Below are 922,746 nucleotides of genomic sequence, written 5' to 3'. Positions count from 1 at the left end.
CGACGAGGAAGGGGGCGAGCGGGTCGCCCTCCATCCCTCCTTCCAGCGCGACAAGTTTTTGATGCGTCAGAAGATGATGGCGATATCGGCCAAGTACGTCGTCAGCGACGAGGCCAAGCGGCCGATCCTTTACATCGAGCGTCCCGCCCACCTTATGAGGCAGATCGGCGCGGCCTTCGGGGCGGTGGCCGTGTTTTTCCTGCTGGCGATCCTGACGGTGGCGGTCGCGGCCGGGCTTCGCGAGGCCACGGGCCTCGACTGGGTCGCCGGGGTGGCCGCGATCCTGGGGGGGCTGGCGACCCTGGTCCTGACCATCGTCGCCGCCGTCCGATTCTCGCCCAAGCGGCACATCCATTTCTACGCCGACGAGACGAAGCAGGAGCCCCTGCTCGACGTCCTCCAGGATCGCAAATTCGAGGTCTTCTCGACCACCTTCACCGTGCAGCGTCCCGACACGAAGGTCCTGGCGCGGATCCGGAAGAACCAGCTCACGAACATCCTCCGCAAGAAGTGGGTCGTGTCCGACGCCGAGGGTCGCCCCCTCTTCATCGCCCGCGAGGATTCGCTGATCCTGTCGCTAATCCGGCGGCTCATCCCGGCCCTCCAGTTCATGCGGACGAACTTCATCTTCGTGATGAAGACGCCGGACGGGAACGAGCAGGTTCGCGGCGAGTTCAACCGCAAGTTCACGATCGTCGACAGCTACGTCCTGGACCTCGCGCGGGACCGACCGCCGCTGATCGACCGCCGGATCGGGATCGCCCTCGGCGTCTTGCTGGACACCGGCGAGCGGCGCTGAGCCGCGCGGTTGGGAGGACCGACGATGACGCCCGACGACGACGCCCCCGAATGGGGCCCGAATTCGCCGCCCGCCCCGACCGATTCGGCCGAGGTCGAGACGACCCCGCTCACATCAAGCCTGGACGACGACGACGTCCTCACGATCAGCGACGACATGATCCACCGTGAGCGGATCGACCTCGAAGCGGGGATGAACGCCTTTCCGCCGGCCACGATCCTGATCATCCTGGCCTGCATCGCCGTCTTCGGCCGCCAATTGCAGATCGGCAGCCTGGACAGCGTCCAGCGACTCGTCGAAACCGGGGCGATGCAGCGCGAGGCCGTGCTGGACGGCGAGTTCTGGCGGCTCATCTCCGCCGCTTTCATGCACGCGAGTCCGGATCACCTGATCGGCAACATGCTGATGCTGTTCATCCTGGGCATGGCCTGCGAGCACGCCTTCGGCTGGCGATCGTTCCTGTTCCTCTACACGGCCTGCTGCGCGACCGGCTTTTCGCTCGCCATGACCACGCCGCTGCCGACCGTCGGCGCCTCCGGGGCCATCTTCGGGCTGGGCGGGGCGGTGATCGGCCTGGCGCTCGCGCATCGCAGCAAGATCGAGGTGCGCGACCACCGCGTCGGGATCGCCCTGGCGATCTGGTCGATCTACACGCTCGGGCTCGGGCTCCTCAGCCCGATGGTCTCCAACTCCTGCCATTTGGGGGGACTCCTCGGCGGCCTCGCGCTGGGGGCCGTGCTGCCGCCGGCCGTCCTCGTCGATCGTCGCGAGCAGGCTCGTTCCACGTCGAGCCGGGTCCAGATGACCGCAGCCCTGGCGGTCCTCCTATCGACCTCGTTCTCCTTCCTGCCCAGACTGCATTGACTCCCGCCGAAGCCGCCCCCACGGAGCCGACCTCCCGATGAAACGCTTCGACCTCGCCGCATCCACGGCGCTCCTCTTCCTCGCCGCCTTCGTCTTCCTTCCTCCCGCGGCGGCTGACGAGCCTCCGAAGGAGAAGGTGTTCGTCGGCTACCTCGCGGGCTCGCCCCGGAAGCCGAATTACGGGCTGTACACGCACCTCTGCCACGCCTTCCTCACGGCCGACGGCGACGGCAAGCTCCGGCCCGGCCGCGCGGTGCCCAGCCGCGAGCTGACGACCGACGCCCACGCGGCGGGCGTGAAAGTGCTGGTCTCGCTCGGCGGCTGGGGCTGGGACGAGAAATTCCGGGAGATCGTCTCGAAGCCCGAGTCGGAGGCCCGCTACGTCGACGCGGTCGTGAAGCTGGTCGACGAGTTCGACTACGACGGCATCGACCTGGACTGGGAATACCCGGACGCGAAGGACGAGATCCCCGGCTTCGAGCGACTCGTCCGCACCTTCCGCAAACGGCTCGACGCGATCGGCCGGGCGAAGGGTCGGAGGATGCTCGTGACGATGGCGGTCTCGTCGAACTACGAGACGATCGACTGGCTGGACACGGCGTTCCTGGTCGAGACGATGGACTGGATCAACGTCATGACCTACGACTACGCCGGCGCCTGGTCGTCGCGCGCCGGCCACAACGCCCCCCTGTTCGGCTCGTCGAAGGAAGGCCCGCGGGCCCGCTCGACCGAGGGGACGATGCTCTACCTCCTGGAGAAGCGCAAGGTCCCGGCCGACCGCCTGGCCGTAGGCCTGCCGCTCTACGGCCGCGGCTTCGCGGTCCCCGAGCCCTACGCCGCCGCCAAGGGGGCCCCCGGCAAGCCGTTCGAGCTGAGCTTCAAGGAGATCGGCAATCGCCTCAAGGACGGCTGGGGCCGCAGCCTGGACGACGAGACCAAGGTCCCCTGGCTGACCTCGCCCGATCGGACGAAGGTGCTCGGCTACGACGACGCCGATTCGATCCGGCTCAAGACCGAATGGGCGATGTCGAAGGGGTTCCGCGGCGTCTTCTTCTGGCAGGTCGACGGCGACCGCCTCGCCGACGGCTCCAACCCGCTCCAGAAGGCTGCCCACGAGGCCTGGGGGGCGGGCAAGTCGACGTCCAAAGCGAAGTGACCGCCGCAATCACTCGGACCGCAGCGCCTCGACCGGGTCGAGCAGCGCGGCCCGCCGCGCCGGGTAGACTCCGAAGACGACTCCGGTGAGGACGGCGATCAGGAACGCCAGGATCGGCGACCAGACGTTGACCACGACCGGGATGCCCGAGAACCGCGCCACCAGGGGCGGCGTCGCCAGTCCGAGCACCACGCCGATCAGCCCGCCCGAGCCCGACATCACGGTCGTCTCGATCAGGAATTGCTCGATGATGTCGCGCCGCTTGGCCCCCAGGGCCCTGCGGATGCCGATCTCGCGCGTCCGCTCGGAGACCGTGGCCAGCATGATGTTCATGATGCCGATGCCCCCGACCAGCAGCGAGATGCTGGCGATCGAGCCCAACACCAGGTTGAAGATGCGCTTCGTCGCCTGGGCCTTCTCCAGCAGCTCGAGAGGCACGGTGATCGTGAAGTCCTTCTTGGGATGGAACTGGGCGAGCATGCTCTCCAGGGCCTCGGCCGTCCGCTTGACGTCGTCCATCGCGGCCACGGAGACGGTGATCTGCGACAGTTCCAGCCGCTCGGCGCTGAAGGAGCCCTGCTTCTCGTTCATGAGGATCTCGCCGAAGCGGGCGCGATCTGTCGTGAGCGGGATGTAGACGTTCTTGTTGAAGTCCTGCGCCGCCAGGCTCGACCCCGCGCCGGCGGTGGGCGACTTTCGCGCGGCGACGCCGACGACGCGGTAGTAGTGCTGGTCGCCGATCCGGATGCTCTTGCCGACCGGCGAGCCGTAGGGGAAGAGCTTCTCGGCCACCTCGGCGCCGATCACGACGACGTTGGCGATGAAGAAGAGATCGGCGTCGCTGATGAACCGGCCGTCGGCCAGCGTCTGGTTCGTCAGCCCCAGGTAGGCCGGGCTGACGCCGACGAGTCGGCCCTCGATCTCGCGGTCGTAATGGCGGAGGCTCTGGGGGAACTCGCGGATGGCGGTCGCGCCGACGACCGTGGGCATCGTCTCGACGATCCGGTCGAAGTCGCGGTACGTCAGCCCGTAGTTGAAGATGAAGCTGTCGGCGTTCTGCTTCGAGGGATTCACGTCGTCGGCCGGCTTGGCGCTGCGGGCGATGATGTTGGTGGCCCCCAGCTCGGCGATCTGGCGCTGGGCCTCCTCGCTCGCCCCCTCGGCGATGGCCAGCATCGCGATGACGGACGAGACGCCGAAGATCAGGCCGAGGATCGTCAACAGCACCCGCAGCTTGTGGAGCGTCAGGTTCCGCAAGGCCGACTTGACCGAGTTGTAGAGCCTGTGCATTTTCACGGCCCCTTCGTCTCCGGGACCGGTGCGGCCGCCGGCTTCTTCGATGCGTCGCCGACCGCCCCTTCGCCGTCCTTGGCGTCGACGCTCTTGAAGTGGGCCGCGGCGCGGGTGTGGGCGTCGAGCGCGACCCGGTCGCCCTCCTTGATCCCTTCGAGGACCTGCACGAGCTTCTCGTTGTTGTCGCCGACCTTGACCTTCTGCATCCGCAAGCCGGGGCCGTCCTCGACGAAGGCGTAAAAGTCGCCCTTGTTCTCGGCGACGGCCTGCATGGGGACGACCAGCACGTCCTTCAGCTCGCCGACGAGGATCCGGGCCTCGGCCGTCATGCCCGGCTTGAGGTCCTGGCCGACCAGGTCGTCGATCACCACGATCGTCGTGTACTCCTTGACGCCGCCCGTACGCCAGGACTGGTTGGAGTCGGCGAGCTGCGAGACCGACTTGACCGTCCCCACGAAGACCACGTTGGGGAAGGCGTCGATCCGGACCTCGGCCTTCTGGCCGGCCTTGATCTTCTTGATGAGGGATTCGTGGATGTTCACCTTCACCTGCATTCGCGTCATGTCGGGGAGGCTGAAGATCTTCTGACGGGAATAAACGGAGGCGCCCTCGCGGACCTGGCTGCTGGGGTCCCAGTAGCGGTCGTTGCTGTAGGCGACGATCCCGTCCTGCTCGGCCTTGATGACGGTCTTGTCCATCTGGCCGGTGTAGGTCTTGAGCTGCTGGTCCTCGATCGAGGCGGTGGCGCGGGCGGCCTCGAACTCGCTGGAGGCCTTCGAGACCTGGGCCTTGGCCGTGGCCGAGGCCTGCCCGACCTTCTTCTGCGACTGGTCGACCTTCGACGAGAACTCGGTGGTCTTCCGCTTGTACTCGAACTTCTCCTTCACCTGCAGGAACTGCTCGGAGCTGGAGTAGTCGAGTTCCTTGGCGGCGAGCATCGAGGTCTGGATCCGGACGTCCTCGGGGGTCTTGAAGCCCTTCTTCATGAGGGCCTTGTACTGGTCGAGCTTGGCGGATTCGGCCTCGACGTCCTTCTTCTTGAGGCTCATCTCCCCCTTTTGCTTGGTGATCTCGGCGGGGTAGTCGCCCTGCTGGTACTTCTCCAGGTCGAGGCGGGCGAGGGTCAGCTCGACCTCGGCGGCGATGACGTCGCTCTCGCCCTTGTTGCGCTGGATCTCCATCTCCTGCTGGGTCGTCTCGATGCGGGCGACGGCCTGCTTGTACTTGATCTCCTGCTGCGAGATGTTCTTCTGGATCTCCGAGCCGTCGAACTTGACGACGACGTCCCCCTTCTTGACCTTCGTCCCCTCGGGGATCAGGTAGCTGATCTTGTTCTGGGCCCCGTCGAGCTCGCAGACGCCGTCGACCGTCACGCAGCTCTCGACGCTGCCGCGCTCGGAGACGGTGATGCTCAACGTCGCGCGCTTGGCCAGGCTGGAGAGGGGGCGTTCGCCGGCCCCCGGGCCGGCCCAGGGCGGGATCTTGACGAAGTAGCCGACGGCGGCGACGGCCCCCGCACCGAGCAGCAGGACGACGAGCCGCCAGGGGAACGCCGACCGCCTACCTCGGCGGGCCGAAGGGGCTGGGACCCGGGGGAGGTCCGGGGGGGCCGTCGGCGGGGGGGGCGACGTCGCTCTCGAGGTCGGCGTCGTCGAGCGGCCCGGCGCCGCTTCGGGGCTCGCCGGGGACCACCCGGTCGGCGGGCTTGACGTCGGAGATGATGACGTCGCGGTCGCGCTCGGCGGCCCCGAGGTCGGGGACCCCGGCGGGGATGGCGAGGCTGAAGGCTGGGGACTCGGCGGCGATCCGGAGGGCGGCGGGGAGGAGCTCGGGGTCGTTCTCATTGGTCCATATCCCGTTGGCGTCCACGTCCATCAGGTCGAAGTCGCGGTACAGGTTCATCCGCGCCGTCTCGTAGTTGATCCACGTTGCGATGAGCGTGTTGCGGGCGCTCAGCAGCGTCTGCAGGGCGCGCAGCAGGTTGAGCGTGACGGGCCGACCCTCCGTGTCGCCCTGGAGGGCGTACTCGGCCTCCTCCACCTGCCTCGACGTCGTGATGAGCTGCTCGCGGCCGATGTCGAACTGCTTGCGGCTCAGCAGAAGCTGACGCATGTCGAAGCGGATCTGCTGGACGATCTCGTCGCGGAGCTGCATGTAGGCGCGACGCGACCGCTGGAAGGTGATCTGCGACGCCCGGTACGCGTTGCGCTCGATCCGGCGGTTGATGGGGGCGTCGAAGGTGATCCCGACGCGGTGGGGCGAGGCCGACGAGTCGAATCGGAACCAGGTCGAATGGCCGGGGGCCGCCGCCAGGTTGGTCGAGTAGTTGAAGTTCAGGAAGCCCTGCAGCGAGTTCGCCTCGACCTCCTCGTTACGCCAGGCGTCGGTCACCTGGGCCAGCGTGTTTTTGAGGTCAAGGCGGTTCGAGAGGGCGATCTGGATCGCCTGATCGACGGTCAGCTCGACGGGCTTCAGCTCGATCAGGTAGACGCGCGCCTGCGTCTGGGCCACGAAGACCTCGGAGAGCCGCGAGCGCAGGGCCTTGTTCACCAGGTCGTCGCGGAGCGTCCGGAGCGATTCGGCCGTCGGCGCGAGGTCGATCCGGGCGACGAGCTTTCCGAGTCGCTCGCGATCGTCGTCGAGCGAGTCGCCGGTGGCCTGGAGCGTCTCGTCGATCTTCTTCGCCAGGTCCAGCTTGCGTGCGAGGAAGGCTTTCTTCTCCTCGGCGTCGGGACCCTTGAAGCCCTTCCCGCGCTCGGCGGCCAGGCGTTCCCGCCACCGGCCCAGCTCGTCGCGGGCCTCCTTCAACACTCCTTCCAGCTCGGCGAAGCCCGCGCCGACGCGACGGCCGGCCTCGGCCAGCAGCTCCTTGGGCGCGTCGTCGGCCTGGAGCAGCGACAGGAAGAGCGCCTGGTTCTCGGTCCGCAGCCGATCGAGCTTGGGGTCGTTGAGCTGGAAAGGGTCGAGCTCCGCGTCGTCCAGCCGGACGGCCATCTCCGGCGGCAGGCCGAGCTGGACCTTGAAGAGGTCGATCTGCGTCTGGAGCCCGGCCTCGGCCTGGAGCAGCGAGAGCTGCGACGACTGATATTCCTGGGCGATCTGGTCCCGCTCCAGGACCGACTTGAACCCGCCCGCCAGCTCGGCCTCGAACTGGGCCAGGTTCCGCTCCAGCGAGTCCAGATTCTCCTCCTGGTTGCGGATGCTCTGGAGCTGCGTCAGCAGGCCGAGGTAGCCGTTGCCGGCGATCAGGCCGACGTAGAACTCGCGGCGATAATGGGCGAAGCTGCGGACCGCGTACAGCACGCCGCGCTCCTGGAGCGACAGAGCCTGCGTGGCGATGCGAGCCCAGGCCCCGCGGAGCAGCGGCTGGGTGAAGTTGATCGCCAGGTTGGGGCCGGCGACGTTGAAGCCCTTCCCCGAGTACTCGAAGACGACCGTGTTGGCGAAATCGACCAGCAGCTGGGCCCCGCTCATGAACTGGCGCGTGAACCCGGTGTCGGTCGAGAGCTGGAGCTGGTTACTGTCGTTGCGCGTATTGCCGAAATGCTGGAAGAACAGGCCGTTGCGGCTGAAGCCCTGGATCATGAACTGGAACTGCGCGAGCGTCAGGCTGAGCGCCGAGAGGTACAGGTCTTCATAGTTGAACTGATACTCGCGGCTGTTGACGACGGCCTCGCGCATGATCGAGTCGCGGCTCAGCAGCAGGCGGCCGTCGGAGCCGGCCGGGACGTTGCGCTGCCAGTCGAGGAACTCGACGGGCTCGGTCCCGCGCTTCTTCCAGCCGTGGAACTCGAACGGGAAGGCCGACGAGACCTGGAACGGCCGCGCCGCGGGCTCGTCGGGCGGGATCGGCTCGTGGTTGGGGTCCTTCGGGTCGGCCATCCGCGAGGTCGGGTCGGCCTCGACCTTCCGCTTGGGGAGGTTCCAGCGCCAGTCCATCAGCCGGTTGTTCAAGATCCGATAGACGTCGCGGTCGGCGAAATCCCGGTAGTACGACCGCGTGCAGCCCGCCGCGCCGGCGGCGGCCACGAGCCCCCAAAGCAAGACGCGACGCGTCCGCGAGCCCGGGGATCGGGCCCGACCGCGATCGATCTCGCGTCCCAACTCTTTCATCCGCCCGTGGCCCCGGCGATCGACTCATTAATGGGGGCGACGTGGCCCCCGTCCATTCCTAGCAGACGTGCGGGCGGGATTCTAGCGGAAACCGACAATTGTACAAGGCCGATCCCCGACGTTCTTCGGGCCCGCTTTCAGGCCGGGAACCACGAGGATTTCGCGAGGTCGAAGACCAGGCGCATCTTCCCGCCTTCGTCGACGCGGGCCGATTCGGCGAGGCGGGCGACGACGGCTGTTCCCGCCAGATCGAGCGTGACCAGGACGGCCTCTCCCTGGTATTCGACGCGCCGCACCACGGCGTCGAACCAAACTCGACCTGATTCCCCCGGCGGTTCTTCGTCGAGCCCCTTGATCTGAACGTGTTCGGGGCGAATCCCCCACGAGGCGTTCCGCCGCTCGCCGCGGTTCAATCCGATGGATCGCGCGAGGGCCTCGGGGAGACGGACCGGCTGGTGCGAGGCGACGACGGCCCTGGCATCGCCCGAGGCCGCGTCCACCTCGATCTCGCAGGGGATCAGGTTCATCGGCGGGCTACCGACGAATCCGGCGACGAACGCGGACGCCGGCCGGTCGTAGACGTCGCGCGGCGTGCCCGTCTGGACCAGCCGGCCGCGGTCCAGGACGGCGATCCGGCGTCCCAGGGCGAGCGCTTCGGCCTGGTCGTGGGTGACGTGGACCAGGGTCATGCCGAGGCGATCGTGGAGGTCGATCAGCTCACGCCTAAGCCCCGCACGCAGGGGCAGGTCGAGGCTGGAGAAGGGCTCGTCCAGCAGCAGGATCGCGGGGCGTCGGACCACCGCCCGGCCGAGGGCCACGCGCTGGCGCTCGCCGCCCGAGAGGGTGTACGGCCGGCGAGTCAGCAGGCCGTCGAGCCCGAGCATCGCGGCGACTTCGCCGGTCCGCCTCCGACGCTCCGCTCGCGCCACGCCGCGGGCCCGGAGGCCGAATTCCAGGTTGCCGGCGACGTCGAGGAACGGATGCAGGGCCGGCTCCTGGAAGACCATGCCGACGTCGCGACGGTGGGGCGGGACGCCGTCGATGCAGGCCCCGTCGAACCAGACGCCCCCCTCCGTCGGCCGATCGAGCCCGGCGATCAGGCGCAGGAGCGTGGTCTTGCCCGATCCCGAAGGCCCCAGCACCGCCAGCCGCTCGCCGTCCGCGATGGCGAGGTCCACGGCGTCCAGGGCCGGTCGCCCCGCCCCGTGGCGTCGCGAGACGCGTCGCAACTCGATCGCCGCCATGGTGGTCCGTCCTCGGCCCGGCGGGCCGCGAGGTGTTCAACATTTGTTCCTTGCCGGTTCGGCGGCCGTCCCGCACAATAGCATCATGTCGAGAGGAATTCCGCGCCGACGTCGAACGAGAGGATGGAGCGTCATGCCTTCGCCTTGCACCGATCCTCGCGCGGCGGGAACGCGGCGGCGGCTCGCCGGGGGTCTCGCGGCCTGGATCGGCGTGATCGCCTGCTCCATCGCGGCCGGGGACGAGCCCAAGGACGCGGCGAAAGAGCCCGCGTCCCTGGCGAAGATCGAGAAGTTCACCGCCGACCAGCGCGGCCATTGGGCCTATCAGCCGCTCGAACCCGGCGAGCCGCCGGACGTCGAGGAAGCGGCCTGGATCCGCAATCCGATCGACCGGTACATCCTCTCGGACCTCGAATCGGCCGACCTGCCGCACTCGCCCGAGGCCGACCGCACGACCCTGCTCCGCCGCGCGTCGTTCGACCTGACCGGCCTGCCGCCGACCGCGGAGGAGGCCGCCGCGTTCCTCGCCGACGGCCGGCCCGACGCCTACGAGCGTCTCGTCGACGGGCTGATGGAAGGCCCCCATTTCGGCGAGCGCTGGGCGCAGCACTGGCTCGACCTGGCCCATTACGCCGACAGCAACGGGTTCGAGCTCGACGTCGAACGCCCCGACGCCTGGCGCTATCGCGACTGGCTCGTCGCCGCGATCAACGCCGACATGCCGTACGACCGCTTCCTGACCCTCCAGATCGCCGGCGACGAGGTCGCGGCCGGGGATCACGACGCCCTGATCGCCACGGGCTTCTGCCGCGCGGGGCCGCGCGAACTGGTCGGCGGCAACGTCATCCCCGAGGTCAAGCGCCAGAACGAGTTGACCGAGATCACGTCGACCGTCGGCTCGGTCTTCCTCGGCCTCACCATCGCCTGCGCCCGCTGCCACGACCACAAGTTCGACGCCATCCCCACGACCGACTACTACCGCCTCCAGGCGTTCTTCGCCGCCAGCGAGCTGACCGAGCCGTCGATCTCGCCCCAGGCCGAGGCCGACGCGTTCGAAGCGGCGAAGAAGGCCATCGACGAGAAGACCGCCCCCCTTAAAAAGGAGATGGCGGAGCTGGAGGCGCCCTACAGGGCGGCGATCGCCGCCCAGCGGGAGGCGATGCTCACCGCCGAGGAGCACGCCCTGCTGGCGATCCCCGAGAAGGACCGCACCCCCGAGCAGAAGCGGATCGCCGGCGGGCTCGCGAATTCGATCCGCGTGGTCTGGGAGGACGTCGCCCACGAGGTCGCGAAGGACCCGGCCGTCCACGCGCGGCGCGAGGCGCTCAAGCTCCGCATCCACGAGATCGCCCGTACGCTGCCTCGGCCGCCCGCCCACGCGGTGGCGCTGACCGACTCTTCCGCCGCGGCCCCCGAGTCGTTCGTCCATCGCCGCGGCGACCCGACGATCAAGGGCCCCCGAGTCGAGCCCCGGCCGCCGGGTGTGATCCTGGCCTCGCAGCGGAAAGAGGTCTTCTCGGAGGCCTCGATCCAGCCCGCCGAGAAGTCGACCGGCCGCCGCGCCGCGCTGGCGAAGTGGCTGGCCGACTCGGGCAACCCCCTGGTCGCGCGGGTGATCGTCAACCGCCTCTGGCAGCACCATTTCGGCCGCGGCCTGGTCGCCACGCCCAGCGATTTCGGCGTGCGGGGCGAGCCCCCTTCGCATCCCGAGCTGCTCGACTGGCTCGCCGCGAAGCTCATCGCCGACGGCTGGCGGCTCAAGCCGATCCACCGCCTGATGGTGACGTCCGCCGCGTATCGCCAGTCGAGCCGACCGGTCGCCAAGCTCAGCGAACTGGACGAGGAGAACGCCCTGCTCGGCCGGATGAACCGCCGCCGGATCGACGCCGAGAGCCTCCGCGACGCGCTGCTGGTCGTCTCGGGCGAGCTGAACGCGAAGATGGGGGGCCCCGGCGTCCTCGCCCCGCTCGAGAAAGAGGTGAAGGACCTGATCTTCACCGAGGCCGAGGAAGTCGACCTCTGGCCCGTCGACCCCGACCCGGCCGAGCATCGCCGCCGCTCGATCTACCTGTTCAAGAAGCGGAACGTCCGCTACCCGCTGCTGGAGTCGTTCGACGCGCCCGACAACCAGACCGCCTGCCCGCGCCGCGAGGCCAGCACCCACGCCCTGCAGGCGCTCAACCTCCTCAACAGCGACCTGGCCCTCGGCCGCGCCCACGCCCTGGCCGAGCGCCTCGCCCGCGAGGTCCCCGACGACCCCGCCGCCCGCGTCCGCCGCGCCTACGCGATCGTCCTCTGCCGCCCTCCCGGCGACGACGAGGTCGCCCGGGCGACGGCCTTCCTGACCGGGCAGGCCGCCGCACAAGGCGCCGCCGCGGCCTGGGACGACTTCGCCCTGGCCCTGATCAACTCGAACGAGTTCCTCTACATCCCCTGACGCCTCGTCCCGCGTCGCCGTCGGAAATCCCGCCGAGAGGTACCGGTCCCATGTCCGTCGAGTTGGAAACCGAGTTCCAGACGGTGCAGGACGTCATCGACCAGGTCGGCGGCGTCCCGCCGTCGCGCATCCGGATGAAGCCAACCCCCGGCTCGGCCACGGAGGCCGACGCGATCGCCCTCCACGAGAAGAAACGCGCCCTGTGCGAGCTGGTCGACGGGGTGTTGGTGGAGAAAGGGATGGGCTACGTCGAGTCTCTGATCGCCGGCGCGATTTATGCCATGATCCGCGGGTTCGTCAGGGCCCGGAAGCTCGGCGTCGCGTCCGTCGCGGACGGTCCCTACCTGATCGCCCCCGGCCTGATCCTGATCCCCGACGTCGCCTTCGTCAGCTGGGAGCGGTGCCCGGGCGGGCGCGTGTCGAGGCGCGCGGTCGCCGAAGTCGTCCCCGACCTGGCGGTCGAGGTCTTGAGCGCGAGCAACACCCGTGCGGAGATGGATCGCAAACGCCAGGCTTACTTCGACGCGGGGACCTCTTCCGTATGGATGGTCTCCACCCACGAACGGACCATCGCGATCTACGACCGAGGAATCGACGAGCCTCGGAAGTACGGCGAAGGCGACGTGATTGAGCTTCAAGAGATCCTGCCGGGCTTTCGCCTTTCGCTCGCGGAGTTGTTCGGCGAGCTCGACGAGATCGAAGGCGTCCCTCCGACTCCCTGAGGTGGTCATCCATGCCGCATCGTGCGAACCATTGTCCCGGCCCCTGCGCGACGCCGCCGGTCGACCCGCTCAACCGCCGCGACTGGCTGAAGCGGACGGGGAACGGCTTCGGGCTGCTGGCGCTGGCGTCGCTGCTGGAGCGGTCCGTGAAGGCCGGCGAGGCGGCGAATCCGCTGGCGGCGAAGGCGGGGCATCACCCGGCGAAGGCCAAGCGCTGCATCTTCCTGTTCATGACCGGCGGGCCCAGCCAGATGGACCTGTACGACCCCAAGCCGTTGCTGGCGAAGCTGGACGGCCGGCCGCTGCCGCCGAGCTTCGGCAAGATCCACAGCCAGTTCCTGGAGAACGACCCGCTCTGCCTGGCCTCGCATCGCAAGTGGGGGCGCTACGGCGAGTCGGGGATGGACATGTCCGACCTCGTGCCGCACATGCACGAGCACGCCGACGACATCGCCCTGGTCCGTTCGTGCGTGGCCGACAGCGTGATCCACGCGCCGGCGATGTACCAGATGATGACCGGCCGCGTGCTGATGGGGTTCCCGAGCCTGGGGAGCTGGGTCACCTACGGGCTCGGCTCCGAGAGCGACGACCTGCCGTCCTACGTCGTCATGACCCAGCCCGAGGGGACGCCCGAAGGCGGTGCGCCCTGCTGGGGGTCGGGCTTCCTGCCGGCCCATCACCAGGGGACCCTCTTCCGCTCGGGCCCCGCGCCGATCGTCAACCTCAAGCCCACGGGCGGCTTCGACCCGGCCCGTCAGCGTCGCGTGCTCGACCTGTTGAAAGGGATGAACGAGCGCGACCTCGATCCCGCCGACACCGAGCTTTCGGCCCGGATCGCCTCGTACGAGCTGGCGTACCGGATGCAGAGCGCCGCGCCCGAGGCGGTGGACGTCTCCAACGAGTCGGAGCGGACGAAGGCGATGTACGGGCTCGACGACGACCGGACCGCCGAGTTCGGGGCCCGCTGCCTGCTGGCGCGCCGGCTCGTCGAGCGCGGGGTGCGGTTCGTCCAGCTCTACTCGGGCGGCGGCCCCGTCGCGATGCAGTGGGACGCCCACGACGACATCGACGCCAACCACGAGAAGATGTGCGGCATGACCGACAAGCCGGTCTCCGCGCTCCTCACCGACCTCAAACGCCGGGGCCTGCTCGACGAGACCCTGGTCGTCTGGGGAGGGGAATTCGGCCGCACCCCGGTCCGCCAGGCGGGCGGGAGGGGCCGCGACCACAACGCCACCGGCTTCACCATGTGGATGGCCGGCGGCGGCGTGAAGGGCGGGACGATCCTGGGCCAGACCGACGAGATCGGCCTGAATCAGATCGCCGACCGCGCCCACGTCAACGACATCCACGCGACGATCCTCCACCTGATGGGGATCGACCATCGCAAGCTGACGTACCTGCACAGCGGCCGCGACGAACGCCTGACCGACGTCGGCGGCCGGGTCCTGACGAATCTCATCGCCTGAAACCCGGCCGCGACGCTCGGCGGCTCAGCTCAGTTGCTGCTTGCGGTGGACCGGGCCGTCGTAGTTCTTGGTGGTCTTGAAGCCCTCGTACCGACCGTCGCCCGCGGCGGCCTTGTACTTCTCTTCGAGCGCGGCCAGCTCATCCTGGGCCATCGGCTTGAAGGCGCGCACGATCTTGAGGTTCTGCTCCAGGACCGCTTCCGACTCCATGCCCGAGACGAGCGTCGCGATCGGCAGCGAGAAGACGTAGCGGAGGGCCTGGTCGACCGGGACCTTCACGCTGCTGACGATCCCGCCGTTGCCGCCGAGGGTCTTCATGGCGATCGCGCCGATGCCGCGCTCGACGAGGACGGGGAGCACCTGCTTCTGGAAGCTGCGGAACGTGCCGTCGAGGACGTTGAGCGGCATCTGCACCGTCGCCCAGTCGTAGGGCTTGCCCAGCATCTTGAGGTGGACCAGGGGGTCGCGGTGGCCGGTGAAGCCGATGAAGCGGATCTTCCCCTGCTCCTTGGCCTTGAGGGCGACCTCGATGGCCCCCTCGGCGGCGAAGACCCGGTCGGGGTCCTTCTCGTAGTTCATCTCGTGGAACTGCCAGAGGTCGAGGTGGTCGGTCCGCAGCCGCCGGAGGCTGTCGTCGAGGTTCGACTGGGCTTCCTTGGCGGTGCGCCCGCAGACCTTGGTCATGAGGAAGACCTTGTCGCGGATCTTACCCTCTTCAAGCGCCTTGCCCATCCGCTCCTCGGCGCCGCCGTCGTGGTAGTCCCAGGCGTTGTCGAGGAAGGTCACGCCCTCGTCGACGGCCCGCTGGATCAGGCGGAGCGAGTCCTTCTCGTCCTGCGCGCGGGTGGAGTGGTGGCCGCCCAGCCCCAGCAGCGAGACCTTCACGCCGGTCTTGCCGAGGGGACGCAGCGGCACGCCCTGCTGGTTCACGTCCTGGGCCCCGGCCAGCCCGCCGAGCGACATCGCCGCGAGCCCGGCGGCTCCGGCCTGGAGGACGTCTCGACGGTTGGGATTGTGGGAGGTCATCGCGCAGTCTCCTTGGGCGTTCGTGGAATCCGGGCCGTCCCTCGGGGTGGACGCAGCATCATCGATCGATCCGTGCAAATCGCGCACCGCGGGCTCGGCTCGACCGGCCGTCACCGCGATTGTACGCGATAGCTCCGGAGTTCGCCCGGGTCCAGGTCGAGCCGGACGGCCGAGCCTTCGAGGTCCCTACGCTCGACCAGGTCCCGCAGCTTCCCCCGAGCCGGGAACGCGACGGCCACGCCCGTCTTGGGGCGCATCGAGGGGTTCACGACGAGGTAGTACACGTCGCCCCCGCCGGTGGGGACCGCGCGAACCACGACCTCGGCGTCGCCGGCCGCGCCGGGGACGATCGTCGAGGGCAACGCCGGGACGGCCAGAAACGCCAGGTTGAAGCGGCGGACCTGGGCCGGGAAGCCGGTGGAGAAGCTCGACGCGCAGAGCATGCCGAGGTTCGTGGGGTCGGCCTTGGCGACGGCCCTCGCCTCCAGCAGTCGGACGTACGGCCCCGCGCGGTCGACGTCGACCGAGGCGTACCCGACCTGGCCGTCGAAGGGGAGCGACGACGCCCCCTTGGCACGGTCGTGGTCGTCCTCGTTGAGCGTGTAATGGTGGATCGCGGTCAGCCCGGCCCCGGTCCGGTACGACTCCATCAGGGCCGCCGACTCGACGGTTAACAGTCGGCCCATCGGGTAGGTGAGCATGATCCGCTTGCTATCGTTGTAGGATTCGGGGTCGGCGACTGGCGCCGAGTGGAAGCCCTCGTTGCGCTGGGGGGCCTCGATGCGCTCGCGGAACGTCAGGCTCGACGCATAAGCGTCCCGGGCGACGACGTCCTTGTAGGCCGTCGGCGCGAGGGCCCAGCGGAACCAGCCCGAGTCGGGCTGGGTGCGGGCGAAGGCGTCCCACCAGGCCGGGTCGTCGGTCGTGATCTGGACGGGATGGCCGTGCTCGCCCGAGCCCGGGTCGCGGAGCATCGGGATCTGCTCGCTCGTCCAGGGCGTGAACAGGACCGCGACCGAGGGGTCGCCGAGACCTTTCGCCAGGTGTCCGGCGAGGTCTTCCAGGAACGCGGCCCGGCGCGTGAGCCACCAGGCGATGTAGCGGTCGTAGAGCTTCCGGTCTCCCTCGTACGACGCGATCAGGGCCGGACGCGAGGCCGCCTGCGCCGCCGGGTCGTCAGGGAACGTCGCCCGGAAGCGGGCGATCGCGGCGTCGGCGAAGCTGACGGGAAGGTGGTTGTCGCGGACCCGGAACCAGGCCCCGGCGAATTGGGCCCGGCCCTTGTGGGCGAGGACCGTGCGGTCGAGCACCCGCTTCGCGTCGGCCAGCGTGTCGGGGTCGGTCAGGTCGGCGTTGTGCGCCTCGGTCCACCAGACGGGCGTGTACTGGTTGTTGGGCAGGCCGTGATAGAGCTTCTCGGCCCGTCGCTGCCAGCCCAGGCTCTGGGGCCTGGCGGAATCGAGGCCGATCGCGCCCTTGTACTCGTAGTAGGGGAGCAGGTCGAGGCCCTCGGCGGCGATCCGAGGGACGAGGCGGCTCCAGACGTCGAACAGGGGCGGCTGGGCGTTGTTGCACCAGTTCGGGTCGCCGCTGTCCCAGCCCTGGTTGAAGCCGAACTCCATCAGGTCCTTGGCGAAGGTGTTGATGCCGAGCACGCGGCTCGTCCGCGCCTTGAACATCAGCCAGTCGAGCGGGTCGGCGACGCCGCGGTCGACGGCCTCGCGCGCCGAGACGGCCTCGTCGGCCATCTCCTCGCGAAAGAAGACGCGACGACGCGGCAGCCCCTCGGGCGGGAATTCCACGTCGGCGTAGAGCGCCGCGACGTCCGGAACCGACCGCAGCCGGATCTTGCCGATCGCCGCCCCTTCCGAGCGAGGGTCGTTCAGCCGTTTCGTCTGGAAGACGAGGACGTGGAAGCCGTCGTCGGGGCCGAACGGCCGACCTCCCGGCTTCGAATCGCGCTGGGCGTAGAGGCCCTGGAAGCGGTCGTGGAGGAAGAAGAGGGTCCGGTGGACCTGCCAGCGGCCCGTCTGGGGATAGGCGAGCGATTCGAGCGACGGCTGGACGTACTGCTGGCGCGCGTCGCCGGTCGCGGTCCCGGTGGCGAAGCCCCTCACGAGGTCCGCGCCCCGGTTGGCGAGGAAGATCGCGCGGGGGACGTCGTCGGGATACTCGACTTCCAGAAGGTACGCCGCGCCGGGCTTCAGGCCCTTCCCCTTGCCGATCACCCAGGCGGCCACCCGGGGCGCGTCGCCCATCCCCAGCAGCCGCGCGGGCCTGCCGAGGATCGGGGCGACGCGGCTGACGTCGGCCGGGAACTGGTGCACCGGCGCGACCGCCGCCGGGTCGATCTCGTCGACGATCGGCAGGGCGTCGAGCCGCGCGTTGAAGGCGTCGGCCGACGAATCGCCGCGGGCCGGCGCCGCCCCCGCCGCGACCAGGAGAACCAGGAGGAGCCGCCACGATCGCACGCGTCTCATCAGCGTCCGCCTCCTGGTCCGGGGTATCCCGGATCACGTCATTTCGCCGGCTTGACCTCGGTGCGACTGAGCAGGTAGGTCAGCAGGTCGTTGAACTCGGGCTCGGGGATCTGCAGCGCCATGTCGGCCGGCATCGGGGAGAGCTGGACGACCTTGCGCTCCTCGACGTCGTCCAGGGGCACGCGGACCTCGCGGCCCTGGGCGTCGGCCATGACGAGCACGCGGCCCTCCTCGCGGAGGAGCAGTCCCGAGACCACGCGGCCGTCGGCCAGGGCCAGGGTGGTCGTCCGGAACATCTGGTCGACGTTCCGGTTGGGGTCCAGCACGTCTTCGAGGAGCCGGTCGAGGCCCCGGCCGCCGACGCCGTCGAGCTGAGGGCCGACCCGGGCGCCCTTGCCTTCCATCTGGTGGCAGACGCCGCAGCGGGTCTCGAAGGCCTTCGCCCCGGCCCCGGCGTTGCCCGCGGCCTTCTGGAAAGCCTCGCGGCGATGGTCGAGCAGGCCGCGGAGCTGCTCGTCGGCGGGCGGCAGCCCGGCCAGCAGCGTGGAGATCCGCGCGGCGACGTTGGGGACCTCGGCGTTCTCCAGGCCGATGACGATCGGACGTTGCTGGAGCAGGCGCGCCGAGGCCTTGCCGGCGGCGACGGCGGCGAGCAGCGCCTCGGCCCCGTCCTTGCGACGGACGAGCGCCGCGGCGGCCGTCGACTGGAGCTTCTCGGGCGCGGTGGCCAGCGAGGTCAGCACGGCCTCGCGAGCCTCGGGCTTCTCGATGTTCGCCAGGGTGACGGCGGCGGCCTCGCGGAGCGGCAGCGGCAGCCGTCCGTCGTCGAGCGCCGATTTCAGGCGGGCCAGGCCGAGCGGCATGTCGAGCCGGGCGATCGCCGCGAGCGCCTCGGACCGCCAGCCCTCGGGGATGTCGTTGCGGGCGAAGACGCCCTCCAGGCCGGGGATGGACTCCTTGAGCTGGAACTCACCGACGGCCTCGATCCCCTTCTTCAGGTCGTCGAGGTCCTTCGAGGCGAGGAAGCCGGCGATCAGGTCGAGCGCGGCGCGGCGAAGCTCGGGCGGGGGGGCCGTCCCCCGCTCCTGCATCCCTTCGTGGATCTCCTTGATCAGGCCGATCCGGCCCCGGGGAGCGGTCTCGGCCGCCACCAGCGCGGAAAGCTCCGGGACGAGGCCCGGGTCGCCGTAACGCGCGACGTGGTGGATGTAGCGGGCGACGTTCTCGGCGCTTTCCTTGAAATTCTGGACGTGCGAGAGCAGGAAGGCGGCGGGCGCGGCGGCCGGGACGGCGACCGCGACGTCGGCCAGGTCGGCCCGGTCCTGGTCGTCGAGCGGCAGCGCGGCGATCCGGGCCCAGACGGCCGCGTCCTTCAGCTGGTCGCGGAGGGCGATCCGGGCGACGTGGACCAGGTGCGTGTCGTCGGCCGCCGTCGACCGCTTCAGCTTAAGCAAGGGGCGGACGAAGGCCGCGTCGGCGTGCGCGCCGAGGACCTCGGCGGCGGCCCGACGGACGTGGGCGCTCTCGTCGCCGATCGAGGCCAGGGCGAAGGCCCGGGCGGCCTCCGAAAGCTGCGGGCGGTCGATCAGGATCCGGAGGCCGTGGACCCGCAGCGTCGGCTCGCCAGCGCCACGCGCGACCCGCAGCAGGAGGTCGTCGTCGAGCTTGCCCAGGCGTTCCAGCACCCAGAGCGCGTGCACCGCCTGGGGCGCGGGCCTCGACTCCTGGCCGAGGAGGGCGATCAACTTGGACGCGGCCTCGTCGCCGCCCCGCTCCACGAGCTGGTTCGACGCCGAGACGCGAACCGGGAGCGTGGGGCTGGCCAGGTCGGCGACCAGGGCGTCGACCGCCGCCTTGGTGCGGTCGACGGTGTCGGGCGCGGGGACCGGCTTGGCGGCGTCGCCCTTGTAGACGATCCGCCAGATCCGGCCGCTGGTGCGGTCGCGACCGGGGTGGGTCAGGGGGACCTCGTAGTGGCCGATGATCCGGTTGTAGAAGTCGGCTACGTAGAGGGCCCCGTCGGGGCCGAGCTCGAGGTCGACCGGGCGGAACCAGTTGTCCTCGCTCCAGACGAAGTCGGGCTGCTCGACGCCCTTCGGCGTCGACCCGTGCCACTCGATCTTGTCGGCGTTGATCCGGTTGGTGACGACGTTGCCGACGTACAACTCGCCGCGATGGGCCTCGGGGAAGAGGCCGCTGAGGGCGACCGCGATGCCCGAGATGGCCGTCGAGCCGTGGTCGTGCGTGACCATCTCGGGGGCGTAGTTCAGGCCGTCGTGGGGCTTGCCGAAGCTGGGGTAGTAGCCGCCCCGGATGAGCTGGTAGAGCGGCTTGCTGTGGCAGTCGGAGGAATAGAGGTAGCCCCACTCGTCGAAGGCCAGCCCGAACGGGTTGACCTGGCCGTGGGTGACGTACTCGGCGTGGGTGCCGTCGGGCCGCATCCGGTAGGTGTTGCCCGAGTTCATCTTGATCGACCGCTTGTCGCCGCCGGCGACCTCGGAGTCGTTCGAGAAGCCGTGGCAGGCGTAGATCCAGCCGTCGTAGCCCCAGGTGAAGGCGTTGGTCATGCCGTGGGTGTCGCGATGGCCGAAGATCCCGTAGAGCGGCTCGCGCACCTCGGCCTTGCCGTCGCCGTCGGCGTCCTTGAGCAGGTAGATGTTGGGGATGCTGTGGACGAGCGCCTCGCGGGCCGAGGGCCGGGGCAGCAGGCCGATCGGGATGTTCAGGTTGTCGGCGAACGTCTCGATCTTGCGGGCCCGGCCGTCGGGGCCGAAGTCGGACAGGATCTTGACCGTGTCGCGGGTCTTGACGCCCGGGGCGGCGGCGTAGGGGTACTCGACCGTGTCGGTGATCCAGAGCCGACCCTTGTCGTCGAAGGCCAGGTTGAGGGGCTTCTGGATGTCGGGCTCGGCCGCGACGAGCTGGACCTCGAACCCGGGCGGGGCGTGGAGGGCCTTCTGCTCGTCCGCGGGCGACCGGTGCTCGAAGGTCGAGACGTTCTCGACGGGGGCCGGCTGCTGGCCCCCGACCCGGCCCGTCGCCAGGACGGCCATCGCCAGGCCCAGGCACGCGGGTCCCAGCACTCTCGTATGCGGCATCACGACGCTCCGTCGCGGGGGGATTCTCAGGGCGGGTTGGGGCGGAGACGCCCCCTAGCTTGACGCAAGACGTGCGGAAATCAAGGGGCTGCGCGCCTTCCCCCGGGGCGAATCGCCGCTGCGGTGAACCTCGCGTCCCGGCCGGCGGTCCGGGTTTCGGGCGGCGGTTGCCGTTGACCCGTTCGGCCCATTCACTACAATTTGCCTCAAGTTTCCCGAAGTCGGAAAAAGCGAAGGGTTAAGGCGGCGAGATGTCCGAAGAGTCGCGGGACGGCCTGGAAGCGGTGCGGGCCGAGAAGCTGAGGAAGATCGCCGACCTGGGGATCGACCCCTGGGGCCGCCGGTTCGACGACCATCGAGCCATCGCCGCGGTGCGCGCGCTCGAACCGCCGAAGCCCGTCGAGGGCGAGACCCCCGAGCCCGGCCCCGCGGTCCGGATCGCCGGCCGGATCATGCTCCGGCGCGGCCAGGGGAAGGTCGTCTTCCTGGAGGTCCGCGACTGGACCGAGCGGATCCAGGTCTTCATCGGCAAGAAGCAGGTGGGCGACGCCGGCTGGGCCCTGGTCGACCTGCTCGACCTCGGCGACCTGATCGGCGTCGACGGCGCGCTCGGCTACACCAAGACCGGCGAGCTGACCGTCTTCGCGACGGCCCTCACGTTCCTGGGCAAGAGCCTGACGCCGCCCCCCGAGAAGTGGCACGGCCTGACGGACCAGGAAGTGCGCTACCGCCGGCGCTACGTCGACCTCTACACCAACCCCGAGTCGCTCCAGACCTTCCTGGGCCGGTCGACGATCGTCCGGACCTTCCGCAAGGTGATGGAGGAGCGCGGGTTCGTCGAGGTCGAAACGCCCACGATGCAGGCCGTCGCCGGCGGCGCGGCGGCCCGGCCGTTCGTCACCCACCACAACACGCTGGACATCGACCTGTTCCTGCGGATCGCCCCCGAGCTGTACCTCAAGCGGCTGCTCGTCGGCGGCATGGAGCGGGTCTTCGAGATCGGCCGGGTGTATCGCAACGAGGGGATCAGCCCCAAGCACAACCCCGAATTCACGATGATGGAGGCCTACCAGGCCTACGGCGACTACCACGCCATGATGGACCTGACCGAGGCCCTCATCTGCGCCTCGATCGGGGCGATCGGCGGCGGCTACGAGCGGCCCTGGGGCGAGAAGACGATCGACTTCACCCCCCCCTGGCCCCGCCGGGCCTACCTCGACCTGCTCCGCGAGCACGCGGGCGTCGACCCCGACGACTTCGAGGCCGTCAAGGCCCGCGCCGAGGCCCTGAAGATCGAGACGAAGGGCCGCGACCGCGACGTGATCATCAGCGACCTGTTCGAGGCCACCGTCGAGGACGCGCTCGCGGGCCCGGTCTTCGTGATCGACTACCCGGCGGCGATCTGCCCGCTGACCAAGCGGAAGGCGTCCGACCCGCGGCTGGCCGAGCGGTTCGAGCTGTTCGTCGACGGCATCGAGCTGGCCAACGCCTACACCGAGCTGAACGACCCGTACCTCCAAGAGGACCTCTTCCGCAGCCAGCTCGCCGGCCAGAAGGAAGAGGACTCGATGGCCAAGATGGACGACGACTTCGTCCAGGCCCTCAAAAACGCGATGCCCCCGGCCGGCGGCCTGGGGATCGGCATCGACCGCCTCTGCATGCTCTTATTGAACAGGTCGAGCATTCGCGACGTCGTCCTGTTCCCGCTGATGCGCCCGCAGACGTCCCGGTCGTCGGCCGGCGCCGCGGCCGACGGCGAGGACGAATCCGAGATCTAAGCGACATATCGCGGGCGAAGAACGGTGAAGGCTGGTTCCAGGGAAGGAGTGGCCTCGTGTACAAGTATCTGCTCTGCTGGCGGTATCTCCGCACCCGCTACATCGCGCTGGCGAGCATCATCAGCGTGATGCTGGGCGTGGCGACGATGATCGTCGTCAACTCGGTCATGGCCGGGTTCGCCGACAAGATGCGCGACCGCCTCCACGGCGTGCTCGCCGACCTGATCGTCGAGTCGGACTCGTTCGAGGGCTTCTTCAACTATGAGGAGGTCATGGCCCGGGTCAAGGAGGTCGGCGGCGACGAGGTCGTGGCCATGGCCCCGACCATGGAGACGCCCGGGATGCTCCGGTTCAAGTACGGCTCGGATTCCCGGAACCACCCCGTCCAGATCATCGGCGTGCGGCCCGAGGAGCGCGCCAAGACGGGCGACTTCGCCGAGCACCTGTTCGACCAGAACGGCAAGCCCATCCCCCCCTCGTTCGAGGTCTCCGACGAGCTGAAGGCCCAGTCGCCCGCCGGCCAGCGGCTCCGCGAGCTGAAGGACGAGGCCCCCGACCCGTTCATGGACGCGACCCGCCAGTACCTGGAGCAGCAGCAGGACGCGCAGGTCCCCATCCACGGCGCGATCATCGGCTACGCCCTCGCGACCTATCACCTGGGCCACGACCGGCCCGACCTGTACCTGGCCCCGATGGGGACGAAGGCCATGCTGGCCTTCCCCAAGCACACGAAGGTCCCCGAGGCGGGCCTCGACGACTTCACGGTCGTCGGCTACTTCAAGAGCGGGATGAGCGAGTACGACTCGACCCACGTCTACGTCCCGCTCGAAGAGCTTCAGCGCGCCCGCAAGCTGATCCGAGACTCGGACGGCAAGGGGGCCGTGAACCACATCCAGATCAAGGTCCGCGAGGGGGCCGACCTCGACGTCCTCGCCGACAAGCTCCAGCTCGCCCTGGAGAGGCTCGCGCCGATGAAGTTCCGGGTCTTCACCTGGGAGCAGAAGCAGGGCCCGCTGCTGGCGGCGGTGGCGGTCGAGCAGAGCATTCTGAACATCCTGCTCTTCTTCATCATCGCCGTGGCCGGCTTCGGCATCCTGGCGACCTTCTCGATGATCGTCGTCGAGAAGACGCGGGACATCGGGATCATGAAGGCGCTGGGGGCGTCGACCTCCGGGGTCCGCAACATCTTCCTCGGCTACGGCCTGATGCTGGGGGCCGTGGGGAGCGGCGTGGGGATGATCGGCGGCCTGATCTTCGTCCGCTACATCAACGAGATCGAGAAGCTCCTCAGCGTCGTCCTGAAGCACAAGGTGTTCGACGACTCGATCTACTATTTCGACCGGATCCCGACCCTGATCGAGCCCCACACGGTGGTCGCGATCGTCGCCGGGGCGCTGTTCATCGCGGTGGGCGCGAGCATCTGGCCGGCCCGGCGGGCGGCGAAGATGCACCCGGTCAAGGCCCTGCGGTTCGAATGAGCCTCGCGGGGCGGAGCCCCGCCGGCGCGCGTGCCCTTTCTTCCTCCGACCCGTCCCCCCACGGAAGCCCCGGACGATGACCACCCATATCGCGGCCTTCGGCCTCTGCAAGAGCTACTGGAAGGGCAAGATCGAGGTCCCCGTCCTCCGCGGCGTCGACGTCGAGGCGTCGCGCGGGGAGCTGGTGGCGGCGGTCGGCGCCAGCGGGTCGGGCAAGAGCACGATGCTCCACATCCTGGGCCTGCTCGACCAGCCCGACGGCGGCGAGGTCCTGCTCGACGGCCGTCGGATCGACGACCGCCCCGACCGCGAGCGCGACGTCCTGCGGAACCGGACCTTCGGCTTCATCTTCCAGTTCTACCACCTGCTGCCGGAGCTGACGGCGGTCGAGAACGTGATGATGCCGCACCTGATCCGCACCGGCCTCTTCGCCTACGTCAAGCAGCGCAAGGCGATCCGCCGCGACGCCGAGGAGATGCTGGAGCGCGTCGGCCTGGGCCACCGGCTCACCCACCACCCCTCGGAACTCTCCGGAGGCGAGATGCAGCGGGCGGCCATCGCCCGCGCCCTGGTCGGCCGCCCCGAGGTCCTGCTGGCCGACGAGCCGACCGGAAACCTTGACGCCGGCACCGGCCAGGGGGTGCTCGAACTGCTGCGCGACTTGAATAGGGAACGCGGGCTGACTATGATATTGGTCACGCATGATCAACAGATCGCCAACCAGGCCGACCGGGTCGTGAGGCTTGCGGAAGGGCGTATCGAGGAATGGATTCCCGCGCTTGTCTGAGCCCGAACGATACCATGTTGCGTGGATGTCGCGGCCCCGACGCGGCGCGGGACCGGGAGGGCCTGATGAGCCCCAAGGTCTACATCGGCGGCAAGCTCTACGATAAGTCGGACGCGAAGATCAGCGTCTACGATCACGGGCTCCTCTACGGCGACGGCGTCTTCGAGGGTATCCGTTCCTACTCGGGCCGGGTCTTCCGGCTCAAGGACCACGTCGACCGGCTCTACGCCTCGGCCGTGGCGATCCACCTGCGGATCCCGATCTCGCGCGAGGAGATGGCCGCCGCCATCGTCGACACCCTCGCCGCCAACAAGCTGACCGACGCCTATATCCGCGTCGTCGTCACCCGGGGCTCGGGGAGCCTCGGCCTGGATCCCCGCCGGACCACCGACCCCCAGGTGATCATCATCACCGACCTGATCAGCCTCTACCCCGAGGAGCTGTACGAGCACGGCCTGAAGATCGTCACCGCCGCGACGATCCGCAGCCACCCGAACACGGTCAACCCCCGGGTGAAGTCGCTGAACTACCTGAACAACATCCTCGCCAAGATGGAGGGCGCGCTGGCCGGCTGCCTGGAGGCGCTGATGCTCAACCACAAGGGCGAGGTCGCCGAGTGCACGGGCGACAACATCTTCGTCGTCCGCAAGGGCGAGATCCACACGCCGTCGGTCGACTCGGGCATCCTCGAAGGCATCACCCGCGAGGCCGTCATCGGCCTGGCGCGGCAGGCCGGCTACAAGGTCTTCGAGCGGACGATGGACCGCTACGACGTCTACACGGCCGACGAATGCTTCCTCACCGGCACCGCCGCCGAGCTGATCCCGGTCGTCGAGTGCGACGGCCGACCCCTGGGCACCGGCAAGCCCGGGCCGATCACCCGCGAGCTGCGCCAGCGCTTCGGCCGCCTGGTCCGCGAAGGCGAAGCATGATCGCCATCGGCCGCATCCTCGCGCCTTCGGACTTCAGCTCGCACTGCGAGCAGGCGCTCCGCTACGCCTGCGGCCTGGCGGAGAAGTTCGACGCCGAGCTGCACGTCATCCACGTCCTGTCCGACCTCGTCCCCGCGAGCCCGGACCAGCTCCTGATGCCCGTCATGCCCCCCCAGTTCTACGAGGACGACGAGAAGCGCGCCGCGCTCACGCTGGGCGACGCCGTGAAGCCCGAGTGGGGGACGCCGAGGAGCCTGACGACCTCGGTCCGCTGGGGGACGCCGGCCGAGGCGATCGTCGACTACGCGGCCGAGAAGAAGGTCGACCTGGTCGTCATCGCCACCCACGGTCGCACCGGGCTCAGCCACGCTTTGCTCGGATCGGTCGCCGAGCGGATCGTCCGCGAGGCCCCCTGCCCCGTGCTGACGATCCGGTCCGCCCCGGCCGAGGCGTCCTGACGTGCCCGCCGACGACGAGCCGCTCCCGCCGCGGCGGGTGATCTACCGCGGGGTCAAGCTCGACCTGGCGGTGCAGCCCGTCCGCCTGATCGACGGCGGCCTCGCCGAGCGCGAGGTCGTCCTCCATCGCGGCGCGGTGGCGCTCGTCCCCATGGTCGACGCCGACCACGTCTGCCTCGTCTACAACTACCGTCACGCCATCGGCGAGACCCTGCTGGAAGTCCCCGCCGGCACCCTCGACGAGGGCGAGACCCCCGACCAGACCGCCCCCCGCGAGCTGGCCGAGGAGACCGGCTTCCGCGCCGGCCGGATCACCTTCCTGCGCTGGTGGCACGTCACCCCGGGGGTCATGACCGAGCGGATGTTCCTCTACCTCTGCGAGGACCTCACCCCCGGCCCCACCGACCACCAGCCCGACGAGCGCCTGGAAACCAAGATCGTCCCCTGGTCCGAGGCCGTCGCCATGGTCCACGACGGCCGGATCCGCGACGCCAAGTCGATGCTCTCGATCCTCTTCTGCGACCAGCTCCGCCGCGGCCCGAAGCCCGGGGCCTAACCGCGAATCCGCCTCTACGCCTCCTCGGTCGAAGGGAGCCCGCGCGATGGGACGATTGCGGCCGAGGTCCTACATGCTGCTCGTGCTCCTGGCCGCGCTGGGGGGGCGAGCCTCGCTGGCGCTTTTCCCCCGAACCACGAGGTCGCCGCACTGGTCGACCGGCGTCATCTCCTGCGACGCGGTGATGGAGGAGGCGAGTCGGGTCCGTCGGGAGCGCGACAAACTTCGAGGCCTTCGGATGATGAACGTACCGATTGATCTCCGATCCCGGGCGATCCTTCTGCCTCCCTTACGCCTCGACTGATCCATCTCCCTTCGTGGCGAAAGCTCCCGCGCACTGGCTTCGAATCGGCTTCGTTCGCGAGCAATCCGCTGCGCAAGATTTGACGCTAATCCTTATTTGACAAGGTTATGGCATCGTCAAAAAGGTGGCTTCCTTCGTCGAATTTTTTTTGCATTTTCATACCCCCGCACTCCACCTCGTCGTCGATCGTCAGCCCTGAGCGAGAATGTCCCCTATTCGCTATCTTGGGACACGATCGCCAAATGGGGAGTCCTTTTCCCCGGATCGCATTGGACCTGTCGAACCCTCCTTCGCGAGCCGGCGCGATCGTCCTTCTCCCCTTCGTAAGAGAAGGTGGCCGAAGGCCGGATGAGGGGCTCACCATCCGGCACGGCTCCTTCGCAGCCCGGACCGTGCTCGGGCCTCGCAGTCCGAGGTTCGGCAAGGCTCCCTACGACATTGCCGGCCGCCCCTGAAAGTGAGAAGGCCGATCGCCCTGGCTCGAGATTGCTCGTCGAGGCGTTCGCACAGAGAGCGTCGTGCAGAAATATCGAAAACTCGACGCATGAGCGCGACCGGCCGCAAGGGGACGGTCATGGTCCCCCTCATCCGGCCCTTCGGGCCACCTTCTCCCGCCGAGGGGAGAAGGACGACCGCGCCGGTCGGGTGTCACGGGTCGCAGGACGTTAAGACGGGCCGCCACCGAATTGCTTCCAGTACCATTCTTTGTAAGGGTTGATCTTCGGGCCGACGGCGTCCTCGTTCTCCAGGCAGGGGAGGATCGAGGTCCACCAGGCTTCGTACTCACCGCGAAGTCGTGCGGCGACGTCGGGGTGGGCGGCGTTCACGTTCGTCTTCTGGCCGGGGTCGGCCTGGAGGTCGAAGAGCTCGGCGTTTTCGACCAGCGAATAGCGATCGTCGCGGATCGAGACGCCCTTGAACTTGTACGCCTCGACCTGCCCGCGCGGCCAGCGGCCGACGTGGGTGACGAGCGTGCGCCGGGGCCAGGCGACGGGCTGGTCGCGGAAGAAGGGGGCGAGGCTGCGGCCCTCGACCTGGCGGCGGACCTCGTCCGACGTCGCGACGCCGAGGATCTCGACGAGGGTCGGGAAGACGTCGACGTGGGCGGTCAGGGCGGGGACGTCGCGGCCACCCTGGATCGCCGCAGGCCACCGCCAGAACGAGGGGACGCGGGTGCCCCCCTCGTACGGCCCGACCTTCTGCCCGCGCATGCCGGCGTTGAAGATCGGCACGCCGATCGTCCCGCCGTTGTCGGTCAGGAAGACGACGAGCGTGTCGTTTTCGATCCCCCACGACTTCAACGCGGCGGTCACCCGGCCGAAGTCGTCGTCGATGTTCTCGATCATGCCGTAGAACTTCGCGGCGTCCTCGGAGACCTGCCCCGCGTGCCGCTTCGCGTAGTCCTCCGGGCACTGGAGCGGCGTGTGGGCCGCGTTCGGGGTGATGAGGGCGAAGAAGGGGGCGTCGGCCTTCCGCTTCGCATCGATCCAGCCCAGGGCCTGGTTGAAGAAGACGTCCGTGCAGAAGCCGCGGGTCTTCTCGAAGACCCCGTTGTGGCGGATCGTCGGGTCGAGATACATGTTGCCCGGGACGTCGCCGCAGCTTCCCGGGAAGGTCTGGCCGATGCCGCCGGCGCCGTGGACGAACGTCTCGTCGAACCCCCGGCGCTCGGGCTGATACGCCGCCTGGTCGCCGAGGTGCCACTTGCCGAAGATCCCCGTCGCATAGCCGTTCGCCTTCAGGACCTGGGCGAAGGTCGTCGCCTTCAGGCTGAGCCGCTCGCGCTCGTCGATCGTGTGCGTCACGCCCGACTTGAACTCGTGGCGACCGGTCAGCAGCGCGGCGCGCGTCGGGGCGCAGGTCGGGCTGACGTGGAAGCCGGTGAAGCGGAGGCTCTCGCGGGCGAAGGCGTCGATGTTCGGCGTGCGGACGATCGGGCTGCCGTGGAACGAGAAGTCGCCGTAGCCGACGTCGTCCGGCATCACGATCACGATGTTCGGCCGCGCCGCCGTGGCCGGACGCGGCGTCAGGCCCGCGATCGCCGCCAGCCCGGCCGCCGCCCAGGCGATGCTGGGGAGAATCCGAGGGATCAACGTCCGAGCCTCCACGGGGTCGTGCTTCGAGCGAGAAGGACGGTCTCACCGTAGCAGTCGCGTGAGAGAGGCTCAAGCGTCGCAAGCGGTCGGGCGGCTTCGAAAGCGAACCGACGCGAGGCAACCCGGAGAGGGCGGCGTCGCGTCGATGTGACTCTCGGCAGATCCGGGCCCGAGGGATCAGCGGCCCGGGAAGTTGCCGAAGGGGGCGTGTCGCGGCAGGATGACGGAGTCGCGGTCGTTGATCCCGGGCTCCATCTTGCGGGCGTTATTCAGGTAGACGTCGCGATCGTCGGGGGCGACCAGGCGGGAGCGGTGCCAGCGGACGCCGCCGTCGCTGTAGAGGACGTTCTGGCCGGCCCCGAAGTGGTTCGGGCTGTTGCGGTCGACGTCGCCGAGCGAGGCGTCGTCGGGCGGCTGATCGGCGACGACCGCGATAAGCGAGGCGGGCCGGGCCGTGATCGGCCCGAGCCGGCCGGAAGCGTGGCGGTAGCCCGGGTTGTAGCCGTAGTCCCAGCAGACCATCTTCTTGTAGGCCGCCGGGTCGCTCTTGCTCATCGCGTCGGCCTGCTCGAACGACGTCAGGTTCCGGGCGTGCTCCAGGTCGCAGCGGCCGTTGTAGGGGCAGTCGAGCACCGAGACGTCCGGCAGCACCCCGGAGCCCCGCAGGAAGGCCGCGAACAGGCCGCTGTCGGCCCCGGCGCGGTCGCTGGGGGGCGAGGGGTACGACGGGTGGATCGTCGCGTACTGGCCCAGGGCCTGGCCGATCTGCTGGAGGTTGAAGACGCAGCCCGCCTGGTTCATCCGCTCGCGAGACCGCTGCACGGCCGGCATCAGGGTGAGCAGGCCGGCGACGAAGATGCTGGCGGCCACCGCGAAGTCGGCCCAGCGAAAAGGGACGCGGGCCGGGACGTAGTCCAGGATCGAGGGCGACCGGGCGGGGCTCTGGGCGACGAACGCGAGCGTCCGGCCCGCCAGGCCGGGGGGAGGGTCGGCGAGCAGCCCGTCGTCGCACAGCAGGTCGACGGCCCGGCGGGCCCGCTGGATCTTGGCCGCGACTTCCGGATCCGACCGGGAGGCCTCGTCGAGGGCTCGCCGTCGCGGGTCTTCGAGCTGGCCGAGGGCGAAATCGAGCAGTTCGTCGGCGTTCATGGGGTCAATCTTCTTTCCCGTCCTGCTTCGCGGCCTTCGCCATCTGCTGGAGCTTGGCGAGGGCGGCGTGCAGTCGCGATTTCACGGTGCCCACGGGAATCTTGAGGATATCGGCGATTTCCCGATACTTCAAATCCTGGTGGTACGCGAGGATCAGAGTCTGCCGAAGCGCGTCGGGCAGGCGTTCCACGCTCTCGCGCACCCATTCCCGGCGTTCCTGCTCCTGGAGGTCGGCCAGCGGACCCGTATCGTCGTTGACGAGCATGTCCAACAGCGATCCGGCGTCGGCCTCCCCCTGGGAGGGGGCCAGGCGCTGGTCCAGGCTGACGGTCGGGTGCCTGCCGGCCTTCCGCAGCGCGTCGACGGCCTGATGCGTGGCGATCGCATAGAGCCAGGGTCGAAACGGGCGTCCGTCCTCGTACAACCCACGCTTCAGGTGGATCTGGAGGAACGTGTTCTGGAACACGTCCTCCGCCATCGACGGGTCGCCCGTGTAGCGCGCCAGGTAGCGGTAGAGCTCGCGTTCGTAGCGATGGACCAGTTCGTTGTAGACCTTCTCGTCACCGGCCTCGCGGTACCGGCGCATGAGGTCCTCGTCCGTTTGCTGGGCGAGGCCTTCCGCCGTATCCGAGCCGATGACCTTGACCATGGTTACGCACCGTCGCGTCCGAAGGTTCGATTCCGCCCCCGGGAACGTCCGCCGGGAGGCGCGGGAAAGCGAAAAAAGCCGGTCGTCGCCGGGGAAGGGCCCGGGAGGGCGTCGCGCCACCGCCCCGGGCGCGAGGGGGGCGGTTCGCCGCGGCGGACGCCGTGGTCAGTATATCCAGCGGACGGCCTCGACGTTAGGCCTCGCCGGGAGGATCAGGTCGGGGCCGAACCGGAATCTGGGCCAGACGGGCTGGAAATGCGGCCAGTAGACGCAGAAGGCGCGGCCGATCACCAGGGACCGGGGCACCTCCCAGCTCTCGCGGCCCGAGTCGTCCCAGCCCCGATCGGGGGCGTGGGCCGTCGTCTGGTCCTTCCGCGACCAGGCCCGGCCGTCCCGGCTCCACGAGCTGTTGTCGCCCAGCATCATGTAGCGGCCCTCCTCGATCGGGTAGTCGCGGGCCGCCCGCCAGCGAAGTCTTGCATACCGGTCGGGGTCGGCCAGGAAGTCGAAGAAATCGCCCGGCGGCCGGCCCTGGAAGTCGCGAAGCTCGTCCGAGTCGGGCTCGCCCGGATCCTGGGTGTAGTAGACGTCGCGCCTGAGCACCAGGCCGGCGACGGCGACCGCCGCCCCCCGGGCGGCGATCCGGACCGGCTCGAGGTCCTCGACGGTCGGCGTCCGGCGGGCGTCCGCGGCCCCCTCGTAAGCCGAGCCGTCGCCGAACGGCCGTCGTCCGTCCACCCAGAGCGTCAGCCGGTCGTCGACGTCGGCGAAGGTCAGCTCGTACGTCCCCCGCGCCTTCACGTCGGTCGCCGCCTCGCCCAGCGCGACGTCGCCGTGGAAGAGGCGGGCCTGCCCCGTGGCCAGGTCGATCTCGCAGCGGTTGGCCGCCCCGGCCTCGATCAGGTCGATCCGGACCGTGCCGGTCGGCTCGGCGACTTCCAGCCGGAGCGTCAACGCGAGGTCGCCGACCCAGTGGGGCTGGAACCAGGGCCGCGTCACGAACCGAACCTGCGGCAGGTTCTGGGGGGCGAGGTCGGTGTTGAAGGAGCAGAAATCGGTGATCAGCGTCGGCCGCGGCGGCGTGGCCGGCTCGCGGCCCGCGGCCAGGGATTCCCACTGTTCGGGCGAGGGGACGAGGTGGCGATAGCGCAGCTCCTCCCATCCCTCGGAGGGGGCGACGCGGTAGGTCCCGGGCGTCCTCTCCTCCCAGGCGGCCGAGGCCGCCCAGCGCCGCCACCGCGGGTCGGACTCCAGGAGCGAGGCCCGGTGGGCGTCGTCGTAGACCGGGATGTTGACCTGGAGCGACTGCGCGGGGGGACGCCGCAGGATCTCGAACTTCGAGGCGTCGAGGTCGCCCCGCCAGAGGTCGCCCTGATGGATGCGCAGGGTCTCCCCGGGCATGCCGACGAGCCGCTTGATGTAGCGGACGCTGGGATCCTCGGGGAGCTTGAAGACCGTGACGTCCCAGCGCCTCGGCTCCTCGCGGCCGAGCATCGGCAGGAGCGGGATCGTCGCGTCGGTCTTCAGCGTATAGATGCGATCGCCGGCGAAGCTGGGCTCGGCGTCGACCCGGGTGGGGAACCGGCAGTTCTCGCAGACGCCCCAGGTCACCCGCAGGCCGGTCCGCCCCCCCGCGCCCGACGCCTCGACCTCGCAGTCGGCGTTCACGCGGTAGGTCCACCGGCATTGCGGGCAGACGACCTCTTTATGGCGGCCCATCAGGGTCGGCGCCATCGACCCGGTGGGGATCACGAACCCCTCGGCCTCGAAGCTCCAGACGAGGAAGCCGACGACGACCACCACGAACGACTCGATCGACTCGCGCCGGTTCCGCCGCCGCTCGCGCCGGGCGGTCGCCGCAGCGTCCTCGCCGGGGTGGTGTTGGGATCGCGGCCCCTGCGGGGGGGTCGCCGATGTTGCTCGCGCCATGGGAGTGATTCGCCCGATCCCCATCGAGATTGCGTAACTTCCCCGAAAGGATACCAGGGCGCGCCGGCCGCGGGTATGCGAGATGAAGGCCATGCCCCCGCCAGGAGTCGAACCTGGTCTCCGACCTTCGCAAGGTCGTGTGCGATGTTCCGTCACACTCCGGGGACGTTTTTCTCGTCGATCGAGGCCGATGCGTCGCCGATGCCCTCGCCAGGAGTCGAACCTGGTCCGCGACCTTCGGAGGGTCGCTGCTATTGGCCTATTTACCAGGGACATCGTATGCTCGTCACTAAACCCTGACACTAAACCCCGTAACTCGCCCCCGCGGGTGAGGAAGACGACGAGCGATGGCGAGACCGAATTCACCTTGGTGGTGGGCGGACAGAGGCCGATGGGCGGCAACGATCGACGGCAAGAGACAGGCAGCCCCCAAGGAGATCGCACAGCGCGACGAGGCTGGGGCCTGGGCCTGGCTTTCGTCGCTCCAGGCGGCCGCGCGAAAGGATTCCGAGGCAGCGGCGGCCCCCCTCGCAGTCGCCGAAGTCTTCGAGAGCTATCTCGAGCACCTGGCTGAACGGGTCGCCCGAGGCGACTTCACAGAGGGTGCCTACGAGGTGACGGTCAACCACTTGACCACCGCCTGCAAGTTCGCGATCGGCGGCGTGAAGTTCGGAGCGATCCCGGCCGGCGAGCTCGGGAACAAACACCTCCAGGCGGTCCTGGACCAGTGGGCGAGGCGGCCCGGCCACTCTGCGGCCACCGTCAGTTCCAGCCACCTCGCGACTGCGTCGAGGCGAGTCATGACGGCCCTACGGTGGGCGGCCCGCGAGGGCCGGATCCCGGCCTTTCCACTCGAGGGCTTCAAGGCTCCGAAGGTCCAGAGACGCGACGTCGAAATCCTCACCCGAGGTCACGCCGCCGCCTGGCTTCGATGGCTGCACCGACGCTCGGGAGCCGAATCCGCCAGAAACTTCACACTGCTTCAACGGGTTCTCATCGAGACTGGAGCCAGGCCCTCGGAGGTCTTTGGGGCGACCTGGGGTGAAGTGACCTGGGTGGCAGGAACGACCCCGGTAGGGGCGTCCTATGGCCTGATAACGCGGTCCCGCTGGAAGAACGCGGCCAAGGGCGGCGGGCCCCGGCGGATCATCCTCACCGCCTCGATCCTCCGGCCTCTCCGCCGGCTCTACGAACGACTTCGGCCGGCTCGCGGCGAGCTCATCTTCCGAGCGGCCTCAGGCAACCCCTGGGACCAGAACGCGCTCGGCATGCGGACGCGTCGACTTCGACTGCAGGCGGCCGGGGCTGGCATCGAGATCCCCGTCGAGGGGACGGGTCGGCTCAGGAGCTACGCATGGCGGCACACGGCGGCCAGCCGATATCTCATGTGCGGCATCGACGTCGCGACCGTCGCCGAGCTCCTCGGAACCAGCGCGGACATGGTCACGAAGAATTACGCGCACCTGTCCATGGCCCACCTCGCCGCGGCCGCCGCGGCCGGGCGGAGAGGTCGTCGCTTATAGATTCCAGGTCCCCAGCCGGCCACGGGGGCCGAGGGCCCGGGTTGGGGCCTTCGGTGGGGAGAGGCCGGCGGGGGGCTTGAGATTCGCCAGTGCCCTCTCCCGGCCATCCTCCCATGCCGCGATCGCCTCGGGCCTGAAGCGGAGTGAGCCCCAATTGATGTAGCGCCGCCTCTTGTGCAACTCGATCGTGGGCACACCTTCGGACCTGATCATGGACCGGACCTGGCGCTGGCTCAGCCCCCATCTTGCGGCCAGGTCGCCGACAGTCAGCAGTTCGCCCATCGTCTTCATCCCCCACGAAGTCCGCCCCACGAAGCGCAGGGTCCATGCCCCATTTATCGAGGGGGGATTTGCGCTGCACCAATAGCAGTTCCGATGGTTTCCTCGCAGCATGGCTGGTTTTCGACCGGGAGATGATTAGAGCGGTTTCTCGTCGGGTGTATCGCTTGATCGGCGGGGCTGATATCCGCTATGGCGGAACCAGCCCAGCACGTCGGCGGGACGGACGGCCCGCAGGGCGTCGCCCATCGCCTCGATCAGGCCGCCGATCGTCCGGGCCTTGGCCGATCGGAGCCAGGCCTTGACCTTCGAGAACATCCGCTCGATCGGGTTGAGGTCGGGGCTGTACGGCGGCAGGAACCGCAGTTCGGCCCCGGCGGCGGCGATGAGACGGGCCGCCTCGGCCGTCTTGTGGCATGACAGGTTGTCGAGGATCACGACGTCTCCGGGCCTCAGCGTCGGCGCCAAGCATCGCTCGACGTAGGTCTCGAAGGCGGCCGAGTCTGTCGCCCCGTCGAACGCCAGGCAGGCCCCGACGCCCCCCAGCCGGACGGCCGCCGTGAGCGTGACGACCTTCCAGTGGCCGTGCGGGACCGGGCCGTCGACGCGCACGCCGCTGGGCGAGCGGCCGTGCGTCCGATCCATCGCCGTGCTCGAGCCCGTCTCGTCGACGAAGACCAGCCGGGTCGGGTCGAGCGTCGCGAACTCGTCGCGCCAGGCGGCACGCTCGGCCTTCAGCCCGGGGCGGTCCTGCTCGGCCGCCCGCCGCGACTTTTTTTGCGAGTGATCCCCAGGCGGACGAGCGCCCGGTGCACGGCCGAGCTGCAGCACGCCACGCCGGCGGCGCGGGCCAACTGCTGCAGCGTGGCGTCGTCGTCGGCCCGGACCGCCTCTCGGAGCCGCAGGGCGGCGTCGGCGTCGAAGGCCGGCGCCCGCCCGCCGCCGCGAGGCTTGGGGGCGATCGAGCCGGTCTCGCGACGCTGGCGGATCAGCTTGCGGATCCACGCGACGCTCACCGAGAAGCGGGCGGCGACCTGCTCGCGGGTGGCGTCGCCGGCGTCGCACGCCGCGACCACCCGCTCGCGGAGGTCGGTCGAGTAGGCTTTCATCCCGGGTGGCCCTCCATAGCCATCTTGGGATAACCGCGTCAACCGCCACAATCAACAGGAAACCGCTCTAAACGCGCGGCGAGTCCGCCCGCCACACTCGTCGGCGATCTCGATTTAGACGTCTCCGCGACGGGATCCACGTCGTGAGTCAGGTCGTCGTCGAGTTCCTTGCGCTAGCACCTAAGTTCACGAAGCTCCACTGGTACCGAGATCGGCTACGCCCCTGCCACAGTTCGTTTCGTCGTCAAGCCACATTGGCCCATTTTCACTACATGCGATGGCAATTCACAGCCAGGCATAACACGTAGATGCTGATCCTGAAGGTAGTTAAGCCCATTCAGCAATCCCTCGGCGGGTACCTTTCGCTTTGCACCAGGAAGTTCTTTCCGTGATTCCCAAGTATCAACCCCTGTCACCTCAGGAGGGACTTTCAACGAGATCTATCCATCGATCAAACGTACCCGCCCCGGCGGCGTTGAACTGATCGCAGGGCCTAACATGACGCGGCTGACGAGAGTGCCCCAGAGGTCGCGGCGCCAGAACGCCACGACCGTGAACTTGACGTCACGAACTATCAACTCTCGACCAACCCCGGAGCGTGGGGCTCGTTCGACCCAGCGGCCATCTCGACGATCACCGATTGTGACTCATCTAACGTGGGGCAAGCGGCGTTTATCCCGGGGGCTTCCTCTTCCTGAAGGCTCTGGCCCGGCGTGGCGAGCGGCGCAGGCAGCGCCAAGGTCCATCTCGTCGGCTTCGACCCTTCGCTGAAGACGCTCGCGCCGGCCCAATCTCCGCCCAACTTGGGTACGAGGTCGCGGGCCCTGTACAAGGCGTTGATCGACGAGTACTTGGCACGACCATCCTCATCTTCTCCCACGGCAGAGCCCAGGATGCCTGCGATGCCGGCGGCGTCGACAAGCTTGCTCAGTATGCTCCGGCGTTTCCGCTGAGCGAGGAGGTAGGTCACGAGCCACAAGGCGGCCTCCGGGCCGACGGCGGCGGGACGACCCTTGGGACGAGTGCCGTCGAAGGCACCCTCGGCGTCATCGCGGTCGACGACGCCCTCGATATTCAAGATCGAGAGGCGCTCGATGGCCCGCATCTCCGCGGGGGTATATCTGCCGCCGGGACTGACAGCGGCTTCTACGACGATGGACGCGATGCAATAGCCGAAGGATGCGATTCGGGGACCGTCGTTGCATTTGCCGTGGACGACGACGCCATGGCCGTCCGACCCGGGGGTCAAGGTCATGAGGAACAATCTTCTCGCGAGAGCGACCCACGCCGTGGATCCGCGAACCAGCCCTGCCAGGCTTCGGCGATCCTTGGCCTTGGCTTTCGCGAGGTGGACGATGCCGACGACCGCGGTGCCGTGGCGCTTCGCCATGGCGAGGAACGGGGCGATCGCCTGCGTGACCTCGTCGGCGTCGTTACTGCTAGCTCCCCCCGGAAGGTAATGCGTGATCGGGTCGATGATCAGGACGTCGGGCCTTGAGCGCGTGAGGATCTCGTTCCAGTAGTCGGTAGTCGCGAGCGATACGGGAATCTCGACCGGGTCGCCTTGGTCATTGAGATTCGTGATCGATGCGGAAGCGAAGACGATCCTCGAAAAGTCGGAACCGCAGGCGCGGAGCCGAGGCCTGAGCGAGGTTTTGACCTGGTCCTCGCCGCTGACGAGCAGGAAGCGCAAGGGCCGATCCACCCGGAATTCGTCGGTGACCCCCCGCCCAACCGAACCCAGGGCCGCGATCATCAAAGCGAACTGCGTCTTGCCGCAGCCGCCGTCGCCGGCCAGGAGCGTCAACTGGCCGGGGGTGGCGAAACGGTCGATCACGGGCTCGGCCTCCGAGTCGTCGTCCTCGCCGTCCCCCCATTTAAGCCCCAACTCGGAGTCGGTGCGTTCCTTCAGGGGCTTCTGCGCGAGCTTCTTTCCAGCCTTGGGCGTCGGCTTGTCCCCGGCCTTGGCGACGGCCTCTTCGGCCTTCGCCTCGATCGCCTGCTTCTTCTCGACGACGTCGAGCCATCCCGGTCGGCCCGCCACGCCCGGCGGGCACCCGGCGGGCTCATCTTCCGCCAGGGGGATGATCGCATCCCCTTCGCCACCGCCAAAGTTCGCGGGCGTCGCGGGCGACTCGCCGCAAATTTCATCCTCGGCGACGTCGCCTATGTTAAGATCGGACATCAGCTGGTGACCTCCATGACCCCCGGCCGCGTACCACCGCGCCGGGGGCCTTTCTTTGCGCCTCCTGCTCCCGGCGACCGCGCCGCCGGGCCGACGAATTCACCTCAGTGTCCATGGAGTCCAGTAGCGACGCTTGAACATCTTCTCGAGCCTCGTCTCCTTCGCGCGATCACCGCCGACGACCCGGTTCGCATCCTCGAGCTTGTGCGTCAACTCGTCCTTGCTCCATGGGGGACTGCAGTAGTCGTCGTTGAAGATCTGGAGCAGCTCCCGCTGTTCCTCCTCGTCCTCGACGCCCCCGGACACGATCGAACAGGCGGCGCGGAACGTCGCGTCGTGACCTCCCCGGCCGCTGATGGCCGGGCCGATCTGCTCGAAGTCGTGGATGATGGTCCCGCGGCGGAACGCGTGCCACGCGTCGGTTTCGTCTTCCTCCACGTCTTCGTCATCCTCGACCGCCCGCAGCGCGCGGCGAGCCGCGCGCGCGGCGAACCAGGCCTGACGGACCGCCTCGGCCTCGTCGACTCGCCCGAAAGCGAGTGTGGCGAGGATATTGAGCGCGTGCTCCGGCAGCCGGGCGACGACCGTCGTTGGGAAGACCCAGACGCGCTCGACCCCGTCGGTCTCGCTCGGCGGGACCATGGCCGAAGTCGCCTTGCGTACGCCGTCCGGCTTGAAGCCGCCGAAGATCGCGTCGAGGCCGGGAAATCCCGGCACCGAGTGCGACTTCAGCTCGGCGTGGAAGGCTCGTCCGAACTTGTCGGGGACCGAGACCAGGGTGTGGAGCCCGCGGCGAGACTCCCATCTCGGCGCCTCGCCGACGCCCGCCAAGAATCGCGCGAGGCTCTCTTCGGCCAAGGCGCGGCTGGGCCCCCATGGGTCGTCCTTCGCCGCGTCGGCCTCGAGGTGGACCAGCCAGGAGCCGTCGGGGGCCATGCCGGGCCCGGTGACGACCATCAAGTTCGAGTCCCGCCGATGAGCCAAGGCGTCGCGGACGCCGACCTCGGTCGAGAGCGGGTCGAGGTGCCACCTCTTGAACTGGGGCTTACGACCGTCGCCTTCGAGAGAATCCGTCAGCGCCAGCTTGAACCCCGCCGAGACCAACCGGAGGGCCTCGTCGAGAATCCTCTGCCTCCTCCCGCGCATCCGCTCCACCCTGTCTTCGAGGATCGAGATGGAGTCGCACGGCGGGAACCCTGGCGTGTGTACGGGGTGGACGAGGAGGCGGCCGCGCCGGACGGGTTCGGGCGGGCCCGTGTTCTGAAGCTCATCCATGGTTCTGACCCTCCCCAGCGCCGGGAAGCGACGCCACGGCGTTGTACAAGAGGTCCCGGAAGATCTGCGTCGCGCTAGCGCCGCCCGGGTATCGATGTCGGGTCCAGCGGTCGAGCACGGCGACGTCCTTGGGAGTCAGGACGACAGGACGTTGCTTGTTGCCGCGCCGCGCGGCGGGCTTGGTGTTCTGATCTGGCATTTCGTCCTCATGGTGAGTAAGTCGTGGTCACTGAAGACTGCTCCCTCAGTCTGCGCGAGAGGTCGAAAACGGCTCGTTCCTGCTCGGCGCTTTTTCGCAGGCGCGACGGTCCGGACCGCCGAACGAGCGGACGGAAGGCCGGCCGGAGTCTGGACGCGAGACAGCCTAAGCTGCGAGGCTCCGAGCCTCCGAGGAGGAAAAGGGGGCGGCCGCGACGCGCCAGGAAGTGACGGCAGCGCCGATCCGGCTCGTTCCCCGATGAGCTTGAGGGGTCAAGCGGCAGGTCGCCGAGTCGAAGCGTCTGGAGAAAGCGCCGATCCGGCTCGTTCCCCGATGAGCTTGAGAGGGGGGCCGCCGCGGCATGCAAGAGGAAGGGATGGCTGCGCAAATCCGACCCACCTGCCGAAGACCCTGGAAGAGGGGCCGTGGCTCACGACGAAGCGACGGCTGCGCAAATCCGGCCCAGCTGCCGAAGACCCTGGAAGAGGGGCCGTGGCTCACGACGAAGCGACGGCTGCGCAAATCCGGCCCAAGTCCCGGTGATCTTAAATCACCAGACCCGCTTACACGAAGCTCTTCGGTGAATCCGACTTGTAAGTCTCGACCTCACATTCCTTTGCACTACTTTCACCGATGTGCGAGCCATTCGGTGAATCCTCCCCGGAAGTCTCGGCGCCCTGAAGTTGGCCCGGGCCGAACGACCTTGGGCAGAGGCGTCCCTCCCACCGTTCTACAGGATGGGACGGCTTCTTCCTCGGCTCACGGGACGGATGGTCGCGGTGTGCCGCCGTCCCGTTTCACCGAAGTCACCGTCCTCGGTGTGATTGACGTAACCCCAGGGGACACGCCGTTTAGGAGCTTGGTTTCACCGAACCGCTCTTAGCACGAGGGCTCGAGAAAACCGCGAAGACACGGCTCTCGCTTCGTCGGTATGGCATCCACGCCGACTATGATCGCTTTCGAGGGCTCAGGTCCGTCGGAACACTTCGCGGACTTGGGCCTCCTGCCCCCCCCGCTCTCTGACGACGAACTCGCGCAAGCGCGCTGATTCGCTCAGCACGAATGGTTGTCGGCCCTGCTCGGAGGGGCCTGAATCGTCGAGCCGTTGATCAAGAACTACACCTCCAAGCCCTGCGTTCGCCTTGGCGTCGGACACCGAACATCCGATCGGCGAAGGGGTCCGCCACTGGTCGTGCCGAGTTACATGCTTCCGTCCTTGAGCCGCAGGGAAGCCCCGGGCGTCCCTGCTAACCCTATCAAAGGCGATTGGGCTGGATTGTCCACCTTCGATGCGATTCATCGTGCTCACCTCAAAGCACTTGCGACGGCTTATCGCCCTGGAGGACGCTTCGCTCTCGCTCCGGTGCTTTGTGGCAAATCTCAGCCGTATCAAGGGCGTCAACCCTTCCCCGCGTTGACCAGGCTCGTCAACAGGTCACAAGAGTTCCGGGCTGCATCTGACTCGCGCAGCCGCAGACCTTGGCCGTCACGGCCGCCCGCTCGATCAGCGGCCCCAGGCTCTGCCGCGTCGAGCTGGCCAGCAGCCGGATCGGCCGCTGGTCGGCGGGCCGGCCTGAGGCCACCTTGGGCGTGGCCGACTCGGGGTCGGGGGCCGCGGCCGAGGGCTTGACGGGGGGGATGTAATCCGCGGGGGGGTGTTTCCGGGGCATGGGACCTCCTCGGTGAAAGATGGGAATCAGCATCTCGGGACGGCCGACCCCCGGAGGAGGGGTCGCGGCCGCGGCGATAGCCACCCTAAGCGGCCCGGGCGTCACGGCCCGGCCCGGCGGCCGCCCCCCAGGTCGGTCCGGGGGACGACCCCGCCCCGGAACTCCCCGAACGAGGCGATCAGGTGGCGTTCGCGGGCGTCGCGGCGCTTGCGGCCCTTCTCGCGCGGCGGCGGCCGCTCCGCGGGCGGCTCGACCGGGACCCGCCGCAGGTCCAGGAGCAGCCGCAGCGCCCCGTCCAGCCGGGCCGCCAGGACGCGGTCGGCCGGCACGGCCATGAGGATCTCGGCCGGGTAGCGGTACAGGTTGGCGACCGCGTTCATGGTCCGCCCCAGGCCGGGCCGCTCGTAGCGGACGACCTTGACCTCCGGCCAGCGGGGGTCGGCCTTGAACGGCCCCAGCTCGACGCCCGGCTCGACGACGAGAAGTTGGCGGACCGCGGCCGCCATCATGAGCTTCGTCCCCCCGTGGATCAGCCTGGGGAAGAGCGTCATGACCTCCTGGCCCGCCACGATCGGCCGGTTCCGCAGCTCGACCACCCGGGAGGGGATGGCGAGGGCGTCGCGGTAGTTCTTGCCCTCGATCCGCTCGGTCAGCAACCGGGCCGGCCCGACCGTGAGGACGAAGATCCGCGTCGTCGCCACCAGGTCGAAGGGGCAGTCGGGCTCGCGCAGCAGCGACCCTTCGAGCCGGGGGTGCAGCAGGTCGGCGATCCGGTCCCAGCCCCGGCCCGCGGACCGGGCCCAGCAGAAGGGGCAGAGCGCGGGCAACGCGCAGCGGATCCGCTTCGCGAGCGGTGGCAGCATCGGCGAGCCGCAGCCGGCGATGCACCGCATCCGCCGGCCGACGTGGTAGTCCAGGCCCCGGATCTTCCTGGCGTCGGGGGCGTTCTCCTCGGCGTACGCCCGCAACATGGGCGCATGGTCGAAGGCGAACCGCATCCAGGCCCCGCGCAGGACCGAGTGGCCCTCGCGGGTCGCGGCGCGGCGGGATCCCACCAGGGGCCGGACCACGGCCCGGCACATCACGGCCCGTCGGGGCCCCCGGGGGGTCGATCCGGAGCCCTCCGCGGCGCTCACGAGGGCCCTCCCGGGCCGGATCCGGGATCGGATATGAAAGCAGGGAGACGACACGCCCGAGCTGGGATTTTACGACCCGCCTTCTTCGTCATACCAGGCTTCTCCAGAGTGCCCATCATGTTGGCTCCTGACGATTCGACGCCAGTAATGGTGTCGCCCTCGTCGCATATGGGATTAACTACGTTAATCCCCCCTCAGCGGGGTCCCCGGCCTCACGGCCGGGACCCCCCTGGGGAATGGGAGAAATACCGAGACTCGATGGAGCCTCGGAGGGACCAGGGCGGACCTGATGGTCGGTCCGGGTCCGCGCCCAGGAAAGACCAGGATCCGGAGAATCCCCCCGGGGAACGCCGGACGATCCCCCCGGGGAACGCCGGAGGATTTGCGTGGCCTCGCGGGGAACGCCGGACGATTTGGCGAGCCTCGCGCGCGGGGAACGCCAGACGATTTGGCGAGCCGCGCGCGGGGAACGCCGGACGATTCCCCCGGGGGAACGCCGGATGAACCGCGAGGCGGGTCGCGGCGCTCGGACGAGCCCCGCGAGAAGGGGAGAGGGCGGGTCGGCGAGGATCGCCGGCGCTCGCGTTAGAGGAGAGGGCGGGTCGGCCGCGCCTACCGGGGCGTACGGTCGACGTGATTCGCTTCGAGCGCCCCCTCCAGGACGTCCGTCACGGTGTGCTGCAGGTCCCACCACACCTCGGCCCGTCCCGATCCCAGGGGGACCCGGAGCTGGACGTCCGGATCCGACTCCCGGCAGGCGGCCTCCAGCGCGCGCTGGACCCGAGCCTTGACCATGCCCGTCGGATGCAACGCGCGGAACCGGTCGTGGATCCGGTCCACCAGCCGGCCCGTCGGGTCGAACTTGCAGATCATCGTCCTACCTTTCTGGGCGGCGGAAACGGGTCGAGCAGGTCCTTCAGGAGCGGCGTGACGTCGACCGCCGCCAGGGGCAGCTCCTCGTACCGGCCGCCGAGGGCGTGCACCCGGACCAGGAGCCGCACCGGCATGTCGCGGCAGGCCGCCTCGATGACGTCGTGGAAGACGACCTGGGGGCGACGGGCCGGATGCGCGACGGACCCCTGCCAGCTGATGTCCTCGGCCAGGGTCCCGGGGTGATCGCTGCGGGCCACTAGAGACCTCCTTTCCGGCGTGACAGGGGTCGCACCGACAGCATGACGTCCACGGCCAGGTAGGCGTCGTGGGCCGGTCCGACCAGCTCCCGGTCCCGCGGCTCGCGGTCGAAGGCCCGGTCGGCGATCGGCGAGTCGAGGCAGGCGGCCCGCAACCGCTCGCGGAGCTTCTTGCGGACGTCTCGGGTCTTCTGGCCGGCGCTGACGGCCGCCGCGTAGGCCGCCTGGGCGGCGACGGCGACGGGGTCAACGTGCGTCTTCATCGTGATCTCCTTTCCGAGCCGCCCCACCGCGGCAGGATGGGCCGGTCCAGGAACATGGATTCGCACGCCTGCTGCGGGCCCATGACCGCGCCGGCCAGCTCCCGGAACCGGTGCGACTCGTTGAACACGCGGTCGACGAACGGCGAGCCCTTCAGGGCGGCCTGGATTCGGGCCTCGACGTCCCACCGCGGGCCGACGCTGCGGGGCTTGGCCGGGTCGTCGTAGGCGCAGTCGCGGGCGATCTCGTCGGCGGTTCGCATCGGGTCACCTCGTTCCCAGCGGGGGGGACAACGTCAGCATCTCGTCCACGGGCCGCCACGTCTCCAGGTTCGAGGCCCGGCACTCGGCGTAGCGGTCCAGCTCCAGGGACCACCCCAGCCGGGCCCGGGCCTCGGCGGCGAGGGACTCGGCGAGCACCAGCTGCAGCCAGCGCTTGGGGCGGTCGCAGGCGTCCAGGGCGTTGCGGGCGCCGGCGGCGTCCCGGGCCAGGATCTTCGCTCGGCTCATCGTCTTCACGGTCAAAGCCTCCCCCACAGGGGGCTCAGGTAGAGGGCGCCGTCGACGCAGCGCCACGTCTCGAACGTCGTCGCGTTGCACTCGTGGTACCGCGTCTCCTCGTCGGCCACGAGCAGCCGCTCGGCCGTCGTCATGCCCTCGCAGGCCTCGCGGACCGCGAGGCGGAAGCGGTTCCGGATGACCTGCCCCCGGGCCATGGCGTTCGCCTCCCGGCCGATCCGCTCGGCCAGGAGCTTGACGTCGCGATTCCTCATCAGCGGTCCTTTCGCGGGAGTACGGGTTCGAGCCGGAACGCCAGGTTGAGCACCTGCTTGATCCCCATGATCGAGGCCTCCAGGTCCAGGAACCGGGGGCCGGTGTCGAAGGCCCGGTCGCGGGCCGGGTTGTCGCGGCAGGCGTCGAAGATCGCATTCCTCAGCCGAGCCCGCGTCCTGTGCGTCACCTCCCGGGCGATGGCGTCCTCGCTGATCCAGCGGGCCAGGTCGTCCGCCTTATCTCGCAGCATGGTCGTCCTCCAACCGTCGCTTCCACCGGGCCGCGGCCCGGACCGCGTCGAACATCGAGCGGGGGGCCGGTCGCCCCCTCGCGGCCTGCCATTCCATGGCGTCGTAGGCCGCCGCCTCCCAGGGCCCGTAGAGGGTCTTGCGGACGGCGACCTTCATGGCGGACAGGGGCTCGTTCGCCCGCACCGCGGCGTTGGCGGCGTGCCAGGCCGGGTCGAACTTGCGGATCTCCTCGGTGAGCGTCACGTGTTCCCCCCGGCGTTGGTGAAGGTCTTGCCGCAGATCGCGGCGTAATAGGCGTTCTCGTGGGCGTCGCGGTACGGCTGCCAGGGGCCCCAGATCGCGCCCGCGAGGTCCAGGAGCTGCTGATGGCCGTCCGCCGTCAGGACCCGCACCAGGGCCCTCTCCAGCTCCCAGGGCAGGCCGTCGGTCGCCCGGAGCGGCGACCGTAGTACGTCGTGGTCGCGCATCTCCTCCCGCCCGACCCCCCTGGCGATGGCCCGCATCAATCGGCCGTCGATGGGCATGCGCCCTCCTCTCGCGGGATGGGTTCCCACAGCACGTTCATCACGGCGACGAGCGCCTCGTCGCACGACTTGACCTGGGGCCACACCCCCCGCATGTGCTCGCGGTTGAGCAGGCCGACTCGTTTCACGTCCCGGGCCGCCACCGTGCGCGCGACGGCCCGGGCCAGGTCGCGCTCGACCCGGCGCGTGGCCGCCCGGACCTGGGGCCGGAACAGGAAGCCCCCGGGCACGGCGGCCCCGGAGTGGATCGCCCGCAGCAGGTCGCCGGGGACGATCACGGCCCGGGCCGCCGGGGTCGCGGCACCTCGGTCGCGTCGGCGATCGCGTCGTCCAGCGCCTCGACGGCCGGGTCCCAGCGCCGGCCCGCCCCCCGCTCGACGCGCCGGAGCACGTCGCCGTCGCGGTGCGACAACGCCCGGGGCGCGGCCTTCTCCACGGCGCTCATCAGCCGCCGCGTCTCCACGGCGGCGAGCCGTCGGTCGCCGCAGAACACCCCCACGGAAGTCCCGCTGGCGATGGCCAGCATCAATTCGCCGTCGATCTTCAAGGTCGTCCCCCGTTTCTTCTCGCGGTTGCGTCCCGGACGTCGAAGGTCGCCGGGACGGGCGGCGTTTGCAAGCGCCGCGCATGCAAACGCCCGACCGAGGGGCCGGGCGTAGGCGGGGATCCGGGTCGACGGCCGGCGTCAGCGGCCGCCCAGGTTGTCGGCCGTCGTGCCGTTGGGGTTGGTCGCCCTGTAGCCGCTGACGCGGGTGCCGTCGCGGCGGGTGTAGGAGCTTGTCTGGTGCTGGTTGGGGTTCACGCCGTAGCCGCCGAAGCCCCCGCCGATGTTGACCGGCCGCGGCCCGCCGAAGCCGAAGGCCGAGGGCGGGGCGAAGCCGTAGGCGTTGGGGTTGGCGAAGAACGCCTCCGAGCCCGCGAAGACGCCGATGTAGGGCTGGGGGGCGTACCGCCGCTTCCGGACCCGGGCGGGGGGCACGAAGTCCTTGGTGTACATCCGGGGCGTCGTCGCCCCCGGGGACGACGACGCGTAGCTCGGGGGATCGTCCCCCTCGGCCGCGGCCGCGGCCGGGGCTGGGGCGGCGGGCCGGTCCGGGGCCGCGGCGACGGGCACCACCGGGCCCAGGGCCCACACGCCGTGCCGCGCGGCCCGGGCCTTCCGCTCCTGGGCCGTGTAGTCGACCAGGTCGGTCGTGGTGAAGAAGCCCACCCCGGCCGACACGGCCCACTCGTTCCAGCAGAGGCCGTCGGCCCGGTAGAGCACGACCAGGGGCCGGCCCGTCGAGGTCTCGCCCACCCGCTCCATCTTCGCGGCCGTCCCGGGGGGCAGGTGTTTGGCCAGGTGGATCTTGTCCTCGGCCCCCACCAGGAAGCGGGGCTTCCTGGCGTCGATCGTGTCGGGCATCCCCAGGCCGACCAGGTCGACGAGCAGGCCCTTCTCCACGGCGGCGTCGACGATGATCGTGTTGCCGTCGAGGACCAGCTTGACGGTCACGTCCTCGCGTTCCGCGAATCCGAGCAACGCGGCGGCGAGCATCCAGTACATGGCTACCCCTTCGTAGCGGTTCCCTCTTCCCCCCGCCCGCCCCGCCCGGATACGCTCCAGGTTCGGATCGGGCGGCGTTGGCCGAGCGGCCAGGCGGCCGGCCTTCAATCCGTGCACAGGTGGGTTCGACTCCCGCACGCCGCAGTCCCCGTCCCGTGAAACACAGGAATCAACCGGAGGCCCCCGCGATGTTGTGAATCCCCCCCCACCCGACCGGCTGAACCCGTCCGCCACGTCTACGTCCTGGTCCGCGCCGACCTGCCCCCCGCCCATCGGGCCGTGCAGGCCGTCCACGCGGCCGTCGAGGCCGCCCGTCACGGGCTGATCCCGCCCGACGGCGTCGCCCCCCACCTCGTCCTCCTGGAGACCCCCGACGAGCCTTCGCTCCTGCGGGCCTCCGGACTCCTCGACGCCGCCGGCGTCGCGCACCGCACGTTCGTCGAGCCCGACCTGGACGGCCGGGCCACGGCCCTCCCAGCGCGAGGTGCGTCGGCCACCTCGGGTCGCCCCGCGTCAAGGTCTGCATATGCATCAGGCACGAGCACGCTACATTGGCTGCGTTTTCTTCGCCAGCAACATCGCCCAAGCGGCTCGCGGCCGCCAGGCCGTCCCATAAAAGTAAGGGCGGGCCAGGCTGATCGAATCTTCCTACCAAGTTCGTGGAGGGCATGGCGTCAGCCGGGGCGATCTCCGCTTCGACGTCGAGGCAGGCGTCGCACGAGAGCTTGGGCCCGCCTCTCAGGATCGCGACTGAGATCGTCTGCCAGACGTCGCAGACCCGGCACTTTTCGCGGCCGATCACCCGCAGCCGGTCGAAGAGACATCCCCGGGTCGAAGCCGAACATCCCCCGGCGACGTGGTAGACGTTCGACGACCAGCCGTCGAACGCGTCGTCCACTTCGGCGACCTGGACGGCGGTGAGCTTGCGGGCCTTCATGCCGGGAGTCCTCCTTGAGGTACGGGGTCAGAGGGGACGGGGCTCGGCCAGGCTGCGGAGGCTGCCGGCGATCGAACAGACGGCCAGGTCGGCGCAGATGAGCGCGACCATGAGCAGCCAGGAGAGCCAGCCGAAGGCGTGAATTTCCTTGGAGAAGGCGACCCAGCCGAGCAAGAAGAGGAAGAACGCGGCCCAGCGGATGCACGACGACAGGGACCCGAAGGCGTCCGCAAGGTCGCCGAGGCCTCCCCGCGGCCGGGGGCGGGGCCGTTCCTTCGCGGCCGCCGGCGACGCAACGGCGGCGTGCCGGCGGGGGGCGACGGGAGGCGGGGCCGTCCGGGGGCCCGGGGGGGCGTCGACGGCCGGGGTGACGCCAGGCCGAGCCGGCTCGTCCTGATCCAGGACGAAGTCGCCGCCGTGATCGTAATTCGGCCGAGCCGCTGCGGCCGCGGGGACGATCGGGATGAGCAGGACGAGCGCGTCGCACTTCGGACAGCGGGCGTTGCCCCCCCTGCCACTGTCGTCGTGGATCTTGAGCACGGAGCCGCAGGTCTCGCAGCGGACTTTGAACATCGAGGGCGCCCTTCAAGGTTGGTTGTTAAACGTCGCCGTGGTCGCGTGGGGCGTCCCGTCGATGAAGACCATCGCCGGCGAGTCGCCCGGCGCCGCGAGCGCCCGCCACGTGATGCTGGCGACGAAGTCGGTCCCCGGCTCCCCGCGGCCCGAGCCGTCCAGGGCGATCCCCGACGCCCCGGCCACGCCCTGCGGCAGCCTGCCGTCGACCGCGAGCGTGTACGTCCGGTGCAGGTCCAGCCGCTGCGAGGGCGTCAGCGTGACGGCGTACGTCGTCGGGTCGTACACGGCCCGGGCGATCGGGACGACGCGTCCGCCGCCGTCGGCGACACGGTATTTGGCGGGATTCTGGGCCGAGGCGGCGTCGAGGGCCCCGTCGAACGAGAGCACGATCGTCGTGGCCGAGTAGTGGACCCCGTACCGGCTCAGGCCCGACCACGCGCGGCCCCGACGAGGCGGGGACGATCGAGCCCGCGCTGCCCCGAGGACGTCCCGTCGGCCGACGTGTAGACGGCCCGCAGCGTGCTGTCGCCGAGCGGCAGGGCCCCGACGTTCAGGCTGGCCGAGCCGTTCACGACGGGCGCGGTCCCGAGGAGGGTCGCTCCGTTGTAGAACGACACAGCGCCGTCGAGGGGCGCGTCGCCCGGCGTGGTGGCGACGACCGCGGCGGTGAGGACGGTCGACCCGTCGGACGACGTCGCCGCCCCGAGGGACGTGCTCGTCCCCGCCGGGTCGACCAGCACCGAGACCGGCACGAGGGACGTCACGGGAGCGTAGTTGGCGTCGCCGCCGTACACGGCCCGGACGACGTGCCCGCCCACGGCGAGCCGGGCGCCCGGCAGGACCGCCTGGCCGCGGATCGTCGGCGGGGCCGAGGCCGCCAGGCCCGAGGATCCCGGCCCGGCCAGCGGTGCGGAGCCGAGGTATACGTCGCCGTCGTAGAAGGCGACGGTCCCGGTCATCGCCGAGCCCGCCGAGACGGCCGAGAATGTCGCGGTGAGGGTCACGGTCTCGCCGTAGTAGACCTGCGGGTCGGAAGAGACGATCGCCCCGCCGGACGTGTCGTTCCTGGCCAAATCGATCGCGATCGGCGCGGAGGCCAGGGCCAGGAAGTAGGCGTCGCCGGCGTAGATCGCCGTGATCGCGTGCGAACCGACCGTGAGGGTCCCCATGGTGAAGACGGCCGCGCCTCCGGCGTCCAGTTGGGCCGTGCCCACCAGCACGCCGCCGTCGTAGAATCCGACCAGGCCGCCGGGCGTCAGGCCGGACCGGGAGGCGACCGCGAGCGTGAAGGTCGTGAGCTCGCCGTAAGTCGCGGCGGAGGGGGTCGCGGCCAGCTGGGCGGTCGAGACGAAGTCTGAGTGAGTCCTCGTAGTCGTCCGCGCGTTATGGTCACGAAGGGCGGTCTTGGGGCGGCATCCACAGAGGATGAGGCTGCTTGATGCCGGTGTCAGCCAGGTCCATGGTCACGACTCCCGATCGGACCCGACTTCCGAAAGGGAGCTGCGTGCGTGCGGTCCTGGAACGACTCGTCGGGAAGACGGCCGATCGGGCCATAAAAGATGGGGGCCTGATTACGCGCCTGGCCGCGGAGCGCGGGGCGGGACGCGATGCCCTTATTCTCTCGAATCCACATCGCTCGGCGAGAATTCCTCAAGTCAGTCCGTGGATGTTCCGAAGCGATGGTGGGGCGATCTGGCTTCAGCCGCCTCCATTTCGCTGGCGAGGTCGGCAAAGGACGGCCGGTCTCCATGGGGATGTTCGATCCCGATCGGAGCTGAATGCTCGTGCGTCGGACTTTGACATGGACGTCGAGTATCGGCGGGTTCCTCCTGATGGCCGCGGTCGGGCCCATGCTGCGGGCGCAGGACGCGCCGCGTCCCGTCGCGCCTGTTCCGCCGGCGGCCGTGACCGTCGAGCAGCTCGCGAAGCGGCTCCGCGCCATGGAGGAGATGAATCAGAAGCTCGCGCGCGAGCTGGAGAGCACGAAGACCGAGCACGAGGAGCAGATGAATCAGCTCCTCAAGCGGTTCGAGAGTCTGAAGGAACGACCGCCCGAGGATGAGGAGGAGCCGGCTCGGATGCCCGCCGGTCCCGAGGAAGGCCCCCTCCCGGAGCAGGACGTTCGGAACGTCGATACCTACGACCCCGTCCCGGATTACACCGAGGGTCAGTTCGCCCCCTTCTCGCCCGCCCCCGGATACGCGCCTTCGAAGCTCAAGAGGGGCGATCGGCTGCGGTTGAAGGGCACCTTCGGTCCGGGCTTCCAGTTCCAGACCAAGGACGAGGAGTTCGGCCTTCAGATCCACTACGAGTCGCAGATCGAGGGGCGGATCTGGTCGCAGGGCGATCAGGTTCCGGCCAACAGCGGGTTCTTCCTTCCTCGCCAGCGAATCTTCTTCACGGGCAACATCACCAAGCCGGTCGAGTACGAGCTTTCGATCAACCGTAGCTCCGGCGGCTCGATCAACGTGCTGAACGCGTTCATCAACCTGCACTTCGACGACCGCTTCGAGTTCCGGTTCGGTCGCTTCTTCACGCCCCTCCCATACGATCAATATGCGATCTCGAATTACTGGCTGCCGACCCCCGAGCGGTCGTTGTTCACGACCAACCTCAGCCTGAACCGCCAGTTCGGGGCCATGGGCTGGGGCTACCTCTTCGACAAGCGTCTCGACTACGCGGCCGGGATCTTCAACGGCTCTCGCAACTCGTTCGAGAGCCTCAACAACGGGGTGGATTTCGTCGCCTACCTCAACGGCAGGCCGTTCCAGCGGTCCGAGAGGTTCCGGTTCGCCCGATTCCTCAACATCGGCAGCTCGGTCGCCTTCGGGCGCCAGGACCAGTCGCCCGTGCCCGTGTCGTTCCGCATCGGCGGCGGCTCCCCCAACGCGGACAGTCCGGGGGCCGGCACGACCCCTTTCCTGATCCTCAACCGGGACGTCATCGAGCGCGGCGACCGACTGCTGGGCTCCGTCCATTCGGCCTACTACAACAGGGGCCTGTCGCTGATCGGCGAGTGGCAATACGGGTATGGGAGCTATGCGACCGCCTCGAGGCCGTCGCCGACCCCGGTGGCGTTCTCCGGCTTCTACGTCACCGGCGGGTATTTCCTGACCGGCGAGCACGTCGAGCAGCGATCGAGGCTCTACCCGCGGCGACCCCTGATCCCCACGAAGAAGGGGGGCGTCCGCGGCCCGGGAGCCTGGGAGGTCGTGGCACGCGTCAGCGACCTGAGCCTCGGCGAGCGGATCTTCACCGGAGGATTCGCCGATCCGAATCTCTGGTCGAACCAGGCCCGGACGACCGAGGTCGGCTTGAACTGGTACTGGAACGAGTACATCAAGATCTACACGTTCTGGCTGCACGGCGACTTCGACGACCCGGTCGTCTACCGGCCGGGGGGGATGCAGAAGACGGCCGATATGTTCTGGATGCGATTCCAGCTCTACTTCTGAGATCTCCGACGGCGACCGCAGTCGGGCGACGAAATGATTGGGACCGAGGGTTGGCCCTTTACCGCACATTCCGGCGCGCGTTATGGTGTCCATCCACCGCATTTCTCGAGCGCCGACAGGTCGAAATAAGCTGTCTTGATCGTTCACGGGTCGGCGAGGCTGCCGATTCGATTGAAAGGACATCGTTCATGCAGTCCATGCCGTCCGCGTCACGTCGGGATTTCATCAGGGCCGCGGCCGCGACGGCCGGCGTCGGAGCCCTGTCCTCGACCGGTGCGGCCGCCCCGTCGCCGCGCGACGCCGACGTCGTGCTCGCCAAGCTCCTCGAGGGCAACACGCGGTTCATCAACGGCCAGACGTCGCTGCTCTCGCGCCGCAGGCCGTCGGATTTCGCGGCGCTCGCGGAAGGCCAGGAGCCCTCGGCGATCATCGTCGCGTGCGCCGACTCGCGGGTCGCGCCGGAGCTGATCTTCGACCAGGGCGTAGGCGACCTGTTCGTCGTCCGCGTGGCCGGCAACGTCGTCAGCGGCTCGGGTCCGATCGTCGCGGGGAGCATCGAGTTCGCGGTCGCCGAGCTGGGCGCGCGGCTGATCGTGGTCCTGGGGCACACCCGGTGCGGCGCGGTCAAGGCGGCCATCCAGCACATCGACAAGCAGGACTCGCTGCCCGGCTCGATCAACGGGCTGGTCGAGCTGATCAAGCCGGCGGTGACCGACGTCCGTGGGACGCCCGGCGACAAGCTCGACAACGTCATCAAGGCGAACGTCCGGCGCTGCGTCGGCCAGCTGAAGACCATGGGGCCGATCCTCCCCGAGCAGTTCAAGTCCGGCGGGCTGAAGGCCGTCGGCGGCGTCTACGACCTGGCCACCGGCAAGGTCGATATCGTCGGCTGAGCGAACGCAAGGTGAGGGGTGGCGCCGACCTAGGCCCGTCCCGTGCGAAGGATCGCGAGTCCGATCTCCCGGAGGGGCGGTCGTCCGGCCGCGTCCTCACATCGTCGCGCCTTCCCGTCCTCGTTCCGAACTCGGACGAGATCGCCCAAATCCGGCCATCGTCCGGTGGGACGGGCTTCCGGACGCTTCGCCTCCAGGCAAGGGACGAACTTCGATGAGCTGGCAGCCCGACCGCGATCCGATGGCCTTCGTCCGCGAATCGTTCCGGGGGATCGGCCAGGTCTTCTTCCAGGAGAACGCCGCGACGGGCGCGCTGTTCGCGCTGGGGATCGCCTGGAGTTCGCCGCTGATGGCGGGTGGGGCGGTCGTCGGCGCGTTCCTGGGGACCGCGGCCGCCCGGCTCCTGAAGTTCGATGCGAGCGAGACGTCGGCGGGAATCTACGGGTTCAATGCGGCCCTGGTCGGCATCGCCTCGCTCTTCTTCTTCAAGCCCGGGGTTGCGAGCCTCTCGCTGCTGATCGTCGGCTGCCTCGCGGCGACGCTCCTGACCCGGCTGGCCCGCTCCCGGGCCCCGTTCCCTACGTACACCGCGCCCTTCGTCGTCACGACGTGGGTCGTCTTCTTCCTGGGGACGGCGATGGGCGTGGAGAGGGTCGCCCACGCGGGAGGGGCGATCCCCTACGGGCCCTGGATCGGGGCGGTCCACGGCGTCAGCCAGGTCATGTTCCAGGCCGACGTCTGGACCGCCGCGTTGTTCCTCCTGGGGATCGCGGTCAACGACCGGCGGCACGCCGCCTGGGTCCTGGCCGGGTCGGTCGTGGGGATGCTGGTGGGGTGTTGGCACGCCGACGCCGCCAGCCAGTTGCTCGACCCCGAGAGCCTCGTCGACCGGTCGATGTACGAGAAGGTCGCGCTGGGCCTGTACGGCTACAACGCGCCCCTGGCGGCCGTCGCCCTCGCGCTCTGGCGGCGGTCGCTGATCGCCCCGCTGCTGGGGATGCTGCTCTCGGTGCTGCTGACCGACCTCGTGCCGATGCTGGGGCTCCCCGCCCTGACCGCGCCGTTCGTGCTGGCGACCTGGATCGTGCTGGCCCTCGGCCGGCTCGAGGCGGCGCTTCACCCCGAGCGGGCGGTCCCGGCCGCCTGACGTTCGCGCCGCGGCCGGCGGCGACCTCTTCAACCTTTTCAGGCGCCTTCGAGGAGTCCGAGTCATGAATCTCTCGCCGCAGGAACGCGACAAGCTCTTGATCTTCGTGGCCGCCCAGGTGGCCGCCCAGCGCAAGGCGAGGGGGCTGAAGCTGAACGTGCCCGAGGCGACGGCCCTGATCACCGCGCATCTGCTCGAGCTGGCGCGTGACGGCCGGTCGGTGGCCGAGATCATGGCCGCGGGCCGGGAGATCCTCGGCCGCGACGACGTGATGGAAGGGGTCGCCGAGATGATCTCGATGATCCAGGTGGAGCCGACGTTCCCCGACGGCAGCAAGCTGGTGACGATCCACGAGCCCATCCGCTGAGAATCGGCGTCCGCGCCCGCAGTCTCCGAACCTCCCGAGGCCGAACATGATCCCAGGCGAATACATCTTCGATGGTCCCGAGATCGAGCTGAACGCCGACCGCCCCACGGTCACGATCTCCGTGAACAACACGGGGGACCGGCCGATCCAGATCGGGGCCCATTACCACTTCTTCGAGACCAACCGCGAGCTGGTCTTCGATCGGGTCAAGGCGTACGGCATGCGTCTGGACCTGCCCAGCGGGACCTCCGTCCGCTTCGAGCCGGGCGACGTGAAGGACGTTCGGCTCATCCCCTACGGGGGCCGTCGCAAGGTCTTCGGGTTCAACGGCCTCGTGATGGGGCGGCTGGACGACCCCTACACCCGGGAGTCCAGCCTCAAGCGTTGCCTCGACCAGGGCTACGGCCACAAGCCTTCGTGAGTCCGCGCCCCGGTCCGCCCCCATCCCCGTCCGAATCGATCGTCCGGCAGGCTCTTCAGGACCCAGGAACATGAGCGTCAAGATCTCGCGACAGGCCTACGCCAAGAAATACGGGCCGACGGTCGGCGACCGGATCCGCCTGGCCGACACCGAATTGATCATCGAGATCGAGCACGACTACACCGACTACGGCGAGGAGTCGATCTTCGGCGGCGGCAAGTCGATCCGCGACGGCCAGGACCAGTGTCCGGTGATCGACCCGATGGGCCCGCCGCATTGCGACCTGGTGATCACCAACGCGGTGGTCCTCGACCACTGGGGGATCGTCAAGGGGGACGTAGGCGTCCGCGACGGCCGGATCGTCGCGGTGGGCAAGTCGGGCAACCCGTTGACCCAGAACGGCGTCGACCCCCGCCTGGTCATCGGGCCGGGGACCGAGATCATCGCGGGGGAGGGCCGGATCCTCACCGCCGGGGGCATCGACACCCACATCCACTTCATCTGCCCGCAGCAGATCGAGGTCGCCCTGGCCTCGGGGATCACCACCCTGATCGGCGGCGGCACGGGCTCGGCCACCGGCACGTGGGCCACGACCTGCACTCCCGGCCCCTGGAACATCATGCGGATGCTCCAGGCGTTCGAAGGGCTGCCGATCAACGTCGGCATCCTGGGGAAGGGCAACGGCAGCGTGGCGGGGCCGCTGGAAGATCAGGTGAAGGCCGGCGCCTGCGGGCTGAAGCTCCACGAGGACTGGGGCACGACCCTGGCCGTGATCGACACGAGCCTCAAGGTGGCCGACGCCTACGACGTCCAGATCGCCATCCACACCGACACGCTCAACGAGTGCGGGTTCATCGACGACACGATCAAGGCGATCGCCGGCCGGGCGATCCACAGCTTCCACACCGAGGGGGCGGGCGGCGGCCACGCGCCCGACATCATCAAGATCGCGGGCCTGCCCAACGTCCTGCCCTCCAGCACCAACCCGACCCGGCCGTTCACGGTGAACACGATCGACGAGCACCTCGACATGCTGATGGTCTGCCATCACCTGTCGCGGAGCATCCCCGAGGACGTCGCCTTCGCCGAGAGCCGGATCCGGGCCGAGACGATCGGCGCCGAGGACGTCTTCCACGACCGCGGCATCATCAGCATCATGAGCTCCGACTCGCAGGCGATGGGCCGGATCGGCGAGGCGATCGTCCGCTGCTGGCAGACGGCCCACAAGATGAAGGTGCAATTCGGGGCCCTGGCCGGCGACTCCGCCCGCAACGACAACGAGCGGGCCAAGCGCTACGTCGCCAAGTACACGATCAACCCGGCCGTCGCCCACGGGATCTCCCAGCACGTCGGCAGCATCGAGTCCGGCAAGCTGGCCGACCTGGTGCTGTACGACCCGGCCTACTTCGGCGTGAAGCCGTTCCTGGTCCTCAAGGCGGGCCTGATCGTCACCGCCCAGATGGGCGACCCCAACGCCAGCATCGCCACGCCGCAGCCGGTCTACATGCGTCCCCAGTTCGCGTCGTTCGGCCGGGCGCTATCCAAGTCGTGCTTCAACTTCGTGTCCCAGGCGTCGCTCGACGCCGGGATCGTCGAGCGCTACGGGCTCCAGCGCGAGTCGCTCGCGGTCAAGGGCTGCCGCGACATCGGCAAGAAGGACATGGTGCGGAACGAGGCCACCCCCGAAATCCGCGTGGACGCCGACACCTATCAGGTCTACGTCGACGGCGAGGCGGTCGGCAGCGACCCGGTCGCCACGCTGCCGATGACCCAGCGCTACTTCCTGTTCTGAGTCGGGGTCCTCCGATGAACCTTCGGCTGCTCCAGATGTGCGACTCGGCCTTGCCGATCAGCGGCTACACCCATTCCTGGGGCCTCGAAGGCGCGCTCGCCCGGGGCCTGGTGCACGACCCGGAGAGCCTCGAACGCTGGATCGCGCGATGGCTCCGGTCGTCGCTCGGCCCGTTCGAGGGCGTGCTCGCGGCCTCGGCGCGGCGCGCGGCCGCGGCGGGCGACTCCGCCGAGCTGGCGGCGCTCAACCGCCTGGCCGACGCCTCGATCGCGCCGCCGTCCATCCGGACGGCGAGCCGCGAGATGGGCGAGCAGCTCCTTGCCCTGGGGAAGACCTGGACGTGGTCCGCCGCCGGCCTCTCGACGTTCCTCGAAGGGTCGGCCGACGGCGACCGTCACTGGCATCATCCGATCGCCTTCGGATTGCTCGGGGCGCTGGCCGGGGGCTCGGCCGACGAGGTCCTCACGGCGTACCTGCATCAAGCGGCCCTGGGCATGATCGGCGCGGGAGTCCGCTCCATCCCGGTCGGCCACACGCACGGCCAGCAGATCCTGGCCTACCTCCACGACGACCTCCGCGAGCTCGCCTCGGACCTGGTCGACCGGGATCCCCGGACGGCGGGCGGCGGCTGCCCTTTCTACGAGATCCTCTGCGATGAACAGACCCGACTTTACGCGCGGATGTTCCGTTCTTGATCCGCCTCCCGAGATCTCCGGCTTCTCCACGCGGCCGCGGCGACGACTCCTGCGAGGGGGAGCGGTCTGCCACGGGGATCACGGCCATTCCCACGACCACATGGGGAAGCCCGGCCCGGCCCGCTACGCCGGCCCGTCGCGGAAGGTGTTCACGCTGGGCGTCGCCGGCCCGGTCGGGTCGGGCAAGACCGCCCTGGTCGAGACGCTCTGCCGCGCCCTCTGGCCCGAGCTCAACCTCGCCGTCGTCACCAACGACATCTACACCCACGAAGACGCCGAGTTCCTCTCGCGTCGCGAAGTCCTGCCGGTCGAGCGGATCGTCGGCGTCCAGACCGGCGGCTGCCCCCACACCGCCATCCGCGACGACGCCAGCGCCAACCTCAGCGCGGTGGCCAACTTCCAGCGGCAATTCCCCGGGCTCCAACTGGTGATCGTCGAATCGGGCGGCGACAACCTCACAGCCGTCTTCTCGCGCGAGCTGGCCGATCGCTTCATCTTCGTGATCGACGTGGCCGAGGGCGACAAGATCCCTCGCAAGGGGGGGCCCGGCATCTGCAACAGCGACCTGCTGATCATCAACAAGACCGACCTGGCGCCCCACGTCGGCGCCGACCTCGACGTGATGCGCCGGGACAGCCTGCGGATGCGCGGCGAGCGCCCGTTCCTGATGGTCAGCCTCCGCGAGAAGGAAGGCGTCGAGGAGGTGATCCAGTGGGTGCGCGAGCAACTCGCATCACGCGTGACGAGTTCCTGACGCCCCCCGAGTTCCTCGACGCCGTCTCCACCGGGAATCCCGCCGCGCGCGTCGGCGGGGCGCGAATCGAGCTGGTCCGCGTCGGCGAGGAGACCCGGATGGGGACCTGCTACCAGCAGATCCCCTTGCGCGTCTTCCCGCCGTTCGCCCTGGAGTCCCGGTCGGTCGCGCTGCTGTACCTGATCAACCTGACCGCCGGGCTGATGGACGGCGACGCCCACCTGATCGAGATCACGGCGAGGGAGGGCGTCGACGCGGTCGTGACCGGCCAGTCGGCCACGCGCATCCACCCCGCCTTGACGGCCCACGCCGCGCAGCAATGGGCGGCGACGGTCGAGGACGACGCCTGCCTGGTCGTCCTCCCCGGCCCGGCGATCCCGTTCCGCGGGGCTCGCTACCATCAGCTCGGGCGCGTCGAGCTCGCGCCCCGCGCGCGGCTGATCTGGGGGGACGTCTGGCTCGCCGGTCGCTATGACCGGGGCGCGCTGTCGGAGCGGTTCCAGTTCGAGCGGATCGTCCAGGACCTCGAGATCCGGCGATCCGGCCGCCTGATCTACCGCGACCGATTTCGATGGGACGGCCCGTGGACGGAGGAGGAGGCCCGCTGGTATTTCGGCGGCCACCTGGCGACCGCGAGCTTGTTCCTGGGCGGCCTGCCCCCTCAGCCCGATGAACTGCCGCCGCCGGCGCCGGGCGTCTTGCGGTCGGTCTTCCCGCTGGGCGACGACGCGACCTGCGTTCGCTGGTGCGGGACGCCGTCGGCGGTGACGGCGGACATGGCCCGCGTCGCCTTGCTGATGGCCGCGAGCTGGCGCCAGGGGCCCGGCTCGCCGCCCTGGCTCCTCGACTCGAACGAGCTGTCGCCCAACCACTGGTTCTCGACGCCGATCGCGCCCGACGCGGCGTCGGGAGCCACGCCGGTCGACGGCCAGGCCCGGGCCGGTGTCAGAACTTGACCAGGCAGCTGATCCCGCCGGTGAGCTGGCTGAAATCGGTGTGGGCCCCGTTCACCCCGAATGCCGGCGCGCCGGCGAAGTCGCCCCGGATCTCCGGCCGGACGTCGAGGTACTTGACCGGATGCCAGTTGAGCCCGAGGGTCACTTCCGAATAGTCGGTGCTGATCCCCGTGCGCGTCCCCTTGACGTCGGTGAACCACTCGCCTCGGGCCAGGGCGTCGACCTTGTCGGACAGGTGATAGATCCCGATCGTGTACACGCCGTACCACGATCCCGTCCCCACCGGCGTGTCCGAATCCCAGCCCATGTTGGACTGGACGATCTGCGTGAAGCGCTGCGTCCAGTTCTGCTGGACGCGGAGCTCGACGGTCGTGTTGAAGTCGCCGGCCATCCCCGGCGCCGCGAAGATCGCGTTCGGCCCCGCGTAGACCGAGCCCGTCAGTCGAGTCTTCTGCTCGTCGGTCAGCCAGTAATTGACCTGGCCGATGTAGCAGACCGAATGGGCGCTGCGCATGGTGAAGAAGGTGTTGGCCCCCAGCGTCACGCCGTTCCAGACGTCCAGTCGGTTCGAGACGTGCAGGTTGGTCAACGCACCGGTGAAGGCGCCGTCCTGCGAGTAGAAGAACTGGTAATCGCTGGAGTAGAACGGCCGATACGGGGCGAGGAAGCCGTTGTAGCCGATGATGGAGTTCATGCGGCCGACCTTCACGTCCATGCCCAGCTCGGTCAGGATCGGCAGGTGGGCCGAGACGTAGAGGTCGCGGAAGTCCTGGCTGAAACGCGAGCTGGTCACGGTCGAGCCGATGCCCCCCTTCGGCTGGCCCAGGGCCGCGTCGGCGCCCGCGAAGTAGCGGACGTTGAAGCCGAAATTGAGGCCGCCCCGCTGGAGCGGCTTCTGCAGCACGAGCCCGATCTGGTTGAGCAGGAACTCGTTGCCGAAGCGGTTCTGACGGGGCTCGACGGAGAGCAGGCCGGAGCCGGGCGATGCGCCCGTGTATCCGCCCTCGATCCAGCCGAACGAGCGAATGCCGCTGTCGCCGAGCGTCCTCTGCAGCCCGAGCTGGTCCATCAGGAACCGGACGTCCGCGACCGGCGTCGGCCCCAGGGTCCGGATCGAGTCCATCCCCGGCGCGAGGTCCTCGGCCTGCTCGGCGGGCAACGATTCGGCCTCCAGGCCGCCCCCGGCCGAATTTCGAGGCGGCCCCAAAGCGGGAGCCGGCGGCGCTTCGACGGCGTCCGCGGGCGGCTGCCCCGCCATCTCAGCCAGAGACGGCTCCTGAGCGCGCGTCGCGGTCGTCACGGCGGTCGTCAGGCCCACCGCCAGCAGGAAGGAGATTCTCTTCATGATCGGCGCTTCCTGTAACGATCGGTGGAACGCTTGCGGCCCGCCGATTCCATCGGCGCAGCGTCGACTCTTCCGCCGCGGCATGGGGGCGGACGCTCGAATAGCCCGCCCGATGAACCCATCGGATGAGCATCTAAACGACGACTCGAGCGGCGGCGAGAGGGACTCTCGGGGTGCGAAGCGGGGCAGGACTCGGCATCGCCGGCGGGGGTCGGGCGTTGCTCGACCATTCAGAGGACGCGGAATTCATCGACTGTTCCGAGCTGAACGCTTTAGCTTGTTCAGGCTCGGCGGAGCAATCCGGCCGAGCGATCCGACCGTTCAACCCCGCTCGAATCCTTCCATCGAGCCACGGATCAAGACCTGGCTCCTGCTTGTGCCGGTCCGGTAGGTGTTCTAAGATAAGGCCGGTCACGGCCCTGGGCGACGCGGTTGCATACGCCTGCAGGGCGAAGGGAGAGACGAGACGACGGCCGCCGTGCGTCCGACGTCGCCTCGCCTGGATGGACCGACCATTCAAACTCATCGGACTTCGAATCGTCCTGAATACAGGCTTGTTCGTGCGAGTCGGCGACGAAGTCCCGCGCACCCATCGTGATCGTGCGGCGTGGTTTCCGTAACTGCGAATCCTCTCCCTGCCAGGCTGGCGCGCTCGCCGCCGCAGGGGGCACATCCGCGAGCAGATAGCGTCCCACCGTGGGGCGGGGGATTGGACGAAACGTCCCGAATCGTGTCGAGTCGCGCCGGGATCGCGCCTCGGCTCGGCGTTCCATGAAGGTCGATCCCGAAGGAGTCGTTGATGTGAGGCGTTCCATGTTGCGATCATCGTTCGTCAAGCGAATCGTCCCGAGTCTCGCCCTGGCCGCGACGGCCCTCTTCGCCATCGCCATCGGGCCGCTCGGCGTTTCGGCGGCGCTGGCTCAGGCCGCGTCGGCCCCCTTCGTCTTCGGCTTCGGGCCCCAAGGCCTCAATTATTACGCCGCCCCTGGAGTTGCGGCCGCCCCCGTCGCCGCGCCGCGGCTGACCGTCCCCACCCAGACGCGAGCCGCGACTTCCTCCGGATCCCGGAGCGTGGGCCCGGGCGCCCGCAACTGGGCGACGGGCAACCGGGTGCCCTCGCACCGGCCCTGGCTCCGTTCCCGGAGCTGACGCAGACGCCGCCCCGGGTCGGACCGGACCCGGATTCGACTAGATACGCCTCACGGCAATCCATGCTCACAAGGGGATCGGAAAGATGCGAACGAGACATTCCTGGTTCGCGGCCGCCGTGCTCGGCGCCTGCGTTTATTCCGCCGGCCCGGCTCGCGCCGCGGACTGGAAGACCGATCAGGACGCCGGCTGGAAAGCCTACAAGGAGGGCCGCATCGAGGAGGCCGAGGGCCTCTTGAAGTCGGCCGAGAAGCAAGCCCGGGCGTTCGGCGCCGGGGATCCGCGGCTCGCGGTCACCCTCGACCATCTCGCCTGGGTCTATTGCGCCGAAGGTCGATGCGAGGAGGCCGAGCCGCTCGCCAAGGAGGCCCTGGCAATCCGCGAGAAGACGCCCGGCGTCGACTCGGCCACCCTCGCCGACGGCCTGAACACACTGGCGGCCGTCTATGATGCAGCCGGCAAGGCCGCCGAGGCGCAGCCGCTCTACGTCCGTTGCCTCGCCGCCGCCGAGAAGGCCGAAAGCCCCGAAGGCGCGGGCGTCGCCGCCGCGATCGACAACCTGGCCGCCGTAGACCATGCGCTCGGGAAGCTCGACGAGGCCGAGGCGCTCTACAAGCGAGCCCTGGCCATCCGCTCGAACGCGAAGATCAACGACGGGACCTCGATCGACGTTACCGCGACCCTCCACAACCTCGGCCTGCTCTACATCGACCAGAAGAAGTATGCGGAGGCAGAGCCGCTACTGAAGAAATCGTTGACGATCCGCGAGGGGGCGCTCGGCGCCGGCCATCCCGACGTCGCGACGTCGCTCGAGGCCCTCGGCTGGCTGTACGCCTCGCAGGGGAAGCCCGCCGAGGCCGAGGTCCTTCTGAAGAAGGCCCTGGCCGTGTATGAAGCCGACCTGGGGAAGGACCATCCTCACGTCGCACGCTGCGCCGGCGAGTTGGGCCGCGTCTGCCTGGCGCAAGACCATCAGGACGAAGCGGAGGCCTGCTGCAAGCGAGCCGTCGCCATTCTGGAGAAGGCCTCCTCCGATCCCCGCGAGCTCGCGACGGCCCTCGACGACTACGCCGCCGTCCTGCGGAAGCTGGGCCGCGGCGACGAGGCCGGCAGGCTCGAAGAGCAGGCGAAGTCGCTGCGCAGTTCCATCAAGTGATTCGGGGCCGCCCGCTCCAGAATCCGTAGAAAGCCGGCCCACGCGACGCCCCACGGATCGAGCTCGACCCGTGGGGCGTCTGCCATTCGCTTCCCACCGGTGGGATTTTCGGGGCTCGGGCCGAGTTGCCGTGACCTCGGGTCGCCGAACTCGACGGCGGCCTTGAGCCCGACCTCGACTCCCCCATCCACGATCGATCGGCGTCGCAAATGACGTCGCGTGCCGAAACCTCCGGGACGGAGTCGGGGCCGAAGGGCCTTGTTCGCCGACCTCAAGCAGGTTGGGCGGTCGATCTCGTGAATCACCGTCTCGAGGCGTAGCACGGGATTTGTAGCACTGCTCGATCGAGGCCCGGACCACGGAGCCCAGAAACACCATCGGAGAACGCTCGTCTCGGAGTTGCTTACGCCCAGGAGCATGAGCAGTTCGGCAGGCTTCAACCCTGGCCAGCCATGGGATGCGATCGCGCGCGGCGTCGACGGCTAAAAGGAGGTCGGCGTCCCCGGCCACGACCGTGGGCGTGGCCGGGGACGAGCACCGGGATTTACCGGCCTCTGGGTTTGAGGCGGATGTCGCCGCCGACCACTCCGGCCGCCGCGAGGCCCGCGACGGCCAGCAGGAAGACGGCCCAGCTCCCGGCGGCGGCGCCGACGAAGGCGGCGACGAGCAAGCAGCCGTTGAAGTAAGCGACGTTCAGCTTGTTGCGGGCGTTCAAGGGCGACTACCTCCTGGATCGGGACTTGCTTGCGTCTCGGCGATCGGGTCGTCTTGGGAGACGATGGGAGGAGAAGACCACCCGTGCATGACGCTCGGGAGCTGCCTGCGGAAAACGGACGGCAGGCGGCGGACGACGATCAAGGGGCGGCTCCATGATTCGGGTCGGTTCGGGATCGACGTGGCTCGACGACGTCCGCGGGCGCGCGGTCGTCGACGGGCTACGCCGTGAAGACGCGGCGGTGAGGCCGCATCCCCATCCCCGGTGCGGCGGCGAAGAGGTCGTCGGGGGCGACGTCGAACTCGACGTCGCAATTGCCGCAGCCGGCCAGCGCGGGCGGGCCGCAGGGGGCGGACGGCACGGGGACGTTCGAGCCGCAGAACGGGCAGGCGACGGCCAGGTGGAGGTCCTCAGCCTCCAAGTCGTCGGGGCGGCCGGAGCGGGCCTGGAAGCCGAGGCGGCGGATCACGGCGAGCGGATCGCCGGTGCGGCGGGCGACGGATCGTTCGAGTCGGGACGAGGTCACGAGTTGCTCCTCTCGGGCGGGGGGCGGACCGGGCCGTCCGGGACGCCCGGCGGCCTCGGAGTCGCGCGCGGCGACGGGGCGGGTCGGGGATGCGTGAATTTGGTGCGTCGCGTTGCTCGCGGTTGCCGGGATAAGTAAGGGTCGGGGTGTGAGCCGGTGCGCCTCGAGCCAGGGCGCCTCGGACTGCTGCGCCTCGCCGAAGCGGGCGAACGGGCCTAACGCAGGGCCGCCGACGGGTTCAAGGTCGGCCGTCAGGCAGCCCTCGGTTTTGGGCTGTACCAGAGACCCGGCTGCTTCGCCGGAGTAGAGATTGTCGTAGCCTTGCACCGACTTGGGCGTACCGCGCCTTCGGCAGGTTGGCGCGACCGCCGCCGGGTAGCGGAGCTTGGACTCCCTCGACACGGTTTAGAAGAGGGTTCAGCCTCCCCGTGGGGTCGAGGTAAAGGCGGGACCGGCCCGCCGGGTGGGCAGATGTGGTCGATCGCCTCGTAGCGGCAGACCCGCCGTCGAGGTAAAGGCGGGACCGGCCCGCCGGGTGGGCAACGGCTATGCAACCCTCGGGGATGTATGACGCGTCTTCGACGGGAATTCAGCCGACGCAAGGCCTCGACTGGCCCGGATCGCGTAGAGGTTCCATCGCCCGTGACGCCCGCGTAGCCGTCGCCATGCATGGGCCATCGAGGGGCTCGAGGTTGGGCAGGGCGGCATCAATTCCGGTCCGGCGCGGCGCTCATCAAGTGCCAGCCACCAGGTTGATAGGCCGGCTACCACATTCGGGCTACCTGCCGATCGCCCTGGAATAGCCGTCACACCCCAGCGACCTTGGCGCGTCGCGGTCGATCCCCGATCCAGGCCGCCGGCCCCGATACGGCGTTACTCGAGCGAGTTCCGGAACTCGAGCACGTTCCAGCCGAGGCGGCGGCGATTTGAACCGACTTCGTGGTGGAGTCGACGGCGACGTTGCATGTGCTCACGGTGGAACCGGCCGACCGGGGTCGCTACGCGGCCGGCGACCGCTCATTCGACGGCCTTCTCGATGCGCGTTCCACCGGGCGCCTCTCCGTCTTGTCGTACCGCACAAGCCGATTCAGCTCTCGCTTGACTCAATCTCCTTTTGAATGACGTCATTCAAATGGAGCCTCGCTATGTTGTACATCCCCCCGCCTTATCGGCGAGGGGACCGCCCGGGAGGTGATCGGCATGGCGAGGCGAAGGAAGTTCCAACCCACCCCTCGCCTTAACGGCGAGGGGACCCGGCCAGACCGTCGCCGAGCGGCAGAAGTCGGCCGTTCCAACCCACCCCCCGCCTTAACGGCGAGGGGACCCTTTCTTGCGCTCAAGCGTAGTGGCAGCAGGTCGCGTTCCAACCCACCCCCCGCCTTAACGGCGAGGGGACCTCGTACGCCTTGAGGATCGGCTGCGCCACGACCGTGCCGTTCCAACCCACCCCCCGCCTTAACGGCGAGGGGACCGATGGGCCCGCGCCGCGTCGAGCCGGGCGCCGTGGCTCCAACCCACCCCCCGCCTTAACGGCGAGGGGACCGGGCGATCAGAACGGGTACTCGGACGCGGCCAGTTCCAACCCACCCCCCGCCTTAACGGCGAGGGGACCAAGCTCGGCGAGGCGGTCGGCCGCCCGCAAGAGGTTCCAACCCACCCCCCGCCTTAACGGCGAGGGGACCTCAGCTCGAGCTGGCCGTTGGTCGAGCCGACCGAGTTCCAACCCACCCCCCGCCTTAACGGCGAGGGGACCCGCCGCCCGCCAGGCCCAGGACGAGCAGTTCTGGTTCCAACCCACCCCCCGCCTTAACGGCGAGGGGACCCCGAGATCCAGGAGGCCGCGAAGTGATGAGGACGCGTTCCAACCCACCCCCCGCCTTAACGGCGAGGGGACCCTTCGCGGCGTCGAACAGGACGAGCCTTGCCCATGTTCCAACCCACCCCCCGCCTTAACGGCGAGGGGACCGACGGCCTCGGGCAGGGTGATCACCGCGTACGGGTTCCAACCCACCCCCCGCCTTAACGGCGAGGGGACCTCGACGTTCGGCACCGGAGCCGGCAACTTCACCTGGTTCCAACCCACCCCCCGCCTTAACGGCGAGGGGACCCTCTCGCGTGCAGACATGTCTGTACGAAGCTTCGTTGTTCCAACCCACCCCCCGCCTTAACGGCGAGGGGACCCCAGGCTCCACACCACCTCGGTGGCGGCGAACGCGTTCCAACCCACCCCCCGCCTTAACGGCGAGGGGACCTTCGGCTTCCCCCGCCTTCGTTTCGAATCCCGGTTCCAACCCACCCCCCGCCTTAACGGCGAGGGGACCCACGACGTTGAGCTTGGTGGCGAGCCTCTGGAGGATGTTCCAACCCACCCCCCGCCTTAACGGCGAGGGGACCTTCGCGGATCATCGCCGACTATTTCATCCAATTCGAGTTCCAACCCACCCCCCGCCTTAACGGCGAGGGGACCTGTCCTGCAACGTCTTGATCATCTGATCGGCCTGGTTCCAACCCACCCCCCGCCTTAACGGCGAGGGGACCGTGGCGTCCCTGAGCTTGCCCTCGCCCTCGATCTGGTTCCAACCCACCCCCCGCCTTAACGGCGAGGGGACCAGTCTTCGTGAAGTGAATCCGCCAGAGCCTTGACGTTCCAACCCACCCCCCGCCTTAACGGCGAGGGGACCGATGGCATCTCAAGTTCGAAGCGCCCGAGACGTGGTTCCAACCCACCCCCCGCCTTAACGGCGAGGGGACCGTGGATCGCGAGGACGTCGTCCGCTGGTTCCGCGTTCCAACCCACCCCCCGCCTTAACGGCGAGGGGACCTCTTCGGTTGTCCCAGTACGTGTTCATGAACCGGTTCCAACCCACCCCCCGCCTTAACGGCGAGGGGACCGCGAAGCGGATGAACCGCCAGTCGACCTTCATGTCGTTCCAACCCACCCCCCGCCTTAACGGCGAGGGGACCTCTCGGCCCGTGGGCCGTGATTTTCGAGGAAGCCTTGTTCCAACCCACCCCCCGCCTTAACGGCGAGGGGACCGCGGGGGTGTCCAGGCTTGACGGGGCGAGGCAGAGGTTCCAACCCACCCCCCGCCTTAACGGCGAGGGGACCGCTTCGCGGCCTTCTTGCGATTGTGCCCGACGTGGTTCCAACCCACCCCCCGCCTTAACGGCGAGGGGACCAGGGCAGCACCAGCGGCATCCTCGACATCACGGTGTTCCAACCCACCCCCCGCCTTAACGGCGAGGGGACCAGTTCGGCGATCGTCTCGTACCTCGGGAGGCCGACGTTCCAACCCACCCCCCGCCTTAACGGCGAGGGGACCCAGGCGGCGGGCGTCTTCGACATCCATGTGGAGGGTGTTCCAACCCACCCCCCGCCTTAACGGCGAGGGGACCCCGTCGTGGTACGAGTCGGGGTTGAGGCGCCTCGCGTTCCAACCCACCCCCCGCCTTAACGGCGAGGGGACCGGCGGCGGCACGATCATCCAGAACAACACGATCGTGTTCCAACCCACCCCCCGCCTTAACGGCGAGGGGACCGCGACGACGCCGACGGCCTGTCGCCGGCGCAGCAGTTCCAACCCACCCCCCGCCTTAACGGCGAGGGGACCAAGGCTCCACGTTCGACGCCAGTGCGGTCGTCGCGGTTCCAACCCACCCCCCGCCTTAACGGCGAGGGGACCCCTTGTTGCGGACGCACTTCCGGGCGTAGGCGAGGTTCCAACCCACCCCCCGCCTTAACGGCGAGGGGACCTACACCAAGTTCGCACTCTACGGGCTGAACAGCGTTCCAACCCACCCCCCGCCTTAACGGCGAGGGGACCGGATCGACCGCGTGTCGTCCGGCGACTGGATCGGGTTCCAACCCACCCCCCGCCTTAACGGCGAGGGGACCGCCGCGAACTCCCAGCCCGTGAAGCTCGCCGACGGGTTCCAACCCACCCCCCGCCTTAACGGCGAGGGGACCGTCGCCGACCTCCGAGGACCGGGCGACCCAGAGGAAGTTCCAACCCACCCCCCGCCTTAACGGCGAGGGGACCTTCGACGTCCGGCCCGTGACGAGAAGGATCGTCTTGTTCCAACCCACCCCCCGCCTTAACGGCGAGGGGACCCGCGGCCAGATCGTTGTGGTCCATCGTGCCACTGAGTTCCAACCCACCCCCCGCCTTAACGGCGAGGGGACCGGGGGAGGGGACGCTTCGTCCATCAGTCCATCCTTGTTCCAACCCACCCCCCGCCTTAACGGCGAGGGGACCGACCTGCGGGGCGCGGACCCGAAGCCATGGGAGGGGTTCCAACCCACCCCCCGCCTTAACGGCGAGGGGACCCGCAAGCTCCTGCGCTGGTCCGTCATGCGGTTCGCGTTCCAACCCACCCCCCGCCTTAACGGCGAGGGGACCCTGGGTGTCGGTCGTCGAGTCCCAGGCGAACGTCACGTTCCAACCCACCCCCCGCCTTAACGGCGAGGGGACCGAGCGGCCTGGGCTCGACCCGCAATCGCTCCGTGTTCCAACCCACCCCCCGCCTTAACGGCGAGGGGACCCGCCTTCCCTCCAAGTACGGTCGCTGACTGCACTTGAGTGACGGAAAACGCGGACCCAGTGTAGGCGTCCGATCTCGCGGATGATAGTCGATGGTCCGTCATCGCTTAAGTCGTGATCCGGTAATCCGTTCGGAGACATCGCGAACCTCCCTGGGAAACGGCTTGCGCTTGGAGTCCGCGATAGCCTCGCCAAGTGGTCAATCATGCGATCAGCGGCCCCTCGAAGTCGACAGAAGGTTTGACGCCGTGGTGCTCGGCCCGGCGGGACGGGTCCTCGCCTAATCGGTAGAACCTCAGACTGTCCTCGGCCGGGTTGAATTCCGACAGCAAGGCCGGGCGAAGGGTCGCCCACTGGACGTCGCCGACGTTGCATTCGAAGACGCTCTGCTGGACTCGCTGGCCGTAATCCTTGCAGAGGCGGGCGACCTTCCGAAGCCGTCGTCGACCATCGGGCGTGATGGTCGAGACGTCGTAGCAGACCAGGATGTGCATCGCATGCCTCGTAGGTCATCGGACCAGGAAGGGCTGGTATCGCTCAAGCTCGCCGCGGATCGTCCTGGCCAGGAGACGGGCCTGGATGTGCGGCACCACCGCGAAGGTCGTCGCCTCGCCGGTGATCGGATGCGTCAACGCCACCTGTTTGCGCTCCTGGTAGGCGATCAGCACCGTACGCCTCGTGTCCGCGTCCATCAAGACGCCGCCCGCCTCGTCGCGGACGAACCCTCCCGGCGAGACCTGGCTGCGGTTGATCAGCGCCAGGACGAGCCGGTCGGCCAGGGCCGGCCTAAACTCCTCCATCAGGTCTAACGCCAGCGAAGGCCTTCCGGGACGATCGACGTGCAGGTAGCCAACGCCGGGATCCAGGCCCACTGCGGCCAACGCCGAGGTGCAATCGTGCCGGACCAGCGCGTAGACGAACGAGAGGAGGGCGTTGACAGGATCCATCGGCGGGCGGCGAGAACGGAGTGTGAAGCGGAATGCGGGGTCGGTCGAGCGGATCATCGCGTCGAACGCCGCAAAGTAGCCCGCGGCCGCCTCGCCCTCATGACCCCGCGCCTCATCCGTCGTCATGGGCTGGCGGCCGAGGTCGACGAGTCGCCCGGCCAGCCGTGCCGCACCTTCGAGCAGGCCGGGGGGCGCCTCGGGTCGTTCGCGGGCCGAGCGTACGAGCATGGCGCGGGAGTTGGAGACCTTTCCGAAGACGAAGGAACGAGCCAGGGCCGCCGCCGCTTCGGGATCGTCGGCCAGGCGATACTGTCGACGTCGGAGCAACACGTTGCCCGAAGCCGGCCCCTCGACGCGGGCGAGGAAGCGGCCGTTGACGTCGAGGTAAGAGAAGCCGATGCCGCGCTCCATGCAGGCGGCCATCAGCTCGGGGCTGGCCGACACGGGCCCGAAACAGACCACGCCCCCGAGATGGTGCATGGGGACCGACATCCTGGTCTGGTGCTCCACCCGCACCGCGACGTTCTCGTGGTCCTTGGCGAGGTAGGCGCCCGGCGTGGTCACGTAGAGCGTGTTGTGATAGCTGCTCAAGGCGCGTCCTCCGGAAGTTCGGCGTATCGCGTCCGGGCCGTCGTCTCGGGCGGCGCACCCGTGACCCCCGGCAGGCAGAGATCCAGGAGCGAGCAACGGTCGCAGCCCTTGTGTCGGGCGGCACGGGGGGTGATCCGAGCATCGAAAAGCTCGCGGCCACGGAGTGCGGCCGCCTCGACGCGCGAGCGGAGCGAAGGCGTGAACTCGACCTCCTTGCGGCGGCGCGTCTCCCCGTAGAAGAGGGCTCCGCGCGGTACGTCCAGGCCGAGCATATCTTCCAGGCAGAGCGCCTGGGCGCAGAGCTGGACCTCGTCAGCCCCGCGAGTCTTGGGCCGACCGCGCTTGTACTCCACGGGGAAGGGGCGCCAGACTATCCACCCGTCGCCCATCTTCTCGCGGTGGAATTCGACCACGTCTGCCTTGCCGCCCAGGCCCGGGCGATCCGAGCGGAGCGGGAGGGCGCGGGCCGTTCGCACGGCGGCGCCCGAGGTGACGCCCGGCACGTCGACCCGCTCGTGGAGCTGGCCGCCGGAGATCGTGAGCGCGTTCTCCGCCCAGAGCTGCTCGACGTGGATCAGGGCGAATTGTCTCTCGCAGAAGATCAGGTGTTGCAACCCCGATAGGGGCAGCAGATCGTCGACCTCCACATCATCGCTCCCCATAAAGTCGCGAGCCAGGGCGGTGGAGGGCCTTTCGCGACCCTGCATCCGCCCCCTCCGGACGATCGACTCAGATCCGCTCGTGAATGGTCACGCCATTGGTCGGAGAAGGGGCCACCTCGATCTTGTAGTCGGCGAACGACCTGGCCGGCTTCTTCGATCCCGCCTCGCGGCGAGTGCAGGAGACGAGGTCGAAGAGCCGGTGCGCCGGGTGGTCGCCGAGGGCCGAGGCATGCTCGAAGACGATCAGCGACCGCGCCGCCATGACGCCGCGCGAGGCCGATCGGTCATGCTCGAACATGCCGGCGAGCGCCTGCCAGAGCAGTTCGAGGTCGGCCTTGGAGAAGCCGGTGTCGCGGGCCAGGAACGGGGAGACGAATCCTTGGGCCCGATATAGGCCGTAGGGGACGGTCATCTTGCGGCCGAACTGGCCGCTGCTTGCCTCCTCGCCATCGCTGGCGACCTCCTGGCCGCGCGAGGTGTCGCCGGCGTTGGTCAGGGCGACACGCGTGATCGCGTGCTCGAGCGCCAGGATCGGCTCGATCGACCGCGAGAACGAGAGCTGGATCGGCCCGCGGACCTGGCCGCAGTTCCAGAGCTTCTGGACGCTCGGAGCGTTCTTCTTCGCTCCCGGCTCCTTCTTGCCGGCCTTGGTCTCGGCGTCCTCGTCGCCGGCCTTGCCGGTGCTCATGACGGCCCCGAAGGCGCGCACGTCGTAGAACGTCCTGCACATCCAGGCGCGTGCGGTCTTCGCGGTTGTAGTCAGGCCATCGGGCTGGAGTTTTAGCTCCGTATAGGCCCTTTTCTGCTGGAGGGCCAGGATGCCTCGCTCCTTGACGTAGATCTCGTGACCCTCCTTGGGCTTCATCTCGTTCCCGTCCCCCTCGGTCTGGGTGAGTTGGACGAAGTTGCGGACCTTGCGCTTCAGACAGACGTCAGTGACCAGCCCCTGGCCGGTCTCGGGGTCGATCCGCGGCGCATTGCCGGCGTCGGGATCGCCGTTGGGGTTCCCGTCCTGGACGTCGAAGAACAAGACGAACTCGTATCGCTTGTCGACGGGTTGGCTGGTCGTCTCGCTCGGCATCTTCGGTGACTCCGCAATCGGATTAGAGGATCGACGTTCGGCTCGCACGGGGCTCACTCAGTCGTCGCGGCGACGACTTCCGGCTTCGGCTTCGAGCGCCAGAGGTCGGCCTTCTCGTGGTAATAACCCAGGGCGAAAAGTCCCTGCTCCTCCAGCGTCAGCGTGGACGGAAAGGCTTCGGCCGGCAGGAGGTCCAGGATCTCCTGGATGAGCCTCGGGTAGAACGCGCCTGCGAGCTTGGCCTGGTGATGCTGGGCCTTGCGGAGCAAGGTGGCGAAGACGACCGCCGGCGTGGCGGAGGCCGCGCCGTAGAATCGATCGACGATCGACGCGCCCGACGTGCCGATTGCGTCCCCCTGGAGCTTCTCCAGGACGGCGAGCAGTCGGCCCAGGCAGTAAGCGTTGTTGTTGCATTCCGGGTCGAGCATGACGGACACCTCTTTCGAGATCAGGGACTTGATTCGCGGATCGTCGTTTCTATACCGGCGGTTCAGCGTGGCGCGGACGAGGGCGAGCCGCTCGCGCGAGTGCTTCTGCTTCCCTCTTTTGGGGTCCTCCCTCTCCGCCCGGATGCGACGCACCGCGGCGGCGAGGACGGTGGGCGGGAAGGGATTCCCATCCAAGATCGCCAGGAAGACGCGGCGGGCGAGGTCCGCGTCCACGTTCTCAAATTTCCCCTGCTGGGCCAGGGACCGGACGAGCCAGGATAGGGCCGGCCATCGAGAAGTGTTCTCGAATCTGCGGACGATCTCGACGTCGTCGAAATACTCGCGGAGCCTCGTGGCGACGTCTCCCACGGTGGATTGGAAGTAGCTGCGTAGGATGGCCCGTCCCTGGCCGCCGGAGATTATGAGCGCGTGGAACGGCGTGGCATCCCGCAGCAAGGCGCCTTCACCCTTGAGCACGGCCTCGAACAGCGACCCGGCCTTCGCCGGGTCGACGAAGTCGAGGTCGCCGAATTCGTCCACGAACTTGTGCTCATCCGCCCCCGAGGCCCAATAGACGACGGCCGTGTCGTCCGAGAGTCGGAAGGTGCGTCGGGAGAGCGTCTCGCCTTTGGGCGTGGTGTAGGCGGGGTGGAACAAGCGGTTGAGCGCCGTCCCGTAAGCTTCCGAGCAGGGCCGGCAGACCGGGGCTCCATCCGTGATCGACAGGCCGAGCGAGTCGAAAGCCGAGGAGTTGGCCGAAACCAGGGCGATCCCCGAGGTGGTACCTCCCGGGATGCGCTTGATCTGAGGATGGACGTCGACCGGAGCCGCGGCCAAGCCGCAGACGAGGCATGCGGGCAGGCTTTTGTTCGTCCGCTCGGACGGGTTCCTCATGGCCTTCCAGGCCGTCCGCACGGCGTCGCGGTGATGAATCAGGTTGTTCTCCCCGCCGGCGATGTAACGGAAGGCGATCAGGTCGTTCGAGACGGCAGGTCCCCGCAGCTTGGCGATGGCCTGGCCGACCGCGACGTCGTCGCGGAGAAAGCAGAGGAGGGCCGACATCCCGGGATCCTCGGATGCGAAGGCGAGACCTTCCTCGACGTACTCGCGGAACAACGAGCGATGCCCGGCGAGCTTGCCGTGCTTCTTCGGGTTCTCATCTGGGTCGAAGCCCAGCACGTACTCGGGCTTGTCGACCATGAAGTTCGCGGCGGATCCGCTGGTGCGCGGCCGGGTCCGGGGCACCTGGAACACTTTCGGACGGGTCTTGCCCTTCGCGTCCATGGGCCCCTGGGTTTCAGGAGCGTCCAGAAACTTGCCGCCGAGGCCGATATCGATGGTCCAACGCACCGGCTTGGGCTCGTAGTCAGGATCTTCGAGAAGCCCTTCGCGGCGGGCGAGGTCGGCCAATTCCTTGAGGATCATGCGACCTCCGCACCGTCTTCGCGACGTTTGATGGGCTCGACCTCGATGACGCCCTGCTTCATCCGGGCGTCGAAGTAGACGGGACGGTTGGGGCGGCCGTAATCGACGTCCAGCAGCATTCGGCCGAGGTCCATGTCGACGGCGATCGGGGAGGGATCGTCGTCGCGGCCCGACTCGACGATCGCCGGGAACTCCCGGCAGCCGAGGTACGGGGCCATGTGGTATTGGCCACGCTCCAGGCGGCGGCGGAACATCTCGTCGAACTTCAACGGGTTGTCGCCCGGCCCCGCTCGGTCGGTCATGGAAAACGAAACGTCGACGTGGTAATCCACGTCGCGGAGGACCAGGGCGTTGCGCTGGGCCCGGTCGTCGTCGGCGAAGTAGTCGGCCACGTCCTCTCCCCGCATCATCGCGCGGGCGTTCTTCACGGGGACGACGTGCTTGACCTCGTTGCGCTTCACCGATGCGAACTTGATCGGACTCAACACGGCGATTCGATGCACACGCCAGCGGATCGCCGGCTTCCACAGGACGGCCTCGACGGCCCCCCGAGCCGCGGAGGGGGTCATGACGTGATACGTAACCCGTTCGGTCCTGAGCTCGGGCCGTGTGAAGCAGGCCCACTCTCCCCGGACGCGGACGCGGTAGGTCGCGTCGCTCCTTTTCATGTTCATGTAGGTCCTCTAGAGAAGGGCTGGAGGTCGAGGCGGGTTCGCCCCGCCGGGCCGTCGACCGAAGTCGTCCCGACGGGTGGCACGAAACGCCACTCGCATAGGTTTCAACCCACGACACGCGGACAATCGAGGTCGACGATGCGTCGCGACCGTCTCGAGGCGGGCGTTGCGTCGAGCATCGTACGCAGCTCGTGCAATGCTCGAGACGTCAAGTCCCTCGCCGACTTCTCCGAGGGAAGGCCGAGCGCCACAGCGATCGCGGCCGGGCCGAGACCGCAGCCGAAGCGGAGCCGGATCACGTCGCGATGCCGTGGCTTTAGACGGTCGACGTGGACCCACATCGAGTGCACAGCGTCCGACGACGCGGCCGGAACGGCCCAGGCCACCTGCTCGAAAAGGCCGTCTCCGCAATGAAGTCGAGACCGCTGTCGCCGACTCCGACGCTGATTGCAGACGAGATGACGGCATACCTTTCGGAGCAAGGGCAAGCCGCTACCGCTCGGTCGGTAGGCGTACTCTTTCGTCAGGGCTCGCAGGGCGACTTCCTGGAACACCTCGCTGGCTTGATCTTCGACAGCCTCACCACTTCCAGTCGGCCGGAAACCTTGGAGTAGGAAGCGGATGTACCCCTGAAGAATCTCCCGGGTCTCCTTGCTCTCGAATAGAGCCTTGACCGGTCGAAGGGACGCACCCTCAATAGCCCCTGCTTCAGAGATTCGTGGTACCGCCGCCATCGATCGAACTCCAGGGGACTCCGTCGTCGTCCGCGCCGCTCACATTAAACAACACCTGAGTCTTTGCGATGTCTTACGCCACTCACATAGAAGGTGATTGGAGGGTCCAAAATCCGGGCATCGATGGGTTCTCCAAATAACCGAACGAGCTTCTTTTATGGCGATGGCAAAGGCCCGACGACTTTAGCTTCGCCTGGCACGGATATCAGACATGCGGCCAGAATCGAGAAGTCATGAACGGAAGCCACCCGATTGGACCCGACAGGTTAAGGCACTCCAAAATACGAGGCCACACTCTGGCCCGGGGTGCCTCATCCTAGAAGTTCGTGTCGCCCTTCATCGGAAGAAGGCTCTGGCATCGGCCGATTCCACGTGATCGTGATTGAATTCGGCTGCTTCAGATCATGGATAGATCGATTCAGCCGTGCTACCAGTTTATCTCGCCATGAAGCGATGTACAGTACCTCTCGCTGCAAGCTCACGATTCCTAAGTGATGAGATGGCCGGGTTCAATGGCCGCGATCTCGTCGTCCAGGAGCCCGAGGCTCTCGTGATACTGCTTAGGCCCGGCCGGGGAGATCCACTTGACCTGTCCGTGGATCGTCTCGATCACGCCTTGACCGGCGAGCGAGTCGAGCCGTCGCCTCGGGATATTGACGATGAAGGGCTGCAGCGCGCGGAGCGTCCAACGGCTCGGATCGGCTCGGTACGCTTCGATCCTGTCGATGGCCTCACCGTATGGGACGACCACCGACGCCTGGTCTTGGTCGTCGATCATGCGAAACCGCGCCTCTATCTCGGGGAAGTCGCGTTCGATACGAGTAGGCATCACGTTCATGGAGTCGGGATCGACGTTCCCGAAGTAGCGACGGAAGTAACGCTCATAGGTACAGGGATCGAAGAGGTCGATGCCGGATTCCTTGAGTAGACTCGAGGTCGTGACCGCCCCGAGCCTCAGGCCCGGGGGGGGATCTATGCACGGTTGGAAGACGAGCAGCCGGCCCGGCCGGGCGCGCCCCTGATCGTCGGTCAAGAGCCCCGACCGATTGCAGCGGCCGGCGGCCTGGGCCAGAGCGTCTACGCCGCCCAAGGCCCGGTAGACGACCGGGAAGTCTAGGTCGACGCCCGCTTCGACGAGGGTGGTGCTGACGACCCGGCATGCTCGACCCGGGTCGGCCAGGGCGGCGGCGATCTCCTTCAGGACAAGGCGGCGATGGGCCGGGCACATCAAAGCCGACAGGTGGAACGTTCCCGCCGGCATTAGTCGCCACAGGTCGCGTGCATCATCCCGACGCTGGACGATCGTCAGGACGCGATCGTCGGCCGTCACGTCGACGGCCAGGTCCTCCCACGACGTCGGCTCGAGGGCGCGTGTGAAGTCCGCGACGACCCGTCCTTTGACGGCTTCGAAGGCGGCCGGTACGTCGTCGACGACTTCGCGGACGTCGGGGAGGTGCGGGAATTCCTGCCGATTCGTCGTGGCCAGGTCCAGTGCCGGCTGGGTCGCCGTGCAGAACAAGGCCGAGACGCCGTAGTCGTCGATGAGGCGATTCAGGACGTCGAAGATCGGCGTCCGTAAGTGGTGCGGCAGCGCCTGGACCTCGTCGAAGACGACGATGCTCTGGGCGATGTTGTGCAGCTTGCGCGCGGCGGTTCCGCGGGCCGAGAAGAGGCTCTCGAAGAACTGGACGCTGGTCGTCACGATCACCGGGGCGTCCCAGTTCTCCGAGGCCAGGCGATTTTCGTATGTCTCGGTCGAAGGGTCGAGGTTGCTGTGGTGCTCTACCAAGGCTTCCCCGGCCAGTTCGCCGAATGCATCGCGATAGACGGCGGCCGTCTGATCGATGATGCTCGTGAAGGGGATGACGACGATCACTCGTCGCAGCTTCCGGCGGATCGCGTGCCGCAGGGCGAAGGCCAAGGCCGCCAAGGTCTTGCCCCCGCCGGTCGGGACGGTCAGCGAATGTCGCCCCGCGTGCCTTTCCGCCGCGCGGAGGCAGGCGGCCAGCACATCGGCCCGCAGCCGTAGGACAGACTCGGCGCGGGGACACGCCTCCTCAGGAGGCTGGGCCGCCCGAGCCCGCGCCGTCTGAGCCACATATTCCAGGTACCTATCAACCCGTCCGCTCAGCATCCCCAGGATACCGTCCCTTGCCATCGACGCCACTCGAGCCTGGGCGCGCCCGGGGTTCATGAAACGCTCGGTGTCCAGACGATCGGCGTCGATCAAGGCCGAGAAGAGCATGCGGGTCCACAGTTCGCACCGCAGGCTCAGCTCACGTTTCTTGAAGCGCGTATCGGGCCACCCCCCGACCGGCTCACGACCGAGCATCGCGGGCGCCTCGGGCAGTTCCAGGGCGAGCAATGCATCGATCTCGGGCTGACCTCCGAGACGTGCCTCATCGAGGCGGGCCTGCTTCTCGCACGCTGTGAGTCGCTTGGATTCGAACATCGACTTCGCCGGCAACCCCGAGTGGTGGCCCGCGATGACCATCGCCAAAGCCGCCTCGACCGCCCGTAGTTCGCCGTCGCCTGCCATCCGACCGACATTTCGAGCCAGCTCCAGGACGCGGACGGCGCCGGCCGTGGAGTGGTCCACACGCTTCGGAACACCGTCCAGAACGGACGCGTCGATCACGAGGGGGTCGCCCGCAGAGTTCCTGAGGTACGACTGGAAGTCGGCCGCGTACTTGCCGAGATCGTGCAGGTGGCCGGCTAGCTTCCCCCAAGCAGAGGAATCGAAGGCGGTGGCGTGCGTCTCGACTAGCTTTGCCACCCGCTCGAGATGATCCATCAAAGGTTGCCAGCATTCCATGCCTTCGCCTTCGAGGGTATGGGCGAAGTGGGTGGGGATCGACGTGGGCTTCATGCTTGTACTCCAGCGTTTTGATCCGTGCGGCTCGACGCCGCATCGAATTCCGGCTCACGCCGGCACGTGAGATGAGCGACCGGACACGCGCCGATCCCTAAACAGAGCGTCGGGTCGAAGGCCGTGAGCATCGAGTCCAGGGTCCGACCCCGCCTCGGCCCCCAAAGCCAGCTCGTCTTTGGAGAAGGTGATAAACGATAGAACGCCGACGTTCGGCGACCTCGGCCGTGCAGTGCGGGCGTACTTGGCGACCCGATTCTTCAGCGATGGATGGCCGCTTCGGGCAGAGGTGCAGCCCGAGACGCGAGCGTATCAAGCTCTGGAGTCGCGGCCGGCGTCCGAATCGAGGCACCTCGGCGACTGGGAGCATTGAGCGTCGGGGAGGTGCCTGACTTCCCGGACGGGAATGGGTGCTTCGGCTACGACTCTACGGAAGGCGGCGAGAGTCGTTTCCCGATGCCCTCCGGTCGATAGCTCGTCTACGGAGCCGATGACCGTAACTTTTGCATTGCGGTTCATGCGGCGACCTGCCTTCGACCACGATGATGCGATCGCGACACTGGTCGAAGCTCGCCCTTTTGGTGCGGGGCGGCAGGAGGTCTTTTCGGCCCGACCGTTGGCCGATCTACAGCAGGGGGCGGGGAACTGCTTTACGATCTTCGCCGACCCCGGCGGCCCAGTCCATGGCCAACGTGTTCATCGGGGAGAAACGAATCGTCCATCAGCACCGGGATCTAGCGTCCGCCTTCCTGGATCGTTGACGAAAGGGCGAGGGCGACGCCCGGATCGTCGCAGTGTCGCTGCAGATGGTGGCGCATTCGGTCCGGGCCCAACGTGAATCGCACTCGGCAGAGCTGGTGTGGACCGGCCCCGACGCTGGGCCGACGGCGTTCCGCCGCACCGAGCAGGCCATCATCCAGGTCCTCGACGCCGCCCGGAACCGAATCACGCTGATTAGCTTCGCGATCTACAAGATCCCCAAAGTGGTTGAGACCCTGGTGCGGGCGGCGGGCCGTGGCGTCCTCCTGACGGTCGTCGTTGAGACGCCCGACCGGATCGCCGGGCAGGGCGAGTACAGCACGATCCGGGCCTTGGGCCCGGAGGTGGCGGCCTGTTCGACGGTCTATTACTGGCCTGGAGAGGATCGCCTGGTCGGCGCGAACGGCAAGGCCGGCCTCCTCCACGTCAAGTGCGCCGCGGCCGACGGCGAGTGGCTCTTCATCTCGTCGGCGAACCTCACCCGCCAGGCCTTCACGATCAACATGGAGCTGGGGATCCTCGTGCGCGACGACGGCTCGGCGACGGCCGTGGAGCGGCATTTCGATCGGCTCATCCAGGTCGGGCGGCTGCAGCCGATCTGACCCGGGTGGGCCGGCCCGGAAGTTACTGCACCCTAAGCTCGACGGCGACGGCAGCCGCCCCTATGCCGAGATCTGAGATCGAGGAGCAAAGATCCGGCGGGCGGGCGGGCCGTCGCCGCGAGCTCTCCCAATGGCGGACTACAGCATATAACGCTGGCGATGATACGCAAGTTGGAAAGGTGCTCCTGCCTGTGACAGATCGGAGGGAGCTTCCGGCGGAGGCAAACTGGTGCCCAACCGGCGTCGACGTCGTCACTAAACCTGGCACTAAACCCCCGCCAGACTCCCCCCAATAGTGACGAATCCAGAGGATCCTGGTGCATTGCCCTTTTTCCGCGATCAACGTAAGTCACTATACAGAATCGAGATCGGCCCACACACATGGGCACACAATCCGGTCGCGCTCACCTTCGGAGGGTCGCATGCGAAATTCGTCACACTCCGAGGGCTCGTTCCGACCAGGTGGGCGAGGCGGAAGGGGCGGGAGTCGAACCCGCAAGGCTGGTGAGGCTCGCCCTCGTTCCAGGCGGGTCCCGTCGCCGTTCGGGTGGCCCTTCCGTCGAGATCGATGCAACCAGCGGCCCGGCCGGGATTCGAACCCGGAACGCCCCGTTAGAAGCGAGGTGTGATCGTCCGTTTCACCACCGGGTCGAAGTTGTGGAGCGAGGCGGAAGGCGAGGGATTCGAACCCTCACGCCCCGAAGAGGGCGCACTCCTTAGCAAGGAGGCCCGGCCAACCGTATCCGGCTGCCTTCCGTCGTGACCGCGACAATCCGAGTGGACCGGCCGGGGAATCGAACCCCGATCTCCTGGGTGCAAACCAGGCGTCTTCCCGTTGGACCAGCCGCCCATCCTCCTTTCGGAGAGGCCCTCGGCCTCCCCAGTCGTCCCGGAGGGAATCGAACCCCCCTTCCCTGTTTGTAAGACAGGAGTCGTAGCCGCTGGACCACGGGACGGACGCTCGCACGCTCTCGCAGTGGCACGGGTGGGAGTCGAACCCACAGGCACCAGGCTCTCGACCTGGCCGCTTTGCCGGTTTGCGTACCATGCCATCGGACCTCGCCGACCGGCCGGGCCGGACCCGCCGAATCCCAGGCCCCGGTGTCGATCCGGGGGAGCCGTCCTCATGAGGGACGGCCGGGCGCCGGCCGCGCCTGGGGATGAACAACTCACCGACTCTCCATCCGAGCGCCCCCGGCGGGATTCGAACCCGCGGCCTCCGCCTTGACAAGGCGGCGAGCACTCCGGACTGCTCCACGAGGGCGTGTCGTCCCCGTCGCGACGCGCGGGCGTCGCCCCGGGATGGCTCGAGAGGGATTCGAACCCTCAGCATCTCTCGGTCTGAGCGAGAGTGGTCTGCCGGTTGCCTACCGAGCCGCGATCGCGTCGAATTCCGGGGGCTGGAATCGAACCAGCGCCTCCAGGTCCAGAGCCTGGCGTCGCGACCAGCCGCGACCGCCCCGGAGTCGGTCGGCGCGCCCCCCGCCATTCGGGAAGGAGGACTCGAACCTCCATCGCCCGATTCAAAGTCGGGGGGCCTGCCGTTAGCCGATTCCCGAGAGCGCCCCGCGGGAGTCGAACCCGCCTGGCCGGCTTGGAAGGCCGGCGCCTGACCGCTCGGCCAGGGACGCGTGAGAGGCGTCGGAGTCGAAATTCATCAAACTCCTCCAGCGGAAGGGGAGCGATTCGAACCCCCAGGGCTCATCGCTCACCCGATCTCGAATCGGGCGCCGTCGCCGATCGGCTGGCCCTCCCGTCCTCAAGCTCCAGGGGAGGGAGTCGAACCCCCACGCCCGAGGGCGCTCCATTAACAGTGGAGTGCGGCTGCCGTTTCGCCACCCTGGATCCGATCGAGAGGCCGTCGCAAGAGGCCGACGGCAAGCGCCCAGCGGGAGTCGAACCCGCGCGTCCGCCATGGCGAGGCGGTAGGCTTCCGTTACATCATGGGCGCGTCGATATTTCATGTTTTCATAACTCAATTCAAAACCGAATTGTCAAGGAGCCCAGAGCGCCGGGCGGGGATCGAACCCGCTCCTCCGCCTTACGAGGGCGGCGTCCGTCCTTACGGACCCCCTGGCGCGTCGTTTCGCGATGGGACCAGAGGGGCTCGAACCCTCACCCGCCTGGTTAAGAGCCAGGTGTGCTGCCGCTAACACCTTGGTCCCGGATAGGGCCTCGATCGCGGCGCGGGCGCCGCCTGCATCCTGCATCCACATCCATTCGCCTTTTCACTTCATTCACTCGTTCGCCGCACGCCAAGTCAGACGCCGTCCCCCCGCGCCGTGTTCGCGCGAAATCGCGGATCTCGCCGAAAGAGAGGTGGCGTCCCGTCGGCCGCGATCGCGAGGAGCGGCCGCATCGGGCGTCGATCGGGCCGACGGGGACGGAGGTCGCCCCAAACGCGCGGCCGGTCGACCCGCCCCGGGCCGGATGGTGCGGGTGCGAGGTGGGGGGCCGGAAGTGATGGACGGGGAGCGAGTCGGGATCGACGCGACGCGCGGGGTCCTCGCCCCTCGTCCTCAGTCGCCGCGAGTGTCGCGGAAGACGTACTCGGTCTTGGAGCGGGAATCCGGCCGGGCCCAGTCGTGGCCCAGGACGACTTCGAAGAACGAGCGGGCGGAGGCCGCGACCGCGAAGCCGAAACGCTCGTCGTCGGCCTTGATGCGGAAGGAGAATTCGGCGAGCAGGATCCTCGCCGTCTTGGGGTTCGACCAGACGATCATCGCCGCGGACGCCTCCACGGCGGGCTCGCCGGGGGGGTCGAAGACGAGCTTCGCCCCGGTCAGGACGCGCTCGGACGCGACGACGTCGTGGACGGTCCGCAGCGGCAGGTCGAGGGCGAGCGGGCGGCCGTCGTGGACGAGGCGCCCGAGGAGGGGGAAGAGCGCCGCCGCGTCTCCCAGGGTCGCGGGCGGATCGCCCGGGAGCTTCGCGTTGCAGGAATGGGAGAATCGACAGAGGAACGGGGGCGCGATGTCTTCTTCGAGCTTCGACTTGCCGTCCAGGCCCGGAGCCGCGTCGACGTCGGTCCCCGCGGCCTCGTAGCGGTCTTCGGAGCGGCACTTGAGGGTGTACTGGTCGCCTCCCTCGCCGGCCCGACGGCGGAGGACGAGGTTGCTGCGGCGCAGGGAGAGGTCGGGCGTGTCGAGGAAGCTGACGCGGCGGCCCTCCTCCCGGTCGAATCGGCCCTTCAGCCGGCGCGTGGGCGTCTCCGCGGCCTCCTCCAACTCGGTCCAGAAGAGGTCGGCCGCCGCTCGCGGGTCGACGAACGCGGCGTGGTCTATCATGGTCTTGTACTCGCGGCCGGCCAGCTTCATCTCGGCCTCCCGCCGCATGACGCGGCCCCGGTCCATCCCCGTCCCGACGCCCCGACGCGCGTTCGCGTCACAACACGACGTCCGAGAGGGATTCCAGGACGACGGCGGCCGAGTCGCCCGTGAAGCGCTCCTCGGCGCCCTCCTGCTCCAACACGTCCCAACCGGACGCGGGGCCGAAATCGAGGCCGGTCCTCGCCTCCAGGTCCGCGATGCGGACCTGCACGGCCTTGTATTCCCCCACCGTGAATTCTTCCTGCAGGTCCTGGATCAGCTCGGCCTGCGTCAGGATGAAGGCCGTCGCGGCGGGACGCCCCTCGTCGTCCGCGAACACCACCGCCTTCCAGAACTCGCGGGGGAGCAGAACGCCGCGGTACTTCCGGTCGGAGGGCCGGAAGACCGGGCCGTTGAAGATGCTGAGCTTCCGCTTGTCCTTCTTGCCCTGGGCCGCGACGTGGTCTTCGAGGTTCCCCCACAACTTCAGGCCCGGCGGGGCCTCGCTCGTCTTCCCCTGGTTGGTGATCTCGTGCTGCGGCGAGCAATTCGTGAAGTGGAAGGTGTCGTCGTTGGCCAGCTTGGCCTCCTGCTTCGTCGCCCCCCAGCCCGCGTCGGCCCGCCTCACGAGATGCCCGCGATCCAGCGGGTTCCCCGCGTAGAGGCTCTCGCCGGCCTGGATCTCCTTCTCGGGCGTCACCCGCGGGTCGTAATACCACTTGTCCCCGTCCACGTCCCTCCGGTGCAGGACCTTGGCGTTCGGGTCGTAATTCACGCCGGCCGCGAAGGCCAGCTTTCGCGCCTTGTTGAAGATCAGGCTGTAGTGGTGGTACTTGAGCAGGTATCGATCGACGCCTTGCTCGCCGGGGAGCGCGAACGCCTTGGAACGCGTCGCGTTGGTCAGGCGGGGGAACGGCGCCTCGAAGCCGAGGAAGCCGGCGTCGTAGCCGGGTCGCTCGCGGTAATCCAGATCGTCGGGGTCGGGGACGACCCGTTCCTTGAAGCCGGACGCCGGCTCGACCGGCTCGACGCTCAGGGCGCCGCGCGCCGCGGGGGCGCCGACGCTCACCGTGACGTAAAGGGGGATCGTGAAGGTCACGGAGTCGCCGCCGCGTTCGACCTCGGGCCTGGGCATCGGCTCGTCCTCGCGTTCGGGTTCGGGTTCGAGACGGGGATCGGGTCGAAGGCCGGCCTCGACGCGACGCGTCGAGGGGCCGTCGGCCTCGCCCGGCGGCCTGGCCTCCAGGAACTCCTTCAGCAGCGGCCTCTCGGCGGGCTTGACCGTCGCCTTCGCGATGAACTCGACCAGCTTCGACGCCCGGACGCCCTCGTTCGCCACCCATTCGAGGCGCGAGGGATCGTCCCCGTCCTTCCAGACCTTCCCGTCGACGTCCAGCAGGTCGCCCCTGGTGTTCCGCTTGGGCACGCCGCTGTGATGGAGGGCGACGACCTCCCACTGGTCGTTGAACACCGGGGAGCCCGACGAGCCCGGCTCGGTGTCGGCCTCGTAGTGCAGGTACGACTCCGCGCCGTCCAGGGAATCGATCAGCCGATTCTCGCGCAGGACGACCTGCTTCATCTCGCCCATCGGGTGCTGGATGATGTTGATGGGCTCCCCCGCGACGATCTTGCCCAGTTCCTTGATGAGCGGACACCAGCCGTAATAGCCCAGCGGGCTGCCGCGGCCGTCCGCCGCCACCGCGACCAGGGCGAAGTCCAGGTCCTCGTCGTTCAGGAAGAACGCGTCCGGGTCGATCCGCAGGCTCCGGACCGCGACGGCCCGGCCCAGGCGGTCGCGCTGGTAGTCGAACTCGACCACGCTGCGGGCCGCGTCGTCCCGGGACGGGAGCACGTGATGATTCGTCATCAGCAACCGGGGCGAGGCCATGAAGCCGGTGCCGTAGGCCATCCTCCCGCCGCCGAGCTTGGTGACGATGCGGCCGACCGACCTGCAGACGTAGGTCGCCTGTTCGAGGAACTCGACGAACTGGAAATCCCGCGTGCCCCCGATCACGCGTTCGAGCAGGGCGTCGCTCACGTTCTGGGCGGTGACCCGGGCCGCGGCCACCTGCCTGGCGGTCGATTCGTCGAAATCGGACGCCATCGACTCGGCCAGCCGCGATCCGGCGCGCTTCAGCCGGCCGAGCAGGCGGTTCGCCCGCGCCGCACACCGCTCGGGGGTGTCGAGCGAGGTGTATTGCTTGTTGCGAGCCGCCCGCTCGAATTTCTCATGTTGATGGGCTCGCTTCGACCAGCGGTCCGCGGCGGCCACGGCCTCGGTCAAGCTGAACGCGTAGACGTTCTTCGGCGCGGCCATGACGAACCTCGATCTGGGAGAGGGAGCTTCCGGGCGGCGACGGACCGACTCTCGTCCACCGGAGGTCGATCGAGCCCGGTCGAGATCGGCGAAGGCTCTCCGCCCGTCCCACCAGGTATTCGCAGACTCGACGAGACCTCAGATATGACGATCCATGCCACTTATACGGCTCTCGAGCGAGTCCTTGTCGCGGTTTCCCCCGATTGCCGAGGTTTTCATCAGTCCTTCTTCGGATCGATCGCGGGGTCGAACGGTTGATCGAGCTTGAAACCTGACGCCCCGCCCCGTCGCTCGGGCCCGGGACGTCCGATCCGGATTCCGCGCCCCCCCGGGCGAAGACCGATCGGCCCGGGAGGAATCGAACCTCCGCCTCCCGGTTATCAGCCGGGTGCTCCACCCCGGAGCTGCGGGCCGCCTGCACGATTCGTCTCATGGGGCCGGAGGGAGTCGAACCCCCACCTCCCGGCTTAAAAGGCCGATGTGCGGCCGTTACACCACGACCCCTGGTCGGACTCGTCGTTTTCGTGCATATTTCACTTCCTGACTCATAATGGTCTTTTAAGGTCACTATCGATGATCGCGGAATCGGGACGGTCGGATTCGAACCGACGCTCTCCTGCTCCCAAGGCAGGCGGATTCCCAGGCTTTCCCACGTCCCGTCTGCAGCAGAGCACGACCGGCGGGATTCGAACCCGCGAGACGACGGTTTTGGAGACCGTCCGCGCCCCCAGTCGCCCCGATCGTGTGGTCTTTCTTCCCGAGCGGCCCGTGAGGGAGTCGAACCCTCCTCGCCGCCTTGAAAGGGCGGCATCCTGTCCGATAGACGAACGGGCCGTTCCTGTTCGACGTCGCGCCGAGCCCTCGGCGCGGGCCGGGGACTGCGCCCCCGGCGGTCGCCGGGGAGACGTGATGGGTCGGGTGGCGCTCGAATCCACCTCTCCGCGTTTTCAGCGCGGCGCTAGACCGTCTCAGCTACCGACCCGGCGAGGCGATGGAAAGGCAAGGGGCTCGGTCTCGCGGACGAGCGAGGCCTGTGCGGGGAGTCGACCACGATCGGCCGCAGGCTTCCGGCAGTGAGGCTCGCCCCCGGGATCGACGACCTGGCGACCGCTGCGGGTTCATCGCGCGACTCCGTGCCGGGGCAAGAGGTGCGGGAGGGCGTCTCGACCGACGCCCGGCACGATCCAGGCCCCGCTTCGTCGCCGTCCGCTCACATCGAGGAAGACGCCGGGATCTGGGCGCACGTTCGCGCCGGTCGCGATTTTTTCCCGCGCGGCGATCGCGCGTCGGCGTCGCGGCTTACGCTAGAATGTCGAATCCCCGGGGGCCGACGACCGCGTCGATCGGCCGGGGCGAACGAAGACCACTGAGGGCCGAACATGCGACTCTGGTTCTACGCGGCGCTGAGCTGGACCCTGCTGATCATGGTGCTCTGCTGGATGCCCAGGGCCGTCGTGCAGAAGGCGGGCGGCGAGACGGGGTTCAGGCTCCCGAATCTCGACAAGCTCGTCCACATGGCGCTGTTCATGGGCTTCGCCTTCCTCTGGCTGATGGCGTCGCGCAACCCGAGGCGCCTCCTCCTCGTGGCGGCGGCCGGCCTGGCCCTGACCGTGATCACCGAGCTGGGACAGCTCTCGCCGCTCGTGAATCGCGACGCCGGCCTCGCCGACGGCACCTTCGACATGCTCGGCGTCGTGCTCGGCGGCCTCGCCTTCGTATGGCTCGCGTCGCGGCCCTCGCACGCGGCGGCCCTGGCGACGCGCCGCGAAGCGGCCTGACCCGGCGCCGCGCCCGGAACGCAGGTCGGCCAGGCCGCGATCGGGACGACCCTCAGTTCCGCACCGGCGCGGGCGACGGGGCGACGTCCCGGGCCCCGACGACCACCGGGGCCGACTCGGCGACCGGGGCGGGATGGACGTTCGCGGCGACGGCCGCCTCGCGGCAGGCCCGGGAGATGGGCGCGGGGTAGAGGCCGACCAGCAGCGAGAGCGAGACGCAGGCCCCGGTCGCCAGCGCGACGGGCCAGCCGCCCACGGCGTCGACCGGCTCCTCGGCCGGCTTGAGGAACATCAGGACGATGATCCGCAGGTAGTAGAACGCCCCCACCGCGGCGTTGAGCATGCCGACGACGGCCAGCACCTGCAGCGGCCGGGCCTCGTCGCCCGAGGCGGCCGAGAGCGCCGAGGCGAAGATCTGCAGCTTGCCCCAGAAGCCGGCCAGGCCCGGAATGCCGGTGAGGCTCAGCAGGCAGAGCGTGAGCCCGACGGCCACCACCGGCTGGGTCAGGCCCAGGCCCGACAGGTCGTCGATCGTCGTGACCGGCCGGCCGTCCCGCTTGCGGAGGGCGAGCACGACGCCGAACGCCCCGAGCGTCATGAAGGCGTACGCGGCCAGGTAGAACAGGACGCCCTCGACGCCGTAGTAGAACGCCGAGCCCTCGGCCCCGCCCGCGAAGGCTGCGGTGATGCCGACCATCAGGTAGCCGGCGTGGGCGATCGACGAGTAGGCGAGCAGCCGTTTGAGGTCGGTCTGCAGGAGCGCCACGGCGTTGCCCAGCGTCATCGTGGCCGCGGCGATGATCCAGCAGAGGAGCACCGTCTTGTGGACCAGCTCGTCGTCCAGCCCCTTGAACGCCAGGACCGAGGTCAAGGCCCGGATCATGGCGACGAATCCGACGACCTTGGGGATCCACGACAGCAGAGCCGCGATCACCACGGGCGAGCCCTGGTAGACGTCGGGGGCGTAGAAGTGGAGGGGGACGGCGGCCACGCGGAAGCAGAGGCCGGCGATGATGAAGACGACCGCCAGCAGCCCCAGCCAGAGGTGCGGCACGTACGGCAGCGAGGTCGTCAGCACCGAGAGCGCCTTGAGGTTCGTCGTGCCGGCGATCCCGTAGAGGAAGGCCATCCCGTAGAGCAGAAGGGCCGAGGCGAAGATGCTCAGGAAGAAGTACTTCGTCGCCGCCTCCTGCGTCGAGGCGGTCCGCCGCGAGAGGTAGAGCAGCAGGTAAGTCGGGATGCTGACCAGTTCCAGGCCGATGAACAGCAGGATCAGGTCGTTCGAGGCCGCCACGAGCATCGCGCCCGCCTGGATCATCAGGAACGAGCCGAAGAACTCCGCGGAGCGGTCCTCGGGGGGCTCGCGATGGGCCAGGCCGATCAGGACGAGGCCGGTCAGGATCACGAAGAGCCGGACGTAGAACGCCATCGCGTCGTTCACGGCCGAGCCGACGTAGACGTCGGGCTGGACGTCGCGGGTCGCGATCAGGGCGAGCAGGCTCGCGACCAGGCCGACGGCGGCCAGTCCGCACCACCCCCGCCGCGAGACGCGGAGGAAGGGCGCGGCGGTCATCATGGCGACGGCCACGGCCAGCAGCAAGATCTCGGGCGAGAGGACCAGGAGCGTCTGCTGGACCGTATGGTAGGCGAGCTGAAGGGTCATCTCCGGCTTTCCGTATAAGATAAGCGTTGGCGTCGGGCGAGGAATATCGGCGTCAGCGGGGTTCGGTCGTTCGCATCGTCAGGGCCGGCGCGGCGGGCGGGACCGTCGCCGCGAGGGCCTTCTCGCCGACCTCGCGCTCCTGCCGGCCGATCTGGGTCACGACCTCCGCCGCCGGGCGGATGCGGGCGAAGAAGGGCTCGGGGAAGATGCCGATGTAGAGGATCAGGACGGCCAGCGGCGTCAGGCCGGCGATCTCGTACCAGCCCATCGGCGGCACGTCCGCGTGGCCGTGACCGTGGTCGTCGCCGTGCTCGCCGTGGGCGACGGGCTCGACCAGGGGGCCGAAGATGACGCGGCGGATCATCAAGAGCAGGTAGAAGGCGCCCAGGATCATGCCCAGGGTCGCCAGCGAGGCCGTCTTCCAGCTCTCCGCGAACATCCCCGCGAGGATCGGGAACTCGCCGACGAAGCCGTTCAGGCCCGGCAGCGCCGCGGCCCCCATCGACGAGAAGATGAAGAAGAAGGCCAGCAGCGGGAAGCGGTTCCACACGCCGCCGATCGCGTTCATCTCGCGGGTGTGGTAGCGGTCGTAGAGCACGCCCACGCAGGCGAACAGGGCGCCCGTCGTCAGTCCGTGGTTGACCATCTGGATGATCGAGCCGTTGAGCCCGGCGTCGTTCATCGCCAGCATCCCCAGCACGATGAAGCCCATGTGGCTGACCGAGCTGTAGGCCACCAGCCGCTTCATGTCCGTCTGCGCGAGCGCGGCGAGGGCCCCGTAGATGATGCCCACCACGCACATCGTCGCCAGCAGCGGGAAGAGGGCCGAGGCCCCCAGGGGGGTCATCGCCATGTTGAAGCGGATCAGGCCGTAGCTGCCGACCTTCAGCAGCACGCCGGCCAGGACGATCGAGCCGGCCGTCGGGGCCTCGACGTGCGCCAGCGGCAGCCACGTGTGGAACGGGAAGAGCGGCACCTTGACCGCGAACCCCGCCAGCAGCAGCAGGAAAATGAGGACCTGCGGGCTCGCCCACGAGTCGACCTTGTACCACTCCGGCCAGGGGAGCGTCGCCAGGCCGTGGGTCAGCTCGGGGATCGAGAACGTGAGCACGTGATTCGGCGAATACTGCATGTGGACGATGACCAGCGAGATCACCCCCAGCAGCGTCAGCAGGCTCCCCGCCAGCGTGTACAGGAAGAAGTAGACCGAAGCCCGCTGCCGCTCGGGGCCGCCCCACAGGCCGATCAGGAAGAACAGCGGGATCAGCGTGAACTCGAAGAAGATGTAGAAGAGCACCACGTCGAGCGCCCCGAAGAGGCCGAGCAGGCCCGTCTCAAGCGCCAGCAGGAACGCGTAGTAGAGCGGCGCGCGTTCCTTGATCGACTCCCACGACGACAGCACGGCCGTGATCATCAGCAGGCCCGTGAGCACGAACAGCCAGATCGAGATGCCGTCGAGCCCCAGCGCGAACCGCACGTCCGGCCGGCTCAGCCAGCCCCAGCCGTAGAGCGTCCGGCCGCCCGCGGCCTCGGAGATCGCGGCGAACTGCGGCGACGTCACGGCCGGCTCGAACCCGGCGAGCAGGGCCAGGCAGGCCCCGAAGGTCGTCAGGGTGACGCCCAGCGCGATCTTGCGGGCCGCCCCCCGGTCGAGGCCGGGCGCCAGCACGAGCGCCAGCGCGCCGATCAGGGGGAGGAAAACGGTGATCGCCAACAGTGTCGCCATCGAAACCATCCTCGGGAAGCCTGCGCCGCTCGGCCGTCGCCCTCGCGTGCGGGTGGTGGATCCTCAGGAAAAGAGCAGCACCCAGAGCAGCACCGCGACGCTCAGGGCCGAAGCCGCCGCGTAGAACTGGATCAGGCCGTTTTGATACTTCGCCAAGACCTCGCGGGCCGCGATCCGGGGCAGCTTCGCCACCCCCGTCACGATGCCGTCCACGAGCCGGACGTCCAACACCCGCGAGGCCGCCGCCAGGAACTGCACGAGCTTCATGACGGTGGCGTGGTAGATCTCGTCGATGTAGAACTTGCCGAGCGACGCCCGGTACAGCGGCTGCACCGAGCCGGCGATCCGCGCCGGGACCGGGCTGGGCTCGGCGTACATCCGGTAGGCCAGGGCGATCCCCGCGACGGCCGCGATCGTGCTGATCAGGGCCGTCCCCCAGCTGAAGGCGTGGTGGCCTTCGGGGAGGCCCTCGAAGCCGAGCGTGTGCTCCAGGTGCCCCTCGAACCAGCCCGTCGGGCCGAAGGCCAGGCCGACCAGCACGGCGCAACCGGCCAGGATCAGCAGCGGGTAGGTCATGATCGGCGGCGACTCCTCGCCGACGTGGTGGCCGCCGTGCGCGTCGTCATGCGCGTGCTCGTCGTGGCCGTGGCCGTGCGCCGCTTGGGGGTCGACCGGCGGGGCCTCGGGGTCGTCGGCGCCGGGGAGCTTCTCGGGACCCCAGAAGGTCATGAAGAAGGCCCGGAAGGTGTAGAACGCGGTGAGGAAGGCCGTGAAGATCGCGACCCAGTAGATCACGTTGTAGACCCAGCCGTACTCGAAGTGGACCTCGTGGGCGGCGTGGGGGGCCGATTCGAGGGCGAGCAGGATCTCGTCCTTGCTCCAGAAGCCGGCCATCGGGAAGACGCCGGCCAGGGCCAGGCCGCCGACGGCGAACGTCCCACAGGTGTACGGCAGGCGATGCCGCAGGCCCCGGAAGCGCCTCATGTCGATCACGTCGCCCATCGCGTGCATCACGCTGCCGGACGCCAGGAAGAGCAAGGCCTTGAAGAAGGCGTGGGTGAACAGGTGGAACATCGCCGCGACCATCGCCAGCCGGGCCACCGAGCCCACGCCGGCGCCCAGCCCCATGAACATGTAGCCGAGCTGGCTGACCGTCGAGTAGGCCATGACCCGCTTGAGGTCGTTCTGGGTCAGGGCGATCAGCGCGGCCAGCAGGGCCGTCGTGCAGCCGATGATCGAGATCAGGAGCTGCACGCCGGGGGCCTGGGCGACCAGCGGCGTCGAGCGGGCGATCAGGTAGACGCCGGCGGTGACCATCGTCGCGGCGTGGATGAGGGCCGAGACGGGCGTCGGTCCTTCCATCGCGTCGGGCAGCCAGACGTAGAGCGGGATCTGCGCGCTCTTGGCGGTCGCGGCCCAGAAGAGGAGCAGCGGGATGCCGACCTTGGCGGCTTCCGAGAACCCATGCAGCGTCGACTCGGCCAGCACGTTCTGGTAGCTCAGGTCGTGGTTGGGGACGATCGACCAGAGCCAGAAGATGGCGACCGCGAAGCCGACGTCGCCGATCCGGTTGATCATGAACGCCTTCATCGCCGCGGCGGCGGCCGAGGGCCGCGTGTGCCAGAAACCGATGAGCAGGTAGCTGCAGACGCCCACGCCCTCCCAGAAGGCGTACGTGAGCAGGTAGTTGTTCGAGAGCACCAGCCCCGTCATCGAGAAGACGAACAGGCCGATCAGGGCGAAGAACCGGGGGTACGACGGGTCGCCGTTCATGTACCCCGAGGCGAAGACGATGACGAGCGTCGAGACGAACGTGACCATCGACAGCATCAGCGTCGTCAGGCCGTCGACCCGGAACTCGATCGGCACGACGAGCGAGCCGGCCGCGATCCACTTCGAGACCAGCACGGTCTTCTCGGCGTCGGCCGTGATCCAGGCCCCGAGCGAGACCAGGAAGGCCAACGCGACGCCGGCCGCCACCGGGAGCGCCGCGTTGACGCCCGCCCGCCGGCCGACGGCGGCCGCGATCAGGCCGCCCAGCAGCGGGAAGAACGGGATCAGCCAGACGTTCTGCACGAAGAAACCCACTGCGCCGCTCCTCTTTGGTCTCGTCTCGCTCGCCTCGTCATCGTCGATGGACGCACCGGCGTCCGTCCTCAGCGACGGCGCTCGGTCCAGGGCTGGATCGGGTGGGCCGGCTCGACGCCGGCGGGGGTCAGGTGGGGATACGTCTCGATCCCGTCGGCCGTCGACAGCGGGGCCGCCTCGGCCTCCTCGTCGGCCAGCTCGGTGCCGGCGACGCCGGCCTCGCGGACGTCCTGCCAGAGCGTGACGTCGAGCGACGAGCGGCGGTTGAACAGGACGACGACCAGGGCCATGGCGATCGAGGCCTCGCACGCCGCCACGGTCAGGATGACGATCGTGAAGACCTGGCCGCTCCAGTTGCCGTGGTAGCGCCCGAAGGCCACCAGCGACAGCGCCACGCCCTGCAGCATCATCTCGGCCGACAGGAACATGACGATCAGGTTGCGCCGGGCGATGAACCCCAACATCCCCAGCGCGAAGAGCGCCGCGCTCACGAGGAGGTAGTTGGTCAGGAGCTCGAGCGAGAACGGGTCGGTCATGGCTGGCTTCGTCCGTCGGGTTCCGGTGGAAGGGGCGGTTTTCAGGCGTCGGACTTGGAGGCCGGCAGCGCGGTCATCGGCCGCGGGTTGGCGATCACGACGGCGGCGATCAGGGCCGCGAACAGGATCGCCCCGGCCAGCTCGACCGCCAGCAGGTTGTCGGTGTAGAGGGCCTCGCCCAGCCCGGCGACGTTGGGCTTGGGCTTCATCGGGTCGCCGTCGACGAACAGCGACGAGGTCGGCCGCAGGGAGCGTTCGAGGGCGATGCGGGCCTGGGCCGGGCCGCCCTCGGGGTAGAACGACGCCAGCTCGCGGCCGCGCCGCAGGCGCTGGCGGGCCGAGACGACGGAGTCGGCGTCGGACGGCTCCGCGCCCGGCAGGGTGGCCAGGCAGTAGGCCAGCGACCAGAGCAGCAGGAAGCAGGTGAAGACGGCCCGGCCCGGCGACCGCGCGGCGCGGTCGTAGACGGCCTTGCCTTCCATCTGGGCGAGCATGATCACGAACAGGAAGGTGACGATGATCGCCCCGGCGTAGACGATGATCGAGCCCGCGGCCAGGAACTGGGCGTCGGCCAGCAGGAACAGCCCGGCGGTCGAGACCACGACGCCCGCGAACCAGAGGGCGCTGTAGACCGGGTTCCGGCTGGTCACCGTCATCACGCCCGCGCCGATCGCGCCGGCGGCGAAGATGTAGAAGAACGACCCGGCGACGAAGTCGGCCAGCGGCGAGAGGGCCGGCGGCGTGAGCAGCAGCAAAAAGCCGATCAGGCCCAGGCCGGCGAAGGTCCCGCCCAGGATGTAGAGGGTCCGCGGCTTGGCCTCGCCGCGGCGGTGCGGCAGCAGGAGGTACGTCCCCGTCGCGCCCAGCAGGATGCCGATCGTCGCCAGGATGAAGGAACCGTTCGTCATGAGACTTCGCCGCTTCGTAGGGGTGTCGGTCCGGGGTTCAGCTGACGGGCGAGTCGAGCGCCTGGGTGGGCGTCGGGCGGCCGGCCGGCGGGGGCGTGGTGAACTTCATCGGCTCGGCGTCGCGGGTCACGTCGAAGACGGAGAGCAGCTTGGCCTTGTCGAAGATCATCTCCTCGCGGCTCAGGCCGGTGAGGTCGTACAGCCCGGTCAGCTCGATGGCCTCGACCGGGCAGGCCTCCTCGCACATGCCGCAGTAGATGCAGCGCAGCTCGTCGATGACGAAGCTCTCGGGGTACTTCTCGCGGTCGGGCCAGCTCGGCGGGGCCGTGGCGCCGACGATGTCGATGCAGTGCGCCGGGCAGGCCGTGGCGCAAAGCATGCAGGCGACGCACTTAGGCCGCCCTTCCTCGTCCTTGTTGAGCCGGTGCACGCCGCGGTAGACCGGGCTGGGGACGTGCTGCTGCTCGGGGTACTGGACGGTGATCGCCTTGTCCTGGAAGGCGACCCCGAAGATGTGCTTGGCGGTTACCAGCAGGCCGGCGGCCACCTGGGGCAGGTAGAACCGGTCCCCCAGGGACATCGTCGGCGGCTCGATCTTCTTCAGCTTGGGGTCGTCGACTCGCACGTTCCAGGGCTCCTTGGGGCCGCCGCGGCGGGGGCCTTCGATTCGAATGGGGGCCGGCTCAGACCCAGTACGTCCGGACGAGCTGCACGATCCCGGCCGTCATCACGAGGTTGATCAGGGCCAGCGGGATCATCGACTTCCAGGCCAGGTCCATGAGCTGGTCGTAGCGGAACCGGGGGAGCGTCCAGCGGACCCACATGATGAACAGGATCACCAGGCCGACCTTGGAGGTGATGACGCCGACCTTCACGATCGCCCAGAGCAACCCCGACTGGTCGGGCGAGGTCACGAAGGGGACGTCCCAGCCGCCGAAGAACAGGATCACGGTGATGAAGCTGACCGTGATCACGTGCAGATATTCGCCGAGGAAAAACATGCCGAACTTCATCGCCGAGTATTCGGTGTGGAACCCGCCGACCAGCTCCTGCTCGGACTCGGGCAGGTCGAACGGCAGCCGGTTGGTCTCGGCGAACGCGCTCGTGAAGAACAGGATGAACCCCAGGGGTTGGACGAGAATCCCCCAGACGTGGCGGCTCTGCCAGGCCATGATCCGGTTCATGTCGAGCGAGCCGGCGATCAGCACCATGCCCAGGATCGACAGGCCGAGAGGGATCTCGTAGCTGATGAGCTGGGCGCTCGACCGCAGGCCGCCGATGAACGCGTATTTGTTGTTCGACGCCCACCCCGCCAGGATCACGCCGTAGACCGCCAGGCTGCCGACGGCCAGCACATACAGGATGCCGATGTCGACGTTGGGGGCGATCTGGAAGTCGATGATCTGGTTCGGCCCGACCGGCCCGAACGGCACGACGGCGAAGCCGATCATGGCCGTGGCGATGGCGATCCAGGGGGCCAGGATGTAGAGCGGCTTGGTCACGTACTTGGGGACGACGTCCTCCTTGAGGAGCATCTTGGCGCCGTCGGCCAGCGGCTGGATGAGCGCGAAGGGCACGCCGATCTCGCGGCCGCAGCGGTTGGGACCGATGCGGTCCTGGGCGTAGGCGGCGATCTTGCGCTCGACGAGGATCAGGTACGCGACCGCCCCCTGCGTCACGCCGACGACCACCAGCATCTTGATGAGGATCCCGATCAGCACCCAGATCGTCATGAACTCGTCCTCGCCCCCTCGTCGCCGAACTTCCGAATCGATCACGTCGTCGCCGCGCCGACTACTCAGCGGGTCTTGGCCGCGCCCATCGCCGTGTACCAGGCGTCGACGAACGGCGGCGGGCCGTCCTCGGCCGGGGCCGCGGCGTCCAGCGACGCGCCGTACTCCGGCAGGACGCCCCCCTTCGCCGCGGCGAAGGCCGGGGCCGCCGCCGCCAGCTCGGCCAGGACCTCGCTCGAACGCGCCGGGCCGGGGCGGTCGAGCAGGATCGCGAACAGGTCGAGGTCCGGCAGCGCGCCGTCGCGGGGCGGCAGCGACGCTTCAGCGTACTGGATCCGGCCGTCGGCGTTGACGTACGACCCGGCTTTTTCGGCATACGTCCCGCCGGCCAGCACGACGTCGGCCTTGTGGGCCAGGGCGCTCAGCCGCGAATCCTGGAGGACGATGAAGCCGACCTTGGCCCGGACGGCCGCGGCGGTCGCCTCGTCGATCCAGTCCTGGGGCGAGCCCGACGCCGCGTAGAGGGCGCCGATCTCGCCGGCCTCGATTTTCTTGAGCAGCTCGTCGTACTCGACCACCGAGCCCTGGACGTGCTCCAAAACGGCCCGGACGCCGCGGGCGTTGGGCGCCTTCTCGGCGTGGATCGTGAACGGCCGGGGGTTGAGGAACGTGGTGTCGCCCGAGCGCCCGCTCGACTTGTCGGGGGCGAAGGTCCGGTCCTGGCCGCGCGTGGGGACGGGCCCGACGGCCAGCACGGAGGCCGGCGTCAGGTCCTTCAGGTATCGGGCCATCAAATACGCTTCCTCGACCGTCAGGAACGGCGAGAGGACGCCGGCGACGGCCTTGCCCTCGACGACCGCTTGCTTGAAGCCGCGGGCGACGACCTTGAGCGCCTCGGCGATCGGCGCGGCGACGTGGTCGTCCCCCTTCAGGACGTACATGGCCCCGAGCAGGTCGTCGGGCGCCGCGCCGTTCTTGTAGCCGTAGCGGCCTTCGTCGCAGATCCAGTAGTCGTTGACGTGGGGGTTGTTGCGGGGCTTGACCCGCCAGACCTTCCCCTTGTTCTCCTCGACGCTGACGTTGCAGCCGGTCGAGCAGAGCGTGCAGACGGATTCGTGCTTGGTCAGGAACCAGACGCGCTGCTTGTGGAGGAAATCCTTGTCGAGCAGGGCGCCGACGGGGCAGACGTCGACGACGTTGCCGGCGAGCGGGTTGGCGTCGAGGGTGACGCCGGGGAAGGTGGCGATCTCGGCGTGGTTGCCGCGGCGGGTGACCTGCAGCTCGGCCGTCTGCGTGATCTCGCGGGTGAACCGGACGCAGCGGGTGCACATGATGCACCGGTCCTGGTTCAGCTGGATCAGGTCGGAGACGTCCTTCCTGGGGTTGACGATCCGCTCCTCGACGAAGCGGTGGGTCGACTGGCCGTGGCTGTAGCTGTAGTCCTGCAGGCCGCACTCGCCGGCCTGGTCGCAGACCGGGCAGTCGAGCGGGTGGTTGATCAGGAGCAGCTCCATGATCATCCGCTGGTGCTCGCGGACCTTGGGGCTGTCGGTGACGAGGACCGTCCCGTCCTTGGCCGGCGTCTGGCAGCCGGGGACGAGCTTGGGCATCATCTTCACTTCGCCCGTCTTGGGATCCTTGGCGCCGACCTCGACCTCGCACATCCGGCAGTTGGCCACGACCGAGAGCGCAGGGTGCCAGCAGTAGTAGGGGATCTCGACCCCGACCCGCTTCGCCATCTGGATGGCGTTGAGCTTCTCCCCCTCGGGGATCGGGTATTCGGCGCCGTTGATGAGGATCGTGGCCATCGTGCGTTCCGGTCCAGGGGGACTTGTAAGGGGAAAGCTCGTCGCGGTCCGGCGGGCTGGGCTGCTCGGCTCAGGCGGAAGGCCGCCCCGGGGAGTGGAGGGCGGCGGCCGGCGGGGCCGCGGCGGCGATCGCGGGCGCGAGCTGGACGAGGTCGACCCGGCGGCCGGCGGCGATGTCGAGCTGGAGCGGCGTGGGCCCGGCGCCCGGCGTCTGGTGGGTCCGGATGTACTCCTCCAGCTCGGGGCGGAACTTGGCCAGGGCGTTCTTGATCGGCCAGGCGGCGCCGTCGGCGAGGCCGCAGATGGTCGTGCCCGGGATGATCCCCAGGTTGTTCGCCAGGTGGAGCATGACGTCGAGGTCTTCGACCCGGCCGCCGCCGTTCTTGATGCGGTGGATCGTCTTGTTCATCCAGCCGGTCCCCTCGCGGCAGGGGGTGCACTGGCCGCAGCTCTCGTGGGCGAAGAAGCGGGCCGTGTTGACCAGGTAGTCGATGATCGGCGTGTGGTCGTCGATCACGGTCACGGCGGCCGTCCCCAGGCCCAGGCAGCCGGGCTTGCGGAGGCTCTCGAAGTCGAGCGGGGTGTCCAGCTCGTCGGCCGAGAGCAGGCCCATGCTGATGCCGCCGGGGACCGCCGCCTTGGCCTTGCGGCCCTTCCAGACGCCGCCGGCGTGCTCGTCGATCAGCTCGCGGCAGGTGACGCCCAGGGGCAGCTCGACGCAGACCTGCTTCTCGACGTGGCCCGAGACCGTGTACAGCTTGGGGCCGTAGCTCTTGGGCGTGCCGATCGACTTGAACCAGGCCGCCCCGCGCTCGACGATGTGCGGCACGCAGCAGAGGGTCTCGACGTTGTTGACGACCGTCGGCTTGCGGAAGGCGCCCTCGATGGCCGGGAACGGCGGCTTGATCCGGGGCCAGCCCCGCTTGCCTTCCAGGCTCTCGATCAGGCCCGTCTCCTCGCCGCAGATGTAGGCCCCCGCCCCGCGGTGGACCCAGACGTCGAGGTTGAAGCCGGTGCCGTAGATGTTCTTCCCGAGGTGCCCCGCGGCGCGGGCCTCGGCGATCGCCTCTTCGAGGATCTTGGCGCCCTTGATGTACTCGAACCGCAGGTAGGCGTAGGCCGTCGAGGCCCGGGTGGCGAAGCAGGAGATCAGGATCCCCTCCAGGAACATGTGGGGGTCCAGTTCCAGGAGGTAGCGGTTGTTGAACGTCGCCGGCTCGCTCTCGTCGCCGTTGACGCACATCAGCGTCTCTTTGCGGTCCTTCGGCAGGAAGGTCCACTTCAGGCCGCAGGGGAAGCCCGCGCCGCCGCGGCCCCGCAGCTCGGAGTCCTTGACGAGGTTGACGACGGCGTCGGGGTCCATCGTCGTCAACGCCTTGCGCGCGGCCTGATATCCCCCGCGCGACTCGTAGACCTTGAGCGTGTGGGCGTCGGGGACGTTCCAGTTGCGGCTGAGGACGGGGTCGAACTTGGCCACGGGCTTGGGGTCTCCAGAAACGTCGGCGATCGGTGCGAAGGGCCGGGGGGCGTCGGCGTCGAAATCAGACCCGCGGCGGGTCGTCCTTGCGGCCGAGCTTCAGCTCGTCGAGCATGGCGTCGACGCCCGCCTCGTCCAGGGGGCCGTACACCCGGCCGTCGTCGGCCAGGGCCGCCGGCGCGTGGTCGCAGATCCCCAGGCACTCGGCGAACTCGACGGTGATCTTGCCGTCGGGGGTGGTCTCGCCGGGGTGGATCCCCAGGCGGTGGCAGGCGTGCTCCAGCAGCTCGTCGCCGCCCCGGAGCATGCACGAGATCGAGCGGCAGACCCAGACCCGGACGTCGCCCAGCGGGGCCTGGGGGAAGAAGCCGTAGAAGCTCATCGTGTCGTGGACTTCGGCCGGCGTGATCTCCAAGATCTCGGCGATCTCGGCCATCGCCTGGAAGGGGACGCAGCGCAGGTGCTCGTGGACCAGGTGCAGCGCCGGCAGCGTCACGGCCCGCTTGCTCGGGTAGCGCGGGAAGAGGGAACGGATCTTCTCCTTCAGCGGCTCCGTGAGGATCGCGATCCGTTGCGGCTGCGGTAGCGGCGGTCGGGACGGTGCTTCGGCTGGCATCGGGCGGTGTTCCTCGCGATCAGCGGTCGAGCTCGGCGGCGATGATGCTCAGGCTCCCCAGGACGGCCACGACGTCGGCGAGCATGTGGTTCTTGATGATGTGCGGGAAGACCGAGAAGTGGATGAACGACGGCGGCCGGGTGCGGACCCGCCAGGCGAACTCCGTCCCGTCGGCCACCAGGTAATACCCCAGCTCGCCGTTCGGGCCCTCGACGGCCGCGTAGATCTCCTCGACGGGAGTCTCGAAGCCGCGGTTGGGCATGACCAGCTCGAAGTGCTGGATCAGGCCCTCCATGCTGTTGTAGGTCGTCGCCTTGTCGGGAAGGTTCAGCTTCTCGGCGATCGGCAGGTTGACCGGCCCCGTGGGGAGCTTGGCCATGGCCTGCTGGATGATGCTCACGCTCTGCCGCATCTCCTCCATGCGGACCATGAACCGGGCCCAGCAGTCGCCCTCCTCGCAGTACGGGACCTCGAAATCGAAGTCGGGGTAGGCGAGGTAGGGGGCGTCCTTGCGGAGGTCGTAGTGGACGCCGCTGCCGCGGGCGACCGGCCCGGCGCACGAGTAGGCGATGGCGTCGGCCTTGCTCAGGTAGCCCACGCCCCGCATCCGGTCCAGGAAGATCCGGTTGCGGAAGAGGAGCTTGCTCATGTCCCCGAAGACCTGGGGGAACGAGTGCAGGACCTTGCGGATCTTATCGAGCACGCGGTCGTTGAAGTCGTAGAGCAGGCCGCCGACCCGGGTGTAGCCGGGGTGGAAGCGGTAGCCCGACATCTCCTCGTAGACGTCGTAGATCTGCTCGCGGAGGTTGAACGCGTAGAGGAAGGCCGTGAACGCCCCCAGGTCGAGGGCCGCGGCCCCCGTGCAGAGGAGGTGGTCGGAGATCCGCGCCAGCTCGCCGATGATCACCCGGATGTACTGGCAGCGGGGGGTCAGCTCCAGGCCCATCAGCTTCTCGACCGCGTGGTGCCAGGCCACCTCGTTCATCGGCGGGCTGATGTAGTTCTTGCGGTCGACGATCGTGACGTACTGGTTGTAGTTCAGGTGCTCGCCGAGCTTCTCGAAGCCCGAGTGCAGGTAGCCGATGTGGGGCGTGGCCTTGACGATCCGCTCGCCGTCCAGCTCCAGGATCAGCCGCAGCGTCGTGTGCGTGGCGGGGTGCTGGGGGCCGAAGTTGAGGGTCCAGGTGGCCTGCTTGGCCTCGGAATCCAGTTCGGGCTCGTCGAGCAGGGGGGCCGGCATGACGTCTCTCTCGGGCCTCGCTTGGGGAAACGGTCGGCGCTGGGTCGCGAGTCGCGGGTCAGGACTCTTCGCGGGTCAGCTTGGGGAAGTTGTGGCGCTCGCCCCGGCCGCGGAGGGGGTAGTCCTTGCGGAGCGGGAAGGCGGTGAACTCGTCGGGCATGAGGATGCGGCGGAGGTCGGGATGGCCCTCGAACCGGATGCCGTACATGTCGAAGACCTCGCGCTCCATCCAGTCCGCGCCGGGCCAGAGGGAATAGACCGAGGGCAGCGTGGGGTCGGGGTCGTCGACGCCCGCCTTGACCACGATCTTGCCCGAGGTGTCGAGGTTCCGCAGGACGTAGTGGACCTCGAAACGGGTCCCGGAACGGCCCGGGTACTTCAGGTAGTCGGCCCCGCCCAGCTCGGCCAGGTAGACGCAGCCGCACCGGGTCTTGAGGGCCGTGAGGACCTCGATCAGCCGCTCGGGCGTCACATGGATCCGGATGTTGTCGCGGAAGCGGGCGACGGTGAAGGCGCCGTCGCCGAGGCTCGCGGTCAGGGCCGAAAGGATCGCGGCGTCGGCGGCGACGTCGGCGGAGGGCGTGGCGGCGGTGCTCATCGGGTCTCCTCGAGGCCGAGCTGCGCCGGGCCGCCGGGTAGGCGGTAGCCGAAGCGGTCCTCGTCGCCGCGCTCGTCGGCGATGCCGGCGCCGGGGGCGGCCTCGCGCTGGGCCAGGATGTACTTCTCGCGGGCCCGCAGCTCGGCGAGCCCCTCGTTGCCGAAGGTCGTGCCGCCCCGCTGGACCTTGGCCTGCAGGTCCATCACGGCCCGCAGGATCTGCTCGGGCCGGGGCGGGCAGCCGGGGATGTAGACGTCCACCGGGATGAACCGGTCGACCCCCTGCACCACCGCGTACGTGTCGAAGATGCCGCCGGTGCTGGCGCACGCGCCCATGCTGATGCACCACTTGGGCTCGGGCATCTGCAGCCAGATCCGCTGGAGGACCGGCATCATCTTCATGGCCACGCGGCCGGCGACGATCATCAGGTCGCACTGCCGGGGGCTGAACCGCATGACCTCGGCCCCGAACCGGGCCAGGTCGAAGCGGCTGGCGCCGACGGCCATCAGCTCGATGCCGCAGCAGGCGGTGGCGAAGGGCATCGGCCAGAGGCTGTGCTTGCGGCACCAGCTCACGACCGAGTCCATCGTCGTCATGAAGACGTTGTCCGGGATCTCCGGCTCGTCGCCGGGCGTCACGATCAGGTCCGAGGCCGGCCGGCCCATGTTCAGCGCCATTCGAAGACCCCCTTCTTCCAGGCGTAGGCGAAGGCCGCCGTCAGGATCGCCACGAACACCATGATTTCCCAGAAGACCATCGCCCGGAAGATCGGCGGGATGCCGGCGAGCAGCGGCGACCCGCCGGTCGCGGCCGCGAGCGCCGGGTCGGCGCTCCACTGGCTCACGGCCCACGGGTACAGGTACAGCAGCTCGACGTCGAACAGCAGGAAGGCGATCGCGACCAGGTAGAAGCGGACGTCGAACCGCTGGCGGGCGTCGCCGATCGGGTCCATGCCCGACTCGTACGGCATCTGCTTGACCTGCGTCCGCTTGCGAGGCCCCAGCAAGGCGCTCAGCACCAGCATGCTCAGCCCGGTGCCGACGGCGATCGCCAGGAACAGGAAGATCGGCGTGAAGTCGGTGCTCATCGTCTCGGCTGGGACCCCCGCGATGGATCGGTCGGGCCGGCGACCTTGTGAAGGGTTTCACAAAGTCCGTCCCGAAAAAAGACGCGATCCGCGTGCCGGGCGAAGTCCCGATCGGGAGGTCGCCGAGATCGCACCGGGACGAGGTCGAACCGACTGGAGGAGGTGTTCGACGGGATTCGTTCGGGTGCGATGCACGCAAGACGCGTCCTGGCGTCGGTCCAATTGTAAGGTCCGTTTCGCCACCGTCAACGCTCTAGAGATTTCCGAGCGTTAATGGCCCGGGCCCTCGGCGGGTCCGGGTCGTCGTCCGGGTCCCGGGATCAGGGGAGGGCCGGCGGCGGCGGGGTCGCGCGGCCGTCGGAGCGACGGGCGCGATCGAGGACGTCCGAGGGGGTCGGCGCGGCTGCGGGGGCCGCGGGGACTCCGGCGGGCCGGGAAGGCCTCCGCGTGCGCGTCGGCGAGAGCGAAGCCCGCGGTTCGTCGTCGCCGGGGGGCGGGGGCGTGGTGCCCGCCCGCCGCGTCGGCCGCTCGTCGAGGCCCGGCGCCTTGGGGATGCCGTCCGAGCCCCTCGGCTTGCGGGCGTTCCGGGCGTTGGGGCTCTCGGACAGCTCGCGGGAGGCCCGGCCCTGCGCCTGGGTGTATTCCTTGAACAGCGTTGCACGTTTGCGGGGGTCGCGCTCGCGGAGGTAGCGGAAGTAGATGTCGCTGACCTCGCCGCGCTGGGCGTCGAAGCGGGCGTCGGCCTTGACGTTGGGGCGATAGAGGCGGTTGTACTCGCGGTCGTACGCGCGGTTCGCCCGGTCGTAGCGGTTGCCGGGGTCGGTCCGATCGTCGCCGCCGTCCATCGCGCTCTGGAACTGGTTGGCGTTGCGGACTCCCGCGCGATTGAGGGTCGGGTTGCCGACGCCGTCGAGCGCGCCCGGCGCGACGCCGAAGACGTAGGCGTCGTATTGCGAGTTGTAGGGCCGGAACGGGTCGGGCCCGAACCCCTGGGCCCGGGCGTCGCCGGCGAGGGCCGCGAGGCCGAGCAAGGCGGCCGCCGCGGCCCAGGTTCCGGGGCGGAGGCCGACCATTTCGCGCAGTCGTGTCGAGATCATGACAGGCCTCACCACCGTACGGGTCGCCGGGGAAGGGCGGATCGCAACGACGCACATTCCATTGTACGTCGCCTCGGACCTCGCGAGAAGGCTTCGGACGCGGCGACGCGGCGGCGGCCCCGGATCCGGCCGGCCCGCCGAGATCATCGGCCGGCGGCGACCGTCGAAGTGAACGACGTCCGGGAGAACGCGTGGAGGCCGTGGCGATCGGGCCGGTCGCGACGATCGGCGGGCGTCAGACGATCAGCAGGAGGTTGTCGCGGTGGACGATCTCGTCGTAGATCGACGACCCCAGCAGCAGGCGGGCTTCCAGGGTGTGTCGGCCGCGGACGGCCCGGGCGTCGGCCGCGCCGTAGTTGGAGAGGCCGCGGGCGAACTCGCGGCCCTCGGGGTCGACGACGGCGACCACGTCCCCCTTCTCGAAGTCGCCGACGACGTCGACGATCCCGATCGCCAGCAGGCTCTTCATTCCCGTCTCCAGCGCCTTCCGGGCGCCGGCGTCGACGACGAGGCGGCCTTTCGGCCGTGCCGCCAGGCCGATCCAGCGTTTGCGGGCGGAGTGGCTGTTGCCGTGGGCCAGAAAGAGGGTCCCCACCTCCTCGCCGGCGAGGATCCGGGTCAGGGGCTCGGGACGCGTCCCCGAGGCGATGACGACCGAGCCGCCCGCCTGGGTGACGAGTCGGGCCGAGGTCAGCTTGCTCTGCATGCCGCCGGTCCCCAGGGCGCTGCGGCCGCCGCAGGCCAGGCCCATCACCTCGTCGTCGATCTGGGGGACGCACGAGACGACCTCGGCCGGTCCGGGCTGGGCCGGGTCGGTCAGGTAGAGGCCGTCGACGACGCTGAGGATGACCAGGAGCGGGGCCTGGATCAGGTTGGCGACCATGGCGGCCAGGCGGTCGTTGTCGCCGAACTTGATCTCGTCGACGCTGATGGTGTCGTTCTCGTTGATGATCGGCACGGCGTCCCACTCGAACAGCGCGTGGAGCGTGTTGCGCATGTTGAGGTAGCGGGCGCGGCCGTCGAAGTCCTCGTGGGTCAGCAGGAGCTGGGCGGCGTTGCGGCCGCGGCGGCGCATCCCTTCGTCGTAGCAGCGCATCAGGTACGACTGGCCGACGGCGGCGGCGGCCTGGAGCTGGCGGAGGTTGTCGGGCCTCCCCTTGAGGCCGAGCCGGCCGATCCCGGCGCCGACGGCGCCCGAACTGACCAGGGCGACCTTGCGGCCGGTGTCGACGATCTTGCAGATCTGCTCGGCGAGGTGGTCGATCCGGTCCAGGTCGAGCCGGCCGTCGCGGCCGGCCAGGACGCTCGTGCCCACCTTGACGACCCACGTGTGCGCCGAGAGGACCACCTCGTCGCGCACCAGGTCGCGCGACGCGGCCGGCGGCGGCCCTCCGGCGTCGGCGACGATGCGCGTGGTCCAGGGCCGGGCGCGGCGCCCGGCGTCGGTCTTGATTTCCAAGGGAGGGCTCACATTCCGCACCCGCGGCGTGCGTCGCCGGCCCGGGACCGCGGCTTCGATCGACGGGCTGGGAGGAGTCGTCCGTTTCCCCTCGTCGTGCCGCCGGAATTCCCGCCGGCCCGATCCGTGAAGGTTGTAGGAAGCCGCCGACCCCATTATAATCAAGGGACGGCGACGGCCTAGTCGAATACATCGGACCTAGGCCCTTCAGTTGAGTTCCGTCTCACCACGACACCACTCTAAGTCGCCGGTCCCTTCCTACAGGCCCGGACACAGGGAAACCCACCTCCATGGGCGAGCTTCACCATGAGTGCGGCGTTGCGGCGGTGTTTCATGCTCCCGGGGCGGCCGTCTCGCCGATGTGCCCGATCCCCGGAGACGTCAACAGCGTAGCCCGGCTCGTGCCGAGGATGCTCCTGGACATGCAGAATCGGGGCCAGCTCGCCGCCGGCATGGCCAGCTACCGCCCCGACCGCAACGCCCTGATCAAGGTCCACAAGGAGCTGGGGACCGTGGCCGAGGCCTTCCGCCTCAACCACAAGTCCGAGTTCGAAGCCATCCTGTCCGGAGTCGACGGCCCGGTCGCCATCGGCCACGTCCGCTACGCCACCTGCGGCGGCGACGACCGTTACAACGCCCAGCCGTTCGAGCGCGACCACGGCCGCCGGACGAAGTGGTTCGCCTTCGCCTTCAACGGCCAGCTGGCGAACTACAAGACGCTCAAGGAGGAGCTGCTCTCGAAGGGGGACTACCACCTCAAGCGGGACACCGACACCGAGATCATCATGCACGCCCTGGCCTACGAGCTGCAGAACGAGGACGTCGACCCCGACTGGGTCGGCATCTTCCGCCGGCTCTCGGAGTGGTTCGACGGGGCGTACAACATCGTGCTGATCACGGCCCACGGCGAGTTGGTCGTCGCCCGCGACCCGCTCGGCTTCCGGCCCCTCTGCATCGCCGAGAGCGGCCCGCTGTTCGCCGTCGCCAGCGAGAGCGTCCCGCTCGCCAACCTGGGCTTCCAGAAGATCCACTCGCTGGAGCCCGGCACGATCGCCGTCGCCAACGCCGAGGGCGTCCGGATCGAGCGCTACGCCCCGTCGCCCAAGCAGTCGCACTGCTTCTTCGAGTGGATCTACTTCGCCAACGTCGCCAGCACGCTCGACGATCGCTCGGTCTACCTCAGCCGCGCCGGGCTGGGCAAGGAGCTGGCCCGGCTGGAGACGGTCCCCCGCGACGAGGGGACGATCGTCGTCCCGGTCCCCGACACCGCCAAGGCCGCCGCGGACGCCATGGCCTTCGCCCTGGGCGTCCCCTCGGTCGAGGGCCTGATGCGCAACCGCTACGTCGGCCGGACCTTCATCGAGGGGACCGCCGACCGCGCCGCCAAGGCCCGGCTCAAGTACACCCCCCTGCCCGAGGTCATGGCCGGCAAGCGGGTGCTGCTCGTCGAGGACAGCATCGTCCGCTCGACCACGATGCGGGCCCTCGTCCGCGAGATCCGCGACCGCGGCCGCGCCCGCGAGATCCACCTCCGCGTGGCCTGCCCGCCGATCATCGCGCCGTGCTATTACGGCATCGACATGTCCACCCGCGACGAGCTGTTCGCCACCCGCTTCGCCGAGTACGACGGCGACCGCCTGATCGTCACCGAGGAGGCGCAGGACCTGATGGCCAAGGAGCTGGGCGCCGACAGCCTCCGCTACCTCCCCGTCGATTCCATCGCCCGCTCCATCAGCCTCGGCCCCGACCGCCTCTGCCGGGCCTGCATCACCGGCGACTACCCGACCGAGGCCGGCCGCGATCTCTACCAGATCGAGTGCCACCCCGACACCGCCGCCGCCAGCGCCCGCAAGCGGGCCTACGAGACGGCCGTCGCCACCTCCTGAACACGCAGACGACCCGAATAACCGAAGGGCCGCCTCCATCCTCTCGCGGATGGAGGCGGCCCTTCGTCGTCACGCCTCGAAAGGCCGACTCACGCGATGAGGGTCTCGGCCACCCGACGATAGCTCGAACGATGGACCGGCCGGCCCTCGATGCGGTACTTGCGCTCGAAGTTCGTCAGGTAGTCGTGGTCGCTCTCGGGTTCTCCGAGCGGGGGGACGTCGATCTCGACGAACCGGATGTCGACGGCCATCAGCTCGCGGATCACGCCGTGGTATTCCTCGACGTCGGTCGCGACGTGCAGCTCGCCTTCCGGCTCCAGGGCCCGGGCGATCGAGCCGACGAGCGTCTCGTTGAACACCCGGCGCTTCTTGTGCCGTTTCTTCCACCAGGGGTCGGGGAAGTAGACGTGGACCTCGCGGAGGCTCGCCGCGACGACCCGGCGCGCCATCAGGTGGCCGGCGTCGCCGGGCCAGAGCCGGACGTTCGTCAGGCCGGCCTTCACGGCCCGCTCGGCGGCCAATCGGGCGTATTTCCGGGCGATCTCGATCCCGAAGAAGCCCAAGCCCGGCCGCTTCGCCGCGGCGTTGGCCAGGAAGAGGCCCTTCCCCGAGCCGATCTCGACCACGACCGGACGGTCGTCGCCGAACAGTTCGGCCCATCGCAGGGGATCGTCGCCGGGGCGGGCCGCCGGATCCAGCAGGACGGAGGAGACGTCGAGATCGGCGCGAGGGCGTGTCATGGGGCGGGGTCTTCGGGGGCTGGCCGGGGCGAGGGGCGGGGTCAGCTGGTCGGTTCGAGCTGCGAGAGGTTGACGCCGATCATCCGGCCGTGGAAGACCATGTTGCCGTCGACGAAGCCCTGGACGTCGAAGATGGTCTGACGTCGATGCAGCCGGGTCGCCTTGCCGATCAGGAGCAGGCGGTCGCCGGGCCGCACCTGGCCGCGGAAACGGACGTCCTCCATCCCGCCGAAGCCGACGAAGCCTTCCTGGATGAGTTCGGTCTGCACGCAGTAACAGCTCGCCAGTTGGGCGGCGGCCTCGCACATCAAAATGCCGGGCAGCAGGGGGTAGCCGGGCATGTGGCCGCGGACCCAGAACTCGTCGGAATGCACGTCTTTATAACCGACGATCAGCTTATGCGCGGGGTCGATGGACACGATCGCCGTGAGCTGCTCCATCTCGAAACGCTGGGGATTCACGTGGCGGATCTGATCCAGGTCGAGGAGCACTTTCGAGGTGTCGATCGTGGCAGGGTCGACCAGGGGCGCGGGAGGCATGCGCGGCAGTCCTTTCTCTCTGACTCATACGCGAGGCGGCGGCGACCCCGGGGCGCGGCGGGCGTCCCGTGCGGGCTCGCCGGGCTCGTCGGCCGTCGCCGGGCGCCTCGCAGGCCCCTCCAGCCCCCTTCGGCGTCGTCAGCGAGGAGCGCAGCGATGGCCCGGAGGCGTTTCGCTGCTATCATGACTCGCGAGGGACGGTTCGACAAGAGGTATCACCGGCCCCCCGAGACGCCTCGCGGGGCTCGGCCGGGGCCAGGGCGAAGGGCGGCGGACGTGGCCGAGCGCGTGCTGGGGACGATGATCGTCTACGGCTTCCCGAGGGCCCCCCTCGACGCCGAGCTGGACCTTGCCGATTGGATCGGCGCGGAGGTCCTGGAGATCCTCCCGCTCTGGCGGGACGAGCCCGATCCCCTGCCCTTGCGACGCCGGGTCGCCGACCGCGGCCTGGCGATCCACAGCGCCCACGGCTGCTGGGGCGGCGAATCCATCCGGGCCCCCCGCGTCGACCTGGGCTCGACCGATCCCGCGTCGCACGAGGCCTCGGTCGACGACCTCCGGCGCTGCGTCGACTGGCTGGAGGCGGCCGGCGGCCGGACGCTCGTGGTCCACCCCGGCGGCCTCTCCGACCCCGACGACCGCGAGGCCCGCCGCGACGCCCTGGCCCGCGGCCTGCTCACGCTCGCCGACCACGCCGAAGGCGCGGGGATCGTCGTCGCGGTCGAGAACATGCCGCCGGGCGTCCACCCCGGCAGCCGCATGGGCGACCTCGCCGACCTGATCCGCGAGCTGGACCGGCCCGAGCTTCGGCTGACGCTCGACGTCGCCCACGCCCACATCTCGGCCGAGGCCGCGGCCGAGACGCTCGCCGCCGGCGGCCTGCTGGCGACCACCCACGTCCACGACAACGACGGCCGCCACGACCACCACCTGCCCCCGGGCCACGGGACCATCGACTGGCCTTCGTGGATCGCCGCGCTCGACGCGATCGACTACCGCGGGCCGATCGTCCTCGAATGCATCAGGCGGATCCGCGACGACCGCTCGCTCTACCGGCCTGAGGTCCTCGCCCCGTTCGTCCGCCCGCGACCCCGGTAAGCTGGGGCGGTCGTGCGGGTCCTGAGCGAGAGACGTCCAAACCCGAGCGGCGTGCGTCCGATGTCGGACGAGCCGGCGGGGCGGTCGGGCCGATACAGACCTCGCAGGAATGCGCGAGGCGGCCGTCCCGGGGACCGGGCCGCGCCTCGGCCCGGGGGTTCTTCCGAAGGGAGTCGGATCATGACGCCGAAGCTCAACCGTCGCCAGGCGATGGAGACCGCGGCCGCCGCGGCGGGGGCGGTCGCCGTCGCGGTCCAGACGCCCGACGCCGAGGCGGGCGGTCGCGTCGAGTTGGGCCGCTACGCCCATCGCGACGGCGTCCGGGGCCGGATGACCGGCGCGCAGGCCGCCGCGGCCGCCATCCGCTGCGAAGGGACCCCCTGCGTCTTCGGGATCCCCGGCGCCCAGAACAACGAGCTGTGGGACGCCTTCAAGGCGTACGAAGTCCCCTACATGCTCGTCGCCCACGAGTTCTCCGCCAGCATCATGGCCGACGCCTCCGCCCGCGCCACGGGCCGGCCCGGCGTCTTCTCGGTCGTCCCCGGGCCGGGGCTCACCAACTGCCTGACGGGGCTCGGCGAGGCCCTCTACGACGGCATCCCCGTCGTGGCGGTCGTCACCGACATCGACCGCTCGGCGAACGCCCCCGTCGGCCAGGTCCACGGGCTGATGAACGAGGCCCTGCTTCGCCCCGTCGTGAAGGCCCTGTTCGTGGTCCGCCACCAGGCCGAGATCCCCGGCACCCTCTTCCACGCCTTCCGCCTGGCGCAGGCGGGCGAGCCGGGGCCGGTGGGCGTGGTGATCCCTTACCCGTTCTTCGCGGACGTCTGGGATTACGACCAGGCCCCGCCGCCGCCGATGCCCGTCCCTTTCGACGAGACGGCCTATCAGCGGGTCGTCTGCCATTTGCAGGACAAGCGGAAGCGGATCGGCATCTACGCCGGCCTGGGCTGCGTCGAGGCCGGGCCGGCGCTGACGGCCGTTGCCGAGATGCTGCAGGCCCCGGTGGCGACGTCCGTCAGCGGCAAGGGCGTGATCGCCGACGCCCACCCCTTGGCCGTCGGCTGGGGCTACGGCAAGCAAGGCACCCGCGCGGCCGAGAAGGCGTTCAAGGACGTCGACGTCGTGCTCGCCGTCGGCGTGCGGTACAGCGAGGTCTCGACGGCCAACTACGCGATCCCCGACATCGAGGTCGTCCACGTCGACGTGAATCCCAACAACATGGGGAAGAACGTCCCGACGAGCCACAGCCTGGTCTCGGACTCCCGCGTCTTCCTCGACCGCCTTCTCGGCGACGCCGCGACGCTCCGCCGGCCGGCCGACCCCGGGCTCTGGTCGCGGATCGACCGGCACCGACAGGTCGACCGCTGCATCGCCCGCACCCAGCAGGTCACGCAATGCGTCGACCCCATGTTCTTCCTGAGCCAGCTCCGCTGCTCGCTGGGGCCCGAGGAGCTGATCTTCGTCGACGTGACCGCGTCGACGCACTGGGCCTCCGAGACGATCGAGGTCCAGGGGACGCGGCGCTACTTCACGCCCAGCGACAACCAGAGCATGGGCTGGGCGATCCCGGCCGCGATCGGCGCCCAGCGCGTCCGGCCCGACCGGCGGGTCGTCTGCGTGACGGGCGACGGCTGCTTCCTGATGTCGGCGATGGAAATGTCCACGGCCGCCCGGCTGGGCCTGCCGGTGAAGTTCTTCGTCTTCGACGACGGCGCGTATCACTACATGCAGATGCTGCAGGAACCGGTCTTCCGCCGCACCACGGCGACCGAGATCGCGCGGGTCGATTACGCGGCATTCGCGGCCGGCCTGGGGGTGGGATACAATCAGATCGCCTCCAACGCCGACGTCGTCCCCGGCCTCCAGCGCTCGTTCGGCCTGGCCGGGCCGATCCTGACGCACGTGATCGTCAGCTACGACGGCCGAGAGATCCGCTGGCTCAACGCCCTGCGCACCAAGTACATCGGCGACCTCTCGAACCGCGAGAAGATCCGCCTGGCCGCCCGCGTCGGGGTCCGGGCCGTGACGCCCCGCGACGACAGCGACTGACGATCGCCCCGCGGCGGACGGTTGACCTTCCGCGATGGCGGGCTTCCTCGTAAGATCCGGCCGGTCGGGCCCCGGGACGAACGGATTTCGTCGCCGCCCGGCCCAGGGAGACGCGTGCTCCGTGAACATGGACGTCTGCAACGAAACGACGACCGAGGCCGCGGCGAGCTTCCCCGCGCCGCCGTCCGTACGCCCGTCCGAGGTCTGGCGCCGCCGCCTGGAGGGCGACCGGGTCGAGCTGATCCGCTTCTGGCCGGTCGTCCAGAACATGGTCGTGCAGGAGCTTCGCGTCCGCTATCAGCGCTCGTTCATGGGCTTCCTCTGGACGCTGATCAACCCGCTCCTGATGATGCTCGTCCTGTCGGTGGTCTTCTCGCAGTTGATGCGGATCCCGACCGAGAACGGCAGCTACACGCTGTTCCTGCTGGCGGGGATGGTCCCCTGGACCTTCATGGCCGGGGCGATCACCGAGTCGGCCGTCTGCATCATCCAGAACGAGCCGTTGATCCGGAAGATCTACGTCCCCAAGCTGGTCTTCCCGCTGGTCCGGGTGCTGATCAACCTGGTGACGGGGGTGCTCTCGCTGGCGGCGCTCTTCATCCTGCTGGTGCCCCTGGGGGCGCGGCCGTCGACGGCGATGCTCTTCCTGCCGGCGGCGATCGGCCTGTTCTTCGCGTTCACGCTCGGCCTGAGCCTGCTCGTCGCCTGCGCCAACACGTTCTTCCGCGACTGCGGGCACCTGGTCGGGGTGTTCATCCAGGCCTGGTACTTCGCCACCCCGATCATCTACCCGGTCACGCAGTTCGAGGAGCCGCAGCGGTGGCGGTTCTGGCTCAACCCCGCCTTCTATTTCATCGAGATATTCCATAACGTCCTGTGCGACGGGCGCTGGCCGCAGCTCAGCATCGTGCTGATCGCCGCCGCGCTGGCGACCGCCAGTCTGGGGATCGGTTATGCCACGTTCAAGTCCAACGAAGACAAGATGGTTTTCCGACTCTGAGGGCCGGAGCCGCGGTGTTCGGAAGGACCGGGCGAAGGGCGTCGACCCCCTGATCGAGCTGCGCGGCGTCTCGCTCCGGTTCGTCAACTATTCCGACAAGATGTACACGCTCAAGCGGGCGGTCCTGGAGCTGGTCCTCCGCCGCGACCGCCCGGTGCCCAACTCCGAGTTCTGGGCCCTGCGCGACATCGACCTGCGGATCCGCCACGGCGAGCGGATCGGCATCGTCGGCTCCAACGGCGCGGGCAAGAGCACCCTGCTGCGGCTGCTGGCGAAGATCTACCCGCCTTCCACCGGGACCGTCGAGGTCCGCGGCATGGTCGCCCCCCTGATCGAGATGGGCGCGGGGTTCAACCCCGAGCTGTCGGGGTTCGACAACATCCTGCTCAACGGGGCCATGCTGGGATTCACGCGAAAGCAGATGCTTGCGAAGGTCGACGGCATCCACGAGTTCACCGGGCTCCGCGACTTCGCCGACCTGCCGCTGAAATACTATTCCAGCGGCATGTTCGCGCGGCTGGCGTTCGGCGTGGCCACCGAGATCGACCCCGAGATCCTGCTCGTCGACGAGTCGCTGGGCGTGGGCGACGCCGCCTTCCGCGAGAAGGCGAAGGAGCGGATCCGCGGGCTGATGGACCGCTCGCACGCCGTGATCCTGGTCTCGCACGAGCTGGGATCGCTCCGCGAGCTCTGCGACCGCGGCCTCTGGATGCACAAGGGCCGCCTCGTGGCCGACGGCCCCATCGACGAGATCCTCGGCGCGTACATCGAATCGACCGCGACGCCGGTTCCCGAGCCCGAGCCGGCGGCCGAGCCCGCCGAGGTCAGCGGCTGAGCGAGATCGACTGCCGGAACCGCCCCATCGCGAACGCGAAGAACCCGGCCCCGATCAGGGCCACGACCAGGAAATTGGGCCAGACCGCGCCGAAGCCGGCCCCCCGGTAGATGATCGCCTGCGAGAAGCTGACGAAGTGCCGCGACGGCAGGAAGAAGGTCAGCTTCTGCAGGAACGCGGGCTGGCTCTCGACGGGCGTCTGGCCGCCCGAGAGGAGCTGGAGCACGATCAGGATCAGGATGATCAGAAGCGCGAACTGCGCCATCGTCCGCGCGATCGTCCCTAGGAAGACCCCCAGGGCCGTGGCGAAGAACAGGTAGAGCACGACGCCGGCCATGAACAGCCAGGGCGAGCCCGCGATCGGCACCTGCAAGATCCAGCTCACCATCACCGTCAGCGACGCCCCCACGGCGCACAGGATGACCAGGGCGTTCGACCAGACCTTGGCGACGGCGATCTCGAACGCCGTCAGCGGCATCACCAATAGGTGCTCGATCGTGCCGTGCTCGCGCTCGCGGATCAGCGCGGCGCCGGTCAGCACGGTCGTCAGCAGGGTCACCTGGTTGATCATGGCGACGATGCTGTTGAACCACGACGTCTCGCCGTTGGGGTTGAACTCCTTCCGCGTGACCAGCCGCGCGGGGTACTGGAAGGTCGCGTCGGAACGGGAGAGGAACTCGCTCACCTGGTCGGTGACGATGTTCTGGATGTACGAGGCCCCGATGCTCGCCTGGAGCATGGCGGTGGCGTCGATGATCACCGACACCTCGGCCTCCCGGCCGGCGCGGAGGTTCAGCTCGTAGCGCGGCGGGATCTCGACCACGAACATCAGCCGCCCCGAGTCGAGCGCCTCGTCCACCTCGTCGGCCTTCAGCTCGACGGGCGCCTTGAAGCGCGGCGGGTAGAACGCCTGGATCAGCTTCTTCGAGAGCGTCGAATTATCCTCGTCGACGAAGCCGATCGACGCGTTGTAGACCTCCGACGAGGTCCCCTTCGCCTGCGTGTAGATCGCCAGCGTGAACGCATAGGCGACGAAGATCACGAGGACCTTATCGCTGCGCAAGCTGCGCAGCTCCTTCATGCCGAGCCAGAAGATGTTGCCGAGCGATTCCATGATGCCGCCTTCGGGAGGTTCAGACCGGGCGTTCTCGTGGCCTAGCCGTCGAGCCAGCGATCCCAGAGCGGGTGCGTGACGTCGACCTGCCGCGCCTGCACGCGAGCCGCGAGGGCCGACCGGATTCGCGTCAGCCAGCGGCCGACGAAGGGTTGCGACGAGCTTAGGGTGGACTTGCCGGACGCCGCCTTCTTCGCGGCGACCTCCTGCGGCCAGGCCGGGGACGGCTCGACGGGCCAGGCCTCCGGGATCCGATGACGACGCGTCGGCCGGCCGAGCAGGCCCAGCCGCCGCGCCTTGCGCTCGGCCTCCACCCGGCGTCGGAAGTCGTGGTAGGCGATCGCGAGCGGCTCGTCGGGCCGCATCCCGCCGTCGGCCTCGCGCAGCCGCGCGATGAGATCGAGGGCGAACGCCCGGGGCTCGCCACCGCCGGTCGCCTCGGAAGCCGGGAGGGTCTCCAACAGGCCGGATTCGAGGGTCCGCTTCAGCCAGGAACGCATCGGGCCGCGGCCCATCCGGCGGTCGTCGGTCGGCATCCTAGACCTCCTGAGGCCGCAGCGCGGCGACGGCCAGGAGCATCAGCGCCGGCACGAAGGCCGCGAGCACCAGCGCGTCGTTCAGCAAGAGCCGCGGGCCGAGGGCCTTGGTGAAGGCCCCGACGCTGGCGTGCATGTAATACGTGGTCGGCCAGATCGAGCCCACGACCCGGGCCCCGCCGATCAGCGTGGAGACCGGCTGGAGCATGCCCGAGAACTGGGTCGTGGGGACCATCGTCAGGATCGTGGTGACGAAGACGGCGGCGACCTGAGACGACGTGATCCCCGAGATCACCAGGCCGAGCGTCGTCGTGGCCGCGACGTAAAGCACGGCGCAGAGCGCCAGCGTGATCCCGCTCCCCTTGATCGGCACCCCGAAGACGAACAGGGCGACCAGCGTGAGCAGGACGAAGTTGATCATGCCGATCGCCAGGTAAGGCAACTGCTTGCCGATCAGGAAGTCGAGCCGGGTCGTCGGCGAGACGTAGAAGTTGACGATCGACCCCAGTTCCTTCTCGCGGGCCACGCTGACGGCCATCAGGATCGCCGGGATCAGGATCATCAAGATCGGCGGCACGCTGGGGACGATGGCGTAGACGCTCTCGAACGACGGGTTGTAGCGGAACCGGGGCTGGATGGTCGACGAGACGGCCATCGTCTTGCCGGCGTACTCGGTCCGGTAGACGTCCTCCATGTGGGTCAGGTGCGTCGCCTCGGAGTACTGCTTGATCGTCTCGGCGCGGAACGGGTTCGAACCGTCGATGGTCGCGCGGGCCTCGGGCGACTGGCCCTTGATCAAGTTGCGGCCGAAGTTGGGCATGACCTCCAGCACCATCGACACGTCGTCGGCCTTGAGCCGCTCCTCGGCCGAGTCGGGCGACTGGACCGGCGTCTTCCGCAAGAAGGATCGCGAGGTGTCGAAGGCCTCGTCGAGCCCCCGGCTCGCCGGGCTGCGGTCGTCGTCGAGGACGGCGTAGCGGATGTTTTCGACGTCGGTCGTGATGCCGTAGCCGAAGACCAGCATCAGCAAGATCGAGCCGACGAACGCGAAGGCCAGCCGGACGGGATCGCGGAGGATCTCCAGCGTCTCGCGGCGGCTGTAGGCGAGCAGCCGCCGCGGGCTGAGGTACTCGTTGCCCGCCCCGGCGTGGGGCCCTTCGGACGTGTCGGAGGCGAGCGCCTTCGTGAGCGCCTCGCGGGCCTTCTCGTCCTTGCCGGCCTCGGAGCCCGCGCCGATGGCGTCCTCGATGTAGCCGATGAAGGCCGTCTCCAGGTCGGGGGCGTTGCGGGCGGCGATGAGCGTCCGGGGGTCGTCGCAGGCCAGCACGCGGCCCGCGTGCATGAGCGAGATCCGGTCGCACCGGAGGGCCTCGTTCATGAAGTGGGTCGTGATGAAGATGGTGATCGACTCGTTCCGCGAGAGTTCGATGAGCAGCTCCCAGAACTCGTCGCGCGCCACCGGGTCGACGCCCGAGGTCGGCTCGTCGAGGATCAGGATCTCGGGCTGGTGGATGACCGCGACGGCCAGCGACAGCCGCTGGCGGAGGCCCAGCGGGAGCTGCTCCGACGCGGCGTCGAGATAGGGCCGCAGCCCGAACCGATCGACGAGGGAGTCGATCCGAGGGCCCATCTGGTCGGGCGGGAGGTGGAACAGCCGCGCGTGCAGCCAGAGGTTCTGCGAGACGGTCAGCTCGCCGTAGAGCGAGAACGCCTGCGACATGTAGCCGACGCGCTTGCGGACCTCGACGCTGCCGGCGTCGATGGTCTTGCCGAACAGGAGCGCCTCGCCCGACGTCGCGGGGAGCAGCCCGGTGAGCATCTTCATCGTGGTCGACTTGCCGCAGCCGTTGGAGCCGAGGAAGCCGAAGATCTCGCCCCGAGGGATGGTGAAGCTGACGTCGTCGACGGCCGTGAAGCCGCCGAACTTCTTCGTCAGGTTCTTCGCGACGATGGCCGGACCGCCCTCGGATTCGACTCGCGGCGGGATCGTCAGCTTGGTCCGGCCGCCGCGCTTCTCCTCGGGCAGCAGGGCGACGAACGCGGCTTCGAGGTCGTCGGCGCCCGTGCGCTCCAGGATCTCGGCGACGGTGCCGGTCGCCATGATGCGGCCGGCGTCCATGGCCATCAGCCAGTCGAACCGCTGGGCCTCGTCCATGTAGGCCGTCGAGACCAGCACGCTCATGCCCGGACGCGTGGCGCGGATGGTGTCGATCAGGGTCCAGAACTGGCGGCGCGAGAGCGGGTCGACGCCGGTCGTCGGCTCGTCCAGGATCAGCAGGTCGGGGTCGTGGATGAGCGCCCCGCAGAGGCTCACCTTCTGCTTCATGCCGCCCGAGAGCTTGCCGGCCGGCCTCTGGGGGAACGGGCCCAGGCCGGTCGCCTCCAGGAGCGCGGGGATCCGCTCGCGACGCTCGGCCGTCGAGAGGCCGAAGAGGCGGGCGAAGAAGTCGATGTTCTCGTAGACGCTCAGCTCGGGGTACAGGTTCTTGCCCAGCCCCTGCGGCATGTAGGCGATCCGCGTGCAGACGTCGCGGCGGTGCCGCTGGTCGGCGATGTCGCCGCCTAGCACCATCACCTTGCCCGACTGCACCTTTTTCGACCCGGCCACCAGCCCCATCAACGTCGACTTGCCGACGCCGTCGGGGCCGATCAAACCGATCATGCAGCCCGAGGGGAACTCGGCCGTCACGTCGTCGAGCGCGCGCGACGACCGGCCGTAGGCGTGGGAGACGGCATCGACCCGCGCGACGGGCGTGGCTCCGGTGGACATGGTCGCTCCCTGGTCCGAAGCCTAGTTCGAGGGTTTCGCGGCCGGGGCCGGCGCGGCGTCCTTGGCGGGGGCCTCGACGGCCTTCGGGGTCGCTTCGGGGGCCGGCGCCGGGTCGGCCGACTTGGCTTCGGCCGGCTTCGGCTCGTCCGGCGGCTTCGGGGCGACGCTCTTCCTGGGCGGGGGGAAACGGCGTTCGAGCTTCTCGGGCCAGGGCGTCGCGGGGTCGAGCTTGACGTAACCCACGCCGCGGACGCCCGTCTTGATCCGCTCGATGTACGGCAGCAGCAGATCGTGCGGGACCTTGAGCTTGACCCGGAACATGAGCTTGTCGCGCTCGGTACGGGTCTCGACCTGCTTGGGAGTAAACTGGGCCTCGGGCGAGATGAACGTGACGTTGGCCTTGGCCGCATACTCCGGGACGGCGTCGAGGACGATCCGCGCCTCGGCGCCGAGGTCGATCCGCGCCGCCTCGTCGGAGGGGAGGAAGATCTCCATGTAGACGTCGTCGAGGTTGACGAGCGTCAGCACCTTGCCCCCCGCCCCCAGAACTTCCCGCTCCTCGGCCAGCCGGTAGAGCACCCGGCCGTTGACGGGCGAGACCAGCGTGGAGTCGACGATCTTGGCCTGCGTGTTCTGGACGTCGGCCGTCGCGGCCTCGATCGTCCGCTCGTTGACCTTGAGCTTGGCCTTCTCGGCTTCGAGATCCGAGCGGGCGATGTCGCGCTTCGTCATCGACTGCTCCATCTCCTCGCGCGAGATCACCCGGCGATTGAACAGCTCGCGGTTGCGGGCGAACTCCTGGTCCTGGTAGCGGAGCGTCGCCTCCTTGGTGAGGATGTCGGCCTTGATCCTGACCTCGTTGCCGACGGCCTCGGCGATCTTGGCCTTGCCGCCGGCCAGCTCGGCGTCCAGCTCGGCGGTGTCGATCTGGGCGAGCACCTGCGAGGTCCTCACCAGGTCGCCCTCATGGGCGAAGATCCGCACCACCCGGCCGGGATACTTGGCCGAGACGTCCACCTGCACCGACTCGATCCGGCCGTTGCCCGAGACGATGCCCGCGGGCAGCTTCGACCGCTGCTGGGCGTCGAAGAAGAGGAACGCCCCTAGCGCCAGCACGGCGAGCGCGACGACCCCGGCCACGATGCGGATCAACTTCTTGAACATGGGCGACCCTTATCATCCATCAGTCGTCGACGCGGACGATCGTCGAGGGAAGCGAGCGGCGCATCCTTGAACGGGCGGGAGGAGACAGGGTGCGCCGTCGTCGCACGCCCGTCGGACCGCCTCGCATCCGGAAGCCGCGACACAAGCGTCGCCCAACCCGGCCCCGTTTGCAAGCTTGTGTCGCGACTCCTCGCCGGGGATCCGGATCAGGCCTGGAGCACGCGGCCGTCCTCCGAGCGGATCTGGAGCCTCGCCAGCGGGCGATTCTTCACGGCGTCGATCAGGCCCGACGGCGTCTCGCCGCCCCATCGCCCCGACCCGACGGGCCGGCGTTCGGGATTGACCGAAGCGGGGACGGGCGTCATGATCCGCCCTCCGGGACGGGTCCGCCCGTCTCGGTTCCGCGGTCGCCGGCTGCCGCCCGAATTTAGCCGCCGTCTGGGGTCGAGGGAGTGACCCGAATGCCGATCGCCCATCTCGTCCTGGCGGCCTCCACGCTGCTGGGATGGTCGGACATCACGATCCAGCCCGCTCGCGGGGACCGCGGTTTCTCCGCGTCCCATCCCAGCGTCGCCGCCATGGACCGGCCCAGCCCGCGGACGCTCGAGACCCTGAGCCGCTACGACCTCGAGAAGCGGTATCGCAAGGACCCCGAGCACGCGATCTTGAGCCTGGAGAAGATCGCCCGCAACCAGCCCAGCGCCGAGCTGGTCTACGCGCTCGCCGAGCTTTCGTGGGTCGACGGCGGCAAGAACGAACGCTGGCGCAAGACGCAGGCGGTAGGCCGCTATCTCGACGCCGTCGCCTACGCCCACGACTACCTGTTCGACCCCGAGCTGGCCGAGGGCCGCGCCCCGGCCGACCCCCGCTACCGCGTGGCCTGCGAGATCTACAACGCCGGCCTCGAACGGATCATCCGGGCCGCCCAGGCGCAGGATCCGATCGACCCCCAGGGGAAGATCAAGCTCAAGGCCGGCGACCGCGAGCACGAGCTGCAGGTCGCGCTCGACGCCAACTCCCCGTGGAAGCCGGCGGACATCCACAAGCTGCTGCCGACCACCGATTTCGAGGTCGGCGGCCTGGCGACCAGCCGCAACTCGTACGGCATCGGCGTCCCCCTCATCGGCGTCCGCGAGGCCGACGCCAAGCGGGCCGACCGGCCGCCCGCCGAGCGGTTCTACCCGCCCGAGATGGCCTTCCCGCTGACCGCCTTCCTCGTCCCCAACTCGCGGCTCCGAGACCCGGTCGAGGACGTCAACCAGGTCCGCCAGTGCACGCTCCGGCTCGTCGACCCCCTGCTCTACCAGCTCGTCGGCGAGCCGCCGACGCAGATCGCGCTCGAGACCGACCTGACGACCCCCCTGGCCTACATGTGGTCGCGGACCGACCTGGAGCGATTCCGCTGGTCGGGCCTCATGCGGCCCGAGCAGGCCCTCGAACGCGCCAACCTCGTGATGATCCGCCCTTACGAGCCGGGGAAGATCCCGGTGGTCATGGTCCACGGCCTGATCAGCAGCCCGCTCGCCTGGATCCCGATGCTCGACGAGCTCGAGCGCGACCCGATGATCCGCGACAGGTACCAGTTCCTCCTCTACATGTATCCGACCGGCGTGCCGCTGCCGATCGCCGCGGCCAACCTCCGCGACGCGCTGACGCAGGCCAAGTCGATGTACAACCCCGACGGCCGCGAGCCCGACTTCGACCGCATGGTCCTGCTGGGACACTCGATGGGCGGGCTGCTGAGCCATTGCATGGTCCTTTCCAGCGGCGAGCAGCTCTGGCAGCTCAACTCGGACCAGACCTTCGAGGACATCCTCGGCCCTCCCGACGTGCTCGCCCAGCTCAAGCGGCTGCTCTTCTTCGAGCCCCTGCCGTTCGTGAAGCGGGTCGTCTTCCTGGCCACGCCGCACCGGGGCTCGGACCTCTCGCGGAGCATGATCGGCCGGGTCAGCACGAACCTGATCGCGGATCCGGATTCCATCCACAAGCTCTTGAGCCAGCTCGTGAAGGACAACCCGGACGCCTTCAAGGGCCGATTCCGGCGGTTCCCGTCGAGCATCGAGACCCTGGCGACCGATTCGCCGACCCTGACGGCCATCCTGGAAATGAAGCTCGCGTCGGACGTCGTCCTGCACTCGGTCATCGGCTCGGTGCGGCCCGACGACCGCCGCCAGACCACCGACGGCGTCGTCCCCTATCGCAGCTCGCACCTGGAAGGCGTCGCCTCCGAGAAGATCGTGCGGTCCGACCACGGCGTGCAGAAGGATCCCCTCGCGGTCCGCGAGGTGCGCCGGATCCTGCACGAGCACCTGGGGCTCAAGGCCCCCGCGCCCACGCCTCGCGACCCCGCCGAGACGCCGGGCTCGCACGCCGCGTCGGCCACCGCCCGCGCCGGCGAAGAGCCCGCCCTCCCCACGCTTCCCCGCTGAGCGGGCCCCGATAATCGCCGAGGACGCACGAACACCCTTCCGCGAATCGCGGGAGGGGTCGGCGATTTTACTGGACAAACTTCCAGCGATCTCCGATATTCCCTCCCGTGTCGCCTGATCTTACGAACACATGAACCACGAGGAGGAAGCATGAAGACGACCCTGCGCCTCGCGTCCGCGGCGTTCCTGGCGGTGCTTTCGACGGCGGCGGCTCGCGCCCAGGACGAGCCGGTCAAGCCGACGGCCGAGCACGTGGAACTGGCCAAGGAGGTGGGAACCTGGGACGCCGAGGTCAAAATCTGGCTGCGTGGGCCGGAGGCCCCGCCCGACGTCTCGAAGGGGGTCGAGGAGATCAGCCTGATGCCCGGCGGCTTATGGCTGCTCAGCAAGTTCGACGGCAAGATGAACGGCGCACCCTTCAGCGGCCATGGGATCAGCGGCTACGACCCCTCCAAGAAGAAGTTCATCGACGTCTGGGTCGACTCCAGCGATCCACACATGATGGTCCTGGAAGGGACATACGACGAGAAGACGAAGACGCTGACCAGCCTAGGCAAGTCGACCGATCCCCGCACGAAGGCCCCTTACGACGTCAAGACGGAGACGGTCCTGAAGGGGGAGGACGAGCGGGAGTTCACGTTCTTCATCAAGAGCGACGAGACCCAGGGGCAGTATTACAAGCTGCTGCAGATGACGTACAAGCGCAAGGCCAAGTGACGAGGACGGCCGCCGGCGCGGGCGGTCGGCCCCGCCCGCCCGGCGGGCGATTGACCGCGCCTAACCTTTTGATAGAGTAGAGCCCGGGCCTCGCGCGCCGAGCGGACGCGGAGGTCCAGTCGCGCCCCGGCCGCCCCCCGGTCCCCTTTGGCGAGGGCGGCGAGTCTCTGGAGCGGCCCTCCCCCGTTTCCGGCCTCGCGGCGCCCCGTCGTCGAGGGCGGCCCCGATCGGCGGGCCCTCCGCGGGGCTCGGCCATCGTCTCGCGCGTGCCGGTGTGGAAGTGAGTCAGACCTGGAAAGGCCGCACGGCGTGTATGGAGAGCTGATCGCAGGCCTGATCGGGCTGATCCTGGGCGTCTTCGGGGCCTGGGGAACCTTCCACATCGCGGCCCGCAGCCGCGCCACGTCCGCCCGCGGGCTGGTCGAGCAGCTGCTCTCCAACGCCCACCGCGAGTCCGAGACCATCCTCCGCCAGGCGGAGCTGACCTCGCGCGAGGAATCGCTGCGGCTCCGCCACGAGCTGGAGGCCGAGCTGGAGGGGCCCCGCAAGGAGATCCGCGAGCAGGAGCGCCGGCTGGAGAAGCGCGGCGACCTCCTGGATCAACGGATCGACATGATCAACAAGAAGGAACGCGACCTCGACGAGGTCCACCGCCTCCAGGTCGAGAAGGAGGCCGGCATCGCCGCCGGCCGCCGCGAGGTCGAGCGCCTGGAGGCCCGCCGGCTGGAGGAGCTGCAGCGCGTGGGGGGGCTCTCGGCCGAGGAGGCCCGCCGCCTGCTGCTGGCCCGGATCGAGGAGGAGCTGAAGGCCGAGGCCGGCGACCGCATCCTCCGCTACGAGGCCCACGTCCGCGAGACCAGCCGCGAGCGGGCCCGCGAGATCCTCGCCGTCGCGATCCAGCGCTACGCGGCGTCGCACACGGCCGAGGTCACCGTCAGCACCGTCGACATCCCCAACGACGAGATGAAGGGCCGGATCATCGGCCGCGAAGGCCGCAACATCCGCGCCTTCGAGAAGGCGACCGGCGTCGACGTCATCGTCGACGACACACCCGGCGTCGTGATCGTCACCGGCTTCGACAGCATCCGCCGCGAGGTCGCCAAGCTCGCCCTCGAGCGGCTCATCCAGGACGGCCGGATCCATCCCTCGCGCATCGAGGAGATCGTCAAGGACACCCACGACGAGATGGACCAGCACATCCTCAAGGTCGGCCGCGAGGCCGCCCGCGAGGCCGACGTCATCGGCCTGCACGAGAAGGTGCTCGACTACCTCGGCCGGCTCAAGTTCCGCACCAGCTACTCGCAGAACGTGCTGCGGCACTCGATCGAGGTGGCCTTCCTCGCCGGCATGATGGCCGAGGAGATCGGCCTCGACGGGGCCCTCGGCCGCCGCTGCGGCCTGCTCCACGACCTGGGCAAGGCGGCCGACCACGAGATGGAAGGGGGCCACCCCGCCGTCGGGGCCGAGCTGCTCCGCCGCTACGGCGAGGGCAAGGAGGTCACCCACGCGGCGCTCGGACATCACGACGACCTGCGGGTCGACGCCCCCTACACCGTCCTCGTCGCCGCCGCCGACGCCATCAGCGCCAGCCGGCCCGGCGCCCGCCGCGAGACGCTGGAGAAGTACGTCCGGCGGCTGGAGGAGCTGGAGTCGCTGGCCCTGGGCTTCCCCGGCGTCGAGCAGGCGTACGCCATCCAGGCCGGCCGCGAGGTGCGGGTGATGGTCGACAGCCGGCAGCTCGACGACGCCTCGGCCGCCTCGCTCTGCCGCGACGTCGCCAAGGCCATCGAGGCCCAGCTGACCTACCCCGGCGAGGTCAAGGTGACGGTCCTCCGCGAGAGCCGAAGCGTCGAATACGCGCGTTGAGTCCCCCGCGTCGAGAGCGAGCAAGGCGTTGAACCCCCTCAAGATCCTGTTCATCGGCGACGTCGTGGGATCGCCCGGCCGCAAGATCGTCTCGCAGGTTTTACCCCGGCTCATCCGCCGCTGGGGGATCGGGCTGGTCGTCTGCAACGCCGAGAACGCCGCCGGCGGGTCGGGGCTGACCCTCCGCTGCTTCGAGGAGCTGACCGACGCCGGCGTCGACGTCATGACCATGGGCGACCACGTCTACCGCAAGGACGAGATCCACCAGGTCTTCGACCGCACCGACCGGGTCCTCAAGCCCGCCAACTTCCCGGCCGAGGCCCCGGGCCCCGACCTCGCCCTGGTCGAGGCCCGCGACGGCACGCTCGCGGCCGTCTTCTCGGTGCTGGGGCGGACCTTCATGAAGCCCGTCGACTGCCCCTTCCACGCGGCCGACCGGATCCTGGAGCGGGTCGGGCCCAACGTCCGCGTCGTCTTCGTCGACGTCCACGCCGAGGCCACCAGCGACAAGCAGCTCCTGGGCCGCTACCTCGACGGCCGGGTCTCGGCCGTGCTGGGGACGCACACGCACGTCGCCACGGCCGACGAGCAGGTCCTGCCCGGCGGCACCGCCTTCCAGTCCGACGTCGGCATGACCGGCCCGCACGACGGCATCCTCGGCCGCCGCTACGACCGCGTCTTGAGCGCCACGCTCACGATGGTCCCCAGCCACTTCGACGTCGCCACCGGCGACCCCCGGCTGAACGGGGCGCTCGTCAGCATCGACCCCGGCAGCGGCCGCGCGCTGGCGATCCAGCGCGTGAACCTCCGCCAGGAAGACGCCCAGAGAATCCTGACCGACGCCGCCGACCAGCCCAGCGACCCCTCCGCTCCCGGCCTTTCGGGCCGCCGACCCTGACTCAGGCTTCCGGCCCGATCCGGGCCGCCAGTTTGTGCAGGCGGGCCGAGCCCCGGGCGATCCCCTCGTCGAAGGCCCGATCGTCGTCGAACCGCCTCCCCTCCACGAACCGCCAGCGAATCCAGCGCTCGGCGATGAGGACGTCGGCGAGCTCCTCGAACGCCGAGGCCGCCGCAAGCTCCTCGGCCGCCAGCGGCCGGATCGCCTGATACGCCGCCAGCCCATCCGACCGCAGCGGCTCGAACTCGCCCCCGGGCAGCCATTCCCCCATCAACCGAGCCAGGTCGCCCGCCGCCGACTCGACGTCCATCGCCCCGAAATCGATCAGGCCCGTGAGAACGTCCCCCGCGAAGAGGAAGTGCTCGGTCCGGGCGTCGCGGAGGCTGGGCTGCAAGGGCAAGATCCGCCGGGAAACGGCCGCGGCCGAGGTCGAAACCCGGGGGGCGACCATCCTCGCCAACTCCAGCCAGGCGAGCGCCGGTGGCGAGCAGCGGTCGTCGCGATTCGTCGCGAGCTTCGAAGCCAGGGCGTCGAAGCCCCCGGAGATCAGCCATTTCAGCTCGCCAAGACGGGCGTTCAGTCCCGGACTCGGGCCGCGCCGGCCCTCCACGCGAGCGAGTCGGACGTGCAGCTCCGCCAGTCCCCCGAAGACGGCGCGGACGCGCTCGGACGTGGGCGATTTCGACGAGCCGGGCTCGCCCGGCAGCCAGGGAGTCAGCTCCCAGCAACGGCCGTCGAACACGACGACCGTCGCGTCGTCGTGCGTCGTCAGCGGGCGGGCGACGAAGGCGAGGTCGGCGGCCGCCGCCAGCCAGGCGTGGACCCGGACGACCCGCTCGGGACTCGACGTCGCCGGCGGCCAGGCGCGGAGGACCCGCTCGCCGTGCGGAGACGTGTATCGCCACAATCGCGACCCGCTCAGGCCGCCGCCGCCCCCCAGCGGGATCGGAGGTCCCAGCGGTCGCTCGGGCGGCGGGTAGCGATCCAGCACGGCTCGGACGTCGAGCGGGCTCACTCGACCGGACCGACGGCGGCGGGCTCGTCGGACGGATCGGGCGCGATCACGTCCCGGCCGAGGCTCCGCGTCTGGAGTTCGCGCAGGGCGTTCTGGAACCGTTCGCAGACCTGGGCCAGGACGTCCTTGTCGGCGGCCTGAGAGCGGCTGAAGTCGGAGAGGTCGATCGGATCCCCGAAGACCACCCTCGAATCCGAGGGCGTCCAGAGCGCCGGGCCGATCTCGATCGTCGGCGGCGTCCCGGAGATGAACGCCGGGACCACCACCGCGCCCGATCGCACGGCGATGAACGCCGCGCCCGAGCGGACGGGACCGAGGGCCCGGCCCGACTCGGGCGTGATCCGGCCCTCGGGGAAGATCGGCACGACGCGGCCCTCTTCGAGCGCCCGAAGCGCGGCGCGGGTGGCCTGGATGTCGCGGCCGTCCCGGTTCACCGGGATGCAGCCGGTGCGCACGCAGAAGCGATGCACGATCGGCAGCTCGTACATCTCCCTGGCGATCATGAAGCCGAGCACGCGGCGACATCGCGACTGCAGGAGCAAGTGGTCGACGCAGCACGTGTGGTTGGCGATCAAGATCGCCGGCCCGTGCTCGGGCAAAGGGGCCCAGCCCTCGTTGCGGAGGCCGTGCACCAGGCGGGTGTAGAGGCGGGCCAGCCACCAGAGCGGCATGAGGCTCCACCCGATCTCGGCCGGTCGGGACGGGCGACGGCCGGGGCCGAGGAGCCTGGGCAGGAGGAGCAGGACGGCGGTCAGGCCGATGGGGACCCAGGCGGTCATGGAGTCACGGGTGCGGTAGGGAGCTTCGACCGACGAGGCGATTCCTCGACATCCGTCATCGGACCACGAGCAGGGGCGAGGGGTCAAGGCCGGGTCAGGCAGCCGGCGGGAGGTGCGAGAGGGCTTTGCGGATCAGGCGGCCTGGCGGGCGTTGCGACGCCGGAGGACGAGGCCCCCGCCGAGGCCGGCGACGACCCAGACGGCCAGGGTGGCCGGCTCGGGCACGGGCGCCGCCAGCACCTGGTCGCCGTCCACGTTGAAGGCGTCCTCCTGGGCGGCGAGCAGGCCGCTCTTCATGACCTCGGCCCCGATGCTCCCGGCGTCGACGCCGCTGGCGCTCTGGCTCTTGAGCAGGGCGACGGCCGACGGGCTGAACGTGGTGTTGGGGTCGGTGAGCAGATTCCAGTTGGCCGTCGCGGCGTCGATGAAGTCGCCGGTCTGGTCCGGGTGCTGGCCGATGCCGAAGGCGTGCATCAGCTCGTGAGACACGTTGTGGGCGACGGCCCAGGAGAGCTGATCCTCGTTCGTGGCGTAGTTCAGCTTGTCGATGAAGGTGAAGCCGTTGTTGCCGACGTCGGTGATGCCGATCGCGTTGGCGTTGGGGCCGTAGGACGCCCCCGAGACGACGCTCATCGTGTGCGAGGCCGGGACGTTGGGGTCGGCGGTCAGGTTGACGTTCAGGCCGCTGAGCTGGAACGTCTTCTCGACCTTGTTCAGGACGTCCTGGGTGAACCCCGCCTGCTGGTCCGCCGTGGGCGTGCCGCCGAACGCCGAGGCGGCGGCCGGGCTCTGGTACCAGGGCTTCGCGTCGCCCACGGTCAGGCTCGAGGCCTCGGCGTACGGCTGGCCCCCCAGGTTGATGAAGGCGTCGGCCTTCCCCGTCGAGCTGCCGAACGTGGCCTGGGGCGTGTAGCTGAGCGCGGCGGGCGTGGTGGAGGACGACGTCGGCGTGATCGAGGCGGCCGTCACCGTCGGCGCGGCGGCGGCGACGGGGGCCGGCAGGACGCTCACATTCGAGGTGGCCGCCGGCACGACGGTTGCGTAAGTGGAGGTCGTCCTCGCCACCGGGGCGGCGACGGGCGCCGGGACCGATCGGGCGTACCAATTGGAGGTGAGATTCGTGACCGCATTGGCCGACGAGGGCGGGGCGTAGATGTTGCCGCCGCTATTCAACTGGGTGGCGTACCACGCCGTGAGGGTGGCCTGCGAATCGAACCAGGACAAAGGGGCCGCCGCCGCGGAGGTGGACACAGCGATCCAAGCGGCGATCCCACCAGCCAACGTCCTGATCCGGGCCATACACACCTCCGTGTTCCTGCGTCCGACCAGTCATCCTGAACGGTCGGCGGGACTGCATTCGATCCGTCGCGTCGTCGCAAACATCGATCGTCTGACCCGGCTGTCGTCGTGCGCCGCCCTGGAGGGAACGATCCGCATCGGCGACGGCGTCCGGCGGATCTGTTGAAGCGTTTCCCCTAGATAGCAAAGCCCGCGCCGTCCGTGCGGAAGAAATCCCCGGACACGGTCGGATCGCCCGTCGCACCGTCGTGGTCACACTCTAATCGATGATTTATCAGGGCTTTACGGGTCGACCTCATTTCGTCGCGGGGTCGCAACCCCTTCGCTGCGCAGTGCGATTCAAGATGTCGCCGCGGGAAGTTCTTACAAAACCCGTGTAACGCGGACAATCGCGATTGTGAGATCCGCCCGCACGATCGACGTCGTCGAACGCGGAAGTCGGCCCCTATAGGGGACCTTCGATTCGGACGACCTTGATGGAGGCGAGCCTCGTCGAGAAGGGTCGAGCGACCCGCGACGGGAGGAGGAAGGGCGAGTCGGATCGGACTCGAAAAGGACCATCGCGCCGAGGTGGGAGGACGCCGAGGAGGGTCGTCGCGCGGGGCGTTGGGAGCAGGGCGAGCCGGTCGGACTCGCCCGGATGCGCGGGCGAGGGTCAGGCGGCGGACTTCGATTCCCGGAGCAGGGTCCGGGCGACGTCGCCGGCCGACTTCATGTCGGCGACCTCGTCGAGGTCGATGCTCACGCCGTAGCGGTCCTCGATCGACATGACGACGCGGACCATGTCCAGCGAGTCGAGCGCAAGGTCTTCCAGCAGCAAGGTGTCCGCCTGGATGGACCTGAGCTTCGCCTTCTCCGAGACCGAGCGCAGCAGTTCCACGACGGTCGGCATGACTTCCTCGACCTTGTCCGCGGCTACCGTCGATGGGATCATGCGAGACCTCCTGTCCTCGGGGGCGACCGTCGCGCATCCGGCGACGCTCTTCTGACTCATCGTATCAGATCGGCCGTCGCCGGACGGGAACTTGAAGGCATCCTCGGTGGAGGTGGATATGCCTCCGGCGACGGCTCGGACCGGGTCGGACGTGGCGGGCGGCGGGGGTCGCGGCGATCGGCCGCAACCCGAAGTCCCCGTAGAAAAAGAGACTCGCCATGAAACGACGGTAGGTCGTTGAAGCCCCCCCGCCGTCGCACTAGAATGAACCCGGATTTCCGCGAGACGGGGCCATCACGCAAGTGTGCTGGCCGGGAGCAACGACGCCCCGGAAACGTCGAATCGACGTCTCCGTCCGCATCTTCCCTCATGTTAGGAGCGCATCCAAGATGAAAACGGCATTGAAGGCTTTGCTGCCGGCTTCGGCCCTCGGGCTCTGCGTGGTGATCAGCGGCTGCAACACCGAAGAGGTCCCGCCGACCACCCCGCCGCCCTCGCCCCCGGCCGCCGTCGCGCCCGCCGGGCCGAAGGCCGACGTGCCGCCGGCCGTGGCCCCTCCGGTCGAGGCCCCGAAGGAGGAGCCCAAGGTCGAAGCTCCTAAGGAAGAGCCGAAGGTCGAAGCTCCCAAGGAGGAGCCCAAGGTCGAAGCCCCCAAGGAAGAGACCAAGACCCCCTGACCGCCTCGGCGGACTCCGTCCGCGATCGTCAACTGTTCGGGGGTCGCTCCGACCCCCGAATCACTTCACCCTTCGGCGGACTTCTCCGCCTCCAGCCGATCGACCACGGCGTCCTCGACCCTCAGCCCCGGGCGACGGGGTTCTCCAGCGAGCCCAGCCCGTCGATCGCGATCCGGACCACGTCGCCGGGCTCCAGCGTGAAGTCGTCGGGCGGGACGATCCCGGTCCCCGTCAGCAGGATCAGGCCGTCCGGGAACGACTGGTCGCGTCCCAGCCAGGCGATCAGGTCCTCGAACCGTCGCGCCATCCGGGCGGTCGAGGTCGCCCCCTGGAAGACGACGCTCCCCCCCCGCTCGATCTCCAGGCGGATCTCCCGGTCGCGGAAGTCGTCCGCGGCGGCCAGGACGACGCCGGGCCCCAGCGCGCAGCAACCGTCGTAGACCTTGGCCTGGGGGAGATACAGCGGGTTCTCGCCCTCGATGTCGCGCGAGCTGACGTCGTCGCCGATCGTGAAGCCGACCAACTTCAGGCTCGGCGAGACGACGAGCGCCAATTCGGGCTCGGGCACGGTCCAGCGCGCGTCGCGACGGATGCGGATGGGCGTCCCCGGGCCGACGACGCGATGGGGCGTGGCCTTGAAGAAGAGTTCCGGCCGCTCGGCCCGATAGACCAGGTCGTAGAACGTCGCCGCCCGCTCCGACTCCTCCTCGCGGGCCTTCTTGCTCCGCTCGTAGGTCACGCCCGCGCCCCAGACCTCCTGGCGGTCGATGGGGGCGAGCAGGCGGACCGAGGCGATTTGGTGCCGCGTCTGGGCCGCAGCGGCGAGGGCCCGCACGGCGGAAGCCGGGTCGATGTCATGGAGGATCTCCGAGAGCCGCAGCGGCCCCTCGCCCAGCGGGACGATGGAGTCGCCGTCCAGAAGCCCGACGCGGGGGGAGCCTTCGGGGGCCAGGGTGTACTTGACGAGCCGCATGGAGAGGTCCCTCGGTCAGGCGATCGGCTTGCGGACGACGCCGTCATCATACGATCATCGGGGATGGAAAATCAGCAGGTCGGCCGGCCCGGCGCGGGAGCCGATCGGATCCGAGGGAGCGAGGCGACGATGGCGGAACCGGTCTTCGTGGTGGGGCATGGCGCGATCACCTGCCTGGGCATCGACATGGACGCGACCTGGCGGGGGCTGATCGCCGGCGAGTCCGGCATCCGCCGACACGCGTCGCTCGACCGCGAACAATACCTGCAGGACGTCGCCGGCCTCGTCGAGGGCCTGGAGGCGGCGTCCCGGAACGAGGACCGCGAGTTCGCCCGGCTCTCGGCCCGGTTCCTCTCGCTGGCGATGGTCGCGGCCCGCGCCGCCTGGGCCGACGCCGGGCTGGGAGGCGTCGAGGACCGCATCGATCGTGATCGGGTGGCGGTGGCGGTCGGCTCGGCCTTCGGCGGCATGGACTTCCTGGAAGCCCAGCAGGCCCGGATGCGGAAGCGCAAGGACCTGTCGACCAGCCCGTTCCTGGTCCCAGGCCTGCTCGTCAATCAGGCGGGCGGCCAGATCTCGCAGCAGCTCCGGCTCTACGGGCCGGGCGTCGCCCCCGCGAACGCCTGCGCGTCGGGCGGCCACGCGATCATCATGGGGGCGATGATGCTGAGGGCCGGCGACGCCGACCTCGCCCTCTGCGGCGCGGGCGAGAGCGCCTTCACGCCGGCGATCGTGAACGGCTTCTCGACCATGAAGGCCCTCTTCAACGCCCGGCCCGGCGATCGCTCCGAGGCCGACGCCTCGCAGGCCAGCCGGCCGTTCAGCCGCGATCGATCGGGGTTCGTGATGTCGGAAGGCGCCGGGATGGTCGTGCTGGCGACGGGGAAGGCCGTCGAGCGGCTCGGCCTCACGCCCCAGGCCGAGCTGGCGGGCTACGCGATGAACTCCGACGGCTACCACATGGCCACCCCCAGCCCCGAGCGGATCCGCCGCTGCGTCGAGCTGGCGCTGGAGAAGGCCGGGATGGGCCCCGAGGAGATCGATTACTACAACGCCCACGGCACCAGCACGACGATCAACGACCAGGTCGAGACCGGCGTGGTGAAGCAGGTCTTCGGCGACCGGGCCAAGGCCCCGCCGGTCAGCTCGATCAAGGGGGCGATCGGCCACACGCTGGGCGCGGCGTCGGCCGTCGAGGCCGCCGCCTGCCTGCGGGCGCTGCGCGACCAGGTCGTGCCGCCGACCGTGAACCACGTCCCCGACCCCGAGCTGGACCTGGACTACGTCCCCGACGAGGCCCGCGCCGCGCGGCTCGACGCCGTGATGAGCGCCTCGTTCGGCTTCGGCGGGACGAACAACGTGCTGATCTTCCGGAAGCCCCGCGGCTGACGCCTCGCGCGGATTTTGGCGTTGCCGCTTCCGTCCATGCGTGCCAAACTCCGCCCCGGCCGGCGCCGGCGTCACGGCGACGTCGCGCGACGGCCGCCTGCAGGGAAGATCGAGGTGACGTCGATGGATCGGCGCGGGGTGAAGATCCGTAAGAGATTCCTGCGGGGGACGCTCCCGGTGGTGCGCCTGCTCCCCCTGCCGACGGCCGCCCGGATCGTCTCGGGCATCGGCCGCTTCGAGCATCGCCTGAACCGGGCCCTGCGGCTGCGTTTCGACGAGGCCGTCGCCCGCGGCGGCCGGATCCTGGGCTGCGACTGGGACGTCCCCGCGGTCAGCAACCGCCTCGCCGGCAACCACATCCTCTGGCGGTCGCGCGACCTGCTCGTCGACGTCCCCTCCAACGCCCGCGCCCTGGGCATGTTCGACGTCGAGGGCCGCGAGCACCTCGACGCCGCCCGCGCGCTCGGCAAGGGGTGCATCGTGCTCACCAGCCACTTCGGCGCGCACATGCTGCCGGCGCACTGGCTCTACCGCAACGACTACCCGGTCAAGCTCTACATGGAGAAGCCGCGCAGCCTCTCGAAGTTCATGGCCTCGCGCTTCGACCACGAGGGCCCGCTCAGCCAGGACAAGCTGTTCATCTCCCGCAAGGGCGACGCCTCCGACGCCGCCAGCAGCATCCTGCGGGCCGCCCGCGTGCTCAAGTCGGGGATGCTCCTGTTCCTGGCTGGGGACGTCCGCTGGAGCGGCCAGTTGACGACCACGGCCCGGTTCCTCGACCGCCGCTACACCTTCTCGACGACCTGGATCGCCCTGGCGGCGATGACCCAGGCGCCCGTCGTCCCGGTCTTCTGCCGCGTGGGCGAGGATTCGCGGTACCACATGCAGTTCCATCCCCACTTCGTCCTGCCCCGCGACGCCCAGGACGAGGCCCAGGCCGGCGGCCACGTCCAGGGCTTCCTCGACCAGCTCCAGGACCAGATCCGCCGCTATCCGGCCGACAGCAACGAATACCTCTTCTGGGGCGACGAATACGCCGCGGCCTGACCGCCCGGCCGAACCGGACGCCGACCTCGACTGTCTGAACCGACGGGCCGCGACGCGGATCCGCCCCGCCAGGCGAGCTTGACAGTCCCCGCGCCGTCGCTAGAGTACCCCTGGACCCGTCCCGAAGCCCCTTTTTCCCGAAGCCGGCCTCGACTTACGATGACACTATCCACCCACCTCAGCGCGGCCACGGCCCGCACCAGCGCCCCCTCGATCAGCAGCCTGATGAAGCTCGCGCTGGAGCGTCCGGAGATCGTCTCGCTGGCGGCCGGGTTCGTGGACCAGCAGTCGCTCCCGATCGCCACCACGGCCCACGCCGCCGCGCAGATCCTCGGCGACGAGCCGGCGGGCCGCTCCGCGCTCCAGTACGGCACGACGATCGGCGACGAGGCCCTGCGGGCGATCCTGGTCGAACGCCTCGAGGTGCAGCACGGCGTCCCCCCCGGGACCTACCGCCAGGCGGTCGGCCGCACGGTCCTGACCACGGGCTCGGCCCAGTTGATCTACCTCGTCGGCGAGGCCCTGCTCGACCCCGGCGACATCGTCATCGTGGAATCGCCCACGTACTTCGTCTTCCTCGGCCCGCTCGAAACCCGCGGCGCCCGCGCGATCCGCACGCCGATCGACGAGCACGGCCTGCAGATCGACGCCCTGGAGGCGACGCTCGGCCGGCTCCGCGACGAGGGGCTGCTGGAGAAGGTGAAGCTGATCTACACCATCCCCGAGCACGCCAACCCCACCGGAATCAGCCTGGCCGACGACCGCCGCAAGCCGCTCGTCGACCTGGTCCGGCGCTGGTCGGAGAAGGCGGGGCGCCGGATCTACCTGCTGGAAGACTCGGCGTACCACGGCCTTTCTTACGACCACAAGGAAGGCCGGAGCCTCTGGAGCCTGGACCCCGAGGGCGAGACGGTCATCCTGGCGCGGACGTTCAGCAAGACGTTCAGCCCGGGCATGAAGCTGGGCTACGGCGTGCTGCCGAAGGCCCTCGTCGACCCGATCCTGGCGCTCAAGGGGAATCACGACTTCGGGACCTCGAACTTCGTCCAGAAGCTCGTCCGGCTGGTCCTCGCCGGCGGCGAGTACGATCGCCACGTCGAGCACCTCCGGGCCCTCTACGCCCGCAAGTGCGACGTCTTCGTCGAGGCCCTGGAACGCTACTTCGCGCCCATCCGCGACCGCGTGAGCTGGACCCGGCCCAACGGCGGCCTGTACGTCTGGATGACGCTGCCCGAAGAGGTCGACGCCGGCTTCGACGGGCCGCTCTTCGCCCGGTGTCTGGCCGAGGGCGTGATCTACGTGCCGGGCGAATTCGCCTTCGCCCCCGAGCCGACCGCGGCCCCTCGCCACCACCTGCGGCTCTCGTTCGGGGTCCCCGACGAGGCGACGCTCGCCGAGGGCGCGCGCCGGCTGGCCGAAGCCGTCCGCGCGACGCTCCGGCCGGCCCCCGACGAATAGCCGCGACGGCCCGACGCCGGCCCGGACCCTCGCAGGACGCGACGGCCCGACCGGCGGCCTTTGGAATCACGGACCGAGAACGAGCCCCTTCCCAGGGGGCATGGATGCTGGGCTGGGAGGGCTCGCCTTGGGAATCCTTCAACGCTACGTCTGGGGGGAAGTGTTCCGCGCCTTCGCCATGGCGCTGATCACGATGACGGGCATCTTCGTCCTGTTCATGGTCGCCGCCGAGGCGATGAACAGCAAGATGCTCACGCCCCGCGACATGCTCCACCTGATCCCGTACATCATCCCCAGCACCCTCCCCTACACCACGCCGGTCTCGCTGCTCTTCGCGGTGACGGTGGTGTACGGCCGGATCGCCGGCGACAACGAGATCATCGCCGTCAAGACGGCCGGCCTCAGCGTCATGACCGTCATCTGGCCCACGATCCTGCTGGGCGGCGTGGTCAGCGGCACGCTCTGGCAGCTGAGCCGGACGTGGATCCCCGTCAGCGCCCACGAGGCCAAGCTCGTCCTCTTCCGCGACATGGAAGACGTCGTCTACAAGTTCCTCAAGCGCGACAAGCAGTTCACGCTCCCCGGCAGCCCGATCTCGATCAAGGTGCTCGACGTCGAGGACCGGGTCCTGATCAAGCCGACGTTCAAGAAGAAGGGCCGGCTCCCCGACGGGTCGGAGACGTACACGACGACGATCCAGGCGAAGGCCGCGCGGCTCCACTTCGACCTCGACCGCAAGATGGTCGTCGTCTACCTGGAAGAGGGCGTGGTGCAGAACTACGGCAGCGGCCAGGAGGTCACGCTCCTGCCCGAGAAGGGGCAGACCTTCGAATTCCCGCTGCCGGAGGACAACAAGAAGATCGGCCTCAAGTCGATCCAGGAGCACACCAACGCGGAGCTGGACGCCGAGCTCGCCAAGGCCCGCGAGCACCTGGCCGTCGATCGCAAGCGAGAGGCGATGTCCGCCGGCCTGCTCTTCGCGGCCGGCCGGATCGGCGACGTGAAGTGGGACGACGTCAAGGAGTCGTTCGTCATGAACAGCTTCTACAAGAAGCGGAGCGACGAGTTCGAGACCGAGAAGCAGCTCCGGACGTCGATGGCCTTCGGCTCCATCCTGTTCGTGGTCCTGGGCGCGCCGATCGGCATCCGCTTCGCCAAGCGCGACTTCCTGAGCGCGTTCATGACCTGCTTCCTGCCGATCATCGGCCTGTATTACCCGCTCATGCTGCTGGGCATCAACATGGGCAAGGAGGGGACGATGGCCCCCTACAAGTCGCTCTGGATCAGCAACCTCGTCCTGGCGCTGCTGGCGGGCTGGGTGTACCCTCGGATCATCAAATACTGATCGGTTTACGCCGGGTGGGGGGGGACGCGTCGTGCGAATCCTGGATCGGCAGCGGTTCTGGGCCTTCTTCAAGGCCTACGTCACCTGCTACGTCTCGTTCGTCGGCCTCTGGATCGTGCTCGACGCGTTTTCGAACGTCGACGAGTTCACCAAGCGGACGGTCGGCTTCGGGCAGCTGATGTCGGCGATGGGCCGCTACTACCTGGTCCGCCAGGCCGAGTACTTCGACAAGCTCGGCGGCGTCATCAGCATGATGGCCGCGATCTTCACCGTGACCTGGATGCAGCGGGCCAACGAGCAGCTCGCCATGCTGGCGGCGGGGGTGAGCACGCACCGGATCATCCGGCCCGTGATCATCTCGTCGATCATCGTGAGCTTCTTCTCGATCGCCAACCAGGAGTTCATCATCCCGCGCTACGCCGAGGAGCTGCAGAAGTCGCACGCCGACGACGGCACGAGCGCGGTCATCGTCCAGACCACGCCCTACGACTCGCGGCTCCTGATGTTCTCGGGCCGGAAGGCCGACCGGGCGCATCGGACGATCCTGGAGCGGTTCAACGTCACGGTGCCGATCCAGGTCTTCGGGGCGACCCGCGAGATCGAGGGCGACGAGGCGACCTACATCCCCCAGGACCACCCCACGGCCCCCCTGCGCGGCGGCTGGCTGGTGCGCGGCGCCAAGATCTCGCCGCCGGTCCCGGAGGAGGAGCTGACCCGGCCCGATTCGATCGTCGTGAAGGTCGCCGACCCGAAGGGCTTCCCGCCCCCGGTCGGCGACGCCGCGACGCATAGCGGCGACCTGGTTTTCGTGCACACCTCGCTCTCGTTCGACGTGATGATCCGCAAGTCGAGCTGGTATCAGTACGGGACGATGTACGAGCTGGTGAACGGCCTGGTCGACCCCTCGACCGACCGCCACGACCGGGTCAGCATCGAGGGGACGATCCACGCGCGAGCCCTGCGGCCCTTCCTGGCCCTGACGCTGATGTTCATGAGCCTGCCCCTGGTCCTCGGCGGCTACGGGAGGAACATGTTCATCAACCTGGGCTTCGCGCTGGGGAACTCGGCCGTGTTCTACGGGGCCGGCATCGTCTGCCAGTACCTCGGCGGCGACGGGGTGCTCTCGCCGGCGCTGGCCGCCTGGATGCCGCTCTTCATCTTCGGCATGCTGGCGACGTACCGCTGGGGGCAGATCCGCACCTGACCCGCGATCAGGAATTGCGCGACATGTTCCAGATCAGCCACAGGCTCAGCGCCATGCCGAGCCCGTAGCCGAGCTGGGCCAGGGAACTCGCGCCTCCCCGGAAGATCAGCGAAGAGGCGACCAAAAGCCCGGCGATCACGATCCCCACGGCCAGCGTGTTGCTCGCCCGGGTGAGCTGGCGGACGAGGCGCTCGAAGCCCTGCAGGTCGAACTTCACGTTCAGCTCGCCGCGCTTGATCGACTCCAGCGAGTGGCTGAGGAGGTCGGGCAGGAGCGTGGCGATGCGCTGGACGTCCTTGGCGGTGCTCGCGGCCTGGGTCATCAGGCGACGCGGGCTGTATCGTCGCAGCGCCAGCTTGCGGAGGATCGGTTCGAGCTGGCGGGCGATGTCGAACTTCGGGTCGAGCGCGCGGCCGGTGCTCTCGATCGTCACCAGCGAGCGGATCAGGAGCACCAGGTCGGGCGGGATCAGGAGGCGGTGCCGGCGGATCAGGCCCACCAGCTCGCGGAGCAGGACGCCAAGGTCGATCGTCGCCAGCGTCAGGTCGCAGTAACTCTGGACCAGCTCGCCGACGTCCCGGCGCAGCTCGCGGGCGTCGACGGCCTCGCCGCGGACCTCCAGCTCGTCGAGCGCCTTGAGGACCCCGTCGACGTCCTGCGCCAGCAGGCCGATCAGGAGGTCGGCGATCCGCTCGCGGGTGCGGGGGTCGAGCTGGCCGAACATGCCGTAGTCGAGCGGGGCGACGACGCCGTCGCCGAGCACGCGGAGGTTGCCCGAGTGGGGGTCGGCGTGGAAGAAGCCGAACTGGAAGATCTGCTTGATCAGGATCCGCGCCCCGGCGACGGCGACCTCGCCCGGGTCGAGGCCGAGCCCGCGGATCGCCGCGACGTCGTCGACCCGGACGCCGCCGATGAACTCCATCGCAAGCACGCGGGGCGTCGAGAATTCCTCGACGACGAACGGGATGTGGGCCGTGGCGTCGCCGGCGAACTGGGCCTGGCAGCGCTTGATCGTCCGCAGCTCGATGCTGAAATCCAGCTCGCGCTTGATCGTCCGCTCGAACTCCCGGACCAGCGCGAGCGGCCGGTAGACCGCCAGCGCCGGCAGCCGCCGCTCGGCGAGCTGCGCCAGGTTCTTGAGGATGTCGAGGTCGGCCGCGACGACCTTGTGCAGGTCCGGCCTCCGCACCTTGAGGGCGACGGTCCGGCCGTCGTGCAGGACCGCGCGATGGACCTGCGAGATCGACGCCGAGGCGACCGGCGTGGGGTCGATCGAGGCGAAGCAGGCGGCGAGCGGCCGGCCGTACTCCTCGACGAGGATCGCCTCCGCCTGCTCCGACGGGAACGGCCGGACGTCGTCGCGCAGGGCGGCCAGCTCGTTCGTGTAGCTCTCCGGCAGCAGGTCGGGCCGGGTCGACAGGAGCTGGCCCAGCTTGACGAACGTCGGCCCCAGCTCCTCGCAGATGAGGCGGAGGCGGCGGGGGCGGTCGAGCTGCGCGACCTCCTCGCCGAGCGCGACCCGTTCGAGCGGCCGGACGATGGTCTCCAGGCGCAGCGCCGCGACGACGTCCTGGTATCCGTAACGCGCCAGCGTCGTGAGGATCTGCCGATAGCGCGGCAGGTCGCGGAGGTGTCCGACCGTCTCTCGGATCAAGGGTTCACCCGGGGCCCCACCGGGCCTCCCGCCCGGCGGACGACGTTCGGCGGGGGCGTCCGACGCGCCCGCGGTCCCGTTCACCTTGCGGAATTCTTACAATTTGTTTAAACTCTCACTTATCGGTCGAATCGATGAAGTCGACCTATCCTCTTTGGGGATCCTTCGCATGCCGATCCAAGAACAGGCCGGAATCCACGTCATCGAGTCCCTCGACGACTTCGCCGAGGCGAAGGTGGAGGCCATCGGGTTCATCTTCCACGGTACGCTTCCCGTCGTGAAAGGGAAGGGCCCGGGCTCGGCGGCCACCAACCTGCTCCACTTCGCCCGCTGCCCCCGCCTGGAGAAGATCGGCGACGACGAGACCAAGATCTGGTTCCGCAGCGTCCGCCTGGCCCACAAGCACCTCGACGAGACCGTCGGCGCCAAGCGCTGGAAGTGGTGCAAGTACTGCGAGAAAGAGATCACTCAGCGGGTCCTCGACGAGGTCTGAGCCGATCCTCGCGACGCCGTCCCGCCCCGTATTCACCGGGGCGGCGACGGGCCAGCGATCGGCCCCGGCCCATCGCTCCCACCTCCCCTCCTTCGCCTTCGCCCCGCACTCCAGATCAAATCGACGGGGTCGCGTCCTTCACGAGGCGTTCGAACGCCGAATCGCCGCGGAGGAAGTCGAAGTCGCCCTCTTCGGCGATCATCCGCCGCATCTCGGGCTTGAGCTGCAGGGCCGCGGCCAGCTCTTCGAGCGCCTTGGGGGCGTTGGCGGCGAGGCTCCAGTAGCAGGCCAGGTTGTAATGGATCAGGGCGTTGTCGGGCTCCTGCCGGCGGGCCCGCTCCAGGGCGTCGACGGCCTGGGCCAGGCGGTTCGTCCGCTTGTAGCACCAGCCCTGCGCCAGGGCCACCGCGACGTCGTCGGGCCGCAGCGCGGCGGCGGCCTCAAGGCAGGCCAGGGCCTCGCGATTGCGGTTCAGGCAGCGCAGCGCCTCGCCCTTGAGGAAGTTGGCCTCGAAGGTCATCAGGGGCCAATCGGACCGACTCTCCAGGATCCGAAGCGCGTACCGGGGCATCTCGAGCATGAGGTAGCCCTCGGCCTCGTCGAGCTGCCGCCGGATCCGGACGGGGGTGGTCGTGCTCATCGGTCAGACGCTCCGAGCGGGACGGAGGGATGCGCACGCGCCGCCCGCGGGGGCGGCCCGGTCCCGTCGCGCCGGACGGGAGGGTGCGCGCAAACGTCGCGTACCAGTCTATCCTACTCCGCGCGCCCGCGCCGAAAAAGGGGGCGCGTGCGTGCTTGGGGACCGCCGAGCCCCTGCCGCGACGCGCGAGGCGTCAGATGACCTGGTTGGCCCCGAGGTCGCCCCCCTGGCGGGCGAGGGCGGCGTGACGCGCCAGGTGGGCGGATTCCTGGGCGTTCAGGTCCTGCTCGGTGGCGATCAGGTCGGGGATGACCAGCCCGGCCGCCGAGCCGCGGGCGAGGGCGAGGGCCCGGTTCTCGATCCCCTCGCGGTTCTGGAGCCCTTCGAGCCAGCGGTGGGGGATCTCGTCGACCCCGTAGTGGGCGCCGGCCATGGCGCCGAGGATCGCGCCCGTGGTGTCGGCGTCGCCGCCGAGGTTGACGACCTCGAGGATCGCCTCCTCGAACGAGTCGGTCGTGAGCAGGATGTACAGGCAGGTCGGGATGCAGGCGGGGGGGAATCCCATGGTGGGGCGTTTGCAGTCGGGCTCGGCGCCGTGGCGGTTCGCCTCCTCGGCGAGGGCCGGCAGGGCCCGCTCGCGGCGCGTCTCCAGGAGGGTCTCGGCGTGCGCCAGGGCCTTCGACATCGATCGGGCGTGGTTCTCGAGCGAGAGGACGACCTCGCCGTAGCCTTCGGCGGCGATGCGGCCCTCGTCGCGGGCGACGTCGGACGCCAGCCAGAGCAGCAGGCTCGGGTCGCGGGGCTCGGCTGCGACGAGGCGGCGGACGGCGTGCGCCACGGTCAGCGCGCCGCTGAGGCTGCGGACGTCGCGATGGGTGGTCAGGCTGGCTTCCATGACGGCCGCGAAGATGGAGTCGGCCTCGTCGCAGAAGAGGCCGACGGGGGCGATCCGCATGGCGGCGCCGATCCCGGCCTTGGTCTGGCCGCTCCAGCGCGGCGAGATCCCCCGCCGCAGGTCGATCAGCACCTGGCGGAAGCTGCGGCCGATGCCGCGGTGGACCCCCAGGAACGGCCCCTGGGCCTCGGCCATGGCGACGTAGATCTCGGCCAGTCGGGCCTGGTCGACGCCCCCGCGTTCCAGCAGGACGTCGCAGAGCGCCAGCGACTGCTGGGTGTCGTCCGAATACAGGCCGCGCATCCGCCAGCGGTAGGGCTTGCGCTTCCAGGCCTGGACGCCGTCGACGTAGTTCTTCACCCGGCCGTAGTGCGTCTTGATCTGCTGGGCCGTGAGGCCTTCCAGCGGCGCCCCCAGGGCGTCGCCGACGGCCAGGCCCAGGAGGCACCCGCGGACTCGATCGGTTCGGGACGTGTGCGGCATCGTGGCAATGCTCCTCGGGCGCCGACCCGCTCTCCGTCGGCTCGGCGACGTCCCCCGTCGGGACGAACGCAAGATAACCACCTGGGTCGACCTAGCCAACCGTTTTCTTGCCGCCGAGCCCCCTCGGGCCGGGGATGCGACGACGCCCTGACACTGGCGGAGCGTGCCGCCCGAGTCACTTAGGGTCGATCCGGAGGCCTACTCGGATTTTTTCCGGCTCGCGATTTTCTCGGGGAGCACTCCCCCCCGCGATCGCACGGCGAAGCCTGCAGGAAGAGCATTCGACGATTCCACCGATCCGGGCGGCTCCGAGCGTCCGCCGACCCGCGGTCGCGGAGGACGACGGGAGCCGGGAAGGTTGGGCGTGGGCCGGCCGCGGGGCCGCGTCCGCAACCCTGGTTATCGGATCACGGTCCCTCCCGGAGCAAACTACCGACGGGGGATTCCCGGGGCCGGCCGGACGACTCGGGCGTAACCGGAGCGATCGTCGCGACCCCACGGACCCGCCCCCCCTTCCCCCAACGCGCCGGCGGGGAGGCCCCGGCCGGGCGGCCGGCTCGAAGCCTCCCCGCGTCGCCGCCGGCCGGGGCCGGCGGGGCTCACTTCTTGAGGGCGCCGCTGATGTGGAACTCGGCGATGGACTTCCCCGGCACATTGCTGGGGATCACCTCGGTGTAGATGTTCGCCTTCCGGCCGTCGCTCAGCACGAGGCGGTAGCAGCGGTCGTGGTTCAGGCGCTGCAGCTCGGCGGTGGGCATCTCGAAATAGCCGTAAAGCGTCTTTCGGCCCCCCTTGTGGTCGTGGCTGGCGAGATAGCCGTCGACCTCTTGCAGGACGACGTCTTCGCCGTCGATCAACGAACCGTGAATATGCTCCATCCGTTCCATCGTCGACCTCCCCCGGGACGGTCGAAGCCGCCCCTGTTTCGGGCTTCGGAAGCGGAACTGGACCCGTGAAGCCGCCCAGGCCACTTGGGTCGGCCGTCAGGCCGGGGACCTCGCGAACCGGACGACGACTTGCGAATGCTTCTGGTACGACGACCCTCCGCCACTCCGCGCGATGCGGCCGACGTCGCTCCAGTCTAAGACGCGACGCAGGCGCAGGCAAGAAAGGCATATCGTCATATCAAGAAAGTCAGCGAACGCGCCGGGACAGGCCGCGGCGACGCCATGGATGCTCCCTGACACGGTTGCTATAAAATGCCGGTCAAAACCATGTTTGTCAATCGACGAAGGGGGCCGTTTTCCGAAAACGGGCTCAGCCGGGATCGGTCAGTTCGAAGAGCGACTGGGACCTCAGGATGGCCAGGTCGTCGGGGAAGGAGTGGAAGGTCTGGATCGACAGGCCGCGGGCGAGGCGGTCGACCCGGATGTGGCTGACGGGCCGGGGGGCCATGCGGTTGACGGCGGGGAAGGAGTGGACGAGGCAGCCGTGGCGGGAGGCGATCGTCATCTCGTCGCACAGGTGCCGGAAGACGGCCAGGTCGACCCGCTCGACTTCGAGGCAGGCCTGATAGAGCATGAGGCCTCCCGGGCGGAGGACCGTCGTGCGCTCGCGGCGGACGGGGGAGTTGAGCAGCAGCCCCTCGGGGGGGAGGCAGGTCTCGGGGCCGCCGAGGACCTCGGTCAGGCCGACCTGCTGCGAGCCGAAGACGACGGCGTGGCCCCCCTCGACGATCCGGACGTCGGCCTCCCACGGCCCCAGGGCGAACCGCTCGTGCGCCCGGATCGAGAACCATTCCGGGTGCAGGGCGCGCTGGAAGACCTGGAACGCCCTGTCGGCCACCCGTGCTCCATCGGGACTCACGCCCATTACCACGTCCTCCGTTGCGGGCGATCCCGGATCGCCCCGGCGGATCCGCTGCCGAACTTGCGTCGAACCGAGAAAGGATGCTGAAGCCAAGTATAGGACGGCTCGCCGCCGCCGGCAAACGGCTCTCGCGCGCGATCGGTTTCCGCCCCGCCTTGGCTTGACCCTCCTTTGTACCTCTCGTACATTGCGTCGCGAAACGCGGGGGGAGGCCGACGCGCTCCCCGGGCCGCACCGATCGGGACCAGGGATGGTCGATGCCCATGGATACGACGATCACCGCCGAGCCCCCCCTGCCGCTCCGCGCCTGGCGGGCCTTGCGGACGAGGGGGGCGGGCTACGCCTGGCACAAGGCCCTGCGGCGCACGAGCGGCCGCTGGCCCTCGTGGAAGCGCCGTCTGATCTACGCCGACCCCCGCCGCTACTGGACCCTCCGCGGCGGGGCCGACTACTTCCGCGAGCAGGAAGGGCAGGTCGCCCGGACGCTCCGCGCCGAGTGGATCGCCGGCCGGCTGGCGGCCTATCGCCCGACGTCCGTCCTGGAAGTCGGCTGCGGCTACGGCAAGCTGCTCTTCGCGCTCCGCGAGCGGATCGAGGCGCCCCTGGCGGGCCTGGACTTCAGCCCCACGCAGCTCGGCTGCGCCCGCGGGTTCCTGGACGGCGTCGACGGCGTCGACCTGTTCCTGGGCCGGGGCGACCGGCTGCCGTTCGCCGACGGTTCGTTCGACATGGTGGTGACCTCGGCGGTGATCCTGCACAACCCGCCCGAGGTCGCCGACCGCATCCGCCGCGAGGTCGTCCGCGTCGCGCGCCGGTTCGCCGCGCACAACGAGGAGATGAACCTCAGCTACAACCGCTACGGCTACGACACGGCCGCGTGGTACCGCGCCGAGGGGCGTCGCATCGCCGAGGTCGGCCCGATCCCGGTGGACGCCGACGCCCAGACCTCGCAGTTCTGCGTGGTGCGCCTCGACGGTTGACCCTGACGCAATCCCCCCTCCCCCCATCCTGGTGAACCCGGCATGCTGGACCTCGGCTTCGCCCTGCTGCTGACGCTCCTCGCGACCGGTCTCGGAGCGTGGATCCTCCGGCGATTCGACCTCGCCCCCGCGCACCCGGTCGACCGGTTCGGGCTCGCCTTCCCGCTGGGGGCGGGGCTCGTCGCGCTGGCCGCCCTGCTCCTCGGGCAGTTCCACGCGCTCAACGCGGTGGGGCTCGCGGTGATGCTCGCGGTCGTCGCGGAGATCGGCTTGCTGACCGGGATCCGCCTGGTCGCGGAGCTGGCGGGCGTACCCGGCCGGGGCGGCGAGGCGGCCGCGACGGGCGTCGACCGATTGATGCGGGTTTTCCTGGTCGCCACGATCGCGGCGACGGCGATCTCGTCGCTCGCGCCGGTGATGGACGGCGACGCCCTGTGCTACCATCTGCAGGTGCCGAAAGTCTTCCTGATGCAGGGCTCGGCCGTCTTCGACCCCGACCTGCACGAGACGATCTACCCGTTGACGACCGAGATGCTCTACCTGGTCGCCCTGGCGTTCCGGGGGCCGATCGCCTGCCGATGCCTGCAGTGGATGCTCGGCCTGGCGATGGCCGCGAACGTGACGGCCCTCGCGCGGCCGACGCTGGGCAACCGCGCGTGGTGGGCCGGCGCGGGGGCCCTGCTCGTCCCGGCGGTCACCAACGGCATGGCCGCGCCGCTGAACGACGTCGCGCTGGCGGCGTTCGGCACGGCCGCGCTCGCGGCCTGGATGCGGCTGTACGACGAGCCGAGCCGAAAGGCCGCGTTGCTGGGCGGCGTCCTCGCCGGTCTGGCGGCGGGGGTGAAATATCCCGCGCTGGTGCTCGCCGCGATGCTCGCGGCCGGGGTCCTGCTCAGGCCGCTGTACGCCCGCAAGGGTGCCCTGAAGGCCGGCTGGGCCGACGCGCTGGAGGCCTCAGCCCTGTTCGTCCCGGCCCTGATCGCGGCGGGCGGCGCGTGGTACCTGCGGGCCTACGTCCACACGGGCAACCCGGTGTTCCCGTTCTTCCGGCCCTGGTTCGGCTCGGGGCTCGACGAGGTCCTCGACCCGATCAAGCGGCCCTTGCCGGTGACGGCGTGGAACATGCTGACGTCGCTCGCGCCGCTGACGCTGGAGCCGCACCGGTTCGACAGCTTCGCGCACCAGTTCGGGCCGGTCTTCCTGCTCTTCCTGCCGGCCCTGCTGTTGGAGCGGGCGCCGCGGCGGGTGCTGGGTCTGGTGATGTTCGGCTACGTCTTCTTGATGCTCTGCATGACCCAGCGCCAGAGCATGCGGTTCCTGCTGATCGCGGTCGGCCCGCTGTCGATCGGGGTCGCCTGGCTGGCCTCGACCTGGCGCGACCGGCCGACGATCCCGGCGCGGGCGTTGACGATCGCCCTGGTCGGCGTGCTCGGCCTGGAGACCTGCGTGGCGATGACCCGGGCGGGCCGCGCGGCGGGCTCGGTGCTGGGGGCCGAGACGTCGATGCAGTTCCTCGCCCGCTGCGAGCCGACCTTCCGCGTGGGCCGCTGGATCGGCGAGCACCTGCCGCCCGACGCCCGCGTGATCGGCCAGGACCACCGCGGCTTCTACATCCCCCGCGATTACACGATGGAGCTGGCCCACCGCCGTCGCACCGACCTGGGCGAGCACGGCGAGACCGACCGCGAGGTCGTCGAAACGCTCCGTCGCGAGGGCTACACGCACGTCATGCTCTGCCCGCCCCAGGGCGCGGCCGACGTCGAATTCGACGCCACGCTCGGCGAGCTGCTGGCCCCCTGGCTGGCGTCGCACCGGCCGCTCTACAACGAGGAACTGGCCGAGCCCGACGGCCTCGTCCGCCGTTACTCGATCTACGAGCTGGGCGGCGAGACCACCGGCGCGGCCGGGGCCAAGGGCCTCACGCGATGAGCGCCGACCGCCCCACGCTCGCCCAACTGCGGGCGGTCGTGCAGAAGGGGCGGCATCGCGAGATCGGCAACTGGCTCGCCCGCCGCGTCGCGCGGCCGTCGGCCGTGTACGGCACCTGGGCGGCCGTGCGATGGGGGGCGTCGGCCCATCAGGTGACGTCGGCGGCCCTGCTCGCCGGCCTGGCCGGCGCGGCGGCCGTCGCCACGGGCGATCGCCGGGGCTTCGCCGTCGGGGTCGGATTCCTCTGGCTGGCGTTCTGGCTCGACCACGTCGACGGCCAGGTCGCCCGCTGGCGGGGCTCCGCGAGCCTCGACGGGGTGTATTTCGATTACCTGATGCACCACGTCCAGAACATGGCGGTCGGCTTCGCCCTGGGCTTCGGCCTGGCCGTGCGCACCGGCGAGGTCGCCTGGGCGGCGGCCGGCTTCGCGATCGCGGTCGGCTGGGCCCTGCTGGGCCTGCACAACGACTGTCGCTACAAGGCGTTCGTCCAGCGGCTCAAGAGCACCGCGAGAAGCTATCGCGTCGACGGCGGTTCGGGAGGCCGTCCGGCTCCTCCGCCGGGCTGGCCGCGACGGGGGCTGGGCGTGCTGACTTACCCGGCGTACAAGGCGTGCGAGCCGCACGTCGTCCTGCTCGGGCTGACGGGCGTGGCCGGCCTGGCGGCGGTCGCACCGGCGGCGTGGGACGCGTCCTGGCGCGGGGGCGTCGCGACGATGGCGGTCCTCGCCCCGTTCCTGGCCGCGGCGAGGGTGCATCGCGCCATCGTCCGGGGGGCGACGGAGGCCGAGTTCCGCGCGTGGTTCCGGCCCCTGGATGCGGGCGCGGACGTGGCTTCCGGTCATCGCCCCCTGGACGCGGCCGTCGCCGACGATGTATCAACGGGTGCGGTTCATCGTGCGGTCGAGGCGGCGTGAGGTTCGCGTCGCCGGCCTCCCGACGCGTCCCGGACCTTCGCCATGACCGACGACTTGCTCGACGCGCGGGCCCACCTGCCGGAACTGCCCACGCGTCGCGACTGGGGGATCGGCGTCGTGGGGGCGGGCTTCATCGTCCGCGACTGCCACCTGCCGTCCTATCGCGACGCCGGCTTCCCGGCCTCGGCGATCACGTCGCGAACCGAGTCGACGGCCCGCGAGGTCGCCGCCCTGCGCGGGGCGCCCCGGGTCTATACGACGCTCGAAGCCATGCTCGACGACCCCGCGATCGAGGTCGTCGACGTCGCCGTGCCGCCGGCCGAGCAGCCCGAGGTGATGCGGCGGATCGTCGCCCATCCCCGCAAGGTCAAGGGGATCCTGGCGCAGAAGCCGCTGGCCCTCTCGCTGGCCGAGGCCCGCGAGCTGGTCGAAGCCTGCGACGAGGCGGGGATCGCCCTGCAGGTCAACCAGAACATGCGCTACGACCACTCGGTCCGCGCCCTGCGCCGGCTCCTCGATCGTCGCGCCCTGGGCGACCCGGTGCTGGCCACGATCGAGCTGCGGGCGATCCCGCACTGGATGCCCTGGGCCCGCGACGGCCGGTCGCTCTCGACGTTCATCATGAGCATCCACCACCTCGACACGATGCGCTACTGGCTGGGCGACCCCGAACGGGTCCTCGCCAGCACCCGGCCCGACCCGCGGACGAAATTCCCGCACGTCGACGGCCTCAACCTGGTGATCCTGGAGTACGCCGACGGCGCCCGCGGCTCATGCTGGGACGACGTCTGGGCGGGCCCGGCGCGCGAGGGGTCGGCCGCGGACCTCGGCGTCCGCTGGCGGTTCGAGGGGACCGGGGGCCTGGCCCTGGGGTCGATCGGCTGGCCCTCGTGGCCCCGAAAGCAGCCCAGCACGATCGACTACAGCACGACGGCCGACGGCGGCGCCTGGCGTCGCCCGCGCTGGCCCGAGGCTTGGTTCCCGGACGCCTTCGCCGGCACGATGGCCGGGCTCCTGATCGCGATCGAGACGGGGACGGAGCCCGACGTCTCCGGGCGGGACAACCTCAAGACGATCGCGCTCTGCGAGGCCGTCCTGGCCGCCGCGACCGAGCACCGCGTGGTATCGTTCGCGGGATGGGGCGGATAAGATGTGTTGAGATCGGTCGTGCGAGCCCCGGGCGTCCTTCGCCGGACTTCTGGACGAGTTTTCCTCGAATGGAAACGGTGCTCTCGGTGGAACGACTGGACGGGCCGACCCTGCTGGCGGCCTCCGCCGCGCTGGAGGCCGGCCCCGCGCCGCTGAGCCTGGCGATCGCCGCGGGCCTCGCGGCCCTGGGCGCGATCGCCTACGCCCTCCGCCTGCGGGCCCGGCTCGGGGCCCTGGCCACCAAGACCACCGACGAGGCCGAGCGGCGGACGCAGGCCGAGCGGGCGACCCGCGAGACCGAGGCCGTCTACCACTCGCTCGTCGAGACCCTGCCCCAGTCGTTCCTCCGCAAGGACCTCGACGGCCGATTCACCTTCGCCAACCAGCGCTTCTGCAACGAGCTGGGCTACACGCGCGAGGAGATCCTGGGCAAGACCGACTACGACTTCTTCCCGAAGGCGCTCGCCGAGAAGTATCGCATCGACGACCGCCGGGTGGCCGATTCCGGCCGCGTGCTCGATGTGATCGAGCAGCACGTCACGCCCCGCGGCGAGACGCTGCACGTCCAGGTCATGAAGGCGCCGCTCTACGCGGCCGACGGCGGCCTGATCGGCACACAGGCGATCTTCTGGGACGTGACCGCCCGCATCCGCGCCGAGGAGCAGCTCCGCGAGAAGAACGTCGAGCTGGAGGGCCTGGCCCGCTCGGAGCACCAGGCGCACGAGAAGCTCAAGCAGGCCCAGAGCCTGCTCGTCCAGAACGAGAAGCTCGCCAGCCTCGGCCAGCTCGTGGCCGGCGTCGCCCACGAGATCAACAACCCCCTGGCCTTCGTCAGCAACAACGTCGCGGTCCTGGAACGCGACCTGCGCGACCTCCTGCGGCTGGTCGAGATCTTCCACGAGGACCACGTCGCGGCCGAGCATCGCGACCCCGAGCTCGCCGCCGAGATCGCGCGGATTTCCGAGCGGACCGACCTCGCGTACTGCCTGGAGAACTTCCCCCGGCTGATCGAGCGCACCCGCGAGGGGCTGCGGCGGATCGAGCGGATCGTCAAGGAGCTGCGGCTGTTCGCCCGGGTCGACGAGGGCGAGTGGAACGAGGTCGACCTCAACCCCGGCATCGAGTCGTCGATCAACATGGTGAAGGGCTACGCGCGGAAGAAGGGCGTGCAGATCGTGATGGACCTGGGCGCGCTGCCGGCCGTCCGCTGCCGCGCCGCGCGGATCCACCAGGTGATCCTCAACCTGCTGACGAACGCGATCGACGCCTGCGGCGAGAACGGCCAGGTGACGGTGCGGACCGAGACCGAGGCCGACTCCCTGGGCGTGCGCGTCGACATCGACGACAACGGCTGCGGCATCCGGCCCGAGATCCGCGACCGCATCTTCGACCCGTTCTTCACCACCAAGCCCCTGGGCCAGGGGACCGGCCTCGGGCTCTCGATCAGCTACGGGATCGTGATCGAGCACAACGGCCGGATCGAGGTGCAGTCGACGGTCGGCTACGGCTCGTGCTTCTCCATCCACATGCCCATCGAGCCCTCGCGCTCGCCCTACAGCAACCTGGCGACGTCCGCGGGCGGCCCGCCCGGCGACGGCGCGCGGCCCGTGGTCGAGGAGCGCGTCCCCCCGGCCCCGACGCCCGCGGCCGCGCACGCGACCGGTCGCGACGGCCCGTCGTTCCGGAAGTCGCCGCCCGGAGGTTCGTCGTCATGAGGCTCGGCCTGATCAATTCGGCGTGGGTGCAGGCGGGCCGGGGCACGGCCTTCGGCATCCGCAAGACCCGCGAGATCGGCTTCGACTGCATCGACGTCTTCGCCGACCCGCTCGACCTCGACGCCCGCGAGCGGCGGCTGATCCGCACCGAGTGCGCCCGGGCCGGGCTGCCCATCGTGAGCCTGCCGTGCGTGGCCGTCGGCCTCGTCGACTTCAACCCCAGCGTCCAGCGCTTCCACGCGGACCGCGTCCGGGCCTACCTCGACTTCGCGTACGAGCTTGAGGCGAAGAACGTCCTGCTGGTGATCGGCGAGTACATCTGGCAGAAGGAGGTCATCCCGCCCGCCGAGCAGTGGGCGATCGGCGTCCGCCGCCTGCAGGAGCTGGGCGACCACGCGGCCGGGCTCGGCCTGGAGATCGCCCTGGAGCTGGAGCCGTTCGCGATGTCGCTGCTCAACGACGTGCCGAGCATGGCCCGGTTCCTGGCCGACGTGGATCGGCCGGCGGTGAAGGCGAACGTCGACATCTCGCACCTCGTCCTGTCGAACCAACCCCCGTCGTCGATCGAGGCCCTGCGGGGACGCGTGGCCCACGTGCACATCTCCGACTGCGACGGCAAGGTCCACGGCGACCTGCCCCCCGGACGGGGAGTCGTCGACTTCCCGCCCTATCTCGACGCGATCAAGGCGCTGGGGATCGACGACGTGGTCGTGTCGATCGAGCTGGAATACTCGCCCGACCCCGAGCGGATCGTCGAGTGGGTCGAGGAAGCGTATGACGGGACGGCCGCCCTGATGCGCGACGCCGGCCTGCGGCCGTGAGGGATCGGCCGGGGCGGCTCGCGGGCGTGCTGGTCCTCGCCGGGCTCGCCCTGCTCGTCTTCTGGCCGCTGGCGGCGACGATCCTCGAAGCGGCGCGGCCGACGACGGGCGACGGCGCCCCCGGGACTTCGCTCGACCCCGCGGCGACGGCGGCCGTCGCGGCCGAGACCGGCGGGCTCGCCCGGCCGGCCCGGCTGGCGCTGGAGACGCTGATCGTGGTCGCGGGGACGGAGGCCCTGGCGCTGCCGATGGGCGTGGCGCTGGCCTTGCTGCTCTTTCGCACGGACGTCTGGGGCCGTGGCCCCCTGCTGGCCGCGCTCGGTCTGGCCTTGTTCGTCCCCCTGCCGCTGCACGCGACGGCCTGGCTGGGCGCGTTCGGCGACGCCGGCCGGATGCAGGCGTTCGGCGTGCGGCCGTTCCTGATCGGCCGGCCGGGCGTGATCGTGGTCTCGGCCCTGGCCGCCCTGCCCTGGGTCGTCCTGCTGTCGGGCGTGGGCCTGCGCCTGGTCGAGCCCGAGCTTGAGGAATCGGCCCTGCTGGACATGCCGGCCCGGCGGGTGATCTGGACCGTCACCCTCCGGCGCAGCCTGGGCGCGATCGCCGCCGCCGCGATCGCCGTGGCCGTGCTCGCCGCCGGAGACATGACGGTGACGGACCTCTTGCAAGTCCGCACCTACGCCGAGGAGGCGTACGTCCAGTTCTCCCTCGGCCGCGGACCGGCCGGCGCTGCGTCGACGGCGCTGCCGCCGCTCCTGATCCTGGGCGTCGCCATCTTCCTCGTCGCCCGCCTGCTGGCGCGCGACGCCCCCGCGAAGCTGGCCACGGCCTTCGGACGGTCGAAGACCTGGCGCCTGGGCCGATGGCGGATCCCCCTGGGCGTGGTCGTGGTCGCGGCGCTCGGCGACCTGATGGCCTTGCCGCTCTACAGCCTCGTCTGGCGCGCCGGCCGCGTCGGCGGCCGCGCTCGGCTCGGCTCGCCCCCTTCCTGGTCGCTCGCGGGATTCCTGGGCACGCTGCGATCGGCGGCCGAGGAATGCCGCGAGCCGCTCGTCACGAGCGCGATCCTGGCGGCGGCCGCGGCGACGTTCGTGGTCGCGCTGGCCTGGGGCCTCTGCTGGATGGGTCGGACCTCGCGGACCTGGCGGGCCATCGCGCTCATGACCGTCGCCCTGACGCTCGCCGCGCCGGGGCCGGTGGCGGGGATGGCCCTGATGCTGGCTTATCGGTCGATCGACCGGATCTACGACGCGCCGGCGATCCTCGTGCTGGGGATGGCCGCGCGGACGCTCCCCTACGCGGTCCTGATCCTCTGGCCCGCTCTGCGGGGCCTGCCCGACGAGGCGCTCGACGCCGCGGCCGTCGACGGCTGGGGGCCGGCCTCGCGGGTGCTGCGCGTGGCGCTGCCGCTCACGCGGCGGGCGTCGCCGGCCGCGTGGGCGACGGCGTTCGTGCTCGGCCTGGGCGAGCTGCCGGCGACGAACCTGCTGACGCCGCCGGGCGTGTCGACGATCAGCCAGCTCATCTGGAGCCTGCTCCACACGGGCGTCGAGAGCCACCTGGCGGGCGTCGCCCTGACGACCCTGGCGGCGATCGCGGCGGCCGGGGCCCTCGCGGCCGGGCTCTTGCGGAAAGCGGTGTCGCCGGACCCGTGACGAGTGTAGGATGAACGGCCGTCGACGGAGTCCGACCGTTTCGCGAGGAGTCGATCGATCATGGCGATGCAGGACGCGCTCGGCCCGGTCTTCGCGTACGAGTGGATTCGAACTTCGCGGCGATGGCAGCTCTACGCCCTCCGCGCGGCCTTCGTGGCGACGATCCTGGGCGGCCTCGTCGTCGTCTGGATGAGCCAGCGATGGAACCTCGACGCCCTCGACCTCCGGCGGATCGCCGAGTTCGGCCAGACCGTGTATAACGCGATCGTCACGGTCGAACTGGCTCTGATCCTCCTCGCCGCGCCCGCGGCGACGGCGGGGGCCGTCTGCCTCGACAAGGCGCGGGGGACGCTGCTCCACGTCATGGCGACCGACCTGACGGACGCCGAGATCGTCCTCGGCAAGCTCGGGGCCGCGCTCATCCCGGTGGTCGGCCTGGTCTTCTGCGTGCTGCCGGTGCTCATGCTGACCACGCTGCTCGGCGGCGTCGATCCGGTGACGCTGCTCGGCTCGGTCGCCGTCTCGCTGGGCACGGCGGTCCTGGGCTGCACTCTGGCGTTCACGCTGTCGGTCTGGGGCCGGAAGACCCACGAGGTCCTCAGCGCGACGTATCTCTTCCTGATCTTCTGGGTGACCGTCACGCCCTTCCTGGCCACGGGCCTTAGGATTGCCGGCTTCTCGCCGAGCGGCTGGTTCGACTCCTTCCTGCACTTCTTCGCCTGGACGAATCCCTTCAACCTGATCGCCCCGTCGTACAACGAGCCGGCCTCGACGCACCTGCTGTCGGTCTCGGTGTTCCTCGTGATCTGCCTCGCGATCTCCGCCCTGATGACCATCGCGACGATCCGCCGCATCCGGTCGCTGACGCTGAACCAGCGGGCCGAGGCCGCACCTTCGAAAAGCCGAAGAGGGCGGCCGGGGTTGCGGCTGCCGACAGTCCTGCCGACGCCCTCACTCGACGCCAACCCGGTGCTTTGGCGCGAATGGACTCGCATGCGCCCCTCGCGCTGGGCCGCCTGGACCTGGCTCGCCTATTCGGCGTTCGCCCTCGTGCTGACCTGGCTGGCCCTCGTCGACGTGATGAACGGGGGCCGGGTCGGCGAGTTGGCGGTTTTCGCGAACATGTACCTCGTCGGAATCGGCCTGCTGCTGCTGAGCGTCCGCGCCGCGACGTCGCTCTCGGAGGAACGGGTGCGGGGGAGCCTCGACGTCCTGCTCGCCACGCCGATGAGCACTCCGTCGATCCTGGCGGGCAAGTGGTGGGGGACGTTCCGGCTCGTCCCCTGCCTGGCCGTGCTGCCCGGCCTCATCGGCGCGGTCGCCTGCCTCCAGAGCGGGAAATGGGGGTGCCTCGTGGGCATGATCGGCCTGATCGTGGCCTACGGGGCGGCCGTGACGAGCGTGGGGCTGGCGATCTCGGTCTGGGTGGTCCGCCAGGGCCGCGTGCTCGCCCTGAGCGTGGGGCTCTACGTCGCCGCCTGCGTCGGCTGGGTCGTCGTGGCAGTGTTGTCGGAACACGGGTCGAGCAAGTTCGTCCCGCTGATCGTCATGGGCTCGCCCCTCTACGGCCCGGTCTTCGCGATGTTCGGGGTCCTCGGCGAGACCGCCCCGGGACCGGCCGAGATGATCACGATGGTCCCGATCGGGATCGTCGTCTGGAACGTGGCCTACTGGATCCTGGCGATCGTCCTCTTCCACATGGCCTGCGAGACCTTCGACCGATGCCTGGGTCGGGTCCCTGGTTGGGGCGCCTACGATCCGGCTGAGGACGGCCTTGGGGCCCTGTTCCCGAGATTCCGCCGCGAGTCGCGCGACAAGGCCCCCGCGATCCCCCCGGCGACGGAGCCGGCCTGAGACGAGGGGGGATGGGGCGGGACGAGGGGGATCGAACGACCATGGCGATGCGGTGGGGCCCGGGGCCGGTGTTCGTGTACGAATGGCTGCGGATCGCGCGGCGGTGGCAGCTCTACGCCTGCCGATCGGCCTTCGTCGCCATCCTCCTGCTCGGCCTGTTCCTGACCTGGGGGGCGTGGTCGGACCGGCCCGAGGGGTATGAGCGGAACGAGCTGGCGTACCTCGGCCAGGCGACCTACGCCATGATCGTCAACATCGAGATGACGCTCGTCCTGCTCGCCGCGCCGGCGGCGACGGCCGGGGCCGTCTGCCTCGACAAGGCCCGCGGCTCGCTGATCCAGGTCATGGCGACCGACCTCTCCGATTCGGAGATCGTCCTGGGGAAGCTGGGCGCGGCGCTCGTGCCGGTCGTCGGCCTGGTCTTCTGCGTCCTGCCCATGATGATGCTGGCCTCGCTGCTGGGCGGCATCGACCCCGCGCTCCTGTTCGGGTCGTTCCTCGTCACGCTGGGCACCTCCGTGCTCGTCTGCACCCTGGCGTTCACCCTCTCGGTCTGGGGGCGGAAGACCCACGAGGTTTTGGGCGCGACCTACCTGATCGTCGTCGGCTGGGTCGCGTTCGCGCCGCTGTTCGTCGTCATCGTCGACAGCTCCGGCTACGTCCCTTACCTGGAAGCCCCGCTGACGGCCGCCGTCGCCGCGACCAACCCTTACGCCCTGATGCATCCGGCGTACGACGAGCCCACCGAGGCCCACCTGGCGCAGGCTCTGATCTACCTCGCGGCCTGCTTGGTCGTCTCGGCGGCGATGATCGCGGCCTGCATCGCGACGATCCGTCGCGTCGCCGTGGGGCAGCGGACGCAGAGGGAAGCGTCCTCGCGGGCTCGCCGACGATGGCGGGTCGGCCTGCTGCCGACGCCCTCGCTCGACGCCAACCCGGTCCTCTGGCGGGAGTGGAGCCGGTCGAGGCCGACGCGGTGGGGGCGCGTCGTCGGGATCCTCCACGGCCTCTTCGCGCTGTCTCTGACCGCCATGGCGATCTACCACATCGACCAGGGCGGGCCGATCTCCGAGACGGCGATCCTCGCGAACCTCTACATCGTCGGCGTGGGCCTGCTGCTGCTGAGCGTGAGGGCGTCCACCTCGCTCTCGGAAGAACGGATGCGCGGGAGCCTGGACGTCCTGCTGTCGACGCCGATGTCGACGCCGTCGATCCTCGCCGGCAAGTGGTGGGGGACGTTCCGGCTCGCCCCCTCGATCCTGCTGCTCCCGGCCGCGATCGGCGGCCTGATGTGCCGGCGCTCCGGGAACTGGCCGAGCCTGGCGGCCTACCTCCTGCTGCTCGCCTCCTATGCGGCGCTCGCCGCCAGCTTCGGCCTGGCGATCTCCGTCTGGATCGCGCAGCAGGGCCGGGCGGCGGGCGTCTGCGTCGGGTCGTACGTGGCCGCCTGCGTCGGCTGGCCGTTCTTCTCCTTGATGAGCGGCGGCGGCTCCTCACCGGCGATCATGTTCGTGCTCGGGTCGCCCATCGCCGGGGCCGTCGTCGGGACGCTCCGGCTGCGCGACGACGGTCTCGACATCGAGAGCCTGACCTGGCTCCTCTACATGACCCTCTGGGCCGTCATCCAGGGCGTGGCCTCGGTCTTCCTCTTCCGGGCGGCCTGCGAGACGTTCGACGAGGGCCTCGGCCGCATCGCCGATCGCAGCGAGCGACGCGCGCGCTGGCGACATCTCAGGGCCCTGATCCCGCGGTTCGGTCGCGAGCGCGACGACGCGGCCGAAACACCGATCTCTCCCGCGTGAGCGGGATGGGAGGATGCGGTCGCCATGGCGTTTCGGCTCGTTCCCGGCCCCGTGTTCGCCTACGAGTGGCTCCGCGTCTCGCGACGGCGGCGGATCTACGCCCTGCGATCGGCCTTCGTGGCGGTCCTGCTGGCGGGGATGGCTTCCGTCTGGCAGTCCTGGGACGCGGGGGCCGACGGCCTGGATCGGCGGCGGCTGGCCTGGTTCGGCTCCTCGCTGTACGCGACCCTCGCCAACCTGGAGCTGACGCTCGTCCTGCTCCTCGCGCCCGCGGCCACCGCCGGGTCCGTCTGTCGCGACAAGACGAGCGGGTCGCTGCTGCTGGAGATGGCGACCGGCCTGGCCGATTCGGAGATCGTCCTGGGACGGCTCGCCGCGGGCCTGCTCCCCGTCGTGGGCCTGGTCCTCGCGGCGCAGCCGGTGCTGATGCTGACGACGCTTCTCGGGGGCGTCGATCCGATCCAGCCGCTGCGAGCCTTCGTGGTGACCCTGGCCACGGCCGTCCTGGCCGGCTCGCTGGGATTCACGCTCTCGATCCGGGGCGCGAAGCCGCACGCCGTGCTCGGCCTGTCCTACGCGATCCTCGTGGCCTGGCTCATCTTTCCGAGCGTCATCGGGGGGATTCTGGGGCTCGCCTTCCCGGGCACCGTCCTCGTCGGCCTGGCCATCCCGCTCTTCGCGATGCAGCCTTACATCGTGATCGCGGACTGGTCGGACTTCTTTCCGACGAATCCGCTCGCCGCGACGACGCTCTCCCTCGCGTGGTCCGTCCTCGGGACGACCGCCTTGATCCGATACTCGATCCGGACCGTCCGGCCGGCGGCCCTCGACCATCGCGCGGAGGTGAGGACGCCGACCCCGGCCGAGGTGAACCGGGCGGCGCGACGGCGTCGCCGCGGCCCGTTGCGGCTGCTCCGCGAGCCGTCGCTCGACGCCGATCCCGTCCTCTGGCGCGAGTGGAGGCGACTCCATGCGTCGAGCTGGGACCACGCCCTCTGGAGGGCGTACAACGCGATCACCCTCTTCCTCTTCGGGGTGACGGTCGTCTGGGTGATCGGGGCCCTGGGCCTGCCGGCCGGCGACTTCAGCCCGTTCGCCGCCTTCGTCACGAGCGTCCTGGGGCTGCTGCTGTTGAACGTCCGGGCCGCGGCGTCGCTGTCGGAGGAAGCCGCGCAAGGCAACCTCGACGTGCTGCTGGCGACGCCGCTGTCGACGGCCGAGATCCTCGGCGGCAAGTGGTGGGCGACCTACCGCCTGACGGTGTTCGTGGCGGCCGGCCCCGCGGCGATCGGCGCGGTGGCCTGCCTGCATACGGGGCTCTGGCTGCAGCTGGGGGCGTACGCGGCCCTGATCGCGGCCTATGCGGCGTCGGCCACGAGCCTGGGGCTGGCGACGGCCGTTTGGGCCGGCGGGACGAGTCGCGCCCCGGCCTGGAGCGCAGGGGCCTTCCTGGCCGCATCGGTGGGGTGGCTCTTCGTCTCGTTCGGCCTGTTCGGCCGACTGGGCAACCTCGAATCCGGGACGGACCTGGGCTCGCCGGTCTACGGCCCCCTCCTCGGCATGGCCTTGCTCTCGGGGCACGCGCCGACGGCCTACTTCGTGGAGATGTCGTGCGGCCTCGTCGCGTGGACGCCGATCCATCTCCTGGCCTCGCGGATGCTCTTCCGAGCCGCGTGCCGCTCGGTCCCGCGACGCCTGGGGCGAATGGCCGCTCGCGATTGAGCGGCGATCAGGCGGCGGCGATGGAGCCGGCGGCGGCGAGGCGGGCGACGACGGCGTCGGCGGTGGCCTCGGCGGCGCGGATGCAGTCGGGGATGCCGACGCCGTCGTAGGCGACGCCGGTGAGGAACAGGTTCGAGTGCATCGCGGCCTTGCGGCGGATCGACTCGACGGCCTCCAGGTGGCCCAGGACGTACTGGGGCATCGTCCGCGCGTGGCGGGCGATCTCCAGGAGCAGCGGCGGGCCCGTCGCGCCGATCAGCTCGCCCAGCTCGGCCGCGACGACCTGCCGCACGGCGTCGTCGTCGAGGTCGAACAGCTCGGGCTGCGAGGCCCCGCCGACGAAGACGCGGATCAGGGCCGTCCCCTCGGGGGCCCGGCGGGGGAACTTCACGTTGAGGAACGAGGCCGCGAAGATCCGCCGGTTCTCGACGGCCGGCACGACGAAGCCGTAGCCGTCGAGCGTATGCTTGACCCGGTCGCAGCGGTAGGCGACGTTGACGATGATCGACGACGCATAGGGGATAGCCCGCAGCTGCAGCGCCAGCGACGCGTCGTGGCCGTCGATCATGCGGGCGGCGGCGTGGGCCTCGGTCGTCGCCACGACGGCGTCGGCCTCGAGCGCCGGGCCGTTGAGCAGCTCGACGACCCAGCCCGAGCCGGTGCTCGACCGGCTGATCCGGCGCACCGGCGAATTGGTCTTCACCGTCCCGGCGTCCAGCGAGGCCGCGAGCGCCTGGGGGAGCGCGCCCATGCCTTCGGCCAGCGAGACGAACATGCCGTAGCGCGCGCCCGACGACTCGGTCTCGATCCGCGCGTCGGACTCCTTGCGGCGCCGCCAGGCGGCCCGGATCAGGCCGCCGTGCTCGTTCTCCATGGCCAGGAACTGCGGGAGCGTGGCGCGGAGGCTGAGGTTGTTGGGGTCGCCGGTGTAGATGCCGCCCACGAGCGGCTGGACCAGGCGGTCGAACGCCTCGCGACCCAGGCGGCGGCGGGCGAAGGCGGCCAGGCTCTCCTCGCCGGGGCCCTCGCGACGGGGGATCAGGGCCTCGGCCAGCAGGCGGAGCTTGCCCCGCAGCGAGAGGATCGGCGACGAGAGGACCGGCGCCAGCCGGTGGGGGGCCATCAGGACGAAGCCCTCGGGGACCGCCGCGAGCTTCCCCTTGCGGACCACGAACGAGCGGCGGTAGGTGGGGTCGGCCTCGATGAGCTGGTCGTCGAGGTTCAGCCGGCGGCAGAGGTCCATCGCCCAGGGCTTGTTGGTGATGAACGAGTCGGGGCCCCGCTCCAGCATGAAGCCGTCGCGGTGATCGGTCGCGATCACGCCGCCGACGCGGTCCTTCGACTCCAGCACCACCACCTCGACCGGCCGACGCAAGGCCTGCCCGGACTGCTGGATGCGGCTGGCGACGGCCAGGCCCGACAGGCCCCCGCCGATCACCACCACCCGGTCCGAGCCTTTCGAGCCCGACGCCCGCTCGATCATCGTCTTCATCGAATCGATTCCCTTCCCCAACTCCCGAGGATCCCTCTTCTCAGATCGCCATCTTCGCCAATCCTTCTCGATTTCGCCAGGGGTTCATCGCGCGGAGAACTCATGAACCATCTGCACCAATGCTCGCACGTGGTCGACCGGCGTGTGCGGCAGGATCCCGTGGCCCAGGTTGAAGATATGGCCGGGCCGACCGCCCGCCTGCCCCAGGATGCGGCGTGTCTGGAGGGCGATCTCCGAGAGCGGGGCGAACAGGACGACGGGGTCGAGGTTGCCCTGCACGGCGACCTCGGGGCCGAGCCGCTCCCAGCAGCGGTCGAGTTCCACCCGCCAGTCCAGGCCGATCACCGTCCCCCCCGCGTCGCGCTGAAGCTCCAGCAGCGAGCCGGTGTCGGCCCCGAAGTGGATGGCGGGCACGCCGGGGTCGATCTGGTCGAACAGCCGACGCATGTGGGGCAGGACGAATCGCCGGTAGTCGTCGGGCCCGAGCGAGCCGACCCAGCTGTCGAAGACCTGCACCGCCTGGACCCCGGCCTTCACCTGGGCGTTCAAATAACGCGCCGTGGAGTCGGTCAGCACGGTCATCAGGGCGTTCCAGGCGCCGGGGTCGCCGTACATGAAGGCCTTGGCCCGCTCGTAGTTCTTGGAGCCACCCCCCTCGATCGCGTAGCAGGCCAGGGTGAACGGCGCCCCCGCGAAGCCGATCAGCGGCAGGCCGGCGGGCAGGCCGGCCCGGATCAGGCGGATGGCGTCGAAGACGTACGAGAGCGCCGAGAGGTCCTCCAGCGGCATCATCCCGGCGACGTGGGCCGCCTCGCGGATCGGGTCGTGGATGACCGGCCCTTCGCCCTTGGAGAACTCCAGGCCGAAGCCGAGCGGCTCCAGGATCAGGAGGATGTCGGCGAACAGGATGGCCGCGTCGACGCCCAGGGTCTCGGCGGCGAAGATCGTGGTCTCGGCCGCCAGCTCGGGGTTCTTGCAGAGTTCCAGGAACGAGACCTTGGCCCGCAGCGAGCGGTACTCGGTCATGTACCGCCCCGCCTGCCGCATCAGCCAGACGGGCGTGGCGTCGACGGGCTCGCGGCGGCACGCTTTAAGGAACCGGCTGTTCCAGAGGGCGTCCGGGATCGTCGGGTCCTGGGTGGAGGGCTCGCTCGTCATGAATCAGGTCGTCCCGCGGGGCGTCGGCGAGGGGGGAGAAGTCCGGACTCCCCATCGTAGCCGCCGATCGCCCGTCGGGCGAGGGTCCGCAGGACGTCGCCGCGTCGCGACCCGGATCGTTTCGGTCTCCCTCCTCTCCCGTTCGCGGATCCCTCACGTCAACGGCGACGGCGGCGGCGGACGATGACCAAGCCCAAGGCCCCGAATCCCATCAGCACGAGCGAGGGCGGCTCGGGCGTCGAGATCGCGGTGGAGAGCGACGACGTCGGCACCAGCCCCAGGGTGCCGGCCGGGGCGTGCGAGCCGGGGCTCCCGGGTATCCCGGCGTAGAACTCGACGCCGGTGGATCCCTGGTTTTCGTAGTAGACGAGGTCGACCGCGTAGAGTCCCGCGACCTGGAAGCTCGCGAGCGCCCCCGATGCGGCGAAGGATCGTACCCCGTCGTACCGGATGACCTCGACCCCGCCGATGGAGAGGCGGAAGCCGTCGTCGGACGCGACGGCGAAGTTCACGTCGATGCTCGAGTTGCCGGCGACCTGGTCGAGGTCGCCCGTAATCTTGAGGTAGCCGGTGAAGTGGAAGACCGAGGTGCTGAGCAGGCTCGCCCCGCCCCCGGAAAGGCTCGCGGCGTCGGGGCCGAGGAACTCGCCCAGCGTCGTCGCGTCCGTGACCGACGTCGTCGCCCCGCGGGGATAGTCGACCGACGTGGAGAGGAATGTGGCCGTCGGACGGCCCGCGGCGATGATCGCATCGGCCATGGCGAGCGAGGTCAGGTACGTCGACCCGCCGCCGTTGTAGAACGCGCCGTCGAGGCCCGTCCCGGCCTCGGTCCCAGCAGGTCCGACCGAGGCGCTCGAAGGGATCAGGACTCCCGCCTCGGCCCGACAGAATCCGAGGCCGCAAAGGACGAGGAACGCCGCGATCCCGAGAATCCGCCTGTTCATTACGATGCTTTCTTCATAGCAACTGCCTTTTATCCCATGGAATTTCACACCCTTATTGAAAGCCTATGTCGCGGAAACGAGCCTGACCCGGGCGCCCCGAGCCGAGGACGGCGTGGGGCGAAAATGCGACGCGGGCTCTGCAATGCCCGATCATGTCCCATGATCAGGATGGGGGGGCGGTGCGCCCGGACCTCGGCCGCGACCCGGGGATGGAGACAGGCCGAGGTCCCGTTTACAAGTTTTTTTTCGCCAACAAAGCCAATTCAAAACAGGCGTAAGATGATACTACAAAAGGATTAGGGGCCGATCAGCCGCCGAGCGGAGCTGACGAAGGGAGCCGATCCGAAGCCGATCACCGCCGAGGCCTCAGCGCGAGGGCCGGCGGACCTTGTACGGGTTGAAGGCGCGGAGGTAGATGAGGCCCCCGGCCAGCAGGACCGCGCCCCACCAGAGGTCGGCGTGGAGCCAGGCGAGCTTCACGGCCGGCGGATGCGCCAGGCCGTAGAGGCCCGCCCCCAGGATCATGACGCCGTAGATCGTGAGCATCAGGCCCACGAAGAACCAGATCGAGAGTCGGCCGCCTTCGATCACGAGAGTTCTCCCTTCGCCGCCGTCACCAGAAGAGGACGTTCAGGATCACGAAGACAACCCCGACGGCCGCCGCCCAGAAGGCCGGGCGCTCGTGCCACGGGGCGTCGCCCTCGTCGGGCAGCTCGGTGCAGCCGTAGACCAGGCCGACCAGCTCGGAGTCGGGCTTGGGCTTCGTGGCGTAGCTGACCGCCACGGTCACGACGACGCAGACGATCCACGACCAGAGCGCCCGGTACATGTTCTCGGCCATCGCCTGGGCGTGGCTCGACAGGGCGACGATCGCCAGGGCGCCCGGGTCGAGCCGGACCCAGATCCACATGCCGATCGACGACAGGGTGCCCGCCAGCAGGCCGTAGAAGCCGCCCGCGGGGGAGGCCCGCTTCCAGAGCATCCCCAGCAGGACCGTGCCGAACAGGGGGGCGATGAAGAAGCTGAAGAGCGCCTGGACGTAGTCCATGATGCTGGCGAAATGCATGACCAGGTAAGCCGCGCCGATGCTCACGACCACGCCCACGATGGTGCAGAGCCGGCCGTGGTTCAGGTAGTGGGCGTCGGTCGCGTCCTTGTTGATGTAGGCCCGGTAGACGTCGTAGGTCCAGACGGTCGCGAAGGCGCTCACGTTGCCGGCCATGCCCGCCATGAAGCCGGCGATCAGGGCCGTGATCCCCAGCCCCAGCAGCCCCGGGCCGCAGTACCGCGCGAGCATCAGGGGGAGCACCTCGTTGTAGCTGTGGCCCCCGGTTTTGAGGGCCTCGGCCTCGGGCATCAGCTTGACGTCGAGCAGGGCCAGGCCGAGCAGGCCGGGCAGGATCACGATGAACGGCACGGCCATCTTGAACGCCGCGCCGATGACCGGGGCCGCCTTGGCCGCCCTCAGGTCCTTCGCCGCCAGCACCCGCTGGACGACCAGGAAGTCGGTCGTCCAGTAGCCGAACGAGATCACCCAGCCCAGGCCCAGCACGATGCCCGTCCAGTGGATGCCCATCGGGTTGTCCTGGAACGAGCCCAGCGTGCTCCACAGGTGGACGTAGTCGCCGCGCCCCAGGTTCTGCGCGATCCGCTCCTTCAGCCCGCCCCAGCCGCCGACCTCGTACAGCCCCAGGATCGGCACCAGCAGGGCACCCGCCCAGATCAACACGAACTGCAGGACCTCGTTGAAGATCGCCGACTTGAGGCCGCCGAGGGCCACGTAGGCCGCCACGGTGAGCGACGAGACCCAGATGCTGAAGTGGATGTCCCAGCCCAGGACGACCTTCATCACCAGGGCCATCGAGTACATGTTGATCCCGCTCATCAGGATCGTCATGAACGCGAACGAGATCGCCGCGAAGCCCCGGCTGGCCTCGCCGAACCGCAGCTTCAGGTAGCCCGGGACGGAGTGGGTCTTGGAAATGTAGTAGAAGGGCATCATGATCAGGCCCAGGAACAGCATGGCCGGGATCGCGCCGATCCAGTACCAGTGCGTCCCCAGGATGCCGTACTGATAGGCCGCCGCGGCCCAGCCCATCAGCTCCAGCGAGCCCAGGTTGGCCGACAGGAAGCTGAGGCCGGCGATCCAGGCGGTCATCTCGCGGCCGGCGAGGAAGAAGTCCTCGCCCGTGGTGGTCTGCTGCTTGAGGTACCAGCCGATCCCCAGGACCATCACGAAGTAGACGACGATGATCGCCAGGTCGAGGACCCCCAGCGAGATCAACGGGGCCTCGACGGCGGCCTGCTGGGCGAGGAGCCAGGGGGCGGTTGCTAGTCCGTTCATCGTTCGCGTCCAGGGTCGATGGGGAGAGGGGGGGATCGGAACGCGGGCCTCGTCAGCCCTGGTACTCGGCGCCGGCGCCGTGGCGGGCGACGACCTCGGCGATCTCGCGCCGGGCCCGGCTCGCCAGCTCGGGGACGGCCGCGACGACCTCCCAGCGAGCCAGGCCGTCCTCGCTCTGCGAGACCCGCTGGCAGACCTGGAGCCAGTCGGCCGGCAGCCGCGTGTGCTGGTCGACGTCGAACGGCAGCCCCCGGCGCAGGAGGGTGGCCTCCAGGTCCATGCCGTTCTTCATCCGGCTCATCGTCGCCGCCCCGCGGGCCTCGAAATGCTCGCGGACGGCGTCGAGCGCCTCCTGGCGGCGGGCGTCGGTCGGGAATTTGTAGCCCCATTCCCGCTCGCGGGCCGTCGTCTTCTGGATCTCGAACAGACGGTCGAACCGCTCGGGATCCTCCGACCAGACGCGGGCGACCAGCAGGGCCAGGTAGAGCGTGTTCTCGGTGCAGTATCGGCCGCCGCCGGGGGGCGAGAAGGCCTCGTAGAAGTGGGCCGATTCCTCGACGGCGCCGAGCCGACTCGGGTCGTCGATCAGGCTCTGTTTGATCTGGGAATGACCGTTGCGGATCACGTCGACGGTCAGGCCGCAGCGGGCCATCTCGACGATCGCCAGCGGATTGCACTTGAGGTCGGCGAAGACGCCCAGGCCCTCGCCCGGGAACCGCTTGCGGATCTCGGGGAGGATCGCCGCGTAGACGAAGCTCGACGAGAGGTACGCGCCGTCGCCCCGGTAGACGTCGAGCCGGTCGCCGTCGCCGTCGAAGAACATGCCGGCCAGGAACCCGCCGGCCGTCATCGCCTCCAGCCCCTCGCGGATCACCGCCGGCTTCACCGGGTTGGGGTCGCCCAGCGGGAACGCGCCGTCGGCGGCGAAGTGCATCGGATGGAGCGCCGCGCCCGCGCGGGTGAAGGCCAGCCCCATCTCGCGGCCGGCGGCGCCGAACAGGTAGTCCTGGAACAGCCTCACGCCCCGCAGCGAGCCCGGCTCGACGCCGGCGAGGTCCATGCTGAAGCGGACGAATTCGTCGGTCGGGTCGTCGGCCGTGATGCGGCCCGGCGCGGACGCGGCGGACGAAAGCCCGAACTCGTAGAAACGCTGGATCTCGTCGAGCCCTCCGCTCGGGCCGATCGCGCGGGCGATGGGCGCGACTCCGGGGCCGAGGATCTTCCGTCCCGTATCCCCGGCGGGGTTGTGCGAGGCCCCGACCATGACCGCCGCCAGCTCGGGCCGCCGCATCGCCGCGAAGTAGAAGGCCGACGTCGAGGCGACGCCGGGGAGCCAGACGACGTCCAGGCCCGCCTTGCGATAGACCTCGGCGGCGATCGTCAGGTACTTCGGGCCGGTGGAGCGGGCGTCGTGGGCGAGGACCACGCCGGGGGCCTTGAGGACGTCTCGGAAGTAGAGGGCCTCGGCGTGCGACAGCCGCTCGGCCAGCTCGGGCGTCAGGTCGGCCGAGGGCGTGCGGATGTCGTAGGCGCGGAACATCGAGAGGTTCAAGGCGTCGGGCACGTTCGCTCCTCCCGGCTGATCGTGTGCAGTCGCGTCCCGAACTGGCAGGCGCCGGGAGACGACCCCTCGAAGACGTGGGCCGCACGGCCGGTCTCGCGGCCGTAGCGGCGGGCCAGTTCGGCGACGGCCGCGCCGGCGTCGGCCTTTCCCAGGATCGCGACCGTGCCGCCGCTGCCGCCGCCGGTGATCTTGGCCCCATACAGGCCGGCGGCCGGGCCCGCCTCGCGGACCAGCTCGACGAGCCGGTCGGTGCCGCCCGAGCCCAGGCCGCAGGCCGAATAGCTGGCGTGCGAGCCGGCCATCAGCTCGCCCATCGCCCGCAGCGAAGCCTCGTCATGGGCCGATCCCAGCAGCGCGGCGAACCGGCGCACGCGGTCGTTCTCGTAAACGGGGTGGGCCGTCGGCTGCCGGACGGCGTACGTCCGGGCCGGGTCGACGCGGGTGACGGGGTCGGTCAGCCCCTGGTGGCGTTCGAGGAACTCCGCGCCGGAGATCGTCTCGGGCAGGCGGTCGCGGAACCGGCGCTCGAATTCCTCGGGCGTCACGTTCGCCAGGAACCCGCGCCAGGCCGGGTCGTCGATGGTCAGGACGCCGGCCTCGTCGCGGCCCGAGGGCCGCAGGCCCGCCAGGTCTGCGAGGATCCGGTAGCCCATGAACGCCCCCGTGCGGACGGCCCCGTAGTCGCTGCCGCCGACCGCGTGGCGGATCCCCGAGTCGACCCCCCAGAAGCCGATCGACGCCGGGATCGGCACGAAGCCTCGCACCTCGGCCGGCTGGCAGAGCAACGCGAGCAGCTCGCCCTCCCGGCCCAGGGCCGAGGCCGTCTGGTCCATGATCCCGCACGGCGCGCCGACGACGTAGTTCTCGACCCGCTGGCAGAGCGACGCCAGCCGACTCCCTTCCAGCTCCAGGCCGGTCGCCGCCGCGACGGCCCGCATCGTCGCGACCTCCACCGCCGCGGAGGAGCTGACCCCCTTGCCCTCGGGGACCTCCGACCGCACCAGGATCCGCAGGCCGCGGCCGAACCGCCCCCCTTCCTCGCGGGCCAGAACCACCAGCACCCCGGCGACGTACCCGGCCCAGGAGGCGTCCGGGACGCGGCCCAGGAGTTCCCGGGCCCGCTCGTAGGAGGCGTCCAGCAGAATGTCCAGCGCGTCGCGGTCGAGGGCGAACGATCGCGAGGGGCCGCCGGCCTCGACGGCCTCGCTGACGATCCGCAGTCCCTCCCCTTCCCCGACCTCCTGCACGGCGACGAGGGCCGCCTCGCGGATCGGCATCTGGAGCACCAGCGAGCCCGAGTAGTCGGCGATCCCGCCCATGACGTCGAGCCGCCCCGGCGCGCGGGCGACCGCGATCGGCAGGCCGGCCTCGAAGAGGGCGCCGGAGCCCGCCGCCGCGAGCGAACGGAGGAACGCCTCGACGTCATCCACGGTCGGCCTCCTTCGCCGGATCGCGGTGCTTGTAGTGGACCGTCGAGACGGCGAGCAGCTCGGCCGCCTTCTCCTCGGGGCAGGTGTCGCTCAGGAAGCTCCCCCCGCCGACCTCGGGGCCGGCCAGGTACTTGAGAAGGCCGGGCTTTCGCAGGGGCGGGTGGAACTCGATGTGGAAATGGAACCCTTCGTGCCGCCGGCCGTCGGTCGGGGCCTGGTGCAGGGCCATGACGTACGGGAAGGACATCTCCCACAGGTTGTCGAAGCGGATCAGCACGGCTTCGAGCACGCCGGCCAGGTCGTCGATCTCGGCCGCCGACAGCTCGGCGAGGTTCTGGTGCGGCTCCTTGGGGGCGACGAACGTCTCGTAGGCGTAGCGGGCGAAATAGGGGATGAAGCCGATCGCCGAGCCGTTCTCGGCCAGGATCCGGCGGCCGTCGGCCTGCTCGGCGGCGATCACGTCCTGCATCAAGGTCCGGCGCTCCCGCGACCAGTACCGGCCGCCGATCTCGGCCTCGTTGGCGATCGTCTTGAAGACGAAGTTGGTCGCGTAGATCTGGCAATGGGGATGCGGGTTCGAGACCCCGACGACCTCCCCCTTGTTCTCGAACATCAGGACGTGCGCGACCTCGGGCCGGCCCGCCAGGTCGCGGAACTGGTCCTGCCAGGCCGTCAGCAGGTCGACCGCGCCGGCGCGGCCCAGCTCCGCCAACGTCAGGTCGTGGCGCGGCGTGTAGCAGACGACGCGGGCCACGCCCGAGGCCCGCTCGACCCGGTACGGCGGCGGCGGCTCGGGCAGGTCCGCGGGCGCGTCCGGGCCGACGCAGGGCAGGTCGTTGTCGAAGACGAAGACGCCCCGGTAGTCGGGGTTCCGCACGCCGCCGACGCGGGCGTTGCCCGGGCAGAGGTAGCACGTCGGGTCATACCGCGGCACGAGCCTGGCGGGCCCGCCGACGCTCCCGCCCGTCCAGGGACGGTTGTTCCGGTGGGCGGCCAGGACCACCCACTCCTCGCGCAACGGGTGCCAGCGCTGTTCCCAATTCATCGACGACCCTGGCCCTGAAGGCCGATAGGCGAGCCTCCGCACAGGCGATCGATCCCCCGCGGCGGGGCCGATCGGCTCGCACGCCCACCACCGTATCCGACCGGTCGCCGCTCCGCCAGCCGACAGCGGCCCCGCGGGGCCCCCCGCCGCGACCCGTTTCCCGGCGGCCCCGGCGCGTATAATGCGAATAGACGAGAAAGCACGACGGCGCGACCCGCCTCTCCCACGCTACGAGGAAAGCAGACGGTTTCATGGATCACGATCAAGACGCCCCCGAGTCGTCCTGCGGGGGGCTGGCGAATGGACGCCAGGGCGATGGGGCGGACGGCCGGAAAACCCGAATCATCCAGAGGCCCCCGGGGGCCCGGCGCGGCCTGAACCCGCGGATGAAGGCCGCCGAGCCCACCGAGGACGAGCAGCTCCTGAATCGTGCGACGACGAGCGAAAAGCGGCCCCCCTCGCCCCGCATGCCCGAGCTGGGCGCGTTCACCCACGAGGAGCCCTGGCGGGTCCTGCGGATCCAGGGCGAGTTCGTCCACGGCATCAACGCCCTCGCCGAGGTCGGCGCGGCGGTGAGCGTCTTCGGCTCGGCCCGGCTGGGCGAGGCCGACCCGCTCTACGCCGACGCGCGGAAGCTCGGCCGGCTGCTCTCCGAGGCCGGCTTCGCCGTCATCACCGGCGGCGGCCCGGGGATCATGGAGGCGGCGAACCGCGGCGCGCAGGAGGCCGGCGGCTACTCGATCGGCTGCAACATCGAGCTGCCCTTCGAGCAGGCGACCAACCCGTACACCGACCTCTCGATCAACTTCCGCTACTTCTTCGTCCGCAAGACGATGTTCGTCAAGTTCTCGGACGGCTTCGTCATCTTCCCCGGCGGCTTCGGCACGCTCGACGAGCTGTTCGAGGCCCTCACGCTGGTCCAGACGCGGAAGATCAAGCGGTTCCCGATCCTGCTCTATGGCAAGGCCTACTGGCAGGGCCTGATCGACTGGGTCGTGTCGACCCTGCTGGAACGCAAGACGATCTCGCCCGAGGACATGAATCTCCTAATCGCCACGGATTCGCTCGAAGAGATCCGCGACGTTCTCGTAGAATGCTACCAGACCCGGTGCTGGGAGGCCTGGAAGCACTCCGTCGGCGCCAGCCTCGACGCCGACCCGCCCGGCGCCCCCGCGACGGCCGTCGACCCGACCAAGGCCGACGCCCAGTAAGGCCGAACGACCCGACCCGAAGGGGACCGACGATGAAAGACCCCAAGACGCCGGAGCCGAGCCCGGCCGCCACCGCCGTCGCCGAGCCCGGCTTCCCCGACCTCGACGCCCGGCTCGACGGCGGCGGCCCCGCGGAGGCCATCGACCGCCTCGTCGCCGACCTGGAGCGCGACGGCAACTACCGCCTGCTGCTCGACGCGCTCCTGCTGAAGGCCCGACACGAGCTGGGCCTCCCCCTGATCCAGGTCGGCCGCTACGCCGACCTGCCCGAGGCCGATCGGCTGCGGTTCGAAGAGCGCTACGTCGAGGCCCTGCGCCACGTCGGCTCGCGGTTCCTGGCGGCCGGCGAGATCCCGACCGCCTGGGCCTACTTCCAGGCGATCGGCGAGCCCGGCCCGGTGGCCGAGGCTCTCGCCGCCCTGCCGACCCCCGACGACCCGGACCGGATCGGCCCGCTCATCGACGTCGCCTTCCACCAGGGGGCGAACCCGACGCGTGGCTTCGAGTGGATCCTGCGGAGCTACGGGCCTTGCCCGGCGATCACGGCCCTGGAGCAGTCGGGCCCCGCCGACCCGGCCGTCCGGACGGCCTGCGTCGAGCGGCTGATCCGCCACCTCCACGAGTCGCTCGTCGACAACATCCGCGCCGACGTCACCCGCCGCGGCCAGCCCCAGGCCGCGGCGGGGGCCGGGATCGCCGAGCTGATCGCGGGCCGCGACTGGCTCTTCTCGGACGACGCCTACCACACCGACGTCTCGCACCTGACCACGGTCGTCCGCTGGTCGGCGACGGCGGCCGACCCCGAGGCCCTCCGCCTGGCGCTCGACCTGACCGAGTACGGCCGCCGGCTCTCGCCGCGGCTCCAGTACGACTCGGCGCCGCCGTTCGAGCGGACCTTCGAGGACCACAACGTCTACCTGAAGGCGCTCACGGGCCGCGACGTCGACGCCGCCGTCGCCCATTTCCGGGCCAAGCTGGACGAGCGCGACCCGTCCGAGGACGGGGACGTCCAGAGCACCATCCCCGCCCAGGTCCTCGTCAACCTGCTGATGCGGGTGGGCCGGCAGGACGAGGCGGTCGAGGTCGCGACGGAGCATCTCCTGGACGTGCCCGACGGCCTGCTCGCCTGCCCCTCGATCGCCGAGCTGTGCCAGCGCTCGGGCCGGCTGGACCGGCTGGCCGCGGCGGCGGTCCGGATGAAGAACCCGGTCCATTACCTGGCCGCCCGGATCCAGGCCGGGGAGGCGGAGCCCTCTTAACCCCGGCCGAATTTCGCAGAAGCCGACCCGGATCCACCCATCGGCTTCGGGATAGGGCATAATCAGTGTGGATGCGGGCGCGTCGCCCATCGACCCCCGCGTCCAGACGCGTCCCAACGCCGGGCCGCCCCGAGATCCGGCTCCCGAATCCTGCACCGCGAGGCTTCCACGATGAGACGTCTGCTGGGGGCGATCCCGACCGTCCTGCTGTCGACGGTGCTCCTGCTCGGATTCGACGAGCCCCCCCCGGCGGCCCCCCTCTTCGACGGCAAGTCGCTGGAAGGGTGGGTCGCCGAGCACGGCGACGGATTCGTCGTCCGCGACGAGGTCCTGACGAGCAAGCCCGGCAGCGGCTGGCTGCGGACCGCCAAGGCGTACAAGAACTTCCAGCTCGACCTGGAGTTCCGGATCTTGAAGGAAGGCTCCGAGGGGGGGCTCTTCTTCCGCACCAACCCCGAATCCGCGCCGGCCGAGCCGTTCTGGCCCGCACGCGGCTACCAGATCCCGCTGGCCGACGGCGAGGGCAGGCTCATGCTCTTCGGCCACGGCACCAATCCGCCCCGGTTCGAGCGCAAGGCCGACGCCCTCAAGACGGCCGCGAAGGAGCCGGGCGCCTGGCAGAAGCTGTCGCTCAAGGCGATCGGCCCCCACGTGGAAGTCAGCCTCAACGACGTGCTCGTCACCGTGGCCGACGACGTCGATCCCGCGGGCGGGCACCTCGGGCTGTACGACAAGACCGGGCCCTACGAGTGGAAGAACCTGACGATCCGGGTTCAGCCCGACTGATGTCCCGCCTCGTCGCGGGTCCCGTCGTCCCAGCGCAGGCCGAGGGCCGCCAGCTCGGCGGCGGGGACGTCCTCGAAGCGGCTGAGCAGGAAGTCCCGCCCCCAGTCCTCGTTCTCGATCGCGTCGAGCGGCGGCAGCCCCTCGCCCTCCGGCCGCGCCGCGAGAATCGCGTAGGCTTCCGCGACCCCCAGTTCGACCACCGGCTTCAAGCTCATCGCACGCCGCCCCACGAGGAGGCCCGCGACGCGGCCGAGGCGGGCGCCAGCCGCCAGACGCCCTGATCGGTCTGGACCCAGCGGTAGCCCGCCGGCGCGCTCCAATCGACGCCCTCGACGGAGCCCCCCCGACGCCGCTCCTCGGCCAGAACGCCCGCCTCTTCGGCCCCCCCCGCCATGTAGATGAAGGCGGCGAGCGCGACCGGGAGAAGGTCGAGGTTCAGCAGGCTGTAGACCCCGAAGCCGACCGCCAGCGCCCGGCCCACGCTCGCCGCGAACGTCGTGGCCCGCGCCCGGCCGAGCCAGCCGCTGAGCATGGCCCGCAGCACGCGGCCGCCGTCCATCGGGAACGCCGGGATCATGTTGAACGCGGCCAGCACCAGGTTCACCACCAGCAGCTCGGCGAAGAACTCGCCCATCCCGGCGGTCGAAAAGACGCCGAGCGAAAGATAGAGACCGGCCGCGATCGCCAGGTTCACGGCGGGCCCCGCCAGCGCGATCGCCAGCTCCACGCCCGGGGCGCGGGGCATTCGCGTCAGGCGGGCGACGCCGCCGATCGGGTAGAGGGTGATGTCGGCCGTCTCGATGCCGAAACGCCGGGCCGCCAGGGCGTGGCCGAACTCGTGCAGCAGCACGCAGCCGAACATCGCCAGGAGCAGCGGCAGGCGCGTGCGGGCTTCCTCGAAAAGGAAGATCAGGAAGAAGGTCGGGTGCAGGAATACGTCGATCCCCGCGATCCGGCCGAGTTTCCAGGAGAGTCTCATCGGGGCTGCGCTTCCTTCTATGGTGAACGACGGGGGATCGACGACCTCCTCATCGGTACACCTATCATTCGACGTCGCCCCCTCGAAAGTTCGCCGGAAAAGCGTCCGGCCGTCGACGCGACGAGGCCCGGGCGCGATCGAGGGGATCGCGTCCGGGCCGTCGCGGGCCTCGTCGGTTCCGGCCGCCGGCCGGGCCTCGCTCAGATGGTGAAGTGGAAGGTCTTGGTGAGGAGCCGCCAGAGCCACCAGCCGAAGGTGTGGGTGCCGGCGTCGAGCTTGGCGAACCCGCGCTGGCCGGGATGGAATTCCAGGTTGGGGTTCTCGATCGGGATCACGACCTCGTAGACGGCCGACTGGGGCTTGACCTGGCCGGTCTTGGGGTCGGGCTTGGCGGCGATCTCGCCGCCGGCCGTGTTCGACAGCTCGGGGGGGATCTCCTCGCGGTTGCGCTTGGCGATCTGCGCGACCTCGCTCTTGAGCGTCAGCTCGGACCGGCCGTAGACCTTGACCCACGCCGGGACCTTGCGGTCGAGCCGGATCAGGTCGATGTCCGACTGGTCGACGATCAGGTGAGCCTCCAGGTGGTGGGGGTCGGCCACCTCGCAGAGGGCCTTGCCGGGCTTGATCCACTGCCCCAGGGTCTCGGGGAGCGGGACGCCCAGCACCTGGCCGTCGCGGGGGGCGGTGATGACCAGCTTGCCGAGCTGCTCGCTGATCTTCGCCAGCGCCGGCTCCAGCTCCTCGGCCATCCGGACGCACTGGCGGGCCGTCGCGCGGCCCTCGTTCTCGGGGCTGCGGCTGTAGTGGAGGGCCTTGAACCAGTACGTGTCGTGCTCCGACTGGCGCTGGATCAGCTCCTTCTGCTTGTCGCGGTTGACGAGCTTGGCGAGGACCGCGCCCTCCTTGACCCAGTCGCCGTCGCGGACGTTGAGCTCGACCAGCTGGCCCTCGACCTCGGTGTAGAGTTCGGTGGGCTTGGCGGGCGACAGGACGAACGTGCCCTGGACGCGCAGCGGGGTGGGGATCAGCAGGATCCCGGCCACGGCGGCTGCGAACGCCGCGGCGAACGCGGCCGCGCGAGCTTTCTTCACTTTGCGCATCCTCCCGGGCGTGCGTAGGAACTTACCGATCTGGTAGATGGGCATGGCCAGCAGAGGCACGAGCGAGCCCAGGGCCAGCATGTAGCTGACCGCCTGCAGCTTGTACGGCTTGAGGACCTGCGACAGGAAGAACAGGATGCTGAACGTGACCACCCAGCGGTACAGGTAGCTTGCCACCGCGTAGGTCACGAAGAGCGACCGCCGCGACCGCGGCATGTAGCTCTGGACGGGGACTTCCAGGCCGAGCACCTTCTCCTGGATCAGGTAGGTGAAGAACTGGGTGCTCTTGATCCGCAGGTTGGGGATCTCCAGCCAGTCCGACATCACGTAGTAGCCGTCGTACCGCAGCAGCGGGTTGGCGTTGAACAGCACCGTGTTCACCGAGCAGATGAACATGACGGCCATCGACAGGCTGTTCAGCAGCCCCTGCTCGGTGTTGAACCAGACGAAGGTCGCGATGCTGGCCAGGAACAGCTCGACGTAGATGCCGGCGGCCGAGATCCAGATCCGGTGCCACTTGTTGGGCAGCAGCCAGCTGTCGGTCACGTCGCAGTAGAGGGCCGGCGTCAGGACGAGGAAGAGCATCCCCATCTCGTGGACCTCGCCGCCGTAATGCTTGGCGGTGAGCCCGTGGCCGAACTCGTGGATGATCTTCACGACGGCCAGGCTGATCCAGAACGTGAAGATCGTCCACCAGTTGAAGAAGCTCTGGAACTCGGGGAGCTTGGCGTAGAACTGGCTCCACTCGCTGACGACCAAGGTCAAGGCGGCGAGCATCAGGGCGACGCTCCCGACGACGAACCAGCGGGTGAAGATCCAGCGGAAGGCCGGGTACATCCAGGTCAGCAGCCGCTCGGGGTCGAGGACCGGGATCTTGATGAACAGGATGTTGGCGAGGAACCCCCAGACCTTCCGCCACTTGTTCTTGCGGCGGCGGCGGATCAGGGCGGCGGCCTGCTCCGGGCTGTCGATCTGGACGACGCCCGCCTCGTGGAGCTGGGCGACGAACCGCGTCAGGTCGTCGATCGAGATCGTCTGGGGCCGGTACTTGCGCTCGAAGGCCCGCTTGACGTCCTGGAGGTTGTTCTTGCCGTCGAACTGCTGCAGCAGGAAGTACTCCTCGATCTTGAATCGGAAGTACTTCAGCGCCAGCGGGTCCTTGATGACGTAGTGGGTCATCCCCTCGTAGAACTGGGGCTGGACCACGAGATCCGGGCGGAGCTTCACCCGGAGGTGCTCGGCGGCCTGTCCGTAGGGGGCCGGGGTGGTGGAGGGGGCGGCGCTCATCGATCGGCGTTCCTCGGCGGTTCCGTGCGGAAGGTCCTCGTCCCGGCCCGGTTCGACGCGACGAAATTCAGCGGGCCGTCGGCGACGGCCGGGCGGCGACGTCGTCGCTCAGGAAGATGGTCAGGGCCGCCTTCACGCCGGGCCGCAGCTCGAGGTTCGGGTTCTCGAACTCGGCGCGGACGCGGACGGCGCTCTCGGCGATGGCCTGGACCTGGGGGTCGACGAATTTGATGACGCCCCGGAAGACCTTGCGTTCGATCGGCTGGTCGCCGCGGCTCCCCTCGAGGCGGGCCTGCAGCTCGACGACCTGGCCGACCTTGACGCGGAAGGCGTAGTCGATGGGCACGAACGCGGTGGCCGAGAGCCGGGCCAGGTTGCCGATCTGGACGACGGCCTCGTTCGCCCGCACGCTCTCGCCGGGCTCCTTGTAGCGCTTGATGACGATGCCGGGGAACGGCGCGGCGATCGTGTGCTCCTTGAGCATCTGGACGGCCAGGGCCAGCTCGGCCTCGTTGATCGCGTCCTGCTCCTGGGCCTCCTTGAGCTGGGCCATGGCGACCTTGAACTCGCCCTCGGACTTGGTCATCTCCTCCTGGGAGACCATGTCGGCCTTGCGGGCGACCAGCCGGCGGTTGCGGGCGACGACCGAGGCGGCGACCTCCTTGGCGGCGTCGGCCTTCAGGATCGGGCCCTCGTTCTCGGCCGTGAGCTTGCTCTTGGCGACGGTCAGCTCGGCGATCTCCTTGTGGAGCGTGCCGATGACCGCGCCCTCCTGGACGGCGTCGCCCAGGCGCAGCTCCATCTTCTCGATGACGCCCTCGCGGAGGGCGGCGACGTCGGACTTCTCGATCCAGTCGATGGTGGCGAGCTGGTCGTGGGAGTCGAGGACGAGGGTGGCGGCGGCGGGAGACTGGGCGGGCCCGCTCTGGCCGACGGCGGCCATGGACAGGGTCGCCAGGGCGCTCAGGCCCACGAATGCGGCGGTCTTCCAGGTGGTCATTTCGGGGCGATCCTCCACTCGAGACGTTCGGAAGCGGTGTAAGGGGGGCCCGGTGGGACGCGCCGGGCTCGCGAGGTTCGGGATCCGGGGGGCCGAGGCTCAGCGGAGGAACGGCCACCGGAAGAGGACCGACTCGTGCCACACCTGGACGACCTTGCGGAACAGGACGTAGGCCAGGCGGGCGTCGCCGCAGTCGATCCGGGCGCGGACCTCGGCGCCGGGGCGGAACTCCTGGTTGCGGGCCAGGAACTCGTTGCGGACCGCGTCGTTGAAGCCGACGACGACCTTCACCGTGTGCCGCTGCTCGGCGCTCTCGGTCTTGGTCTCCGCCTTCGACGCGATCCGCCGGATGTAGCCCTGGTACCGGTGCTCGGGCTCGGTCATCACCACGAAGTAGGCCGAGAGGGCCGAGCCGGCCGGCTTGGCCCCGGCGGCGACCTCGGCGTCGAGCTTCGACTGGGCGGCGAGGATGGGCCCCATGTCGTCGTCGGGGACCTCGACCTCCAGCACCCACTCGCCGTCGGTCTCGGCGAGCTGGAGCAGCTCGGTGCCGATGTCGACCGGCCGGCCCAGCAGGTTCTGCTTGACCTGCCAGGTGGTGATGATGCCGTCGTGGGGGGCGACCACCGACATCGCCTGGATCTGCTCCTTGGTGATGTCGATCTGCTCCTTGGTGCTGCGGGCGGTGATCTGGGCCTCGGTGAGCTGGGCCTCCAGCTGCAGCGCCTCCTGCTTGTTCTGCTCGCGCTGGTTGGCCGCCTGCTCCTGCTGGCGGAGGATCAGGCCCTGCGAGTTGGCCTTGTTGTACTCGGCCTGGAGCTTCTTCAGCTCCTTCTCCAGCTCGCGGCTGTCGAGGCGGGCGATCACCTCGCCCTGCTTGACGTGGCCGCCGTGCTCGACGGGGACGTCGACGATGATGCCGGGGTTGGGGGCGTAGACGATGCTCCGCTTCTCGGGGAGCAGCGAGCCGCGGCCCTCGATCCGCAGGTTCCAGGGGACGAAGGTCAGGGCCGCGATGATCGCCACGACCAGGGCCAGCACGGCCAGGATCTTGGCGAGGGTCCGGCCCCGCAGCAGCCGCCAGGGCGAGCCCATCGCCTTGAGCACCGGCCGGAGGAAGATCCGGTGGTGCTCCTGGGCGTTCCAGAGGGCCGTCGAGGCGTGCCGCGAGACCACCTCGGTCCGGGCGTGCATGTCGGTCGGGGCGACCTCGTCGCCGATCTGCTCGGCGATCAGGCAGCCGTAGGCCACCTTCTCCTTGCGCTCGGTCCCCTCTTCCTTCTCGGGCTTGTAGAGCAGGACCACGGCGACGGCCTTCGAGCCCGACTCGTCGACGTACAGCTCCAGGGCGTCGCGGATGTCGGGGGCGAAGCCCTCGGTGTGGCCGGTGTAGACCAGGTCCTCGCCCGACCGCAGGACGGCCTTGCAGAGCTTGGTCAGCTCGCGGACCTGGTTCGACCGCTGCTCGACGACCTCCTGGCCGCTGATCGCCTCGACCAGGGTCCGCCCCGAGAGCTTCAGGGCGACGCTCAGGCGGTCGCAGCCGACGAGCCGCTTGCCGTCGTTGACGACCGCGTAGCACGTCTCCTTGAAGTCGAGCGTGTGGTGGATCTGGTGGGTGAAGGTCTCGAGCTGGTTCCACATCCGCTGCTGCGAGACCATCTGCCGCATCTGGCGGTTCTTCAGATAGTTCGCGGCCAGGTCGGTGAGGTCGCCGACGAACCGCAGCGTGCTCTTCTGCTGGGCCGCCCGCCGCGAGGGATCCATCAGGATCTCGAGCAGGCCGACGACCTGCTTGTCGACGATCAGCGGGGCCAGGATCACCGTCAGGTGGGTCGGGTTGAACGCCTGGGGCATGCCCTCGATCACCGCGCCGGGGGGGATGACCTGGGGCTGAGTGGCCTGGATCATGCAGCCGAGCAGCGCGTCGTGCGGGGCCGTCTTGACGCGGCCGTCCATCAGGCCCGTCTGGGCGAAGTCGAGCTGGTACTGGAGCCTCAGCCCGCCGCGGCCGTCCAGCAGCCAGAAGGCGCCCCCGGACGCGGCGGTGGCCGCCACGGCCCGGTTGAGGAACTCCCCGTAGAACTCGGCCGGCTGGACGTCCGACTCGGCCAGGTCGGCGATCTCGGCCACCAGCTTGCGGATCTGATTCTTCGTCTGCTCGAGCAGACCGGCGTCGATGGTTTCTTCCGGCATGGTGGTACCAGTTCTTGAAGGGGCCGGGCCGTCTGGATACACCCCGGCGGGTTCCTCGTCCACTCGGCTGCCGCCGCGACGCACCCCGCCGCCCACGAGCGAATCGGCGCGCGATGCAGCCTGACGCAGACAACGGGACGGCGTCGATCGCCACTTTCCTGACGTCGCCGTCGAAAATCCTCGAGAGGCCCTCCGCCCGCGCCCCTCGCCCGCCCGAACCCACGGATCCGCCCGGACATCGAACGCGTGCCGGATTCCGCGGGGGCCCATCCCGTCGGATCCGACTTTGACGGTCGGGCGATCAAGCCGGGCGCGCCGTCGGCCGATACTCTCCGAGGACGGATCCGCGTCGAAAAATCCCGGGAGGGGTGCGGCCGTCCCGGACCATGGGGGTCCAGAGAGGCTGGAGCGACGGGGGGGGGGAACGGCGGAATCGATGCGGTCCAGGTTGTTCGTCATGCTGGCGTCGTGCTTCTTGCCCGCCGGGGCGTTTGCGGCCGACGAGCCGACGACGCCCTCCCGCGCGGCCGCCGACGCCGGCGCGCTCGACGCCCGCTTCCGCGACCTGGAGGCCATGAACCGGGCGATTCTCGAACGGCTCGACCGCTCCGAACGCGAGCGAAAGGCGGCGGACGAACGCTACCGGTCCCTGGAGGACCGGTACGACGAGCTGCGTCGTCAGCTCGACGGCGAGGACGAAGGCCCTCGCGGACCGAAGGCCGAACCCGAGGGCGAGGCCGCGACCGGGCTCGACCCCCTGCCCCGCTCGGAAGCTTTCAAGGACTCGCCCTCGGATCGCGACGAATCGACGGGCGACCAGGCGGACGAGTCGGCCGGCCCTCGGCCGTGGGACGAGCTTCCGCTGCGGGCCCTGCTCAACGACGAGGGCTTCGGCCTGCGGTCGTGGGACGACGAGTACCAGCTCCGCTTCCGGGTCCTGGACCAGACCGACTTCAAGGTCTTCTCGCCGGGGAACCAGGTCCCCGCGGCCAGCGGCCTGTACATCCCCCGCGTGCGCGTCTACTTCGAGGGCCGGCTCACCAAGCTGTTCGACTACGAGGTCTCGATCCAGCGCAGCGTCGAAGGCGTCTGGGACCTGCTCGACGGCAACGTCGACGTCAACTTCAGCCCGCGCTTCCGCCTCAAGTTCGGCCGGACCCTGGTGCCGTACAGCTACGACTGGTACGACCACCTGGAGCAGTACTTCATCACCCCCGAGCGGTCGCTCTTCCCGCTCAACTTCGGCCTTTCGCGGTCGGCCGGCCTCATGGCCCATGGGCTCCTGTTCGACGAACGCCTGCAGTACGCCGTCGGCGGCTTCGACGGCCATCTCAGCGGAGTCGCCGACGAGAACACGACGCGCGACGTCGTCTCGTACCTCAACTTCAAGCCGTTCCTGAAGTCCGAGGGGATGAGCCTGCTGCGCGACCTCAACGTCGGCGTCTCGGGCTACATCGGCAACCAGGTCCTGCCCCAGCAGCCGCTGCCGATGCGGACCTCGCTCCAGTCGTCGGAGAACGACGAGGCCGCCCAGCGCGCGACCTCGGTCTTCATGGTGTTCAACGAGGACGCCTACATCAGCGGCGAGCACTCCGCCCTGGCGGCCCACCTCGCCTGGTACGCCGGCGGGATGTCGTTCGAGGCCGAATGGCAGGGGAGCCGCGACCATTACACTCGCAGCGGCATCCCTTTCCGGTTGTTCTCGGTGCCGGTGAGCGGCAACCACTTCACGCTCGCCTACTTCCTCACCGGAGAGAAGGTCCGCGACCGCAGCCGGGTCGATCCCCTCCGCCCCTTCGACCCCGGGCGGAATTCGTGGGGCCCCGGCGCCATCGAGCCGTTCGCCCGCTACAGCGAGCTGAGCCTGGGCGACGAGGTCTTCCGCGCCGGCCTGGCCGACCGCAACCTCTGGACCAACGGCATGGGCATGACCGACGTCGGCTTCAACTGGTACCTGACGAGCTACCTGAAGCTCTACTTCGACTGGCAACGCTCGTACTATGACAGCCCGGTGCAGCTCAACTCCGAGCTGCGCAGCCTGACCAACGACCTCTTCTGGATCCGCGGGCAGCTCTACTACTGACCCCGACGCCGCCGACGCCTCGGTCGCCCTTGAGGTTTCGGCGGCGATGCCGATAATCGTCCCGGGGGCGAAACCTGAGGCGAAGCAGGGGGTCGACGAGACGTGAAGTCGGGTCGCGAAGGATCGAGGTCGACCGCATGAGCCAGTCCAACGCCCCTCGTCGGGCCCTCGTCACCGGCGCGACCGGGCTGCTGGGGAGCCATCTCGTCGAACGCCTGCGGGCGCGGGGCGACGGCGTCCGGGCGCTCGTCCGGGCGTCCAGCGACACGACGTTCCTCGACGAGCTGGGCGTCGAGTCCTCTCCGGGGGACCTGCTCGATGTGGCCTCGGTCGAGCGGGCCCTGGACGGCGTGGACGTCGTCTACCACTGCGCGGCGAAGGTCGGCGACTGGGGACCCTGGCGCGAGTTCCAGGTCGGCGGCATCGACGCCACCCGCAATCTCGCCGAGGCGTCGGCCCGCGCCGGCGTCGCGCGGTTCGTCCACGTCAGCTCCACGAGCGCCTACGGCCATCCCCGCGACCGCGAGGAGCCGATCGTCGAGTCGCATCCGCTGGGCGAGAACATCTGGGTCCTCGACTACTACACCCGGAGCAAGGTCGAGTGCGAGCGGATCCTGTGGCGGATGGCCGAGGAGGGCCGGTTGCCGCTGACCGTCATCCGCCCGAGCTGGATCTTCGGCGAACGCGATCGGACCACGATCCCCCGGCTGATCCGCGAGTTCCGCTGGGGCCGGGTCTCGATCGTGGGGAAGGGCGACAACCCCCTGAGCGCCGTGTACGCCGGCGTGGTGGCCGACGCCGCGATCCTGGCGGCCGACGACCCGGGCTCGAAGGGCGAGGCGTACAACATCACCAGCCACTCGCCGATCACCCAGCGCGAGTTCCTGGACATGCTCGCCGACGCGATCGGCGTCCCCCGAGTGACCTGGCGGTATCCCTCCTGGTACGCGTTCTACGGCGGGTTCGCGCTCGAGCTTCGGGAACGCCTGCTGCGCAACCCGAAGCCCCCCCGCGTCACGCGGTACGGGGCCTGGCTGCTGGGCCGCCGCCTCAGCTACAGCACCGAGAAGGCCCGCCGCAAGCTGGGCTGGACTCCCGCCCTGACCTACCGCGAGAGCCTCGACCGCACGGTGCGCTGGTTCCTGGAAGACGAGGCCGCGCGGGTGCCGCACCGCCGGACGCCGGCGATGGTCGCCGTCCGCCGCGCCCTGGGCGGGTTCAGAACGGCTCGACCGGCTGGGCCGCCTTCGTCGCCGGATTCGACGCCGGCCGCGTCGGAGCGGGAGCCGTAGCCGGGGCGGGGGCGGGGGCGGCGATCGTCTCGGTCCGGGCCGCCGACCGCTCGACCTGCAGGGCGCAGCGGAAGCCGACGTAGTTGAGCCGCTTCTCGGGGCCGATCGGCTCGCGACTCGAAGCCGCGCCGAGCTTGCCCCCCTTCACGACCACGTCGTACTTGCCCGCCCTGGCCCCCGGGCCGACCGGGTCGTCGACCACCTGGCCGGCCAGGGTGCGGTAATAGCCGCGGTCGAAGACGTCGGCCGTCCATTCCAGGACGTTGCCGGCGAGGTCGAAGACCTCATACGGCGACTTGTCCTCCGGGAACGACATGACCGCGTCGACCTGGCGGGGCGCCCGCTTCTTGGCGTATTGCGCGGGCTCGTCCCCCCAGGGGTAGATGCGGCCGTCGGTGGTTCGCGCGGCGGCCTCCCACTGGGCCTCGCTCGGCAGCGCCTTGCCGGCCCACTCGGCGAAGGCCGCGGCGTCGGCCAGGTTGACCATCACCATCGGCTTCGCCTCCGCCTCGACCTTGTCCTTGTCGTCGCTCAGGGGCCAGGTCATGGCGGGACGTCCCCGGTAGCGGGTCTCGAGCAGGAAGCGTCGGAACTGGCCGACGGTCACCTCGTGCTGGTCGATGTAATACGCCGACAGCCGGACCTTGTGCTCGGGCGAGGCGAATTGCTGGTCGCGTTCCTCGCCCATCAGGAAGACGCCGCCCGGGACGAAGACCATCGGCGCGCCGTCGCGGTCGCCGAGGATGACGAGGGGCCAGCCGGAGGGGTCCGAGCCGGCCCCGGGCTTGGCCGCGAAGCCGGCGGGGAGCCGACGATCGGGCAGCTCGCCGGGCGATTCGGGCTGGACCGTCGCCGCGACGCCGCCGGGGGCCGCGATCGTCTCGGGCGGATTGACCGGCGGGACGAGGCTGGCGTTGCCGCGGACCTCGACGGTCGGCGGGCGAGCGTCGACCACGGCCGGCGGGGGCGCGGGCTGCGTCGGAGGCTGGGGCGCGGGGGCCGCGGCGGCGACGGTCGGGCCTTCCAGGAAGAGCGGCATGTTCTGCGACGGCCGCTTGAGGGCCTCCTGCGCCTCGGCGGCCGTCTTGGTGTTCTTGTAGCCCTTGGCGAGCTGTTCCAGCAGGGCGACGGCCTCGTCGGTGCGGCCGTTCTTGGCCGACTCCCGCGCCCGCGCGAGCATGGCGCGGGCCTCGGACTCCAGGTCCGGCTTGGTGACCGCGGGGGCGGTCTCGACCACGTAGCCGTCCTCGGGCGGCAGGGCGCCCATCGGGAACGGGTCGTAGAGGAAGAAGCTGTAGACGAGGTAGCACGCCAGGCCGACCACGAAGAGGATCAGCCCGCCCGAGGCCACGCGGATCCGCTGGCGGGTCTCGTACGTGTCGAGGACCGGGGTGTCCTCGATCAGGACCTTCTTCTCGCCCTTGTCGTTCAGCTCGGCCTTGGCCTTGATCCCGGTCTTCCGCCCGACCCCGCTGTCGTCGGAAGACGAGCGTCGGCGTTGGGGGGGCGGCTCGGGAGCCTTCGCCTTGGATTTCGAGGGCGTCGCGGGCGGGAGCGGCTCGTCGTCCGGGTCCGCCTTCCACATCCGCGGCAAGGGCTGTCCCGGCGCGCGGGGCGGGGTCGGCTTGACGGGCGGCGGATCGGCCTCGGGCTGATCCGACTCCGGGAGGTCGGCCAGGTTGTATTCGTCCGGAGCGTCACCGTTCATGGGCCGGCGTCCCCTGAGATTCGCGCGGGGGAGGGAAGAGTGGCGGACCCTTCCAGCGTACTCCGCGAGGGCCCGGTCGGACAGGCGGATCCCGTCTCTCCGACATTCTTCGGGCTGCCAGGGCGGCTTTCAACGGGCCGGAAGGATACCCAGCCTCACGCCGGGCACGTCGCCCTGGGGATAGCAGCCCATCTCCCGAGCCGGGCCGTCGGCAGGCGTGCGGAAGTCGCGCGCGAGGAGGTCCGCGACGCGGAATTCGCCGGCCCGGCCTTCGCGCTCGAAGCCCAGCGCGGATCGCACGTCTTCCAGGCTCGCGAACGCGATGTGGCGTTTCCAGTCGACGCCCCAGACGAAGAGGGGCTGCCAGGGTCGCGCGTCGTAGAAATTGCCCTCGAAGGCGATCTTGAGCGTCTCCAGGCTCGGACCCGACGGGCCGCCCTTCGCCTTCTCGCCGGGCTGCTGCAGCGCGGCGGGCCAGTGCCGGCCGTCGTCCTGGTCGAACCAGCCTCGGACCTGGGCGTCGCGATTGAGCGCCAGGACGTTACGACGGATCCGCTCGTCGTGGTTCCACACCGGGCGTTCGGCGGGATCGTCGATGGTCGGCGTCGTGCGGCCCTGCTCGCGGAAGCTGAAGCCCTCGCGGTTGCCGACGATCAGGTTGCGCTCGATGAGGCAGCCCGGCGACGACGAGAGCGCGATCCCCGCGCCCGCGCCCCAGGCGCCCGGGGTGTCGCGGAAGCCGTTGCCGACGATCACGTTGTCGTGCGCGTGCAGGCCGTAGGAGATCTCGTAGAAGACGCCGGCGTCCTCGTTGTCGGCGATCAGGCAGTTGCGGACGACGCTTTGCTCGTTGCCGATGTCGAACCAGACGCCGCAGCCCCGATTGGCCACAAACCGCGACTTCTCCAGCACCGCGCCGCGGCAAAGCGTGAGCTTGTCGCCGCCGGCCTCCCAGCCCCGGTTGAATCCCTTGACGTTGTTGCCGCTCACCTCGCACTCGGTGAACAGCAGGTTGTGCGCGCCGGCGGCCCCGAATCCGAGCTGCCCGTTGCCCCGGAACGCACAGCGGCGGACCGTCAGGTTGGGGGCCGCGAAGGTCGCGCCGCTGGAGTTCATCGCTTCGAAGATACAGTCCTCGACGAGGCCTTGATCGCCCTCGAAGATCGCCGCTCCATGCTGGGCCATGTTGGCCGCGTAGCGGAACCGGACACCGCGGAGATGGGTGTAAGCCCCCTTGCTCCGCCACAGCTCTTGCCGGCTCGACGCCTCGACCAGCGGCGGCGATTTGGTCAGGTCCGTATCGTCGCGCGGGCAGACGTAGAGCCGTTTGGCTTCCGGGTCGACGTAGAACGTCCCCCGTCCGAGTCCCTCGCGGCCGAGCGTTTGCAGGTGCGGGTAGCCCCCGATGAAGACCTGCTCGCAGCGGCCGATCATCCTGTGGTAGTCGTCGCCCGGATGCGTCCCCGACGGGTCCCACGCGATGAAGCGGTGCGGCCACGGGGCGCTGAAGACGTCCCGGCCGCCTGGCTCCCTTGTCCACTCGCGGATCACGTCGGCGCCGCTGACGACGACGGCCTCGCCGGGAGCGGCCTCGAACCGGATGGGCCGCTCGACCGTGCCGCTCGCCTCCACGGTGACGGACTCGCGATAGACCCCGCCGTGGATCACGACCCGATCGCCCGGCTCGACCTTCGCGGCGGCCTCCGAGATCGTACGGAGCTGGACGTCCGGCGGCAGCCCGCGCAACGGCTCGGGGGCGACGTGCCACGTCCGGGTGGACGTCGGCGCCGCCGCGAGGGAGAGCGTCGCCGAGGTGATCGCCACGGCCGCCAAAAGGGTCCGGAAGGATGTCCTCATCGTCGTCCCTTTCGAAGTCGATCGCCCCGGGCCGGTTCGCCGGGGCCCAGGGTTCATCTTGGACCGTCCCGCGTCGGCCCTCAACGGTGCACCGGCCGCCTCCCCGTCGCCTGCGGTCGCGGGCGGGTTTAGAATGGGGCCTCGATTCGATCCGCGGGCGGGAGGCGAGGACGATGCAAGAGCGCGTGTTCGGACGGCTGGGCTGGGACGTCGGCGAGATCGGCTACGGCATGTGGGGGCTGGCCGGCTGGACCGGCAACGACGACGACGAGACCGCCGCCGCCCTGGAGCGGGCCGTCGCGCTCGGCTGCAACTTCTTCGACACCGCCTGGGGCTACGGCGAGGGCCGCAGCGAGCGCATCCTCGGCGCACTCCTCAAGAAGCACGCCGACAAGCGGCTGTACGTCGCCACCAAGATCCCGCCCAGGAACTTCCAGTGGCCCTCGCGCCGCGGCTCCACGCTCGACGAATGCTTCCCGCCCGACCACATCCGCGAGTATACCGAGAAGTCGCTGGCGAACCTCGGCGTCCAAACGATCGACCTCCAGCAATTCCACGTCTGGGAAGACGCCTGGGCGCGGGACGATCGCTGGCTGCGCACCGTCGAGGACCTCAGGCGCGAGGGCCTCGTCCGGGGCTTCGGCGTGAGCGTTAACCGCTGGGAGCCCACCAACGTCGTCGAGACCCTCAAAACCGGCGCGATCGACGCCGTCCAGGTCATCTACAACATCTTCGACCAGGCTCCGGAGGACGAGCTGTTCCCGCTCTGCCGCGAGCGGAACATCGCCGTCATCGCCCGCGTCCCGTTCGACGAGGGGACGCTCACCGGCACCCTGACGAAGGATGCGAAGTGGCCCGAAGGGGACTGGCGGAATACCTACTTCGTGCCCGAGAACCTGTCGCGCAGCGTCGACCGCGCCGAGGCCCTGCGGCCCTTGATCCCGGCCGTCATGACGATGCCCGAACTGGCCCTCCGCTTCATCCTCCAGGAACGGACCGTCTCGACGATCATTCCGGGCATGCGGAAGATCCGCAACGTCGAGGCCAACCTCGCCGCCAGCGACGGCCGCCCGCTCCCCGCCGGCCTCATGGCCGAACTCCGCAAGCACCGCTGGGACCGCACGCCGACCGCCTGGTCGCAGTGAAGAGGTCGTTCTCGCCTTGACCGAACTCGGGGCCTCGCGCACCATCGCGACTGCGCGGAGGGTCCGCGCCGATCGGAATTCGCCCGTCGCGCAAGGAGGCGCCCGCATGCCGTGCCTGAACGCCCTGCTCATGGTCGCCGGAATCGCCGTCGGGCAAGCCCCCGCGCCGACCAAGCTGGCCGAGGCCGCCGTGAAGGACGTCTCGTCGGCGACGGCGACGCCCGCGACGGCCGTCCCGCACGTGGCGTTCGAGATCCACGACGTCACCACGACCAGCCCCGACTGGCGCGGGCGGACCCTCCCCAAGCTCCAGCCGGTCGCCCGCCAGGAGAGCGTCGCCGCCTGGGCCCTCGATCAGGAGGGGGTCGTCGCCCTGCTCGCCGCCTGCCAGGCCGACCCCAAGGCGAAGGTCTTGCAGGCCCCCCGCATGGTGGCCCGGCTGGGCGACCCGGTCCGGATGACGAACGAGGATACCTCGAAATACGTCGCCCACATGAGGCGGATCTCGGACTCCCCGCCCAACCGGGGGACGAGCGTCGCCTTCGAGCCGATCGTCGACGAGGTGCACGACGGCATCCGCGTCGAGCTGACCCAGACCCGCCTGAAGGGCCCGGTCCTGCTCGCCCACGTGGTCATCCAGCACAACAAGCTGCTCGGCTTCACGACGACGAACTACACGGAGTCGGTGGTGAACGCCGAGAGCGACCCGGGCGTGGTGAAGACGTCGCTCCTCTCCAAGCTCCGCCCCGAAGGCTCCGACAAGCTCTCGATCAACGCCACCCTCCAGGTCCCCGAGGTCTCCTCGCGGCGGATCGAGGGCGACTGGATGATCCCCTCCGACGGGGCGATGCTGATCAGCATGGGGCCGCATTCCCTCGGCGCCAACGCCGGGCGCCACCATTACGAGGAGCGGCTGATCCTCGTCACCGCCCGGATCGAGCAGGTCCCGGCCGTCGTCGAGAAGCCTAAAGCCGCGCCGGCGACGCCCCCCGCGAAGCCCTGATCGCAGGGGCTTGCTCGGACGGTGTATAATCGAGGATTGCCGATCACGATCGCCGATCGCCGGAAGCCGCCCATGCGCCAGTATCTCGACCTGCTGAAAGACGTCCGCGAGAACGGCCTGCGCAAGCCGACGCGGGCCGTCCTGCGCTCGACGGGCGCCAAGATCGACGCCCTCAGCGTCTTCGGCCGGCAGATCCGGTTCGACCTGGCCGACGGCTTCCCGCTGGTCACCACCAAGAAGACGGCGTTCAACGCGATCGCCCACGAGCTGATCTGGTTCCTGCGGGGCTCGACGAACATCGCCTATCTCCGCGAGCACGACGTCTCCATCTGGGACGAGTGGGCCGACGCGGACGGCGAGCTTGGGCCGGTGTACGGCAAGCAGTGGCGGTCGTGGCAGGCCCCCGACGGCCGCGTCATCGACCAGATCGCCGACGTCGTCGCCGGCATCCGCGCCGTGGTCGCCGACCCGACCGCGTCCGTCGGCCGTCGCCTGATCGTCTCGGCCTGGAACCCCGCGGAGGTCGGCGAGATGGCCCTCCCCCCCTGCCACACGCTCTTCCAGTTCAGCGTGGCCGCCGGCCGGCTCTCCTGCCAGCTCTACCAGCGCTCGGCCGACCTGTTCCTGGGGGTCCCGTTCAACATCGCCAGCTACGCCTTGCTCACCCACCTGACGGGGCAGGTGGCCGGCCTGCAGGCCGGCGAGTTCATCCACACGTTCGGCGACGCCCATATCTACACGAACCACCTGGACCAGGTGGACGAGCAGCTCGGTCGCGAGCCCCTCCCCTTGCCCCGGCTGGAGATCGACCCGGCGGTGGTCGACCTGGCGAGCGTCGAGCGGGCCCAATTCACGCTGGTTGGATACAGATCACTCCCCGCACTGCGTGGCGAGGTAGCGGTGTGAGCGACTCAAGGAGGAGTCGGCGAATGGATGTTTCATTAGTGGTCGCGACGACTCGAGACCGTGTGATCGGCTACGAAGGGCATCTTCCGTGGCGACTCCCTCGGGATTTGAAGCTATTCCGACGGCTTACAATGGGTAAGCCAATTATCATGGGTCGTAAGACCTACGAATCGCTCGGCCGCGCCCTGCCGGGGCGGACGAACATCGTCCTCTCGCGCGGGTCGCTCCCGCACCCGCCCGAGGTGCAGGTCGCGCGCTCGGTCGAGGAAGCCCTGGAACTGGCCCGGCTCACCGGTAGCGACGAGGCCGCGGTCATCGGCGGCGGCCAGGTTTACGAGGCGTTCCTGCCGCTCTGTTCGACGATCCACCTCACGCTGGTCGAGGGGGCCTTCGAAGGCGACACCTACTTCCCGTTCGACCTGACGGGATCGTCGGGATGGCGGCTCGAACACGAGGAGCGATGGGAGGCCGACGCGTCGAATCCGTTCGACGCGTCGTATCGGATCTACGAGCGAGTGGCGGCCCCGGCGGAGGCCGCATCGGGCTAGAAATCGGCGTCCTGCCGGGCGATCGAGACGACGTCGCCGGTGTTGACGACGTAGACGACGCGCTTGCTGGCCGTCTTGCCCTTGTCGTTGGTGAGGGTCAGCGAGACGGGCCATTGCACGCCCGCGCCGAGCGCCTGGCCCTCGCCCTCGATCTGGTAGGCGGAGACCTTCGCCCCCTTCTCCCAGTCGCGGTCGAGGACGTGCAGCGGCGGCGACTGCTTGGCGAGGTCGGCCTGCGCGCCGCCGGCCTTCCAGGCGTCGAGGGCCGCCGAGAGGTGTTGCTTCGCGGCCGCCGCGTCGGTGGCCGGCGGGGCCGAATCGCCGCACCCCGCCGCGCACCAGGCGGCGAGGAAGGCGACGGTCCATAAAGGTCGGACGCATGGTCGAGCGGACATGTCAAAGGCTCCGGTCACAGGGCGTCGCTGCTGATGATCTCGCCCAGGTTGCGAGAGCCCATCGCCCGCCACGTCTGGATGCTGATCGAGTCCTTGACGAACTTGACCGATCCGTCGCCCAGCAGCACGTTCACGCCGCCGGGGTGCCGGCTGTTGGCGGTGGTCGAGATCCGCAAGGGCGGGAACATGCACGAGCGGGTCGACGGCGGGGCGACGTGGTAATACGCGGTCGTCGAGTGATATCCGTACAGCCAGGGAGCGCCGACGTCCGAGAAGCCCTGCTTGGTGATGTCGCGCCAGTTCACGTCGCGGCAGATCTGGACGACCTCGTCCTGGGTCGTCGGGTAGACGCCGGGCTGGAAGGTGTCGGCGTTCTCGGTGGCGAGGGCCTGGCTGAAGTCGCCCTTCACGTGCTCGCTGAACATCGCGGTGTTGGACGTGCCGTCGGTGGCCTCGGCGATCCCCTTCGCCTCGTTCGCGAAGAAGAGGCCGTCCGGGGCCCTCATCGAGGCGTTCACGCCGCCGGGGTCGGACTTGCCGGAGCCGAACAGGAAGTTCGAGCCCTCGCTGGCCCGGTAGTTGGTGCCCGCGTAACCCTGGGGCACGGAACTCTGGGCGTCGGACGGGCAGAGGAAGCCCGAGACGACCGTGGCCCTCGCGGTCTGGTTGCCGTCGTAGCCGCCGTTGTTCGGGTCGGGGTTCCAGGTCAGGTTGAAGTTGATCGCCTGGTAGATCGCGGACTGCTCCAGGAAGGGGAGGATCTGCGAGTGGGGCGAGTAGGCGCGCGTGATGCTCACGGCCCCGCCCGCGCCGACCTCGACCACGCGTCCCAGGGGGAACCTCTGGTGGCTGTCGTGGTAGTTGTGCACCGCCAGGCCGATCTGCTTCAGGTTGTTGACGCACTGGGCGCGGCGCGCGGCCTCGCGCGCCGCCTGCACCGCCGGCAAGAGCAGCGCGATGAGGACGGCGATGATCGCGATCACCACCAGCAGTTCGATCAGCGTGAACCCGCGACGGCGGGCCTCTCCAGGCATGGTCATGGCTCGGTTCTCCGAATGAAGGATTCGATGAAGGGGACGAGACGGGAACGGCGGGATCAGGATTCCAGGGGAATGCCGGCGGCCTCGGTCACGCGGTCGAAGAAGGCCGCGACGGTGACGAAGTAGACGACCTCGGCGGTCTCGCGATCGGAGAAATGCTTGCGGACGGCCGCGACGTCGGCGTCGGTGACGAGCGCCGGGTCGGCGGTCAGCTTCTTCGCCAGGTGGAACACGGCCTTCTGGCCCGCGGAGAAGCGGTCGTCCGGCGCGTCGATCGCGAAGATCGCATCGTCCGACTGGCCGAGGTCGTGCAGCCGCTTCCTGGCCTGTCCCAGGGCGTACCAGGCGCGGTCCTGGCGGGCGGCGATCCAGGCGATCTGGGCGCGGAGCGTGGGGTCGAGGACGCCCTTGTCGGCCGCGGCGCCGGCCGTGATGCTCAGGATGCGGGCCTTGCCGGCCTCGGGGAAGTTGGCGAGCAGCCGGACCCAGTTCGACAGCGGCGCTGCGGACCAGTCGTCGGGGAGTATCTTGCGGGCCTTCTCCTCGTCGACCAGCGTCAGCCGCGGCTTCCGCTCGCGGGCCGCGGCCAGGGCGGCCTCCACGTCCGGTCGCGACTCCAACGCCGGCCGGTTCGCGGCGGCGGGCTTGCAGACGACCTGCGACCCGCCCCTTTCCGGATCCAGCGGCGCGACCAGGCTGGGGAGTTGTCGATAGGCCGCGGCCGTCGGGGTCAGGTAGTCGCGGTGATCCTCCTGGGGGATGGCCAGGCCGCCGGTCCAGCGGGTCATCGCGCAGTAGTTGCCCGTCGAGAAGATCATGTCGAGGATCGCCAGGTCGTCGTGATGGCGACGGAGCGCCTCGACGTCGGCGGTCGCGATCTCCTGGGGCGTCCGCGCCAGCTTCTTCACGAAGGCGAACGCCGCGGCGTCGGCCGGCTTGAACGAGGACCAGTCGGTGTCGAGCGCGGCGAGTTGGTCGTCGCTGACGCCGGCCGCCTTGAGCTTCACCTCCTGGTGGCCCAGGCAGTAGTAGCAGTTGTTGGCCCGGGCGACGAGCCAGAAGAACATGATGCGCACCGTGGGGTCGAGCGGCATCGCCGGATCGCCGGCGCCCCAGCGCAGGATCGTCTTGGGGTCGGTCTTCCCCGCATCCGACGGCCGCACGTAGAACTCGCTGCGGAATTCGGGCGCGAGGTAGAAATTTCGCATCCGGCCGTTGTTGACGATGCCGGCGAAGACGCCCCCGTTCGGGTTCGCCGCCGCCTTCTCGGCGCGAGCCTTCTCTTCCGGGGTGAGCGGGGGGAGCGGCAGCCGGGGCTGGCTCTTTTTCGACCCTTCGAGCACCTCCTTGAGGCCCGGCCGGGTGACCGCGACCGGCGAGGGCGCGCCCTCGTCGCCGGCCTTGACGGCGGGTGCAAGAAGGGCGGACGCGAGCGTGAACGAGGCCGCGAGTCGTCTCGTGATCATGAGAAGACCTTTCGAACGAACAAGATGGGGGATGAGATCGAACGATCGCGCCGGGCGCGTCGATGCGCGGAGCGGAGCCGGGTCGCGAAGGAAATTTCGACGTCGACGGCGTCGGACCTTGCACGCGGGAGGGGGCGCAGGCGACGGACTCATGGCGAGCCGGACGACGGCGTCACGCGTCACAAGGAGGGCGCGCGACGCAATCCGGGCGCGAAGGGGGCCGTGGGACGGCGGCGATCAGCGGGGCGGGTGGAAGATGAAATCCCGGCGCAGGATGGGAGCGAGGTCGTCGCCGCCCTGGATCGGCCGCGAACGGCCGGGGCCCCGGAGGACGGCCGGGTCGAGGGAGTCGGCCCAAAGTTCCACGCGCAGGTCGACGCCGCCGCTGAAGTCCATGCCGGGGAGGTCGACGGGCTTCGAGCAGAAGGCCCCGGTGCAACCCCCGGGCTTCAACGGCGTATCGCCCGAGGAGTCGGGGCTTCCGGCGTCCGCGATCAGCTCGGCCGAAAGTCCCAGGGGGCCGGTGCGGTGGTCGTCGCCCGACCGGTGAGCCAGTCCCGTGCAGCCCGCGAGCGCGTTCGAGGGCGAGGCGAGGGCCAAAACCCACGCCGCCAGGAACGCCCCCAGGCGGAGCGCGAACAGGGATGTCTCGGCGCGTCTAGGCGTCATGGACTGGGTGGTCGTCGCTCGCTCGATGGGCCCCGTCATGGATGTGAGACGAGCGGGGCCGGACTGGTTCGAACCGCACGGAGGTTTAAGTTATCGTCCGACGGGCCGCGGATTCAAGCCCTCGCGCCCGTCCCCGAATCCTTTTTCACCCTGAAAGAATTCAGAGCGATCCCGAGCGTTCGCGGCCCTTGGCGGGCGACGCCAGGCCGATCGAGACGAGCTGTGCGGGCTCCGTCCCGCCGGCGGACGAGCATTTGCCGCACGACGACCCGCAGCCGGCCGACTTCTCGCCGGCGAGGCCCCGCCAGACGAGGCTGCCCAGGTAGGAGGCGGCCCCCAGGACCGCGGCGATCGCGACGACGTCTTGCCAGCCCATCGGTCACCTCGGCTTCAGGAGACGAGCCACGTCCCTACCTGGTAAGTCGCGAAGGCCCCGACGTAGGCCAGGAGGGTCATATATGCGAACGACAGGGCCGGCCAGGTCCAGCTGCCCGTCTCGCGCCAGATCACGGCCAGCGTCGACACGCACTGGGCGCAGAGGGCGAAGAAGACCATGATCGAGAGCGCGACCGGCATCGTGAAGAGCGGCCGGCCCGATTCCGGCCAGGTCGCCGACTGGAGCGCCTGCGTGAGGCGCTGTTCGCCCTCGCCCTCCTCGACGTCCTCGCCCACGTCGAAGATCACGCCGAGCGTGGCGACGACGACCTCGCGGGCCGGGAACGACGCGATCGCCGCGGCCCCGATCCGCCAGTCCCACCCCAGGGGCCGGACGACGGGCTCGATGAACCGGCCCATCCGGCCCAGCAGGCTCTGCCGCTCCTGGGCCCCGGCGATGTGATTCTCGGCCTCGCGGACCGAGGCTTCGAGGGCCTCGGCCCCGGCCGCGTCGTTCGCCGCGCGGGCCGTCTCCAGCTCGCGCTCGACCTGCGCCTTGCCCGCGAGCATCGGGGCCAGGTCCGCTTCCGAGAGCCGAGGGTAGTACAGCAGCCCCCACATGACGATCGAGACGGCGAAGATGATCGTGCCGGCGTTGTAGAGGAAGTCCCAGCCCCGTTCGAGCATCCGCCGGGCCACGACGATCGGCGAGGGCCACTGGTAGGCCGGCATCTCCATGAGGAAGACGGGCGTGGCGCTGCGGAGGAACGTGCGCTTCAAAAGCAGGGCGACCAGCGCGGCCACGACGACGCCGACGAGGTACATCGCCAGCATCGTCAGGCCCTGGAGCTGGAGCCAGCCTCCCAGGTACGCCCGTTTGGGGATGAACGCCCCGATCATCAGCGTGTAGACCGGCAGCCGGGCGCTGCAGCTCATCAGGGGGGCGATCAGGATCGTCGTCAGGCGGTCGCGGCGGTTCTCGATCACCCGCGTCGCCATCACGCCCGGGATCGCGCAGGCGAACGAAGAAAGCAGCGGGATGAACGACTTGCCGCTCAGCCCCACGCGGACCATGATCCGGTCCATCAGGTAGGCCGCGCGCGACAGGTAGCCGCATTCCTCCAGGGCCGTCAAAATGCCGAAGAGGATGAGGATCTGCGGCAGGAAGATGACGACCGCGCCCAGGCCCTTGACGATCCCGCCGACCAGCAGGCTGCGGATCGCCCCCTCGGGCAGGGCCCCCTCGATCGCCGAGCCCAGGGCCTCGAAGCCGGCGTCGACGAGGTCCATCGGGACCGTCGCCCACGAGAAGACGGCGCTGAAGGTCAGGAGCAACACGGCGATCAGGACCAACGAGCCCCAGAGGCGATGCGTCAGGATGGAGTCGAGCCGATCGGCGAAGCGCGGGCCGGCCCCACCGGAGTCCTGGACGACCCCCTCGGTCGATCGAGCGACCCAGGCGTAGCGCGACGTCGTCTCCACGTCGGGCACGCGGCAGCCCGCCTCGGCCAGCCGCTCGCGGGCCTCCTCGACACGGTCGCGAAGGTCGCGTCGCCCGGCGTCGGTCAGGTCGAGCCGGGCCTCGATGTACGAGCCGGCGTCCAGGACCAGCCGCTCGACCAGGTAGCGCGGCGAGTGGGTCGTCCCGACGCCGCCGAGCTTGCCGTCCAGCTCGTCGGCCAGCCGGTCGACCTCGCGGCGGAACGGTTCTGGGAAGATCTCGACGGGGGCGGGGGGATCGCCCGCCCCGGCCCGCTCGACCGCGGCTTTAAGGACGTCGAGGCCCTCGCCGCGACGGGCCTGGATGGGGACCACCGGCACGCCCAGCCGGCGCGCGAGCAGGGCGGCGTCGACCGAGACCCCCTCGGCCTCGGCCAGGTCGTTCATGGTCAAGGCCACGACCACCGGCCGACCCAGCTCCATGACCTGGCTGAGCAGGTACAGGTTGCGATTGAGGTTGCCGGCCGCGACGACGCAGACCACGACGTCCGGCGGCGGGAGGTCGGCCTGGCGGCCCAGCAGGACGTCGACCGTCACCATCTCGTCGGGCGAGCGCGGGGCCAGGCTGTAGGTGCCCGGGAGGTCGATCAAGACCCAGCGGCGGCCGTCGTGGACGACCTCGCCCAGCTTCTTCTCGACGGTCACGCCGGGATAGTTGCCGACGCGCTGGGCGACGCCCGAGAGGGCCCCGAAAAGCGTCGACTTGCCGGTGTTGGGATTGCCCACGAGGGCGATCGACCAGGTTGTCTTTTCCGAGGCGACCGCCATGGCGAGTTGGGAGGATCCTCAGGGAGGATGGGCGGGGCGACGGCGGCTCCGTCCGTCGGGAACGAACCCGGGAGCCTGGCTCAGGAGGCCATGGCCGGGACGCGGACCAGCACCCGCGCCAGGTCGTCGCCGCGGAAGCCCAGGCGTTGGCCTTCCAGGCCGATGATGCAGGGGCTCCCCGGCCGGATCATGCGGACCGTCGCGCCGTGGTACAGGCCCATCTCGCGAAGCCGATGCACCAGCTCCAGGTTGCCCACGACCTCGCCGACGCTCCCGGACTGCCCGGCCCGGAGCAAGCCCAGCGGAACCATCTCACCCGTCTCCTCGCCCTGCCCCGCCAGCGCCTGTGCCTGCATGCTGGACCCCGATTCCTGGGAACTCGAATCCGCTCCGCCCGCCGAGACCTCGCGGGAATGAGACCGAATCTCAATGGCAAGTATAGCGGCAAGAGAATTGGATGACAATCGATTTCAACCAACCGCCGAATTTCGTCGCCGCACCTCCGCGACGTCCGTCTCGTTCAGGCGACCTCCGGCGCGTTATCCGACCTCGGGACGAACGTCGGCGCCCGCGGGAACGCCCCCCGGCGACCGTCGCGGTAGAGTTCGACGTACTCGAGGACGACCAGGACGATCATGCCGAGGCGGACGGCCCAGCGGTAGGCGTGCCAGCCGGCCGCCGGGCTGCCGACGACGCCGTCCATGTAGGCGATGGAGAGCGCCGCGAAGAGGAGGACGCCGCCCCTCGCCAGCGGCCTCGATGTGGCGTCGTTGGACCAGCCCATGCGTCGCAGGAGCATCGGCAAGAGCAGTACGGCGTCGTAAGTCCCGTGATAGGTCCAGAATACGGCCGTCACGCCCGCCAGCGAGAAGAGCCGGGCGCGGGGGGCGTCGCGGTGGAGATACAACGTCGCCGCGCAGAACGCGAGCAGCAAGAGCGGCACCAGCGGGACGACCCAGGGGAGCCGCGTGCTCAGGGGCAGCACCCATTCCTGGACCGTGTACATCCCCGCCGACAGGAAATAGCGCGAGACCGCCAGCCAGTCGCGGAAGATCGAGACCGGCTCTCGGCCGATCTTGGCCGCCACGTAGAGCGTCGAGCCCAGTTGCACCAGGGCGGCCGTGGCCAGCACCCGCCACTCCCGGCGGATCAGGGGCAGGAGGAAGAGGGGCATGCAGACGCTCGGCTTGAGCAGGGCGAGCCCCAGTGCCACCCCCCGCACGGGCCAGGCGAACTTCGGGTCGTCGACGATGAGCATCAGCGCGAGGACGAGCAGCGAGAACTGCGCGCGGTCGAGCGTCGCGTAGACCGGCGTGAACAGGATCGCGACCAGCAGGATCCACCAGAAGTCGCCGTCGGGCCCCGGGGGGATCGGGGGCGTCGTCCAGAGGCGAGCGAGCAGGGCCGCGACCGCCAGCGTCAGGAGGACGTCGAGGACGAACCAGCCCCCCAGGACGGTGGCCGGGTCGTCGATCGCGCCCAGGCCCAGGGCCAGGAAGCCGATCGCCCCCGGCGGGTAGGTGGCCTCGGGCGGGCCGTACTCGGGGATCACGTCGGCTCGCCGAGCCTCGGGGACGGCGCTCGGAATCTTCGAGACCCAGGCCCCCTTCGGATTGGCGACGCCGTACTCGGCGATCAGGATGTCCCGCGAGAGCGAATAGGGGTCGCGGCCGGCGACGACGTACTTGCCGACCACCCAGTTGCGGACCAGGTCGCGCTCCTCGAAGTGGCCCTTGCGGCGGACGTCGTACGCCGTCAGCCCGACCCACGCGGCGAAGGCCGCCGCGATGGCGATCCGCCATCCCCTGTTCATGATCGCTTGGCCCCTTCCCGACGCGTCCCGACGGGGCCGGCGATGCGTCGACTTCCGTGTCTGCCTGTCGATTCCTCGGTGCGGTCCCGAAGGTAACGGCCGCCACCCCCCGGCGGCAAGCCCGCGCCGGCCGGCGGTGGCGACGGCCGATCGGGCGCGCGAGAATCGCCCTTCTCCCCAAGCCCGGTCCCTCCGGGGGATCTCTTCCGCGAAAGGTGCAGCCATGACTCGCCGATCCTGGAATCGTCGCGACTTCTCCCGCATGGCGCTCGGCCTCGGCGCCTGGTCCGCCGCCGCTGCGCCGACGTGGGCCGCAAAGGCCGCCGGCCGCGACTACCGCTTCGAACGGACGATCTCCCGCGAGGTGCTGGAACACTACCTGGCGAGGGCGATCACCGTGCAGGACCTGTTCGCCGGCCAGGGCGACCTCGCCGACAACCTGCGGATGCTCAGGGACCTCGGGGCCAAGTTCCTGGGCCGAAGCCTCTGCTTCTGGGGCCAGGAGTCGCGCCTGATCGCCAGGCTGGAGCAGGCCCGGCGGACGATCCCGAAGGCGCACCAGGTCGACCCCGACATGGTCGTCCAGGCCTGCATCTTCGAGATCGTCACCCGCCAGGTCGACCAGGTCCCGATCCCGGCCTGGGCGTTCGAGGCGCTCGGACTGCCGGCCGAGGCCCGCAACTTCCGGTTCGCCGACATGGCCTTCGCCGACGGCAAGTTTCGCGACCAGTGGGGCCGGGGGACGACGGTCCCGGACGTCAGCCGGCCCGAGACGCAGCTCTGGTTCCATTTCCTGGCGGCGTCGTACATCGACATCGGCGTCGAGGCCCTCCATTACGGCCAGGTCGAGCTGATGAACCGCAACGACCGCGACCTGACCCACTACGCCAAGGTCTTCGAACGCGCCCGCGCCCATGCGGCCGAGAAGGCGCGCCGGGGGATGGTCCTCTGCGACGCCCACGTCCCCGGCGGCGGCCTGGTGCGCGAAGGCAAGCTGTTGCTGGACTTCCATTCCTTCCCCCTGCGGATCAAGGAGGTACCCGAGCGCAGGATGGAGGGGATCCTGGAAATCGGCTTCAGCGACGGCCTCTACGGCCGCAGCCGGGGCGGGACGACCCACAGCGGCTGGTCGTGCGACCACCTGCCCTATCTCGTCGAGCTGGACAACTGGGGAGGCAGCAAGAAGCCCGGCGAGCCCGGCCAGGGGGGCGTGTGGGTCTGGGGTTACGACGAGATCGGCTGGTTCGCCCACCAGCCCGACGACCAGCGGGGCGACTGGCTCCGCTACGCCTGGAGGTGGGTCCGCGAGCACGACCCCGCCGCTTTCCTCCAGATGCCCGGCTCGCGCGTCCTCCACACCCCCGTCGGCGACAAGCACTGGTATTACGCCAACACCCCGAGCGCCGCCGTCCCCGACGGCTTCGGCGAGGAGGCGGCGATCAAGGCCATCTGGGCGGCGGACGCGGCCGGGTGAGAGCCTTGCCGCCACCCGGCGAGCGGGTTAGCCTTCAGCCTCCTCTCGAACCGCTCCGGGCCGCCGCTTCGTTCGGGGACCGCCCATGCCGCAGATCGCCGCCGCGTTGATCACCCTCGCCTCGCTCGCGTGCCAGGCTCCGGACGGCGGAGGCGTCTCGGCCGCGAAGCCGGAGGTGACGGTGCGGATCGTCGAGGGCCGGGTCGTCGACGCAGGGGAAAACCGGTCGGCGCGGGCAAGATCCTCTTCGCCCCGCAGTCGGCCCGGGCCTCCTTCACCAGGGACGCGACGACCTCCATCGACGCCGAGGGGCGATATCGGATCGAGCTGAAGGGCTTCGCTTCCGGTCCCGACCGTCAGGCGGCGACGGGCCCGCTCCGGTTCCTCGCCCTCGCCGCCGGACACCGTCCGGGGCTCGGCCAGATCGAGCCCGGTCCCGGGCCGACGGACGTCCAAATCCGGCTCACGCCGGAACCGTGGCGAGAGACCGTCTTCCGATTCGTCGACCGTCGGGGCGGCCCTGTCGGCGACGTCGACGTGGACGTCCTGATCGGCCGCAAGCTCGTCTGGGAGACCCTCAAGAGCGGTCGCGACGGCCGCTGTCGCGTCGCGATGGCGGCGGGATCCGGCTACTCGATCGAGGCCCGTTCTAAAGACCATTTGCCGACGTCCGTCGGGTTTCGGGGCGTCGCGGACGACCCGATGGAGGTCGCGATCCCCCTCTCCGACCCGATCCGCGGCCGCGTGGTCGACCCCGAGGGCCGGCCCCAGCCCGGAATCCAGGTCGGTCGGCTGATCGCCCCGAATTACAACGCGGACGCTCCCGGCGATCAGTTGCCGCTCGTCCTCTATGAGATGCAGGGCTCGGACGAGCCCGCGAAGCTCGACGCCGAGGGCCGGTTCGACCTGCGGCCCGCCATCCACCTCGACAGCCGATCGCTGGACGCGTCGGGCTCGTTCCGGACGTGGCTTCAGCCCCTCTGCTTCGCCGACGAGGCCCTGCGCCGCGTCGCGTTCCTGGGGTTCGACCCGAGCGACGTGAAACCCGCTTACGAGGTCGTCGTGAAGCCGGCCCGGCGAGTCCTCATCCCGCTGGAGCACGAGGTCGCCTCGCCGTCCGGCAAGATCGAAGTCTGGTGGGAGATTTCCGCCCTCCTCGGAGCGGGCGGGCCGCGGGAGTCGATTTTCGTGATGAGCGGTGTGGTGGACCCGCAGCCCGCGGAGGGGGAGCGGTTGGAGGCTTATTGGCCCGAGGGCCGGTATCGGCTGACCGTCCACTCGGCCGACCCCGTGGCCGAGAAGGGGTTGGAGGAGACGACCATCGAAATCGTGGTCCCCCCCGGCGATGGGCCGCTTACGCTTCCGACGTTGCGACTGACGTCCCTGCCGCAGCGGAAGCTGATGGGCCAGCCCGCGCCCGAGATCGAAGCCCGAGACCTGGATACGGGCGAGCCGGTCAAACTGGCCGATTTCCGCGGCAAGGTCGTGGTCCTGGACTTCTGGGGCTACTGGTGCGGACCCTGCATCGGCTCGATGCCCAGGCTCATGGAAGTCCATGACCGATTCAAGGACCGCCAGGTCGTGGTCCTGGCCGTGCACGACCAGTCGGTCCGGACGCGGGACGAATACGACCGGAAGCTCGCCGGCGTGAAGCACAACGTCTGGGGGGACCGCGAACTGCCCTTCCGCGTCGCCCTCGACGGCCCCGACCCCGCCGTCGGCGAAGGGGATTCGACGATCGGTCGAGGAGTGAGCTGCGATCGCTACAAGGTCGTCTATTTCCCGACCACTTATGTCATCGGCGCCGACGGAAAGGTCCTCGGGCCCGCGGACGCGCGGGAGCCCGGCCGACTGGAGGCGATGCTCGAAGAGCAGCTCGGGAAGACGTCCCCCCGCTGACGAGTCCGCCGCGTCGGACCCGCCGAGGGCGAGTGGACGCGGCCGGCTGAACAGGCGTGACGGTGGGTCGAGGGGTCTGATAGAATCGGGGGATTCGCCGGTCTCGACGTCTCGGGCCACCCCCCGCCCGCCCCCGCGGCCAGGACGCCATGCGCAAGATCACGCTGAAGCACACGCCGCCTCCGGGGCTGGCCCGGCAACTGGCGGACGACCTCAACCCGTCCCAGCGCGAGGCGGCGACGGCGGCGGACGGGTACAACCTGATCCTCGCCGGGCCGGGGTCGGGGAAGACCCGGGTCATCACGTATCGCGTCGCCTGGCTGATCGGCCGCCGCGTCCCGTCCGAGTCGATCCTGCTCGCCACGTTCACCCGCCGCGCGGCGCGGGAGATGGTCGGGCGGCTCGGGGGGCTCGTCGGCAACGAGGCCGGCCGGGTCTGGGCGGGGACGTTCCACCACGTCGGCAACCGCCTGCTGCGCCGCGCGGCCCGCGAGCTGGGTTTCCAGGCCAATTTCACGATCCTCGACGGCGAGGACCAGACCGACCTGATCCGCCTGGCGATGGACGACGGCGGGCTGGCTTCCAAGAACAAGCTGGCCCCCAAGCCGTCGCAAGTCCAGCACCTCATCAGCTTCGCGGTCAACACCCGCAAGACGCTGGAAGACGTCGTCGCCGAGACGGCCGGGGACATGATCGAGTGGACCGACGAGATCCGCCGCGTCGCCGACGCCTATGCCGCGCGGAAGCTGGCCAGCAACTGCATGGACTACGACGACCTGCTCGTCCTCTGGCTCAAGCTCCTCGACGAGCACCCCGCACGCCTGGCCGAGCAGGGGAAGATGTTCCGCCACATCCTGGTCGACGAGATGCAGGACACGAACGCGCTCCAGATCGAGGTCGTCGAGAAGATCGCCGCCGCCGGCGAGGGCAACCTGACGGCGGTCGGCGACGACGCCCAGTCGATCTACCGGTTCCGCGGGGCCGACTACGACAACATCCTCAAATTCCCCGAGCGCCACGCGGGGTCGCGGATCTTCCGCCTGGACGTCAACTACCGCTCGACGCCCCAGATCGTCGCGCTCACGCAGGCGTCCATAGCGCGCAACCAGTCGGGCTTCCCGAAAGAACTCGTCTCGGCCCGCCCCGACGGCCTCAAGCCGGTGGTCGTGGCCGTCGCCGACGTCTACGAGGAGGCGGCGCTCGTCTGCCAGCAGATCCTGGAGACTCGCGACCGCGGCATCCCCCTGGCCGAGATGGCCGTGCTCTATCGCAACCATTACGACAGCGTGGTGCTCCAGGGCGAGCTGCTGGCGCGGAACATCCCCTACAACGTCCGCAGCGGGATCCGGTTCTTCGAACAGGCGCACGTGAAGGACGTGCTGGCGTTCCTCCGCGTGGTGCTCAACCCTCGCGACGAGGCCTCGTGGCGGCGGCTGCTGCTCCTCCTGCCCGGCATCGGCCCGGCCAAGGCGGGTGCCGTCTACCAGCGGCTCGCGGCCGGCGGCGACCCGTTCTCGGCCGTGGCCGCCGCCGAGACGATGGCGACCGTCCCGCCCAAGAGCCGGGGCCTGTTCGCCGCGTTCGTCAACGACCTGAACCTGATCCGCGCGACCGACCCCGAGAACCGCCCGGCCGCCGCGATCCAGGCCGTGCTCGCCGGCGGCTACCCGGCGACGGTCCGCCAGCGCTACGACAAGCCCGACAACCGCATCAAGGACGTCGAGCAGTTCGCCGTGCTGGCCGCGAAGTACGAGAGCCTCGAACGCCTGGTCGCCGACCTCATGCTCGCCGGCGACCTCTACGGCGTCGAGTCGAGCGGCGGCGAGGAGCCCCAGGACCTGCTCGTCCTCAGCTCGGTCCACCAGGCCAAGGGCCTGGAATGGTCGCACGTCTTCGTCATCCGCCTGGTCGACGACGGCTTCCCCAACCGCCGGGCCGTCGACGAGCCCGGCGGCGAGGAGGAAGAGCGGCGCATCTTCTACGTCGCCGTCAGCCGGGCCAAGAACGAGCTGATGCTCTCGTACCCCTCGACCGTCAGCCGCGGCGGCTACGGCCCGACCACATTCTCGACCCCCAGCCGCTTCATCACCGAGGTCGACCCCGAACTCTACGAACGCGCCGAGCTGGAGCACGAATTCGACGTCCTCGACGTCGAGCGCGAACTCCGGAAGAGCCTCGAAGGCCAGGCGGACGGAAAGAAGGCGACATGACGACTTCCTGGATTCGCGCGGGGGCGGCCTGGCTGGCGATCCTGGCGGCCGCGTCGGCCCCGGCCGAGGAATCCGCCTCGCCATCGAAGCCATTCAGGATCGTGGTCGTCGACGAGCAGACCGGCCGGGGCGTTCCGCTGGTCGAGCTGCGGACGGTCAACCAGATCCTGTACGTCACCGACTCCAACGGCGTCGTCGCGTTCGACGAGCCGGGCTTGATCGGCCGCCGGGTCTTCTTCGCGATCAAGAGCCACGGCTACGAGTCCCCCAAGGACGGCTTCGGAATCGTCGGGGCGGCGCTCGACACCAGCCCGGGCGGCGAGGCCCGTTTGAAAATCAAGCGGCTGAACGTCGCCGAGCGGCTTTACCGCGTCACCGGCGCGGGGATCTATCGCGACAGCCTGCTGACCGGCGTCCCGGCCCCGACCCGCGAGCCCTTGCTCGACGGCCTGGTGCTGGGACAGGACAGCGTGCTGAGCGCCGTCTATCGAGGCAAGATCCACTGGTTCTGGGGCGACACCAACCAGCCCGCGTATCCCCTGGGCAACTTCCACACGCCGGGGGCCGTCTCGGACCTGCCCGGGAAGGGCGGGCTCGACCCGTCGCGGGGCGTCGACCTGATCTATTTCGTGGACGAGAAGGGCTTCGCGAAGCCGACCTCGAAAATGCCCGGCGAGGGGCCGACCTGGATCACCGGGCTCGCCGTCCTGACCGACGACCAGGGCCGTGAGCGGATGTTCGCCAACTACGCCAAGATCAAGCCCCCGATGACGACCTACGAGCTGGGGGCCGTCGAATGGGACCCGGCGAAGAACGAGTTCGTCAAACGCGCGGTTTATTCGGGCCCGCCCGAGACCAGCACCGGCGAGACGCTCAGCGGCCACACGTTCCAGCATCGCGACGGGGACCGAGACTACGTCTACTATTGCAATCCCTTCCCCCTGACCCGGGTCCCGGCCGATCCTGCCAGCATCATCGACGAGAAGGCCGTCGAGGTCTTCACCTGTCTGGAAGCGGGGACTCGGATCGACCAGGAGAAGCTCGACCGCGACGACGAGGGCCGGCTCCGGTACAGCTGGAAGAAGGCGACGCAACGACTCGACCAGCGGGGGCAGGATCGCCTGGTAAAGGCCGGGAAGTTGAAGGCCGAGGAGGCGCTGCTGCAACTCCGCGACGCGACCACCGGGAAGCGGGTGCTGGCGCACGGCGGCTCAGCGGCGTGGAACGCGTATCGTCGCCGCTGGGTCCTGCTTTTCGTCGAGATCGGCGGGACCTCGATGCTCGGCGAGATGTGGTTCAGCGAGGCCGACACGCCGCTGGGGCCGTGGGTCCACGCCCGGAAGATCGCCACTCACGACACGTACTCGTTCTACAACCCGAAGCAGCATGCCATGTTCGACCAGGACGGCGGGCGCGTGGTCTACTTCGAGGGGACGTACACGGCGAGCTTCTCGGGCGCGAAGGAGCAGACCCCGCGCTACGAGTACAACCAGATGATGTACCGGCTCGACCTGTCCGACGCCCGCTTGAGCCTGCCCGCGGCCGTTTACGAGGTCGACCCGATGCTCGCGACGGGGGGCCTGGCGACGGGACCGGCCCTGGCCCACGGGGCGCGAGGGAAGGCGATCGCGTTCTTCGCGCCGGATCGTCCCGGGACGGCCGAGATCGGCGTCGTCGAGGTCGCCGACGATCGGGGCGGCAAGACGCTGGCGCTGGCCGACCCCGCCGTCGCCGGGCCCGCGCTCCGATTCTGCATCCTCCGCCCCGAATCCCGGCTTGCGGAAACGACGCCGATCTACGAATACTCCAGGGAAGGAAGCACGCAACGGACGTTCTCCATCGACCCGGATCGCGCGATCGAGGGCTGGCGGCGCTCGCCGCAGCCCGTCGGACGCGTCTGGAAGAACCCGGGGCCCACGCAGGTCTGGTGACGAATGGATTCCACCGCCCGTCGGACCGAGCGCGTCGACCCGGCCCCGCCCGTGGACGACCTCGAAGAGCCCTCCTCCATCATCGCCGACCTCCTCGACGGGCTCGAGCACGACCCCGAGGAGTCGTGGAACGCCTTCCAGGGCCTGGAGTCGCTCGACCCGGAGATCCGGTCGCACATCGTCCGGGAACTGCTCGCCGCCCCGCCGAGCGAGGGCCTGTTCCGGCTCCTGCACATGATGGGGGCGAGCCGCGACGACGCCGTCCGCGAGACGGTCCGCGAGGCCCTCGGGACGAGCCGGCGATCGCAGACGACGCCGATCGAGGAGGCCCCGGCTCCGCCGCTTCCTCCCGCGTCGACGCTCCCGGCCGTCGTCGACCGCGATCCGCCGCGGCTCGTCCGGTCGATGGCCACGGCCGTCGACGGCGAGGGCGTCGCCGCGGTGGTCGTCGTCAGCGTCCAGGGGGGGCGGACCTCCACGGCCGCGTTCCTCTGCGACGTCCGGGGCGGGCTCCGCGACGTCATGGGGGCGTCCGACGACGATCCCGACGCCGCCGTCGACCCGTTCGAGCGATTCCCGGAGCTGGCCCTGCGACCTCTCGTCGAGGACGTCCCCGCGCTGGCGACGGGGCTGCTCGCCGGCAGCCTGTTGCTCTCGGGCCGCGACACGCCCCCGGCCGTCCGCGAGTGGCTCGACGTGACGCTCGGGCGCGGATTCCACGCCGGGGCCTTCCTCTCGGCCCGGCCCGAATGGGGCTCGGCGTCCGTCGAGACGGCGACCATGGCGGAACGCTCCTGGCGCGTGCTGGAGGCCTGCCCGAGCTGGGTCGACCGCTCGTCTCTCACGTTCGACCTGGCCGAGGAGATCAGCGTCCGCGAGCGCAGGGCCGCCGCCGACCCCTACCGCGACGCCGGCGCCTATCGGTTCCTCTTCGAGCGGCGGATCCTCCACCGCCTGGAGCTGTACCGCCGGATGCTCCTGTGGATGGCCTTCTTCTGGGAGGCGGCCGACGAGGCCGAGCTCTCGCTCGCGGCGGGCGTCCTGGCCGGCCAGCTCGCCGACCCCCAGTACGCCGTCCCTTCCCACCCCTTCACCGTGGCCCTCTCCACCCGCAGCCTGCACGAGGCGCAGCGGCGGCTCGGGACCGCGTCCGACCCCCGCCGAGGCTGACCGGAGCCGACGACCCGCGGCTTCGAAACGACAAGGCCGGCGACGCCCGACCGGGTGGTCGAGCGGCGGCCGGCCTTCATGAGGATCCGCGTCCGTGACGCGCGAGGGTGACTTACTTCTTGGGCGCCTTGGCCTCGGTCTTGGCCGGGGGGGCGGGGGCCGCCTTGCCCGACTTCTTCGACTTCTCGTCGGCCTTCTTCTTCTTGGCGGTGTCGCGAGCGTCGCCCATCGGTTGGCACTCCTTCGGGATTGTGGACCGGACGGTCTGGCGGAAAGGGTTCGATCGCCGTCGAAGGAGGCGGCGACGTCCTTGAAGATGACCGGCCCACAGGCCGAGTTCAAGACGAAGAAGCCGAAAATCCCGGCGGTTTCGCCCGAAAATCCCGCGTTCCCGGCCCACGGATCGGACGCGATTCCGGGCTTCCCGGATCCGGATGTTCCTGTTAGCCTCTTCGCCGGTCGGCGGGGAAGCCGTCGACGCATCTTGAACGTCCCCGGAACCAAGGAAGGCGGGCCACACCATGATCAACCCCAGGAACTCCCACTCCCCCCTCCCCGACGACCGCCGCCGCCGCTGCCCGGTCTGTCGCCAGTCGGTCTACTCGAAGGCCGGCGTCCATCCCCAGTGCGCGATCAAGCAGGCCGACCCCCTGCAGGGCGAGGGCGAGCTCGATCCCGAGGCCGAAGGCGCCGTCGACGCGTTCGCCGGATCGCCCGTGGTCGCCATGAAGGCCTTGCCGAAGATCAAGCCCCTCGGCTGAGCGGGGACGGAGCGCCGCGGCCCGCGCGATCGCTCGCCCTCAGGGCTCGATCGGCAGGTCCAGGCGCTCGCCCCACTCGTTCCACGAGCCGTCGTAGTTCGCCAGGTCCGTGTAGCCGAGTCGGGCCAGGTTGAACAGGACGACCGTCGCCGCCACGCCGCCGTTGCAGTAGGCGACGACCGGCCGGCCGGCGTCGATCCTCTCGCGGTCGACGAGCGTCCGCAGCTCCTCGATCGGCAGGAAGCCGCCCCCTTCCGCGAAGAACCGCTCGCGAGGGACGTTCACCGCGCCGGGGATGTGGCCGCCGCGCGGGCCTCGGCGCCGGGCCGCCGTGTACTGGCCGGGGTCCCGGGCGTCGATGAGCTGGAGGCCGGGCTCGCCCAGCCTGGCGGCCAGCTGCGCGGCCGTCAGCCGGAGCGCCGGCCGCTCGCGAGGCGTGAACGTCGCGAGGGGCGGGGCCGCGACCTCGGTCGTCGTGGGCCGTTCCTCCTCGACCCAGCGGTTCCAGCCCCCTTGCAAGACGCTGACGCGATCGTGGCCGTAGTAGGCGAGGGCCCACCAGAGGCGGGTGGCGTACTGGCCTCCCACGTGGTCGACGGCGACGACGTGGGTCGCGTCGCCGATCCCCCGCGCGGCCATCGCCCGGGCGAACGCCTCGGGACGGGCGATCTGGGCCTTCACCGGGTCGTCGAGGTCGACGATGTCGCGGGTCCAGTCGACGTAGACCGAGCCCGGGATGTGGCCCGCCCGGAACTCCTCGGGCGCCCCCTTGTAGTCGGCCTCCTCGACCCCCGGGGCGACCGGCCTGGCGACGACGTAGCCGCGGACGTCGACGACGCGGACGTCGGGGTCGTCGAGGTGGAGTTCGAGCCATTCGGGCGTGACGAGCGGGTCGCGGGGGTCGGGCATGGGGGAGTCCCTGTGGGTTTTCTCGTTCCTCGACCTTAAGATAACCAGGACTCGACCGTTCCCCAAGAGATCCGCGCCGAGCCGGAAAGAAACGAATCGACATGAAAGCCGCCGTCTTCTTATCGTTCGGGGATCCCTCCGAAGTTCTGAAGGTCCAGGACGTCCCCACGCCCGAGCCGGGCCCCGGAGAGGTCCGCGTCCGGATGATCGCCAGCCCCGTCAACCCGTCCGACACGATGGTCGTCGAGGGCCGCTACGGCGTGCTGCCGAAGCTCCCCGCCACGCCCGGCTTCGAGGGCGTCGGCGTGGTCGACAAGGCGGGTCCGGGCCTCATGGGGCGATTCCTGGTCGGCAAGCGGGTCGTCGCCATCAACCAGAGGGGCGGCAACTGGGCCGAGTACGCCGTGATCCCCTGGAAGCAAGCCCGGCCGCTCCCGGACGACATCGCCGACGACCAGGCCGCGACCTTCTTCGTCAACCCGGTCACGGCGCTGGCGATGGTGCGGCACGTTTTGGCGGTCCCGAAGGGGGAATGGCTGCTGCTCTCGGCGGCCGGGTCGACGCTGGGCAAGATGATAGTCAAGCTGGGCCGGCGCGACGGCTTCAAGACCCTCTGCGTCGTCCGCCGGAGCGAGGCCAAGCGCGAGCTGATCGACCTGGGCGCCGACGCGGTCGTCAGTTCGTCGGAAGGCCCGGTCCCGGAGCAGGTCCGGAAGATCACCGGCGACGACGGCCCGCGTTACGCCATCGACCCGATCGGCGGCGAGGCCGGCACGGCGATCTACCGGTCGCTGGGCAAAGGGGGGCGGCTGGTCGTCTACGGCTCGCTCACCGACGAGCCGATCCAGGTCGACCCCCGGTCGCTGATCTCCTCGCGGACGTCCGTCGAGGGCTTCTGGCTGGGCTACTGGATGTCCGAACGCAGCATCCCCGGCGCCCTGCTCCTGTTTCGCGAGGTCGCCGCCCTGATCCGCGAGGGGGTGCTCGACGCCGACGTGGGCAAGACCTACCCCCTCGACCAGGTCGGCGAGGCCGTCCGCGAGGCCGCCGCCGTGGGCCGCGGGGGTAAGGTGCTGCTCCGGATGTCGGCCGCCGGACGCTCCGCCGTCAGCTGATCTCCGGGTCCGACGGGGAACGCGGTCGGCGCGTGGGATTTCAACGACCCGGGGGGCCGCGGGCCTTGCGAGTTTTTGAGATTTCATTCGCCGATGTCGGGGGGGGACGCTACAATTTCTTGGAGTAGAGTCCCTCGACGTGAGCGAAAACGGGGAGCCACCGGACCGATCCTGCGATCGTGCCATGGTTTGCCGCCGCTTCGACGTTGAACGCCCGCCATCTCCGGCCTCGCCCCGCTCCCCCATCGTGCTGGCATCATGAGGATTCGGTCAAACGCCGGTTCTTCGTGTTTTCCCGTCGCGCGGGGTTCGGAGCGTCGGCCCGACGCGGCCCGGCGGCCTTTTGGACGAATGACTTGCATGACGACACCCGACCGTATTTCGGCGGGTCGTACAGACCAAGTCCCGACGCGACGTCGAGTCGACGAACGAAGCGCAGGATGCGAGGGCCCGATCGCGTTGGGCGGGGAATAATCCAGATGAGTAGCGGAACGAGTGGTGCTCAAGACTGGCGGGCGATCGCTTGCCTCGCGCCGACCGGCGAACGTCTCCTCTGCGTGGGCGAAAGCTCCTCGCAGGTCCGCGCCGCCTACGCCGGGGCCTGGGGCGAAGTGATCCGGGACGAGGATCGTCCCACGGTTCGCGCCATCTCCCTCCAGCGGTGGACCGGCCAGTTCTGGTCGGGCCAGTGGGAGCACCAGACCTACCTCGCCGTCCCGGCGACCCGAACCGGGAAGGCCCCCGGCGGCGACGCCGAAGGCGACGTCGACGGTGAAATCGAGATGGACGGCGAGCTCGAAAACGGCCTGGCCGTCGCGGTCGAGACCGAGGTCGAGGAGGTCGAAGACGAAGAAGACGATCTGCTGGAGACCGGCGGATCCAAGTCCAAGAGCAAGTGACCGGCCCCCGCCCCGTGGCTTGAGTGACGGACGGCCGCCTTCCCTTCTCCCCCCGGAGTCCTCCGGGGGGTTTTCTTTTCCCCTCTCCGATCCGCCTGCGAGGGTCAGGGCCGGGGCGGCTCGGCGACGATCGCCAGCGGATCCGACTCGTCGCGGCTCGGCCAGACGTGCAGGTCCGGGAAGGCCCGCGCGATCCGCTCGGCGAGGTCCTCCACGCCCGGCCGCTCGGTCGCGTAATGGCCGGCGACGACGAGACCCACCCCGATCGATCGGGCCTCCAAAACTCGATGGAATCGGGCCTCGCCGGTCAACAAGACCTGCGCGCCCAGCCGCGCGGCGTCGACCAGGAAGTCGTCCCCCGCGCCGCAGGCGACGGCCACGCGCTCGACCGGCATCCCCAGGTCGCCGGCCACATGCAGCGTCGCCCCTCCCAGGGCTTCTGAGGCCGCGCGGGCGAACTCGCCGAGCGGGCGCGGACCTTCCAGGCCGCCGATACGCCCCGCCCCCAGCGACGACGGCGGGGATTCGAGCGGATAGACGTCGATCGCCGGCTCCTCGTACGAATGGCGGGCGCGGATCGCGGCCAGCACCGAAGCCAGCCGGGCGGCCGGGCAGACCATCTCGATCCGCAGCTCCTCGACCGTCTCCCGCCGTCCCTTGACTCCGACGGTCGGGTCGGTCGACTCGCCGCCGAGGAACGTCCCCCGGCCCGGGATCGCGAACGAGCATTCGGAATAATCGCCGATCCGCCCCGCGCCGGCCCCGAAGGCCCCGGCGAGCACGGCGTCGCGGTCCGACTCGGGAGTGAAGACGACGACCTTGTACGCGGAGGCCCCGGCGATCGGCCTCAACGGCTCGACGTCCACCAGCCCGAGACGGCGGCAGAGCCCGGCGTTGACGCCGTCCGTCGCGCTATCGAACGCGGTGTGCGGGCTGGCGACCGCGACGCCCGCGCGGGCGAGCTTCCAGAGCGGGGCCGTCGCGGGCAGGTCCGCCCGGATCCGCTTGGTCTCGCGGAAGAGGATCGGATGATGGCTCACGATCAACCCCACGCCCTCGCGCACGGCCTCGTCCGCCGACTCGGCGGTGACGGTCAGGCAGGTCATCACGCGCTCGACGGGCGCGTCGGGATCGCCCCACAGCAACCCGACGTTGTCCCACGACTCGGCCAGGCGCGAGGGGGCGAACCCCTCCAGCCACGCGGCCACCTCGGTGACGGTCCTCACGGTGAGCCTCCCGCTTCCAGCCAGTGCAACACGGCCTCGCGAACCCGCGCCGTCGTCGGGCCCGGCGCCGGGAAATGGGCCTCGCCCCAGCGGCCGACCGGGATCACGCCCCGCACGGCATTGGTGAGGAAGACCTCCTCCGGATCGAGGCGACGGTCGAGCAGGCCGAGCGGCGCCTCCCCAACGTCGAGCCCCGATGCGCGGGCCCGTTCGACGACCAGGCCCCGCATGATCCCCGGGACGATGCGGCCGTCGCAAGGCGGCGTCGTCAGGCCGCCGCGGATGACGAAGAAGACGTTGGTGCGGCTCCCTTCCAGGACGCAGCCGGCCTTGTCGATCAGCAGGCCCTCGTCGCAGCCCTCGGCCCGCGCCTGCTCTTGCAGCAGACGATACGACCAGTAGTTCAGGGATTTGTGGCCGGCGAGCGGATCCTGCCGTGCCGGGCCGATGGTCCCCAGCCGGATCCCGCCGACGGCCGTTGGCGGCAAGGGCGACGACCGCATCCAGAGCGTCGAGCCCTCGCTCGCCGAGAGCCCTCCCGTCAGGGTGATCCGCAGCATCGCGTCGCCGTCGCGGCGGTCGGCCGCCAGGAGGCTTCGCGCATCGTCCGCCGTGGGCAACGCACCGAGGTCGAGCGGAATCCCCAGCGCCTCGGCCGACCGTCGCAGCCGGTCCAGGTGGCGGGGGAGCAGCGTGGGACGGCCGTTCCAGGTCCGGAGCGTCTCGAACAGGCCCAGGCCGTGCTCGAAGGCCCGATCGCGGGCGGAGATCACCAGGGCGTCGTCGGCCAGGATCGCGCCGCGGGTCCAGATCATCGCAGGTCCTCCCCAGTCAGCACGCGGCGGAGGCCCCGGCCCTTGTGCAGCGTTTCTTCGAATTCGGCCTCGGGGTCGGAGTCGGCGACGATCCCGCCGCCCACCTGGTAGCTGACGCGCCGGCCCTCGACGAGGGCGGTGCGGATGGCGATGTTGAACCCGCTCGTCCCGCCCCGGCTCAGGTAGCCGATCGCGCCCGTGTAGAGGCTGCGGCGAGTCGGCTCCAGCTCATCGATGATCTCCATGGCCCGGATCTTGGGCGCGCCGGTGATCGAGCCGCCGGGAAAGACGGCGCGGACGACGTCGATCGGGCCGACCCCGGCGCGGAGCCTTCCCTCGACGGTCGCGACCAGGTGATGGACCTGCGCGTAGCTCTCCAGGGTCAAGGGATCGACGACCTCGACCGAGCCGTAGCGGCACACGCGGCCCAGGTCGTTGCGCTCCAGGTCGACGATCATGATCAGCTCGGCGCGATCCTTCGCTGAGGCGGTCAGCTCGGCGGCGAGCGCGGCGTCGGCCTCGGGCGTCGAGCCTCGGGGCCGAGTCCCCTTGATGGGCCGGGTCGCGATCCGATCGCCTCGGGTCTGGTAGAACCACTCGGGGCTCGCCGAGACGACGGCCAGGTCGCGCCAGCGGAGGAACGATGCGAACGGCGCGGGGCTCTCGGCCTGCAGCCGCAGGAAGAGGCCCAGGGGGTCGACGGCACCCAGGGCCGCGAACCGCTGGGAGAGGTTGATCTGGAAGACGTCGCCGGCGTGGATGTAGTCGAGCGCCCGCCGGACGGCGGCGAGATATTCATCGCGCGTGAAGTTGCTTTCGAGCGGGCCGAGCGACGTCGCGGCGGGGGGCCGCGGCGAGGCGACGGCGTCCCGTAAGGCCCGCCGCCAGAACCGCGCCCGGCGTTCGACGGCCTCGCGGCCCTCGCCCGTCAGGTCCCAGGCGTGGATCGCGGCCGTGCCGTTTTTCTGATCGAGGAGGACGGCCGTGTCGTGCAGGGCCATGCGGATGTCGGGCAGGCGGGAATCTCGCTCCGCGCGGCGCGGGAGACGTTCGAGGGTCGGCGCGAGGTCGTAGCCGAAATAGCCGATCAGGCCGCCCTGGAATGGGCAGGCGGCGGGGTCGAGTCCGGGGTCGTCGGCGGGTTCGGCGAGCCGGAATCCGCGGGCGAGGGCTTCCAGGCGCGCGAGCGGATGATCGCCCGCCTCGACCGCGCCGGCGTCGGTGCGGATCGACCAGCGGTGGCCGACGGCCTCGAAGACGAGTCGGGGGTAGGCGGCCAGGATGCTCCAGCGCCCGGCCTCGCCGAAACCCGGCCCGCTGGCCAGGATCGCGGGCTCGGGCCACGCGCCCACGGCCGCGACGAGCCGGTCGGCCGGCAGGTCGAGGGGGATCCGCACGGTCGTCGGCTCTTGCGGCTCTCCCACGGAGGATTGACCTCACCAAACCGGTCGGCGTCGCGTAGTCTAAGGGGGAAGTATAGGAGAGTCGATGATCGTCCAAAAGCCCCGCCGGCTTCAACCCAGGCTCCGCCGACCCGCACGATGATACGAAACCCTCTCGGCCTCAGGCTCGACCCCAACGGACCGATCCGCGACCAGATCCGCCAGGCCGCGCGCCTGGGCGCGCGGGGGGTCGTGCTGGAGGCGTCCGGCGACCTCGCGCCCCACCGGCTGGGCGAGACCGGCCGCCGCGACCTCAAGAATCAGCTCCGCTCGGTCGAGGTCGCGCTGATCGCCCTGGCCCTCCCCACGCGCCGCGCGTTCGACACGACCGATCAGCTCGACGACCGCATCCGCCGCGCCGACGCCGTGTTCGCCCTGGCGTTCGACCTGGGGAGTCGGCTCGTCCTGTCGCAGGTCGGCCCCGTCCCGGCCGAGGACGACCTGCCCCGTCGCGAGGTCTTCACTCACGCCCTCGCCTCGCTCGGGGCCAGGGGCGACCACCGGGGCGTCCGCTTGACCATCGAGACCGGGGCCGACCCCGCCGAGACGCTCCGCGCGTTCCTCGACGGTTTGGCTCAACCCTCGCTCGCCGTCAGCATCGACCCTCCCAACCTGCTCCGCGCCGGGATCGACCCGGTGGCGTCGGCCCGCACGCTGCACGCCTGGGTCGCCCACGCCTACGCCGGCGACCCGACCGGCGCGAAGGCGAGCGCCCGCAATCCCCGAGGCGTCGGCTTCCCGCCCGGCGCGCTCGACTGGGAGGAGTACGTCGGGGCCCTCGAAGAGATCGCCTACCACGGCTTCCTGACCGTCTGGCCCGAGCCCCCGGCCGACCCGGCGCGGCAGTTCAAGGCGGTCGTGGAACGGGTCGCGCAGATCTCCTGAGGCTTGTTCGGCCCGCGCAGGCCCGGCTACCATGGGCCCGGCGGGGGGCGAGCCCCGCGCCTCGACACGAGGATGGGACCGATCATGAGCGAGAACGAATCGACGGCCGCCCCGGCGGCCTCCTGGACGCCGCTCACCGCGCCCGAGCGGCGCGTGCTGGGCGTGCTGGCCGAGAAGGCCAAGACGACGCCCGAGTACTACCCCATGACGATCGCCGCCATCGTCACGGGCTGCAACCAGAAGAGCAACCGCGACCCCGTGGTCGACTACGACGCCGACGACGTCGAGGACGTCCTGCACGCCCTCCGCAAGAAGGGGGCAGCGATCCTCGTCGAGGCCGGCGGCCGCGTCGCGCGCTGGAAGCACACCCTCTACGACTGGCTGAAGGTGAGCAAGGTGGAGCTGGCCGTCGTCACCGAACTGCTCCTCCGCGGCCCCCAGACCGAAGGCGACCTGCGGGCGCGGGCCAGCCGGATGGAGCCGCTCGCCGACCTGGCCGCCCTGCAGACCCACCTGGAAGCCCTGGCGGATCGGAACCTGGTCGTCTACCTCTCGCCCCGCGGCCAGAAGCGGGGGGTGGTGGTGACGCACGGGATCTACCCCCCGGCGGAGCTGGAGAAGGTCCGCCAGGCCTTCGCCCACGCCGCCGTCGCCGAAGATGACGAGGCCCCCGCGCGGTCGTCCGCGCCGCGGGGCGAATCCGCCCCGGGCTGGCGCGACGAGGCGGCCGGCCTGCGTACGGAGGTCGAGGAGCTGCGCGGCCGCGTCGAAACGCTGGCCGCCGAGCTTCGCGAACTCCGGACCGCCCTCGGAGCCTGAACCGAATGACCACGCCCGACGCCGAGCCCAACGAGCCCTCCCCCGCCCCCGCTCCCGAGCCGCCCGCCGGGATCCTCGACCCCTACACCGAGCCCCCCGCGCCGACCCCGGCTCCGGAAGCGGCCGACGCCCCGCCCCGGACCGGCTGGACCTTGACCGCCCTGATCCCCGACGCAGGACGCGAGCCCTCGGCGGGCCTCACCGACGCCGAGGCCCAGGCCGTCTGGTGCGCCGTCACGGCGCTCTGGCACCCCTCGCTGCTGGCGCGAGCCGCGGCGGTCCCCCGGATCGAGTCGATCACGGCCCCCACCTCGCCCGGACGCGACGAGCTCCGCCTGGTCGTCCACGGCCTGCTCGACCGGCTCCCCTCGGGATACGCGACGCAGGCCGAGGACGCCGGCGCGGTCCTCCTCGAATCGAGCCCCGGCCGCGACCGGACCGTCCGCGAGCTGCAGACGCGGCTCGACCTCGCCGTCCCGGAATCGGCCCTCCCCGACGACTCGGCCCGCGACTTCCTGGCGCTCGGACTCGTGCGCTGGATGGTCCGCGACCTGGCGTCGGCGATGGGGCGTCCCGACGCCATCAACGAGGAGGCCCTGGCGCGCGAGACGCTCGCCGCGGCCGACGCCTGGGTCGGCGGCGACTCCGGGGCCGTCGCCGGCCGCCTCAAGGCCGCCTTCGAGATCCTCACCCAGGCCCGCGAGAGCGTCTATTCGGTCGACGCCTACCTCGTCGACATCTGCCTGCTCGACCCGGCCCTGCCCGCCGGCTCGATCGCGGCGATGCTGGAGACGAAGCTCGCGATCACGTTCCTGGCCCCCGCGGCGGCGATCGAGGCGCAGGCGACGCTCGACCCCGAGGCGGCGGCCGCGCTCAACCAGGCGATCACCGACGGCTGGGCGGACGTGATCGGCGGGACCTACGCCGAGGCCGAGGACCCCTTGCTGCCGATCGAGTCGACGCTCTGGCAGTTCCGTCGGGGCGGCGAGGTCTACCGCGACCACCTCGACGACCGCAACGTCGAGACCTACGCCCGCCGTCGGTCCGGGCTCTGGCCCCAGGTCCCGCAGCTCGGCCGCCGCCACGGCTACCGCTTCGCCGTCCACGTCGCGCTCGACGGCGGCCGATTCCCGGTCCGTCGCGAGCCCAAACGGCTCTGGGAGAGTCCCGAGGGATCGAGCCTGGAGACGCTCTTCCGGCCGCCGATCGCGGCCGATCGGCCCTCGCAGGGGTTGATGTTCCCCTGGAAGCTGGCCGCGACGATGCGTATCGACCACGTCGCCACCCTCCCCCTGATCCACTGGCCTGCGCCCGTGGCCTCGTGGTATCTCGACCTCCGCCGGGCGGCGACGCATTCGCCGGTCTTCGGCCGCTGGGCCACGCTCAACGACTACTTCCAGCTCACCGACCGCCCCTACGAGACCTTCCGCCCCGAGCCCGACGAGTACGCCTCGCCGTATCTCGCCCAGGCGGTCGCGGCCCGCGACCCGGCGCCGATCTCGCGATTCGCGCGGCACCACCGGCTGAGGGCCCGGATCGAATCGGCGTCGTGGCTCCGCGCCCTGGCGAAGGCCGTCGCGGCCTCGCGACCGGACGCCGCCGCCGAGTCGATCGCCGTCGACCAGTCCCCGATCGACGAGGCCGAGGCCGCGCTCGAGACCCGCCGCTACGACGAGGCCGACCCGGCCCTCGACGCCCTCGAAACGGAGTGGTCGGGGGCCCTGGCCCGCAGCATTGCCGCCGAGGCCCGGCCCGACGCCCGGCCCGGCTACCTGGTGTTCAACCCCCTGGGCGTGGCGCGGAAGCTCGCGGTCATGCTGCCGGACGCCTCGCCGGACCTGCGTCCGGAAGGCGCCCTGATCGCCGCGCAATTGACCGACGAAGGGGTCGCCGCGGTCGTCGACCTGCCGGCCTTCGGCTTCGCCTGGATCCCCCGCGACACCGATCTCGAAAGGCCCGCGGCCGAGCCGGGCAAGGTCTCGGCGAGCGGCAACGTCCTCAAGAACGAGACGGTCGAGGTCGAGTTCGACCCCGATTCGGGCGGCCTGCGCGGGGTGCTGGCCATCGGCGAGTCGACGGCCCGGCTCGCCCTGCAGGTCGTCATGACGGGCGTCGGCCGCCCGGTCGACGGCAAGCCGGCCGTCGCCCGGATGAAGCGCGAGAAGTTCGAGGTGGAGTTCGCCGGCCCCGCGCTGGTGCAGGCGGTCTCGACGTCCGTCCTCATTCATCCGACCCGAGGCAACACGCTGGCGCGGATCGTCCTACGCTGCCGGCTCTGGACCGGCCGGCCGATCGTCGAGTTGGACCTGGGCGTCCGCGACCTGGATTCGACCTGGGTCGGGCACGCCGCCGGGGCCGACCCTTGGGAGCACCACCTGGCCTGCCGCTGGGCCTGGCCCGACGCCACTTCCACGATCCGCCGGCTCGCCTTCCTCGCCCCCGAGACGACCGCCGCCGAACGCCCCGAGACGCCCGACGCCATCGACGTCTCGACCCGCCGCCAGCGCACCGCCATGGTCTTCGGCGGCCTGCCGTATCACAAGAAGGTCGGCGGCCGGATGCTCGACACCCTGCTCGTCGCCGGGTCCGAGACGGGCCGCGACTTCCGCCTGGCCATCGTCCTGGACGACGAGCATCCCCACCAGGCGGCGCAGGACTTCCTGGCCCCCGCCCCCGTCGTGGCGACCGACACCGGCCCGCCGCCGATCGGCGACCGCGGCTGGCTGATGCGGACCGACTCCAGGTCCGTGGCGGTCACCCACGTCGGCTTCCTGCCCGAGACCTTCGACGGCCGCGGCTGGGGTCTCGACGTCCACCTCGTCGAGACCACCGGATACCACGCACGCTGTCGGCTCCAGTTCTTCCGCAACCCGACGTGGGCCCGCCAGTACGATTTCCAGGGCGAGACCCAGGGCGACCTCTCCGTCGAGGGCGACGCCGTCTGGCTCGACCTGATGGCCGGCGAGCTTTACCGCGTGGTCGTGGCGTTCGGCTGATCGGTCAGAGCAGGCGGTCGTCGGTCGCCGGCTTGCCCGCGGTCGCGACGAGGATCCCAGCGCCCAGCATCGTCAGCGATCCGCAGGCGATCCCCATCGGGATCACGAACAGGTAGCGTCCCGGATCGGTGGCGAAGAAGGCCGAGCGGAAATAGGCCAGCGCCGCCACGAACATCGCCGCTTGCAGCGACCCGAAGAGCAGGCCGCGCCCCGCCTCGCTCCACGACCACCGATCGCGTCCGACCGTCGGGCTGGTCGACGACGCCGCCGTGTTGCGCCCGGCTTGATAGGCCAGCCAGGTCCCCGGAAACGCCAGGCCCGCCAGGAACGAGGTCAGGAGCACCCCGCACCAGTAGGCCGCGTTCGTCGCCGCCAGGAATCCGCCGCCGCCGATGATCAGGAACATCAGGCCGATCCCGGCGCTCAGGACCAGGTAACCCATCAGCCGGCGTTCGTCGTACAGGTGTTTCATGGAAAGCGACCTCCGTCGGGCAAGGGACGCGGATCGCGCCCCTTGGCTATTCGCCGCTCTCGCCGGCTTCTTCTCGGGTATCCTCGGACCCCGCCGATTTCATGAAGGCGTCCGGGACGCGAGTGCACCCTAAGAAACGCCCGGGAGCGTCGTTATAGTTGGAGTCAGCAGTCCGGCACGGAGCGCCGGCCCCGAGTTCCGTCCGTCTCGCGCGAGGCCGATATGAGAATGATCACCCTGGCGTTACTCGCCGCTGCGTTGCTGGTCGTGCTCTGCGGGGCGATTTACGGCTTCCCGACGGCCGAAGGCCCCCCGTCCAAGCCGGCGGCCGACGCCCTCTTCGGCCAGGGGAATTTCAAGGACGCCTACGACGTCTACCGGACCCTGGTCGCGGACCCCGCGGCCGATCCGGGGGTGGTCGAGGATTCCTTAGGCCGGGGCCTCCTCTGCCTGGGACGCCTGGGACGACCCGACGAGTCGGACGCGTTCCTCGAGGCGGCGCTCGCCGCGCGCAAGGGCGACGTCCGCACGGCGACCGCCGTCGCGTCCTGCTATCTCGACGCGGTCACGCACCAGGGCTTCGTGATCGCCGGCGAGTTCTCGCGCGGCCGCCAGAGGCGGCAGGACGGCCGATACGTCGACGTCGGCGATCGCGACCGCGTCCGGGCCCTCCAGATCCTCATGCCGGCCGTCGACCTCGCGAAGGCCCAACCGGACCGGGCCCGCGCGGGGCGATTCTTCCAGACCCTGTCGCGCGCGCTGGCCTGGGGCCGGATCCCCGGCGCGCCCTGGCGGCTCCAGAGCCTGACGGCGATCGACGACCTGCCCGACTTCGACGAGTCCTTCCACCCGATGTGGGGCGGCGGCGGGTCGCAGAACGGGGCCCCGGTCGACGCCCAGGGCGGGCCCGTCTACTACCGCACGCCGGAGAGCCTGGCGAAGGCCGGCAACGACGGCGAGCGCTGGCGATGGGCCCTCGTGCAGTCGGTCGAGGCCGACGCCGGGCTGCTCAACACCGTGCGCATGACGCTCGCCGACTTCGCGCTGAGCCAGTTCGGCACGCAGACCTTGCAGGCCGGCCCCCAGATCTTCCACGACGAGGACGGCGACGGCCGGCCCGAGAAGCCCGGAACGAGCCTCTACGCCCTCGAAACCCTGAGCGACGACAAGACGGTCGCCCGCCTGGCCTCGGGGATCAAGCGGTTCACGCTGCCCGACGAGTTCAACCCGATCAAGATCTACCAGTCCATCCTCGACGATCCCAAAACCGGCCAGGCGCAGCAGGCGACGGACGCGCTCGCAGGCCTCTTCGAGAACCGTCGCCAGTTCGTCCGCGCGGCCGGGTTCTGGAAGCTGGCGAAGGCCAATTACGGCGACGTCAACGGCGTCTATCGGGGCCGCATCGACCAGATCGAGAACCCCTGGGGCCGGTTCGAACCGATCATGACCCACCCCGCCGGCCGGGGGGCGACCGTCGACTTCACCTTCCGCAACGGCCGCAAGGTCCAGTTCGAGGCCCACCGGATCCTCGTCGACAAGCTGCTGAAGGACGTCAAGGATTACATCCGGAGCAGGCCGCCGCAGGTCGACTGGCAGCGGACCGACGTCAACGAGGTCGGCGCCCGGCTGGTCACGCTGAACCAGGCCCAGTACCAGGGCGAATCCGTCGCCAGGTGGGACCTGGACCTCGACCCCGCGGCCGACCACTTCGACCGCCGGATCACCGTGACGACGCCCCTCCAGAAGGCCGGCGCGTACTTGCTGACGGCCCGCGTCGAGGGGGGCAACGTCGGCCGCGTCGTCGTCTGGCTCGACGACACGGCGCTGATCCGCAAGCCGATGAGCATGAGCTCGTTCTACTTCGCGGCCGACGCCCGCACCGGGGCCCCGGTCGCCGGGGCGAGCCTGGAGCTGTTCGGCTGGGTGATGCGCCAGGTGGACGGGGGCGCGCGCTTCCAGGTGGACGTCAAGGAGGGGACCTACCAGACCGACCCCAAGGGCCAGGTCGTCGCCCCGATCACCCCTCCCGACCCCAACACCGGGCCGCACCAGTGGCTGGCGACCGCCCGCACACCCGACGGCCGGCTCGCCTACCTGGGCTTCACGCCGATCTGGCCGCTGGGCCGGGACGAGGATCGTTACAACGAGGTGAAGGTCCTCGCCGTCACCGACCGACCGGTCTACCGCCCCGGCGGCCCGGTGAAGTTCAAGTTCTGGGTCGCCCGCGCCCGCTACGACCAGCCGGACGCCTCCGAATTCGCCGGCGTCGAGTTCCCGGTCGAGATCAACAACCCCAAGGGCGAGCGGATCTTCGCGAAGTCCTTCCGGGCCGACGCCTTCGGCGGGATCGACGGCGAGTACGAGCTGCCGTCCGACGCGACCCTCGGCGTGTATTCGGTCAGCGTCGTCGGCCACGGCGGCGGGACGTTCCGCGTCGAGGAGTACAAGAAGCCCGAGTTCGAGGTGAAGGTCGACGCTCCCTCGAAGCCCGTCGCGCTGGGCGAGAAGGTCAAGGCGACGATCCAGGCCGACTACTACTTCGGCGGGCCCGTCACCCAGGCCACGGTCAAGTACAAGATCACGCGTCGCAACGCCGACGACCGCTGGTTCCCCGTCGCCCGCTGGGATTGGCTCTACGGCTCGGGGTACTGGTGGTTCGCGTCGGACCGCCCCTGGTATCCCGGCTGGAACGCCTGGGGCATGCGGGCGCCGCAGCCCTGGTGGTGGAGCCGCCCCGAGGGGCCGCCCGAGGTCGTCGCCGACGCCGAGGTCCCCATCGGCCCCGACGGCAAGGTCGAGATCGAGATCGACACCGCCTTCGCCAAGGCCGCCCACCCCGACCGCGACCACAAATACGAGGTCGAGGCCCAGGTGACCGACCAGTCGCGGCGGACGATCGTCGGCACGGGCGACGTGCTCGTCTCGCGCAAGCCGTTCACCGTCTACGCCTGGGTCGACCGCGGCCACTACCGCGCCGGCGACACGATCCAGGCCGAGATCCGCGCCCAGACGCTCGACCGCAAGCCGGTCGTCGGCGAGGGGACGCTCAAGTTGTTGAAGGTGACGTACGAGGCCGACGGCAAGCCCGTCGAGACCCCGGTCGAGTCCTGGCCCCTGAAGCTCGACGCCGACGGGCGTACGGCTCAGACCATCAAGGCGGCCGAGCCGGGCCAGTATCGGGTCTCGGCCCGCGTCGACGACGGCCAGGGCCACGCGATCGAGGGGGGCTACCTGCTGACCGTCGCCGGCCAGGGCTTCAACGGCGCGAGCTACCGGTTCGACGACCTGGAGATCATCCCCGACAAGAAGGAATACCGCGCCGGCGAGAAGATCCGCCTGCTCGTCAACACCGACCGGGCCGATTCGACCGTGCTGCTGTTCCTCCGCCCGACGAACGGCGTCTACGCCGCCCCGTCGACCTTCCGGATGCGGGGCAAGACCGAGACCGTCGAGGTCGGCGTCGCCGTCGGCGACATGCCCAACCTCTTCATCGAGGCGCTCACGGTCTCGAACGGCAAGGTCCACGACCAGGCCCGCGAGATCGCCGTGCCCCCCGAGTCGCGGGTCGTGAACGTCGAGGTCGCGCCGTCGCAGGCGACGTACAAGCCCGTCGAGAAGGCCAAGCTCGCCCTCAAGCTCACCGGGCCCGACGGCAAACCCTTCGTGGGCTCGACCGTCCTGACGGTCTACGACAAGGCCGTCGAGTACATCTCGGGCGGCTCGAACGTCGAGGCCATCAAGGACGTCTTCTGGAAGTGGAAGCGGTCGCACAACCCGCAGACCGAATCGAGCCTGGCTCGCAACTTCTACAACCTCCTCAAGGAGAATGAGACGCCGATGCTCGACCTCGGCACCTTCGGGGGCGGCCCCGCCCCGCGCGTGATGTTCGGCCGCGGGAGGATGGGCGGCGGGATGATGGGCGGCATGGCCATGCTCGGCGCGGCGCCCGCCGCCCCCATGGCGATGGCGGCGCCCGCGCCGGCGGGGGCCCCGATGGAGGCCGGGATGGCCGTGATGGAGTTACGGATGGAGAAGGCCAAGGGCGACGACTCGCGCATGGCGTTCGACGCCGCCCCAGCCGGCGACGAAGCCGGCCCGGCCCCGGTCGTCCGCACGAACTTCGCCGACACCGCCTACTGGTCGGCCGCGATCGAGACGAAGGCCGACGGCTCGGCCGAGTTGGAGTTCCCGCTCCCCGACAGCCTGACCACCTGGAAGGCCCGCACCTGGACGATGGGCCCGGGCACCCGCGTGGGACAGGCCGAAGCCGAGTTCGTGACAACCAAGGACCTGCTCGTCCGGCTCCAGGCCCCCCGGTTCTTCGTCCAGAAGGACGAGGTCGTCCTCTCGGCCGTCGTGCATAGCAAGCTCAAAGAGGCCAAGTCCGTCCAGGTCGCGCTGGAGCTGGACGGCAGCGTCCTCGAGCCGCTGACCGAGACTTCGAAGACGATCGAGCTGGCCGCCGGCGGCGAGGCCCGCGTCGACTGGCGCGTGAAGGTCGCGCACGAGGGCCAGGCCGTCGTCCGCATGAAGGCGATCGCCGACTCCGACTCCGACGCCGCCCAGATGACCTTCCCCGCCTTCGTCCACGGCATGCTCAAGATGGAGGCGATCGCCGGCTCGATCCGCCCCGACCAGACCGACGCCACGGTGACGATCAAGGTCCCCGCCGAACGCCGCCCCGAGCAGACCCGGCTCGAAGTCCGCTACTCGCCGACCCTCGCCGGGGCCCTTGTCGACGCGCTCCCCTACCTCGCCGACTACCCTTACGGCTGCACCGAGCAGACCCTCAACCGGTTCCTGCCGTCGGTCATAACCCAGAAGACGATCATCGACCTGGGCGTCGACCTCAAGGCGATCCAGGCCGCGCACACGAACCTCAACGCCCAGGAACTCGGCCCCAATCGGCCGCGGCTCCAGGGCGATCACCGGGTCAAGAAGAACCCGATCTTCGAACTCGACGAGATCGCCAGGATGTCCCGAGCCGGGCTCGACCGCCTGGCCGAGATGCAGCTCTCCGACGGCGGCTGGGGATGGTTCTCGGGCTACGGCGAGCACTCCTACCCCCACACGACGGCCCAGGTCGTCCACGGCCTCCAGATCGCCCGCCGCAACGACCTGGCGCTGCCCCCCGGCATGTTGGAACGGGGCGTCGCCTGGCTGACGAACCACCAGGCCGAACAGGTCAACCTGCTGAAGAACGGGCTCACCGAGACGAAGCCTTACAAGAAGGCGGCCGACGACCTCGACGCGCTGGTCTTCATGATCCTCGGCGACGCCGACGTCCAGACTCCCGGCATGATCGAATTCCTGGAGCGCGACCGCCCCGGGCTCTCGGTCTACGGCAAGTGCCTGTACGGCCTCGCCCTGCACAAGATCGGCGACGCCGACAAGCTGGCGAAGGTCCTGCAGAACGTGAGCCAGTACGTCGTCGAGGACGAAGAGAACCAGACCGCCTGGCTCAAGCTGCCCAACGAGGGGAGCTGGTGGAACTGGTACGGCAGCGAGACCGAGACCGACGCCTTCTATCTCAAGCTCCTGGCCCGCACCGACCCCAAGGGCCGGCTGGCCTCGCGGCTGGTGAAGTACATCCTCAACAACCGCGAGCACGGCTCTTACTGGCGATCGACCCGCGACACGGCCTACAACGTCGAGGCCCTCGCCGAGTACCTCAAGGCCAGCGGCGAGGACAAACCGAACCTCTCGGTCGCCATCGCCGTCGACGGCAAGGTCCGCAAGGAGGTGACGATCACCCCCGCGAACCTCTTCAGCTTCGACGCCTCGCTCGTCCTCGAAGGGGCCGAGCTGGACTCGGGCGAGCACGCGATCACCTTCACCAAGAAGGGTTCGGGTCCGCTCTACTTCAACACCTACCTGACGAACTTCACCCTCGAAGACCCGATCGCCCACGCGGGCCTCGAAGTGAAGGTCGATCGCAAGGTCTACCGCCTGATCCGCGACGACAAGGCCGTCGACGTGGCCGGCGGCCGCGGCCAGGCCGTATCCCAGCGGGTGGAGAAGTACCGCCGCGAGCCGCTCGCCGACGGCGCGACGCTCAAGAGCGGCGAGCTGGTCGAGGTCGAGCTGGAGATCGAGAGCAAGAACGACTACGAGTACCTCGTCTTCGAGGACTTCAAGGCCGCCGGCTTCGAGCCCGTCGAGGTCCGCAGCGGCTACAACGGCAACGACATGGGCGCCTACGTCGAGTTCCGCGACGAACGGGTCGCCTTCTTCGTCCCGACGCTCTCACGCGGCAAGCACGGCGTCGCCTACCGCCTCCGCGCCGAGATCCCCGGCAAGTTCCACGCCCTCCCCGCCCGCGGCGAGGCCATGTACGCCCCCGAGCTGAAGGGGAACTCCGACGAGATCCGCCTGGAGGTCGTCGACTGACGCGCGGGGGTTCGACCATGGCGGATTCCGAAGCGACGCGACGGCTCGGAGCGATCCTCCGAGCCCTGGAGGAGCAAGGCGTGCGGGCGGCGCCCGTAGAAGAGGCCGTCGAACTCGGGCGATCCAGCCCCGAGGCGGTCTTCGATCTCGCGGCGGCCGTGGTCGATCGCTTCCCCGACGGCGGGACGTTCCTGGACGCCGCGCTCGGCTACCTCCCCGACGATCGGTGGGATGGGCTCGTAGGCCTCGCGCTCGACGCCCTGGATCGCGACGGCGAGAACGAGGCGGCCGACGCCGTGATCGCCCACGCCGGCCTCCAGGCCTTGCCGTCGCTCCACGGCCAGCTCGACCGGCTCTTCCGCCTCCGCCCCAACGCGGGGACGAATTACGAGAACTGGCCCTGGCGGGAGTCCGGCGACCGCGACGTCGAACCGCAGGTGCGCCGGATCGAGGACCCGGGCCTCGCCGACGAACTCCGGCAGAAGGCCTGGCGGATCCTGCTGGAGACCCGGTCTCCCGGCGCCGTGGCCCGGGCGCTCGCGCTGGCGAATCGGGTGCATCCGGTCGTGGCGGGATTCGGTCCGGAGGCGGGCGTCGAGGCCTGCCTTCGTCAGGCGGGGCTAACCCGCGACGGCGCGGGGATCCGGCGTCTCGCCCCGGACGGGCTCTTCCACGTCGTCTTCCCGGGAGGCTTCTTCGAACAGCCCCGTCCGCCCTGGCTCGCGCGGGTCCACCCGACCTGGACCCTGGAACCGAGCCCCGAATTCCCGCCGATGCGTTTCGGCGGCCGCGCCGACGGCGAATGCCCGCTCTGCCGCGGCCGACTGCACCGGCTCATCGACCTGGATCCGGTGCCGAGCGACCTCGGCGTCACGGGCCTGGGTCGCCTGGAGATCGCGACCTGTCTACCCTGCCTGGGCTGGGAGCTGGCCCCCCTGTTCTACCACCACGCGGAGAACGGCCACGCGGTCGGCGTGGCATACCACGGGCCCACCATCATCCCTCAGTTTCCCGCCGAGGCCCTGCGTGAATCCGAGGTTCGTCTGGCAGTCACGCCCGGGCGCTGGCGTTGGCAGGACTGGGGCCTGAGCAACAGCCGCGAGAACCTGACTCGAATCGGGGGCGAGCCCGGCTGGATCCAGGACGCCGAACACCCCGATTGCCCGACCTGCGGCCGGGTCATGGGCCACCTGATGCAGCTCGATTCCGACCTCCCCACCGGCGAGGGGGGCGAGTGGCTCTGGGGGAGCGGCGGCATCGGCTTCGTGTCGTGGTGCGACCGTTGCAAGGTCAGCGGGCACCTCTGGCAATGCACCTGACGGGACGCGAGCGCCGACGGCCCGCGTCCCGTGATTTGAGACATCCGCGCCGCGTCAGGTCAGCGGCGTGCCGTAGGCCGTCTTCCACTCGGGGGAGGCGGCGAGCTGGAGGCCGAGGCGGGACACTTCCAGCTCTTCCTCGGGCGAGAAGGGTTTGGCCTTGGAGACGGTCGCGACGGCCTTCTCCAGCTCGGCGACGTTCTCCAGGCCCATGACGGCGACCGCCAGGCCGGGGATCGAGAGGACGTAACGCACCGCCTGCTCGTAGTGACGCTCGTCCATCTTGAAGCCCCCTTCGGGGCGCCCCGCGCCGCCGAGGACCTTCATGGCGACGAGGCCCAGATTCATGTGGCGGGCGCGCGACCAGACTTTGTGCTCGAAGTCGTAGTTGTGGCGGACGACGAAGTTGACGGCGTTCATCAGGACGTCGATCTCGCCCGTGTCCATCGCGGCGTGGAAGCGGCTGGGGTGCAGGTGGCCGCTGGCCCCGATGAAGCGGACCACGCCCTGCTTCTTGGCTTCGCGCAGGGCGCCGACGGCCCCCTTGTCGCCGAAGACCATCTTGTCGTCGCCCCAGGTGTTCTCGTCGCCGAAGTTGTGCAGATGCACCAGGTCGATGTGGTCGGTCTGGAGCATCTTGAGGCTGTGCCGCAGCGACTTCCAGGTCCCCTCGTAGGTCGCGTCGGGGGTCTTGGTGACGAGGAAGACCTTGTCGCGGACCTCCTTGATCGTCGGGCCCATCTTCTCCTCGGCCGTGCCGTAGGCGGGCGCGGTGTCGAGGTAGTTGACGCCCAGCTCGAGCGCGCGGTGGATCGTGGCGCCGACGGTGTCGGGCGTGACCTTGTCGCGCTGGAAGTACGCGCAGCCGATCCCCAGTCGCGAGACCTTGGCCCCGGTCCGGCCCAGGACGACCTGGGGGATCGATCCGGGCGCGGGGTCGTCGGCCCCCTTCGCGGCCAGCGGCAGGCCGGCGGCGACGCCGCCCAGGACGGCGCCGGTTCGGACGAAGCGCCGGCGCGAGATCGAGGGGTCGGTCGGTTCCATGGCGGGCGAGCCTCCGCTTTTCCGGGTGTCGGGGTCGGACGTCAAACAAAGGTTGATTCGGAACTCCAGCTTAGCTGCAAGCCGGGCGCCGGATCACTTCTTTTTCGCCGCGACCCAGTCGATCCCCTGGAGGACCAGGCGGCCGAAGTTGGGGTCGCGAAGGGGGTCGTCTTTGCCCGGCCCGAAGTCGCGGTGGCCGAAGACGGTGTGGAAGACGCGGCCCTCGCCGTAGGTCCGGGTCCAGGCCACGGGCCAGTCGACGCCCTCGTACGCCACCACGGCCAGCGGCTTGACGTCGGGCTCGATCTGGAGGTGGTAGTACAGCTCGTCCTTCAGCGGGAAGTCCTGCAGCCCCTTGGCGACGGGGCTCGACGAATCCACGAGGCGGACGGTGTACTCCCCCTTGCGGACCTTGCCGTCGGGCAGGCCGAAGTGCGAGAAGACCGCGCCCAGCATGGGCTTCCACTCGGGCTCCCAGTCGGCGGGAGAGTTGTCGGCCCCGTGGATCGAGACGTAGCCGCCGCCGCCCCGGACGTAGGCGAAAAGGGCCTGCTGCTGGGCCTTGGTCATCTTGAACTCGGGATCGCGGCGGTCGGCCAGGCCGATGATCAGGTCGTACTTGGCGAGCGCGGGCGACTCCAGGACGGCGGCCTCCTCGGTCTGGGTGACCTCGTATCTGCCCGTGTCTTCCAGCGCCGCGCTCAGGTAGAATGCCTGGTCGCGATAGCCGTGGTGCTGACGCTGGCCGCCGGAGAGCAGGAGCACCTTGGCGCCGTCCGGGGCCTTCTTCTGGGCCATCGCCGGGGCGATCCAGGGCCCGGCGAGGAACAGGCACGTGCAGCTCCAGGCGATCGCGGACCGAGTCATGACGGCGCTCCTTGGCGAATTGCGGTGATCGAGTCGAGAACCGGGGGCCAGGGCCAGCGTATTCGCAATCCCGGGGCGTCGCAAGCGGCGGCGTCCCCGACAGCCGTGAACAGCGAGGCCGAGCTATGAATTCCCTTCGTTCCGAGACCGCCCGCCGGTGGTCGATCCTGGCGGCCGGCCTGGCCGCCGTCGCGGCCCTCGCGGCCGCCGACGACCCCAAGACGCAGACAATCGAGGCCCGAGGCCTGACCTTCCAGGCCCCCGCCGGCTGGAAGAAGATCGCGACCACCTCGCAGATGCGCGCCGCGCAGCTCCGCGTCGACCCGATCAAGGGGGACGACTTCCCGGCCGACCTGGTCGTCTACGTCTTCCCCGGCGGCGCCGGCTCGGTCGACGCCAACGTCGAGCGCTGGAAGAAGCAGTTCAAGGGGGCCGACGGCAAGGAACCCGAGGTCGAGACCAAGAAGGTGGAGGCCAAGGGCGTCGAGGCCTCGCGGGTGGAGATCTCCGGCCTGTACCATCCCACGGCCTTCCCCGGCATGCCCGTCGAGCCCGACCGGCCCAACGCGCGGCTGCTGGGCGCGATCGTCGTCACCGACAAGTTCGGCTACTTCCTGAAGATGGTCGGGCCCGACAAGACGATGAAGGAAATCAGCCCCCAGTTCGACGAGCTGATCAAGACGCTCGACGCGGGCGGCAAATGACATCCGATCCCGAGGGGGCCGGAGCGATGGCGTCCGTGACGATCGTCTGTGCGCGGTGCACGTCGTCGAACTACGAGACGGACCGCTTCTGCGCGGGCTGCGGGCTGCCGATCGGCGGCATGCAGCCCGACGCCGACGCCGGGCTCGACGCCCTCGGTCCGTACGAGGCCCCCGACCCGGCCGACCCCGACGTCGGCCGCGCCATCCACGACTTCCTGACCCGCTCGGGGGGGCCGCTCGCCCCCGCGGGCCGGGGCTGGCGGACGACCGTCGCGCTCGGCCTCGACCGCAAGCAGGCGATCTACGTCGGCCCGGCCGGGGTCGACGCCGAGGGCCGCTCGCTCGTCGGCTTCGTCTCGGTCTGCGGCCCGGCCGTCGAGCGGGACTGCCGGATCCTGCTCAAGCTCAACGCCCGGATGATCGACGGCTGCTTCGCCATCCGCGTGCTCCGCGGCGAGGAATACTTCGTCTTCGTCGAGAACCTGCCCGTCGAGCTTCTCCCCCCCCTCGACGCCGCCGCCGTCCTCCGCCGCATCGCCGCCGCGGCCGACGGCCTCGAAGACCGCCTCTCGCGCGGCCGCGACATCTACTGAGGCCGAGCCGGTTCGGCCCTCACGTCGGCCGTCCGGTAGATCGCGATCGTCGCGTCGTCGGTCCAGGCGACGGGCGTCCGGCCGTCGAGCGATCGAAAGAACCCTTCGGGCCCCCACGGGCCGTGCTGGAGCGAGGCCGAGACGGCCAGGTACGGCGTCGACACGTCCTCGACCCGAGGCGGCGGCGGTTGGCCCTCGTCGGCGTTGATGACGTGGACGTCGCCTGCGATCCCGTAATATGCGGGGTCGACGTCGCCGAAGTCGTAGAGCGTGAGGTCGCGGAACTCGGGACGGGCCCGCTGGAGCCGGCCCAGAGACCTCAGCCCCTGCCCCCAGTCGAGGTTCGAGTCGGCCAGGATGAGCCGACCGCCGATCCGGCCCCCCGCGAACGCGTTGAAATACGTCAGCGGCTCGGGGTGGACGCTCGCCACGGCGACCGCCTGCCCGAGCAGGCCGGCGCCCAGGACCAGGCGGCGAAGCTTCACCGCACGGGAGCCCGCCTCGCCCTCGATGCGCGCCAACCGGGAGAGCCAGACGACGGCCAGCGGGACCATCGGCAGCAAATACCGGACTCCGTAGTTCCGAGACGAACCGGCCGAAGCGATCAGGAAGAAGATCAGGACGGCCTGGAGCAGCATGCGGTCGGGCTGCCGAGTCAGGCACGCTCGCAGGCCGTCGAGACGGATCCGGCAGGCCGCCAGCAGCCAGATCAAGGGCGGCGTCTTCACGGCCAGCGCCACGAGATAGTAGTACCGCCACCCCCCCATCCGGCGCTCGCCCAGCAGGTAGCCCGGCCCGCCCGACGCCTGGTGCCGAATCTGCGCGGCGAAGCCGACCCAGTCCTGGGGGATGGGCGTCTCATAAATCCGGGCCGCGAGCGGCCCCAACGCGCCGAACCATCCCGAAGCGCTCGGGTGGCGGCCCGATCGCGGGCTCAGCGGCAGCGTCGCGAAACCGGTCAGGGCGAAGTCGCTCGCCAGCATGATGAGCACGAAGGCCCCCGTGCCCATCGCCACTCGGGCCGTCCTCCGCAGGCGACCCGCGAGATTCGCGTCCCGCGAGAGCCCGTCCGCCCACCAGACCAGGCCCAGGATCGGCGGGTAGACGGCGGCCGTGAACTTGCACGAGAAGGCCAGCCCGGCGGCGGCCGCCGAGGCCCAGAACCAGCGCCGTCGGCCGGTCGTCAGGAAGCCCCAGAAGGCCAGGAACGAGGCCGTGGTGGCGACCGTCACGGGCGTCTCCATCGTGACGAGCGCGCCGTGGGCGACGAGGTTCGGGCTCAGCGCGTACAGCCAGGCGGCGTAGGCCATCGCCCACGGCCCGTTCAGCCGCCCGGCCCACCAGGCCACGAGCGCGAGCCCCGCGAGCCAGATCCACGAGGCCCCCAGCCTCGCCAGCGGCAGCAGCTCGGCCTGGCGGCGAGGCTGGTCGTCGATCAGGTCGCCGCGGCCCAGGCGGTCGAGCGCCCAGAAGACGGGGGCCTGCTGGATCTTCCAGAACAGCAGGGGCGAGCCCATGCGGGTGATCCCGACCCGGTCGCCTTCGCGCCACCACCGCGCGCCGACGTTCAGGTACGTCGTCTCGTCGTAGGTCGCCGACGACGACGTCGCGGCCTGCCCGACGAGCGCCAGCCCGACGACGGCCGCGGCGACCGTCCAGGCGAGCGGCCGGCGGTCGCCGGGTTTGGGAGGCTCGGTGGTCACGACGCTCGTCCTAGCTCGTGGGAGAGGCGGACTCGACGGACGCGCCCGGGCTTTCGACCGCGTGGCCCTCGCCCTGGCTTCGCTCCAGGTCGTGGACGAGGCGGGCGACTTCCAGGGCGTCGCGGACCGTCGGGGCCAGCGAGGGGGCCTTGTGGACGAGCCTGAAGAACTGCTCGTTGAGCACGTCGCCCACGGTGGGCTCCAGCGGCAGGCGTTCCTCGTGGCCGCCGTCGGCGTCCCACCACTGGATCCGGTCGGGCATCTCGACCCACGCCGCGCCGCGTTCCGCGAAGACCTGGAAGCCCGCGGGGGGGAGGAATCGGCTGGCGTCGCCCCACTCCGCGCGGTGGTAGCGGCCGTAGGAGATCTGAGCCGTCGCCCCCCCGGGGAAGGCGGCGGTGAAGCTCTCGAAGTCGGGCTCCCCCGCCTCGTCGCCGGTCGCGGGGAGGACGACGGATCGGGTCGAGCCGATCGAGGTCGGCAGGGCGCGGAAGACGAACGCGCACCAGTCGAGCAGGTAGCTCCCCGGGTCGATCGAGAGCGGCACGGGGACGACCTGCGTGGTCGGGCCGGGCTGCGCGTAGCGGTCGAAGCCGTAGAGTCGCGACTGGCCCATCACGAGCCGGGGCTTTCCCAGGGTCGTCGCCAGCAGCTCCTGGAGCCGGAGCGTCGCCGGGTAGCAACGCCTCGCGAACTCGGGCATGAACGCCACGCCCGTCTCCTCGACGCGCGCGACCAGGGCCTCCAGCTCGGGCAGGTCGCCCGAGAGCGGCAGGGCGCAGTACACCGGCTTGCCGGCGGCGCAGGCCAGGTGCGCGGGGTGGAGCCCGAACCATTGCGGCGAGAGGAGGTAGACGACGTCGACGTCGGGCCGCTCGATCAGGCTCGCCAGGCCCTCGCAGGCGGCGCAGCCGAGCTGTTGCGCCTCGATCTCGGCCCGGCGGGCGACCTGGTCGTAGAGCGCGGTGATGCGAAACCGATCCTGGAGTCGCAGCAGCGACGGCTTGTGGCGGCTCTCCCAGAGGCGGCCCAGGCCGACGACCCCGACCCGGAGCCGTTTCGGTTTCGACGCGTCTTCCAAGGCCCGCCTCCTCGTCCCCCGCCCCGTTCGCCGTCTCGTCGGCCCCCGGCCGCGGCTCACAAAGGTTAGCAACTCGCCGCCCGCCCGGCCACCCGGAAGGCCGCACGCCCTACCGCGGGCCTCTCGCGCCCGCTAAGATGTCGGCGAAGCGAGGTCCGTGCGGAGGAGCCAGGGTCCGATGCGAGCCGTCGTCCAGAGAGTCACCCGCGCCTCGGTCGCGGTCGAAGGCGCGACCGTCGGCGCGATCGGCCGGGGCTGGCTGGTCCTGCTCGGCGTGGCCCGCGACGACGGGCCCGAGGACGTCGCCCGCCTGGCCGACAAGGTCGTGAACCTCCGCGCCTTCGACGACGAGGCCGGCAAGATGAACCGCAGCGTCGTCGACGTCGGCGGCGGCGTCCTCGTCGTCAGCCAGTTCACCGTCATGGCCGACTGCCGCGCCGGCCGCCGACCGGGGTTCACCGACGCCGCCGAGCCGGCGAAGGCCGAGGCCCTCTATCTCGAATTCGCCCGGCGGGTCGCCGACTCCGGGCTCGAGGTCGCCACCGGCGTCTTCCGCGCGACGATGGCCGTCGAGCTGGTGAACGACGGCCCGGTGACCTTCCTGATCGACAGCCGCCGCCTCTTCTGAGCCATCCCCCCCTCCCGACGAGACCTCTCTCATGAGCAGCCATCAACCGATCGTCCTGGGGCTCGACGTCGGCACCCAGAGCCTCCGCGCCGCCCTGGTGGACCTCGACGGCAAGACCGTGGCCTACGGCGTCGAGCCGATCGAGACGACCTACCCCCGGCCCTCCTGGGCCGAGCAGCAGCCCCGCGACTGGTGGCGCGCCGCGAAGGCCGCGACCCGGGCCGCGCTCGCGAAGGCCGGCGCGAGCCCCGACCAGGTGGTCGCGATCGGCCTCGACTGCACGGCCTGCACGGTCGTCGCCTGCGGGATCGACGGCGAGCCCCTGCGGCCGGCGCTGCTCTGGATGGACCAGCGGGCCTTCCGCGAGGCCGACGAGATCAGCGCCACGGGCGACCCCGTGCTCCGCTACGTTTCGGGCCGGGTCTCGCCCGAGTGGATGCTGCCCAAGGCCCTCTGGCTCAAGCGGAACGAACCCGAGACGTTCGACCGCGCCGCGCGGATCGTCGAATGCACCGACTGGATGATGCACCGGCTGACCGGGGCGTGGACGCTCTCGCTGAACCACCTGGCCGTGAAGTGGAACTACGCCCGCCCCGACGGCGGCTGGCCGCTCGCCATGATCGCGGCCGTCGGGCTTCACGACCTCCCCGCCAAGTGGCCCGAGGCGATCGTCCCCCTGGGCAAGGGCGACGCCGTCCTGAGCACTTCGGCAGCCGAGCAACTGGGCCTCAAGGCCGGCACGCCCGTCGCCCAGGGGGGCATCGACGCCTACCTGGGGATGCTCGGCCTGGGGGCGACCGGCGACGGCGACGTCGCGCTCATCGTCGGCTCCAGCACCTGCCATCTGGCGCAGACGCGCGACGGCGTCTTCGGCTCCGGCGCCGGCGGCTGCTACCCCGACGCGACCGTCGAGGGACTGTACACGATCGAGGCCGGCCAGACCGCCACCGGCTCGATCCTCGACTGGTACCGCCGCCACTTCGCCGGCCGCGAGCAGGTCGAGGCCGACGCCCGCGGCGTCAACGTCTACACGATCCTCGACGAGAAGGCCGCCGTCGTCCCCCCGGGCGCGGAGGGGCTCGTCGTCCGCGAGGACTGGCAGGGGAACCGCTCCCCCTACAAGAACCCGCAGGCCCGGGGCGCGATCGTCGGCCTCTCGCTGGCGCACGGCCCCGGCCACGTCTTCCGCGCCCTCTACGAGGCGACCGCCATGGGGACGCGGCACATCCTCGACGACGCCTCGCATTTCGGCCTGAAGGTCGAGCGCGTCTTCATCGGCGGCGGCGGCGCCAAGTCGCCCCTCTGGCTGCAGATCCACGCCGACGTCCTCAAGAAGCCCATCCACCTGACCCGCGAGGGCGAGTCGTGCGCCCTGGGCTCCGCCATGACCGCCGCCGTCGCCGCCGGCGTCTACAAGGACTTCGACGAGGCCGCCCAGGCCATGGTCGCCGTCGAGCGCGTCGTCGAGCCCAACCCGAAGCACGTCGACGTCTACGACGAGCTGTTCGCCCGCTACGTCGACCTCTATCGAAGGCTCAACGACCCCGTGTGACGTTCCAGGCCCTCGCCCGCCCCCCGATTTGCGGAGAACGCCCCGTGACGCCCGAAGACGTCGAACCGGCGCAGGAGGCCCCGGCGACCTATGTTCCGAGCGGAAGGATCGACCTCCTGCGGCTGGTCCCCCTGTTGCTCGTCGGCGCCGTCGTAGCCCTGGTCATGGCCTTCCTGCTCCTGAGGGCCGAGAGTCGGTTTTACTTCTACCTGATCACGCCCCTGATCCTCGGCGCGCCCGTGTTCGGGATGGTCTGGCTGGTGGTGCGGGGCGGTCGCTGTCGCAATCGGGGATTCGCGGGTTTCGTGGGGTTGCTGCTGGCGTTCGCGTACTACGCCGGCTACTGGGAGATCAGCTATCTCGTCAACGTGGTCGCGCGGGGCCCGGCGATGGTCGCGATCACGGAGGCCATGGGCGGTCTGCCCGGCCTCCCCGGCTACGTCGTCTTCCGGTGCCGGACGAGCCGGCCGGTCGACGTACGCGACCGCGGGAAAAATCAGGCGGCGCGACCGCCCGGCTGGTTCGACGTCGGCTTCAACGGCCTCTTCTTCGGCGCGGAGACGCTGCTCGTCGTCGGCATCGCGGTCGCCGTCGGGCGGTCGGCCGCGTCGCGGGCCTTCTCCGAACGACTCCGGAGATGGGCGGACTCGACCGATTTCAGCCTGCCGATCGCGACGACCGAGCAGGTGCTCGCCGCCGTCGACCGCGGCGACTGGGCCGCGATCGGGGCCCTGCCCTGGACGACGAGCAAGGCCGACGTCAACATGCCGACCGTCCTCCTGCGGATCGAGCATTTCGCCTCCGATCCGGACGAGCCGGCGTTCGTCAGCGTGCTCCTGGGCCGAGGCGGCGGCAAGGCGAACCTGATCCTCCAGCGCGAGATCCCCTTCGACCAGATGGACGCCGTCGCCCGCGAATTTCCGGAGCTGAAGCGGCCGGCGAGCGGGCCGACGCCCGTCCCGGCCGCGAAGGGCTCGGCCTTGCAGGAATCGCTCGAGCGCATCGGGCTCGCCTCCGAACCTCGCGCCTTGCTGGAAGCCCCGCCCCCCGCGCCGCCGACCGGCGATTTCCGCGACCCGGCGGTCGCCGCGAGCCGCGCGAGCTGCGGGAATCGGCCGGCCGCGAACCTGGACGAGGCTCGGACGTCGCTCTGCCTGCCGGCGTCGGACGACGGCCCCGGCGAATTGCGGAGCGCGGCCCGGCGGATCGCCCTGGTCCAGTACGGCCTGATGGCCGGCTTCTTCGCCTCGTTCGGCGTCGGCGTGGCCGCCTTGATGATCGGCGAGGCGTCGCCTCTGGGCCGGACGCTCCTTGTGATCTTCGGCGTCGGCTTCTGCGTCTTCGGCCTGCCGGGCCTGTATTTCTGGACGGGCGGGGTCCGGCCCTGGCGGCGGATGGTGGAGCGACGGCTCCGGAATCGGCCGGGCTCGCTGCTCGACCTGAGGCCCGACCTGCCGCGGCGGATCCTCTCGCTCCAGGACGGCAAATCGAGCAAGTCGAAGCTCGTCGGCGACGACCTGGGCGTCGCCTTCTTCGACCGCGAGAACCGCCGGGTCGTGTTCGAGGGCCTGTCGCACCGGTACGTCATCCTGGGCGAAGACGTGGCCGATTTCTGGCCCCTGAAGGCCGGCGAGGCCGTCTCGGCGCGGGTCGATTACCGGGTCGGCGACGCGGTGCTCCCGCTCGTCTTCGCGACCTCCAACCCCTTGTTCCACCTGCCGATCCTCGCGCACTTCTCGGGCCGCCTGATCGCCCGATTCTTCGAAGACTTCACGCAGACCCTTCGATGCGCGCCCTCCACCGAGGCCGCGTCCTCGGGTCCGTAGGCGGCCCTCGCTCAGCGCGGCTTCGACCCGATCGGCCGCGCCGGGACGCCGACGACGGTCTCGCCCGCGGCGACGTCGCGGCCCTTGGTGACGACGGCGCCGGCGCCGACGACGGCCCCCTTGCCGACCTCGACGGGGGCGATCAGGACGGCGCCCGACCCGATCCGGGCGTCGTCGCCGATGGTCGTCGGGTGCTTGCCGACGCCGTCGAAGTTGGCGGTGATCGCGCCGCAGCCGACGTTCACGTTCGCGCCCACGCGGGCGTCGCCGAGGTAGGCCAGGTGGCGGACGACCGTGCCGGCGTCGAGCGACGATCGGTTGATCTCGACGAACGCGCCGACCTCGACGCCGTCGGCTAGTTCCGTGCCCGGCCGGAGGTGGGCGAACGGGCCGACCTTGCAGCGCTCGCCGATCGTCACCGCGCCGTTGATGACGCTGAAGGGATAAACCACGGTGTCGCGGCCGAGGACGGCTCGGCCGTCGATGTAGGTGTTCCGGGGGTCGACGATCGAGACCCCCTCGGTCATCCAGTGGTCCTGGATCCGGGCCTGCATGATCGCCCCGGCCTGCGCCAGGTGCTGGCGAGTGTTGACGCCCAGGATGTCGTCGGCCGAGAGCACGTTGGTCGCCACCACCTTCCGGCCCATGCGCATCAACTGCTCGGGGGCGTCGGTCAGGTAGTATTCGCCCTGGGCGTTGCTGGTGTCGATCTGATCGAGGGCGTCCCAGAGGACGGGGAGTTCGAAGACGTAGCAGCTCGGGTTGACCTCGCGGATCGCCTTCTCCTCGGGGTTGCAGTCGCGCTCCTCGACGATCCGCAGGAACCGCCCGGCCGAGTCGCGGAGGATGCGGCCGAAGCCCATCGGGTCGTCGACCTCGGCCGTGCCCAGCAGGCAGGCGGCCTCCTCCCGGCGCTGGCGGTCGAGCAGGTCGGCCAGGGGCTCGGGACGGAGCAAGGGCTCGTCGCCGACGAGGACCAGGATCGGCCCCTCGTACCCTTCCAGCAGGGGCCGGCAGACCTTGACGGCGTGGCCCGTGCCGAGCTGCTCGGCCTGCACGGCGAAGCGGATGTCGGGCTCGCCCTCGAGGGCCGCGTAGAGCTGCTCGGCCGCGTAGCCGACGACCACGACGATCGTCTTCGCCCCGGCCCCCCGCGCCGCGTCGACCACGTAGCCGATCATCGGCCGCCCGCAGACCTCGTGCAGGACCTTCGCCCGGTCCGACTTCATCCGCTTGCCCTGGCCCGCCGCCAGGATGATCGCCACCGGCCCTTCGATCGCCATGAAGTCCCGCCCCGGCCTCGATGAATTCCGAACGCCGTCCCGCTCCGAGAGCGATGCTCGACGACCTCTCGCGCGAGCGCATCATAGGAAACGCCCCACGCCCGCGTCAAACGCGGGTGCATGCTCCCTGACGCATGCGGCTCGGCCGAGGTCCGATCAAGCCTGGAAGTCGGGCGCCGGCGCCGGCGGGTTCGACTTCGAGGGCCAGACCGTGATGGTCTTGGTGTTCACGACGTCGCGTTGGGTGCGCAAGAATCCGGTCACGAAGTCGCCGATCGGATAAACGTCGTCGGCCATGACGACGATGATGATGTCGAATTCGGCGCCGAGGACGATCTCGACGCTTTCGAGGAAGAGATGCTCGCGATAGGGACCCGAACGGAGAGCCTTCTGGATGTCGCGCACCAGAATCTGCTGATAGGTGAGCACGCCCTCCGGGCCTTCGGCGGAGACGGCCCAGTCGCCCCGGACCTTCTTGCCCCGGAAATCGGTCGTGATGAGGATGTACGTCTTGAGCTTCGACTTCTTCCAGGCGTCGGTCACGAAGAAGCCCTCGACCACGAGCCCTTCGCCGATCAACGCCTTGAGATTCGCGGCCGTCGTGTTGGGATGCGGATGAGGCTCCTCGGCGTAGAACTTCTTCTTGATCGCCGCCCTCAGCTTCCCAGGGTTCTGACGGATGTACTTCAGCAACCGATCGCTGAGATTGGACATCATCGGCTCCTCGGACACGCCACCGTGCCTACGCATTGATCATTCGGGCGTCGGATTGACGGGCGGTCGGGACCAAGTTTGCAAAACGTCGGAACTCCTGGTGCCGGACCGAAGACGACCGAGCGCCCAATTTTCCCAATCTCAGCATTCTTTTCAAGTTTTCCATTCTCGCCTCGGCCGACTGCCGTCATCTTGAGCAAGGCTGGCGAACTTTTGGACGCCCACCAGGCCGCGCCGGGACGAGCCTGCGAGGGGCCGCGCCGGCAATTATCCAACAATTGCACGACGTCGTCGGCGGCGCTCGCCTGAGATTCGGTCGAAACCGCGGAGTCGCCCCCCGGGTTTTCACGTCTTCGCCGATCCGACCGCCGAGAAATGTCGAAACGACATCGCCGCGGGCGAAACGCGCACCGCGGTCGCAACACGTGATTTAATTGATATTATAACACTTTTTGATTCAGCAGCTTGGCACGCCCCTTGCTTTTACCTCCCGCATTCCGACCGCCCGCCGTCGCCCCTCCCTCCAGGCGACGGACGATCATATCCAATTTCTTGCATGTCGATTCGGGCCGTCTCCGCGCGGCCCAGGCCATCCGTCGTCGCGGCGCGTTCGCGAGGGCGGCGGGTCCGCCTTTTCTTCCCAACTCCACTTCATCGGAGCCTCGTCATGAGATCGAGACCTGCGAGAGAGCGGGCCGTGAAACTGGCCCGCCGGGCCCTGCGGGCCGAGCTGATTTTGGGGCTGTACGCCCTCCCCATGCTGGTGGGCCTGGCCGTCGACGGCCAGCCCCCGACGACCGGCGTCCTCGAAGGCGACGCTACGTTCCTCGCCGAGTCGGCGGAGGGGGTCGCCTCCGCCCTGATCGACCTGCAACTGGCCTGCATCCTGATCGTCGTCGCGGCGATGATCTACGTCGCACGCCTTGAGGATGACGACGAATCGCCGTCGTCCGCCCCGGTTCCGCAGCGAAGCCGAGAGCAGTCGGGGCGCGCGAGGCGCCGGGCCGTCCATCACCTGGCGCACCTCGCCCAGGCGGGCTCCTACGTGGTGCTGACCCAGCTGTACTTCAGCGTCTACGTGTGCGACATCCACCGCGAGGCCGCGCTCATGCCGCTCCCGGCGGCGGTGCTCGGCCTGGCCTACGCGATGCTGATCTGGGAGAAGCTCAACCCGGTCGAGCCCCCGCGGGCCCCGGAGCCCAGACCTCCCCACGCCGAGCCCGGCGAGGGGACGGGGGGCGGGCTCGCGCCCCCCGGGGAGGCGGGACGGACGGTCAAGGCCGACGCCGGCGGCCCGCCGCAGCCTCCCCACGTTCCGGTGGAGCGGCCTGACGACGGGGCCGCGGCGGGCCCGTCCGAGCCCGTCGGCGAGCCCCCCGCCGAATCCGGGGCCGAGGAGGCGCCCCGCCCCCAGCCCTGATCGTCCGGCTCACGAATGACGCGAAAGCAGGCCCCCTCGGCGATTCATTCGCCGAGGGGGTTTTCCCGCCGCGCGGACGACAACTCGGGAGGGCCCGGGACGGGCTGAGGACGCTCCTTGGCGGCGACGCTCGCCTCGCCATCGGCCCGCTCGGAGGACGGCGGCGTGCCAGGGACGGGCTCGTCGGCCGGCCGGGTCATGGCGGAGAACTCGGCGTGGACGCGCGCCCGCTCGCGGTCGATCTGGTCGGGGGTGGCGCCGAGGCGGTTGAGGAGCGATTCGGTCATCGCCAGGGCGACCTCGCCCTCGCCCGAGAAGACGCTGTCGGCCCCCGCCCCGCGCATCTCGCAGACCTCGCGCAGATAGGTGGTGCGGGCGAGGATGAAGACGTCCGGGTTGATCTCGCGGGCCAGCCGGATCGTCTCCTTGCCGCCGCTCATCGTCGAGCTGCTGAGGATCAGGCCGACGGCCTTGTCGGCCCCGGCGTGCTCCAGGACCTCGCGATGCATGGCGTCGCCGTAGAGGGCTCGCACCCCCTCGCCCTCCAGGCGGCGGACGGTGTCCATGTTCAGCTCGATGACGACCGGGTCGATCCGGTTGTCGCGGAGAAGTCGAGTGAGCGTCTTGCCCACGGGGCCGTAGCCGATCACGACGACGCGATGCCGGCCCGTCTCCTCGGGCTCCTCCAAATCGTGCTTCACGCGGTTCTCGACCGGGAGCGGGTCCTTGAAGTAGCGCTTGAGCCACGTCTCGATGGGGCCGATCAGGCGGTACAGGACCGGGTTGAGCGTGATCGTGATGATCGACGCGGCGATCAGGACGTTCGACGCCTCGTCGTCCAGGAGCTTCAGCGACCGGCCCGCCGACGCCAGGATGAACGAGAACTCGCCGATCTGCGCCAGCGCGACGCCCACCGAGACCGCCGCGCGCAGCGGGTAGCCGAGCAGCTTGACCATCGTCCCCGCCGCCAGCGGGTTGACCACCAGGATGACGAAGAGGGTCGCGCCGATCAGGCCCGGGGAATGCAGCAGCGACCGGGGGTGGAACAGCATCCCGACCGAGACGAAGAAGATGACCGCGAAGGCGTCGCGCATCGGCAGGGCCTCGGTCGCCGCCCGCAGGCTGAACTGCGACCGACCCACCACCATGCCGGCGAGGAACGCCCCCAGCGCCATCGAGACGTCGAACAGCTTGGCGGCCGTGACGGCGATGCCCAGCGCCACGACCAGCACCGTCAGCGTGAACAACTCCCTCGAGCGGGTCCCCGCGGCCCTGTCCAATACCCAGGGGATGACCCGTTCGCCGACGACGAACGTCAAGGCCACCATGACGGCGACCTTGACCACCGCCAGGCCGACGGCCGTCGCCACCACGCCCAGCGACTTCTCGCCGGGCCCGAAGACCACGGGGAGCATGACCAGGACCAGGACCGTGAGCAGGTCCTCGACGACCAGCCAGCCCACCGCGATGTGGCCGGTCTGGGTGTGCAGGTCGCCGTTGTCCGACAGCACCCGCACCGCGACCACGGTGCTCGCCACGGCGATCGCAAGGCCGAAGACCAGCCCGGTCTGCCAGTCCCAGCCGTGCACGAGCCCGATCACCGTCCCCACGAGCGTCGCCGCCAGGAACTGGCACAACGCCCCCGGGAGCGCCACGCGCTTGACCGCGAGCAGTTCCTTGAGGTGGAACTGGAGCCCGACGCCGAACATCAGCAGGATCACGCCGACCTCGGCGAGCTGATTCGCCAGGTTCTGGTCGGCCGTGAAGCCCGGCGTGGTCGGTCCCACCGCGATCCCCGCCAGCAGGTAGCCGACGATCGGCGAGAGCCTTAGCTTGAAGGTGATGTAGCCCAGGACGAGCGCGGCGGCCAGTCCCCCGGTCAGCGTCACGATGAGGTCGACGTCGTGCATGGCGCAGCTCCTTCCCGCTGTAGGCCGCGTAGGTTTCCTGGCCCCACCCCTCGCGAGAACGAACGGTTCGGCGCCCCCTTTCGAATGGTTTATTATGCGGATCCGGGATCTCAGGCACCAGACGACTAAGATGCAGACGACGCCCCTCGGCCCCGACGCCGGCCCGCCGCGCGGCCGAACCGGGGCGGGCCGTCGCGCGTCTTGAAGGTCGGGGCCGATTCTGTCAGACTGGCCCGGTGCGCCGGCCGCGGGCGGCCAGGACGCGAGGTTGCGAGTCCCGAAGGAGAGAGCCGGACGATGTCGCTGTCGACCGAAGACGTGGCCAAAGTCGCCGTGCTGGCGCGCCTCCGCCTGAGCCCGGACGAGCTGCAGACGTTCACCGGCCAGCTCAACGCGATCGTCGACTACGTGGCCCAGCTCCAGGAGCCGGACACGTCGGACGTCGAGCCCCTGGCCCACGGCGTCGAGGTCCGCAACGTCTTCCGCGACGACGTCCGCGGCCCCGCCCTGCCCCGCGAGGCGGCGCTCGCCAACGCCCCCAAGCGGAACTCCGAGAGCTTCCTCGTCCCCGCCGTCCTCGACTGACCGGTCGCCCGAACGAACGCACGCACGAGCCGAGATCCCGCCCCCATGAACGCCGACCTGCTCAAAGACGCCACCGCCACGGCCCTGCTCGCGATGCTCAACGCCGGGGAAGTCACCAGCGAGGAACTCGTCCGGGGGTATCTCGACCGGGCCGACGCCCTGAAGCGGCTCAACGTCTTCGTCCACCTCGACCCCGAGAACGTCCTCGACCAGGCCCGTGCGGTCGACGCCAAACGCAAGGCCGGCGAGGCCGTCGGCCCGCTCGCGGGCGTGCCGGTGGCGATCAAGGACGTCCTCTGCGTCGAGAAGGAGCCGACCACCTGCGGCAGCCGGATGCTCAAGGATTTCCGGCCCCCCTACGACGCCACCGTGATCGTCAAGCTCCGCCAGGCCGGCGCGATCCTCTTCGGCAAGACCAACATGGACGAGTTCGCCATGGGCTCGTCGACCGAGAACAGCGCCTACGGGCCGACACTCAACCCCTGGGACGAGGCCCGCGTGCCCGGCGGCTCGTCGGGCGGCTCGGCCGCCGCCGTGGCCGCCGACCTGGCGCCGCTGTCCCTGGGCAGCGACACCGGCGGCTCGATCCGCCAGCCGGCCGCCGTCTGCGGCGTCGTCGGGATCAAGCCGACCTACGGCCGCGTCAGCCGCTACGGCCTGATCGCCTTCGCCAGCTCGCTCGACCAGATCGGCCCCTTCACCCACGACCTGGCCGACGCCGCGCTGCTGCTCAAGGTCATCTCCGGCCGCGACGAACGCGACGCCACGAGCGTCGACCAGCCGGTGCCCGACTACTCGGCCACGCTCGACGAGAAGCCGAGGTCGCTCCGCATCGGCGTCGCCCGCGAGTTCTTCGGCGAGGGCCTCGACCCCGAGGTCGAGTCGGCCGTCCGCGAGGCGATGCGGGTCTACGAGCAGGCCGGCGCGACCCTCAAGGAGGTCTCGCTGCCGAACTCGAAGTACGGCGTGCCGGCCTATTACATCGTGGCCCCCGCCGAGTGCTCCAGCAACCTCGCCCGCTACGACGGCACCATCTTCGGCCACCGCGCCGAGGACTGGTCGCCGAAGCACCCCGGCGAGGAGGACCTGCACCCCCTCGTCCGCATGATGATGGCCAGCCGCGCCGAGGGCTTCGGCGCCGAGGTCAAGCGGCGGATCATGCTGGGGACGTTCGCCCTCTCGGCCGGCTACGCCGACCAGTACTACAACCAGGCGCTCAAGGTCCGCCGCCTGATCCGCAACGATTTCGACGCGGCCTTCAAGGACGTGGACGTGATCCTGGGCCCCACGTCCCCCTCGCCGGCCTTCAAGCTGGGCGAGCGCACGGCCGACCCGCTGGCGATGTACCTCTCGGACATCTACACGATCACCGCGAACCTCGCCGGCATCCCCGGCCTGAGCGTCCCCTGCGGCCTCACGAGGTCGGGCCTGCCGATCGGCCTGCAGCTCCTGGCGCCCGCCTTCGCCGAGGAGAACCTGCTCCGCACCGCCCGCGTCTTCGAACGCGCCACCGACTGGCACCGGAAGCGGCCGGGCCTGTCCTGATGGCCGGCGAGTTTGCTAAGTTCAATACGGCGATCACGCGCGCCGACCTCGACGCCGCCTGGCGCGATCGTCTGGACGACGCCGCGGCCCTCGACTCCGGCGGACGCCACGGGACGGCGATCGCCTACCGGATCTACGCCCTGGAGATCTACCTCAAGTATCGGATCTGCCTGCGATTGGACGTCCAGAATCCGCTCAAGAAGCTGGAGATCCCCGACCTGGAGGCCTTGCTCGTTTTCAGCGGCTTGTCGACGGCGTTGTACGCGTTGCCCGATCCCCACCCGGTCCCATTGCACTGGACGAGGCTCACGGACTTCTCGACGCAACTCAACGACCTCCGCTATCTCCCCGCCGCGACCTGGACGCAGGCCCAATCGGCCGACTCCGCAAGGTGGTTGGAGCATCCGACGGAAGGAGTGCTGCCGTGGTTGACGACACAGGCCTGACGGCCGCCCAGTTCCTGATCGCTCCGACGTTGGACCGATACGGGCGTTCCCGCGGCTGGGACCCACGGTCGTTCGCCATCTTCTACCGGACCAATCCGGACGTGGGTCGGATCCACGTCCTGATCGTCGCCGAGGCCCTGAACGACCAGGACGAATATCAGGCCGTGCGAGACGTTTGGGACTACCTCCGCCAGGAGCTTCGCGACGAGCCCGACGTCTTGAAGTCGATCAATTTGGACGTCCGCAGCCAGAAGAAGGCCGACGAGGGGGGGCTGTACGCGGTGGCCCCGTCCTACCACAAATACTGGCGACTCCCGCAATTCACGAACGACAAGCCCTGATCCTCCAGGAAGCCCGGCGGGCCCCCCTTCCATGAGCCATCCCTACGACGTCGTCATCGGCCTCGAAATCCACGTCCAGCTCCAGACCGAGAGCAAGATGTTCTCGTGGTGCGGCACCGAGTTCGGCCTGCCGCCGAACACGCAGACGGACCCGGTGTCGCTGGGGATGCCGGGCACCCTGCCGGTCATGAACTGCAAGGCGTTCGAGCTGGCGCTCAAGACGGCCGTGGCGCTGCACGCCGAGATCGCGCCGTTCACGAAGTGGGACCGCAAGAACTACTACTATCCCGACCTCCCCAAGAACTATCAGATCAGCCAGTACGACCTGCCGTTCTCGACCGGCGGCTGGCTCGACATCCCGACGCGCAAGGACGGCGGCGGGGGCGGCCGCTGCGCTCTGACGCGGGTGCACCTGGAAGAGGACACCGGCAAGCTGACCCACGGCGTCGGCGACTACTCCGAGGTCGACCTCAACCGCGCGGGCATCCCGCTGCTGGAGATCGTCAGCGAGCCCGAGATCCGCTCGGCCGCCGACGCCCGCGGCTGCCTGGAGGAGCTGCGGCTCACGCTCGTCTACCTCGGCGTCTCCGACTGCGAGATGCAGGAAGGCTCGCTCCGCTGCGACGCCAACGTCAACCTGCACATCCACAAGGACGGCGAGACGATCGCCACGCCGATCGTCGAGATCAAGAACCTCAACAGCTTCCGGGCCGTCGAGAAGGCTCTGATCTACGAGACCGATCGCCAGTACAAGAAGTGGGAGCACGACGGCCTCACCATCAAGGATTCGCCCAAGACCACGCGGGGCTGGAACGACGCCGACGAGGTCACCAAGCCCCAGCGCGAGAAGGAGACGGCGGCCGACTACCGCTACTTCCCCGAGCCCGACCTCGTCCCCGTCGTCGTCGACGAGGCGTGGCTGGGCCGCGTCCGTGCGACCATCGGCGAGCTTCCCGCGGCGCGTCGGACGCGGTTCCAGGCGGCCTACGGGCTCTCGCCCTACGACGCCAACGTCCTCGTCGAGCAGGGCGAGGACGTGGCCGAGTACTACGACGCCGTCGCCGCCAAGACGAGCGAGTACAAGCTGGCGAGCAACTGGATCCAGCAGGACGTCCTGCGGTCGATCAAGGACAAGAAGCAGGCCGTCGCCGACTTCCCCGTCCGGCCCGACGCGCTCGCCGACCTGATCGACCGCGTCCGCCGCGGCGAGCTGAACACGAACCAGGGCCGCGAGGTCCTCGGCCGGATGATCGAGACCGGCGACCCGGCCGAGACCGTCATCGAGCTGGGCGGCTACAAGATGGTCTCCGACGGCGGGGCCATCGCCGCGGCCGTCGAGGCGGCCCTCGCGGCCAACCCGCAGGCGATCGACGACCTCAAGAAGGGCAAGAAGAAGCCCGACGCGGTCAAGGGATTCCTGCGCGGCCAGGTGATGAAGCAGACGGGCGGCAAGGCCAACCCGGCGCTCGTGGGCGAGCTGCTGGAGGCCAAGCTCGCCGAACTCCTCGCGTGACGAAAGGCTCGAATCGATGCGGATGAAAGACGTCGACCGGAGGGGATTCCTGGCGGCCGCCGCCGGTGCCGCGGCGGGCGCGGCCTGGGGCGCGACGACGGCCTCGGCCGCCTTCGCACCCAAGACTCCCTGGAAGCGGGCCTTCATGCTCGGCCAGACCAAGGGCCCCATCCTGCCGACCTTCAAGCTGCTGAAGGAGGCCGGCTTCGAGGGCGTCGAGCTGATCAGCCCCAACGAGCTGGACCTCAAGGAGGTCCTCGCCGCCCGCGACGAGACCGGCCTAGTCATCCACGGCGTCAGCGGCGGCCGGCACTGGCAGGAGCCGCTCTCCGACCCCGACCCCGCCGTCGTCGAGCGCGGGGTGGCCGCGATCAAGCAGGAGTTCCTCGACGTCAAGGCCTACGGCGGGACCACCGTCCTCGTCGTCCCGGCGGTCGTCAACAAGAAGGTCTCCTACCGCCAGGCCTGGGAACGCTCGCAGGCCCACATCCGCAAGCTCATCCCCTTCGCCGAGCAGGCGGGCGTCAAGATCGCGGTCGAGGAGGTCTGGAACAAGTTCCTCCTCAGCCCGATCGAGTTCGCCCGCTACATCGACGAGTTCGAGAGCCCGGCCGTCGGCGCGTATTTCGACGTGGGCAACGTCGTCGAGTTCGCCTACCCCCAGGAGTGGATCCGCGAGCTGGGCAAGCGGATCCTCAAGATCCACATCAAGGAATACGCCAAGCCCAAGCGGTTCGACTACCCGCTCGGCGAGGGCGAGATCGACTGGCCGGCGGTCCGAAGCGCCCTGACCGAGATCGGCTACGACGGCTGGATCACCGCCGAGGTCGGCCTCGGCGACCTGGACCGCATGAAAGACGTCGTCGCCCGCATGAACAAGCTGCTGTTCGACTGAGGCCGAAGCGCGGGCGACCCATGGAACTCCACGTCGGCACGAGCGGCTACTCCTACAAGGAGTGGAAGGGCGGCTTCTACCCGAGCAAGCTGCCGGCGTCGGGGATGCTCCGTTACTACGGCGAGCGTTTCGGCGCGGTCGAGATCAACGGCACGTTCCGCGTCCTCCCCGCCGTCGCGACCGTGCAGCGGTGGGCGGACGCGGTGCCGGCCGACTTCCGCTTCGTGCTCAAGGCCCCGCAGCGGATCACGCACACGCGGAGGCTGAAGGACTGCGGCGAGCCGTTGGCGCAGACGCTCGAAGTCGCCGGGGCCCTGAAAGAGCGCCTGGGACCGCTGCTGTTCCAGCTCCCGCCGAACATGAAGAAGGACGCGCCTCGGCTGCAGGCGTTCCTCGGCCTGCTCCCCGCCTCGATCCGCTCGGCGTTCGAGTTCCGCCACGCCTCTTGGTTCGACGACGAGGTCTTCGGGCTGCTCCGCGAGCACAATTCGTCTCTCTGCCTGGCCGACGCCGACTGCGAGCTGGACGTCCCGTTCGTGCCCACGGCGGACTGGGGCTACCTGCGGCTGCGGCGCTTCGACTACAGCGACGCGGAGCTTGCGGCCTGGGTGCAACGCGTGGCCGGACAAGCCTGGCGGGAGGTTTTCGTCTTCTTCAAGCACGAGGACGAAGGCAAGGGGCCGCGGATGGCCGCCCGCTATCGCGAGCTGGCGGCGGCCCTGTAGCCCCCAGGCGGCGAGGTTCAAGCCCGGCCGGCCTCGACCGGAGGGAATCTCGCTTTGATACGACCCTGCACGGGGGTTTCGCGACTCCGACTCCGAGAGAATCGCGACCTCTTCCCAGAAAAACGCATTCGCCGATGGGGCGAATCGACATAATACGGAGTACGACGGGATCCGAGGCGGGCGAGGGCCGGAGACGCGATGATCGAGCGGGCCACGGACGCGATCTTGCTGAGACGGTTCGCCGAGGGGCGGGAGGAGGCCGCGTTCGCCGAACTGGTGAAGCGGCACGGCCCCCACGTCCGGCGCGTCTGCCGGCAATTCCTTCGGAGCGAGCACGACGCCGAGGACGTCTTCCAGGCGACGTTCCTGCTCCTGTCCCTGCGGGCTTCCGACGTGGCCTGGCGGGCCTCGATCGGCGGCTGGGTCCGGGACGTCGCCCGACGGCTGGCCCTCCATGCTCGCAGCGAACTTGCCCGCCGCGGCCGGCGCGAGACCCCCGTCTCCAACCTCCCGCCCGGCTGGAACTTCGGCGATGCGGGGGCGTTGCCCGAGCCCGAATGCCCGCTCTCGCTGTTCGCCGACGAGGTCGAGCGCCGTGACGTCCGGAGGGCGATCGACGGGGCCGTGGACGACCTGCCCGGGAAGTATCGCGACCCCGTGGTCCTCTGCTACCTCCAGGGCAAGAGCAACCGCGAGGCCGCCGTCGAGCTGGGCTATCCCGTGGGCTCGATCTCCCGCCGCCTGGTCCGCGCCCGCTCCCTGCTTCGCGAAAGCCTGGTCGGCCGGGGAGTGACGCTCGGCGTGCTGCTGGCCCTGGCGGCCTGGATCGTCTCGGGGCCGCACCGTTCGGTCGAATCCCCCGATCGGGGCATAAACTCCCGCCGGCCCGACCTCGCGATAAACGATAAAGCCGAACCGGCTTCCGAGCTTCGAGAACTCCTCGGCGCCCTGGAGCGTAAGGAATGGCAGGGCCTCGATCCTGCGCGACTCGACCTCGGGGTCGAGCACGCCGAGGAGTCTGCGGAGCGGGCTCCGGCCTCCGTCCGGGAATCTCGGCGCGGCTTCGCGGCCGAGACGAGGCTGGCGGCCCTCGACCTGGCCGACCATCGGGCCGAGGGCGCGGTCGCCGCGTCGCGGCTGCTCGCGACGTGCGTGCGTTGCCACGTCGCGCTCCCCTGATCGCTCGATCCGTCCCCCCCCGGCGACGACCCTGGCCGCTCGCGGGGGCGTTGGATTAGAATCGAGAGATCTCGGGGCGGCCGACCACGGCCCGTCCCGGCCCGCCCGACTCATCCCCGACTTCCATCCTCCCTCCCCGGCAGGTGCGACATCATGGCGACGGCCACCAAGAAGTCATCCGGCCCCCCTCCCGCGACGCCCGGCGCGAAGGCGTCGTTCGGCGGCCGGGCCCTGGCGGCGATCGACGAGGTTTACAAGTTCCTCGCGTCGCTCAAGCTGGCCGTGATCTCGATCTCCAGCCTGGCCGCCTCGCTCGCCTTCGCCACCTGGTTCGAGTCGACTTACGGCACCAAGGCCGCCCAGGCCTTCGTCTACAAGAGCGCCGGGTTCTCGATCCTGCTGGCCTTCCTGGCGATCAACATCTTCTGCGCGGCGTCGATCCGGTTCCCCTGGAAGAAGCGGCAGACCGGCTTCGTGGTCACGCACGCCGGGCTGCTCATCCTGATCCTAGGCTCGTACGTCCACTTCCGGTCGGGCGACGAGGGGATGGTGGGGATGCTGGAGGGCGAGACCCGCAGCGAGATGCTCCGGACCGACGCCCCGATGTTCCGCCTCCGCGAGGTCGACCCCCACAACCAGGAAACCACGGCGTCGTTCGCGATGCCGTTCGACGAGAGCGGCCCCTTCCCCTGGGGCGGCGGCCAGCCCCGGATCCGCAACATCTTCGACCTGGCGCTCAACCGCCTGACCGGCGGCCGGTACCCGATCGTCCGCGACGAGGCCGACGTCCTGAGCAAGCCGGCCGACCCGTTCAAGCTGGTCGTCAAGCGCTACTTGCCCGCCTCCACCCCGGACACGCTCCACGAGGCCGACCCCTCGGGCCAGCCGATGGCCCGGCTGCTGCTCCAGTTCAAGGCCCCCGGCATGCCCGAGTCCCGGCTGGCCAACGCCGATGAATCCGACCAGTGGTTCAAGCTCGACCGCCGCTTCTACCGGACGGCCCGCAGCGACGGCATGCCGGCGCTCGTGTCGTTCGCCTCGGTCGACCGCGCCGACTACGTCGACGACTTCCTCAAGCCGCCGCTGGACAAGAGCACGACGGGCGTCGCCCGCTTCCGGTACACGGGCCGGGACGGCAAGCCCCGCGTCTTCGACTTCGTCCTCGACACGCCGGCCGACAAGAAGGTGCCGCTGCCCGACAGCGACCTGACCGTCTCGCTCCAGAAGCTCGCCCATTTCCCGACCGGCGAGGCGGGCCTGGCGAAGGTGGTGGGCGAGGAGTCGATCCCGATCGCCGTGTTCGACGTCGGCAAGGGCGAGGGCTCCGTGGTCGAGCACGTGGCGATGGGCGCGATGCCGATGTTCCCCAACGTCATCCCCCGGCCGGCGGTCGACGGCGGCAAGCCCCCCGAGGCCCTGGCCGCCGTCCACCTGATGATCCCGCCCGACCTCGACCCCAAGACCAGCGGCCGGTTCGGCCAGGTCGACGTCCTGGCCGGGCCCGACCAGAAGCTGTATTACCGCGTCTTCGGCCGCGCCAAGGACGGCAAGCCCGAGCTGCGGACGTCGGGGCCGATCGCCCCGGGCAAGTGGGTCGACGCTTTCGGCGGCGGGGCCGCCGCGATGTCGATCAACTTCCAGGTCGCCGACTACCTGCCGGCGGGCGTCGAGAAGCGGATCTTCCGGCCCCTGTTCCTTCAGGGCAACCAGATGGACGAGGCCGTCCCCGCCTGCCTCGTCGAGCTGACCGTCGACGGGAAGACCGAGGAGGTCTGGATCCAGCGCAGCGAGTCGCTCGAAGCCCCGACCTTCCGCCCGGTCCCGGTCGGCTCGCGGCCGTTCGAGATCGCCTACGACGTCGACCGCAAGCCGCTGGGCTTCGACCTGAAGCTCGAGGACTTCGAGGTCGGCTTCGAGCCCGGCACCGAGCAGGCGACCAAGTTCGTCAGCCAGGTCAAGGTCGAGGACCCCGCCCAGGGGGTCAAGGGCCGCGAGCACACGATCTCGATGAACGAGCCGATGACCCACCGCGGCTACACCTTCTACCAGATGCGCTACTCGCCGATCGTCGACCCCCGCACCCAGCAGCGGACCGGCCAGTTCCAGTCGGTCTTCCAGGTGGGGAGCAACCCGGGCCGGCCGATCATCTACGCCGGCAGCCTGCTCGTCGTGCTGGGGACCTTCCTGCAGTTCTACATGCGGGCGGGCCTGTTCACCGACGGCGGCCGGCGCGAGCGCGAGCAGGCCGCGAAGAAGGCCGGCCTGCCGACGCCCGTCGAGCCCGCCGGGCCGGCGAAGGCCGAAGAAGACATTTTGTGAGCGACCGCGACGAGCGACCCAGGGGCCGAGCCCGCGTCGGCCGCCTCGCCTTCCACCGCCCCTCAGCCATCCCGGGGAGATACGCGATGAGACGATACGGCCGATTGCTTGTGGGAACGGGCCTCTGCGGCCTGCTGGTCGTGACGGTCGCCGCCGTAACGCCCCCGGGTCACGAGGGCGCGGGGCCCGCCAAGCTCGGGGTCGGGCCGGCGTACGACCGGATCGGCCGGGTGGCCGTCATGCACAACGGCCGCGTCAAGCCGCTGGACACCGTGGCCCGCGAGGAGGTCAAGCAGGTCTTCGGCCGCGAGACGGTCAAGCTGCTGGACGACCGCAACGAGGTCGCCGAGACCTGGACCCCCGTCGCCGCCTTCGTCGACTGGATCGTCCGCCCCGAGTTCTGGGACTCGCAGCCGTTCATCCTGGTCGACTACCTGCCGCTCAAGCGGAAGATCCTGCTCGGCCCCATCCGCGCCAAGTTCGCCGCGATCGCCGCCCGGCCCGAGACCGCGGCCGAGGACAAGCAGCGCCTGGCCCTGCTCGCCGACGTGGAAGAGCTGGACGCCGCGGCGGTGCTGAACTTCCTCAAGGCGTCGAAGCTGGAGGCGAGCGACCGCAAGGCGCTCGAGGACGTGGCGGCCAAGCTCCTGGAAGACCACAAGTGGCTGTCGCCCGACGAGCTGGACGAGGCCAAGATCCGCCACGGCGACCACGACGAAGCGTTTATGGAGTGGGTGGCGCAGCTCGACGAGCAGAAGCGCAAGTTCGACTCCAGCCCCACCCTCGCGGCGCGGCTGACCGAGGTCGAGAAGCGGGCCATCGACGTCGGCCATCGGCTGGCGACTTACAAGGCGTACTCCGGTGAGGAGATGCGGTCGGCCGGCCTGGTCCGGATCATGCCCCGCCCCTTCGGCCGCGAGGCGCTCGACTTCTACAAGGTCGTCATCCCCAAGGCGCGCACGGCCGCCAACCTCCGCGACCTCTCGCCGATCGAGTTCGACGCGCTCAAGGCGCTCGACACCTACTGGAACGACGTCCCCAGCGACGACCGCCACGACCCGGGCGAGGACGCCGCCTTCGACAAGAAGTACGCCGCCTGGCTCGCCGAGAACTCGGTCTGGACGCCGCTGAAGGTCCTGCTCAAGGCCGACCCCGACGCCCTGATCAAGGCCGGCTACCCCGACAAGGAGACGCGCGCCTTCCTCGACGCCTACAAGGCGTTCGAGCAGGCCGAGAACGCCGCGCCGGGGACCATCGCCGTCGAGCCGGCCGAGGCCTTGCTCGCCAGCTCGCGGGCCCTGGGGCGGGCGGTGAATCCGACCTACTACCCCACCGCCGAGGCCATCGACCGCGAGTCGCGGTTCAACGCCATCAACCCGTTCTACCAGGCCCCGATGGCTTACGGCGCGGCCCTGGCCATGCTGGCGATCGCCCTGGGCTTCTCGGGCGGACGCGTCGCCGAGATGGGGACGGCGGGCCGGGCCTTCCACGGCCTGGGGATGCTCGCCCTGCTGGGCGGCATCGGCCTGGAGTGCTACGGCTTCTACCTGCGGATCCAGATCTCGGGTTGGGCGCCGGTCACGAATATGTACGAGACGGTCATCTGGGTCGCCCTCGTCGCGGCCGTGCTGGCCTTCGTCTTCGAGCTGGTCTACCGCCGCACCTTCACCGCCCTGGCGGGGTCGGGCGTCGCGCTCCTGGGGACGATCACCGCGGCCAACGTGCCGCTGCTGGACCCCAGCATCAAGAGCCTCCAGCCGGTGCTGCGGAGCAACCTCTGGCTGACGATCCACGTGCTGACCGAGGTCTCCAGCTACGCCGCGTTCGGCCTGGCCTGGGCGCTCGGGCTGATCGCCACCGTGTACTACCTGACCGCCACCTACCGCCGATCGCCCTCGTACGGCGAGCTGGCCTCGCCGCTCGTCCCGGGCTTTCCGCTCTTCTCGGTGGGCGTGGGGGGCATGGCGGCGTCGTACGGGGCGTTCGGCCCCAACTGGACGATCGGCGACCCGCTCTTCTACGTCTTCTCGGCCATGGCGGCGATCGGCGGGATGATCTCGCTGGGGACCGTGTTCGCCCTGGCCGGCGAGTCCGTCAACCGCCTGACCTCGCGGGGGATCGACGACGCGGGCACGCCGGAATCCGAAGCCGCCCGGATCGCCGCGGCCGACAGGCCCAAGACCCGGCCGACGGTCGAGGAGATCAAGGCGATGGCCGCCCCCGCGACGCTCGACGCCCGTGGCAAGGCCATGCAGGAGACGGCGGCGATGGTCAAGCCGCTCTCGAACTTCATCTACCGCGCCATGCAGGTGGGCGTCCTCCTGATCGCCGCCGGCACGATCCTGGGCGGCGTCTGGGCCGACTACTCGTGGGGGCGATTCTGGGGCTGGGATCCGAAGGAAGTCTGGGCGCTCATCACGCTGCTGGTCTACCTCGTCCCGCTGCACGGCCGGTTCGCCGGCTGGGTGAGCACGTTCGGCCTCGTCTTCGCCTCGGTCGGCTGCTTCCTGTCGGTCGTCATGGCCTGGTACGGCGTCAACTTCGTGCTGGGCGTGGGCCTGCACAGCTACGGCTTCGTCGAGGGCGGCTCGCAGGGCGTGATGGGCGTGATCCTCTGCTCGATCATGGCCCTGCCGCTGGGGGCCGCGTGGCGCCGGAAGCTGGGGAATCTCCGCCCGGCGTCAACCGTCGCGTGAAGACGACCACGGCCGAGCCCCCGGGCGCATCGGGCGTCTCCGGGGGCCGCCCGGCCACGGATCGGGCGAAGTCGATCCAGCCGTCGAGGTCGAGCCCCAGCAGCGACGGGCCGACCTCGGCGCGGACCGCGGTGAAGTGCCCCGCCGCGCGGGCCGCGTGCGACCGCACCCCCGCCGGCCGCCCCTGGCGGACCTTCACCCCGGCCGCGGCCATCTTGATCAGCCCCTTGAGCAGGAGAGCGACGGGGCCCCGGCGGCCGTGCGCGTGCCAGAGCGCCTCCCAGGCCTCGTGGGCCTCCCAGTAGAACCCCGCGTTGAACAGGTCGACCCCGCGCAGGTAGGCCGGCGAGTCGCCCCAGGCGTCGCCCGCGATCGGCGGCGTCGGAGGCGTCTCCCCCTTCGTCCGCGACCTCCCGGGATGCGGGACGCCGCTCCCGGGGACGTAGGTGGACGACGGCGGCTCGGCCTCCTGGTATGCTCGGGTCGTCTCGGTCATGATCCCCGCCGCCTTGGTCTCGGAGCCGATTCCCCTGATGTCCGCACAGCCCGTCGTCGTCGTCAACGCCGTGGGACTGACCCGGCGTCTGCTCGCCCACGCCCCACGGCTCAAGGCCCTGGCCGAGGCCGGCTGGGTCCGTTCGCTGGAGGAGGTCGCCCCCGCCGTCACCTGCACGGCGCAGGCCAGCCTGCTGACCGGCAGGCCGCCGCAGGAGCACGGGATCGTCGCCAACGGCTGGCTCTTCCGCGACACCCGCGAGGTCCGATTCTGGCAGCAGTCGAGCGCCCTGGTCCAGGCCGAAACGATCGAGACGACGCTCCGCCGCCGCGCCCGCGAGCGCGGGGCGTCCTTCCGCATCGCCAAGCTCTTCTGGTGGTTCAACCAGGGGGCCGACGTCGACCTGAGCGTCACGCCCAAGCCCTACTACGGGGCCGACGGCAACAAGGTTTTCGGCATCGCCGGCACGCCCGACGGGCTCTGCGAACGCCTGGAGTCGAGCCTCGGCCGATTCCCGTTCCATACGTTCTGGGGCCCGAGCGCAGGCCTCCCCTGCACCGACTGGATCGCCCGCGCCGCCGCCGACGTGCTCGCCCGCGACAGGCCCGACCTGACGTTCGTCTACCTGCCGCACCTCGACTACGAACCCCAGCGCCGCGGACCCTCGGGCTGCGACATGCCGAAGCTCGTCCGCGAACTCGACGACGCTGCGGCCCCCCTGCTCGACCGGGCCGAGGCCGAAGGGGCCCGCGTCTGGGTCGTCAGCGAATACGGCCACTGCGACGTGAGCCGTCCGGTCCTCCTGAATCGGATCCTGCGGCGGGCGGGCCTGCTCAGCGTCCGCCCCGGGCCGTTCGGCGAGACGATCGACGCCTTCGGCAGCCGTGCGCTGGCCGTCTGCGACCACCAGCTCGCCCACATCTATGTGCCCCGTCCCGAGGACGTGTCCCTCGTCCGCGAGACGCTCGCCGCCGAGCCGGGCGTGGCGCGGACGTTCGCCGCCGCGGAGCGAGCCGAGATCGGGCTCGACCACGAGCGTTCGGGCGAGGTCGTCGCGCTCTCGGATCCCGACGCCTGGTTCGCCTACCCCTACTGGCTCGACGACGCGCTCGCCCCCGACTTCGCGCGCACGATCGACATCCACCGCAAGCCGGGCTTCGACCCCTGCGAGATGTTCTTCGACCCCGCCCTGTTCTGGCCCAAGGGCCGCGCGATCCGCCGCCTGATCCAGAAGAAGCTGGGCTTCCGCACCCTCTTCGACGTCATCCCGCTCGACCCGTCCCTCGTCCGCGGCAGCCACGGCCTCCCCGCCGCCGACCCGCTCGACAAGCCGCTCCTGATCGCCGACGGCCCGCCGCCGGCCGATGGGCTCCTCAAGACGACCGACTTCCGGAACCTACTCGCCGGCGCCTTCGCCCAGGACGGATCATGAAATCCATCGGCCCCTTCATGATGATGTTCGCGTCCGTGCTGCCGATCGCGACGGCCCGGGCCGACCGCGCCCGGGACGACCGGCCGAACGTCGTCCTGATCTTCTGCGACGACCTGGGCTACGGCGACCTCGGCTGCTTCGGGGCGACGAAATATCGGACGCCGAACCTCGATCGGATGGCGCGTGAGGGCGCGCGTTTCACCGACTTCTACGTGTCGAGCGCGGTCTGCTCGGCCTCGCGCTCGGCGCTGCTGACGGGGGCCTATCACGAGCGCGTGGGCATCCGGGGGGCGCTCGGGCCGAAGACGAAGCAGGGGCTCTCGCACGACGAGACGACGATGGCCGAGATGTTCCGATCCGCCGGCTACGCCACGGGCATGGCCGGCAAGTGGCACCTGGGCTGCCGGCCCTCGCAGGCCCCGACGCACCACGGGTTCGACGAGTTCCTCGGCCTGCCGTACTCGGGCGACATGTGGCCTCACCACCCCGAGCGGCCCAAGGATTACCCGCCGCTGCCGCTCATCGAGGGCGACCGGCCGACGATCGCCGACGTCACGCCCGAGGTCCAGAAGTCGCTGACGACCCGGTTCGCCGGCCGCGCGGTCGACTTCATCAGGACGAACAAGGACCGGCCGTTCTTCTTCTACCTCGCGCCCAACATGCCCCACGTCCCGCTCTTCGTCCGCGACGAGAACGTAGGCGAGAGCGGTGCGGGGATGTACGGCGACGTGATCCGCGAGATCGACGAAGCCTTGGGCGCGATCCTGGAGACCCTCCGGGTCGAGGGCCTCGACGAGCGGACGCTGGTCGTCTTCACCTCCGACAACGGCCCCTGGCTGAGCTACGGCGACCACGGCGGCTCGTCCGGCCCGCTGCGCGAGGGCAAGGGGACGAGCTACGAGGGGGGCGTCCGCGTGCCGTTCGTGGCCCGATGGCCGGGCAAGGTCCCCGCGGGGCTCGTCCAACGCCAGCCGGCCGCGACGATCGACCTGCTCCCCACCTTCGCCGCGCTCGCCGGCGCGAAACCGCCCGCCCTGCCGATCGACGGCCTCGACGTCCGCCCGCTTTTGTTCGGCGCCCCCGACGCACGCAGCCCCCACGAGGCCCTCTTCTTCTACTACGCCGACGGCCAGTTGCAGGCCATGCGTTCCGGCCCCTGGAAGCTGCTCTTCCCCCACACGACGAGGACCATGAACGGCCAGGCCCCCGGCGTCGGCGGCGTCCCCGGCAAGTATCGCGAGCTTCCCGTCGGCCTGGAGCTGTACGACCTCGACCGGGACCTCGGCGAGACGCGCAACCTATCGACCGAACGTCCCGAGGTCGTCGAGCGGCTCCAGGGCCTGGCCGACGCGATGCGCGGCCGGCTCGGCGACAGCCTCGCCCGGCGCGCCGGGACCGAGATCCGTGCCGCCGGCACGGCCGCCGATTGAAGGAGCATTCTGATCCGTCGATCCGACCCGAACCGGGCGGCCGGACGTTCGCGCCTTGAATTCGGGCCGGAAAACCACTATTCTGCAACCACTCGACAGGTGCCCCCGGCCGAGACTGCTCGGGGGGGAGAATAGGGAAGCCGGTGCGAATCCGGCGCGGGGCCGCCGCTGTAATCGGTGAGGCTTCGGACCACAGGGCCACTGCTCCCCCCAGGGGGGCGGGAAGGCCGTCCGAGGCCGCTACGAGCCGAGAGCCAGAAGACCTGCCCGTCGAGAGCTGTTGGGATGCTCGGCCGCCGGCATCCTCGGCGGGCGTTCGTGCAGATCGGCTGCATCGGGCCCGCCCGGGACGGTCGAAGCGCCAACGGCACCAGCCCGACCCGGCGGAAAGGTCTTCATGCTGCGCCCTCCCCCGTAGGCGTCCTCGCGCCTCCTCGTCCACCCTGCGCCCTCCCTTTTCGCACACCGACGCCTCGTGCCGGCCCGTTCGCCGTGCGCGCCGCGGATACCACTCGAACCCCGACTTCGGAGCACGCCTGATGAAATTTCGATATTCGTTCCTCTGCACTTGCTTGATCGTCGCGAGCCTCGCCGCGAGCGCCAGGGCCGGCGACGTCGTCGCGACGTTCGACGACCTGACGCTGGCCCCGAACTCCTTCAACCAGGGCCCGATGCCCGGCGCCGTCGAGAGCTCCGGGCCGTGGGGGCCGCAATTCGACGGGACGTTCACGTCCGGCGGGGTCGGCTTCGGCAACACGTATGAGTCGACGTTCGGGAGCTGGGGCGGATTCGCCTACTCGAACCAGGCCGACACGACGACGGCCGGGTTCCTCAACCAGTTCTCCTCGTACGCCGGCGGGGCGCACTCGGGCGCGAACTTCGGCGTGGCGTCGGGGTACGACGACAGCGCCGGTTTCGACCCGACCCAGGCCGATCAGCTCCGGGGCCTCCCCTCGTTCACCTTGCCCGTCGGGGCCGGGATCGAAGGGATGTTCATCACGAACACGACCTACGCCGCACTCACGATGCTCTACGGCGACGCCTTCACCGGCAGGCCCTTCGGCGGCGTGAACCACGACGTCGCCGACTGGTTCAAGGTGACGGCCTACGGGATCGACGCCCAGGGCGACGTGCTCGGCGGCTCGGCCGAGATCTACCTGGCCGACAACCGCCAGGGCCAGATGCTCATCGCCGACCAGTGGCTGTACATGGACCTCTCCGCCCTCGCCGGCGCGACGACCCTGTACTTCAACGTGGCCAGCTCGATGACCAACGCCTTCGGCATGTCCATCCCCGGCGCCTTCGCCGTCGACGACGCCCGGTACCGCGTGGGCGCCGCCGCCGCCGTCCCCGAGCCCGCGAGCCTCGCCCTGGCCGGCTCCGCCCTCATCCTCGTCGGCCTGGCCGTCCGTCGCCGACGGGCCGCCTGACGCCCCCCGTCACGTCTCTGGGCGCAGCCAGCTCGATCCGTGAAGCGCGATCCGACAGTAAGTTTCGGATCGCGCTTTCATCGGATTCTTCGTGCGCATCTCGCGAAAAGGAGCATAGTCAATCGGGAGTGCGCGCGGGACCGTCCTATTCGCCGACAAACCCGCCGGAGGCCGACTCTGTCGAAAACACCGGAGCAAGCGGGGCGAGACGTCCTCCTCCCCTCGTGGGAGAAGGACGATCGACTCGTCTCGTGAACGAGCTTTCGACAGGGCCCCGGAAGGCCCGAAATACAAAACGAATTCGACCAACGAAGCCAATCGGAAACCCGCACAACCTATTACAATAATAGGATTTACGCCGAAATCGACCGCCGGCGTCCGGCGCGAACGGAGCCGTATCGAAGCCGGCCCTCATTCGGGCGGGACGGGAGGCGTCCAGGTCGGCAGGTCGCAGAGGCCGCCGCCGAGGAAGGTGTGGTGCCAGAGCTGGGTGGTGACCACGCAGGTCAGGCCGACGTCGTAGACGAATCGGGGGATGGTGATCCGCGGGGTGCGGGTCTGGCGCGCCACCTGCTTGCGGACCCCCTCGGGGTCGAAGTAGCCGGTCTTCGCCAGCGACTCGGGGCTCAAAAGCTGGTCGACCCAGGGGGGCCGGTGGGGGCCCAGGAAGGTGCCCGACATGCTCGTGCGGAACATCGTCTTGGGGCGGTTGGCGATCTGCTTCGGGAGGATCCGCTCGGCGACGCGGCGGAGGATCCACTTCTCGTTCATCCCCCGCAGCTTGTACTCGGGGGCGATCCCGGCGGCGAACGAGACGACGTCGTCGTCGAGGAACGGGTAGCGGGCCTCGACCGAGGAATTCATGGCGATGCGATCCCCCTTGGAGATCATCAAAAGGCCGGCGAGCATCACCTTGTAGCCGACGTAGAGCGACTGGTTCAGCGGGTCCCAGCGGGCCATCCGCTCGTTGGGGACGTCCAGGTCGGCGTAGGGGTCGTGGCCGCCGAGGCTCGCCTCCATCGTCGAGGAGTAGAGACTCGGCTTGCACTGCGAGATCATCTCGTACATGTCCTGCTGGGCCGTGCGGACGCCGTGGATCGCCCCCTCGGGGGGGACGGCGAAGCGGCGGCCGCTGATCGACCGGCCGATCAGGTTGCGGGCCATCCGCGGCAGGCCCCTTCCGACGACCCGGTAGGCGGCGTCGCGGACCTTCTGCGACTTGTACCAGACGTACCCCGCGAGCGCCTCGTCGGCGCCCTCGCCGGTGAGCGTGACCTTGTAGCCCTGGCCGTGGACGGCCTCGGCCAGCCTCAGCAGCGCGGCGCACGAGGTGTCGACGATCGGCCCCTCGGCCGCGCGGATGAGTTCCGGGAAGGCCTCGGCGACCCGCGATCGGTCCATGACCACCGTCGTCAGCGGCGAGCCCAGCGTCTCGGCGGCCTCGGTCGCGTGGGCGCGCTCGTCGGGGCCGGCCTTGTCCAGGCCGATGGTGAACGCCGGGATCGGCTCCTTGCGGAGCCGGCTGCAGAGGCCCAGGACGACGGTCGAGTCGAGCCCGCCGCTGATGTAGGTGACGACCGGCACGTCGCTCCGCAGCCGCCGCTCGACGGCCGTCTCCAGCCGGCCTTGCAGCTCGTCGATCAAGGGCGTCGCGTCGTCCATCCGGGTCTCGTCGCCGGCGTCGGGGAAGTCGAGGTCCCAGTAGACCCGCTTCTCGACCCGGTCGCCCTGCACCTTCAGGAAGTTCCCGGGCGCGATCGAGGTCACGCCCTGGAAGAAGGTCCGCGACGTCCCCGAGCAGAAGAACGTGAACAGGTGATCGATCCCGCGCACGTCGGCCTCGGCGCGGATCATCCCCGAGGCGAGGATCGCCTTGATCTCCGAGCCCCACAAGAGCCAGCCGTCGGCCTGCGCGTAGTAGAGCGGGCAGATGCCGATGCGGTCGCGGCCGAGGATCAGGGTGCGGGTCCGGCGGTCCCAGAGCGAGACGGCGAACTGGCCGCGGGCCTCGGCGAACATGCCCTCGCCGAGGTCCTCGTAGAGGTGGACCCAGGCCTCGGTGTCGCAGCGGGTCGCCAGCGCGTGGCCGCGGTCGAGGAGCGTCTGGCGGATTTCCGGGTATTCGAAAAGCTCGCCGTTGAACGCGACCCAGACCGAGCCGTCCTCATTCGAGAGCGGCTGGCGGCCGCCGGCCAGGTCGATGATCGCCAGCCTGCGGGCCCCGAGCGCGACGCCGGGCTCGATGTGGACCTGCTCGTCGTCGGGCCCGCGATGGGCGATGGCCGCGGTCATGGCGAGCAGCCGCCGCGCGGGGAATTCCCTCTGGCCGGTCAGGTCGAACGCTCCGGCGATGCCGCACATTCCATGTCTCCGAAGGTAGGGCCCCGCGTCCGCGAGGGCTGCGACGGGCCGTCATGGCCGTATCCTGCAAACGGACGCGAAGTCGGCCGGGTCTCGTCGGCGGAGGGGCTCAGGGATTCCCGGCCGAAGCGGCCTCGATCCGCCGGACGGCCGACCGGGCGGCGATCCCGACGCCGCCGCCCTCGGCTTCGCCCTTCACAAGCTCCCGAAGCCGCGGCAGCGCGGGGCCTGACGCGGGGCCGAACCCGGCGAGCGCCCTCGCCGCTTCGAGGCGGGTCTCCGAGTCCTGCGAGTCCAACGCCGCCGAGAGCGCCGCGACCGCGTCGCCCGCCCGCGGGCCGCCCAGGGCGATCCGTCCCAGGGCGATGCAATAAAACGGGGCCGGAGAATCGGGGCCGGGGTTTGGGATGCTCTCGTTCAACGCCGCGAGCAGGATCGGCAGGGCCGGCTCGGTGAAGCTCGGGCCGAACTCCGCGAGGCCCTCGGCGGCCCTGGCGCGTTTGTAATCGAGCGGGTCGTCGCGGAGGACGGCGATCAGGGCCGCGGCCGCCTCGCCCGCCCGGGGCGTCGAGGGGGCGATCCGTCCCAGGGCCGACGCGGCCCGGCCGGCCGGATTCCAATGCATCCAGAACTGGTCGGTCATCGTCATGGAGCCGGGCTCGCCGCCTTCCTTCAACAGCTCCAGGAGGGCGGGGATGCTCGCCGCGGCCTCCGCACCGATCTCTCCCAGGACGGTCGCGGCATGGGCGCGGACGAGGGGCTCGCGACCGCCGAGCGCGGCGGTCAGCTCCGGCACGATGGCCGCCGACCTCGGCTTCTTGTCGCCGATGATCGCGTGGAGCCCCGACTGGCAGGCGTTGCGGACCCGGAGGTCGTCGTCTTCCAGGCCGGCGAGCAAGGCGACCGTTGCCTCGTCGCAGCCCGTGGCGTATCGCCCCAGCGACTGGGCCGCCTCCTCGCGGACGCCGCGGGAAGGGTCGACCTTCAGGGCCGCCGTCAGGGCTCGGAGGCCGACGGCCCCCGTCCCGACGCCGCCGAGCGCCTTCGCGGCCGAGAGGCGGACCGCTTCGCTGCGATCTCCGAGCGCCTCGGCCAGGGCCTCGGTGCAAGCCGCGGCGTCGACGCCCCTGATCGAGCCGGCGTCGAAGGCGGCGAGTCCCAGCGCCGCCTGCATCCGCACGACCTCTCGGGCGTCGTTCAGGGCGGCGACCAGGCCCGCGGAGGCCTGTCGCGTCGAATCCGGATCGCCGACCCGGATCGCGGTCCGGCCGGCCTGCGCCAGCGACTCGGCGGCGAGGATCGCGACCTTCTCGTCCGCGTCGCGGACCGCGGCAATCAGGGCCGGGACCACGGCGGGGACCTCGGGGCCGGTGGGCCGGGCCAGCTCCGCGGCCGCCTCGCGACGCTGTTCGACGTCGCCGCTGAGGACCAGCCGACTCCAGCGCTGGATCGGATTCACGAAGTCCCGGACGGCCAGCGATGACCAGAAGACCAGCCCGCAGGTCGCGACCAGCACCATCATCGCTCGCAGGCTGAGGGTCCAGCCCCGATCACGACACGCCGGCGGGGCGGCCTCGACCTCGGCCGACGCGGGCGCGGCCGACGAGCGTCGCGGGGCGAACCTCAGGCGCGGGAATCTCATGGGTGCTCCCTCCCGTGACGGCCCTCGTCGTCCCCGGGCGGGCGATCGGCCCGAATCACTCGGCGCGGAGCGCCTCGCGAAGGGACTTCGGCAGCGTGGGGTTGAGGAAGGTCGTGTCGCGTCGGCGGTACGCCTTGCGATAGGCCATCCCCCCCATGATACCGATCAGGAAGGTGCCGAGGCGGAAGATGCCGCCGCGCGGGCCGAGGGGGACGTAAAAAGCCACGACTTCAGTCCTCGCTTGGGATGGATGGTGATGGGAGCCAGCAAGAGTGCGGGGTCGGAGCCGGCCCGGAGGGGCGAGCCGTGGCGGCCGTCGCAGATGCTGCTGAGGCCGGCGAACCGGTCGTGGATCGTGGTGTGAAGGAGCGGGATCCGGGTCTGGGTCTCGCCGCACTGGTTGGCGAAGACGACCGGGACGCCCAGGTCCTGCGCGACGCGGCCCGGGATGTCGCTGCAGAGCGGGCCGACGCGGCCGAGCAGCCAGTGGCTGCGGCCCGTGCCGCGGTCGGAGAACTCGGGCCAGGCCGCCGAGACGACCGCGACGTCGATGTGGTCGCGGTACTCCTTCCAGACCCGCCGGTAGATCATGTCGGCGCAGATGGCGAAGCCGACGCGGCCCCAGGGGGTCGGCACGATCAGGGCCCGGCGGCCGGGGTGGAACCGGAAGCGTTCCCAGAAGACCAGGTTCCGCTTGCGGTAGACGTGCTGCTCGCCGTCGGGCGTGCAGAAGGCCAGCGCGTCGTAGAGGTGCCGGCCCTCGCGCTCGACGTAGCCGGCGGCGATGTGCATCCCCCACTGCCGCGCGCGGCTGCGCAGGTAGGAGAGCGTCGGCCCGTCGGGGGTCTCGCTGTGGGGGCCGAAGTCGGGGCAGAGGCTGTACCCCGTGTTGAACAGCTCGGGGAGCACCACCAGCTCGGCCCCGGCGTCGCGGGCCTCTCGCAGCAGGCCGTCGGCGCGCTGGAGGTTGGCCGAGAGGTCCAGCAGGTCGCTCGGCATCTGAACGGCGGCGGCCATCACTCTCACTTCAGTCCACCCCCACATCCCTGAGGACGGCGAACGCGGTCCCGGTCCCCGCAGCATCTTCCTGATCGGATGCGGCGACCCGTCGACTTGAGGCTAAGCCGGCTTAATCGAACCCGAGCCAGGCGAGGAAGCCCCGACGCCTGGGCGTGGGGGGGGCCTGCGACTCGGCGCGCAGGGCGTTGGCGCGGTCTTCGAGCTCGTTGGAGGCGGGCGACTGGGCCGGCTGCAGGTCGAACTTGAACTCGCGCTCGTCGCGCAGGGTGAACGGCACCAGGTTCTCGGAGAAGAACTCGGTGAGCAGGTTGTCCCACCAGGGCGCCGGCACCGGCTGGATGACCGTCTTGGTCTCGAAGCCGTCCTTGATGAGCGTGACCTCGCGGTCGCCGTAGAAGGTGAACGCCTTCGAGACGGGCGTCGGGCCGATCTCCTCGTCGTTGACGATGACCTGCGCGCCGGGGGGCTCCGACCGGATCGTGTACCGCCGGATCACGCAGCCCGTATCCAGGCCGAGGCAGACGGCCGACAGGGCCAGGCCCGCCGCCGCGCGACGGCCCATCTTCGGGGATCTCACCATCCTTGGCTCTCCCATCTCGCCGGCTCGCTCCGAGGCCGACCCGCCGGGACGCGTCGGCGCTCCGGGGATCGTGGGCGGCCGGGATTCTAACCGCGACGCCCCGACCCGGCAAGGCGGCTTGGCCCGCCGAAATCCGTCGCCGCCCTCAGCCCCCTTCCAACTTCGTCAGCTTCATATGAAGGAGGGGGAACGGGTTCCCCTGGCCGTCGCGTTCCGACCGGCCGGCGACGCGGAAGCCCATCCGAATATAGAAGCCGACGGCCTGCGGATTCTGCTCGTTGACGTCGACCTCGTCACAGCCCAGGCGGCCGACCGCGTGCTCGACGAGCCTCCGGCCCACGCCCCGGCCGCGGACCTCGGGGGTGACGAACAGCATCTCGATCCGGTTCTCGGCCGTCCCCAGGAAGCCGACGAGCCGGCCCGAATCCTCGCAGGCCGCCAGGTCGACGGCGTGCAGGTACTCGTGCAGGATCAGGGGCTTCATGACCTGGATGGCCGCCTCGGACAGGAAGTCGTGCGTCGCGCGTACGGACGCCTCCCAGATCTCGACGAGCCGGGGGTGGTCGGCCTCGGCGACCGGCACGATCGTCATGGCGAATCCTCCGTCGTCGCGGCCCTCGCGGCGGGGCGGACGTCGTTCCATGATGCCGCCGCGGGGCCGCGTCCGCGAGGGGGAATCGCCTTGGCGCGTCCGGGAAGCGCTGCGATCATCGGGGGCTCGGGGCCGGGCCGGCGGTCGCGACGGTTTCGATGGGCCGGCCCCGCCCCCCCTTCCCTTCCAAGGACAGAGCCCGCCATCATGTCGATCAGGATCATCCGCCAGCCGCTCACGACCGTCGACCTGCCCTGGATCGCCGCGGGCTTCTTCGACCGGGACGCCGGGCTCGCGTCCGACCTCCGCGGGACCTCGGTCGACCCCCTCGCCGCCAGGCTGCTGGAGGAGAAGGAGATCAAGGGCTCGGCCGGCGAGACGGTCGCGCTCTACGAGCCGGTCGGGTTCCAGGCGAAGGCGCTGCTGCTGACGGGGCTCGGGTCGAAGGCCCGGTTCGACGCCCGGGCCGCGTTCACGGCCGGCGTCGCGCTCGCGAAGCGGCTGGCGGCCAAGCCGCGCGAAACCGTCTCGGTGAGCCTGGCCGCGGTCCTGGAGGCCGGCGACCCGGCGCTCGTCTCGGCCCTGGTCGAGGGGGTCGTCGTCGGCATGCAGGGGCCCGGCCTGCACAAGTCCGAGCCCAACCGCCACGCCTTCGAGGTCGTCCTCGTCGCCCCCGACGGCACGACCGACGAGCACCTGCTGGCCCTGGAGAAGGTCGCCGCCCGCGGCGAGATCGTCGGCCAGGCGGTGAACATGGCCCGAATGCTCGCCAACACGCCGCCGTCGGAGAAGCCCCCGGTCGTCCTGGCCGAGGTCGTCCGCAAGGCCGCCGAGGGCCACGGCGTCGAAGTGCAGGTCTGGAACGCGGCGCGGATCCGCGACGAGCGGTTCGGCGGCCTGATCGGCGTCGCCGCCGGTTCCGACGAGCCTCCGGCGTTCGTCACGCTCGACTACCTCAAGGGGGGCGACGCCCCCGTCCTGGCCCTGGTGGGCAAGGGCGTGACGTTCGACTCGGGCGGGCTCAGCCTGAAGCCGAGCGCGTCGATGGAGGACATGAAGAGCGACATGACCGGCGCGGCGGTCGTGGCCGCGACGATCCTGGCGGCGGCGCGGCTGGGGCTGGCCGTGAACGTCAAGGGCTACATCGCCATGACCGAGAACATGACCGGCGGCCGGGCCATGAAGCTGGGCGACGTGCTCACCATGCGCAACGGCAAGACGGTCGAGGTGCTCAACACCGACGCCGAGGGCCGGCTGATCCTCGCCGACGCCCTGAGCTACGCCGCCGAGGCCGGGCCCGCGCGGATCCTCGACCTGGCCACGCTGACCGGGGCGTGCATCGTCGGCCTGGGGACCAAGATCGCCGGCCTGTTCAGCAACGACGACGCGTTCGCCGCCGAGGTCGCCGAGGCCAGCAAGGTCGCCGGCGAGCGCGTGTGGGCGATGCCGCTCGACGACGACTTCAAGGACCAGATCAAGAGCACCGTCGCCGACATGAAGAACGTCGGCGGCAAGTGGGGCGGCGCGATCACCGCGGCCAAGTTCCTGGAGGAGTTCACCGGCTCCATCCCCTGGGTCCACCTCGACATCGCGGGGCCCAGCTGGAACGACAACGAGGCCGCCGCGCGGGACGCGGGGGGGACCGGCTGCTTCGTCCGGACCCTGACGGCCTACCTGGAGAACGCGCAAGCCTGAGCCGTCTCGACGGCGCTCGGCCCGGCCCCCGGTTCAGCCCGCTCAGCCCGCCGCGTTGCGATAACGCGGCCGGGCGGGGTCGAACTGGCAGGGGATCCGCGAGCTGTTGACGTCGAGGGCCGTCAGGATCGCGCGGACCTCCTCCATCGGTCGGCCGGCGTCCATCGCCCACTGGATGACGTGCAGGTTCTCCTCGCCCCAGCGGAACCGCTCGACGATCTCCTGGGTCAGCGGCGATTCGAGCAGGCCGGGCCGGCGGAGGACGCCGTACGTCCGGGCGTCGAACTCGATCCACAGGGTCTCGCCGTGGAGGTGCTCCATCCAGTGCTGGCGGAGGAAGCGATTCCAGAAGCGACAGATCCAGAGCCGGACCGCCGTCTCCCCGAGGTCGTGCCCCGCCTTCTCGCTCTCGATCCACTTGAAGCGCAGAGCCTCCAGCTCGCCGCGCTCCTGAAGGCTCGATCGGACCTTAGGTTCGATCTCGACTTCAGTCATCGAAAGAGGCAGCATCAACCCCTCCAAGCAAGGACGCGACTCCGATCCGTGGCAGTTGCCCGAGATGACCGGGGGCCGGAGACGCGGAAGTCCGGATCGGTCGTCCCTACCCTACTTCTACTGAGAATCCCGGTCGAGCGTGAGCAAGCCCCGGCGATTTTCCGCCGGGCGTCGCATGGGTTTGAAGTTACGTCCTTTTTCCGCGGTTGACAAGTCACCAGACGTGGGCAATTTCCGCGCCCATGTCGATTTTCGTCAACATGAGGCACCGCGAGGCGATCGCATTCAGGTCGGGCCGCCGTTCCGGAACCACGCGAGGTTGGGGCCGATCATCACGGCGACGCCCGCCCGCCCCGCGGCGCACGGCCCGACCGGCTGCCCGGCGACGACCCGCCAGCGGACGCGGCCGTCGAGGCCGGAGCAGAGGATGTGGACCTCCTTCCGGACGATCCGGACCGGGCGGCCCTCGGCGTCGAAGCCGTAGACGTCGTTCGCGTCGCCGCTGGGGCCCCCTTCGATCCGGACGTCGCCGGCGCCGTCGAAAGCCATGGCGCGGCCGTCGGCCGAGGCGACCAGGGCGTACGGCCCGAGCCGGGTGAGCGACCAGCCCTCCCACGGCAGCCGGCGCGTCCAGGCGACCTCGCCCCGGAGGGTGTGGCCCGAGAGCTGCTGCGCCCGGCGGGCCAGCGTGATCCAGGCCAGGCCCGGCGGCGAGCCCTCGGGGGCCTCGATCAGGAAGGGGGGGTCGGAGGCCTCGAAGCCGCCGGTCGGCGTCATCTCCCCGGCCGGGTCGAACACGAGGAGGCGGCCGTCGTTGGTGGTGGCCGCGGCGAAGCCTTCCACGCCGACCGCCAGGTCCTCGATCGGGGTCGACAGCTCGTGCTTCCAGATCCAGCGGCCGGCGGGGGTCGCCCGGCCGATCCGGTCGCGCTCCTGGACGATCGCCAGCCCGAACGAGTCGGGCTTGATGACCAGGTGGGTCAGCTCGACGAGCCGCAGGTCGACCTTCCACTGCTCGCCGCGCCTCAGGTCGCAGAGGCCGACCTGGCGGTCGGTGGCCGCCGCCAGCCACCCCGGCGCGGTCCGGAGGATGCGGCCGACGCCCGACGTCTCGGGCCCCTTCCCCAGCTTCTTGCCGTCCATGCCGAAGAGTTCGAGCCGGTTCGGGCTGGAGAAGACGGCGACGCAGGGCGGGTCGTCGCACACGGTCAGCACGGCGGTCTCGGCTTGGTCCTCGGTCTGCACCGCGGGAACCGACCAGTCGGGGTTGCGGACCGAGCCCGTCCCGCCCCCCGGCCGAGAACCGGCCCCGGCGCCGACGGTCGAGCGCGACGGCTTCGCCGGCTCGCGACGACCGGGCTCGGGGCCGAAGAAGTCGAGCCGGGTGATCTCGCCGGTGGCCCGGCCGTGGATCGCGTACCGGCCCAGGGGGTCGATCTCGAGCGCCACGACGGGCCGGTCGAGCCGGGTCCGCCAGCGGACGTTCCCGGCCGAGTTCATGATCGCCAGCTCGCCCTCCAGGGTCGCCGCCGCGATCGTCCGGCCGGGGAAGTCGGGGACGGCGTGCGAGACGGTCCCGCCCAGGTGGTACGAGCCCTCGTTGCGGCCCTTCAGGTCGAACCGCTGGATGCCGTGGGTGAAGCAGCTCGCCAGGATCATCGAGCCGTCGCCGCTGGAGGTCAGCCGGCCCACGTTCGACATGAGCCGGTCCTGCCAGGCGACCTCGGGCTCCAGCCGGCCGGGCGTCCGCGAGGCCTCCAGCTCGATCCCCGCCAGCATGCCGAACGCCGCCGCGCCGACCACGAACGCGCGGTCGGGGACGAAGCAGAGGTGCGCGATCGGCTGGATCGTCTCGATCCGCCCCGCCGCCCGGCCGTGCCGGCTCACGAGCTGCACCGCCCCCAGCCGGCTGCCCACCGCCACGAAGCGCCCGAACGGGTCGGTCGCGATGAACGACGCCTCGCCGGGCGCGGCGCGCTCGGCCTGGACGGCCAGGTCGCCGCTCAGGAGCAGCAGGCCGGCCTCGTCGTGGTCGCAGAGGATCGCCACCAGCGAGCCGTCGTCGCTGATCGCCCCGGCCATGACCCGGTTCGGCGACCGCGCCGAAGACGTCATCTCGCCGTGGGTGTTCAGCAGGTAGAGCTGGTTCCCCTCGTCCCAGGCCAGGATCCGGCCGGCCTCGCGGGCGAACGCCAGGCCCTTCAGGGGGGACTCGGTGACGACCGTCCAGGACTCCTCCGGCTCCAACCGCGTGCTGCTGCGACCGCTCGTCTCGGGCATGGGGGCCGTCTTCAACCTCGCCGAAGGACCGGGGCCCGAAGGCCCCGCGGATGTCGGACTTCCGTCGTCGATCGTCGCCTGCGAGCCCCCTAAAGGCAACCCCTCTGCGCGGCCGTCGGCTTGACAGGATCGGCCCTCGGGGTATGACAGGTGGCCCGCTCGGTCTTCGAGCCGTTCACCCTTTCTCCGCCCGGGGGAAGGTGGCCGGCACGGCCGGATGAGGGGCGCGGCGCTTCGCGACGGCCGACGATCCCCGACAGCCGAACTCCCTCTGCGCCCCGACGACCCTCCCGATCCCCGGAGTTCAACGTGCCGACGAGACGACGGCTGACCCCCAGGCAGATTCGATTGACGCGGATCCTCGCGGCGACCTGCTGGTGGGGTCTCGTCGCATACTTCGCCCGTGGGATCTTGAAGACGCGGGACGCGCAGGCGGAGCACCTGATCGCGACGGCCCTGCTGGCGTACCTGGCGGCCTGGTGCCCGGTCATGGTGTTGGCGAAATGGAGCCCGGCGGGGAAGCTCGGTCGGTTCGCGGCGTGCTCGGCGTCGATCGGGGCGGCCTTCGCGCTGGTGGAGGCGCCGGCCGCCTGGCGGAGCGTCGATTATCGCGAGGTCTTCCACACGCCGACGCCCCCCTGGCGTCGCTCAGGCAACCTGCCGGACCCGGACCTGCTCTACGCCCGGCGGCCGAACCAGCGGCTGAGGCTCTGGTTCCAGGGCTCGGACCGCCACGGCCTCCGCGACGCGCCCGCCGCCCCGGCCTACGCCTGCGACACGACGCTCGATGCGAACGGCTTCCGCAACCCCGCCGGGCTCGACGCGGCGCGGGTCGTGCTGGTCGGCGATTCGTTCGTCGAGGGCCTGCAAGTCGACGACGGCGACCTGATCTCGGCCCGGCTCGCCGACCTCGTCGCCGCGCCGGTGGCGAACCTGGGGCGGACGGGATACGGGCCGCGGCAGGAGCTGGCCGTGCTGGAGCGTTACTCCGCCGGCTTCGGGCCGCGGACCTGCGTCTGGTTCTTCTACGAGGGGAACGACCTGCAAGACCTGGCCGCCTACGAGGCCGACCGGGAGCGCGTGCGGGCGCTGCGGCCCGAGTCGCCGCGGCGGGCCTGGTACGGACGGTCGTTCGTCCGCAACGCGGCGGGCTGGCTGGTCCGGTCGAACGGCGGCGACGCGACGGTCCCCGCGCGGTCGCGGGCCGGGACCTTCCGCGCGGCCTCGGGGGCGACGACCGACATCCTCTTCTCGTGCGGCGTCCACGAGGGGGCCGCCGAGGGCGTCGCGGATCGCGCCTCGCCCGAGGCGATGGAGCGGCTCAGCCGGGTTTTCGCCGAGGCGGCGGCGAGTTGCCGGGCGCGGGGCGTGGAGATGGTCGTGGCCTTCGTGCCGACGAAGTTCCGGGTCTACCGCGACCTCTGCCGGTTCGAGGCCGACTCCCCCTGCCCCGAGTGGCCGGTCGACGACATGCCGGGGGCCGTCGCGAAAGCGGTGGCGAAGGCCTCGCCGGCGATCGGCTTCGTCGACCTGACGGCGCGGCTCCGCGACCGCGCCGAGGCCGGCGAGCTGGTCTATCTGGCGGACGACACCCACTGGTCGGCCGCCGGGCACCGCGCCGCGGCCCTCGCGGTCGCCGAATGCCTCGACGACCGCGAGCGGATGCGAAATGCGACGGCCGGGCTCACTTCGGAGCCGTCGCCGGGGCCGGGGCCGGGCTGGCCGAGCGGATCGACCGGACGAACGCGATCAGGTCCTTGAAGTCGGCCGACGTCAGGTCCTTCTCGAGCCCCTCGGGCATGAGCGAGATCCCGGTCGAGGCGATCTGCTCGATCTGGTCGCGGGGGACGACCTCGGCGACCCCCTCGGCCCGCTTGAGCACCAGCGCCGCGGTCGACTCGGACGCGATGATGCCCGAGATCACCCGGCCGTCGACGGTCGCCACGTTGTAGTTGAGGTAGTTCGCCGCGACCTCGCGGTTGGGGTCGAGGACGTGGGTCAGGACGTCCTCCGGCGAGCGGGCCGCGACGGTGGCCAGGTCGGGGCCGACCTCGACGCCCTGGCCCTCGGCCCGGTGGCAGGTGGCGCAGGTCTTGAGGTAGACGGCGCGACCCTTCTCGCGGTCGCCCTCGCCGTCGAGGGCCGGGCGGAAGGCGGCGATGACCGCCGCGCGCTCGCGGGGGGCGTCGGCGGAGCCGAACAGGCGGGCCGCCCGTCCGCGGATCGCCGAGTCGGGGTGCTCGCGAAGCTGCTTGAGCCGGAGCGGGTCGATCTCGGCGGTGGCGAGCTTCTTCGCCTCGACGGCGTCGAGCAGGGCGTTGATCCACTCGATGCGGCTGAAGAGGACCTCGGCCGCCTCGCGACGCGCCGAGGGGCTCGTGGCCTTCCACTGCTCCAGCACGCGCTCGGCGACGGCCGGCCCGGCCTGCTCGCCCAGCGCCCGCAACGCGGCGAGCTGGACCTCGGAGGGCTGACGGGCGTCGAGCAGCGGCGGCAGCGCTTCGAGCGTCCGCTCGGGGCCGCTGAGGCCGACGAGCGCGATCGCCGAGGCGCGGCGGGCGGGGGCCTCGCCCGAATCGGCGACCTTCGCGGCGGCGTCGAACAGCGGGCCGAGGCGATCCCAGGTCGCCGCGGAGAGCGTCTCCTTGAGCGACCCCCGGGCCCGCTTGAGTCCGGCTCCCACCGCCAGGACCACGCGGCCGCGGAGGTCGTCGGACAGCTCCTTCGCGAAGAGGTCGGCGACGACCTTCTCGATGGCCTGGCCATCCTTCGCCTGGCCGATCATGGTCGCCAGGTCGTCGAGCCACGGCCGGCCCTCGGCCTCGCCAAGGAAGCCGCCCTCGGCCAGACGGGCGAGCAGGTCGGGGGCGTGGCCGGCGATCGAGGTCAACACCGCGGCGCGGGTCCAGCGGTCGGCGTGGTCGCGACGGGCGATCACCGCCAGGGCGTCGAGCACGCGGGGGTCGTCGTTGACGGCCCCGAACGTCAGGGCGGCCTGGAACCGGACCATCGGGTCGACGTCGTCGGCCAGGGGCAAGACGTTGGCGATCAGCGCGCGATCGGCCTTGATCCGCGACTCGGCGAGTTTCGCGACCCGCTCGCGGACGCGGGGCTCGGGGTCGGCGAGGGCCATGGCGACGTGCGCGTCGTCGAGCTGGCCGAGGGCGTCGAGCGTCCAGAGGGCGTGCAGCCGGGCGAGGGCCGTGGGGCGGTCCTGGGCCAGCTTGCGGAGCGCGGGGGCGGCCTGCACGTCCTTCCGCTCGATCAATAGCCGCTGGGCCGTCTCGCTCCACCAGGCGTCGGAGTCGGCCAGCAGGGCGACGAGTTCTGCGGCGGGGGCCTTGCTCAGCCTCGGCTTGCGCAGCGGCCGGGGGCCGTCGGCGAGCAGCTCGTAGAGCCGGCCGCGGTCCTTGCCGCTGGTCAGGTCGAGGTGCTTCTTGATCGGCTCGGGGATCGAGATCGGGTGCTCGATCGTCTCGCGGTACATGTCGACCACGAGCAGGGTGCCGTTGGGGGTGTTGGCGAAGTTCACCGGCCGGAACCAGTTGTCCTTCGAGGCCAGGAACTCGACGCCCTGGTCGGCGCGGTCGGCGACGTAGGTCGCGCCGGCGACGGCCAGCGTCTTGCGGTGGACGAGGTTGCCGCCGACGTCGCCGACGAAGGCGTTGCCGCGGTAGGCCTCGGGGTAGGCCGAGCCGCGATAGATCGTGACGCCCGTCGCCGAGGTGAAGTAGCCGAAGGCGAACTGCTCGGTGTGCGAGAGCTTCTTGAGCATCTCGGGGTCGGCGACGCGCTGGCGGGTGCGGACGATCCGCCAGGGCTCGGGCCGGCTGATCCGGAAGACGGGGCCGGAGGGGCCGTCGGAGGGGATGTCGAGGATCACCGAGGGGGGCACGTAGGCCGGGTTCCGCTCGACGTCGCCGGCCGGCAGGACGATCTGGCGGATGTGGTTGCTGTTGCCGCAGGTGAACTCGTGGCCCCAGTCGTCGGTCGAGAATCCGAACTGGCCGCCGCCCGAGATCGCCTCGAACGCCAGCGTGTCGGGCCGGAACCGGAAGTCGCGTCCCCGCACGGAGACGGCCGGGCGGTCGGGGTGGGGCGGGGTCCGGACGAGGCCGCCGTTGCTGCTGGCGACGCCGTGGATCCAGCCGTCGTCGCCCCAGTGCAGGCTGTTGAGCAAGCCCTGGACGTTGCCGGTCTCGAAGCCGGTGAAGACGACCTTGCGGACCTCGGCCTTGCCGTCGCCGTCGGTATCTTTGGCGTAGAGGATGTCGGGCGCGACCGTGATGAAGACGCCGCCGTCGTAGGGGACCACGCCCGTCGGCCACATGAGGCCGTCGAGGAAGACCGTGCGGGCGTCGAAGCGGCCGTCGCCGTCGCGGTCTTCGAGGCGGGCCACCGTGCCCGAGGGCTTATCCTCGACGAACGGGTAGCCGCGCATCTCGACGACGTAGAGCGCGCCGTCGGCGTCGTAGGCGACGGCCACCGGGCTCTTGATCAGGGGCTCGGCCGCCACCTGGTCGAGGCGGAAGCCGGGCCGGACGACGATCGACGCGAGCGCCTCGGCCGGCTCTTTGGCCGGGATCCGGGGCAGCTCGCGGGCCAGGTCGTCCTGGGCCCGCACCATCGACGCGGACCCCAGCAAGATCGCCAGGGCGAGGGCGTGAACACGCTGCAACATCCTTCCGCAACTCCTCGTAGATCGTCCCGGGGCCGCGCGGCCCCGCCTCGACGATGAGGCGAGGTCCCGCGGCCGGGTCTCAGCCCTGGATGGCGTTGGTGCGCCCCAGGGCGATGTCGAAGTCGCCGACGGCGGGGACGAGCATCGCCATCAGCGCGAAGCCGTACACCCCGGCGCTGACGAGCAGGGCCGCCAGGAAGTCGCCGTTGAGCAGGCTGATGATGCAGTAGAACGAGCAGAACGGGGTCAGGAGGGCGACCAGGGCGATCGCGCTGGAGGGGTTCCGCGCGCCCAGGGAGCCGAACAGGGCCACGCTCCCGGCGCCGATGAAGATCATGAAGCTGAGGAGCTGGCGGCCGAACTCGCGGTCGCTGAAGATGATCAGGTAGGCGCAGAGGAGGATGCCCACCATGAGGAAGAAGATCGTCCCCAGGCTGTGCGCCACGGCGGTCCGGCTGCTCGTGTAGGTGATCGCGTCGTGCAGCCCGAGCATCGCGGCGAAGTGGCAGAAGAGCAGGTAGTCGACCGTGAAGAACACCAGGTTCTCGCCCGACAGCCGGCCCGTCCCCCACAGGTAGGCCGCCAGCAGGAGCGGCAGGATCACCATCTCCTTGGCGTTGTACAGGGCGCCGAAGAGCTTGCCGTAGATGAAGTGCGCCGGCGACAGCTCGGTGACCAGCAGCAGGTCGAGCGCCCCGGTGTCGCGCTCGCTGGTGAGCGCCGTCACGCCCTGGGCGTTGATGAGGACGAGGCTCAAGATGGCCAGGCCGACGGGGATCAGCCCCAGGCCGCTCGCCAGCGGCTCCTCCATGCCCTTCGAGAGGCTCAGGAAGAAGCCGACGCCGAGCGCGAACAAGAGCAGGTAGCAGGCCTTGATGATCAGCGGCTTCGAGCCGTAGGCGCGGGTCTTCAGCTCGCGCCAGAGGATCGGGTTGGTCCAGGGCTTGCGGTACGGCCTGGGCGCCAAGGCCAGCCGGCGATGGGTCCGCCGCGGGACGTGCAGGCCGGTCGTCGCGCCGCCGACGGGCTCGAAGCCGGGATCGCCGCCGCCCGAGGTCACGGCCACCGCGGCCCGGTCGCCGGCCTCGGTCCCGCCCGCCTCGCGCCGCAGGGTCGCGCCGACGCCCGTCGCGGCGGCTTCGGCCGGGACGGCCTCGGCGACCTCGACCAGCGTCTCGACGACCTCGGCGTCCTCCTCGCCCTTCTCCCTCGGCTCCTTGCTGCCCGGGTTCCAGACCCGCAGCATGTAGGTGCCGATCGCCACGATCACGGCCGCGAACGTCAGCCGGACGCCGATGTAGACCAGGCTCGACGCCCGCACCAGGCCCGTCGCCTGGTCGGAGGTCGGGTAGAGCACGGCGATCATCGCCCGGTAGGGGTTGAGCACTTCCTTGACCGGCACGCCCAGGAACCGGAGGTCCGGGAAGAAGACGCTGAACAGCTCGACGCCGGTGACCGAAAAGACGACCATCAGGATCGTCAGCGAGATCGACTGGAAGGTCCGGTCGCGCCAGAGCGCGATCAAAAGGCCCATCGCCCCGCCGGCCACGCCCGAGGCCGCCGTCACGGCGAACAGGTTCAGCACCTGGCCGAACGAGATGCCGCCGAACAGGGCGCAGAGCGAGAGCAGCCCGATCCCCGCGCCCAGCATCACCACGATGTGCAGGAGCCCGGCGACCAGCTTGCCCAGGACGATCTCCAGGTCGGAGAGAGCCGTCATCAAGAGCAGGGTGAAGGTGCGGCGGTCCTTCTCATAGGCCACGGCCGCGGCCGTCGACAGCGGCGCGAAGAAGAGCATGAGCGTGAGCTGGAGCATGGCGAACATGCCGTAGAGCACGCCGCCGAACCGCGCCATCAGGCCCAGCTCGCGGACGTCCTGCCAGCCCACGATCGACTGCCAGGCGGTCCACAGCAGGATGAACAGGAAGCAGGCGAACGAGGCCCGCCAGAGATAATAGCGCAAGCTCCGGGGGGCCGTGAGCACTTCCCGGGCGATGATCGGTCCGGCGAACAAGGCGGATCCCCCAACGAGCGGAGAACGGACGGGCGGGCGGGCGATTGGATGCGAATACGAGGCTCACCCTCGGGAGGTTCGCCGGATTCCCAGAGTGTAGCAAACCCCGACGCGGCCGACCAAGGGGTGTCGCGGAGGGCCGGTTGACAGGGGCGCGGGCGGTCCCGTAAATTGAGCTTGCCCGTCGCAGCGTCACCTGTTCAACCGTGCGGAGCCTCCCGACCGTGGACCACCCCGGTCGCCCGAACCTGGGACGAACCTGGATCCTCGTCGCGTCCGCGATCGCAGGCCTGTTCTCGCTCGCCCCGACGGGCCAGGCGAGGGCCGCCGGCTGCCACTCCGCCGAGCGTCCTGTCCTGTCGCGGGCGGCGTCGTGGGACCTCTGGGACCTCGACCGCGCGACGGCCGACGTCGCCGAGGCGCCCGCACCGGCCGCCGTCCGGCCCCTCCCCTGCGGGGGCGAGACGCCTTCGCGGGTGATCGGCGACGCGCCCCCTTCCGCGGCGGCGGCCGCCCCGGTCGTCGTCGCGTTCGAACCGGCCCCCGTCGGCCCCGCCGTGCGGCCCGCCGCCGGCCCGACCGCGCCGCGAAACGTCGCGACGCCGCCCGAGAGGCCCCCCCGACCCGCCTGACGTCCAACCGTCCGGGATCGGCGCTCCTCTTCAGGCTTTGGGAAAGGCTCCTGGCGTGGCTCACGCATCGATGGTCCTCGCGCGCCGCGGCGTTTGCGTCGTCGCGGTCGTCCTCCTCATCCTCGGCTCGGGCTGCGAGAGCGCCTCGCCGACTCGCGGGCCCCTGCCCACGATCACGCTCCCCGCGGCCTGGAAGCCGGCCGACCCCGCGACCTGGCGCGCGCCGGGGACGCGCCTCGCCGCCTGGTCGGGCCCCGCGAATTCCGCCCTGATCGTCTACCGGACGGTCCCCGACCCGGGCGGGACGGCCGAGACGGTCGTCGAGACGCTGTTCAACCGGTTCACCCACCTGCCGGGGTACGACGTCCGCGAGCGCCGGGTCGAGACGATCGCCGGCGTCCCCGCGGCGCGGGTCGAGATCGTCGCGCCGGGGACCGGCGTCGAGATCGCCCCCAGCGGGCTGGGCGAGGCGGCGAAGGCCAGGGACGGCGAGCCCGCCCTGACGCCGACCCGCGAGATCACCGTCGGGTTCCCGCGGCCCGACGGCTCGCTCTTCCTCGTCTGGAGGCTGCCCGAGTCGGCCCACGGCCAGCTCGGGCCGGAGATCGAATCGGCGCTGGCGACCCTGGTCCTGCCGCCGTCTTCGACGCGTACAACCTATTGATCGATCCGATCGCTCGTCCTCATCCGTCTTCCTCGTCCGATTCATCCTGATGGGGTCCCTCGCCGCGGCGGTCTCGCCGGGACGGGGGACGGGAGCAAGTTCATGTCGACGCCCACCGCCACCCCCCGCGACCGCGCCGGGAGGGTGTACAAGCCCGCCATCGGCCCGAAGCTCCGGCCGCTGCTCTGGGCCATCCTGATCGCCTTCGCGCTGCTCGCGGCCAACGGCTTCTACCTGTCGACCGTCACCGGGCTGACCTGGTACACCGGCAGCACGCAGCAGACGTACTTCTACTTCCTGATGGCCATCCTGCACGTGGTCGTCGGGCTCTTGCTCGTCGTGCCGTTCGTCGTCTTCGGGTTCGCCCACCTGGCGACCTCGTGGAAGCGGCCCAACAAGTCGGCGGTGAACTTCGGCCTGGCCCTGCTGGGCGTGGGGATCGTCGTCCTGATCTCGGGCTTCATGCTGGTGCGGATCGGCGGCTTCGAGATCCGCGACGTGCGGATCCGCAACATGGGCTACTGGGCGCACGTCGCCGCGCCGTTCTTCGCCGTGGCTCTCTACGTGAAGCACCGCCTGGCCGGCCCGCGGATCCGCTGGGAGTGGGCGCGGCGGTTCGCGATCCCGGTGGTCGGGTTCGCGGCGATCATGGGCGTGCTCCACTTCCAGGACCCCCGGACGTTCGGCGAGCGGGGGCCGAAGTCGGGCAAGCAGTACTTCTATCCCTCGGAGGCGGTCACGGCCAACGGCAAGTTCATCCCGGCCGAGACCCTGATGATGGACCGCTACTGCCTCGACTGCCACAAGGACGCCTACGACGGCTGGTTCCACTCGTCGCACCGGCTCAGTTCGTTCAACAACAAGGCGTACATGACGAGCGTCCGCGAGACCCGCAAGGTCTCGATGGAGCGCGACGGCTCGACCCAGGCCGCCCGCTGGTGCGCCGGCTGCCACGACCCGGTCCCCTTCTTCTCCGGCCAGTTCGACGACCCCGACTACGACGACGTGAACGACCCCACGGCCCACGCGGGGATCACCTGCACCGTCTGCCACGTCATCACCAACGTCAACAACACCCGGGGCAACGCCGCCTACACCATCGAGGAGCCCCAGCACTACCCCTTCGCCTTCAGCGACGACCCGGTCCTGAAATGGATCAACGGGGCGCTCATCAAGGCGAAGCCCGAGATGCACAAGAAGACGTTCCTCAAGCCCATCATCCGCTCGGCCGAGTTCTGCTCGACCTGCCACAAGGTCGGCCTGCCGTTCGCCCTCAACGAGTACAAGGACTTCGTGCGGGGCCAGGACCACTACACGCCGTACCTCACGTCGGGCGTCTCGGGCCACGGGGCGCGGAGCTTCTACTACCCGCCGGTCGCCAAGACCAACTGCGCCGAGTGCCACATGGAGCTGAAGGAATCGAACGACTTCGGCGCGCAGGACTTCGCGAGCAAGGGCGGACGCCAGATCCACGACCACAAATTCCTCGCCGCCAACACGGCCCTCCCCCGTTTCCAGGGGGACGAGCAGACGGTCAAGGATCAGCAGAAGTACCTGACCGAGAAGAAGGCCCGGATCGACCTGTTCGCCCTCCGCGAGGGGGGCTCGATCGACGGCGCGTTCCTGGGCCCGCTGCGGCCCGAGGTCCCCACGCTCAAGCCGGGCGGCAAGTACCTGGTCGAGGCGGTGGTTCGTACGGTGGGCGTCGGCCACCCGCTGACGCAGGGGACCGTCGACTCGAACGAGATCTGGGTCGAGCTGATCGCCCGCGACGGCGACCGGATCGTCGGCCGCTCGGGAGGGATCGGCGAGGACGGATCGGTCGACCCGTACTCGCACTTCATCAACGTCTACATGCTCGACCGCCACGGCAAGCGGATCGACCGCCGCAATCCGCAGGACATCTTCGTCCCGCTCTACAACAAGCAGATCCCGCCCGGCGCGGGCCAGGTCGTCCACTTCGGCCTGGAAGTCCCCCCCGGGACCTCGGGCCCGATCACCCTGGAGGCCCGCCTCAACTACCGCAAGTTCGACAAGATCTACATGGACTTCCTCTTCGGCAAGGGCGAGGGGCCGAAGCTGCCCATAACCCTGATCGCGAAGGACACCGTGAAGCTGCCGGTGGCCGGCGGCCCGGCCGTGACGAACGAACCCTCGCCGATCCAGGAGACCTGGCAGCGCTGGAACGACTACGGCATCGGCCTCCTGCTCGAAGGGACCGAGAAGGGGGGCCAGAAGGGCGAGCTGAAACAGGCCGAGCCGATCTTCCGCAAGGTCGCCGACCTGGGCAAGGCCGACGGCTGGGTCAACCTGGCGCGGGTCTACCAGCGCGAGGGCCGCGTCCCCGAGGCCCTCGAAGCCCTGGAGAAGGCCGCCAAGCACAAGGAGCCCGCCGCGCCCTGGACGATCAACTGGCTCTCCGGCAAGATCAACGTCCTCAACGGCATGCTCGACGAGGCCGTGGCCAACTTCGAGGCGGTCCTGGCCACCCGCGTCCCCGAGCGCAAGTTCGACTTCAGCCTGGATTACGTCGTCGTCAACGACCTGGCCCAGGCCTGCTACAACCGCTCCCGGATCGAGCCGGTCGACGGCGACCAGCGCAAGGTCTGGCTCAAGAAGGCGATCGCGGCCTACCACCGGTCGGTCAAGATCGAGGCCGAGGACTTCAGCTCGCACTACGGCCTGGGCCTGGCCTTCGGCGACCCGGCCTGGGGACCCAGGCCCGCCGAGCCTGACGCGCCGACGGAGCCGGTCGACCCCGAGAGCCTCTCCAAGCAGGTCCCCGGGATCGCCGACGCGAACGCCCCGGCCGCCGCACGCAAAGAGATGGCGCTCAAGCTCGCCGCCGACGTCTCCCGCTACGTGAAGGGGCCCAGGCCCAAGTTCCAGTCGCGGCTCGAACCGCTGTACGAGGTCACCGACGGGCTGGCCCAGGCCTGGGAGCAGGCCGGCGACCCCGAGGTGCAGGCGGCGATCGGCCGGGTCCTGGAGGTCGGCCACAAGGCGCTCCACGAGCGGCTCAAGCCCGACGAGACGGCCGAGGGCCGGGCCTTCGCCATCGCCCGCGGCGACAACCCCGCCGCGAACATGAACGCCCAGTCCATCGTGATCCACCCCCTGCACCGCCCCGGCGCGCCGGGGATCGACCCCGCCGCCGCCGCGACGCCGCCGACGGCCGCCGCGACCGAAGCCCGGCCCGCACGCCTCGAGGAGAGTGGACAGTGAGCGACCGACGTTTTTCCACCATCACGATTCCGGGTCTTCGGCCGAGGATGATCACCGCCGCGGCCCTCGCGCTGGCGGTCGCGGCCGGCGGCTGCAACAAGCCGCCCGCGCCGACGATCCTCGCGGCGCCGGTCGCGCCGACCAAGCCCAAGGTCGTCGAGGCCGCCTCGCTGCCGACGGTCAAGTTCGTCGACGTCACGGCCGAGTCGGGCGTCGCCTTCACCCATTCCAACGGGGCGAAGGGCGAAAAGCTGCTCCCCGAGACGATGGGCTCGGGGGTCGCCTTCCTCGACTACGACGGCGACGGCGACCCGGACCTGCTCTTCGTCAACTCCTGCCCCTGGCCCGGCGCGGCGGCCGACCCCGCGCCCACGCAGCGGCTCTACCGCAACGACGGCAAGGGGAAGTTCGAGGACGTGACCAAGGCCGCGGGCCTCGACAAGACGTTCTACGGCCAGGGCGTGGCGGTGGGCGACTACGACGGCGACGGCGACCCGGACGTCTACATCACCGCCGTCGGCCGCGGATACCTGTTCCGCAACGACGGCGGCAAGTTCGAGGACGTCAGCGAGGCCGCCAATGCGAAGGGGCCCAACGCCTGGCTCTCGGGCGCGACGTTCCTCGACGTCGAGAACGACGGCGACCTCGACCTGTTCGTCTGCAGCTACATCACCTGGACGCCCGAGATCGACAAGGTGCAGGGCTTCCAGCTCACCGGCCTGGGCCGGGCCTACGGGCCGCCGACGTCGTTCAACGGCTCGCTCTGCGTCCTCCTGCGCAACGACGGCGGGCGGTTCACCGACGTCAGCGAGGCGTCGGGCGTGCAGGTTCGGACGCCCGACCTGAAGGCCCCGCTCGGCAAGTCGCTGGGCGTCGCCCCGTTCGACGTCGACGGCGACGGCCTGGTCGACGTGGCGGTCGCCAACGACACGGTCCAGAACTTCTTCTTCCACAACAAGGGGGGCGGCAAGTTCGAGGAGATCGCGCTCTTGTCGGGCGTGGCCTTCGACCAGTCGGGCTCGCCGCGCGGGGGGATGGGCTGCGACTGGGCCTGCTTCATGAACGACGACCGCCTGGGGCTGGCGATCGGCAACTTCGCCAACGAGATGACCGCCCTGTACGTCAGCGACCAGCCGGCCAGCCTGCAGTTCTCGGACCTGGCCAACCTCTACGGCCTCGGCGCGCCGACCCAGCCGCCCCTGAAGTTCGGGCTCTTCTTCTTCGACTACGACAACGACGGCCGGCTCGACCTGCTCTCGGCCAACGGCCACCTGGAGCCCGACATCTCCAAGGTGCAGGCCAGCGAGTCGTACGAGCAGTCGGCCCAGCTGCTCTGGAACTCGGGCCGGCCCGGCCGCGAGCTGTACGTGAACGTCGACGCCGCGTCGGCCGGCCCCGACCTGTTCAAGCCGATGGTCGGCCGCGGCAGCGCGTACGCCGACGTCGACGGCGACGGCGACCTCGACGTCGTGATGACCGCCAACAACGGACCGGCGCGGCTGCTCCGGAACGACGGCGGCAACGCCAACCACTGGATCCGCGTCGCCCTGGCCGGCGACGGCAAGGCGTCGAACCGCGAGGCCGTCGGCGCCAAGGTCGTCGTCAAGGTCGGAGGCATGACCTGCCGGCGGCAGTTGTTCCCGGCCAAGAGCTATCTTTCCTCCATGGAACTGCCGCTGACCTTCGGCCTGGGCCGGGCCGACAAGGTCGACGAGCTGACGATCACCTGGCCGTCGGGCAAGACCACGAAGCTCGAAAATCTGGCGGCCGACCGGATGTACCGGGTCGACGAGGTTTCCGGCCTGCGCTGATTCGCCGCCTCGCCCCGCGGGGCGGCGGCGAATCCGTTCGGATTCCCGGGCTTGAGTCGTTTTGCCGTGTGTTATAATTCCCGACGAAGGGGAGGTCGGTGGAGCCCGGCCCCCCGTCGTCGCAGCGACCGATCACGAGCCGGGACTCTTCCGCCGGCCTCCGCGTCCGTCGTGACCGCCTGATCGAGAGACATCCATCGAGTTTGCAACAACGGAGCGGTGCTCGCGAACGCAAGTCTCATCCAGCGCGTGGGTTGTCGTCATACCAGGATGATCGCCGGAACCGCATCCGAGAGTTTCCGTCCCTCGTCGTCCCGGACGCCCCACGAACCTCACGGCGCTTGATGCGGGTTGGCCTGCCGCCCAGCACCGCCTCCCATCGGGAGGACGGTCGACCATGCGCCGGATCGGAACCCCTCGCTTGGCCTGGTTGCTCGCGGTTCTACTGACCTGGACGACCGCCACGACGAGTCCGGCCGCGGCCCGCGAGGAGCCGGCCGCGCCGACCGCGGCGGTCGACGCTTCGAAGCCCAGCACGCCCGAGGCCCTCCTCGAGCGCGGGCTCGACCTGGAGCGGCGGCGGAACTGGTCCGGGGCGATGGAGGCGTACCGCGGCGGCATGGAGCAGTGGCCCAGCCGGACCGACTTCCGGCGCCGCCTGCGGCTCTGCGAGCTGCACTTCAAGCTCGGCAAGCGATATCACGACGCCAGCTTCCGGACGGTCCTGCTCAAGCTGCCCCGCCAGCAGGCGAGCGAGCTTTACGCCGAGGTCCTGGAGCGGATCCAGAGCTTCTACGTCGACGCGGTCCCCCTGGAGCCCCTGCTCCGCCACGGCTTGGACAACCTGGAGGTCGCCCTCCGCGACCCCACGTTCCTGAAGCTGAACGCCACGACGACCGACCCCGGGCGGATCGCCTGGGTCCGCGAACAGCTCAAGGCGATGCGCGGCCAGCTCGCCGTCGCCGACCGGAACGCCGCCCTGGCGCTGGCGACGCGGGCCTCGGAGACCGCCCGCCACGGCCTGGGGATCGAGACCACGCCCGTCCTGCTGGAATTCACCTACGGCGCCTGCGACGCCCTCGACGACTTCACGAGCTACCTGACCCCCGACAAGCTCGAAGACCTCTACGCCATGATCGACGGCAACTTCGTCGGCCTGGGCGTCGAGCTGAAGGGGGCGACCGAGGGCCTGAAGCTCGTCGGCGTGATCCGCGGCGGCCCGGCCTGGGACGCCGGCCTGGTCGCCGGCGACCAGATCGTCAAGATCGCCGGCCAGGCGGTCAAGGGCCTGGCCCTCGACGACGCCGCCAACCGCCTGCAGGGGACCGAGGGGACCAGCGTCGACCTGGAGGTCCTCAAGCGCGACGCCACCCTCCACACGGTCCGGCTCGTCCGCCGCCACGTCGACGTCGAGAGCGTGACCCGGGCGAAAATGGTCGACGAGGCCCGGGGGATCGGCTACGTGCAGCTCGCCGGCTTCCAGAAAAGCTCGACCGACGAGATGGACCAGGCGGTCTCGGGCCTGGTGGACCTGGGCATGCGGACCCTCGTCCTCGACCTCCGGGGCAACCCGGGGGGCCTCCTGAACGTGGCCGTCGACATCGCCGACCGGTTCATCGACTCGGGCGTGATCGTCTCGACCCGGGGTCGGGCCGCCGGCCAGTCGCAGGTCTTCCAGGCCGGGGGCCGGGCCCGCTGGAAGATGCCGATGTACGTGCTCGTCGACCGCGACAGCGCGAGCGCCAGCGAGATCCTCGCCGGGGCCCTGCAGGACCACAAGCGGGCCGTGATCGTGGGCGATCGGACCTACGGCAAGGGGTCGGTCCAGAGCATCTTCTCGCTGCACTCGGCCCCGGCCGGGCTCAAGCTGACGACGGCCAAGTTCTACTCGCCGCTCGACCGGGCCTACAGCGAGCGGGGCGTCTCGCCCGACATGCCGGTGCAGACTCGCGTCGCCGCCAAGCCGGCGGCTGACGCAGACCCCGACAAGGACTCGGTCGACGAGTCGACGCTGGGCGACCCCCGCTTCGACCTGGTCCTCGCCGCCGCCATCCGCGCCTCGCAGGCCGAATCCCAAGCCCAGGCCGTGGCCCGCTGATCCGAAACCGATCGCCGTCGCCCCCGGAGAATCCCTCCGGGGGCGATCTCTTTTCGAAGGATGGACGCCCCGTGAAGATCGTCGTGCTCGACGGCCGAACCCTCAACGACGACCCCCGAGCCTGGTCCGGCCTGGACGCCTTCGGCGCGGTCGAATACCACGACGTCACCGCCCCCGACGAGGTCGCCGAGCGGGCCTCGGGGGCCGAGGTCCTGATCATCAACAAGTGCCCGATCCGCGCGGACCTGATCGCCGGGCTGCCCGACCTGCGGTTCATCGCCGTGACGGCGACCGGCTTCGACTGCGTCGACGTCGAGGCGGCGAAGGGGCGCGAGATCGTCGTCTCCAACGTCCGGGGCTACAGCACCGACTCGGTCGCGCAGGTGACGTTCGCCCTGATCCTGGAGCTGACCCTGCACGTCGGCCTGCACTCCGACGCCGTCCTCGCCGGCGAGTGGGCGGCCCAGCCCGACTTCTCGATCCGCAAGTCGCCGCTGATCGAGCTGGCCGGCAAGACGCTCGGCATCGTCGGCCTGGGCCGGATCGGCCGCCGCGTGGCCGAGGTCGCCGGCGCGTTCGGCATGAACGTGATCGCCCACCGCCCCAGCGGCAAGCCGCCCGCCCCCGACGACCCGATCCCGGCCTTCGCGCTCGAAGACCTTTTCCGGCGCGCCGACGTCGTGACCCTCCACTGCCCGCTGACGCCGAAAACGAAGGGCCTGGTGAATCGCGAGCTGCTCAGGCTCGCCAAACCGACCGCCTTCCTCATCAACACCGGCCGCGGCCCCCTGGTCGTCGAGCAGGACCTGGCCGACGCCTTGAATGAGGGCCTGATCGCCGGCGCGGGGGTCGACGTGGTCTCGCGCGAACCCATCGACCCGGCGAATCCTCTGCTGAAGGCGAAGAACATCGTCATCACCCCCCACATCGCCTGGGCCACCGCCGAAGCCCGCGAGCGCCTGATGGCCGCCACCGTGGAGAACGTCGCCGCCTACGCCGCCGGCAAGCCGATCAACCTCGTCGGCTGAGCCGGAGGGGCCCGGGACCTTCGATGCGACCGCAGCATGAGTCGACCAGGTCGGCCGCCGTGCGTCCGGTTTCGAGGAAGGGTGCCAGCTCGTCCAGGCGGACGCGAAGCCCGACCTGATTTTCGAGGGCGAAAGCGAAGTTCAGCAAAGTCAGGTCGTCGCACGGCCGCCAGCAAACCAGGAAGAGCGGGTCGTCGCGATGCAGGCGGACGTCCCGCAGCCCCTTTTCGCGCGCCACAGCGGCTTCCAGGCATTTTGCAACCCGATGCTGGAGCGAGCCCTCGGGCCACGCGTCGGCCTTCGTGCGGAGGTCGAGTTGCTCCTTGATCTGATCGTGGATCGCCTCCAGGACGGCGTCGTTCGGGGCGCAGCGGCGGGCTCGCAGGCACAGGCCGACGAGCCAGCCGGCGATCGGCACGAAGCGGCATCCGCGTTCGAACCGGGATGGCGCGGGCGGGTCCGGCGGGGGCCAGGGCGAGGGTTCGTGCAGCACGTCGCGAGTCTCCTCGGGCTTCGAAACGGGGCGGGCCGGGCCATGCTGCAAAGCATGCCCGGCCCGTGTCCCCATCTCGCGGAGGCGATCGCTCGCCCAATTCAACTCACTGGTCGACGGCGGCGGCCCGGACGGGGGCGGCGGCGAGGACCTTGGAGCCGAGGGTCAGGTAGTCGCCGACGATGCGGAGGATCTCGTCGTTGTAGAAGTCGCTCATCCAGACCTCGCGCTCGATGAACTTCTTCTTGGCCTTCTTGTCCTTCTTCTCCTTCTCGTCGGCCGCCTTCTCCTCGTCGTCGGGGACGAACTCGGCCTTGAACTTGGCCTCGTTGAGCGGGATCGAGTGCTTCGCCTTGCGGTCGACGAACTGCTTGATCCGCTCTTCCAGCTTCTGGAACTTGGCGTCGTCCTTGCGGCGGCCGGTCGACCGGGCGTCGAGGGCGGCGACCAGGTCGTCGGGGGTGCGGTTGTAGTTGTCGTGGGCCAGCGGGGCGACCTTCTCGAACTTCAGGGCGTTGTCGAGCTTGCCCTCGCCGAGGTCCATGTAGTCGCGGATCGACGGCAGGTGGATGTGGGGGGTGACCCCGGTCATCTGGGTGCTGTCGCCGTTGGCCCGGAAGAACTGCTGGATCGTCAGCTTGAGCGCGCCGCGGTTCTTGCCGCCGCGGTCGCGGCGACGGGCGTGCTCGCCGATGTTGACGATGCTCTGCACGGTCCCCTTGCCGAAGGTGCTGGAGTCGCCGATGATCAGCCCGCGGCCGTAGTCGCGGATCACGCCGGCGAAGATCTCCGAGGCGCTGGCGCTGGACTTGTTGATCAGCACGGCGAGCGGCCCGTCCCAGGCGGTCCCCTCGTCGTCGTCGTCGAGGTGCTTCACGCCCACGACTTCCTTGATCTGGACGACCGGGCCGGTGTCGATGAACAGGCCGGAGAGGGTCTTGGCCTCTTCCAGCAGGCCGCCGCCGTTGTCGCGGAGGTCGACGATCACGGCCTCGACGCCGGCCTTCTTGAACTCGACCAGCAGCTTGCGGCAGTCGGCCGTGGCGCTGACGGCGTTGGGGTCGCCACGCAGGATGGCCATCGTGTCGCCGTAGAAGGCGGGCAGGTTGATGACGCCCAGCTTGACGGCCTTGCCGTCGACCTTGGACTCGAGGATCTTGCCCTTGGCGTGCTGCTCGGTCAGCTCGACCCGCTCGCGGACGATCGTGTATTCCTTCCGCTCCTTGGTGCCGGCCGGCTGGACGATCAGGTGGACGGCGGTGCCGCGGGGGCCGCGGATGTAGCGGACGACATCGCTGAGCTTCTTCTCGACGAGGTCGATCTCGCCGCCCTCGTCCTTGCGGATCGCCACGATCTTGTCGTCGGGCTGGAGCCGGCCGTCCTTGTCGGCGGCCATGCCGGGCACGACCTCGGCGACCACGGCGTAGCCGTCCTCGGAACGCAGCGAGGCGCCGATGCCTTCCAGCGACAGGTGGAGCTGCTGGTTGAGCATGTCCTCGAGGTTCTTGGGCCCGAGGTACGACGAGTGCGGGTCGAAGGTCCGGGTGAGGCTGGTCAGGTAGACCTCAAGCAGCTCGCCGGAGTCGAACTGGTGGAACAGGCGGTTGCGGTCGCGGTAGCGGACGGTGAGCTTCTGGACGATGTCGGCGGGCTCGGTGGAGTCGTCCATCCGGAGCTGCAGCTGCTCGAACTTGAGCTTCTTCCGCCAGCGTTCGTCGGCCTCGGCCTTGTCGACCGCGTACTCGATCTTGTCGGGGTCGTCGGTCAGGAACTCGTCGACCGTGAAGTCGAACGGCTTGGCGAGCAGCTCGGTCACGGTCTTGTAGCGCTCGTCCTGGCGTTGGAGGTAACGCTCGAAGACCTTCTTGGCGAACGAGATGTCGCCCTCGCGGATCTGGTCGTCGAGGTCCTTGGCGCTCTTCTTGAATTCCTCGATGTCGGCCTTCAGGAAGTAGTACTTCTGGGGGTCGAGGTCCTTGAGGAAGTTGTCGCACCACTTGACCGCGATCTCGTCGTCGATGACCGGGCGGGCCATGTGGCCGCGCTCCAGAAGGTCGACGACGGTCTTCGCGATTTCCTTGTCCTCATCGGTGGGGACGGGGGCCTGGGCGCCCACGATCGCGGCCATCAGGAACAGGATCGCCACCAGAGAAAGCGGACGTAATGCGATTCGGGGCATAGGGATGTGTTCCTGAAATCCTGACCTGGAGGTGGACGGAAGGACCCTGGCCGTCAGGCTAATCTTAGCCCTCGCCCCGGATCCGGACAAGGTCGTCCCCACAATCGACGGGACCGTCTCAAACGCGGCGGGAGGCGTCATCGGCATGCTCGGCGGCCCCGCGTCATCCCTTTTTCGACGGCCGAGGCCGGACGGTTCGGGGGAATCCCGGGCGATCGTCGAAGCCGGCGGCCGCCCCTGGGCTAGTCGCCCCGTCGACGGCGATCGCGCCGCGCCGGAAATTCCCGATCCAGGGATTCAAGTCGGCGGGGCCGATCGGTCGATATCCGATGGATAAGGCGAGGACCCTCCGACCTCGCCCTCCCGCCCCCCAACGAGTCGCGCACCATGAACCGCCAAGTGTTGCCCAGCATGCTGCTGAGCGTGTTCATCGTCTGCTTCTTCGCCGTGGCGCTCCGCCCGGTGGAATCGGCCGGCGGCCGCGACCTCGTCGGCCCGCCGCGTCCCGCCGAACCGCCGCCCGGCCCGGCTCCGGCCCCGGCACCCGTCCCGGTCCCGGCATCCGAGACGCCCCCGCCGGCGGTCCCTGCTCCGGTTCCCACGCCCGAGCCCGCCCCCGCACCGCCTGCTGTGCAACCGGATCCGGGGCCTCCTCCCGCAACGCCTTCGGCCGCGCCGGTCGCGAGCGTGGCGGCCGGCCCCGTCGCGGCCCAGGTCGCGGTCCCCGCCCCCACGCCCTCGCCGCCGGCGACCGATGCGCCCCGCCCCGACCGCGGACCGCGGTCGCGGTCGCCTCGCGACCTCCGGCGCGGCCGGCCGACGGGCCCGGACGGATGGCGAGCATGCCGGCCCCCCGCCGCACTCCCCCGGCCGTCGCGCCCCCGACAGCCCCCGCCGAAGCCCCCAGGGCCGACGCCGGCAAGGCCCAGGGGTCGATCGCCATCCCCCGGGGCGAGCCGGAGTCGACGCTCGTCGACGAGGGCGAGACGCTCGAAGACGTGGCCCTGCGCGTCTACGGCTCGCGCGAGGCGGTCGAAACCCTGCGGCAGGCCAACCGCGCGTTCGCGGCCCGTCGCGGACCGATCCGCTCCGGCTCGATGCTCTGGACGCCCGCGAGGTGAGGACGGGACGAGGTCGTCAGCGGGCGGCCGGCTCGCTCAGCCTGGTTTCCAGGACGTCGAGGCTGCGCTCCAGCTCTTCGAGGGTCTCGGGAGAGAGGTCGAGATGGCCGAAGCGGACCTGGTAGAAGGCCGCGACGACCTTCTCGGGCAGCTCTGCGACCTCTTGCCCGCCGTCGCCCCGGCCGCTCAGGAACCGGAAGGCGCGGTGGGCGAATTCGCCCTGGGTCTCGGCGGGGGAGCGCTTGAGGTCGTAGTCGGCCAGCAGCTGCGTCAAGCGGCGGTAGAAGAGGATCCCCGCCGTCGCCCCCTGGTTGTCGTCGGTCGAGCCCCGCCAGCGGGCGAGGAGCCGCTTCACGAGCCAGATCGCGCCCCTCGTCCCCGCGGCCAGCACGCAGAGGAACAGGAACGAGGCGATGAAGCCCTTGACGCTCACCAGGGATTGCAGGCTGCCGAAGTGGAAGTAGCGGGCGAAGGTCTCGGACGCCCATTTCCAGATGATGCCGTAGCCCACGCGGATCTGCTGGAAAAGCTGCCGCACCGGGCTGTAGAGCTTGGCCTGGCGGTTCGAGTCGTAGCCCAAAATGTAGAAGACCCAGACGTACCGGAAGAGGTCCGTCACGCCCCGGAAGTTCGAGGCCAGGCCCCCCACCTGCGCGACCGATTTCTCGCGCTCGTTGCCCGGCGTGGGGTCGAAGGAGACCCAGATCGGCTGCCCCTGCCGGTTCCGGCCCATGTAGGCCTCCACCCAGCTGTGGGCGTGCTTCTGGCGCACGGTCATGGACTGCGTGAACTCGTTCCAGTCCCCCCCCTTGAAACCGTTGACCATCCGCGAGGGGATGTCGATCGACCGGAGCATCAGCGCCAGCGCGCTGGCGAAGTACTCGCAGTGCCCTTCCTTGCGGTTGACGACGAAGTCCACGACCGGGTCGAGCGAATCGTCGACGGACGACATCTCCAGCGAATAGGCGAAGGTCTGGGAGTCGCGGAAGTAGGCCTCCAGGGCCCGGGCGCGGGCCAGGGAGTCGTCGACGGGGATCTTCTCGACGATCGGATCGGCGACGGCCTTCAGGGCCTCCTTGACGTCGGGGGCGACGCCCAGCAGCACGTTCTTGATCCGGTCCTCGCCGGGCGCCTCCTCGCCGAGCTGGGGGACCGTGGGGTCGAGGTCGGAGATGACCTCGTAGTCGTAGGGGCCGCGGGCCTCGTTGCGGAAGACGGTGCCGTCGAGCCCGTTGAGGTTCGGCGACTGCCGCGGCCCGCCGATCACCTCGACGAAGGGGCGGATCCCGAAAAGCGTGGGAGAGTCGTTGGCCTCCAGCTTCACGAGCTGGCGGAGCACCTTGCGGGCGTCCGCCCCCTTCTCCCGGAAGCTGGGGAACGTGCGCGTCTGGCGGTAGTTCTGCCTGCGCCAGCGGCCCTTGTCGTAGTTGTTGAGAGTGACGCCCCGCCAGAGCGGCTCGACGGGAGGGGTCGCCGGGGCCCGCGAACGGTCCTGGAACTCGACGGTCATCACCGCCGTGTCGTTCTCGAGGATCTCGCCGAGCTGGCCGAGGGCGACCTCCTCGTCGAAGCCGGTGAGGTGCTTCGTCGAGGTCGGCCCGAACCGCGACCGCGTCGCCCCCTGCTGCCGGGGGAGGAGCAGGAAGACGAAGAACCCCAGCCCCAGCGTCAGGGCCAGCACGCGGGCCGTCGCCGTGAAGTAGGCGAAGTCGAAGAGCCGGCGGTAAGGGTCCTCGCGCAGCGGCTCCATCGGGGCCCGCGCCCGCGCCGGGGTCGGGCTCAGGAACCGGCGAGCCTCGCGCTGGAGGAAGAACTGGCCCAGCACCCAGACGGCCGACACGGCCCAGAGGAAGAGCCAGACGCCCACCTGGTCGCCGACGTTGATGACCGCCCCGATCAGGACCTGCATCAGGCCGACGAGGAAGAGCACCCAGTCGTCCTCGATCGACTTGGGCAGGAAGTACTTGATGAGCTGCAGGAAGACCAGCCAGTGCCCCAGGCAGCGGATGGCCTGGGTCTCGTCCATCGAGTACTCGATGTAGAGCATCCCCAGCGAGCCGATCCCCAGCAGCGTGGCCAAGCCCGAGGGGAGCGACCACTCCGGCTTGCGGTCGACGGTGAGGAAGGCGACGAGCCCGGCCGCGGCCACCAGGGGGGGCAGCAGCCAGCCGCCGCGGTCGTCGGTCGGGTCGGCGCTCAGGGCGGTGGTGGCCAGCGTCATCATGACGTAGAAGCTGGCCCGATAGACGAGCAGGCTGTTCACGACCGGCCCCCTTTCCATGCCCGCCAGGTCGGCGGCTCGTCGGGCGCGACGGTCTCCTCGATGATGACCCCGCCGCCGTCCTCGGACTCGCCCGCGAACATCCCGCGGCGGCGCTCTTCCTGGCTGTTGAAGCGATCGGTCTCGGCGTTGGAGATCCGCTGTTCGAGCAGGCCGCGGGTGTCGGCCTCGGCGAACTGGATCAGGCCGTCGAGCTCCCCCTGCGAGGCGTTGAAGGCCAGCACGCGGCCCGTCAGGCTGCGCGCCGAGGTCGTCGTGAGCCGGGTGGAGCGCTCGGCCTCCTCCATCAGGTTGATCGGCCGCGTCGAGGCCACGATCAGCAGCGCGTCGCGCAGGGTCGGGGGCGGCAGGGCGTCGAGCAGCTCGGCCAGGCCCCCCTCGTTCACCGGCCGGAGCACGGCGAGCTGCTCCAGCAGCTCGTGCAAGAGCTTGACGGAGGCCGGACCCTGGATCACGCCCGGCGTGGCCCCGGTCCAGCCCAGGACGAGCCGCCTCCCCTGGCGGCGGCAGGTCTCCAGGCAGACGGTCGCCGCGAACGAGATCGCCTGCTCCATCGCCTCGCGCTGCTGAGGCGGGACCTTGGTGCGCGGCAGCCAGGGGTCGATCAGGATCGCCAGGTCCTGCTCGTTCTGCTGCTCGAACTCCTTGACCATCAGCTCGCCGCGGCGGGCCGAGGTCCGCCAGTGGATCCACCGGGGGCTGTCGCCCGAGCGGTAGTCGCGGAGGCCGTGGTACTCCTCCTGCTGCGCCGAGCGGTCGTGCCGCCGCCCCAGCCGATTCTCGCTGGTCTGGCGCTGGAGCTGGAACCAGCGCCGGGTCAGGCGGCCGATCCGGGGGTAGACGAACAGCGGCTCGGGCAGCGGGATCGTCACGCGACGCTCGACGATCCCGAAGGGGGCCCGGGTCCCCAGGTCCAGGTTCTGGAACCGGTACTTGCCGCGCCGGGGGGCGTCGCCCTGCCAGCGGAGCCGCGCGCGGTCGCGGGCGGCGACGCGGGGGAAGAAGACCTGGGGCGTCGACGCCGCGCCGGTCGCCCCCCGCTCGGTCGAGACGAGCTGGTCCTCCAGGAAGAGGGCCAGGGCCGCCATCCGCCGCCGGCCGTTCTCGAGCGTGTAGTCGACGACCAGGGGGTCGCCCGCGAAGATGTAGCCGGGCGTGCGGCGGAGCACGATCAGACGCCTGAGCATCGCCCGGCTGCCGAACCACGAGGCCACGAACGGGCCGACGGCCGTGGTGGCCACCAGGAGGATGAGGTTGATCTGCTGGAGCATGCCCGCCGCCAGCAGCACGAGCATCACGCCGAAGTAGCAGAAGCCCTCGCGGGTCACGAGGGTGCGCTCGGTCGGCACCAGGGCCTGGATCAGGCCCTTGGCGATCCGGCCGGCCCCTCGCTTGGAGCGTGCGCTGCGGGGTCTTTCGTCCACGGCCATGGCTCGATCCCTCTCGATCGCGTCGGATGTCCGGTGGGCTTTTCGCGGCGGCTTGCGGGCCGGGGCGGTGCGGGTCGCGCGGCGGTCAGGTCGGGACTTTGACGCGGTCGACGATGTCCCGGATGATGGCCTCGGCCGCGCCGAACTCGCCCGCCTGGAGGAACGACTTGCCGAGCACGCGGTGGGCGAGGACGGGGACGCAGAGCGACTTCACGTCGTCGGGGACGACGAAGTCGCGGCCCGAGACCATGGCCATGCTCTGGGCCGCTCGGTAGAGCGTCAGGGCGCCGCGGGTGCTGACGCCGACGTGCAGGTCCTCGCTCCGGCGCGTCAGGTGGACGATGTCGAGCAGGTAGTCGGCGATGGCGTCGTCGACCCGGACCCGGCGGACGCCGTCCTGCAGCTGGACGACCTCCTCGGCCGTGATGACGGCCTGGAGGGTCTTGACCGGCTCGCCGACGCGGTGGTCGTGGAGCAGCCGGCGCTCCTCGGCCCGCACGGGGTATCCCATGCGGATCCGGATCATGAAGCGGTCGAGCTGGCTCTCGGGCAGGACGTAGGTCCCCTCGAACTCGTAGGGGTTCTGCGTGGCCAGCACGATGAACGGGGCTTCGAGCGGGTAGGTCGTCCCCTCGATGGAGACCTGGCGGTCGCTCATGGCCTCGAGCAGGGCGCTCTGGGTCCGCGGGGTGGTGCGGTTGATCTCGTCGGCCAGCACGACGTTGCCGAAGACCGGGCCGGGCTTGAAGACGAACTCGCTCGACGGGGCGTGGAAGACGCTCGAGCCCAGGACGTCGGAGGGGAGAAGATCGGGCGTGAACTGGATTCGCCGGAACGAACAGTCGATACTGGCCGCCAGGGCCCGCGCCAGGAGCGTCTTGCCCACGCCCGGGACGTCCTCGATCAGGACGTGCCCCTGGGCGAGCAGGGCGACCACGGCGAGCTTGATGGAGTCGGCCTTGCCGAGCACCACTTGACCGACGTTTTCCAGCAGCCGGCTCGTCAGAGCGTAGAGTTCTTCCTGAGCGGGGGGGGCGGCTTCGGTCGAGTGCTGTGGGGTCATTCCGTGGGCTCAACGGGTTCAGCGGGCGCCGGGATGTGGGCCTGACCCGTCCCACTATAACCCGGTCGGGCCGCGATTCCAACGCCCGCGTGCAGCCTTAAGGGCGAACGTCCCGGGGATTTCGGGAGAGGGGGCCGGTGGCGGACGGAGACGACGGCGAGACGCCCCTGGATGTGGTGATCCTGGCCGGCAGGCTGGGGCTCGACGACGACGGCTGGCCGCTCGGGCCGCTCCTGGACCGCCTGGAAGGGCGCGGGATCGCCCCCCGGGTCGTCTGCACCGAACGCCCCGACGCGCGCCGGGATCCGCGGATCGTCGAGGTCCCCTCGCTCGGCCGCCGCTGGCTCAAGGGCCTGGCCGTCCGCCGGCTCTTCCACGGCCGGACGATCCCCCGCCCCGCCGTGCTCCACGCCCTCCACGAGGAGACGACCGAGACGGCGCTGGCGATGGCCGAGACCTGGCGGATCCCCTACATCCAGACGGTCGACGACTTCCTGGTGGCCGAGGACGGCCTGAGGATCAGCCGCCGCTGGCTGCATGCATTCGTGGTCTCCAGCGACGAGCTGCGCGACGTCCTGACCGACGACCTCGCCGTCCCGGCCGACCGGGTGACGGTGATCCCCCCCGGGATCCTCGTCGAGCCCGCACCGTCCTCGCCCCCGTCGCGGTCGGGCGAGCCCAAGGTCCCCGTCGTGGGCGTCGCCGGGCCGCCCCTGGCCGAGACCGGCTTCGCGATCTTCCTGGAGGCCGCCAAGATTGTGCTGGCCCGGGGCCGCGACCTGGAGTTCCTGATCGCCGTCCAGGGGGGCGACTCGCTCGAGGTCCGCCGCCACGCGATGGCGCTCCGGATCCAGGAGCGCGTCACGGTCGCCGACTTCGACGTCGTCGGCCCCCGCCTCTGGTCGGTGCTCGACGTCTATTGCCAGCCCTCGCTGGAGCCCAGCGCCGGGCGCACGCTGACGCTGGCCCTAGTCCAGGGGGTCCCCAGCATCGCGGCCAACGTCCGCGGCCTGCGCGGGCTGATCGAGCCCGGCCGCTCGGGCCTGCTCGTGCCGCCCGACGACCCCGCGAGCCTCGCCGACGCGATGCTCGACCTGCTGGACCACCCCGAACGGGCCCAGGATCTGGGGGCCGCCGCCCGCACCACGCTCCGCGCCCGGTTCGACCTCGACGCCGAGGCGGACAAGCTCGCCGCCCTCTACCGCAAGGCCGCCGAGCCGCCGCCGTCGCCCGCCGACGCCGGGAGCACGCCGAGCACGGGCGCGCCGTCCACGTCCTGACGCAGGAGCCCGTAGACCCGGGCCGCCGCGCACCAAAAGAAGGCGAACGCCCACGCCTGGCAGGCCAGCCCGACGACCGCCGCCCAGGGCTCGATCGCGCCCCCCAGGCTCCCCGGCCGCGCCGGGTAGGCCGCCAGGCCCATCCCCCAGACGCCCAGGTGGACGACCGCCGCGAGGAAGACCTCGAACGCCGCGAGGCCGAGCGTCCCCAGGATCCAGGCCGCCGTCGCGCCCGCCGCCAGCGTCAGGGGCCGGCGGTTGACGTAGCCGAAGGTCCGGCCGACCGCTTCCAGAGCGAGGTCCGACTCCGCCGCGATCGCCGCCGGGATCAACGGCCACGACGCGATCATGTCGAACAGCAGCACCGCCGACGCGATCGCCAGGACGAACGGCGCGACGAACAGCACGGCCGTCAGAGCGGGGACGAGCCGCGCGGCCAGCCCGAACCCCGCCGAGACGGCCGCCAGCATCAGGACGAGCGCCAGGGGATGCAGCGGCGCGGCGACCAGGCTCCGTCCGTGCCGAAGCGCGAAGCCGAGCGACTCGCGAAGGCCCGTCGGCGCGCCCGTCGCGGCCTCGACGATCGCCATCCGGCAGATCGCGCCGCCGACCAACCCCATCGCCGCGAAGGCCCAGATGAGCCGCAAAAGCGCGGGGAGGGCCCGGCCGTTTGGGCCGTCGACGGCGACGAACGTCGCCAGCGGCTCGACGATCAGGCGGATGGGCTGGGTCACGTTCCAGGCCGGCCGCCGAATCGCCTCGGCGAAGCCTACCGGCGACTCGAACGGCGTCCCGTAGAGGCTGGCGAAGCCCAGGACGCGGGGGGCGTCGGGCGCGCCCCGCTCGATCCCCCGCCAGCCCAGTTCGAGGGCGACCAGGCCGAGCGCCGCGAGCAGGATCTTGCGGAGGTCGCAGGCCGCCGGCACGGCGCGGCCGATCTTCAGCCAATCGCGGGGGCGGATCCGGTCGGGGTCGACGGGATGCTGGGGTTCTTCGGCCATGGGACGATTCGCGACCTTCGCTGTTTCCTGGGGGAGCGGACCACAGCCCGTCCCGTATTTTCGATGTGATCTACCTGCGGTCGCAGGACAGCGACGCCCCTGGCTGCGGCCTGTTCGGACGGCGGACTATGCTCATCGACTCGAGCCGAGTGTGCGTTTGGGCCCGATATCGGGATGATCGTCGCCATCGAGTTGCGATTGGAGCCATTCCCGAGCCGCCGCATCGAGCGCGTCCAAGATTGATCGGCGAGCGGACGGCTCGAGACTTTTGAGATGCTTCACCTGCTCACCCCTGGCCATCAACTTGAAGAGGGCGGGGGAAAGCCCCGGTGCGCCGACGGAGAGATATCGGAATCCATCTCGATCTTCGCCCTCGACGTATCGAAACGTCGACAGCGAGCGATCCCGCTCGTCTCGCCCGGAGAAGCCTCGGACCTGCCCCTCGAATTCGGAGTCGCTCAAGCCTGCGGTTTGGCGCAGGTAAAGCTCCGGATCCAATTCGAGGATCTCAATACTGCGGCAAAGCAGGGCCAGGGTGGCGACATTGTCCCGCCAGTCCATCAGCCTGGAAGCGAAAGCGAGCGCTTTCAGGCCGTCCACGATTTTGTGGGGGTCCTCGGTGCGAACTGCCAGGCTGGCCATCCTGCCGGCGAAGGCGTCGAGCACGCGTCCGTGTCCCAGAGTCATCAACGAAAGCGACGAATCCTTCTCGTCCTGGGAAGAAATCGCCAACCGATTCGAAAGGCGTCTGGCAACGTCGTCGATCGGATGCGGGATCGCCGAGCGCCCGTAGCCACGCGTCGCTTCAGGGCTCAGGGTGATGAGAGCGTCTTCGAGATCTTCCACGCCTCGCCCCTCACGTTCAGGCACCTTCAGCCCGCTCAGGGCTGCTGGCAGGCCAGGACGACGGCCCGGCCGACGGGGAAGATCATCGTCGGGCCGATCGCCGCCGGCAAGAGGACGGTCTCCCCCCGGCGGAACGGCCGGTCGCCGGCGGGGCGGCGGACGCGGATCTCCCCGTCCAGGACCATCAGGATCGTGAACCGGTCGTCGCGGCCGACCTCGGCCGGCGTCTCGATCGTCAGCCGCTCCAGCTCGAAGTACTTGCACCGCGCCAGGGGCTCGAGGACGTCGCCGTCCTCCAGCACGAGCGGCGACGTCACGATCGGGTCGACGGGGCCGCGGTCGAAGTCGATCGAGCGCAGCGCCTGGTCGATGTGCAGCTCGCGGGGCCGGCCCTGGGCGTCGACGCGGTTCCAGTCGAAGACGCGGAAGGTCGCGTCGGACATCTGCTGGACCTCGGCGAGCATGACCCCCGCCCCGATCGCGTGGACCGTCCCGGCCTCGACCAGCACGCAGTCGCCGATCTTGGGCTCGAAGCGGTGCAGCAGCGGCTCGACCTCGCCCGAGCGGATCCCGCGTTCGAGGTCTTCCCGCCCGACGCCCGCCCTGAGGCCGGCGTAGATCAGGGCCCCCGGCTCGGCGGCGAGGACGACCCAGGCCTCGGTCTTGCCGTTGTCGGCGACCAGCTCGCGGCCCAGGGCGTCGTCGGGGTGGACCTGGACCGACAGCGACTCCCGGGCGTCGAGGATCTTGACCAGCAGCGGGAACTGCGAGGGCGCCTCGCGGCGGCGGCCGAACAGCTCGGCGGGGCGGTCCGCCACCAGGTCGCGGAGGGATGTGCCGGCGAGCGGGCCGTCGCGGACGACGCTGACGGCGTCCTTGTAGTCGGCGACCTCCCAGCTCTCGGCGTAGTCGTCGCCCTCGCCGATCGGCTTGCCCATCAGGGCGCCGAGCCGTCTCCCGCCCCAGACGAGCCGGCGGAGGATCGGCGTGAACGCGAGCGGTTCGAGCGGGAGGGGCTGCATCGCGAGGCGTCCTCGTGCCGGGCGGCGGGTCCGGAAGGGGCCCGGGTCGATCGAAAAGGTCCGGCCGCCGTCGGCATCGCCAGTTGTAACGCCGCGCGGCGTCGGCGTCCATCTCCGCCCGGCGGAGGCGAGCCGGCCTGGCAATCGGCGGGGGCGGGTGCTAGACTCGTCGTGACAGGAACGCCCCCGCGCGATCGGCCGTCCCGGAGAGGCCGCCGCGCGGCGCCGCCCGCCAAGGGCTCCGGCCTCGGGACTGGCCGCAGCAGCCCGCGTCTCCTCCGCTTCCGATCCGACGTCTCGCCCCTCGCGGCGGGCGCATCCTCCCGTTGGTCCACGTCCTATGCCCAGCGATCGCGACCTCTTCACCGAAGAGCAGACGATGGTGACGATGAGCTTCGGCGAGCACCTCGAGGAGCTGCGCGTGCGGCTCATCCTGGCGCTGGCCGGCCTCTTCCTCGGCGTCCTGATCGTCTTCATCCCCCCCCTCGACATCGGCAAGCGGGTGATGGAGCAGATGGAGGCCCCCGCCAAGGTGGCCCTCACGAAGTTCTACAAGAACGAGTACGCCAAGAAGCGGGCGGTCGCCGAGGCCGCCAAGACGGTCTCCGACGCGATGCAGGCCGAGATCCCGGCCGAGTCGTTCATCGAGGCGCTCCGCAGGCTCGCCCCCGACGCGAAGCTCCCGGAGGCCGCCGCCGTCAAGGGGCAGACCCTCGCCTTCCCCATCCGATACAAGCTCGCCGAGCTGATCGACGCCAGCGAGCAGTCCGTGCTCGTGTTCGACAACTCCCTGATCTCGCTGGGGCCGCTGGAGACGATCACGATCTACTTCATGGTCTGCCTCGTCGCCGGGCTGGTGATGGCGAGCCCCTGGGTCTTCTACCAGATCTGGGCGTTCATCGCCGCCGGGCTGTACCGGCACGAGCGGCATTACGTGATGCGGTTCCTGCCGGTCTCGCTCGGGCTGTTCATGGGAGGCGTGGCCCTTTGCTTCTGGTTCGTGCTGCCCCTGACCCTGGCCTTCCTGCTGGATTTCAACGTCTGGCTGGGCGTCGCGCCCACCCTGCGGCTGAGCGAGTGGATGAGCTTCGCGACGATGCTCCCCCTGGTCTTCGGCGTGGCCTTCCAGACCCCCCTGGTCATGCTCTTCCTGCAGCGGATCGGGATCTTCACGGTCGACGACTACCGCAGCAAGCGGAAGTTCGCGATCCTGATCATCACCATCGCCGCGGCCGTGCTGACCCCCGGCCAGGACCCGATCAGCATGTCGCTGCTGGCCGCGCCGATGATCGTGCTGTACGAGCTGGGGATCATCCTGATCGCCCGGGGCTCGAAGACGGCCGCGCCCATGCGGGCCTGAGCCGTCGCGGTCGACTTGCGGCCGGGACGGCCGCGTCCCTCGGAACGACGTCCTTCCCCCCTCGCGGGGGAAGGTGGCCCGAAGGGCCGGATGAGGGGGAAGACGAGCACGAAAGCCGTCGATCCATCGTGCCGCAGGGTTGCGAATTCTGACGGTGCTTCGCGCATCCTCCCCCTTGTATGTCCGAAGGACCAAGAGTGAGTGTTGCAGCCCGGGGATTTCCGCCGAAATCGATCGCTCGGCACCCCGGGCGGGAACACGGTCGCTCATCCGGCCCTGCGGGGTCTGCCTTCCCCGCGAAGGGGGGGAGGCGTCGGAAGCCGCCGCTTACAACCCGGTTCCTCGTACCGAGGTTCGTCAAGATCTCCCATGAGGTGGTGTGTATGGCGGTTTTGGACGCCGGGCCGTTTTACCACGGCACGAAGGCCCATTTGCGGCCGGGCGATCTGCTGACGGCCGGCCACATATCGAACTACGACCGCAAGGTCGTGATGAATCACATCTATTTCACGGCCCTGTCGAAGGGCGCCGGACTCGCCGCGGAAATCGCCAGGGGCGACGGCAGGCCGCGGGTCTACCTCGTCGAGCCGACGGGGGAAATCGAGAACGATCCGAACGTCACCGACAAGAAATTCCCCGGCAACCCGACGCGGTCTTACCGAAGCAGGCAACCTCTGAAGATCATCGATGAGCTCGAACGCTGGGAGCCCTTCGACGAAGAATTCATCCGAAACCTCAGAAGTCGCATCGAAACCGGCATGGGCGATATTGTCAACTGAGGGCCGCCGCGCAGGGTGCGAGGGAAGGTGAAGGCGATCGGAAAAGGGGCGGACCAATGGCTGAAGAATTCGAGGGATACCGTCTCGACGACATCACCTACTGCATCGATCCTCAGACGAGCGTCTTCTTCCCCGTGCGCGTCGTTAAGTTAGGACGCACGTTTCTGGACGTCGTACCGCTGAATGACGACCTGGCGGCGTCTATCGCGCCCGACTTCCAATCGGCCGGGCAGAACCGGCGATTCCTGCGGCCGAAGCTCCCGAGCGACTCGCGATTCGGGGGATGTGACGAACGCACGGTGAATTCCTAGCGGCACACTGGGCAAGACTTGCGAATCCTCGCGTATCACGACTGGACGTACGCCGGAAATGACATCATCGAGCGGCACGAGGGCGACCCGACCCGTTGGCCGATGCCGACGGGTGTCGTGCTCGAACGCTGGTTGAAAAAGGGTCTTGCAAAATCGGGAGCGCGAACGATCAGAACGGTAGCCTTGTGAGACGAACGATCCGCTCAGGCTTCTCTGCCAGGGTTGCGCCGCAGCGACCTCCAACGAGGGACGGTCTCTGAGCCGTCGCGGTCGACTTGCGGGCCGGGCGGCCGCGTCCTACACTTGACGCGGCCCCCGGGCCTCCTCTCGAAATGCGAAGTCGAACCCCCCCGGAGCGCTCCACGGCGGTCGCGATGCAACAGGTCAGCGTGGGATTGGTCGGACTGGGGACGGTGGGCGCGGGCGTGGCCCGGATCCTGACGCAGCACGCCGACCGCATCGCCCGCCGCGCGGGGAGCCGGATCGACTGCAAGTGGGCCGTGGTCCGCGACCTCAATAAGAAAGACCGGCGCGCCGAGTTCGAGGGCGTGCGGATCGTCGACGACGTCCGCCGCGTGATCGACGACCCCGAGGTCGCGATCGTCGTCGAGCTGATCGGCGGGATCGACGCGGCGCGGCGGATCGTGCTCGACGCGCTGGCCGCGGGCAAGCACGTGGTGACGGCCAACAAGGCCCTGCTCGCCGAGCACGGCCCCGAGGTCTTCGCCGCCGCCCGCGCGGCCGACCGCGCCGTGGCCTTCGAAGCCAGCGCCGGCGGCGGCGTGCCCATCGTCGGCGCGATCAACGTCGGGCTGGCGGCGAACCAGGTGCAGAGCCTGGCGGCGATCCTCAACGGCACCTGCAACTACATCCTGACCCAGATGACCCAGGAGGGGATCGCCTACGACGCCGCCCTCGCCGGCGCCCAGGCGCTCGGCTACGCCGAGGCCGACCCCACCCTCGACGTCGACGGCACCGACACCGCCCACAAGCTGGCGATCCTGGCCCAGCTCGCCTTCCGGGCGAACGTCAAGACGGCCGACATCCCCCGCGAGGGGATCGACCGCCTCGACCTCGCCGACCTGAAATACGCCCGCGAGCTGGGCTACACGATCAAGCTGCTGGCCCACGCCAAGCTCGCCGGCGGCGCGCTGGAGCTGCGGGTGGCCCCGTCGCTGGTCCGGAACGACGCCCCGCTCGCCCAGGTGCACGGCCCGTACAACGCCGTCCGCGTCGTCGGCGACGCCGTCGGCGACACCTTCTTCCACGGCCGAGGCGCCGGCATGATGCCCACCGCGTCGGCCGTCGTCGCCGACCTGATCGACGTCGCGACGGGCCGGGCCCTCCTGACCTCGCGGGTGCTCGACTTCTGGTCGGCCGCGTCGCCCGCGGTCCCGCTGCTGCCGTCCAGCCGGTCGCTGCGCCGCAACTACCTGCGGTTCCTGATCGCCGACCGCCCGGGGGTGATCGCCGCCATCGCCCAGATCCTCGGGGCCCGGGGGATCAGCATCGCCAGCGTGATCCAGCACGAGCCCGCGGAGGCCGTCGGCGACGAGCCCGGCCCGGTCCCGCTCGTCATCATGACCCACCTCGCCGTCGAGGAGGACCTTCGCGAGGCCATCCGCGAGATCGACGGCCTCGACGTCGTCCGGGCCCCCAGCGTCCGCCTCGGCGTCGAGGAGTGACCGATCGACCCGGCCCCGCCCGCCGCCACCGATTCGAGGAGCCCGCCGTGCCCGCGCCCGCCAAGTTCGTGATCGTGATCCCCGACGGCGCCGCCGACGAGCCGTTCGAGGCCCTCGGCGGCCGCACCGCGCTCCAGGCCGCCGACATCCCCGCGATGGACCGGGTCGCCGCCGAGGGCCTCGTGGGACGGTCGCGGAACGTGCCCGACCGCTTCCTCCCCGCCAGCGACGTCGCCACCCTGAGCCTCTTCGGCTACGACCCAGAGGAATACTACACCGGCCGAGCCCCGCTCGAAGCCGCCGCCATGGGCGTCGCGCTCGGGCCCGACGACTGGGCCGTGCGCTGCAACCTCATGACGATCGCCGACGGCCGCCTCGCCGACTTCACCGCGGGCCACATCACGAGCGAGGAGGGCGGCCCCATCATGGCGACCCTCCAGCAGAAGCTCGGTCGGCCCGACGTCGAGTTCCACGCCGGCGTCAGCTACCGCAACCTGATGATCTACCGCGGCAGGCCCGGCGAGCCGAAATTCACGCGCGAGACCGTGACCGTCCCGCCCCACGACCACCCCGACCGGCCGGCCGCGGACTACCTCCCCAAAGGACCCGGGTCCGACCTGCTCATCGAGCTGATGCGCCAGGCCGAGCCGATCCTGGCGAGCCACCCGGTCAACCTCGCCCGCATCGCGGCCGGCAAGAAGCCGGCGAGCGCGACCTGGCTCTGGGGCCAGGGCGAGGCCCCCCACATGCCCCTTTTCCGCGACCTCCACGGCCTGCGCGGGGCGATCATCTCGGCCGTCGACCTGGTGCGCGGGGTGGGCGTGCTGGCGGGCTGGGACCGGATCGACGTGGCGACGGCGACCGGCTACCTCGACACCGACTACGCCGCCAAGGGCCGGGCCGGCATCGCCGCCCTGGCCGACCACGACGTCGTCTGCGTCCACGTCGAGGCCCCCGACGAGGCCAGCCACGAGGGCCGCGCCGACGCCAAGGTCGAGGCCGTCGAACGCATCGACCGCGACATCGTGGCCCCGATCCTCGCCCACCTCAAGGCGAGCGGATCCCCCTGGAGGATCCTGATCTCCCCCGACCACTCCACCCTGCTCCGCACCCGCGCCCACGACCGCGCCCCCGTCGCCTGGACCATCGCCGGCGCCGGCGTCCCCGCCTCCGGCCTCCGCTACGACGAGCACGACGCCCGCGAAGGCGGCGGCCCCTTCTTCGACCAGGGCTGGCGGCTCATGGAGAAGTTCCTGGACCTGGACTGGAGAGGCTGAGCAAGGGGACTCGCCGTCAGAGGATCAGCCCCCACCACATCGCGTAGGCGCACGGAGCCGCGAGCCCCAGCCAGCAGCAGCCGAGCGCCCGCCCCGATCGATCGATCCACGTCGGCTCCGGCCGCCACCGACGGCGGAGCGCCTGGACCAGCCAGGCGACTCCCACCGCGGCCGAGAGTATCAGGGGCGTGAAGCGGAAAGATGTGATCCCGCCGAAAAGGACGAACGGCAGTACGGCCAGAGGTGGGGCGCAGCAGGCCCAGAAACCGGGGCGGTGGAAGGTCTCCCGCCACGGCGGCGACGGCGGCCGGATCCACAGGATGAGCAGCGTCGCCCCGACCAGCATGAGCACGGGCCACATCGCGACGAGGTCGACCGCGATCCGGGCCGTCAGCCCCGGCCCGGTCGAGTCGTACAGGGCCCACGCCGTGGTCAGCTCGGTCGGAGGCGGGATGCGTCGTCCGACCCCGCCCAGCGTCCACGAGGCGCTCGGCCTGGCGATGAGTTCGGCCCCCGGCCTGGCCTTCAGGGTGCGCCCGGTCGTCGGAGCGAGGAACACCCACTCGAAGGCCGGGTCGTCGGCGGCGATCCTCCTGGGGATGTACGTTTTCACGTTTCGCGCCAGCTCGCCGTTCCAGACGGCGGCCAGGCGCCCGAGGTCGTCGAGGAGCGATCCCACGGCGATCCCCGTCATCGCCAGGCCGAGGAGGATCGACGCCCACACGCTAGGCCGGTCGAAGGGCGACCTGGCGGTTCCATCCGGCTCCAGGCCCGCAGGAGTCCGAGGCCCGGCATGCCACGCCCCGAACAGCAAGCCGGCCCAGGCCAGGGCCGTCGCCCCGATGCTGGCGATCCACCACTCCGACTTCGGCTTCGGCGTTGCGATCACCGTGGCGACCACGACCGCGCCGACCGCCCCGACGGCCAAAATCGCGCCGATCCAGCGGCGAAGGGGACGGTGCAAAACCAGGATCCAGACGAGCACGCCGTTCAGCGCCGCCAGCAGGAACAGGGGGACCGGGGCGCTCGCCGTGCTCTCGGCCCATAGCAAGACCGCGAAGTCGAGCGCGAACAGCGCCGTGAACGTCATCAGCTGGCTGATCGAGACGCTGCCGCTGAACATCCCGCGCTCCCAATCTCGGGGCCCGCAAGGCCTCCATCGTCGTCGAATCGCTCGAGTGTCCCATTTTTGGGGACGCCCGGCGTTCGCAATCACGCGAATCGGACCATAATCACAAGCAAGCCCTCGTCGTCGGTTGCGTCTCCGGCGGACGATCGAGCGAGGCCCGGAAGGACGACCGAGGGTGAAAAACAAAATTTTCCCGACCAACGAACCCAATTCCTGCGGCCGATTTCGCCACTTAAGCCATTTATCTTATTGATCTTACGTCGCATCGACGCAAATCCAGCCGGCGCAAACCAACCCGTATCAAAGCCGACGCTTCGTGGGGACTTGCCGTCCGGCTCGCCCCGTCGTTCAGAGCCTCTGCCAGGGCCCGGAGACGAAATCGCCCTCGAACATGGTGGCGAGGACGGGCCGGTCGGATTCCAGGAGCAGGCGGTAGGGGTCGGACTCGTCTCGGTCGGGGAGGCCGACGACGGCGAGGTCGGCCGACTTGCCGGGGCGAATGCTGCCCGTCGAAGCCTCGGCGCGGAGGGCCCAGGCGCCGAAGAGGGTGGCCATGGTGAGGAGCAGCTCGCCCGAGAGCGACTCGTCGCGGGCGTGGAGGAAGCGGACCTCGTCGAGGATGCTCAGGGAAGGGCTCGACGCCAGGCTGTCGGTCCCCAGGCAGACGATCGCCCCCTTCTGGAGGAGGGCCCGGTAGGGGTGGTGGGCGAAATGGCCGAAGCGGGCGGTCGTCCGGGGGCAGAAGGCGACGGCGACGCGATGGCCGTTCGGCGACGCTTCGGGCCGGAGCTGCCAGAACTCCGAGGGCTGGATGTACGTGCCGTGGGCGACCAGCCAGTCGGCCTCGCGCAGCTCGCCCTGGCGGATGTAGTCGGTGGGCCGGGGGCCGATGGGCTCCCACTCGTCGTCCCAGGCGCCCAGGTCTTCCAGGTACTGGCGCATGGGGCCCTGGCGAGTCTCCAGGAGCTGCATCTCCTCGGGCATCTCGGCCAGGTGGGTCGAGAGCGGCAGCCGGCTGGCCGCAGCGCTGTGGTAGAGCCAGCCCGCCGTGCTGTACGGGGCGTGGGGCGACAGGCCCGCGCGGGCGTTGGCGGCGACTTGCGTCTCGGGTTTGATCGAGCCCAGCCACTTCCAGGCGGCCTCGTTGGTCTGAAGCCCGCGGAACCGCTTGAGCCCCAGCACCTCGGCGAAGACGACCGCGCGGACGTGGGCCTCGGCGACGGCGTCCCAGCTCAGGCCGGCGGACGTGGTGTCGGCGAGCAGCGTCGTCCCCGCGGCGATCGTCGCCTGGAGGTTCCGGCGGACGTTCTCGCGATAGCTCTCGTCCGACGCCCCCGCCCGGCGCAGGGCCATCACGCGCCCGAGCCAGGCGATCTCGTCCTCGACCGCGTCCGCCGGGCGGCCCTCGTCGCCGGGGAGGCCGGGAAGCTCCAGGTGGGTGTGGGCGTTGACCAGCCCGGGGATGATCGCTGCGTCCCCCAGGTCCAGGTCGGCGGCCCGCTCGCGCGCCGGGCCGACCCATTCGATGCGCCCGCCCTCGACCGCCACCGCGCCATCCTCGATCGGCGGCGCGTCGACGGGGAAGACGTACCGCGCCCGCAGGGTGAGCGTCCCCCGCCTCATCCGGGCCCCTCGACGGCCGGGCGGTCGATCCTCCAGATGTAGAGGAAGCAGGCCGCCGCCGCCGCCGCACCGACGGCGACCAGGGGAAGTTGATACAGGCCGCGTTCGGCGTCGCGATAGATCAGGCCGGCGGCGCCCGTCCGCTGCAAGAGCGCGACCCAGGCTCCCAGTCCGAGCGCGAATCCGTTGTTCAGCGCGTGGAAGAGGACTCCAGGCCAGAGACTCCGGCTCCGCACCGCCAGCAGGCCCAGGAAGATCCCCAGGAAGGCCGCGTTGAAGAACTGCTGGAAGAGGCTCAGGAAGACGTGCAGCAGGCCGAAGAGGAGCGCCGAGAGGACGATCGCCGACCGGGTCCGCCGGCCCGACTTCAGGCCCGAGAGGATGAAGCCGCGGAACGCGACCTCCTCGCAGACCGCCGGCATAAAGGCCAGGACCAGGAGCGTGGACGCGAACGGGGTCGGCCCCTTGAGCAAGGTCTCGAGCAGGGCCTGGGTGGCGTCGGAGATCGGGTAGAGCCACTCGACGAGCCGACGCAGCTCGGCGATCAGGGGATTGACCGCGACGGCGGCGGCGGCGGCCAGGGCGAAATAGCGGAGGCCGGCCCGCCGCAGCTTCAAAGTCCCGGCGGGATCCGTGGTGAGCAGGAGGGCCATGGCGAGCGGGACCATCAGGATCAGGAGCTGGCCGACGGCGATCCCCCCGAGCCCTCCGCCCACCGAGACCGACATCGAGACCTGGGCGAACAGCCACGACGCCGTGACCACCAGCGCGAAGCAGAGCACCGCGTGCGCCGCGGTGGGCCTTTGCTTGCGGTCGCGGACCACGCTGCGGAGCCACTGCATCAGGTTGAACCGCTCGGACTCCCGGAAGAGCACGGCCTCGTCCTGGAACTGCTCGACGGCCCACCGCAGCGCCAGCCAGGCGTAGACGATCGTCGGCAGCATGACCGGGATGAAGAAGCGGAAGGCGGTGCCGTAATCGCCCACGATCAGGGCCCGCAGCAGCAGGGCGACGCCCGTGACCGGGACGATGCTGTAGAAGGCGTTCAGCTCGATGCCCGGCGTCATCGTCAGGAAGATCAGCGGCAGGCAGATGAGGTAGAGGGGCGTCATGTAGTACTGCCCCTCCTTCATGCTGCGGGCCATGGCCGCGAGGGCCAGGCAGATCGCGCTGAAGAAGGCGGCCAGGGGGATCAGCAGGACGATCATCCAGAAGGCCGACTGCAAGGTCGGCGGCGCGAGCGCGGCGGCGGCCTCGCCGGCGGCCTCGCCGCCCCCGAACCCCGTCGCCCGCCGCGCCAGCTGCAGGCCCGTCGCGCCCATGCTCACGAGGTTCAAGACGGCCGTCGTGACGCTCGCGGCGAGGACCGCGAAGAACTTGCCCATGACGATCTCGGCGCGGCCGGCGGGGCTGATGAGCAGGGTCTCCATCGTCCCCCGCTCCTTCTCGCCCGCGCAGAGGTCGACGGCCGGGTAGAAGGCCCCGGTCAGCGACATCAGGACCAGCAGGAACGGGAAGATCCGCCCCCAGACGCTGCCGCCGATCTCCTGCGTCGTGGCCGCGTCGAGCGCCTTGACCTCGATCGGCTGGGCGTAGCCGGCCGGCAGGTTGTCGCGCTTGCGGCGGTCCTCGACGATGCCGCTCTTCCAGCGGTCGAGCGCCTCGCGCACCCTCAGGTAGGTGATCTTGCTGGTCTCGTCGACGCTCTTGTAGTGGATCGGGATCGCGACGTCGGCCTTGGCGCGGAACTGCTCGGGCAGGTCGGGCGGGATCACCACGACGGCCGAGGCCTCGCCGTTGCGGACGGCCAGCTCGCGGTTCTCGGGCTTCGACCACGGGCCCTCGTCCGGCTCGCGCTGGACGTGCAGGCGGGCGGCCTCGGCCGGCGAGTCGAACAGCGCGGCGTTGAAGGCGTTCCCGCCGGCGGCGAGCAGCGGGGGGTCGGCGGGCAGGTGCTCGGCCCCCACGATTACGACCCGCCGGGGCTTCTCCTGGAGCGCCGCGGCGAACTGGAGCACCCCCGCCCCGATGATCGGGTAGAGCAGGATCGGGAAGAAGACCACCATGAACAGCGTACGGCGGTCGCGGAGCTGATCGAGCCCCTCGCGGCGGAAGATCAGGAACACGTTCGACCAGTTCATGGCGTCCGTCCCGTCCCGCGATTCGAGGTCGTTTCGAGGGCCTCGCGGGCCGTCTCGGCGTGGCGGGCGTCGGCCTGCTCGACGAGGGCGAAGAACAGCTCCTCGACGTCGGGCTGGCCGTGGCGGGCCACCAGCTCGTCGATCGGCCCCTGGGCCTGAAGCTCGCCCCGGTAGATGATCGCGACCCGCGAGCAGAGCCGCTCGACCTCGCTCATGGAGTGGGTCGAGAAGACGATCGTCTTGCCCAGGTCGCGCAGCTCCAGGATCTTGTCCAGGACGATCCGCTGGACCAGGATGTCCAGGCCCGACGTCGGCTCGTCGAAGATGAGGACCGGCGGGTCGTGGATGATGGTCCGGGCGATCGACACCTTCTGCTTCATCCCCGTCGACATCTTCGAGCCCAGGACGTCGCGGAAGTCGTCCATCCGGAGCCAGCCGAAGACGGTCTCCATCCGCTCGCGGAGCCGGTCCTTGGGCAGGCCGTAGAGCCGGCCGAAGTAGGCGACCAGCTCCCAGGCGGTCATGCGGTCGTAGATGCCGGTGCCGGCCGACATGAAGCCGATCCGCCGGCGGACCTCCATGGGATCGTCGACGACGTCGTAGCCGGCGACGACGGCCTTCCCGGTCGTCGGCTTGAGCACGGTGCTGAGGATCCGCAGCGTCGTCGTCTTGCCCGCGCCGTTGGGTCCGAGCAGGCCGAAGATCTCGCCCGGGCGGCAGTCGAACGAGACGTCGCGGACCGCCTCGACCCAGCCCCGCTGGTAATCATGGAACGACTTGCCCAGGTGTTCGACGTGGATCACGGGACGGCCGTTCCGTTCGGTTGGGCGCCGGGCTGAGCAGCGACGGCGACGTGGAATCGCTCCGCGGTGATCAGGCGACCCCGGCCGCCGCGACCGCCTCGGGCTCGGGGGCCTCGTCTATGTAATCGTAGAACACGTTCCGCTGGCGGGGGATGAAGCCGGACTCGCGGATGCAACGCTTGATCTCGTCGAGGCTCAGGTGGTGGACCGTCCCGGCCGAGGAGACGACGTTCTCCTCGATCATCAGGCTGCCCATGTCGTTGGCGCCGAAGAACAGGCCCATCTGGCCGATCTTCGCCCCCTGCGTGACCCAAGACGACTGGATGCTGGGGACGTTGTCGAGATAGAGCCGCGTCATGGCCTGGGTGCGGAGGTACTCGAACGCCCCGGCGGTCGGGACGTCGGCCATGTCGGTGTTCTCGGGCTGGAAGGTCCAGCAGATGTGCGCCGTGAAGCCGCCCGTCTCGTCCTGGAGCTGGCGGACGCGGTCCAGGTGCTCGACCCGCTCCTCGATCGTCTCGACGTGGCCGAACATCATGGTGGCGGTCGACCGGCCGCCGAGCTGGTGCCAGACGCGATGGACGTTCAGCCAGTCCTCGGTGTTCACCTTGCCCCGGGTGATCGCCTTGCGGACGCGGTCGACGAGGATCTCGGCCCCGCCGCCGGGGAGGCTCCCCAGGCCGGCCGCCTTCAGGCGCTCCAGCACGACCTGCAGCGGGAGCTTCGCGACCTTGGTGAAGTGGTGGATCTCCGGGGCGCTGAAGCCGTGGATGTTGATGGTCGGGAAGTTCGCGCGGATGTCCCGCAGCAGCTCCTCGTACCACTCCAGCTTGAGCTTGGGGTGCAGGCCCCCCTGCAGGAGGATCTGGTCGCCGCCCAGCTCGACCGTCTCGCGGATCTTGTCGAAGAGGACGTCGCGTTCGAGGACGTAGGCCTCGGCGTCGTCGACCTTGCGGTAGAAGGCGCAGAAGTCGCAGACCGCCGTGCAGACGTTCGTGTAGTTGATGTTGCGGTCGATGTTGAACGTGCGGTACGGCTCGGGGTGGAGCCGGCGGCAGAGGGCGTCGGCGGCGCGGCCGAGGTCGAGCAGGCTCGCTTCCCGGAACAAGGCGACGCCTTCCTCGAACGTCAGGCGGCCGCCTTCAACGACGCGTCGCAAGATCGCGGGGGCGGTGGAAGACAAGATTCACTCCTTCGGGCGCCAGGCCCAGGCGCGCGGCCATCGCGGCGAATCGCCTCAGGCCCGCCAGCTCCGGCTCGCCCAGGTCGTAGGACAGGACACGGGTGAGGTAATCGTAACACGTTCGAAAATCCAGGCCCAGCCGCGGCCCGTGAATTCGGGCCAGCTCGTCGGCGTGCTCCAGGCCCTCGGCCCGGCAGCGGGCGAGGGCCTCGGGGACGTCCCCCAGGTCGGCCCCCCGACGCACCACCCAGAGGGCGAAGACGAACGGCAGGCCGGTCAGCTCGCGCCAGGCCGCCGCCAGGTCGACGACCTCGTGGAAGGGCCCCTCGGGGACCTTCATCGCCCGGTCGCCGATCACCAGGACCGCGTCGGCCGTGCTCTCCAGGGCCGACACCCCCAGCGGCAGGGGCTCGATCCGCGACGGCCGGACGCCGTGCCTCGCCTCCAGCCAGACCTGCACCAGCGCCTGGCTCGTCCGCGAGCCCGCGTCGAGCGCGAGGCGGTCGATCGCCGCCGCCGGGACCTTGCTGAACAGCTTCACGCTCCGCACCGGCCCCCGGGCCCCGATCGCGAATCCGGGGAGGATCTCGTAGCCGCGAGACGCCCCCCGCAGGTACTCGACCGAGGGGATGAGCGCCACGTCCAGCTCGCCGGCCGCCAGCCGCTCCGCCAGCCGACTCGGGACCTCCATCTCGAGCCTGGCCTCGGGCGCGAACTCCTCAAGCCGGTAATACAGCGGCTTGGCGTTCAAATAGCTGACCGCTCCGACCCGGACCGGGCTCGCCATCGCTCTCCTCCCCGAGACACGCGACCGTCGCCCGTCGGGCTTTTCGTCCCGACCGAAATCGACGTCGCCGCCGTCTTTTCAATCCTTATTGAAATTGTAGACGGAATCGCGGAGAGGGCAAGACGACCTCAGTTGAAGCCGTGGGTCTGGCGGGCGAGGCTGGAGATGTCGTCCCCGGTGAGGTCATGGATGTTGCCGAAGCCGACGACGAGGCGGGCGGCGACGGGCTTGATGCGGATGAAGTAGAAGTCGCCGAGCTGGAAGCTGATCTCGGACTGGGGGAATTTCCGGAGGTACGACTCGCGGGCCTCCTCGAAGGCCGGGGTGTTGGTGTCGAGCGGCTCGGCGAACCCGCGGATGGACAGGCGAGCCAGGGCCTGGGGGTTGCGGGCGTGGCTGTCGGCGGCCGCGATCAACAGGCCCACTTTCAGGCTCTGCGTCAGGGCCCTGGCGTGCTGGGCCAGCCGGCTGACGTGGATGTCGAACGCGGACAGGTCGTTGTTCGCGTTGAAGGGGACGAGCGACACCAGGGGGTGCCCGTCCAGGATCGTGCCGAGCGAGGCGACCCGCTGGTCGCGGGCCAGCCGGATCAACGACTGGCCGACCTGTGCTTCCATCTCCATCGTGCGTATCTCCCGAAGGGCGGAGCCCTCCCCCGCGCATCGGCGCGAGGGAGGGCGCGGCCTCAGCGTCCGAGTTGGACCTTGACCGGCGTCTTCTTGCCGGACTTGACGTCCAGGACCGTCAGGGTGAAGGAGGAGCCGACGTTCTTGAGGGCCTCCTCGAACAGGTCGGGGGCGAAGACGACCCGGTCGTCGACGCCGACGATCGCGTCGCCGACCTCGAGGCCGGCCTTCTCGGCCGGGCTCCCCGACGCGACGGCCGCGACCTTCACCACCGGCAGCAGGTCGGCCGTGCCGGGCTTCACGGTGAGCCCGAAGCTCCGCGAGGTCACCCCGCCGCCGGGCGAGGGGGCGGGGGCCGGATCGGGCTCGGGGGCGGGCGTCGGGGCGGGCTTGGGCTCGGCCGCGCCCAGGACGACCTCGACCGGGACGTCGCGGCCCGTGCGGCTGTCGCGGACGGTCACGGTCAGCTTCTCGCCGGCCTTGTCCACGGCCTCCTGGAGCTTCGTCTCGTCGCTGAGGGCGATCCCGCCGGCCTCGACGAGGACGTCGCCGACCTCGAATCCCGCCTTCTGCGCCGGGCTCTCGGGCTGGACCTTCGTAACCTTGAGAGCCGAACGCAGCCCCAGACGGACGGGTTCGAACTCGGCGCCCAGCGAGCGCTTCGGGGCCGCGGGCGAAGGGGTCGGCGCGGGCGAGGGCCGGTCCGGGGCCGGCCGGGAGGCGATCACGGGCCCGAGGTCGACCTTGACGGCGGCCTGCTCCTTGTCGCGGACGTTGACCAGGACGAACTCGGCGACCGGCCCCCCCTTGGCGACGATCTCGGCGAACTGCGGGAGGCTGGCGAACCCGGCCCGGTTCACGCCGATGATGACGTCGCCCTTCTCGAACCCAGCCTTCTGCGCCGGGGTCTCCGGGAGGATCTCGGTGATCTTCAGGACCAGCCGGCCGTTGACCTCGACGGGCTCGGCCTTCACGCCGAGGGCCTTGAGGACCGCCTCGCCGGAGGATGCGGGCGCGGTCGGGGCCGGCGTGGGCCGCATGGCGACGTCGGAGTCGGCGCGCGGCGGCGGGCCGCCGGTCTGGTCGTACCAATCGGGGGAGGCCCCCTCCCAGCCGCCGCCGGCGCGAGGATAGAGGTACGCGCGGAGGGTCGCCCCCTCGGACGGGATCGGCCGGGAGCCGCGGACGGCGCCGGACGCGGCCTGGCGGACGTGGATGTAGACGGCGTCGCCGGGGGCGGGGATCGGCAGGCGACGGGCGTCGGCGGCCCCGCGGCCCAGCTCGGTGCGGGCGACGTCGACCTGAACCACGAAGTCGGCCTGCTCTCCGCGGGTGCTGCGGAAGACCTCCCGCACCGCGCCCTCGACGATCACGGCGGCGCCCTCTTTCGGCTGCGCGGCCTGCTGGGCCCGGGCCGGTCCGATTGTCGCCGCCGCCAGCGCGGCGGCCGCGTACCACCACGAACGTTTCATCGCGTCCCCCTCCCCAAGACTGGATCGAATCTCGGCCGGACCACCGGCCCGATCGACTCGATTGTAACCCGTCGGGAGTCGGCGAAATACACGCCCATCCGGTCAGAATTCCATGCGGTTGAACGCCTTGATCCCGATCCGCAGGGGGATGATCGTGGCGGCGGCGCCGACCACCAGGCTGGCCAGGACCGCCGTCGTGAGCCAGAACCGCAGCCCGCTCCGCGAGAGGATGAACCGCGCCGGCTCGGGGTTGTCCTGGCCCACGAAGTAGAGGTGGCACGGCACCGCGAGGGCCGTGACGATGGTGAAGATGAAGACCAGGCTCACCAGCAGGTTGAACGTCCCGCCGAACCCGGCCGCGATCTTCGACGGGTCGGTCTCCCGGAGGTTCGGCAGCCGCGCCCCCAGGCCGACGCTGATCCCCGACAGGCCCAGGCAGAGCACGGCGATCATCCCCACGTGCAGCACGATCATCCAGGGGTTCATCTGGAGCATCAGGTCGCTCAACACGACGAGGAACTCGGTCGAGAAGAGCGAGATCCCCGCCGAGAACGCGAACTTCCCCCAGAGGATCTGGTCGCGCCGCAGCGGCAGCAGGCCCAACGTCCAGAAGTTCCGCCCCTCCAGCGAGAGCAGCGGGAAGATGAACCGGCTGGTGAACGTCGACAGGATGAGCGCCGTCACCGACAGGTTGAGGAAGCTCACGAGGTTCCGCCAGTACGGGCTCTGCGCCCCGTAGCCCAGGCGGGGGATGTTCAGGAAGTAGAAGGCCAGCAGGCCGAAGAAGATCAGGAACTGCGACCACTGGGTGGGGTCGCGCAGGAAGGTCCGCAGGTCCTTGAGGATCAGCAGCCGGATGGGGTGGGGCAGGTAGAAGAAGAGGCGGTGGAAGACCGCGTCCATGTACAGGAACCCGTACCGCTTGCGACTCGACCGCCCCCCCTGCACCCGGCTGTAGCCGCGGCGGTAGAGGTCGCGGGCGAGCACGGCGGCGGCCAGGTAGGCCAGGCCGGCGTGCGACGAGAGGATCATCAGGTAGTACGCGGCGGCCGACCACTCCCCCTTCGCCGAGGCGAGCAGCCCGGCCGACATCCAGCGGCTCGGCCACAGGGGGTGCTGGCAGAAAGCCAGGCGGTTCAGGACGCTCCCCAGCCAGTCGTTCGTGAGGGCCTCCCCGGGGGTCGTCCAGAGCCGTACGCCGACGTAGGCCGCCGCCGCGATCGCCGAAACCGTCGCCAGGGCCAGCACCGACTTCTCGCGCCTGGGGAAGATGTTCGCCACGACGATCGCCACGATCGCCCCCAGGCTCGCGGGTATCAGCACGAAGACCGCCAGGTAGACGAGGAAGAGGGGGTAATAGGCCCAGGGGGCCCCGCTCCCCCCCCCGATCGCCGTGGGCGGCTTGATCGACAGGCCGTAGGCCACCAGCAGAGGGCTCCCCAGCAGGAAGAAGCCCCACGACGAGAAGCCCACAGCCTCCGCGAACTTGTGGGCGAAGATCCGGTCCGTCGACGCCGGGGTCGTCAGGAGGTAGGTCGCCTCCCGCGAGTGGAAGAGCGCGGCGTAGACGATGATGCCCGTCGAGAACAGCAGCATCGCCAGCAGCGAGAGGAAGAACATGCTGAAAAGGTACTCGACGATCGTGTTCGCCAGGTCGATGTACGAGGCGACGAACTGGAAGCTGCCGAGGAACAGCAGGAACAGCCCCGCCCAGAAGACCGCGCTGCAGAAGACGATCATCGACGCCCGCAGCCGGGAGTCGGCGACCAACGCCCCCATCGTGTTGCGGAGCTGACGCCAGCGCAGCCAGCGGAGGGCCCGCGTCGTGCGGTCGGCCCGGGGTTCGTGGTGGGCGTCGGCGAAGGATTCCGTCAGCGCGAGGCTCATATCGGCCGCTCCAGGCGGGCGCGGGCGATCGGGCTGATCGCCCGCAGGACGTCGTTGCCCGTGAGCTTGAGGAACAGGTCTTCCAGGCTGCCGTCGTGCTGGGCCTGCCGGCGCAGCTCGTCGAGGGATCCGACCGCCAGCATCCGGCCGTGGTCGACGATGCCGATGGTGTCGGCCAGCTCCTCGGCGATGGCCAGCAGGTGGATCGACATCAGGACGGTCGCGCCGGCCCTCGCCTGCGAGACGAACATGTTCTTGACGATCCGCGCGCTGCGAGGGTCGAGCCCGACCAGGGGCTCGTCGACCACGAGCACGCGGGGCTCGTGCACGAGCGCCGAGGCGAAGACGACGCGCTGCTTCATCCCCTGCGAGTAGCTCTCGCAAAGCTCGTCGATGAAGTCGGCCATCTCGAACGTGTCGATCATCTCCTCGATCCGGGCCGCGCCGGTCGCCTTGTCGACGCCGTACATCTCGACCACGAACCGCAGGAACTCGCGGCCGGTCAGCTTGTCGTAGAGATAGGGTTGATCCGGGACGTAGCCCAGCGACCGTCGCGCCCCCTCCGACGCCGCCGGATGGCCGCCGACCAGGACGGCGCCCTCGCTGGGGGCGAGCAGGCCGCAGATCATCTTGATGGTCGTCGTCTTGCCCGCCCCGTTGGGGCCCAGGAAGGCGAACAGCTCGCCCGGCCGGACGGTCAGGTCCAGGTGGTCGACCGCGCGCTTGGTCCCGAACGACTTGCAGACCCCGCGAAGCTCGATCATGGCGCCGCCTCCCTCCCGGCCTCGGCGACGGGCCTGGGCGCCCCCGCCGGCAGCCGTTCCAGGATCATCTCCACGACCGGCAGCGGGACCTGCTGGCGAAGGATCACGCCGTCGAGCCGGACCCACGTCCGGGCCGTGATCCCCCCCATCCCCCCCATGCGCTGGACGACTTCGAACGCCTGGACGGAGTCGCCGTTCCAGTCGATCAGGGTCCGTTTCTCGACGACCACGCGGGCCTTCTCGACGGTGCCCGAGAGCGGGTTGACGATCTGCATCTCCCAGCGCTGGCCGACGTGCAGGCCCGGCAGGCGGTCGAGGGGCCGCATCGCGTCGTAGACCACGCTCCGGGACTCGTACGGGAACTTGAGCTTGCGGTTGAGCACCGAGGCGATCCCTCGCGAGCTGACCTCCATCACGCCGTCGTGGAGCCGGCCCTCGACCTTGAACAGGTCGTCATCCGCGTCGGCGCCCTTCACTTTCATGTCGAACCGCTGCAGGTCGCCGCGGGGGTCGACGTGGTAATCGCCCTGGATGCTCAGGCGCACGCTCGGGACGCCCGCGAGCGGCGTCTTCTTGAGGACCTCGGCGGCGTCGAAGTCGACCTTGCTGGTCAGCTCGAACCAGCCCGTGGGGAGCCGCTTCGACTCGGTCACCGCGTGGCCGACCGTGCGACGGGCCTCGGGGCGGCGGGGGTCGTCGATCACGTCGATCGCCCACGAGACCGGCCCGGAGTCCGCCCCCGGGGCCGAGGCGATCGACCGCAGGTCGGGCGGGTATCCCAGGTTCAGCTCCGGCAGGACCTCCCACGTCAGCAGGAAGAACGCCGCGATCGACCAGTAGACCAGGATCGCCAGCGAGACCAGCCGTGGCGGCATTGCGTCCGACCCTCGTGCACTTTGGAAGACTTGGCCACCCCGTCCATGCTAGGCGCGTCGTCCCGCCGAGGACAGGGCCCAGCGCCGTTCGAGCGATTCCGACGCCTGTAAGACGCCGGCGCTTTCATCCTACGCGCGCAGCCCCGACTCGGCGAGTGCGCCCGGGCCGGATTCGCTTCGGGGTCTTACGGGAGACGAGCGACGAGCGGACGCGTCCCGGCCTGGAAAATCCGGGCGTCCCGCGGCGGGGGCGGTCAGTCGGTGGCGAAGCGGTAGCCGACGCCCTGCTCGGTCGCGATGAACCGGGAGTGGGCGGGGTCGTCGCCGAGCTTGCGGCGCAGGCCGGCCACGAAGACCCGCAGGTAGTGCGTCTCCTGGGATGCGTGGGGGCCCCAGACCTCGCGGAGCAGGAAGCGGTGGGTGAGCACCTTGCCCGAGTGCTTCATCAGCGTGATCAGCAGCTTGTATTCCAGGGGCGTGAGCGTGAGCCGGACGCCGCCTCGGGTCACCTGCCGCGCCGCGAGGTCCGCCTTGAGGTCGCCGAACGCCAGGACCGACGACTCGGCGCCCGTGCGATGGGCGTGCCGCAGCGCCGTGCGCATCCGGGCCAGCAGCTCGCCGACGCTGAACGGCTTCGTCAGGTAGTCGTCGGCCCCGGCGTCCAGGGCCTCGATCTTCTGGCGCTCCTGATCTCGCGCGGAGAGGACGAGGATCGGTGCCGAGAGCCACTCGCGGAGGCCGCGGAGCACGTCCTGGCCGTCCATCGACGGCAGGCCGAGGTCCAGGATCACGAGGTCGGGCGGCTGCTGGGCGGCCAGCTTCAGCCCCTCTTCGCCGGTCTCCGCCTCCGTCACGCGGTAGCCCGCGGCGGCGAGCGAGGCCCGCAGGAAACGACGGATGGGCGGCTCGTCGTCGATGATCAGGACGAGGTGATCGCCTTGGTTCATGGCTCGCGGCGCTCGATTCGTGGGGGAGGATGGCTCGACGGTCATTCCAGCTCGACCTTCGGCGGGTCGGCCGGGAACGGCAGTCGGAGCAGGAATTCGACGCCGCCTGCGGGACGGTTCGAGGCGGTGATCGTCCCCCCGTGGACGCTGGCGACGGCCCGGCAGATGGCCAGGCCCAGCCCGCTCCCGCGGCCGACGTCGGACGAGGACGAGGCCCGGTAGAACTTCTCGAAGATCCGCTCCTCGGAGCCGGGGGGGAGCCCCGGGCCGTCGTCCGCGACCGAGATCGTCAGCCACGCGCCATCGCGAGCGGCGGTGATCGTGATCGTGGAACCGGGCGGGGTGTACCGGGCGGCGTTCTCCAGGAGGTTGAGGAAGAGCTGCTCCAGGAGCAGCCCGTCGACGAGGACCAGCGGCAGGTCGGGCGGCATCCGCACCTCGACCTGGTGGTCGCGAAGCTCGCGGCGGACGCGTCCCAGGGCCGAGCCGACGATCTCCTCCAGGATGTTCCACTGCTTGTTGGCGGCCGCCGCCCCCAGCTCCAGCCGCGACATCTGGAGGATGTTCTCCAGCAGCCGGGTGAGGCGCGACGCCTCGTCGGCGATCGTCTCCAAGAGCTGACGACGCGTGGGCTCGTCGTCGGCGTCGCCTCGCAAGAGGCTGCCGCTGGCCCCGGCGATGGCGGCCAGCGGCGTCCGCAAGTCGTGGGAGACGCTGCTCAAGAGGGCGTTCCGCACCTGCTCGGCCCGGGCCTGGATCATGGCCTCGGAGGCGGCGATCGACATGCGATCGCGCTCCAGGGCCAGGGCGAGCTGCCCGGCGCACGACTCCAGCGAGCGTCGCTGTTCGGGCTCGAGCATCCGCGCCGCCGGCTCGGTCCTCACGGCGATCGCGCCGACCGTGCGCTGGGAGCCGGTCAGCGGCACGAAGAGCGCCGCGGCGTTGGGGAGGGTGTCGGTCCCCGCCCCGGCGATCCGATCGTGCTCGATGACCCATCGCGCGGCGGGCTCGCTCACCGGATGGAGGGCGACCCCGGTCATGCGGCCGTAGGCGATCTCGGTGGGCTCGCCCGGGTCGCCGAGATAGATGACGACCTCGCCGCCGGTCAGTTCGGCGATCTTCCTCCCGGCCGCCGCCGACAGGAAGACCGCGCCGGAGAGGGAGCTGAGCTGCCGGCCCAGCTCGTAGAGGGCCGAGAGGCGGAACTCGCGTGCCTTGCCGTTCTCCACCTGGACCTTGAGCCGGGCCGTGAGGGTGCTGATCAGCAGGGCGATTGCGAGCATCACCAGGAACGTGATGACGTACTGGGCGTCGGTCACGGCGAGGCTGTAACGAGGCGGCACGACGAGGAAGTCGAACCCCAGGACGGCGACCACGCTGGCGACGATCGCCGGCCCGCGGCCGTGCCGGGCCGCCACGATCGCCACGGCCGCGAGCAGTGCCATGACGACGTTCACCTCGCGCAGGCCGAACCGATCGAAGGCGGCGGCGACGAGCCCCCCTGCGGCCAGGATCGCCCCGGCCTTGAGGTAGACGACGCGGTCGATCGCCTCCGCCGGCCGGGGGGGGCCCGCGGGCCGCGGCGGGTCGCCCTCGCCCCGGATCACGTACACGTCCACGTCGCCGCTGCGATCCAGCAGTTCGTCGACGATCGTGCCGAAGACGAGTCGCCGCCAGCGGGGCTGGTCGGTCTTGCCGATGAGGATCTTGGTGACGTTGCGGGTGCGGGCGTAATCCAGGAGCGCGGACGCGACCCCTTCGCCGGGGAGCGTGACGACCTCGGCCCCGAGCCGCTCGGCCAGGCGGAAGTGCTCGGCGATCCGGTCCTTGACCGCCGGGGAATCGGTCGCACCGGCCCGCTCGACGGAGACCGCCACCCAGGGAGCGTCGAGCGCGGCGGCCATACGCCTGGCCGTGCGGATCACGCGGGTCGTGGTCGGGCTGGGGCCGACGCAGACGAGCAGGCGGTCGGACGTCGCCCAGGGTTCGGCGACCGACCGCTGGCGACGTGCCGACTCGACGTCGGTGTGGACCCGCCGGGCGGCCTGCCGGAGCGAGAATTCCCGCAGGGCGACGAGGTTGGACTTCTGGAAGAAGCTCCCCAGCGCCCGCCTGGCCTGGTCGGGGATGTAGATCTTGCCCGCGTTCAGGCGCTCGACCAACTCCTCGGGCGAGACGTCCACCAGCTCCAGGTCGTCGGCCCGGTCGAAGACGCGGTCGGGCACGGTCTCGCGCACCGCGACGCCGGTGATCCGGCCGATGACGTCGTTGAGGCTGTCGATGTGCTGGACGTTGAGGGTCGTCCAGACGTCGACCCCCGCCCCCAGCAGCTCCTCGACGTCCTGCCAGCGCTTGGCGTGGCGACTCCCCTCGGCGTTCGAGTGGGCCAGCTCGTCCACGAGGATCAGCCCCGGCCTCCGCGCCAGGGCCGCGTCCAGGTCGAATTCCTGCAGGGTCACGCCTCGATAGGGGACGGGGCGTGTGGGCAGGGCCTCCAGGCCCTCCAGGAGGGCCTGGGTCTCGGGCCTGCCGTGGGGCTCGATGTAGCCGACGACGACCTCCCGGCCCGCGGCGGCGGCCCGATGCGCCGCCTGGAGCATGGAGAACGTCTTGCCCACCCCCGCCGCGTAGCCGAAGAAGATCTTCAGCGCGCCCCGATGTTCGCGGGCCGCTTCGCTCAGGACCCGTTCCAGCAGGGCGTCGGGGTCGGGGCGGTGGTCGGTCATGGTCGGTCGGCGTCTCCCTCGCCCGGCCCGCCCGTCCGGCCGCCGGCCTGCTCGTCGAGCGCCAGGTTGAGGCGGAGGACGTTGACCCGGGGCTCGCCCAGCAGGCCGAACTGTCGGCCTTCAGTATAGCGAGCGACGAGTTCGCGGACCTGATCCTCGGAGCGTCCCCGCGCCGCGGCCACACGACGGACCTGGAGCTCGGCGGCGGCCGGGCTGATGTGCGGGTCGAGCCCGCTGCCCGACGCCGTCACCAGGTCCGCCGGGACGCCCTTGACCTCGGGATCGAGCTTCCGAAGCTCGTCGACGCGCGACTGCACGTTCTTGGCCAGGTCGGGATTCAGCGGGCCGAGGTTGGACCCGCTCGACGCGGCGGCGTTGTAGGGCGTCGGCGACGTGGCCGACGGCCGGCCCCGGAAGTATTCGGGCCGGCTGAAGGGCTGGCCGATCAGGGCCGAGCCCAGGGGCTTGTCCTTGCCCGCCAGCAGGCTGCCGCCGGACTGCCAGGGGAAGACGGCCCGGGCGAAGACCGTGACCGTCAGCGGGTAGACGAAGCCCGTCAGCACGGTCATGAGCGCCAGGACGATCACGGAGGTTCGCAACGATTCTCGCATGGGAAGACTCCCCGCAGGGCGGGGCCTCGCGTCAGGCGGCCCCGACGGCCGAAAGGAACAGATCGATCGCCTTGATGCCCACGAACGGGACGATGAGCCCGCCGAGCCCGTAGATCAGCAGGTTGTCCCGCAGCAGCTGCGCCGCGCCGACGGGTCGGTAGCGGACCCCCTTCAACGCCAGGGGGACGAGGGCGATGATGATCAGGGCGTTGAAGATGACCGCCGAGAGGATCGCGCTGGACGGGGAGGTCATCCGCATGACGTCGAGCGCCTTGAGCGCCGGGTAGGTCGCGGCGAATGCGGCCGGGAGGATGGCGAAGTACTTGGCCACGTCGTTGGCGATGCTGAAGGTCGTCAGCGAGCCGCGGGTCATCAGCAGTTGCTTGCCGATGTTGACGATCTCGATGAGCTTCGTGGGGTTGCTGTCGAGGTCGACCATGTTCCCCGCCTCCTTGGCCGCCTGCGTGCCGGTGTTCATGGCCACGGCCACGTCGGCCTGCGCCAGCGCGGGGGCGTCGTTGGTGCCGTCCCCGGTCATCGCCACCAGGCGTCCGCCCTTCTGGTAATCGCGGATGAGCGCCAGCTTGGCCTCGGGGGTGGCCTCGGCGAGGAAGTCGTCGACGCCCGCCTCGGCGGCGATCGCCGCCGCGGTCAGCGGGTTGTCGCCGGTGATCATGACGGTCTTGATGCCCATCTGCCGCAGCTCGGAGAATCGCTCCTTGATGCCGCCCTTCACGACGTCCTTCAGCTCGATCACGCCCAGAGCCCGATCGCCCCGGCTGACCGCCAGCGGCGTGCCGCCGGCCTGCGAGATCTCGCGGACGATCGCCTGGAGGCCTTCGGGGAAACGGCCGCCCAGGGACCGGACGTGGGCCTCCACCGCCCCGGCGGCCCCCTTGCGGATCACCGCCCCGTCAAGATCGACGCCGCTCATGCGGGTCTGCGCGGTGAACGGCACGAACTCGGGGTTGAGGCGCTCCAGGTCGTGGCCCCGCAGGTCGAAACGGTCCTTGGCCAGGACGGCGATGCTCCGGCCCTCGGGCGTCTCGTCGGCCATCGAGGCCAGCTGGGCGGCCTCGGCGAGGTCGCGCTCGCTGACGCCGGCCGCCGGCAGGAATCGGGTCGCCTGGCGGTTCCCCAGGGTGATCGTGCCCGTCTTGTCGAGCAGGAGGACGTCGACGTCGCCCGCCGCCTCGACGGCCCGGCCCGACATGGCGACGACGTTGGACCGGCTCAGGCGGTTCATGCCGGCGATGCCGATGGCCGAGAGCAGGGCGCCGATCGTCGTCGGGGCCAGGCAGACGAACAGGGCGATCAGGACGGTCAGCGTGATCGGGCTCCCCTGCCCCGACGTCGCGGCGGCGTAGGCCGAGAACGGCTGGAGCGTGGCGACCACCAGCAGGAAGACCAGCGTGAGCGCCGCGAGCAGGATCGCCAGCGCGATCTCGTTGGGGGTCTTCTGGCGATTCGCCCCCTCGACCATGGCGATCATGCGGTCCAGGAAGCTCTCGCCGGGCTTCGTCGAGACCCGGATGACGAGCCAGTCGGAGATGACGCGGGTGCCGCCGGTGACGGCGCACCGGTCGCCGCCGCTCTCGCGGACCACCGGCGCGCTCTCGCCGGTGATCGCGCTCTCGTCGACCGACGCCACGCCCTCGACGACGTCGCCGTCGGCCGGGATGAACTCCCCGGCCCGGACCATCACGAGGTCGCCGACCTTCAGGTCCGGGGCGGGGACGTCGTCGGTGGCGCCGGTCTCGCGATCGACGATCCGACGCGCCGCGACCTGGGTGCGAGCCTTCCTCAGGCTGTCGGCCTGGGCCTTGCCGTGGCCCTCGGCGATCGCCTCGGCGAAGTTGGCGAAGAGCACCGTGATCCAGAGCCAGAGGCCGACGCCCAGGACGAAGCCGGGCGACTCGTCGGCCGGCCCTCCTGGCGAGCCGCCGATCGACCTCAGCCAGACCAGGGTCGTCAGGATCGCGCCCAGGTACACGGCGAACATCACGGGGTTACGTAGCTGCGTTCGGGGGTTGAGCTTCAGGAAGGACGAGCGGATCGCCGAGGCGACGACCCCCTTGTCGACGACCTGGGCTCGGCGTGCGGTCTTGGTCATGGTTCGGCTCGCTGGTTCAGGACGGGAGCATGAGATGTTCGACGATCGGCCCCAGCGCGAGGGCCGGGAAGAAGCTCAGCGCGCCGACGACGACGATCACGGACGTCAGCAGCACGATGAACAACGGCGTGTGCGTGGGGAGCGTCCCGGGGCCCGCGGGGACGTGGTTCTGCGCGGCGAGCGAGCCCGCGACGGCCAGGATCGGGATCATCACCCCGAGCCGGCCCACGAGCATCGCCAGGCCGAGCAGCCCGTTGTAGAAGGGCGTGTTCGCCGAAAGGCCGCCGAAGGCGCTGCCGTTGTTGTTCGACGCCGACGACAGGGCGTAGAGGACCTCGCTGAACCCGTGCGGCCCCGGGTTGAAGACGCCCGCCCGCCCCGGCGTCGCCGCGACGGCCACGGCCGTCCCGACGAGCACCATGGCGCAGGGGAGGAGGATCGCCAGCGAGGCCATCTTCATCTCGAAGGCGCCGATCTTCTTGCCGAGATACTCGGGCGTCCGGCCGACCATCAGGCCCGCCAGGAAGACGGCCACCACGGCGAAGGCCAGCATGCCGTAGAGCCCGGAGCCCACGCCGCCGAAGATCACCTCGCCGAGCTGCATCAGCCACATCGCGGCCAGGCCGCCCAGAGGCGTGAACGAGTCGTGCATCGCGTTGACCGAGCCGTTGGAGGCGGCCGTCGTGGCCACCGCCCAGAGGGCCGAATTCATGACCCCGAACCGGACCTCCTTGCCCTCCATGTTTCCCGCCGGTTGGTCCACGCCGATCGCGGCGAGGACCGGGTTGCCGCGCCGCTCCGAGGCGCCGGCGACGAAGAGCATGGCGGCGAAGACGACCGCCATGACCGCGAAGAGCGCCCACCCCTGCCTGCGGTCGCCGATCATCTGGCCGAACGTGGAGCAGAGGGCGGCGGGGATGATGAGGATCGCCAGCACCTGCAGGAAGTTCGTGAGCGGCGTGGGGTTCTCCAGCGGGTGCGCCGAATTGACGTTGAAGAAGCCGCCGCCGTTGGTCCCCAGCTGCTTGATCGCCACCTGGGAGGCCGCCGGCCCCACGGCGATCTTCTGCGTGGTCACGGGCTTGCCGTCGCCGTCGACCCCCGGCTCCAACAATGCGACCTCCTGATACGGGGCGATCGTCTGGACGACGCCCTGCGACACGAGCGCCGCCGACAGGACGAGCGAGACCGGCAGCAGGATGTAGACGACGCCCCGGGTCAGGTCGACCCAGAAGTTGCCGATGGTCGCGGACTGCTTCCGCGTGAACCCGCGGATCAGGGCGACGAGCACGGCCATGCCCACCGCGGCCGAGACGAAGTTCTGCACCGTCAGGGCGGTCGCCTGGGTCGGATAGGCCATCGTCGACTCGCCGCCGTAGCTTTGCCAGTTGGTGTTGGTGACGAAGCTCACGGCCGTGTTGAACGCCAGGTCCGGACCGACGGCGGGCAGCCCTTCGGTGTTCAGCGGCAGCAGCCCCTGGGACCGCTGGACGGCGTAGACGGCCAGGAAGCCGACCAGCGTGAAGGCCAGCATGGCCCGGGTATACACCTTCCACGACATCTCCGCCGCCGGGTCGATCCCGCCCAGGCGGTAAATGAGCCGCTCCACGGGGCCGAGCCACCGCAGCAGTCGCGGCGGGCGGCCCTCGTAGACCGCGGCCATGAGCAGCCCCAGCGGCTTCACGGCCAGCACGAGGCCCGCGGCGAAGAGCGCCGTCTCCAGATATGCGTCGAAAATCATGCGAACCACTCCGGCTTCAACAGGGCGACGGACAGGTAGACGGCCAGGAAGGCCGCCGTCACCACCGCCACGACGTGCATCCAGTCCATCTCTACTCCTCCGACCCGAGTCGTGCGACCAGCCCGACCGCGAGGTCGCAGCCGACGAAGAAGATGATCGCGGCGAACACCCATGCAATGTCCATGCGGAAAGTCTCCCGGGCTTCTGCGCCCATGGGTATTAGATCCCGGACCGCCTCAAACGGGGGTCAAAGTCCGTCCCAAAGGCGCTAAGAAACCGTCAAGACGCCCGCGGACGGGTGCGAGGCCGGCGATCGCCGGCTTTCTCGAGCCTCGCTTGATTGCGACTTGAAATCGACCGCTGCTCCGGCGCCGCGCAGGACGCGACGCGCCGGCGGGACGCCGCTTAGAGCCCGCTCGCGCGTTCAGCCCGCCGTCACCCCTGCGGCCGGCGATATCGCACGACGACGATCTCGACCGGCGAATGGACCGCCCCCAGGGTCTCGATCATGATCCGCTCGGCCCGATCCGGATCGAAGCCTCCGGAGCCCGCGCCGATCAGGGGGGTCGCAAGCGACCGCAGGCCGAGTTGATCAGCCAGGTCCACGGCGTGGCGCGCCGAGTCGCGGATCGAGGCCTCCGACGCCCGCCAGACGAGGTTGATCCCGGCGACGTGGATGATCGCCTTGAAGGGGAGCCGGCCCGCGGTGGTCGCCACCGCCCCGCCCAGGGGGATCGGCCCCAGCCGCGCCAGCTCGCGAAACGGCGCGAGCCCCGCCCGCCGCTTGATCGCCCCCGAGACGCCCTGGGGCAGGAGCAGCCACCAGGGGATCACGTTGCGGTTCCACGAATTGACGATCGCCTCGACCGGCTGATCCAGGAGGTCGCCCTCCACGATTTCAAGGCTCATCCGGCGACCGCCCCGCATCTTTTCAACGACGTTCCCTCGCGATGGCGTGGAGCGTCTCGTCCAGCTTCGAGAGGAATCGGGATCGATCCACCTTGGTGAAGGCCGAGGGCCCGCCGCCGAACTCGCCCGACTGCCTCAGCATGTCCATCAGGGCGCGGGTCGCCATCGCCTCGCCGATGGCGTCCTCGGTGAACGTCCGGCCCTTCGGGCTCAGCACCCGCGCCCCCGCCTTGAGGCAGCGTTCGGCCAGCGGGATGTCGGTGGTGATCGCGACGTCGCCCCCGACGATGCGGTCGACGATCCAGTCGTCGGCCGAGTCGAAGCCGCTGCGGACGACCACCATCTCGATCAGGTCGTCTTTGGGGACGAACATCGAGGCGTTCGAGACGACGAACACCTTGACGACGTGCCGGCGAGCGACCTTGTAGATCTCCTCCTTGACCGGGCAGGCGTCGGCGTCGACGTAAATCGGCATCGTTCGTCGTCCTGGTGCGACTCAAGGGATCCAAGGGCCCGACGCCTTCGTCCGACGTGACGAGAAGCCGCCTCACGAGATGATACCCCGTCGGCCACCTGGCGGGCCCCCGGAATTCCGGCCGCCGGCCCGCACGCAGGTCAGGGAAGGTCGAACCCCGGGCCCTGAACGTGGCGGATGAAACCCTCCGCTTGAAGGCAGCCCTTCTCGATGCCCCGCATCCGGGCGACCTGATCCTGCAGGGTGTAGAAACGCCCGGGCGACTGGCTGACGTGCGCGAAGCAGGCCCGCCGCTTGCGAGGCTCGACGGCCGAGACGTCGACGTACTGGACGGGAGCGAACTGGACGGTGTCCTCGCCGCTCGACACTTCGTAATAGAAGAGGGCGAAGCTCCGTTTCATCTGCAGCCAGGCGTCGTAGACCAGCAGCGACATGGCCCGGTGGTCCGCGTGGTTGTCGATCGGCCAGTGGGTGAAGACGGCGTCGGGCTTCTCGGCGGTCAGGAGCCGCGCGAAGGCTTCGTAGTGGGCGCGGTCGACCACGGCGTCGCCGTCGACCTGGCCGACGAAGAGAGGACGGGCCTTGAGGATCTCGCACGCCTGGCCCGCCTCGGCGACGCGGACGCCGTCCTTCGGCTTCCCCGCCGGCACGCCGTCGTTGAGGTAGAGCAGGACGACGTCGTGACCGAGGTCGGCGCAACGGGCGATCGTGCCGCCGCATCCGTACTCGGGATCGCCGGGATGCCCCCCCGCCACGACAACCTTCCGCCTGGGCGGCGCGTCGTCGCCCAGGCTCGCGCCGACGCCCAAAGCCCCCGTCCGACAGAGCAGCGATCGTCGATTCATCGCCTCGGCCGCCTCAGCATCGCGGTACCACGCCTCTCAGCGCCGTCGAATTACGGTCGTCTCACGCGGGAGATCCGCCGCCTCCCGGTGGAAAGAACCGGAGCTCGCCGAGAGCGGGACTGGATGCGCCTCTTCCGAACTCCGGCATCGCCTCGACCTTACGTCGCTCCATGGGTTTTCGCAAGTCTTCGCGACCTCGACCACACGGGCGAAATTCCTCGGCCGGTGCAGCCCCTGCCACGATCGTGTGCGAAACTGGTATTCTAGCCAGCCTCTCCCGCTCGGCCGGGCGAATCGAAGGCGTTCCATCCTCGGAAGATGATCCGACGCAACAACCAGGCGTGGGCGGAAACTCAGGGAGTCGACCCGAATGCCACGGCCGCTACTGGTGATCGCCGCCATCGGTTGTCTCGTCGGAACGCGCGAGGCGGCCGCCGAGGAGAAGATCGATTACCTCCGGCAGATCAAGCCGATCCTCTCCGCCCGCTGCTACGCCTGCCACGGGGCCTTGAAGCAGAAAAGCAATCTTCGCACCGACTCGGTGAAGGCCCTGATGGCGGGGGGAGCCGGCGGTGCGGTCGTCGAGCCGGGCAAGAGCGATGCGAGTCGCCTCGTCGAACTGGTCGCCGAGCATGGTGAAGGGAGGATGCCCCCTCCCGGCGACGGCGAGGCGTTGAGCGCCGAACAGGTCGCGTTGATCAAGCGGTGGATCGACGAGGGAGCCGCCGCTCCCCCCGACGACGCCCCCGAGCCCGACCCGCGCGAACACTGGTCGTTTCGCGCCCCGGTCCGACCGAGCCTGCCGACGAGCGGCGCCGCCCCCGGCGGCAACCCGATCGACGAATTTCTGGCCGCAGGTTGGCTGCCCAAACGCATCGCGCCTCAGCCGCCGGCCCCGAAGGGCCTGTTGCTGCGCCGCGTCTACCTGGACCTGATCGGCGTCCCCCCCACGGCGGAGGAGCAGGCGGAATTCCTGGCCGACGAATCGCCCCAGGCCTACGAGGCGCTCGTGGATCGCCTCCTCGCCGGCAAGGCGTACGCCGAGCGATGGGGGCGGCGCTGGATGGACGTATGGCGCTACAGCGATTGGTGGGGGTTGGGCGCCGAGGTCCGCAACAGCCAGAAGCACATCTGGCACTGGCGCGACTGGATCATCGAATCGCTCGACGCCGACAAGGGCTACGACCAGATGGTCCGCGAGATGATCGCCGCCGACGAGTTGTATCCCGTCGACCCCGATCGACTCCGCGCCACGGGCTTCCTCGCCCGCAGCTACTTCAAGTTCAATCGCAACTCCTGGCTCGAAGAGGTCGTCGAGCACACCGGCAAGGCCTTCCTGGGCCTGACGGTGAACTGCGCGAAATGCCACGACCACAAGTACGACCCGGTCAGCCAGGAAGACTACTACCGCTTCCGCGCCTTCTTCGAGCCTTACCAGGTGCGCACGGACCAGCTCCCGGGCCAGCTCGATTTCGAGAAGGACGGCCTCCCCCGGGTCTTCGACTGCAACCTCGACGCTCCGACCTATCGATTCATCCGCGGCGACGAGTCCCGTCCTGCGACGGATCGAGCCCTCAAGCCCGGCGTCCCCTCGGCGCTGGCCTGGGCCGACCTGGACATCAAGCCCGTGACGCTGCCGCCGACGGCCTCTCGGCCGGGCTTGCAACCTTTCGTCCTTGAAGACCAGCTCCGGGCCGCAAACGTCCTGATCGAGACGGCCCAGGCCGAGGCGGCGAAGGCGCGCGAGCATCTGGCCGCCGTCGAGGCGGCGACGGCCTCGGCGACCACTGGCAAGACTGAGCTCGCCGAGAAGACGGGCTTTCGGGACGACTTCTCCGCGGCCCACTCCGAGCATTGGGAATCGAGCGGGGGCCGCTGGGCCTACGAGAACGGCAGACTCGTCCAGGGCGAGCCCGGCGAGGTCCGATCGATTCATCGCACCCGGTCGGACCACCCGGCCGACTTCCTCGCGACCCTGAGGTTCACCATCACCGGCGGAGCGCCCTGGCGATCGGTGGGCCTGTGCTTCGACTCGGCCGAGGGCCGCGACGTCCTCGTCTACCTGAGCGCCTTCGCCGACGGGCCCAAGCTCCAGGTCTCCTACCAGCGGGGAGGCAACAGCACCTACCCCGCGGAGGGGAGCCGGGCCCGGCCGATCAAGCTCGGCGAACCCTACGAGCTGTCCGTCCGCGTTCGCGGGACGCTCATCAACGTCGCGGTCAACGGCGAGCATGCCCTGGCCTATCGCCTGCCCGTCGAACGGGCTCCCGGGAAGCTCGCGCTCGTCACCTATGCCGCGATGGCCGAGTTCACCCTGATCGAGCTGGCCGGCCTGCCTCCCGACGCCCAGCTCGTCGAGAACGGTTCGCCGACGTTCCGAGGCGCGACCGCCCTCGAACAGGCCAGGGCCCGCGTGACGGTCGCCGACAAGGCCCTCGCGACGGCCGAGGCCCATCCCGTCGCGCTCCGGGCGAGGGCGGCCGCGGATCGCGCCCGCCACCAGCAACCCCCGGTCGACGCCGCGAAGTCGCTCGCCGTCGAGGCGGCCCGCGCGGAGCGGCGCGAGGCCCTGGCCCGCGCCGAGGAGGCCCTCGCCCGACTCGATCTGCAGGTCGACGTTGCGGGCTCGGCCGCGAAAGACGAGGCGAAGAAGCGTGAGGCGGCGACCGCCGCCGTCGCCGCGGCCCGCAAGGCGGTCAATGAGTTGACCGACGCTTTCACGCCCCTCCGCGGGGCCGTGAAGGCCGTCGAATCGCCCACCGACACCCAGGCTCCGAACGTCCTGACCTTCCCGGAAACGAGCACCGGGCGGCGCACCGCGCTGGCGAACTGGCTGACGGACAGGAAAAACCCGCTCGTGGCCCGGGTCGCGGTCAATCACATCTGGGCCCGCCATTTCGGCCAGCCCCTGGTCGCGACCGTCTTCGACTTCGGCCGCAAGGGAGCCCGGCCGAGCCACGCCGAGCTGCTCGACTGGCTGGCCGTCGAATTCATGGAGGACGGCTGGAGCATGAAACGGCTCCACAAGCGGATCGTCACGTCCCAGGCCTATCGCCGCAGTTCGTCGAGCGCCGGCGCGGATCCCGCCACTCTGGCGGCCGATCCGGGTAATCGGCTTTACTGGCGGATGAACCCGGTCCGGATGGAGGCGCAGGTCGTCCGCGACAGCCTCTTCCGACTCGCCGGCGAGCTTTCCGATCAGGCGGGCGGGCCGCCGATCCCGAACACGGAGGCGATGTCTCCCAGGCGGAGCCTCTACTTCGTCCACTCGCACAACGACCACGACAGGTTCCTCTCCACGTTCGACGACGCGAGCGTTCTGGACTGCTATCGACGCGACGAGAGCATCGTGCCCGTGCAGGCGCTGGCGCTCTGGAACAGCGGCCTCTCGCAGGCCATGGCGGCGAAGATCGCGGACCGGCTGATCGCCCGGCTCGGCGCGACCAGCGACGCGAAGTTCGCCGCCGAGGCCTTCCGGACGATTTTGTGCACGCCGCCGACCGCCGAAGAGGGCTCTGCCTGCGAGCAGGCCCTCGCCGACCTGAAGGCCTTGCTGAAGAACCGTAACGCGCCCGATCCCGACCGCCGCGCCCGAGAGATCCTCGTGCAGTCGCTGCTCAACCACAACGACTTCATCACCATCCGCTGACCCCGGACGAGGAACCCATGCCTAACCCGATTCCTCCCGGCCTCGCCCCCTGCCCCGGCGGCCATCGCCGCCGCTTCCTCGCCGACATGGGGATGGGCTTCACCGGCCTCGCGCTCGGGGCCATGCTCCATCGCGACGGCGTGGCGCGGGCGGCGGACGGCGTCTGGACGCCCCCGGACGGCCGCCCCCATTTCGCGCCGAAGGCGAAGTCGGTCATCTGGCTCTTCATGAACGGCGGCGTCAGCCACATGGAGACCTTCGACCCGAAGCCCGAGCTGAACAAATACGCCGGCAAGACGATCGCCGAGACCCCCTACCAGGGGACCCAGGACCCGAAGAAGCTCGCCCTGGCCCGCGTCGTCGTCGTGAACGACGCCAACGGCCAGGCGCGCACCAAGCTCTATCCCCTCCAGATCGGCTTCAAGAAGTACGGGCAGAGCGGGATCGAGGTCAGCGACTGGCTGCCCCACATCGGCGGTTGCATCGACGACGTCGCCGTCGTCCGCTCGATGTACACGACCGACAACAACCACGGCGCGCAGACGCAGTTCCACTCGGGCCGGCACATGCTCGACGGCGAATTCCCGAACCTGGGGGCGTGGGCGCACTACGGCCTGGGCTCGCTCAACGACAACCTGCCCCAGTACGTCTCGATGGGGGTTCGGGAATACTGGAACAAGACCGACGGCCACTACCTCGGGCCGGCGCACGACGCGATCCCGATCCGCGTCGACCCGGCGAACCCGCTCGACTACGGCCGTCCCGAGAAGGAGATGGGCGACGCCGAGCAGCGGCTCGGCTTCGGGCTGGTCGATCGCCTGAACCGGCTCCGGGCCGTCGAATACCCCGACGATCCCGCCCTGTCGGCTCGGATCAAGGCCTATGAGCTGGCTTATCGGATGCAGGGGTCGCTCCCCGAGGTCATCGACTTCCGCGGCGAGGCCGAGGAGACCCGCGGCCTCTACGGCCTCGACGATCCCGCGACGAAGGACTTCGGCGCCCAGATGCTCGCCTGCCGGCGGCTCGTCGAACGCGGCGTCCGGTTCGTCCAGGTTCAGGACGGCGGCGGGGGCGCGGGGGCGTGGGACGCCCACGGCGGCCTGAGGGCCAATCATGCGGGCAACTGCCGGCGGATCGACAAGCCGATCGCCGGGCTCCTTACCGACCTGAAGCGCCGGGGCCTGCTCGACGAGACCCTCGTGGTCTTCGGGACCGAGTTCGGCCGGACGCCCGGCTCGCAGGGGAGCGACGGCCGCGACCACCACATCTACGGCTTCTCGGTCTGGATGGCCGGCGGCGGGATCAAGGGGGGCGTGGTCCACGGCTCGACCGACGAGATCGGCTTCCACGCCGAGGAGGACCGCCACTACGTCACCGACGTCCACGCGACCATCCTGCACCTCCTGGGCCTCGACGGCCGCAAGCTGGAGATCCCCGGGCGGAAGCGTCTGGAGATCGACCACGGGACGCCGATCCGCGAAATCATGGCTTGATCAGGTCGACGACACGGGGGCCGGCTTGACTCAAGAAGCGGACATCATCCTGGCGGCGGACGCCGACGGCGTCTCGACGGACCCGTCCCGCGAGCGACCGGATCGCGACGATCACTCGGGCGCGACGCGGGTTCGACACGCCGTCCTGATCTGGCTCTGCGTCGCCACGACCGTCGCCTACATCGATCGCGGCTGCCTGAGCGTCGCCGAGAAATCGATCCGCGCGGACCTGGGCCTGAGCGAGTCGCAGATGGGCCTGGTGATGAGCGCCTTCTTCCTGGCCTATGCGCTCTTCCAGATGCCCGCCGCCCGCCTGGACCGGGCCTGGGGCTCCCGTCGCGCCTTGCCCGTCTTCTCCGCCGTCTGGTCCCTGGCCACCGGTCTCTGCGGCTTCGCGAACGGCCTCGTGCTGCTGCTCGCGGCGCGTTTCTCGATGGGGGCCGCGGAGGCCGGCGTCTTCCCCTCGTCGACGGGCGTTCTCAGCCGCTGGTATCCTGCGTCGCGGCGCGCCTCCGTGAGCGGGATCTTGGCCGGGTTCATGGGCGTGGGGGGAGCCGTCGGGGCCGCGTTGTCGGGCTTCATCCTCGTCTACGTCTCATGGCGCTGGATGTTCTTCCTGTACGCCGTGCCGGGGATGATCTGGGCGCTCGGCTTCGCCCTCTGGTTCCGCAACACGCCCGGCGAGCACGCGGCGGTCGACGAGGCGGAACGGAGCCTCATCGCCGAGGGGGCGACGCGGCGCGACGGGCCTGGGGACGGGCCGATCGCCTGGCGTACTTTGATGACGAATCGTTCCGTGATCGGCCTGGCCTTGCAGCAGTTCTTCCGCGCGGCGGCGGCCATTTTCTACCTGAGCTGGTTCCCGACCTACCTACGCGAGACCCGGGGCGTCGGCGTCTGGGAGGCGGGACTGCTGACGAGCCTGCCGCACTGGACGACGATGCTCGGCTGCCTGGCCGGCGGCTGGCTGTCGGATCGGGCCCTGGCGAAGACGGGGAGCCTGCGTCTCGCCCGCCAGGGGGTCGCGGCGGCGAGCATGTTCCTGGCGACGATTCTGATCGGCCTGGCGTATCCGATCGCCGACGCGCGGCTGGCCGTGCTCATCCTGAGCCTCGGCGCGTTCTCGGCGGCGTTGGCCGGGCCCTGCGCCTACGCCTTGACGATGGACCTCGGCGGCCGCGACACGCCGCAGGTCTTCGGGATCATGAACACCGCCGGGGCCGTGGGCTCGATCCTCTTCCCCATCCTCGTCCCCAGGCTCGTCCAACTTACGGGCTCCTGGGACGCCGTGCTTGCTTTCTTCGCGGCGATCCATATCGTGGCTGGCGCGTGCTGGCTCATCTTCGACGCCGACCGCGACACCATCTGATCCCCACGGACCGATCATGCCGCCCCCCCTGGAACACCCCCAATCCGTCTGCTCGTTCGGCGTGGCCCGCGGCGACGTCACCCCGCCGACCGGGATCTACCATCGGATGTGGGGGGCCGCGGCGCATGAACGTTCCACGGGGGTCCATCGGCCGCTCACGGCCACGGCGGCCCTCGTCGCCCCGCTGGGACGGGCGACGGAGGGCTTCTTCCTCATCGCCCTCGACCATTGCCTGTTCTGGGATCTCGAGGCCGCGCAGCTCCTGGACGCCGTCGCCGCGAGGTCGGGGGTCGCACGCGAACGAATCCTGATCTGCTTTTCGCATACCCATGCAGCCGGCCTTATGGACGTCCGCCGTGCCGACCGCCCCGGAGGCGACCTCATCGCCCCCTACATGGTCGGTCTCGCCGATCGGCTCGCCGGCCTCGTCGCCGTGGCCGAGAGCCATGCCGAGCCGGCCACCCTCGGCTACGCGCGGGGCCGTTGCGACCTGGCGGCCCATCGCGACCTTTTCGATGAGGCGGCCCCTCGATTCGTCTGCGGCTTCAACCCCGACGGCCCCGCGGACGACGCCGTCCTGATCATCCGAGCCACGAACGCCGACGGCCGCACGCTCGCCACGATGGTCAACTACGCGTGCCACCCGACCACCCTCGCCTGGGAGAACACCCTGATCAGCCCCGACTTTCCGGGGGCGATGCGCGAGGTCGTCGAGAACGCCAACGACGCGCCTTGCCTATTCCTGCAGGGGGCCTCGGGAGACCTCGGCCCGCGAGAGGGCTTCGTCGGCGACCCGGCCGTCGCCGATCGCAACGGCCGGCAACTCGGTTACGCCGCCCTCTCGGCGCTCGAAGGGATGGCTCCCCCTCGGACCCGGTTCGAATATGCCGGCGCGGTCGAATCGGGAGCGGTCCTCGGCCCCTGGCGTCACGTCCCGCTCGACGTCGATCGCCTGGGCGAACTGGAGTTCTGGCAGGAGAAGCGATGGCCCATCGATCTGCCTTACCTGCCCGATCTGCCGACCGCCGAAGCTACAAGGGCCGATCGGGTTCGCTGGGCTCGTGAGGAGCAGGACGCCCTGCGACGCGACGACCAGGCCCACGCCGCTGTGTGCCGGGCGCTCGTCGAGCGCATGGACCGCCAACTCGTCCGGATCGGCGACCTCCCTCCTGGGCGCGCCTTTCCTTTCGAGGTCTTGCTCTGGAAGGCCGGCGACGCCGTCTGGCTGGCCGTGAAGGGCGAGCACTATCAGCATCTTCAGGTCGAGCTTCGACGTCGCACGCCTCGCACGCCGATCGTCGTCCTGACACTCGTCAACGGCTGGCAGCCCGGCTACTTGCCGACCGCGTCCGCGTATGGCCGCGGGATCTATCAGGCGGACGTCGCCGTCGTGGCCGCCGGCTCGCTGGAGTCGCTGACCGAGAGCATCGCCGCCGAGATCGCCGATTGGCTCCCCGCCTGACCGGCCCGCCCCCCTGCAACGCATCCGTCGACAGCACACGCCGCGTCCCCTCCCGAGAGCATCCATGGAACACGCGCAATCCGGGGCCCTCTTCGCCCGCAACCGTCGCCTCATCCCGGGTGGCGTCGTCTCTCTCAACCGACTGGTCGATCCGGAGATCGCCTTCGTGAGAGGGCGCGGAGCCCGAGTCTGGGACGCCGACGGCAACGAGTATCTCGACTACCACGCCGGGTTCGCCCCTTATGTCCTGGGCCACAACCATCCCGAGGTCCAGGAGGCCGTGATCCGGTCGATCGAGGAGGGCTGGACCCTGATGGGCTCGGGGACGACCCCCTGGGAAGGTCGCGCGGCCGAGCTCCTCTGCGAGTCCGTCCCGTCCCTCGACCGGGTGCAGCTCACCACCACCGGCTCGGAAGCCACGTACCACGCCCTGAGGCTCTCGCGGGCGTACACCGGCCGCGACCACATCGTCGTGATGCAGGGCGGCTACAACGGCTGGCACGACGAGGTGGCCTGCAACGTCATGACCCCGCTCGAAAAGCTGGGGCCGGCCTCGAAGGGGGGAGAGAACCCGTTCGTCCCCCTCTCGGCGGGGATGCCCTCGGACGTCGCGGCGCGTGTCCACGTGGTCGAGTTCAACGACCCGGAAGCCGTGGAGCGGTGCTTCCGGAAGTACGAGGTCGCCTGCCTCGTCGCGGAGCCGATCCTCCAGAACATCGGCGTCGTGAAGCCCCGCGCCGGGTATCTGGAATGGTTGCGCGACCTTTGCGATCGCCACGGAGTCGTCCTGGTCCTCGACGAGGTGAAGACCGGCTTCCGCCACGCTCTGGGGGGATATCAATCGCTGGCCGGCGTCCGACCGGACCTTTCCACCTTCGGCAAGGCGATCGCCAACGGCTACCCCCTCGGAGCGATCGGCGGCAAGGCCGAGATCATGGATCTCTTCAACCACCCCGAGCCCGGGCGCCGCGTGCTGATCGCCGGGACCTTCAACGGCCATCCGACGCCGGTCGCCGCGGCCATCGCCACCATGGAGATCCTCAAGCGCGACCGGGACATCGTCTATCCCCAGCTCGAGGCGCTCGGAGCCCGCATGCAGCAGGGGCTCGAAAGCCTCTTCGACCGCCACGGCGTCACGGCCACCGTCGTCCGGCAAGGGTCCGCCTTCTGCGTCTACTTCATGGATCACGCGCCCCGGAACTGGCGCGACCTGGCCTCGAACCACGACATGGCGCGCGACCTTCGCTACCGCAAGGCCCTTATCGCCCGCGGCGTCTACCATTTCCCCTTGCCGACCAAGCAAGGGAGCCTTTCCACCGCCCACACCGAGGCCGACGTCGACGCCACCCTGGATGCGACCGAGGCCGTGCTGCTCGACGGGATCTGAACCAGCCCGTCCGGGCCGCGAAAGCTGAGAACCGTTCCATGAAAATCACCAAGATCGAGACGTTCGTCTGCAACGCGCGGATGCGGAACTGGGTTTTCGTCAAGGTCCAGACCGACCAGCCCGGCCTGCACGGCTGGGGCGAAGCCACGCTGGAGTGGCACACCCGCGCCGTGGTCGGAGCGATCGAGGACGTCTCGCAGTTGCTGATCGGCGAAGACCCGACGCGGGTCGAGCACCTCTGGCAGATGATGTATCGCCAGCATTTCTGGCATGGCAACGGCATCGTCCGCGGCACCGCCGTCAGCGGCATCGACCTGGCCCTCTGGGACATCGTGGGCAAGATCCACGGCGTCCCCTGCCACAAGCTCTGGGGCGGGGCCGTCCGCGATCAGATCCGGCTCTACTGCCACCTCGGCGGCGGCCGCATGGAGGACTTCTATCAGACCGACCCCGCCGACGCCCGGCGCTTCGGCGACCTGGCCCAACGAGCCGTCGCGCAGGGCTTCACCGCCTTCAAGTCGATGGCCGTCCCCGAGACCATGCCTCTCGAAGGCCTACGCCCTTTGAAGTACGCCGAGGCCTGCGTCAAGGCGATGCGCGACGCGGTCGGCGACGACATCGACATCATGGTCGACTGCCACGCCCGCCCCTCCCCTCGCATGGGGATGCGCTTCGCCAAGGCGCTCGAGCCCTACGGCCTCTACTTCTTCGAAGAGCCCTGCTGGCCCGAGACGATCGAGGACATCGCGCTCATCCAGCGCGCGGTCTCGACCCCCATCGCGACCGGCGAACGCCTCGTCTCGCAGCACGCCTTCCGCGAGCTGCTGGAGCGCCGGGCTTGCAGCGTCCTCCAGCCCGACATCACCCACTGCGGGGGCCTCTCCGAAGCCCGGCGGATCGCCGCGATGGCCGAGGCGTATCGCGTGGCCCTCGCCCCGCACAATCCGCAGGGGCCCGTCAGCACGGCCGCCTCGCTCGAATTCGGCTTCGCCACCCCCTCGTACATCATCTGCGAGGCCGTCCTCGACGACGTGCCCTGGCGCTCGGACGTCGTCCGAGAGGGCTTCACGATCGTGCCCGAAGGGCGCATCGTCCTGCCCAACACGCTCCCCGGCCTGGGGATCGAGATCGACGAGGAAGCCATCAAGAAACACCCCTTCGAGCAGGAGGTCCTGCTGCGAACCTTCTACCGCGACGGCAGCGTCGGCGATTGGTGAAGCGGGGCCCCGCCCGCCGCCCGAGTCGGAATCTGTGGTCGAGGTCGGAGGCGAGGGCGGTTGTCGAATAATTGTTGAAGGAGCACGCGGTGGCGGCTAAAATCGGCCCACGTGAAGGTTGCGTTCCAAGTCGATCGGGGCGATCAGGATGCGTGTCGTAACCTTCTGTCTCGCGGCCCTCCTGGCGACCGAGGGCTTGTCGAGGTCGGCGACGGCGGGGACCGACCCCTCGATCGCCGTGACCTTCGAGCGGGACGTCGAGCCGATCTTGACCCGGGCGGGATGCAACGCCGGGGCTTGCCACGGCAAGGCGAGCGGCCAGAACGGCTTCAAGCTCTCGCTGCTCGGCTTCGACCCCGAGTTCGACCACGTCGCGATCGCGCGTGAGGCCGGCGGACGCCGCATCCTGCGAGCCCGGCCCGAGCAGAGCCTTTTCCTGCAGAAGGCCACGGCGGAACTGCCCCACGGCGGAGGCCGCCGGATCGACCCGTCGGGGCCCTTTTACGAAACGCTCCGCCGCTGGATCGAGGCCGGACTTCCTCGGACCGCGGCCGAGGCGCCGAAGCTGGAGGGCGTCGTCGTCGAGCCGGCCGAGCGCAGGCTGGAACGCGACGAATCGTTCGAGCTTCGCGTGACCGCCCGATTTTCCGACGGGACGACCGAAGACGTCACGCACCTGGCCGCTTACGGCTCCAGCGAATCGACCATCCTCGCGGTCGACCCTCAGGGCCGCGTGAAAGCCGGTAGGTTCGCGGGCGAGGCGACGATCTCGGCCCGCTACGAAGGCCTGTTCGCCAACTGCGACGTGTCCATCCCCCTGCCCGGCGAGGTCCCGGCGACGTTCTACGACGCGCTGCCTCGGTCGAACTTCATCGACGGCCACGTCTGGTCCAAGCTCAAAAAGCTGGGCCTGACTCCCTCGCCTCCCGCCGACGACGCGAAGTACCTGAGACGCGCCTACCTCGACTTGATCGGCCGCTTGCCGACTCCCGAAGAAGCTCGTTTCTTCCTCGACGATCCGTCCCCGGACAAACGCCCCCGCCTCGTGGATCGGCTGCTCGAACGACCGGAATTCGCCGATCACTGGGCGAACAAGTGGATGGACCTGCTCCGCCCGAACCCCTACCGCGTGGGGATCAAGGCGGTCCTGAATCTGGACGGCTGGATCCGCGACGTGTTCCGCAGGAACCTGCCGTACGACCAGTTCGTGCGCGAGATCGTCACGGCGCGAGGCGGCACGTTCGAGCAAGGTCCCGCGACGATCTTCCGGGACCATCGCGAACCGATCGAGATCGCCCCCGTGGTCAGCCAGCTGTTCCTGGGCATCCGGCTGGATTGCGCCAAGTGCCATCACCACCCGTTCGAGTCGTGGGGGCAGGAGCAGTTCTACGAATTCGCGGCCTTCTTCGCCCGCGTGGATCGCAAGGGGACCGGGCTCTCACCACCCATCTCCGGCAGCGAGGAATTCGTCTTCACGGGCAAGACCGGCTCGGTCACTCACCCGCTGACCGGCAAGGTGCTGCCGCCCAAACCGCTCTTCGGCTCGGCGCCGCTCGACGCCGATCCCGAATCCGACCCGCGCGAGGCGCTCGCCCGCTGGATGACCTCGCCCGACAACCGCTATTTCGCGAAGGTGATGGCCAACCGCGTCTGGGCGGACCTGATGGGACGGGGCGTCGTCGATCCCGTCGACGACATCCGAGCGACTAACCCGCCCAGCAACGGGCCGCTGCTCGAAGCCCTCGCCGACGATTTCCGCGATCACGCCTACGACCTGAAACACCTGATCCGGACCATCACGGCTTCGTGGGTCTACGGGCTCAGCTCCGAGCCCAACGACCGAAACATGGCCGACACCCGGAACTACTCCCGTTATTACCGTCAGCGACTGCGGGCCGAAGTCCTCCTGGACGCGATCAGCGACGTGACCGGCGTCCCCGACGTCTTCGACGCCGCGCCCCCACGCAGTCGCGCCTCGACGATCTGGACGAATCGGGTCCCCTCGCTCTTCCTCGACACGTTCGGGAGGCCGGATCCGAACCAGGATCCGCCATGCGAGCGGACCAGCGACACGGCGGTCGTCCAGGCGCTCCACCTGATGAATTCCCCCGGCGTTCATGCGAAGCTCACCTCGGACGAGGGCCGGGTCGCCGCGATCGCGAAGGGGGGGGATCCGCCCGAAGCGATCGTCGAGACGCTCTATCTGCTCGCCTACAGCCGCCTGCCCAGCCGGGAAGAGAGGGGCATCGGCGAGTCGCTCTTCCGGGACCCCGAGAGGGACCGCCTCGGCGCCGTCGAAGACCTCCTCTGGGCGCTGCTGAATGCCCCCGAGTTCGTATTCAAAGATTGAGCCGACCGACCGCACGAAGCCCACGCTGACGAAGGCGAGACCATGGCCATCACCCGGAATTGCGAATCGACGACGCGACGCGACTGCCTCCGGCTCGGCCTGGGCGCCCTGATGGGCGGCGGCTTGATCGACGCCCTTCGGGCTCGTGGCCGGGCGGCGATCCCGGGCGCTCGGCCGACGAGCTGCATCCTGATCTGGATGGACGGCGGCCCCAGCCACTACGAGACCTTCGACCCCAAGCCGGACGCCCCGGCCGAGATCCGGGGGAAGTTCAAGGCGATCGAGACCTCGGTCCCCGGCATGCGGTTCTCCGAGCCGATGAAACGCCTGGCGTCGATCGCGGACAAGCTCGCGATCGTCCGGTCGATCCGGCACGACCAGGGGAACCACGGGGCGGGCAACCACTACATGGTCACAGGCGCTCCTCCTCGCATCCCCGTCGGCTGCGGAGCTTTCGTGAGCTTCCATCCGAGCATGGGCTCGGTCGCCGCGCATGAGCGCGGCGCTGGGGGAGGCTTGCCTTCTTATTTCTCGATCCCGAGCATGCTGCGTTCCGGCGGGCCGAACTTCCTGGGGGCCAGATACGCCCCGTTCGTCGTTCCCGACGACCCCAACTCCGCGAGCTTCCGCGTCCGCGACGTCGCCCCGCCGCGCGACCTCGGCGGCACCCGCGTCGACGGCCGACGCAGCCTCCGCGATCGGCTCGACCACCTCAAACGGTTCGCCGAGAAGGCGGCCGGCGATCCCGCGTTGGCGCTCGACGAATATTATGACCAGGGCTACGAACTGATGGCGTCGCATCAGGCCCAGCGAGCCTTCGACATCACGGTCGAAGACCCCCGCCTGCGCGATCGCTACGGGCGAAACTCGTTCGGCCAGCGCTGTCTGCTCGCGCGGCGGCTCGTTGAGGCCGGCGTCCCGTTCGTCACGCTGAACGAGGGCGGCTGGGATCACCACGTCTCGCTCTTCGACGGCTTCGACAATCGGATGCCCGCCTTCGAGTCCTCGATCACCGCGCTCATCCAGGACCTCGACCAGCGTGGGATGCTCGACTCCACGCTGGTCCTCGCGCTCGGGGAATTCGGCCGGACCCCGAAGATCAACAAGGACGCGGGCCGCGACCACTGGTCGAACGCCATGTCGGTGCTCGTCGCGGGCTGCGGCACGCCCGGCGGCCAGGTCGTGGGCGCGACGGACTCCCGAGGATACGCCGCCAGCGAACGCGTGCTGTCGCCCGAGAACTTCGTGGCCACCGTCTATGCGAAGCTGGGGATCGATCCCGGCAAGATCCTTTTCACGCCCAGCGGACGGCCCACCTACCTGGTCAGCGATCCCACGCCGATCCGGGAGTTGATGGGATGAGTCGTCGCTCGCTGGTCCTCGCGACGTCCCTGATCGCGACGTTGGTCGCGAGCCCCTCGGACGCCGCGGCCAAGCCGCCGGCGCTGACCGGATTATTCCCGGCCGGGGCATCGAGAGGGCAGTCTCTCACCGTGACGATGTCGGGGACCTTCGATCATTGGCCCGTCCAGTGTTGGACCGAAGGCCCTGGGCTCTCGGTCAAGCCTGGTGAAGAGAAGGGGCAACTGACGATCCAGGTCGGCCAAGATGCCGAGCGCGGAGTGCGCTGGCTGCGGGTCTACGACGAGGAAGGGGTGACGAGCCTCCGTCCCTTCATCGTCGGCGGAATTCCGGAATCGATGGAGACGGAGCCGAACGACGACCCGCGTCGTCCCCAATCGATCGAGCACGCCCAGACCACCGTGAACGGGCGGCTCTCGAAGACCGGCGACGTCGACGGGTACTCCGTATGTCTGGACCGACGGCAGACCCTCGCGGCCGACCTGGAGGCCGGCCGCCGCCTCGGCTCGCCGATGGACGGCGTGCTGCAGGTCGTCTCGCCCGAGGGCTTCGTGCTCGCCCAGAACGACGACGCCGTCGGTCGCGATCCGCGGATCATCTTCGAGGCCCCCGCGAAGGGGACCTATCTCGTCCGCCTGTTCGCCTTCCCGGCGACGCCCGACAGCAGCATCCGATTCGCGGGGGGGGAGGCGTTCATCTATCGCCTCACTCTCACGACCGGCGGATTCATCGAGCACGCCTTCCCTCTGGCCGTCTCCCGAGAAGGACCCGCCACGATCGCCGCCGTCGGGCCGAATCTCACCGGTTCCGACGCCATCCTGGTCGTTCCGTCCGACGAACGACCCGGCCGCCGCATTCTCACGCACGCGTCCTCGGAAGGGTCCGCCGAGGTGCGTCGCGTCGCCGGCGTCGCCCTGGTCGAGATTGAGCCCAGCACGCAGGACGAGCCTCAGGCGCTGCCCGATCGCAGCTCGGTCAGCGGGAAGGTCGACCCCCCGGGCGATCGGGACGTCTATCGAGTCGCGGTAAAGAAAGGCGAGTCGCGCGTCTTTCGAGTGGAGTCGCGGACCTTCGGGCTGCCTCTCGACGCGGTCCTGCAAGTTCTCGACGCCGATGGCAAGATCCTGGCCGAGAGCGACGACGCCGCCGACTCCCGAGATCCCGAATTGACCTTCACGCCCCCCGCCGACGGCGACGTCCGATTGGTCGTCCGCGACCTGAACGGCCGAGGCGGGCCACATCATGCGTACCTGCTGAGCATAATCGCTCCCGAGCCCGATTTCGCCCTGACGCTCCAGGCGGATCGGGTCGAGGCGGCCTCGGGGGCGAAGGCGAGCGTCGTCGTGACGGTCGCCCGCAAGGACGGCTTCGACGGGGAGATCGACGTCACGGCCGAGGACCTTCCGACGGGGGTCGCGGCGACCACGGCCAGGTCGCGCCCGGCCGACGACTCGGCGAAGTCCGTGACTCTCGAAATCCGGAGCGACGGCCCCCCCGCCTCCGGCCCGTTCCGGGTCGTCGGACGTTCCGTCGACGGCAAGTTCCAGCGGACCGCCCTCGCCAAGATCGCGGGCTTCGAGGCCGAGACCGACCGTCCCTGGATCACGATCCTCGCCAAGCCTGCGGAGATCAAGCCTTGAAGTCCGGGATGGCGGCCGGAGAACCTACGGCACGCCCAGCAGGAAGGCGGCTGCCAGGACGGCGGCGCCGACCAGGGCGAGAAAGAGCCCCGTCGCGCGGCGTCGCTTGATGTAGAACAGCAGCAAGAGGCCCGAGAGCGAGGCCGTGGCCGTCAGCGCAGCCGAAACGTCGACGAGCGCGGACCACACGGGACCGGCGTCGCGGCCCTTGTGGAGGTCGTTGAGGACCGCGACGACGCCTCGACGTTCCTCGGTGAGGCGGTAACGGCCGTCGGCGCGGCGGATGAAGGCGTCGGCCGAGTAGCCCGGTCCCTTGAACGTGACGACGCACTCGTCCTCATCCGTCGTGAACGAGGCGAGGGCGCCTCGCAGGCCGTGCGTCCGGCGCAGATGTTCGACGACTTCGAGCTTCTGGATCCCGGCCCCCGGGTCCGAATCAGTACCGCTCGCGTCGACCCATTCGGCCGCCACGCGCCCTTCGGCCTCGCGGCTCGTCGCAATCCCGTCGTCGAAGAAACGGGGATGGTTGAGCGTGATGCCCGTCAGGCTGAAGAAAAGGACGACCGTGAGACCGAACATGGACAGATAGGTGTGCAACCATCGCGAGAACGCGGCGAGCTTGAGCCCCGCTCGGCGACCGGCCTGTGGTCGCGCCGTCCCCTCCGAGAGAGGTCCCGAGGCGGGTTCCCGATCATCGTTCGGCCTTCCTGGGTCGGTATTCGAGAGAGGCCGATTTGATCTCGTCATTCCCCTTCAATTCCTTCACGAATGGATCGCCGCCCACCACGACCTGTTTCCGGATGAGCCCGTAACCGCCCTGCTCGCGCACGGCCTCGATCAGGATCGTGTATTCGCCCGGCTTCAGCGGCTTGCCCTTGTCGTCCTTGCCGTCCCAGGCGACCGAGTATTCGCCGGGCGGCCGGGTGGGCTGGGCGACCTGGAACGGGTCGGTCCGGTTGAGCTTCGTCCGGGCCCGGTCGTCGGCGTACCATCGCTTCAGGTCGGGCAGCCACTCGAAGGGGCCGGGTCCGCCCATCGAGACCCACAGCAGCAGGTTCCGCACCGGGGCGCCATCTGCATCCTGGACCCAAACCGCGACGTACGGCCGGCGATATCGACCCCTTTCCTGAGGCCGGTTGATCTCGAATCGGACGAGCAGTTCGTGGTCGCGTCCCCAGTCCTCGTCTCCTCCCTTCGCGGCCGCCTTCTGCGAAGCCGTGAGGGTCGGAGTGGGCGGGGCGGGAGCAGGCCGCTCGTAAGTCCGCCATGCGGCGTTGCGATGGAGGCCCCCCTCGGCGTCGACGATCAGGCAAGCCACCTGGGGAAGGGAGGCGGCCAGACGTATCCCGGTTTCGGGCGGCATCACGTTCAGGGCCGTGGCGAGGGCGTCCGCGTCGGCCGAGCTGGGGGCGATCACGGTGGCCGCGAGCACGGCCGACGCCGGATCGCCGGTCCTGGGGTCGATGATGTGGGAAAACCAACGGCCGCCGATCTGGTAGCCGCGATGTTTCCGGCCGCTCGTGGCCACCGCGAGGTTCTTCACCTCGACCCAGGCGATGGGCGGGTTCGTCTCGGAGCCGAGCTGCGGCCCGGCGATCGAGATCACTCGCGGCGTCTCGCCCAGAACCCTGAGGTCGCCTCCGACGTTGAGCATGAGGCCTCGCACCGTCGCGTCGCCCGCCAGCCCCGCGAGGCCGGCCCGCTCGACGATATACCCCTTGGCGATTGCATCGAGGGTGAGAGGGCCGGCCCAGAGACGCTCGGCGGTCCCCGCGGCTCGATCGAGCCTCCAGGCGGCGTCGGTCGACCGGCTCGCCGCAGCATCCCGTTCTTCGCGGGACGGGGGCCGGTTCTGCCGGGCGGCCTCGGACCAGAGACTCGTCAGGGCCTGCACTCGGGGGTCGAAGGCCCCGCCGGTCCGCTCGCGCCAGATATCGCTCAGCGCGAGCACCTCGCATAACTCGGGGGACACCTTCGAAGGGCCGACGGGGGCCGCCTGCCACCGTCGGAACTCGCTCGCCGGGTCGTGGTTGCTGAGGATCGCCGCCAGGCGGTCGATCTCTCGCAACACCCGGCCTTCAGCCCGACGGGCGGCTGCGGCGTCGGAGGCCCGAACGCTCAGCTCGAGCGAGGTCCCCATGACGTCGTCGTGGGCGAAAAGGTAGTCGTCCGCCGCAAGCGTGGCGCGGCCGGCCCAAAGGCCCAACACGAGGACGCCCATCGCAATTCGACGTGACATCAATGGATTCCCGTCGAAGGATCGAAAAAGCGATAGTCCAGGTCGTCGGCCAGCTCGCGGGGGCACCCCGTCGAGGGACGACCCGGCGTCAATCCGTCTTCGCCCCGACGAGCACGAGCTGGACCGACAAGGGGACGAAGTCCGCCTCGCCTTCGACCTTCAGCGGCAGCGAGACGACCGCTCCCCACGTGTTGAGCGTGGCGTCGTTCACCATGGTCGGTTTTTCCGTCCCTTTGTCAGGCGGCGCCAGCAGCAAGAGCACCCCGGGGTGGGTCGTCCCGACCGATTCGGCGCTGCGCTCTTCGAGCTTCTTCCGAGGCAGGTCCGCCGTATCGGCGTCCTTGGCCGTCGGCAGAAGGAGTGCGTAATCGCGATTCACGCTCACGCCGAGGTGGTCGCCGTTCACCGGCTGGAGCCCGTAACGCAGGGTGTAGACCCCCGCCGCGACGGGCTGGTCGCGGTAGTCGTGGCCTTCGGCGGCGAACTTGACGGCCCCGATCAGCTCACCTTCCGTCAGCACGGGATAGAGCACAGCCCCTTTCGGGCCGGCCGGCTTCGCCGTGGCCGGCGTCCCCTTTCGAAGCCAGACGTCGACCAAGGGTCGCCCCTCCGGATCGACGACGCGGAACCCCTGCGAGTCGAGCACCCCCTTGACGCCGGGCGCGAGTTCCTGCGGCGGCGCCTCGTTCAAGGCTTCGATCTTGTAGGGCTCGTCCGCCGCGGCCGCCGTCGTCGCCGCCAGGGCGAGGACCATCAGATATTTCAAAGACATTCCGACCCTCAACTCGTGACGGACCAAGGCCAGTGGGATTCCCCCGGGGCGAGGCCCGCCGGCGTCGCCCCAGGGTCGAAGACGAGGCTCGCCTCTCCGCGTTCAATAGGCGAAATGGCCCACGAAGCTGCTCCGGCAGTTCGGATCGTTCCACCGGGTGTCGAGTTCGCCGCCGGTGTACTTGTGGCGGAGGGTGTAGGCGGGCAGGGCCGTGACGCCGAGCGAGAGGGGGGCGTAGGCGACGGTCTCGTTCCCGCAGAAGTGGTCGCCCTCGTCCAGGGAGCGGGTGAGGATCTCGGCCAGGCCGGGCGCCGAGAGGAGGCCGACCGGCGCGTGGGGCATCCCATGGGCATCATGGCGGGCGTCGGCGTCCGCCACGGAGTCCATGTGCTCCTCGACGGTGACGCCGAGCGTCGTGTCCCGCACGGCGACGACGTTTTTCAGGCGGTCGCCGCCGAGCGCCGTCGCCATCGCGATGAGAGCTTTGCGCTGCGCGGAGGTGGCCTTCTTATCGACCAGCAGGACGGATCGAGCGGCCTTCACGTCATCCTCCGAGAACGTGGTCGAGCCGACGACGGCGGCCGCGACCGAGAGTCCGTCCAGCGTCACGCCGTCCCAAGAACCTTCGGTCACCTTCCAGGCCATGACCGCCTGATGGCCCGTGATGAAGATCTCGGCGTTGGAGAAGCAGGGGCCGGTGTAGACGTCGGCGGTGCGGGCCTCGACGTAATCTCCCTTGACCCGATTCGCGTCGGGCGAGGCGGCGATCATAAGACACCCGAGCGTCGCAAGCGTGCCGGCAAGCATGATTCGACTCCTCAAACCATCATGGATGGATCACGTGAATGTCAACAATGGAGAGACGGTCGACGACGGCCTAACGGCAAGCTGAGATTTCTCCGGCGTGATTATACGCGGACGGTCCAGGGGCGGATCGAAATCCGACACTTACTCCGATTCGTAGCAGGGCCTGCCGACTTCGCGGCAGTCCTCGCGGCCGACGAATCCGTCGTCCGGCCCGAGGTCTTTCAACGTCTTCTGGCACCAGAAAATGGTGTTGTCGTAATCGGACGCATGGTCGCTCGAGGAGTCGTCGGTGTAGACGTACATCCCCTTGTTCCGTAGAAACCGGCAGGGAGGTCCCAGTTGGGGCCGTTCCGTCGCCGGGGCTTCGCTCGGGCGGTCGGACATGGTTCAGACCTCCTCCCAGTAGCGATCGCCCGTGGCCACGAGAAGGGCTCGCTTCACGGCCGTGCGGACGAGCGCGACCTTGTAGCCGTTCATGGACAGCGGCTTGGCCCCCTCGGCGGCCGCGACGGCGGCCGCGGCGGCGGAGTCGCGAGAGACGACCTGGCCGCGGATCGATTTCTCGGCCGCCGCGCTGCGCCAGGGGATCGGGGCGACGCCGTAGAGGACGACCCGGCAGTCGCCCACCTTGTCGCCGTCCATCTTGAGGTTCACGGCCGCCATGACCAGGGGCCAGTCGTGCGACTGCTTCTGGCGAACTTCATAAGAACCGTTCTTGCCCGCCGCCGGCAGCGAGACCTTCAAGAGCAGTTCGCCGGGGGCCGTGGTCAGCTCCCGGTCCTCGTTCGACTTCGGAACACGATAGAGATCCTCGACCGGGATCGTCCGCTCCCCCTTGGGGCCGAGGATCGTGGCCTGGGCGCCCAGGGCGACGAGGGGCGCGGCCAGGCTCGACGGGCTGACGAAGAGGGCGTCGCCTTCGGTGAGGAAGATCGCGTGGTAGCGGTTGTCGCCCGCCCGGACCAGGCTCTTGCCGTCCTTGCGCCCGAGCAGCCCGAACCCGCCGCGGAAGTACCAGCACCGCGGCCGCTGCATCAGGTTGCCGCCGACCGTGGCCATGTTGCGGATCTGGGGCGTGCCGACCTCCAGGGTCGCCTGGCGGAGCGCCGGGTAGCGTTCGGCCACGAGCGGATTGGCGACGACGTCGACCAGCCGCGTCCCCGCGCCGATCTCCAGGCCGAGAGGCCGCTCGGCAATGCCGGCGAGGGACTTCACGTCCTTGAGGTAGACGACCCTGGCCGGGCTCGTCACGTAGTCCTTCATCCGGCTGATCAGGTCCGTCCCCCCCGAGAGCGCCTCGGCGGAGGGGGAATCGGTCAGGTGCTTCAGGGCGTCGTCGACGCTCGTGGGGCTGGCGTATTCAAAGGCTTTCATCGATCACGCCTTCCCTTCTTTGGCCAGGGCGTTCAGGACGTTGATGGGAGACATCGGCCATTGGGGGACGCGGACGCCGATGGCGTTGGCCACGGCGTTGCCGATCGCGGCGGCGGTGCTGATCGTCGGCGGCTCGCCGACGCCGATGACGCCCCGGCTCCGCATCTCCGGGGTGTCGTACGCCTCGACGATGATCTCCGGGATGTCGGTCGCCCCCGCGAGCTTGTAGAGCTCCATGTCGGGGTTGAGCATCACGCCGGTCTGCTCGTCCATGACCCGCTCTTCGAACATCGCGTAGTTCAGTCCGCCGATGACGCCCCCGTAGACCTGGCTCCGCCAGGTCAGCATGTCGAGGATCAGGCCGGTGTCCTGGACCGCGACGATCTTCTTCAGACGGACCACGCCCGTTTCCACGTCGACGGTCACCTCGGCGAACTGGCAGCCGCCGACGCCGGTCGACGAGAGGCCTTGCGCGAAGACGCCCGTCACGCTGATGGGCATCATGCCCAGCTTGCGGCAGGCCTGGGCCCACGTCAGCTTCTCCTCGCCCTTGACCAGGACCTTGCCTTCCTTCAAGGACAGATCCTCGGGCGCGGCGTCGAGGCCTGGTGCGATCTTCTTGAACAGCTCGTCGCGGGCCTTCACAGCCGCGTCGAGGCAGGGCGGCGCCATGGATGGGGTGGTCGTCGAGCCGCCCGAGCTCTGGCCCGGTGGGAACGTGGAGTTGCCGATGTTGGACCGGATCTGGCCGACCTCGAGGCCGAACACCTCGGCCGCGATGATCGCCAGGATCGTCCGGGCCCCGGTGCCGATGTCCTGGGTCGCGCTCCGCAGCTCGACGGAGCCGTCGGGGCTGATGATGCAGGAGACCTGCTTGTCCTGCGCGCCTCCGCCCCCCCACTGGTGCAGGGCCATCCCCAGACCGCGCTTGACCGGCCCCGCCCCGTTCCGGCCTCGCGGCTTCCAGCGATCCCAGCCGATGAGCTCGGCGCCGCGGGCCACCTCGTCGCGATAGATGTCCGACCGGTTGATCCCGCCGGCGACCATGTCGTTCTCGGCCAGGTTCTTGAGCCGGAGCTCCAGGGGGTTGATCTCCAGCCTGGCGGCCAGGTCGTCCATGGCCGATTCCATGATCGCGCACCCCTGGGGGTGGCCCGGCGCCCGCATGGCCCGGGCGCCGCCGCAGTTGACGAAGACTTCGGTGTGCGACCGTGTCGAGTTCTCGACGCGGTAGACGTAGGGCAGCGGGAAGTTCGAGCCGCCCCGTCCCCCGGTCCCGTGCGTCTCGGCGGCCAGGGCGACGAGCTTGCCGTCCTTGGTCGCACCGAGCTTGACGTGGGCCGTGGCGCTCGGCCGGTTGCCGCCGAGGAGATGCTCCTGGGCGCGGTCGAGGAACATCCGGACCGGCTTGCCGGCCTCCTTGGCCAGCTTGGCGGCCGACACGCCCCAGATGTCGGCGCCGAACTTCGAGCCGAAGCCGCCGCCCATCACCTCGGTGAGCACCGTGACCTTCGACGCCTCGACGCCGAGATTCTGGACCAGGTCGTTGGCGACGCCGCTGACCGACTGGGTGCTGGCGTAGGCGACGATCGAGTCGGTCCCCTTCCACTCGGCGGTCAAGCCGTGCGGCTCCAGGCAGACGTGGGTGATGACCGGCAACGCGTACGTGCCCTCGATCGTCACCTCGGCCTTCTGCATGGCCTCGTCCGGCTTGCCCCGGCTCTGGGCCCGGCCGGCCTGGGTGTTGCCCCGGGGGAAGGCCTTCGGCGCGTCGGCGGCCATGGCCTGCCGCTCGGTGACGACGTGGGGGAGGACCTCGTATTCGACCTTGATCGCCTTCACGGCGTCGCGGGCCTTCTCCTCGGTCTCGGCCGCGACCGCGGCGATCTCCTGCCCCTGGTAGAGGATCTTCGCTTCGCCGGGCGTGGCCACGACGAGGACGGCCTTCACGCCGGGCATCTTCTTGGCGGCCTCGACGTCGACCGCCTTCAGAACGGCGTTGGCGTGGGGGCTGGTGAGCATCACCCCGAAAAGCATCCCCTCGGGTCGGATGTCGGAGGGATACTTGGCCCTGCCGGAAGCCTTGGCCATGCCGTCAAGGCGGGGGATGCGGGCGCCGATGAGGCGGGTGGTCTCGGGCCATGTGGCCATCGGTCAGGCTCCCTTCATCGTCTTGGCCGCGGCCAGGGCCGCCTCGAACACGCCGATGTACGTGCCGCACCGGCAGATGTTCCCGTCGAGCCCGCGCTTGACCTCTTCGAGGGTCGGGGTCTTGCCGGGGTTCTTGTCCAGGAAGGCCTTGCAGGCGGTGACGAAGCCGGGGGTGCAGTAGCCGCACATCAGCCCGTCGCTCTGGTGGAACGCGTGGGGCACGCCGTCCTCGCCCGTGTCGAAGCTCTCGACGGTCTCGATCGTCTTGCCCCCGCACGAGATGGCCAGGGTGGTGCAGGAGTAGACGGGGTCGCCGTCGAGGATGACGGTGCAGGCGCCGCAGCTGCCGCGGTCGCAGACCCGCTTGGGCCCGGTGACGTCGAGCCGGTTCCGCAGCGTGTCGAGCAGCGTGCTCCTCGGCTCGATCGTGCAGCTCATCTCCCGGCCGTCGACCATCAGGGTCAGCGACGTGTCGCCGGCGGCGACCTTCGGAGCGGCCACGGCGACCTGGGCCTCGGCCTCGTCGATGACCGCGGTGGCCTGGGCCGTCAGGACGGCGGAGGCGGCCGCGAGGCCCGACCCCCGCAAGAAACGGCGCCGGCTATGGCCGCCCTGCTCCATCGGCGGCCTCGCATTGTCTTCCGCCATCGACGCACCCTCCCCTGTTGAACGCCGCCTCGGGACCGTGGTCCCGAGGGATGACACCGGACGAATGGCTGCGCATTGTCCACACTCGGGGCCCGCGAGGCAAGTTTCCAGACCAAGAGTCGCGGCCGGCCGCGAGATCGAATCCGTCGCATAGAAAACCGACGATGGAGGCGCCGACCTCCGCGGGGAGGAGCGTCGATCCCGTGAAATCGAGGCTCGCCGACGGGCGAATTGTCCTTGTCGGAGTTCGGAAGTCGGCGTCACGGAATCCAGCCGCTTGGCCCAGCGGACCGGAGGCGTGGGCGGCCTCCTCAGGCTCGATCGGAAGCGCCTACGGACCTAGCGGCGTCTTCACGGCGGGGATGGACGAAGGCTTGATCGGCCGCATTCACGGGCCTCTTGCTCGCCCTGAGAGCCGCGGCCCGACGCGATTCCATCACGCGACCGATTTCCGAGGCGAGGCGAGGCGAGCGTTCCAGCATCGCTTCCAACGTCGTGGAAGGGAGGACCAACACCTCCAGCTCCTCGGCGACGACCACGAAGAAGTCGCTGGATTGGCCGGGCAGCAGGGCCTTCTCGCCGAAGTATTCGCCGCGGCCCGCGCCGGCGGTGATGTTGAGGAGCCCGTCTTCATTTCGCACAGCCAGCTCCACATGGCCGCTGAAGATCAAGAACAGTCCCGGGATCGCTTCTCCCGGGCGGAGGACCGTCTCCCCCGGGGAATAGTGTCGCAAGCAGACGTCCCTCCACTCCGGGCCGTCCTCGGCGACGGCGGAGAGGCCGAACTGGGGGAAGAGCGCCGCCACGGCGGCGGGCGTCGGCACCTTGTCCCGGAACGGGGGAGCCTCGCGGTCGGCGGGCAGGTGGTACAGGGTGGGATGGTCGAGGGTCAGTCGCAGCCGTCTCGCCGCATACCAGACGCGCGTGAGGTATTCGCTGCGGGCTCGTTCGACGTCGGCGTAGTCCTCGACGTAGAACCTGACTTTGTACAGGACGACGCCGTCGCCGAAGCTGTCGGTGATGATGTCGGCGGGCGGATCCGCGAGGATGCCCCGCACCCCCTCGATCGTGTCGGCGAGCAGGTTCCGGACTTCATTGGGCTTGTCGAAGACGCTGAACCGGAACGGCAGGAGTTCGCCGTGAAGCCGGGTCGGCCGGCCGTAGTTCGAGATCGCCCCCTTCGCCAGGACCGAGTTCGGGACGATGACGAGGACGCGCTCGAACGTCTCCAGATGGACGGCCCGCCAGTTGATCTCGACGATCTTCCCCGAGTACCCCTCGACGGTGATCCAGTCGCCCACGGTGATCGGCCGTTCGAACATCAGGAGCAGGCCCGCGAAAACGTTTCCCACGGCGTCCTGGAGGGCCAGGCCGAGGACGAGCGACCCGACCCCGAGGGCCGTCGCCAGCGAGCCCAGGTCGTAGCCCCAGACGATCGACAGCACGACCGACAGGCCGACCAGCACCAGGATCAGGCGGATCACGTCGACGAGCAGGCGCGGGAGTCGAGATTGCCACGACCCTTCGGTCGCGTGCGCGAAGATGACGACGTTCAACAGCGACAACGACGCATGGATGAGGACGAGCAGGATGACCGTCTCGACCAGCCGGAGCCACAGGTCGTCGCGGCCGACCGGGATGACGTGCTGGAGCGTGAGGAAGACGGCCGTGGCCGGCAGGAGCAGCCCGCGGACGATCCGCAGCGTCGAGGTCAGGGGGTGCTTGCGGCGATCCAGATGGAAGATGACCTCGCCGACGATCAGCATCAGCGCCGGGAAGCCCAGGATCAAACCGACGCCCCAACGGAGCATCTCGCTATCCATGAACGTCTTCTGCATGTCGCTCGCCTACGTTCCGCTCAGGCGGCGGTCCGCCAGATGGGGATCGGCCCCTTGCCCTTGATTTCCACGGTGCCGACCGGCTCGAACCGATAGGCGTCCTTGAGGCGGTCGTGCACCGCCTGCGTCACGTGGATCGAGTTGTCGCCCCCGACGGTGTAGAGCGACCTGGCGACGTTCACCGTGTCGCCCCACATGTCGAAGATGAACTTCGTCCGCCCCACGATGCCGCCGACGACCGGCCCGGAGTTGATCCCCACCTGGACGGAGAGCGGGTGTCCGCGGTCCTGGTTCAACCTCCGGACGATCCGGACCACGTCCTCGGCGAAGTCGACGACGCGGCTGGCATGATCGAGGCGCGGCACGGAAAGGCCGCACGCGGCCAGGTAGTCTTCTCCGACCGTCTTCACCTTCTCCACCCCGTGCCGTTCGGCCGCCTCGTCGAAGGCCGAGATCATGTCGTTGAGCAGCTCCGCGGCCTGGTCGGCGGACATCGAGCCGGTCGCCTCGGCGAACCCGGAGATCTCGGCGAACATGACCGTGACGTCGGCATGACTGTCGGAGACGGTCTGGACCCCCGCCTTCCTCCTCGTCGCGATCGACGTCGGCAGGATGTTCAGCAGCAATTCCTCGTTCTCCTGCACCCGACGCTCGATCTCCTCGGACTTGACCTTGAGGCTCAGGCTCATCACGTTGAACGACTCGGCGAGGTCGTGCAGCTCGTCCTTCGACGAGACCTTCACGTAAACCCCCTTCTCCCCGGACGCGATCCTCCGCGCCCCCTCGATGAGCTGGAAGATCGGCCGCACGAAGAGCCGCGCCAGCAATGCGGCCAGGCACGTGATGACCAGGACGATGACGACGGAAGAGGCCAGAACCTTGCGCCCGAAGCTCGCGATCGGCGCGAACGCCTCGGACAGGTCCTTCTTGGCGACGAGCACCCAGCTCAGACCGTCGATCTCCAGGGGGGCGTACGAACTGATCACGTCGACGCCGCGGTAATCGACGAGGAGGTCGGTGCCGGACTGGCCGTGAAGCGCCCGCGTCACCGACTCCGTCTCGTCGGCCAGCTCGAGGATCGCCGTGTTCGTGCGGCGCAGCCGCTCGATTTTCGACGGCGGAGTCCCCACCGCCTTCAGCGCCGCGTAGAAATTCTCCGGGGCCTGCTTCTGGAATCGGGACATCGACCGCATCAGGTGATCGTCGCCCACCAGGTAGACCTCCCCGGTCTCGCCCAGGCCGTCCGCCTCCCACTTGTAGTCGCTCGTCATGAGCTTGTTGAACTCGTCGATGGGGAACTGGAAGGCGAGGATCCCGATCATCTCCGCGCCGTCGAAGATCGGCGCGCCCACGAAGGCCGCCGGCGCCGCGAGCGAGGGCCGGTAGGGCTCGAAATCCTCGATGCGCGTGGTCTTGTTGTCCTTCTCCTTGATGAGCGAGGTGAACAGCCGGCCCAGGTTCGACGAGCTGTAAGGGCCGGTCGCGAAATCCGTCGCGAAGTCGGGCTCCTTGAAGACCGTATAGACGACGTGCTGGGTGCGGACGTCGAACAGGAAGAGGTCGTAATAGCCGAATTTCTGGACGAACTCGCGCAGGACCGGATGATACTTGGCGTGGACTTCGGAATAGCGGCTGCCGTCCCCCGCCTTGTCCAGCTTCCACTTCTCGCCGACCTTGTTCGGGTTCGCCGCGATGTAATGGTGCTGGAGGTAGCGGGACCAGGGAAGCTTCGGAATGTAGTTCTCCAGCGCGGGCTTCCCCTCGACGTAGCCGGTCAACCGGGGGATGAACTCCTTGCCGTAGAAATCGACCAGCGACGCCTCGTATTCGGGAGGGGCCGGCCTGGCGGCGAGGTCGTCGCAGGCGTCGCGGAACTCGCGCATCGCCGAGACGATCATGTAGTCGTCGCTGAACACGTAGACTTGATTGCGGAAGCCTTCGATCTGGGATCGGATCTGATAGGCCTTGGACGTCCTCAGGCTGGTCAACTGGTCCTCGACGCCGGCCTTCACGGCCCTCATGCCCGAGTCGTAGCCCAGGAAGCTGATGACGAAGATCGAGCCGACGCTCACGAGCAGGAGCATCATGGTCAACTTCGACTGGACGCTGAGCCTGTGGATCGCATGCAACATGGACGCTTCCAGCGGGAGGCGGATGGGGTTCCGAGCCGACCCGGGCGGTGGGGCCGTCGCTTCGCGAAAGGACCGAAGGGAGCCGCCGAGGGTGCGAGCCGGGTTCGACGAGTCGAGGGACGGGAACGGGTGACGTCGGCCACTTCGGCGACAGGTCCAGGGACGCCGACCGATGGAGTGCGACGGTCCGATCGACGACGGTCGTGTTTGCCGGCCATGGGCTTGCGCCCGCCGATTCGGGAGAGGTGAAACCGAGTCTAACGGCGGCGGGTCCGTTCCGCAACGGGACGCGATGCCCGCATGGTCTCGCGTCCGGCCACCCGGTCCTTTCGAGGAGTCGTCCTACGATCCGGAAATTGTCCTGCGGGTCCTCGCGCATAGAATGGAGCCGGGACCATCGAAGTCCGGGTCCTCGACCGAGTTCCCGGATGCTGGGCCTTTCAGCGGCATGAAAGCTGCTCGCATCCCCCGCATTCGTAACTGGATCGAGTGTTGCGAGCCGAGATAGTACATCCAGGCTCGCAGTCGTGCAGAGAGAGGGCTCATCGGTTCGGCTCTCGTCCTTGATTCTCAGGACTGGGCGTTTTCCGTAGCCGTCGACCGCCGACTCCATGCGACTCGACGATGAGCCGAGCGCGAAGGCCGACGGAAGTCGATCTGGACGCGCTCACGACTCGAATTCTCTTCGGGCCTCTCCCGAACCGAACCGCTCGACCGCATCAGCAACCAGGGTAAACATATTGTCAAGCGACATCCTGACTCGGAAGACCGACGGCGTGAGTTGCGCGACGACCGGCCCACCATCCCTCGGAGGGCGGGAGTCTGGACTCACGTTCCTCGAAGACGTCCTCACGGGGCTGCGAGGCCGGCCGAAGCAAATCCCCAGCAAATACTTCTACGACGAGCGAGGCTCGATCCTCTTCGATCGCATCTGCCAGCTCGAAGAGTACTACCTCACGCGCACCGAGTTGGATTTGATGGAGCGTTTCGCCCCCGAGATGGGAGAGGCGCTCGGTGCGGGGGCGATGCTGGTCGAGTTCGGCAGCGGCAGCAGCGTGAAGACCCGCTATCTGCTCGACTGCCTGAAGGACCCGGCGGCGTACGTGCCCGTCGATATCTCGGGTGAGCACCTGTTCAAAACTTCGCTCGAACTGGCGAGCGACTACCCCGAGATTGAGATCCTGCCCGTCTGCGCGGACTTCACCCGGCCGTTCGCCTTGCCTCGACCCTCTCGAGCGCCCGCGCGGGTCTCCGTGTATTTTCCGGGCTCCACGATCGGCAACTTCGTCCCGGATCAGGCCGCCGCGATCCTCCGACGGATCGTCGACCTCTGCGGCGCGGGCGGCGGCCTCATCATCGGCATCGACCTGAAGAAGGCGGTGGGCGACGTCGAGGCGGCCTACAACGACCGCCTGGGAGTGACGGCCCAGTTCAACCTGAATCTGCTGGAACGGATCAACCGCGAGCTGGGAGCGGATTTCGACCTCTCCAACTTCTCCCATCGGGCCTTCTACAATCCCGACGAGGGTCGTATCGAGATGCACCTCGTGAGCCGAAAATCCCAGTCCGTCCGCGTCGGAGGCGAGTCCATCTCGTTCTCGCCGTCCGACACGATCTGCACGGAGTACTCCCACAAGTACACAGTGGACGAATTCTCCACCGTGGCCGCCGCCGCAGGTCTGACGCTCGAACGAGAGTGGACGGATCCGGGACGCCAGTTCGCCGTCTTGCATTTCAAGATCAGGGGATAGGTCTCACGTCGTTCATTCTCGCACGGCGACGTGGCGTTTCAGCCCGCGCGGGGTCAAGACCCATTCCATGGCGTCGACGGCGAATTGCAGGAGCAACGCCAGGAGTGCGGCGGGGATCGCGCCGGCCGCGATCAGCGATGTATCGTTGAGCCGGATCCCCCTCAGGATCGGCTGCCCGAGACCGCCGGCCCCGATGATCGCCCCCAGCGTCGCGAAGCCGACGTTCTGGACGGCAGAAGTCCGGATCCCGGCGAGGATGGTCGGCATCGCCATCGGCAGCTCGATGTCGACCAGCCGGGGGACGCGGCCGAGTCCGAGCACCGTCGCCGACTCGATCGTCCCCCGCGGGATGCCCTCCAGGCCCGTGTACGTGTTCCTTACGATCGGCAGGAGGCAATAGCAGAAAAGGGCCGTAACCGCCGTCGCCGATCCCTCTCCGATGCTCCGATAGCCGAGCGCCCAGATCACCGGCATCAACAAGACGAGCAGCGCCAGCGAGGGGATCGTCTGCAAGAGCCCCACGACGGCCAAAACCGCCTTCCCCGCCCGCGGAAAACGCTGACAGAAGACGCCGAGCGCGACCCCGACCACGATGGCCGGCAGCAGCGAACGCCGCACGAGGTCGAGATGCTCGACGAGATGGTCGGCGATCATCCCGGCGCGCGACTGCGCTTGCGCCTCGACCCGGATCCCGAAACGTGTCGCCAGGAACTCGGAGGCCGCCTGCTCTTCGGTCGCCCTCCGCGCCTCGACGTCGTCGTTGAGCTTCTGCATCGCCGACTCGGAGATCGTCCCCGCGAGCCGCTCGATCGCGGCCACGAGCTGTGGATCGCGCGCCGCCGAATCGAGGCGGTAAAGCCAGAGTGCGTCGTAGCGCGGGAAGAACGAGCGGTCGTCCGCGAGCAGGAACAGGTCCGAGCGTCGAATCATGGCGTCCGTCGAATAGACGTCGATCAGGTCGATCTCGCCGGCCAGGAGCTGACGATAGGCGAGGTCGTGATCGACGCCGACGACCTGATCCTGCTGGAGGTCGTACGCGCGTTTCAGGGCCGGCCAGCCGTCGCTGCGGTCGAGGAACTCGTGCGTCAGCGCGATCCGCAGCTCGGGGAGTCGTCGCAGATCCGAGACGCGCGAGATCCCCAACTCGGCGGCCCTCCGCCTGGTGAGGGCCAGGGCGTAAGTGTTGCTGAACCCCAGCGACTCGGCGACGCCGACGCCTTGCTTACGCAGCAATTCCCGCATCGAGCGGTCGTCGGCGACGGCCTTTCCGACGAAGATCTCCTTCAGGATGGTGCCCGTATATTCCGGGTAGGCGTCGATCTCGCCCGCCACGAGCGCATCGAAAAGCAGACGCGTGCCGCCGATCTCGCGGACGTGGGCGACCTTGACTCCCGAGTGCTCCAGCAAAATCCGCAGCATCTCGCCGAGAATCACCGACTCGGTGAATTTCTTCGAGCCCAGCCGCACTCGCACCCCGGCGCGAGGGAGCGGGGTGACGCCCACGATGAGGAGCAGCAGCGGCAAGACGATCAACTTGGCGAGGGATCGACTTCTCACGGCTCGACGACCTGCGAGGTGACGAATTCGCGGACGAATTCGCTGCTCGGCTTCTGGAGGATCTCGCGAAACGGCCCCTGCTGGACGATCCGGCCGGACTGCATGAGGCAGACTCGGTCGGCGAATCGCCCGGCCTCGACCAGGTCGTGGGTCACGAACAACACGGTCGTCCCCGTCCTTTCGAAGACCTGCTTGAGGTCTCTCTGCAAGCCGGCCCGAATCAGCGGATCGAGCGCGCCCAACGGCTCGTCCAGCAGCAGGATTCGCGGGCTCATGAACAGGGCCCGGATCAGGCTGATCCGCTGACGCTGCCCGCCAGAGAGTTCATTCGGATAGCGATCCAGCCCGGCCCTCGGCAGTTGGGTCATCTCCACCAGCTCGGCGACTCGCTCGTCGATGCGGGCGCGCGGCCAGCCTTCTTGACGGGCCATGATGGTCACGTTCGCCAGCCCCGTCAGGTGAGGGAAAAGTCCTCCCTCCTGGATCACGTAGCCCAGCGTCTTGCGGATCGCGCCCATGGTCTGGGGGCTGATGGGGATCGAGTCGACCGCGACCTCGCCCGATGTCGGTGAGACGAGGCCCGCCACCATGCGCAGGATGGTAGTTTTTCCGCAGCCGCTGGGTCCGAGCAGGACCAGGACTTCCCCTTCCTCGACCGCCAGGTCGAGCGGATGGACCGCCGTCACCCCGTCGTATGTCCGAGAGGCTCCGTGGAATTCCAGCATCGCCATTGGATTTCGACCTAGAGTCGGGACGAAAAGTGCTTCGGAGTCGAAGTCGACCCGATCCGGGCCGTTGCGCCCAGCTCGGGCCTGGCCGATTTCACCCCTGTGCATCACGCGCCAGGCGCATCCCCGAGAATTGCCATCGCGCATCAGGCGGAAAGAAGTTGCGATACGTCGACCGCGAATGACCTGCCGGGGTGGCGCAGGAGGAACCGCGCAACACATATTGGTTGCACATGAACTTTCCGTTGTATTCGCCGAGCGCCCCCGAGGGGGCTCGATAACCCGGATACGGAGTGTACGGGCTGGCCGTCCACTGCCAGACCTCGCCGTACAATTGACGAATCCGGGAGGCGCCTCGCACCGGCGACGCCGGAATGGGGTGGAAACGGCCTGGCATTCCGGAGCGACCTCCTGGGATCACCCCGGCCGCCGCATGCTCCCACTCCGCTTCGGTCGGCAGCCGTGAGCCCATCCAGCGAGCAAAGGCGTCCGCCTCGAAGAAGCTGATATGACAGACCGGCTCATCGAGCCGCAATGGCTTGAGTCCGCCCAGCGTGAACTGGCTCCACGCCCCCTCCCTCTCGACCCAGTACAAGGGCGCCGTCCACCCCTGCTCCTTCCGCGTGGCCCACCCGAGCGACAGCCAGAGATCGGGCCGACGATAACCGCCGTCCTCCACGAATTGGAGGAACTCGCCGACGGTCGTCAAACGGTCTTGCAGCTCGAACGCCCCGATCAGGGCGTCGTGGCGCGGCCTCTCGTTGTCGAATGCGAAGGTGCCGCCGTCATGCCCGACCTTCACGATCCCGCCGCCATGGGTCGACCAGCCGCTATCGTCGGTCGTCGCCGCGGGCGCATCGTCCTCCGATGGGCGATACGTCGGCCAGAGCGGGTTGCAGGAGAAGAGATACTTGAGATCCGTGAGCATCAGCTCCTGGTGCTGCTGTTCGTGCTGGAGCCCCAGCTCGACGACCCGGCCGATCTCCTCGGCCGCGTCGCCGTCGACCTCTCTCAGCAGCCGGGCCATCCTCTCGTCGACGGCCCGCCGGTAGGCGAAGACCTCGGCCACGGACGGCCGCGTCAGCACCCCGCGGCGCGATCGAGGGAACTGCTCTCCGACGCTGTTGTAATACGAGTTGAAGAGCACCTGGTAGGCGGAGTCGACCGGTCGGTAACCGGATTGCGATGGGGCCAGCACGAACGTCTCGAAGAACCAGGTCGTGTGCGCCAGATGCCATCGAGTGGGACTCGCGTCGGGCATGGGCTGGACGACGTAGTCCTCGACCTGCAGCGTCTCGCACAGATATTCCGAGAATCGACGGGTCTTCGCGTAGGCTTCCACCAGGTTCGCCAACAGTCATCCTCCCTCGGGACGGGTTCCAGCAGGGAGCCATCTTCGCCGACTCGATGAGATGGCCGCCAGCCCGCCGATCCCTTACCTACGACTCGGAAACGTACCCTCTGCAAAACTCGGGCCGGCCGCGACCGCGTCGGCTTTGGCCCAGACGGCTACGGCGTTGGGTTGTGTAGCCCATGTTCGTCGCCAGTCGTCGTGGAGCGAGTCCGGTTCGGCTCGTGAACTCGATCACAAATCCGAGAGCACGCGGTGTGCGCAGGTGACGGCAAGGGCCCCGTCGCCGACGGCGAACGCGACGCGCTTGGTGGTGTTGCTGCGGACGTCGCCCGCCGCGAAGACGCCCGGAGACGTGGTCTCGACGACGCAGGGCTCGCGATCCTTCAGGGGCCACTTGGCGGATTGGGCGGCATCGGCCCCGGTGATGATGAAGCCCTTGGAATCGACTGCGATGTCCGGCGGCAACCACTCGGTGCGCGGCTGGGCGCCGATGAAGACGAACACCGCCGTGCAATCGAGGTTCCGGACGCCGCCCTCCCGCACGTCGCGGAGCCGGACCCCCCTTAGGGAGGACTCGCCCTCGATGGCGTCGACCTCGACGTGGCGGAGCACCTCGATCTTCTCGTGGCGCTCGATCCGTCGGGCGAGATAATCCGACATGCTCTTGCGAATGTCGCCGCCGCGCAGCAGCAGGGTCGCCCCGGCCGTGTGGTCGGCGAGGTACATGGCCGCCTGCCCGGCCGAGTTGCCCCCGCCCACGACGGCGGCGCGGCCCTCTCGGCACGAGCGGGCGTGCACCGAGGTGCAGGAGTAGAAGATCCCGCCGCCGTCCCAACGCTCGCAGCCGTCGATGGGCAATCGCTGATAAGAAGCCCCGGTCGCGATGAGCACCGTCCGGCCGCTGACGACCTGCCCGTCGTCGAGTTCGAGAAGGTGCATCCTGCCGTCGCGCGTCATCGAGCGGACCTCGACGGGGGCGACCAGCTCGGCCCCGAATTTGAGGGCCTGGAGGTAGCCCCGGTTGGCGAGTTCCGACCCGGCCAGCCCCGCGGGGAAGCCCATATAGTTCTCGATCCGCGAGCTGGTGCCGGCCTGACCTCCCGGGCCGAAGCGGTCGAGGAGGATGGTGGACAGCCCCTCGGAAGCCCCGTAGACGGCGGCCGCCAGTCCCGCCGGGCCCGCGCCGACGATCACCAGGTCGAACGGCTCGGTCCGGATCCGACGCTTCAGGCCGAGGCATTCGGCCAGGCGCGTGACGGTCGGGCGCGGCGACCGTGTGCCGCGATTGCAGGACACGAACGGCAACTGATCGACGGCGACGCCGAGGGCCTCCATCGCCGTCCGGCCGTCGGTTGCCTCGACGTCGACCCAGGTGTGCGGCACCTTGTTCTTGTCGAAGAATTCGCGGATGACCGTCAGGTCGGGGTCGCCGAGGCGCCCGAAGACGCGCACGCCGACGAAGCCGGAACGCTCCAGCAGCACCCGACGCGCCTGGAACGCGTCGAGCAGCTTGTCGCTCAGGTCGGGGATCTCCTGGATGACGCGGCGCAACTCGGCGGGGCCCACGCAGTAGGCGCGGGTCGCCCCCCGGGCGTAGGCCGAGATGACGGCCGGCCGATCGGTCAGCAGCGAGACGTCGCCGGTGAACTCGCCCGGGCCGTGGACGACGACCGTCTTCGATTCCTCCGCCGACTCGTCCACGATGGCGATCAGGCCGGATTCGACGACGTACAGGGACACGCCGCGCTCCCCCGCCTGGAAGACGGATTCGCCGTCTTCGAACGTGCAGAGTTCGGCCAGGTCGGCCAGGTGGGCGACCTCGGCCTCGGTGAGCCTCGGGAACGCCACGTAGCGCTCTTCCTCGACGTTCGCCATCGCCTGCTTCTCCATTTCCGTCGTCCGCCGGCCCAGCCGACTCGGCGTGGGTGCGACTCAAGATCGTCCCCCCGGGCCGTGGCGGACGTCAACCCCGGCTCGACCTCCACTCCATCTGAGACGCCCGGTTCTGTCGGTGCGAGGATCCGGTGACCGGTCGCTTGTGGGGCGGGTCGGGGGCGGATACCCTCACTTCCGGCAAGGCGCGCCGCCCTTCCCATAGAGCCTCTTCGGAGTCCGCTACAAGTGATCGGGATCGACCTCGTCGGCAAGGTGGCGCTCGTGACCGGCGCCGGACAGGGGCTCGGACGCGCCACGGCGACCCGACTGCACGCGGCCGGCGCCAGCGTCGTCGTCAATTACCCGCCCGACGCCGCCGGCCGGAACGCCGAGCTGGCCCGCGAAGTCGCCGACGGCCTCGGCGAACGGGCCGCGGCGATCCCAGCCGACGTCCGCGACCCCGCGCAGGTCGACGCCATGCTGTCGGCGACCCGCGAGCGGTTCGGACGCCTCGACTTGGTCGTGAACAACGCGGCCGTGATCCGCGATCGGACGGTCAAGAAGATGAGCGACGAGGACTGGGACGTCGTCGTCGGCACGGACCTCACGGGCGTCTTCCACGTCTGTCGAGCGGCGGCCGCGGTCATGTCGGACGGCGGCCGGATCGTGAATCTCGCCTCGATCTCGGGCGTCGTCGGCTTCTTCGGCCAGGCCAACTATGCGGCCGCCAAGGCCGGCGTCATCGCCCTGACCAAGGTGCTGAGCAAGGAGCTGGCGTCGCGGCGGATCACGGTCAACGCCGTGGCCCCGGGGGTGGTCCTGACCGACATGGGGAAGACGATCCCAGAAGACGTCCGCGCCGGGATGCTGGCCCAGATCCCGCTCAACCGCTTCGGCGAGCCCGAGGAGATCGCCAACGCTATCCTGTTCCTGGCCAGCGACCTGGCGTCGTACATCACCGGCCAGACCGTCCACGTCAACGGAGGCTGGTGGTCGTGACCGATCGCGTCGAGAGGCTGCTCTGCTCGGCGGCGGAAGCGGTGGCGGTCATCGAGGACGGCCAGACCGTCGTGAGCGGAGGATTCGTCGGCGCCGGGCATCCCGAGGCCCTCACCGAGGCGATCGAGGCCCGTTTCCTGGCCTCCGGCCGACCCCGCGGGCTGACGCTGCTCTACGCCGCCGGGCAGGGCGACGGCTGCGGCCGCGGGCTCAACCACCTGGGACATCGCGGGCTCCTGGCTCGAGTCGTCGGCGGCCACTGGGGGCTCGCCCCCCGGATCGGCCGGCTCGCCCTCGACGGCGAGATCGAGGCCTACAACTTCCCCCAGGGCGTCATCTGCCACCTGCTGCGCGACATCGCCGCCGGCCGGCCGGGGTGCATCACCGCCGTGGGGCTGGGGACGTTCATCGATCCCATCCACCAGGGCGGGCGGCTGAATTCCCGGTCCACGGCCGAGATGGTGAGCCGCATCGCGATCGACGGCCGCGAATGGCTCTTCTATCGCGCATTCCCGGTCCACGTCGGGCTGGTCCGAGGCACGGCCGTCGACGTCCATGGCAATCTCGTGATGGACGAGGAGGCGATCATCGGCGAGGTTTTGGCGATCGCCCAGGCCGTGCACAACTGCGGCGGCACGGTGATCGCCCAGGTCCGTCGAGTGCTCCCCCGCGCGGCGCACCCGATGTCGGTGCGCGTGCCTGGAATCCTGATCGATCGCGTCGTCGTGGCGACCGCCGAGCAGCACGACCAGACCTTCGCCGAGCGGGACAACCCCGCATACTACGGGGCCGCCGAGCGCGACGGCACGGGCGACCTGCCGAAGCTGGCGGCGGGGCCGCGACGGATCATCGCGTCGCGCGTCTGCGACGAGCTGAGGCCCGGCGCGATCGCCAACCTGGGGATCGGAACGCCGGAAGGCGTCGCGCTGATCGCGGCCGAACGCGGGCTGCTTAGCGACGTGACCCTCACCGTCGAGAGCGGGCCGATCGGCGGCGTCCCGGCCGGCGGGCTGAGCTTCGGTGCGTCATTCCACCCGGAGGCGATCATCGACCAACCGGCGCAGTTCGACTTCTACGACGGCGGCGGCCTGGACTTCGCCGCCCTGGGCGCGGCCGAGATCGATCGTCGGGGGAACGTGAACGTCTCGCGGTTCGGGGAGCGGCTCGCGGGCGTTGGCGGGTTCGTCAACATCTCGCAGAACGCGCGACGGGTGGTCTTCTGCGGGACGATGACGTCCGACGGGCTCGAAATCGCCGTCGTGCGGGGGCGGCTGCGGATCGTCCGCGAGGGCCGGGTCCGCAAGTTCGTCGCCGACGTGGGGCAGCTGTCCTACGCCGCCGACGTCGCCCGGCGGAAAGGTCAAGAGGCGCTCTACGTCACCGAGCGGGCCGTGTTCCGGCTCGTGGACGAAGGTCTCGAATTGATCGAGCTCGCGCCGGGGATCGACGTCGAACGCGACGTGCTCGACCAGATGGAATTCCGCCCCCTCGTACGCCAGCCTCGCCTGATGCCGGCATCGTCGTTCGATCGGGACACCGGAGGTTGAAGATGGCGGGAGTGTGCATCGTCGCGGCGAAGCGAACCGTCCTGGGACGCTTCCTCGGGAAGCTCAAGAACCTGTCGCCGGTCGACCTGGCCTGCGCGGCGGCCCGACCGGTCCTGGGCGAGGTCGGGCACTCGAAAATCGATCAGGTGATCGTCGGCAACGTCCTGGGGGCCGGCCAGGGGATGAACATCGCCCGGCAGGTCGGCGTCCGGGTCGGCCTCCCGCCCGAGGTCCCGGCGTTCACCGTGAACATGATGTGCGGCTCGGGGTTGCAGGCCGTACGGCTCGCGGCCCAGGCGATCCAGGGCGGGGAGGCGAAGGCGATCCTCTGTGGCGGGACCGAGTCGATGTCGGGCTCGCCTTACTTCGTGCCACGCGCCAGGCAGGGATTGAAACTGGGCGACGCCGCGCTGGTCGATTCGGTCCTGCGAGATGGCCTGATCGACGCCTTCGACGGCCGGCACATGGGATTGCTGGTCGAGGCGATGGCCGAATCCCGCGGCATCAGTCGTCGTCGGCAGGATGAATGGGCCCTCCGGAGCCAGCGACGGTTCGCCGCCGCCGAGGCTTCCGGCGCGTTCGCCGGCGAGCGCGTCCCGCTGGAAGGCCTGGAAGCCGACGAGCATCCCCGGCCCGGAGCGGCGCTCGACGACCTGGCGCGGTTGGGCGGGGCCTTCGCGGCGGACGGCTCCATCACGGCCGGAAATTCGAGCGGCATCAATGACGGGGCGGCCATGCTGCTCCTGGCCGACCGCGAGTTCGCGGAAGGGCGGAGGTGGCCCATCCTGTGCGACTGGGTCGATTCGGCGCTGGTGGGCTGCGAGCCGGCGTTGATGGGCCTGGGTCCGGTGTATGCACTTCGGCGGCTCTGCGAACGACAGAGGCTCACGCTTGCGGAATGCGATGCGATCGAGATCAACGAGGCCTTCGCCGCTCAGGTCCTGGCGTGTCTTCAGGATCTCCGCGTCGACGAGGAATCGGTCAACCGGTGTGGCGGGGCGATCGCCCTGGGGCATCCGATCGGGGCCAGCGGGGCGAGGCTGGTGGTCCACGCCGCGCATCAGATCCATCGGGGAGCGGCGAGGCAGGCGGTCGTGAGCCTGTGCGTCGGAGGCGGCATGGGCGTCGCCGCCCTCTTGCGAAATCCGGATTGATCCACGGACATGCCGAGGGAGGAACGCGTTTCATGGCGATCGAGGTCGGCGCCATCGTCCTGGCCCTGGGTTTGCTGATGGCCGTCGCATATCGCGGCCTGCCGGTGATCGTCTTCGCCCCCCTCTGCGCCCTGCTGGCCGCGGCCCTGTCCGGCCTGCCTCTGCTGCCCAGCTACACCGACCTGTTCATGACGGGCGTGGCCGGCTTCGTCCGGGCCTTCTTCCCGCTCTTCTTGCTGGGAGCCGTCTTCGGCAAGATGATCGACGCGAGCGGCTCGGCCGCTACGATCGCCGCCGCCATGATCCGGGCCCTGGGGCCGCGTCACGCGATCCCGGCGGTCGTGCTCGCCGGAGCCGTGCTGACCTACGGGGGCGTGTCGCTGTTCGTCGTCGCATTCGCCGTCTACCCTCTCGGCGCGGCGCTCTTCCGGGACGCGGACATCCCCAAGCGTCTGCTCCCCGCGGCGATCGCCCTGGGGGCCTTCACGTTCACGATGGACGCGTTGCCCGGGACGCCTCAGATCCAGAACATCATTCCCACTCGGTTCTTCAAGACCGACGCCTACGCGGCACCGGTCGTCGGACTGATCGGCGCCGCCCTGGTGCTGTTCGGCGGCCTCTTCTGGCTGGACCGGCGACGCGCCTGGGCGGCCGCCGCGGGCGAGGGCTACGGGGCCGGGCATCTCCAGGAACCGGAGGCCCGGACGGGCGACGACCTCCCCTCGCTCGGCGCGGCGGTCCTGCCGCTGATCCTGGTCCTGGCGGTCAATTTCGTCCTGAGCCGGACGGCATGGTCGATCGACCTGTGGTACCCCGAAGCCTCGATCCGCAAGGCCTTCCCCGCGACCAATCCACGGGACGCGGCTCCCAGCTGGGCCGTGATCGTCGCCCTCTCGGTCGGGATCACGACCACTCTGGCCCTGCACGCCCGGCGGATGCGAGTCAGCGTCTCGGCCTCGCTCTCGGCGGCGACCGCGGGGGCCCTCCCGGCCATCTTCAACACGGCCTCGGAAGTCGGTTTCGGTACGGTCATCAAGTCGCTGCCCGGCTTCGAAGTCCTGCGAGGTTGGGTGCTCGACGTGAGCCGGAACGTGCTCCTCTCCGAGGCCGTCGCCGTGAATGCGCTCGCCGGCGTCACGGGCTCGGCTTCGGGTGGCCTGTCGATCGCGCTGGAAGTGATGGGCGAATATTATCTTGAGGCGGCCCGCGCGCAGGGAGTCGCCCCGGAGTTGCTCCACCGGATCGCCTCGATGGCCTCGGGCGGCATGGACACGCTGCCGCACAACGGGGCGGTGATCACGCTCCTGGCCATCACGGGGCTGACCCATCGGCAATCGTACCCGGACATTTTCGCGATCACGCTGATCAAGACCGCGGTGGTCCTCGCACTGGCCCTGTCCGCGGCCTCCTTACCTGGCTGACCGGCGACGAGGAGGGGCACCATGGCCAGCACCGGCTCCGTCGTCACCGCCGAGGATGTGCACGTCTGGGGCGAGCAGCTCGACCAGGTCGCCCGCCGGATCGGGGCCCGCTTCGCCCGCAGCGAGACCCGCGACCGCGTCCGGGCCTGCCTCGAGGGGCTGCTGGCCCCGGTGCGGCGCAAGAACTCCTGGCGGATCGCCGAGCAGATCGGCGAGGCCGCCCCCTACGGCGTGCAACACCTGCTGGGCCGAGCCGATTGGGACCCCGACGCCGTCCGCGACGACCTGCGGGCCCATGTGGTCGACGCCCTCGGCGAGCCGGACGCCGTGCTGATCCTGGACGAGACGGGGTTCCTCAAGAAGGGCGCCCGCTCCGCGGGCGTCGCCCGTCAATATACGGGTACCGCGGGCCGGATCGAGAACGCCCAGGTCGGCGTCTTCCTCGCCTATGCCTCGCGGCACGGCGCCGCGTTCCTCGACCGGGCCCTGTACCTGCCCAAGGAGTGGACCGACGACCCCGAGCGGTGCGAGGCGGCCGGCGTCCCCGAGGCGACGGAGTTCGCCGCGAAGATCCGCCTGGCCAAGCGGATGCTCGAGCGGGCGCTCGCCGCCGGGACGCCGGCGGCCTGGGTCGTCGGCGACGAGGTCTACGGCGCCTGGGAGCTGCGGCGGTGGCTCGAGGAGCGGAAGCGGCCGTACGTCCTGGGCGTGCGGGCCGACCAGTACCTGCCGGCCGGCCGCCCGACGACGGCGACGGCCCTGGCCGGGGCGCTGACGGGGCGGTCCCGGCGCACCGTCGAGGTCGCCGCCGGGAGCAAGGGCCCGCGGCGGTACGCCTGGGCGCGGGCGGAGGTCGACCACGACCTCGGGCCCGAGTGGCGGCGGTGGCTGCTGGTCCGCAAGGGGCTCGACGAGCGCGGGGAGCTGGCCTACTACATCGCGGCGGCGCCGGCTCGCACGCCGTTGGCCGCCCTGGCGAGGGCCGCCGGGGCGAGGTGGGCGATCGAGGGGGCGTTCGAGGCGGCCAAGCAGGAGGTCGGCCTGGCCGGCTACGAGGTCAGGAGCTGGACCGGCTGGCACCGCCACGTCACGCTGGCGCTGCTGGCCCACGCCGTCCTGGCGGCGGTGCGGAGGCTGGCCGACGGCCCGCCGAAAGAAAGACGGACGGGTCCCCGGAGCTGATCGCGGTGACGGTCCCGGAGGCCCGCCGGCTGCTGGTCCGGCTCCTGTGGACGCGCCTGCCGGTGCCGATCGGGGTCCTGAATTGGTCGGAATGGCGGCGGGCCCGCCAGGCGTTCGCGCGCCGCTGCCATTACAGAAGGCGTGGAGGCGACCCGCCGGACTAGTTACAACTGTAGTAATAGTCATGCATACGGCGGTCGTGTTCGACTCGAACGACGTCGTCCGCCGGCTCTCCCTACTGGTGAACCCACGTCCGGTATGTACTCAAATCGGTGCGGGGACTCCAAGCCGTTGAGGCCGTAGGCTTGGGGGCCTCAGTAGGTGACGCAGCTCAGGGGGACGGGGACGGTGCCTGATGGCGCGCCCATCCTAACCGAGGAGTGCCTCAACAACTTTATCGCATTTTGGATACCGTGATATTGTACTTTCCGCGACTTGATGCATTCGGCCCGCGAAGATTTCCCGCCACTCGCCACTCTCAACTGTCGCCGGGCTGGGCCCGGCCTACCGCCAAACGGAGTGGAGGGTCTCCAACTCGGCATCGCCGCAGGGGGATATGTGATACCCGCAGGGTTCCGTGAACACGTCGACCTCTCCGGCTGGCTCGTCCGCGATCGCGAAGGCGAATCGGAAGAGGACGTGTGAGACGTCGGGGAACCGGATCAGGACGAAGTGGTCGGGCGGGAAGTCGCCCGCCGAGAGGCGCTCGCAATTCTTCGCCCCACCGCTCCCGGAGGTATTGCCTCGGTCGCGGCTTCCATGCGTCGGGCACGGCGAGGGTCATCCGAGATCTCGCGGCCTCTCACGCGCCGCGTAGAGCAGGGCCGCCCGACCGGGACGATGGTGGCGACCACGCCGATCCATCGCCCCGGAAGGTGTCGGCCAGGACATCCCCCAATCCGACGCCCGTCCCGTGCCGGTGGTTCCCTCGGCTCGCCGACGCTCGATCGCCGGTCCGCTTCGCGAATCGCCCTCCTGTTCCCGGGCCTGCCGTAGACGGCCGGGCCCATGGCGGCTTCAGGGTGCCGGGTCGGCTCTCGTGCGTTCGGGGGTGGGAACGATGGAGGCGGGACGAAATCCGTAGATTCCTGGCCCGCCTCGCATCCTCCCCTGTTCGAGGCCGATCAGGCACTGAGGGAGCCGCGTCGGCCCCAGATGTCGCCCGCGGCGATCGAGACGTACGAGGTGTAGGTGAGGAGGTAGTTGCCGAACCAGTCGATGCTCAGCGCCGGGTCCGACCGGACGCCGATGTCGACGGTCGAGACCGTGTTGGTGAAGCTCACCTCGGCCACCCGGGTCCGGTTCCCGCCGGATCTCGCCTGGACTTCGTACGCCACCACGAAGCCGCCGCCGCCCCGCCTCAGGGCGACCGCGGGTTTGTATTCGAAGGCGGTGGTGCCGGCGATGCCGACCTCGGCGCCGAGCGCCCCGTCGAGGCCGACGCGCCTCGCCTTGATGTCGCCGGCCCGACACCAGGCCACGACGGCGTTGCCGGCGTTGTCCATCGAGACGCTCGCGTCTCGGTCGTCGGCGGCATTCGTGGAGATGAAGTGGGTCCCGAGCAGGCCGCCGCCCGCGGTGAATCGCTTCAGGAGGATATCGTGCTGGGTCCCGCTGGAGCCCCGCTCCCAGGCGATGTCGAAGCGGCCGTCCGGGTTCATCGCTATGCTCGCCTGCGCATCGGCGACCGTGCCGACCGCGACGTCGAGCACGCCCAGGAGCTGGCCGCCTCTGTCATACCGCTTGGCGACGACGTCTGTGCTGATCTTGGCGAGCTGCCTGTTGTAGGAGATGACGAAGTTGCCGAGGCGATCGGTGGCCACGTCGGAGTAGCCCTCCCTGGCCCTCCCGACACCGACCTCGATGAGACCGCCGGCGTGATTGCCGTTGGAGTCGAATCTCTGGGCCAGGGCGTCCGAATCGCCATTGGCGAGTTGCTGGGTCCAGGTGACCACGAAGCCGCCCAGGTCGTCCATCGCGACCGCCGGCGAATACATCGACTGATTGCTTGAGCCGACGATGAACTCCGGGCCGAGCTTGGTGCCGAACGAATTGAACCGCTGGGCCCGGATGCTGAAGCCGGGTTCGTTGTTGGATTGCGACCAGACGACGACCGAGGAGCCTCCGCTGGAGGTGGCGTTGTCGGAAAATCGCGCAGTATGGTTCGTCGTGTTGATCGGATAAATCATCTCGGGCCCGAGAGTCATCAGTTGACGCCCTTCGAGCGGCTCGAAAGCGGGGCGGCGGGACGTGCGGGGGCGACGGACCGTGGGATGGCGGGGGCGAGCGAACATCCGGGGCTCCTTTCATGCTCTTGGGTGCGGGGGTCGGGACCGTTGGCCGGTCAACGGTTCTCTCCGCATCCGGCCGCGTCGCCCGACAAGAAAAAACCCGGGAGCGGCCGACCGGGCGGGCGTGGCGTGGCCGCCCCCGCCCGGGTGGAGTACAATCGGAGCCCGATACGCCCCCCCCGGAGAGGACCGGCGATGGACAAGCCCGACGGTGAGGGTTCCGTCACGTGCTGGGTCGGGGACCTGAAGGCCGGCGACCACGCGGCCGCCGACGCGCTCTGGCGTCGGTACTTCGAGGCCCTCGTGCGGCTGGCCCGACAGCGGCTCCGCCCCGCCGCGGGTGGCGGGTCCGTCGAGGACGAGGAGGACGCGGCCCTCAGCGCCTTCCGCAGCCTGTGCGCCGGCGCGGCCCGCGGCCGGTTCGACCGCCTCCACAACCGCGACGACCTGTGGCGCCTGCTGGTCGTCATCACCGCCCGCAAGGTGCTCGACCAGGCCGAGCGGCGGCGTCGGCTGAAGCGCGGCGGCGGCCGGGTCGTGGACGAGGCGGCCCTGGATGGCCTCGCCCCGGACGGGGCAGGGCTCGCCGGGGTCGTCGGCGCCGAGCCGACCCCCGAGTTCGCCGCGCTGATCGCCGAGGAATTCCGGGCCCGTCTCGACCAGCTCGGCGACGACACCCTGCGCCAGGTCGCCTTATGGCGGATGGATGGCTACAGCAACGAGGAGATCGCCGCGAAGCTCGGCTGCGTCGCGCGTTCCGTCGAGCGCAAGCTCAACCTGATCCGCCGGGTCTGGCTCGGAGAGGGGGGTGGCCTTGAGTGGTGAGACCGAATCCGGACCGTCCCCGACGCCGCTGGAGCGAGCCCGCGACATCGACGCCTGGTGCGACCGCTTCGAGGCCGCCTGGAACGCCGGGCATCGGCCACGCGTCGAGGACTTCCTGGCCGATGCCCCCGCCGCGTTCCGGGCGGATCTGGAGCCCGAGCTCCTGAGCCTGCATGCGGCACTCCGGCGTGCGGTCGTCGAACGGACCCCGGCGGATGTGCCCCGGGACCGCACGCCGGCCGTCGACCCCGTCGCCGCCCTCGACCCCGGGTCAGCCGGGCACGGGGGAGTGCCTTCGGCGGCCGACTCGGAGCGGCGGGCCGTCGCGGATCAGGTCGTGGGCGAGCGCCTGGAGTGGCCCTTCACGGCCCACCGGCGGACCCTCGCGGCCGGCGACGGGGTGGCCGGGGAGCCGGACCCGTCCGCGACCGGTCGACCGACCGATGCCGATGGCGGGGGCGAGCGAGCCGGGGGCGTGATCGCCGGGCGCTACCGGCTGCTCGAGGAGCTCGGGCAAGGGGGGATGGGCACTGTTTGGGCGGCCGAGCAGACCGAGCCGGTCCGCCGCGTGGTGGCGCTGAAGCTCATCCGTCCGGGGATGGACACCCGCGACGTCCTGGCGCGTTTCGAGGCCGAGCGCCAGACGCTGGCGCTGATGGACCACCCCAACATAGCTCGTGTCCTCGACGGCGGAGCGGCCGGGAACGGCCGGCCGTTCTTCGCGATGGAGTACGTTCGGGGCGCGCCGATCACCCGATTCTGCGACGGGGCCGGGCTGGGGATCGCCGAGCGCCTCAAGCTGTTCGCGACGGTCTGCCTCGCGGTCCAGCACGCCCACCAGAAGGGGATCATCCACCGCGACCTCAAGCCGAGCAACATCCTCGTCGGCCCGGTCGACGGGCGGCCGGTGCCCAAGGTGATCGACTTCGGTCTCGCCAAGGTCGTGCGCGAGCCGCTCACCGGGCAGACCCTCCACACGGCGCACGGCACCCTGATGGGTACCCCCCTGTACATGAGTCCCGAGCAGGCCGGGTTCCGCGGCCACGACGTCGACACCCGGGCCGACGTGTACGCCCTCGGCGTGGTCCTGTTCGAGCTCCTGACCGGGACGACGCCGCTGGGGCGGCCGCGGCCCGGGCGCGACGGCTTCGACGAGGTCCTGCGGCGGATTCGCGAGGAGGACCCGCCACGCCCCAGCGCCCGGCTCGGCGGCTCGTCCCCGGGCGCGGCGGACCGGCTCCACCCGGACTCGGCCCGGCTTTCGAGGCTCGTGCGGGGGGAGCTCGACTGGATCGTGATGAAGTGCCTGGAGAAGGACCGCGCCCGCCGCTACGAGACGGCCGACGCGCTGGCTCGCGATATCGAACGCTACCTGGCCGAGGAGCCGGTCGAGGCCGGCCCGCCGGGCGCTGCCTACCGGCTTCGAAAGTTCGCCCGCCGGCACCGCAAGGCGCTCGCCGCTGCCGGGTCGTTCGCGCTGCTCCTCGTCCTGGGGACGACGATCAGCGTCTGGCAAGCGGCGCGAGCGACGGCCGCGGGGCGTGAGGCGCGCGCGAACGAGCGCCGGGCCGACGAGGAGGCGGCGATCGCGCGGGCCGTCAACGCCTTCCTGCTGGACGACCTGCTGGGCCAGGCCGACATCGGCAACCAGGCCGCCGAGCTGGGGCGTGACCGGGACGTCAAGGCGCGCGAGCTCCTGGACCGCGCCGCGCGGGTGGTGGAGGCGCGATTCCGGGGGCAGGAGCTGACCGAGGCCGCCGTCCGGCTCACGCTCGGCCAGGCGTATCGCGCCCTTGGCGAGTACGCCGAGGCGCAGGGCCACCTGGAGCGGGCCGTCCAGTTGCGGGAGCGCCGGCTCGGCGCCGAGCACGCCGAGACGCTGGCGAGCATGCGTGCCCTCGCGGTCCTGCTCGCCGACCGCCGCCGCGACGAGGAGTCCGAACGCCTCTACCGGCGAGTGCTTGAGGCTCGCCGCGCCCGGCTCGGGGCCCGGCACCCGCACACGCTCCAGAGCCTCAACGACCTAGGCGCCCTCGCTTGCGATCGGGGCCGCCCCGATCAGGCTGAGCCGCTCCTGCTGCAGGCCCTCGAGGGCCGCCGCGCCGCGCTGGGCGACGGCCACCCGGACACGTTCGAGACCATGAACAACATCGGATCCCTCCACCACACACGCAACCGATTCGCCCAGGCGGAATCGTGGTACCGGCGCGCCCGGGACGGCTGGCGCGCGACCCTCGGGGCCGACCATCCCCGCACGTTGGAGGCCGCGAGCAACCTGGCCCTCGCCCTGCGGGATTTGGGCCGCCTGGAGGAGGCCGAGGACCTGTACGACGAGATCTTGGCGATCGACCGCGCCAAGCTGGGGTCCGAACACCCTTGGACCCTCCAGGCCAGCGGCAACCTCGCCGCCGTCTATTGGGATCGCGGCCGACGCGCGGAGGCCATCGAGTTGGCGAAGCAGGTCGCCGAGGCGACGAGACGCCGGCTGGGCCCCGACCACGCTGCGACCGTCCGGGCGCTGTCGGCCCTGGGCGTGTTCTGCTCAATGAGCAACCGCCTCGACGACGCGGAGCCGATCCTGGTGGAAGTGCTCGCGATTCAGCGGCGTACACTGGGCGCGGGGCATGAGGAAACGATCGTCACGCTGAGTAACCTCGGCGCCCACTACAGCATGCGCGGTCGACTCGGCGAGGCCGAGGCCCTGCTCGGCGAGGCCCTCGCCGGGGCGCGGAAGGCGTTCGGGATGGGCGACACGGCCGTCACCCAGCAGGTCGTCAACCACCTGGCGCTCGTCCACAGCAGGCTGGGCAAGCCGCAGCTCAGCGAGCCGAACCTCCGAGAGGTGCTCGCCGCCCTGCGCGAGCGGCACGATCGCGACTCGGATGCATACGGCGGCGCGCTAGGCGCGTTATCGAACAATTTGATAGGGCAGGAGAATTACGCCGATGCCGAGCCGATCCTCCGGGAGTCGCTGGAAATCGCGGAGCGGAAGATACCCGACCACTGGAGGACCTCGGTGATCCGGGCGAGCTTGGGCGCCGCCTTTCGGAAGCAGGGCAAGTATCTCGAGGCGGAACCCCTGCTGCTCCGGGGATATGAGGGCCTCAGGGCTAGCGCGGACCGGATCCCGCCCCAGTCCCGGCACAACATCGCGGAGACCGTCCGGTCAATCGTCGCGCTGTATGAGTCGTGGGCCAGGCCCGGGGAGGCGGCCGCCTGGAGGGCGAAACTGGGGACCGACCCGGCCACCGCGGCCGTCCTCGACGCCGACTTCCCGGCCGACCCCTTCGCATCTCCGTGATACACCAACAAGAAAAAATGGGCTAGGTTCTGTCTGACGGCTCGATGAGTCGGAAGCAACGGCGGATCATGGCCAGCTTCACCATGGCCAGGAAGTTCACCGCGAGCTTCTCGAAGCGGGTGGCAAGTCGGCGGTTCTCCTTGAGCCAGAGGATGCACCGCTCGACGATGTTGCGTCGCCGGTAGGCCTCGGCGTCGAACTTCGGGTTCCGCCGCTGGTCCTTGCGGGTCGGGATCACCGCCTTGATGCCTCGACGCCGCAAGTAGCGGCGGATCCGGCGGTAGCTATACCCCTTGTCGCCGGCCAGTCGGCGGGGCCGGCGTCGCGGGCGGCCGCGGCCCGGCCGCTTGATCCGCACCGCCTCCAGGGCCGGCTCCAGCGACCTCGACTCGTGGGCCTGGCCCGCCGTGACGACGGCCGAGAGCGGGACGCCTCCGGAGTCGACGACCAGGTGCAGCTTCGTCCCGAAGCCGCCGCGGGAGCGGCCGAGGGCGTGGTCGGCCGGCTCGGCATCCCCCCTTTTCCCCCCCGGCCCCGGCGGCCGCGCGGCTGGCCCGGATGGATGTCCCGTCGATGCACCAGAGGCCGAAGTCGATCCGCCCCGACGCGTCGAGCTTCAGGTGCAGACGCTCCAGGATGGGTCGATGGTCCCGTCGCGGGCCCATCGGTCGAAGCGGTCGTAGACGCTCTTCCACCTGCCGTATCGCTCCGGCAGCCCCCGCCACTGGGCCCCTGTATGGAGGATCCAGAAGACGCCGTCGAGGGTCCTCCGGTGGTCGTTCCATCTCCCGCCCGGCCTGCCGACCGGCGGGAGCAGGTCGGCGATCGAGGCGTATTCCTCGTCCTTCAGCTCATAGCGACGCGACATCCCGGCCTCCATGGAGAAGCCGCCATCGTAACGCTTTGCGAGCCGTCAGACAGAACCTAGGCTGCAGGCCGTGGCTCATGAGGCGAAACGCGACCTATGGAGTCAGCCTGGAGCGGTATCGCCGTGGAACTGGCGTAAGGTCGAGGGAGTGCCCGTCACGGCCGGAGTGGTGCGAAACCGCAGCAGCAGGGTTTACCACGCACCCCACTGCGGCGGCGCGGCCAGGATGAACAAGCGGAACCGGGTGGAGTTCGAGCCGGCCGAGGAGGCGGAGAAGGTGGGGCTTCGGCGGGCGGGCGATTGTCGTCAGCCGGAAGCCCGGACGCCGACCACGCAGCAAGTCTGGCCCGGCTCCGGGCGCGGCCACTCCTTCTTCTCAGGATAGTGGCCTGCCTCGAGATACGCCTTGATGTGCTCGGCGTCCTCGACCGTCACGCCCTTCGCCACGACGACGGGAGCCGAGGTGGCGAGTCGCTCGGCCTTGGCTGGATCCAGGCCCAGGCCGACCGTGGTGGCGTTGCGGAAGCCCGCGACTTCGGTCCACTTCGTCCGGCTCGGGATGCGGGCGGTGAGGAGGGCGGCGACCACCGGCCCGTGGAAGCCGGGCGAGACCGATTCGAGGATGACGTCGTAGGCCATGGGGGCATTCTAAACTGCCGATGAGGGCTGCGGCGAGGCGGAAATTGCGGGTCGACCGACGACTTGATCGAGCGTCGGCCCGTTGAACATCGCCGCACGTTCCCAAGCTGGAGGCGGCGGCGGCGAAGATCTGCGTCGAGCCGCCGCCGCTCGCACCTCCCCCAACATCTCCATCCACCGCCGATCGGCCTCGACCTGTTTCGGAATGTCCGCCTCATCCGAAGTCGTCCGCCGTCGTCTCCGGCGGCTCGGCCCCGAGGGCGCGGCAGGCGGCCTCCAGCGAGTCATCGACCAGCCCCCAGTCCGCCGCCTCGACCCGCTCGTCCGCGTCCCAAAGGTGGATTTCTGCGGCCCGCTCCGTGCGGACGTCCGCCTTCCCGGTCGGGTAGATGGCGGCCGGCGTCTTCGTCGCTCGGTCCGTGGTCATGTCGGAGCCCTCCCGAGGGAGTATGCCCCACCGCCGGGCGAGGGTGGGCCGTGTCCGGACGGAGGGCCGGAGCGGGCGGTCCCCCGTTCCCCGGCCGGTCGACGGCCTGCGTCGTCCTCGGGGCGCGGCGTGGGGCCTCCGCCCGGGCGCGCCAGGCGCAACGAAAAACCCCGGCGAGAGCCGGGGTTCCGTGCAGCATTCCGTGCAGTGCTTTAGGGTGTCTCGCCGTAAGTCCTTACACCACCTAGTACGCCCGGCAGGATTTGAACCTGCAACCTTTAGCTCCGGAGGCTAACGCTCTATCCAATTGAGCTACGGGCGCCTCGATGGGACTCATTCCAGCGTGGGAGGTCGGCTTTGTCAAGACGCCGGCGGCGGATCGGGGTTCGGGTCGCGTCGCCGTGGGGGGGCGCTGTAGAATGAATCCTGCTCGCGGCGCTCGGCCGGCGTCGGGTGAGCGACGCGACTTCTACGGAGCTTGAGCCGGGTGATCGAGAGCCCCCACGCGCCCGAACGGCGACTGACCTTCCTGGGGACCGGGACCTCGTCGGGCGTCCCCGTCCTGGGCTGCGACTGCTCGGTCTGCACGTCGGACGACCCGCGCAACAACCGGACCCGCCCCAGCGTCCTGATGACGTTCCCCGCGGGCGACCTCCTGATCGACACCACGCCCGAGATGCGCATCCAGCTCCTTCGCGAGCGGGTGCGACGGGTGCACGCGATCGCCTACACGCACCACCACGCCGACCACCTCTTCGGCCTCGACGACGCCCGCATGTTCCCCAAGTGGATCGGCGGGGCCGTCCCGGTCTACTGCGAGGCCGACACGGAGGACTACATCAAGCGCGTCTTCTCGTACGCCTTCCGCGAGGAGAGCCGGAACTGGCCCGCGGGGTTCGTCCCCAAGATCGAGTTCCAGCGGATCGAGCCTTACCGGGCGTTCGAGGCCCTGGGTCAGACGATCCTGCCGGTGCGGCTCCACCACGGCCGATTCACGGTGCTGGGCTTCCGCGTCGGCGACCTGGCGTACTGCACCGACGTCAACCGAATCCCGGAGGAGACCTTCGAGGCGCTCGAGGGCCTCGACGTCCTGATCCTCGACGCCCTGCGGTTCGACCCCCACCCCACCCACTTCTCGCTCGACGAGGCGTTGAAGGTCGTCGAGCGGCTCAGGCCCCGGCAGGCGTACTTCACGCACATCTCGCACGAATTCGACCACGCGCGGGTCGAGGCGATCCTACCGCCGAACGTGCGGCTCGCCTACGACGGGCTGGCCTTCCCCTTTTAGGCCGGATCGGGCTTGGCCGACCAGCGGCCAGTCTTGGCGACCATGATCAGCCTCCCCAAGAAAGCAACGAGAGGCCGAAAAAATCATCCGCGAGGGATCGCATCTCGAAATGGATGACCTAGGATCATTGTAGCCTGGAGGCATGGGTCGACCCACCGCTCCCGGCTCTGGATCCCGGACTTCCTGGGGACGCGCGACGAATCGACGTGGAGCCGTTTCGACGAGCCGTTCGTCCTGAGGTCCGGACCGCAGCCTTCCGAAAACCGCGAACTACGGCCGGCGTTCGGTCGGTGACGACGACGTCGCCGGCCTTGGGGGCCTTCGCGCGTCGACAGTGCCCCCGGGCGCGCCGATCTCGTCTCGACCGACCGCGCGGCGAAGACGCCGGACGGTCTGGGGACGGCCGGTGAGCGGAGGCGTCGAACACGGGTGGGCGTCGGGGGCCGATCAGTGTTGTTCAATTCGCCGGAATTCTTCGTCTTCTTCCTCATCGTCTATGCGCTCTACCGGCTGCTGGGCATGCGGGGCCAGAACCGGATGCTGCTGGCCGCCAGCTACATCTTCTATGGCTGGTGGGACGTCCGTTTCCTGTATCTCGTGGTCCTCTCGACGGGGTTGGACTACTGTTGCGGCCTGATCCTGGGACCGGGCCGGATCCCGGCTTCCGACCGCGCCAAGGTCTCGGTGCTGACGATCCTGGCGTCGGTGCTGTTCGTGACCTTGAATTGGTCGGCGATGAGCTGGGGCGGGGCCATGCCGACGCTCGGCGAGTCGGCGGCCTCGAGCTGGGCCGAGCCTTCGATCGACTGGGGGCGGCTCGCGAGCCCCGACTGGATCGGCGTCTGGGTCCCGATCGGGACGATCGCGACGGTCGCGGCGGCGAACCTGGTGTACGGGCCGCTGTCTCGGATGACGACGAAGCGCCGGCGGCGAGTCGGGATCATCCTGACGGTCGGGGCCAACCTCTTGCTGCTAGGCTTCTTCAAGTACTTCAACTTCTTCATCGACAGCTTCACCCGGGTGCTCGAGCCGATGGGGTTCCCCGTCGAGGCGATGCACCTGCACGTGATCCTGCCCGCGGGGATCTCGTTCTACACCTTCCAGTCGATGAGCTACACGATCGACGTGTATCGGGGCAAGGCGGAGGCGATCCGCGATTTCGAGGACTACGCGCTGTTCGTGACGTTCTTCCCGGTGCTCGTGGCCGGGCCGATCGAACGCGTGGGGCACATGATGCCCAGGCTGATGACGCCGCGTCGCCTGAACCTCGACCAGACGACGCGGGGGCTTTTCCTGATCCTGTTCGGCCTCTTCAAGAAGATGGCGGTCGCCGACAGCTTGGCGGTGTCGGTCAACTCGGTGTTCAACTCCCATACGGCGACGTGGGCCGACGTGGTGCTGGCGTCCGTCGCCTTCGCGTTCCAGATCTATTGCGACTTCTCCGGCTACACCGACGTGGCGAGGGGGGTGGGGAAGGTCCTCGGCATCGACCTGATGCTCAACTTCAACCTGCCCTACTTCTCGCGGACGCCGAGCGAATTCTGGACGCGCTGGCATATCAGCCTCTCCAGCTGGCTTCGCGACTACCTGTACATCCCCCTGGGGGGGAGCCGTCACGGCGAGTCGGCGACCTATCGCAACCTGATGCTCACGATGCTGCTGGGCGGCCTCTGGCACGGGGCGGCCTGGAACTTCGTCCTCTGGGGCGCGTTCCAGGGGGCGATCCTCTGCATCTATCGGCTCTTCTCGACTCGGGAACCGCGGCCCGTCGCCGACGAGGCGTCCGCCGACGACGCAGGGCTCGGCCGGCGGCTCGGCGCGATCCTCGCCACGGCGCTGTTCTTCGCCCTGACCTGTTACGGCTGGATGCTCTTCCGGGCCGGCTCGCTGAACCAGGTGGTCGAGTTCACGCGGATCCTGCTCGCCGGCCCGTCGGACCTGCACTTCAACATCGCCAAGCCGACGACGGCGGGCGTCTTCGGCCTGCCGCTCCTCGTCGCGTTCGAATGCCTGGAATACGCGTACGGGACGCGGGTCTTCTACCGATCGCTCCCCGTCCCGATCCGGGCCGCGTTGTACGCGACCCTCCTGTTCATCCTGATCTTGGGAACGTCGAATGTCGCGACTCAATTCATCTATTTCCAGTTCTGAGCCCCCCGCCGGGCTGGGGTGGGGCGATTCGGCTCGCGTCCTGGCCTGGACGCTCGCGTGGCTCGCGGTGATCGACGTGGGGGCGAGCGTCGCGTTCCCGCCGCCCGGCGACCCGAAAGAGCGGCCTTCGGCGCTCCAATCGTACTTCCAGTACGGGCGATCGATCGAGGACAAGCTCGACCGCCTGGTCGGGCGGACCGATTCGGAGACCGCGCCGATCGCGTTCGCCGGCTGGATCGATCCGCCCCAGGGCGAGGGCCAGCCCAGGACGAGGGCCGCGGGCTCCGACCTGATGGTCGCCTTCTACGGCATGTCGTTCAGCGGCCATGTCGGCGAGGCCCTCAAGGAGGCCGAGCCGAGCTTCACGATCCGGAACATCGCCGGGCCGTCGGCCCCGGCGAGCCAGGTTCTCGCCCTGTACGAGGCCGACCGGGGCCGCCACGAGGGCGACGTCGTCGTCCTCTCGGTTCTGGACTCGGCCGTGGCGGCCCTCCTCGCCACCAACGGCTTCTGCCGCAACTTCGACGGGCCCCTGCCCTACATGTTCCCTCGCTACTACATCGGCCCTCGGGGCCTCGGATCGCATGAGCCCCCCGCCCGGTCGCTGGCCGAGTTTCGCACCCTCTGGTACGACCCGGAGGGGAGGGCCCGCGTGATCGACGACATCCGGAAGTGGGACCTGTATTACACCCCCTTCCTGTTCCACAAGAGCCTTCTGGACGAGTCCACCGTCGTGCGGCTGCTCCGCCGCGCCCTGGCGACCGGCGGCCGAAAATCGATCGAGGGCTACTACCTGGCCGGCGGCCGGTTCATCGAAGGATCCGAGCCGGTGCGGTGCCTCCAGGGGATCGTCGATCGGTTCATCGTCCAGGCCCAGGCCGACGGCAAGCGGCCGTTCGTGCTCATGATCCAGGATGGGACTTCCGGCTCCCGTCTCCAGGCCGTGCTCGGGCCGACGATCGCCGGCCGCGGGGCCCTCGGCCTGAACACCGACGCCGTCTGCCCCACGTCCGAATCGGCGAACTTCCTGCCGGACGGCCACATCACCCACGAGGCCAACCGGAGGATCGCCGAGGCCATGGCCGCGTTGCTCCGAAGCGGCCCCGTCAGGTCCGCCTCGACGCCGGCCGCGAACCGCGGCCTCCCCCCGGGCTGACCCCTCGATGGTGCCCACGCCAACGCGACATGGTACGATCGTCGGGAGCAGGGCGCGTCGACCGGTAGAGGCGTCGGGCGCCCCGGAGGCGACCTATCAGGAGCGTGCCACGCGATGGCTCTCAAGCAGGAACTGGCGGAACGGTTGGGGCGGCACGGTCAGGAGCATCTGCTGCGGTCCTGGGACGACCTCGACGAGGAGGCGCGCAAGGTGCTGGCGGAGGAGATCGAGTCGATCGACTTCGACCAGCTCGACCGCCTGATCGCCGAGCACGTGCGGGGCGACGCGGCCGCGACCGACCTGAACGACGACCTGGTCCGGCCGATCGACGTCGTCCGCATGCCCCAGACCGACGGCGAGCGCGCCGCGCGGCGGCGGGCGACCGAGGCCGGCGAGGAGGCCCTGTCCGCCGGCGAGGTGGGGGTCGTTTTGGTCGCCGGCGGGTCGGGGACGCGGCTGGGGTTCGCCGGGCCCAAGGGGACCTTCCCCATCGGCCCGGTCTCGTCCGCAAGCCTCTTCCAGATCCACGCCGAGAAGATCGTCGCGCTGGGCAGCCGCTACGGCAAGCAGCCGCCGCTGTACGTGATGACCAGCCCCGAGAACCACGACGTCACGGTCCGGTACTTCGAACAGCACGACCGGTTCGGGCTCGACCACGTCCGGTTCTTCGTCCAGGGCCAGATGCCGGCCGTCGACCTGGCCACCGGCAAGGTGCTGCTCGCCGGCCCGGGCCGCATCGCCATGAGCCCCGACGGCCACGGCGGCACGCTGACCGCCCTGGCCGGGCCCGGCGACGCCGGCTGCACGCCGAGCTGCCTGGCCGAGATGGGCGATCGCGGCGTGCGGACGCTCTTCTACTTCCAGGTCGACAACCCGATGGTCGAGATCGCCGACCCGACCTTCATCGGCCTGCACCGCCAGGCCGAGGCCGAGATGTCGTTCAAGGTCGTCGAGAAGATGACCCCCGACGAGAAGGTGGGCGTGGTCGTGCTGGTCGACGGCCGGCCCCAGGTCATCGAATACTCCGACCTCCCGAAGCCCCTGGCCGAGAAGCGCGGCGAGGACGGCCAGCTCGCCTACTGGGCCGGCAGCATCGCCATCCACGCCCTGGAGACCGCGTTCATCGAGCGGCTGGTGGGGGTCCACCGGCTGCCGTTCCACCGGGCGATCAAGAAGGTCCCCCATGTCGGGCCGACGGGCGAGGTCGTCAAGCCGGCCGAGCCCAACGCGGTCAAGTTCGAGCAGTTCATCTTCGACGCCCTGCCCGAGGCTTCTCGGTTCGTGGTCGTCGAGACCGAGCGGGCCGTCGAGTTCGAGCCCCTCAAGAACGCCGTCGGCCCCGACTCGCCGGCCACCGTCCACCAGCGGATGAGCGACCTCTTCGGCGGCTGGCTCGAACAGGCCGGCGCGGTCGTCCCCCGCCGCGGCGACGGCACCGTCCCCTTCGCCATCGAGATCAGCCCCCTCTTCGCCCTCGACGCCCACGAGCTGAAATCGAAGATCGAGCCCGGCCTGGTCATCGAACGGCCGATCTACCTCCGCTGAGGATCCGCCCGCCGGCGATCGGCTTCGAATCGGCTCCATTCGTCCCGCCGACCATCGAAGCCATCGGACTGAAGGTCTATTCTACAATGGCTTTAGGGATCGTTTTTCGGCTCTTTTCGTCGTTTGCGCCGTATGAATTTTCTCTCCTCGATCCCCCGACTCGATCGAACCGGACGACTCCTCGGCCCCCTCCGCGCGTGGAGAGACCTGTATAGAGGATGGTTCACGACCGGCGAATGCGCACGGCGATTTCGACCCCTGAGGGCGATTGCCTCTCGCCGACGGCGGCTTCTCAAGCCGCCGTCGAACCGCCGGGGCGCGAACGGCGGAGGAGCTTGCGGGCCGCCACCGATCCCATCGCCGCCCAGATCAGGACGGTCGCCGGCTCGGGGACTGACGCGCCTTCGGGCGTCATCAGAAAGGCGTGCTGCTGGCCGTCGATCGTACCCTGGCCGACGATCCAGCCCGAGTCGTTGACGTCCGTCGCGTTCAAGCTGCTCCAGCCGCCGGGGGTTCCCAGCAGGTCGGTCAGCATGCGTATGGTGGATCCGTCGTAGAGGAAGCCGTTGCCGACCACCTGCCCGAAGTCGTTCAACGCGACGCCGAATTTCCCCGCCCCCCCGGGCAGGGCGGTCAGGTCGACGCGCGACTTCGCGTTGATGTCGTATAGGTAGGACGAGCGCAGCCCTGTGGCGTCGGTGACGACGTTCACGAGCGCTTGATCCTTGTTATTGACGTCGACCGCGCGACCGTCGAAGGAGCCCGCTCTCGACGACGGGTCCGGGCTCCTGTACAGGTAGGTGAGCTTGCCGTCCCGCAGGACGGAGGGAAAGACCGAATAGCCCGTGAAGGGGTTGTCGACGACCTGGCCGCCCACCACGGTCCCCTGGTCGTTGATGCCGTAGGCCATGGACATGTGGGTGGGGCTCGACCCGGTCGTCGCGTCCGAATAGGAACCGATGCTGCTCAGGGTCGCGCCGACGTACCGGCCGGACTCGTTGATCGACGTGCGGTACTCGCCGCCGACGACCTGCCCACGGTCGTTGATGTCCATGGCGATCCCCCCCAGGGAGGTCGCCGGCCCCATGGAGCCGCCCTGGTAGAGGAACGATCGGCCGCCGCCCTCCGACTGGAACCGAGGCGCCTCCACGGAGCCGTCGCGACCGTAGCGGAATCTCCCGTCTTCGGCGTTGTACGAGACGCCGACGACCTGGCCCTGGTCGTTGATCGCGGTGGCCGCGCTGCTGGTCGTCCCGGGGAGCGTCCCCAGGTCGCGGATCGCGTACTTCGGCGAGGCCCAGGCCGACGGTCCCATGAGCGCCGCGAGCGTGAGGCCGAACGAGCATGCGAGGAGAAGACGCCATGGACGATGGACGAGGCTCATCACGACCCTCCTGGTCGGTTCGCGGCCCCAGGGTCGCGGGCCCGCCGGAGGACCGACGTCGGTCCGGCGTCAGGGACGGCGGCGTCTGAACGAGATAGGCGAAGCCGCGTCCGTCGTCGATGGCAAATGCAACGATGCTACAGCCTCGCCCTCGACGCCCTCGAGCTGATCTCGCAGATCGAGCCCGACGTCATGATCGAGCGGCCGGTTCACCTGCGTCGAGGCGGCCGATCCGGAAGCGCGCTCCCGCCCGCACGGCGCGGACGGGGGCCGCGAAGAACTCGAATTCGAGGAGCCTCCGGCTCAGCCGACCCGACGCCTCCGCGCCACGAGCCCCAGCCCCGCCAGGGCGGCGGATGCGGCCAGGACGAACGAGTGCGGCTCGGGCACGGCGCCGCGGGCGGCGACGACCGATCCCCCGGTGATCTGACGATGGGTGTTGGCGGAGTCCTGTTCGAAGCTGTCGAACTGGCCGAGCTTGATCGACGCCCCGGCCAGGGTCAGCCCGCCGTTGAACGTGATCTGGATGATGTGATCGAGGCTCGCCGGCTCCAGCACGATGATCCCAGGCAGCGAGGACGACCCGGCGCCGGCGGTCAGGGGCGTGTAGTTGAAGCCGGTGATCGCCCCGTTCACGGTCGTGATGTCGTAGTCGACCAGGCTCGTGAGGGCGTCGTTGGTCGTGAACGTCCCGGTGGCCGTCGTGCCGTCGTCGAATGTCACGCCCGACAGCGTGAAAATGTGGTCGGCGCGAGCCTCGGCCGCACCCAGGGCGACGGTCAGCGCGACGGCGACGGCGAGGCGCCCGCTCAGTGCGCCCATACGACCCATGCGAAAACCACTCATTCCGAAGCCTCCGTTGAAGGTGCTCGTCCAACGCGATGACGAGGGCGGCTCGGCCCTCACAGGCTGCAACTCTGCGACGCATTCGAGCATCTCGCCCGCTGAATCGCAACAGTTGGCCCCAATATTTGCACGTTTGTGTTGCGAAAAGTAAACACGCATCCTTGCGTTTCAGCCGGATTGCGAGGGTGAAGTCATCTTTCACGACACTCCATGCCTCTGTTCAAGTTATTCCTGCAGAAGGAATTAGACGCTCGCGATCGGGATACATGACAAAGATTTGCCTACGAGATCGTAACGATGCGATCCCGCATGAACTCTTGCAAGACATCTTAGCGGGCGATCGATTTGCATCATCGAAGAATTTTTCGAGTCGGATCATGACCTGCGCGCTCGAGACTCCCTGCAAGGCCGCGAGGGCGACGGGCCCATTCCAGGCGCGCCGAACCAGACACAACCCAATATCCAAATAGCACTTGCGAAACATTAAGACGAACTTATTTCGGGATAACCGTGGCCTAAGCTTCCCACCCTATCTTTCCTCACGTCGGCCGGGGCGAACGTATCCGCCCCCGGACGGCGCACCTTGAGGAGGGGAAGCCATGGAGTCCACCGCGTTCACGATGTTGCTGCTGCCGGTCTGCGAGGCCGTGTCGGTCGGGCTGGCGCTGGGGTTCGGCCTGGTCGGGTTGATCCACGGCCTCGACGCGTTGCTGGCCCAGCCTCAGACTTCGATGGTCCATCCGGCCGGCGAGTCGGTGCGAGGGCTCGCGATGGTCGCGAGGCGCGAGGAGACGGCGCGAGCGGCTGCGACCGAGCCCGCTGCGGCGTGCCGCGCGGGCGGGGCCGGCGAGCCGTCGTGGATCTCGCTCTGCGACGGGCCGGACGGGCCCGGGCGCCGGGACGAGATGGGTTTCCTGCCGGGGCCCTCGGACGCGGCGATCGGGACGCTTCCCTGGATGTGAGGGCCGGGTCCGCTAGAATTCCCGGTCGGAGCGGCGTCCCTCCGCCATCGATCGACCCCGGATGGGATCAAAACATGGGCATTCGCATCCTGGTGGTCGAGGACGACGAGCTGATCGCCGGCTCGCTGGTGCGAGGCCTGCGCGAGGAGGCCTTCACCGTCGAACGGGAGGCCGACGGCGACTCGGCCTGGCGGGCGCTCCAGTCGGGTGGCTGGGACGTCGTGATCCTCGACTGGTGGCTGCCGGCGCAGGACGGCCTGTCGATCGTGCGGCGGCTTCGCGAGCGCGATCAGGAGACGTCGGTGCTGTTCCTGACCGCCCGCGACTCGGTGCCCGACCGCGTCAAGGGGCTCAACGGCGGCGCCGACGACTACCTGTGCAAGCCGTTCGCCTTCGACGAATTGCTGGCGCGGGTCCACGCCCTGGTCCGCCGCCGCGAGGGCCGGGGCGGGACGCGGCTGGCCTACGCCGACGTCGAGCTGGACCTGGCCACGCAGCGGGTGGCCCGCGCCGGCAAGGCGATCGACCTGACGGCCAAGGAGTACGCCCTGCTGGTCTACTTCCTGCGGAACGCGGACCAGGTGCTCTCGCGGACGCGGATCTACGAGCACGTCTGGGACGAACGCTACGACGGGCTGTCGAACACGCTGGAGGTCCACGTCTTCGACCTCCGCCGCCGGCTGGAGGCGCACGGGGCGCGGCTGATCCACACGCTTCGGGGGCGGGGCTACTCGTTCGGCCTGCCGCCGGGGACGACCCCGGGCGACGCCCCATGAGGCTCGCCGCCCGGCTGCTGCTGTACTTCCTGGGGACCCTCGCCGTCGTGCTGCTGGGGTTCTCGGCGACCATGTACGCGCTGGGCTGGTCGTACCTCCACCGCCGGCTCGACGAACGCCTGGAGAAGACCCTGGCGGCGCTCGAGGCGGCCGTTCACGTCGAGCCCGACGGCCTGGAATGGAAGCCCCAGGAAAGGCGGATCACGATCGGGCTCGACCCCGGCGTCGACCAGATCCGCTGGTCGATCGAGGACGAGGACGGCCAGGCGGTGGACCGCTCGGCGAACTGGGGGGCCGGGCCCACGCCGCCGGCCGTCGCGCCCGAGCCCGCGGCCGTCGCCCGGGGCGACGCCACGGTGTTGAGCGACGTCCCCGGCTGGCGGGTCGGCCGCCGCCGCCTGCTGCTGGCGGACATGCTCCGGCTCGGCAAGCATGGGCCGGAGCCCGGCGAGCGGGACGCCGACGAGTACGGGGAGCTGAACCTCATGGCGGCGGTCTCGCCCGAGCCCGTCGACGCCAACCTCGCCCGCCTGGGGATGACGCTCGCGGCGGCCTCGGCGACGACCTGGCTGCTCTGCGCCGCGCTGGGGGGCTGGCTCTGCCGCCGCGCCCTCGCGCCGATCGCGAGCCTGGCGGCGGCGGCCCGCGCCAAGGCGGCGGCCGACGACGAGAACGGCCTGCCCACGCCCGAGACCGGCGACGAGCTGGAAGACCTGGGGCGGGCCTTCAACGCGCTTCTGGATCGCCGCCGCGAGGCGCTGGAGCGGCAGCGGAGGTTCACCGGCGACGCCTCGCACCAGCTGCGGACGCCGATCGCCGGCGTGCTGAGCCTCATCGACGTCGTCCGCCGCCGGCCCCGGCCCGCCGAGGATTACGAGCAGGCGCTCGACCAGATCCGCGGCGAGGCCGTCCGCCTGCACCGGATCGTCGAATCGCTCCTGTTCCTGGCCCGGGCCGAATCCGAGTCGGAGCCCCTGCGCCAGGAGCCGGTCGACCTGGCCGCCTGGGTCCCCGAGCTGCTCAAACGCTGGGAGGGCCGGCCCCGTGCGGCCGACCTGCACTTCGTGGGCGATCCGCCCTCGGCGTGGGTCCGGGCCCACCCCCCGCTGCTGGCGCAGGCCGTCGAGAACCTCGTCGACAACGCCCTGAAATACAGCGAGGCCGGCTCGCCCGTCACGGTCCGCCTGCGTCGCGAGCCGGGGACCGCGGCGCTCTCGGTCGAGGACCGCGGCTGCGGCCTGACCGAGGCGGAGCGCGCGGCCGTCTTCGAGCCCTTCTACCGGGCCCCCCGCGCGAGGCTGCTGGGCCGCGGCGGGGTGGGCCTGGGGCTCTCGGTCGTCCAGCGGATCGTCCGCGCCTCGCGCGGGTCGATCGGCGTCGAGAGCGTCCCGGGGGCCGGGTCGTGCTTCACCATCCGCCTGCCCGAGGCGGCCGCGACGGGCTGACCGCCGAAGACGCGGGACGCTTGCGGGCCGGGCCGGGCCCCGCCAGAATGGGACCTCCCTGTCGTGCGAGGCCGGCCCCGTTCCAGCAAGGTGACCACCGTGAGCGTCGAACAGCACTCCCTGGGCAAGCGGTGCGTCGCCGAGTTCCTGGGGACGTCGATCCTGATCTTCCTGGGCCTGGGCGTCGTGCACGCCTCGGTCCTGACCGGCGCGCAGAGCGGCCTCTGGCAGGTGGCCGTGGTCTGGGGGGCGGCGGTGACCCTGGCGGTGTACGCCGTGGGCGGCGTCAGCGGCGCGCACATCAACCCGGCGATCACGGCGGCGCTCGCGACGCGGGGCCGATTCCCCTGGCGCGAGGTCGTCCCGTACGTCGCGGCGCAGACGGCCGGGGCGTTCGTTGCGGCGGCCTTGCTTTTCGTCCTGTTCAGCCCCTACTTGAAGGAGCGCGAGCGGGCCAAGGGGGTCGTGCGGGGCGGGCCGGGGAGCGAGGTCACGGCGATGTGCTACGGCGAGTTCTTCCCCAGCCCGGGGCCGCTCTCGAACTCGGAGGGGCCCTACTCGCTCGATGAGCATCAACGGATCAACGCGCTCGTGCCCGAGTCGTCGGCGTTCCTGGCCGAGGTCGCGGCGACGATGGTCCTGGCGATCGTGGTCTTCGCCGCGACCGACGCCCGCAACCCGGGCGCGCCGCCGGCCGGCCTGGCGCCGGCGTTCATCGGCCTGACGGTCGCGGCCCTGATCTCGATCTTCGGGCCGCTGACCCAGGCCTGCTTCAACCCCGCGCGCGACGTCGGGCCGCGGCTCTTCGCGGTCCTCGCCGGCTGGGGAGCCGCGGCCCTGCCCCGAGGGACGGGCGCGGTCACGGTCTACGTCGTCGCCCCCATCCTGGGCGCCGTCCTCGGCGCGGCCCTGTACGACCGCGTGCTGAGGCCGCACGACGCCGCGGGGCCCGCCGCGTGACGACGAGAACGAGAAGGCGGTTCGACTGGTTCCTGCCGGGCATGGGCGTCTCGGTCGCGCTGGCCTTCGCCTTCCCCGGCCCCGGCGCGGACGGCGGCTGGCTGCATCCCGAGCTGCTGACCAAGGCGGGCGTGGCCTTGATCTTCTTCCTGCACGGCGTGGCGATGTCGTTCGACGCGCTCAAGGCCGGGGCCTTCCGGTGGCGGCTGCACCTGCTCGTGCAGCTCGCGACGTTCCAGCTCTTCCCGATGCTCGGCCTGCTGATGCTGGCGGTCGCCGGAGGGCTGATCTCGCCGAGCCTGCGGCTGGGGTTCTTCTACCTCTGCGCGCTGCCGTCGACCGTCTCGTCGTCGGTCGCGATGACCTCGGCGGCGCGGGGGAACGTGCCGGCGGCGGTGTTCAACGCCACGCTCTCCAGCCTGATCGGGGTCGCGGTCACGCCGGCCCTGACGGCCTGGTACCTGGGCGGTTCCGGCACGAGCCGCCAGCCCCTGGGCGGGGTGATCCTGGACATGGTCGTCTGGCTCGTTTTGCCGCTGGTCGTCGGCCAGCTCGCGCGGCGATGGCTCGCGGGGTGGGCCTCGCGCAACAAGCGGACGATCGACGCCGTCGACAAGGGGACGATCCTGCTGCTGGTCTACACGTCGTTCTGCGACTCGGTGGCCATGAACGTCTGGAGCGGCCACGGGGCCGACGCGGCCTGGACGTTCGTCGGCACCTTGCTCCTCTTCTTCGCCGTCATGGGCCTGATCTGGGCGACCTGCGACCTGCTCGGATTCTCGACCGAGGACCGCATCACCGCCGTCTTCTGCGGCTCCAAGAAGACGCTGGCCTCGGGCGTGCCCATGGCGCAGATCATGTTCGGCGAGACCCCCGAGCTGGGCCTCATCCTCCTGCCGATCATGATCTACCACCCGATGCAGCTCTTGATCTGCGGGGTCCTGGCCGGTCGCTGGGGTCGGCGGCCGGAGGCGGGCTGAGCCGGCGGGATGCGAACGGGCCGGATGGAGGGGCAACGGCTTACAGGCTCGTCTCCCCCTCATCCGGCCCTTCGGGCCGCCTTCCCCCGCGAGGGGGGAAGGCTTTTCCTATGTTCCGACTTCCGGTCAATAGAGGCCGAAGCGGGAGCCGCCGATGACCGGGAGGCCCTGGGGCGTCGGCTGGGCCTGGGGGGACGGAGCGGCCTGCGGCGAGGGTGCGGCCTGGGGGCTGGCGGTCACGGTGCAGGCGTGGCAGTGCTCGCCCTTGAGGGCGGCCTTGAAGCTCTGGATGTGCTTGCAGAGGTGCTCATGCTTCCAGGCCTTGACGTCGTGGAGCCGGCCCTTGAGCCGCTCGACCAGCCAGCACGGGGGCTTGGCGGCGGCCGTCGCCACGCCCTGGGGCGAGGGGGCGACGGGCGACTGCGGCGAGGCGAGCGGCACCCTGGCGTGGTCCGGGCAGGGGGCGATCGGCTTGGCCCAGACCGACTCGTAGGACGTCGGGAAGACGACGGGCGGGAGCTGCGCGGGCGGGCTCTGGGCCGACGCCTGCGCCGCGTGGCCGTGCGGCGCCTTCCAGTTCCAGAACGACCAGCGGCGGTGCGTCGAGGCCGGGGCGGCTGCGACGGTGGATGCCGCGAAGATCGGCGTCTGCGCGGCCGGCATCGGCGGCTGGGCGATCGCCGGGGCCTGCGGCGGGGCCTGGGGCTCGGCGACGGTCGAGGCGACCGCCGGGGCCTGGGCCGGGGGCGTCACGGGCGAAGGCGTCGAGGGCGTGGCCGGCGCGGCGGGCTCGGAGGCGGCGACGGGTTTGGGCGTCTCGACCGGCTTCGGGGCCGGGGCCGGCTCCTCGGGCTTCGGCAAAGCCGGCGCGGGGGGCTCGGGCCTGGGGGCCTCGACGGGCTTCGGCGCCTCGGCGGGCTTGGGGGCCTCCTCGACCCTGGGCGGCTCGGCCGGCTTCGGGGGTTCGGCGGGCTTGGGGGCCTCGGCGGGCTTCGTCGCATCGTCCCTCGGAGGATCGAGCGGGACGGCCGCGTCGGGCTTGCCGGCCGGCGGGTTCGAGCCGGGCGTCGGCCGGATCGGCGGCGGCGGCGGCAGTTGGGACGACCGGACGAGTTCGTCGTCGGGCGCGTCGCGGCGGGGCTCGTCGACTTCCGGGACCGTCATGGCGAGCCGCGCGGGCGGTTCGACGGGCTCGGACGCCGGCGGCGGGGCCGTGGGGACCTCGACGACGAGGTCCTCGCTCGCCTCGCGGAGCAGGCTCGGGCCGGCCTCGACGACGCGGAGTTCGGGCTCGGCGGCGGCGGCCGGCTCGCTGGGGGCCTGGTGGGCGGCCTCGGTCGAGAGCGATTCCGGCAGGCGGATCGGCTGGGCGAGCAGCGAGGGCTCGGCGTGGTCGTCGGCCGGGGGCGGGTCTTGCGGGCCGTCGACGCCCCGGACGGGGAGGACCAGGTCGTCGTCCTTGCGGGTCCGGGCCATGCGGGCGATGGCCTCGTTGACCTCGGCCGGGGTCATCTTCGGCTGCGCCGGCGGCCGGGCGTCGTTGCGGCTGAAGATCGGGGCGCGCTGGGGCTGCCGCGTGACCCACGGGGGCTTCGAGAACTGGAAGACGCCGGGCCAGCCGCCGCCGGAGTATCCGGGCCAGATGTTCGCGGCCGGCGCGACGCCGGGGGCGGTCTGGGTCGTCGGCTGATACGCGCCACGGCCGCCGAACCGCCGCGACCACCAGCCGCGCAGCCCGGACGGCGCCGCGGCCTCGACGACGGGCCCTTCGACGGCCGCGGACGGCCCTCGTTGCTGGATCCCCGCGCAGCCGGCGCCGCCGAGCAGCAATCCCGCCGCCATCACCACCAAACCGCGCGACGTCCTCATGGCGTATCCTCCCGCCTGGAGCGGCGCGATCCCCGCGACCGCGGCCCTTGCATCCTTGCCGGACCACTCCGGATTCATCCGCTGGTTGCATCGGCATTCCCGAACCGCCGGCTCGGGCCATTCCGCCCCGCGGGACCCCGCGCCGAGGGCGCGACCGCGCCCTCGGGGAAAGTCGCCGCGACCGGCAAACTCGCCGGGACGCCGACGGTTTGAACAAACCGGCCCGAGACGCTACTCTGGACCTCCCCGAACGCGAGGCATCCGCAATCCGATGGAGGGTCGCACGCGGGTCGATCCCGCGGGCCTTCGCCGGTATTCCCAAGGGTGGACGATGATCAACGCCGAAGCCGCAGACCGGTTCATGGCCGCCCCCTGGCTCGAATCGACGGACCGCGAGGCCAAGCAGCAGCTCCTGGGCTCGCTCGCCGAGGAGCGCGCCGCCAAGGGGACGATCCTGCTGGCGCAAGGCCAGCCCAACGACCACCTTGCGTTCCTGATCGAGGGCGCCGCCGAAATCGAGAGGCGGTCCGACGGCGGCCGCAACGACCTGATCACGACCCTCAAGGCCCCGGCGGTCTTCGGCACCACCTCGTTCTTCCGGCCCAACCCGCCCCAGGCCACGGTGCGGGCGACCTCGGACGTCTGGCTCCTGACCCTCCATCACCCGGCCTATGAGACCCTCCGCCGCGACCACCCCCGCGCCGCCGAGGCGCTGGCAGTCGCCGTGCTGCGGGCCGTCTCCGAGCGGTTCGACCTGATCGACAAGCTCTTCGCCGACTACATCCAGAAGCACCCCCACGCCCCCTCCGACGCCATCTCCGAATGGTCGCGCTTCCGCGCCCGGCTGTTCGAAGAGCACGCGATCTGAGCCGACCCGCCGGGCGACGCCGCCCTCGCGAGACGCCGGTTGACGCCGCCCGAAGTGGATTGCACAATGGGAGGGGAGGAGCGGATCGCGACGCGCCTCAAGGCCGGGATCCGCCCCCCTCGACGGGCGCGGGCCGGCGCGACGCCCCGTCCCCGACGACCGCCTCGCGATACGCCCGGTCGCCCCCCCGCGACGCATCCCCGCCCGTCGCCCGAGCCCCCCCGGCCCGATCGACGACCAGCCCCTCCGCCGTCGGCCGCCGCTTTCCACGCAAGAGAATCCTGACGGAATCCTTTCAAGACGCACTCATGAATGATTCACCCCCGCCGACGCGGCATCCGGAGTTCGAGGGCCTGCTGCGGTCGGCCTCCGGGGCCGGGGCGCACGGGCACCTGGTCGACGTCCGCGAGACGCTCCGCGCCGTGCTGGGCCCGAACCGCCCGCTGGTCATGCTCTGCCCCCACGCCGACGACGGGGCCATCACGGCGGCCTGCCTGCTGCACGAGTACGCCGTCCGCCGCGGCCTGCCGGTGATCGAGGTCCTGGTCTTCGCCGGCGAGCGCAACGTCGCCGCGCCCTGGCTCAACGACCAGAAGAAGATCACGATGCGCGAGGCCGAGTTCCGCCTCGAGTGCAACGTCCTGGGCGCCGAGGCCGTCTGCTGGAACCTCGAAGGCTACCGCCAGCCCGGCTACCAGCCGACCGACGGCGACGTCCAGAAGGTCGTCGAGTGGTTCGCCAAGCGCCGCCCCGGCGCGATCATCGTCCCCCCGGCCAACGACGCCCACGCCGCCCACCGCGTCACCCGCGCCCTGGCGGCCATCGGCCTCCTCGGGGCCGGCCTCCACGACACGCTGGTCATGACCGGCTGGACCCCCTGGGGCCCCCTGCCCCAGCCCAACGCCTACTTCAGCTACGACGGCGAGGCCGAGCGCACCAAGGAGTGGGCCATCCACTGCCACGCCTCGCAGATCCTGCTGACCGACTACACCCAGTACTGCTCCCACCTGGGCCGGGCCTACGCCGCCCTGACCCGCGAATGGGCCGAGGGCCACAGCCTGGCCGGCCGGGCCCACCGCACCGACGAGCGGTTCGTGGGCGTCGAGCTGTTCGAGCTGGAGACCTACAACCCCTGCCGCGCGAGCAACGACCCGGGCGACCCGATCCACAAGGCCCTCGGGCTGCTCCGCGACCAGGCCGGCCCCGCGCCCGCCGAGCCGCCCCGCAGCCCCGCCTCCGGGAGCAACAACGTCAAGGCGTCGTCCGGGACCGCGTCGTCCGGGACCGCCTCGGCCTGACCCGGCCTTCCCTTCTCCCTCCGGGAGAAAATGCCGCGCAGCGGCGGATGAGGGTCGCCGGAGTGAAGAGGGAGTCTGCGGTTCGAGAGGCGTGGGCCGGCTCGAAGCGCCTGGCCCCTCATCCGGCCCTTCGGGCCGCCTTCTCCCGGGGGGAGAAGGGACGACGCGTTTTCATCGCCTGGAATCACCACCGCCTTTCCCCGTAGCGAGCCCGCCGCCGATGCCCGCCGAACGCACCTTGCACGTGTCCGAGTCGAACGTGGACGTCATCGTCTTCCCGGACGCCGCAGCCGCCGTCCGGTCGGCCGCCGAGCGGATCGCCCGGATCGTCGCCGAGTCCGTCGCCGCCCGCGGCAAGGCGGTCCTCGGCCTGGCCACCGGCGCGACGCCCGAGAAGGTCTACGACGACCTCGCCGCCCGCGTCCGGGCCGGGACGCTCTCCTTCCGCGACGTCACCACCTACAACCTCGACGAGTACTACCCGATCCAGCCCGTCGACCCGCGGAGCTACCGGTCGTACATGCAGCGATTCCTCTTCGACCGCGTCGACCTGGCCCCGAACCGCGCCCACGTCCTCGACGGCACCGTCCCCGAGGCCGCCACGGCCGCGCACGCCGCGGAGTTCGACCGCTGGATCGACGCCGACGGCGGCCTGGACCTGCAGCTTTTGGGCATCGGCCGCAACGGCCATATCGGCTTCAACGAGCCGTCCGAGCTGGCCGTCGAGGCGTTCGCCTCGCAGCCGACCCGCGTCGTGGGCCTGCACCCCATCACCAAGACCGACGCCATCCGCGAGTTCGGCAGCCTCGAAGCCGTCATCCCCCGCGCCCTGACGATGGGCGTCCGCCAGATCCTGGCCGCCCGCACGATCCTCATGCTCGCCACCGGCCCCCACAAGGCCCCGATCGTGGCCCGGGCCCTGAAGGGCCCTCTCACCGCGAACGTCCCCGCCTCGCTGCTGCGGACGGTCGCCGACAAGGTCGTCTGGCTCGTCGACGAGCCGGCGGCCGCCGAGCTGGGCTGACCCTTCGTCCGAATCGCCGTCCTCGTCGGCCCCCGCTCTCGACGCCTCCGGGCGAGGAGGCCGGGTCCGGTGCGCGCCCATGAGGCGCGGCCTTACGTCGATCCACGATCGTAATTTCCTCAAATCCCGCGACGTCCCCACACCCACGTCCTATGGTCATTTGAGGGGCGTGTCGCAAAACGTCTCGGTCGAGTCGCCGCCCGACCGCGCGCGGCCGCGCCCTCGGCGAGAGGCGCGCGTCGACCGCACCCCCGGGCGAAGCCGCTCGGCGAAATCCACCGCGTCCAGCCGGGCAGCCCCGGCGCGCGCCGTGTTCAACCAGAAGGAAGATCCGCCATGGCGTTCCGTCCCGTGCTCCGCCCCGCGTCGGCGTCGTCTCACAGGCCTGCCAGCCCCGACCGCCGATCGTCCCGCCGTGCGGACGTGCGCGGGATCGAGGCGCTGGAGGACCGCCAGCTCCTCTCGACCTTCACGGTGACGAACCTCCAGCCGACCGGGACCGGCTCGCTGCGGTGGGCGATCGTCCAGTCCAACACGACCCCGGGGGCCGACGCCATCGACTTCGGCGTCGCCGGCACGATCAACGTGGGCCGGAACTCGCTGCCTGCGATCACCGACGCGGTGGCGATCGACGGCTCGTCGGCCCCCTCGTACGCGGGCGCGCCCGTCGTCACGGTCGACTTCCAGAACTCGAAGGGGTTCCGGTTCGATCGGGGGAGCGACGGGTCGAGCCTGGTGGGGCTCTCGGTCGTGCGGGCGGGCAACGCCGGCGTCACCCTCGTCGCCTCGCACGTCATGGTCGCGGGCAACCTGATCGGCCTGCTCGCCGACGGTTCGACGATCGCCGGCAACCGCGGCGACGGCGTGCGGGTCGAGGCCTCGTCGCGCGGCAACCTGATCGGCCACGAGGATCCGGTGACGAGCGTCAGCTATTACAACACCGACTCCGTGAGCACCCAGCCGGTCTCGGGCTGGCAGGGCATCCGCGCCGCCGACGCGGCCGGCCAGTACCTCATCAGCGGCACGTCCAACAGCGCCGGGCTCCTCTACGTCGGGCCGATCACGGGCGTGGGCGGCACGAGCTACGCGGTGAACTACCCGGGCGCCGCGACCACGAGCGTCTACGGCCCCGACAACCTCGACGGCGACCGCGTGCGCCTGGTCGGCAGCTACCGGACCGGCTCCGACACCGTGAACGGCTTCCTCTTCGAAGGCACGACCGCCGACCTGACGAACGCCGCGAACTACCGGACGATCGCCCACTCCGGGGCGACGTTCACCTACGTCCACAGCACGATGGGCGGCTTCGCGGTGGGCAACTACGACAGCACGACCTCCAGCGGCCCGCCCGTCGGCACGGGCCACGCCTTCCTCTACAACATCGCGTCGGCCTCGTTCGTCGCCGACATCGCCTTCCCGGGCTCGATCAGCAACACGGCGTACGGCATCTGGGCCAACGGCGGCGCGAGCTACACGATCTGCGGCGGGTTCGTCCGGCTCGCGGGCGGCCAGCCGATCGGCCAGGGCTACCTCGTCGACTACGACTCGGCCACCGGAGCCTTCACGAACTGGAAGGCGTTCGACTACGCCAACGGCGCCAAGGGGGTCGAGTTCGACACCCACTTCGAGGGGATCAGCAGCGTCGAGAAGGGCGTCTACACGCTGAGCGCGGGCTCGGCCCAGACCAACACCGCGACCTTCGAGCAGGGCTCGTTCGCGACCGTCCGGCGCAACACCGACGGCAGCTTCGGCGACGCGGCCTGGGTCGACCTCGCCGTCCCCGGCGCCTCGGGCCTGACGACGTCCGACTCCGTGATCGGCAACCAGGTCGTCGGCATCGCGTTCACCGACGCGGGCGTCGTCTCGTACCAGGCGACGGTGAACTCCGCCTTCCAGCTCTCCAACGTGATCGCCGGCAACGGCGGCAACGGCGTCGGGATCTACGGTTCCAACGACAACCGGATCGGCATGAACTTCATCGGCACCGACGCCTCGGGGACTCTCAACCGGGGCAACCGCGGCAACGGCGTGCTCATCACCAACGGCGCGGCGGGGAACCTCGTCGGCGGCCAGGCGACCAACGGCAACGACCCGACGGCCGGCACGTTCGTCCGCCCGCCCCAGGGGAACCTGATCTCGGGCAACCGGGGCAACGGCGTGCTGATCACCGGCAGGGCGACGAGGAACGTCCTGAGCGGCAACTTCGTCGGCACGTCGGCCTCGGGCAACTCGGCCCTGGGGAACCGGCTCGACGGCGTCGCCATCGACCGCGCCGACGGCAACTCGCTGCTCGGCTGCACCTTCCAGCAGAGCCCGTTCGTCTTCTACAACGTGCTCAGCGGCAACGGCGGCAACGGCCTGCGGATCACGAACTCGAACAATACCACGGTCCAGGCCAACTTCATGGGCGTCGGCGCGAACAACGCGACGATCGTCGCCAACGGCGGCGACGGCCTGCTAATCTCGGGCACGTCGCGAAACACCCAGGTGGGCGGCGTGATCCCGCTGGGCAACGTGATCTCGGGCAACAACCGCAACGGCATCGAGGTGAAGGACAAGGCCAGCGGCTTCATCTCGTTCAACACGTTCGGCGGGGTCTACGCGTTCGGCGGGGCGGCCCCGAACCGGCAGAACGGCATCCTCATCACGTCGAGCGGCGGCGACAACGTGGTCCGGACCAGCATCATCTCGGGCAACCTGGGGAACGGGATCGAGCTGGGGGGCGCGGCCACCGGCGTGCAGATCACCGAGGTCGCGGCCGGCATGGACACGTCGATCCAGGCGGCCATCCCGAACGGGGGGAGCGGAATCAAGATCTCGGGGCGGGCCCACGGCAACGTCATCGGCGGCTTCCAGCCCTCGGTGGTGCCCCAGGTGACCCTATCGGCCAACGGCCGGTACGGCGTCGAGGTCGTCGGGTCGGCCCGCGACAACGCCGTGTATCACACGGCCATCGGCACGAACGCCGAGGGCGGCGCCGGGGCCGGGAACCTGGGCAACGGCCTCGGGGGCGTCTACCTGGGCGCGGGCACCTCGTCCACCACCATCGGCGGGACGTCGGTGGCCCTGGGGGTCCGGATCGCCAATAACCGGGGCAACGGCGTGACCGTGCAGTGTTCCAAGAACAACCGGATCGTGGGCGACCGGATCGATGCCAACCAGGGGTACGGCGTCCAGGCCCGGGGCGTCTCCACCGGCACCGTCATCCATGACGTCTCGATCGCCGACAACGCCCTGGGCTCCGTCGACCTGACCGGGTCGAGCGGCGTCGTCTACATTTCCTGATCGACCGCGACGTGAGGGACGTAACTCTCGGGGGCGAGGGCGCGGACCGCGGCCTCGCCCCCGGCGTTCATACGCCCGGCCCCGGATCCGACCGTCCTCATCTCTCGAAGTAGAGGAACGGCGCGGGGGCCAGGAAGGCGTGCTGCTCGTAGAGGCTCCAGACGCCTCCCCACGAGATGTACTGCGACGCGGTTTTCCGGCGGTTTTCCCCACATCAACCACCACTTATACCCGATATCGTACCTGATTCGCCCCCTCTCTAGGGGGTCGCCATGGGCCGCAAGCCGAAGGTCACGAGGAAGGCGGGGTATTGGTATTCGCAGGCGGGCGGGAAGGCCCGCTACCTGGGGCGGTGCGACGAGGTGCCCGAGCAGGAGGCCACCGCGAGGCTGTGGACGGCCCTGGCCGGGCTCTCCGAGGATCGTGGGCCCGTCCGCCGTCACGCCTCCGGGATCACGGTGGAAGCGTTGAGGGACCTTTTCCTGGCCTGGCTGACCGAGCACCGCTCCCCCAAGACGGTGAAGGGCCGTCGGCTCCATCTCCAGAGGTTCGCGGCGAGGTTCCCGGGCCGACACGCCGAGAGCATCCGGGGCGAGGACGTCGAGCAATTCATCGCCGGGCTCCGCTCGCAGGGCTACCACGTCGTCTACATCGAGAAGTTCTTCACGAGCGTCCGGGCGATGTTCAGGAAGGGCGTCAAGATGGGCTGGCTGGACGCGTCGGTCGATCCCTTCGTCAGGGTGGAGGCGATCCGACTCCCCGCCCGGGTGCTCCGCGAGGCCGACCTGCCCACGGCCGACGAGGTCCGCCGGCTGTTCGAGCACGCCGACGGCTCGCTCCGCGACATGCTCACGCTGTTCCTGCACACGGGGGCCCGCACGATCGAGGTCGCCGAGATGACTGTGGGCGACTATCAGCCGGCCACGCGGACGGTCGTGCTGGGGAGGCACAAGCGGTCCATGACGATGAAGGACCCGGTGCCCCGCATCATCACGTTGAACGAGGAGGCGGACGCCGTGCTGCGACGCCTGACGGCGGGGCGTGGCCCCCACGAGCCCGTCATCCTCAGCGGATGGAAGCGTCCCTATCGCCCCCAGGTGATCGCCAACCGCTTCCAGAACCTCCGACGCAGGGCGGGCGTCCGCGACCACATCACGCCGTACTCCTTTCGTCACCTCTTCGTCACCGACTGCCTCCAGGCGGGGCTCGACTCGGCCTTGGTGGGAAAGATGCTGGGCACGTCCCCGGACGTCATCATGAAGGTCTACGCACACTGGCGGACGGACGCCTTCCGCGATGCGATGTCGCGAGTCGATGCGATGAGGGCCCTGCGACGCGGAGAGGATTCGCCCCAGAGGGCGAAGGAGTAGCAGGGAATCCGCCTTGGAACGTCTACGGGAATGGAGAGTTCGTGGAACACGAATAAAGCATAAATAATGTTGAATTCACGAATCTCATCCCCTATCCTGTCGGGGCCCTGGACGGGGTCCTGTGAGGGGGGTGTGAATTCATGTTCATTATCCCAGCTTCTTCTTCGCCTTTTGCGTTCTAGTGTTCACGCGAGAGGTTTATTATGACTCAACTCAAGTCGCTCGGGGCCTTGCTCAAGATCAAGGACATCGGCCTCATCGACCTGGACGAGATCGCGAGCCAAGGATTTCTTCCACCCGCCGACCAACGATCTCCGGTTTTATGCCGGGTTCAGACCCATCGAAACGGCGGCGTCTTCTGGGCGTACTGCGAGTCCGACGACGCCCTCAAAATTTTTGCGATGTGCGAGGAGCGAGGACTCGATTTCGTCGGCGTGATCAGCACCAGAGGGTGGTGAGGGCTCCACTGTCAGCCTTCCCGCCGCTCTTGATTCGTCCTGCTCAGGACTTGCGGTCTCGTCTTCTTCTGAGCCGATAGCGGAGAACGGTGATCGCGAAGATGATCATTGTGGACTCCCTCGACGGGGGGACGTCGTGCTCCTGGAGAGGGAGCGGCCGGACGAGACCGGAGGGGCGGTACTTCACTTGTATCGATTCGGGAAGTCGGTGGCAAGTTAAGATTTGAAGAGGTCTTCCGGAAGGGTGATGTCAGATCATTATTGGACGAATTCGAACGAATCGCGGAGACCCGAGGCCGACTATTTGAAGACCCCTCCCTGCTCCTCTTATTCCGGGCCGGACGTCCGATGGAGGAGCCGGACCATGCCGGGCGATTTCAAGACCGGGAAGGCGAGTCACTGGCACGGGGCGGGCCTCGGATGCCAGGATGTCATCGTAGGCCAGCTCCGCTCGGGGCGTCAGGCCGCAGCCCCTTTCAAGTCAGGATCGTGCCAGGCGGAGTGCTCAGGACGAATCCGCAAACCGTCGCCCCCACCCTCTCCACATCACGTTTACAGAGCCCCGTGCCCCCGAATCCTCGACGGAATCCTCCATGAAGAATGTTCCGACGCTCTGCCTGGCGTTCACTGCGTTGCTGCTCACCAACTCCAGCGGGGGCGTGAGGGCGACGGTGCAGGATCTCGGCGTCACCCCGCGTGCCAGCAAGCCGAAGCTGACCAGGACGCAAGGCGGCACGGAATACATGCAAGTCCGATGCGGGCTCCAGGATGGGGTCGGGAACCACTGGTTCGGCACGACCGGCGAAGGCGTGTATCGCTACGATGGAAAAGGCTTTACTCAGTACACCGTCGAGGATGGGCTGAACAGCAACATCGTATGGTCCATCCTGGAGGACAAGAAAGGTAGGATCTGGTTCGGGACGGACTCCGGCCTTTCTCGGTGGGACGGCAAGGGCATCCGCAGCGTCCCCATCCCCCCCGCCTCGGAATCGTCCGGTTCCGCAACGGCCTCCCCAAAGCAGGCCCTCGCCGCACAGACCGTGTGGAGCATGCTGGAGGACCGGAAAGGGACCATCTGGTTCGGCACGAGCGAGGGCGTGTTCCGCTGCGAGGGGGAAGTGATCGTCCCCTTCCTGGAGAAGGGCCAGGTCCGGAACCCGAGCGGGCTGCATCTGAAGATGGTGGACGACATCCTGGAAGACCGGCGAGGGATTCTCTGGCTCGCCTCCGGGATGCCTCCCGGGCGGGAGGGCCTGTGCCGTTTCGATGGAACCTCGCTCACCCGCTTCAACCCCGGGGGAGAGGAGTGGATTCGAACCGTGGTCGAAGATCCCAAGGGGGACCTCTGGTTGGGCACCCGGCACAAGGGGGTATGGCGATACGATGGAAAGACGTTCTCCCGCTGCTTGGAACAGGAGGGGCTCGGCATGCCCCTGCTGGTGGACCGATCGGGGAACGTCTGGTTCAGCGGCGTGGAAGGCGAGGATGGCCTGGGAAACAGCACGGGCATATGGCGATACGACGGGAAGTCGTTCCGGAACTTCTCCGCGAAGGAGGGTCCGGGGAAGTATGGGGTCTGGTGCATGTTCGAAGACCGTGACGGCGACATCTGGGTGGGGACCCGGAACACGGGCTTATATCGCTATGCTGGAGGATCGTTCACCCGCTTCTCGGAATAACTCCCTCCGCAAGCACGTGCGGGCGAGGGGAGCCGATCCGAATCACCCAGTTCGCCGAGGGGGAGTAGCAGGGAAGGTGAGGAGACATCCCACTCCCTGCTACAGCCTCAGAATTGCCACTTCTCCGGTCGTCGAAGCGTGCCGTTGGCCATGACATGCTCCAGATCCAGCAGGGCGGCGTCGACCTCGTCGCCAGTCTCCAGGGTGTTCTCGGTGATGAACCGCTCGAACCTCGCCCGATCCCAGACCCCGCCCCGATCATCCCTGGACTTCAAGATCATCTCGGACTTCGCGGCGTTCACTGCGGCCAACACGTTGAACACGGCGTTGGCGTGCCTGTAGATGGCTTCCGCCAGCACGCTGCCGCCGGCCGCCGCGATCTGCTCCTCCGTGGCGTTGAGGCTTCGTAGGAAGTGCTGGAGCCTGTGGATGAACTCCATCTTCAGGATCAGATTCATGTGATCGCGTGGATTCCCTTGCTTCGAGATGACCGTGGCGAGCGGGATCGAGATGGTTACGGCCAACTTCCTGAGTTCGTCCGTCGCATCTCGGGCTTCCTGGGTCGCCTTCTCGGCTTCCTCGACGACCTCCCTCACCTTGAACTTCACCCCTCCCAGATCTCCCGACTCGACACGCTTCAGGATGGACTGCAACTCATCCTTGAAGGTCCAGATCAACCACACGGCGATCAAGGGCCATGCGTTCGCGGTTACGAAGCGGGCGGCCTCGCCGAGTGCGGTGCTGGCGAAGATCCAGGTCTCTGCGGGATGAAGGATGGAGGTCGTCCCCACCAGGATGGAGATCGACCAGACCCCGACCCGACGCACCCATCTCGAGGTTAGTAACACCCGAATATGTCCTCAGACGATATGGAGAGGTGGCCCCTCTACCTTCCCTGCTACTCCCCTCCTGGTTCCTGTCGTGGTGCAGGTCAACTCTCATCTCTCAAGTAGTTGGAACCTGCGTCACGCTCGCTATCTGAAATCCACCGACGAACGGGAAGTGGTGGGGGTGGCCCCACTTCTCATGGATCAGCTTCACCATCTCCTCGACCTGGGCCCTCGCATCCTCGGCGTGCTCTCGCGTGCGGTACTTCTCCCATTTCGCAGGCGTGAACGTCCAAGCATGCTCCTGGTGGTCGACGAGGGGCACCTCGCTCGTATCCTCCAGGATCTCCGACTTGCCGTGGGCGATCTGGTCCCTGAACCTGAAAAGGTCGATCATCACGCTCCACGGCTTGCGACCGAAATCCAGCTTGAGTTCCAGCTTCTCGGCGATCACTTCAAGCTTGGATCTGGGGCTCAGTCGCTCGATCGCCTTCCATGCTAGATCGGGGAAGATCTCCTGGCCGACGTGGTTCAAGCACGCTTCGAAGCTGAACGCGGTGTACGTGAGGCTCGCCATGAAGTTGAGGAGGCTGCCTTCCTCGCGCTCGACCCCCTCTTGGAGTAGGAAGCGGGAAACCCCCCAGAACTCCACGTAGGTTACGACGGTTCGCTTCTTCGCGATCCTGACAAGACTGTTGTCGTCCACGAGCCGCCTCATCGCATGGTGTTATTTCTGTTGGCTGATCTTCTTGGATAGCTCCTCGGCCTTCTTTCGGACTTCGTCCGAGGGCTTCCGATCGAGGGCCTTCTTGAGGTATTCCTCAGCCGCCTTCGGCTTCTTGATCTTGATGAATCGCTCGGCCATCGCGATGTCCTTGCGGGCGGCGTCGTCGTCGTGCTTCGCCTTCTCGGCCTCGGCCCGCCGTCGGACCTCCGCCTCTTCGGCCTCGACCTGCCGTCGGGCCTCCTCCCTGTCGGCCTCCGCCAGCCGGCGGGCCGCCTCGCGTTGGGCCCGGACCTGCTCGTCACGCCGCCGCTCCTCCTCGGCCCGCATCTCCGCCTTCGCCCTGGCCTTCCGCTCCTCCAACGCCCTCGCGGCCTCCGACGACACCCCGAGATGGTCGAGGTATTCGCGGAGCAGGGCCTTGGAAGCCTCCGGGATCGTGAACGACGTCGTCCCGATCGCGAGCTTGACGGTCCTGGAGGCGGCTATCTCCTTGAGCCGCCCGAGCGTCATCCGGTACACGAAGATCTCGCTGACGCCCCCGTTCACGACCTCCTGGTCCTTGTCGGTCGCCCTGAGGGGCATCCGGACGTCGTCGTACAGGAGGGCGGCGTCGTTGAACTTGAGGAATTGCCACGTCGTCGACCGCGAGAACACCATGAAGTCGACGTCGTCCTCGTCCCGGAGGGGCGGCCGCGAGCGTCCCCGGTAGTAGCGGTGGAACGACAGCCCGATCTGCAAGTCGTTCTCGTTTCCATAGTGTACGCCCCTCACGTCGAGCGACTCCGCCGTGGCGTCGCGGACCTCGTCGTATCGCACGGCGTAATCGCCGACCTGGCCCATCAGTGCGACGGAGAATACGAGCGAAAGCATGGCTGAATCTCTCGTAGGGTGGGTGCACGCACCTCGATAGTGTACAAGCCCTACCCCCTCGGATCAAGGAGACTTCAAGTGTGCGATGAGGGCGTATATCTTCTTCAAGTATGTGGGGAAGAGGATAATAGAGGCGTGTATCTCCTCCTCCGGGCAGGATCTCCCCGTCGGGTGGCCGGCTTCATTCCTCATCGTGCGGAGCAGCGTGAAGACGCCGTCCAACGTGACGTCGAGGTGGTCCTTTAGGTCGCCGGAGAGCCTCGGCCGGACTCGTCCGTCGAACCCCCTCATGAACTCGTCACGCACCCGCTTGATCGGACGACCATCGGTATCCCGCTTGAACTGGATCTTCTTCTCCTCGTCGAGCGAGTCAGCGTAGGCGTCGACGAGCAGGAGAAACGCACGCTCGGAGGCACATCCCAGGGTGACGGTGGATGACAGGAAGCAGCCGGCCCGGAAGGTGACCAGGCACTCTCGAAGGTATGTCACGACGACCTCGTCCAGGTCGGGCATGGCCTTACTGAGCCTCCCGAAATAGCCGTCGGGATCGTAGGGCGAGAAGTCCCTCACCTGGACTCGCTCCCTCCCCTTGTCGGTCAGGTGGATGTGCGGCCAGGTTGAGGCGGGTAGCAGGGCGTATCCCGGCCTGATGATCCCTTCCACTATCAAGTCCCACAGGACGTCTTGCACCCGCACGATGTCATGGGGGTCGAGCACATACGTCGTCCTCCAGAACTCGTTCCATCTGTCCGGTTCTTTCACCGGATCGATCTTGAAATGACGCTTCGCCGCGATGGTGGCGATCCACTCAGACAGCGGGCCAACCTGCATGTCCGCAGCAGGTGTGTTCTTCCTATGATCGAGCGTCTCCAACACGATGCTTCGCATCTCATCATGGGAGATGTCCAGGGGTGAGAGTTGTTCTGTCACGACGTCACCTCCATGGAGTGTGGAGTTCAAGGCGGAGGTTAAAAGGGGGCTCCAGATGCCCTCAGAGTCTCAGCGACTTCCAACGCCGAGCGAAGGTCGGGCCTCGAGACTTCGGCCGCTTCGCTGTTCGTCGACACCCTCCACCATTGAACAACGCCCTCGTTCACGGGGCTGAGAACGACCTCGTCGTCCTCGGACACCAACCTCACGGCCGGATGCCCCCACCCTCCCAGCATGTCGACGACCAGGGCCCACTGCTCGACGAAGCAATGGCCCGCGATCGCGGTCTTCGGCGGCGGAAACTACCCCGAGCGTCGACCTCCCTCACTTCCTCGGGCGGTTGAACGGGATGTTCTTGTCCTTGGACTCGAACTTCAATCCGTAATGGTCGATCCGTTCGTCGGCCTTGGTCGAGATCTCGAAGGTGGCGACGTCGCCCGGTTCCAGGGTGCTCGGGTTCCCATATGTGAACTCGGTCCTCACCAACCGATTCTTCGCATCCTCGAAGGTCGCGGTGGCCCTGAGGAAGGTGATCTTGCGATCCGTGGTGTTCTTCACCCGTGCGTGGACCTTCGTGTAGCCGTCGTCCAGTTCCCAGTCGGTGTCGATCAGCGTGATCTTGTCCTGGGCGGCTTCGTCATCGGCGGGCTTCTTCAGCTTGCTGCCGAATAACTCCTCGCCATCGGCCTTGGCGGCCTCGATCGCCGGGAATGGGACGAACGGCTTGGAATCGGGTACCCTAACCGAGGAGGCGTGCACCCATACGATCCTGTCCTTGTACTGGCCGTCCAAGACCTTGACTAAGTAGTCGCTGGGGTTCGGGAAATAGACGAAGTTCACCTTGGGTCTCAATCCCTCCCCCGTCTTGTCGAAATTACCGTACCCAAGAATCTCCACTCCTGTCTTGGGCTTGAGGTAAACGACTTGTTTCGTGGCTTCGTACGGCTTGAGGAGCTTCCGCAACTCGACGTCCGACTTCTTGTCGAACATCAGGTGCATGTGCTCGTCGGCGTACGCCTTCCGCTTGTCCTCGAATTCGATCAATGCATTCAAGTCGACGAAAGCTATATATGGGTTTCCGGACTCTTCGCCCAGAGGATCATAGCGGTACATGATCGCCTTCTCGCCGAGTCTCGGGATATACATCGAGTTCCCGGGCACCGGATCTCCCGATTGGGCGAGCATTGAGACGGCTAGTAGGGCAGGGAGCATCGAAGGACTCCAGCGGCGTGGTTGCGTGCGTGACTCGACCCATTCTACGACGTTCAACGGATGGAAACAGGGGTAGGAGGTTGCTTCAAAGTGGAGCCCAGCCTCCCGTACTCGGGATGTCTCGTGCCTACTCTAAGAAAGCACCGGCGTGATGTTTCGCATAGGGATCTGTGTCATCAAGCATAGGGGATGCGTCACCAGACATAGGGGCGACTTGAGTCATCAAGCATAGGAAAGTGGGCGTCACGCATAGGAAGTTGAGTCATCATGCATAGGAAGTGAGACGTCTTGCATGGGGCTTCACATTAGGCAAGCCACGCAGGCTGGACAAGGCCCCACCGCGTCGGAGTACGGCGACACCGTACGGCGGGTACTTAAGCAGGGAGGGGGCGAAATACATGAGATGGCATTCTATGGCGTGTCGGCCGTCGGTTGTCAAAGTTGTGCGTCGGCCGACCTCATCCCCACCTCCCTGCTACAGTATTTATTCGCCATCGCCCGCCTGACGGCCCTGGCATCGCCCTCGGCACGCCAACGGCCCGAGCAGGAAATCCCCACCGCCGACGCTGTGCGTGCGTCCTGGGGCCTCCCAGCCCCCCCTCATGCGAACTCAAGCTCGCCGGGCACCCCACACCACTCAGGATCGGCGTAAACTCCCTCCCCCAGGTATGCACCTCTCCCCTCCCAATGCTCACCCACGGGCTCTCCAGGGTGCCTGCGGCGGATTTCAGCGTAGATGGCGTACACGGCGGCGATCTTCTTCTTGTTGTTCATGCGGCCTCCTTGATTCGTAAACGAGGGGTGAACGGGAAATCCGAGAAGGCGTCGAGCAGGGCGGCCTTGACGGTCTCGACGTGACGCTGCGTGGTCATGATCGAGTCGTGGACGGTGATGATCGGGATCTCGGGGTGGTTGAGTCTCAAATGATCCACGGCTCCCCGAAGGATGCGATGGGATTCACGCCTCTGCATCTCCTGGGGAATCCAGCCGAAGGGATTGGCTCGCTTGATCCGCTGGAGGACGGCGGCGGCTTTCGGCCAGACCTGGGCGAGGAGCTTGGTCCGTCTCATCCCCCCATAGATCACGCCGAAGAACTCATCTTTCGTCTCCGATCGGGAGGGGTAGTCGAAATGACGCATAAATCGTTCGTAAGTCCTTCCCCCTTCTAGGTCTACGAAGAACTCGTCATGAATACTGCGATCATAAGGGAGAGAGGGATAGGAGAGAGAAGAAGAGGATGGAAATGAGTGAGAAGAAGGAGAATATTCCAGGCCGTTGGATTTCAGGAGGTCCGCCAAGAACAAGACCTGGCTGGATACGATGTCGATCTCTACGAGAGGTTCGCCGTCGATTTCCAGCAACGCCCGGATTTCCGAGCACATGCGGGTCATGTTCGAATGGAAACGGCCGAAGTCGCAATACTTCGTCTTGATGATCCCGGCCTTGATCAATTCGACCTGCCTCAGGGCGAGGTCACGCTTCTTGCCGTCCGGCATCCCCGCCAGGACCGCTTTCAGCCCCGCCCCGAACTTGGCCTTCATGATCCACCTCCGCATGTAGAGTCCGAGGTCGTCGAGATCTTTCGTGGTGTTCCAATGGGCCTTGAACTTCTTGTAGCGGTTGAGGAACATCTGCCCGTCGCCGGACCATCTCCGCCACTGGGCCCCGTCGAGGGAAGCTCCGAGGCGATATCCCATGGGCTTCGACCCCACGATGTAGTGGTTGTCGCATTCGATAAGCCCCGCCCGGACGGCGGCGTCGCGTATGGGCTTGATGTTCCGCCCGACCACCTTGCCCAGCAAGCCGGCCGACAGGTAGGCCCAGCGATCCTCGTCGTCCCCCCGCCACACGGCGACCTCATAGAAGTAGCAGGTGGAGATCAGCCACCGGACCCCATCCTTGTTCTCCGGAGGAATCTCGAAGTCGTCGTAGCCGACGGGCTCGTAGATGTAAGGAAGTCTCTTCTTCTTCGCGATCATGGCATAGGCTCCTGTGGTTGTTTTCAACTCAATTGCGGGCGGGGTCTGTCTCGCCCTTTTCGAAGCGGACGTCAGGGGGAGCGGCCATCCATAATTCAACGGTGTTCCGACGAAGCTCGCCGACCTCAAGGACGACCATCCGGCCGTCCGGGAGGTACAGGTTGATTATCTGGCCGGTCCCTCGATAAAGCTTGAGCATGATATCTCCTGTGTGATTCAACGGTTGCGGCGGCCGTCGATCCAGAGGACGACTGCGAAGAACGGAAATCCGATGATGTCGATCCAGCCCATGACGGCGTCTCCGATGGGGAGATATTGGTTCGCACATCTACGGGTACACCGTCGGGGATTCTTCCCTTCCCACCCCCCTGCTACGGTCTTGGTCGCCGTACCCGGCGAACCGAATGAGTTGGAGAGGTCCGACCGCCAGGTTGTTGTAGAACGGCCGCATCACGAGTTGAACGAATTTTTGCGAATGTCGTCGACCCGACTCGGAGGAAGGGCCGGGGCATTCGCTCCAAAGGCTGTAGCAGGGGGTCGAGGATCAGACGGGGGACGACCGACCAGGGCCGATGACGACCTGGTTCCCGTTCTCTACCAATCCCCACAACACGGCGACTCAATTGAAGTAACAGGTGGAGATTAGCCAGCGGACGCCGCCCTCCAGGGGGCAGAGTCGATCCCGTACTTCGAGGCGGAAAAGTCTTGGGGCGTGAAGTTATAGGGAGTCTTTGGCTTCCGCTTGGCCTTGGGCTACGTCGGGCGGTCCATTGAGGTCGTTGACATGCCTCGTTCGATTTCGGCGGCCTTCTACTCCTCGAATGCCATGTCCTGGCTCCATATCTGTCGGACTTGGTTGGTGTGGGCGGCGGTAGACTGCGTCTCAACCAGACGTGGAGGATCGCGACGGCCTTGAATACCCCCGGGTGACCTGGTGGTGGAATGACTATATAACGACCCGATCCACGAACGATCGGCCGACACGCCCTCCCCGGACGTTGTCGGTTGGGCGGAGGCCTACTTCACCGGCGAGCAAAGGGGTCGATAGGGGTAGGAGCCCTTGCCCGCGAAGTCCTCCGCGTCCCTTACCCCCTGCTCCTCTTCATGACCAATGGGAGTGCCGGTCCGGGTGAACCTGGGAGTTGGGTGGTCCTGCCACCAATCCGCACCGAGTGCGTCGCCCCGGCGTGCAGCAGGACAGGACGAGTTGGGCGAACGGGTGAGCGTCAGGTTGCCTTTGAGGTCCCCGACCAAGGAGGGCTGATATGTTGGACTTCAGGAGGATCGATGAAGCATTATCCACGGTGAGCGAACCTCGCCTTCGCGGACCCGCGAGATCCTGCCGAAGACATGAGAACGATCAAATGACATGTCAGGACTTGGTAACCGGATACCTCCACTATTGGGGCGATTCCGGTCTCGTAGCCATCGCATCCTGGTGAACGAGGTACGGGGGCCTCGACTGCATCAAGTTTGGAGCCGTCGTTCTTCTGACGACGCGGAGAACCAGCCTGAAGGCGGGGGGTTTTTATGATCCTTAGGTGGTGGCACGAGTGCGATTTACTATCGCAGGTCATGCATTTAAAACCGAGCCTGCTGGAAAAAGATTTGTCAAAATGCGATACTTAGGTACTTTAGGTGATCTAACTCAAGTAAATCGCCTCGTTTAACTAAGAAAATATGAAACATAGATTAAGTGAGAGATTAAGGGACTCGCTTGCGTAGAATTGGAACCATAGATCGTCGCCACTAATTTAGTTAAGGCCGTATAATATGACGCTTATAAACCGTTGAGTAAATGTAAAGACGAGGCAAATAGAGAATATAGATAAATTATATCGTGCTCGATTTTGTTCAATTCATATAATCGGTTCTCAGATTTCGGTCTTAAAAGACCAATAAGTCGATAATTTTGACATCATGCACTGGACGCATCACGTCCTTGCTGCTCATTCGTATCGACGGACCGACCGGCTGCTAACGGTGGATTTCTTCAAGATGCTGGCCGAAGAATTCGACGCCGAGGTAGTCCTCCAGGCCACTGAATTCGGCGACAATAAGCCGCTCACCAAATCCGTGGGACGTGACAACATGTTGGTCCAGCTCTATACCCCGTAGAAGGCCTGTAGGCTAGCATCGCTGGAATGAAGACGGAACTGGGAGTACACCTGACGGACAGGACGCAGCCGGTCGCACCCGAGAATCCTCCGCTGCTGGGCGTCCACTAGGCGACCGACGTCAATACGACGGCGGGCGACCTTCTCATGGGCGTCCGGGTCGACCCGTGGGTGCAACGCACATGAGTTGAGGTGAATCCCTTCACCACCCCCTGCTACAGTATTCGCATTGAATCGATCGGACCGGGCGGTCGTCGCCTGGGAGAGGGGGAGTAGCAGGGAAGTCTCTCCAAAAACCCATGCTTGGCCGCCCGACTTCTCCTTCGTGGGAGGCTGGGTTTTCCGTTTACAGAAGGACTGGATGTGATAGAAGAGGGCATGGTTGCTTGACTGTGGTCTTCGTGGACATGACCGATGGTCGACTTCATCCTGTTCGCCGCTAGACACAAACAAGATCCGTCGGGCATTGAGGCCGTCCTGACCCTGCTCGGGATCGCGGTCGTCCTCCTGATCTACTTGTTCCAACCCTCCAAGCAATTCATCAGGAAGAACGGGGTTCCCTGCTGCCCCCAGTGCGGCCGACAAATCTCCCTGAAGGCTTCCCGCCCGAACTGCCGGGCATGCGGGGCTAGTCTGATGACAGGCAGACCCTTGCTCGACCTGACCTCGAAGTCCGAGGTGGCCGACAGCCAGGCGAGACAACGGACTGCGAGGGAGGAATGGCTCAGAAAGCAGGCCCAGGAAACGGAGGAGGCTCGCCGACGTAGAGTCGTCGAGGATGCCTTTCGCGAGGAGGTGCGACTGGCGAAGGCGGAAAGGCGGAAGGGGAAGATCGAGGAGAACGGCGGGTACAGCGACTTGCAGTTGTACGGCGTCGGTGCCTTGGTCGTGCTGGTGCCGGTGGCACTCACGGCCGGTCTCTATCTATTATTTGCTCGGTGATGAAGCGGAGGCCTGGCCTGGAGTTGGACCGCTTTTCATCTTGGCGGCCAATGTGTCGGTGACTGTGATGCCGGCTCGAAGCAGCATCTCCATGTACACATAATTTTTCTCCTTTGGATCTCCATTCATAATCGAATTAAGATACTGAATCCCCGCGTCGTCATCGATGAAGTCGGGCCTCCAACCCTGAGCCTCGGCGTTATACCTCTCCAGCTTGCAAGTCAGAATTGTGAAAGAACCCTTAGGTGTAATCGAGGCATAAATTTTGCCTAGGTAAATTAATATATGGGCACCGTAGTCGTCGAAGTGTGGATGGACTATCGAATACAAACTCGCGTGTTTAGGGAATTGCCGAACGAATGGCTCCTTTGTGACGAGCTTGTCCGACTTGGCAGAATTGCAATCTATGCATGAAATGGCCAGATTCGCTGGTTCAAACATAAACTCGGGATGCTTAGACTTTGGAATAATATGGTCTGTGTCCCATAGCCTTCCATGGCCTGATGCGATCGGCTTTCGGCAGTAGCAGCACAGCCTCCCCTGTTCCTGAACGTAGTGCTTCTTAACGCGTTGATTGACCCGCTTGGCCTCGTCGCAGTCCCAAAACCTTGGGTCTTGAGGCCGGGTGGCGTTGTACTTCTCGACGATTGCTCGTTCTTCGCCCTGATAAGCTATCGGGGTCATCCTCGATCCTTCCGAAGCTCGTAAGCGGTCGTGACTGCATCTATCATTTCGGCCACGGGATCGTCGTCCGAAAGCAGACCTCTGACGTTACTCAGTATCTCGAATCTTGACTCGAAGTCCGTCGTTTCACTCTGATTGCGATTAATTTGCATCAATGCCGTCATCGCCTCTCTGGCCAAATATTCATTGCGGAACCCCGGTGCATCGAACAGCCTGGCGAGTTGGAAGTCCGCCGACCTCTTCGAATACTCCTTTGAGGATTCAATGGACGGAACGTCGTCCATGCTCACCACGAAGCCATTTCCCCTTATCTGAGCTACGATTTGCGGCGAGTGGGTGGCCAGGAGAAAATGACAGCCCTTGTAACCCATGAAAGTATTGTTGAGTAAATCCAAATACCTCGCCTGCCATTCCGGATGTAGACCGATCTCGGGCTCGTCAATTATTATCAAACTGTCGTCCGAAATCTGGCTTGCGATGCCAAGGACTACCAACACGACTGCCTGTTCACCAGAGCTTGCATCATCGACACCCAGGTATTTATTCTCATGCCGACGCTTGCTTAACGCGACTTCAAAATGCGTTCGCATGCCTGCCGCCTCTAATAGAGAAATCTGTTCGTACATTAGTGCGGAACCAATCGTGAAATTCGAATTACTGAAATCATATTCAAGTTCAACCGGCCCGGTTCCGGCGGCCGAGTCGACAAACATGCTATGCCACGCTAGGCGAACGTCCGCCTCCCTGTCGGGAAATTTATTCATATAATCATCCATGCGTTCACCAACATTACTGCCGACTAGCCTGGGCTTACCGCTCTTATCCTTCATGTTCGAAATAAATGTATCGAGAGTCTCATACGCCGACCGGCTCTCCTCTTCCATCTCAGTAAACATGTAGCTAAGGCGAACAATTGGATGATAGTCCAGCAAATCAAACACGTGTGCCAATCCACCTCTTCGATCATCGGCGGCGGCAGCTACCCCTAGAAGTGATCTGATGATTTGTTTGGACCGATAGAAAGGCGAAAACCCACCATTTCTATCTTTTGCACCTAGATAAATATATACGTTATCCTTGGTATCGAATCTGGGGTCAAGATTGTCACGGTCAAGACCATCTACTTCAAAAATCGGAAATCTGTCGAATGGCGTGATGGTAGTAGCAATAACTTTCATTGGTTTTGCCGATTTCACCGATTCCTTCCGGAGGACCCCCCCAGAAGCGTCAGTCAATACTCGTTTATGGTCAATGCTAATGACACGATCGTCTTTTATGTATCTAATAGTGATTCGTTTGTTAATCTTCGGCGGACCACCTGGATTAAGCCGTTGGCTTGGTGCCGGCCAGTTGAATGCGTCGCAGATGGAAGCTAGTAATCGACTTTTGCCGACGCCATTCCTACCTATTAAGACCGTGAAGATGTTTGACTTTGGGTCGATTCCGGGTCCGTCAATCGATAGTGGTATGTCTCTACCTTGAAATTTCGCACTTATCAGTCTCACAGCCATTGGACTTGCGACTCCATCTGATGACTTCAGGAGGCGACTGAAGCCCCTCGCCTATCATGCCGATTACTCTCCGGGACAAGCAACCTGTTCGCCGTGCTTTTTCAACACGTATGAGACGCTCTTCTTGGAAGGAAATCGCGTGGATGCGTGGTTGAGTTACGCGTGTCGATCGAAACAAGTTTAGCTGAGCTTTGATCGCAAGTTAAGCATTTGGTTCATTCTCCCAGATTAAGACGCCAACACTCTAGAGACTTGCCCCGGCCTGTCCGCAAAGCTGATCCGAAAGACCAGTGGAAAGCTGACTTACCCAAAAGGCTCAAGGCGGCTATTTTGTTGGAGTCATGGCAGACCATCGTGCCCGACTCACCCTGATTCTCACTATCGATGGCACCGGCTACGTAGTCAGGCCCATCCGGACGGACGACCCCGACCTGATTCGGGCCTTCCGTCTGATCAAGGCAAAGAACCGTCGTGGTTCCGGCCCCATCTACGACATCGCCGAACACTCCTACGGGGTCACCTGCGACTGCCCCGACTTCATCTGGAAGCGGGAGGGGCTGGACCCCCTCGGCTGCATCCACATCCGGGCGATGAGGGCGGTCGGCCTACTCCCTGCTACAGTCTTGAATTGACTGGGCGGTCATCGCCTGAGAGCGGGGGAGCAGCGGGGAAGGAGATCGATCGTTCAGTAGGGATGCTTCGCCAGGCCCGCTGCTCCAGGGGGGACGACCCTCACGGGAGGTGGCAGGCCCTGGACGAGGTCCACCACACAGCGGAGAACCATCTCGCAGAGTTAGCCTTGCACCCCCTGCTACTCTTCGAGTTCGCGTGGAGCCCGCCCCATCCCACCCCCGGGGAAACCCTGCGAGGGATCGGGGGTCTACGGTTGACCGCGTCGCATGGACGCGAAGGGGCCGATCGACGCCACTGGACTCCCCTACGAAATGGATGTACACTCTACCTGTTATTCGTACCCGTTATTAGGGGTTCCTTGACAATTCGGGGCGAATCCAGTGCGAATCGGCAGGCGGACTGAATCGCGATCCCGGCCGTGGGGCGTCGACGTCGAAGCCTCTCTCGCGGGACGACTTTCAAGGCTGCGGGGGCTCGCGGATGGCCTTGGTCGGCCCCGTTCCACGGGCCGTCGAGAGGCCGGCGACGGTCATCTCTCGAAGTAGAGGAACGGCGCGGGGGCCAGGAAGGCGTGCTGCTCGTAGAGGCTCCAGACGCCTCCCCACGAGATGTACTGCGAGAGGAAGACCACCACGACGTAGACCAGGGCGACGGCCACGATGGCGATCCGGCCCACCAGTCGGAAGAACCAGTGGCTCCGCCGCTCTCGGCGCAGCGATCGTGCGTAGGCCCAGCCGACGAGTAGTCGGGCCGGGGCCAGGAAGACGACGAAGACCAGGCCCGGCAGCCATGCGGCCTCACGCGGGATCATCTCGATCTTCAGCAGGTAGAGCGGGATCGACGCCGCCAGCAGGACGAGCAGGGCGAACGCGAAGGCCCAGGGGGCGTGCCGGAACCGCTCGCGGGCCGATCTCAGCCCGAAGAGGGCCGACCACCGCCCCTCGACCGCATAGCCCGTCTGCAGGAACGGCAGCACGGGGGCGACGCAGGCCAGGCCGAGCATGCCGATCGGCCCCAGGATGGGGAACCGCGTCGTCGCGGCGATCATCGAGGTCGGGACGACCAGCCAGGCCAGGGTCCCCACGAATCCCACGAACCCCAGCCGGAGGTAATGCCACGGCCGGAACCGCCCCACGAATTCCCAGAACCCGTCGCGCGAGGCGGCGTACAGCCCGCCCTCGCGAAGTCGCCGTCGCAGCCAGAAAGGTCCGCCGAACGGCCAGAGGAAGCGCCGGAGTTGGCCGCCCCGGAGGAACGCCGTCAGCAGGTGCAGGCACGTCAGGGCCCAGACGGCGACCGCGACGACCCACCAACCGCGCTCTACCGAGCCTCCCGGGTCGATCACCGCGGCCGACCTCGCGTACGAGCCGGCCACCCAGAGCGGGATCAGCGAGACGACCGTGCCGACGACCATCCCCCCCACCCGCCCCGCCAGCCTCACCCCGAACATCCCATCCCGCAACCGCCCGCTGCGAGCGACCCGGGCCGACGATTCGAGCAGGTAGCCCAGGCTCAGGAACTGCAGGACCGGCGTCGACGACAGCACCGCCAGCCCCGCCACCAGCGAGGCCAGCCCGAACATCCACCCCACCCACGACGCCAGCCCTCGCGCCAGCCGCATCAACACCCGACGAACCGGCCGCGAGCGCCTCGGCGGGGCTTCCTCGCGTGCGACCTCCACCGGGGCTTCTTCGAGCATGATGGTGTTTTCCATGAGAGGGATTACCCGCGCCCGGGGGCGTCGGTTTCAGCGCCGCCAACGGGATCGGGCGGACGAGGAGGCCGCCCCGTCCGGCCCGGTCGCGGGCGCGATCTCCCGATCGGCCGTGGCGGTTCCGACAGCCATTCGCATATCCTGAAACGCGCGGGCCGGATCCAGGGTAACAACTCTCGGATCGCTTCGAGGGATGCTCGGGACGGGACGAGGCCAGGGAGAATCGCCCATGCGGCTGCGCGACGCGGGATTCCTTTGCGTGCTGATCGCCTGCGTGCTGGCGATGGGCCGCGGCGTGATCCGGTCGGCCTCGCCGACGCGGGGGGTGGAAGCCGCGCCGGTCGTCGCCAGGCCGGAGGTCGCGGCCAGGGTGGACGCGGCGTTTCGCGAGGAATGGCGGAAACGCGAGGTCGAGCCGGCCGCGAAGGCGCCCGACCTGGCCCTGATGCGGCGCCTGACCTTGGGGCTGACAGGGACCGTCCCGTCGCTGGAGGAGATCCGGCGGTTCGAGGCGGCCGAGCCCTCGACGCGCGTCGACGCCTGGCTGGAGGAGCTGCTCCGCGACCGCCGCTCGGCGGACTACCTGGCCGAGCGGTTCGCGCGGGCCTTCGTGGGGGTGGAGGACGGGCCGTTCGTGGTCTTCCGGCGGCGGCGGTTCACCACCTGGCTGAGCGACGCCCTGATGGCGAACCGGCCCTATTCGGCCATCGTCCGCGACCTGATCGCCGATCGCGGCATCTGGACAGACCGCCCGGCCGTGAACTTCGTCTCCGTCACCCGCGACGAGAAGACCGAGCGTCCCGACCCCGAACGCCTCGCCGCGCGGGTGACGCGGGCCTTTTTGGGCGTCCGGATCGACTGCGCCCAGTGCCACGACCACCCCTTCCAGCCCTGGAAGCAGGGCGACTTCCGGGGCCTCGCCGCGTTCTTCGGCGGGATCCGTTCCAACCTGCGGGGCGTTTCCGACGGCGAGATCGACTACCACCCGCTCGACCGCAAGACCAAGGAGCCGACCGACGTCGCGGCGGCGGTTCCCTCCAATCCCGAACTGCTGCCGGCCGAGGGCCCGCCCCGCGACCGGCTGGCGGCGTGGGTGGTCGACCCCCGCAACCCGTACTTCGCCAAGGCGGCCGTCAACCGCGTCTGGGCGATCCTCGTCGGCCGGCCGCTCGTCGACCCGATCGACGACATCCCGTCCGTCGCCGAGGCCCCCGCCGCCCTCGACCTTCTCGCCGCCGACTTCGTCGCCCACGGCTACGACCTCCGCCGGCTCATCCGCGCGATCGTCGCGACCGAGGCGTACCGGCTCGACAGCATCGACCTGCCCGAGGAGTCCGCGGCCCCCAACGACGAGACCTGGGCGGCCTTCCCGATGTCCCGGCTGCGGCCCGAGCAGGTCTCGGGCGCGGTGGGGCAGTCGGCGTCGCTGGCGACGCTCGGCCCTCGCACGCCCTGGGTCGCCCGCTTCATCGCCTACAACGAGGGCAACGACTTCGTCCGCCGCTACGGCGACGCCGGCGAGGACGAGTTCGCCCCGCGCGGCGGCACCATCCCCCAGCGGCTGCTGCTCATGAACGGCGAGCTGGTGCAGAAGCGGACCGGAGGCGAGATGTGGAACGCCTCCAACCGCATCGCCCGCCTCGCCCCCGACGACGAGAAGGCCGTCGAGCTGGCCTACCTCTGCGTCCTGACCCGCCGCCCCACCCCCGAGGAGAACGCGCACTTCACGCCGCGTCTCAAGGGGACCTCGGGCGAGGCCCGCATCGACCTGATCTCCGACCTGTTCTGGACGCTGCTCAACTCGGCCGAGTTCTCGTGGAACCATTGATGGGGGGATCGACGATGCACCTCGACCGCCGAGGCTTCCTGACGTTCGCCGGGCTGAGCTGGCTGACGCCCGCGGCGCAACTCCTGGCGCAGCAGGCGGAGAAGACCGACGGGCCGGCCGGCTCGATCATCCTGCTCTGGCTCGCGGGCGGCCCCAGCCAGCTCGAAACCTTCGACCCCCACCCCGACGCCAGGGCGGCCGGCGGCACGAAAGCCGTCGACACGGCCGTGAAGGGGATCCAGCTCGCCTCCGGCTACGAGCGGCTGGCCGAGGAGATGGGCTCGGTCTCGCTGGTGCGGTCGATGACCAGCAAGGAGGGCGACCACGAGCGCGGGACGTACATGCTGAAGACCGGGTACCGCCCCGACCCCACGGTCGTCCACCCCTCCATCGGCGCGATCTGCTGCCACGAGCTGCCCGTCGGGCCGACCGACGTCCCGCGCCACGTCTCGATCCTGTCGGCCCAGTGGCCGGGCCGGGGCGGGTATCTGGGCGGCGAGTACGACGCCTTCCAGGTCGACGACCCCAAGGGGAACCTCCCCGACGTCGTCGCGCCGGTCCCCGCGGCGCGGGACGCGCGGCGGGCCCTGGACCTGGACGTGGTCGACCGGGCGTTCGGCCGCCGCCGCGCCGTGCGGGTGGAGGCGACGCTGCACCGCCAGGCCGTGGCGGCCGCCCGCGTGATGATGTCGTCCGAGCAGCTCAAGGCGTTCGACGTCTCGCAGGAGCCGGCCGCGACCCTGGCCGAGTACGGCGACACCCCCTTCGGACGGGGATGCCTGGCCGCCCGCCGGCTCATCGAGGTCGGCGTGCGCTGCGTCGAGGTCACCCTCGACGGCTGGGACACGCACGTCAACAACCATGAGATCCACCGCCGCCAGGCGGGCTGGCTCGACCCGGCGTTCGCGGCCCTGATCCGCGACCTGCGGCGTCGCAAGCTGCTCGACCGGACGGTCGTCCTCTGCTGCGGCGAGTTCGGCCGCACGCCCCACATCAACCCATTCGCCGGCCGCGACCACTGGACCAACGGCTTCAGCCTGGCCCTCGCCGGCGGCGGGATCCGCCCCGGCTTCGCACTCGGCGAGACCGACCCCGAAGGCGTCAAGGATCCCGTACGCCCCACGCCCGTCGCCGACGTCCACGCCACCATCCTCACCGCCCTGGGCCTCGACCCCGCCCGCGAGAACATCGCCCCCCTCACCGGCCGCCCCGTCAAGCTCAGCGAGGGCCACGCCATCCCCGAGCTCATCGGCTGACGCAGAAGACCGGAGTGTGGTGAAAAGCCCTCGTCCCAAGGCTTTGCGCTTGCTCTCCCTCAAACGCCTACGACAAATCGACCTCGCCCCGCGAGATGAACGCTTGACCAGAAGGCTCCGGCCGGGCATCCTGTCCCGGTCTGGGTGCGACGGATCAATCTCAACGGGCGGAGTCGAATCGCGATGGCCAGAAACGTCACGACGTTCCTGATGTTCGAGGGGGCGGCCGAGGAGGCGGTGAATTTCTACGTCTCGCTCTTCCCGGGCTCGGAGGTCGTCTTGCTCGCGCGCTACGGCGCGGGCGAGATGGGGACCGAGGGTTCGGTGCAGATGATGCGGTTCACGCTGGCCGGACGCGAGTACATGGCGATCGACAGCCCGGTGAAGCACGCGTTCGGCTTCACGCCGGCGATCAGCCTGTTCGTCGACTGCGAGAGCCGCGAGGAGCTGGAGGCCGTGGTCGCCCGGCTGTCCGAGGGGGGAATGGCGCTCATGCCGCTCGGCGAATACGGCTTCAGCGCGGCCTTCGCCTGGCTCAACGACCGCTACGGCGTCTCGTGGCAGTTGAACCTGCCGTTCGCTTGAATTTTCCCGGAGATGCGATGATGCGAATGCTTCTCTCCCTGATCACGTGCCTGGCCGTCGAGGTCGACGTCGCCGACGACGCCCAGCTCCGCAAGGCGCTCGCCGAGGCCAGGCCTGGGACGACGATCCGGATCGCGCCCGGCCGGTACGCGGGGGGCGGGTTCGTCCGCGAGCTGCGCGGCGAGCCGAACGCGCCCATTCTGATCCGAGGGGCCGACCCAAAGCGGCCGCCGGTCATCCAGGGGGGGACGTTCGGGCTCCAGTTGTCGCGGGTCGCCCACGTCGAGCTGCGCGACCTGATCGTGGCGGGGGCGTCCGACAACGGGATCAACATCGACGACGGCGGCGAGTTGGAGACCCCGTCGCACCACGTCGTGCTGCGGAACCTGACGATCCGCGACATCGGCCCCGAGGGGAACCACGACGGCGTCAAGCTCTCGGGCCTGGCCGACTTCCGGGTCGAGGGCTGCACGCTGGAGCGCTGGGGGGCCAACGGGTCGGGGATCGACATGGTCGGCTGCCGCAGGGGCGAGGTCGTCGACAGCACGTTCCGCCACGGCGACGAGGTCGGCTCCAGCGGCGTGCAGATGAAGGGAGGCACGCGCGACGTGGCCGTCCGTCGCTGCCGTTTCGAGCACGCCGGCCAGCGTGCGGTCAACCTCGGCGGCAGTACCGGCCTCCCCTTCTTCCGGCCGAAGCCCGAGGGCTTCGAGGGCAAAGACCTGCTCGTCGAGGACTGCACGTTCGTCGGCTCGGCGTCCCCCGTCGCCTTCGTCGGCGTCGACGGCGCGACGGTCCGGCGCAACACGCTCTACCGGCCCCGCTACTGGGCCTTCCGCATCCTCCAGGAGAACCGCTCGCCGGGCTTCGTCCTGTCGCGCGGGGGCAAGTTCGTCGACAACCTGATCGTCTATCGCAGCGACGAGCTGCGGACGGCCGTCAACGTGGGCTCGGGCGCCGCTCCCGAGACCTTCACGCTCGCCGGCAACGCCTGGTACGCGCTCGACGACCCCGCCCACAGCCGCCCCAAGCTCCCCGTCCCCGAGGCCGGCGGCGTGTACGGCGTCGAGCCGCATTTCGTCGACGCCGCCAAGGGCGACCTGAGGCTGGACCCGAAGCTCCCGGACCCGCGTGCGAGCCGTCGGCCCGCGGAGTGACGGCTCAGCAGCTCGTCTGATGCCGCTCGATGCAGGTTTGCAACACTTCGTCGGGGGGTCGCTTCCACCAGTCCTCGGCGGAGAAGATCTCCACCTCGTGGAAGCCGCCGTAGCCCTGGGCCTCGACGGCGGCGCGGATCGCGGGGACGTCGATCACGCCGTCGCCCATCATGCCGCGGTCGAGCAACAGGTCGCGGGTGGGGACGAGCCAGTCGCAGACGTGGAAGGCCAGCAGCCGCTTCGCGCCGGCGCGTGCGATCTCCCGCTCCAGGTGCGGATCCCACCAGACGTGATAGACGTCGAGCGCGATCCCCAGGCCGGCGTCGCCCAGCTCGTCGCAGAGGTCGTTGGCGTGGCCGATCGTGTTGACGCACGCGCGATCGGCGGCGTACATCGGGTGCAGGGGCTCGATCGCCAGCGGCATCTCGCGCGGGCGGGCGAAGTCGAGCAACTCGCCGATCCCGTCGCGGACCTGCCCGCGCGCGCCGGCGACGTCCTTCGACCCCCTGGGCAGGCCGCCGACGACGAGCACCAGGCAGCGGGCGCCGAGTTCGAGGGCCTCGTCGACGGCACGGCGGTTGTCGTCGCGCGCGGCCAGGCGCTCGGCCGGGGTCGCGCCAGGGAACATGCCGCCGCGACAATAGCCCGTCACCGCGAAGCCGTGGCCGTGAATCCGGGCGGCGGCCGCCTTGAGCCCCATCTCCCGCACCTGATCGCGCCAGGGGGAGACGCCCCGGATGCCGTGCCGGGCGCAGCCGTCGAGGATCTGCCCGAGGTCCCAGAGGGCGCGGACGGTCGCCGTGTTGATCGACAACCGCCCGGGGTCGGGGGGGCTCGTGCTCATGAACTCACCCCCTGAACCGTGAGGAAGGTGTGCATCCGCGAGGCCGCCCGGTCGGGGTCGTCGAGCAGGCCCGCGGCGTCGGCCAGGCGGAACAGCTCGCAGTAGTGCAAGGCGCTGCGGGCGCTCTGCTGGCCGCCGACCATGACGAAGTGGTCCTGCCAGCCGTTCAGCCAGGCGAGGAAGACGACGCCCGACTTGTAGAACCGCGTCGGGGCGGCGAAGACGTGGCGCGACAGCGGAACCGTCGGCTCCAGGATCCGGCGATACTCGGCGACGTCCCCCGTCGCCATCGCCTGGAGCGCGGCCGAGGCCGCCGGCGCGATCGCGTCGAAGATCCCTAGCAGGGCGTGCGAGAAGCCCCGTCCGTCCCCCTCGATCAGCTCGGGGTAGTGGAAATCGTCGCCCGTGTACATCTTCACGCCTTCGGGAAGGCGGCGACGCATGGCGATTTCTTTCTCCTTGTCGAGAAGGGATATCTTGATGCCGTCGACCTTCGCGGCGTGGTCGCCGATGATCCGCAGGCAGACGTCCATCGCCGCGTCGAGGTCGTCCGAGCCCCAGTAGCCGGCGAGCGCGGGGTCGAACATGGGGCCGAGCCAGTGGAGGATGACCGGCTCGCGGACCTGTCTCAGGATGACGCCGTAGGCCTGCTCGTAGTCCTCGGGCGAGCGGGCCGCGGCGGCGAGCGCCCGGCTGGCCATGAGGATGATCCGGCCGCCGACGGCCTCGACGGCCGCGGCCTGCTCCTCGTACGCGGCGATCACGTCGGCCGTGGTCAGGCCCGGTCGAGGCGCGAGCTGGTCGGTCCCCACGCCCGAGGCGACCCGCGCGCCGGGCCGGTTTTTCGCCAGGGCGACGGTCCGCTCGATGAGTTCAAGCGCCGTCGGCCAGTCCAGGCCCATGCCGCGCTGGGCGGTGTCCATCGCCTCGGCCACGCCCAGGCCGAGGGAGAGCAAATGCTCGCGATACCGGAGCGTGGCATCCCAGTCGACGGCCGCCCCGACCCACGGATCCACGGCGCTTCGGGCGTCGGCGACCACGTGCGCCGCCGAGTAGGCGATCCGGCCGAACGCCGGCCGCGCCGGCGGCGACCACGATCGAACGCCTCTCACGGCGTAAGCCTCGACCGATCCGGAAGCGGTCAGCAGGTCGACGCGGGGCATCGAGAATCTCCGTTGAGCCGTAATCGCCTTCTCCCCCCGGGAGAAGGTGGCCCGGAGGGCCGGATGAGGGTCGCGGCGATTCGGATAAGCCTTCTACCCGGCATGTCTTCCGAAGTCCGACGACCCTCATCCGCCGCTGCGCGGCACCTTCTCCCGGCGGGAGAAGGGAAGACGCTCCCCCTCACAACTCCAGCTCCGGCACGTCGACCCAGCGGCGTTCGCGCCAGGATTGCAGGCCCAGCTCGACGAGCTGGACGCCCTTGGCGCCCTCGACGAGGTCCCAGGGGAACTCGCCCTCGCCGTGCACGTGCTTCAGGAACAGCTCCCACTGGGTTTTGAACGCGTTCTCATACGAGATCGTGTCCGGGACGAGCGCCCAGTCGGCGAGGAAGTCGTGGGCGTTTCGGACGTCGGGGTTCCAGACGGGCCTGGGGGTGTTCACGCGCGACTGGGTGCGGCAGTCGGTCAGGCCGGCGACGGCCGAGCCGAGCACGCCGTCGACCTGCAGCGTCAGCAAATCGTCGCGGCGGACGCGGACGGTCCACGAGCTGTTGATGTGGACGATCACCCCGTTGTGCAGCTCGAACGTGGCGTAGGCGGCGTCGTCGGCCGTGGCGGAGTACGGCCGCCCGCGCTCGTCCCGGCGCTCGGGGATGTGGGTCGCCCCCAGGCACGAGACGCTCCTGATCGGGCCGAAGACGCCGTCGATCAGGTAGCGCCAATGGCAGAGCATGTCGAGGATGATGCCGCCGCCGTCCTCGGCCCGGTAGTTCCACGAGGGCCTCTGCGCGGGCTGGAGGTCGCCCTCGAAGACCCAGTAGCCGAACTCGCCGCGGACCGAGAGCATCCGGCCGAAGAAGCCGGCGTCGCGCAGGTGCTTGAGCTTGCGGACGCCCGGGAGCCAGAGCTTGTCCTGGACGACGCCGTGCTTGACCCCGGCCTTGCGGGCCAGGCGGACGAGGTCGAGGGCCGAAGCGAGGTCGGCGGCGACGGGTTTCTCGCAGTAGACGTGCTTGCCCGCGGCGAGGCCGCGGCGGAGCACGTCGGGCCGGCCCTGCGTGGTCGCGGCGTCGAAGAGGATCGCGTCGTTCGGGTCGGCCAGCGCGGCGTCGAGGTCGGTCGTCCAGCGCGGCACGCCGACCCGTCGCGCCAGCGCGGCGACCTTGTCGGCGTCGCGGCCGACCAGGAGCGGGTCGGGGACGAGGCGGTCGCCGTTCGCCAGCGCGACGCCCCCCTGGGCCTGGATCGCCGCGATCGAGCGGACCAGGTGCTGGTTCATCCCCATGCGGCCGGTGACGCCGTGCATGACGACGCCGATGCGATGCTCTGCCATCTTCGTCCCCTGGATGCGACGGGCGGCTCAGGGCCGCTCGCGCGAGAGCAGTCGTCCGGCGGTGCGGGTCGACGCCGAGCCGGCGAGTTGGGAGCCGTTCCGGGACGCCGACGGTTCGTCGCGGAGGCCGCGGGCGAGGCGCATGAGGTACTCGTCGCGGGGGATCTCGCGCGCGCCGAAGGCGACCATGTGCTCGCTGCGGACCTGGCAGTCGAGCATCTCGACCCCCTCGGCCTCCAGTCGCTCGACCAGGGCGACCAGGGCGACCTTGGAGGCGTCGGTCTGGTGGTGGAACATCGACTCGCCCGAGAAGCAGCGGCCGGCGAGCACGCCGTAGACCCCGCCCGCCAGCTCGCCGTCGCACCAGGCCTCGACGCTGCGGGCGACCCCCAGCCGGTGCAGCGCGCCGTAGGCCGTTCGCATCTCGGGCGTGATCCAGGTGCCGTCCTCGTGGTCGCGCGGGGTCTCGGCGCAGGCGTGGACGACGCGGTCGAAGGCGGTGTCCCAGCGGATCTCGAACCGGCCCGAGCGGAGGGTGCGGCGGAGCCGCCGCGAGACCTGCAGCTCGGCCGGGAAGAGGACCAGGCGGGGGTCGGGCGACCACCAGAGGATCGGCCCCCCCGCCTCGTACCAGGGGAAGATCCCCTGGCGATAGGCCGCGACCAGCCGGTCGGGCGTCAGGTCGCCGCCGATCGCCAGCAGCCCCTCCGGCTCGGCCAGGTGGGGCGGCGGGAAGATCGGGTCGGGGCCGAGTCGGAAGAGAGCCATAAGCCTACTCTCGCTGAGCCCGGCCTTCGATCGCGGGCGCGGGCCTGGTCCGGCCGATCAGGCCGAGGCGCCGCGCTTCAGGACTTCCAGTTCCTCGGCCGGGCCGTAATTCGACCGGTACCGCGCGATGAACTCGTCGAGCGAATACGCGTGTTCCTGGGTTCCAGGATGTTCGATCGCGTAGACCGCCGTCAAGGAGGCCATCCGGCCGACGACCGGCCACGGGAGCTTCCGGCTCATCCCGGCGACGAACCCGGCGCGGAAGGCGTCGCCGGCGCCGGTCGGGTCGACGACCTTCGCGGGCTTGGCCGGCGGGATCTCGAACTCCTGGCCGTCGACCGTGATCAGGGCCCCCTTCTCGCCCAGGGTCATCACCGTGATCGGCAGGCTCTTGCGCAGGGCGTCCTCGGTGATCCCCAGCTTCTCGGCCATCATGCCGAACTCGTAGTCGTTGCCGGCGAGGATCTTGGCGCCCTTGCGGCCCTCCTCGAGCTGGGCCTTGTCCATACGGGGGAGCTGCATCGACGGGTCGTACAGGTAGGGGACGCCGGCCAGGGTGCACTCGGCCGCGGCGCGCGACATCGCCGCCGGATCGTTCGGGGCGATCACCACAAGGTCGTCCGGGGTCGCGCCCAGGTCCTTGGGCGAGATCGTCGACGCCTTCGACATGGCGCCGGGGTAGAAGGCCGTGATCTGGTTGTCTTCCAGGTCGGTGTTGATGAAGCAGCTCGCGGTGTGCTCGTCCTTGATGACGCGGACGCCGCCGTCGTCGACCCCCTTGCCCGTCAGCCACGCGCGGTAGTCTTCGAAGTCCTCGCCCACCGTGCCGACCAGAACCGGCTTCTCGCCCAGCAGCGCCAGGTTGTAGGCGATGTTCGCCCCGGTCCCGCCCCGCCGCCGGGTCAGCGAGTCCACCAGGAACGACACGCTCAGGACGTGCACCTTGTCGGCGAGGATGTGGTCCCGGAACTTGCCGGGGAAGACCATGATGTAGTCGTAGGCGATCGAGCCGGTGACGAAGACGCGCATGAATACTTTCTCGCTCTCACTCGGGTTGGAAGACACGCGGGCGGCGGTCGGGAGGATCGGTCAGGGGGCCGCTTCGAGCATCTCGAGCGCCCGCGCGATGCGGGCGCGGCAGGCGTCGCGGCCGACGAGGTAGAGGCAGTCGTACAGGCCGGGGCCGACGCCCTGGCCGGTGGTCGCGACCCGCAGCGGATTGACGACGTCGCCCATCTTCCGGCCGGACTTCTCGGCGTAGTCGTGGACGGCCTTCTCCAGGGTCGCGACGTCGTAGGGCTCGGTCGCGGCGAGCAGGGCGTCGAGCTCGCGGAGCATCTCCGGCACGCCCGGCTTGCGGAGCCGCTTCTTCACCGCGTCGGGGTCGAACGCGACGTCGGCGCTGAAGAAGAACCGGCCCATCTTGACGACGTCGGAGAAGACCTTCATGCGGTCGCCCAGGGCCAGGATCACGGCCTCGAGCTGCGCCCGCGTCGCGTCGTCGATCGGCTCGGTCGCCAGGCCCTCGGCGACCAGGTAGGGGATCGCGCCGGCGACCTTGTCCCCCAGCGGCGCCGACTTCATCCACTCGCCCTCGATCCAGAAGAGCTTGTCCTGGTCGTGGCTGGCGGGCGAGCTGTTGACCCGTTCGAGCGTGAACTTCTCGATCAGCTCGGCGCGGGTGAAGATCTCCTGCGAGGCGTCGAAGCTCCAGCCCAGCCGCGACAGGTAGTTGACCATCGCGTCGGGCAGGTAGCCCTTCTGGACGTACTGGTGGAGGTAGACGAGGATCCCGCGCTTCTCGTAGTCCTCGGTCTTGCGCTTGGACATCTTCTCGCGCGAGCCCGGCTCGGCGACGTACGGGATGTGCGCGAAGCCCGGCGGGGTCGCGCCCAGGGCCTCCAAAATCAGGAGCTGCGGGAAGGTGTTCGACAGGTGCTCCTCGGCGCGGACGACGTGGGTGATCTGCATGTCCACGTCGTCGACGACGCTGGCGAAGTTGTACAGCGGCTGGCCGCCGGGCCGGACGATGACGAAGTCGCCGATCTCGTCGGTGGCGAACGTGACGGGCCCCTTGACCAGGTCGTTCAGGACGAGAGTCCGGCCCGAGGGCACCTCGAACCGCAGCGCGTACGGGCGGCCCTCGGCCTCGAACCGGGCGACCTCGGAGTCGGGGTATTCGATGCGGCGGAAGCGGTAGGGGCGCTTCGACTTCTTGGCGGCCTCGCGGTCGACGTTGCGCTCGGCGTCGGTGCTGTAGTCGCGGTAGACCTTGCCCTCGGCGACGAGCTTGTCGATCGCGGCCTGGTAATGGTCGCCGCGCTGGGACTGGTAGTAGGGACCGAACGGCCCGCCGACCTCGGGGCCCTCGTCCCAGTTCAGGCCCAGCCAGCGGAAGCCGTCGAGGATCTTCTTCACCGCGTCCTCGACGTTCCGCTCCTGGTCGGTGTCGTCGATGCGCAGGATGAACTTGCCGCCGTGATGCCGGGCGAAGAGCCAGTTGAAGAGCGCCGTGCGGACGCCGCCGATGTGCAGGAAGCCGGTGGGACTGGGCGCGAATCGGGTGCGTACGGTCATGGATCTCGATCGGTGGGAGGCGACGAAACGGCGAGGCGACCGCCGCGACGCTCCCTCGGCCTCGGCGATCGCTCGAACAGCTTGGACGCGAACGAATTGGGTCCACGATAGGGCCTGCGCCCGCGACTGTCAACCGCCGGCGGCGAGGGACCGGGCCGGCGGCGAGGTCCGGCGCGGGCCTTACTGGGGAGCGGGCGCCGTCGGGGCCGCGGCGGTCGCGGGGGGCGGGATCGTGGGCGCCGCCGCCGTCGCGGGCGCCTCGAACGCCTCGAACGCCGGGCCCGGCCCGAGGGCGGGATCGGCCGCGAGCGCGGCGGACGGCAGGGCCTTCTTGCGCCTCGCCCCGAACTGGACGTTCAGGCCCAATACGATCGAGTCGAGCTGGCTGTCGATCTTCGTGAACGCCCCGGTCTCCTCGACGATATCGCCCTGGATCGCGTTGCGGAACCCGTGCACCCAGGCCGACGTCACCGTGATGTCCTCCGTGAGCTTGTAGGAGGCGCCGAACGACAGCGTGTGCTGGATGATGCCCGGCAGCTGGACGTTGAACAGGGTGGCCGGCGTGGGGATCGGGTTGGTGTTGAACAGGTAGCCGGCGCGGAGCGTGACGCGATCGGTCAGGGCGTACTGCCCGCCGATCGCCAGGGCGAAGACGCTGTTCCAGCCCAGGCCGCCGTCGCGGACGGACTGGCCGAAGAGGGCGGCGTTCGCGTAGTCGAGGTAGCGGAGGTCGACGTCGATCAGGGCCTTTTCGAATCCCTTGTACGCCACGCCCCACGAGTAGATCGCCGGGAGCTGGGCCTGCACGCCGATCCGGCGGTTCGTCAGGTTGGGGTTGACCGCGTTGAACCCCCAGCGCTCCTGCCAGACGGGGCTCTTGTACGAGAACCCGAAGTTCCAGCTCTCGGCCTGATAAAGGGTGCCGAGCTGGAACCCGCCCCCCCAGAACTGGCGGGAGTTGGTCGCCGCCGGGAAGGTGGGCAGGATCCCGTCCGCCTGCCTCGGCCCGGGCGCGAAGAAGGCCGGGCTGAGCGACATCGTCCCCGAGGTGATCACCGGCCCGCCGCCGATCGAGAGCCGATCATTCACCTGGTAGGACGCCATCGGGTTGATGGACAGGAAGGACGCGTTCGCGTAGATCGAGCCGACCCCGAACCGACCCGGCGGCTGGTAACCGGACAGGATCGGGATCGACGGATTCCCCTGGAAATTGACGTTGCCGCCGACGAAGCCGAAGATCCCCAGGCCCAGCGTCATCCGCGACTCGGGCGTGAGCTTGAAAGCCAGGCCCGTCGCCAGGTTGGGGATGACCCCGCTGTCGCTCCGCGAGACGCCGTAGCGGCCCTGGGTCGGAACGACGCCGTTGATGGCCCCCGCCGGCAGGTTGGTGGTGAAGTGGGTGCTCGGGATGATCAGCTCGGATCCGAGCAGGAACTCGTCCCGCTCCAGGCCGCTCAAGTTGGCGGGGTTCCAGTAGCTGGATCCGAACTCGATCGGGGCCGCCGTGGAGGCCCCCGCCATCGACCGGTTGATCGGCCCCGCGCCGGGCGCGATGATCCCCTGCGCCGAGGCCGCAGAGACGCCGACGGCCACGAGCCCCATCGCGAGGGCCGTTCGGACGAATATCATAAGAGTCCTCGTGAACCGAGATTTGGAATTGGGATTCTGCAACGGATTTATCGGATGCAGGAGCGGCCCCGCATAAATCACGGGTCCGGCGCATTCCGAAAATCCCGCAAACCCTGCCTTCGAAGCAAACTCCGACGGCTTCCCCATCCCCGATCGCGATCCCTCAAGGAGCCTTGACCCGAAGGCAGAAGACGCACCAGGCCGCCAGCGCGGCATGAAGCACAACCGCTGGCAAGAGGGCAACGCCGAACAGGCCGGCGACGAGACCGGCCTGCGCGAGGACGGCGGCGACTCCGACGTTGTAGAGGGTCATGGCCGCGACGAGTCCCCGGGCCGCCGGGCTCGACGCTTCGCGATGCGCCAGGCCGCATGCGGCCCCGAGGGCGAGCAGCGCGGCCCCCAGGACACGGCCGATCGTCAGGGCGGCCGGCGTATGGAGCGGGGATCCGAGCGCGAGCACGGTCGCCTCCGAGGGCCTCGCCAGCAGCGCGATCCCGGTCGCGACCTCGAGCGCCGCGCTCAAGGCGAAGAGGGCTTTCAACATGGCGATAGAACGGCCTCCGCCTGCGAGTTCGAGCCCGACGTCCGGTCGACCAGACGACCCCGTCGGCCGGACGTCGCGAGACGCCCGGCCGCGGGGAGGGCGGTCATTTCACCTCGACGACGACCTTGTGGATCCTGCCCGTGAAGGCGTTGTCGCGTTCCTTGTACTCTTCGGTGACCGGCGTCTCGCCGTCGAGGCCCACGTCCACGCCTTCGTCGGCCGAGAAGACGTATGCCTGCGTCTTCTCGATCCGGCCCTCCGAGACCTTTTCGCCATCGATGAAGATCGAGCCGGCGCCCCCCTTGGCGACGCCGCCGCCGTCGTAAGCGAACTCGAAGCGGACCGTCGCCCTGCCCTCGGGCAGGGCTTTCGGCGAGACGACCTTGTAGGCGGTCTGGCCGAGGTAGTTGTAGACGTAGGTCGGCTTGCCGTCCTTGACGTACAGGCTCCAGCCGCCGAACCGGCCCGCCTGGGCGAGGATCACGCCGTCGCCGCCGCCCTTGGGGACCTGCAGCTCGGCGGTGATCGCGTGCGACCGATTCTTGAGGTTGAGGAAGACGTTCTCCGTCATCCCGATCATGCCCTCGTAGACCGTCAGCGAGGTGCGGCCGGCCATCAGGTCGGGGCGGCCGACGAGGGCCCCGTTCATCCGTTCGAGGGTCCGGTCGTCGAGGGGCAGGACCTGGTTCTTGGCGGCTTCTTCCAGGAAGAGCGCCTGCAATTCCTTGAGCTTGGCGGGCTGGGCCGCGGCCAGGTCGTTCGCCGAGCTGAAGTCCTCGTCGACGTGGTAGAGTTCCCACTTGTCTTCGAGGAGGGGACGTCGCGGCTTGCCTTCCCAGGCCGCGCGATGGACGGTGTGGGCCAGCCAGCCGTCGTGGTAGACGCCGCGGTTGCCGAAGATCTCGAAGTACTGCGTCTTGCGGCGGTCCTTGGCCCCGGCGTCGTCGAACGTGTAGAGCATGCTCACGCCCTCGATGGGCGTCTGCGGCGTGCCGTTCACCGACTTGGGCTCGGGCAGGCCGGCGGCCTCGAGGATCGTGGGGGCGACGTCGATGACGTGGTGCCACTGGGAGCGCAGCTCGCCCGCGGCCTTGATCCGCCTCGGCCAGTGGACGACCATGCCGTTGCGGGTGCCGCCGTAACTGCCGGCGACCTGCTTCGTCCACGCGAACGGCGCGTCGCCGGCCACGGCCCAGCCGGCGGCGTAGTGGCCGTACGAATTCGGGCCGCCCAGGTCGTCGATGTGCTTGAGGATCTCCGGGACCGATTCGGGGATCCCGTTGAAGTAGGTCGCCTCGTTGAGCAGCCCGTTCATGGTGCCTTCGCCGCTCGCCCCGTTGTCGCCGACCATGTAGAAGACGAGCGTATTTTCGAGGTGGCCGAGGTCCTCGATCGACTGGATGAGGCGGCCGACCTCGTGGTCGGCGTATTCGCCGTAGCCGGCGAAGACCTCCATCTGGCGGGCGAACAGCCGCTTCTCGTCGTCGCTCAGATCGTCCCAGTCCTTGATGGCCTCGGGCTTGGGCGCGAGCCGGGTCCCCGCAGGGACGACGCCGAGCTTGATCTGGCGGGCCAGCGTCTCCTCGCGGAGCCTGTCCCAGCCCTGGTCGAACCTGCCCTTGTACCTGTCGATCCATTCCTTCGGCGCGTGGTGCGGCGCGTGGGTGGCCCCCGGCGCGAAGTAGGCGAAGAACGGCTTGTCCGGCGTCAGCGCCTTCTGGGCGCTCGTCCATTTGATCGCCTGGTCGGCCAGGTCGGTCATGAGGTGGTACTTCGGATCCATGGGCAGTTCGACGCGGCTCATGTCTTCATAGAGCGCCGGCGCCCACTGGTTGGTCTCGCCGCCGATGAAGCCGTAGAACTTGTCGAAGCCGGAGCGCGTCGGCCAGCGGTCGGTCGGGCCCGACGGGCTGACTTCCCAGGCCGCGGTCTCGTGCGACTTGCCGAAGGCGGCCGTGCTGTAGCCGTTGAGCCGCAGCATCTCGGCCAGCGGGGCCACGCTGTCGGGGCGCTGGCCGGTCTGGCCGGGGAACGAGGTGGCGGTCTCGGTGATCGAGCCCATGTTGCAGACGTGATGGTTGCGGCCGGTGAGCAGGGCCGCCCGGGTGGGCGAGCAGAGCGCCGTGGTGTGGAACTTGTTGTACCGCAGGCCGCCCTTCGCCATGCGTTCCAGCGTCGGCATGTGGATCGGCCCGCCGAACGCGCTCGACTGGCCGAAGCCCATGTCGTCGATCAGCACGACCAGCACGTTCGGCGCCCCGGCCGGGGCCTTGACCTGGAACCGCGGCGGGGCCTTCGCGTTTCGGGCGTCGAGCGTCGTGATCGGCGCGAGCCTGGGCTCGGGGATCGGCAGGACGTCGCGGGGCGGGTCGCCGGCCCTCTCGGCCGGGGCCTCGGCGGCCGGCGGATTCGGCGCCGCGCCTCCCGCCCAGGCGAGCGGCAGGGCGCAGGCCGCGGACATGACCATCGCGTATGCACTTCTTCGATTCATAATTCGACCTCTTCCCGTTGGTACGTCGATCCGTCACTCGACCGCGGGAGCCTCCCCGCGGAGGGGATGAAGGGTTCCCGACCTCAACTCCGTCGATCTTCGCGCCCGTCGTCCGCCGGCCCGGCCCCGCCGCCGCGGCGTTGCAGGTAGTCCCGGCTCGCTTCAAGGCTGTCGATGAAGTGAGGGAGCGCTTCGAGGATGCCGAACACCCCGATGATCACCAGGCCGTGGCCGACGCGGAGCTGCTTCTGCACGAGGTCGTCCGCGAAGGACCTCGAGGCCTCGGACAGGCCGATCACGAGGAGCGCGACCCCCTTCACCAGCTTGGTGACGGGGCTGTCGACGAAGCGGGTGATCCCGCGCGCGATCTTGTTCGAAAGGGTGCTCATGATGGGCTTGCGCGTAAGTCCGTCGGGATGGGATGTCCGTCGCTCTCAGTTCGTTCCGGCGTTCGGTCGCGGTCGGCCTTCGCGTTCGACGACGATCGACGGGCTGTCGAACGCGACGCCGAGCCGCTCGGCCAGCCGCAGGATGTCGAGGATCAGCTCGTCGCGGGTCTTCAGCTCGGCGTGGCCGTCGCGGGCGTCGAGCTGCGCCTGGACCAGGATCTCGATCCCGGACGTCGCCAGGGCGTTCACGACGACTTCGATCTTCTCAGGCCGCACCTCTCGATGATTCCGCATCAGGTCGAGAATCCCGTCGCGGAACTGGACCAGGCGTTCCGGCGGCGTGCCGTGGGTGACGGTGATCCGGGTCCGGAACTTGCGGTAGCTGTGGGCGCCGAAGTTGGCGATGTGGGCGGTCGTCAGGTCGGAGTTGGGGATCGTCAGCAGCGAGCCGTCGAGCCCGCGGATCCGCGTCGTGCGCAGGCCGACCGATTCGACGACCCCCTCGTTGCCGGCGATCTGGACGAGGTCGCCGACGTGGAAGGTGCGGTCGGCGATGAGCATCAGCGAGCCGAAGAAGTTCTTGAGGGTGTCCTGCGCGGCCAGGGCCACGGCGAGGCCGCCGATCCCCAGCCCCGCGAGCACGGTCGCCACGTCGAAGTCGAACAGCTTGAGCACCGCGGCCAGGCCGAGCGCGCCCACCAAAATCTTGAGCACCAGCGCCACCACCGGGAGGCCCATCGCGGCCAGCGGCGAGGCACCGTCGAGGTTCGCGTTCGGACTGGCGACGAGGCGCAGGGCGGGGTCGATGAGCTGGTAGGCGGAGAAGGCCGCGAGGACCCAGAAGGCGGGGATGAGGATCGCCAGCAGGGCGCCCGCGGTGGCCATCCGCAGGTCGAGCGCGGCCACGCCCTGGATGAGGAGCCAGGTCACGGCCGCGCAGCCGGCCGCGCGGGCCCACCCGGCGATCTCCCGGTCGTCCGCCTCGGCGCCCCGTCGGCGCATCAAGGCCCGCGCCAGGCGGTCGAGCGCGGCGACGACGACCGAGTACGCCGGGACGACGAGCCCGACGAGGAGGGCCGCCCCGACGACCTGGTAGAGGGCCGGCGAGAACCATCCCCACAGGTCGAGCCGAGTTCGGAGCCAGGCGGGCGTCCGGCTTCGCACCCAAAGGCCGGGCGCGAGCCCGAATCCGGGCGGCTCGGGGGGCCGGCCGGCGGCCGTCAGCTCGGGGACCAGGGGCTTCGACTCGAAGGCCTCGTAGAGCCGATCCAGCGACTGGGCGGTGGCCCGGTTGAAGAGCCAGTGCCCCTTGCGCACGCCCTCGACCTTGCGCTCCATCGTGATCCGGCCCTCCCTGTGGACGACCGCCGCGAGAGGGCTGCCGGCCGACGTGTCGGGGAGGTCCTGGAAGATGACGAAGATCGACCGATCGAGGACCGCCTTGAGCTTGTACGCCAGCTCGCGGCCGACGATCGGCCGCGCCGGGTCGGGGACGTCGGTCAGGTCCAGGCATCCGGCGGCCGCGTCGGGGTCGCCCTTCTTCAGCGCGTCGATGAACGTGTGGAACATGGCGTAGGGCGACCGGAAGTCGGCCGGCACGTCGACGGCCTCCTTCCCCTGCCCCGCCGCGAGGTCCCGCTGCCAGAGGAAGAGCCGCATCTTCGGCAGGTTCTGCAGGGTCTCGCCGTCGAAGAGCCATCGGCCGTCCGGCATGCGATGCAGCGTGAGCTTCAGGTCCTTGCTCTCGCCGACGGAGCAGACGCGGCCGTCGACGATTTCGGGGATCACGATCGTCGGCACGTTGGTCGAGCGCAGGATGAACTCGAGCGCGAAGGCGAGCCGGCCGCCGTCGCGGCGGTCGGGGGGCATCTCCGAGAGGTCGAGGCAGGCGGCGGCGTCCTCGATCCGCTGCGGGTCGTCGTCGGCCTGGTTCATCGCGATCAGGAAGGTCCGCACGGTCGCCCGGGGCGTCCGGAACCGGGGATCGGCCGACTCGACCGCGGGCGACGGCGTCCCCTCCTTCGAGGCCGCGCCCTGGGCCGCGACGATCGCGGGACAGGCCCAGAGCAAGGCCGCGAGCAGGCAGGAGGTCAGGGTCGAGGGCGGGGACGCATCTCTCATTCGGGCTTCCCTGATGACGGCCGGAGGGTTGCGAAACGCCTTCCGGCCTCGGTCGCGACGTCTTTTACGGCTGCGGCGAGCCCGGACCGGATGGGGACCGGGCTCGCACCGCCTCGCGTCACCGCGAGAAATTGAGGCCCGGGTCGGTCGGGGGGGCGCCGGCGATCCGGAAGTTGAAGTGATCGGCGTCCTGCCAGGTGAGCTTGCCGGCCAGGGCGCCGTTCTGCCCCGCCTGGTCGGCGAGGGTCAAGACGCCGTCCGCGAGGTTGGACGTCCCGGCGATCGTCGTCGGGGGCTTGCCCGCGGCCGAGGTCGCCCAGGTGAAGCGGCCGTCGTCCTGGATCGCCAGGGCGACGCTCGCGTCCTTGGCCGGAACCGCGGTCCAACTGCCGGCCAGCTTGCCGTCGGCGACCGACGGGGCGGGGGCGGGGGCGGGCGCCGGGGCGGCCGACGCGGGGGGCTCGGAGCGGGCGACGAGCTGGGCCGATAGCGTGTCGCCCGGCTGGAGGGCGACGACCTTCTTCAGCTCGGCGACGGCGTTCGCGTCGTGGCCCTCGCAGAGGTAATGGTAAGCCAGCACGAAGTGGCCGGTGGGGGAGTCGGCGTTCGCCTTGACGAAGGTTTCCAGCTTGCGGAGCTGGCCCGTGTAGGTCTCGACGTCGGGGTACATCCCGCTCAGGGTCGTCCAGTCCCAGCCGGGGCCCATCGACAGGACCGCGTAGAGCGGCGCGGCGGCCTGATCGTACTGCCCCTGCGCGAAGAGGATGAGGGCCAGGAACTGGTGCAGGTTCGCGTCGTCGGGCGTCTGCCCGAGCGCCTGCTGGACGGATTGCTGGGCCTGGTCGAAGGCGCCCGCCTTGAACGCCTCGCGGGCCTGGTCGACGGCCGCGGCCGCCTGGTCGGCGACGCTCGGATCGGGAGGCGGGGACGTGGTGCTGATCGGCTGCGTGTAGTTGACCGCCTGGGCGGGCGCCTCGCCCTGGACGGGGGCCGCGGCGTTGTTCACCGCCACGCCGGACCCGCCGGCATATCCGCCGGCGTAGGGGTTGGCATAGCTCGAATAGCCCCAGCCATACATCGGCGACCCCGCGCCCCAGGCGCCGACGCCCGTCGCGGCCATGCCGTAGCCCGCGCCCGAGTAGTTGCCGTTCCAGTAGCCGGCGCCCATGTTCGAGTAGCCGTTATGGTTGTTGGCGTAACCCGCACCCGCCACGGCACCCATGGCTCCCGCCCCATTGTTGGGGAGGACCGACTGGTTGCGATTGGCGTACCCCGCGCCCGCAAGGGCGGCCCCGTTGTTGGGCAGGGTCGACTGGTTGCGGTTGGCGTAGCCCGCGCCCGCGACGGCGGCCCCGTTGTTGGGCAGGGTCGACTGGTTGCGGTTGGCGTAGCCCGCGCCCGCCGCCGCGGCACCGCCGTTCGGGAGCGTCGACTGGTTGCGATTCGCGTAGCCCGCGCCAGCGGCGGCCGCTCCTGCGGTGCTCGGCTGATTCCGGTTCGAATAGCCGGCGCCCGCGGCCGCGGCGCCGTTGTTGGGCAGGGTGGACTGGTTGCGGTTGGAGTATCCCGCGCCCGCGGCGGCCGCCCCCGCATTGCTCGGCTGGTTGCGGTTGGAGTAGCCCGCGCCCGCCGCGGCGGCTCCCGCATTGCCGGACTGGTTGCGATTCGCGTAGCCCGCGCCCGCGGCGGCGCCGGCGTTCGGGTTGCTGGACTGGTTGCGATTCGAGGCCCCGCCCTGATAGCCGGATTGGGATCGCGACCCGCCCGAAGGGGGCGAGCTGAACGACGGCGAGTGGCCCATGGAGCCGCCGCCTCCTCCACCGCGCTGGCCGCCGCCGTATCCGCCGCCGCCTCCGCCATACCCGCCGCCGCCGCCGCGCTGGCCGCCGCCGCGACCGCCGCCTCGACCTGCGAGGACTTCGCCCGAGATCGCCGCGAGCGTCAGGCCGACTCCGAGGGCCGTTTTCCAGAGGGTGCGATTCATGATGTCGGTCCTTGTCGGGGTGATTTCGTCGGGGTGAAAGGGGCCGGGGTCACTTGCCGGCCTCGGGGGGCTTGCGCACGATGGTGAACTCGTCGACGCCCGGGACCGCGGCGTCGCCGAGGGTCCGGTCGACCGACTGCCAGCTCGCGCGATCCTTGCCGAGCCGCGTGATGATGTTGGTGACCGACGCGTGCCGGCCGTCTTGCCGCACGCCCTCGGCCTTGATCACCCACCGGTCGCCGTCACGGGTCCAGTAGCCCTCGCCGAAGCCGCCCGCGGAGTCGAAGACCCAGGTCTTGAACTGGCGCCGGATCGGGTCCCAGCCGATGCGCTGGGTGCCCGAGAGGACCGGCCGGCCCTGCATCTTCATGGTGAATTCGCGGACCAGGAAGTTGCCGTCGTCGGCCCATTTGCAGGAGGTGGCGACGACCGCGTCCTGGCTCTCGTTGACCCAGTCGCCGGTCAGCCACTCCAGCTCCTTCAGGCGGTCGTGGGGCGTGAGGTCGTGCGTGGCCTCGTCGCGCACGGCGGACTGCAGCCATCGGCCGTCGCGCCTGACGTAGACGACAGTGAAGTTCGTGGTCTCGGGCGACTCGCCGGCCCCGGCGGGCGTGAGCGTCGTCCGGCCTTCTTCGAGGGCCGCGTCGGGGCCGAGGAACCGCAGCGCCTCGGTGGCGATGGCGATCGTCGTGCCGGGGGCGTCGGCGAAGCCCGCGGCGAGTCGGTCGCGGATCGCGGCCCGGCCCTCGGTGCGGTCGCCGTCCTCGTCGACGACCAGGGCGTCCTCGGCATAGGTCGCGGCCGCGGCCTCGGCGTCGCCCGCGTTGAAGGCCTTGGCGTACGCTTCGGCCAGGGCGGCGATGGCCTTGGCGTCGGCCGCCTGGGCCGTCGCCGGGGCGGCCGCCCGCGCCGCGACGGCCGGGGTCCGGACGGCGGCCGGGGCGGCCTGCACGGCCTTGGCGGGCTCCTGGGCCGTGACGCCCTGCCCCATCGCGAATGCCGCCACGCCGAACCAGAGGGGGACCGGTCTCATCGCTGTCGCTCCTTGGGAAGGTCCGAGGCGGAAGCCTCGCTGAGGGGGATGGGCCGTGCGGCGCGGAGAATCCGGGCCGACGGCCGTTGCAAACCTAGGACGTTCTTTTCACGCGCGGCCGGCGACCGTCGGCGAGACGAACGAGCGGCCCTCGAGGACGGCCTCGACCGCCGGGATCAGGTCGACGGCCGCGGTGCGCTTCAGCACGAACCCCGCCACGCCCGCGTCGAGCATCCGGGCGGCGACGGCGGGCTCGTCGTGGATGCTGAGGGCGATCAGCCGGAGGCCGGGGAAGCGGGCCATCAGTTGACATGCGACGTCGGCCCCCTCGTGCACCGGCATGGAGAGGTCGACGACGACGACGTCGGGGTCGAGCCGCTCGATCGTCTCCAGCAGGGAGCCCTCGTCGGCGACCATCACCACAGCCGCGAAGAGGGCCTCCAGAAGGCTGCGGACGCCCTGCAACATGGGCAGGTGGCTGTCCGCGAGGAGCACGCGGCCGCGCCTCGGAGGGCGGTCGGCCTCGTCTCGTCGTCCTTCACGGCTACCCGGCTGCATCGGCCGCACGTCTTCCCCCCTCGCAGGCGTCGGCGCCCGAGGTCGGACTTGCTGGACGTTCGGGCGGGCCCTCCTCGCAGGAGGGGCCGGCCGCGAGTCGTCGTCTGTTTCGAGGCGTCGACGCCCCGCATCGTCGCGAGCACCCACGCTTTCGACGAGAACCATCGAACCACGACGGAAGCTCGAACTCCACGGTTATCTTCCGAACGGCCGGGAAATCACGCCATTCGCAAAGATACGGGCTTCGGCTTGCGCATTGCGCAGCGCGGGCGGCCCCGTCAGAGGGCGAGGATGCCGTTCCGGATCGCGTACTGGACGAGTTCCGCGGTCGTCCGGACGCCGATCGCCTTCATGACGCGGGCCCTGTGGAACTCCGCGGTCCGGGTCGAGATGGACAGCAGGCTCGCGACCTCCTTGGCCGACCGGCCCTCGGCGGAGAGCTGCAGGACCTCACGCTGGCGAGGGGTCAGCCGTTGCGGATCGTCCGCGGGTCGCGGGCCCTCTTCGCGGTACGAGCGGAGCAGCTCGCCGGCGATCATCGGCGTCACGTAGGTCCGGCCCGCGAGCGCCTCGCGGAGGGCCTTGATCAGCTCGTCGTGGGCCGAATGCTTCAGCACGTAGCCCGAGGCCCCGGCCTCCATCGCCCGCCGCGCGTACGAGACGTCGCGCTGCATGGTCAGGAAGACGACCCTCGAGGCGACCCCCGCGCGGCGGATCTGCACGATGGCGTCGATGCCGTTGAGCAGGGGCATGCTGATATCGGCGACGATCGCGTCGGGCCGGAGTTCGGCCGCGGCCTCGACCAGCGCCCGGCCATCGGCGACGATCGCCACGAGGTCGAATTCGGGCTCCAGCAGGCCGCGCACGCCCTCGGCCAGGATCCGGTGGTCGTCGGCGAGCAGGACGGTCGGCCTGGTCATGCCCCGCCCCCGTCGGCGTCGCCGCGGACGCGGGCCGTGATCGTCGCGCCCTCGCCGGGCCTGGAGGCGACGGCGAACGCGCCCCGGACCAGCCGGACCCGCTCCTCCATGCTGGAGAGCCCGAGCCCCTCGCGCGAGCCCGCCTCCGTCGCGTCGAAGCCGACGCCCCGATCCCGGACGGTCAGGACCAGCTCCCGGCCCACGCGGACGAGCGAGACGGAGGCCTCGTCGGTCGCGGCGTGCTTGACGACGTTCCGCAGGGCCTCCTGCGCGACCCGGTAGATGCAGAGTGCCACGTCCTTGGGCAGCGACGCGAGGACCTCGTCGGCGCGGAAGGCGACCGCGAGCCCCTCCCGGCGCTCGACGCCGGCGCACTCCGATCGGAGGGCGTCGACGAGGCCGAGGTCGTCGAGGATCGAGGGGTGGAGCTGGCGGGAGAGGGCGTGGACGTCCTCCGAGAGGCTCACCAGCCCCGCCCGCATCTGCTGGAGCTGGCCGAGGGCGTCCGACGCCGGGTCGAGCCGGGCTTCGAGCCGGGCGGCGTCGATCGCCAGGACCGCCAGCCGCTGGGTCCAGTCGTCGTGCATCTCGCGGGCGATCCGCCGCCGCTCGTCCTCCTGCGCCTGGAGGAGCCGGCCGGCCAGGAGCCGCAGCTCGGCCTGAGTCCGTCGCAACGCCTCTTCGCGCGCGTGCAGCCGATGGTCCGCCCGCTTGCGGGCCAGGGCGCTCGCGAAGATCTCGCCGACGGTCCGGAGGCGCTGGACGAGGTCGTCGGGCCACGCCCGGAACGCGCGGAAGGCCCCGAAGCTGAGGACGCCCAGGACGACGCCCCCGGCCTTCAGCGGGATCGTCAGGTTCGACTTCATCCCGATCTTGATGACGTACGCCAGCTCCTGGACGGCCTCGGCGGGGGCGTCGTCGGGCAGCCGGTCGTAACGCATCACCTCGCCGCTCCGGACCTTATCGGCGTACCAGGGGAGGTCCTTCTCGGGGATCAACGGCGGCAGCGGCGGATAGCCGGGGAGGACGAACGAGTGCGTGATCAGGATCGCCTCGCCCTCCTCGGAGATCTGGGCGAAGCTGCTCCGCTCGACGCCCAGGAAGTCGACGAGCCGCTCCAACGCCTGCTCGATCTGGGCGTCGACCAGGTCGGCCGCCACGTTGACGAACGTCGCCGACAGGTCCGTCAGCAGCCGCTCGAAACTCAGGCGGTCCCGCAGGTCGCGGTCGGCGGGCGGCGTGAGGTCGCCGACGTCGTCGCCGGCGGGTCGGGGCTCGTCGGAGAGGGTCGGGGAAATCGGTCGCATCGATCTCGCCCCGGCGAGGTTCCCATCGGGGACCGGCTTCGGCATTCGGCCTCCGAGTTTGGACATGGTGCGTTCGTCGCCCCCGCGGCCGGCGTCTTCGCCGCAGACCTCGGGGGGCGTCGCCTTCGACGATCGCTGGAACGGCTTGAAATCGAACGGATTAGGTCCACGATAGGGTCGCCGCACCGGGCTGTCAACGGCCCGGGCCGTGCGAGCCCAGCCGACGACTTGTATGGATGACACCGATCGGTCCGGATTCCGAATGGGGCGGACGGCCCCGATTCGCCGGATCGAGGACGCCGCGTCGGATCGTCGCTCCATTGGCATTTCCGAGCGACGCGACTAGGGTCTGTATCACAAATAGAGTAGGCGCAAGTACCTTTCGATCATGGCGGTTTTGACCATTCCGAGGTAGTGGCGGGCCAGCTTCTCGAAGCGCGTGGCCACGGCCCGGCATTCCTTTATCCAGCTCACGCACCGCTCGACCACGTTGCGGCGGCGGTAGCTGTCGGGGTCGAACTTCAAGGGCCGGCCACGGTGGTTGGCCTTCTGATCCGAACGCTGGGGGATGACGGCCCCGATCCCGCGGCGGCGCAGCCAGACGCGGATGCGGTCGTAGCTGTACCCCTTGTCGCCGGCCACGTTCGCGGGCCGGCTGCGGGGACGACCGACCCGCCGAGGCACGCGGACCGCGTCCATCACCCTCTCGAACTGCGTCGACTCGTGGCGTTGACCGGCGGTCACCTCGGCCGCGAGGGGAAGTCCGCGACCGTCCACGACCAGGTGGACCTTGGTCCCGAATCCGCCGCGCGAGCGGCCCAACGCATGGTCGTCGGGCTCGTCCGCGCCCCCTTTTTTCCGCCGCCGGCGGCCGCCCGGGAGGCTCGGATCGAGGTCCCGTCGATGCAGAAGAGGTCCCAGTCGACCCGCCCCTCCTCGTCCATCCGCATCTGCAACGCCTTGAGGATGCGATCGAACGTGCCGTCGCGGCTCCAGCGGCGGAATCGGCCGTAGATCGTCGACCAGGGGCCGTAGCGCTCCGGTACGTCCCGCCAGGGGCAGCCGGTGCGCAGCCGCCAGAGCAGGCCGTTGAGCACCTTCAGGTGGTCGCGCCACCTGCGGCCGCGGCCGCCGCCCTGGGGCAGAAGCCGGCTGATCGCCTCGAACTGGGCCTCCGTCAACTCGTGCCGTCTCATCTCCGACCCTCCTTGCTCTTCCCGAACAAGGTTCTACGAAGATGACTGGCTGCCTGTTCATCAAACAGACCCTAACCTTCTGGGGTGTCCGGCCGCGGCCCGTCCTCCCACGCCGCGTGGCCGGTCGCTGTGGAAACCACCTCGATCGGAGCGGCCGGAAAACTGGCATCGTCGATTTCGGCCGCCCGTCGATCGTCTTTCGAGGAGAATCCCCGTGGCCAGCGCATCCGCCTCTCTCGAACTGCCGGTCCCCCCCGAAGAGGTTTGGAGATTGATCGGCGGGTTCGGCACGCTGCACGATTGGCACCCGGTCATCTCCGGCAGCGAGGTGAGCGAGGGCGGCCGCGTCCGCCGCCTCACCACTTCCGGCGGCGACGTGATCGTCGAACGGCTGGAGGCGTTCGACGAGGCCGGGCGCAGCTACAGCTACTCCTTCATCGAGTCGCCCTTCCCGGTCTCGAAGTACCGGGCCACCCTGCGCGTCCGCGAGGCGGACGACGGCCGGGGCTCGCGTGTCGACTGGTCCGGCGAATTCCTCCCCGACGGCGTGACCGACGAGGAGGCCGTCGAATTGTTTCAGGGAATCTACAACGGCGGCCTGAAGGCGATTGCGGATATCTTCACGCCAAAGGGGAGCTAGGCCCCCTTCGGGCTTCAAGGCTGCGGGCTCTGCGGCCCTCGCGATTCCGGTACTCTTCCATCCTCTGGAAATCGAGAACGCCGACGGCGGCCTGGGCAAGCTCGCGCCGAGGCGATTCAGTAGGTGTTGGGACGAACTTTGAAGACGATGGCGGCACCGCCGAAGAGCAATCCAAAGCTAGCTCGGCGACGCAGGTTTCCGCAACCTTAATATAAGCCGCATCGACAACTCATTTAATGTTTAGATTTTCGCTGCGAAAAGGGCGGCTTTTGATCGGAACGCCCGCACACTTCGCCGAATGGGACCACCATAAGAGATAGGGCGTTCTCTGCAAAACGCCCGGCGTGGCGGCCGGCGGCGAAGCCGGTCCGCCAACCTCATGATCCTCGCCTCGAGATTCCCTCCGGCTCTCCGAACCCGGCCATCGCCTCATCAACCGCACCGGAACCCCCATGAGCGGCGCCGACGACGTCGTCTCAGGCGGATCGGGTCGGCCGGTCTTGCTGCAGGGTCGATTGCGAACACTCCGACGTGGAGGGCCGACCCGGTGCATCGTGCGCCCCCTTCAGTTGCGGCTGCGCGACCTTCTCGGCCGAGCCGGCCGATCATGCCAATCAGGCGATCTCCCCTTTCGCGACTCTCCGGCAGGTTTCTACGGTTTCGCCACCCGACCAGGTCGAACAACAAGAGGAGGTGCAAGTGGAATGGCTGAATGATACGAGCATGGGCCCGCCCGGTTGGAGCGGCCACTGGCCTCTCTGGTTGTCGTTGCTCTTCCACCTCTCCAACCTCATCACGGCCGTCTTGCTGATCGTGATCCCGACGATCGTGCTGCGGCTGTGGAACTTCCGGCTTGACGGCTACCACGCCGCCTCCGTGCTGAAGGTGCTGGCGTTCCTGCCGGCGATCGGCGTGTCGAAAGCCCTCCGCATCCAGCAAGTCTGGGGACCGCCCAGCCATCTGGCGTCGATCTTCGATTGTTTATGCGCCGTCGTGATCGCCTATTCGGCCTGCCACCTGCCCGCGTTCTTCAAACGCATCCTGCTGCTCCCGTCGCGGGATCAGTTCCGGAAGTTGAACCAGGAGTTGCGCGACATCATGCGGGAGCACGCGAAGGAGCTGCCGGAGATGGTGAGGAAGAATCACGCGCTCTGCAGCCGGGTCGACCACCTTCAAGCCCAGTTCGAGCATCTCGCCTGGAACGACGGGGCGATGCGGTCGCTGGCCGAGATCCGCTCGCTGCTCGTCGCGCCTGCTTATTCGAAAGAAGGAGACGATGAATGAGCTTGAGATCCTCAAGATGGTGCCCGCTTACCTCGTCCCGGCCGCAATCGTGCTGTACTACTCGTCGAAGTCGCTCTCGAAGCGCGACGCCGACTTCAAGGAGGTCGCCGTGGCGTTCGCCGAGAGGGTCGAGAGGATGAGCCAGGAACATAGCGCCCACATCGCTGCGATGATGGAGGACTACCGCGCCGACGTCAAGGAGTCGCAGGCGTCTCAGAAAGAGGTGATCACCGATTACATCGGGATCACGAGGGAGACGGTCGTCGCCGTGAAGGCCTTGGAGTCCGGAGTTCGCGAGCTCCGCGACCACATCCTCGGCCTGGGTCGAGGCCGAGTTTCGCGCAAGGATGGGACCGAAGGCACTCGTCCCGCCGGTGGACCGGGGCTCGGTCGATGATCGAATCGCTGGAGGCCGCGAGTAATCGTTCTAGAGTGTTGTTCAGCGGATGAGCTGCAACGGCTGCGATTCGACCGCCGGTTGAGGACGTCGCGACGCCAGGTGTTCTTCCATCTTGTGGAAGCCGACGACGCCGACTGTGGCCTGGGCGAGCTGGGCGCCGAGGTACTTCAGGCCGCGCTCGGGGGGGATCTGGAAGGCGACCTCGGCCCCGTCGCGGAGCAGGCGGAAGGGGGCCCATGAGCTGAGGCGGAGGCCGGCCTTGGCGCAGAGGGGGCGGGCGACGTCGGCGAGCTGGCCGAGGGTCATCCGCTGGAGGGCCTCGGGGGTGCGGCGGAGGACCTGGTAGACGCCGCCGGCGGCGCGGACGGTCCACCAGCGGGCGGCGCGGCGGGCGGCGAGGTCGCCGGACTCGCGGGCCGCGGCCTTCGCGGCGGCCTCGACGCCGGTCTCGACCGCCTCGCGGCCGGCGGATCGCGACGACTCGCGGACGGCCGCCTTCAGCTCGGAGCGGGCGGCCTCGACGGCGACGGCGGCCCCGGGCTGGATCGCGGCCAGGCTCAGCACGTCGGTCACCACGAAGCAGGCGTCGAGCAGGGCCCAGGCGGCCTCGCCGGTCGTGGGCGCGTAGCCGCGGCGGACGACGTCGCCCAGGTGGATCATGTCGTAGAGGGGCAGGAACTGGTAGAACCTCAGCTCCGAGTCGCCCAGGCTGGCGACCCGGGCCAGGCCGTCCTTGCGGATCGTCCGGATGACCGACTGGCCGTCGTCGCCCGAGAGATAGAGGGCGGTCTTGGCCAGGTTCTCGGTGAACGACGGACGTTCCTTGGACTGCAGGTAGGCGAGGGTCTCGGGCCCGGCGTCGGCGCGGGCGATCGGGGGGACGACGGCCCCGCCGTGGGCGCGGAGGATCTCCCGGAAGTCGGGATCGGTCGCGTACTTCTCGAGCATCGCCAGGGCCATCGCGCCGTGGTCGCCCAGGGCGACGGCGGCCTGGCGGCGGAGGACGGGGTCGGTGAAGTCGTCGTAGACCACGTCGGCGGCGTCGGCGCCGGCCTTCGCCAGGGCCCGCTCGCCGACCTCGCCGTATTCGACCGCCAGCCGCAGCGCGTTCGGGCCGCCGCCGACCTCCTTCACCAGCCCGGCGGCCTTGACGTGCGCCAGGTGCCGCGCGATGGTCTCGGGCCGATGGGTCTGGAGTTGCTCGTCGACGAAGTCGGTGTTCACCCTGAGGAGGATGAGGCTCTCGTCGAGCGGCATCGCCGAGCCGAGGCTTTCGAGCACGGGCCCGTAAAGGCTCACGAGCGCGAAGCCCTCCATGCCGTGGAGGCGGAAGGCGTCGACGGCGAGCGTCGGGTGGTCTTCGAGCGTCCGCAGGGCCGCGCGGAGGTCCGCCGCGCCCGACTCCAGGCTGACGAGGCTGAGGACGACCAGGCGGTCGACGAGCGTCGGGTCGTCGTCGCCGGCCGAGGCCATCAGCTCGGCGACGCCGGCGGGCTCGGCCAGGATCAGCGGCAGCGCGTTGGGGTGCTTGGCGGCCAGCCGGCGTTGCTCGGGGCTGAGCCCCTCCAGCTCGGCGATCAGGATCTTGCGATCGGTCTCGTCGGCCCGTTTCAGGCCGAAGTACTCCCGCCAGTGCAGGAGCAGGTCGGCCGCCGCGTCGTCGCCCAGGAGGTCGCGGAGGCGGCGGAACTCGGTCGGGTGCTTCTCGTGGAGGAAGAGGGCTTCGAGGTCGAGCCGGTCGAGGAGGGCCAGCCCCCGGAGGCCGTCGGAACGCTCGACGGCGACCGCGTTGCGGCGGTAGCGCTCGAGGGTCCGGGCCACCAGCGCGCGGTCCTCGGCCGAGGCGTCCCGGTAGCGGGCGACGAGGGCGTCCTCGTCGGAGATCGTCGGGGCCGTCGCGACGCCCGCCGGGGCCTCGGCCGGCGCCCCCGGGCGCGCGGGGCCGCCCGGCGGCTTGACGGCCAGCTTGGCCGCCACGCCGAGCGCCGCGAGCAGGACGACGATCGCGAAGGTGCGCTTCATGAGAGAGTCGGCCCCGTGGTGAGATGCGACCCCAGATTCTGCGAGGCGTCGGCCGGGCGTCCGCATGCCTCGCCCGACCCGAGGACGGCCCTCCTACTCCATTGTATGCAATTGTCCCCGACGTTCCGGAGTTCGTCAATTCGGACCGGGCGTTCGGCGGGCCCGCGATGCGGGTCCTGATCGATCGGGGGGTCGGCCGGCCCCGGCGGCGAGCCTCGGATCCGGCCGTCGGGGCGAATGGGCGGGGCCGGCGGCCGGGGCCCTGTGCAGACCCGGGTCCACTTCCTAGAATCGGTGGGCCGGGGAAATCCCGCGCGCCGGCGGGAGGCGATCACAATTCACGGCGACCACCAGGAATCAGGACGGCTTATGTCGGGAAATCAGGTCGAGCCGCTCGGCAAGGTCAGGACCAAGATCGTCGCGACCCTGGGGCCGGCCTCGCGCGACCCCGCGATGCTGCGCCGCCTCGTCGAGGCCGGCGTCGACGTCTTCCGGCTCAACTTCTCGCACGGCACGCACGACGAGCACTCGGCGACGTTCCGGGACATCCAGGACGTCAGCCGCGAGATGGGCCGGCAGGTCGCCGTCCTGCAGGACCTCTGCGGGCCGAAGATCCGGCTGGGGACCATCGCCGGAGACGTCGTTGCCTGCGACCTGGACTCCGAGTTCGTGCTGACGACGCACCCGACCTCCGCGGACGACCCCCACCAGCTCACATGCACGTACAAAGAGCTGGCCGACGACCTGGAGGTCGGCCAGGCGGTCCTCTTCGCCGACGGCACGGTCGGCATGACCGTCCAGGAGAAGAAGCCGGGCTGGGCCCGCATGAAGGTCACGCTGCCGGGCCGGATCCGGTCGAACCAGGGGATCAACGTCCCCGGCGCGGCTCTGAGCGTCTCGGCCCTGACGCCCAAGGACCTGGCCGACCTGGAATGGACGGCCAAGCACGAGGTCTCGTACGTCGGCCTGTCGTTCGTCCGCCACGCCGCCGACGTCACCCGCCTCCGCGCCGAGCTGGAGGCGCGGGGCAGCCGCGCCCGGATCATCGCCAAGATCGAGAAGCCCCAGGCGGTCGCCAACCTGGACTCGATCGTGGCCGAGGCCGACGGCGTCATGGTGGCCCGCGGCGACCTGGGGGTCGAGATCGACGTCGCCAAGGTGCCGGCCGTCCAGAAGAAGATCATCGAGACCTGCCACAAGGCCCGCGTCCCCGTCATCACGGCCACCCAGATGCTCAACAGCATGGAGTCGTCCAGCCGCCCGACGCGGGCCGAGGCGTCGGACGTCTTCAACGCCGTCCTCGACGGCTCCGACGCCGTCATGCTGTCGGGCGAGACGGCGATCGGGTCGTACCCGGTCGAGGCCGTCTCGATCATGAGCCAGATCGCCCACGAGGCCGAGGGCCTGCTCTTCTCGCGGATCGAGTCGGGCGTCGGCAGCTGGCCGATGACGGCCGAGACCTGCGCCAACTGCCCTTGCGGGCCGACGGGCGCGGTCTCCCGCGCCGGCCAGGTCCTGCCGATCACCGAGGCGGTCGTCGAGGCGGCCAGCCACGTCGCCGCCAAGCTCCGGGCCGCCCTGATGGTGGTCGCCACCCACTCGGGCCGGACGGCCCTGGCCCTTTCGAAGCAGCGCACCGCCACGCCGACCCTGGCCCTGACCGACGACGAGGAAGTCGCCCGGTCCATGGCCCTGTATTGGGGCGTCACGCCGCTGCACATCCCGGAGCTCTTCGACACCGGCCAGGTCCTCGCCTTCGCCGACGAGTGGTGCCGCCGCCACGACCTGATCGACACCGGCGACCGCCTCGTGGTCGTCCGCGGCGTGATCCCCGACAACCCCAGCCACAACGCGATCCTCGTCCACGAGGTGGAGTGACGGCGGGCCGATCCCGCGCGGCCCGCCCCGCCGCACGCTTGAGCCGCGCCCCGGCGCGGGGTATGTTCGCCTGATATCGAGACCCTGTTCCATTTGCGAAAGGGAGACGCAGCGATGTTGGTGCGAACCGGCGGGAGTCGGCGGGAGTTCTTGCGGGTGGGTGCGTCGGGGGCGGTCGTCGCCGCCCTGGGCGAGGCCCCGGCGACGGCCGTGGGCGCGGCGTTCCGGGCGAAGAACGACCGGCCCCGCCTCGCGCTCATCGGCGCCGGCGGCCAGGGCTCGGGCGACGCCCGCAGCGCCGCCCGTTTCGGCGACTTCGTCGCCGTGGCCGACGTCGACAAGTCCCACGCCGAGAAGGCGAAGGACAGCGACCGGATCGGCAAGGGCAAGGCCGAGGCCTACGGCGACTACCGCAAGGTCCTCGAGCGCAACGACGTCGACGCCGTGATCATCGGCACGCCCGACCACTGGCACACCAAGATCTGCATCGACGCCATGAACGCCGGCAAGGACGTCTACTGCGAGAAGCCCCTGACCCTCACCATCGACGAGGGCAAGAAGCTCCGCGAGGCCGTCGAGAAGACCAAGAAGGTCCTGCAAGTCGGCACCCAGCAGCGCAGCGACCACAACAAGGTCTTCCTGCTGGCCGTGGCCCTGGTCCGCTCGGGCCGGATCGGCAAGATCAAGAAGGTGACCGCGGCCATCGGCGGCGGGCCCGTCGGCGGGCCCTTCTCGAAGGAGACCCCGCCTCCCGAGCTGAACTGGGACATGTGGCTGGGCCAGGCGCCCAAGGTCGACTACATCGCCAACCGCTGCCACTCCGAGTTCCGCTGGTGGTACGAGTACTCGGGCGGCAAGCTCACCGACTGGGGCGCGCACCACGTCGACGTCGCCCACTGGGGCCTCGGCAAGGACCAGACCGGGCCGACGACCATCGAGGTCGAACGCGCCGTGCTGCCGGTCGCCTACAAGGACGGCTTCGCCACCGTCGACGACCGTTTCAACACCGTCAACAGCTTCGTGGTCAAGGCCACGTTCGCCGACGGCACGCCGATCGAGATCCGCGACGACACCGAGAACGGCGTCACGTTCCAGGGTGCCGGGGGGCGGATCTTCGTCACCCGCGACCGCATCGACCTGGACGGCGGCGCGGTCGCCGCCCTGTACAAGAACCCGCTCCCCGAGCCGCTGCTCCGCGAACTGCGCCACGGCAAGCCGATGGACGACCACTTCGAGAATTTCTTCGCCTGCTGCAACGACCGCGGCAAGCCGGCCTCCGACGTCTGGAGCCACCACCGGGCCCTGACCACCTGCCACCTGGCGAACATCGCCATCCGCCTCGGCAACCGCAAGCTGACCTGGGATCCCGAGAAGGAAGTCATCGTCGGCGACGACCAGGCCAACGGCTTCCTCTCGCGCCCCCAGCGCGCGGGCTTCGAGATCGTCGTCTGATCCTCGACCCTTCGAACGCGGACGGCCCCGCACCCGAGAAGGGGCGGGGCCGTCGTGTTTCGAAGCCGGACTCTTCAAGCGGCCGACCGCGCCGCGCCCTTGCGACGGCGGGCGCGGCGGAGGACGAACAGCCCGGACGCCGACATGCCGACGGCGGCCGAGATCACGCTCGACGGCTCGGGAACGAAGCTCTGGCTCGTGATCCCGATCAGGTTCTGGTACGACCCGGCCGGATCGACGACGAACAGCTTGGCGTCCGACCCGCCGTAGAGGGTCGAGGAGTCGTATCCGGCGAAGCTGATGTAGCTGGTGTACAGTCCGGCGACCGTGGAGTCGGCGCCGGTGTAGCTGAAGTTCTTGTCCATCGTGTACCAGATCGACAGCGCCAGGGCCGCGTCGGTGTTCACGTCGCCGCCGCCGTGGCTGACCAGCAGGAAGGCCAGGCGGTTGCCGACGTCGGCGTAGTTCGAGTGGGTGAAGAAGGATTGGCCGACCGTGTTGAGGCTGAGGACCGAGCTGGTGTGGATCACGTCCGGGCCCCAGCCGACCTGGACGTCGGGCGAGACGCAGAAGGCGTCGAGCGCCGAGCCCGAGGGGCTGGTCGGCGTCAGCGTGAAGGGACCGGCCGCCGTCCCCTCCGAGGCCGTGCCGCTGCCGGTCGAATACGTGATGTTGACGCCCGGCCCCCCCTGGAACTGGCTCGTGAACGTCGAGTCCGCCCGGGCCGGGCCCATCGCCAAGCCGGCTCCCAAAACCACGGCCGCCATACCATTGAGAATTTTGCGCATGTTCAATTGATTTCCCAGTCTTGAACGGCTTTCCGCGTATCCGATTCCTTTCACCTGATCCATGACTGCACGGAATCTACGCCGTCGGGACGGGGCCGGGACGACCCGTCGCCGACTTGCCACGGCGCGCGCAAGCCCGGCGGCGCGCGCCGCCGGAAAGCGACGGGCGGCCGGGACGCGTGGATTTCCGGCGACGCGGCGGGAGGCGTCAGTCGCGGAGGGCGAGCCGCTGCAGCTCGTCCTCGAAGGCGACGAGGTCCCAGAGCTCGACGAGGGGCTCGAGGCCGAGGCCGAGGACCGCCAGGCGGCGGCCGTCGGGCTGGAAGGCGAGGGAGATGGTCTTGCCCCCCTGGCCGGGGAGGCGGAACGCCGGGTGCGGCGACCTCGGGTCGACGACGTCCCAGAACTGCACGACGCCCTGCTGCGAGCCGACCGCGAGCCGACGGCCGTCGGGGGCGAAGGCCAGGGCCGTCGCCAGGGTCTCCGGCTCGTCGGGGCGGGGGGCGATCCGGCCCAGCACCGTCAGCCGGGTCGCATCCATCAGGACGACGGCGCCGGCGTGGTCGCCGATCGCCAGCAGCCGGCCGTCCGGGCTCAGGGCGATCGTCGCGGCGTTCTCGGGCGGCGCGTCGCCCCAGGACGCGAGCTTCGCCTCGGCGCAGCCTTCGGCCCGCACCAGCGTCCAGGCCTGGAGCTGGACGGGCGACGGACCGTCGAACAGCAGGTAGAGCCGATCGGCCGAGGGCGAGAGCTGGAGGATCCGCGGCCGCGATGCGGGCGGCGGCCGATCCTCGTCGGGTCGCGGCGAGCCCCCTTCGCCGCCGCCGGGCCCCCGCCCCCGGGGGCCGTCGTGCGAGCCGAAGGCGAGCGCCCAGGGGAGGATGGGGGGGGCGGGAGGCTCGTCGACGCGGGTCACGGGGATCGCCCGGTCGGGCCGTTCGGCGTCCCAGAGGTAGACCGAGCGGCCGCGGCTGAGGGCCAAGGTCCGGCCGTCGGCGGTCCGGGTCAGGGGCCAGAACCCCCAGATCGGCCCCCTCCCGCCCGCCTGGGGGTGGGGCAGCTCGATGCGGGTCGGCTTCCGGTCCGGCGTCATGCTCGCGGGCCAGATCTCCAGGCCCTGGGCGTCGTGGGCGACGAGGTCCCCGGCGGCGAGGAAGGTCGAGGCGAGCGGGCGGAACGGGACGCGGTCGCGGGCCCGCGCCGCGCCCGGATCGGCGGCCGGCGTCCGGGCCTCATCCTTGCGGGTCGACGGCTCCGGGGGCGCGCCGGGGTCGGGCATGGCCAGGCGATAGGGCGCGCCGGCCCCCGGAGAGGCTCCCCGGGCGTCGCCCCAGAGCCAGAGGTCGCCGGCGATGTCGCCGATCGCCAGCAGGCCGTCGTCGCGGAAGGCGATCGAGGCCGGCCGGGACGCGAGCCCGCCGATCTGGGTCCGCACCACGGGCTCGCGGATCCTCCAGTACGAGGTGGACACGCTCAGCCCGCCGGCCGCCAGGGTGCGGCCGTCCGACGAGAAGGCCAGGTCGGTGACCATTTCGGCGCTCGGCATGACCGCGACGATCTTGTGCGTCAGGGCGTCCCAGAGCTCGACCTGCGGGCCGGTGGCGGCGGCCAGGAGCGTCCCCCCGGGGTTGAACTGGATCCGGTAGGCGCTGCCTTGCGACGAGGCGAGGCTGGTGACGTAGGCGGCGGCGTCGGGGTTCGCCAGGTTCCAGATCTGGATCGCCCCCTCGGACGCCGCGGCCAGCAGGTCGCGCCCGCCCAGCGCCAGCGCCCGGACGTCGGCCGGCGCCTCGATCACGCGCAGCTCGCGGCCGTCGTCGGTCGAGATCAGCTTGATCGAAGTCCCGCCCCAGGCCGACGCGGCCAGCGTCTTGCCGTCGACCGAGACGGCGATCAGGGGCGGCCAGGGCCGGCGTCCCTCGGTGTCCAGCGCGAGGACGACGGGCTGGGCGTCGGCGTGTTCGAGGTCCCAGAGCGCGACGTGGTACGCGACGCGGGCCGCCGGGTCGTCGGGCTGAAACGGACGTTCGGAGAAGTTCGCCTCGGCCTCGACGGCCGCCAGCCGCTTGCCGGTCGGCTCGCCGAAGACGCCCACGACGCGGCCGACGCCCCGATTCAGCTCGCGGACCACGCCGCCGGTCGAGGCGTCGAGGATCAGGATCGAGGATCCCCCCTGGGGGACGACCGCGAGGCTCGCGCCGCAGGAGACGAGCCTGTCGCCTCCCCCGCCGCCGCGACGGCCGTTCGGGCCGCCGCCACCCCCGCCGCCGCCTCCCGGCGGGCCGCCGCGCGGGGGCCCGCCCGGTCCGCCCTGCGAGGGGGGCTCGTCGCGGGAATCGACCCGGGGGAGCGGGATGCCGTCGCCTCGGCGGCCGCAGCCCAGGTCCCAGAACGCCAGCTCCTCGCCGCCGACCGCGTTGGAGAGGGTGACCAGTCGCGAGCCGGCCGCGCCCAGCACGACGTCGCGGCTCGGGCCGGTCGCCAGGTCGACGCGGGCCTCGATGTCGCGGAGCGTCAGGAATTCGGCGGCCTCGTTCCGCAGCCTCGCCTTCATCGCCGGCTCGGGCCCGAGCGCGGCCGACTTCTTCAGCAGGTCCAACCCCGCGGCGCGGCGGTCGGGCGTGTTGGTGCGGCGGACCAGCTCGGCGTGCCGCCAGAGTTCCATCCGCCAGGCGGCCTGGGTCTCGCGGACCGCCTCCTCCGTCTTCGCCAGCGCCGCGTCGGCCCGATTCAGGGCCTCGACCTTCAGGTCGCGCTCCTGCTCGAAGCGGTCGCGCTCCCTGACGACCCGCTGATAGGAGAACGTGGCCACGGCCAGGATGATCAGGCTGGCGGCGGCCGTGACCGAGCTGATCCCCGGGTGTCGCCGCACCACCCGCCAGGCCCGGCCCGCCAGGCTGATCCGCCGCGCCTTCACGGGCTCGCGGTTGAGGAAGCGGGCCAGGTCGGCGGCCTGCTCGGCGGCCGTGGCGTAGCGGTCGGCGGGCCGCTTGGAGAGCGACTTCAGGACGATCGTCTCCAGGTCGCGGGGGATCCGGGGGTCGATCGCGCGGGGCGGGGCCGGCTCGCGGCCGGCGATCTGGTCGAGCAGCTCGGCGGCGCTGGAGCCGTCGAACGGGGGCCGCAGCGTCAGCAGCTCGTAGAGGGTCGCGCCCAGGCTGTAGACGTCGGTGCGGCCGTCGATGACGCCGGTGCGGCCCTGCTCGGGGCTCATGTAGCGGGGGGTGCCGAGCATCCCGTCGTGCTGGGTCAGGCCCGGGTCGGCCAGCCGGCGGGCGAGGCCGAAGTCGGCGACCCAGATCGAGCCCTCGGCGTCGATGAGCAGGTTCGAGGGCTTGACGTCGCGGTGGATGACCCCGTGCTGGTGGGCGTGGTCGAGCGCCTCGGCCGCCTGCATGCCGACGCGGGCCGCCCAGCGGAAGTACGACGAGCCGCGGGGGGGCTCGAACGGGGGCCCGGCGTCTTCCTCGCGGGGGCGCGAGGAGAGCGAGGCCGGCGAGCCGGCCGGGCGCGAGAGGCCCAGCAGGACGCGGCTCTCGGACCAGGCCGGGGTGGCGTCGTCGAGGGCCGCGTTCGGGAGCCGGAGCGGCTTCGCCGGGGACGCGGCCGCGGGCCGGGGCCAGATCACGCCCGACGAGGCGCGAGCCCAGGCCCGGACGAGCTTCGAGGCCGACGACGAGCCGGCGCGGCCCCCGGGCTCGCTGGAGCGGCCGCCGCCGGCCCCTCGCTCCTTGCGCAACCAGCGGACGACCCGGTCGAGGCCGCTCCCCTCGATCCGCTGCATCGCGTAGTAGCAGAGGCCGCCGACCTGGCCGACGTCGAAGACCGGGACGATGTGGGTGTGGTGCAGGCCGGCGGCGACCCGGGCCTCGTTCAGGAAGCGGCGGCGGGCCGAGGAGTCGGGCGCGGCGAGCGTCCCCAGCACCTTGAGCGCGACCGGGCGGTCGAGGCCGACGTGGACGGCCTCGTACACGGTCCCCATCCCGCCGCGGCCCAGCTCGCGGACCACCCGGTAGCCGGCGATCCGCCGGCCCGATTCCAGGTTCCGGCCCGGCCCCGAGCCCCCGCCCGAGCCGCTGCCGCCGCCGACGAGGCCGTGGACCAGCTCGAGGCCCTCCAGGGCGGCGCGCACGTCTTCCTCGATCTCGCCGTAGCGGGCGGCGAACGTCTCGGCCGGCGGGGCCTCGCCGCGCTCGACCAGCTCCAGGTAGAGCTCGATCGCCTCGCCCAGGCGTTCGTCCTCGTCGAGCGGGGCGACGTCGGAGGCCTCGTCGTCAACCGGCTGAGCCATCTTCGTACCTCAACGATCCGCCAGGCGGGCCTTCGAGCGAACGTTTCAGGCGCTTGAGCCCCCGGGCCCAGACGCCTCGGACCGACTTCCGGGTCAGCCCCATCCGGTCGCCGATGGCCTCGAACGAGAGGTTCTCGGCGTGGTAGAGCCAGAGGACGTCGGCCTCCCCCACCGGCAGCGCGGCCAGGGCGTCGGCCAGCAGGACGATCAACTCGCGGCGGCTGACGACCTCGCTCGGGCTGGTCTGGCTGAGGGCGAGCATGTCGAGCAGCCGCCCCGCGCCCGGCTCGCCCGGGTCGTCCCCCCGGCCGCCGTCCCAGGGGGCGTCCAGCGGGACCGCGGCGACGCCCCCGGCGCGCTTCGTGCGGCTGTGGTAGCGGCCCAGGTCGGCGAGCTTCTGGCCCACCAGCCGACGCAGCCATCCCACCAGCGCGGCCTCGTTCTGGCCGGTGAACTGAGGGAACTGGCGGACGACCTCGACCAGGGCCTCCTGGACCACGTCGGACAGCTCCAGGCGCTCCCGGAGCCGAGGCCCCAGGCCGGTCCGGACGACCATCCGCAGGTAGTTCCGGTACAGCGCGCACAGCTCGCCGAGCGCCTCGGTCTCGCCGGCGCGGGCCCTCGACAACAGCTCGATCGGCCCTTCGGCCATGAAGATCGCCCCTACTCGCGTCCACTTCTCTATTAGGCGACGCCCCGACCCCGGCCGGACCGTCGAACGCCGAAAAGGCCGCCGGGCCGGCCGCCCTCCGGCCCCGCGACCCCATCAATCATGGGACCGGCCCGGCCCGTCGACAAGGCGCAGACCGCGGGCGCGCGAAAACCCCCGGCCGATCGGGGGATCGCCGGGGGTCCGGAGGGAAGTCGCGCGTGTTCGGTCGGGAAGAGCGAGGCCGTCGCGGGCGGGGCTCAGGCCTGCTTGACGCGGCGGCCGGAGACGTACTGCCGGAGGCCGAGGCCGCCCAGGGTGGTGAGCACCAGGGCGATCGTGCTGGGCTCGGGCACCGGGGCCTCGGAGCCGGGGGTCGAGGTGATCAGGGCCTCGGCCGTCGTCAGGCCGCTGTTCGACTGCGAGGGGACCAGCAGCTTGTCGCCCTTGGGGAAGCTGAGGGTGATCTTCTGCGTGCCCAGGTCCAGGCTGCCGTCCGGGGCGTCGAAGGTGGCGGTCACCGTCGAGTGGTAGGGGCTGTCGATCACGCCGTTCAGGACGCCGGTGATCACCGTCGAGAGGCTGGCGATCGGGTTGCCGTTGAGGTCCTGCGGCAGGAAGGTGATCGCGAACTTGACGTTGTCGTACGTCGTCGACGCGCCGGCGGCCGGCGGGGCCACGACGAAGGTCCCCAGGCCGGCGTTGACCGAGCCCGACGCCAGGTCCACGCCCGCGGCGGTGGCCGGCGTGAAGCTGATCAGGTTGGGGCCGCTGATCCCCTTGCTCAGGTCGATCGCGGTGGCGGTCTGATACTTGAGGATCGCGGCGCCCTCGGCGGCCCCGGTCCCGACGCCCGCGACCAGCCCTAGGGCGATGACCGCGGATCGCAGCCTCGTCAACCCCTTAGTCATGCTCATCTCTTCCTCCTGAACAAGATTTGGATTGTCACGACGCAATCCTGGTCCCTCGGTCGCATGTCTGACTCGCGTCGTGACGGCCTCGCCCGGTCGAAAGAGACTCGGCGCGGTGCGGTTCGGACGTCGCGAGACACGGGGATCACGACTCGGACGAGCTTCCCGGAAGAGCCCCTGGGGGGCCGACGAGATCCGGGCGGGTCTGGGATGGAAGGGATGGATGAGAGCGGTGTTCTTTCGCATCCATGCCCGCCTCCGAGGACTCCGCCATGAGTCTCATCGTCTGGGTGTCCGAGATGTGAGCCAACGGCGGGGAGAATACTCGCGGTCGCCCGACCTGTAAACGCGAGTTTGGCCCGGATTGTCGGAATTGCCCTGATCTTCGCCGGCCGGAATGCCGAGCGCTTGCGCCCGGTCAGAGCATGCTGACGGGATCCACGTCCACCGCCAGCTCCACCTTGGGGGGGGCCGGCGGGCTGGACAGGTCGCGCAGCAGGGCGCGCAAGGGGGGGGCCGTCGCGCACCGGAGCTGGAGGTGGAACCGGAACTCCTCCTTGATCTTCAGCACCGGCGCGGGGCACGGGCCCAGGAACCGGACCGACGCCTCGGCGCGGGCTCGCAGGGTCGCGGCCAGCTCGTCGAGGTAGCCCTTCACGCGGCCCTCGTCGCGGCCCCGCGCCACGAGGCGGACGATCCTCCCATAGGGGGAGGCGAGGCCGCCGGCGCGCTGGGGGAGTTCCTGGGTGACGAAGCTCTCGTAGTCGTGCCGCGCGGCGTGGAGGATCGCCGGGCTCTCGGGGCTGTAGGTCTGGACGAACACCCGCCCCGGGCGGTCGCCGCGGCCCGTCCGGCCGGCGACCTGCGCCACGAGCTGGAACGTCCGCTCGGCGGCGCGGAAGTCGGGCAGGTGGAGCGCGACGTCGGCGTCGACGACGCCGACCAGGGTCACGTTCGGGAAGTCGAGCCCCTTGGCGATCATCTGCGTGCCCAGGAGGATGCGCACGTCGCCCGCCTTGAACGCCGCCAGCGCCTCCTCGTGGCTGCCGTGCCGGCGCATGGTGTCGGAGTCCATCCGCCGCGCGGCGTGGAACGGGAACTCCATCAGGACCTCGCGCTCCAGCCGCTCGGTGCCGATCCCGCCGTAGTGGAGCACCGCCGCGTTGCACGACGGGCAGGCCGGCGGGCAGGCGCGCTCGGCGTCGCACATGTGGCAGATCAGCAGCCGCCGCCCCTTGTGGAAGGTCGCCGCCACGTCGCAGTGCCGGCACTTGACCACGTCGCCGCACTTGGGGCAGATGACGAACGTGTTGTAGCCGCGACGGTTCAGCAGCAGGATCACCTGGCCGCCGTCGTCGAGCGCCTGGTGCATGGCGTTGCGCAGCGAGTCGCTCAGGCCGCCGGTCATGTTCTTCTCGTGGCGGAGGTCGATCAGCTCGACGGCCGGCATCGGGCGGCCCTCGACCCGGCTCGGCATGTCGACCTTCACGTACCGCCCGCGCTCGGCGTTCGCCCACGACTCCAGCGAGGGGGTCGCCGAGCCCAGCAGGACGGGCACGCCCTCCAGCTGGGCCCGCTTCACGGCGACGTCGCGGGCGTGGTAGCGGGGGACGCTCTCCTGCTTGAACGTGCTCTCGTGCTCCTCGTCGACGACGATCAGGCCCAGCCGCCGGGTGGGGGCGAAGATGGCCGAGCGGGCCCCGACGACGACGTCGACCTCGCCCTGGGCGATGCTCCGCCAGTGGCGGTGCCGCTCGACGTCGCTGAGGTGGCTGTGCAGCACGGCGACCTTTTTGAAGCGGCGGCGGAAGCGGCGGATCGTCTGGGGCGTCAGGCTGATCTCGGGGACCAGCACGATCGCCTCGCGGCCCCGGGCGACGACCTGCTCGATGGCCGACAGGTAGACCTCGGTCTTGCCGCTGCCGGTCACGCCGAAGATCAGGAAGGGCGCGAACCCGTCCCCCTGCAGGGCCGGCGCGAGGGCGTCCAGCCCCTTCTGCTGCTCGGGCGTCAGGAGGAGTTTGGGTTTCGTCGGGGGCGGGGTCGGACTCTCGGCCGACGCGGGAGGGGGGGCGTCGTCCGGCTCCTCCTTGCGGGAGTCTTCGAGCGACAGCCGGCGCTTGACCGTATGGATGACGCCGTCCTTGCGGAGGCCGTCGACGACCCCCGAGCCGCAACGTGCGCGGCGGCAGACGTCGGAGACGGTGAGCATCCCGCCGTCGGGCTGGCAGAGGACGTCGAGCACCGCCGCCTGCTTCGCGGTCAGGGTCTTCTCCAGGCTGCCGTCGAGCCAGGCCCGGCGGGCGTCCTCGGGGACCGTCAGGAAGGTGCCGATCCGCGTCCCGGCCTGCTTGCGGACCCCGGCCGGGACCACGGCGTCGAGCGCCTGGCCCCACGAGCAGAGGTAGTAGCCGGCCATCCAGCGGGTCAATTCGAGCATCCGGGCGTCGATCAAGGGGACGGCGTCGAGGACCTCGGCGACGTCCTTGATCCGGGCCGGGTCGAGCCCCTCGGGGGGCAGCAGGCCGATCGACACGCAGTAGCCCGTGACCAGCCCGCCCCGCTTGCCCAGCGGCACACGAACCCGCACGCCGGGGCGGATGCCCGCGACGAGTTTCCGGGGCGCGTGGTAGGTCAGCGCCTGGTCGAACGCCCGGTTGACGACGACCTCGACGAACATCCCCCCGCGCGCCGCGGGGGCTTCGTCCTCGCCGCCGAACCACGAGGGCGGGCGGACCGTGCGCCCCCGGGGCCGGGCGTCCTCGCCGTCCTGATCCTGATTGACAACGCTCATCGGCGGGACCTATCGTCGAGTTTCCGGGGCGTCGGCTACCATCTGGATTATACTCCGACCCGCCGAAATTCTGCACACCTGTCCAGACATCCGGGCGGGGGTTCTTGCGGGTCGAAGGGGGATTGCTCGTCCATGCGATTAGGGTTGTTCGGGGGGACGTTCGATCCGATCCACATGGGCCACCTGATCCTGGCGGAGCAGTGTCGCGAGGCGTGCGGGCTGGACCGCGTCTGGTTCGTCGTCGCCAACGAGCCGCCCCACAAGCGCGGGGCGAAGCGGTCGGGGGTGCATCACCGCCTGGAGATGGCCCGGCTGGCGATCGCCGGCAATGCCGCCTTCGAGGTGTCCGACATCGAGGCGAACCGGTCCGGGCCGTCATACAGCGTCGACACGCTGGAACAGATCCGGGCCGAACGCCCGGAGGACGAGTTGTTCTTCCTGATCGGCGGCGACAGCCTCGTCGACCTGCCGACCTGGCGCGAGCCCGACCGGATCGCCCGGCTGGCGACGATCGTCGTCGTCAACCGCCCGGGTTCCGGGGCCGACGCCCCGCCGGCCGACTCGCTGGGTCCCGACGCCCGGACCCTCGAATTCGTGACCATCCCCCCGATCGGCATCGCCTCGCACGACGTCCGGGGCCGGCTCCGGGATGGTCGGAGCATCCGCTACATGGTCCCTCGGTCGGTGGAGGCTTACATCGACGCCCACGCGCTGTATCGCGAGCCTTCGGCCCCTCCGGCCTGAGCGGGGACGATTCCGGCAAATCCCGCGATCCTCACCGCCGAAATCCGATCGGGCGATACAATAGAGGATGGGTTCGGGCGAATCGACTCCCGCGGGAGTCCCGAGAAGGCACGCGCGGAAGGACCGGAATCATGCATCTCCTCTCCAAGATCGGTCGGACGGCGCGCCGGCCCCTGGCGCTCGCGCTGGGGCTGGCCCTGACGGTCCTCGCCGCGCCCAGCCCGGCGCGGGCCGGGGCCTTCTCGTGGCTGGACGAGATCGTGCAGCAGATCATCGTCGAGGCCCGCGGGGGCAAGGCCGTCCTGCGCGGCGGCGACGCCGCCCGGGTCGAGGCCCGAGGGGCCGGCGAGCTGTTCGCCCGGGGGTCGGAGGAGAGCCTGGAACGTCTGGCGAAGCAGTCCGACGAGCTGGCGACGGCCGCGCGTCGGGTCGAGAAGCCGAGCGAGCTTCTGCTGGAAGGCCGCTTCGGCCAACTCGTAGGCCGCGACGCCGACGCCCTGCGGACGTTCTCCGGGCTCAAGCCGGCCGAGAAGCGGGTGGTCGTGGAGATGGGCGAGTCGGCCCGGCGGATCGCCATGCGCTATCCCCAGGAGGCCGAGACGATGGTCCGCCGGCTCGGCCCCGAAGGCCTGACCGCCGTCCGGGCGTTCGGCGACGACGTGGCGGAAGTCATCGTGAAGGAGGGCCCCGAAAGCCTGGGCGTCCTGCGCAAGACGGGCCGGGGGGGTTGGGAGTTCTTCACGACCCAGGTCCTCCCTCACAAGAAGAAGCTGGCCGCGGCCGGCGTCCTCGCGGCCTTCTACGCCAACCCCGACGCCTTCGTCGACTACGCCGGCCGCGCGACCGAGTACGCCGCCCGCGAATTCGCCCGCGCCGGGGTCGCCCTGGCGACGAGCGTCGGCGGCGGGGTGGTCAGCGGGCTCGAAGCCACGATCGGCGAGGCGCTCGCCAGCCGCGGCCTCGACTTCCCCGTCTTCCGACGCCTCGGCGCGATCCTCGCCGGGCTCGTGGCCTGCGGGGCGCTCCTGATCGTCCTGGGCTTCCCGCTGCGGACCATGCTGCGGCCGTTCACCGGGGCCGCCTGGCTGTTCCGCCGGGTCGTCCTCCGGCGTCCGGTTTGATCGGATTTGAAACGAACCATCGGAGCGTCGCCCGCGTAGCCATCCTGGGAGAACGCGTCGCCGACGACGGAAAACTCGACGGCGACGGAGCATCCCCGTCGACCCGACCGCCGGGACTGCGGGGGTGTTACGCTCGGGGGGTCGGAAAGGTCGATCATGTAAAGGCGGCCGAGAGCCTCTCTCGCCGGCCCCGTTTCCCGGGCAGGGACGCCCACATCTCTCGGATCGGTCGATCAGGATCGGGGACGAGCGTGTCAAACCGCCGCAGCACGCGACTGGACGCCCTGGAGGCCCGGCTGACGGGGCCGAAGCGGATCGCGCTTTTCGGGCATCGGAACGTCGGCAAGACGACGCTCCTGGCCATGTTCTACCGCGAGGCCGCCGGCGGCCTGGTGCCGGGCGTCCGACTGGCCGCCGCGGACTCCCCCACGGCCGAATACCTCGCCGAGAAGATCGCGCAGATCGAGTCCGGCGAGCCGACCTCGGGCACGCTCTCCGAGACCGAGCTGCACCTGCGGCTGTATCACGGACCCGCCCGGTTCGAGCTGATCGTCAAGGACTACCAGGGCGAGCACGTCACCCTCGGGACTGACGAACCGATCCAGGAGTTCTTCGCCGGCTGCGACGCCGTCTTCCTCTGCCTCGATCCCGAGGGCTCCAACGACTCCGCCGAACGCCGGCGGCGTCAGCAGGAGGTCGAGAACCTGCTGGAGCGTTACATCGAGCGCTCCGAGGACATCAGCACCGACCGGCCCGTCGCCCTGCTGCTGACCAAGTTCGACCGCGTCCTGGCCCGCGAGGGGAAGGGCTCGACGGCCGACGAGGGGTTCGTCGAGGACCTGGTCGACCGCCAGTACGGCATGACCCGCCACGCCCTGCGGCAGCACGCCCCCGACGGCGTGATCTTCGCCGTCAGCTCGTTCGGGGCCGGATCGCAGGGGAACCGGCCGCCGTCGGAGATCCACCCGATGGGGCTCGAAGGCCCGCTGGGCTGGGTCGCCGATCAGCTCGAGATCCGCGACCGGGCCCAGATGGAGCTGCTCTGGGACCTCGCCCCCGACGACCTGCCGCGGCTGCACCGCTGTCTGTCCGCCTACGAGAAGCGGTATCCCCGATCGAACCGGACGTACGAGTTCCGCGACCGCCTCAAGGGGCTGGAACGCAAGCGGAAGCTCCGCCGGACGGGGAAGCTCGCGGGGGCGGTCGCCCTGCTGGCGGGGGTCGCGGTCGGCTACGACTTCTGGGGCTACCAGCGGGCCTCGGCCTTCGAGCGCGACTCGGGCAACACGGCGTCGGCCGTCGCCTCGAGTTGGTCGGCGCTGCTGGAGACGCATCCCACGCTGCCGTATCTGCTCCCCCGCTTCGCCCGCGAGGCCGAGAACCGCAAGGCCGAGTGGACCGTGAAGGCCAGCGGCGTGCAGATCGCCGCCGGCGCGGTCGTGCCCGACCTGGAGGCCAAGCTGGAGGCCGCGCGCGTCCAGGCCCCCCAGCTCGCGCCGGCGATCCGCGAGGTCGAGAAGTCCCGCGAGCAGGCCCGCCAGGAGGAGCGCTGGAAGGACGTGTATGCGCAGGCCAACTCGCTTGAGGCGATCGACGAGCCGGGCAAGGCCGTCGCCGCGCTCGACGCCTTCCTGCGCGAGTTCCCGGACACGCCGCGGCGACCCGAGGTCCTGAAGCTGGCCCAGGGGCTCAAAGCCGAGCTGGCCACTCGCCGGACCGCCGGCGAGCGCCGGGTCGTCGACGACCTCGTCCGCGCCGAGACGCTCCCCAACGCCTCGCTCGCCGACCTGATCGATCGCTCCCGGCGGTTCCTCGACGAGCATCCCGAGAGCGCGTACCGCACCGAGGTGCAGGGCCGGCTCGACGACTACGTCCGCCGCCTCGACGACCGCGACATCGCCCGCGCCCGCGAGTTCTCCCAGCGCCAGCCGACGAGCTTCGCAGCCCGGATCGAGAAGTATCAGGAGTATCTGAAGGCCCACCAGACCGGCGGCCGGTTCATCAGCGAGGCGATCGAGGGCCGCGACCGGGCCCTCCGCGACTGGGACGCCTATTCCTACCGCCAGGCCTACGACCACGCGACGGCCCATCCAGACGACGTCGCCCAGGTCGCGCTACGCCTCCGCGACTACCTCCGCGACCATCCCGACGGCCGCTACTCCGCCTCCGCAAGGGGCTACCTCGACTGGTGGGACAAGGTCTCCGTCCCCCACAACTACCGCGTCACGCTCCGTCGGGGCGAGATCCCCGCGTCGGCCGGCAAGTACCTCGCGGGCGGCGGCCCCGACCTGGGCGTGACCCTCGAAGTCGCCGGCGCGACCTACGGCCCGTCGCCCGTCATCGCCAACTGCACCCGGCCGATCTGGGACTACACGTTCGCCCAGCCGGTCGTCTGGAAGTACGGCGACCCGATCACGATCCGGGTCGTCGACTACGACTGGTCGGCCTCCGAGGTCGCCGTCCTCCACAGCCGCCAGGGCGACCCCCTCGCCATGCGCCTGCTCGACAACACGATCAAGTTCGCCAAGGGGGGCTCGACCTCGCTGACCTTCACCTCCGACTTCGCCATGCCGGCCCTCGCCCGGCCGGAGTGACGATCCGAGTCCGGCATCCGAGCCGATAACCAAAATTGCTACTTCCTGCCATCCGTGGTACGGTCGAATGTCCACGAACTCGAAGGAGTAGCGATCATGAACGTCTCCCTGACGCCGGAACTCGAACAGTTCGTCGACGGCAAGGTCCAGAGCGGGATGTACCAGACCGCCAGCGAAGTCGTCCGCGAAGGCTTGCGGCTCCTGAAAGAGCGCGAGGAGCAGCAGCAGGCGAAGCTCGCCGAACTCCGTCGCGAGGTTCAAATCGGGGTCGACCAGGCCGACCGGGGCGAGACCTCGCCCCTCACGGATGAACTGGTGCGGGACGTCAAGTAACGCGGTCGGGAACGCCACGTCATGCGCAAGCGCAGTTCCTAGGCGATGGGCGAAGCCGTCATCACGCGAGCGGCGCAGGCCGACCTGGACGAGGCCTGGAACTACCTACGGCTCAGGAACGAGAAGGCCGCCGATCGGGTTCATCGACCGTTTCGTCTCCGCGGCCAGGACGCACGCCCAGTTTCCGCTCATCATACAGATCCGTGAAGACCTCGCGCCGGCCTTGAGGTGTTTCGCCGTACGTCCCTACGTGGCGTTCTATCGAGTCGAGGCCGATTCGATCGTGGTGCTGCGGCTGATCCACGGCCGGCGAGACGCGAGGAAGCTGTTCGGCCACGACCAGGGACCAGCCTGATCGACCTCGTCGAATGCGGTCGCTGGCACCCTCCTCGTCGCTCATTCGGCGGTTCCAATCCGGGTCGACGAGGGTTGGCTTCGCTTTGGCTCCGTTCGGAGCCGAGAGAAAATCAGTTCACGACACAATATTTTTTGGAGTATAGACTTGCGTCAGATTTTCGGCTCTCGAATGGCTTCGTTGCCACAAGAGAATCGGATGTTTTACGAGGTCGTCGACGCTCCCATGTCGGCGTATCTCCCTACCTGAAGAATACGACATTTCGGCAGTCCAGAAATTCGACGTCCTCGAAAAGTGGAAGTCCGACACCGGCCCGCCGGCCCGCCCATGGTATAAGCCGCATGTCCAACGGGCGACCCGGCAGATGAGCGTTGTTAGGACCCGGGGCGGTCCCGGAGGAGGGTCGCGCCGGTCTCAACGGCGGCGGATCTTCTTGGCGACGGCGCCCTGGGAGGAGAGCGCGAACTCATACGCGTTGTCGGCGTCGGGCTTGACCTCGGCGGTCAGCTCGGACTTGACGTTGTAGCGGGCGGGGACGAGGTCGCGCTCCTCGTCGATGGTCGAGCCGGGGACGTCCGGATTGGGCACCTTCTTGCCCGTCGGCTCGACGGCGATGATCTCGACCTGATACCGGCCCGGCGAGGGCCCTGCAGAGCGGTCGGCCTGGAAGGCGCCGTCGCGGATCTCGGCGACCGAGGCCGTCGTGCCGTCGAGCGGGACGAACGTGACCTTGCCCGTCGTCAGCGGCTTGCCGTCGAGCGAGACCTTGCCGGAGACCGGTAGGCGACTCGGCCCCCCCTCGCCGCACCCGGCCAGGCCGAGGCAGGCGAAAAGGGCCGCGGGCAGGACCAGGCTCCGGGACGAGGCGGCGAGGGCGTGCGTCGTGGTGGGCATCAGAGGGCGTCCGCGCTGACGACCTCGCCGCCGGCCTTGCTGCTCAGGGCGCGCCAGGTCGGGGTCGAGATCGAGTCCTTGATGAGGCGGACCGAGCCATCGCCCAGGAGGACGTTTACGCCCCCGGGATGTCGGCTCCGCGAAGAGAGGTAGTGGTTCGCCGGGGTGCCGACCTTGCGGGTGCACGGCGCCTTGCGGGGGTCCGTCTGCTCGCCGCACACGCCGAAGTCCGGGACCTGGCTGTTGGGGCCGTTCCGGGTCGTGAGGTGATACGAGGTCGACTGGTCGCTCCAGATGCGGCCGCGACGGTCGACGACCCCCACCGGCTGGCCGGTCGGATGCGGCAGTTGCAGCACTTCCGCCATCAGGTAGGTGTTGCTCGTGCCGTCGGTGATCTCGGCCAGCGACGAGCCGTAGTTGAGGGCGAAGGGCCCGGGGAGCACCTGGTCGCCGAAGGTGTTCTGCCCCCAGTTGATCCCGTAGTTCCCCTTCACGTCGGGGTTCGCGCCGTCGTTGCTGACGAACAGCACTTGCTGATCCGACGGGCAGTCGAACACGCCCAGCCGCGTGAGCCGGGTCGTGTCGTTGGCGTTGGTCTGGAACGACAGGTTGGAGTTGTAGCTGTTGGTCAGGTTCCCCTGCTCCAGGTAGGGCAGCAGCGACGTGACGAACGGCTGGCGGTAATCCCTCGTCGGCGTGATCGTCACCGTGATCGTCCCGGGCGCGAACCGGCCGTGGACGTCGTGGTAGTTGTGCAGCGAGAGGCCGAGCTGCTTGATGTTGTTGGTGCACTGGATCCGTCGCGCCGCCTCGCGCGCCGACTGCACCGCCGGCAGCAGCAAGGCGATCAAAACGGCGATGATCGCGATCACCACCAGCAGCTCGATCAGCGTGAAACCGCCCCGTCGCGCGGCTCGCGACGCTGCACCATGGGTCCGATTCTGGACGGTCTTCATCGTGGCGAATCCTCTTTATCTCGTCGCGAGACGAAGGGGTCGATCGTCGACCAATTCGTCCTGGCATCCCCTGGATCGTCCGTCGGATCGTTGCAATCGAACGTCCGTGGCTGAGATATTTACCATATCGATAGGCTTTGTCAACTTCGAAATCCTATTAGATTGACCGGGAGACTAGACAATGGCTATCCTGGGCCAACGATTCGACACCATGGCGGGCGCATCGGGTTGAATGGCAGGAGGCCGCCGGTGTTCGGTGGATGCGTCAGCAACCGGGAGCGAGGGAGGTTGGGATCGCGATGATGTCCAGGATGCGATCGGACGAGACGTGGGCCGCGCGGCTGCGCAGGGTCGTTTATGCGGCGATGCTGGGTCTGGCGGCCGCCGCGACCCAGGGGGCGAGCCTGGCGGCGGACGGCAAGAGACCGAACATCGTCGTCCTGATCACGGACGACATGGGCCACGCCGACCTCGGCTTCAACGGCAACCAGGACTTCCCCACGCCGCAGATCGACGCCCTGGCGGCGAGCGGCGTGCGTTGCGCGAACGGCTACGTCTCGGGCCTGTATTGCAGCCCGACCCGCGCCGGGTTCCTGACGGGCCGCTACCAGCAGCGGTTCGGCCACGAGTGGAACCCCGGGGGCGGGCCCGAGGTGGGCCTGCCCACGACCGAGACGACGATCGCCGACCGTCTGAAGGCGGCCGGCTACGCCACGGGGCTGGTCGGCAAATGGCACCAGGGAGGGGCCCCGCGGTTCCATCCTCAGAAGCGTGGGTTCGACGAGTTCTTCGGGTTCCTCGGCGGCGCCCACACGTATTTCGCCGAGCAGACCGAGAACATCTATCGGGGCACGGAGGTCGTGAAGGAGAAGGCCTACCTGACCGACGCCTTCGCCCGCGAGGCCGTGGCGTTCATCGACCGCCACAAGGGAGGGGCCTCGCCGTTCTTCCTGGAGGTGGCCTTCAACGCCGTCCATACGCCGATGGACGCCACCGACGAGCGGCTCTCGCGGTTCTCCTCGATCGCCGACCCGACCCGGCGCACTTACGCCGCGATGCTGACGGCGCTCGACGAGGCCGTCGGCGCGATCGTCGCCAAGGTCCGCGACGCGGGCCTCGAAGACGACACCCTGATCGTCTACTTCAACGACAACGGCGGCCCGACCATGCTGGGCACGACGTTGAACGGCTCGCGGAACGCGCCTTTCCGGGGCTCGAAGCGGACGGCGCTGGAAGGGGGCGTCCACGTCCCGTTCGTCCTGAGCTGGAAGGGGAGGCTGCCGGCGAACGCCGTGTACAAGAGCCCCGTGATCCAGCTCGACCTGCTGCCGACCGCGCTGGCGGCGGCCGGCGTCGCGGTGAAGCCCGAGTGGAAGCTCGACGGCGTCGACCTGCTGCCGTTCCTCACGGGAGCCGACGCCCGCGCCCCGCACGACGTCCTCTTCTGGCGGATGGGCGAGCAGGCGGCCGTCCGCAAGGGCGACTGGAAGCTCGTCCGCTACGACGCCGCGATCGACTCGCCCGGCGTGCGGTCCAACCCCGGGGCGGTCGAGGTCACGCCCCTGCGGCTGTACAACCTCGCCGACGACCCGGGCGAGGCGCACGACCTCGCCGCCCAGCAACCCGGGCGGGTCGAAGAGTTGCTGGCCCTCTGGAAGGGCTGGGACGCCCAGCTCGCCCAGCCGCTCTGGGGCCCGATCGGGGCGCCGGGCGCGAAGGGCGACTGAGGTTTCCGCGTCGCTTGAAGGGCCGGTCCGGATCGCCCTTCTCCCCTCGTAGGAGAAGGTGCCGCGCAGCAGCGGATGAGGGGGACCCCGATAGGGGTCTCGATCTTCGAGGCCGTCGCGGCCTGGACGGCGAGAAAGCCGGCGTCGGATGGCGAGCCCCTCATCCGGCCTCCGGCCACCTTTTCCCACGAGGGGAGAAGGACGATGCGACGCTCCGCCGAGGTGTTTTCGAATCTTCCATTCGATGGATCAGCTCACTCCATTCCCTTGGGATATCGCCGCATGAGAATCTTCCGCATGGCGGTCGTCGCGGGGTTCGCCCTGGCGGCGGCCGTCTCGGTCCGCGCCGACGACCGGCCGAACGTGCTGTTCATCGCCGTCGACGACCTCAACCACTGGGTCGGCCACCTGGGACGCAACCCCCAGACGAGCACCCCCAACATCGACCGCCTCGCCGCCCGGGGCGTCCGGTTCACCCACGCCTATTGCGCCGCGCCCCTGTGCAACCCCTCGCGGGCGGCGCTGATGAGCGGGCAGCGGCCCTCGACGACGGGCGTCTACCAGAACCCCGACGACTGGCGGACCGTCATCCCCAAGGACCTCACGCTGACGACCGCGTTCCGGAAGGCGGGCTACGACGTCCTCGGCGCCGGCAAGATCTACCACGAGAGCTTCCGACGCGCCGAGGAGTGGGACGACTACCTTCGCGGCGCGGGCAAGGATCCCCAGCCCAAGGGCGACCTGGGGGTCGGCGGCATCCGGTTCGCCCCCCTCGACGACGCCCGGGATGAAGACCTCCGCGAGTGGAAGATCGTCGACTACGGCATCGAGCAATTGGGCAAGCCGCGCGAGAAGCCGTTCTTCCTCGCCGTCGGCCTGCACAAGCCGCACATGCCCTGGAACGTCCCGCGCAAGTACTACGACCTCCACCCGCTCGATTCGATCCAGCTGCCGCCCACCCGGCCCGACGACCTCGACGACGTCCCGCCCGCGGGCGTGAGGATGGCGAGGCCCCGGGGCGACCACAAGGCGATGCTCGAATCGGGGCGGTGGAAAGAGGCCGTGCAGGCGTACCTCGCGGCGATCTCCTACGCCGACGCCATGATCGGCCGGCTCCTGGACGCGCTCGACGCCTCGCCCCAGCGCGACAAGACGATCGTCGTCCTGTGGGGCGACCACGGCTGGCACCTCGGCGAGAAGAGCCACTGGCGCAAGTTCGCGCTCTGGGAAGAGGCCACGCGGGCGCCCCTGATCTGGGTCGTCCCGGGCGTGACGAAGCCCGGCGTCGCCTGCGCGCGGACGGTCGACTTCATGAGCCTCTACCCGACCTTGACCGACCTCTGCAGCGTGCCGACGCCGAAGCACGTCGAGGGCCGGAGCATCAAGGCCCTTTTGCAAGACCCCGCCGCCGCCTGGGATCAGCCCGCGCTGACGACCTTCGGCGCCCGCAACCACGCGGTCCGCTCCGAAGGCTGGCGCTACATCCGCTACGCCAACGGCGACGAGGAACTCTACGACGAGGAAGCCGACCCCTACGAGTGGACCAACCTCGCCGCCGACGCCAAGTACGCCGGCAAGAAGGCTGAGCTGGCCAGGTGGTTCCCCACGACCGACGCCCCGCCCCTGAAGGCCTCCGCCCCCGAGAGGGAGTCCGACTGATCGACCCCGCCCCCGCCGCGCGCCCACGCGGCGGGGGCGGCCGGCTTCCGCCCCCCGCGGCGCGGCTTCTCCGGGCCGGAGTCGCCATGCCCATCCATTTCATAGACACGCGACGGCGAGCCGCGTGCGGGCCGCGGGTCGAACTCGATCGCGGGCCCGGTACGTCCGGGCCGGCATGCGCCTGCGACGGGGCCGCGTGGATTCCGGGCCTCACCTCTTGTCAGGCGGCGAGGCGGCGGAAAACAATGATCGCCTCTCAAGTCCCGGCCGCCCGGAGACCCACGTCGCGCCACGCGAGGCTCGGCCTCCGCGTTTTCGCGCTCGAAGTACTCCGTCTCGACGATATCGATTCGACATCATTCATCCACGCGACGCCTCGCCGGCGGGACCGCTTCCGTCCTCCTGCGCAACCCGACGCCTCCGCACCATTTGAAGGATAGCCACCCATGAGCATTCGGACGGAGAATCGGCGTCGGCGCGGCGTCCGCCAGTCGCGGACCCGGACGGTCCACTTCGAGCGGCTGGAGGCCCGTACGGTCCTGAGCACGACGTCGGCGGGGGCGTTGCTCGTGCAGGTGAAGGACGCCTCGACGGCCGACCTCGCCGCGGCGGCGGAGCGGGCCGGGGCGACCCTCCAGCCCACGGGGCTGCCCGGCGTACTCGAGGCGACCGGCACGTCGACGGCCCTGAGGCGGCTGTCGGGACGCCTGGCCGTCCTGCCCGGCCTCGGCTACGTCGAGCCCAGCCAGACCTTCAGCATCGACGCGACGCCGAACGACCCAGGCTACGTCGACAACAGCCAGTGGGGGCTGAACGGGACCGCCGGCATCGACGCCCCGACGGCCTGGAACGCCACGACCGGCTCCTCCACGGTCGTGGTGGCCGTCGTCGACACCGGGGTCGACTACAACCATCCCGACCTGTACCAGAACATGTGGATCAACCAGGCGGAGATCCCGGCCTCGCGCCGGGCCAACCTGACCGACGTCGACGGCGACGGCCTGATCACCTTCTACGACCTCAACTACACGTCCCCCGGCGGCTCGAAGCCCAACCAGGGGGTCGGCAAGATCGTCGACTCGAACGGCGACGGCCTGATCACGGGCTCCGACCTGCTGGTCTCCATGGGCCGGCTCCCCGGCGGGGCGGATTCCGGGCAGGGGGGGTGGTCCAACGGCGTCTCCGACGACGGCGACCAGTACGTGGACGACATCATCGGCTGGAACTTCGTCGCCGGCAACAACAACCCCCTGGACGACCACGGCCACGGCACCCACGTCGCGGGGATCATCGGCGCGACCGGGAACAACGGGGTGGGCGTGTCGGGCGTGGACTGGCGCGTCCAGATCATGGCGCTGAAGTTCCTCGACTCCTCGGGCAGCGGCTCGGACGTCGACGCGGCCGCGGCCACCCTCTACGCCGCCGCCCACGGGGCGCGGGTCTCGAACAACAGCTACGGGGCCGCCGGGACCGCCAGCACGACCTTCGACTCGGCCATCGCCGCCGCGGCCGCGGCCGGCTCGGTCTTCGTCGCCGCCGCCGGCAACAGCGCCTTGAACACCGACGTGAACCCGTTCTGGCCGGCGTCCTCCGCGAGCCCCAACGTGGTCTCGGTCGCGGCGATCGCGTCCGACGGCACGCTGGCGAGCTTCTCGAACTACGGCAGGACGACGGTCGACGTCGCGGCGCCCGGCGTGAGCATCCTGAGCACGCTGCCGGGCAACCGCTACGGCTACCAGAGCGGCACCTCGATGGCCTCGCCGTTCGTCAGCGGCGCCGCGGCCCTGCTGCTCGCCGCCCACCCCGAGTGGACCTACACGCAGATCATCACGCAGATCGAGAGCACGGCCACGCCCGTGCCCGCCTTGCAGACCAAGCTCGTCACCGGCGGCCGGCTCAACGTCGGCGCGGCGCTGCCGCGCTCGGGCAACGCGGCGACGTTCCTGGGGGCCGACGCGGCGACCCAGGGCTCGTGGCGCGGCGTCCGCGGCGCCGCCGGCTACGCCCTGGCCGGCTCCGCCACCTCGCTCCCCGCCGGCGTCTCGCTCGCCCTCGCCTCCGCCTCCAGCTACACCTGGGCCGCCGGCTCCGCCGACGTCCGCGCCCTGCAGGACCCCGCCGGCACCGGCCGGACCGCCGCCACCTGGTACTCCGCCTCCGCCTTCTCCGCCACCCTCTCCCTGGGCGCGCAGCCCCGCACCGTCGGCCTCTACTTCGTCGACTGGGACGGCTCCGCCCGCTCCCAGCGGGTCGACGTCCTCGACGCCGACACCGGCGCCCTGCTCGACTCCCGCACCGTCGCCTCGTTCCACGACGGCCTCTACCTCTCCTGGTCGCTCGCCGGACGCGTCCAGCTCCGCATCACCAGGACCGCAGGCGTCAACGCCGTCCTCAGCGGCCTCTTCCTCGACGGCGAGGCGGGCAACGCGGCGACGTTCCTGGGGGCCGACGCGACGACCCAGGGCTCCTGGCGCGGCGTCCGCGGCGCCGCCGGCTACGCCCTGGCCGGCTCCGCCACCTCGCTCCCCGCCGGCGTCTCGCTCGCCCTCGCCTCCGCCTCCAGCTACACCTGGGCCGCCGGCTCCGCCGACGTCCGCGCCCTGCAGGACCCCGCCGGCACCGGCCGGACCGCCGCCACCTGGTACTCCGCCTCCGCCTTCTCCGCCACCCTCTCCCTGGGCGCGCAGCCCCGCACCGTCGGCCTCTACTTCGTCGACTGGGACGGCTCCGCCCGCTCCCAGCGGGTCGACGTCCTCGACGCCGACACCGGCGCCCTGCTCGACTCCCGCACCGTCGCCTCGTTCCACGACGGCCTCTACCTCTCCTGGTCGCTCGCCGGACGCGTCCAGCTCCGCATCACCAGGACCGCAGGCGTCAACGCCGTCCTCAGCGGCCTCTTCCTCGACGGCGAGGCGGGCAACGCGGCGACGTTCCTGGGGGCCGACGCGACGACCCAGGGCTCCTGGCGCGGCGTCCGCGGCGCCGCCGGCTACGCCCTGGCCGGCTCCGCCACCTCGCTCCCCGCCGGCGTCTCGCTCGCCCTCGCCTCCGCCTCCAGCTACACCTGGGCCGCCGGCTCCGCCGACGTCCGCGCCCTGCAGGACCCCGCCGGCACCGGCCGGACCGCCGCCACCTGGTACTCCGCCTCCGCCTTCTCCGCCACCCTCTCCCTGGGCGCGCAGCCCCGCACCGTCGGCCTCTACTTCGTCGACTGGGACGGCTCCGCCCGCTCCCAGCGGGTCGACGTCCTCGACGCCGACACCGGCGCCCTGCTCGACTCCCGCACCGTCGCCTCGTTCCACGACGGCCTCTACCTCTCCTGGTCGCTCGCCGGACGCGTCCAGCTCCGCATCACCAGGACCGCAGGCGTCAACGCCGTCCTCAGCGGCCTCTTCCTCGACGGCGAGGCGGGCAACGCGGCGACGTTCCTGGGGGCCGACGCGACGACCCAGGGCTCCTGGCGCGGCGTCCGCGGCGCCGCCGGCTACGCCCTGGCCGGCTCCGCCACCTCGCTCCCCGCCGGCGTCTCGCTCGCCCTCGCCTCCGCCTCCAGCTACACCTGGGCCGCCGGCTCCGCCGACGTCCGCGCCCTGCAGGACCCCGCCGGCACCGGCCGGACCGCCGCCACCTGGTACTCCGCCTCCGCCTTCTCCGCCACCCTCTCCCTGGGCGCGCAGCCCCGCACCGTCGGCCTCTACTTCGTCGACTGGGACGGCTCCGCCCGCTCCCAGCGGGTCGACGTCCTCGACGCCGACACCGGCGCCCTGCTCGACTCCCGCACCGTCGCCTCGTTCCACGACGGCCTCTACCTCTCCTGGTCGCTCGCCGGACGCGTCCAGCTCCGCATCACCAGGACCGCAGGCGTCAACGCCGTCCTCAGCGGCCTCTTCCTCGACTGACCACCCCGGGGCGTCGGGGCCGGGCGGGGAAGTCGTGCGGCGGCGTCTGCCGGATCTTGCGTCGCTCCCGTCCACGCCGGAGGATCAAGGACGGTCCTCGGGCGGCGGGCGAGGATCGGGGTGGGGGCTCGAACCGCTCGGGCGTCGCAAACCGGTGGAGAACGCAACATGGCCGTCGACCTCCTCAGCCTGGTGAAGTCGATCTTCGACGTCGAAGCCGTCCACAAGCTGAGCGTCGCGCTCGACGAGCAGCCCGACCGCGTGGAGCAGGCGCTCGCCCTGGGCGGCCCGGCGATCCTCGCGGGGCTCCTCGACGCCGCGGCCGCCCCGCGCGACGCCGACCGCCTCCTGGACGAGATCCGGCAGGCTCCCCCTCGGCCGCACCCGGCCGGAGGGCCGTCGGATGCGGCGCACGACGTCGGCGCGATCCTCAGGTCGGGCTCTCTCGATTCGATCGCGTCGAACGGGCGGTCGATGCTCCGCACGATCTTCGGCGACAGGCTGGGGGGCGTGATGGACCTGGTCGCCGACGGCTCGGGCGCGCGGCCCGCCACCGTCGCGACGATCCTCGCCATGCTCGCCCCGGCCTTCGCCGGCCTGATCCGCGTCACGCTCGGCCCGCCGGGAATCACCCTCGACGGCCTCCGCGGCCTGCTGAGCGCCCAGAGGGACGCCATCGTCCGCCAGGCCCCCGGCGGCCTGGCCGAGGCGCTCGGGCTGCACGGCCTCGCCGAACTGGGGGCGGCCCATGCGGTCGCCCCCCCTCGCCCCGGGCAAACGACCGACTGGTCCGCTCCGCAGTCGGCGGACCTCGGGCCCATCTCATCGATGGTCCGCTGGGCGATCCCGACGGCCCTGGGGGTGCTGGCCCTGCTGGCGGCCTATGAACTGGTGCCCCGCGGCCTCCCGCGGAACGCGCCGAACGACCGCCTCGAAGCCCCCGACGCCGACCGGCCGGCGACCGACCTGGCCCAGGCCGCGGACGAAGAGCCCCCGCCCGCGGCCCTCGCCACCGCCGAAGGACGCCCGGCGCTGGAGACCGCGGCGCGAGGCGTCTCGCTCGCCCTGCCGGGCGACGTCACGATCGAGGTCCCCGAGAATTCGTACGTCGAGGCGATGGTCAAGGCTCTCCGGACGGGCGGGCCGGCCCTGCCGCAGACGTTCCTCGCCCCCGACCTGACCCTCGACCGCGACGGCAAGCTCACCCGAGAGGGAACCGACGCGATCGCCCGCCTCGCCCGGATCGCCGGGGCCTACCCGGGCGTGAAGTTCAGGATTCAGGCCCGCGAAGCCCTCAAGGACGTCGATCCGGCCGCATCTCGAGCGACCGCCGGCCGCATCGCCGAGGCCGTGCGCGCCGCGCTCGTCGCCGCGGGCGTCTCGGCCGACCGGATCGGCGCCGAAGCCGCCGCCGCCGACCTCGCCGACGACGTCCCGATCGCCATCGCGATCGTCGCCGAATGATGGATTCGGGCCCGTCCGGGATTTTCGCCGAGATTCGTCGCCGGAGGCCTCGACGGCCCTGATCGACCCGGGATCGCGCGGGTACACTGATCGGGACGGCCGCGAACGGAGAGCGGCCGAGGGTGCGCCGGACGGCCCGGGCGGCTCGGAAGCTCGAACGAGGCGAAGGGATGTTCGGCGGGATCGGATACGAGCAGGCGGTCTACGGGAGCTTCCCGTTCTGGTCCCGCGGCTACGCGATGCTGACGGCTTCGGCGGGGTGTCCGCCCTCGTGGCGCGACGCGATGAAGCGGGCCTGCGAACGGTTCGGCGAGCGGCCCGCGGGGGTCGACCGCTTTCGGAGCGTCTTCGCCCTGCCGGCGGACCGTTCGACCTGGATGGTCGTCCGGGTCGACTCGCTGGGCTGCGACGACCAGGGGCGTCCGGGCGCGCTGGCCTTCCACGCCCTCTTCGTCTCGCCGTGGTCTTACCGCCGCGCGGGGGCCTGGCCCCACGCCTTCGATCCGGCCTTCCGCAGCGACTGGACCGCCGCCGACCAGGACTCCCCCCTGCCCCGGGGCCGATTCCGGCCGGCCGCGATCGGCGGGCCCAGAGAGGACGGCCCGGTCGACGCGCGAGTCGGCCCGATCGTCGACGCCCTGTCACGGAATCGACGCGTGATCGTTCAGTCGAGGGAACCGGCCGACGCGCTGATGCGATCGGCCTGGCGGCGCCTGCCGGGGAGGGTCCGGCGCAGGGCCAGGGCGGCCTCCTGGGCGTTCGGGAATGCGAACGGCTTCGATTTCGTCGCCCTGCCCCGGCTCGGCGGCCTGACGTTCGACGGCGCGGAGCTGGTGCTGGCGGCCGAGACCTCGTCCTCCGCCCCTTGACGACGTCGCGAGGCGAGATCATTTACAAATCTTAATCTTCCTTGGCGAGGGCCCGCACCTGAGGCGGGCCCCGGCGACGGCGGGCCCGATCCGGGAGCGATGGCGATCGTGTCGAAATTCAGCCGGAATACGCCCGACCAGCAGCGTTCGTGGAGCCGCCACGCATCGCATTACGACAAGGTCTTCCTGGATCCCTACGGCCCGGCCGTGCGGAATCCGCTCTGGGCCCAGCTCGACGCGGTCGAGGACGCCGGGTCGAAGACGGCGGCCGACCTGGGCTGCGGCACGGGGCCGCTCATCAAGCCGCTGCTTGAGCGGTTCGGCCGCGTCGTGGCGCTCGACTTCGCGCCCGGGATGCTGGCGAAGGCGCGCGAGCGGCTCGCGCCCGAGGATCGCGACCGGGTGACGTTCCTCCAGCGGCCGATGGAGGAGCTGGAAGACCTGGCGGGCTCGCTCGACGTGGCGGTGGCGGTCAACTCGCTTGTCATGCCCGACGTGCGGCGGATCCACCACGTGTTGACGGCGATCCACGCCACCCTGCGGCCCGGCGGGGTCTTCATGGGCGTCGCGCCCTCGATGGACGCGATCCAGTACCACACGATGCTGCTCCACGAGCAGGCGCTCGACCGCGGGCTCGACCCGGCCGAGGCCGAGCAGTTCGCCGCCTTGCACGGCGAGCACCGCTATTACGACTTCGCGTTCGGCCGCTTCCAGTTCCAGGGGCTCCGGCAAAAGTTCTGGCAGCCGTTCGAGTTCGATCACCGCTTCAAGAAGGCGGGGTTCCGCTCGGTCGCCCTGGATCGGGTCCTGTATCCCTGGGACGAGAACTTCGTCGGGGCCGACGAATTCGCCGCCGAGCCGCCGAGCTGGGACTGGTTCTTCCGTGCCGAGGCCTGAGGCCGACGGCGGAGCGTCCCTTGTGCGGCCCGGCCGAGGGCACTAGTCTGGAGGGGCGGCGGACCAGGATCGTCGAGGCTCCGGCCTCGCGTGGAGAACGGCGGCATGTCCGGGGAGCGACGCGACCAGCCCGAGCAGGAGATCTCGATCAAGCGGCGCGAGCACGAGCTGTTCGTCGACGATTCCCTCGCCGAGGCCGCGCCGGTCAAGCCCTTCTCGGAGTTCCTCCGCGACACCCCGGCGACGCCCCTCTCCGGGGGCGTGAAGGCCGGGCTCTGGGCGATCGCCCTGGTCGCGGCCCTGCTCTTCGGCGCGGCGCTCTGGCGGCTGGTGAATCGCCAGTCGTCGACGCGGCCGGCCCGGAAGGCCCGTTCGAAGACCTCCCGGGCCGCGCCCCCGAAGGCCGCCTGGACGATCCCCGCGACGCCGCCCGTCGCCGCCCGCGAGACGACCCCGCCCGACCAGGAGACCCGCCGATGACGAGCCGCCACCCCTCCCCCACATCCCGCGTCCGAGCCCTGGCCCGGACCGTCCCCGTCGGGGCGCTCGGACTGATCCTGACCGCCGGCGCGGCGTGGGGCCAGCAGGCGCCGGCGACGTCGCCGACCTCCACCGCGACGACCAAGGGGGAGGCGGCCAACCTCAGCCGTCCCCAGAAAGGCACGGCCGCGGCGCTGCTCGCCATCGACGCCGAGTACGCCGAGAAGCTCAAGGGCCTGGACCTCGGCCGCCTGAAGCAGCTGCAGGAGCTGGCGGTCGGCCTCAAGCCCAAGGAGGCGGCCGCCGTCTACGAGCAGCTCTTCCGCTCGGCCATCGCCGCCGACCTATTCGCCCAGGCCGAGCCCGCCGCCGACGCCGCGCTGAAGGCGGGGCTCCCCTCGCCGTCCTGCCTGGCGCTGGCCAACCTGGTGAAGCTGATCGCCGAGTGCGACCGGGGCGACTTCGACCAGTCGCTCAAGGACCTCGCGGCGTTGCTGGCCAGGAAGGCCGACCCGAAGGCCGAGGCGGGCGTCGTCCTCAGCAGCGCGGAGCTGCTCGGCGTCGCCGACTCCTACTATCAGCGCCTGGTGCACGCCGGCCGCTACGACGTGGCGACGCGGGCCTTCCAGCTCGTCCTCGAGCAGGCCGACGCGGACGACGTGCGCGACTACCTGGGCTCGCGGCTGAACCGGCTGAAGCTCGTCGGCAAGCCCGCGCCGGCGATCCAGGGGAAGGACCTCGACGGCCGGCCGTTCGACCTGGCCGCCTTGCGCGGCAAGGTCGTGCTGGTCGTCTTCTGGGCCTCGTGGTGCCTGCCCAGCGCGGCCGAGATCACCTGGCTCCAGGAGGTCTACGACGCCGACCACGCCCGCGGCTTCGAGATCGTCGGCGTCAACCTCGACCCGCTCCAGGACGAGCAGGCCGACGTCGAGAGCTACATCCCGAACGTGCGCCGGTTCGCCCTCGACTACAACCTCCGCTGGCCCAACCTGATGAACCGCCCCGGCGCGGGCGACGTCGCCAAGGCCTACGGCGTGGCCGAGATCCCCGCCAGCGTCCTGATCGACCGCGACGGCAAGGTCGTCGGCCTGGACCTGGTCCGCAAGAACCTGGAGCCCACCGTCGCCAAGCTCGTCGGGCCCTGATCTCCGGCGAGGGCCCCTCGTTCCCGCCCCTCGCGATCAGCGCGGCGGGGCGGGCGGCGGCGGGGGGACGGTCGCGGCGCCGAGGGCGTCGTACAGGCCCATGAGGAACTCGTGGAACGCCTCGGCGATCCGGGGGGTGGAGGCCTGGCGGATCTCCTGGAGGGCCGGGCGGCCGTAGTCCAGGAGCTTCTGGCGGGCCTCGGCGGCCAGGGCGATGGGGGCCCAGCCCTGCGCGTCGATCTCGCGGCGGACGGCAATCGTGGCCTGGTCGGAGACGTCGCGCTTGGCCTTCAACTCGCCGTCCACGGGCGAGTCCGAGGGCCAGACGAGCCGGCCGGCGGCGTCGAAGAAGCTCGCGATCGGCAGGGTCGGCTTCGCCGGCGGCGGTGCCGGGGTCGGGGCCGCCTTGGGCGCGGGCTCGGCGGCGGCGGTCGCGGCCTGGCCGAGCGACCGCGCGGCGGCCTGGGCGGCGCGTCGGCTCCCGGGCACGCGGCCCCGGGCGTCCTGCTGCGAGACGAAGCCGTTGTCGCGGATGCGGTTGATGTACGAGTTGGGGTTGTTGGCGTAGACGTTGTTCGAGGGGGGTCGCTGGCCGCCCCGGGCGGCGTTCTGCAGGGCCCAGTCGTTGACGGCGTTCGTCGGCGAGGGGACCCAGGGCATCGCCAGGCCCCCGAAGCCGTAGCCGAAGCCCTGGGCGCGGGCGGGCGAGGCCGTCGCGGCGAGGGCGGCGAGGCAGAGCACGAGGGCCGGCGCAGCTTGACGCGTCTTCATGTCGTCGGTCACCCGGATCCGGAGTGGGAAGGGCCGTCGGAGGGGCGGACGCGCGGGCGCCGGCCCGGCGACGCCGTCGACGGATCGAGGACGGACGGCGACGCGAAGTCCATTCTAAGACGACCGCGGCGGGAAGAGAAGCGCCGGACCCCGCGATCGAGGCGGCGCGCGAACCCGCCCCTCGGCCTTCGGGGGGCGCCCGAGAGCCGGGGGGCGGGTTCGGCGGATCGGTCCGGGTCGTGACGGGACGGATCGGCCGGCCGGCGGGCGGGGCCCCGTCGCGTCCGGGTCAGGTGCCGAACTCGGGGCGGCGGAAGGAGAGCTGCGACTGCAGCCGCTGGATGATCGACGAGTGCATCTGAGAGACCCGCGACTCGCTCAGGTCGAGCGTCGCGCCGATCTCTTTCATCGTCAGTTCTTCATAATAATAGAGGATGATGATGAGGCGCTCGTTGCGGTTGAGCCCCTTGGTCACCATGCGCATCAGGTCCTTGCGCTGGAGCCGCCGGGTGGGGTCCTCCCCCTTCTTGTCCTCGAGGATGTCGATCTCGCGGACGTCCTTGTAGCTGTCGGTCTCGTACCACTTCTTGTTCAGGCTGATGAGGCCGACGGCGTTGGCGTCGATCGCCATCTTCTCGAACTCCTCCATCGGCAGGCCGAGCCGCTCGGCCAGCTCGGGACCCGTGGGCGGGCGGCCGTGGCGGGCCTCCAGCTCCTTGCGGGCCTCTTCCATCTTGGTGGCCTTGGAGCGCACCAGCCGGGGCACCCAGTCCATGGTGCGCAGCTCGTCGAGCATGGCGCCGCGGATTCGGGGTACGCAGTAGGTCTCGAACTTGACGCCGCGGGTCAAGTCGAACGCGTCGATCGCGTCCATCAGGCCGAAGACGCCCGCCGAGATCAGGTCGTCCAGGTCGACCCCTTCGGGCAGCCGCTGCCAGATGCGCTCGGCGTTGTACTTGACGAGGGCCAAGTAACGCTCGACCAGCTGGTTCCGCAGCTCCGTGGTGGGCTGTTCCTTGAACTCCCGCCAGAGTTCGGTCACATCCACATCCACCTTGGTTGACATCCTGACCTCCGTGTCGGCTGCGCGAGGGGGCGCACATCCCTGTGCGGCCTCCGGCGGGGACGACGGCTCGTCCGTCCGCCGGCGATCGCGAGACGATCCGCCCGATCCGCACGCGGCTCGGCCCTTCGGAAAGGCCCGGCCCCGTCGATCGGCGATCCCGCCCCTTGCCCCTCACCATTCAAGGAACTCGATCCTCATTATTCATCGGACGACCCGCCCATCCGTCTTGAGCCTCGTCGTCCGAAGAATCCGAACAATCCGCCCGCCGCGCGCGACCCGCGCGTCCCATCCCTGGGCGCGTCCCGGCCGCGCGTCCGGCTCAATCCGGCCCGCGCTTCTCGCCGCGCCCGCGGCCGCGTCCCACGCCCCAGACGACGCCGGGCGAGGGCTCGCGCCCGGCCGGCTCGGAGGCCGGGCGCGGCTGCGGCGGCTCGGTCGTCATCCGTTTCCAGTCGCGCTGGGCCCGGACCAGTCGTCTCAGGCTCTCGGCCTGGTCGTTCATGGGACGCCTCCGGAGGGTGGCCTCGTGGGAAATCGCTGCGAAGGGCGACGCTTCGGCGCGCCCGCGACCGGGTTCATGCGATCGGTTCTTCGCCCAGGATCAGCCGGGCGAGGCGGCCCCGCGAGGCGGCTTCGACGTCGTCCGGGACGGCCTGCCCCGTCGCCAGGTAGCTGACGGGGCGGTCGGCCCGGCCCAGGACCGCCAGGAGCGGCCCCAGGGTCTCGGCTTCGTCGAGCTTGGTCAAGATCAAGCGGTCCGGCCGCGCCGGGGCGAACAGGTCGGCCGCCGCGCCCAGGCCCCGCGCCGACGTCGCCGCGCTGAGGACCAGGTGGACCTCGTCGGGCCGCAGCCGAGCCAGCAGCTCGCCCAGCTCGCGGATCTTCTCGCCGTCCCGGGGGCTCCGGCCGGCGGTGTCCACCAGGACCACGTCGACCGGACCGAGTTCGTCGAGCCCGCGGCGGGCCGAGTCCGGGTCGTCGCCGGCCGCCAGCGGGACGTCGATGATGTCGGCGTAGGTTTTGAGTTGTTCGACGGCCGCGATGCGGTAGGCGTCGACCGTGAGGAGGCCCACGCGCACGCCCTGCTGGAGCTTGAGCGTCGCGGCGAGCTTGGCGATCGTCGTCGTCTTGCCGACGCCGGTCGGGCCAACCAGGGCGACGACCCGCCGCGTCCCCGAGACCGCCCGGATCGGCGAGGCCACGGCCAGCGCGTCCTCCAGGACGCGCCGGACGGCCGCGCGGGCCGGGGCGGGGGTCGACAGGTCCTCGGCCGTGGCGGAGGCGGCGGCCTCGCGGACGAGCGCCCGGGCGAACGCCTCGGGCGCGTCGGCTTCCAGGAGTCGTGCGTAGGCCGAGGCCAGCTCGGCGGGCAGGTCGGGCGACCATTGTTCCATCAGGCCGCGGCGGCTCAGCGCGCCGACCATCGCGTGGACGCGACCCAGGTCGGTCCCCAGTCCGCGCGGGGGCCGCGATTCCGGAGGGGCCGCGACCCAGTCGGCGGTCGGCGACGAGGCGTCGACCTCGACCGTCGCGCCCGGCCCGAGGCCGAACAGCCGGCGGCGGCGGACCTCGCGGGCGGCGAGGATCACGGCGTCGCCGCCGAGGTCCCGGCGCACCCGCGCCAACGCCTCCCGCATCGTCCGGCCGCGATAGGTCCTGGCCTCCAGGTCGCTCCCCGTCGCCCGCCTCGCGGGCCGTTCGAAGGTCATGCGAACGCCTCGGTCGTGGCGAACGTCACCGGGTCGACGGCGGGCTCGGCCGGCTCGTCGGCCTCGGTCGGCTCCTCGACGATCGTCCCCAGCACCTCGACGGGCGTGTCGCGAGGGATCTCGCGCTGGCTGAGGACGACCAGCCGGGGCAGGTCGGCCCGGGTCAGGTCCTTGAGCACGGCGCGGGCCGAGGCCGAGGTCAGGACGATCGGCGGCAGGCCGACGTCGATCAGGGCTCCGACCCCCTGGGCCACGGCGCGGAGGATGCTGCGGACCGTCTCGTCGCCCAGGGCCTCCGACGGGTGCGCCTCGGACTGCGCGGCCACGATCGTGAGCCGGGTGTTGAGGTCCTGCGAGAGCGTGACGACGCGGAGCCGGCCGTCGGTCGAGCGGTGGCTCTCGGTGATCTGCCGCGCCAGGCTCTGCCGCGCCAGCTCGGTCAGCGACTCGACGTCCTTCGGCTTGCCGGCGTGGACGGCCATCGTCTCCAGGATCGTCTCCAGGTCGCGGACGCTCACCTGCTCGCGCAGCAGGTTCTGCAGCAGGCGCTGCAGCTCGCCGGGCCGGAGCAGGCCGGGGACGACCTCGTTCGCGAGCGTGGGCGCCGTGGTCCGGACGCGGTCGAGGAGGCGTTCGATCTGGTCTCGGGTGAGCAGCTCGTCGGCGTGGCTGCGGACGATCTCGCCGAAGTGGGCGGCGACGACGGCCGACGCGTCGAGGATCTTGCAGCCGGCCAGCTCGGCGACCTCGCGGCCCTCGGCGTGGATCCAGACGGCGGCCTGACCGGTGGCGGGGTCGACGGCCTCGCGGCCCTCGGGGCGGTCGCCCAGGCCGGCCGGCGGGATCGCCAGCAGCCGCCCGGCGTAGGCCGAGCCCGCGCCGACCACGGTCCCGCGGATCTTCACGCGGTACTCGTGCGCCGAGAGGCCGATCTCGTCGTGGATGCGGACCTGGGGGACGATCAGGCCCAGCTCGCGGGCCACGTCCTGGCGGACGGTCCGCAGCCGCTCCAGCAGGTTGCCGCCGCGAGTCGAGTCGGCCAGGCTGATGAGCCGATAGCCGATCTCCAGCTCCAGCAGGTCGACGTGCAGCAGGTTCTCCATGTCGTCCGACGCCGCGTCGCCCGTGATGCGGGTCGGCTCGGCCGCCGTCGCCGTCGGGCGCGGGCCCGGCTCGTTCTCGGCGCGAGGTTCCTCGGCGCGGGCGGCCCGGCGCGGGGCCGGGCGGGACTCGTGGTGCTCGGCGTCCATCTCGCCGGGGCCCGTCCCGCGCAGGCGGTAGGCCCGCCAGCCGAGGACGGCCGCGATCGTGAGCAGGGGGATCTTGGGGAGCGGCGTGAAGGCGAGCAGCCCGAGGAAGGCCGACGAGACCCCCAGGACGCTCGGGTTCCGCGTGAGCTGGCCGACGACGTCGCGGCCCAGGTCGCTGGCCGACGACGACCGCGTGACGATCAGGCCGGCCGCCAGCGAGATCAGGAACGCCGGCACCTGGCTCACCAGGCCGTCGCCGATCGTCAGCTTCGTGAAGACGTCGACGGCCTTGCCGAAGTCCATCCCGTTCTGGACGACGCCGATGAACAGGCCGCCGGCGATGTTCACCAGCAGGATCACCACGCCCGCCACCGCGTCGCCCCGGACGAACTTGCCGGCGCCGTCCATCGCCCCGAAGAAGTCCGCCTGGCGATAGACCTCGTCGCGCCGGGCGTGGGCCTGGTGCTGGTCGATGAGCCCGGCGTGCAGGTCGGAGTCGATCGCCATCTGGCGGCCCGGCAGGCCGTCGAGCATGAACCGCGCGGCGACCTCGCTGATCCGCGTGGCCCCCTTCGTGATGACCACGAACTGGATGACGACCAGGATGACGAACAGGATCACGCCGACGAGCACCTGGTCCCGCGCCACGAACTCGCCGAAGGCCCGGATGACCGTGCCGGCCGCGTCGACGCCGTGCTCGCCGCCGCGGGTCAGGATCAGCCGCGTGGTGGCGACGTTGAGCACCAGCCGGGTCAGCGTCGTGGTCAGCAGGATCGTCGGGAAGGCGCTGAACTCCTGCGGCGAGCGGATCGCCAGCGTCGTCAGCAGCACCAGGACCGCCAGCGTCAGGTTGGCCGCGAGCAGCAGGTCGAGCACGTCGGGCGAGACGGGCACGACGAACACGAGGACGGCGCCGACGATGGTGATCGGCAAGACCAGCCCCGAGGCGGCTCTCCAGGCGGCGGAACTACCGGACGTCGAGGGAGGCATCCATTCCTCTCCACACGAGACGGACCGAACGGCGCGCGACCCGTCGCGGCGCGCCTCGCCATGATCTCTCCGGCCTCCCCGTCGCCGACGGGGGCAGGCCGACCGCTCGAATCGAATGCTCCCGGCGTGCCGGATTCGGCCCGCGTGATGTGTGCAGGGACCTTACTTCCGACGCCCCGGATTGTCCAGTGCGAAAGGCCCGCGGCCGACGCTTTCGACCGCCAGATCAGGCGGTCGGCCACGCGGCGCGAAGCTGGGCGATCAGAAGGGGATCGGCGATCGCGGCCCGGGGCGAGGCGGCCTCCGCCCGCGAGGCGATCCGCAGGGCCAGTTGCGCGGCGTCGCGCTGCGGGAGCTTCGCCCGGACGGCCGCCTTGCGGATCGACCCGCCCGACCTCCCCTGGCCGATCACCCGCACGAAGACCTTGCGCGGCGGCGGGCCGCCGGCGAGCACGACCACCAGGCCGGCGTCGCCCAGCAGGACGAGCGAGGCGCCTTCGAGCAGCTCGGGCGTTCCGTCGCGCCACGCCTGGGCGAGCCGACGCCGCGAGGCGCGGGCCTTGGGATCGCCCTCGATCGTCCGCAGGTCCTCGCGCTGCTCCTCGGGCGTCGTCTGCAGCATGGCCTCGAATCGGGCGGACCGCAGCCCGTAGTCGACGACCCCCACGGCGAGCATCGCCGCCGCCAGCGCCCACGCCGGGGCGAGGAGGATCGACAAGGCCCCCCGCGCGGCGTCGGGGAAGTCGAGGAAGCTCAGACCTTGCAGGGCGCCCCAGCGCGAGCGGACGGCCCAGACGACCACGCTCGCCAGGATCAGGGCCTTCACGACCGACCAGACGCTGCGCTCCACGCCGGCGCCGATCCCGCCGCCGCGGCCGACGCGCCAGAGCCGCGAGGGGTCGGGGGCGATGAGCGCGGGCGACCAGAGGCCGCGGGTCTGGCCCTGATGCGCCGCGAATGCGCCGGCCGCGAAGCCGACGAGCAGAATGGCGACGGGCGACGCGACGGCGACAACCGCGTCACGCACCAGCCATGCGAGGTCGACGGCGTCCTCCAGCCGCGCGGCGGGACCGACCAACGGTGACCGCACGAGGTCGACGAGCGATCCCGACATGGAGGATCCGAAGCACGTCAGCAGCGTGACGGCGACCAGCCAGCCGGCGGCGGCCGTCAATTCGGGGCTGTGCGCGGCCTGGCCCTGCTCGCGGGCGAGCTGTCGGCGTCGGGGGGATGCGGGCTGCGTGCGGTCTTCCGACATCGGTCGCGATCCCTCCCGCCTCGGTCAAAGCCCGCCGCGTGCCCAGGCGATCCACGCGCCGTCTAAACAGGCGGCTAGCGCGGCGAGGCTCGCCATGACGAGCAGCACGCCCAGGGCCGCGCGGATCGGCAACGAGAGCGCCATCAGGGGGACGCTCGGGGCCATCCGGCCGAGCCAGCCGAGCGCCACGCCGGCCGTCGCCAGCGCGACCGCCGGCGGCGCGGCGGCTCGGAGGGCCAGCTTGAGCGCCTCAGCCGCCTGCGCGAACATCGCCTGGGCCGTGCTCCGCTCGAAGACGAGCCGGCCCGCCGGGATCGTCTGGAAGCTCTGGAGCAGGGCGTCGACCATGACCAGCGGGCCGTCCATCGCCAGGAAGGTCGCGATCGCGATCAGGCCGTAGAGGTGGCCGAGCGCCGTCAGCTCCTCGCCCGTCTCGGGGTCGAACAGCGACGCCGTCGCCAGCCCCGCCTGGACCGCCACGAGTTCCCCCGCCTGCTTGGCGCCGGCGACGACGAGCGACGCCGACAGGCCGATCAGGCCCCCGACCAGCAGCTCGTTGACGACCAGCCAGCCGAGGCCGAACGGCGACGCGGGCGAGGCGACCGTCGCCGCGGCCAGGGGCGTCATCCAGGCCCCGAGCGCCAGGGCCGCCACGACGCGGAATCGCCAGTCGATCCCGGGCGCGGCGAGGACCGGGGCCGTGAAGCAGACGCCCGCCGCGCGGGCCGCGATCAGGGCGGACGCCGCCGCGTTCGCGGTGTACCAGCCGACGTCGAACGGGATGTCGCCCATCGCGGCCGGGCCCTCGCATCGAGACTAGAGCATGTCCGGGATCGAGCCGATCAGGTCGACCGTGAAGTCGATCCAGCGGGCGGCCAGCCAGGGGAGCAGGATCAGCGTCGCCACGATCACCGCCACCAGCCGGGGCACCAGGCCGACGACCGGCTCGTTGAGCTGGGTCAGCGTCTGGAGGATGTTCACCGCCAGCCCGACCACCAGGGCCGCGGCCAGCAAGGGGCCGCCGAGCAGCAGGGTGAGCCGGAGCGCCTCGCGCGTCCAATCGAGGGCCTGGTTGACGTCCACGCGGGGCCTCCTTTCCCTTTCCGCTACGCCGAGAAGCCGGCGAGGAGCATGTCGGCCACGAGCAGCCAGCCGTCGGCCAGGACGAAGACGATGAGCTTCGCGGGGGTCGAGATCAGCGTCGGCGGCAGCATGAACAGCCCCATCGCCGCCAGGACCGCCGAGACCACCAGGTCGATCACCAGGAACGGCAGATAGAGCATGAAACCGATCTTCAGGGCGGTCGTCAGCTCGCTGAGGATGTACGCCGGCGCGACGACGCCGATCGCGAAGTCCTCCGGGCGTTCCGGCTGGGCCGCGCCGGGGGTGGCGGGGCGGGAGCGATCGTGGAGGGTCGTCAGGTAGTCCTGATGATTCGTCATGACGATCTGGTCGACCATGAACGTCTTGATCGGGGCCGAGCCCGCATTCCAGGCCTCGACCGCGCCCGTCCGGCCGGCGACGTAGGGCTGGACCGCGTCGGCGTACACCCGCTCGGCAACCGGACGCATGATCAGCGCGCTGAGCAAGAGGGCCAACGCCGTCAGCACCTGATTGCCGGGCACCTGCGGGCTGCCGAGCGCCTGCCGGAGCAGGATCAGGACGATGTTGATCCGCACGAACGGCGTGATCATCAGGAGCGCGACCGGCGCCAGCGAGACCGCGCCGAAGAGGACGATCGACTGCACCGTGCGGGCCGCGTCGGCCGGGTTGAACGCGGGCGCCGGCTTCTCGGCGGCCGACGCCGGCTCCGTGACCGCGGCCGGCTCGTTCAGGCGCGTCACCGTCTTGCGTCCCGCCCCCGTCGGGGCCTGCGCGAAGCAAGGCCCGGCGATCGTGAGGAAGAGCAGCAGGAGCCCGCCCATAAGGGCCTTCCCCCCTCGGCGGGGAAGGTGGCCCGAAGGACCGGATGAACAAGGCAGCCGTCGAGCAACGTCCCTCTCCCCTCGCGTGAGAAGGTGGCCGAAGGCCGGATGAGGGGGACCGTCGAATCCCGCGCGGGGACGCGGAGCCGCGGCGAGCCGCCCCCTCATCCGCCCCTGCGGGGCACCTTCTCCCAGGAGGGGAGAAGGAGAAACGCCGCAGTCCGCCGCCTGACGTCCCGTCATGATTCGTCTCCGATCCGGACGTCGAAGCGGCCGGGCGCGGGGATCGGGCGGCGGGACGCGAGGGGGGCCGCCGCGTCGACGCGGGCCAGGGTCGAGGTGGTGGCGTCCGGCTCGTCGTCCTCCAGCTCGCCGAGGAGCGAAGGGGCGCCCTGGGGGCCGGTGCCGATCAGGAGCGTGCGGCCGCCGGCCTTGACGGCGAAGACGGCGTGCTTGGGCGGGAGCGCGACGCGGCCGACGACCTGGAGCTTGACCGGCGAGTTGCCGGCGCCCTGGTGCTTCGCGGCGATGCAGACCGCCCCGGCGACGCCCAGGACCAGGATCATGAAGGCCGTCCCCAGCCACCAGCTCTGCGAGACGGGGGCGAAGGACGTCCGGGCCCGCTTGCTCGCGAGCGTCGGCCGGGCCGTCTTCGAATCGGGCGCCGCGTCCTGCGCCCGGACGGCCGGGGCGGTCGCCAGCATCAGGGCGAGGATCAGGATGGGGGCCTTGGCTCGAGCCATGCGAGGGTCCTTCGTGCGCGGCGGGTTGTCGGCGGGCCGGGCGTGGTGACGTTCGTTCGGGCGGTTTCAGACCAGCACTTCCTCGCGGCCGCTGGGATCGGGCAGGTCGATCGCGCCCTGGTCGTAGAGGATCCGGAGCCGTTCGGCGATCTCGACCTGCGCGACCTCCGTGTCGGAGAGCCGGAACGGGCCGAGGTTCTCCAGGTGGCGCTGGAGCGTGTGGGCGGCCGAGGCGTTCAGGGCGCCGAGCACCTTGGCGCGGAGCGGCGGGGCCGAGCCGGCGAGGGCCAGGGCCCAGGCCTCGGCGTCCTCGCCGCGGAAGGCGGCGCGGATCTCGCGGTCGCCCATGCGGAGCAGGTCTTCGAAGACGAAGCAGAGGCGCCGCAGGCCGAGGCGGAGGAACTCCTCCAGGACGACGGCCTGCTCGGCCGGGTCGACGCGCTCCATGCGGGCGATCTCCCAGGTCACGGCCTCGACGGCGTCGCGGTCGAGGTGCGCGAGCATCTGGGTCGACAGCGACTGCTCCAGGCTGACGAGGACGATGGCCGCCTTGCGCAGGGCCGGGATCGAGGCCGTCGACGGGGCCTCGGCGGCCGCGGGGGCCGGGCCCAGGGCTTCGGCGGGCGCGTCGAGGTCGTCGCGCGACGGCTCGGCGCCGGCGTCGCGGCGGTGGCTCGGACGGGCGGACGGGGTCGACGCGTTCATGACCTTCCCCCTCCCTGGGTCGTCCAGCGGTTGAGCACGCTGAAGGCGGTCTCGGGGTTGCGGCGGACGAATTCGAGGACCCGCTCGGTGGGTGCCGGCGCGCCGGCCGTCCCGCGGTGGTAGCGGAGGTCGCCGCGGCCGGGGGAGGCCCGCCGCGACGGCTGCCGGCCGCCGAAGACCCAGGTCCCGAGGGCCACGATCGCGGCGGCGGCGGCGCCCGCCGCGCCGGCCATCGCCCATTCGCGGGCCGTGCGCCGCCCGGCGCCCGCGGCGTCGGCCGGCGCGCGGTCGGTCGTCAGCTCGTCGGGGAGGTCGTCGATCTCGGTCGGCGCCCAGTCGACGCCGTCGGCCTCGGGGATCACCAGCCGCACCGCGTTGCGGATCAGCGCCTTGGTCCGGGTCATCAGCGCGAGGTGGTCCTCGTGCGAGGTCTGCCCGCCCTCGGGGAGCAGCCCGGCGTTGTAATAGTAGCTGCGGGGGACGAGCACCCAGACCTCGCCGCGTCGCCGAAGGGGCGCGGGCGGCGGGGCGGCCGCAGGGGCCGGCGCCTCGGCCGCGGGGGCCTCGTCATCCGGGCCCAGCTCCATCGCGCGGTTGAGGCCGACCGACATCGTCGGCGGGGCCGGGACGACCTCGGGCTCGCGGCGCGGGGCCGGCTCGACCGCGACGGCGACGGCGACCGGCTGGGGGGCGGCCGGCGGGTCTTCGAGCTTGACGGTGACGCGGACGTCCTTGATCCAGGCGAGCTTGTCGAGGATCCGGCGGCTCAGGTCCTCCTCGCGGGCCCGGTTGTTCGAGAGCGCGGTCAGGGCCGGGTTGCCGGCGTCGCGGTAGAGGCGGCCCTCGCGGTCCATGACGGTGAACGACTGCCGCGTCAGGCCCGGCTCGGCCGCGGTGACGATCGAGGTGATCGACTCGACCGTGCTCGGCGGCAGCTCGCGGCCCCCTTCGGCCTGCACCCGCACCAGGGCCGTCGTGCGCGTCGCCGGCCGCAGCACCCCGCGCTGGCGCTCGCGGCTGATCCAGACGAAGGAGCTTTCCACGCCCGGCAGGTCGTCGATCATCGACTCGAAGACCTTGGCGCGCTCGCGCTGGGCGCGCTCCTCCTTGTCGCGGGGCGTCTCCCAGAACGACGAGGCGGCGGCGCCGTCGCGCAGCTCGTCGAGCGACCGCGGGCCGAGGTCGAGCTTGGCGACGATCGCCGAGGCGGCGTCGGCCGAGCGGCCGGCGACGCTCACGCGGCGCTCGTCGAGCTTGTAGTCGATGTTCTGGGCCCGCAGCGCCCGCTCGACCCTGTCCAGGTCGTCCTGTCGGAAGGACCGCCCCGAGGCCAGCAGGACCCGCTCGGCCGGGGCGATCGACCAGGCCGCCAGGCAGGCGGCCACGGCGACCCCGCCGGCCAAAACCGCGAGCAGGCCGAGCCGCACGGGCGCGGATCGGCCGGCCGTCGCCTTGCGGGCGCGATCGAGCCAGGAGCGAAGCCGGGCCGGCGTCTCACCGAGCGCGTCGATGCGGAAGGTCGCCATCCATCCTCCACGGATCCGCCCCCGATGCGAGAGAGCCGCTCGGCGTCTCCGCCCTTCCCTGGGCGCATGACGACGGGCGCATCACGGGGCGACCGTGTTATCCACATTCCGCCGGATCTGTCAATCGCGGCGCGTTCCCGGCGGGCCTTCGCTCAGGAGAAGAGCGACTCGACGAAGGCGTCGGCGTCGAAGGGCTGGAAGTCCTCGATCCCCTCGCCCACGCCCAGGAACTTGATGGGCAGCTTCATGGTCTGGCGGACGGCCACGACGACGCCCCCCTTGGCCGTGCCGTCGAGCTTGGTCAGGATCACCCCCGTGCAGCCGATGCTCTTGGTGAAGACCTCCGCCTGACGGATGGCGTTCTGGCCGTTGGTGCCGTCGAGGACGAGCAGGACCTCGTGCGGCGCGCCCGGGATCTGGCGCTGGACGACCGACTTGATCTTCTCCAGCTCGCGCATCAGGTGCGTCTGGGTGTGGAGCCGGCCGGCCGTATCGACGATGAGGATCTCGCTCCCCCGCGCCAGGGCCCGCTGGCAGGCGTCGTGCGCGACGCTCGCCGGGTCGGCCCCCGGCGCCCCCCGGACGATCTCGCAGCCGGCGCGGCCGGCCCAGATCGAGAGCTGGTCGGCGGCCGCGGCGCGGAAGGTGTCGCAGGCGGCCAGGACGACCGACTTGTCCTGGTCCCGCAGCCGCTGGGCCAGCTTGGCGATCGACGTCGTCTTGCCCGAGCCGTTGACGCCGGCGATCAGGTAGACGCTCGGCTTCTTGGAGGCCACGAGCAGGGCGTCGGGGCTGGGGTCGCGCAGCAGCTCCTTGAGCTGGTCCTTGACGAAGCCCACCAACTCCTCGTCGGCCGTCTTCTCGGCGAACGCCTCGCGCACCGAGTCGATGATCCGCGCGGTCGCCGCCACGCCGACGTCGGCCTGGATCAGCCGCCCTTCCAGCTCGTCGAGGAACGCCTGGTCCACCTTCCGGCCCAGCCACGACCGGACGTTGAACAACTGCGCCGTCTTGGCCAGCCCCTTCTTGAACCGCTCCAGGATCCCTTTGATCGCCATGTCCGCCCTTCGTCTCCCGTTCCCGACCGGCCCGAGCCGCGGTCTCTCCAAGTTGCCGACCAACAAGACGCTTGATTCTACCTCCGGCGGGGGCCTCGCGCCTGCCTCGTCGGGGGCGGGGCCGATCCCCGCTCAGAAGATCTTCAGGAGAGCCGACTGCACCGTGTAGTCCTGCGGGTGCGCGCCGGCGACGGCGAACTCCCAGTAGTGCAGCAGGAAATAGTTCCGCCCGACGTGGAACCGCGTCCCCGGGCCGACCCCCACGTAGGTCGAGGTGACGTCGCCCCGCAGCGGGACCTTGTAGTTGCACGCCGCGTAGACCACGAGGTCGCCGAAGGGGACGTCGTGGGGACGGAAGAAGCGGCCGATGGCGGCGTCGCCGATGAGGGTGGTCGTCGCGGCGGCGTGGTGCGGGTTCAGCGGGATGCTCGGTCCGCCCCCGCCCCGAACCACCCACGAGCCGAACGGGTTGGACCAGAACTCGTAGCGCGGGTCGAGCGACGCGATCCCCTCGCCGAGCGTCGTCGAGCCGGTGGGGACCCGGATCAGCATCGACAGGGTCTGCGACAGGCCCTCGCTCTCGCTCAGCATCAGCTTGGGGGCGAATCGCAGGTCGCCGACGCCCGAGGCGTAGCCCCGCAGGGGGTCGACCGTTCCATTCGCCATGAGGAAGGGCGCCTGGATCATCACCTCGAACCGCCGGTTCAGAGGTAGGAACAGCGTGTAGTCGCCCGTATAGCGCTGGCTCCCGCGGGGGACGTCGACGCCGTGGGCATACCCGAACTCGACGAACCAGAGGCGGTAGAAGACCCCCTGGAAAGCCCCCAGCCAGCCGTGGCGGGGCGACGTCCCGTTCTTCCCCGCCGGGGCCCCCGCCCAGGCCTCGTTCCAGCCTTCGGAGAAGAACGTCCGCAGCGGCAGGGGGTGCCAGCGGCCGGGGGCGTAGGCGTCGCCGAAGATCGAGTCGACCGCCGCGCCGAGCAGGCTGGTCTCGATCCTGGGGGCCTCGGGCGCGTCGCCCCGGCCCGCGAAGAACTCCGGCTCCTCGGAGCCCGGCCCGGGGTCGAACTCGGTCGCCAGCGACGCGTAGTCGGCGCCGGGGGCCGTCGGCGGGGCCGCCCCCTGCCCTGCGGCCTGGGCGCACAGGGCCAGCGCCGCGGCGGCCAGGGCCAGCCGCCTCGCTCTCGGCCACCCTCCGCCTACGGGCTGCGTCCTCAGCACGCCGCTTCCTCCCCGCCCCCGCTTGCTCCGTGTGCGCAGGCGAGCCTGACGCAGGCCGCGCCGCAGCCGCCGTCGGTATCATCGGCCGAAACGCGCCCGGGACCTCCGCAATTCCCGGGTTCGCCCGTCAGCGGGCCCGTTCGCGGAGGCGTTGCAGGTCGGCGTCGGCGGTGACGGTCGCGCCGACGCGTCGGCCGGGGCGGTCGGGGGCGTGGAAGTCGGAGCCGGCGGTGGGGACCAGGTCGAGGATCCCGGCCCAGTCGCGGAACCGGCGGCCGACGCGGTTCTGGACGCCGGGGCCCGCGGTCTCGATCGCCGCCAGGCCGGCGTCGGCGAGGGCCCGGAGCGATTCGAGCTTCAGGTTGTAGGGAGGGTGCGCCCACGAGACGACGCCGCCGGCCCTCGCGACCAGGCCGAGGGCCTCGAACGCGTCGAGCCGGACCTTGTCGACGCAGGCCGGCTTGCCGTCGGCCAGGAAGCGGTCGAAGCCGTCGCGGACGCTCGCCGTCTGCTTCGTCCGGAAGAGGTATTCGGCCAGGTGGCGACGGCCCAGCGTCGCCCGCGGGAAGCAGCGGCGGAGGGCCCGCATGTCGACGACGAGGCCGAGGGCCTCCAGCTTCGCGACCATCGCGTCGAACCGCGTCGTGCGATCGGTCCGCAGGCGGTCGACGGCGGCCAAAAGGTCGGGGTCGTCGACTCGGAAGAAATAGCCGAGGAGGTGGACCTCCCGGCCCTCGTAGCCGCAGGTCAGCTCGACGCCGGGGACCAGCTCGACGCCCAGCCGGGCGGCCTCGGGGCGGGCGGTCGCCAGGGCGGAGACGGTGTCGTGGTCGGTGATCGCCAGGGCCGCGAGCCCGACCTGGGCCGCGGCGGCGACGACCTCGCAGGGGGAGCAGGCGCCGTCGGAGTGGGTGGTGTGGACGTGCAGGTCGGCGTCGCGGCGGATCACGCGCCGGGGCCTTCCTCGGCGGCCGGGGACGGGGCGGGCTCGGGTGCGGGAGCCGGATCGGGCTCCACGTCGGCCTCGGGCTCCGGCTCGACCTCCGCAGCCGGTTTGGGCGTGGGGTGCTGGAGCTGGAGGACCTTGTCGAGGATGCCGTTGACGAACCGGCTCGACTGCGCGGTGCTGTAACGCTTGGCCAGCTCGAGCGCCTCGTTGATGGCGACCTTGGCGGGGACCTCGGGGCGATGCAGGATCTCGAACGCGCCGACGCGGAGGATGTTGCGGTCGATGGCGGCCATGCGGTCGAGCCGCCAGTTCTCGGCGACCTGCTTGATGGCCTCGTCGATCGCCGGCTGATGCTTCTGGACGCCCTCGATCAGGCCGACGGTGAATGCGATCAGGTCGCGGTCGCCCAGCAGCCGGCGGTCGATGAAGCGACGGACGTCGGCCGTCATGACGCCCGAGTTCTGCTCGAGCTGGTACAGGACCTGGAGGGCGACTTCGCGCCCCCGAGAACGTCGCGTCATGATGAACTCGCCCCGGCCGCCTCGGCCTCGATCAAACAGCACGGCTTCGCCGTCCCTGGTCCGCAGTCTCGTCTCGCGACGGCGCCGCCCGAACCCTTTATTCTTTCCCAGTCATCATATCCCGGGGCTCCCCCCCGCGGAAAGGCCAGAGGCCGCGGCGGCGGCGGGGGGCCGCGGACTTGGGCTCAAGGGGACGTTCGCCGCGCGACGATCGATAAAGATGGAGAGCGATCGTCCGGGCCGGCCGGGCGCCCGCCGGGGCGTCGGGATTGACAGGAACGGGCGGTCGGGTAGATTCCGGCGCACCATCTCGACGGCGGGGTGGTTCGTCGCCCTTTCACGGAAACGAGCGTCCAGGCCGTGTCACCCGAGGAGACGCCGGATCCAGGCGGGCTCGAACCCGAGCGGGCTCCGCGGGCCGTCCACCGCCCCGTCCTGATCGACGAGGTGGTCGCCTGGCTCGCCCCGCGCGAGGGGTCGATCCTCGTCGACGGCACGGCCGGAGCCGGCGGCCACGCCGCGGCCCTGGCCCGTCGGGTCGGCGACTCCGGCCGCGTGGTGGCCTTCGACCGCGACCCGGAGATGCTGGAGCTGGCCCGCAAGGCGACCGCCGGGCTCCCCGTCTCCCTCGTGCACGCGCCCTACAGCGCGATGCGGGAGAAGCTCGCGGGGCGCGGGATCGCCGCGGGGGAGGTCGACGGCGTGCTGCTGGACCTGGGGCTCTCGTCGGACCAGCTCGCCTGGCGGCATCGCGGCTTCAGCTTCGGCTCGGACGGGCCGCTGGACATGCGGTTCGACCCGACCTCCGACGGCCCGACCGCCGCCGACCTGCTGGCCGAGTCGTCGGCCGAGGACCTCGCCACGGCGTTCTTCGAGTTCGGGGAGGAGCGGTTCAGCCGCCGGATCGCCCGGCGGATCGTCGAGACCCGCGACGCCGAGCCCCTGACCACCACCGGGCAGCTCGCCGAGCTGGTCCGCCGGTGCATCCCGGGCAAGCTGCGGCACGGCCCCATCGACCCGGCGACCCGCGTCTTCCAGGCGCTCCGGATCCTGGTGAACGACGAGCTGAAGCACCTCGACGCGATCCTGGCCGAGCTTCCCGACATCCTGGCGCCCGGCGGCCGCGCCGCGATCATCAGCTTCCATTCGCTGGAAGACCGTCCGACGAAGTGGGCGTTCCGCAACGACCCGAGGTGGACCGTCCTGACCAAGAAACCCGTCATCGCGACGGCCGAGGAAACGGCCGTCAATCCCCGCGCCCGCAGCGCCAAACTAAGGGTGGCCGAACGATGGTCGAATCAGGAACCTACCCCGACCCCGACGAGCCCCAGCACCTGAACGCCGACGCGGACGACGCCTACGCCTCCTCCGAGCCCGAGGCCGAATCCGACGACGACGCGAGCGAGGCGGACGGGGACGGCGCGTCGACGCCCGGCGGATTGGCGAAGATCCTGGGCGGGATCGGGCCGATGGCCTCGTCGGGCCTGCGCACGGCCTCGGCGACGGCCGCCCGCGGAGCGGGGTTGGCCCGCGCGTACCCCCGCGCGTCGATCGCCTCGGGCCTGTCGGTGCTCGTGCTCTGCGGCGTGCTTTCGGTGAAGCCCGGCAAGTCGCCGACCGTCCAGCTGCCGGGGCCGGGCGCGGCCGCCCCCCGGCCTGCGAAGGACGCCGGCGCCGCCCCCGCGGTCGATCCGGCGGCCCCCGCGGCGAAGGGTCCTGAAGACGGGGCGACGCCCCCCACCGCCCCCGCGGCCGTGGCAGCCGAGGCCCCTGCGCCAGCCCCGACGCCCGTCGCCGACGCCCCCGCGCCGGCGGCCGACGGGGTGAAGCAGGCGAGCGGCGAGGGCTTCCCCGACCTGCCGGCCATGGTCGACGCCAAGGCGGCCGACCCGGCCCTCCCCGACCTGGGCGCGGCCCCCGCCCCCGAACCCAATCCTTCGCTCCTGCTCGCCAGCGCCGATTTGAAGCCCGAGGACGACCTCCCGGCCCCCGCGCCGGCGCCCGCCCCGACCCCGGAGCCGGCCCACGACGGGTCGAAGCCCGGCGGCCCCGCGCTGGCGCCGCCTGACGCCCGCCGCCGAGCCGCCCGACCCGGCCCCGGCCCCGCACCCGCCCTGCAGCGAGCCGGCCCGCCGCGCCCGGATCGGAACCGGCCGCCGATCTCCCGCCCGCCGTCGGGGCGCCCGCACCCGCAAGCGATCCCGGAGCGGGCGCCGCCCCGGCGCCGACTCCGGCGGAGGGCGGCCTGCCGCCGGTCGCCGATCCGGGCTCCTCCCCCGCACCCGCCCCCGCGACGCCGCCGGCCGGCGGAACTCCGGCGGATCCGGCCGCCGCGCCCGTCCCGGTCCCCGTCCCCGTCCCCGTCGCAGCCCCCGTCGCAGCCCCTCCGACCGCCCCCGCCGAACTGCCCCGGTCGGTCCCCGAGGCGGCGGCCGCCCCCGTCGCGGCCGAGGCCGCGGCCCCCAAGTCGACCGAGGGATGGGTGCCGATCAAGCACAGCTCGGGCGAGCCCAGGCTCGACCCCATGGACGTCGGCCTGAACGACGATCTCGACCCGCGCTCCGGCTCGTCGGCGGATCCGCTGCGTGACGACGCCCGCATCGACGTCGGCGATCCCGTGCGGTTCGTCTCCGGCGGGGCCAAGGCGGCGGCCGCCGCGGCGGCCACGGCCGCGACGGCGACCGCGGCCTCGGTCGCGAAGCGCGACGAGGGCAAGATGGACACGGTGCTGCACAAGGTGCAGCCCGGCGAGAACTTCTGGACGATCTCGCGGACCCATTACGCCTCCGGCCGCTACTACCGGGCGCTCGGCAAGGCCAACGCCGACCAGTTCCAGCGGCTGGAGGACCTGTACGTCGGGGCCGTCGTCCGCATCCCGCCCCCCGAGGATCTGGACCCCGCGTTCATCGACCCCCCGGGCGGCCGCTCGGCCCGCAACCGCGACCCGAGCCAGCCCGAGACGCCCGCGGTCAAGACGGCCGCGCCCGCCGGCGCGACTCCGGTCCGCCGCTCCAGCCGCCCCGAGGGCGAGCTGAACCTGCCCGTCTCCGACCCCTCGACCGAACGGGCGGCCGATCGCGACGACCGCCGCCGGACGTCGCCGCGCGACGAGCTCGACGAGCCCGCGCCGGCCCCCCGTCGGGCCAAGGCTCCCGTCCACAAGGTCCGGCCCCACGAGACGCTCCGCTCCATCGCCCGCGACCGCCTGGGCGACTCGCGGCGAGCCCGCGAGATCCTCGACCTCAACCGCGACGCCGTCGACGATCCCGCCCACCTGGTCGTCGGCCAGATCCTGGACCTCCCCGACGACGCCGAGTGAGCCCTCCCCCATCGGGTCCGAAATCGGGTTCGTGCGCCCCGGGAGACCAACGAAGCCGATCGACTTATCCTATTTACACGTGATCCGTTAGGCAGAGAAAACGGCCCCAGGACTTGGCTTCGTACGTCGTTTTTCGCGTAATAAATCGGGGAATCGCCTGCGCCGCGATGACAGTGGAGCGGGCTTACTCAAGGCCGCGCCTTCAAGAAAGCATGCGCCACGATCGCGGAATAGAGATTGCGATCGCGGGGAAATGACGGCCGTGACGCGGCCCGCGCCCAGGAAATCCGATCGCGTCGGAGAGGCGGGGCTTCAAACGCCGGCGAAGGCCGCCTCGTAGCGGCCCAGCAGGGCTCCGACGGCCTCGTCGGCGGCCTTGGCGGTCGTGCCGCCGCCCTGGTTGGTGGCGACGAGGACGGCGAAGTCTCGCGCGGGGGCGAGCCAGACGTTGGCGTACCACATGGTGTTGCTCCCGGCGTGGTTCAGCGCCCGGCCCCCGGCCCACGGCCGGTCGAAGACCAGCCAGCCGCCGGCGTAGTCCGAGCCCGGCGGCGGGGTGTGCAGGTCGCGATAGGTCGCGGGGAGCAGCAGTTTGGCCCCCTCGCGCTCGCCGCGGAGGTGGGCGACGGCGAACTTCGCCCAGTCGACGATCGAGCAGTGCACCGTCCCCGCCGGGCCCATGACCTCGGGGTTGTCGTGGCGGACCGCCCGCAGCCTCCCGCGCACGATCTCGTGGCCGTACGGCTGCACGTCGCGCGAGGAGTCGTCGCCGCCCGGCGGCCCGAAGCCGGCGGAATACATGTAGAGCGGCTCGAAGACCCGCGCCCGCATCAGGTCTTCCCACGTCGCGCCCGTGACGTGCTCGGCCATCAGCCCCGCGAGCACGTAGCCGACGTTCGAATAGGCGTAGGTCCGCCCGGGCCGCGTTTTGGGGGCGACGGAGCACATGTCGACGAGCGCGGCGTATCGCTTCTCGGTCGGGTTGCGGCCGGGCAGGTCCCACCACGCGGCGTCGTGCGGGAGGCCCGCGCGATGGGTCAGCAGGTGCGAGAGCGTCGCCTCGCGGAAATCCGGGTGCAGTCGGTCGGCGTACTCGGGGAAGACCTGCGCGAGCGTGCTCGACGCCCCCAGCAGCCCCTCTTCGAACAAGGTGCCGACGAGCGTCGCCGTCATCGCCTTGGTGCATGAGCCGACGTGGATCTGATCGCCCACGCGGATCGGGTCGTCCTCGCCGACCTTGCGCACGCCCGTCGCGGCGATCGAGACGACCGCGGGGCCCTTGGCGATCGCGCCGACGAGGCCGGGGAGCTTGTGCCGGGCCCGGATCGCTTCGAGGAGAGCCTGCGCCTGGGCGTCGATGGGCGGGCGGGACTCCCAGGGCTCCAGCACCGGCCGCAGGGCATTCCGCTCGGGGTTCGGGACGACGGGCCGGCGGACCGTCCGTCGCGCGCCCGCCCCGGTCGCGGACGGCTCCTGGGCCGACGAACCCACGCCCCACGTCCCGGCGAAGGCCGCCGCGCCGCCGCCCACCACCGACCTGAGCCAATCGCGCCGACGGGTCATGACGCCCCCTCCTGTCCGGCCGCACTCCTGCGCACGCATCGGCCGCATCGACGCCGAATCCATCGAGCATAGATCCGGAACGACCGGCTCGCAACCGGCCGGCCCGCGGATTTCGCTTGAACCGGCCCCGTGGCGCGGGTCCGATAAACTGGATGACGCGACGCGCCTTCTTTCCGCGCCGATTCCGGGCTCGGCCGTCCGTCGAAGGTCGCTGATATCCAGATAGGCTCGTAAGACGCGCCGTCGCGCGGGCACGTCGACGTCTCCGCTCGCACGCTCCAGGGTTTGTCCCGCCGTCTCCGATTCCGGGGGCGGATGCCACGATCGCCTCGATTTTGATGGAGGGTCCCGTGGATCGCTTCGTCGCGCTCGAGAGGTTGCCGGACGGGTTCGCGGTCCCCGCGGAGTACGCCGACCGGCTGTCGTTCGACCCGGCCGCGCGCCGGCTCCGCTTTCGCGGTTATATGAGCAAGACCGATTTCGACCGCCTGTGCGGCCTGACGTCGGACTGGGCCTTCCGCCGCAAGCTGGAGGAATTGTTCCGGCTCTGCGACTACAATGGCGGGCCGGCATCGGCCGGGAGGGGCGGGCTGTTCGCCTCGCTCAGGAAACGTTTCGCGCCCGGTTGAGGTCGGCCGGGACGGCGGCGGCCCGTCCCGCGGCGATACCGATCGGAGACGACCCATGGGAACGACGTCGGCCCGCCTGCGGTCGGCCGCGGGGATCCTCCTGGCGCTCGCGACGACCGCGGCCCCGGCGCAGGACCTGGAGCGGCTCAAGTTCAACAACCCCGGCCTCGTCGTCGACCTGGGCGTGGGGCTCTGGGCCTGGCCGCTGCCGATGGACTTCGACGGCGACGGCGACCTCGACCTGGTCGTCGACTGCCCCGACAAGCCGTACAACGGCGTCTACTTCTTCGAGAACGCGACCGGGCCGACCTCGAAGGTCAAGTGGCCGGTCTTCAAGCCGGGCCGGCGCATCAGCAAAGGGCTGCAGAACGTCCAGGTGAGCCACGTCGACGGCCGCCCGCGGGTCCTCTCGCCGGGCATGGAGCATCCCGACTTCCTCAAGTCGGGCCTGGAGCGCGGGGAGAAGCTCGACCTGCCGGCGAACGTCCACCCCAACAAGGTCCGCGGCAACTTCTGGCGGTACGTCGACTACGACGGCGACGGCCGGCTCGACGTCGTCGTCGGCGCCGACGACTGGACGGACTACGGCTGGGACGACGGCTACGACGCCTCGGGCAGGTGGACGCGCGGGCCGCTGCGCGGCCTCGTCTACGTCGCACGCAACGTCGGCGAGAGCGACAAACCGAAATATGACGACCCGTTCAGGATCATGATCGGCGACAAGGCCCTGGAAGTCTTCGGCTGGCCCTCGCCGAACTTCGGCGACTTCGACGGCGACGGCGACCTGGACCTCCTCTGCGGCGAGTTCCTCGACGGCTTCACCTACTTCGAGAACGTCGGCACGCGGACGAAGCCCGACTACGCGCCGGGGCGCCGACTCGCGGGGCCCGACGGCGCGCCGCTGGTCATGGACCTGGAGATGATCACGCCGACGGCGATCGACTGGGACCTCGACGGCGACCTCGACCTGATCGTCGGCGACGAGGACGGCCGGGTGGCGCTCGTCGAGAACGCCGGATCGGTGGGCCCCGCACGCACGCCGCGGTTCCTCGCCCCGGTCTACTTCCGCCAGGAGGCCGACGACGTCAAGTTCGGCGCGCTCGCCACGCCCTTCGGGTTCGACTGGGACGGCGACGGCGACTTCGACGTCGTCTCGGGGAACACGGCGGGCTATATCGGCTTCGTCGAGAACCTGAGCGGGCCGGGCGTCGCCAGGCCCCGATGGGCCGCGCCCCGGCTGCTGGAGGCCGACGGCCGGACGATCCGGATCACGGCCGGCCCCAACGGCAGCATCCAGGGCCCCTGCGAGGCCAAGTGGGGCTACACGACCCTGAGCCTCGCCGACTGGGACGGCGACGCCCTGCCCGACCTGCTCGTCAACTCGATCCTGGGCCGCGTCCACTGGTACAAAAACGTCGGCACGCGGACGGTGCCGAAGCTCGCGGCGGCGCGGCCGATCGAGGTCGCCTGGACGGCCGAGCATCCCCAGCCGCACCTCGCCTGGGGCTGGCTGCGGCCCGAAGGGGACGCCCTGCTGACCCAGTGGCGGACCACGCCCGTCGCCGTCGACTGGAACCGCGACGGCCTCGTCGACCTGGTGATGCTCGACCAGGACGGCTATCTCGCGTTCTTCGAACGCGCCCGCCGCGGCGATTCGCTCGTCCTGCTGCCGCCCCGGCGGGCCTTCCTGAGCGAGTCGGGCGAGCCCTTGCGGCTGAATGCGAAGGCCGCCGGCGGCAGCGGCCGGCGTAAAATCTGCGTCGTCGACTGGGACCGCGACGGCAAGCTCGACCTGCTGCTCAACGCCGCCAACGCCCTTTTCTACCGCCAGGAGGGCTCGCGCGACGGCGGCTGGACGTTCCGCAACGCGGGACTGCTGTCGAACCGGAACATCGAAGGCCACGACGTGAGCCCGACGGTCGTCGACTTCGACGCCGACGGCGTCCCCGACTTCCTGGGCGGCGCCGAGGACGGCCGGTTCTACGTCCTGCGCAACCCGACGTCCGTCGGCCAGGCCGCCACTCCGGCCGTCGAGCACGACCCCGCGCACGACGTCCGCGAGGTGCTGACCCGCCAGGAAGCCGCCTGGAACGCCGGCGACCTCGACGGCTTCCTGACGACCTACTGGGACTCGCCCGACCTCGTCTTCCAGTCCGGCGGGACGAAGACCGTCGGCTTCCGGCCGACCCGCGACCGCTACCACGCGCGCTACAAGGCCGAGGGCCGCGCGATGGGTAAGCTCGACTTCTCAGGCCTCGAAGTCGAGACCCTCGGCCCCGACGCCGCGATGGCGCGCGGCGGCTGGCACCTCGTGATGCCCGACGGCGCCGAGCCCCACGGCCTCTTCACGCTGATCCTCCGGCGCTTCCCCGACGGCTGGAAGATCGTCCACGACCACACGTCCGTCGCGGACCCCGAGCCGGCGAAGAAGCCGTGACGCGGCTCGGCCGTCGGGCCGCATTTCCGGCGGCCGCGGAACCAAACCGGGTTTCCCGTGTTCTCCAGGGTAGGAGGCGTCGAAAAACCGCGGCGTCGGCCGACTCTTCTTAAAGGGCGAAAGACATGGCGAACCTGCATCCCTCCAGATCGATCCGCCTCGTCGCGGCGATCGCGACCCTCCTGGCCTCGGCCGCCGTCGCGGCCGGGGACGATCCGAGGCCGGCCCCGCCCACCTTCGCCGAGGACGTGGCGGCGATCGTCTTCGACAACTGCACCTCGTGCCATCGGCCGGGCGAGGGGACGCCGTTCTCGCTCATGAGCTACCGGGACGTGAAGAAGCGCGGGGCGCTCATCCGCGACGTCGCGAAGAGCGGCTACATGCCCCCGTGGCCGCCCGCGAAGGGCTGGGGCCATTTTCAGGACGAGCGCCGGCTGACCGAGGAGCAGGTCGCCCTGATCGACCGCTGGGTGGAATCGGGCATGGCCGAGGGGCCGGCCGAGAAGACGCCCCCCACGCCTCGTTTCCGCGAAGGCGGCTGGGCGCTCGGCGAGCCGGACCTGGTCGTCACGCTCCCCGAGGCGTTCGACGTCCCCGCCGACGGGCCCGACGTGTACCGGATGTTCGTCCTGCCGCTGGAGCAGTCCGAGGACCGCTGGGTCACGGCCGTCGAGATCCGCCCCACGGCGCGGGCGGTGGTCCACCACGCGCTCTACTTCCTCGACTCGACCGGCTCGGCCCGCAAGCTGGACGAGGCCGACCCGGGCCTGGGCTTCGGGCGGATGGGCTTCCCCCGCACTGGCTCGCTCGGCGGCTGGGCCGTGGGGGCCACGCCCCGCCACCTGCCGCAGGGCCTGGCCTTCCCTCTCGCGAAGGGGTCGGACCTGGTCGTGCAGATGCACTTCCACCCCTCGGGCAAGCCGGAACGCGAGCAGACCAGCCTGGGCCTCTACTTCGCCAAGGAGCCGCCCAAGAAGAAGCTCATGGGGGTGCAGGCGCCGATGGCGTTCGGGATCGCGACCGAGCTGGGCGGGCGCGGGATCGAGCCGGGCGACAAGGCGTTCACGATCCGCGGCGAATGGCAGGCCCCCTTCGACGTCGACGTCGTCGCGGTCGGCGGCCATGCGCACTACCTCTGCAAGACGATGAAGGCGGTCGCCGAGCTGCCCGACGGCGGCGAGCGGAAGCTGTTCGCCATCGAAGACTGGGACTTCAACTGGCAGGGACGCTACAACTACGCGGAGCCCGTGCGGCTGCCGAAGGGGACCGTCGTCCGCACCACCCTGGTGTACGACAACTCGAAGGACAACCCCCGCAACCCGTCGAATCCCCCGGTGCACGTGCGCTGGGGCGAGGCCTCGACGGACGAGATGGGGGCGGTCACGCTCGTCTTCGTCGCGGTCGACGAGGCGGACGCCGCCGGCTATCGCGCCCCGACGCTGTTCGGCGGCGGCCGGCCCGGCGGCAACCCGCTCCGGGACATGGATCCCGAGCGGATGGCGACGATCTTCCACGTGCTCGACGCCGACCGCGACGGCAAGCTGCAACGCGACGAGGTGCCCGAGCGGCTCCGCCCCTTCATGGGCCTGCTCGACGCCGACCGCGACGGCGCGCTCAAACTCGACGAGTTCTTGAAAGCTCGCGGCGGCGGCGGGATCCGGGAAGGGCTCCGACGCCTGCTGCCGCCCGGCGACGCCCCCTCGGGGTCCGCGCCGGCGGCGACCGACCCGACGATCAAGGACCTCTCCGGCCGGGGCTGGCGGCCGCTCCGGCCTGCCGAGGGGACGAAGGCGAACGTGCTCTTCTTCGTCGCCCCCGATTGCCCGGTCGCGAACCAGTACGCCCCCGAGATCGGCCGGATCGCCCGCGATTACGCCGGCCGACCCGTGAGCTTCCTGCTCGTCCACGTCGATCCCGACGTGTCGTCGGCGAGGGCCGCGGGTCACGCCCGGGAGCACGCGATCGACCTGCCGATCCTGCTCGACGGCGACCACGTTCTGGTCGGTCGCACCGGCGCGACGACCACCCCCGAGGCCGCGGTGATCGCGGCGGACGGGGCGATCGCCTATCGCGGCCGGATCGACGACCGCTTCGGCAAGCTGGGGCGGCAGCGACCGGAGCCCGGCCGCCGCGACCTTCGCGGTGCGATCGACGCCGTCCTCGAAGGCCGCCCCGTCGCCGAGCCCCGGGTCGAGGCGATCGGCTGCCCGATCGTCGACCTGAAGCGCTGAGGAGGGCCGGGCTCAGGCCCGGCGGGTTACGGCGGCGCGGGCCTGGCGGCCGTTCAGGAAGCGGCGGGCGACGGCGAAGTCGTCGAAGGGGACGACCCGGTCGGCGAAGATCTGGTAGGCGTGGCGGCCCTTGCCGGCGATCAGCACGGCGTCGCCCTCGCGGGCGTCGGACAGGGCCGATTCGATCGCGCGACGGCGGTCGGGCTCGACCTGCACCTTGCCCGGCCGGCGGAAGCCCCCGAGGACGTCGTCGAGCACGCCGTCGGGGTCCTCGGCGCGGGGGTCGCCCAGGGTCAGGACGACGCGGTCGGCGGCGGTCTCGGCGACGTGCGCCAGGGCCCGCCGCGTGGCGCGGTCCTGGCCCCCCTCGGCGCTCAGCACGAGGTGGATGCGGCCGGCGGCCACCGATCGCAGGGCGGTGAGCGCTTGCGAAAGCGGCGTCGCGGTGCGGGCACCGTCGACGCGGACGTCGAAGTCCTGGCCTTCGTCGATCGCCTCCAGATAGCCGGCGACGCCCGCCACGCTCTCCAGCCCGGCCACGACGGCGTCGCGGTCGACGTGCAGCGACCAGGCCAGCGCCGCGGCGGCCAGGGCGTGGCCGACGTGCCGCACGCCGACCAGCCGGAGGTCGACCCACGCGGCGCGGTCGAAGCCCTGGAGCAGGAACCGCGAGCCCGATGCGTCGGAGCGGGCGACGACCGCGGAGACGTCTACCCGGCCCGGCCGTTCGAGGCCGAAGCTCACGCGGCGGGCGTCCAGGTTCAGGCCGCCGAGGATCTCCGAATCCGGGTCGTCGTCGTTGACCACCGCCGCGCCCCCGGGGGCGATCTTGCGGAAGAGCCGGGCCTTCGCCCGCCGCCGCCGCTGGGCGGCCTCGGCCGGGGAGCCGGGGGGCAGGGCCAGGTCGGTCGCCACGGCGGCCTGGAAGGTCACGCCTTCGAGGCAGCGCGAGTCCAGGGCCTCGGCCCCGATCTCGATCACGCCGGCCTCGCACTTCTGCTCGACCATGTACGAGAGGATCGACGCCAGGCCGGGCGCGCCCCCCGGCCACGTCCCGGCCGGCTCGGCGACGCTCGAACCCGCGCCCGGCGGCCTGGCGACGAGGCCGTCGGACCAGCCGTTGCCGCCGACCAGCCCGCAGCGGAGGCCCGCGGCGTCGAGGATCGCCCGGGTCATCAGGCTGACGACCGTCTTGCCGTAGACGCCCGTGACGCCCAGGGTGGCGAGCCGTTCCGACGGGTCGCCGGCCAGCGCCTGGCAGAGCCGCGCGTGGGCCGCCCGGGCGTCGTCGACGACCACCTGGAGCCGGCCCGCTTCGGGGACCTCGCGTTCCACGACGACCCCCGCGGCGCCTCGGTCGAGGGCCTCCCGGACGTAGCCGTGGCCGTCGTAGCGAGCGTCGCGGACCGCGACGAACACCTGGCCGGGGTCGAGGCGGCGGTGGTCCACGGCGCAGCCGGTGACCTCCCAGTCGGGGCATCCCACGAACTTCGCCTCCGGGAGAAGCCTCCTGAGGCTCACCGAGGGGATCCCCCGCTGAGGCAGACGATCGACGAACCAGCGTGCCATGGGCATCGCCTCCTTGCCTTGCCGGCCAGCCCTGTTTCCGTACACCCCCCGCATCCGGCCCGCGGCGTCATCCATTACCGCCCGCGTGCCGGGGCCGACGTCTTCACGCTCGGCCCGCGCCATCATGTCGCACGACGTCTTTCATGCGTCTCGATTCCCCAGATCCTGGATCCGTCCCGGCCCGTTGCGGGCCGCCGTCAACATGGGAGGTGCATCGCCAGCAGGTCGCGGCATTCTTGGCGAACCCCCCGAAAAAGGCAATGCCAAGCCGGGCGGAATGACGATCAAGAGAGGTTGCGCCGGGCTTGCGTCGCCGCCGGCGGGCCCGCTTGCGTCATCGTGCGGCCGAAAAAGGATTCTGATAAAGTCGCCGCCATCTGCGAAGCCGCCCATGCGGCTGCATCCGGGATCGGCCCGCACCTCGATTCAGGAACAACTCGACCCATGATTCGCATCTCGCCGAAACACCGCCTCGCCTCGGACCTCGCCCTGCGCCTCGGGGCGCTGCTCGCTTGCCTACTCGCCGCCGGCGCGACGTCGGCCGCCCCTCCCGACCCGATCGTCGCGCGGCTCGATACGGTCCTGGAGCGGGCCATCGAGGAGAAGCGGATCGTCGGCGCGGTCGTGCTCGCCGCCCGCGACGGCCAGGTCGTCTATCATCGGGCGGTCGGGATGGCGAACCGCGAGGCCGGTCGGCCGATGCGGGAGAACGCGGTCTTCCGGCTGGCGTCCGTGACCAAGCCGATCGTCAGCGCCGCGGCGCTGGCCCTGGTGGACGAGGGACGCCTGAGCCTGGACGACCCGGTGACGAAATGGCTGCCCAGCTTCCGTCCCAGGCTCGCCGACGGCCGCGCGCCGGCGATTACCGTCCGCCATCTGCTGACGCACACCTCGGGGCTCGGCTACGGCTTCGCCGAGCCGGCCGACGGGCCGTATCACCGCGCTGGGGTTTCCGACGGCCTCGACCAGCCCGGCCTGACGCTCGACGAGAACCTGCGGCGACTGGCCTCCGCCCCCCTGCTCTTCGAGCCCGGGACGGCCTGGCGCTACTCGCTGGCGACCGACGTCCTCGGCGCGGTCGTGTCGCGCGCCGGCGGCGACCCGCTGCCGACGCTCGTCGAGCGGACCGTGACGGGCCCCCTGGGGATGAAGGACGCTTCGTTCTTCTACCCGCCCCCGGCGCGGCTGGTCGTCCCTTACGTCGACGGCTCGCCCGAACCTGCGCGGATGGCGGCCGTCCAGGTCGTCCCGTTCGGCGACGGCGCGGGCGTCCGTTTCGAGCCCGGCCGGGCCTTCGATCCGACCTCGTACGCCTCGGGCGGCGGCGGCATGATCGGCACGGCCCGCGACGTCCTGACGCTCCTGGAGGCGATCCGCAAGGGCGGCGGCCCGATCCTCAAGCCCGAGACGGCCCGCGCCATGACGAGCCCCCAGACCGGCGACCTGACCGGCGTGGCGAGCGGCCCCGGATGGGCCTTCGGCTACGGCGTCGCCGTCGTCACCGACCCCGCCGTCGCCCAGACGCCGCTCTCGGCCGGCTCCTACCAGTGGGGCGGCGTCTACGGCCATTACTGGTTCGTCGACCCCGTGCGGAAGCTGACCGTCGTCAGCCTCTCCAACACGGCCCTCGAAGGCATGTGGGGCGGGACGACCAAGGCCATCCGCGAGGCGGCGTGCGAGGCCGCGAATCCCTGATTCGGACGGGTTCGCCCCGGGTATCGGCTAGCTCTTCGGCGATCGCGACGACCACGCACCCGACGAGGTCAAGTTCCTCCACCGGGCCGCCATCGCCACAGGCTGGTTTCGACCGGGTTCGGCGCGGCTCGCATTGCGATGGTTTCGCCAGAGCCGGAAGGGGACGCCGGCGAGAAAGCCGGCGGGCAAGGCCACCACGAAGCCGACGAGGAAGAGGGGCGCAACCCACCCGGGCTTCACCTGGAAGTCGACCCTCGCGGCCTCGACGAGCATGGTCGCCGCCGTGCCGAGGGCCGCTCCCATTACGCTGGCGACGACGTACCGACGGATCGCGAGGTGGACGAGCGCCGACACGAACGCGATCGAGGCGAGGTATTCCGCCATCGTCGGACGCCTCATCTGAGGGCTTCGGGGACGATCGTCGCATGGTCGCCGCGCCGCGATTCTACCGAGCCCGTCCGCCCCGTGAACAGCGCCGCCCCATCAGGCCGGGGAGGTTTCGGCGCCGGCGGCGAGCCGGGTCGAGTCGGCGTTCCGTCGGGCTGGGGCCGTCTCGTCGACCTTCGACTCGCGACGCACCTCGTGCAGGGTCCATCCCAGCGTCAAGACGAGCAGCAGCGCGGGGACGAAGAGGTTCCCGTAGGCCTGGGCGTAGAGCGGGAAGGCGATCGCCGTGGCCGGCAGGAGCAGGATCAGGGCGAGCCAGGCGCGGCCGATGGCGCGGCGGCGGGGATCGGCCGCGGGATGCTCGAAGGCCTCGTTCAACGCGACGGTCGCCGGGTAGATCAGCCAGACGAACGCGTAGTTGAACGACAGGGGCGAGAACATCACGATCAGGAGGGTGACGAGGGCGAACTCGAGCGCGTCGGTCCGGGGCGTCCGCTCGCGGTCGCGAGGCAGCACGGCCAGGGTGAACAGGCCGAGGGCCGCCATGCCGGCCAGCGTCGCCAGCGTCACGGAGCGGAAATCCCACGAGGCGACGTTCACCTTCCAGGCCTTCTTGAGGTCCTCGTCGATGCCCGCGAAGGCGGTCGCCAGCGCGGTCGAGCCCTGCGGCGGGGCGGTCAGCATCGTCTTCAGGTCGAAGGATCCGTCGCGGCGGACGCCGTCGGACTCGCCGACCTTGCGCTCGCGGCGGATCGCGGCGACGCGCTTCGCCAGGACCGCCTCGCCGTCGGCCGGCACGTCGCGCAGCAGGCGGTGCGCCATCGCCATGATCGACTGGTTCTTGTAGCTGAACGACCGGAAGGGCCGCTGCGCGATCCCCTGCTTGTTGTAGGTGAAGAGCATGCCGCCCGCCCAGACCTTGACGTCGCGCACCGCCTGCGGGGGCGTGCGGAAGGCCAGCGGGACGACCAGCAGCCAGGCCGCCAGCGCGACCACGGTCGCCGCCGACGCCCGCCACCGCCGCCGGTAGACGAAGTACCCCAGCGCCAGGATCGGGAACGCCTTGATCGCCGCGCCCGTCGCCACCAGCACCCCCGCCCAACCGTCCCGGCCCTTCTGGAGGCAGAGGAAGGCCGCAAGCAGCAGCATCAGCAGCGTCAGGTTCGGCTGACCGAGCAGGTACGTATTGTGGATCAGGGCGATGATCACGAGCGACGGGACGACGTAGAGGATCGGGTTCCGCATACCCGCGCCGCCGGCCGTCGCCAGCCGGACCGAGAGCAGCACGGCCCCGAGCCACGCCAGGGAATGCGCCAGGACGAGCAGCACGCCCGTCGCGTAGGGGCCGAGGTAGCTGACGTACCCCAGGAGCGCCGCGGCCGACGGCGGATACATGAACGGGAAGAGCCGGTTGGCGTCCGGGTCGGGGTAGATCTCCAGGCCGTCGCGCATGGCGGCGCCGACCTGGTACCAGAGGCTGTAGTCCTTGTTCGGCTCGCCGCGGACTAAGTTGGTCAGGGGCGGGGCCGAGAAGACGACCATCAGGATCGCCGTCAGCCCCAGCAGCCAGGGTCGCCGGCGCTCGGACGCGGGGACCTCGGGGGCCGGCCGCGCGTCGGCGGCGTCGCGACGGATGCGCGGGGCCCTGTTCCAGCCGTCTCCCGAGCCTGGCTCGTCCGGGTGCGCCATGATCCGAGGGGTCTCCCCAAGCGAACGGGCGGACGAGGCCGCCCGGCGCGTCGCCGGGGTCGTCTCATCCTCGAGTCGAAAAGATCCATCCGATGGATCGGCGAATCCTAATCGCCGGCCCCGGTTTCGAGAACGTCAATCGCGAAGTTCATCAGGGAGCCGACGGCCCCGAACCGCCGCAGAAGCGCAGAATGTTCATGGAATCCTGCTTGACCTCATGGTAGCATCATTCAGCTTGAATAAGCAGGATACGATCTTTCGTCCTTCCCACAGGCTTATCCCCGATGGACGATCATCGCATGACGCGGCGGGACCTCGGCCCCGCCCTTTCGCCCCGACGCTCCGCCGGCCGGCGGCCGCCGCGTCGGATGCGGCCGACGCTCGAGCCGATGGAGGTCCGCCTCGCGCCGGCATTCGGCCTGACGGCGGGTCCTCCCGGTCTGGCCGACCTCGCGGCATCGGCGACGCTCGGCGCGACGGCGTCATTCACGGTCGTCGACCAGCCCGGCGACGTGGACGTGTACGTCGGCCAGACGGCCGTATTCGCGGCGTCCGCGGACGCCCCCGGCCTCTCGGTCGCCTGGCAATCCAGCGACGACGGCGGCGCGACCTGGCTCGACGTCGCCGGCGGGGACCGGGCGGTCACGATCGGCGGGACGACCCGGACCTGGTTGGACATGGCGACGCAACCCGGCCGGAGCGGCCGGCAGGTCCGCGCCGTGTTCGCGGGAGGCGACCCGGCCGACGTCGCGGCGAGCGACCCGGCGACCCTCGACCTGCAGCCGGCGCCGTCGACCATCGCGGTCGCTCTGGGCGCCAACCCTCGGCGTATCGGCGAGGCGATGACGATCACCGTCGGCGTCTCCACGGGCGTGCCCGGCCTGGCCGCGCCCGACGGGGGGGTCGTACGCGTCTCCGTCGGCCCGCTCCAGCTCACCGCGACGCTCGTCGGCGGCCAGGCCGCTTTCGATCTCCCCGACACGCTCGACCCGGGGACCTATGCGTTCCACGCCTCCTACGGCGGCGACGCCTACGCCGGGGCCGTCGAGGCCGACCTGGATCCGCTCGTCGTGCAGAATGGGGCGTCCCGGATGAGCGTCGCGATCCCGAGCCAGTCGGCGTTCGGCTCGACCGTGACGTTGACCGCCGCCGTGGTCCAATGGGCGCCCGAGGGTTACGCGACGCCCGGCGGGGTCATGTTCCTGGACGGCGGGCAGCCGATCGGCTTCGAACAGCTCGTCCGACAGGCCGAAGGCGCCTACGTGGCGACGTTCAGCACGGCTCAGCTCGCGGCGGGCCCGCATTACTTGCAGCTCGTCTACCTGGGGAATTACCGGACCCTCGCCACGTCTTCGGGCGTGTACGTCCTGACGGTCGGGCCGGCGGGGGCGGAGGTCCCATCGGGCGCGGCCGGGGCGATCGGCGCCGCGGGCTCGACCGCCTCGGCCCCGCCGCCGTCGATCGCGGCGTCGGACGCCCCCGGAGGCTCGCTCTCCGCGTTCGACGCCGGGCCGGCGAGCCAGCCGTTCGAACTGCTGACCTCGCTGACGGCGGGGCTCGACGACGGCTTCGGCCAGTCGATCTCGGCGTCCGCCGACGGCGGCGTGCTCGCCGTCGGCGCGTACCAGGGCGTCGTCGACCCGACGGCCGGCGGGTCGGGATCGGTCTCGGTCTTCGTCCGGTCGGGCGACGCCTGGTCGCTCACCGCCCGGCTCTGGGCGCCCGAGGCCCAGTACTTCGGCTTCGACGTCGCCATGAGCGCCGACGGCTCGACGCTCGCGGTCGGGGCGCCGTTGACGGCCGTCGGCGGCCGGACGTCGCAGGGGGCCGTCTACGTCTACGCGCGCACCGGCGCAGAGTGGGCGCTCGCCCGGATCTTGACCGCGTCCGACGGCCGCGCGAGCGATCGCTTCGGATACTCGACCTCGATCAGCGGCGACGGCCGGGTCGTCGCGGTCGGGGCCGAGCGCGGCGGCGGGGCCGCGCAGCTCCCCAACAAGGTCTCGGCCTACGTCTTCGCCCGCGGGGACGACGGCTGGACGCAGGCGACCGAGCTCGAACCGGCCGAGGGGACGACCGTCGCCGTCGACGCCACGGTGGGGGTCGAGCTCGCCGCCGACGGCGCCACGCTGCTGATCTCCGCGCTGACGCCGCCGAGCGGGGGCCTGGCCGCGATCTATTCCGCGACGGCGGGCGTCTGGACGCGGGACCTCTTCCTCAACGCGAGGACCTTCGGCGGCGTCCTGTCGCTCAGCGGCCGGGCCGCCCTCAGCCCCGACGGGGCGACTGCGATCGCCGGGGCGACGGTCGGCGCCGCCGCGACCGACGCGCGGCCGGCGATCCTCGTCCTGAGCCGATCGGGCTCGACGTGGACGCGGACCGACGTCCTGACCCCGCCCGACGCCTACGCCGACGACCCGGTCGGCTCCGGCACGCTCGGGGGCGCCAAGCTCGCTTTCACCCCCGACGGGGCGACGATCGTCGCCACGGCGCACGAGGCCGCCGTGGACGGCCTGAGGCGCGAAGGAGCCGTGCACGTCTTCGAGCGATCCGGCGCGTCGTGGTCGTACGTCGCGCGGCTGACGGAGGCCGGCGGCGCGGCGGAGGACAACTTCGGCGCGACGACCTTCGCGGCCGGCGGCGTCCTGTTCGTCACGGCCTTCCGGCCCGCCACGGTCGACGGCCACTCGCGAGGCGTCGTGTACGCCTACCTCGACGCGCGGGCCGGGGCGACCGTCTCGCCCGCCGAACAGGCGGTGCTCGTCGACGCCGTCGCCACGTTCACCGCCGAGGCCCGCGGGGCCTTCGCCTCGGCGCGATGGCAGGTCAGCGGCGACGGCGGCCTCACGTGGGCCGACGTCCCCGGCGCGAACGGACTCGTCCTCGCGTTCCGGGCCGGGCCTGGCGACTCCGGCAAGCGATTCCGGGCGGCGTTCACGGCGCACGGGGGCGTCGTCGCGACCTCCGACGCGGCGAGCCTCGCCGTCGTGCCGCAAAAGGTCGATCTGGTCATCCACGAGTATGACAACCCTCGGCGGGTCGGCGACCCGCTCCGGATCGTCGTCGTCGCGGGCTCGGCGATGGCCGGCGGCGCGACGCCCGGCGGGACGATCCGCCTGGCGATCGAGTCGAATGAATGGACCGCCCCGCTGGTCGACGGCCGGGCGACGTTCTCGCTCCCCACCACGCTCGCGGTCGGCGCCCACGGGGTGACGGCCTCGTACGACGGCGACGGCGTCCGCTTCGGGGCGGCGTCGTCCGCCGCCCCGCTGACCGTGGTGCGCGGGTCGTCGAGCCTGTCGGTCGCGCTCCCCACCGAGGCGGCGGCGGGCTCGCTCGTGACTCTGACGGCGTTCGTCGGATATTCCGGGACCGTCATCCTTCCCTTCGGCGGCGTCATGTTCCTGGACGGCGGCCGGCCGATCGCGTTCGAGCAGGTCGCGGCCGACGCGGGGGGCCGGATCGCCGCGACCCTGGCGACGACCGCTCTCGCTCCGGGCGACCACTACTTCCAGATGGTCTACCTCGGCGACCCCGGCACGTCCGCGTCGTCCTCGCCGGTCTACAAGCTGACGATCCGGCCGGCCGGCGCGGCGGCTTCTGCGTCTGCATCGGCGACGGTGGACTTTTCGCAGAAGTCGAACGACTCGCCCGCGACGTATGTTTTGAAATCGTCAGCGACTCTTATGAACGTCTCGGATTCGACGACCCGGCCCCCGGCCTGGCCCGCCGGGCCCCCGGCGGGGATTTTTCGGGGACGGATGCGGACGTTCGACGCCGCCCGGCCGCGCGCCCGCGTACGCCAAGCCCACACGGGCCTAGGCCCAAAACATTCCGATATTTAGACTTGCATGGATATCGGCCGGGCCGACGCGGTCGCGGGGCGGCTTCGCGGCCGCGGGCGGGGGCCGAATTCTCGCGAATTTCGACTGATCCCCCTTCCGGAAGCGGTCGATGTGGTGTCTAATCGGATCAGAATCACTTCGTCGCACTTCGAGAAACGACGCGAAGCGTGACGAATCAATTAAGGTGAGGAGCCGGCCTTCCGCCGGCGGCGTCGATGCCGCCGGATCCAGGCTGGACGCCACCCCCGCGACATCTCAGGTTCGCGAGACTTCGGCCTGCAATGGGCCATGGGCGGCAAAGCCCCGAGCCAACCTCAGCTTCGATCAACCGTCGAAGCCGACGGTTCAAAAACCTTAGAAAAATCCGGAGATTGGGATCATGCACCCCTGCATTGGCTTCAGGTCGCTGGCCTTGGCGGCCGCGATGTTTATGGGCCCCGCACTGGTCGCTGCGCAAGAGGCCGCGCCGGCGCCGCCGGCCGTCGCGCCGGCCGCGGTCGTCGCGGCCCCGGCGCCGGCCGCGGCCGAAGAGCACTCCGTCGTGCTGTTCGAGCCGATGACCAAGTATGCGACGTCCGAGAAGGTGGGCCTCATCCTGACGCTCCTGATCGCGGTGGCCGGCCTGGCCTACGCGGGGATGCTGGTCGGCCAGGTCCTGGGCGCCGACCAGGGGACGGCCAAGATGCGCGAGGTCGCCGACGCCGTCCGCGAGGGGGCGTGGGCTTATCTGATGAGGCAGGCGAAGGCCCTCTTCCCGCTCATCTTCCTGCTGACCCTGATCCTGTACTTCACGGCCCAGGCCTCGGGCGCGGTGCAGGTGGGCCGGGCGGTGGCGTTCTTCGTGGGCGCCCTGTTCTCGTGGCTGGTCGGCTTCGTCGGCATGAACCTGGCGGTGCGGGGCAACCTCCGCGTGGCCGCCGCGGCCCGGACGAGCTACGGCAACGCGATGCAGCTCGGCTATCGCACGGGCACGATCACCGGCATGCTGACCGACGGCCTGGGCCTGCTGGGCGGCACCGCGATCTTCATCATCTTCGGCGAGAAGGCTTATGAGGTGCTGCTGGGCTTCGGCTTCGGCGGCACGCTGCTGGCCCTGTTCATGCGGGTCGGCGGCGGCATCTACACCAAGGCGGCCGACGTCGGCGCCGACCTGGTGGGCAAGGTCGAGGCGAACATCCCCGAGGACGACCCCCGCAACGCGGCGACGATCGCCGACAACGTCGGCGACAACGTCGGCGACTGCGCCGGGATGGCGGCCGACATCTTCGAGAGCTATGAAGTCACGATCGTCGCGGCGATGATCCTGGGCTACGCCAGCTTCGGCCACAAGGGCGTCATCTTCCCGCTGCTCGTGCGGGCCATCGGCGTCCTGGGCTCGATCATCAGCACCTACAGCGTCCGCGCCGGCGTCGACAGCACCAGCGACGAGGCCCTGCACTCGGTCCACCGCGGCTTCGTGATCGGCTCGATGATCAGCGTCGCCGGCTTCATGGCCCTGGGCCTGGCCTACCTGCACTTCGACGACTCCTACATCCACAGCTATCCCCAGGCCGCCTACGGCTACAACGTGACCTCGGAATTCGCCGCGGCCCGCGAGACGGCCCTGGCCTCGGGCGTCTCGCTGAAGGACTTCACCGCGGGCTACACCGGCCCGATCCTCGCCGCCCAGCCGTTCTGGGCCGACCTGGGCCTGGTCAAGGGCCTGGACCTGCGGCCCGCCTGGACCTGCCTCATCGGCATCATCCTGGCGATCTCGCTGAACAAGGTGACGAGCTACTACACCCACACCCAGTACGAGCCGGTGAAGAGCCTGGCCAAGAGCTGCCAGACCGGCCACGCGACCAACATCATCCAGGGCCTGGCCGTCGGCTACGAGTCGGCGGTGGTGGCGACCCTGGTCATCGCGGGCGCGATCTTCCTCTCGGTGGTCATCTACGACGGGGCGAGCCCGCTGTTCGTGGCCTACGGCGTGGCGATGTGCGGCATCGGCATGCTGACCCTGACCGGCAACACGATCTCGATGGACGTCTTCGGCCCGGTGGCCGACAACGCCAACGGCATCGGCGAGATGGGCTACGACAAGGAGGAGATGGGCGAGGTCAACTACAACCGCGCCCGCCAGATCCTGGCCGACCTCGACGCGGTGGGCAACACCACCAAGGCCGAGACCAAGGGGATCGCCATCGGCTCGGCCGTCATCGCGGCGGTGAGCCTGTTCTCCAGCTTCATCGCGGTCGTCGCGGTGGGCAGCGAGGACAAGGTGGCCACGATGCCCCTGAACGCCTACCTGAACGAGGCCGGCAAGCTCTCGGTCGCCGCCCCGATGGTCTTCATCGGCGCCCTGATCGGCGGCGTCGTGCCCCTGCTCTTCAGCTCGATGCTGATCCGCGCCGTGGGCCGCGCCGCGTTCCTGATCGTCAAGGAGTGCCGGATCCAGTTCCGCGACAAGGACATCTGGGCCGGCGTCAAGAAGCCCGACTACGGCCGCGTGGTCAACATCTGCACCTCGGCCGCCCAGAGCGAGCTGGTGGGCCCCGCCCTGCTGGCCATCCTGGTGCCGATCATGGTCGGCATCTTCCTCGGCCCCCAGGCGCTCGGCGGCTTCCTCGCCGGCATGATCATCGTCGGCCAGCTGCTGGCCGTCTTCATGTCGAACGCCGGAGGCGCGTGGGACAACGCCAAGAAGCTCATCGAAGACGAGCCCCGCACCGCCTCCACCGGCAAGGGATCGGAGAGGCACAAGGCGGCCGTCACCGGCGACACCGTCGGCGACCCCCTGAAGGACACGGCCGGCCCGGCGCTCAACCCGCTGATCAAGGTCATGAACATGGTCAGCCTGCTGGCCATCCCCACGATCCTGGCCGTCGGCAAGGGCGAGTACGCCTGGGCCCTGTACGTCGTCGGCGTCTTCTGCATCGCCGGCGTCGCCTGGGCCGTGTGGCGGTCGAAGACCGAAAGCAAGGAGCTTCGCGAGATGGGCGAGGAGATGTCCGCCGCCGCCGAGACCACCTTCGAAGAGGTCGGCGCCGGCCGCTGAACCCCCTCGGTCGACCGTCCGCTCGACGAGACGACATGAGCTGAAAACCCTCGGGCCTCCCCGCTCCACCGCGAGCCGGGAGGCCCGCTTCGTTGCGCCCCGGCCCCCGAGGGGGCTCGACGGCGGGCCGGGGACCTCGGCGAAATCGCTGAAATAGGAAAGGCCTGCGCATCGCCCGGGTCGCGCCGGGCCCCGGGAACGGCCGGCCGGGGTTGCGTTTGTCCCAACCGGGGCGATCGAGTAAGGTGGGATGGGCGGGCGGCAGACGTCGAAGGCGGGAGGTCCGGCGGCGATGGAATCACGGCATGGCCGGGCGGGGGCGATCGCGTCCTGGCTCGGGATCGGGCTGCTGGCGGTCTGGCTCGGCCTCGCCCCCCAGCGGGCGACGGCCCAGGACGCCCCGGGAACGGCCGCGAAGGCCGTCGACTCGGCGCCGGCGGCGGCCGGCGACCAATCGGGCGACGAGTCGTTCCTGCGCTGGATGATCCGCGCGTCGGGGCTGATCGGCGTTCTGATCACGGTGATGTCGTTCTATCTCGTCGCCCTGATCGTCTGGATGGCCATCCACTACCGGACCTCGGCCGCCGCGCCGAGGAGCCTCGTGCGCGAGACCCGCGAGCTGCTCGATCAGAAGCGGTTCGGCGACGCGTACACCCGGCTCATGGCCGACCGTTCGCTGTTCGCCCGCGTGCTCGCCGCGGGCGTCCAGAAGCTCCCCGCGGGCGTCGCCCCGGCGCGTCGGGCGATGGAGATGGCCAACGAAGACGCCACGATGGAGATGGAACACCGCACGACCTACCTGGCCACCGTCGGCACCCTCGGCCCCATGATCGGCCTGGTGGGGACCGTCTACGGCATGATCAAGGCCTTCCGCGTCATCGCCACCAAGGGGACCGCGCCCCAGGCCAGCCTGCTCGCCGAGGGCATCTCGACCGCCCTGTTCGCGACCCTCGAAGGGATCGCGATCTCGATCCCGGCGATCTACTTCTACGCCCTCTTCCGCAACCGCATCGCGCGGATGTCGCTGGAGGCCGAGATGGCCGCCGAGCCCCTGCTCGAACAGTTCGCCCCCGGCGTGAAGGCCCAGGAGCCCGCCCCGCCCGCCCCCGCGCCCGCCGGGCCGGGCTCGCACCCGCATCCATTCGCGCTCAACGCCGCGCTGGCGGCGTCGAGCGTCCCGGGGCCGCGCTCGGCTCTGCCGCCCGCGCATCCCGAGTGAACCCCGGACGAGGCCGCCCGCCATGTCGCGCTCGTCCCCCTCGCACGCCCTGAACCCGAACCTGACGCCGCTGCTGGACCTGGTCCTCCAGCTCATCACGTTCTTCATGATGCTGATCCACTTCGGCAACCAGATCGAGGGCGAGACCCGCGCCGTGCGGCTGCCGGTCGCCCCCGCCGCCCTCCCCGGCGTCGACCTGGCGCTCGATCGGCTCGCGGCGGCGATCGACGCCCGGGGGAGCCTGCTGGCCGACGGCCAGGTCCTCCAGGGCGACGCCGCGTCGGCGTGGTGGAGGCGCCAGGCCGATGCGCGCCGCTCCGGGTTGGAACTGCTCCAGACGACGCCGGCCGCCGACGCGGCCCGGTCCGACGTCCCGACCCTACGTCTCCAATTCAACGGTCCCGACCCCGGCGGCGAGCTGCCCACGGTCGTCGTCCTCCGCGCCGACCGCGAGGCGTCGTACGGCGCGGTGCGGAAGACGCTGGTCGACGCCCAGTCGCAAGGGTTCGCCAACTTCAGCCTGGTCGTCCTGAACCGGGAGGCGCCGTGAGCATCGCGCCGCAATTCTCGACGACCCCGGCGACCGAGGACGACGAGTTCCGGGGGACGCGGCGCTACCGCCCCGGCCCCCCCGACGACGTCTACTTCCCCGTCGCGCCCATGCTCGACATGGCGTTCCAGCTCCTGGCCTTCTTCATCCTGACCTTCCGGCCGCCGACCGCCGAGACCCACATCGACCTCCACCTGCCGACCACCCCCGCCGCGCTCCCCAGCGCCCCGCGGGGGATGGCGCGGCCGACGTCGCGGACCGTCGACGTCGACCTGGAGAACGACGTGCTCATCCGCGCCGAGGCCGACGACCTCGGCGACCTGAAGTCCCTGCGCCTGGGCGAGGCGGCCGTCCCCGACCTGACGCAGCTCGGCCAGCGGCTCCGCCGCTACGTCGAGCTGCTCGGCGACCGCCCGCTGCGCGTCCGCCTGATCGCCGACGACCGCCTGCTCTACGAGCCCGCCGCGCGGATCATCGCCGTCTGCTCCTCCTCCGGGGTCGCCGCCGTCCGCCTGGCCCCGGCGGGGACCTCGCCATGAGGCCGCGGTCGGGGCTCGTGCTCGTCGCGACCCTGCTCCTCGCCGCGACGCCCCGAAGCGACGCGTGGCAGGACGACGCCCCCCTCGGCCTGGGCGACCTGGCGGCCGAGCATGCGGCGCTCGCCGGCAAGACCGGCGATTCGTCGCCGCCCCGGCCGGCGACCTTCCGCACGCTCTGGGACCGCCCCGACGAGTTCCGCGGCAAGCGCGTCCGCGTCGCGGGCCGGGTCGTCCGGGTCTTCCGCCAGGACGCCGTCGGCAGCTTCCCCGCGCTCGCCGAGGCCTGGATCGAGGAACCTTCGGGCGACCTGCTCTGCATCCTCTTCCCCGCCCCCGAACGCGGCGAGGCCGTCGCCAGGGGGACGCCCGCGTCGTTCACCGGCGTGTATCTGAGGCGGGTCCGCTACCAGGCCGGCGGCGATCGGCTCGCCCCCCTGATCGTCGGCCCCGCCGCGCCGAGCGTCGAAACCCCGAGCACCCGCGTCGAGGCGGCTTCCGAGGAATCGCGGCTTCCCGACTGGCCGGGGCCGATCGCGACCGTAGGATTGTTCGTCGGGCTGGCGGCGGTCTCCGGGCTCCTCGCCTGGCGGAGCCTGGCCGCGCCGGTCGGGCGGGACGCCCGGCGAGGCCGACGCCGGGGCCGCCCCGCCCCGCCGGGCCCCGCTCCCGAATTCCTCGAACCGGAGGCCGACGATGGCGACCGCGCATGAGCCCCGGCTGGGGCGAACGCCGCTCACCGACCCGCGGGCGCTGCTGACGTCGACGGCGTTCCACGTTCTCCTCGCGGCACTCGCCTCGCTGACGGTGTTGACCGCGGTCATGACGCCGACCGACGAAGGCACCGGGCGGAAGGCGATGCGCGGCGACCTGGGGCCGGTCGACAACCGCGCCGACCGACCGCCCGACTCGGGAGCCGGAGGCGGCGGCGGGCCGGGGGAGATCGGCGGCCTGGGCGACCCGGACATGGCGGTGAGGCCGACCGACGCGCCGGCGGTCAAGCCGGTCCGCGACCCGACGGCCGACGCCCTGCTCAACGAGATCCTGCCCCAGAGCGTCGTGAAGCCCGACGCGGCCCTGTCCCGCGACCTGCCCGACCTGCCGACCACGGGGGCGGGGCTCGTGGAGGGCTCCGGGGTCGGCGGCGGCGAAGGTCGCGGCGGCGGCTCCGGCGGCGGGGTCGGTCGCGGGATCGGCCCGGGGACCGAGTTCTTCGGCAGCCGCGAGCACGGGCGGTCGTTCGCCTACGTGATCGACTGCTCCGGCAGCATGAGCACCCGCAACGCCCTGGACATCGCCAAGCGCGAGCTGCTCGCGAGCCTCGACCGCCTGCCGCCCGACGTCGACTTCGCGGTCACGTTCTACGACCTCAACGCCCGCAAGCTGACCGACGCCCAGGGCCGCCGCGGCCTGATGCCGGCGACCGCCGCCAACAAGGCCCGGGTGCGGGCCCAGCTCGCCGCCGTCGCCCCCTTCGGCGGCACCGACCACCTGCTCGCCCTGCGCACGGCGCTCGTCGATCGGCCCGAGGTCATCTTCTTCCTGACCGACGCCGCGTCGATGACCAACGACAACGTCGAGACCCTGCTGCGCGAGGCGAAGGAGAGCCGGATCCAGGCCATCGAGTTCGGCCTCGGCCGCGACATGGGCCAGAACACCCCCCTGCGGCGGCTGGCCACGGCGACCGGCGGCGCGTACACCTACGTCGACACGTCGCGGTTCCCCAAGTCGGCCGCGGGGTACTGACAAACTCTGACGTGACCTCGGCTATGTCAGTGCCTGTAAGATTCAGGCCAGCTCATCGAACGTGGCCGGATCGACCGGAGGCTTGCCTGAATGCTCCGGAAGCGGGATGCTCGGCGAACCGGGAAGCACCGACGGCGGTTGAAGTAAAGCAACTATTATCAAGGTGGCCACAGGCCCGAGCATGAGGGACATGATCCACCAAGCCATGCCACTATGACCTTTGGACTGTGCCAGCCCGGCATTGATCAGCGACAGCGTGCCCCAACCGATGTAGTATTGCGATAAGCCGGGCTGGGTAGTCGCGGCGAATAACAGGCTCATCGTAACCTCCGTTCGTCCGATCACATTACGGAGAGTGTTTCGGCGGCCGTTCCTGAATATTCCGGTCTCCAACAATGGCTCCGGCAGAGCCTTGTAAAGAGAGAGGGTGTCTGGGTTTTTGTCAGAGCCTGTAAGCGATCGGCCCCTTGCACGAACCGTCCGCGGATCTGCCCCTCCTCGGTGGATCATACGATGAACCTCAGCTCGATCGTGCCCGAGGCGGGCGGAGACCATGAGAAGGCCAGCCGGTGGATCCTCGAAAGCCCGTCCGTCTGCGCCCATGACCATGTCTTCTCGCGAAAGCTCCTCGACCGGTTCGCGAATGCGAGGGGGTCGATCTTTGCGGTCATGAGCGGCGACGTGTGGCCCAACGATTTGCTGGTTCGCTCCGATACCGTCAGGTTCTCGCACCCCGCCGAATGGCCCGAGGACGAGCGGCCGGTCGTACGGCTCTCCATCGTCATGAGAGAGTATTTGCAGTCCTCCGCCGACGCCGTGGTCGTGTGCGAGAACGGGGCCGCAAACGCCAGGACTTTCATCGACCGGCAAACGGAGGACCCGCCGCCGGTCTCCTGCTTCGGAGACGAGGTCTTCCACATCGTGACGCCCGACGTGACCGACCTGGACGCCATCGAGAATGCGATCGGCTCCCGGCATCACTGGCAGACGGGCGTCTGTTCACGGTGTCAGGAACCGCCCAAGAGCGACATCGACGACGCGTGGTTCCTCGACGAGATCGTCGACCACACGGCGCACATCTTCGTCCCCGCCTTCGACGGCGGCGGCTACCTGATCTGGTCGCCGGAGGTGAGGGATTCCGGGAGACGGCTCAGCCGCGCCCGCCCTGGGGGCGGAAGCCGCGGCTGAGGGCCGTCTCCATCGCCTCGGGCACTTCCATGCCGAGGGCTTCCAGCTCGCGGTAGATGTCGGCGGGGTCGGAATAGGCCGTCTGACGGCCGTGGGGGGCGTCCCAGAGGATGTAGCGCTGGACGCTCTTGAAGTCGCTGTAGGTCAAGAGCAGGCTGTGGTCGTCGTAGGTCCACGCGGCGATGATGGCCCGGCCGCGCGAGCCGGCGGTGCGGAGCGACGGGGTGAGCATCTCGATCTGCTTGCTGGGCATCCCCTGGACGACGACCTGGCCGGCCGCCGCGCCCCGGACCGACGGCACGACCGCGAGGCGGTACGGGCCCAACGGAGTGTGCCGATGCCCCGCCGGCCGCGGCCCGGGCCCGCCGGTCGCCTGCCGCATGCCGGCGGCGGCCTCTTTCCAAAGCTCGTGCAGCTCGCCCTGGAGGAATCGGATCGGGTCGACGTCGACGAGCGCGACCTGGTCGGAATCGACGACCTCGGCGTCGGCCTCGGCGGCGATCGCGCCAATCCGCGCGGCCTCGGAGCCCTGGGCGAGCCTCGCGGCGCGGGAGTCCTGGTCCTCGGGCTGGGCCTCGTCGTCGGGGTCGGACCGTGCCAGGACGCGGTCGAGCTGGACGGCCGAGCGGTCGAGCTGCTCGACGACCCGCGGGGCCAGGTGCCGGGTGAGCGTGCGGTGCAGCTTCTCGCCCGGGTCGGGCAGCCGGAGGACGCGGTTGGCGACGAAATGCCAGGCGTCTCGCAGCTTGCCCCGCCGCGCGCGCTGCCAGCGCGACATCTCGACCAGCGGATAGACGACCTCGGCCCACATCGCCGCGCCCGAGGGGTCGCGATAGGCCGCGCCTCCGGCGTAGCGCAGGACGGTCTCGCGGAGGTCGGCGTGCTCGCGCCAGGCGTCGGCCAGGCGGTTCCAGCGCTCCACCAGCTCGTCGCCGACCTCGCGCTCCGGGGCCAGCTTGCGGAGGTCCTCGGTCGAGCGGGGGATCAAACCCACGTTGAGCACGCCCTTGGCGTCGGTCATGTGCTCGCGGGCGTAGGCGCTCGCGTCCTGGAGCGCCTTGCGGGCCTGGCGGAGCATCCGCCGGCGGTTGGGGTTGTCGCGCCAGCTCAAAAACTTGGCGACGACCACCGGGTTGAGCGCCGGGCGGACCTCGATCCGCTCGTCGAGGAGCTGCGCGGCTTCCGGGACGGCGGCCTCGGAGTCGTGGGCGGTGAGGACGTAGGTGAGGGCCAGGATCAGACGCGCGCGGTCGGCGTTGAGGCGTTCGAGCTTGCGGCGGGCGAAGAACGGCCGCCGCCGCGAGCCGACCAGCAGGTGGGCGAGGTAGTAGCCGTTGAGGTAGCGTTCCTCGGGGTTGAGCGAGACCGGCTCGGCCAGGATCGTCCTGAGCAACTTGCGGACGAGGGGCGAGGCCGCGAGGTCGGCGGCCTCGGCCGCCGCGACGTGGGGCGCGGCAACGGCGTGGGCCGGCTCGGACCGCCTCGCCCGGGCGGCGGGGGCCGCGCCGGCGACCGCCCGCCCTCGCGCAGCTCGGCCAGCGCCGAGGTCCAGGACCGGCTCGCCGGCGTCCTCGGGGGCGGCGTCGGGGGCGGGCTCGCCGGCCGCGACGTCGGCCCCGCCCTGGAGCTTGCGGGCCTCGACGCGCAGGGCCTCGGCCACGACCGCGCCGCTGGCGGGGCGGTCCTCGGGACGCTTGGCCAGCAGGGCCAGGATCAGCTTCTCCAGATCGGGGGAGACCGGCTGGTCGCGCGCCAGGATCGGCGGCGGCGGGGTGTTGGCGTGCTGGGCCATGACGGTCATCGCCGTGCCCGTGAACGGCACCGCGCCGGCCGCCGACTCGTAGACCATCACGCCGAGCGAGTACAGGTCGGTCTTGTAGTTCAGCCGCTGCCCCTTCGCCTGCTCGGGGCTCATGTAGTGCGGCGTACCCCGGACGACCCCCGCGGCGTCGTCGTGCTCGGCCAGCAGCGAGAGGCCGAAGTCCGACAGCTTGGGCACGTCGGCCGCCGTGAGCAGCACGTTCCCCGGCTTGACGTCGCGATGGATGACGCCCTGACGATGCGCGTAGTCGAGGGCCTCGGCCACGCCGGCGAGGATCTTCAGCCGGCCGGCGAGCGGGAGATCGCGCCAGCGGCGGACGTAGCTCACGCCGTCGACCTGCTCCATGACCAGGTAGCTGGTCCCCCCGGCCTGGCCGAAGTCGTAGATCCGCACGACGTTGTCGTGCAGGAGCCGGGCGGCGATCTGGGCCTCGAGCCGGAGCCGCTTGGAGACCTCGTCGCCCGCCTGCTGGTCCTTCAGGACCTTGATCGCCACGCTGCGCTGGAGCACCTGGTCGACCGCCGCGTAGACCGCGCCCATGCCCCCCCGGCCCAGTTCCTTCTGCAGGAGGAATCGATCATTGAGCGTCGAACCTGGGCCGATCACCGCGCGTCCCCCGCCGTCGAAGGGTCCGATCCGGGCCTCGCCTTCGAAATTCCGGCCGAGCACGACGCCCGAACGGGCGCGGCTCGACCCGGCGCAAGCGGTCCGCGGATCACATCGCCATGATGCCCCCCCGCCCCCCGCGCGTCAATCACGCAAGGACTTGCGGCGACTGGAAACCGGCCGAGCGGGCGGCTAGAGTCGAGGCCCGACGACGCCGACGCCCCGACACGACCCGACCGAGGAGCCGCGATGACCGCGACCCGACCGAGACTTCGCTCCCTGATGCTGACCGCGATCGCCTGCATCACGCCGGCCGCATGGGCCCAGGCGCCCGTCCCGGCCCCGCTCGCCGCGCCGCGGACCAAGCCGGTCGCCGCGGCCGACGCGCATCGGCCCACGCCGATCCCGGATCGGATCGTCCGGACCATCGCCGCCGACCCCGCGCGAACGATCGCGGTCTCGTGGCGGACCGACGCCAGCGTCGCCGCGGGCCTGGCGCAGATCGCCGCCGCCGAGCCCGGCCCGCGGTTCCCCGAGCGGGCGAAGACCGTTTCGGCGGCCTCGCAGACGCTGGCGACCAACCTCAACTCGGCGCGGTTCCACTCGGTCGTCTTCCGGGACCTTTCGCCCTCGACGGCCTACGTCTACCGCGTGGGCGACGGCGTCGACTGGAGCGAGTGGTACCAGGTCCGGACGGCCTCCGATAAGCCGGAGCCGTTCCGCTTCCTCTACTTCGGGGACGCCCAGAACGACATCAAGTCGATGTGGTCGCGGGTGATCCGTCGCGCCTACGCCGACGCCCCCGACGCCGCGTTCATGGTCCACGCCGGCGACCTCGTCAACCGCGGCTGGGACGACGCCCTCTGGGGCGAGTGGTTCGCGGCCGGCGGCTGGGTCGACGGCATGGTCGCCAACGTCCCCTCCCCCGGCAACCACGAGTACGAACGCCCACGGCTCCCCGACGGCAAGGTCGACCCCAACGCCAAGGCGCTCTTCACGCCCCACTGGCGGGCCCAGTTCGCGCTCCCGGAGAACGGCCCTCCCGGGCTGGAAGAGGCCGCCTATTTCTTCGATTACCAGGGGGTCCGCGTGGTCTCGCTGAACTCGAACGAGGCGCACCGCGAGCAGGCCGAATGGCTCGACCGCGTCCTGGCGGAGAACCCCCAGACCTGGACGATCGTCACGTTCCACCACCCGATCTACTCGCCCGCCAAGAACCGCGACAACCCCGAGCTGCGCGCGCTCTGGCAGCCGGTCTTCGACCGCCGCAAGGTCGACCTCGTGCTGCAAGGCCACGACCACACGTACGCTCGGACGGGACTGAAGGCGTTCGAGAACGTTCCCGAAGGGGCGAACACGCGGGACGACCCGACGGCCACGGCGGGCACGGTCTACGTCGTCTCGGTGGCGGGCCCGAAGATGTACGTCCTCGACCCCGAGCACTGGATGCGCCGGGCCGGCGAGGACGTGCAGCTCTACCAGGTGATCGCCGTCGACGGCGGCGTGCTGCGGTACGAGGCCCGCACGGCGCTTGGCGATCCGTACGACGCCTTCGAACTCCACAAGCAGCCCGACGGCCGCCCCAACCGGCTCGTCGACCGCGTCCCCGCCACCCCCGAGATCCGCCGCGCCGTCCCCAAGGCCGCCGCGGCGGGGTGAGGCGGCGGTCAATCGGCCTCGACGTCCTCGTCCTCGTCGTCGAACTCGTGCGACCAGTTCACGACGTCGATCTCCTCGGGCGCGATGTGCACGACCTGCCCGTTCCGCCAGCCCACCAGCGGCAGCCCCAGCTTCTTGTGGAGGATCGCCGCGTCCCGCGCGGCCTCGTCGATCGCCTCGTCGATCAGGTCGCCTTCCTCGAAAGCCTTGCCGATGTCGACCTTTCGCTCTTTCATCGGAGTCCTCCCGCCTGGCTCTGGAACCGTCGCCAGGCCGCCGGTCGCTTGATGATTCCAACCTGCGCCCCTCGGCCACGAGCCACGAGGCGCAGGTGATTCCTCGTCGTGTTATCGTAGATGTGCCAATTGGTGGCCAGCGGGCGGTACAGTTCCTGGAAATTCCTCAACCCGGCCGCATGACGACGGCGAACGACCTCCTCGGGGACGTGATGACCGCCCTGGAGCACGCGGTCTGCCACGCGGGCCACGGCCAGGTCGGCGGACGGCAGCCAGAGGAAGATCAGTTGAAATTCGTATCCCGTCGCGGTCAACGAGCGGAGCCAGGGGGCGAAGGACCGCGTCGCCAGGGTCGTTTCGAAGGCGAAATCGGCGCGGGCCGCCGCGAGGTGCTTGAGCCGGGCGAGCATGATGCGCCCGGCCTGGACGGCCATCGACTCCGGGGCGAAGGCGGAGAGCCCGCGCGCGATCTCGTCGGCGTTGACGAAATCGGCGACGGCCAGGCGTCCTCGCAAAAGGGCGGGCGCGGCCGTCGACTTGCCGGCGCCGTTGGGGCCGGCCAGGACGATGACGCTCGGGGCGTTCGCCATGCGGCGCTCCGGGGTCAAACCTCGGCCGGCTCCAGTTTGAGCTGGCGGCGGTAGACGTCGCGCATCAGGGTTTCGGAGATCAGTCCTTCCCAGCGGCCGTCGACGCAGTCCGGGGCGCCGACGCGGGCGGCGAGCCAGGCCTCGTCGCGGCTGGTCATCGCTTCGAGCTGGCGGGCGTCGAACGAGCCCAGCTCGTCGAGCAGCTTCTTGAGGAAGCCCTCGGTGTGCGCGTCGAGCTTGGGGCGGGGGACGAACTCGTCGAGGCTCCGCCAGCCGTACTTCTCGAACCGGTTGTACACCGACCGCAGCACCGGGCCGTGCGCCCAGGCTTCGAAACGGCCGGGGAACAGGGGCTCGCCGTGGATCGCCAGGTGCCGCGCCTGGGCGAGATACATCAGCTTCTGGAGCTTCGCGAGGGTGATGTAGGAACCGGCCTCGTGGGAATCCCAGACGATGTAATTCGTGACTTCCTGGACGCACTGCCGGCAGCTCATGGCGTCGTCTCCGCACGATCATAAGACGAGAGAGGATCTTCCTCAGTCTAGATCGTACCCGGCCCCGCGTCGCGCTCAACGACGCCGACAGGAATTCCCGAACTTTTCGACGAATCAATTCGGAGTCCGGATCGTCACCTTCTTCGGCCCAGGCCCGGCGAGCGGCAGGATCGCGCTCGTCCCGCGGCGGCCGACCGCCGCCGGCTCGGTCGTCGCGCGGGCGTCGAGGCCGTGGACGACGACGAACGAGGCGCCGGGGCTCCAGGCGTGGACCTGGAACACGGCCTCGCCGCGCTCGTCCGACTCGACGTCGACCGACCCCGCCGCGCAGACCCAGATTCCGGAGGCCCGCAGCGCACGGAACTGGTAGGGCCGGGCCCGGGGGCCGGCGAGCAGGCGCAGGGCCCCGGGCAGCAGCGTGCCGGGGTTGATGTCGGCCGGGTTGCGGGCCTGCGAGAGCGGGTTGAACGAGTCCGGCAGGAGCCCCTGGCTGGCGTGGCCGATCGGGTAGGTCTGGAGGATGCCCGAGGCGGCGATGCCGTCGGCGATGCGGCTCCAGGGGCCCTCGGCGTCGTGGCGGGCCAGCTCGATGAGGGCGTCGGCGTAGACGAGGCCGCACCACTGCACGGGCAGGCCGATCCAGTTGGGCGCGACCCAGTTGGTCGAGCCCAGCACGGGGGGCGTCGCGTAGGGGCCGACGGCGCCGGGCCCGGTCGCGGCGGTCGGATCGACGAGGTAGACGAACGGCACGCCGGTCCACGCCCAGTACTTCGCGGCGTCGAGGAGCGTCGGGTCGCCGGTCAGCTCGTACCCCAGCGCGAAGGCGCGGACGAGGTAGGCGGAGGCGAGGACGTCGGGCGTGTGCAGGGCGATCTCCCACGTCTGCGCCCCGCGCGGGACGCCGTTCTGGAAGCGGTCGCGGAGGACGTACAGCAGCCGCAGCGCCTCGTCGACGGCGGCCTTGTCGCCGGAGAACGCGGCGAGCCTGAGCATGTGGTCGATCGGCTGGCCGGCGTAGCCGTCGGCCTCGTCGCTGAAATGGGTCCGGCCGTAGTCGATCTTGTCGTCCCGGCCCGGCTTGAACCGGCGGGTGCCGTCGGGCTCGAACCATCTGGACGTGGCGAAGGCCGTCGCGACGGCCCGATCGAAGACCTTGCCGCCCGAGTCCTCCGTCATCCCCGCATGTGAGAGGACCAGCGGCGCGACCGGGTAGCGGTTGTGCCCGACGGCCGCGTGCAGGTCCTGTTCGGGACGCACGGCGGCCTCGGCCTCGACGGCCGCCGCACGCAGGCGATCGGCCAGCGCGGCGTCGTCGGTGAGGGCGGCGAGCCAACTCATCATCCAGGCCGCGTCGGCGGCCGGCTGGGGCTTGAACGCGTCGCCGCCGGCGGCGTGGCGATACCGGCCGCCGTCGCGGATCGGCGAGTCGAGCCAGCCGGCGGCGGCCAGCCGGATGTAATCCTGCAGGCCGGGCGTCGTCGGGATCGGCGGCAGCCCCTTCAGCGCCACGTACTTCTGGACGGCCGGGACGATCGTCGAGCCCTGGCCGGCGATCAGGAGGCCCGTCGCCTTCGCGGGCGAGCCCGGGGCGAGGACCAGGGGGACGTCCGGGAACAACGAGCCCTCGACGCGGTCGGAGCCGTCGGCCCCGGGGGCGATCAGGCCCATCAGATGCCCCCGGCCGCCGAGCGTCCGGTCGGGCGAGTCGAACAGGGGCGCGACGCCCGGGACGCGGTCCCAGATCATGCCGAGATATTTACCCCGAGCCTGGATCGCCATCAGCGGGAACGTGAGCTTGGGGGCCGACGACACCTTGCGGAGGGCGTCGGCCTCGCCCAGGTCGGCCGTCGAGCTGCTGGGCTCGTTCTCCAGGTACTCGACGCCCGCCAGGATCGCCTGGCCCTTCGACGCGCCGAAGGGCCCCAGGCCGTGACCCGGCAGGACCACGAGCAGCGGGGCGTGGAAGACCGGCCGGGGGGCGTCGACCGCGCACTCGGCCTCGAAGGCGATCACGCCGGGCGAGTGGGGGCGGAAGGCCTGGCTCAGGCTCCAGACGGCCCCATCCTCGTCGCGGACGCTGGTCCGGACCCGCAGGGAATGGTCGGAGGGGTCGATCTCGGTCTCGACCTTGCCGCCGGCCTGGGCCACGTCGAGCCACTTGACCGTGGGCTTGCCGGCGACGGTCGCCTGGTAGGCGATCGCGGGATGGTCGTGACCCGTCGCGAAGTCCCGGCCGTCGACGCTCAGGATGAAGCCGCCGTAGCGGGCGGGGTCCTGCCGCAGCACGAGCGAGCCCGAGGCGACGGCGGGCCCGTCGGCCGGCGGGTTCGGGATTCCCGGCGCGGGCCACTTCGCCTCGAAGACGAGGCGGGGCGCGATCCGGATCGATTCGATGAGGCAGACGCCCGAGCTGCCGGGCGGGTCGATCCGCAGGTACGTCCCGGGGCCCAGCGGCGGCAGGTGGATCGTCACGTCGCGCCAGCCGCCGGCGGCGACCGACTTGCGCACCGACCGGACCTCTTCCGTCTCCTGGCCGCCGCGGGCGTAGAACAACTGGAGGTCGCCCGAGTGTTCCACCTTGACCCGGACCACCGCAGCCAGGGGCACGCCCTCGGGAAGGTTGATCGCGGGGCTTCGGAAATAGGGATCCCGGCCGTTGATCCTCACGGCGAGCCCTTCGGGCGCGGCCCCGATCGCCTGGACGTCGTGGAGCGGCACCCACCCCTGCACGGCCCCGGCCGTCCGGAAGTCGAAGGCCACGGCGGCGGGATCGGGGGCCGCCGCCTGCGCGCGGGCCTCGCGGGCGGACCACGACGACGCGACCAGCAGGCCGCCGAACAGCGCGAGGGTGTATTTCATGGGAGAAACTCCGGGGAGGCGGGGAGGGCGGGCGGGACGAGCCGTCGGTCGGGGGCTGCGGGCGATAATCGCCGCCTGTTAATTCTACCGTAACCGATTGCTCGTCGATCTGGCGGTTCTCTCTGAGATACGCCGCACGATGTTAGCCGCCGGTCGCCTGACCTGGCGACTCGCGTTCCCAAGACAAGAACTCGGCGCATTTCTTTCGACCTTCTCGATGTAGCTCGCCGGCCAAAGTCGGGCTATTCCGCTCGGGACGCAGACCGGGCCAATGAGGGCACGCTCGCGCCACCTGCTCCCATACCGGCATCAGTTCGGCGTCCGGTGCTCCGCGGATGAGCGACCCCCGATAGCCCATGAGGTATCGAAACGCCCAGCTGTCGTGACGCCGGCACGCGGCGAAAGTCTCGCGCACCAACTCGTCGCACCACCAGTAACTGCCCGACAAGATATCGTAGGACCGCTCGGCTTCGGGCCGGTAACTGGCGCCCCGGAGGATGTCGAGTGCCGCGTCTGGAAACAAGAGCATGGACATCTGGGCCTCCCCCTGCCGCCTAACTCGTATTCGGCTTCGGCCGACGCGGCGGGAACGTGCCGTTGGCCTTGTGCCAGTGGTAGATCCGCGCCTCCTCGTTACGCCGCAGCACGCGGCCGACCACCACCGCGATCTCCTCCGGGCTCGGTGGTAGGTCGCGGAGCAACCGGGCCGGGATGTTCCGCGCTTGAGGCACGGTCATCGCCGGGATTCCCCCCCCCGACATGCCGTCGCTCCAGGCACAGGAACCACAGCGCCACCAGCGACAACGTGATGTGGTGGTGCCAGCCCACCCAACTCCTCACCTCGTAGTGATCGAGCCCCGCCTCGCCGTTGCCGGCCCCGAACATCTCCTCAATGCGATGTCGTTGCCGCTGCGCGCGGACGACCTCCGCCAGCGGGATCTCCGGCCCGGCGTTGGTCAGGGCGTAGTCGACCCGCGACTCGCCCACGGGGCGGATCACCACCAACCGTTCCTCCGGCCCGACGCGCCGGTCATGCTTGGCCCGGACCCGAACCGTCATCGCATCGACCAGGAGTGGTCCCTTCTCGCCGGGGCGGACCTCGATCCGATCCCATCGCGACTCCGGCTGCGCCGCCACCCAGGCGTCGGCCCGCCGGAAGGGAGCGTCTCGCTTGCGGCCGACGCCGGCCCGCTTGCGGGGCGGCCGGCGGCGTCCCAGATCGCGCACCGTGGTGCTGGACGGCACGTCGAGGACATACCGTTCCTTGCGCGATCGCAACGCGGCACGAAACTCGGAGGCCCGGCCGAACTCGTCGTCGCCGGCGATCCAGCCGTGGGCCAGCCCCGGCAGGCTCCGGTCGAGCAACTCCAGGGCGATCTGCCACTTCTCGCGGAACGCGACCTCCGGCGGGACGTGGCACTTCTCGCGGCGGGCCTCTTCGCCGGCCCAGTCCTGCGGCAGGTAGAGCCGGCGGTCCAGCGGGGCGTAACCGCCCGCGGCGGCGTAGGCGAGGAAGACGCCGACCTGGCAGTTTTCCACCTTGCCGAGCCGGCCGCACCACTGGCGGGCGACCCCGCACGACTCGGTCCCCTTCTTGGGAAAGGCGCTGCCGTCGATGACCACAACGCCGTCGGGCATGGCCAACTCCTCGCGGACGTTGTCCCTCAGCTCGGCCATGACCGCCTCGTCGTCCCACTTGCCCGAGCCGACGAAGAACTGGACCGGCTTGCGCGGCAGCCCCGCCTCGACGGCGATCGGCTCGGACGTCTTACGCTCCAGGCCGCCGAGCCGGCCGCGGATGACGAGGGCCGCCGTCGCGCGCTGCTCGACGCGATAGAACCGCGGCAGGTAGCGTTGCAGGAAGGAGGTCAGGCGGTCGGCTCGCTCCCGGACGACGTCGGGGCTGACCGCGGCGTCGGCCAACAGGGCTTGGGCCTCGGGGTGATCCAGGAGTGACATCGGGAGCCCTCCAGATCTGCGACGCCTCATCGCTATAGCCTGAGGGCATGAAAGGCATGGCTCGAAGTCACGAGAAATCGGTTACAGAAGAATTAGGTTGTCCGCTCTCTGGAACGGTTTCATTGGAAGCTGCCTGGCTTCATCCTTGCTGCCTCGCGAGCGTCCTTCACGTTTCCGCTCGGACGCCTTCCGTACGAGTTCCTTGACCAGCTTCATCTCAACAGCCTGTTCAAAGACCCCCTCCTGATCAAAGCTTCTTTTGTCCTCTTCTGCGGTTCTAACCCAGGGCGTTTCATCCGGGAAAATGACATCGCTGAAGTAAGACAAGTATTTCGTATTGTTCATTTCCACAAGTGGCATCCGGCCTCGCCCGGCCCAAGTAATGCCCCACCCCGTCTCCTCTTTTTCCAGGAAGAGCAGAACGGTCTCGCCCTTCTTGGCATAGGCGATGTCGCAAGCGAATGTCGGCCAGACGCGATATTCGACCGAAGTCGTCCTTGGTCCCTTCCAAACTTCCAGCACGGTCGCCTTGGCACGACGAGTCTCAACATTCGGGTCTTCGCTCACCGATTCGACTTTGGCGAGGACGATCAGCTCGCTCGCTTCCACCAATTCAGCGACCCGCGGTGGGATGACTTCGAGATGGGCCTCCGATATAGGAAGGGCCGAATGAGCGACGTGAATCGACGCAGTAAGCATCGTGAACAGGACCAGAGGATGCATGATTCGGCTCCGTGCCTGGGTAGAGTGCGTCGGTTACCCTACTCGAAGAGGCCGGTAGGACGTATCTCAAGCATCGAAACACCGCTCGGCACCCGGCTTGATGAGCAAGCTCCGTCCGTCTGATAATCGGTACTATTATGTGAACGTGTTTTGCGCCACCTGCGCCGGTCGGCGGGTCGGTCGCTGTCACAACGTGCGTCGAAGAGACCACTCCTTCTAGCAGCGAACCTAGTAGTCGCCAGTCTAAACCCGACCGCGCGGCGGAGCCAGCCGGCGGCGGGGGAGAAGCGGCCGAGGCCGATCGCGGGTGCATGACGCGCCCGCGATCGGCCTCGGATCTCGATCGGAATGGGGATCGGTCTCAAACCCGGCCGAGCGGCGTGTCGACCAGGTGTTCGACGAGGAACCAGACCTGCGCCTCGCCGGTGCGGACGACGTCCGAGACGAGGAGGTCGTTGGTGCCGTCGTCGCCCTGCTCGGCGGCCTTGCGGGCGGCGTCGCGGGCGTCGACGAGGATCATCTCGTGGGCCTGCAAGAGGCGGGAGATCATCGACGGGACCTCCTCGCAGCCGTCGGGCGGGCGGGGGATGCGGGTCAGCTCGGCGACGTGGCGGGGGTCGCCGACGGCCAGCCCGCCCAGCGCCTGGATCCGCTCGGCGATCTCGTCGACCAGCTTGAGCTGCTCCTCGGCGTGCTTGTCCAGCAGCAGGTGGAGCTGATAGAAGGTGTGGCCCCGCATCAGCCAGTGGTGCTTCTTGTAGAGCGCGAAGAGGATCTGGGTGTCCGCGAGCACCTGGTTCAGGCGCTGGACGGAGTACATCCGGGCGTCGTACGAAAGCCCGATCGGGAATTGCCGGAGGGTGCCGAACTTCTGGATCTCGGCCTTCTCGACGTGGACCCAGGGCTGGCTGTGCTCGTCCTTTTCCTTCTTCGGGGCCGGGGCGTCCTTGCCCTTCTGCGTGGCGACGGACATGAGAAAACCTCGATTGCGACCGCCGGTCCCGGGGTGGGAGCCCGCCCCGGCGGGGACGGCGGGCTCGGCGGGCCGGAAGCGGCCCCCCGCGTACACTCCGGATTCTTTGTGCATCCGCCGCGTCAGTCAAGGGGCCGGGGGCGGGCGGACGCCGGTCCTGCCCGCGCGACGGGCAGACTTGCCCGCGCGAAGGTCTCAGGAAAGGGGTTGATCGGGGGCGTCGGGCTCGTCGTGGTCGACGAGATGGGCGGGATGCAGGCCGAGCTGCTTGAGCTTCTGGCGCAGGGTCTGGCGGGCGATGCCGAGGATGAGGGCCGCCTGGTGCTGGCTGCCGTGGGCGAAATCCATCGCGGCCGGCAGCAGCAGGCGGTCGAGCTGGCGATGCAGCTCGGAGTAGACGTCGCGGTCGTCGGGCCGGAACCCGCCTTCGAGGGCCACGGTCAGGTCCAGGCCCGCCTCCGACCGGTCGCCGCGGCCCCGCACGGCCGTCGTGGCCGCGGCCGGCTCGCCGAAGGCTTCGGGCAGGAACCGGGGGAGCAAAAGCGGGCCGCTGGCCTGGAGGAGCGCCTGCTTGAGCGTGCTCTGCAGCTCGCGGACGTTGCCCGGCCAGGGATACTCGCTCAGGCGGTCGTACGTCTCGGGGGCCACGTCGCGGACCTCGCGGCCCATCTCGGCGTTGAGCCGGCGGAGGAAGTGGCGGACGAGGATCCGGAGGTCGTCGCCCCGCTCGCGGAGCGGCGGCAGGTTCAGGCTGAAGACGCTCAGGCGGTAGTACAGGTCGGCGCGGAAGCGGCCCTCGTTCGACCAGGTCTTCAGGTCGCGGTGGGTCGCGGCGATCAGCCGGACGTCGGTGTGGATCGTCTCGTCGCCGCCGACGCGCTCGAACGTCTGCTCCTGCAGCAGGCGCAAGAGCTTGGCCTGCAAGGCCACGGGCATGTCGCCGATCTCGTCGAGGAAGATCGTGCCGCCGTTGCACTGCTCGAACTTGCCGATGCGGCGGCGGTCGGCCCCGGTGAACGAGCCCCGCTCGTGGCCGAACAGCTCGCTCTCCAGCAGGGTCTCGGGGATCGCCGCGCAGTTGAGGGCGAGGAAGGGCTGGCGGGACCGCGGCCCGTGCTGGTAGATCGCCTGGGCGACCAGCTCCTTGCCCGTGCCGCTCTCGCCGGTGATGAGGACCGGGACGTCCTGGGCGGCGACCCGGCCGATGGCCTTGTAGACCTCGAGCATGGCCGGGGCCGAGCCGACGATGGCCCCCGGGGCGTCGGTGTCGGGGTCCTCGGCGACGGCCGCCGGCGCGCGCATCCGCCGGGCGACCTCGAACGCACCCTCGACGACCTCGCGCAGGCGATGCAGGTCCAGGGGCTTGAACAGGTAGTCGTAGGCCCCCTGCTTCATCGCCTCGATGGCGGCGTCGGCCGTCCGGGCCACGGTGACGAAGATCACCGGGATCCGCGCGTCGATCCGGCGGATCGCCTGGTAGATCTCGAACCCGGTGGCGTCGGGCAGGTGCAGGTCGAGCAAGACGACGTCGGGCCGCTCGCGCCGGATCAGGTCCAGGCCCTCGGCGCCCGAGGCGGCGACGGCGACGACGTGGTCGGGCGCGGGGAAGACCTGCCGCGCCTGCCGGGCGATCAGGGCGGGCTCGTCGTCGATCAGGATCAGGCGGCCCATGCGTCACCTCGTCGCGGTCCCGCGCCGGCCCACGCGGCCGTCGGACGGAATTGGTATTCTATTCGCAAGAGAGGCTCTCGATCCAGCAGGCTCGGGGCCGGGCCCGGGAGAACGATCGCCGCCGATTGCCGATCGCCTCGCGCCGACGCCCCCAGCCCCCCCCGGGACCGCGCCATGACCGAACACGAGCCCGATCGGGAGGATCGCCAGCGGGTCGAAGACGACCTGCGCCAGAGCGAGGCCCGATTCCGCGGGACCTTCGAGAACGCCGCGGTCGGCATCGCCCACACCGACCTGCAGGGCCGCTGGCTGCGCGTGAACCGGACCTTCTGCGCCATCGTCGGCCGCGAACCCGACGAGCTGATCGGCCGGCCCTTCAGCGACATCACCCACCCCGAGGACCTGGAGCTGGGCCCCGCCGACTTCCGGCGGCTCGCCCGCGGCGAGCGCGGGCCGTACTCGGTCGAGAAGCGCTACGTCCGCCGCGACGGCGAGGCCGTCTGGGTGAAGCTGTACATCTCGCTCCAGCGCGACGAGGCCGGCGTCCCGGCCTACGTCATCGCCGTCCTGGAGGACGTCGGCGAGCGCAAGCGGCTGGAGGCCGAGCTGCGGCGGGCGAAGGAGGAGGCCGAGGCGGCCAGCCGGGCCAAGGACGAGTTCCTGGCCAACGTCAGCCACGAGATCCGCACGCCCCTGAACGCGATCCTGGGCATGACCGAGCTGACGCTGGAGACCCCCCTGACCGACGACCAGCGGCAGTGCCTCAAGACGGTGCGCTCGGCAGCCGAGGGCCTGGTGCGGATCGTCGACGACGTGCTCGACTTCGCCAAGATCGCCGCCGGCAAGCTCGACGTCGACGCCTCGGAGTTCTCGCTCCGCGCCGCGGTGGGCGACGTCCTGCGCTTCCTGGGCCCCCGCGCGCACGCCAAGAAGCTCGAGCTGGTCTCGCAGGTCCGCGAGGACGTCCCCGACGCGCTGATCGGCGACGTCGGCCGGTTCCGGCAGATCCTGATCAACCTCGTGGGCAACGCGGTCAAGTTCACCGACGAGGGCGAGGTCTTCGTGCTCGTCGAGGCCGACGACGCGGCCGAGCCCGGCGAGGCCGAGGCCGTCCTGCGGGTGAAGGTCAGCGACACCGGCATCGGCATCCCCGAGGCCGAGCAGGCGCGGATCTTCCGGGCGTTCGAGCAGCAGGACGCCTCGACCACGCGGCGGTTCGGCGGCACCGGCCTGGGCCTGACGATCGCGGCCCGGCTGGCCGCCCTGATGGGGGGCGGGATCGACGTCGACAGCGAGCCCGGACGCGGCAGCACTTTCACGCTCGCCGCCCGCTTCCCGCGCAAGCCGCCCCCCTCGCGTGCGGCCGGGTCGCCGCTGCGCCTGCCCCGGGGCCGGTGGGCGCTCGTGGTGGACGACAACGAGACGACCCGGCGCGTGCTGGAGGGCTGGCTCGCCGCCTGGGGCGTGAAGGTCGCCACGGCCGGCGACGGCATGGCCGCGCTCGACGCGCTGTGGCGCGGGGCCGCCCGCAAGCGGCCCCCCGACGTCGTCCTGCTCGACGCCCGCATGCCCGACGTCGACGGCCTCGACCTGGCGGCCAAGATCCGCGCCAGCGACGAACTGGCGGGCGTCCCCATCGTCATGATGACGACCGGCGACGAGCCCGGCGACCTGGCCCGCAGCCGCGAGCTGCGCGTCGCCGCCCGCCTGCTCAAGCCGATCCGCCAGGACGAGCTGCTCGACGCCCTCCGCCTGGCGCTCGACTCCCCCGCCGCCGCGGCCGGCGAGCCCGCGGCGCCGGCCGGCGATCGCACCGAACCAGGCGGCGAGCGGCTATCGATCCTCATCGCCGAGGACGACGAGTTCAACGCCCGCTTCCTCGTCCGTTTGCTCGGCCGCCGGGGCTGGTCGACCCGGCTGGCGACCGACGGCCGACAGGCGCTCGCCATGGCCCTCGACGAGTCCCAGGCGTTCGACCTCATGCTGCTGGACGTCCACATGCCCGAGATCGACGGCTTCGGGGTCGTCCGGGCCGTCCGCCGCGCCGAGGCCGAGCGCGGCGGCGGCCGTCGCCTGCCGATCGCGGCCCTCACGGCCCGCTCGCGCCGCGGCGACCGCGACCTCTGCCTGGCGGCCGGCATGGACGATTACGTGACCAAGCCCGTGCGCACCGACCGGCTCTTCGCCGTCGTCGGCCGCCTGGCGGGCATGCGACGGCCGGCCGCCGTCGAGGCGGCCCGCGACCTGCCCGACCCGCTCGACCCCGCGCCGCTGCTGGCCGCCTGCGGGGGCGACGCCGACCTGCTCGCGGGGCTCTGCCGCGACTTCCTCGCCCTCGCGCCCCAGCGGCTGGAGGCGGCCCGCGCGGCCCTCCGCGATGGCGACGCCCGACGGCTGGAGGCGGCCGCGCACAAGCTGGCCGGCATGGCCGCCGTCTTCTCGACGGCCGCCTGCGACCTGGCCCTGAACGTCCAGGCCGCGGCCGCCGAGGGCCGCCTCGACGACGCCCGCGGCCTCGTCGCCGGCCTGGAATCCGTCGTCCCCGCGCTGACGCGGCGGCTCGAAGGGGTTACGCTCGACTCGCTCGAAGCCCTCTCGTCCCACGCCCCCGCCGCGCCCGTCACCCGGAGCTGACGCCTTGCAACTCCCGGATCGCCCGCCCCCGCGGGAGACCCTCGAAGGGCTCACGCCCCCCGCCGCCGACTTCCCCTACTTCGCCTTCGCCGACGCGATCCGCTTCGAGCCCTCGGCCCGGGCCGCGGTCCGCTCGGACTCGGGCGCGTTCATCGACGCCAACGCATGGTGGCTCGCCGACGCCGCGCTGCTCGCGTACGGCGACTCCACGTTCCTCGCCGACCGGATCGGGGCCTCCCCCCTGCCCGCCCTGGGCTGGCGGGCCGACCGGGTCGACGCCGGCGCGGACCTGCGGGCGATCGTGCTCGACGGCCCCGACGCGCTGGTGATCGCCTTCCGGGGGACGCGGATCCCGGTGCCGGACCTCGCCCCCGCCGAGGTCGCCGGCCTGGTCGACTGGATCCTCGGCAACGAGGACCTCAAGATCGACGGCCGCTTCCTCCCCGCCGCGCGCGAGGCCGGCGGGCGGGTCCACGCGGGGTTCCTGTCGGCGTTCGAGGCGATCAGCGAGCGGATCGACGCGGTGGTCGCGGCCAGGCGGCCCGGGCAGGCCCTCTGGCTGACCGGCCACAGCCTGGGCGGGGCCCTGGCCGTGCTGGCGGCGTCGCACCTCCGCGAGACGCCGATCGCCGGCGTCTACACCTACGGCGCCCCGCGCGTCGGCGACGCCGAGTTCGTCGCCACGCTCCCGACCTGCGTCCACCGCCGCTTCGTCCACCGCGACGACCTGATCCCGCGCATCCCCCCCGCCTGGCCGCTGGGATACCGCCACGCCGGCGAGCCCCAGGCCGTCCCGGGAGCGGCCCCGCGGAAGATCTGGCGGGAGTGGAGCGAGGGCTTCCAGGCCCTCGCCGCCGCCGTCCGGGTCTCGCTGGAACAGGGCCGCCTGGCGGTCGGCGAGGCCCCCCTGCTCGTCCGCGGCCTGGCCGACCACGCGCCGGTCTACTACGCCACGCTGCTCTGGAACGCCGTCGCCGCGGGGACGAGGCAGGATCCAGCCGAGGGCGAAGTTACTTGATCGCGTCCAGAAGGTGCATGGCCAGGCTCATGGCGTCGGCCCATTCCGAGTTGGTCATCACGGCGATCCCGCGGCGGTTGGCCAGATCGAGCACCAGGCCCGTGCGGGCCTTCTCCTGGCTGCCGTCGTGGCCGACGAGCTTCGTCCCGTCGGGACGCTCGATCACGAAGAAGCCGTAGCCGTACGGCTTGGCCCCCTGAGGGTCGACGGGCTTGTTCACGGTCCACATGAGGCGTTCAGTCTCCTCAGAAACCAACTTCCTCTGGAGCAGTCCGACGCCGAACCGCGCCAGGTCGGTCGCCGTGGAAGTGAAGCCGCCGCCGCCCAGCTTCCAGCTCACGTCGTGGACCAGCTCGTCGGGGCGACGGTCGACCATTCCCTCGTGCCGCATATAACCGACCGCGCGGTTCGGGATCTCCTCCCACTGGTAGTCGGGGCGGAAGCTCGTCATGCCCAGCGGCCCGGCGATCCGCTCGCGCACCTGGTCGGCGTACCGCTCCTTGCCGGCCCGCTCGACCACGGCGCTCAGCAGGATGTATCCGTGGGTCGAGTAGGAGAACCGCTCGCCCGGGCGGGCGATGAGCGGCGACATCTTGAACATGTCGAGCGCCGTGACGACGTCGGCGAAGGGGTGCTCGACGTCGTACTCCTTGGCGATCCGCAGCACCTCGCCATTGGCGTAGTGGACGATCCCGCCCTGGTGGCAGAGGAGCTGGCGGGGCGTAATTTTGACCCCCTTGTCGGGGAATTCGGGCACGTACGACCGCACGTCGGCGTCCAGGTCGAGCCGGCCCTTCTCGACGAGTTGAAGGGCGGCGACGGCCGTGACCGGCTTGGCGATGGACGCCCAGCGGAACTGGGTGGTGGCGGGGTCGACGGCCACGACCGCCTCGCGGTCGGCGAACCCGTAGCCCTTCGCCCAGGCGATCTCGCCCTTGTCGAGGACGACGACCGCGACCCCGACGAGACGCTGCTTGTCGATTTCGGCACGGGCGACGGCGTCGACGGCCTCGGCCTTGAGGTAGACGGGGGCCTGGGCGAAGGCGGACGTGGGGACGAGCAGCAGGAGGAATGCGAGGAATCGGCGCATGGCGGCTCCGGGGCGATTCGGACGGGGGACGGTTCGACTCCGACAGGAGCGAGTTCGTCCCCGCGTCGCGAATCTTCGGCCCGGGCGTGCGTCGGCGCCCGGGCTCAGACGCCCACGGGCTGGTCGATCAGCTTGGAGACGAGCTTCTCCAGGCTGACGATGTCGGCGGCGAAGCTGCGGATCCCGCCGGAGAGCTTCTCGGTGGCCATCGGATCTTCGTTGAGGAGCCAGCGGAAGCCCTTCTCGTCGAGCGGAGGCGGAAGCTCGGACTCCCCCTCGTTGCCCGTGGGGGAGAGCTTGCGGACGAGCGTCTCGTCCGTCTCCTGCAGCTGCTTGAGCAGGTCGGGGGAGATGGTCAAGAGGTCGCAGCCGGCGAGCTCGACGATCTCGCCGATGTTGCGGAAGCTCGCGCCCATGACCTCGGTCTTGTAGCCGTTGGCCTTGTAGTAGCGATAGATGCGCTGGACCGACTCGACGCCCGGGTCCTCGGTCGCCGGGATCGCCTTGACCCCGCGGTCCTTCAGGTGCCAGTCGAGGATCCGGCCGACGAACGGCGAGATCAGGGTCACGCCGGCCTCGGCGCAGGCGACGGCCTGGGGGTAGCTGAACAGGAGGGTCAGGTTGCAGTGGATCCCCTCCTTCTCCAGCTTCTCGGCGGCCTTGATCCCCTCCCAGGTGGAGGCGATCTTGATGAGGATCCGGTCGCGGCCGACGCCGTCGGCCTCGTACAGGCCGATCAGGTGGCGGGCCTTGGCGATGGTCGCCTCGGTGTCGAACGAGAGGCGGGCGTCGACCTCTGTCGAGACCCGGCCGGGGACGATCTTGAGGATCTCCTTGCCGAAGCCGACGGCGAGCTTGTCCATGCACGCTTCGAGCTGGGCCTTGCGATCGCCGTCGACCGACTGGGCGAACGCCACGGCGTCCTGGACGATGTGCTGGTACTGCGGCATCTGGGCCGCCTTGTAGAGCAGCGAGGGGTTCGTCGTGGTGTCCCGCGGCTTGTACCGGGCGATGGACTCGATGTCCCCGGTGTCGGCGACCACCACCGTCATCGCGCGCAACTGGTCAAGCAGGCTCATTCCGCGGTCCTCGCTCGCTGGCGTTCATGGAGGGATTCGTCGTGCCGTTCGTTCCCGATCTCTGCAGGGTATTATAGCGGCCCGAGGGCCCCGGCAACATCCGAGGTCGACCGGGTGGGGGGGAGGGCCCGGACCTGGTAGACTCGGACGCCGGAAAGACGACGCCGACGGGGACACGGAGGGGGCCGAGCCTTGACGAGCCTGCGCACGATCCGAGGGTACGCGTTCGATCTCGACGGCACGATCTGGGCGGGGCCGCACCTGCTCCCCGGGGCGGCGGAGTTGGTCGCGGCCCTCCGCCGCGCGGGGCTCGCGGTCGTCTTCGCGTCGAACTCGTCGCGGCACGGCTCCGACGTCCTGGCCCGCGAGCTGACCCGCCTGGGCGTCCCGGCCGAGGCCCGCGAGGTCGTCGCCGCCTTCGACCTCACGGCCGACGAGGTCCTGGCGCGGATCGGCCCGGTCCCCGTGCTGGCGATCGGGACCGACGACCTGGAGCGCTCGCTCGCCCGGGTCGGCCACACGCCGGTCCCGCCCGAACGCTGGACCGAGGCGCGCGCCGTGGTCGTCGGCAACGACCCCCTGTTCGACTTCGGCCGGCTCCGCGCCGCGTCGCGGGCGGTGGCCGCGGGGGCCGCCTTCTTCGCGGTGAACCTGGACGCCCGATATCCGGTCGCCGACGGCTTCGACCCCGGCTGCGGGGCGCTCGTCGAGGCCGTCGCGACCGCCGCGCGGTCCCGGCCGATCGTCGTCGGCAAGCCCCATCCCCGGATGTTCGAGGCGGCCGTGGCCCGACTGGGCTGCCCCCCGGCCCAGGCCGCCATGATCGGCGACAGCCAGGAGTCGGACATCGTGGGCGGCAAGGCCGCGGGCATGTTCACGATCTGGGTCGCGCCCCACGCCGACGTCCCGGCCGTCGTCCAGCCCGACCTCGCCGTCGACGGCCTCCCCGAACTCCACCGCCTCTGGCTCCAGGCCGAAGACCCGTCCGGCTCCGCCAGCCTCTCGGCCTGAGCGGGCCGTCGCGGGGGCTTCCACGGCCCGGTAGAATGCGGCCGAGGCGGCGTCGCGTCGACCCGTCCGCCCGAACATATCTTCACGGAGCCGATGATGCGTGCAATCGCGATGACCACGGGCCTGCTGGCCGCCGTCCTGATCCTGGCCCCCGAGCCCGCCCGCGCGGCCGACAAGTACAACGTCGACCCCGCGCACACCGCGGTCGTCTTCAAGATCGAACACGGCGGCTTCAGCTGGACCTACGGCCGCTTCAACGACGTCTCCGGCACGTTCACCATCGACGCCAAGAGCCCCGAGTCGTCGCAGGTCGCGGTCATCATCAAGACCGACAGCCTCGACACCGGCAACCCCCAGCGCGAGGGCCACCTCAAGAGCCCCGACTTCTTCAACGCCAAGCAGTTCCCGTCGATCACGTTCAAGAGCACGTCCGTCAGCAAGGCCGAGAAGGGCCTGACCGTCGTCGGCGACCTGACCCTCCACGGCGTCACCAAGCCCGTCACCCTGCACCTCGTCGGCGGCAAGGTCGGCGAGTTCCCCAAGGGCGTCCAGCGCACCGGCTACTCCACCGAACTCTCGATCAAGCGCTCCGAGTTCGGCATGGACAAGATGATCCCCGCCGCCGGCGACGAGGTCGTCATCATGATCAGCTTCGAAGGCACCCGGCCCTGACGCCGATCCCGCATGGCCGAGGCCGAGAGTCCGGATGAGGGTCGCGGCGCTTCGAGCCGGCCCGCGCCTCTCGAACCCCTGACCCCTTCTCCACTCCGACGACCCTCATCCGCCTTCGAGGCGTCCGCATGCCCGACCCCATCCTGATGCTCGAAGCGCTGGCGGCGGCCCTGTTCGCCTCGGCCCTGGTCGTCGCGGCGGGAAGGCTGGCGGGCCGACGGTGGGCCGGCGTCGTCCAGGCGGCGGCGCTGGCGTTGGGGGCGTATCTCGGGCTGGCGGTCCTGGGGGTGACCCCGCGATGGCCCCTGCGCGAGGATCAGGACCGCTTCCTGGGCCTCGTGCTGCCGGCCGTCCTGCTGGTCGAGGCCGTCGGCGGGTGGGCGAGGATCCCGGGCCGGGCGAAGCTGGCGATACGGCTCGTGGCGTCGCTGGCGGTCGCGCCGGTGTTGCTGTACGGGTCGAGCTACCTCACCGACCTGGGCGGGCCGGGCACGGCCGATTGGCCCCCGGCTCAGCGTTACGCGATCCTCGGCGGCCTGGGCCTGACGCTGTTCGGCGTCTGGTCGGGACTGGCCTGGACGTCGCGGCGTTCGGCCTCGGCGCTGAGGGCCCCGCTGGCGCTGGCGACGGCGATCGGCGGGGCGAGCCTGGCCGTGATGCTCTCGGGGTACGCCTCCGGGGGCATGAACGGCGTCCCGCTGGCCGGGGCGGTCGCGGGCGCGTCGATCGCGGCGGCCCTGCTGAAGGGCGACGACCGCGACGCCCTGCCCGGCGTCGGCGCGGTCGCTCTGTTCAGCCTGCTGCTCGTCGGATACGCATTCGGAGAACTTCGGCCCGACGTCGCCACGGCGCTGTTCCTCGCCCCGATGCTCGCGGCGGCCCCCGAGGCCCCTCCCCTGGCCCGCTCCCGGCCGTGGATGAGGACGGCCTTCGCGTTGGCCCTCGTCGGCCTGGCGGCGGCCCTGGCGGTCGGCCTGACGATCCACCGCTTCCAGGCCAAGGCGGCCGAGACGCGGCCGAACGACGGCGGCCCCACGGCCGACGACTACGGCCAGTTCCGCTGACGAGCGTATGAAAAAAGTCGGCGAATCGGTGATGGCGGGGGCGATCGTCGAGCCTTATCCTGGTGGCTCGATTCATGCGGACGAGCGTGATCGTCGCGCGTCGGGACTTCGAATCCAGGAGCCTCCATGCGAATTCCTCGCTGCGTCCGAGTCGTCCTCGGCTGGCTGCTGATCCTCGGCCCTTGCGTCGGGCTCGCCCGGTCGGCCGACCTCGGCCGGTGGGTCGGGAAGCGAGTGTTCATCGCACCCGGGACGGTGCTCAGGCCCGATGGAGACGCCGACGCGAAGGCCGGCGAGGGGGCCGACCTCGTACGGGCCGCGGAGGAGAGGGAGGACCGCATCTACCGGGTCCAGCAGGCCTCCGAGTCCGAGGTCTACATCCAGGCCGAGGATTCGAGCTTCCGGGGCTGGGTCGCTCCGCGCGACTTGATCCGCATCGAGGACGCCGTCGAGCACTTCACCGAGCGGATCCGCGCCGAGCCGGGGAAGGCCCGACACTACAACCGCCGCGGCGACGGCTGGTACGCACGCAGGCGTTTCGACCGCGCCATCGCCGATTACGACGAGGCCGTCCGACTCGACCCGGCCCACGTCGACTCCCGCAACAATCGCGGGCTCGCCCTGGCGGCCGAGAAGGACTACCGCAAGGCCCTCGCCGACCTCGACGAGGCGATTCGACTCGACCCCCGGCGGGCCTACATCCGCAATAATCGCGGCTTTGTGAGGTCCCACATGAAGGACGCCGACGGGGCGATCGCCGATTACGACGAGGCGATCCGGCTGGCTCCCCGAGCGGCCTATATCCACGCCAACCGCGGGCTGGCCTGGGTGGACAAGAAGGACTACGGCAAGGCCCGCGCCGACTTCGACGAGGCGATCCGGCTCGACCCCCGATGCGCGGCGGGCTTCAACGGCCGCGGCATCGCGCGGAAGGCCGTCGGCGACCTCGACGGCGCGCTCGCGGACTTCGAAGCGGCGATCCGCCTCGACCCCTTCGCTTCGAGCTTCCACTCCAATCGCGGCCTCCTCTGGCTCGACAGGGGCGAGGTCGACAAGGCCGTCGGCGAGCTGACCCTGGCCGTCACGCTCCAGCCCGACGAACCGGCCCCCCGCAACAACCGGGGGTCCGCCTGGAAGACCCTGAAGAAGTACGATAAGGCCGTCTCCGACTTCGACGAGGCGGTCCGCCTCGACCCGAAGGAGGCGATCTTCCGGGCCAATCGCGGCCTCGCCCGGTACGACGCGAGGGAGTACGACAAGGCCCTCGCCGATTTCGACGAGGCGCTGAAGCTCGACGCCGGGACCGTCGCCGCGCACGTCGGCCGGGGGAACGTCCGGTCCCTCAGGGGGCAGGACGAGCAGGCCCTGGCCGACTACGACGAGGCGATCCGGCGCGATCCGAATTATGCGATCGCCTACAACAACCGCGGCCTCGTCTGGAAGACGAAGCGGGAGTACGGCAAGGCCCTCGCCGACTTCGACGCCGCGATCCGCCTCGACCCCAAGTACGCCGACGCCTATACCAACCGAGGCGGCGTCCGGATGGCCAGGGAGGAGAACGACGGGGCCCTGGCCGACTACGACGAGGCGATCCGGCTCGGCGCGAAGGAGGCCGTCGTCTTCAACGAACGCGGCCTCGTCCGGGGGGCGAAGGGACGCCTCGACGAGGCGATCGCCGACTACGACGAGGCGATCCGGCTCGACCCGAAGTACGCGGCGGCCTACTCGAATCGCGGACTCATCCGGCAGGTCAAGAAGGAGTTCGGCAGGTGCATCGCCGACTGCAGCGAGGCGATCCGGCTCGCACCGAAGTACGCGCCCGCCTACTACAATCGCGGGCTCGCGTGGAGGGCCGAGGGCGAGTTCGACAAGTCCATCGCCGACTTCGACGAGGCGATCCGCCTCCGACCCCAGGACGCCGACTCCTATTTCAGCCGCGGGCTCAGCTGGAAGGAGAAGAAGGAACGCGACCGTGCGGTCGCCGACTTCGGCGAGGCGATCCGGCTCGACCCGGCGTACATGGCCGCGTATTACCATCGCGGCCTGGTGCGGGCGGCCCTCATGGAGTACGACGTGGCGATCGGCGACCTCAACGAGGTCGTCCGCCTCGCCCCGGGGGATGGGGAGGTCCACGGCTACCTCGGGTTGTCCCGGGTCGGCATGAAGGAGTATGACAAGGCCTACGGAGAATTCGGCGAGTACATCAGGCTCGCCCCCGGGGCGTCCCGGCCCCACCTCGACAGGGCGGTCGTCGGCCTGATCCTCGGCCGCGGCGAGGCCGTCGCCGACGCCCGCCGCTATCTCGCGATGGAAGGCTGGGGCTCTTCGCTGTCGGCCGACGCCGCGATCGTCGGCATCCTGGCCGCGAGGCGGGCGAAGGACGCCGCGGCGGCGACGCGGATCCTCGACGATGCGGCGGCGAACCTGGATCGCGCGGCCTGGCCGTATCCGCTCGTCCGGTTCCTCCGACGCGAGATCGACGAGAAGGCGCTGCTCAAGCTCGCCGACGACCCCGGGCGCGAGGTCGGGGCTTACTTCTGCATCGCCTTCTCCTGCCTCCTCGACGGCGAGCCCGCCCGGGCTCGCGAGGGCTTCCTGTGGCTGGCGGAGAACGCCGGCGTCGCCTCCATCGAGTCCGACGTCTCCATCGCCGAGCTGGACCGCCTGGACCACGGCCCGCCCGAGGGAGGGCGTTGAGGGATCGCCGGGACTCCCGCCGGCCTGTCCACCACCCGCGACGAGGCTGCGCGACGCAACGGGTCCTGACGAGCCTCGATCACTCCGGCAGGCTGAAGGCGACGAACGCGTCGCCCGCCTTGGTCCTCAGCTTGCCCGCGCCGCCGGCCGCGATGACGACGAACTGGCGTCCCTTGGCGCGGTAGGTCGAGGGCGTCGCGTAGCCGCCGGCGGGGAGGGGATGTTCCCAGAGCAGGCGGCCGTCGTCCTTGTCGAAGGCGTGGATCCGCTCGTCCTTGGTGCCGGCGATGAAGACGAGCCCCCCGGCGGTGACGATCGACCCGCCGAAGGTCTCGGTCCCAGTGCGCGGGATGCCGCGGGCGGTCAGCTCGGGGTGCTCGCCCAGCGGGGTCCGCCAGGCGATCTCGCCCTGGCTCAGGTCGATCGCGCTCAGCACGCCCCAGGGGGGCTTGATCGCGGGGTAGCCCTCGTGGTCGAGGAACTGGATGTACCCGGTGTGGCGATACGGCCCCTGGGTGAGCACGTCGGCCGCCTTGGACTCGGTCATCGTGAGGATGTTCGGGACGTTGTTCGAGTTGACGTAGAGCCGCCCCGTCGTGGGGTCGAACGAGGCCCCCGACCAGTTCGCGCCGCCGTGGTACCCGGGGATCACGACGGTCCCCTGCCGGCTGGGCGGGAGGAAGGGCCGGCCGAACTGGAGCTTCCTGAGCTGCTCCAGCACCGAGTTCCGGTTGGACTCGCCGATGTCGGTGACGTTCGATTCGTCGAAGGTCTGGACCGAGAACGGCGGCGGCTTGACCGGAACGGGCTGGGCCGTCGCGGCCCGCTCGCCGGCGATCTCGGAGGGGGTCGCGGGCTGGTCCTGCACGTCGAAGAGGGGCTCGCCGGTGACGCGGTCGAAGAGGAAGACGTAGCCGGTCTTCGTCACCTGGGCCACCGCGTCGATCTTCGCGCCGTCGCGGGTCGCGGTGACGAGGTTCGGATAAGTCGGCAGGTCGTGGTCCCAGAGGTCGTGGCGGACGGTCTGGAAGTGCCAGGCCCGCTTGCCGGTCGCGGCGTCGAGGGCGATCGTGCAGTTGGCGAACAGGTTGTCGCCCGGCCGGTCGCCGCCGTAGAAGTCGAACGCGGCCGATCCGAGCCCGGCGAAGACCAGGCCGCGGCCGACGTCGACGCTCAGGCCGCCCCAGGCGTTGGCCGCGCCGCGGTCCTTCCACGACTCGCCCTCCCAGGTCTCGGCCCCGACCTCGCCAGGGCGCGGGACGGTGCGGAACCGCCAGGCCTCGGCGCCGGTGCGGACGTCGAACGCCCGCACGTCGCCCGGCGCGGCGATCCCCGGGCCCTCGCCGCACGAGAACCCCAGGATCACCAGGTCCTTCCACACCGCCGGCGCCGAGGTCGGCCCATACGCCAGGGCGGCCGTCTTCGGGTCAAGCTCCTTGCGGAGGTCGCGCACGCCCCCGTCGCCAAACTTCGGGTCGAGCTTGCCCGTCGCCGCGTCGAGCGAGAAGAGCCGGCCGTCGGCCGTCCCGTGGAGGATCCGCCGCGCCCCGTCGGGCTTCCCGTCCGACCAGTAAGCGCACCCGCGGTTGACCCCTCCCGACGCCGCCGCGTGCGGCCAGGGATGGTCCTTCACCGGGTCGAACCGCCAGCGCTCCTCGCCGGTCGCCGCGTCGAGCGCCACGACCTTCATGAAGGCCGTCGTGACGTACATGACCCCGTCGATCACGATCGGCGTGCACTCGATCGTCTTGCCGACGCCGTTCGGATCCAGCTCCTTGGTGTGGAACGTCCAGGCCGGCTTGAGCCGCGCGACGTTCCCCCGATCGATCTGGTCGAGCGTCGAATACCGCATGCACCCCGGGTCGTTCCCCACCCCCGGCCAGTCGCCCGCCGGGTCGGGCTGGGCCAGGGTGGGGCCGGCGAAAATGAACAGGCACGCGATGCCGATCGAGCAGGAACGCATCCGGAAGGCCCTCTCACGCGGTTTCGTCGGGCGGCTCGAACGCCGTCGCCCTCTTGCGCACGACCGATCATAAGGGGCCCGAGGCTTCGAATCGACTCGCCGGCGGACGTCTCGACTCCGCGAGTACGGATCGCCTTCGGAGGGAACCCATCAGGTCGTCAAGCAGCTCCAGGTCGAACGTGCGGCGCCTGGCTACACGACGAGCGAAACCCCGAAAGGGACCTCCAGCCTCGTGAACATTTCGAGCGAGCGGTGCGAAACCTCGATCCCCTGAGCACCGGGCGAGGCGAGGCAGCAGAAGACGTCGACCGTGAGCGTCCGCTTCAGGCCCAGCAGGTAGTCCGTGTGGGGCGCGATGTGGGCCCAGAGGGTCTGGATGTGGACGTCGAGGGGCTCCTCGGCGGGCACGGGAGGGCTGTAGGACCACATGTCGTGCTCGTAGTCGCCCAACGCCGGGACCCGTTGGCGATCGCCCCGCCTGTGGAAATGCGTCGGGATCAACCCCAGGGTCCTGGTGATCTCGTCGAGATCGGCGATCGTCCCGAAGATGCGCAGGATCGCGCTGCAGCGGCTCCAGCTTCCGTCCTCGACGTCGTCCTCCACGACAGTCCTCCTCCCTTCGGCGGGGCCCGTCGAATCCGGCTCGCGAATGGCCAGATTCGTCGCCCGAGGAACCCGCGAGGTCTCGGCTGCGTCCAACCCTACCGGACGATGAGCCGTCGACGCCAGCGGGGGATGATCGTTGCCGCGCCTCAAGCCCGCCTTACCTCCTCGCCCCGGGCGACATCGACGGTCCTCGGACAGCGGGGCCAAGGCCCGTTGCTTCCCCTCGGGGGCGGCGCGGCATCGGATGAGGCGGATGCTCCGGCCGACGACGGCCGACGAGTTCATCATCGTCTGGCTGAACGCCGGCGTCGTGTATCCCATGGAGGAAGACCCCACCACGGGATCCTCGCCGGCCGCGATCAGCCCTGCGTGAACTGGAAGGAGTAGAGCTTCGCCCGCTTCATTTTGACGTGGATGCGCACCGGCCGGCCGGCGAGGGAGGAGACGTCGGGGTTCCCCTTCCAGTAGACGGCCTGGTCGAGGAAGTTGCCGCCGATCTCCTCGCAGTCGGCGAGGGTGAAGCCGGGGATCGGGCGGCCCTCGGCGTCCTGGAGTTCGACGAAGGCCGTGCCCATGGCCCCGGCGTCGATGTTCAGTCGCAGTCGGTCGCCGCGGAAGACGACGGCCGGCGTGCGCAGGCGCCCCCCCCGGTGGTCGGCGTCGGCCGAGACGAAGCCGTCGAGGCGCTGCCGCACGACGCCGACGCCGCCGAGCTGCTTCGCCGTCTTTTCGTACTCGGCCCTCAGGAAGGCCGAGTCGTGGAGCCGGCCGGACGCGTTGTAATACTGGTACAGGTAGTTACCCCGGCGCGCCACGCCCGGGCCCATCACGGCGTACCAGCGGTCCCACTCGTCGGCGAGCCCGCCGGGGACGTAGGGGTCGCGCCCCGGCCGCTCCCACTTCACGCCGTCGCGGCTCACGGCGAGCTGCACTTCGAGCATGCCGAAGTCCTCCCAGCGGCCGGGCGTGGGGGGGCGGATGAACGGGTTGCGCTCGGGCGAGAAGTGGCGGAAATGGGTGGGGAACATCAGGTAGACGTCCTGCGCCTCGGGATAGATCGCCGTCGAGTTGTAGTAGACGTCCGAGTGGGGGTCGTCCTCCTCGTCGGCCATGTACACGACGTCGAGGTTGTCGGTCGACGAGAACATGCGGTCGGCCCGCCCCTTGCGGTGGGGCCAGGGTTTGAGGACGTCGTCGGTCTCGATCCTGCCGATGCGGCGCTGGTTCTCGGAGTCGTAGGCCAGGGCGCGGGTGTAGATCAGGTACTTGCCGATCCGCTCGTCCCAGTGGACGAGCGGCGGGTTGTCGGTGAAGAGGGGGAGCACCTGGCCGACCCGGGTGAAGTTCAGGCCGTCGGCCGAATAGCTGGCGAAGACGCCGTGCTTGGCCGGGTCGAACGGCGGGCTGAACTCGACGTGGAAGAGCTTGTACCGCCGCGCCGGGTCGGCCTCGTGGGGGTCGACGAAGATCGTCGGGAAGAGGCCGCCGGGGAGCCTCGCCCCGGTGCGGCGGAATTGCAGGCCGTCGTCGCTCTCCAGGACCTCGGAATCCTCGTGGCCCAGGTAGAGCCGGACCTTGCCGCCGTCCTCGATCACCCGGCCGACGTGGCCCATGAAGGGGACGCCCTTCTCGTCGCGGAGCAGGCCGAGCTTCTGGGGCGGGTTGGCGTGCAGTTCGACCCGCTCGCGTTCGGCGAGGAAGCGGTCGTCGATGAAGAGCTGCTTGCGACCGCCGACGTCGATCGGGTCGGCGGCGACGGCCAGAGGGAGGAGCAGGACCAGGGCGTGGAGCATGGCGTCGCGTCCTTCGAGTCGGGGCCCCGCCGGCGGGAGCGATCCTCGGGGCTGCGCGGCGCGGAGGGACGCCCCGTACGCGAACTTCCCGCGGCCCGGATTGCTCGGATCGTCGGGCGGATCTTATCATAAGGGTTCGGCCCCCGCCCCGTCGGGGCGGCCGGGCGGTCGTGGAGAGCGAGGCGACATGCGGATCATCGCGGGCCAGAAGCGCGGGCACAAGATCGAGGGCCCGCGCGCGTCGGCGGCCATGAGGCCGACCAGCGACCACGTGCGCGAGTCGCTGTTCAACATCGTCGGCGACCTGATGCCGGGTCGGGCGGCGGTCGACCTGTTCGCGGGGACCGGCGCGATCGGCCTGGAGGCGCTCAGCCGGGGGGCCGAGTCGGCCGTCTTCGTCGAGAAGGACCGCGAGTCCGTCGCCCTGATCCACGGCAACGTCGCCAAGCTCCGCTACCAGGACCGCGCGACGATCCGCCTGGCCGACGCCTATCGCTGGGCCCGCGTCCACGCGGTCGAGCCCGGCCGGCCCACGGCCGTCTTCCTCGACCCCCCCTACCGCGACTACGAGGCGGCCGCGGGCGTGAAGCGGATGCGCGCCGTGCTCGACCACCTCGTCGAGAACCTGGCCGCCGGCTCGCTGATCGTGATCGAGGCCGGCCGCGTGCTGGACGACCGGATCCTGCCCGACTTCGACGCCTGGGACGTCCGCCGCTACGGCGACACCCAGGTCGGCTTCTGGCTGCGGGACGGGGCCGGGACGCTCGTGGAAGCCGGGGAAGAGCCGGAGGCGGAGGTCGGCGATGGCTGACGCCCGGGCCCGCCGCGAGTTCGCCGAGGAGGTCGTCGTCCGGCTCCGCCAGGCCGGCTTCCAGGCCCTCTGGGCCGGCGGCTGCGTGCGCGACATCCTGCTGGGCCTGACCCCCGCCGACTACGACGTCGCCACCGACGCGACGCCCGAGCAGGTGATGGTCACGCTCCCCTACCGCTCGCTGACGATGGGGGCGTCGTTCGGCGTCGTCCGCGTGCGGCACCCCCGGCAGAAGGGGAACGAGGTCGAGATCGCCACGTTCCGCAGCGACATGGCGTACGTCGACGGCCGCCGCCCCGTGGGGGTCGTCTTCAGCTCGCCCCGCGAGGACGCCGAGCGCCGGGACTTCACGATCAACGGCATGTTCATGGACCCGATCGGCGGCGAGGTCGTCGACTACGTCGGCGGCCGGGCCGACCTCGACGGGCGGGTTTTGCGGGCCATCGGCGACCCGGCCGCGCGGTTCGAGGAGGACAAGCTGAGGCTCCTCCGCGCCGTGCGGTTCGCCTCGCGGTTCGACCTGAGGATCGAGCCCGCCACGCTCGCCGCGGTCCGGGCTATGGCCCGCGAGGTCACGGTCGTCTCGCCCGAGCGGATCGCCCAGGAGCTGCGCCGGATGCTGGCGCACGCCAGCCGCGCGCGGGCCGTGGACGCCCTGATGGACGCCGGCCTGATCGCGGCCGTCCTGCCGCCGCTGGTCGCGGCCAAGGGGCTCTTCCAGGGCAAGCCGATGCAGCCCGAGGGGGACCTGTGGGACCACCTCCTGCTGACCTTGCACCTGCTCCCCGAGGACGCGAGCTTCCCCCTGGCGCTGGCGGCCCTGCTGCACGACGTCGGCAAGCCGGCGACGCGGCAGACCCACGCCGGCCGGGCGAGCTACCACAACCACGAGGTCGTCGGCGGCCGGATCGCCGACGACCTGGGCCGCCGGCTCAAGCTCTCGAACGCCGAGCGCGAGCGGGTCGCCTGGCTGGTGACCTACCACCAGTACCTGGGCGAGGCCAAGAAGCTCCGCGAGGCCAAGCTCAAGCGGATGCTCGCCCAGCCCGGCATCGACGAGCTGCTGGCCCTCCACCGCGCCGACGCCCTGGCGACCACCGGCGACGCCCAGCACGTCGACTACTGCGAGTATTACCTGGAGCACCAGCCCGCCGGGCCCATCAACCCGCCGCCGCTGCTCACCGGCCACGACCTCGTCCGCCACGGCCTGACCCCCGGCTCGGGCTTCGCGACGATCCTCGACCAGGTCCGCGAGGCCCAGCTCGAGAGCCGCGTCCACAACAAGCGCGAGGCCCTCGAATTCGTCGACCGCGAGCTGGCCGCCCCGCGCCCCGGGGCCGGGGGACAGGCCCTCCCCTGACCGCCGCCGGCCTCCCCGCGAATCGGCTCCGTATCGGGTTCGTCTTGGCTTCCTCGGCTTTCCCGAGCCGCCATGGCATCGGTCGCAAGTCTTTATCCTCGGGCGTTTTAGAACTGAATCTCGGTATCGGCGATTGGGTTCGTTCCTCGTATTTTTTTTGCGAAATTTCGGCCGGCCGCCGAGCCTTGCGGCGATCGAGATCGGCCCCCGCCGCAAGACTCCTTCAAGAGACAGTGCGCCACGATCGCCGGTTGCGGACGCCGGGCCGAAGGAAAAGAGGCGCCCGACGGCGGAGGACGATCGGGACGTCGGCCCCGGCTTGCACCTCGGCCCCACGGCCCTAAGATGAAGTAGTGGATCGACCCGACCCCGGCGGAGCATCGAGAGCGGCATGCCAGAGGACGAGACGGGGACGGTCGCCGTCCTGATCGGCGGCGGGATCGAGAGCGCCGCGCTGGTCGGGACGCTGCTCGAAGAATACGCCCGCGACCGACCGATCGACGTCCGCTCCGGCCTGCGCGGGGAGGAGGTCGAGCCGGCCTCGGCACGCGCCTTCCCGGCGAAGTGCGCGGAACGCCGCAAGGGGTTCGCCGAGGCCGTCGTCGCCGACCGGACGCCCTACGCCGAGCCCGCCCGACCCCAATCCCCAGGGAGCCGAACTCCATGTTCCGGGTGACGCGCCAGATCGAGTTCTGCTACGGCCACCGCCTGCTCGACTACCAGGGCAAGTGCCGCCACCTCCACGGCCACAACGGGCTGGCCGTGGTGACGCTGGAAGGGACCCGGCTCGACGAGCGGGGAATGCTCTTGGACTTCGGCGAGATCAAGAAGAAGCTCCAGCGCTGGATCGACGAGGAGCTGGACCACAACATGATCCTCCGCCGCGACGACCCGCTTCTGCCGACGCTCCAGGAGCGCGGCGAACGCGTGTTCGTGATGGACGCCAACCCGACGGCCGAGAACATCGCCCGGCTGATCTACGATCAGGGGCGGTCGGCCGGGCTGCCGGTCGTGGAGGTCATCCTCTGGGAGACGCCGAACTGCTTCGCAACGTACACCGGCGAGCCCTGAGGAGGGCTCGTCGGCTGTTGCGAGAGCGATCGCCCCCTGCGGGGGCGGATGAGAGGGAGGACGCGCGAAGCCCCGTCGGAATCCACAGGCAGGCCGGACGTCAAGGCGACGGTCCTCGTGCTCGTCACCCCCTCATCCGGCCCTTCGGGCCACCTTCCCCCGCGAGGGGGGAAGGCCTTCGGAAAGCCGCTTTCCGAGGCCGTTTCTCAGTGGCCGCCGGGGGCGTGTCCGTGGCCGTCGTCGACGGGCTTGTCCGGCAGCGCGGCGGTCTTGGGGACGTAGGGATAGACGACGTCGTCGACCCACCACTCGTATGCGCTCTTGCCGTCGGGGACGATCCCCTTGATGACGGCCATGGCGTGGAGCGACTGGGGCCCCGCGGGCTTGTGCTCGGCCTCGCCCTCCTTGTGCTCCTCCCCATCCTTGTGCTCGTGGGGGGTCGCGGCGAGGTTGACGTCGAAGACGGCGATCGCCACCTGGACCAGGTCTTCGCGGCCCATGTTCTCGATCGCGTGGAAGGTGATGGTGTTCGCGGGCGAGGAGTGGAGGTCCTGGCTGAGCTTCTTGATGCCGGCGAACTTCATCTCCGACATGGCCGCCTCTTCCTTCTGGCCCTGCATCGACTTGAAGTTGTCCTCGGGGGTGACGTGGGCGCGAGTGGGCGGGGCGAGGCCGAGCCAGTAGATGTCGGCGAGCGAGCCGTTCTTGACGACCTTGGCGTACTCCGAGGCGAACGCGCCGGCCTGGCGCGTGGAGAGGTACCACTGCACCGTCGTGATCGTGTAGATCGACAGGCCGAACACCAGGCCCATGGCGACGCCCGCGCGGGCGAGGCTCTGCCCGGTGAGCATCTCGGGATGCTTCTGGATGGCCCGGTCGGCCCAGAAGCCGAGGGCCACCGCCGCGGCCGCGAACAGGTAGAAGGCCGGGTGGGTGAAGCTCAGGGCGGCCAGGAGGCCGCAGATCACCGAGAAGACGGCGCGCGTGCTGACGGCCCGGTAGGTCGGGATCTCGTTCTCGATGGCCGACCTGCGCATCAACTTGAGGTCGGCTTCGTCGGGGGCGGACTCTTGCTCGATGGCCACGAAGGGGCTCCTCAGGGCGCCCGACCCGGACGGGATGAGTCGATTCAACGAGGACGAGGGCGAGGAGTCCGGGCCGCGGGCGTGCGTCGTGCCATCGAGGCTAATCGCTGCGCCCCCGAGCGTCAAGGATCACCGCGACGCCAGCCCGGCGACCAGCCCCTGCCCGGGGACGAGGAACCAGGTCGCCGCCGCCATGCCGACCCAGAAGAGGCCCAGCGCCCAGCCGGTGACGTTCGTCCACGACCAGTCGCGGCCGGCGAGCCCGGAACGGAGCCCCGCCAGCAGCACGGCCAGGATGATCAGGCCCATCGCGCGGGGGCCCAGAGGCGTCGCCCAGTCGATCGTCCGCAGGTCGCCGTTGGCGACGCCGACCAGGTTGAAGATCCAGATCAGCAGCCCACCCGTCATCCAGATCAGCTCGCCCAGGCTGCCGCCCCCCTTGCCCGAGCGGGCCAGGATGATCGGCCCGACCAGGGCCAGGCAGCCGGCGATCGTCGCCAGGCACGAGAGCAGGCGCACGGGAGGCCAGGCCATCATCCCCTTGTGGACCAGCAGCCCGAACGCCCAGCCGACGGCGCCGAGCAGCAGGGCGGTGGTCACGACGGGATGGGACGGCGAGGCCGCGGCGGCGCCGGTGGTGCGTTTGGGGGCCATGTCGTCGCGGAGATCTTATGTCGGGAGGATCGAGGGTCGGGCTCGCGACGGCGGCCGAGCCGGGGGGCGACGGGCCTCGATTCGATCCTTCCTTCGACCCGCGACGACGGCCGGCGTGAGCCCGAAACGGCCCCCTCCGGGCGGTTTGGCGGGGGGGCCCGGCGCGTCCGTCGCGATCAGCGCAACGCGGCGATCGGGCCCGCCGCGGGCGCGGCCGCCGGGGCGGGCTCCGGGGCCGGGAGCGGCAGGTCGGAGACGTCGTCCGCGACCTCGTCGGCCCGGGGGTTGAGCACCACCCGCTCGCCCTCCTCGAGCCCCTCGGCGACCTCGAGCATGTCGTGGGTGGCCTGGCCCAGCTCGATGTGCCGCTTCTCCAGGCCCTCGCCGTCCTCGCGCTCGACGTAGCAGAAGTCGTCGCCGTCCTCGCTGGTCACCGCCTCGACGGGGACGGCCAGCACGTTGCTCTTGGGGGGCATGGCGAGGTCCACCCGCGCCGACATGCCGGGCATCAGGGCGCGGCGGGCTTGCTGGTCGATCGTCACGATCCCTTCGAAGTAGCGGACGTCCGACCGCTCCTCGAAGATCGGGATCGGCGCGACCGATCGGACGCGGCCGGTCAGGTTGACGTCGGGCGCGCCGTCGAAGGCGATCCGGGCCTTCATCCCCCGCTTCACCCGGTCGACGACCGATTCGTGGAGCAGGGCGACGACCTCCATCTGCTCGAGGTCGGGGAGGTAGAACAGGTCCTGCTTCTGGCGGACCGAGATGCCGGCCTCGATCACGATCCCGCGGCGGGGGTCGTTGGCGTAGATGACGTAGCCGTCGTGGGGGGCGCGGATGGTGCAGAGCTCGACCTGCTTCTCCAGCTTCGCCAGCCGGTCGAGGTTCCGCTGGAGCCGGATGTCCTGATACTTGAGCGAGGCCTGCCGCGACAGCAAGGTCCCTTCGAGCTGGCGGATGGTCTTGGCCGCGGTGAACCGCTCGAAGAGGTCGCGGGCGCCCTGGGCGCGCTCCAGGGCGATCATCGCCTTGCCGTAGGTCTGCTTCTCGGTGTTCCTCACGCTGGTCGAGACGTAGCCCTTGGCGTTCATCCGGTTCGCCCAGTCGAGCCGCCCCTTGCTCCGGCTCGCCTCGGCCTCGGCCAGGGCGATCAGCCGCTGGTGGTCCTTGAGCGTCTCGGCCATCAGGCCGTTCTGGAATTCGGAGATGGCCAGCTTGGCGACGTCCAGGTCCAGCTCGGTCTGGTGGTGGTCGGCCCGCGACCGCTCGACGGTCATCCGCTGCTGGCGGAGCAGCTCCTCGTAGGCCGACGAGTCGAGCGTGGCCAGCACGTCGCCGGCCTTCACGGGGGTGCCGTCGGGGACGACGCTCAGCAGCGTCGAGGCGCCGCCGGCGGCGAGCTGCCGCCCGAGGATTCCGATCGTGATGTTCTCCAGCTCACATTCGATCACCGTGCGCTTCGAGCTTTCGAGCCGCCCGGGGGTCGTCAGCGAGCCCTCCAGCACCGTCCGGCTCACCGGCGCGAACTGGTACTTCTCGTCCAGGTTGCGGGGGCCGCCTTTTCCGAAAGGGTGGTGTCCCGAGGCGTAGGCCCAGATCGCCGCCCCGGCCGCGGCGGCGATCGCGATCATCCCGAGCGACGATCGGACTTTACGGGGAGTGGGCATCCGGCGGACTCCTGTCTCGGGGAACGGTCCACGCGCCGCGGAGGGGAGCCGGGCGCGTTTCATCCTGGCGGGTCGATCGGGAGACGGGGTCGGGTCCCTCCGGGGGCCTACGAGGCTCGCGTCGCGAGGCTCTTAAGCGGGGGAGGCCGGCCCCGTCGCCCGGGAGGGAGGCGGATCGCTTGCGGGCAGTCTTCCGATTCTGCTTGCAGACAGCCCACTGACTTTATCGGATCGGCGGGCCGAAACCAAGAGTCCGGCTCGCCGACCAGTCGCAGGCGCCTCGATCCTGACCCACCAAGTGTAAAACAAAGATTTCACAGCTGCAACTCGAAGTTGCCCCCATCGGGCCGCGAGCGTGGACCGCGGATCCCTGCGCAATCGCCGCCCCGGCCCATTCCGCACCTTGTGAGATCGAGCGGCGACGCGATAATGGGAGGGATCGGGATGCGTCGAGGGCGTCGGGCGGATCGTTGGGCGGGGGTCGGCGAATTGAGCGTTGCGGCGACGGGGATCGAGGCGGGAGTGGCGATCGCGGCCGAGGGCGACGAAGGGCGGCCGGGCCGGGTGAAGCCCGAGCTGCTGGCGCCGGCCGGCGACCGCGACTGCGTGCGCGCGGCGGTGGCCAACGGCGCGGACGCGGTCTACTTCGGCCTGAAGCGGCACAACGCCCGGATTAGGGCGGCCAATTTCGACGGCCTCGACCTGACCGAGACGATGGCCTACTTGCACCGCCACGGGGTTCGGGGCCACGTCACGCTCAACACCCTGATCTTCCCCTCCGAGCTGGCGGACGTCGAGGCGACGATCCGCGAGCTGAACGACGCCGGCGTCGACGCGGTCATCGTGCAGGACCTCGGGCTGACCCGCCTGATCCGCGCCGTCGCCCCCGAGCTGGAGATCCACGGCTCGACCCAGATGTCGATCACCAGCGAGGAGGGCGTCCGCCTGGCCGCCGAGCTGGGCTGCTCGCGGGTGATCCTGGCCCGCGAGCTGTCGCTCGACGAGGTCCGCCGCGTCCAGGCCGAGTCGGCGATCCCCGTCGAGGTCTTCGTCCACGGGGCGCTCTGCGTGGCCTACTCGGGCCAGTGCCTGACGAGCGAGGCGCTCGGGGGCCGCTCGGCGAACCGAGGGGAGTGCGCCCAGGCCTGCCGGATGCCCTACCAGATCGTCTGCGACGGCGAGGACGTCGACCTGGGGAAGACCCAGTACCTCCTGAGCCCGCAGGACCTCGCCGCCTACGACCTGATCCCGGACCTGATCCGGGCCGGGGTCGCCAGCCTGAAGATCGAGGGCCGGCTGAAGGCGCCCGAGTACGTGGCCAACATCACGCGCCACTACCGCCGCGCGATCGACGAGGCGTGGGAGGGCCGCGAGGTCGCGTTCACGCCCCGCGAGGTCGAGGAGATGGAGATGTCCTTCTCCCGCGGCTTCAGCCACGGCTTCCTCGACGGCACCGACCACAAGATCCTGGTGCGCGGCGATTACGCCAAGAAACGCGGGGTGCTGCTGGGCCGGGTCGAGGGCGTCGGCCGCGTCGGGGTGCGGATGACGGTGGCGACGGGCGTCAAGCCGGGCGACGGCCTGGTGTTCGACGGCGACGACGAGTTCGGCGTCCCCGAGCAAGGCGGGCGGGTTTACGAGGTGATCCCGGTCGCCGGCGACCCGTCCCGCGTCGAGCTGCGGTTCGGCCGGGGCGATTTCGACCTCGCCCGCCTCCACCCCGGCCAGCGGGCCTGGAAGACCGACGACCCCGAGCTGACGGCGAAGCTCCGGCGCTCGTTCGAAGGCCCGTCGAATCGCCTGGTGGGGATCGACGTCCGCGTCCGCGCGGCCGTCGGCGAGCCGCTCCGGATCGAGGCCGCGACCGCGACCGGCCACGTCGCGAAGGCCCTCGGCGACGCCCCTCTGGCCCCGGCGCAGTCGCGTCCGGCCGACGAGGCGCTGCTCCGCGAGCAACTCGGCCGGCTGGGAGGCACGTCGTACCGGCTCGACGCGCTCGCGACCGAGATCGAAGGGGGCCCGATGGTCCCCAAGAGCGTCTTGAACCAGCTCCGCCGCGAGCTGACCGCCGGGCTCGACGCCGCGGCCGACGCCCCGCCCGTCCGCCCGACGGCCCCCGAGGCCGTCCTGCCCACGCTCCTGGGCCCGATCCGCGCCGAGGCCGACCGCGGCCGCCGCGAGCGGGTCGCGGGCGAGGCTCCGCACCTGGCCGTCCTCTGCCGCCGCACCGACCAGATCGAGGCCGCCGCCGCGGCCGGCGCGACCGCGATCTACGCCGATTACCAGGACATCAAGGGTTACAAGGACGCCGTCGCCGAGGCCCGCCGTCTCGGGCTGTCGATCCACGTCGCCAGCCCCCGGATCGAGAAGCCGGCCGAGCGGAACCTGTTCAAGGCGCTGGCGAAGTCCGGGGCCGACGGCCTGCTCGTCCGCAACGCCGGCGGCCTGGCCTTCTGCGCCGGGGCCGGCGTGCCGTTCGTGGCCGATTTCTCGCTCAACGCCGCCAACCCGCTGACCGTCGCCCTGTTCCGCGACCGCGGCGCCGAGCGGGTCACGGCCTCGTACGACCTCGACGCCGGCCAGCTCTTCGACCTCGTCGACGCCACGCCGCCCGACTGGCTGGAAGTCGTGATCCATCAGCAGATCCCGATGTTCCACATGGAGCACTGCGTCTACTGCGCCTTCCTGTCGCCGGGGACCGACCACACCAACTGCGGCCGGCCCTGCGACGACCACGACGTCAAGCTGCGGGACCGGGTCGGCAAGGAGCACCCGCTGAAGGCCGACGTCGGCTGCCGCAACACGCTGTTCAACGCCGTGCCCCAGACGGCGGCCGAGTTCCTGCCCAAGCTGATCGCCCGGGGCGTCCGCCACCTCCGCATCGAGTTCCTCGACGACGCCCCCGAGGCCGTCGCGCGGACCGTGACCCTCTACCGCGAGACCGCCGCCGGCCTCCGCGACGGCAAGACCCTCTGGCGCGAGCTGAAGGCCTCGAACCAGTACGGCGTCACCCGCGGCCCGCTGGCCGTCCTCTGATCGCATCGGCCCCCCGGACATGACGCCAACGACCCGCCCCGGAATCGTCCACCTCGTCGGCGCCGGCCCCGGCGACCCCGGCCTGCTCACGCTCCGCGGGGCCGAGGTCCTCGCCCGAGCCGACGTCGTCGTCTTCGACCACCTGGCCAACGAGCGGCTGCTGGACCTCGCCCCGGCGGGGGCCCTGCGGATCCGCGCCGGCAAGTCGGTCGGCCACTGCACGCTGACCCAGGACCAGATCAACCACGCCCTGGCCGAGCACGCGGCGGCCGGCAAGGCGGTCGTCCGGCTCAAGGGGGGCGACCCCCTGGTCTTCGGCCGCGGCGCCGAGGAGGCGGCCTTCCTGCGTGAGCGCGGGATCCCCTTCGCGATCGTCCCGGGCGTGACCGCCGGCGTGGGCGCGACGGCCTGCGCGGGCATCCCGGTCACCAGCCGGGGGACGGCCTCGGCCGTCGCCTTCATCACCGGGCACCAGGCGCCGGAGGTCTCCGAGGCCGCCGACCCCCGCTCGCGGCTGGACTGGCCGGCGCTGGCGGAGTTCCCCGGGACCCTCGTGTTCTACATGGGCGTGACCCACCTGGCCGACATCGCCCGACGGCTCCTCCGCGAGGGGAAGCCGGCCGAAACGCCGTCCGCGGTCGTCGAATCGGGCTCGACGCCGGCGCAGCGGGTCGTCTCCGGGACCCTGGGGACGATCGCCGACCTGGCGAAGACGAGCCGCGTCCGCCCCCCCGCCCTGCTGGTCGTCGGCGACGTCGTGACGCGGCGCGAGGACCTGGCGTGGTTCGAGGCCCGCCCGCTCTTCGGCCTGCGGATCGTCGTGACGCGCCCTCGCGAGGAGGCCGAGCGGTCGGCCGCCGCTCTTGAGGCGATCGGGGCCGAGGTCCTGATCGCCCCCACGGTCGAGATCCTCCCCCTCGACGACCTCGGCCCGCTCGACGCGGCCCTCGACCGCCTGGGCGAGTACGACTGGCTCGTCTTCACGTCGAGCAACGGCGTCCGGCGGTTCCTGGGCCGGCTCCTGGAGCGCGGTGGCGACCTGCGGGCGCTGGGGGGCGTCCGGCTGGCGGCCATCGGGCCGAGCACGGCGGAGGCCCTCGCCCGTTTTCATCTGCGCGCCGACCTGATCCCGCCGTCGTTCCGGTCGGAATCGCTGGCGGAGGCGCTGGGGGCGGTCGCGGCCGGCTCGCGGATCCTGCTGGCCCGGGCGGACCGGGGACGGACGATCCTCAAGGACGAGCTGGGCGCGAAGGCCCAGGTCGACCAGGTGGCCGTCTACCGCAACGCCGACGCCGAGGACCTGCCCCCCGCCGTCCTGGCGCGGATCGAGGAGGGCTCGGTGGACTGGATCACCCTGTCCAGCTCGGCGATCACGGCCCGGCTGCACGCGCTCCTGTCGCCGGAAGGCCGGCGGCGGGTGGGCCGGGAGGTCAAGCTGGCGACGATCAGCCCGGTCACCACGGCGACCGCGAACGGGCTGGGCTGGGACGTCGCGGTGGAGGCGCCCGTCCACACCTGGGACGGGCTCGTCGAGGCCCTCGCCGCCCGCGTCGCGTCGTCGCGGGCCGTTCCGGAATGAAGGCGGCGGGGCCCGAAGTCACCGAAGTTCGAAGATCGTCTCCACTCCCTGCCAGAGCAGGAACGCGCCGCCGAGGATGAAGAGGACGTCCATCGCGACGTAACGCCCGAAGATCCCGGCCGCCAGGTCGAGCGAGAAAATCAGGACGATGATCGCGGCGACTCCGATCGCCGAATAGGTGATGACCTTCTCGGTCTCCATGACGCAACGCTCCGAACGTCCGAACGAGTGGGAAACAGCCCTCAACGAGTACAACTTACCACAATTCCCGGGCGGAGCGAGGGCGCGCGGGCTGCTCTCCGCATTCGGGCGGCGGGAAATCGGGGCGGGTCGGACGAGTCGGATTATCGGCTCGCGAGAAACGACTTCCTGGTCAGCCCGTGCGGATCGGGATCGTCCGGGGCTTCTGAGCCGGCGGTCGCGGCAGGCGGATGGTCAGGACGCCGTGGCGGCCCTCGGCGCGGGCGGCGTCGAGGTCGAACTCGCGGGTCAGGGGGATCTTGCGGACGAACGCGCCGAAGCGGCGTTCGTGGAGGCCCTGCGAGGGCCCGGCGGGACCGTCGGCCGGCTTCGTCCCCCGGATCGTCAGCACGTCGCCCTCGGCGGTGATCTCGACCTGCGCCGGGTCGACGCCGGGCAGCTCGACCACCACCACGGTCTCCTCGGCCGTCTCGTAGAGGTCGACCGGCGGGGCGAAGGGCTCGGCGGCCGGGGCCTCGGGCGCGGCGCCCGAGGGCTGGAAGACGTCCTTGATCATGCGGAAGAACTCCCGCTCCAGCGCCTGGTACGGGATCGCGCCTTCGAAGGGCCGGCTCATCTGCGGTCTCCTTGCGCCCGGTGGGCGTTCACGACTGAATCTCGATGCGGCGGGCGCGGGCCCGGTCGGCCTTCGGCAGGAAGATCTTGAGCACGCCGTCCTTCAGCTCGGCGGCGATCCGCTCGCGGTCGACGTCGTCGCTGAGGATGAACGAGCGGTGATAGTCGCCGACGGGATATTCCTGATGGATCAGGCGGCCCCCCTCGGGGGCGACGGCGTCGATCCGGGCGTCCAAACTCAGGACGTTGTGCTCGAGCTGGATGGTCAGGTTGGACTCGGTCGCGCCCGGGAGGTCGGCCTCCAGGGTCAGGCCGTCGGGGCCTTCGTGGATGTCGATCGGCGGCGTGATCGTCGGCCGATGGGCCGCGTCGCGGGTCGTCGCGGCCGCCGGGGATTGTGCCGCAGGAGGCCCCACCGGCACGCGGATCGAAGGATGGGCTTCGCTCATGGTCGCTTCCTCTCGTCGCGTCTCACGCGGTCGGTCCGGGGCGCTCAGCTCGGGGACGAGACGGCGATCTGGCGGGGCTTCGCCCCCTCGGCGCGGGGCAGCCGGACCGTCAAAACGCCGTCGGCGAACTGCGCCGAGACCTTCGCCTCGTCGATCCGGTCGGGCAGGGTGATCGTCCGCGACCACCTTCCCATGAACCGCTCCTGGCGGCGGTAAGAGTCGTCCTTGACCCCCTCGGGCCGCTTCCGCTCGCCGCGGAGCGTGAGGGTCTCGGACGTCACCGTCAGCTCGACCTCGTCGGGGGCCGTCCCGGGCAACTGCGCCGAGAGCAGGAACGCGTCGCCGGCGACGTAGAGGTTGATCGCCGGGAACGTCCGGATGTGGCGCAGCGACTGGAACGGATCGAACGTCTGGAAGAGACGCCCCATCTCGCGCTGGAATTCGTGGAAAGGGTCCCATCCCCCCCGCCAATCCGGCCCTGCCATGATCCACCCCCGATGGACTTGCCGCCCCGACGTGACGAAAGCCATACCGCAGAGAGTGTGCCACAATGGCGGAAAATCGGTTCCAGACGAAACGCGAATCGCAACTGATTTTATTCAAGGATCTTATGAATCCGATACCTCGGCCGAATTTCAACCTTCGGGCTCGCGAAGGGACTCACGGGCGATGCCATTCTGGCAGATCAAACCGGCGACGAATGCCACCCTCGTGGATCGTGTCGAAATGGCAGTCGCGGGGGGTCACCAGGTGATGCCCAGGCCGAGGATGGTGGCGATCTCGTCGCCGGGCGTGATGGTGAGCCACTGGACGTCGTCGAGGATCTTGGGGTCGAGGTCGAACTCGCGCTTGTCGATGGCGGCCTTGAGGGTCCGGTACTCGCGGCGGAGGGTGTAGCGATGCCGCGACGGCGTCTCATCGTCGGCCTGGGGCCGCGGCGGGCCCTGGAAGGCCAGCCCCCGGGCGTCGGGCACGAGCGGGCAGCCGGCGATCCGGAGCTGCGTCAGGGTGGTCGGCGTCGCGATGACGAACGCCTCCAGGCGGAACGCGGGGGGTAGGGCGAGGGGGAAGTACTGCGGCGTGCGGGGGGGCGACGAGGGGACGACGTCGAACTCGGGGATGCTGAAGGTGCGGACCAGGGGGTCGCGATCCTGGGCCTGATAGAGCAGGGCCGAGGGGTCGACCGGGGCGAGGATGCGGAGGGTCGACAGCATCACGGCCGCGAGCATGAAGCCCGCGGGGACGCCGATCGCGAACCAGCGCGGGGGGCGACCCTCGACGACGAACGGGCAGTAGAGCAGCATCGCCACGCGCTGGAGCAGCGGGGTGTCGAAGCCGCGGCCGCCCCAGGTCCGCGAAGGGTCGGGCGCGGCGGCCTCGGGCTTGCGAGTCGCGACCGCACGGCCCGCACGGCCGCTGGAGAGGCCGACGAGCCAGCGGGCGTAGTGGGTCGACTCGCCCAGGGGGCCGGCGGCCTTGCGGTCGGCCAGGAACTCCTGATCGATCCGGAGCTGGGCCCGCAGCCACCACAGGTGGGGCAGGAAGAACCAGACGATCTGGGCGAGCGCGGCCAGCGCGTTGAACCAGGCGTCGCCGCGGTCGGCGTGCGCCAGCTCGTGCAGCAGGATCAGCCGGAGGGCGTCGCGATCGACCTCGTCGCCGTCGAGCTCGGCCGGGATGACGATGGTGGGCCGGGTCACGCCCCCCAGGACGGGGCTGCGCAGCCAGGTGGAGATCCGCAGGGCCGGCTGCGGCGGCGATCGCTCCAGGTCGGCGATCAGCTCCTCGAACACCGCGCAGGTCGCCGGGCTCGCCGCCGTCGACCGGCCGAGCAGCCGGCGGAACCCCCACAGGCCCAGCCCGAACCAGGCGAGGCCCAGCGACGCCCCCGCCAGGTAGAGCAAGGTCGCGACCCGGACCAGCCGCTCGCCCGCGGGCCACTCGGCCTGGGAGGCGGCGGGGCGCCCCCGGGGCACGACGCGCCCCGCCGGGCCGGGCGCGAGCGGGCCCACGAGGTCCAGGGGGTCGGGCTCGGGCGTCAACGGCGGCGGCACCAGGCCGGTCCGCAGCAACGCGTCGACGGGATAGGACCGCGGCAGGAAGTCGAAGGCGACCAGGGGGATCATCACCAGCGCCGCGTAGACGCCGGTCTGGGCCAGCATGATCCGCCGGGCCGGCTGGCGGGTGAAGACCACGACGACCACGACCACGCTCAGCAGGATCGCGTTGGCGACCGCCGCGTCGATCAGCGTGCGGCTGAACTGGTCCAGCACGATCCACATGCGGTCGGGCGGCCTCCTGGACTCTTCGCGGTTCGTCGAACCGGTCCGGGTTGAAGAGCGACGTTCGCACGTCCCCCGGCCCCGGAATGGGAAAGAGCCAGGAAGAATCCGCCTGCGACGGTTCTCCTGGCCCGATGGGACTGCCTCGGCCTGCTCGACGTCGGACGTCGGCGGCTTCAGACTTCCGGCGTCTCCGCCGCGGCCTCGACGGGGGTCGTCGACGCCTGCAGCCGGGCGTCGTCGATCATGGCCCGCAGCCGATCCAGGTCCTCCGTGGTCGGAGGCTTGGAGTCGAACAAGGCCACCATCACCCGATCGAGGGCGCCGTCGAAGACGCGGTCCACGAACTTGCGGGTCAGCTCGCGGATCGTCCGCTCGGACGACTTCTTGGGGTGGTAGATGAACGTCCGCCCCTCGACGACGTGGCGCACCAGCCCCTTCTTGTCTTCCATGATGTTCAGCAGGGTCTGCACGGTGCTGTACGCGACGGGCCCGGAGTCCTTGTTCAGGTCTTCCTGAACGTCGCGGACGCTCGCCTGGCCCCGAGCCCACAAGACCTTCATGATCTCGAGCTCGCGATCGGTCACCATCTGGGTCTTACGCACGAGAACCTCCCTCGAATAACGGGGAAAACGAAGATGATCATTCTCGCAACGTACCCCGCAGCATCGCCCTACGCAAGCCTAAGCAAATCGGAATTAGGATCCTCGCGGACAGGTCGTTGAAAAATCGACGCTACCGTCGGCTTTCGTCCACTCCCGAGGCCGCTTTCCGCAGCCCGGACCGCGTTCACCCCCCGGATTCGGCGAGCCGGCGCGCCAGCATCTCCGGAAACTTCGCGTACCAGCGGCGGTTGAGCGGCGAGGGATGCGGCAGCGGGCGGACCGAGACGACCTTGGCCTTCCCGCCGGCGAGGGGCAGGCGGCACGTGTAGGCCGCCTCGAACCGCGCGTCGGTCGCGGCCGACTCGGGGAACGCGCCCCCTTCCACATAGGGCTCGAACCAGCGGAAAGCCTCCGTCCCCAGGGTGAGCACCTGCGTCCCGGTCCAGAACCCGGCCAGCAATTCCGCCACGAACGGCCGGAACCGGACGCGGACGGATTCCGCGTACGCCTTGTTCCCGGGCGGCTTGAACGGGACCGTGTTGGTCAGCAGCGCATGCTTGAGCGCCTCCTCGTTGCGGTCCTCGCCGTGCCGCTTGACGATCTCGGCCCGGACCAGGCGGCCCCCCGCCCCGATCAGCGGCTGGCCGGCCGCCACCTCGTCGCGGCCCAGGTCGCGCGCCAGCACGGCGACCGGCGCGTCGAGGGTCCCCGCATAAAGGATCGGCCGGCCCGGGTCGCGCTTCGCGTGCTCGTAGACGGCTGCGTCGACCGGGAACGGCTCGCGACGAGCCTCGGCCTCGGCGGCGTCGATCAGCTGCTCGATCGTCCTGGCGGCGTGGGCCACGGCGAGACTCCACTCCTGGGGCCGGGCTCAGGTCCCGAACAGGAGGCTGAGCATCATGACGATCGCGAACGACTCGCCCAGGGTGATCGCGCGCACCGGCCAGACCGTCGCGACCAGACGCCCCCAGAACGCCTTGAGGAACGCCGACGAGATCAGAACTACCACGAGCACCCGGACCATGTCGAGGAGGCAGGAGAAGACGACCCCCTCCAGGCTCGCCCCCCGGGACAGCGGCGACGCGAACAGGAACCGGCCGACGCCGACCAGACTCACGAAGGCGAAGAGGGCGACGTTGAACCCCAGGGTGATCCGACCGGGCGGGGCACCTCCCGCATGCTTCGCATCGATCGCGAAATCCGAGTCGATCGCATAGGCCATGACGAGGCTCCTCGGGGGGCTCGGGGCGACGGAGACGATCCGGCTCGAAAGGATTCGGCGCCAAGCTTCCATTATTCGAGGGCGTCCCGCTCAAAGGCCCAGCCCCGCGCGGGCGGCCGCGACCGCCGCCTCGGGCGTGAGCGACACGTCGACCCGGACGGCGTCCTCGGGGGGTTCGAGGGTGGCGAACTGGCTGTCGAGCAAGGCGGGGTTCATGAAGTGTCCGGTCCGCGCCGCCAGCCGACGCCGGATCAGGTCCGCCGACCCGGTCAGCAGCACGCAGCGCACGGCCTGGGGCTCGACCGCCTCCAGAAGGTGCTGGTAGGCGTGCTTGAGGGCCGAGCAGGCCAGGACCACGTCCTCGCCGCCGTCGCGGGCCGCTTCGAGCCGACGCCGGAGGGCCTCCAGCCAGGGGCGGCGATCCTCGTCGGTCAGCGGGATCCCGGCGTGCATCTTGGCGACGTTGGCGGCGGGGTGGAAGTCGTCGGCGTCCACGAACGTCCAGCCCAGGTCCTCCGCCAGCAGCCGGCCGACCGTCGTCTTGCCCGACCCCGTCACCCCCATCACGACCACGATCATGCGCCCCCCCTCCCCTGCCTCGCCCGATGTTAACGCTGTCACACGAGGTCCACGGGGCTCGGCAGCAGCCCGCCCGCGAAGTGGGCCTGGAGGTTGCGGACGACGAGGTCCGCCATCGCCGCGCGGGTCTCGACGGTCCCGCTGCCGTGGTGGGGCTGCAGGACGACGTTGGGGAGCGACCGCAGCTCGTCGGGGACGCGGGGCTCGTCCGCGAACACGTCGAGCCCGGCGGCGGCCAGCCGGTTCTCGCGAAGGGCCTCGATCAGCGCAGGCTGGTCGACGACCGTCCCCCGCGCGACGTTCACCAGGATCCCCTCGGGCCCCAGCGCGGCGATCACGCCGCGGCCCACCAGGCCCCGGCTCCCCTCGCCGCCGGCCGCCGTGACGATCAGGAAATCGACGTCGCGGGCGAGCGCCTCGGGGTCCGCGTAATAGACGTAGGGGGACTCGATGGGCCGTCGATTGTGGTAGGCGATCTGCATGTTGAGCGCCTCCAGCCGCCGGGCCACGGCCCGGCCGATCCGGCCCAGGCCGACGATCCCCGCCCGCTTGCCGTTGACCCGACGCGTCAGGGGGCGGTTGCCCTGCCGCTCCCAGGCGGCCGAGCGGACGTAGGCGTCGCCGACCACGACCTCGCGGGCCGCCGCCAACAGCAGCACGAGCGCCATGTCGGCCACGTCCTCGGTCAGCACGTCGGGCGTGTTCGCGACGACGACCCCCTTCTCCTTCGCATATTTCAGGTCGACGGCGTCGAGGCCGACCCCGTTCACGGCGACGATCTCCAGCTTCGGCAGGGCCCTCATCAACTCGGCCGGCGCGCCCGCGCCGCCGTCCGTCGCGAGCCCCCGGATCGCCGGGCCGACCTCCTTGAAGAAGGACGATCGGTCCTCGACTTTCCAGAGCTTGTGGAGCGTGAACGACCGCTCCAGCGCCTCGGCCGCGGCGGGCGTCGAGGGCCTCGTCATCAACACGTCCGGCTTCACGTCCGTCCTCCCTTCGTGCTCTCGCGCTCGACGATCCGGAAGCCGACGTCCACCCGTCTCACTTCGGGCGGCCCGCCCCGGATCGAGTCGAGCAACATGCGGGCCGCGACGGCCCCGATCTCGCGCCGGGGGGCCGCGATCGTGGTGATCGCGGGCGTCGACGCCGAAGCGACCTCGTGGTCGTCGGCCCCCATCACGGCCAGCCGGCCGGGCACCGCCAGCCCGCGCCGGCGACATTCGAGGATCGCCCCGGCCGCCAGGACGTCGTCGCCGAAGAAGACGGCGTCGACGTCCGGGAACCGCCCCAGCAGGTCATCCAGGAGCGTCCCCCCGGCGGCGAGCGACGAGGGCTCGTCGCCGCGGAGGATGTAGTGGTCGGGCAGCCCTCGCTCGCGGAGCGCCGCGCGGAAGCCGGCGATCCGCTTGACGCTCTCCTGGTCCATCTCGGTCTGGGTCCCCGCGTAGGCGACGCGCCGCCGGCCGCCGTCGGCCAGGTGCGCCGCGGCGGCCTCGCCCGTCCCCCGATGCGAGAAGCCGACGTTGAGGTCGAGCGGCTCGTCGGCCAGGTCCATGGCCTCGACCACCGCGATCCCCGCGCCCCGCAGCCGCCGCCGCGTGCCGGCCGAGTGGTCGACGCCCGACAGGATCAGCCCGGCCGGGGCCCAGCCCAGGAGAGCCCCGACGAGCTGGTCCTCGACGTCGACGCGGTGCTCGGTCGTCCCCAGCAGGACCTGGAACCCCTGGCCTGCAAGCTCCGCCTGGACGCCGTCGAGGAAGGCCGCGTACGCCGGCCGCGCCAGGGACGGCACGATCACGGGCACGACGCGGGAGGTCCCCGACGCCAGGCCGCTCGCCGCCCGGTTGGTGATGTAGCCGAGCGCCTCGACGGCCTCGCGGACCCGCTCGCGGACCGGCCCCGAGACGACCTCGGGCCGCCGCAAGGCCCGCGAGACCGTGATCAGGCTCACGCCGACCCGGTCCGCCACGTCGCGGATCGTCGCCCGCCGGCCCCCCGCCGCCATCGCCGTCGCCGTCCCCCGCCTGGGCATGTCCGCCCCTCGCCCTTGATCGCCCCTCGACCTCGTGTTAGCGTTATCATAGAGGCGGAGTACGCGACTTTCAACCATCTTACGAGCGATCGAGGGGAGCGGCGATGACCCAGGGGCTGTTCGACCTGACGGGGCGGCGCGTCCTGATCACGGGCTCCAACGGCGGGCTCGGCCTGGGGATCGCCGGCGGCCTGGCCGCGCTGGGGGCCCGGGTGATCCTCAACGGCCGCGACGAGGCCAAGCTCCGCGCGGCGGCCGACGGCCTGCGGGCCGCGGGCCTCGTCGTCGAGGAGGCCCGGTTCGACGTGACCGTGGAGCCGGAGGTCGTCGCCGCGGTGGAGCGGCTCGAAGCCGACGGCCCGATCGACGTCCTGATCAACAACGCCGGCATCCAGCGCCGGGTGCGGCTCGACGAGATCGGCCTGGACGTGTGGGACGAGGTGCTGCGGACGAACCTCACCAGCGCGATGCTCGTCTCGCGCCAGGTCGCCCGGGCGATGATCGCCCGGGGCCGGGGGAAGGTGGTCAACATCGGCTCGGTCATGAGCGACCTGGCCCGCACGACCACCGGGGCCTACGCCGCGGCCAAAGGGGGCCTCAAGATGCTGACGAAGGCCATGTGCGCCGACTGGGGGCCGCTCGGCCTGCAGGTCAACGCCATCGGCCCCGGCTACTTCGCCACCGACATGACCCGGCCCCTGATGGAGAACCCCGAGTTCAACGCCTGGGTCACCGGCCGCACCCCGGCCCGCCGCTGGGGACGCCCCGAGGAGCTCGTCGGCGTCGCGGCCTTCCTCAGCTCGTCGGCCTCCGACTTCGTCAACGGCCAGATCCTCTACGTCGACGGCGGCGTGACCGCCGTGCTCTGACGCGTCGCCGGGCGTCTCGGCCTCCTTGAGCCCCCCGCGCCGCCCGGTTACGATGCCGTCCCGACGTCGCGACCCGCTTCCCTCGCCCTCCAGGACAGGTCCATGAGAACCCTCCTCTCCCTCGCCGCCCTCCTGACGATCTCGCTCGCTCTCGCGGGCGCTGCGCACGCCGACGACTGGCAGCCCGATCCCGGCTTCCGCTCCCTATTCAACGGCAAGGACCTCACCGGCTGGTGCCTCCGCGCCGAGGCCGACGGCAAGTCTCCCAAGGCCGGCGCCGTCGTCGAGACGTTCGAAGGCAAGACCGAGTCCAGCGACGCGGGGCGTTACTCGGCCCGCGACGGCGTCCTCACCGTGAACTTCCCCAAGGGTCGCGAGAGCCTCATCTCCGCTCTCTACACCGTGGAGGAGTTCCCGAAGGACTTCACCCTCAAGCTCGAGTTCCGCGCCAGCGTCAACGCCGACAGCGGCGTCTTCGTCCGCAAGCCGCAGCTCCAGTGCCGCGACTACCTCGTGGCCGGCCCCTACAAGGACCTCAAGAAGTACAAGCCGCAGGACTGGAACGTGATCGAGGTCGTGGCCAAGGGGGGCGTGGCCCGCTGCACCTGCAACGGCGAAGTCCTCGAAGCCGAGTTCAAGCTCCCCGCCACCGGCCCCATCGGCCTCGAAGGCGACCGCGGCCAGATGGAGTACCGTCACCTCCAGATCAAGTGACTCTCGACCTGGAACGCGTCCTCGATCCACCGGCCCCCGCCGTCGCGACGATTAATGCGACGGCGGGGACGTTGGAGCGGAGGCCGATCCGAGAATGCTTACCTCCGGGGTCGACAAATCGCTTCGCAGTCCAGCCCGGGGCCCGCACGTCGACGCCGTCGGCCCCGATCGCCTCAGGTCCGACATGACCCGTCTTGATGGACGACTACGGCTCCATCGCCGGGGTCATCGAGCGTCCCCCTCCGCCCTGCGGGGCCGGGCCCGATGGAGTCGCCTCATCGCGAGGCCGCCGGCGCAGACGAGCCCCCCCACGCACAGGGCCAGGCTCGACGGCTCCGGGACCGCCGTGATGCTCGCCGTCACATCCACGCGGAAGTCGAACGCGGAGACTCCGCCCCCGAAGTTGATCACGTGCGTCTCGCCGATCGGGATCGGGGCCAGCATCAGCCAGTAGCCGCTCGCGACCGCAATCCCCGATTCGCCCGCCGGCAAGCCCATGAAGTTGTCAGGAGCCGCCTCGTACGCGAAGGCCGAGGTCGTCTCCCGGTGACTGAACAGATCCGGGACCTCGACCCCGTCGAGGCTGGCGTGCAGCTCATCGAACAGGTCCACCACCCCGTCGACCTGGGACCGAATCTCGCCTTCGGTGAGGCTGAAGTCGCCCAGTTCCAGCTGCGAGAGCTCGAAGTTGAGCAAAGGGATGAGGATGTACCGGTCGGCCGGCACCGCGAAGGTGCGCGTCGCGTCGCCCCCGGTGGTTCCGGCGACGAAGAAGACGGGCCCGGATTGGTTCATATTCGCGGCCGCCCCGGTGGGGTCGGTGAAGGGGTCGTTCGGCACCGAGAATCCGAAGGCCCACCGCCACCAGTCGGCGGTGTAGTCGCCGATCGTCCGACCCTCGATGATCGAGTGTGGCGGCAGAACGACGAGGTCGGCCCGCGCGGCCGGCGCCAGGCCCGGCACGACGAGGGCGGCCAGAATCCAGCATCGTCTGAGGGAAGCTGTCGGCATGCGTTGAAACTCCAAGTCAAGGCGCCCAACCAAGAGCCCCGACGGACCAGCCCGCCGGGGCGCGATCACCGGATCGGCGCGCGGGGACGAGGCGCCGCGGCCCCACCGCGGCGCGAAGATCCAGAGGAAATTGACCCGACGGATCGACTCGCCGTCGAACGCGGCCGCCCATCCAGCCGGGACGGGCCGGCGTTCGGGCCCGCGATTACGGGGGAGGGACGACGCCCGACCGCGACTCCGCCGGCTTGTCCAGGCGAGACTGGATGATTCGCGCGATCGGGTGATCGGGGCCCCAGAGATCCCGCGCGAGGGCGAGGGCCTCCCGGTAGAGCGACTCGCCCTTCTCCGTCTCCCCCTCCGCGACGAGGAGTTCGCCCAGATTCGCCCGCGCCAGGACGGCGACCTCGCTCCGAGCCCCGCGATCGGGCTTCGCTCCCAGCAGCGTCAGCACCTCCTCCAGCAGGGAACGGGCGTCGTGCTTCTTCTCGGCCTTGACCAGCAGGTCCGCGAGGTTGTTCATGGACATCAGCGTCTCGTGGTGCGACGGGCCCTGCACCTCGCGGCGCGCCGCCACGACCTCGCGGAACATCGTCTCGGCCTCGGCGTAACGCCCCCGCTCCTGCAGCAAGGCGGCGTAGTTGTTCAGGATCGACAGGCCGTCCGGATGCCGGATCTCGCCGGCGTCTCGCATGGCCTTCAGCACCCGCCCGTAGAGGCCCTCGGCCTCGTCCAGCCGGCCGCGATTCTGCATGACGATCGCCAGGTTGCACGCGGCCCGCTGCGACGCCTTGTCGGCCGGGCCGGCGGCCCGATCCAGCCCGGACGAGGCGGCGCGGAGGAGCGATTCGGCCTCGTCGAGATCCTGGGCGATCCTCCTCAGGTCGCCCAGGTTGCTCATCGTCACGAGCGTCTTCCGGGCCCCGTCGCCGAGGGTCCGGCGGTAGCCGTCCAGCGCGCGGCGGAAGGCCGCCTCCGCCTCGGCGAGCCGGTTCTGCCTGAGCAAGGCGACCGCCAGATCGTTCCCGGCGTCCAGGGCGTCGATCGAATCCGCGCCGCCGATCGCCGTGCGGAGTCGGAGGGCCCGTTCGATGTGCCGCACCGCCTCCTCGGCCTCGCCGAGGTTCAGGTAGACCTGGCCGATCATCAGGCGAAGCTCCGCCTCCACGTCGGGCTGGTCGAGGAACGCGCCGTCGATCCGCCCCGCGGCGCGGCCGAGCACCTCGAGGAGCGTGACGTTCCGGCTCCGCTCGTTCCTCTCGGGAGAGGCCTCCGCCAGAAGGTCTTCGACGAGGAATCGGCGGATCGCCTCGGACTTGTCGCGCTCCACGACCGCCGCCCGCCACTGCCAGGAGACGCCCGCCAGGCCGGCGGCCACCGCGACGGCCAGGGCCCCCGCCAGGGCCGCGATCGCCGGCCGGCGCCTCGCCCACATCCCCAGCCTCGCCAGCCGGCCGACCGGCCGCGCCAGGATCGGCTCGCCCGCCAGCCACCGCCCGAGGTCGTCGGCCAGCTCGCGCGCCGAGCCGTACCGCCGCGCCGGGTCCTTCTCCAGGCACTTCAGGCAGATGACTTCCAGGTCGCGCGGGACCCTCGCGTTGAATCGGGAGGGGGGCTCGGGGACGGCCTCGCGGACCCGTTCGAGCATGGCGGGGATCGAATCGGCGGCGAACGGCGCCCGGCCCGCCAGCAGGGCGTACAGGATCGTCCCGAGGCCGTGGACGTCGGTAGCCACCGTGGCGGCCCCGCGCCGCCCGCCGGCCTGTTCCGGCGCCATGTACGCCGGCGTGCCGACCACGGCGCCGGTGCACGTCAGGTCGCCGGCCCCCTCGACCAGGCGGGCCAGGCCGAAGTCGGCGACGTGCGGGGCCCCCGCCGCATCGATCAGGAGGTTGGCCGGCTTCAGGTCGCGATGCAGCACGCCCCGCTGGTGGGCGTGGTGCACCGCCTCGGCCGCGAGCCTCACCAGTCCGGCGGCCGCGCGCGGGTCGTCGGCGTACGCCGAGAGCCGGCGGTCGAGCCCCTCGCCCTCCACCAGTCGCATCGTCAGATACGGCTGCTTGTAGTACTCGCCGACCTCGTACACGGACACGATATTCGGGTGGTCGAAGCCCGCGGCGATCTCGGCCTCGTTCCGGAAGCGTCGCCGCTCCTCGTCCGTGGCCGCCACTTCCCCGCGGATCATCTTCAGGGCGACAGGGCGGCGCAGGCTCATCTGCATGGCCCGATAGACCACGCCCATCCCGCCGCGACCGAGGACGCCCCGCAGCTCGTAGTCGCCGAAATACCGGACCCGCGCGCCGTCCGAGTCAGGGGCCCGGTCGCCGTCGCCCGCATCCGTCGTCAAATCTCCGTCGTCGACCGGCCGATCGAGGCCCGCCGCGGGCTCTTCGGCCAGCGTCCGCGGCTCCAACCCCCCGAAGGCCGCATTCACGGCCCAGGCGTCGCCGGGGAAGCGGGCGAGGTACTCGGTCGGCGCAGGCGCTTCGCCGCCCCGGCGGCGGTAGACGAGATCCAGGGCGATCAGCTCCTTCAGGAGCAGGTCGCGGCCGGACGCCTCGATGGCGCGAAGCTCGTCCTCGATGCGGGGACGCCCGCCGGCGCGCAAGGCGGCCTCGTAGCGGTCGCAAATCCGCTCGACCTCGGCCACATGTCCGGGGTCCGGCACGCTCGGATCGACCGCATCAGTCATGATCCTGGTCCTGCCAAAGTGCCCGGATCGCCCTGAGCTTGCGCTCGACGGTGGTCTCGACGCAGGCGAGACGCCGGGCGATCTCCGCGTTCGTATACCCCTGCAGCTTCCAGACGGCCACCGATCGGAGCGTCTCGTCTCCCAGGCCGTCCAGCAGGCGCCGGACGTCTTCATCCATCTGCGCCGCGGCCTCCGGGGTCGGTCCTCGCTCGACCGCGTCGCGCAGGTCGAGGCCGTCGAGGTCCGTCGCCGACGCCACACGCCCTCCCCCGCGCCGGGCCCCGAGGTCGCGATGGGCGCGGTTGATCGCCTTGCGGGTCGTGATGACGAAGAGGAGCCTCCAGAGGTCCTCCCGGTCGTCGAGGCGGGGGAACTCGCCCCGCTCGGCGCGTCGGCAGAAGCTGGCGAAGGCGCTCAGGGCCACATCCTCCTCGTCCGACGCGGATCGCGCGGACCGATCGAGCCGGCCCCGCGCCAGGCCGACCAGCCGGTGGAAGTACGCCTCCCACAACCGCTGGATCGAGTCGCGGTCGCCGTCCTTCCAGGCCCGGAGGGCCCCCGTGATCGAGCCGACGTCGTCCGACATGGCCCCTCGGGTCGAAAGCTCGGTCGTGCCGCTGCATCGATGGCGCGGTTCGCCGGCCCCGATTCGCGGCTCCGACACCCCCTGTCTGCGTCGGGCCGACGTCCGCTCGACCGGCGGAGGCTCGCCCCCCGACGGGGAGATCAAGATCCGGCCTCCGATCCCCGCAACACTCCTCGATTTTCCCTGGAACCGCCGATTCCGTTCAAGGAATGTCGCTATTATGCAAGTGAAATGGCATTAAATGAAGAAGAAAAGGATATCCCGGCGCGAAACGGGGCCATGTCGAAGACCGCCTCCCCCCTCGGTGAAATCGACGGGGACTCGCGCCTCGTCCTTGGCTTCGATCCACGTGTCGCCCGGCTCGTCGGCGCGGTCGCTCCGCCCCATGAAACCACCGGCCGTGCCGGTGTTCCGTCGGCCCCGGTCTCGGGCGTGCGCCGACTCGGAGCGAGCCGCCGGAAGTGAAGGGCTGCTCGACATGCCGTCGCCAGGCCGTCAGCCGTCCTCGCCGATGAAGCGCCGGATGCACCCGCCGAAGTTCGGTGCATACGCGTCGAAGACGTTCGCCTCGTGATCGTAGAGGTAGACCGGGTATTCCGGCCCGCCGGCCGCCAGGTCGAAGCAGAACCCGTCGCCGTGACCGGTGGCGGCGAAGAGCACGGCGTCGACCTGACGATCTTCCTCGCCGTCCATCGGGACGGCCCCCTGCCGATAGGACGTGAGATCAAGGTCCTGGGGAAGCAGGATGCGGGCCTCGAAGCCTTCCTCCCCTTCGACGTTCCGGAAGATCTCGGCCCCGACCTGATCGACGAAGACCTTGTAGGTCGGGGGCAGCGACGCACCGAGCGCCGCCTCGATCGGGCCGAAGTCGTGGGGGGCCCCGCGCCGCTTTCGGTGCTTCTTGAGATAGGCGTCGAACCAGCCCTGGTCCTCCCGGCCGTCGCGACCAGGCGGGCTCCCGAAACCCAGCCGATTCAACCGATCGACCTGCTCATCGACCCAGGCTCGGTCCTCCCCGGTCGGAGCGCCGGAGTCTCCCGCAAGCCGGGTCATGCCCTTGATCTTGAGCTTCTTGAGCAGGAGTTCCAGGCGCAACGAGAAGAAGAGGTATCGATAGATCCTCTGGCGCGCCCACCCTGTATCGGCCGCCATGATCTCGGCTCGGGGCCCGTAGGCGGCTCGCAGCTTGGCTCGATCTCGCTCCAGGCCGATCGTGTCGTTATGACTGCCCCAGGAGAGGCTCTTGGCGACGTCCCACTCGATCGCGCCCGGCGGGTCGGGTTCGAACTCGTTGACGTGACAGGTCTTCGGCTCCCCGCAGGCCGAGCATCGCGGGACCTCGGCCCGCACCCGCCCGATCGCGATGTGGTGAGTCGGAACGGCCAGGAACCAAGGGGCGGCGTCGTTGGTCTTCTTGACCGTCGTCGGGTGGAAACGGCACTGCCCCGGGCACGCCGCCTCGATCACCCTTCGCGCCCGGTCCCGGGCCAGGAAATTGCCGAGATTCGCCGGGGCGAGGTCCACCGGCCGGTCGATCCCCCGCGCGAGCCGATAAGGTTGGGGCACGTGATCCAGGTCCGGGAACGTACAATTCGCACACTTCACCGGCAGGACGTTGACGGGGTCGTCGAAGTAACCGGTCGTGTCCAGACGACGGTCGGGTCCGGTGAAGCCCACGTACCCAAGGGCTCGTCCCATCGCTCGTTCCTCATTCAGTGATCTTGAGAGCGGTCTCTGCTCGCTCGCGGAACCGCTCCCCGCGATCTCCGCACCCCGACGTCGTCGGGACCTTCGCGAGGCGTTTCGGCTCGTCCTGCGACGACCCGGCCTCTTCGAAGGCGACCGCGGCCCGATGGGGCGCCGACACCTCCCGATGAAGTCACGCTCGACCTTCGCTTTCGCCTCGATCGACGACGGCATGACGGCCGAGCCGGGTCCACTCGGGCGTGACCCAGCCGGGCCGGGCGACGGGCTGACGTCAACGAGGCGGCGGGGTTCGCTTCGTGGGGGGAGGTCAACCCCGAAGTGAGCAATCCACTCTTGCACTTGCCACCTGCCATCACATCGTAACGCTCGTCGGGCCCGGACGCACGGCTCGATCATGTGCGTCGAATCCGGACTCCCGCCTTGCACGGCGATGCCGCATCGAGGATCGATGGTCGTCGAGCGCCGAACTGCACTGAGCGATCAGGGCGCATCTCGCGGTGGAAGTCGATCCTCAGGTATCTTCGACTCACGTCGGGCCGACGGCGACTCGGCGGACCTCGTTGTTGAAGCACGGCGGCGCGAAAGACGGAGTCGGGGCTGACGACGCCTTCCCCTGAGTGGAGCGAGCCATGAGAGCCAAGGTGATCGGACGGGGCCGCGGCGTCCTGCTCGTCGCGGCCGTCGTAGGGGCCTGCCTCGCCGTCGCTCCGGGCACGGGCGCGACGGCCGAGCCGCCGGGCGACGGCGGATGGTCGACAGGCGCTCCCCGCGACGAGATCCGCCCCGAGTTCGCTCGCGAGCCCGGCGAGGAGCCGGGCGGCCGGCCGGCGCTCGTCATCAGGGCCGGGGGGCGCGAGGGGGTCGACGGATACTGGACGAAAACGTTCCCCGTCGTCGGCGGCCGCCACTACCGGTTCGACGCGCGATTCCGGGCGCGCGGGGTGGAGCGGCCCCGGCGGAGCGTCGTGGCCGAGATCCGCTGGCAGGACGCGGACGGCCGGGCCGTCCCGCTCGACGAGCCGGCCGTCAGCGGCTACCTCCGGGGGGCGACGCCGATGGCCGAGACCGAGTTCCCCGCGTCGCGGCCCGCCGACGCCTCGGGCTGGGCCGAGGTGGTCGAGACGTACCTCGCCCCGTCGCGGGCGACCCGGGCGGTCGTCCAACTGCACCTGCGCTGGGCCCGGGACGGCGAGGTGCGCTGGCGCGAGGCGACCCTGTCCGAGACGACGGCGCCTGCGCCTCGCACGGTGCGGCTGGCCGCCGTCCACTTCAAGCCGTCCGGGGGCCGGACGCCGGAGGACAACCGCCGGATGTACGCGCCGCTCGTCGCCGAGGCGGCGCGGCGGAAGGCGGACCTCGTGGTGCTCGGCGAGACGCTCACCTATCCCGGCCTGGGCCTGAAGTATCACGAGGCGGCCGAGCCCGTACCCGGCCCGTCCACCGAGTATTTCGGCCGGCTCGCGAAGGAGCACGGCCTCTACCTCGTCCCCGGCCTGCTGGAGCGCGACGGCAACCTCGTGTACAACGTCGCGGTCCTGATCGGCCCCGACGGCGCCCTGATCGGCAAGTACCGCAAGACCTGCCTGCCGCGCGGCGAGGTCGACGGCGGCATCACGCCGGGCTCCGACTACCCGGTCTTCTCGACCCGCTTCGGCAAGGTCGGCCTGATGGTCTGCTACGACGGCTTCTTCCCCGAGGTCGCCCGCGAGCTGACCAACCGCGGCGCCGAGGTGATCGCCTGGCCGGTCTGGGGCTGCAACCCGCTCCTGGCCCGCGCCCGGGCCTGCGAGAACCACGTCTACCTCGTCAGCAGCACGTACGAGGACGTCTCCACCAATTGGATGATCTCGGGCGTCTTCGACCACTCCGGCGAGGTGATCGCCCAGGCCAAAGATTGGGGCTCGATCGCCGTCGCCGAGGTGGACCTGGACCGACGCCTGAAGTGGGTGAGCCTCGGCGACTTCAAGGCCGAGATCCCCCGACACCGGCCGGTCGCCGCCGTCGGTGAATCCGACGAGTAATCTCACGCCCCGCCACGTCACATCCCAGGCCGGGAGGAATCGACCCATCTTCGCCGCCGAAGTCTCGTAATGCCTGGACTCGAAGCGGGGGGCAGGTGCACGATCAGCCATCTTCGACATGGCTACTGGGGCCTATTTTCTGGGGGCAGGTCACGAGCACGGCCCAGATCCCTTCGATAATCGGGCGTCACATGGTGGCTCGGTCCGGATTGTTGATCCGCCTAAACCCCCGCGGTGGATCAGCTTCCCGACAGTCAGCAAGCACCAAAATTTGCTTAGAATATACAAAAGCAACAATCCTAGGTTAAATATAAAAATACAACTTAGGCGGCGGTTCCTCTCCATGATCTCGCAACCACGTTGAATAATCCGTTTCACGCCAAGATCCCGAATTGAAGTACCTTAGATAGAGAATCAAAATGTCAAAGTATCTCTCTAGCGTAGGAAATGCGACGTGCGACGCCTTCGCCGGCTCTTCCGCATCCAGAAAATCCGTGCTCAGCATAACCAATGGACAATCCCCACGAATCTCTCCGGCTTTGGTGTCGAAACACAGAAACCCCCTCCCATTTAAACCATGAACAAATGGTATACAATTCGGATTTTCTAAGAACAAAGGCTGTTCCTGGATGCGCAGGCACCATTCCAGCCAAATAAGCGGATGGTCGGGATCGACCGAGGGCAGGCATCCTATGCCGTAGTTGATTACAGGCAGGCACTTAAATGAAATAAATTCAGCAAATATTACCGGAAGTTTGAAATCCAAACATCTTTCCATTTTGGTTATTATATTCGCAGTGATCGGACTGTCGACTGGACTCCAATTCGCGTACCCTGATTCGTCAGGACCAAGTGGGAAGAATTCGGACGACGGCAGTGCATCGCAACTTCCGCCATAATTGCGGCTCCAATTTAATTCTCCATCAGAGAAGGTCGCCCTGATCGGCGCGTAAAGTTCGGAACTGAAATACAGATGAAGCAATTCTTCGACTTTTGGATTCATGTTGTCGCCCGACTCTGCGTAACCTGCCCCCAACGACAAAGCCACCTCTTGTTTCCGTCTACCGTCAGACCCATTCACCGACGAGGGCCCGGGACAGGTTGTGGAATTGGCACCTAAAGCCAGGCGACGGCTCGGCGGTCAATCGTCCTCGACGGGCTCCAGCCCCAGGCCGTAGCCGGGCTGGCCGCTGTCGCTCACGACGGCGGCGCGGACGGTGCCGTCGGGCTGGAAGCCTTCGGGGAGGATGGCGAGGTCGATCGTGCGGCCGGGCGGGACGTCGAGGATCAGGGTCTCGTGCGGCTCGATCTTCGAGCGGGGGGCGCGGAAGGCGGCGACGTGGATCGCGCCCAGCTTGTCGAGTTCCACCGCGAGGGCCGGGACGACGACGTCGCCCTCGACGGACTTCAAGTCTCCGGTCAGCCGCTCGATTCCGGTCTTCGCCATGCCGCCCTCCCCTGCCCGCTCGGGATCGTGTTCGCGCCGCCGTGGAAGGTCCGTGATCGAGACCGCCCGGCGTCCCTTCATCCTGATGTCCTGGACGCGGGACGTCCAGCCGTGGGGGCGGCCGAACCCGCCTGACGGGGGCGGAGTCCGTGTGTCCAGGAGGATGGGTGTTGTGCTAGAATCGCACGCCTGGGTTCTGGGCCTCCCGAAGGCGGCGCCTCCTCTCCCCGCCACACCTTGGGAACGAAGCGATCGGACGGCGATGACGCGAATTGCGATCTACGACACGACCTTGCGCGACGGCAGCCAGGGCGAAGGGGTGAACTTCTCGCTCCAGGACAAGCTGCTGATCACGACCAAGCTCGACGACCTGGGGGTCGACTACGTCGAGGGGGGCTATCCCCTGTCCAACCCCAAGGACGCCGCCTACTTCCGCGCCGTGCGCGACCTGCCCCTGGAGCACGCCCGGATCGCGGCCTTCGGGATGACCCGCCGTCGCGATATCGCCGCCGAGGACGACACGGGCATGAGGGCCCTGGTCGCGGCCGGGACGCCCGTCGTGACGGTCGTGGGCAAGACGTGGGACCTACACGCCCGCGAGGTTTTGGGCGTCTCGCTCGACGAGAACCTGCGGATGATCGGCGACTCGGTCGCCTTCCTCGCCGCCAACGTCGCCGAGGTCGTCTACGACGCCGAGCACTTCTTCGACGGCTACCGCAACAACCCCGACTACGCCCTGGAGACGGTCCGCAAGGCCGCCGACGCCGGCGCGGCGTGGATCGCGCTCTGCGACACCAACGGCGGCTCGCTGCCGGAGCAGGTGGCCGAGGCCGTGACGGCGGTCGCCCGCGAGGTCCGGGTCCCGCTGGGGATCCACACCCACAACGACGGCGAGTTGGCCGTGGCGAACTCGCTGGCGGCGGTCCGCCAGGGGGCGCGGCAGGTGCAAGGGACGATCAACGGCCTGGGCGAGCGCTGCGGCAACGCCGACCTGTGCAGCGTGATCGCCAACCTGGCGCTGAAGTACCCGGGCTTCCACGCCCTGGCGCCCGGGAAGCTGGCGAAGCTGACGGAGGTCTCGCGGTTCGTCTACGAGACGGCCAACATGAACCTCCGCTCCGGCCAGGCGTTCGTGGGCTCGAGCGCGTTCGCCCACAAGGGGGGGATGCACGTGCACGGCGTCCGCAAGATCGCGGCGAGCTACGAGCACGTCGACCCGACGACCGTCGGCAACGAGCGGCGGATCCTCGTCAGCGAGCTGTCGGGCAAGTCGAACATCGCCGAGAAGCTGGCCGAGCACGACCTCGACCAGGATCCCGACCTGCTGACCAGGGTGCTCGACCGCGTGCAGGACCTGGAGAACGCCGGCTACCAGTTCGAGGCGGCCGAGGCGTCGTTCGTGCTGCTGGTCGAGAAGATCGCCGGCCGGCACCGCGAGGCCTTCCAGAGCCGGGGCTTCCGCGTCAGCGTCGCCGGCGACGGCGACGGCGACTCGCTCACCGAGGCGACCGTGAAGCTCCGGGTCGGCGAGGCCGCCGAGCACACCGTCGGCGAGGGCGACGGCCCGGTCGACGCGCTCGACAACGCCCTGCGGAAGGCCCTCGAACACCACTTCCCCGGCCTGCGGACGATGCACCTGGTCGACTACAAGGTCCGCGTCATCAACGCCCGCGCCGGCACCGCCGCGCGGGTGCGGGTGGTGATCGAGAGTTCCGATCAGGACGCCGTCTGGGGGACCATCGGCGTCTCCGAGAACGTCATCGAGGCGAGCTGGCTGGCCCTCCTCGACGCCTTCGAATACAAGCTCTCCAAGGACACCCGCAAGGCCCGCCCCGCCCGGCCCGAGGCGGCCGCGGTCTCCTGACGGACGGAGGACGACGATGGCGACGCAAGCCGAAACGCAGCCCAAAGCCGTCGACTCCGGCCGCCGTCCGTACCGGTTCGCCGCCGAGCAGTTCTGGCGGATGATCGACGCCGGAATCATCCCGGATGACGTCGACGTCGAGCTGGTCGCCGGCCGGATCTATCGGATGACCAAGCACGAACCCCATAATTTCGCCGTAGGTCGGCTCGCCGAATCGCTCCGCTCGATGGTCCCCCAGGGCCTTTACGTCCGGGAGGAGAAGTCGATGAGCCACGACCAGCGGACGATCCTCGAACCCGACGTCGCGGTCGCCCGCGGCGACCTCAAGGACTTCCGCCCCTCCCCCCCGGCGACCTCGGAAGCCGCCCTGATCGTCGAGGTCTGCGCCAGCACCCGCACGGCCGACTATCGCGACAAGGTCCGGCTGTACGCCTCGGCCGGCGTGCCTCTCTACTGGGTCGTGGACGTGGACGGCCGCAAGATCGACGCCTTCTCCGAGCCCCAGGGCTCCGGCCGCGAGGCCGGGTACGCCCGCCAGGCGACCTTCCTCGAGGGCCAGGCGGCGGCCGTGGTCCTGGACGGCCGCGAGGTCGGCCGGATCGACGCGAAAGACCTGCTCCCCCCGATCGAACCTCCTCACGAATCATGAATTCGCCGGCATGAACATCAACGACATCCCCAAGCAGTACGATCCCAAGGACGCCCAGGACCGCTGGTACCAGGTCTGGCTGGAGCGAGGGTACTTCCACGCCGACCCGGCGAGCGACAAGCCGGCGTACTGCATCGTGATCCCGCCGCCCAACGTCACGGGCGCGCTGCACCTCGGCCACGCGCTCAACAACACGCTCCAGGACGTGCTGATCCGCTGGCGGCGGATGCAGGGCTGGGACTGCCTCTGGATGCCCGGCACCGACCACGCCGGCATCGCCACGCAGGCGGTCGTCGAGCGTCGGCTGTTCGAGGAGCAGAAGCTCACCCGCCACGACGTCGGCCGCGAGGCGCTCGTCGAGAAGATCTGGGCCTGGAAGGACGAGTACGAGCAGCGCATCCTGGGCCAGCTCCGCTCCATGGGCTGCTCGTGCGACTGGGAGCGGACGCGGTTCACGCTCGACGCGACCTGCACGCGCGCCGTCCGCCGCACGTTCTTCAACCTGTTCAAGGCCGGCAAGATCTTCCGCGGCAAGCGGCTGGTGAACTGGGACGTCCAGCTCCGCACGGCGGTCGCCGACGACGAGATCTACTACGAAGACAAGCCCGGCAAGCTCTGGACGATCAAGTACCCCGTCGCCGGATCCGCCACGGGCGAGGCGCTCCACGTCGCCACGACCCGCCCCGAGACGATGCTGGGCGACACCGCGGTCGCCGTCCACCCCGAGGATCCCCGGTACAAGCACCTGATCGGCCATGAGCTGGAGCTGCCGCTGACCGATCGGCGGATCCCGATCGTCGGCGACGCGATCCTCGTCGACCCCGAGTTCGGCACCGGCTGCGTGAAGGTCACCCCCGCGCACGACCCCAACGACTATCAGACGGGCCTGCGGCACGGCCTGCCGATGATCAACCTGCTCAACCCCGACGGCACCTACAACGCCAACGCCGGCCCCAAATACGCCGGGCTCGACCGCGTGGTGGTCCGCAAGCGGGTCGTCGCCGACCTGGAGGCCGCCGGCCTGCTCGTGAAGGAGGAGCCGTACAACGTCCGGCTCAACTTCTCGGACCGCAGCAAGACCCCGATCGAGCCCTACCTGTCCGACCAGTGGTTCGTCCGCATGGCCGACGACGCCGACGGCTCGCCCGGCTTCGCCCAGCAGGCGATCGACGCCGTGACGTCGGGCAAGGTCAAGATCACCCCCGACCGCTACGCCAAGAGCTACGGCGACTGGCTGGCCGAGAAGCGCGACTGGTGCATCAGCCGCCAGCTCTGGTGGGGCCACCGGATCCCCATCTGGTACTGCTCGACCTGCTCGGCCGACGACCTGGAGCTGGCCCTCGGCGGCCGGTCCGACGTCGCCTGGACCGAGGCCGAGGCCGGCGGCTGGCTCGTCTGCGCCGAGCACGACCTGAAGGCCGACGCCCTCGGCCCCGGCCACACGCTGACGCAGGATCCCGACGTCCTCGACACCTGGTTCAGCTCGGCCCTCTGGCCGCACTCGACCCTGGGATGGCCCGAGGAGACGCCCGAGCTGCGCAAGTACTACCCGACGAGCGTGCTCTCCACGGCGCGCGACATCATCACGCTCTGGGTCGCCCGGATGGTGATCTTCGGCCAGTTCAACATGCGCCAGGTCCCGTTCCGCGACGTCTACATCCACCCCGTGATCCAGGACGGCCAGGGCAAGCGGATGTCCAAGTCGGCCGGCAACGGCGTCGACCCGGTCGACATCATCGAGGTCTACGGGGCCGACGCCCTGCGCTACACCCTGGCCGCCGGCGCGACCGAGACGCAGGACCTGCGGATGCCCGTCGAGAAGCTCAAGCTCGCCGACGGTCGCGAGATCAACTCGTCCGAACGCTTCGAGCAGGGGAGGAACTTCGGCAACAAGATCTGGAACGTCGCCCGCCTGGTCATGCTGAATTTGGAAGGCTACGAGCCCGCCGCGGTCGACGTGGCGGCGCTGCCGGTGGAGGACCGCTGGATCCTCGCCGAGCTCGACGCGACGGTCGCCGCCACGACCGCCGACCTCGACGCCTTCCGCTTCGCCGAGGCCGCCAAGCGGCTCCGCGACTTCTCCTGGGGCGAGTTCTGCGACTGGTACGTCGAGTTCGTCAAGGGCCGGCTCCGCGACCCCGAGGCCCGGCCGGTCGCCCAGCGCGTGGCGGCGGCCGTGCTCGACGCGCTCTGCCGGCTGCTGCACCCGATCATGCCCTTCCTGACCGAGCAGATCTGGGCCCCGCTCGGCGAGCTGGCCCCCAGCCGCGGCGTCCCCCTCCCCTCCCCGGCCGAGCCCCACGCCTGCATCGCCGCCTGGCCGGCCGCCAGGGGCCTGGAGGACGCCGAGGCCCGCGCGACGGTCGACCAGTGGAAGGAGAAGATCCAGGCGATCCGCAACCTGCGGGCCGAGCGGAACGTCCCCAAGGACGCAAAGATCGCCCCCCGGATCGTCGCCGAGGGGATCGTCGCCGACCGCCTCCGCCTGGGCGAGGAGTTCATCAAGGCCCTCACCGGGGCCGCGACCGTGGCCGTCGGGGCCGACGGCGAGGCTCGCCCGGCCGACTCCGCCGTCGCCGTCCTGGCCGACGCCGAGGTCGTCCTGCCGCTCGAAGGCCTGATCGACAAGGAGGCCGAGCGGGCCAAGCTCAAAAAAGGCCTGGCCGACCTGGACAGGCAGGTCGTCCCGCTGCGGGCCAAGCTCGCCAACGAGGCCTACACCTCGCGCGCCCCGGCCGAGGTCGTGGCCGCCTCGCGGGCCAAGCTCGCCGAGCTGGAGGCCCAGCGGGCCGCGGTCGCCGGCCTCCTGGAGTCGACCTGAACGGGCGGCGCCCCCCTCAAGTTGACGACGCGCGGCGGGGCCGATACCATCAGATCAGCCCGCCGCGGACGACGTCGGCCGGCGGGGCCGGGGCGGGACGTAGGGGCGAGAGGAAAGGGTGGGTGCCGTGCCGGTCCAGATGGATCTCATGCGGATCATCATCAACGAGAACAGCGATCAGCATATCATCTTCCTGAAGGAAGTCGACGGCGAGCGCATGTTCCCGATCGTGATCGGCATCTTCGAGGCCACGAGCATCGACCGCCGCGTGAAGAACCAGCCGACCGTCCGGCCCCTCACGCACGACCTGCTGGCCAGCACGATCGAGTCGCTCGGCGGCGAGCTGCAGGACATCTACATCAGCGAGCTGCGCAACCACACCTACTTCGCCAAGCTGCGGATCCGCCACGACGGCGACCTGATCGAGGTCGACTCCCGCCCCAGCGACGCCATCGCCCTGGCCGTGGCCGTCGACGTCCCGATCTACGTCGCCGAGGACATCATCGACGAGGCCAGCCAGTAGGCGGCCGCCCCGAAAGGTCGAGACGTCGCCCTTCCGGGACGGACTCTCGGGTCGGCCCTTCCGTTCCGCACAAAGACACCGCTGGACGACGCGATGAAACGCCGGCTCGTCGTGTGTGCTTCGATCGCCCTCGTGTTGGTCGTCGCGCTCGGCTGCCTCACCGTCGCTCAGTACCGAAGATGGGCCTACCTCGAAAGCCAGTACGACGGGATCATCATAGGCATGACGGCCAGCGAAGCCGAGGCCGTCCTCGGTCCGGGTGCGGACCTGGGGGAAGGCCCGATGACCCGCTTCGGACCGGTCATGCGCGGCGAGAAGTTCCGCTCATGGGAGGACGCGGCGACGGGAAGGCGGATCTGGGTCGGGATCGCGGGCGGCAGGATCTGCGACAAGTGGCTCTGGGTGCCGAGCCTGTAACCCCCGGGAGTCGTTCGCCCCAGCGAGGCTCGGGGCGTTTTCCGGGCCTGAGAGGTGACGGAAAGCCCCTGATTTGCTAGTCTCGACGCAGTCGGGAGGGGTGCCAGAGTGGTCGATTGGGACGGTCTTGAAAACCGTAGGTTCCGCAAGGTTCCCGTGGGTTCGAATCCCACCCCCTCCGCTTCCGAACGACCTTCGCACCCCGCGCCCGCCGGCGTGGCGGAACGGCAGACGCTGGGGACTTAAAATCCTCTGGGGGGGAACCCCCGTGTGGGTTCGAATCCCACCGCCGGCATTGAACTCATGACGATTCCCGGCGACGATCGAGAACGGTTTTGGTACTGATTTGGTACCGTATTCGGCGTGACATTGGGGTCGCGATGGCCGGCGTTCACGAGCGGAACGGCAGCTGGCGGGTGCTCTTCAACCTCCGGGGGAAGAAGCACGCCTTCACGCTGGGCCGGGTGACGGAGGCCGAGGCCCGATCCAAGGCGGACCAAGTCGCCTACCTGCTGATGCGGATCGGGCAGGCCTGGCGACGGTCCCGCCGGGCGTCGCCGTGGTCGCGTACGTGAAGGGCGACGGGGCGGTCGGAGAAGTCGCCCCCCGGCGCGAGGCGACGCTGGACGAGTTGGGCGTCCGCTACCTGGAGGCTCACGCCGCCGTCCTCGAGCCCGAGACGCTGCGGGGGATTCGGCGGCACTTCGGGCACCTCCGCCGCGAGATGGGCGGCGGCTTCCCGATCCGCACCTTGACGCTCGACGAGCTCCAGAAGTACGTCAACCGCCGGCTCCGCGCGAAGACCAAGCGCGGCGTCCTCGCCCCGGCGACGGCGCTCAAGGAGGTGGTGACGCTCCGAGCCGCCTGGAACTGGTGGGCGAGGCTGGGCGTCCTCGAAGGCCGGTGCCCGTGCGTCGGGCTGCGCTACCCCAAGGCGAGGAGAAGCCGCCGTACATGAGCCGGGCCGAGGTCGAGAGGCGGGCGAAGGGCCTGGCGGGGGAAGAGGCCGACGAGCTGTGGGCGTCTCTGTGCCTGACGGTCGACGAGGTGGGCGGGCTGCTGGACGTCGAGAAGGCCTGCGCCCCCCACACCTGGGTCCACCCGATGGCGGCGACGGCGGCGCATACCGGGGCCCGCAAGAGCGAACTGCTGAGGATGCGGACGGGCGACGTGGACTTCGCCGCGGGGGTCGTGACGATCCGCGAGAAGAAGCGGGCCCACGACCGCAGGACGACGCGCAGGGTGCCGATGTCCACGAGCTTGGAGACCGTCCTCAAGGCGTGGCTCGCCTCGCACCCCGGCGGCTCGATGCTCTTCGCGCACGCCGAAGAGGTCCGGGGCAGCAAGTAGCGGAGCCCGAGGACGGGCTGGACGTCGAAGGGCCGACCGGGCGGGAACGAGGCCCGCTTGAGAAACGTCCGGGAACGGCCCCGGCCGGGCGCGCTCGCTCTCACCGAGTTCGAGGTCCACCACCACTTCAAGCAGACGCTCAAGGGGACCGAGTGGGACGTGGTGCGGGGCCTGCACACCCTGCGTCACAGCTTCATCAGCGCCCTGGCCTCCAGGGGCGTCGACCAGCGGCTCATCGACGAGTTCGCCGGCCACTCCACCGAGGAGCAGCGGCGGCGCTACCGGCACCTCTACCCCGGGGTCCAGGCCGACGCCATCAAGGGCGTGTTCGGGTGACGAGCCGAGAGTCGGGGAGCAAGCCGTCCCGCTGGAACCGCCGCAGCTCGTCGTGCGACGGCACCCACGAAGGATGGGCCCCCTGCCCGATCTCGCCTTCCTGCCGATCAGCCGCCCCAACCCGTAGTGCTCGCGGATCGTGAACTCGGCTTTGCCCACCAGACGGCCGAACTCCTCCGTGGAATACCACTCCTTGACCGACCCGCGATCCAGCAGCGCCTTCAGCATCGACTCGATCCGCTCCAGGCGCTCCTCCAGCGTCTCCGCACTCTTCATCGTCGCGGCCTCCCCGAGGCTCGCCCCGCACCTTGCGGAGCTCACGATCCTGTTGTCGCCGGGGCCTGGAATCCGCACCAATAGCAAATCGTCGAAACCGGCACGTCAGGCCTCGGAAGCGCCGACGCCCATCGTGCCGCCACCCGGTTGACGTCGAATTCTGAGAAGGTTTCCAGGTCGCCATGTCTTCGGATTTTGAATCACGACATTCTAAATCATCTTCGAGCGGCCGATGTGAACATAGCCGCACTTCGTTAACCCTCTCCATCCGCCCTGGGGCCGACCGGCCCGCGGTCTCGAGTCCGGTGCCCGGCGGTCGTCACCTCACAGCGGCCCGCAGCCACTCCGTTCGCCTCGGTCCTCGACCCCGGTCCGAGAGCCCGCCGGCTTGCGATCCATTCCGAGGCCCGCCGTCTCGAGGTCATTCCACGTCGCCCCCCCCCAGGTCCTCGAGCATCAAGTCTTTTCGGATGGCAGGACGACCACCTACAAAAATCTCATGGATGCGCCTCTACGTCAGAGCGGGCGGATTCAGGAGTCAAGTCCTGAGCTTGAGAGGCACGAGTTTGTGTCCGGGCAGACCCGGACCGGGGTAAGCGGCAAGCTCCCCCTTTCTCCAACCGACGACCCGACAGCCTTCCTAAGTCGGGTAGAGGTAGGCGCCCGGGGGCATGGACCGCTCCTGTAAGCTGCCCGTGCAGAACCATCAGAGGCCCAACTGGAGGCCGCTGAGGCCGCGTCGCCGGCCGGTTCCGAGCTTCCTGCGGAGGCCCGACTTGAGGACCTTGGTCCCCAGGCTGACGGCCGGCAGGGTCGCCGGGGCCAGCACGGTCACGACCCGGTCGGCGTGGGCCGGTTCGCGGACGCGGCTGCGCCGCCACTGCAGGCCGTGGCTCCTCTCGTCGCGGAACAGCTCTTCGGTCAAGAACCGCTTGGCGTGCCTGCGCACGGCCTGGCAGCCCCGGAAGCGCTCGGAGACCAGCAGCCGGAGCTCGCGGCACGCCCGCTCCCAGAGGGCCGTGGAGTAGACGTCGCCGCCGACGAAGTGCCAGCCCAGGCCGACCGCCGGCTCGAGGTCCGAAGGCCAGCTCGGGCCGCGGCCGGTCGGCAGCGTGACGTCGGCGCCGGCGGGCGGGTCGCGGGCCTCCCCGCGCCGCCGGCCGACGATCAGCCGGGGCATCGGCCGCGGCCGATCGCGGTGGTGGCACGTCGCGGCGATCGGCAGGTCTCGGCGGCGATAGGCGGCCGACAGCTTCAGGCAGGCCATCACCGCCCCTTTGAACGTCTCGTCGAAGACGAGGACCAGCGGCGCCCGGGCCTGGCCGCCGGTCATCCGGCGGGCGATCCGGCGGAGGCCTCGCGCCGGGTCGAGTCGCGCGTCGGCGACCGTCCGCTCGATGCGGCGGCCCCCCTGGCGACGCAGGCCGCGCCCGGCGTGGCGGCGACGGCCGGGCCGCTCCGGCACGAGCCGGCGGCCGGGAAGGCGAAGCTCAGATCGGCCGGGGCGTTGGACTGGTACTCGTCCAGCTCGGAGAACGACTCGTCGCGCACACCCTTCCCCACGCCGCATCATGGGAGCCATCTCTCGCCCCTCATCAAGAAGTGTCGAGTCGTCGGTTTCTCCAAAGGGCGTCTCACGGCCGAGGCGTGGGGCCGGCCGCCCCCCCGGCCATCGGCCCCACCGACGTCCGAAAGGTACGAACTCGATCGAGCCCGCGCAGTTCGAACCGCCGGCACGCCTTGGATGTCAGGCGATGCTCGGCGCGGCCTCCCGTTTTTCACCACCAAGTGCAGATCGGCCCGACCGAGCCCGAGTCGGCGGCCATGCGCCTTCCGCGTCTCGACGGCCCGCCGCCCGGCCTGCCGTCGTCGAGTCCGGGGCCGCGTCCCGCGAGCATGCCTCTCTCACCATCGGCTCCTCGGCGTCCACCGTACGGAGCGCGTCCGCTCGGCTCGCCGCCGACCCGAAGCAGACGAGAGGACGAGATCGGGAGGAGACGAGGTGCGGGATCTCGTCGTGAGTCCGGCGCCTCAAGCCTCGTCGGAGCCACGCGGGACTGTCAGACATCGCCCCATGAGGGGGCCGGTCGCCAACAAAGTCGTGATCGGTGAGGAATACGCGCGTCATCGCCCGGCACCGTCGCTAGAGCGGTTTCCTGTTGATTGTGGCGGTTGACGCGGTTATCCCAAGATGGCTATGGAGGGCCACCCGGGATGAAAGCCTACTCGACCGACCTCCGCGAGCGGGTGGTCGCGGCGTGCGACGCCGGCGACGCCACCCGCGAGCAGGTCGCCGCCCGCTTCTCGGTGAGCGTCGCGTGGATCCGCAAGCTGATCCGCCAGCGTCGCGAGACCGGCTCGATCGCCCCCAAGCCTCGCGGCGGCGGGCGGGCGCCGGCCTTCGACGCCGACGCCGCCCTGCGGCTCCGAGAGGCGGTCCGGGCCGACGACGACGCCACGCTGCAGCAGTTGGCCCGCGCCGCCGGCGTGGCGTGCTGCAGCTCGGCCGTGCACCGGGCGCTCGTCCGCCTGGGGATCACTCGCAAAAAAAGTCGCGGCGGGCGGCCGAGCAGGACCGCCCCGGGCTGAAGGCCGAGCGTGCCGCCTGGCGCGACGAGTTCGCGACGCTCGACCCGACCCGGCTGGTCTTCGTCGACGAGACGGGCTCGAGCACGGCGATGGATCGGACGCACGGCCGCTCGCCCAGCGGCGTGCGCGTCGACGGCCCGGTCCCGCACGGCCACTGGAAGGTCGTCACGCTCACGGCGGCCGTCCGGCTGGGGGGCGTCGGGGCCTGCCTGGCGTTCGACGGGGCGACAGACTCGGCCGCCTTCGAGACCTACGTCGAGCGATGCTTGGCGCCGACGCTGAGGCCCGGAGACGTCGTGATCCTCGACAACCTGTCATGCCACAAGACGGCCGAGGCGGCCCGTCTCATCGCCGCCGCCGGGGCCGAACTGCGGTTCCTGCCGCCGTACAGCCCCGACCTCAACCCGATCGAGCGGATGTTCTCGAAGGTCAAGGCCTGGCTCCGATCGGCCAAGGCCCGGACGATCGGCGGCCTGATCGAGGCGATGGGCGACGCCCTGCGGGCCGTCCGTCCCGCCGACGTGCTGGGCTGGTTCCGCCATAGCGGATATCAGCCCCGCCGATCAAGCGATACACCCGACGAGAAACCGCTCTAAGCGTCGTCGCCTGCCTCGATTCGCCCGCCCTCGGGTGTAGCTCTCGATCCCGGAGATTCGTGCCGTCTTCGGTTATGACGGGGGATGAGCCCAGAGACCCCAGGAGGCGGATCGATGGAGCGAACCTTCACGGCGCGGAAGGAGTCGGAGGCGATCGAGGGGGAGCCCGCCCGCCAGTCGCACGAATATCTCCGCAACGGCACGGCCAAGATCCTGCCCCTCTTCCACCCGGCCGACGGATCGGTCCGGGTCGAGGGCGCGACCGCCTGCCCCGACGCCGTCCTCCACGGCTGGCTCAGGCGGGAGTTGACCACCGTCCTGCCGGCGGGATTGACCCCGACGACGGGCGTCGACGAACCGGGGGCGAACCGCGCGGGATGGGAGCACTGGCAGGACGGCCTCTCGGTGAAGCCGACCCTGCCCGTCGACCCGCCGCCGCCGCGGATGCTCCTGGTGCTGGACAACCTGGCCGGCTGCAAGACCCCCGAATTCGTCTGCTGGCTGCTATCCCGCGGAGTCATGCCGCTCTACACGCCGGCGGGCGGCTCATGGCTGAACATGGCCGAGAGCATCCAGCGAGTCCTGAAACGTCAGGCCCTGGACGGCCAGCAGCGCGACGACGCCGATCAGATCATCTCATGGTTCGAGGCGGTCGCAAGGCATTGGAACGAAGCCCCGACCCCCTTCAACTGGGGCGGAAAGCGGTCGGACCGCCGCCGACTCGAGCGGCACCGCGTCGGCGGCTCGGGGGCTTGCACCCGCCGGCCGCTCCGACGGAGCGATAGCCGCGGTTATGGCTACGTGCGAGACAAATGTCCCACTAGGTCAGCTGGGCCTCGAGCTGCCGACTCGCCTCGGCGTGTGGGATCTCGACCGGGACGGAGAGCAAGAAGTGGTCTCCCACAGGCCCGTCGAGATGGAGGTCGGGCAGGATCGAGGCGACGGCGGGGGGCCCTCGTCCTGGACGTAGGCGTGCGCGTCCAGATCAATCATCACAGTCCGGAACGGATCGCGTCGCCTGCGTAATCGAAATCGGCGAAGCTCACCTGCTTCGGCGTGATCCGCAGCCAGGTCGGGGGGCGTCGCTCAGCCTATGGACACTATTGAGCTGACCCCACAATCGAGCGCAATGCGTCCGGTCGGCGACCGTGCGTCGCCCGACCGCGAGGATCGCCGCCGCGAGCAGGTTCAGGAAGCGTCGGAGGGTGGGCCGTGTGAAGACCGGCGCGAAGTCGTCCCCGAACCCGCGGGGCGTCTCGGGTAGGATGGCCATTGAGTCCGTCCTCGGCCAGTGTCGTTGAGAAGTCGGTTGAACCTCTCATCGTACCGCCCGAGGCGGGCTCAAAACTGCACAATTCGAGCTGAGCCGAATCCTCGCACGCCGAATCACGGAAAGTGCAGCTGGACTGCATTCGTCTCGAATACGCCCGCGGAGGGTCGTCGCGCACCGGGGCGAGCATGACGAACGCCGCACCGCGCAACGCTTCGGGCGACCTGGCCCCCGACGAATACGCATCCTCGCCCGCCGGGAGGAAGCCGGACTCGTCGGGCCGAAGAGTTCGCGTCCGGCCGGTCCCGTTTCACGGGGCCGGCGACCCGTCGGCAAGTCCGGGCGGGGCGTCAAGGGCCGATCGGGGGGTCGGTACGCACAAGGGTGACGGGGACGCTGTGATCGAATGATGCGACCACGCGGGTGTATTCGCCGATGTCGTCGCCGTCGCGGTCTCCATAGCACGCGATCCGGCCCAGGGCTGTGTTGAAGACGTCCGGATCGTGATTCGAATCCGTATACTGGACGATGTTGAGCCATTCGTTCGGGCTCCCGACCTCCTTGATCCGGTAGCCCGGCGGGGCCGTAAAGAAGGCCAGGGGTTCTGACCAACCCTCGCCCGTCGTCCAGTCGTCCTCGGTCTCCTCGGCCTTCATATACAGGCGGAGCGAAAGGCTCGTCTCGGCTTGGATGATCTGCACGTGGATCCAGACCCGCGGGCCGCAGCCGTCGAATTCCCGGTCGCCGCGCGTATGAGGCGGGACGAGCGTCATGGACCTGGGAAACGTCGCCGTCTCGGTCTTCGAAGCGGGGCGCGCCGTCTCATCCGGCGTGAGGGCGATGTGCACCTCGTAATCGAAGCGGCAGACGACGCGCGTGTACGTTCCGGCCTCATCGCCGTCCCGGTCGCCGTAGACGGTGACCATGCCGAGCGGCGTGGCCAGGTCGACCGGCGAATGGCCCCCGACGACCTGATTGACGACATCCAGGTACTCCGTCCTCCCGGGAAATCCTTGCACCTTCCATCCGGCCGGGGCGAGGCAGACGAGCGCCGACGGCGACCAGCCTTCGGCCGTGGTCCAGTCGTCGACCTGCTCCTTGGCGGACATGAAGACCCGCATGGAGACCCCGTTCTCGTCCGAGTCGAGCTTCACGGAGATCCGGACGTGCGGGTCGCCGTCGAAGTCCCCGTCACCTCGGACGTGTGGGGGGATGAAGGTCATGGTCGGCAGCCGCGCCGAGATCGACTTCGCGGGGGAGATCAAGGACACGACGAGCTTTCCGGGCTCGACGCGGAGGTAAACATGGTCGCGGATTTGCGCGAACTTCGGCTCTTTGCGCAAAAGTTCCTGGACCTTTTCGTCCAAAAGCTGGGTCAACTGCGTGTTGAGCTGGCGATCCGCGGCGGCCTTGAGGGCGGCCTCCATCTTGCCTCGGATGTCGAAGACGCGGTCGAGGATCTCATCTCCAGGGCCCTTGTTCCATGTGAGCTGGATGTCATAGATTCGGACGGACACCTTGCCCTCGTTGACCTCCAGCGAGGCCTTGGCGTAGGCGGCGCCGTCGAAGTGATCGTCGAAGCGGGCCTTGATTTTCGCCCGCCAACCCGCGCGGATCAGGAGATGGCCGTCGGCCGCTTCAAGGCCAGGGCCGAGCGGACGTTCGTCCTCGGGGTTCCGATGCTTCGATTTGGCCCGGATTCCCTTGCCGAGCGCGACTTCGAACGAGGGATTGCAACGCTCGAATGGATTCTCCTCGCCGAACTCCCGCCACTCGACGGCCCCATAACTCGAGTAGATGATCTGGCCGTCCGGCGGCAATAACCGGCGGACCTCGTCGAACGGAACGTCGAACCGGACCGTCGGCGGCAGCGTCTGCGCGCAAGCGGCGCCTCCCGCGGCGACGGTCATCAGCGTCATGACCGCCATTCTGCACAAAGGGCCATTCATGACATGCTCCTGTCGAACCTGGTCAAGCCTATATCGGGTAGACCCGAACAATCGTTAACAATCACAAGGGGTCGTCAAGCCTTTGCTGCGCGGCCGACTTGTCAGTTGCGCGAATCCGTTCGGGGCTCGCCCCGGTGCAGCCATGGGTGACGAGGCCGGAGGCGTCCTTCCTGAGGATTTTCGAGGCGCGGTTGGGGGGCGACGCCGCGGCTGGCAAGACCCCGAGGCGGTGGTCGAGGTCATCGCGCGACGAGATTCCATCGCGGTCGTCGACGGGCCGATCGGGTCCAGGCACGACGACCGCAGCTCAGGCTTCGACCCCCGAGAAGCCGTCTTCCGTGCGGCAGAAAGCCTTGAATCGGCTCGACGCGATTGAAGGGACGTCGAGCACGATGGGGGGGCGAGGCCGAGCCGATCGCCGCCCTCCCGCATGAGAGGCCGTATGGACGATCATGCTCGACACGGCCGCCCTTTCCGGGCGTCGATCAACCCCCCCCCGCATTTTTCTTGTAGAGGTCCTTGAGCGCGTCCGCGTCGCCGCTGCTCGGATGAGTAGTGACGCCGCCGTAGAACTTCCCGGATGCGATACCCCATTCCTCGTCGCCTTTGGCACCGACCCGGAGCATGGTCGGCCTGCCGGTCTTCGTGAAGGCTCGTGGCGGGTACAGCATGATCGATTCCCAGTCGAACTTCCCGACGGCCTTCGCCTTCTCCTCGTTCCGCATCGAGCGGCGGAACTGATCCGCCCGCCCCGCTTCCATCGCATCCTCGTCGATCTCGAGGAAGGTCGCCCGGTCGTGCCTGTTCTGCTCGTGGAACAGCCCGAGCACGTGGCCCAGCTCGTGGAGAATCTGGGGCGATTGGCAATTGTCCGACAGCGTGACGTGCTGCTCTCCGCCTTGCCTGCCGACCCATCCGGAGTTGCATCCGACCCCCCGGCGGAAATGGACGTAATCGGGCTCGCCCTGTCGGGGGACGAAGCTGACGGCCCCCCCCGTCCTCCCGCCCCATTCCTTCATCGCATCGAAGATGAGCGGCTGCCGGGCGAGGTCGCGGTCCATGACGTAGGGGATCTTGCCTCCCGGCCAGATGAACTCCCGATTCACGCCCGCGAAGACGACGAACGCATGAGCCTTCACCGGCCCGGGGATCGGCTGGTTCGGATTCACCGGATTCGCCTGGCGTAGCGGCGCCAGCAATTCGACGACCTTCGAGATCCGCTCCCGAGCTTCCTCGAGATCCTTGGCGGGCAGTTGCAAGGGGTTGAACTCGGCCAGTGCTCGAATCTTCTCCTCTTGATTGGCGTCGAGACCCAGGGCGGCGATCACAGGCACGCCCTGGTTGTTCATGTCGTGGACGACCCTGTCAGCCGTCAGGACCCCGAACTTCCAGGACCGGGCGAGTACCTCCAACTCGGTGCCCAGATCGAGGTCGCCGTCGACGACGACACGGCCGTCGATCTTCGAGTACGACAGCTCGGAGTTCCGACACCGGGGGTCGTAGTAGGGCATCGACAGGGTCGGCCCCGTCCGGAACATGTCATCGTGATCGACGTGCTGGCCGCGAGAGGCCGGGGAGAACGCCGATGGGACCACGATCAGGGCGAAGAACAGGCCACGCAGGCCTATGCGTCGACGGACCATCGAGGAAGCTCCATTGGGAGGTTGCTGGGGGGCGCATCAATGTCAACGGCCCTGGAGGATGTCGATCAGGGCGTCTAGTTCGGCGTCGACGAAGAGGCCGCGATCGACCTTGAAGGGAATCTTGCCGCCGACCTGGAAGGGGATCGGGACGCCGAACAGCAGCGCCGTGCCCCTCACCGAATCGACCTCGCCGGCCGCGAATTGGGGTCGGTCGGGTCGCGAGAGTACGGTCATGCTGATACGTCCGCTCAGCTTGGAGCAGGAGAGCCCGCCCGACCCCAACGAATCGAGCGAGAGCTTCCCCGCCGTGCGGGAGCGGAACTCCGCAGCGTCGAGATCCCCCTCCGCTTCAAGGCTCTCAAGCTCGAGGCGGGCGTCGCGGAGCCGGACGCCGTCGCCGAGGTCGACGTTCGCCCCGGCAGGCGTCCTCAGCACCAGGGGGCCGCCGATCAGGGCGGCGGAGGCATGCGAGCCCGCCGCCCCTCGGCTCGCCCGGACGAGGAACGACGCCCCGTTCGGGTCCTCGTCGAATACCAGGTCGGGGCGCCCGAGAGCCGCCCTGAGCGTCTCGCGGGCGTAGTGGGGGCCGAGGGCGATGCGCATCCGACTCTCCGACCGGCCGATCGAATGGGACAGCGCCTTGAGGATCCGGTCCGCCACGTCGTTCCCGTTGCTGCGGAAGAAGAACAGCTCCTCGCCGGGCTCCAGGCCCTCGAAGGACTGTTCCGGGGTCTCTTTCAGGTCCACGGTCAGGCGGAGTTCCTTCACGACCTCCTCGGCGAGCGCGGCGATGACGGGATTTGCCGACGCCATGCCTGGGAAGTGGGCCGCGACCGCCCCCGGCACGCCCCAGGCTTCCAGCAGGATCACACGGCTGGGGGCGTCGTCGAATTCGGGGGCGGCGAGGAGGTCCGCCGGCATCCCCGCGGCCGCCGGCTGCACGGGGGCAGGGGCCCCATCCGCCGCCACGGGGTCGAGGCGGAGGGTGAGGATGAGCCAGGACTGCTTACGCAATTTGTCATACTGGAACACCATCTTCCGCGCCTCGGCCTGCCAACCCTGTTTCGCCGCGAGGCCCAACCGCTCCAGAAACGGGGCGATCTTGTCGTATTCGATCCAGTGGGGATGGTTCTCGCCGAGGAGCCTCGCGTTGACGTACAGAGCCAGGAGATGTCGGATGATCGGCGCGATGTCGGCTTCCAGGCCGTCGCGGACGTCGACCCTCAACTCGTCGGCCCCCGAGGGGTCGTGCTTGGCGCCCGTGACCCGCGGCGAGATGAAGAGCCCGCGTCGGGCCTCGCCGCCGCGGCCCGGGGGCATCGCGGCCGGCTCGGGCATTTCGTACGGGAACTGGAAGCGACCGCTCACGCTCAAGCGGGTCGAGGCCTTGGCCATGGGCACGACGGGCCGGGGATCGAGCGTCAGGCCGCCGTAGCGGATCGCGTCCACGAGGATGGCGTCGCCGTTGAGCGTCAGGCCCAATCGCTGCAAGGAGAGGCGGCGAAGCTCCCAGGCCCGCGTCGCATCGAGCTTGAAGACGCCGTCGTAGGAGACGTCTGGGCTTCGGGGGTCTTTGGGGGGGGCGGCCGCTCGGTCGGCCGGAAGGATCTCCCCCGCGTTTGGCGCCTCGATGGGGTTCGTCTTTTGCACCTCGATGCTGAAGGGGGACTGGTTGAGCACCGCCTCGGCGTAATCGAGCCGCAAGGCCAGCCGCGCGTTGGCCGGCTTCCGCCCGGCTTTCACCCCGGGCACGACCCCCGGGTCGTTGAGGATGGTCAAAAACAGGGGGTACGCATGGGTGATCGCCGGCAGCGAGCGGACGACGTGCAGGAAAGGCGCCTCGCCCTTGTAACGGAAGGTCAGGTCGACGCGACTCGGCGACACGAGCTGCCCGATCTCATAATCGTCGGGCCGACCGCAGGACTTCACGAGCGTGACCATGGTCTCGCCGGGCAGGCGACTCATGGGGAACGTCACCGGGGGGTCGAAGAGGCCGGGGACGTCCTGGGGCTTGCCGTTGATCCAGATGCCGAGCTTGTGCTTCTTCGGGTTCGGCAAGGTCTCCGAGATCGAGATCAGCATTTCCAGGTCGGGCGGCTCTTGCCGCAAGGGAGGTGCGACCACGATTTCGAGGAAACGGTCGAGGGCCCCCAATGGGTCGTCTCCCAGGAGGATGCTGACGCCTTCGGCCGTACCCCAGTCCATCAGGTTCTCGATCATCCCGCCGGTATCGTCGCCGCCCTCGAAAAGGCTGGGGTCTCGGAAAGGCCGGTCGGCGAAGCCGATCCAGCCCGTGCGATCCATCGCCGCCCTGAGCCAGAGCTGTTCGACGACTTGAGAGGGTATCGACAAGTTGAACTGGTCGATCCTGCGGCCGTAGATCAGGCCGGCAAACCTCCCCTCCAGGTCGACCGCCAACCCTCCGCTCATGCCTTCCAGGGTGGCCTGGTCGCCCAGGAGCCGGAACCTCGCGTCCGCCGCGTTAAGTTGGGCAGGCGTCGCATCGCCTCCCTTGCGCACCAGCCCGAGGCCGCCCGCGGTGAGGATGCCGAGGAGGTCGATGCGGCGGGATTCGATCGGCACGGATCGGAACCGGGGGTAGCCGAAGGCTCGGCCCGCCTCGATGGGGCGTGGCTCGCCGTCCGGGCGCGGGACGCTCACCAGGTTTTCCAGGTCCACCGCCGCGAGCCCGGCCCCGTCGGCGTTCGGGGAGACTTCGAGGAATGCCAGCTCGCGCCCCCTGTCGACGTAGCAGAGGGCGGCCGATCCGGGCTCGATCACGGCGATCGGGCGGCCGTCGTGGCGGTTGACGACGATCCGGTCGGCCCGGCAGGGCACATGGTACGCGGTCGCCAGGACGAGCCGCCGCTCGCCGTCGACGAGGCGATCGGCCACGACGACGGCGCTGCCCGACGAGTATTCCCGCTCCCGGCCCGGCGGCGGCGGCCTGCCCGGCTCTCGCTCGCGCTCGACAACGAGCTGCACGACGGAGCGAGACGCCAGGCCCAGGAGCTGCTCCTCCGTATACGGAGCGGAGATGGCCTCGCGGGCGGACCAGGCGCACAATACGCACGCGACGACCTGAGCGGATCGCTTCATCATCCACGTCTCTCGTTGTTCGCGACCCGGTCCGCACGAGGCGGGGACCAGCCTCCGACGCGGTGGAGCTGGCGAGCCACGACGGCAGGTCGATTCGGATCGTGATTGTAGCAATCGGATTCGGAGAACCGCGACAAGAAAATTGCAAAGCTCACGATTGCATTTGAGTTGAATATCTTAGATCGTTGATGGCCGTTGTCGCCTACTGACCCTCCGACCGCCGTCGATGTGCATTCGGGATGCCGCCGAAGCCTTCGACGAGGGTCGTCCAATCGTCCGCGGAGCGTCGAGATTCACCCCGACCGCTCGCCGCCTCGGAGGTGCTATGGACGCGGTCATCCTGAGTCTCCTGATGGGCCTGGCCGCTCCCGGCCCGCAGTTGCAGGAGTCGGGGCGGGCCTCGGGCTCGTTCACGATCGAGATCGCGGAGAGCTTGGTCCGCGGTGGTCTGCCGGCCGACGGCGTGCTCATCGCGCGGGGCGATCCGGGCGGCGATTGCATGTGGATCTCGTTCGGTCGGCGGGTGCGCGCCCAAGGGGAGCACGTCTACGTCTCCGACGATGAGCGAGTCGGAGAGCGCGGCGTCTCGTTCCGCGACGGATACATCGAGATGAATCTCGGAATCCATGTCGAAGGCGCGACGTTCCTGAAAGGGGCCGGGCGCATCGCCATCGACTCCTCGGTGACCGCGAAAATCTGGATCGACGACCGTCTCCGCATCGTCGTCCACCCTCTCTGGAACGTTCTGGAGGGGGACAACCTCGGCGGAAAGGCGGCCGTGAAGTTGATGCGCGGCGATCTCTTGAAGGCTTTGGAGGGGAGAATCGAGGCGATTGCGGAGGAGGTCTCGGCGGGTCTCCGAAAGTCCTTCCCGCCAGGTTCCAGGGCCCATGTCACGGTCCGGCCCGGGATGCTGACGGCGGTCCTGGGCCCGCGACCGGCCGGGACGCCCCTCGCGCCCGGGCGCTGGGCCTTCTTGTGTCGCGAAGCCGACGCCTGCGGCCACGAACGGCTCGTGGTCCACGGCGCCGACGGGGACGTCGAGGTCCGCAGGGGCGAAACCAGAGATTTACGTGTCCGCCTCGACGCCGACGGTCGATTCTTCTGGCATTGCGGCCCTCACGAGGAGAAGACCCGGCCGAGCGACCGCGGGGCCACGGTCGTCGTCGTGCATCGAGCGGCGTCGGGAGACGACATCGAATGGTATTGCTACAGGGAGCTGTCGCCCGACCCGTAGCCTCGCTTCGATCATATTTTCTGATAATCAATCGATACTCTTGACGTCGACGACGGGTCGGGGTCGTCTCCGGGCCCACCGGGCCCGGATGCGGCCGCAGGAGCCTCAGCCCTGGGGCTCTTGCGGGCTTACCGGCCTTCTCAGGCTACCGCCCAGATACCTGCGAAAATATCCTTTACGGACGGCGACCTCGGGTCTTGCCTTTTGAAGCCTTCGGGGGAGTTTTCGGGTCCGGATGAAGTGATGGAAGGCGGTACGGGAGACGCCCACGATCTTGGCGATCGACCCCTTGGACACCGTCTTCTCAAGCAGCATCCGGATCTCCTCCTCCTTGCCGCCGAGCTTCGACTTTCCTAGGGCGCCCTCGGGACGACCGAGCAATCGCCCCTTGGCCCGAGCGGCCGCCAGCCCTTCCTTGGTCCGCTGCGAGATCCGGTCCCTCTCGACCTCGGCGAAGAGCCCGAACAGGGCGATCATCACCTTGGTCTGCATGTCCTGCTTCCCCTCGAAGCGGATCGCTTCCTTGATCGCGACGAAGCGGACCTTCCGCTTCACCAGCTCGTCGACGATCCGGATCACCTGCCCCAGGCTTCGGCCCGAGCGGGACAGCTCACTGACGATCAGGCGGTCCCCGCGCCCAGAGTACTGAGCAGGTCGTCGACGCCCCGCTCGGCCGGGGTCTTCCGCGAGGAGACCTGTGCCTCGACGAATCGGTCGACGGAGAATCGCTGCGGCTTCGCGTAATCGAGCACGGCCATCTTCTGGTTCGCCAGGTCCTGGGAACCGGTGGAAACGCGCAGGTAGGCGACCGTTTTCATGGCACTGCCTACGAAAACCGGAAAAGGATTTTTTTCTGACCACTTGTAACCGTTCACGCCCCGGCGGGGACGAGCGAGGGCGGCTTGCCGCCTGAGCGGCGGGCTTCGACCGCTTCGACGAGGAAGTCGAGCAGGTCGCGGGATTGGCGGCAGCAGGATTCGATCGCGGTCAGGATGCGTTCCACGAATCGAGAGCCGGCCGGCGAGTCGGTCCCGAAGCTGGTCTTGCGCCGGCAGACGGCCTGACGCAACGCCCGCTCGGCGGCGTTGTTCGTCGGCTCGACGCCCTCGGCCTTCGCGAACGTCCACAGCGACGCCTCGACCTTGAGGATCTCGCGACACGTCGCCGCCGTCTTCTTCGCGCCGCATCCCACGCCGCGCCTCAGGAGAGCCCGCACCTCGCGACGCAGCCACGGCAGCGTCCGACTCGCGAACGTCCCTCTCGAGACGGCCCCGGCGCGGACCTTCGACCAGGCGTCGAACAGGACGCCGGAATGCAACAGCAGTTCTTCGCCGGTCGCCTTCCCGGCGTCGGCTCGGTCGAGCATCGCCTGGAAATCCCGGCGGAGGCGCGCCCAGCAGGCCTGGCGTCGCTCGGCCGGAAGGTGCGCGTACGCCGAGTAGCGGTCCGACGTCACGACCGCCGGCGGCGACCGGCCCATCAGGGCCTCGAAGGCGTCGCGGCCGCGGCCCGCCGCGACCCGGAAGACGCCCAGCCCGTTCGCGAGGGCCGCCCAGAGCCAGCCCCGGCGACGCCCTTGCGGCCAGCTCGTCTTGTCGACGTTGGCGGGGAGTCCGCGGATGTGTCCGAGGGCTTCGGCGTGGGCCGGCGCTAGGGCGTCGGCGGTGCGTCGCTCCAGGTCGCAGATCGCCGCCGGGCCGATCGGCAGGCCGAAGAGGCCTCTCATGACGCGGGCGACGAGACGCTTGCCCATCCGACCCTCGCCCGCCAGGACGGCGCAGGCCGCCTGGGCCCGCGGCCCGTAGCCGACCTCGGCCCCGACCGGGGCGACGCCGCGGGGCGACTCCCCGCACCGCGGGCAGGTCGAGCGATGCAGCCGATATTCCACGACGTGCGGCCGGACGACGGGGAGCTCGAAGACCTGGCGGACCAGGGGGTCGCGGTCGTCGCCCGCGAGGCCCTCGCCGCGGCGACGGCAGCGATCGGGCCCGACGTCGACGACCTCGTCGGGCTCGAGCCGGATGCGGTCGTTCCGCCGATGTCCCGGCTGACCGCCTCGCCGTCGTCCCGACGGCTCCCGCGGCGGGGCCGACTTGAGGTGCGGCGGGTCGCTCGACGGCGGCCGCGACGAGTTCGACGAATTTTGGTCCAGCCTCGCCTCCAGCTCGGCGATGCGGGCGTCCTGCGCCGCGATCCGGGCCTCGAACGCGGCGACGATCGCCAGCAGGCCCGGCCGCAGCTCGGCCGGGAGGGCGTCCCAATACTCGGCGGGTATGCAGGCGGGCCGCGTCATGACTCGAAGATGCTCAGGCCGACCGTCGCCGGTCAAGCACCGGCCCGTGACCGGTTACGGCTACCTGTCCGAGCCGCCGTTGCGGTCGCGGATCCGGAAGGGCTTGCTGAAGGTCGAGCAGTTGCACGCGCTGGCCCGGGACGTCAATTACGGGCGACGGGGACGGATCAACGCCCGCGAGTTGCACGATCAGATGAACTCTTGTAGCTGCTTGACGCTGATCATCGCCTGCGTGATCTGCTGGCGGGCGAAGGAGATTTCAAGGGTTGTGAGGCGGTGTCAACCGAAGGAGGACCAAGAGAAGATCGACGTCACTCTGCTGGAGCACGTCAGCCCGATCGAGTGGGACAACGTGATTCCGTACGGGCAGTACATCTTGAACCGTGCTCAGGTTCGCTGACTTATCGTTGCACGATCCCTATTTGATTCGATGGCAAAGCGTGCATCCGCCTATTCGAATTTCCAGGTGCCCAGGGTTCTCTTAGTGAGTGACTCTCCCACAAGGGTGGCGAGCGTCGTAGAAGGGCGATGAGAACGCACCACTACCCCAGCGACGTCACCGACGAGCAGTGGGCCCTGACCGAGCCGCTCATCCCCGTCTATCCCGGCGGGCGCCCCCGCAAGACCGACGTCCGGGACGTCCTCGACGCCGTCTCGTACATCCTCCGCACGGGCTGCCGGCGGCGGTACATCCCGGAAGGCTTCCCGCCCCGGAGCACGACCGGGAGGTACTTCGACGAGTGGCGGTCGAACGGGACGCTCGACCGCCTCCACGACGCCCTCCGGCGGGAGGTGCGGACGAAGGAGAAGCCCTATCGGCCCAGGTCCTCCGCCAGAGTCGACAGCCAATCGGTCGACACGACCTCCGGCGGCGAGGAACGCGGACGTGACGACGCCAAGAACGTCGACGGGCGGAAACGTCACATCGTGGTGGATTCCATGGGGTTGCTGCTCGCCGTGCTCGTGACGGCCGCCTCGGTCGACGACGGCCGGGCGGCCTCGGCCCTGTTCGCCCGGTTGAACGGCCAGCCGATGGGCAAGGTGACCCGGATGTACGCCGACTCGAAGTATCACGACATGTAGCTCTACGAGTGGGTGGAGGAGCATGCGGGCTGGGAATTGGAGGTCATCCGCCGCCCCGACGACGCCCGCGGCTGGGTCCTCCTGCCGATCCGCTGGACGGTCGAGCGGACGGTCGCCTGGCTGGGCCGCTGCCGGCGTCTGACGAAGGACCGCGAGAAGACCGTCCTGTCTATTGGAGGCGTTCATCAAGCTGGCGATGATCCAACTGATGCTCCACCGGATCCACCCTTCGGACGTCGTCGACCCGGAGTTCCGCTATCCACTTACCATAGAATCCTAATGCCACTTATGGGACAGTCACTGTGTACGAAGCCGATGGACTTACCCAAAAGTCGGCCTCCAACGCTTCTGCGGAGGGGTGAGCGGGTCGTAAAGATTCAACGCGAAAACTCGCGGGACTTCGTAGGCCTTGGCCGACGCCGGATGGTCGGCACCCAAGAACGCCGCGCACCTCGGCCGTTGCGGCCAGACCGTCCGCGACCTGCTCAAGGATTTCCACGGCCGGGAGACGGGAGCCTTCCAGCCGCGACGCCCCGGGCCGCCCCCGGACGCGGCTCGCCGCGACCGCGTGGCCGAGGAACTCCGGAGGCTGCTGGCCGAAGACCGCACCTGGACCAGCCATCAGCTCAGCGAGGCCCTCGTCGGGTGCGGCGTCCGGCTGGGGCCGCGTCAGCTCCGCCGCCACCTGAAGCGCATGAGGGCCCGCTACCGCCGGACCGCCTCGACGCTCAAGCAGGGTTGGAGCGGGCGCACGCCCTCCGGGTCGCGCGAGCCGAGGATGTGCCGGCCGAGATGCAGGCCGTCCTCGCCGAGAAGCAAGGTCGGCGACCGATCAGGCCGCCGCCATGGCGCGAGCCGACGCTGTCGCGGCGTTCCGCCGATTCGAGCCGCGGGCCCCGATGATGACGGCCATGTTCATGTCATCGAAGTCGTCGTCGCCAGAAGAGTCTAATATTCTGGCGATTACATGTTAACTCGTTTCCGAATTCCGCCGGACGCGGCGGGGTCGCATTCGACGCGCCGTCCGGAGCCGACCGCCCCCCCGCCCTTCCCTGCCGTCGCCGGCCCTCAGCGGGCCCGCCTGCGGGCGGCGGGCTTGACGGTCCGGCCCCGGCCCAGCGAGGCGACGAAGGGGGCGACCGCGTTGCCGGCCAGGTCGGTCGCGCCCGCCCCGCCGGCGGCGGCCGCGTCGATCCGGAGCCGGCCGAACGCCGAGCGTGTTCGGCGCCCCCCCGGCAGGGCCAGCGAGACCACGGCCGCGTCCGTCGGCGAGGCCCCCACCGACTCCAACGTCGCGGACGTCGGGCGTATGACGGACGACCTCTTGCCCAGCAGGGCGTAATCGCCGGCGTCGTGCAGGGTGGACGCGTCCATCCCGCTCGATTCGTCCCGGAACAGGACCGTCACGCGGCCCGACCGGTCCGTCGCCACGCCGACGACCTGCGGCGCGACCGTGTCCACCACGACTCGCCCCTGGTTCGCGGCGAGCGAAACCGGCTCACCGGGATATCCCGCGGGCGGCGTCTGCACGGCCGTCACCGCATACGCACCGTCGGCCAGCGGGGTCGACTGGACCGACCACGCCCCCGAGCCGTCGGCCACCCCCGACCCGATCGGGATCGTCGCGTCGGCGATCGTCGGCCTGGCGTAGAGTTGCACCGTCGCGTACGGCGTCGCCGTCCCGGCGAACGTCGGCCGGTTGGTCAGCGTGTACCCGTTCGCCGCGTTCGGGCCGTTGCCCGGCGCGATCGCCAGCCCCGCCGTGAACGAGAAGCTCGCCCCGGTGTTCACCACCTGCGCCGTGGACGAGGCCGTCGCGAACGGGGAACCCGACTTGTAGATCGCCACCTTCACCGGGTACGACCTGGCCGAATCGTACGAGATCGTCCCCCGGACCTCGAATTGGTCGCTCGTCCCGGCTTCCAACCTGATCGCGCCCGGCCCCGTCCGCCCTCCTCCCCAGTCGATCAGGGCCGAGTACGTCCCGACCGCCGTCGGCGACGGGTCGGTGAAGGTCGCGATCACCACGTCGTCGGCCGGGGCCCCGGAGTTGATGGTCTGGCCCGCCGAGGCCACGAACGTTCGGCCGGAGGCCGTCACGCCGCTGGACGGCGCCGTGATGGTCGCAGTACCCATCGTCGACCCGCTCGGCGCGTCCCCCACCCCGACGATCGAGATGCTGGTCGTGAACGTGCCGGCGCTCTCGTAAGGGTGGCTCCCCGAGACGGTGAAGCTCGACGGCCCGCCCTTGATATCGCCTGGACTGCTCGAACCGTCGCCCCACTGGATCACGGCTGAGAAATCGGCGATGCTCGAGTTCGGCCTCGTCGTCGCGAAGGTGGCCACGGGGCCGCTGAAGGGCGTGGTCCCCAGGCCGCCGGAGATTGCGACCGGGGCTGCGATGATCGAGTAAGGTTCGACGATCGAGATCGAGCTGGTCGCGAACATGGTGAGATTGGCCGCGTCCGTCACGCCGATGCGGACGCTGTAGATCCCCGCCGTCGGGAACACGAAGGTCCCAGAAATATCCAACGTGTTCGGCGACGCGGTTCTCGCGGGCGTTACGACCACGGGGCTGGCAGCGGGCGTCCATTGGATGGTGGCCGTGTACGTCGATGGATCCACGGCGGGATCGACGCCGATGATCTGGGCGATCGGCCCGGAGAGCGCCCGTCCCGCCACGCCCGCGACCCCGGGCACGACGGCCACGCTCCAGGCCATCAACTCGCGGGTTTCCAGGGAGTCGAACCCCCGAACCCAAGCCGATTTCGCGCCGCGCCTGTCCATGATCGTCTCGGCTCCCGGGGTACCTAGGGGTCCTGGCGTGGGGGGTCAGTGGGCTCGCGCGCCGAGGCCGCCGGCGCGGACGACGCTGACGGAGTTGAGGATGGCGGTCCGTGCGGAGGCGATCGCGTTGTCCTGGCCCAGCGTGTAGAGCGTGATCGTCGGCGCGGAGGCGATCGCGGTCGGCGTGGTGTCGGTGAGCGACTTCAGCAGCGACCCGCTCTGGTTGGAGCCGATCTTCGAGGAGAGGAGCGCCCGCAGCGACGCCGAGGGCCCGGACCTGCCGGAGCCGCCGGTCGGCGTCTGGATGAAGCCGCCCGCGAGCTGCTGTGACAGGAGCGAGGTCCGCTGGGACGTGTACGCCAGGAACGCCGTGTGGGCCGTCTCGGCCGACGCGGGGTCGGCCTGGAGCGAGGCGAAGTACGTGCCCCGCGCCTGGGCGTAATCGGCCTGGAACGAGTCGAACGCCTGGTTCACCTGCGCGGTCAGCGTCGTGGTCGCCCGGCTCAACTCGCGCGACCGAGGCCGCAGCCCTTCCAGGATGGGGGAGGCGTAGAGCGTCGTCTTCGCCCCATTGAGCGTCAGCCGCTCTTCCAGGGCGTCCACCACGCCTGGCTTGAACCGATGCTTCCCCTTCATGAGCGGATCTCCTCCTTGTGATCCCGGCGTCGTCGGCCAGCGGTTCGCGTCGATCGCGAATGTACCAGCAGTTTTCGTATCAACCCTCGACGTCTCGCGAGCCCTTTTTCACGCGAAGCCCCACGTCGCTCCGGTCGTGCCGCGTCGTCCGATTGTGCGCCGGCCCGGGGGCCGAAAGCGTCGCCGGGCCGGGCGATGTCGCGCCGGATCCGAGTTCACCCGAGGGATAAGCCTCCCAAGTCCAGGAACTTTCCTTGTCCGATCCGCATGATCCGCAACGACTTGGACGCGCCGACGCGGGCCGGGCCTGGGGAGCGGTCGCGACGATCTCGCCGATAATCCCGAATTTATGGACCAAAACAATCGATCGCACCGATATCAGGCAAGCGGCGCGGAGACTCTCCGCCGGCGGAAGGGCTTGATTGGGTCGCCCGGTCGAGTCGGCCGCGGACTCAAGGTCCGTGGCCTCTTGGAGGAAGAAGATGGACCTCAGGCGTTGGATGGTCCGCGGCGGCGCGGGTCTCTTGATGGCGATCGTCGCGGGCGCCGCCCGCGACGTCCGGGCCCAGCACCTGACCGGCCCCGACGGCCTGGTCGAGCGCGTCAATCCGTTCCGCTTCGACCCCTCCCGCCCGCTGACCGTCGCCGAGCTCTGCAAGCGGCTCGACTTCCTGGCCGAGCAGCTCCGCGACGACGGCCTCGTCGTCATCAAGCAGCCCGACGTCTTCAGCCAGGCGCGACTCACCCGATTCCGGATCGACTTCGACCGGGAGTTTCAGAAGGACCTCGACCAGTTCCAGCTGGTCCTCGCCGCGCGGATCAACCGCCTCGACGCGGCCACGACCACCCAGACGACCACCCTGGGGGCCGCCCTCACCTCCGGGACGTCTGTGAACACGACGCCCGCCAACATGGGCGCCGGCTCGTCGCTGACGAATTCGCAGACCGCCTTCGGCACGATCGGGCTGAATACGGGCAATCAGAAGATCGCCGGCCTCGGCGTCGAGCCGACCGTCTACCTGGATGAAAAGCGACGGTTCCTCGAACACCTGAACGAGATCCGCCGGATCAGCCTGGGCCCGGACCAGAACGACTCGTCCGGCTACGGCCTCTACCTGATCCGGATGCCCGTCTCGCTCACTCCCGGCGAGTGCACCTACCAGGGCCACGGCGCCGACCTCTCCGTGACGATGGAGCACGAACTCACCCCGGACCTGCTGCCGGCCACCTTCCAGAACCTCGTCGTCAACGACCTGGTGGACGTCCTCGGGCCGTTCATCTACGAGATCCTGCGGACGGGGCAGCTCGACGCGTTGAAGAAGTTCGCCGATCGCGCCGACCAGAACGTCGTACGGGCCGGCCTGATCGATAACCTCGTGGAGAACTTCAACAGCGATCTCGCGACCAACGCCAGGGCATTCTACGCGGCCCCGCCGCAGCCGGGGGCTTGCGAACTCGTCCGGAAGAACTTCCAGGAGAAGGCCGTCGATCCGCTGATGACGTTCATCCTGCGCGCTGACCCGATCCCCATTTACGTGGGAAGCCAGGTTACCCTCAATCACCTGCTTTCCGAGCGGATCTTGACGGTGACCGAGGCCTGGAAGGCGCAAAGAGGCCTGAGCGGTGTCAAGGGCTCCCAGGTCTCGACGGCCATCGAAGAACTCGAGCGCGAAGCCCAGCGGGTGAAGCAGGGCTATCGCCTGCCGAACCGCCTTGAGGAGTCTCTCCATCGCCACCTGGAAGAGGTTCTCAGCCATTCTCTGACCCAGGTCTCGTTCGACCCCGAGACGGGCTCCGCGAACTGCCTGGACCTCAACGTACGCGGGATGCTCAGCCGCCTCTTCGAGTTCGCGCTGCCGGATGACGTGGCCGTCCTGGTGAAGGTCCTCTACGACCCGATACCGAAAACGGACGGTCGGCTGGATCTGGCCCGGAGCGTCGCCAAGATGAGCGAGGAGCTCGGCGATCCCGAATTCCTCGCGCGGCTCGGCGCCAACCTGCCGAACTCGCGCAACCCCAAGCAGATCTACCCGTTGACCAGCCGCGAGCTGCTCTTCTTCTTCGGCGCCGAGAACATCTACGCGATGGCGAAGGACGTCTACGACGCGAGGGTGACCGCCACGATCCGCTCGACCGACGTCCGCGCGTACCTCCGGCAGTCGCTGACCTACGCCTATTACGTCCTGGCCCGCAGCACGGGTCCAGACAAGGGCGTCCCCCCCCTGGGCGACGTCGAGATGATGGACGAGATCTTCGCCGCCCTGCAACGACGCCAGTTCAAGGAGCCGCCGGAAGCTTGGAGCACCCTCACCGGCCTTAACCAGAAACTGACCGACCGCCTGGTGGAGTTGCGAGACAATATCAAGGGGAAGACGACGGCCGCCTATTGCTGGGCCGCGGCCGTGGACGCGGCGCTGCTCGACAGGGCCTTCCACCGCGACATCCACCGGGTCTTCCGCGACAAGGGGATACCGGACGAGATGGTGGACGAGGTCCGGTTCTACCTGCCGCGCGAGGTTCCCAACGACGTGGCCAAGTCGGTCTTCAACGACTACGTGAAGGCCCGATGGCCGATCGTCACGTTCGCGCTCGACCCCGTCTCCGACCAGCAGAACATCGCCGACTCGTTCAACCTCAAGCGCGACCTCCAGCTCGCGCTGGCCTACTCCTTCGCGACCGGCCAGGTGAGCTTCAACCAGGTCAACACGTTCCGGCGTCAGCTCGAGCAGCAGTCGGACACGATCGCGCTGAACCGCACGGTGTCGGCCTACGCCCACGGCAACGACGCCTTCGGCTTCCGGTTCTCGCCGCGTTTCCAGAACCCGCCCAACCAGCGGACCAACATCGGCGTGATCGCCAGCCAGCTCGTCGGCGGCGGCCCCGGGCCCGACTACGGGATCCGGCACAGCAAGCTGGAGCCGGGGATCCGCGAGCTGACGGCCATCGTCCTCCTCCCCACGTTCCTCCCCACGATGCGCATCAACGTGGCCGGCAACTGGTACAAGCTGCACGACCCCGAGCACCTGATCTTCCACACCGGCCGTGCCCTGGAGCAGGGTCGTCGCGTACAGGAACTTCGACAGGCCGTCGTCGACGGCTGCAGCCTCCAGCGTTATCGCGGGGACGACCTGCGCGTCCTCCAGAGCAAGCTGGGGCAACTCGAAGGCATGCTGCCGATGCAGTCCAAGGTCGTCCAGGTGCCGTTCGAGAACACGGCCGACGGCTACGAGCTCTTCAGCGAAGGCGCCACGGCGCTCGTGCCCGAACTCTCCGGCTTCGAGGGGATCGACCAGTACGATCCGAACCAGTCCGCGGAAGTCTTCCTTTACGGCAAATACTTCAACATCCTGGACACAAAGGTGATCGCCGGCGGCCGGCTGGTCCAGTCGGCCGACCTCAGCACCAGGTCCGGCTCCACCACGACCGAGACCAGCGCCACGGCGGGCGCCCCGCCCGTCGTCCCCGCGTCGGGCGTGGGCACGATGGACGTCCTCAGCCGCGAGGTGATCCGCATCCAGATCCCATCGGGAGCCCTGGCCACGACGACGAAGGAGAATCCGGCGAAGCAGTATCTTGAGATCTACGTCGCCACGCCCAACGGCATCAGCAACCGCGTGCTGATCCCGTTCAAGTCCGCAGCCCCGGCGACGCCTGCGGCGGCCGATCCGGCCTACGACCTCGCCGGCGACAAGCCGAAGCTGGACGTCTTCTACCAGTGGATCAAGCCCGACGGCGAAGACCCCCGGCTGATCGCGACGAGCGATCCCGGCGAGTCGCTGGGGATCACCTGGACCAATTCGACGGGCCTGGCCCCGCGCTCGCTGCGGGCCCGGTTCACCGGAGTCGTCGAGGGGAAGCTGCTCAGCGTCACGACGGACGCCGATTCCGGGACCACCGGCGATTACAAGGTGGACGCCCGCTCTCTGACCGTCGGCGTGCTCCGGAGGCTCCAGCAGATGTATGGCGACGGGAACCCGCTGCCAGCGTCCGTGGCGATGACCGTGGAGGTCCTGCCGTACGCCCCGACCGCGACGATGGGCTATCGGGTGGAGACCAAGTCGAAGACCCTGCCCAAGAAGCTCCAGGTCAACCTGTTCCTCCAGGCGACCGGCCGGAACGCCCTGCCCGGCGTCGCGGCTCCCGACGACTCGGCCTCGGCGGCCCCGGGCGTACGGTCCCCGGAGGGGCCGGAAGTGGTGCTGGCGTCCCTCGCCTCACAGGCCCCGGCGCTCCTGACACCCCCCTCGCTCCCCGCCATCCCGTTTCCCTCGGCCATCCCGACCGACGCGACGCAGGCGGCGCGGGTGGTCCAGATGCTGACGGGACAGGCCGTCGCCCCCCTCCCGGCGGCGGCCTCCCCTACGGCCGCCCCCACTCCGGGCCCGACGATTCCGCCGCCGGCTCCGCCGGCCCAGGCCGTCGCGGTCCCCGCCATCATCGTCAACCCGCCGCCGCAGTCGATCGTGGTCACGTCCCCGAAGGGGGACAAGAAGCACGAGAAGAAGTCGCGCTTCCACCCCTCTCGCCTCTTCGGTCGGGGCGATTGATCTGGAGAAGTCGGGCGACGATCACCGGCCCGTCGCCTGGCCCTTCAGATACGACCGGGGGATGCGACGCCAGCTCGCACTCATATCCCGCGTGGCGGGCCGTGACGGGAGAGGCTCGGCGATGGGCACCATCGCAGCCGGGGCGCTCTCAGCCGCCGGAAACGGACCCGCGACAGACCTGTCCTGCGTCTGGGTCGTCGTGACGGGGACGCTCTCGATCACCGTGCGCGTGACCGGCACGGTCTGGGTGCGGTACTCGATCTGGGGCTGGTCCTGAGCCGAGCCCGTAATCGGCACGGCGACCTGCTGCGTGAGGTACTCGGTCACCTGCTTGTACTGCTGCTGGTAGGTCGTCGCGGGGGTCGTGGGTTGCGCCGGCGCGGTCTCACCGGCAGGCTGAGAAGCCGGGGCGGCCGCCTGGCCGGGCACCGGGGGCGGCGGGGTGGCAGCGGCGGCCGACGGAGGATGGACGACCTGCTCGAACGCCACGTTCAGCAGGCCCGCGACCGGGACGGACTTCGACGAGCCCCCCGCGATATTGAGCACCGGCGTCGCCGTCAGGGTGGCGGGACCATTGACGGTCACGGGCGTATCCGAGTCGAACCCGGGCGTGTTGTCGTTGAGGATCGGGACGAGCTGATTCGATAGCTCCTGAAGTTCCGCCTGGCTCACGATGAAGACCGAATCTTTGAAGTTCCATTCGGCGTCGATCGGGCTTAGCCCGATCTGCATGCCATTCGCCCCGTAGTTCACCGCGATCCTGATCTGCAACTTGTCGGACAACACGTATCCGTCCGGGGGGTCGAACTTGACGACCAGCTTCTCGTCCTTGATCCTCTCGGCACGGATGCTGAACCGGCCGTTCGTCCTCTTCGGCTCAGAAAGGCTGTAATTCACCGTCAAGGTCTGCGAGATCGGGTCGATGGCGTATCCGCCCGGCGTGGCGTCCTGATACGCCGGAGCCGCTTCCATCGGGCAGGGCTTCGGGTCGTCCGCCCGGGCCGGCGAGGCGACGCCGCCAATCGCCAGGCCGAGCGCGAGCCATCCCGTCAATTCGCGGCCGAACCCCGACTCTCGATTCCTCGACGCCATGATGCACCTCGAATGAGTCGATCTATCCACCCCAGATAACCAAGTTTCAATCATGGGCGGAGGAAGTCAAGAAAGAACCGGAATGCTTGATCCGTTGGAGGTCCGCGCCGAGACGGCGTGCGAGTCATCCGCGTGCGTTCTTCAGCGGCGCACGGGGGCCTGCCGGGGCGATGCACGCCGCCGGAGGACGTCCCGGTCCCCGGCCGGGCGCTTGAGCCGCGGACGATGGGGATCTGCGTGCGACCGCCGAGTGCGGTGGGCCCTGCCGGCAACATGGCCGAGCCTTCCTTAATTTCAAAGTGTTAATTTAATAGCTTATTAGTCTTAATTACCAGATCTTAGACGGACCATTTAACTTAATAACGTACGAATGCCGTGTTCCGTTGATGCGAGCGTTCGAGTCGCCCGGCGGCCGCCCGAGCGATCGGACCTCCCGTTACGCCACCCTGATGGTTCCACCATGATCAACCGCAGAGACTTGCTGAAGGCGGCGACCGCGTCGCTGGCGGCCGGCACGGCCGCGGCCCAGGAGGCCGCCCCAGCGCCGGCAGGGGTCGGCCCCTACGACGATCCGACCGCCCGGTTCGACAAGGCCAAGCAGGACGTATTGCCGCCCTGGGCCTTCCGCAGGCCGCTGGCGCGCCCGCTGGTCCCCCGGCCCGTGGCGGTCGGGTCGTACCAGGAATTGACGGAGCCCGGCGCAGCCCCCTTCGGGCCGGACGACCCGGTGCCGATCGGCGACGTCTTTGACGGCGTGGCCCGCGAGTGGGTCGAGGCCCCGAGCACTGGAGCGAGTTCGGGTGCAGCTCCCAGAAGACGGGGAAAGGAGGCCCGGGACGCGAAAGTCGCGGCCTTCGGCTCGGGCTCGGCGCACGACGGCGGCGAGGCGATCGCGAACTGGGGCGGCCTGCCGATCAAATGCTATAATCCCTATCGTCGAGGGGAAGGTCCCGCTGATCCCCGGCGCGTTCGAGGCGAGGGTATACGGCTACGCGGGGATGATGCCCGGCCCGACGCTCAAGATGAGGCTCGGCCAGCCCGTGATCGTCCGCTTCCAGAACCACCTGGAGACGGAGGTCTCCGTCCGCCTTCACGGGGCGCACAGCCCGTCGCACAGCGACGGCTTCCCGTCGTCCTACGTCCTCCAGGGAAAGTCGCGTGACTACTTCTACCCGAACATCCTGCCGCAGATGAAGGTCGACAAGGACGCCGGCCTGGCCGCCGGTGCAGACGGCACGGTGCACACCGGCAACGACGTGCCGGTCAAGACGACGAAGGCCTGTTACATCCCCGACGTCGGCGAGAGCCAGTCGACGATGTGGTACCACGACCGCGGCATGGACCGCACCGGCTATAACGTATCCAAGGGCCTCGCGGGGCTGGCCCCCTGCTTCGGCGAGCCGGAATTGAGGCTGATTTATGACAGGGTCCTGCCCGGCCTCGGCCCGGATTCGTGCAAGGATCCCGAGCGTCCTTGCGTCGTCCACGACTCGACGCTCGACCACCTCGACCACCCCGGCTTGCATCATCGCAATCCGTACGACATCCCAATCGTCCTCCAGGACAAGGTGATCGACCCGGCGACCGGACAGATTTCCTTCGACGCCGTCGGGCACAACGGCTACCTGGGCGACACGCTTTTCCTCAACGGCGTGGCGTGTCCCTATTTGAACGTCTGGAACCGGAAATACCGATTCCGCTTCCTGGACGGATCGAACGCGCGGATCTAGCGCCTGCGCATCCTGTCCGAGGTCGACTTCTTCCGGCTTCGGGCAGGGGGCGGCGCGGCGGACGCCGCCGACGCCGAGGGGGCCGCCCGCCGGCCGAAGTCGTATGACGAGATGGCCAAGCCGTTCCTGCGGATCGGTAAGGACTCGTGGCTCTGGAACCGAGCGGCCGAGCGCAAGAGCCTCCTGATCGCGATGGCCAACCGGGCCGACGTCGCCGTCGACTTCCAGAAGCTGGCGCCCGACCTGAAGCCGGGCGAGGAGGCCGTCTTCTATCTGGTCAACACGATGCCCCAGGCCGACGGCCGGGGGCCGAAGATCAAGCTGGACGACGGCGGCGACCCCCGCGTGCCGCCGCTGCCTTTCGACACCGTGGCCACGCCGGACGGCAAGGTTCCCGCCTCGCAGGTCGCTGAGCTGGCCCGGCCCATCGGCCTGATGAAGATCGTCGTACAGGGCCCGCCCATCTTGGCGAAGGACGACGCGACCGTCGAGCACGGGACGGTCCTGAACCGCCACGAGCCGATCCACGACGACGAGATCCAGGCCGTCCGCGAGTTCTTCTTCCATCGCGGCAAGGGGGCATGGCAGATCAACGGCCGCTTCTACGACCCCACGATCGCCAACGCGACGCCCACCCTGGGAACGGCCGAGGAATGGGTCCTGCGCAACGGCGGGGGCGGCTGGTGGCACCCGATCCACATCCACCTGGAGAGCCATCAGATCGTCGGCTACGTGAAGGATTTCGCCGCCGACGCGATTGTGGACTTGCAGGCCCCCCCTGCTCCCCCGCGGCTGGCGAACCTCGTGCAGGTGCTCGGCCATATGGACGAGTTCGACCAGTTCGGGCTGCACGATACGCAGATCCTCGGGCCGAACACGGTGGCCCGCATACGCATGCGTTTCCGCACCTGGAACGGCCCGTTCGTGTTCCACTGCCACAACCTGGAGCACGAGGACATGCGCATGATGAACAACTTCGAGCCCGTGCCCCGGCCCGACGACCCGACCCACGAATGGCCCCGCCGGTCCGCCAACGTCGCCCCCGACGCGCGGACGCAGGGCCGGGACGTGACGTATCACCCGCCCGGGGAGGTGAAGGGTCGGCGAATTGCCACGGGAGTACGCCGCCGTCCCCAGGACGCCCGTCCGCGACGCCGGGGACGACCAGATCCCGCCCCGGCCCCGCGAGCCCGCGAAGCCCCGCTGACGCCGGCCCGTCCACCGATCCCCCCATCGCGTCAGAGGCAGGCCCCATAATCGCGAGACTGGCAGGATACCTGGCGACGCTCGGCGACGGCCCGCCCGCCCCCCGCGAGGGGCGGCGGTTCGACGGGTTCGAGGACGCGCCGCTGGTGAACCACTTCGGCGAACGCCTGCGGTTCCGCGAAGCGTTCCTCGACGGCCGGGCGCTGATCGTCAACATGATGTTCACGGTCTGCAAGGGGACGTGCCCCGGCGCCAGTGCCGCGCTCCGCGGGCTGCGGGAGGCGCTGGGCCCGGTCTTCGGCGAACGCCTGACGATCGTGTCCATCACGCTGGAGCCCCGCGACGACTCGCCGGCGGCGCTGCAGAGATGCGCGACGATCTACGGCGCCGGCCGGCGGCGGCCCGAGCTGTGCGACTGGCAGTTCGTCACCGGGCGCCCGGCCAGCGTCGAGCGGCTGCGGCGGAGCCTGGGCTTCTACGACCTGGACCCCCGCATCGACGCCGACGTGACCCAGCACGGCGAGCTGCTCCTGTTCGGCAACTCGACGAGCGACCGGTGGTCGGCCCTGCCGGCCTCGCTCCGCCCGGCGCTCCTGATCGAGACGATCCGCCGCGTGTCCGGCTTCACCTTCGAGCAACGCTACGGCATTCGGGCCTGATCCCCCAACCGCGCCTCGGCGATCGGCCGAACGTCGCAGGGACCCAACTCATGGTCGCTTCCCGTCTCCGAACGATCTTCGCCGGGATCGCGCTCGCCCTGCCCGCCGCCCCGGCCCGGGCGGCCGACGACGTCCGCTCGGAACCGCCCCCGTCGGCCGTCCACCTCGTCGGCCACGAGGACGCGGCGCTGCTGCGCCGCGTGCAGGACCTGCTCGACGACTGGGATCCCAGGAAGCTCCAGAACCCCTACGTGACGACGGTCGCGGAGCCCGACCCGGCGCGCAAGCTCCCGGGCGGCAAGGCCCTCCGCAGGCCCGACCTCGCCGAGTTCATCGCCGACGTGGAGGCCGCCGAGGCCCTCGGCAAGGCCTTCTTCGGGGAGATGCCGGCCGGCAGCGACTTCCGCCGCGAGGGCGGCCGGTACGTCGGCACCGCCTGCGCCTCGTGCCACTACCGCTTCGGCGCCGACGCCCGCGACGGCCACACCACCCGCATCCCCTACGTGGCCTGGGACCCGTACAAGCTGGACAAGGACCACCCCCTGGAATTCGGCGAGACTCGGCTCCCGTATCCCGCGAAGGAGAAGGCGACCGAGGTCATCGCGGACCTCGGCAAGCTCTACCTGCCGCGCAAGCACGCCCGCGCGACGCCCCCTCGCCCGCGTCCTGGCGCCGACGAGGAGGACGCCGAGGGGCCTTCTTGTCGTCCTCGAGGATCTGGAGGATGACGGGCAGGAACGCCTCGAGCTTGGGCCTGGGGCGTGGCGCCTCGCGGCGGCAGCCGGGCGGCTCGGGGTGGGCGAGGATCTTCTGGAGCGTGTCCCAGCGGATCTCATACCCACGGCAGGCGGCGCGCTCGCTGAGGCCGTCGACGAGGACGCGGCGGCGGATCTCGGCCCAGTTCTCCAGGTCGGTGTACACCCATAAACCTCACGGCGGTGGGACCTCGATGGGGTCAGCGAGACCCCCATCCTGGTCCCGAGGCCGTGAGTGAGGCCATGGGCGCCACGTTTTCTGTCCGACCGTCGGCCGCCGGCCCGCGCCACGTTTTCTCGGCGGCCGTTACACCGCGGACGACCTGCGTAAAGGGCGTCGGCGACTGGTCGACGAAAGCGCCGAAGGCCCCGGTCGACGTCGGCATGACCTCATCCGGACCCGGTTCGTGGAATCTCTCGGACAACTGTGGTATTTTCGATCCGGGATTCGGGCATCGGGTCTTGAAATTGGAGGGCCGGACGATGGGCGTCGCCGGATTGTTCGGGGTCGTGGCGCTGGTCGGCCTGACCGGGGCGGGAGATCCGGCGGAGTCGCCCGTCGCCTTCCGGCTCCAGGACCACCGGGGAGCCTGGCATACGCTCGACGAGGCCCGCGACCGGAAGGTCGTCGTCCTGGCCTTCCTCGGGGCCGAGTGCCCCCTGGCCGCGGCGTACGCCCCGAGGCTGGCCGCGGCCGCCCGCGATTTCGAGGGGCGAGGCGTCGGCTTCTTCGGCGTCGACGCCAACCAGCAGGACGGGCCGGTCGCGATCGGCCGGTTCGCCGAGGAGCACGGCCTGCCGTTCCCGATCCTCAAGGACGTCGGCAACACCCTCGCCGATCGCCTCGGGGCCGAGCGGACGCCCGAGGTGTTCGTCCTGGACGGGTCGCGGGCCGTCGTCTACAGGGGGCGGATCGACGACCAGTACGCCATCGGCGTCCATCGATCGTCGCCCACCCGGCGCGATCTGGTCGACGCCCTCGAAGCGGTCCTGGCCGGGCGGCCGGTCGCGACGCCGAGGACGGACGCGGTCGGCTGCAGGATCGGCCGGACGACCAAGCCCGCGAAGGACGGCAAGGCGACGTACGCGAGAGAGATCTCCCGCATCCTGCAGTCGCGCTGCGTCGCCTGCCACCGGCAGGGCGAGATCGCCCCGTTCTCCTTGACGGACTACCGCCAGGCGGCCGGCTGGTCGAGCATGATCGCCGAGGTCGTCGACGAGGGCCGGATGCCCCCCTGGCACGCTTCGCCCGAGCACGGCGAGTTCGCCAACGACGCCCGGCTCTCGGCCGACGAGAAGAGGGCCGTCCGGGACTGGGTCGAGGCCGGATCGCCCGAGGGGGATCCGGCCGACCTCCCGCCGCCCCCCCGGTTCGTCGAGGGTTGGCAGATCCCGCGGCCCGACCTCGTCCTGGAGATGCCCCGCGAGGTCGAGATCCCGGCCGAGGGCTCGATGCCTTATCAGATCGTCGAGATCGACCCGAAGCTCACGAAAGACGCCTGGGTCCGGGCCTCGCAGGTCCGGCCGGGCAACACGGCCGTCGTCCATCATGTCGTCGTCTTCGTCCTGCCGCCCGGCGTCGAAAAGATCGACGAGGCCGGGGGCGACTTCCTCGCCGCCTACGCCCCCGGGATGCCCCCCCGCATGCTGCCCGACGGCGTGGCCAAGCGCGTCCCGGCCGGATCGAGGATCGCGCTCCAACTCCACTACACTCCTCGGGGGACCAAGCAAGTGGACCGGAGCCGGATCGGCCTCGTCTTCGCCGACCCGACGACGGTCCGCAAGGAGTTGATGTCGGGCATGGCGCTCAACCTGCGCCTCCAGATCCCGCCGGGTGCGCGCGACTACGTCTCGCGGGCCGACTTCCGGTTCGCGCGGCCCTCGTCGCTCCTCTCGCTCTTGCCGCACATGCACTTGAGGGGCAAGTCGATGAGGTTCGTCGCCGAGTATCCCGACGGCCGCCGCGAGGTCGTCCTCGACGTCCCCCGGTACGAGTTCGACTGGCAGAACCTCTACGTCCTCGACCGGCCCCTGCCGATGCCCGAGGGGACGATCCTCCACACCGAGGCCCGGTTCGACAACTCGGCCGAGAACCCGAACAACCCGGACCCGAGGCGGGCCGTCACCTTCGGCGAGCAGACGTGGGACGAGATGCACGTCGGCTACGTCAACTTCGCCCTCGCGGACCAGGACCTCGCCCTCGGCGCGCCCGCCTCGAAGCGACTGGGGGATGGCCGGTACGAGGTCACGTTCCGCCACAGCCCCGCCGGGCCGGCGAGGTCGGTCGCGCTGGTCGGCACGTTCACCGATTGGAAGGAACATCCTCGCCCCATGACCGGGCCCGACGCCCGAGGGGCCTACTCGACGACGGTCGTTCTCGGCCCCGGGTCGCACGAGTACAAGTTCCTCATCGACGGGGAGACCTTCCGCGAAGACCCGGGCAACCCCGAGTCGGCCGGCTTCTTCAGCAACAGCCTGATCCGCCTGCCCTGAGCCGGGTCGGGTCGATGATCAGTCATGCCGGAGCGCCGCGACGGGGTCCACCTTCGCGGCCCGCCGGGCCGGGTAGAACGCCGCGACGATCGTCACGCCGACGGTGCAGAGGACGACCGTCGCGCCGATCCAGCCGGGGAAGGCGAAGATCGAGCCCGTCAGGTGGATCTTCATGTCCTGATGGACCATCGAGCGGACCCAGGCGTCGCCCGGGAATGAGATCGACCAGGCCAGGAGCAGGCCGAGTACGCCGCCGGTCAGGCCGATCAGGGCCCCCTCGATGACGAAGACGGCCTGGAGCTGCCAGTTCGCCGCGCCTACCGCCTTCATGACGCCGATCTCGCGGCGCCGTTCGAGCACGCTCATCAGCATCGTGTTGGCGATGCCGAGGGATGCGACGAGGAGGGCCACCCCGGCCACGCAGGTCATCCCGCCGAATACGAGCAGATAGGTCAGCCGCTCGCGATCGAGAAACTCGACGATCGACCGGCTCCCCAGGCCCATGGCCTCGACCGCGTCGACGACCTGCTTGACGTTCTTCAGGTCGTCGACGAAGAGGACGGCATGGTCGAGCCCCTGCTCGCGACGGCCCGGGTCGCGAAAGGCCAGCTCGACGGCGGTCCGCCGCGGCAGGACCAGGTCCGAGTGGGCCGGAAACTGGCTCCAGGCTTCCTTCTGCTCCTCGTCGGTCAAATCGCGGAAGATCCCGACGACCCGGAAATCGTCGACGACGACGCTCGGGTCGATCCTCGTCGGCTCCGGCCGGACCGCCTTTTTCAGGGCCGAGATCTCCTCGCCGGTCAGGCTGAAGCTTTCGAGCGATCCCGGGAGTTGCCAGGCGAGCTGCCTGAGGGCCGACTGCTCGTCCCGGCCGCCGCCGGCGTTCGACCGGTCGGCCAGGGAGACGTCGAAGCTGGGACCGTCCTCCCGGCCTCGGATTTCGAGACGCAGGGGCTTGCCGACGACCTGGACGAGATCCTCGTCGTCGATCAGTCCGATCCGGTAGGCGAACATCTCGGAGAGCAGGACCGAGCGCTCGTCGTCCGACTCGAACGGCCGACCGACGACGACCCGCTTGCGGAACTCGGGGTCCTCCCCCGCGCCCGACGAGACGCTCGCGCCTTCGGGCCGGTTGCCCAGGGTCGCGACGACCGCGCCGCCGACGATCGGGATCATCTGCCGGACGTGAGGGATCTTCGAGAGCGTTTCCAGTCGATCCGGGCCCAGGGCGACCTGCCAACGGGGCGAATCGCCCCGTCGGGCGCGATCCGCAAGGACCTTCCGGATACGCTCGCGGCGATCGGCGGCCATCCGCCCGTCGACCTTCACTTCGTCCGCCTTCTCGTTCTCCGGCGACCGCCACCCGGGATAGACCGTCACCTTCCGCGCGACGTCCCCCTTGCTCGACTCGCGCTCGATCGTGCGCTGGACGCCCTCGTCGATCGACAGGCTGGCGGCGAGCACGAACGCGCCGAAGACGACCCCCATGGTCGTCAGGCAGGTGCGCAACTTTTGATGGCCGAGCGAGGCCAGGGGCAGTCGGAGCAGGTCGATCCAGTGCAAGCCGCGATCCTCCATCTACTCCCGATCCAACGCACCGGATGCGATGCGTCCGTCGACCAGCCGGACGACCCGATCCGTGCAGGCCGCGGCCAACTCCTCGTCGTGCGTGACGAGGACGAGGGTGGCCGCGTGCTCCCGGACGTGGTCGAGGATCAGGGCCATCACCTGGCGGGCCGTCTGGCTGTCGAGGTTGCCGGTCGGTTCGTCGGCCAGGACGACTCGGGGGCGGTTGACCAGCGCCCGTGCGACGGCGACCCGCTGGCTCTCGCCGCCGCTCAGCTGATCCGGCCGGTGATCCAGCCGCGCCCCGAGCCCCACGCTTTCCAGAGCCCCTCGGGCGGCGGCCAGCCGTTCACGCCGCGGTCGGCCCGTGAAGACCATCGGCAGTTCGACGTTCTCGACGGCCGTCCTCGACGCGATCAGGTTGAACGACTGGAAGACGAACCCTACGGTCGTCGAGCGGAACCGGGCCATCTCGCGCCCCGAGAGCCGGTGGAGGTCGCTCCCGCCGACGTGCAGTCCGCCCGAACTGGGCCGGTCGAGCCCGCCCAGCAAGTTCAACAACGTCGACTTCCCCGACCCCGACTTGCCCAGCAGGGCCACCCGTTCGCCGCCGGCGACCTCGATCGAAACCCCGCGCAACGCCTCGACCAGGGCGCCCTTGGCCCCGTACGCCTTCCGCACGTCGACGGCCCGGATCGTCACCCCGCCCCCTCCTTCGCGATCCGGTCGCGACGCTTTCCGACCCCGATCCGCCCGCCCGACGGCCCTGCGACACGGGCCATCCTACACATGTCGATCGCCCCACGCCAGGACCGCCCCCTCGTGAAAGACGATCGAACCGATCATGGCTCGATCGCGACGCCGGCCTCGCGCGGATCCACCCCCCGATCGGGATGATGCCGTCTCGGCTCCGCTGGATGACGCTCCCTAAAGGGACGATCGCCCTCGGCGGATGTCTCGTTTCGATGTGACCGACGAATGACACTTAGATCTGGCGAGCTCGTTCGAGCATCTGGAGTTTGATCTCTTTCCGCGGCCCCTTCAGGTCTCCATATCCCTTGGGCCCCTGCTTGGTCATCCGGGGCTCGAACCGGTCGGGCCGGTCGGCACCCGGTACACGCCGATCGCCCGGAGGAGTTGCTCGTGCAACGCCGCCAGGCACCCCGCGCCTAGGTCGGCCCGGCCGGCGATCACCGGCCGGAACGCCTCCAGGATCCTGAGCCGGTCCATCTGTAGCACGACCTTGATCGACCTCAGATCGAGCTCTGTTCCACCTGGCCCGATAGAGCGAGGCCAGTCCCTCCTCGCTCGCCTGCCCGGGGTCCGGCAGGGTCGTCGCGACCACGATCACGAGTCGGGCGGCGCTTTGCAGTTCTTTGGATCCACCGGCCGGATCGACGTCGGCTTCTTCCGTCGCGCGAGGTGGTCATCCTTGCCCAACCGGACGCCCTTGCGGAAGTCGGCGCGGCGGCGCGTCGACAGGCGGCTGACGGTGTCGACCCCGCGCCGCTTCCGTGGGTGCGTGCCCACCCAGTCCGACGTCAGGCGGTCGCCCAGCAGGACGTCCGTCGCCAGACTGCTACCGAGGATGCTACCCGATCTCAGGATCGGCGTCGCTTCGAGTCCACCCGCCGGGCCAGCCGCCCCGCGTCGATGACGTGCAGGCGGTGGAACCCGCGCGCGATCACCTCCGACTCGTCCCGGGCTTCGAGTTGGAACGAGACCCGGCTCCCCTCCACGTGGACGACCCGGGCGAGGCAGGCGACGGCCTGGCCGACGGGCGTCGCGGCGAGGTGGTCGACCTCGATGTGCGAGCCGACGGTGCTTTCCCCCTCGCCGAGGAACGGGACGACGGCCTCGCGGGCGGCGTGTTCGAGGAACCAGACGAGCCACGGCGTGCAGAGGATGGCCGGCATGCCCCCTTCGGCGAAGTCGATCGCGTGGGCCGTCTCGACGACGAAGCGACGCTCGCCCGTCGCTCCCACCTTCAGCCCGGCTCGCATGACGCTTCATCCTCTCTGCGACGGTCTCGCACATCCCGGACGAAGCGGGCGGCCGGGGGCGTCGGCCTCGCGGGCGGCCTCAAGAGCGCCCCCCCTCGGCGGCGCAGAGATCGCCGCACGTCGACTCGGCCGCGGGGGCGTCGGCCAGCCGGAATCCCTCGCGCGCGGTGGCGGCCGTCACGCCGGCGTTGACCGCGGCGACGACGTCCACCAGGGCGTTGAGCACGTCGTCGCCGATGCCCGTCGCCCGCGCCTTCTCGATCCGGTTCCGGGTGCAGACCTGGCACCCCCGGGTCATGGTCACGGCCAGCCCGAGGAGGTGCTTCTCGCGGTCGGTGAGGAGCGGCGTGTCGTGCGCGTCGCCGAGGAACCCCAGGACCGCCCTGCCGTCGTAACCCATCGTCGAACTCCTCATACCTGGAAGTTACGAATCCACCGAAACACGGCATCTTGCGAGGGGCGGGGCCTCGACGACGACCCGGTCGCCCGGGCCGACCGGATACAACGGCAACGGCGAACCGGTCAGGATCACCTGGCCGCGGGAGAGCCCGAGTCCATGCTCCCCCAGCCGGGCCGCCAGCCAGCGCAGGGATGCGATCGGGTCGGCCATCGTCCACGGCGAATCGCTCCGTCCGAAGATCTCATCGTTGAGGGCGACGGTCAAGTTCCGCACCCGGGCCCGCGGCCCGCCGCTCGATCCCTCGGCCAGCACGAACCCGGCGTGCATGCCGTTGGTTGCGATCAATTCGTGCACGCAGGGCTTCGGGCTCCGGAGCACGTAATGGTGCAGTTCGATGACCGGGAAGGTCGACTCGATCGCATCCAGGCATCCTTCGCCGGCGGGTATCGTGGGGGGCAAGTCCGCGGCCAGGCGGACGGCGAGCTCGCCTTCGACGGCCAGGTTGGCGTAGGAGGCGTGAGACAGCCGCGTTTCCGAGTCGTGACGATCCGTGTCGAAGAGGCGCGCGAAAATCGGCTCGTCGATCCCCAGTTGCTTCTGCACGGCCGGGCTCGTGCAGCCGAGCTTGTAGCCGACCACCCGCTCCCCGCGCGCCTCGCGAAGCCGTGCGACCTCGGCCTGAAGGGCGTAAGCCTGGCCGGAGGTCAGGTCGATCGGCTCGGCGAAGAGTCGGCCCGGCGTCCTGGCGTCGAAATCCGCCAGCATGCGCCGAGCCAGTCCCTGGGGATCAACCGACATCGTTCGCTCGCCCCGCTGCTCGGCCCTGGGATCCCGTTCGTCCTGGACTTTCCCGACGGCGATGCTGGAGAGTCTGCCGAATTCGCGGAGGAATCGCGCCTGTCATTCGTCGTCCGGCATCGGCGTCCCGCCGCCGATCAGCTTCAGGAGGGCGTCGGCCGTCTTCTCGGCCTGGTCCAGGTTCACGGCCTTGAGCTGTTCGTCGAGCGACTGCATGAGCGCGGCCGCTTTCTTCCGCCTGTCAGCGTCCCCCTGGACCCACGCGGGGAGCTCCTTCTGGATCTTCTGAATCTTGGCCGGCAGGCGCTCCTGAACCGGGGACGCTTGCGGCCCTTCTTTCATCTCTCCCTCGTCCCCTTTCATCAGCTCCAGGAGTTCGTCGGCGGCCTTGTCCGCGCCTCGCCACTCCTTCTGATTCACGAGCCCCTGGAGCTTCTGCACCAGCGGCATCGCCTGCGCCCGCTTGCCCGACTTCGGGATCCGGCCGAGGAGTTCTCCTTGGATCCGGCGCATCTTGGCCTGGAACGCCTCGCTCGAAAAGCCCGTCGCGGCGGATTCGACGAGGGGCTCTCCCCGCAGGAATTTCGCGTAGGCCGCCAGCGCCTCCGGGTTCTCCGTCGCCTTGCGGAAGAAGTTGTCGCGCATCGCCTCGCCGCCGATGCCCCACGAGAAGATGTTCGTCATCACCGCCCCGTGGTTGAACATGCGTCCGAGATACGTCTCCATCGTCGGCTCGCCCGGCATGCTCGTGGGCGACACGTTGGCCCCCTCGGCGGAGATCCACCCCGAAGCGCCGTGCTCCTTCAGGACGGCGTAGATCTCCCTGAACGTCGCCCCCTCGGGATACGTGGAGAACCCGGGACGGTAAGCGGAGCTGAAGGCCACCTCCGGCGCGGCGAAATGGACCTTCCGGGCGTAGGACTCCTTGGCGTCCGCCTCGCGCAGGCCCTGGTCGGTGAACGCGATGTGGCAGAAGATCCGTTCGCGAGGGACGCCGCCCTCGTGCAGCGCCTCGGCCCAGGCTTCCATGAATTCCCTGACGACCCGCACGCGTTCGCGATCCAGGTCCTGGGGCGGGTTGCTTCGGCTGAATCCGCGATGGCCGAGCGCGCGGAATCCGAGCGGGCGATTCGTGTCGAAATCGCTGCCGATCTGCGTCTCCCATCCCGTCATCACGCCGGCGAAGAGGTGTGGCTTCCCCTGGGACTCCAGGGCCGTCAGTTCCCGCCGGATCTCCCGGCCGATCACCCCTCCGCGGCCCCTGACCGCCGCGACGATCGCCGGGCTGTTGAAACACATCTGGGGGGGGAACCTCGTCGGCGTCGGCCCCCAGTCCGCACGCCGTCCCGCGTTCGGCGGCTCGCCCCAGCCCGCCGTCTCGATGTTGTCCGGATCCGAGAGGAGGTCTTTCCGCTTCCCCCACGACATCGAGTCGTCGATGTGGAACGCCACCGCCACGTCGTTCTCCCGGGCCACCGCGAAGGCGTCGCGGATGAACCGGCGGGTCTCGTCGTCGGGCATGTCGAAGCAGAGCGGCCCGACGGCGAAGCACAATTTGCGACGCGCGTCCCCCGTCGCCCCGATCGCCTTCGCCAGGTCGCGCACGAACGCGTCCAGCTGCCCCTTCTCGAGCGAGGAACGGCCGGGGGCGGGCGGCGGCCCGGCATAGCCGGGGAGGCCGGTCATGAGCTGGAACGACAGGTACTTCGTCTCCGCGGGGTCGGTCGCGGCGGCCCTCGGCGCCGAATCGTCCGCCCGCACGGCCCGGTCGTCGGAGGGCCATGCGATCGCACAGGCCGCAACCAGTCCCGCGCCGAGAGGCCGCAATCCCCTGGCCATCGTCGATCCCCCCGAGGAAGAAACCAGCCGATCGGTCGTTCGACCCGACGGCGAATACCCCCCGAGGACGGGCGTGGTTTCAGCGATCGAAGCTCTTCTCCAGATGCCGCTTCAAGAAGGCGAACCGCCCAGAGCAAGGAAGCCTGAAGACGGAAGCTCTCGCCCCGCCTTCGAGTCGATCGGCTCGAAAGGAGTACGCCATGTCCCAAGCACGCCGGCATCGATCCATCGGGTTTCTGCTCATGATCCCGGCCGCGGTCCTGGCCGGGGAGCCCCGCGTCTGCCTGGCGAGTCCGCTCCATGCGGTCACCGACCTGGGGACGCTGGGCGCCGTAGGCAATGCGGTCGACATGAACTTCCAGGGCCAGGTCGGGGGCTCTTCGACGACCAACGGTGGCGAGACGCACGGCATCGACTTCAGCGGGGGCGTCCTCCATGACCTGGGGACGCTCGGCGGAACGACCAGCACCGGGTGGGCCGTCAACCACTCGGGCGTCATCACCGGGCTTGCACGAACTCCGGCGGAGTCCCGCACGCCGTCCTGTCGAATAACAGGAGGCGTTGCAAGACCTGGGCTTGCTCGCCGATGCTGGCGGCGATAGCGTCGGCTTCTCGTTCAACATCGCCGGGGACGTCGTCGGTCCGTCGGTTCGGCGGCGGCGGGCGTCATCCATGCGTTCCTCTACAGACAAGGCGCGATGTATGACCTGGGCACCCTCGGCGGGGTCGCCAGCGTCGCCAGGAACCTCGAAGCCGGTAGGTCGTTCGTCGGTTACTCCACCACCTCCGGCGGGCACCCCCACGCGGCCCGTTGCAGGGTCGACGCAACCCCGAGAGTCGACGCCATCGGAACGACCCGCACCAGGCCTGCGTCGGGTTCCACCGGATGTGGAGCGGGCGGACGCCTCGGGTCGACGTTTGACAGGAGACGATGGGTCGGATCGACCTCGGTCCGGCCGACTCAGGTAGTCCGCCCGCAAAGGAGTGCGCGAGGTCATGCAAGATCAGGTCATCGCCGCGAAGCCGCCCAGGCGATTCCGCCGGCTCGTCCGCTGGATCGCCGTCCTCTCGATCATCTTCCTGCTCGCGCTCGCGTCGACGCCGACCGTGCTCAGCACCGCGCCCGCCCGCCGCCTGCTGGTGCAGGCGATCAACAAGCGGCTCCATCCCGGACGGATCGAGATCGGCGGGACGTCGCTCTCCTGGTCTCGCGGGCTCGTCCTGCGCGACGTCGCCCTGCGCGATCCGCAGGGCAAGACCGTGGCCGCCGCCGAGTCGGTCCGGACCGACCGAGGGCTCGTCGGATTGCTCACGGCCCGACCGGATTACGGCACGATCCGCGTCGACGGGGCGACCGTCGACGTCGAGCGTCGGGCCGACGGCTCCGTCGACGTGCTGGAAGCGATCCACGGCCTCATGGGCGGCGGCGGCGAGGGCGGCGCCCCGAAGGGGGCCGAGCCGGCTCCCGGTCCGGGCCTCGCCGCCACGGTGATCGTGAAAGGAGGCCGCCTGCGGATCGCGAGCCCCGAGCTGGCCGAAGCGATCTCCGCGGGCGCGTTCGAGGCCCAGGCGACGATCGTCCCGGGCAAGCCCGTGGACGTCGCGGCGAAGCTGGTCGAGGGCGGCCGTTCCCTCGAACTGCACGCCGGCTACGAAGCGACCTCGGCCGACCTGACCTTGAGCCTCCAGGGCGAGGACTGGCCCCTGGTCGTCCGCCAGGCGGGCGTCCGGGCCGAGGGGCGGCTCGTCGGCGGCTTCAAGGCCGAGCGCAAGGCGGGCCTCTGGTCGGCGAGCGGCGACGCGGCCCTGCGCGGGTTCGCCGCCGACGGGCCCGTCTTCGCGGGCGATCGGCTGGCGCTGGACGTCGTCACGACGGCCTGCGACGTCGAGCAGACGGCCTCGGGCTGGTCGATCCGCAAGCTCGGCCTGACCTGCCCGATCGGCGAGCTGACGGCGACGGGCGGCGTCCCGGCGACCGCCGGGTCACCCTCGCGGCTGACGGGGCACGTCGACCTGGCCGCGGCCTCGAAGCTGCTGCCCCGGGCGATCCCCCTGCGTCCGGGCCTGGTGATCGACCGGGGTCGCGCCCGGATCGAGGCCGTATTGAGCCAAAGCGAAGGCGTCGAGCGGCTCGTCGTCTCGACCGACGTGGCCGACCTTTCGGCCTCCGAGGGGGGACGGCCGTTGACGCTGCGGAAGCCCGCCTCGCTGTCGGCCGCCCTGGTCCGCACCGGGGGGGACGTCGTCGTCGAGTCGTTCGCCGTCAAGGCGGCGGGGGTCGACGCGACCGCGACGGGCGACCTCAAGCGCGGGGTGAAGCTGACGGGCGCGGTCGACCTCGCCGCGATCGAGGGGCAGGCCCGCGAGCTGATCGAGCTGGGCGCCGTGAGGCTCGCCGGCAAGGGGAGGGTGGCGGCGGACTATCGCCCCGACGGCGGCCTGTTCCGGGCGCGATTCGCGGCCGAGTTCGACGGCCTGCTCGTCGCGGGCCTCACCGCCGAGCCGATCGCACGCGACCGCGTCCGCGTCGACGGGGCCGCCGACGGCCCTCGCGGCGAGAACGGCCTGCCCACGGACTGGCGGGCCGCCCGCCTGGGCGTCTCGGCGGGCGCGACGAAGGCGAGCCTGCTCGCGAAGTCGACCGACGCCGGCGTCGCCTTCGAGCTGGACGGCTCGACCCCGATCACGAGCCCCGCCCCGGCCGTGGCCTCGGCGAAGGTCTCGCTGCGTCGCGTCGGCCGGGTGTACGTCCTCGACGCCGTTCGCGCGACCGCGACGCCCACCGACCCGACGGCCGGACCGGCCGCGATCGCCCTGGTCGCGAAGGGCGAACTCGACCTGGAGGCCGGCCGGCTGGTCCTGATTCCGGTCGGCCCCCAGCCATCGCCCGGGATCGCCGTCGGCCCCGAGGGCTGCATGCTGACCGGCCTCGGCAAGGCCGACGCGCCGATGGGCCTCGACGCCGTGCTCGTCGGCGACCTGGCGGCGCTCGATCGGGCCCTCGCCTACTGGACGGGGTCTCCCCTGCGGGGCCTCGGCGGGCCCTGGTCGGGCCGGGCCACCCTCGCCCGCCAGGGGGACGGCCGCCTCGACTTGAAGGGCTGGATCCACTCGCCCGCGCTCGTGGCGACCACGCCTCGGGGACCGACCACGCTGACCCTGGACGGGGCCTACGCGCCGGCCGGCGACCAGCTCGTCCTGACGAGTTTCGACCTGGCCACGACCTACGGCCGCCTCTCGGGCGGGGGGACGATCGCCGAGGTCGGCGCCCGGCGGCTGGCCGACGTCACGGCCGTCCTGGAGCCGCGATGGGAGACGCTCGACCCGATCGTGGCCGCGGCCGTCGAGCCTCGCGCCCAGGTCCGCGCGACCGTGAGGCCGTTCCACCTCAAGGGGTCGCTCGCGGGGGGCTCGACCTCCGAGATCCTGAAGGACCTGGACGGCGTGCTGGCGGTCGACCTCGCGTCGGCCCAGGCGTTCGGGATGGTGGTCGGCCCGGCCCCGGTGGTCTTGAGGCTGGGGGGCGGCAAGGCCGTGTTCGACCCGATCTCGACCACGCTCAACGGCGGCAAGCTCGAGGCCGGCGGCGACCTGCTCCTCGACGACCCCGCCGCGCTCTGGCTCCGCCTGGCGAAGGGGACCCGGATCGAGGGCGCGGCGATCAACCAGGCCGTCTCGGACGACGTGCTGGCGTACGTCGCCCCGGTGCTCGCCAGGGCCGGCGCCGTCTCGGGCGCGGTGTCGCTGACGATCGACGGGGCCTCGATCCCGCTGATCGGCGACGGGGGCCTGCGCGTCGACGGCCAGCTCGTCTTCCAGGACGTCGTCTTCCAGCCCGGCCCGCTCGCCGCCGAGCTGGTCGCCCTGACCGGCGAATCCGACCCGAAGCTGAAGCTGCAGCAGCCTGTGCAGCTCCAGATCGCCGACGGCCGCGTGAGGCAGAGCGGCCTGACGATCCCGCTGAACGCCGACACGGCGTTGAAGCTCGACGGGTCGGTCGGCTTCGACAAGACCCTGGCCATGCGGGCCGCGGTGCCCGTCACGGCCCGGATGCTCGGCGGCAACGCCGTGGCCGGGGAGTTCGTCCGCGGCACCGACGTCGCCGTCCCGATCGGCGGCACGATCGCGCACCCGACCATCGACCGCAACGGCCTGCGACTCGCCCTGAAGGACGCCGCCCGATCGATGGTCCGGCGGGGCGTCCAGGCCGAGGCCGGCCGCCTGCTCGACCGCGTCATCCCGCCCGCCGCGGCCGGCGGCAAGCCGGACAGCCCCGGCGGAGCGCTCGGCCGCGACGCCCTCAAGGCCCTCGAAGGCGTCGGCCGCGACCTCGCCCGGCCCAGGCGGCGCTGAGCCTCGCGGCCCGGGCGTCGCGACGTGGACGCCCGGGGCCGCGGACGCCTCACTTCAGCAGGTCGTACTTCACGACGCCGCCGCCCTTGTCCGTCTTGTCCTTGAGCTTCGCGCCCAGGGCCTTCATGTGGGGCGACTTGCCGTGGGCGTCGAGGGCTTCCTGGCCTTCCCACTGCTCGTAGAACATGAACAGGGTCGGGTCGGTCTTCGACTGGTGGAGGATGTAGTGCAGGCAGCCGGGCTCCTTCCGGGTCGGCTCGACCAGGGAGAGGAGGGCCTCCTTCACCGCGTCCTCCTGGCCCGGCTTGGCCTTCAAGGAGGCCGTGAGCGTCACGACGCCCTTCGGCGCCTCGGACTTCGCCTCGCCCTGCGCGGCCGCCTCGCCGTTCAGGACGACGAGCCCCATCATCGCGGCGGCGAATGCCAGCCGCGTGCGTCGGTCGATCCCCATGGTCTTGCTCCCCAGGCTTCGGTGTGGTCGTTCGAGTCTCGGAAGGGTCGAGCATAGGCCCGACCGAGGCGGCCCGCAAGTTCCCGGGGGCCGGCGCGACGGCCCCGCCCAGGGCCTTGTCCCGGCCGGATCGAGCGTGTATCACGGACCTCGAATCGAACCGCATCTCCAAAATCGGGGGCGCCATGTGCCAGTCGAAGTCTCATGGGCACGGTCAGGCTCACGGCCATCATCATCACGGCCACGATCATCATCACGGCCCCGAGTCGACGCGGCGCGAGGCCCTGCGGCGGATCGGGAAGGCGGGGCTCGTCCTGGCGGCGGCGGGATCGCCGTGGGGGTCGCCCGTCCGCGCGATCGCCGACGATCAGCACCCCGTCGGGGTCGGGCCGGCGTCCGACCGGCTGTTCGACCTGAAGCGGGTCGCCGAGGGCATCTACGCCGCGATCGCCCGGCCGACGGCCATGCTCAACTGCAACGCCGCGGTCGTCGTGAACAAGGATCACGTCCTGGTCGTCGACACCCATTCCAAGCCCTCGGCCGCGCGGGCTTTGATCCAGCAGATCCGCGCCGAGGTCACCGAGCTGCCGGTCCGCTACGTGGTCGACAGCCACCTCCACGGCGACCACGCGATGGGCAACGAGGCCTACCCCGAGGCCTTCGGCCCGAGCGTCGAGACGATCTCGTCGGTGAAGACCCGGGAGTGGCTGGAGAAGCTCGGGCTGCCGCGCCTCAGGGCGTCGCTCGAGCCGCTGCCCAGGCAGATCGCCGACTTCCGCGCCCGGCTCGAGGCCAGCACGGACGAGTCCCGGCGCGCCGTCTTGAAGGCGCAGATCGAGGGCCTGGAGGCGTACCTCAAGGAGATGACGCCGCCCCGGGTGACGCTCCCCACGATGACGTTCGAACGCCGGCTCGTCCTCCACCGCGGCGGCCGGGAGGTCCACCTGATGTTCCTCGGCCGCGCCCACACCGCCGGCGACGTCGTCGCCTACATCCCCTCGGAGCGGACGATCGCGACCGGCGACCTGATGCACGGGCTGCTCCCCTACATGGGCGACGGCTTCCCCGACGAGTGGCCCGCCACCCTGCGGGCGCTCGAAGCCCTCGACTTCGACCGGGTGATCCCCGGGCACGGGGCGGTCCAGGAGGGGAAGTCGGTCCTGGCCGAGTTCCGCGGCTACGTCGAGGAGGTGAACGAGAAGGTGGCCGACGGCGTCGAACGCGGCCGGCCCCTCGACGAGCTTCAAAAGTCCGTCACCCCCGGGACCCTTCGCTCGCTCGCCGACGCCGGGGCTCGCCGCCGGCTGGAGCGCGAGCTGGGGGCGCTCTTCACGCTGGAGAAGCCCGAGGACCAGGTCGTGGACGGCGTCGCCGGCAACGTGCGCGAGGTCTTCACCTACTACACCGAGCGCAAGGGCCAGGCCGAGTTACCGACCCGCTGACGGCCCGCCGCGATTGGCTTCCCTCTGGCTTCCTTCGTCGTCGCGACCAACGAAGCCATCGGTCGCAAGTTGAATGCTGCATTCGGCCTACATCCAGTTTTTCTCTCTTCTCACGGCGACTTGCGTTATCGTTTTTTCGCCCTGCTCCACAGCCCTGAATCTGTCCTCGCCGGCCGGGACGACGCGATGCGACGCGTCGATGCGCATCGGGCCGACGATAAGAATATGGGACCGATTCGGCGGTCTGTTGCGCGATGAGCGACGATTCCCGAAGGTCGTCTTCGTCGTCGAACGACGGCCTTCCCCCCCCTCGCGGGGGGGGGGAAGGTCGACCACCTTTGAAACAACGGTTTCCGGCTAATCCTGGCGCGTCTCTGGCTGGCAACGCCCCCCGTCACCGCCTGGACCTTTTACGTCATGGGTAATCGAAAGTCGCGGGAGCATCAGAAGCAGGCTCGGGACCGGGCCATGTGGGATCAGGCGCGAACGGCCTCTCGCGACTTCGTGGAGGACGTGCTCGTGCCGGGAATCGGCGTCCGCAGGCTCCAGGTCGTCTTGGTCCCTTCCTTCGAACAGGGCTTCGCCTGGGACGTCCGGGTCCTGGGCGTGACGTGGAGGCTCTTTCGCAGTGAGATTTCAAACGAGGACTACAGCGGACCGAAGCTTTCGGGGTACGAGGAACTGGACGCGAGCGGCGACATGTTGAGGGAGTACTTCGACAAGCTCCGGACCCTCACGTTGCCTATCGGGCCGCTGCTGAACGATATGGGTGGGCTCGACGGTACGGACTATCACCTGGCCCTCTTCGGCGATCTCCAATCCGAGGTCCGATTACGGTGGTGGACGGAGTCCCCGCCGCAGTGGTCCCCCCTGGTCGCGATCGCCGATGACATGATCGAGACGTTCCTACGCCTCCGGCCCAAGGACGATTGACCAGGAAACGCCCGGCCGCGCCCCCCCTCCCAGACCGTCTACAGCGCACCGACGTCCTCGTGATCGCCACCTGTGACGTGGGCTCTCCTCTTTGACCTTCAAGGACAGCCTCTGAAACCGAGGAGGGACCGAGGATGCCCTCGCTCACGGCGACGGACAGGCGATCACGGTCGGGCCGGTCGGTTCGGTGGAGGGGGCGGTCGGCTCCAGGGTCACCTTCAGGGCGGTCGGCGGGGCGGCCAGGTGGGGGCCCTCGCTGAGGAGCAGGTCGGCGCCGCCGGCGTCGGGGCGGACGTCGCCCAGCAGGTGCCAGCGGCCGTCGAACAGGGCCCAGGCTCGATGGATGCGGCCCGCCGGCGCAGGACGCATCCGGGAGATGGTCGTCACGGCCATCGCCACGCCCGGACGGGCCCGATACTGGCCGTGGGTCTCGGCGGGGGTCCCGGGTGCGGCCGTGAGGCGTCGGGGTGCGACGTCGCTGGACGTCACCAGGCGGAGGGCCGCCTCTTCCCGACGGATGTCCGCCTTCCACATCCCGTCGCGGACGAGGGCCGCCGCGATCAGGCCGACGACGAGGAGGCCCGCCGCCAGCAGCGGGGCGAGGCGCCCGCGGAGGCTTTGCAGGCCGGTGCGGATGCGGCCCTTGGCCGTCCCCAGGGGGAGGTCCAGGAAGTCGGCGATCTGCTGGTGGGTGAGGTCTTCGAGGAAGGCCAGGCTCAGCGCCTGGCGCTGGGGCGGCGGCAGGGCCTCGACGGCGGCGCGCACGATCTCGCGGCGGTGGTCGGCCCACGCCGCCTCCGCCGCGCCGGGGCCGGGCTCGGGCGCGCTCCCGACGTAATGGCCTTCGGGGTCGGCCTCGATCCGCGGCCGCCGGCCCCGACGTCGCAGCTCGTTGATCACGCGAAGGTGGGCGATCCCCAGGACCCAGGGGCGGAAGGCGCCCCGAGCCGGGTCGAACGTGACGGCCTTGCGCCCGACGGCGACGAAGACCTCCTGGACGATCTCCTCGGCCGAGGCGCGGCCCAGCGACCGGGCGGCGACGTCGAAGACCAGCGACGCGTAGCGGCCGTGGAGCGGCCCCAGGGCGTCGCGCGACCCCGCCGCGAGGCGCGCCATCAGCTCCTCGTCGCTGGGGCTGCGTTCGACCATCGTCCGATTGCTCGCGACCTGCCTCATCGTCGATCCCCGGCCCGAAGGGTCCAGTCTACCGGCTCACGTCCTCGCCGCGAATTCCCCCGGCGTGCGTCCCCCACCCGGCTTCGCGGCGGATCGAGCGCGTCGCGTAGCCGGGTGAATGGGGTCTCAGCCCAGCGGTGTATCGGTGATCGCCAGGGCGGCCCGGCCCTCGCGGTAGCTCACGCTCGTCACCCCCAGGAACGTGCGGAGCTTGCCTGCGGGGATGTTCTTCATGGGCCCCGGGGCCGGCGCGCTGCCGGGCGCGGGCTGCGGAAAGGCCGTCGAGCGTGCGGCGTGGAAGGTCACGTTGCCCTCGACCTTCTGGAGCGTCTGGTGGATGTGGCCGTTGAGGACGGTGACCGAGCCGAACCGCCTGAGGAGCCCGAGCACCTGCAGGCCGTCCTCGGTCCCCCATCCCCATTCGGGATACACCGACCAGAGGGGGACGTGGGCGAACACGACGATCGGCGTGCTGGCGGCGAGGCCCGCCACGTCGGCCTTGAGCCAGCCGAGCTGGTCGACGCCCAGCACCCCGAGCCCGCCGTCCGTCCCCTGGCTCGCGACGTTGACGAGCGCGACGAAGTGGACGCCTTCGTGGTCGAAGCTGTACCAGCCCTCGCCCCGCGTGCCCGCGCCGAAGCGTTTGCGCTACTCCGACCCGCCGTCGACCACGTCGTGCTCGCCGGGCACGTAGACGATCCGGCCGACCTTCGCCCCCTTGAGGATCTCGGAGACGGCGTCGAACTTCTTCGAGGTCGACAGGTGGGTGAGGTCGCCGGTGTGGATGAGGTAGTCGGGCTTCTCGGGCAGCGCGTTGACCCGCGCGACGGCCACTTCGAGCGTGGCGATCACGGTCTTCTTGTAAGGTTCCTTGCCGAAGCCGATGTGGCTGTCGCTGATCTGGACGAACGAGAACCCGCCGGCGGCCTGTCCGGCGGCCTGGCCGAAAACCCGCGACGAAGGCACGCCGCCGCCCACCGTCCACACGAGCCCCGTCCCCGCCCAGGCCATGCAGCGGAGAAACCCGCGACGGTCGACGCCGTCGCCGTCTCGATCCTGGTCACTGGAAGCGTCCATTCGATTCCCTCGTCGGAATCGGCCTCGGGCGCGAGGCGGTTCGGGCCCCTCGACCGGGGTCCGCGGAGGGCATCCCGACGCGACGGCCACTCCGTCGCCGCCGGCCCTCGACGACGCATACACCGGGCGGGTCGTCCTGGATCGGAGATCCCCCCCGAGGGGGGCGATTTCCTCGCGTCGGAGGCGAAAAATGAGATGTTGTTTGGATCCACAAGTTGAACCCCGCAAGATTGATCCCTATTGTGAAGAACATGTCGCCGACTCCAGGACACGTCCCCGGACTCGTCGCCCGCGCCGCGGCGGGCGACAGGGCCGCCGTGGTCGAGCTGCTCGATCGTCACCGTCCCCGGCTCCGCCGGATGGTGGCCTTGCGGCTGGACCCCCGGCTCCGGGGGCTCGTCGACCCCTCGGACGTGGTCCGGCAGGGCTGCCAGGACGCGACGCGACGGCTCGGGGAGTTCGCCCGCGATCCGTCCGTGCCGTTCTACATCTGGCTCCGCTCGCTGGTCGGCCGGCGGGTCCAGGAGCAGCACCGACGGCACCTCGACACGCCCGGCCGGGACGTCGGCCGCGAGGTGTCGATCTATCGGGGCGCCATGCCCGGCGTCGGCACCGGCGCCCTGGCCGCCCGGCTCCTGGGCCAGTCGACCGGCCCCGCCGGCGAGGCGATGCGGGCCGAGCGGAAGCTGCGGCTCCAGGACGCGCTCAACCGCATGGACCCGCTCGACCGCGAGATCCTGGTCCTCCGCCACTACGAGCAGATGGCCAACGACGAGGCCGCCGCCGCCCTGGGGCTGACCGTCGCGGCGGCGAGCCGGCGCTACACCACCGCCCTGGAGCGGCTCGAGGAGATCCTCGAAGCCTTGCCCGGCGACACCTCGGGGGCCGCACCATGAGCGAGCCGCACCTCGACCGCGACCCCTTCGAGGCGGTCGCCGAATCGTTCCTGGCCCGGTTCCGGGCCGGGGAGCGTCCCACCGTCGCCGAGTACGCCGCCCGCCACCCCGAGCTGGCCGACCAGATCCGCCGGCTGCTGCCGGCGATGCTGGTGGTCGAGCAGGAACTCGCGGTCGACGTCGACGCGGAGCCCGACGCCCCGGATGCGATCGAGGGCCCGGCGCGACGGCTGGGCGACTACCAGATCCTCCGCGAGATCGGCCGGGGCGGCATGGGGGTGGTGTACGAGGCCGAGCAGGTCAGCCTGGGCCGCCGCGTGGCGCTCAAGGTCCTGCCGGTCCACGCGGTGGGCGACCGCACGGCCCTGGAGCGGTTCCGCCGCGAGGCGAAGTCCGCGGCCCGGCTGCACCACACCAACATCGTGCCGGTCTTCGAAGTGGGACGCGAGCGCGACCTCGCCTTCTACGCCATGCAGCTCATCCAGGGCCAGGGGCTCGACCAGGTCCTCGACGAGCTGCGCCGGCTGCGCGCATCGAGCCCCGTTGAGCATCCGGCGAGCCGTCCGGGTCCGGGCGACCCCCCGGCGACCGAGGACCCCGACGAGACGGCGGCCCTGCGACGCCGCGACCTGGGCCGGATGGCCGAATCGCTCATGAGCGGACGGTTCCTGGCCAGGGACCTCGCGACCACGAACGCCCCCCCGAACGCCGAGTCCGGCGGCGACCGCACCCGGGCGTTCGAGCCCGACGCGACCCGGGGGGACCCGACGTCCCCGGTCGCGGACGGCCCCGACGGGCCCGCCCGGGATTCCACCGAGGCGGCCGACCTCGACGCGACCGCGGGCCGGGAGTTCGTCCTCGCGGCGGCGGACGAGGGGCCCGCCGGGCGGCCGCCCGACCTCTCGAACTCGGCGGCGCTGCCCGGCGGCGCGCACGTCTCGGAGCTGAGCACCACGGGCCGCCGCCAGCCCTACTTCCGGAGCGTGGCCCAGATCGGCCGCCAGGCCGCGCAAGGGCTGGCCCACGCGCACGCCCGGGGGATCGTCCACCGCGACATCAAGCCTTCGAACCTGCTGCTCGACGCCGACGGCGTCGTCTGGATCACCGACTTCGGCCTGGCCAAGTCCGACGACGACGGCCTGACGGCCACCGGCGACATCATCGGGACGCTCCGCTACATGGCTCCGGAGCGGTTCCGGGGCGAGGGCGACGCCCGCGCCGACGTCTACGCCCTGGGCCTGACCCTCTACGAGCTGCTGACGCTCCGCCCGGCCTACGACGCGACCGACCGCATGAAGCTGATCGAACAGGTCAAGGCGATGGACCCGCCGAGGCCCCGATCGATCGACGGCCGCATCCCCCGCGACCTGGAGACGATCGTCCTCAAGGCGGTCGAGAAGGAGGCCGGCTCGCGCTACGCGACGGCCGACGCGATGGCCGAGGACCTGCGCCGGTTCCTCGCCGACGAGCCGATCCTGGCCCGACAGGTCGGCACCTCGGAACGTTACTGGCGCTGGGCCCGGCGCAACCCGACGATCGCGATTTTGGGGGGCGTGCTGACGGCCCTGCTGATCGCGTCGACCGTCGGCTCGCTGCTGGCGGCGTCGTACTTCCGGGATTCGGCCCTCCGCGAGTCGTCCCTCGCCAGCCGCGAGAAGTTCGCCAACAACCGGTCGCAGCGCGATCGGAACGAGGCGATCGAAGCCCGTCGCGAGGCGATCGAGGAGCGCGACCGGTCGCGTCGGCTCTCGGCGGGCCTGGCGCTCGACAAGGCGGTCGCCCTGGGGGAGCAGGGCCGGGCCGATCACGCCCTGCACTGGATGCTCGAAGCCCTGCGGACCGCCCCCGACGACGCGGAGGGCTTCCGGAAGGCCGTCCGCTGGAACCTGGGCGCCTGGATCGGGCAGGTCCATCGGCCGCTCCGGATCGGCGAAGGCGGCCCCCCCTCGACCCACATCGGCTTCAGCCCCGACGGCGCGACCTACGCCTCGGGCTTCTGCCCGCGCGATCGCGCACGCGCGACGCCGATCGTGCTCTGGGACACGGCCTCGGGGGCCAGGCTGAAGACGCTCGAAGGCGCGTTCGCCCCGTTCGCCTTCCGGCCGGACGGCAAGGTCCTCTTCGCGGCCGCGGAGCCGCGCGGGGTCACGGCGATCGACCTGGCGACGCAGCGGCCGCTCTGGACGATCGTCGACCAGGCCGGGGCGTTGCCGTTCGCCATGCGGGCGAGCCTCGACGGTTCCACGGTGACGGCCATTCGAAACGCCGAGAACGGCGACGTGCACTGGTTGCTCCGCCTGGATGCGGCCACCGGCCGGGCGCTCGGGGGGCCCCTGGAATGGCCGGGACTCGCCGCCGTGTCGCCGGACGCGGAGACGGGGGCGATCCTCCGCATGGAGGCGGGCCGGGTGCACGTCGACCTTCGCGAGGTCCCCTCGGGCCGGCGGCTCGCCTCGTGGGCCACGGACGGCAAGGCCCTCCTGGAGACCAACGTCAGCATGCAGTTCAGTCCCGACGGCGAATCCCTGTTCGGGTCCGTCGCCGGGGGAGGGATGCTCTATCAGGAGGACAACCACCTCGCGCGCATCTGGGAATCGGGCCGAGGCCGGCCCGTCGGCCCGATCATGGCCAGGACGAGGTACTCGATCTACACCCCCGCCGCCGATCGCATCCTGACGCACACGGACGACTCCTGGCTCCAGCGCCGGGCCGCCGACGGCCGGGCCCTGGGCGCATCCGGATTATCCTCCACGGCGGGGTTCGGAGCCGAGACGCATCCGGACGGGCTGACGGCCGTCGACGTCGTGCCCGACGGCTCCATCCGGCTGTGGCGGATCTCCCCGGAGGCGGAGGCCGTCGCGGGCGCTCGAACCGGCGGCCGGGAGGAGCCGGAGGGGTCGCGACCCGACCGTGTGCAGCAGACCGTCAGCTTCCTTGCGAACGGGTTCGCGTCCGACGGGCGGATCGCGATCACCAGGCTGAGGGACGCGTCGGGTCGCGAACGGACCCGGGTCGACGAACTCGCGACCGGCCGTCCGCTCGGCTCGCCGGCACCGCACAACCCCGGCTGGGTCGTCCGCGGGCTGGCGCTCAGCCCCGACGGCCGGTCCTACGCGACCGGGAGCAATCCCGACGGGCGGACGGCGGGCGAGGTGCGGGTCTGGGACGCGGCCGCCGGACGCCTGCGGTTCCCGCCGAGGCTCCACACCAACTACGTGGTGGCCCTGGCCTACCGGCCCGACGGCGAGGTGGTGGCCGCGGGCGACTTCAACGGCCTGGTGCGGTTCTGGGACGCGTCCGCCGGCGAGGAGGTCGGCCGCCCGCTGCCGCAGGGCGAGATCGTGCTCAGCCTGGCGTACAGCCCCGACGGCGCGACGCTCGCCGTCGGCCTGTCCAACGACCACACGGGCGAGCCCGGCGTCAAGCTCTGGAACGTCGCGACGCGCGAATCCAGGGCCGATCTCCTGCCCGCCACCGAACCCGTGAGCCGGCTCGAATTCGGTCCTGACGGCCGGGCCTTGCTCGCGACCCATGCCCATTACGCCCAGTTATGGGACGCGATCCAGGGGCGCGCGGTCGGCGGACCGATGCTGGACGAGACGTCCGGCGGCTTCCGGCCCGACGGCCGCGCCTTCCTCACCCTCGGGAAGGACGGGACCGTCAAGCTCCGCGACGCGACGACCGCCGCCGTGACGGCGAGGTTCGCCGCCACGCATTCGCCGGCCGCCTGCGCCGCGTTCCGGGGCGACGGCGGCCTGATCGCGGCGGGGTTCCAGGACGGGTCGGTCCGCCTGTTCGACCCGACCACGCTGCAGCCGATCGGGCCCCCGCGGTTCCTGGAACACCCCACGAACAAGGTGGTCTTCACGCCCGACGGCGAATCGGTCGCCGCCATCGACACGGCCGGCGACTTCACGACGTGGCCGGTCCCGCGGCCGATCGCGGACGGCGGCCCGGACGAGCTGAGGCTCCGCATCGAGGCCCGCACCGGCCTGAAGATGGAAGCCGACCGCACGATCTCGCGGCTCGACAACCCCGCCTGGCGGGGGCGGCTCGAACAGCTCCGCCGGCTCGACCCCGCCGCGCTGCGACTCGACGTCGACCCCTCCTGGCACGAGCCGATGGCCCGCGAGGCCGAGCGGGACGGCCACGCCTTCGCGGCGATCTGGCACCTCGACCGCCTGATCGCCGCCCGCCCGGCGGACTGGACCCTGTACGCTCGCCGGGCCCGCGCGCGATCGACGGCCGACCAGTTCGAGGCGGCCGCGGCCGACTACGAGCTGGCCGAGCGCCGCGGATCGCGGGACGAGGTCCTCGATTTCCGGGCCCACGCCGCGCTCGACTGCACGAGCGCCGGCCGCTGGGCCGAGGCGCTCTGGCATCTCGACCGCCTGATCGCCGCCCGGCCCGGCGACGCCTCCCTGCACCTGGACCGCGCCGCGGTCTACGGCAAGTTGGGCCGCGAGGCCGACCGCCGGGCCGAGACGGCCCGCGTCTTCGAGCTGGGCGCCGAGGCCGAGCTGGTCGTCCCCCGCGCCGAGGAACTCGGCCGCGCCGGCCGCTGGGCCGAGGCCGCGGGCCTCCTGGCGCGCTGCGGCCGGACGAACCCTCTCAGCCCGGCCCTGGCCCAGGCCTGGGGCGTCGCCTGCCTGAAGGCGGGCGACCGGGCCGGCTACCGCGAGGCGTGCGCGGCGGTCCTCGCCGATCAGGGACCGGACCCGGCCGTCATATGGGCCGCCCTGCCCGCCGCGTCGCTCTTCGCCCTGGGCCCCGACGGGCCGGGCGACTTCCAGACGCCGATCCGCTGGTTCGAGAAGCGTCTGGCGGTCAAGCCCGAGCCGAGCCCCATCCTGAAGCAGGTCTTCTCGAACGCCCTGGGGGGGCTCCTGCTCCGCGCCGGGCGGCTCGATGAGGCCGTCGCGCGCGTCGAGGCGGGCGTCGCCGTCAGGGCCCTCGAGATCCCCACCGACTGGGCGTACCTGGCCCTGGCCCACGCCCGCCAGGGGGACCTCGACGCGGCCGTCCGCAGCTTCGAGCGACTGTGCGCGGCGGGCGCGGATCCGTCGCTCACCTTCTGGGACCTCCAGGAACTCGCGATCCTCCGAGGCGAGGCCGAGACGCCGCTGCGGGACGCCCTCTTCCCCGCGGCCCCTTTCGGCCCGCCCTGATCCCGAGGGCCCGCGACGGCCGGGCGAGAATCACCTCGTGATCACTCGACGACGACCGGCACGAGGGCGCGGAGCTTGCGGTCGCGCAGATACAGCCCGAGCCACGCGACGACGCCGACGACGACCGGCACGAAGAACATCCCGTCGTTGGCGTGGACGTGCGTCGCCACCGCCCCGCCGAGGTAGGCGAGCATGAGGAGTCCGCCCAGGTAGCGGGTCTTCGGGACGAGGTAGAGGACGAACAGCGCCAGCTCGATGATCCCGAGCGGCAGCCCGGAGGCGGCGGGGTAGGTCTTGGACCACTCCTCGATGAAGCCTTTGGGCTGGGCGATCTTGAAGAAGGCGCTGGGCAGGAACACGAGGGCGAGGACGCCCGACAACGCCCAACCGGTCGCCCGCTGCCATTTGGGGATCGTATCCGTCGTCATCATGGATTGCACCTGGTAGGTCCGTGTCGAAATTGGCCGTGGTATCGCATGATCCCGGCCGTGACGTGAGGAATCGGAGTCGGAGATCCTCCCGGTCAACCCTCGCCTCGGCGAGCGGCCTCGATCGCCGCGATGTCGATCTTCCCCATGGTCATCATCGCTTCCATCGCCCGCTTCGCGGCGGCCCGATCCGGGTCGGCCACGGCTTCGAGCAGCACGCGCGGGGTGATCTGCCAGGAGAAGCCCCAGCGATCCTTGCACCAGCCGCAGGCGCTCTCCTCGCCGCCGCCGACGAGGGCGTCCCAGTAACGGTCGGTCGCCTCCTGGTCCTCCGTGAGGACCATGAAGCTGACCGCCTCGTTCGGCTTGAAATTCGGCCCGCCGTTCAGGCCGATGTAAGCCTGGCCCAGGACGGTGAACTCGACGACGAGTTCCTCGCCCTCCTTCACGGACGGATTGTCCACGGCGGAGGCGAGAGCTTCCCCGACGTGGCTGTCGGGGAACACGCTCGCGTAGAATTCGGCCGCCACGCGGGCCTGGCCGTGATCGAACCACAGGCAGGTGATCATCTTGCTCATGTTCGCTCTCCTCCACATCCGCCCCGAAGAATTCCCAGCTTCGGGGATTGGAACGATTTATCGGCAGGAAGTCAACATGCGTACAGTCAAAACGGAAGATCGGGGCCATTTCTTCGGGACGGCCCAGGTCTCTCCAGGATCGACATGCGTGTTGATGATCACGAGGCCTTCCTGCAAGCCGCCCGCGCGGCTCCGTGGCGGCGACGTCCCCGCGGCTGTAGCATTGGGAGAAGTCGGCGGCCGGGCCGCCGGGACATCCGATCGCGGAGCGGCATCGATGAGCGACGACCTGGCCTCGGGCTTTCGGGACGTGGACGGCGCCGCGGATTTCGCGGTGTATTCGAGGTGCCTGGACCTCGTCGAGTCGATCCCCTTCTTCGCCGAGTGCAAGCGCGCGAGCTACGAGCTTCTCGGCGCCGGGCCGGGACGTCGGGTGCTGGACGTCGGCTGCGGGCTCGGCGAGGACGCCGCGGCGCTGGCGAAACTCGTCGCCCCGGACGGCGCGGTCGTCGGCGTCGACGGCAGCCGGGGGATGATCGAGGCGGCCCGCAAGCGGCATGGCGCGGTCGAGGGCCTGTCGTTCGAGGTCGCCGACGCCGCGGCCCTGCCGTTCGACGACGCGAGCTTCGACGCCTGCCGGATCGACCGCGTCTTGCAGCACATCGCCGATCCGGCCCCGGTGATCCGCGAGATGGCCCGCGTGCTGCGGCCCGGGGGGTCGCTGGTCGCGTACGACAACGACTGGGAGACGCTGACCGTCGACTCGCCCGATCGCGCGGCGACGCGCACGGTGCTGAACGCCTGGTGCGACCGCTTTCCCTCGGGCTGGATCGGCCGCCGCATGGTCCCGCTGTTCCTCCAGGCCGGCCTCCGCGACGTCGTCGCCTCGCCGAGAACCCTGGTCTTCCGCGAGCTGGACGTGGCCGACCGCCTCTACTGCTTCTTCGCGACCGTCGACCGTCTCGCGGAGGCCGGGACTCTCGGACCCGAGGAAGCGCGATCCTGGTCGGAAGGCCTGCGCGCCGCCGACCGCGAGGGCCGCTTCTTCAGCTCGTACACCGGATTCCTGGTGCGCGGGGTCCGGCCGTGAAGGTCGAAACCATCCGAACGGGGCGATGCACATCGTCCTTCTCCCCTTCGTGGGAGAAGGTGGCCGAAGGCCGGATAAGGGGCTCGTCAACCGACGCCGGCCTCTCGCATTTCACAACGCCGCGCCGGCCTTGAAGTCCGAGGCCCCGACTATGGGATCCCCCTCATCCGGCCCTCCGGTCCACCTTCTCCCACGGAGGGGAGAAGGACGATTCGCCTTGTTATGTTTTCATGTCACATTTTCATTAATCCTACTCGGCTCGACACCGTGTTCCGCCGAGGACGGCGGGGCGTCCGCGCCGGAGGCCCGCGCGATCGCCTATCTGGGTCGCGAGGTCCCGCGCTGGCCGGTCGAGAACCGATGTTTCTCCTGCCACAACAACGGCGACGCTGCCCGCGCGCTCTACCAGGCCGTCGGGCTCGGAGAATCGGTCCCGGACGCGGCGCTCGCCGGGACGACCCGCTGGCTGGAGCGGCCCGAGGGCTGGGAGCACGACGGGGGCGAGCGGCCGTTCAGCGACATGGGGCTGGCGCGGATCCAGTTCGCGGCGGCGCTGGCGGACGCGATCGACGCGGGGCGCTCGCAGTCCCGGCCGGCGCTGGTGCGCGCGGCCGAGTTGGTGGCCGGCGATCAGGGCGGCGACGGGTCGTGGCGGGTGGACGCCCAGGGAAACGTCGGCTCGCCCGCCACGTATGGGCCTGTCCTGGCGACGGTCATGGCCCGCCGATCCCTCCGCGCGGCCGATCCGAAGGGGTTCGCCGCCGCCGTCGACCGGGCCGACCGCTGGCTCCGACGCATCCCGGCCGAGAACGTCCTCGACGCGGCCGCCGTCCTGATCGGCCTGGGCGACGCCGACGACCCTGATGCGATGGCCCAGCGCCGGCGTTGCCTCGACCTGATCCTCAAGAGCGAGTCGTCCCGCGGCGGTTGGGGCCCGTTCCGCAACGCGCCGGCCGAGCCGTTCGACGCCGCGGTCGTTCTGATCGCCCTCGCCCGTTGCGACGACTTCCCCGAGCGTGCGAAGCTCATCGGCCGCGGCCGCGCCTTCCTCATCGCCGCCCAGCGTCCCGACGGCAGCTGGCCCGAGACGACCCGGCCGCCCGACGGCGAGAGCTACGCCCAGCGCCTTTCGACCACCGGATGGGCCCTCCAGGCCCTCCTCGCCACGAGGGAGGGGCGGGTCAAGGTCCCGACCGGACCTCGAAAGGGCGGTGGATGACGCGGGCCTCGATCCGGCGGCCGACGGGCTCGAACACGTCCAGCTCGAAGGGGCGGCGGAGGTTGTTGCCGGCGAGGTCCTCGAGGGCCGCGTCGATCGCGAGCTGATGGGCGCCGACCCGCCAGGGACGTTCGGGGGTGAACGACCAGCGCCTCTCCTCGTCGGTGACGGCCGCGCGGCCGGGTAGGTCGCGGCCGTCGGGCCCCTGCACGACGAGGAGGCGGTTGAACAGGGCCTGATCGAGCGGCTCGGGCGATTCGACGACCAGGGGCGCGACCGAGCCGGCGGCGGGCGGGAGGATGCGCCACGCCTGGACGTCGGGGCAGTCGACGTCGGCGGCCGTCGTGCGGAAGGCCTTGCGGTACGGCCCGTCGAGCGGCCGGCCTTCGGCGTCGGGCCACCGGGCGTCGATCGCGAGCGTATAGGCCTTGCCGGCCTCCAGCACGGGCCCGAACCCCTCGCGAGGCCCGACGTCGCGCTTGATGCGGCCGGGGTCGACGAGCAATGTCAGGCGGAGCCCCTCGCGGTCCCACAGCTCCTCGTCGAGCTTCAGGAAGGCCCCCTCGATCTCCTGGCCGTCGGCGTCGAGGAGGTGGATGAAGTCGTAGACGTCCCCCTGGCTCATCGGGGCGCTGAAATGCAGGTAGAACTTGAGCAGGTTCTCGGGCAGGGTCGATCGGCTCGGATAGATTTGCCGCACCACCGTAGGGTCGACGGCCGCGGGCCTGGGCAGGGCGAACTCGGCCGTGACGGCCGGACCGTCGTCTTCGCGGCCCGGCAGCCGGCCGGGATGGAACACCGCGCGGTAGCGCAGGCCGGGGACGAAGGGGAAGCGGGGCTCGAACCGCAGGACGCCGGCCTCGACCCGGTACGAGCCCAGGGCTGACGGCTGGCCGGGCCCCTGCCCTTCGACCGAGACCGACAGGAGCGCCGTCCAGCGGCGGACGTCCCAGTCGACCTCCGCGAGGCGGCGGAGGTCCGCCGGGTCCAGGCCTTCGACGTGGACGACGGCCTTGTCCCCCAGCGGCCGGAGGGCCACCGTCGGGCCGCCTTCGAGCCCCGACGGCGCAGCCGAAATCAGGGCCGGCGGCAGGGCGAACGCCAAGGCCGCCGGCATGGTCGACAGCAGGAAGGTCCGGGCCCGGGTCATCGCTTTCATGAGGCCGGGCCCCGGCGACGGACTCGAATCAAGGCAGGGCCACCGTCTTGAGGTCGAGGCGGCCGCCCTCGCCGCGGGCGAGGACGAGGGCGTTCTCGGCGCCGAGCTTGTCGAGCTGCTCGACGCCCTTCAGCTCGTCGATGGTCTCGTACGAGAGCCCCGCCTTGTCGCTGACGCGCTTGATGATGCCTTCCTGCGCGCCGGCGCCGGCGGCGGCGATCTTCATCACGCCCCGGCTGCTGTTGGCCATCAGGAAGTATTCATGTCCGTCTTTCTGATAGACGATCATGTCGAGGGGCTTGTTGCGGTTGCCCAGCTCGGCGATGGTCGTCCCCTTCACCCGCGCGCCGGGCTGCAGGTCGGCGACGGGGAATTTGACGAGCGGGGTGCAGGTGTAGGCCGCCAGGATGTAGGGCTGGCCCTTGATCTCGTAGGGGACGAACGTCCGGACCGGCGAGGTCGTCTCGAACCGGCCGTGCGCGCCGTGGTAGATCTCGACCTGAGCGCCCTGCTGGCCGGTGCCGGCGAACGGGAAGGGGACGGCGCGGAGGCTCGACGAGAACTCCTCGTTCGACAGGCCGGCGATGAAGACGCGGCCGTCGACGTAGGCGAGGTCGGTGATCGCGTCCTGACGTCCCCGCCCCGTGGCGAGGCCGGGCAGCTCGACCCGCCCGAACTTCACGTCCTTGAGCGCGAACTCCTGGACGTCGCCCTTCGCGTCCACGCGGACGATCGCCGTCGGGGCGTCCGGGCCTCGGCCGCGGGCGACCGACAGGTACGCCTTGCCCGACGCCGGGTTCACGGCCATGTCCCGGATCAGGATCTGATCCGGCGTGGTCCCGAGCAGCCCGGCGACCTTGGCGTCGATCCCCTCGACGGCGACCGGGGCCGGCTTCGCGCCCGACGGGCCGCGGTCGCCGGTGTCGAGGGCGAACAGGGCCCCGCCGGCCTGGTCGGCCGCGAACAGGACCCCGTCGGGCCCGAACGCCAGCGCGCCGGCCGACTGGACCTCGGGCGCGCCCGCCTTGAGTCCGTCGGTCAGGTCGCCCGCCAGGGCGGCCCCGGCGCCGATCCCGAGCGCGGCCAGCGAGGCCGCAGCAGAGCGGATGGCTCTCAGCATCTTCGTCTCCTCTTTCCCTAGATGTCGGTTATCCGTGCCGAGCCCCGAGATTGGATCTCTCAAAAGGCTATCGCGGCCGGGGGGCCTTGTCGACACTCCTGGACGTCGGATCGGCGGGCCGGACGCGGCGGCTCGATAGGAACACATAGCGACGAATCCGGCGCCCCCGGTCCCAACTTCCGTGACGATCAGCCGCGCTTCCGACGTCTCTCAGCGGACTTCCACGTCCTCGGCGAGGACGTTCCAGCCGGACGAGTCGATGAAGCGGACGTCGTCGTTGGCCAGCCGGACGGCGAAACGCCCGTCGTCCCGCAGGCTCGGCGAGGGGTCCGCGAGGTGCAGCGAGAGCGTCCAGGGGCCGCGCGGGGCGTCCGTCGGAATGGGCAAGTCGACGCTCACGCGGATCGGCCCTTCCGGCCCCCAGCGCCGGGGGTCCGCGTCGGCGACGGCCCGGCATCGAACGTCGCCCCGGCTCAGCACGACCGCCACCTCGCGAGGCAGCGTGGGGGCCGCGAAGCCGACGTTCCTCAGCTCCAGCTCGATGCGCAGGGTCCCGCCCGGCGCGACCGTCGCCGGGTGGCGGAGCTTGTCCGCGACCAGCCGGTAGCCGAGACGGCGCTCGATGTGGGCGTAGGCGTTCTCGCCGCGGTGTTCGGCCTTGCGCCAGCCGTCGATCGTCCCCCGGTGATAGGCGCTGTTCAGATAGGTCGCGTGGAGCTGCTCCAGCTCGCGGACCACCTGCTCGATCGGCGTCTTGGCCGAGGGGGGGACCGTCTCGCCGCCGAAGGGCGTGTATCTGCCGTGGTTCTCGCACCAGCGCAACTCACGTTCCCGATCCCAGCCCCGCTCCGCGTAGGTCCCCATGTCGGTCGGCAGGCTCAGCAGCGCGTCGTCGTGCCAGCCGGTCCGCGCGAGCGGGCCGCCTTTCGCGGCGGTCTCGGCCGTCAGCTCGGGCTCGCCGGCGAACAGGTCGCGGACGAACATGGGGCGGCGGACCTGCACCGGGATCGGAGCCGGCGCCGCTTCGAGCAGGCCGAAGAGCACCGCGCGACGCGCCTCCAAAGACGGGGGGTCGCCGTGGTTCGACCCGTGCCATTCGCCCCAGGGCCCGAGCATCCCCGCCTGGACCGCGAAGAGCACGTCGCGATCGGCCGCGAACACCGCCCCGAGCTGTTTGATGTGGCCCTGGATCCGCCCGATGTCCTTGGGGTCGGCCCGGTAGTCCCGCCCGGTGAAGCCGTACGCGGCCCGGAAGACCACCTTCAGCCCGTTCTCCCGGGCCCTGACGAAGGCGCGATGCAGCTCGTCGAGCTTCTCCGGGCTGATCTCGCGATCCTTGAAATCGCGCAGGTCCATCTCGACGAGGAGCAGCGTGACGCCCCGCGCCCGCAACCCCTCCAGTCCGTCCATCCGGTGGCTCATCCGGGGCGCGTAGAAGCCGCGCTCCGGATTCGCGAGAGGGGCGAGACTCTCCTTGTAGCGGACCTCCTTCGGGGCGCCGGAATCCTGGGCCTCGGCCGCGCCGGACTGCGTCCCCAGCCAGAGACAGGCGATCATCCCGAGTCGCGTCGGCAGGCTGAGCATGTTCACCTCGTTTCGAGATCGGCGGGAAGGACGTCGGCGGTTCGTTCTCGTCGGTCGAAGCGACGGGGAGAGGGACCGACCATCATCATCCGAAGCCCCGGGCGGCGGCAAGTTTTCTCCGCCCGAAAACCGTCGCTTCGAAGTCCGCGACCGAGTCGTCAGGCCGCCCCCCCGGTCGCGGCGGGCATGCGACACTCCGTGGCCGGGCGGCCCCGACGCATTTACAATCGGGCCGGTCGCTTCGTCGTCCTGGTTGAGGAGCCTCGGAAATGGCACGACTCGGATTCGGCATCGTGGGGACGGGCCTGATCGCCGGCGTGGTCGCCGACGCGATCGCGCGATCGCGGGAGGCCCGGCTCGCGGCCGTGTCGAGCCGACGCCTCGCCAACGCGACGGGCTTCGTCGCGGGCCGGCCGGGGGCCGTCGCGGTCGAGGGGGTCGAGGCCCTGCTCGGCCGCGACGACGTGGAGGCCGTGTACGTCGCCGCCCCGACCACGGCGAAGGAGCCGATCGCCCTCGCGGCGATCGCGGCCGGCAAGCACGTCCTGGTGGACAAGCCGTTCGCCGACGTCGCCTCGGTCGCGCGGATGTCGAAGGCCGCCGCGAACGCGGGGCTCGCGTTCCTGGACGCCACCCACTTCGTCCACCACCCGCGCACGGCCGCCGTAAAGGCTTCGAAGGAACTCGGCACGCCCCGGTCGCTCCACACGGCGTTCTATATTCCGTCGCCGGATCGCGGCAACATCCGGCTCGACGTGAATCAGGAGCCGACGGGCGCGCTCGGCGACCTGGGGTGGTATTCGATGCGGGCGGTGGTCGAGTACCTCGCGCCCGCGGGCCGGGTCGCGAAGGCCGCGGCCGTCCTGGAACGCGACCCCGAGAACGGGGCCGTGGTGCGGGCTTCGGGCCTGATCGCCTTCGAGGGGGGCGAGGCCTCGACGTTCGACGTCGGCTACACCGCGGGCACGGTAGCCATGGACCTCTCGCTCTTCGGGACCGCCGGCGTGATCGGCATGGACGATTTCGTGCTGGACTGGGCCGACAGCTTCGCTTACAAGAATCCCGACCTCCCGGTCGGCTACACCTTCCGCACGGGGCCGGCGACCCGGAAGGACGTGACGTTCATCCCGACCCCGACGGCCTTCGCGCAGGAGGTGCTGATGGTCGACCACTTCGCCGAGATCGCCGCGTCCGGGGACCTCGCGCGACGGGCCGCCTACGCCGAGGCCGCGATCCAGACGCAGAGATATCTGGACGCCCTGTGGCAGGCGGCGCGCTCCTGACGCGCGCCTCGGCCGGCGGCGGATCCTCGCGATTCCGCCCTGCCCAGAACCGCCCATCCTCGCCATAATGGCGCCGAGACCGACGCGTCCATTGAGGAAGGGATTCCCCATGCTGTTATCCGTCCGCGCCGCCGCCTCTTACCACCTGCCCGCCGAGTCCTTCGTGCTCTTGATGGTCGAGCCGCCGCTGCAAGGCGCCGGCCATCGCCTGCTGGAGGAGCGGCTCACCACCACGCCGACGACCTTCTCCGAGCTGCGCGCGGACTTCCACGGCAACGTCCAGCGCCGGCTGATGGCACCCGCGGGGACCTTCGCCTTCGAGTTCACGGCGACGATCGAGTCGGAGCCCAACTCGTCGGTCCCGCTCGACGCCCCGGAGCACCCGCCGCAGCAGATCCCCGCCGAGGTGATGTCGTACACGCTGCCCTCCCGCTACTGCCAGTCCGACCTGCTGGCCCGCATGGCGCAAGGCGAATTCGGACGCCTCAAGCCGGGCGCGGAGCGGGTGCTGGGGATCGCCGACTGGGTCCGCAGCCGCGTCGAGTACCGCTACGGCACGACCGACTCGCTGACCTCGGCCTTCGACACGGCGACCGAGCGGGTGGGCGTCTGCCGCGACTTCGCCCACCTGACGATCGCCTTCTGCCGGGCGTTGGGCGTGCCGGCCCGCTACGTCTCGGCGTACGCCCTGGGCCTGGAGCCGCCCGACTTCCACGGCTACGTCCAGGTGTACCTGGGCGGGGCCTGGCGCAACATCGACGCGACGTATGAAGGCGTGCGACCCGCGCTCGTGCCGATCGCCGTGGGCCGCGACGCCGCCGACGTGCCGATGACGACCCTCTGGGGGAGCGGCGAGCTGCTGCATCAGGTCGTCGAGGTCCGCGAGGTCGAGGGCTGAATCCGCCCGCCCCGGCCGAACGGCCTCAGCGCGTGAGGTAGGGCCGGACCCGCTCCGCGAGCAGCTTGTAGCCCATCGGCGAGAGGTGCAGCCGGTCCTCGACGAACAGCTCGTGGCGGGCCATGCCGTCGGGGCCGAGGGTGAACTCGTCGGCCGTCACGAAGCCGACCCGCGGCATGCGCAGGGCCATCTGGCGGATCAGCCGGTTCATCTCCCGGCCCTTGTCCACCTCGCCCCAGCGCGCGGGCGCCGGGCTGAGGCCGATGTAGAGGATCTCGGCGTGCGGCAGGCGGGCGTGGACCACGCGGACGAACTCCGCGAAGTCGGCCGCCACGTCCCTGGGCAGGCGGCCGTCGTGGATGTCGTTGCCCCCGGCGCGCAGGAAGATCTGCTTGGGCTCGTGGGGGAAGATCAGGCGGTCGGCGAAATGCGTCGAATCCACGATCTCGGACCCGCCGAAGCCGCGATTGACGACCTTGTGGTCCGGGAAGTCCTCGGCGAGCGTCTTCCACAGCCGGATCGTCGACGAGCCGACGAAGACCACGCCCCCCTTGGCGGGCTGCGCCTTGCGGTCGGCCTCCTCGAAGGCGGCGATCTCCTTCTCCCACTTCGTGTAGTCGCGCGCGGCCGCGTACCGGCTCGCCGGCCGATCCTGGCCGAAGACCGGCGGGACCGCGGCCGGGAGGCCGAAGAGGAGGGCGAGGATCGCGACGGTCGGCAGCTTCTTCATGATCAAAAACCTCGGGCCGGGATCGCCTGCGATGAGGGCGAGCGGTGACGCCTCCGGTGGGCGGGACGGCTCCATCCTACTGGGCCGCCGTCGGCCCGCAAGAGCCTGGGCGGCCGGAGCGGTCGCGGACGGGGGGGCGACGTTTGATAAAGCCGCCACGTCAATTCCTTCCGTCGTCCGTCGACCGCGACGCGCCCCTCGGGCGGTCCCCCTCGACGCGGCTTCGCCTCGTGTAGGCGTAAGCCCAGAGGATCAGCAGCCCTTGCAGCGGCAGCCTCAGCAGGAGCAGCGCCGGGGGGATCGAGAATCTCTCGGCGTGCCGGTACATCTCGACGTTCGCCGGGAAGACCGCGACCAGCAGCGCGATCAGCCCCCAGGCGGCCAGCCGCGAGGTCCGCGGGATCAGCAGCAAGACCCCCAGGGCGACCTCGAACACGCCGCTGAGCAGCACCAGCTCGCGATGGTACGGCAGGTAGTCCGGCATGATCTTCATGTAGGTCTCGGGCGTGACGAAATGCGCGACCCCGCCCGCGATGAACAGGGCGGCGAAAAGGGTCTTCGCGACGACCTTCGCAATCTTCCACGCGCCGACGGCCATTCGACCCCACCCTTCAACTTCAGACCCGGACCGCAAACCGCAGCTTCGCCGACGACGACCGGGGGTTGTCGCGCCGCTCCTCGGCGGAGGGGCGGACGACGTCCTCGGCGATCGAGGCGTAGGCGCCGGCATGCAGGCCGTCCTTGAAGGCCGATTTCACCCGACGGTCCTCGCCGGAGTGGAACGTCAAAACGGCGACCCGGCCGCCCGGCTTCAGGCAGGCGGGCAGGGTGCGGAGGAACTCCGTCAAGGCCCCGAACTCGTCGTTCACCGCGATCCGGAGGGCCTGGAAGACGCGGCGGACGGCGTCCTCGGCGGAGTCGTCGGCCAGCCCGAGCTTGCGGGCGCAGGCCTCGCGGACGACTGCGGCGAGCGCCTGGGTGGTCGTCAGGGGCTCGCGGGCGTGGGCGCGGTGGACGGCCTCGGCGATCGCGCGGGCCTGGGGCTCGTCGGCGTTCTCGTCGAGGATCCGGGCCAGGCCCGGCTCGCCCAGGTCGGACAGCATGGCCGAGGCCGGCCGGCCGCGCGTGGGGTTCATCCGCATGTCGAGCGGGCCGGCGGCCTTGAAGCTGAAGCCGCGGGCGGGGTCGTCGATCTGCATCGAGGAGAGGCCGAGGTCGGCGAGCAGCACGTCGGCCCCGGCGGGCGCCTCGTCGGCGAGGAACCGCGGCAGCGCCGCGAAGTTCGTGCGTCGCAGGGCGATCGACTCGGAGGGGAAGCCCAGGCCGCGGAGCCGGGCCTCGGTCTTCGGGAACTCGATCGGGTCGGCGTCCAGGCCGAGCAGCCGCCCGCCCGGCTGGACGGCGGCGAGCAGGGCGCGGGCGTGGCCGCCGTATCCCAGCGTGCAGTCGACGGCGACGTCCCCGGGCCGGGGGGCGAGGACTCGGAGGATCTCGGCCGTCATGATCGGCCGATGCGACCCGGCGGGCGTCTTGCCGCCGGAGATCACCTTCGCCACGTCGTCGGGATAACGCTCGGGCTGGTGCTCCTTGTACTTCTCGTGGAAGTGGCGGGGGTTCGCCCCGCGATAGCGCGGCCGACGCTTCGGCTTCTCGGGGCTGGGGTCGGTCATGCGCGGGGGGAGATCCGGGGGACGAGGGCGGAACCGGGCCGGGATTCAGGATACTCCCGGGCCGATCGCCCGTCCATCGCCGGAACGTCGGCGTGCGGACGACCCCGGCCGCAGGCCTTGAATCCGCACCCAGTGCACAATCCACGGGGTCGCCGGCGGATTTCCTTGAATCTTTCGCGCCCGATGCGAACATACGTCCAATCCGGAGGAGGTGAACGTCTCCGCCGGGCCCGACGATCGTCGGGCGTACTGCGCCTGGCCGCGACGCTTCGCGGTCGTTCCGCTTCAGGCGGGCCCGGCGCTCGCGTTCGCCCTGGAGTCGCAACGTGGGTTCGCCACTCTTCGTGTATGTGGCATCGCAGTCCGTCTCTCCTCTCATCGCCGCGGCCGTCGCCCCGCTCGCGGCCTTCCTGCCCGACGCCCCGTCGGGCGTCCTCTGGATCGTCGGCCTGATCCTGGCGGTGATCGCCGTCTGCCAGGTGCTGGGCCTGCGCTACATCGCCAACAACCGGGTCGCCGTCGTCGAGAAGCTCTGGGCCGCGCGGGGCTCGGTCGGCGAGGGCCGGATCATGGCCCTGAACGGCGAGGCCGGCTTCCAGGCCGAGCTGCTGCGAGGCGGCGTCCACTTCGGCCTCTGGCGCTGGCAGTACCGGCTCCACAAGCTGCCCCTCGTCATGGTGCCGCAGGGGAAGATCGGCTACGTCTACGCCCGGGACGGCGTGCCGCTGGCGCCGACCCAGACGCTGGGCCGGGTCGTCGACTGCAACAACTTCCAGGACGCGCGGGCCTTCCTCGTGGGCCGCGCCGACGACCCCGATCAGGAGCCGACGCTCGGCCAGCGCGGCCGGCAGCGGTCGATCCTCCGCGAGGGCGTCTACGCGATCAACCTGGCCCTCTACTACGTGATCACCGAGGACATGGTGTATCGCCTGGAGGTCGGCGGCCAGCACGAGTACCAGGCCCTGATGAGCTGGCAGAGCGAGCTGGCCGACGAGGGCGGGTTCGACCCGGTGGTGATCGGCGGCTCGATCGAGGCGCCCGACCCGCTCAACCCCGAGAAGACCATCGTCGTCGACGGCATGGGGATCGTCACGGTCCACGACGGCCCGTCGCTCTCGACCGGCGAGATCATCGCGCCGGAGGTCGGCAGCGAGCGGTCCGACAAGGACCACCACAACAACTTCCAGGACCCCGAGGCGTTCCTCAAGGCCGGCGGCCGGCGCGGCCGCCAGTACGCGACGCTGATCGACGGCACCTACTTCATCAACCGCTGGTTCGCGACCGTCGAGGCCATCCCCAAGACGATCGTCCCCATCGGCTACGTGGGCGTCATCGTCAGCTATTACGGCCGCAGCGGCAGCGACCTGTCGGGCCAGTCGTTCCGCCACGGCGAGCGGGTCTCCGAGGGCGAGCGCGGCGTCCAGGAGAAGCCGCTGGGGCCGGGCAAGTACGCCTTCAACACGTACGCCGGCAACATCATCCTGGTCCCCACCACCAACTTCGTGCTCCACTGGGTGACCGGCCGGACCGAGACGCACCGCTACGACGAGAGCCTGCGGTCGATCGACCTGGTGACGCGCGACGCCTACGAGCCGACGCTGCCGCTGTCGGTCGTCGTGCACATCGACTACCAGAAGGCGCCGAGCGTCATCCAGCGGTTCGGCGACGTCAAGAAGCTGATCACGCAGACCCTCGACCCGATGCTGTCCGCCTACTTCCGAGACGTGGCCCACAAGTGCACGATGCTCGAACTGCTCCAGGAGCGCGACAAGATCCAGCACTCGGCACAGGAGGAGCTGAGCCGGAAGTTCCACAACTTCGACATCGAGTGCGTCGACGTGCTCATCGGCAAGCCCGACACGGCCGAGGCCGGCGGCAAGATCGAGAACCTGCTGGAACAGTTGCGCCTGCGACAGCTCTCGCTCGAGCAGATGGAGACCTACGGCAAGCAGGTCGCGGCGGCCGAGAAGCTCAAGGCGCTCAAGGAGGCCCAGGCGACGGCCGAGATGCAGACGACGCTGACCAACTCGCTGATCCAGGTGCGGATCGTCGAGAACGAGGCCGAGGCCCAATTGGCGCGGGCCCGCAAGGAGGCCGAGCAGGTGGTCGTCCGGGCCGAGGCCGACAGCCGCCGCAAGATCCTCGCCGGCCGCGGCGAGGGCGCCCGGCTGCTCCAGGAGGGCCTCTCCGAGGCCTCGGTCCTGGTGCGCAAGATCGAGTCGTTCACCGACCCGCGGCTCTACGCCCTGTCGGTGGTCGCCCAGAACCTGGCCGCGAGCACGCAGCCGCTGGTCCCGGAACGCATCTTCGTCTCGCCGGGCGCCGGCTCGGCCGACGGGTCGGGCGTCGGCACCGGCCTCATGGGCATGCTCATGAGCCTGCTCGTCGCCGAGAAGTCGGGCTTCGACCTCACCAGCACCGCCCAGGCGAGCGGGGCCGGCCTGCACGACTTCGTCGACGCGATCTCGAAGCAGGCGATGCAGAACATCCAGGACGCGATGGCGGCCGACGGCGGCGCCGCCGGCCCGCCCCGCGAGCCGGCCGTCCTGGTCGGCGAGGTCCTCAACGGATCGGCCGTCGACAAGACCTGACGCCGGCCTCGCGACGAGACGCCCCCCCGCACGCCCGCCCCATCCCGGCGGGCGTGCTTCGCTTCGAATGGGCCGCCCGGTCGCGTTCCACGGCCGGCGGCGGCGTGACGGGCGGCGCGGTCGGTTTCGGCCGCTCCATCCGCAGGGTCGGGATGAAGGTGCGGCTCGACATCGGCACGAGAATCGTCGGCCCCGGACGGTGATGCGGGAAAGAGGGCGAGCCGCCGGAGACGCGTGCCCCGCCGTCCGAACCCCGATCCCCATTCGAGCGATCGTCCGAGTTGCGATCAAGGCTTGATCGTGATCGTCGTCTGGGAGGTCGTCGGGACCGACCGCGTGATCCTCCGGGGCTCAGGGTTCCGGACCACCTTCTTGGGCTCGACGACGCGTACGTCCCTCCTGGCGTCGCCGACGCGCACTTCCTTGCCCACGACGAGTTCGTCGACGACGGCTTCGGCGCCGTAGGTGTTCTCCGCCAGCTCGACCGCCCCCGCCTTCGCGGCGTCGTCGGCCACGGAACCGCTCAGGATGACCGAACCGTCGGCCACTTCCACGTGGATCGCGGCGTTCCGGAAACGCTTGTCGGAGTGGAGCCGCGCGACGACGCGATCGTGGATTTCGTGCTCGCGCGCCGTCGCCTGCCCGCGGGCGACGGCCTTCTCGACCCCCTGGCGGATGCTGCGGCCCGCGCCGTCGAGTGATTCTCCGGCCCGATTGAGGACGCCTTGGGCGTGAGCGGTCGAGATGCTGGAGAGGACGATCAGGGCGGCGAGCGTGCGGGCCATGGGAAGACTCCAGGCGGGAGGCGAAGGACTTGTGGAGTCAGACGGGTGACGGCTCGAGTAGGCGGCCCGACGAGAACGCAATCAGGGCGCCGGCGACCGAAAGGGGCCGTCCTTTGGAAGGCCCGATGCTCGACTCGATGCGGACGACGAGGACGACCGGCGTACGCGGACCAACCTGACCCCCGGGGCCGGCGCCGACCCGAGGTCGGCGCGTGGCGCTGTGCGGGCTGGGCGGCCTGGCGCGGCGCGGGTCGATCGGCCGCTCTCGTGACGTCCGTCAGGCCTGCAGATCCGCGGGCCGCGGGGACGAAAGGCCGAGTGCCGCCAGGCCGATCGCCGCGACGTCCGTGAGCATGGATTTCCTGGGCGAGCCCCGGGTCGAGGGCCGAGAGGCGAAGCCTCTCGCTTTTCGAGGGGTTTTAAAATTCGAATTTGTTTATACTCGAAAACGAAGCTGTTTCCGACGGGCGGGGCCCGAAATCGACCGTCGGGCCCCGGGCGGGACGGCGCGCGACGGCGTCGGGAGGCGAGCCTCCCGGGCGCGGGGCTTCCGCCGCACTCCCCCGTGGGCTTAGAATCCCCTGATGGCAGCGCCCCTCCGGGCTAGGCCCCCGTCGGCGCCGGTCTTGCGACGGAGGGGGGCAGGGCGCGAGGCACGGCGTTCGTTCGCGGGCGATCGCGCCCGCGGCCGCGAGATCAGCCCCGCAACTCGACCGCGAGGGTCTCCCGGCCCGCGTTCGAGTCGTCGTTTCCGGCCGGGATCGATCTCGCCCCGAGGGACGCTCGGACCTTCATGACATTCCTCCCCGACCTCCGCGTGCGGCGGCGTCGTCCCGAGCTGATGGATCAGCCGGGGCTCGACCCGGTCGAGCATCGCCGCGCGCTGGCCGCCCTGCGGCGCGTGAACGGGTGGAGCCTGACGAGCCGGGCCGTCTGGCCGCGGATCCGCGACCTGGGCCGCGCCCGGCGCCGGGACGGATCGTCGCGGCCCGTGCGGCTGCTCGACCTGGCGACCGGCGGCGGCGACCTCCCCATCCGGCTCGCCCAGCTCGCGCGACGCGAGGGATGGACGCTGGAGGCCTCGGGCTGCGACCGCAGCGGGTTCGCCGTCGGGCACGCCGCGGAGCAGGCGCGCCGGGCGGGCGCCGAGGTCGCCTTCTTCCGCCATGACGTGCTGACGCAGCCGCTCCCCGAGGGCTACGACGTGCTGACCTGTTCGCTCTTCCTCCACCACCTCGACGAGCCCGAGGCGGTCGACCTGCTGGCCGCGATGGGGAAGTCGGGGGCCCTCGGTCTGGTCGACGACCTGGCCCGCAGCCGCGCCGGCTGGCTGCTGGCGTATGCGGGGATCCGGATCCTGTCCCGGTCCTCGGTGGCGCACGTCGACGGCCCGTTGTCGGTGGAAGGCGCCTTCACGTGCGAGGAGGCCCGCGACCTCGCGCTGAAGGCCGGCTGGACGGATCCCGAGGTCTCGCCGCGCTGGCCCTGCCGGTTCCTGCTGACGGGGGACGCCCGATGATCGTCGACGAGGCCGACTACGACGTGGTCGTCGCCGGCGCGGGGCCCGCGGGCTCGATGACGGCCCGGCAGCTCGCCCGCCAGGGGGCCCGGGTCCTGCTCGTCGACCGTTCCCGGTTCCCGAGGCCGAAAGTCTGCGGTTGCTGCCTCAACCCCCGCGCCCTTGCGACGCTGGAGCGGGCCGGCCTGGGCGGCCTGACGGCGGATTTGCAGGCCGTCGCGCTGACGGGCATGGAGCTGGCGACGGCGGGGCGTCGGGCCTCGATCGACCGCCCGCTCGGGGTCGCCCTGTCGCGCGACGCGCTCGACGCCGCGCTCATCGCCGCGGCGGTCGCGACCGGCGTCGAGTTCCTGCCGGCGACCACCGCCGCACTCCGGGCCGATTCCTCCGCCGACGCCGTCGCCGTCCGGCTCCAGCAAGGCGAGCGCTCATTCGACGTGCGGGGGCGATTCGTGGTCTCGTCGACGGGCCTGACCGACGGCCTCTTCCCCGCCGAGGCGCGCGAATCGCGGTCGCCGAACGCCAAGATCGGCGCGGGGGCGATCGCGCCGGCCGCGCCCGAGGGCTACGAGCCGGGGCGGATCCACATGAGCTGCGGGGACGGCGGGTACGTCGGCCTGGTCGTCCTGGAAGACGGCCGGCTCGACCTCGCCGCCGCGTTCGATCCCGACGCCGTCCGCGAGGCCGGGGGCCTCGGCCGGCTGGCCGGGTCGATCCTCGCGGGGGCCGGCCTGCCGCCGGTCCCGGGCGTCGCCGCCCTGCGCTGGAAGGGGACCTCGCCGCTCACGCGATCGCCCGGCCGGCTCGTCGAGGGGGGCGTGTACCGGGTGGGGGACTCGGCCGGCTACGTCGAGCCCTTCACGGGGGAAGGCATGGCCTGGGCCCTCGCGGGGGGCGAGGCGCTCGCCGCGACCCTGGCCGAAGCCCTGGCCGGCGTCGAGATCGACCCGGCGGGGCGCTGGGCGCTCGCCCACCGAAAGGCCGTCGGCCGTCGCCAGCTCGTGTGCCGGGCCGCCGGGCGGATCTTGCGCACCCCCTGGATGACGCGGTCGCTGGTCGGCGTCCTGGCCTTCCGCCCGTCGCTGGCCCGGCCGTTCCTCTCGATCATCCACAAGGCTTCCTGACCCGTCGCCGCGCCTCGAGCGTCGGCCTCAAGCAACAACCCGGGGACGTCATCATCATGCGAATCGAACTCCTCGGCGTCGGGACGGCGACGCCTTCCCTGAACATCACCCGCTCCGAGTCGGTCGACGCCGCGCGGACCCTGTGCGCCGAGGACGACGACCACGGCGAGGTGCTCCAGAGCCTCTACCGCCAGTCGGGCATCGAGAGCCGCCAGGTCGTCTACAAGGCCGAAGAGTTCCGCCGCATCGTCTACGGCGAGGGCGAGTACGACACCCCGTTCGTCCGCAAGGGGAGCGACGACCCGGGCCCCTCGACGGCCGAGCGGATGGTGCGGTTCGAGGCCGAGGCCCTCCCGCTGGCGCTGGAGTCGAGCCGGATCGCCCTCGAACGGTCGGGCGTCGCCCCCGGGTCGATCACGCACCTCGTGACCGTCTCGTGCACCGGGCTCGCCGCGCCGGGGGTGGACCTCGGGCTGATGAAGGGGCTGGGGCTGGCGGCGACGGTCGAGCGCACGCACGTCGGCTTCATGGGCTGCCACGGCTCCCTGAACGGCCTGCGCGTGGCCCGCGGGCTGATCGCCGCCGAGCCCGACGCTCGCGTGCTGCTCTCCTCGGTCGAGCTGTGCAGCCTCCACTACTCGTACGGTTGGAACCCCAAGCGGATGGTGGGCAACGCCCTCTTCGCCGACGGCGCCGGGGCCGTCGTGCTGGCCGCCGCCCCCGAGGGCGAGGCCGATCGGGACGCCTGGCGGCTGGCCGCGAACGGCGCCTGCCTGTTCCCGAACTCCGAGCAGGCGATGTCGTGGATGGTCCGCGACCACGGCTTCGAGATGGTCCTCTCGACGCGCGTGCCGGGCCTGATCCAGCAGAACATCCGGCCCTGGCTGGAGTCGTGGCTGGGGCGGTTCGACCTCGCCGTCGGCGACGTCGCCTCGTGGGCCGTCCACCCCGGCGGCCCCCGGGTGCTGACCTCCGTGGAGGAGGCGCTCGGGCTGACCCCCGGGGCCACCGACGCCTCGCGATCGGTCCTCCTCAATCACGGCAACATGTCGTCGGCCACCGTGCTGTTCATCCTCGACGAGATGATGCGTCGCGTCGCGCCGCGGCCCTGCGTCGCCCTGGGGTTCGGCCCCGGCCTCGCGGCCGAGGCCGCCCTCTTCGTCTGAGCCTCCGTCCCGGACGCCCTCCGTCGCTCAGCGACGGGCGGCGACGGTGCGGAGGACGGCGATCGGGATCATCGACGTATCGGGCGCGAAGCTGGCGACGTCGGCGATGTCGGTCCCCGGCTGGGTCTGCGTCCACATGGCGAACCGGTAGCGGTTCAACGCGGCCCCGCGCGAGGGGAACTGGGACGTATCCAGGAAGACGCGGAGCGTCGCCCCCCGGATCACGATCCGCGACGCGTCGATCGACTGGACCGAGCCGTCGGTCAGGTCGCGGATCTCGCCGGTCGCCGACGATCCATAAGGGCCGACGGTGATCGTCACGAGGGCGTCGGGCGTGATGCCGGGCCGGGCGGCGAACCTCGGGCCGAGCGAGCCCCCCGCGCCGCGGTCGACGCCGAAGACGTAGTACGACGTGTCCGGGTCGCGGAACTCGCCGCGGAGGATCGTGGCGAACTCCATCACGTTGTTCTTGAAGACGGCCCCGCCCGCGGCCAGCGGCAAGAGCTGGTCGTACGGCCGGCCCGTGAACAGCGACTGCTCGTGGGGCGTCCGGAAGGTGATGCCCGTCGTCGAGTAGGTGGTCTGCCCGGCGATGAACTGGCGGACGACCGACTGGGGATTGCGGACCTGGCGGCGGATCAGGTTCGCCCACTCGCTGCCGACCCCGCCCCCGAGCGCGCTCACGATCGCCGAGGCCGCCGCCGGGTTCGTGGCGACCGCCTTCGACGCGACGGCCTTCTGCACCTGGGCCGCGACCGAGCCCACGGCTTGCATGATGGCCTGATCCAGGCCGCTCAGCAACTGGCGACCTTCCAGCGATTCGACCGTGATGCGGGCCTTGCGGACATGACGTAGATTGCTCATCTTATGGTTCCCGGGTCGAGGGCCTGGGTGGATATGCTGCACGAGCGAAGCTGGACGTCCGACGCGTCGGAGATCTCTAGAACCCTAGGACCCCGACCGCAAAAAATCGCGAAAATCGCGCGACCCGCCGCGGCCTGAAGACTCGGACGACCGAGAAACTCGACTTGAGACGGCCGGGACGTGTCAAAATATCCTAGATCCACACTTGTTTCCAGGTGAGGATTTGCGAGGATCCGGCTTGGTCGATGACGTTTAGTGGGATGCCGTCCCGGCCGGCCACGCCTCGCCCGCGCGATCCAGCACGCCTGCGGCCTACCGCGACGGAGCCGTCGCGATGGGCCCCGCCCCGCCCCGCAAAGTCACGGCCCGGACCGTCAGCGACCCGACGAACCGTCGATCATCCGCCCCCCGGCAGCGAATGCCGCCGCCTGACCCGAAGACGGGACACTTGCCGCCCTCACCGACAGAGGGGTCTCCGCAATGTCACGCATCCTCTCCCCCATGGATCCGCGATCGAGATCTCGAGTCGCTCGAAGCCGATCGCGCTCGGCCCGTCGCCCTTTCGCCCTGGAGATGCTCGAAGCCCGCACCCTCCTCGCCGGGGATCCCACGGCCTACCTGGTCAACCTCACGAGCGCCGACGGCACCGGCTCCGGAGCCGCGGGCGACCTGGTCTACGTCGTCGACCGCGCCAACGCCGACGTCGACCCGGACGGCAGCGTCATCCACTTCGACCCGGCCGTCTTCTCCACGCCCCAGACGATCGTCCTGACGGCCACCTTGCAGCTGACCGGGACGGCCGGGCCGATCGCGATCGAGGGCCCCGGGGCCGCCCTGACGACGATCCGGGGGTCCTCCGGCCTCGTCTTCCAGGTCGCGGCCGGCGCGACGGCCTCCATCTCCGGCCTCACGATCACCGGCGGGAGCGGCCACTTGGGCGGCGCGATCAACAACGCCGGGAGCCTGCAGCTCAGCCGCTGCAGCATCAGCGATAACACCGCCGCCGCGATTTTCATTCCTATCCCCTTCTTCCCCAGAGCGGGGACGTCGTATGAGGGTGAGGGCGGGGGGGTTTACAACTCGGGCACCATGTCGATCGTCGACTCCACGATCTGCAACAACTCGGCCGACAAGTTCCCGGAAAGTTGGCTAAACATCACCGTCCTGAGTTCTGCGTCGGGTGGGGGCGTCTACAATTCGGGGACGATGTCGATCGTCGACTCGACGATCGCCGGCAACCGCTGCAACTCGTCCGATGGCTCCGGCGGCGGCGTCTTCAACTCCGGCGTCCTGTCCCTCACCTACGTGACGGCCGCCGACAACTCCGCCGTGCACGGCGGCGGCGTCGCGACGGCCGGCGGTCCCGGAGCCCGGACCGTCTCGAATCAGAGCCTTTTCCGCAACGCCGACGGCGGGAACCTCCAGGGCGGGCTCGACTCCCTGGGCCACAACCTCTTTTCCGACGTCCCCGCCATGGTCCTCGACCCGACCGACCTCGTCGGCGTCGCCCCCCTGCTGGGGCCCTTGGCCGACAACGGCGGGCCGACCTGGACCATGGCCCTGCTGCCCGGCAGCCCGGCGATCGACGCCGGCGTCGCCGTCGCCGGCGTGACGGCCGACCAGCGCGGCGTGATTCGACCCCAGGGCGCCGCGCCGGACGTCGGCGCCGTCGAGGCCCAGTTCGCGGCGACCGCGTTTGTGTCCCCGGCCGCGCCGACGATCGTCTACGGCACCGCCGCGACGACCCTCTCCGGCCGCATCGAGGTCGACGGTCGGATCCCCACCGGGCGGGTCGCGATCACGCTCGACGGCGTCACCCGGCAGGCGCCGATCGACACCGCCAGTGGCGCGTTCGCCTCGGTCTTCACGACCCTCGGGCTGTCCCCCTCATCCTCGCCCTACTCGGTGGCGTTCCGGTACGACGGCGACGCCGCCTTCGCGCCGGCGGCCGCTTCGGCCGCGCTCACGGTGCTCGACGCCTCCGCCACCCCGACGGTCTACACGGTGGACCGGACGAATGGCACTTAGATTTTGCTAGCTCGTTTGAGCATATGGAGTTTGATCTCCCTTCGCGGCCGCTTCAATTCCTCATACCCTCTCGGCCCCTTCCTGGTCATGCGGGGCTCGAACCGGTCGGGCCGGTCGGCCACGCGATGCACGGCGATGGCCCCGAGCAGTTGCTCGTAGAGTTCCTCTTGGTCGTCCGCACCGCTGTGCGCCCGGTAGGCGATCAGCGGCCGGAACGCTTCGAGAACCTGGAGCGTCGCTTTGAAGCTGATCGAGCGAGGTTCCACATTTTCGATGGTCGCCGCCTGTGCCATCACCGTGCGGATCAGGTTGTACGCCAGGACGTGGGCCCAGATCTCCTTGCGCACCAGCTCCGGCGTCTTGCACCGCAAAACATCCATCTGCAAGGTGATTTTGATCGAACGCAAATCCAACTCGTTGTTCCACCTGGCCCGGTAGAGCGAAGCCAGCTCCTCCGCACTCGCCAGCCCGGGGTCCAGGATGGTCGTCACGACGACGACCGACCGCGTCCGGAACCCGGGCTGCACTACGCGGAAGCGAACCTCGCGGACGGTGATCGCCTCGGGCAGCGCGTTGTACGTCGCCCGGTCCACCGAGCGGATCGACGACGGCTTCTTCCACACGACCACGTGATCGTCCTTGCCCAGGCGGGTCCCCTTGCGGAAGTCGGCCCGGCGGTGCGCCGACAGGCGGCTGACGGTGTCGACCCCGCGTTGCTTGAGCAGGTACATTCCGACCCAGCCCGACATCAGGCGGTCGCCCAGCAGCACGTCGCCGGGGCGGAGCACGTCCCACAGCTGGCGCAGCAGGCTGACCTCGCCCTGGCCCTTGCCGGCGTAGCGGCAGACGCCCAGGTCGAGGATCGCGCCGCAGGACAGCGAGATGATCGCCCCGATCCGGGCGGGGGCGAAGCTCGTCCCGGGCACTTGGTTGTAGGCCAGAGGGTATTCCCGGCGGTTCTCCGGGGTGTCGGGCATGGAGACCGTCGAGCCGTCGAACAGGCAGACGCGGCGGCCCTTCCAAAGCCACTGCGGGTCGACTCGCGCGTCCAGGTTCCGCCCCACGAGGCGGGCCACGGCGGCGAAGAACCGCTCGGGCAGGCGCTTCCGCGCCTGGCAATACGCCCCCGTCTCGGAGCTGCACGGCTCGAGCCCCTGTGAGACCCGGTGGGCGATCAGCCGCGCGACGGCGGCGCGGCAGGACTGGTCGGCGTTGAGCACCTGTCCGATGAACACCCAGAGGGTTACCAACGGGGCGTAGATGCGGTCATTCCAGGTCGCCTCGATCTCACGGAGGGCCTCCTCGAGGCCGCTGGCGGATAGGACGTCGGCGAAGGGGAGTCCGCCTTCCTGGACGAACTGTTGGCGGAGGAGGTCGATCTGATGCCGAAGACGTCCCTGCGCGTAGTTGAACATCAATCTGGCTCCGAGCCGGTGAGGGTTGTACGCCCTCATCAGAGCCAGAATGCCCGTGGCTTCCTATCCTGCGGCGGGGGAACCGTTTGTGAAAATCTAAGTGCCATTCGTGGACCGGACCGGCGGCTCCGGGGCGGGGCTGGGGCCCGAGGGAGACCTCGCCTACGTCGTCGCCCTGGCCGACGCCGACCCCAGCCCCCTGGGGAGCCGGATCCGATTCGACCCCGCCGTCTTCTCCACGCCCCAGACGATCGTCCTGACGGCCACCTTGCAGCTGACCGGGACGGCCGGGCCGATCGCGATCGAGGGCCCCGGGGCCGCCCTGACGACGATCCGGGGATCCTCCGGCCTCGTCTTCCAGGTGACAGCCGGCGCGACGGCCTCCATCTCCGGCCTCACGATCACCGGCGGGAGTGGCCGCCGGGGCGGCGCGATCAACAACGCCGGAAGTCTGGACCTCGTCGAATGCAGTCTCGTCGGCAACACGGCGTCCACGCCGAACGTCGGCTTCGATCCGATCACCGGGCAGCCCTTCATCGGCGAACCGGGCGCCGGCGGGGCGGTGTACAACTCGGGCGCGATGACGATCGAACGCACGACGATCAGCGGCAATCGGGTCGAGGGCGCCTTCATAAATAGGGCCACATACTACGGCGGCGACGGCGGCGGGGTCTACAACGCCGGCGCGATGACGATCTTGAACTCCACGATCAGCGATAATCGAATCCCCTGGCGGCTGAGCGCGGGCGGGGGGATTTACAACTCCGGGGTCCTGTCTGTCGCCGACACTACCCTCGCCCACAACGTCGCCGGCGTCGGCAGCGGTATCGCGACCACGGGCTACTCCAGTTCCCAGATCAGCTCGATCGGCAGCATCTTCTCCAACCCCACCAGCTCCCCGGAATTTTACCTAGGGGGCTTCGGGGCGGAGGACGTCGGGAACATCGCCGTCGCCGAAGGTGGTACCTTCCGTTCGCTGGGCCGCAACCTGTTCACTGACGCCCCCGCCGTCGCCCTCGACGCGACCGACCTCATCGGCGCCGACCCACTGCTGGGCCCGCTGGCCGACAACGGCGGGCCGACCTGGACGATGGCCCTGCTCCCCGGCAGCCCGGCCGTCGACGCAGGGGCCGCCGTCACCGGTGTGGCCGTCGACCAGCGCGGCGTGACTCGACCCAAGGGCGCCGCGCCAGATATCGGCGCTTACGAGGCCGAGGCCCGGACGCCCGCCTTCGAAGCGCTGGCGGCGCCGACGATCGTCTACGCGACCGCCGCGACCGTCCTCTCCGGCCGCATCGCCGCCGGCGGGCTGATCCCCGCGGGCGAGGTGGCGATCACGCTGGGCGGCGCGACGCACCTGGCGGCGATCGACCCGGCCACCGGCGCGTTCGCCTCGGTCTTCACGACCTCCGCGCTGCACGTCTCGTCCTCGCGGTATCTCGTCGCCTACCGCTACGCCGGCTCCGGCGACTTCGCCGCCGTCGACGGGGCCTCATCCCTGACCGTCCTGCCCGGGCCGCTGACCGTCGTCGCCGACGACCGGGCGGTCCCCTTCGGGGCCGAGCCGCCGCCGACGACGGCCTCGTACGTCGGGTTCGTCGACGGCGACGGCCCGGCGAGCCTGGCCCATCCCGTGACCTTGACCACGGCCGCCGAGGCCTACAGCCCGCCGGGGGCCTATCCGATGGTCGCCTCCGGGGCGGCGTCGCCCGACTACGCGGTGACGTTCGTCCACGGGACGCTCGTCGTCGCCCAGCCGGCGGGCCGGCTGGCGCGGCGCCGCGTGGCCTTCGTGACGAAGCTGTATCGCGACGCCCTGGGCCGGGCCGCGGAGCCCGCCGGCCTGCGGGCCTGGCTGGGCCGGCTGGACGCCGGCGTGACGACCCAGGCGGTCGCCCGCCGGGTCTGGGCCTCCCCCGAGCGCCTCGCCCTGGCCCGCCGGCCCGCCGCCTGGGGTCGGGCCGCCCGCAACGCCCCCTGATCGACCCGCCCGGTGGGGACCGCGACGGCTTCCTTCGGTTACACTAAGCGCGTCGGGCGAGGAGCTGCGGGGTCGCGGCTCCCGAGCCCGGCGCGTCGAGGGCGGTCGCGATGCAGCCGGACGAGGTCGAGCACGAGTTCGGAGTCCCCATCCCCGGGCGGATCCTGCCCCAGGAGCAGTGGGCGCGCACGGCGGTCAAGAGGCTCCCCGAGGCGGGGCCGCTCGACTTCGCCGCGATCTTCGGCCGCGAGGCTCCGCTGGTCCTCGACCTGGGCTGCGGCAACGGCCGGTCCAGCCTGATCGCCGCCCTCGCCCGGCCCGACGTCGACCACTTCGCGATCGACGTCCTCCCCGTGGTGATCCGCTATGCCACCCGCCGCGGCAACCAGCGCGGGCTTTCCAACCTCCGGTTCGCGGTCAAGGACGCCGAGACCTTCCTGTCGCGATACGTCGGCGACGCGGCGGCGGACGAGGTCCACCTCTACCATCCCCAGCCCTACCACGACGCCCGCCAGGCCCACCGGCGACTCGTCACCCCGCTGTTCACGGCCGACGTCCACCGCACGCTCAAGCCTGGCGGCCGGTTCGTCGTCCAGACCGACAACCCGGACTACTGGGCTTACATGACGCGGCTGCTCCCCCACTTCTTCGCCTTCGAAGAGCATCTCGAGCCCTGGCCCGAGAGCCCCGAGGGCCGCACCCGCCGCGAGATCATCGCCCTCCAGCGCGGGCTGAGGATCTACCGGGGGGTCGGCCGGCGTCGCGACGGGATCGACCCGGCCGGGGCCCTGGAACTCGCCCGCAGCCTCCCCCGCCCCACCTTCCAGAGCCGCGGCCCCTGGTGCGACCTCGACGGTTTGGAGCGGGAATCCCCCTGATCGGCGGGCCCGTCGGCCGCGCTCACTGGACGCCCGGCGTGCGCCGCGTCCGGGGGTTGCGGAGGATGGCCTCGACGAGCGGGGAGGCGAGGAATTCCGAGTCGGCGATGAGCCCCCGGACGATCCGCTCCGGGGTCGCCGTGCGATCCCGATCCTCGCCGAGCTTCTCCACCATCCACTTGACGTCGTCGGGGTTGGGCTCGATGCCGAGGTAGTTGCGGCAGAGCCCGATCACCAGGTCCTTCGGCGCGACCTCGGCCAGGTCGTACTGGCCGACGAAGCCGCCGATGACGAGGACGTCCCAGATGTGGGCCTTCTTGCCCTCCTCCTCGATCCTCTGCCGACGGTCCTCGTACGGCTCCCCCGGCTTGCGCGGGCCGACGACGTTGCCGGCGCCGGTCCGGGCCCGCTCAAGCTCCTCCTCCAGGGCCTTCAGCCGCTGCTCCAGGCCGGAGACGGCCGGCGGGGGGGCTGGGTCCGTCCGCGTGGCGGGCTCCGAGGCCGGATCGATGTTCGACGCCGGGGGGGCCTGCCGGCGGACGGCGTCATCCGTCCCCCCGCGCGAGGCCGCCTGCTGGCCCAGAACGGTCAGGCCGGCCGAGGCGGCGGCGACGGCGGCCAGGATCGTGAACGCGGACTTGCTTCTCGTCAGGAACATGGCCGACAACCCTCCTTTGACCAGGATTTCCACCGGTGCCGATAGACTCGCCGAAGCATCCAGGGCCGCGCGCACGGTCGCCGTCGCGAGCCCGGCGGGGAGCGCCGCGCGGGGGCGGCCGGGCTCGGGCGTCGCCCGCCTCAGGTCCTCGTCCACGCCCGCCTTCAGCCGTCGCCGGAGCATCTCGCGACCCCGCGACAGCCGGCTCTTGATCGTCCCGACGGGGCAGCCCAGACGTCGGGCCGCTTCTTCGCAGGTCAGGCCTTCCAGGTAGCAGAGGACGACGGGCGTGCGGAAGCGGTCGGGCAACCGGTCGATGCCCTCGTGGATCCCGTCGGCCGTCCCGTCCCGATCGAACCGATCCGAAGCCCCCGCGGCCGCCTCGATCCCGGACGCCCGGCGCCGACCCGCCCCCAGCCTGGCCCGATGGGCGATGCGGCAGGCCACGCGATGCAGCCAGGGGCCGAGGGAATCGCGGACCCAGAGCGAATCCGCCTTTCGGAAGAGGACCAGGAACGTCGCCTGGAAGGCGTCCTGCGCCTCGTGCTCGTCGCGCAGGATGTTGCGACAGGCGAGCAGCACCATCGATCCGTGCCGCTCGACCAGCGCCGCGAACGCCCGCTCGGCCGCCTCGCCGCGTCGGGCGGCGAACTGCTGGAGGAGCTGCCCGTCGCTGAGCCCCGAGGCCGCCCCCACGGTGAACAGCGTGCGCAGGTGTTCCGGGTACGTCGGCGACCGCCTGTCGATCATGGGCCGTCCTCGGGGCTTCGGGCTGCTCCTCCATGTAGTAAAGCCGAGAGGGCGACCTGGGGTTCCCGGCTTTCGGGGAATTTTCCGACATGCGCGATCCGCTCGCGTTCGAAACGCAGACAGCCGACCCGGAGGTCGGCTGTCGATTTGCGTCCGACGAGGCTCGAAGCCGTCGGCTAGGCCGTCGTCTTCTTGGCGACCGTCAGGCCCATGATCATCACGGCGAGGAACATCACGGCGAAGACCACGGCGAGGACCTTGGCGATCCCGGCGGAGGCGTCGCTCACGCCGTAGAAACCGAAGGCCGCGGCCAGCAAGGAGATGATCGCGAACAGGACTGCCAGGCGTAGCATCTGCGGCCTCCGTTCATGTTCATGGGAGAGAAAGTCGAGTTCCGCCGCCCCGGGGTGGTCTCACGCCCGGGCCGGCGGCCCATCGTGGAACCCGATCAGAAGAAGCGGCGCGACTGCTGCTGGTGCGAGACGGCGCTGCTGGTGTAGCCCGCGATGATGCCGGCCAGGAAGCCGACGCCGAACGCGGCGGCGACCCACTGGACGGGGTTGCGGATGACCAGCTCGCGGGCCTGGCCGTACTGCTCGCCCACCAGCTCGCGGGCGTGGCCGAGCTGCTCGCCGGCCTGGTCGCTCAGCTTGGAGTAGCCCTCGCGGAGGCGGTTCGTGGCCTGGCTGGCGGCCTGGCCGACGTTCTCGACGGCGTTCGAGAGCATCGAGGAGCCTTCGCTCATGAGCGTGTCGAAGTACTTCTCGATCTGCTCGCGCTTCTCGCCGGTCCGCTCCTGGATGCGGCCGATGAGCTGGTCGACGTTGCCGTTCGTCCAGCGCAGGTCGTCGTCGGTGAGCTGGGCCCACTTCTTCTTGACGTCGCCCTTGAGCTGGTTCCACTGACCCTGGAGGTTCTGGAGGTTGGCGGCCATGGTTCATTCCCCTTTGGTTTGGAGTGCCGGGCCGACCACGACGAGGTCGATCCGAATGCCTTTGTGATCTCCGACGTCACAAGCCCCGATCGCGAAGCGACCCGGGCTCGATCCGGCCAGGAGTCCGACCGGGCTTCACACGTCCGATCGGCCCTGGCGGTCGGGAGAAGGAAATCGCAATCGACGTGCCATTCGACCCCGGTTCCGGGGAATGACCCCGAATCGGGACGCGATAGCGTCCGGAAGTGGACGGTTGGCCGTCCCGACGCCTTCCCCACTCGCAGGGGAAGGCAGACCCCGGAGGGGTCGGATGATGGGGAGGACGCGCCAGGCCCCATCGGAAATCGCGATTCCACAACACGAAGAGGCGACGGCTTTCGTGCTCGTCTCCCCTTCATCCGGCCCTTCGGGCCACCTTCCCCCGCGAGGGGGGAAGGCCGGTCGGCGCGCACGGCGGCGCAGGCGGTTGCCCAGGGGTGGGAATCGTCCCGAAAGGTGGACGGCGGGTCAGGCCGTGGCCGCGGCGCGCTGCTGGAGGGCCTGCTGGATGGCCTTCCAGCCCAGGAGGCCGCATTTCATGCGGGTGGGGGTGAGGGGCATGCCCAGGAGCTTGACGACGTCGGCCGGGCCGAGCTTGCGGGCGTCGTCGACGCTGGCCCCTTCCAGGTGCTCGGCGAGCAAGGACGTCGCCGCCTGGCTGATGACGCACCCCTTGCCGTCGAACCGGACCTCTTTGATGCGGTCGTCGTCGCCCACGGTCAGCTCGACGTGGATCTGGTCGCCGCAGAATGGGTTGTCCAGGTCGCAGACGCAGTCGGGGCGCTCCATCCGGCCCCGGTAGGGGGAGGAGTAATAGTGGTCGAGGATCTCTTCGCGGTACAGCGGGTCGTCCATCGGGGGTTCCTTGACGGCGCGAGGGCCGGCCGGCCTCGGCCTAGCGACGTCGGAGCAGGCTCTTGATCGACCCGAGCGCGGCGGCGAGTTGGTCGATCTCGTCGGCCGTATTGTACAGGGCGAAGCTCGCCCGCGCGGAGGCCGGAATCCCCAGCCGCGTGTGCAGCGGCATGGCGCAGTGGTGGCCGGCCCGGATCGCGATCCCCGAGCGGTCGAGCAGGTGCGAGAGGTCGTGCGGGTGCGTCCCGTCGAGCGTGAAGCCCACGATGGGTCCCTTCCCCGCCGTCGCGGCCGGCCCCAGGATTCGCAGGCCCTCGACCGCCCCCAGCACCTCGTGGGCGTGGTCGATCAGCGCCCGTTCGTGGCGGGCGACGGCCTCGGCGTCGAGCGCCTCCAGGTAGTCGATCGCCGCGCCCAGGCCGATGACCTCGGCGATCGGCGGCGTGCCGGCCTCGAACTTGTCGGGCAGCTCGTTCCAGACGGCGGTCTCGCGCTCGACGCGGAGCACCATGTTGCCGCCGCCCAGGACCGGCTCCATCGCCTCCAGGTGCTCGCGCTTGCCGTAGAGCACGCCGACGCCCGTGGGCCCGAAGACCTTGTGGGCCGAGAAGGCCGCGAAGTCGACGTCGAGCGCCACGACGTCCAGACGCTCGTGCGCCAGGCTCTGCGCCGCGTCGATCAGCACCCGGGCGCCGCGCTCGCGGGCGCGGCGGGCGATCTCCTCGACGGGCGGCCGGATCCCGGTCACGTTCGACATGCCCGTCGTCGCCACCATCCGCACCCGGCCGTCGTCGAAGAGGCGGTCGAACGAGTCGAGGTCGTATTCCAGGTCGTCGGTCAACTCGACGTAGCGCAGCTCGGCGCCCGTCTCGCGGGCGATCATCTGCCAGGGGACGATGTTCGCGTGATGCTCCAGCTCGCTGAGGACGATCGCGTCGCCGGGCCGGAACGCGTGCCGGCCCCACGATCGGGCGGCGAGGTTGATCGCCTCGGTCGTCCCGCGGGTGAAGATCACCTGTGCGGGGTCGTCGACGCCCAGATGCCGCGCGACCTTGATCCGGGCGTTCTCGAACGCCTCGGTGGCCCGCTCGCTGAGGACGTGCAGGCCGCGATGGACGTTGGCCGGATACTCGGCCATGCACGCGCGGACGGCCTCGATCACCGACCGGGGCTTCAGGGCGGTCGCCGCCGAGTCGAAGTACCGCAGCGGGACCCCCGGGCGCACCTCCTCGCCCAGCGGCGGGAAGTCGGCCCGCACCCGCTCCACGTCCAGTTCGAGATCCCGGCCCGTCGCGACCGCGTCCGCCATCCGCCCATCCTCTCAACGTCGTCTTGCCGTCCCTCTCGCCGCTCTCGTCATTCTATCGTCGCCCCCCGCGTTCGCGCAGGGGGCCGACGCATCGGACCCGCCGTCGCTCCGGGGCGGGCCCCTTAAAACTTCCGAAGAATCTCGCCCCTTCTTTACGTTTCTGTATGAACAGAATATACTGAAAAGACAAAGAAGGCCGCCGCGAGCGGCCGAGCCGACACGCCGACGCCCCCAATTCCTGTCCGGGCCGGTGTCGTCTCAAGTGAGGAGACACCCCGAATGTGCGATGATTGCACTTCCGAAGCGGACGTCGTCGACGCCGGCCGCGAGCGCATTTACGAGTTCCTGGCGGCGATCCTCACGAATCCCGACGCCGGGACGTGGGGACGGGTGACGGATCCCGAGGAGCAGAGGCGGGACGTCGCGACGGTCGACGCCCTCCGCGCCGCCGCGGCGAGCCGGGACGTCGGCCTCGAAAACGGCGATGCGACGAGTTCGGACCTGGACCTCCGGGCCCTGGTCGTCGAATTGTGCCAGCCGCTCGGGCACCTGAAGGCCGACTGCGACCGGTTCTTCGTCCGGGCGAGGCGGAACTCCCACTCGCCGCTGGAGATGGATCATAAGACCGCGTGGCTCAAGCGGCGTCCCGAGCGGGCCGTCGAGGAGCTGAACCGGGAATACGAAGACGCCGCGTGTCCCGAGCACGAGAACCTGCCGACGCGTCCCGACCACGCCTCGCGCGAGCTGGAGTTCATGGCCTGGCTGATCGCCCAGGCGCGGTTCCAGCGGCGGATGGCCTGCCTGGGGGCGGCGTCGCCGGAGGCGGTCCGCAGTTGTGATCTTGCCCAACGCCACTTCTTCGGCCATCATCTGGCCGGGTGGCTGCCCGAACTCGCCGCGCAGTTGCGGGAATTCGCGGGCGGGGGCTGCCTGGAGCAGTTGGGGCGGTTCCTGGCCGCCTGGATCGCGACGGAACGACGGTGCCTGGACGTCGAGCCGAGGTTCGCCGAGGCGGACGAGTCGATGCAGACGACGGAGACGGCCCCGGAATCGACACGCAGTCGCCAGGTCGTCTGCGCCTGAGCCGCCCCGGACCGGACCGAGGTCGCTCCGGCGCCGCGATGGACGCGAAGGAAGGCAAGGAGGTCGGTGCGATGGACTTCGGATTCTCGGCGGAGCAGCGGAAGTGGTATGACGCGGCCGTGGCGTTCGCGCGCGAGCAGCTCGTCGACCCCGACTTCATCGGCCGCGACCAGCGCGGCGAGTTCTGGCGCGAGGGCTTCGAGCGCTGCGCGAAGTTCGGCGCCGCCGGCCTCCCCGTCCCCCGCGAATACGGCGGCCAGGGCGAGGAGATCGAGACGGCCGTCGCCGCGATGGAGGGCCTCGGCTACGCCTGCCCGGACACGGGCCTCCTCTTCGCGCTGAACGCGTCGCTCTGGACGATCACGATGCCGATCCTGGTGTTCGGCGACGACGCCCAGAAGAAGCGGTTCCTCCCCGGCCTCTGCGACGGCCGCTCCTTCGGCGCCAACGGCGCCAGCGAGCCCGAGGCCGGCTCGGACATCTTCAGCATGAAGACCCGCGCCGAGCGCAAGGGCGACCGCTGGGTCCTCAACGGCCGCAAGGTCTGGATCACCGGCGGCCCCGTCGCCGACGTCTACCTGATCTTCGCCACCACCGACCCGACCAAGGGGGTGCTCGGCATCACCGCGTTCCTCATCGACCGCGACACGCCCGGCTTCCACGTCGTCCGCGAGATCCCCAAGCTCGGCATGCGCACCGCCCCGATGGGCGAGCTGGTCTTCGAGGGCTGCGAGCTGCCCGCCGAGAACCTGCTGGGCCGCGAAGGCCGGGGGTCGCGGATCTTCAACCAGGCCCTGGAATGGGAGCGCGGGGCGATCCTCGCCAGCGTCGTCGGCACGATGCAGCGGCAGCTCGACCGCTGCATCCTGCGGGCCCGCCAGCGCAAGCAGTTCGGCCAGTCGATCGGCAAATTCCAGTCGGTGTCCAACCGGATCGTCGACATGATGACCCGGCTGGAGACCAGCCGGTTCATGGTCTACCGCTACGCCTGGCTGAAGAAGCAGGGGAAGGACGCGACCATCGCCGCGTCGATGGCCAAGCTCCACGTCTCCGAGTGCTTCGCCCAGAACAGCTTCGACGCCGTCCGGATCTTCGGCGCCCAGGGCTACACCGTCGAGGAGGGCCTCGAACGCGACGTCCGCGACAGCACCGGCGGCGTCCTCTTCTCGGGCACCAACGACATCCAGCGCAACATCATCGCCCAGCACCTGCGGATCTGACCGTCGCGACGGAGTCCCCGACCGTCCCGCGATTTTTCGCGAGACGCCCGTCCCCGTTCGGCGATCGTGGACATGGTCTTTATAAAGGGACGGTCGCGCCCCCTTGGGGTGGACGACGCTCTGCCCTCGGCGAGGACCGGGAGTTTTTTCAACGCGCACCGCGATCGCAGAAGCCAGTTTTTCCGCCTCAAAACCCCGTGGAGAATCGACTTACGGCCGATGGCTTCGTTGGTCTTTGGGACGAATGAACCCGAAGCGAAGCCGATGGGCAGGAGGCGATCCCGGCCGTTTCAGCGGCCCACCGGGACGACGCGGCGGATGCGGTGGTTCTCGGTATCGCCGATGACGAACGAGCGGCCGTCGGGGCCGAAGGCGACGCCGTGCGGGCGCGCCAGGCCCGCGGCCGCGGCGGGGCCGCCGTCGCCGTCCTTCGCCGCGACGCCCCGGCCGGCGACGGTGGAGACCTCGTGCGTCTTCGCGTCGATCCGACGGATGGCGTGGTTCTCGGTATCGACGATCAGCAGGTCGCCGTTCGGGCCGGCGTCGAGTTCCTTGGGGCCGTCGAAGGCCGCGTCGCGGGCCGGGCCGCCGTCGCCCCGGTAGCCCTTCGAGCCTCCCGCGATCGTGGAGACGGTCCCGTCGGCCGCGACCGAGCGGAGCGCGTGGCCGTTGCGTTCGAGGATCAACAGCGAGCCGTCCGCCAGCGCCTCGACCGCCCGGGGGCCGAAGAACGAGGCCGTTGCGGCCGGCCCGCCGTCTCCCGCGCGGCGGCCTCGGCCGTCGCCGGCGAAGGTGGCGATCCGCCCCGTGGCGAGGTCGACCACGCGGACGCGGTGGCCGGAGACGTCGGCGATGAACAGCCGGCCGCGGCCGTCGAGGGCGACGTCGTTGGGCTCGACGATCCCGGCGTCCGGCCCCGGCCCGCCATCGCCGGACGTGGCCTTCCCGCCGTCGCCGGCGACCGTCGTGATGATCCCGGAACGGCCGTCGACCCGACGCACCCGGCGGTTGAGCCGGTCGGCGAAATACAGGTTCCCGTCGCCGTCGATCGCCATCCCGTAGGGCTCGTCGAGCTTCGCCGCGGTCGCCGGCCCGCCGTCGCCTGCGAACCCTTTCCCGCCGTTGCCGGCCACCGTCGTGATGACGCCCGAGGCGTCCACGCGACGGATGCGCTGGTTGCCCGTGTCCGAGAGATAGAGGTTCCCCGCGCGGTCGTAGACCACGTCGAACGGCTGGTTCAGCCGCGCCCGCGCCGCGGGCCCGCCGTCGCCGGAGAACCCTGCCTCGCCCGTGCCGACGATCGTCTCGATCCGGGCCGGCTCGGATGTGGGTTCCTCGGCCGGGGCGAGAGCGAGGCTGGCCAGGATCAACGCACGCAGCAGCATCGCGAGACCGAGCATGGGATGCCATCCTCCGGGAACGCGGGAATCGTCGGCCGGCGTTCGAAAAGCGGAAGGCCCGCCGCCAGGGTCTTTCGACGCGGGAACGGCGGGCCTTCGTGAATCGCGGGGTGGAGGATCCAGTCCGAGGGCGGATTACCGCTTGGAGAACTGGAAGCTCTTGCGGGCCTTCTTGTGGCCGTATTTCTTGCGTTCGACCATTCGGGCGTCGCGGGTGAGGAAGTTGCCGGCGCGGAGGGCCTCGTCGATGTCGGGGCGGAACTCCTTGAGCGCGCGGGCGAGGCCCTGGACGACGGCGCCCGACTGGCTGGGCTTGCCGCTGCCGACCACGTTGACCCACACGTCGACCCGCTCGGTCATCTCGGTGGCCTTGAGCGGGGCGCGGATGTCGGTCTGCTGGACTTCCAGGGGGAAGTACTCGCGGGCGTCGAGGCCGTTGACGATGAACTGGCCGGTACCCTCGGCGATGCGGACCCGGGCGACCGCGGTCTTGCGCCGGCCGGTGCCCCAGGTGTAGGTTTTCGGTGCTGTCGCGGTCGCGGACATAGGGGTCTCTTCGTCCTCGGGCTTGGGGGGGGATCCGTCTCGCGGGGTCCGTCCGTATCAGCGGGGGCTCACTCGGCCGAGTCGGCGGCCTCGGGCGCGGGCAGGGCGGCCTCGACCGGCGGGGCCGGGAGGGCGAGCTCGGCGCCGTCGTCGGCGGGCTTCTTGCGGGCCTTCTCGACCGGCGGGGGCGCGAGGATGGCGCCGGCGGCGGTGGGGCGGCCGGAGTAGGCCTCGAGCGGGGCCGGGTTCTGGGCCTGGTGCGGGTGGTTCGGGCCGACGTAGAGCTTGAGCTTGTCCATCATCTGACGGCCCAGCTTGCTCTTGGGCATCATCCGCTGGATGGCCAGCTCGAGGATCCGCTCGGGACGGCGTTCGAGCAGCTTCCAGGCGGCCTCTTCACGCTGGCCGCCGGGGTGGCCGGTGTAGCGCTGGTAGGACTTCTCGCGCCACTTGTTGCCCGTGAACACGACCTTCTCGACGTTCGTGACGATGACGTAATCGCCGGTGTCGATGTGGGCCGTGTAGGTCGGGCGATGCTTGCCCATCAGGATCGGTGCGATCTGGGCGGCGAGTCGGCCGACGACCTGGCCTTCCGCGTCGATCGTGAACCACTGACGCGACAGCTCGCCGGTCTTCGCTTGGAAACACTTCATGGAAAGATACGCCTGGGTCGCAAAACGCGGAAACGCGGGATCGCGCAGCCTTGGGAAAAATACCATGTTACAAAGCTTAGGGCCGACGTCAAGACCTCACCGGCCCTGCGCGGCCCCTGCGGATCGTCGCGATCCTGACGATCGCGACGGCCGCACCGCCGGCCTCAGGCCCCCCCCAGCTCGCCGCTGACGACGGCCCAGGCCAGCTCCAGGGCGTCGGGGATCTTGGCGGGGTCCTTGCCGCCGGCCTGGGCGAGGTCGGGTCGGCCGCCGCCCCCGCCGCCGACGGCCGGGGCGACCTTCTTGAGCCACTGGCCGGCGTTCCGCCCCTGCTCGACCAGGTCCTTCGAGAACGCGGCCACGAGCATCACCTTCCCCTCGCCCGAAGAGGCGAGCAGGACGGCCAGGCCCTTCTCGCGCTTGCGCCGGAGGCCGTCGATCAGGACTCGCAGCTCGTCGACCGTGGCGTCGGCGACCGAGGCGATGACCACCGTCGCCTCGCCCGCCGTGCGGGCGGCGGCGAGCAGGTCGTCGGCCGTCGCCTTGGGGGCCGCCTCGGGCTTGCGCTGGGCGGCCTGCTTCTTGAGGGCCTTGATCTCCTCCAGGAGCGCCGCGACGCGGTCGCCCACCTGGCCGGCGGGGACGCGGAGGTTGGCCGAAAGGTTCCCCAGCGTCTCCTCCTCCTGGTGGACGAAGTCGAGCGCGGCCCGGCCCGTCAGGGCGACGATCCGCCGCGTGCCGGCGGCGACCGACTCTTCGGCCAGGATCTTGAACAGGCCCACCTGACCCACGCTGTCGAGGTGGGTGCCGCCGCAAAGCTCGCGCGAGAAGTCGCCCATCTGGACGACCCGGACGACCTCGGGGTACTTCTCGCCGAACAGGGCCATCGCGCCCAGGGTCTTGGCCTCGGCGATCGGCATCAGGGTCCAGGTGACGGGCGCGGCGGTCATGACCAGGTCGTTGACCGACTTCTCGATCGCCTGCAGACGTTCCTTGCCGACGGCCTCGGGGTTCGAGAAGTCGAACCGCAGGCGGTCGGGCTCGACCTTGCTGCCGGCCTGCTGGGCGTGCTTACCCAGGTGCTTGTGCAGCGCGTTGTGCAGCAGGTGCGTCGCCGAGTGGGCGCGGCGGATGGCCTGCCGGCGGTCGGCGTCGACGGTCGCCACGGCCTCGGCACCGACGGCGATCCGGCCCTCGACGACCCGGCCCAGGTGCAGGAAGAAGTCGTTCTCCTTCTTGGTGTCCTCGACCTGGAAGGTGAAGCCCGGCCCCCTGACGACGCCCACGTCGCCGACCTGGCCGCCCGACTCGCCGTAGAACGGGGTCTGGTCGAGCACCAGGGCGATCGGCGGGCCGCCCGCGGAGACCTCGGCGGAATCGGCGAGCCGGCCCTGTTCGAGGATGCCGATCACCTTGGCGGGCGCCTCGGTCGTCGTATAGCCGAGGAACGCGGTGCCCTTGTGGTAGGCCTCCTTGAGGGAGTCGAGCGGGCCGACGGCGAAGACGTCGGCGGCCTCGGCGGTCCCCCGGGAGACGGCGGCGAACTTGACGCGGGCGGCCTCGAAGCCCTTCTCGTCGATCCGCAGGTTCTGGTCGGCGGCGAGGCTCTCGGTGACCTCGACGGGGATCCCGTAGGTCGAGAGCAGGTCGAAGGCGTCGCCGCCCGAGACGACGTCGGAGCCGGCGGCCTTGGTCTTGCGGAAGGTGTCGTTGAGCAGCCGCATCCCGTTCTCGAGGTTGCGCAGGAACCGCTCCTCCTCGTCGCGGATCGCGTGCTGGATCCGCGGGACGCTGTCGGCCAGCTCGGGGTACCCCCCCTTCATGGCCTCGGCGACGACCGGGGCGAGGGTGTAGAGGAAGGGCTCGCGGCGGCCCATCTGGTAGGCGTCGAGCACGGCGCGGCGGAGCAGGCGGCGGACGACGTAGCCCTGCTTCTCGGGGCCGGGGCGGACGTTCTCGTGGAGGCAGAAGGTCAGGGTGCGGACGTGGTCGCTGGCCCGGCGGATGCGGACGCCGTCGACGGTGTCCTTGATCTTGGGGTAGTCGACGCCCAGGGCGTCGGCCGCGGCGGCGACGATCGGGATGAAGAGGTCGATCTCGTAGTTCGACTTGGCCCCCTGCAGGGCCGCCGCGGCGCGTTCGAGGCCCATGCCGGTGTCGATGTTCTTGTTCGGCAGGGGTTCGAGCAGGCCGGGCCCGACGCGGTTGAACTGGGTGAAGACGAGGTTCCAGATCTCGACTTCCTCGATGCCGTCGCCGTGGTAGAAGATCTCCGAGCAGGGCCCGCAGACGCCGTTGGGGCCGTGGGTCGGGGCCCCGGCGGGCCAGAAGTTGTCGTCCTCGCCCATCCGCTTGATGCGGCCGGCGGCGACGCCGATCTCCTTGTTCCAGATGTCGAACGCCTCGTCGTCGTCCTGGTAGACGGTGAACGTCAGGCGGTTCGGGTCGATCGCCAGGCGCTTGACGAGGAACTCCCAGGCCCAGTGGATCGCCTCGCGCTTGAAGTAGTCGCCGAAGCTGAAGTTCCCCAGCATCTCGAAGAACGTCATGTGCCGCGGGGTCTTGCCGACGTTCTCGATGTCGCCGGTGCGGATGCACTTCTGGCAGGTCGTGGCCCGCTTGAAGGTCGGGTCGCCCAGGCCCATGAACTCGCGCTTGAACTGGTTCATCCCGGCCGGCGTGAAGAGGACCGTCGGGTCGTTCGGCGCCAGCACGTCGCTCGGCTTGCGGACGCAGCCCTTGGAGGCGAAGAAGTCGAGATACGCTTCACGGAGTTCGTCGGTTTTCATGGAAGGTCCGCAGACTGACGGGTACGGGAGGACCGAGCGGCGCGCGGGCGCGCCGAGACCCCATTGTGCAGGACGCGGGACCTCGGGACAACCCGGCTTGGTGAGCCCCAGGGACTTGCGACCCATCAAGGCGGTGGGAAGCCCCCTTCTTCGATCAGGGCGCGGCGCAGGTCGATCCGATAGTCGAGGTTGATCTTCAGGACGACGATCGTCGCCCGACCGCTCGCCGTCCGGCCGGTCAAGACGGGACCGTCCCAGCGGAAGTGACGCGGCCACTTCTGACGTCGGGGGTTGAAGAGCGGGACGATGTTCCCGGTCTCGGGATCCACCCCGGCGATGTTCGGCCCTTTATGGCGAGTGCACGAGAAGCAGGCCAGGCAGAGGTTTCCCTCCTGGGTCCGGCCGTCGTGCTGCTCGGCGATGATGTGGTCGACCTCGAAAGGCAGTTCGTCGTCGGCCTGCGACATTCGGCAGTATTCGCACCGGCCGGCGGCGCGTCGCCGCACCGACCTCTCGATCGCGCGGTCCATCGGTTATCCGAGGGCCCCGGTCTTTTCCCCCTGATCGCCGTTCAATTTCAGGGACAGCCTGGCCTTCGACTTCAAAAGCGAAAGCATATGCCCGACTCGCTCGTAATTGTCGATCTCGGTCGACTCGTCGGCGGTCAGCGTCCCCATCTTGGCCCTGGCCAGCAGCTCGACCATGCGGTCCTTGTCGGCCGGGCTGAAGCCGAAGGCGAGGATCGCCCGCGCCGCGCCGGCGTCCAGGGTCGCCTGTTCGGGCTGGAGGACGCGACCCAGGATCGCCGCCTCGCTCGTGCCGGCATGGACGACGGGCATGGTTCGGTCTCCCCAGGCATCAAGGAATCGGGCGCGTTCGGGTCGTGGCTCGGCGTCGACGTCCGTCCCGCTCAGGGGGCGACGGTGACGGGTCCGCGGTCGGTCATGAGGCGGACGGGGCCCTTGCGGTCGGCGACGGCCTTGGCGAAGTCGGCGGGGTCGGCGACGGGGCGGTCGGCGACCTCGCGGATCATCTGCCAGGGCTTGAGGCCGGCCTTCTCGGCCGGGGATCCGGGCTCGACCTCGCGGACGACGACGCCCTGCGGGAGCGCCTCGATCGGGTTGAGCCCCAGCTGGGGGGCGATGAGCAGGCTGCGGTGGTCGACGCGGATCCCGCGCCAGGCGGGGGGGCGGACGGTGGCGATGATCTCGCCCTCGACGGGGAACTTGGCGATCACCAGCGTCCGCTCCAGCTCGCGGCCCTCGCGGATGATCTTCATGCGGATCTTCTCGCCGGGGGCGTAGGCGCTGACGGCCACGATCAGGGTCGAGAAGTCGTAGACCGGGACGCCGTTGATCGAGACGATCGCGTCGCCCTGCAGGAGGTCGCCGAGGGCGGCCGGCGAGTTGGGGGAGACCTCGGAGATCCGGTTCGCCTCGCGGCGGTTGCCGGTGAAGCCGGGGGTCTGGCGGATGCCGAGCAGGCCGTACTCGACCTCTTTCCCCTGCCTCAGGGCCTCCACGGCGCGGCGGCCCATATGGTCGATGGGGAAGGCGTAGCCGGCCATGGCGTCGTAGCCGGCGGGGCTGGCGGCCGTGGTGGTCAGGCCCACCAGCTCCCCCTTCAGGTTCACGACGGCCCCGCCGCTCATGCCGAGGTTGAGCTTGGAGTCGAGCTGCAGCAGGGTCGGATAGTGCGGCAGCTGGGGGGGCCGGTCCCTCCCCGAGCCGACCTCCGGATCGTACGAGACCCGGCGGGCGACGTTCGAGAGGACGCCCCAGCTGGCGTTGGCGCGGCCGTCCTGCATCGCGGCGTTGAACGGGTTCCCCAGGGTGACGAGGAAGGCCCCCTTGCGCAGGGTCGTCGCGTCGCCCAGGGGGATCGGCTTGAGCCGGGGCTTCTCCAGGCCGGGGCCGGCGACGGGCGCGATCACGGCGAGGTCGCTGCGGGGGTCCGCGGCGATGACCTCGGCCTCGAACTCCTGGCGGTCGACGGCCCGGACCACCAGCCGGGTGGCGCCCCGGACGACGTGGAAGGCGGTCAGGATCTCGCCGTCGTCGCCGATCACCACGCCCGAGCCGAAGTCGAACGAGATCGCCGCGTCGTCGGCCGGCCGGATGGGGGCGAACCGCGCCTCGGCGTCGGTCCGGGCGCGGGGCCGGCCGCGCACGGCCAGGGTCTCGCGGGCGTTCTCGCCCTTGTCGCGATGGATGGCCACGACCGAGCCCTCGGTCCGGGCGATCACGTCGGTGAGGACCTTCTCGAACGCGGAGACGACGTCGAGCGCCGGCGTCGCCGCGGGCGCGGCCGGCGGGCCGTCGTCCCACGCCATCCCCGCACAGACCAGGCAGAGCAAGAGCGCCATCGACTCATCCTTCCAGGCGGCCCGCACGGGCGGACGCGCGACCAGGCTCGAAAGACCCGGACCCATTGTCTCCCCGCCGCATCTCCGGCCGCAACCTCAGAAACCGTCGGCCGGCTCAGCGCCGCAGCAGCAGGCGGACCTCGTCGCTCATCAGGTCTTCGCGGGGGTAGGCTTCGAGCAGGTCGGCGGGGGGCTCGTGGGGGAGGCTCTGGCGGATCTCCTCGGCGACGAGGGTGAAGCCGGCGTAGCGGAGGTGGTCCTTGAGCTGGCGGATGGTCAGCATGTTCAGGCTGTCGAGGCACCGCAGCAGGGTGTCGCGATACTCCTCGACGGTCTTCCCCTGCCAGACGTCGGTCCGGCCCTCCTCGACCTCGGCCTTGAGGATCGCCTTGCGGACGCGGTCGAACAGCTCCTCGCGCGAGAGCCGGAGGTGGATCCAGGGCTCGTCGAGGACGTTCCACAGGTGGCCGCCCATGGCCGAGTGGTACATCGGGTTGATGATCAGGAAGAAGGCCCCGCCGGGCCGCAGCACGCGGTGGATCTCGCGGATCGACCTCCCGGGGTCGCCGACGTGCTCGAAGACCGACCAGGCGAACGCGGCGTCGAACGCGCCGTCGGCGTAAGGCAGCGGCTCGAAGGGGTCGACCAGCCGGAGGTCGACCGGCGGCACCGAATGGCCGGGCCCGAAGACGCCCTCGATGCGGGCGTCGAGCCCGACGAACTTGGGGACGACGTCGACGCCCTTGACCTCGCGGCAGATCGGCGCCAGGCCCCGGGCCATCAGGCCCTCGCCGCAGCCGAAGTCGAAGACGGACGCCCCCTCCAGCGGGACCACCCGCCCGAGCTGCTCGGCGATCACGTCGACCGCCCAGACGTAATGGGTGTAGAACCAGCGGTCGCGGTCCGCCAGCGACTCCAGGAAGGCGCGGTCGCGGGACAGGTCCGCGGCCGCGTTTTGCGATGTCGTCATGCTCGCCTCTCCGCCCGCCCGCAACGACCGCCGGACCGCCCTTCGGTCAGGCCTTCGCGACGTCGGCCGTCCTGGAGCACGCGAGGTCGGCGATCGACTTGACGCCGGGCGGCAGCTCGGCCTCCTCGTACAGCATGTTCGGGATGTCGTCGTGGATGGCGTAGCGGAGGCCGCAACGGGTGCAGACGAGGGATTCGCCCTCGAGCCGCAGCGGGGCGCGGCCGAGCGGGCAGACCAGAAGGGCGAGCATATCGTCTTTGATCATGGTGGAGCGTCCTGTCCTTGGCTTCTCCGGCGACGGCCGCGCCGCGCCGAATTCCGTCTTCTTTACCGGAGCGCGTATTATGTCGACTCGGGCCGAACCTTAGAAGACGGATTCGCGGCCGGCGGTTCTCCCCTTCCGCCGCGATCGGCCCGCGGTCATAATCCGGGGCATGGGCTACATCGTCCGATACGGCCGGATGCGGATCCTGGGCGCGTGCCAAGCCGCGCCGGGCGTGGAGCATCCGCGCGGCCAGCGGGTGGTCGTCCGCAGCGACCGCGGCCTCGAGCTGGGCGAGGTCCTCTGCCCCCTGACCGAGCGCTCGGCCCAGGCCCTGGAGCGCCGCGACCCCGGCGAGATCGTCCGGCCGGCCGAGGGCCCCGACCTCCAGCTCGAACAGGCCCTGCCGCCGCTGGAGAAGATCGCCTTCGCCACCTGCCAGGAGCTGATCGCCCGCCGCCGGATGCAGATGAACCTGGTCGACGTCGAGATCCTCTTCGGCCGCGAGCGGACCATCTTCTACTACCTGGCCGAGAAGCGGGTCGACTTCCGCGAGCTGGTGCGCGACCTCGCGCGAGCCCTGCGGACGCGGATCGAGATGCGTCAGATCGGCGTCCGCGACGAGGCGAAGCTGCTGGCCGACTACGGCGACTGCGGCAAGCCGGTCTGCTGCAATACCCACCTTTCGCAAATGCCGCCGGTCTCGATGAAGATGGCCAAGCTCCAGAAGACGACCCTCGACCCGTCCAAGATCTCGGGCCGCTGCGGCCGGCTCAAGTGCTGCCTCCGCTACGAGTACGACGCCTACCGCGACGCCGAGAAGGCCCTGCCCCCCAACGGCTCGCGGGTCGAGACCGTCAAGGGCCGGGGCCGGGTCATGGCCCAGGACGTCCTGGCGCAGAAGCTCGTCGTCGAGTACGAGGACGGCCGCCGGATCATCATCGGCCTCGCCGACGTCCTCGCCGTCGAGCCCAAGACGCGGGCCCCCCGGCGGCCCGACGGCCCGGCCCCTTCGGCGTCCGACGGCGAACCCCGCGACGGCCTGGAAGACGACGATCCCGACTCGGGGTTCGAAGAATGAGCAACTTCCGCGACGAGATCTGCCGCGTCATCGCCAAGGACCCGCGGTACTCGCTGGAGGCCTACGCCTTCGTCCTGGAATCGCTGCACCTGGCCCGCAACCGCAAGCTCCGCGAGGCCCGCCGGCTCGGCCGGGAACGCGAGCGCGAGCGGGCCGCCCGCCCCCTCAAGGGCCGGGGCGCGCGGAAGAAGGCCAAGGACGAGCCCCCCTCGGGCCACGTCACCGGCCGCCAGGTCTGCCTCGCGGTGCGGCGGCTGGCGCTCCGCGAATACGGCATGCTCGCCATGCCCGTCCTCGCCCGCTGGGGCCTGCGCTCGACCTCGGACGTCGGCGAGATCATCTACAACCTGATCGCCTCCGGCGACCTGGACAAGACGCCCCACGACCGCCGCGAGGACTTCGACGACGTCTTCGACTTCGAGACCGACTTCCGCCCCGCCCCGCTCGCCGAGGACGACCCCGACGACGCCCCGGACGCCCCCGAGGACGATTGACGCATGACCGCCGAGACCCGACCCGCGAACCCGACCACGTCCGCCCCCGCCCCGCGCGACCGCCGCCGCTTCGCCGCCGCCGTCGCCCTCTTCCTCGCCTGGATCGCCTTCCTCGTGGGCCTCGCCGTCACCGACGCCCAGCGCCCGATGGAGCGCGCCGGCGCGGTCCCCGACGCCGAGCGGCCGGCCCAGGGCTGATCCCGCCCGGGACCTCGACCGCGCCGCTTCGACATCAAGCGATGCGAATGTCTTAAGCTGGCGTGGATTCGATCGCTCCCCGAGGGACCGGCCGAGGGTCGTCGGCCCCGCCCGGCGCGTGACCGCGAGGCCGCGACGACTTCGCGAGCCAGGGGCCGTTTTCTCGGGTTTTCGGCCCCATTCGCGCCCTGCCGACGGGTTCGGCGGCCAGGGTCCACGGCATCACGCGCCGGCCTGCGAGAGCGGTTCCGCATCCACACGCGCGCCCATGGCGGCGGGCGCCGCGGCAGGATCGCGCTAAATTTAGATCAACGATATTGTTCGGCATATCGCGCGTCGGATAGGTTCCTGCTCCGGGCGATCGACCCGCCCCACTTGCACCTGTCTTTGCGACACACCTGTCGATTCGTCCGGCTCGTTTCTTACGCCCATCACACGTCACGCGAAGCGAAAGGCCGACCTATGGATCGGAAGTTCCGGATTGCGCTCGCGGCCGCCGTGGCCGCCTCGTGGTCGATCTCGGGCTGCGGGGATTCCGGCAGCACGTCGACCGCCGAACGGTCGGCCGAAGCGATCAAGACCGACGCCAAGGGCCAGGACGCGATGAAGGAGTTCATGCAGGGCAAGGGCGGCAAGTCCAAGGCGCATTGACCCGCTTCCCGCGGGGCGCGTTTCCCTCTCCATCCATCTCCCAGGACGCGAGGCCTCATCCCATGAAATTCGATCGACGCGGCGGATTCACGCTCATCGAGCTTTTGGTCGTCATCGCGATCATCGCGGTGCTGATCGCGCTCCTGCTCCCGGCCGTGCAGTCGGCGCGCGAGGCGGCCCGACGGGCCCAGTGCACGAACAACCTCAAGCAGATGGGGCTGGCGATGCACAACTACCACCAGGCGGCCGGCTCGTTCCCGATGGGCAACGCCATCGCCTACTCCGACCCGGGCGTGCAGACGACCTGGGGAACCTTCAGCGCCCACTCGATGATGCTCCCCTACCTGGAGCAGACGCCGCTGTACAACTCGTGCAACTTCGCCTGGACCGTCTGGTACGGCATGGGCGCGAGCCTGAACGCGACGGTCTGGAACACGAAGGTCAACGCGTTCCTCTGCCCGTCCGACGGCCAGGCCGGCAAGGACCACATCAACAGCTACTTCGGCTCGTTCGGCACCGGCACCGACCCCTGGGCCGTCAACACCAACGGCACCTTCGCCCCCGAGCAGACGGCCTACTCGGTCGCCGACATCACCGACGGCACCTCGAACACGATCTCGCACACCGAGGCCCTGGTCGGCGACTACAACAACACGCGGACGAAGTGGCGGCAGTACGTCTCGGGGGTGCCCGGCAGCGTGCCCGGCAACATGATCGTCCGCGACGCGCGGACCATCATGCCCCAGGTGGTCCAGTACGCCCAGAACTGCATGCAGGCCATCGTCGCCACGCCGGGGACGAACTCCAACAAGGGCCTGGCCTGGGCGACCGGCTCGCCCGGCCTGACCTTGACCAACATCATCTTCCCGCCGAACTCCACCCAGTACGCCTTCTCGTCCTGCCGCTGGGACTGCGCCGCGGGCTGCGGGACCGACTTCGGCCACATCCACATCTCGTCGAGCACCCACCCCGGCGGCGTGAACGTCGCCTTCCTGGACGGCTCCGTCCGGTTCGTCAAGAACTCGATCGACCAGAACACCTGGATGTCGCTGGGCTCGCGCGACGGCGAAGAGGTCGTCTCCTCGAGCAGCTACTGAGTTTCGCCGGCATGTTCATGCGTCGCCCCCCGCATCCGTCCTCGGGGGCGGGTGCGGGGGCGATCGCGATCCGTCGGTCACTCGACCGGACGCTCCGAAACCCGTCGCAGCGACCGGGAGAAGTACGAGACGACCGTCCAGCCGCTGAGCATCCCCAGCAGGTAGGCCACGATCGCCAGCAGCGCGACCGGCCCGGTCACGCGCCACTTCGCGAAATCGACCGTGATCGCCTCGGTGTTCTGGATCGCGAAGAGCCCGATCGCCCCGAGGAAGATCAGCAGCAAAACGCCCTGGACGTACCGCATCGCAGCGCCCCCCCATCTCGCGGTCGAAGCCGGTCGGACAAGTCCCGAACGAGCCTTCGCCGCAGGTCGACGGCAACGACCTGCAAAAGCCGCGCCGGCACCAGTGTCGCCCGTCCCGGCGGCCGCGTCGAGGGCGTGGGCGACTAATTCACGATCCCCTTCGTGATCATCATGAACACCTCTTCGAGGCTGAGGGGTTCCTCGGCGAACGACCGCACGGGGACGCCGGCGGCCATCAGGCGGCCGAGCAGCCGGCCCATGTCCTCGTCGACGCCGTGGAACTCGGCCGTGACGGACTGGCCGAAAGCCTCGACCGAGCGGATCGCCGGGTCGTCCTGGAGGATGGCGACCGCGCGGTCGGTCGGGCCCTCGGTCAGCTCGACCTTCAGCACCCTGTGGGCGCGGATCTGGCGCTGGATGTCGCGGATGCTGCCGGCCGCCAGCAGCCGGCCGCGCTCGATGACGCCGATCGAGGTGCAGAAGTCGGCCAGCTCGGACAGGATGTGGCTCGACACCAGGATCGTCTTGCCCATCCGCCGCAGCTCCATCAGGAGCGCCTTCATCTCCAGCCGGGCGCGGGGGTCGAGGCCCGAGGCGGGCTCGTCGAGGATCAGGACCGGCGGGTCGTGCACCAGGGTCTTGGCCAGGCAGAGCCGCTGCTTCATCCCCTTGGACAGCCCGTTGACGTAGTCGTCGCGCTTGTGGGAGAGGTCCAGCAGCTCGAGCACCTCGCCGATGATCCGCCGCCGGACTCCCCGGGGGATCTCGTAGGCGACGGCGAAGAAGTCGAGGAACTCCCAGACCTTCATGCCGTCGTAGACGCCGAAGTCGTCGGGCATGAAGCCGATGACGCGGCGGACCGCCATCGGGTCGTCGGTGACCGAGTGGCCGGCGATCCGGCCCTCGCCCGACGTCGGCCGCAGCAGGGTCGCGAGGAAGCGGATGGTCGTGCTCTTGCCGGCGCCGTTGGGGCCGATGAAGCCGAAGATCTCGCCCTCGCCGATGGAGAAGCTCAGGTCGTCGACGGCCGTGAAGTCGCCGTAGTGCTTCGTGAAGTTGATGACCTCGATCATGCGAGAGCCCTCGTCCCGTCCGGTCGGTCGCTCAGGGTGTCCGGGAAGCCGTCAGGTCGTAGTGTCGGCCGCCGGGGTCGGGCGGCGGGCCGTAGCCGAGATGGGCCACGACGACCGTCGCGCCGCGGTGGCGGTCGAGCGCCGGCTCGATCCGCGGCCCGGCGGCGGGGCCGGGGGTCCAGGCCGTCAGGCGGACCTCGCCCGCGTCTTCCGGCCGGCCCTCGCCCGCCCTCCGCAGGGCGGCCAGCAGCATCGACGGGTCGGGGCCGTCGAAGCCCTCGACGGTCGCCGGGGCCCGCTTCGGCTCGACCCCTTCGAGGGCGAAATCCGCGTCCCGGGCGATCGTGCCGAGGTAGGTCTCGCGGACCTCGTCGGGGCCGAGGAACTCGACCAGGGTCGCGTCGCGCAGCTCCAGGCCGCTGCCGTTGCGGATCGTCCGCTTGCCGGCCTCGCCCTCGATCGCGATCGAGCCGGGGAGCGCCAGCATCTGCTCGGCGCGGAACATCGCGAGGCTTCGGGGCTGGACGGTGAAGTCCTCCAGGGCCGGGACGGGGAACGATCGCCAGGCCGAGGTCGTGCGGTCCTCGCCGGCGATCGAGCGGCCGGTGGCGAACGGCAGGGCCAGGGCGGTCGGGTCGTCGGGGAAGCGGATCGTGTAGCGGCCGTGCCCCGTGCTGTAGAGCGATCCGAACCGGCTGAGATGCCCGCGCGGGTGGTCCGCCTGAAGCTCCAGCACGTCCAGCTCGTCGCCGGCCGAGTCGAACCCCAGGTCGTAGGCGGCGACCCGCTCGACGCCCACGGCGAACGCCAGCGCGAGCGCCGGCACGACCAGCCAGGCCGCCTCCCGCCGCCTCAAAACGACGCGGCAGATCAGCCAGTTCAACGGGGCGACGGCCAGCACGTAGGCCAGGATCACCTTGAGCACGAACGACGAGCTGGGCACCTTGATGCCGGAAGACTGCTCCAGGGCGTCGCGGCAGAGCCGGGGGATCCGGGCCTCGTCGCGCCATTCGGCGACCCCCGCCAGGTTGGGGAGGGCGCCCTCGCCGGCGGGGATCCCGTAATCGATCCCGACCGCCTGGCCGCCGCCGGGGGGCGGCGGGCTGTAGGCGACTCGCCCCTGGAGCGATTCCGGGCCGGGCTCGGGCGCCGGACTCGGGGCGCCCACGTCCCGCGCGGCGATGCGGTACCAGCTCAGGTCCGGCCCTTCCATGCTGCGGACGGGCTGGATCGGCCCCGAGGTCATCCCGAGCGCGACGACGGACTCCTCGGGGCGTCGGAGGATCACCCGGCGGATCAGGGTGTCGAGCCCCTTCCACGCGGTCAGGGCCGGGTCGGTCGGGTTGACGGCGAGCATGGTGATCCGCCCCCGGCCCACCCGACGCTCGACGGCCAGCGGGACCTCGCCGCCTTCCCGGATCGGCACGACGACCGAGCGCGGCCGGGCGCGCAGCCCCGCGGCCTGGACGGGCCGGCCGGCCTCGGGACGGATCGGGTCGGGGAAGTCGTAGCTGGGCCGTCGCCGCAGGACGTTCTCCTCGTCGGGCCCCGGGGTCCTCTGGAAGGGCGAGGGCGCCTGCGACGCATCCACGGCCGCGGGGGCGGGGGCGACGATCCCGGGCGGCGGGAGGTAGGCGTCCGCGAGCGCCCGCAGGTCGTCGCCGTCGAGCGCCCGGCCGTCGCCCGTCGAGTCGGCGGGGAGGTACGGGTCCAGGAAGCTCTCGCGGAGGACCGAGAACTTGGGGCCGGCGCCCCCCATCACGACGAGCTGGCCCCCCCAGTGGAGCCAGTCGACGAGGGCCGCCTGCTGCGAGACCGAGATCACGTCCGGCTCCATGCCGTCCCAGACGATGTGGCTGACGGCGGTCCAGGTCAGGGGATGGGTCGGCAGCAGCGGCTTGTCCGGCTCCAGGGGCAGGATGAGGCGGTAATACCGCAGCAGGTCGACCGCCTGCGTGTCGCTCCGATCGATCGACGCGGGGATCGTCGCGTTGAGGCGGGACCAGGCCGCGTAGCCGCCGTTGGCCTCCTTCGTCAAAACCAGGGCCAGCATCTGCTGAGGTGCGAGCGGGCGGACGGCGGCGAGATAGACCTGGTCGGCGCGGATCGCGCCGGTGCGGATCAGCTCGACGGGCAGGTCCTTCAGCCCGGCCGTACGGGGCAGGAGGATCGCCATGCCCAGCCGGCTCCGCTGCTCCTTCACCAGCCGCGCCTCGCGGCCGAAGCTCACGTCCCAGGAGGTCTCGGGGATCGGCACGGGGGTCGACTGGAGGCTCCCCTCGTAGTCGTCGAGGTTGGCGCGGAGCTCGACCGTCATGCCGTGCCAGTGTCGCGCCTTGACCCAGGGCAGGACGTCGCTGGGCGCGACCTGCGAGCGGTAGAACTCGAACGGCGGGCGGAGCTTGTTCTTCTCCGCATCCTTCTTGATCGCCTCGGGATCGCTCAGCATCCGCAGCCTCTCCTCGTCGGCGGACGTGAGCCCGCCCGAAGAGGTCGGCTCCTGGGCCCGGGCCGCGACCGAGGCCGCGCAGGCGATCAGGATGACGAGCGTCGCCACGGTAAGTTTCACAATCGACGCTCCTGCTCGGACGGGGCGGGAAGACGTGCGAGTCAGCGAAAGTCTAGCATCCACGCTCCCGTCGCGGAAGCGTCGGCGAGCGCCCTCGCCACCTCGCGCCGACAACTGTAATAGAAACGCCGCGCCGCCGGCAAGGCCCGGGCTCGGAAGGGATTCCGGCTCCCGCCGGGGGGGGTCGGCGGAAATTCCGCGCGGTATGATGTCGCCGCGGGCGGGAGAATTCGATGAATATTCATTAAGGCGACTGCGTTCGCGGGGCTTGGGGGGAACGCTTGGAGGATCGGGCGTCGGCGGAGACATCCCAGGGAGGGGGCGAGGTCGGCATGGCGAGCATCGCGTCGGCGACGGCGATCGCGGTCCGCGGGGCGCGGACGCACAACCTGAAGGGCGTCGACGTGGACCTCCCGCGCGACGCCCTGGTCGTCCTGACCGGCGTGAGCGGCTCGGGCAAGAGTTCGCTGGCGTTCGACACGGTCTTCGCCGAGGGCCAGCGGCGGTACGTCGAGTCGCTCTCCAGCTACGCTCGGCAGTTCCTCGACCAGCTCGAGCGCCCGGACGTCGACGAGATCGACGGCCTGCCGCCGACCGTGGCGATCGACCAGCGCGCCGGGCGGCCGAACCCGCGGAGCACGGTCGGCACCCTGACCGAGATCCACGATTCGCTGCGGCTGCTCTTCTCGCGCCTGGGCGCGCCCCACTGCCCGAAGTGCGGCCTGCCGATCCGGAGCCAGACGCCCGAGCAGATGGTCGCGACGGTGCTGGCGTATCCGACGGGGAGGCGGATCCTGGTCCTGGCCCCGCTCGTCCGCGGCCGCAAGGGGGCGCACGCCGACGTCTTCCAGGCGATCCGCCGCGCCGGGCTGATCCGGGCGCGGGTCGACGGCCAGGTGATCGAGGTCGACGAGCCGCCCAAGCTGGCGAAGACGAAGAACCACTCGATCGACGCCGTGGTCGACCGCCTGGTGATCCGCGAAGGGGTCGCGCCGCGGCTCGCCGAGAGCCTGAACCTGGCGCTGAAGCTCTCGGAAGGGCTGGCGACGATCTCCGCCGAGGTCGACGGGGCGTGGGAGGACCGGCCGATGAGCATCCACCACGCCTGCCCCGACTGCGGCGTCAGCCTGCCGGCCCTGGAGCCCCGCGGGTTCAGCTTCAACAGCCCCCAGGGCGCCTGCCCGCGCTGCGACGGCCTGGGCGTGGTCTCGGAATTCCAGCCCGACCTGATCGTCCCCGACCGCGCGAGGTCGCTCGACCGGGGGGCCGTCGAGCCCTGGACGAAGCTCGGCGCCAAACTCCGGGCCGCACAGGTCGGCGACCCCCGGGTCTCGGCGTTCCTCGATCGTCACAAGCTCGGCCGCGACGTCCCGCTGGACGACTGGCCCGAGGCCGTCTTCCAGGCCTTCCTGCACGGCGAGACCGACGGAGGCTTCGCCGGCGTACCGGCGATGCTCGCGGAGCTGGACCGGGCGACCGACCGCGGCGCCGTGAAGGCCGCGCTCGCCGCCTATCGCGAGGAGATCCCCTGCCCCGCGTGCAAGGGCGCGCGGCTGCGGCCCGAGTCGCTCGCCGCGCGGGTGGGCGGCCAGTCGATCGCCCAGGTCTGCGACCTGACCGTCGAGGCCGCCCGCACCTTCTTCGACGGGCTCCCGTTCAGGGAGGACGAGCAGGCCGTCGCGACCCCCTTGCTGCGCGAGATCCGGGGCCGGCTGCGGTTCCTGGCCGAGGTCGGCCTGGGATACCTGACGCTGGGCCGGGGCGCGGCGACGCTCTCGGGAGGCGAGCTGCAGCGGGTCCGGCTGGCGAACCAGCTCGGCTCGGACCTGGTCGGGGTCTGCTACGTCCTGGACGAGCCGACCTCCGGCCTCCACCCCCGCGACACCGCCCAACTCCTCGACGGCCTCCGCAAGCTCCGCGACCTGGGCAACAGCGTGCTGGTCGTCGAGCACGACGAGGCCGTGATCCGCGCGGCCGATTGGGTCGTCGACGTCGGCCCCGGCGCGGGCCCGGAGGGGGGCGCGATCGTCGCGGTCGGTCCGCCGGGCCGCATCGCCGGATCGGCCGCTTCGCTCACCGGCCGCCGCCTCCGCGGCGAGGACCGCCACGCCCCCAGCCGTTCCGACCGGCTGGCGCGGTCGCCGGGCTGGCTCACCATCCGGGGGTCGACGGTCCACAACCTGCGGACGATCGACGTCCGCATCCCCCTGGGGACGCTGACGTGCGTGACGGGCGTCAGCGGCTCGGGAAAGAGCACGCTCGTCTTCGACGTCCTGGCGCGGGCCTTCCGCCGCCGCGACCGGGCGTCGCTCCGCGCCATCCCCGAGCTGGGGACGATCGCCGGCTGGGACTCGCTGACGGCGATGGTCGAGATCGACCAGGCGCCCATCGGCCGCACGCCCCGGTCGACGCCCGCGACGTTCACCGGCGTCTTCGACGAGATCCGCCGCGTCTTCGCCAAGACCCGCGAGGCCCGCACCCGCGGCTACGGCCCGCCGCGGTTCAGCTTCAACGCCAAGGGCGGGCGGTGCGAGACCTGCCAGGGCCTGGGCCGCCGCCGCGTCCCCATGCAGTTCCTCCCCGACCTCTACGTCGTCTGCGAGGACTGCCGCGGCAAGCGGTTCAACCGCCAGACCCTGGAGATCCTGTTCAAGGAGAAGTCGATCGGCGACGTCCTCGACCTCCGCGTCGACGAGGCCCTGGCGTTCTTCGACGCCCAGCCCCGCGTGCTGCCCGGCTTGCGGTCGCTCCACGACGTCGGCGTCGGCTACCTCACCCTCGGCCAGTCGGGGGCGACGCTCTCGGGCGGCGAGGCCCAGCGGGTCAAGCTCGCCGCGCACCTGAACCGGCCGGCGGGCGGCGAGCGGCTCTACATCCTCGACGAGCCGACGACCGGCCTCCACTTCGCCGACGTCGACCGCCTGCTCGGCGTGCTGGAGCGCCTGGCCGACCAGGGCGACACCCTCGTCGTGATCGAGCACAACCTCGACGTCGTCGCCGCCGCCGACTGGGTCGTCGACCTCGGACCCGAGGCCGGCTCGCGGGGCGGCCGCGTCGTCGCCATGGGGACGCCCGCCGAGATCGCCGCCGCCCCCGAAAGCCTCACCGGCGCGTACCTGCGGACGGATTCCGACCGCCCTGCGATGGAAGACGAATAAGTATTTCCATAGGATTTATTGGCTTCACGTTGCCTGCGACGATGATCCAGGAGACGGCGTTCCGCGCCGCAGCCGGTCAAGGAGGAATGGCCGTGGACGACGAATCTTTGCGGCGGAGGTCGGGGAGGGTCGCGGTCGTCCTGGCGCGGCTGGCGGTCGCCATCCTGCTCGCCGCTCCACAGGCCTTCGCGGGTGACGCGGCGCGACGGCCGCCGAACCTCCTGCTCATCGTCGACGACGACCATGCGGCCGGGACGCTCGGTGCGGCCGGAGACCCCCACGGCGCGACGCCCCATCTCGACGCTCTGGCGCGGCAAGGCGTCTACTTCGAGCGGGCGTATTGCAACGCGCCGCTGTGCACCCCGAGCCGCCAGTCGTTCATCACCGGCAAGCTGCCCCACGCCACGGGCGTGACCCGCCTCCCCACGGCCCTGCCCGAATCGATGCGCACGCTCGGCCATCTGCTCGGCGAGCGAGGCTACCGCACGGCGGCGATCGGCAAGATGCACTTCAACGGCCCGTCTTCTCACGGGTTCGAGCTGCGTCGCGACTACGCGGAGTGGCTCAAGCACATCGGCTCGCACCCCCCTCCGCGCGGCGACCGCCGCAAGCCCTGGCGGCCGATGATCGACCCGCCCGCGACCTGGCTCAACGCCCGCGTCGAGGACGCGGGCCTGGACGCCGAGTCGATGGACGCCACCTACTTCGTCAACCGCGCGATCCGGTTCATGAAGGCGGACGCGGGCCGCCCGTTCGCCCTGGTCGTCAGCTTCTACGAGCCCCACGCCCCGTTCCACTTCCCGGAGGAGTCCCGCGGCCGGTTCCGGCCCGAGCAGTTCCCGGCCTGGCGACTCAGCGAGCGCGACCGGATCGAGCAGCCGAAGGTCTTCCGCACCCTCTCCGAGGCCGACGTCCGGGGCGTCCAGGCCGCCTACTACACCTCGGCCGCGTTCGTCGACGAGCAGATCGGCCGCCTGGTCCGGGCGCTCGACGACGAGGGGCACGGCGCGGACACCCTGGTCGTCTACCTGAGCGACAACGGCTACATGCTCGGCCAGCACGGCCGGTTCGAGAAGCATTGCTTCTACGAGCCCGCCGTGCGCGTGCCCCTGATCGTCCGCCAGACCGGCCGGCTGCCGGCGGGCCGGCGCGTGACGGACCTCGTCGAGCTGGTCGACGTCCTGCCGACGATCTTCAGCCTGCTGGGCCAGCCGATCCCGCCGGGCCTGCACGGGATCGACCAGTCGGGCCTGGTCGTCGGCGCGCCTGGGGCCGCGGGCCGGCCGGTCGTCTTCAGCGAGTACAACGAGAACGAGGAGGCGATGGCCCGGTCCGACCGCTACAAGCTGATCGTCGGCACCGGACGCCGCGCGCGCAAGGACGGTTACGCCCCCTCGAACCCGCCCACCGGCCCCTACGAGCGGCTTTACGACGTCCAGGCCGACCCCGACGAGACGACCGACCTCGCCGCCGACCCCCGCCTCGCCGCCGTGAAGGCCGCCCTGCTCCGCAGCCTCAGCGAGCGGTTCCGCGCGACCTGGGAAGGCCCCAAGCCGATCCCCGCCGGCCTCACCGAGCGCCAGACGATCGGCTGGTGCCTAACCCCCCGCGACAGGCCCAATCCCTGGGCCGGCAGGCACATGTGAAGTCCCACGATCTTTTGACCACCGCCACGACAGGAGTCGCCTAAAATATTATCCGATTTGCAACGATTCGTTTACGGATCGACTAAGCAATTAAGACCATCGCCCCTCGATAGCCTTGCCATGTGAGCCAGAATCGAAATCCGATGAAATTCGTTCGCAATTTGGTCCATAACATTGATCAATGCTTCACCAAAAATGACGAAAAAAGGAAACAAGGTGGCATTAATTGAGGTGGATCTATAAGATCCTCGCCTGCGGCCACCACAACCACGATGGCACCCGAGGATGCGGAATCGATCTCATGCGTAGAACTTGCTTGCTGCTGCTCGCCGGCCTCGCGCTCGCAGCGGCCCCCCGCGCCGAGGCGGGGACCAGCTACAATTTCAGCGTGCTCTACTTCGGCGGAGGGCTAGCGAGCCAGGCGCCGGGCAGCGACACCATCGTCGGCACGACGCTGTTCGACGACGACACGTTCACGTGGGACATCAAGGCCCAGGGCGGCGCCTGGCAGGTGCTGGCCGACACGTTTTCCTTCCCCCTCATGGCCTTCGGCGTGCAGGAGGCCGGCTTGCGCGTGGGCGATTTCACCCTGACGCTCAAGAACGCGGGCGTCGACGTCCTGACGACCAGCGAGGTCGGGGCCGAGCAGAGGTACGTCCACGTCGGCACGAATACGATCTTCCTGACGCAGGGGCTCGTCTTCGACGAAATGTTTCTCAGCTACCATCTGATCACGGCCGTCACGGACGATCCGAACGTCCCGGTGACGCCGATCGGCAGCACGATCTCGGGGCTGCTCCCGATCTTCGGCGCCCCCGAATTCACCTCCCCGGGTTCGGTCGTCTACGGCGCCGCCGTGCCCGAGCCCACGTCCATGGCGTTGATGCTCGTCGGCCTCTGCGGGCTGGGCCTGGCGCGTCGGCGCGGACGCACGACGTCCTGACCGGCCCAGCGGTCCGGCAGTTCCAGTCGAGCGACGATCTACGCAGGCCGCGATCGGGGGCGAGCACCCGGCATGGAAGTCGCTCGCTCCCGGTCCGCTTTCCTCGGCCGTCCCAGGCGGGCGGGGCTCCGTCCCCGGCTTCGGCTCCTGCCTCTTTCTCGCGAGACGGGCGAGTCTCAGCCCTTCTTGCCCATCAGCATGTCCATGATGAGCATCTCGAGCTCCTCATACTTCTTCGCGGCGCGGAGTTCCTCGACCTTCTTCTCGTCGACGGCGCGGACGATGTCGAGGATGCGGAGGAACAGGGTCTTCGAGTTGGACAGGTGCTTGAGCGAATCCTCGAATGTGGTCGTGCGCATGGCCTTGACGTCGAGGCCGACGCACTCGCCGTCCTGGCCGAAGCCGTTCTTGTCGAGGACCCAGACCTGGTTGAACGCCCGCCGCAGGTCGACGGAGCCGAAGGTCTTGTCCTGGTCGTACTTCAGGCCGTTCTGGTCGTTGAGGTGGACGCTCCAGAGCTTGCCGTGGTAGAGCGCGAAGGCCATGTCCTCGGACGGGTCGAGGCCGGCGAGCAGCGAGTGGGCGCTCTCGATCAGCACGCCCGAGCGGGCCGGGTCGGCGGTCTTGTAGCCGATCGCCATCATGTGGCCGACGGTGGGGATGAACGCCGAGTCGGTCGGCTCGTTGGGCTTGGCCTCGCCGAGGATCCGGATCGACTTGTTATGCTCCAGGATCGCGCTCCAGGCGTCGACGATCCGCGCCACGGCCGTCTTGGCGCACTTGGCCTCGCGGATGTAGGTCCCTTCGCGGGCCAGCCAGAGCACGTAGTTCTTGCAGCCGACCTCGTCCGCCAGGTCGGCGCAGCGCTTGGCGCGGTCGATCGCGTACTGCCGCTCCTTGGGGTCGTTCGAGGTGAACCCGCCGTCGATGGTGCGGGGATCCTCCCAGAGCCGCGGGGCGATGATCTCGACGAACAGGCCCTCGCCGTCGAGGATCTTCTTGACCTCGGCGGTCCCCTTCAGCGTGGCCTGCCAGTCGAGGTCGGCCGGCACGATGTCGTCGTCGTGGAACTGGACGCCGTCGAACCCCAGCTCCTTGTAGGTCTTCAGCTTGCGGGCGTATTCCATCTCCTTGCGGACGGTCGGGCCGAACGGGTCGGCGCCCTGGCTGATGTTCCAGGGGCCGAAGGTGAAGCGGTACTTGGTCGGGGTGCTCATGCGTCGGATGCTCCGGGGATCTGGCTGGCGCGCCGGGGGCGCCTCGCTCGCAAGGGGGGCGTCGACGGGCGGATCGCCGTCGGTCCCTGTACTCATAACCGAAGCCGGCCGGCCGCTCAATGGTCCTGCGGCCCCCCGCCCGCCGAGGACGCGCGACGTTGACAGGGGTCGGGCCGGCCGGGGATGATCCCAGGAGCGGCGCGGTGCGAATCGGCGGCCGGGCGGGGAGGGCCGGCGGGGTGAAGATCCAGACTCTGGCGTTCGTCATCCTGGTCCTGGCGGTCGTCATGGCGATGTGTCGCGACCCCGCGGGGCGGATCGGCGTCATCGTCTTCATCACCGGGATCGGCGAGGTCTTCCTGGGCCTCGCGGCGGTCATGGCGCTGTTCCAGACGATCGGCTCGATCGGCCTGGCCCGCGGCCTCCTGGAGCACGCCGAGGCCCTCGCCGCGACGACCCTCGTGCTCGCCCTGGGGACCGTCGGCATGACGTTCTGGCTCTTCGTCGGCGCCTGGTGCATCCAGCTGAGCGTCCCCTGAGCCGGCCCGGACCGAGCCCGACCGCCCGCGCCGCGACGACGGATCGACGACCAACCCCCGACCGAAGGAATACAAGGCAGGCCCGATGACGACGACCTTCGTTCCCGAGACGTTCCCCCGCCGCTGGCTCCCCGAGGGCGTCGAGCTGAAGACGTGGGAGCAGATCGAGCCCTGGTATCGGAAGCTGCTGGAACTGCCAGTCGACGCGCCCGAGCAGGTCGAGGCCTTCCTCACGGCCTCGGGCGAGCTGAACGCGGCCGTCGGCCAGGAAGGGACCGCGCGCTACGTCGCGATGACCTGCCAGACCGACGACCCGGCGCGCGAGGCGGCGTACCTCGAATTCGTCCGCGACGTCGAGCCCCGGCTCAAGCCCTACCTCGACAAGGTCCGCAACAAGTACCTCGACGCCCCCGGCCGCGCCGGGCTCTCGAAGCCGCGGTACCACGTGTTCGACCGCTCGCTGGAGAACCGCCGCGCGCTCTACCGCGAGGCCAACATCCCCCGCGAGACCCGGCTGGCCGAGCTGGAGCAGAAGTACCAGAAGGCCGTCGGCGCGATGACCGTCGAGTTCCAGGGCCAGGAGCGGACGCTGGCCCAGCTCTCGCCGTTCCTGGAGTCGCCCGACCGCGAGGTCCGCCGCCAGGCCTGGACGCTCGCCGCCGACCGCCGGCTGGCCGACCGCGCGATGCTCGACGACCTCTTCGACGAGATGAAAGCCCTGCGGATCGAGATCGCCCGCGAGGCCGGCTTCGACGACTACGTGGGCTTCGCCTACCGCAACCGCGAGCGGTTCGACTACGGACCGGCCGAGGCCCGCCAGTTCCACGAGGCGATCGAGAAGACCGTCGTCCCCCTGGCGGCCGAGATCCACCGGGCCCACCGCGAGCACCTCGGCGTCGAATCTCTGCGCCCCTGGGACGTCGCGGCCGACCCGCTGGGCCGGCCCCCCCTCAAGCCGTTCGAGGACGTGGAGCGGCTCGCCGCGGGGGCCGAGACGATCTTCCGCGAGGTCGACCCCGACCTCGGCACCCAGTTCGCGTACATGCGCGAGCGAAGCCTGCTCGACCTGGCCAACCGCAAGGGGAAGGCCCCCGGCGGCTACCAGACCAACTTCGAGGCCGACCGGCTGCCGTTCATCTTCATGAACGCCGTCGGCGTCGACGGCGACGTCCGCACCCTGCTCCACGAGGGGGGCCACGCCTTCCACACCCTGGCCTCGCGCGGCGAGCCGCTGGCCGCCTACCGCGAGAGCCCGCTGGAGTTCTGCGAGGTCGCGTCGATGACGATGGAACTCCTCGGCGCGGGGGTCGCCGACCCGTTCTACGACCCGGAGAAGGCCGAGCGGTCCTACCGCAAGCTGCTGGAGGGGATCGTCACGATCCTCCCCTGGATCGCGACCGTCGACGCCTTCCAGCACTGGCTCTACGCCAACCCCGACCACACCCGCGACGACCGCCGCGGCGCCTGGCGGGGCCTGGTCGCGCGGTTCGGCGGCGACGTCGACTGGTCCGGGCTGGAGGAGGCGCGTGACCACTCCTGGCACCGCCAGCTGCACATCTTCCTGTACCCGTTCTACTACATCGAGTACGGCGTCGCGCAGCTCGGCGCCCTGCAGATCTGGAAGCGGAGCCTGACCGACCGCGCCGGGGCCGTCGCCGCCTACCGCGGCGCCCTGGCCATCGGCGGCGCGAGGCCCCTGCCCCAGCTCTTCGAAGCCGCCGGCGCCCGCTTCGCGTTCGACTCCGAGACCATCGCCCCCCTCATGGCGGCCATCGGCGAGGAGCTGTCCCACCTGGCGCCGTGAAGCCTCGCGATCGCGGCCGCCCGCCCCATCCCCGGGGAGGCGGCACGCGAGGCGTCCGGCCTTACCAGAGGACGTATTCGGGGAAGGCGATCCTGGCGAGGCTCAGGAACAGCGGCGTCGACCGGCTCACGTCGTCGACGTCAAGGCGGTTGACGTCGACGACGATGGTCGCGCGCAAGGCGGGCAGGTAGAACATCTCGCTGCTGAATCCGAAGATCGTTCCGTTGTGGCCCACGAACGGGCCGATCATCTCGACGCCCTCGCCGTACTTCACGAAGTCCGGGGCCCCGGCCAGGGTCTCGCCCTGGAGGCGGGCCGCTTGGGTCTCGGGCTTCAGGAGCGTCCCGGTGCCGAGCGCCCGGGCGTAGACGGTCAGGTCGCGGAGCGTCGATATCATCGCCCCGGCCCCGCCGGCCACCGCGGGGTTGAGCACCGTCTTGTCGACCGGCCGGCCGGCCTCCGCGTCGAGGCTGTAGCCCCGGAGCGGCCCCGGCAGGCGGTCGCCGGTCGGGTACGACGTGGTGGTCAGGCCCAGCGGCCGGAGGATCGACCGCCGGATCTGCGCCCCCAGGTCGCGGCCGGCGACCCTGGCCACGATCTCCTGGAGGAAGATGTAGTTGAGGTTGTTGTACACCGTCTCCCGGTCCGCCGGCTGGAAGTCGTGGGCCATCGACGCGGCCTTGTCGATGCTCTCCTGCGGCGTGATCCGGATCAGGGGGTCGGCGTAATATTCCCCCAGCAGGTCGTGCCCGAGGGAGTCGGGGATCCCGCTGCGCATGCGCAGCAGGTCGTCGACGGTGATCGAGTCCGCGTGGGGGAAGTCCGGATACCACTTCGCGAGGGGGTCGTCCAGGCTGAGCTTGCCGCGGTCGGCCAGCTGGAGCACGGCCGTCGCCGTGAACGACTTGGTGATGCTCGCGATCCGAAAGGGCATGGCGGCGCCCCTCGCACGCCCGGTCCGCAGGTCGGCCTCGCCCCGGACGGCCACGTAACTCCTCGAGCCGGGGATCGTAATCATCACGGCCGCGCTCGGAAGCCCGTCCTGGGCGACGGCCCGATCGATCTCGGCGTCGAGCGCCCGGACGACCTCGGGCGAGAGCCGGCCTCTCGCCCCGGCCGGCGTCCGAAGCGCCTGCACCTCGACCTGGGTCGCCCCGCCCTGACGCATGCCGGCGGGGCGTCCGTGCGAGGCGGCGGCGACCAGCCCGGACGCACCGCCCGGGACGGTCGTCATCAAACGGCGAGCCTCGACCGCCTCGAACGAGGGGATGCGCCGACGGCTCGATCGGCCTTTCGTCGTCTTCATGGAGCGGGCTCTCGACGCTTGTGGATCCGGCCCCGAACGGCGTCTGTGCACGATCGGGGACCTCAAAATGTAGCGTCGGCCCGTCGAAGAATCCAGGAATCTCGAGGGTTCGTCCGCGTCGCCCTCGATCGCCGAGTCAGGCGTCGTCGACCTCGGGGATCGGGTCGCAGTCGTCTTCCTTGAGGATCTCCTCGGCGTAGTGGGAGCCCTCGATCATCATCTCGGCCTCGGCGTCGGCGCGTTGGCCCCGCGGGCCGGGGAAGAAGCTGTAGAGGACGGGCATGAGGTAGCGGGTCAGGAAGAGGGTGACCAGCATCCCGCCGACGACGACGATCGCCAGCGGCTTCTGCGCCTGCGAGCCGATCGAGTGGGCCATCGCCGCGGGCAGCAGGCCGAGGGCCGCCGTGAGCGACGTCATGACGACCGGCCGGACGCGCAGCTCGGCCCCGTGCATGATCGCCTCGCGCACCGGCAGGCCGGCCCCGCGCATCTGGTTGAAGTACGAGATCAGCAGCACCCCGTCCTGCACCGCCACGCCGAAGATCGAGATGAACCCGACCGCCGCCGAGATCGAGAAGGGGGTCGAGGTCAGCTTCAGCGCCCAGATGCCCCCCATGGTCGCCGCGATCACGTTGGCCATCACCAGGAGCGCGTCCTTGGTGGAGTTGAAGGCCATGTAGAGCAGGATCAGGATCAGGCCGATCGCCAGCGGCACGATCCACATCAGCCGGGCGTTGGCCTGCTGCATCTGGGCGAACTCGCCCGACCAGACGAGCGAGTAGCCGCGCGGCAGCTTGGCCCCCCCGGCGGGGTCGTCGACCTTGCGCTGGGCCTCGGCGATGGCCGAGGCCAGGTCGCGGCCCCGGACGCTGAACTTGATGGGGATGTAGCGGCGGTTGTTCTCGCGGTAGATGTACGAGGCGCCCGGCTTGTGGGCGTGGATCGCGGCGAGCTGGGCCAGCGGGACGCGGTAGCCGGCGGCGTCGCCGCGGCCGGGGACGTCGATCATGATCCGGCTGATGACCTCGGGGTCGTCGCGGAGAGCGGGGGGGAGCCGCAGGACGATGTCGTAGAGCTTCTCGCCCTCGACCATCCGCGAGAAGGAGCGGCCGCCGATGGCGACCTGCACGGCGTCCTCGACGTCCGAGATGTTGATCCCGTGGCGGGCGCAGGCGGCCCGGTCGATCTCGATCTCCAGGTTGGGCTGGCCGACGATGTGGAAGAGGCCGACGTCCTCGATCCCGGGGACGCGGTCGAGCACGTTGACGACCCGCTGCCCCGCCTCCTCGAGCGACTGGATGTCGTTGCCGAAGAGCTTGACCGAGTTCGAGCCCTTCACGCCCGAGAGCGCCTCCTCGACGTTGTCGCGGATGAGCTGCGAGAAGTTGAAGTTGACGCCCGCGAACGCCTTGAAGCGCTCGGCCATCTCGACCTGGATCTTCTCGCGGGTCATCCCCGGCCGCCACTCCTCCATCGGCCGCAGCGGCACGTTGAACTCGACGTTGAAGTACGAGGTGACGTCGGTGCCGTCGTCGGGCCGGCCGACGTGCGACATCACGCCCCGGACCTCGGGCGTCTCGGCGATCGCCGCCCGCAGCTTCGGGGCCATCTGCGCCGCCGCCTCCAGCGAGACCGTCCGCGGCAGGATGGCGCGGATCCAGAGGTTCCCCTCCTCGAGCTGGGGCATGAACTCGCCGCCCAGGGTCGGGATCATCAGGGCCGTCGCGGCCATCAGCCCGCCCATCAGCAGCATCGTCAGGAACCGGTGGTTCAGCACCCGGTCGAGGTTGTGCAGGTACCGCTTCTTCATCAGCCGGTCGACGATCGTGTCGGCCTCGTGCGTCTTGTTCTTGAAGAAGAACGAGCAGAGCACCGGGGCCAGCGTCAGGGCCAGCATCAGAGCCCCGAGGATGGCGAACGCGTACGTGTTGGCCATCGGGCCGAAGAGCGCCCCCTCGGGGCCGGACATCGAGAACAGCGGGATGAACGCGCAGACGATGATCGTCGTCGAATAGAACAGCGCGTGCTCGATCTCGTTGGACGCGTCGATGATCCGGTCGATCAAGGGCCGCGAGCGGTCGGAGCCGTGGGCGGTCAGGTGGCGGTAGATGTTCTCGACGATGATGACCGAGCTGTCGACGATGATCCCGAAGTCGACCGCCCCGATCGACAGCAGGTTGGCCGACTCGTGGCGGAAGTACAGGACCGTGATCGAGAACAGGAGGGCCAGCGGGATCATGATCGCCACGATCGCCGCGCTGGCGAAGTCGCCCAGGAAGACGAACAGGACCGCGACCACCAGCGCCATGCCGACCACGAGGTTGTGCAGCACGTTGTGGGTCGTGACGTGGACCAGGTCGGTCCGCTGGTTGAAGACCTGGATCCGCATCCCCTCGGGGAGGAGCTTCTCCTGCTCGATCTCCTCGAACTTCTTGCGGACGGCCTCGGCCGTGGGCAGGGCCTGCTCGCCCTTGCGCATCAGGACGATGCCCTCGACGACGTCGTCGCGGCCGTCGCGGCCGACCACGCCCAGGCGGGGCCGCGAGCCGACGACGGTCGTCGCCACCTGCCGCAGGTAGACGGGCTCGCCGTTGCGCGAGGTCACGACGACCTTGTTGAGGTCCTCGAGCTTGTCGATCTCGATCGCCAGCGCCCGGGGGGCGTTCTCGGGGTCGAGGGGGTCGAGCCCCTTGCCCAGCAGGCCGACGGCCCGCACGTTGTGCGCCTGGCTGCCCAGCATCAGGACGTCGCCGCCGACGATGGCGTTCGAGCCGTTGATCGCGTCCTCGACCTGCTGCATCGACACCTGGTACTGCCGCAGCAGGCGGGGGTCGACGAGGATCTGGTACTGCTTCACCGTGCCGCCGAAGCCGGTGACGTCGATCACCCCCGGCACGGTCTTCAGGGCCCGGCCCAGCACCCAGTCCTGCACGGCCTTGAGCTGGTTGAGCGTGTAGCGGTCGCCGTCCAGGACGTAGCGGATGATCTCGCCGGTGGGGCTCCAGGGCGACAGCGACGGCGTCACGCCCGCCGGCAGGCTGCCGACGAACGAGATCCGGTTGATGACCTCCTGGCGCGCGGCCCAGTAGTCGGTGCCGTACTCGAAGATGCACTTGATGTCGTTCAGGCCGGCGAGCGACGTGCTCCGCAGGTACTTCAGCCCCTTCATCCCGTTGAGAGCCGTCTCCAGCGGGATGCCCACCAGCCGCTCCATCTCCTCGGGGCTGGCGCCGGGGTTCTGGGTGATCACCTCGACGAGCGGCGGCGTCGGGTCGGGATACGCCTCGACGTCCAAATGCAGCGCCGAGTAGACGCCCGCCGCGATCAGGGCCGCGACGCCCAGCAGGACGATCAAGCGGTTGTGCAGGCTCCAGGAAATGATCGCGCGAACCATCGAATCGCCTTCCGTCCGCTTGCGCACCGCGTCGGCCCGGCGACGCCCCCGGACCGACCTCCATCGTTCCAGGCCCGCCGCCCGGCGGCGAGCCGCCGCGACCGACCTCCCCGAAATCCCCCCCGGGCCGGCGCGCGACGCCGCCCCCATCGAGGGATCTCGGCGCGGCCCGGCCCTGGCGGGATCATTCAAACATTTTAATGTTCAACCCGCGCGGCGTCGAGGGGGGACGAGGCGGGAGCCGACCGTCAGCGGTCGGGGTCGGGGGCGAAATCGACCGGAGGGAGGGCCTGGACGGCCTGCCGCAGCGCGTGCTCCCACTGGACGTGGATGGTGGCGAGGTCGGGGTCGCGGTCGGGGAACCGGCGGCGGCGGTCGAGGGTGAATTCGTCCTTGCCGTAGACCAGGAGGTCGATGGGCGGGCCGACCGTGACGTTCGAGCGCAGGGTCGAGTCGATCGAGATCAGGGCGTAGCGCGCGGCGTCCTCCAGCGAGGTCCGCTCGTAGCGGACCCCCCTGTCGAGGATCGGCCGCCCGTATTTGCACTCGCCGATCTGGAGGAAGGGCGAGTCCTCGGTGGCGCGCAGGGGGTTCCCCTGGGGATAGACCATATACAGGTCGTGGGGCCGGCCCCGGATCTGGCCGGCCAGCAAGACGTGGACGTTCACCTTGAAGCCGTCCTGCTCCAGGGCCTTGCGGTCCTGTTCGGAAACGCGGCGGACCTGCTCGCCGACGCAGCGGGCGGCGTCGTACATGGTCTCGACCGCGGCCAGCCCCTTGCCGGCCTCGAAATCCTTGCGGAGCAGGGTGACGATCGACTGGCTGCACGACAGGCTGCCGCTGGTCATGGCCACGAAGACGCGGTCGCCGACGCCCTCGAAAAGGTGCATCTTCCGGCAGACGTTCACCTGGTCGTAGCCGGCGTTGGTCCGCGAGTCCGAGGCCGCCACGAAGCCGTCCTTCGTGATGATGCCTACGCAATACGTCATCGTGCCCAGCCTCCGCGCCGCATCGCCCGATCGAGCCCCCGCGCCCGAAATCCCCCAGAGCTTGAATACCATCTGGCGGCGGGCCCTGGCAAGGCTTTCAACGCCACGCCTGCTCATGAAGACATCCGAAAATCGGTCGTCGATGGACGCGGGTTTGGGGCGTTGGTATGATTTTCGCACCTCTCGCGCGAGCCGCCGTTCACGAAACCGACTCGCCAATCCCCCTTCTCACGGGCGGGCCCATGTTCATCAGGATCGGCTACGACATCCAGTTCGACGTCCCGGCGCCCATTCCGATGATGATGCTCTTGCGCGTCCATCCGTCGGTCGAGCCGGCGCTGGTGCGTCCCGAGGCGCTGGCGGTCGAGCCGGCCGTCGCGGTGACGGACTTCACCGACGGCTTCGGCAACCGCTCGCGGCGGATCCTCGCCCCGGCCGGCGTCCTCCGGCTGACGAACGACGCGGTCGTCGAGGTCGACGGCCTGGCCGACCCCGCGGCGCCCGACGCGCAGGAGATCCCGATCCAGGAGCTGCCGACCGAGGTGATGCCGTTCCTGCTGGCGAGCCGGTACTGCGAGGTCGACCGCCTCAGCGACATCGCCTGGAACCTCTTCGGCAACACCCCGCGAGGCTGGGGCCGCGTCCAGGCGATCGTCGACTGGGTCCACAACCACATCACCTTCGGCTACCAGTACGCGCGCTGGACCAAGACGGCGTACGACGCCTACATCGAGCAGCAGGGGGTCTGCCGCGACTTCACCCACCTGGCCGTGGCCTTCTGCCGCTGCATGAACATCCCCGCGCGGTACGTCACCGGCTATCTCGGCGACATCGGCGTGCCCATCTCGCCCGACCCGATGGACTTCAGCGCCTGGTTCGAGGTCTACCTGGGCGGCCGGTGGCACACGTTCGACGCCCGCCACAACCGGCGGCGGATCGGCCGCCTGCTGATGGCCAAGGGCCGCGACGCCGTCGACGTCGCCATCACCACCAGCTTCGGGCCCTCGACCCTCAAGAAGTTCGTCGTCTGGACGGACGAGGTCACCGACGCTTCGGGCGAGACCAAGGTCCACCCCTGACGACGCCGATCGACGTTGCGGGGCTTCATCCCCCCGGTTAGGATCGACCCGTCGATTTTCCGACGTTTTCCAGGCATCCCCGTCAGCGTCCTCGATTGACGCTCTCTCGATGCGAAATAAGGGCTGGGTCCACTGCCCAGACTGTGACGCGTGGGTCGCGACCCCCGGCGAAGACCAGATCGCGACCCCTCTCTTCGTGGCGACCTGCCACCACTGCGGCTCCGAATTCGACTGGCGATCCTTCAAGTGGGACTGGAGCCGCCGATTCCTCGTCGGAGCTTGCTTCCGATGGGAGGAGTACGTCGCCCCTCGGGAAGATCCCACCTACATCTGGAGCCATGAACACTGCGCCATGTGTCGGCAGACGTTCATGGAACTGGACCACCCGAGCATCCAGCGATTCGGTTACGTCGCGAACGCGAACGGCCAGGAGTGGTGGGTCTGCCGAACCTGCTTCGACGACTTCCAGGAGGAATTCAACTGGCGGGTCGAGCCGCCGGACTGACGACGCGGGGCGTCGACCCGGCCGGCCTCACGCCACGTCGAACGAGGCGGCGAACGGCGAAGGGCTCGGCGGGGCCTTGCGGGCGCGGCGGTTGGCGGGCTTGAAGTCGGCCTTGTCGATCTGGTAGCGGCGAAGCTTCTCGCTGATGCTCCGCCGCGACAGGCCGCAGTGCGCGGCGCACTGGTCGATGCGGCCGCGGTACTTCTCCAGCACGCGGGCGAGGTAGGCCTTCTCGATCCGCTGGGTGAACTCCTCGGTCAGCTCCTGGAGCGGCCGGAAGTGGTCGAAGTCGAGGCTGAACGGCTCCTCGCGGCGGGGGACGATCTCGGGGGGGAGGTTCTCGGGCTCGATGCTCGGGCCGGGCGTGGTGAGGACCATCAGCTCGAGGACGTGCTCCAGCTCGCGGACGTTCCCCGGCCAGTCGTAGCGGAGCAGCCGCGAGAGCGTCGCCCGCGACATCGTCTTGGCGGGCAGCCCGCGCTCCTCCAGCTTGTGCAGGAAGTGGTGGACCAGCAGCGGGATGTCGTCGAGCCGCTCGCGCAAAGGCGGGGTCTCGATCGCGACGACGTTGAGGCGGTAATACAGGTCGCTGCGGAACCGGCCCTCGGCCACGGCCTCCGCGAGGTCGACGTTGGTCGCGGCGAGGACCCGGCAGTCGGCCTGGATCGGCTCGGCGCCGCCGACGCGCTCGAAGCGGCCGTCCTGGAGCACGCGGAGCAGCTTGGCCTGCATGCCGATCGGCATCTCGCCGATCTCGTCGAGGAAGAGCGTGCCGCCGGCCGCCGCCTCGAACCGGCCGACGTGCTGGCGGTCGGCCCCGGTGAAGGCCCCCCGCTCGTGGCCGAACAGCTCGCTCTCCAGCAGGTGCTCCGGCAGCGCCGCGCAGTTGACGGTGACGAGCCGGCCGCTGCGGGTGACGTCGCTCTGGTGGATCGCCTGCGCGACCAGCTCCTTGCCGGTGCCGGTCTCGCCCGTGATCAGGACGGTGCAAGGCGACGAGCCGACCCGCTCGACCCGGGCGAAGACCTCGGCCATCCGCCGGCTCCGCCCCAGGATGTTGTGGTAGGCGAAGCGGCGGCGGAGCTTGGTGTTGAGCTGGGCGATCTCGTCGGTCAGGGTCCGATCCTTGAGCGCCTTCTCGACCTGGTGCTGGAACAGCTCGGGGTCGATCGGCTTGACGACGAAGTCGTAAGCGCCCAGGCGGATGGCCTCGACGGCCGACTCGACGCTGGGCTGGCCGCTGATGACGATGATCGTCACCGGCATGTCTCGCGAGCGGATCTCGCGGATCAGGTCGATCCCGTTGACGTCGGGAAGGTTCAGGTCGGTGATGACCAGCGAGAACGACTTCTCGACGAGCAGCTCCAGGGCCGCGGTGCCGTCGTGGACGATCGTCACCTCGCGACCGGGGCCGGAGAGGATCTGATCGAGCTGCTGGCAGTAGAGCTCGCTGTCTTCCACAACGAGGATGCGTCGATCCATGGCGCCCTCATCCAGTTGAGGCGATGTCCAATCCTGTTGTTGCCGGGCCGAGGCCCGAGCCGCCATGATGCGAAAGAGCGCGACGCGCATTTATCCGGCTCTATCGTCTCATCCGTGACTATACCAGGTCACTCCCCGCGTTCAAGCCGAAAATCCCGGCGACCCCCAGATTCTCAGGCCCTCCGCCGCCTGCGATCCCTCCGCGCCTGCCCCGTCGCGTCGCGGGCGGCGACGGACGTACAATCGACCGACCCGAACCCGACGAGGACCCGCCCCATGGATCCCAGGACCGGCCCCCTGCCCCCTCCCGCCGACGTCGCCCTCGACCCCCGGGCGGTGGAGATCGCGCGCGTCTGGATCACCTCGGAGGGCCAACGGGCCAGCCTCGCGGCGACGCTCTGGGACGACCCGGCGGCCTGGGGGCTGATGCTCGTCGACCTGGCGCGGCAGGTGGCGAAGGCTTTCGCCGCAGAGCAAGGCGGCGAGGCGGCCGAGGTCCTGGCGCGGATCCGCGAGGGCTTCGACGCCGAGTGGGACCACCCGACCCACGCGACGGACGGCTGACGGTCCGTCACTTCGAGGCTCGCCGGAGCCGGTCGAGCAGCTCCCCTCGCTTCAGGCTCCGGGCCTCGTCCGGGCTCACGCCCGCGGCCCCGGACTTCTCGATCCAGCGGCGGGCCTCCGCCTCGGTGACCGGATCGTCGGGGCGGGCGAGCCAGGCGTCGGGCTCCAGGCAGCCGCGCAGGGCCATGAGCTGGACGGCCTCGAAGTGGGCGTCGCCGGGCTTCATGTCGCGGAAGTACATCAAGACGGCGCCATGCTTCACGAGGCGTTCCTGGAGGGCGGCGACGGCGACCCGGCGGGGCGCGAGGTCGGCCTCGATCGCGAGCGCCGCGGCCTCGCCGGCGGCCTCGCCGAGGGCCATCCAGCAGGGCTCCATCCGCAGGGTGCTGAAGCCGACGTGCGTGCCCGAGACCGGCACGGGCGTCAGCAGGCCGTCGACCTTCTTCGGGACGATCACCCCGTACGGGACGGTGTAGGGCCGGCTCGGCGAGCTGAAGAAGCCGTCGAGGTGCGCCCGTCCCGGCTCGCGCTTGCGGACGGCGTGCGAGTCGAGCGCGTAGTGGCTGGCGGTGACGCTGTCGGCATGGATCGGCGGGCGGCCGTCGGGCCTGGTCGGGACGGCGTCCTTCGCCGCGAAGGAATACTCGCCGACGACGCGACGACCCTCGCGGACGTAGACCTGGCGCGGGAAGTGGCCGTCGTCGGCGAACTCGGACCTCGCCAGGCCCCATTCGCGGCACCGGGCGCGGAAGTCCTCAGGCAGCGCGGGGTCGTTCTGGGCGAAATACAGGAGGCCCAGCGTGTAGTCGCGGAGGCGCCCGGCGAAGTGGTCTCGCCAGTCCCATCCCGAGGTCGGCCAGGGCCAGTTCTCCTCCGGGAGGTCGGACGAGAGGAAGTTCCAGTGCTGGTTGTTGGCGTCGACCTTGCCGTTGGGGATCGCCACGGGGTTCACGATCCGGCCGATGGAATCCCACGCCAGGGCCATGGACTTGCCGGCCTTGCCGCCGGGCGCCGTCGTGCGACCCTCCCGGACGTCGTCGGCCAGCGAAAGGTACTCGTCGCGGTCGTATCGAGCGGGCCTGGCGACCTCGACGCGGTCCTCGGGATTCCTCGTCAGGCAGAGGCGGTAGTTGAACGCCTGGATGGCGTTGTCGGCCTGGCCCGTCGAGCCGGGGCCCGGGACGCCGCCCCAGGCCTTGTAGAGTCGGCCGGCCATCGGCTCGTCGTTCTCGTCGCGGCCCTCGCGGCCGACGCGGTACGCGCAGCCGGCGGCCGCGGCGAGGTCCCCCTCGTAGGTCGCGTCGATGAACACCTTCGCCCGGTAGGTCTCGACCGCGCCGGAATCGCGATCGCGGACCCGGATCGCGACGAGCCGGCCGGCCTCCCGGTCGACGTTCGCCGGCTCGGCGTCGAACTGGCGGCGACGGAAGACGGCCAGCCGGCCCTTGTGCTCGGCGATCAGGCCCTCGAAGACCTGCTCGGCGACGCGGGGCTCGAAGTGATAGCCGTCGGAGCAGTCGCGGGCCTGCGGCGAGTCGGCCCCGTAGGTCGCGACGTAATGCCGCTTGACGCGGCCGACGAACTCCAGGAAGAGCCCGCCCGTCGCCCCCCGGGTGCCGATGTCGGTCGCCCCCAGGCCGTTCGCCGGCAGCCCGCCGACGTGCGTCCCGCGCTCCAAAATCGCCGCCGTCCGCCCGGCCCTCGCCGCCGCGACCCCCGCCATGATCCCGCCGGGCGTCGACCCGACGACGACCACGTCGAAGGTCGCGTCGGCCGCACGCGCCCGCCCCGGCGAGAAGGCCAGGATCCCGACGAGAGCCCAGATGCGAAGTCCGAAGTGGTCATTCATCGTTCGGGCCGTCGTGAGGGGTGATCGAAAGGGTTGGCGTGCTCACTTCGGGGCCTCGCCGGCGAACTTCCAGGACGGCGTGAAGTCGCGCGTGAGCTTCGCGTCGGTGAGGCGGGCCCGCACCAGCTCGACGGGCATCGGCCCGCCGGTCAGGATGCGGTCGTGGAACGCCTTGTGGGTCATCTTGCCGGAATCGACGAGTTCCTTGCTGAGCGCCCGGAACTGGAGCCCGCCCAGCATGTACGACGCCTGGTACAGGGGGCCGTAGCCGCCGGCCAGCGACCGACGCACCTCGCCCTCGGCGCTCGAGCGTTCGTGGCCGACCTGGTCGACGAGGTAGTCGATCGCCTCCTGCGAGGTCATCTTGCCCAGGTGGTACTTCAGGGAGAAGACGATCCGGGCGCAGCGGTGGGTGCGCCAGAAGAGCAGGCCCAAACGGTCTTCCGGGGTCTTCGGGAAGCCCAGGTCCCAGAGCAGGATCTCCCAGTACAGGGCCCAGCCTTCGGTCCAGAACGGGGTGCCGAACGACCTTCGGTGCGGCTGGTGCCGTGCGTTCATGAACATCTGGAGGTGATGGCCCGGGATCAGCTCGTGCATCGCCAGGTTCTTGGTGAAGTGCACGTTGTTGGACCGCATGGCCATGAGCTTGCCCTCGTGGTCCATGCGGTCGGCGGGGTAGGCCATGCTGATGGCGCCCCCGGAGTAGAAGTAGTAGGGCTGATGCTTCTGGTCGTCGGCCGGCGTGGTGTGCACGGTCCAGCTCTCGCGGGCGAGGGGCGGGATGGTGACCAGGTCGCGGGCGTCGACGAACGCCAGGGTCTCCTCGACGAGCCCGCGGATCATCCGATACTGGCCGCCGGGCTCGACGTGATCCTTCTTGACCTTGTCGGCCGCGGCCTTCCAGTCGTCGCCGAAGCCCAGCTCGGCGGCGGCCTTCCTGCGCTCGGCGTCGCACCAGGCGAACTCCCGCTCGCCGACGGCCAGCAGCTCTTCGGGTGAGTAGGCGATCATCTCGGCCCGGAGCGCGGCCTCGATCTCCTCGCGGCCGATCGGCGGCGCGACCAGTGCGGAGCGGTCGCCGTCCTTGACGCCCGCCACGGTCTCGCGGAGGTACTTGACCAGCTCGCGCAGGCCCTCGTCGGCCTTGCGATGGGGGTCGCGGGTCCACCAAGAGAAGAGCGGATCGAATCCGTCATAGCCCTCGAACCACCCCGCCAGCGCCCGCCGGTTGGCCTCGATCACGCCCGCCGCGCGGTCCGCCAGGTGGGCCGGGATCTTGTCGTCGGGCTTGCGGGCCTCGGCCTGCTTGCGCACCTCGTCGACCTGCTTGCGGATCGCCACGAGCGTGCCCGCGGCCTTCTCCGGATCGACGGGAACGAGCCGATATCGGGCCGCGACGAGCGCCTCGACGGCCGCCGCGAACGGGACGAACGGCGCGACCTCGGCGTCGCGCCCGGCGACGAACTTCGCCGATTCGGCCGTCGCCCTCAGCTCGTTGGCCAGCAGCAGGTAGTCGATCTTGCCTTCGAGGCCCAGGGCGTCGAAGTCCATCTCCCGCAGCCGCGCCGCCCAGGCCGCGGCGAACTCCCGGCTGCGCCGGCGCGAGCCCTCCCACGAGTCGACCTCGCGCGGGCCCTTCGCGTCGGAGCCGTCGACCGCCCAGCGGACGACCGCGGGGGCCATCTCGCTCGTCGACTCGGCCACCAATGAGCCGATCGGGCCCACCTCCACGTCGCCCGCCCGAGAGATCCCGTCGGCCGACGCCGCGAGCAAGCAGAAGGCCGCGACGAATCCACGCATCCGCATCGTTCCACGATCTCCCGGGGTGTGGGCGGGCCTCCGGCTGAAGGGCCGCGCGGGCTCGCCGAGTATGCGCCCGATCCGGGCCCGTCGCAACTGCCGCGCTACTTCCGGCACTCGATGAAGATGACCGGAGGATGGGACAGGAAGGGTTCCCAGTAGGCCCGCCCTTTCGCCGCCTCGCCCAGCGGAGAGAGCCGGGGGAGACGCCACCGCACGTCCCGGAACCCGGCGTCGTGGAGCGCCTCTTCGTGGGCCGATGCGTCGAGGTGATAATTCTCGACCCGCAGAGTACCGTCCTCCAGGTCGAACGTCCAGGTGATCGGCGTCCCCTCCCGCAGCGCTCCGGCCGCCTCCACGTCGAACCCATAGGCGGCGAACGACGGCAGGCGGTCGAAATCGAGCCCGGGGTTCGTGTTGGCCGTGACGAACCGGCCGCCCGGCTTCAGGCAGTGGGCGACGCCCCGGCACATCGCAGCCAGCTCGCAGCGGTCCCGGGCGTAGTTGAGCAGGTAGGCGGCGACGGCCAGGTCGAACTCGCCGGGCAGGCCCAGCTCTCGACAATCCCCCACGAGGTAGTCGACCCCGACGGGCCGCGCCGCCTCCTCGGCGCGGGCCAGGGCGATCATCCCCTCGGAGAGGTCGACGCCCAGGACCTTCGACGCCCCGAGCAGCCGCAGCCGGCGGGTGTAATGGCCCTCCCCGCAGGCCAGGTCCACCACGGCGGCCCCGGTCGGGTCGCCGACCAGCTCCATCAGCGTGAACGCCTCGATGAACGACCGCCAGGGCTGCTGCTTGGCCCGCTTGTAATCCCCGGCGATCGCGTCGTAGTCGGTCGACAAGGCCTGCCCCCTCTCTCTTGCGACGAGATGCTGCGGCGCGCCGGGCGCGAACCCCGCGATCCACCATAGGATCCGAGGATGACTCGCCATAGGATCCGGAGGCGAAATCCGCCGGCGCAGGCCGGAAGCCCCGACGAAGAGGAACCCTCATGCTCCGCCGCGAACTGCTTCGCTCCCTCTCGCTGACGACCTGGCTCGGCCGGCTTCGGGGGATAGACGCGTGGGCCGGGGCAGGCGACGAAGCGCCGAATGCGGCGGACGCCTACCGACGGGCGTTTGCCTGGGTCAGGAAGGTCCCTTCGGAGCGGTGGGGGGAGGCCCGCGAGGCCCTGGAGACGGCGAGGCTCGGGCCGGAGGTCGACCGCTGGATCGAGGAGTCTCGCCCCGCGCTGGAGGCGATCCGCGAGGCGGCGAAGATCGACGCCTGCCGGTGGGGTGACGACGAGATGACCGCCGCGGACATCGATCGCGACCGCCTCGGCATCGCCAACCGGCACATCGTCCGCATGACCTGCCTGTCGGTCCGGCGGCTCGTCGAGGCGAGGCGGTTCGACGAGGCGCTGGACGACGCCTTCTCCGCGCTGGCCTACGCGCGGCGGGTCGGGGCGGACGGGCCGTTCATCGCCCGCCTCTTCGAATGCGCCGACGAGGCCGTCACGCTCCAGACGTTGGGACGGGTCCTCACGCGCCTGGACCGGCCCGCGCTCGACCGGCTCGCCCATCGCCTGGACGGCCTACCGCCGGTCGCTCCTCCCTCGGGAACGATCGGTCCCGAGTCGCGGTTCATCCTCGGGACGCTTCGGGGCCGCCTCGCGGCGATGGGGGCCGTGGTGGACGACGAGGGCTGGAAGCGGCTCGATTGCGACGACGCCGAGATCGCCGCGCTGAGGCGCCTGACCGGCGGGGATCGCGCGAAGCTGCTCGCCCACCTGGACGCGACGGTCCCGGACTTCGCCGAGCTGGGCCGGCGGCTCGACCTGCCCCGCGGCGGGCGGGACGAGGCCCTCGACGCCTTCGCGCGAGCCCGCCGGGACGACGCCCCGCTCGCCGCGGGGCTCGTCGAGGCCGCCCGAGGGATCGCCGCGGCCGTCGAGCGGCAGGCCCTCCTGCGCGTGATGCTCCGGGCCGGCTTCGCCCTCGTCCGCGACGGCGAGGACGCATTCCGGGCCCTCCGCGACCCCTTCGGCGACGGGCCGTTCGGCCTCGAACGCCGCGAAGGGGGCCGGGTCTTGCGGTCGGCCTTCCCCGGCCTGAAGTCGCCCGCGACCGAGTTCCGCGTCGGCGAGCCGGGCTGAGCCGTCGGGCCTCAGTGCGCGGGCTTCAGGTGCCGGTCGAGGAACTCGTAGGCCTTCATGCGGGTCTCGGGCTCGAAGGAGTGCTCGGCGTCGGGGTATTCGGCGACGAGGTCGTCCTCGGCGTGGTAGAGGCCGTAGATGGGCCGGGCGGCGCGGATGCAGACGCGGACGCCTTCGGAGTCGAAATTGGCGTCGCGCAGGGGCGAGCAGGTGAAGAACGGGCGGGGGGCGAGCGCCCCGATCAGCTCGGGGAAGTCGAACGGGATCTTGTTCAGGTCCAGGCCGTACTTCTCGCGGAGACGGGGCATGTAGCCCTTGTGCGACCAGCCGGCGACGTCTCCCTTGTAGTAATAGGGGAAGGCGGTGAAGCCGCAGGAGGTGACCACGACCTTGAGCCGGGGCTCGAAGAGCGCCGTGAAGATGGCGTTGTGGCCGCCCAACGAATGGCCGATCACGCCGATGCGTTCGGGGTCGACCTGGGGGAGCGAACTGAGCAGGTCGACCGCCCGCTTGCCGTTCCAGACCGCCTTCATCGAGGCGCTGGCATAGCCCATCTTGTAGACGTCGCGCGGGTACTCGCCGAAGTTGGGGTAGTCGGGGGCGAGCGTCACGTAGCCGCGGCGGGCCAGCTCGCGGGCGTAGGCGAGGTCGGGCTTCCCGCCCAGGCCGGCGGGCTCGTCCTTGCCGATGGCGATGGTCTGGTGCAGGCAGAGCATCGCCGGCCGCTTCGTCGCCGGGCCCTCCTTGGGGGCGTCGGGGATCAGGAGCCAGGCCGGCACGCGGTCGCCGGGCTCGGCCTGGTACTCGATCCTCTTGCGGACGTAGCCGTCCTCGGGGAACTCGGCCGTGACCTTCCAGTCCAGGGGCGCGAGCCGCTCCGGGCCGGGGAGCGGCCCCATGACCTCCTGGAGGTGGGCGAGGACGTGGCCCCGGCGGGCCTCCCAGTCGGCGACGCTCTCCACGGGCCGCTCGGCCCCCCTGGCGTCGCGGACGACGAGCAGGTCGGCGTGGTCCGTGTAGGCCGGGGCCTCGGTCGGCGGCGGCGGGGCCTGCGCGGCCGCCGGGGGGGCGAGCGCGAAGGCGGCCGCCAGGAGGAGGAAGGGTCGCGGGGATCGTCGCATCATGCCCATCGGCGGCCTCGGGTCGCGTCGTGCCGGGAGGGCCGCCGCAAGGTCGACGGCCGAGGCCCATTATACGACGAGACCGTTCCCCGAGGAGGCCGGCCCCCCCTCCTGCGTGCTGAGGGCCTGCTGCCGGAGCGCCGCCGCGCCCATCAGGCCGCCCAGGCCCATCGACTCGACGGCCGTGCTGGGGACGAGCATGAGCGCGCCCTTCTCCTTCAGGCCCTCGTAGAGGATGTTCATGGCCCGCAGGTGCAGCGCCGTGGGGTTGCCCTCGTAGTGCCGGGCGGCCTCGTGGAAGAGGTGGGCGATCTCGACCTCGGCCTGGCCGAGGATGATTCGGGCCTCCTTCTCGCGGGCGGCCTGGGCCTCGCGCGACATGGCGTCCTGGAGCGACTCGGGGATGATCACGTCGCGCATCTCGACCGAGTGGACGGTGACGCCCCAGGGGTTCGAGCGCTCGTCGATCAGCTTCTGGAGGTCGGCCTCGATCTGCTCGCGGCCCTTCAGCAGGACGGTCAGGGGCGTGCGGCCGATGATGTCGCGGAGGGCCGTCTGCGCCGCCCACGAGACGGCCTCCTTGTAGTCTTGGACCTCGAGCGCCGCCTTTTCGGGGTCGTAGACCATCCAGAAGAGGACGGCGTCGACGTTGACGGGGACGGTGTCGGAGGTCAGGGTCTCCTCGGCGGCGAAGCTGGTGGTGATGGTCCGCTGGTCGACCCAGGCCGAGATCCGCTCGACGAACGGGACGATCCAGAACAGGCCCGGGCCTTGCAGCCCCGCGTATCGCCCCAGCCGGAGCACCACGGCGCGCTCCCACTGCTTGGCGATCCGCGGCGAGCCGGCGAGGATCAGGCCCAGGACGATCCCCGGGAAGACGATCCAGAACCGGCCCGACAGGACGGCGGCGACGATGCTGCCGGCGACGCTCGCCGCGAACAGCAGGAACCCGATGAAGTTCAGACCGTTCATGCTGGGGGCCTCCATTCGGACCTGCCTGGAACGACTATCCACGCGTGTGATCGCCATGACGACCTCTCTCGGTTGAAAGCCTCGCCTCGAGCGCCGCGATCGCCTCGCGGGCCGAGAACCCCAGGGCCTGCGCCTCGGACAGGTACCGATCGCCCAGGGCGTCGAGCCGCTTCTTCAGCTCGGGACGGCCCGCCGCGCCGACGCCGGGGGACGCGACGAACGTCCCCACCCCGCGCCGGGTCTCCAGCAGGCCCGCCCGCTCCAGCTCGCCGTAGACCCGGGCCACCGTGTTGGCGTTGACGCGCAGGTCCACCGCGAGCTGGCGGACCGTCGGCAGCCGGTCGCCGGCCGCCAGCGCCCCGGTCGCGACGGCCGTCCGGATCGCCCGTTCGAGCTGGGCGTAGAGCGGCGTCGGGTCGTGGGAGTCGAGTTGAAACACGGTCGCTTGCCCCATTGTTCTAGTTCAATGGTACAAGTCGAATCGGCATTGTCAACCGAGTCGTGGCGCGGGCGGGATTTCGGCCAAGTCGCTCTGGACGAAAGGGGCGACCTGGGGTCAACTCTCGGGATCGCGCCCATGGGACCGGCGCGCCCCGGGCGAGCCGCGGTCGCGGCGTGGGGCGCGAGCGCACGGAGGCGTCGCCGGGGCGGTCCTCGACGGCCGGGTTTAAGGAGAAGCTCATGCGGAGACTCGGATTCGCGGCGGCCCTGGCGGTCGGGTTGGGTGTGGGGGCGTCCGCGGCCCGCGCGGCCGAAACGTCGCCGCAGAAGATGCTCGACATCAAGCCGACGCAGCAGAGCGGCGTCGATTACGAGACCCCGGCGGACCAGGCCGCGATCGACGCCTGCAAGGTCGAGACGGTGACCGACGCCCAGAACCGGCCGATCGGCTACGCCCTGCGCGACGGCCAGGGCAAGCTGCTGCGGCGGTTCGTGATCACCAACGGCGGCAAGTTCCTGACCCAGTGGAGCTACTACCAGGACGGCTTCGAGGTCTACCGCGAGAGCGACCTGGACGGCGACCGCCGGCTCGACGAGTGCCGCTGGATGAACTCGGGCGGGACCCGGATCGCGACCGTCCAGGACAACAAGATCGTCGGCTGGAAGCGGCTCTCGGCCGAGGAGGCCTCGAAGGTCGCGGTGCAGGCCATCGCGGCCGGCGACGCGGTTTTGGTCGAGTCGCTCGTGGCCACGCCCAAGGAGCTGACGGCCGCCGGCCTGCCCGCCGCGGTCGTCGCCAAGGTCGCCGCCACCCCCGAGCAGCGGGCCGAGCAGGTCGCGGCGCTGGCCAAGGCGCTGGGCAAGCTCGCCTGGAACCGGTTCGACGGTGCGATGCCGCACGCCATCCCCGCGGATCCCGCGGCGGGCGTCGCCAAGGACCTCGTCCTCTACGAGAACGCCATGATCTTCACGAGCGCCCCGGCCGCCGCCGGCGCGCCCGCGGCGAAGCTCTCGATGCTGCAGGTCGCCGAGATGATCCAGCTCGGCGACGTCTGGAAGTTCGTCGAGCTGCCCCGCGCCGTCGACCCCGAGAAGCCGGTCGTCGCCGCCGCCACGGGCATCCGCTCGTCGCTCTACGAGACGGCCGCCGGCTCCGGCGGCGGCGCCCGCGACGAGGGGATGGAGAAGGCCCTGCGGGCCCTGGCCGAGTTCGACAAGGCCAACGTCGCCGTCCTCACCAGCGGCGAGAAGCGGTCGATCGCCCAGTATCACCTCAAGCGGGTCGCGCTCCTGAAGGCCGTCGCCGACGCCGCCCGAGACCCCGAGGAGAAGCTCGGCTACGAGAAGCAGGCCGTCGACAGCATGGTCCTGGCGTATCAGACCGGCGAATGGTCCAAGGGCCGAGAGGCGATCGAGGCGATCGTCAAGGTCCCCGGCAAGCTCGCCTCTTACGCCGCGTACCGCCTGATCGGCGGCGAGTTCGTCATGCGGAACGAGGAGCCCACGGGCAACTTCGTGGCCAACCAGAAGAAGTGGATGACCGACCTGGAGGGTTTCCTCAAGCAGTTCCCCAAGTCCGACGAGGCGTCCGAAGTCTGGCTGCAGCTGGCCAGCTCCAACGAGTTCAACGCCGAGGAGGACAAGGCCCGCGAGGACTACGCCAAACTCGTCGCCGACTTCCCGGAGACCCCGGCCGGCAAGAAGGCCGCCGGCGCGCTGCGGCGGCTGGACCTGGAGGGCAAGCCGCTGGCCGTCAAGGGCGCCGGCGTCGACGGCGCGACCATCGACACTTCCGCCTTGCAGGGCAAGACGCTGCTGGTCGTCTTCTGGGCCTCGTGGGGCGGCCAGTCGGTCCGCCGCGAGCTGCCCGACCTGATCAAGATCGCCGAGAAGAACCGCGACAAGGGGTTCCAGGTCGTGGGCGTCTGCCTCGACAACGAAAAGGCCGACTTCGAGAAGTTCCAGAAGGAGCACAACCTCCCCTGGCCCCAGATCTTCGAGCCCAACGGCATCGACGGCCGGCTCGCGGTCGACTACGGGATCATCTCGCTGCCGACGATGTTCCTCGTCGACGCCCAGGGCAAGGTCGTCAACCGCAACCTCCGCTCGGCCTCCGAGGTCGAACGCCAGCTCGAGAAGACCCTGGCCGCCAAGCCGGCCGCCGTGGCGGTGGGCGTCAAGTAAGGCCCGGCGAGCCCCTCGCCCCATCGAATCCAAAGGCCGGAGCCTCCCGACGCGTTCGGGGGGCTCCGGCCTTTCGCATTGGTGGACGACGCCCGGAACGCCGAGCATCCAAACCCTTCTCCCGCCGGGAGTAGGTGGCCGGGACGGCCGGATGAGGGTCGCCGCACTTCGAGGCGGACGACGAACTCCGAGCCCGCCGCTCCCTCCGCGCCCCGACGACCCTCATCCGCCCCTGCGGGGCACCTTCTCCCGGCGGGAGAAGGGATAATCCATCGGAATCCGCCTGATGGGTGTCACGCGGGCGGACGGCCCGGCCATGATGCCTTCAGAGGCCCCGCCCCGCCCGGGGCCGGCGACGCGATGCGCAACGAGGGCGACCGCCATGATCTTCGACGTCATCCCCTTCCTCGGGCTGCTCGGCCTGATCGCCTGGCTGATCGCGCAGACGCGGAGCCAGACGGCCGAGATCGCGTCCCTGGGGCGACGGATCGACGAACTCCGGCGACTCGTCGTCCAGCGCCGGCCGATCGCCGAGACGCCGGCCCCGATCGCGGAGCCCGTCCCCCTGGATCCCGCGTTGATGCCGACGCTCGTCGGAGCCCCCGCGGCGGCGCCGACGCCGGAGCCGGGCCATGCGCCGGCACCCGCGCCGACAGCGGGCTATTCCCTGTCGGAAGAGCCCGTGCTGGCGACCGAAGCCCTCTGGAAGCCCCCTCGCCCGGCCCCCGCGCGGGCGGCTCCGGTCCCGCCTCCGCCGCCTCGCCCACGCGAGCCCGGCCGGTTCGAGACGGCGGCGTGGGAGGCGCTCGCCAAGATCGGCAACTGGATCGTGGTAGGCGAGGAGCACCGCCGGCCGGGGGTGTCGGTGGAGTTCGCGGTCGCCAGCACCTGGCTGCTGCGGCTGGGGGTCGTGATCCTGGTGACGGGCCTGGGCTTCTTTCTGAAGTACTCGATCGACCGCGGCTGGGTCGCCCCCGCCTTCCGGGTCGCGATGACGATCGTCGCCGGCGCCGGCCTGCTGACGGCCGGGATCCGCCTGCTCGGGGGCCGCTACCGGCCGCTCGGGCACGCCTTCCTGGGGGCGGGCATCGCGGCCTTCTACTTCAGCGTGTATGCGGCCTCGGGGTTCCACCACCTGATCGGTTCGACGCCCGCCTTCGCCCTGATGGCGCTTATCACCGCGGCGGCCTGCGTGCTCGCGGTGCGGTTCGACTCGCTGCTCGTCGCGGTGCTGGGAATCTGCGGCGGCTATGCGACCCCGCTGATCCTCTCCAGCGGCAGCCGGAACTACCAGGGGCTCTACGTCTACCTGCTGCTCCTCGGCTGCGGCGTGCTGGCCGTGAGCGCGCGGAGGAGCTGGCGGCTGCTGAACTACCTGGGGTTCGTCGCGACGTACGGGCTGTTCCTGGCGACCTTGATGAATTACGAGCCGTCCCGGTTCTGGGAGACGATGCCGTACCTGGTCGCCGTCTTCGTGCTGTACTCCACCTCGATGATCGTCTTCAGCGTGGCCCGTCGCGAGCCGTCGACGCTGCTGGAATGGATCGGCCTGACGACCAACGCGGCCGTCTTCTTCGGGATGAGCTACTACCTCGTCGAGTGGTCGTACGGAATCCGGGGGACCGCGGTCGTCGCGCTGGGGCTGGCGCTCTTCCACCTGGCGCACGTGGGCTACTTGTTGGTCCGGGACGTCCGCGACCGGGGGCTGCTGTACGGGTTCCTCGGCCTGGCCAGCTTCTTCCTGGCGGTGACGATCCCCCTGGCCTTCTCGCGCGACTGGATCACCGTCTGCTGGGCCGTCCAGGCGCTGACGACGCTCTGGCTCGCCGGCAAGATGCGGAGCGGCTTCCTCCGGGGGGCGGCGTTCGCCCTCTACGCCCTGGTCCTCTTCCGGTTCGGCCTGATCGACCTGCCGCGATCCTACGGCTGGTCGGACCCGGCGACGACGGGCGCGGCCGCGTACTTCGGCCTGGTGCTCCAGCGGGTGATCGCATTCGGGGTGCCGATCGCCTCGATCGCCGGCGCGGCGTACCTGCTGCGACGGCCGGGCGGGGCCTGGGAGACTTCCCTGGACGACGGCGAGGCCGAGGCTCCGCGCGTGACAGGCCTCGCCAAGGGCCTGGTGATCGTCGCGGCGGCGATGGCCTTCCTGTTCCTGCACCTGGAGATCGCCCGGACCGTGGGCGACCTCTTCCCGGCCGCGACGGCGACGGCCCTGACCTTCCTGTGGCTGGCGGCCTGCCTGGCGCTGATCGTGCAGGCCCGGCCCGGCGCCGCCCCGGCGGCCTGGATCGCCCTGGCGTTCGCGATTGCGGGGGTGCTCATCAAGGTTGCGGTCTACGACCTCTCCGGGTGGGGGCTCGACCCGACGTTCACCTACGGCGGCGACTACTCCCCGCTCGACGCCCTGATGCGGACGCTCGAATTCGGCGCGGTCACGGGGTTCCTCGCGTTCGCGGCGACGCGGCTGCGGGGGGCCGAGGGCCGGGGCGACGTCCCCGTCGCGTCGGCCGCGACGGCGGCCGGGCTGGCGACCGCGATGGCCTTCGTCTTCCTGACGCTGGAGACCCACACCATCCTCGCCCGGTTCGTGCCCACGCTCCGGGCCGGCGGCGTCTCGATCCTCTGGACGGTCTTCGCGCTCGGCCTGATCGGGGCGGGGATCCGGCACCGGATCGGACTGATCCGCAAGGTCGGCCTGGGGCTGTTCACGATCGTGGGCTTCAAGGTCTTCCTGGTCGACCTGGCGACCCTCGACCCGTTCTACCGGATCGTGGCGTTCCTGCTGCTCGGCGTCCTGATCCTCTTCGGGGCGTTCGTCTACCTCCGGTCCGAGGCGGTCTTCGCCCGGACCCTCGAACCCCGCGACGAGGGAGCCCGACCATGACCGCGTCCGCCCGCCTCCCCCTGCTCCTCGCCGGCCTGGCCCTCGCCGGCTCCGCGGCCTCGGCCGGGCCCCCCTTGCAGTTCCACCGGGAGATCGTCCGGCGCGATCGCGGCGACGCCATCCTGGTCGTGCCGATCGACGCCCCGATCTACGCCGAGACCCGCGACGGCTTCCCCGACGTCCGCATCCTCGACGACCGCGACGCCGAGGTCCCCTACGCCGTCGAGCGGGGCGTTCGCCGCCGGGCCGTCGCCGATCGCGAGGAGGTCCGGTCCCGCGTCGTCTCGCTGAACGTCGTCGAGGGCGAGGCCCTGGAGGTCGTGGCCCGCCTCGAAGACGACGCCCCCGAGCCCGCCGGCGCGACCGTCCGCACGCCCCTGGCCGACTTCGAGCGCCGGGTCCGCGTCTTCGGCTCCCGCGACGGCCAGGCCTGGACGCCCCTGATCGACGACGCCCGGATCTTCGACTACTCCCGGTTCATGGACGTCCGCGACGTCGACGTCCCCTTCGCGGCCCGGGGCTTCCGCTGGTTCAAGCTGGTCTTCGAGCGCGAGGCCGACGAGCTGCGGTCCCCCTTCCACCAGTTGAGCCGCAGCCGAACCGAGGGCGAGCGCGATCGCCGGACCGAAGTCGAGACGATCCTCCGCCGCCCCTTCCGCATCGACCGCATCGCCTTCTGGCGGACCGTCGAACGCACCACGGGGGAGGAGCCGGCGACGTCGACCGTCACGCTCGGCGTCCTGAAGGTGGAGGCCGACCGCCGCGAGCGCGAGACCCGGATCGACGTCGACGCCGGCCGGCTGCCGCTGACCCGCCTGACCCTGCGGACGTCGAGCCGGAACTTCCACCGCCCCGCGCGGGTGCTTGCGGAGGTCGAGGAGGGACCGCCCGGCCGCTGGGTCGACATCGGTCGCGGGACGCTCTTCCTCTACCAGCTCGACGCCTTCCGGCGCGAGGGGCTGGGCCTGGACGTCCCCGAGCGCCGGGCCGGCCGCCTGCGGATCGTGGTCGAGGACGGCGACAACCCGCCCCTGGACGTCACCGGGGTCGACGGCGAGGTCGCCGACCACCGCCTCGCCTTCCTCGCCTCGCCGGGCCGGACCTACCGCCTGGCCTACGGCTCCGACGCCCTCGCCCCTCCCCAGTACGACGCCGAGTCCGTCCTGGCCGCCCTCGGCCCGGCCCGCCCCCGGGAGGTCGTCGCCCTGGGCGCCCCGATCCCCGACGCCGGCCGCCGCCCCTCCGCGACCCAGCCGGTCCGGGCCGACGCCACCCTCTGGCTGACCCTCGCCCTGGTCCTCATGACGGCCGTCCTCGCCTGGGTCATCCTCCAGGCCGTCCGGCGAGTCGACAAGACGCCGCTCGACGAGTTCGACGCCTGAGAGCCGTCTCCCAGGCCCGCCGCCGCGACTGGCTTCGAATCGGCTTCGTCCGTCACCACGACCAACGAACCCATCGGCCATAAATCGCTATAAACATTGATTTTAAGATCGATTTTCCGGGTTTCGTCCCTCGAAACACGTCTTCATTTTCCGCCCTCCCCGACTGCCTTCATCTGCCGGCACGACGCGCCCGCGCAAATCGACCCGACAATAGGATCATGGCACCGATTCGGCGATTTTTTGAACGCGATCTCAAACCCAGGGCGGGCCTGGCGAAATCGCCCTCTCCTCTCGTGGAAAACGCCCGCGATAGGCGGACCGGGGCGAGCTTGCGGCAGCGACGGAGCGAAGCGAACGACGGAGGGGAGCCGCCCGCGAAGCGGGATCGCCCACATCCTGACCGCCCGGATCGTCGAAACGAGCGACCTGTGTTAGGTTGAGTCCTGATCCAGCCGCGAACAGGACGGCAAAGCCGTCAGTCCACCCCGTGGAGTTTCGACCTATGCCACGAACGGCCTCGATGTTTCTGGCGACGGCCCTGTTGCTGGTGGGCTTGGCCGACGCCTCCGGCGACTCGCAGGACGATGCTTCCAAGAAGGAGCTGAAGGCCATGGCCGGCACATGGAGGCCGGTGTCGGCGGAGAACAACGGGTTCAAGGTCCTCGAAGCCGATTTGAAGGACACCCGCAGGGCCATCGACGCGGATGGCAACTGGACGATGCGACGGGGCGACGAAACCGTCGTCGAATGGAAGGCCAAGTCGCTCGACCCGACCAGGACGCCCAAGACCATCGACATCGAGGTGGCCGGCGGCGAGTACAAGGGCGTGGTCTATCTTGGCATTTACGAACTCGACGGCGACACGTTGCGGATCTGCTTCGCCATGCCCGACCGACCCGTCCGCCCCACGGAATTCTCCGCGGGCGAGGGAAGCGTCCGCGCCCTTTCCGAGTTCAAGCGGGAGAAGAAGTAGACGACCCATGACCGAGCGATAGGGCCGAGGCCAGGACGAGGAATGACGACCGACCACGAGACTTCAGTTTTGTCGGAGTTTGTTATCGGGCTCGTCCTCATCCTGGCCGTCATGGGATTCCCCGTCGCGTGGCTCGCGTCCGAGTTCCGCTGCGGCCGCAAGGTGCGGATCGCGCTCGGGATCGCCGCGACGGCGGTCGTGGCCGTGGCGGCGTGGGCCCTGGGGGCCGCCGTTTCGCACTTCCAGTACAACGCGGATTTCGGCTCCGCGACGAAGGCGTTGATCGAGGCGTCCATCGAGCAGATCGAGGACGGCCGCCTGGACCGCGTCCTGAAGGCGTGGCGGGGCCTGAACGCCCAGTACCGGCCGACCTACGAAAACCGCGCCCAGTACCCGGAGCTGGCGGCCGAGGCGACGAGCCTGATTCGCGGCGAGACCCCCTTCGTGGCCGGCACGCGCTGGGACGTGGGAGCGTTCGACCGCGAGACCTGGGTCGGGCACTGGGAGGACGATACGGGCTTCTGGATCGTCGTCGGCTCCAGCCTGGACGTCCACCGCTCGGGCTATCCCCCCGAAAAGATGCAGGCCGCATCCCTGTCCGGCGACTTCACGAGGCTCACGTTCCGCGAAGGGGAGCGGTGGCGTCACACCCTGACCCTGGTCGACAAGTATGAACTGACCCACGAATCGTTCGACCTGACCCGACAGGAGGTCTGGCGAACGGAGCCGATGTTCAGGCTGATTCGGGCCACCGAGGAACAGAAGCGGGGGACTCGGCGAGACGCGAAACCGCAGCCGTGAGGCCCGCGACAACCGACCGCGCGCCGGCCCCGATACCACCGGCCGAAGGGCGGCGGCGAAACGTGTCGAAATGAGAGACGGTTCCTCAAGTCCTCCGACCCCTTCCCCCCTCGCGGGGGAAGGCAGACCCCGCAGGGGTCGGATGAGGGGGAGGCCGCGCGAGGCCGCGTTGGAATCCGTAATCCCGCAACACGATGGGGCGACGGCGGCCGTGCTCGTCACCCCCTCATCCGGTCCTTCGGACCACCTTCCCCCGCGAGGGGGGAAGGATTTTAGGGTCGGGGAAATTCGCGCGAGCGCTTCGCGCCGGGGGTGGGATGCGGTAGGATGGTCCTCCCACACACGCTGAGGGTCGATGCTCGTTTGCGCGCGTCTTGCACGCCCGGCGCCCGGCCGAAGCCTTCCGAAATACGAAGTGAACTCGATCGAGACCCGCGTCCCATGATCATCGTCTTGAAGCCCCATTCCTCGCCCGACGTGGTGGCGCACGTCCTGGAGCGGATCGAAGCGCTGGGGCTGACCCCGCACCTCAGCCAGGGGGTCGCGCGCACCATCATCGGCGTCATCGGCGACGAGGACAAGCTGCAGGTCGAGCCCCTGCAGGCGATCCCCGGGGTCGAGCAGGTGGTGCCGATCCTCAAGCCGTTCAAGCTCGCCAGCCGCGAGTTCCACCCCGAGGACTCGGTCTTCGACGTCAAGGGCGTCCGGATCGGCGGCGGCCACCTGGCGATGATCGCCGGCCCCTGCGCGATCGAGGGCGAGGACCTGCTGTACGAGACGGCGGTCAAGGTCCGCGACGCCGGCGCCAACATCCTCCGCGGCGGCGCGTTCAAGCCCCGGACCAGCCCCTACAGCTTCCAGGGCCTGGGCGAGGAAGGCCTGCGGATCCTCCGCCGCGTGGGCGACGCGCTGCACATGCCGGTCGTCACCGAGGTCATGGACCCGCGCCAGGTCGAGCTGGTCGCCAAGTACGCCGACATGTTCCAGATCGGCGCCCGCAACATGCAGAACTTCGACCTCTTGAAGGAGGTCGGCAAGGTCCGGCTCCCCGTCCTGATCAAGCGCGGGATGAGCGCGACGGTCAAGGACCTGTTGATGTCGGCCGAGTACATCCTGGCCCAGGGGAACCGCGAGGTCATCCTCTGCGAACGCGGGATCCGGACGTTCGAGGACTCGACGCGGAACACCCTGGACCTGTCGATCGTCCCCAACGTCAAGGGTTTGAGCCACCTGCCGATCATCGTCGACCCCAGCCACGCGACGGGCCGGCCCGAGCTGATCCCGGCGATGGCGCGGGCGGCCGTGGCGGCGGGGGCCGACGGCGTGCACGTCGAGGTGCACACCTGCCCCGAGAAGGCGCTCTCCGACGGCCCCCAGGCGCTGCTGCCCGAACAATACGCCCGCCTCACGGCCGAGCTTCGTCGGCTCGCCGAGCTGATGGGCGCGACCATCGACGTCTGCGAAGGAGTCTCGGTCTGATGCGAACGCTGCTGATCGCCGGCAACTGGAAGCTGAACCCCACCACGGCCGAGGCCGCCGCCGCCCTCGCCGAGGGGGTCAAGAACGGCCTGGGCTCGGCGACCGACGTCCACGTGGCGCTCGCGCCCCCGTTCGTCTTCCTGGGCGCCGTCGACCGGGTCCTGGAAGGCTCGCCGATCGGCCTGGCCGGGCAGGACCTCTACTGGGAGTCCAACGGCGCGTTCACGGGCGAGATCTCCGGGCCGATGCTCGTCGACGTGGGCTGCACCCACGTCATCCTCGGCCACAGCGAGCGTCGCCACGGCATGGGCGAGACCAACGCCCACGTCAACAGCAAGCTCAAGGCCGCCCTGGCCGCCAAGCTGATCCCGATCGTCTGCATCGGCGAGACCAAGGAGGAGCGGCTGTCCGAGAAGACCGAGGAAGTCCTGCTGGAGCAGCTCACCGGCTCGCTCGCCGGGCTCTCGAACGAGGAGATGGCGGGCGTCGTGCTGGCGTACGAGCCGGTCTGGGCGATCGGCACCGGCCTGACCGCCTCGCCCGAGCAGGCGCAGGCGGTGCACGCCTACATCCGGGGCTGGCTGACCCAGGTCTTCGGCGAGGCGACGGCCGCCCGGGTCGTCGTCCAGTATGGGGGGAGCGTCAAGCCCGACAACGCCGCCGAGCTTCTGAGCCGCCCGGACATCGACGGCGCCCTGGTCGGCGGCGCCGCCCTCAAGGCCGCCGACTTCCTCGCCATCATCAAGGCGGGCCGGGACGTCACGGCGGCCGGCAAGTCGTGATCGGATCCCGACGCCCGACATCGCCCCCGACCCCGACCGAGACCAAAGGATTCCCATCGTGGCCGTACTGACCGCCATCTTCAACACGATCCTCGTCCTGCTGTCGCTGTTCCTCATCTGCCTGGTTTTGATCCAGCGCGGCAAGGGGGGCGGCCTGGCCGGCGCCTTCGGCGGCGCGGGGGGCTCCAGCGCTTTCGGCACCAAGGCCGGCGACACGTTCACCCGGATCACCATCGTCGCGGCGTCCATCTGGATCCTGATGACGATGCTGCTCGTGATCCTGACCAGCAGCCAGCAGGGCTCGTCCCTCTTCGACGACGCGGCGACGTCGCGCACCCGCGACCTGACGAACAAGTCGGCCGTCCCGCCCGCGGCCGCGCCCGTCGACGCCGGCGGCGCGACCACGACGACGACGCCGGGGGCCTCCCCCGTCGCGGCCCCCGCGCCGACCGCCCCGGCCGAGAAGGTCCCGGCGATCCCGGACGCCAGCACCTTCCCGCTGACCCCCGGCAACGACCCGCCGCCGACGCCCAAGTGAACCCCGACCCGGGCGGAAGCCCGGACGCCGGGCCGAACGCGACGAGACCCACAGGAAGCGAGGCGGACGACCACCGCCTCGCTTCGACCGTTCTTCGACACCGACCGACGAGGCCGCCTTTGCTGCTCAGCATGACCGGATTCGGGGAGGCTCGGGCGCAGGAGGCGGGCCTGGCGATCACGGCCGAGGTGCGCTCGGTGAACAACCGGCACCTCAAGATCAGCGCCAAGATCAACGACCCCTACGGCCGCCTCGAGCCCGAGCTGGAGCAGCTCGCCCGCGAATACGCCCGCCGCGGCACGGTGCAGGTGTCGGTCCGGATCGAGCGGCCCCGCAAGGTCGAGGACTACCGGCTCAACCAGGTCGCCCTGGCCAGCTACCGCGAGCAGCTCGAACGCCTGGGGGGCGGCCCGGTCGACCTGGGCGCCCTGCTGGGCCTCCCCGGGATCGTCGAGGAGTTCCGGACCGCCGCGCCCGACGTCGCCGGCGAGTGGCCCGTCATCGCCAGGGTGGCGACCGAGGCCCTCAAGAATTTCGAGGCCGCCCGGGCGCGCGAGGGGGCGGCGATGGCCGCCGAGCTGCTGGCCCTGGTCCGCTCGATCCGCGAGTCGCTCGCCCGCGTCGCCGACCGCGCCCCCCTGCTCGTCCAGTCGTACCAGAAGCGGCTGACCGAGCGCGTCCAGGCGCTGGTGCAGGAATACGGCGTCGCGATCGACGCCAAGGACCTGATCCGCGAGGTCGCCATCCTCGCCGATCGCAGCGACGTCTCGGAGGAGCTGGTCCGGCTGCGGGCCCACCTGGAGCAGTACGAGGAGATCCTCGACGGCCCCGAGAGCGGCGGCCGGAAGCTCGAATTCGTGGTCCAGGAGATGGGCCGCGAGGTCAACACCGTGGGCTCGAAGTCGAACGACGTCGAGATCAGCCGGATCGTGGTCGAGATCAAGGGCGTCCTGGAGCGGATCCGGGAGCTGGTGCAGAACGTCGAATGACGACCATCGCGAGGGCCGACGTGGAAGCCGAAGCGGGGGAGACGGACTGGACGACGCTGCCGGGCCGCCTGGTGGTCCTGTCGGGCGCCTCGGGCGCCGGCAAGAGCACCCTGGTCCACCGCCTGCTCGACCGCGCCGGGCCCAGGGTCCGGCGTTCGATCTCGGCGACCACCCGCGCCCCCCGCGAGGGCGAGGTCCCGGGCCTGGACTACGACTTCGTCGGCCCCGAGGAATTCGAGGCGCTCCGCGACGACCTTCTGGAATCGGCCGAGGTCCACGGCGCCTGGTACGGCACGCCGGCCGGGCCGGTCCGCGAGGCCCTGGCCCGGGGGATCTGCGTGGTCCTGGTGATCGACGTCCAGGGCGGCTTCCAGGTCCGCCGCAAGGTCCCCAACGCCCTGCTCATCTTCGTCCAGGCCCCCTCGCTCGCGGCGCTCGAGACGCGTCTGCGGGAGCGGGGGACCGACGACGACGCCACGATCGCCCGCCGGCTGGCCAACGCCCGCCGCGAGATCGAGGCCGCCGAAGGCTACGACGTCCAACTCGTGAACGACGATCTGGAAACCTGCGTCGACGCGCTCGTCGCGACGCTCGCGGGACACCTCTGTGGAGACGGGATCGACCATGATTGAAGAACTGAAGGAAGAAGAGATCGTCAACAAGGTGGGCGGCCGGTTCAAGCTCTCGACCCTGATCCAGAAGCGGATGATCGCCCTGAACCAGGGGGCCCGCCCGCTGATCGACGGCCGCGGCCTCGACAAGATCTCGATGGTGATCCAGGAGATCATGCAGGACAAGATCTACCTCGACATGACCGGCAAGCTCCAGACCACCGAGGCGACCGAGGACTACGACGCCGACGGCGGCACGGTCGACCTTACCCAGGCGGCGGAATGAGCGCGACCCGCGCCTGACCCCGCGGCGGGCGCGATTCCCCCGAAGCCGGCGCGACCGTCCGTCCGATGACAGGGGATGCCGACTCCGTCATCGACTTGGTGGGATTCCGCGCCGAGGGGCCGCCGCGAGGCGGCCGCCGCCGCGGGGCGTTCGGGGGGACCCATGCTTCTGCGACAGCGCCTGTTCCGCTCGGCCCCCGGGCTCGCCTTCCTGATCCTCAACCTCTTCCTGGCGCTCAGCCTCGTCGGCTACGACCCGGCCGACGCCCTGCCCGGCCGCGGCCGGCCCGACGCGGCCGCCGCGACGGCGCAGCTCGCCAACCCCTGCGGGCCGGTGGGGGCCCGATTGGCCCACCTCGTCCACCAGGCATTCGGCTGGGCGTCGTGGCTCGCCCTGGGGGCGCTCCTCGCGCTCAACCTGCTGGTCGCCCGCGCCCGCCGACCGGCCGACCGAGTCGCGCCGGCCGTCGGCTTCCTGCTCGTCCTGACCGTCGCCGCCGCCTTGATCGACAAGTTCGCCGCGGGCCTGCGCCCCAGCGCGCCGGTCGGCCCCGGCGGCTACGCCGGCGCCATGGCCGTCGCCGCCCTGGAGAGCCACTTCGGCCTGGCGGGGATGCTCCTGATCCTGGCCGCCGCCGCCCTCTTCGGCGCGGCGCTCTGCCAGGAGGCCCTCGTCTCGCTGCCGGCCCAGGAACTGTCCGCGCTGATCCCCGGCCTCTTGCGGCGGCGGCGTCGCGAGCCCGCCCCCATCGCGGGGGTGCCGGCCCTCGCCGACTGGCAGCCCGCCCCGCAGGCCCTGGGGAACGACCACGCCCCCCGGGCGGCCCTCCCCCGGGGCGCGGTCTTCACCGAGGTCGCCGCCCGCCCCGGCCCCCTCGTCCAGCGCGGCCCGGCCCTGCCGCCGGCGCGGCCGCCGCAGGCCCAGGTCCCGGCCGTCGCGCACGCGGCGCACTCGTATCCCAAGATCGACCCCGGGTCGCCGTACCAGCTCCCGCCGTTCGAGCTGCTGGAGCCGGCCGCGCCGCCGCAGGTGCAAGAGCACGAGGCCCAGATCCACGCCCGCGCGATGCTGCTGGAGCGGACGCTGCTGGACTTCGGCTATCAGGTGCGGGTCGTCCAGATCGACACCGGGCCGGTCATCACCCAGTTCGAGATCGAGCTGGAGGCGGGCCTGCGGGTCTCGCGGATCGCCGGCCTGGCCGACGACCTGGCGATCGCCCTGGCGGTGCAGACGGTCCGCATCGTCGCGCCGATCCCGGGCAAGACGACGGTCGGCATCGAGGTCCCCAACGACCGCCGCACGATGGTCCGGCTCGGCGAGGTGATCGAGGGGGTCGAGCGGACCCTCTCCAAGTGCCGCATCCCGCTGTTCCTGGGCAAGGACGTCAAGGGGACGCCGATGGCGTTCGACATGGCCGACATGCCCCACCTGCTGATCGCCGGCCGGACCGGCACGGGCAAGTCGGTCTGCCTGAACGCGATGATCCTCTCGATCCTCATGACCCGTCGCCCCGACGAGGTCAAGATGATCATGATCGACCCCAAGGTGGTCGAGCTCTCGCAGTTCAAGAAGATCCCGCACCTGATGCACCCGGTCGTCACCGACATGAAGAAGGCCGAGTCGATCCTGGCCTGGGCCTGCGACAAGATGGACGAGCGCTACGGGTTCCTCGCCCGCGCCGGGGTCCGCAACATCTCGTCGTTCAACGCGCTGGGGCCCGACGAGATCCTCGCCCGGATGCAGCCCGAGGACGACGAGGAGGCGGCGCGGATCCCCACGTTCATGCCCTACATCGTCATCGTCGCCGACGAGATCGCCGAGCTGATGATGACCGCCGGCAAGGAGGTAGAGCAGCACATCGTGCGGCTCGCCCAGAAGTCGCGGGCCGTCGGCATGCACCTGATCCTGGCGACCCAGAAGCCGACGGTGGACGTCGTCACGGGTTTGATCAAGGGGAACATGCCGGCCCGCATCGCCTTCCAGGTCGCCAGCCGGAGCGACTCGCGGGTCGTGCTCGACGAGATGGGCGCCGACAAGCTGCTGGGCAACGGCGACATGCTCTTCCTGATCCCCGGCACCTCGCAGATCGTCCGGGCGCAGGGGACGTACGTCTCCGACGCCGAGCTGAACCGCGTCACCGAGTACCTCAGCCAGTACCCGGCCGAGTACAGCCGCGAGATGATGCAGCTCAACGTGGGCGGCCCCTCGGGCAAGGAGCGCGGGTCGGCCCTCAAGGAGCGCGACGACCTGTACGAGCCCGCCATCGAGGTCGTGATCCGCGAGGGCCGGGGCTCCTCCTCGCTCCTCCAGCGCGCCCTGGGCATCGGCTACGGCCGGGCCTCGCGGCTCATCGACTTCATGGCCGAGGACGGCATCGTCGGCGAGTTCAAGAGCGGCTCCGCCCGCGAGGTGCTCTACACCTGGGAAGAGTGGGAGGCCCTCAAGGGCGGGGCCGAAGGCGGCGACGCGTCCGGCGACTCGAACGGGGCGGCCGCGTGAGCGCGGGACCGGACCGCAACCCCCTGAAGACGACGGCCCTCGCCCTCGCGGCGACGTACGGGGCGCTGGTCGTCGCGGTGGCGGCGACCTATTCGCGGCTGCCGGCCCGGGTGGCCTCGCACTTCGCGGCGGACGGCCGCGCCGACGGCTGGTCGTCGCGGCCCGCCTACGCGGCGATCCTGCTGCTCGGCGCGGCGGCGGTCGCGATCTTCTGCGCCGTCCCCGTCAACCTGGCGCGGGTCGTGCCCGACGAGATGATCAACCTCCCCAACCGGGAGTACTGGCTCGCGCCCGAGCGTCGCCGCGAGACGCTCGACCGCCTGTCGGCGCTGGGCCTGGCGATCGCCGCCGCGACGACCGCTCTCTTCCTGGCGGTCCACCTGGAGATCGTCCGGGCGCATCGCGAGGACCCGCCCCGCCTGCCGCTCGCCGAGGGGCTGGTCCTGATCGCGGGCTACCTGATCGCCCTTGGCGCGGTCGTCTACGCCTTCGGGTTCCGCGCCTGGCGGGTCGACGAGCGGTCGTGACCCGGCCGTCAGGGCCGGGCGGGCGACCTGGCGGCGCGGGAGTAATACGTCGACCTCGGGAGCCGGCGACGGCCCGGATCGAAGCGGCTCGAGAAGTTCGTCCCCGAACGGTCGCGGACGGTGAAGTAGCCCGAGACCGAATGGCCCGACATGTCGAACCGGCCCGTGCCGTCGGCGCCGCCGTAGTTCAGGCTCGACCGCGGCGTGGACATGTGGCCGCTCCGCCGGGCGGAGGAGTATTGCTGCTGCTGGGAGACCTGGGCCTTGCCCTCCTTCGCGACCGATTCGGCCAGGTCGCCCGACTGGGCCGAGGCGGAGGGGGCGAAGGCCGCGCCCAGGAGGGCGAAGGCGGCCAGCGAAAGGGTTCGCTTCATCATGATGGTTGGCGTCTCGCGGGAAAGACCAAACACCGACGGCGACCGGAGGCGATCGCCCTCAATCGCACTATTTTCGCGGCCGTGCGTGTGGTTTTCAAGAACATGCGCGTGAAAAATCGAAACACGCGCCGCGCCGGAAGCCTCAACGACGCGCGTAGCGCTCGCGGTTGAACTTGCGGACGTACTGCCGGGCGAGGATCTGGAAGAGGTCGTCCTTCTCGCCGGACCGCGTGAGGTCCTGTCCCTTCTTGACGACCCCGATGTAGCCGACCAGCATCTCGTCGGAGGCGGCCGGCCCCCAGGTGATGACCTTCGGCGGGCTGTTGGGGTTGAGCGGGTGCGCCGAGTTGTCGAAGTGGGCGACGACCTGGACCGTGGAGCCCTTGGGGAGCGGGATCCGGTCCTGGAAGTAGTACGTGCTCTGCCAGGCGGGGTCCCAGTGGGGGACGTCGATCAGCTCGCGGACCGTGCCGTCGGGGAGGGTCGCGGTCATCCGGAAGTCGCGGCCGAGCTGGTGCATGTGGGGGGTGACGCCGAGCGCCTCGACGTCGATCGGGACGTGCCACGCCGCCTTGACCTCGACGTTCGGGTCGCCGGCGGGGAGACGGAGCTTGTCGTTGGTGGCGTTGGCCCAATGGATCGACTGCTCGACCGGCTTGCGGCAGAGGTGCAGGCCGATCCGCGTGCGGTCGACCTCGCGCTTGCCGGTGGGATGGTAGTGGACCTGCAGGATCACGTCCGACCCGCGGGGCACGAGTCGGCCGACGCCCTCGGGGAGGTGCACGACCTGGTTGCCGGCGGCGAAGCCCCCGAGGTCGCCGTCGATCGGGACCCCCGCGCCGGAGTACGACGTGTAGCCCGGCCCTTCCTCGGCCTTGTCGCGCTCGCGGCCGTTGCCCTGCAGGTCGATGAAGGCCATCAGGTGGTGGACGACGCGGCGGTTGCCGGGCTGGTACTCGACGGCCGAGATGTAGACGTCGTGCGACAACCGCGAGGGGATCACGAAGCAGCGGTAGAGGTCGGATCCGCTCGCCGGGACGACGAACTCTTCGAGCATCTCCAGGACGACGTCGGGCTCGCCCAGCGACCAGGCCCCCTGCGTCGGGGCGGGCGCGGCCGCCGTCTCGTCGGCCCCCTCGCCCTCGGGCGAGTCGGCGTCGGCCCAGAGCCGGAGGGTCTCGATCTCGGCCTCGCTCAGCGTGGGGTCGTGCTTGAGCGGCGGCCCGAAGCGGGGGTTCGCCTTCCACGGCGGCATCGTGCGCGCCTCGGCGACGGCCGCCAGGTCGTGGGCCCGCTTGCGGGCCTGCTCATAGGTCTCGAGCGCGAACGGGGCGACGTTGTCCTTGCGATGGCAGTTCACGCACCGCGCCTGGAGGATCGCGCGGACGTCCTTGCGGTACGTCGGCGCGGGCGCGACGGCCGGGGCGGCGGCGGGCGGCTGGGCGACGGCGGCCAGCGTCGTCGTGCAGCCCACGATGAATGCCGCCGAGCGCGCGAAGCGAACGGCCACGGACGGACGTCGAGTCCCCATGAAATGCGTCCCTCGGATGTGAGAATAGGCGAAGCGACGGCCGGACGATTCCCTTCAGGACCGTTCCCCGCAGGGGCGGGATCGCCCCGGGACGCGTCCTCCCCCGGCGAGGGGATCGGGCCTTCCTTCACGGGACCGGCGCGCGAAAATCCGCGAGGCGCGGACGACGAACGCAGGGCCCTTGGGGAAGGCCTGAAATGAGCACGCGATGGATCGTCTTGAATTTCGGAAGAAGAGAAGAGTCGATCTCACCCTATCATTCTGGATCGACGCCTACAAGGACCCGGAATCGGAATACCTTAGGATTCATATAAGCGATTTCCATGCCGTTGCGTCGGTCGTCGGGGTTGCGTGGGCGAGACGGCCGGGGTCCAATGAAGGATGCGTTTCGAAACCGGGCCTCCTCTCCCCAAGTTGGAGCCGTCATGATGAACCGCTGGCTCTCCCCCGGCGTCGCCCCCGCCCTCGCCGCCCTGGCCCTCGCGCCCATCGCCGCAATGGCCGAGGAACCCGACGCGTCGGCCCGCAAGATCGCCGAGAAGGTCACCGCCGAAGGCGCGGCGATCTTCGACACGTTCAACGCCCACGCGATGGCGGCCACCTACGACGACGCCGCCGTCCTCACGACCTATAAGAAAGAGGACGGCAAGCTCGTCCGCGAGGTCATCGAAGGCCGCCCCCGCATCGAGGAGGCGTACGCCAAGCTCTTCAAGAACCCCGAGACGATCAAGGCCCGCAACCTGGTCGACCGCGCCCGGCTGATGAGCCCCGACGTGCTGACCATCGACGGGACGTTCGACACCGACTCGCTCAAGCCCGACTCGGTCAAGGTCCCGTTCCATCAGGTCCGCCGCGAGAAGGACGGGAAGTGGCTGATCAGCAGCATGGAAATCTACCTGACCTTCGGGAAATAGCCGGACCGCGGCCGTCGGCCCGCGCGTGGCCGGATCGGTCGCCGTCGTGGCCGGTCGTGCCGCTGGCCCCGGTGTTCGTCGCGCTGGCCGTCGGCGTGGTCGTCGACCGCCGCTTCGAGCCCTGGGGCGCGACCGCCTGGGCGGGCGGGCTGCTCGGCTTCGCGGCGGCCTCGCTGCTGGCCTTCCGGCGGCCCCGGCTTTCGAGCCTGGCCCTGGCGGCGGCGCTCGCGGCGGCCGGCGGGGCCTATCACCACCTGCGCTGGACCGACGCGGCGGCCGACGACCTCGCCGCGGCGGTCGGCGAGACGCCCCGGCCCGCCTGGGTCCGGGGCTACGTCGAGGAGGTCGTCGGCCGCAGCACCCGGGAAGGCCGGGGCCCGGGCGACGACCCGCGGACCCGGACCCGCTTCACGCTCCGGATCACCGAGATCTGCGACGGCGCGACCTTCCTGCCCCGGTCCGGCCGGGCCGACGTCTCGGTCCAGGGCGACCGCTCCGACCTCGTCGCCGGCCAGCCCGTCCAGGTCGCCGGCCGGCTGGCGCGGGCGGCCGGGCCGCTCAACCCCGGCGAGTTCGACCGCCGCGCGCACCTGCAAGCCCAGGGGATCCGCCTGACGATGGGCGTCGACGAGCCCTCGGGCGTGATGCCCGACCCCGAACGAGGCCGATCGTGGCGCGTCGGCTGGCTCGGCGCGATCCGGGCCTGGAGCCGCGACCGCCTGATCGACGGCCTCGACCCCCGCGCCGCGCCGCTGGCCTCGGCACTGGTGCTGGGGCGTCGCGACGAGATCGACCCCGAGATCGACGACGCCTTCGCCAGGACCGGCACCACCCACCTGCTCGCCGTCTCGGGCCTGCAGCTCCAGATGGTCGCCTGGGCGATCGGCCTGGGTTTGGTGGTCGTCGGCGTGCCCCGCCGGCTGCGTTACACCCTGGTGGCGGCCGCCGCCGTGGGCTACGCCGGGCTCGTCGGCGGCTCGCCGTCGGTCACGCGGTCGATGGTCATGACCGTCGCCTTCTGCGCCGCGCTCGCGGCGAGCCGGCAGTGGCGGCCGGCCGACGCGATGGCGCTCGCCGGGACGCTGACGATCCTGGTCAACCCGGCCTTCCTGTTCGACGTCGGCTGCCAGCTCTCGTTCCTGGCCGTCGCCGCCCTCTTCTGGCTGCTCCCCGCCGCGGTCGCGTTCGGCGCGGAGGTGCACGCCCGCGTCGTCGGCCCTCCCGACCCGCTCGACGAGCTGGAGTCGTGGAACCGGTCGATCTTGCACCGGACGAGCGACTGGCTGGCCTATCACGCCGCGCAGCTCGCGACGGCGTCGGCGGTCGTCTGGGCGGTGGCGGCGCCGTTGTCGGCCCTGCAGTTCCACCTCTTCTCGCCGGTCGGCGTCCTGCTGAACGTGCCGCTGATCCCGCTGACCTCGATCGCGCTGCTGGCGGGCGCGATCAAGCTGCTGCTGGCGGCGGTCGGCGCCACGCCCCTGGCCTGGCTGGCGGGGCTGGTAGTCGGTCGGACGCTCCACCTTTCGGAAATCGTCGTGCGATGGGGCGCGGCGCTGCCGTGGGGGTCGTGGTACACGCCCGGGCCGCCGGCGGTTTCGGTCCTGGCGTTCTACGCCCTGCTCGCCCTCGCCGTCTACCTGACGAACGCCGGCCCGCACCGGGACGAGCCGTCGCCGGGCCTGCGGCGGGGCCGTCGGCTCGCCTGGCTTCTGGCCTTCGCATGGTGCGTCCCGGGCTGGATGCTCGCCGGCCTGGGGCGGCGGCCGGCGACGCTGGAGGCCGACGTGCTGGCCGTCGGCCACGGCCTGGCGGTCGTCGTGCAGACGCCCGAGGGGAAGACGTTCCTGTATGATTGCGGCCGGATGGACGACCCCGGCGTGGGCCGGCGGATCGTCGCGCCGGCGCTCTGGTCGCGGGGCGTCTCGCGGCTCGACGCCGTGTTCCTGAGCCACGCCGACCAGGACCATTTCAACGGCCTCCCCGACGTCCTCGACCGCTTCGCCGTCGGCGAGGTCGTCGTCGCCCCCGGCTTCGTCGGCCGCGACAACCCGGCCGCGACGTTTCTGATGCAGGACCTCCACCGCCGCGGCGTCCCGGTGCGAACGCTGGCCGCGCCGACGGCCTGGAACGAGGGCTCGACGCGGTTCGAGGCCGTCCACCCCCCGGCCGGCTGGGCCGCCGACGCGCCCGACAACGCCCGCAGCCTGGTGCTCGACGTCTCCCACGCGGGCCGACGTCTCCTGCTCACCGGCGACCTGGAGCAGCTCGGCCTGGCGGAGCTGCTCTCGAAGCCCGAGCCCGAGCGGCCGATCGACGTCCTGCTCGCCCCCCACCACGGCGGCAAGGCCGCCAACCCGCCGCGGCTCTACGCCTGGGCCCGGCCCCGGATCGTCGCCGTCAGCCAGAAGCCCCCCGTCGCCGGCTCGGCCGACGCGTTGACGCCCCTGGAGGCCGGGGATATCGTTCTCTTACGGACCTGGCGGGCCGGCGCGATCCTCCTGACATGGTCGCCCGAGGGGATCGTCGCGCGGGGATTCCTCGAACACGAGCGGGACGGGGAGGGGCGGCCGGGATGACGTGGTTGATCGCGACCGTGGGTGTCGGCGCGGGGATCGTGGCCGGCCTGGCGCTGGCGGTCGTGGAGTTCGGCGCGTGGGCGCTCGTCACGCCCCGGCGGATCTCCGACCCCCCGCCCGATCCCAAGCGCGACGCCGGGACGCCCGGGGCCGGCGCGTGGTCGCCGGGCGAGACGATCCGCGTCACCGCGGCCGACGGCGTGGAGCTGGCGGGGCGGTGGGTGCCCGCGGAGCGGCCGACGGGCCGGGTGATGATCCTGATCCACGGGTTCATCGACGGCCCCGCCATGATGCTGCTCGACCGCGGCCCGGCGATCCTCGCCCGCGGCTGGAGCGTCGCGGCGATCGACCTGCGGGGCTACGGCGCCAGCCAGGGCCCCTACTCCAGCTTCGGCGGCCGCGAGGCCGACGACCTGCACGCCTGGCTCGACGCCCTCGCCGGCCTCGTCCCCCCCGGCGAGCCCTTCGTCCCCGTCGTCTGGGGCCGCTCGATGGGCGCGGCGATCGCGCTCCGCGCCGCCGTCGAGGACGACCGCGTCCGCGCGCTGGTGCTGGAGGCGCCGATGGTCGACCTGCAGGCGTCGGTGGCGACCTTCATGCGCAAGCGGAAGCTGCCGATGGCCCCCGCGCTCTCGCGGCTCGTCGTCCGTCGCGCCGGGAAGATCGCCGGCACGTCGCTGGCCCGCCCCCGGGCCCTGGAGATGGCCCCGCGCTTCGATCGGCCGGTGATCGTCGTCCACGGCCGCGACGACGACCTGATCCCGACGGCCCTCGCCCGACGCCTCGCCGACGCCTTCCCCACGCCCGCCCCGTTCCTCGAAGTCCCCGGCGCGAAGCACGCCGACGTCGCCCGCGTCGGCGGCCGTCCGCTGCTGGAAGAAGTTCTGGACTTCGTCGACCGGTCGATCTGACCCGCCTCGGCCCCCGCCCTGAAGGCTTCTCGCGAGAAAGCAGGCGTCGCCCATGGCGCGGATCGGTCTTTTGAGCCTCCCATCGCCGGGACACGCCTATCCGATGGCGGCCCTGGGTCGCAAGCTCCAGTCGAAAGGGCACGAGGTCGTCGTCTTCCAGCTCCCGGACTACGAGCGGAGGGTGCGCGAGGCGGGCCTGGAATACCGCGAGATCGGCCGCACGTCCTACCCGCCCGGCTCGATGCGGGAGATCGACGCGCGGCTCGGCCGGCTCAAGGGGATGGCCGCCCTCCGTTACACGATCCGCGAGGTCGCCGGCAGCACGAGGATGGTCCTGGACGACGCCCCGGACGCGATCCGCGCGGCGGGCGTCGAGGCGCTCGTCGTCGACCAGGCCCAGGTGGCCGGCGGGACGGTCGCCGAGCGCCTGGGCCTGCCGTTCGTGAGCGTCGCGCTCGCGCTGCCGCTCAACGTCGACGCCGAGACGCCGCCCTTCCAGTTCCCCTGGCGCCACCGCGAGGGCTTCGCGGCCCGGCTGCGGAACCGGGCGGGGCACGTGCTCGCCCAGGCGATGGGCTGGCCGGTCGCGAAGGTGATCCAGTCTCGTCGGCGGGCGTGGGGGATGCCCCTCCTCGGCGGGGTGAACGCGGCCTTCTCGCGGCTGGCCCAGATCACGCAGCTCCCGGCAGCGCTGGAGTTGCCGGGCCGACGCGTGCCGCCGACCTTCCACTACACTGGGCCCTGGACCGACCCCGCGGCGCGGGCGGCCGTGGACTTCCCCTGGGATCGCCTCGACCCCGTCCGCCCCATGGTGTACGTCTCGATGGGGACGCTCCAGAACCAGCGGCTCCCCGTCTTCCTGATGATCGCCCAAGCCTGCGCGGGGCTGGACCTGCAGCTCGTGATCTCGCTCGGCGGCGGCAGCGACCCGGCCGCGCTGGGGGGCCTTCCCGGCGACCCGATCGTCGTCGGCTTCGCCCCCCAGCTCGAACTGATCGGGCGAGCGCGCCTGACCATCGGCCACGGCGGGCTGAACACGACGCTCGAATCGCTCGAGAAGGGCGTTCCGACGGTCGTCCTGCCGGTGACGAACGACCAGCCTGGCGTCGGAGTCCGGGTCGAGCACGCGGGCGTCGGCCGCTCGGTCCCCGTCGCCCGCGCCTCGGCCGATCGGATTCGCGAAGCCGTCCGCACCGTCCTGGACGACCCCGGCTACCGCGAGCGGGCCTCGGCCCTGCGCGCGAGCATCGAGGCCGCCGACGGCCTGAACCGCGCGGCCGACCTCGTCGCCGCGGCCTTCGCCGCGGCGGGTCGTTGAAAAATCGCGGCGGAAGGCCCAAACTCGCGGGCCGTCGTGGAACGGTCCGACGAACCTCCTGGAACCTCTCGATGATCCGCGCCCGCATCACGCTCGCCCTCTTCCTGACGATGTTCGCGGCGGCCCAGGCGACGGCCGGCGAGGCCGGACGCCGGCCCAGCATCCTCTTCCTCTACAGCGACGACCAGCGGGCCGACACGATCGCGGCGCTGGGCAATCCGAACCTGCGCACGCCGAACCTCGACGCCCTGACGCGGAGCGGGACGGCCCTCACGCGGGCCTATTGCAACGGCGCCAGGCAAGGGGCCGTCTGCGTGCCCTCGCGGGCGATGCTGCTGAGCGGCCGCGGCCTCTTCCGCGTGCAGGAACAGCTCCAGGGACAGGACACGTGGCCCGCCGCCTTCGGCCGCGCCGGCTATGCGACGTTCGCGACCGGCAAGTGGCACAACGGGCCGGCCTCGCTCGTGAAGTCGTTCCAGAAGGCCGAGGCGATCTTCCTCGGCGGCATGGGCGACCCCTACATGCTCCCGCTCCAGGACCTCGCGCCCGACGGCACGTTCGTCAACAAACGCCTCAGCGGGGAGCATTCGGTCAAGCTGTTCGCCGACGCCGCCTCGCGGTTCATCAGCGCCCAGGCCGGCGACGCCCCGTTCCTCTGCTACGTCGCCTTCAACTTCCCGCACGACCCCCGCACCGCGCCGGCCGAGTACCGCGCGAAGTACCGCGACGGCGCCATCCCGCTGCCGGCCAACTACCTGCCCGAGCATCCCTTCGACAACGGCGAACTGCTCGTCCGCGACGAGCGCCTCGCCCCCTGGCCGCGCACGCCCCAGGTCGTCCGCCGGAACCTGGCCGACTACTACGCCTCGATCGAGTACCTCGACGCCCAGGTCGGCCGCATCCTCGACGCGCTCAGGGATGCGGGCCGCATCGAGGACACGATCGTCGTCTACGCCGGCGACCACGGGCTGGCGATCGGCAGCCACGGCCTCTTCGGCAAGCAAAATCTCTACGAGCACTCGATGCGGTCGCCGGTGATCCTGGCCGGCCCCGGCGTCCCGGCCGCCCGCAAGGTTGACGCGTTCGCCTACCTCCACGACCTCTTCCCCACCCTCGGCGAGCTAGCGGGCGTCGCCGGCCCCGAAGGCGGCGAGGGACTCAGCCTCGTCCCCGTCTTCCAGGGCCGCGAGCCGACCCGTCGCCCCGACCTCTTCACCGCCTACCGCCACCTCCAGCGCGCCGTCCGCGACGACCGCTGGAAACTGATCGTTTACCCCCGCATCAACAAGCTCCAGCTCTTCGACCTCCAGGCCGACCCCGCCGAGCTTCACGACCTCGCGTCCGACCCCGCCCACGCCCGCGAGGTCGCCCGCCTCACCGCCCTGCTCCGCCAGCGTCAGGCCGAAGCCGGCGACGACCTCCCGCTGCGATCCGAACAACCGGAGCCCGAGGCGTTCGACTTCTCGAAGGTCCGGTGAAGACGCCCGCCGACATCAGCGGTAAAATCGCCGAGCAAGCTTAAACCCTTCGTCGAAGGTCGACCCGCCATCGGGCCGAGATCCGCCAGGACGAGTAACGGCCGAAGGCGAGACGGGGTCAGGAGGACCATTGTGGCAAGCTCGAAAACTCCATCGGGACGCGACGGCTTCACCCTCATCGAGCTCCTCGTCGTCATGGCCGTCGTCGGCCTGCTCGTCGCGCTCCTCATCCCCGCTGTGCAGGCGGCGCGGTCGGCCGCGAGGAGGATGAGCTGCGCGGCTAACCTGAAACAGCTTGGGCTGGCGACCCTCAACTACGAGTCGACTTTCCACATCTTCCCTTTGCGATCGTCAGGCGCTCAACAATCCCAATTCGTGGCACTGCTCCCCTTCCTGGATCAGGTGCCGCTCTATTCGTCCATAAATATGAGCGGGTTCCTGGTGACCTGGCCCGCAGGCCTGAATACGACTGCAGAAAGCACGAGATTGAGCGTGTTGTCGTGCCCAGCCGACTCGGCCTCCAGCCAGACGAAATCGCCCACGAATTACGCCGGCAACGTCGGCTACGGTTTTCAGATGGGGTATTCCAACAATGGCCTGTTCAGCCTCACGCCGGTGCACGTCGCCAGCGTCATGGACGGCACCTCGCAGACCGCGCTGTTCGCCGAATGGGTGATCGGCTCGTCGGTATCGGACGGAGGTTCGGGAGTCGCGGATCGAAGGCTCTACGTGTTCGACACCCCGAGCTTCGCAGGCGATCAAAATTTCGAGCCGTTCGCCTCGTATTGCGGCCGGGGCGTCAACCTATCGAATTCACCCGTCACCAGCGTGAAGGGCGGCGGGTGGTTGCAACCGGGCGAGGGCCTCAATCTTTACAACCATGACGTCGGATTGAACGGCCCATCGTGCACGAATGCCGGTGGGGTGCCGAATGGCGCGTGGACCGCAGGCAGTCGTCATCCCGGGATTGTTCAGGTCGTCTTCGCCGACGGGCATGTTCGGGCCGTCAAGGAGACGATCAGCCTCATCAGCTGGCGAGCGATGGGGACCCGCGCGGGGGGCGAGATCGTGGACGCAAGCGAATTCTGAGAGACGGTTCCAGAGGGTCGCCTGGAGTCTCGTATGACGGCCTTCCCCCCTCGCGGGGGAAGGCAGACCCCGCAGGGGTAGAATGAGGGAGAGGGCGCGAGGCCTCGTCGGAATCCACGGGCAGACTGTCAGCAGGAATCAACCGCCTCGGAGATGCGTCGACCGACGAATGCGATTCAAGCGAGCCGCTGGGGCGGCTCGAGGGTATGACAGGGCACGGGAGTCTCACGGCATGGACGAGTTCTTGCTCAGCCTCGTCGCGGCGGGAAACACCTTCAACCCGTCCCTCATAGCACTGCGAGCAAAGGGCTACTCTTTACGGATCGAAGTCGTGGACGACGGAGGCAGCAACTTGTGGTGCGCGAGCAAGGACGGCAGAAGATTCGCCGGATATTCGCCTCCCGAATTACTGGGCCTGGTCGCCCTCTGGGAACACCTGGGCGACGACTGGAATCGGCAGACTCCAGACATTCTGTCCGAGTTATTCGACGACCCGAGTTAACTCATCAAAACAAGCGGCCTTCAGAGGGTGCTCGCGGGGTTGCTCCACGTCGCCTTCGGCCTGTTCATGCTTCCGAAGGCGGCCGCGATACTGCCGTGTCTATCGAAAACCCACCGGCGGCATGGGAGGCCTTCGATGCCGGAATTCATCTATTGCTTCGGCTACGAGACCCCACGCCAGGCCCGGAATAACGACCGCCATGGCTGGGACGACGAGAACAGTCACGGCCTCACGATAAGGGCGGAGAGCGAGGAAGGCGCCATGAGGTGGGGCCGCGAGGTCGCCGAAAGGTTCATCCAGCTCCTCCTCCGCGATGAGTCGATCTCCTGGAAGGCGCTCGGCTTCGCCGATTGGATCGAGGTGGCTGGCGGAGAGTCTCGGGATATGCCCGTGGTGCAGGACGGCGAGTACCCCGACTACGCTCCCTGGCTGCGAGAGCAGGCGGACGACGCATGAACCCGGCGCCCTGCCGGCGCCCTCACGATGCGTCGTCGAACTCCAACCGCGGGATGCTGCTGGCAGAGCAGATCCACCTCGGATTCGCCCCGTTCCAGGAGTGCGGTTCATAACACGCTCCAGGGTCGCATCGCTCGTTTTTCGCAAGCTTATAGTTCGACCACCCGCGAAGGACGCCGACGCCGGCTCAATCCCCGGCCAGGCTCTTCTTCGCCTCCCGCAGGATCTCGTCCGAGAGGTCCGGATCGCTCACGACTCGCGACATCGTCAGGGCGCCGATCATCGTCGAGACCGCCGCGAGAGCCTTGCGCCGCGCGGCTTCGGGTGGATCGTCGCCGAACGACCTCGCCATGATCGCGACGAGTTTCAGGAAGCCGTCGGTCGCCGCCGCCCGCGTCGTTTCGTCGCCGCGGCCGAGTTCGCTGCCGATCGCCGACAGCGGGCAGCCGTGGGCCGGGTCGTCCCGGTGGCCGGTGGAGAGATAGCTCGCCGCCGCCGACTTCCCCGAGGCCTCGGCGTTCGTCAGGAACGCGAGGATCGTCTCCACGGCCTCGGCGCAGGCTTCCGCGACGAGCTGGTCCTTCGACGCGAAGTGCTTGTAGAAGCCGCCGTGGGTCAGGCCCGCGGCCTTCATCAGGTCGGCGAGCCCGGTCGCGACGATCCCGTTCTTCCGGAACTCCCCGGACGCGGCCGTCACGATCCGCTCGCGGGTCCGCGCCGCCTCTTCTCGCGACTTCCTCACGACGCCTCCTCGATCGATACTTAGATTTCGTTTGACATCCAATTTGTCTAGGCCTACGATTTGGATGTCGAATACAATCTTATCCGATCCCGAGGGAGAAATCCAATGAGCCAGGTCAAAGTGCTGGTCACCGGGGCGACGGGGGACACGGGGCGGGCGACGATCGACGAGCTGCTGGCTCGCGGCCATCGGGTGCGGGCGCTGGCCCACGGCCGGGACGAGCGGTCGAAGGCGTTGCAGGATCGCGGGGTCGAGGTCGTGTACGGCGACCTGCTCGACTTCGGCCAGGTGCGGGCCGCGCTCGATGGGGTCCGGCGGGCGTATTTCGTCTATCCGATCCGCCCGGGCATCTTGCAGGCGACGGCGTATTTCGCCCAGGCGGCGAAGGAGGCCGGCGTTGACGGCATCGTCAATATGTCGCAGAAGTCGGCGCGGGAGGATGCGAAGAGCCACGCGGCGACCGATCACTGGCTCTCCGAGCGGGTCTTCGACTGGTCGGGCCTGACGGTCGCCCACATCCGGCCGACGTACTTCGCCGAGTGGCTGCTCTACCTGGCCCCGATGATCAAGGCCGGCCTGCTCCACGTGCCGTTCGGCACCGGGAAGCACGCCCCGATCGCGGCCGAGGACCAGGGCCGCGTGATCGCCGGCATCCTCGAGGATCCGGCGAAGCACAAGGGCGCGATCTACCCGCTCTACGGCCCGGTCGAATACACCTATCAGGAGACCGCGCAGGTCTTGAGCCGCGTGCTCGGCAAGGACGTCCGCTACAAGCAGGTCGACTTCGAGGAATTCCAGAAGGTCCTGCAAGTCCGCAACAAGGCGACCGACGGCAACGCCTTCCTCTTCCAACACCTCCGGGAAGTCGCGATCGACCATCAAAATGGGATCTTCGAGGGGACGAACGAGCTGGTCGAGAAGCTGGGCGGCCGGCCCCCGATCACGCTCGAAGCGTTCATCGAGAAGCATCGCTCGGCGTTCGTCTGAGACGTCTCCTCGACCGATCCTCCCGCCCGAACATCGCGAGGTGCCTCATGACCGGATCGCTCTCGACGGCCGCGCTCTTGACCGCCACCGCGGCCGGCGTCGTCGCCCTCGTGGCCCTGGGGCTCGCCGGGGCGGCCCGACGGGCGGGGCTGGCCCATCCCCGGACGTTCGCCGGATCCGCGGCGGCCGCGATGGTCGTCTGGCTCGCCGCCACGGCCGCGCTCGCCCGCAGCGGCGTCCTCGCCGACTGGTCGGCCTTCCCGCCGCGCTGGCCGCTCCTCCCCCTGACCGCGCTGGGGACGTTCGTCGCGCTCAGCTCGACTGACACCTTCCGGCGGCTGCTGGCCGCGACGCCCGTGTGGCGGCCGGTGGCTTTGCAGACGTTCCGGGTGGCCGTGGAACTCGCCTTCTGGCGGCTCCATGCGGAGGGGGTCGCGCCCGTCCAGGTCACCTTCGAGGGCCGCAACTTCGACGCCCTCGTCGGCCTTTCGGCCCCGTTCGTGGCGGCCGGGATCGCGTCCGGTTGGATCGGCCCGCGCGCGACGATCGCCTGGAACCTGTTCGGCCTGGCGATGCTGGCCAACGCGATCGCCACCGTCGCCACGTCGTCCCCCGGCCCGCTCCACCTCGCCTGGCCGGGCGAGCCGTTCGCCGCCATCGCCGCCTGGCCGGTCGTCTGGATCCCGGCCCTCCTCGCCCCGGTCGGGATCTTCCTCCACGTCGTCTCGATCCGGCAGGCGTTCGCGCGACTCACGTCTCGCGAACCTGGACGCCTGGCGACCGAGGGATGCTGAAACGCGTCCACCCGGATTCGCGTCTTGGCCCGGAGGGGGCGGGGGTCCTACAATGGGGGCGGTGGGGACGTCTTCCCGTCGGGGGCCGGTGCGGATGCAGGTCGGCGAGTCGCAGGGGATCGAGATCGGTGCGGTGGCGAAGCGCCCGCTGTTCGGGGCGTCGGCGGACGAGCTGCGCGCCTGGGTCGTGGAGCGGGGGCACAAGGCGTATCGCGTCAAGCAGATCCACCAGTGGGCCTTCCACCGGCGGGCGAAGGCGTTCGGCGACATGAACGACGTCCCGCGCGACCTGCGCGACAAGCTCGACGCCGAGTGGACCCTGTTCGCGACCGAGCTGGCCTATCGGGGCGTCGCCGACGACGGCACCGACAAGTTGCTGCTCCGCTGCCGCGACGGCAAGAACATCGAGTGCGTCCTCATGTCGGACGCCGAGGAGACGCGGCGGTCGCTCTGCATCAGCACCCAGGTCGGCTGCGGCATGGGCTGCGTCTTCTGCGCCAGCGGGCTCAAGGGGGTCGAGCGCAACCTCACCTCGGCCGAGATCTTCGACCAGGTCCTGCAGGCCCAGTCTCTGCTGCCGCCGGGCGAGTCGGTCACGCACATCGTCGTCATGGGGATGGGCGAGAGCCTGGCGAACCTCGACGCCCTGCTCGTCGCGCTCGACCGCGTCTGCTCGGCCGAGGACGGCCTGGGGATGAGCCAGCGGCGGGTGACGATCTCGACGGTCGGCCTGCCGGAGAAGATCCGCAAGCTCGCCGCCCAGGACCGCCAGTACCACCTGGCCGTCTCGCTGCACGCCCCCACCGAGGAGTTGCGCGACGAGCTGGTGCCGGTCAACGAGAAGATCGGCCTGGCCGCCGTGCTGGAGGCCGCCGACGACTACTTTCAGATCACCGGCCGCCAGGTGACGTATGAGTACGTGATGCTCGGCGGGGTGAACGACCGCCGCGAGCACGCGCGGGCCCTGGGGAAGCTCTTGAAGGGCCGCAAGTCGCACGTCAACCTGATCCCGTACAACGCGGTCGCCGGCCTGCCGTTCCGCCGCCCCGAGCCCGAGGACGTCCGGCGGTTCGTCTCGGACGTCCAGAGCTACGGCGTGTCGGTCACGGTCCGGCGCACCAAGGGACGGTCGATCGACGCCGCCTGCGGCCAGCTCCGGCGCCGGTTCGAGGCGGCCGGGTCGCCATCGTGACGACGTCCCCCGACCCCGCCATTCCCAGCCGAAGGGAGCGCCCGTGAGCCGTGGAGAACTCGACGCGCTGGAACGCCAGCTCGAGGCGCGCGACCCGGACGTGCGGCTCATGCTCCAGATCCGCGACGACGTCCCGGGCGCGTTCGAGGCGATGGTCGCGCGGTATCAGGACCGGCTGGTCGGCGTCCTCTTCCACATCGTCGGCAAGCTGGAGGAGGCCGAGGACCTCTCGCAGGACGTCTTTTTGAGGGTCTACAAGGCCCGCAAGGGGTATCGGCCCAAGGCGAAGTTCTCGACCTGGCTGTTCACGATCGCCAACAACCTGGCGGTGAACCACGCGCGGAGCAAGGGCCGGAAGCCGTCGACGCCGATCGGCGCGGGGTACTCGGCCGACGACTCGCGGGCCGAGAGCCCCGCCTACGCGGTTCCGGGCCGCGAGAAGACGGCGTCGGCCCAGATGCGGCAGGTGGAGCTGTCGGAGGTCGTCCGCGAGGCGCTCGCGGTCCTGAACGAGGACCAGAAGATGGCCGTCCTGCTCAACAAGTTCGAGGAGATGAGCTACGCCGAGATCGGCCAGGTGATGAACCGCTCGCCGGCCGCGGTGAAGTCGCTGCTGGCCCGAGCCCGCAACGAGCTGCGCGAGCGGCTGGAGCCCTACCTGGAGCTGGACGCGCCCGCCCCCGCCCCCCGGCCCCGCGCCGCGGAGGGCTGACGTGGCCGCGATCGTCGGCCCGAGGCCCGTCGGGAGGCTCGTCGCGGCCTGGCGCGCCGTCGGCGACGCGTTCTGCGGCCTGGTCTTCCCCTGGCGCTGCCTGCTCTGCGGGACGTCCGGGCCCGACTTGCACGCCCCCTTCTGCGAGGGCTGCCGGGCTGCGCTCCTGGCCCTCTCCGGGGGCTACGAGGCGGCCTCCTGCCCGCGCTGCGCGTCGCCGGTCGGGCCGTTCGCCGACCTGCGGGGCGGCTGCTCCGAATGCCGGGGCCGGCGGCTGGGCTTCGACGCCGCGATCGCCCTGGGGCCGCACCAGGAGCCCTGGCGCGACTTCGTTTTGGGGCTGAAGCACGAGCGGGGGGCGTACCTGGCGCCGGCCCTGGCGGCCCTCTGGGCCGAGGCCCGCCGCGACGCCCTGGCGGCGGCCCCGGCCGACGCCCTGGTGGTGCCGGTCCCGCTGCACTGGCTCCGCCGGCTGGGCCGGCGGTACAATCAGGCCGAAGTCCTGGCCCGAGCGCTGGCCGAGGCGACCGGGCGCGAGCCCCGCGCCGCCCTGCGTCGGGTCCGGCGGACGCCCCACCTCGTCGGCCGCGGCAGGCAGGCCCGCGCCCTCGCGATGCGAGGCGCGTTCGCCGCCCGCCCGGGCGCCGACGTGAAGGGCCGGACCATCCTGCTCGTGGACGACGTCCTGACGACCGGCGCCACCCTGGGCTCGGCCGCCCGCGCCCTCAAGCGGGCCGGCGCCCGCCGCGTCGTCGCGGTCGTCGTCTCCCGAGAACTCCGAGGCGGAGCCCCCATGACCGCGCCCCCGACGACGACCCCCGAGCTGATCCGGATCGGCACCCGCGGCAGCCGCCTGGCGCGCTGGCAGGCCGAATGGGTCGCCGACGCCCTCCGCGCCCGCCGGCCCGGCCTGACCGTCGAGCTGGTCGAGATCAAGACCCACGGCGACCGCGACCGCAACTCGCCGCTCTCGGCCATCGGCGGCGCCGGCCTGTTCACCAAGGAGATCCAGCGCGCCGTGCTCGACGGCACGGTCGACGTCGCCGTCCACAGCCTCAAGGACCTCCCCACGCAGGGGCCCGAAGAGCTGGTCCTCGGCGCCGTGCCGGCCCGCGAGGACGTCGCCGACGCGCTCATCGCGCCGACGCATCGGACGCTCGAAGCCCTGCCGCCCGGCGCGCACGTCGGCACGGGCTCGCTCCGCCGCCGCGCCCAGATCCTCCACGCCCGGCCCGACCTGATCGTCTCGGCCGTGCGTGGCAACGTCGAGACCCGGCTCAACCTGGCGCTCGACGGCAAGCTCGACGCCGTGATCCTCGCCTGGGCCGGCCTCCATCGGCTCGGTCTGCACGACCGCGTCACCCAGCGGCTGGAGCCCCCCGCCGTCCTGCCGGCCGTCGGCCAGGGGGCGCTGGGGATCGAATGCCGGGCCGACGACGCCGCGACCCGCCGCCTGCTCGCCCTGCTCGACGACCCCGAGGCCCACCGCGCCGTCGTCGCCGAGCGTCGGGCCCTGGCCGAACTGGAGGGCGGCTGCATGATCCCGATGGCCGCCTGGGGCCGGACCTCGCCCGACGGCGCCCGCCTGCTCCTCGACGCCGCCGTCTTCGACCCCGACGGCCGCACCCGCGTCGCCGCCTCCCTCGAAGCCCCCCTCGACGCCGCCGACGACCTCGGCCGCCGCGTCGCCCAGGCCCTCCGCGAGCAAGGGGCCGAGGCCATCCTCGAAGCCTTCCGCGCGGGTCGCTGACGCTTCGAAAAGGCCGCCTCGATCATCCTTCTCCCCCCGGGAGAAGGTGCCGCGCAGCGGCGGATGAGAGTCGTCGCAGTTCGGAGGAGCTCGGGGTTCGAGCGGCGAGGGCCTTCGCGAAGCGCCGCGACCCTCATCCGGCCGTCCCGGCCACCTTCTCCCTGGGGGAGAAGGACGGTTCGAGCCAGCTTGCATGCGCGGGGGGAATCGCCTTGGAACGACCCGGCTCGTCGAGTAGATTTGGGACGATTCCCTTCGCGTCGGTTCGTCGCCTTTCCAGCTCGCACGACAAGGACGCCCCCATGATCGCCCGACCGCCCGGCCGCGCCGCCTGGTTCTGCCTCGCCCTGTTCGCGGCCCTCGGCACGGCCCGCGCCGAGACCAAGACGATCGCCCGCTGCGGCGCGGGGTTCCTGGAGGAGGTCGACGGCTACCGCGTGCTGCACGTGAAGGGGACGCACTACGAGATGGGGTTCCAGCAGGGCGCGCTGCTCCGCGAGGACATCCGCGAGAACATCCACTACCTGTTCGACGTGAAGGCCAAGGAGCTGAAGGTCGACGTCGCGGGGCTCAGCCTGCTGAACCCGAAGCGGGCCATCGCCGGGATCGCGGCGAGGCAGCGGAAGTTCATCCCCGAGCGGTTCTTCGACGAGCTGCAGGGCGTCGCCGACGGCGCGGGGCTGGACGTGCAGGACGTCATCGTCGCCAACTTCATCCCCGAGCTGTTCCACTGCTCGGGCTTCGCGCTCGGCCGCTCGACGACCAAGGACGGCCGGGTCTACCACGGTCGGGTGCTCGACTACGGCTGCGACTGGCGGCTGCAGGAGCACGCCATTTTGACCGTCGCCGAGCCCGCGGGCCGGACGCCGTTCGTGAACGTCACCTACGCCGGCTTCGTCGGCTCGGTGACCGGCATGAACGCCGAGAAGGTCTCGATCGGCGAGATGGGCGGCAAGGGCCTGGGCCACTGGGACGGCGTGCCGATGTCGTTCCTGATGCGGATGGTGCTCGAGGACGCGAAGTCGCTCGACGACGCCGTGGCGATCTTCCGCGACAACCCCCGGACCTGCGAATACTACTTCGTGGTCGCCGACGGCGAGACCGGCAAGGCCGTGGGCATGGAGGCGTCGTGGGACGTCTTCAGCGTCATCGCGATGGGCGAGGCGCACCCCAAGCTCCCCGTCGCGATCGCCGACGCCGTCGTCCTCTCGGCCGGCGACCGCTACACGGAGCTGGCCCGCCGCGTGCAGGAAGGCCGGGGCGGGTTCGACGCCGACTCCGCCCGCAAGCTGATGGACCGGCCCGTCGCCATGAAGTCGAACTTGCACAACGTCCTGTTCGAGACCGACACCGGCCGGTTCTGGGTCGCCAACGCCGACAAGGAAGGCCGCCCCGCCGCCGACCAGCCCTATCACGCGTTCGACCTGAAATCCCTGATGGCGGACCGCGCCGACGAATCGGCGCCGAGCCTCCAGGCGCCCCGACGCGCCGCGAGGGCCGGCGAGCCCGCCGCGGTGCGATGACGCCGCCCGGCCAGCGCGACTACGGCACCGTCCGGCTGTCGCGGCACGCGCTCGAACGGTTCGTCGAGCGGTTCGGCGTCGAGCCCGACCAGGCCGAGGGCCGGCTCCGCGTCGCCCTGCGGCGGACGCGGCGGCTGGGGCGCAACCCGACCAACGGCGCGATCGCGATCCTCGCCCTGCACGAGGGCCGCGTCCTCGTCGCCGTGCTCCAGGACGGCTCCTGCCTGACGGTCCTGACCTGGAACCAGTTCGAGCCCCGGCTCCCCGACTTCGGCCGCGCCCGGGTCCCGCGCAAGTGGGGCCGCACCCTGGCGCGACTGGCCGCCCCGGCCGAGGATCCCGGGCCCGCGGGCGGCCCCGACGCCTGACCCGGCGGCGGGGCCGGCCGGCTCAGTCGATCAGGCCTTCCTCGGCGGGCTTCTCGTAGCCGAGGCTCTTGATGACCTCCAGGACCTCGCTCCAGGTGGGGAACATCCGGCCGCTGCGCTGCTTGTAGGCGTCCATGGCCAGCATGAACTCCAGCTCGGCCTCGCTGTAGTCGCGCTCGCAGGTCGTGGGGTCGACGTACCGCCGCCGGCCGCTGGAATTGCGGGCGAGCGCGGCCCGCGAGGCCTGCTCGCTGGCGCGGCGGTTCATCCATTCCGACTTCTCGGCCTCCTGCGGCGGGGAGACGTCCTTCGGCTTCGCCTTCGCCGGGGCGGGGGTCGTCGTCGCGAGCGGAGCCGCGTGCGCTCGTCCGGGTGGATGGTACATTCCTGAAGCTCCTCAAAGATGCTGCTTGCCGCCGCGCGTCGTGAGAGCGGTCGCGGCCGGCGGGGACGCCGACGCGGCGTCAGCTCCGCATCCGTCGCGCCCCGGAACCATCGCCGTCGTCGTGATGATCTCCGGCCGCGCGGCGTTCCCCGCAGGCCGCTCATTTCAGACCCTACGACGCCGGGCCGCCGGGTCGGCACGATAGGACGCGATTTTTCCGACGGCCCGCCGGTTCGGGCGATTTTCGAACGTTTTTTCGAAGGAGGGCTCGCGTCACGAGCCTGCAAGAAGTACGTATTGGGTAGATTGGTGCATCGCCGACCCGACCTCGGCCTCAAGGATGAATCCTCCCCTCGCGTTCGGTCAGGACACCGCCCATGCCGGAACACGACGTCGCGTCGCTCGTCGATCAGCTGACGCTCATCGGCCTGATCTCCCGCGACCAGCTCCGCGAGGCCCGGGCCGACGCCGAGGACGGCTCGCCCGAGGCGGTCGTCCGCTCGTGCCTGCGCAAGGGCTGGATCACGAGCTGGCAGGTCGAGCGCCTGCGCAAGGGCGACGCCTCGAACTTCTTCTTCGGGCCGTATCGGGCCCTCTTCCACCTGGCCGAGGGGACCTTCGCCCGGGTCTACCGCGGCGAGCGGTCGCACAGCGGCGAGCCGGTCGCGATCAAGGTTTTGCGGGGCCGGTTCGCCTCCGACCCGGCGGCCGTGGCGTCGTTCCACAAGGAGGCCGAGGCCGGCATGCGGCTGCGGCACGACAACATCGTCCACATCCTGGACTCCGGTCGCCAGGAGGACAAGCACTACATGGCGATGGAGTACGTCGAGGGGATGAACCTCCGCGAGTTCCTCCGCCTCCGGCTCCGCCTCAAGGGGGACGAGGCCCTCCCCCTGATGGTCGGCCTGGCGGAGGGCCTGAAGTACTCGCACGAGCACGGCGTGACCCACCGCGACATCAAGGCGACGAACATCCTGATCGCCAACTCGGGCGTCGCCAAGCTCGTCGACTTCGGCCTGGCGACCATCGAGACCAACGACGGCAAGGGGATGAAGAGCCAGCGGACCGTCGACTACTCCGCCCTCGAACGCTCATGCGGCAGCCCCAAGGGGGACCCCCGCTCCGACGTCTACTTCCTGGGCTGCGTCTTCTACCACATGCTCACCGGCCAGGTGCCCCTGGAAGACTCGGAGAGCAAGGACCCGCTCAAGAAGATGCTCAAACGCTCGTTCGGCGTCATCCGCCCCCTCGCCGAGCACGCCTACGCCCCCGACCCCGGCCTGAGCCGGATCGTCGAGAAGATGATGAAGATGGACCTCAAGGCCCGCTACCAGACCATGGCCGAGGTCGCCGCCGACCTGGAAACCTATCGCGACCGCCGCCGGGCCGGGGCCGCCCCGCCCGAGTCCGACCACGAGCTGGAACTCGACCCCGAGCTGGGGAGCGCGATCTTCCGCAACCCGTTCCTCACCAACGACCCCGACGCGCCCCCGGACGCGACCGCCGAAGAAGCCATGGCGCTCGACCTGGACGGGTTCGACTCCCGCAAGAGCGACGAGGCCACCGACCTGGGGGCCCTGCTGGGCCTCGCGCCCGCCGAGGAGCCCGAAGCCCGCCCTGCGGCGGCCGCGGCGTCCCCCGCGCCCGCCGAGGTCGAGACCCCGGCCGACGCCCGGCGCAGCCTGCTCTGCGTCGAGTCCCAGGCCGAGATCCAGGACGCGCTGCGGAAGAACCTGGCGCGCAAGGGCTATCGCGTGCTGCTGATCGCCGACGCCGAGCACGCCGCCGAACGCTACCGCGAACGGCCGACCGACGTCGTCCTCTTCGACCTCGACGGCCTGGGCTCCGGCGCCCTCGAACACCTGAAGGACATGCGCGACAAGGCCCGCGAAGCCGCCCACCCGTTCCGGGTCGTGGTCCTCCTCGGCCCCCGCCAGGGCGCCCTCAAGGACAAGCTCCCCGCCGCCGACGACCAGGTCGTCCTGTCCAAGCCGGTGAAGCTCAAGGACGTCCAGGAAGCCCTCGCCCGGGTCGACCCTCAAGGCTGATCCGAGGGCAACCGCAGGTGGAGTACGAGGACGATCACGAGTTGACCCGGTACGTCTGGAGCCACTTTCGGGCCCGGATGACCGACGACGAGCGAAGGGTTGGGAGCGCGATCGTCGGCCGAGAGAAGGCCGCCCTGATCGGGGCGAAGCCGGACCACCCCCTGGCCGTCAGGTGGGGGCGGACCGACGACCCCGAAATCAACGCCGCACTGACGGACGGTCCGGAAGCGTTCCGCCGTCGCGTCTGCAAGCGGGTCCTGGCCGAAGCGGCCGACGAGTCGTTCGTGAACCGTTGCCCGAAATGCCGACGGGTCGTCCGCACGCCGAAGGCCCGCCAGTGCTTCTGGTGCGGATTCGACTGGCATGGCGGCGAGCCGTGAGTCGGCCCGTGCGGATTTCGCCGCGAACCGACCTCGGAACTCTCCTCCATCGGGCGGAAGCGATTCAGGAGTGCGCCTCAGCCGCCGGGGACGACGTCGCGGAGCAGCCGACGCTCCGGCAGAGCGCGGCGCGGCGTCGCCGGGGCTGTGCGGCGGCCGCCTCGTTCACCTCGTAGAACGTGTCCGGCTCGTAGGACCAGCCGCGGGCCAGGCGGTCGGCCTCGCGCCGGGAGGTCCAGTGCAGCAGGCGGCCGCCGAGGGCCGCCGACGCCCGGGCCTTCCAGCCGAATTCGCGGATCAGGTCGCCGAGCAGGCGGTCCATCCTGGCGTGGAGGTCCGGACGATCGCGGAAATAGAGTCGGGCGGCCGCCACCATGGCCGCGTAGCTCGACGACAGCGGCCGCGCCTCCCACTTCATGCGATCGCGGACGCGCGGGTCGGGGTGCGACTTGTGGCGGAGCCAGCCCGCGAGCGTCGTCTCGGCGATCCGCACGACGCTCGGCCCGTTCTGCTCGAAATCGCGCGTGAAGGCCCGCACCATCAGCTCGCCCTCGACTCCCGGGGGGAGCGAGGAATGGCGGTAGTTGAACACCGATTGGCCGTGCACGTCGGCCGGGTCGCACTCCGAGTCGGTCAGCAGGCGGCCGGCGGCCGAAAGCTCGGCGTGCAGGGGCGTGCCCGGGATCGGCGTATAAAGCATGTACTGATGGAAGTCCGTCCGATGCCGCACCGAGTGCGCGATCACGCGATCGATGTTCTCGGGGCTGTGGTCTTCCAGGCCGATGATGCTCGAGCCCAGGACCCGGATGCCGTGGCTTTGCAGGCCGCGGACCAGCCCGAACGTGTCGACCCCGGAGAGCTTCTTGTACGCGCTCTCCTCGCCCTCCAGCCCCATCCAGACCCACGACACGCCGATCCTCACCAGCTCTTCCAGGGTGTAACGCCTCAGGGCGTTGGCGGAGCTGAACACGTACAGCGACCAGGGCTTGCGGTGGCGTTCCATCAGCTCCAACACGCGCAGGGCGCGGCTGCGCTGGAGCAGGAAGTTCTCGTCCATGATGAAGAACGAGCGCACCTTCATGCTCGTGGAGAGCTGGTGCATGATGTCGAACAGCTCGTCGCCCGTCTTGTAGAAGTCCACCGACTTGCCCTTGCCGCCAAACATGGCCGACGTCGAGCAGAAGTTGCAGCCGAGCGGGCAGCCGACGGAGGGGATCAGGGTGGCCGCGGTGTCCTCCGGCCTCCCCTCGACTTTCATCCCCATGCAGCGGGCGCCGAAGCCCGAGACGATCAACGGGTGGCGCAGGGGCTCGTCCACCTGGTCGTCCAGAAACCGCCGGAACCACGACACGCCGTCGCCGCGGACGATATGATCGGCGTCGACTCGATCCGCCAGGTCCGGCACGTTGGCGATGTGCCCCCCGATGACGATGGTCGCGTTCGGCAGGTGGCGGCGCACCATCTCGCACATGGTCCGGACCTTGTGCTGATTCAGGACGATGCTGCTGATCCCCACGACGTCGTAGTCGCCCCCGCGGAGTTCCTCCTCGAACCGCTCCCAGGTCGGGAAGTCGAGGACCGTGCACGGGGCCGTCAGGTTGGCCTGGATCAGCATCAGCCCCCAGCTGCGGTGGAACATGCGGAGCGAGAACGGCCCCTGCACGCGCGTGACCTGGTTGTGATACAGCTCCATGGGGTTGAGCGAGCGGCTGCCGTGCTCGTCGTCTTGGGCGTAGGGGCCGCACACGCTGGCCAGCAGCACCTTCGCCCGTCGCCCGCGAGGATGCAGGCTGAGCGTCGGGGACGGGCGATCGATCTGCGCGTTCACTGGGCTCATCGACGAGCTCCTGATGCGATCGTGCGCGGCAACGCTGCCGCGGGTCGCAGTTGGTCGAACGATCTCGCGGTCGTCCACCGTCGAGGTCGCGGGGCCGGGCGTCTGACGATCCGGCACCGCCCAGGCGTCGGCCGTGGTCGGCTGCGAGGCTCCGCCGCCAGATCCGCGGAAGGATCGACGGCGCATCGAGCGGGTAAGCTACCTTCCACGGGACAACGTCGCGGGCGGATCTCGTCGTCGCCTTCGTCCCAAAGCGTGGGCGGTCGCGGATCGCGGCGGTCGGGAATTCCTTGGCGTCGCGCCTCGCCGCGCGCTATGGTGGGCCTGACGCCGGCCCGCCGCCTCGCGCCGCGGGCCGGCGCATCCCGCCCTCCTTCACCCACCGGGGAGTCTCACCCATGACCACGCAGCAGGGAATGGACCGTCGCGCGTTCCTGTACGGGGCCTCGCTCGCGGGGTTCGGGGTCTTCTGCCAGGGCCGCAACGGCCGGGCGGCGGGCGTCGGGCCGAACGACGTCATCCAGGTGGCCTGCATCGGGGTGGGCGGCAAGGGGGGCGGCGACACCGACCACGCGGGGAACCACGGCAAGGTCGTCGCGCTCTGCGACGTCGACGACGACCCGCTCAAGGAGAAGCTGGCGAAGTTCAAGGACGCCAAGGGCTTCCACGACTTCCGCGAGCTGTTCGCCCAGATGGGCGACAAGATCGACGCCGTGACCGTCTCGACGGCCGACCACACCCACGCGCCGGCGTCGGTCGCGGCGATGCGGCTGGGCAAGCACGTCTACTGCCAGAAGCCGCTGACCCACACCGTGTGGGAGGCCCGCCTGATGCGCGAGACCGCCCGCAAGCACGGCGTCTGCACCCAGATGGGCAACCAGGGCTCGGCCGCCGACGGCCTCCGCGCCAGCGTCGAGATCCTCGAATCCGGCGTGCTCGGCGACGTGACCGAGGTCCACGTCTGGACCGACCGACCCAGCGTCTACTGGAAGCAGGCGCCCGAGATCACGGCGCGGCCGCAGGGGACGTTCGAGGTCCCCGCGAACCTGCACTGGGACCTCTTCCTCGCCGCCGCCCCCGAGCGGCCGTTCGCCCCGGTCTACACGCCCATGCTCTGGCGGGGCTGGTGGGACTTCGGGACCGGCGTCCTCGGCGACATGGGCTGCCACAACACCAACATCCCGTTCCACGGCCTGAAGCTCGGCCTGCCCAGGCGGATCTCGGCCCAGAGCGGCGAGATCAACCCCGAGACCTTCCCCGCCTGGGCGACGGTCGTCTACGAGTTCCCCGCGCGCGGCAAGCTCGCGCCGGTCAAGCTCACCTGGTACGAGGGGGCGAAGGACGGCAAGCCCAACCGGCCGCCGGCCCACCTCTTCCCCGAGGGCTTCAAGCCCGAAGACAACGGCTGGGTCTGCGTCGGCGCCGAGGGGACCATGGGATCGGCCCGCGGCGAGTCGGTCGGCCGCCGCCTCTGGCCCGACGAGCGATTCAAGGACTTCAAGGCCCCCAAGCCGACCATCCCCCGGATCCAGGGGGGCGGCGACACCGACGACAACCACAAGCTCGAATGGTTCCAGGCCATCCGCGCCGGCAAGCCCGAGATCGCCTACTCGAACTTCGAGTACGCGGCCGTCCAGACCGAGGCCATCCTGCTCGGCAACATCGCCATGCGCACCGGCGAGGCCATCGACTACGACGGCGACGCCGGCCGGATCCTCAACAGCTCCGCCGCCTCCGCACTCCTCAAGGGGAGCTACCGCAAGGGCTGGGAGATCTGACGAAGCGTCCCTGAAAGGGCCGTTTTCACGCCTTCCCCCCTCGGGGGGGATGAGGGGAGGACGCGCGAAGCCCCGTCGGAATCCGCCGGCAGGTCGGATGTTGGAGCGACGGCCTTCGTGCTCGTCTCCCCCTCATCCGGCCCTTCGGGCCACCTTCCCCCGCGAGGGGAGAAGGCCGTCAAAAACCCAAGTCTTTGAAGGGGCCTTTCAGAGCCGCTTGCCGTAGCGGCCCAGCAGGAAGAGGACGACGACCGCGCCGACGGTGGCGGTGATCAGGCTGCCGATGGTGTTCGTCGCGCCCAGGCCGAAGATCCCGAAGAGGAAGCCGCCCAGGATCGCGCCGAGGACGCCGACGATCATGTTGTTGACCGCGCCGAAGTCGCGGCCCTTGGTGAGCTGGCCCGCGAGCCATCCGGCGACCAGGCCGATGAGCAGGAACCAGAGGAGAGAGAACAGCATACTCATATCAAGACTCCAGCGTCGGAGGAGAGGATGAGGAGGGCGTCGGCGGTCATCCCAGGCCGCACGCCGCCCGAGCCCGGTGGAGCACCTTGCGGGCCGTCTCGCGGGCCTTCTCGGCCCCGGCGGCGCGGACGGCGGCGACCCGCTCGGGGTGGGCGACCCACTCGGCCCGGCGCTCGCGGGCCTCGGCGAAGGTCTCGATGAGCGCCTCGCCCAGCCGCGTCTTGACCTCGCCGTATCCGACGCCCCCTTCGCGGTAGCGCCGCTCGATCTCCTCGCGATCCGCCGGCTTGGCGAACAGCTTGTAGAGGCCGAACAACGGACACGTGTCGGGGTCCTTGGGGGCCTCGACGGGGAGGCTGTCGGTCACGAACTTCTTGACCTTTTTGCGGATCGACGCGGGGTCTTCGAAGATCTCGATCGTGTTGTTGTAGCTCTTCGACATCTTGCGGCCGTCGAGGCCCGGGACGACGGCCACGTTGTCCAGGATGTAGGGCTTGGGCAGCCGGAAGACGCCCTCGCGGCGGCCGTAGACGTGATTGAACCGCTCGGCGACGTCGCGGGTGATCTCCAGGTGCTGCTTCTGGTCCTGGCCCACCGGGACGAGGTCGGCGTCGTAGAGCAGGATGTCGGCCGCCTGCAGGACCGGGTAGGCGAAGAGGCCGGCCTCGGCGGGGAGCCCCTGCTGCACCTTGTCCTTGTAGCTGACGCACTTCTCCAGCCAGCCCATCGGCGTGACCGTAGTCAGGAGCCACGACAGCTCGACCGTCTCGGGCACGTCCGACTGCACGAACAGCACCACCTCGTCCGGGTCCAGCCCCAGGGCGAGCAGGTCGATCAGGACGTGGGACACGTACTTCCGCAGCAGCGAGGCGTCGCGCACGCTCGTCAAGGCGTGATAGTCGGCTACGAAGTAATAGGCGTCGTTCGCGTCCTGGAGCGCGACGTACTGGCGGATGGCGCCCAGGTAGTTGCCGATGTGCAGCGGGCCCGAAGGCTGAATCCCCGACAAGATCCTCATCGATTCCTCCTCAGCCGCCGACGCGCGTCGCTCGCGCCCGCCCGCGTCCAGCCACTCTACCAGGATCGCCCGCCGACGGCCATGCGGGGCGGTCGCGCCGGGCCTCCGGGCGGACGTCGTCAGGGCCGTCGCGACCCCTGCGATCGACGTCTCGCACGGGCCGGTGCGTGCGAGAGATCGTGAAAGAAATGGCATATGCCACCGAGAAAACTCTTTGACATGAAGCCGGCAGCGCGGTATCTACCCATGATCTCTCCTGGTGGATGATACATTCACCGCTCACTCTTGCCAGTTTCCCCGACCCCCGCCCTCCTCCCTGCGGCGGGGGTCCACCGACATCCTTCTCCATACCGGCCCGATCACCCGCGGCGGCCTCCGGGCCTTCCCGTTGGGTTCCCTTGCGCCCTTCGGCGCGGCCGGTCGGAGAATCCCCCCACGACCGAGGAGGTGTGTGATTCGTCGAATTTCTTCAAGACTGCGTGCGGTCGCCTGGTCGGCCGCGGCGGTCGCGGTCTGGTCGTCGTCGGGATGCAGCGAGGGTTCGGCCGACGGGCTGAATCGCCAGGCGGTCCACGGCAAGGTCACGCTCGACGGGGCCCCGCTGGCGAAGGGCGTGATCGCGTTCGACCCGGCCGACGGCTCGGCCGGGGCGGCGCCCGCCGGCGGCGTGATCGCCGACGGAGCCTACTCGATCGAACGCGCCACGGGCCCCACGCCCGGGAAGTACAAGGTGTCGATCCGCTCCGTCGGCGGCGGCGAGGCGGCGCAGGAGAAGGCCGCGCCCGGGATGCCCCCCAAGAAGCCGGCGGCCGACCCGATCCCCAAGCAATACAACACCGCGTCCACGCTGACCGCCGAGGTCGTCTCGGGCGGGTCGACCACGGCCGACTTCGCGCTCACGACGAAGTGAGCCGTCGGGCCCTTCGAGGCGTCGTCTTTCTTCACCAGGCGTCCGACGTTCCAAGTCTCTTCCCACCCGTTAGGCGAGGAAACTCATCCATGATCGAATCGCGTCGTAAATCGGGCTTCACGCTGATCGAACTGCTGGTGGTGATCGCGATCATCGCCGTCCTCATCGCCCTGCTGCTCCCCGCCGTGCAGTCGGCCCGCGAGGCCGCCCGCCGCGCCCAGTGCGTCAACAACCTGAAGCAGATCGGCCTGGGCATGCACAATTACGAGAGCGGCAACAGCGTGCTGCCCCAGGGCATGCGGGGCTGCTGCTGGGGCTCGTGGCTGATCCCGGTGCTGCCGTTCGTCGAGCAGCAGGCGCTGTTCAACTCGTGGAACTCCTCCGGGAACAACGACCCCAACCAGCCGGCCGCCTCCGCCGTCGAGGGGGACTTCCGCTACGCCGGCGCGGCCAACATCACGGTGACCTCCACCCGGGTCAGCGCGTACTTCTGCCCCAGCGACGGCAACAACGAGCGCACGGTCGGCATCGGCAACCTGGGCAAGCTCGTGACGTCGCAGAATTACGTCGTGAACTTCGGCAACATCACCATGCAGCAGGGGAGCATCCAGGGGGGCTCGCTCCAGCCCTACTTCCTCGACAACAACGTCCGCTACGACTTCCTCGGCGCCCCGTTCGGCGACGTGGGCGCGCCCAAGGCCGACATCGCGGCGGGCGGCGGCCAGGGGGCCCAGAACGGCACGGTCCGGTTCGCCGCGATCACCGACGGCCTGAGCAACACGATGATGACCTCCGAGGTCCTCGTCGGCGTCTCGGGCGCGAGCTGGGACCTCCGCGGCTTCTCGCACTGGGCGTACGCCGGCAACTTCTCGGGCTACCTGACGCCTAATACCTCGAAGCCCGACTGGATGCAGGACCAGGGCTACTGCAACTACCCGTTCGGCAAGAACGCCCCCTGCGTCGGCGGCCCCGGCGGCCTGGTGATGATCGCCGCCCGCAGCAACCACGCCGGCGGCGTCAACGTCGGCTTCTGCGACGGCAGCGTGAAGTTCGTCAAGAACTCCGTCAGCCCGCCGACCTATCAGGCCATCTCCTCGACCCGAGGCGGCGAGGTCGTCAGCTCCGACGCCTATTGATCCGACGCACGCCCGAAAGCATCGCCCCACGCCGGCCCGGCCGCGCCTCGCGCGAGCCGGGTCGGCTCGTTGCTCGACCGGAGGCCGCCCGCATGACGCCGCGCAGACGCAGGCTCCTCCGGATCGCCCTCGTCTCGTCGGCAGCCCTCGCCGCCGCGATCGGACTCGTCGCCCAGCGCCATTCTCGCCGCGGGGCGGCCGACGTACACATCCTGGTCGATCAGGCGCCGCCGCCCAACGAGGACGGCCTGGTGCTGGAGCTTTCCTATCCGAGCCCGTCCGGGCAGGCTGAAGCCCTCAAGTCGGGCCCCTGGGAGACGAGCTGGGGGTTCGCGCGACACCCCTCGCTGCTCACGTCCCGGGTGCTCGCGAATCCGCTCCACGCGAGCCGGCTCGCCCTCGCCGTCCGGAACGGGTCGGGCGACGTCGTGACGCTCGCCAATGCGAGCCGGGGCCCCGCCGACGCGTTCTCAACGGAGGTGGACGTGAGGGACGCCGCCGGCGCCCGGGTCAGGGCTGCAATCTCGCCTTACACCCTCAAGCGGCTGGGCGTCGCGGTCCCCGAACTAGGGACGGTCCGTCTCGACGCGGGGGGTCGCGTCGAGCTGCGGGAGGGCCTCTGGCCGGGCCTGAACCTCGGCAACGCGCCCGCTCCGGGGGCCTACACGGTCCGCGTCGCCTGCAAGTATCTGCGGGCGTCCGACGGGGCCGAGCGTCGCGTCGAGTCCGCGCCGATGGTCGTCAGGCTGACCGCCGAGGACGTCGCCGCGTATCGGGCGCTGGCCCCGGCCCTCGGCCGCGACGACCCGGGGCTCGTCGACATGGTCTACCATCTCTTGGGGTGGTGACCCGCGGCCGGATCACTCGTCGTCCCCGGCCCCCCTCCCCTTCTTCGCGGCCGCCTCGGGGTCGGGCGTATGGGGCGTGGGCATGGGGGCGTTCACGCGCTTGCGCCAGGCGACGAGCCTGGCGTGCAGCGCCGCGGCGCGGTCGGGCTGGGCGGCGGCGAGGTCGTGCTTCTCGCCGGGGTCGTCGCGCAGGTTGTATAGCTCGACCTTGCCGGTCTCGAAATGCTCGACGACCTTCCAGTCGCCGTCTCGGATCGCGCCGGCGGGCGTGGTCCGCCACTGGCCCCGCGCCGCGCCGAGGTAGCCGGGGAAGTGCCAGTACAGGGCGTCGCGACCGGGCCGCTCGCGGCCGCCGCTGGTGAGCAGGCCCAGGTAGCTGACGCCGTCGAGCGTCGACCGAACCCGGCCGCCGGCGACTTCGAGCAGGGTCGGATAGAGGTCGACGCTGTTGATGGGCTGGTCGCTGGTCGTCCCCGACGGGATCTTGCCGGTCCAGCGGAAGATGTACGGGACGCGGACGCCCCCCTCGTAGAGCATCCCCTTGCCGCCCCGGAGCGGGGCGTTGTCGGTGATCTCCTTGCCGACCGCGATCCCCTCGCGGCCGTAGCCGCCGACGCCTCCGTTGTCGCTCGTGAAGACGACCAGCGTGTCGTCGCCGAGGCCCAGGTCGTCGATCGTCTTCAGGACCCGGCCCACGCTCTCGTCGACGCTGGCGATCATCGCGGCGTACGTCGGGTCGCGATGCCCGCCGGCCGGCGGCGCGTCCTTGAACTTCGCGATCAGTTCGGGCTTGGCCTGATGGGGGGCGTGGACCCCGAAGTGGTGGAGCGCCAGGAAGAACGGCCCGTCCTTGTGGCGGGTGATGAAGTCGACCGCCTTGTCGGTCAGGAAGTCGGCGAGGTAGGCCTCGGGCGGATGCTCGACCTTGGGGATCGTCTCGAAGTCGAAGTGCTTGCCCATCGAGACGATCGCCTCGTCGAACCCGCGCTTCGAGGGGTGGTGGGCGTCGTCCTGTCCGAGGTGCCACTTGCCGAACAGGCCCGTGGCGTAGCCGGCCTCGTGGATCGCCTGGGCGAGCGTGTGCGTCTCCAGCGGCAGCTTCACGACGTTGTCGACGGGTTTCAGCGGCCGCGTCCGCCAGGCGAACCGCTCGATCGACCCCACCGTGTACACGCCGGTCCTCGGTCCGTACCGGCCGCTCATGAGCGCCGCCCGCGTGGGCTGGCAGTTGGGGCCGCACGAGTAGCCATCGGTGAGCCGGATCCCCTCCGTGGCCAGGCGGTCGATGTTCGGCGTCCGATAGTATCGGCTGCCGTAGCAGGCGACGTCGGTATAACCGAGGTCGTCCGCCAGGATGAACACCACGTTCGGCTTCCGGTCGTCCGCCGACGTCTGGCCCGAGAGTACGACCGTCGCCACGACGACCGCCGTCGTCCACCGCATGAGTCGCTTCATGAAAGCCCGCCCTGAAGAGGAGTTGCCGTCCGTCGACGCATTCCTACAAAGTAAATCGAAAATATAGAGAACGAGGCTCGACGGAGTCAAGCACGACGCCGCCCGGCGATTGGCGGTCGCGGCCCTGCGCGTTACGATCGGCGGTCCCGTTCTCGCGACGATCCGAAGGGCGACGTCGTCGGGCTTGATGGGGATCGATCGTCAGGGAAAGGAGGCGCGCGGTGTCCGTCCAGACTTACGAGGAGCAAGGGCTGCGGTTCGAGTACCCGCCCGACTGGCTGCTGGAGGAGACCGAGAACGGCGCGGTGCGCACGGTGGCGGTGCAGGCCCCCGACGGACTGGGCTTCGCGGTGATCCAGACGGACGAATCCCGGCCCGACCCGGCCGAGGTGGCCGACGCCGCGCTCGAGGCGATGCGCGACGACTATCCCGAGCTGGACGCCGCGCCGGTGCTGGAGACGATCAACGATCACGCCGCGACCGGCCACAACCTGGAATTCGTCACGTTCGACATGACCAACGCCGCCTCGATCCGCTGCTTCCGCACCCCGCGCCGGACCATCCTGGCCCTCGGCCAGTGGTCCGACCTCGGCGACGCCGAGCTTCCCGACCAGGTCCGCGACGTCCTCCGCTCGATCGAGGAGACGGAGACCGAGTGAGCCGGCCGCGCCGCCGGCGAGATGCTGTCACACCCCCGACGTTCGAGGAAGGGTGGCGAGGCGATTCCCCTCGCCAAAACCTCGACCCTTCCTCGTCGGGAGCCTGTGATGAACACGCGGATCCGCTTCATCGAAACTCGTGATCGTGACCTTCGTCCCCGTCGCGCCCGCCTCAGCGTCGAAGGGCTGGAAAGCCGGCTCTCCCAGAGCGGCTCCGGGGCCCTGGGCGGCCTGCTCTCGAACCTGCTCGCGGGGGGCGGCGAGGTCGAGGTCGCGCTCATCAGGCTCCAGCAGCAGGTCTCCCAGGCCAGAGAGACCATGGACTTGCTCACGTCCAGGTTCCAGGTCTTCGCCGACGCGAAGGCGACCCTCGCCGGCATCAAGTAAGGTCGGCCGCTCGTCGCGATGATCGCGACGAGCCGGCCGCACGGAATATTCCCAACAAGGCGGACCGCCGAAACGCGCGGATTCCTCGCGCATTTGGTCGTTTCCGAAAGCCGCGGAAAGCTCGCGAGAACCCGTACTGCGGCCGATTTCCCGGGGCCGACGGGGCGTCGTTCGGTCGTCTCGCGGGCCGATGAGGAGGGGGGTGAGTTCGATCGAAGCCGACGCCTGACCAAGGACGGTCGTTCGCAATGACGGTGAAGAAGGCCCCGCTCGCGGTCTGTCTCGCCCTGGCCTGCTGGGGCGGCCTCCCCTCCCGGGCGGGCTCCACCAACGCGCTGCGGGCCGAAGCCCTGGCGCTCTACAAGGCGGGCCGCCCCGCCGAGGCCGTCGCGCGGTTCGACGCGGTCCTCGAACGGCACCCCAACGACCTGGAAGCCCTCATCAAGCGGGGCAACGCCTACCTGCGGCTGAACCGGCCGTCGAAGGCCCTGGCCGATTTCGAGCGGGTGATCCAGCGCGACCCGTTGAACACGTCGGGCCAGACCGACCGCGGCGTCGCGCTGTTGCTGCTGGGCCGGCTCGACGAGGCCGAGGCCGCGTTCGTCCGCTCGATCCGGCTCTGGGAGATCCCCCTCAACGGAGCCCGGGGGCTCGGCTCCGGCGGCCGCGACGCCGTCCAGGAGGCCCGCGCGACCGCCTATTCGGGACTCGCGCAGGTCCACCACCGGCTCAACCGGAACGACGAGGCGCTCGCGGAGTACGACCAGGCGATCCGGATCGATCCGGGCGACCCCAACAGCCGGATCGGCCGGGGCGACGTCCACCGCGCCCTCGGCGATTTCGACCGGGCGCTCGCGGACCTGGACGAGGCCGTCCGGCTCGGGCCGGGCTACCCCCGCGCCTTCGCCAGCCGGGGCCGGCTGCTCGAAGACCTCAAGCACGACGACCGGGCCGAGGCCGACTACTCCCGCGCCGTCGCGATCGACCCGAGCTACGCCTTCGCCTACCGCCTGCGCGGCGGCCTGCGCTCGCGGCTCGGCCGCAACGACGAGGCGCTCGCCGACTTCGAGGTCGTCGGCAAGCTCCGCCCCAACGACTCCGAGACGCTCAAGGACCGCGGCGGCGTGCTCGTCCGCATGAATCGGCCCCGCGAGGCGCTCGCCGAGCTGGATCGGGCGATCCAGATCGACCCCAAGAACGCCAAGGCCTACCAGAACCGAGGCGCGGCCTACAACAACCTGGCCCGCTACGAAGAGGCCGTGGCCGACCTCGACCGCGCGATCAAGCTCGACCCGGACAACGCCGGCGCCCGCACCAACTGCGGCCTGGCCTACTTCATGCTGGGCGAGTACGAGCGGTCGCTCGAAGACCTCGGCGAGGCCGTGAAGCTCGCCCCCAAGAACGCGATCGTCCACTTCAACCGCGGCAACGTCTACGCCAAGCTGGGGCTCCGCGAGCAGGCCCTCGCCGACTACAAGGCCGTCGAGGAGGCCGACCCCAGGCTCCTCGCGTCGTACGGCGGCCCGCACAAGGTCTTCGCCGAGATGTCGCGCGAACGGATGGCCCTGCGCAGCCCCGCGCCGCGGCCGGCCCCCGCGAGCGTCGCCGAGACCCGCCTGGCGGAGGGCCGTTCGCTCCAGGCCGCCGGCGACTGGCCCCGCGCCATCGAGGCCTTCGACCGGGCCGCGGCGGCCGAGCCGGGGCGGGCCGAGACCTACATCGCCCGGGGCTGGTCGCGACTCTGCGCCGACGTCGACGGCGCCGAGACCGACGCCCGCGCGTTCCTCAACCTCGCCGGCTGGGCCGACCCCGCCGCCGGCTACATGGCGATGCTCGGCGTGCTGGCCGAGCGTCGGGCCGTCCGCGACCCGGCCGCGTACGCGTTCCTGGAGGAGGCCCTCGCCAAACTGCCGCAGCGCACCGACTGGCCCCGGCCGGTCCTCCTGCATCTCAACGGCGACCTCCCCGAGGCCGAGTTGATCGCGGCCGCCGGCAACGACGTCCAGCGCGCCGAAGCCCGGACGATCGTCGCGCTCGACCTGTTGCGCAAGAACAAGACCGCCGAGGCGCGCGAGCACCTCGAGTGGGTCCGCGGCCACGCCGTCGACCGCTCCGTCGCCTCCGATCTCGCCCGCGCCGCGCTCGCCCGGCTCGACCGCACGGAGCAAATCGCGCGGAAGCCGTGAGCGCCGGCCGCGACCGCTCGGTGGTCGACGCCGCGTCGGGGAAGTCGTAGAAGGGAGGTCGTCCGGCGCCGAGGCCCGTCGCGGCCGATGCCGACCCTGATCGAGGAGCCCGTCCCATGCTGAAGCTGGAAGACGTCGTCGAAATGTGCCGCGTCCCGCACGACAAGAAGTTCCGGCTCAAGGACCACGATCCCGGCTGGGCCGGCGACGAGGACGTCCCCAAGGCCAAGCGGAAGAAGTTCGCCGAGACCCTGCTGGCCGAGAGCAGCGCCGAGCTGGCCGAGGCCCAGGACCGGCTCTACGCCGCGGACACCTGGTCCGTCCTGGTGATCCTCCAGGCCATGGACGCGGCGGGCAAGGACGGCACGATCAAGCACGTCATGTCGGGCGTCAACCCGCAGGGCTGCCAGGTCTTCAGCTTCAAGCAGCCCTCGACCGAGGAGCTCGACCACAACTTCCTATGGCGCTACACCAAGGCCCTGCCGGAACGGGGACGCATCGGCATCTTCAACCGGTCGTACTATGAAGAAGTCCTGGTGGTCCGCGTCCACCCCGAGCTGGCGCAGGCCGAGCGGATCCCCGACGCGAAGATCGAGCCGTCGTTCTGGACCGACCGTTTCGAGGACCTCAACAACCTGGAGCGGCACCTGAGCCGCAACGGGACGAAGGTGATCAAGTTCTTCCTGAACGTCTCCAAGAAGGAGCAGCGCAAGCGGTTCCTCAAGCGGTTGAACGACCCGACGCGGCACTGGAAGTTCTCGCCGTCCGACATCTCCGAGCGCGGCTACTGGGACGACTACATGGCCGCCTATGAGGAAGCCATCGCCGCCACCAGCACCAAATGGGCGCCCTGGCACGTCGTCCCGGCCGATCACAAGTGGGTCGCCCGCGCCATCGTCGCCCACACGATCGCCGAGGCCGTCGAGGGCCTCCATTCGACGTATCCCGAGATCGGCCCCGAGAAGCTCGCCGCCATCGAGGCCGCGCGGAAGCAGCTCGAGGCCGAGGACTCCGACCCCGACTGACCGCCGACGCCCCGACCGCCGCAAGGACGCGGACTTCCTCCTCCCGCACGGACGCCCCGGAGCCCTTCTCATGGACGCTCGTTCGACCCTCGATCGACCGGAGGGCGACCGCGACAACGCCGTGGGCCTCGTGCGGTTCGTGCTCACGAGCCTCGTCGTCCTGTCGCACTCGCTGCACATGTACGGCCGTTCGCTCGCGAACGACCCGATGGTGCTGCTGACCTCGGGCCAGTACACGCTGGGCAGGACGTCGGTCGACGCCTTCTTCATCCTGAGCGGCTTCCTGGTCGCGCGGAGCTGGGGCTCGTCGCGGGGCTGGGCCGACTTCGTGGCCCGGCGGGCGTACCGGGTCTATCCCGGGTTCTTCGCGGCGGTCGCCTTCTCCAGCCTCGTCGCGGCCCCGTGGCTCGCCGCCCGCGGCGTGCCCAGGCCGGCCGTCCCGTCGTGGAGCGACCTGGTCCTGCCGGCCCTGGTCCTCGACTTCCGCGAGTTGGGGGTGAACGGCTCGCTCTGGACGATCCGCTACGACTTCTACTACTACGGGCTGATCGGCCTGCTGGGCTCGGCCGGTTGGATCGCCAGGCGCTGGCCCATCATGGCGATCTGGGCCGCGTCGTGGGCGGTCTACGCGGCCTGGTTCGTCTCCGGGGTCGAGGCCGGCGTCGAGGCGCAGCACCCTCGGCTGCTGACGTGCTTCCTGTCGGGGGTCGTGTTCTACGCCTATCGCGATCGGATCCCGCTGTCGTGGGGCTGGTTCGCGGTCGCCGCGGCGGGCCTGGCGGGGTACGGCGGCGGCTGGTGGCCTTATGAGATCTGGCCTTACCGGGTCATGTCGCTGACCTTCCCGCTCTACGGGGCGTACGTGCTCCTCTTCGCCGCGTTCCGCCCCGGAGCCCGCGCGGCGAAGCTCGCCTGGCTCGGCGACTATTCCTACGGCCTCTATCTCTACGCCTGCCCGATCCAGATCATGCTGCTGGTGGCGTTTCGGCCGCAGTTGAACCCCTTCACGCACTTCCTGACCGCCTGGGCCCTCGCGGGCGTCTTCGCCCACCTGAGCCTTCGCCTCATCGAGCGTCCCGCCCTGCGGCTCCGCCGCCGGTCCTCCCCGAACGGGCGGGCGATCCCCCCGCCCCACTTCCGGATCGGCGCCCTCGCGCGGGCCGAGACCGAAGCGACGGCCTGAGGTCGCCTACGCCCCGTCCCCGCGAGGGCCGACGGCCGCGGGCTCGAGGCCGCCGGCGATGACGCCGCCGTGCGACGACGGTGGTTCGGGCTCGTTGATCTCCAGTTCGGGCAGGGCCACCTTCACGCCTTCGCGGCTGAAGACGACCGGGATGATCTCCTTCGACACCCCCGCGTCGTAGCCCAGGCCGAGGAACTTGTGGGCCGGCGTGGAGAGGCGGAGGATGAACCGGAAGAAGTGGATCCGGATCCACCGCAGGAACGGCAGGTCGTCGCGGGTGATGATCTCCTCCTCGCCGGTCTCGATGATCCAGCGGTCGGAGGGGATGTGGATCTCGTCCTTGAGCTGCAGCTCGCGGAGCGCGCCGCGGATGTCGGGCTGCTCCATGTAGCCGTAGGTCGCGGTGATCGAGACGATGTTCCGGCCGAGGTCGAACACCTGGAACCGCGGGCTGCCGCGCTCCGCCTCGGCGACCGTGAGCTGCCTCACGTGGAAGAACGTGACGTGCGCGGGCAGCACACCGTACTTCTTGAGGAAGACGCGGATCGGGACGGGCAGGTACTCGTCGAGGTCGTGGACCGGGCGCGAGCAGAGGAAGACGAGGGCGCGGTCGGTCTCCACCAGCCGGCGCCTCCCCTGCACCAGGGTCCTCGCCAGCGGCAGGTTCTCCTGGATCGACATCTGGATCTCGTCGACCTTCTCGCGAAGCGCCACGAGCCAGCCCACCTTCTTGCCCCCCTGCACGCCGAAGGCGTAGAAGGCCTTGGCCAGCTCGCCCCGGCCCCACTGCCAGGTCAGCATCACGGCGACCAGCGCGGCGGCGATGGCCACCGGGTAGTAGCCGCCGTGCGTGAACTTCAGGAGGTTGCTGACGAAGAAGAGCAGGTCCACCGCCATGATCGGCGCGCAGACGGCGAGAGCCCGGCCCAGGCTCCAGCCCCATCGGTAGTGCGCGACGTATCCGAAGGTGAGCGTCGTGATGCCCATGGTCCCGGTGACCGCGATGCCGTACGCCGCGGCCAGGTTGCCCGCCGTCCGGAAGGCGAGCGTGATCATCACGCAGCCCAGGAACATCGACCAGTTGATGGCCGGGATGTAGACCTGCCCCTCCGCCTCGCGGCTCGTGAATCGGACCACGAACCGCGGGCAGAACCCCAGCGCGATCGCCTGCTTGACGATCGAGAACATGCCGGTGATCAGGGCCTGCGAGGCGATGAACGCCGCGACGGCCGAGATCACCATGTCGACGCCCAGGATCACGCCGTCCACGTCCGCGTCGCCCGTCCTGGGGGTGAGCGCGTAGAACGTGTTCGCGCGCGGCGGAACGCCCTTCTGCAGCAGGTAGCCGACCTGCCCGGCGTAGTTCAGCACCAGGCACGGCAGGACCAGGACGAACCAGGAGTACATCACCGGCCGTCGGCCCGAATCCCGGGGGTCGACGCTCTGGCCCTCGCCGACGTGGATCTGGCCCCGCCGCGCGAAGTGGCCGATGTCGGCGTACTTCGCCTCGCCGCCCGTGATGGCCAGCACCACGACCCCGAAGATCACGAAGACGCCGATCGTGGGGAACTCGCCGAGGAAGCGGACCGCGTACGACGGGTCGAGCGCCAGGAAGACTTCGGGGCTCCGGAGGATCCAGGGGACGCCCTTGACGGCGATCCAGGGGAACCAGACGAGCATCATGAACCAGCCGAACAGCCCCCCCACCTGGCTCGTCCCGCGCCACTGGGGCTTGAAGAGGACGAACAGGCTGACGAGGGTCGCCGCCACGGCCAGCGACTCGCCGAGGGGCTCGTAAGCGCCGAGCATGCTGATCGGCGGCGTGATCACGCCGTCGGCCGCGAGCAGGCCCGCCGCGGCGACGACCAGGTAGCCGACCATCGCGAACCCGAAGATCTTCCCCGAGAACCCCTTGAGGAGGCCCCAGAGGGCGAAGGTCCCCCCCTCGCCGTGGTTGTCGGCCCGCATGATGATCAGGTCGTACTTGATCGTCAGGAAGATGAGGGCCCAGAAGACGAGGCTGAGCCCGCCCAGGGCCTCGCGGGGGCTGACGAGGTCGCCGCCCGACTGGAGGAGGGCCGTCAGCTCCTCGCCGTGGACGTGGTGCTTCAGCGCCACCGTCTCGCGGGTGATCTCCATGAGCGTGTAGAGGACGGACGTGCCGATGTCGCCGTACACCGTGCCGGTCGCCTCGCGCATGCGGGTGAACATCCCCGCCGAGTGGCCATGACCGGGACGATCCAACTCAGCCGAAACCACGGCCCATCCTCCGCGCCAATGAACGATCCCGCACCACGCGGGATTCCACGATAGTCGACGGGCCCGGCCGAGGGATAGGCCTTCGGCCCGCCGCGGACGGCCCCGGCCCGGCGGTCACGCCTCGTCCGTCGCGGCGGGGCCGGCGGTCCAGGCGAGGACGACCTGGTCGATGGTGACGTCGGCCTTGCGGGGGGTCAGCTCCAGCGGCTCGAGCTTGAGCAGCTCGGGGCTGCGGGTGGTCTTGATGTGCTCGAGCTCGGTCTGGAACTCGGTCTCCAGCTCGACGTACTCGGCGTTCAGGGCGTCGACGCGCTCCTGGGCCGTGCCGACCTGGCCGCGCTGCTGCACGGCCTTGGTGGCGGCCTTGGCGGCCGTGCCGACCTTGCTGACGTTGGTCTTGGTCCAGGTCTTGCGGCCGGTGAAGGCGTCGAGGACCGACGTCCCGAACGACACGGCGGCGTCCCAGCCCGACTTCGACGCCCGCTCCTGCTCCTTCTCGAGCGCCTCGTGGGCGGCGCGGAGCTTCTTCTCCAGGTCGGCGCGGCGGGGGCCGAACTCCGCGCGGAGCTTCTCGACCTCGGCGTCGCGGCGCTCGCGCGCGGCCTGGGCGAGCCTCGCGCGGAAGTCCCGCGCCGTCTCCTCGGGGCGGCCGTAGGCCTTCAGCTCGGGGCACGTCCAGATGGTCAGGCGGCGGTCTCGGTACAGGTAGTTTTTGAGGGCCTTGGTCCACTCGGGGTAGCTCTTGGCCCGGGTCATGGCCGCGGGCAGGTCGGCGAACGTGGCGTTGGGCTCGGGAGACTTGTCCAGCACGGGGATCCGCTCGGTGAGTTGCTTGCCCCCCTCCCAGACGTCGGCCGGCAGCTCGTCGCCGACGGGCCGGAGGATCGCCAGCGTCTCCCAGTAGTCGACGCCGACTTTCTTCTCGACGTAGTGCAACCGGGCCACCCCCAGGAGCGTGGGCCGGTAGGCGGGGCCCGCGCCCGTCGCCGTCGGGGCGGTCTCCGCGAAGAACTCGGGGACGTCGGGCGGGAGGACCGGACGGCGGCCCGTCGAGGAGGACGACGGCCGGCTCTCGCGGGCCGTCGGGGTCGGCTTCGGCGCCGGGGCGGGCGGGGTCGGCGCTTCGTCAGGGGCCTCATCCTCATCAACTTCGGCGACGGCCGCGGGCTTGGCGCGGGTGGTCGCCGCGGCGGGGTCCGGGCGGCGGGCGGGGGCGGCGGCCAGCGCCTTCTTCCTGGGGGCCATCAGGGTCTGGATCTGCTCGCGGTTGAGCGGCCCGCGCAGGTAGCTGAGGGCCCATCGGCTCTCGAAGACGATCGGGTGGTCTTCGTGGACGTTGTTCAGCAGGAACACGCGCTTGCCCAGCGACGAGAGGGTCCTGTCCATCTCGTCGCGGTCGAAGCTCTTGCCGGCGGCGTTGGAGGCCCCTTCGAGGCCCTCCAGCACGCGGTCCTTGTCGCGCTTGGTCTGGAGCCGGCCGAGGAACCACGCCCCGGCGTTCGAGAGCCCCTTGTAGTCCAGGTCGACGGGGTTCTGGGTCGCCAGCACGACCCCCAGGCCGAAGGCCCGCGCCTGCTTGAGCAGGGTGAGCATCGGCTTCTTCGAAGGCGGGTTGGCCGAGGGGGGGAAGAAGCCGAAGATCTCGTCCATGTAGAGGATCGCCCGCAGGCTCGACGTCCCCGGCTGGGCGCGGACCCACGACACGACCTCGTTCAGCAGGATCGTGACGAAGAACATCCGCTCGGCGTCGCTCAGGTGGGCGATCGAGAGGATCGAGATCCGGGGCTTGCCCTCGGGGGTGGCGAGCAGCGCCCCGACGTCGAGCGCGTCGCCTTCCATCCAGGCGGCGAAGCCGGGCGAGGCGATCAGGTTGTTCAGGCGCATCGCCAGGGCGAAGCGGTCCTTCGCCGGGTAGAACGCGTCCAGGTCGATGACGCCGACCTTGTCGAACGACGGCGACTGGATGCCGTGGATGAGGTCGGTCAGGTCGAGGTCGCGGCCCTCGCGCCACGAGGCGTCGAGGATGTTCGAGAGCAGGATGTGCTCGCGGCTGGTCATCGGGTCGGCGTCCACGCCCAGCAAGGCCAGCAGCCCCGAGACGGCCGAGGCCACCCGCTCGCGATACGCCTCGCCCTGCTCGATCAGCGCGGCAGACGGGGCCGAGAACGACCGCAGCACGGTCATCGGCAGCCCGGCGCTGCTGCCGGGCGTGTAGATCGCCATGTCGACCGAGTCTTTGAGCCGCTGGATCCGGGCGCCGTCCTGGCCCCACTTCGCGAGGCCCTCGCGCCAGGTCTCGGCCGTCTTGTCGGCGAAGGCGTCGCGGTCCATCCCCTGGCGGGCGGCCTCGTCGGCGTCGACCCAGGGGAGGAAGTCGGCCCCGCGCAGCTCGGGGAAGTCGAGCAGGAGGTTGCCGATGTCCCCCTTGGGGTCGACGGCGATGACCGGGATGCCGTCGATCGCGGCCTCCTCCAGCATCGCGATGCAGAGCCCCGTCTTGCCGCTCCCCGTCATCCCCACGCAGACCGCGTGGGTCGTGAGCTGCTTCGAGTCGTACAGCACCAGGCTCGACGTCGTCTTCTTCTCCTTGACGTCGTACTCCTTGCCGAGATAAAAGACCCCGAGCTTCTCGAAATCCTCGTTCTTCATGAAACGGATCCCGCCCCGGCGCAAGAAATGTTCGAAGACGGCGTACGCCCCGACGCGCGGGCCGCTCTGTCCGTATACTATCTTAAAGCGCCCTCTGCGGCGGCGACAACGTGCGGGACGAGAGGTGAGACGTGATGCGGTCATACGACGCGACTTCGCTGGCCGTCGTCCTCGCGACGATTCTCGCCATCCTCGCCCTGATCGTCTGGAGCGCACGCGACGTCGAGCGTCGCCTCCGCCGCTGGGCCGACGAGCAGGGGCTGACCATCGTCTCCCAGCGGCTCGCGCGATTCTGGCGGGGACCTTTCTTCTGGAAGTCCACCCGGACCGACTACGTCTACCGCCTGACCGTCCGCGACTCCGACGGCCGGCTCGCCGAGGGCTGGGCCCGCCTCCCCGGCCTGGCCGTCGGCCCCTTCGGGCGGTGGGTGCAAGTCCGCTGGGTCGACAAGGCCCCCGCCACGTCGGGTTTGCTGGACTGACCAGGCGGCCTACGACGACCGGGCCCCCGGCGCGGCTCGACGGTTAGAATGGGAGTCGTTCCGCGACTCCCCGAACCGATCGAGGACCCACCATGACGATCACGCAGGCCGGGACCGCGCTCGCCGCGCTGGGCATGATGCTCTTTTCGTCGCCTTCGGCGCGTGCCGACGACGCCCGAGTGACGACGGTCGCCGTGCCGGCGCCGGGGCGTCCGGTGACGGCGAGGGTCGACGCCCAGGGGACGATCCACGTCCTCTGCGACGCGCCCGGCGGCCCGAATTACGCGAGGTCCAGCGACGGCGGCGCGACGTTCTCCGCCCCGCTTCCCGTCGTGGGCGAGGACGCGGGGCCGGCGGGCCTGGAGTTTTCCGCCTGGGACATGGCCGTGGGCCGGGGCGGCCGGGTCCACGTGGCGATGGGCACGAACGCCTGGAAGTTGAAGCTACCCCAGGAGGAATGGGGCCTCTTCTACGCGAGCCTGGAACCCGGCTCGTCGGCGTTCGCGCCGGTGCGGAACCTCAACAAGAAGCCGAGCGAGGGCTTCTCGCTGGCGGCCGATGAGAAGGGCGAGGTGACCGCCTGCTGGCTGTCGGACCGGCTCTACGCCAACGTCTCGCACGACGACGGCAAGACGTTCGGCCCCAACCTCGAGATCGACCCGGGCTACAACCCGTGCAACTGCTGCACGACGAGCGCCGTGTACGGCGAGGACGGCCGCCTGGCGGTCCTCTATCGCGAGGAGACCGACGACGAGCGCGACATGTACGTCGTGCTCTGGGACCAGGAACGGGGCCGGACGACCCGCAAGCGGGTGAGCCAGACGCCGTGGAAGATCGACGGCTGCCCCATGACCTACTACGCGATCACCCGCGGCCCCAAAGGCTTCGCGGCCGCCTGGCCGACCAAAGGGCAGATCGATTTCGCCCGCCTGGACGGCGAGGGGGGCACGTGGAAGCCCGGAGAGATCGCGACGCCCGGCCGGTCCGGGATGCGGACCGGCCTGATCGCCCTGCCCGGCCCGGACGGCTCGACGCTGGTCGCCTGGAAGCTCGAAGGCCGCCTCGGATGGCAGCTCTACGACGGCGAAGGCCGCCCCTCGGGGAAGGCCGGATCCGCGCCGAGCCCGGGCCAGGGCGCCGCCGGCGTCGTGGCCGCGGACGGCCGATTCCTCCTCTTTCGATGAGGATTTCGGGCGGCGTACGGGACATTTCGAGCCCGAATCCTCCCGAAAAACAGGGAGCCGGCGAACAACAAGGATGTAAATCGGCGTGGGATCGGCGAGACTATCGCGCGTGGGCGACCGCGCCACTCGACGAGGAGGGCGCGACCCGTCATCTCATGCGAAGCGAGCATTTCCGATTCCGATCTCCTCAACTCTCCAGGGGCCCGTCCGTATGAAGAGTGCGATCCTGCACACCCTGTCCGTCCTCGGCGTCGTCGCCGCGCTGGGTTCCGTCGCGGAGGCCGGGGGCCTCCAGGGGGCGAAGAAGCCCAACATCGTCGTGATCTGGGGCGACGACGTCGGCCAGTCGAACATCAGCGCCTACACGATGGGCCTGATGGGCTACCGCACGCCGAACATCGACCGCGTCGCCAGGGAAGGGATGATCTTCACCGACTACTACGCCGAGCAGAGCTGCACGGCCGGCCGCGCCTCGTTCATCACGGGCCAGCACGGCCTCCGGACCGGCATGACCAAGGTCGGCATCCCCGGGTCGCCTCTGGGCCTGCAGAAGCAGGACCCGACGATCGCCGAGCTGATCAAGCCGCACGGCTACGCCACCGGGCAGTTCGGCAAGAACCACCTGGGCGACCTCAACGCGTTCCTGCCCACGGTCCACGGCTTCGACGAGTTCTACGGCAACCTCTACCACCTCAACGCCGAGGAGGAGCCCGAGCTTCGCGACTACCCCAAGGACCCGGCCTTCCGCCAGAAGTACGGCCCCCGGGGCGTGCTCGACAGCAAAGCCTCGGACGTGGACGACCCCACCGTCGACCCCCGCTTCGGCCGGGTCGGCAAGCAGACGATCAAGGACACCGGGCCGCTGACGAAGAAGCGGATGGAGACGATCGACGACGACGTCGCCGCCCGCGCCGTCGACTTCATGGAGCGGCAGGCGAAGGCCGACAAGCCCTTCCTCCTCTGGGTGAACTTCACCCACATGCACTTCCGGACCCATCCCAAGCCCGAGAGCATCGGCCAGTCGGGCCGCTGGCAGAGCGCCTATCACGACGCGATGATCGACCACGACAAGAACGTCGGCACGGTCCTCGACGCCATCGACCGCCTCAAGCTCGGCGACGACACGTTCGTCATGTACAGCACCGACAACGGCCCCCACATGAACTCGTGGCCCGACGCGGCCATGACCCCCTTCCGCAACGAGAAGAACTCGAACTGGGAGGGCGCCTACCGCGTCCCCTGCATGGTCCGCTGGCCGGGCAAGATCAAGCCGGGCTCGGTCTCGAACCAGATGATCGGCCACCACGACTGGCTCCCCACCTTCCTCGCCATGGCCGGCGAGCCCGACGTGAAGGAGAAGCTCCTCAAGGGCCACACCGTCGGCGACACGACCTACAAGGTCCATCTCGACGGCTACGACATGACGCCCTACCTGACGGGCCAGGCCGAGAAGAGCCCGCGCGACTCCTTCATCTATTGCAACGACGACCAGCAGGTCACGGGCCTGCGCTTCGACAACTGGAAGCTGGTCTTCATGGAGCAGCGGGTCCAGGGCACCTTGCGCATCTGGGCCGAGCCCTTCACGACCCTGCGCGTCCCCAAGATGTTCAACCTGCGGACCGACCCGTACGAGCGCGCCGACATCACGTCGAACACCTATTACGACTGGATGCTCGACCACATCTACCTGCTCGTCCCCGCGCAAGACTACGTGGGCAAGTTCCTGATGACCTTCAAGGACTATCCCCAGCGCCAGAAGGCCGCGAGCTTCAACCTCGACGAGGTGCTGCAAAAGCTGAAAGAGGGCGCCGGCAGCAAGTGACCGCTTGCTGGAGCAACCCCAGATCCCGGCGCTCGGGACACCCCCTTGCGCCGGGGCGTGATTCTTTTGCGAGGCCAGAACCGTGAAGAACAGCGTGCGATCGACGGCCGTCGGCCTGGCCCTCCTGGCGTCGTCGTGGTGTCTCGCCGCAGCGCAATCCCCGACGGCACCCGCCCCCGCCCAGCCGGCCGCTCCGAACGCGACGGCTCCGCTGCCCTCATGGAACGACGGCCCCGCGAGGCGGTCGATCCTCGACTTCGTCGCGCGCGTCGTCGCCGAGGGGGGCCCGGACTTCGTGCCGGTCGACGACCGCGTCGCGGTGTTCGACAACGACGGCACGCTCTGGTGCGAGCAGCCGATGTACGTCCAGGCGGTCTTCATCCGGGACCGCATCCGGCTCATGGCCGCCGGTCATCCCGAGTGGAAGGATCAGCAGCCTTTCCGCGCCGCCCTGGAAGGGGACCGCGCGAGCCTGGCCGCGATCGGCGAGAAGGGCTTCGTCGACCTCGTGACCGCGACCCACGCGGGGATGACGGCCGAGGACTTCCGCACGATCGTGGTCGACTGGATCGCCAAGGCGAAACACCCCCGGTTCGACCGCCTCTACACGCGCTGCGTGTATCGGCCGATGGTCGAGCTGCTCGACTACCTGCGGGCCAACGGATTCAAGACGCACATCGTCTCGGGAGGCGGGGTCGAGTTCATGCGGCCCTGGACGGAGCGCGCCTACGGCGTCCGTCCCGACCAGGTCGTCGGCAGCACGATCCGCACGAAATACGAGCTTCAGGGCGAACGGCCGGTGCTCGTGCGGCTCCCCGAGGTCGACTTCATCGACGACCACGCCGGCAAGCCCGTCGGCATCGGCAAGTTCATCGGCCGGCGGCCGATCGCGGCGTTCGGGAACTCGGACGGCGATTACGAGATGCTCCGCTATACCACCTCGGGCCCGGGAGCGCGGCTCGGCCTCATCGTGCACCACACCGACGCCGAGCGCGAGTACGCCTACGACCGCGACTCGCCGGTCGGACGCCTGGTGCGGGCCCTCGACGAGGCCCCGGCCCGGGGCTGGACGGTCGTCGACATGAAGCGAGACTGGGCCGAGATCTTCGTCCCCGAATGAGGCGGGACGATCTCGGCTCCGAGCGGAGAGCGACCTTGCCCGCAAAGACGGTCGCGCCGATTTCTCCGATTATCCTGAAGATCGCCCCGCCGCGAGTCGACCTAAAGGGAAGACCCGCCGGCCGGTTCGAAGGCTGAACTCTCGGCCGTCGGCAGGATTCGGGCCCGGCGAACAAGGACGGCGAGCATGCATCGGGCGTCCAGGGAAGGGGCGGATCGCCTCCCGCCCCGTCGGCGACGCGGCGCAACGTGGCTCCTCGTCGCGGCGGCTTCCGCGAGCCTTGCGTGGGGGTCGGGGTGCATCGGGCCCCGGAGTCTGGAGCTGACCCGGCTGCGCTACGACCAGGCCGTCCACGAGACGAGCGAGCAGCAGTGGCTGCGCAACATCGTCCGCCTGCGCTACGGCGACCTGCCGTCGTTCCTGGACGTCTCGGCGATCACCAGCCAGTTCGAGCTTTCGAGCCGGGGCAGCATCACCGGCGGCAAGCAGCGCGACTCGGTGAACAAGACGTTGTTCGGCGACCTGGCGCTCCAGTTCCGCGACGCGCCGACGCTGAGCTATACGCCCCGCGACCCGACCGAGCTGACCCGCACCATGGTCGCCCCGGTGGGCATCACGGCGCTCGGGCTGATGGCCAACAACGGCTGGAGCCTCGACGACGTGCTCCGCGTGGTCGTCGCCGAGGTGAACGGCCTGGACAACGTCGCGGGGGCCGAGCTGCTCATCCCGGACGTCGTCCCGCCGCCGACGGCGTTCGAAGAGTTGGCCCACCTCGCCGGCCGGCTCCGCCGCGACCGGCTGGTCGCCCTGGCCTCGATCGACCTCCCCGACGCGGTCTCGCCGCCGATCGCCGCCGATCGCGTCGACGGCTCCGACCTCGTGCAGGCCGCGAGCCAGAAGCTGGAGTACCGCCCGACCGAGAACGCGGACGAACTGGTCCTGATCCGGACCGAGCCGGCGTATCGGCTCACGATCTCCCCCGCCGCGGAGACGCACCCCGACGTGCAGGCGTTCCGGCGATTCCTGGGCCTCGCGCCGGGCCGCCTCGACTACGCCGTGCGGCGCGGCAACGTGCCGGGCGGCGTCGAACTCCGCCCGCTGCCCGAGGATCGCGATTCGGTCACCATCCAGACCCGGACGCTCCTCGACATGCTCACCTTCCTGTCGAAAGGCGTGAGGGTCCCCGAGGAGCACCTCCGCCGGAACCTCGCCGCCCAGACCGTGGGGCCCGACGGCGAGGTCTTCGACTGGACCGCCGTCACCCGGGGACTCTTCCAGGTCTGCGTCCAGAAGAAGCGCCCGAAGGATGCCGCCGTCGCGATCGAGTACCAGGGCTTCTGGTACTTCATCCCGGAAGCCGACAAGCGGTCGAAGTCGACCCTCGGCCTGATCCAGGCGCTCTTCAACCTCCAGCTCTCCGAGCCCAAGAAGGGCGGCCCCCTGCTGACGCTGCCGGTGGGGCTCTGAGCGACTACCCGGCGAGGCCTCGGGGCCGTAAACTGTCGCTTTCGAGACGTCGACTCGCCCGCACCCGGAGACGCCCCTTGGACAACGCCCTGACCCGACGCCTGGTCCTCCTCGCGGCCCTGGCGACGCCCGCATCGGCCCTGGCCCATGACGTGTGGATCCAGACCAACACGAACGTCGTCCGCGCCGGCGACGTGATCCACCTGGACCTGATGCTGGGCAACCACGGCAACGAACATCGCGACTTCAAGCTGGCCGGCAAGCTGACGCCGGAGGGGGCGGACCTGGAGGTGACGGGCCCGGACGGGACGCGTTACGACCTGAAGGATCGCCTGGTCGACACCGGCTACACCCCGCAGGAAGGCTACTGGACGACGCGATTCGACCCCGCGAAGCCGGGCCTTTACACGGTCGCCCATCGCTCCGACCGCGTGATGAGCTACGCCCCGGAGCGGTCGATCAAGAGCGCCAAGACGTTCTTCGTCGTCTCGGAGAGCCTGGACAAACCGACCGCCGACAATCCCGGCTTCGACAGGCCGCTCGGGCACGACCTGGAGCTGGTGCCCGTCGCCAATCCGGTCACGCCGATGGGGCCGGGGACGCCGATCCGGGTCCGGCTGCTCTACAAGGGGAAGCCGGTGGCCGGCGAGCGGGTGTCGTTCATCCCCCGAGGGGCCACGCTCAAGCCCGGCCTGGACGACCGCTACGAGCGGCTGACGGACGCGAACGGGGAGGCCTCTTTCGAGCCCACGGAGGCGAACGGCTACCTCGTCGCGGCCCACAAGACCGAGCCCGAAGAAGGGGGCGAACTCGACGGTAAGGCCTACCGTTTCACGAAGTACGGCGCGACGATGACCGTTTTCGTGCCGCGCGTCTGCCCCTGCTGCGGAGGCTGAGTTCTCGTCTTCCAGACGACGCTCAGGGGCTCGCGGGCTCTTCGAGCTTCTCCTCGACGGCCTCGCCCTTCTGCACGGCATCGAGCACCTGCGCCCCCTCGTCGCCGAGGGACTCGAAGACTTCCAACGCCTCCTCGCGGACGCGGGGGGACGGGTGGGCGAGGGCGTCGACCAGCACGGCCCCGGCCTGCGCGTGGTCGGCTTCCTCGGCCAGCAGCGAGCTGGCGGCGGCCAGCCGCACGCGGGCGTTGGGGTCCGCGGTGAGATGCTCCATCACCTCGGCCACGGCCTCGGCCGGGGCCGAGCGGAGGGCCGTCGCCGCGGCCAGCCGGAGGGCGTCGTTGGGCTCGGAGGCGCAGTCGATCAGCAGCGAGACGGCCTCGATCGGCACGGATTCCAGCCTGGCGAGCGCGTTCGCGGCGTTCGCGCGGACGCGGATCTCGGGGTCGCGCAGGGCCTCGATCAGGCCCGGGACGGCGTCGGCCGGCACGGCCTCGACGTTCACCCATCCCGCCGAGGCCAGGATGCGGACCTCGGTCGAGGCGTCCTTGAGGCCGGCGATGAGCGCCTCGGCCGCCTCCGCCGGCCGGATCATGACGATCGCCCGCATGGCCTGCTCGCGCACGCCCACCTCGCCGGTCTGCGCCGCGCGGAGCAGCGCCTCCCCCGCGGCGGCGGCGTCGGGTCCGAGCTTGCCCAGGGCGAGCGCGGCGTGCGACTGGACCAGCGGGCTGTCGTCTTCGAGCAGGCGTCGGCAGAGGCCCTCGATCACGTCCGGGGCCGCGCCGGCCAGCCTGGGCAGGACCCGGGCGACCTCGACCTTGACCTGATCGTTGGGGTCGTCCAAAAGAGCCGCGACGCCCGGCACGAGTTCCCCCGCCGCGTCGCCCCAGAGGCCCGCCGCCGTCACCGCGGCGGTCCGCACCAGGGGGTCCTCGTCCTGGAGGGCCGCGAGGACCGTCGGCATCGAGCCGTCCGCCGGGCCGGCGACCTTGCCCAGCGCCAGGACGGCCTGGCTGCGGACCCCGCCGTCCTCGTCCCTCACAGCCCCCTCGAGGGCCAGGCGGACGCTCGCCTCGGCCGGGCCGAGGTTGCCGAGCGCCTCGGCGGCGTTGTGGCGGACCTGCGGGTTGAGGTGCTGCAGCGAGGCGACCAGGGCGGGGACGGCCTCGGCGGCCGACTCGCCCATCTGGCCCAGGGCCTCGGCGGCGAGCGCGCCGACCGTGTCGTCCTCGTCCTCGAGCGCCTTCACGAGGCCCGGGACGGCGGCCTCGGCCGCGGCCTCGCCGATCTTGCCGATCGCCTCGACGGCCTCGGCGCGGACCCGGTCGTTGTCGTCCTCCATCGCCTCGACCAGGGCCGGCGCGGCCTCCTCGGCCGCCGCGCCGATGGTCCCCAGGGCCTGGGCCGTCTGGGCCCTCACGACGGTGTCCTCGCTGGTCAGGCCTTCGACCAGGGTCTCGGTCGCGGCCTCGTCGAGCGGCCCGACCTGGGCGATGGCCTCGGCGGCCGCCGTCCGGACCGCCTCGTCCCGATCCTGCAGCAGCGTCGCGAGCGACGGGACCGCCGACGCGGCCTGTTCCTTGAACGCGCCGAGCGCCCGCGCCGACGCGGCCTTGACCTCGGGGCTGGCGTCGTCGAGCAGGTCGACGAGCGCGGCCACCGTGGCGTCGGGGTCGCCCCCGACCTCGCCCAGGGATCGGGCCACCTGGCAGCGGAGGCTCTCGTCGCCCTCCTTCGACAGGGCGATCAGCTTCGGGGCGACCGCCGCCGCCGCCGGGCCCATCCGTCCCAGCGCCTCGACGGCCTCGGTGCGCACCGCCGTCGATTCGTCCTCCAGGGCCGCGTCCAGGGTCGTCACGGCGAGTTCGACCGGATCGACGGGCTGCGCGGCCGCGTTGACGGCGCCCCTCCGGATCCAGCGGATCCACCGGCCGGCCCCGATCCCCGCCCCGCCGGTCCGCCTGCGGAACAGGCCCGCCTTCTTCTTCGCCTCTCCCGAGGGCCTCTCGCCGAGGCGGCCGAGGGCCTCGGTCACCCCCTGGCGTACGATCGGGCTGGGATCCTGGAACAGGTCGACCAGCGCGGGCATCGAGTCCGAGGCGTGGAGCCGCCCGAGGGCCGCGGCGGAGACCGCCCGCACGTGCTCGTGGGGATCGTTCAGGTGGCGGACCAGCGCCGGGATGATCGTGGGGCCCATGGTCTCCAGGATCAGGGGGAGCTGGTCGCGTTGCTCCTTGGTGAGCGACGGGATCGACCGCAGCGAGCGCAGCAGCGGGCCGATGGCCACGATCCCGTACACCGGCAGGGCGTACCGCGCCCGCTCGTGGATCGGCTCGTGGGGGCTCCAGAAATCGGCGATGGTCTCCGCGAGCATCTTCCCCTGGCGGAGCGAGGCGAAAACCTGGTGGAGCAGGACCACCGTGAAGAACACCTTGAAGGCGGAGGCCAGGGTCGACGCCGGCCAGGCCGCCGGTCGGACGGATTCCGCGCCCAGGATGTGGTGCGACTTCGCCAGGTCGAGGACGTCCATCAGGCCGAGCACCCGGGTGATCGCGAACGCCAGGAAGTCGGCGTAGATCGGCTGCCGGGGCGCCTCCGCGACCCGGTACCACGAGCGGCCGACGGTCTCGTAGAGGCCCTGATTGAGCAGGGCGAACCCGCCGATCGCCGCCACCGCGGCCGAGATCAGCAGCGGGATGCCGACCTGCCGGCCGTACCGCTTCAGGTTGTCGGCCGGCAGCTGCCCCTTGAGGGGGTTGTGGATCGACTTGTAGCCCCGCTCGACCTCGTTGCGCTCCAGGTCGATGAACATGTAGGTGAAGCAGGCGGACGAGCCCATGATCAAAAGGGCCACGCCGCAGGCGATCCGCAGGACCGGCAGCCAGCCGCCGAAAAGCCCCCCGGCGAGCAGGAGGCCGACGGCGATCCCCAGGAACTGCTCCCACGTCGCCCACCCGAACAGGTGTTCCCAGGTCCGGAAACCGCCCCGGACGGTCGCCCGGGCCACGTAGCCGAAGCCGCGGAGGACCCAGCCGATCAACCCGATCTGGAACAGCAGGCCGGCCGCGAGCATCGCCCCGGCGAGCATGCCCAGCAGCAGGTAAGAGGTGTGGACGCGCTCCAGGTCCGGCCACCGCGAGGCGAAATCCATGGCAACCCACCTCGAACTCTCGTCCGCGACCGCCGGGGCCTCGTCGCGAGGGGCCGGCGGTCGCCGGGTCTTCTCTTCGGCCGCCGCCGGTCGGCGGGCGATCGAGCTGCGGCGTCATAGCCGCCGTCGGAAGGCACATTGCAAGACTCATGCCGTCGCCCCGTTCGGCGCGGGGACGGCTCGCTCTCGATCTAGAACTGGCCGGCGGAGACGACCTCGCCGCCGGCCCTCGTCGACAGGAAGCTGAAGACCCTCGGGTCCACGGACTCCCTGATGAAGCGCACCGAGCCGTCCGCGAAGAGGAAGTTGCAGCCGCCGGGGTGCAGGCTCCAGAAATCGTCGGCGCCCGCGCCCGGGTAATTGGGCACGTCCACCCAGCTCTGGTCGGGCGAGGGCCCGGTATGCCCGAGCACCATGACTTTCGCGGTCTCGCAGTCCCGGATCGCCCATCTCGGGTTCGTGCAGACGCGGGCGCGGGGGATCACGCCCACCCAGGTGGCGTCGGCGAGGTTCCGGGAACGCTCGCCGACCATGAGCGTCGCGCTCGAGCCGTCGACCACGTCGCGGACGCCGATGCGGCTGTTGCGGTAGAAGAGGCCGTTGTTCTGCGCCGGGAACTCCTCCACTTCGAGCTGGCCGGCCGACGCGACGTACTGCCCGGCCGACAGGTCGGTCGCGAGCGTGTTCCCGGACCGGTCCTTGAGGACGACCGGACCGGCCCCGGACGAGCTGGGGCAGAGGAAGGCGGACAGGACCACCGTGCGGATGGTCTGCGAGGCCGGCGCGGTGATGGGCAGGCTGAAGTTCGCGGCGTTGATGGCCGCGGCCTGCTCCAGGTCGTTGAGCAGCATCGCGCCCCATCCCCAGCCGGGGCCGGTCTCGGGGCTGTCTCGGTCCGCCGTCTCGGTCCCGCTGATGTAGCCGGGCGGGTAGGACTCGCGGGTCGCGTGGTAGGCGTGCATCGCGAGCCCGATCTGCTTCAGATCATTGGCGCATTGGGCCCGTCGCGCCGCCTCGCGCGCCGACTGCACGGCGGGGAGCAGCAGGGCCGCGAGGACGCCGATGACGGCGATGACGACGAGGAGCTCGATGAGCGTGAACGCCCGCCGCTCGGGGAGTGGAGACATGAGTCGAGCCTGGTGTTTGAAGACCGCTCACGTGGGGTCACGCCGCCCTCGACGGCGCGAGGCCGGCCGAGGGCCGCGACGTTCCGCGCGGGCTTCCTCAAATCCGCAGGACCTGGAGCCGGGCGAGCCGACCTGGGAAGGGCGCGGGCCGCCCGGCTCCGGTCCCGAGGGAGCCGCCGTCGACCGGCGCCGGGACGCACGCGACCGGCTGCGGGAAGGCGAGGCCGGCGTCCCGGAAGTCCCCGGCCGCGCCGGGATGGGTTGCGGACGGCGTCGCAAATCCGGCGTCGTCGCCGACCCCTCCGTCGGTGGGCTGGAGGGCTTCCGCTTGCTGCGAGCGCGACCAGTCGGCCGACGCTTCCGCCTGGCGGAGCGGCGTGCCGGTGAGCACCGCCAGCAAACAGATCAAGGCCGTCGTGCGCCGCATCGTGGGGAGGTCTCCAGGACCTCCATCTTGGGACGTCGCCCCTCGCAGGTCAAGCCGGCGAGGCGTGCGATCAGGGCGCGTCGCGCAGCAGGGCGGCGAGGGCGTCGAGGTCGACCGGCTTCACGAGGTGGTGGTCGAAGCCCGCGGCCCGCGACCGCTCGCGGTCCTCGTCGCGGCCGTATCCCGAGAGGGCGACGATCAGGGTGTCGGAGAAGCCGTCGCCCCGCAGGGCCCGGGCGACCTGGTGTCCGTCCATCCCCGGTAGGCCGATGTCGAGCAGCACGACCTCGGGCCGCGCCGACCGGGCCGCCTCGAGGGCGGCGGGCCCGTCGTGGGCGACGGCCGCGACGTGGCCGAGCAGCTCCAGCGAGAGGGCCGTCGTCCAGGCGGTGTCGGCGTTGTCGTCGACGACGAGCACGCTCAGCTTGCGGCCGACGTCGGGCCCCGCGGCCTCGCGGCCCGCATCGGCCTCCGGCTCGGCCCGGACGAGCGGCAGGCGGACGGCGAACTCGCTGCCCAGGCCGGGCCCGGCGCTCGAGGCCGCCACCGACCCGCCGTGCATCTCGACCAGGCTCTTGACGAGGGTCAGGCCGATCCCCAGCCCGCCTTCCGACCGCGCGGCCGAGCGGTCGCCCTGGACGAAGAGGTCGAACGCCCGGGCGAGGAACTCGGGGGTCATCCCCATGCCCGTGTCGCGGACTCGGACGACGACGCGGCCCCCCTCGGCCCGGGCCGACAGCGACAGCCGGCCCCCCGCGTCGGTGTACTTCGCGGCGTTGTTGAGCAGGTTGACGAACACCTGCTCCAGCCGCGTCGCGTCCCCCTCCACCCCCATGCGGCCGGCGTCGATCTGCACCGAGATCGCGTGCTGCTTCTGGTCGATGAGCGGCCGGGCGGTCTCGACGGCCGAGCGCAGGATCGGCGCCAGGTCGACCGGCTCGCGATGGAGGTCGATGACGCCGCGCGTGATCCGCGAGGCGTCCAGCAGGTCGTCGATCATCCGCGAGAGGTGCCGGCCCTGGCGCTCGATCACGTCCAGGCCCCAGTCGAGCTGTTCTTTCGCCCGGCCCCGCTTGGCCACCTGGGTGGCGCTGGAGATGGCCGCCAGCGGGTTGCGCAGCTCGTGGGCGAGCATGGCCAGGAACTCGTCCTTGCGGCGATCCTCCTCCTCCAGCCGGGCGACGCTCGTCCGCAGGGCCTCCTCGCCGCGCCGGCGCTCGGTCACGTCCAGGCTCATCCCCGCCAGGCGGACCGCCTTCCCGCAAGCGTCATACGACGTCCGGCCGCGGACCTGCACCCAATGGACGGAGCCGTCGTCCCAGAGGATCCGATGTTCGACGAGGTACTCCGCCCCGTTCTCGATCGAGTCGCGCAGGGCGCGGTCCACGTGGCCTCGGTCGTCGGGATGGATCAGCTCGAAGAGCCTCGCGTGGGTGAGCGCGGCGTCGGCGGGCAGGCCGAAATTCCGCTTGCAGATGGGGGAGCACGGGATGTCCCCCGTCGCGACGTCCAGCTCCCACGAGCCGAGCCTCCCCGCCTCCAGGGCGAAGGCGAGCGCGTCGCGGGCCCCGCGGAGCAGCTCGGACTGCCGCGCCTGCTCGCGGAGCAGGTCCCTCGCCTGGTACTGGCGGCGGCGGTCGCGGAGCGCCGAGGCGACCGTGCTCACGAACGTGGAACGCTGCAAGGGACGCTTGACCAGGGTGGTGTGGCCGACGTCGCGGATCGCGGCGAGGCTCCGCGGCGACTCGAGCCCGGCGGGGACCAGGACGATGAGCGGTAGGTCGGACCACGGCGGCTGAGCCTTCAGGAGCGAGGCCACGGACCCCGCGCGGTCCGACAGCAGGGCCTCCTGGGTGAGGACGGCCGCGGCCGCCCCGCGGCCGGCCTCCTCGCAGAGGTGCGCGACGTCGCGGCAGACGACGCACGCGACCCCCACCCCCCGGAGGATCGCCGCGCTGGCGTCGGCGTCCCGGGCCGTCGGCGGGATGAGCAGGACCCTCTCCGCGAGGACGTCGGCCGGCTCATTCATCGGAGTCGCCCAGCAGGGGTTCGGCCGGCCCGATGAACGCGGGCGTCCCGGTCAGGATGCCCTGGAACTGCACCAGCGGCTCGCCGACCTCGATGCCGCGACGGCTCATCTGGTATTCGCGGATCGTGCTCTCGTGCCGGCCGATCCGCTTCTTGATGACCGAGAGGGCCTTCCGCACCCGGCCCTTGGCCTCGAAGAATCGGAAGAGGATGACCACGTCGGCGACGTAGCTGGTGTCCACCGGGGTCATCATCTGGTGGCCGACCAGGCCGTGCTGGGCGACGACGAGGAAGGTCGCCACCCCCTTGTTCCCCAGGTACGTGAGCAGCTCGTGGAGCTGCGCGGTGAGGAACCGCTCCTCCGGCATGGCGTTCATGTAGCCGTTCAGGCTGTCGATGACGACGACGCGGGCCCCGGGCCCGCCGTCTTCGCCCTCGACGGCCCGACGGACCTCGTGGGCGAACTCGCCGGGCGAGAGTTCCGCCGGGTCGACCTGCTGGACGGTCAGGGTCCCGGCCTTGAGCGGGCCCGACAGGTCCATGCCGAGCGTCTTCGACCGCCTCAGCAGCGTCTGGCGACGTTCGTCGAAGGCGAAGACGGCGGCCCGGATCCCGGCGTCGGCCGCCGCCTTGGCGAACTGGACGGTGAGCGACGACTTGCCGCTCCCCGCCGGCCCGATGAGCAGCGCGCAGGTCCCGAATTCGAGGCCGCCGCCGAGCAGGGCGTCGACCTCCGCGACGCCGCTCTTGAGCTGCACGATCTCGGCGTCGTCGTCGGGGTGTTCGGCCGCGACCAGCCGGGGGTAGACCTCCAGCCCGCCCCGGATGATCTTGAAATCGTGGTAGCCCCCCCGATAGCGCTGGCCCCGCAGCTTCAGGATCCGCAGCCGTCGCCGCTCGGCCCCATATTCGGGCGAGAGCTGCTCGACGCAGATGACGCCGTGGGCGATGCTTTGCAGTTGCAGGTCCTGGGCCTCGCCCGTCTTGTCGTCGAGCAGCAGGACGGTGCAGCGACGGCCGATGAAGAACTGCTTCAGGGCCAGGATCTGCCGCCGGTAGCGGAGCGCGTTCTGGGCCAGCAGCCGCATCTCCGAGAGCGAGTCGACCACGACCCGGACCGGCTTCAGCCGCCCGACCTCGGCCAGGATGGCGCGGGTGGTGACGCCCAGCTCCATCTCCGAGGTCTCGAACATGGCGAACTGGTTGTCGGCCTCCAGCTCGGCCTCCTGGGCCACCAATTCGACGATCGGGACGCCCTCCAGCGACCAGCCGTGCGACTTCGCGACCGCCGCGAGCTCGACCTTGGTCTCGGAGAGCGTGATGTAGAGCACCGACTCGCCCAGCCGGACGCCTTCGAGCAGGCATCGCAAGGCGAGCGTCGTCTTGCCCGAGCCCGGGTTCCCTTCGAGAAGGTAGACGCGGTGCGGCGTCAGGCCGCCGCCCAGGATCTCGTCCAGGCCCGCGACGCCCGTGGCGACCAGGGCGTCGTCCCCGGGGCTTTCCAGCTCCGTACTCATGAGGTCCCTCTTCGACTCGAACCGAAGGCGGATCGTCGCCCTCGTCCGACCCACCGCGGCGCCACCGCGCCCCGCCCGGATCTCCTCTCGCAAATTGCGAACCAGACCCGCACGCGTCGTATCGCGGTCGCCCGAACCCATCGCGGGCGCGGGCCGAGGGGACGTCGTGCGGTCTTTCCGGGCAAGGACTTACGCCATCTCGTCGATCTTCTTCTTGACGCGGTCGAGATAGCGATCGATGAAGTGGGCCGAGATCCGGCCCTGGACGGCGCCCCAGACCTCGTCGATCAGGCTGGCGTGGAGGACGGCGTCGGCGGCGGCGCCGGCCTTGTGCTTGAGGGCGTCGAAGGCGGACGTGGCGGCGGGGTCGGCGAGCGAGACCTCGGTCGGGCAGTGGACGTAGGTGTTGGTCAGCAGGCTCACCGAGGGGAGCAGCGGGACCGGGTCCTCGAAGTTGACGTAGCGCGAGATCTTCTTGGCGAACTGCTTCTCGAACGCCCCGGCCGCCGCCTCGTTGCCGATCATCGGCGCGCCGAAGGTCACGACCTCGTCGACCGTCAGGAAGTTGCGCTCGAACCGCCAGGCGGCGAGCAGGGCGAGCGCCCCGCCGAGGCTGTGGCCGGTGACCCAGAGCGGCCGCTCGGCCTGGCGGATCGCCTCGTCGACGGCCGTGAACAGGGGCGTCCAGATGTCGTCGAGGGCCGCCATGAAGCCGCGGTGGAACCGCGCGCCGACGCCCGCGGCGACGAAGTCGGTGCCGATCCGGCCCTCGGGGAGGATCAGGTAGTTGTTGGCGTTCGTCAGCAGCCAGTCCTTGAAGCCGTCGAGCGTCGTCGGGCACTCCGAGCCCCGGAAGGCCACCAGCACCACCTCGGGGCTCTGCGCCAGGTAGACCTGCGTGTTCTCGGCGGCGACCAGGCGGGCGTCGAGGCCCAGGGCCTCGCGGAACCCCTTGGCGGCCTGGGGCTCGTCGAAGTAGGCCAGCGAGCAGGCCTCGGCCAGCAGCAGCGCGTTCCGCGGGTCGCCGTGGCGCGACACGTCGAGCTTCGTGGACATGCCTGGAACCCTCGTTGAGGCCGTCGTCCGATCGTCGAGACGCCTACCGCATGGCGCGTCGGCCCGGCTTCGCCGACTTCCACGCCTCCACCGTCTCACGATCGACGGCCGTCCCCGTCAAGTCAAGGCGCTGGAGCGGCTCCTTGGCGGCGAGCGACGCCTTGAAGCCGGCGTCGGTGATCTTCGTGTTCTTCAGCCGCAGGGTCGTCAGCGCGGGGAGGTCCTTGATGACCTCCAGGCCGGCGTCGGTGACCTTCGTGTCGTTCAGGTCCAGCTCGCGGAGCATGGTGAAGCCCTTGAGATTCCGCAAGGTCTCGTCGCCGACGTCGGGATTGGCCATCTGGAGGACGACGGCGTCGGATTTGGACCCCAGGACGGCGTAGTCCTTGCGGTCCCACCCGGTCAGGGTCAAGTGCCGCTCGCCGTCGACGAGCCGCTCGTGCGGCCCCAGGTCGATCGGCACGAGCCGGGTGTAGAGCGGCGGGAAGGCGGCCGAGGCCAGGCCCAGGGCGATAAGGGCCGCCGGGGCCCAGACCGCCCCGCCCTTCGCCAGGACGTAGATCGGGGCGAGCGGCGGGAAGACCAGGATCGCCACCCCCCAGCCGACCCGGTCCCGGAACGCCTTCACCACCAGCCAGAGCCAGCCGATCGTCATCAGCGCCAGGCCGGCGAGCATGAAGTGGACGCCGTATTGCTCGACCATACGCGATGCGGGCCCCTGGGTGGTTCGAACGGGTCAGGAGGACCGAAGCCTCCCCATCCTACCAAATCCCTCGCCGCGTGCGAGCGTGCACCGGGCCGGGCCGCCCCTCAGAACTTCGGTTTCTCGGGCAGGCGGTCCTCGGCCACGTCCTCGACGTGGAGGTCGGCGAAGATCGCGCGGTAGGACTCGGCGTCTTTCGGACGGTACCAGAACAGGACGCGGCCGGCGTCCCCGAGCTTCGCGCCGTCGGGGGCGTAGCCGAAGGCTCGCTTCAGGTTGAGCTGGACGAAGACGACTGCGGCGGCGAGCGACTGCACGGTCCGGATCATCCGGGGATCGTCCGCCCCCTTCCACTGCTCCTTGGGAAACCGCTTCTGGAACGCGGTCGTGACCGCGGTCACGTCGTCGAGCCGAGGCGGGAAGTCCCCTTCGCCGGCCTCGGCGTAGAGGCGGAGCAGGTCGATCAGGCTCTGCTCGCCGCCGGCCGGCGGCAGCGCGTCGATCTTGCGGGCCGCGAAGCCGTCGGGCGGGTCCATGCGGAAGAGGGCGTCGTCGAGCGGCGGGTCGATGCGGAAGTCGCTCATCACGAACGTCATGCCCATGACGGTCGACTCCATGAGGAGCGGGAGCTTCTTCGCGGGGTCGATCCAGGCGGTCCATTCCAGGCCCTCGTCCTCGACGCGGAAGCCCTGGGCCTCGACCTCGCCGATCCTGCGCCGGCCGACGGACCTGGCGTCCTTGCCGGCGAGGGACCGCAGTTGCTCGGCGAAGTCCGACGCCTGCCGCTCCAGGCGGGGTTTCTGGGCGTCGTCGGGCTTCCAATCCTGGCGGGTGGCCGTCTTCTGGGCGAGGTCGAGGATCAGGATCTCGCCCCGCGAGGCGTCCACGATGGAAGCCACCGTCGGGGGTTCGCCGATCTCGGTGCGGGTCCGCCCGGGATCCTTGTAGTACAGGATCATGATCGTCGGCGCGTCCTGGCCGGGCGCGCGGAACGAGCCGCGGTAGGAGAGCGTCCGGGCCTCCCGGAGCTTCTTCGCCGCCTCCTGGAACGCGGTGGTCGCCGCCGCCCTCGGGGGTGCGGCGAGGTAGGTGAGGCCGGCGGTCGCGAGGGCCGCGAGCGCCGCGGCGGCGAACTTGAACATCGTGAACATGGTCCTTCTCCGGAATTGGGGGTCTGGGGCCGACCGCGCGTCGGCCGCGCGGAGCGCGGCGCGGGTTCGGGCGACGAGGTCGGCGGACGGCCCCTCGGGGACGGTCGCGTCCCTGAGGGCCGCCTCGGCGCGGGCCAGGCGATCGTCGGGTTCGGCATCGGCGTCGGTCGGGGTCATGAGGGTTCCTCCGCGGCGAGGGGCGGGCCGGGGACCTCCCGCGGCCGGGCGAGCAAGGCGCGGAGCCGCGTGCGCGCCCGGTGCAGGAGCACGCCGACGGCGTCGACGGTCGCCCCCAGGTGCTCGGCGATCTCGGCGTAGCTCCACTCCTCCAGGGCCCGCAGGCAGAAGGCCTGCGCCTGCTTCGCGGGCAGCCGCGCCAGGGCTTCGCGAAGCCGCCGGGGCAGCTCGGAGTCCTCGGCCGACCTCGACGGCGACGGCCCGGGGCCGCCCAAGGCGTCCCAGTCCGCGACCGCCCCGTGCGACCCCCGCCGGGCGCGGCGTCGCAGCCGGTCGACGGCGCGGGCCGCGACCAGCCGCTTCAGCAAGGCGGGCCGGCTCCGGACGGGGCCTCGACGCGAGACCTCCCAGGCGTCGAGGAACGCCTCCTGGAAGCATTCGTCCGCGTCGGCCCGGTCGCCGAGGATCCGGTAGGCCGTCCTCCAGACCGCCGGACCTTCCCGGGCCAGGATCTCGTCCCAATCCGGCATGCGTCCCTCCCGGGCGATCGACCGCCCGACAACCAAGTCGCCGGAGACGCCGGCCATCTTGCAGGTCGGGCGGGGATTTCCGCCGGGCCGAACGGGAAGGTGACGACGTCCCGCCCGGGCCGTATGATCGGGGGCGGAACGGCCGCCGCCGGGGCCGCCGGTCGCCTGCGCGAATCCCGATCACCTTCGGACCGGGTCGACCCGGGTCGTTCCGGGAAGGATGAACCGCCGATGCTGAACCGCTCGCTATGCCTCTGCCTCGTGCTCGCCGCGTCCGACCCGGCGCAGGCCCAGGGCCCCGCCGAGAAGATCCGGCCGATCCCCCCGCCGGGCGTCGTCGTCCCCGAGGCCGATCGAGCCGCGCTGCAAGCCAGGGTCGAGGCCCTGGGCCGGCGGATCGACGGCCTCCGCAAGGCGCCGCCGTTCCGGGCGCTACTGCCCGACGTCGAGGTCTTCGCCGTGGCCGTCGATACGGCGCTGCGGTACGGCGAGTTCTTCGACCTCAAGGAGGTGGCGGCGGCCCGGTCGCTGCTGGAGGAGGGCGAGAAGCGGGCGGAGGCCCTGGGCCGCGTCGAGCCCCCCTGGAATGCGGCGACGGGCCCGATCGTCCGCGGATACGTCTCGAAGATCGACGGCTCGATCCAGCCCTACGGGCTCGTCGTGCCGAAGTCCTACCGGCCGGATTCCCCCCATCGGTTCCGGCTCGACGTCTGGTGCCACGGCCGCGGCGAGACCCTCGGCGAGGTGAGCTTCCTGCGGCAGAGGATGACCTCGGTCGGCGAGTTCGCGCCGGCCGACGCCTTCGTGCTCCATCCCTACGGCCGGTTCTGCAACGCCAACAAGTTCGCCGGCGAGGTCGACCTGTTCGAGGCGCTCGACGACGTCAGGTCGCACTATCCCATCGACGACGACCGGCTGATCATGCGGGGCTTCTCGATGGGGGGCGCCGCCGCCTGGCAATTCGCCACCCACTTCCCGGGCGTCTGGGCCGCGGCCGCCCCGGGCGCGGGGTTCGCAGAGTCGGCCGACTTCCTGGGCGTCTTCCGCGAGGGCGCGACGCCTCCGCCCTGGTACGAGCAGACGCTCTGGCGGCTCTACGACAGCACCGGCTACGCCGGCAACCTGTTCAACGTGCCGACCGTCGCCTACAGCGGCGAGAAGGACAAGCAGAAGCAGGCCGCCGACCTCATGGCCCGGGCGCTCCGCGAACTGGGTGGCCAGAGCCCACTCCAGAAGCTGGCCAACGGCATCTTGGCCCCGGAGCTGGCCGAGGACGGGAACATCGACCTGGTCCACGTCATCGGTGCCGGCGCGGGCCACAACTACACGCCCGAGGCCAGGGCCGAGATCAACCGCCGCCTCGACTCGATCGCCCGCAAGGGCCGCGACCCCGTCCCCGCGGAAGTCGACTTCACGACCTACACCCTGCGCTACAACACGTCGTCCTGGGTCCAGGTCGACGGCCTGGCGCGGCACTGGGAGCGGGCCCGCGTCAACGCGCAGCTCTGTTCCTTCTTCGACGGCTCCATGTCGATGATCGGCAACGACCGCCTCGGCCCCGACGTCTCGACCGAGAACGTCACGGCGCTGACGCTGACGGTCCCCCCGGGATACGCCCCCTTCGACCCCCGGAAGGCCTTCAAGGCCCAGATCGACGGCGACGTCGTCCTGGCCCCCAAGGCCGGCTCCGACCGGTCGTGGACCGCCCGATTCCGGAAGGTCGACGGCCACTGGATCCTCGCCGGCCCCGACGAGGGCGGGCTCGCCAAGCGTCACGGCCTCCAGGGGCCGATCGACGACGCCTTCTACGACGCCTTCCTGATGGTCCGTCCGACAGGGCCCGCCCTCAATGAGCCGGTCGACGCCTGGTCGAAGGCCGAGCTGGCCCTCGCCCTCGACCGCTGGCGGAAGCAGTTCCGCGGCCAGGCCCGGGTCAAGGACGACAAGGACGTCACCGAGGCCGACGTCGCCGACTGCAACCTCGTCCTCTGGGGCGACCCCGGCAGCAACGCCGTGCTCGCGAAGGTCCTCGACAGGCTCCCGGTGAAGTGGGACAAGGACCGCGTCGAGATCGCCGGCGCGACCCACGACGCGAAGACGCACGCGCCGATCCTGATCCATCCCAACCCGCTCAACCCCAGGCGCTACGTCGTGCTCAACAGCGGCTTCACGTACCGCGAGTTCGACGACCTGAACAACGCCCGACAGACCCCCAAGCTCCCCGACTTCGCCGTCGTCGACGTGGCCGTCCCGGCGACCCCCCGCGGCCACGGCAAGGTCGTCCAGGCGGGCTTCTTCGACGAGTCGTGGAAGCCCCGGGCCGAAGAGCCGCGGGGCCCGGCCCGCCCCTGAGCCCGGGGCCGAGCCGTCAGCGATCGGGTTCCGGAGGCAGGTCCTCGGCGGTCACGTTCTCGACATGGAGGTCGCCGAAGACGGCACGGTAGGTCCTTTGGCCCCACGGATGGTGCCAGAAGACGATCCTGTCCCGGTTCCCGAGCTTCACTTCATCGGGGGAGTAGCCGTGCCATCCGCCCGGAGGATTTCGCGCGAAAATGGAGCCATGGATCGCCGTGCCGAAAATCCACCGCACCAGGCGCCGGTCCTTCTCCCATGGTTCCGCTGGGAATCGTTCGGTCAGCTCCGAGGCGTCGAGTTTCGTCGGGAATCGGCCGCCGGACGCAGTGGCGGCGAAGCGGAGCAGGTCGACCAGGGCCTCTTCTTCCTTCGGCCCCGGCGCGTCGAGGTCGCGCAGGACGTAGCCTTCCGGCGGTTCGAGCCGGAAGAGGGCGTCGTCAATCGGCGGGTCGATGCGGAAGTCGGTCAGGGTGAACCGCGATTCGCCTTCCGGCGTCGGCAGGCTCGACTCGACGAGCAGGGGGGATTTGCGACCCGGGTCGATCCAGAAGGTCCACGGACGACCCTCGACATCGACGCGGTAGACTTCCGCCAGGACGTCGCCAAAAGGCCGCCGGCCGTCGGGCCGCTCCTCCTTCCCGGCCAGGGAGCGCAGGGCCGTCGAGATCGCCGAGGCCAGGCTCCGCCGGCTCCATTCCCCCTCTTCGAGCGGCAGCAAGTTCTGGTGGAAAGCGAATTTGCCCGCCACGTCGAGGATGAGGACCTCGCCGCGGTCGACGTCCGTGACGACGGCCAGCACCGGCGGCTCGCCGATCTCCGTCCGCGTCGGCCCGGTGTGCCTTTCGTAACTCCGGATCACTCCCAGGTCGCGAGACGAGCAACGATAGGAAAGCGTCCGGGCGTCCCGGAGCCGCTCCGCCGTCTCGCCGAACACGTTGGGGCCGGGCCGCTGGACGGTGATGGAGACGACCATCCGGACCCAGCGCGCCTGGCTCTTTTCCCCGGGAACGACGACGCGCAACGGCCCCTCGGTCCCGGCGATCGGCCGGCCGTAGCGACGATCCGCCAGCAGCACGACCCGGTCGGCGAAGGCCGGATCCAGCTCCGCCGTCGCGAAGACGGCCCGATGCCCGTCCGAGCCCTCGACCACGACCCAGGAGGCGGCCGTCCCGCCCGGCGGGAGCCCGGCGCGCTGGAGAATCTCGAAGAGGGGCACGCCCTCGTACTCGGCCTCGGCCCCGCCCTGATCCCTCGCCCGGACGGCCTTCCTGGGCATGCCGGCCAGCTCGGTCTCGGTCAGGCTCAGGGCCTTGTCGACCCTCCCCTGGACCCGGAGCGGCGCCGTCGGCGCGGCCGGTTCGTCGATGGCGCCCGCCGTCGCGTCGCGACTCGCCAGGGCCCCGATCAGAAGGAACAGACGACCCAGTCTCGATGCGCGCGTCGGCAACGTCGCGATCATGCGGGCGGCTCCGAACACGAGGCCCGTCCGGACGTGGAGGAGGGCGTCGTCCGCCCCTGAGCCAGGCTAACCGCCCCACCTCGCCGGGACAACGACGAGGTGCGGCGACCCTCCCGGATCCGGGCTCAGGCCAGGATCTCGGCCGCCCCCTTCGAGGCCTCGCCGTTCGCGTCGGCGGGCGACGGCTCGGGGACCTCGAAATCCGCCTCGTGCGCCGCGGCCTCGGGCGAGGAGCGGTGGCGGAGGAAGTGCTCCTGGACGGCGGCCATGCAGACCTCGCCCTCGGGGACCTGCTCGGCGAACAGCTCGGCCAGGTCTTCGAGGCGGTCGTCGGCCAGGCCGCAGCCGCGGTAAAACCAGAGGTAGAGCCGGCGCGCCTGGCTCCGCGTGGCGTCGCCCAGCGACACCCGCTTGTCGACCCGGCCGGGACGCACCAGCGCCGGGTCGAGCCGCTCGGGGTGGTTCGTCGTCAGGAACAGGATCCGGCCCTCGCGCGAGCTGACGCCGTCGAGCGCGTTGAGCAGGCCGCTGAGGGTCACCCCCGTCTGGTCGCCCGTCGTCCGCTCGGTCTTGAAGACGCAGTCCACGTCCTCGATGAGGAGGATCGTGGCCGGCGGCAGGGCGTCGACCATGGCGCGCAGCGAGTCGTCGGAGAGGACGCGGTTGCTCAGGCTCAGGACCGCGACCGACAGGTTCAGCTCGCCGGCCGCGGCCAGCACGAGCGTCGTCTTGCCGTTGCCCGGCGGCCCGTGCAGCAGGTAGCCCCGGCGGTACGGCACCCCGCGCTCGACGTACCACGTCCGTGACCGGGAGAACTCCCGGAGGTCGTCCAGCACGTCTTCGAGCACGCCGTCGCCCAGCACCAGCGAGGCCAGCGGCCGCCGCGGCTGCCACGAGGTGGCCTCCCACGACTCGTACCGGCTGGTGAGGATGCTCACCCCCGGCGACTTCGGGCAGGCCAGCGCGCGGGCCTCCTCCAGCATGTCCTCGATAAGCGTCCGCGAGCCCCCCAGCACCTGGAGCGTGAGCGTCTCCTGGAACGTCCGGGCGTTGCCGGCCTGGAGGTCGCGACGGCTGCGGTTCAGGATCACCAGCCGGTTCTGGTAGACCATCCAGTGCGTGCCGGGCGCCGGCGAGAGCAGGAACTTCACCCGCGACGCCCCGCCCCGCGCGGCCGCCTCGTCGTCGTCGAACGACACGGCGCCCTCGGTCTCGGCGTCGGCCGGCACCCAGGTCGTCGCCAGGCTCAGGTCGCGGGCCCGGCCGGCGTACGGCTGCGAGGCCAGCCAGACCTGGAGCCAGCGGAACGCCGGGTCGCGGTCGGGCACCTCGACGGCGATCGCGAACCGGCGCTCCACGAACGTCCAGATCCGCCCCGGCGCGTTCCGGAGCATCGCCGCCGCCGCCCCGACCACCATCAGCCAGATGCCGCCCGAGAAGAACGGGTTCTGATTCAACGTCTCGAACATGTCCCCCGCGTCCTCCCGGTTGACGACTCGCGATCCCCCGACCCGCCCCGCACCACCGATCAGTCACCGGGAATTGTACTCAGGTTCACGCGATTTCAATCCCGGACGTCGGCGCCTCGTGGTAACCTGCGCGAGATTCGGAGGCGTCTCGCGCCCGCCGCCATTCTGAGAGGTCTCGACCATGACCTGCTGCCTCCGCCTGCTGGCGTTCGCGGTCTTCGCAGCAGGGATCGTCGCTCCGACGGAAGCGCAGGAGTCCATCTGGGGCCCTCCCCTCCCCCGCCGTCCGTTCGACGTCGAGCCCTTCCGGCCGATCCTCCCGCCGAGATGGGTCCAGGAGACGATCGGCGTCGGCTATACGCTCTCTGGCATGGACGCCCAGGGCCGCGCCGAGGCCGCCGGGCACGGGGTGACGATCAGCGAGGTGGGATTCGTCGACCCCTTCTACGCCTATTACGACAGCAAGCTGCTCAGGCGGCGGAGCCCCCACGTCCCGCTCGGCCGGCTCGAGAAGGACCTCGCCGAGTACGAGCGGCTGGGCGTACGCGTCCTGGCCGTCTACCCGCCTTGCCTCCAGGCCGAGGCGTACGAGGCCCATCCCGAGTGGCGGCGGATCGATCGCAACACGACCGAGATTCCGTCGGTCGACATGAAGGCCCACCCGTACGGGGGGATGCTCTGCCTGCTGGGCCCCTACGGCGACTTCTTCATCGAGGTTTTGGCCGAGATCCTCACGATGTACCCGGCGGTCGACGCCTTCAGCTTCGACGGGCTGCATTACGGCGGCGTCTGCTACTGCAAGCCCTGCCGCGACGCCCACCGCCGCGACGCCGGGGCCGAGATCCCCGACGTGAACATGGACGACCCGGCCTTCCGCCGCTACCAGCACTGGGCCGACCGCCGGATGGAGGACCTCGTCCGCCGCATGCAGACCCGGCTGAAGGCGATCAAGCCCGACGCGGCGCTCGTCACCTGGACGACCAACGCGGGCCGCTGGGGACACTTCCTGAGCATCCCCCGGAACATGCCCTCGCGGATGAACCTGCTGCTCGACGCCCCCGACCAGGAACTCTGGCTCGACGAGACCAACCGCGGCGCGACGCTCGCCCCGGCGCTGGCCTGCGCCTATATCTGGGCGACCACCAACCACCGCGTCGCCTTCAGCGAGCCGTACCTGATGAGCCACGGCAACCCCTACGGCAAGGACTCGTTCCCGCCCCACGAGATCCTCCGCCGGATGATGCTCGCGCTGACCTACGGCGTCGCCCCCAGCATCGCCGTCTCGCAGCCGAGGCCGCTCCAGCAGGGCGTGTACGACGCCCTCGACGAGGTCCGGAAGCGCAAGCCGTGGCTCACTCTCAAGTCGCCCGAGCCCTGGGCGGCGATCCTCTTGAGCGACGACACCCGAACACTCTACGGCCGCTCGCCGGGCCTGGTCGAGGAACGGTACTTGGCCGGCGTCCTGGGCGCCTTCCGCGCCGCGGTCGAATCCCATCGGCCGTTCGCGGTCGTCAACGACTGGAACCTGAACCCGGCCGACCTGGCCAAGTACAAGGTGCTGATCCTCCCCAACGCCGCCTGCCTCGACGACGCGCAGGCCGCGGCGATCGAGGGCTTCGTCCGCGCCGGCGGCGGGCTCGTCGCCAGCCTCGACGCCTCGCTGTTCGACGAGCACGGCGGCCCCCGCGACCGCTTCGCGCTGGCGGACGTCCTCGGCGTCGAGCACCGCGGGGTCGTCGATCCCCCGGGCGGGCCTTCGCAACCCCTCGACGTCAATTTCGCCAGGGCCGTCGGCCCCGACTACTGGGAGAAGCGCAAGGGCGTTTTCGACTTCCGGCCGGCCCCCGGCTCGTTCCTGGACGTCCCGGCGATGCGTCGGCTCCTCGGCGATGGCCCCGTGACTTATAAGGGAACGGCCGTGAAGGTCGAGGTGAAGGACCCGACCGCGCAGGTCGCCGGCCTGCTGCGGCCGAAGGACGCCCCGAACGCCCCCGAGACGCCGGCGGTCGTCGCCCGGAGCCACGGCAAGGGGCGGGTCGTTTACCTCGCGGCCGGCTTCGACGCGGCGTATTATCTGTACCCTTATCCATACCAGCGGCTCGTGCTGACGCAGGCGATCGACCACGTCGCCGCCGAGCCGCCTCCGGTGGCCGTCGAGGCCCCGATGTGCGTCCACGCGACCGTCATGCGGCAGTCGCAGGACGGCGCCGAACGCCTGATCGTCCACCTCTTCAACGACCTGGACACGACCGCCCGCCACGCCCGGCCCGACGACGACGTCCCCCTCCGCGAGGAGGTCGTCCCCATCCACGACCTCCGCATCACCTTCGCCCCTCGCCACCGGATCGCCCGCATCCATGAGGAACCCGCCGGCGCCGACCTCCCTTGCAGCCCCACCCCCGGGGGGACGACCGTCACCGTGCCCCGCCTCGACGTCCACACCATGATCGTCGCCGAGCTCGCCCCCTGACCTGCCGCAATCCGCTCCAGGCGAACTCCGGCCCGACCGCCGATCGCGGCGGCTTCGATATGGGTCCGTTCGCAAAACCGCCCTGCATCGTTTCGCACCCCAAATCGAATCGAGCCAACCTCTTGCGTCTGAACTCGGATTGGCTTCGATCGTCGATTCGCGTGCAAGATTTTCATCCATCGAAGGTTCGCGTCATCCTCTCCGAAACCGCCGCGGCGCAACATCCCCGAATAGACAATGCCGCGCAATGGCGAGATGAGAACAGCGCCGCCGGAAACCGCCCGTGGATTCTGAATTCTCCGACGCGAGCCGCCACCGCGCGAACCGGCCGAATCCGACATGATGCATGAACCTCTGTTATCACTTACGGATTCTTACATAATTTTTGTTGAAGGCGTGTGAAGGTCGTGTTACAGACTGATGCCATCCTGCTCCGACGGCCTGATCGAGCCGTCGGGGCGGATCGGGCGGCCCCCCCTCTCCTCTCGGGCCGCCCTCCTCGACCGCCCTCTCAACGACACAGTGAGACACCTCATGACGACGTCGAAGAACGCGGCGATGCGCTGGCGCTCCGGATGGCTCCTCGCCCTGCTCCTGGCGCAGGGGGGTTGCGACACCGAGAACGCGACGATCAGCAAACCTCCCGAGGCCGGCAAGACCGACCTCAGCCGGCCCTTCGGCGGCCCCGCGCCCGAGGCCAAGAAGCGTAAATCGGCCGTCCAGGGCCCGGAAATCTTCGTCCCGAAGAACCCGAAGCTCCAGAACTGACCGCGAACCGGTCGCGGCCGACCACCCTCCCTCGCCCCGCGACGGCCCCGCGCCGCCGCCTCCTCGTCCTTCAGCCATCCCGACCCGGCCGTTCGCGTCCCCCTCGAAGCGAAACGGGTCCCCGCGCGCCTGCGTCGACTCCCGGCATCAGACCGCCCGGACGGAGCGGTCCCGGCCACTCCATTCCCCAAAGGTGACGACCATGCCAACACCCATCGAAAGATGCGATCGTCGAAACGCCTTCACGTTGATCGAGTTGCTGGTGGTGATCGCGATCATCGCGGTTTTGATCGCGTTGCTGCTCCCCGCGGTCCAGTCGGCGCGCGAGGCGGCGCGTCGTGCGCAATGCACGAACAACCTCAAGCAGTTGGGGCTGTCGATGCACAACTACCTGGACGGCAACAATTGCTTCCCGATGGGCGGCTTCTTCGGGACGAGCGCCCGCTACGGCTTCACGCGGACGTACAGCTTCTACCTCGGGATCCTTCCCTTCCTCGAACAGGGCTCGATGGCGAACTCGTACAACTACTCCTGGACGACGTTCGACACCGAGAACACCACGACGTCGGGTTACGGGGTCTCGGCCATGTGGTGCCCCAGCGACGCCGACATCTCGCGGACGCGGCCGGGTTGGGGCTTCCTCCCCGACCCGTACAACTTCGCCTACACGTCGTACGGCGGCTGCCTGGGGTATTTCCCCTCCTATCCGCGCGAATATTCCTATCCCAAGGGCTCGCCCGAGTGGACCGCGATCATGGCCCAGACCAACGGCATGATCTTCTTCAACAGCGCGGTCAGCTTGGCCCAGGTGACCGACGGCACGAGCAACACCATGGTGCTGGGCGAGCGCACCCACGAGTACCTGTCGCCCGGCGACAAGGACGGCTACTACTGGTGGATCTCGGGACAGATCAGCGACACGCTCTCCTCGACGTTCTGGCCCCTCAACCCGCAGCGGCGGCTGAAGAACATCGGCGGACCCGCCGGCTTCGTGGCCATCTGGATGGCCTACGTCACCGGCTACAGCAGCTCGCACCCCGGCGGGGCCAACTTCGCCTTCGCCGACGGCTCGGTGCATTTCGTCAAGGACTCGATCGACCAGTGGAAGATCGACGAGACCACCGGCCTGCCCCTGGGCATCACCCAGCCGGGCGTCACGTTCCAGCTCCCGCAAGGGATCAAGCTGGGCGTCTACCAGGCTCTCTCCTCGCGCAACCTCGGCGAGGTCATCAGCGCCGATAGTTGGTGAGGCCCCCAGCCTCGCGGCGGCGGGGGTGCGATCGCCCCGGCCGCCGCGAGACGTTTCTCCTGGCGAGGTTCGACGCTCAAGCCATCGTCCGGCACTTCGTTAGTGGCCTCTTGTCCACCGTCCGTCGGGCCCGAACAATGGGCCGATGGCCACTTCGACCGAGCGCAAGATCAGGGCCCTGGCCGCCGTGAAGTCCCCCGCCTGCGTGGGGATCGACCTGGCGGGCGTGGAGCATCGGGAGACCGGCGTCGCGTTGCTCCGCGACGGACGGCTCGAACTGCTGACCTCGGCCTGGACCGATGAGGAAATCCTCCGCCTGGCGGCGCTCGCCGGCCGGCGCGGGACGGTCGCGGTCAACGCCCCTTTGACCCGCCCGATGGGCCGGTGCTGCCTGGACGACGACTGCCCCTGCCGGCAGGATCCAGGCACGCGGAGCCGGCAGCTCGAGCGCGAGTTGGCCCGGATGCGGGTGCCGACGCTGGCCACGGCCCTTATCAAGGTGCTCGCTCGCCGCGGCGAGCGCATCGCCGCCGCGCTCCGACGATCCGGCCGCGAGCCCCTGGAGGTCTATCCGTTCGCCACGCTCAAGTTGCTCGGCCTGCCCTGGCGTGGGAAGCGAACTCCCGAAGGACGACGGGCCATCCATCAGGGATTGCGGCCGCTCGTCCCCGGGCTGAGACGGCCCGGCGCGTCCGAACACCAGCTCGACGCCGTGGTGTGCGCCCTGACCGCCCACCTTCATCGCAAGCGCCTCACCCGGACTGTCGGCCTGGCCGAGGAGGGTCTCATGGTGATCCCGGACATCGAGATCTTCGCCCTCGAATACGAGCGCGATCCCTCGGGCCGCGGCCTTCGCGCCGTGTGGAAGAGGCGGCGTCGCCGACGCGAATAATTCCAACAGTTGGCATTTACGAACGCCACGAGACGGCAATCCCTGAGCTTGGATAGGAATCGAATCGGCGGGACCTGCACGTTCCGAGATTCCATGCAGTGTCGTGAGTCTCGCTTCACCCGCCTACGAGAGCCACGCCATCCGCAGGCCCCAGCCCATCACGCCGTAGTTTGATGAAGCGACGCGATGAAGTCGCGCCTTCGCTCGTCGTTGCATTCGACGATATCGAACTGCGGTGCAATAATCCTAATCACTCTTGCCCCCGGCCCCCGGCAGGCGGAGCGTCGTGTAGACGAGCGGCGGACCGACCGGAAGGATGTCGGTTGCCAAGCCAGCCGGACGCCAGAGGGGAGCCAGCCCCCGACGACAGCCTCGCATCCGACGGCCTCGCCGTGCCAATGGCTCCTCCGCCTCAGCGACTCGTTCGGCGGCGCGACGTCGAGCGATCACTTCAGTCTGCGCACCATCGAGGTCGGCGCGATTGGTAAGGGATCCAATCGGTGCGCAGGATCGCCTGCCCTGGGCGAAGGGGACTTGATGGACTTCGCGGATCTTACGAAAGGGACGGGGGAGGTGCGCGCGCGGAAACACGCCGCACCCGGGGGGGTGCGGCGTGTTTCGGTGTGGGATCCCGGCGATGACCGACTTTCGCGCGATTGCACTATCATGGGCCCGGCGGGCTTAACGGCCGTGTTCGGGATGGGAACGGGTGTGGCCCCGCCGGTATGGTCGCCGGGAATTCGGCCGCCGGGGGGGTTCAACCCCGGCGGCCGCGATTCCTCGGTGGGTCGGTCGATACGTCTTGTCGCATACCCCACTCACCGTCCACGATTTCCGTTGGATCGGGAGATATCTGGCGAGGCCTTCTGGGAGCGGAGCAGGCTCGGGACCGTCTCGATCTGCGCCCGCCCTCGCGGGGGGGCCGGATCGGGGTGGTCAAGCCGCTCGGCTGTTAGGACCGGTCGGCTGAGGCGGTCGCCCGCCTTGCACTCCCGGCCTATCGACCTGGTCGTCTTCCAGGAGCCTATGCGGGATGAATCCCGCTGGAGACCTCATCTCGGGGGGGGCTTCGCGCTTAGATGCCTTCAGCGCTTATCCCGTCCCGACCTGGCTACCCGGCGATGCCCCGAGCGGGACAGCCGGCACACCAGAGGTCGGTCCTCCCCAATCCTCTCGTACTAGGGGAGAAGCCCCTCAAGTCTCCTACGCCCACGGCAGATAGGGACCGACCTGTCTCACGACGGTCTGAACCCAGCTCGCGTACCGCTTTCATTGGCGAACAGCCAAACCCTTGGGACCTTCTCCAGCCCCAGGATGCGATGAGCCGACATCGAGGTGCCAAACCTCCCCGCCGCTAGGGACGCTCGGGGGAGATCAGCCTGTTATCCCCGGAGTACCTTTTATCTGTTGAGCGACGGCCTTTCCATCCAGCACCGCCGGATCACTAACGCCGACTTTCGTCCCTGCTCGACCCATGGGTCTCGCAGTCAGGCGCCCTTATACGTTTGCGCTCGCGTTGCCCGATTGCCGACCGGGCCGAGGGCACCATGGCGCTCCTCCGTTACTCTTTGGGAGGAGACCGCCCCAGTCAAACTGCCCGATGAGCACGGTCCCGACGCGGGCTTCGCGCCGGTGAGGGCCAACGATCGTTCAGGGTGGTATTTCACCGATGGCTCGCCGACGGCTGGCGCCGCCGGGTCGAAGCCTCCCACCTATCCTACACAGAGCGAGCATTGGACCAGTGCCAACCTGCAGTAAAGGTTCACGGGGTCTTTCCGTCTAACCGCGGGTACGTGGCATCTTCACCACGACTACAGTTTCACCGGGTCCCTCGTGGAGACAGCGCACCAGTCGTTACGCCATTCATGCAGGTCGGAACTTACCCGACAAGGAATTTCGCTACCTTAGGACCGTCATAGTTACGGCCGCCGTTTATCGGGGCTTCGGTCGCCGGCTTCGCTTGCGCTGACTGGCTTCCTCAACCTACCGACACCGAGCAGGCGTCAGACTCTATACGTCTTCTTGCGAATTGGCAGAGTCCTGTGTTTTTGATAAACAGTCGCTAGTGCCGATTCTCTGCGGCTCCCCCGTCGCCGAGGGAGCGCCCCTTGTACCGAGGGTACGGGGCCATTTTGCCGAGTTCCTTCACGAGGGTTCTCCCGAACGCCTTCGGATGCTCACCTGGCACACCTGTGTCGGATTGCGGTACGGGCCGGCGGATCGTCCGAGGGGGGCTTTTCGCGGCCGGATTCTCTTGGGCTTCCAGATCGAATGCTGTCGGCCTTGCGGCACGGGGGCGTCTATCACCCCGACCCAAAAATCCTCCGGCGTCCTCCCCTCATCAACCTCCCCGCCGGGTGACGGAATATTAACCGTCTGCCCATCGACTACGCCCTTGGGCCTCGTCTTAGGACCCGACTGACCCTGGGCGGATTGACCTTCCCCAGGAAACCTTGTGCTTTCGGCGGACGGGCTTCCCACCCGTCTTGTCGTTACTCGTTCCGGCATGCGCACTCGGGACCGCTCCACCGCTCGTTACCCGTGCGGCTTCGATGCAGTCTCGACGCTCTCCTACCATTCTTGCGAATCCGCGACTGCGGCACGACGCTTAGTCCCCGTCATTTTCGGCGCGGGATGGCTCGACCGGTAAGCTGTTACGCACTTTTGAAATGGTGGCTGCTTCTAAGCCAACATCCCGGCTGTCACGGCGATCCCACTTCCTTTATCACTCAGCGTCGCTTTGGGGGCCTTGGTCGGCGGTCTGGGTTGTTTCCCTCTCGAGCGTGAAGCTTATCCCCCACGCTCTGACTCCCGGGGTCCGGCGCGCGGTATTCGGAGTTGGGTTCCGAAGGGTAGCCGGGGAGGCCCCCTGTCGGATTCCGTCGCTCTACCCCCGCGCGTTATGTCCCGAGGCTGGCCCTAAAGCCATTTCGGAGAGAACGAGCTATCTCCAGGTTTGATTAGACTTTCACTCCTCCCCACGGGTCGTCCCCCAGTTTTTCAACACTGGTGGGTTCGGTCCTCCACGGCCGGTTAGGGCCGCTTCAACCTGCCCATGGGTAGTTCACCTGGTTTCGCGTCTATCGCGCCCGACTGAGTCGCCCTGTTCAGACTCGGTTTCCCTGCGGCTCCCCCCCTGAAGGGGTTAACCTGGCCGGACACGATAACTCGCCGGATCATTATGCAAAAGGCACGCGGTCAGGCCGGCTTGCGCCAGAGCCCTCCCACCGCTTGTAGGCGCGGGGTTTCAGGTTCAGTGTCCTCCCCTCGTCGGGGTTCTTCCCACCGTTCGGTCGCCCTACTGGGTTCGCTATCGGTCGTCGTCGAGTACTTAGCCTTGCGGGATGGTCCCCGCGAATTCAGGCCGGGTTTCCCGTGCCCGACCCTACTTGGGCGACCGGATGAGGAACTTCCGCTGCACCTACGGGGCTGTCACCCGCTGCGGCGCGATTTTCCAAGCGGCTTCGGTTCGCTTCGGTTCCTCGTGATTCCGGGCCCGCGACCCCGGACGGTGACCCGTCCGGTTTGGGCTGATCCCCTTTCGCTCGCCGCTACTCAGGGAGTCTCGGTTGATTTCCTTTCCTCCGGGTACTGAGATGTTTCAGTTCCCCGGGTGTTCCTCGGGTATTCCGGGATCGAAGCTCGTGATGCAGCTCCCCCGGACTTATCGCAGCCTTCCACGCCCGATTCGCTGACGACGCCTAGGCATCCCCCCCGCGCCCTTAGGGGCTTGACCACGCCGATCGGGCCCCCGCGCCCTGGGAAGGACGCGGGCCTGCATCGGAGGGTCCCGCCGCTCTGCTTCGCTCTGCGATTCCTCGCCTAGCCGGACCCGTGGTTCGATCCCGCCGTCTCGCGACGCGGGGACCGGCACTGGGCCCAATCTTCCAGATCCAAAGGGTTCGTGTTGGTATTCGTCGCCGCATCGGCCGGAGCCTTTGCGGCGTGAAACTGTGTGTGGAGTATGCCACTCGCCTCTTCCGTCGTGGCCCGCCGCGATCCGTCCGAGGACGCATCATGACCGGGCCCCTCCGTCGAGGCTCGTGTCGAATCCCGACCCGTTCCAGAATCGCCTCGATCCCGAAGGATTTCGACGACCCCGACCGTGTCGGATTCGTGTATCGACCAACCACCGAATTGTCAAAGATCCGCGGCCCCGAGGGGCCGGACCCGGCGCCTGGCCGGGGGGCGAGGCCGTCTCAAATGGACGGCCCCGCCCCGCGCCCAGGGTGCGCGAGAGGCGAGGAGGCGGAGACGCCGCCCCGCCCGGGTTCGATCCCGGGCGGGGGGCGTCGCGTCTCGGTCGATCGTGGCCCGGCCCGCCGCGCGGGGCGGCGGGGACGGGGAGGCCGGGGGTCCGGCCGCGGCCGAAGGTGGCTACCTTAGCCGCGGCGGGCCCCGGATGCAAGCGGGAGGTGCGTTTCTTCTTCAAACCCTCGGGGGGAGCAGGCGTACGGGCGTCTCCTCGGGATCCGAGGCGGCGCCGACGAGCCGTGGGTCGCCCATGGTGAAGGCCTGGCGGCAATCCCCATGTGACGGCGTCCCCGGCTTGGTTTTCTAAGTATCCTTAGAAAGGAGGTGATCCAACCGCAGGTTCCCCTACGGTTACCTTGTTACGACTTAGTCCCCATCACGGGTTTCATCTTCGGCGCCTGCCTTTCGGCTCCGACGACTTCGGATGCCCCCCGCTTTGGTGGCTTGACGGGCGGTGTGTACAAGGCTCAGGAACACATTCACCGCGGCGATGCTGATCCGCGATTACTAGCGATTCCAGCTTCATGCGGGCGGGTTGCAGCCCGCAATCCGAACTGAGGGGCGGTTTTTGCGATTAGCTCGGCCTCGCGGCCTGGCGACGCTCTGTCCGCCCCATTGTAGCACGTGTGCAGCCCTGGGCATAAGGGCCATGATGACTTGACGTCGTCCCCGCCTTCCTCCGGCTTGACGCCGGCGGTCTGATCAGAGTCCCCGCCATGACGCGCTGGCAACTGATCACAGGGGTTTCGCTCGTTACGGGACTTAACCCAACACCTCACGGCACGAGCTGACGACAGCCATGCAGCACCTGCACGAGTTCCACCTTGCGGCGTCACCGACGTTTCCGCCGGCTAATCCTCGCATGTCAAGCCCAGGATAAGGTTTTTCGCGTAGCCTCGAATTAAGCCACATGCTCCACCGCTTGTGTGAGCCCCCGTCAATTCCTTTGAGTTTCAGCCTTGCGACCATACTCCCCAGGCGGAGCACTTCACGGTTTCCCTGCGGCAGGGAGCCCATCGGCGAGCCCCCTACCCAGTGCTCATCGTTTACGGCTAGGACTACCGGGGTATCTAATCCCGTTCGCTCCCCTAGCTTTCGCGTCTCAGCGTCAGCAGACGTCCAGGGACTCGCTTTCGCCACGGGCGTTCCTTCCGATCTCAACGCATTTCACCGCTCCACCGGAAGTTCCAGTCCCCCCTACGTCCCTCCAGGCCGGTCGTTTCGGGCCGCGTTCCCCGGTTGAGCCGGGGGATTTCAGGCGCCGACGCACCGACCCGCCTACACGCGCTTTAAGCCCAGTGATTCCGAATAACGTTCGCACGGTTCGTCTTACCGCGGCTGCTGGCACGAACTTAGCCCGTGCTTCCTCCAGGGATCGATCAAGCCCCTCGCGGGACCTTTCTCCCCCTCGACAGGAGTTTACAACCCGAAGGCCTTCGTCCTCCACGCGGCGTCGCTCGGTCAGGCTTGCGCCCATTGCCGAAGATTCTCGACTGCAGCCTCCCGTAGGAGTCTGGGCAGTGTCTCAGTCCCAGTGTGCCGGGCCGCGCTCGCACGCCCGGTAGGCATCGAAGGCTTGGTGGGCCGCTACCCCGCCAACGACCTAATACCACGACGGCCCGTCCCGAGGCGGACGGATCCATTTGGCGAAGCGTCGATGCCGACGCCCTCGCATCGCTGGGGATTACCCGCAGTTTCCCGCGGCTATACCCATCCTCGGGGTTGGTTGCCGTCGCCTTACTCACCCTTGCGCCACTGGCCCATTGCTGGGCCCGTTCGACTTGCATGCCTAATCCACGCCGCCAACGTTCATTCTGAGCCAGGATCAAACCCTTCACAATGGTCCTCGGGCCGGTAGCTCCTCCGAAGAGGCCTTCCCGTCCTCCGGTCCCCATCCTCGAAGAGGTCTGAGGAAAAAAACTGGTCGCGGCGGTCTCCGGCCCGTCGTCCCCGACCCGACCCCCGAAAGGATCGCGCCGTCGTCGCCGAGCCCTACCCGCCGCCGGTCCTTGCGGCCGCCCCGACGTCGCTTTTGCATGGGATCCAGGACCTGGACCCCGCGACGTCCCGATGGGGACGATCCCGCACGCCGGCTCCCCTCAAGGGTTCACCGTCCGCCGCGGCTCGACATCCCGGGCCTCGCGGCCCTTCGTCGCCCCCGGCGGATCACTACGCACCTTCTCACTCGCTCGCCGCTCGACCCCCGTCGCGTTGGCACGACGACGAAGGCCCCGCGGTCTTCTTCTCTTCCACGATCGACCGGATTGTCAAAGACGAGGCCGGCGCACCCGCCGTAGGAAACCCTACGCCGGATCCGCCCCGCGAGTTCACACGTTCTTCCGACGATTTCGGCCGACCCTGCCGCTCGTTGGCGACCAGGCCGGCCGTGTCGTAGTGACGACGTTTCGCTCGACAGGTCTAATACTACCAGGGAATCCCCGGGCGTCAACAATCCTTCGCGGTTCTCCCGCGGTTTTTTCGCGGGGGGCGGCTTCCACGCGCTTGCGTCGCGCGGGGGGGCCTTCTACCATAGCGGTCGCTTCTCATAAGTCGTGCTTCATCTATTGAAACGTCGTCGCCCGGGTCGGCGGGGGCGTGGGAGGGGTCGACGTGACGTCCGGGCTCATCGTGTTCGCCGCCGGGGCTCCCCTGATCAAGATGGGGACGCTGGACGTCGCGATCATCGCGATCTACTTCGTCGTCGTGCTGGGCATCGGCTTCTACCTGAAGCGGTACGTCAGCACGGGGGACGACTTCTTCATGGCCGGCCGGAAGATGACGGCCTGGATCGCGGGGCTGAGCTTCATCTCGGCCAACCTCAGCTCGCTGGAGACGATGGGCTGGTCGGCGATGGCCTACCAGTACGGGATGCTGGGCGCGCACGCCTACTGGTTCGGGGCGGTGCCGGCGATCCTCTTCCTGGCCGTCGTCATGATGCCGTTCTATTATATCTGCAACACCCACTCGGTCCCCGGCTACTTGAAGCTGCGGTTCGGCACCGGCACGAGCGCGCTGGCCGGGATCTCGTTCTCGTTCCTGACGGTGCTGGTCAGCGGCGCGAGCATGTTCGCGATGGCTAAGATCCTGAACCTGCTGCTCGGCTGGGACATGAACGTCAGCATCTGGGTCTCGTCGCTGACGGTCGCGGTCTACGTGGCGCTCGGCGGGCTGGTCTCGGCGGTGTTCAACGAGGTGTTGCAGTACTTCCTGATCTGGTTCGGCTCGCTCCTGATCCCGATCCTGGGGCTGATCGACGCCGGCGGCTGGAGCGGGCTGGTGGCGAAGATCGAGCGCAACGTCCCGGTGATCCACCCGTCGGTGGGCAACGCCAACTTCACCAGCCTCTGGCGGAACCTGGGCTCGTTCGACGCCAACCCGATGGGGGTCGACTGGATCGGCATGGTCTTCGGCCTGGCGGTCGGCGTCGGGTTCGGCTACTGGTGCACCGACTTCCTGCAGGTCCAGCGGGTGATCGTCGCCAAGGACCTGCGGGCGGCCCAGAACGGGACGATCATCGGCGCGGCGCTGAAGATGTGCGTCCCCCTGATCGTGACGCTGCCGGGCCTGCTGGGGCTGGCCGTGCTGCTGCACAGCGACGGCACGCCGCTGGTGCTGGTCTCGGAGGCCGACCCGCGGGCGAACATCACGCACCGCACCTATAATGACGTCCTCCCCTTGCTGATGGGGCGATACCTGGGGCCCGGGCTGCTGGGCCTGGGCGTCACGGCAATGATCGCCGGCTTCATGTCGGGCATGGCGGGCAACGCGAGCGCCTTCGCGACGGTCTGGACGTACGACGTCTACCGGACCCTGATCCGGAAGAACGCCAGCGACGCCCACTACCTGTCGATGGGGCGCTGGTGCTCGCTGCTGGGGATCATGATGTCGGTGGGGACGGCGTACTCGCTGTTCTACTTCTCGAACATCCTGGAGTTCCTCCAGGTCTTGATCTTCTTCTTCATCGTGCCGCTGTTCGGGGTGGTGATCCTGGGGATGATGTGGAAGCGGGCGACGCCGACGGGGGCGTTCGTCGGCTTCCTGACGGCCATCCTGTCGTCGATGGCGATGTGGGGCTTCGTCCACACGTTCCCCGACGGCCATCGCCCCCGCCCCACCGCGATCCTCGACCCGGGCGCGGTGGTGCGCGTCGAGAGCGTCGGCGAGGGCGATTCGCAGGTCGTCAACCGGGTGACCGTCGAGAAGGGCGTGGTGCGGACGACCAACGTGCCGATCGAGGTCGGCCAGGAGCCCGCCTGGACGTCGGGCGACAGGACCCTGAGCGCGCCCGGGGCGACCCCCGCGAAGGTCGTCGAGAAGGGCGAGTCGATCCCCGTGCGGCTGATCGCGCCCGACGTGCTGCTGGCCGACACGAACAGGCCCGACAAATTCGGCGCGGAGGGGGCCGAGGTCGTGCTCGGGCCGGGCGTGCGGGTCGTGGCCTCGGACGTGACCCAGACGTTCAACCCGGCCGAGTTCAACCCGGCGCACGCCAAGTACATCGCCCGGTCCGAGAAGGCCAAGCCCATGGCCGTGAACGTCTACACTTCGATGTGGACGCTCTTGATCTGCGTGACGGTCATCACCCTGGTGAGCCTCTTCACGACGCCCAAGCCCGAGGCCGAGCTGCACAACCTGGTTTTGGGCCTGACGAAGCTCCCTGACAACGGGCCCGTCGCCTGGTACCAGGCCCCCAAGTTCTGGGCACTGGTCGTCGCGATCGTCCTCGCGGCTCTCAACATCATCTTCTGGTGAGCCGGGCGGGTCGCCTGATGAGGGCCGGCGAGACCTCGGCCCCGCGGTCGGGAGTGGGAATCGGTCGAATAGAGGCGGCTCGCGGACGAACACCGATGAGGTTTCGCGTTTCGGCTCCGTCGGTCACCGCTCCCCCGCCGCGAGGACGCCCATGGAAATCCTCTTCGTGCTCGTGCCGCTCCTCATCGCCGCGGTCTTCCTGATCATGGTCGTGACGATCGCCTATCAGGCCGTCACGGGGCTCGCCGAGTGGTCGCGCAACAACAGCCTGCCGGTCGAGGAGGCGCACTCACGCCTCGTGTCCAAGCGGACCGAGATGCGCGGGCATTCCCACAACCAGATGCACGGCCGGGTGCGCACCTTTTACTACGCCACCTTCGAACTCAAGGATGGCGATCGTCACGAGTTCGGCCTATCCGGGCGGGAGTACGGCCTGCTGGCGGAGGGCGACCAGGGGACGTTGACGTACCAGGGAACGCGGTATCACGGGTTCCGCAGGGTGGGCGCCAGGGTGGTGGACGCGGATTTCTAACCGGGCTCGCCCGGGTCCACCTCCCTGATTTCGACCTTCGTTTCCGGCATCGCGTCGCCGGGCGTGAATCGGTGCATCTCGGCGTCCTCGTCGCTGATGAAGCCGGGCGTGACGACCGCGCACATCGAGAAGATCGCCAAGGACTGGCGGTTGCACTCGGGGCAGAGCGTGCAGCGGCGGGCTGCGCCCTTCCGCCAGATGCGGGTGATGAACGAGAAGGGCTCGCCGTCCGCCCCGGCGAATGTGGAGACTTTCGTCAGCCTCGGCCTCGGTTCGCTCGCCATGGGGTGCCTCCCAGGACCATCGATGGTGGACTCCAGCCCTTTCCTGCCGGCCGACGCCTCATCGAGCCTCGTGCGCGTGGGGCGATGGCTCGACAGGCGGCCATGAGCGGTGGACCGGGGCGATGGGGCGCGACGCGAGGTGCCGCTCCGTGTCGACGTCGGCCTTCCGTTCATCGTTCGACTCTTGCAGCATCGGCGCCGCATCCGCGGTCGGCGGCGAGGCACTGAGGGCGCATGAACTCGACCGAGCCGGCTCAGCGCCCGAACAAGAGGCGAATCGACCGCGTCACGGATCGAGCGGCGCGGCCCGCCAGGTTCGCACCTCGCCCGAATGGTCGATCGACGCCAGCTCCCTATCGTCCGGGGAGAAGGCCACGGCGTTGACCTGGCCCGGCTGCCCTTCGAGGGTGAGGAGTTCGTATCCCGTCGTCGGATCCCAGAGCTGCACCGCCTTGCCGATCCCGCCGACGGCCAGCGTACGGCCGTCGACGCTGTAGGCGAGGGCCCGCAGCTCCTGGTCGTCGCAGCGCAAGGTTCGAAGGATCGCCCCGGTGGTGGGGTCGATGATGTGGATGTCGCCTTCTCCGCATGCCACGGCCAGGCTCGCCCCGTCCGGGGCGTAAGCGATCGCGAACGGCTGCGACGTCAGGCGCACCTCTCCGGCCTGGCGCCCGGATTCGGCGTCCCAGAATCGGAGGAGTCCGTCGCACGCGCCGGTCGCGATCCGTGACGCGTCGGGCGAGAACGCCAGGGCGTGGATCCGATCGGCGTGCGCGGTGCGGGTCCATCTCACCGTCAGGTCCCTGGCGTTCCAGACCCGGAGCGTCCCCTGGTTGCCGACCGCGGCCAGGAGCGTCCCCGTCTCGTTGAACGCGGCGTTTCGAGCAGCCTCCGCGGGCCACTCGGGCTCGCCGAGGAGTACGCCGCTCGTCGGGTCCCAGATCCTCACGCCCCCGGAGACGGCCAGCCCCGAGGAGAGCAGGCGGCGACCGTCCGGCGAGAACGAGACCGACGTGACGGTCGCCTCGTGGGCCCTCCAGCCTTTCAGGAAGGCCTTCGAACGAGCGTCCCAGATCTTGATGGTCTGGCTCTCGTTCGTGTCGTTGCTGCCCGTCGCGAGGCGGGCGCCGTCGCGGCTGTAGGCCACCGCCCACCCCTCGTCGTCGTGCTTGATCTTCGGGACAGGGGCTCGCCGCCGCAGGGTCGCCTCCCAATCCCAATGCCAGACGTGACGCCCCACGCTGTAGATCAGCCCCGGCCTTCCCACAGTGGGGTCGAGCACCGACCACAGCCGAACCGCCCCTGCCTCGCGAACCGGCGATTCGGCGAGAAGCGCGCCATGGGCCGCGGATCTCAGTTCGATCTTGCTGGGTTCCATGTAGACCTCGCGATCGGCCAGGAACTCCTTCCCGTCCGCCGTGAACGCCAGGCGGAGATCAAACACCGGTCCCGGATGAGCAGGCGGAGGATGAACTTCGACGTCGGCGTTTCGCGAAGGGTCGATGAGACGCAATCGCCGATTCTGGTCGGAGATCAAAATCGCCTTGCCATTTGGTTGCAAGGCCATCTGCGTGACGGCGACTCCCGGCATGACCATGCGAAAATCCAGCACTCCGGTGGCGACGTCCCAGGCGTAGACGTGATGAGCATCCAGGTCGGCGACGGCCAATCGACGTCCATCGGCCGAGAATCGTGCGTGATATCTTTCTGGATTGCGCGGCGATTGATCAAGGACCTTGCGAATCGAAAGGGCCTTCGTGTCGTAAATCGCAAGACCATGCACAGGATCGCGATCGACGTACATCGAGCCGTCCGGCGAGATTCCGAAGTAGTGGAACGCCACCCCCTTGCTATGCCGACTCCCGACGAGCATGGGGGCGACGCCCCCATCCAGGCCGATCCGCCAGATCGACAGATCATCCTCGTCGCTCCCCGGTCGAACGTATCGTCGACTCTTCAAGGCGATGATCCGCCCCTGATCCGCGAGCATGAGATGGTCGACCGGGCCAGGATCGATCTTCGGAAGAAGGTCGCGCATCGAGCCGTCGAGAACATCCCAGACCTGGGCCTTCACGGCACTGGTGGAGCCGTTCGAGTCGGCTTCGGCGAAAGTCGCGATCAAGAACCGGCCGTCGGGTGAGATCGCGACCTTGTCGCCGCGTCCCTTCTCCAGGCGGCGTCGGTATCGCACGAGCTCGCCTCGCTCGGCGTCGAACAGCCCGAGATTCCCCTCGTAGTCGATGAGCCCCAGCCAACGACCGTCGCGGCTCAACGGCGAGTCGCTCGGCGTGACGAAGGAGTCCATCTCCCCGAGCAGGCGGGCTTCCTCGCGGCTCGTGCTCCAGAGGAGGCGCCAGGCGAACTCGCGGAGGTCCGGCTGCCCTTCGGCGGGGCGGAGGTCCCTCAAGAGCCGCTGCGCGCGACCGAGTTCCCCCTCTCGGAGAGGCCGTTGGACCGACTGGAGCCGGAGGCCGTAGTTCAGGCGATTGGCGAGATCGCGCTCTCTTGTGACGATCCCGTTCAGGTGCGTCAACCAGAGGCTCCAGCCGACGCCGGCGCACAGCACGAGTGCGCACGTCAAGGACGCGATCGCGAGGCCGAAGGCCAGCTTCGGGCGACGTCGGATCCAGCGGGCCGCCCGACGCCTGAAGGGTGCGGGCCTCGCACGGATCTTTCGCCCGGAAAAGCATCTCCTCAGGTCGTCGGACAGCTCGACCGCCGAGCCGTACCGATGGCGAGGATTCTTCTCCAGGCACTTCAGGACGATGACGTCCAGCTCGGGCGGCAGGCCCGCCCTCTGCACGCTGGGCGGGATCGGATCATCCCGAATCACGGCCCGTATGATCTTGGCCCTGGTCGCACCCTGGAATGGCGGGCGGCCCGTCAGCAATTTGTAGAGGAGCGCCCCGAGGCCGTGAATGTCGGTCCTGGGTCCGATCGCCGATCGGTTCCCCTGCGCTTGCTCGGGCGCCATGTAAGGAGGAGTTCCGAGGACCTCGCCCGTGACGCTCAGGAGCATGTGCGACGCGTCCGGGTCGCCGTGCTCATCCGATTCCCCGAGCTTCGCCAGCCCGAAGTCGGCGAGCAACGGCGATAGGCTTTCCAGCTCCTCCACATGCCAGCCGTCGGGGAGCAGGATGTTGGAAGGCTTGATGTCCCGATGGATGACCTCGCGCCCATGGGAATGGGCGACGGCGTCGGCCAGGATCGCGACGAATTCCGCCGCAGCCCGCGGCGCCACGAGGTCGGAACGCCAACGCAGCCACTTCTCGAGGTTCGGCCCGTCGCAGAAATCGCTGGCGATGTACAGGTACCGCCCGTCCTCCCCCGACTCCCGGAAACGCACGATGTTCGGGTGGTCGAGCGACTTCGCCGCGCTGGCCTCGCGCCGGAACCGTTCTCGGAGGGGGGCGTCGATCATGACGCCCGGGGCCGCGACCTTGACCGCGACGTGCTCGCCCGTCCTGGGGTCGAACCCCCGGAAGACGATCCCCATCCCGCCGCTGCCGACCTGGACGAGGTTCTCGAAGGGGCCGACCTGGGCGATGCGGTGCGCCTTCTCGTTGCCCAGGCTCGGCCAGGCCCCGTCCAGCTCGGCGACGATCTTCCGGAAATCGTCGAGCGTCTGCGGGCCGTACACCTCGGAGAACAGCTCGGCCTCCGACTCCGTCGAGTCCGGGAACGCCTCGGAAGGCGCCGGACCTCGATGAGGCTCCTCGGGCGAAGTCGAGTCAGACGGGGTCATGGGCGGGCCCCAGTATCAGGCGAAGCTGGTTCACCGCCCGCATGTGCCGCTTCCGGGCCGCGTCGGGCGACGGCAGGCCCAGGCGGCCGGCGATCGCCGCGAACTCCCACCGCTCCTCGTGACGAAGCCGCAGAAGCTCCTGATCACGGGGATCCAGCCACAGCAGCGCCTTCGCCAGGGCGTCCGCCCGCTCGCTTCGAACCGCCGCCTTGCTCGGCGCCGTCCCCGAGTCCGCCTGGTCGTGGATTTGCGGGTGATCCGGCGACGCCGCGATCGCGGAAGGTTTTCTCCTTAGGCGCGACAACTGGGTCCGCAGCAAGCGGAGCAGCCAGGCCTTCCACTCCGCCTCGGTCCGCCCCCGAAAGCTCTCCGCCCATCGCTTCGCCTCGATGAGCGTGTTCTGGACCACGTCCGAAGCGTCGTTCGCCGAGTTCAGAACCGACTGGCCGGCGCATAAGGCCGCCCGCTTCAGAAAGGGCCTCTGCCCTTCAAGAGCATCCCAATCGTCGAAGGGCCGGCCAGAGCGGGCATCCCCGCCCCCTCGGCCGTCGCCCTGCGTATCGGCGCCCATCGCACCTCCAAGACCCGCCATCGGGTGGTATTCCGGAGAGTTGAGAATATCGAGGGATGCCGCAGGTTTCATTCCCTTTTCAGGTTCACGAATTTTCACGGCGGAATTCGATCCGAATTTCGCGTCCGGTGGGGCGAGGCTCGCGGCTCTTCGTCCATAGCACAGCGCTTGATCCATGCGGGCCATCCGCATGCGATCTTCACTGGACGCCCTCGCGGTCGCTTCGGCTCGCACTCTCCGGCGAGCATTACCGAGTCTTTACCGGAGTTGCCCACTTGAATACGCAACGCTCGAACTCGATCCTGATCGTCGCGGCCGTCGCCGCCGCCCTCCTCGCCACGCCGCGAGGCGCCCGTGCCGAATTCGTGGTCCGCGACGTCCAATCCACGGGCCCGATTCGGAGCCTCGCGGACGCCGACGCCCTGCTGGCGGGGAGCGGCGTGGCACGCCAGACGACGGCGACGGCGGCCGTAATCAACTATACCGACGAGTCTCCTATCGGCCGTTTCGGGGACGACGCCGGCTTCCCCGACAGCTTGGCGATCGGGTCGAGCCGCGACGATTTCGCGATCCACGCCACGGCGACGATCTTCATCGATTCGGCCGGGACCTACACGTTCGGCACGAACTCCGACGACGGCGTGCGCCTGCGAATCGACGCGGGCGGCGGCCTTCAGAACGTGATCGACGATTCGGGAATCCACGGCGCCACCGACAACTTCGGCGTCGTCACCTTCGCCTCCGCCGGGGCCTACACCCTGGATCTCGTCTTCTTCGAGGGTTATGGCGAAGCGTCGGTGGAGTTGTTCGCGGCGAAGGGAAGCTACGGCTCCTGGGGCGACACGTCATCCTGGCGGCTCGTCGGCGACGCGGCCGGCGGCGGGATCTCGACCGTCGGCCCGACCGCCATCCCCGAACCGTCGTCGATCATGATGGCCGGCCTCGGCTTCGTCGGGTTGCTAAGCGGCGTGAAGCATTCCCATCGCAGGAAGCAGATGTGAATCGATTGATGTGAAGCCTGGTTCAGGTCCCGGAGGTCCGAAATCCATGCGGCCCGGGGCCGTCCCTCGTTCAGAGGCTGATCGTCGCGTCGAGGGGCATCCCCGCCCCGAAACTGGCCTGTCGCCGAAATCCAATCCGGAGTATTTAGGGGCGGCCTATCGCGTGACGGGCATGGACGCCGAGCGTCGAGTTCTTCGCCTCGGAACGTCCATGCCGACGATCTTGACCCGACCGAAGTCCCTTCCTGGTTGAGCCTGCATCCTCGCCGTCGCCGCCCCGCATGCCAGGTCGTCGAGCATTCCGGAGAGCGGCCGATGAAGAGGCAAGTACGAGCGCGGCGCGCACGCCCAATGGGCCAGGTCGAGCACCTTGAGACCCGCGCCCTGATGACGATCGCCGCGGCGACGCCGCTGCCGGACGTGACCGTCGCCGCCGGCGCGGCCGCGGTCCCGGTCGACCTGGGCAGCCACTTCAACGACCCGACCGCGACGGACAATTTCGCGATCTTCGACACGTCGCTCGGCACGATCCCGGTCCTGATGACCCCCTCGACGACGCCGAAGACCGTGGCGAACTTCGAGAGTTACATCAACAAGGGCGCCTACTCCAATTCGATCGTCCACCGCTCGGTCCCCGGCTTCGTCTGGCAGGCGGGCGGCTTTCAGCTCACGACCAAGCCCGACGTCGCGACCACGGCGACGGACGCCCCGGTCCAGAACGAGTTCGGCGCGTCGAACGTCCGCGGCACGATCGCGATGGCCAAGCTCGGCAGCGACCCGAACAGCGCGACGAGCCAGTTCTTCTTCAACGAGTCGGACGCTAACGCCGCCAACCTCGACAAGCAGAACGGCGGCTTCACCGTCTTCGGCCGCGTGGTGGGGCAGTCGGGCCTGGCCGTGATGGACGCGATCGCGGCGGCGCCCGTGCCGTCGCCCGGCCCCATGGCCTCGCCGCTGGATTCGGCCCCCCTGCTGAACTACAAGGCCGGGACGACCGTCCAGCCTTCCAACCTGGTCCTGATCAAGAGCGTGACGACGGCCGACGAGGGCTTCTCCGCCGTCAGCGACGCCCCCGCGGTGGCCTCGGCCTCGCTCCAGGGGAACAAACTGGTCGTGACCCCGCTCGCGGCGGGGACCGCGAAGATCACCGTCGTGGGCTACGGCTCGGACGGCAGCGCCGCGACCGAGACCTTCCGCGTCACCGTCTCGCCGGGGACGCAGCCGTCGACGACGCCCATCGCCGTGAAGCCCCAAGCCGTCGCGCCCGTGCCGGGCCTGAGCGTGACGGCCCGAGGCGCCCTGCCCGCGACGGCGATCGCCGGCCAGAAAGCCCGGATCCAGCAGACGGTCGGCCTGACCGCGTCCTCGGGCGCCGTCTCCCAACGTCTTCAGGCCGAGTTGGTCCTCTCGTCGACGACGTCCGGCGCGTCGAGCGATTCGACGATCGCGAGCAAGGCGGCCAACGTCCGGTTCAAGGCGGGCGTCCCGGCCCGCATGAACCTCTCCGCGGGCCGACTCGACTCGGCCCTGACCGCCGGCACTTATCGCGTGCTCGTCTCGGTGACCGATCCCAACGGCGCGAAGACCACGATCGACACGGGCAAGACCCTGACCGTCCAGCCGCCGCAAGCGAAACCCATCCGTAGGTAACGCTCCGAGGAGGATTACCGCGCGTCTCCAGTCGGAGCACCGAGATGCTCCGCTCTTGCTTGCTTCTGGACACACGTCCACCGGCGCGGTAGCCTCCTCGCGGAGGTGGTCGCATGGAGACGATCTGGGAGGGCCGGCTGGTCGGCGCGTTCCACGGCTACAAGGGAGGCCGGGTTTTCGAGCTTTCCGACGGCTCGAAATGGGAGCAGCAGGACGGCACTGACGAGCCCGTCTATCGCCATTCGCCAACGGCCCGGCTGGCGAGGTTCCCCGCCTCGCCCGCCGTGTACCTGGACGTGGAAGGGACGTCGGCCATGGTGCGCGTCGTCAAACCGGGCGGTCGGTTCCGGACGAATGCGGGAGCGGTATGAATCGAAGAAGCTCGCCCGCGAGGTTCCGGCGGATCTGACGATCCGGCCGTTTCCGCAAGCGGGCGAGCCTCGTGGGGCCGCCGGCCGAGTGGCCGTCGCTCACCCGGCGGCGTTCGCTTCGTACGTGGCGATGTAGTCCAGCACCTTGTCCGACCAGCCGTCGATGTGGACCCAGGAGCCGTAACCGACGCCGTTCTTGTGGCTGGCCACGTTGATCAGGTAGCCCTTGAGCTGGGGCGCCGGGTCGTGGCTCTGCTCGTCGGTGATCACGATCAGCCGATCGCGCTTCGGCAAGGCCTGGAGCGCCCGGCCGAGCGCCGTGCCGCCGTGAGGCTGCGAGCCCACGATGGCGTCGCGTAGGGCGAAGCCGCGGCGGGCGGGCGCCTCGACCAGGTCGGTGGAGAATGTGAACACCCGCAGGCTCTCGAACATCTCGCGCCCGATCATCGCCAGCGAGCAGGCGACGTCCAACCGCCGCATCTCCGACTTCCCGGAGAGCGGCTGGTCCATCGAGCCCGAGACGTCGACCAGGATGATCGTCTCCTCCTTCAGCGTCCCGCGCCCGGCGAAGCACTCGAAGTACTTCGCCTCCAGCTCGGGCTCGAACTTCGAGTTGTGGCGGGCCGCGGCGATGAAGTTGATCGGCAGCAGCCGGCCGACTTTCAGCTCGCGGAGGCCCTGGCGGATCGACTCGGCGTCGACGCCGGCCTGCGTCATGTTGCGGAGGTTGCGGAGCATGGCCAGGCCGCCGAGCTTGCCCTCGGCCAGCAGCCGCTGCCACGAGGCCTTCTTGTCGCCGCCTTTCGACAGCTCGACTTCCCAGGTATCCGGCGTCGCCAGCTCGCCCTTCACGAGGCGCTTCCACAGGGTCGCCTGCGCCTCGTCCTTCGGCTTCGGCCGGGTGATCCGGATGGCGTCGCGCAGCGTGACGGCCTTCCGACCGCCGTTGTACTTGGCCAGCTGGTACTCGTCGAACTTGCGGAAAGACTCGCCGACGTGACGCTTCACCTGCTTGGCCAGCGGCTCGTCCTTCTCGTCCTTCCAGTAGATCGCCAGGAACTCGGTGATGTCGTCGGGGCGCACGATGACGCGCGGGAGGACGTCCTTCGCGACGGCGCGGCCCTCCTTCGTCCGCATCAGCTCGCGGGCGAGCAGCAGCGGGACTTGGCGGAGCCGCATGTCCTCCTTGGCCCGGATCGCCACCCGGGCGACGTCCTCGGCCGGGACCTGCTTCACCAGGTCGGCGATCCGCCGGCCGATGGCCTGGCCGCCCTCGTAGAACTCGGCTTCCCAGAGCAGGCACGACATGACCGAGCGTTCGAGCTGGGCCAGCGCGTCGATCCGGGAGGCCGGGGCCCCTTCGTGGGTGAAGATCTTCAGGATTCGGTTCAGCGTAGCCATATCAAGACCCATCGATCAAAGCGGGCGGGGAAGCGACGGAAAGGGACGTGACTGAGCTACTGGACCTTGCGGCCCGGTGGGGGTCGAACCCACGACCTCCGGCGAACCGGCGCTCTAACTTAAGGATCCCTGTCCTGCACCACCGCCCTGTTGCGGGAGCCGTGCGGGGAAGAAGCGACCAAGGTCGGGCTTAGTGGAAAATAAGTAACCCTGATCCACACCACCGCACGAGGATTCGAAAAGGAGGGGGAAGAGACGATGAAGGAACGTGCGCGCTCTGCCGACTGAGCTACAGCCCCGAAAGGCTGGCCGGACTCGAACCGGCGACCTCGACCGATTAAAGGTAAGTAGCCCTCACCTGCACCACCCTCCGCATCTCCAGAGCGGCGATGGCCGCCGAAGGTTCGCCGATCGGATGCGGATCCCGCGACGGATGGCTCGTTCGCTTACAAGGTCGTTTTCCGTTGTTCGTCCGGTCGGGGGATGCGCTTCCAGGCTGAATCGGCCCGGACTTTGCTTCGTCGATGTGACGGCACCCTGGCCTTGAAGTCCTCGGTCACCATCCGTCGAATGGAGCTGTCTCGATGCTTGCGAAGAACTGGATGATGGGCGCGATCGCGGCGTCGGTGCTGGTCCTGGCGTCGCTCTCAGGATGCGGCAAGGGGGAGATGAACCCGAACGCGGCGCCCAACGTCGCCGCGCCGGGACACAGCGAGTCCGACGGCGGCAGCGGCAACACGCCGGCTTCGACCTCGACGACGACCGGTCCGGGCACCACGGCTCCGGGCGCTCCCACCGGGACGGACGGGTCCTCCGGCGCGGGACCGAATCCTCGGTAAAGGGTCGGACCATGGCGAAGCAGACCGACGTGTCGATCGGCAAGTTCGACATCCTGGCGACCTACGCCTACGCCAAGGCCCTCCACGACGGGGCGAGCCAGCCCGAGGCCAAGGAGCGAGGGATGGTCGCCGCCGTCATGGGAGCCCGGGCGAAGCTCGGTGGCTCGGGCGGCGCGCATGAACGCGACAAGAAGGCCGCCGAGACGAAGCAGAAATCGACGATCACCGCCGCGTCGTTCGACAAGCGGGTCGCCGACAAGATGGGGCCGTTCTTCGACGAGACGTTCCTCCCCGCCATGAAGAAGCTCGTCGCGACGGGGATGTCCTACGACGAGGTCAAAAGCCTCGTCAAGATCCCCAGGATCTGGGGCGCGAAGATCAGCGGCGCGAAGTTCCGGGAGCGGACGGCGACGCCGAGGTCGTGACGCCCGACTCCGAGTCGGCGTGAGAAAGATGGGCCTCACTGCGGCGCGCAGGCCGGCGGATTCGACGACGCTCGTCGACTCCGAAGAAATTCGCAGGCTGGCGCGCGTCGGAATCGCGTTTCCGATTGGCATGACGGAGCGTTCGTCGACGACGATCGTCCTTCATCTCCGCCCGACGCCTGGGCCTCGGTGATCGACCAGACCGAATCCGTGTCGCGCAGCTCTCGGCCGGCGTCGTCCGCCCGTAAGGGTGGCGGGCGGACTCCCGTTGCGAGATCGGCACGCGCGGTCCAGGAGCCGCCCGGGGGATCGGAGGCGCGCGACGACGCTCCGCCCACTTCCACCCTGACACAATCCACTCGTGAGGGACGACGCCTCGTCCCGGTTCCCATCAACGGGTCGAGGCCGCTGGAACAACCGCTCAACGCGTGCGCCCGGGTCGTCACACCCGGGAGGCGTCGCGGCGCGCCCACCCGTCCCCCCGAGGGACCACGGAACGGGGACCCGTACGGCCTGTTTCCAGTCCAGGAGGACACCATGAAAGCGACACCAAGTTGGCTGCGGCGATGCGCCCGACGTTGGCTGAAGGAACGCTGGACCCGGGGCCGGCGGGCGATCAAGCCATCGGGTCTGGAGGGGCTGGAACAACGCGACCTCCCCGGCGGCGGCCTGATCGCGATGAGCATCATGCCGAACCGAGTCTCCATCGCCGAGCCTCAAGCGCATCCAGCCGCCTCGAACTCGTCGTCGACCGTGCCGGTGCGGACCGCCGCGACGACCGCCACCCCGCGGGCGACGACGATCTTTCGAACGACGCCGTCTCGACCGCGCGTCGATCCGTCGCCGTCGATCCCGGTGCGACTCGGATCGGCGCCGGCCCGTGCGTGGCAGGGCGGTATGACGACGCCGTCGTCGTTGCGCCGCAATTCGGCCACCTCGCAGCCGACTGCTTATCGCCCCACCAACGAGGTGGACAACAACCTCGCTCGACCGGCGCAGGGGAGGCGAGCGACGCCGTCCGCACCATGCCGGCCCACACGCGCGAGGCGGTCGCGACCCCCTCGAAACGCCGCGCCGATCTGCTCGCCGACCTCGAGGCCGTCGTCCTGCGATGCCTGGCGAAAGTTCCGACGGGCCGATTCCCCGACGCGCTCGGCCTGAAGGCGGCGCTCCAGTCCTGCCGATCGGCCGGCGAGTAGGACGCCGAGCAAGCGGCCGACTGGTGGCGGTGGTTCGCCCCGAAGCCGGCGCCCGACTCGACCACGCCCCGACTCCCCCCGACGAGCCGAGAATCGTCGTGTTCCGGGAAAGCCCCGGACGCTCGGGCCGCGTCCGTCGCCAGAAATGTTACGTACACATGGTAAAACACAGCGAGATTCGCCATGGCCCCGTCAGGCGACGACTTCTCGATGCACCTGGGGTGGGCTTGCCTCTCGATGCACCGCCGTGCGACCGCCGACTTCGCGCGGTACGGGCTGACGGCGGATCGGTGCGTCGTGCTCACGGCGCCGGCCCACGCGGGGACGGCGACGCAGCAGGACCTCGCGCGCCGGTGTCATTCCGACCCGAACACGGTGCGGGCGATCCTCGTGAGGTTCGAAGGCCATGGCTCCGTCTCCCGCGCGTCCCACTCCACCGGCGGAGGGCCTGCGCCGTGACCCTCGGCGAGCGCGGGGCCGCCGCCCAACGCGAGCTGGAGGCGTTCAACGACGGCTTTCAGAAGGAACTCGAATCCCTCTTCAGCCCGGCCGAGCTGGAGACGTTCCTCGGCCACATCGGGCGCGTCGCTGACGTAGACCCTGCACGGGTTCGTCGCCTTCGTCAACGACCTGCACAAGGGACGCGACTCCGGCCCGGCCTGGTCGCTGGTCCTCGACGCCTCGGCCTCGTCCTGCTCTTCTCCATCAAGCGCAGGCGGATCCACGGGCTGCTGCGGACGCCGTGATGTTCCTCATGCCGTGAGTGTCCGAGGCCGATTCGACGCGAACGACGCCGACCATCCCACCCGAAGCTCGACCCCTTGAACCCGGAGGATTCCGTCCCATGTTCGACATCATCTCCCGCCCGAGCCGCCGAGGGTTCCTCGACGCGTTGGCCCTCGGCGCCGCCGGCTACTCGGCCCGAGGCACCTTCGCAGACGAGCCGGAACGCACCCCGCGCGTCCAGGAGGGGCCGTTCTACCCGACGAAGCTCCCGCTCGACACCGACAACGACCTGCTCGGCATCAACGACGCCATCACCCCCGCCGTCGGCGAGATCACGCATCTGACCGGCAAGATCCTCGACTCCCGGGGGGAGCCGATCCGCAACGCCGTGGTCGAGATCTGGCAGTGCGACCGCGACGGCGCGTACCTCAAGCCCCACCTGGAAAAAGGGGACAAGTTCGACGCCAACTTGCAGGGATTCGGCCGCTTCCTCACCGGCTCGACCGGCGAATACTACTTCCGGACCATCAAGCCGGTCCCCTACACAGGGCGGCCGGCCGCCCACATCCACTTCAAGATCTGGAAGGAGAACAAGCTCCAGCCGACGACCGAGTGCTTCGTCAAGGGGCACCCCGGCAACGAGCGCGACGGGCTGTTTCGGCGGGTCACGGCCGCGAAGGGGGGCGACAAGCTGCCGGTGGAATTCGCGCCCATCGCGGGCTCGAAGATCGGCGAGTTGGCCGCGCGGTTCGACGTCGTGCTCGGCTACACGCCGACGGCTTGAGCCGCACGATGGGCGACGCCGGCCCGGCCGGGTCTTGCCCCGCATCGGCCCGATGGGCACAGTTGAGGTCCGGACGGCAGGCAGGCTGTGGACGATTCGACCGGGGGGCTCGCCAGCGTGATGAACGACGTTCCGAAGCGGCGATCGATTCCTGCCGTTCGTGCCCTGGCGTCGTTCCTCGCCGCCTGGCTCGCGGGCGTCGGCCCGTCCTCGCGGGCGGAACCTCCCCGCGAGATCCACAACGTCGTCGTCTACGCCGAGCGCGGTCGGTTCGCGGGCTGGCCGGCGAACCACGGGATCTGGAGCTGGGGCGACGAGATCCTCGTCGGCTTCAGCCGGGGCTGGTACAAGGATCGCGGGCCGTACCACCACATCGATAAAGAGAGGCCCGAGGAGCACCTCCTGGCCCGCAGCCTCGACGGCGGCGCGACGTGGAAGGTCGAGCGTCCCCTGCCGGCGGGCGTTCAGACCGGCGCGGCCGGCATGCGGCACGGCCTGCTCCCCGCAGGGCCCGGCGAGCCCGATCCCGCCCCGCTGACCACGCCGCTCCCGCTGACCCGCCCGGACTTCGCGATGACCCTCCGGATGGAGGATTCGAACGCGGGAGCCTCGCGGCTGTACTTCAGCACGGATCGCGGCCATGCCTGGAGCGGGCCGTATCGCTTACCGCTCATGGGCCAGGTCGGCGTCATGGCCCGCACCGACTACCTCGTCGGCGGACCGTCGGAGTGCCGCCTGTTCCTCACGGCCTCGAAAGCGAACGCGAAGGACGGCCGTCCGTTCTGCGCCGAGACGACCGACGGCGGCCTGAGCTGGCGTTTCCTCGCATACATCGGCCCGGAGCCGCCGGGCTATGCGATCATGCCCTCGACCATCGCGCTCGGGCCCGACGACCTCGTCACGACGATCCGCCGCGCGGACCCGCCCCATAGCTGGATCGAGGCCTTCGCGTCCCACGACGGCGGCCGCAGCTGGAGCCTCCTGGGCCGGCCCGAGCCCGACGCCGGCGAGGGGAACCCCCCGGCCCTGCTGCACCTTCCGGACGGCCGATTGTGCCTGATCTACGGCTATCGCGCGGCGCCGTTCGGCATGCGGGCCCGGCTCAGCGGCGACGCCGGGCGGAGCTGGGGCGAGGCGATCATCCTCCGCGACGACGGCGGGGGCCGGGACCTCGGCTATCCCCGGGCCGTCGTCCGCAAGGACGGCTCGGTGGTCGTCGTCTACTACTATCACGACCGCACCGGCCCCGATCGCTACCTCGCGGCGACGATCTGGAAGCCCTGAACCGTGTCGCGCAGGATGGAAGCGGCCCCGCATTTCAGCCGCCGGAAGAGCCCCCGCCGAACTCCGCCTCGCGTTTTGCGGCCGCCTTCGCGCGCCCTTCCTCCCTGAGCTTCCGGGCGAGCGCCCGCTCGCGTTCGGCGGCCTCGATCGCCTCGACCTCGGCCGTGGTGAAGAGCGATTCCGCCGGCAACGGCTCCCCGCAGAAGCCGCACAGCTTGTTCCTCCGGCTCAGGATGGCGCGGCCGCAGGCGGGGCATCGATAGGCCATGTTGGACTCCTGAACGAAGGTCGCGGCTCCAACCTGCCGGAGGCGGCCTACCGGTCCGTCTCGCCCGATTTGACGGGGCGAAGTGGATGATCTTAAACGACCAACGGCATAACGCTCGATCTTGTTCAACGACACTGCCGATCGACATCAGTTTACATCTAAACAGTTCATCACCGTAACCTTTACGCCGATCGACATCCCGAGTACCATCAGTCTCGACCCGGCGAGGCGATCCGCCGAGTTCGTTTCCACCTCTCGAAACCCAGGCGGGCCTTCCATGCTCAGCACGACTCATCGACGCCTTACGGCCCTGGCGGCAATCCTCGCCGCATTCGCCACCGACCAGGCTGCGGCCCGCGCCGACTATGCGACGACCGTGCTCGCGAACTCGCCGGTGGGCTACTGGCGGCTCGGCGACGCCCCCGGGTCGACCACGGCCCTGGACTCGTCGACGACGGCGAACGACGGGGCCTACTTCGGCTCCCCGGTGCTCGGCGTCGCGGGGTTGATCGACGACCCGAACACCGCCGTCGACTTCGGGGGCGTCTCGGGCGTGACGATCGCCCATTCCAGCCTCTACGACTTCGTCGACCAACCTTTCACGATCGAGGCATGGGTCAAGTTCGACGGGCCGACGCCTTTCAATAGTCGGATCTTCGACAACGTCGGCGCCGGTACTCCCGACGGTTACGGCCTCGGGATCAACGACTCGAGCATGATCCTCTTCGGCAGCGTCAACGCGTCTGTCAACTTCTCGTTCCTCGACTCCCGGGCCCATTACATCGTCTTCACCTCCGACGGCCTCGGCACCGCGAACGGGTATGTGGACGGAATCCTCGTCGGCTCGGCGGCGTATTCGTCCTCGTTCCCCTTCTCCGGTCCCGTCCATATCGGCGCCGACAGCAACGGCGTAAACCGGTTCAACGGGATCATCGACGAGGTGGCGCTCTACGGTTCGGCCCTGTCGGGCGATCAGATCCAGGCCCACTACCGCGCGGGAGTCGTCCCCGAGCCCTCGTCGATCGTGCTGGGCGCCATCGGCCTGGGCTGGCTCGGCTCTCGGACCCGCCGACGAAGATGACCCGATCCGTTCGACGCCACGTCGACGCTCATTGCTGCTCGGCTCCGATCACGAGGGTTCGCCCGCCGCGGGCCCCCGTTTCGTATAGAACCACGCGGCGACCGTCCCGCCGAGCAGGCCCGCCGCCAGGGCGACGAGAGGAGAGTGTCCGACGCGGTAGAACGCGCCACGGTCCTCGGTCCCGCTCAGTTGCGAATCCAGGTTCATCAGGATCCGCATCTCGGTGTCGAGTTGCGGGTCGCCGGGCTGCCGCCCTCGGCCCTCGACCGCTCCACGGCCTTGAGGGCCATCCTGGTGCTGTCACCAGAGGATCGGAGGCTGGCGGAACACCGGCGACGGCGCGAGGAATCCGTTGTAGAACGACATGAGGACCTTCGTGGTGATGAGCCTGGAACCGAACTCGTCCGCGAACCAGGGCGCGGACGCCAGCATTAGGTAGCCGGAGCCGAGGAACGCGAATCCCGCCCACCAGCGCCGTTCCCGCCCGCGAAGGATGACCGCTCCCATCGCGGCGACTCTTATCGCCGCCCAGGCCGGGATTCGTCGGACCCATCTCGACAATGGCGACCGTCGAGTGAGAGCGGCGCCCGCAGTCGGCATCCGCCCGCGGACGTCGGCGCCGATCGTCGTTGCAGGCCGACTCAAGGTCGAGAAGGCGCGGGGTGGACGCGAGGAGGAGCCAGCCCGCGGTGGGCCGCAGCCGCGACCAGACCGCCGACGAGGTACCAGCAGAACGTCATGGCGGCCGTCTGCGGCGTGCGGGCGCCCGGCCGGCTCCCCAGGCCCATGAGCGGGGGCAGCACCACGGCCCCGAGTCCGGCCGCGGCGCCGAGGGCCGCCCCGCGGGCGAGCGAAGGACGTCCCATCCCGACCAGAGAATAGTACAGCGTGTTGCTCACCAGGTCGCCGCCCAGGGCCGCGGCCTGCAGCCGATCTTCCGGCGGGGCTTCGAGCCCGACCGCCTCCAGGCCCGAGGCGATCGCCCGTCGGCCGAGCGCGTCCATCCTGGGGGCGTCGGCGCGGACGCGACGGACCGTCTCGTGGAGGAGCGTCAACGCCGTGGCTCCGGCCAGGCCGCACAGCAAGGCGTTCCGCAAGCGGGGTTCGCCCTCGTTCATCTCGAAAGCCTCCAGACCTGGGAAGTTCGCGTCCCTTCGATGAGAGACAAGCGACACGTCGACCGGGGACGCGACGCGCAGGCCCTCTCGGCCGAAGCATTTGTCATTTTTGCAAATCCAAAATTTTGGATGCTTGGATCGCTGTTTTCGGGGATAGAATCCCATCAGGTGATCGACACTTCCGACGCGGCGTCGCCGCAGATGAGAATTCCCGTGAAAACCGCCGCGCATCCCCTGGATTCCGTCACGAAGTTCATGAGCAGCTCGCTCTTCCTCACGGCCGTCATGCTGGGGATCGCCTGTCTCGTGGGCTGGGCCATCTGGCGCGGTTGATCCTCGGCGGGGGCCCTGCCGGCGAATCATCCCAGCAGGGCGTCCAGCTTCCCCTCGCGCTCCAGCGTATGCAGGTCGTCGCACCCGCCGATGTGCGCGCCGCCGATGAAGATCTGCGGCACGGTCGTCTGCCCGTGGGCCTTCTGCACCATCTCGTCGCGGAGCGAGGGGTCGCCCGAGATCTCGATCTCCTCGAACGACGCCCCCTTGCGGGCGAGCAAGATCTTGGCGCGTGTGCAGTAGCCGCACCAACTCTTGGTGTAGATGACGACGTGTTTCATGGCAGTGGATGACTGCAAACCGAATGCCGCGCGGCGGGCGACCGGGACGCCGCGACCCACGTGGGCGACGAACCGCATTCGTCAGAGGCTCGTCAGGCCCCGGATCACGACCTCGAGGAATTCGCGGGCCCGACGCGCGAGGGCGTCGACCTCCTCCGGCCGCGTCGGGGGCGGGAGCAACGGGGCCGAGATGTTCTCGCAGCAGAGCGGCATCGCCCCGCCGGTGAAGGCGACGGCGTGCAGCAGCTTGTAATGGTCGATCTCGCCGAACCCGGGACCGCAGTCCTCGTCCCTCGGGAAGTTGCGATGGTCCTTGATGCAGAAGCTGCGGACCTCCCCGGCGCACGCTTTCAGGTCGGCGATCGGGTCGACGTCGAGGTAGTCCATCACGTTGCCGGCGTCGTAGTTGACCTTCACCCCGTCGTCGGCGACCTCGCGGACGATCTGGGCGCAGGCGGTGCCCGTCCCGGTCTCCCCGCCGTGCTGCTTGACGACGATCGTCACCTCGTGGTCGCGCGCGATCGGCCCCAGCGCCTTGAACCGCTCGACCCAGAGCTTGCGGTCGCCCCCCGCGGTGTGGCCGAAGGTCAGCACCTGCGGAATCCCCGCGGCCGCCGCCTGGCGGATGCGCGAGGTGAAGACCTCGACGGACTTCGGCGCCTCGGGATAGATCCCCGAGAACATCATGACGGGGACCAGGCCCAGGTCGCGACAGCGGTCGCCCAGCTCCTTCGCCCTAGCGGGCGGGGCTTCCGCGGCGAGGACCGGCGTCGGCTCGCCGTTCCCCTCGTCGTGCGTGACGCCCCAGGCGACGTACTCGTAGCCGGCGGCCTTGACCCCCGTCAGCGCCCGTCCGAGCGGGAACCGGGCGTAGGGCAGCGTCATGCAGGCGATGCGGAACCGGGTCGGCTCTCCGTGCGGCTCGTCGCGACGCGCGGCGCCCGCGCGAGGCGCCGCGGCGAGCGTCGCCAGGCCGGCCCCCGCGGCGCGGAGCCAGGCGCGGCGGTCGAGGTCGTCGGGGACGCATGACATCGGCAGGGCTCCGGGGGTGGTCGAGCGCGGCACGCCGGGTCGCCTCAGGAGAACTCCGTCTGGCCGGGGATGGCGATCCGCGAGGCGGGCGGCGCGGCGTCCCAATCGTAGCGGCCGGGGCTGAGGTCGTCTCGCGAGTTCAGGGCCATGTCCCAGGTGATCTCCTGGCCGGTGTACGCGGCCATCCGGCCCATGATCGCCAGCAGGGTGCTGCGCGCCATGTAGTCGCCGTTGTTGATGGGCTTGCCGCGGCGGATGCTCGCGAAGAACTCGTCGTGCTCGGTCTGGTACATTAAATTCGGCGGCCCGTCGAACGCCCACGCCGCGCCCGAGGTCGGCCGGATGGCCAGCCCCTTGCGACGCTCCGACAGCTCGGCCCGACCGCGCGTGCCCAGGGCGTGCACGCTGATGTCGCCCTTCGTGCCGGGCTGCTGGCGGCAGTTGCTGACGAGCCGAACGCCGTCGTCGTACTCGTAAACGACCGAGAAGTGATCGAAGACGTCGCCGTATTCGGGCCCGGTCAGTACTTGCCGGCCCCCCAGGCCGACGGCCTTCGCGGGATACCGCCCCTTCATCAGCCAGGCGCAGACGTCGAGGCAGTGGACGTGCTGCTCGACGTTGAAATCGCCCGAGAGCCAGGTGAAGTTGTACCAGTTGCGCATCTGGTAGGTCATCTCGGACCAGCCCGGCTGCCTGGGCTTGGCCCATCGGCCGCTGCGGTAATCGTTCGCGAACAGGGCGACGACCTCGCCGACGGCCCCCTCGTGGATGCGGCGGACCGTCTCGCGGAAGCCGTCGTCGTAGCGGAGGCAGAGGCCCGAGACGATCGACAGCCCCTTGCGCTCGGCGAGGGCGCACGACTCCAGGACCGAGCGGACGCCGGGGCCGTCGACGGCGACGGGTTTCTCGGCGAACACGTGCTTGCCGGCCTCCACGGCGGCCCGCAGGTGGATGGGGCGGAAGTGCGGGGTCGTGCAGAGCAGGACCACGTCGACGCCGCTGTCGAGAAGCTTGCGGTAAGCGTCGAAGCCCGCGAACCGCCGTTCCGGCGGGACGTCGAGCTTGGGGCCGACCTTCTCGTCCGCCTGGAGCGTGGAGAGGCTCGACTCGATGCGATCCGCGAAGGCGTCGGCCATCGCCACGAGTCGGGCGCCCGGATCGGCCTGGAGCGCCTGGGCGGCGGCCCCGGTGCCGCGGTCGCCGCAGCCGATCAGGCCGACCCGCAGGCGGTCGTCGCCGGCGGCGTGGGCGTTCGCCAGGGAGCCCAGGGCCCCGACCGAGGCCGAGGCCTGGAGGAACCGCCGACGTGAGGGGGCCTCGCGCATCGTCCACTCCTACTTCGTCAGGGGGCGGATCTCGAACTTGCGCACGAACAGCTCGAATCCCTCAGTCTGGAGCAGGATCCGGCCGCTCGAAGGCACGACATCATAGCAGGCGTCGACGGCCGCGCCATTCACCCTCACGGCGATCCGGCTCCCGTCGCACTCGCATTCGACCCGCGTCCACTCGCCCAGGGGACTCTCGACGTCCTCGCGGCCCCGAGTGTCGAGCAGCTCGCGGAATTCCGGGTCGTGCCGCGACCACCAGAGCTGCCCCGAGGTGAAGGTCCGGGGCGTCCCTCCGGGCTTCCATCGCGGCTTGCCGTCGGGCCCGATGACGACGTCGCTCGTGAGCCGCACCGACGCGACGGCCCCGCCCGCGTCCTCGCCGCGGATCACGATCAGGTCGCCGACGCATCCCTGGGCGAGCTGGCACTCGACGGACGACATCCAGACGCCCCCCGCGCCGCCGTCGGGGCCGTTCGCGTGCAGCAGGACGCCCGAGTTGCGGACGGACGTCCCGCCGTCGGTCCTCGCGCCCCACCGGTATTCGACCGTGAGTTGATAGTCGCGATAGGCCTCCCGCGTCCCGACGTACCCGAAGCCGTCGCCGGAGATGTGCAGGACCCCGTCCTCGACCCGGAAGACGCGGCGCGGGTCGGCCCGCCCCGCGTCCTTCAGCCAGGTCGACAGGCCGGACAGGTCTCGGCCGTTGAAAAGCGGGACCATGTCGACGGGCCGAACCGGCTCGGCCGGGCCGTCGCCGCACAGCCCGCTCGCGACGAGCCCGAGGAAGCTCGCCAGGCCGAGGATCGTTCGCCGCCACGCCATGATTTGCTCCGATGCGGATGGGCGCCCGTTCGACCGCCGGGTTCAGGACGCGCCGCCCTCGGTCCGGGGCTGTTCGAGCGGGTGATAGCCGAAGAGCCGGCGTTCCTTGATGAGGCTCGCGACGGTCGGCGGCACCATCGCCTCCCACGAGGGGTCGTCGTCGGTGATCTTCCGCAGGACGTCGCGCGAGAAGATCCGCAGGTAGTCCTTGTTGTAGAAGTCGATGCTCTCGATGTAGCCGTTCTCGGCGAGGTGGTCGTACAGCCCCTGGAGGCTCGGCGCGACCTTGAGCTTCTGGACGGTGACGAGCTGCCGGGTCGTCGCGTCGAGCAGTGGATAGACGAAGAGCTTCAGGTCGTTCCGGAAGAGCCTGCCGAACGACTCCAGGATGCCCCCTTCGAGGTGATCGTAGTACTTCTCGTCGAACAGGTCGATCAGGCTGGGGATGCCCATCGTGATGCCGATCGGCGACTTGGTGTAGCGGCGGAGGTACGACGCCAGCCGATAGTACTCGAAGTAATCCGAGATCAGGACGGTCGCCCCCGTCGCCGCCAGGACGTCGGCGCGGGCGAGGAAGTCGTCGTAATCGATGTCGCCGTTCTCGCCGCCGGCCGCGCGCAGGTTGCGCATGGTCAGCTCCATCAGCGAGACGACTTCCGGCTCGGCCGCCCCCCCCTGGCGTGCGGCGACATGGTTCAGGAACTGCTGGCGCGAGGTCTGGAGCATGTCCAGGTTGACGTGCGTGACCGGGCGGAAGGAGCCCCGCTCCACCAGGATCGGCTTCTTGTAGAGGACCTCGGACGGCTGCAAGACCTCGCCGTCGGCCGCGAACATCGCCGCGTCGCTCAGCTCGAGCTGGACGAGCTTCAGGCTCATCAGGCGATGGTCGATCGTCCGGAACTCGGGCCCGGAGAACTTGATCATGTCGACCTCGATGCGCTCGGCGTTGAGGTCGTCGATCAGGGTGTTCATCAGGTCGTCGGGGACCCGGAAATGGTAGAGCGCGGCGTAGATCAGGTTGACGCCGATGATGCCGAGGGCCTGCTGCTGGGAGACGTTGTCCTTGTCGAGCATGCGGACGTGGACGACGATCTGGCACGGCTCGGCGCCCGGCGTCGCCTGGTACTTGATGCCCATCCAGCCGTGGCACTCGTTCGTGCCCTGGAAGTTGCGGGCGGAGACCGTATCGGCGAAGACGAAGAAGTCGGTGTCGGCCCCGCGCTTGCCCTGGAGGCGTTCCTGCAGGAGCGCGTACTCGTAGTCGAGCATCGTCTGCAGCCGGTCGCGCGAGACGTAGCGCGACGAAGGTCCGTAGATGGCGTCGCTGACCGTCATGTCGTAGGCCGAGATGCTCTTGGCGATCGTCCCGGCCGCGCCGCCGACCTGGAAGAACCAGCGTACGACCTCCTGGCCGGCGCCGATCTCGGCGAACGTCCCGTACTTGCGGGGGTCCAGGTTGATGGCCAGGGCCTTCTGCTGGGTGACCAAATTCTTGCGGTCGGTCTTCGGTTCCAAGCTCGCCTCCATCCTTCTCGACGCCCCCCTGCCCGTTCGGGCGAAGCGAGCATTGTATCAGGACCCGACGCCCGACGACTCCGATGCGTCCCCGGAAGCCGGCGACCCGCCGGGCGACGGCCTCGGGAGCGTTGGATTTGACACGCCTCTCGCCGATGGGGTCGAATCGAGAGGCCCGACCGCCCCGACCGAACGTCGATCCCTCTGGAGACTTCGATGACGACCGTCCGCAGGCCTCGCCTCGTCACGCTGCTGGCCGTGCTCATGGCCTTTCATCAGGCGGTTCCGCAGGCCTGGGCGTGGGGCCCGATCGGGCACCGCGTCGTGGGCCGGTTCGCCGAGGCCCGCCTGTCCCCCAAGGCGAAGGCCGCCGTCGCCGCCCTGCTCGAACCGGGCGAGACGCTCGCCGACGCCTCCACCTGGGCGGACCGGAACCGGGACCAGCTCCCGAGGACGAAATCCTGGCATTACGTCGACGTGCCCCTCGACGAGCCCCGGTACGACCCTCGATTCTCGGGCGACGACCCCGCCAAGGGGTGCCTCGTCGACAAGATCCACGAGAACCTCGCGACCCTGAAAGATCCCGCGCGTTCGGTCGAGGACCGTCGCTTCGCCCTCCGGTTCGTCCTCCACCTGATCGAGGACCTGCACATGCCGCTCCACGTCGGCGACAACTCCGACAAGGGGGGGAATACGACCCAGGTCCAGTTCTTCGACCGGGGCTCGAACATGCACCGGGTCTGGGATTCGGGAATCATCGAGCAAGGTGGTGGGAACGAGGATTCCTGGCTCGCGAAGATGGCGACCGAAGGCGACGCCGAGACGGCGGCCGGCGGGACCGTGGAGGACTGGGCCACCGAGAGCCTCCTCGCCGCGCGGGCCGCCTACCTGGCCCCGGGGTCGAGCGAGCGGATCAAGTCCGGACGCAAGCTCTCCGACGCCTACCTCGAGGCGAACCTGCCGGTGGTGCGCCGGCAGCTCTTCCGGGCCGGGGTCCGGCTCGCCCGCGTGCTGAACGAGACGTTCGAGAAGTGACCGAGATCGAGCGACGACCCGCCGCCGCCCCCGTCAAAATCAGGAGAATCCGACCCCAAGATCGGGTCGGGCGCCTGGCCCCGACGACGCCGCTTCAAAACGGCCCGCCGGTTCGGGCGTGTGATAAAGTTCCGAGGGCCGTCAGCCGGAAGGGAAGTTGCGTCGCCGACCACGGAGGATCGTCGTGAAATACCGCCTCGCCGCCGCATTCGTCCTGACCCTCAGCACCGGATGCTCGCTCATCGAGCGCGTCGACCTGGCCCTGGAACGGCTCGGGATCGCCAACGCCCAGCTCGCCGAGGCCAACCAGCGGATCGCCGAGGCGAATCAGCGGATCGACGTCGCCAACCAGACGATCGTCCAGTCGAACGACATGATCCGCACGGCCAACCAGACGATCGACCGCTCCAACGCGACGATCGTCAAATCGAACGGCTCGATCGAGAACTCGAACGTGCTGATCGAGAAGTCGAACAGCTCGATCGCCAACTCCAACGCGCTGATTGAGAAGTCCAACGGCTCGATCGCGAACTCGAATGCGCTCATCGAGAAGTCGAACGGCTCGATCGCGAACTCCAACGGCCTGATCACCAACTCCAACGCGCTGATCACCGGCTCGAATGAGCTGATCACCAACTCGAACAAGATGATCGGCACGGCCAACCAGTCGATCGAACGTTCGACGGCGACGCTCGGCGAAGCCAACAGGAAATTGGAGGTCGTCGATCAGGTGATCCGGAAGATCCCGGGCCTGAAACCCTGACGAACCCCCAAAGCGCGAAAACGCCGCCCGGTCGGAGATCCTCCGACGAGGCGGCGTGTTGGTGTTGGTGATGGAGCGGTCGGCTGGACGGGGACGTCAGATCCCCGCGCCGCGCTGCTTGCGGATCTGGGCGCTGCGGTCGTAGCCGTCCCGGACGGCGTCGCGGGCGGCGTCCCATTCCATGTCGCCGTCCCAGCCGCTCTTCAGGTCGTCTTCGATCGCGTCGAAGCGGCCTTCGCCGAACTGCGACTCGGCGGTGGCGCCGTAGCGGTAGGCGGGCGCGTGGGTCTCGAAGGTGTCGCCTTCGCGGACGTAGGGACGCGAGCTGTAGTTGTCGCGGAGCCAGTTGTCCTGGGTGGTCGGGTCGATCAGCTCGCCGATGCCCTTGCCGGCGAGTCCGCCCGCGACGGCACCAAGGGCCGCGCCGACCGCCGTGCCGACGGGGCCGGCGACGGAACCGATCGCCGCACCCGACGCCACGCCGGCGACGGCCGCGCCGATGCCGGTTTCGACGGGATGCGAGCCCGGGGCGTCGGTGATGGGATCGGGATTGCGATCGCCGTGGGGAGGAACGTCGACGCTCTTCTCGGGATTGCGCGAGTCGGCCATGATCATCCTCGGAGAGGTGGAAACCTGGGTTGAGCCCGGCGGAGCCGCCGGACCGATCGCTCGTTTCTTTACGCAATTCCGTTGCCAACACTTGAGGCCGATCCGAGAAAAATATCGACGAATGTCTTCGTTATCGGATGTCCCCCGGAGATGGTCGTGCGCAGGTAGCCCAGGGCGGCGAGGCGGAAACTTTGCTGTCGCGATCGGGAGCTTGCGATGAAACTCGAGGTCGAGGCGATCCACCACGTGGGGCTGGTCGTGAAGGACAGGGCGGTCGCCGAGCGGTTCTACGTCGACGCCTTGGGGCTGGAACGCGTCCCCTCGCGGCCGTCGTGGCTGCGGTTGAACGGGGCGATCGCGATCCACCTCATCCCGCTCGCCAGCGGCGAGGATGAACCCCAGCACCACCGGTTCCGCCACGTCGCCCTCCAGGTCGCCGACCTGCGCGCGACGCTCAGGCTGCTTCTCAACGAGGGGATTCGCGTTTCCCAGTTCGACTTCGACGGCCGCGAGCGCGACGTCGCGGCGCCCGACGACCCGCTCGACTTCGGCGTCGGCTCGCTGTTCGTGCGCGACCCGGACGGCAACACGATCGAGTTCCTGCAGCTGGGCCACGGGCTCTTTGCGGGCCGATCGGTCGGGTTATAATGCGTCCGGATCCGGATGGACGATGTTTGGAGGACCTGAGTTGAACGGCAAGATCCTACCGTGCGCCATCGTGCTCGCCGCGTGCCTCCCATGCTCTGCGCAGGACGCGCCCGCGCCGCGGTTCAAGGCGGTCGCCTTCGATTACTTCGTCATCTTCAACGCCAACTCGGTGGTCCCCGCGGTCGAGGAGGCCTTCCCGGGCAAGGGGGCCGAGTTCACGAAGGCCTGGCGGGCCAAGCAATTCGAGTACGGCTTCTTGCGGTCGATCACCCATCGCCACGCCGATTTCTTCAAGGTCACCGAAGACGCGCTCGTGTATACGGCCGAGGCCATGAAGCTCGACCTGACGCCCGAGAAGCGGAGCCGGCTCCTCGACGCCTACCTCGACCTGAAGCCCTGGCCCGACGCCGCGGCCGCCCTGCGCAAGCTGAGGGCCTCCGGGGTCCGCATCATCACCATCGCGAATTTCAGCCCGAAGATGCTGAAGGCGAACGCCGACCACGCGGGCATCACCGACCTGTTCGACGAGCTGCTGAGCACCGAGGTCAACGGCACCTACAAGCCCGACCCCCGCGCCTACGCCCTGGGCATGGAGCGGCTGAAGCTCAAGAAAGAGGAAATCCTCTTCGCCGCGTTCGGCGGGTGGGACGCCTACGGCGCGAGGCATTTCGGCTACACGACCTACTGGGTGAACCGTTTCGACCTGCCCACGGAAGAACTCGGCATCGTGGCCGACGCGACCTCGAACAACCTGGAGGGGCTGCTGGACCTTGTGCTGGGTCGACGCTGAAGCCCCTCGCAGGGACGCTCATCCGGCGGCGCGTCGGACCAGGAGGCGGCCTAGCAGCCGCGCTCCCGAACACGACAGCGCCGCGACGCAGAGGACGACGAGCGTCGCGCGCAACCACGATGCGGCCGAGACCGGCAGCGCGAGCCCGGTCACGACGGCGACGTACGCAGCCAGGCAGGCCGGGCATTTCGGCGTCAGGGCGAGGACGGCCCCGGGCGCCAGCCAGCCCACGCCCAGGCCGGCGGACCGGGCGATCGACGACCGGCGAGGCGGATCGGGTCGGGCGGCCTCGCAGCAACCGCCCGCACTCACGGCCGGGACTCGTAGACGAGCTTGCCGGTCCGGTACAGGCTCGTCGCGTCGACGAAGCCCTCGTCGTACCGGTCGTGGTGCCGCACCCAATCCATCAGGTTGCGATGGGGGCCCGTCTCGTCGCGGCCCTTGGGCGTGAGGTCCATGTAGAAGTAGGCGCCGACCGCCCCCTCGTCGCCACGCGCGAAGCACGAGTAGGTGTGGAAGACGTCACCCGCCCCGTCCTTGACGAACACGCTCAGGCCGGGAAGCTCCTCCATCCCGCCCGTCATCGGCGCGTAATTGTAAGTGGCCTCGCCGCCCTCCGGGGCGTCCTTGGGGAACGACACGTGATAGTCGTAGTTGAAGGGGCTGCCGAACGACGACACCCACTTCGTCCCCCAGCCCATGCGCTTCTTGAAAGACTGGAGCTTGGCCAGCGGGGCCCGCGAGACCCGGACGAAGCTGACGTCGTGGTTTTCGAGATGGACGAGGGCTCCTTCAACGTGGTCGGACTGGAACGAGCAGCCGACGCAGCCTTCCTCCCAGTCCGGGCTGAACATGAAATGGTGGATGATCAGCTGGCTGCGGCCCGCGAACAGGTCGGCGAGCGTCTCCGGGCCGTTCGGCCCCTCGAAGACGTACGTCTTCTCGACCTTGACCCAGGGCAAGGCCCGGCGCTCGCGGCTCAGCTCGTCGCGGAGACGGGTCAGGCGCTTCTCCTTCTCGAGGAGGTCCTTGCGTGCGGCGGTCCATTCCTCGCGAGAGACGACGGGGTGATCGGCCATGCGATCCTCCTTCGAGCCTGGGTTCGAGTTCAGTGACGAGCCGCGATGCGAGACGGAGCGGCGGCCGCGGCGGGTCGCCCGGCCGCCGCTCCGCCGGTTCACATGAACGGTTCCTTGCCGACCGCGCGGCGGGCGTCGGCGAGCTGGCCGAGGTGGAACATCTGGTGCAGCGCGATCAGGAGGAAGGTCCTGCCGACCGTCCGCATCCGCTCCTCGAAGCCGGGCGGGACGACCTTCGGCGCGGCGTCCAGGCCGGCCTCGCCGATCTCCTCCAACCGCGCGAGGTTCTTCGCCCGGAGGCCGCGGTAGGTTGCGAGGACCTCGTCGAACGGCGGGTACGCGGCCGCGTCGTCGGTCGGGGTCGAGCCGGTCCCGAAGATCGGCCACCAGTGCTGGACCGGGTTGGGCTCGCCGAACACGGTGTGCGGGATCATCCCCTCGATCACGGCGAGGTGGCCGAGCACCCACATCGGGTGATTGCCGCCCCGCGAGGTCGGGGAGGTCAGGGGCGTCTGGCGCATGTCCTCGACGAGCCGGCCCGTCGACTCGTCGGTCGTCCGCAGCGCCCAGCGGATCTGGTCGATCGCACGCATCACTTGCCCCCCCCGCGACGTTCGGAGACCAGGCGCTCGGCGATCTCGACGATGCGCCGCAGGCCGTGATCCCAGCCCGTGCCGACGCCCTTGAGGACCGGCTCCGGGAGCGGGCCCATCGCCCGGTGCGTGAACGACAGGCGGGTGCCGCCGCCGTCGGCGTCGGGCGTCAGCCGGTACTGCACGTGATTGACGCCCGGGAACGACATGAACATCGGCCCGCACAGCTCCAGGAGCGTGGGCGGCTTGATGACCTGCACGTGCCCCCACAGGTGGCCCGCGTTCGCGCCCAGGTCGCGATACCAGCGCCCCCCCGGCCACGGCTCGACCACCATGGGGAACGGCTTGCCGTCCGGCAGCTCGCCGCCGGGGCCGATCTCCTCCAAAATCGCCTCGAAGGCGATCGCGATCGGCGCGGCGATTTCGAGCTCGCGGGAGATGCAGATGACCTGGACTTCCTGCTCGGCGATCGTCGTCGACATGTTCATCCCTCCGTACTGGAATCGGGTTGATCCTTCGCGGCGGGCCGCTCGGCCGCCTTGCGCTCGGCGCGTTCCTTGATGCGGTCGAGCTGGTGGTCCCAGAACGGCTCGAACGTCCGGACCCAGTCGTGGATCGGCTTGAGGCGGTCGGCGTTCAACGTGTAGAGCCTCTCGCGCCCCGCCCCTCGCACGCTCACGAGCCCCACTTCCCTCAGGACCCGCAGGTGCTTGGAGACCTGCGGCTGGGCCAGGCCGAGCGCCTCCACCACGTCGTTCACCGGCCGCTCGCCGCGGGCGAGGAACTCGATGATCTGCCGCCGCCGGGGCTCGGCGACCGCGTTGAACGCGTCCGATGTGGTCGGTGCTCGTGCCATGCGGGGATCATATACCCTAATGGGAATATTTCAAGGGAGAAGTTCCGGCGGGGCGGAAAGTCCTCGGAAGAAGCCGAACGTCATGCGTACCGCCATTCCCGCCGGGATAAACCCGCGCAGTGGCGGGCTTTCCCCCTCGGTCAGGGCTGGCCGAAGGGCTCGGTGGTCGCCAGGAACTCGACGAGGTCGCGGATCTCGGCCTTGCCGAGGTGCTTGAGCAGGTCTTCGGGCATCGCCGAGGCGCCGCGGGTCTTCTCTTCGATCTCGTCCTGCGGGACGACGATCAGGTTGCCTTCGGGCGTCACGAGCCGGACCTCATGCGCGTCCTCGCTCTTGACGATCCCGACGACGACCTGGCCGTTCGTGCGGGCGAGGACCTGGGTCTCGAACCCCTGCGCGATCTGCTTGTTGGGGAGGACGATCGACTCCAGGACGTACTCGCGGTCCTTGCGGCGGCCGATGCCGGCCAGCTCGGGGCCGACCTCGCCGCCGTCGCCGGCGACCTTGTGGCAGCGGAGGCACTGGACCTCGGCCTTCTCGCGGAAGATCCGCCGCCCCCGGCCGGCGTCGCCCCCCACGAGCGCGTCGCGGTAGGGCGCCAGCGGGTCCTGGGCGTTGCGGTGGGCTTCGTATCGGCCCAGAGCGGCCTTCAGTTCGCCGGACGGCCGGGCCTCGGCGGCCTCGGTCAGGTCGAGCCGGACCTCGGGGGCGACCTCGCCCGCTTCGAGCTTCGTCAGCCAGCGGCCGAGCAGCTCGTCGGCCTTCGCGCCGGGGATCGCGCGGAGCATGGCGAAGGCCGCCTGCTTCTCCAGGATCGAACCTCCGTCGAGGACGCCGGCGGCCGCGTCGACGGCCCGGTCCGGCTCCAGGCGGGCCAGGATCCGCAGCCCCTCGACGCGGACCGCGCCGGCCTGATCGTTCATGGCGGCGACGACGACCTCGGCGAGCTTCTCGTCCTTCAGGGCGTCGAGCGCGCGGAGGGCCTCGACGCGCGAGTCGGCCGGCCGCGAGGCGTCGGCGGCCAGGCCCCGGAGCGACGGCCCGGCGTCGGCGACCTTCAGCGCGCCGGCGGACGTCGCGGCGGCGTTGCGGACGCGGTCGGACGATTCGGCGAGTAGCCCCGGCAGCACCATCTCGAGCGCGGCGACGGCCGGGTCGGCGGGGCGCTTCGACTCGCCCCGGTACAGGCCCGTGATCGGGTGCAGCGGAGGCGGGCTCGCCCAGCGGGAGAGGATCTGGAGGGCCTCGACCCGGATCGACTCGGGGACGTCCTTGCGGGCGGCGACCGTCGCCAGGACGCGCGGGTCGCCCGCCCGGCCGAAGGCCTCGCAGGCGGCCAGGATGCGGCGCCAGAGCGGCTCCGCGAGGCCGGTCCGACCGGCCAGCGCCGCGACCTTGCCCTCGTCCCCGCCCAGGGCAGGCTGCTCGACGATGCTACGGGCGGCCTCCAGGAGCACGGCGGGGTCGGCGTCGTCCAGGAACCGGTCGACGGCCGACTCGGCCCGCTTGCGCAGGGCGAGCAAGGCGGCCATCCGCACGTCCGGCGACGGGTCCGACGCCAGCCCGGCCAGCCTCTCGATCACGCCCGAGCCATGCGTCGCGGCGTGGGCGAGGGCCGACGTCGCGGCGTGCCGCAGGTAGGGGTCGCGGCCGTCGCCGGCGCGGATCCGGGCGAGGATCGGGTCGAGCACCTCGGCCGACGAGTTGACGCGGCCCAGGGCGAGCATGGCGTGAAGCCGCACCCGGGGCGATTCGTCCTCCAGGAGCGGCAAAAGGGCGGATGCCGGCGTGATCACGGCCTCGGCGAGGGACCTCGCGGCCTGGGCGCGAACCTCCGGATCCGGATCTTTGATCAGGGCGATCAACGGCGGCGAAAGCGCGCGGCGGCCGTCGTCGGTCGAGGCCCGCAAGACCTGGCCGAGGCCCCAGATCGCGTGCAGCCGCGCGTAATTCCCGCCCCCGTAGCGGGCGATGTGCTGCAACGTCGCGACCGCATCCGCTTCCCCGCCCTGACTCGTCCCGGCGAGCTTCCGCTGGGCCGGGCTCGCCGGCTGAGGGGACGGCTTGGCGCGATCGGCCAACTCGAACTGCGCCCCCTGGCGGACCCGCCGGTCGGGGTGGGCGAGCAGCCGGGCCAGGTCGTCGTTGGCCTGGCGGTCGAAGCCCTCGGCGATCAGCCGCTTGACCTCGGCGACGCGGGGGTCGCTCGCGGCGGCCGGGTCGGAGACGCGCCAGATGCGGCCCTTGCCGGTCTTGTTCCAGCCCTTGACCCAGTCGCTCACGTAGAGGGCCCCGTCGGGGGCGAAGTCGCAGTCGGTCGCCTCCAGGCCCCAGAGGAATTGCTTCGGCTCGACCAGCTCGAACGAGGCGCCCCTGGGCTTCGCCGCGAACGAGCGGACGCCGCTGGTGGTGGCGCTGCCGCGGAAGTCGCTGAGGTAGAACCGGCCCTTCTCGCCGTCGTTGAGGCCGACGCCGGGGTAGTGCGTCAGGCCCGACGGGCCGTCGGCGAAATTGGCGAGCGGCGGGAGCTGGTAGGCAGGCTTCCCCTCCAAGTCGGGCGTCCACATCTTCTCGGCGTTCCACACGCCCCGGCTGTTGGGCTTCTCGATGAACTGGTAGCCGATCCGCCAGCCGCTGTCGCCCCCCTCGACGATGTGGATGAAGCGCGCCTTGTCGCCGCCGTCGGAGTTGTTGTCGACGGTGAAGAGGTCGCCCGTGTCGTTGAACGCCAGCTCCTGCGGGTTGCGCAGCCCGGTGGCGAAGACCTCGAGCCCCGAGCCGTCGGGCTCGCACCGCAGGATCGAGCCGCTGTCGAGCACGGCCAGCTTGCGGCCCTCCGGGGTCGTGAGGTTGAAGCCGCGGTCGCCGATCGAGAAATACAGCTTGCCGTCGGGCCCGAAGATCAGGCCGTGCAGGTCGTGGCCGAGGAAGCCGACGTGCACGCCGTAGCCCGAGTGCAGGGCCTTGCGTTCGTCGGCCTTGCCGTCGCCGTCCGTATCCTTCAGCAGCCAGAGGTCGGGGATGCAAGAGAAGTAGACGTCCCCCTTGCGCTCCAGCACGCCGGCCCCGATGCCGGACTCGGTGAGGTTGAAGCCCTCGGCGAAGACGGTGGCGTGGTCGGCCTTGCCGTCGCCGTCGCGATCTTCGACGAGCCGGATCCGCTCGCTTTCGACGCCGAACCTCGCGAACGCCTCGGCCGAGAAGTACTTCTTGTACATGGCGACGCGGTCGGCCACGGTCCGGGCGGCCAGGTCGTCGACCAGCCAGTTCATGTGGCCGCGGGTGTCGGTCACGCCGTCGGTGTGGCGGAAGGTCTCGACGACGTAGAACCGCCCCTTCTCGTCGGCGTGGAAGGCCACCGGGTTCGCCAGCATCGGCTCGGCGGCGAACAGGTCGACCTTGAAGCCGGGCGCGACGCGAAGGGCCTTCGAGGACTCTTCCGGCGAAGGGATCACGACGGCGGCCTTCGGCTTGGCCGAGCCATCCTCCGCGTCGGCGGGACGCGCGGAACCGAGCCACGACGCCACGACCGCGAGCAATCCGCGGGATACGACCGAGCCGAGGCGTCGAGCCATGAATCGCCCTCGTAATCGTCCAGATGACCTGAGGCCGCGCGGGACGCCGCCGCCCCGAGCCCGCCCTGCCGAGATTCGCGTAGCATCATATATCCCAAGCTGATCGTGAGGCGTCTAGGGGTCAGCCGGCCTCCGGTCGGCCGGCTCGTGCATCCATTTCATCTGTTTCATCGCTCGCGACAGAAACGACGAAATCAATCGGCATGAATGATAGGGGGATGCGACGATTCCTGATACAGTGGAAGGAGGCCCGGACGGTTCGTGGGGTCGAGCCCCCCGGCCTTAACTGAGGAAAAATGGAATGAGTGCGCAGAATAATCGGGCCGCGTGGTTTCAGGGGGGGGATGCGGAGTGCGACGTGAAGCCGGGGGCCCGGCAGCGGGCGTTCCGGCTGGTGTTGCTGGGGCCTCCGGGAGTGGGTAAGGGGACGCAGGCGGAACTGCTCTGCCACTCGCTGGGGACCTGTCATCTCTCCACCGGCGACGTCTTCCGGGCGGCGTCTTGCCAGCATGAGCCGAGCCCGGCCTTGAAATCGGCCCTGGACGCGATGAAGCGAGGGGAGCTGGTGTCGGACGGCCTGGTCGTCACGATGGTCGAGGAGCGCTCGGGTTGCCTGGCGTGCTGCGGGGGCTTCCTGCTGGACGGCTTCCCCAGGACCGTCGCCCAGGCCGAAGCCCTCGACGAACTGCTTCAAGGGCAAGGCGTTGCGCTCGACGGCGTGCTGTCTTACGACCTGCCGCTGGCGGAGATCGTGGATCGCCTCAGCGGCCGGCGGACGTGCTCCAAGTGCAAGGCCGTCTACCACGTCACGGCCCGTCCTCCTCACAAGGAAGGGATCTGCGACCTCTGCGGGAACGCCCTGATCCAGCGCGAGGACGACCGTCCCGAGGCGATCCGGGTCCGCATGCAGGCCTACGAAGAGAGCACCCGCCCCCTGGCCGATTATTACGCCAGGACGGATCGACTCCTTTCGGTCCCCGCCGAGGGCTCGCCGGAAGCCATCCTGGAACGGTCGCTCAGGGAACTTCAGGAGCAGTCCGTCAAAGCTCGGCACTGATTTTGCCCGGCCTCCATGGAGACGTCGTCAGGGTGCGGCCACGACGAAGAAGGGGCCGCACCCTCCGGATTCCCCATGTGATATAATCCCTTGTATTGAACGTCGACAAGCGGCGTCGCCGCCGCTTCCCCGCGCGTCTACGGACCTCGCGGGACGCTCGACGCGGTTCGATACTTAGGAGAGGCCGATATGCTCAGACTTCTTCTGCTCGTCACGCCGTGGTTTCTCAACCCCCCCGAGGAGCGAGAAATGACGGAACGTATGGTCCCCAAGGGATTTCAGGGGAACTACTGGGGCCCGGCGGCGACACTGGCCCGCAAGGACGGACAGCTTCCCCAGATCTCCCTGACGGCGCCGATGCAGCGCTGGGACGAGTGGGGGCGCAAACACCTGCGCAGCGGCGACGTCGTCTTCCGCATGGGCGACGCCCGGGTGGCGAAGGGCTGGTTCCCCATGAGCCGGTTCCTGGCCAACGCGAGCAACAGCAAATTCTCGCACACCGGCGTCGTCGTCGTGGAAGACGGCGAGCCGGTCGTCTACGACACTTCGCGCTGGAGCGTCGCGCGGCAGCCGTTCTGCGTGTGGATCCTGGACAACGTCGGCAACTTCGGCGTGAAGCGGCTGCGGCCCGAATATCGCGACCAGATCCCGCAGGTCGTCGACTACTGCCATGACGTCTTCGCCAAGCAGGTCCCGTTCGACTACGAGCTGGGCCTCGACGACAAGGCGCTCTACTGCATCGAGCTGACCGAGAAGGCCTTCCGCCACGCCGGCCTGAAGCTCTCCGACCCGATCCGGCTCGGCGACATGGAACGTGCGGGCGAGTTCCCGATCCAGATGATGGGCATCGCCGGCGCCTCCAAATGGGCGCTCGACAAGCCGCTTTCCTTCGAGCAGGAAGTCTACTTCCCGGGCAACGAGCGCCACGGGATCTGGTCGTCGCCGAAGCTCCAGGTGGTCGTCGCGCCGACGTTCACGCCGGGGTACCCGTTCATGGCGGACCACGGCGTCCCCAAGATCGTCTCCAACAACTGAAGCCGGCCGAGGCCCGGGTCCGTCATCCCCTCGACGGCCCCGGCCCGTTCACCGAGTAGCGGCGTGCGCCCGTGCCGTCGTCCCGGCCGGGCGTCGGCGCGATCGGCTCGCGCCGGCTGCGGTTCGCGCTCGCCCGCTGGGCCAGCGACAGGGCGACCAGGCCGAGGATCGTCAGCTCGGCGAGGGTGTTCAAGCTGACGCCCGCGACGGTGCGGTAGAGCACCGCGTCGACGTAGTGGAACGACGACGCCCGGATGGCGATGAACCCCAGGAGCAGGACGACCGGGGCCAACGCGGACAGGTCCCGCAACGACCTGCCGCGCGCCGCGACCCACCCGAGCACGACCGCGGCCAGGGACGTCGTCGCCGCGACGGCCATGATGAACTCGAACTGGTATTTCCGGCGCACGCCGTACCATTCGTGCTCGACGGCCCTCCGCCTCACCAGGTTCGTCAGCACCGCCTGGAGGCCGAACGGCCTGGCGCAGCCGAGGGTCGCGAACAGGATCGCCAGCCCCAGCCACAGGAGCGAGCCCAGCCGACGCCGGGGCCGACCCCGAAGGCTCTCCCGCCAGGCCCAGGCGCAGAGCATCGCCAGCCAGAAATAGGCCGCCGTCGTGATCCAGGGGGGGACGGCGCGGTCGTCGGCCGGCGTGGTGGCGGCGAGCAGGATGAACGATTCCAACGGAAGGCTCCCGGGTCGGGGACGCGTGGGGACGAGGACGTAGCGGAGCGCCCGCGCCGGGTCTATCCTAGAAGATCGGTCCCCATCGCATCGACTCCAACTTCCCCGGGAGGCCCGCCGATGGCCGCCACCCTGACCGTACGCGACGAGACGCCCGCCGGCGGGGTCACGAACGAGTGGTCGCTCGAATTCCTGGACGAGACGATCAGCGTACGCGACCTGATCCGCGAGCGCGTCTACCAGGAAGTCCAGGACTACAACGTCAAGCAGCAGGCCGTCGGCCCGTACCGAGGCCTCGTCCAGCCCGAGGGCCTGGAACAGGCCCTCGCCGGCCGCAAGCCCCGCCTCATCGACTGGAAGAAGCAGTACGACAAGGCCGTCGAGGCGTTCGAGACCAGCCGCGTCCTCGTCCTCATCGACGACAAGCAGGCCGAGTCGCTCGACCAGAGCTTCACCATCGGCACGAACACGGCCGTCACCTTCCTGCGGCTCACCCTGCTGGTCGGCGGCTGAACGGACCACCCCAGGCCGCGGTGGGAGGCCCCGGGGAATCCACGCGGTTCCGCCGCCTCGACCTGGCGTCGCGCCGGCGCGGGCGCTATGTTGGCGAGGTGCGAGGCCCGGGTCGTGTCGATCGCGTCGGCCCGGCGGTCACAGGGCCCGCGTCGTCCCGCCGGAGGGAAATCATGGGGAAGGCCGCGAAGCCGGTTCCCGTCGACGAGCTCGACGAATTGATCGAGGCCCTGGCCAAGGAGAAGCCGGCCGGGAAACACGACAACTCGTGGCACGGGGTCCAGATCGGCGACCTGGAATCGGGGGTGAAGCTGCTGGGCCTGGGCCGCGCGATGCAGGTCGAGGCCGTCGAACGGCTCGTCGGCCGGACCCTCGCGATCGAGAAGCGCATCCGGGAGATCGTGGAGGCCGCCGGTCGCGAGCACAACCAGTACACGTCGACCCCGGAGTGGAAGCGCCTCAGCGAGCCCCGCGTCCGCTTCGAGCTCGGGCTGCGCGCGCTGCTCCGACGCAAGCACGCCCTCGCCGAAAGCACGGTGATCGACCTTTTGAGGTGGGTGGTCGAGAGCAGCTTCACGGGCCCGTACTGGCAGCCTCTGGGGGGAATCGCGACGGCCGTCGAGAACCTCGCGGCCGACGCCCCGCTCGGCCAGGCCGCGACGGCCGCGGTCCGGGCGGCGATCGTCCGGCTGACCCCTCTGTCGCAATACGGCGACGACCTCCGCAAGCCGCTCGGCCGCCTGATGAAGCTCGTCGCCGGAGAGGATGCGGCCCGCATCGACGCCGGCGAGGCCTGGTCCGACGCCGCGCTCGCCGACCTCGCCGCGATGGCCCCCGATCGGCGGGCCGCCTGGCAGGCGCTGCTGATCTCCTGCCAGACGGCCGGCGCGGGCAAGCCCTCGGCGAAGTGGCTGAAGGCGGTCGGACCGCTGATCGAGGCGATCGGCCGGTCCGACTTCAAGGCCAGGCTCCTCCGGTGGCTGCCGCTCGTCGACAAGCCCCGCACGGCCCCCAGTCCCCGGCAGAACGCCTGGGAGCCCGACTACGACCAGCTCATCGAGCCGCACCACGTCGACTTGCTGAGAGGCCTCGCCTGGTGCGCCGGGATCGAGGCCGACCGCGACCTGGCGCGGGCGCTGGCGGCGCTGGCGCTCTCGGCCTATCGCAAGATCCCGGGCAAGGGGCCGCGGCTCATCGCGCTCGGCCACGCGGCGGTCGCCGCCCTGGGGATGATGCCGGGGATGGACGCCGTCGGCCAGCTCGCGATCCTCAAGCTCAAGATCAAGTTCATCCCCGCCCAGAAGGAGGCCGAGAAGGCCCTCGACGTCGCCGCGGCCCGCGAGGGCCTGCCGCGCGAGGAGATCGACGAGCTGGCCGTCCCCGCCTACGGCCTGGAGGAGGCCGGCCGCCGCGTCGAGACGCTCGGCGACTACACCGCCGAGCTGGTCGTCGACGGCCCCGACGCCCACCTGCACTGGAGCAAGGACGGCAAGGCGCTGAAATCCGCGCCCGCCGCCGCCAAGAAGGACCACTCCGAGGAGGTCAAGGACCTGCAGAACGCCGCCAAGGACGTCGGCAAGATGCTCACCGCCCAGCGCGAGCGGATCGAAGGCCTCTTCCTGGCCCAGAAGTCCTGGCCGCTCACCGCCTGGCGCGAGCGCTACCTCGACCACCCCCTCGTGGGGACCATGGCCCGCCGGCTCGTCTGGACGTTCGAGACCGGCGGCCGGGCCGTCGCCGGCGCATGGCTCGACGGCCGGCTCGTCGCGGCCGACGACGCGGCGCTGGAAGGGCTCGGCGAGGAGACGCGGGTGTCGCTCTGGCACCCGATCGACCGCCCCGTCGACGAGGTCGTCGCCTGGCGCGACTGGTTCGACCGCCACCGGGTCCGCCAGCCGTTCAAGCAGGCGTACCGCGAGGTCTACGTCCTGACCGACGCCGAGCGCAACACCCGCGTCTACTCGAACCGGTTCGCCGCGCACGTCCTGCGGCAGCACCAGTACCACGCGCTCTGCGCCGCGCGGGGGTGGCGGAACAAGCTCCGGCTGATGGTCGACGACACCTACCCGGCGTCCAGCCGCGACCTCCCCGGCTGGGGCCTGCGCGCCGAGTTCTGGGTCGAGGGCGCCGGCGACCGGCACGGGACCGACACCACCGATTCCGGCTCGTATCTGTATCTGACCACGGACCAGGTCCGATTTTACGAAGTGGGCGCCACCCAGCGGCATGCGCACGCCGGCGGGGGCGGCTACGCGCCCGACTGGCGCGGGGGCGACGCCGAGCCGGTCGCGCTCGACCGGATCCCGCCGCTGGTCCTCAGCGAGATCCTCCGCGACGTCGACCTGTTCGTCGGCGTGGCGAGCGTCGGCAACGACCCGAGCTGGTCCGACGGCGGGCCCGACGGACGCTACGCGAACTACTGGCAGTCGTACAGCTTCGGCGACCTCACCGCCAACGGCAAGACCCGCAAGGCGGTCCTCGAACGCCTGATCCCGAGGCTGAAGATCGCGCCCCGCTGCGCGTTCAGCGACAAGTTCCTGGTCGTCCGGGGCGACCTGCGGACGTACAAGATCCACCTGGGGAGCGGCAACATCCTGATGGAGCCGAACGACCAGTACCTCTGCATCGTCCCCAAACGCGGCGGCGAGCCGCAGGGCGACGGCGTCTTCCTCCCCTTCGAGGGCGACGCCGTCCTGTCGATCATCCTCAGCAAGGCGCTGATGCTCGCGGAGGACAAAAAGATCACCGACTCCACCATCACCAGCCAGATCGGCCGGAAGTGAGCCGGGATTCGAGGAGAGCGGGAGAGGCTCCACGGACAGGCGGCCCGGCAAGAGGACCGGCCGGCCTCGCCGCATGACGGCGAGGCCGGCCGTCAAGGAAGGGCGTCCTTCGACGGCCGATTCACTCAGCTCGCCGCGCGGCCGAGGCGTCGGCCCCGCGCGAGCGCGACGACGCCGAGGATCGGGCCGCAGATGAGCGCCAGGGTCGAGGCCGCGGGTTCCGGGACCGCGGCGACGTCGACGCAGTTGACGATCGTGTTGCTGTCGAGGGTGACGGCGCCGTTGCGCGCCAGCGCGCTCCCGTTGATGATGCTCGCATCGGTGTTCAGGGTGATGCTCGTGAGGGCGAGGATGTGGCCGGCGAAATCCGTGCCCGTGCCCAGCGTCGCCGAGCTGCCGACCTGCCAGAAGACGTTGCATCCCGGCAGCTCGCCCCCTGTGTTGATCACCGACACCGACGAGTCGCTGGCCGTCGTGAGGGTGCTGCCGATCTGGAAGACGAACTGGGCGTCCGCGTCGCCCTGGGCGTCCAGCGTGAGCGTGCCCGTCAGCTGCGCCGACGAGGAGAAGAAGTAGACGCCCGGCAGGAGCACCATGCCGCCCAGGTTCATGCCCGACAGGTCCTGCGTGGGCGCCAGCGCCGCCGCGGCGTTGTAGGCCGTCGTCAGATCGACCTGGGCCTGCGCCGCCACGGCGTCGCCCGCGTGGATCGTGAACGGGGGGGTGACGACCCCCGGGGGGAAGCCCGTGATCGCCGACCCCGGGCTGACGCCGACGTCGCCGCCGTCGGCCCGGTGTTGGTGACCGTCGTGCCCGCCAGGACGGCGAAGTCCCCCGCGGTCCCCAGGACGATGTCGGCCCGGGCCGCCGACGCGCCGCCGGCGAAGGCGACGACCGCCAGCAAGATCTTGATCGTGAATCTCATACAATCCCTCGTTCTGATGAGAAGTGGCTCTCAGTTGAATTCGAAACACCCGCCGCCGCGCCGCCCACTCGGGCGATCCCACCCAATCCTGCGTGCGCCGCCCCGAGAGAGTTCAAAAGGCAACCGAGTTGAATTCATAACAATATCGAAATCTGACTTATTTTTGAATTTTCCTCGAAGTAACGCTTGACTACCTCATTCCGCCGGCCATGCGGCGGAGCGAGGATCGGCCCCGCGTCCTCGTCGCTCGCGGTGGGCGGTCGGGCGGGAGCCATCGGCGCCGCCGGGGCCGGGCGCGGACGACGACCGGCTTTTCCGGGGGCGGCGAGCCCCCCCGCACCCACCGTTGCGCCGCCGGTCCGGCCCCCTCCCCGGGGCCGCGTCACCGATCGCCCACGGCATCATCGCGGGCGTCGGCCGGCCCGACGGCGTTCCCGATCCCGAAGGCCGCCTTGGACGTCGTCCGCCATCGGCATCACGACGCGGGCCCCAAGGGCCCTTCCACGCGCCCGCTTCGCCGCGCGCGGAGCCGCGCCGAGGCGACCGTCGTCGCCCCGAGGTCGGTCGTCGTCCGAGGCCGCCGATCGCGGCGGCTCGGCCGACGGCCCCTGATGCCGGTGGGTCGGCGTAGGGACGGGTCGAGGTGAAAGACGCAGTTTGGGCTGCGTCATCACCGATGGGATGGCCGGCGACGAAATTGAAGCTGCGGCCAGGGAAGGAAAGCGCGCCCGGTAGGAATCGAACCTACAACCTTCGGATTCGAAGTCCGCGACTCTATCCAATTGAGCTACGGGCGCCTGGGCGGCCCGATTATAGCGAAGAAGCGGGCGCGGACAACAGGCGACGTCGCGGATTCGAGGCCCGCAGGGATCTGGTCGCGAGGTTCCGGATTCCGACTGGATCCCGTTCAGAACATCTGTATACTCTCCGGTGGTCATCCGAACACGGAACCCCCGGGAGACTTCGTCATGCTCTGGCGTCTCGTGATCACGCACGGCGACGGGACGACCGAGGACCTTACGGCCCCGCTGCCGGCTTCGTTCTTCCTGGAGAACTGGCCCCTGGTCGTCGACACCCTCGGGCGATACGGGCCGCACCCGGCCTTCCGGCTGATCTCGGAGGACGGCTTCGGGCTCGCGCCGCTGGGGGGCGACGATTGCGTCGCCTGGTGGCGGGTCGAGCCCCTGGGCTTCGTGAAGCCCGACCTGCGATCGGCGCTGACGCTCGCGGAGCACAAACGGCGGATGATTTCCTGACTCCTCGGCCGGGGGGGGGATCGTCGCATCCAGGGCGGTCGATGGGAGCCCGGGAAAGAATCTTCCCCGGATTGGGGGGCCCCGTCCGGCAGGGCGGCGGATATAATGGGGCTTCCACCGACCCCGACCGGGAAGCGCCCTGCGCGTCTCGGCCCCGACGACCGAACCCAACGAGCCCATGACGCCAGAACGCCCGACCGACCAGCCCGATTCCGACGTCCGGGGGACGATCTCGTTCGTCAGCCTCGGCTGCTCCAAGAACACCGTGGACTCCGAGCGGATGCTCGGCCTGCTGGCGCAGGAAGGATACGCGCTGGTGCCCGAGGGGCGGGATTCCGACCTCGTCATCGTCAACACCTGCGGCTTCATCGACGCCGCCCGCAAGGAATCGTGCGGCGTCATCGAGGAGATGCTCGAGCGCAAGCGCGACGGCCGGGTCAAGGGCGTCATCGTCGCCGGCTGCCTGGCCGAGCGTCAGAAGGACCAGCTGCTCGACGACTTCCCGGAGGTCGACCAGGTCGTCGGCGTCTTCGGCCGCGAGCAGATCGTCCAGGTGTCCAACCGGATCCTCGGCGGCCTGCACGAGCAGCGCACGCTGTTCCGGCCGGCCCCGATCCAGGCGCAGGACGACCGGGCCCGGCTGCGGATCACGCCCCGGCACATGGCCTATTTGAAGGTCTCCGAAGGCTGCGACCGGCTCTGCACCTTCTGCGCGATCCCTTACATGCGGGGCAAGCACGTCACCAAGCCGATCGAGATGGTCGTCGACGAGGCCCGCGAGCTGGCCCGCGACGGCGTCCGCGAGCTGGTGCTGGTCGCCCAGGACATGACGTACTACGGCATGGACCTGTACGGCGAGCCCCGCCTGGCCGACCTGCTCCGCGAGCTGGACGCGATCGAGGAGCTGACCTGGATCCGCATCCTCTACAACTACCCCCGGCACTTCACCGACGAGCTGTTCGACGTGATCGCCGGCGCGAAGCGGATCATCCCCTACCTCGACATGCCCTTGCAGCACATCAACGACCGGATGCTGAAGGTCATGAACCGCCGCCACACCCGCGCCGAGACCACGGCGATCATCGACCGCCTCCGCGGGACGATCCCCGGCCTGGTCCTCCGCACGACGTTCATCGTCGGCTTCCCTGGCGAGACCGAAGCCGAGTTCCAGGAGATGGCGGACTACGTCGCCGAAAAGAAGTTCGAGCGGCTGGGCGTCTTCACCTACTCGCTGGAGCCCGACACGCCGGCCGCCAAGCTGCCGAACCAGCTCCCGGACGACGTCAAGGAGTCGCGCCGCGAGACGATCATGACGATCCAGCAGCCGCTCGCCGAGGCGTTCAACCGGACGCTCGTCGGCCGCACGCTCGACGTCCTGATCGACGGTCGCGCCCCCGGCCAGGAGGGCGTCTGGATCGGCCGCTCGTACGCCGACGCGCCCGACGTCGACGGCGTGGTCCTGATCCCGGATCCGGGCCTGCAGACGGGCGACGTCGTCCCCTGCGAGATCCTCGACACCCAGGGCTACGACTTCGTCGCCCGCTCGCTCGCCCTGCCCTCGCGGCGGAAGCGGGCGCGGCCCCGCCCCCGCCGCCGGGGATCGTCGCTGACCATCCTCGACGGAATGTAACGTGAGGCCCCCCATGCCCGCCGAGAGCCACGCCGTCGCCGAAGCCGAGGCCCCCCCGCGGCCGGCGGGCGCGTTCTGGAACGTCCCCAACACCCTGACCGTCAGCCGCCTCGGGCTGGCGGCCCTGGTCTTCGCGGCGACGTCCCTGGGCTGGTACGGCTGGGCCCTCGGCCTGTTCCTCGCCGCCGCCCTGTCCGACGCGCTCGACGGCTACTTCGCCCGCCTGCTCGACCAGGACACGCCGCTGGGCCGCCAGCTCGACCCCCTGATCGACAAGGTGATCGTCTCGGGGGCCTACATCTACCTCGCCGCGATCCCCGGCACCGGCGTCCTCCCCTGGATGGTGACGGCGATCGTCGCCCGCGAGCTGCTGATCCAGGGCCTCCGCAGCCTGCTCGAAGGCCAGGGCCAGGCGTTCGGGGCCAAGGCGGCGGGCAAGCTCAAGACCGTCTTCCAGTGCCTGTCGATCTCGGCCGTGCTGCTCGTCCTCTGGCTCGGCACGCCCCCGCAGGGCCTGACGCTGCTCCGCGACGCCTTCACCTGGACCGCCGTCGGCCTGACCCTCTACAGCGGCGCGAGCTACCTCTGGGGCGCCGGCCCCGCGCTCCGGGGCGAGGCCGCGCGGAGGCGGTGAGCGACGCGACGCCGGAGTCTCGATCGCCAGGCCCTTCTCCCCTCGTGGGAGAAGGCGGCCCGAAGGGCCGGATGAGGGGGGACGTTCGCGGAAGCCGGCGGCGTTCGTAAGGCCCCGACCGTCCCGCTCCCCACGCCTGGTCCGCCTTGATGATCCCCCTCATCCGGCCTTCGGCCACCTTCTCCCACGAGGGGAGAAGGACGCGCGTCGACCGACCGCTCGGCCTCTCTTCCCTCTCGCCGGACCCTCCCGTTCCTCCAAGATGGATGCCTGCGGAATGCTGATCGATTGGATCGAAGCCCTGGTCCTCGGCGTGGTCCAGGGCGTCACGGAATTCCTCCCCGTCTCCAGCGACGGGCACCTGCTCGTCACGCAGCAGTTGTTCGCCTGGCTGACGGGCGTCAACCGCGGCGGCGACGAGAACATCTTCTTCGACGTGATGCTCCACCTCGGCACCACGGCCGCCATCCTGTACCACTACCGGGGCCCGATCCGCCTGGGCCTGCGCGGGCTGCTCTACGACGACCCCGACGTCGGCCCCGACTTCCGGCGGCCCATGGTCAAGCACGTCGTGACGCTGGCGATCGTCGCGACCCTCCCCCTGGTCCCGTTCGCGCTCTTCCTCAAGAAGTGGGTCGACGGCCTGTTCGAGAGCGACACGGCCGCGCCGGTCGGCTTCCTGATCTCGGCGGCGGTGCTGGGGCTGGTGTCGCTCAAGATGCGCGGCCCGGACGCGAGCGGACGGGGGCCGGCGGCGACGACCTGGGTCGACGCCCTGCTGATCGGCGGGGCGCAGATGCTGGCCCCCCTGCCCGGCGTCAGCCGCAGCGGCACCACGATCGTCGCCGCGTTGCTGCTGGGCCTGTCGCGGGTCTGGGCGGTCCGGTTCAGCCTGATGATCGCCGTCCCGGCCGTCCTGGGCGCGGTCGCGAACGAGCTGAAGGACGCGATCAAGGACCCGGACAAGCTCGGGTTGACCTCCGACCGCGTGGCGCAGACGCTCGTCGCGATGGTCCTGGCCGGGACGGTCGGTTACGCCGCGATCCTCTGGCTGATCCGCGTTGTCCGTTCCGGGAAGCTGTGGTATTTTTCTGTATACTTGGTCGTGCTCGCGGTGGTGGTGCTGGGGCTCGTCTCGGCGAAGCGAGGAGGGAGCGACGTTGGCGCCTCATCGAACGCTCTGGACGGGACCTCCCGGCGCCTCGACGGCGGGCCGGCTGCTGCAACTGGACCCCTCGGTCCGGGAGGCGCAGTGGATCGTCCCGACGCCCCTCGCCCGTGACCGGACGATCCGCGAGCTGGCTCTGCACCCGTCGAAGTCGACCCGGGGGGCCGAGCCCCGCGTGAGGTGCTGGGCCGACCTCTGGCGGTGGGTGGCCTCGATCGTCCGCAAGGGGCCGTCCCTGCTCTCGGAATCGGCCGCGACGGCCGTGTTCGACCAGGCCCTGCGGGACGAGACCGCCGGCGGCCGCCGCGGGCCGCTCGCCGAATTGGCCTCGCGGGCCGGCTACCGCCGCCGCCTCCGCCGCCGCGTCGCCGACTGGACGGCCCTCGAACGCCACCGCGAGAAGTCGTGGGGCGAGCCGGCCGACGCCGACGACGAGGCCGTCGCCGCCTCCGAGCGATCGACCTTTCAGCGCTACCGCCGCCTCCTGGCCAATCTCGACGCCGAGGACGAGGCCGGGATGTCCGTCTGGGCGTCGCTGCGGCTCCGCGACCGCAACGCCCATTCGTCGGGAGAGGGCGACCACCTGGTCTTCCTCGACTTCGAGGGCCGGACGCAGGCGCAGTGGCGGATCCTCAGGGACGTGCTCGAACGCCCCCGGTCGGTCGACGTGACGCTCTGCCACCAGGACCTTCCCGGCCGCGCCGAGCTGTACCTGGCGACCTCGAAGGTGCGATCCCGGCTGCTGGAGCTGGACCTGGGGCTCGTCGAGTCGGTCGTGCCCTCGTCGTCCCATCGGCCGCCGGGGCTGAGGGCGGTGGACACCTTGCTGTTCAGCGAGTCGTCCCCGCGGATCGAGACCGCCGAGGGCCTGTCAATCTGGGGCGGCCCGGCCGGGATGGACCTGGGGCGGATGGTCGCGCGCGAGGTGAAGGGGCTCGTCGCCCAGGGCGTCGACCCCGACGAGATCCTCGTCGCCTTCCCGCGCTGGGACGACCAGGCGGAGGCGGCCTGCGAGGCGATGCGGCGGGCCGGCCTGCCGATCCACGACGCCGCCCCGAAGGCCCTGGACGTCGACCCGGCCGTCGCGGCCACGCTCCAGGCGGCGCGGATCCCGCTGGAGGACTGGGAGGCCGAGCTGGTCATCCGCTTCCTCCGCAACGGCCAGTTGCGGCCCGCCTGGGGCGAGCACGTCGACCGCCTGGCGCTCGCCGAGGCCGCGTCGACGCTCCGCGAGATGTCCGTCTTCCGGGGCCGGCGGCAGATCCTCGCGGCCCTCGCGCGAGCGATCGCCCGCAACGAGGACGCCCCCGACAAGGCCGAGCGCGACCGCCGCCGCCGCAAGATCGAGCAGGCGACGCGGGCGCACCCGATCCTGGAGAACCTGATCGGCGCGATCGACCCGCTGAGCCGGCCCCGGCCGTGGGCGGAACACGCCGCCGAGCTGCGCCGGGCCGTCGAATCGCTGGGGCTCGGCCGCCGCGACGGCCGCGCGCTGGAGGCACTGTGGGACGCCCTGGAAGATCGCGCCGCGATCTTCGAACGCCTGGGCCGCGGCCGGGTCGCCGTCTCGTGGGAGGAGTTCGTCGACGAGCTGGCCGACATCGCCTCCGAGATCGCCGCGCCGCAGCCTACGCCCCCGGCCGGCTCGATCCGCACGGCCCTGGTCGACGAGGTCGACGGCTGCCGCGCGGGGCACGTCCTGCTGGTCGGGCTGGTGGAGGGCAGCTTCCCGAGGCGGCCGGCCGTCCAGCGGTTTTTGGAGCTGAAGCCCGGCGAGGAGCCCGGCGAGGCCGCCCGCGAGGCGTATTCGGCCGAGGCGCTGCGGTTCGCCCGGGTGCTGGGCTCGGCCGAGCGCGGGGCGCACCTGTTCTACCCGACGACCGACGCCAAGGGGCAGCCGCTGCTCCGCGCCGGGTTCCTCGACGACCTGCTCGGCGCGCTCACGACCGCGGCCGAGTCGGCGTGCCACCAGGCCCACCGGCGGTTCCACCCCGCCCTGCTGGACCGCGAGGACCTGGCGCTCGCGCCGGCGGACGCCCGGGTGCTGGCTGCGGCCCTGGCCGGCGAGAAGGGCCGGACGGCCCGGCTCCGCGACCTGGCCCGCGACCCGGCCCACCGCGGCCCGCTCGAAGGGGCGGCGGCCGCGCTCGTCGCCCTGGAACGTCGCCGCAAGGGCGCCCCCTTCGGCGCGTTCGAGGGGCTCATCGAGGATCCCGAGGCCCGCGCGCGGCTGGCCCGCGAGTTCGGCCCGGTCGACCACACCTTCAGCCCCAGCCAGCTCGAAACGTACCTGACCTGCCCCTTCCAGTTCTTCAGCCGCCACGTCCTCCACCTGGAGCCGATCGTCGAGCGCGACGAGCTGGACGAGGACTACACCGAGCGCGGCAGCCGCCTGCACGACATCCTGGAGGAGTTCGAGAAGCGCCGGGCCGAGGCCGAGGGCGCGGCCCCCGACGACCGGCTGCTGACCGCGGCGATCGACAAGGTGCTGGCCCGCGAGGTCGAGGAGCTGAGCGAGCTGGACTTGGGCCTCCGCGAGATCGAGCACGGCCAGATCCAGCGGATCATCGCCCAGTACGCCCACCAGCGCGCCGAGTACGAGACCCAGGCGCCGTCCGCCCCCGCGCCCAAATGGTTCGAGTTCGGCTTCGGCGAGGCCGGCACCGAGCACCCCGAGTTCGAGCTGTCGCTGGGCGCCGAGGTCGTCCGCCTCAAGGGCCGGATCGACCGCATCGACCTGCTGGAGACGCCGACCGGCTCGCGGTTCCGCGTCATCGACTACAAGAGCGGCTACCCGCCGAGCGCGAAGGACGTGACCGAGGGCCGCATGCTCCAGCTCCCGCTCTACGCCATGGCCGTCGAGCGGCTGCTGTACCAGAGCGGCCAGGCCGGCCTGCTCGACGTGGGCTACTGGGGCCTGAAGGACAAGGGCTACCGGCCGATCGTCTTCGAACAGTGGCAGGAGGTCCGCGAGGCCCTGGTCGCCCGCGTCTTCGCCGTGATCCAGCGCCTCCGGGGCGGGGCCTTCCAGGTCGCGCCGCAGAAGGACGGCTGCGAAACCTACTGCGAATACCGCAGCGTCTGCCGCATCCGCCAGGTCCGCGCCGCCGACAAGAAGGTCGAGGCCGACGCCGGGCCCGCGGCGGCGGCCGACAGGACGCTGGGCGGCCGGCCGGCCAAGGCCGGGCGGACGAAGGCGGGCCGGCCGTGAGCGCGACCAACGGCGACGAGCGGGTCTCGCTGACGAGCGAGCAGCAGGGGCCGCTGCTGATGCGGCGGGCGAGCGTGGCCCTGGCCGCGGGCGCCGGCTGCGGCAAGACGACCGTCCTGACCGAGCGGTTCCTGCGCGAGATCGACGGGGCCGAGGGCCGCGCGCTGCGGTCGCTGGCCGTCATGACGTTCACCGAGAAGGCGGCGCGCGAACTTCGCCAGCGGATCCGCGCCCGCTGCCGCGCCCGGCTCTCCGGCGGGACCGATCCCGCCTGGTGGACGACGGTCCTCCGCGCCCTCGAAGCGGCGCCCATCGGCACGTTCCACGAGTTCTGCGGCCGGGTTCTGCGGAGCCGGGCGACGGCGATCGGCGTCGACCCCGAGTTCGTCGTCCTCGACGACGTCGTCGCCGGCGCGCTCCGCGAGCAGGCCGTCGGCTCGGCGATCCGCCGCCTCCTCGCCGCCCGCGACCCCGACCTGCTCGATCTGGCCGTGCCCCACACCCTGCGGACGCTCCGCGAGATGCTCGAGGACGCCCTCGCCCGCCGCTCGCCCGACGAGGTCGACCCGCTCTGCGACCTGGAGCCCGAAGAGGTCGTCGCCCGCTGGCGCGACGTGTGGACGGCCCGCGCCCGGCCCGCGATCCTGGCGAGGATCGCCCCCGCCGCCCGCGCCTGCCGCCGTGTTTTGGAGCCGCTCGTCGACGTCGGCCCCAAGCTCGCGAACGTCCGCCGGGACGTCCTCGACGCGCTCGCGGCCGTCGAATCCCCGGGCTGTCGCGACGACGACCTGGACCGGCTCCGCGAGGCCGCCAAGGTCGCCGGCCTGCGGGGCAAGAACGACTGGCCCGACGACGCGGTCAAGGCCCGGGTCGCCGACGCCTTCAAGGACCTGCGGGCCCGGGTGGCCGACGTCCGCGAGAAGCTCGCGTGGGACGACGCCGTCACGCTCCGGTCGGCCGAGGAGACGACCCAGTTCGCCCGCGTCGCCCGCGAGGCCCGCGCCGACTACGACTCGCTCAAGGTCCGCCGCCGCGGCCTCGACTTCGCCGACCTCATCATCCTGACCCGCGACGCCCTCCGCGACCTCGCCTCCGCCCCCGCCGGCGCGTCCGAGCCCGACGCCGATCGCGACGTCGAGCCCTCGGCGATCGAGTTCGTCCTGGTCGACGAGTTCCAGGACACCGACCAGGTCCAGAGCGACGTGCTCCGGCTGCTGGGGCGCGAGGGATTCCTGGGCGGCCGGATGTTCGTGGTGGGCGACGCCAAGCAGTCGATCTACCGCTTCCGCGGCGCCGAGCCGGCCATCTTCGGCCGGTGGCGTGGCGAGTTCCCCGAGCTGGGCCGGCTGCGGCTCTCGGAGAATTTCCGGACCGTCCCGCGGATCCTCGACTTCGTCAACGCCCTGTTCGCCGAGTCGTTCGCCGACCCCGGCGCGGTCGTCGACCCGCTCGCCGTCCGCCTCACCCCCGCCCGCGAGGACCACGCCGACGGCCCGGCCGTCCACTTCTTCTGGGTCGAGCCCCCCGCGGCCGAGGGCGACGACGAAGAGGCGGCGAAGCCCTCGGTCCAGGAGTGCCGCATCCGCGAGGCCGACGCCCTGGCGCGATGGCTCCGCCAACGGCTCGACGCCGGCTGGACGATCATCGACCGCAAGTCGGGCAAGCCGCGTCGCGCCCACGCCGGCGACGTCGCGATCCTACTCCGCGCGATGACCGACGTCTGGCCTTACGAGACGGCGCTGGCCGACCAGGGGTTCGAGTACCACACGATCGGCGGCTCGGCGTTCTACTCGCAGCAGGAGATCCTCGACGTCGTCAACCTGCTCTCGGTCGTGGAGGACCCGCTCGACGAGGTGGCCCTGGCCGGCTGCCTGCGGAGCCCGTTCTTCGCCCTGAGCGACGAGGGCCTGTACTGGCTGTCGCGGGGCGGCCTTAGCCGGGGGCTGGAGCGGGCGGCCGACGTGCCGGGCCTCTCCGACGGCGACCGCCGCCAGGCCCTGCGCGCCCGCGCGGCGCTGGCCCGGTGGCGGGGGCTGAAGGACCACGTCCCGATGGCCGAGCTGCTGTCGACCGCGCTCGACGAGTCGGGCTTCGCCGCGGCGCTCGTGTGCGAATTCCTGGGGGCGCGGAAGCTCGCCAACGTGCGGAAGCTGGTCGAGACGGCCCGCGAGTTCGACCGTCGCGGCGGCTTCGGCCTGGCGGACTTCGTCGGCCGGCTGCGGGCGTTCGCCGACGACCCGCCCCGCGAGGAGCAGGCGACGACGACCGAGGAGGACAGCCCCAGCGTCCGGATCATGACGGTCCACCAGGCGAAGGGCCTGGAGTTCCCGATCGTCGTCCTGCCCGACCTGAACAAGAACGCGGGCCTCAAGACCGGCGCGCTGGGCTTCGAACGCGCGCTGGGATTGGTCCTCAAGCCCCGGCCGGCGACGACGGACCTCGACCCGGCCCTGCCGGGGAGCGGCGAGAGCCTGGGCTGGCTCGCCTATCGGGCGATCGAGGACCGCGAGGAGCGCGAAGAGGCCCTGCGGCTCTTCTACGTCGCCGCCACGCGGGCCCGCGACGACCTCGTCCTGTCGGCCGGCTTCGCGACGCCGCTCGCCGAGGTCGCCGCCTCGGTGGCCAAGCTCTCGCCCGCGCTCAACCTGCTGTGGGAGCGTTTCGACGGCCGGACCGGACGCTGCCTGGCCCCCCTCCCGGACGGCTGGCCCGCGCCCGACGTCGCCGTCGTCGACCTCGCGGCGATCGCCCCCGGCGACGAGCCGGCCGCCCCTCGCGCCCGCCCGAAGCTCGCGGAGATCGTCGCCGCGATCTCCGACGCGCCGCGCGAGGACGTCGCCGCGGCTTCGCCGACGCCCATCCCCCGGTTCGTCGACCTCGAATCGCTCCGGCTCGACGCCACGCGCACGGCCCGGCTCGGCGAGCTGATCCGCGCGGCGGCCGTCGACCCCGAGCTGCTCGCCGGCGCCGACCCCGAGGAGGTCGCCGCCCGCCTGGGGAGCCGTCGCACGCCGGCCGCGAACGCCTCGCTCCGCACCGAGGCCGTGGCCTGGCTCCGGGCCTGGGTCGCCAGCCCGTTCTTCGCCAGGCTGCGCGAGACGCCCCCGCGCGACGTCCGCCCGTGCGAGACCTGGACGCTGCAAGGCCCGACCACCCTGCGGGGCTCGTGCGACGCCCTCGTCCGCGGCGAGGACGGCCGCCGGCGGCCCCTGACGTTCCTCGCGCCCGGCGAGCCCGAGCCCTGGGGCCGGCTGCGGGCCTCGCTCTCCGCACCCGCCCTCGACCGCAAGGGGCTCGGCCCCCTCGGCCCCTCGTGGCTGATCCGCATCGCCCCGGACGGGTCGTTGAAGTCCGAGCGCCGCGAGCCGATCGACGACGCGGAGCGGGATCGGCTTTATCGTGTGTGGCGGGGCGAAGCGTGACCTCCGAGGAGCCGAGCATGCTGGACGATTCCGAACTGGCCCGACGCTCGATCCTCGGCTTCGGCGAGATGATCGCGGCGCTCGGACGCTGGGGCGTGGGGCCTGAGGCCGAGGTGCGCCGGCGCGACGCCCTGGGCGCGCGGATCGACGCCGCGGCCGACAACCCCTGGTTCGACGCGGCGGTCGTGCCGATCGACGAATCGCCCCCGGCCGACGATCCGCGACTCCCGCGCTGCCTCTGGACCGTGGCCGACTCGGCGCCGGGACGGGTGGAAGCGGCCGGGATCGCCACGCCGTGCCTGGGACTCGCACTCGACGATCCGGCGCTGAAACTCGACGGTGGCGCGTCGGACGTGGGGACGCCGTCGCTGGCGGCGCTCGGCGACGTCAACGAGCGAGCGTACGGCCAGTTCGGCGTCTTCGGCCCGCTCGTGAGCGCGATTCGAGACGATCGCGTGCGTACCCACGGCCTGCGCGACGGCGACGCATTCGTCTGCGTAGCGCTGACGATGGCGATCGGCGACGACCTGAGCATCCAGTACGTCGCGACCGAGGCCGGCCACCGCCGCCGCGGCCTGGCGGGCCGGCTGCTGCTGGCGACGCTGGCGTCCGCCCGAGGCGACGGCTTGCGAAGCGCGACCTTGCAGGCCAGCCCGGACGGCCTCTCGGTCTACGAGCGCCTGGGCTTCCGCAGCGTCGCGACGTTGCGGGCCTTCGTGCGTCCGGACGTCGGCGAATAAGCTGCAAGGATTACTTCGTCGTCGCCCCGTCGGTCGCGGCCGAGGCCAGGCGGGCGGACTCGGCGCGGGCGTAGTCGCGCCAGCGGCGGTCGAGGTCGTCGAGGCCGGCGATGCGGTAGGAGCCGCGGAGGGCGGCGTCGGGCCCGCGCTGCTGGGTCTCCTTGATGAACGCGACGAACTGGGCGGGGGTGCCCTGGGCCATCAGGAACTGGGTCAGGGAGACGCTCTGGGCGTAGTACAGGTTCCAGTCCTTCGACTCGGGGTAGTCGATGGTCATCAGCTTGTCGAGCCGGAAGACGCGGTCCTCAGCGAGGGGGGCGTTCAGCTCGACGGCGCGGCCGACCTGCTCGGCGACGGGCTCGGCGAGGACGGCCATGCCCTCGTCGGCCCAGCGGGGGATCTGCTGGTCGGTAAAGACGTCGGCCAGAACGACGTGGGTCACCTCGTGCGGGAGCACGGCGGCGATCAACTGGGGGTGGTCGGCCCGGAGGTTCACGCGGCGGGCGACGACCTGGCCGCCGCCGATCCCCATGGTCGAGAACCCGGGCGAGGTCTCGGGCTGGCCGGTCATGCGGGCGAAGTCGGCCGCCGTGGGATACAGGTAGATGTCGCACCGCGGCGACCAAGCCCCACGCGCCGCCGGGCTCGCCCATCGCTTCCCCTGCGAGGCCCGGACCGATTCGGCCGACTCGGCGGCCTTCGCGGCCAGGGCGGGATCGGTGTGGAAGATCCGGAAGCTCGCCGTCTCGTGCACCTGCCACGCCACCGGCGCGGCGGCGCGGGGGACCGCCGGCGCGGAGGCTTGCGGCTCATCGGCTGGCGCCGGCGCCAGCTCCGGCTCCGGGGCCGCGGTCGGGGCGGCCTCGACCGGGGTGTCGGTGGCGCCGGGGAGTTCGAGCGGCTGGGCCTGGGTCTTCTTGCGGGGCTGGGGGGCGGCGGCGGGCTCGGGCTCGTCGGGCGAGGCGCCGCGGACGGCGAGGCCGGGGCTCTTGGCGATCGGCCGCTTGCCGCTGCGGGCGTCCGCGACCAGGTCCTTGAGGTACTCGCCGAACCAGTTGCCGGGCGTCAGCCGCTGGATGCTCTCGATCTCGCGCTCGATGACGTCCCACTCCGGCTTCGTCTTGGGGCCGGCGTTGATCCGGGCGACCACCGTCGACCATCGGCAGTAGGCCCAGACCTTGTTGCGGACGGCGGGCAGCTGGCCCTTGCGGGCGAGCCCCGCGTAGATCTTACCGGCCTGGTCGTACTGCTTCTTGTTGAAGAGGGCGTCGGCCTGCGCCAGCTCGTCGGGCGCCTGCGGCGCGACGGCGGCGGCCCGGCCCACGCCTTCGTCGTGCGACCTCGGCGGGGGCGCGACCTTCGCGGGGACGTCGACGGGGCCCTGTTCGGGCTCGGGCTCCAGCGTCGGGGCGGATGCGGCCGCGGGATCGCCGGGCGGGGGGAGGTCCGCGGGCCGGGTGACGCCGGCGGGGGCGGGCGCGGGGGCCGGCGCGGCCTCGACGTGCGGGATCACGACCTTCTCGGCCGGCGGCGGCGTCGACTCGGGGACCGGCGGGAGCGACCGGGTCGGCGGCGGAACGACCGGCGGGGCCGGGGCGGGCGCGGGCGTCGCGGCCGGGGCCGGCGCGGGGGCGGCGGCCTCGAGGATGGCCAGGTCGTCCTCGTACGAGGCGGCGACCTGGGGCGTGCCGGCGGCCTTGGCGTCGCGGATCAGGCCTTTGTACGTCTCCTTGAGGAGGTCGACGAGCGCCTTGCGGTCGTCGCCGGCGGGGGCGGGGGCGGCCCCGATGGCTTCTTCCAGGACGCCGGACGCGGCCTTCAGGTCCTTGGCCGCGATCAGCTTGCGGGCCTGGGCGACGGCGTCGGCGGGACCGCCGGCGGCGAGGGCGGCCGGGGCGATCGTCGCGACGAACAGGAGGGTCCGGAGAGCCTGGCGCATGACGTCCATGTCCTGCTGGGAGGTGCGGTCTGTCCGTCGTCGTCCGCCCGCGGATCCTCGCGGCCGGCGACCGGGCGACCCCGCGCGGATCCGGGTCCGGATCGAGAGGCCCGCCGGAGTATGTTCGCAATCCGCCGCGCCGTCAACCGGAACCCGACGCACCCGCCCGGGGCGGCGATTCCGGGGCGGGGAGGGCTTGCGGGACCGTCGCGGAAGTGGCCATGATCAGGTCGAGTCGACTCCTTTCCTACGTGCACTCCGATGCGGATGACGATGATGGGCACCTCGTCGAAAGCGCCCGCGACGCCGCCGACGCGGCGGGCGTCGCCCTGGCGGCGTCGGATCGCCCTGGGTGTCGGCGCGGTCGCCCTGGCCGCGGCGACGGCCGTGGCGGCGATCGCCGTCTTCTCGAAGTCCGCCGACCCCGACCAGCTCTGGCGCGACGCCCAGGTCAGCCTGCGCGAGGATCGGATCGACGACGCGGCCCGGATCCTCGACCGCCTGACCCGGGCCCGGGCCCCCCTGCCCCAGGACTGGATGCTCCAGGGCCAGGTGGCCGTGGCGCAGGGACGGATCGACGACGCCGTCGCCATGCTGGCCAAGGTCCCCGATTCCGACCGCACCGCGGCCAACGCCCGGCTGCTCGCCGGCCAGATCGAGCTTCGCCGCGATCGCGCCCGGTTCGCCGAGGCCGACCTGCAGGAGGCCCTCCGGCTCGACCCCAAGCTGGCCCAGGCGCGTCGCGAACTGATCTACATCTACGGCATGCAGCTCAGGCGTCGCGACCTGTGCGACCAGTTCGCCGCGCTGTCGGAGATCTCGCCCCTCACCTATGAGAACCTCTTCCACTGGTGCCTGGTGCGGAACTGCCTGTGGGAGGCCGGCGAGGTCGCCAAGACGCTGGGCGGCTACCTCGCGGCCGACCCCGACGACCGCGAATCCCGGCTGGCCCTGGCCGACAACGACCGCCGCCTCGGCCTCTACGCCGAGGCCGAGGAGGCCCTGGCCCCCCTGCCGGAGGACGATCCCCGGGCCCTCGCGCACCGGGTCATGATCCTCATGGACCGCCAGGAAGAGGACCGGGCCGAGGAACTCCTGAAGAAGGGCCCCGACGACGATCCCGAGCTGGCCCGGCTGCGGGGCCGCGTCGCGCTCGCCCGCCGCGACGGGCCCGCGGCCCTGCGGTACTACCGGATCGCCTACGACTTCGACCCGGCCAACCGAGACGCCGTCTTCGGCCTGATCAACGCCCTCGAACTATGCGGCCGGCGCGACCAGGCCGCGCCTCTCCGCCGCAAGGCCGAGGCGCTGGAGGCGTTCAACTCGCTCGTCCAGCGCATGGCCACGCCCGCCGGCCGGACCGATCCCGGCATCGTCGGCCAGGCCGTGCAGGTCTGCACCCAGGCCGGCTTCATCCCCGAGGCCCGCGCCTGGCTCAAGTTCGCCATCGGCCGCGACCCCCTCGACGCCGCGGCGCAACAGGCGCTCTTCCATTTCAACGAGAAATATCCGCCCTCGTCCTCCGGCCCGGCGAAATCCGCCGATCGCTAAAATCCCTCGGGACTTCCGGCGACTTCCCCGAGGAACATCGGATACATCCCGGGCTCGGCACGGCCCTTGCATTGGCCAGGCAAAGGGAGGGAGCATGATGAAAACTCAATCAACCGACCGCGCGACACCTGGCCGTTGCGTCCTCATCATCGACGACAACGAGGACCTGGCGCTGTCTCAGGCCAGCCTCTTGCAATACTACGGTTGTCGCGTGGAAGTGGCGCATGACGGCTGGGAAGGGCTGCGCCTGGCGATCCAGAAGCCGCACGACGTCGTGTTCATCGACATCGGGCTGCCCGGGATGTCGGGCTACGAGGTCGTCCGCGCCATCCGCTCGGCGTTGTCCGATCCGCCGATCCTGCTGGCTCAGACAGCGTACGGCCAGCCCGAAGACATGCGGAAGTCGCGCGAGGCGGGCTTCGACGCCCACCTCGTCAAGCCCGTCGACCCCAGCGAGATCGTCCGACACGTCCTCGACGGTCGCGAGGCCCTTCGCCGGTCGGGCTCGGGCTCGGGCGACGAGTCGCCGCCGACGCCGTTGCCGCCCCGGATCTTTCGTCCTGGATCGAGCCCCGGGTCGGCCCCCGCCGACGCGAGGTCCTTCCGCTAACTCCTGACCAGCTGCGGGTTTCCAGGCCGGGTCGCCGCGATGGACGACCCGACCTCGAGCCTCGAGCTAGCGACGGGACAGGTACGGGTTCCCCGCGATCGTGAACCGCAAGGGTTCCAGCGCCCACTCCTTGGCGTAATCGACCCCGATCCTGGGGCTGGTCGCGATCGTGAACGGCTCCGGCCGCCCCTTCGGCCGCATGACCGTCAACTCCCCCCCGGAGAGGTCGTGGCCGTAGAGCCGCAGATCGATCTTCAAGGCCCGGCAGAGCTTGCCCGGACCGTTGGTCGCCTCGTCGATCCCCGAGATCGGCTCCAGGGCTCGGACCAGGACGGCCGACGCATGTCCGCCCGGTCCGGTGACCATGTTCAGGCAGTGATACATCCCGTAGATTAAATAAACGTAGGCGTACCCCGGCGGGCCGTACATCACGCTCGTCCGCTTGGTGAGGCCCTTCGTGGAATGCGCCGCGAGGTCGGGCGGGCCGAGGTAGGCTTCCGTCTCCACGATCCGGCCGATCCGAGCCACTCCGTCGATCGTGCGTACGAGGTGCATCCCCAGCAGTTCCGGGGCGACCTCCTTCGCGTTGCGGTCGTAGAAGCTCTTGGGCAGGATGTCCATTCGATCAGCCTACCCGCGTTCCGATGCGCAAGGCAACGTCGACTTGCGATCCCCGTCGGTCGTTGCCGGAGGCTCGTTAAGCCCGTACCCTGGACCCGCGATCCCTGCGTGCGGGGATGGGGCGATGGGTTCGGAACGAGGAGGGGCGATGATGCCGGGATCGACGGTCGCGACGGGTGCGGCGTTCTGGGTGCTGACGGCCCTCTCGCTCTCAGTGGGCTGGGGGATACGCGGAAACTTCGGCCACGAGTACGGGGCGATGATCCCGGGGGCCCTGGCGGCGATGGCGGCGGTGCTCCTCTCGGGCCGCCGCGACTGGTATGGGCGGCTGCCGTTCTTCGCCCTCTTCGGGGCGCTGGGATGGTCGTTCGGGGGCAGCATCTCGTACATGCAGGTGATCGGCTACACCCATTCGGGGCATTCGGAGTCCGTTTTATATGGATTCGCCAGCCTGTTCGTGATCGGCTTCCTCTGGGCCGCGCCCGGCGGGGCCGGCACGGCGCTCCCCGCGGAGGCCGACCGCGACCGCCTGGTCGAACTGTTCCCACCGATCCTGGCCGTCTTCGCGGCCTGGCAGGTCCAGGGCCGGCTCGTCCAACCCTGGTTGCATCAAAGCGGTTACAGCCTCAACTGGTACGACTCCGACTGGCTGGGGGTCTCCTTCGCGATGGCGGCGGTCCTGATCTACGCGGGGGTCCGGCGGCGGGTCGATCGCGCGACGTCGCTGATCCTGCACATGACCATCGGGTGGTGGATCGGGTTCCTGACGCTCGTGCCGATCCTGGGATTGAGGATGACCCCGCCCCGGGGCGACAACTGGGCCGGGATGGTGGGCCTGGTCGCGGGGATGCTCGCCTACTGCCTGCGCAACGGTTTGCCCCAGGTCGCGCGAGCCGCGGTCGTCACGGGGGTCGTGGGGGGGATCAGCTTCGCCGGGGCGTCGATGATCAAGCTCGTCGCCGTGACCAGCGGCTACGAGACGAACTGGCACAGCGTCCTGGAGCAGACGACGGGCCTGATCAACGGCCTGGGCCTGGCGCTGGCCGTCGCGGGGCTCGCCGCGCGGGCCGGGACGATCGATGACGGGATCATTCCATCCTCGCGACGATGGCCGGAGCGCCTGGCGGTGGCGTTCACCCTGCTGGCGATCCCCTTGGTGAACTTCCGCAAGAGCGTCGGCCACTGGGTCGACGTCCAGGCCGTGCCGGCGGCGATGTACGGGGTCGCCGCCGAGACCTGGTTCGACCTGGGCTTCGCGATCGCGGCGGCGGCCCTGTTCGTGCTGATGATCCGCCACGACCGCCGGCCGATCGCCGTCGTCCCCGAGTCGGCGATCGGCCGGGGCCAGGGTCTGTACCTGATCCTGCTGGCGATCGTCGTCGTCGGCAACTTCGAAAAGGCCCTGGTCAAATTCGCCGATCAACGCCTGATCACAGAGGGCGTCGTCTATGCGAACGCGGTGATCTGCACGCTGATCCTGCTGCTGGCGTCGCCGCCGCGCGGCGAGGCCGAGGCGGCGCCGGCCGCGATCGCGGGCGCCCGGCGCGTGCGATGGGGGCGGCTGGTTGCGGCGGGGGTCGTGGCGTCGTCGCTCGCGGTGCTGGCCGATTGGGCCGTGGTTCGCGCCATCTACGGCGACCGCTTCGCCGGACACGCCAGCCTGCACATCCGGTTCGGCCCGAACGCGACCATCAACGGGCCGAATCGGCCCTGAGCGGAGCCGACGGGTCAGTCGAGCATCGGTTCGTCCAGGAACGCGACCGCCTCGGCGATCGCGCGGTCGCGGTCGCGGTCGTGGAGCGCCAGGTGGTCGCTGCGATCCAGCATGACCAGCCGCTTGACTCGCGAGCCCAGGCGGTCGCGGAGCCAGGCGGCGCGTGCGGGCTCGACGACCGTGTCGAGGGCCCCCTGGATGATCAAGACCGGCGCGGCGATCGCCGGCAGCGTCGGCGCGACGGCCTCGATCAGCTCCAGGGCCGAGAGGGCCGCGGGGAGGCTGAACGTGCGGTAGCGGTCGAGCGCGGCGAGCCGACCCCGCGCCTCGGGGTCGCGCACGGCCGGGGCGCGGCGGCGGAGATCCGGGACGAGGGGGGCGACCGCCCGGAGGACGTGCGAGGCCCGGAACGGGAGCCAGGCCGTATAGCGGATCGCCAGGAACGGGGCGATCAGGACCAGGCGGGCGACGGGCCGCCGGCTCGCCAGGTGCAGCGCGATCAACGCGCCCGTCGAGAAGCCGACGACGCTCACCGGGCCCGGTTCCTGGGCCAGCTCGTCGTACCAGCCCTCCGCCGCCCCGGTCCAGTCGGCCCAGGTCGACGCGGGCATGACGGGACCGGGACCGTCGTGGCCGGGGAGGGTCGGCGCGGCGACGCGTCGGCCCTTCGCGCGCAGGGCGTCGGCCAAGGGTTGCAGCTCGTAGGGGCCGCCTCCCAGGCCGTGGACGGCGAGGCAGGCGGGGCTCCCGGGGACGTCCATCGTCATCCTCCTTGATCGATCGCGGCGCGTCCCACTCTACCGCACTTCGGCGCGGACGTCCGCGGGGGACCGGTGCGGGCGCGGGGTCAAGAAGCGCGGGCGGGGCGGAGGCCCGACGAGACCCAGCTCGCGGCGGGCCTCGGGGAGGGCGCGTTCGAGGGCCGAGGCCAGCTCGGCGGCCGAGCGGAACCGCGCGTCGGGGTCGCGGGCGGTGGCCTTGAGGATGACGGCCTCGAAGCAGTCGGGGAGGGACGGGTCCACCGCGCGAGGCCGACGCGGCCGGGCCCTGGCGAGCAGGGAGGCGAGCGCCGGGGGGGGGACGTCGCGGATCGTCTCGAACAGGCGGCCGAGGGTCAGGGTCTCGAACAGGGTCACGCCCATCGAGTAGACGTCGGACAGGACCTCGTCGGCCGGGGCCTTCAGCAGGCGTTCCGGGGACATGTACATGGGCGTCCCGGCGCCGTCGCGCATCTGCTCGCTCGTCGCCAGGTCGAGGTCGCGGCCGAGGCCCAGGTCGCAGAGGTAGACGCCGAACGGCCGACGACGCTCCAGCAGGATGTTGGCCGGCTTGACGTCGCGATGCGCGACGCGGTGGACGTGGACGTGGTCGAGGGCCCGCGCGGCCCGCGCCAGGGCTCGGGCGGCCTCCACGTAATAGGGCGCGTCGGCCATCGCGACGAGGGGATGGACGGGGAGCGCGGGCTCGCCCATGCGACGGACGCGGCGCTCGTGGATCACGTCGTGGAGAGTCGCGGCCTCGACGTAGGGCATGGCCATGTAGAAGCAGCCGTCGGCCTCGCCGGCGTCGACGACCTGGAGCAGCGACGGCCCGGCGAGCCGCGCCCCGCGCTCGGCCTCGCGGCGGAACTGGGCCAGCCGGCGGGGGTGGATCGAGAGCCCCTGGTTGAGGATCTTCAGGGCGACGACGTGGCTGCGGGCGTCGCCGCGCACGGCCTTCCAGACCTCGCCCTGGGCCCCGCGACCGAGCCGCGCGAGCAGCCGATACGGGCCGACCCGCTGGAACGGCCGGAGCCGCGAATCCCGCGGCGCGGCCGGCGGGGCGGACGTCGCGATGATCCCCGAATCCAGGCTCATGCCGCAGGAATCGCCCGCGGCCCCCGAGATCAACAGGTGGGTCAGGGCGGACGGCGTCGCCGCGTGCGAGGCGTCGACCGGCCGGAGTCGGGGACCGCGCGCGGCTCCGCGCGGGGATGGGTCGTTCACGGCGATCATGGTCGTCGTTTCGCCTCCTGGATGGTGTGCCGGCCCGGGCCGCTTCGCGCCGGCCTCCTGATTCAACGCTAGGCCCCATTCACGGGCCGAGCACGATGAAGCGATGGATGTTGCCGGAAGTCGACGCGGCCCGCCCGACAAGCCGATGGCGTCGGCCCTCGCGGCCCCGTAGGATGATTCGCCTGTCGCGGGGCGGAGGGTCGTCGCGTCGCCAGGTCGGATCGGAGCCGGGATCGATGAGCGAGCATGCGCCCGAGGAACACGACCTCTACGCCACGCCGGCCGACGCCGTCGAGGAGCCGCCGCGGACGCTGAGGAAGGCGCTGGGGCGGATCGGCCCCGGCCTGATCCTGGCCGCGGCGATCGTCGGCACGGGCGAGCTGATCAACACGACGGGCCTGGGAGCCAAGGCGGGGTTCACGCTGCTCTGGCTGATCCTGGCGAGCTGCGTCGTCAAGGTGTTCGTCCAGGTCGAGCTGGGCCGCTACGCGATCGTCCACGGCAAGACGACGCTCGCGGCCTTCGACACCCTGCCCGGCCCCCGCGCGGGGGCCTCGTGGATCTGCTGGCTCTGGCTGTTCATGATGCTGGCGACGCAGGCGCAGATCGCCGCGATGGAGGGGACCGTCGGCCAGGCGGCGCACATGGCCTTCCCGGGGGCGTCCGACGCCATGGCCTCGGCGGTCGGCTCGGTGTCGCCGTCGTGGGGGGCGTTCCTCAAGACCCGCGAGGAGTACATCTGGGCCGCGCTGACGACGCTGGCGGCGTCGGCCCTGCTGCTCTCGGGCGGCTACCGCCGGATCGAGCGGATCACCACGATCCTGGTCGCCGCGGTGACGCTCTACACGGTCGCCAGCGTGGCGGTCCTGCAATGGACGCGGTTCCGCATCGGCTTCCCGGACGTCGCCTCGGGCTTCACGCTGGCGCTGCCCGCGACGGCCGTGGGGCTGGCGTTCTCGGCGTTCGGGATCACCGGCGTGGGCGCGGCCGAACTCGTGGCCTATCCTTACTGGTGCATCGAGAAGGGCTACGCCCGGTTCGTCGGCCCCCGCCCGCGCGGCGACGACTCGGGCTGGGTCGATCGCGCCCGGGGCTGGACGCGGGTCATGCAGCTCGACGCCTGGGTCAGCATGCTCGTCTTCACGATCGCCACGGTCGCCTTCTACCTGCTGGGCGCGGCGGTCCTCCACCCCCAGGGGCTCGACCCCAAGGGGCCCGAGATGATCCCCACGCTCGCCCGGATGTACCTGGGGCCGCTCGAGGGGACGCCGCTGGAGCCGCTGCGGGGCGGCGTCCGCATCGCCTTCCTGCTCGGCGCATGGGCCGTCCTGTTCAAGACGCTCTACGTCGCGACCGCCGCCAACGCCCGGCTGACGGTCGACTTCCTGAACCTGACCGGCCTCTGGCGGCCGGCGGGCGACGCGGGCCGCGAACGCGCGATCAAGGTCTTCTGCGTGGTCTACCCGGCGCTGGCGCTGGCCCTCTATTACGCGGTCCGCGAGCCGCTGGGGCTCGTCAAGGCGGGCGGCGTGGCGCAGGGGATGATGCTCCCCCTGATCGCCGGCGCGACGATCTACCTCCGCCGCCGCGACGACGACCCGCGCGTCGGCCCGTCGCGGCTGAGCGACGCCTGCACCTGGATCGCCTTCGTCGCCATCACGATCGTCGCCGGCTACAGCGCCTTCGACCTGGCGCGGAGCCTGCTCGCCTCGTGAGGTCCGCCGGTTTCAGGGGAACGGCGCGTCGAAGTCGTCGAGCGCCGACTTCTTCTTCGGGGCCCAGCCGAAGAGTTCCAGCTTCTCCTCGCGGGTGAGGCGGCGCCAGTTCCTGGTGTCGTGCAGCGCCTGATCCCACGGCACGCCCCGCAGCTCGCGATAGCGGCGGGGCACCGCCGACGAGCCGGCGCGCGACAGGGCGTCGACGTCCGCGATCGCCGCCCCGATCTCGCGCGCCAGGTCCGTGTCCGGCAGGTCGCGGAACGGCCCCCGTTCGATCTCGTCGAGGTGCTGCCTGGCGATCTCCTCGCCGCGACGATGGATGAAGCCCCGAAGCGCGTCCGGTTCGACGGACGACCAGACGAGGCCGCATGTGAAACAGGCGGAGAACGCCGGGAGGCCGAAGCCGGCGCCCGGCGGGCGACAGTGGCGCGGCCGGACGCTGGCCGGATATCCCGGGGGGATCCCCTCACCCGTCCAGACGTCGACCGTCAAGACGGACGTCCCGCGGCAACGAGGACAGCAGGCGGTCTCCATCGCTCCTCCGGTCGTCGCCGAACGATCACTTCCCCCTGGCCGCATCCAGGAAGACCACGTGCGAGGGGTTGCCCACCGGGACGTAGTGCCCCGTGAACGCGAGGCCTCCCGTCTCGCTGTTCGCCCGGAAGACGGCGATATTATCGCCGCGCTGGTTGCAGCAGTAGAGGAACCGGCCCGTAGGGTCGAAGCTGAAGCTGCGGGGGTAGTCGCCGTGGGTCCACTCCTCGCCCACGTACGATAGCGAGCCGTCCGGGCCGACGGCGAAGATGCCGATGCTGTCGTGCAGGCGGTTGCCCGCGTAGACGAACCGGCCGTCCGCCGAGACCAGGACCTCGGAGGTGAAGTTGCTGCCGGCGAACCCGGGGGGGAGCGTCGAGATCGTCTGCCGCTCGGTCAGGCGTCCCGTCGCCGCGTCGTAGTCGAACAGGACGAGGGTCGAACCCTCCTCCTGGATCGAGTAGAACCAGCGGCCGTTGGGGTGGAAGTGGAAATGCCGTGGCCCGTCCCCGGGCGGCAGCGCGACCGCGTGGGGCTCGTTCGGGGTCAGCGCCCCCGTCTTGTCGTCGAACTTCCAGACGAAGATCCGGTCCAGCCCCAGGTCGACGTGGAGCACGAACCGCCCCGCGGGGTCGGCCTGGATCATGTGCGCGTGGGTCCGGTCGTGCCCGCTGAAGGCGAAGCTGCCCGGCGCGGCGTGCGGCGCGCGCCGGGGGCCGATCGCGCCGGCGTCGGTTTTGACGTCCACCGCGTCGCCCAGGCGGCCGTCGGCCAGGATCGGCAGCACCGCCACCGAGCCGCCGAAGTAGTTCGCCACCAGCAGGAACCGGCCCGACGGATGGAGGCTCACGTAGGTCGGCCCCGCGCCGCCGGAGCGGACGGAGTTCAGCGGCCTCAGCGAGCCGTCCGCCCGATCGACGGCGAAGGCGCCGACGGTCCCCTGCTTGTCGTCGCCCTGCCGGTCGGTCTCGTTGGCCGAGTACAGCCGATCGCCGGCGGCGTTCAGGGCCAGGCAGCTCGGGCTCGCACCCAGCTCGTGGACGCCGACGGCCGTCAACGCGCCGGTGCCGCGGTCCGCCCGGAAGATATGGATGCCCCGGCCGTTGCCCGGCGGCAGGTCCACCTGGGTCGGCAGCATGTCCTTGAGCGGCGAGCTGAAGGTCCCGACGTAGGCGAACAGCGGGGCCTCGCCCTGCCCCGCCCGCAGCGTGCCGGCCAGCCGCGGGGCCGCCCCCGCCAGCGCCGCGGAGACCTTCAGGAACGAGCGACGGGAAGGATCGGATGATGTCATGGGGTTGATGTAACCTTTGGCGATGCGGACCGTGATGAGTGCAGCGGCTCGACCGGATCGTCGTCCTCGGAGCTGTGCGGCGTTCGCCATGAGATTCTCACGGCGGGCCGCACGCGACGCAAGCCGAGCGGGCGATTCGACGGCCGGCCCGGACCGTCGTCCGTGCGATCCGGGAACGAGTCGCGGCGCCGTCGAGTTTTCCCGGCGGCCGGCTATTTCCTTGAGCGCGCCCGGGCCGTCGAATCTAATGGACGCGGGGGGACCTCCGACGTCGCCGCGCCTCGAGCCCGCACTCCTCCATAAAATTCGCGAGCGGTCATATCATGAAATTCCTATCCGGACTGGCCCTGGGATTGATGACGACCGGCGCGGCGCTCGCCGAGGATCCGGCCGCCTTTCCCGGCGGATGCTGGCCCGAAGCCAAGGTCGTCGAGATTTTGGCGAAGACCCAGGAGATCCGGCTGGCCCCCGACCTCTCCGGGCTCGACGACGGCGAGAAGGCGGCCGTCGGCTCCCTGCTCAAGGCCGGCGCGATCTTCCAGGGGCTCTACGAGGAGGCTCGCCACCACCAGGCGTTGAAGGCCGGACGGGATCTGATCGCGCTGGACCGCCGCCTGGGCGGGCCGAAGCGGACGAAGGACCTCCTCGACCTCTACCGGCTCTTCCAGGGCCCGATCGCCACCACGCTCGCCAACGCCCGCGAGCCGTTCCTGCCCGTCGACCCGCAGGTCCCCGGGCGGAACGTCTACCCGATCGACGCGACCGGCGACGAGGTGAACGCCTTCATCGCCGCCCATCCCGAACGCCGAAGCACGATCCTCGCCGAGCGCAGCGTCGTAAGACGGGCGACGCGCGAGAGCCTCGATCGCGACCTCAAGGCGCTCGAGGACGGCGCCCTCGGCGTCTTGCATCGGGGCCTCAAGGCCGAGCTGCAGGCGCTCTCCCGGAGCCCCGACCCCAAGGCGTTCTACGCCGTGCCTTACGCGGTGGCCTACGGGGCCGACCTACGGCTGGCCTACGAGCATATGGTCGACGCCGCCGCCAGCATCGAGCCGACCGACGAGGATCTGGCCGCCTACCTCCGCAACCGCGCCCGCGACCTCCTGTCGAACGATTACGAGAGCGGCGACGCGTCGTGGGTCGCCGGCCGCTTCAAGAAGCTCAACGCGCAGATCGGCGCCTACGAGACCTACGACGACGCCCTCTTCGGGGTGAAGGCGTTCTCCAGCTTCAGCCTTCTCCTGAACGATCGCGCGGCGACCGACGAGCTGCGCAAGAAGCTGGGCGGGCTCCAGCAGGTGGAGGACGCGCTCCCCTACGACCATCACAAACGCGTCCGGGAAGACATCTCCGTGGGGATCTACGACGTCGTCGCCGACTTCGGCCAGGCCCGCGGCACGAACACGGCGACGATCCTGCCGAACGACGCGGCCTTCTCTCGCAAGTACGGCCGCACCATCCTGCTGCGTCGCAACGTGATGGAGCACCCCGAAATCTTCGCGGCCGACCTGCGGATCTGGAGGGCGGCCACGAACGACGCGTTCGCCGACGACCTCGCCCCGGCGGGGAACTTCCAGCGGACGCTCTGGCACGAGGTCGGCCACTACCTGGGCGTAGATCGTGACAAGCAGGGACGCACGCTCGACGCGGCCCTCCAGGACCAGGCCGACGCGCTCGAGGAGATGAAGGCCGACCTCGTCTCCCTGTTCACCCTGCACCGCATGGCGAAGGACGGCGCGATCGACGCGACCCTCCTCCGCGCCGTCCAGGCCGGCGGCGTCCGTCGCACGCTCCAGAACGTCAAACCTCGCAAGGACCAGCCCTACCAGACGATGCAGCTCGCCCAGTTCAATTACTTCCTGGAGAAGGGCCTGATCGCCGCCGACCCGACGACCGCGCGGCTGAGCATCGACTACGCCCGGTACGCGGAAGTCGTCACCGACCTCCTCCGCGAAGTGCTCGCGGCGCAGTACGAGGGCGACCGGGCCGCCGCCGAGGCCTTCTTCACCCGATGGGGGGCCTGGACCCCCGAACTCCACGAGAAGCTCGCGGCCCGGATCCGCGACGCCCAGGGCGCCCGCTTCCGGATCGTCCGTTACGCGGCCCTGGGCGAGTGAGGCCGACGCTCCCAGGGGCCTCCCGACGCCCGGGCCTGCGCGGCGAGCGCGCGCGCGGCGCTCTCAAACCGGCCTCTCGCTGGTAGAATGGCGAACTTACAGCGGCGGTCCTGCGAGGGAGACGGGCGTCGCGACCGGACCGCGTCCTCCCGAGAAGGATCTTGGCCGCCGTGATCGAAATCCTGCTGCGCTCGCGCTACGTCGTCGGGTCGATCGTCCTGGCGCTGCTGGCCTACCTGGTCGTCTTCGGCGAGCGCGTCGGCTACGAGCAGTCGATCGGATCGTTCTTCGCCGAGGACGACCCGGCGATGAGGGTCTATCAGGACGCCGCCGCGACCTTCGGCGACGACAACTTCGTCTTCCTGGTCTACGACGACCCCGAGGTCGTCAGCGCGGCCGGCGTGGACCGCGCCGCCGAGCTGGCCGCGGCGGTCTCGCCGGCCGCGATCCCCGGCGTGGTGCGGGTCGAGTCGATCGACGCCATGCCGCTGGTCTGGGCGCTCGACGACGCCCTGCTGACGCTCGACAAGCTGCCGAACTTCGCGCGCAAGCCGGCGATGGACGCGGCCCGGCGGGCCGTCAAGAACATCGACCTCAAGACGAACAGCATGACCGTCGGCGGGGCCGTGCGGGGGGCCGACGCCGCGCGGCGGGCGGCGATCCAGGAGCGGCTGGTCAAGAACGCCCTGTTCGTCGGCACGCTCATCGACCCGACCGCGACGACGACGGCGGTCGTCGCCCGCCTGCGGAAGACCAACGAGCACGACGTCGTCGCGACCGTGCGCCAGCTCCGCGAGAAGGCCGACGCGTTCGCCGCCCGGCACGGACTGGCCCGGCCCGCGGTCGTGGGCCCGCCCGTCCTGCTGGCGGACGGCTTCGCCTCGATCGAGATCGACGGCCGGCGGCTGGCGGCGGTCGGGATGATCCTGATCGCGCTCGTCACGCTCTCGGCCGTGCGCAGCGTCTGGTGGGCGATCGTGCCGATCGTCGCCGGCTGGACGGTCTGGCTGGCGACCGAGGCGCTTTTGCACGCCCTGGGGATCCGGCTGTCGCTGTCGGGAGGGCCGCTCGTGGCCCAGATCATCGTGCTCACGATGCCGGCGGCGAGCCACCTGGCGATCCACTTCCGCGACGACCGCCGCAAGATGGCCCCCCGCCCCGCGGCGCGGACGACGCTGCGTGCGGTCCTGACGCCGATCCTCTGGACGGCCGCCACGGGGGCCATCGGCTACCTCGCGCTCGTCACCAGCGACGTGATGCCGATCCGCCAGTTCGGGGCGATCCTGGGGAGCTGCACGCTGATCGCCGCGGTGCTCGTGATGGCCCTCGCGCCGGTGGCCATGCTGCCCCCCTTCCCCATGGAAATCCCGGTCCGCCAGGGGTCGAAATCGCGGGTCTCGGCGGCGATGAACCGGCTCACGCTGCTGGTCCACCGCCAACCCACGATCGTGGTGGCGACCGTCGCCGCCGTGACGCTGCCGCTGGCGGTCGGCATGTTCCGGCTCACGTATGAGACCAACTACATCAACCTGTTCAAGCCGGCGACGCGGGTGGTCCGCGACTACAAGCGGGTCGAGTCCAAGCTGGGCGGCATCGGCCTCGTCGAGATCGTCGCCCCGGTCGGGTCGACCCTGGACTTCGACGCCGTGGCGAAGCTCGAACGGGTCGGCGGCGTGATCCGGGGCCTGACGCCCGAGGACCCCCGGGCCGTGGCGCAGGTGCTCTCGCTGGCGACCGTGCTGGACCCCGACGGCCGGATCGCGGCGCTCGCCCCCGACGCCCGCGCCCGCGTGCTGGCCGACAAGCTCGACCTGATCGCGGCCTCGCCCCAGGCCTCGCTGCTGCGGAACTTCTGGAACCCCGAGGCCAAGCAGACGCGGATCCTCGTCCGCCTGCTCGAACAGCAGCCGGCCGCGACCAAGGCGTCGATCTTCCGCCGCGCCGAGGACGCCGCCCGCGCCGAGTTCGGCCCCGACGCCTACCTGACGGGCCTGTCGTACCTGATGACCAAGACGACCGAGGGCGTGGTCGCGACCCAGTGGAGCACGTTCGCCTGGTCGGCCTTCGGCATCCTGGCGATGCTCACCCTGGCCTTCCGCAGCCCCGCCCTGGCCGCCCTGGCGCTGTTGCCCACCCTGCTGTCGGTGGCCTTCGTCCTGGGCCTGATGGGCTGGCTCTCGATCAAGCTGGACATCGCCACGGCGCTGGTGGCGAGCGTGGCGCTGGGGCTCTCGGTCGACGACACGTTCCACTGCCTGATCCAGTACCACAGGCTGCGCAAGACGCGCGGGTTCCGCCGCAGCCTGTTCGCCAGCTACGCGGTGTCGGGGCCGGGGGTGCTGCTCTCCAGCCTGGCGGTGGCCGTCGGCTTCCTCGCCCTGCGGACGAGCGAATTCGAGCCGTTCGTCAACTTCGGCACGATGGTGGCCGTCGCCACCGGCGGCAGCACGCTGGGGAACCTGCTGCTGCTCCCCGCCTGCCTCACCCTGGGCGAGCGGCGGCGGCGACGCCCCCCGGCCCTCGTCGCGACGACCCCCGCGCCGGCCGCGCCCGCACCCGCGTCCGACGTCGCGGCCTCCGCGGCCGCCCCTTCCGCCGATCCTCGCCCCTCCGGTAACCTCGGGTGACGCGCCGCCGCGGGACCAGGCCCGGCGGCCGGATCCGATCGGGCTGAAAGAGGATCACCGCATGATCACCCTTGGACGAAATCGGGGCCTGCGCGTCGTCGCCGGCCTGACGGCGCTGGCCTGCTGGGTCGCGGGGCCCGCGCGGGCCGAGGAGCTTCCGGCCGACGTGGTGATCCGCGGCGGGACGCTCGTCGACGGCTCCGGCTCGCCCCGGCGGACGGCCGACGTCGCGATCCGGGGCGATCGCATCGTCGCCGTCGGCGACCTCGCGGCCCTGGCCCGGTCGCGGACGATCGACGCCGCCGGCCTGGTCGTCGCCCCCGGCTTCATCGACCTGCACACCCACTCCGACGACGGCATCGTGGCCGCGAAGGGCCGGCTCAACCTCAACTACATCACCCAGGGCGTCACCACGATCGTCACCGGCAACTGCGGGATGGGGCCGATCGACGTGGCGAAGTACTTCGCCCGGATCGACGCCGTCGGCGCGGGGTCGAACGTCGTCCACCTGATCCCCCACGGCGCGCTCCGCCGGGCCGTGCTGGGCGTCGAGGACCGCGAACCGACCGCCGAGGAGATGGCGAAGCTCAAGGAGCTGGCGAAGCAGGCGATGGACGCCGGCTCGTGGGGGATGTCGACGGGCCTGATCTACGTCCCCAGCCGATACGGCCGCACCGCCGAGCTGGTCGAGCTGGCGAAGCTCGTCCACGGCTACGGCGGGATCTACGCCAGCCACATCCGCAACGAGGAGCGAGGGCTGCTCGAAGCCGTCGACGAGGCCCTGGCGATCGGCGAACAGTCGGGCGCGCCGGTGCACATCTCCCACCTCAAGGCCAGCGGCCGACGCAACTGGGGCAAGACGGCCCAGGCCCTGGCTAAGATCGCCGAGGCCCGCGCCAAAGGCCGCGTCGCGACCGCCGACCAGTACCCGTACGTCGCCTCCAGCACGTCGCTCGGCGCGATGGTCGTCCCCCACTGGGCCGTCCGCGTGAGCAAGGAGGATTTCGCCAAGCTCGCCGACGACCCCGTGCAAGGGCCCAAGCTCCGCGAAGAAATCCAGCGCGAGTTGGACGAGCGCATGGGGGGCGCGGCCATCCGCCTGACGACCTACGCCCCCAAGCCCAGCCGCGTAGGCAAGGACCTGGAGACGATCGCGAAGGAGGAAGGGACGACGCCCATCGAGGTCGTGCTCGACGTCCAGCGCCACGGCGGGACGCAGGCGATCAACTTCAGCATGAGCGAGGACGAGGTCCGGGCCGTGATGCGGTCCGAGTTCGTCGCCACCGCCTCCGACGGCTCGGCCCGCGGCGAGATCGACGACGGGGCCCGCCCGCACCCGCGGTCGTTCGGCACCTTCCCGCGCAAGATCCGCTATGCCGAGGACGAGCACGTCCTCACGCTCGAACAGGCCGTCCGCGCCAACGCGGGCCTGCCGGCCTCCATCCTCGGCCTGTGCGACCGCGGCGTCGTGCGGCCGGGCGCGTACGCGGACCTCGTGGTCTTCGACCCGAAGACCTTCCGCGACGCCGCCACCTTTGAGGAGCCGATGAAGTACGCGGAGGGCGCCCGCTTCGTGTTCGTCAACGGCGTCGCGGTCGTCGCCGACGGCAAGCGGCCCGACTACCCCGGGCCCGACGACAGGCTCCCCGGCCGCGCGCTGCGGCTCAAGAAGGACGGCCCGGCCGACCTCGTGCTGCTCCCCGGCCGGATCTGGACCGGCGACCCCGCCAGGCCCTGGGCCGAGGCCCTTGCGGCCCGCGCCGGCGCGATCGTCGCCGTCGGCTCGCGCGACGAGGGGCTCGCCTGGAAAGGGCCGTCGACCCGCTTGGTCGAGGCCCCCGGGACGCTCGCGACGCCCGGCCTCGTCGACGCCCACGGCCACATCGAGTCGCTCGGCGCCAGCCTGCTCCAACTCGACCTCCGGGGCGTCAAGTCGCTCGACGAGGTGGCGCGAAGGGTCAAGGAGCACGCCGCCGGCCTGCCCGCCGACGCCTGGGTCCTGGGGGCGAACTGGGACCAGAGCCTCTGGCCCGGCGGCGCCTTCCCGGACGCCTCGGTCCTCGACGCCGCCGCGCCCGGGCGGGCGGTCTGGCTCTCGCGGGTCGACGGCCACGCCGGATGGGCCAGCACCGAGGCCATGAGGCGTGCGGGCGTCGACGCGTCGTCGCAGCCCCCGTCCGACGGCCAGATCCACCACCTGGCCGACGGCCGGCCCTCGGGCGTCTTCATCGACGGCGCCATGGGGTTGGTCGGCCGGGTCGTGCCGCCGCCCTCGCGTGAAGACGTCCGCAAGCGGATCCTGGCGGCCCAGGACCGCATCCTCTCGTACGGCCTGACCGGCGTCCACGACGCGGGGGTCTCCGCCCGCGAGGCCGAGGTCTTCGGCGAGCTGGATCAAGGCGGCGCGCTCAAGCTGCGGGTCTACGCGATGGCCTCGCCCCCCGCCGGCCGCGAGGTCGAGTTCGTGAGCAAGCCGCCCAGGCCCGCGACCCCGGGGAGCCGGTTCGAGATGCGGGCGATCAAGCTGTTCATCGACGGCGCCATGGGCTCGCGCGGGGCCCTGCTCTTCGAGCCCTACGCCGACGACCCGCACAACGTCGGGCTCCTCCTGATCGACCCCAAGACGCTGGAGGCGACGACCGCCGCGGCCATCGAGAACGGCTGGCAGGTCGCCGTCCACGCGATCGGCGACAAGGGGAACGCGCTCGTCCTCGACGCCTTCGCCGCGGCGCGCCGGGCGTTCCCGCTGGCGACCGAGCCGAGGCTGCGGATCGAGCACGCGCAGGTGGTCCGCAGGCAGGACGTCGCCCGGTTCGCCGAGCTGGGGGTGATCGCGTCGATGCAGCCCTCGCACGCCAGCGACGACATGCGCTGGGCCGACGCGCGGCTCGGCCCCGGCCGGGTCGACGGCGCGTACGCCTGGCGCTGGTTCCTCGACGCCAAGGTCCGCCTGGCGTTCGGCAGCGACTTCCCCGTCGAGGTCGTCGACCCCCAGTGGGGCCTCTACGCCGCCCTCACCCGCCAGGACGCCGCGGGCGAGCCGAAGGGCGGCTGGCATCCCGACCAGCGCATGAGCCTGGAAGAGACCCTGCGGGCCTTCACCGCGGGCGCCGCCTACGCCGCCTTCGCCGAGATGCGCTCGGGCGTCCTCAAGCCCGGCTTCCGCGCCGACGTCACCGTCTTCGACCGCGACCTGTTCCAGCAGCCCCCGGCGGGCGTCCTCGGGGCCAAGGTGCGTCATACGATCGTCGACGGCGGCGTCGCGTTCGAGGCGAACCGGCCGTGAATCGTCCGGGTGTTTGATCGCGGAGGAGGTCGCTCGATGGATACCTGGAGTTCCTCGGATTCGAGTCGGACGCCGTTGACGCGTCGCCAGCGCCTCGCCGTGCTCGCCATCGCCGCCGCCGCCTGTCTCCCGCTCGTCTTCTGGGCCGCGACGCACGACGTGTTCACGCGCCGTCGCGGCGACCCCGCCGTCGACGCCCACATCCAGGCCCTGGGCGAGGAGGACGCGTACGTGCGTCGCGAGGCGGCGGCGAGGTTGGGAGACGCGGGTCCCGACGACTCCTGGAAGGCGCTCGCGGCCCTCGCCGGGGCGGCCGACGACGTCCAGCCCCAGGTCCGCGAGGCGGCCGCCCGTTCCATCGCCTGGCTCGTGACGAAGACGGCCGGCGACGCAGGCGGCTCGTCGGGGCCCTTCGGGGAGCAGGGCGGCGCGGGGGCCGCGTTCCTCGAACCGGCTCGGGCCGCGGCCGCGGGGGTGCTGAAATGCCTGACCGACCCCGATCCGGCCGTCCGGACGGCGGCCGCCGACGCCCTGGCGGCCTTCGGCAAGCCGCCGGGCTCCCGAGCGCCGCGGGAGCTGATCTCCGCCCTGGACGACCCCTTCCCCGCCGTCCGCTACGCCGCGGCCCGGGCGCTTTCGGAGTTCTCCGCGGGCCTCGACCCGGCGATCCCGCCCCTGCTCCGGCTGATCGCGGCCGACGACCAATGGGAGAACCACTATCGCGGGCCGTTGCGGAAGCTGAAGCCTTCCCCGGCCGTGGTCCCGGACCTGATCGCGGCGCTCAAGGGTCCCGACGCGCGAGGGCGGATCGCGTCGTCGATGATCCTGGGGAACATCGGCCCGGAGGCTTCCGAGGCGATCCCCGAACTCCTCTCGGCCTTCGAGGGGAGCCTGGAATCGGCAGACGCCCCCGCCTCGTTCGCGATGCCGGATTTGACCTTCGATGCGTCGCTGGCCCTCGCCCGGATCGCGCCGGGCGCGGCTGCGCGCGACCAGGTGGTCGCCGCGCTGTCGGCCGCCCTGCGGTCGGAAAAGCCCCGGGTGCGCGACGCCTCGGCGTACGCCCTGGGATCGATGGGGGGCGAGGCCGCCGGGGCGATCCCCGAACTCCTCGCCGCCCTGGAGCGCGGCCTGGCCGGGGACGGGACGGCCGACGCCCCCGCGATGGAGGAACTGGCCCGCGAAGCGTGCCGGGCCCTTTCGCGGATCGCCCCGGGCGCGCCTTCCGGCGATCGGGTCGTCGCCGCGCTCACGGCCGCCCTGCGCTCGAAGCGGCCCCCGGTGCGGGCGGCCGCGGCCGAGGCGCTGGGCCTCATGGGGGGCGAGGCCGAGGGCGCCATCCTCGCCCTCGCCTCGGCGCTCGGGGAAGCGATCGCGACCCCGGGCTCTTTCGATTGCGGCACCCCGATCGCATCGGCCTTGGGCCGCATCGCGCCCGGATGCGAGGCGGCCCCGGCGGCCGTCGCGGCCCTCGTCCCGGCGCTGCGGGCCGATCGGGTCTACACGCGGGAGGCCGCCGCCCGGTCCCTGGGCCGGTTCGGCCCGCTCGCCGCGGGCTCCATCCCGGAATTGCGACGGACGCCCCGCGATTCCTACGGCCGCGTCCAGATCGCCGTGGAGGAGGCCCTCAGAGAAATCGATCCCCACGCCGCCGCGAAATCCCAGTGACCGGCCTCGGCCCTCCCTCGGGTCGAGGCGGCCGGAACATCGCATGTGGTTTTCGGGCAACGCCGCACGGCGTCGATCCACCCACACCCTCCCGCTCGCCTGCGCGGCGTCGTAGAATTTTCTACGGATTTTCGGGCCGAGCGTCTCGTTCGGCCCGCACGTCGGTTTCCCCCGCGCCGTCCGAGCCCGGGGGGAGTCTCGCTCGCTCGACCCCATCGCCGTTCCGATGAACAGGAGAGCTTGATGATCGTTCCCTCTCTCGCTTCAACGTGGAAGCGGACGTTCGGCCCCCGGACTTCGACGTCGCGACGTCCCCGCCGCCGGGCCGCGTTCCGTCCGGAGCGGCTCGAATCCCGGACCGTCCTGTCGACCTACACGCTGCCCCTGGTCGACGGCACGCTGCTCGACCCCGCCAAGTACTCGATCTACGTCGACGGCTTTTCCACGGGGAGCGGACTGACGCTCCAGCCGGGCTCGTCGCCGGGGACGCTCGCGTTCGCGGCGCACGGCGACACGGTGCCCAGCTTCCAGGTCGGGTCGGGCCAGGGCGAGTACGGCACGATCCAGATCGACACGACCCAGCCGGTCGACGGCGGCCGCATCTACCTCTTCATCGTGCCCAGCGGCCAGGCCCCGCCCTCGTTCCCATTCGGCACGCAGCCGGCGAACCCGCCCGCCTATCCCTATGTGTATCAGTATCTCGAACTCACCCAGCCGTCCGGCGGCGGCCGGCCGACGATCGACGTCCCGACGGTCGACGGCTTCGCCTTCCCGGTCACGCTGACGCTGAACGACGGCCTCGGCCAGGTGGGCCAGCCCCTCTCGGGCGCGAGCGGCACCCGCGCGGCCGTCATCTCGCAGTTCCAGACGTTCGCGTCGGCCTCGGGCCGGACGATGTACAAGCCGCTCCAGCTGACCGCGTCGGCGAAGGCGGCCGGCCAGTCCGAGGGGCTGCTGAACCCGTACACCTACCTGATCGAGCCGGCGGGGGGCAACCCGCTGCCGGCGAACGCGGCCAGCCCGCTGAACGGCGTCTTCGACCGCGCCCTCGGCACCCTCTTCGCGCGGAGCGGGTGGAGCCTCAAGGGGACGGACTCCAACGTCTACACGGCGACGGCGGGGACCTATCAATATGGGTCGCTGGTCAATCCCGTGACCGGCAAGCCCGTGATGCTCCGGGGGCTGCGGTTCCAGGGGGGCGGCAACACCCTCAAGGTCTTCAGCCCGGTCGGGGTCAACGTCTTCCTGGGCGCCAACGGCAAGCCGATCACCGCCGCCACGACCACCGCGCTCAACAAGATCACCCTGACCAACGCCCCGCTGCCGGGCGTCCTGAAGCCCGGGATGTACGTGTTCGGGCAGTACTTCGACCAGGCGGCGGGCCTGGCCACGAACTTCGTCACGAGCCTCGCCCGGGACAAGTCGGGCAAGGTCGTCGTCACCCTGAAGAACCCGCTGCCGTTCGCCGTCACCGGCGATCAGCTCGTCTTCTCGCAGCTCCCCTACACCGGCACCATGAAGCTCACGCGGGGCGCGATGGTGTTCGGCGGCGCGGGCCTCTTCGCCGACGCCGTGCAGCAAGGGGTGACCGGAGCCCAGATCGCCGTCCTGGGGAACCTCGAGAACCAGATCGTCTCGGCCCTCAACCGGGGCGTGGCGGTCGTCCCCGGCACGACCGGAGCGCCGGGGCCGATGACCCCCTCGACGGACGGGAGTACGACCCGATACTGGGGCACCGAATCCAACTGGTATCCGCCCGGGCAGCCCCAGAACCTCTTCTCGCTGTTCCTGCACACCGCGACGGTCGGCGGCTCGCCGATCTTCGTGCGGCCGGCCAAGCCCGCCGTCGCCAAGACCGGGGCCCCGATGGCCATGGCCTACGGGTTCAGCTTCGACGAGAACCCGGGCCCGGTCCCCCCCGCGCCCACGGGCCAGGCCCAGGTCCCCGCGAAGTTCGACCCCGTCCCCGACGGGACGACGACCATCACGGTGACCCTGGGGGCCTGGACCTCAGGCGCGTGAGGCCAGCCGGGCTGCGATCAGAAGAGGGGGGCGGCACAGCCTGATTCCAGCGGGCCTCGTGCTCGTCCCTCCTCATTCGCCGGCTCGCCGACTAGCGTGGCGGCCACTGGGGCATGCGCCGCTCCATGCCAGCGATGGCATCAAGGGTGTTCGAATCTGCCCGCGGGGATCATCGAGCGGCCTCCTCGGCCGCCTGGACGAGCGGCTGGAAGGCGGCGGGGGTGAGCTTCCCGCCGACCTGGTCGTCGCGGATGATTCCACCGACGTCGATGACGTAGGACGTAGGCCAGCGCTCGACGCCCCACTCCCGGGGTATCGCCCCGTCGGGGCCGCCCGCCCAGAACGACCGCCAGGTGATCCCTTCCTTCGCGACCGTCTCCTTGACCTTGGCTCGGTCCTCGGCCGCGTCGCCGTTGACTCCCACCAGCGCGAACGGACGCCCCTTCATGGCCGCGGCGAGATCCTTCTCCTGACGGATTAAACTCAGGCGAGGATTGCTCGAAATCGCCCAGAACGTCAGGAGCACGACTTTGCCCCGGAAATCGCTCAACCGGATGGGTGCCCCGTCGAGGTCCTCGCCGACGAGCTCCGGCGCGGGCTGGCCGATCCGGAGGTGCCGAATTCGAAAGAGTTCGCCCGCAGCCTGCCCACCCAAGGTCTTGGGTTCATCCCCCTGCTCGCGTACGACCTGTTCCAGCAGGGTTTCGGCCTCGCCGCGTAGCTTCGGGCCGTCGACCGCCCGACAGCGATCGAGGCAAACCTTCGTCAATTCTCTCATCAACACGGGGCCGCTGATCGGCGCGGCGAGCCTGTCGTGCAAACGAGCCATTTCGGCCAGATAGTTGGCCAATACGGCCTGAGCGGTGGTGACGAGACCCGGGTGCTGACTCCGGGAGATGACCGAGCGTAGGAAGCGCTCGGCCTCGAGGCAGCGAGGGACGACGCTCGGGGCGGCGAAGATCGCCCGGAGGACGACCGGATCGTCGAGTTCGGGGGCGTCGGACAGGAGGCGGTACGCCGCGTCGCCGCGTTCTCCGACGTCGTCGCCTCTCTCAAAGCCCAACTCAGCCACCGCCCACGCGGCTGCGGCCACGCCTTCTGGTTCTCCCGGATGCAAGCGGGCCAGCGTCAGGGCCCGGTCCATCAGGCTCAGAATTTGGTCGTGACGAGCCTTGTCCGCGGCGGTCGCCTCCGCCCCGGACTTCACCTTGCTCGCTTTTTCGACGAACGAGTCCCGCGCCGATTTGGCCTCCACCTCAATGCTCGCCAGCGTATCCGGCGCGGGCGGGGAGCCTGGAGCGGGCCCCTGGCCTATTGCGGCCAGGGGCCAGAATGTGACGATCCACCAGCCGAATCGCGTCATGATTTCGAGCCTCCGGTTGCCACTTATAAGACGGTATCAACCGCATTGTGAGCAATTTCGCCGTCTGGCCTCAAGCCATTCGGGCTTTTACGGAGGCTCCTCGACGCTCAACTCGGCTTCCTCGGCGTCGATTTGATCGTATCACGGAATCGGCAGGCGACGGCCGTGCGCCTTCCCCTCTGGCGGGGGAAGGCAGACCCCGGGAGCAATCCTGTTCCTCGCGGGGTTCGGGCGGCCTGAAATCATCCCTCTCTCGCCGGGAGAGGGCGGCCGCGCAGCGGCGGGTGAGGGTCGCCGCAGCGCGGGGAAGGTATCAGCGCGCGAATCCGCAGCGCCGGGGCCGTCCCTACAGTCCGACGACCCTCACCCGGCCCTCCGGGCCACCCTCTCCCGGCGGGCGAGGGGACGTCCGGCTGACCTTCGCTTCGTCACTTCGTCAGCTTGGCGTAGCCGGGGGTGACTTCCTTGATGTTGGGGGTGAGGTCGGCGTCGGCGAGGCCGGTGGTCCAGGCGAGGGCGCCGAGGAGGAGGGACTGGTAGTTGGGGTTGGTCCAGACGTCCTCGCGGTGGCCCATCGAGGTGTAGAAGACGCGGCCGTCGCCGTACTTGCGGGCCCAGGTCGCCGGGAAGTCGGGGCGGTGGTACATCGCGCCTTCCATGCCCTCGGTCTTCTGCACCAGGATCACGTGCAGGTCTTCGGGCAGGTTCTTGAGGGCGTACCACTCGTCGTTGATCTTGAACGAGGCCGACTTGCCGAAGCCCTCGGGCAGGCCGGGGAACTTGGGGTCGACGACCTCCATGACCGCGACCTGCTGGGGGCCGTGCGAGACGAACTCGCCGCCGATCATCTGGATGTAAGGGTCCTCGACGCCCTTGTTCCGGGCCCCGTGGTGGCCGAAGGTGTCGGTGGCGCAGTGCATGCCGATGAAGCCCTTGCCCTTGCGGAGGGCGTCGTAGAGGGCCTTCTCGCCCTCGGCCGAGAGCGGCGGCGTCTTGTCGGTGCCGGGGGTGGTCAGGTCGCCCGTAGTGCAGAAGACGAAGCCGTCCCACTCGCCGATCTTGTCGGGCTCGAACAGGCGGCCGTCCTTGGAGGCGACGACGTCGAAGCCGTGCTCCTTGCCGATCTCGGTCAGGATCTTCTCGGAGTGGGCCAGGGCGTCCCCCTTGCGGGTGACGACCGAGTGCGGGAAGCCCGAGCTCTTGGTGAAGTAGAGGACCTTCTTGGGGGCCTTGGCCGCCGCCCCGACGGCCCGCGAGAGGACGCCCGAGCCCAGCCAGGCGGCGCCCGCCCCGGCCAGGAGCAGTTCCCGACGGTTGATGTTGCGCGACATGTTGCGGTTCTCCATCGCTGTGCTGTGGAAGCCATCGCGGCCGGTCGACCCGGATCGGGCCCGACGTTTCGGCCCCATCCTTTCCTTGTACACCGCGCCGGCCGCCGGGGAAACCGGTCGCCCCCCCGGCCGAGAAAAGCGGCCGCGAGGCCGTCGCCGACGGCATGCGGGCGGCCGTCGGGGGCCCGGGCTTTCCGCTTGCAACGCATGGCGGGGCGGAGTAATCTCCAGGGGAAATTCGGAACCCAGGTTCGTATCCCCAGCCATGACCTACACCCTGCACGGACGCTGACGCCTCGCCCAGGTGTCCGGCCTTCGGCCCGGAGACGCTCCAAGGATGTCCCAACTCACAGCGCCGCCGGCGGCTGCGGGGAGCCCGACGCTCACCCGGCTTTCGGTCTCGATCCGCGGCAAGCTCCAGTTCCTGGACTACCTGGTCCGCGCCGTCGTCGCCGACGTCGAGCGGTTCCAGGATGAGTCCGACCCCGGCACGCGGATCTTCATCAAGCAGCTCGTCGAGATGCACACGGCCAACCTCCGCCAGGAGAGCCAGCACATGCAGTCGATCGGCGACCTGTGCGACATGCTCGACGCCATGGTCCAGTCGCCCGAGACCGCCTTCCCGGCCGGAGACCCCTCATGAGCGCCTCGGCCGAGAACGGGACCCCCACCCTGCACCAGTTCCCCGGCCCGGACGTCGACGCCGAGCACGGCGAAGCCGCCCCGCCCCGCGACATGGTCTCGCCCGACCTGCGGAAGTACCTGGCCGAGATCAAGGGCCAGGCGCAGTTCCTGCTCTACCTGGCCGACCAGATCGAGGAATCGCTGGACCAGCTCGTCCAGGAGAACGACCCCTGCCACGGGGCCTTCCTCTGCAAGGTGCTGGGGATGTACTCCACCCAGCTGGAGACCAAGCACCAGGGCCTGGGCGAGAAGATCGCCGAGACCTGCCAGGAGGTCTACGTCACCGTCCGCGAGCGCGAGCACGGCTGACGAAGGGGCGGGTGGAGGTCGAGTCGGGGGTGGGTTGGGATAAGCAGGCGCCGCCTCCGGTGCGTCGTCCGCGACGCGATGTCGCGTGGCGTCCGACGCCGCCGTACGTCTCGCCTCCCCCGGGAAGGGGGACGAGTGGGAGCACCGCGTGGAACGTCGACGACGCCTGCTCGTCCTACATGACGGATCACGACGCGACACACCGGCTCGCGCCGCGCTCGGTCGTTATGATAGGCATCGACCCCCGCGGACCGCTTTCATCACTCGTTCCTCCCGAAAATCGGGACTGTGACGCCTCCGCCCGCCGCGCGGGGTCGCCGTCGCCATGTCGACGAAGCGCCCGACGTCCCTCGCCCCCCGGGAGAGGATGGCCCGGAGGGCCGGGTGAGAGTCGTCGGACCTGTGGAGACGGCCCGGATGCCGCAGGTCCGACGGGCTCTTTGCGCTCCGACGACCCTCACCCGCCGCTGCACGGCCGCCCTCTCCCGGCGGGAGCGGGGAGGATTCCGGGCCGCAGGGATGAGGCGTGCGCTCGCCGATCGGCGATCGTGAGCCATTGTCTCTCATGGGAGTCCGCGTTCGCGGTTCCCAATCGGCTGACCGGGGTGGCCGGAGGGGGCTGGAAGGATGGGGAGAAATGAAAAAATCGAGACGAGCCGATGGAACCGAAAACCTATGTCAAATCGATGACGCAGAACGGTTTACGCCAAATGGGTTCGTCCGCTTTTTGGACGGACGAACCCATTACGAAGCCGATCGTCGACCTGTCGAAAAGTCGACGGCCGGTCGCATCGCCGGCGGCCCGGGTCAGCTGCTCGACTGCCGCAGCCGGGTGAAGAGCTGGCTGTAGGGGGCGTGCTCGTGCCGGGGCTCGGCGCGGAGGGCTCCGCCGGTCTCGGGCTCCTCGGCCGTCTCGGAGTCGACCTCGGAATCTTCGTCCTCGTCGCCGTCGCCCAGGGCCTGGACGCCCACGGGCGAAACGACCTCGTCGACCTCGTCCTCATCCGCCTCGGCATCGGTTTCATCGTCTTCGGCGTCGGCGCCCCGGTTGAGGCGGTCGCGGTTGCGAGCCCATTCGGACCAGGCCTGGAGCGCGGCGTAGTGGTCCTCGATCAGCTCGCCGTCGACCGGGGTCGCCTCGTCGGCGGATTCGAACTCAGCCGCTTCCTCGGCGTCCAGGCTGCCTTCCCAGCCGACCTCGATCAGGCCCTCCTCCATCCGGAGCGGCGGCCGGCTCGGCAGCAGCGCGGGGGGCGCCGGCCGGGCCTCGGCGGGGGCCTTCGCCTCGACCCGAGGCGCCCAATCGTTGCGGACCGCCGGCGCGGGGGGCGCGACCGGCGGGGCCGGGGCCTCGGCGACGGAGGCCGCCGGCCGGGCGGGCGTCGGAGGCGCGTCGAGGCGCTGCGGCGTTCGGCCGCCGGCGAGGCCCAGGAGCCGGCGCGGGTTGCCGGCCGCGTCGCGATGGAGGCGTTCGACTTCCGTCGCGTCGGCGGCGGCCAGGAGGCGGCCGGCCTCGTCGACGTCGAGGGGGGGCAGGTGGACGTGCTTCGAGACCCGCGAGGCGACGGCCCGCAGCGGCCGCCAGGCCAGGCGGCGGGCCAGCTCGGTCCGGCCGGCCAGGACCACGGCCGCGAAGCCTCCGGGGGTGCGGAGGCCGTCGCACAGGGCCTCGACCTCGGCCCAGACGGCGGGCGCGGCGTGGTGGGCGTCCTCGACGATCAGGAGCCAGGTCAGTCCCTCGTTCGCGTCGTCTTCCAGGGCCTGGGCGACGGCGAGCCGGAGCGCCGAGGGGCGATCGGGGAGGGCGGCGACGCCGAGCCGGGCGGCGGTCAGGGTCAGGAAATCGACCGCGTCGTGCGCCGGGGCGGCCGCGACGACCGCCGCCCGCCAGGCCGTCGGGAGGCCCTCGACGAGCCGGCGGCGGAGCCAGGTCTTGCCCGCGCCCGCCTCGCCGGTGAGCAGGATCGGGCCGGCCCCCGGGGCGTCCAGCAGGGTCGCGGCGATCGCTTCGAGGGCCGCGCGACGGCTGGCGACGGCGGCGTCCCACGATCCCGTCCCCGACCCGGTCCGACGCTCCGAGCCGCTTCCCTGCGGGGCGTTGTGCCGATTCCGCTCCATCATCGACCGACTCCTTGGTTGACTCCTGCAGGCGACGCGATCGCCGCGCGGGGCTCTCGGCTGGACTCCCCGTTCCTCCATGATCGACCCGCCACGCCTCCACTCTTGAGCGGCTCGGCGGGGGGCCCGCCAGAAGGTCGGGGCGCGTTGTCGGGGCCGGCGGATTTTTGTAGGATGATGCGGGTTGCAGGGATTTGACGAGGCTCGCCGAGGCGCATCCGCGAGGGGGCTGGGGTTTGGCGACGAGCGGCGGGGCGGCCAGTGCAGAGGATCGAATCGGCGCGTACCGCGTCGTCCGGGTGATCCACGCCGGCGTCACGTCGGTCGTCGCCGAGGTCGTGGACGACGCCACCCACCGCCGCTACGCCGTCAAGCAGCTCGCGGGCCCGCTCTGCGGCGACGCCTCCGAGCGCCGGAAGTTCGCCGTCGAGGCCAGGCTCGGGCTGGAGCTGCGGCATCCCAACCTGATCCGCGTCCACGAGTTCGTCGACGACCGCGAACAGCCCTACTTCGTCATGGAGTACTTCCCCGCCCCCAACCTCAAGCTCCCCCTGGCGCGGCCGACCGTGTATCCGATGCCGAAGGAGCACCTCCACAAGATCATCCGCCAGGCGGCCGCCGGCCTGGCCTGCATGCACGACAAGGGCTGGATCCACCGCGACGTCAAGCCCGAGAACATCCTGGCGGATCGGGCCGGCGACGTCCGGGTGATCGACTACACGATCGCCATGCGGCCCCGGTCGGGCCTGTCCCGGCTGTTCGGCGGCAAGATCCCCCGCCAGGGGACGGGCACCTACATGGCCCCGGAACAGATCCGCTGCGAGTCCCCCGCCCCCGCGGCCGACGTCTACAGCTTCGGGGCCACCTGCTACGAGCTGGCCTGCGGGCGGCCCCCCTTCCGGGCCAACTCGCAGCAGGAACTGCTGAACAAGCACATGCGCGAGAAGCCCCTGCCCCTGACCTCGCGGGACGACCAGGTGACCCCGGAGTTCAACGAGGCCGTCCTGCGGATGCTAAGGAAGGCCCCCGAGGAGCGGTTCCCCGACCTGCACGCCTTCCTCGCGACTTTCCGGAATATCCGGATTTACCGGAACGACCCCGACCCGCGAGCCGATAATCGGGATGGATCGTCCCTTTGAGCTGAGATGAGCCGGCCCGGCCCCCGCCCCGCGACCGCCCGTTTTCGAGGATGAAGCCTTTCATGCGCAGCGCCCACGAGCAGCGACTCCCGTTCGAGGCCCCCATCTACGAGATGGAGCAGCGGCTCGTCGAGATGGAGGCGCAGTACGCCAAGAACCGCGCCGGCGGCGACAACTCGAAGATCGGCGAGCAGATCCGCCGCCTCCGTCGCGAGCTGGCGGCCCTCAAGCGGGAGATCTACTCCCAGCTCGACCCCTGGCAGACGGTGCAGGTCTCGCGACATCCCCAGCGCCCCCAGACCCGCGACTACATCGACCTGCTCTTCGACCAGTTCCTCGAGCTGCACGGCGACCGGGCCATCGGCGACGACCAGGCGATCGTCACCGGCCTGGGCTACCTCGACGACATGAAGGTCATGTTCATCGGCCACCAGAAGGGCAAGAACCTGGCCCAGCGCACCGCCTGCCACTTCGGCTGCGCCCACCCCGAGGGCTACCGCAAGGCGCTCCTCAAGATGCGGTTCGCCGAGAAGTTCGGCCTGCCGATCGTCACCTTCATCGACACCCCCGGCGCCTATCCCGGCATCTCGGCCGAGGAGCGCGGCCAGGCCGCGATCATCGCCGAGAACCTGATGCACATGTCGGGCGTCGCCACCCCGATCATCTGCGTCGTCATCGGCGAGGGGGGCTCCGGCGGGGCCCTGGGCATCGGCATCGGCGACCATTTGGGGATGCTCGAACACACGTACTACTCGGTCATCAGCCCCGAGGGCTGCGCCACGATCCTGTGGAAGGGGGCCGAGCACGCCCCCAAGGCGGCCGCGGCCCTGAAGTTCACCAGCCGCGACCTGCACCGCTTCGGCATCATCGACGAGATCATCCAGGAGCCCCTCGGCGGCGCCCACCGCGACCACCCCGAGATGGCCGCGACCCTGAAGCAGTTCCTGCTCCGCAACCTCCGCCGCCTGATCCAGGTCCCCAAGGACGAGCTGCTCGACCGCCGCTACGCCAAGTATCGCAAGATCGGGGTCTTCCTCGAAGAGGCCCCCGAGCCCTCCCTCCTGGACCCCCAGCGCAACGGCCACGCCCAGTCCGCCGTCTGAACGCCCCCGAGAGACGACCCAATGGCCGCAGCCCGGCGCCTTCGGCTCACGATCGGCGAGCTGGTCGTCTTCAACGCCGCCGCGGCGGCCTGCCTGGCAATCCTGGCGTCGACCCGCCCCGACCGCATCGCGACGTACAGCTCGGTCTACGCGACGATCCTGGCCCCTGTCCCGTTCTTCGTGGCGACCGCTTTCCGGTCGATCCAGCGCTTCTGCGCCTGGTGGGCGAGCATCGACGTCGGGACGTCCGTCGTGGACGACCTCGGGCCTGCAGGCCCTGGAAAGGGGATGGATCCGGGGCCGACGCGCGATCGTCCTCACGACGCGATTTGCCGCTTCCTCCTGACGGCCCTCGCCGTCCTCTGGGCCTTCGTCGCTTGCTTCGACGTGCCGCTCGGCGCTCCTTGCTTCACGCCCGCGATGCTGGTGCTCTCGATGGTCTTCGTGCCGATGATCGGCGTCTACAGCCTCCTGGACCGCTCCTGGCCGCGCCTGATCACGATGTCGGCCGGGTTCCTCCTGCTGGCCTCCCTGCCCGGCCTCCTCGCCTGCTCCCTGCCTTCCTTGTTCTCGGTATACGGATTCGATCAAGGTACGCGTTGAACCAGGCGGGATGCGAGACCGCAGGTCGCCGCCTGGAACCGGCTCTCGATCTTCGTAAAGGCCCCGAAGAGCCAGGACCGCGCCTCAATCTCCGGCGCGGCGGCGGAGGATATAGCCGCAGCGGGGCTCGCCCTCGCGCACGAAGCCGGCGGCCTCGTAACCGGCGTCGAACGCGGCCTGAAACGCGCGGCGGACCGCCTGGCGCCAGGCCTCGGCGACCGTGGGACGCTCGTGGCGGAGGGCGGCGACGTCGTGGGGGATCGGCAGCCAGAGGCGGTCGGCGTCGGCCGTCGCGGGAACGGCGGCGGGCAGGCCCTCGCGGATCGCGATCAGGCTCGGCGCGTCGCCGGGATCGTCGAGCGGGGCATGGTCCTCGAAGACGTCCCACAGGGCGATGACGCGGTCGGTGGGGACGCCGACGTTGAGCGCGTCGGTCCGGGGCCCGTACATGTCGTCGACGTAGGAGCGGACCCGGACGCCCAGCTTGGCCAGGTTGAACCGGGCGTTGCCGGACTGGAGCGGGTCGAACGCCCAGGCGATCACGGGCAAGCCGTCGGCCCGGGCGAACTCGCGCTGGAGGAGCTTCATGTGCCGGCCCAGGCCCATCGACTGCCGCCCCGGCACGACCCCGGTGAGCTGTGAGTACAGGCCGATCCGGCCCTCGATCCGGGCGAGGAAGCCGAACGACATCGCCGCCGCCGCGCCGTCCGCCTGGAAGGCGCCGAGCACCAGGCCGCCGTGCAGGTTCGCCCCGGCCATCGTGGCGACGGGGATGACGTAGCCGTCCTCGGCGATCCCCCACGCCTTGCGCTGGGCGTCCTGGCAGGCTCGATAATCGGCGGGGCTCTGGGCGCGTCGGATGACGACGCCTTCCAGCTCGCGGCGGAGGCTCGACATGTCGGGTTTCTTTCGCATATCCGGGAGACTCAGATGTCCAGCAGCAGGGCGGCCAGCAGCGCCGCGCGTTCGGGGATCGTGCTCACGAGGATGTGCTCGTCGTCGGCGTGGGCCCCGCCGCCGTGCGTCCCCAGGCCGTCGAGCGTCGCCGCGCCGACGGCGGCCGTGAAGTTGCCGTCGCTGCCGCCGCCCGTCGAGCCCTCCGTCAGCGCCAGGTCGAGGTCCGCTCCCACGCGTCGGGCCTGCTCGAACAGGGCGACGACGGCCGGGCTGCGCTCCATCGGCGGCCGGTTGAAGCCGCCCGCCACCGTCACACGCGTCCCCGGCGTCGCCGCGGTCAGGCCGAGCAGGGCCCGCTCGACGGCCTCGGCCCCGGCGATCGTCACGGCGCGGGCGTCGATCTCGGCCGAGGCGCGGGCGGGGACGACGTTGGGGGTCGTGCCCCCCTGGACGAGCCCGACGTTCACCGTCGTCCCGGCCTGGGGGTCGTTGAGCGCCTGGGCCTTCAGGACCTGATGCGCCAGCTCGACGATCGCGCTGGCCCCCAGCTCCGGAGCGACCCCGGCGTGGGCCGCCCGGCCCTCGATCGTCATCGTGAACCGGCCGACGCCCTTGCGGGCCGTCTTGAGCGAGCCGTCGGCCAGCGGTGGCTCCAGGATCAGGGCGTGGCCGCACCCGCGGGCGAGCGACTCGATCAGGGCCCGCGACGTCCGGCTGCCGACCTCCTCGTCCGACGTGAACAGCACCGTCACCGGCCGGGCCGGCGTCCCCCCCAGGGCGGCGAAGGCTTCGAGCACGGCGGCGACGAGGATCAGGCTGGCCTTCATGTCGTACACGCCGGGGCCGTAGAGCCGGTCCCCCTCGCGGCGGAACGGCAGGCGATCGATCGTGCCGACGGGCCAGACCGTGTCGAAGTGGCCGACCACCAGCGCCGGGCGGCCGGGGAGCGACGTGAAGAACCGGCCGACGAGGTGGTCGCCGCCGCGGTCGTTCGCCACCCGCTCGACGGCTCCGCCCAGCCCGGCCCAGCGGGCGGCGATCACGTCGGCGAGCCGGTCGAGCCGGGCCTTGTCGCCGCTGGGGGACTCGTGCTCGACCAGCCCCCGAAGCTCGCCGAGGTAGGCGTCCAGGCGATCGGCGACGAAGGTGCGGACGGATTGCGGGTTCATGGCGGGCGGGCTCGGGTTCGGTTCAGGCGCCGGCGCGGAGGGTCGCGGCGCGCAGGGTGTTCTTGCGGATCCGGTCGACGACCGGCTCGACGCCCAGGCCGGGGCCCTCGAAGACGGCGATGGCCCCGTCGCGCGCCAGGATCGCCGGCTCGACGACGTCCTCGCGATAGTACTTGTCCGAGCCCGAGACGTCGCCGGGGAGCGAGAAGCCGGGGAGGCTCGCCACCGCCACGTTGGCCGCGCGGCCGATCCCGAACTCGTGCATCCCGCCGCACCAGACGGGGACGCCCTGCTCGCGACAGACCTCCTGGATCCGCCGCGCCTCCAGCGGGCCGCCGACGCGGCTGACCTTGATGTTGATCACCCGGCAGGCCTCCAGCTCGATCGCCTTGCGGGCGTCGTCCGCCGTGTGGATGCTCTCGTCCAGGCAGACCGGCGTCTCGATCGCGGCCTGGAGCTTGGCGTGGTCGATGATGTCGTCGTGCGCCAGGGGCTGCTCGATCAGCAATAGGTCGAAATCGTCGAGCCGCTTCAAGAGATCGACGTCGGCGAGCGTGTAGGCCGAGTTGGCGTCGACCTGCAGCGCGATGTTGGGATAACGCTCGCGGACCTGGCGGACGACGTCGACGTCCCACCCCGGCGCGATCTTGAGCTTGATGCGGCGGTAGCCCTCGGCGAGGTACTGGTCGATGTGCTCGAAGAGGGCCTCGACGCTCGACTCGATCCCCAGGCTGACGCCCGAGAGGACCTCGGCCCGCGTCCCACCCAGCAGGCGATGCAGCGGCAGGCCCTGCGACCGCGCCAGGGCGTCCCAGCAGGCGATCTCCAGCCCGGCGCGGGCAAAGCCGTTCCCCTTCACCTTGGCGTAGAGGCCCGTCAGCTCCTCGATCGTCGACCACGACTTCCCGAGGGTCATCGGGACGAGGAAGTCGTGGAGGATGTGCCAGCAGGTCTCGGTCGTCTCCGGGCAGTAGAAGGGGTCGGACGGGCTGGCGCACTCGCCCCAGCCCTCGACGCCGTCGGCGACGATCCGCACCAGGATGTGGTCCAGGTGCGCCTTGCGGCTCGAACTCGTCTGGAAGGGACGGATCAACGGGAGGCGCACGATCGCGAGGTCGACCTGTTCGATACGCATGATTTCAGCTTCGGTCCTGAGGCCGGGGCCTGTCAAGGCGAGCCGCCCGCGGGGCTCAGGCCCCGCCCGACTCCGGCCGGAGCATCTCGAAAAGGTGGTCGACCTCGGCGTAATCGCCCCGATAGCCGCAGCGGGCGATCGTGCGGGCCAGGGTCATGTCGAACAGGCCGTCTTTCAGGTAGGCCGGGTCCAGGTGGACGCCGACGACCTGGCCGAGCACCAGGTGGTTGTTCGTCTCGGCCCCGTCCACGTCCCGGAGCCGCAGGACCTGGAGCAGCTTGCATTCGAGGGCCGCGGGCGACTCGCCGACGCGCGGGGCGGCGACCAGGCGGCAGGGCGCCGCGGTCAGGCCGGCCATCGCCATCTCGTCGACGCCGTGGGGGACCGCGGCCGACGAGAGGTTCACCGCCTCGGCGAGCGCCCTGGTGGCCAGGTTGGCGACGAACTCGCCGGTCTCCTCGGCGTTCCGCAGGCTGTCCTTCCGGCCGGTGCTGCTGAAGCCGACGATGGGGGGCGCGTCGCAGAAGGCGTTGAAGAAGCTGTACGGGGCCAGGTTCACCCGACCCTGCCGGTCCCGGGTCGAGATCCAGCCGATCGGCCGGGGCGCGACGATCGCCTTGAACGGGTCGTGGGGCAGGCCGTGCCCTTTGGCGGGCTCGTAGAAATAGGCGTCGGTCACGGCCGCTTCCTCGCCCGATCGCGGGCGCTCGTCGTGGTGCATCGAGGGGACGGATCGGGGACGGGCCCCGAGGACGATCGATCATTATAGGGGGACGCGCCGGCGCGGGCCGACGACGTCGAAAATCCGGGACGTCGCGGTCGCCCACGTTGCCGGCCCGGGCGCGACCCAGTACGATCGGTCGCGCCGATCTCCGGTCCACCTCGCACCGCTCCCATCGCCTGGAATTCGAGAACCGCCCATGAGCGCCGCCGCCGTGGCCCCCCCGTCGCCGCCGACGTCGACGTCGACAACGACACCGCCGTCGCCCCGCATCGTCTCGATGGACCAGTTCCGCGGCTACACGGTCGCCGGGATGTTCGTCGTGAATTTCGTGGGGGGCCTGAAGGCGCTCCCCGAGGTGCTCAAGCACCACGACCACTATTTCAGCTACGCCGACACGATCATGCCCGCCTTCCTGTTCGCGGCCGGCTTCTCGTACCGGCTGTCGGCGCTGCGGCGGCTGGAGCGGGCGGGCGCGGCCGCGACCTACGGCCGGTTCCTCCTGCGCAGCCTGGCGCTCGTGCTGATCTCGATGGTGATGTACGGCCAGGAGGACTTCGAGATCGGCAAGTGGGACGAGCTGGCCGGGGCGCCGGGGAAGTACATCCTGGGGATCCTCAAGGCCGACCTCTGGGAGACCCTGGCGATCATCGGCGTGGCGCAGATCGTGATCATGCCGGTGATCACGGCGGGTTTCCGGGTCCGACTGGCGGCGACGGCGGCCTGCATGGCCGTGGCGCTCGTGCTGGCGCATTCGTTCAACGTCTTCTTCATCTACGGCCTGCCGAACTGGATGGACGACGTCTGGGGCCTCAGCGGCAAGGGGGCCTGGGACGGCGGCTTCTTCGGGCCCCTGAGCTGGGCGATCCCCATGCTCTTCGGGACGCTCGTCTACGACGTGATGGCGGCGCACGACCTGAGGGTCGCGGCGGGCAAGCTGCTGAAGGCGGGGGCCGCCCTGATGATAGCCGGCTACGCCCTCAACGGCCTGGCGACGCTCTACGACACCCGCCACGGCAGCGTGCCGCTCGAGGGCAAGGACGTGGCGGCCTCGCCGGTGATCCCCGACTTCCGGATGGCGGGCGGGCGGCCGATCACCTCGCTGCTGCCGACTCCGCCGTTCGTCCAGCCGCCGCCCAAGAACGTCCTGCCGGTGAACTACTGGCAGATGAACAAGAAGCTGGTGAGCCTGCCGTTCACGCTCTTCTCGTCGGGCTTCGCGATGGCCCTGTATGCGCTGTTCATCCCGGCCTGCGACGTCGCCGGCGCGCGGCTGGGGTTGTTCCGCACCCTGGGCCAGAACCCCCTCGCGGCCTACATCATCCACCACTACGTCGAGGGGGCCGTGCTGGCGGCGACGCCTAAAGATTCGCCGCTCTGGTACGCTTTGGTCGCGTTGACGGTCTTCTTCGGCGTGTCCTGGATGTTCGTCCGATCGCTGGAGAAGCGGAGCGTTTACCTGCGGTTGTGAGGCTGCGGCGCATCTTCCATGAAATGCGGGCAAGGATCAGAGAATCCGATTTCGTTTCCGCCCGAGGCGCGGTAGGATTTTCCATGATCCCGGCTTCATCGTCGTGGATCGAATCATGTTGGTCCCTCGACGTCCTCGCCTCGCAGAGCATCGCAGGCGAGCCGTCCCGCTTCTCTGCATTCGTCCCGATCGATCGCTCTTGTCCGTTCCCGTCCTCCCGCGCGATTGCGGCGGGGGGGCCGTTCCGAGTCGACGCCGACTCGATCGGCGGGCCCGCCGAGTCGCTCGGCGCCCGTCAAGCGAAGTTCGGCGTCGCGATTCCCCGTCCCGCGCGGCAGCCCGGGCGATGCGTCGACGCTGCGCGCAGAATCTCGCCGTTCCACGATGAGGAGGCTTCGAGATCGATGACAATCAGTCGCTCATGGAGAGAGGCGGCGCTGGTGGTGACCGGCTGTCTGGCCCTGACGGTCGCGGGATGCGGCGAGCCGGCGCCGGCCCCCACGCCCGAGACGCCGAAGGCCCCCGCCCCGGAGGAGCCGCCCAAGGTCGCGTCCAAGGGCAAGAAGGGCAAGGAGGCCAAGCCGGACATCGGCCCCGCGGAGCGTCGCGAGATGCGCCGCCAGGCCGAACAGGCGAAGCAGCTCTGATGAACAGGCCCACATCCGTCGCGCGCCGGGTCGGGATCCGATCCCGACGTCGCACCGAGGCTTCGGCCTCGACCAATTCCATCCACTTCGTCCGATCACTCGCCTCGCATCGCTGTTCAGCTCTCATCACAGGAAAGGGAAACCTCATGGACCGTTCACATTCGGTCGCGGGGGCTCGTCGCGGATTCACGCTCATCGAGCTGCTCGTCGTCATCGCCATCATCGCCGTCCTGATCGCGCTCCTGCTGCCGGCCGTGCAGTCGGCCCGCGAGGCCGCCCGCCGCGCCCAGTGCACCAACAACCTCAAGCAGTTGGGCCTGGCCACGCACAACTACGAGAGCACCAACGGTTCGTTCCCCATGGGGGACAGCAACGGCCGCGACAACGACGGTTCCGCCATGCGCCAGAACTTCAGCCCGTTCGTGGCCCTGCTCGCCTACTACGAGGGCGGGACGGTCTGGAACGCGTTGAATCAGAACTTGACGATCTGGGTCGGCGCGAACACGACCATCACGGCCAACGGCATGAACACCCTGTGGTGCCCCAGCGACGACGTGGCCGGCCTCCGCGCGCCCAACCTCGGCAGCGACACCACGGGCTGGGACGACGCCTACCAGCCGTTCACGTACAGCAGCTACGCGGCCAACATGGGGACGCTCGCCTACCGCTGGGACGACCCCAAGCTCAGCCAGTCCGACGGCATCTTCAACCACTGCGCCGGCAACACGGCCCCGAACATCACCCGCCCGAGCACCTTCGCCCCGGTGAGGATCGCCGCCATCACCGACGGCACCAGCAACACCCTGCTCTACGGCGAGCACGCCCACGCCCGGATCGTCCCCTACAATTCGGACACCACGAATGACAAGTGGACGACCAACATGTTCATCTCGGGCGACTGGGGCGACTGCGCCTTCTCGACGTTCTTCCCGCCCAACTACTTCAAGGACAGCCGCCAGTCCGACCCGACCGTCAACCCCGGCGCCCCGGCCACCAAGTTCCCCCGCAGCAGCAACTTCAAGATGACCGCCGCCAGCATGCACCCGGGCGGCGCCAACTTCGCCCTCTGCGACGGCTCGGTCCGCTACATCAAGAACTCGATCGCGTCCTGGAACCCCGGCGCCCAGGGGGCTTCCGGCTCCGGCAGCGCCTGGGTCTACGCCCCGACGACCCCGGGCGGCGTCTTCCAGTCCCTCGGCACCAGGGCCGGCGGCGAGATCGTCAGCGCCGACGCGTATTGATCGCGATCGCGAAGGTTCCTCCCTCGCGGGTGGACTTCGGGCCGATCGGGGCGACCGCCCCGGTCGGCCCTTTTCATTTGGGCGTGATCGCCAGCAGGCAGGGCGCGCGGACGGCGTTCCAGAACTGGTAGAGGACGACGGTCGCGCGGGGCGAAGGCAGGGCGCGGGCCCAGGCGAGGACGGCGTCCTGCTCGTCCTGGCCGCCGGCGTGGCCGGGGTAGCAGACGACCGTGACGATCCCGCCGGGGGTCGTCAGCTCGAGGGCCGACTCCAGGGCCGGGATCGTCGTCGCGGCCCGGGTGGCGAACGCCCGATCGCCGCCCGGCCGGTAGCCCAGGTTGAACATGACCGCCTTGGGCCGACGCCCCGGCGCCTCCCTCGCCACGACGCCGGCCATCCCCTCGTGGCCCGTCCGGACCAGGATCACCCGATCGGCCGTCCCCGGCGACGTCAGGCGGGCGGCGGCGGCGTCGAGCGCGTCTTGCTGGAGGTCGAATCCGATCACCAGCCCCTTCGGCCCCACCCGCTCGGCCAGGATGGCCGTGTCCCGGCCGTTGCCGACCGTGGCGTCGACCGCCAGGTCGCCCGGCCTCAGCATCCGCTCGATCCAGGCGTGGGCCTGGTTGAGGATCGGGTGGAACACGGGTTATCCCCCGGCCCGCGTCGGCGACGGGATCGCGTCGACCAACGCCTTCATCTTCCGGGCTCCGGTCGCGGCGACCACGGCGGGGTCCTGCGCCCAGTACGCCTTGTTGAAGACCTCCAGCGAGAGCATGACCCGGAAGCCGCCCGCGGCGAGCGTCTCCAGGATCTGGGGGATCGGCGCGACGCCGTCGCCGGGGTAGACCCGGTCGGAGTCGTTGAGCTTCGTGCGGTCGGCCGCGGCCGGGTAGTCGTTGAAGTGGAAGACCGGGATCGCCGCCGGGCCCAGCAGCTTCAGCCCCTCGAACGACGAGCCGCCGCGGTGCAGGTGGTAGACGTCCGGCAGGATGCACGCCCGGGGATGCCCCGACGCGATCGCGACGTACGCCGCCTCGGCCAGGGTGCCCAGCGTCTTCGAGAACCCCCAGACCTCGACCTCGGGGACGATCCCGAACTGGTCCCCCAGCTCCAGGAGCGCCCGGTAGCGCTCGGCCAGGCGGGCGGGCTCGACCGCGGCGTCGGTCGCGCCCGAGGCCGGCGCGGCGACGCGTTTCGCGCCGATCTTCTGGAGCGTCTCCATCGAGCGCCGGGCGGCCTCGAGCCCGTTGCGGCGCCGCTCGGGGTCGTCGACGCCCCACTCGAAGAAGTCGATGGCGCTCTCGACCGAGACGCCGGCGTCGCGGAGCCGCTTGCCCAGGTCTTCGAGCGACCCGCCGCCGTCCTTGTAGCGGTGGATCTCGTCCAGCCAGGGCTCCAGCCCCTGATAACCGGCCTTCGCGACGATGTCGACGATCTCGACGATCCCCAGCTTCTGCCCCCGGATCGTCGCCGTGTTCAGGCCCAGGATGAACGAGCCCGCGGCCGCCCGCGACCCGGCCTCCGCCGTCCGCGGCGCGGCGCCCAGGAGCGTCGCGCCCGCCAGGCCCGCCAGCGCGGCGCGACGGTTCATCTCGATCGGTCGCCGCGTCGGATCTTCCAGGGTCATGAGGCGTTCCCGTCGCTGGATAGGGAGGACGTGAGGATGCGTGTCATCAACTTCCGGGGAGGATCGTCGAGGATTCTAAACGACTCGGGGTCGCGGCTTCAAAAGGAATCCCGGCGGCTTCAGACGCCCAGGTCGCGGGCGAGGCCCTGGCGGGCGATCTCAATGCATGCGGCGATGCGCTCGCGGATGAGGGCGGTGACGGCCCGAGGTTCCAGTCCTTCGAGGTCCGTCGGCAGGATGGGCGCGCCGTAGTGGACGCGTACCGGGTAGGGACGCGGCAGGAGCCGGCCCCGGGGCCAGGCGCGGAACGTGCCGGCGACCCCGGCCGGGACGACGGGGACCCCCGCGCGGGATACGAGCAGGGCGATGCCCGGCTTCAGCTCGCCCAGCTCGCCGTCCGGGCTCCGGGTCCCCTCGGGGAAGAGGGTGACCACGCCGCCGGACCGCAGCCGCCGGAGCGTCTCCTTCATGCCCGACGCCCCCATCCCCTCGCGCTGGATCGGGAAGCCGCCGACCGAGCGGATGAAGGGGCCCAGCACCGGGACGAACAGGGTCGATCGCGCCACGTAGTTCAGCGGCCGGCGCACGCCGATCCCCAGGACGAAGACGTCCAGGTAGCTGAGGTGGTTCGACACCAGGAGCGCGCCGCCGGTCGCGGGCATGTTCTCCCAGCCGGTCGACCGCCAGCCCCCGAACGCGGCGAGCCAGGTGGCCGCCATCCCCTTCACCAGCCGGTACCAGATCGACGCAAGCCGAGACCGGTCGGCGCCGGTCGACGCGGGACGTTCGCGTTTGGGGGCCGGGGCGGGCTCGGCGGGGGTGAGCGGGGCGTCGGCGTTCATGGGGAGGGGAGGACTTTCCGGTGGAGGAGGTCGACCACCTGGTCGATGGTCAGGCCGGTCGTGTCGACGGTCTCGGCGTCGTCGGCCGGCTTCATCGGGGCGATGGCGCGGGAGGCGTCGCGGGCGTCGCGCGCCTGCTGGTCGGCCAGGACGGCCTCGAACGTCGTGTCGCTCCCCTTGGCTTGAAGCTCCCGGTGTCGGCGGCGGGCGCGCTCGACCTCCGACGCGGTGACGAAGAACTTGCGGGCGGCGTCCGGGAAGACGACGGTCCCCTGGTCGCGGCCCTCGGTCACGACGTCGGCGGCGTCGGCGAAGGCCCGCTGCCAGGCGACGAGCCGCGCCCGCACGGCCGCGCAATCGGCGATGAACCGCGAGGCCCGCGTGACGGCGACGTCGCGGATGGCCTGCGAGACGTCCTCGCCCCCCAGCAGGGCCCGGCCCGGCGGGAAGGCGGCTTCGAGGCGGGCGGCCAGGCGATCGAGCGCCTCGGGGTCGTCGAGGGCGACCTCCCCCCGCAGCGCCGCCAGGGTGACGACCCGGTACATGGCCCCCGTGTCCAGGAACCGCCACCCCAGCCGCTCGGCCAGCAGCCGGGCGACCGTGCTCTTGCCGGCCCCGGCGGGGCCGTCGATCGTCACGACGCGATGCACGAGAAGACGTCCTGGGGCGAGAGCCATGCTCCGGGCCTCCCCCCCTCGCGGGAGGAGGCGGCTGGGGTCCATTGTGCTCAAGTCGCCGCGAACTTCAAGCACTCGCCCCGCGAGGCCGGGGGCCGCGCGGGGCGAGTGGGGGATTTCGGGGGTGTGGGGCGGGATCGGCTCAGGCCGAAGGGGTCGTCGCGCCGTCGGCCTTGTCGGAGAGCCGCTGGCGGCCGGCGAAACCGGCCTCCAGCTCGTGCCAGTGCGACACCGTGGGCTCGCCCAGCCGCCAGCAGAGGTAGACCTCGCGGCCGTCCATCAGGCTGGGGAAGTCGCAGAGCCCTTCCATGTTCCGCAGCTCGACGCCCAGGGCCTTCAGCTCCTGGTGGAACGTGTTGAGCCGCTCCTCCTCGACCTCCAGCTCGTTGCGGAACTGGGTCAGCTCTTCGGAGTAGAGGTCGTCGGAGTTCTTCTTGCGCTCGCGGCCGACGCGGGCGAGCCGCTGCTGCAGCTCCTCGACCACGCCGTTCTGGCGGACGACGTCGGCGACGATGGCCCGGACGTACGGGAGCGCCCGGTTGGCCTCTTCGACCGTGTAATATCGCTTGCGTGTATCCCGAAGGGGTTTCGTCACGGCCATGGAACGTCCTCGCAACCAAGGGATGAAGGCGGATGAAACCGGGTCGAAGGGCCGACGCGACGGAGCGGGAGATGCGAATCGGGCGCCGTACGCCGGTCAAGACGACGCGCGGACGAGCCGGACCTTCGTGTCGATGAATTCGTCCCATCCGGCTCGACGATCGAGGAGGACCGGCGGAATCGTTCCAGGGCCCCATGTCCGGTGGACGTCCGACGACCTTCCTTGTAGATTCACCGTTTCATTATAGGACGCCGCCCCACCCCAACAAGGGCAGGCGAGGCCGGCGCGACGACCGACGCGGCGAGTCTCGCCCCGACCTCGCCGTCGACGGCCGAGGAACCCGCGGCGAACACCTACGGTGCCGTTTCATGCAACGAACCGCATACCAAGGTGCGCCGGCGTCACCGCGGCCGCAGGCTCGCGAGCCGCTCGGCGATCTCGGCCAGGGGGGCCGTGTTGAAGACGTCGTCCTTCGTCAGCCAGGCGCGGCGGGCGACGCTCACGCCGTAGCGGAGGTCGCCGAGCCCGGCGACGGAGTGGGCGTCGGGGTTGATGACGATCGCCACGCCCTTCTTGCGGGCCCGTCGGCAGTGGACGGCGTCGAGGTCCAGGCGGTAGGGGCTGGCGTTGATCTCGATCATCGTGCGATGCTCCGCTGCAGCGTCGATCACGGCGTCGAGGTCGACCTCGTACGGGGCCCGCGACAGCAAGAGCCGGCCGGTGGCGTGGCCGAGCATGGTGACGTGGGGGTTGGAGATCGCCCGGATGATCCGCGCGGTCATCTCGTCGCGGGGCATCTTGAACCGCGAGTGGACGCTCGCCACGACGTAGTCGAAGCCCGCCAGCACGTCGTCGGGGAAGTCGAGCGAGCCGTCGCCGAGGATGTCGCACTCGGTCCCCTTGAAGATCCGGAACGACCCGCCGAACCGGGCGTTCAGGGCGTCGATCTTGGCCCACTGGTCGCGGACGCGGTCGATGGTGAGGCCCCGCGCCATGGCCAGCGACCGCGAGTGGTCGCCGATCCCGAGGTACTGCATGCCCAGTTCCCGGGCGCCCGCCGCCATCTCTTCGAGCGTGGCGTCGCCGTCGCTCCAGTCGGAGTGGCAGTGGAACGTCCCCGTCAGGTCGCCCGGCTCGACGAGCCGGGGGAGCGCGCCGGCCCCGGCGGCCTCGAACTCGCCGGCGTCCTCGCGCAGCTCGGGGGGGATGGGCTCCAGGTCGAGCGCCCGGAACAGGTCGGCCTCGTCGCGGCAGGGGATCGTCTTCGTCGGGTCCTTCACGCCGCTCAGGGCGTACTCGTTGAGCGAGAGCCCGCGCGCCAGGGCGCGTTTGCGCATGGCGATGTTGTGGGCCTTCGAGCCGGTGAAGTAGTGCAGCGCGAAGGCGAACTGGTCGTCGGCCACCCCGCGCAGGTCGCACTGGACGAACTGGTCGGTCTTGAAGCCGGGGAGCAGGACGCTGACCTTGGTCGCCCCGTGGCCCAGGACCTTGGCGACCTGCGGCAGCCCCGCGAAGTGGTCGAGGACCGGCCTGGGGTCCTTCGAGCTGAACAGGACGTCGAGGTCGCCGATCGTCTCGGCCCGCCGCCGCAGGCTGCCGCAGGCCTCGGCGCGGCTCACGCCGGGGTGGTTGCGGACGGCGTCCAGGATCGGCGCGACGAGGGCCAGCGCCTCGTTCTGGAGGATCCGCCCGCCGGTGGTCTCCAGGAACCCGATCCCTTCGAGGATGTTGGCCTCGGTCTTGGCGCCGAAGCCCTTCACCTTGGCGATCGCGCCCGACTCGCCGGCGGCCCTCAGGTCGGCCAGGCTCTGGATGTCGAGCGCCTCGTGCAGGGCCTTGATCTTCTTGGGCCCGACCCCCGGGACCCGCAGGAGCGCCAGCAGGCCCGGCGGGGTCTGGGCGCGGAGCTTCTCGTAGGCCGGCAGCCGGCCCGTCGTGGCGAGCTGGACGATCTTGGCGTAGAGCGTCTCGCCGATCCCCTGCACCTCGGCGAGGCTGCCGTCGGCGATCATCTCCGTCAGGTCCCCCGGCAGCCCGTGCAGGACCTGCGCCGCGTTGTGGTAGGCGCGGCAGCGGAAGGGGTTCTCCCCCTGCACCTCCAGGATCGTCCCCATGTCGTCGAGGATCTGGGCGATCTTCGCGGTCTCCACGGCTCGTCTCCTCGGCACGCGGCTTACGGTCGCTTCCGGACGTTCGATTCGACGGGGCCCGACCGGCCGCTCAGCCGCCGATGGCGTCGAGGGCCTCCCAGCGCCCGTAGGCGGCGGCGAGGTCGGCTTCGAGGGCCTGCAACTGGGCGTTGGCCTGGGCGATGGCGTCGCGGTCCTTCTTGTAGAAGGACGGGTCGGCCATGGTCTTGTGGAGGGCTGCGAGGGCCGTTTCGAGCTTCTCGATCTTGCCGGGGAGCGTCGACAGCTCCTTGCGCTCCAGGTTCGTGAGCTTCTGGACCTTGGGGCGGGCGGCGTCGGCCGGGGCGGTCCTGGACGGGGCGGCGGGGGCCGGCGGCTTCGCGTCGGCGGGCGGCTCGACGGCCCGCTGGCGGAGGTAGTCGTCGTAACCCCCCTCGTACTCCTTGACGCGGCCGTCGGGCTCGACGACCAGGACGCTCGTGGAGACGTCGTTCAGGAAGGCCCGGTCGTGGCTGACGAGCAACACCGTCCCCTGGTACTCGACCAGCAGCGACTCCAGCAGTTCGAGCGTCTCCAGGTCCAGGTCGTTCGTCGGCTCGTCGAGCACGAGCACGTTCGAAGGCCGGGTGAACAGCTTCGCCAGCAAGAGCCGGCTGCGCTCGCCGCCGGACAGGTACTTGACCAGCGTCCGGGCCCGGTCGGGGGTGAACAGGAAGTCCTGCAGGTAGCCCAGGACGTGCCGCTCGCGGCCGTCGATGGTGACCATGTCGTAGTCGGTGATGTTCTTCTGGACGGTCTTCTCGTCGTCGAGGGCCGCCTTCAGCTGCTCGAAGTACGAGACCTCGAGCTTCGTCCCCTGGACGACCGTCCCCGCGCGGGGGGCGAGGTGGCCCAGGAGGAGGCGGAGGAGCGTCGTCTTGCCGGCGCCGTTGGGTCCGATCACGCCCACCTTGTCGCCGCGGATGATCGTGGTGCAGAGGTCGCGGATCACCGAGCGGTCGCCGTAGCCGAACTCGACGTCCTCGGCCTCGATGACGAGCATGCCCGACCGCTCGGCCTCCTGGGCCTGGATTCGGGCCGTCCCCTGCCGCTCCCGGCGCTGCTGGTGGGACCGGCGCATGGCTTCGAGCGCCCGGACGCGGCCCTCGTTGCGGGTGCGGCGGGCCTCGACGCCCTTGCGGATCCACTTCTCCTCCTCGGCCAGCTTCTTGTCGAACAGGTCGCGCTCGCGGGACTCGGCGGCGAGGAGCTGGTCGCGGCGGAGCAGGAACGTCGGGTAGTCGCAGGCCCAGTCGGCGAGCCGGCCGCGGTCCAGCTCGACGATCCGCGTCGCCAGCTTCTGGAGGAAGACCCGGTCGTGGGTGACGAAGACGATCGTGCCGGGATAGCGCAGGAGGAACCCTTCGAGCCAGCCGATCGACTCGATGTCCAGGTGGTTCGTCGGCTCGTCGAGCAGCAGCACGTCGGGCTCGTCGACGATCGCCTGGGCGAGCAGGACGCGCCGCTTCATCCCCGAGGAGAGTTCCGAGAACCGCGCGTCGGGGTCGAGCCCCACGCGGGAGACGACGGCCTGGACCCGGTGGTCGTCGCCGCCGAAGCCGTGGTCGTCGTGCGTCAGGCCGGCGGCCACCTCGTCGGCGACGGTCCCGCCGTGCCCGGCCGGGACGTCCTGCAGCAGCCGCGCCACCCGCAGCCCCTGCTGGCGGAGGATGGCCCCCTCGTCGGGCGCCAGCTCGCCGCTGATCAGCTTCAGCAGCGTGGACTTCCCCTCGCCGTTGCGGCCCAGGAGGCAGACCCGCTCCCCCGGCTCGATGGTCAGGTCGACGCCGTCCAGCAACTTGGGGCCGCCGAACGACAGCCCCACCCCGCGCAAGCTCAATAACGCCATGATGGATTTCGACTCGAACCTTCGGACGCGACCCCGACCGGCGAACCGGACGCACGGGAGCATTGTACCGGAAAACGGCGGCTTACGACCTCGGAGCCGAGAACCCCAGGCCGGTCGTCGCGTCATAGCCCCAGAGGATCGTCCACCCGTTGAGGCAGTGGTAGAACCGATGACGTAGCCCGGCCTGAGCCTCGATCGCCCCGATGAACTCCCGGATGCTCGGGGTCGGCGACGCGAACCGGACCACGCGCTCGTCCGTCCCCGCCGTCGATCCCATCGAATAGCTGAGCGACGGCCGGGCCAGGCCGTGTTCCTCCGGCTCTCGCAACTCGGCGATCGTCATCGTCGCCCGCGGGACCGTGATCCGACGATCCTTGATCCGGTCGAGGTTCTTGACTGGCGCGAAGGCCGCGGCCGCCGCGACCGCGACCAGGACGGCCGCCGGGGCGGCCCAGCCGACGAAGCCCCCTGCGGCCCATCGCCACGTCAAGAATGCCCACGCGGCCAGCGGCAGAATCAAGAGCTCCACGGGCGTGACGACCGCGATCGCCCCGACGGCGGCCGCCAGGGCGAGGCGGAAGGCCATCGCGGCGGATCGGGTCGACATGAAAGTTCTCCAAGATTCGGATCGGTGCGGCGTTTTCGCGGAATTCGGCTCCACGACGTACGGGCCCTCCGCGTATACTCATCTTATTCCACCGCGCTTCCGGAATTCGATCCCGGACTCCAACCCCATGCTCGCCCCGCTCGTCTGCCTGCTCGGCTTGACGCTCGTCGGTCAGGACGGCCCGTCCGTCACGGCCGTCGTCCGCGCGCCGGGGCCCTGGGCGGCGAGCTTCCTGGGGATCGAGACGGCCCGCCCCAGCTCGGCCGCGACCTCCTCGACGCCGCTCGACGACGAGGTCGAGGAGTTCCCCGACGAGCCCGAGGGGGACGACGAGGAAGACCCCGGCGAGGCGATGGGCTCCAAGGGCCGCTCGCCGGCGTCGATCCTCCTCGCGGGCTTGAGCCTCCTCGATCGCGCCGCGACGCCCCCTCCTCCGCCCTCCTGGGCCGCACTCCCCGCGCCTCCCCGAGGCTCGCCGCTGAGCCTCCTCGGCCGGCTCCGCTTCTGAGACGGGCCGCCCTGCGCGCCTGAAGCGAACCTGCGCCCTCATTCCTTTTCCCGTCGGGAGTAGGAGGGGCGCGCGCCCGCCGTCACCTCCTCTCGTCTCATCCCGCGCCGCCTCCTCGGAGCCTCAGCCGAGCCATGTTCGATCAATTGATCATCTGGTCCTTGCGCAACCGATCGCTGGTGGTCCTGGCGCTCGTCGCCCTGGCGGCGGTGGGCGCGAACTCGCTCGTGAACCTGCCGATCGACGCCGTGCCCGACATCACCAACGTCCAGGTGATGGCCCTGACCAACGCCCCGGCGCTGGGGCCCGAGGAGGTCGAGCAGTTCATCACGGTGCCGGTCGAGAACGAGATGAACGGCATCCCCTACGTCCGCGAGGTCCGCTCGTTCTCGCAGCTGGGCATCTCGGGCGTGACGGTCGTGTTCGAGGAGGGGACCGACATCTACTGGGCGCGGCAGCAGGTCGGCGAGCGGCTCGGCCAGATCACCGCCGACATCCCGCCCGACTTCGGCCGGCCCGAGATCGGCCCCGTCGCCACCGGCCTCGGCGAGATCTTCCAGTTCGAGGTCCGCAACGCCCCCGACGCCGAGCGCCCCCGCTCGCTGATGGAGCTGCGGACGATCCTCGACTGGGACGTCGCGCGGCCCCTCAAGACGGTCCCCGGGGTCGTCGAGGTCAACCCGTTCGGCGGCGAGCTGAAGACCTACGAGGTCACCGTCGACCCCGCGCGGCTGACCGCCCGGAACATCTCGATGGACAAGGTGTTCGCCGCGGTCAGCCGCAACAACGCCAACTCCGGCGGCGGCTACATCGAGCGCAGCGGGCAGCAGCGGGTGATCCGCATGGTCGGCCTGATCGGCGACCTGGAGGCGCTGAACGAGGTCGTCATCGATTCGAGCGATTCGGGGACGCCCATCTGCGTCCGCGACATCGGCGAGGCCCGGTTCGCCCCGCGGATCCGCACCGGGGCCGTCACCCGCGACGGCCGCGGCGAGGCCGCCACGGCCACCGTGCTCATGCTCGCGGGCCAGAACTCGCGGGTGGTCGTCGATCGCATCAAGGCCAAGATCGCCGAGATCCAGAAGACCCTCCCCCCCGGCGTCGTCGTCGAGCCCTTCTACGACCGCGCGGCGCTCATCGAGCGGACCATCGCCACCGTCGTCCGCAACCTGACCGAGGGGGGCGTTCTGGTCGTCGGCGTGCTTTTGGTCTTGCTCGGCAACCTGAAGGCGGGGCTGATCGTGGCCTCGGCGATCCCGCTGTCGATGCTGTTCGCCGGCAACCTGATGCTGGCCTCGGGCATCGCCGGCAGCCTGATGAGCCTGGGCGCGCTCGACTTCGGCCTGATCGTCGACAGCGGCGTGATCGTCATCGAGAACTGCGTCAGCCGCCTGGCCCACGCCGGCCCCCGCGAGAAGGCGGTCGACGTCGTCCGCCGCGCGACGCTGGAGGTCCGCAAGCCGGTCGTCTTCGGCGTGGCGATCATCACGATGGTCCACCTGCCGATCCTGGCCCTGGAGGGGGTCGAGGGGAAGATGTTCCGGCCGATGGCGCTCACGGTCGTCTTCGCGCTCATCGGCTCGCTGATCCTGAGCCTCACGGCGACCCCCGTGCTGGCCTCGTTCTTCCTCAAGCCGGGGGCGAAGGAGCGCGACACCTGGCCCATCCGCGCGGCGAAGCGGCTGTACCGCCCGGTGCTGGACTGGTCGGTGCGCAGCCCGATCGTGGTGGCCCTGGCCGCGGCCGTGGCGCTGGCGGCCTGCATCCCGTTCGCGATGCAGCTCGGCGGCGAGTTCATCCCCCAGCTCGACGAGGGGGACCTCGTCGTCGTCCTGATCCGCCCGCCCGACGCCTCGCTGACCGAGGGCCTGGAGTGCACGACCCGGTTCGAGGCCGCCCTGCACGCCCAGCTCCCCGACGTCGTCCGGACGATCGTCAGCCGCACCGGCCGGCCCGAGATCGGCATCGACCCGGCGGGCGTGAACCTGACCGACGTGTTCGTGCTGCTCAAGCCGGCCGAGGAGTGGAAGTCGGTCCATTCGAAGGAACAGCTCATCGACCGGATCAACGCGATCGCCGCCGAGGTGCTGCCCGGCACGTTCTTGAGCTTCACGCAGCCAATCCAGCTCCGCTTCAACGACCTGCTCGCGGGCGTCCGCGCCGACGTCGGCGTCAGCCTGTTCGGCGACGACCTGGACGTGCTGCAGGAGAAGGCCGACGCGATCGCCGCCGTGCTCCAGAAGATCCCGGGCGCGACCGACGTGAAGGCCCAGGCGCTGGGCGGGCTGCCGTTCCTGAAGATCACGATCGACCGCGACCGGATCGCCCGCTACGGCATCGACGCGTCCGACGTCCTCGACGTCGGCACGGCGCTCGGCGGCAAGATCGTCGGCCAGGTCGTCGAGGGCTCGCGGCGGTTCGACCTGCAGGTCCGCGTCGCGGCCGACATGCGCAAGGACGCGCAGGCCATCGGCCAGCTCCGAATCCGCGACGCCCAGGGCCGGCTCATCCCGCTCCAGGACGTGGCCGACGTCGAGAACGTCGACGGCGTCTACGAGATCTGGCGCAAGGACCGCCGCCGCCGCGTCATGATCCAGGCCAACGTCCGCGGCCGCGACCTGGCGAGCTTCGTCCGCGAGGCCCAGGCCAAGGTCGAGTCCCAGGTCGGCCTGCCCCGCTCCTACACCCTCGAATGGGGAGGGACGTTCGAGAACCTGCAATCGGCCACCCGGCGGCTGACGATCGTCGTCCCGGTGGCGCTTCTGCTCGTCTTCCTGCTTCTCTACGCGACCTTCCAGTCCGTCGGCCTGGGCCTGCTCATCTTCCTGTCCGTCCCGCTGGGGGCGATCGGCGGGGTGATGGCGCTCTGGCTGCGCGACCTGAACTTCAGCATCTCGGCGGGCGTCGGCTTCATCGCGCTCTCGGGCGTGGCGGTGCTCGACGGCCTGGTCCTGGTCTCGGCGATCCGCCAGCTCATCGAGGCCGGCGAGCCGCCCGACGCCGCCGTCCGCACCGCCTCCATGTCGCGGCTGCGGCCGATCCTGATGACCGGCATGGTGGCCAGCCTGGGCTTCGTCCCCATGGCCTTCTCGCACGGCTCCGGCGCCGAGGTCCAGCGCCCGCTGGCCACCGTCGTCATCGGCGGCATCCTCACCAGCACCCTCCTGAAGCTCATCGTCATCCCCGCCATCTACCCCTGGTTCGACCCCGGCCCGCCTCCCCCGCCAGAGGAGGAAACCCCGCTCGACGAGCCGGCCGCGACCGACGTCGGGCGTTGACCGCGGCAGGGACCGGGAGATGGTCGAGACGCGGGGCGATCGAAGGGCTTCATCGCCCGCCGGGCTCCTGGTCCAGCCTTCGCCGAGTCGTCACCGCCCCGGCTGCAGGAGCGAATCGACGGCCTTGTCCAGGCGTTCGGCGCGGACGTCCTTGAAGCGGATCACCCCCTCCGCGTCGAGAACGTAAACCCTGGGGATCCCCTGACCGTCGATGTGGAGGCGCTCGCTGATCTTCCGCTCTCCGTCGAACCACGAGGGCCACGTTGGCTTTTCTCGCTCGACGACCGCTCGAGCGTCCTCGCGGGTGCGATCCACGCTGACGCCGATCAGGGCGAAGGGCCGATCTTTGTGCCGGGCGACAAGTTCGCGCTCGTGAGGAAGCATCGCCATGCAGGGCCCGCACCACGAGGCCCAGAAGACGATTACGACGACTTTGCCGCGGTAGTCGGACAGCCGCAGCGGCTCGCCGCCGACGTCCTCGCCGACGATTTCGGGCATGCGCCGGCCGACGGCCGTCTCGCGTTCCCGCGCCAGCATGTCGGCCGCGTACGACCCGAGCGTCCGGGGCTTCGGCGCGCCCGGCGGGAGCCCGAGCCACCAGGGCACGTCGGCATACTCGGCCGCGACGTGCTCGGCCAACGTCACGGATTCGGCGGCCAGCCGGTCCGCGTCGATCTTCAGGATCGACTCCAGGTTCTCCTTCCCGTAGGCCGCTTCTAGCTTGTCACGGGTCTGTGGGCTCTCCGCCGCGAGGACCGACAGCCGCGAATGGCGATCGAGCATCCCCGCCAGGGCGAACTCCGCATGGCCCCGAACCTCGCGAGAGGGATTCTTGGCGACGACCTCGCGCAGGAATGGCACGGAGCCCTTGCACAGGCCGCCATAGACGCCGATGCGGGGGAAGGTCTTCGCCAGGGCCGGCGAGCCGGCCCAATCCGTCTTCAGGCGGTCGAAAACGGATTCCATCGCCTCTCGATTCGCCCGGTCGTCCTGCCGGAACAGCCCGATGGCGCGATAGAGAGCCTCGATCGCGGAGGGATCCGCGCGATGCGCGTCGGCGAAGTCTCGAAACCGCGCCGCCCATGCCGAGGGATCGGGACGCTCGCGGGCCGCAACCTCCTTTTCCTTGCCCGTCCTCGACGCCCTCTCGACCTCGACCCAGGCGCGGTAGTCCCGTTCGCACTCCTTCGTGAGGCCGTCCAGGATGTTCGACGGCGAGGCGACGCCAGCCGTTTCCTGCGCCGAGAGGGCTGCGCCGAAGGCCGTCGCAAGCAGCATCGCAGACGCCATCGAACGGCGGCTGATTCGGCAGGGCATAGGGTTATCCGCCGGGCACTCAGCGAGCCTCACACTTCAAATTATCGAAAGTATCCTACCGTGGCCGGTTCTTGCTTGGTCCAGGAGCGCGCGACGTAGCCGCGGCGGCTCCGCACCGACTGCGATCGTTTCCATCGTCCCGCGGCCGTAGAATATCCGGCGGCGGCGAGGAGGCTCGTCCGTCGCGGATCGAAACCGGGCCGATCGGACGTTATTGGATGAGTGAAGACTTCAGCGACGACATCGCGGCCGTCGGCCGGATCGAGTCCGTGGCGCGGATCCTGGAGGTCGTCGGCCGGACGACGGGCCTGGGCTTCTCGGCCGTGGCGCGCGTGACCGAGTCGCGCTGGATCGCCTGCGCGGTGCGCGACGAGATCGCGTTCGGCCTCCAGCCGGGCGGCGAACTGGTCGTCGACACGACCATCTGCGACGAGATCCGCCGCAGCGGCGAGCTGGTCGTCATCGAGGACGCCGACGCGGACGAACGGTACGACCGCCACCCGACGCCCAAGCGGTACGGGTTCCGGAGCTACATCTCCGTCCCCATCGTCCTGCCCGACGGCCGGTTCTTCGGGACGCTCTGCGCCATCGACCCCCGCCCGGCGCAGTTGAAGAAGCCCGAGACGATCGAGATGTTCCGGCTCTTCGCCGGCCTCATCGCCCTCCACCTGGAATCGGAGTTGCGGCTGATGGCCAGCGAGAAGGCGCTCCTGGACGAGCGCGAGGCCTCCCAGCTCCGCGAGCAGTTCATCGCCGTTTTGGGGCATGACCTGCGGAACCCCCTGGGGTCGATCCGCGCGGGCGCGTTCCTGCTGAGCCAACTGCCCAAGGGTCCCCAATCCGACGAGGTGCGGGGCCGGATCGATCGCAGCGTCGGCCGGATGTCCGCCCTGATCGACGACGTGCTCGACTTCGCCCGAGGCCGGCTCGGCGGCGGCCTCCCCTTGATCCGCAGGCAGGAAGAGGGCCTCGATGAAATCCTGAACCAGGTCGTCATGGAGCTGGAATCCGCGTGGCCGAGACGCGTGGTGCTGCGCGAGATCCAGGTCGGCCGGCCCGTGTTCTGCAACGGCGGCCGGCTGGCCCAGATGCTCTCGAACCTGCTCGCCAACGCCCTCGCCCACGGCGACCCCGACAGCCCGATCCGGGTGCGCGCCGGCGCGTCGACGGACGCCTTCGAGATCGCGGTCGCGAACCGCGGCCCCACGATCCCGCCCGAGATCCGCGAGAGGCTCTTCCAGCCGTTCTTCCGCGGTGGCGGCGAGGCCGGCCAGGAGGGGCTGGGCCTGGGCCTCTACATCGCGTCGGAGATCGCCCGCGGCCATCAAGGCGTGCTCGAAGTCGCCTCGACGGCGGGCGAGACCTGCTTCACGTTCCGCATGCCGCTCGCGGGCCGATGAGGGCCGGAAGGGCCGGGCGACGGCCTCACTTCCCCTCGGCGGCCCAGCCTTTCATGATCGCGATGTTCCGCCTCAGGATCTCGGCCTCCGCGGCCTTCTGGCCGTCGACGTAGACTTTCATGTCGCTGTCGTACATCGACGCCGCCTCGGGAGTCGCGCCCCGGTCCCCGGTCTCGACGATCCAGTCGTCCAGGCGTTTGCGGAGGGCTTCGAGCGTCTCGCGATGCGCGACGTCCTCCGCGAGGTTGTGGATCTCGTCCGGGTCGGCCCGGAGGTCGTAAAGCTCCTCCTTCGGGCGGGTCGGCGCGAACAGCAGACGCTCCTGATGGGCGTCGAGCTTGCCCTCGGCGTGCAGCTCGCGGAGCCGCCGGACGATCGCCTTGGCGTCCTTGTAGCGGTTCGGCTGGAGATGGGGGCGGTCGGGCAGGAAATTGCGGATGTACTTGTAGCGATCGGTCCGCACGCTGCGGATGTGGTCGACGGTCTCGTCGCAGCGGTCGCGGGCGCTGAAGACGGCGTCGCGGGGGGCGTAGCCGTTCGCGAAGAGGTCGCGCGCCTGCATCGCCTTCGGGATCGGCGCGCCGGCCAGGGCGAGCGACGTGGCGGCGAGGTCGATGTGCGAGACGAGGTCGTCGCGCACGGCCCCACTTGGGATGCCGGGGCCCCGGACGACGAGCGGGACGTGGATCCCCTCGTCGTAGAGGAACTGCTTGCCGCGGGCGTGGCTGATGCCGTGGTCGGTCAGGAACAGGACGACCGTCCGGTCCAGGATCCCTTCCCGCTCCAGCCGCGCCAGGACCTCTCCCACCTGGCGATCGGTGTGGCGGACGGCGTCGAGATAGGCGGCCCAGTCCTCGAGGATGACGGGGTCGCGGGGGTAGTAGGGCGGCGGCTTGACGACGTCGGGGATGGTGACGCCGAATCGCTTCCGGCCCGTCTTCAACCAGTTCTCGTTCTCGCGCTGCTTGCCGCCGTTGAGCTGGACCTGCATGAAGAACGGCTGCCCGGGCTTGCGGCCGCTCCAGTCGGCGCCGTCGTACAGGCCGGGATCCCATTCGAAGTTGTAGTCGGTCTTGCCGAGCTTTCCGCCGCCCTGGGGCGAGCCGATCGCGGTGTAGTAGCCGTGGCGGCGGAACAGGGCCGGGATCGGATCGACGCCCTCGGGGAGCCGGATCGTCTCGGCGCCCCGGCCGCTGCGGTGGTTCTGGGCCCCGATGGTCGTCTGGTACATCCCGGTGATGAGCGCCGAGCGGCTCGCCGAGCAGACCGGCGCCGTGACGAACGCCCGGGAGAACCGCGTGCCCTCGCGGGCCAGCCGGTCGACGTTCGGCGTCGCGATCGCCGTCTCGCCGTAGCAGCCGAAATTCGGCGACATGTCGTCGACGACGATCCAGAGGACGTTCGGCCGGGCCTCGTCGGCGCACGCGGCGACGGCCGTCGAGACGGCCGCGAGGCCCGCCGCAATCCACGTCCGCAGGCTCAAGACGCCCCCCCTTCCGCCGGGACCGCGAAGCTCAGGTGATGGCCGCAGTGGATGCAGACGACCTCACGCCATCGTTCCATGGTGAGCGGCCCCAGCAGCCGATGCGGTGCCAGGGGCCCGGGCGCGGCGGCCATCGCCGCGAGCGCCTCGCGCAGCATCTCGGCGCCCCGACGCGGTTCGACGTCGTCGGGCGCCTCCATCCCCCGGGCCAGGGGGAGCCCCTCGGGCAGGCTCCGCGTCGCGAAGATCCGCTCGCGGTCCTCGTCGCTCAGGCGGAGCGAGAGGTCCGGCGTCGCGTCCGCCGGCGCGGCCAGCACCCTCTGCGTCACCGTCGCCAGGTGATGGCAGATCTGCCCCAGGGTCCAGGCGCCGACCGTCTCATGCCCTTCCAGGAGGCGGTCCAGGTCGGCGTCGATCTCTTCGAAGTTCCCGTAGTTCAGCGGTCGTCGTCCCGGCGTCATGGTCGTCCCCGGCTGGTCGTTCGGAATCCCCGGCCTCCATGCTAACGCCCCATGCTCGGCCGGGTCACGCCCCGCCTCCAAAACCCCGCCGCAGCCCGCGTCGACGCCCGACGCCATGCGTCGCATCCATTGAATCGAGGTCCATGGAATCGACAACCGTCTTCTTATATATCATCATGATGTTGTAATTCGCCACCATGCTCTCAATCGCGATTGCGATCCGGCCCGGTCGATCTCGATACTCCTTGGGCCCGGGCACGGCGTTCGGGCTCTCTTCGACGAAGGCGTCGCGAAAACCATCGTGAATCGACGGCATCTGGAGCACTTATGAACTGGAAGAACACGATCGTGGCGGGCGTCTGCGCCCTGGCCTGGGCGGCGGCCGCACCTGAAGTCTCGCTCGCCTCGGGGCTCAACCTCGTGTCGAACGGCGACTTCGAACAGACCACCAACGGCGCCAACCTGCAGCTCAGGGCGGGGTTCACGCAGCTGGTCGACTGGACCGTGGACACCAGCGTCAACGGCGGCGGCCTCAGCTTCGTCGTCGCCCCGGGGTTCTCCAACACCGGCGCCACGGGCCAGTACGGCGGGTTCAACATCTGGAGCCCAGCCACCGGGTCGAACAACGGCTTCACGGACAGCCCCCTGGGGGGGAATTACATCGTCGCGGACGGGGCCGAGGGGTATCACGCGGCCATCTCGCAGACGATCACCGGCCTCGTCGCCGGGGACGAGTACGACGTCAGCTTCAGCTGGGCGACCGGCCAGCAGTCCGGCTTCGACGGGGAAACCTTCAACAAGTACTGGGACGTCTCGTTCGGCGGCGTCACCCAGTCGACGACGCTCACGAACGACGTGGAGCACGGCTTCAGCGGCTGGTTCCAGACGACCCTGACGTTCACGGCGACGGGCGCCAGCCAGGTCCTCTCCTTCCTGGCCCAGGGCCAGCCCAACGGCGTGCCCCCGCTGATGCTGCTCGACGGCGTCTCGGTCACGGCGGCGGTCCCGGAACCGGCCACGGTCTCGATGCTGGTCGTCGGGATGGCCGGGCTCGGCGGCGTCGCCGCGCTTCGCCGCCGCTCCCGCTGAGCCGACGGCCCGCCCGACGCAACCAACCTGGGAGCCTCGCGCGATCTCCTCGACGACGGGGGGATCGCGTTTCGCCGTCCCGCGTGCGACCGCCGTCGCCGGACCGCCTCGAACCCGCCCCCTCGTCAGGATCACGCGTATGATGGAGTCGATCGGACCGCACTTGCAGGGCGCCCTGGTCTCCGTCTTCCGGCTGTCGCTCTGGCTGATGATCCTGGTCGCGGTCTTCGTGCCGCTGGAACGCCTGTTCGCGGTCCAGCCGCACA

Annotated in this window: 735 protein-coding genes, 28 tRNA genes, 3 rRNA genes, 8 pseudogenes, 1 CRISPR repeat array and 1 riboswitch (1 of these 776 only partly in view); of the genes and pseudogenes, 351 read left to right on the top strand and 423 right to left on the bottom strand. The window is 70.2% G+C overall.

Going from position 1 to position 922,746, the window contains the following annotated elements; all coding sequences use genetic code 11:
- The 3 genes in view from PZE19_RS03860 to PZE19_RS03850 are tightly spaced (at most 37 nt apart) and all read left to right on the top strand, a layout consistent with a single transcriptional unit that may run on beyond the window.
- Positions 1-799: the 3' portion of a zinc ribbon domain-containing protein gene (locus PZE19_RS03860; protein WP_277859251.1), read on the top strand. Its footprint begins 146 nt before the window's first position; the window shows 799 of its 945 coding nt (coding positions 147-945); its start codon lies off the left edge, out of view; the stop codon is at positions 797-799.
- Positions 800-823: 24 nt separating this feature from the next.
- Complete coding sequence (locus PZE19_RS03855; RefSeq protein ID WP_277859250.1) at positions 824-1,663, top strand: rhomboid family intramembrane serine protease; 840 nt, start codon at positions 824-826, stop codon at positions 1,661-1,663.
- 37 nt (positions 1,664-1,700) lie between these two features.
- Complete coding sequence (locus PZE19_RS03850; protein ID WP_277859249.1) at positions 1,701-2,819, top strand: glycoside hydrolase family 18 protein; 1,119 nt, start codon at positions 1,701-1,703, stop codon at positions 2,817-2,819.
- A gap of 9 nt (positions 2,820-2,828) precedes the next feature.
- Here the strand turns inward: PZE19_RS03850 and PZE19_RS03845 are convergent, their stop codons facing one another.
- The 4 genes from PZE19_RS03845 to PZE19_RS03830 all read right to left on the bottom strand — a co-directional run bounded on the left by PZE19_RS03845 (position 2,829) and on the right by PZE19_RS03830 (position 9,469).
- Positions 2,829-4,109: an ABC transporter permease gene (locus tag PZE19_RS03845; protein WP_277860342.1), complete on the bottom strand. Its 1,281-nt coding sequence runs from the start codon at positions 4,107-4,109 to the stop codon at positions 2,829-2,831.
- A 2-nt stretch (positions 4,110-4,111) separates the two neighbouring features.
- Positions 4,112-5,527 carry an efflux RND transporter periplasmic adaptor subunit gene (locus tag PZE19_RS03840; protein WP_277859248.1) on the bottom strand — a complete coding sequence of 472 codons (1,416 nt, stop codon included), beginning with the start codon at positions 5,525-5,527 and terminating at the stop codon, positions 4,112-4,114.
- 145 nt (positions 5,528-5,672) lie between these two features.
- Entirely contained in the window at positions 5,673-8,225 is a 2,553-nt protein-coding gene (locus PZE19_RS03835; protein ID WP_277859247.1) for a TolC family protein, read from the bottom strand.
- 137 nt (positions 8,226-8,362) lie between these two features.
- Positions 8,363-9,469, bottom strand: coding sequence for an ABC transporter ATP-binding protein (locus PZE19_RS03830; RefSeq protein WP_277859246.1), 1,107 nt, complete (start codon positions 9,467-9,469; stop codon positions 8,363-8,365).
- Between the two features lie 133 nt (positions 9,470-9,602).
- Here PZE19_RS03830 and PZE19_RS03825 point away from each other — a divergent pair, with 133 nt between their 5' ends.
- Genes PZE19_RS03825 through PZE19_RS03815 form a run of 3 tightly spaced genes read left to right on the top strand, consistent with a single transcriptional unit; the run spans position 9,603 to position 14,097 of the window.
- The gene (locus tag PZE19_RS03825; RefSeq protein ID WP_277859245.1) at positions 9,603-11,906 is read left to right on the top strand and encodes a DUF1549 and DUF1553 domain-containing protein; all 2,304 of its coding nucleotides are present in this window, start codon (positions 9,603-9,605) and stop codon (positions 11,904-11,906) included.
- Between the two features lie 50 nt (positions 11,907-11,956).
- Positions 11,957-12,628, top strand: coding sequence for a Uma2 family endonuclease (locus PZE19_RS03820; RefSeq protein WP_277859244.1), 672 nt, complete (start codon positions 11,957-11,959; stop codon positions 12,626-12,628).
- 11 nt (positions 12,629-12,639) lie between these two features.
- Positions 12,640-14,097, top strand: a complete 1,458-nt coding sequence (locus PZE19_RS03815) for a DUF1501 domain-containing protein (RefSeq protein ID WP_277859243.1) — start codon at positions 12,640-12,642, stop codon at positions 14,095-14,097.
- A 24-nt stretch (positions 14,098-14,121) separates the two neighbouring features.
- Here the strand turns inward: PZE19_RS03815 and PZE19_RS03810 are convergent, their stop codons facing one another.
- From PZE19_RS03810 to PZE19_RS03800, 3 genes are all read right to left on the bottom strand, one after another.
- On the bottom strand, positions 14,122-15,123 hold the full coding sequence (locus PZE19_RS03810; protein ID WP_277859242.1) for an aldo/keto reductase: 1,002 nt from the start codon (positions 15,121-15,123) through the stop codon (positions 14,122-14,124).
- A 110-nt stretch (positions 15,124-15,233) separates the two neighbouring features.
- On the bottom strand, positions 15,234-17,603 hold the full coding sequence (locus PZE19_RS03805) for a hypothetical protein (protein WP_277859241.1): 2,370 nt from the start codon (positions 17,601-17,603) through the stop codon (positions 15,234-15,236).
- Between the two features lie 38 nt (positions 17,604-17,641).
- Positions 17,642-20,701, bottom strand: coding sequence for a PVC-type heme-binding CxxCH protein (locus PZE19_RS03800; protein ID WP_277859240.1), 3,060 nt, complete (start codon positions 20,699-20,701; stop codon positions 17,642-17,644).
- Positions 20,702-20,952: 251 nt separating this feature from the next.
- Between PZE19_RS03800 and lysS the strand changes: the two genes are divergently transcribed.
- The 6 genes from lysS (at position 20,953) to PZE19_RS03770 (ending at position 26,690) form a co-directional block, all read left to right on the top strand.
- Entirely contained in the window at positions 20,953-22,479 is a 1,527-nt protein-coding gene (gene lysS, locus PZE19_RS03795; protein WP_277859239.1) for a lysine--tRNA ligase, read from the top strand.
- A 56-nt stretch (positions 22,480-22,535) separates the two neighbouring features.
- Positions 22,536-23,957, top strand: a complete 1,422-nt coding sequence (locus PZE19_RS03790; protein ID WP_277859238.1) for an ABC transporter permease — start codon at positions 22,536-22,538, stop codon at positions 23,955-23,957.
- Between the two features lie 76 nt (positions 23,958-24,033).
- Positions 24,034-24,744 (top strand): ABC transporter ATP-binding protein, encoded by a 711-nt coding sequence (locus tag PZE19_RS03785; RefSeq protein ID WP_277859237.1) that lies wholly within the window; start codon positions 24,034-24,036, stop codon positions 24,742-24,744.
- A 65-nt stretch (positions 24,745-24,809) separates the two neighbouring features.
- Positions 24,810-25,676 carry a branched-chain-amino-acid transaminase gene (gene ilvE / locus PZE19_RS03780; protein WP_277859236.1) on the top strand — a complete coding sequence of 289 codons (867 nt, stop codon included), beginning with the start codon at positions 24,810-24,812 and terminating at the stop codon, positions 25,674-25,676.
- Positions 25,673-26,134 (top strand): universal stress protein, encoded by a 462-nt coding sequence (locus PZE19_RS03775; protein ID WP_277859235.1) that lies wholly within the window; start codon positions 25,673-25,675, stop codon positions 26,132-26,134. Before ilvE ends, PZE19_RS03775 begins: the two co-directional genes overlap by 4 nt.
- Before the next feature lies 1 nt (position 26,135).
- Positions 26,136-26,690 carry an NUDIX hydrolase gene (locus PZE19_RS03770; RefSeq protein WP_277859234.1) on the top strand — a complete coding sequence of 185 codons (555 nt, stop codon included), beginning with the start codon at positions 26,136-26,138 and terminating at the stop codon, positions 26,688-26,690.
- A 969-nt stretch (positions 26,691-27,659) separates the two neighbouring features.
- Here PZE19_RS03770 and PZE19_RS03765 read toward each other — a convergent pair.
- The 6 genes from PZE19_RS03765 to PZE19_RS03740 all read right to left on the bottom strand — a co-directional run bounded on the left by PZE19_RS03765 (position 27,660) and on the right by PZE19_RS03740 (position 33,089).
- The gene (locus PZE19_RS03765; RefSeq protein WP_277859233.1) at positions 27,660-29,087 is read right to left on the bottom strand and encodes an arylsulfatase; all 1,428 of its coding nucleotides are present in this window, start codon (positions 29,085-29,087) and stop codon (positions 27,660-27,662) included.
- Between the two features lie 180 nt (positions 29,088-29,267).
- Complete coding sequence (locus PZE19_RS03760) at positions 29,268-30,239, bottom strand: hypothetical protein (RefSeq protein WP_277859232.1); 972 nt, start codon at positions 30,237-30,239, stop codon at positions 29,268-29,270.
- A 4-nt stretch (positions 30,240-30,243) separates the two neighbouring features.
- Entirely contained in the window at positions 30,244-30,888 is a 645-nt protein-coding gene (locus PZE19_RS03755) for an RNA polymerase sigma factor (protein WP_277859231.1), read from the bottom strand.
- A 165-nt stretch (positions 30,889-31,053) separates the two neighbouring features.
- Complete coding sequence (locus tag PZE19_RS03750) at positions 31,054-32,817, bottom strand: S26 family signal peptidase (RefSeq protein WP_277859230.1); 1,764 nt, start codon at positions 32,815-32,817, stop codon at positions 31,054-31,056.
- A gap of 92 nt (positions 32,818-32,909) precedes the next feature.
- Positions 32,910-32,984, bottom strand: a tRNA-Arg gene (locus PZE19_RS03745).
- A 35-nt stretch (positions 32,985-33,019) separates the two neighbouring features.
- Positions 33,020-33,089: transfer RNA gene (locus tag PZE19_RS03740), tRNA-Ser, on the bottom strand.
- A gap of 75 nt (positions 33,090-33,164) precedes the next feature.
- Here PZE19_RS03740 and PZE19_RS03735 point away from each other — a divergent pair.
- A complete protein-coding gene (locus PZE19_RS03735; protein ID WP_277859229.1) occupies positions 33,165-34,340 on the top strand; it encodes a tyrosine-type recombinase/integrase in 1,176 nt (391 codons plus the stop codon).
- Positions 34,341-34,757: 417 nt separating this feature from the next.
- Here PZE19_RS03735 and PZE19_RS03730 read toward each other — a convergent pair whose 3' ends face one another.
- The 22 genes from PZE19_RS03730 to PZE19_RS03625 form a co-directional block, all read right to left on the bottom strand.
- The gene (locus PZE19_RS03730; protein ID WP_277858790.1) at positions 34,758-35,450 is read right to left on the bottom strand and encodes an IS630 family transposase; all 693 of its coding nucleotides are present in this window, start codon (positions 35,448-35,450) and stop codon (positions 34,758-34,760) included.
- Positions 35,354-35,728 carry an IS630 transposase-related protein gene (locus PZE19_RS03725; RefSeq protein ID WP_277858791.1) on the bottom strand — a complete coding sequence of 125 codons (375 nt, stop codon included), beginning with the start codon at positions 35,726-35,728 and terminating at the stop codon, positions 35,354-35,356. Before PZE19_RS03725 ends, PZE19_RS03730 begins: the two co-directional genes overlap by 97 nt.
- A gap of 574 nt (positions 35,729-36,302) precedes the next feature.
- A complete protein-coding gene (locus PZE19_RS03720) occupies positions 36,303-37,913 on the bottom strand; it encodes an AAA family ATPase (protein WP_277859228.1) in 1,611 nt (536 codons plus the stop codon).
- A gap of 99 nt (positions 37,914-38,012) precedes the next feature.
- Positions 38,013-39,188 (bottom strand): bifunctional DNA primase/polymerase, encoded by a 1,176-nt coding sequence (locus PZE19_RS03715; protein ID WP_277859227.1) that lies wholly within the window; start codon positions 39,186-39,188, stop codon positions 38,013-38,015.
- Positions 39,181-39,387 (bottom strand): hypothetical protein, encoded by a 207-nt coding sequence (locus PZE19_RS03710; protein ID WP_277859226.1) that lies wholly within the window; start codon positions 39,385-39,387, stop codon positions 39,181-39,183. Before PZE19_RS03710 ends, PZE19_RS03715 begins: the two co-directional genes overlap by 8 nt.
- A gap of 1,427 nt (positions 39,388-40,814) precedes the next feature.
- Positions 40,815-41,057 (bottom strand): hypothetical protein, encoded by a 243-nt coding sequence (locus tag PZE19_RS03705; protein WP_277859225.1) that lies wholly within the window; start codon positions 41,055-41,057, stop codon positions 40,815-40,817.
- 101 nt (positions 41,058-41,158) lie between these two features.
- Entirely contained in the window at positions 41,159-42,193 is a 1,035-nt protein-coding gene (locus tag PZE19_RS03700) for a hypothetical protein (protein WP_277859224.1), read from the bottom strand.
- 612 nt (positions 42,194-42,805) lie between these two features.
- Positions 42,806-43,066, bottom strand: a complete 261-nt coding sequence (locus tag PZE19_RS03695) for a hypothetical protein (RefSeq protein ID WP_277859223.1) — start codon at positions 43,064-43,066, stop codon at positions 42,806-42,808.
- Complete coding sequence (locus tag PZE19_RS03690; protein ID WP_277859222.1) at positions 43,063-43,323, bottom strand: hypothetical protein; 261 nt, start codon at positions 43,321-43,323, stop codon at positions 43,063-43,065. Before PZE19_RS03690 ends, PZE19_RS03695 begins: the two co-directional genes overlap by 4 nt.
- The gene (locus PZE19_RS03685; RefSeq protein ID WP_277859221.1) at positions 43,323-43,586 is read right to left on the bottom strand and encodes a hypothetical protein; all 264 of its coding nucleotides are present in this window, start codon (positions 43,584-43,586) and stop codon (positions 43,323-43,325) included. The genes PZE19_RS03690 and PZE19_RS03685 overlap by 1 nt, the downstream gene beginning before the upstream one ends.
- On the bottom strand, positions 43,583-43,846 hold the full coding sequence (locus PZE19_RS03680) for a hypothetical protein (protein WP_277859220.1): 264 nt from the start codon (positions 43,844-43,846) through the stop codon (positions 43,583-43,585). Before PZE19_RS03680 ends, PZE19_RS03685 begins: the two co-directional genes overlap by 4 nt.
- A 4-nt stretch (positions 43,847-43,850) precedes the next feature.
- A complete protein-coding gene (locus tag PZE19_RS03675; RefSeq protein ID WP_277859219.1) occupies positions 43,851-44,102 on the bottom strand; it encodes a hypothetical protein in 252 nt (83 codons plus the stop codon).
- 2 nt (positions 44,103-44,104) lie between these two features.
- A complete protein-coding gene (locus tag PZE19_RS03670) occupies positions 44,105-44,356 on the bottom strand; it encodes a hypothetical protein (RefSeq protein ID WP_277859218.1) in 252 nt (83 codons plus the stop codon).
- Positions 44,356-44,607, bottom strand: coding sequence for a hypothetical protein (locus tag PZE19_RS03665; RefSeq protein ID WP_277859217.1), 252 nt, complete (start codon positions 44,605-44,607; stop codon positions 44,356-44,358). The genes PZE19_RS03670 and PZE19_RS03665 overlap by 1 nt, the downstream gene beginning before the upstream one ends.
- Positions 44,594-44,851, bottom strand: coding sequence for a hypothetical protein (locus PZE19_RS03660; protein ID WP_277859216.1), 258 nt, complete (start codon positions 44,849-44,851; stop codon positions 44,594-44,596). Before PZE19_RS03660 ends, PZE19_RS03665 begins: the two co-directional genes overlap by 14 nt.
- A complete protein-coding gene (locus tag PZE19_RS03655) occupies positions 44,848-45,132 on the bottom strand; it encodes a hypothetical protein (protein ID WP_277859215.1) in 285 nt (94 codons plus the stop codon). The genes PZE19_RS03660 and PZE19_RS03655 overlap by 4 nt, the downstream gene beginning before the upstream one ends.
- Positions 45,111-45,410: a hypothetical protein gene (locus tag PZE19_RS03650; protein ID WP_277859214.1), complete on the bottom strand. Its 300-nt coding sequence runs from the start codon at positions 45,408-45,410 to the stop codon at positions 45,111-45,113. The genes PZE19_RS03655 and PZE19_RS03650 overlap by 22 nt, the downstream gene beginning before the upstream one ends.
- Complete coding sequence (locus PZE19_RS03645) at positions 45,407-45,679, bottom strand: hypothetical protein (RefSeq protein ID WP_277859213.1); 273 nt, start codon at positions 45,677-45,679, stop codon at positions 45,407-45,409. Before PZE19_RS03645 ends, PZE19_RS03650 begins: the two co-directional genes overlap by 4 nt.
- Before the next feature lie 138 nt (positions 45,680-45,817).
- The gene (locus PZE19_RS03640; RefSeq protein ID WP_277859212.1) at positions 45,818-46,678 is read right to left on the bottom strand and encodes a thermonuclease family protein; all 861 of its coding nucleotides are present in this window, start codon (positions 46,676-46,678) and stop codon (positions 45,818-45,820) included.
- Positions 46,679-47,642: 964 nt separating this feature from the next.
- Complete coding sequence (locus PZE19_RS03635) at positions 47,643-48,188, bottom strand: hypothetical protein (RefSeq protein ID WP_277859211.1); 546 nt, start codon at positions 48,186-48,188, stop codon at positions 47,643-47,645.
- Positions 48,189-48,200: 12 nt separating this feature from the next.
- On the bottom strand, positions 48,201-48,578 hold the full coding sequence (locus tag PZE19_RS03630; RefSeq protein ID WP_277859210.1) for an Ig-like domain-containing domain: 378 nt from the start codon (positions 48,576-48,578) through the stop codon (positions 48,201-48,203).
- 35 nt (positions 48,579-48,613) lie between these two features.
- Positions 48,614-49,525, bottom strand: a complete 912-nt coding sequence (locus PZE19_RS03625; RefSeq protein WP_277860341.1) for an Ig-like domain-containing protein — start codon at positions 49,523-49,525, stop codon at positions 48,614-48,616.
- A gap of 450 nt (positions 49,526-49,975) precedes the next feature.
- On the opposite strand from PZE19_RS03625, the gene PZE19_RS03620 reads away from it, so the two are divergent.
- The 9 genes from PZE19_RS03620 to PZE19_RS03580 all read left to right on the top strand — a co-directional run bounded on the left by PZE19_RS03620 (position 49,976) and on the right by PZE19_RS03580 (position 58,671).
- Positions 49,976-51,646, top strand: coding sequence for an OprO/OprP family phosphate-selective porin (locus PZE19_RS03620; protein ID WP_277859209.1), 1,671 nt, complete (start codon positions 49,976-49,978; stop codon positions 51,644-51,646).
- 188 nt (positions 51,647-51,834) lie between these two features.
- Entirely contained in the window at positions 51,835-52,539 is a 705-nt protein-coding gene (locus PZE19_RS03615; RefSeq protein ID WP_277859208.1) for a carbonic anhydrase, read from the top strand.
- 214 nt (positions 52,540-52,753) lie between these two features.
- Positions 52,754-53,686, top strand: a complete 933-nt coding sequence (locus PZE19_RS03610; protein WP_277859207.1) for an urea transporter — start codon at positions 52,754-52,756, stop codon at positions 53,684-53,686.
- 64 nt (positions 53,687-53,750) lie between these two features.
- Complete coding sequence (locus tag PZE19_RS03605) at positions 53,751-54,053, top strand: urease subunit gamma (RefSeq protein WP_277859206.1); 303 nt, start codon at positions 53,751-53,753, stop codon at positions 54,051-54,053.
- A gap of 46 nt (positions 54,054-54,099) precedes the next feature.
- Positions 54,100-54,474: an urease subunit beta gene (locus PZE19_RS03600; protein ID WP_277859205.1), complete on the top strand. Its 375-nt coding sequence runs from the start codon at positions 54,100-54,102 to the stop codon at positions 54,472-54,474.
- Between the two features lie 70 nt (positions 54,475-54,544).
- Positions 54,545-56,266: an urease subunit alpha gene (gene ureC / locus PZE19_RS03595; RefSeq protein WP_277859204.1), complete on the top strand. Its 1,722-nt coding sequence runs from the start codon at positions 54,545-54,547 to the stop codon at positions 56,264-56,266.
- A 14-nt stretch (positions 56,267-56,280) separates the two neighbouring features.
- The gene (locus PZE19_RS03590; protein WP_277859203.1) at positions 56,281-56,961 is read left to right on the top strand and encodes an urease accessory protein UreF; all 681 of its coding nucleotides are present in this window, start codon (positions 56,281-56,283) and stop codon (positions 56,959-56,961) included.
- Between the two features lie 100 nt (positions 56,962-57,061).
- The gene (ureG, locus tag PZE19_RS03585; RefSeq protein WP_277859202.1) at positions 57,062-57,715 is read left to right on the top strand and encodes an urease accessory protein UreG; all 654 of its coding nucleotides are present in this window, start codon (positions 57,062-57,064) and stop codon (positions 57,713-57,715) included.
- The gene (locus tag PZE19_RS03580; RefSeq protein WP_277859201.1) at positions 57,673-58,671 is read left to right on the top strand and encodes an urease accessory protein UreD; all 999 of its coding nucleotides are present in this window, start codon (positions 57,673-57,675) and stop codon (positions 58,669-58,671) included. Before ureG ends, PZE19_RS03580 begins: the two co-directional genes overlap by 43 nt.
- Here PZE19_RS03580 and PZE19_RS03575 read toward each other — a convergent pair.
- The gene (locus tag PZE19_RS03575; RefSeq protein ID WP_277859200.1) at positions 58,661-60,016 is read right to left on the bottom strand and encodes an outer membrane beta-barrel protein; all 1,356 of its coding nucleotides are present in this window, start codon (positions 60,014-60,016) and stop codon (positions 58,661-58,663) included. The two genes, PZE19_RS03580 and PZE19_RS03575, sit on opposite strands and share 11 nt — an antisense overlap.
- Before the next feature lie 813 nt (positions 60,017-60,829).
- Here PZE19_RS03575 and PZE19_RS03570 point away from each other — a divergent pair.
- Entirely contained in the window at positions 60,830-61,165 is a 336-nt protein-coding gene (locus PZE19_RS03570) for a hypothetical protein (RefSeq protein WP_277859199.1), read from the top strand.
- 85 nt (positions 61,166-61,250) lie between these two features.
- Positions 61,251-62,321 (top strand): tetratricopeptide repeat protein, encoded by a 1,071-nt coding sequence (locus tag PZE19_RS03565; RefSeq protein WP_277859198.1) that lies wholly within the window; start codon positions 61,251-61,253, stop codon positions 62,319-62,321.
- A 544-nt stretch (positions 62,322-62,865) separates the two neighbouring features.
- Here PZE19_RS03565 and PZE19_RS03560 read toward each other — a convergent pair.
- The 10 genes from PZE19_RS03560 to PZE19_RS03520 all read right to left on the bottom strand — a co-directional run bounded on the left by PZE19_RS03560 (position 62,866) and on the right by PZE19_RS03520 (position 77,514).
- A complete protein-coding gene (locus tag PZE19_RS03560) occupies positions 62,866-63,036 on the bottom strand; it encodes a hypothetical protein (RefSeq protein ID WP_277859197.1) in 171 nt (56 codons plus the stop codon).
- A 220-nt stretch (positions 63,037-63,256) separates the two neighbouring features.
- A complete protein-coding gene (locus tag PZE19_RS03555; protein WP_277859196.1) occupies positions 63,257-63,562 on the bottom strand; it encodes a hypothetical protein in 306 nt (101 codons plus the stop codon).
- Positions 63,563-64,779: 1,217 nt separating this feature from the next.
- A CRISPR array of direct repeats spans positions 64,780-68,105; the repeat unit is 37 nt; unit sequence GTTCCAACCCACCCCCCGCCTTAACGGCGAGGGGACC.
- A gap of 201 nt (positions 68,106-68,306) precedes the next feature.
- Positions 68,307-68,597, bottom strand: a complete 291-nt coding sequence (gene cas2, locus PZE19_RS03550) for a CRISPR-associated endonuclease Cas2 (protein ID WP_277859195.1) — start codon at positions 68,595-68,597, stop codon at positions 68,307-68,309.
- Between the two features lie 15 nt (positions 68,598-68,612).
- Positions 68,613-69,641, bottom strand: a complete 1,029-nt coding sequence (cas1c, locus tag PZE19_RS03545; RefSeq protein WP_277859194.1) for a type I-C CRISPR-associated endonuclease Cas1c — start codon at positions 69,639-69,641, stop codon at positions 68,613-68,615.
- Positions 69,638-70,288, bottom strand: a complete 651-nt coding sequence (cas4, locus tag PZE19_RS03540; RefSeq protein ID WP_277859193.1) for a CRISPR-associated protein Cas4 — start codon at positions 70,286-70,288, stop codon at positions 69,638-69,640. The genes cas1c and cas4 overlap by 4 nt, the downstream gene beginning before the upstream one ends.
- Positions 70,289-70,370: 82 nt before the next feature.
- Complete coding sequence (locus PZE19_RS03535) at positions 70,371-71,384, bottom strand: type I CRISPR-associated protein Cas7 (protein WP_277859192.1); 1,014 nt, start codon at positions 71,382-71,384, stop codon at positions 70,371-70,373.
- Positions 71,385-71,437: 53 nt separating this feature from the next.
- Positions 71,438-73,237, bottom strand: coding sequence for a type I-C CRISPR-associated protein Cas8c/Csd1 (gene cas8c / locus PZE19_RS03530; protein WP_277859191.1), 1,800 nt, complete (start codon positions 73,235-73,237; stop codon positions 71,438-71,440).
- Positions 73,234-73,905 (bottom strand): type I-C CRISPR-associated protein Cas5c, encoded by a 672-nt coding sequence (cas5c, locus tag PZE19_RS03525; protein ID WP_277859190.1) that lies wholly within the window; start codon positions 73,903-73,905, stop codon positions 73,234-73,236. The genes cas8c and cas5c overlap by 4 nt, the downstream gene beginning before the upstream one ends.
- A 110-nt stretch (positions 73,906-74,015) precedes the next feature.
- Positions 74,016-74,252: a sigma factor-like helix-turn-helix DNA-binding protein gene (locus PZE19_RS32865; RefSeq protein ID WP_368411272.1), complete on the bottom strand. Its 237-nt coding sequence runs from the start codon at positions 74,250-74,252 to the stop codon at positions 74,016-74,018.
- An 880-nt stretch (positions 74,253-75,132) separates the two neighbouring features.
- Positions 75,133-77,514 (bottom strand): CRISPR-associated endonuclease Cas3'', encoded by a 2,382-nt coding sequence (locus PZE19_RS03520; protein ID WP_277859189.1) that lies wholly within the window; start codon positions 77,512-77,514, stop codon positions 75,133-75,135.
- Between the two features lie 785 nt (positions 77,515-78,299).
- Here PZE19_RS03520 and drmC point away from each other — a divergent pair.
- On the top strand, positions 78,300-78,875 hold the full coding sequence (drmC, locus tag PZE19_RS03515) for a DISARM system phospholipase D-like protein DrmC (protein ID WP_368411271.1): 576 nt from the start codon (positions 78,300-78,302) through the stop codon (positions 78,873-78,875).
- Between the two features lie 472 nt (positions 78,876-79,347).
- On the opposite strand, the gene PZE19_RS03510 is transcribed toward drmC, so the two are convergent.
- From PZE19_RS03510 to PZE19_RS03395, 24 genes are all read right to left on the bottom strand, one after another.
- Positions 79,348-79,433, bottom strand: a tRNA-Ser gene (locus PZE19_RS03510).
- 20 nt (positions 79,434-79,453) lie between these two features.
- Positions 79,454-79,526: transfer RNA gene (locus PZE19_RS03505), tRNA-Arg, on the bottom strand.
- 17 nt (positions 79,527-79,543) lie between these two features.
- Positions 79,544-79,631 (bottom strand) — tRNA-Ser (locus tag PZE19_RS03500).
- Positions 79,632-79,653: 22 nt separating this feature from the next.
- Positions 79,654-79,725, bottom strand: a tRNA-Ala gene (locus tag PZE19_RS03495).
- A gap of 34 nt (positions 79,726-79,759) precedes the next feature.
- Positions 79,760-79,831 (bottom strand) — tRNA-Val (locus tag PZE19_RS03490).
- 21 nt (positions 79,832-79,852) lie between these two features.
- A tRNA-Leu gene (locus PZE19_RS03485) sits at positions 79,853-79,926 on the bottom strand.
- 138 nt (positions 79,927-80,064) lie between these two features.
- Positions 80,065-80,139: transfer RNA gene (locus PZE19_RS03480), tRNA-Asp, on the bottom strand.
- 39 nt (positions 80,140-80,178) lie between these two features.
- A tRNA-Leu gene (locus tag PZE19_RS03475) sits at positions 80,179-80,252 on the bottom strand.
- Positions 80,253-80,266: 14 nt separating this feature from the next.
- Positions 80,267-80,340 (bottom strand) — tRNA-Gln (locus tag PZE19_RS03470).
- A gap of 23 nt (positions 80,341-80,363) precedes the next feature.
- Positions 80,364-80,434 (bottom strand) — tRNA-Gln (locus PZE19_RS03465).
- 1 nt (position 80,435) lies between these two features.
- Positions 80,436-80,506, bottom strand: a tRNA-Gly gene (locus tag PZE19_RS03460).
- Between the two features lie 40 nt (positions 80,507-80,546).
- Positions 80,547-80,630 (bottom strand) — tRNA-Ser (locus PZE19_RS03455).
- A 9-nt stretch (positions 80,631-80,639) separates the two neighbouring features.
- A tRNA-Asn gene (locus PZE19_RS03450) sits at positions 80,640-80,720 on the bottom strand.
- Positions 80,721-80,755: 35 nt separating this feature from the next.
- Positions 80,756-80,826 (bottom strand) — tRNA-Gly (locus tag PZE19_RS03445).
- Between the two features lie 56 nt (positions 80,827-80,882).
- Positions 80,883-80,955, bottom strand: a tRNA-Thr gene (locus PZE19_RS03440).
- A gap of 12 nt (positions 80,956-80,967) precedes the next feature.
- A tRNA-Lys gene (locus tag PZE19_RS03435) sits at positions 80,968-81,040 on the bottom strand.
- 354 nt (positions 81,041-81,394) lie between these two features.
- Positions 81,395-82,192: a hypothetical protein gene (locus PZE19_RS03430; protein ID WP_277859187.1), complete on the bottom strand. Its 798-nt coding sequence runs from the start codon at positions 82,190-82,192 to the stop codon at positions 81,395-81,397.
- Positions 82,193-82,259: 67 nt separating this feature from the next.
- On the bottom strand, positions 82,260-84,500 hold the full coding sequence (locus PZE19_RS03425; protein ID WP_277859186.1) for a DNA/RNA non-specific endonuclease: 2,241 nt from the start codon (positions 84,498-84,500) through the stop codon (positions 82,260-82,262).
- 343 nt (positions 84,501-84,843) lie between these two features.
- Positions 84,844-84,914 (bottom strand) — tRNA-Ile (locus PZE19_RS03420).
- Between the two features lie 18 nt (positions 84,915-84,932).
- Positions 84,933-85,004: transfer RNA gene (locus PZE19_RS03415), tRNA-Lys, on the bottom strand.
- A gap of 81 nt (positions 85,005-85,085) precedes the next feature.
- Positions 85,086-85,159 (bottom strand) — tRNA-Pro (locus PZE19_RS03410).
- Positions 85,160-85,171: 12 nt separating this feature from the next.
- A tRNA-Trp gene (locus PZE19_RS03405) sits at positions 85,172-85,244 on the bottom strand.
- An 18-nt stretch (positions 85,245-85,262) separates the two neighbouring features.
- A tRNA-Glu gene (locus PZE19_RS03400) sits at positions 85,263-85,334 on the bottom strand.
- A 76-nt stretch (positions 85,335-85,410) separates the two neighbouring features.
- Positions 85,411-85,482: transfer RNA gene (locus PZE19_RS03395), tRNA-Phe, on the bottom strand.
- 397 nt (positions 85,483-85,879) lie between these two features.
- Here PZE19_RS03395 and PZE19_RS03390 point away from each other — a divergent pair.
- Positions 85,880-86,278 carry a VanZ family protein gene (locus tag PZE19_RS03390; protein WP_277859185.1) on the top strand — a complete coding sequence of 133 codons (399 nt, stop codon included), beginning with the start codon at positions 85,880-85,882 and terminating at the stop codon, positions 86,276-86,278.
- Positions 86,279-86,330: 52 nt separating this feature from the next.
- Here PZE19_RS03390 and PZE19_RS03385 read toward each other — a convergent pair whose 3' ends face one another.
- The 16 genes from PZE19_RS03385 to proB all read right to left on the bottom strand — a co-directional run bounded on the left by PZE19_RS03385 (position 86,331) and on the right by proB (position 104,314).
- Positions 86,331-87,941 carry an NADH-quinone oxidoreductase subunit N gene (locus PZE19_RS03385; protein ID WP_277859184.1) on the bottom strand — a complete coding sequence of 537 codons (1,611 nt, stop codon included), beginning with the start codon at positions 87,939-87,941 and terminating at the stop codon, positions 86,331-86,333.
- A gap of 52 nt (positions 87,942-87,993) precedes the next feature.
- Complete coding sequence (locus tag PZE19_RS03380) at positions 87,994-89,667, bottom strand: complex I subunit 4 family protein (protein WP_277859183.1); 1,674 nt, start codon at positions 89,665-89,667, stop codon at positions 87,994-87,996.
- Positions 89,668-89,730: 63 nt separating this feature from the next.
- Complete coding sequence (gene nuoL / locus PZE19_RS03375) at positions 89,731-91,755, bottom strand: NADH-quinone oxidoreductase subunit L (protein ID WP_277859182.1); 2,025 nt, start codon at positions 91,753-91,755, stop codon at positions 89,731-89,733.
- 68 nt (positions 91,756-91,823) lie between these two features.
- A complete protein-coding gene (gene nuoK / locus PZE19_RS03370) occupies positions 91,824-92,291 on the bottom strand; it encodes an NADH-quinone oxidoreductase subunit NuoK (protein WP_277859181.1) in 468 nt (155 codons plus the stop codon).
- Positions 92,292-92,332: 41 nt separating this feature from the next.
- Complete coding sequence (locus PZE19_RS03365) at positions 92,333-93,199, bottom strand: NADH-quinone oxidoreductase subunit J family protein (RefSeq protein WP_277859180.1); 867 nt, start codon at positions 93,197-93,199, stop codon at positions 92,333-92,335.
- Positions 93,200-93,236: 37 nt separating this feature from the next.
- Positions 93,237-93,824, bottom strand: a complete 588-nt coding sequence (locus tag PZE19_RS03360; RefSeq protein WP_277859179.1) for a NuoI/complex I 23 kDa subunit family protein — start codon at positions 93,822-93,824, stop codon at positions 93,237-93,239.
- 58 nt (positions 93,825-93,882) lie between these two features.
- Positions 93,883-94,932, bottom strand: coding sequence for an NADH-quinone oxidoreductase subunit NuoH (nuoH, locus tag PZE19_RS03355; protein ID WP_277859178.1), 1,050 nt, complete (start codon positions 94,930-94,932; stop codon positions 93,883-93,885).
- Between the two features lie 65 nt (positions 94,933-94,997).
- The gene (locus PZE19_RS03350) at positions 94,998-96,740 is read right to left on the bottom strand and encodes an NADH-quinone oxidoreductase subunit G (RefSeq protein WP_277859177.1); all 1,743 of its coding nucleotides are present in this window, start codon (positions 96,738-96,740) and stop codon (positions 94,998-95,000) included.
- Between the two features lie 70 nt (positions 96,741-96,810).
- A complete protein-coding gene (gene nuoF, locus PZE19_RS03345) occupies positions 96,811-98,217 on the bottom strand; it encodes an NADH-quinone oxidoreductase subunit NuoF (RefSeq protein ID WP_277859176.1) in 1,407 nt (468 codons plus the stop codon).
- 64 nt (positions 98,218-98,281) lie between these two features.
- Positions 98,282-98,833 (bottom strand): NADH-quinone oxidoreductase subunit NuoE family protein, encoded by a 552-nt coding sequence (locus tag PZE19_RS03340; RefSeq protein WP_277859175.1) that lies wholly within the window; start codon positions 98,831-98,833, stop codon positions 98,282-98,284.
- Positions 98,834-98,852: 19 nt separating this feature from the next.
- Positions 98,853-100,073: an NADH dehydrogenase (quinone) subunit D gene (nuoD, locus tag PZE19_RS03335; protein ID WP_277859174.1), complete on the bottom strand. Its 1,221-nt coding sequence runs from the start codon at positions 100,071-100,073 to the stop codon at positions 98,853-98,855.
- A 58-nt stretch (positions 100,074-100,131) separates the two neighbouring features.
- Complete coding sequence (locus tag PZE19_RS03330; RefSeq protein WP_277859173.1) at positions 100,132-100,671, bottom strand: NADH-quinone oxidoreductase subunit C; 540 nt, start codon at positions 100,669-100,671, stop codon at positions 100,132-100,134.
- Positions 100,668-101,267, bottom strand: a complete 600-nt coding sequence (locus PZE19_RS03325; RefSeq protein WP_438269967.1) for an NADH-quinone oxidoreductase subunit B — start codon at positions 101,265-101,267, stop codon at positions 100,668-100,670. Before PZE19_RS03325 ends, PZE19_RS03330 begins: the two co-directional genes overlap by 4 nt.
- 71 nt (positions 101,268-101,338) lie before the next feature.
- A complete protein-coding gene (locus PZE19_RS03320) occupies positions 101,339-101,758 on the bottom strand; it encodes an NADH-quinone oxidoreductase subunit A (protein WP_277859172.1) in 420 nt (139 codons plus the stop codon).
- A gap of 320 nt (positions 101,759-102,078) precedes the next feature.
- Positions 102,079-102,855, bottom strand: coding sequence for a hypothetical protein (locus PZE19_RS03315; RefSeq protein WP_277859171.1), 777 nt, complete (start codon positions 102,853-102,855; stop codon positions 102,079-102,081).
- 235 nt (positions 102,856-103,090) lie between these two features.
- Positions 103,091-104,314: a glutamate 5-kinase gene (gene proB / locus PZE19_RS03310; protein ID WP_277859170.1), complete on the bottom strand. Its 1,224-nt coding sequence runs from the start codon at positions 104,312-104,314 to the stop codon at positions 103,091-103,093.
- A gap of 290 nt (positions 104,315-104,604) precedes the next feature.
- Here proB and PZE19_RS03305 point away from each other — a divergent pair, with 290 nt between their 5' ends.
- Positions 104,605-106,200, top strand: coding sequence for an amidophosphoribosyltransferase (locus tag PZE19_RS03305; RefSeq protein WP_277859169.1), 1,596 nt, complete (start codon positions 104,605-104,607; stop codon positions 106,198-106,200).
- An 89-nt stretch (positions 106,201-106,289) separates the two neighbouring features.
- Here PZE19_RS03305 and trmB (PZE19_RS03300) read toward each other — a convergent pair whose 3' ends face one another.
- Both trmB (PZE19_RS03300) and PZE19_RS03295 read right to left on the bottom strand, forming a co-directional pair.
- Entirely contained in the window at positions 106,290-106,940 is a 651-nt protein-coding gene (gene trmB, locus PZE19_RS03300) for a tRNA (guanosine(46)-N7)-methyltransferase TrmB (protein WP_277859168.1), read from the bottom strand.
- A 41-nt stretch (positions 106,941-106,981) separates the two neighbouring features.
- Positions 106,982-107,479, bottom strand: a complete 498-nt coding sequence (locus tag PZE19_RS03295) for a 3-hydroxyacyl-ACP dehydratase FabZ family protein (protein WP_277859167.1) — start codon at positions 107,477-107,479, stop codon at positions 106,982-106,984.
- Positions 107,480-107,755: 276 nt separating this feature from the next.
- Here PZE19_RS03295 and PZE19_RS03290 point away from each other — a divergent pair, with 276 nt between their 5' ends.
- The 4 genes from PZE19_RS03290 to PZE19_RS03275 all read left to right on the top strand — a co-directional run bounded on the left by PZE19_RS03290 (position 107,756) and on the right by PZE19_RS03275 (position 112,464).
- A complete protein-coding gene (locus PZE19_RS03290) occupies positions 107,756-108,577 on the top strand; it encodes a sugar phosphate isomerase/epimerase family protein (protein WP_277859166.1) in 822 nt (273 codons plus the stop codon).
- A gap of 180 nt (positions 108,578-108,757) precedes the next feature.
- Positions 108,758-110,629 (top strand): thiamine pyrophosphate-binding protein, encoded by a 1,872-nt coding sequence (locus PZE19_RS03285; protein ID WP_277859165.1) that lies wholly within the window; start codon positions 108,758-108,760, stop codon positions 110,627-110,629.
- 127 nt (positions 110,630-110,756) lie between these two features.
- Positions 110,757-111,629, top strand: coding sequence for an ABC transporter permease (locus PZE19_RS03280; protein ID WP_277860340.1), 873 nt, complete (start codon positions 110,757-110,759; stop codon positions 111,627-111,629).
- On the top strand, positions 111,583-112,464 hold the full coding sequence (locus PZE19_RS03275; RefSeq protein ID WP_277859164.1) for an ABC transporter ATP-binding protein: 882 nt from the start codon (positions 111,583-111,585) through the stop codon (positions 112,462-112,464). The genes PZE19_RS03280 and PZE19_RS03275 overlap by 47 nt, the downstream gene beginning before the upstream one ends.
- On the opposite strand, the gene PZE19_RS03270 is transcribed toward PZE19_RS03275, so the two are convergent.
- The 5 genes from PZE19_RS03270 to PZE19_RS03250 all read right to left on the bottom strand — a co-directional run bounded on the left by PZE19_RS03270 (position 112,454) and on the right by PZE19_RS03250 (position 118,413).
- The gene (locus tag PZE19_RS03270) at positions 112,454-113,578 is read right to left on the bottom strand and encodes an ABC transporter permease (RefSeq protein WP_277859163.1); all 1,125 of its coding nucleotides are present in this window, start codon (positions 113,576-113,578) and stop codon (positions 112,454-112,456) included. The genes PZE19_RS03275 and PZE19_RS03270 overlap by 11 nt on opposite strands.
- Positions 113,579-113,619: 41 nt before the next feature.
- Positions 113,620-114,114 carry a hypothetical protein gene (locus PZE19_RS03265; RefSeq protein ID WP_277859162.1) on the bottom strand — a complete coding sequence of 165 codons (495 nt, stop codon included), beginning with the start codon at positions 114,112-114,114 and terminating at the stop codon, positions 113,620-113,622.
- Position 114,115: 1 nt separating this feature from the next.
- The gene (gene rbbA / locus PZE19_RS03260) at positions 114,116-116,884 is read right to left on the bottom strand and encodes a ribosome-associated ATPase/putative transporter RbbA (protein WP_277859161.1); all 2,769 of its coding nucleotides are present in this window, start codon (positions 116,882-116,884) and stop codon (positions 114,116-114,118) included.
- A 21-nt stretch (positions 116,885-116,905) separates the two neighbouring features.
- A complete protein-coding gene (locus PZE19_RS03255; protein ID WP_277859160.1) occupies positions 116,906-118,048 on the bottom strand; it encodes an HlyD family secretion protein in 1,143 nt (380 codons plus the stop codon).
- A gap of 206 nt (positions 118,049-118,254) precedes the next feature.
- Positions 118,255-118,413, bottom strand: a complete 159-nt coding sequence (locus tag PZE19_RS03250; protein WP_277859159.1) for a hypothetical protein — start codon at positions 118,411-118,413, stop codon at positions 118,255-118,257.
- 96 nt (positions 118,414-118,509) lie between these two features.
- Between PZE19_RS03250 and PZE19_RS03245 the strand changes: the two genes are divergently transcribed.
- The 4 genes from PZE19_RS03245 (at position 118,510) to PZE19_RS03230 (ending at position 123,958) form a co-directional block, all read left to right on the top strand.
- Positions 118,510-120,477, top strand: coding sequence for an esterase/lipase family protein (locus PZE19_RS03245; protein ID WP_277859158.1), 1,968 nt, complete (start codon positions 118,510-118,512; stop codon positions 120,475-120,477).
- Between the two features lie 150 nt (positions 120,478-120,627).
- A complete protein-coding gene (locus PZE19_RS03240; RefSeq protein WP_277859157.1) occupies positions 120,628-121,194 on the top strand; it encodes a DUF1579 domain-containing protein in 567 nt (188 codons plus the stop codon).
- Positions 121,195-121,503: 309 nt separating this feature from the next.
- Complete coding sequence (gene rny, locus PZE19_RS03235) at positions 121,504-123,060, top strand: ribonuclease Y (protein ID WP_277859156.1); 1,557 nt, start codon at positions 121,504-121,506, stop codon at positions 123,058-123,060.
- 28 nt (positions 123,061-123,088) lie between these two features.
- Positions 123,089-123,958 carry a TIGR00282 family metallophosphoesterase gene (locus tag PZE19_RS03230; RefSeq protein WP_277859155.1) on the top strand — a complete coding sequence of 290 codons (870 nt, stop codon included), beginning with the start codon at positions 123,089-123,091 and terminating at the stop codon, positions 123,956-123,958.
- A 1-nt stretch (position 123,959) separates the two neighbouring features.
- On the opposite strand, the gene PZE19_RS03225 is transcribed toward PZE19_RS03230, so the two are convergent.
- From PZE19_RS03225 to PZE19_RS03210, 4 genes are all read right to left on the bottom strand, one after another.
- The gene (locus tag PZE19_RS03225) at positions 123,960-124,949 is read right to left on the bottom strand and encodes a phosphotransferase (RefSeq protein ID WP_277859154.1); all 990 of its coding nucleotides are present in this window, start codon (positions 124,947-124,949) and stop codon (positions 123,960-123,962) included.
- 20 nt (positions 124,950-124,969) lie between these two features.
- Positions 124,970-125,752 (bottom strand): lysophospholipid acyltransferase family protein, encoded by a 783-nt coding sequence (locus PZE19_RS03220; RefSeq protein ID WP_277859153.1) that lies wholly within the window; start codon positions 125,750-125,752, stop codon positions 124,970-124,972.
- 132 nt (positions 125,753-125,884) lie between these two features.
- A complete protein-coding gene (locus tag PZE19_RS03215; protein ID WP_277859152.1) occupies positions 125,885-127,051 on the bottom strand; it encodes a PEP-CTERM sorting domain-containing protein in 1,167 nt (388 codons plus the stop codon).
- 655 nt (positions 127,052-127,706) lie between these two features.
- Complete coding sequence (locus PZE19_RS03210) at positions 127,707-127,985, bottom strand: acyl carrier protein (RefSeq protein WP_277859151.1); 279 nt, start codon at positions 127,983-127,985, stop codon at positions 127,707-127,709.
- 389 nt (positions 127,986-128,374) lie between these two features.
- Between PZE19_RS03210 and PZE19_RS03205 the strand changes: the two genes are divergently transcribed.
- A complete protein-coding gene (locus PZE19_RS03205) occupies positions 128,375-128,662 on the top strand; it encodes a hypothetical protein (RefSeq protein WP_277859150.1) in 288 nt (95 codons plus the stop codon).
- 121 nt (positions 128,663-128,783) lie between these two features.
- Here PZE19_RS03205 and PZE19_RS03200 read toward each other — a convergent pair whose 3' ends face one another.
- On the bottom strand, positions 128,784-129,635 hold the full coding sequence (locus PZE19_RS03200; RefSeq protein ID WP_277859149.1) for a fumarylacetoacetate hydrolase family protein: 852 nt from the start codon (positions 129,633-129,635) through the stop codon (positions 128,784-128,786).
- Between the two features lie 129 nt (positions 129,636-129,764).
- Between PZE19_RS03200 and PZE19_RS03195 the strand changes: the two genes are divergently transcribed.
- The 5 genes from PZE19_RS03195 to PZE19_RS03175 all read left to right on the top strand — a co-directional run bounded on the left by PZE19_RS03195 (position 129,765) and on the right by PZE19_RS03175 (position 136,078).
- On the top strand, positions 129,765-131,024 hold the full coding sequence (locus PZE19_RS03195) for a beta-ketoacyl-[acyl-carrier-protein] synthase family protein (protein ID WP_277859148.1): 1,260 nt from the start codon (positions 129,765-129,767) through the stop codon (positions 131,022-131,024).
- Positions 131,025-131,162: 138 nt separating this feature from the next.
- A complete protein-coding gene (locus tag PZE19_RS03190) occupies positions 131,163-132,071 on the top strand; it encodes a lysophospholipid acyltransferase family protein (RefSeq protein WP_277859147.1) in 909 nt (302 codons plus the stop codon).
- A 159-nt stretch (positions 132,072-132,230) separates the two neighbouring features.
- Positions 132,231-133,529, top strand: coding sequence for an aminotransferase-like domain-containing protein (locus PZE19_RS03185; RefSeq protein ID WP_277859146.1), 1,299 nt, complete (start codon positions 132,231-132,233; stop codon positions 133,527-133,529).
- Positions 133,530-133,656: 127 nt separating this feature from the next.
- Positions 133,657-134,874 carry an LptF/LptG family permease gene (locus tag PZE19_RS03180; protein WP_277859145.1) on the top strand — a complete coding sequence of 406 codons (1,218 nt, stop codon included), beginning with the start codon at positions 133,657-133,659 and terminating at the stop codon, positions 134,872-134,874.
- Positions 134,875-134,905: 31 nt separating this feature from the next.
- Complete coding sequence (locus tag PZE19_RS03175; protein WP_277859144.1) at positions 134,906-136,078, top strand: LptF/LptG family permease; 1,173 nt, start codon at positions 134,906-134,908, stop codon at positions 136,076-136,078.
- 7 nt (positions 136,079-136,085) lie between these two features.
- Here PZE19_RS03175 and PZE19_RS03170 read toward each other — a convergent pair whose 3' ends face one another.
- Complete coding sequence (locus tag PZE19_RS03170) at positions 136,086-137,732, bottom strand: ABC1 kinase family protein (RefSeq protein ID WP_277859143.1); 1,647 nt, start codon at positions 137,730-137,732, stop codon at positions 136,086-136,088.
- Positions 137,733-137,901: 169 nt separating this feature from the next.
- Here PZE19_RS03170 and PZE19_RS03165 point away from each other — a divergent pair, with 169 nt between their 5' ends.
- On the top strand, positions 137,902-138,225 hold the full coding sequence (locus PZE19_RS03165; protein WP_277859142.1) for a hypothetical protein: 324 nt from the start codon (positions 137,902-137,904) through the stop codon (positions 138,223-138,225).
- 115 nt (positions 138,226-138,340) lie between these two features.
- Here PZE19_RS03165 and PZE19_RS03160 read toward each other — a convergent pair whose 3' ends face one another.
- The 4 genes from PZE19_RS03160 to PZE19_RS03145 form a co-directional block, all read right to left on the bottom strand.
- Positions 138,341-138,865 (bottom strand): TPR end-of-group domain-containing protein, encoded by a 525-nt coding sequence (locus PZE19_RS03160; RefSeq protein WP_277859141.1) that lies wholly within the window; start codon positions 138,863-138,865, stop codon positions 138,341-138,343.
- A 193-nt stretch (positions 138,866-139,058) separates the two neighbouring features.
- Positions 139,059-140,243, bottom strand: coding sequence for an ADP-ribosylglycohydrolase family protein (locus PZE19_RS03155; RefSeq protein ID WP_277859140.1), 1,185 nt, complete (start codon positions 140,241-140,243; stop codon positions 139,059-139,061).
- Positions 140,244-140,842: 599 nt separating this feature from the next.
- Positions 140,843-141,130: a hypothetical protein gene (locus tag PZE19_RS03150; RefSeq protein ID WP_277859139.1), complete on the bottom strand. Its 288-nt coding sequence runs from the start codon at positions 141,128-141,130 to the stop codon at positions 140,843-140,845.
- A gap of 370 nt (positions 141,131-141,500) precedes the next feature.
- Positions 141,501-142,028 (bottom strand): DUF2617 family protein, encoded by a 528-nt coding sequence (locus PZE19_RS03145; RefSeq protein WP_277859138.1) that lies wholly within the window; start codon positions 142,026-142,028, stop codon positions 141,501-141,503.
- Between the two features lie 281 nt (positions 142,029-142,309).
- Here PZE19_RS03145 and PZE19_RS03140 point away from each other — a divergent pair, with 281 nt between their 5' ends.
- The 10 genes from PZE19_RS03140 (at position 142,310) to PZE19_RS03095 (ending at position 156,593) form a co-directional block, all read left to right on the top strand.
- Positions 142,310-143,032 carry a class I SAM-dependent methyltransferase gene (locus PZE19_RS03140; RefSeq protein WP_277859137.1) on the top strand — a complete coding sequence of 241 codons (723 nt, stop codon included), beginning with the start codon at positions 142,310-142,312 and terminating at the stop codon, positions 143,030-143,032.
- A gap of 42 nt (positions 143,033-143,074) precedes the next feature.
- Positions 143,075-144,961 carry a 4-amino-4-deoxy-L-arabinose transferase gene (locus tag PZE19_RS03135; RefSeq protein WP_277859136.1) on the top strand — a complete coding sequence of 629 codons (1,887 nt, stop codon included), beginning with the start codon at positions 143,075-143,077 and terminating at the stop codon, positions 144,959-144,961.
- On the top strand, positions 144,958-145,878 hold the full coding sequence (locus PZE19_RS03130) for a CDP-alcohol phosphatidyltransferase family protein (RefSeq protein ID WP_277859135.1): 921 nt from the start codon (positions 144,958-144,960) through the stop codon (positions 145,876-145,878). Before PZE19_RS03135 ends, PZE19_RS03130 begins: the two co-directional genes overlap by 4 nt.
- A 42-nt stretch (positions 145,879-145,920) precedes the next feature.
- The gene (locus PZE19_RS03125; RefSeq protein WP_277859134.1) at positions 145,921-147,027 is read left to right on the top strand and encodes a Gfo/Idh/MocA family protein; all 1,107 of its coding nucleotides are present in this window, start codon (positions 145,921-145,923) and stop codon (positions 147,025-147,027) included.
- A 68-nt stretch (positions 147,028-147,095) separates the two neighbouring features.
- Complete coding sequence (locus PZE19_RS03120; RefSeq protein ID WP_277859133.1) at positions 147,096-148,742, top strand: sensor histidine kinase; 1,647 nt, start codon at positions 147,096-147,098, stop codon at positions 148,740-148,742.
- Positions 148,739-149,563, top strand: coding sequence for a sugar phosphate isomerase/epimerase family protein (locus PZE19_RS03115; protein WP_277859132.1), 825 nt, complete (start codon positions 148,739-148,741; stop codon positions 149,561-149,563). Before PZE19_RS03120 ends, PZE19_RS03115 begins: the two co-directional genes overlap by 4 nt.
- Positions 149,560-151,215: an ABC transporter permease gene (locus PZE19_RS03110; RefSeq protein ID WP_277859131.1), complete on the top strand. Its 1,656-nt coding sequence runs from the start codon at positions 149,560-149,562 to the stop codon at positions 151,213-151,215. The genes PZE19_RS03115 and PZE19_RS03110 overlap by 4 nt, the downstream gene beginning before the upstream one ends.
- Before the next feature lie 60 nt (positions 151,216-151,275).
- The gene (locus tag PZE19_RS03105; RefSeq protein ID WP_277859130.1) at positions 151,276-153,069 is read left to right on the top strand and encodes an ABC transporter permease; all 1,794 of its coding nucleotides are present in this window, start codon (positions 151,276-151,278) and stop codon (positions 153,067-153,069) included.
- 41 nt (positions 153,070-153,110) lie between these two features.
- Positions 153,111-154,871, top strand: coding sequence for an ABC transporter permease subunit (locus tag PZE19_RS03100; protein WP_277859129.1), 1,761 nt, complete (start codon positions 153,111-153,113; stop codon positions 154,869-154,871).
- 24 nt (positions 154,872-154,895) lie between these two features.
- Entirely contained in the window at positions 154,896-156,593 is a 1,698-nt protein-coding gene (locus PZE19_RS03095) for an ABC transporter permease (RefSeq protein WP_277859128.1), read from the top strand.
- Positions 156,594-156,600: 7 nt separating this feature from the next.
- Here the strand turns inward: PZE19_RS03095 and hemG are convergent, their stop codons facing one another.
- The 8 genes from hemG to galT form a co-directional block, all read right to left on the bottom strand.
- Positions 156,601-158,085, bottom strand: coding sequence for a protoporphyrinogen oxidase (gene hemG, locus PZE19_RS03090; RefSeq protein ID WP_277859127.1), 1,485 nt, complete (start codon positions 158,083-158,085; stop codon positions 156,601-156,603).
- A gap of 84 nt (positions 158,086-158,169) precedes the next feature.
- Positions 158,170-159,243 carry a uroporphyrinogen decarboxylase gene (gene hemE, locus PZE19_RS03085; RefSeq protein WP_277859126.1) on the bottom strand — a complete coding sequence of 358 codons (1,074 nt, stop codon included), beginning with the start codon at positions 159,241-159,243 and terminating at the stop codon, positions 158,170-158,172.
- A gap of 158 nt (positions 159,244-159,401) precedes the next feature.
- Positions 159,402-160,187, bottom strand: coding sequence for a PEP-CTERM sorting domain-containing protein (locus tag PZE19_RS03080; RefSeq protein ID WP_277859125.1), 786 nt, complete (start codon positions 160,185-160,187; stop codon positions 159,402-159,404).
- A gap of 366 nt (positions 160,188-160,553) precedes the next feature.
- Entirely contained in the window at positions 160,554-160,778 is a 225-nt protein-coding gene (locus PZE19_RS03075; RefSeq protein WP_277859124.1) for a hypothetical protein, read from the bottom strand.
- Between the two features lie 22 nt (positions 160,779-160,800).
- Positions 160,801-162,531 carry a sodium:solute symporter family protein gene (locus tag PZE19_RS03070; RefSeq protein ID WP_277859123.1) on the bottom strand — a complete coding sequence of 577 codons (1,731 nt, stop codon included), beginning with the start codon at positions 162,529-162,531 and terminating at the stop codon, positions 160,801-160,803.
- A gap of 52 nt (positions 162,532-162,583) precedes the next feature.
- Complete coding sequence (locus PZE19_RS03065; RefSeq protein WP_277859122.1) at positions 162,584-164,095, bottom strand: phosphohexomutase domain-containing protein; 1,512 nt, start codon at positions 164,093-164,095, stop codon at positions 162,584-162,586.
- On the bottom strand, positions 164,080-165,525 hold the full coding sequence (locus PZE19_RS03060) for a galactokinase (protein WP_277859121.1): 1,446 nt from the start codon (positions 165,523-165,525) through the stop codon (positions 164,080-164,082). The genes PZE19_RS03065 and PZE19_RS03060 overlap by 16 nt, the downstream gene beginning before the upstream one ends.
- Positions 165,518-166,570, bottom strand: a complete 1,053-nt coding sequence (gene galT / locus PZE19_RS03055) for a galactose-1-phosphate uridylyltransferase (protein ID WP_277859120.1) — start codon at positions 166,568-166,570, stop codon at positions 165,518-165,520. Before galT ends, PZE19_RS03060 begins: the two co-directional genes overlap by 8 nt.
- Positions 166,571-166,821: 251 nt before the next feature.
- On the opposite strand from galT, the gene PZE19_RS03050 reads away from it, so the two are divergent.
- The 3 genes from PZE19_RS03050 (at position 166,822) to PZE19_RS03040 (ending at position 169,826) form a co-directional block, all read left to right on the top strand.
- Complete coding sequence (locus PZE19_RS03050) at positions 166,822-167,781, top strand: LOG family protein (RefSeq protein WP_277859119.1); 960 nt, start codon at positions 166,822-166,824, stop codon at positions 167,779-167,781.
- A gap of 32 nt (positions 167,782-167,813) precedes the next feature.
- Positions 167,814-169,040, top strand: a complete 1,227-nt coding sequence (locus PZE19_RS03045) for a hypothetical protein (protein WP_277859118.1) — start codon at positions 167,814-167,816, stop codon at positions 169,038-169,040.
- A gap of 171 nt (positions 169,041-169,211) precedes the next feature.
- Positions 169,212-169,826 carry a 3-keto-disaccharide hydrolase gene (locus PZE19_RS03040; protein WP_277859117.1) on the top strand — a complete coding sequence of 205 codons (615 nt, stop codon included), beginning with the start codon at positions 169,212-169,214 and terminating at the stop codon, positions 169,824-169,826.
- Here the strand turns inward: PZE19_RS03040 and PZE19_RS03035 are convergent.
- The 5 genes from PZE19_RS03035 to PZE19_RS03015 all read right to left on the bottom strand — a co-directional run bounded on the left by PZE19_RS03035 (position 169,814) and on the right by PZE19_RS03015 (position 176,388).
- Entirely contained in the window at positions 169,814-170,041 is a 228-nt protein-coding gene (locus PZE19_RS03035; protein WP_277859116.1) for a hypothetical protein, read from the bottom strand. The two genes, PZE19_RS03040 and PZE19_RS03035, sit on opposite strands and share 13 nt — an antisense overlap.
- Positions 170,038-170,805: a site-2 protease family protein gene (locus tag PZE19_RS03030; protein WP_277859115.1), complete on the bottom strand. Its 768-nt coding sequence runs from the start codon at positions 170,803-170,805 to the stop codon at positions 170,038-170,040. Before PZE19_RS03030 ends, PZE19_RS03035 begins: the two co-directional genes overlap by 4 nt.
- A 200-nt stretch (positions 170,806-171,005) precedes the next feature.
- The gene (locus tag PZE19_RS03025) at positions 171,006-173,192 is read right to left on the bottom strand and encodes a site-2 protease family protein (protein ID WP_277859114.1); all 2,187 of its coding nucleotides are present in this window, start codon (positions 173,190-173,192) and stop codon (positions 171,006-171,008) included.
- A gap of 67 nt (positions 173,193-173,259) precedes the next feature.
- Positions 173,260-174,192 carry an efflux RND transporter periplasmic adaptor subunit gene (locus tag PZE19_RS03020; RefSeq protein WP_277859113.1) on the bottom strand — a complete coding sequence of 311 codons (933 nt, stop codon included), beginning with the start codon at positions 174,190-174,192 and terminating at the stop codon, positions 173,260-173,262.
- Positions 174,193-174,291: 99 nt separating this feature from the next.
- A complete protein-coding gene (locus PZE19_RS03015) occupies positions 174,292-176,388 on the bottom strand; it encodes an efflux RND transporter periplasmic adaptor subunit (RefSeq protein ID WP_277859112.1) in 2,097 nt (698 codons plus the stop codon).
- Positions 176,389-176,824: 436 nt separating this feature from the next.
- Between PZE19_RS03015 and PZE19_RS03010 the strand changes: the two genes are divergently transcribed.
- Positions 176,825-178,471 carry a porin gene (locus PZE19_RS03010; protein ID WP_277859111.1) on the top strand — a complete coding sequence of 549 codons (1,647 nt, stop codon included), beginning with the start codon at positions 176,825-176,827 and terminating at the stop codon, positions 178,469-178,471.
- 137 nt (positions 178,472-178,608) lie between these two features.
- Positions 178,609-179,763, top strand: a complete 1,155-nt coding sequence (locus tag PZE19_RS03005; RefSeq protein WP_277859110.1) for an NAD-dependent epimerase/dehydratase family protein — start codon at positions 178,609-178,611, stop codon at positions 179,761-179,763.
- On the opposite strand, the gene PZE19_RS03000 is transcribed toward PZE19_RS03005, so the two are convergent.
- A complete protein-coding gene (locus PZE19_RS03000) occupies positions 179,690-181,471 on the bottom strand; it encodes an SUMF1/EgtB/PvdO family nonheme iron enzyme (protein ID WP_277859109.1) in 1,782 nt (593 codons plus the stop codon). The two genes, PZE19_RS03005 and PZE19_RS03000, sit on opposite strands and share 74 nt — an antisense overlap.
- 129 nt (positions 181,472-181,600) lie before the next feature.
- Positions 181,601-183,328 (bottom strand): right-handed parallel beta-helix repeat-containing protein, encoded by a 1,728-nt coding sequence (locus PZE19_RS02995; RefSeq protein ID WP_277859108.1) that lies wholly within the window; start codon positions 183,326-183,328, stop codon positions 181,601-181,603.
- Positions 183,329-183,501: 173 nt separating this feature from the next.
- Between PZE19_RS02995 and PZE19_RS02990 the strand changes: the two genes are divergently transcribed.
- The 4 genes from PZE19_RS02990 to PZE19_RS02975 all read left to right on the top strand — a co-directional run bounded on the left by PZE19_RS02990 (position 183,502) and on the right by PZE19_RS02975 (position 186,930).
- Entirely contained in the window at positions 183,502-184,473 is a 972-nt protein-coding gene (locus PZE19_RS02990) for an aldo/keto reductase (protein WP_277859107.1), read from the top strand.
- A 106-nt stretch (positions 184,474-184,579) separates the two neighbouring features.
- On the top strand, positions 184,580-185,476 hold the full coding sequence (locus PZE19_RS02985) for a hypothetical protein (protein WP_277859106.1): 897 nt from the start codon (positions 184,580-184,582) through the stop codon (positions 185,474-185,476).
- 72 nt (positions 185,477-185,548) lie between these two features.
- Positions 185,549-186,382 carry a thymidylate synthase gene (locus tag PZE19_RS02980; RefSeq protein WP_277859105.1) on the top strand — a complete coding sequence of 278 codons (834 nt, stop codon included), beginning with the start codon at positions 185,549-185,551 and terminating at the stop codon, positions 186,380-186,382.
- A gap of 23 nt (positions 186,383-186,405) precedes the next feature.
- Complete coding sequence (locus tag PZE19_RS02975) at positions 186,406-186,930, top strand: dihydrofolate reductase (RefSeq protein WP_277859104.1); 525 nt, start codon at positions 186,406-186,408, stop codon at positions 186,928-186,930.
- On the opposite strand, the gene PZE19_RS02970 is transcribed toward PZE19_RS02975, so the two are convergent.
- From PZE19_RS02970 to PZE19_RS02935, 8 genes are all read right to left on the bottom strand, one after another.
- The gene (locus PZE19_RS02970; protein WP_277859103.1) at positions 186,927-187,325 is read right to left on the bottom strand and encodes a hypothetical protein; all 399 of its coding nucleotides are present in this window, start codon (positions 187,323-187,325) and stop codon (positions 186,927-186,929) included. The genes PZE19_RS02975 and PZE19_RS02970 overlap by 4 nt on opposite strands.
- A gap of 14 nt (positions 187,326-187,339) precedes the next feature.
- A complete protein-coding gene (locus PZE19_RS02965) occupies positions 187,340-188,365 on the bottom strand; it encodes a DUF1559 domain-containing protein (protein ID WP_277859102.1) in 1,026 nt (341 codons plus the stop codon).
- A gap of 56 nt (positions 188,366-188,421) precedes the next feature.
- Complete coding sequence (locus PZE19_RS02960; RefSeq protein WP_277859101.1) at positions 188,422-189,831, bottom strand: carboxymuconolactone decarboxylase family protein; 1,410 nt, start codon at positions 189,829-189,831, stop codon at positions 188,422-188,424.
- 237 nt (positions 189,832-190,068) lie between these two features.
- Positions 190,069-190,500, bottom strand: a complete 432-nt coding sequence (locus PZE19_RS02955; RefSeq protein WP_277859100.1) for a hypothetical protein — start codon at positions 190,498-190,500, stop codon at positions 190,069-190,071.
- 160 nt (positions 190,501-190,660) lie between these two features.
- Positions 190,661-190,876 carry a hypothetical protein gene (locus PZE19_RS02950; RefSeq protein WP_277859099.1) on the bottom strand — a complete coding sequence of 72 codons (216 nt, stop codon included), beginning with the start codon at positions 190,874-190,876 and terminating at the stop codon, positions 190,661-190,663.
- Positions 190,877-190,890: 14 nt separating this feature from the next.
- The gene (feoB, locus tag PZE19_RS02945) at positions 190,891-193,143 is read right to left on the bottom strand and encodes a ferrous iron transport protein B (RefSeq protein ID WP_277859098.1); all 2,253 of its coding nucleotides are present in this window, start codon (positions 193,141-193,143) and stop codon (positions 190,891-190,893) included.
- Between the two features lie 80 nt (positions 193,144-193,223).
- On the bottom strand, positions 193,224-193,499 hold the full coding sequence (locus PZE19_RS02940) for a FeoA family protein (protein ID WP_277859097.1): 276 nt from the start codon (positions 193,497-193,499) through the stop codon (positions 193,224-193,226).
- 164 nt (positions 193,500-193,663) lie between these two features.
- On the bottom strand, positions 193,664-194,956 hold the full coding sequence (locus PZE19_RS02935; RefSeq protein ID WP_277859096.1) for a glycosyltransferase family 87 protein: 1,293 nt from the start codon (positions 194,954-194,956) through the stop codon (positions 193,664-193,666).
- Between the two features lie 223 nt (positions 194,957-195,179).
- On the opposite strand from PZE19_RS02935, the gene PZE19_RS02930 reads away from it, so the two are divergent.
- From PZE19_RS02930 to PZE19_RS02905, 6 genes are all read left to right on the top strand, one after another.
- Positions 195,180-196,430: a hypothetical protein gene (locus tag PZE19_RS02930; protein WP_277859095.1), complete on the top strand. Its 1,251-nt coding sequence runs from the start codon at positions 195,180-195,182 to the stop codon at positions 196,428-196,430.
- 537 nt (positions 196,431-196,967) lie between these two features.
- The gene (locus PZE19_RS02925) at positions 196,968-198,329 is read left to right on the top strand and encodes a peroxiredoxin family protein (protein WP_277859094.1); all 1,362 of its coding nucleotides are present in this window, start codon (positions 196,968-196,970) and stop codon (positions 198,327-198,329) included.
- Between the two features lie 149 nt (positions 198,330-198,478).
- Positions 198,479-200,539, top strand: coding sequence for an ATP-dependent helicase (locus PZE19_RS02920; RefSeq protein ID WP_277859093.1), 2,061 nt, complete (start codon positions 198,479-198,481; stop codon positions 200,537-200,539).
- Positions 200,536-202,470 (top strand): hypothetical protein, encoded by a 1,935-nt coding sequence (locus PZE19_RS02915; RefSeq protein ID WP_277859092.1) that lies wholly within the window; start codon positions 200,536-200,538, stop codon positions 202,468-202,470. The genes PZE19_RS02920 and PZE19_RS02915 overlap by 4 nt, the downstream gene beginning before the upstream one ends.
- A 3-nt stretch (positions 202,471-202,473) precedes the next feature.
- Positions 202,474-203,640, top strand: a complete 1,167-nt coding sequence (locus PZE19_RS02910; protein WP_277859091.1) for a hypothetical protein — start codon at positions 202,474-202,476, stop codon at positions 203,638-203,640.
- Between the two features lie 521 nt (positions 203,641-204,161).
- Positions 204,162-204,401, top strand: coding sequence for a hypothetical protein (locus PZE19_RS02905; RefSeq protein ID WP_277859090.1), 240 nt, complete (start codon positions 204,162-204,164; stop codon positions 204,399-204,401).
- A gap of 39 nt (positions 204,402-204,440) precedes the next feature.
- Here PZE19_RS02905 and PZE19_RS02900 read toward each other — a convergent pair whose 3' ends face one another.
- Positions 204,441-205,310 (bottom strand): sulfurtransferase, encoded by an 870-nt coding sequence (locus PZE19_RS02900; protein ID WP_277859089.1) that lies wholly within the window; start codon positions 205,308-205,310, stop codon positions 204,441-204,443.
- A gap of 101 nt (positions 205,311-205,411) precedes the next feature.
- Between PZE19_RS02900 and PZE19_RS02895 the strand changes: the two genes are divergently transcribed.
- Together PZE19_RS02895 and PZE19_RS02890 are read left to right on the top strand one after the other, a co-directional pair.
- Entirely contained in the window at positions 205,412-206,425 is a 1,014-nt protein-coding gene (locus tag PZE19_RS02895; protein ID WP_277859088.1) for a zinc-dependent alcohol dehydrogenase family protein, read from the top strand.
- Between the two features lie 479 nt (positions 206,426-206,904).
- Entirely contained in the window at positions 206,905-207,324 is a 420-nt protein-coding gene (locus tag PZE19_RS02890; protein WP_277859087.1) for a hypothetical protein, read from the top strand.
- Positions 207,325-207,428: 104 nt separating this feature from the next.
- Here the strand turns inward: PZE19_RS02890 and PZE19_RS02885 are convergent, their stop codons facing one another.
- Genes PZE19_RS02885 through pabB form a run of 3 tightly spaced genes read right to left on the bottom strand, consistent with a single transcriptional unit; the run spans position 207,429 to position 210,762 of the window.
- Positions 207,429-208,550: a Nif3-like dinuclear metal center hexameric protein gene (locus PZE19_RS02885; protein ID WP_277859086.1), complete on the bottom strand. Its 1,122-nt coding sequence runs from the start codon at positions 208,548-208,550 to the stop codon at positions 207,429-207,431.
- A complete protein-coding gene (locus tag PZE19_RS02880; RefSeq protein WP_277859085.1) occupies positions 208,547-209,365 on the bottom strand; it encodes an aminotransferase class IV in 819 nt (272 codons plus the stop codon). The genes PZE19_RS02885 and PZE19_RS02880 overlap by 4 nt, the downstream gene beginning before the upstream one ends.
- Positions 209,362-210,762: an aminodeoxychorismate synthase component I gene (pabB, locus tag PZE19_RS02875; RefSeq protein WP_277859084.1), complete on the bottom strand. Its 1,401-nt coding sequence runs from the start codon at positions 210,760-210,762 to the stop codon at positions 209,362-209,364. Before pabB ends, PZE19_RS02880 begins: the two co-directional genes overlap by 4 nt.
- Before the next feature lie 144 nt (positions 210,763-210,906).
- On the opposite strand from pabB, the gene PZE19_RS02870 reads away from it, so the two are divergent.
- The 3 genes from PZE19_RS02870 to PZE19_RS02860 all read left to right on the top strand — a co-directional run bounded on the left by PZE19_RS02870 (position 210,907) and on the right by PZE19_RS02860 (position 215,507).
- Positions 210,907-211,692, top strand: coding sequence for a sugar phosphate isomerase/epimerase family protein (locus PZE19_RS02870; RefSeq protein ID WP_277859083.1), 786 nt, complete (start codon positions 210,907-210,909; stop codon positions 211,690-211,692).
- Between the two features lie 84 nt (positions 211,693-211,776).
- Positions 211,777-212,511, top strand: a complete 735-nt coding sequence (locus PZE19_RS02865; protein WP_277859082.1) for a YceH family protein — start codon at positions 211,777-211,779, stop codon at positions 212,509-212,511.
- Between the two features lie 5 nt (positions 212,512-212,516).
- Positions 212,517-215,507, top strand: coding sequence for a glycosyl hydrolase family 38 (locus PZE19_RS02860; protein WP_277859081.1), 2,991 nt, complete (start codon positions 212,517-212,519; stop codon positions 215,505-215,507).
- Between the two features lie 4 nt (positions 215,508-215,511).
- On the opposite strand, the gene PZE19_RS02855 is transcribed toward PZE19_RS02860, so the two are convergent.
- Positions 215,512-215,979 (bottom strand): hypothetical protein, encoded by a 468-nt coding sequence (locus PZE19_RS02855; protein WP_277859080.1) that lies wholly within the window; start codon positions 215,977-215,979, stop codon positions 215,512-215,514.
- A 222-nt stretch (positions 215,980-216,201) separates the two neighbouring features.
- On the opposite strand from PZE19_RS02855, the gene PZE19_RS02850 reads away from it, so the two are divergent.
- Both PZE19_RS02850 and PZE19_RS02845 read left to right on the top strand, forming a co-directional pair.
- On the top strand, positions 216,202-222,369 hold the full coding sequence (locus tag PZE19_RS02850; protein WP_277859079.1) for an alpha-2-macroglobulin family protein: 6,168 nt from the start codon (positions 216,202-216,204) through the stop codon (positions 222,367-222,369).
- Positions 222,370-222,386: 17 nt separating this feature from the next.
- Positions 222,387-223,688 carry a hypothetical protein gene (locus tag PZE19_RS02845; protein ID WP_277859078.1) on the top strand — a complete coding sequence of 434 codons (1,302 nt, stop codon included), beginning with the start codon at positions 222,387-222,389 and terminating at the stop codon, positions 223,686-223,688.
- 54 nt (positions 223,689-223,742) lie between these two features.
- Here PZE19_RS02845 and PZE19_RS02840 read toward each other — a convergent pair whose 3' ends face one another.
- Both PZE19_RS02840 and PZE19_RS02835 read right to left on the bottom strand, forming a co-directional pair.
- Positions 223,743-224,732, bottom strand: coding sequence for an aldo/keto reductase (locus PZE19_RS02840; protein WP_277859077.1), 990 nt, complete (start codon positions 224,730-224,732; stop codon positions 223,743-223,745).
- A gap of 93 nt (positions 224,733-224,825) precedes the next feature.
- Positions 224,826-225,599 carry a ThuA domain-containing protein gene (locus PZE19_RS02835; protein WP_277859076.1) on the bottom strand — a complete coding sequence of 258 codons (774 nt, stop codon included), beginning with the start codon at positions 225,597-225,599 and terminating at the stop codon, positions 224,826-224,828.
- Positions 225,600-225,724: 125 nt separating this feature from the next.
- Between PZE19_RS02835 and PZE19_RS02830 the strand changes: the two genes are divergently transcribed.
- Together PZE19_RS02830 and PZE19_RS02825 are read left to right on the top strand one after the other, a co-directional pair.
- Complete coding sequence (locus tag PZE19_RS02830) at positions 225,725-226,303, top strand: hypothetical protein (RefSeq protein WP_277859075.1); 579 nt, start codon at positions 225,725-225,727, stop codon at positions 226,301-226,303.
- Between the two features lie 26 nt (positions 226,304-226,329).
- Positions 226,330-226,896, top strand: coding sequence for a type III secretion system chaperone family protein (locus PZE19_RS02825; protein WP_277859074.1), 567 nt, complete (start codon positions 226,330-226,332; stop codon positions 226,894-226,896).
- Here PZE19_RS02825 and PZE19_RS02820 read toward each other — a convergent pair.
- Positions 226,890-228,599 (bottom strand): glycosyltransferase family 39 protein, encoded by a 1,710-nt coding sequence (locus PZE19_RS02820; protein ID WP_277859073.1) that lies wholly within the window; start codon positions 228,597-228,599, stop codon positions 226,890-226,892. The two genes, PZE19_RS02825 and PZE19_RS02820, sit on opposite strands and share 7 nt — an antisense overlap.
- 10 nt (positions 228,600-228,609) lie before the next feature.
- Positions 228,610-229,680, bottom strand: a complete 1,071-nt coding sequence (locus tag PZE19_RS02815) for a Gfo/Idh/MocA family protein (protein ID WP_277859072.1) — start codon at positions 229,678-229,680, stop codon at positions 228,610-228,612.
- 178 nt (positions 229,681-229,858) lie between these two features.
- Here PZE19_RS02815 and dtd point away from each other — a divergent pair, with 178 nt between their 5' ends.
- Genes dtd through PZE19_RS02800 form a run of 3 tightly spaced genes read left to right on the top strand, consistent with a single transcriptional unit; the run spans position 229,859 to position 233,686 of the window.
- Complete coding sequence (dtd, locus tag PZE19_RS02810) at positions 229,859-230,308, top strand: D-aminoacyl-tRNA deacylase (protein WP_277859071.1); 450 nt, start codon at positions 229,859-229,861, stop codon at positions 230,306-230,308.
- 31 nt (positions 230,309-230,339) lie between these two features.
- Positions 230,340-231,860 (top strand): FGGY-family carbohydrate kinase, encoded by a 1,521-nt coding sequence (locus PZE19_RS02805; RefSeq protein WP_277859070.1) that lies wholly within the window; start codon positions 230,340-230,342, stop codon positions 231,858-231,860.
- A 44-nt stretch (positions 231,861-231,904) separates the two neighbouring features.
- Positions 231,905-233,686, top strand: a complete 1,782-nt coding sequence (locus PZE19_RS02800) for a hypothetical protein (RefSeq protein WP_277859069.1) — start codon at positions 231,905-231,907, stop codon at positions 233,684-233,686.
- A gap of 11 nt (positions 233,687-233,697) precedes the next feature.
- Here PZE19_RS02800 and PZE19_RS02795 read toward each other — a convergent pair whose 3' ends face one another.
- Both PZE19_RS02795 and PZE19_RS02790 read right to left on the bottom strand, forming a co-directional pair.
- On the bottom strand, positions 233,698-234,969 hold the full coding sequence (locus PZE19_RS02795) for a bifunctional UDP-N-acetylglucosamine diphosphorylase/glucosamine-1-phosphate N-acetyltransferase GlmU (RefSeq protein WP_277859068.1): 1,272 nt from the start codon (positions 234,967-234,969) through the stop codon (positions 233,698-233,700).
- A gap of 156 nt (positions 234,970-235,125) precedes the next feature.
- Positions 235,126-235,683: a hypothetical protein gene (locus tag PZE19_RS02790; protein ID WP_277859067.1), complete on the bottom strand. Its 558-nt coding sequence runs from the start codon at positions 235,681-235,683 to the stop codon at positions 235,126-235,128.
- Positions 235,684-236,380: 697 nt separating this feature from the next.
- Between PZE19_RS02790 and PZE19_RS02785 the strand changes: the two genes are divergently transcribed.
- Complete coding sequence (locus PZE19_RS02785) at positions 236,381-237,103, top strand: hypothetical protein (protein ID WP_277859066.1); 723 nt, start codon at positions 236,381-236,383, stop codon at positions 237,101-237,103.
- 44 nt (positions 237,104-237,147) lie between these two features.
- Here the strand turns inward: PZE19_RS02785 and PZE19_RS02780 are convergent, their stop codons facing one another.
- Positions 237,148-239,013 carry a cation:proton antiporter gene (locus PZE19_RS02780; protein ID WP_277859065.1) on the bottom strand — a complete coding sequence of 622 codons (1,866 nt, stop codon included), beginning with the start codon at positions 239,011-239,013 and terminating at the stop codon, positions 237,148-237,150.
- Positions 239,014-239,310: 297 nt separating this feature from the next.
- Here PZE19_RS02780 and gatC point away from each other — a divergent pair, with 297 nt between their 5' ends.
- From gatC to PZE19_RS02730, 10 genes are all read left to right on the top strand, one after another.
- Positions 239,311-239,598, top strand: coding sequence for an Asp-tRNA(Asn)/Glu-tRNA(Gln) amidotransferase subunit GatC (gene gatC / locus PZE19_RS02775; RefSeq protein WP_277859064.1), 288 nt, complete (start codon positions 239,311-239,313; stop codon positions 239,596-239,598).
- Between the two features lie 45 nt (positions 239,599-239,643).
- Positions 239,644-241,143, top strand: a complete 1,500-nt coding sequence (gene gatA / locus PZE19_RS02770; protein WP_277859063.1) for an Asp-tRNA(Asn)/Glu-tRNA(Gln) amidotransferase subunit GatA — start codon at positions 239,644-239,646, stop codon at positions 241,141-241,143.
- On the top strand, positions 241,143-241,589 hold the full coding sequence (locus PZE19_RS02765) for a hypothetical protein (protein ID WP_277859062.1): 447 nt from the start codon (positions 241,143-241,145) through the stop codon (positions 241,587-241,589). The genes gatA and PZE19_RS02765 overlap by 1 nt, the downstream gene beginning before the upstream one ends.
- Positions 241,568-241,930: a hypothetical protein gene (locus PZE19_RS02760; RefSeq protein WP_277859061.1), complete on the top strand. Its 363-nt coding sequence runs from the start codon at positions 241,568-241,570 to the stop codon at positions 241,928-241,930. The genes PZE19_RS02765 and PZE19_RS02760 overlap by 22 nt, the downstream gene beginning before the upstream one ends.
- 31 nt (positions 241,931-241,961) lie before the next feature.
- Entirely contained in the window at positions 241,962-243,443 is a 1,482-nt protein-coding gene (gene gatB / locus PZE19_RS02755; protein ID WP_277859060.1) for an Asp-tRNA(Asn)/Glu-tRNA(Gln) amidotransferase subunit GatB, read from the top strand.
- 22 nt (positions 243,444-243,465) lie between these two features.
- Positions 243,466-244,338: a sugar phosphate isomerase/epimerase family protein gene (locus tag PZE19_RS02750; RefSeq protein WP_277859059.1), complete on the top strand. Its 873-nt coding sequence runs from the start codon at positions 243,466-243,468 to the stop codon at positions 244,336-244,338.
- Positions 244,339-244,358: 20 nt separating this feature from the next.
- Positions 244,359-245,063, top strand: a complete 705-nt coding sequence (locus tag PZE19_RS02745) for a DUF72 domain-containing protein (RefSeq protein WP_277859058.1) — start codon at positions 244,359-244,361, stop codon at positions 245,061-245,063.
- A gap of 198 nt (positions 245,064-245,261) precedes the next feature.
- On the top strand, positions 245,262-246,242 hold the full coding sequence (locus PZE19_RS02740) for an RNA polymerase sigma factor (RefSeq protein ID WP_277859057.1): 981 nt from the start codon (positions 245,262-245,264) through the stop codon (positions 246,240-246,242).
- A gap of 153 nt (positions 246,243-246,395) precedes the next feature.
- The gene (locus PZE19_RS02735) at positions 246,396-248,561 is read left to right on the top strand and encodes a cytochrome c biogenesis ResB family protein (protein ID WP_277859056.1); all 2,166 of its coding nucleotides are present in this window, start codon (positions 246,396-246,398) and stop codon (positions 248,559-248,561) included.
- An 86-nt stretch (positions 248,562-248,647) separates the two neighbouring features.
- Complete coding sequence (locus PZE19_RS02730; RefSeq protein WP_277859055.1) at positions 248,648-251,257, top strand: cytochrome c biogenesis protein; 2,610 nt, start codon at positions 248,648-248,650, stop codon at positions 251,255-251,257.
- Here PZE19_RS02730 and PZE19_RS02725 read toward each other — a convergent pair.
- The gene (locus PZE19_RS02725; RefSeq protein WP_277859054.1) at positions 251,184-251,753 is read right to left on the bottom strand and encodes a DUF309 domain-containing protein; all 570 of its coding nucleotides are present in this window, start codon (positions 251,751-251,753) and stop codon (positions 251,184-251,186) included. The genes PZE19_RS02730 and PZE19_RS02725 overlap by 74 nt on opposite strands.
- 37 nt (positions 251,754-251,790) lie before the next feature.
- Here PZE19_RS02725 and PZE19_RS02720 point away from each other — a divergent pair, with 37 nt between their 5' ends.
- The 3 genes from PZE19_RS02720 (at position 251,791) to PZE19_RS02710 (ending at position 256,045) form a co-directional block, all read left to right on the top strand.
- Complete coding sequence (locus PZE19_RS02720) at positions 251,791-253,185, top strand: alkaline phosphatase family protein (protein WP_277859053.1); 1,395 nt, start codon at positions 251,791-251,793, stop codon at positions 253,183-253,185.
- Positions 253,182-254,615, top strand: coding sequence for a sulfatase family protein (locus PZE19_RS02715; protein WP_277859052.1), 1,434 nt, complete (start codon positions 253,182-253,184; stop codon positions 254,613-254,615). The genes PZE19_RS02720 and PZE19_RS02715 overlap by 4 nt, the downstream gene beginning before the upstream one ends.
- Before the next feature lie 80 nt (positions 254,616-254,695).
- Positions 254,696-254,900, top strand: a riboswitch (cobalamin riboswitch).
- Positions 254,901-255,154: 254 nt separating this feature from the next.
- The gene (locus PZE19_RS02710) at positions 255,155-256,045 is read left to right on the top strand and encodes a DUF4465 domain-containing protein (protein ID WP_277859051.1); all 891 of its coding nucleotides are present in this window, start codon (positions 255,155-255,157) and stop codon (positions 256,043-256,045) included.
- Positions 256,046-256,456: 411 nt separating this feature from the next.
- Here the strand turns inward: PZE19_RS02710 and asnB are convergent, their stop codons facing one another.
- From asnB to PZE19_RS02685, 5 genes are all read right to left on the bottom strand, one after another.
- Positions 256,457-258,406 carry an asparagine synthase (glutamine-hydrolyzing) gene (asnB, locus tag PZE19_RS02705; RefSeq protein ID WP_277859050.1) on the bottom strand — a complete coding sequence of 650 codons (1,950 nt, stop codon included), beginning with the start codon at positions 258,404-258,406 and terminating at the stop codon, positions 256,457-256,459.
- Positions 258,407-258,515: 109 nt separating this feature from the next.
- Positions 258,516-260,048: a HEAT repeat domain-containing protein gene (locus PZE19_RS02700; protein ID WP_277859049.1), complete on the bottom strand. Its 1,533-nt coding sequence runs from the start codon at positions 260,046-260,048 to the stop codon at positions 258,516-258,518.
- Positions 260,049-260,213: 165 nt separating this feature from the next.
- Positions 260,214-261,065, bottom strand: coding sequence for a carbon-nitrogen hydrolase family protein (locus PZE19_RS02695; protein ID WP_277859048.1), 852 nt, complete (start codon positions 261,063-261,065; stop codon positions 260,214-260,216).
- 112 nt (positions 261,066-261,177) lie between these two features.
- A complete protein-coding gene (locus PZE19_RS02690; RefSeq protein ID WP_277859047.1) occupies positions 261,178-261,648 on the bottom strand; it encodes a PEGA domain-containing protein in 471 nt (156 codons plus the stop codon).
- A 145-nt stretch (positions 261,649-261,793) separates the two neighbouring features.
- Positions 261,794-262,240, bottom strand: coding sequence for an acetyltransferase (locus PZE19_RS02685; RefSeq protein ID WP_277859046.1), 447 nt, complete (start codon positions 262,238-262,240; stop codon positions 261,794-261,796).
- 207 nt (positions 262,241-262,447) lie between these two features.
- On the opposite strand from PZE19_RS02685, the gene PZE19_RS02680 reads away from it, so the two are divergent.
- Complete coding sequence (locus PZE19_RS02680) at positions 262,448-263,935, top strand: leucyl aminopeptidase (protein WP_277859045.1); 1,488 nt, start codon at positions 262,448-262,450, stop codon at positions 263,933-263,935.
- 42 nt (positions 263,936-263,977) lie between these two features.
- On the opposite strand, the gene PZE19_RS02675 is transcribed toward PZE19_RS02680, so the two are convergent.
- Together PZE19_RS02675 and PZE19_RS02670 are read right to left on the bottom strand one after the other, a co-directional pair.
- Positions 263,978-264,445, bottom strand: coding sequence for a hypothetical protein (locus tag PZE19_RS02675; RefSeq protein WP_277859044.1), 468 nt, complete (start codon positions 264,443-264,445; stop codon positions 263,978-263,980).
- Positions 264,446-264,715: 270 nt separating this feature from the next.
- Positions 264,716-266,710: a WD40 repeat domain-containing protein gene (locus PZE19_RS02670; RefSeq protein ID WP_277859043.1), complete on the bottom strand. Its 1,995-nt coding sequence runs from the start codon at positions 266,708-266,710 to the stop codon at positions 264,716-264,718.
- A gap of 309 nt (positions 266,711-267,019) precedes the next feature.
- Between PZE19_RS02670 and PZE19_RS32860 the strand changes: the two genes are divergently transcribed.
- Positions 267,020-268,471 (top strand): alginate O-acetyltransferase AlgX-related protein, encoded by a 1,452-nt coding sequence (locus tag PZE19_RS32860; protein WP_277859042.1) that lies wholly within the window; start codon positions 267,020-267,022, stop codon positions 268,469-268,471.
- Here PZE19_RS32860 and PZE19_RS02660 read toward each other — a convergent pair.
- Positions 268,395-271,391, bottom strand: coding sequence for a PVC-type heme-binding CxxCH protein (locus PZE19_RS02660; RefSeq protein ID WP_277859041.1), 2,997 nt, complete (start codon positions 271,389-271,391; stop codon positions 268,395-268,397). The two genes, PZE19_RS32860 and PZE19_RS02660, sit on opposite strands and share 77 nt — an antisense overlap.
- A 79-nt stretch (positions 271,392-271,470) precedes the next feature.
- Complete coding sequence (locus tag PZE19_RS02655; protein ID WP_277859040.1) at positions 271,471-273,405, bottom strand: ABC transporter permease family protein; 1,935 nt, start codon at positions 273,403-273,405, stop codon at positions 271,471-271,473.
- Between the two features lie 224 nt (positions 273,406-273,629).
- Here PZE19_RS02655 and PZE19_RS02650 point away from each other — a divergent pair, with 224 nt between their 5' ends.
- From PZE19_RS02650 to PZE19_RS02625, 6 genes are all read left to right on the top strand, one after another.
- A complete protein-coding gene (locus tag PZE19_RS02650) occupies positions 273,630-274,037 on the top strand; it encodes a hypothetical protein (RefSeq protein WP_277859039.1) in 408 nt (135 codons plus the stop codon).
- A 55-nt stretch (positions 274,038-274,092) separates the two neighbouring features.
- Positions 274,093-274,701: a DcrB/PsbP domain-containing protein gene (locus tag PZE19_RS02645; RefSeq protein ID WP_277859038.1), complete on the top strand. Its 609-nt coding sequence runs from the start codon at positions 274,093-274,095 to the stop codon at positions 274,699-274,701.
- A 102-nt stretch (positions 274,702-274,803) separates the two neighbouring features.
- Positions 274,804-277,926 carry a multiheme c-type cytochrome gene (locus PZE19_RS02640; RefSeq protein ID WP_277859037.1) on the top strand — a complete coding sequence of 1,041 codons (3,123 nt, stop codon included), beginning with the start codon at positions 274,804-274,806 and terminating at the stop codon, positions 277,924-277,926.
- Positions 277,923-279,737: a CRTAC1 family protein gene (locus PZE19_RS02635; protein ID WP_277859036.1), complete on the top strand. Its 1,815-nt coding sequence runs from the start codon at positions 277,923-277,925 to the stop codon at positions 279,735-279,737. The genes PZE19_RS02640 and PZE19_RS02635 overlap by 4 nt, the downstream gene beginning before the upstream one ends.
- Positions 279,738-280,158: 421 nt before the next feature.
- On the top strand, positions 280,159-281,835 hold the full coding sequence (locus tag PZE19_RS02630; RefSeq protein WP_277859035.1) for a S41 family peptidase: 1,677 nt from the start codon (positions 280,159-280,161) through the stop codon (positions 281,833-281,835).
- Between the two features lie 71 nt (positions 281,836-281,906).
- Positions 281,907-282,863, top strand: coding sequence for a D-2-hydroxyacid dehydrogenase (locus tag PZE19_RS02625; protein WP_277859034.1), 957 nt, complete (start codon positions 281,907-281,909; stop codon positions 282,861-282,863).
- Here the strand turns inward: PZE19_RS02625 and PZE19_RS02620 are convergent.
- Both PZE19_RS02620 and PZE19_RS02615 read right to left on the bottom strand, forming a co-directional pair.
- A complete protein-coding gene (locus PZE19_RS02620; RefSeq protein ID WP_277859033.1) occupies positions 282,847-283,356 on the bottom strand; it encodes a hypothetical protein in 510 nt (169 codons plus the stop codon). The two genes, PZE19_RS02625 and PZE19_RS02620, sit on opposite strands and share 17 nt — an antisense overlap.
- Positions 283,357-283,462: 106 nt before the next feature.
- Positions 283,463-285,535 (bottom strand): carboxy terminal-processing peptidase, encoded by a 2,073-nt coding sequence (locus PZE19_RS02615; RefSeq protein ID WP_277859032.1) that lies wholly within the window; start codon positions 285,533-285,535, stop codon positions 283,463-283,465.
- Positions 285,536-286,377: 842 nt separating this feature from the next.
- Here PZE19_RS02615 and PZE19_RS02610 point away from each other — a divergent pair.
- Entirely contained in the window at positions 286,378-286,656 is a 279-nt protein-coding gene (locus tag PZE19_RS02610) for a hypothetical protein (protein ID WP_277859031.1), read from the top strand.
- 16 nt (positions 286,657-286,672) lie between these two features.
- Here PZE19_RS02610 and PZE19_RS02605 read toward each other — a convergent pair whose 3' ends face one another.
- The 3 genes from PZE19_RS02605 to PZE19_RS02595 all read right to left on the bottom strand — a co-directional run bounded on the left by PZE19_RS02605 (position 286,673) and on the right by PZE19_RS02595 (position 291,430).
- Complete coding sequence (locus tag PZE19_RS02605) at positions 286,673-288,919, bottom strand: transglutaminase TgpA family protein (protein ID WP_277859030.1); 2,247 nt, start codon at positions 288,917-288,919, stop codon at positions 286,673-286,675.
- The gene (locus PZE19_RS02600) at positions 288,916-290,367 is read right to left on the bottom strand and encodes a DUF58 domain-containing protein (protein WP_277859029.1); all 1,452 of its coding nucleotides are present in this window, start codon (positions 290,365-290,367) and stop codon (positions 288,916-288,918) included. The genes PZE19_RS02605 and PZE19_RS02600 overlap by 4 nt, the downstream gene beginning before the upstream one ends.
- A gap of 85 nt (positions 290,368-290,452) precedes the next feature.
- The gene (locus PZE19_RS02595; protein WP_277859028.1) at positions 290,453-291,430 is read right to left on the bottom strand and encodes an AAA family ATPase; all 978 of its coding nucleotides are present in this window, start codon (positions 291,428-291,430) and stop codon (positions 290,453-290,455) included.
- A 137-nt stretch (positions 291,431-291,567) separates the two neighbouring features.
- On the opposite strand from PZE19_RS02595, the gene PZE19_RS02590 reads away from it, so the two are divergent.
- On the top strand, positions 291,568-292,710 hold the full coding sequence (locus PZE19_RS02590) for a glycosyltransferase family 4 protein (protein WP_277859027.1): 1,143 nt from the start codon (positions 291,568-291,570) through the stop codon (positions 292,708-292,710).
- Here PZE19_RS02590 and PZE19_RS02585 read toward each other — a convergent pair.
- From PZE19_RS02585 to PZE19_RS02575, 3 genes are all read right to left on the bottom strand, one after another.
- The gene (locus PZE19_RS02585; protein WP_277859026.1) at positions 292,629-293,711 is read right to left on the bottom strand and encodes a hypothetical protein; all 1,083 of its coding nucleotides are present in this window, start codon (positions 293,709-293,711) and stop codon (positions 292,629-292,631) included. The genes PZE19_RS02590 and PZE19_RS02585 overlap by 82 nt on opposite strands.
- A gap of 132 nt (positions 293,712-293,843) precedes the next feature.
- A complete protein-coding gene (locus tag PZE19_RS02580; protein WP_277859025.1) occupies positions 293,844-294,557 on the bottom strand; it encodes a hypothetical protein in 714 nt (237 codons plus the stop codon).
- Positions 294,558-294,592: 35 nt separating this feature from the next.
- On the bottom strand, positions 294,593-295,579 hold the full coding sequence (locus PZE19_RS02575; RefSeq protein ID WP_277859024.1) for a type I phosphomannose isomerase catalytic subunit: 987 nt from the start codon (positions 295,577-295,579) through the stop codon (positions 294,593-294,595).
- Between the two features lie 340 nt (positions 295,580-295,919).
- On the opposite strand from PZE19_RS02575, the gene tatC reads away from it, so the two are divergent.
- A complete protein-coding gene (tatC, locus tag PZE19_RS02570; RefSeq protein WP_277859023.1) occupies positions 295,920-296,939 on the top strand; it encodes a twin-arginine translocase subunit TatC in 1,020 nt (339 codons plus the stop codon).
- A gap of 20 nt (positions 296,940-296,959) precedes the next feature.
- Here tatC and PZE19_RS33340 read toward each other — a convergent pair.
- A pseudogene (locus tag PZE19_RS33340) lies at positions 296,960-297,076 on the bottom strand (hypothetical protein); the annotation flags it as partial.
- Between the two features lie 246 nt (positions 297,077-297,322).
- On the opposite strand from PZE19_RS33340, the gene arr reads away from it, so the two are divergent.
- From arr to PZE19_RS02555, 3 genes are all read left to right on the top strand, one after another.
- Positions 297,323-297,718, top strand: a complete 396-nt coding sequence (gene arr / locus PZE19_RS02565; RefSeq protein ID WP_277859022.1) for an NAD(+)--rifampin ADP-ribosyltransferase — start codon at positions 297,323-297,325, stop codon at positions 297,716-297,718.
- A gap of 685 nt (positions 297,719-298,403) precedes the next feature.
- Positions 298,404-299,714, top strand: coding sequence for a homoserine dehydrogenase (locus tag PZE19_RS02560; protein WP_277859021.1), 1,311 nt, complete (start codon positions 298,404-298,406; stop codon positions 299,712-299,714).
- 47 nt (positions 299,715-299,761) lie between these two features.
- Positions 299,762-300,991, top strand: a complete 1,230-nt coding sequence (locus PZE19_RS02555; protein ID WP_277859020.1) for a cofactor-independent phosphoglycerate mutase — start codon at positions 299,762-299,764, stop codon at positions 300,989-300,991.
- Between the two features lie 16 nt (positions 300,992-301,007).
- On the opposite strand, the gene PZE19_RS02550 is transcribed toward PZE19_RS02555, so the two are convergent.
- From PZE19_RS02550 to PZE19_RS02455, 20 genes are all read right to left on the bottom strand, one after another.
- Complete coding sequence (locus tag PZE19_RS02550; protein WP_277859019.1) at positions 301,008-302,114, bottom strand: hypothetical protein; 1,107 nt, start codon at positions 302,112-302,114, stop codon at positions 301,008-301,010.
- Positions 302,115-302,468: 354 nt separating this feature from the next.
- Positions 302,469-303,743: an amidohydrolase family protein gene (locus PZE19_RS02545; RefSeq protein ID WP_277859018.1), complete on the bottom strand. Its 1,275-nt coding sequence runs from the start codon at positions 303,741-303,743 to the stop codon at positions 302,469-302,471.
- The gene (locus PZE19_RS02540; RefSeq protein ID WP_277859017.1) at positions 303,740-305,884 is read right to left on the bottom strand and encodes an ABC transporter permease subunit/CPBP intramembrane protease; all 2,145 of its coding nucleotides are present in this window, start codon (positions 305,882-305,884) and stop codon (positions 303,740-303,742) included. Before PZE19_RS02540 ends, PZE19_RS02545 begins: the two co-directional genes overlap by 4 nt.
- Positions 305,881-306,687 (bottom strand): ABC transporter ATP-binding protein, encoded by an 807-nt coding sequence (locus tag PZE19_RS02535; RefSeq protein ID WP_277859016.1) that lies wholly within the window; start codon positions 306,685-306,687, stop codon positions 305,881-305,883. The genes PZE19_RS02540 and PZE19_RS02535 overlap by 4 nt, the downstream gene beginning before the upstream one ends.
- Before the next feature lie 70 nt (positions 306,688-306,757).
- Positions 306,758-307,870: a cyclic dehypoxanthinyl futalosine synthase gene (mqnC, locus tag PZE19_RS02530; RefSeq protein ID WP_277859015.1), complete on the bottom strand. Its 1,113-nt coding sequence runs from the start codon at positions 307,868-307,870 to the stop codon at positions 306,758-306,760.
- A complete protein-coding gene (locus PZE19_RS02525) occupies positions 307,830-308,657 on the bottom strand; it encodes a menaquinone biosynthetic enzyme MqnA/MqnD family protein (RefSeq protein ID WP_277859014.1) in 828 nt (275 codons plus the stop codon). Before PZE19_RS02525 ends, mqnC begins: the two co-directional genes overlap by 41 nt.
- 128 nt (positions 308,658-308,785) lie before the next feature.
- A complete protein-coding gene (locus PZE19_RS02520) occupies positions 308,786-309,280 on the bottom strand; it encodes a HugZ family pyridoxamine 5'-phosphate oxidase (protein ID WP_277859013.1) in 495 nt (164 codons plus the stop codon).
- Between the two features lie 62 nt (positions 309,281-309,342).
- Positions 309,343-310,755: a PDZ domain-containing protein gene (locus PZE19_RS02515; protein WP_277859012.1), complete on the bottom strand. Its 1,413-nt coding sequence runs from the start codon at positions 310,753-310,755 to the stop codon at positions 309,343-309,345.
- A 102-nt stretch (positions 310,756-310,857) separates the two neighbouring features.
- A complete protein-coding gene (locus tag PZE19_RS02510; protein WP_277859011.1) occupies positions 310,858-312,642 on the bottom strand; it encodes a putative ABC transporter permease subunit in 1,785 nt (594 codons plus the stop codon).
- Positions 312,639-313,406, bottom strand: a complete 768-nt coding sequence (locus PZE19_RS02505; protein WP_277859010.1) for an ABC transporter ATP-binding protein — start codon at positions 313,404-313,406, stop codon at positions 312,639-312,641. Before PZE19_RS02505 ends, PZE19_RS02510 begins: the two co-directional genes overlap by 4 nt.
- Positions 313,403-314,281 carry a hypothetical protein gene (locus PZE19_RS02500; protein ID WP_277859009.1) on the bottom strand — a complete coding sequence of 293 codons (879 nt, stop codon included), beginning with the start codon at positions 314,279-314,281 and terminating at the stop codon, positions 313,403-313,405. The genes PZE19_RS02505 and PZE19_RS02500 overlap by 4 nt, the downstream gene beginning before the upstream one ends.
- Positions 314,282-314,535: 254 nt before the next feature.
- A complete protein-coding gene (locus tag PZE19_RS02495) occupies positions 314,536-315,228 on the bottom strand; it encodes a response regulator (RefSeq protein WP_277859008.1) in 693 nt (230 codons plus the stop codon).
- 41 nt (positions 315,229-315,269) lie between these two features.
- Positions 315,270-317,954, bottom strand: a complete 2,685-nt coding sequence (locus PZE19_RS02490; RefSeq protein WP_277859007.1) for an ATP-binding protein — start codon at positions 317,952-317,954, stop codon at positions 315,270-315,272.
- Entirely contained in the window at positions 317,951-318,565 is a 615-nt protein-coding gene (gene kdpC / locus PZE19_RS02485) for a potassium-transporting ATPase subunit KdpC (protein WP_277859006.1), read from the bottom strand. Before kdpC ends, PZE19_RS02490 begins: the two co-directional genes overlap by 4 nt.
- 31 nt (positions 318,566-318,596) lie before the next feature.
- A complete protein-coding gene (gene kdpB, locus PZE19_RS02480) occupies positions 318,597-320,678 on the bottom strand; it encodes a potassium-transporting ATPase subunit KdpB (protein WP_277859005.1) in 2,082 nt (693 codons plus the stop codon).
- Between the two features lie 16 nt (positions 320,679-320,694).
- Entirely contained in the window at positions 320,695-322,419 is a 1,725-nt protein-coding gene (gene kdpA / locus PZE19_RS02475) for a potassium-transporting ATPase subunit KdpA (RefSeq protein WP_277859004.1), read from the bottom strand.
- A complete protein-coding gene (locus PZE19_RS02470; RefSeq protein ID WP_277859003.1) occupies positions 322,416-322,508 on the bottom strand; it encodes a potassium-transporting ATPase subunit F in 93 nt (30 codons plus the stop codon). The genes kdpA and PZE19_RS02470 overlap by 4 nt, the downstream gene beginning before the upstream one ends.
- 346 nt (positions 322,509-322,854) lie before the next feature.
- Positions 322,855-323,328 (bottom strand): macro domain-containing protein, encoded by a 474-nt coding sequence (locus PZE19_RS02465; RefSeq protein WP_277859002.1) that lies wholly within the window; start codon positions 323,326-323,328, stop codon positions 322,855-322,857.
- A 22-nt stretch (positions 323,329-323,350) separates the two neighbouring features.
- Positions 323,351-323,803 (bottom strand): YaiI/YqxD family protein, encoded by a 453-nt coding sequence (locus PZE19_RS02460; protein ID WP_277859001.1) that lies wholly within the window; start codon positions 323,801-323,803, stop codon positions 323,351-323,353.
- Between the two features lie 140 nt (positions 323,804-323,943).
- Positions 323,944-324,648 carry a PIG-L deacetylase family protein gene (locus PZE19_RS02455; RefSeq protein WP_277859000.1) on the bottom strand — a complete coding sequence of 235 codons (705 nt, stop codon included), beginning with the start codon at positions 324,646-324,648 and terminating at the stop codon, positions 323,944-323,946.
- Between the two features lie 370 nt (positions 324,649-325,018).
- Here PZE19_RS02455 and PZE19_RS02450 point away from each other — a divergent pair, with 370 nt between their 5' ends.
- From PZE19_RS02450 to PZE19_RS02410, 9 genes are all read left to right on the top strand, one after another.
- Positions 325,019-328,297, top strand: coding sequence for a PSD1 and planctomycete cytochrome C domain-containing protein (locus PZE19_RS02450; RefSeq protein ID WP_277858999.1), 3,279 nt, complete (start codon positions 325,019-325,021; stop codon positions 328,295-328,297).
- Positions 328,298-328,314: 17 nt separating this feature from the next.
- Entirely contained in the window at positions 328,315-329,790 is a 1,476-nt protein-coding gene (locus PZE19_RS02445) for a DUF1501 domain-containing protein (protein WP_277858998.1), read from the top strand.
- Positions 329,791-329,815: 25 nt separating this feature from the next.
- On the top strand, positions 329,816-331,159 hold the full coding sequence (locus PZE19_RS02440) for an MFS transporter (RefSeq protein WP_277858997.1): 1,344 nt from the start codon (positions 329,816-329,818) through the stop codon (positions 331,157-331,159).
- A 16-nt stretch (positions 331,160-331,175) separates the two neighbouring features.
- Positions 331,176-332,621, top strand: coding sequence for a hypothetical protein (locus PZE19_RS02435; protein ID WP_277858996.1), 1,446 nt, complete (start codon positions 331,176-331,178; stop codon positions 332,619-332,621).
- Positions 332,622-332,685: 64 nt separating this feature from the next.
- Entirely contained in the window at positions 332,686-334,008 is a 1,323-nt protein-coding gene (locus PZE19_RS02430) for an aspartate aminotransferase family protein (RefSeq protein ID WP_277858995.1), read from the top strand.
- 38 nt (positions 334,009-334,046) lie between these two features.
- Positions 334,047-335,225, top strand: coding sequence for a galactonate dehydratase (gene dgoD / locus PZE19_RS02425; protein ID WP_277858994.1), 1,179 nt, complete (start codon positions 334,047-334,049; stop codon positions 335,223-335,225).
- A gap of 148 nt (positions 335,226-335,373) precedes the next feature.
- Positions 335,374-337,575: a DUF1549 and DUF1553 domain-containing protein gene (locus PZE19_RS02420; protein WP_277858993.1), complete on the top strand. Its 2,202-nt coding sequence runs from the start codon at positions 335,374-335,376 to the stop codon at positions 337,573-337,575.
- A 42-nt stretch (positions 337,576-337,617) separates the two neighbouring features.
- The gene (locus PZE19_RS02415; protein WP_277858992.1) at positions 337,618-338,937 is read left to right on the top strand and encodes a DUF1501 domain-containing protein; all 1,320 of its coding nucleotides are present in this window, start codon (positions 337,618-337,620) and stop codon (positions 338,935-338,937) included.
- The gene (locus PZE19_RS02410; protein ID WP_277858991.1) at positions 338,934-340,577 is read left to right on the top strand and encodes a PPC domain-containing protein; all 1,644 of its coding nucleotides are present in this window, start codon (positions 338,934-338,936) and stop codon (positions 340,575-340,577) included. The genes PZE19_RS02415 and PZE19_RS02410 overlap by 4 nt, the downstream gene beginning before the upstream one ends.
- A 24-nt stretch (positions 340,578-340,601) precedes the next feature.
- Here PZE19_RS02410 and PZE19_RS02405 read toward each other — a convergent pair whose 3' ends face one another.
- The 10 genes from PZE19_RS02405 to PZE19_RS02360 form a co-directional block, all read right to left on the bottom strand.
- The gene (locus PZE19_RS02405; protein ID WP_277858990.1) at positions 340,602-341,324 is read right to left on the bottom strand and encodes a PepSY-associated TM helix domain-containing protein; all 723 of its coding nucleotides are present in this window, start codon (positions 341,322-341,324) and stop codon (positions 340,602-340,604) included.
- Complete coding sequence (locus PZE19_RS02400) at positions 341,269-342,816, bottom strand: DUF2271 domain-containing protein (RefSeq protein ID WP_277858989.1); 1,548 nt, start codon at positions 342,814-342,816, stop codon at positions 341,269-341,271. The genes PZE19_RS02405 and PZE19_RS02400 overlap by 56 nt, the downstream gene beginning before the upstream one ends.
- An 88-nt stretch (positions 342,817-342,904) precedes the next feature.
- Entirely contained in the window at positions 342,905-343,588 is a 684-nt protein-coding gene (locus PZE19_RS02395; RefSeq protein ID WP_277858988.1) for a hypothetical protein, read from the bottom strand.
- A gap of 102 nt (positions 343,589-343,690) precedes the next feature.
- Positions 343,691-344,395, bottom strand: a complete 705-nt coding sequence (locus PZE19_RS02390) for a DUF1326 domain-containing protein (protein WP_277858987.1) — start codon at positions 344,393-344,395, stop codon at positions 343,691-343,693.
- Positions 344,396-344,536: 141 nt separating this feature from the next.
- Positions 344,537-344,779: a hypothetical protein gene (locus tag PZE19_RS02385; protein ID WP_277858986.1), complete on the bottom strand. Its 243-nt coding sequence runs from the start codon at positions 344,777-344,779 to the stop codon at positions 344,537-344,539.
- A 3-nt stretch (positions 344,780-344,782) separates the two neighbouring features.
- Positions 344,783-345,769, bottom strand: a complete 987-nt coding sequence (locus PZE19_RS02380; RefSeq protein WP_277858985.1) for an FAD binding domain-containing protein — start codon at positions 345,767-345,769, stop codon at positions 344,783-344,785.
- Positions 345,770-345,772: 3 nt separating this feature from the next.
- On the bottom strand, positions 345,773-347,920 hold the full coding sequence (locus tag PZE19_RS02375; protein WP_277858984.1) for a xanthine dehydrogenase family protein molybdopterin-binding subunit: 2,148 nt from the start codon (positions 347,918-347,920) through the stop codon (positions 345,773-345,775).
- A 3-nt stretch (positions 347,921-347,923) separates the two neighbouring features.
- Complete coding sequence (locus tag PZE19_RS02370; RefSeq protein ID WP_277858983.1) at positions 347,924-348,568, bottom strand: (2Fe-2S)-binding protein; 645 nt, start codon at positions 348,566-348,568, stop codon at positions 347,924-347,926.
- A gap of 311 nt (positions 348,569-348,879) precedes the next feature.
- On the bottom strand, positions 348,880-350,406 hold the full coding sequence (locus PZE19_RS02365; protein WP_277858982.1) for a mechanosensitive ion channel family protein: 1,527 nt from the start codon (positions 350,404-350,406) through the stop codon (positions 348,880-348,882).
- Between the two features lie 20 nt (positions 350,407-350,426).
- Positions 350,427-352,538: an adenylate/guanylate cyclase domain-containing protein gene (locus PZE19_RS02360; RefSeq protein WP_277858981.1), complete on the bottom strand. Its 2,112-nt coding sequence runs from the start codon at positions 352,536-352,538 to the stop codon at positions 350,427-350,429.
- Positions 352,539-353,314: 776 nt separating this feature from the next.
- On the opposite strand from PZE19_RS02360, the gene egtD reads away from it, so the two are divergent.
- Positions 353,315-354,289, top strand: a complete 975-nt coding sequence (egtD, locus tag PZE19_RS02355; protein ID WP_277858980.1) for an L-histidine N(alpha)-methyltransferase — start codon at positions 353,315-353,317, stop codon at positions 354,287-354,289.
- A gap of 12 nt (positions 354,290-354,301) precedes the next feature.
- On the opposite strand, the gene PZE19_RS02350 is transcribed toward egtD, so the two are convergent.
- The 4 genes from PZE19_RS02350 to PZE19_RS02335 all read right to left on the bottom strand — a co-directional run bounded on the left by PZE19_RS02350 (position 354,302) and on the right by PZE19_RS02335 (position 359,803).
- A complete protein-coding gene (locus PZE19_RS02350; RefSeq protein ID WP_277858979.1) occupies positions 354,302-355,846 on the bottom strand; it encodes a glycine betaine ABC transporter substrate-binding protein in 1,545 nt (514 codons plus the stop codon).
- A complete protein-coding gene (locus PZE19_RS02345) occupies positions 355,843-356,532 on the bottom strand; it encodes an ATP-binding cassette domain-containing protein (RefSeq protein ID WP_277858978.1) in 690 nt (229 codons plus the stop codon). Before PZE19_RS02345 ends, PZE19_RS02350 begins: the two co-directional genes overlap by 4 nt.
- Before the next feature lie 136 nt (positions 356,533-356,668).
- Positions 356,669-357,928 (bottom strand): ergothioneine biosynthesis protein EgtB, encoded by a 1,260-nt coding sequence (egtB, locus tag PZE19_RS02340; RefSeq protein WP_277858977.1) that lies wholly within the window; start codon positions 357,926-357,928, stop codon positions 356,669-356,671.
- Positions 357,929-358,159: 231 nt separating this feature from the next.
- Positions 358,160-359,803: an FAD-dependent oxidoreductase gene (locus tag PZE19_RS02335; protein ID WP_277858976.1), complete on the bottom strand. Its 1,644-nt coding sequence runs from the start codon at positions 359,801-359,803 to the stop codon at positions 358,160-358,162.
- A gap of 246 nt (positions 359,804-360,049) precedes the next feature.
- Between PZE19_RS02335 and fabG the strand changes: the two genes are divergently transcribed.
- From fabG to PZE19_RS02310, 5 genes are read left to right on the top strand one after another with little or no spacing between them, the layout of a single operon-like run.
- On the top strand, positions 360,050-360,802 hold the full coding sequence (fabG, locus tag PZE19_RS02330) for a 3-oxoacyl-ACP reductase FabG (RefSeq protein ID WP_277858975.1): 753 nt from the start codon (positions 360,050-360,052) through the stop codon (positions 360,800-360,802).
- Positions 360,799-362,349, top strand: coding sequence for an acyl CoA:acetate/3-ketoacid CoA transferase (locus tag PZE19_RS02325; RefSeq protein ID WP_277858974.1), 1,551 nt, complete (start codon positions 360,799-360,801; stop codon positions 362,347-362,349). Before fabG ends, PZE19_RS02325 begins: the two co-directional genes overlap by 4 nt.
- 2 nt (positions 362,350-362,351) lie before the next feature.
- Complete coding sequence (locus PZE19_RS02320; protein WP_277858973.1) at positions 362,352-363,503, top strand: acetyl-CoA C-acyltransferase; 1,152 nt, start codon at positions 362,352-362,354, stop codon at positions 363,501-363,503.
- 32 nt (positions 363,504-363,535) lie between these two features.
- Complete coding sequence (locus PZE19_RS02315; RefSeq protein ID WP_277858972.1) at positions 363,536-364,924, top strand: GntP family permease; 1,389 nt, start codon at positions 363,536-363,538, stop codon at positions 364,922-364,924.
- A gap of 21 nt (positions 364,925-364,945) precedes the next feature.
- Positions 364,946-366,106 carry an IS701 family transposase gene (locus PZE19_RS02310; protein ID WP_277858971.1) on the top strand — a complete coding sequence of 387 codons (1,161 nt, stop codon included), beginning with the start codon at positions 364,946-364,948 and terminating at the stop codon, positions 366,104-366,106.
- Between the two features lie 1,124 nt (positions 366,107-367,230).
- On the opposite strand, the gene PZE19_RS02305 is transcribed toward PZE19_RS02310, so the two are convergent.
- Entirely contained in the window at positions 367,231-368,400 is a 1,170-nt protein-coding gene (locus tag PZE19_RS02305) for an NHL repeat-containing protein (RefSeq protein ID WP_277858970.1), read from the bottom strand.
- A 192-nt stretch (positions 368,401-368,592) separates the two neighbouring features.
- Between PZE19_RS02305 and PZE19_RS02300 the strand changes: the two genes are divergently transcribed.
- Entirely contained in the window at positions 368,593-369,222 is a 630-nt protein-coding gene (locus PZE19_RS02300; RefSeq protein ID WP_277858969.1) for an ECF-type sigma factor, read from the top strand.
- The gene (locus tag PZE19_RS02295) at positions 369,212-372,523 is read left to right on the top strand and encodes a serine/threonine-protein kinase (protein WP_277858968.1); all 3,312 of its coding nucleotides are present in this window, start codon (positions 369,212-369,214) and stop codon (positions 372,521-372,523) included. The genes PZE19_RS02300 and PZE19_RS02295 overlap by 11 nt, the downstream gene beginning before the upstream one ends.
- 22 nt (positions 372,524-372,545) lie before the next feature.
- Here PZE19_RS02295 and PZE19_RS02290 read toward each other — a convergent pair.
- The 4 genes and pseudogenes from PZE19_RS02290 to PZE19_RS02275 form a co-directional block, all read right to left on the bottom strand.
- Positions 372,546-373,391 (bottom strand): annotated as a pseudogene (locus PZE19_RS02290) (IS5 family transposase).
- A 306-nt stretch (positions 373,392-373,697) separates the two neighbouring features.
- The gene (locus PZE19_RS02285; protein ID WP_277858967.1) at positions 373,698-374,030 is read right to left on the bottom strand and encodes a hypothetical protein; all 333 of its coding nucleotides are present in this window, start codon (positions 374,028-374,030) and stop codon (positions 373,698-373,700) included.
- Between the two features lie 214 nt (positions 374,031-374,244).
- On the bottom strand, positions 374,245-374,457 hold the full coding sequence (locus PZE19_RS02280) for a hypothetical protein (protein WP_277858966.1): 213 nt from the start codon (positions 374,455-374,457) through the stop codon (positions 374,245-374,247).
- Between the two features lie 248 nt (positions 374,458-374,705).
- Positions 374,706-374,779: transfer RNA gene (locus PZE19_RS02275), tRNA-Arg, on the bottom strand.
- A gap of 165 nt (positions 374,780-374,944) precedes the next feature.
- Between PZE19_RS02275 and PZE19_RS02270 the strand changes: the two genes are divergently transcribed.
- The 4 genes from PZE19_RS02270 (at position 374,945) to PZE19_RS02255 (ending at position 380,597) form a co-directional block, all read left to right on the top strand.
- The gene (locus PZE19_RS02270; protein WP_277858965.1) at positions 374,945-375,745 is read left to right on the top strand and encodes an MBL fold metallo-hydrolase; all 801 of its coding nucleotides are present in this window, start codon (positions 374,945-374,947) and stop codon (positions 375,743-375,745) included.
- A 450-nt stretch (positions 375,746-376,195) separates the two neighbouring features.
- The gene (locus tag PZE19_RS02265; protein WP_277858964.1) at positions 376,196-377,896 is read left to right on the top strand and encodes an MBOAT family O-acyltransferase; all 1,701 of its coding nucleotides are present in this window, start codon (positions 376,196-376,198) and stop codon (positions 377,894-377,896) included.
- On the top strand, positions 377,862-379,052 hold the full coding sequence (locus PZE19_RS02260) for a hypothetical protein (protein ID WP_277858963.1): 1,191 nt from the start codon (positions 377,862-377,864) through the stop codon (positions 379,050-379,052). The genes PZE19_RS02265 and PZE19_RS02260 overlap by 35 nt, the downstream gene beginning before the upstream one ends.
- A 114-nt stretch (positions 379,053-379,166) precedes the next feature.
- Positions 379,167-380,597, top strand: a complete 1,431-nt coding sequence (locus PZE19_RS02255; protein WP_277858962.1) for a UTP--glucose-1-phosphate uridylyltransferase — start codon at positions 379,167-379,169, stop codon at positions 380,595-380,597.
- 292 nt (positions 380,598-380,889) lie between these two features.
- Here the strand turns inward: PZE19_RS02255 and PZE19_RS02250 are convergent, their stop codons facing one another.
- Together PZE19_RS02250 and PZE19_RS02245 are read right to left on the bottom strand one after the other, a co-directional pair.
- Positions 380,890-381,981, bottom strand: a complete 1,092-nt coding sequence (locus PZE19_RS02250; protein WP_277858961.1) for a hypothetical protein — start codon at positions 381,979-381,981, stop codon at positions 380,890-380,892.
- 303 nt (positions 381,982-382,284) lie between these two features.
- Positions 382,285-382,827: a hypothetical protein gene (locus PZE19_RS02245; protein WP_277858960.1), complete on the bottom strand. Its 543-nt coding sequence runs from the start codon at positions 382,825-382,827 to the stop codon at positions 382,285-382,287.
- A gap of 599 nt (positions 382,828-383,426) precedes the next feature.
- Between PZE19_RS02245 and PZE19_RS02240 the strand changes: the two genes are divergently transcribed.
- The 5 genes from PZE19_RS02240 (at position 383,427) to PZE19_RS02220 (ending at position 387,950) form a co-directional block, all read left to right on the top strand.
- Positions 383,427-383,789: a hypothetical protein gene (locus PZE19_RS02240; RefSeq protein ID WP_277858959.1), complete on the top strand. Its 363-nt coding sequence runs from the start codon at positions 383,427-383,429 to the stop codon at positions 383,787-383,789.
- A 74-nt stretch (positions 383,790-383,863) separates the two neighbouring features.
- Complete coding sequence (locus PZE19_RS02235) at positions 383,864-384,565, top strand: response regulator transcription factor (RefSeq protein ID WP_277858958.1); 702 nt, start codon at positions 383,864-383,866, stop codon at positions 384,563-384,565.
- Positions 384,562-386,010 (top strand): sensor histidine kinase, encoded by a 1,449-nt coding sequence (locus PZE19_RS02230; protein ID WP_277858957.1) that lies wholly within the window; start codon positions 384,562-384,564, stop codon positions 386,008-386,010. Before PZE19_RS02235 ends, PZE19_RS02230 begins: the two co-directional genes overlap by 4 nt.
- A 99-nt stretch (positions 386,011-386,109) precedes the next feature.
- Positions 386,110-386,970, top strand: coding sequence for an MIP/aquaporin family protein (locus PZE19_RS02225; protein ID WP_277858956.1), 861 nt, complete (start codon positions 386,110-386,112; stop codon positions 386,968-386,970).
- Entirely contained in the window at positions 386,967-387,950 is a 984-nt protein-coding gene (locus PZE19_RS02220) for a bile acid:sodium symporter family protein (protein WP_277858955.1), read from the top strand. Before PZE19_RS02225 ends, PZE19_RS02220 begins: the two co-directional genes overlap by 4 nt.
- 126 nt (positions 387,951-388,076) lie before the next feature.
- Here the strand turns inward: PZE19_RS02220 and PZE19_RS02215 are convergent, their stop codons facing one another.
- Positions 388,077-389,819 (bottom strand): hypothetical protein, encoded by a 1,743-nt coding sequence (locus PZE19_RS02215; RefSeq protein WP_277858954.1) that lies wholly within the window; start codon positions 389,817-389,819, stop codon positions 388,077-388,079.
- Positions 389,820-390,150: 331 nt separating this feature from the next.
- Between PZE19_RS02215 and PZE19_RS02210 the strand changes: the two genes are divergently transcribed.
- The 7 genes from PZE19_RS02210 (at position 390,151) to PZE19_RS02180 (ending at position 399,801) form a co-directional block, all read left to right on the top strand.
- Positions 390,151-390,687 carry a cyclic nucleotide-binding domain-containing protein gene (locus tag PZE19_RS02210; RefSeq protein WP_277858953.1) on the top strand — a complete coding sequence of 179 codons (537 nt, stop codon included), beginning with the start codon at positions 390,151-390,153 and terminating at the stop codon, positions 390,685-390,687.
- A gap of 308 nt (positions 390,688-390,995) precedes the next feature.
- Positions 390,996-391,985, top strand: a complete 990-nt coding sequence (locus PZE19_RS02205) for a PIG-L deacetylase family protein (protein WP_277858952.1) — start codon at positions 390,996-390,998, stop codon at positions 391,983-391,985.
- Positions 391,986-392,205: 220 nt separating this feature from the next.
- Positions 392,206-393,009 carry a glucosamine-6-phosphate deaminase gene (locus PZE19_RS02200; protein ID WP_277858951.1) on the top strand — a complete coding sequence of 268 codons (804 nt, stop codon included), beginning with the start codon at positions 392,206-392,208 and terminating at the stop codon, positions 393,007-393,009.
- A 336-nt stretch (positions 393,010-393,345) separates the two neighbouring features.
- Positions 393,346-396,294: a beta strand repeat-containing protein gene (locus PZE19_RS02195; RefSeq protein WP_277858950.1), complete on the top strand. Its 2,949-nt coding sequence runs from the start codon at positions 393,346-393,348 to the stop codon at positions 396,292-396,294.
- A 272-nt stretch (positions 396,295-396,566) separates the two neighbouring features.
- Positions 396,567-397,664, top strand: coding sequence for a tyrosine-type recombinase/integrase (locus PZE19_RS02190; protein ID WP_277858949.1), 1,098 nt, complete (start codon positions 396,567-396,569; stop codon positions 397,662-397,664).
- Positions 397,665-397,894: 230 nt separating this feature from the next.
- Positions 397,895-398,122, top strand: coding sequence for a hypothetical protein (locus PZE19_RS02185; protein ID WP_277858948.1), 228 nt, complete (start codon positions 397,895-397,897; stop codon positions 398,120-398,122).
- Positions 398,123-398,715: 593 nt separating this feature from the next.
- Positions 398,716-399,801 carry a ligand-binding sensor domain-containing protein gene (locus tag PZE19_RS02180; protein ID WP_277858947.1) on the top strand — a complete coding sequence of 362 codons (1,086 nt, stop codon included), beginning with the start codon at positions 398,716-398,718 and terminating at the stop codon, positions 399,799-399,801.
- 107 nt (positions 399,802-399,908) lie between these two features.
- On the opposite strand, the gene PZE19_RS02175 is transcribed toward PZE19_RS02180, so the two are convergent.
- The 7 genes from PZE19_RS02175 to PZE19_RS02145 all read right to left on the bottom strand — a co-directional run bounded on the left by PZE19_RS02175 (position 399,909) and on the right by PZE19_RS02145 (position 406,475).
- Complete coding sequence (locus PZE19_RS02175; protein ID WP_277858946.1) at positions 399,909-400,592, bottom strand: hypothetical protein; 684 nt, start codon at positions 400,590-400,592, stop codon at positions 399,909-399,911.
- Positions 400,593-400,746: 154 nt separating this feature from the next.
- On the bottom strand, positions 400,747-401,334 hold the full coding sequence (locus PZE19_RS02170; protein ID WP_277858945.1) for a hypothetical protein: 588 nt from the start codon (positions 401,332-401,334) through the stop codon (positions 400,747-400,749).
- Positions 401,335-401,355: 21 nt separating this feature from the next.
- Complete coding sequence (locus PZE19_RS02165; protein WP_277858944.1) at positions 401,356-402,225, bottom strand: hypothetical protein; 870 nt, start codon at positions 402,223-402,225, stop codon at positions 401,356-401,358.
- Positions 402,226-402,288: 63 nt separating this feature from the next.
- On the bottom strand, positions 402,289-403,155 hold the full coding sequence (locus tag PZE19_RS02160) for a hypothetical protein (RefSeq protein ID WP_277858943.1): 867 nt from the start codon (positions 403,153-403,155) through the stop codon (positions 402,289-402,291).
- A 324-nt stretch (positions 403,156-403,479) separates the two neighbouring features.
- Entirely contained in the window at positions 403,480-404,367 is an 888-nt protein-coding gene (locus tag PZE19_RS02155; RefSeq protein ID WP_277858942.1) for an FxLYD domain-containing protein, read from the bottom strand.
- A 600-nt stretch (positions 404,368-404,967) separates the two neighbouring features.
- Positions 404,968-405,141, bottom strand: a complete 174-nt coding sequence (locus PZE19_RS02150; RefSeq protein WP_277858941.1) for a hypothetical protein — start codon at positions 405,139-405,141, stop codon at positions 404,968-404,970.
- On the bottom strand, positions 405,138-406,475 hold the full coding sequence (locus tag PZE19_RS02145; protein WP_277858940.1) for a hypothetical protein: 1,338 nt from the start codon (positions 406,473-406,475) through the stop codon (positions 405,138-405,140). Before PZE19_RS02145 ends, PZE19_RS02150 begins: the two co-directional genes overlap by 4 nt.
- A 1,791-nt stretch (positions 406,476-408,266) precedes the next feature.
- On the opposite strand from PZE19_RS02145, the gene PZE19_RS02140 reads away from it, so the two are divergent.
- Together PZE19_RS02140 and PZE19_RS02135 are read left to right on the top strand one after the other, a co-directional pair.
- Positions 408,267-408,464 (top strand): hypothetical protein, encoded by a 198-nt coding sequence (locus PZE19_RS02140; protein ID WP_277858939.1) that lies wholly within the window; start codon positions 408,267-408,269, stop codon positions 408,462-408,464.
- Between the two features lie 413 nt (positions 408,465-408,877).
- Entirely contained in the window at positions 408,878-409,405 is a 528-nt protein-coding gene (locus tag PZE19_RS02135) for an FYVE zinc finger domain-containing protein (protein ID WP_277858938.1), read from the top strand.
- On the opposite strand, the gene PZE19_RS02130 is transcribed toward PZE19_RS02135, so the two are convergent.
- Positions 409,391-410,089 (bottom strand): HNH endonuclease, encoded by a 699-nt coding sequence (locus PZE19_RS02130; protein ID WP_277858937.1) that lies wholly within the window; start codon positions 410,087-410,089, stop codon positions 409,391-409,393. The two genes, PZE19_RS02135 and PZE19_RS02130, sit on opposite strands and share 15 nt — an antisense overlap.
- A complete protein-coding gene (locus PZE19_RS32855; RefSeq protein ID WP_277858936.1) occupies positions 410,086-411,285 on the bottom strand; it encodes an AAA family ATPase in 1,200 nt (399 codons plus the stop codon). The genes PZE19_RS02130 and PZE19_RS32855 overlap by 4 nt, the downstream gene beginning before the upstream one ends.
- A gap of 656 nt (positions 411,286-411,941) precedes the next feature.
- Between PZE19_RS32855 and PZE19_RS02120 the strand changes: the two genes are divergently transcribed.
- Positions 411,942-412,232: a hypothetical protein gene (locus tag PZE19_RS02120; protein WP_277858935.1), complete on the top strand. Its 291-nt coding sequence runs from the start codon at positions 411,942-411,944 to the stop codon at positions 412,230-412,232.
- 530 nt (positions 412,233-412,762) lie between these two features.
- Here the strand turns inward: PZE19_RS02120 and PZE19_RS02115 are convergent.
- The gene (locus PZE19_RS02115) at positions 412,763-413,932 is read right to left on the bottom strand and encodes a hypothetical protein (protein WP_277858934.1); all 1,170 of its coding nucleotides are present in this window, start codon (positions 413,930-413,932) and stop codon (positions 412,763-412,765) included.
- Positions 413,933-414,176: 244 nt separating this feature from the next.
- On the opposite strand from PZE19_RS02115, the gene PZE19_RS02110 reads away from it, so the two are divergent.
- The 4 genes from PZE19_RS02110 (at position 414,177) to PZE19_RS02095 (ending at position 418,773) form a co-directional block, all read left to right on the top strand.
- Positions 414,177-415,775, top strand: coding sequence for a DUF1549 domain-containing protein (locus PZE19_RS02110; protein WP_277858933.1), 1,599 nt, complete (start codon positions 414,177-414,179; stop codon positions 415,773-415,775).
- On the top strand, positions 415,775-417,031 hold the full coding sequence (locus PZE19_RS02105; RefSeq protein ID WP_277858932.1) for a DUF1501 domain-containing protein: 1,257 nt from the start codon (positions 415,775-415,777) through the stop codon (positions 417,029-417,031). Before PZE19_RS02110 ends, PZE19_RS02105 begins: the two co-directional genes overlap by 1 nt.
- 183 nt (positions 417,032-417,214) lie before the next feature.
- The gene (locus tag PZE19_RS02100; RefSeq protein ID WP_277858931.1) at positions 417,215-417,616 is read left to right on the top strand and encodes a VOC family protein; all 402 of its coding nucleotides are present in this window, start codon (positions 417,215-417,217) and stop codon (positions 417,614-417,616) included.
- A 17-nt stretch (positions 417,617-417,633) separates the two neighbouring features.
- Complete coding sequence (locus tag PZE19_RS02095) at positions 417,634-418,773, top strand: right-handed parallel beta-helix repeat-containing protein (protein ID WP_277858930.1); 1,140 nt, start codon at positions 417,634-417,636, stop codon at positions 418,771-418,773.
- Positions 418,774-418,777: 4 nt separating this feature from the next.
- Here PZE19_RS02095 and PZE19_RS02090 read toward each other — a convergent pair whose 3' ends face one another.
- From PZE19_RS02090 to PZE19_RS02010, 17 genes are all read right to left on the bottom strand, one after another.
- On the bottom strand, positions 418,778-419,617 hold the full coding sequence (locus PZE19_RS02090) for a sugar phosphate isomerase/epimerase family protein (protein WP_277858929.1): 840 nt from the start codon (positions 419,615-419,617) through the stop codon (positions 418,778-418,780).
- A complete protein-coding gene (locus tag PZE19_RS02085) occupies positions 419,614-420,780 on the bottom strand; it encodes a dihydrodipicolinate synthase family protein (RefSeq protein ID WP_277858928.1) in 1,167 nt (388 codons plus the stop codon). The genes PZE19_RS02090 and PZE19_RS02085 overlap by 4 nt, the downstream gene beginning before the upstream one ends.
- Positions 420,781-420,961: 181 nt before the next feature.
- Positions 420,962-422,113: a Gfo/Idh/MocA family protein gene (locus PZE19_RS02080; RefSeq protein WP_277858927.1), complete on the bottom strand. Its 1,152-nt coding sequence runs from the start codon at positions 422,111-422,113 to the stop codon at positions 420,962-420,964.
- 27 nt (positions 422,114-422,140) lie between these two features.
- Positions 422,141-422,881 (bottom strand): leucyl/phenylalanyl-tRNA--protein transferase, encoded by a 741-nt coding sequence (gene aat, locus PZE19_RS02075; protein WP_277858926.1) that lies wholly within the window; start codon positions 422,879-422,881, stop codon positions 422,141-422,143.
- A gap of 57 nt (positions 422,882-422,938) precedes the next feature.
- The gene (locus tag PZE19_RS02070) at positions 422,939-423,910 is read right to left on the bottom strand and encodes a carbohydrate kinase family protein (protein ID WP_277858925.1); all 972 of its coding nucleotides are present in this window, start codon (positions 423,908-423,910) and stop codon (positions 422,939-422,941) included.
- 60 nt (positions 423,911-423,970) lie between these two features.
- Positions 423,971-425,458: a glutamate--tRNA ligase gene (gene gltX / locus PZE19_RS02065; RefSeq protein ID WP_277858924.1), complete on the bottom strand. Its 1,488-nt coding sequence runs from the start codon at positions 425,456-425,458 to the stop codon at positions 423,971-423,973.
- Between the two features lie 180 nt (positions 425,459-425,638).
- Positions 425,639-427,087, bottom strand: a complete 1,449-nt coding sequence (locus PZE19_RS02060; protein WP_277858923.1) for an OmpP1/FadL family transporter — start codon at positions 427,085-427,087, stop codon at positions 425,639-425,641.
- Positions 427,088-427,250: 163 nt separating this feature from the next.
- A complete protein-coding gene (locus tag PZE19_RS02055) occupies positions 427,251-427,631 on the bottom strand; it encodes a hypothetical protein (RefSeq protein ID WP_277858922.1) in 381 nt (126 codons plus the stop codon).
- 103 nt (positions 427,632-427,734) lie between these two features.
- Positions 427,735-430,122 (bottom strand): arylsulfatase, encoded by a 2,388-nt coding sequence (locus PZE19_RS02050; protein WP_277858921.1) that lies wholly within the window; start codon positions 430,120-430,122, stop codon positions 427,735-427,737.
- 83 nt (positions 430,123-430,205) lie between these two features.
- Positions 430,206-430,511, bottom strand: a complete 306-nt coding sequence (locus PZE19_RS02045) for a hypothetical protein (protein WP_277858920.1) — start codon at positions 430,509-430,511, stop codon at positions 430,206-430,208.
- Between the two features lie 45 nt (positions 430,512-430,556).
- A complete protein-coding gene (locus PZE19_RS02040; protein WP_277858919.1) occupies positions 430,557-432,632 on the bottom strand; it encodes a mechanosensitive ion channel family protein in 2,076 nt (691 codons plus the stop codon).
- A gap of 118 nt (positions 432,633-432,750) precedes the next feature.
- Positions 432,751-434,616, bottom strand: coding sequence for a tetratricopeptide repeat protein (locus PZE19_RS02035; RefSeq protein ID WP_277858918.1), 1,866 nt, complete (start codon positions 434,614-434,616; stop codon positions 432,751-432,753).
- Between the two features lie 49 nt (positions 434,617-434,665).
- On the bottom strand, positions 434,666-435,649 hold the full coding sequence (locus PZE19_RS02030) for an SgcJ/EcaC family oxidoreductase (protein ID WP_277858917.1): 984 nt from the start codon (positions 435,647-435,649) through the stop codon (positions 434,666-434,668).
- 108 nt (positions 435,650-435,757) lie between these two features.
- A complete protein-coding gene (locus tag PZE19_RS02025; RefSeq protein ID WP_277858916.1) occupies positions 435,758-436,144 on the bottom strand; it encodes a response regulator in 387 nt (128 codons plus the stop codon).
- Between the two features lie 341 nt (positions 436,145-436,485).
- Positions 436,486-437,127, bottom strand: coding sequence for a response regulator (locus PZE19_RS02020; protein ID WP_277858915.1), 642 nt, complete (start codon positions 437,125-437,127; stop codon positions 436,486-436,488).
- Positions 437,124-438,434, bottom strand: coding sequence for a GAF domain-containing sensor histidine kinase (locus PZE19_RS02015; RefSeq protein ID WP_277858914.1), 1,311 nt, complete (start codon positions 438,432-438,434; stop codon positions 437,124-437,126). The genes PZE19_RS02020 and PZE19_RS02015 overlap by 4 nt, the downstream gene beginning before the upstream one ends.
- Before the next feature lie 354 nt (positions 438,435-438,788).
- A protein-coding gene (locus PZE19_RS02010) for an IS5 family transposase (RefSeq protein WP_438269962.1) occupies positions 438,789-439,630 on the bottom strand; the annotation gives its coding sequence in 2 pieces (ribosomal slippage) (positions 438,789-439,265 and positions 439,268-439,630; 840 coding nt in all).
- 214 nt (positions 439,631-439,844) lie between these two features.
- Here PZE19_RS02010 and PZE19_RS32850 point away from each other — a divergent pair.
- The 3 genes from PZE19_RS32850 to PZE19_RS01995 all read left to right on the top strand — a co-directional run bounded on the left by PZE19_RS32850 (position 439,845) and on the right by PZE19_RS01995 (position 441,951).
- Positions 439,845-440,270, top strand: a complete 426-nt coding sequence (locus PZE19_RS32850) for an SRPBCC family protein (protein ID WP_277858913.1) — start codon at positions 439,845-439,847, stop codon at positions 440,268-440,270.
- Between the two features lie 699 nt (positions 440,271-440,969).
- The gene (locus PZE19_RS02000; RefSeq protein WP_277858912.1) at positions 440,970-441,554 is read left to right on the top strand and encodes a hypothetical protein; all 585 of its coding nucleotides are present in this window, start codon (positions 440,970-440,972) and stop codon (positions 441,552-441,554) included.
- A complete protein-coding gene (locus PZE19_RS01995; protein ID WP_277858911.1) occupies positions 441,547-441,951 on the top strand; it encodes a hypothetical protein in 405 nt (134 codons plus the stop codon). Before PZE19_RS02000 ends, PZE19_RS01995 begins: the two co-directional genes overlap by 8 nt.
- Before the next feature lie 42 nt (positions 441,952-441,993).
- Here the strand turns inward: PZE19_RS01995 and PZE19_RS01990 are convergent, their stop codons facing one another.
- The gene (locus PZE19_RS01990; RefSeq protein WP_277858910.1) at positions 441,994-443,976 is read right to left on the bottom strand and encodes a hypothetical protein; all 1,983 of its coding nucleotides are present in this window, start codon (positions 443,974-443,976) and stop codon (positions 441,994-441,996) included.
- 369 nt (positions 443,977-444,345) lie between these two features.
- Between PZE19_RS01990 and pyk the strand changes: the two genes are divergently transcribed.
- A complete protein-coding gene (gene pyk / locus PZE19_RS01985) occupies positions 444,346-445,854 on the top strand; it encodes a pyruvate kinase (RefSeq protein ID WP_277858909.1) in 1,509 nt (502 codons plus the stop codon).
- Between the two features lie 114 nt (positions 445,855-445,968).
- On the top strand, positions 445,969-447,306 hold the full coding sequence (locus tag PZE19_RS01980) for a Gfo/Idh/MocA family protein (protein WP_277858908.1): 1,338 nt from the start codon (positions 445,969-445,971) through the stop codon (positions 447,304-447,306).
- A gap of 74 nt (positions 447,307-447,380) precedes the next feature.
- Here the strand turns inward: PZE19_RS01980 and PZE19_RS01975 are convergent, their stop codons facing one another.
- The 5 genes from PZE19_RS01975 to priA form a co-directional block, all read right to left on the bottom strand.
- A complete protein-coding gene (locus PZE19_RS01975; RefSeq protein WP_277858907.1) occupies positions 447,381-448,094 on the bottom strand; it encodes a hypothetical protein in 714 nt (237 codons plus the stop codon).
- Between the two features lie 208 nt (positions 448,095-448,302).
- The gene (locus PZE19_RS01970) at positions 448,303-452,385 is read right to left on the bottom strand and encodes a WD40 repeat domain-containing serine/threonine protein kinase (protein WP_277858906.1); all 4,083 of its coding nucleotides are present in this window, start codon (positions 452,383-452,385) and stop codon (positions 448,303-448,305) included.
- The gene (locus PZE19_RS01965; protein WP_277858905.1) at positions 452,369-453,037 is read right to left on the bottom strand and encodes a sigma-70 family RNA polymerase sigma factor; all 669 of its coding nucleotides are present in this window, start codon (positions 453,035-453,037) and stop codon (positions 452,369-452,371) included. The genes PZE19_RS01970 and PZE19_RS01965 overlap by 17 nt, the downstream gene beginning before the upstream one ends.
- 257 nt (positions 453,038-453,294) lie before the next feature.
- Positions 453,295-453,951, bottom strand: a complete 657-nt coding sequence (locus PZE19_RS01960) for a PEP-CTERM sorting domain-containing protein (protein WP_277858904.1) — start codon at positions 453,949-453,951, stop codon at positions 453,295-453,297.
- A gap of 412 nt (positions 453,952-454,363) precedes the next feature.
- On the bottom strand, positions 454,364-456,739 hold the full coding sequence (gene priA, locus PZE19_RS01955; RefSeq protein WP_277858903.1) for a replication restart helicase PriA: 2,376 nt from the start codon (positions 456,737-456,739) through the stop codon (positions 454,364-454,366).
- Between the two features lie 132 nt (positions 456,740-456,871).
- Between priA and nadD the strand changes: the two genes are divergently transcribed.
- From nadD to PZE19_RS01930, 5 genes are all read left to right on the top strand, one after another.
- A complete protein-coding gene (gene nadD / locus PZE19_RS01950; RefSeq protein ID WP_277858902.1) occupies positions 456,872-457,483 on the top strand; it encodes a nicotinate-nucleotide adenylyltransferase in 612 nt (203 codons plus the stop codon).
- 131 nt (positions 457,484-457,614) lie between these two features.
- Positions 457,615-458,604, top strand: coding sequence for a hypothetical protein (locus PZE19_RS01945; RefSeq protein WP_277858901.1), 990 nt, complete (start codon positions 457,615-457,617; stop codon positions 458,602-458,604).
- Positions 458,605-458,855: 251 nt separating this feature from the next.
- Positions 458,856-461,198 (top strand): TRAFAC clade GTPase domain-containing protein, encoded by a 2,343-nt coding sequence (locus PZE19_RS01940; protein WP_277858900.1) that lies wholly within the window; start codon positions 458,856-458,858, stop codon positions 461,196-461,198.
- 96 nt (positions 461,199-461,294) lie between these two features.
- Positions 461,295-461,531, top strand: a complete 237-nt coding sequence (locus PZE19_RS01935; protein ID WP_277858899.1) for a type II toxin-antitoxin system ParD family antitoxin — start codon at positions 461,295-461,297, stop codon at positions 461,529-461,531.
- The gene (locus PZE19_RS01930; RefSeq protein ID WP_277858898.1) at positions 461,506-461,886 is read left to right on the top strand and encodes a type II toxin-antitoxin system RelE/ParE family toxin; all 381 of its coding nucleotides are present in this window, start codon (positions 461,506-461,508) and stop codon (positions 461,884-461,886) included. The genes PZE19_RS01935 and PZE19_RS01930 overlap by 26 nt, the downstream gene beginning before the upstream one ends.
- 414 nt (positions 461,887-462,300) lie before the next feature.
- On the opposite strand, the gene PZE19_RS01925 is transcribed toward PZE19_RS01930, so the two are convergent.
- Positions 462,301-462,780 carry a hypothetical protein gene (locus PZE19_RS01925; protein WP_277858897.1) on the bottom strand — a complete coding sequence of 160 codons (480 nt, stop codon included), beginning with the start codon at positions 462,778-462,780 and terminating at the stop codon, positions 462,301-462,303.
- Positions 462,780-463,736, bottom strand: coding sequence for a DUF1559 family PulG-like putative transporter (locus tag PZE19_RS01920; protein WP_277858896.1), 957 nt, complete (start codon positions 463,734-463,736; stop codon positions 462,780-462,782). The genes PZE19_RS01925 and PZE19_RS01920 overlap by 1 nt, the downstream gene beginning before the upstream one ends.
- A 302-nt stretch (positions 463,737-464,038) precedes the next feature.
- On the opposite strand from PZE19_RS01920, the gene PZE19_RS01915 reads away from it, so the two are divergent.
- The 8 genes from PZE19_RS01915 to PZE19_RS01880 all read left to right on the top strand — a co-directional run bounded on the left by PZE19_RS01915 (position 464,039) and on the right by PZE19_RS01880 (position 475,876).
- Positions 464,039-465,463 (top strand): sulfatase-like hydrolase/transferase, encoded by a 1,425-nt coding sequence (locus PZE19_RS01915; protein ID WP_277858895.1) that lies wholly within the window; start codon positions 464,039-464,041, stop codon positions 465,461-465,463.
- A 282-nt stretch (positions 465,464-465,745) separates the two neighbouring features.
- On the top strand, positions 465,746-467,122 hold the full coding sequence (locus PZE19_RS01910; RefSeq protein WP_277858894.1) for a sulfatase: 1,377 nt from the start codon (positions 465,746-465,748) through the stop codon (positions 467,120-467,122).
- Between the two features lie 446 nt (positions 467,123-467,568).
- Positions 467,569-471,021 carry a S8 family serine peptidase gene (locus tag PZE19_RS01905; protein ID WP_277858893.1) on the top strand — a complete coding sequence of 1,151 codons (3,453 nt, stop codon included), beginning with the start codon at positions 467,569-467,571 and terminating at the stop codon, positions 471,019-471,021.
- A gap of 168 nt (positions 471,022-471,189) precedes the next feature.
- Positions 471,190-472,485, top strand: a complete 1,296-nt coding sequence (locus PZE19_RS01900; protein WP_277858892.1) for a DUF937 domain-containing protein — start codon at positions 471,190-471,192, stop codon at positions 472,483-472,485.
- A 170-nt stretch (positions 472,486-472,655) separates the two neighbouring features.
- A complete protein-coding gene (locus PZE19_RS01895; protein WP_277858891.1) occupies positions 472,656-473,354 on the top strand; it encodes a hypothetical protein in 699 nt (232 codons plus the stop codon).
- A gap of 108 nt (positions 473,355-473,462) precedes the next feature.
- Positions 473,463-474,251 carry a class I SAM-dependent methyltransferase gene (locus PZE19_RS01890; RefSeq protein WP_277858890.1) on the top strand — a complete coding sequence of 263 codons (789 nt, stop codon included), beginning with the start codon at positions 473,463-473,465 and terminating at the stop codon, positions 474,249-474,251.
- Between the two features lie 105 nt (positions 474,252-474,356).
- Positions 474,357-474,731, top strand: coding sequence for a hypothetical protein (locus PZE19_RS01885; protein WP_277858889.1), 375 nt, complete (start codon positions 474,357-474,359; stop codon positions 474,729-474,731).
- Positions 474,728-475,876 (top strand): TlpA family protein disulfide reductase, encoded by a 1,149-nt coding sequence (locus PZE19_RS01880; RefSeq protein WP_277858888.1) that lies wholly within the window; start codon positions 474,728-474,730, stop codon positions 475,874-475,876. The genes PZE19_RS01885 and PZE19_RS01880 overlap by 4 nt, the downstream gene beginning before the upstream one ends.
- A gap of 36 nt (positions 475,877-475,912) precedes the next feature.
- On the opposite strand, the gene PZE19_RS01875 is transcribed toward PZE19_RS01880, so the two are convergent.
- From PZE19_RS01875 to nusB, 16 genes and pseudogenes are all read right to left on the bottom strand, one after another.
- Positions 475,913-476,647, bottom strand: a complete 735-nt coding sequence (locus tag PZE19_RS01875; RefSeq protein ID WP_277858887.1) for a hypothetical protein — start codon at positions 476,645-476,647, stop codon at positions 475,913-475,915.
- Positions 476,648-476,936: 289 nt separating this feature from the next.
- A complete protein-coding gene (locus PZE19_RS01870) occupies positions 476,937-477,713 on the bottom strand; it encodes a FliA/WhiG family RNA polymerase sigma factor (RefSeq protein ID WP_277858886.1) in 777 nt (258 codons plus the stop codon).
- A gap of 319 nt (positions 477,714-478,032) precedes the next feature.
- A complete protein-coding gene (locus PZE19_RS01865; RefSeq protein ID WP_277858885.1) occupies positions 478,033-478,215 on the bottom strand; it encodes a hypothetical protein in 183 nt (60 codons plus the stop codon).
- 73 nt (positions 478,216-478,288) lie between these two features.
- On the bottom strand, positions 478,289-479,422 hold the full coding sequence (locus tag PZE19_RS01860; protein WP_277858884.1) for a flagellar biosynthesis protein FlhF: 1,134 nt from the start codon (positions 479,420-479,422) through the stop codon (positions 478,289-478,291).
- Positions 479,419-481,662: a flagellar biosynthesis protein FlhA gene (locus PZE19_RS01855; protein ID WP_277858883.1), complete on the bottom strand. Its 2,244-nt coding sequence runs from the start codon at positions 481,660-481,662 to the stop codon at positions 479,419-479,421. Before PZE19_RS01855 ends, PZE19_RS01860 begins: the two co-directional genes overlap by 4 nt.
- Before the next feature lie 226 nt (positions 481,663-481,888).
- Positions 481,889-482,920: an EscU/YscU/HrcU family type III secretion system export apparatus switch protein gene (locus tag PZE19_RS01850; RefSeq protein WP_277858882.1), complete on the bottom strand. Its 1,032-nt coding sequence runs from the start codon at positions 482,918-482,920 to the stop codon at positions 481,889-481,891.
- Between the two features lie 24 nt (positions 482,921-482,944).
- Positions 482,945-483,712, bottom strand: coding sequence for a flagellar biosynthetic protein FliR (locus PZE19_RS01845; RefSeq protein WP_277858881.1), 768 nt, complete (start codon positions 483,710-483,712; stop codon positions 482,945-482,947).
- A 24-nt stretch (positions 483,713-483,736) separates the two neighbouring features.
- Positions 483,737-484,003, bottom strand: coding sequence for a flagellar biosynthetic protein FliQ (locus PZE19_RS01840; protein WP_277858880.1), 267 nt, complete (start codon positions 484,001-484,003; stop codon positions 483,737-483,739).
- Positions 484,004-484,026: 23 nt separating this feature from the next.
- Positions 484,027-484,845, bottom strand: a complete 819-nt coding sequence (locus PZE19_RS01835) for a flagellar type III secretion system pore protein FliP (protein WP_277858879.1) — start codon at positions 484,843-484,845, stop codon at positions 484,027-484,029.
- 239 nt (positions 484,846-485,084) lie between these two features.
- Positions 485,085-485,588 (bottom strand): flagellar biosynthetic protein FliO, encoded by a 504-nt coding sequence (locus PZE19_RS01830; RefSeq protein ID WP_277858878.1) that lies wholly within the window; start codon positions 485,586-485,588, stop codon positions 485,085-485,087.
- Between the two features lie 66 nt (positions 485,589-485,654).
- Entirely contained in the window at positions 485,655-486,293 is a 639-nt protein-coding gene (locus tag PZE19_RS01825) for a FliG C-terminal domain-containing protein (RefSeq protein WP_277858877.1), read from the bottom strand.
- Entirely contained in the window at positions 486,290-487,819 is a 1,530-nt protein-coding gene (locus tag PZE19_RS01820; protein WP_277858876.1) for a hypothetical protein, read from the bottom strand. Before PZE19_RS01820 ends, PZE19_RS01825 begins: the two co-directional genes overlap by 4 nt.
- A gap of 152 nt (positions 487,820-487,971) precedes the next feature.
- Positions 487,972-488,877 carry a signal recognition particle-docking protein FtsY gene (gene ftsY / locus PZE19_RS01815; protein ID WP_277858875.1) on the bottom strand — a complete coding sequence of 302 codons (906 nt, stop codon included), beginning with the start codon at positions 488,875-488,877 and terminating at the stop codon, positions 487,972-487,974.
- A 132-nt stretch (positions 488,878-489,009) separates the two neighbouring features.
- Positions 489,010-490,098 carry a transporter gene (locus PZE19_RS01810; protein WP_277858874.1) on the bottom strand — a complete coding sequence of 363 codons (1,089 nt, stop codon included), beginning with the start codon at positions 490,096-490,098 and terminating at the stop codon, positions 489,010-489,012.
- 127 nt (positions 490,099-490,225) lie between these two features.
- A complete protein-coding gene (locus tag PZE19_RS01805; protein WP_277858873.1) occupies positions 490,226-491,047 on the bottom strand; it encodes a PHP domain-containing protein in 822 nt (273 codons plus the stop codon).
- Positions 491,048-491,178: 131 nt separating this feature from the next.
- Positions 491,179-491,568, bottom strand: a pseudogene (gene nusB, locus PZE19_RS01800) (transcription antitermination factor NusB); the annotation flags it as partial.
- Positions 491,569-491,928: 360 nt separating this feature from the next.
- Here nusB and rsmH (PZE19_RS01795) point away from each other — a divergent pair.
- The gene (gene rsmH / locus PZE19_RS01795) at positions 491,929-492,906 is read left to right on the top strand and encodes a 16S rRNA (cytosine(1402)-N(4))-methyltransferase RsmH (RefSeq protein ID WP_277858871.1); all 978 of its coding nucleotides are present in this window, start codon (positions 491,929-491,931) and stop codon (positions 492,904-492,906) included.
- A gap of 19 nt (positions 492,907-492,925) precedes the next feature.
- Here rsmH (PZE19_RS01795) and PZE19_RS01790 read toward each other — a convergent pair whose 3' ends face one another.
- The gene (locus PZE19_RS01790; protein ID WP_277858870.1) at positions 492,926-493,435 is read right to left on the bottom strand and encodes a hypothetical protein; all 510 of its coding nucleotides are present in this window, start codon (positions 493,433-493,435) and stop codon (positions 492,926-492,928) included.
- A 615-nt stretch (positions 493,436-494,050) separates the two neighbouring features.
- Between PZE19_RS01790 and PZE19_RS01785 the strand changes: the two genes are divergently transcribed.
- Positions 494,051-494,887 carry a LysM peptidoglycan-binding domain-containing protein gene (locus PZE19_RS01785; protein ID WP_277858869.1) on the top strand — a complete coding sequence of 279 codons (837 nt, stop codon included), beginning with the start codon at positions 494,051-494,053 and terminating at the stop codon, positions 494,885-494,887.
- A gap of 312 nt (positions 494,888-495,199) precedes the next feature.
- On the opposite strand, the gene PZE19_RS01780 is transcribed toward PZE19_RS01785, so the two are convergent.
- Positions 495,200-496,450, bottom strand: coding sequence for a serine hydrolase domain-containing protein (locus PZE19_RS01780; protein ID WP_277858868.1), 1,251 nt, complete (start codon positions 496,448-496,450; stop codon positions 495,200-495,202).
- A 350-nt stretch (positions 496,451-496,800) separates the two neighbouring features.
- Here PZE19_RS01780 and PZE19_RS01775 point away from each other — a divergent pair, with 350 nt between their 5' ends.
- From PZE19_RS01775 to PZE19_RS01765, 3 genes are all read left to right on the top strand, one after another.
- The gene (locus tag PZE19_RS01775; protein WP_277858867.1) at positions 496,801-497,079 is read left to right on the top strand and encodes a hypothetical protein; all 279 of its coding nucleotides are present in this window, start codon (positions 496,801-496,803) and stop codon (positions 497,077-497,079) included.
- A 55-nt stretch (positions 497,080-497,134) separates the two neighbouring features.
- Positions 497,135-499,516, top strand: coding sequence for an FG-GAP-like repeat-containing protein (locus PZE19_RS01770; protein ID WP_277858866.1), 2,382 nt, complete (start codon positions 497,135-497,137; stop codon positions 499,514-499,516).
- 125 nt (positions 499,517-499,641) lie between these two features.
- The gene (locus tag PZE19_RS01765; RefSeq protein WP_277858865.1) at positions 499,642-501,747 is read left to right on the top strand and encodes a redoxin family protein; all 2,106 of its coding nucleotides are present in this window, start codon (positions 499,642-499,644) and stop codon (positions 501,745-501,747) included.
- A gap of 12 nt (positions 501,748-501,759) precedes the next feature.
- On the opposite strand, the gene PZE19_RS01760 is transcribed toward PZE19_RS01765, so the two are convergent.
- The gene (locus tag PZE19_RS01760; RefSeq protein WP_277858864.1) at positions 501,760-503,316 is read right to left on the bottom strand and encodes a Mur ligase family protein; all 1,557 of its coding nucleotides are present in this window, start codon (positions 503,314-503,316) and stop codon (positions 501,760-501,762) included.
- Between the two features lie 444 nt (positions 503,317-503,760).
- Here PZE19_RS01760 and PZE19_RS01755 point away from each other — a divergent pair, with 444 nt between their 5' ends.
- Entirely contained in the window at positions 503,761-505,011 is a 1,251-nt protein-coding gene (locus PZE19_RS01755) for a serine hydrolase domain-containing protein (RefSeq protein WP_277858863.1), read from the top strand.
- A gap of 27 nt (positions 505,012-505,038) precedes the next feature.
- Here the strand turns inward: PZE19_RS01755 and PZE19_RS01750 are convergent, their stop codons facing one another.
- Both PZE19_RS01750 and PZE19_RS01745 read right to left on the bottom strand, forming a co-directional pair.
- Positions 505,039-505,410 carry a hypothetical protein gene (locus PZE19_RS01750; RefSeq protein ID WP_277858862.1) on the bottom strand — a complete coding sequence of 124 codons (372 nt, stop codon included), beginning with the start codon at positions 505,408-505,410 and terminating at the stop codon, positions 505,039-505,041.
- Positions 505,411-505,494: 84 nt separating this feature from the next.
- Positions 505,495-507,087 (bottom strand): glycosyltransferase family 87 protein, encoded by a 1,593-nt coding sequence (locus tag PZE19_RS01745; protein ID WP_277858861.1) that lies wholly within the window; start codon positions 507,085-507,087, stop codon positions 505,495-505,497.
- 299 nt (positions 507,088-507,386) lie between these two features.
- On the opposite strand from PZE19_RS01745, the gene PZE19_RS01740 reads away from it, so the two are divergent.
- From PZE19_RS01740 to PZE19_RS01710, 7 genes are all read left to right on the top strand, one after another.
- The gene (locus PZE19_RS01740; RefSeq protein WP_277858860.1) at positions 507,387-510,932 is read left to right on the top strand and encodes an Ig-like domain repeat protein; all 3,546 of its coding nucleotides are present in this window, start codon (positions 507,387-507,389) and stop codon (positions 510,930-510,932) included.
- Between the two features lie 556 nt (positions 510,933-511,488).
- Positions 511,489-513,969, top strand: coding sequence for a proton/sodium-translocating pyrophosphatase (locus PZE19_RS01735; protein WP_438269966.1), 2,481 nt, complete (start codon positions 511,489-511,491; stop codon positions 513,967-513,969).
- A 292-nt stretch (positions 513,970-514,261) separates the two neighbouring features.
- Positions 514,262-515,188, top strand: coding sequence for a MotA/TolQ/ExbB proton channel family protein (locus tag PZE19_RS01730; protein WP_277858858.1), 927 nt, complete (start codon positions 514,262-514,264; stop codon positions 515,186-515,188).
- Between the two features lie 22 nt (positions 515,189-515,210).
- Positions 515,211-515,738: an ExbD/TolR family protein gene (locus PZE19_RS01725; RefSeq protein WP_277858857.1), complete on the top strand. Its 528-nt coding sequence runs from the start codon at positions 515,211-515,213 to the stop codon at positions 515,736-515,738.
- Positions 515,735-516,277, top strand: a complete 543-nt coding sequence (locus tag PZE19_RS01720; RefSeq protein WP_277858856.1) for an ExbD/TolR family protein — start codon at positions 515,735-515,737, stop codon at positions 516,275-516,277. The genes PZE19_RS01725 and PZE19_RS01720 overlap by 4 nt, the downstream gene beginning before the upstream one ends.
- Complete coding sequence (locus tag PZE19_RS01715; protein ID WP_277858855.1) at positions 516,274-516,987, top strand: hypothetical protein; 714 nt, start codon at positions 516,274-516,276, stop codon at positions 516,985-516,987. The genes PZE19_RS01720 and PZE19_RS01715 overlap by 4 nt, the downstream gene beginning before the upstream one ends.
- Positions 516,971-518,020, top strand: coding sequence for a vWA domain-containing protein (locus tag PZE19_RS01710; RefSeq protein ID WP_277858854.1), 1,050 nt, complete (start codon positions 516,971-516,973; stop codon positions 518,018-518,020). Before PZE19_RS01715 ends, PZE19_RS01710 begins: the two co-directional genes overlap by 17 nt.
- A 42-nt stretch (positions 518,021-518,062) precedes the next feature.
- Here the strand turns inward: PZE19_RS01710 and PZE19_RS01705 are convergent, their stop codons facing one another.
- A complete protein-coding gene (locus tag PZE19_RS01705) occupies positions 518,063-518,341 on the bottom strand; it encodes a hypothetical protein (RefSeq protein WP_277858853.1) in 279 nt (92 codons plus the stop codon).
- Between the two features lie 192 nt (positions 518,342-518,533).
- On the opposite strand from PZE19_RS01705, the gene PZE19_RS01700 reads away from it, so the two are divergent.
- Positions 518,534-519,208: a hypothetical protein gene (locus PZE19_RS01700; RefSeq protein ID WP_277858852.1), complete on the top strand. Its 675-nt coding sequence runs from the start codon at positions 518,534-518,536 to the stop codon at positions 519,206-519,208.
- On the opposite strand, the gene PZE19_RS01695 is transcribed toward PZE19_RS01700, so the two are convergent.
- Positions 519,171-521,636 carry a serine/threonine-protein kinase gene (locus PZE19_RS01695; RefSeq protein WP_277858851.1) on the bottom strand — a complete coding sequence of 822 codons (2,466 nt, stop codon included), beginning with the start codon at positions 521,634-521,636 and terminating at the stop codon, positions 519,171-519,173. The two genes, PZE19_RS01700 and PZE19_RS01695, sit on opposite strands and share 38 nt — an antisense overlap.
- 249 nt (positions 521,637-521,885) lie before the next feature.
- On the opposite strand from PZE19_RS01695, the gene PZE19_RS01690 reads away from it, so the two are divergent.
- Positions 521,886-523,295 (top strand): purple acid phosphatase family protein, encoded by a 1,410-nt coding sequence (locus PZE19_RS01690; protein ID WP_277858850.1) that lies wholly within the window; start codon positions 521,886-521,888, stop codon positions 523,293-523,295.
- 8 nt (positions 523,296-523,303) lie between these two features.
- Here PZE19_RS01690 and PZE19_RS01685 read toward each other — a convergent pair whose 3' ends face one another.
- From PZE19_RS01685 to PZE19_RS01645, 9 genes are all read right to left on the bottom strand, one after another.
- Positions 523,304-523,531 carry a hypothetical protein gene (locus PZE19_RS01685; protein ID WP_277858849.1) on the bottom strand — a complete coding sequence of 76 codons (228 nt, stop codon included), beginning with the start codon at positions 523,529-523,531 and terminating at the stop codon, positions 523,304-523,306.
- The gene (locus PZE19_RS01680; protein WP_277858848.1) at positions 523,528-524,121 is read right to left on the bottom strand and encodes an ATPase; all 594 of its coding nucleotides are present in this window, start codon (positions 524,119-524,121) and stop codon (positions 523,528-523,530) included. Before PZE19_RS01680 ends, PZE19_RS01685 begins: the two co-directional genes overlap by 4 nt.
- A 14-nt stretch (positions 524,122-524,135) precedes the next feature.
- Complete coding sequence (locus tag PZE19_RS01675; protein WP_277858847.1) at positions 524,136-524,615, bottom strand: Panacea domain-containing protein; 480 nt, start codon at positions 524,613-524,615, stop codon at positions 524,136-524,138.
- A gap of 114 nt (positions 524,616-524,729) precedes the next feature.
- Entirely contained in the window at positions 524,730-527,474 is a 2,745-nt protein-coding gene (locus PZE19_RS01670; protein WP_277858846.1) for a hypothetical protein, read from the bottom strand.
- Positions 527,475-527,616: 142 nt separating this feature from the next.
- Complete coding sequence (locus tag PZE19_RS01665; RefSeq protein ID WP_277858845.1) at positions 527,617-528,009, bottom strand: hypothetical protein; 393 nt, start codon at positions 528,007-528,009, stop codon at positions 527,617-527,619.
- Between the two features lie 98 nt (positions 528,010-528,107).
- Positions 528,108-529,433: an IS701 family transposase gene (locus PZE19_RS01660; protein WP_277858844.1), complete on the bottom strand. Its 1,326-nt coding sequence runs from the start codon at positions 529,431-529,433 to the stop codon at positions 528,108-528,110.
- Positions 529,434-529,514: 81 nt separating this feature from the next.
- A complete protein-coding gene (locus PZE19_RS01655; protein ID WP_277858843.1) occupies positions 529,515-530,156 on the bottom strand; it encodes a hypothetical protein in 642 nt (213 codons plus the stop codon).
- 361 nt (positions 530,157-530,517) lie between these two features.
- Entirely contained in the window at positions 530,518-531,129 is a 612-nt protein-coding gene (locus tag PZE19_RS01650; protein WP_277858842.1) for a Dps family protein, read from the bottom strand.
- A gap of 195 nt (positions 531,130-531,324) precedes the next feature.
- Positions 531,325-532,800 carry a sigma-54-dependent transcriptional regulator gene (locus PZE19_RS01645; RefSeq protein ID WP_277858841.1) on the bottom strand — a complete coding sequence of 492 codons (1,476 nt, stop codon included), beginning with the start codon at positions 532,798-532,800 and terminating at the stop codon, positions 531,325-531,327.
- Between the two features lie 174 nt (positions 532,801-532,974).
- On the opposite strand from PZE19_RS01645, the gene PZE19_RS01640 reads away from it, so the two are divergent.
- Complete coding sequence (locus tag PZE19_RS01640) at positions 532,975-535,434, top strand: hybrid sensor histidine kinase/response regulator (RefSeq protein WP_277858840.1); 2,460 nt, start codon at positions 532,975-532,977, stop codon at positions 535,432-535,434.
- A 4-nt stretch (positions 535,435-535,438) separates the two neighbouring features.
- Complete coding sequence (locus PZE19_RS01635; RefSeq protein ID WP_277858839.1) at positions 535,439-536,452, top strand: lipase family protein; 1,014 nt, start codon at positions 535,439-535,441, stop codon at positions 536,450-536,452.
- On the opposite strand, the gene PZE19_RS01630 is transcribed toward PZE19_RS01635, so the two are convergent.
- Together PZE19_RS01630 and tal are read right to left on the bottom strand one after the other, a co-directional pair.
- Complete coding sequence (locus PZE19_RS01630; protein WP_277858838.1) at positions 536,445-537,542, bottom strand: serine hydrolase domain-containing protein; 1,098 nt, start codon at positions 537,540-537,542, stop codon at positions 536,445-536,447. The genes PZE19_RS01635 and PZE19_RS01630 overlap by 8 nt on opposite strands.
- Positions 537,543-537,646: 104 nt before the next feature.
- Positions 537,647-538,621 carry a transaldolase gene (tal, locus tag PZE19_RS01625; protein ID WP_277858837.1) on the bottom strand — a complete coding sequence of 325 codons (975 nt, stop codon included), beginning with the start codon at positions 538,619-538,621 and terminating at the stop codon, positions 537,647-537,649.
- Between the two features lie 192 nt (positions 538,622-538,813).
- On the opposite strand from tal, the gene PZE19_RS01620 reads away from it, so the two are divergent.
- The 4 genes from PZE19_RS01620 to PZE19_RS01605 all read left to right on the top strand — a co-directional run bounded on the left by PZE19_RS01620 (position 538,814) and on the right by PZE19_RS01605 (position 544,065).
- Positions 538,814-539,632: an HAD-IIA family hydrolase gene (locus PZE19_RS01620; RefSeq protein ID WP_277858836.1), complete on the top strand. Its 819-nt coding sequence runs from the start codon at positions 538,814-538,816 to the stop codon at positions 539,630-539,632.
- Between the two features lie 96 nt (positions 539,633-539,728).
- Positions 539,729-540,304, top strand: a complete 576-nt coding sequence (locus PZE19_RS01615) for a YceI family protein (RefSeq protein WP_277858835.1) — start codon at positions 539,729-539,731, stop codon at positions 540,302-540,304.
- Between the two features lie 128 nt (positions 540,305-540,432).
- Positions 540,433-541,368, top strand: a complete 936-nt coding sequence (locus tag PZE19_RS01610; RefSeq protein WP_277858834.1) for a hypothetical protein — start codon at positions 540,433-540,435, stop codon at positions 541,366-541,368.
- A 126-nt stretch (positions 541,369-541,494) separates the two neighbouring features.
- Positions 541,495-544,065: a tetratricopeptide repeat protein gene (locus PZE19_RS01605; RefSeq protein ID WP_277858833.1), complete on the top strand. Its 2,571-nt coding sequence runs from the start codon at positions 541,495-541,497 to the stop codon at positions 544,063-544,065.
- Between the two features lie 79 nt (positions 544,066-544,144).
- Here PZE19_RS01605 and PZE19_RS01600 read toward each other — a convergent pair whose 3' ends face one another.
- From PZE19_RS01600 to PZE19_RS01590, 3 genes are all read right to left on the bottom strand, one after another.
- Positions 544,145-546,028, bottom strand: a complete 1,884-nt coding sequence (locus PZE19_RS01600) for a pyrroloquinoline quinone-dependent dehydrogenase (RefSeq protein WP_277858832.1) — start codon at positions 546,026-546,028, stop codon at positions 544,145-544,147.
- 192 nt (positions 546,029-546,220) lie between these two features.
- Positions 546,221-546,631, bottom strand: coding sequence for a DUF4279 domain-containing protein (locus PZE19_RS32845; protein ID WP_277858831.1), 411 nt, complete (start codon positions 546,629-546,631; stop codon positions 546,221-546,223).
- A gap of 362 nt (positions 546,632-546,993) precedes the next feature.
- The gene (locus tag PZE19_RS01590; protein WP_277858830.1) at positions 546,994-548,427 is read right to left on the bottom strand and encodes a hypothetical protein; all 1,434 of its coding nucleotides are present in this window, start codon (positions 548,425-548,427) and stop codon (positions 546,994-546,996) included.
- Between the two features lie 187 nt (positions 548,428-548,614).
- Between PZE19_RS01590 and PZE19_RS01585 the strand changes: the two genes are divergently transcribed.
- The 4 genes from PZE19_RS01585 to PZE19_RS01570 all read left to right on the top strand — a co-directional run bounded on the left by PZE19_RS01585 (position 548,615) and on the right by PZE19_RS01570 (position 551,669).
- The gene (locus PZE19_RS01585) at positions 548,615-549,238 is read left to right on the top strand and encodes an RsmD family RNA methyltransferase (RefSeq protein ID WP_277858829.1); all 624 of its coding nucleotides are present in this window, start codon (positions 548,615-548,617) and stop codon (positions 549,236-549,238) included.
- Positions 549,231-550,598: a CCA tRNA nucleotidyltransferase gene (locus PZE19_RS01580; protein ID WP_277858828.1), complete on the top strand. Its 1,368-nt coding sequence runs from the start codon at positions 549,231-549,233 to the stop codon at positions 550,596-550,598. Before PZE19_RS01585 ends, PZE19_RS01580 begins: the two co-directional genes overlap by 8 nt.
- A 391-nt stretch (positions 550,599-550,989) precedes the next feature.
- On the top strand, positions 550,990-551,274 hold the full coding sequence (locus PZE19_RS01575) for a hypothetical protein (protein WP_277858827.1): 285 nt from the start codon (positions 550,990-550,992) through the stop codon (positions 551,272-551,274).
- Entirely contained in the window at positions 551,262-551,669 is a 408-nt protein-coding gene (locus PZE19_RS01570) for a 6-pyruvoyl trahydropterin synthase family protein (RefSeq protein ID WP_277858826.1), read from the top strand. Before PZE19_RS01575 ends, PZE19_RS01570 begins: the two co-directional genes overlap by 13 nt.
- A 206-nt stretch (positions 551,670-551,875) precedes the next feature.
- Here PZE19_RS01570 and PZE19_RS01565 read toward each other — a convergent pair whose 3' ends face one another.
- From PZE19_RS01565 to PZE19_RS01555, 3 genes are all read right to left on the bottom strand, one after another.
- Positions 551,876-552,754 (bottom strand): hypothetical protein, encoded by an 879-nt coding sequence (locus tag PZE19_RS01565; protein WP_277858825.1) that lies wholly within the window; start codon positions 552,752-552,754, stop codon positions 551,876-551,878.
- A 129-nt stretch (positions 552,755-552,883) separates the two neighbouring features.
- On the bottom strand, positions 552,884-553,408 hold the full coding sequence (locus tag PZE19_RS01560; protein WP_277858824.1) for a hypothetical protein: 525 nt from the start codon (positions 553,406-553,408) through the stop codon (positions 552,884-552,886).
- 176 nt (positions 553,409-553,584) lie between these two features.
- Complete coding sequence (locus PZE19_RS01555; protein WP_277858823.1) at positions 553,585-555,075, bottom strand: efflux RND transporter periplasmic adaptor subunit; 1,491 nt, start codon at positions 555,073-555,075, stop codon at positions 553,585-553,587.
- 444 nt (positions 555,076-555,519) lie between these two features.
- Between PZE19_RS01555 and PZE19_RS01550 the strand changes: the two genes are divergently transcribed.
- Both PZE19_RS01550 and cobA read left to right on the top strand, forming a co-directional pair.
- Entirely contained in the window at positions 555,520-558,111 is a 2,592-nt protein-coding gene (locus PZE19_RS01550) for a U32 family peptidase (RefSeq protein ID WP_277858822.1), read from the top strand.
- A gap of 19 nt (positions 558,112-558,130) precedes the next feature.
- Positions 558,131-559,690 carry a uroporphyrinogen-III C-methyltransferase gene (cobA, locus tag PZE19_RS01545; RefSeq protein WP_277858821.1) on the top strand — a complete coding sequence of 520 codons (1,560 nt, stop codon included), beginning with the start codon at positions 558,131-558,133 and terminating at the stop codon, positions 559,688-559,690.
- Between the two features lie 18 nt (positions 559,691-559,708).
- Here cobA and PZE19_RS01540 read toward each other — a convergent pair whose 3' ends face one another.
- The 11 genes from PZE19_RS01540 to PZE19_RS01490 all read right to left on the bottom strand — a co-directional run bounded on the left by PZE19_RS01540 (position 559,709) and on the right by PZE19_RS01490 (position 567,675).
- A complete protein-coding gene (locus PZE19_RS01540) occupies positions 559,709-559,891 on the bottom strand; it encodes a hypothetical protein (protein WP_277858820.1) in 183 nt (60 codons plus the stop codon).
- 172 nt (positions 559,892-560,063) lie between these two features.
- Positions 560,064-560,507: an Hsp20/alpha crystallin family protein gene (locus PZE19_RS01535; RefSeq protein ID WP_277858819.1), complete on the bottom strand. Its 444-nt coding sequence runs from the start codon at positions 560,505-560,507 to the stop codon at positions 560,064-560,066.
- Between the two features lie 28 nt (positions 560,508-560,535).
- A complete protein-coding gene (locus tag PZE19_RS01530) occupies positions 560,536-560,955 on the bottom strand; it encodes an Hsp20/alpha crystallin family protein (RefSeq protein WP_277858818.1) in 420 nt (139 codons plus the stop codon).
- A gap of 44 nt (positions 560,956-560,999) precedes the next feature.
- Positions 561,000-561,440 carry an Hsp20/alpha crystallin family protein gene (locus PZE19_RS01525; RefSeq protein WP_277858817.1) on the bottom strand — a complete coding sequence of 147 codons (441 nt, stop codon included), beginning with the start codon at positions 561,438-561,440 and terminating at the stop codon, positions 561,000-561,002.
- Between the two features lie 258 nt (positions 561,441-561,698).
- On the bottom strand, positions 561,699-563,237 hold the full coding sequence (locus PZE19_RS01520) for a M56 family metallopeptidase (RefSeq protein WP_277858816.1): 1,539 nt from the start codon (positions 563,235-563,237) through the stop codon (positions 561,699-561,701).
- A gap of 176 nt (positions 563,238-563,413) precedes the next feature.
- Entirely contained in the window at positions 563,414-563,842 is a 429-nt protein-coding gene (locus PZE19_RS01515) for a BlaI/MecI/CopY family transcriptional regulator (protein ID WP_277858815.1), read from the bottom strand.
- 184 nt (positions 563,843-564,026) lie between these two features.
- Positions 564,027-564,686: a uracil-DNA glycosylase family protein gene (locus PZE19_RS01510; RefSeq protein ID WP_277858814.1), complete on the bottom strand. Its 660-nt coding sequence runs from the start codon at positions 564,684-564,686 to the stop codon at positions 564,027-564,029.
- 27 nt (positions 564,687-564,713) lie between these two features.
- Positions 564,714-565,064, bottom strand: coding sequence for a hypothetical protein (locus PZE19_RS01505; protein ID WP_277858813.1), 351 nt, complete (start codon positions 565,062-565,064; stop codon positions 564,714-564,716).
- Positions 565,065-565,154: 90 nt separating this feature from the next.
- Positions 565,155-565,643: a gluconokinase gene (locus PZE19_RS01500; protein ID WP_277858812.1), complete on the bottom strand. Its 489-nt coding sequence runs from the start codon at positions 565,641-565,643 to the stop codon at positions 565,155-565,157.
- A gap of 38 nt (positions 565,644-565,681) precedes the next feature.
- On the bottom strand, positions 565,682-566,626 hold the full coding sequence (locus PZE19_RS01495; protein WP_277858811.1) for a 2-hydroxyacid dehydrogenase: 945 nt from the start codon (positions 566,624-566,626) through the stop codon (positions 565,682-565,684).
- Positions 566,623-567,675, bottom strand: a complete 1,053-nt coding sequence (locus PZE19_RS01490; protein WP_277858810.1) for a LacI family DNA-binding transcriptional regulator — start codon at positions 567,673-567,675, stop codon at positions 566,623-566,625. Before PZE19_RS01490 ends, PZE19_RS01495 begins: the two co-directional genes overlap by 4 nt.
- 104 nt (positions 567,676-567,779) lie before the next feature.
- On the opposite strand from PZE19_RS01490, the gene PZE19_RS01485 reads away from it, so the two are divergent.
- Positions 567,780-568,544, top strand: a complete 765-nt coding sequence (locus PZE19_RS01485; protein ID WP_277858809.1) for an SDR family oxidoreductase — start codon at positions 567,780-567,782, stop codon at positions 568,542-568,544.
- Positions 568,545-568,646: 102 nt separating this feature from the next.
- Positions 568,647-569,258, top strand: coding sequence for a 3-keto-disaccharide hydrolase (locus PZE19_RS01480; protein ID WP_277858808.1), 612 nt, complete (start codon positions 568,647-568,649; stop codon positions 569,256-569,258).
- Between the two features lie 225 nt (positions 569,259-569,483).
- Here the strand turns inward: PZE19_RS01480 and PZE19_RS01475 are convergent, their stop codons facing one another.
- The 4 genes from PZE19_RS01475 to PZE19_RS01460 all read right to left on the bottom strand — a co-directional run bounded on the left by PZE19_RS01475 (position 569,484) and on the right by PZE19_RS01460 (position 575,242).
- Positions 569,484-570,269, bottom strand: coding sequence for a hypothetical protein (locus PZE19_RS01475; RefSeq protein ID WP_277858807.1), 786 nt, complete (start codon positions 570,267-570,269; stop codon positions 569,484-569,486).
- A 205-nt stretch (positions 570,270-570,474) separates the two neighbouring features.
- Positions 570,475-572,958: a serine/threonine-protein kinase gene (locus PZE19_RS01470; protein WP_277858806.1), complete on the bottom strand. Its 2,484-nt coding sequence runs from the start codon at positions 572,956-572,958 to the stop codon at positions 570,475-570,477.
- On the bottom strand, positions 572,951-573,544 hold the full coding sequence (locus tag PZE19_RS01465; RefSeq protein ID WP_277858805.1) for an ECF-type sigma factor: 594 nt from the start codon (positions 573,542-573,544) through the stop codon (positions 572,951-572,953). The genes PZE19_RS01470 and PZE19_RS01465 overlap by 8 nt, the downstream gene beginning before the upstream one ends.
- A 495-nt stretch (positions 573,545-574,039) precedes the next feature.
- On the bottom strand, positions 574,040-575,242 hold the full coding sequence (locus PZE19_RS01460; protein WP_277858804.1) for an SMI1/KNR4 family protein: 1,203 nt from the start codon (positions 575,240-575,242) through the stop codon (positions 574,040-574,042).
- Positions 575,243-575,880: 638 nt separating this feature from the next.
- Here PZE19_RS01460 and PZE19_RS01455 point away from each other — a divergent pair.
- On the top strand, positions 575,881-577,272 hold the full coding sequence (locus PZE19_RS01455) for a carbon-nitrogen hydrolase family protein (RefSeq protein ID WP_277858803.1): 1,392 nt from the start codon (positions 575,881-575,883) through the stop codon (positions 577,270-577,272).
- A 304-nt stretch (positions 577,273-577,576) separates the two neighbouring features.
- Here PZE19_RS01455 and PZE19_RS01450 read toward each other — a convergent pair whose 3' ends face one another.
- Both PZE19_RS01450 and PZE19_RS01445 read right to left on the bottom strand, forming a co-directional pair.
- On the bottom strand, positions 577,577-578,320 hold the full coding sequence (locus PZE19_RS01450; protein ID WP_277858802.1) for a hypothetical protein: 744 nt from the start codon (positions 578,318-578,320) through the stop codon (positions 577,577-577,579).
- A gap of 93 nt (positions 578,321-578,413) precedes the next feature.
- Entirely contained in the window at positions 578,414-578,719 is a 306-nt protein-coding gene (locus PZE19_RS01445) for a hypothetical protein (protein ID WP_277858801.1), read from the bottom strand.
- Positions 578,720-578,981: 262 nt separating this feature from the next.
- Here PZE19_RS01445 and cimA point away from each other — a divergent pair, with 262 nt between their 5' ends.
- The 10 genes and pseudogenes from cimA to PZE19_RS01395 all read left to right on the top strand — a co-directional run bounded on the left by cimA (position 578,982) and on the right by PZE19_RS01395 (position 586,679).
- Positions 578,982-580,583 carry a citramalate synthase gene (gene cimA, locus PZE19_RS01440; RefSeq protein ID WP_277858800.1) on the top strand — a complete coding sequence of 534 codons (1,602 nt, stop codon included), beginning with the start codon at positions 578,982-578,984 and terminating at the stop codon, positions 580,581-580,583.
- A gap of 16 nt (positions 580,584-580,599) precedes the next feature.
- Complete coding sequence (locus PZE19_RS01435; RefSeq protein ID WP_277858799.1) at positions 580,600-581,232, top strand: Uma2 family endonuclease; 633 nt, start codon at positions 580,600-580,602, stop codon at positions 581,230-581,232.
- A gap of 10 nt (positions 581,233-581,242) precedes the next feature.
- On the top strand, positions 581,243-584,053 hold the full coding sequence (locus PZE19_RS01430) for a valine--tRNA ligase (protein WP_277858798.1): 2,811 nt from the start codon (positions 581,243-581,245) through the stop codon (positions 584,051-584,053).
- Positions 584,054-584,180: 127 nt separating this feature from the next.
- Entirely contained in the window at positions 584,181-584,576 is a 396-nt protein-coding gene (locus PZE19_RS01425) for a bifunctional nuclease family protein (RefSeq protein ID WP_368411269.1), read from the top strand.
- Positions 584,577-584,669: 93 nt separating this feature from the next.
- A complete protein-coding gene (locus PZE19_RS01420; protein ID WP_277858796.1) occupies positions 584,670-584,993 on the top strand; it encodes a hypothetical protein in 324 nt (107 codons plus the stop codon).
- Positions 584,994-585,087: 94 nt separating this feature from the next.
- A tRNA-Ser gene (locus PZE19_RS01415) sits at positions 585,088-585,174 on the top strand.
- A 29-nt stretch (positions 585,175-585,203) separates the two neighbouring features.
- A tRNA-Leu gene (locus PZE19_RS01410) sits at positions 585,204-585,288 on the top strand.
- Between the two features lie 85 nt (positions 585,289-585,373).
- Positions 585,374-585,568 carry a hypothetical protein gene (locus tag PZE19_RS01405; RefSeq protein WP_277858795.1) on the top strand — a complete coding sequence of 65 codons (195 nt, stop codon included), beginning with the start codon at positions 585,374-585,376 and terminating at the stop codon, positions 585,566-585,568.
- Positions 585,553-585,951 (top strand): hypothetical protein, encoded by a 399-nt coding sequence (locus tag PZE19_RS01400; RefSeq protein WP_277858794.1) that lies wholly within the window; start codon positions 585,553-585,555, stop codon positions 585,949-585,951. The genes PZE19_RS01405 and PZE19_RS01400 overlap by 16 nt, the downstream gene beginning before the upstream one ends.
- Positions 585,948-586,679: pseudogene (locus tag PZE19_RS01395) on the top strand (tyrosine-type recombinase/integrase). The gene PZE19_RS01400 and the pseudogene PZE19_RS01395 overlap by 4 nt, the downstream one beginning before the upstream one ends.
- A 982-nt stretch (positions 586,680-587,661) precedes the next feature.
- Here PZE19_RS01395 and PZE19_RS01390 read toward each other — a convergent pair.
- The gene (locus tag PZE19_RS01390) at positions 587,662-588,288 is read right to left on the bottom strand and encodes a hypothetical protein (RefSeq protein ID WP_277858793.1); all 627 of its coding nucleotides are present in this window, start codon (positions 588,286-588,288) and stop codon (positions 587,662-587,664) included.
- Positions 588,285-588,506, bottom strand: coding sequence for a hypothetical protein (locus PZE19_RS01385; RefSeq protein WP_277858792.1), 222 nt, complete (start codon positions 588,504-588,506; stop codon positions 588,285-588,287). The genes PZE19_RS01390 and PZE19_RS01385 overlap by 4 nt, the downstream gene beginning before the upstream one ends.
- A gap of 663 nt (positions 588,507-589,169) precedes the next feature.
- On the opposite strand from PZE19_RS01385, the gene PZE19_RS01380 reads away from it, so the two are divergent.
- The 3 genes from PZE19_RS01380 to PZE19_RS01370 all read left to right on the top strand — a co-directional run bounded on the left by PZE19_RS01380 (position 589,170) and on the right by PZE19_RS01370 (position 591,166).
- Entirely contained in the window at positions 589,170-589,544 is a 375-nt protein-coding gene (locus PZE19_RS01380) for an IS630 transposase-related protein (protein ID WP_277858791.1), read from the top strand.
- On the top strand, positions 589,448-590,140 hold the full coding sequence (locus PZE19_RS01375; RefSeq protein ID WP_277858790.1) for an IS630 family transposase: 693 nt from the start codon (positions 589,448-589,450) through the stop codon (positions 590,138-590,140). The genes PZE19_RS01380 and PZE19_RS01375 overlap by 97 nt, the downstream gene beginning before the upstream one ends.
- Before the next feature lie 114 nt (positions 590,141-590,254).
- The gene (locus PZE19_RS01370; RefSeq protein WP_277858789.1) at positions 590,255-591,166 is read left to right on the top strand and encodes a hypothetical protein; all 912 of its coding nucleotides are present in this window, start codon (positions 590,255-590,257) and stop codon (positions 591,164-591,166) included.
- A gap of 594 nt (positions 591,167-591,760) precedes the next feature.
- Here PZE19_RS01370 and PZE19_RS01365 read toward each other — a convergent pair.
- The 3 genes from PZE19_RS01365 to PZE19_RS01355 all read right to left on the bottom strand — a co-directional run bounded on the left by PZE19_RS01365 (position 591,761) and on the right by PZE19_RS01355 (position 598,104).
- A complete protein-coding gene (locus PZE19_RS01365) occupies positions 591,761-593,329 on the bottom strand; it encodes a hypothetical protein (protein WP_277858788.1) in 1,569 nt (522 codons plus the stop codon).
- A gap of 515 nt (positions 593,330-593,844) precedes the next feature.
- Entirely contained in the window at positions 593,845-595,002 is a 1,158-nt protein-coding gene (locus PZE19_RS01360) for a M12 family metallopeptidase (protein WP_277858787.1), read from the bottom strand.
- A gap of 42 nt (positions 595,003-595,044) precedes the next feature.
- Positions 595,045-598,104 (bottom strand): S1 family peptidase, encoded by a 3,060-nt coding sequence (locus PZE19_RS01355; protein WP_277858786.1) that lies wholly within the window; start codon positions 598,102-598,104, stop codon positions 595,045-595,047.
- Between the two features lie 322 nt (positions 598,105-598,426).
- Here PZE19_RS01355 and PZE19_RS01350 point away from each other — a divergent pair, with 322 nt between their 5' ends.
- Positions 598,427-599,338 carry a hypothetical protein gene (locus tag PZE19_RS01350; protein ID WP_277858785.1) on the top strand — a complete coding sequence of 304 codons (912 nt, stop codon included), beginning with the start codon at positions 598,427-598,429 and terminating at the stop codon, positions 599,336-599,338.
- 105 nt (positions 599,339-599,443) lie between these two features.
- On the opposite strand, the pseudogene PZE19_RS01345 reads toward PZE19_RS01350, so the two are convergent.
- Together PZE19_RS01345 and tnpC are read right to left on the bottom strand one after the other, a co-directional pair.
- Positions 599,444-600,096: pseudogene (locus PZE19_RS01345) on the bottom strand (recombinase family protein).
- 113 nt (positions 600,097-600,209) lie between these two features.
- Entirely contained in the window at positions 600,210-601,631 is a 1,422-nt protein-coding gene (tnpC, locus tag PZE19_RS01340; RefSeq protein WP_277858784.1) for an IS66 family transposase, read from the bottom strand.
- Here tnpC and PZE19_RS01335 point away from each other — a divergent pair.
- The 3 genes from PZE19_RS01335 to PZE19_RS01325 all read left to right on the top strand — a co-directional run bounded on the left by PZE19_RS01335 (position 601,630) and on the right by PZE19_RS01325 (position 603,666).
- The gene (locus tag PZE19_RS01335) at positions 601,630-602,031 is read left to right on the top strand and encodes a Tn3 family transposase (RefSeq protein ID WP_277858783.1); all 402 of its coding nucleotides are present in this window, start codon (positions 601,630-601,632) and stop codon (positions 602,029-602,031) included. The genes tnpC and PZE19_RS01335 overlap by 2 nt on opposite strands.
- Before the next feature lie 128 nt (positions 602,032-602,159).
- The gene (locus tag PZE19_RS01330) at positions 602,160-602,714 is read left to right on the top strand and encodes an IS5 family transposase (protein WP_277858782.1); all 555 of its coding nucleotides are present in this window, start codon (positions 602,160-602,162) and stop codon (positions 602,712-602,714) included.
- A 409-nt stretch (positions 602,715-603,123) separates the two neighbouring features.
- Complete coding sequence (locus PZE19_RS01325; RefSeq protein ID WP_277858781.1) at positions 603,124-603,666, top strand: hypothetical protein; 543 nt, start codon at positions 603,124-603,126, stop codon at positions 603,664-603,666.
- Between the two features lie 116 nt (positions 603,667-603,782).
- Here PZE19_RS01325 and PZE19_RS01320 read toward each other — a convergent pair whose 3' ends face one another.
- Both PZE19_RS01320 and PZE19_RS01315 read right to left on the bottom strand, forming a co-directional pair.
- On the bottom strand, positions 603,783-605,501 hold the full coding sequence (locus tag PZE19_RS01320) for an Ig-like domain-containing protein (RefSeq protein ID WP_277858780.1): 1,719 nt from the start codon (positions 605,499-605,501) through the stop codon (positions 603,783-603,785).
- Positions 605,502-605,546: 45 nt separating this feature from the next.
- The gene (locus tag PZE19_RS01315; protein ID WP_277858779.1) at positions 605,547-606,137 is read right to left on the bottom strand and encodes a hypothetical protein; all 591 of its coding nucleotides are present in this window, start codon (positions 606,135-606,137) and stop codon (positions 605,547-605,549) included.
- Between the two features lie 482 nt (positions 606,138-606,619).
- Between PZE19_RS01315 and PZE19_RS01310 the strand changes: the two genes are divergently transcribed.
- Positions 606,620-610,684 carry a hypothetical protein gene (locus tag PZE19_RS01310; protein ID WP_277858778.1) on the top strand — a complete coding sequence of 1,355 codons (4,065 nt, stop codon included), beginning with the start codon at positions 606,620-606,622 and terminating at the stop codon, positions 610,682-610,684.
- A gap of 21 nt (positions 610,685-610,705) precedes the next feature.
- On the opposite strand, the gene PZE19_RS01305 is transcribed toward PZE19_RS01310, so the two are convergent.
- Entirely contained in the window at positions 610,706-611,776 is a 1,071-nt protein-coding gene (locus PZE19_RS01305; protein WP_277858777.1) for a hypothetical protein, read from the bottom strand.
- Between the two features lie 998 nt (positions 611,777-612,774).
- On the opposite strand from PZE19_RS01305, the gene PZE19_RS01300 reads away from it, so the two are divergent.
- From PZE19_RS01300 to PZE19_RS01280, 5 genes are all read left to right on the top strand, one after another.
- On the top strand, positions 612,775-613,506 hold the full coding sequence (locus PZE19_RS01300; protein WP_277858776.1) for a multicopper oxidase domain-containing protein: 732 nt from the start codon (positions 612,775-612,777) through the stop codon (positions 613,504-613,506).
- 111 nt (positions 613,507-613,617) lie between these two features.
- Positions 613,618-614,763 (top strand): multicopper oxidase domain-containing protein, encoded by a 1,146-nt coding sequence (locus tag PZE19_RS01295; RefSeq protein WP_277858775.1) that lies wholly within the window; start codon positions 613,618-613,620, stop codon positions 614,761-614,763.
- A 95-nt stretch (positions 614,764-614,858) separates the two neighbouring features.
- Positions 614,859-615,371: an SCO family protein gene (locus PZE19_RS01290; RefSeq protein ID WP_277858774.1), complete on the top strand. Its 513-nt coding sequence runs from the start codon at positions 614,859-614,861 to the stop codon at positions 615,369-615,371.
- A gap of 50 nt (positions 615,372-615,421) precedes the next feature.
- Complete coding sequence (locus tag PZE19_RS01285; protein ID WP_277858773.1) at positions 615,422-616,099, top strand: hypothetical protein; 678 nt, start codon at positions 615,422-615,424, stop codon at positions 616,097-616,099.
- 510 nt (positions 616,100-616,609) lie between these two features.
- On the top strand, positions 616,610-618,619 hold the full coding sequence (locus tag PZE19_RS01280) for a redoxin domain-containing protein (protein ID WP_277858772.1): 2,010 nt from the start codon (positions 616,610-616,612) through the stop codon (positions 618,617-618,619).
- Positions 618,620-618,637: 18 nt separating this feature from the next.
- On the opposite strand, the gene PZE19_RS01275 is transcribed toward PZE19_RS01280, so the two are convergent.
- The 7 genes from PZE19_RS01275 to PZE19_RS01245 form a co-directional block, all read right to left on the bottom strand.
- Positions 618,638-620,182: an ABC transporter permease gene (locus PZE19_RS01275; RefSeq protein WP_277858771.1), complete on the bottom strand. Its 1,545-nt coding sequence runs from the start codon at positions 620,180-620,182 to the stop codon at positions 618,638-618,640.
- A gap of 15 nt (positions 620,183-620,197) precedes the next feature.
- Positions 620,198-620,887 (bottom strand): ABC transporter ATP-binding protein, encoded by a 690-nt coding sequence (locus PZE19_RS01270; protein ID WP_277858770.1) that lies wholly within the window; start codon positions 620,885-620,887, stop codon positions 620,198-620,200.
- A 372-nt stretch (positions 620,888-621,259) separates the two neighbouring features.
- Positions 621,260-621,424 carry a hypothetical protein gene (locus PZE19_RS01265; RefSeq protein WP_277858769.1) on the bottom strand — a complete coding sequence of 55 codons (165 nt, stop codon included), beginning with the start codon at positions 621,422-621,424 and terminating at the stop codon, positions 621,260-621,262.
- Positions 621,425-621,786: 362 nt separating this feature from the next.
- Entirely contained in the window at positions 621,787-622,188 is a 402-nt protein-coding gene (locus PZE19_RS01260) for a thioesterase family protein (protein ID WP_277858768.1), read from the bottom strand.
- A gap of 79 nt (positions 622,189-622,267) precedes the next feature.
- Entirely contained in the window at positions 622,268-622,588 is a 321-nt protein-coding gene (locus PZE19_RS01255) for a carboxymuconolactone decarboxylase family protein (protein WP_277858767.1), read from the bottom strand.
- Between the two features lie 24 nt (positions 622,589-622,612).
- The gene (locus PZE19_RS01250) at positions 622,613-623,386 is read right to left on the bottom strand and encodes a 2-keto-4-pentenoate hydratase (RefSeq protein ID WP_277858766.1); all 774 of its coding nucleotides are present in this window, start codon (positions 623,384-623,386) and stop codon (positions 622,613-622,615) included.
- A gap of 102 nt (positions 623,387-623,488) precedes the next feature.
- A complete protein-coding gene (locus PZE19_RS01245) occupies positions 623,489-625,147 on the bottom strand; it encodes a hypothetical protein (protein WP_277858765.1) in 1,659 nt (552 codons plus the stop codon).
- A gap of 278 nt (positions 625,148-625,425) precedes the next feature.
- On the opposite strand from PZE19_RS01245, the gene PZE19_RS01240 reads away from it, so the two are divergent.
- The 3 genes and pseudogenes from PZE19_RS01240 to PZE19_RS01235 all read left to right on the top strand — a co-directional run bounded on the left by PZE19_RS01240 (position 625,426) and on the right by PZE19_RS01235 (position 629,578).
- Positions 625,426-625,827, top strand: coding sequence for a hypothetical protein (locus tag PZE19_RS01240; protein ID WP_277858764.1), 402 nt, complete (start codon positions 625,426-625,428; stop codon positions 625,825-625,827).
- A gap of 60 nt (positions 625,828-625,887) precedes the next feature.
- Positions 625,888-625,944, top strand: a pseudogene (locus tag PZE19_RS32840) (hypothetical protein); the annotation flags it as partial.
- Between the two features lie 277 nt (positions 625,945-626,221).
- Positions 626,222-629,578 carry an AsmA family protein gene (locus PZE19_RS01235; protein ID WP_277858763.1) on the top strand — a complete coding sequence of 1,119 codons (3,357 nt, stop codon included), beginning with the start codon at positions 626,222-626,224 and terminating at the stop codon, positions 629,576-629,578.
- Between the two features lie 49 nt (positions 629,579-629,627).
- On the opposite strand, the gene PZE19_RS01230 is transcribed toward PZE19_RS01235, so the two are convergent.
- On the bottom strand, positions 629,628-630,029 hold the full coding sequence (locus tag PZE19_RS01230) for a putative quinol monooxygenase (protein ID WP_277858762.1): 402 nt from the start codon (positions 630,027-630,029) through the stop codon (positions 629,628-629,630).
- Positions 630,030-630,214: 185 nt separating this feature from the next.
- Here PZE19_RS01230 and PZE19_RS01225 point away from each other — a divergent pair, with 185 nt between their 5' ends.
- Positions 630,215-631,471: an MBL fold metallo-hydrolase gene (locus PZE19_RS01225; RefSeq protein ID WP_277858761.1), complete on the top strand. Its 1,257-nt coding sequence runs from the start codon at positions 630,215-630,217 to the stop codon at positions 631,469-631,471.
- A gap of 417 nt (positions 631,472-631,888) precedes the next feature.
- A complete protein-coding gene (locus tag PZE19_RS01220; protein ID WP_277858760.1) occupies positions 631,889-632,404 on the top strand; it encodes a hypothetical protein in 516 nt (171 codons plus the stop codon).
- 144 nt (positions 632,405-632,548) lie between these two features.
- Here the strand turns inward: PZE19_RS01220 and PZE19_RS01215 are convergent, their stop codons facing one another.
- Positions 632,549-633,580 carry an RNA polymerase sigma factor gene (locus tag PZE19_RS01215; RefSeq protein ID WP_277858759.1) on the bottom strand — a complete coding sequence of 344 codons (1,032 nt, stop codon included), beginning with the start codon at positions 633,578-633,580 and terminating at the stop codon, positions 632,549-632,551.
- 126 nt (positions 633,581-633,706) lie between these two features.
- Positions 633,707-634,657, bottom strand: a pseudogene (locus tag PZE19_RS32835) (metallophosphoesterase family protein).
- A 215-nt stretch (positions 634,658-634,872) separates the two neighbouring features.
- Between PZE19_RS32835 and PZE19_RS01200 the strand changes: the two are divergent.
- Complete coding sequence (locus PZE19_RS01200; RefSeq protein ID WP_277858756.1) at positions 634,873-635,553, top strand: sigma-70 family RNA polymerase sigma factor; 681 nt, start codon at positions 634,873-634,875, stop codon at positions 635,551-635,553.
- The gene (locus tag PZE19_RS01195) at positions 635,550-640,721 is read left to right on the top strand and encodes a serine/threonine-protein kinase (RefSeq protein ID WP_277858755.1); all 5,172 of its coding nucleotides are present in this window, start codon (positions 635,550-635,552) and stop codon (positions 640,719-640,721) included. The genes PZE19_RS01200 and PZE19_RS01195 overlap by 4 nt, the downstream gene beginning before the upstream one ends.
- 41 nt (positions 640,722-640,762) lie before the next feature.
- On the opposite strand, the gene PZE19_RS01190 is transcribed toward PZE19_RS01195, so the two are convergent.
- Positions 640,763-641,152 carry a DoxX family protein gene (locus PZE19_RS01190; RefSeq protein WP_277858754.1) on the bottom strand — a complete coding sequence of 130 codons (390 nt, stop codon included), beginning with the start codon at positions 641,150-641,152 and terminating at the stop codon, positions 640,763-640,765.
- Between the two features lie 92 nt (positions 641,153-641,244).
- Complete coding sequence (locus PZE19_RS01185; RefSeq protein WP_277858753.1) at positions 641,245-641,727, bottom strand: VOC family protein; 483 nt, start codon at positions 641,725-641,727, stop codon at positions 641,245-641,247.
- A 277-nt stretch (positions 641,728-642,004) separates the two neighbouring features.
- Here PZE19_RS01185 and PZE19_RS01180 point away from each other — a divergent pair, with 277 nt between their 5' ends.
- Positions 642,005-642,817 (top strand): methyltransferase domain-containing protein, encoded by an 813-nt coding sequence (locus tag PZE19_RS01180; RefSeq protein ID WP_277858752.1) that lies wholly within the window; start codon positions 642,005-642,007, stop codon positions 642,815-642,817.
- Positions 642,818-643,034: 217 nt separating this feature from the next.
- Positions 643,035-644,036 carry a prenyltransferase/squalene oxidase repeat-containing protein gene (locus PZE19_RS01175; protein WP_277858751.1) on the top strand — a complete coding sequence of 334 codons (1,002 nt, stop codon included), beginning with the start codon at positions 643,035-643,037 and terminating at the stop codon, positions 644,034-644,036.
- Here the strand turns inward: PZE19_RS01175 and PZE19_RS01170 are convergent.
- The 3 genes from PZE19_RS01170 to PZE19_RS01160 all read right to left on the bottom strand — a co-directional run bounded on the left by PZE19_RS01170 (position 643,999) and on the right by PZE19_RS01160 (position 647,899).
- Entirely contained in the window at positions 643,999-645,195 is a 1,197-nt protein-coding gene (locus tag PZE19_RS01170; protein WP_277858750.1) for a hypothetical protein, read from the bottom strand. The two genes, PZE19_RS01175 and PZE19_RS01170, sit on opposite strands and share 38 nt — an antisense overlap.
- A gap of 28 nt (positions 645,196-645,223) precedes the next feature.
- Positions 645,224-646,315: a hypothetical protein gene (locus PZE19_RS01165; protein WP_277858749.1), complete on the bottom strand. Its 1,092-nt coding sequence runs from the start codon at positions 646,313-646,315 to the stop codon at positions 645,224-645,226.
- A gap of 210 nt (positions 646,316-646,525) precedes the next feature.
- Positions 646,526-647,899: a DUF4832 domain-containing protein gene (locus PZE19_RS01160; protein ID WP_277858748.1), complete on the bottom strand. Its 1,374-nt coding sequence runs from the start codon at positions 647,897-647,899 to the stop codon at positions 646,526-646,528.
- Positions 647,900-648,168: 269 nt separating this feature from the next.
- Between PZE19_RS01160 and PZE19_RS01155 the strand changes: the two genes are divergently transcribed.
- Positions 648,169-649,182, top strand: a complete 1,014-nt coding sequence (locus PZE19_RS01155; protein WP_277858747.1) for a Gfo/Idh/MocA family protein — start codon at positions 648,169-648,171, stop codon at positions 649,180-649,182.
- Positions 649,183-649,291: 109 nt separating this feature from the next.
- Complete coding sequence (locus PZE19_RS01150) at positions 649,292-650,080, top strand: transglutaminase-like domain-containing protein (protein ID WP_277858746.1); 789 nt, start codon at positions 649,292-649,294, stop codon at positions 650,078-650,080.
- Positions 650,081-650,105: 25 nt separating this feature from the next.
- Here the strand turns inward: PZE19_RS01150 and PZE19_RS01145 are convergent, their stop codons facing one another.
- From PZE19_RS01145 to rsmH (PZE19_RS01135), 3 genes are all read right to left on the bottom strand, one after another.
- Positions 650,106-650,810: a GDSL-type esterase/lipase family protein gene (locus tag PZE19_RS01145; protein WP_277858745.1), complete on the bottom strand. Its 705-nt coding sequence runs from the start codon at positions 650,808-650,810 to the stop codon at positions 650,106-650,108.
- Positions 650,811-650,970: 160 nt separating this feature from the next.
- The gene (locus PZE19_RS01140; RefSeq protein ID WP_277858744.1) at positions 650,971-651,408 is read right to left on the bottom strand and encodes a DoxX family protein; all 438 of its coding nucleotides are present in this window, start codon (positions 651,406-651,408) and stop codon (positions 650,971-650,973) included.
- A 19-nt stretch (positions 651,409-651,427) separates the two neighbouring features.
- Positions 651,428-652,480: a 16S rRNA (cytosine(1402)-N(4))-methyltransferase RsmH gene (gene rsmH / locus PZE19_RS01135; protein ID WP_277858743.1), complete on the bottom strand. Its 1,053-nt coding sequence runs from the start codon at positions 652,478-652,480 to the stop codon at positions 651,428-651,430.
- 326 nt (positions 652,481-652,806) lie between these two features.
- Here rsmH (PZE19_RS01135) and PZE19_RS01130 point away from each other — a divergent pair, with 326 nt between their 5' ends.
- Positions 652,807-655,071, top strand: coding sequence for an SPFH domain-containing protein (locus PZE19_RS01130; protein WP_277858742.1), 2,265 nt, complete (start codon positions 652,807-652,809; stop codon positions 655,069-655,071).
- A 287-nt stretch (positions 655,072-655,358) separates the two neighbouring features.
- Here the strand turns inward: PZE19_RS01130 and PZE19_RS01125 are convergent, their stop codons facing one another.
- Positions 655,359-655,856 carry a BON domain-containing protein gene (locus PZE19_RS01125; protein ID WP_277858741.1) on the bottom strand — a complete coding sequence of 166 codons (498 nt, stop codon included), beginning with the start codon at positions 655,854-655,856 and terminating at the stop codon, positions 655,359-655,361.
- Positions 655,857-656,649: 793 nt separating this feature from the next.
- On the opposite strand from PZE19_RS01125, the gene PZE19_RS01120 reads away from it, so the two are divergent.
- The 3 genes from PZE19_RS01120 to PZE19_RS01110 are packed head-to-tail and all read left to right on the top strand — an operon-like array spanning position 656,650 to position 659,665.
- Positions 656,650-657,375, top strand: coding sequence for a methyltransferase domain-containing protein (locus PZE19_RS01120; RefSeq protein WP_277858740.1), 726 nt, complete (start codon positions 656,650-656,652; stop codon positions 657,373-657,375).
- Positions 657,372-658,499, top strand: coding sequence for an NAD(P)/FAD-dependent oxidoreductase (locus tag PZE19_RS01115; RefSeq protein WP_277858739.1), 1,128 nt, complete (start codon positions 657,372-657,374; stop codon positions 658,497-658,499). Before PZE19_RS01120 ends, PZE19_RS01115 begins: the two co-directional genes overlap by 4 nt.
- 56 nt (positions 658,500-658,555) lie before the next feature.
- Positions 658,556-659,665 (top strand): type III polyketide synthase, encoded by a 1,110-nt coding sequence (locus PZE19_RS01110; RefSeq protein WP_277858738.1) that lies wholly within the window; start codon positions 658,556-658,558, stop codon positions 659,663-659,665.
- Between the two features lie 27 nt (positions 659,666-659,692).
- Here the strand turns inward: PZE19_RS01110 and PZE19_RS01105 are convergent, their stop codons facing one another.
- Positions 659,693-660,529, bottom strand: coding sequence for a hypothetical protein (locus tag PZE19_RS01105; RefSeq protein ID WP_277858737.1), 837 nt, complete (start codon positions 660,527-660,529; stop codon positions 659,693-659,695).
- A gap of 573 nt (positions 660,530-661,102) precedes the next feature.
- Between PZE19_RS01105 and PZE19_RS01100 the strand changes: the two genes are divergently transcribed.
- On the top strand, positions 661,103-662,557 hold the full coding sequence (locus PZE19_RS01100) for a choice-of-anchor Q domain-containing protein (protein WP_277858736.1): 1,455 nt from the start codon (positions 661,103-661,105) through the stop codon (positions 662,555-662,557).
- Here the strand turns inward: PZE19_RS01100 and PZE19_RS01095 are convergent.
- Positions 662,554-663,972 (bottom strand): IS4 family transposase, encoded by a 1,419-nt coding sequence (locus tag PZE19_RS01095; RefSeq protein WP_277858735.1) that lies wholly within the window; start codon positions 663,970-663,972, stop codon positions 662,554-662,556. The two genes, PZE19_RS01100 and PZE19_RS01095, sit on opposite strands and share 4 nt — an antisense overlap.
- Positions 663,973-664,072: 100 nt before the next feature.
- Between PZE19_RS01095 and PZE19_RS01090 the strand changes: the two genes are divergently transcribed.
- A complete protein-coding gene (locus PZE19_RS01090; RefSeq protein ID WP_277858734.1) occupies positions 664,073-665,953 on the top strand; it encodes a choice-of-anchor Q domain-containing protein in 1,881 nt (626 codons plus the stop codon).
- 110 nt (positions 665,954-666,063) lie between these two features.
- Positions 666,064-666,831 carry a tRNA (guanine(46)-N(7))-methyltransferase TrmB gene (gene trmB / locus PZE19_RS01085; RefSeq protein ID WP_277858733.1) on the top strand — a complete coding sequence of 256 codons (768 nt, stop codon included), beginning with the start codon at positions 666,064-666,066 and terminating at the stop codon, positions 666,829-666,831.
- Positions 666,832-666,853: 22 nt separating this feature from the next.
- Here trmB (PZE19_RS01085) and PZE19_RS01080 read toward each other — a convergent pair whose 3' ends face one another.
- The 5 genes from PZE19_RS01080 to PZE19_RS01060 form a co-directional block, all read right to left on the bottom strand.
- On the bottom strand, positions 666,854-668,239 hold the full coding sequence (locus PZE19_RS01080) for an RNA polymerase sigma factor (protein WP_277858732.1): 1,386 nt from the start codon (positions 668,237-668,239) through the stop codon (positions 666,854-666,856).
- A gap of 176 nt (positions 668,240-668,415) precedes the next feature.
- Complete coding sequence (locus PZE19_RS01075) at positions 668,416-668,592, bottom strand: DUF1328 domain-containing protein (protein WP_277858731.1); 177 nt, start codon at positions 668,590-668,592, stop codon at positions 668,416-668,418.
- A gap of 95 nt (positions 668,593-668,687) precedes the next feature.
- Positions 668,688-669,173: a CsbD family protein gene (locus PZE19_RS01070; RefSeq protein WP_277858730.1), complete on the bottom strand. Its 486-nt coding sequence runs from the start codon at positions 669,171-669,173 to the stop codon at positions 668,688-668,690.
- A gap of 507 nt (positions 669,174-669,680) precedes the next feature.
- Entirely contained in the window at positions 669,681-670,067 is a 387-nt protein-coding gene (locus PZE19_RS01065; RefSeq protein WP_277858729.1) for an iron-sulfur cluster assembly scaffold protein, read from the bottom strand.
- Positions 670,068-670,107: 40 nt separating this feature from the next.
- Positions 670,108-671,376: an aminotransferase class V-fold PLP-dependent enzyme gene (locus PZE19_RS01060; RefSeq protein WP_277858728.1), complete on the bottom strand. Its 1,269-nt coding sequence runs from the start codon at positions 671,374-671,376 to the stop codon at positions 670,108-670,110.
- Positions 671,377-671,655: 279 nt separating this feature from the next.
- Here PZE19_RS01060 and PZE19_RS01055 point away from each other — a divergent pair, with 279 nt between their 5' ends.
- Both PZE19_RS01055 and PZE19_RS01050 read left to right on the top strand, forming a co-directional pair.
- On the top strand, positions 671,656-672,459 hold the full coding sequence (locus PZE19_RS01055; RefSeq protein WP_277858727.1) for a molecular chaperone TorD family protein: 804 nt from the start codon (positions 671,656-671,658) through the stop codon (positions 672,457-672,459).
- 71 nt (positions 672,460-672,530) lie between these two features.
- Entirely contained in the window at positions 672,531-673,679 is a 1,149-nt protein-coding gene (locus PZE19_RS01050) for an acyl-CoA dehydrogenase family protein (protein ID WP_277858726.1), read from the top strand.
- A 290-nt stretch (positions 673,680-673,969) separates the two neighbouring features.
- On the opposite strand, the gene PZE19_RS01045 is transcribed toward PZE19_RS01050, so the two are convergent.
- From PZE19_RS01045 to PZE19_RS01005, 9 genes and pseudogenes are all read right to left on the bottom strand, one after another.
- Positions 673,970-675,079, bottom strand: a complete 1,110-nt coding sequence (locus PZE19_RS01045) for an NHL domain-containing protein (protein ID WP_277858725.1) — start codon at positions 675,077-675,079, stop codon at positions 673,970-673,972.
- 135 nt (positions 675,080-675,214) lie between these two features.
- Positions 675,215-675,625 (bottom strand): 30S ribosomal protein S9, encoded by a 411-nt coding sequence (gene rpsI / locus PZE19_RS01040; RefSeq protein WP_277858724.1) that lies wholly within the window; start codon positions 675,623-675,625, stop codon positions 675,215-675,217.
- A gap of 230 nt (positions 675,626-675,855) precedes the next feature.
- Positions 675,856-676,278, bottom strand: a pseudogene (rplM, locus tag PZE19_RS01035) (50S ribosomal protein L13); the annotation flags it as partial.
- A gap of 164 nt (positions 676,279-676,442) precedes the next feature.
- Positions 676,443-679,067 carry an alanine--tRNA ligase gene (gene alaS / locus PZE19_RS01030; RefSeq protein WP_277858723.1) on the bottom strand — a complete coding sequence of 875 codons (2,625 nt, stop codon included), beginning with the start codon at positions 679,065-679,067 and terminating at the stop codon, positions 676,443-676,445.
- A 125-nt stretch (positions 679,068-679,192) separates the two neighbouring features.
- Entirely contained in the window at positions 679,193-679,597 is a 405-nt protein-coding gene (locus PZE19_RS01025; protein WP_277858722.1) for an HNH endonuclease, read from the bottom strand.
- Between the two features lie 3 nt (positions 679,598-679,600).
- Entirely contained in the window at positions 679,601-679,906 is a 306-nt protein-coding gene (locus tag PZE19_RS01020) for a hypothetical protein (protein WP_277858721.1), read from the bottom strand.
- Positions 679,907-679,977: 71 nt separating this feature from the next.
- The gene (locus PZE19_RS01015; protein ID WP_277858720.1) at positions 679,978-681,432 is read right to left on the bottom strand and encodes a trypsin-like peptidase domain-containing protein; all 1,455 of its coding nucleotides are present in this window, start codon (positions 681,430-681,432) and stop codon (positions 679,978-679,980) included.
- A 115-nt stretch (positions 681,433-681,547) separates the two neighbouring features.
- Complete coding sequence (locus PZE19_RS01010) at positions 681,548-682,402, bottom strand: class I SAM-dependent methyltransferase (RefSeq protein ID WP_277858719.1); 855 nt, start codon at positions 682,400-682,402, stop codon at positions 681,548-681,550.
- Positions 682,403-682,448: 46 nt separating this feature from the next.
- Entirely contained in the window at positions 682,449-682,667 is a 219-nt protein-coding gene (locus tag PZE19_RS01005; RefSeq protein WP_277858718.1) for a Trm112 family protein, read from the bottom strand.
- Between the two features lie 169 nt (positions 682,668-682,836).
- Between PZE19_RS01005 and PZE19_RS01000 the strand changes: the two genes are divergently transcribed.
- The 5 genes from PZE19_RS01000 to PZE19_RS00980 all read left to right on the top strand — a co-directional run bounded on the left by PZE19_RS01000 (position 682,837) and on the right by PZE19_RS00980 (position 686,185).
- Positions 682,837-683,745 carry a PSP1 domain-containing protein gene (locus PZE19_RS01000; RefSeq protein WP_277858717.1) on the top strand — a complete coding sequence of 303 codons (909 nt, stop codon included), beginning with the start codon at positions 682,837-682,839 and terminating at the stop codon, positions 683,743-683,745.
- On the top strand, positions 683,742-684,239 hold the full coding sequence (locus tag PZE19_RS00995) for a Minf_1886 family protein (RefSeq protein ID WP_277858716.1): 498 nt from the start codon (positions 683,742-683,744) through the stop codon (positions 684,237-684,239). Before PZE19_RS01000 ends, PZE19_RS00995 begins: the two co-directional genes overlap by 4 nt.
- 3 nt (positions 684,240-684,242) lie before the next feature.
- Positions 684,243-684,437 carry a hypothetical protein gene (locus PZE19_RS00990; RefSeq protein WP_277858715.1) on the top strand — a complete coding sequence of 65 codons (195 nt, stop codon included), beginning with the start codon at positions 684,243-684,245 and terminating at the stop codon, positions 684,435-684,437.
- Positions 684,438-684,899: 462 nt separating this feature from the next.
- Positions 684,900-685,088, top strand: coding sequence for a hypothetical protein (locus PZE19_RS00985; protein ID WP_277858714.1), 189 nt, complete (start codon positions 684,900-684,902; stop codon positions 685,086-685,088).
- Between the two features lie 62 nt (positions 685,089-685,150).
- Positions 685,151-686,185, top strand: a complete 1,035-nt coding sequence (locus PZE19_RS00980; RefSeq protein ID WP_277858713.1) for a DUF1559 domain-containing protein — start codon at positions 685,151-685,153, stop codon at positions 686,183-686,185.
- Positions 686,186-686,262: 77 nt separating this feature from the next.
- Here PZE19_RS00980 and PZE19_RS00975 read toward each other — a convergent pair whose 3' ends face one another.
- The 3 genes from PZE19_RS00975 to PZE19_RS00965 all read right to left on the bottom strand — a co-directional run bounded on the left by PZE19_RS00975 (position 686,263) and on the right by PZE19_RS00965 (position 690,132).
- A complete protein-coding gene (locus tag PZE19_RS00975) occupies positions 686,263-686,490 on the bottom strand; it encodes a lipopolysaccharide assembly protein LapA domain-containing protein (protein WP_277858712.1) in 228 nt (75 codons plus the stop codon).
- 143 nt (positions 686,491-686,633) lie between these two features.
- Positions 686,634-687,563 carry an ABC transporter ATP-binding protein gene (locus tag PZE19_RS00970; protein ID WP_277858711.1) on the bottom strand — a complete coding sequence of 310 codons (930 nt, stop codon included), beginning with the start codon at positions 687,561-687,563 and terminating at the stop codon, positions 686,634-686,636.
- A 31-nt stretch (positions 687,564-687,594) separates the two neighbouring features.
- Positions 687,595-690,132, bottom strand: coding sequence for a hypothetical protein (locus PZE19_RS00965; protein ID WP_277858710.1), 2,538 nt, complete (start codon positions 690,130-690,132; stop codon positions 687,595-687,597).
- 332 nt (positions 690,133-690,464) lie between these two features.
- Between PZE19_RS00965 and uvrA the strand changes: the two genes are divergently transcribed.
- From uvrA to PZE19_RS00950, 3 genes are all read left to right on the top strand, one after another.
- Positions 690,465-693,290, top strand: a complete 2,826-nt coding sequence (uvrA, locus tag PZE19_RS00960) for an excinuclease ABC subunit UvrA (RefSeq protein WP_277858709.1) — start codon at positions 690,465-690,467, stop codon at positions 693,288-693,290.
- A 92-nt stretch (positions 693,291-693,382) separates the two neighbouring features.
- The gene (locus tag PZE19_RS00955; RefSeq protein ID WP_277858708.1) at positions 693,383-694,936 is read left to right on the top strand and encodes a sulfatase family protein; all 1,554 of its coding nucleotides are present in this window, start codon (positions 693,383-693,385) and stop codon (positions 694,934-694,936) included.
- Between the two features lie 301 nt (positions 694,937-695,237).
- Entirely contained in the window at positions 695,238-695,879 is a 642-nt protein-coding gene (locus PZE19_RS00950; protein WP_277858707.1) for a PEP-CTERM sorting domain-containing protein, read from the top strand.
- A gap of 176 nt (positions 695,880-696,055) precedes the next feature.
- Here the strand turns inward: PZE19_RS00950 and PZE19_RS00945 are convergent, their stop codons facing one another.
- The gene (locus PZE19_RS00945; RefSeq protein WP_277858706.1) at positions 696,056-697,096 is read right to left on the bottom strand and encodes a TIM barrel protein; all 1,041 of its coding nucleotides are present in this window, start codon (positions 697,094-697,096) and stop codon (positions 696,056-696,058) included.
- 239 nt (positions 697,097-697,335) lie between these two features.
- On the opposite strand from PZE19_RS00945, the gene PZE19_RS00940 reads away from it, so the two are divergent.
- Both PZE19_RS00940 and PZE19_RS00935 read left to right on the top strand, forming a co-directional pair.
- Positions 697,336-697,635: a hypothetical protein gene (locus PZE19_RS00940; protein ID WP_277858705.1), complete on the top strand. Its 300-nt coding sequence runs from the start codon at positions 697,336-697,338 to the stop codon at positions 697,633-697,635.
- Positions 697,636-697,720: 85 nt separating this feature from the next.
- A complete protein-coding gene (locus tag PZE19_RS00935) occupies positions 697,721-699,439 on the top strand; it encodes a M3 family oligoendopeptidase (protein WP_277858704.1) in 1,719 nt (572 codons plus the stop codon).
- Between the two features lie 61 nt (positions 699,440-699,500).
- On the opposite strand, the gene PZE19_RS00930 is transcribed toward PZE19_RS00935, so the two are convergent.
- The 3 genes from PZE19_RS00930 to PZE19_RS00920 form a co-directional block, all read right to left on the bottom strand.
- Positions 699,501-700,745 carry a serine hydrolase domain-containing protein gene (locus tag PZE19_RS00930; RefSeq protein WP_277858703.1) on the bottom strand — a complete coding sequence of 415 codons (1,245 nt, stop codon included), beginning with the start codon at positions 700,743-700,745 and terminating at the stop codon, positions 699,501-699,503.
- Positions 700,746-700,881: 136 nt separating this feature from the next.
- Positions 700,882-704,139, bottom strand: coding sequence for an efflux RND transporter permease subunit (locus tag PZE19_RS00925; RefSeq protein WP_277858702.1), 3,258 nt, complete (start codon positions 704,137-704,139; stop codon positions 700,882-700,884).
- Positions 704,140-704,387: 248 nt separating this feature from the next.
- Positions 704,388-705,128, bottom strand: a complete 741-nt coding sequence (locus tag PZE19_RS00920; RefSeq protein WP_277858701.1) for a proteasome-type protease — start codon at positions 705,126-705,128, stop codon at positions 704,388-704,390.
- A gap of 242 nt (positions 705,129-705,370) precedes the next feature.
- Between PZE19_RS00920 and PZE19_RS00915 the strand changes: the two genes are divergently transcribed.
- Together PZE19_RS00915 and PZE19_RS00910 are read left to right on the top strand one after the other, a co-directional pair.
- A complete protein-coding gene (locus tag PZE19_RS00915; protein WP_277858700.1) occupies positions 705,371-706,207 on the top strand; it encodes a transglutaminase-like domain-containing protein in 837 nt (278 codons plus the stop codon).
- Positions 706,208-706,316: 109 nt separating this feature from the next.
- On the top strand, positions 706,317-706,712 hold the full coding sequence (locus tag PZE19_RS00910) for a hypothetical protein (protein ID WP_277858699.1): 396 nt from the start codon (positions 706,317-706,319) through the stop codon (positions 706,710-706,712).
- 27 nt (positions 706,713-706,739) lie between these two features.
- On the opposite strand, the gene PZE19_RS00905 is transcribed toward PZE19_RS00910, so the two are convergent.
- A complete protein-coding gene (locus PZE19_RS00905; RefSeq protein WP_277858698.1) occupies positions 706,740-708,194 on the bottom strand; it encodes a sigma-54-dependent transcriptional regulator in 1,455 nt (484 codons plus the stop codon).
- Positions 708,195-708,470: 276 nt separating this feature from the next.
- Here PZE19_RS00905 and PZE19_RS00900 point away from each other — a divergent pair, with 276 nt between their 5' ends.
- The gene (locus PZE19_RS00900) at positions 708,471-708,758 is read left to right on the top strand and encodes a DUF5076 domain-containing protein (protein ID WP_277858697.1); all 288 of its coding nucleotides are present in this window, start codon (positions 708,471-708,473) and stop codon (positions 708,756-708,758) included.
- 7 nt (positions 708,759-708,765) lie between these two features.
- Here the strand turns inward: PZE19_RS00900 and PZE19_RS00895 are convergent, their stop codons facing one another.
- The 3 genes from PZE19_RS00895 to PZE19_RS00885 all read right to left on the bottom strand — a co-directional run bounded on the left by PZE19_RS00895 (position 708,766) and on the right by PZE19_RS00885 (position 713,249).
- Complete coding sequence (locus PZE19_RS00895) at positions 708,766-710,607, bottom strand: FAD-dependent oxidoreductase (protein ID WP_277858696.1); 1,842 nt, start codon at positions 710,605-710,607, stop codon at positions 708,766-708,768.
- A 42-nt stretch (positions 710,608-710,649) separates the two neighbouring features.
- On the bottom strand, positions 710,650-712,407 hold the full coding sequence (locus PZE19_RS00890; protein ID WP_277858695.1) for a DUF885 family protein: 1,758 nt from the start codon (positions 712,405-712,407) through the stop codon (positions 710,650-710,652).
- Between the two features lie 104 nt (positions 712,408-712,511).
- The gene (locus tag PZE19_RS00885; RefSeq protein WP_277858694.1) at positions 712,512-713,249 is read right to left on the bottom strand and encodes a class I SAM-dependent methyltransferase; all 738 of its coding nucleotides are present in this window, start codon (positions 713,247-713,249) and stop codon (positions 712,512-712,514) included.
- 149 nt (positions 713,250-713,398) lie between these two features.
- On the opposite strand from PZE19_RS00885, the gene PZE19_RS00880 reads away from it, so the two are divergent.
- Positions 713,399-714,544 (top strand): hypothetical protein, encoded by a 1,146-nt coding sequence (locus PZE19_RS00880; protein ID WP_277858693.1) that lies wholly within the window; start codon positions 713,399-713,401, stop codon positions 714,542-714,544.
- Between the two features lie 11 nt (positions 714,545-714,555).
- Here PZE19_RS00880 and PZE19_RS00875 read toward each other — a convergent pair whose 3' ends face one another.
- The 3 genes from PZE19_RS00875 to PZE19_RS00865 form a co-directional block, all read right to left on the bottom strand.
- A complete protein-coding gene (locus PZE19_RS00875) occupies positions 714,556-715,668 on the bottom strand; it encodes an alpha/beta hydrolase (RefSeq protein ID WP_277858692.1) in 1,113 nt (370 codons plus the stop codon).
- Positions 715,669-715,734: 66 nt separating this feature from the next.
- Positions 715,735-716,637: a slipin family protein gene (locus tag PZE19_RS00870; protein ID WP_277858691.1), complete on the bottom strand. Its 903-nt coding sequence runs from the start codon at positions 716,635-716,637 to the stop codon at positions 715,735-715,737.
- A gap of 34 nt (positions 716,638-716,671) precedes the next feature.
- Complete coding sequence (locus PZE19_RS00865) at positions 716,672-717,076, bottom strand: GntR family transcriptional regulator (protein WP_277858690.1); 405 nt, start codon at positions 717,074-717,076, stop codon at positions 716,672-716,674.
- Between the two features lie 242 nt (positions 717,077-717,318).
- On the opposite strand from PZE19_RS00865, the gene PZE19_RS00860 reads away from it, so the two are divergent.
- From PZE19_RS00860 to PZE19_RS00800, 13 genes are all read left to right on the top strand, one after another.
- Positions 717,319-719,262, top strand: coding sequence for a redoxin family protein (locus PZE19_RS00860; protein WP_277858689.1), 1,944 nt, complete (start codon positions 717,319-717,321; stop codon positions 719,260-719,262).
- 382 nt (positions 719,263-719,644) lie between these two features.
- Complete coding sequence (locus PZE19_RS00855; RefSeq protein WP_277858688.1) at positions 719,645-722,149, top strand: DUF2339 domain-containing protein; 2,505 nt, start codon at positions 719,645-719,647, stop codon at positions 722,147-722,149.
- Entirely contained in the window at positions 722,146-723,531 is a 1,386-nt protein-coding gene (locus tag PZE19_RS00850; protein ID WP_277858687.1) for a DUF3999 family protein, read from the top strand. The genes PZE19_RS00855 and PZE19_RS00850 overlap by 4 nt, the downstream gene beginning before the upstream one ends.
- 520 nt (positions 723,532-724,051) lie before the next feature.
- The gene (locus tag PZE19_RS00845) at positions 724,052-724,504 is read left to right on the top strand and encodes a TIGR03067 domain-containing protein (protein ID WP_277858686.1); all 453 of its coding nucleotides are present in this window, start codon (positions 724,052-724,054) and stop codon (positions 724,502-724,504) included.
- A gap of 42 nt (positions 724,505-724,546) precedes the next feature.
- Complete coding sequence (locus PZE19_RS00840; protein WP_277858685.1) at positions 724,547-725,305, top strand: hypothetical protein; 759 nt, start codon at positions 724,547-724,549, stop codon at positions 725,303-725,305.
- Between the two features lie 441 nt (positions 725,306-725,746).
- Positions 725,747-726,784 carry a 3-deoxy-7-phosphoheptulonate synthase gene (gene aroF, locus PZE19_RS00835; RefSeq protein ID WP_277858684.1) on the top strand — a complete coding sequence of 346 codons (1,038 nt, stop codon included), beginning with the start codon at positions 725,747-725,749 and terminating at the stop codon, positions 726,782-726,784.
- Positions 726,784-727,566 carry a triose-phosphate isomerase gene (gene tpiA / locus PZE19_RS00830; protein ID WP_277858683.1) on the top strand — a complete coding sequence of 261 codons (783 nt, stop codon included), beginning with the start codon at positions 726,784-726,786 and terminating at the stop codon, positions 727,564-727,566. Before aroF ends, tpiA begins: the two co-directional genes overlap by 1 nt.
- Before the next feature lie 58 nt (positions 727,567-727,624).
- Entirely contained in the window at positions 727,625-728,104 is a 480-nt protein-coding gene (gene secG / locus PZE19_RS00825) for a preprotein translocase subunit SecG (protein WP_277858682.1), read from the top strand.
- A 119-nt stretch (positions 728,105-728,223) separates the two neighbouring features.
- Positions 728,224-729,093: a YicC/YloC family endoribonuclease gene (locus PZE19_RS00820; protein WP_277858681.1), complete on the top strand. Its 870-nt coding sequence runs from the start codon at positions 728,224-728,226 to the stop codon at positions 729,091-729,093.
- A gap of 20 nt (positions 729,094-729,113) precedes the next feature.
- Positions 729,114-729,725, top strand: a complete 612-nt coding sequence (gmk, locus tag PZE19_RS00815; RefSeq protein WP_277858680.1) for a guanylate kinase — start codon at positions 729,114-729,116, stop codon at positions 729,723-729,725.
- Positions 729,718-729,990: a DNA-directed RNA polymerase subunit omega gene (locus PZE19_RS00810; protein ID WP_277858679.1), complete on the top strand. Its 273-nt coding sequence runs from the start codon at positions 729,718-729,720 to the stop codon at positions 729,988-729,990. Before gmk ends, PZE19_RS00810 begins: the two co-directional genes overlap by 8 nt.
- Positions 729,991-730,152: 162 nt before the next feature.
- A complete protein-coding gene (locus tag PZE19_RS00805; RefSeq protein WP_277858678.1) occupies positions 730,153-732,489 on the top strand; it encodes an FtsK/SpoIIIE family DNA translocase in 2,337 nt (778 codons plus the stop codon).
- Positions 732,486-733,016, top strand: coding sequence for a DUF1648 domain-containing protein (locus PZE19_RS00800; RefSeq protein ID WP_277858677.1), 531 nt, complete (start codon positions 732,486-732,488; stop codon positions 733,014-733,016). Before PZE19_RS00805 ends, PZE19_RS00800 begins: the two co-directional genes overlap by 4 nt.
- A gap of 8 nt (positions 733,017-733,024) precedes the next feature.
- On the opposite strand, the gene PZE19_RS00795 is transcribed toward PZE19_RS00800, so the two are convergent.
- Both PZE19_RS00795 and PZE19_RS00790 read right to left on the bottom strand, forming a co-directional pair.
- Positions 733,025-733,393, bottom strand: coding sequence for a hypothetical protein (locus tag PZE19_RS00795; RefSeq protein ID WP_277858676.1), 369 nt, complete (start codon positions 733,391-733,393; stop codon positions 733,025-733,027).
- A 142-nt stretch (positions 733,394-733,535) separates the two neighbouring features.
- Positions 733,536-734,903: a hypothetical protein gene (locus PZE19_RS00790; protein WP_277858675.1), complete on the bottom strand. Its 1,368-nt coding sequence runs from the start codon at positions 734,901-734,903 to the stop codon at positions 733,536-733,538.
- 446 nt (positions 734,904-735,349) lie between these two features.
- Between PZE19_RS00790 and PZE19_RS00785 the strand changes: the two genes are divergently transcribed.
- The 8 genes from PZE19_RS00785 to PZE19_RS00750 all read left to right on the top strand — a co-directional run bounded on the left by PZE19_RS00785 (position 735,350) and on the right by PZE19_RS00750 (position 744,168).
- Positions 735,350-735,838, top strand: coding sequence for a Cif family virulence factor (locus PZE19_RS00785; RefSeq protein ID WP_277858674.1), 489 nt, complete (start codon positions 735,350-735,352; stop codon positions 735,836-735,838).
- A 56-nt stretch (positions 735,839-735,894) separates the two neighbouring features.
- Positions 735,895-738,414 (top strand): ComEC/Rec2 family competence protein, encoded by a 2,520-nt coding sequence (locus PZE19_RS00780; RefSeq protein WP_277858673.1) that lies wholly within the window; start codon positions 735,895-735,897, stop codon positions 738,412-738,414.
- Positions 738,411-739,325, top strand: coding sequence for an alpha/beta hydrolase (locus PZE19_RS00775; protein WP_277858672.1), 915 nt, complete (start codon positions 738,411-738,413; stop codon positions 739,323-739,325). Before PZE19_RS00780 ends, PZE19_RS00775 begins: the two co-directional genes overlap by 4 nt.
- Before the next feature lie 70 nt (positions 739,326-739,395).
- Positions 739,396-740,643: a glycosyltransferase gene (locus PZE19_RS00770; RefSeq protein ID WP_277858671.1), complete on the top strand. Its 1,248-nt coding sequence runs from the start codon at positions 739,396-739,398 to the stop codon at positions 740,641-740,643.
- A 71-nt stretch (positions 740,644-740,714) separates the two neighbouring features.
- Positions 740,715-742,121: a sulfatase family protein gene (locus PZE19_RS00765; protein WP_277858670.1), complete on the top strand. Its 1,407-nt coding sequence runs from the start codon at positions 740,715-740,717 to the stop codon at positions 742,119-742,121.
- Positions 742,122-742,253: 132 nt separating this feature from the next.
- Positions 742,254-743,210 (top strand): DUF1559 family PulG-like putative transporter, encoded by a 957-nt coding sequence (locus tag PZE19_RS00760; protein WP_277858669.1) that lies wholly within the window; start codon positions 742,254-742,256, stop codon positions 743,208-743,210.
- 232 nt (positions 743,211-743,442) lie between these two features.
- Positions 743,443-743,712 carry a hypothetical protein gene (locus PZE19_RS00755; RefSeq protein WP_277858668.1) on the top strand — a complete coding sequence of 90 codons (270 nt, stop codon included), beginning with the start codon at positions 743,443-743,445 and terminating at the stop codon, positions 743,710-743,712.
- A 39-nt stretch (positions 743,713-743,751) separates the two neighbouring features.
- Complete coding sequence (locus PZE19_RS00750; RefSeq protein WP_277858667.1) at positions 743,752-744,168, top strand: hypothetical protein; 417 nt, start codon at positions 743,752-743,754, stop codon at positions 744,166-744,168.
- Between the two features lie 187 nt (positions 744,169-744,355).
- Here PZE19_RS00750 and PZE19_RS00745 read toward each other — a convergent pair whose 3' ends face one another.
- The gene (locus PZE19_RS00745) at positions 744,356-744,910 is read right to left on the bottom strand and encodes a TetR/AcrR family transcriptional regulator (RefSeq protein WP_277858666.1); all 555 of its coding nucleotides are present in this window, start codon (positions 744,908-744,910) and stop codon (positions 744,356-744,358) included.
- 105 nt (positions 744,911-745,015) lie between these two features.
- Here PZE19_RS00745 and PZE19_RS00740 point away from each other — a divergent pair, with 105 nt between their 5' ends.
- From PZE19_RS00740 to PZE19_RS00710, 7 genes are all read left to right on the top strand, one after another.
- The gene (locus PZE19_RS00740) at positions 745,016-745,897 is read left to right on the top strand and encodes an NmrA family NAD(P)-binding protein (protein ID WP_277858665.1); all 882 of its coding nucleotides are present in this window, start codon (positions 745,016-745,018) and stop codon (positions 745,895-745,897) included.
- A gap of 47 nt (positions 745,898-745,944) precedes the next feature.
- Positions 745,945-746,691: a hypothetical protein gene (locus tag PZE19_RS00735; protein WP_277858664.1), complete on the top strand. Its 747-nt coding sequence runs from the start codon at positions 745,945-745,947 to the stop codon at positions 746,689-746,691.
- A 61-nt stretch (positions 746,692-746,752) separates the two neighbouring features.
- Entirely contained in the window at positions 746,753-747,883 is a 1,131-nt protein-coding gene (gene rlmN / locus PZE19_RS00730; RefSeq protein WP_277858663.1) for a dual-specificity RNA methyltransferase RlmN, read from the top strand.
- 43 nt (positions 747,884-747,926) lie between these two features.
- The gene (locus tag PZE19_RS00725; protein WP_277858662.1) at positions 747,927-748,595 is read left to right on the top strand and encodes an RNA polymerase sigma factor; all 669 of its coding nucleotides are present in this window, start codon (positions 747,927-747,929) and stop codon (positions 748,593-748,595) included.
- A 1-nt stretch (position 748,596) separates the two neighbouring features.
- Positions 748,597-750,345 (top strand): hydroxymethylbilane synthase, encoded by a 1,749-nt coding sequence (gene hemC / locus PZE19_RS00720; RefSeq protein ID WP_277858661.1) that lies wholly within the window; start codon positions 748,597-748,599, stop codon positions 750,343-750,345.
- Positions 750,346-750,647: 302 nt separating this feature from the next.
- A complete protein-coding gene (locus PZE19_RS00715) occupies positions 750,648-751,868 on the top strand; it encodes a C45 family autoproteolytic acyltransferase/hydrolase (RefSeq protein WP_277858660.1) in 1,221 nt (406 codons plus the stop codon).
- Complete coding sequence (locus tag PZE19_RS00710) at positions 751,865-752,236, top strand: hypothetical protein (RefSeq protein WP_277858659.1); 372 nt, start codon at positions 751,865-751,867, stop codon at positions 752,234-752,236. The genes PZE19_RS00715 and PZE19_RS00710 overlap by 4 nt, the downstream gene beginning before the upstream one ends.
- 22 nt (positions 752,237-752,258) lie before the next feature.
- On the opposite strand, the gene PZE19_RS00705 is transcribed toward PZE19_RS00710, so the two are convergent.
- A complete protein-coding gene (locus PZE19_RS00705; RefSeq protein WP_277858658.1) occupies positions 752,259-752,621 on the bottom strand; it encodes a hypothetical protein in 363 nt (120 codons plus the stop codon).
- Positions 752,622-752,998: 377 nt separating this feature from the next.
- Here PZE19_RS00705 and PZE19_RS00700 point away from each other — a divergent pair, with 377 nt between their 5' ends.
- Both PZE19_RS00700 and PZE19_RS00695 read left to right on the top strand, forming a co-directional pair.
- Positions 752,999-754,669, top strand: a complete 1,671-nt coding sequence (locus PZE19_RS00700) for a serine/threonine protein kinase (protein ID WP_277858657.1) — start codon at positions 752,999-753,001, stop codon at positions 754,667-754,669.
- A gap of 17 nt (positions 754,670-754,686) precedes the next feature.
- Positions 754,687-755,049, top strand: a complete 363-nt coding sequence (locus PZE19_RS00695) for a hypothetical protein (RefSeq protein ID WP_277858656.1) — start codon at positions 754,687-754,689, stop codon at positions 755,047-755,049.
- A gap of 64 nt (positions 755,050-755,113) precedes the next feature.
- Here the strand turns inward: PZE19_RS00695 and PZE19_RS00690 are convergent, their stop codons facing one another.
- Positions 755,114-756,886, bottom strand: a complete 1,773-nt coding sequence (locus tag PZE19_RS00690) for a B12-binding domain-containing radical SAM protein (RefSeq protein ID WP_277858655.1) — start codon at positions 756,884-756,886, stop codon at positions 755,114-755,116.
- A gap of 398 nt (positions 756,887-757,284) precedes the next feature.
- Between PZE19_RS00690 and PZE19_RS00685 the strand changes: the two genes are divergently transcribed.
- Positions 757,285-758,664, top strand: a complete 1,380-nt coding sequence (locus tag PZE19_RS00685; RefSeq protein WP_277858654.1) for a Gfo/Idh/MocA family protein — start codon at positions 757,285-757,287, stop codon at positions 758,662-758,664.
- Between the two features lie 207 nt (positions 758,665-758,871).
- Here PZE19_RS00685 and PZE19_RS00680 read toward each other — a convergent pair whose 3' ends face one another.
- Together PZE19_RS00680 and trpS are read right to left on the bottom strand one after the other, a co-directional pair.
- Complete coding sequence (locus PZE19_RS00680; RefSeq protein WP_277858653.1) at positions 758,872-759,129, bottom strand: GlsB/YeaQ/YmgE family stress response membrane protein; 258 nt, start codon at positions 759,127-759,129, stop codon at positions 758,872-758,874.
- A gap of 46 nt (positions 759,130-759,175) precedes the next feature.
- A complete protein-coding gene (gene trpS / locus PZE19_RS00675) occupies positions 759,176-760,147 on the bottom strand; it encodes a tryptophan--tRNA ligase (protein WP_277858652.1) in 972 nt (323 codons plus the stop codon).
- Positions 760,148-760,598: 451 nt separating this feature from the next.
- On the opposite strand from trpS, the gene PZE19_RS00670 reads away from it, so the two are divergent.
- From PZE19_RS00670 to PZE19_RS00660, 3 genes are all read left to right on the top strand, one after another.
- Complete coding sequence (locus PZE19_RS00670; RefSeq protein WP_277858651.1) at positions 760,599-761,057, top strand: hypothetical protein; 459 nt, start codon at positions 760,599-760,601, stop codon at positions 761,055-761,057.
- A gap of 89 nt (positions 761,058-761,146) precedes the next feature.
- Positions 761,147-762,193, top strand: a complete 1,047-nt coding sequence (locus PZE19_RS00665; RefSeq protein WP_277858650.1) for a DUF1559 domain-containing protein — start codon at positions 761,147-761,149, stop codon at positions 762,191-762,193.
- Positions 762,194-762,285: 92 nt separating this feature from the next.
- Entirely contained in the window at positions 762,286-763,041 is a 756-nt protein-coding gene (locus PZE19_RS00660; protein ID WP_277858649.1) for a hypothetical protein, read from the top strand.
- Between the two features lie 12 nt (positions 763,042-763,053).
- Here the strand turns inward: PZE19_RS00660 and PZE19_RS00655 are convergent, their stop codons facing one another.
- Positions 763,054-764,484: a sulfatase gene (locus PZE19_RS00655; RefSeq protein ID WP_277858648.1), complete on the bottom strand. Its 1,431-nt coding sequence runs from the start codon at positions 764,482-764,484 to the stop codon at positions 763,054-763,056.
- Between the two features lie 233 nt (positions 764,485-764,717).
- Here PZE19_RS00655 and PZE19_RS00650 point away from each other — a divergent pair, with 233 nt between their 5' ends.
- The 5 genes from PZE19_RS00650 to PZE19_RS00630 all read left to right on the top strand — a co-directional run bounded on the left by PZE19_RS00650 (position 764,718) and on the right by PZE19_RS00630 (position 769,936).
- Positions 764,718-765,155 carry a hypothetical protein gene (locus PZE19_RS00650; RefSeq protein ID WP_277858647.1) on the top strand — a complete coding sequence of 146 codons (438 nt, stop codon included), beginning with the start codon at positions 764,718-764,720 and terminating at the stop codon, positions 765,153-765,155.
- A gap of 108 nt (positions 765,156-765,263) precedes the next feature.
- Entirely contained in the window at positions 765,264-765,542 is a 279-nt protein-coding gene (locus PZE19_RS00645) for a hypothetical protein (protein WP_277858646.1), read from the top strand.
- A 248-nt stretch (positions 765,543-765,790) separates the two neighbouring features.
- Positions 765,791-767,728 carry a tetratricopeptide repeat protein gene (locus PZE19_RS00640; RefSeq protein ID WP_277858645.1) on the top strand — a complete coding sequence of 646 codons (1,938 nt, stop codon included), beginning with the start codon at positions 765,791-765,793 and terminating at the stop codon, positions 767,726-767,728.
- A 116-nt stretch (positions 767,729-767,844) separates the two neighbouring features.
- The gene (locus PZE19_RS00635; protein ID WP_277858644.1) at positions 767,845-768,753 is read left to right on the top strand and encodes a polyphosphate kinase 2 family protein; all 909 of its coding nucleotides are present in this window, start codon (positions 767,845-767,847) and stop codon (positions 768,751-768,753) included.
- A gap of 70 nt (positions 768,754-768,823) precedes the next feature.
- Positions 768,824-769,936, top strand: coding sequence for an acyltransferase family protein (locus PZE19_RS00630; RefSeq protein ID WP_277858643.1), 1,113 nt, complete (start codon positions 768,824-768,826; stop codon positions 769,934-769,936).
- 6 nt (positions 769,937-769,942) lie between these two features.
- Here PZE19_RS00630 and PZE19_RS00625 read toward each other — a convergent pair whose 3' ends face one another.
- Together PZE19_RS00625 and PZE19_RS00620 are read right to left on the bottom strand one after the other, a co-directional pair.
- A complete protein-coding gene (locus PZE19_RS00625) occupies positions 769,943-772,135 on the bottom strand; it encodes a KUP/HAK/KT family potassium transporter (protein WP_277858642.1) in 2,193 nt (730 codons plus the stop codon).
- Positions 772,136-772,309: 174 nt separating this feature from the next.
- On the bottom strand, positions 772,310-774,844 hold the full coding sequence (locus PZE19_RS00620) for an ATP-binding protein (protein ID WP_277858641.1): 2,535 nt from the start codon (positions 774,842-774,844) through the stop codon (positions 772,310-772,312).
- Between the two features lie 131 nt (positions 774,845-774,975).
- Between PZE19_RS00620 and PZE19_RS00615 the strand changes: the two genes are divergently transcribed.
- The 6 genes from PZE19_RS00615 (at position 774,976) to PZE19_RS00590 (ending at position 781,815) form a co-directional block, all read left to right on the top strand.
- Positions 774,976-775,326: a hypothetical protein gene (locus PZE19_RS00615; RefSeq protein WP_277858640.1), complete on the top strand. Its 351-nt coding sequence runs from the start codon at positions 774,976-774,978 to the stop codon at positions 775,324-775,326.
- 92 nt (positions 775,327-775,418) lie between these two features.
- Complete coding sequence (locus PZE19_RS00610) at positions 775,419-776,510, top strand: hypothetical protein (RefSeq protein ID WP_277858639.1); 1,092 nt, start codon at positions 775,419-775,421, stop codon at positions 776,508-776,510.
- A 211-nt stretch (positions 776,511-776,721) separates the two neighbouring features.
- The gene (locus PZE19_RS00605; RefSeq protein ID WP_277858638.1) at positions 776,722-778,332 is read left to right on the top strand and encodes an arylsulfatase; all 1,611 of its coding nucleotides are present in this window, start codon (positions 776,722-776,724) and stop codon (positions 778,330-778,332) included.
- A gap of 82 nt (positions 778,333-778,414) precedes the next feature.
- Positions 778,415-779,452 carry an HAD family hydrolase gene (locus PZE19_RS00600; RefSeq protein ID WP_277858637.1) on the top strand — a complete coding sequence of 346 codons (1,038 nt, stop codon included), beginning with the start codon at positions 778,415-778,417 and terminating at the stop codon, positions 779,450-779,452.
- 186 nt (positions 779,453-779,638) lie between these two features.
- The gene (locus tag PZE19_RS00595; protein ID WP_277858636.1) at positions 779,639-780,919 is read left to right on the top strand and encodes a hypothetical protein; all 1,281 of its coding nucleotides are present in this window, start codon (positions 779,639-779,641) and stop codon (positions 780,917-780,919) included.
- Between the two features lie 77 nt (positions 780,920-780,996).
- Positions 780,997-781,815, top strand: coding sequence for a DUF4198 domain-containing protein (locus tag PZE19_RS00590; RefSeq protein WP_277858635.1), 819 nt, complete (start codon positions 780,997-780,999; stop codon positions 781,813-781,815).
- Between the two features lie 22 nt (positions 781,816-781,837).
- Here the strand turns inward: PZE19_RS00590 and PZE19_RS00585 are convergent, their stop codons facing one another.
- The 9 genes from PZE19_RS00585 to PZE19_RS00545 all read right to left on the bottom strand — a co-directional run bounded on the left by PZE19_RS00585 (position 781,838) and on the right by PZE19_RS00545 (position 793,685).
- The gene (locus tag PZE19_RS00585) at positions 781,838-784,969 is read right to left on the bottom strand and encodes a HEAT repeat domain-containing protein (protein WP_277858634.1); all 3,132 of its coding nucleotides are present in this window, start codon (positions 784,967-784,969) and stop codon (positions 781,838-781,840) included.
- 191 nt (positions 784,970-785,160) lie between these two features.
- Positions 785,161-786,096 carry a DUF1559 family PulG-like putative transporter gene (locus PZE19_RS00580; protein WP_277858633.1) on the bottom strand — a complete coding sequence of 312 codons (936 nt, stop codon included), beginning with the start codon at positions 786,094-786,096 and terminating at the stop codon, positions 785,161-785,163.
- A 97-nt stretch (positions 786,097-786,193) separates the two neighbouring features.
- The gene (locus PZE19_RS00575; protein ID WP_277858632.1) at positions 786,194-786,523 is read right to left on the bottom strand and encodes a hypothetical protein; all 330 of its coding nucleotides are present in this window, start codon (positions 786,521-786,523) and stop codon (positions 786,194-786,196) included.
- Positions 786,524-786,593: 70 nt separating this feature from the next.
- Positions 786,594-788,552: a hybrid sensor histidine kinase/response regulator gene (locus tag PZE19_RS00570; protein ID WP_277858631.1), complete on the bottom strand. Its 1,959-nt coding sequence runs from the start codon at positions 788,550-788,552 to the stop codon at positions 786,594-786,596.
- On the bottom strand, positions 788,545-790,068 hold the full coding sequence (locus tag PZE19_RS00565; RefSeq protein WP_277858630.1) for an ATPase domain-containing protein: 1,524 nt from the start codon (positions 790,066-790,068) through the stop codon (positions 788,545-788,547). Before PZE19_RS00565 ends, PZE19_RS00570 begins: the two co-directional genes overlap by 8 nt.
- Positions 790,069-790,257: 189 nt before the next feature.
- Entirely contained in the window at positions 790,258-791,124 is an 867-nt protein-coding gene (locus tag PZE19_RS00560) for a lipase family protein (RefSeq protein ID WP_277858629.1), read from the bottom strand.
- 43 nt (positions 791,125-791,167) lie between these two features.
- Positions 791,168-791,827: a leucine-rich repeat domain-containing protein gene (locus PZE19_RS00555; RefSeq protein WP_277858628.1), complete on the bottom strand. Its 660-nt coding sequence runs from the start codon at positions 791,825-791,827 to the stop codon at positions 791,168-791,170.
- 107 nt (positions 791,828-791,934) lie between these two features.
- Positions 791,935-793,155: a hypothetical protein gene (locus tag PZE19_RS00550; RefSeq protein WP_277858627.1), complete on the bottom strand. Its 1,221-nt coding sequence runs from the start codon at positions 793,153-793,155 to the stop codon at positions 791,935-791,937.
- On the bottom strand, positions 793,152-793,685 hold the full coding sequence (locus tag PZE19_RS00545; protein WP_277858626.1) for an RNA polymerase sigma factor: 534 nt from the start codon (positions 793,683-793,685) through the stop codon (positions 793,152-793,154). The genes PZE19_RS00550 and PZE19_RS00545 overlap by 4 nt, the downstream gene beginning before the upstream one ends.
- Before the next feature lie 231 nt (positions 793,686-793,916).
- Between PZE19_RS00545 and PZE19_RS00540 the strand changes: the two genes are divergently transcribed.
- Positions 793,917-796,037 (top strand): prolyl oligopeptidase family serine peptidase, encoded by a 2,121-nt coding sequence (locus PZE19_RS00540; protein ID WP_277858625.1) that lies wholly within the window; start codon positions 793,917-793,919, stop codon positions 796,035-796,037.
- A gap of 16 nt (positions 796,038-796,053) precedes the next feature.
- On the opposite strand, the gene PZE19_RS00535 is transcribed toward PZE19_RS00540, so the two are convergent.
- Positions 796,054-797,499: a molybdopterin-dependent oxidoreductase gene (locus tag PZE19_RS00535; protein WP_277858624.1), complete on the bottom strand. Its 1,446-nt coding sequence runs from the start codon at positions 797,497-797,499 to the stop codon at positions 796,054-796,056.
- A gap of 125 nt (positions 797,500-797,624) precedes the next feature.
- Complete coding sequence (locus PZE19_RS00530) at positions 797,625-798,968, bottom strand: AAA family ATPase (protein ID WP_277858623.1); 1,344 nt, start codon at positions 798,966-798,968, stop codon at positions 797,625-797,627.
- 181 nt (positions 798,969-799,149) lie between these two features.
- Between PZE19_RS00530 and PZE19_RS00525 the strand changes: the two genes are divergently transcribed.
- The 4 genes from PZE19_RS00525 to PZE19_RS00510 all read left to right on the top strand — a co-directional run bounded on the left by PZE19_RS00525 (position 799,150) and on the right by PZE19_RS00510 (position 804,347).
- Positions 799,150-801,438: a type 1 glutamine amidotransferase family protein gene (locus tag PZE19_RS00525; RefSeq protein WP_277858622.1), complete on the top strand. Its 2,289-nt coding sequence runs from the start codon at positions 799,150-799,152 to the stop codon at positions 801,436-801,438.
- Between the two features lie 534 nt (positions 801,439-801,972).
- Entirely contained in the window at positions 801,973-802,206 is a 234-nt protein-coding gene (locus tag PZE19_RS00520; RefSeq protein WP_277858621.1) for a hypothetical protein, read from the top strand.
- 202 nt (positions 802,207-802,408) lie between these two features.
- On the top strand, positions 802,409-803,455 hold the full coding sequence (locus PZE19_RS00515; RefSeq protein WP_277858620.1) for a DUF1559 family PulG-like putative transporter: 1,047 nt from the start codon (positions 802,409-802,411) through the stop codon (positions 803,453-803,455).
- A 145-nt stretch (positions 803,456-803,600) separates the two neighbouring features.
- The gene (locus tag PZE19_RS00510) at positions 803,601-804,347 is read left to right on the top strand and encodes a DUF429 domain-containing protein (RefSeq protein WP_277858619.1); all 747 of its coding nucleotides are present in this window, start codon (positions 803,601-803,603) and stop codon (positions 804,345-804,347) included.
- A 629-nt stretch (positions 804,348-804,976) separates the two neighbouring features.
- Here PZE19_RS00510 and rrf read toward each other — a convergent pair.
- From rrf to PZE19_RS00495, 3 genes are all read right to left on the bottom strand, one after another.
- Positions 804,977-805,084 (bottom strand): 5S ribosomal RNA (rrf, locus tag PZE19_RS00505).
- Between the two features lie 195 nt (positions 805,085-805,279).
- A 23S ribosomal RNA gene (locus PZE19_RS00500) occupies positions 805,280-808,083 on the bottom strand.
- Between the two features lie 835 nt (positions 808,084-808,918).
- A 16S ribosomal RNA gene (locus tag PZE19_RS00495) occupies positions 808,919-810,442 on the bottom strand.
- Together the 16S, 23S and 5S rRNA genes form the textbook arrangement of a ribosomal RNA operon.
- A 769-nt stretch (positions 810,443-811,211) precedes the next feature.
- Between PZE19_RS00495 and PZE19_RS00490 the strand changes: the two genes are divergently transcribed.
- Both PZE19_RS00490 and PZE19_RS00485 read left to right on the top strand, forming a co-directional pair.
- Positions 811,212-813,353, top strand: a complete 2,142-nt coding sequence (locus PZE19_RS00490) for a sodium:solute symporter family transporter (protein ID WP_277858618.1) — start codon at positions 811,212-811,214, stop codon at positions 813,351-813,353.
- A gap of 151 nt (positions 813,354-813,504) precedes the next feature.
- Entirely contained in the window at positions 813,505-813,885 is a 381-nt protein-coding gene (locus tag PZE19_RS00485; RefSeq protein WP_277858617.1) for a DUF2500 domain-containing protein, read from the top strand.
- Here the strand turns inward: PZE19_RS00485 and PZE19_RS00480 are convergent.
- From PZE19_RS00480 to PZE19_RS00470, 3 genes are all read right to left on the bottom strand, one after another.
- A complete protein-coding gene (locus PZE19_RS00480) occupies positions 813,882-814,169 on the bottom strand; it encodes a hypothetical protein (RefSeq protein WP_277858616.1) in 288 nt (95 codons plus the stop codon). The two genes, PZE19_RS00485 and PZE19_RS00480, sit on opposite strands and share 4 nt — an antisense overlap.
- A 286-nt stretch (positions 814,170-814,455) precedes the next feature.
- On the bottom strand, positions 814,456-817,914 hold the full coding sequence (locus PZE19_RS00475; RefSeq protein WP_277858615.1) for a serine/threonine-protein kinase: 3,459 nt from the start codon (positions 817,912-817,914) through the stop codon (positions 814,456-814,458).
- Positions 817,901-818,662: a sigma-70 family RNA polymerase sigma factor gene (locus PZE19_RS00470; protein WP_277858614.1), complete on the bottom strand. Its 762-nt coding sequence runs from the start codon at positions 818,660-818,662 to the stop codon at positions 817,901-817,903. The genes PZE19_RS00475 and PZE19_RS00470 overlap by 14 nt, the downstream gene beginning before the upstream one ends.
- A 98-nt stretch (positions 818,663-818,760) precedes the next feature.
- Here PZE19_RS00470 and PZE19_RS00465 point away from each other — a divergent pair, with 98 nt between their 5' ends.
- The 3 genes from PZE19_RS00465 (at position 818,761) to PZE19_RS00455 (ending at position 821,507) form a co-directional block, all read left to right on the top strand.
- On the top strand, positions 818,761-819,486 hold the full coding sequence (locus tag PZE19_RS00465) for a PA14 domain-containing protein (RefSeq protein WP_277858613.1): 726 nt from the start codon (positions 818,761-818,763) through the stop codon (positions 819,484-819,486).
- A 351-nt stretch (positions 819,487-819,837) separates the two neighbouring features.
- Positions 819,838-821,136, top strand: coding sequence for a peptidylprolyl isomerase (locus PZE19_RS00460; RefSeq protein ID WP_277858612.1), 1,299 nt, complete (start codon positions 819,838-819,840; stop codon positions 821,134-821,136).
- Between the two features lie 113 nt (positions 821,137-821,249).
- Positions 821,250-821,507 carry a hypothetical protein gene (locus PZE19_RS00455; protein ID WP_277858611.1) on the top strand — a complete coding sequence of 86 codons (258 nt, stop codon included), beginning with the start codon at positions 821,250-821,252 and terminating at the stop codon, positions 821,505-821,507.
- A 99-nt stretch (positions 821,508-821,606) separates the two neighbouring features.
- Here PZE19_RS00455 and PZE19_RS00450 read toward each other — a convergent pair whose 3' ends face one another.
- Complete coding sequence (locus PZE19_RS00450; RefSeq protein ID WP_277858610.1) at positions 821,607-822,908, bottom strand: TROVE domain-containing protein; 1,302 nt, start codon at positions 822,906-822,908, stop codon at positions 821,607-821,609.
- A 584-nt stretch (positions 822,909-823,492) separates the two neighbouring features.
- Between PZE19_RS00450 and PZE19_RS00445 the strand changes: the two genes are divergently transcribed.
- The 7 genes from PZE19_RS00445 to PZE19_RS00415 all read left to right on the top strand — a co-directional run bounded on the left by PZE19_RS00445 (position 823,493) and on the right by PZE19_RS00415 (position 828,165).
- Complete coding sequence (locus tag PZE19_RS00445; RefSeq protein ID WP_277858609.1) at positions 823,493-823,747, top strand: hypothetical protein; 255 nt, start codon at positions 823,493-823,495, stop codon at positions 823,745-823,747.
- 11 nt (positions 823,748-823,758) lie between these two features.
- The gene (locus PZE19_RS00440; RefSeq protein WP_277858608.1) at positions 823,759-824,172 is read left to right on the top strand and encodes a hypothetical protein; all 414 of its coding nucleotides are present in this window, start codon (positions 823,759-823,761) and stop codon (positions 824,170-824,172) included.
- A gap of 1,025 nt (positions 824,173-825,197) precedes the next feature.
- Complete coding sequence (locus tag PZE19_RS00435) at positions 825,198-825,371, top strand: hypothetical protein (protein WP_277858607.1); 174 nt, start codon at positions 825,198-825,200, stop codon at positions 825,369-825,371.
- A 183-nt stretch (positions 825,372-825,554) separates the two neighbouring features.
- On the top strand, positions 825,555-825,830 hold the full coding sequence (locus tag PZE19_RS00430; RefSeq protein WP_277858606.1) for a helix-turn-helix domain-containing protein: 276 nt from the start codon (positions 825,555-825,557) through the stop codon (positions 825,828-825,830).
- 141 nt (positions 825,831-825,971) lie between these two features.
- Positions 825,972-826,196, top strand: coding sequence for a PepSY-associated TM helix domain-containing protein (locus PZE19_RS32830; RefSeq protein ID WP_368411268.1), 225 nt, complete (start codon positions 825,972-825,974; stop codon positions 826,194-826,196).
- Between the two features lie 19 nt (positions 826,197-826,215).
- Complete coding sequence (locus PZE19_RS00420; protein ID WP_277858604.1) at positions 826,216-826,881, top strand: dioxygenase family protein; 666 nt, start codon at positions 826,216-826,218, stop codon at positions 826,879-826,881.
- Between the two features lie 120 nt (positions 826,882-827,001).
- Entirely contained in the window at positions 827,002-828,165 is a 1,164-nt protein-coding gene (locus PZE19_RS00415; protein WP_277858603.1) for an exo-alpha-sialidase, read from the top strand.
- A 34-nt stretch (positions 828,166-828,199) separates the two neighbouring features.
- On the opposite strand, the gene PZE19_RS00410 is transcribed toward PZE19_RS00415, so the two are convergent.
- Positions 828,200-828,433 carry a zinc ribbon domain-containing protein gene (locus PZE19_RS00410; protein WP_277858602.1) on the bottom strand — a complete coding sequence of 78 codons (234 nt, stop codon included), beginning with the start codon at positions 828,431-828,433 and terminating at the stop codon, positions 828,200-828,202.
- A gap of 277 nt (positions 828,434-828,710) precedes the next feature.
- Here PZE19_RS00410 and PZE19_RS00405 point away from each other — a divergent pair, with 277 nt between their 5' ends.
- On the top strand, positions 828,711-829,514 hold the full coding sequence (locus PZE19_RS00405; RefSeq protein WP_277858601.1) for a LamG domain-containing protein: 804 nt from the start codon (positions 828,711-828,713) through the stop codon (positions 829,512-829,514).
- 48 nt (positions 829,515-829,562) lie between these two features.
- Here PZE19_RS00405 and PZE19_RS00400 read toward each other — a convergent pair whose 3' ends face one another.
- From PZE19_RS00400 to PZE19_RS00365, 8 genes are all read right to left on the bottom strand, one after another.
- A complete protein-coding gene (locus PZE19_RS00400) occupies positions 829,563-829,733 on the bottom strand; it encodes a hypothetical protein (RefSeq protein ID WP_277858600.1) in 171 nt (56 codons plus the stop codon).
- Between the two features lie 81 nt (positions 829,734-829,814).
- The gene (locus PZE19_RS00395) at positions 829,815-830,021 is read right to left on the bottom strand and encodes a hypothetical protein (protein WP_277858599.1); all 207 of its coding nucleotides are present in this window, start codon (positions 830,019-830,021) and stop codon (positions 829,815-829,817) included.
- A gap of 134 nt (positions 830,022-830,155) precedes the next feature.
- Complete coding sequence (locus PZE19_RS00390) at positions 830,156-830,632, bottom strand: hypothetical protein (protein ID WP_277858598.1); 477 nt, start codon at positions 830,630-830,632, stop codon at positions 830,156-830,158.
- Positions 830,633-830,991: 359 nt separating this feature from the next.
- A complete protein-coding gene (grxC, locus tag PZE19_RS00385) occupies positions 830,992-831,246 on the bottom strand; it encodes a glutaredoxin 3 (RefSeq protein WP_277858597.1) in 255 nt (84 codons plus the stop codon).
- An 81-nt stretch (positions 831,247-831,327) separates the two neighbouring features.
- On the bottom strand, positions 831,328-832,278 hold the full coding sequence (locus PZE19_RS00380; RefSeq protein ID WP_277858596.1) for a sugar phosphate isomerase/epimerase family protein: 951 nt from the start codon (positions 832,276-832,278) through the stop codon (positions 831,328-831,330).
- A 44-nt stretch (positions 832,279-832,322) separates the two neighbouring features.
- Positions 832,323-833,603 carry a Gfo/Idh/MocA family protein gene (locus PZE19_RS00375; protein ID WP_277858595.1) on the bottom strand — a complete coding sequence of 427 codons (1,281 nt, stop codon included), beginning with the start codon at positions 833,601-833,603 and terminating at the stop codon, positions 832,323-832,325.
- A 9-nt stretch (positions 833,604-833,612) separates the two neighbouring features.
- Positions 833,613-834,428 (bottom strand): 3-keto-disaccharide hydrolase, encoded by an 816-nt coding sequence (locus tag PZE19_RS00370; protein ID WP_277858594.1) that lies wholly within the window; start codon positions 834,426-834,428, stop codon positions 833,613-833,615.
- Between the two features lie 42 nt (positions 834,429-834,470).
- Positions 834,471-835,943 (bottom strand): TonB-dependent receptor, encoded by a 1,473-nt coding sequence (locus tag PZE19_RS00365; RefSeq protein ID WP_277858593.1) that lies wholly within the window; start codon positions 835,941-835,943, stop codon positions 834,471-834,473.
- Positions 835,944-836,159: 216 nt separating this feature from the next.
- Between PZE19_RS00365 and PZE19_RS00360 the strand changes: the two genes are divergently transcribed.
- Positions 836,160-836,978, top strand: coding sequence for a S1/P1 nuclease (locus tag PZE19_RS00360; protein WP_277858592.1), 819 nt, complete (start codon positions 836,160-836,162; stop codon positions 836,976-836,978).
- 184 nt (positions 836,979-837,162) lie between these two features.
- Complete coding sequence (locus PZE19_RS00355; RefSeq protein WP_277858591.1) at positions 837,163-837,741, top strand: coiled-coil domain-containing protein; 579 nt, start codon at positions 837,163-837,165, stop codon at positions 837,739-837,741.
- A gap of 96 nt (positions 837,742-837,837) precedes the next feature.
- Here PZE19_RS00355 and PZE19_RS00350 read toward each other — a convergent pair whose 3' ends face one another.
- Complete coding sequence (locus PZE19_RS00350) at positions 837,838-838,350, bottom strand: hypothetical protein (protein ID WP_277858590.1); 513 nt, start codon at positions 838,348-838,350, stop codon at positions 837,838-837,840.
- Between the two features lie 216 nt (positions 838,351-838,566).
- Here PZE19_RS00350 and PZE19_RS00345 point away from each other — a divergent pair, with 216 nt between their 5' ends.
- Together PZE19_RS00345 and PZE19_RS00340 are read left to right on the top strand one after the other, a co-directional pair.
- Positions 838,567-838,998 (top strand): VOC family protein, encoded by a 432-nt coding sequence (locus PZE19_RS00345; RefSeq protein WP_277858589.1) that lies wholly within the window; start codon positions 838,567-838,569, stop codon positions 838,996-838,998.
- A gap of 40 nt (positions 838,999-839,038) precedes the next feature.
- Positions 839,039-839,788 (top strand): haloacid dehalogenase type II, encoded by a 750-nt coding sequence (locus tag PZE19_RS00340; RefSeq protein ID WP_277858588.1) that lies wholly within the window; start codon positions 839,039-839,041, stop codon positions 839,786-839,788.
- 18 nt (positions 839,789-839,806) lie between these two features.
- Here PZE19_RS00340 and PZE19_RS00335 read toward each other — a convergent pair whose 3' ends face one another.
- From PZE19_RS00335 to PZE19_RS00310, 6 genes are all read right to left on the bottom strand, one after another.
- The gene (locus PZE19_RS00335) at positions 839,807-840,100 is read right to left on the bottom strand and encodes a hypothetical protein (protein WP_277858587.1); all 294 of its coding nucleotides are present in this window, start codon (positions 840,098-840,100) and stop codon (positions 839,807-839,809) included.
- Entirely contained in the window at positions 840,097-840,867 is a 771-nt protein-coding gene (locus PZE19_RS00330; protein WP_277858586.1) for a DUF899 domain-containing protein, read from the bottom strand. The genes PZE19_RS00335 and PZE19_RS00330 overlap by 4 nt, the downstream gene beginning before the upstream one ends.
- A gap of 98 nt (positions 840,868-840,965) precedes the next feature.
- Positions 840,966-841,460, bottom strand: a complete 495-nt coding sequence (locus PZE19_RS00325; protein WP_277858585.1) for a DinB family protein — start codon at positions 841,458-841,460, stop codon at positions 840,966-840,968.
- A complete protein-coding gene (locus PZE19_RS00320) occupies positions 841,460-841,942 on the bottom strand; it encodes an SRPBCC family protein (protein WP_277858584.1) in 483 nt (160 codons plus the stop codon). The genes PZE19_RS00325 and PZE19_RS00320 overlap by 1 nt, the downstream gene beginning before the upstream one ends.
- Positions 841,943-841,944: 2 nt before the next feature.
- Complete coding sequence (locus PZE19_RS00315) at positions 841,945-842,316, bottom strand: ArsR/SmtB family transcription factor (protein ID WP_277858583.1); 372 nt, start codon at positions 842,314-842,316, stop codon at positions 841,945-841,947.
- A 140-nt stretch (positions 842,317-842,456) separates the two neighbouring features.
- A complete protein-coding gene (locus PZE19_RS00310) occupies positions 842,457-845,891 on the bottom strand; it encodes a PVC-type heme-binding CxxCH protein (RefSeq protein ID WP_277858582.1) in 3,435 nt (1,144 codons plus the stop codon).
- Between the two features lie 301 nt (positions 845,892-846,192).
- Here PZE19_RS00310 and PZE19_RS00305 point away from each other — a divergent pair, with 301 nt between their 5' ends.
- Together PZE19_RS00305 and PZE19_RS00300 are read left to right on the top strand one after the other, a co-directional pair.
- A complete protein-coding gene (locus PZE19_RS00305) occupies positions 846,193-846,948 on the top strand; it encodes an adenylate kinase family protein (protein WP_277858581.1) in 756 nt (251 codons plus the stop codon).
- Positions 846,949-847,197: 249 nt separating this feature from the next.
- Complete coding sequence (locus PZE19_RS00300) at positions 847,198-847,983, top strand: YiiX/YebB-like N1pC/P60 family cysteine hydrolase (protein ID WP_277858580.1); 786 nt, start codon at positions 847,198-847,200, stop codon at positions 847,981-847,983.
- A 22-nt stretch (positions 847,984-848,005) separates the two neighbouring features.
- On the opposite strand, the gene PZE19_RS00295 is transcribed toward PZE19_RS00300, so the two are convergent.
- A complete protein-coding gene (locus tag PZE19_RS00295) occupies positions 848,006-848,668 on the bottom strand; it encodes a hypothetical protein (protein ID WP_277858579.1) in 663 nt (220 codons plus the stop codon).
- A gap of 120 nt (positions 848,669-848,788) precedes the next feature.
- On the opposite strand from PZE19_RS00295, the gene PZE19_RS00290 reads away from it, so the two are divergent.
- Entirely contained in the window at positions 848,789-849,181 is a 393-nt protein-coding gene (locus PZE19_RS00290; RefSeq protein WP_277858578.1) for a hypothetical protein, read from the top strand.
- A 173-nt stretch (positions 849,182-849,354) separates the two neighbouring features.
- Complete coding sequence (locus PZE19_RS00285; RefSeq protein WP_277858577.1) at positions 849,355-851,964, top strand: DUF4132 domain-containing protein; 2,610 nt, start codon at positions 849,355-849,357, stop codon at positions 851,962-851,964.
- 125 nt (positions 851,965-852,089) lie between these two features.
- Here PZE19_RS00285 and PZE19_RS00280 read toward each other — a convergent pair whose 3' ends face one another.
- From PZE19_RS00280 to PZE19_RS00270, 3 genes are all read right to left on the bottom strand, one after another.
- Positions 852,090-852,716: an ice-binding family protein gene (locus PZE19_RS00280; RefSeq protein WP_277860339.1), complete on the bottom strand. Its 627-nt coding sequence runs from the start codon at positions 852,714-852,716 to the stop codon at positions 852,090-852,092.
- Positions 852,629-852,889 (bottom strand): hypothetical protein, encoded by a 261-nt coding sequence (locus tag PZE19_RS32825; RefSeq protein ID WP_277860356.1) that lies wholly within the window; start codon positions 852,887-852,889, stop codon positions 852,629-852,631. The genes PZE19_RS00280 and PZE19_RS32825 overlap by 88 nt, the downstream gene beginning before the upstream one ends.
- 723 nt (positions 852,890-853,612) lie before the next feature.
- Positions 853,613-853,686 (bottom strand) — tRNA-Arg (locus PZE19_RS00270).
- Between the two features lie 171 nt (positions 853,687-853,857).
- Here PZE19_RS00270 and PZE19_RS00265 point away from each other — a divergent pair.
- The 7 genes from PZE19_RS00265 to PZE19_RS00235 all read left to right on the top strand — a co-directional run bounded on the left by PZE19_RS00265 (position 853,858) and on the right by PZE19_RS00235 (position 864,950).
- Positions 853,858-854,145, top strand: coding sequence for a hypothetical protein (locus PZE19_RS00265; RefSeq protein WP_277858576.1), 288 nt, complete (start codon positions 853,858-853,860; stop codon positions 854,143-854,145).
- Positions 854,146-854,323: 178 nt separating this feature from the next.
- Positions 854,324-855,775: a 30S ribosomal protein S12 methylthiotransferase RimO gene (rimO, locus tag PZE19_RS00260; RefSeq protein ID WP_277858575.1), complete on the top strand. Its 1,452-nt coding sequence runs from the start codon at positions 854,324-854,326 to the stop codon at positions 855,773-855,775.
- A 1-nt stretch (position 855,776) separates the two neighbouring features.
- Positions 855,777-856,409 (top strand): CDP-diacylglycerol--glycerol-3-phosphate 3-phosphatidyltransferase, encoded by a 633-nt coding sequence (pgsA, locus tag PZE19_RS00255; protein WP_277858574.1) that lies wholly within the window; start codon positions 855,777-855,779, stop codon positions 856,407-856,409.
- A gap of 277 nt (positions 856,410-856,686) precedes the next feature.
- Entirely contained in the window at positions 856,687-857,691 is a 1,005-nt protein-coding gene (locus tag PZE19_RS00250) for an undecaprenyl-diphosphate phosphatase (protein WP_277858573.1), read from the top strand.
- Between the two features lie 403 nt (positions 857,692-858,094).
- On the top strand, positions 858,095-860,788 hold the full coding sequence (locus PZE19_RS00245) for a PD-(D/E)XK nuclease family protein (RefSeq protein WP_368411267.1): 2,694 nt from the start codon (positions 858,095-858,097) through the stop codon (positions 860,786-860,788).
- Entirely contained in the window at positions 860,785-864,210 is a 3,426-nt protein-coding gene (locus PZE19_RS00240; RefSeq protein WP_277858572.1) for a UvrD-helicase domain-containing protein, read from the top strand. The genes PZE19_RS00245 and PZE19_RS00240 overlap by 4 nt, the downstream gene beginning before the upstream one ends.
- Positions 864,211-864,227: 17 nt before the next feature.
- The gene (locus PZE19_RS00235) at positions 864,228-864,950 is read left to right on the top strand and encodes a GNAT family N-acetyltransferase (protein WP_277858571.1); all 723 of its coding nucleotides are present in this window, start codon (positions 864,228-864,230) and stop codon (positions 864,948-864,950) included.
- 10 nt (positions 864,951-864,960) lie between these two features.
- On the opposite strand, the gene PZE19_RS00230 is transcribed toward PZE19_RS00235, so the two are convergent.
- The gene (locus tag PZE19_RS00230) at positions 864,961-866,889 is read right to left on the bottom strand and encodes a gluzincin family metallopeptidase (protein ID WP_277858570.1); all 1,929 of its coding nucleotides are present in this window, start codon (positions 866,887-866,889) and stop codon (positions 864,961-864,963) included.
- A 276-nt stretch (positions 866,890-867,165) separates the two neighbouring features.
- On the opposite strand from PZE19_RS00230, the gene PZE19_RS00225 reads away from it, so the two are divergent.
- Together PZE19_RS00225 and PZE19_RS00220 are read left to right on the top strand one after the other, a co-directional pair.
- Entirely contained in the window at positions 867,166-868,440 is a 1,275-nt protein-coding gene (locus tag PZE19_RS00225; protein ID WP_277858569.1) for a tetratricopeptide repeat protein, read from the top strand.
- Positions 868,441-868,537: 97 nt separating this feature from the next.
- Positions 868,538-869,050: a response regulator gene (locus PZE19_RS00220; RefSeq protein WP_277858568.1), complete on the top strand. Its 513-nt coding sequence runs from the start codon at positions 868,538-868,540 to the stop codon at positions 869,048-869,050.
- Between the two features lie 66 nt (positions 869,051-869,116).
- Here PZE19_RS00220 and PZE19_RS00215 read toward each other — a convergent pair whose 3' ends face one another.
- Complete coding sequence (locus PZE19_RS00215) at positions 869,117-869,671, bottom strand: DNA-3-methyladenine glycosylase (RefSeq protein ID WP_277858567.1); 555 nt, start codon at positions 869,669-869,671, stop codon at positions 869,117-869,119.
- Positions 869,672-869,819: 148 nt separating this feature from the next.
- Between PZE19_RS00215 and PZE19_RS00210 the strand changes: the two genes are divergently transcribed.
- Entirely contained in the window at positions 869,820-871,385 is a 1,566-nt protein-coding gene (locus PZE19_RS00210; RefSeq protein ID WP_277858566.1) for a hypothetical protein, read from the top strand.
- A gap of 14 nt (positions 871,386-871,399) precedes the next feature.
- On the opposite strand, the gene PZE19_RS00205 is transcribed toward PZE19_RS00210, so the two are convergent.
- Both PZE19_RS00205 and PZE19_RS00200 read right to left on the bottom strand, forming a co-directional pair.
- The gene (locus PZE19_RS00205) at positions 871,400-872,146 is read right to left on the bottom strand and encodes an alpha/beta hydrolase (RefSeq protein WP_277858565.1); all 747 of its coding nucleotides are present in this window, start codon (positions 872,144-872,146) and stop codon (positions 871,400-871,402) included.
- 36 nt (positions 872,147-872,182) lie between these two features.
- Positions 872,183-873,379: a serine/threonine-protein kinase gene (locus tag PZE19_RS00200; protein ID WP_277858564.1), complete on the bottom strand. Its 1,197-nt coding sequence runs from the start codon at positions 873,377-873,379 to the stop codon at positions 872,183-872,185.
- A 236-nt stretch (positions 873,380-873,615) separates the two neighbouring features.
- Here PZE19_RS00200 and PZE19_RS00195 point away from each other — a divergent pair, with 236 nt between their 5' ends.
- Entirely contained in the window at positions 873,616-875,094 is a 1,479-nt protein-coding gene (locus PZE19_RS00195; RefSeq protein WP_277858563.1) for an Nramp family divalent metal transporter, read from the top strand.
- Positions 875,095-875,106: 12 nt separating this feature from the next.
- On the opposite strand, the gene PZE19_RS00190 is transcribed toward PZE19_RS00195, so the two are convergent.
- Together PZE19_RS00190 and PZE19_RS00185 are read right to left on the bottom strand one after the other, a co-directional pair.
- A complete protein-coding gene (locus PZE19_RS00190) occupies positions 875,107-875,589 on the bottom strand; it encodes a hypothetical protein (protein WP_277858562.1) in 483 nt (160 codons plus the stop codon).
- Between the two features lie 67 nt (positions 875,590-875,656).
- The gene (locus PZE19_RS00185; protein WP_277858561.1) at positions 875,657-876,922 is read right to left on the bottom strand and encodes a lactonase family protein; all 1,266 of its coding nucleotides are present in this window, start codon (positions 876,920-876,922) and stop codon (positions 875,657-875,659) included.
- Positions 876,923-877,245: 323 nt separating this feature from the next.
- Here PZE19_RS00185 and PZE19_RS00180 point away from each other — a divergent pair, with 323 nt between their 5' ends.
- From PZE19_RS00180 to PZE19_RS00160, 5 genes are all read left to right on the top strand, one after another.
- Positions 877,246-879,039, top strand: a complete 1,794-nt coding sequence (locus PZE19_RS00180; RefSeq protein WP_277858560.1) for a hypothetical protein — start codon at positions 877,246-877,248, stop codon at positions 879,037-879,039.
- Positions 879,040-879,209: 170 nt separating this feature from the next.
- Positions 879,210-881,666 (top strand): efflux RND transporter permease subunit, encoded by a 2,457-nt coding sequence (locus PZE19_RS00175; RefSeq protein ID WP_277858559.1) that lies wholly within the window; start codon positions 879,210-879,212, stop codon positions 881,664-881,666.
- 61 nt (positions 881,667-881,727) lie between these two features.
- Positions 881,728-884,952, top strand: coding sequence for an amidohydrolase family protein (locus PZE19_RS00170; protein ID WP_277858558.1), 3,225 nt, complete (start codon positions 881,728-881,730; stop codon positions 884,950-884,952).
- 36 nt (positions 884,953-884,988) lie between these two features.
- The gene (locus tag PZE19_RS00165; RefSeq protein WP_277858557.1) at positions 884,989-886,620 is read left to right on the top strand and encodes a HEAT repeat domain-containing protein; all 1,632 of its coding nucleotides are present in this window, start codon (positions 884,989-884,991) and stop codon (positions 886,618-886,620) included.
- A 243-nt stretch (positions 886,621-886,863) separates the two neighbouring features.
- Positions 886,864-888,642: a glycoside hydrolase 64/thaumatin family protein gene (locus PZE19_RS00160; protein ID WP_277858556.1), complete on the top strand. Its 1,779-nt coding sequence runs from the start codon at positions 886,864-886,866 to the stop codon at positions 888,640-888,642.
- A 169-nt stretch (positions 888,643-888,811) separates the two neighbouring features.
- Here the strand turns inward: PZE19_RS00160 and PZE19_RS00155 are convergent, their stop codons facing one another.
- Both PZE19_RS00155 and PZE19_RS00150 read right to left on the bottom strand, forming a co-directional pair.
- Complete coding sequence (locus PZE19_RS00155; RefSeq protein ID WP_277858555.1) at positions 888,812-890,005, bottom strand: TlpA family protein disulfide reductase; 1,194 nt, start codon at positions 890,003-890,005, stop codon at positions 888,812-888,814.
- 428 nt (positions 890,006-890,433) lie between these two features.
- Positions 890,434-891,336: a ThuA domain-containing protein gene (locus tag PZE19_RS00150; protein WP_277858554.1), complete on the bottom strand. Its 903-nt coding sequence runs from the start codon at positions 891,334-891,336 to the stop codon at positions 890,434-890,436.
- A gap of 337 nt (positions 891,337-891,673) precedes the next feature.
- On the opposite strand from PZE19_RS00150, the gene PZE19_RS00145 reads away from it, so the two are divergent.
- The gene (locus PZE19_RS00145; protein WP_277858553.1) at positions 891,674-891,979 is read left to right on the top strand and encodes a hypothetical protein; all 306 of its coding nucleotides are present in this window, start codon (positions 891,674-891,676) and stop codon (positions 891,977-891,979) included.
- On the top strand, positions 891,976-892,329 hold the full coding sequence (locus tag PZE19_RS00140; protein ID WP_277858552.1) for a hypothetical protein: 354 nt from the start codon (positions 891,976-891,978) through the stop codon (positions 892,327-892,329). Before PZE19_RS00145 ends, PZE19_RS00140 begins: the two co-directional genes overlap by 4 nt.
- An 807-nt stretch (positions 892,330-893,136) precedes the next feature.
- Here PZE19_RS00140 and PZE19_RS00135 read toward each other — a convergent pair.
- Positions 893,137-894,450, bottom strand: a complete 1,314-nt coding sequence (locus PZE19_RS00135) for an AAA family ATPase (protein ID WP_277858551.1) — start codon at positions 894,448-894,450, stop codon at positions 893,137-893,139.
- Positions 894,451-894,683: 233 nt separating this feature from the next.
- Between PZE19_RS00135 and PZE19_RS00130 the strand changes: the two genes are divergently transcribed.
- The 3 genes from PZE19_RS00130 to PZE19_RS00120 all read left to right on the top strand — a co-directional run bounded on the left by PZE19_RS00130 (position 894,684) and on the right by PZE19_RS00120 (position 897,292).
- Positions 894,684-895,586 carry a serine/threonine protein kinase gene (locus PZE19_RS00130; protein ID WP_277858550.1) on the top strand — a complete coding sequence of 301 codons (903 nt, stop codon included), beginning with the start codon at positions 894,684-894,686 and terminating at the stop codon, positions 895,584-895,586.
- A gap of 62 nt (positions 895,587-895,648) precedes the next feature.
- On the top strand, positions 895,649-896,689 hold the full coding sequence (locus tag PZE19_RS00125; protein ID WP_277858549.1) for an acetyl-CoA carboxylase carboxyltransferase subunit alpha: 1,041 nt from the start codon (positions 895,649-895,651) through the stop codon (positions 896,687-896,689).
- A gap of 21 nt (positions 896,690-896,710) precedes the next feature.
- A complete protein-coding gene (locus tag PZE19_RS00120) occupies positions 896,711-897,292 on the top strand; it encodes a hypothetical protein (protein ID WP_277858548.1) in 582 nt (193 codons plus the stop codon).
- A gap of 84 nt (positions 897,293-897,376) precedes the next feature.
- Here the strand turns inward: PZE19_RS00120 and PZE19_RS00115 are convergent, their stop codons facing one another.
- The 4 genes from PZE19_RS00115 to PZE19_RS00100 are packed head-to-tail and all read right to left on the bottom strand — an operon-like array spanning position 897,377 to position 901,214.
- The gene (locus PZE19_RS00115; RefSeq protein WP_277858547.1) at positions 897,377-898,189 is read right to left on the bottom strand and encodes a hypothetical protein; all 813 of its coding nucleotides are present in this window, start codon (positions 898,187-898,189) and stop codon (positions 897,377-897,379) included.
- A 29-nt stretch (positions 898,190-898,218) separates the two neighbouring features.
- Positions 898,219-899,358, bottom strand: coding sequence for a M20 family metallopeptidase (locus tag PZE19_RS00110; RefSeq protein ID WP_277858546.1), 1,140 nt, complete (start codon positions 899,356-899,358; stop codon positions 898,219-898,221).
- Positions 899,359-899,380: 22 nt separating this feature from the next.
- On the bottom strand, positions 899,381-900,493 hold the full coding sequence (gene menC, locus PZE19_RS00105) for an o-succinylbenzoate synthase (protein ID WP_277858545.1): 1,113 nt from the start codon (positions 900,491-900,493) through the stop codon (positions 899,381-899,383).
- A gap of 55 nt (positions 900,494-900,548) precedes the next feature.
- Entirely contained in the window at positions 900,549-901,214 is a 666-nt protein-coding gene (locus PZE19_RS00100) for a flavin reductase family protein (RefSeq protein WP_303652393.1), read from the bottom strand.
- A gap of 199 nt (positions 901,215-901,413) precedes the next feature.
- Here PZE19_RS00100 and PZE19_RS00095 point away from each other — a divergent pair, with 199 nt between their 5' ends.
- The 3 genes from PZE19_RS00095 (at position 901,414) to PZE19_RS00085 (ending at position 904,573) form a co-directional block, all read left to right on the top strand.
- The gene (locus PZE19_RS00095) at positions 901,414-902,685 is read left to right on the top strand and encodes a heparan-alpha-glucosaminide N-acetyltransferase domain-containing protein (protein ID WP_277858543.1); all 1,272 of its coding nucleotides are present in this window, start codon (positions 901,414-901,416) and stop codon (positions 902,683-902,685) included.
- 404 nt (positions 902,686-903,089) lie between these two features.
- Positions 903,090-903,332 (top strand): hypothetical protein, encoded by a 243-nt coding sequence (locus tag PZE19_RS00090; RefSeq protein ID WP_277858542.1) that lies wholly within the window; start codon positions 903,090-903,092, stop codon positions 903,330-903,332.
- A 146-nt stretch (positions 903,333-903,478) separates the two neighbouring features.
- Entirely contained in the window at positions 903,479-904,573 is a 1,095-nt protein-coding gene (locus PZE19_RS00085) for a DUF1559 family PulG-like putative transporter (RefSeq protein ID WP_277858541.1), read from the top strand.
- A gap of 73 nt (positions 904,574-904,646) precedes the next feature.
- On the opposite strand, the gene mnmM is transcribed toward PZE19_RS00085, so the two are convergent.
- From mnmM to PZE19_RS00045, 8 genes are all read right to left on the bottom strand, one after another.
- The gene (gene mnmM / locus PZE19_RS00080; RefSeq protein WP_277858540.1) at positions 904,647-905,216 is read right to left on the bottom strand and encodes a tRNA 5-(aminomethyl)-2-thiouridylate-methyltransferase MnmM; all 570 of its coding nucleotides are present in this window, start codon (positions 905,214-905,216) and stop codon (positions 904,647-904,649) included.
- Between the two features lie 3 nt (positions 905,217-905,219).
- Positions 905,220-906,200: a sugar phosphate isomerase/epimerase family protein gene (locus tag PZE19_RS00075; protein ID WP_277858539.1), complete on the bottom strand. Its 981-nt coding sequence runs from the start codon at positions 906,198-906,200 to the stop codon at positions 905,220-905,222.
- 119 nt (positions 906,201-906,319) lie between these two features.
- Positions 906,320-907,042 (bottom strand): lysophospholipid acyltransferase family protein, encoded by a 723-nt coding sequence (locus tag PZE19_RS00070; protein WP_277858538.1) that lies wholly within the window; start codon positions 907,040-907,042, stop codon positions 906,320-906,322.
- On the bottom strand, positions 907,039-907,719 hold the full coding sequence (gene cmk / locus PZE19_RS00065; RefSeq protein ID WP_277858537.1) for a (d)CMP kinase: 681 nt from the start codon (positions 907,717-907,719) through the stop codon (positions 907,039-907,041). Before cmk ends, PZE19_RS00070 begins: the two co-directional genes overlap by 4 nt.
- Before the next feature lie 142 nt (positions 907,720-907,861).
- Complete coding sequence (locus PZE19_RS00060) at positions 907,862-908,320, bottom strand: DUF2203 domain-containing protein (protein WP_277858536.1); 459 nt, start codon at positions 908,318-908,320, stop codon at positions 907,862-907,864.
- A 401-nt stretch (positions 908,321-908,721) separates the two neighbouring features.
- Positions 908,722-910,470, bottom strand: coding sequence for a DNA polymerase/3'-5' exonuclease PolX (gene polX / locus PZE19_RS00055; RefSeq protein ID WP_277858535.1), 1,749 nt, complete (start codon positions 910,468-910,470; stop codon positions 908,722-908,724).
- A 70-nt stretch (positions 910,471-910,540) separates the two neighbouring features.
- The gene (locus PZE19_RS00050) at positions 910,541-912,337 is read right to left on the bottom strand and encodes an ATP-binding cassette domain-containing protein (RefSeq protein WP_277858534.1); all 1,797 of its coding nucleotides are present in this window, start codon (positions 912,335-912,337) and stop codon (positions 910,541-910,543) included.
- Positions 912,338-912,419: 82 nt separating this feature from the next.
- Entirely contained in the window at positions 912,420-912,944 is a 525-nt protein-coding gene (locus PZE19_RS00045) for a hypothetical protein (protein ID WP_277858533.1), read from the bottom strand.
- A 127-nt stretch (positions 912,945-913,071) separates the two neighbouring features.
- Between PZE19_RS00045 and PZE19_RS00040 the strand changes: the two genes are divergently transcribed.
- Positions 913,072-913,452, top strand: coding sequence for a hypothetical protein (locus PZE19_RS00040; RefSeq protein WP_277858532.1), 381 nt, complete (start codon positions 913,072-913,074; stop codon positions 913,450-913,452).
- A 134-nt stretch (positions 913,453-913,586) separates the two neighbouring features.
- Positions 913,587-916,730: an efflux RND transporter permease subunit gene (locus PZE19_RS00035; protein WP_277858531.1), complete on the top strand. Its 3,144-nt coding sequence runs from the start codon at positions 913,587-913,589 to the stop codon at positions 916,728-916,730.
- A 90-nt stretch (positions 916,731-916,820) separates the two neighbouring features.
- Here the strand turns inward: PZE19_RS00035 and PZE19_RS00030 are convergent, their stop codons facing one another.
- The gene (locus PZE19_RS00030; RefSeq protein ID WP_277858530.1) at positions 916,821-918,008 is read right to left on the bottom strand and encodes a TlpA family protein disulfide reductase; all 1,188 of its coding nucleotides are present in this window, start codon (positions 918,006-918,008) and stop codon (positions 916,821-916,823) included.
- 257 nt (positions 918,009-918,265) lie between these two features.
- Between PZE19_RS00030 and PZE19_RS00025 the strand changes: the two genes are divergently transcribed.
- The gene (locus PZE19_RS00025; RefSeq protein WP_277858529.1) at positions 918,266-919,447 is read left to right on the top strand and encodes a GAF domain-containing sensor histidine kinase; all 1,182 of its coding nucleotides are present in this window, start codon (positions 918,266-918,268) and stop codon (positions 919,445-919,447) included.
- A 25-nt stretch (positions 919,448-919,472) separates the two neighbouring features.
- Here PZE19_RS00025 and PZE19_RS00020 read toward each other — a convergent pair whose 3' ends face one another.
- The 3 genes from PZE19_RS00020 to PZE19_RS00010 form a co-directional block, all read right to left on the bottom strand.
- Entirely contained in the window at positions 919,473-920,924 is a 1,452-nt protein-coding gene (locus PZE19_RS00020) for a sulfatase family protein (protein ID WP_438269965.1), read from the bottom strand.
- 2 nt (positions 920,925-920,926) lie between these two features.
- Positions 920,927-921,391 carry a DUF1569 domain-containing protein gene (locus PZE19_RS00015; protein WP_277858527.1) on the bottom strand — a complete coding sequence of 155 codons (465 nt, stop codon included), beginning with the start codon at positions 921,389-921,391 and terminating at the stop codon, positions 920,927-920,929.
- 64 nt (positions 921,392-921,455) lie between these two features.
- Positions 921,456-921,707 (bottom strand): hypothetical protein, encoded by a 252-nt coding sequence (locus tag PZE19_RS00010; RefSeq protein WP_277858526.1) that lies wholly within the window; start codon positions 921,705-921,707, stop codon positions 921,456-921,458.
- Between the two features lie 11 nt (positions 921,708-921,718).
- Between PZE19_RS00010 and PZE19_RS00005 the strand changes: the two genes are divergently transcribed.
- The gene (locus tag PZE19_RS00005; protein ID WP_277858525.1) at positions 921,719-922,480 is read left to right on the top strand and encodes a PEP-CTERM sorting domain-containing protein; all 762 of its coding nucleotides are present in this window, start codon (positions 921,719-921,721) and stop codon (positions 922,478-922,480) included.
- The last annotated feature ends 266 nt before the right edge of the window (positions 922,481-922,746 follow it).

This window comes from Paludisphaera mucosa, assembly GCF_029589435.1.
Lineage (GTDB): Bacteria > Planctomycetota > Planctomycetia > Isosphaerales > Isosphaeraceae > Paludisphaera > Paludisphaera mucosa.
Note: the sequence above shows the minus strand (reverse complement) of the source record. Positions and strands in the feature narration are given on the sequence as shown.

Bases quoted from the DNA above. Each gene is read 5' to 3' on its own strand.
- PZE19_RS03855 (WP_277859250.1), top strand. From the start codon at position 824: ATGACGCCCGACGACGACGCCCCCGAATGGGGCCCGAATTCGCCGCCC.
- PZE19_RS03850 (WP_277859249.1), top strand. From the start codon at position 1,701: ATGAAACGCTTCGACCTCGCCGCATCCACGGCGCTCCTCTTCCTCGCC.
- PZE19_RS03845 (WP_277860342.1), bottom strand. From the start codon at position 4,109: ATGCACAGGCTCTACAACTCGGTCAAGTCGGCCTTGCGGAACCTGACG.
- PZE19_RS03835 (WP_277859247.1), bottom strand. From the start codon at position 8,225: ATGAAAGAGTTGGGACGCGAGATCGATCGCGGTCGGGCCCGATCCCCG.
- PZE19_RS03830 (WP_277859246.1), bottom strand. From the start codon at position 9,469: ATGGCGGCGATCGAGTTGCGACGCGTCTCGCGACGCCACGGGGCGGGG.
- PZE19_RS03825 (WP_277859245.1), top strand. From the start codon at position 9,603: ATGCCTTCGCCTTGCACCGATCCTCGCGCGGCGGGAACGCGGCGGCGG.
- PZE19_RS03820 (WP_277859244.1), top strand. From the start codon at position 11,957: ATGTCCGTCGAGTTGGAAACCGAGTTCCAGACGGTGCAGGACGTCATC.
- PZE19_RS03815 (WP_277859243.1), top strand. From the start codon at position 12,640: ATGCCGCATCGTGCGAACCATTGTCCCGGCCCCTGCGCGACGCCGCCG.
- PZE19_RS03810 (WP_277859242.1), bottom strand. From the start codon at position 15,123: ATGACCTCCCACAATCCCAACCGTCGAGACGTCCTCCAGGCCGGAGCC.
- PZE19_RS03805 (WP_277859241.1), bottom strand. From the start codon at position 17,603: ATGAGACGCGTGCGATCGTGGCGGCTCCTCCTGGTTCTCCTGGTCGCG.
- PZE19_RS03800 (WP_277859240.1), bottom strand. From the start codon at position 20,701: ATGCCGCATACGAGAGTGCTGGGACCCGCGTGCCTGGGCCTGGCGATG.
- lysS (WP_277859239.1), top strand. From the start codon at position 20,953: ATGTCCGAAGAGTCGCGGGACGGCCTGGAAGCGGTGCGGGCCGAGAAG.
- PZE19_RS03785 (WP_277859237.1), top strand. From the start codon at position 24,034: ATGACCACCCATATCGCGGCCTTCGGCCTCTGCAAGAGCTACTGGAAG.
- ilvE (WP_277859236.1), top strand. From the start codon at position 24,810: ATGAGCCCCAAGGTCTACATCGGCGGCAAGCTCTACGATAAGTCGGAC.
- PZE19_RS03775 (WP_277859235.1), top strand. From the start codon at position 25,673: ATGATCGCCATCGGCCGCATCCTCGCGCCTTCGGACTTCAGCTCGCAC.
- PZE19_RS03760 (WP_277859232.1), bottom strand. From the start codon at position 30,239: ATGAACGCCGACGAACTGCTCGATTTCGCCCTCGGCCAGCTCGAAGAC.
- PZE19_RS03755 (WP_277859231.1), bottom strand. From the start codon at position 30,888: ATGGTCAAGGTCATCGGCTCGGATACGGCGGAAGGCCTCGCCCAGCAA.
- PZE19_RS03750 (WP_277859230.1), bottom strand. From the start codon at position 32,817: ATGGCGCGAGCAACATCGGCGACCCCCCCGCAGGGGCCGCGATCCCAA.
- PZE19_RS03735 (WP_277859229.1), top strand. From the start codon at position 33,165: ATGGCGAGACCGAATTCACCTTGGTGGTGGGCGGACAGAGGCCGATGG.
- PZE19_RS03725 (WP_277858791.1), bottom strand. From the start codon at position 35,728: ATGAAAGCCTACTCGACCGACCTCCGCGAGCGGGTGGTCGCGGCGTGC.
- PZE19_RS03720 (WP_277859228.1), bottom strand. From the start codon at position 37,913: ATGTCCGATCTTAACATAGGCGACGTCGCCGAGGATGAAATTTGCGGC.
- PZE19_RS03715 (WP_277859227.1), bottom strand. From the start codon at position 39,188: ATGGATGAGCTTCAGAACACGGGCCCGCCCGAACCCGTCCGGCGCGGC.
- PZE19_RS03710 (WP_277859226.1), bottom strand. From the start codon at position 39,387: ATGCCAGATCAGAACACCAAGCCCGCCGCGCGGCGCGGCAACAAGCAA.
- PZE19_RS03705 (WP_277859225.1), bottom strand. From the start codon at position 41,057: ATGCCCCGGAAACACCCCCCCGCGGATTACATCCCCCCCGTCAAGCCC.
- PZE19_RS03695 (WP_277859223.1), bottom strand. From the start codon at position 43,066: ATGATCTGCAAGTTCGACCCGACGGGCCGGCTGGTGGACCGGATCCAC.
- PZE19_RS03685 (WP_277859221.1), bottom strand. From the start codon at position 43,586: ATGAAGACGCACGTTGACCCCGTCGCCGTCGCCGCCCAGGCGGCCTAC.
- PZE19_RS03680 (WP_277859220.1), bottom strand. From the start codon at position 43,846: ATGCGAACCGCCGACGAGATCGCCCGCGACTGCGCCTACGACGACCCG.
- PZE19_RS03670 (WP_277859218.1), bottom strand. From the start codon at position 44,356: ATGAGGAATCGCGACGTCAAGCTCCTGGCCGAGCGGATCGGCCGGGAG.
- PZE19_RS03665 (WP_277859217.1), bottom strand. From the start codon at position 44,607: ATGCTGCGAGATAAGGCGGACGACCTGGCCCGCTGGATCAGCGAGGAC.
- PZE19_RS03655 (WP_277859215.1), bottom strand. From the start codon at position 45,132: ATGCCCATCGACGGCCGATTGATGCGGGCCATCGCCAGGGGGGTCGGG.
- PZE19_RS03640 (WP_277859212.1), bottom strand. From the start codon at position 46,678: ATGTACTGGATGCTCGCCGCCGCGTTGCTCGGATTCGCGGAACGCGAG.
- PZE19_RS03635 (WP_277859211.1), bottom strand. From the start codon at position 48,188: ATGTTCAAAGTCCGCTGCGAGACCTGCGGCTCCGTGCTCAAGATCCAC.
- PZE19_RS03615 (WP_277859208.1), top strand. From the start codon at position 51,835: ATGCAGTCCATGCCGTCCGCGTCACGTCGGGATTTCATCAGGGCCGCG.
- PZE19_RS03610 (WP_277859207.1), top strand. From the start codon at position 52,754: ATGAGCTGGCAGCCCGACCGCGATCCGATGGCCTTCGTCCGCGAATCG.
- PZE19_RS03605 (WP_277859206.1), top strand. From the start codon at position 53,751: ATGAATCTCTCGCCGCAGGAACGCGACAAGCTCTTGATCTTCGTGGCC.
- PZE19_RS03600 (WP_277859205.1), top strand. From the start codon at position 54,100: ATGATCCCAGGCGAATACATCTTCGATGGTCCCGAGATCGAGCTGAAC.
- ureC (WP_277859204.1), top strand. From the start codon at position 54,545: ATGAGCGTCAAGATCTCGCGACAGGCCTACGCCAAGAAATACGGGCCG.
- PZE19_RS03590 (WP_277859203.1), top strand. From the start codon at position 56,281: ATGAACCTTCGGCTGCTCCAGATGTGCGACTCGGCCTTGCCGATCAGC.
- ureG (WP_277859202.1), top strand. From the start codon at position 57,062: ATGGGGAAGCCCGGCCCGGCCCGCTACGCCGGCCCGTCGCGGAAGGTG.
- PZE19_RS03575 (WP_277859200.1), bottom strand. From the start codon at position 60,016: ATGAAGAGAATCTCCTTCCTGCTGGCGGTGGGCCTGACGACCGCCGTG.
- PZE19_RS03570 (WP_277859199.1), top strand. From the start codon at position 60,830: ATGTTGCGATCATCGTTCGTCAAGCGAATCGTCCCGAGTCTCGCCCTG.
- PZE19_RS03565 (WP_277859198.1), top strand. From the start codon at position 61,251: ATGCGAACGAGACATTCCTGGTTCGCGGCCGCCGTGCTCGGCGCCTGC.
- cas2 (WP_277859195.1), bottom strand. From the start codon at position 68,597: ATGCACATCCTGGTCTGCTACGACGTCTCGACCATCACGCCCGATGGT.
- PZE19_RS03535 (WP_277859192.1), bottom strand. From the start codon at position 71,384: ATGCCGAGCGAGACGACCAGCCAACCCGTCGACAAGCGATACGAGTTC.
- cas8c (WP_277859191.1), bottom strand. From the start codon at position 73,237: ATGATCCTCAAGGAATTGGCCGACCTCGCCCGCCGCGAAGGGCTTCTC.
- cas5c (WP_277859190.1), bottom strand. From the start codon at position 73,905: ATGAAAAGGAGCGACGCGACCTACCGCGTCCGCGTCCGGGGAGAGTGG.
- PZE19_RS32865 (WP_368411272.1), bottom strand. From the start codon at position 74,252: ATGTGGGTCCACGTCGACCGTCTAAAGCCACGGCATCGCGACGTGATC.
- PZE19_RS03520 (WP_277859189.1), bottom strand. From the start codon at position 77,514: ATGAAGCCCACGTCGATCCCCACCCACTTCGCCCATACCCTCGAAGGC.
- PZE19_RS03430 (WP_277859187.1), bottom strand. From the start codon at position 82,192: ATGAAGCTGGCCGGCCGCGAGTACAAGACCATGATAGACCACGCCGCG.
- PZE19_RS03425 (WP_277859186.1), bottom strand. From the start codon at position 84,500: ATGGCCGCGCCGAAGAACGTCTACGCGTTCAGCTTGACCGAGGCCGTG.
- PZE19_RS03390 (WP_277859185.1), top strand. From the start codon at position 85,880: ATGCGACTCTGGTTCTACGCGGCGCTGAGCTGGACCCTGCTGATCATG.
- PZE19_RS03385 (WP_277859184.1), bottom strand. From the start codon at position 87,941: ATGACCCTTCAGCTCGCCTACCATACGGTCCAGCAGACGCTCCTGGTC.
- PZE19_RS03380 (WP_277859183.1), bottom strand. From the start codon at position 89,667: ATGGCGACACTGTTGGCGATCACCGTTTTCCTCCCCCTGATCGGCGCG.
- nuoK (WP_277859181.1), bottom strand. From the start codon at position 92,291: ATGACCGACCCGTTCTCGCTCGAGCTCCTGACCAACTACCTCCTCGTG.
- PZE19_RS03365 (WP_277859180.1), bottom strand. From the start codon at position 93,199: ATGACGAACGGTTCCTTCATCCTGGCGACGATCGGCATCCTGCTGGGC.
- nuoH (WP_277859178.1), bottom strand. From the start codon at position 94,932: ATGACGATCTGGGTGCTGATCGGGATCCTCATCAAGATGCTGGTGGTC.
- PZE19_RS03350 (WP_277859177.1), bottom strand. From the start codon at position 96,740: ATGGCCACGATCCTCATCAACGGCGCCGAATACCCGATCCCCGAGGGG.
- PZE19_RS03340 (WP_277859175.1), bottom strand. From the start codon at position 98,833: ATGCCAGCCGAAGCACCGTCCCGACCGCCGCTACCGCAGCCGCAACGG.
- nuoD (WP_277859174.1), bottom strand. From the start codon at position 100,073: ATGCCGGCCCCCCTGCTCGACGAGCCCGAACTGGATTCCGAGGCCAAG.
- PZE19_RS03330 (WP_277859173.1), bottom strand. From the start codon at position 100,671: ATGAGCACCGCCGCCACGCCCTCCGCCGACGTCGCCGCCGACGCCGCG.
- PZE19_RS03325 (WP_438269967.1), bottom strand. From the start codon at position 101,267: ATGACGACGATGGACTCGGTCGTGAGCTGGTGCCGCAAGCACAGCCTC.
- PZE19_RS03320 (WP_277859172.1), bottom strand. From the start codon at position 101,758: ATGAGCACCGACTTCACGCCGATCTTCCTGTTCCTGGCGATCGCCGTC.
- PZE19_RS03315 (WP_277859171.1), bottom strand. From the start codon at position 102,855: ATGATCTCGACACGACTGCGCGAAATGGTCGGCCTCCGCCCCGGAACC.
- PZE19_RS03305 (WP_277859169.1), top strand. From the start codon at position 104,605: ATGGGCGAGCTTCACCATGAGTGCGGCGTTGCGGCGGTGTTTCATGCT.
- trmB (WP_277859168.1), bottom strand. From the start codon at position 106,940: ATGACACGCCCTCGCGCCGATCTCGACGTCTCCTCCGTCCTGCTGGAT.
- PZE19_RS03295 (WP_277859167.1), bottom strand. From the start codon at position 107,479: ATGCCTCCCGCGCCCCTGGTCGACCCTGCCACGATCGACACCTCGAAA.
- PZE19_RS03285 (WP_277859165.1), top strand. From the start codon at position 108,758: ATGACGCCGAAGCTCAACCGTCGCCAGGCGATGGAGACCGCGGCCGCC.
- PZE19_RS03280 (WP_277860340.1), top strand. From the start codon at position 110,757: ATGGACGTCTGCAACGAAACGACGACCGAGGCCGCGGCGAGCTTCCCC.
- PZE19_RS03275 (WP_277859164.1), top strand. From the start codon at position 111,583: ATGCCACGTTCAAGTCCAACGAAGACAAGATGGTTTTCCGACTCTGAG.
- PZE19_RS03270 (WP_277859163.1), bottom strand. From the start codon at position 113,578: ATGGAATCGCTCGGCAACATCTTCTGGCTCGGCATGAAGGAGCTGCGC.
- PZE19_RS03265 (WP_277859162.1), bottom strand. From the start codon at position 114,114: ATGCCGACCGACGACCGCCGGATGGGCCGCGGCCCGATGCGTTCCTGG.
- rbbA (WP_277859161.1), bottom strand. From the start codon at position 116,884: ATGTCCACCGGAGCCACGCCCGTCGCGCGGGTCGATGCCGTCTCCCAC.
- PZE19_RS03255 (WP_277859160.1), bottom strand. From the start codon at position 118,048: ATGTTCAAGAAGTTGATCCGCATCGTGGCCGGGGTCGTCGCGCTCGCC.
- PZE19_RS03250 (WP_277859159.1), bottom strand. From the start codon at position 118,413: ATGACGCCCGTCCCCGCTTCGGTCAATCCCGAACGCCGGCCCGTCGGG.
- PZE19_RS03245 (WP_277859158.1), top strand. From the start codon at position 118,510: ATGCCGATCGCCCATCTCGTCCTGGCGGCCTCCACGCTGCTGGGATGG.
- PZE19_RS03240 (WP_277859157.1), top strand. From the start codon at position 120,628: ATGAAGACGACCCTGCGCCTCGCGTCCGCGGCGTTCCTGGCGGTGCTT.
- PZE19_RS03220 (WP_277859153.1), bottom strand. From the start codon at position 125,752: ATGACCGCCTGGGTCCCCATCGGCCTGACCGCCGTCCTGCTCCTCCTG.
- PZE19_RS03215 (WP_277859152.1), bottom strand. From the start codon at position 127,051: ATGGCCCGGATCAGGACGTTGGCTGGTGGGATCGCCGCTTGGATCGCT.
- PZE19_RS03210 (WP_277859151.1), bottom strand. From the start codon at position 127,985: ATGATCCCATCGACGGTAGCCGCGGACAAGGTCGAGGAAGTCATGCCG.
- PZE19_RS03205 (WP_277859150.1), top strand. From the start codon at position 128,375: ATGAAAACGGCATTGAAGGCTTTGCTGCCGGCTTCGGCCCTCGGGCTC.
- PZE19_RS03200 (WP_277859149.1), bottom strand. From the start codon at position 129,635: ATGCGGCTCGTCAAGTACACCCTGGCCCCCGAAGGCTCCCCCCGCGTC.
- PZE19_RS03195 (WP_277859148.1), top strand. From the start codon at position 129,765: ATGGCGGAACCGGTCTTCGTGGTGGGGCATGGCGCGATCACCTGCCTG.
- PZE19_RS03185 (WP_277859146.1), top strand. From the start codon at position 132,231: ATGACACTATCCACCCACCTCAGCGCGGCCACGGCCCGCACCAGCGCC.
- PZE19_RS03165 (WP_277859142.1), top strand. From the start codon at position 137,902: ATGCCGATCCAAGAACAGGCCGGAATCCACGTCATCGAGTCCCTCGAC.
- PZE19_RS03160 (WP_277859141.1), bottom strand. From the start codon at position 138,865: ATGAGCACGACCACCCCCGTCCGGATCCGGCGGCAGCTCGACGAGGCC.
- PZE19_RS03155 (WP_277859140.1), bottom strand. From the start codon at position 140,243: ATGCCGCACACGTCCCGAACCGATCGAGTCCGCGGGTGCCTCCTGGGC.
- PZE19_RS03150 (WP_277859139.1), bottom strand. From the start codon at position 141,130: ATGGAACGGATGGAGCATATTCACGGTTCGTTGATCGACGGCGAAGAC.
- PZE19_RS03140 (WP_277859137.1), top strand. From the start codon at position 142,310: ATGCCCATGGATACGACGATCACCGCCGAGCCCCCCCTGCCGCTCCGC.
- PZE19_RS03135 (WP_277859136.1), top strand. From the start codon at position 143,075: ATGCTGGACCTCGGCTTCGCCCTGCTGCTGACGCTCCTCGCGACCGGT.
- PZE19_RS03130 (WP_277859135.1), top strand. From the start codon at position 144,958: ATGAGCGCCGACCGCCCCACGCTCGCCCAACTGCGGGCGGTCGTGCAG.
- PZE19_RS03125 (WP_277859134.1), top strand. From the start codon at position 145,921: ATGACCGACGACTTGCTCGACGCGCGGGCCCACCTGCCGGAACTGCCC.
- PZE19_RS03120 (WP_277859133.1), top strand. From the start codon at position 147,096: ATGGAAACGGTGCTCTCGGTGGAACGACTGGACGGGCCGACCCTGCTG.
- PZE19_RS03115 (WP_277859132.1), top strand. From the start codon at position 148,739: ATGAGGCTCGGCCTGATCAATTCGGCGTGGGTGCAGGCGGGCCGGGGC.
- PZE19_RS03105 (WP_277859130.1), top strand. From the start codon at position 151,276: ATGGCGATGCAGGACGCGCTCGGCCCGGTCTTCGCGTACGAGTGGATT.
- PZE19_RS03100 (WP_277859129.1), top strand. From the start codon at position 153,111: ATGGCGATGCGGTGGGGCCCGGGGCCGGTGTTCGTGTACGAATGGCTG.
- PZE19_RS03095 (WP_277859128.1), top strand. From the start codon at position 154,896: ATGGCGTTTCGGCTCGTTCCCGGCCCCGTGTTCGCCTACGAGTGGCTC.
- hemG (WP_277859127.1), bottom strand. From the start codon at position 158,085: ATGAAGACGATGATCGAGCGGGCGTCGGGCTCGAAAGGCTCGGACCGG.
- hemE (WP_277859126.1), bottom strand. From the start codon at position 159,243: ATGACGAGCGAGCCCTCCACCCAGGACCCGACGATCCCGGACGCCCTC.
- PZE19_RS03080 (WP_277859125.1), bottom strand. From the start codon at position 160,187: ATGAACAGGCGGATTCTCGGGATCGCGGCGTTCCTCGTCCTTTGCGGC.
- PZE19_RS03070 (WP_277859123.1), bottom strand. From the start codon at position 162,531: ATGAACGGACTAGCAACCGCCCCCTGGCTCCTCGCCCAGCAGGCCGCC.
- galT (WP_277859120.1), bottom strand. From the start codon at position 166,570: ATGAATTGGGAACAGCGCTGGCACCCGTTGCGCGAGGAGTGGGTGGTC.
- PZE19_RS03050 (WP_277859119.1), top strand. From the start codon at position 166,822: ATGGATCACGATCAAGACGCCCCCGAGTCGTCCTGCGGGGGGCTGGCG.
- PZE19_RS03045 (WP_277859118.1), top strand. From the start codon at position 167,814: ATGAAAGACCCCAAGACGCCGGAGCCGAGCCCGGCCGCCACCGCCGTC.
- PZE19_RS03040 (WP_277859117.1), top strand. From the start codon at position 169,212: ATGAGACGTCTGCTGGGGGCGATCCCGACCGTCCTGCTGTCGACGGTG.
- PZE19_RS03035 (WP_277859116.1), bottom strand. From the start codon at position 170,041: ATGAGCTTGAAGCCGGTGGTCGAACTGGGGGTCGCGGAAGCCTACGCG.
- PZE19_RS03030 (WP_277859115.1), bottom strand. From the start codon at position 170,805: ATGAGACTCTCCTGGAAACTCGGCCGGATCGCGGGGATCGACGTATTC.
- PZE19_RS03025 (WP_277859114.1), bottom strand. From the start codon at position 173,192: ATGAGCGCCGCCCCCTCCACCACCCCGGCCCCCTACGGACAGGCCGCC.
- PZE19_RS03020 (WP_277859113.1), bottom strand. From the start codon at position 174,192: ATGACCACCTGGAAGACCGCCGCATTCGTGGGCCTGAGCGCCCTGGCG.
- PZE19_RS03015 (WP_277859112.1), bottom strand. From the start codon at position 176,388: ATGCCGGAAGAAACCATCGACGCCGGTCTGCTCGAGCAGACGAAGAAT.
- PZE19_RS03010 (WP_277859111.1), top strand. From the start codon at position 176,825: ATGCGGTCCAGGTTGTTCGTCATGCTGGCGTCGTGCTTCTTGCCCGCC.
- PZE19_RS03005 (WP_277859110.1), top strand. From the start codon at position 178,609: ATGAGCCAGTCCAACGCCCCTCGTCGGGCCCTCGTCACCGGCGCGACC.
- PZE19_RS03000 (WP_277859109.1), bottom strand. From the start codon at position 181,471: ATGAACGGTGACGCTCCGGACGAATACAACCTGGCCGACCTCCCGGAG.
- PZE19_RS02995 (WP_277859108.1), bottom strand. From the start codon at position 183,328: ATGAGGACATCCTTCCGGACCCTTTTGGCGGCCGTGGCGATCACCTCG.
- PZE19_RS02990 (WP_277859107.1), top strand. From the start codon at position 183,502: ATGCAAGAGCGCGTGTTCGGACGGCTGGGCTGGGACGTCGGCGAGATC.
- PZE19_RS02985 (WP_277859106.1), top strand. From the start codon at position 184,580: ATGCCGTGCCTGAACGCCCTGCTCATGGTCGCCGGAATCGCCGTCGGG.
- PZE19_RS02980 (WP_277859105.1), top strand. From the start codon at position 185,549: ATGCGCCAGTATCTCGACCTGCTGAAAGACGTCCGCGAGAACGGCCTG.
- PZE19_RS02975 (WP_277859104.1), top strand. From the start codon at position 186,406: ATGGATGTTTCATTAGTGGTCGCGACGACTCGAGACCGTGTGATCGGC.
- PZE19_RS02970 (WP_277859103.1), bottom strand. From the start codon at position 187,325: ATGTCCGCTCGACCATGCGTCCGACCTTTATGGACCGTCGCCTTCCTC.
- PZE19_RS02965 (WP_277859102.1), bottom strand. From the start codon at position 188,365: ATGACCATGCCTGGAGAGGCCCGCCGTCGCGGGTTCACGCTGATCGAA.
- PZE19_RS02960 (WP_277859101.1), bottom strand. From the start codon at position 189,831: ATGATCACGAGACGACTCGCGGCCTCGTTCACGCTCGCGTCCGCCCTT.
- PZE19_RS02955 (WP_277859100.1), bottom strand. From the start codon at position 190,500: ATGACGCCTAGACGCGCCGAGACATCCCTGTTCGCGCTCCGCCTGGGG.
- PZE19_RS02950 (WP_277859099.1), bottom strand. From the start codon at position 190,876: ATGGGCTGGCAAGACGTCGTCGCGATCGCCGCGGTCCTGGGGGCCGCC.
- feoB (WP_277859098.1), bottom strand. From the start codon at position 193,143: ATGGCGGTCGCCTCGGAAAAGACAACCTGGTCGATCGCCCTCGTGGGC.
- PZE19_RS02940 (WP_277859097.1), bottom strand. From the start codon at position 193,499: ATGCAGGCACAGGCGCTGGCGGGGCAGGGCGAGGAGACGGGTGAGATG.
- PZE19_RS02935 (WP_277859096.1), bottom strand. From the start codon at position 194,956: ATGAACAGGGGATGGCGGATCGCCATCGCGGCGGCCTTCGCCGCGTGG.
- PZE19_RS02930 (WP_277859095.1), top strand. From the start codon at position 195,180: ATGACTCGCCGATCCTGGAATCGTCGCGACTTCTCCCGCATGGCGCTC.
- PZE19_RS02920 (WP_277859093.1), top strand. From the start codon at position 198,479: ATGCGCAAGATCACGCTGAAGCACACGCCGCCTCCGGGGCTGGCCCGG.
- PZE19_RS02915 (WP_277859092.1), top strand. From the start codon at position 200,536: ATGACGACTTCCTGGATTCGCGCGGGGGCGGCCTGGCTGGCGATCCTG.
- PZE19_RS02910 (WP_277859091.1), top strand. From the start codon at position 202,474: ATGGATTCCACCGCCCGTCGGACCGAGCGCGTCGACCCGGCCCCGCCC.
- PZE19_RS02905 (WP_277859090.1), top strand. From the start codon at position 204,162: ATGATCAACCCCAGGAACTCCCACTCCCCCCTCCCCGACGACCGCCGC.
- PZE19_RS02900 (WP_277859089.1), bottom strand. From the start codon at position 205,310: ATGCCCGACCCCCGCGACCCGCTCGTCACGCCCGAATGGCTCGAACTC.
- PZE19_RS02895 (WP_277859088.1), top strand. From the start codon at position 205,412: ATGAAAGCCGCCGTCTTCTTATCGTTCGGGGATCCCTCCGAAGTTCTG.
- PZE19_RS02890 (WP_277859087.1), top strand. From the start codon at position 206,905: ATGAGTAGCGGAACGAGTGGTGCTCAAGACTGGCGGGCGATCGCTTGC.
- PZE19_RS02880 (WP_277859085.1), bottom strand. From the start codon at position 209,365: ATGATCTGGACCCGCGGCGCGATCCTGGCCGACGACGCCCTGGTGATC.
- PZE19_RS02870 (WP_277859083.1), top strand. From the start codon at position 210,907: ATGATACGAAACCCTCTCGGCCTCAGGCTCGACCCCAACGGACCGATC.
- PZE19_RS02865 (WP_277859082.1), top strand. From the start codon at position 211,777: ATGAGCGAGAACGAATCGACGGCCGCCCCGGCGGCCTCCTGGACGCCG.
- PZE19_RS02860 (WP_277859081.1), top strand. From the start codon at position 212,517: ATGACCACGCCCGACGCCGAGCCCAACGAGCCCTCCCCCGCCCCCGCT.
- PZE19_RS02855 (WP_277859080.1), bottom strand. From the start codon at position 215,979: ATGAAACACCTGTACGACGAACGCCGGCTGATGGGTTACCTGGTCCTG.
- PZE19_RS02850 (WP_277859079.1), top strand. From the start codon at position 216,202: ATGAGAATGATCACCCTGGCGTTACTCGCCGCTGCGTTGCTGGTCGTG.
- PZE19_RS02845 (WP_277859078.1), top strand. From the start codon at position 222,387: ATGGCGGATTCCGAAGCGACGCGACGGCTCGGAGCGATCCTCCGAGCC.
- PZE19_RS02840 (WP_277859077.1), bottom strand. From the start codon at position 224,732: ATGGAACCGACCGACCCCTCGATCTCGCGCCGGCGCTTCGTCCGAACC.
- PZE19_RS02835 (WP_277859076.1), bottom strand. From the start codon at position 225,599: ATGACTCGGTCCGCGATCGCCTGGAGCTGCACGTGCCTGTTCCTCGCC.
- PZE19_RS02830 (WP_277859075.1), top strand. From the start codon at position 225,725: ATGAATTCCCTTCGTTCCGAGACCGCCCGCCGGTGGTCGATCCTGGCG.
- PZE19_RS02825 (WP_277859074.1), top strand. From the start codon at position 226,330: ATGGCGTCCGTGACGATCGTCTGTGCGCGGTGCACGTCGTCGAACTAC.
- dtd (WP_277859071.1), top strand. From the start codon at position 229,859: ATGCGAGCCGTCGTCCAGAGAGTCACCCGCGCCTCGGTCGCGGTCGAA.
- PZE19_RS02805 (WP_277859070.1), top strand. From the start codon at position 230,340: ATGAGCAGCCATCAACCGATCGTCCTGGGGCTCGACGTCGGCACCCAG.
- PZE19_RS02795 (WP_277859068.1), bottom strand. From the start codon at position 234,969: ATGGCGATCGAAGGGCCGGTGGCGATCATCCTGGCGGCGGGCCAGGGC.
- PZE19_RS02790 (WP_277859067.1), bottom strand. From the start codon at position 235,683: ATGTCCAATCTCAGCGATCGGTTGCTGAAGTACATCCGTCAGAACCCT.
- PZE19_RS02780 (WP_277859065.1), bottom strand. From the start codon at position 239,013: ATGCACGACGTCGACCTCATCGTGACGCTGACCGGGGGACTGGCCGCC.
- gatC (WP_277859064.1), top strand. From the start codon at position 239,311: ATGTCGCTGTCGACCGAAGACGTGGCCAAAGTCGCCGTGCTGGCGCGC.
- gatA (WP_277859063.1), top strand. From the start codon at position 239,644: ATGAACGCCGACCTGCTCAAAGACGCCACCGCCACGGCCCTGCTCGCG.
- PZE19_RS02765 (WP_277859062.1), top strand. From the start codon at position 241,143: ATGGCCGGCGAGTTTGCTAAGTTCAATACGGCGATCACGCGCGCCGAC.
- gatB (WP_277859060.1), top strand. From the start codon at position 241,962: ATGAGCCATCCCTACGACGTCGTCATCGGCCTCGAAATCCACGTCCAG.
- PZE19_RS02750 (WP_277859059.1), top strand. From the start codon at position 243,466: ATGAAAGACGTCGACCGGAGGGGATTCCTGGCGGCCGCCGCCGGTGCC.
- PZE19_RS02745 (WP_277859058.1), top strand. From the start codon at position 244,359: ATGGAACTCCACGTCGGCACGAGCGGCTACTCCTACAAGGAGTGGAAG.
- PZE19_RS02740 (WP_277859057.1), top strand. From the start codon at position 245,262: ATGATCGAGCGGGCCACGGACGCGATCTTGCTGAGACGGTTCGCCGAG.
- PZE19_RS02735 (WP_277859056.1), top strand. From the start codon at position 246,396: ATGGCGACGGCCACCAAGAAGTCATCCGGCCCCCCTCCCGCGACGCCC.
- PZE19_RS02730 (WP_277859055.1), top strand. From the start codon at position 248,648: ATGAGACGATACGGCCGATTGCTTGTGGGAACGGGCCTCTGCGGCCTG.
- PZE19_RS02725 (WP_277859054.1), bottom strand. From the start codon at position 251,753: ATGACCGAGACGACCCGAGCATACCAGGAGGCCGAGCCGCCGTCGTCC.
- PZE19_RS02720 (WP_277859053.1), top strand. From the start codon at position 251,791: ATGTCCGCACAGCCCGTCGTCGTCGTCAACGCCGTGGGACTGACCCGG.
- PZE19_RS02715 (WP_277859052.1), top strand. From the start codon at position 253,182: ATGAAATCCATCGGCCCCTTCATGATGATGTTCGCGTCCGTGCTGCCG.
- PZE19_RS02710 (WP_277859051.1), top strand. From the start codon at position 255,155: ATGAAATTTCGATATTCGTTCCTCTGCACTTGCTTGATCGTCGCGAGC.
- asnB (WP_277859050.1), bottom strand. From the start codon at position 258,406: ATGTGCGGCATCGCCGGAGCGTTCGACCTGACCGGCCAGAGGGAATTC.
- PZE19_RS02700 (WP_277859049.1), bottom strand. From the start codon at position 260,048: ATGAGATTCCCGCGCCTGAGGTTCGCCCCGCGACGCTCGTCGGCCGCG.
- PZE19_RS02695 (WP_277859048.1), bottom strand. From the start codon at position 261,065: ATGGCCGCCGCCGTTCAGATGCCGAGCGACCTGCTGGACCTCTCGGCC.
- PZE19_RS02690 (WP_277859047.1), bottom strand. From the start codon at position 261,648: ATGGTGAGATCCCCGAAGATGGGCCGTCGCGCGGCGGCGGGCCTGGCC.
- PZE19_RS02685 (WP_277859046.1), bottom strand. From the start codon at position 262,240: ATGACGATCGTGCCGGTCGCCGAGGCCGACCACCCCCGGCTCGTCGAG.
- PZE19_RS02680 (WP_277859045.1), top strand. From the start codon at position 262,448: ATGTCGATCAGGATCATCCGCCAGCCGCTCACGACCGTCGACCTGCCC.
- PZE19_RS02675 (WP_277859044.1), bottom strand. From the start codon at position 264,445: ATGCTGCCTCTTTCGATGACTGAAGTCGAGATCGAACCTAAGGTCCGA.
- PZE19_RS02670 (WP_277859043.1), bottom strand. From the start codon at position 266,710: ATGCCCGAGACGAGCGGTCGCAGCAGCACGCGGTTGGAGCCGGAGGAG.
- PZE19_RS02660 (WP_277859041.1), bottom strand. From the start codon at position 271,391: ATGTTGCAGCGTGTTCACGCCCTCGCCCTGGCGATCTTGCTGGGGTCC.
- PZE19_RS02640 (WP_277859037.1), top strand. From the start codon at position 274,804: ATGTCGACGCCCACCGCCACCCCCCGCGACCGCGCCGGGAGGGTGTAC.
- PZE19_RS02615 (WP_277859032.1), bottom strand. From the start codon at position 285,535: ATGCCCCGAATCGCATTACGTCCGCTTTCTCTGGTGGCGATCCTGTTC.
- PZE19_RS02610 (WP_277859031.1), top strand. From the start codon at position 286,378: ATGCCGGCCCCCCGCCGCACTCCCCCGGCCGTCGCGCCCCCGACAGCC.
- PZE19_RS02600 (WP_277859029.1), bottom strand. From the start codon at position 290,367: ATGGCCGTGGACGAAAGACCCCGCAGCGCACGCTCCAAGCGAGGGGCC.
- PZE19_RS02595 (WP_277859028.1), bottom strand. From the start codon at position 291,430: ATGACCCCACAGCACTCGACCGAAGCCGCCCCCCCCGCTCAGGAAGAA.
- PZE19_RS02585 (WP_277859026.1), bottom strand. From the start codon at position 293,711: ATGGCCGAAGAACCCCAGCATCCCGTCGACCCCGACCGGATCCGCCCC.
- PZE19_RS02575 (WP_277859024.1), bottom strand. From the start codon at position 295,579: ATGCAGCCCCTCCCGCTCGAACCGCTCGCGTTCACGCCGATCCTCCGC.
- tatC (WP_277859023.1), top strand. From the start codon at position 295,920: ATGCCCAGCGATCGCGACCTCTTCACCGAAGAGCAGACGATGGTGACG.
- arr (WP_277859022.1), top strand. From the start codon at position 297,323: ATGGCGGTTTTGGACGCCGGGCCGTTTTACCACGGCACGAAGGCCCAT.
- PZE19_RS02560 (WP_277859021.1), top strand. From the start codon at position 298,404: ATGCAACAGGTCAGCGTGGGATTGGTCGGACTGGGGACGGTGGGCGCG.
- PZE19_RS02550 (WP_277859019.1), bottom strand. From the start codon at position 302,114: ATGTTCAGCGGCAGCGTCTCGATCAGCCAGCTGATGACGTTCACGGCG.
- PZE19_RS02545 (WP_277859018.1), bottom strand. From the start codon at position 303,743: ATGAGGCGGGGGACGCTCACCCTGCGGGCGCGGTACGTCTTCCCCGTC.
- PZE19_RS02540 (WP_277859017.1), bottom strand. From the start codon at position 305,884: ATGAACTGGTCGAACGTGTTCCTGATCTTCCGCCGCGAGGGGCTCGAT.
- PZE19_RS02525 (WP_277859014.1), bottom strand. From the start codon at position 308,657: ATGGCGAGCCCGGTCCGGGTCGGAGCGGTCAGCTATTTGAACGCCAAG.
- PZE19_RS02520 (WP_277859013.1), bottom strand. From the start codon at position 309,280: ATGGAGATGGAAGCACAGGTCGGCCAGTCGTTGATCCGGCTGGCCCGC.
- PZE19_RS02515 (WP_277859012.1), bottom strand. From the start codon at position 310,755: ATGAAACGTTCGTGGTGGTACGCGGCCGCCGCGCTGGCGGCGGCGACA.
- PZE19_RS02510 (WP_277859011.1), bottom strand. From the start codon at position 312,642: ATGAGCCTCGCGCTGACGGAATCCTTCGCCGACGCCCACCACGAACCC.
- PZE19_RS02505 (WP_277859010.1), bottom strand. From the start codon at position 313,406: ATGATCGAGCTTCGCGGGGTCTGCAAGTCGTTCGGGACCAAGCGCGCG.
- PZE19_RS02500 (WP_277859009.1), bottom strand. From the start codon at position 314,281: ATGCCGCCACGGCTGGTCTCGCTGGCGATCCTGGTCTACTGGTCGATC.
- PZE19_RS02495 (WP_277859008.1), bottom strand. From the start codon at position 315,228: ATGAACCAAGGCGATCACCTCGTCCTGATCATCGACGACGAGCCGCCC.
- PZE19_RS02490 (WP_277859007.1), bottom strand. From the start codon at position 317,954: ATGACCGACCACCGCCCCGACCCCGACGCCCTGCTGGAACGGGTCCTG.
- kdpC (WP_277859006.1), bottom strand. From the start codon at position 318,565: ATGCGAGAATCGTTGCGAACCTCCGTGATCGTCCTGGCGCTCATGACC.
- kdpB (WP_277859005.1), bottom strand. From the start codon at position 320,678: ATGACCAAGACCGCACGCCGAGCCCAGGTCGTCGACAAGGGGGTCGTC.
- kdpA (WP_277859004.1), bottom strand. From the start codon at position 322,419: ATGATTTTCGACGCATATCTGGAGACGGCGCTCTTCGCCGCGGGCCTC.
- PZE19_RS02470 (WP_277859003.1), bottom strand. From the start codon at position 322,508: ATGGACTGGATGCACGTCGTGGCGGTGGTGACGGCGGCCTTCCTGGCC.
- PZE19_RS02465 (WP_277859002.1), bottom strand. From the start codon at position 323,328: ATGAGCCTTGAAATCGTGGAGGGCGACCTCCTGGATCAGCCGGTCGAG.
- PZE19_RS02460 (WP_277859001.1), bottom strand. From the start codon at position 323,803: ATGCCGATTTACGTCGACGCCGACGCCTGCCCGGTCAAGGAGGAGATC.
- PZE19_RS02455 (WP_277859000.1), bottom strand. From the start codon at position 324,648: ATGAATCGACGATCGCTGCTCTGTCGGACGGGGGCTTTGGGCGTCGGC.
- PZE19_RS02450 (WP_277858999.1), top strand. From the start codon at position 325,019: ATGCCACGGCCGCTACTGGTGATCGCCGCCATCGGTTGTCTCGTCGGA.
- PZE19_RS02445 (WP_277858998.1), top strand. From the start codon at position 328,315: ATGCCTAACCCGATTCCTCCCGGCCTCGCCCCCTGCCCCGGCGGCCAT.
- PZE19_RS02435 (WP_277858996.1), top strand. From the start codon at position 331,176: ATGCCGCCCCCCCTGGAACACCCCCAATCCGTCTGCTCGTTCGGCGTG.
- PZE19_RS02430 (WP_277858995.1), top strand. From the start codon at position 332,686: ATGGAACACGCGCAATCCGGGGCCCTCTTCGCCCGCAACCGTCGCCTC.
- dgoD (WP_277858994.1), top strand. From the start codon at position 334,047: ATGAAAATCACCAAGATCGAGACGTTCGTCTGCAACGCGCGGATGCGG.
- PZE19_RS02420 (WP_277858993.1), top strand. From the start codon at position 335,374: ATGCGTGTCGTAACCTTCTGTCTCGCGGCCCTCCTGGCGACCGAGGGC.
- PZE19_RS02415 (WP_277858992.1), top strand. From the start codon at position 337,618: ATGGCCATCACCCGGAATTGCGAATCGACGACGCGACGCGACTGCCTC.
- PZE19_RS02410 (WP_277858991.1), top strand. From the start codon at position 338,934: ATGAGTCGTCGCTCGCTGGTCCTCGCGACGTCCCTGATCGCGACGTTG.
- PZE19_RS02405 (WP_277858990.1), bottom strand. From the start codon at position 341,324: ATGACGAGATCAAATCGGCCTCTCTCGAATACCGACCCAGGAAGGCCG.
- PZE19_RS02400 (WP_277858989.1), bottom strand. From the start codon at position 342,816: ATGTCACGTCGAATTGCGATGGGCGTCCTCGTGTTGGGCCTTTGGGCC.
- PZE19_RS02395 (WP_277858988.1), bottom strand. From the start codon at position 343,588: ATGTCTTTGAAATATCTGATGGTCCTCGCCCTGGCGGCGACGACGGCG.
- PZE19_RS02390 (WP_277858987.1), bottom strand. From the start codon at position 344,395: ATGCTTGCCGGCACGCTTGCGACGCTCGGGTGTCTTATGATCGCCGCC.
- PZE19_RS02385 (WP_277858986.1), bottom strand. From the start codon at position 344,779: ATGTCCGACCGCCCGAGCGAAGCCCCGGCGACGGAACGGCCCCAACTG.
- PZE19_RS02380 (WP_277858985.1), bottom strand. From the start codon at position 345,769: ATGAAAGCCTTTGAATACGCCAGCCCCACGAGCGTCGACGACGCCCTG.
- PZE19_RS02375 (WP_277858984.1), bottom strand. From the start codon at position 347,920: ATGGCCACATGGCCCGAGACCACCCGCCTCATCGGCGCCCGCATCCCC.
- PZE19_RS02370 (WP_277858983.1), bottom strand. From the start codon at position 348,568: ATGGCGGAAGACAATGCGAGGCCGCCGATGGAGCAGGGCGGCCATAGC.
- PZE19_RS02365 (WP_277858982.1), bottom strand. From the start codon at position 350,406: ATGCAGAAGACGTTCATGGATAGCGAGATGCTCCGTTGGGGCGTCGGT.
- PZE19_RS02360 (WP_277858981.1), bottom strand. From the start codon at position 352,538: ATGTTGCATGCGATCCACAGGCTCAGCGTCCAGTCGAAGTTGACCATG.
- PZE19_RS02335 (WP_277858976.1), bottom strand. From the start codon at position 359,803: ATGGCGAACGTCGAGGAAGAGCGCTACGTGGCGTTCCCGAGGCTCACC.
- PZE19_RS02320 (WP_277858973.1), top strand. From the start codon at position 362,352: ATGGCGGGAGTGTGCATCGTCGCGGCGAAGCGAACCGTCCTGGGACGC.
- PZE19_RS02315 (WP_277858972.1), top strand. From the start codon at position 363,536: ATGGCGATCGAGGTCGGCGCCATCGTCCTGGCCCTGGGTTTGCTGATG.
- PZE19_RS02310 (WP_277858971.1), top strand. From the start codon at position 364,946: ATGGCCAGCACCGGCTCCGTCGTCACCGCCGAGGATGTGCACGTCTGG.
- PZE19_RS02305 (WP_277858970.1), bottom strand. From the start codon at position 368,400: ATGTTCGCTCGCCCCCGCCATCCCACGGTCCGTCGCCCCCGCACGTCC.
- PZE19_RS02300 (WP_277858969.1), top strand. From the start codon at position 368,593: ATGGACAAGCCCGACGGTGAGGGTTCCGTCACGTGCTGGGTCGGGGAC.
- PZE19_RS02285 (WP_277858967.1), bottom strand. From the start codon at position 374,030: ATGGCCTACGACGTCATCCTCGAATCGGTCTCGCCCGGCTTCCACGGG.
- PZE19_RS02280 (WP_277858966.1), bottom strand. From the start codon at position 374,457: ATGACCACGGACCGAGCGACGAAGACGCCGGCCGCCATCTACCCGACC.
- PZE19_RS02260 (WP_277858963.1), top strand. From the start codon at position 377,862: ATGTCGCGACTCAATTCATCTATTTCCAGTTCTGAGCCCCCCGCCGGG.
- PZE19_RS02255 (WP_277858962.1), top strand. From the start codon at position 379,167: ATGGCTCTCAAGCAGGAACTGGCGGAACGGTTGGGGCGGCACGGTCAG.
- PZE19_RS02250 (WP_277858961.1), bottom strand. From the start codon at position 381,981: ATGAGCCTCGTCCATCGTCCATGGCGTCTTCTCCTCGCATGCTCGTTC.
- PZE19_RS02245 (WP_277858960.1), bottom strand. From the start codon at position 382,827: ATGAGTGGTTTTCGCATGGGTCGTATGGGCGCACTGAGCGGGCGCCTC.
- PZE19_RS02240 (WP_277858959.1), top strand. From the start codon at position 383,427: ATGGAGTCCACCGCGTTCACGATGTTGCTGCTGCCGGTCTGCGAGGCC.
- PZE19_RS02235 (WP_277858958.1), top strand. From the start codon at position 383,864: ATGGGCATTCGCATCCTGGTGGTCGAGGACGACGAGCTGATCGCCGGC.
- PZE19_RS02230 (WP_277858957.1), top strand. From the start codon at position 384,562: ATGAGGCTCGCCGCCCGGCTGCTGCTGTACTTCCTGGGGACCCTCGCC.
- PZE19_RS02215 (WP_277858954.1), bottom strand. From the start codon at position 389,819: ATGAGGACGTCGCGCGGTTTGGTGGTGATGGCGGCGGGATTGCTGCTC.
- PZE19_RS02210 (WP_277858953.1), top strand. From the start codon at position 390,151: ATGATCAACGCCGAAGCCGCAGACCGGTTCATGGCCGCCCCCTGGCTC.
- PZE19_RS02205 (WP_277858952.1), top strand. From the start codon at position 390,996: ATGAATGATTCACCCCCGCCGACGCGGCATCCGGAGTTCGAGGGCCTG.
- PZE19_RS02200 (WP_277858951.1), top strand. From the start codon at position 392,206: ATGCCCGCCGAACGCACCTTGCACGTGTCCGAGTCGAACGTGGACGTC.
- PZE19_RS02195 (WP_277858950.1), top strand. From the start codon at position 393,346: ATGGCGTTCCGTCCCGTGCTCCGCCCCGCGTCGGCGTCGTCTCACAGG.
- PZE19_RS02190 (WP_277858949.1), top strand. From the start codon at position 396,567: ATGGGCCGCAAGCCGAAGGTCACGAGGAAGGCGGGGTATTGGTATTCG.
- PZE19_RS02180 (WP_277858947.1), top strand. From the start codon at position 398,716: ATGAAGAATGTTCCGACGCTCTGCCTGGCGTTCACTGCGTTGCTGCTC.
- PZE19_RS02165 (WP_277858944.1), bottom strand. From the start codon at position 402,225: ATGCTTTCGCTCGTATTCTCCGTCGCACTGATGGGCCAGGTCGGCGAT.
- PZE19_RS02155 (WP_277858942.1), bottom strand. From the start codon at position 404,367: ATGCTCCCTGCCCTACTAGCCGTCTCAATGCTCGCCCAATCGGGAGAT.
- PZE19_RS02150 (WP_277858941.1), bottom strand. From the start codon at position 405,141: ATGAACAACAAGAAGAAGATCGCCGCCGTGTACGCCATCTACGCTGAA.
- PZE19_RS02140 (WP_277858939.1), top strand. From the start codon at position 408,267: ATGCACTGGACGCATCACGTCCTTGCTGCTCATTCGTATCGACGGACC.
- PZE19_RS02135 (WP_277858938.1), top strand. From the start codon at position 408,878: ATGGTCGACTTCATCCTGTTCGCCGCTAGACACAAACAAGATCCGTCG.
- PZE19_RS02130 (WP_277858937.1), bottom strand. From the start codon at position 410,089: ATGACCCCGATAGCTTATCAGGGCGAAGAACGAGCAATCGTCGAGAAG.
- PZE19_RS02120 (WP_277858935.1), top strand. From the start codon at position 411,942: ATGGCAGACCATCGTGCCCGACTCACCCTGATTCTCACTATCGATGGC.
- PZE19_RS02115 (WP_277858934.1), bottom strand. From the start codon at position 413,932: ATGCTCGAAGAAGCCCCGGTGGAGGTCGCACGCGAGGAAGCCCCGCCG.
- PZE19_RS02110 (WP_277858933.1), top strand. From the start codon at position 414,177: ATGCGGCTGCGCGACGCGGGATTCCTTTGCGTGCTGATCGCCTGCGTG.
- PZE19_RS02105 (WP_277858932.1), top strand. From the start codon at position 415,775: ATGGGGGGATCGACGATGCACCTCGACCGCCGAGGCTTCCTGACGTTC.
- PZE19_RS02100 (WP_277858931.1), top strand. From the start codon at position 417,215: ATGGCCAGAAACGTCACGACGTTCCTGATGTTCGAGGGGGCGGCCGAG.
- PZE19_RS02095 (WP_277858930.1), top strand. From the start codon at position 417,634: ATGATGCGAATGCTTCTCTCCCTGATCACGTGCCTGGCCGTCGAGGTC.
- PZE19_RS02090 (WP_277858929.1), bottom strand. From the start codon at position 419,617: ATGAGCACGAGCCCCCCCGACCCCGGGCGGTTGTCGATCAACACGGCG.
- PZE19_RS02085 (WP_277858928.1), bottom strand. From the start codon at position 420,780: ATGCCCCGCGTCGACCTGCTGACCGCTTCCGGATCGGTCGAGGCTTAC.
- PZE19_RS02080 (WP_277858927.1), bottom strand. From the start codon at position 422,113: ATGGCAGAGCATCGCATCGGCGTCGTCATGCACGGCGTCACCGGCCGC.
- aat (WP_277858926.1), bottom strand. From the start codon at position 422,881: ATGGCTCTCTTCCGACTCGGCCCCGACCCGATCTTCCCGCCGCCCCAC.
- PZE19_RS02070 (WP_277858925.1), bottom strand. From the start codon at position 423,910: ATGCGCGTCTTCGTCACCGGCTCGATCGCCTACGACTACATCATGGTC.
- gltX (WP_277858924.1), bottom strand. From the start codon at position 425,458: ATGACCGTACGCACCCGATTCGCGCCCAGTCCCACCGGCTTCCTGCAC.
- PZE19_RS02060 (WP_277858923.1), bottom strand. From the start codon at position 427,087: ATGATATTCGTCCGAACGGCCCTCGCGATGGGGCTCGTGGCCGTCGGC.
- PZE19_RS02055 (WP_277858922.1), bottom strand. From the start codon at position 427,631: ATGTTGAAAGCCCTCTTCGCCTTGAGCGCGGCGCTCGAGGTCGCGACC.
- PZE19_RS02050 (WP_277858921.1), bottom strand. From the start codon at position 430,122: ATGAATCGAAGAAGTGCATACGCGATGGTCATGTCCGCGGCCTGCGCC.
- PZE19_RS02045 (WP_277858920.1), bottom strand. From the start codon at position 430,511: ATGAGCACCCTTTCGAACAAGATCGCGCGCGGGATCACCCGCTTCGTC.
- PZE19_RS02040 (WP_277858919.1), bottom strand. From the start codon at position 432,632: ATGAGAGATGCGTCCCCGCCCTCGACCCTGACCTCCTGCCTGCTCGCG.
- PZE19_RS02035 (WP_277858918.1), bottom strand. From the start codon at position 434,616: ATGAATCGCACCCTCTGGAAAACGGCCCTCGGAGTCGGCCTGACGCTC.
- PZE19_RS02030 (WP_277858917.1), bottom strand. From the start codon at position 435,649: ATGAGACCGGTCCCCCTCTGGTTCGGCGTGGCGGCATTCGCGATGGGG.
- PZE19_RS02020 (WP_277858915.1), bottom strand. From the start codon at position 437,127: ATGACCAGGCCGACCGTCCTGCTCGCCGACGACCACCGGATCCTGGCC.
- PZE19_RS02015 (WP_277858914.1), bottom strand. From the start codon at position 438,434: ATGCGACCGATTTCCCCGACCCTCTCCGACGAGCCCCGACCCGCCGGC.
- PZE19_RS01995 (WP_277858911.1), top strand. From the start codon at position 441,547: ATGAATGAGCTTGAGATCCTCAAGATGGTGCCCGCTTACCTCGTCCCG.
- PZE19_RS01990 (WP_277858910.1), bottom strand. From the start codon at position 443,976: ATGAAGCGCACCTTCGCGATCGTCGTCCTGCTCGCGGCGCTCGGCGTG.
- pyk (WP_277858909.1), top strand. From the start codon at position 444,346: ATGTCGGGAAATCAGGTCGAGCCGCTCGGCAAGGTCAGGACCAAGATC.
- PZE19_RS01980 (WP_277858908.1), top strand. From the start codon at position 445,969: ATGTTGGTGCGAACCGGCGGGAGTCGGCGGGAGTTCTTGCGGGTGGGT.
- PZE19_RS01975 (WP_277858907.1), bottom strand. From the start codon at position 448,094: ATGCGCAAAATTCTCAATGGTATGGCGGCCGTGGTTTTGGGAGCCGGC.
- PZE19_RS01970 (WP_277858906.1), bottom strand. From the start codon at position 452,385: ATGGCTCAGCCGGTTGACGACGAGGCCTCCGACGTCGCCCCGCTCGAC.
- PZE19_RS01965 (WP_277858905.1), bottom strand. From the start codon at position 453,037: ATGGCCGAAGGGCCGATCGAGCTGTTGTCGAGGGCCCGCGCCGGCGAG.
- PZE19_RS01960 (WP_277858904.1), bottom strand. From the start codon at position 453,951: ATGAGCATGACTAAGGGGTTGACGAGGCTGCGATCCGCGGTCATCGCC.
- priA (WP_277858903.1), bottom strand. From the start codon at position 456,739: ATGAGCGTTGTCAATCAGGATCAGGACGGCGAGGACGCCCGGCCCCGG.
- nadD (WP_277858902.1), top strand. From the start codon at position 456,872: ATGCGATTAGGGTTGTTCGGGGGGACGTTCGATCCGATCCACATGGGC.
- PZE19_RS01945 (WP_277858901.1), top strand. From the start codon at position 457,615: ATGCATCTCCTCTCCAAGATCGGTCGGACGGCGCGCCGGCCCCTGGCG.
- PZE19_RS01935 (WP_277858899.1), top strand. From the start codon at position 461,295: ATGAACGTCTCCCTGACGCCGGAACTCGAACAGTTCGTCGACGGCAAG.
- PZE19_RS01930 (WP_277858898.1), top strand. From the start codon at position 461,506: ATGAACTGGTGCGGGACGTCAAGTAACGCGGTCGGGAACGCCACGTCA.
- PZE19_RS01925 (WP_277858897.1), bottom strand. From the start codon at position 462,780: ATGCCCACCACGACGCACGCCCTCGCCGCCTCGTCCCGGAGCCTGGTC.
- PZE19_RS01920 (WP_277858896.1), bottom strand. From the start codon at position 463,736: ATGAAGACCGTCCAGAATCGGACCCATGGTGCAGCGTCGCGAGCCGCG.
- PZE19_RS01915 (WP_277858895.1), top strand. From the start codon at position 464,039: ATGTCCAGGATGCGATCGGACGAGACGTGGGCCGCGCGGCTGCGCAGG.
- PZE19_RS01910 (WP_277858894.1), top strand. From the start codon at position 465,746: ATGAGAATCTTCCGCATGGCGGTCGTCGCGGGGTTCGCCCTGGCGGCG.
- PZE19_RS01905 (WP_277858893.1), top strand. From the start codon at position 467,569: ATGAGCATTCGGACGGAGAATCGGCGTCGGCGCGGCGTCCGCCAGTCG.
- PZE19_RS01900 (WP_277858892.1), top strand. From the start codon at position 471,190: ATGGCCGTCGACCTCCTCAGCCTGGTGAAGTCGATCTTCGACGTCGAA.
- PZE19_RS01895 (WP_277858891.1), top strand. From the start codon at position 472,656: ATGTTCGGCGGGATCGGATACGAGCAGGCGGTCTACGGGAGCTTCCCG.
- PZE19_RS01885 (WP_277858889.1), top strand. From the start codon at position 474,357: ATGTCCGGGGAGCGACGCGACCAGCCCGAGCAGGAGATCTCGATCAAG.
- PZE19_RS01880 (WP_277858888.1), top strand. From the start codon at position 474,728: ATGACGAGCCGCCACCCCTCCCCCACATCCCGCGTCCGAGCCCTGGCC.
- PZE19_RS01875 (WP_277858887.1), bottom strand. From the start codon at position 476,647: ATGAAGACGCGTCAAGCTGCGCCGGCCCTCGTGCTCTGCCTCGCCGCC.
- PZE19_RS01870 (WP_277858886.1), bottom strand. From the start codon at position 477,713: ATGTCAACCAAGGTGGATGTGGATGTGACCGAACTCTGGCGGGAGTTC.
- PZE19_RS01865 (WP_277858885.1), bottom strand. From the start codon at position 478,215: ATGAACGACCAGGCCGAGAGCCTGAGACGACTGGTCCGGGCCCAGCGC.
- PZE19_RS01860 (WP_277858884.1), bottom strand. From the start codon at position 479,422: ATGACCTTCGAACGGCCCGCGAGGCGGGCGACGGGGAGCGACCTGGAG.
- PZE19_RS01855 (WP_277858883.1), bottom strand. From the start codon at position 481,662: ATGCCTCCCTCGACGTCCGGTAGTTCCGCCGCCTGGAGAGCCGCCTCG.
- PZE19_RS01850 (WP_277858882.1), bottom strand. From the start codon at position 482,920: ATGTCGGAAGACCGCACGCAGCCCGCATCCCCCCGACGCCGACAGCTC.
- PZE19_RS01845 (WP_277858881.1), bottom strand. From the start codon at position 483,712: ATGGGCGACATCCCGTTCGACGTCGGCTGGTACACCGCGAACGCGGCG.
- PZE19_RS01835 (WP_277858879.1), bottom strand. From the start codon at position 484,845: ATGGGCGGGCTCCTGCTGCTCTTCCTCACGATCGCCGGGCCTTGCTTC.
- PZE19_RS01830 (WP_277858878.1), bottom strand. From the start codon at position 485,588: ATGGCTCGAGCCAAGGCCCCCATCCTGATCCTCGCCCTGATGCTGGCG.
- PZE19_RS01825 (WP_277858877.1), bottom strand. From the start codon at position 486,293: ATGAACGCGTCGACCCCGTCCGCCCGTCCGAGCCACCGCCGCGACGCC.
- PZE19_RS01820 (WP_277858876.1), bottom strand. From the start codon at position 487,819: ATGGCGACCTTCCGCATCGACGCGCTCGGTGAGACGCCGGCCCGGCTT.
- ftsY (WP_277858875.1), bottom strand. From the start codon at position 488,877: ATGGCGATCAAAGGGATCCTGGAGCGGTTCAAGAAGGGGCTGGCCAAG.
- PZE19_RS01790 (WP_277858870.1), bottom strand. From the start codon at position 493,435: ATGGCCGGCAGGTCGGGGAAGCCCTCGCCGCTCGCCTGCTTCACCCCG.
- PZE19_RS01780 (WP_277858868.1), bottom strand. From the start codon at position 496,450: ATGACCCGTCGGCGCGATTGGCTCAGGTCGGTGGTGGGCGGCGGCGCG.
- PZE19_RS01770 (WP_277858866.1), top strand. From the start codon at position 497,135: ATGGGAACGACGTCGGCCCGCCTGCGGTCGGCCGCGGGGATCCTCCTG.
- PZE19_RS01765 (WP_277858865.1), top strand. From the start codon at position 499,642: ATGGCGAACCTGCATCCCTCCAGATCGATCCGCCTCGTCGCGGCGATC.
- PZE19_RS01760 (WP_277858864.1), bottom strand. From the start codon at position 503,316: ATGGCACGCTGGTTCGTCGATCGTCTGCCTCAGCGGGGGATCCCCTCG.
- PZE19_RS01755 (WP_277858863.1), top strand. From the start codon at position 503,761: ATGATTCGCATCTCGCCGAAACACCGCCTCGCCTCGGACCTCGCCCTG.
- PZE19_RS01750 (WP_277858862.1), bottom strand. From the start codon at position 505,410: ATGAGGCGTCCGACGATGGCGGAATACCTCGCCTCGATCGCGTTCGTG.
- PZE19_RS01745 (WP_277858861.1), bottom strand. From the start codon at position 507,087: ATGGCGCACCCGGACGAGCCAGGCTCGGGAGACGGCTGGAACAGGGCC.
- PZE19_RS01740 (WP_277858860.1), top strand. From the start codon at position 507,387: ATGACGCGGCGGGACCTCGGCCCCGCCCTTTCGCCCCGACGCTCCGCC.
- PZE19_RS01735 (WP_438269966.1), top strand. From the start codon at position 511,489: ATGACCAAGTATGCGACGTCCGAGAAGGTGGGCCTCATCCTGACGCTC.
- PZE19_RS01730 (WP_277858858.1), top strand. From the start codon at position 514,262: ATGGAATCACGGCATGGCCGGGCGGGGGCGATCGCGTCCTGGCTCGGG.
- PZE19_RS01725 (WP_277858857.1), top strand. From the start codon at position 515,211: ATGTCGCGCTCGTCCCCCTCGCACGCCCTGAACCCGAACCTGACGCCG.
- PZE19_RS01715 (WP_277858855.1), top strand. From the start codon at position 516,274: ATGAGGCCGCGGTCGGGGCTCGTGCTCGTCGCGACCCTGCTCCTCGCC.
- PZE19_RS01710 (WP_277858854.1), top strand. From the start codon at position 516,971: ATGGCGACCGCGCATGAGCCCCGGCTGGGGCGAACGCCGCTCACCGAC.
- PZE19_RS01705 (WP_277858853.1), bottom strand. From the start codon at position 518,341: ATGAGCCTGTTATTCGCCGCGACTACCCAGCCCGGCTTATCGCAATAC.
- PZE19_RS01700 (WP_277858852.1), top strand. From the start codon at position 518,534: ATGAACCTCAGCTCGATCGTGCCCGAGGCGGGCGGAGACCATGAGAAG.
- PZE19_RS01690 (WP_277858850.1), top strand. From the start codon at position 521,886: ATGACCGCGACCCGACCGAGACTTCGCTCCCTGATGCTGACCGCGATC.
- PZE19_RS01685 (WP_277858849.1), bottom strand. From the start codon at position 523,531: ATGAAAGAGCGAAAGGTCGACATCGGCAAGGCTTTCGAGGAAGGCGAC.
- PZE19_RS01680 (WP_277858848.1), bottom strand. From the start codon at position 524,121: ATGGCGAACGCCCCGAGCGTCATCGTCCTGGCCGGCCCCAACGGCGCC.
- PZE19_RS01675 (WP_277858847.1), bottom strand. From the start codon at position 524,615: ATGAGCTGCCGGCAGTGCGTCCAGGAAGTCACGAATTACATCGTCTGG.
- PZE19_RS01670 (WP_277858846.1), bottom strand. From the start codon at position 527,474: ATGAAATACACCCTCGCGCTGTTCGGCGGCCTGCTGGTCGCGTCGTCG.
- PZE19_RS01665 (WP_277858845.1), bottom strand. From the start codon at position 528,009: ATGTCCATGCTCTTGTTTCCAGACGCGGCACTCGACATCCTCCGGGGC.
- PZE19_RS01660 (WP_277858844.1), bottom strand. From the start codon at position 529,433: ATGTCACTCCTGGATCACCCCGAGGCCCAAGCCCTGTTGGCCGACGCC.
- PZE19_RS01655 (WP_277858843.1), bottom strand. From the start codon at position 530,156: ATGCATCCTCTGGTCCTGTTCACGATGCTTACTGCGTCGATTCACGTC.
- PZE19_RS01650 (WP_277858842.1), bottom strand. From the start codon at position 531,129: ATGTCCGTCGCCACGCAGAAGGGCAAGGACGCCCCGGCCCCGAAGAAG.
- PZE19_RS01645 (WP_277858841.1), bottom strand. From the start codon at position 532,800: ATGGGCCGCCTGATCCTGATCGACGACGAGCCCGCCCTGATCGCCCGG.
- PZE19_RS01640 (WP_277858840.1), top strand. From the start codon at position 532,975: ATGACCGAACACGAGCCCGATCGGGAGGATCGCCAGCGGGTCGAAGAC.
- PZE19_RS01630 (WP_277858838.1), bottom strand. From the start codon at position 537,542: ATGCGCCGATTCCTCGCATTCCTCCTGCTGCTCGTCCCCACGTCCGCC.
- tal (WP_277858837.1), bottom strand. From the start codon at position 538,621: ATGAGCCTGCTTGACCAGTTGCGCGCGATGACGGTGGTGGTCGCCGAC.
- PZE19_RS01615 (WP_277858835.1), top strand. From the start codon at position 539,729: ATGCGTGCAATCGCGATGACCACGGGCCTGCTGGCCGCCGTCCTGATC.
- PZE19_RS01610 (WP_277858834.1), top strand. From the start codon at position 540,433: ATGCCCGACCCCATCCTGATGCTCGAAGCGCTGGCGGCGGCCCTGTTC.
- PZE19_RS01605 (WP_277858833.1), top strand. From the start codon at position 541,495: ATGCGAATTCCTCGCTGCGTCCGAGTCGTCCTCGGCTGGCTGCTGATC.
- PZE19_RS01600 (WP_277858832.1), bottom strand. From the start codon at position 546,028: ATGCGTTCCTGCTCGATCGGCATCGCGTGCCTGTTCATTTTCGCCGGC.
- PZE19_RS01590 (WP_277858830.1), bottom strand. From the start codon at position 548,427: ATGCTCCACGCCCTGGTCCTGCTCCTCCCTCTGGCCGTCGCCGCCGAC.
- PZE19_RS01585 (WP_277858829.1), top strand. From the start codon at position 548,615: ATGCGGATCATCGCGGGCCAGAAGCGCGGGCACAAGATCGAGGGCCCG.
- PZE19_RS01580 (WP_277858828.1), top strand. From the start codon at position 549,231: ATGGCTGACGCCCGGGCCCGCCGCGAGTTCGCCGAGGAGGTCGTCGTC.
- PZE19_RS01575 (WP_277858827.1), top strand. From the start codon at position 550,990: ATGCCAGAGGACGAGACGGGGACGGTCGCCGTCCTGATCGGCGGCGGG.
- PZE19_RS01570 (WP_277858826.1), top strand. From the start codon at position 551,262: ATGTTCCGGGTGACGCGCCAGATCGAGTTCTGCTACGGCCACCGCCTG.
- PZE19_RS01560 (WP_277858824.1), bottom strand. From the start codon at position 553,408: ATGGCCCCCAAACGCACCACCGGCGCCGCCGCGGCCTCGCCGTCCCAT.
- PZE19_RS01555 (WP_277858823.1), bottom strand. From the start codon at position 555,075: ATGCCCACTCCCCGTAAAGTCCGATCGTCGCTCGGGATGATCGCGATC.
- PZE19_RS01550 (WP_277858822.1), top strand. From the start codon at position 555,520: ATGCGTCGAGGGCGTCGGGCGGATCGTTGGGCGGGGGTCGGCGAATTG.
- cobA (WP_277858821.1), top strand. From the start codon at position 558,131: ATGACGCCAACGACCCGCCCCGGAATCGTCCACCTCGTCGGCGCCGGC.
- PZE19_RS01540 (WP_277858820.1), bottom strand. From the start codon at position 559,891: ATGGAGACCGAGAAGGTCATCACCTATTCGGCGATCGGAGTCGCCGCG.
- PZE19_RS01535 (WP_277858819.1), bottom strand. From the start codon at position 560,507: ATGAGCCGGCCCTTCGAAGGCGCGATCCCGTACCAGGCGCTGGAGCGG.
- PZE19_RS01530 (WP_277858818.1), bottom strand. From the start codon at position 560,955: ATGAGCGAAGCCCATCCTTCGATCCGCGTGCCGGTGGGGCCTCCTGCG.
- PZE19_RS01525 (WP_277858817.1), bottom strand. From the start codon at position 561,440: ATGGCAGGGCCGGATTGGCGGGGGGGATGGGACCCTTTCCACGAATTC.
- PZE19_RS01520 (WP_277858816.1), bottom strand. From the start codon at position 563,237: ATGTGGATCGTGCTGGACCAGTTCAGCCGCACGCTGATCGACGCGGCG.
- PZE19_RS01505 (WP_277858813.1), bottom strand. From the start codon at position 565,064: ATGGCCTATGCGATCGACTCGGATTTCGCGATCGATGCGAAGCATGCG.
- PZE19_RS01500 (WP_277858812.1), bottom strand. From the start codon at position 565,643: ATGATCGTGGTCGTGATGGGGGTGACGGGGTCGGGCAAGACGACGGTC.
- PZE19_RS01490 (WP_277858810.1), bottom strand. From the start codon at position 567,675: ATGCCCAGGCGGGGGACGGCGACGGCGATGGCGGCGGGGGGCCGGCGG.
- PZE19_RS01485 (WP_277858809.1), top strand. From the start codon at position 567,780: ATGACCCAGGGGCTGTTCGACCTGACGGGGCGGCGCGTCCTGATCACG.
- PZE19_RS01480 (WP_277858808.1), top strand. From the start codon at position 568,647: ATGAGAACCCTCCTCTCCCTCGCCGCCCTCCTGACGATCTCGCTCGCT.
- PZE19_RS01475 (WP_277858807.1), bottom strand. From the start codon at position 570,269: ATGCCGACAGCTTCCCTCAGACGATGCTGGATTCTGGCCGCCCTCGTC.
- PZE19_RS01470 (WP_277858806.1), bottom strand. From the start codon at position 572,958: ATGACTGATGCGGTCGATCCGAGCGTGCCGGACCCCGGACATGTGGCC.
- PZE19_RS01465 (WP_277858805.1), bottom strand. From the start codon at position 573,544: ATGTCGGACGACGTCGGCTCGATCACGGGGGCCCTCCGGGCCTGGAAG.
- PZE19_RS01460 (WP_277858804.1), bottom strand. From the start codon at position 575,242: ATGGGACGAGCCCTTGGGTACGTGGGCTTCACCGGACCCGACCGTCGT.
- PZE19_RS01455 (WP_277858803.1), top strand. From the start codon at position 575,881: ATGAGAGCCAAGGTGATCGGACGGGGCCGCGGCGTCCTGCTCGTCGCG.
- PZE19_RS01445 (WP_277858801.1), bottom strand. From the start codon at position 578,719: ATGGCGAAGACCGGAATCGAGCGGCTGACCGGAGACTTGAAGTCCGTC.
- cimA (WP_277858800.1), top strand. From the start codon at position 578,982: ATGACGCGAATTGCGATCTACGACACGACCTTGCGCGACGGCAGCCAG.
- PZE19_RS01435 (WP_277858799.1), top strand. From the start codon at position 580,600: ATGGCGACGCAAGCCGAAACGCAGCCCAAAGCCGTCGACTCCGGCCGC.
- PZE19_RS01430 (WP_277858798.1), top strand. From the start codon at position 581,243: ATGAACATCAACGACATCCCCAAGCAGTACGATCCCAAGGACGCCCAG.
- PZE19_RS01420 (WP_277858796.1), top strand. From the start codon at position 584,670: ATGAAACGCCGGCTCGTCGTGTGTGCTTCGATCGCCCTCGTGTTGGTC.
- PZE19_RS01405 (WP_277858795.1), top strand. From the start codon at position 585,374: ATGGCCGGCGTTCACGAGCGGAACGGCAGCTGGCGGGTGCTCTTCAAC.
- PZE19_RS01390 (WP_277858793.1), bottom strand. From the start codon at position 588,288: ATGACCGGCGGCCAGGCCCGGGCGCCGCTGGTCCTCGTCTTCGACGAG.
- PZE19_RS01380 (WP_277858791.1), top strand. From the start codon at position 589,170: ATGAAAGCCTACTCGACCGACCTCCGCGAGCGGGTGGTCGCGGCGTGC.
- PZE19_RS01370 (WP_277858789.1), top strand. From the start codon at position 590,255: ATGGAGCGAACCTTCACGGCGCGGAAGGAGTCGGAGGCGATCGAGGGG.
- PZE19_RS01365 (WP_277858788.1), bottom strand. From the start codon at position 593,329: ATGACGCTGATGACCGTCGCCGCGGGAGGCGCCGCTTGCGCGCAGACG.
- PZE19_RS01360 (WP_277858787.1), bottom strand. From the start codon at position 595,002: ATGGTCCGTCGACGCATAGGCCTGCGTGGCCTGTTCTTCGCCCTGATC.
- PZE19_RS01355 (WP_277858786.1), bottom strand. From the start codon at position 598,104: ATGATGAAGCGATCCGCTCAGGTCGTCGCGTGCGTATTGTGCGCCTGG.
- PZE19_RS01350 (WP_277858785.1), top strand. From the start codon at position 598,427: ATGGACGCGGTCATCCTGAGTCTCCTGATGGGCCTGGCCGCTCCCGGC.
- PZE19_RS01335 (WP_277858783.1), top strand. From the start codon at position 601,630: ATGACTCGAAGATGCTCAGGCCGACCGTCGCCGGTCAAGCACCGGCCC.
- tnpC (WP_277858784.1), bottom strand. From the start codon at position 601,631: ATGACGCGGCCCGCCTGCATACCCGCCGAGTATTGGGACGCCCTCCCG.
- PZE19_RS01330 (WP_277858782.1), top strand. From the start codon at position 602,160: ATGAGAACGCACCACTACCCCAGCGACGTCACCGACGAGCAGTGGGCC.
- PZE19_RS01320 (WP_277858780.1), bottom strand. From the start codon at position 605,501: ATGGACAGGCGCGGCGCGAAATCGGCTTGGGTTCGGGGGTTCGACTCC.
- PZE19_RS01315 (WP_277858779.1), bottom strand. From the start codon at position 606,137: ATGAAGGGGAAGCATCGGTTCAAGCCAGGCGTGGTGGACGCCCTGGAA.
- PZE19_RS01310 (WP_277858778.1), top strand. From the start codon at position 606,620: ATGGACCTCAGGCGTTGGATGGTCCGCGGCGGCGCGGGTCTCTTGATG.
- PZE19_RS01305 (WP_277858777.1), bottom strand. From the start codon at position 611,776: ATGGCGTCGAGGAATCGAGAGTCGGGGTTCGGCCGCGAATTGACGGGA.
- PZE19_RS01300 (WP_277858776.1), top strand. From the start codon at position 612,775: ATGATGCCCGGCCCGACGCTCAAGATGAGGCTCGGCCAGCCCGTGATC.
- PZE19_RS01295 (WP_277858775.1), top strand. From the start codon at position 613,618: ATGGCCAAGCCGTTCCTGCGGATCGGTAAGGACTCGTGGCTCTGGAAC.
- PZE19_RS01285 (WP_277858773.1), top strand. From the start codon at position 615,422: ATGGTCGCTTCCCGTCTCCGAACGATCTTCGCCGGGATCGCGCTCGCC.
- PZE19_RS01280 (WP_277858772.1), top strand. From the start codon at position 616,610: ATGGGCGTCGCCGGATTGTTCGGGGTCGTGGCGCTGGTCGGCCTGACC.
- PZE19_RS01260 (WP_277858768.1), bottom strand. From the start codon at position 622,188: ATGCGAGCCGGGCTGAAGGTGGGAGCGACGGGCGAGCGTCGCTTCGTC.
- PZE19_RS01255 (WP_277858767.1), bottom strand. From the start codon at position 622,588: ATGGGTTACGACGGCAGGGCGGTCCTGGGGTTCCTCGGCGACGCGCAC.
- PZE19_RS01250 (WP_277858766.1), bottom strand. From the start codon at position 623,386: ATGTCGGTTGATCCCCAGGGACTGGCTCGGCGCATGCTGGCGGATTTC.
- PZE19_RS01240 (WP_277858764.1), top strand. From the start codon at position 625,426: ATGTCCCAAGCACGCCGGCATCGATCCATCGGGTTTCTGCTCATGATC.
- PZE19_RS01235 (WP_277858763.1), top strand. From the start codon at position 626,222: ATGCAAGATCAGGTCATCGCCGCGAAGCCGCCCAGGCGATTCCGCCGG.
- PZE19_RS01230 (WP_277858762.1), bottom strand. From the start codon at position 630,029: ATGGGGATCGACCGACGCACGCGGCTGGCATTCGCCGCCGCGATGATG.
- PZE19_RS01225 (WP_277858761.1), top strand. From the start codon at position 630,215: ATGTGCCAGTCGAAGTCTCATGGGCACGGTCAGGCTCACGGCCATCAT.
- PZE19_RS01220 (WP_277858760.1), top strand. From the start codon at position 631,889: ATGGGTAATCGAAAGTCGCGGGAGCATCAGAAGCAGGCTCGGGACCGG.
- PZE19_RS01215 (WP_277858759.1), bottom strand. From the start codon at position 633,580: ATGAGGCAGGTCGCGAGCAATCGGACGATGGTCGAACGCAGCCCCAGC.
- PZE19_RS01195 (WP_277858755.1), top strand. From the start codon at position 635,550: ATGAGCGAGCCGCACCTCGACCGCGACCCCTTCGAGGCGGTCGCCGAA.
- PZE19_RS01190 (WP_277858754.1), bottom strand. From the start codon at position 641,152: ATGATGACGACGGATACGATCCCCAAATGGCAGCGGGCGACCGGTTGG.
- PZE19_RS01185 (WP_277858753.1), bottom strand. From the start codon at position 641,727: ATGAGCAAGATGATCACCTGCCTGTGGTTCGATCACGGCCAGGCCCGC.
- PZE19_RS01180 (WP_277858752.1), top strand. From the start codon at position 642,005: ATGAGCGACGACCTGGCCTCGGGCTTTCGGGACGTGGACGGCGCCGCG.
- PZE19_RS01170 (WP_277858750.1), bottom strand. From the start codon at position 645,195: ATGAAAGCGATGACCCGGGCCCGGACCTTCCTGCTGTCGACCATGCCG.
- PZE19_RS01165 (WP_277858749.1), bottom strand. From the start codon at position 646,315: ATGCTGAGAGCCATCCGCTCTGCTGCGGCCTCGCTGGCCGCGCTCGGG.
- PZE19_RS01160 (WP_277858748.1), bottom strand. From the start codon at position 647,899: ATGCTCAGCCTGCCGACGCGACTCGGGATGATCGCCTGTCTCTGGCTG.
- PZE19_RS01155 (WP_277858747.1), top strand. From the start codon at position 648,169: ATGGCACGACTCGGATTCGGCATCGTGGGGACGGGCCTGATCGCCGGC.
- PZE19_RS01150 (WP_277858746.1), top strand. From the start codon at position 649,292: ATGCTGTTATCCGTCCGCGCCGCCGCCTCTTACCACCTGCCCGCCGAG.
- PZE19_RS01145 (WP_277858745.1), bottom strand. From the start codon at position 650,810: ATGAAGAAGCTGCCGACCGTCGCGATCCTCGCCCTCCTCTTCGGCCTC.
- PZE19_RS01140 (WP_277858744.1), bottom strand. From the start codon at position 651,408: ATGGCCGTCGGCGCGTGGAAGATTGCGAAGGTCGTCGCGAAGACCCTT.
- rsmH (WP_277858743.1), bottom strand. From the start codon at position 652,480: ATGACCGACCCCAGCCCCGAGAAGCCGAAGCGTCGGCCGCGCTATCGC.
- PZE19_RS01125 (WP_277858741.1), bottom strand. From the start codon at position 655,856: ATGGCCCGCACGCTCGCCGCCCTGATCGTCCTCTCCAGCATCTCGACC.
- PZE19_RS01120 (WP_277858740.1), top strand. From the start codon at position 656,650: ATGACATTCCTCCCCGACCTCCGCGTGCGGCGGCGTCGTCCCGAGCTG.
- PZE19_RS01115 (WP_277858739.1), top strand. From the start codon at position 657,372: ATGATCGTCGACGAGGCCGACTACGACGTGGTCGTCGCCGGCGCGGGG.
- PZE19_RS01110 (WP_277858738.1), top strand. From the start codon at position 658,556: ATGCGAATCGAACTCCTCGGCGTCGGGACGGCGACGCCTTCCCTGAAC.
- PZE19_RS01105 (WP_277858737.1), bottom strand. From the start codon at position 660,529: ATGAGCAATCTACGTCATGTCCGCAAGGCCCGCATCACGGTCGAATCG.
- PZE19_RS01100 (WP_277858736.1), top strand. From the start codon at position 661,103: ATGCTCGAAGCCCGCACCCTCCTCGCCGGGGATCCCACGGCCTACCTG.
- PZE19_RS01095 (WP_277858735.1), bottom strand. From the start codon at position 663,972: ATGTTCAACTACGCGCAGGGACGTCTTCGGCATCAGATCGACCTCCTC.
- trmB (WP_277858733.1), top strand. From the start codon at position 666,064: ATGCAGCCGGACGAGGTCGAGCACGAGTTCGGAGTCCCCATCCCCGGG.
- PZE19_RS01080 (WP_277858732.1), bottom strand. From the start codon at position 668,239: ATGATCGACAGGCGGTCGCCGACGTACCCGGAACACCTGCGCACGCTG.
- PZE19_RS01075 (WP_277858731.1), bottom strand. From the start codon at position 668,592: ATGCTACGCCTGGCAGTCCTGTTCGCGATCATCTCCTTGCTGGCCGCG.
- PZE19_RS01070 (WP_277858730.1), bottom strand. From the start codon at position 669,173: ATGGCCGCCAACCTCCAGAACCTCCAGGGTCAGTGGAACCAGCTCAAG.
- PZE19_RS01065 (WP_277858729.1), bottom strand. From the start codon at position 670,067: ATGGACGACCCGCTGTACCGCGAAGAGATCCTCGACCACTATTACTCC.
- PZE19_RS01060 (WP_277858728.1), bottom strand. From the start codon at position 671,376: ATGGCGGACGCGGTCGCGACGGGCCGGGATCTCGAACTGGACGTGGAG.
- PZE19_RS01055 (WP_277858727.1), top strand. From the start codon at position 671,656: ATGTGCGATGATTGCACTTCCGAAGCGGACGTCGTCGACGCCGGCCGC.
- PZE19_RS01050 (WP_277858726.1), top strand. From the start codon at position 672,531: ATGGACTTCGGATTCTCGGCGGAGCAGCGGAAGTGGTATGACGCGGCC.
- PZE19_RS01045 (WP_277858725.1), bottom strand. From the start codon at position 675,079: ATGCTCGGTCTCGCGATGCTGCTGCGTGCGTTGATCCTGGCCAGCCTC.
- rpsI (WP_277858724.1), bottom strand. From the start codon at position 675,625: ATGTCCGCGACCGCGACAGCACCGAAAACCTACACCTGGGGCACCGGC.
- alaS (WP_277858723.1), bottom strand. From the start codon at position 679,067: ATGAAAACCGACGAACTCCGTGAAGCGTATCTCGACTTCTTCGCCTCC.
- PZE19_RS01025 (WP_277858722.1), bottom strand. From the start codon at position 679,597: ATGGACCGCGCGATCGAGAGGTCGGTGCGGCGACGCGCCGCCGGCCGG.
- PZE19_RS01020 (WP_277858721.1), bottom strand. From the start codon at position 679,906: ATGCCCGTCGTCCATGCCGGCACGAGCGAGGCGGCGATCCTGGGTCGC.
- PZE19_RS01015 (WP_277858720.1), bottom strand. From the start codon at position 681,432: ATGGCGCTCTTGCTCTGCCTGGTCTGTGCGGGGATGGCGTGGGACGAC.
- PZE19_RS01010 (WP_277858719.1), bottom strand. From the start codon at position 682,402: ATGACGACATCGCAAAACGCGGCCGCGGACCTGTCCCGCGACCGCGCC.
- PZE19_RS01005 (WP_277858718.1), bottom strand. From the start codon at position 682,667: ATGATCAAAGACGATATGCTCGCCCTTCTGGTCTGCCCGCTCGGCCGC.
- PZE19_RS01000 (WP_277858717.1), top strand. From the start codon at position 682,837: ATGGGCTACATCGTCCGATACGGCCGGATGCGGATCCTGGGCGCGTGC.
- PZE19_RS00995 (WP_277858716.1), top strand. From the start codon at position 683,742: ATGAGCAACTTCCGCGACGAGATCTGCCGCGTCATCGCCAAGGACCCG.
- PZE19_RS00990 (WP_277858715.1), top strand. From the start codon at position 684,243: ATGACCGCCGAGACCCGACCCGCGAACCCGACCACGTCCGCCCCCGCC.
- PZE19_RS00985 (WP_277858714.1), top strand. From the start codon at position 684,900: ATGGATCGGAAGTTCCGGATTGCGCTCGCGGCCGCCGTGGCCGCCTCG.
- PZE19_RS00980 (WP_277858713.1), top strand. From the start codon at position 685,151: ATGAAATTCGATCGACGCGGCGGATTCACGCTCATCGAGCTTTTGGTC.
- PZE19_RS00975 (WP_277858712.1), bottom strand. From the start codon at position 686,490: ATGCGGTACGTCCAGGGCGTTTTGCTGCTGATCTTCCTCGGGGCGATC.
- PZE19_RS00970 (WP_277858711.1), bottom strand. From the start codon at position 687,563: ATGATCGAGGTCATCAACTTCACGAAGCACTACGGCGACTTCACGGCC.
- uvrA (WP_277858709.1), top strand. From the start codon at position 690,465: ATGGCGAGCATCGCGTCGGCGACGGCGATCGCGGTCCGCGGGGCGCGG.
- PZE19_RS00950 (WP_277858707.1), top strand. From the start codon at position 695,238: ATGCGTAGAACTTGCTTGCTGCTGCTCGCCGGCCTCGCGCTCGCAGCG.
- PZE19_RS00945 (WP_277858706.1), bottom strand. From the start codon at position 697,096: ATGAGCACCCCGACCAAGTACCGCTTCACCTTCGGCCCCTGGAACATC.
- PZE19_RS00935 (WP_277858704.1), top strand. From the start codon at position 697,721: ATGACGACGACCTTCGTTCCCGAGACGTTCCCCCGCCGCTGGCTCCCC.
- PZE19_RS00930 (WP_277858703.1), bottom strand. From the start codon at position 700,745: ATGAAGACGACGAAAGGCCGATCGAGCCGTCGGCGCATCCCCTCGTTC.
- PZE19_RS00925 (WP_277858702.1), bottom strand. From the start codon at position 704,139: ATGGTTCGCGCGATCATTTCCTGGAGCCTGCACAACCGCTTGATCGTC.
- PZE19_RS00920 (WP_277858701.1), bottom strand. From the start codon at position 705,128: ATGACGTATTGCGTAGGCATCATCACGAAGGACGGCTTCGTGGCGGCC.
- PZE19_RS00915 (WP_277858700.1), top strand. From the start codon at position 705,371: ATGTTCATCAGGATCGGCTACGACATCCAGTTCGACGTCCCGGCGCCC.
- PZE19_RS00910 (WP_277858699.1), top strand. From the start codon at position 706,317: ATGCGAAATAAGGGCTGGGTCCACTGCCCAGACTGTGACGCGTGGGTC.
- PZE19_RS00905 (WP_277858698.1), bottom strand. From the start codon at position 708,194: ATGGATCGACGCATCCTCGTTGTGGAAGACAGCGAGCTCTACTGCCAG.
- PZE19_RS00900 (WP_277858697.1), top strand. From the start codon at position 708,471: ATGGATCCCAGGACCGGCCCCCTGCCCCCTCCCGCCGACGTCGCCCTC.
- PZE19_RS00895 (WP_277858696.1), bottom strand. From the start codon at position 710,607: ATGAATGACCACTTCGGACTTCGCATCTGGGCTCTCGTCGGGATCCTG.
- PZE19_RS00890 (WP_277858695.1), bottom strand. From the start codon at position 712,407: ATGCGTGGATTCGTCGCGGCCTTCTGCTTGCTCGCGGCGTCGGCCGAC.
- PZE19_RS00880 (WP_277858693.1), top strand. From the start codon at position 713,399: ATGCTCCGCCGCGAACTGCTTCGCTCCCTCTCGCTGACGACCTGGCTC.
- PZE19_RS00875 (WP_277858692.1), bottom strand. From the start codon at position 715,668: ATGATGCGACGATCCCCGCGACCCTTCCTCCTCCTGGCGGCCGCCTTC.
- PZE19_RS00870 (WP_277858691.1), bottom strand. From the start codon at position 716,637: ATGAACGGTCTGAACTTCATCGGGTTCCTGCTGTTCGCGGCGAGCGTC.
- PZE19_RS00860 (WP_277858689.1), top strand. From the start codon at position 717,319: ATGCGGAGACTCGGATTCGCGGCGGCCCTGGCGGTCGGGTTGGGTGTG.
- PZE19_RS00855 (WP_277858688.1), top strand. From the start codon at position 719,645: ATGATCTTCGACGTCATCCCCTTCCTCGGGCTGCTCGGCCTGATCGCC.
- PZE19_RS00850 (WP_277858687.1), top strand. From the start codon at position 722,146: ATGACCGCGTCCGCCCGCCTCCCCCTGCTCCTCGCCGGCCTGGCCCTC.
- PZE19_RS00845 (WP_277858686.1), top strand. From the start codon at position 724,052: ATGTTTCTGGCGACGGCCCTGTTGCTGGTGGGCTTGGCCGACGCCTCC.
- PZE19_RS00840 (WP_277858685.1), top strand. From the start codon at position 724,547: ATGACGACCGACCACGAGACTTCAGTTTTGTCGGAGTTTGTTATCGGG.
- aroF (WP_277858684.1), top strand. From the start codon at position 725,747: ATGATCATCGTCTTGAAGCCCCATTCCTCGCCCGACGTGGTGGCGCAC.
- tpiA (WP_277858683.1), top strand. From the start codon at position 726,784: ATGCGAACGCTGCTGATCGCCGGCAACTGGAAGCTGAACCCCACCACG.
- PZE19_RS00810 (WP_277858679.1), top strand. From the start codon at position 729,718: ATGATTGAAGAACTGAAGGAAGAAGAGATCGTCAACAAGGTGGGCGGC.
- PZE19_RS00805 (WP_277858678.1), top strand. From the start codon at position 730,153: ATGCTTCTGCGACAGCGCCTGTTCCGCTCGGCCCCCGGGCTCGCCTTC.
- PZE19_RS00795 (WP_277858676.1), bottom strand. From the start codon at position 733,393: ATGATGAAGCGAACCCTTTCGCTGGCCGCCTTCGCCCTCCTGGGCGCG.
- PZE19_RS00785 (WP_277858674.1), top strand. From the start codon at position 735,350: ATGATGAACCGCTGGCTCTCCCCCGGCGTCGCCCCCGCCCTCGCCGCC.
- PZE19_RS00775 (WP_277858672.1), top strand. From the start codon at position 738,411: ATGACGTGGTTGATCGCGACCGTGGGTGTCGGCGCGGGGATCGTGGCC.
- PZE19_RS00765 (WP_277858670.1), top strand. From the start codon at position 740,715: ATGATCCGCGCCCGCATCACGCTCGCCCTCTTCCTGACGATGTTCGCG.
- PZE19_RS00755 (WP_277858668.1), top strand. From the start codon at position 743,443: ATGGACGAGTTCTTGCTCAGCCTCGTCGCGGCGGGAAACACCTTCAAC.
- PZE19_RS00740 (WP_277858665.1), top strand. From the start codon at position 745,016: ATGAGCCAGGTCAAAGTGCTGGTCACCGGGGCGACGGGGGACACGGGG.
- PZE19_RS00735 (WP_277858664.1), top strand. From the start codon at position 745,945: ATGACCGGATCGCTCTCGACGGCCGCGCTCTTGACCGCCACCGCGGCC.
- PZE19_RS00715 (WP_277858660.1), top strand. From the start codon at position 750,648: ATGATCGCCCGACCGCCCGGCCGCGCCGCCTGGTTCTGCCTCGCCCTG.
- PZE19_RS00710 (WP_277858659.1), top strand. From the start codon at position 751,865: ATGACGCCGCCCGGCCAGCGCGACTACGGCACCGTCCGGCTGTCGCGG.
- PZE19_RS00705 (WP_277858658.1), bottom strand. From the start codon at position 752,621: ATGTACCATCCACCCGGACGAGCGCACGCGGCTCCGCTCGCGACGACG.
- PZE19_RS00700 (WP_277858657.1), top strand. From the start codon at position 752,999: ATGCCGGAACACGACGTCGCGTCGCTCGTCGATCAGCTGACGCTCATC.
- PZE19_RS00690 (WP_277858655.1), bottom strand. From the start codon at position 756,886: ATGAGCCCAGTGAACGCGCAGATCGATCGCCCGTCCCCGACGCTCAGC.
- PZE19_RS00685 (WP_277858654.1), top strand. From the start codon at position 757,285: ATGACCACGCAGCAGGGAATGGACCGTCGCGCGTTCCTGTACGGGGCC.
- PZE19_RS00680 (WP_277858653.1), bottom strand. From the start codon at position 759,129: ATGAGTATGCTGTTCTCTCTCCTCTGGTTCCTGCTCATCGGCCTGGTC.
- trpS (WP_277858652.1), bottom strand. From the start codon at position 760,147: ATGAGGATCTTGTCGGGGATTCAGCCTTCGGGCCCGCTGCACATCGGC.
- PZE19_RS00665 (WP_277858650.1), top strand. From the start codon at position 761,147: ATGATCGAATCGCGTCGTAAATCGGGCTTCACGCTGATCGAACTGCTG.
- PZE19_RS00660 (WP_277858649.1), top strand. From the start codon at position 762,286: ATGACGCCGCGCAGACGCAGGCTCCTCCGGATCGCCCTCGTCTCGTCG.
- PZE19_RS00655 (WP_277858648.1), bottom strand. From the start codon at position 764,484: ATGCGGTGGACGACGGCGGTCGTCGTGGCGACGGTCGTACTCTCGGGC.
- PZE19_RS00645 (WP_277858646.1), top strand. From the start codon at position 765,264: ATGAACACGCGGATCCGCTTCATCGAAACTCGTGATCGTGACCTTCGT.
- PZE19_RS00640 (WP_277858645.1), top strand. From the start codon at position 765,791: ATGACGGTGAAGAAGGCCCCGCTCGCGGTCTGTCTCGCCCTGGCCTGC.
- PZE19_RS00635 (WP_277858644.1), top strand. From the start codon at position 767,845: ATGCTGAAGCTGGAAGACGTCGTCGAAATGTGCCGCGTCCCGCACGAC.
- PZE19_RS00630 (WP_277858643.1), top strand. From the start codon at position 768,824: ATGGACGCTCGTTCGACCCTCGATCGACCGGAGGGCGACCGCGACAAC.
- PZE19_RS00625 (WP_277858642.1), bottom strand. From the start codon at position 772,135: ATGCGCGAGGCGACCGGCACGGTGTACGGCGACATCGGCACGTCCGTC.
- PZE19_RS00620 (WP_277858641.1), bottom strand. From the start codon at position 774,844: ATGAAGAACGAGGATTTCGAGAAGCTCGGGGTCTTTTATCTCGGCAAG.
- PZE19_RS00610 (WP_277858639.1), top strand. From the start codon at position 775,419: ATGACGATCACGCAGGCCGGGACCGCGCTCGCCGCGCTGGGCATGATG.
- PZE19_RS00605 (WP_277858638.1), top strand. From the start codon at position 776,722: ATGAAGAGTGCGATCCTGCACACCCTGTCCGTCCTCGGCGTCGTCGCC.
- PZE19_RS00595 (WP_277858636.1), top strand. From the start codon at position 779,639: ATGCATCGGGCGTCCAGGGAAGGGGCGGATCGCCTCCCGCCCCGTCGG.
- PZE19_RS00585 (WP_277858634.1), bottom strand. From the start codon at position 784,969: ATGGATTTCGCCTCGCGGTGGCCGGACCTGGAGCGCGTCCACACCTCT.
- PZE19_RS00580 (WP_277858633.1), bottom strand. From the start codon at position 786,096: ATGTCTCCACTCCCCGAGCGGCGGGCGTTCACGCTCATCGAGCTCCTC.
- PZE19_RS00575 (WP_277858632.1), bottom strand. From the start codon at position 786,523: ATGCGGCGCACGACGGCCTTGATCTGTTTGCTGGCGGTGCTCACCGGC.
- PZE19_RS00570 (WP_277858631.1), bottom strand. From the start codon at position 788,552: ATGAATGAGCCGGCCGACGTCCTCGCGGAGAGGGTCCTGCTCATCCCG.
- PZE19_RS00565 (WP_277858630.1), bottom strand. From the start codon at position 790,068: ATGAGTACGGAGCTGGAAAGCCCCGGGGACGACGCCCTGGTCGCCACG.
- PZE19_RS00560 (WP_277858629.1), bottom strand. From the start codon at position 791,124: ATGTCCACGAAGCTCGACGTGTCGCGCCACGGCGACCCGCGGAACGCG.
- PZE19_RS00555 (WP_277858628.1), bottom strand. From the start codon at position 791,827: ATGGTCGAGCAATACGGCGTCCACTTCATGCTCGCCGGCCTGGCGCTG.
- PZE19_RS00550 (WP_277858627.1), bottom strand. From the start codon at position 793,155: ATGACCCCGACCGACGCCGATGCCGAACCCGACGATCGCCTGGCCCGC.
- PZE19_RS00545 (WP_277858626.1), bottom strand. From the start codon at position 793,685: ATGCCGGATTGGGACGAGATCCTGGCCCGGGAAGGTCCGGCGGTCTGG.
- PZE19_RS00540 (WP_277858625.1), top strand. From the start codon at position 793,917: ATGCTGAACCGCTCGCTATGCCTCTGCCTCGTGCTCGCCGCGTCCGAC.
- PZE19_RS00535 (WP_277858624.1), bottom strand. From the start codon at position 797,499: ATGATCGCGACGTTGCCGACGCGCGCATCGAGACTGGGTCGTCTGTTC.
- PZE19_RS00530 (WP_277858623.1), bottom strand. From the start codon at position 798,968: ATGTTCGAGACGTTGAATCAGAACCCGTTCTTCTCGGGCGGCATCTGG.
- PZE19_RS00525 (WP_277858622.1), top strand. From the start codon at position 799,150: ATGACCTGCTGCCTCCGCCTGCTGGCGTTCGCGGTCTTCGCAGCAGGG.
- PZE19_RS00520 (WP_277858621.1), top strand. From the start codon at position 801,973: ATGACGACGTCGAAGAACGCGGCGATGCGCTGGCGCTCCGGATGGCTC.
- PZE19_RS00515 (WP_277858620.1), top strand. From the start codon at position 802,409: ATGCCAACACCCATCGAAAGATGCGATCGTCGAAACGCCTTCACGTTG.
- PZE19_RS00510 (WP_277858619.1), top strand. From the start codon at position 803,601: ATGGCCACTTCGACCGAGCGCAAGATCAGGGCCCTGGCCGCCGTGAAG.
- PZE19_RS00485 (WP_277858617.1), top strand. From the start codon at position 813,505: ATGGAAATCCTCTTCGTGCTCGTGCCGCTCCTCATCGCCGCGGTCTTC.
- PZE19_RS00480 (WP_277858616.1), bottom strand. From the start codon at position 814,169: ATGGCGAGCGAACCGAGGCCGAGGCTGACGAAAGTCTCCACATTCGCC.
- PZE19_RS00475 (WP_277858615.1), bottom strand. From the start codon at position 817,914: ATGACCCCGTCTGACTCGACTTCGCCCGAGGAGCCTCATCGAGGTCCG.
- PZE19_RS00470 (WP_277858614.1), bottom strand. From the start codon at position 818,662: ATGGATCAAGCGCTGTGCTATGGACGAAGAGCCGCGAGCCTCGCCCCA.
- PZE19_RS00460 (WP_277858612.1), top strand. From the start codon at position 819,838: ATGGGCCAGGTCGAGCACCTTGAGACCCGCGCCCTGATGACGATCGCC.
- PZE19_RS00455 (WP_277858611.1), top strand. From the start codon at position 821,250: ATGGAGACGATCTGGGAGGGCCGGCTGGTCGGCGCGTTCCACGGCTAC.
- PZE19_RS00450 (WP_277858610.1), bottom strand. From the start codon at position 822,908: ATGGCTACGCTGAACCGAATCCTGAAGATCTTCACCCACGAAGGGGCC.
- PZE19_RS00445 (WP_277858609.1), top strand. From the start codon at position 823,493: ATGCTTGCGAAGAACTGGATGATGGGCGCGATCGCGGCGTCGGTGCTG.
- PZE19_RS00440 (WP_277858608.1), top strand. From the start codon at position 823,759: ATGGCGAAGCAGACCGACGTGTCGATCGGCAAGTTCGACATCCTGGCG.
- PZE19_RS00435 (WP_277858607.1), top strand. From the start codon at position 825,198: ATGCCGGCCCACACGCGCGAGGCGGTCGCGACCCCCTCGAAACGCCGC.
- PZE19_RS00430 (WP_277858606.1), top strand. From the start codon at position 825,555: ATGGCCCCGTCAGGCGACGACTTCTCGATGCACCTGGGGTGGGCTTGC.
- PZE19_RS00420 (WP_277858604.1), top strand. From the start codon at position 826,216: ATGTTCGACATCATCTCCCGCCCGAGCCGCCGAGGGTTCCTCGACGCG.
- PZE19_RS00415 (WP_277858603.1), top strand. From the start codon at position 827,002: ATGAACGACGTTCCGAAGCGGCGATCGATTCCTGCCGTTCGTGCCCTG.
- PZE19_RS00410 (WP_277858602.1), bottom strand. From the start codon at position 828,433: ATGGCCTATCGATGCCCCGCCTGCGGCCGCGCCATCCTGAGCCGGAGG.
- PZE19_RS00405 (WP_277858601.1), top strand. From the start codon at position 828,711: ATGCTCAGCACGACTCATCGACGCCTTACGGCCCTGGCGGCAATCCTC.
- PZE19_RS00400 (WP_277858600.1), bottom strand. From the start codon at position 829,733: ATGCGGATCCTGATGAACCTGGATTCGCAACTGAGCGGGACCGAGGAC.
- PZE19_RS00395 (WP_277858599.1), bottom strand. From the start codon at position 830,021: ATGGGAGCGGTCATCCTTCGCGGGCGGGAACGGCGCTGGTGGGCGGGA.
- PZE19_RS00390 (WP_277858598.1), bottom strand. From the start codon at position 830,632: ATGAACGAGGGCGAACCCCGCTTGCGGAACGCCTTGCTGTGCGGCCTG.
- grxC (WP_277858597.1), bottom strand. From the start codon at position 831,246: ATGAAACACGTCGTCATCTACACCAAGAGTTGGTGCGGCTACTGCACA.
- PZE19_RS00380 (WP_277858596.1), bottom strand. From the start codon at position 832,278: ATGTCATGCGTCCCCGACGACCTCGACCGCCGCGCCTGGCTCCGCGCC.
- PZE19_RS00375 (WP_277858595.1), bottom strand. From the start codon at position 833,603: ATGCGCGAGGCCCCCTCACGTCGGCGGTTCCTCCAGGCCTCGGCCTCG.
- PZE19_RS00370 (WP_277858594.1), bottom strand. From the start codon at position 834,428: ATGGCGTGGCGGCGAACGATCCTCGGCCTGGCGAGCTTCCTCGGGCTC.
- PZE19_RS00360 (WP_277858592.1), top strand. From the start codon at position 836,160: ATGACGACCGTCCGCAGGCCTCGCCTCGTCACGCTGCTGGCCGTGCTC.
- PZE19_RS00350 (WP_277858590.1), bottom strand. From the start codon at position 838,350: ATGGCCGACTCGCGCAATCCCGAGAAGAGCGTCGACGTTCCTCCCCAC.
- PZE19_RS00345 (WP_277858589.1), top strand. From the start codon at position 838,567: ATGAAACTCGAGGTCGAGGCGATCCACCACGTGGGGCTGGTCGTGAAG.
- PZE19_RS00330 (WP_277858586.1), bottom strand. From the start codon at position 840,867: ATGGCCGATCACCCCGTCGTCTCTCGCGAGGAATGGACCGCCGCACGC.
- PZE19_RS00325 (WP_277858585.1), bottom strand. From the start codon at position 841,460: ATGCGTGCGATCGACCAGATCCGCTGGGCGCTGCGGACGACCGACGAG.
- PZE19_RS00320 (WP_277858584.1), bottom strand. From the start codon at position 841,942: ATGTCGACGACGATCGCCGAGCAGGAAGTCCAGGTCATCTGCATCTCC.
- PZE19_RS00315 (WP_277858583.1), bottom strand. From the start codon at position 842,316: ATGGCACGAGCACCGACCACATCGGACGCGTTCAACGCGGTCGCCGAG.
- PZE19_RS00310 (WP_277858582.1), bottom strand. From the start codon at position 845,891: ATGGCTCGACGCCTCGGCTCGGTCGTATCCCGCGGATTGCTCGCGGTC.
- PZE19_RS00305 (WP_277858581.1), top strand. From the start codon at position 846,193: ATGAGTGCGCAGAATAATCGGGCCGCGTGGTTTCAGGGGGGGGATGCG.
- PZE19_RS00300 (WP_277858580.1), top strand. From the start codon at position 847,198: ATGACGGAACGTATGGTCCCCAAGGGATTTCAGGGGAACTACTGGGGC.
- PZE19_RS00290 (WP_277858578.1), top strand. From the start codon at position 848,789: ATGGCCGCCACCCTGACCGTACGCGACGAGACGCCCGCCGGCGGGGTC.
- PZE19_RS00285 (WP_277858577.1), top strand. From the start codon at position 849,355: ATGGGGAAGGCCGCGAAGCCGGTTCCCGTCGACGAGCTCGACGAATTG.
- PZE19_RS32825 (WP_277860356.1), bottom strand. From the start codon at position 852,889: ATGAGATTCACGATCAAGATCTTGCTGGCGGTCGTCGCCTTCGCCGGC.
- PZE19_RS00265 (WP_277858576.1), top strand. From the start codon at position 853,858: ATGCTCTGGCGTCTCGTGATCACGCACGGCGACGGGACGACCGAGGAC.
- rimO (WP_277858575.1), top strand. From the start codon at position 854,324: ATGACGCCAGAACGCCCGACCGACCAGCCCGATTCCGACGTCCGGGGG.
- PZE19_RS00250 (WP_277858573.1), top strand. From the start codon at position 856,687: ATGCTGATCGATTGGATCGAAGCCCTGGTCCTCGGCGTGGTCCAGGGC.
- PZE19_RS00245 (WP_368411267.1), top strand. From the start codon at position 858,095: ATGTCCGTCTGGGCGTCGCTGCGGCTCCGCGACCGCAACGCCCATTCG.
- PZE19_RS00235 (WP_277858571.1), top strand. From the start codon at position 864,228: ATGCTGGACGATTCCGAACTGGCCCGACGCTCGATCCTCGGCTTCGGC.
- PZE19_RS00230 (WP_277858570.1), bottom strand. From the start codon at position 866,889: ATGCGCCAGGCTCTCCGGACCCTCCTGTTCGTCGCGACGATCGCCCCG.
- PZE19_RS00225 (WP_277858569.1), top strand. From the start codon at position 867,166: ATGGGCACCTCGTCGAAAGCGCCCGCGACGCCGCCGACGCGGCGGGCG.
- PZE19_RS00220 (WP_277858568.1), top strand. From the start codon at position 868,538: ATGAAAACTCAATCAACCGACCGCGCGACACCTGGCCGTTGCGTCCTC.
- PZE19_RS00215 (WP_277858567.1), bottom strand. From the start codon at position 869,671: ATGGACATCCTGCCCAAGAGCTTCTACGACCGCAACGCGAAGGAGGTC.
- PZE19_RS00210 (WP_277858566.1), top strand. From the start codon at position 869,820: ATGATGCCGGGATCGACGGTCGCGACGGGTGCGGCGTTCTGGGTGCTG.
- PZE19_RS00205 (WP_277858565.1), bottom strand. From the start codon at position 872,146: ATGGACGTCCCCGGGAGCCCCGCCTGCCTCGCCGTCCACGGCCTGGGA.
- PZE19_RS00200 (WP_277858564.1), bottom strand. From the start codon at position 873,379: ATGATCGCCGTGAACGACCCATCCCCGCGCGGAGCCGCGCGCGGTCCC.
- PZE19_RS00195 (WP_277858563.1), top strand. From the start codon at position 873,616: ATGAGCGAGCATGCGCCCGAGGAACACGACCTCTACGCCACGCCGGCC.
- PZE19_RS00185 (WP_277858561.1), bottom strand. From the start codon at position 876,922: ATGACATCATCCGATCCTTCCCGTCGCTCGTTCCTGAAGGTCTCCGCG.
- PZE19_RS00180 (WP_277858560.1), top strand. From the start codon at position 877,246: ATGAAATTCCTATCCGGACTGGCCCTGGGATTGATGACGACCGGCGCG.
- PZE19_RS00170 (WP_277858558.1), top strand. From the start codon at position 881,728: ATGATCACCCTTGGACGAAATCGGGGCCTGCGCGTCGTCGCCGGCCTG.
- PZE19_RS00165 (WP_277858557.1), top strand. From the start codon at position 884,989: ATGGATACCTGGAGTTCCTCGGATTCGAGTCGGACGCCGTTGACGCGT.
- PZE19_RS00160 (WP_277858556.1), top strand. From the start codon at position 886,864: ATGATCGTTCCCTCTCTCGCTTCAACGTGGAAGCGGACGTTCGGCCCC.
- PZE19_RS00155 (WP_277858555.1), bottom strand. From the start codon at position 890,005: ATGACGCGATTCGGCTGGTGGATCGTCACATTCTGGCCCCTGGCCGCA.
- PZE19_RS00150 (WP_277858554.1), bottom strand. From the start codon at position 891,336: ATGTCGCGCAACATCAACCGTCGGGAACTGCTCCTGGCCGGGGCGGGC.
- PZE19_RS00145 (WP_277858553.1), top strand. From the start codon at position 891,674: ATGTCCCAACTCACAGCGCCGCCGGCGGCTGCGGGGAGCCCGACGCTC.
- PZE19_RS00140 (WP_277858552.1), top strand. From the start codon at position 891,976: ATGAGCGCCTCGGCCGAGAACGGGACCCCCACCCTGCACCAGTTCCCC.
- PZE19_RS00135 (WP_277858551.1), bottom strand. From the start codon at position 894,450: ATGATGGAGCGGAATCGGCACAACGCCCCGCAGGGAAGCGGCTCGGAG.
- PZE19_RS00125 (WP_277858549.1), top strand. From the start codon at position 895,649: ATGCGCAGCGCCCACGAGCAGCGACTCCCGTTCGAGGCCCCCATCTAC.
- PZE19_RS00120 (WP_277858548.1), top strand. From the start codon at position 896,711: ATGGCCGCAGCCCGGCGCCTTCGGCTCACGATCGGCGAGCTGGTCGTC.
- PZE19_RS00115 (WP_277858547.1), bottom strand. From the start codon at position 898,189: ATGTCGAGCCTCCGCCGCGAGCTGGAAGGCGTCGTCATCCGACGCGCC.
- PZE19_RS00110 (WP_277858546.1), bottom strand. From the start codon at position 899,358: ATGAACCCGCAATCCGTCCGCACCTTCGTCGCCGATCGCCTGGACGCC.
- menC (WP_277858545.1), bottom strand. From the start codon at position 900,493: ATGCGTATCGAACAGGTCGACCTCGCGATCGTGCGCCTCCCGTTGATC.
- PZE19_RS00100 (WP_303652393.1), bottom strand. From the start codon at position 901,214: ATGCACCACGACGAGCGCCCGCGATCGGGCGAGGAAGCGGCCGTGACC.
- PZE19_RS00095 (WP_277858543.1), top strand. From the start codon at position 901,414: ATGAGCGCCGCCGCCGTGGCCCCCCCGTCGCCGCCGACGTCGACGTCG.
- PZE19_RS00090 (WP_277858542.1), top strand. From the start codon at position 903,090: ATGACAATCAGTCGCTCATGGAGAGAGGCGGCGCTGGTGGTGACCGGC.
- PZE19_RS00085 (WP_277858541.1), top strand. From the start codon at position 903,479: ATGGACCGTTCACATTCGGTCGCGGGGGCTCGTCGCGGATTCACGCTC.
- PZE19_RS00075 (WP_277858539.1), bottom strand. From the start codon at position 906,200: ATGACCCTGGAAGATCCGACGCGGCGACCGATCGAGATGAACCGTCGC.
- PZE19_RS00070 (WP_277858538.1), bottom strand. From the start codon at position 907,042: ATGAACGCCGACGCCCCGCTCACCCCCGCCGAGCCCGCCCCGGCCCCC.
- cmk (WP_277858537.1), bottom strand. From the start codon at position 907,719: ATGGCTCTCGCCCCAGGACGTCTTCTCGTGCATCGCGTCGTGACGATC.
- PZE19_RS00060 (WP_277858536.1), bottom strand. From the start codon at position 908,320: ATGGCCGTGACGAAACCCCTTCGGGATACACGCAAGCGATATTACACG.
- PZE19_RS00050 (WP_277858534.1), bottom strand. From the start codon at position 912,337: ATGGCGTTATTGAGCTTGCGCGGGGTGGGGCTGTCGTTCGGCGGCCCC.
- PZE19_RS00045 (WP_277858533.1), bottom strand. From the start codon at position 912,944: ATGTCGACCCGATCCGCCGCGATGGCCTTCCGCCTCGCCCTGGCGGCC.
- PZE19_RS00040 (WP_277858532.1), top strand. From the start codon at position 913,072: ATGCTCGCCCCGCTCGTCTGCCTGCTCGGCTTGACGCTCGTCGGTCAG.
- PZE19_RS00035 (WP_277858531.1), top strand. From the start codon at position 913,587: ATGTTCGATCAATTGATCATCTGGTCCTTGCGCAACCGATCGCTGGTG.
- PZE19_RS00030 (WP_277858530.1), bottom strand. From the start codon at position 918,008: ATGCTGCTTGCGACGGCCTTCGGCGCAGCCCTCTCGGCGCAGGAAACG.
- PZE19_RS00025 (WP_277858529.1), top strand. From the start codon at position 918,266: ATGAGTGAAGACTTCAGCGACGACATCGCGGCCGTCGGCCGGATCGAG.
- PZE19_RS00015 (WP_277858527.1), bottom strand. From the start codon at position 921,391: ATGACGCCGGGACGACGACCGCTGAACTACGGGAACTTCGAAGAGATC.
- PZE19_RS00010 (WP_277858526.1), bottom strand. From the start codon at position 921,707: ATGCCGTCGATTCACGATGGTTTTCGCGACGCCTTCGTCGAAGAGAGC.
- PZE19_RS00005 (WP_277858525.1), top strand. From the start codon at position 921,719: ATGAACTGGAAGAACACGATCGTGGCGGGCGTCTGCGCCCTGGCCTGG.